Below are 922,746 nucleotides of genomic sequence, written 5' to 3'. Positions count from 1 at the left end.
CCTAGTAAATGCGGGCTTTGCATGGTCTGTAAAAGTATTTGGTCCTTACTGGCAAATGCTTCTTCTTCTGACTTTTCTTATTGGTCTTGGCTTAGCTGCAGGGCGAACAGGCAAGGTTATCCTAGGCGGCATCGCTAAACCGGAAATGGATGGTTTCCGTTGGATGGCTATCATCTTCTGTACGCTACTTGCAGGCGGTGGTGTATTTTGGGCCGCAGCAGAGCCTATCGCTCACTACGTTAGCCCACCACCATTGTATGGCGCGCAAGAAAATGCGCAGCAAGGCGCGGTGAATGCTTTATCGCAATCATTCATGCACTGGGGTTTCCTAGCATGGGCTATTGTGGGTAGCTTAACGTCTATAGTAGTTATGCACCTTCACTACGACAAAGGCTTACCGCTTAAACCTCGTATTCTGCTTTACCCTGTATTAGGAGAGCGTGCTCTGAAAGGCCACACCGGTGCACTGATTGATGCATGTTGTATTGTCGCAGTAGCGGCGGGCACCATTGGTCCTATCGGTTTCCTAGGCTTGCAAGTGAGTTATGCACTGAACACGCTGTTTGATATTCCAGATGGCTTCACAACGCAGTTGATCATCATCCTGTTCGCTATCGTTCTATACACATTATCGGCATTAAGTGGTCTTAACCGCGGAATGCAAATGCTAAGCCGTTACAACGTAATTTTGGCAATGGCATTGATGGTCTACATCCTGATCTTCGGCCCAACAAACTTCATCTTCAATGGCTACATCCAAGGTGTAGGCAGCATGATTGATAACTTCATCCCAATGGCAACATACCGTGGTGACGAAGGTTGGTTGAGCTGGTGGACAGTGTTCTTCTGGGGTTGGTTCTTAGGTTACGGCCCAATGATGGCTATCTTCATCGCTCGTATTTCACGCGGTCGTAGTATTCGCCAATTGGTATCAACGATTAGCCTTATCGCACCGTTTGTAACTTGTTTCTGGTTCACAATTGTTGGCGGCTCTGGCCTTGCGTTTGAGATTGCAGATCCGGGCAGCGTAAGTAAGGCGTTCGAAGGCTTTAACTTACCAGGTGCGCTACTGGCGGTAACTCAGCAGCTACCAATGCCAATGCTTATCTCAATTCTGTTCTTGATCTTAACCACGATCTTCATCGTAACGACTGGTGACTCAATGACTTACACCATCAGTGTGGTGATCAGTGGTGAGACAGAACCGAATGCAATTATTCGTACCTTTTGGGGGGTGATGATGGGGGTAACAGCGTTAATTCTGATTTCCCTAGGAGCCGGCGGTATTTCAGCGCTGCAATCGTTCATTGTTATCACCGCGGTACCGGTGTCCTTAATCTTGCTGCCATCACTTTGGAATGCGCCTCAAATCGCAATCAAGATGGCAAAAGAGCAGGGACTCTAAAGATAAAGCTCTGTAAGAAAGAGCTCTGTAAAACAAGAAACTGATTAAATAAGAACAAATCAGCCTTTGAAAGAAGGCTGATGCAAGATTCCGAAAGGAACAGAAAAACCGTACTGGTGAAGATACACCGGGCGGCACGTATTTAGGTCAATCGATCTAGTCAGGACAAATAATAAGGGGTGAGTTCGCTTGCCTCAAAAAACGTGAAAGCTAACCAACATACTGTCGCAACAATGCTTCAAATGACGGCAACGATCGGTTCTGAATGGCTAGCAAAACCCTTATAACTACAAAGGTGGTGAGCAAAATGGATGCACATCGTTCTACCTACACTGAATCAGCACTACGTGACGCAACGGTCGTCATGGCACCGGAAAGGCTAGGTGCAATGCACCAAACACGCATCAGCTTCGTAAGAACTCTGATTCGTAAAATGGCACAACAGCAATGGAAAGTGACTAAGCATGAGTGGCAACTAGACACTCAAGGTTTTGGTCATGTTATCTATAAGCTAGAGACGCCAAATCATGTTTATCATTTGGTTGTCTTCTGCGATGAGATTGCAGACGACGAACGAAATGACCGTGTAATTGCTGAAAAGTGGGACGTAACGTTTGCTCTTGTTCTTGGTGATGTTGATGTCACCCTACTTGAGAGACTTCGTGCGAATGTACCGCTACAAGAAGCAGGCCGTAACCCTAACAATGTGCTTGTTTTAGCGCGTGCAAACAAAAGTGTACGTGTGTTTGAACATATCGTTAGTCACTTGGCTAAAGGTGTTCAACCAACACCAAAAGAGCTGGCTGAAGTGGGTTACATCCTGCGAACGACAGCGGTATACGGCAATGGAAAATTTGGAATTGCTGACTTTAAAGTCTTAGAGAAAAATGAAGATTTTAATCAGTCGTTTAGTGCGCAAATGTGTGCGGTTTATATGCTGCGTGAGTTCAGCCTAGATTGGGTTCATTACCTAGCGGAGCAACAAGGCGGAGAACAGGCGATTACCTTGCACAGAGGTTTACAACGCTACCTAGGTGTGGGTAATGCTACTGGTTTAGGCATGGCGCCATATTTGATTAACCACCCAAGTATTGTCGATCAATGGATGACTACTCGTGAACATGCATTAGCTGACGTGTTAGCTAGTCACACGGATACCGCATTGATTGAACCGTTGCGCGTTTTAATGAACAAAGCCGTTTGCCATCTAGAGCAAGTGGTCACCATTAATGAAACCCAGCAAGAGTTAAACAAAGCGGCGGTTGATGACCTTAAAAAGGCTGAGCAATCGCTTGAAGCGTCTGTCAGCCAATGTGATACGTGGGCGCAGTTAGTTGAACAATCTAAGCACATGAGTATGGAAGCCCAAGAAATCCTTATCTCATGCTTGATGGAATTGTACCCAGAATTAGTGGACGCCTATCAAGAGCATATGAATTGCAGCGAAACACTGTCGCTTCCTAGTGGCAAAAAGATTCAAGACCTTCTTGTTGTATTAGAAGAAAAGTACCGTTGGGCGATCACGACTGATTTTACCAAAGCACAGAACAACTACTGGTTTTGGTATCGCTCTCAAGACAAAGAAGAGCCAAGGCTTGGAGTGCGAGGTGAGGAGCTAGGTGAAGAGCGTGAACTGCCGTTGGATATAGGTCGTCAAGCTTACCGTTTGTACCATGCTTTATTGCAGTTTGCGCCAGAGCTTTCATTAGCTGAGTTCCTTGTTAAGCAACCTCAGCACCGTGCGATAGCTCGTCGTGTATGGACGCTAGGCAACAAGGCGATGGGCGACATTCAAATGAATGTGCTGCATCAAGATTCGCCACCAATGCATTTACTGCGTTGCAAGCTTGCGATGTTTGGCGCGACTAAGTTTGATCCTCGCTCAGACCGTTGGGTACGAGTGACGTTTTTCCAAGGTGCACCACTGCTTGATGAAATTCATCAGGACGAATGGGTGTTCCCAGTCTTACCAAGTGAAGCGGAGCTTGCTGACTCTCAAAAATCTACTACACACATCAACGCTCAACATGGAGGTAAATCGTTATGATCGTTTCTCACAATGAACTGGTAGCGGCCGTCAATAAAGCCTTTCTGGGTATGCGTCGTACATGTGGTGAAGCCGATGTGATAGCGAACATGGTGGCAGATTTACAAATGGTCGGTTTGGATGGTGTTCGTCATTTTAACAATGCGAGCAACTTCATTGGGCTAGAAGACGATTGCCCAGTGGACATTCAAGTGCTTAGTGATAACACGGTTGAAGTTGATCTGCACAAGGCAAGTTTGGCGTGCCACCTTCCAGTGGTGATGGATTACGCGATTGAAAAAATGGTCGGCAAGAAGACGTTGAAAATTGAGCTCAACAACTGTCATAACCGCTGGCTAGCGTATAGCGAGCTTGTGAAACTGGCCGCGAAAGGCATCGCGTGTACTGCACGTTGGGACAACGGATCCAACCCTAAGAGCACTTTGTATGTGCTCAACCGTGGTTGCGTTGCACCAGAACTGTTTTTATCAGATTTGCCTCTGGCATCGGACGATCATATCCACAATATGACCATCGAGCTTTCCGTCCAGGATTTCGATATCGAACGTTTGTCAGATGGCTACCAAACACACATTGAATCGGAAGCGCTTTTTAAAACTCAAGAGAAGGCGTGGAATGAAGGCATTGAAGTTGACGATGGAGAGTGGGGCGCGTTGAAAGAAACGGCGACGGCTATCCTTGTTGAAAACAGCCAACGTTCAATTCAAGGTGCAGGTGAACTAGAAGCTTCTTAGCTATAAGTTATAGAAACTAAGCCTATAAAGCCTGAGCTTATTGAACTTAAAAGCATCATCTACAACAGATAAAACCAAAGAGCTTAACGTATCCTCACCTCGTTAAGCTCTTTTTATTTGTGCCGCATTTTTATTCTTCCTCTCAATAGATCAAACCTTAAACTCTCTGTTTTGACACAAGTTGTTACGCGTTGAAGGTAAATTAAGCGATTAGATGAAGCACCTTCACATTCATGTTAAACAAACGGTTTCTTTTACAAGCCACTATGCGTATCTTGCTAACTAAAGGTGCCGATGGGCGCCGTTTTTATTCGTACCGATGACTTTAGAATCAGATAAAAAGGAATGAAGCGTGCAAGCTAACTTTATTGATGGAACCACCCTGTATCGTCAGCACTCTTTTGAGTTGCCACTCGATTACCAAGCAAAAGATGGACAACAGATCCAAGTCTTCGCACGCGAGCTGGTTGATCTCGCTAAAGATGCGCAAGAGCTGCCGTGGTTGATCTACTTTCAAGGCGGCCCGGGTTTTCCTTCTCCACGTGTTAGCGGCCAATCAGGTTGGCTAAAGCGTGCATTGCAAAACTACCGTGTTCTGCTTCTTGATCAACGTGGTACAGGCAACAGTACGGTGATCAGTCATGAAACCTTGGCGCATTTGTCACCAGAACAACAAGTTCAGTACTTAACGCATTTCAGAGCGGACAACATCGTTCGTGACGCTGAAGCGATTCGTGAGCAGTTTGGTATTAAGCAATGGTCGACGATTGGTCAAAGCTTTGGTGGCTTCTGCACTCTGAGCTATTTGTCACTGTTCCCACAGAGCTTACAACGTTGTTACGTGACGGGCGGTATTCCTTCTATTGAGCGTGACGCTGACGATGTTTATCGTGCGACTTACAAGCGTGTAGAAGATAAAAACAAGGCCTTCTTTGCTCAGTTCCCACAAGCGCAAGCGATGTGCCGAGAGATCTCTGATTACCTGCTCAACAACGACGTTAGACTGCCAAACGGTCAGGTGTTCACGGTTGAGCAATTCCAACTTATTGGCATTAACCTTGGTGGCGGTGAAGCGAACTTGCCGATGTATTTCACACTGGAAAGTGCATTTGTTGAAGTGAACGGTAACAGACAGCTGAGCTATAGCTTCCTAAATCAAATGCAGCAAGAGCAGGGTTACTTAACTAACCCAATTTACGCAATTCTGCATGAATCGATTTACTGCCAAGGTACAGCGTCTAACTGGTCTGCACATCGAGTTCGTCAGCAGTACCCACACTTCAACTACCAATCGGGTCGTGAGTTCTGGTTTACCGGAGAAATGGTCTACCCATGGATGTTCGACCAACTAGAAACGTTGAAGCCACTGCGTGAAGCAGCCAATCTATTAGCTGAGAAATCGGATTGGGGTACTTTGTACAACGCGGAGCAGCTGAGCAAGAATACGGTTCCTATGGCGTGTGCAGTTTACGCAGATGACATGTACGTAGAACTGGATTACAGCCGCGAAACACTGACTAATATTCCAAACTCGAAAGCGTGGATTACCAACGAGTATGAGCACAATGGTTTGAGAGTGGATGGTGAACGAATCGTCGATAAGTTAATGACGATGGTTGATGCATTAGAAAACTTGCCAAAATAATTAATTTTTCCCTGCCAGAAACAAGAAAACGCTGCATCCGTGCAGCGTTTTTTTTATGTCATCGAACTATTCGATTTAAGGAACTAGGAGGGGTAGCCCTTGAAGCCATTAAGGTTGGATGACGATATCTTGATTTTCAGTGGTCGATAAGCTGGCGCGGTTCTGTTCGATAAGCTGAGCCGCATAAGAGGGAGTCACAGCTTGAATTTCGCCTTTTGAACGAATCGTTAATGCTTCCCACGCATGGTCACGATATTTGCCTGTTTGTGTATATTCAATTAGTACTCTCATGATTCTTCCATCCGATGTGTGGTTAACGTGCTACTAACATTAGCGCCATTATTGAGGTTGCACACCTGTTAAAAATGGAACATAAGATTAACCAAATGAGAATGCGAGTAACTTGAAAAAAAGGCCCTATTGCACTTATCTTACTTAACCGTACTTATCGTAACCAAGCGTACCTATTGTAAATAGCTCTCATAAAAAACGCTGCACAATGGCAGCGTTAAAGTAGAGATAGGTTGAAGATTGATTAGCTGTTTTCTAGGCCAACAATCTTTCGTGCAGACATCACTGCACTATCTAAATCGGTCAATCTACCAGCACTGGCTGGACCAAGAACTGATGAATACAAAGCCAACTGCTTCTCAAATGATAAATCTAATTGGTTATATAGATTTTGGCGGATTTGAGCGTGTTGCTGTGGCTGTGCGCTCGACAGGCCTTCCAACGTATCGTAGATGAGTGTAGTTGTATCCATAACTGTCCTTAGTACATCTTTAGAAAATTTTGCGTATTATGCACTTGGTGTCATCTTTGTTCTGCGAGATTGATCGCATTATGTGCAGCTCTTCTTAATTGTGTAATCAGTTAGTTACAATTGTGTTGTTTGGCAAAGCGTCGAAAGGGTGCGTTTAGACAAAAGAAAAGGAGACACAGTAGTCTCCCTTTGGTTTATTGCAACTCACTTTCTAAGCCATTTGTCTGTTACCGGATATTGATGGTGTTGTCTCTGCGGTCATACATGTCTGGAGTGGTATGTAAGCCACCTGCGTAACCTGCCGCTTCAAGTGTTTCTCTTACCTCACGAACATGCTCTGCGGTTACTGGTTCTTGCCTGTCTCCAAGGTACAATCGGACGAAGGTGATCAACTCAGCCAGTCTCTGATCCGATAGGACATCTTCAAAGCTTGCCATTGGCATGAAGTTTCTATCCTTGTCAAGGTAGGTCGGTTGTAAACCGCGAACAGTTACCGCAATGGTGTTGAATGGGTCGCTGTGCATGATGATACCGTTGTTCAACAGAGTAGGGGCGATAGGGTCGCGACCTTTACCATCGTCACCATGACACGCCCCACAGGTTTGACGATATGTGGCGTAGATTTCTCTGTTATACGCGGCCTCATCAAACCCTTTAGGTTGTAACGGTACTGCGTCACTAGCGATGGTGTTGTTGACGTCTCCGCTGAGAAGGTAATAAGACATCGATTCAACGTCTTCACGCGTCATCAAACTCAGACTGTTCTTTACTACGTCAGCCATACCCGCAAAAGCAGTTCCTTTGTCTGAATGACCTGTGTGTAAGAAGTCTGTGAGTATTGCTTCATCCCAACCATCGATATAGAGCTCATTGGCTGTGATATCAGGCGCATTCCAACCATCAATTAAGTTACCTTGGAAAATACGTTCTGGTATTAGAGCTTGGGCAATATTTCGTGGGGTATGGCACTCAGAACAGTGACCAAGACCTGCGACCCAATATTTGCCTTGTTGCCATTTATCGACATCATCAATTTCTCCCTTAAGTTCCTCTGGTACTTCGTAATCAATAGGGTCTGTATCCATAAAGACGATGTTCCAGCCAAGCAAACCTAGGCGAATATTGGATGGAAACATCATGCTGTTGTCATCATTGCGTCGCGGCACGGCGGTGATTGACTGCATGTATTCCCATAAATCAACCATGTCTTGGTCGGTGAGGTATTGATAAGAGGTGTAAGGCATTGCAGGGTACAGGTAACCATTCTTACCTTTACCTGCAACTAACGCGGCTCGGAAATCATCGAAGTCATAAGTCCCAATACCTTCGGTGGTGTGTGGCGTTATGTTGGTTGAATACACGGTGCCGAAAGGGGTAACAAAGGGCAGGCCGCCAGCAAAGGGTTCTCCACCTTCTGCACTATGACAAGCCACACAGTCACCGGCATAAGCGAGATATTCTCCGCGCTCAACAGATGATGCTTTCAAACTCGCGAGCCTTTGTTGCTCTACTTCACCAGCGTGTCGTATATAAGCCCCAAGCGCGAGTATTTCGTTCTCGGTGAGCTGCTTATCAAACGCAGGCATTAGGTTGTTCAAACCGTAATTGATGGTGTGCTGAATCTCTTCAATACTTCCGCCGTGAAGCCAGATATCATCGGAAAGATCAGGTACGCCAATCGCTGGATTAGCGACAGCACCATCGGCATGACAAGACGAACAGTATTTGACGAACAAGGTTTTACCGAGCTCGACTTTAATCTCCGGCACATCGGTATGACGTTGGTTGAGAGAGGCTAGATAGTAGGAGACTTTTGCCACCTCATCTGGGCGCATGATTTCACTCCAACCCGGCATAGCACCGTTCCGACCTTTAGCTATCGAATGAATCACAGCTTCATCACTGCCACCATAAAGCCATTCTTGGTCTATCAGATTGGGAAAGTGCTTTTGTCCCTGAGCATTATCTCGGTGACAAGCGGCGCAGTGAGTTTGGAACAGAATCCTACCGCTGTTCACAATCTCTGGGATCGCAGCTAATCCTTCTAACGTGGTGTCACTGGTTTGTGAAAATTGTTCGTTAAGGCTGGTGGTCGGCGAACTGAGTTTGTCGTCGCTTTGTTTCCAATCGACTAATCCTTCCCATTCGCCAAGCCCGGGGTAGAGCACTAAATAACCCGCAGACAAAAGAAATGCCACTGCATAACTGACAAATAAAAGTTTAGGTGGAGGCGCATCTTTCTCTTCAATACCATCAAAGGTGCCAATGGTGTGGTCGTGATCGGCCTTGTGATTGCTACGCCAGTATTTAACGACAACAGACACCATCAGAACAAAGAATATTAAGGTTAAGAGTACCGCCCATAGATTCCAGAATGTGCTCATTGTGATACCTCCTGTGACGTATCTTTACCCAGGCTTTGTAAATAGCGAATCAGCGCTTCACCTTTGGTTTTGCCTCTTACTTGCAAACGGGCTTCACCAATTTCTTGATCGGTATAAGGCACTCCTAAGGTACGTAACACTTCCATTTTGGCGCTGATATCATCGCCAGTCAGAGTCTGCTCAAACAGCCACGGGTAAGAGGGCATGATCGATGTCGGTACGACTTTTCGAGGATCAATTAAGTGAATAACATGCCATTGGTCAGAATACTTTCTACCTAAGTTAGTGAGGTCTGGGCCAGTACGTTTAGAGCCCCACAAGTTAGGAAACTCATAGATATCGTCTGCTTCTTGGTTCGGGCGACCATTTCGTTTCACTTCTGGCTCAAGAGGGCGAACCATTTGTGTGTGACAAACATGGCAGCCTTCACTGATGTAGATGTCTCGGCCTGCTAACTCAATAGGTGTGAGCGGCATCGCTAAACTGCCTTTGGCAATATCGTCTCCACGGACGATGCTCGGCACTACCCAAACCAATAAAGAGAAGGAGGCGACAACAACGGTAGTCAAAATCAAAATGACGATTGAATGTGTAAAGTCTTTACTCATCATTTAAGCCCCCTCATTAACGGTGTGTTTAGCGTTATGTACGGCGGGCATACGAACCGTTTTGTACAAGTTGAATGCCATTAAGAACAATCCAAGGACGAACAGCGCGCCACCAAAGAATCGTAAGAACAACCAAGGTGCTTTGAAGTCCATTGCCTCTACAAAACTGTAAATCAGTTCGCCATTTTCATTTTGAGCGAGCCACATATAACCTTCACCGATGCCTGCTACCCAAAGTGCTATCGCATAAAGAGCGACGCCTGCATGAGCGAGCCAGAAGTGCCACTTAATCAGTCGTGGCGACCAAAGATCGGTTTGGCCCCATAAGCGCGGAATGAAGTAGTAAAAGACCGCTATCCCTGACATCCCAACCCAGCCTAGTGCTGCTGAATGTACGTGACCGATAATCCATTCGGTGTTATGTGCCACCATGTTGAACCAGCGAATGGCAAGCAATGGGCCTTCAAATGTCGCCAAGCAGTAGTAAAGAATTGCTGAGAAAAAGAATAAAAGAATGTAATCGGACTTCAGCTTTTCTTTGTTTTGTAGAAGGGTCATTGCGCTATTGAACGCACCAGCCCACGAAGGGAGCCATAGGATCAACGACATCACGATTCCGATGTTCTGAATCCAGATGGGAACGGAAGAGTAAACGAGATGGTGTGTCCCGGCCCATGTGTAGAAACCGACCAAGCCCCAGAAGTGGATCACTGACAATCGGTACGAATAGATAGGTCTATCTGCCGCTTTGGGTATGAAATAGTAATTCATACCAATGATACCCGCAGTCAGTAGGAAGCCGACGGCATTATGTCCCCACCACCACTGCACTATCGCATCTTGAGCTCCTGCAAATACAGAGTAAGACTTCATCGCTAACACTGGTATCGCGAGGTTGTTGACGATGAAAATCATGGCAACGACGATGATGAAAGCAGCAAAGAACCAGTTTGCCACGAAGATATGGCTGACCTTCCGCTTTGCAAGCGTGCCAAAGAACAACACCGCATAAAGCACCCAAACCAGCACAATCATTAAGTCGATTGGCCATTCAAGCTCTGCATACTCTTTTGAGGTGGTGTGGCCTGCGGGGAGGGAAATGACCGCTAGTAAAAGAATGAATTGCCATCCCCAAAATACCATCCATGAAAGACTTTTGTTAAACAGGTCACAATGGCCCGTTCGTTGGGCAATGTACAAAGAGGTCCCCATCAAAATATTCACGACGAAGCCGTATATCACACCAGAGGTATGTAGCGGGCGCAGTCGACCAAATTGGAAATATTGGGAATCGAAGTTTAAGACTGGCCAATATAATTGCGCGGCGAGAATCACGCCGATGATCATACCTACGATCGCCCACACTAAGGATGCGACGATGAAGTACTTCACGACCTTAATGCTGTATTGCGTTGTCACTTGTTCCATAACAAGGCTCCTTGCCTAGAGGTTTTGAACCGCTGACTTAATTTTATTCGTTGACTTCATTTGAATCGCCGAGCGAGCTTGAATCATTACCCAGCATTGAATAGAAATAGGAAATATCACGGATATCTTGGTCTGAAAGCGTGTCGGCTTGTTGCTGCATGAGAATCGCTAAGCCACTGGTTCTTTCGCGTGTCTGATAATCTTTCAGTGAAGAGATCAGATATCCCACTTTTTGACCGCGTAGGTTCGGGTAGGGATCTTGTGTTGAAATGCCATCAACGCCATGACAGGTCATACACACTTTGGCTTTTTGTTTACCTAATTCGAATTGCTCTTTGTTAACTTCAGCAGAAACAGGAAACATGACCAACGTCATTACTAGGGTAGAAAGTGTCGCCATGGGGTTAAATTTTTTTATATTCAAACTCATTCTCGATTCCCTTGGTTATGAAATGAGTAAGCTTTTTAAGATCAACGCACGAGATCAACTGGTGAAGTAGAAACGACTGGAACCCGTTATTAAGTCTCTTAAAGCTGCTTACGTTCGATTAAAGGTTATGCAGCAACCAGCATTCTCGCTACTCGCAGACTCATTTTTATTGTCAACTTTATTGGCCATTACGTATTCAGTGGCTGGATTGGATTACTCAAGGTGTTTAAAAAGCAGAGATTTCTACTAGATAAACGTGAGCGAATGATTATCTGGGAAGGAGCAAAGGTTGTGTTCGCGCTGGATTATAAGGTGAAATGTTATTTAGTCAGGGTTGAGTTGTACGAATCAAAAATAAGGCAATGTCTAAGCAAGTCAAATGGCCAATATGGACTAAACTCAGGTTAGTGACTTTTTTAAAACGGAGTTTAAAATGAGAACTGCACTGTTGTTTGTACTTTCATTGTGTTCATTTTCTATTTTCGCTGCATCGCAACTCACTGTATTTGACCATCTAGGTCAAAAGCACCAGTTAAGCCGAGAACAACTGTTACAACTTCCCCAACAAGAGATTGTTACATCATTACCTTGGGTTGATGGAGAGTTGGTTTATAGCGGTGTAACTCTGCAAACAGTGCTTGAAACAATGGATTTACCTATTACATCTCAGGTAACTTTCGTGGCGTTAAACGACTATAAAATCGCGGTGCCTAAAGAAGATTTTTATGATTATCAGCCAATCATTGCGATAAAACAAAATGGAAAATTCATGTCGGTTAGAGACAAAGGACCTTATTGGTTGATATATCCTCTTTCTTCGACGCCTGATATTGATAACACAGACTTCCATGCCAAGATGATCTGGCAGATACGCGATATTCACTTATAAGGGCTTAGTATGAAAAAGCTGTTGTCATTGACTGCCATTAAAGTCGTCGTGTTATCTTTGGCTGCGGTGGTACTCACCGTTAATATTTACAGTGTCACTCGCATTAACGACATCAACAAAAGCTTTTCGACTCGACAAAATGAAGCCACCTGGTTTGTTTTCCAGTTAGTAAAGGAATATGCCAACTTTTTGATGGTGAGCCGTTCTGAAAACATTGATTATGAAGAGTTATGGCTAGCATACGATATTACGTGGAGCCGTTTTGATATATTAATTAACAGTGCCGAGTCTTCTAATTTTATTAAGTCAGCAAACTTTAAGCCTTATTTTACTGCGGAGTTTGAGAAATTTAAGAGTTTGGAAGCTTCAATTAAATTGGTTGAACGAGGAGTGCTACCGAAGGGTTCTTTACAGAAAAAGGTCGATATTTGTTACCACACACTCGTTGGTTTTATTAACGACAAGTTTCGCTTACAAAGCCCTGTGATTGAAGAAAATACTTCAATGGTTGATAAATTAGTTATCGTCCATCTAATCAGTAGCGTGTTTCTAGTTGCCATCTTGTTGATTACAGGAATTATTTTCTATGTGGATTTCTCTATTAAAAGAAAACTCTATTCTACGGATTTTATTACAGGGTTTCGTAATCGAATCTCATTGATGAAATTTGTGAAGAATAGCTACTCAAAGGATAACAACTTTGATCTCTATTTTGTCCGAATCAGAAATCTTAGCGAAATCAATCAAAAATATGGACTTGAATATGGCGACCTTGTCGTGAGTTCGGCAGCTAAGTCTTTGACCGCTAAGATACCGGAAAGCACTATTTCATTTCGCAGTAGCGGAAGCCAATTCTTATTTTTTATTCCTGACCATTTGTATGCGAGTGATGAAATTCAGGAAAGGTTCAATGATGTGCTTAGTGATTACATATCAGCGGGAAATTTAGAGTTGATGATTGACGCTGTAGTAAGGCATAAGAAAAACATAAGCTCTAAAGACATGATGGAGTTATTGACTACCATCAAGGGATAAGATTGTTTAAAAGCTTAGTTCTAATTTCTTACTCCTCATTAATATCGATGTCTCTACCTTTGACTAGGTGTACAGCCTTACATAACAATCCTTATCTGAACGTATTTTATTCGCTTCGGATGAAACTTATGTCTGTTTAATAAACGTTAATCCCAATACACCTAATGTTTATTACTGCGCTTGATTTCTGGTGGTAGCTCAGGTTAAAAATAGATTAACAATTATTTTTGGTTCAGCGCTATGATCCTTTTGTTAGGGACCGATTTTAAAATATCTTGCTGATCTAGAATTGTTTGTGGATTATGGTCACGAACAAATTCGATAAACTCAATGTAAGTTAATGGTTGGCTGAAATAATAACCCTGTATTAGATCGCAGTTGGCTTTTCGAAGGTGATGATATTGCTCGATAGATTCGACTCCTTCCCCAACAACTAAGGTGTCACAAGAGTGGCCCAAGTTAACCATGGATTCGACCATCTTACGGTCAGCTTTGTCGGTGGCGATATTGTCGATAAAGCTCTTGTCAATTTTAAGCTCATCGACAGGATAATGAAGAAGTTGGTTAAATGCTGTGTAACCCGTACCGAAGTCGTCGAGGGAAACTTTTAAACCCAAGCTTCTAATGCTCTCGATTGTCTGTACGGTCAATTTGGTGCTTTTTACATAGCTGGTTTCAGTAATTTCAATGATGATGTTGCCAGGCGGAACTTTATAACGCTCGAGTACCTTACGAATGTTGCCGGCAAAGTTGCGATTATAGAGCTCCATCGCTGATATGTTTATGGATAATGTACCTTTGTAGTTGTGAATCTCTGAGAGCTCTTTATAGCTCTTGATTGCGGTGCTGATGACCCACATGTCGAGTTTGGAGATTAAATTGCTCTTCTCCGCGACTGGAATGAACTCATCTGGCCCTGCTTTGATATCAAAAAGAGCAGGGCAACGAATCAGACATTCCGCGCCGTCGATATGCAGTGTTTGAGCATTGAAGATAGGCATAAAACGAAGTTCAAAGTTGTCACTCTCACAGCACTCCAATAGCCTTTTCTCGATAACATCATGCCTTTCAAGTGAGTGAAGCAACTCTTCGCCATAAACAATTCGGCTCTCGCCGTCACTATGATCCTTAGCATTAATCAACATCTCATCGATACATCGGTGCCATATCTCTTCAAATTTCGGGGTATCTACGGGGAGAACACCCGTTGCAATCGAGAGCCTGAAACCATAGTAATCGAGGAAAGCCGTACCCGTGAGGGTGTTGTTAATGTTCTCAATCTCTTCATTTATTGATTGATGCCCGCCTATTTCTAAGATGGCGATGAACTGGTTTCCTCCCAGCCTTGCTAAAGAATAGTCACTGCAACTAAAGCCGAAAGAGGATTGTTGGTTTTGCAACGTTTCTCTTAGTGTTTTGGCTAGACTAACGAGTACATTGTCGCCCACCTTTGCACCGTATAAATCATTGATTTTACGGAAGTCGATAATGTCCCAACATACTAGGTAACAGTGTGGGCTCATAGAGCTTTTTAAACGAACATCAAGATGTCGAATGAACGAGCGCCTATTGGCTAACTTGGTTAATTGATCAAATTCGGCTTCGAATTTCAATTCCGTCAATGAATCAATATAGGCGTTCTTGAGTCCGTCAATTTCACTTTGTCCGGATGAGCGTTTAAAGTATCTAAGTTTGAGTCCACCAATGGAGATTTCGTGTAACAAGTCTTTGAGTGGACGGACTAATTGGTAGCGTACGACCATGTGTACGATGAGCATAATAATGAATAATATCGTTAAGCCACCAAGTAAGGTCTCCTGAGCGATGAGGGATTTTTCTGGATTGAATTTCTTTTCACGAATATTAATTTGAGCGAGAAAATGTCGACTATTCATCTCAACGTTGATGCTGTCTTTAGTTTGTTTAAAGGATTTAATAACGAATTGCGTGTTGTCAATATGCTCGGTATTTGATGATGGTTCAATTAGAAGTTGCGTATTGTCATCATCGTTATATTTGGTGAGTAAATTAGAGAGTTGTTTTAATGGGCCATCTGCAATCAATATATATCGATTCAAACTCATTTTTGCGCGTTTGTCCTGGGGGAGTAAATAAGGGTCTATTGCAGCAACATAAGCGTATCTGAGTTCACCACTCACAGAGATATAAGAAAAGCCTTCGTGGGAGAGTTCATTCTTATTGATCAAAGATGTATAGATATCGAAAACTTTCTCGTAGATATTATCGGGGATTTTTAGGCCTTCAAAAGGGTCAACTCGTAAAGTAGATAGCGTTAATTGGAATTTAGGATCAACAATATAGATATTACGTTGACCAAATTGATTTACGTGACTTTGGTTTAAGACTCGAAGTACTCTTTTTTCCAATAGGGATAAGGTGGTGTAGTCTCCGGGGTTTTGAATATATCGTAAGAACTGTAAGGATGAACCAATATCTTTTACTAGTAAAGACAAGCCGAGTTGTTCGTACTCAGCCGCAACTAGGGCGGTATTTACATCGGATTGTACTTCGTCTAAATACAGGTGTTTAGTGTGGTTAGAGGCTAAGTTATAGGTAACCACTCCGCCTATTGCAAATACGAACAATAACGTAGGAATGAGTACAAAATAGAGCTTCTTCAATAATGGCATTGATTATCTCAAACTGTCGACAATACGGTTACGGATTTGAATACTATTGGGCTCGAGTTGCTCATATAGATAGCTGCGTTCTAATACCTCTTTGCTAGGGAATAGCTCCGGATCGTTTTGATACTCTTGAGTGGTCAGTACTTTTGCTTTCGAGCTTGGAGTTGCAAACCAGGAGTCCATCGCGTTTTGAGCGGCGATCTCGGGTTGAGATAAGAATAATAGAATCGTGGTCGCTTGTGGAGATAGCTCACCGTTGTTAATTGCAGCAATACATTCCAACCATAACGTAGTACCTTCGTTAGGGACAATATAAGCCCAAGAAGCATTAGGTTCCGCATCGTTCAGTACATAGCTATCGCCTGAGTAGCCGTAGGCGAGGTTGATCTCAGCGAGACGTTCAGGTTGGTGGATATAGTCAATGACGTACTCACTGCTTTCAATATGAGGCTTTTGAGCTTGCAGGGTTTTGTAAGCTACGCGAAGTTCTTGCTCGTTATTAGTGAATGGCTCAAATTCATTTGCTAACAATGCGGTACTCACCAAATCGGTTGGTTCGTAATACATACTTATGCGACCACGGCTGTTCGCGTCTGGTTCGAGAATAGCTTTCCAAGAGGTGGGAGTGCTTACTTTGTCACTTCGATATAAGATTCCCGCTGTCCCCCAAGCATAGGGGATACCATGCTCTCCACATCCTTCAACCCACCTTGAATCGATGTTGCCAGCAATGGATTGTTGTAGTTCATGAAGGTTATGAAATAGATTCTGTTGGGCTAGTGCCTTGAGCTTTACGCTTTCTATAATCACCAGCTCAAATGCGCCCCGACGTTCGCTTAATAGCACTTCATCTCTGATCGATTCGTCAGAAAAAAACTGTTGTTTCAAAGAAATGCCGTATGTGTCACTTAATTGGGTCACGACGCTGTCAGAGAGAAATTCGTCCCAATTGTAGAGATATATGTCATTCTGTTGGCCAAATGCCGTGCCAGTCAAAATGGATGATGACACAAGAACTGAAGCATAAAGTGATTTCACTGGCGGATTCCTTTCCTACTTTACCTAACTCAATCGTAGACCAAAATTTGCGACATGGTTCAAATTTATCTCTCTAATTTCACTTCAACTTTATGCATTGCATGCAGATACCCAATTCTTGCGATCCAGTTAGAACGATAAACTAGCTTTGGTTACAAGATAATTAAGTTAAATCATGGTGATATTACGCTTTAGTGAACGAAAAGCTGAAAAAGCGCTTACATGAGGCCATAGACTTCTGATTTGGATTGATGAAAACGCGTAGTCTGTCTAATTATTTGAAAATGGGCAAATAAATATGCAATTGACCGCGTGCTTTTTCGTTAATTATGCAATAGTAAAGCATTAATTGAGCTACAAGGAAGTTAGTTTATGGATGCAGGTTTAGTTGGTGTATTTGTTACCGTGGCGATTGCCCACTTTTTGGCGTTGTTAAGTCCCGGGCCAGATTTTGTGATTGTGGTGAAGAGTGCTGTTCGAAATAAGGGAAGAAAGGCGTTAGGTGTTGCATGCGGTATTGCCAGTGCAAATGCTGTTTATATTGCTTTATGCCTAGTTGGTGTCGGCTCGATTTTGGCGGCATCCGTTTCTGTTATGATTGCATTGAAGATTATTGGTGGAGTATTTCTCGTTTATCTTGCTGTTCAAGCGTTAAGAGCCAAAAAATGTAATTACAGCAATATTGATGTTGCTGAAGAAAGTACCTCCAATCAAACGACTTTTCTTAAAGAATTCGTCACGGGTTTTCTATCTGGAATTCTTAATCCTAAAAATCTTTTGTTCTACTTGAGCTTATTCACGGTTGTACTGAATAATGAGGTGGGTTTCATGTTCAAATTGGGGTTAGGTATTTGGATGACAGTGGTTGTGTTTGTGTGGGATGCCGCGATTATATTCCTTTTATCTGCACCTAAAGTCCGCCGAGAATTTACGCGTGTCGCTTACTACATTGATAAAGTGACTGGTGTCATGCTAGGCCTACTTGGCTTGACTATTGTGAAATCTGCTCTAGTACGCCATTAGATTTAATTGAATCGTAATTACTCCATAAGCTTACGTTCGTAGCTCAATATGATGTCGGTGTGCCGCGAACGTGCGCTTATTTGTTCCCTAATTAGGGAACAAATAAGCCTTATCTTTGGTTTAAGCCATATACTCAACGTTCTGTTGAACTCGTAAACTCTTTTGATAACGCCCAGTTTATCAATCCATACTTATTGAATAAGCAATAGTAAAGTTGCTGTTAAACACTTGTAGCACAGAGTGTTTGTGCTTATTGTAGTCAGCAATATTTAATCAATACCAGAGCTAGGCAGTATTGTGAGTTTAGAGATATATCAAGTAGATTCGTTTACAACTCAAGCGTTTAAAGGGAACCCTGCTGGGGTCTGCATCTCCAAAGAGCCATTGGATGAGTCGCTAATGTTTTCAATCGCTGAAGAGATGGCGGTATCCGAAACGGCTTTTCTTTCGCTTAGCACCATGACTCTTAAATGGTTCACTCCCGAAGTAGAAGTGAAGTTATGTGGGCATGGTACACTGGCAACTGTTCATGTAATGAAAGAACAAGGGCTGATCAATCCAGGTGATAGAGTTGTGTTCAACACATTATCAGGGGAGTTATCAGCCGCAGTTTGTGAATCGTCTATTGAGCTTGATTTCCCAAGTACTCAGTTATCATTGTGTTCCGAACCCAACCTCACGTTACTTGAATATCTTGGCTTAGAGCCGCATCAAGTCGTTTCATTCAGAGAGTTTGAGTCTAAGCAGTTAATTGAAGTTTCCAACGAACAAGTGCTATTGGAGCTTTCACCGAACTTTGATGCTTTAAAAGGCATTCAAGGACGAGGTGTTGTGGTGACAGCGCTATCATCAAATGCGGAGCTTGATTTTGTTTCTCGCTACTTTGCACCCTGGGTTGGGGTTAATGAAGATCCTGTGACTGGCTCGGCACATTGTGCATTGACGCAGCACTGGGCTGAAAAGCTAAACAAAAGCTGCTTCAGTGCTTATCAGGCGTCTCGTCGTGGTGGTTATATGTCGACAGAGTTATTAGCTAACGGGCGAATCAAGCTGATTGGTTCGGCTATTACTGTGATTAGTGGTGTGTTGAAGCTTTAGAGCTTTGTTGAATCTTTAGAGCTCAGTTGAATCTATAAAGCATTGTTGCCGTATTTTTTTGACTAACCAAGTGAGTTTTCTTAGGCCATTTATGGTTGAGCAAAACGGCTAGGGTGTAATGTTATTATTGAAGGAATCACAATGTCAGCCTTTTATCTTTCTCAAATACTCGTCGCGATTGCTATCTGTTTCGATCTTCTGTCTTTTCAGTTTAAAGAAAGGAAGAAAATTGTAACCTGTCTATTCTTTGCTGGCGTGCTTATCTCTAGTCATTTTATTTTGCTCGAGCAATGGACAGCGGCGAGTTTAATGATCATTGCAACAATCCGTTATTTAACGAGTGTATTTTCTACATCGTCTAAGTTTAAATATTTGTTCTGTTCCATGTCGGTGATCGCAACGGTTGTGACTTACTCAGGGCTGACCAGCATATTGAGCTGCTTTGCTTCCGTGTTTCAAACCTTTGCTGCCTTTAACAAAGATGACCGCAGATTAAGAGAATTGATGATCATCGGAACCAGTTTTTGGTTGGTTCACAATTACTTAGTTGGCTCGCCAACAGCGGTTCTTATGGAGGCGCTGTTTATCTGCAGTAACTTGGTGGGCTATTACCGTTTTTATTTCAGAAAGAGTGCTGCTGCTTAGGTTTTACAGTGCAGTTCAAGTCCAGGTTGTTAATCAATTCAATGCTAGCTAGGAGAGCTTGATGCCAAACATTTACAATGATGTTCCTTCGTCAATGCCCAATGAAATATTCAATGACCTGATTGCCAACGACAGTGTTCGAATCGAAAGAATACTGTCGCATGGGCACAGTTCTCCAGATAAAGGTTGGTATGACCAAGAAGAGAATGAATGGGTAATGGTGCTTGAAGGTCAAGGTGTCATCGAGTTTGAAGATGGACGCGTTGTTACTTTATCAAAAGGGGATTACATCAACATCGCTGCACGAGAAAAGCACAAGGTCATTGGTACGGATAAAGACATGGTGACGATCTGGTTGGCTGTGTTTTATCGTTGATCTCTTGATCGAAAGCTGAGGTTGTTGAGTTTGGATTATAGAGCCTGTTGATTCAGCTGTTTATTTGCCCCTTTGAAAGGGCTTAGGACAAAAAGGAGTATGTCGTGGTTAGAATTCGAAATTATCAAACGAGTGATGACAAAGCACTGTGGGAGATCTTCTTTCATACTGTACGTAATGTGAATGTTCGAGATTATTCTCAACAGCAAGTCGAAGCTTGGGCACCTAGTAGCTTTGACTTTGCGTTATGGCAAAAGCGTATGAATGGGTTACAACCCTTTGTGGCTGAGCTAGATGGTTGCGTTGTTGGCTATACTGACCTGCAACCCAATGGCCTGATTGACCACTTTTTCTGTCATCATGAATATCAAGGCAAAGGCGTCGCTAGAGCTTTAATGGAGCATGTATTTGAGGTTGGTCGGGCTCGTGGTCTCTCTCGATACTTTTCAGAGGTGAGTATTACCGCTAGGCCTTTCTATGAGCACCTTGGTTTTGCAGTCGTTAATGAGCAGCAAGTCGAAATGCGTGGCGTAAAACTCACCAATTACGTGATGGAGAAGGTAGTGCCTTCAGAGGAACGGTAATCTCATTTTTGTTACAGTTTTTGCCTGCTTTTTTGTTCTCCTCTTCGAGAAAAATCATCACTTTAGAGATAATATTCACTTCAACTAATATCAGTGAAGGAAGAAAAGTGGGTATTGAAGCTTTAGCGTTTGTGATGGACGCATTAATCACCGCATGTTGTATGTATATCGCCTCTAAAATGTCATTCGTGGTCGCAGATTTTAAATCCCTTCTTACTATTGCTGTAATCGTTGCTTTGGTGTCATTGATTCCGACAGTGGGCTGGGTGTTAGGGTTGATTCTATTTGTGTTCCTACTGGGGAAAGCGACGCACTCTAGTATTGGTGATTGCATATGGGTGGTGGTTTTCACAAAGGTGGTATCGATGGCGGCCTTTCTGATATTCGGGCGCTTGTTTATGTAATCCGGGTTCTTACTTATATAAAGGCAGGCTCGGCTAATTTGATACCGATCTTAACTTGGTATTTAAACATGAAAAGGGTGTGAACCTGTCACACCTCTAAGAACCTTTGATTTGTGTTCGTCTGTGTTATTTAGGCAGTAATACAGCGTCAATAACATGAATAACACCATTGCTCGCTTCAACATCTGCCATCACGACCTGCGCTTTGTTGATCATCACATTGCCGTGATCAATTCCTACCATTACCGTTTCACCTTGCACTGTTACGGCACTATCAAGTTTCATCACTTCAGACGCCATTATTTTTCCTGGCACCACATGATAGGTCAGTACTGCGATTAGCTTGTCTTTGTTTTCTGGCTTCAACAGCATATCAACCGTTCCTTCAGGTAGTGCAGCGAACGCTTCATCCGTTGGCGCAAACACAGTGAACGGGCCATCACCTTTCAATGTTTCAACTAAGCCTGCCGCCTTTGCTGCAGCTACCAAGGTATTGAAAGAGCCATTTTCAGCCGCCACGTCAACGATATCTTTCTTCATTCCGTGGTGATCAGCGTGAGCAAAAGCTGCAAAAAGAAGCGTCGCAACTAGCACTGACATGGTTTTGATTAGTTTATTAAACATATTGTCTTCCTTTGAGTTGTGTCCGTTATTTTCGAGAGGTATTACGAGAGCTCAATCGTGATAGATCAATTTGTTGTGTCTTTGATTGAATGGTTAGCGATATCGACTGCGCCAAGCGAATAAATTTACATTGTTAAATGCTTGTTATAATTTTATTTTGATGCTTATAGTTACTTGATGATTATTCAAGTAATGGATGTGAATATGAGGTTTGTTTTACCAGTTGTCTTTTCTGCATTGGCTTCAATGCCTGCATACAGTGGTCTCGCTCCAAGTGAAGGTTTCAGCGGTAACTTCAGTGTATTGGCCGGTTTCTACTCTGACAGTAGTAATTTGAGTACTGAACAAGATTCGAATCAAGCAACTAACACCCAGGAAGGGGAGAGTGAAAACCAAGGGTTACTCGGCTTTTTGGGTACTGTTCAATATACTTTTGGCGAATCGCTGACTCACCAAGTGTATGCGGGTACGACGCGAGAGGATATTGCAACAGGTACCATTGCGTTTGAGATCGGTTATAGATACCAACTTTCTGGAGGCACCATATTAGACTTTTCTGTTCTTCCTACCCTTATCTCAGGTAAGGCTTGGTCTGACCCATATGCGGTTGGCGTCAATCGAAACGAAACCGATGTAAAAGGTAATGTTGGGCGATTGCAAATGACTAATATAGGCGGTACTGGCTTTCGAACGGATTTCGCGATTGGTGAATCTGACGTTGATGATGAGTTATCGGGCACCCAAGGCTTATCTCCGGAAGAAGCTGTGCTGCTTGATAGAGAAAGAACCTATTTATACGCCAAAGCAGGGTACCGCTTTATCTTGCCAAACCAAGCAGGTCTATTTGTTCCTTCAATGGTGTATTTCCACTCAGACGCAGAAGGGGGAGCACTCAGCTTCGATAGCTATGGCATAGAATTAAACTACGCTAAGCGAATCGGCCGTCATGGTTTCGTTGTTACGCTCGATGCAAGTGATCGTCAGTACGATGAAGCCAACCCTATTTATGGTAAAGCGCGCGAAGATAATGAATATGGTGCCTTTTTAGCGTACGAGTTTAGTGGCTTGATGGGCTATAAAGATTGGTCGTTTGTCACGTTACTTGGCTTAAGATCTATTGATTCAAATATCGATTTTTATAATTCAGAACAAGTATTCACAAGCGTTGGTGTGGACTATAAATTCTGACATTCACACTACGTATAAAATTAATCAAACAGGCTCTTAGGCTCAGGTTTTCTATTTTTTTAAATATTTCAGTAGCTTACATGTATTAAGGGTTGTAGGTGTTCGTTGCTATCCGTAATATAAAAAATTAGATGATGGATAGAAATAATATATAAGGAAGCGCTTTGGAAATACAAATAAGACATCTTGAAACGACAGATAGCCAAGATATGTTTGATATCTATCGACACCCATCAGTATCAGAAAATACTTCACAAAAGCCTTTCCTTAGCTCTGATCAGGTAGAGCGGTTGTTTGGTCATTCAGACCATTTCACTTTAGTTGCTGAAGTGTCTGGCAAAGCAGTAGGCCATATTACTTTATTTATGACCACCAAGGTGAGAGACAAACATTGTGCTGGCCTTGCGATAGCGATTAACCCGGATATGCACGGCAAAGGGGTTGGTCAAGCGTTAATGCAAGAAGCTATTAATCAATCCGATAATTGGCTTAACCTCGTTCGACTTGAGTTAGAGGTTCATGCAGATAACCACGCCGCTATTGCTCTGTACGAACGCGCAGGCTTTCAGTTAGAAGGCACCAAAAGGCTGAGTACATTCAAAGCGGGTAAGTACATCGATATGTTACTTATGTCTAGAATTAGGCCTGATTATCAATATTAGTGAGCAGAATCTGTTTCATTCGACATTAGTCAACAAGATAGCTATTACTCAAAGCCCGTATGCATAAGGGCTTTGTATCCAATTAAAGCTAGAAGCACCTAAAGGATCAACAAGTGTAGGTCATTTTTATTGGTTTTTAAGCTAGATAAATGAATTAAGATACTAAGAACTATGATTTTCTTTAGAGGGAAATACAGTGTTGTATTGGTAATGAGCTATATTTAAGTAACGCGGAGAAATACCGTGTCAATGCTGTATGAAGACTATCGGAGGAGGAACTAGTTATTGTTAGAACCAACAATCAGTGAACAAATACAATGGCCGTGTGATTTACCACAAGACTTTATAGACAGCCTACTCGAAATCGCTGTTTTAAAGACGGGCATACATAGCCTAGAAATTACGAAAAAATTTCAAAACCTACCGGGCGTTTTCTATATTCTTAAGGGCTCAGCAGGTATCTGCTTTTCAACTGAAAACATGAAAAGCTTATCTGGTGGTGTTATTGGAAGGGGAGATTGGATGGGTGCTTTGTCTATACATGCTGACTACAACCTCTTTGCAGTGGCAGAAGAAGTCGAGCCTATCACTATGGTACTTTTTCCTGAAAGTAAGGTATTAGAGCTCGCAGAACGGAAGTGCATGGTTTACAAATGGCTACTTCACTGTGGAACCAAAGCGCAATCTATTTGGATGCAGGCTTACTTATCCTCGATTCATGAAAAAGAGCAGAAAACCATTTACGTCTTGTTGGAACTTGCGGCACGCCAGACCAATATCGCGGGGGCAACCGTCAGCATTAATATTTCACAAATTCAACTGAGTTCGATAACAGGCATATCAAGACCTAGGCTAAACGAAGTTCTTAAAGGGATAGAGCAACAGGGCTTAGTGAAGATCCAAAGAGGGAAGGTGTTTATAACCGATGTTGAGGGGTTGTATGAGCATATTTCACCGATGAATTTGATGATACGAAATCCTGTCACTGAGATTAAGTCCTAACATGTGTATAACAAGAGCGAACTGAGTCGAACTTTTCTCTCATTATTGTTAAATTTACCAACACTTAATGGGTATTTCACAACAAAATTAGCTTCTGTGTTCTTTTGGGAACATACATTGTTTTTCCATATCTATAACTTCCTCGCTAGATTTATAAATTGAAATAAAGCGGAATAGAATTGTTATGAAAATGGCTGTATTGGAATATAAAGTATTGGGGCTTGGTGATTGGATTAAAACAAGAGTTTCTAGCCGCTGTGCGCACTTACTGGCAGCAGAATACAAAGCGCTAGGATGGCCAACAAAAGTAGATGGAAAAGTGTTATCGACTGAGTCGGCTTAATCAATATAAGCCTAAATCATCTAGATGAAGACAAAAAAGAAGCTGGCAGTGTGCCAGCTTCTTTCATTTTTAAATTCAGACCATTGAGCTACTTGTTCACGTAATCTTTGAATTTCTGCTTGGTTTCAGCATCGGCTTTTTCGTACCAGAAATACAGCATTTCTTCAGCAGTATTCGCCGCATTCGCATCAATCTTTGCTGGTAGAGTGACTGGTTGTACTACAGTCGCAGCTGTGCCTGTACTAGCTCCTAGTGTTAGTGCAGCGACACCACCTTTCTGGTTGTATTCCTTTGCTTCTTGAGGAAATTTACGACCAATCTGCATACCATCTTTCAATAGCTTGTCTTGCTTAACACTGATTGTATTTTGGTTCTCATCAACTAATTTCCAATCTAGGTTCTCAAAGCCTTTATTCGCTTCAGCGGTATTACGGTATTTAGGCATATCAAACGTTAATACGGCGTTTGTGGTGCTAAAGGTTGCAATAATAGCATCGCTATCAACAAACTCGCGGTCGTTACCTTTATCAAAAGCAAGTTGATATTGGAATACGATTTGGTTTTGGCCGTCTGGAACGGTGAGGGTTTTATGAGATGAAAATAAGCTGCCATCTAGGTCAGGCTTGGCTTCATTTACTGCCAGAATATCAACACTTGATGGAACTTTGATTTCAACGTCAGCTAATACTGCTGGTGCAGCAACGATAGTTGAAAGTAGGGCAATGCTTTGGATTGTCTTCATAATCATACAGTTGTTATGGTTAGTTAAATTACAATCGCACGGTAAGAACTCCAATTCAAGTCGTGTCATAAGGATTTGAAAAAATTTGCGAAATCTTAACGCAACAGTCATATATCAAGGTTCATATTGACTAGTGTGAGTTCATATTTTTGAAAAATGAGCGGATAGCTTTGGGATGAATTGTATTAGTTGACGGTTAGCGCCTATATGTTCTTTGTATTGGATACTAAAAAGCCGAGATAACGTTTGAGCTATCACGGCTTTGTTTGGCTTTACTTGGAGGGGGAGCGTTAGCTAGTTATTACTTAGCTTGTGCTGCTGCCGCTTCTAGTTGCTTAAGTTTACCTTGAAGCATGTAAGCATTCTGGTTGAAGTTACCAGGGTTCAACACTTGGCTTTGCTGCATAGGGTAGTCAGGTAGCGTGTTCATGAACTCTTGCACTTTGCCGCCTACAGGTACGAATAGCCACATGTTGTCTGCCATCCAACGTAGGTACATGCCAGATTCGTGTGGTGCTTTTTCGAATGGGTCAGCACGTAGGTGAACTACTTGAGGCCAGTTTGGTTGGAAACGCACAGCATCAACGATGTTACCATCCATAACAGCGAATGAAATCTTGAAGTCGTTCCAACGTACAGCATTTAGTTCAGCGTTAGCAGAGAAGTAAAGCATGCTGTCACGAGGGCCTTTCTCTTCTTTACCTTGGAAGTAAGGTAGGAAGTTGTAACCATCTAGGTGTACACGCCAGTTTTTACCGTTGTAAGTTGCACCTTTGTCAGACGCTAGCTTCTCAACCACTTTATCATCACCAGCAGCTGCTAGTAGCGTTGGAATCCAGTCTTGGTGACCCATGATGTCGTTGATCTTAGTTCCCGGTTTGATAGTGCCAGGCCAGCGAACTAGCTGAGGAACACGCATACCACCTTCGTAAGTTGTACCTTTCTCACCGTGGAAGTAAGTAGCACCACCATCAGGCCAAGATACTGTCTCTGCACCGTTATCGGTAGAGTAGATTACGATTGTGTTGTCTGCGATTTTAAGCTCATCAAGCTTGTCTAGAAGGATACCTACTTGGTCATCGTGCTCTAACATGCCGTCAGCGTAAATGCTGATACCTGATGCGCCTTGGTATTTTTCTTGTAGACGAGTCCACACGTGCATACGTGTTGTGTTGTGCCAGATGAAGAATGGTTTGTCAGCTTTCACTGCTTTTTCCATAAAGGCTAGAGATTCTTCTAGGAACTCTTCATCCGCGTGCTCCATACGCTTACGCGTCATAGGACCTGTATCTTCAATCTTACCGTCAGCAGTAGACTTGATTACACCACGAGGTCCGAAGTTCTTACGGAACTCAGGGTCTTTAGGGTAGTAGTATGTCTCTGGCTCTTCTTCTGCATTCAGGTGGTATAGGTTACCGAAGAACTGGTCAAAACCGTGGTTCGTTGGAAGGTGTTTATCTTGGTCACCCATGTGGTTCTTACCGAACTGAGCAGTCATGTAGCCTTGTTCTTTAAGAAGGTCAGCGATAGTTGGAGCCCAATCTGGGATACCGTGATCAGAGCCTGGCATACCGATAGTTAGTAGACCTGTACGGAAAGGTTCTTGACCCGTTAGGAATGCAGCACGACCAGCAGTACACGATTGCTGACCGTAGTGGTCAGTAAATAGTGCGCCTTCGTTAGCAATACGGTCGATGTTAGGTGTTTCATAACCCATCATACCGTTGTTGTATGCACTGATGTTGAATACACCAATGTCATCACCCCAGATAGCAAGAATGTTTGGTTTTTCTGCTGCTGTTGCCGCTGAAGAAGCTGCTAATAAGCCAACACCTAATGCTAGTTTATTAATTTTAGTACCCATAAGGACTCCGATTCACTTTAAAGATTAATGCGTTAGAGCAACACATCGTTGGGCAAACATTAATCTCTAAAATCGGTCGTGTCTTTTTATAGTGGTTATAACTAATTGTTATGGGGTTATTGTAACCTTTTGATTTTTAGGGTTTTGGTGCTGTTTACTCATTTTGCCCTCTAACGTCATGTGTGATCCTTATCATGTTTATATACGTAAGTTCCATCGTCTAGTTGTCCGCGTCGCTGTGAAGAAAAATGACAAATAGATTAATAGTTTAGTGAATCTCGCGATCGTTCAAAAAATGGACTATACGTTGTAGGGCAGGATGCAAATAACTAACGAAGAGGTTTCTATGACAGCGAAATATGGCGTCAAACGTCGATTAGCGATTTTGGGTACTGCGATGATGGCGGCTTCCACCACCACATTCGCGGCAGAAAAACCGAATATTCTCGTCATTTGGGGTGACGACATTGGTCAATCTAATGTCAGTGCGTACACCTTTGGCTTAATGGGGTATCAAACTCCGAACATTGATAGCATCGCCAAAGAAGGCATGATGTTTACCGATTACTACGCAGAGCAATCTTGTACCGCAGGTCGCTCTACGTTCATTACAGGTCAAAGTGTACTGAGAACAGGCTTAAGTAAAGTAGGCTTGCCAGGTGCAGATATTGGTCTTCAAGCAGAAGATGCAACCATTGCTGAACTGCTTAAACCTATGGGTTACATGACTGGTCAATTTGGTAAAAACCACCTTGGCGATAAAGATGAATTTCTTCCAACAGCACACGGGTTTGACGAATTTTTTGGCAACCTTTATCACCTAAATGCTGAAGAAGAGCCTGAAAATGAAGATTACCCAACCGACCCAGAGTTTCGTAAGAAATTCGGCCCACGTGGTGTTATCAAATCATTTGCTGACGGCAAGATTGAAGATACGGGCCCATTAACACGTAAGCGTATGGAAACCGTTGATGAAGAAACACTCGATGCCGCACTCGATTTCATGGATCGCGCTGTGAAAGCTGATAAGCCATTCTTCGTTTGGTGGAACGCAACACGTATGCACTTCAGAACGCACGTGAAAGCGGACAGTAAAGGTGTGACTGGTGTCGGTAACTACGCTGATGGTATGGTTGAGCACGATCGACACGTTGGGCAACTATTGAAGCAAGTGGATGAGTTGGGAATCAAAGACAACACGATTGTTTTTTACTCAACGGATAATGGCCCACACATGAACTCTTGGCCTGATGCGGGGACAACCCCGTTCCGTGGTGAGAAAAACACTAACTGGGAAGGCGCATACCGTGTACCAGCAATGGTCCGTTGGCCTGGTAAGATTGAACCAGGAACAGTATCCAATGAAATCATGCACCACATGGACTGGATGCCAACCTTCGTTGCCGCTGCTGGTGATGACCAAATCAAAGAGAAACTACTTAAAGGTCATACTGCTGGTGATAAAACGTTTAAGGTTCACTTAGATGGTTATAACTTCCTTCCTTACCTAACGGGTGAAGAAGAAAAAGGCCGTCGTTCAGAGATATTTTACTTTACCGATGATGGCGATTTAGCGGCGCTTCGTTACAACCAATGGAAAGCGGTGTTCATGGAGCAACGTGCAACGGGTACCATGCAGATTTGGTCAGAACCGTTCGTGACGTTACGTCTTCCTAAGCTGTTTAACCTGCGTATGGACCCATACGAAAACGCAGATATTACTTCGAATACCTATTATGACTGGTTGTTAGACCATGCTTATATGTTTGTCCCTGCGCAAGCGTATGTGGGCAAATTCTTAGAAACATTTGCTGAATACCCACCACGTCAAAAAGCAGCAAGCTTTAGCTTGGATCAGGTTATGGAAAAACTCCAAGAGAACCATAACAAGTAAGCTTTGGTTTATTGAAACTGACAGCTTGATGAAACTGAAAACACGAAAGAGCTCTTAGGAGCTCTTTTTTTATGCGCATATCGATGAGTAAATACCAGTCGTGAATATGAGTCACAACAATCAAGCTCACTGCCACTAAATAATTGTAAATTCATTGTTTTTACGTCTACCTTATTAAGCATAAGGATGTATAAAAACAAGGAATGTTATGTCTGCATGGTTGTGCTCGCTAGTGAACGGATTGAAACACCAGCGAGTTGCAGTATTATCCGCAATGTTGTCTTTACCTATGTTATCGATGCTGAGTGTCAATGTGTATGCAAATGAACAAGCTCCGACGACGACTGAAGCTTCGCTTAGTGGTTCAGAAATTTCAGATGCTGACTCTTCCAAGGCTACGTATGTCGGTTCTGAAGCATGTGTTGACTGTCACAGCGAAGAAGTGGAAGCGTGGCAAGGCTCTCATCATGATATGGCGATGAAACACGCTACCGATGAGTCCATTTTGGGTGATTTCAACGATCAAACTGTGACTCATAAAGGAAAGCCCAACCGTTTTTTTCGCAAGGGTAATGAGTTTTGGGTCAACATCGAAGGGCCGGACGGTCAATTCAAAGATTACAAAATCAGCTATACCTTTGCCTTTGAGCCTCTACAACAGTACATGGTTGAGTTTGAAGACGGCCGTGTACAGTTGATTCCTTTCGCTTGGGATTCTCGCACCGAGGGAGAAGGCGGCCAACGCTGGTTTCACCTTTACCCTGATACCACCAACACCGATGAGTTTTACTGGACCAACAGTGGCCAGAACTGGAACTTCATGTGTGCAGACTGCCATTCAACAAACCTAAAAAAGAATTACGACAGCGCAAGTAATACTTACAACACCACTTGGTCCGAGATTAATGTCGGTTGTGAAGCCTGTCATGGGCCTGCAAGCGAGCACGTTGAGCAGGCCCAGTTAGCTAAAGATCAGTTAACACAAAACAAGTCAGCCAAAGCCAATGGTGTAAAGGATGTTCAAGTCTCGGCGCATTATGGCTTCGATCGCGACTTGTCGAAGTCGGTGAAAGAATGGGTCTACCAAGAGGGCAACTCAACCCTGCAACCAAAAGACATCGTCCATACCAATCAAGTTCAAACCTGTGCTCAATGCCACAGCCGACGTACTCAGTTGAATGAAACAGGCGACCACGTGAATGGGTCATTCTTTGATAAGTATCGCCTGAGCTTGATTACCCCTGAGCTTTACCATAACGATGGTCAAATCTACGATGAAGATTACGTTTACGGATCTTTCTTACAATCAGTGATGGCTGAAAAAGGGGTCACATGTACTAACTGTCACGATCCACATACTGCAGAACTGAAAATTGCCGAAGAAGCGGTGTGTAGCCAATGTCACATTGCATCAGAGTACACGCCTGAAAAGCACACCTTCCACGAGTCGAATACCGAAGCTTCACAATGTACGACTTGTCACATGCCTGAGACGACTTACATGGAGGTCGACCCAAGACGCGACCACAGTTGGCACATCCCACGTCCTGATATTAGCCAACACATTAAAACACCAAACGTGTGTACCAGCTGTCACGAAGATCAAACTGATCAATGGGCAGATAAGCAAATCGGTGAGTGGTTCCCAGATTCTAAGTATCGTAATCAGCAGCATTTTGCCGTTGCCTTTTATGCTGACTCAATAGGGCACAGAGGTGCAGAGGATGCGTTGGCATACTCGGCTCAGGACGCCAGCTTAAGCAATATCATTCGCGCTTCGAGCTTAGAACGTTTGGGGGGTAATACGGGCAAGAACACGCTGATCTCATTGGCGAGAGCGGTGAAACACGATGATGAAATGATCCGCTTGGGCGTGGTGCAAGGCTCGTCTGGCTTCCCATTCACTGATCGCTGGCAGATCCTAGAGCCACTATTGAAGGACCCTGTATTGTCGATTCGTTCAGAAACCGCAGGCGCGCTAGTACGTTACTGGGGAGAAATGAATCCGCTGCAGAAAGACCAAATCAAGCCTGCATTGGAAGAGTACATTGAGATACAACAATTTAATGCAGACAGAGGGTTTGGCCGCACCAACTTAGGTAACGTTTACCGAGACTTAGGCCAGTACCAAAAAGCGATTGAGTTTTATCAAGGTGCTATCGAGATTGAGCCCTACTTTGAAAACAGCTACGCCAACTTGGCTGATTTATATCGTGCACTTGGTGACGAGCCAAAAGCATTAGCGACACTGAAAAAAGGTATTCAAGCGCAACCAAAATCGAGTGTGTTGCCATACAGCGCAGGGTTATCAATGCTGCGAGTGAAAGATTACAAACAGGCAACCAACTATCTAAAACAAGCGGCAGAAACCGCACAAACCGACCCGCAATATTGGTATGTGTACGGTTTGGCTTTAGAGAAGTCGGATGTACTTGCGGCAAGTAAGTCATTGCACAAGGCGTACCAATTCAGCCGAAATCCACAACACCTGTATGCACAGTGTGAAATCTTAGCGCGTAATTACCAACAACCCGGTGTACCGAAAGCGTTCGAACAATGTATTTCATCATTGAGCAAAGTGGCGCCACCGGAGGCGATTAACCAATTGAAAGCGATTAGCAAGTAGAAAGCTGGGCTGAAATAAAGCACCAGAATTGACGTGGCTATGCGCTTATAATTTATGGTGCTTATAACTAATAGTTATAGGGCTTGTGAGTAGGATGTACGCAGCCAGATTGAATTAAGGGAAGACCTATGAACCATGCGCAACAAGCAATAAACCAACTGATTGAACAGACAGAGAAAAGTGTTATCGGTCAGAGCCACGTCGTTCGGGCTCTGGTGATAGGGTTATTGACTAATGGGCATGTGCTTTTAGAGGGACTTCCCGGTACAGCGAAAACTCGTTCAGTGAAATCGCTGGCGAACCTACTGAACACCAGTTTTGGTCGAATTCAGTTTACGCCTGACCTGCTGCCATCAGATGTAACCGGTACAGAAGTGTATCAAGAGCTTGATGGAAAGCCTCAGTTGCACTTTCAACCGGGTCCTATTTTCAACAGTATTGTTTTAGCCGATGAAGTGAACCGTGCTCCTGCAAAGGTACAAGCGGCTCTGCTTGAAGCTATGGCGGAAGGGACGATTACGGTGGGTGGTCAAACTCATATTCTGCCAGATCTATTCATGGTGCTCGCTACGCAAAACCCAGTAGAGCAAGAAGGTACGTATCCACTGCCTGAAGCACAAATGGACCGTTTTATTATGAAAGTCACGGTCGACTATCCAGAAGATGAAGCTGAACGCGATATCATTCGACTTGTGCGCAGTGAGGAACTCGGTAGCGAGACGAGTTCGGAATTAGTCACTCCACAGCATATTGAACCTGAATTGGTACTTGAAGCGCGCCGCCAACTTCCAGACATTGCCGTTTCCGATTTAGTTGAGAACTACATCGTGGCTTTGGTAATGGCTACACGAAAACCTGAGCGTTATCCAGAATCAGACTTATCGAAATGGATTGAAATTGGTTCAAGTCCTCGTGCTTCTATTTCATTGGATAAATGTGCTCGCGCTTATGCGTGGCTGCAAGGGCGTGACCACGTCACGTTAGACGATGTGCGTGCCATGTTGCCAACCGTATTAGGCCACCGATTCTCGTTGTCTTACGATGCATTGGCCGATGGTGTTGACCATCAAAGAGTGGTTGAAGAACTGCTTGATAATGTTGAGATCGGATAACTAGGGGGCGTCATGGCGAAGCCAACACAAGCTCCTAAACCGCAAGGCCTTGATCCTCGACTTTACTGTGACTATTCAAGGTTAGTGCGAATTCAGGCTCAAGCTGAGTCATTTTCACTGTTACCTCATTTAAAAGCGGGCAGCGTACTTTCGGGTAGACATAACTCTTTGTTCCGTGGTCGTGGTTTGAATTTTGAGGAGTTACGACACTACCAACTTGGTGATGATATTCGTAACCTTGATTGGAAAGTCACCATGCGAACGGGGAAGCCGCATGTTCGCAGTTACACCGAAGAAAAAGACCGTAATGTGATGATCTGTGTCGATCAGCGCAGCTCAATGTTCTTTGCCTCTCAAGACACCATGAAGTCAGTCGTCGCAGCCGAAGTTGCGGCATTGTGTGGTTGGCGTGTGCTCAAAGATGGCGACCGAGTAGGCTTCGTTTTAGCCTCACACCAAAAACTCTTTCATACCAAAGCGCAGCGTTCTCAATCTGATTTATTGGCTCAGCTAAAACATCTTACTAAAGCCAATCAAAGCTTAGGCGTCAAGGTAAGCGATGGAGATAATGTTGGTTTTAGCCAGTGGATTGAACTGATTAAGCGAATGAGGCTCAAGCAATCAACCTTGATATTTATTAGTGACTGGCGAGACTGCCAAGAACAACATCTCGATCGACTAAAGCAGTTACAGCAACACAATGACATCTTGGCCATTATGGTCACCGATCCATTAGAACAGTCATTACCTCAAGATCTTGCAAGCGCAAACTGGGTGGTGGGTGATGGTCGCTTTCAACTTAATCTGGATAGCCAATCTAAGGTAAACCTCGCAAGTGAAAGTCTTGCTCAGAAAGCGGCACTTCAGAAACAGTCCCTTGCTAAATTGATGGCGATGAAAAAACTCCCTTATATTGAATTAGACACGTCGGGCAATCACATATCACAGCTGCAGAAGCTAGTGGGAGGTCGCTAAATGGCTGTTGAACATACGCCCCCAAGTACTTATATCCTCCGCGAACTGCACGATGTAGCGATTCCTGACAGTGTGAGCTGGGCTCCTCAAACGATCGGCTGGAAGACCCTCGGCGTTATTCTGTTATTGGTCGCTATCTATCTGGCTTATCGTTTGGCGCAGAGATGGTGGAATAACCGTTATCGAAAAGAAGCTCTTCAAGAGCTTATGGTATTGGATGCACGAGACAAAAATTCAACCGAGCGAACTTTTAAAGTACTGAAAGTGGTACTTCGCTACCTAGACAGCAGTAATGCCAAGTTGTTTGGCCAAGCTTATGTGAACCGTCTGAACGCTTATCTGCCTGTTAGCGCTAACACCAGTGAAAACAGCAATGCGTTCTTTGCTGATGAAGTCTCGGAATTATGGATGCAGAGCCTAATTGACCCTAATGTGCGTTTGAGCTTTGAACAGCGTTTAGAGGTGATTCAAACCGCGATGATGTGGTTAAAACTTCACAAGTCGAATGTACAAGTTACGGTAGAGGGGCAAGATAATGTTTGATGTTTTATCTGCCAGCTTTGAATTTGCGCATCCGCTGTGGTTTATCGCGTTGCCTTTGCCGTTATTGGTCTATTTTGCCGTGCCAGCTTATCGGACTAAGCAAATGGCGATTAAAGTGCCATTTTTTCGAGAATTGGTTGAAGCAATTGGGGAAGCACCGTCAGAAGGTGCAAGCCAGTTAACACCAAGCTGGTGGCAACGAACCACGCTCATTATTACTTGGATATTGGTCGTGTGCGCGTTAGCGAAACCAACCATTCTTGGTGAGCCACAGGTTCGCGAACAATTAGGTCGGGATGTGATGGTGGTGGTCGATTTGTCGGGCTCGATGGCAGAGCAAGACTTTACCTCTAAGCAAGGCGATAAAATTTCTCGCTTAGATGCGACCAAAGAAGTGTTAGCTGACTTTGCAAAAACCAGAAAAGGTGACCGACTCGGTTTGATCTTGTTTGGTGATGCTGCGTTTGTGCAGACGCCATTTACTGCAGACCAAGATGTATGGCTTGAACTACTTAATCAAACTGATGTTGCGATGGCAGGCCAAAGTACCCACTTAGGTGATGCAATTGGCTTGGCGATTAAGGTGTTTGAACAAAGCGAAAAGCAAAGTGCTGCCGTTCAAGATTCGAGTGTTGATGCCAACGAAAAAGAGAAGGTCGTGATCGTACTAACCGACGGTAATGATACTGGAAGCTTTGTTGAACCGATTGATGCAGCCAAAGTTGCGAAGGCGAAAGGCGTTCGTATTCACGTGATCGCCATGGGTGACCCACAAACCGTTGGTGAAGTGGCTTTGGATATGGAAACCATCAAACGAGTGGCTCAAGAGTCTGGTGGCGAAGCCTTTGAGGCGCTTAACCGCGACGAACTGACCAAAGCCTACGCTCAGATTGGTGAGCTAGAACCACAATTATATGAAAGTACCACTTATCGTCCTAAACAGGGGCTGCACCATTACTTAATGGCGATTGTTGTTGTGATGTATCTGACTGCCTTTAGTCTGGCGACTTTACGTAGAAGGTCGCTTTTGGCTTCTAAAACTAAAAAATTGAAAGGAGAGGATGATGCCTGATTCTCTCACTCTACAACAGTTCTTTACCCAGTTTCATTTTATCCGACCTTTGTGGTTGTTGGCCTTTATTCCGATGTTCTTCCTGTTATGGGTTCGTTGGAGAGAAGAGACCAAACCAACGTGGAAAGACATTCTACCTGCACATTTACGCGATGCATTGACCATTGGCGAAACAGGGTGGCGTAAGCAATTACCGTTGAAGCTATTGGTGGTGATTGTGACTGTCGCGATCATTATCTGTTCTGGCCCAACATGGCAGCATGAGGCTTCGCCTTTTGGTGAAGACAAAGCGTCGATGTTGGTTGTGCTCGATAATAGTGAATCCATGCTCGCTAAAGATTTACCTCCGAGTCGTTTGGAGCGATCTAAGCAGAAAATTAGAGACTTACTAGCAGCTCGCAAAGGCGGCACTACGGGCTTAGTGGTTTACGCAGGGAGCGCACACGTGGCAATGCCCGTTACGCAAGACAGCAAAGTATTCGAACCGTTTCTAGCGGCTATCACACCCGACATTATGCCAGTATCAGGTAAGTCAGCAGAAGCAGCGTTGCCACTAATTAATCAGCAATTGTCTGGTGAGTTAGGCTCTTCTGTACTGTTGGTATCAGATGGTGTAAACCCAAGCACCATTAGGGCGTATGAGAGTTTCTTTAACGACAATCCGTATCAGTTGCTCATTCTGGCCGCAGGAAACAGCAATGTGGTGAGCGATAATCCAGTCGACCTCGATTCATTGCGTAATTTGGCGAATAAGACAGGTGGTCGAGTGATTGAGGTGACCGTTGACGATTCGGATATTCAACAGTTGAATCAAGCTGTTGAAAGAAACATGCAACTTAACGGTGAATCTTCTATGCCATGGAAAGACATGGGCTATGGCCTGCTTATTCCAATGGCGATCATTATGTTGTTGTGGTTCAGAAAAGGGTGGTTGGTGCAGTGGTGTGTCGTTGGCATGATGATTTCAGGCAGCATCTATTCACCAAATACTTTTGCGAAAACAGTCAACTTAACGGCTGAGAAACCAATCGTGGTGGAGTCGCTTACAGCTTGGGATAAAACAGCTCAATGGTGGTGGGACTTATGGCTAACGCCCGACCAACAAGGTCAACGTTTGTTGAATCAAAAGGAGTACCTTCAAGCTGCCAAACATTTTACTGACCCAATGCGAAAGGGCGCGGCTTACTACTATGCTCGTGATTTTAAGCTAGCTCACAGTGCATTTTTGCAAACCAAAACTGACCTTGGTTTGTACAATGCAGCGAGCGCGTTAGCCAGGCAGCGTGAATATCTTGCTGCTAGAGACCTTTTGAAGTCATTAAGTGAAAAAGGGGACTTGTCTCCAGAACTGAGAACGGATGTGGAAAATAACCTCGCAGTGCTTAGCGGGATTGTCGAAGAGGTAAACCGAACCAGCGAAAGCCAATCTGGAACCACAGATGGTCCTGAAGAATCTTTAGAACTCGAAGATGATCAGCCGCGAACGGGTGATGGCGCTGAAGAAGAAACGGTAGCCGAATTGATGCTCAAGGAAACGCTTAACGCCAATGAAATATTGGGCAGCCAAGAGCTTGCCGACAAGTGGTTAAAACGCGTTGAAGCGGATCCTAAGTTCTTCTTAAAGTCGAAATTTCAAATTCAGTTAAGAGATCCTGCACCGTCTATCGAACAGACGCAAAAACAGGAGCAAGCACAATGAGTCGATATGATTTAACTCTTGAATTGGTTCAAGTAAAGGTAGGGTGGGCAAAGTCGTTGAACTTAACCAAGACCTTGCTTGTGTCGATGGTTTTGCTGTTTAGCACTGCTTTTTCTGCATTTGCTTCTGCTACTGACATCTTCGATCTACAAAAAAGTGGTGACGTTGAGCTTATCGCTTGGGTAGGTGAGAAACCCAAGTCAGGCGACAAGATAACGCCGACCAAAGTCAGCGTAAATGAGCAGGTCATTCTGAACATTGAGGTGGCGACACCGCGCTGGTTAACTGGCGGCACTCGAATTGGCAGTATCGAAATCCCTAACGTGATCGCTAAGCAGCGTAACCAACTCGCGACGAACTATACAGAAAGAGTCGGCGGTACTACATGGTCACGTCAACGATGGGAAGTGACGCTCTATCCGATGACTTCTGGCGAGTTTGTCATTCCAACCGTGCCGGTTCGCGTCCAAGTTTCTGCACCTGATGGTTCTAACGTTGGCGGCACGCTTTACACGCAGCCGATTAAGTTTGAAACCTCACTACCTTCAGGTTTATTAAGTGATGAATCGCCTTGGTTTTCTGCAACAGAAGTAGATACAGAGCAACAATGGCAACGCTCGAGTGAAAACTTAAAAGTAGGCGATGCCATTACTCGAACGGTAACCATCAAGGCCAAAGACAGCTTGTCTGTGTTACTGCCAGATGTGTTAAACAATGAATCGACTCAGCAATATCAAGCTTACCCACAGCCAAATCGTTTAGACGATACACAAGAACGTGGAGATTATCGTTCTAGCCGAGTTGAAGAAACGGTTTATGTGATTCAACAAGGTGGCGAATTTACCTTGCCAGACTTCTCATTCCAGTGGTGGAACAGCAAGAATCAGCGCCTTGAAACCGTGGTGATAAAAGGGAATGTGTTTGAAGCCAAGCACACGCTCCAATCCTTCATCAAGGCTTATATGTCAGTCTTTATCAGTGTGGGTTTGGCATTGGTGTTGTGTGTTGCGTTGTTTGTGTCTTTGAAGCGTTATTACAAGAACCGACCAACACCGAGTTGGTTGGTATTCCGTCGTTTGCTTAAGCAAGGTAATTGGTCTGCATTGAGAACCTTTATCTATCGTCAATTACGAAACGAAACCTCTCAACTAGAACTGGATAAAGTGCAACTTGGTAAATTGAATGGACAAAAGCGTTGGCTAGAGGATAGCGAAGCCCTTCAACAAGGGCGCGAAGACAAAAACGTATTTACTCGTTTATGGAAAGGCTTAGGTCACTTACCCGATGATAAATCAAAACCGAGCAATTCTCGCTCAATTGTCGACCGATTGAAAATCCCTAAAGCTTTGCCAGACTTAAAAGATAGAACTAAGTAGCAAACTTTAGTCATTCGCATCGAACATAATCGGCAGGTTCTCTACTATAGGGAACCTGCCTCTTTAATATGGAACTGTATGAAAAGTACCGAGCTAAATCTAATTCCTATATTTGTCGCTATTTATGAAGAGCAGAACTTATCAAGAGCTGCTAATCGCATGGATATAAGCCAACCAGCTGTGAGTAAAGCGCTTGCAAGGTTGAGAGATATCTATGATGAGCCACTGTTTCACCGAACCACTTCTGGCGTAGAGCCGACCACATTTGCTATTGATATCTATCCTGCAATGGCCGCTGCGCTAAAAAACTTTACTTCTACCTTATCCGCATCAAGAGACTTCGACCCTAAAACTTCAGGCCGAGTGTTTTCAATTGCCTGCGTCTCGGCGGCTAGCTACGAAATGGTACCAAGAGTCATGCAGTTGATCAGTCAAGTTGCACCAGGTATTGCCTTGGAAGTCCATCCCTTGTTTACAGAGGACTACGAGTCAGACCTTAGGCTTCAAAGACATGATGTGATCATCGATATGACCCCAAGGGGTCGAACTATGCTCAAGCATGAAGTGATTGCTAGCGAAGAGTTAGTCGTGGTGTGTCGCTCAGATCACCCGACGATAGGTGATACCATCGATATGGAGCAGTTTCTAGCCTTAGAGCATGTCGTTGTTTCGCGATGGCACGCTCGAAGGAGTCTACTAAGTTCAGAACATTTTAGTGACCTTGAGAAACGCAAAGTAATCTATCGAGCTGCGGGTGTCGTAGAGATGCTTCCTGTTATAGAGGGCTCAAATTCCATCGGTATGCTCCCAATGTCATCTGTACGCTGTTTTTCTGGAAAATATGATGTTAGAACGCTGCCTTTACCTTTTGAACTCGACGATCTCGATATGTGCATGATTTGGCACCCAAGCCGTACCAATGAGCCAAGCCACAAATGGTTGCGCGCTAAGATCAAGGCGGCAGCAAAAGACATATCAAGTTAGGCTCTAACGGGGGTGTAATGGAAAATATTTGTACGAATAGCAGTTATCCCAAGCACTAACATACGTTAATCGGCTAAGGCTTAAATACAGGCAATCAAAAAGAGCCGCTTATCTGTTTCGACTGAATCAGTCTGAATATGATAAACGACTCTTTTAATGAGTGGGTGCTGGATTCGAAATCTAGCTCACGAAACCTTAGAGGTATACTCTACTCAGTGACCTCTTGTAACACCTCTCCAATTGATCCACTTGGTTGGGTTATCCCCAGTTTGTTCGAAAGTGTTGGCGCAATGTCGTATGGCGTGATTGCCCGCGAGATCTTCTGAGCTTCAACGTCGTAGCCTGCGAAGATTACAGGCACATGCGTATCGTACTTCCATGGCGAGCCATGTGTAGAGGCTATTTGAAGGCCTTCCATGTCGTTAATGTAACTACGCGGTGCAAATACCACATACACGTCACCAGAACGAGCAGGGTGGTAGTTGTTTTTGATTAGCTGCATCACATGAGTATCAGGCACTCGGTTCGCTGCAATATCGCTGCTTGATACTGCAAACGCCACACCCTTCACTTTTGCTATTTCATCGGCGATCGCTTCCTGCACTTTAGCTAGGTCAAGTTTCTTCTCTGCGATTAAATCGTGATTCAGATAGATATAAGGCTGTGCATACAAGCGAATGGCGTCTTTGGATAAACCAAATTGATCCTTCAATCTTTTTTCTACGCCACTCGAGAGCAATGTGTCTTTATTGAAGTATTGAGCTTGATTAAAGCCAAGCGCATTTGCCGCAGGTGAAGATTCAGGTACTCCATGATCGGCAGACAACACAATTAATGTATTTTCTAGACCGACTTGGTTATCAACGGTTTTAAGAAGCTTGGCGATCGTCTTATCAAGTCGAATTAGGTTGTCTTCTGTTTCTAGGCTTTCCGGGCCGTATAAGTGCACCACGTAGTCGTTTGATGAGAAACTCACAGACAGATAATCAGTCACTTCACCTTGGCCTAGCTTCTCTTGCATCAACAGTGTGCTTGCAAAGTTTTCTGTGATCTCGTCACCGGCCGGGCTAACGGTTAGCGTTGTGCTGTAGTACTTGTAACTTGCAGGGCCATAAGGGTGAGGGAAGGTGCGTTGGAAATCACCGAGTTTCACTTTGTGTTCGGTATCGTGCTCTTGCAGCGTGTACTTCTCTCGTGGTAACGAGAGCTCCCACTTCTGTTTCGAGTACTGAGCAGCAATTGCTTTCTCGTTCCAACGTGATACCCAATCTGGATACTCGTCGTAGTAATAGTTGCTGGTGACAAACTCAGATTGCGCTTTGGAGAACCAGAAGGCTTTACCACTGTGTCCCGCCAATGAGATTGCGCCGCGGTCTTTCACTGATACACCGAACACTTTTGATTTTCCACTATTGGAAATCGTCAACTCGTCACCAAACGTGGTGGAAAGTATTGGCTCAGGAGAACGTCCATCGCCCTGTGCTGTCTTCTGCGTTGGGTCGATCTCTGTTGCTTTGTCGACACCCGCGCCAGAGGTCAACATTTTGTAGTTGCCGTCTTCTACGTTATACACCAAACGCTCTTCGCTACGGTCATACCAAACGTTACCTACCATGCCGTGTACGCTCGGTGGCGCACCTGTTGCAAGCGACACATGGCCCACGATCGTTTCCGTGTTGCCATGTTGGTAATTCGCATTGGTGTAGTAAGTACCATCATCCATTAAGTACCGGAAACCGCCTTCACCGAAGTTGTGCTTATATCGCTCGATAAGATCTGCTCGTAGGCCATCTACCGTGATTTGTAGGACTAGATTTGGCTTTTCTGTTGCTGAGGCAGGGAAGGCACAGAGTAACGCAAGTGTAAGCCCTGAAAGCTTGGTGTATTGCATAGAGTATCCTTATTCAATGTAATTTCGTTATTCAAAATGTCATGGGTTAACCACTGAACAGAGGTTGTCTGTTGTTCAGCTACCATGGGGTATTTTGTTAGTCTGCATCTTTAACTAGGCGCAGACCCATGTCTGACATAGTGATCGATTGGCTTGCGAAATCACGACGGTAACTTTCAGATTCATCTTCGTCATAAGCAAAGCTGCCACCGCGCACTGATTTGTGTGATAAACCAACGTCACTGTGTTTAGCATTGTTTGGGTTGTCTGTTGGACCGAATCTGTAGAAGGTGTCATCGAAAGCATCAATGACAAACTCACCAACGTTTCCTGTCATGTCATATAAGCCTAGTTCATTTGGCTTCTTTAGCCCGACAGGATGCGCGCTATTTTTTGAATTTGCTGAGTACCACGCAACATCATCTAAGTTGTTGGAACCACTGTAAGTATAGCCTTTGCTTTTGTTGCCACCCTTCGCTGCAAATTCCCATTCAGCTTCAGTCGGCAAGCGGTATTCTTCACCCGTTAATTCATTCAACTGTTCAACGAAATAGTTCGCTTGTTGCCAGCTTAGGTTATTGACCGGAACTTGCGGGTTTTGGAAATAACTGAGAGATGAACCCATCACCGATTCGAACAATTCTTGAGTCACCTCAAACTTCGCAATGTAGAAACTATCTACAGTTACATCACGGGCTGGTCGTTCTGCTTTGGTCGCTTCTGGGCTGTTGGAACCCATGGTGAATGTTCCGCCTTCAACCAACACCATCTCTTGATCAATTTTTTGAGCGATAGGGTGTGTAGGCACGCTTGCACAGCCGCTTAGGAAAATAGTCATGGTGACGCCGCTAACCGCTGCTAAATGTTTGTAATTGATAAATTTCATCACGTGCCTCAAATGTTCGAAATAAGGCGTAATTCTAACGTTTTTGGTCATTCCTATTGGTTATAAAGGGTATAACATGCCACTGACTTAATTCGGAATTATGATGGGAACAAGACACTAAGATAGGTAGGTAAATCATGCACATTACTCAAGGTCCACAATATAACGGTAAAGCGTCTAAGCGCCTGCATGTTATGGCTAAGCCGATTGGCGCAGCATGCAACATTGACTGTAAATATTGTTATTACCTAAGTAAGCAAGATTTATTGGAGTACAAGAAAGGCAGTTCTCCAAGAATGGATGATGAGACGCTAGAGACTTACATCCGACAATACATCGAAGGTCAAAACACGCCAGAAATCATCTTCTCATGGCAGGGCGGTGAACCGACTATGCTAGGTTTGGCGTATTTTGAACGCGTGGTTGAGCTACAGAAAAAGTACCAACCTGAAGGTGTATTGATTTCAAACGACCTGCAAACCAATGGCACTTTGCTGAATGATGATTGGGCTGAGTTTCTTGCGAAGAACAACTTCTTGATCGGTTTGAGTATTGATGGTCCTGAAATGCTGCACAACGCGTATCGTGTCAACAGGGCAGGTCGTGGCACATTCAAACAAGTGATGGCTGCTGTCGAGTTGCTGCACAAGCACCAAGTCAAATTCGCCACGCTTACCTGTGTGAACAACCTGACCAGTCAAAATGCACTCGAAGTGTATCGTTTCCTACGTGACGTGGTGAAGTCTCCACAAATGCAGTTTATTCCTATCGTAGAACAGAAAACCTTTAGAACCGTTGCACCGCAAACGTCTCAAGTGAGTGAGCAACTCAAGCAAGGTGACAAGCGTCTTATCCCGGGCCACAAAGATTCGATCATGGAATCATGGTGTGTTTCGGACTTAGCGTGGGGCAACTTCCTAATTACTGTGTTTGATGAGTGGGCGAAGCACGATATCGGTAACGTGTTTGTTCAGTATTTTGAAGCGAGCTTAGAAACGTGGATTGGTCGCCCAAACCCGCTTTGCACCCTGAATGAGATCTGCGGTAAAGGTTTAGCGATGGAACCAAACGGCGATGTGTTCTCTTGTGACCACTACGTTTACCCTGAATATAAAATTGGCAACATCCATCACGAAAAGCTTGATGACCTAGCATACAGTGCACCACAACAGAAATTTGGTTTCGCTAAATCACGTACGCTGACGAGCCAATGTCAGCAATGTGACTACAAGTTTGCTTGTCATGGCGAGTGTCCGAAAAATCGCTTTATTAAAACTCGTGCGGGTGAGCCGGGCTTGAACTATTTATGCGCAGGCTGGCACAAGTTCTTTTCTCATGTCGATAAATCGATGGCGTATATCGCGCGTGCGATGAGGCACCCTGTTGCTCACGGCAAGTACAGTGATTCTGTGATGATGGCGCGTCGAGCAGAACTGGCAAAACAAACAACATTTGAGACTAAGTTTTAAGTCAAGTTCTAGGTTTAGAGTTATCGATCCTAACGAAATTTAATCAGATATGAGTCTAGGGACAGGCTAAGTTCTCCAGCTTAAGGTAATACTATGATCAAGAAGAGTTTAGCGACAGCGGTTGCTTTATTTATCTCAACGTCCGCATTGCTATCAACGTCAGCGATGGCAGCTAATAGCGTTCAACAAACCGTTGATGCACCAGCACAAAATATCAATCAAGTGCTTGAAATGACGGACACTCAAACCCGCATTCAACAGTTGTCTTACATGGCGCAAGATCAGAATCAGTCTATTGAAAACCGTACTGGTGCGCTGCAAGAATTGGCAGCTTACCCAAGCCAAAATGCGTTGGTGGCTGTTGCTAGAGGCTTGAAAGATAAAGACCCTGAAGTTCGCGAAGCGTCTGTGATTGGCTCTGAACCTTATCAACTCGAACATCGCTGGGCATTGGTATCTCCGTTGCTTAAAGACAGCGATACCATGGTTCGCCACACGGCAACATCAAATCTAATTCGTGACTTTAATGCCTTAGATGAACAACAAAAAGCACAAATCGAACCACCAGTAAAAGAGCTGATCAGTTTTCTAGAAACGCAAGAATCTGAAAAATACCAACTGCTGTTTGCTGATGTACTTCGCTGGCACAACGAGTGGGATAAGGCGGAAACGGTTTATCTAGAATTGATCAATACGCATCCAAAAGAAGCGCAAGTTTGGTTAAGCTACGCTGATAATTTCCGAGCGCAGAAAAAAGACCAACAAGCGGTTGAAGTATTAGATCGCGGTTTAGCGAACGTGCCGGACAATGCGGCTCTGCATTATTCTAAGTCGTTGACTCTGGTTCGCCTGGAAGACAAAGGTGCTGCTGCAAAAGAGATTGAAGTTGCAGCTGAATTAGCGAAAGACAACAGCTATTACTGGTACCTAAATGGGGTATTACAAGAAGAGCTAGATATCGACAAATCGACGAAATCGTTTGAGAAAGCGTATTTGATCTCTGGTTCTCCAGAGCAACTTTACGCTGTATGTGATATTTATGTCCGTTACGGCAATGAAAAAACGGATGAATGTTTGATTGAGCTAAGTAAAGTCGCGCCTGACTATGTGATTGAACAGCTGAAAGAGAAACGAGTAGCGCCAAGTTCGTAGTATTTGTGTTAATCGGTAAACTAAAAGTGAGTTATTGAAAAGCCAGTCGAAACGTTCGACTGGTTTTTTGCATTTGGAACTGGGTTCGGAATGTGTGGCTAGAATAAGACACCAATCAGAGCCGTTATAATGGGTGAGTTAAGCTACTCACCCGTTAAACAACTATTCACCCATTGAACTGGATGCGCGACGCCTGTCTGTTGCGCCATAAAGTTTTCCATCTTTGACTTCAATGGCATTCAAGCCACTGACGACGGGAATGACATGCACCTGATAACCGAGCTGCATGAACTCTGGTACTAGAATTTCAGCGTAGGTTTTCTTCTCGACCAACAAACCTGTTGGATCATAAGGTTTGGTTCGATCAATCTTAGTGCCATACTGAATATTCGGCAGGTCAATCGCTTCCTGCGCAGACAGATCCCAATCGAGAATGCCCACTACAGTTTTCAACACGTAACCCGGAATTTGTGAGCTACCAGGAGAACCTACCACTAAACGCAGGTCGTCTTTTTTATCCATAACCATTAGCGGGGTGATCGCTGAGCGAGGTCGCTTACCTGCTTCAATAGAGTTTTGAGTCGGTTTACCGTTTATTGTGGGTTTGGTGGAGAAATTTGCCATTTGGGCATTAAGAATCACGCCATCGACCATTAGCCCAGACCCCATGCCTGTGCCGACGGTGCTGGTCATTGCAATGGCATTCCCGTCTTTGTCGATGATGGAGATGTGCCCGGTATCTTGGCTCTCAAAACCTTGATACTGAGCGTAATCAGTATCGGTTAGCTTGCCTGCTTTTGGTTTTGTTTTCGCAATGCCAGTCTCTGGAATGAGCTTACGTCGCCCATCGATGTAGGCTTTGTCGAGTAGGGCTGCAACTGGCACTTCGATGTAATCTGGGTCACCGGCATAAGCGATGCGATCGGCTTTGGCTATTCTCATGGCTTCGGTCATCAAGCGCCACGGTTCAACATCGGTTTTAGACATGTCGGCTAAGTTATAGGCTTCTAACATTTCAAGGCTTTGAGCAACCATCACGCCACCAGAGGCAGGGTAACCAAAGGATACGATCTTGTTACCACGATAGTCGCTCTCAATGACGTCACGCTTTTTGATTTGGTACTGTTCAAAGTCTTCAATGGATAATTTTGCGTGGTCTGAATCGATGCGACTGTTGACCGTTTCGACAATGTTCTTACCAAACTCTCCACCATAAAGATATTTGTCACCTTGTTGCGCAATATTGGTCAACGTATTGGCAAGCTTTGGATTGGTCATCAAGGTGCCCGTCGGTTTGATTTCGTCGTTATCCCAATAGAGCGCTTTGATTTCTGGATCTTCAATTAAACGGTTTTGCTCACGAACCACAATGTCATAGGTGTAACTGTTCATTGCATAACCTTTACTGGCAAGCTCAATCGCAGGCTGCACCAACTCAGACCAAGGTAGCTTTCCGTATTCTTGATGAGAGCTATAGAGCAAACGAAGCGTACCCGGTACCGCGACAGATCTTGGCCCTAAAATCTCATTTCGACTGAGTGCCTTACCATCTTCCATAAACATATCTGGAGTCGCACTTGAGGGCGCTTCGTCACGCCCATCGATTGCGAGGAATTGGTCTTTGTCATGTTGATAAAACAAAGCAAACGTCCCGCCACCAATCCCCGTCATATCGGGCTCGACGACTGACATGGTCATTTGCATCGCCACCATGGCGTCGATGGCATTACCGCCTTGTTTCAGTATCGAATAGCCAGTGCTGCTGACATAGGGGTTTGTCGCACTAACCATGAATTTGTCACCTTCAGTATTCGGCATGATTGGGAAAGGGCTGGGCTCAGCAGCAAAACCCACCGCTGAAACCAAGCTTAAAGATAAAGTTGCTATACGCATGCGTTCTCCGTTTAAGGTATCTGTTTATTCACTCTAAGATTGACCGAGTGAGGGCGGTGAGGTTCGTGAGTTTGCAGCCTTTTTACACAATGCTGACCGCTCTGACATTGGAATAAAACCATCTCAATATTCACCATTGAAACGATAGTTATGGTTTATGTTTCGACAGGTTGGAATGAAGAATGACTGCGATAAAAAAGCCCAAGGTAGAGTGATTAGCTTGGGCTTTTTTACGGTGATTGTTTAATTCTAGGTTAGAACACGAAACTCAGCATAATGGTATAGAGCACGGCATCTTTATCATCAAAGCCTGTCAGTGGATTGAAGTCCTCGATAAAGGCTCCATTTGACTTACGAGCTTCAAAGTATTGTACTTCACCATTGATAGAAACGTTCGGCAATACGTCGTAATCGATACCAATCAAATAGCTGTTGCCTGTAAGGTGTTCGTTTGAGTCAAATTCTGCACCGTAAACGACATAAGGCGTAAACGAATTCAATCTGTAGCCCAAACTTGCATACATTGATGAAGAGAAGTCACTGATTTGTCCTTCACTTGATAGTACCGCTTGACTAAATTCATACTCAGCACCCAAAGACCAAAGCTGGATGTGTTGGTTGTCTGCAGTAGGCAGCGCACCAACGTTTTTAATCTTTACAGTCTGATCAAAGTTGGAATCGAGGAATGACAAATTCCAACGATAGTTCTCTCCACTTAACTGAAGGTTGGCACCAAACATGCGGTTGGTTTCAAACTCCAGTTCTGTACTCGAATTAAAATCGACTTCGTTTTTGTCTTTTACGCCGAAGAAAGGGGAGAGTAACAGCGTTGCCTCATCACTCACATCGTGAGTCCAGCTGACTTTAATCCCGTTAAATGCGGTGATACCCAATACGGCGTTATATACTTCTGTCGGTGGCCTCGCTGTCATGTAGGCTTGGCCGACATAATAGTACTCAGAGGTAAGAAACAGTGGCAGTCTCAATCGACCGATGCTGACATCAAAGTCATTGAATTCATAGCCAAGGTAAGCCCACTCAAGCTGAGGGTCACTCCAATCGTATTGGGGGGCTTTCACCACTTGAACAGAGGCTTTGAATGAGTTGTAAAAGTAGTCTAATTGAACGCCAAATGTGGTATCACAGTCGTAGCAGCTCTCATCAGTAAAGCCTCGGTTAATGATGAGTGGATTATCATTGTCTGATTTCGCCCAAGATGTTGACCCAAAGCCACTTAATGACAAATTATCGGTAAGTTCAATAATCGCAAAAGCCGGAGAGGAAATCGAAGCACATAGCACTGACGTAATTATCTTTTTCATATTATTTCTCCGAATTTATAATGTAGAGAACGTTGGCATTTTGAGGAACCGAAGAGAGTGGGGAGTAACCAATACGGTTTGGTTTGTCATCCAGCCAGTCCACTAAGCTATCGGTTGATGCCGTTTTGATTTCTCTTGGGTAACGCGCTTTTCCAGAAAAAGATAAGCCAGCCCAGTGAGCGTTCATTTGAGCTGCATTTTTCCCAAGCAAAAGCTGATAAAACTCTCCTCTTTCGGTGCTGTTCTCAGGCCAATCAGACAGTTCAACACGCTTGCCATTGAGGCGTTTAGTTTTACCTCTATATAGCTTTCTCGCTTTGTTTATCGATATCTCTTCAAACCCTGTGTCTAAAGTAAATATTGCGTAATCTTCAGTGGCATGAGCAGGGTTGAAAATAAGTAAACTTCCGAATAACCCTAGAACTGCTCGTAGCAGAACTCTGCACTGGAGTGATTTCACTGTTTTGATCCAATCCATTAGTTTCTCCTAACAAGTCGCACTTTCTATTTGGTGGAATAGCTTTTCTTTTCTTACGGGTTTCGCGACGTACCCATCCATTCCGGAATCAAAGCACTTTTGAATATCATCATCAATTACACTAGCGGTTAACGCGATGATAGGAGTCTTTGTTAAGCCAAAGTTTTTCTCGTGTTCTCTAATCTCCCTGGTTGCGGTGAAACCATCCATCACAGGCATCATGCAGTCCATTAAAATAATGTCGAAGCTACTGTCGTTCTGATACATATCAACGGCGATCTGTCCGTTGTCCGCAATTTCAAAGGTATATCCTGCTTTCTTAAGCATGACTGACGCCACTTTTTGGTTTACACGATTGTCTTCTACCAACAGAATCTTTTCAGACTTGCTTGGTACTGGCTCTTCTTGATGCTCCTCCGGCAGCGTAGTTTTAGCCGCTTGAATTGTAGGGGCAGCATTATGAATAGGGGTAACGATTGAGTTTGTCGCTGGCGCTGTATTGTGTGTTGCCGGCAGTGGCATTGCTTCTACAGCTGCGAGCACTTTCTCTTTCAACATCTCGAATTTGAATGGTTTTGGCACGTAGTCGTCCATACCCACATCGAAACACTTTTGAATATCGTCATCAATCACACTGGCAGTAAGAGCGATGATAGGGATGCGTCGCGTAGCATTGGTCTCTTTTTCAACTCGGCGAATGTTGCCTGTTGCTTCAAAGCCGTCCATAACGGGCATCATACAATCCATAAGAATGGCGGCGTAATGTGGGTTTGCGGTAAACATGTCCACAGCTTCTTGGCCGTTATTCGCAAACTCAAATTCAAATCCACTTTTTCCAACATGAAGCCCAGCAATCTTCTGGTTGATCTTGTTGTCTTCAACGATGAGGATTTTGTGTTGAATCTCTACTGGTGGCCGGCTTGCCTCTGATAGTTCCGCCAAACCTCGCGTATCACAAAGCTCAATAGCTTTAATTAAACGCAAGCCGAGTAGGGGCTGTGCGACTTGTGCTGTAACGCTGTTACCAAGATCCGCTGGCTCACTTAAGAAGGAACGTATCAAACAGATAGTGATGCCGCTTTGGTACAGCTTAGCTAAGTTATCGGCGTGGGAGTTAGCTAGGAATGCGTCATCTTCAGCGAAAACGACAGTGATAGGTTTAGTGTGTTTTTGAGTGGCGAGTTGTGATGTAATTACAGCAGTGTCGTTCGTTCGCTGAGTCACTTTTAAGCCATAAAGGTTAAGATCCCATTCTATTCGTTTAGTCAGTATGTTTTCGTTACCCAGCACATAAATATCAGACGTTGCTGTACTTGGTTTCGGTAGCATAATATCGACGGGTAATTCTAAGTCGAAGTAGAAACAGCTGCCTTCGCCCTTGACGGAGTCGAGCTGAATCTGGCCACCCATAAGTTCAACCAACTGTGTGCTGATGGCTAGGCCAAGACCAGTACCTCCGAATTGGCGTGTGGTTGAATCATCTTCTTGAGCAAAGGGTTCGAATATTTGTTTCTGTTGTTGTTTGTCGATCCCAATACCGGTGTCTCGTACACCAAATCTAAGGGTGACACTGTTTTCTGACTTGTTGAACGTTTGGATTGATAGGGTGACGCCGCCTTCTGCAGTAAACTTCACTGCATTCGACATAAAGTTCATCAAGATCTGTCTTAAACGGTGATCGTCTATCATCACGCGTGCCGGTGTGTCTGGGCTGATATCAACATTAATTTCTATTTTTTGTTCTTTCGCTTTTGGCGCCACAATCGAGGCTATGTCGTATATCGATTCTCTGACGGATGCGGAATGCGGGCTGATTAATAGCATGCCAGATTCAATCTTAGAGAAGTCTAAAATGTCGTTGATAAGGCTTAGAAGCAGTTGAGATGAGGTCTCAATGGTATCGACGTAATCTCGTTGGGTTGGTGTGAGCGGTGTATCTGACAGGATTTCTGAGATGCCGATAACCCCATTCAATGGGGTACGAATTTCGTGTGACATGTTAGCCAAGAAGCTACTTTTGGCCTTACTGGCTTGTATCGCGTGGTCCTTCGCTTCTTCCGCGTCTTCTTTGGCGCGCTCTGCGTCTTCTTTAGCAAGCGTTAACCTTTCCTTAGCGTGTTCTCTTTCAATGGTTAGCCGTTCAACTTGTTGAGCAAATAGGCTGAGTTCGTCTTTACCCTGAATGAGCTTGTCTAAAGAAGGGCGTGTTTCATCGTTTTCACTCTTCAAGAACTTAAGTATCAAGCCTAGGTTGTTGGTTACTTGTCTCGCTAAGCTTAGGGTTAACCCCATGACAATGGTAGCGAGTAGGGCAACGATGGAGATAAACAGTGTTCGTTGTACTTGCGCGTCTGAGATCGCTTGCTCAACTTCTTGTTGGAACTCTTGCTTGATAACAGTGCCGAGGCTTTGTAATAAGCTGAGTCGAGCACTCATCGCTTCTAACCCAATAGAAACCTCTTGAGGTGTCAGTTGGTTGATGGCGTTTAGGTCGAGTAATGCGTTTCTGATCTCTTGGCTTTGAGCAAACACATCGTTTCTGAAGACTTCAACCATCAGCGACACTTGATGTTCGTTGGCATTCAATGAAACAAAACGTTCTAGAAACAATTGCTGTCTTTCGCTCAAGGTTTTGATTTGTTCAGCAAGTTCGGGGTCGTACTCTTGGCTAGTTTGGAATATTTCAATCAGAGAAGTACCCAGCTTGAATTCCTCGTTTGACCAAAACATCAACCATTCAAGTTGTTGTAGTGCGGTGAGGTGTTGCTGAATTTCACGTTTGGTGTTTTCAAATGGGACTTTTTCTATTTCAAGGAGCAGCTGTTTGTATAAATCGCTCTGCCACTCAAGGGCATCTAATTTGTCGTAACTGTCAGTGGCTTCCATTGTCGATAGAGTAGCTTCGCTGAAGTCGGCAACAAGCTGGTCCATCTCACTTGAAGTACGCAAGAAAATAGTGGGAGATAGGTTTTTTAGTTCTGCTTTAACTTGGCTACTTTGCCTTGCGAACTCTTCTGGACTAGAGGCCAAAGTGCTCCGATAGAGAACGGAAATATCTTGAAGATAAACAGATAACTGATTTGTTCGTTCGAAATCGGTTAACTGAGTCGTCAAGATATATGCTTGTCTGCCAGCAAGGAAAAGCAGTAGTGAAATGGGAAGTAGAACTAAGCCAAAGAGTTTATGTTTGACTGAAAGGTTATTCCAGACCGTAATCGCCATATAAAGGATCCATCCAACTGTTTTATATAAAAACAGTAGAATAAAAAAAGCGATATTGAAACTTTGGAACGGTAAATTTAATGGAAGTGTGGGAGGGGTATAACTTCTTGTGATTCTGTAGCTTACCTATAAAAGGAATCCATTTCTAACAATGTATAGTGATTATCAGTAGGTTTACTTTTTATGCTTATTGATGAATAGCTTAAAAAGCTGAGTTAATGAGGATGATCTTTATCTTGTTTTGCTTCTAATAGAAGTTGCTTCAGTGCGTTTTTTACGGAGGGCTCTAATGTCCAAACGCTGAGCATTCTATTTAACGCAGCGCGATAAACTCGATTTTTTAATAGAAAGGCGAGAGTGCTCGCATCATTGTTCAAAACGTGTGTTTGTATGATTGTAAGCTCTGGTTTATTAGCGATTTCAATTTTCTGCAGGTTGAAAGCGGGCAGGAATGAAAATTCGTACCAAATTTCAATGATCTCTCGGAGCTCGATTTCTTCTTCAGGCACGTCACAGTCCTGAAGCATATGATTTTCAGGAATTGCGGATAAGTAAACTACATCAAGCTTGTCTGCAACGAATGTGTACATTTTCTTCCTTGTTCGTGGTGGTATTAGAGCGAATCATCTCTCTTGGTTATGATTTTGTCAATTGCATCAATTTCCTGAAGTGGATAATTGTGAGTAGGCATTCTTGTTCTAACTCAAACTGTTTAAGTATTTGTCTGTTAAGCCAAAATATTTAAGATTCCCGTCAGGCTCTAGAACCAGACTCATGTTGGAAGTGGCGATCAAGCCAGGATCATTGGTTGAAAAAATGACTGTTTTGCTCAACAACTTATCGCTGAACAAACGGTTAAAATACTGCGCGTTTTCATTTTCAGCCCCATTAAAGGGTTCATCAATGATGATCAGAGATTGCTCACAGTTGCCTAAACCAAGCGCCAAACGCAGCTTTTGCTGAATACCATTGGGAAGGCCTTTGCATTTATCGACACTCAATTGAGTTGCCAAGCCTTCCGGCAGCCATTCGTCTAATTCGAAGAAGCTCACCATCTCCTGCATTTTCTCTGTGGGAATCAATCCATTGTGCAAAATGAAGTTGGTTTCCAAAGAACCTTCGAAAATGTGCAAATTGAAAGGGATGTAATTGATTGATGTGCGATAGCGATAGCTATTGAACTGTTTAATGTTGTAACCATCGACAGACACTGCGCCTTGATAGCGGTCTTCTAACCCTGCAATGATTGAAATTAGTGTGGTTTTTCCGCAACCCGTAGGGCCACAAACGACCACTTTGGCACTGGCAGGGACTTTGAAACCAAGATTGGTTAAGCCGGTCGCCGCTCCCGCATATCGGTGGCTGACGCCGCTGCCCACAATGTTGCCTTGGAACAAGCGAATAGGCGGGCTTTTCTCCAAGGTTAATTTGTCATCATTCATCGACATCAAGTTGTTGATCTGTGCTGATGAAGCCTTGATCGACTGGAACTTAGAAATTGAGTTATAGATGCCCATGATTGGGCCTAACGCTTTCCAAACCAGAATAACGGTCGCGAGCATAGCACCAGCATCGGAAGTGCCTTCCATTACGCCAATGACGGCTGTCACAATACTTGCCGTACCAATCACTTGAATTAAACTGCCGCCAGCAGCCTGAATCTTACTGTTAGTTACGGCAACGTTCTCCGCATCACTGGTGCTTTGCATATGGGAGGCACTAAAACGAGATTGAACCACGCGCAACAAAGGCAAACCTTGAATAGTCTTAATACCGCGAAGGATTTCATTCCATTGGTAAGAGACCATGGCGTTAGCGCGAGAGCTTTTAGATGTGGCTTGTGAGTAGATATAACGAGAGTAAATACAGAACACTAACATCAAGATTAAGCCGCCTATCACCACAAGTGCAGCGGTGCCAGACATCAGAGCAATCGCAATGATGAATACAATCACAAACGGCATATCAAAGTAACTAAGGGTCGATTCTGCGGTCACTAAGCGGCGGAAGGTATCGATATCTTTCAAACGAGCCAACTGAGACGAAACCCCTGCGGTTGAAGTCATTGCGTAGGGTAGCCAAAGCAGTTTCGATATTACGGCTTGAGATATGTGCACCGCGAGATCTTTACCGGAGGTGGCAATGATGTTGACTCGCATCTTTTTGAAGAAGTATTCCGAGAAGCCAACGATCACGGCAAATAGGGTCAACCAATAGAGTGTGGCTTGAGAGCTCGAAGTGAGCGCGAAGTTATACACACTCATAATGAAGAACGGTTGTAACGCTCCCAAGATACTGATCACAAAGCTGAGGATGATCAGGCTTTTGAGTTCATTGTTGTAACGATAGAAAGCGTACTTTATCCAATTGCTTCTGTCTTGAGATTCCGGTGGTGGTTCACGGAACAAACGAGAGTATTCACTAATAGAAATAAGCAAACAGGGCTTTTTACACATTGGATATTCAATGGTGTTGTTATTCGTGTAATCAAACAGGATCAACTTTCCATCTTTGGTGCCTAAGAAGATCGCACTAAGGTTCTCTATCTCAATAAAGCATGGGTGAGGGTATTTATCGATATTCTCGAGTGTCTTTAGCTTGGTTATATCACAGCGATATCCAAGACGCTCTATAGTTGCAGTAAAACTGTCGCTGTCTTTTGGCTGAGGAATAAAAGCGTCACTGAGTATAGAAGGCGTACCCTCCCATTCCAGCGCTATCAAGGTGTAGGCTAAGCCGCGAATCAGCGGCGACTGACCGTAGCGTTCATCATAAGCACTTGATTCAAAGTCCAACACACGCTGCGGAACATTGTTGAAGTCAACTAGGATACTCATTGGTCACCTCCGGTAAGTTTTACGCGTTTGAGGCGGTGGTTAAGTTTATCCATTTTATTACTGGCGATGATTAGGATTTTGTCATTGGCACGATAAGCTGTACTGGTGAGTACCATTCGCGCAAATTCTTCATCAAAGACACAATCGATGTCATCAAATATCAACACGCGTTTACTGGCGAGTAGAGCACGAACCAATAATAAGGCATATCCAACCTGGCGAGAGAATGGATTACGCATATGCCCTTTGAGTTCCGTATAAAAACCAGCAGGAAGTCCGTCAATTTGCGCTTTGATATTCATGGTTTCACACAGTGTAAACGCCGTATTATTCAAACTTGGTCGGAAGCAAGTTAGGTTATCAATAATAGTTCCTTCAACAAACGAGCTTGTTTTGTCGACCATCAACACGCTGTTACGCCAAACGTTGTAGTTCACGTCATCGAGAGGGGTATCGTTAATCATGATGTCGAGTTTGTTATCGCTGTTCTGGCGCGTAATACAGTTAGCGAGGTGGGTCTTACCTGAACCACTTTTTCCTGTCAGCAAATAGGCTTGGCCGAGTTCGAACTCGATACGTTGTTTTTCAGAATACTTAACCGAAATACGTTCAACTTCCGTTGTCTCATGTTGATGATCAACAGAAGCCGCAAGCTCAAGCAGTTCGGCGATACGTTGTATGTGGAGTTTGTTTAACTCCCAGCGACTCGCGGTGCGCATCACTTGTTGGTAAGGCGCAAAATAACGGTTGGTCAGCATGATAATGGCGGCCATGATGCCTTGACTCGATTCCATGTTGATAACGGCTGTTGCCAATACCACAACAACACAAGCAATGGAGAGCTGTTGGATCAGCGCCAATATTAGGCTGAAGTTCGATTCAATCTGCTCATATTTAATGTTCTCAACTTCGCGCTCTTCGACCATTTGTGTCATCAGACTTTCAACTCGGTACTCCATGTTTCGAGCTTTGATATCAAGTGGACTAGAGATTATCTCAATGATTTTGGAGGTGGTTAACCCTTCGATGTCTGACTTATTCTGCAAGCTACCAATCTTTTGTTTGGAAAGGCTCCACGCAAAAATAGCCAAGATGACAGAGGCAATCAGAAGGGTAATGCCAGCCCATATGTTGATGAGTCCTATGATGAGGATAGTGATCACGCTGACGGCAAGGTTGATAAGCGCTCGAACCGACTCTCCACCAAAGAAAGTCTTAAGTTCAGGAATGGTTGAGATTCGTTCTAGGTATTCGCCCGGTTCTAAACTGCGGAATTTAGAGATGTCAGCCAAACAGATGGATTGAAATACCTTGTTGGTTAAGTTGGTCTCAAACTGCCTCATGATGACAGAGGAAATCTTCTCTTCCTGATTTTTCAGATGATAGTCGAGGAAGATGGAAATCAAGATAATTGCGAACAATAAGAAAAGAGTATCTTGTGTTTGGTTGGGTAACACTCGGTCAAAAATGATCAGAATAGAGAAGGGCAGCACCAAGCCAAACAGGGTGGAAATTATCGTAGAGAAAGTCAGATAACACTTATCAGCCATATTGATCTTTTGCGAAAACTGCTCAGTTTGCATTGCGACCTCCTTTTCTCAATGACTCCGTTGAGAGAAGGTGTTTCGGCACCAAGTCTTGATTGTCTCGTCCCTCAATATCGCTCATCAATTGCATGATGCTCTCTATCGATTGAATTGAGAGTATCCCTTTAATTTGCTCAAGCTTGATGGTCTCGATGATGTAGTCGTATCGTGCGCTTTCATAGTCTCTCAAAGCGCTGAACAGTTTACTTTCCGCTGCCAGCAAGTCGGTGATGGTACGCGTGCCTAATTGGTAGGCTCTTTGGATCCCTTTATAAGAGGCGTAGTTGGCGCGAATGATATTTTCGTAACTGCTTATAGACTGCGAGAAATCGTTAATGTTGAGCACTGAGGTATTCACGCTGTTACGTGTGGTATAAAGCGAATCTTGGTAAAGCAGCTCAGTACGTTCGATGGCCGTCGATGATTTTTGATAGCCATAGTAATCAGAACCACCCGACAAGAGTGGCACGGCGAGGTTTAAGCCAACACTGGTTGAGTTACTTTCACCTGTCGCTGTAATGTCGGTTTTATCGTAGTTATTGGCGTCATCGTGTCGATAGCTGGCTGAAAGCGACACGGTCGGTAAGAAATTCGATCCGCTCTCCTTTAAGCTTCTGCGGCTTCTTTCGACGTTTTTCTTCGCTACCAACAAATCGTTGTTGAGCTTCAACGCTTGATCCATGATTGAGCGTTGCTCGGTTTTGTTGATCTCTTTTAAAGGCACGCTTTCGTATATGTCTTGCGACGGAGTGATAGGGTATTGAATTTGAATAGAGAGTCCGTTGAGAATGACACGTCGGTCTTTCTGTAAGGTTCTTAGTCGGTTCGAAACGCCTTCTTTCTGAGCAATCACTTCATACAGCTCACTGGCTGCGGTGTTACCTAGCTCTACATTGCGTCGCATTTGATGTTCACGCGTTTCAGACGATTTAAGCTCTACCTTGGTCGCTTTAATTTGGGCGTTGTTTTTTAAATACTCAAAGTATTGAGAGCCGATTTCTGAGATGGTGCTTTGGATTTTGTTCTCGTGTTTAATCTCTTCAATATTGAAGTCGAGCTTAGCTGTTCCATATTTGAAAATATCGCCCAGATTGAAGATCGACTGGGAAAGAGAAAGGCTGTAGCTGTTTGAGTTATAGCTAGAAGTCTCATCAGGCACACTCGATAGCAAAGTTTCATTTTCATTCCATGTGGTATCGGCAGCACCATTTAAAGAAGGAAGAAACTTAGAGCGACTGATACCAATGTTGTATTCGTTCTCTTCCACGCCCTTATCACTGGCGCGAAGAGACAGGCTGTTTTGCAGGCCGAGCTCTACCGCCTCCAGCAGGGTAGTCGCCGATGCTGAAGGTGTCGTGCTTAATGTAAGCGCAGCTATGATGCTGCTAGTTAAGTTTCTGTACTGCAACATACTTGTTGATCACCTTGATGATTTGGTCGCTTTTATAAGGTTTGCTGATCACGTAATCCATTCCCGCTTCAATACAAGCCTGATGTTCGTTACTGCTGGTCAATGCGGTTGCACCTATGATGGTGCAAGGGTTTTTCTCGTTTTCTTGTTCGAACTGGCGAATGCGTTTTGTTGCTTCGATGCCCCCCATCCCTGGCATGATGCAATCCATGAAGATGATGTCAGAACGTTTATTCATGAAGTGTTTCACTGCGTCAGCGCCATCGCCAACCATGTCTGGTTCATATTCTTGTTTGGTAAGAATCCGTTTAAGTAAAATCTGCTGAACTCGGTCATCCTCTACGATAAGGAAAGAGCTGTTCTCCATTTGCTCTTCCGAAGCTTCTGCTTCCATAATGGTGAGTAAGTTAGGAATAAACTCATAGGGGATAGCAGGTGAGTTGATGATCTTGTCGACGAAGCTATGGCACTCTTGTGCTTGTTGAGTGTTAGTCACTGACAGTAATAGCTTGGTGTTTGGGTAGTTCTTAAGCTGAGATTTGACCGTTTTGCTCAACGACGGCAGCTTGTTAGGTTCAAAGGTATCGGTCAGCATAATCGCATCATAATCACCGAACGTTTTCGCCGCTGAGAAAAGCTCATTTGCAGTACGAATCTCGGTGATGTCTAGTCCTAAGTTACTGAGCATTTTCTTCATCACATCAATACGGATTTGAGTATTGGCACACAGCAGTAAACGCTTGCCATCGAAGCGAGTCTTCTCTGTGTGAAAGTTCTTAGCCTTAAGATCGAGTTCAATCTGAAAACGTTCCTGAGCCCCGGATTGGAACCAGTGACTCTCATAATATCCGTAATCCTTCAGAACACTTTTCGCCAAGTCATCGGTGTTCGCAGTATGGTCTTTGTGATCGCTCCAATGGAGTTTATTGAGCTTGGCAACAGAGACATCCAGCGTTGATAAGAAGTTGAGGTTGATGGTGACACGGGTGTTTTCCATATCAGAAGCAGCGCCAGATTCAATCGTCACAAATAGTTTCTTATTTGATTTGAGTTGAATGGCATTGGAAAGCTGCAGGAACAATATCCAGAACAAGCTGGTGGATTGACCTTCTACACGATTGGGTAAGTTGTCAGAGATAAAGCAGTCAAGTTCACCTTCATTTCGTTGAATTTTGGCGCTGATATGAATCATCAATTCCGACAATACGTTGAGTAGTGAAAATTCTTTCGATTTACTTTCCGTACCCTGTGAAATCAAACGGTTATAGTTTTCTGCTAACTCAGATAAGGTACTACACGCTGAGGTAATATCCTTCGCCATCAATACGCCGTTTTCATCGGTTTCTTGAACCAGATATTGGACACCGCCGTTGATGGTATTGGTGATACCGCGTATCTCGTAGCCAATCAGTGCGTATAGTTGTTTGTAGAGGTCGTTATTGCGCTTTTGGTCTTCCAATTTACTGAAGATCAACTTGAGGTGAGAGTAGATTTGGCGTTGTTTGGGGTTGATGCTCACTTCATTAAGAAGCTCTTCGAGTCTTTGTAAATCGAGTTCCTTTAGCTCTTGATACAGGACATCAAACTCATAGTCGATTTCTCGCTCGTTAGAGCTGGATTTCTTCAGTTTCAACATGGCAACTGAGTTAGAAAAAACGGCAATCACGGCCAATATCACGACCACCATAAACAACCAGACAAAGAACTCATTTTTCTCTGACATTAAGTCGCTCGCATGGTTGTTGAACATGGTGCGATAGTTGTCATCCATCTGTAGGTACTTGTTCGTCAGCGATAGGTATAAGTCGAGTATGTCATTGCGTGTTTTAGCGCTGTCGGAAAAGCGATTGATAGCTAATTCAAGTTGGGTGTATTCGGTCGCACCAACCAAACTGAATTCGGTTTTGTTCAAAGAGGCTAAAGAGCGGAATTCATCAATCTCACCCTTCAAAGTAGACAGGTTAAAGTCACTGGTACTGCAATTGTTGGCTTTTAAGCAGTGCTGCAAGGTTTGAATGTCAAATTCTATGGTCTGATTGAGCTTTTGGGCTTGTATCAGAAGTGGGGCGCTTTGCACTTGCGCAACCGAGTCGACTTTTGACCAAGAAAAGTATAAATAGAAAGCGAGAGCTGCCAGTACGACACTAAACAAAATGCTGAGTCGCAAGGCGGGTACGGAAATGTTGTAAGAAGGTTTTCCGCTCATTGATTACCTCTCATCGAATGCATCTTCGATGGCAGACATCACAGGTTTCGCTGCGTATTCGATCACGCGACGCGAGCCTGTTTTTACATCTGCGGTAAATTCCATATAAGGCGATAACTTGTATTGAGTGCCTCCTCGTTCAAGAAAGTTTCGATCAATCTCAATCTCTGCCAAATAGAATTCAGCATCTTCTTCTTCATAGGATGAACGGCTGATTGAGGCGATGGTTCCCTCAACAAATCCATATTTTGCGAAGTTATAGGTATCCATTTTTACTTTTACCGCTTGGCCAATTTCAACAAACCCCATGTCTTTACGCGGGATTTTCGCTTCACCGTGTAGGGAGTTATTGATTGGTGCAATATCAGCGATACTCTCGCCGGGTGGTATTACCGCAGAGCGGAAGTTGAAGTGTAACTTGTCGACCACACCATCGACTGGCGAGTAGACGATTAAGCGATCAACCTTGTCGGAATGTTGTGGTTGAAGGATCCGTTTCAGTTTGAGATCTTTATTGGCTTGAATGATTTGTGCTTGGTACTCGGAGTTACGGTTCTCAACCAAATCTCGATGTTGTTTCTCGAGCTTGTCGAGTTGGAAACGTTCGTTCATGACCGACTCATCAAGGTTTTCAATCTCACGAACCATATTGGATTCTTGTACTTTCATATTTAGAACGTCGACATATGACGCCATCTCTTCTTTATAAAGCGTATTTTTGATGTCGAGTTGTTTGCGAATTAGCGATAGTTGGTTATCTGAGCTTTTACGACGCTTTAGCATTGATCCAATCAAAGAGTTTTTGTGTTTAATATCGTGAGTGATCAGCTCTTCGTTGGAGCGGTTCTTCGAGAACTCTTGCTGCCACGTATTCATGTTGACTTGAACTTGTTCTGGGTAATTTTCGATGTAAGAAGCAAAGTTTGGTTCGACCATGTCACGCAAGCTTTCATAACGGATTTTATCGAGTTCCAGCTGAATGATCTCGGTATTCACTGTATCGAGTTGGGTGTTACGGTCGAGTGAACGGATTCGAGCAATAGGCTGGCCTTCATACACAACTTCTCCTTTTCTCACTAACAGCTCTTCTAATATGCCGCCTTCTAGGTGTTGAACCTTCTCTACGTCAGATTCCAGTAGCAGCTCTCCACGCACAGAAACGACAATGTCGATACGCGCCTGTGACGCCACGGCGATAGCGACCAAAGCGAGTAGGAATATGATGAGCAAGGTTTTATGAACGCTGGTCATGGCACTCGCAAGTACGATGGTGTCATCTGCTGTCACCTTAGACGCTTCGTTATTAGAAACGAGTGCTTTTCTGAGGTGGTGCTCTATTTGGTTATTACTCATGACCTACCTCGATGACTTGTCATCGACCACTTCCTTAATATCCAGCAAGTGATTGATTTGTCGATTGACGTTTTGTAGTTCAGTTTTTACATCCTCTAAAAGCGCTTCCGGCGCAGGGAATTCGTGTTTACTCAAATGTTCTAACTTGGCCATTTTGGGCGGCAGGTCTTGGTCGCATAACAAAGTTAAGATGGTTTTCAATTTTTTAGAGTAGTTGTTGAGTTCATCAAAACGATTACCTTTATGAAGCTCTTCTATATTTAGGGCTGCATCAGAAAAGTCATTGTAAAAGTCGCCTAATAGCAATTGCAGCCCTTTGTGGTTGTCGTCGACTGAGCGCAACAAATTCGTCATGTCTATCATTGCTCCACTGCCTTAATTGCTTTAATCACAATAACTAAGGATGTTTAAAGGCAGTTTTCAAATTTTTTTGATTCTTTCTCTTTAAAAAGAAAATATGAAAAATGTTGTATAAAAATTTGGTTTTTCAAAATGGTGTCCTTTAATGCTTCTAAATACGATCAGTTAGCTAGTAGCAACGGAGGCTGTAATGGCAGGCGAAAATAACCAAAACAACCAAAACGAAGATCTAAATGACGCGGTAGAACAAACGGACACGAACGACGCGGGTACACCCTCCCAACAGCAGAATCAACAAAATCAACAAAATACGATTGCGTCGACAATAGCGACGGGTGCTGAAAACACGGATGCGGCCGACGAGGTTAATCAGGCTTTAGAAGACAATCCGAGTGGCGCAGGTAATGCTGAAGATGCGTCGGCTTCTGGTGCGGCTGTTCAAGATGAGACGCCAGAAAGCGATGGAAATTCAGACGCAGCTCAATCCAATGTAGTCGGTGGTGCGGCTTCGGAAGCTGGTTCGGATAATGCTGCTGGTAGTGGTGGCGCAGCTGGAGCGGGCGCACAAGCTGTAGGTGGTGATAACGCAGAGTCTGCGACAGGTGGATCAGACGCTGAAGGTAATGAAGAACAAGGTCAAGCTGCACGAACCTCTGCAGCGCCGAGTTCTACATCTTCTGAATCGGGTGAGCAACAAGTCGGTGACGACCTCGATTCACAGACAGTCGAAGAGACATTTGCCGTTGATGTTCAAGCTTCAGATGAAGAGACAATCAGTGAAGTAGAAGATGACTTTGATTCCGAAACAGTAAGCGAAACGTTCAAAATCCAAGTAGAAAGTGAAAATGATGCGCCAGAAGCAGAACAAGATCTGGCTTACATCATGGATGAAGACGGTTCCATAACATTCACTCAAGAACAATTACTCGAATACGCAAGTGATGTAGATGGGGACGAGCTTGTTGCTTCGAACGTTCAAGTTGGTGCTGATGCAACAGTTCAAGACAATGGTGATGGTACTTTCACCGTTGTTCCTTCAGCTGACTTTAATGGTGAACTTGACCTTACTTTTGACATCAGTGACGGCCAAGAAACGATTAGCAGCGCAATTGATTTAACGGTACGTCCGATTAATGACGCGCCGGTTCCTGAAGATAAAACGTTTGAAATCGAGGAAGACGGAACGCTTGTCTTTACCGACGCTGACCTGTTAACAGGCGCTACAGACATTGAAGGTGACAACCTAACGGTTGAAGGTGTGACCTACGATGGTGGCGACGGTATTCTTACCGACAACGGTAATGGTACGTACACTTTCGCTCCAAACGAGAACTTCAATGGCGATGTAAACTTCGGCTTCAACGTGTCAGACGGCACCGACACGGTGTCTGCAAACATTGATGTTAGCGTGACTCCAGAGAACGATCCGCCAGTTGCTGGCTCTACGTCTTACACTGTTAATGAAGACAATTCGATTACCATTTCTGATGCACAACTATTGGCAACATCTTCAGATATTGAAGGTGATGTATCGATAGACAGCGTAACTTACTCTGGTAGTGACGGTGTCCTGGAAATCAATGGTAACGGCACTTACACCTTCTCGCCAAACGAGAACTTCAGCGGTGAAATTGCACTGGATGTGGTTGTTGCTGATGAAGATGGTGCGACTGACGCGACGACCGCGGGTATCAATGTTCTTGAAGTGAACGATCCGCCGGTTGCAGGCCCAACGTCTTACACCATTGATGAAGACTCTGTACTTACATTCAGTGAGTCACAAGTACTGCTTAATGCTTCTGATGTCGAAGGAGATGTTGAGCTTGTCGGCATTAGCTATGACGGCCCCGATGGCATCTTCTCAGTAAATGGTGATGGCACTTGCAGCTTCGCTCCGAATGAGAACTTTAATGGCCAAGTTCAGCTTGATGTAACTATTCGTGATGAAGACGGTGCAGAAATTGAAACCGTCATCAATGTTGACGTATTGCCAATCAACGATGTACCAGTATCGGGTGATTTGGCATACAACGTAAACGAAGATGGTTCAATTACATTGAGCCAAGATCAGTTGTTGTCTCAAGCATCGGATGTGGAAGGAGATGACCTAACCGCGAGTGACTTAACTGTCGATGGTAACGCAACGGTAACGGCCAATGATGATGGCAGCTTCACTATTGTTCCTGAGGCGAATTTTAACGGTGATATTGATATTCAATTTAATATCACTGATGGCACAGATACCGTTCAAGCCACAGCGGATCTGACTGTTAATCCAGTTAACGATCTACCGGTTCCTCAAGATCAACAATTTAGTATTGAAGAAGACGGTACCCTGCAATTCACAGATGCAGACTTACTGTCAGGCGCAACTGATGTAGATGGTGATGACCTTACGGTTGAGGGAATTAGTTACACTGGTGGTGATGGTGTTCTAACTGACCACGGTGATGGTACTTATACCTTTGCGCCAAATGACAACTTCAATGGCGATGTGAACTTCAGTTTCGATGTGTCTGATGGCACCGAAACCGTTAGCGCAAATATCGATGTCAGTGTCACTCCTGAAAATGATCCGCCTGTCGCTGGTTCAACCTCGTACATGGTTAATGAAGACAATGCGATCACTATTTCTGATGAGCAATTGTTAGCAAACTCTTTGGATGTGGAAGGTGCCGTGTCGGTTGATACTGTCACTTACAGTGGCACAGATGGTGTGTTCCAAGATAACGGCGATGGCAGCTATACCTTCCTTCCTAACGAAAACTTCAGTGGCGATATAAGTCTTGATGTCATCGTTGCAGACGAAGAAGGCGCTATTGATGAGACGACAGCAGGCATTACCGTACTTGAAGTGAACGATCCACCTGTTGCTGGGCCTACGTCATACACCATCGATGAAGATTCTGTTCTAACGTTCAGTGAATCTCAGATTCTTGTGAATGCTTCAGATGTCGAAGGTGACGTGGAACTTGTTGGCATCAATTACGACGGGTCGGACGGTATCTTCACCGTGAATGGTGATGGCACCTGTAGCTTCGCACCAAACGAAAACTTCAATGGTCAGGTTCAACTGGGTGTGACCATTCAAGATGAAGATGGCGCAACAGTTGAAACACAGATTAACGTTGATGTATTGCCAATTAATGATGCACCAGTATCGGGCGATTTGGCTTACACGATTAACGAAGATAGCTCAATTACGTTGACACAAGATCAATTGTTAGCACGAGCGGGAGACATCGATAGCGATAATCTAGAAGCGATCAATCTATCGACTGATGAAAACGCGACCATCCAACAAAACGAGGATGGTAGCTACACCATTACACCAGACGCTGATTACAACGGCGACCTCGACCTGAGTTTCGATATCATCGACAACGATGGTGGTGAGGTTCAAGTTGGTCTCGATATCACAGTTAATCCACTTAATGACTTGCCACAAGCGCAAGATCAACAGTTCACCATTGAAGAAGATGGCACATTACTGTTTACGGACGAAGACCTACTTGCTGGCGCATCGGATATTGATGGTGATGAGCTGTCGATTGAAAATGTCCTTTACACAGGTGCAGATGGTATTCTGAGTGACAATGGTGACGGTACTTATAGCTTTGCACCAAACGAGAACTTCAATGGTGATGTTCAATTCTCATTCGATGTTTCTGATGGCACCGGCTCGACGACTGCTGTTATTGATGTAAGTGTAACGCCGGAGAACGATCCTCCTGTAGCGGGCTCGACGGCTTACACCGTTCAAGAAGATGGTCAAATCACTATCAGTGCTGAACAGCTACTGGCGAATTCTTCCGATGTTGAAGGCGATGTTTCACTATCAAGTGTGAGTTATGACGGTGATGATGGCTCATTCGTTGATAACGGTAATGGCACATTTACCTTTACGCCAAACGAAAACTTCGACGGTGATATCTCACTTGATGTTGTTGTCGTTGACGAAGATGGCGCTACTGCTACTACGACAGCAGGCATTGATGTTATCGCTGTGAATGACGGCCCTGAAACGTCCGGTATTGAAGCTGAAGTCGACGAAGATAATTCAATCACTATTACTCAAGAGCAGCTGCTTGCGAATGCTACTGACGTTGAGGGTGATGAGTTAACGGCGTCTAACCTGCAAACCAATGATCCTGATGCGACTATCGTTGCAAATGACGATGGTTCTTTCACTATTACGCACACCGAGAACTTCAATGGCGAGTTAGATTTCACATACAGCATCAGCGATGGTGAAAATGAAGTTCTGACCACACTGGATTTAACCGTTAATCCTGTCAATGACGTGCCAGAAGCGGGTGAAGAGATCTTCATCCAAGCACAAGAAGACCAAACAGTTGGTGTAACGCTTCGTGAAGAGCCTGCATTACGTCTAGATCAAGCACCGGAAAACGGCATCATCGAAGCTAATCTTGATAATGAGTGGGTAGTACTGGAAGTTGGTCAAGAAGTACCGGCTGACACGGAAGTACGTTTCGTGCCAAGTGAAGATGCTCTAGCAAACGGTACTCATACAACACAAATTGGTACCTTCGATGATAATGCGAGCGTGGATGACTGGGGAACGGAAGTTGACCCATATACTCGTGAGTTCTCGGATGGTGACTTAACGGTTACGGTTCAAAGTAACGATGATCCGCTGGGTGCATGGAATGGTAATACTCATATTGGTCATGGTATCGGTGACACCGACCGCCAAGGTCTGAGTGGTGATGAGAAACTGACTATTTCTGTTGAAGGCCAAGACATCAACGAAATCAGCTTCCACCTAGATGGTTTGGGTGGCTGGTTCATGGAAGAGTCTCGTCACTTTACAGAAGTAGAAATCAAAGCGTTCAATGAGGATGGCGACCTAATTGACTCGATGACTTACCACAAAGAAGACCGTGGTACTTTCGAGACCGACTATACGCTTACGGTAAATGAGCCGGTGTCTTACTTTGAACTTGGTACCGTGCAAGGTAATGGTACTTACGTCGTTCAAAACATGACAGTGTCACAAACTTTTCATGATGAAGCCGTGTTTACATCGATTGGTGTAGACGGTTCAGAAATCACTGAAACGGTTGAGTTGAACATCCATGCGGGTGACAACGAAATCGAGCTAACGGCTGATCTTCCTAATATCACTATCGATACGGAAGGTTCTGCTCAGTTTGCTTCTGTTGTAATAACTGAAGAACAGTTACTCGCTCAAGCATCAGATATCGATGGTGATGACCTTGATATTCAGAACTTAGAGCTGGTGGGTGAAAACTCAGAGCATGCAACGCTAACTGATAATGGCGATGGTACTTGGACCGTAACACCGGATGAAAACTTCTATGGTGAAATTGAGCTGGGTTATCAAGTCAGTGATGGTGAGCTGACAGACAGCAACATCATGAACATCAACTTCGAATCAGTAAATGATGCGCCAATCGTTTCTGGCCCAATTGTTTTATCGACAGACGAAGATCAAGGTATCACGTTCAGCGCTGATGACTTGTTGGCGAACACCACGGATGTAGAAGGCGATGCGTTGTCGATTTCTGACATCACTTACGGTGGTGATGACGGTGAGCTAGTTGATAACGGCGATGGTACGTTTACCTTCATGCCGAATGAGAACTTCAACGGTGAAATCGACATCGACTACAAGGTGTTCGATGGTACCGATGAAGTGGCAACGCATCTAGACCTAACGGTTGTGCCTGTTAACGATGTTCCAGTTCCAGGTGAGCCGCTACACACCCAAATGCTAGAAAATGGCTCTATTGTCATTGAAGCGAAAGACCTTCTATCTGGCGCTACGGATGTTGATGGTGACATTCTCCATGTCGAAAACCTGCTACTTGCAGACCAAACGCAAGGTACGCTAACAGACAATGGCGACAATACCTTTACCTTTGAACCTGCTGAGAACTTCTATGGTGAAGTGAACTTGACCTTCGATATCAGTGATGGTCAAGCAAGCGCACCAAGCACTGCAAGAGTTGACGTTGAGATTGTCAACGAAGGCCCTGAAGTGAGCGGTCTAATTGAAGCGGCGGTTGATGAAGATGGCTCAATCACTATTACTCAAGAGGACTTGTTAGCGAACGCAACGGATGTCGATAGCGACAACCTTGAAGCGGTTAACTTAGCTACTAACGATCCAAATGCGGTTATCGTAGAAAACTCAGACGGTAGTTTCACTATCACACCAAGTGCAGACTTCTTTGGTGAGATTGAGTTTACTTACGATGTAACAGATGCGATTGAGACAGTCGCCGCTGACCTTAACCTAACCGTAAATCCAATCAACGATGCGCCAGATGTGCCGGACATGTCTTTCACTACGGAAGACGGTCAAGCCATTACCATTACCGAAGCTGAACTATTAGCACAAGCGACAGACGTTGAAGGTGATGAACTGTCAGTTGTGAATGTGACGAGCGCGAGCGACACGGTAGAAGTCACGGACAACGGTGATGGCACATACACACTAACGCCAGAACAGGGCTTCTTCGGGAATGTTGATTTGGCATTTGATGTCAGCGACGGCACCGATGTCGTGGCTGCAAACATCGACCTAAAAGTTGAGTTCGTTAATGATGCTCCAGAAGCAACGCCAATGGTTGCGGATGTCGACGAAGATGGTTCAATTCTCGTTACACAAGCGATGTTGCTGGAGAACGCGAGTGATCAAGATGGTGATGAGCTGTTTGCGAGCGCGCTAGAAACCAACGATCCGAATGCAAGTATCGTAGACAATGGCGATGGTACTTACACAGTGACACCTTCGGAAAACTTCAATGGTGATATCGCATTCACCTATGAAGTGAGTGATGGTGAGCTAAGTACCGCCAATGACATGACATTGACCGTTAATCCGGTGAATGATATTCCAATTGTTGCCCCAGGCATGTACCACATCGAAGAGGATGGCAGCATCCTGTTCACTCAAGAAGATCTATTGAGCGGTGCGATTGATATTGATGGCGATGACCTTAGCGTTACCAGCATCAATTACTCTGGTGATGAAGGTACAGTCACCGACAATGGTAACGGCACGTTTAGCTTCTGTTCCTGAAGAACACTTTAGTGGTGACCTGCAGTTCAGCTTTACGGTTACCGACGGCACTGATGAGGTAGAACAAGACCTTAGCGTTCATATTGAAGCGGTCGCGGATGCACCGGATCTTGTGATAACCGATGGCGACGGTGTTAACGTTGATGATGAAGCCATTTTGGTTGAGCCAGGCGGCATTGTTGAGCTTAATATTGCGGCCGCGTTAGTAGACCAAGATCTATCAGAAACACTGACGGTAACTGTGGATGGTGTTCCTGAAGGTTCGGTTATTCAATACGATAACGAAGGCGTTCTGAATGACCAAGAGAACGGTATCACCAGTTATAACGACACTGAAATTACAGTAACGTTTGAAGGTGAAACGGCAGGTTACCAAAACGCAGCGGGTTACTACAAAGTTGACGAAGACGGTAATATCACGGGTGTTGAAGTTGTCTATGAAAATGCATCACAAGTTGGTGGCGGTGGTGACCTTGTTCCAGGACAAGACCAGTTCAGCTTCCAAGTTGAAGAAGGTGAAAGTTTCAACCTGTTCTTGATTCCAAACGGACATCAGCACAACGACTTTAATGCGATGCAAGACGGTCAGTACGAGTTCCGTGCAGCGGATGGTTCGCCTGCAAACATGGATACGGTTGATCCTCAACTTGTGTTTGTTGCTGCCGATGGAACTGAAACTGTAGTTCAAGGCCAGAATGGTGACGCGATCTTCCATGGTGGTTCAAGCTCTCAGCTAAACCAAGATGGTATAGAACATACACGCACGACGGTTAATGAAGACGGCGAGCTGGTTTACGGATTTGAAGATTTGTATGGTGGCGGAGATGCTGACTATACCGACTTCAACTTCACGATTGATGTGGGGGAAGTGAATAGCCAAATCTACAGCGGTGAAATTACGGTAGGCCCAGATGGCGCGATAAACCTTCCAATAACAGCGATCGACAACGAATTACAACTCCAGTTACCAGAAGATTTTAATCAACATCTTGAAGTTCATGTAACCGCTACCGCGACAGAATTATCAAATGATGACTCTGAGGTGGTCTCTCAAACTATCTACATTAATGCGACGGGAGTGACAGTTGATCATGCTCCTGAAGCTCTACCTGTCGCTGCTACCGTTCAAGAAGATGGCTCCATTGTGGTCTCGCAAGAAGATCTGCTGGCCAATGCTAGTGATCTAGATGGTGACCAACTAACAGCGCTGAACTTAGCGACTGATGACGACAGCGTAACTATCACAGATAACGGTGATGGTACTTACACATTAACGCCAGATGCTGACTTCAATGGCGATGTTAGCTTTACGTTTGATGTGTCTGATGGTGATGATGTTATCTCTACCAATCTAGAACTAACAGTTTCACCTGTGAACGATGGTCCAGAAGCACAAGATCAAGCATTTACAGTCAATGAAGATGGTGTATTAACCTTCACAGACCAAGACCTATTAACAGGTGCGACGGACATTGAAGGGGACGACCTAAGCGTTGAAGGTGTGACTTACACTGGCGCAGATGGTGTTCTAACCGATAATGGCGATGGCACATACAGCTTCGCGCCAAACGAAAACTTCAATGGCGATGTGAACTTCTCGTTCAATGTATCAGATGGTACCGATACGGTAACTGCTAACATTGATGTCAGCGTGACGCCAGAGAATGATCCACCTGTCGCGGGTAGCACGTCTTACACGGTTCATGAAGACAACTCCATCACGATCAGTAACGAACAATTGTTAGCGAACTCTTCAGATATTGAAGGGGAAGTGGCGATTGATAGTGTTACCTATAGTGGCAGTGACGGTGTTCTAGAAATCAACGGTAACGGCACATACACCTTCTCTCCAAACGAAAACTTTAATGGCGAAGTTAGCCTAGACGTGGTTGTTGTGGATGAAGACGATGCAGCCGTATCTACGACTGCGGGCATTACGGTTCTAGAAGTGAACGATCCGCCAGTTGCTGGCCCAACGTCTTACACTATCGATGAAGACTCGGTACTGACCTTTAATGAGTCTCAAGTTCTGCTGAACGCCTCTGATATTGAAGGTGACGTACAACTTGTTGAGATCAACTACGACGGCCCAGACGGAATCTTCTCAATCAATGGTGACGGCACATGTAGCTTTGCACCGAATGAAAACTTCAACGGCCAAGTGCAGTTGGATGTGACCATTCAAGATGAAGACGGCGCTCAAGTTGATACTCATATTACGGTTGATGTCCTACCAATCAATGATGTTCCAGTATCAGGAGACTTGGCATACAGCGTAGAGGAAGACGGTTCAATTACCTTGAGCCAAGAGCAACTTCTTTCTCAAGCTAGCGATGTAGACGGAGACGACCTGACTGCTTCTAACTTAATTGTTGATGGAGACGCGACAGTTGTTGCTAACGATGATGGTAGCTTTACCATTACGCCAGATGCGAACTTCAATGGCGACATTGACCTAACGTTCGACATTAGCGACGGTACAGACACGCTGGTTGCGACGGCTGACCTCACCGTTAATCCAGTTAATGACCTTCCACAACCACAAGATCAAACGTTCAGCATTGGCGAAGACGGCATCTTGAACTTCACAGATGAAGACTTGCTGACGGGTGCTACCGATATCGATGGGGATAACCTATCGGTTGAAGGTGTGACTTACACTGGTGCCGACGGTGTTCTTACTGACAATGGCGACGGAAGCTACAGCTTTGCGCCAAACGAGAACTTCAATGGTGATGTGAACTTCAGCTTTGATGTGTCAGATGGCACGGATACCGTTCAGGCCAACATTGATGTCAGCGTGACACCAGAGAACGATCCGCCTGTTGCGGGTAGCACGTCTTACACAGTTCATGAAGACAACTCAATTACCATTAGTGATGAGCAGCTTCTAGCTAACTCTTCGGATATTGAGGGTGACGTTGCCGTTGATAGCGTGACTTATTCTGGCACAGACGGTGTCTTTGAAGACAATGGCGATGGTACTTACACCTTCTTACCAAACGAAAACTTCAACGGCGAAGTGAGCCTAGATGTTGTTGTAGCGGATGAAGATGGCGCGACTGAAGCGACAACTGCAGGTATTACAGTACTTGAGGTGAACGATTCGCCAATCGCAGGTGTAACAAGTTACTCCGTGAACGAAGATGAAGTGATTACCATCAGTTCTGAGCAACTGTTGGCGAATGCTTCAGATATCGAAGGTGAAGTGGCGATTGATAGCGTTAACTACACCGGCTCAGACGGTATCTTTACCGACAATGGTGATGGTACGTTCAGCTTCGCACCGAACGCAAACTTCGATGGCGATGTAAGCCTTGATGTTGTCGTTACTGATGAAGATGGCGCAACCGTAGCAACTAACGCAAGCATTGATGTTATGCCTGTTAATGATGCTCCAGTATCGGGTGACTTGGCGTACAGCATTGATGAAGATGGTTCGATTAACCTAAGCCAAGAGCAATTACTTGCCCAAGCGAGTGATGTTGATGGCGATGACCTAACGGCAAGCAACCTAAGTGCGGGGGATAATGCGACCGTAGTTGATAATGGCGATGGTACCTTCACGGTAACACCGGATGCTGACTTCAATGGCGATATCGACCTAAGCTTTGATATTTCGGACGGTACTGAGACGATTTTGGCGAACGCCGATCTGACGGTAAACCCGGCCAATGACTTGCCAACGACATCTGATGTTTACGCGAACGTTGATGAAGACAACGTCATCACTATCACACAGGAGCAGTTACTAGCGAATGCCGCTGATATTGAAGGTGATGACCTTGTCGCTTCCGACTTAACCTTGGTCGGTGACGATGCAACGATTGTCGATAATGGTGATGGTACGTTCTCAATCACTCCAAGCGAAAACTTCAATGGCTACATCGATGTTGCCTACAGCATCAGCGATGGCGACACACCAATTGCCGCTAACTTGGGCTTGACCGTTGATCCAGTTAACGACGCGCCAATTGTTTCTGCTGATGTGGCGATAACCATTGAAGAGGATGGTTCGTACACCATTACTCAAGAAGAACTCTTACAATTCGCGACTGACATCGAAGACGATGACATGACCGCAATTATCGGAGAGCAGGGCGATGAAACGACCGTAACCGGTACTGTGCTGGATGCTGAAACGGGTAGCCCAGTCGTTGGTGCAGATGTCACAATGACCGATAACGCAGGTCACTCGTACACCACTGTGACAGACCAATCTGGTAACTACTCTGTGAGCGGTCCAGTTGTTGACCAAGGTACCGTAACTATTGAACAAGAAGGCTCTATTACCAGCAGCTTCCTGGTCCCAGCAGGTGAAGATACTAATGGTGGCGTGACCGCAATATCTGAAGTGCTTGAAGAAACTGATATGCGTATCGTGGTCACATGGGGTGAAAGCCCACGTGATATGGACAACCACCTATGGCTCTACGATACAGAGAATGGCAATGAACTAGACCATATCTACTACCGCGATATGAGCCACGACCTCGGTGAAGGCAATGTTGTTCAACAAGATGTTGATGACACGAATGGCGGTGGTCCTGAAACCATCACTATTCCAAATTATCAAGATGCTGACATGCACTATTCAGTACACAACTACACCAGTAGAAGTTGGGATGTAGATGGTGTTGAAGATGTACAGGTTCAGGTGTTTGTAGGCGATACATTGGTTGAAACCTTCAGCCCAGACTTATCAGATAACCCATCAGGTGATCATTGGCATGTATTCGATATCGTGAACGGCGTTATTGTTCCAAGCCAAGATGTAGGCACTCAAAATGCATTCGACTTGCCAACCGCAGAAGAAGCGCTCGCGAATGAAAACGGCATTGATATCTCTGAATTGCTAACCGGCGATGAAGGTGATGATTCTGGTGATACCGATGGTAACGAACCAAGTGTTGGTGACATTTCCATCGACAACGCGCTAATCACTGATAACGGTGATGGTACCTACACCATCACCCCAGAAGAAAACTTCAATGGTGAATTCTCCATTAGCTACAACGTAGATGATGGTAATGGTGGAGTGACTCCTGCTGAGCTTGATGTCACAGTCACGGCAGTAAACGACCTATCTGTGATTTACGACCATGACTACACCATTAATGAAGATGGTTCGTTAACCTTCACTGATGAGCAATTACTCGCTGTTGCAACGGATATCGATGGTGACGACCTTTCTGTTGAATCTGTTAACTACGAAGGCACCGACGGTGTGTTTACGGATAACGGCGATGGCACTTACACCTTTGCTCCAAATGAGAACTTCAACGGTAACGTCGACCTAACTTACGATGTCAGCGATGGCACCGATGTGGTCTCGGCGAACATTGATGTTCAAGTTGTACCAATCAATGATGTACCAGTTGCTGGCACAACCTCTTACAGCGTTGAAGAAGATGGCAGCATTACCCTGAGCGATGCACAACTACTGGCGAATAGTTCAGATGTTGAAGGGGAAGTGTTTGTTAGCGATGTAAGCTACAGCGGCACGGATGGTGTATTCACTGATAATGGTGATGGTACTTACACCTTTGCTCCAAACGAAAACTTTAACGGTGATATCAGCCTTGATGTATCTGTTATGGATGAAGATGGCGCAACGGCTGAAACAACGGCAGGCATCGACGTTATTGCCGTCAACGACCTACCAGTTGCAGGTTCAACGACCTACAGCGTCGATGAAGATAATGTGATTATTATCTCTGATGCTCAGCTTCTTGCGAACAGCTCAGATATTGAAGGTGATGTATCCATTAGTGACGTTTCTTACACGGGTGCAGACGGTATCTTTACTGATAACGGTGACGGTACTTACAGCTTCGCACCAAATGAAAACTTCAACGGTAGTGTCAGCCTAGATGTGACTGTTGCCGATGAAGACGGTGCCACCGCGCAAATTACCGCGGGTATTGACGTTATCGCAGTCAACGACGCTCCAGTCTCTGGCGACTTGGCTTACTCAGTGGATGAAGATGGTTCAATCACCCTAAGCCAAGAGCAATTGCTGGCTCACGCTTCTGATGTGGATGGCGATGACCTTACCGCTGCAAACCTAACGGCAGGTGACAACGCAACAGTAACGGCAAATGATGATGGTTCATTTACTATCACGCCGGATGCGAACTTCAATGGTGACATCGACCTAAGCTTCGATGTGTCAGATGGCCTTGAAACCGTTCAAGCAGGCGTCGACCTAACGGTTAACCCTGTTAATGACTTACCAACAGCCGCTGACCAAAGCTTCACTGTTGAGGAAGATGGAACGCTAATCTTCACGGATGCAGATCTACTAGCAGGCGCTGCAGACATTGACGGCGATGACTTGTCTATCACGGATGTGTCTTACACGGGCGCAGAAGGTGTGTTCACGGATAATGGTGATGGCACTTACAGCTTTGCTCCGAACGAGAACTTCAATGGTGACGTAAGTCTGGACTTCTCAGTATCTGACGGTACAGAGACGGTTGATGCTAACATCGACGTAACGGTAACAGACGTTAACGATGCACCAGTAGCGGGCGCAACGTCTTACCAAATGAACGAAGATGGCACCATCACATTGAGCCCTGAGCAGTTAATTGCGAATAGCTCTGACGTTGATGGTGAAGTGTCGCTTGAAAGCGTTACTTACACAGGCTCTGATGGCGCATTGGTTCAAAACGATGATGGTTCTGTGACCTTCACGCCGAGTGAGAACTTTAATGGTGATATCAGCCTAGATGTGGTCGTGACGGACGATGACGGTGCGACTGCAACAACAACGGCGGGTATTGAAGTTCTGGCTGTGAACGATGGACCTGAATCAGAGGGTGTGAACCTAACCACAGCCGAAGACAGCACTATCCTTATCACACAAGACATGTTGTTAGCTCAAGCGACGGATATCGATAACACCGCAGACGAGCTGTCAGCTTCGGGTCTAGAAATCGACCCTAGCTTGGGTGAGTTGCTAGACAACGAAGATGGTACTTGGTCATTTACGCCAAACGAAAATTTCAATGGCGATGTGCCAATGACGTTTAACGTTAGCGATGGACAAGAGACAATTTCAGTAGACGGTAACATCGACGTTACGCCAGTGAACGATGCACCTGAAGCACCTACGATTGAGATGCAAGGCGAGGAAGATGTGGTCATGGTGATTGACCCAGCTTACATTGCGGATCAAGTGACGGATCTAGATGGTGACGAGATCAGCATCGAAAGCATTTCAGTTCGAGCTCCAGCCAATGCGACCTTAACTCAGCAGCCTGACGGTATGTATCACTTAGTGACTACTCAAGACTTTAATGGCTTGGTAGAGCTGGGTTATCAGGCAACCGATGGTGAAGAAGTGGTTGATGGTTCACTGAATGTGGATGTGATTCCAGTTAATGACGCTCCATTCAATGTCGGCAACGCAATGATGACCACAAACGAAGATGGCGCGTTCACCTTCGATGCTGGCGACTTGATGAACTTGTTCGGTGACATTGATACCGCTGACCTTGTTGTTTCTCGCATTATCACCGCAGACGGTGAAGATGGTGGTGAAGTAACGGACAACGGTGATGGAACTTGGACATTCACACCAACAGGCGACTTCGCAGGCGTTTCTGACCTACAAGTTGTCGTGAGTGACGGTGAGTTTGAAACGATTCTCGATGTTCCAGTGTTCGTACGTCCTGTCGCAGATGGCGCGGTTATTTCAACAGACCATGATGGTCCATTAGTGTTCGGCGAAGATGAAACGGGTCACTTGGGACTGAACGTTGGCCTAGTCGATGATTCCGAAACACTAAGTAACTTGGTGATGACAGGTTTCCCTGTTGGATTCGAGGTAACCGATGGTGTGAATACCGTGATGATCACTGAGCCGGGTCAGTACATCGACCTGTTCGACTGGGATATATCAAACATTCAAATGACGCCTCCTGAAGACTTCCATGGTGAGTTCTTCGTAACCGTAAGTGCAACAACAGTTGATTACGGAGATGAGCCAGAAGCGTTTGAAGATGGCATCGATTCTGGTGATTTCGAGACCGTAGCGGGTGATTCCATCATCCTAACCGCTGATGACCTAATCGGTTTAGCTGAGAATGTGGATGCTGACAGCGACGATGAAGTGAAACTGGTTCATCTAGCAGACCGCAGCCAAGGTGAGATTATCGATAATGGCGATGGCACGTGGACGTTCACACCAGCACCAGGCTTCACGGGCGAAGCAGACATTGCGTACGTAGTTGATAAAGATGGCGTGCTTCATGATGAGCAAACTGGCGTAGTCGTGAAAGAAGGCGACTCGCAAGAGAATGCAGCACCAGAAATTAACAGCATCACAACCACTGAAATCGCAGCGGATGCAACCTTGTCGTTCACTGATGAAGACATGTTAGCGAACCTGAGCGATGCAGAAGGCGATAGCATGAGCATTGAGTCAGTCAGCTTGATGGAAGGTCAGGGAGTAATTGAGAGCGATAACCAAGGTAACTATCAATTCACTCCTGCTGAAGACTACACCGGCGATGTTCAAGTTGGGTTTATCGCTACCGATGGCGAAAATCGTATCGAAAGCTTCTTCAATGTGGATATCCAAGGTGGTGATGAAGCAGCCGAGAATGAAGGTTACGCCTTAGCGGATGACGGTTCATTACCTATCACAGAGTCTCAGCTGGTGGATGAGTTAGGCGTTAGCGATACAGCACAAGTTGTTGATGTTGCAGACGCGAATGATGCAGGCTTCTTTGCTGAATCTGGTGAAGGCGAGTGGACTTATTGGCCGAATGAGGACTTCGATGGCAATTTAGCGATGAATGTTGAAGTCAACGACGGCGGTGAAGTATCAAGCCACAGCGTAAGCATCCAAGTGGCCGATGAATCAGTGCAAAGTGATGAACTACAAGTTCAAGCTGCTCAAGCAACAGAAGAGCAACAAGTGGAAGTGGCTCAACAAGCTGAAGACCAAGCTCAAGATGCTGAAGCTGAAGACAACACAGCAGATGTAACCGCGGCACCTGGCGATACTATTTCTATCTCGATTCCAGATGAGGTGAGTGGTAACGAATCGGTCGATTATGCTGATATGTCTGGCTTACCTGAGGGCGCTACTGTGAGCAATGCACTGGATAACGGTGATGGTAGCTTCACAATCAGTGGCAACCTAGAGCAGCCTGTATCTGTCGAACTTCCAGAAGGTTATGAAGGTACTAGCGAGATCCAATTCCAAGGTTACGACGAATTGGGTAGCTCAATAGACGGTGCAAGCGGTTCTGTTGAAGTTGAGGTCGATGATCAATACACCATGCAAGGTTCTACGCAAGAGCAGCAACCGGACATGGCGGGTATGGAATCTGGTGGCAGCGACTGGACAAGTTCAGGTGGTCAAGATCAAGGTGTTGACTTCACGGACGACTCTGGAAGCTTCGATTCAGACTCTCAAACTGGAACCGATCAAGGCAACGACTTCGACCAAAGCTCGATTTAATCGAAAGGGCTTAGTTTTAGTCTGAACCGATATTTAGTTTAAACCAACAAGTAGATAGGGCAGCGTAAAGTTGCCCTGAGCAAAGCCATGTAGAGTGACCTTTGCATGGCTTTCTTATTTGTCGCTGAGATTCATTCTTTGGCTTCAAAAAACCTGAGAATCTACAAGAATGTTCTTAGTTACTATAGAGAGAGTTAAAAAGGAGTGAGGGCATGTATCGTTATGTCAGTTCACCGCAAGCGTCGAAGTACATAGTGCCACCACCTCAACATCGAGAGTTGTCGAGTGTGGATGTGCCTGAATCCGAATTAGAGATGCGAGAAATATTGAATAATTGGTTTGCTGATGGTTTAGCGCCCATTATCGAAAGTGAAGATGACTACATCTCTGCGAGCGATCAAGTTCGATTTGAAAAGCTTAGCCGCACCGTTGGGATGTTGTTGAGAAACAAAGATTATTATTTTGCCGCCAAACGGATTTTATCAGTGTGGGAACAAGATTCTCTTGAAACCACTTATATCAATTATCTCATTTTGCGCAGTGAGCGAGTCACTTATTAAGGTAAGTTAACACAGTGGCATTTGCCATTAATGACTTAGGATTCGCGAGCTTACGATCCTTTTATTTTTCTAGAGAATCAGGCAAACAAAAAGGGCAAGCTTTTAGGCTCACCCTTAAGGTTCTTTCTTTACTTAACGTTACTGTTTTTACTTACCGTTATTTTCACCTAATTCTATACAGGTTTGCGACTTACACCCAACCATCAAATTTGAGTCGTTTCTGAATTCTTTTGACTGCTTCTTTCTGCATTTGTCTAACGCGCTCATTAGAAACATTGACATCAAACATTTCGCCCACTTCAGCTAGCGTTTTCACGTTGTTATCAAACAAACCAAAACGATGGATGAGCACCTTTTGTAATTGTGGAGGAAGTGTATTGATGATTTGTTCTAGAGCTTGGGTAAAGGATTGATCTTCACAATCTTGTTGAGGGTCGAGGATGTATTCACATTCACATTGTTCTAGTGCCATCGGTGCATGACTCGTTCCAACAGTCGTCGTCACGTCAATAAATCCACTTAACGCCACCAGTTGATCGACGCGTTTGGTCTTAACACCAGAACTATCCGATAGTTCAGAAATAGAAATTTCTTTGCGCATTTTCTTACTAACATCGAGCCTCTTTGAGGCAAGGTTATTTATTTCTTTGCATACGTGCGATGGCAATCTGACGGTACGACCAGTGTTCATTAATGCGGCTTCAATGTTTTCGCGGATCCACCATACAGCATAGGTTGAAAAACGATAGCCTGGTTCTGGATCGTATTTGTCGATGGCCTTAATCAAGCCAATGTTGCCTTCCTCGATCAGGTCGAGCAGGGTGAAATTATTACCTTTACGTTTTAGGTAACTCTTTGCGATTTTAACAACAAGGCGTAGGTTTGATTCGATCATGACATCGCGCGCTTTTTTATCACCCGCGCGATTTAATTTTGCGTAATACACCTCATCTTCACGCGACAGTAGATCGATGCCTATAATATCCTTCAAATAATGAGCATAAGGGTCTGCACTGGTAGAAAATGATTCGGTAATGGGTGTTTCATCCGTAAGCCCCTGAGACGCAGCAAAACTATCGTTGTCCATTTCCTTGTCCTTATCTAGCCGACTGAACGTTTTATTGTATTATTATGCCACTAAGTGATTAACGCTTGGTTTCATTAGAGTGTAGATAGCAGTTTCTTATTTACCAATAAATAAAATGCAATTTCGCAAACTTATGTCACAAAGAAGTATACAAATATTTAACCATTTTCATCTTATCAAGTGTGTTGTTTTTCATTTAAAACATCAACATCGCTGGCTTACAAAGCATCTGTTATGTACTTCCTGCCCTAGATAACTGACATGAATTCATAGGTGTCGGTTGGCTATATAATCGAGAGGGGAAATGATAAGAAAAATGGCAAGAGTCGAGGTTCAATGTTTCGAAGTATCTCAACTCTTTTGCAGTTTCGGCTATTAAGCACCGCCAAGTAAGTCTTAATTCTATCGACTAATAAGTGCTAAGAACCTCATCGATTTGCTGATTAATGATCTTAATTTCGCTGTAGATAACGGAAAGATCATCATTTTGCGGCGCAAGCTTATTGAGTGTGTTTTGTTCTACTCTTTCTAATGCAACAGTGGCCGTTTCTTCCCCAAAGCTGGCTAAGATGCCTTTTAAGGTGTGTACAGTAAAATGAAGCTTGCCCCAATCTTGTTGCTGAACCAACTCTTCGATTTCTTGTAGCGAATTGCCATGATCTTCTTGATAGGTAGACAAAACGGCGTAAATGACTTCTCTGTCGTTGTCTAAATAGGCATTTAAAGCATCAAAGTCTAGCATGTGGACTCCTGTCGGCTGCATGTTGAGAATGGGCTAGGCGGCTTAGTGGAAAAACCATACCGTGATGAATCACTAATCCATTGATTCCATTTTGGAGGAAGTTCTAATTGTAAGATCTCTTCTAAATAGTCGTCGCTAAGTTTCTCATCTATATGAGCTCTATGGACTGCATATATATAGTCAAGTTTGGCGGCAACTGAATATGGGTAACTGTCAATGTAGTCCTTTAATTCCTGGATCGACCCAAAGTTTTCAATGTTTATACACGTTGAAGGGTCGACATTTTTGGACTCAAGTTTGTGACTTACTGTTTCTCCACGAGATTTTAGACATTCTACCGCTAAGTGATAAAGAGAGTACTCACCAAAATGGACGAGCAGTGGTAATAGTTGGGTAAGCAAGTAAGTTGGTTGGCTGTGGAAATTATTCGCTAACAGTGTCGAGGCTCTAATCACTTTTTTATGGGCAACGTGAGGACTATTTTCTACGAGCAAGATGTTGCTTTGAAAGAGGGCTAGACTAGCCAAAACTTGATGCTGTTGTTTTACAGGAAGCTTTAGGTTCACTAACTCTGTGAATTGGTTGGCATGTTCAAGCAAAATACGTTTGTACTTTAGTTTCGTCTCTCTCTGGTAGGTCGCTTTTAACGAATTAAAGTGCGAGCCAATAGAGTGAATGACATCCATGTCGGCAGGTGAAATGTGGGTTGCGTACATTTCCCCAAGCTTAATCAACATGTGCGTGTTGTCCACGTTCTCGGCCAAGTCGATCGCTCGAATTGCGCGATGGCTTATGCTCGGTGTCATTTCAAATGCTCGTATCGCCAGCTTAAGCGCTGGCAGTAACATCTTATGTTTTTCATAGATGCAGCTTAAGCAATCAATCACGTTTAATGACAGTGGCTGAACAATCAAGTAATTGTGCAGTTTCTCTATCGCTAGGTTCGGTTTACCTAAGCTGTCTAAAATCAATGCCTCTGCAACCAACTTGGTCGGGTGCATTTTTGTTTTGGAAGTCGTGAGGACATTTGAAAGCAAGTCCCACTTTTTACCCGCGATTAAGTGCTCGATCAGTGTCGCTTCGAATTGTACGTTCACTTGGTTATTAGGAATCGCTAGCGCCTGTTTAAGCACTTCAGGCGTGTTAATAGGATATAGGCTATTTAGTTGGTCAATTTGCTGCGATTCGGACACAGCACTTTGGATCTTTTTACCCAGCATCTGAGTATGAATCGGCTTAGAAATGAAATGGTGAGCTTCACCTGAAAGGGCGGTTAATACCGTCTCTTGACGCATATCCCCTGATAGAAGAATAGTGGCCACAGTATGATCGATGAGCCTGTTTCGATACAGGATCCCCAAAAGCTCAAACCCGGTGAAGGATTGCTCTAAGTGGTAATCGATGAGGAGTACATGAAAAGAGTGCGTTTCGACCGCTCTAATAGCTTGTCGATAGTCGGTCGCAATAAAGATGCAATCATGTGAAATGCCTAAGCTCGAGAGTTGCTGCTTTATAAGAATAGTTGCACTCTTAGAGTCGTCGACAATTAAAACTCGTAGGTCAGGTGGTAAGGTCAAATCCATTTTCCTCAATACCAAATGTTATTTTTAATTTAGGCGTCAAGTTGCACATTGTCAAGGTGCCAATATCACATACAAACACTCAATAAACTATTGGTAATTAAGGAGTATTCGATAACATTTATGAAAGACTTCAAACGCAGGTTACTTTTGCCTGGTTTTTGTAGGGTTATACGTGTTTTAGAAATAAAAAAGAGGCAAGTCGATAAGCTTACCTCTCAATTTAATTGTTCGAGTTTTTATTCGAAATATTGTTCTTTGCTTGAAGCTCTATTTAACGAAAATCTAGCGCTAATCACGCATATTAAGAATCAACACAGCGGCTAACGCCAAGAATGCCGTCATCATTAAGAATACATCGTTGTAAGCCATGATAGCGGCGTCACGTTGCATGGTGCCAAGTAGGCTTGCTTGCGCTTGTTGCATCGCAGTCGCGGCATCACTTCCTGATTGAATAAAGAATGCTTGCTGGTCTTTGAGGGTTTGCCAACCTAATTGACTCACAGAAGGTAGCGACTCTTTGATGTGTGCAAGATGCTCACGGGTTTTGTTATCCAGCAGCGTAGCGATAATCGCAATACTGAACGCGCCACCTAAGTTACGCATTACGTTAGTTAAGGTCGAAGCGTCAGGGGTGTCCATTTTGCTGATGTTCTTCATCGCAACCAAAGACAGCGGAACCATAATAAACGGGCTACCAATAGCACGTAGAACCATAGACAAAATCAGCTGTTGCCCGCCAAAATCAATTGTCATGTGTGTATTTACGTAACAACTGAAACCGAACATCGCGAAGCCAAAGGTAACCAAGTACTTAGGCTTAATGATCTGTGTTAGTTTGGGCACAATTGGGAATATCAGAAGTTGTGGGAAACCCATCCACATTAACACTTCACCAATTTCCATCGCGTTATATTGCTGAATTTGAGTGAGATACATCGGCAGAACATAGATAGAGCCAAGCAATGCCATCCCTAGAATCAAATAGGCGATACAGGACATCGCAAACTGCCCATCACGCAATAGCCGCAAGTTCACCAGTGGCTTTTTGTGTTGCAGTTCGTTTATTACGAAGTACACCAAGCTCACCGCAGAAATAATGCTAAGTGTAATGATAAAACTTGAGCTGAACCACTCTTCACGGTTACCTTCTTCTAGAACTACTTCTAGACAACCTAGTCCCAGCGCCATGGTCGCAATACCAAACCAATCGGCTTTTTTAAGCGTACCAAGGTCAAGCTTTTCATCTTCCAAGCCGTATCGAATCATGGTGATCACGAGTAGGGCGGGTGGAATATTGATGTAGAAAATATAGTGCCACGAGAAGTTCTCAGTCAGCCAGCCACCAAACGTAGGACCAATCGACGGAGCAAACGTTGCGGTGACACCAAACAGTGCCATACCCACAGCGCGCTTGTTGACAGGTAGTAACTGTATCACCAGAGAAAAGGCAAGTGGAATTAAAGCGCCACCACTAAAGCCTTGCATCGCACGGAACACGATCATCGAGGTCATATTCCATGAAAATGAACATAACAAAGATGAGAGGGTGAAGATGGCCGTCGTCCACGTGATATATCGACGTTTACCAAGTGCTTTTGAAAGCCAACCACTGAGTGGGATAGCGATCATCTCTGCGACTAGATAAGACGTAGATATCCACGAACTTTCATCTAAGGTGGCAGAAAGCGCACCTTGAATGTCTTTGAGAGACGAGTTGGTGATCTGAATATCCAAGATCGCCATAAACGCGCCAATTAAGCCGCCAAATAGGGCGATCCAATGGCGTCTTGAAACCTCTCCATCATCATTGGTTTGGGTGACAACATCAGCGTTACTCATGGTTTAGCCTCGTTTATCGATGGTCGCGACCACAGACAAACCAGGAAGTAGTCGACCTTTCAACTCTTGCTGATCAGGAATAGTAATTTTCACTGGTACACGTTGAACGATTTTAGTGAAGTTACCGGTCGCGTTTTCTGGTGGCAGTAGAGCAAACTTGGCGCCAGTTGCAGGGGAGAAGCTGTCGACCACGCCTTCAAGTGGTTGCCCCGGGAACGCATCCAGTTCTACTTCAACCGTCTGACCTTTGTGAATGCCACTTAGCTGTGTCTCTTTGAAGTTGGCTTCAATCCACACTTGGTTGTTTGGTACCAAACTCATAAGTGGTGCACCAGCTTGAATCAACAAGCCTTCACGTACACTGCGTTTACCAATGACGCCATCAGTAGGTGCGTAGACTTTGGTGTAGTCAAGGTTTAGCTGTGCTTGATCTTGCTGTGCCTGAGCTTCTGTTACTGAGGCTTTGGCTTGTTCAATTTCGCTAGCAATAACGAAGAGTTGGTCATTACTTGCGACAAGGTTGGCTTTCGCTTCTTCTAAGTCTGCAAGGGTCACTTTTTGTTGAGCGACCATGCTATCGACTTCATCTTGAGAAGCGTAATTGCGTTTTAACAAGCTGCGAGAGCGCTGCACCTGTTGGATAGCACGTTCATATTCTGCTTGTGCGGAATCGACGCCACTTTCTGCTTGGTTTATTTTGCTACGTTGTAACGTATGTTGGGCGATTAAGTTCTTTACGTCGGATTGTACGACGGATAAATGGGCATTAGCTTGAGCGAGGGCTGCTTGGTAATCACGGTCATCGATTTGAACTAATAAATCACCTTCTTTAACCGATTGGTTATCACTCACGTAAGACTTAACAATATAGCCTGATACTTTAGGGCTAATATTTGTGATGTCGCCTTGTAGATAAGCATTGTCGGTAGATTCAAAGTACTGACCATAGCCGTACCAGTATCCGGCGCCAGCTAAACCCAATGACAGCATGATCGCAGTAGCAATAAGCGGAGCTTTTTTACGTTTTTTTTGCTTACTGTTTGCGAAGCGTTGTTGTTCTCTGTCATTTTTTATTTCTCATTTTGTTTTTATTTAGATGTAACGAATTGTAAATGAATTCGATTGATTGATAAGATAGGAAAAAAGGAAAACACTGTTGCAAAAATCTAACTAATAGCACTTTGGGAGAAGTACGATGGACTTAAATGCTGTGACTGTTTTTACGCAAGTTGTTGATTGTGGTAGTTTCACGCACGCAGCTGAGGCATTGAACATGACCAAGTCGACCGTCAGCCGGAAGCTAGACGAGCTGGAACAGCACCTAGGTGTGAGGTTGATCACTCGCTCGACTCGAAGTTTAGTCTTAACGCCAGAGGGGGAGAGCTTTTATCAGTCGAGTGTCCAGATGCAAGAGATCATGAACCAAGCTGAGTTAGAGGTTTCAGCCAATCAGGATTTGGTCCGAGGGCAGTTGAATGTTGTGTTGCCCGTCGAGTTGGGGCATCAAGTATTAGCAAAGTACATCCACAGCTTCCTAAAAGAGCACCCAAACGTGACTTTGAACTTAGAATTGACGAATCGAGAAGTCGACATCATTGCGGAGGGGATCGATCTTTACGCGCAAATTGGTGAGCTAGTGGACTCGAGCTTGGTTTCTCGCTACCTCACAACATCAAAGCGTGTATTGGTAGCTAGCCCTGAGTATTTAGAACAGTTCGGTGAAATTTCTTCGCCCAATGACCTTAAACCGCCATTTAGAATGATTGAGGTGGTTAACAAGGCGGCGCGTCTACCCAAGTGGCATTTACAATTAGAAGGCGGAGAGTCAATTTTGATCGATCTGCCGTGTCAGTTGCGGGTGAATACCATAACGGCATGCTTAACGGCATGTTTGGATGGGCTCGGCTTAGCGGTGCTTCCTGAATTCATTTGTCGTGAGCACTTTAAAACAGGTAAGCTGATCCGTTTGTTACCTGAATATGAGATGCCGGAAGTTTCAGTAAGCCTAGTGTATGCAGACAGGAAGTTGATGCCGAAACGTAAGAAGGTCTTTATCGCTTATTTACTGACTGCCTTTCAAAATGGGGACCATAAGTAGGGTGCGACTATTAGTTAGGGGCGAGTCTTAGTTAGTGTTAATCCATAACGCTAGTCATCTTCGTTAACGGCTCTTTGGTAAGACTAAAGGTCTTGGAAATGACTTCTAACCTGCACGTCAATATGTACTCTTTTAATAGCAATTGTTGAATGTTTTTTCAAAAATGGTGAAAAATGCAGTAAGTATCATTATGAACGTGCTATTTGGCTAATTGTATACTTATTGTTATTCACTTGCGGGTTGCTCAGACTATACTGAGTTCATACCTAATCAGAGGAACACCATCATGAAAGCAATCACTAAATCAGTATTGGTAATTAGCATTTTATCTGTAGGCACTGCCCAGGCGTTTGAACTAACGAGTAATGACATTCAAGAAGGTCATCCAATGGCGAAGACCTTTGAATACTCAAGCTGGGGTTGTGATGGCGAAAACCTATCACCACAGTTGATGTGGAAAGATGCACCAGCAGGTACCAAAAGCTTTGCAATCACGGCTTATGACCCAGATGCACCGACTGAAAGTGGCTTCTGGCACTGGGTTGCGTTTGATATCCCTGCAACTGTGAACGAGTTACCTCGCGGTGTCGACATCTCTAAAGTCGGCGGCAAAGAAGGTCGTATTGATTACGGCACAGTTGGATACGGTGGCGTTTGTCCTCCGGAAAAAGATGGCATGCACCGCTACCAGTTCACGGTTTGGGCACTGCCAACGGACAAACTTAACCTAGACGAAAATACGCCGTCGGCAGTGGTTGGGTTCACGTTGAACAGTATGGCTTTAGACAAAGCGAAATTGACCGCAACTTATACACGTTAATAGCTTATACAAGTTGATAATAAGTAAACAAGGGGATGAGATGAATCATCAATATCAAGTCACGATCTTTCGTGCAGAGCAGTTACAAAAGCTGCGTAATGTGAGGATTCTATCCCCTAGTATCATTCAGATCATTACAGGCAGTAAGCGCCTGTTTTGGAAAGATTCGGCGGTAGAGCTCTCACATTCTGAGCTGCTGTTGTGTGAGGTATCAGCTTCACTAAGTTTTGAGAACATGCCCCACAAAGGGCGTTTCTTGTCGCGAGTATTCAGCTTTCAATTCCAACCTTCTCAGGCGATGCTTGATTTAAGTGAGGAACGTTCGAATGATCTGGGACTGCCTACAGTGAAAGCGGATCGAAACTTACAAGACTCACTCAACGCGCTGTTCTCGTTTGATACACAGAGCATGAGCAAAGAGACTCAACAGTTTTGGTTGCAGGGCTTGTACCAGCAATTAGCTGAAAAAGCGGTGCTGCATCGATTGTTTGCCAGTGCCAACGTTTCGTTTAGCCAAAAGCTCAGCCATTATCTTTCACTCTCACCAGATGAGAAGCATCCGCTAGAGTCAGTGGCGGAGCGTTTTGCAATGAGCCGAGCAACGCTGATTCGAAAGCTCAAATTGGAAGGTATGCAATATCGTGAGGTGTTGGCTGAAGTTCGGTTGAGTCATGCGCTTTATCTGATGCAAAACGGACAACAGAATGTAGCGATGTTGGCTCAGTCTTGCGGTTACCAATCGGAAGGGCGTTTTAGTCAGCGCTTTAAAGGGAAATTTGGTTTGTCGCCAAGTGAATACATCAAAACCGTCGTCAGCAATAGAGTCGCGACACCGTAACCCTTCTTGTTTGGCCCAAGCGCTAACGTTACTTGCCACGCTACGCCGCTTTTAATCATCTTCTTCATCGGCAGAGGTTTGTCTTGTTGCTTGTTGCTTGTTGCTTGTTATTGTTATTGTTGGCCGAAGATGAGCGTTTTCTTATTTTAGGCAACCAGATCATCAAAGCTAATATTGGAAATACCAAGTTCATTAACAGCGCTAATTGCCAACCTGTCAATAACCTGAGAAAGCACCGGAGCTAAGCTCGTAAAAGGCCCGCGAAGGTTAAGTGCCAAGAATTCCCATATTCCACGTACTCCGTATTACTCACACGATCCGAACATACACACCTACATTTGATCTCTTTGCTCTAAAGCCCACTCAATAAACATTTTAACTTTTGGTGATTGGTGTTCTGACGGCGTCGCAAAATAATACTGTTGTTTGCACGTAACTGGTGGTTCAGCAAACGGTGCGATGAGCGTATTGTCTTTAAGATATTTCGATACAACGCTATATCGCCCAATGGCAATACCTGCATTGTTTATAGCTGCCAGTATCGCGAGATCTGAACGGTCAAACTCGATGTTAGAGTTTGAATGCACAGTGCTGAGTTTGTTCGCTTGTGCCCACACTTCCCATTCATTGCGGTTCGAATCGTAGTTCCATGCTTGGTTGTCATGCAGTAACGTGGCTCTATTGAGGTTCTCTGGTTGTTGATTAAGCCCGTGTAACTCAGCGTATTGAATGCTACAAACCGGAGTCATGCTCTCGTGCATGAATGCTTGGCAGAAAAGTTTATCGGGAAAAAGATCATCGAAGTAGATGGCAATATCGATACCGTGTCCTTGAAAGCTGATATTTTCATTGCCCGTTAGCAGCTTTAATGTGATTGATGGGTAACGTTGTTTGAAGTCCGCTATCCGAGGTACTAGCCAACTCTGCGCAAATGTCGGCCGTGAATAGATCGTGAGTGTGCCCGATATTTCGTCGTTCTTAACATCTAAAATCTCTTGGTTTAGATCATTCAAGGTGCGGCTCAATGCGGCATAGATGCGTTTGCCTTCGCTTGTTAGAGCGATTTTTCGGTGCGCACGTTCAAACAGCTGTATATCCATTTCTCTTTCGAGCTTGTTGATACGATGAGAAACCGCACTTGGTGTCATCGATAATTCTTGGGCTGCAAGTGAAAAAGAACCATGTCGAGCCGCCACTTCAAACGTGTGCAGTTTTGACAGCTGGTGGCTGTTTAAGCGTTGATTTTTGGAGTACAGGTTGTCTTCGCTATACATGTCGTTAAGGGCACCTTGGTTCAAACAAGAGGAATTCGATACACATCGTGGATGTCATATCATAGCTCTATCTATGAGTTATAGTTAATCATAACTTGCTTTAGCTGAGTTAATTCTCGAACTATTAGGTCATAGATGAATTTAGTTCATGTAAGTGTGATTTTTCGTCGTTTGAACAAACACCAAAATCCCGTTTAAATAGTGTTACTAATGATTGAACCTGCGCAGTACGCGCTTTACCAGAGAAGGTCACCCATGACTGAATTGAATATCGATAAACTCATCTCAGACTTCCCATTACTTCAACAATTAATTGCATTGGAAGAAGTGGTTTGGTTTAACCCAAATGTGACGACTCTGGAGCGCGGTTTACCTTATGTGGGATTGGGCGAACAAGATATTCATGATGCGAGTTTGAGGTTACAAAGGTTTGCCCCTTATCTGGCGAAGGCATTTCCTGAAACTCATGTGACGAATGGCATCATCGAATCTGAGCTTATCGATATCCCTGCAATGAAGTTGGCATTAGAAGCTCATTATCAGCAGCCAATAAAAGGGCGCTTGATGATGAAGAAAGACAGCCACTTGCCGATTTCTGGTTCAATCAAAGCGCGTGGTGGTATTTATGAAGTACTAACGCATGCCGAAAAGCTTGCGATTGAAGCTGGATTACTGAGTGAGAGCGATGATTACAGCAAGCTGTTAGAGCCTGAATTTCGTGACTTCTTTAAACAATACAGTATTGCCGTAGGGTCAACAGGTAACCTTGGTATGTCTATCGGCATCATGAGTGCCAAGCTTGGTTTTACGGTATCGGTTCATATGTCTGCTGATGCAAGAGCGTGGAAGAAGAACAAACTGCGTGAGCACGGCGTTAATGTCGTTGAGTACGAACAAGACTACGGTGTTGCGGTAGAACAAGGTCGTAAAGAAGCAGAGCAAGACCCGCGATGTTTCTTCATTGATGATGAGAACTCTCAAACCTTGTTCCTTGGTTATTCTGTGGCGGGAGAGAGGCTCAAACAACAATTCGAACAACAACAGATTGTCGTCGATAAAGAGCACCCATTGTTCGTTTACTTGCCATGTGGTGTTGGTGGCGGCCCTGGTGGTGTGGCATTTGGTTTAAAGATGGCGTTTGGTGATGATGTTCACTGTATTTTTGCTGAGCCGACTCATTCGCCTTGCATGCTGCTCGGTGTTCACTCGGGTTTACATGATGAGATTGCGGTGCAAGATCTTGGTATCGATAACCTCACCGCCGCAGACGGTTTGGCGGTGGGTCGAGCATCTGGATTTGTCGGTCGCGCGATGGAGCGTTTGCTTGATGGTTACTACACATTAACTGATGAACGTATGTACCAATTGTTAGGCATATTGAACCAAGCCGAGGGCATTCAACTTGAGCCTTCAGCATTGGCTGGTATGCCGGGTGCTATTCATGTTGAACACAACAGTGAATATCTGAAGAGATTAGGCATAACTGAATCTACATTAGCGAACGCGACTCATCTTGTTTGGGCGACAGGCGGCGGTATGGTTCCAGAGCAAGAAATGGCAGCGTATTTAACGAAGTCTTCGTTATAAATTGAATAAAAAGCGGGTGCTCGTGGCTGTTTTATCCGCTTCAATGAAACAATAAGTTGCGCAGATCGTTACCTAAAACACAGATTTTATAAATTAGACTTCATCCTTGTTATCACTGTCAGTTAGGTTGAGTGGCACTCAATTTGATAGGGATAGAGCGATGCCAGTACAACAACCAAATACACCAGAAAAACTCCTACAACGTTTAGATGCGATTGGAGAATCTTTAAGAGCTTCTGGTAAGGCGCACGCCTTGTTAGGGCTAGGTTCTGTTGGCATTGAAACGGAGCGATTGGATCAATATTCAGACGTGGATTTCTTCGCGATAGTACAAACGGGGCATAAGCAGTATTTCTTAGACAGCTTGCATTGGTTATCTGACATTCTTCCAATCGACTATGCCGTAAGGAACACGGTCGATGGCTATAAAGTACTTTATGCCGATGGGATATTCTGTGAGTTTGCGGTATTCGAACCCCACGAGTTAGCGCATATTCCATTTGCTGAAGGGCGCATTGTTTGGCAGCAACCTGAATTTGATACGCAGTGTTGTGTTCCACCAGTAAAAGGGGAGGCACACGCTAACACCCAAGAGTGGCTCATTGGTGAGGCACTAACCAATCTTTATGTGGGTATGTCTCGCTATAATCGAGGTGAAAAGCTGTCGGGCAGTCGGTTCGTTCAATCTTACGCACTCGATCGCTTGATTGGTCTTGTGGAGCAAACGGAACAGTCTGAGCCTGAATTCGTTGATGAATTTATGTCGGATAGAAGGCTAGAAGTACGCTTTCCTAAGTTTGCTCAATTGCTACCAAGCTTTACACAAGGTTACGAGCGTACTGCTGAATCGGCTCTGGCACAGCTCGAGTTTTTGAATGCTCACTTTAACGTCAACCAAGCAATGCGTTCTAGAATTATTGATTTATGTAATTAATACATTTACTTACGATGTGCATATTCAATAGTTCCTGTTTTGAAACGCCTTGAAAACCGGTTTCGGTACGTTAGTTTTATTGTCTACCAATAAAAGGGTTGTCGCTAACTCTTATTATTGGTAGGTTTTAATCATGAAATTTAATTCCGCTTCAACTTCAATTTTCTTTTGGTGGTGCTCTATTTAGAGCAGCACGGAATACTCACATTCTTTAGCTGCTGGAAGGTAGTGAAGAATGTCACCAAGAATGTCGTCTCTTTTTATCTCCAGTAGCTTTTATTACTTGGAGATACCTTATGAAAACACCTCAAAACACGAACAAACCTGAAATTATTCTGACTGGCGACCGAGCGACAGGCCCTTTACATCTGGGTCACTATGTTGGCTCACTTCAGCAGCGCACTTCGTTGCAGCATATTCACGACCAAACGATATTGGTTGCCGACATGCAAGGGCTTACTGACAACGCTCATAATTCTGCCAAGGTATCGTCTAACATTCTCAATGTGGTGGCTGATTATCTAGCGGTAGGTATCGACCCAACAAAAACCACAATCTGCCTTCAATCGCAATTACCAGCACTGGCTGAACTTACCATGTTCTACAGCAACCTTGTGTCTATCGCTCGTTTGGAACGCAATCCAACCGTTAAAAGTGAGATTCAAAACAAGGAATTTGGTCGCTCAATTCCGGCTGGTTTTCTTACTTATCCGATTTCACAAGCGGCTGATATCACAGCCTTTAACGCGACTTTGATTCCTGTTGGTGACGACCAATTGCCGATGCTAGAGCAGACCAACGAGATCGTGAGAAAAGTTAACTCACTCGCGGGCAAGCCAATCTTAAATGAGTGTAAACCTCTGCTTAGCAACGCCTCTCGGCTTCCGAGTACGGACGGTAAGAGCAAGATGTCCAAATCAATGGGCAACGCTATCAACTTAGGTGCGACCGAGAAAGAGATTCGAGCAGCAGTGAAATCCATGTATACCGACCCAAATCATCTACGAATCGAAGATCCGGGCCAAGTAGAAGGGAACATCGTGTTTACCTATCTTGATGCTTTCCATACTGACGCTCACTACGTCAATGAACTAAAAGATCACTACCGCAGAGGCGGGTTAGGGGATGGCCAAACTAAAAAGGTATTGGAAGAGTGTCTACAAGAGATGATTCGCCCGATAAGAGCGCGCAGAGCCGAACTGTTGGATGACAAAGCGCAACTCATCGATATCTTACGCCAAGGTACACAAGTCTCGAGAGAAAGAACCGAAACCGTGTTGTTTGATGTTAAAGAACTATTTGGCCTGAACATCTTGTAAGTTTCATCATCGATTATTCTTCATCTATTCACATTTCATCCTTCACTTATTCATCAGACCACTGCCCGATAGCGATCTGATCTCGCTATCGGTTACCCGACCTGTGTGAAACTATCAAAGAGGTTATCGTTCACGTGACTTCTTTGGATTGGTTTTAATGCTTATTACTGTGCGATTTATCATTTCCTATTTATAGAAATAACACTTTAATATTTAACTAACTATAAGATTTTAAATAAATTTTTGCGGTATATCTCAATTCGAAAGACATCATTAATTATGTTTTGAATTAATCTCACATATGCAACTGAGTTTATTTCTTTATGTGCAATATCTATCGTTAAGATGCGACTTCATCTAGTTGGTGAATCAATAAAAACATAATTATAAAGGTGATGTATGCGTGGTGCACATTTACTAATGCTATTTCCGATAGCGTTTACTTCTCAAGCTGCCAATATTGTCGACTACTCGCAAGTCGATTTATCTACAGTACTCAATCAAACAACACAGGGTTTTCCCGCTGTAAGCCAACCACTTGCTTACCAAGACGCAAGTCGAGTGAACACTGGTACTACAACACTCCTACGTAAAACACAACTTCACTACGGGATTCCGGTTTACGGTCAATCGGTAGTGGTTGATCTTTCTCAGAAGGGCTTTGCGAAAGCGGTTGATGGCCAAGTATTAACGGGTATTGAGTCAGATATTGGCTCGACACTGCCAATGATTAGCGCAAAGCAAGCTGTCGATATTGCAAAGTCACAGCACAAAGGGGTTGCCGCGGCGACTATTCGTGACCCTAACACCGAGCTTCTTATTTGGCTTGATGAACAGCAACAAGCGCGCCTGATTTATAAGGTCGATTTCTTGCAGACTCTGGGCATGGCACCCTCAAGACCGATTACGCTTGTTGATGCTAAATCGGGTGAGTTACTGGATCGTTGGGAAGGTATTGCGTTCATTGAGGCAGAAGGACCGGGCGGAAACCAGAAAAGTGGCCGTTATTACTTTGGCTCGAACACACAGTTTGGCGGATTCCAAGTCAACTCGTATTGCCAGATGGACAGCCAAAACGTTGTGACTATGAACATGAACAACCAACAAGGCTCAGGGCAGATTCATCAATTTAGTTGTAACGGAAATTACGGTAAGAACGTCAATAATTACCGCGCTGTTAACGGTGCGTATGCGCCAATGAACGACGCACATTACTTTGGCCAACGTGTGTTCGACATGTACCAAGATTGGTTGAACACACGTCCTATTCAACAAAAGCTTACTATGCGTGTTCACTACGGTTCGAACTATGGGAACGCGTTTTGGGATGGCCGTCAAATGACGTTTGGCGATGGTAACCAATCCATGTATCCATTAGCGACGTGGGACGTGATTGCTCATGAGGTGAGCCACGGCTTTACTGAACAAAACTCAAACCTTGAGTATCGTGGTATGTCGGGCGGAATGAACGAATCTTTCTCTGATGTAGCTGCTGCGGCGCTTAGTGAATATGTACATGGCACTTTCAATTGGAAGATGGGCGAGCATGTAATGAAGCATAGTGATGCGATGCGTTACTTCATTAACCCAAGTCAAGATGGTATGTCTATCGGTCACATCAACCAGTATTACAATGGCATTGATGTTCACCATAGTTCAGGGATCTTTAATAAAGCGTTCTACCACTTAGCAACCAGTAACGGTTGGGACATTAAAAAAGCATTCATGGCTTACGCAACAGCTAACCAACTGTACTGGACGTCAAGATCTAACTTCCAAGCTGGAGCAGATGGTGTTTGTAAGGCTGCGCAAAAGCTAGGTTACGAAGCATCAGCGGTGCGTACAGCATTTAGCCAGGTTGGAATTAGTGTTCAAGATTGTGGCTCCGGTCAGCCGAACCCGAACCCTAATCCACCAACACCAACACCAACACCAACACCGGGTATCACGGCTCTAGAGTTTAATGTGCCTGCACCTGTGCTGAGCAGCGGTAACGACCAACAGCAATTTGTTCTAAAGAACAGCTCTCAAAGCGATGTTTGGCTCCAAACTTACAATGGTTACGGTAACGTTGATTTGTATGTTGCAATTGGTCGCCCTGCATCCTTGAATGATTACGATTGCTCGTCTACCAACTTGGATAACTACGAGTATTGTGGCTTTGGAGGTATACAAGGGGATGATATCTACGTAATGGTATCGGGTGCACAAGGGGCAACGGACGCTTATGTAGCGGTAAGCAGTGTATTGGAACTGCCTCAGCCTGAACCACAGCCAGAAGGTTCTTGTGTTGATGTTCCAGAGTGGAGCCCATACATTTTCTATCCTGCAGGCGCTACCGTTCAGTATTGGGGTACCCGTTTTACGGCCAACGTTGAAAACTGGGGATCCGATCCGTTCCAGAGTTATTGGCATTGGACATTTGACGGGATGTGTGACTAACTTAACCCGTTAATCCAATAGAAAAATCGAACAAAGGGAGTGCTTAAAAGTACTCCCTTTATTCGTTAATAATGAGATGTAACGACGCATAAGATGCTTGTGTTACTCTTCTAGGCGCTAGATTATGAGTGATAAACATTCAGGGCTTCTGTAGAGCGGTTAAACTAGGAAGTCCGTTATTCATGGAGAGCCATCATATATGGAAGTAAGTCATCTAGATCACCTTGTATTAACTGTTAAAAATATCGAGATAACAGTAGATTTCTATCAGCGCGTATTAGGTATGAAGCCCATCCAATTCGGGGAAGGACGCTTGGCGTTGTCGTTCGGCAATCAAAAGATAAATCTTCATCAATTAGGTAAGGAGTTCGAACCAAAGGCAAAACGCGTTCAAGCGGGCAGTGCAGACCTCTGCTTTGTTACCAATACACCAATTGTTGAGGTCGTAGAGCATATCCAAGCGCAAGGAGTCGTGATAGAAGAGGGACCAGTACCGCGAACAGGTGCAATGGGAAAAATTGTCTCTGTTTATATTCGAGATCCTGATGGCAATCTGATTGAGATTTCGAATTATTAGGCTCAAGCGCTAAACCCGTACGCTTTTGTTTACTCTTTCAAAACTCGACTTTTCACGTTTACTCCGCTTATTACTGGATGTCATCAGCCAAATAAAATACAATCGAACAATGTTTTATTAATTCGTGATTTATCATTATGATGAGAAACTTACTCACATTCATCGTTAGCCTGTTCTTCTTAACAGCTTGTTCTTCAACGAGTAATCATCAGCTAGACGACAAGACATTGAGCAACGAAGACGCTATGTCGAAAAGCGTAGAGAAAGAGGGCAATCTCGAGACTTCAATGGATACAAATGCTGAGACCAGCGGCGAATCTTCCCATGAACTAACCATTAGCGATGAATCTATAAATGGCCATGACGCAAACTCAAACCTTGATTCAAATAAAGGCACGAGAACTCACGCTAATGCAGATCCAGAATCAGCGAATCCCTCTCAAGTAGCAGCAACAGAAACAACTGAGAATGATGCTAAGAGTAGCGATGAAAAAGGTATCGGAAGCTATTTTATCCGTCATAACGAACCGACCAAGACGGTGATTAAATCATTAGAGGGCGTGACAGATGCATTGAACGTCATGACGTTTGGGATATTTGCCACGGGCCACGGTTGATCCGTTAACCAGAAAGCCAAACTAATAGATAGAATGAGACGTGAAGGCGAGCCAAATGGTTCGCCTTTTTTATATCAGAAACTCTACTATTAGCTCTGGTTGTAGCGTGTTGTCCGCTTGTTTATCGGCTTGAGTCAAGGGACAGTCAGCAAAGTAGGTATTTGTTTGTTCTGGAATGGACTCGCCGTATTTACCGTGTTTGACTTGTTATATGCATCAAGGGTTTTAATACTCTTCCCAAAGTAAGCTGTGAAATCTAATCTTACAAAGACAAGCACCATATTCACTTGCGAGCATAGTAATATGTTTGCTGTTAAGTTCATTTTAGGTTTAGTTATCAATATTCTAGGGAAGAGATATGAAGAATAAGAGTGTATTTTTAAGCGTCGCGATGGCTATGTTGGCGGCTCAAGCGAACGCATCTGACGCGAACCATGAGTCTGTAGCTGACAGTGTTATCGCTGAACAAAGAGCAAACCTATCTGAAAACACGCAAGGAAAAGGTTTTGGCCCACAAGCGCCTCGCGATTTAGGCTCAGCCGAAGGAACAAATGCCCGATTGTTTTCGGATGCGCCAGATTCAACAGCCATGAATCTATGTAATATCCACTTCCATAAAAACGCTGAGCACAAAGGTGGTGAGTTTACTCAATACGCTGGTAACGGTGATGGTAAAGGTTTCCAGAGTGGATTTAAATACACAGGTAAGTTGAGCGCGGCCGAGCTTAAACCATTCGAGCAGAAGGTTTGTCCTAGCGACCACGGTTCACTTAATTCTGGTGACACTATCGAGGTGCATTACGTGTACTCGACTGCACAAGTTGAACCAGGTGAAACATTGGGTGCTTGTTTTAACGACGCGATTACCAACCCGCAACTGCGTGTAGAAACCCAAGTTTACGTATTAGTGAATGACGACAAAGCACTCGATTTCGAAGCACTCGCTAAACATTCAAAAGTCAACGGATTACACCAAGCCCCAAACATTCCTCAAAATACGGGTTTAGCGATTCAATACGCAGGTTCTACAACGGGTCCTGGTTACAATGAGCAAGGTTCACCTTTCCAAGTAACATGGAGCGTTCGTCCACAAGTTGCGAAAGTAAACATCGCGACAGTGGGGAGTTGGTGTGAAGGCAATGACTTTAACGAAGACCACGCCCACGGTGTGAGAAACATAGTCGTAAACCCTGAGTTGTTGTCACCAATATCGAACTAATCTTGTTACGTTGATTCGTAGTCAATATTTTGCAAAGGCGGGCCACTAGGTTCGCCTTTTTTGTGTCTTAACGAAAAACATGTTGGGTTTAGCTTTGCGGTTATGCTTAGTGGGGAAGTTACGTATGACACTTATTCAAAACATGAGTCTTGTGAATCGTTCTTAGTTAAAAACGCTGTCAGTCAAACACGCTCTTAGACAAAAACGCTCTTTACCCGAATCGGGGCTCCATGATACGTTCGAAAATTATAATGTTGAATGATATTTGAGGGACGACAGATGTCACTAGAAGGCGCAGTTACATTCTTTATTGCCATGTTTATATTTGGTATTACTCCGGGGCCTGGCGTATTTGCCATTTTAGCTCGTGGCATGGTTAACGGTTGGCAAAAGTGCATCACTCTTTCGTTAGGGATGATATGCAGTGATCTTATCTATCTTGCGCTTGCCTGTTTTGGTCTAGTGACGATTGCTGAGAACTGGTCGTTTGCCTTTGAGGTGATTCGCTATGTTGGTGCCGCTTATTTGATTTACTTGGGCTACAAGATGTTTAAGAGCCTACCTGAAGTGCAAGGTTCAGCAGAACTTGCGGCCAAACAAAGTCAGAAATCGGAACTCGCCAGTTTCGTGCAAGGCTTTTTGATTTCAGCATCAAATCCGAAAGTGATTCTGTTCTATATTTCATTCTTGCCGACGTTTATTGATCTGACGGTTTTGCGTTCACAAGATATCGTCTTGGTTTCTGTTTTAGCGGCGGTTGCTCTGATGTCCGGTTTAATGCTAATTGCAATGGGTGCGGGTAGAATGGCTAGTTTACTTAAAACGCCACGTGCACATAAAAGACTTAATCAGAGTGCTGGTGGAATAATGATTGCTGCAGGATCATATTTGGCAATAAATCGATAAATACGATTATTTGAACAGAAAGGCGAACCGATTGGTTCGCCTTTTTCGATCCTGCATTCTGATTAAAGCAGATGTTTAATTGTTTGATTGGTTTCAAGCCAATCTAACTGTAATTAAGGAAAAGAAAGCTAAGTAACTAGATAAGATAAAGACTATAGGTAGGTAATTTTTTATCTGTCACTCCTTCTTTGATTTTAGCTCTAATTTACTGATATTTAGTAGGAAGGGCACAAATAAGAGATATCCATTTTTGCTGTTGGTGATGCCATATATGAATATCTCTAAACCATAGCTGATATGAGTAATTCTGGAATAAGGTGTGTAATAAATTAAACCTTAAAAAGGAATTAGCCATGCACTATTTGCAGCAACTTCTATCTACGTTCGTATCAATAAACTATTGCAGCGGAAGCAGTGATTACCTTGACGATCACTTATACCCTACTTATCTGCAACTCACAGAACAAGACCAGCCAACGCATATTGATACTGGTGATTCATCTAAAGAGTCTCTGTCTAGCCGCCAGTCTTATACACGTGCACCCACCAAACTATTGGACGCAGAAATGAATAACTCTTATTCATCGAGTTAAATTCAGTTCGCTATAAAATGAGCAGCATAAAGGAATGCAACTAGGGACGAACAGCGTGACAGTTACACACGCAAATAATCAACTTATCCATTTGGAGATAGCAGTGAACAAAACAAGCACATTAACAGCAAAGACATTCAAACCAACTGCGATAGCGGTAGCTATGTCGCTTTCTGTGTTATTGACGGGTTGTAAGCCTGCATCTGATGCGACAGTTGTTGACTCCGTAGTTCGTCCCGTATTTGTTGAAGCCGCTTCGGCAGTAAAAGTCGAAGACCTATCATTCAATGGCATTATCCGTTCTGCTAGCCGAGCAGACCTTTCATTCCGAGTGAGCGGACGTATCGTCAAGATGTTGGTCAAAGAAGGTGACGAAGTGCAGCAGGGGCAATTAATTGCAAAATTAGACTCTATTGATGCAAAAATTGCACTGACATCCGCTCAAAATGAACTTGCGAATGCTCGTGCTGAATATCAACGCGCGAAAACCTTGTTCGAAAGCCGTCAGTCAATTTCAAAAAGCCAGTTTGAAGAGCTAACACTTCGCTTCAAGCTTGCAGAAAACCATTATGAAGAAGCACAGATTCGCCTTGATGACACAAATCTTAGAGCGCCTTTTTCGGGTGTTATAAGCCGCACATTGGTTGATAACCATGTATTGGTACAAAGCAATGAAGTAATCGTTTCAATTCATGACCTTAATGACCTAGAAGCGAAAATTCAGGTTCCAGAAAGTGTGATGACTCGTAATAGTGATTCGACAGCAACCTTTGCTCGCTCTCCTGTTATTCCACACGAAAGCTTTGAATTAACGTTAAAAAAATACGAAACCGAACCAGACCCTGTGACGGGAACTTATGCCGTCACACTGTCTGTAAAAACCTCTGAAAACACGCGTTTATTGCCGGGTATGAACGTACACGTGTATTCAAACTCAGAGCCCACGAAGTCGAAACAGATTCAAATTCCTTTGGCTGCGGTTAACCCCGATAACACGGGGAACCAATATGTTTGGGTCGTAGACGAAAACAATACACTGCAAAAAAGAAATGTCGTGACCGGCAGCCTGAATGGTGAACGAGTTGCTATCGAAGCAAACCTAGCTCTAGGAGAGCAAGTCGTTGTTTCCGGGACACAAAAGTTACATGAGGGATTAGTAGTACAACCTAAGATTATCGAGGCTTATTAAGATGAATATCGCTCAACAAACTATAGCTAAGCGAACCAGTGTTTGGGTTATTGTCGCGCTCATGCTTATTGGTGGTTACATCAGTTACCTGAAACTGGGACGATTCGAAGACCCTGAATTCGTGATTCGCCAATCGGTTATCGTGACGCCATACCCTGGTGCGACTGCACAAGAGGTCGCAGACGAAGTCACCGATATCATTGAAGGCGCGGCGCAATCACTTCAGGAAGTAGACGAAATTACTTCCGTGTCTAAGCAAGGAATGTCTGAGGTAACGGTTGAAATCAAGCGTGAGTTCTCTGGCGATGAAGCTGAACTCCAACAAGTGTGGGATAAGCTGAGAAGAAAGGTCAATGATGCCCAGCGTTCAATGCCTCCTGGTGCTGTGTCTTCCATCGTTAATGATGACTTTGCTGATGTATATGCCCAGTTTTATGCCGTGACAGGCGAGGGCTTTTCGGACAAGCAGTTACAAGATTACGTCGATGAGTTGAGAAGGGAATTGGTACTCGTTCCTGGAGTATCGAAAACCGCGACTTATGCCGAAAAGCAAGAAACCATATTTGTTGAGATCTCAAACGATCGTCTAGCTCAATTTGGTGTGTCTGCGCAGCAAGTTTATGACGTGCTCGAAAAGCAAAACGTGGTCACCGTTGCTGGTGCAATGAATGCCGATGGCATGCGTGTTTCTGTTATTCCAAAAGCCAATATTAGCTCTTACGAACAGCTGAAAGGGTTACAAATCAGCTTAGGTGATAACAATACCGTTATGCGCTTGCAAGACATTGCGAACGTCACTCGTGGTTATGAAGAACCTGTTTCTCAGTTGATGCGTTTTAATGGTGTTCGAGCAGTAGGGCTTGGCATTTCAAACGTTGCGGGCGGTAACGTGGTTGAAATGGGTGATGCCGTTAAAGCTCGTATTGTAGAGTTAGAAGGTCAACGCCCTCACGGTATCGAACTGCATGAAATATCTATCCAGTCTGACTCTGTAAGAGACTCAGTTTCAGATTTCATTAATAACCTAATCGCGGCGGTCGTGATTGTATTTGTTGTACTTTTGCTCTTCATGGGCTTAAGAACCGGCATCGTTATTGGCTTTGTTTTAGTACTAACGGTAGCGGGAACTCTGGTTGTGATGTTGATTGATAACATTGCGATGCAACGAATCTCACTGGGAGCATTGATCATCGCGCTTGGTATGTTGGTTGATAACGCTATTGTGGTAACGGATGGTGTGTTAACTCGTCTACAAAAGAACCCAGAAGCTGACCGACAAACCGTGGTTAATGACATTGTAAACGAAACTAAGTGGCCTTTATTGGGAGGTACGGTTGTTGGTATCTGTGCTTTTAGTGCTATTGGTCTCTCACCGTCTAACATGGGTGAATACGCAGGGTCGTTATTCTGGGTAATCTTGTACTCGATGTTGTTAAGCTGGGTGCTCGCTATTACCGTAACACCATTGCTATGCCACGACTTTTTGAAAGTTGATAAAACAAAGGCAACTAAAGGCCCTGGCAAAGTTAGCCTTTGGTACAAAGGAACGTTGGAATGGGTTCTTAACAACCAAAAGAAAAGCTTAGGTGTAGTAGTTCTACTATTTATCCTAGGCGTGAAGATGTTTGGTCACGTTCCTCCAGGCTTTATGCCCGAGTCTCAAAGAGAGCAGTTTGTTATTGATGTATACCTACCACAAGGGACAGATATCCGCACCACTGAAAACGTGATGCTGGATATTGAAAGTGATGTACGAACCAATCAAGGTGTTACGAATACAACAAGCTTCATCGGTTCTGGTGGTTTACGTTTCATGCTGACTTACTCACCTGAAGCGCAAAACCCAAGCTACGCTCAAATGTTGGTTGATGTTGATAACTTCAATGTGATTGAACCTCTGATTGCAAAGTTGCAAGTTGAGTTAAACGAAAAGTACGACGAAGCATCGGTAAACGTTTGGAAGTTTGTACTTGGCCCTGGTGGCGGTAAGAAAATTGAAGCGGCTTTTAGCGGACCAGATAGCGCGGTACTAAGACAACTTGCAGAGCAAGCTAAGTTGTTGATGGCCCAGACTCCAGAGTTGATTGCGATTCAAGATAACTGGAGACAGCAAGTGCCTGTAGTGACACCGGTTTACTCTTCAGAGAAAGCGCAACAATTTGGTTTAACGACGCAAGAACTTAACCAAGCATTAGAGCAGTCATTAGTGGGGAAGAATGTTGGCGTATTCCGTAAAGGCAACGATTTGATTCCTATCGTTGTAAGGTCGCCAGAACATGAACGCACACACGACCGAACTATCGAGAATACTCAAGTGTTCAGCCCAACAGCAGGTCAGTATTTACAACTAGAGCAGTTTGTTGAACGTGTTGATTTAACTTGGCAAGACTCCATGCTTCGCCGTGTAGACCGTGTTCCAACGATAAAGGCTCAAGCTGATCCCCAAACAGGTGTGTTGACCGCAGAAGCTCTAGACGCAATAAAAACGAAAATAGAAGGTATGCCACTGCCTGTTGGTTACCAGATGGAATGGCATGGTGAATACAAAGACGCAAAAGAAGCAGACGCAGGCTTAATCGCATCGGCGCCTTATGGCTTAGCTGCGATGGTATTGGCTGTGGTATTCATGTTTAACGGTATTCGCCAAGCATTGGTTATTTGGTGCACGGTACCACTGGCTGTATTAGGCGTATCAGTAGGGTTGGTGATGTTTCAAACTCCGTTTGAGTTCATGGCAACTCTAGGATTTCTAAGCTTAGTCGGAATGATGGTTAAGAACGCGATTGTTCTTGTTGACCAAGCAGAAAACGAAATCAGACAAGGTAAAGAAGCTTATGATGCGATTATTGATGCTGCAATGAGCAGGGCTCGACCAGTAATACTGGGTGCAGCGACCACTATTCTTGGTGTGGCGCCACTTTTGGTAGACCCGTTCTTCAAGAGTATGGCGGTGACCATTATGTTCGGACTGTTATTTGCAACCGTGCTGACACTGGTCGTGATACCTTTAAACTATGCATTGTTTTTTAGAGTGAAGCCAAAAGCATAATATCAACGCAATTAAATGCCTAGAATAGCAGCAGATTAAAGCCCAACCTTGTTGGGCTTTTTTGCGTCTGTAGAAAACGAAGAAATGGCAGAAATGAATATCTGTAAAACGTACTTTTCCATAGCAGTAATTAATACAATTTTATTGAATGGAATCAGTATCTAAAACCTATTTTAGTTTGATGAATAACGACACATGGAGAGGTGCATAATATTAGGGTGTCACATGTTTGCACTCTATTTAAATTAATAAGAGTGGAAGATGAGATACAAATATATATTACCGATGATTAGTGCCCTTCCTATGGTTACAGCCAGCGAACTTTCCGCGTCTGGCATTGAGAAGAAAGAAAGCTGGGGCGTAGGTATTGGGATACGGAGCGCAACCATGCCTTTTAAAACCAGTGGGAACACGGTTAATGATGTGATCCCATTATTGTTCTATCAAGGAGAGAATTTTTATTTAGATGGCGCATCTGGTGGCTACAACTTCTATCAAAACGACGACTTTAGCCTTGGTTTCTCGGCAAGCTTGAGATTCTTTGATATCCCTCGTTATGCTCAAAATACCATTCAAGGTTCTCAGGTCGATTTCGGCGCAAAGGCGACTTGGCATCATTCACCATCCGTAGACTTAAGTATAGAGCTACTGAGTGACAACGGTGGAAGAACATACTCGAACTTAACTAGTGACTATATGTTTAAAGGACTGGGGTGGGAGGCAACATTCTATGCCACACTGAGAGCCAAATCCGCGCGTTTCAATGATGCCTATTACGGACTGCAGATGGAAGATATTGGGTGGGCAATTGACAGCAAAGCCGGTGTGAAAGGTCAAACGCAGATCTACCGAAACCTTTATGCTGTTGGGCATATTGGCGCGACCTTATTTGATGATGATACCTACTCGAGCCAAGCGATTGATTCACACACACAGTGGGAAGGGTATTTAGGCTTAGCGATGTTTGGAAGTTCAAGCCTGCGTACTCAACGTAAGTGGCCAGAAGGTGCTTATATCAGAGTAGCAGGTGGGCTTGCGACCGAATCTGGGCCGACCGAAATTTTCATGTTAAACAATGATACCGACCCAGACCGAAATAGTATGATCTCAATATTTTATGGTCATCCTTTATCGGGCAGTGTGTTTGGGCTACCTATCGATTTCTATTTAACTCCTGGCTATGTGTATCACCAAAATTCCGATACTCAAGATCCATTTGATGAGTATGTGCTCGCGATTAAGGGATATTACACGTTTGATTGGTCGGTAAGAACAAGGCTCGGTTTTGCTGAAGGTATCTCTTACAGCAACCAAATAAGTCATATCGAGCGCAAGAATTTAGAAGAGAAAGGTTATCAAGCAAGTAAGCTGATGAATTATTTAGATTTCAGTGTTGATACTAATATGGGCGATCTCTTCAATAACCCATCATTAACCAACTTGTGGTTAGGGTATAGCTTGCATCATCGTTCAGGGATTTTTACTACGACATCAGCATTTGGCCGAATAAAAGGGGGCAGTGATTACAACTCTCTTTACCTACAGTGGGACTTTTAATTCTAACGAGACTCTCTTTCAGTGACGCTTGCTACTTGATCCTAGAAGGCTGCCGGTTTGGCGGCCTTTTTGTGCTTAACTGTTTTCATGTCGACTCTTTTTGTACCAATATCATAGTCGTTTGTATGATGAGGAAAACCGATAAACCTCTGAGTGTTCGAATCTTTATGTTATGTTGTAAAACAGAACCGAGTAGACAAGGGAACGATGCTGACTATGGGAAACAATCTCGATAATCTCGACCTAAACTTGTTACGTTTGCTAAAAGTGGTCGTAGAGACTCGCAATACCTCTGTGACTGCGAAAAGGTTAGGAATATCTCAAACAAGTGTGAGCCGAGGATTGGCCAAGCTTAGAGAGACGTTTGGAGACCAGCTGTTTATTCGCAAAGCTCACGGTGTTGAGCCTTCTGAGCTTGCCGAGAAATTAGCAGAAGCAGCAGAGAATATGCTGACTCCATTCACTCAAGTGTTAGAAGCGTATCAAGACTTTGACGCTAAAGAGTATACTGGCGATATCGTAATTGCGTGCGATTTAACGCTATTGGATGTATTTGGCAAAGGGTTATATCAGTCAATAAATCAGGCGTTACCCAAAGCACGCTTAAAATTGGTTTACTGGCAACAACACTCACTGCAAAGCATGCTTGATCGCCAAGTAGACTATATGCTGCATTACACCATGTTGCCGCTACCACAGGATATCTACACACATCATCTTTCTGATATCGTAATCAACTTGGTTGCGAGAAAAGATCATCCTGTTCTTTCTAATTCATCTCACTGGGATGACATCAAAGACCTTCCGTTGGTTAAGTATGCTTCCGATTCTAACGGTGGAAAATATGACCCTTACGATGAGTTGTTTTTGGCCAAGGGCGTTAAGCCGAATATATGTTTAGTGAGTCATAGTGTTCCAATCATGGTCGATAAGCTTGTCAATTCGGATGCGTTTAGTTTCAATAGCAGCTACATCTTAATGCACGACGATCAATTGGCTTGTTATCCTCTCCCCGTAATTCCTGAGCACTTGAGAAGCATTAGCGTGTCGGGTGGCTATTTACAATCGAAGCGTGGTTATCCACTTAACCAGCTTTTACACCAAGCGGTACAGTCTTTTTTCAATTCTATCGTACAGCCAGGTAACAAAGCTTAGAGAAAACAAAAAAGCCTCTACGTACTTAACTATTGGGTTAGTACATTAGAGGCTTTTTAGTGTTTATATTTACACCTTACATGCGGTGTCTATCGTTATTTTTATCGTAGGGTTCAAGCAAATAATAAGTTTAGAACTTGTAACTCACACCAACTGACGCTAAGTATTCTTCACTTTTGTAGAAGTTAATATTTGAATCGTTGTAATTCACACCAGCAAAAGAGACTAAATCCCAGTTCTCTAATCCAGCGATATTCGCGTATTCGTAGGCAGCAAAAAACTTGTGTCGATTATCAGAGCGTGTTTTTCCATAAATTGAGTTTTGTCCGTCAAAATCGCGGTAAGCGTAACTGCTTGTTAAAGCCACTTTGTGAGCACCATGAGTTACAAAGTAAGTCATTTCTAATTGATATTGATCGAAGGTTTCAGCCTTGCCATCCGCATCGTTATGTAGGTAACCTAAGGTTGTGCTTAAGCCCATGTTTGGTGTGAAATATGCTAAATAACCACCTTTTACCGAGTACATGTCGCTGTCACGCGTGAGTTCAGAGGCTTGAACTTGCTCGTCGTCTACTTCAGTTGTCGCAAATGCCATGTCCATTGAGAAACCAGAGCCGATGATATTGTTTACCTGAAGTCGGTAAGCATGGCCATCAACGTCGGTTTTGCTGCGACGGCCTTCCAAGTAAGGGTCTTTCCATACCTCACCAGAAAGTACTGTCGGTAGGTAAGCAACGTCAACTTGAGTACCGTTTTGCATATTGTACTGATAGCCGATTTCAAAGGCTAAGTCGCCCACGGCTAAGTCATCACGAGATGTACCTAAATAGACTTTTTGATTACGACTTTCACCGAGTTCGTAAGCGATGTTTCCCAATGGCATAACAACCACATCGTTATTATGTGAGCCTTTGTTCGTTCTATTCTTTAATACTGCATCGCTTTCTGTGCTTAAGTTTGAGTTGGTTGAAGCGTAACCCGTTGCAAGGATGATTTCACCGCTAATACGTGAAGAATCAAATGCGAAAGCGCTCGTTGTTAATGAAGATAAGATGGCTACTGACAATATGCTTTTAGTGTTCATGGTTTATTTCTCTCAAGTGTTAGTTTTTCCTTTTTTTGTTCAACATCCGTTTACGAGATGGATATTAAATTAATGAGAAATAATTAATATGGATAACAGTTATGCATATTTGAAAGGCTTGATAGAAGAATATGAATATCTCTTATTCATATATTGAACATGAGATGGTGTTTAGAGTGGGTTTATGTTTTTAGTCTTGGAAAAGCAAATGCAGTTAATCACGGTGTCAAAACAGGAAAAATACCAATCTACAATATACTTAAACGATCACCCCTATGATGTACTTGATATAGGTGAAGGAAGATGTTCTATCATCATCGTTGAAGATATTGATGCCTATCTCGAAAATTTAAGCAATCCACTAATAAACAACAGGATCATTCTTGTTGATGTGTCGAAGATGCTTGTCAGGCAAACAAACGGTAGGGAGTCGATAGAGAGTCTGCTGGCAAAGGATCTTCACTTGTTGTTTGATGTGTTTTGGTTAGAAGAGGTCGATGTAAGAGCAGAAGTACCAAGTTTAAAAATGAGTGAAATATATAGCGTAGTAAGTATAAGGAACTACTCTTGCTCTCTGTTGAAACGAAACGCCCTCAGTGCCACTGCACGTTGAAAGTATTGATTGTAGAAACGATATAGAGTCTATAAAGATAATGTAAAGGCGGTCATAGGACCGCCTTTTTCACCATCGCGTCCAAACTTCAAAGGATCTATTGATGAATGGTTTGGTCAGTTTAGGTTAAAGCGCAATGTGGTGGTCTCCGCACCGTGTTTTTCCATTGTGCCCATGTATTTAAAACACCACAGATTCTATTGCGTTCTTGCCATCTAGAGCTATTGAAGGGTTCAACTTGGTGACGATCCCAATGGAGTATTCCCGAGAAAGCTTTGATATGCTGGCTGCTTGGCACCCTAGATATAACGAAGACCTATTACAAAAATGTGTGACATCATTGCTCAAGGTTGAGAAATAATCGATAAAAATAACAGGCTATATTGAGGTCTTTACTGCGACAGAAAACGGGTATTGAAAACGACAGTAAAGTAGGGCACGTCTACTGAATCGCTCGTATTATTAAACGAAACGTTTAGCCAGTTATCATCACGACTTGTTTGTTAGTCACAATAGTGTGATTATTTAACGAGTGATATTACTCGGATGCATGTCTTATGATGACTATCGAACAGCAGCTTTCTCGGCTGGATCTAAATTTATTGGTGTCGTTAAGTGTTTTAATCAAAGAGAGGAACGTAACGCGAGCTGCCAACACCTTGTACCTGTCTCAGCCTGCGATGAGTCGTACGTTAAGTCGCTTGCGAGAGTTGTTTGATGATCCATTGTTTTATCGAGAGTCTAATGGCTTAGTGCCCACGCAAAAAGCGCTGGAACTGCAAGCGCCTTTGGAAGAGTTACTATTGGCGATGCGAAGCCTAGTGACAAAATCAGCTTTTAATCCAGAAGAATGTGTTCAAACGTTTGTTGTCTCGATACCGCCATTGATGAGTAGGATGCTTTCCGTGCCGCTTGCTGAGCGATTTATGAAAGAAGCCCCTAACGCTAGTCTTATCGAATATCCGGTAGCGAAAACGCCAACCAGTCAGCTGCTATCCAGAGATGTGGATTTTACAATTCACATCGAAGCCCCGAGTAACCCAATAGAATTCCCATACGTTAGCCTTGGCAGAGTCTACCCAGTTTTTTATGTTGCGGCTAATCACCCTTTAGCGAAAGTTGAAAATGTAACGCTTGAGCAGTGTCTAGAGTCTCGCTTTGTTGATCTCACGCTCGATATCCGTTCGAACTACGGTCTGCAACACCCTGTGGATAGCTACCTAGCAAAGAATGGAGTGCAGAGAGATATTGCATTTAAAAGTGGACAGCTTCTTACGTTGGTGGAAGTGATGCAGAGTTCGAATACAATTCTGATTGCGACTCATAAGTTAACTGAACTAGAGGGGATAGGTGACAAGATAGCGCCTATTTTTTCTCTAGATAACGTGCCAGAGTTAATGTTCGAACTGTTTTTGATTGAGCATAAAAGAACCGTTACCAGCCCAGCACATCAATGGTTCAAAAACTTAGTAGTGTCCGTGATTGAAGACGTTGTTTGTGACAGTTGACCCCAACGTCTTTGCTCACACCGCAGCCTAAGTTAAGTTCACCGATTAGTTCAGATTCCAATTAAACTTAAATGGTGTGCTTCGGGTTTTGGGCGAATCATTGATAGCTTTTAACAGTGTTTTGGCTTCTACTAGAGAAATTGAGAGGGAAGCTGAAACTGAGCCTTCCGCATCTTTTGCGTAGCCAAGCTTCAATAGTTTCTTCCAAATGTCGTTTGATTCCGAATCTAGAGGCAGTTGAAGCGTGCCTTTCGAAAAGTTTTTTCGCCCCGTAATCTCATAGATAGTTTGCACTGCTTTGCTGTACTGCTTTTCTTCAACGTGTCGACAAAATTGAATACTCAATTTTTTGGTATTTAATTGCTGGCGTGCGACAAAATAACGCTTTAAATCAATGAAGTGTTTTCCGATCTGGCGAGCAATCGCAGCAAGGAATACTCCAGCGATGACCAAGTAATACCAATATTGACCCAACCAATTCGATAAGGTTTGAGCCCCATAGATAGAGCCTAAAGTGTTACTTAACGAGTCTAACAACTTTGCGTCACCGACTTGAAGCGTCTGCTGCTCTATAGTTAACGATTCCAGCTGATTGGTCTTTGTGTTCCACCATGTCATGGTCTGTTTTGGTAAGACAACTTTCCCTTGTTCTTGCAGGATTAACGTTACCTGTTGTTTGAGTGTCGCGGTATTGCTTTTATTCAGTCGATTAAACACGTTTTCTTTGACTGCTGGTTTGCGATACAACTCAACGCCGGAAATGTCTGGGATGTTGATCTCCGGCAGCAACATCATGTGCGAGTTTGCCACGCTCAACGTATACGTGGCAGTGATAGCGTGGCCAACTTCGAATTCGCCGGTTAACGGACGGTCGGTTGATATCGAAAGCTCAGCATTTGGGCTAACAATCAACGCGTCTGTATCAATGTTACTCACGGGCATTTTGGATGCAAAGTTAATGGGTTGCGAATGAATCACGCCCTCAATAACGTTTTTGTCAGTAAGCTCTACACTAATGGGAATGCTCAATTCAGGAACAGTAAACTCGCCAGCTTGCATTGGGTACAAGTAGTAGCGTGCTTTTTGTGTAAACCACTTAGTGCCTTCGATTGTGCGTGCTGAACGTGCGACTTTCTGCTCATCTTTCTTTACGACTGTGTAGGGTATATCTAAGTAAGGTAATGCCAACTCCTCTTTAAAGGGGCGGGTACTCAATACTTCAACGTCGAGTGCGACTTGTTGTTTCACAGCGACATTTTGAGCTTTTATCTCAACGTTCAGCTTCAATTCATCACCACTGACAAGTTGGTCTATGTCACTAGCACTTGCAGGCATTGAAATTAAAAGCATCATCGCTGATAAGACAGTAAACCAACACTTCAGAAGATCGAATGCTCGGACTGTCGATTTAGTTTTGTTCATTGCTGTATTCCTGCTGAAATTTTTGTCTTAGAAACTTAGATGGATTCTGTCTGACTTGTTTTAGCCAGACTTGGTCAGAGATCACTAGCTCCTTCTGACTCCCTTCTTTTGGTTCGTCGTCGACCAATTTCCTATCATCAATGACTTTTTCTGAATCTTGTTTTGTCGGTGGTGTGTTCTTGATTTTCTCTATCGCAGCTTCCACAACAGCGAGGTTGTTTGTCGCTTGCTCTTCATACGTTTCGTTGTTCAACAGTTCGTTGTAAAGCGCAGTGGCTTTATCAAATTGAGCCGTATGAGCATAGCTGTTCGCGACGATCAACTTAGCGAAATCAGCCAGCTCTTCCGGTTTACCACCTTGTTCACTTGCTTGTGGGCTCAATTGGTCAATTGCGCCAAGGAAATCACCTGACAGATAACGACTGTAGGCTTTCCAGTTTGGATCATCGAATAGGGCGGCACTTTGTGCGTAGTTGCCTTGCTTGAACTCGATATAAGCGTGTTGATCGTTGGATAGCCAAAAATCATAAAATGAGTGCTTATTGGCGATTCCCCAAATCAGATTTCCTGCAATAAGCATAAGCAACAGGTGCATTGGCTTAAGTTTGGATAACCAAGGTACACGATTGATTTGATGTGTAGTCGAAGAGGCTGATTTCGTCAGGTTGTATAACTTTTGATTTACTGCCTGTTTATTATTTACCACTGAAGCGTCCACCCTTTTCTAAACCACATTAATTGGATAGGCAGCAACAAAAACAGCAACCAATAGCCTGCATCTAACCAAGGTAGGGCGTTATCGCTGACCGCAAACAGGTTGTTCTGAATGCTCTGATAAACCGCTTCAACATCGCTAGCGTCGTGAGTGAATGAAACCATTTTACCATGACCTGCTTGCGCCAGTTGGGACAGTGAAGCGAGTTGAGTTTCGGTTAAACCTGCTGTGCCATTTCCGCCGCTCTGCGAGTTTTCACCCATAGCCCACACGATCACTTGGTGGTGCTGTTGTTCAAACGCTTTAGTGAATTTTTCTATCGCTTCGTCATTGGTCTTGTCTGTCAGTATCAATACTGTTGATGGCGTTTTTGCTTGTGAAATTAGCTCGAGCGTCGGCTTTAAGACCGAAGCCGGTTTGTTCTTGTTCTCTGGCAGCAAGCTTCCATCCAATACATCGAGGAAGTATCGCGTTAACTCTTTGTCTTTGGTGACAGGCATCGCGACATGAGCACTTCCGCCGTATATCACTAACCCGGTTTTTGAATCGCCGCGCAGTTCAACGAGCTGATTGATCTTGTGTTTAGCACGATCTAATCGTGACGGCTGAATGTCGGTTTTATTCATTGAATCAGACACATCCAAGGCAATCACTAGCTCGGAATTGTCTTCAAAAAATGGTGAAGGTTGTTGCTGCCACGTTGGACCCGCCATAATGAGCGTGGCTAGAACCGCAAACACCAGAAACAATCGATTAGGAGAAACTATACGAACTCTATTTTGGTTGAGAGACAGATGTTCAACCATGTTTTTAGACATGACGGGCTGCCACTGGGTGACTAAATCGTCTTGTTGAACGAGTGCACGATAAAACAACACGAACGGGACCAATGCTAACAACCACAGTGGACGCATGAAATGAAACTGGGTGATATCGCCACCAAACAATGTATTGAAATCAGTCATTGGTTAGCTCCTCTCTGCGGCGAATAACATGCTTTACTTCTTTTTGATGACGTCTTTGACGGCGTAGATTGGCACCAAACACGATTAAGGCCGCGAGTAGGTTGCTCACCAGACAAACGCCAAATACATAGTGGTGCAAGCTGTGTTTAGGACGGTGAGATAACAGTTCAAACTCTTGCTGTTCTAGTTCGTCTATCGTTGCGTAAGCTTGTTCGAGTTGTTTTCGGTCCATGGCATGAAACATCTGCCCGCCAGTTGCGGCTGATACCTTCTCTAAAGTGGGAAGATCCATCTTGTAGCGGCCTTTGGTGCTCGGGTCACCAATTGCAATGGTGTAAATCTTCACCCCATATTTGGCGGCGATTTCCGCAGCTTTGACAGGAGGCATTTTCGAACTTGTGTCATCACCATCGGTTAGCAGAATCATCACTCGTTGACGACTTTCTTCTTGTTCGAATACGGCAATTGATAAGCCAATCGCGTCGCCAAAAGCAGTTTGAAATCCGGCATAGCCAAGTTCAACGTCTTCGAGTAGCGATTGCCACACGTTAATATCTTCAGTAAATGGTGCCTGAACATAAGCAGAGTTTGCAAATAAGATTAACCCTAAGCGGTCATGCTCTCGCTGGGCTGCAAATTCACGCAATACCTGCTTTGCAATGGTTAGACGGTCGTGTTTATTGCCTTCTTTATCGGCAAAGTCCTCTTCTGACATTGAACCAGATAGATCCAGTGCGACCATAATTTCACGAGCGGATTTCTTTTGTTCGATTGGTTCGCCTATCCACATTGGTTTGGCAATCGCGACGACTAGAGCAAGATAGCTGATAATGACCAATAGCCATTGGACTTTACGACGGCTCATCTTGACCGCGGTTTCAGAGGGCTCTTGTGAAGACACTGCAATCAGGCGATCAAAAAAGGGCACTTGAATCGCGCTTTTTGACTCTTTGTAAACAGGCAATAACCAATACACGGCAAAGGGTAAGCAGAGCAGTGCAAACGCTATTGGGTATTCAAATTCGATCATGTGACACCTCGTGATGTTTTATCCAAAGTGCAACGTTCTCCATGATGGCGTTTCGTTGTTCTTCCGTTAATGTCGCTGCTGAAGAGTAGGCGAGTTGAGCAAGTACGCCTGAGAGTTCTGATGTAGAGAACTCGGATGAAAATTGACGCTTGGTGCAATGGTCATCTAACCATTTCTCCCAATCTGTGCCGGTTAAAGGGGCTACTTCTGTACGAGGGAAGGCATACAATGCGGTTCTTCGTAGCAGTTGTGGTAGCTTTTGAAATGATGAAATGTCACCGGATTGGGCCTTCAAAGAGAGTTGCTCTAACTCTACTAAGGCAGCGCGTCGGTATGTGTTTGCTAGGTACTTTTTAATAACTAAATAGACACGATATAAAGCAAAGCAAAACAGCAACAAGAGTAACCAGTACCAGCCAGGTGCATTCGGTAGCCATGAGATACTTTCTGGCAAAGAAGGCTCAGACAAAGAGGCCATTAATGGATTCACGTTTTCTGGCTGTAAAGGTTCAAGCCCAGTGTTAGTCGTCATAGTTTGCATTCTCAGTTATTTAAATCGCGCCGAGTGCTTTTCTAAGCTGAACATCGGTGGGGTCGACTGTGTTGAACGGCAATACAGGGATTCGATATTTCTTCGCCACCGCCGTGAAATTATCGATGGCTCGAACAACATCTTTGGCGAACGCATCGCGTAACTGTGCTTCTTGGCCTGATACGGATAACTGCAATTGTCCGTCGCTAAGTACCATCTTATTAAGCGTGGCTAAATCATGTTCCAGCGGGTCGGTGACATGGCACAACACCACATCGTTGTGTTGACACAAAGCCTTGATTTGCTCTTCGCTACGCTCGTTATAGCCGTAGCCATCGGTAATCAAGATCACTAGGCCATCATGCTTAACCAACCTTTGCGCCTGATGAAACAATTTTTCGAACGAATTGGATTGCGTGTCTTGAGCCTTTCCCGCTTTTAGCTGCTGATTCTTACTCGCAATTTCATTGAGTATTTTGAGTACGTGGTTTGCGCTGCGTTGTGGAGGAATTGGCAGTGCAGTGCTGTCGTTATAAACAATCGCACCAATACGATCGGTACTGTCTATGACTTTCCAAGCAATCAAAGCTGCGATTTCTGCAGCAACTACAGATTTCATTCGACCTGTACTGCCGAAGAACATGCTGGTGCGCTGATCGACCATGACATAAACGTTACGCTCGCGCTCTTCAGAGAATATTTTGACGTGTGGCTTGCCCGTTCTATTTGTCACTTTCCAATCCATGGTGCGAATATCATCGCCAATTTGGTAGTGACGCATCTCTTCAAAGTTCAATCCACGTCCACGTAGCTTAGATACATGACGACCCGTTAACGCGCTGTTGATTGGCTGAGCAGGTAAAAAGTCAAAGCCATGCGCCTTGTATTTCAACAATCGCAATGCCTTTAGATTCGTGTAGATATCAGGATCAAGTGTTGGTTTCGTCTCCATGGTGACCTCTCGCGTTACGCTACTGCAACCTGAGACAAAATCTCATCGATAACTCGGTCGGAACTGACGCCTTCAGCAAGTGCATCGTAAGACAGAATCAAGCGGTGACGCAGAACCCCATGAACCACTTTACGAACATCATCAGGGTCGACAAAGTCCTTACCGTTTAGCCATGCCATCGCTCGTGAACATTTGTCTAACGCAATGGTTGCACGTGGGCTTGAACCAACACCAATCCATTGTGAAAGGGGAGACTCTGGGTACAACTCTGGCTGTCTTGTTGCTACAACAATTGCGACAATGTATTTAAGAACCGCGTCGCTACAATGTATGTCTCGCAGTTGTTCTCGAGCATCAAAAATGCACTTAGGGTCAATGGGGGCAGGTTTCTCCGCACTAGGTTTTTCCTCACTGCGAACCATCTTAATGATCTGCTCTTCGGCATCCGCATCTGGATAGTCGAGATTTATTTTCATAATAAATCTGTCCATTTGCGCTTCGGGAAGAGGATAAGTACCTTCTTGTTCAACCGGATTTTGTGTCGCCAAAACCATGAATAGTTCAGGTAGTTTGTAAGTCTTGCCTGCAACCGTGATTTGTCGCTCTTCCATCGCTTCCAACAACGCAGCTTGCACCTTTGCTGGAGAACGGTTGATCTCATCGGCCAGTAATAGATTGTTGAAAACTGGGCCCGGTTGGAATGTAAGAGTCGGTTTGCCGTCGACGTCTTGATACACCTCTGTGCCTGTCACATCAGAAGGCAGTAGATCCGGAGTGAATTGAACACGACCAAGGTCAACTTGTAGAGCTGAAGCCAATGATTTGATAGAACGAGTCTTTGCTGTTCCGGGTAATCCTTCAAGCAGAACATTACCATTCGTAAGTAAAGCGACCAGTAATGTGTCGACCATATGTTGCTGGCCAATTACTGAAGATTCCATCTGATGCTTGAGTTGGTTTATTGAGTCTAGAGTTGGATTCATTTGCTTACCTATTGACTGACTAATCAAGTGAGAATTTGGTCACTCGACGGAGAAAAAGTGAATATTGTTAGTTAAAGCAATTATTTAAATCACCTTTGCTAAGGGTAGTCGAAAATAATATCGTCATACGCGACTGACATACCTTTGTTAACTACTCACCTTGGAAATGCTTAACCGCATGGTCTATAAATAGGCTACTGTATTGTTTGTATTTTAATCAAGAATAAAGGTTGGCATATAACATTACTTTGCTGCATATCTCTTATACGGCAGTGTCATTTGTGAATTTATGCTGCATTGATAACATTGTTCACAAGTTGAGCGGTTAACGAACTAATTGCTCCTACAGAAACAAATGGACTATGTTTGGTTTAGCGTTATCGATTTTATTAGAGGTCAACAATGAAAAAATTAGCATTAGTAGTTTTAGGTTTAAGCGCAGTTTCACTTTCTTCTTTCGCAGCTGAAGAAGTTTCAACTCTTACAGAGTTCTTCAACACCGATGGTGACGTAACAACCGTTGATAATTACGCTGTGCATGAAACTTCACGTCAATATTTGAAGAACCAAGAGATTGTTGGCGTCAATACATTCCGTCACAAACGCGAGCTAACGCCAACAGATGAACAGGATGTGGTTCGAATGAACCGAGACACCTACTACTCAATGGCAGTAATTAATGTATCAAAGGGGGCGACCGTTACGTTACCTGAGATTCCGGAAGGCAAGTACATGTCGATGGAAGTGATTACAGAAGATCACCGCATTCAGCCAATGCAATACGGTTCAGGTACGTTTGATCTTTCGACTCATATCGGCGATCACGTTTATGTCATCATTCGTACAGACGCTACATTCTCGAAAGATGAAGTTCATAAAATCCAAGATCAAATGAGTATTGATGCAAAAGCGAAAGGCGAGTTTACCGCTATGCAAGTGGATGAGAAATCTTTTGAAGAGGTAGAGACAAGCCTTAAGAAGGAAATGCCAACAATACTTAAGCGAGATGGTGCCCAAGCGACATTTGGTATGTTTACAAGCCCTGAAGATGCTTCAAAAGAGATGTTTACTAAAGAGAAATACGCAGTTGGTGCTGCTGTCGGTTGGGGAGGTGCACAGCTAGAAGATAACATCTATGAAATATCTGGAAACTTCCCAACAGATACTTGTCATCAGGTAACCTTTGAAGATCCTAAGAATCAAGCGTTTTGGTCAGTCACGGTCTACAACAAGCAAGGCTTCATGTTTGATGATGTAGCAAACGTAAGCTCGAACACGGCTGATAAAAATTCAGACGGCACTTACACACTAAGCTTTGGCTGTGGTGATGGCGCTGTAAATAATATCAAAACAGAAAATGACTCTGGCGCGTTTAACTTGGCTTTCCGTCATTACATCCCAAGCCAGAAAGTACGCGATGGGTTCCGAGTACTTCCTTCTGTGAAAGCGATTAATTAAAAATGATATAGCCAAATATCAATTCGAGAAGCGCGTTGTTGCCGAATGATAGTAACGTGCTTTTTCGCATTTATAGTCTTATAGACTATTTTGATTAGTGTTAGTAGGAGTTTTATATTCTGTTTCGATAATTATGTAAATACCCCCCCCAATAAATAAGCTATTACAATGAAATGCCAGATATTACGTAGAAATTAATATGGACACTCTTCGAGTGATAATTGTATTTTCTTTTTTAATATTAAATATATATGTTTGACGAGTTGTAATGCCTTGATGATATTTAAGTTGTATTGGTTTTTATATTTGTCCTAATTGTGATATCTCTTATATCAACACTTGATTGTGGTGAGTTTTAACGGGAGTTGATATTGCGGAGAGCTGTATGATAATTCGATTGATAAGATTGGAAATCTAGAAGTAGATATTGGTATTAACCATTAAAATTAAATTAGAAAGAAGGCAGTACATGAAAAAATTAGTGTTCTTAATTTCCTGTTTATTGAGCTTAAGCTTACAAGCTAAAGTCGATATGGCAGATCCCACCGCTGTCTACAGTAGTTTGGGGGCTGAAGTTAATACCGCAGGTGTAGACATGAGTGTGGGGCTTGCTTCTGGTCGACACTTGGCTTTATTGGAGTCAAAAGATGGCTTCGATAAACTAAAATTAACATATGCAAATATGAAAGATGGCCAAGGCTTCTACACTGAAGTAGGAGGGAATAGCGATGTTAGAAATGTGAGTGCTGGTTATATTATGACATTTAAGTTAGATGCCTTAGTGATATATCCAGTTGCAATGCTAGGGTATACAAATAATGAAGTGGTAGATGATTATGATATGACATCAACATTGGGTTGGTATACTCGTTATAAGTTTGCAGATAATTTCCACCTTGGTCTAGACCCTTTTTATTCCTCTCAATATGGTAATGAATATCAGGACAGTTTATCGACTGACTTGTTCGTCGGATATCAACATGGTCGCCATAGATTCAGACTTGGTGTTAATATGATCAGCAACGATGAAGAACAATACTTTTTAAACTATAAGGTTGCTTTTTAACTCAAGACCAAAAAAATACTTTAGAGAGAATGATTATAGCGACCTTGAATATAAAGTTAACGAACAAGCTTGGGTTTTACATTTTGACACCGGTGAACATTGATAACATTTCCTTCTAACACTTCATAACTTTAATTTCATTAGTAATTAGAACAATATCGATTCAATAAGCGCGTTTATTGGCAGTGGCAGTACGCTGTTTTTCATTTAGTACCTAGATATGTGCCTAGTTGTCTGCTGTGTTGAATTATCAGTGTGTGCGAAGACGTTTAAGAAATGGATGAGACTTAAACAGTTTCAATCTCAGCTTGCCTAACTTGCGTTACATCCAATAAATCGATTAAACATTATCTGTACCTTACTGGTATTTATGTCGTTGTATCGGATCTTCAATGATTGCTCGTACCTTATGCGACAAGGCTTCTGGTCAATTCGACAAAGTATTGAGCCAACAATCGACTTATGTTTGCTTTACCTGTTGCTCATTGAGGATGTTTCATGTGTTCTCTTTGCGATGTATAGTTATTGATAAGTCATTTACTTATCGAATGTTTAAGTTTCAAATTGATGTGGGTGTCATGAAGAAAAACGGATTTACTTTAATTGAACTGATCGTGGTGATTATCATACTCGGAGTATTAGCGGTAACTGCGGCTCCAAGATTCCTCGGTATCCAAGAGTCAGCAAGAGAAGCGGTACTTGAGGGCGTCGCAGGTGCGATGGAAGGGGTAATCACGCAGGTAACCTCTAAGGCTATTATTGTCGGATTAGACCCAGCTGCTAGCAACCCAAGTGACCAAAGTAACTATGTTATCGATTTTGGTATTGGTAGTGTGGAAGTCGATTGGGGAACGCTTTGCCCTGAAAGCCGAGGGGAATCAGGGGATAAATTGAACATGCTCGATTTCCTTACCTTGTCAGATGATGACAGCTTAACGTCTGACTTTGCTAATAGGTATACAGTGGTTGGTTATGAATACCCGTTTACTACATCAGAACTTGATGGCCCAATTATAAATGTTCTTCCATCTGGATGTTATGTTCTTTACGATTCTTTCGGTGGTCGAGTAAGTGGAAATTCGTGTCCTGATGGTGGTTGTGAATGTACCGTTGAAGTGGTGAACGACGAGTGTTAACCAGAGAAGCTAAACGACTCTATTTGGAATAAAGCTTATTCGAATTAGATAAAAAAGCGCGTTATTGCCGAGTAGCAATAACGCGCTTTTTTGTATTACCTTGTTGATTTGTCTTAGTTTGCCAATGGAGCACTTGCTGGTGGCAAGTCACGCTTCTTAATCACGTATCGTAAGCGAATTAACATCAGTGTCGCTGATACGCTCAAGCCCGTTAGGATACCAATCCAAAAGCCTTCTTCACCCATTGCAGGAACAATGTAGTCTGTTAAACCCAACACCATGCCCAGTGGTAGTGCTAAGCCCCAGTATGAAGCGATAGCTAAGATCATCGGGATCTTAGTGTCTTTATAGCCACGTAACGCGCCGTTGGCTGAGGTTTGCAATGCATCGCTGAATTGGTACATCGCCGTAAAGGTCAACAATACTGCTGCTGTCGCGCTAATTGCTGGGTCGGTGGTGTAAAGCCTAATGATCCATTCAGGGAACAGAAGGAACATCGCAACCGAAAGTAATGATATCAACGCGGCAACCAAAATGCCGACTTTGCTGCGTTCAATTGCGCCTAGTTCATCTTTTTCACCTAGCGCGTGTCCAACACGAATCGTGATGCCAAATGAGATACTCATCGGAATCACGTAAGTTAGGCTCGAGATGTTAAGTGCAATTTGTGCTGCTGCCACGTTCTCTGCACCAATACGGCCAATCATTAATGCGATTACCGCAAAGATGCTGCCACATACGGCGATGTTCATCCCGATAGGTAAACCTAATCTTAGAAGGTGAAGCATCTCTTTTGCTTTTGGCTTCGCGTCTGCAAAGCTGATGATGGTCTTGTAGTGGTGATGACCTTTAATGTAGGAATACAGCATCCCCGACATTAACCAATACACTAAGCTTGTCGCCCAGCCACAACCCACAGCACCCATTTCAGGGAAGCCGAATTTACCGTAGATAAGCACGTAGTTGACCGGAATATTCACCAACAGACCAACCACAGAAATGATCATCGGTACTTTGGTGTTGTTCATACCTTCACAGAAGCCATTCAAGGTGTAGAACAGGGCAATACCTGGCACACCAAAGGCTAGGGCAAAGGCATAATCACTGCCGATAGGGATGATCTCAGCGGCAACCCCAATCCATTCTAAGATCGGTTTCGCACTCACCAAGTAAGCGATAAGTAGCACACTCGCTATTAATGCCAGCCAAACCATCTGGAAGAATTCAACAGAGATACTTTGAAAGTCACGTGCGCCACGGTGGTAAGCGACAACAGGCGTTAACGCCATAATCACGCCACGCAGTAGCAGCAACACAGGAATCCAAAGGCTGGTACCAAGTGCAATAGCGGCAAGATCGGCAGGGCTTACTTGGCCAGCCATTGTCGTATCGACAAATCCCATCGCTTGGGTAGCTATTTGAGTCAAAATGATTGGAACCGAAAGATGCATAAGCGCACCCGATTCACGAGTAAAAGGACGAAGTTTCGTTAGCATGGAAGTTCACAACACCAATATAAATACACGAATGATGGCAGGATGGCCGGTGTGCATTTTAGGATGTGCCCCGTTGGGCGGGCGACAATATAAACACCTTACCGTATAGGGTCAAGCTTTGAACTGAACAAACTAAATAGCGAGTAATGTGGTGTTGTTTTTTGCATTTTAATCAAACACTTATAATTTTTCTGAATCTGACTTGTGGTGGTTCTATCTGAGGTTAAAACGGTACTAACTCTTGTTTAAATGGCATTTATATAATTAAAAGTATGCTTTTATATGTGTTAAGTCACATATTGATTTTAAAAATAATTAAACCATTGATAGTTGTTTGTTGTTGAGTACTATGTCGAACGTAAAGTGCGTGTTACAAAATATTAATAAAAACAAAAATAAAAGGTTAATAAATTGAAATCCAAAACTAAGTTGCTAGGAAGAATCGACTTTGAAAGTAATTCTTTAAGGAAAGACCTTGATATCATATCTAAGTTCCCTGTGTTTGAAGAAGAATACAACGAATTTAATAGTGGTACGTGGATAAACAATTCATTGTGGAATGATGACGGGGATTATCAAAATACCCAGTACAAAGATAATAAAAACAAAGCGAAGATGACCGAACTAGGTAAGCAAACGTTATATATCAATGAAATTATCAATAAGTACTTTGACGTAGAAAATCTTAAAATGGTTAGGACGCGTAACTTAATAAATGGTCAAGTTATACCGCACAAAGATTTTATTGAATTGGGTGATAATAAGGGAAAATATATACGTGTATTAATTCCTCTTGAAACTTCGTTAACTTCTTATCATAGTGATGAAGACTACGGGGTATTTAGAATGCTTAAGGGTGATATTTGGATGCTTGATGCAAGTGTAGTCCATGCAGCATACAATTTTGGTGATGGGAACCGAGTTATTCTTTGTTTAGATTTTCAATATGATGGTGTAGATAATGTAGAGCCCTCACTTATATTCAAAGACAAATCTATTCATGATGAAACCATAGAAGCTATGGTATTTAAAAGGGCACCCCTTCGAGAGCAAGATGTTTCAGATTTTATTTTTGATATCTCAAAGTCAATTTATAACCTTGAAGATCTTAAAAGTGCGATTTTGAAAGTATCTAGTGCTCATGTTCATCACGATATACCAATTAAAGAGACGTACGATATCCTTATTGAAGCTACGAAGTCTAAAGGTGGCGATATATATAATACTTGCCATGAAATGAAGGAATATTACACTGTTAATAGAAAGTTAGGCGAAAGATTCACTACAGTGTAGTTTTTATAGCTGGGAGGCTATCTGTGAAATATTTAGGATGGATTTTTGTTTTTCTGTGGGCTTCCGGCTATATCGCGTCTTCGATAGGATTGAGTTACACTAACCCACTTACTTTTATAACACTTAGAGTGATTGCTGCATTATTTGTTTTCGTAATTATTAATTTTTTAATATTAAGAAATAATAAAGTAGATAATAGGAGTATGGTACATGCCATGATTGTAGGAGTGTTTATACAATTTCTCTATCCGGTCTTTTTCTCTTATTCATTGGTGTCAGGAATCAGTCCTGCGATGTTGACGATAGTCTTAGGATTGCAGCCAGTTTTAACGTTAATAGTATCTAGAGATCTAAATTCGAAATTTCAAATTTATGGGGTCTTAGGTTGTGTACTCGGTACATTGATTTTTTCGGTGGAAAATTTCAGCTTGGGAACGACAAATTTTGAAAATCTTATACTTGCAATCTTGTCGTTATTAGGTGTTACATTTGGTTCTATACATCAAAAAAAATATTGTTCAAACATACCTATTGAAAAAAACATGTTGTTTCAATGTTTTTCAGCAACACTAATACTATTGCCTACAACCATTATTTTTAGTGAGTTTAAATTTGATGTAAACAATATTTCCATATCAGCATTACTTTGGCAGTCACTTTTAATTTCTGTGCTTTCATCTATGCTCCTTATAAAAGCCTTAAAATCGGGTACGGTGACTAATGTATCTACGTACTTTTCTTGTGTCCCAGCTGCCACTGCCGTAATGGCATACATATTTTTTGATTCTGTAATAACAGTAAATATGATGTTGGGTATGTTTTTGATATTTGGATGCACTTGGCTTATACAAAACCAAAATTGGATTGATGTTTTTTTTGAAAATAGAGCCAAGCAGAAAACGTAAGTATAGGTTTGCTATTTTTTTGCTTACTAAGTCTATTCTATAGTCGACAATAATATATTATAAAGACCACTTATAAACGTGGTCTTTTCCTATCGTAGGAAATATAATAATTTTATTAAAGAAGATGACGTTGCGGGCAGTGTTAATTATTGGTTTAGTCTTTGTCTGATTATTAATTATAGTCCTTCGCGAATGGTCTATATGGCCTTTTGGGCCTTTTGTGTTTATATGAAAACTGGCCAAGGTTAAGCTACATTAAAAATGTTTAATCCAAGTCATTTAAATAAAACTGAATCACCTTTCAATGTTTCGTTTCTCAACAAGTTTACCACATAATTTTAGTCCGCTTAACGTGGACATTATATGCCCAGGTTGGATATCTTATTGAGGGGATAATGAAAGATCCAGATAGCTAGTGTTCTAAGTGGAAACTCGAGAGAATAAAGGGGCGCCTGAATTTGTTATTCGTACTGCATTTTCTGCTATTTTTGGGGTGATGATCGGTCGAAGTATTGCCCCTTTGTCTATTTTTTAGAAACAGCTTGAAGTTGGACGAAAACTACTAATGTACTAATGAGTGGTGTTTGGGTATCTGTTGGCAGACTTCCTCTTAATTTCATAATTTGGTTGTGGCGTGAAAGAAAGGATAAACGTCATACCGCTAGGTTTAAACAACACATTGAACAAACTACTATGGCACCAACTATTTTTGTATACCATCACTTCTTAGCTTCAAATCTGGCAGCGTGTAAACTTCTTACTGCCACAAAGCCAACAGAAACACAAAAAGACCAATCCCAAGTGTGACTTTCAAAAATAAGCCAAGAGGGGCTCCACCTTTTGGCGCTTTGTTACAACATCCCATAATCGTTTCCTAGTCATATTGAACTCGTGAGTTAACCTTAAACCTTTCCCTTACGGTAAGGTCAATGAGTTTATAAAACTTCACCAAATTAACCTTTCTTATCGTGTTGGATTCGTTATGATAAATCCAAATTCTGCGATTAGAAGTGAGAGGGTAATGTGTTGATAGAAAGGTGGTTAGAGATTGATGGTGACCAGCTTTATTGCTTGTCGACTGACATCAAAGAGTCTCAGGAAACATTAGTGTTAATTCATGGGTTGGGTGAGTCACATTTATGTTTTGCCGACTCGTTAGATTGGCTCCCGAATTACAACTTAGTCATGTTCGACCTTTGTGGTTATGGCTATTCTCCTGCTTCAGACATAGCCCATTCAACAGAAACCCAAGCAAAGCGAATATTGAAAGCTCTCGACCTATTGAGCATCAATGATTGCTTTCTACTTGGGCACTCTTGGGGCGGCGATACATCGACGTTGGTTTGTGAATACGACACGAAAGGTATCGTGCGTGGTTTCATTAATGCTGAAGGCGGGTTGCACGAAGAAAGCATCATTCTATCCCAGATTATTGCAGACACATATTCTGAACTAAGTACTGATGAATTTACGAACTGGGTGAAAGGAGAAGGTTTATCAAAACGTTTTGCCATGGCTTGGGGACACGGAGCGGGTGTTAAGTATCTTTCGTCAGTTAGACGATGTGAGCCAGAGGTTCTTGGTCAAACCGCCAGTGAAATCTACGGGCAACATGCGACTCAAGATATCCGTGGCGTGGTTGGCTGGGGACAAATCTACGAAAACTTATCCATACCTAAAGTATATTTTTGGGGTACTGACAGCTTAAAGGGGTGTGAACGTGCGAAAGTGTTTATTAGTACGTTAGACAATGTTTCGTTTGAGGGCGCAAACCACTGGGTGCAAAACGATCCGGCTAAGTTCTATGCAGAAGTAGACAAATTTATTACTTGTGTTAAAAGCGCACCAAAGCTTAGGTAACCATTAGCCATACTCAAACCAATATGTGTATTGCGGACCAGATTGAAGGATCTTAGCCTATCAGCTTAAAATAATTGACTATCCAACAAAAAAAGCGAACCAAATGGTTCGCTTTTGTTTATCTAAAATCTGCAAAAATTAGTCTTCGTAGTTATCGATGCTTGGGCAAGAACAGATTAGGTTACGGTCGCCGTATACGTTGTCTACACGGTTAACAGTAGGCCAGTACTTCGAGTTCTTCGTTGCTTTCGATGGGAAGCAAGCCAGTTCGCGAGAGTAAGGGCGATCCCATTCTGCGCCTGAAAGGTCAACTTGTGTGTGCGGTGCGTTCACTAGAGGGTTGTTGTCTAGTGGCCATTCACCGGCTTTCACTGCTGCCATTTCGTGACGGATTGCGATCATCGCTTCACAGAAACGGTCTAGCTCTTCTAAATCTTCAGATTCAGTTGGCTCAACCATTAGTGTGCCAGCTACTGGGAAAGACATAGTCGGCGCGTGGAAACCGAAGTCCATTAGACGCTTAGCAATATCTTCTTCGCTGATGCCTGTGTCTTCTTTAAGTGGACGAATATCGATAATACATTCGTGTGCTACGCGGCCGTTAGTGCCACGGTAAAGAACAGGGTAGTGAGGACGTAGTTTTTCCATCACGTAGTTCGCGTTCAGAATCGCTACTTTCGTTGCGTCTGTTAGGCCAGGTTCGCCCATCATTGCGATGTAAGCCCAAGAGATAGGTAGGATTGAAGCACTACCTAGATCTGCAGCTGATACCGCGTAGTCTGAACCTTGTACACCGTTTTCGATGTGACCTGGTAGGAAAGGTGCTAGGTGCGATTTAACGCCGATAGGACCCATACCCGGACCGCCACCACCGTGTGGGATACAGAATGTTTTGTGTAGGTTCAAGTGAGATACGTCTGAACCGATGAAGCCAGGTGAAGTTAGACCTACTTGAGCGTTCATGTTCGCGCCGTCTAGGTAAACCTGACCGCCCGCTGCGTGTACTTGTTCACACACTTCTTTCACTTGCTCTTCGTATACGCCGTGCGTAGAAGGGTAAGTGATCATGATGCTTGATAGGTTTTCTTTGTGCTTCTCGATTTTCGCTGCTAGGTCTGTCATGTCGATGTTGCCATCTTCATCACACTTAACAACCACTACCTTCATTGAAACCATTGATGCTGTTGCAGGGTTAGTACCGTGCGCAGAGCTTGGAATCAGACAAACGTTACGGTGAGCTTCACCGCGGCTTGCGTGGTAGCGTTGAATCGCGATTAGACCCGCGTATTCACCAGATGCACCAGAGTTAGGCTGTAGTGAGAAATCGTCGTAACCAGTGATTTCACATAGCTTCTCTTTAAGATCTTTCGCTAGTGCTGTGTAACCAGCCGCTTGATCAAGAGGTGCGAATGGGTGAATTGAACCAAACTCAGGCCATGTTACTGGGATCATCTCAGCAGCAGCGTTCAGCTTCATCGTACAGCTGCCCAGTGGGATCATGCCGTGCGTTAGTGAGAAGTCTTTGTTCTCAAGCTGTTTTAGGTAACGCATCATTTGCGTTTCGCTATGGTGCGTGTTGAATACTGGGTGAGTTAGGAACTTTGATTCACGACGGCAGTTTTCTGGAATTGCCGCAAATTCGTTTGATGCAATGTCAGAAGATAGTGCTTGAACGTCTTCTTTCACGTCGAAGATAGCGAATAGGGCATTCACGTCGTCGATCGTTGTTGTTTCGTCTAAGCTGATACCGATCTTACCTTTAAGAAGGCGCAAGTTGATGTCTGCTGCTTGCGCTTTCGCGTACAGCGCATCTGTCTTCTCTTCAGAGTTGATCGTGATCGTATCGAAGAAGCTGTTGTTCGTTAGCTCGTAACCCGATTTAGTCAGGCCAGCCGCTAGAATAGCTGTCATGTGGTGTGTACGACGAGCAATAGTACGTAGGCCTTCTGCACCGTGGTAAACTGCGTAGAAAGACGCCATGTTTGCTAGAAGTGCTTGAGCTGTACAGATGTTCGATGTCGCTTTCTCGCGGCGGATATGTTGCTCACGAGTTTGCATTGCCATACGTAGTGCTTGGTTACCGTGAGTATCGATAGAAACACCGATGACACGACCTGGCATTGTACGCTTATGCTTTTCACGAGTACCCATGAATGCAGCGTGTGGACCGCCGTAACCCATAGGAACGCCGAAACGTTGCGCTGAACCGATTACTACGTCTGCGCCCATTTCGCCAGCAGGCTTAAGTAGAGCAGAAGCAAGTAGGTCAGTAGCAACCGTTACAAGAGTCTTATTTGCTTGAGCTTTCGCAATGATGTCCGTTAGGTCACGAACTTCGCCTGTTGTACCAGGGTATTGAACCAACGCACCAAATACGTCTTGCTCTGGAAGTGTTTCAAGAGCACCAACCATTACTTCAAAACCGATGTACTCAGCACGAGTTTTAACAACTTCTAGTGTTTGAGGATGAACATCGTCAGCAACGAAGAATACTTTGCTCTTGCTTTTACCAGCACGCTTACACAGTGTCATCGCTTCGCCAGCCGCTGTCGCTTCATCAAGAAGAGATGCGTTTGCGATTTCCATACCAGTAAGGTCCATTACCATTTGTTGGTAATTCAGTAGAGCTTCAAGACGACCTTGAGAAATCTCTGGTTGGTATGGTGTGTAAGCTGTGTACCAGCCTGGGTTCTCTAAAACGTTACGCAGAATAACGTTTGGAGTGAATGTGTTGTAGTAGCCTTGGCCAATGAAGGTACGTTTCACTTGGTTTAGGTTAGCGATCTCTTTAAGAGAGGTCAGCATGTCCATTTCGCTCAGTGGCGCAGCAAGTGTCATTGGTTTTTCAAGACGGATTTGTGCAGGAACCGTTTCGTCGATCAGTGCGTCTAAGCTAGTCGCGTTGATCGCTTCAAGCATTTTCTGCTGGTCTGCTTTATTAGGGCCGTTATGACGAGCAACAAACTCGTTTTGAGTACCCAGGTCTTTTAGTAATTGGCTTTGAAGTAATTCAGTCATGATATGTTCTACTTTCTCTTTGGAGCCGTGAGCTAGCCCCTAAAATTAAGCTGCTCAAAAGAGCAGCTTTATCGTAATGAGGTTACCTATTAGTCTTCTTCGATAGAGCTTAGGTATTCTTCCGCATCTTTAAGGTTGTCTAGTTCAGACGCATCAGACATCTTCACTTTAACAATCCAACCACCTTCATAAGATTCTTCGTTAATTAACTCTGGGCTATCTTCTAATTCTTCGTTGATTTCTACGATTTCGCCAGAGATTGGTGCGTAGATATCAGAAGCTGCTTTCACTGATTCAACGAGAGAGAAGCTTTCGCCAGCTTCTATTTCGTCTCCAGTGTCAGGCAGGTCAACAAACACAACGTCACCTAGCATCTCTTGAGCGTGCTCAGAAATACCGATAGTCACAGTACCGTCACCGTTGTCTTTTACCCACTCGTGGCTGTCTGCAAACTTTAGTGTATTGTCCATTGCTTATTCTCCAAAAATTTATGAGGTTTTAATTTAAATCTTAAAAACGGTTTAACGGTAAAGAGGGAAGCGTTTGCAAAGCTCTTTAACTTGCTTGCGAACACGTTGCTCAACTTCAGCGTTGCCTTCAGGGCTTTCAACTAAGCCGTCAAGAACATCGCCGATCCATTCACCGATAAGTTTGAATTCTTCAGTGCCAAAACCACGACTGGTTCCAGCTGGCGTACCCAAGCGGATACCAGAAGTAATCATAGGCTTCTCTGTATCGAATGGTATGCCATTTTTGTTACATGTGATCCCTGCACGCTCTAATGCTTCTTCAGTTACGTTACCTTTCAAGCCTTTAGGGCGAAGGTCAACCAGCATTAGGTGCGTGTCTGTTCCGCCAGTCACAATGTCACAACCGCGAGTTTGCAACACTTCAGCAAGAACTTTTGCGTTGTCGATCACTGAATCAATATAAGTATTAAATTCTGGGCCAAGTGCTTCGCCAAACGCCACTGCTTTAGCCGCGATAACGTGCATTAGTGGGCCGCCTTGTAGGCCAGGGAACACTGCAGAGTTGATCTTTTTGTTGATGTCTTCGTGGTTAGTCAGAATCATACCGCCGCGTGGGCCACGAAGTGTTTTGTGCGTTGTTGTTGTAACAACGTGTGCATGTGGTAGTGGGCTAGGGTGAGCACCTGTCGCGATAAGACCCGCGATGTGTGCCATATCAACCATTAGGATTGCGCCAACTTCGTCAGCGATTTCACGGAACTTAGCGAAATCAATAACGCGTGGGATAGCACTACCACCAGCAATAATCATTTTAGGTTGGCTTTCGATAGCTAAAGCGCGGACTGCTTCGTAATCGATTTCAAGAGTGTCGCGGTCTACGCCGTATTGAACCGCGTTGAACCATTTACCAGACATTGCAGGACGTGCACCGTGTGTAAGGTGACCACCAGCATCTAGGGACATACCAAGAATAGTGTCGCCAGGTTGAAGTAGGGCAAGTTTCACTGCGCCGTTGGCTTGAGCGCCAGAGTGTGGCTGTACGTTTACGTATTCGCATTTGAACAGCTGTTTAGCGCGTTCAATCGCGATAGCTTCTACTGTATCTACATGTTCACAACCACCGTAGTAACGGCGGCCTGGGTAGCCTTCAGCGTATTTGTTTGTTAGGCAAGTGCCTTGAGCTTGCATTACTGCTTTAGAAACGATGTTCTCAGAAGCAATAAGTTCGATTTGTTCATTTTGACGAGTATTCTCTGCTTGGATGCCAGCAAATACTGCATCGTCAGTACCAGATAGGTTCGTAGTGAAAAAACTGTCTAAGCTATGGTTTTGGTAAGCGTTCATTGTCGAGACCTTTCATTAAGCTAATGGTGATTGTTTTTATAGTCCATTAGGTCTTACGTTGATTTCTGCATCGGTATCGTTTGCGCCATATAGGTACAGACAAACGGTAATTGCGTTTTAAATGTACTCTTACAGCGTCTAAGCGATCGTTGTAGGGTCAATGCAGCACGAATTGGTTCCCAAAAGTTCGGGTAAAAAACAGCTCTCACAAATGTTAAAACTATCATTTGGTACAAGCTGAAGTAGCATCTCTTCATCTAACAAGTCGATAACATAGCTCCGATAAAATCAATTTTCAACAAAAATTTCCAATAGGAAACAACTTTTCTCGTTTTGCTACAGGGAGCACGCTTTATTTCTGTGTGTGCTCTTTAATCAACAAAGCGCTTCATGCAACAATGAAATGAATAGACAGGAAGTAAGAAAATAATGAGGGACCTATGTCAGAAGACATTTATGATGAGTACCCATCTTTAACGTTGGCGAAAGAAACGTTAGACCAGAATATAGAACCACTCAGGCTTGGGCAGCGTATTAAAGATATCCGTGGCAAGCTTGGGATCACGCTAGAAGAAGCAAGCCAAAGAACGGGCTTGGCGCGTTCTACGCTCAGCAAAATCGAGAATGAACAAATCTCGCCAACCTTTCAGGCTATGCAAAAATTAGCGATGGGTTTGCAAATTGATATGCCGCAACTCTTTGAGCCGCCAAGGAAAAAAGTTGCAACAGGACGTCGTGACTTAACTAAAGCAGGTCAGGGGAAACCTCACCCGACACCGACTTATGAGCATGAACTGCTTGCGACAGAGCTCTCTAACAAGAAGATGATGCCATTCAAAAGCCGCGTAAGAGCGCGTACTTTCGAAGAATATAATGATTGGGTTCGTCACGATGGTGAAGAGTTCTTAATGATTATCTCCGGTGATGTGATGTTCTACTCAGAATTCTACGAACCTGTGCCTATGAGCGAAGGCGACAGCATGTATTACGATGCCAATATGGGCCACATGCTGATTTCTACTAGTGCAGAAGATGCGCTGATTTTGTGGGTGACTGCAAAATAAGTTAACAAAGTTAGAATTTCTTATAGTGAATGCAAACGTTTGCCTTTGTTTCTAACGTTTGCCAAATGACGCGATATTGATGTGAAAATCATCAATGTCGCGTTTTTGTATGGATCGAATAATTGTTTTTAAATTGTTAAATGTCACATTTTGAGCTGTTTTAATCTTGTTAAGGGTGTAAAACTGACTCAGGCTTGTTTACTATAGTGAGCACGGTTTACTCATGTTGATTGAAGTTTACTGAAGTGAATTCTTAGAAAGTGAGTTGTAGAGCTTTTGTACAGCTATCTATTTTTATAACGCTAACTATATAAGCCTATATAAAAGACATCACTTTTTACTATCTACTGTTTCTAATGCTGAGACCTAGCGTTAGAAGCGACTCTAAATAGAGATATAAGCGGCAGATTCGATTTGGAAAGCCTGCAACGCTTCATGGAGAATAAAATGACTCAAGAACACGCTAATCAAGACCTATTAACAACACCACTGCACGCACTTCACGTTGAAGAAGGTGCAAAGATGGTTCCTTTCGCTGGCTACGACATGCCAGTTCAGTACCCACTAGGTGTAAAGAAAGAGCACTTACACACTCGTGATGCTGCCGGTCTTTTTGATGTTTCTCACATGGGGCAACTTCGTCTACATGGTGCAAATGCAGCTGCTGTCCTAGAATCTTTGGTTCCTGTAGATATTATCGACCTTCCTTCTGGTAAGCAGCGTTACGCGTTCTTTACTAATGAGCAGGGCGGCATCATGGATGACCTGATGGTTGCTAACCTTGGCGATCACCTGTTTGTTGTTGTGAACGCAGCTTGTAAGACACAAGATATCGATCACCTAACGGCACATCTTCCTGCAGATGTAGAAATGGAAGTGATTGATGACCGCGCTCTACTCGCACTTCAAGGGCCTAAAGCATCTGAAGTTCTAGCTCGTTTCCAACCAAGCGTTGCTGACATGCTGTTCATGGACGTCCAAAAAGTGGATATCGACGGCGTTGAATGCATCGTGAGCCGCAGTGGTTACACGGGTGAAGATGGCTACGAGATCTCAGTACCGAACGATCACGCTGAAGCACTAGCACGTAAACTAACTGCAGAAGCTGAAGTAGAGTGGATTGGTCTTGGTGCTCGTGATTCACTTCGTCTTGAGTGTGGTCTATGTCTATACGGTCACGACCTAGACACAACGACAACACCAGTAGAAGCTAGCCTTCTATGGGGCATTCAAAAAGTGCGTCGTACTGACGGTGAACGTGCAGGCGGTTTCCCTGGCGCTGATATCATCCTTGAGCAAATCGCAACGAAAGATGTTCAACGTAAACGTGTTGGTCTTGTTGGTCAAACTAAAGCACCAGTACGTGAAGGTGCTGAATTGTTCGATGCTGAAGACAACAAGATTGGTGTTGTAACGAGCGGTACTGCGGGTCCTAACGCCGGCAAGCCTGTTTCTATGGCGTACGTTCGTACAGACTTAGCAGCAATTGGCACTGAAGTCTTCGCTGACGTTCGTGGCAAGAAGCTACCAATGACGGTAGAAAAAATGCCATTCGTACCTCAACGTTACTACCGTGGCTAATCTCTTTTAAGATAAACCACTAAGCTAACTGAAAGCCTATCGTTCACTTCTCTGTATTGAGATGTCAAACGTTAGGCTTTTTTGTTGTTGGAATAGTATAACCTTCTGTATTACAACTCAGTTCGGTTACTCAAAATTAGTTTATAAAATGAGAGATGTGGCCATATCGTTACAAATACTTACTATACTGTTGGTTGTGACGTGTTATGGTGGCAATTCATCATTTCTGTAAATAAGTAGTAGGGGTTACAAGGAGTTATCTATGAATGTTAACCATAAATTGAGTCCGGTTCGTAAGGCCGTTGTTGGACTTTTAGCGCCATTGATTTACACATCAAGTGTTATGGCAACGGAAAACTCGGTCGAAAGTACTCCTGACGCGAGCGTAACACCTTATATCGTGAATGGTAGTGACGCTTCAGTGACTGAATTTCCTTCAATGGCGAGCTTGTTCATTGATCGTATTGATTACGATGGTGTTTACTCTACAGGCCCTTATTGTGGCGCGACAATTTTAAACCCGACTCATATTCTGACGGCAGCACACTGTATTTACGGCAATGAAGAAGGGCAGCTATTTACTACTGTGGTTCCACAGCTCGAAGATACGTCTCAATTTCCTAATGGTAATGTTCAAAAATCGCGTGTATCCGAAGTTTACTATCGCAGCGACTACTCAAATGCGTTGAGTGATCTACTACGTAACGATGTGGCTGTCCTAAAGCTTGAAAGTGCACTTAATATTGATTCAGTGAACGATGTTGTTAAGCGCCCAAGCTCCGACGGTTACCGTAGTTCTTTGGAGATGTTTACCGCTGTTGGTCATGGCGATACACGTTCAGGGTATGACGCTACTACCTTATTGCAAAAAGCATCTCTTAATTACGTAGACAACGCGACTTGTGCAAATGCCTTTATTGATGGTTCGGTATTAACGGATAATCAAATTTGTTTTAATGGTGACTACAGCGTATTTACTGGTCTTTATAATGGTACTTGTCAAGGTGACTCTGGTGGTCCAGTCTATTGGAAAGATGGTGCTGACTATCGACAGGTTGGTATCACGAGCTTTGGCCCGGACACATGTGGTGGTAATTCTGCGGTGACCTCTGTATTTACAGAAATCTATGATTATAGAGATTGGATCGATAGCGTTATTGCAGGGAATGAAACCGCTAAGTTTGTTTCTACTGATGCTAAGCGAACAGCTTATGTGAATGCACGTACATCATCTGGCTCTGGTAGCAGCGGGGGGAGTGTGTCGTTTGGCTTACTAGGCGCATTGATGTTACTAGGTGGGTTTAGAAGAGCTACCTCTCGTTAGATAGATTCCTCATGTTAGTTAAACAAACAGCCAGTCATTCAATAATGATTGGCTGTTTTGTTTTGGTCTGTTTGTTTAAGCCGTTGAGAGTTTTGCGCTACTCGTTGATACTAATTGATTAGACGCATAATTCAGTAGATGCTTTTCTACTGTATCTTTCGATAATCTCATCCATCTCTTTTATCGCATCATTGATGCTTTTGATACCACCTTGCGCGACACCTTTTTCGCTTGGGTTCAATGCAGAAAAAGCCCGTTTTAATTCCTTATCTTCCAACATGTTCCCGTGCAACAACACTTCTTTGTAGGTGAGTAGCCTATGCTGTACCGCGATAATTTGACTGCGGGTATTCTCTGATTCTAAAGCGTGCTTTATGCAAGGAAATGCCAATGTATAACGATTCGCAATTTCCAATTTGACGTCTTTGTTATTCGCAATTTGCAATTTTTATTATTTCCCAATACTTGAGTAATCAAGTTTGCTAGCCTGTACGTTCACGACCGCTCTAAGTGTCAAAGTTTATGAAACGTAACGTTTTTTAATGATCGAATAATATGCCTTTAATGGCGTATGTAAACCGTTGCGAGTCAATATGGTCTGCTTCTTGCTGAAATTAGGTCATAACTGTCTATTGAGGATAAGCTTATGTCACAAGAACCCATAATAATGGCGCTGATTGATCGCAGAAAGCAAGCCAATTTGTCGCAAGAAAAATTAGCCTCAAGTGCGGGAATGAGTTTAAAAACCTATCAAAGGATTGAACGTGGTGAAGCTGACATCAAAATGTCTCAGTATCGTTCTATCACCAGAACCTTAAAAGTGACGGATTTGGATGTCGTGCTTGATATTGTTGGCGCATCACAAGCTACAGCAGAAGATGTTGCAGCGGTCAGTCGTTTACTGACCAGCGAAGAGAGAATGTTGTTGATCAAACTGATTTTGTCGGTCAAAAAACAGCCGTAGCGATTTGGTCTAATAGGTATCGTTTTTGCTCAAGCAAATAGAGTTCGAACGGTTGTTTGGTAGGTGGTGTGTTCACTGATGACATGAAACTATTATTCTACTCTTCCGCGCAGTTGCTTGGTGGTACTTCTTTGCTTTTTACCTTCTAAACGTCTTTTCTGAGAGCCACGCGTCGGCTTAGTTGCTCGTCTTACTTTTTGAACCTTTGTCGCTTCCAGGATCAGTTCTTTCAAACGCACCAAAGCATCATCACGGTTTTGTTCTTGAGTTCTATACTGCTGCGCCTTAATGATAATCACACCATCTTTAGTAATGCGGCTATCTTTGTGTGCGAGGAGCTTTTCTTTATAGAAATCAGGTAGGGTGGAGTGCTTGATGTCAAAACGTAAATGTATCGCGCTCGATACTTTATTGACGTTTTGGCCGCCGGCTCCTTGTGCTCTGATCGCAGTTAGCTGAAGTTCCCAGTCTTGAATCGAAACAGAGTTAGATATTTGTAACATAAACATCCATTTTGAACGGTAATATGGGGTCATGATACTGAATATTGGTTATGGTATCAGTAATTTTCTTAAAGAGTGGTAGTAGTGATGAAAATAGATTTAACGGCGTATGAAGGATTAATCTTTGATATGGACGGTACGTTGATCGATACAATGCCAGCACATGTCAAAGCATGGCAGCAGACGGCAGAAGAGTTCGGCTTTCACTTCGAAGCATCTTGGCTGCACAGCTTAGGTGGAATGCCGAGTTATAAGATAGCCGATGAGGTGAACAGTAAATACGGCTTATCGCTCGATCCACAAGCTGTTTCAGCGTTTAAGATGGCATCATTTGCCGCTATTGAAGATAAAGGCGATATCATCCCGTGTACTCATTCTCTACTGTTAGAAAATCTAGGAAGTAAGAAGATAGCTGTCGGGACAGGCAGTCAGCGTATAAGTGCAGAACAGCTATTAGATAAAACGGATATCTTGAGCAAGCTGGATATCTTAGTGACAGCAACAGATGTGAAGAATCATAAGCCAAATCCAGATACCTTCTTGGACGCTTGTTTCGGTATGGGATTACAACCCAAGCAATGTGTTGTATTTGAAGATACCAATCTTGGTAAGCAAGCCGCTCATGCCGCGAACATGGATTGTGTTCTTATAGTTGAGGGGAACAAGTTAGAATTTTATCCAGCTCCAAGCTGATCGGTTGCCTAGCAAGGAGATGCCATTGTCTTTTGCTAGGCGATTTCGCTCATTTCTTTGTCTAGAAATAAACACACTTTGTTTCGACCTGCCGCTTTAGCTTCGTATAACGCTAAATCGGCGCACTTGTAATTAAGTGCTGGATCATTTGTTACGTTAGTAATCCCACCGCTCACGGTGACCACGTTGTCGAGTTCAAGGCTGACAGCGACTCTCAGCCTATTTAGAACGTATTCTGCTTCTTCAGTTGTTGTGTGAGGTAGAATTACGCCAAACTCTTCGCCACCAATGCGAGCGACGAAATCAGTTTCACGGCATTCACGTTGAAGTACTTGAGCAACTGTTTGAATGACTCGATCACCATAATCATGCCCAAACCTGTCGTTTATGCGTTTGAAGTAGTCAATATCCAAGATGGCTAAACAAGATTGTTCGCGAGTAGGGTAACGATTAACACGAGAACACTCATCTCGAAGTTCAAGGTCAAACTTTCGTCTGTTCCAACACCCAGCTAATGCATCTTTCTCACTTAGGTTTCTAAGTTTGTTTTCAAGTTCTTTGTGTTTACTGATGTCGACAAATGACGCGACATAAAACTGAATTACACCTTTAGAGTCTTTAATGGTTTGGATGCGCAGTATTTCAGTGATCAAAGACCCGTCTTTGCGGCGGTTGACCACTTCACCTTCCCAAACTCCGGTCTTAGTGATAATGCTCCACATTTTGATGTAGAAGTCTTGATTGTAGCGGCCGGAGGCAAACATAGATGGTTGTCGGCCTTTTACATCTTCTAACTCATACCCACTAACACGAGTGAACTCTTGGTTTACTTTGATGATTCGGTTGTTTCTGTCTGTAATGACTAAAGCAGACATACCATTCATGGCGGCCTTTGCGAGTTGGCTATCTATGCTGTTTTTTTTATGGTTTCTGTTCCACAGAACAAAGCCTGCGGAGATCATCGAAATGAGGAAAGATAAGGTGATGATCTGAACGAAAATCGCTTGTTTTTCTTGTCGGTATTGGCTGTTAAATTGCTGGTTTTCAATATGAAGAACCATGTAAATAGGGCCTTCAAACTGCTTTATCTTAGGGCTGATGTCGGAGTGAAAATACCAATTCTTACCATCAAAATAGCTCGATGATGAATTGCCTTGAATATCTTTCCACAGAGCAGGGTATAGCTTTGCGTATGTTTTGTCGGCGCGCGACTCAATCACATGGCCAAATGATTCAGTCGGATCTGGCCCCATAATGATATGGCCGGTTTTGTTGAGAATGACTGGGACGGCTGCTGATGTGCCAATCTGGTAATGTAATCGCTTATAAATCTCAAGCATGTTCAGGTTCGCAATGAAGTAACCAACAATACTGTCGCCTTCAGCTACGGGGGTCATAATTCGAAGTGCAGGAATCAAAGGGCGGGCAATTTTGCCGTTTTCGATTTCAAGATCAATACCTTTAGAGCTGACATCTCCAATCTTTAATTTTTTTAGTGCCTGATAATAATCACGCGAAGATTTATTTTGCAGTTCGTTATCCGGAACTACCGTGGCTTGGCCGTCTTTGTAGTTAACACGGTAGACTTCGTTACCATCTAGATCTAGGTAGCGTAGCTGAGAATAGTATTTTTGGCCACGCGCTAACATGACCCAAAGATCTTGTAGTGTTTCTTTGTGGATGAGTGACGGATTTTGAACTGCACGAAGTAACGTTTGAGAGTCTGCAATAGAAGGGACAGAGTTAGAAATTTGCTCCACGATAACGGCGAGTTCATGAAAGCTGTATTCAATCTGATTTTGGCTCGATTGCTTGATATTTAGCGTATGCTGAGCTTCAACTCTGTCAAATTCAGAATTGATATACAGGGCAGGGACTAATCCTAGAGCGAATATGGTGCATAGAAATTGGCTGACTAGTTTTTTTATACTCGTATTCATCACTGTCCTTAAAGAATCAGCGCAATACTATATATTTTATAGGGTTTTTAATGTGATCTTGCCCCAGAACTTAAGATAAGATGCGCATATAACTACGATTTTAGTGCAACTTTTTGCACTAAAGCTTGATTGTTGAGCAATCACTTCGTATTAAAATCATTGCTCAATTGATCGATACAGTCTGTAATCAGAGCCAGTTAATCGCGATTTTTCGCAGTTTATCTAGCTAAGGGCATCTAGCTCAGGCCGATAATATTTCCATTACTATCAATATCTAATGACATGAAAGCCGGTTTGTCGGGTAGGCCAGGCATGGTCATTACATTTCCGCACAGCGCGTAAATAAAGCCGGCCCCCGCACACAGTTTTAGCTCTCTAACGGGTACGTTAAACTGAGTTGGTGCACCTTTTATATGTGCTTCTGTAGAGATCGATAGAGGCGTTTTTGCCAAACAAACTGAGAGGTCGCTATAGCCGTGTTGATTAAACTCAGCCAGTTGTTTTTTCGCCAGTGGTGATAGCGAGATACTTGCTGCGCCATAACCGACTTCAGCGACAGCCATCAGTTTTTCTTCTATGCTTTGCTCCGAGTTGTATAAAGGCTTAAATTCACTCTCACTTTGGCATGCTTTTACCACGGCATGCGCCAACTGAGTCGCGCCTTCGCCGCCTTGACCAAATGCTTCACTCACTTCAACGCTAACGTTTGAATCAAAGTCAGTGATCATCTGTTTCAATGCTTCTAGTTCTTGAGCTGAATCTTGCGGGAATCGGTTAATCGCAATAACTGTCGGTACTCGGTATTGCTTTACGTTATTGATATGCCATTTCAGGTTCTCAAAACCCGCAATAAGCGCGTCTTGGTCATCACTAAAGATTGAATCTGGTAACGGAGTACCCGGTTTCAAATCGTATAAACCAGAATTGGCTTTTAATCCACGCAATGTTGCGACAACGACAGCACAATCAGGCTTCTTGTTGGATGCTTTTACTTTGATGTTGCACGCTTTCTCAAAACCCATGTCTGAGCCGAAACCACCTTCAGTTACAACAAAGTCACTCAGCTTTAATGCTATCTTGTCGGCAATAATGGAAGAATTACCGTGGGCGATGTTTGCGAAAGGCCCTGCATGTATGAGGGTCGGTACGCCTTCTAGGGTTTGCATCAATGTAGGCTCGATAGAGTCCTTCATTGTCACTGTCATTGCGCCCGCTACGTTGAAATCATCTGCGGTCAATGGCAAGCCTTGTTTATTGTAAGCAAGTACCACTCGTCCGATACGCTTTCTTAAATCTTGAAGATTATCAGCTAGAGCAAGAATAGCCATCAGCTCTGAAGCGGCTGAGATATCAAATCCATCTTCTCGCTCAAAGCCATTAATTGTTTTGTTTGCTTCGTTCTTGCCAACCGTGATCATGCGCAATGCGCGATCATTATGATCGAGCACACGCCGCCAAACGATTCTACTTGGGTCGATATCTAGTGCTTTTAAGCCCGAGCGCACTTCAAAGGCTTCTAACCCTTCACGCTGTTCATGATACAAACGCGCATCAATGGCGGCAGAAGCGAGGTTGTGAGCGGCCGTCACAGCATGAATGTCACCCGTCAGATGTAGATTTAATTGCTCCATAGGGGCGACTTGAGAGTAACCACCACCCGCAGCGCCACCTTTTACACCAAATACCGGGCCCATTGAAGGTTGGCGAATGCAGGCCATGGAAGATTGGTTAATCTTTGCGAGGCCTTGTGCTAATCCAATAGTGGTGACGGTTTTGCCTTCACCAAGAGGCGTTGGTGTGATAGCCGTTACCACGACCAATTTACCATCTTGTTGGTTGACGAGGCGTTCAAGTGATGTGAGAGACACTTTAGACTTGTATTGCCCTAATGGCTGATGTTCGTTGTGGTGCAGGCCTGCTTGCTTGGCAACCTCACTGATGTTTTTAAGGGGAGTAGAGCGACAAATATCAATATCAGACAGCATATTTGATCCTTATATCAGAACCGAAAGGTGGTACGTAAACGTTTGCGTGGCGATGGTACTGTATAAATTTGCCAAGTAAAGGCAAACCACACGAATTATGTGCTGGAAGATGACAGATCTCAAGAGTCATTGCGCGAGATCAAATCTTAAACGAGCAAAATATTCGAACAGATTACCCTCAGCTGCAGTTATATTAGTGTCGAATACAAAAAGGGCTGCATATGGCAGCCCTTTAGGAAAAGGTAATCTAGTTAGGCGCTAACCTCAATCAGTCAGCAATCCAATATGGTCGATTAACGATCCCAATATGTTTCTTCTAAGCTATCTTCGCGTTCAGGTAGTGCGCGAGAAAGGCGAGGAGAGTGCTGAGTCAATACTTCGTAGCTTACACGGTTTGCGTACTTACAAATTTGAGACAGTGAAGAGTAAGTTAGACAAGCGTGCTCGTGTTTCTCAGAGTTTGGTACATTCACGTGGTGGTAGCTGTTTGCTGCCATGTCGTGTAACAGTGCTGAAAGTGCACCATCACCAGCACCATTTGTGTTCTTAATTTCAAGTGGGCCACCAAGGTAAGGGCCAATATGAGAATACACTTTTACTGGGTCTTTGCAGTCTTGCTTACGCATAGCGCGGCTAAATTCGTATTTATTGAATTCAGGGATATTACCCGGTAACAATGGCAGTGTGGTTTCGCGTTTCGCTGGCTCGTCAGTGTAACCTGCCATGTATAGGCCAATAGGACCTGCAGTACATAGAACTAGGTCAACCCACTCAAGTGCTTTGTTAGCAGCTAGCAGAGGATCTTTTTCGCCTGTTAGCGCTTCACCTTCGTCTTCGTTCATCGCGACGATGGTTACGTTTTCTTTCAGGTATTCTTGCCACCATTCAGCGTTACCTTCGATCACATATTTAGTACCAAGCGTAAGTACAACAGGCACATTGTGTGCTTTCGCATATTCAATCGCTTTTTGTACCGCTTTTGGCATCGGATCTTCAGGTTTGCCACGCATTAAGTATGACGACACAACCAATGCAGAAGCTTTCTCGAACACTTTTTCAGGAATGCTTTCTGGAAGTAGTTGGTTCATGTGGCCTTCATTGATTGCAAACGTACGTTCGCCATCTTCAGAAATCAGCGTGTAGCAGCGACCAATTGGACCATCAACAGTTTGAAGGTGGTTTAGATTCATACGAGAAGAAGTGCGGCACAGATAACGGTAGCCGAATGAGCCAACTTCAATCTTCTTAGACATAACGCCAAGCAGTACAGATTTGCTGTCTGCAAGTACAGAATAGTTGTGCAGTGTGTTGCCGATAGTATCGCCAGGGTATTGATGCGTGATCAAACCGCGCGCAACTAACTCTTCATACAGCGCATCTGCTTTACTTTCTTCCAATACCAGTGAGTGACCTTTACTCAGCTCGTATTTTTCTAGGAACTCGTTGTCAACACGGGCCTCGATATCAACAATCGTTTGGCCAACACCGACAATCGTTGCGCGGTGAAGCTTAGGTGTTTGTTGAATTTGGTTGACCAACGGATCACGTGCGTGAGTTGGAAAGTAGTGCTTAGATTTACGCTGTCCAGGAAACTTCATATGAAAAATACAGTGAAAAAATTTTGCCGCATGATATCACATTTTGTTTCTGTTTCTTTCATTTTTATTACATTTTGAATCACCTGCACAATGAGTGTACAGGTGAATAGTCTTACTTTGGCTTGAGGCTATTCAGCGGGAACAAGCGTTGCTGGATCTACGTAAGCCTCTGTACCCCAAAGCGGAACAGTTGAAAGGCTATGTTTGAAACTGCCTTCCGTTTCTTTGGTGGTGTAAGACAAGTAAAGCAGTGACTGATTCTCTGCATCGTAGATACGACGGACCTTCATTGTTTTAAAGAAGATACTTTTTGACTGCTTGAATACCACTTCGCCTGATTTGCTCTTGTCTATTTGAGCTATCATTTCTGGTGTGATTTCACCTGTTTGGCGACAAGAGATAGAGCTATCGCTTGGATCAGAGAGACTTAGGTTTGCTTCGATTGATGCGATATGACAGGTAACACCTGCGATCTTATCGTCATCTAATGAAGACATCTTGATATCCTTCATGGTGAAGAAACCCAGTGAGACGTCGCCAACCTCATTGTCTGAACAGCCAGCTAACATTGTGATGATACCTGCTGCTATTAAGGCTTTTTTCATAAGAAGTCCTTTTTATTTATATAGTTCTGTTTACTATAAGGATATTGAAAGCTTGAGTACGAGTGTAGAGCTTTTCGTTAAGTTCTTAAAGGGTGTTGTTGGATGATGAAAAAGATGAGGCATTTAAAGTACTTGTTGGCCTTGGTCATGCTCTGTATGCTTTCTGCTTGTAGCTCGGCACCTCAGCCGACCCTATGTCTTCCAAATAGCTGCGATATTTGGGGATACTAACCGTAGGTACTAAAAGAATGAATAACGAAATACCTGAAATAGCACATAAGAAAAATCAATGGCTGTTTAGTCAGCTCGACATTGCTTACCCCGCAAAAGAAAGCCTCCTAGGCCGTGAACTTTATCAAAGCAAACTCCCATCCAAGTCATACCAACTCCTAGCTCAAGATCAAACGCCTTCCCAAATAGATGAACTGCATAAAGTCGATTTCCATAAACTGACCGTTCTGTTCTCGCTTAACCAAGCCAGTGTGTACCAAGATGAAGCCGAAAGGGCGCACATGCTTGAGTTCTTGAGCCAAATTATGCTGTCTGATGAGCATGTTTTATATATTGGTACTCAAAGTGGTGAAGTGGTGGCGAGTGCAATTGTCACAGCAGTGGAAGGTTCGCTGTTGATATCGGACGTGGTTGCTGGGAGTGGTCAAAGTATCAACGACTTTGCTAAGCAGTTACACGATTTTTGGGTACAAGATCATGCTTCTTGCGATAAAGTGTGGATCGAGAACTAAAGATTCTTTGAGAAAGCGTTAATCTAAGTACAATACCCCATCTTATTTAAAGGGTATTGTATGTACAAGCTATTGATATCAATCGCTGTATTGTGTATTAGCGCTTATTCTTCACTCAGTTTTGCTAACGACTGGGATATCAAACGCATCCTAGTTTTACACTCATACGAACCTTCTTACCAATGGACCGCTGATTTCCAAAAAGGGATAGACAGTGCGTTCAGCCAATCTCAAACCGAAGTTAAACTCTCGATCGAGTATTTGGATTCAAAGCGTATCCATAGCCCTGACTACTACGGCTCTCTCTCGAACTATTTGAAAGTCAAATATGCTGGTTACGAATTTGACGGTGTAATTGCTACTGACGATAACGCAGCCAATTTCCTTGAATCATTAAGCACTTTAATTGATCGTTCGACACCAGTGGTGGCCGTTGGGATTAATGACACCAGTACAGATATGTATGCAGTATCTGACAGAGCAACTGTGCTTTACGAGAACGATCAGATAGATGTAAATATCCAGCTGATTTCTAAACTAAGACCTAATCTAAAGAATCTCTATTTCATAAATGATTACAGTGTCACTTCTGAGCTGATCCGCAAAGAAATGAATATCAGGATGGCCAAATTCCCAAATATTAATTTGGTAGAAATACGCGATCTATCACTCGAGCATACAAGCCAATTTTTGAAAGGAATTTCTGCGGACGACGCAGTTTTACTTAGTCACTACAACACCGAGTTGAAACAAGGTATCTATCACACTTATCAAGAAATTGCGGACACTTTGTCTACGGCAAGTGCAGCTCCTGTGTTTGCTTTGTGGCAGTTCTACATTTCAGGTGATGTACTCGGTGGGTATGTTAACCATTCACAAAGTATGGGTGAAGAGGCTGTCGATGCACTCGATAAGTACCTTCCTCTTGGTTTTACGACACCGTTGACCCCCGGAGACAATAAACGTTTTGTATTTAATTACCTTGCAATGAAACGACACGGGATTAGCACAAACGCTTTGCCAGATGAGGCTGTATTTATTAACGAGCCTTCATCTTTCATTCGCAAAAATTTTCAGTTGTTATTGGGTTTATCGCTGGTGATTGCGGGTTTGAGCCTGATTATTTTGATGCAATTTGTCACCTTGCGCCAAAAGAAAGAACTCGCGAAAAAGAACAAACGAATTTTAAAACTTCAGAAACAAACGCTAAATATTCAGAAAGATATGATTCACGTTTTAGGGGAGGCGATTGAAACTCGCTCCGGTGAAACCGGTAATCACGTTAAGCGTGTTGCTAAACTATCGGCATTGCTTGCTAAGCAACGTGGCTTAAGCCATCGTGAGGTCGAAATGATTGAGATCATTAGCCCGATGCACGATGTGGGTAAGATTTCAGTCCCAGAATCAATTTTGGATAAACCAGGTAAGTTAACCGATCAAGAGTGGGAAGTAATGAAACTTCATACTACTGCAGGTTATAACTTATTAAAGAGCGGATCTGGCGATATTACTAATTTGGCTGCAATTATTGCTAACGAACACCATGAGCGCTGGGACGGTACTGGATATCCTAGTGGTAAGGTGGGGGAAGACATTCATTTGTTTGCTCGTATCACGGCAGTTGCGGATGTGTTTGATGCGCTACTTAGTACTCGTTGTTACAAAGAGCCGTGGCCATTAGAGATGGTTGTCGATTTGTTCGAGCGAGAAAGTGGCTATCAATTTGATCCTCAGCTTACTAAGCTTTTATTGAACCACTTACCAGAGTATGTTGCTATCCGTGATTCGTATCCAGACACAGGTAGTATTGAGCTGGTTCCTATGCCCGTGACCGAAACTAAAGTTTCGAAAGAGTCGACTATTATTTAACGGTCTTTTTCTCATTTATCTTCGTTCCATGCTTAGTCATCTTGATATAAATAGGTGATTGAGCGGGTTCTTATATCTCTAGTTCATCTGCCTGTTATCCTTCGTACCATTCTCTATCGTAAATTTATATTTTCAACTGCAGTTGGGCTAACTTTGTATACCTATCAAGGCTTGACTTTGTAGAAACCTTGTCAATTTGGTGAAAACTGTTGCTTATGCTGAGTCATAAAGTGATCAACTGCATATTTCGCGAAGTGAAATAAGCTTGTGTCGGTAAAGTGTTACCTTAATCATCTCGACATTTCACATAACCCTATAGGATAAGGCATTGAATTCAATGTGAGTGAGAGAGCTATGCGGTTAGAACAGACTAAATGTGTAATTTTCGATTGTGACGGGACACTCATCGATAGCGAAAAGCTATGTTGCCAAGCCTTGGTGAATGTATTCTCTGGCTTTGGGGCGAAGTTAAACGTTATTGATTGCTATGCCCACTTTCAAGGTGGAAAATTGGCTGACATCTTGATGGATACACAAGAACGTTTAGGGTTATCTATCTCGATTGATACACTTGAACCACTTTATCGCACTGAATTAGAAGCACTGTTCCAACGTCATTTAAAGCCGATGGATGGTGCTATTGAGCTTATTGAATTTCTAAAGAGACAAGACATTGAGTTTTGTATCGCTTCTAATGCACCGAAATCTCGAGTGGAATCTTCTTTAGCAATGACCGGAATGCTCGACGACTTTAAAGGCAAAGTGTTTTCTGCTTTCGATGCTAATAGTTGGAAACCAGAGCCTGATCTTATTATGTACACCGCAATGAATATGGGCTTTCTACCTAATGAGTGCATCTATGTAGATGATACTTTGAAAGGAATTGAGGCGGGTGTTCGTGCGGGTATTCAATCGTTTCGATTACGTCCAAGTATCGATGAAGCAGTCGTAGATCCCGAAGCCGGCTCAACAGAGCTAGCAGTTCAGGATATCTACAGTTTGGAAGAGATTTCGGTTTGGATTAATGGCAAGCACTGCTCAAGTGGTGGTATATCGAATTCTGCAGCTTTGGTGGGGTAGAGCCTAGTGAAAGGCTGATTACCTTACTAAATTGTTTTGTGTGGAAACCACAAGATGCGCAAGTGAACTTTTCTCCACTTTCTGAAAGCAGATATTCGTCGTGTTGGCATAAAGGGCATGTAATATCGTCGGTGTTTGGTGCTTCTGTTTTATTCATTATGTGTCACCTGCAGCAAGAGGGTAAGCGAAAAAGACCCGTTCAATTAGATTACCCCTAAGCTCGAATATTAGACAGTTCTGACACCTCATAATCTCCCCTTTGCGACAAACTTCATGGTAATGATAATAGAATAGTTAAATATTATACGGTTTGCTATACTGGTATGGAGTACCATAACTTTGGACCGTCCCGTGAAATCTATTTCTCTTTTATTTATTGTCTTTGCCCTAACGGGATGTAAGCAACAAACTGCTATATCGGATTTTGACGCAACTAACCCCATTCGTAGCGTCAAATACATAACCACTGTCTTTCAATCACATACGCAAACTCGTGAGCTTAGCGGCATAGTGCGCAGTGCACAAACGTCTCTTTTGAGCTTTCAAGTAGGGGGAACGGTCCGTGAGCTTACTGTTTCTAAGGGGCAACGTGTTGAAAAAGGGCAAGTGCTTGCTCGACTTGAAACAAAACTTGGTTATCATTGGTGAGACTTATGGGTGTCTTCTTGACTTGCGTGAATATCGTGCATATAAGCGCCGGGCTTTAACCGCTATAAAAAGCATTGGTTTTCTAAGCATTACTTGAAGTAGTAAGAGTGGGAGTTCACCCGTCGTTAGATGCTTTAAATTCTGTATCACTTTCGGCAAGGGCATTATACCGCTCTTTTATTGCCGCTCAGCCGTTATGTGTTGCATGAGCTTTTTCAGCCACCCGCGTAAGATTCTTATTTAGCCATTACATATTCGATTGTAATGGCTATTTGTTTACTACTGAACTTTGAAGTTCGATAGTTAGTCCTACCATTCAGACAAAGAAGCTTGAAAGACCATACACTCGTTAGCGAGCGAATCGGCATTGAAAGAGCATAATATCTCTTTGGTAGAAAATGGAATGTTGCAAGCGATATAGAGTAGTCCCGCGTACAATGTTGCTACCAGGCACATCGAAACAACGCCAAAAAACGTATCAGCAAGAGGATCTTTTTTAACTTCTTTACGGCCAATACCGAAAAATGCGACAAACATGAGTAGCAATAGCACCGCGCAAAATATGCCAAGAACAGTGAACGCTTGCTCATTCAAGCTCGTATAAATCATGTATGACCCGCCCCCAAAATATCCAAGTATCAAGCCGAAATATTGAATAGGTTTTCCACGATTGGGCGACTTTTCCATGCCAGTAGACACAAATATAAATTTGACAGCAAAAAGAGCCACGGCAATGTAATTTAGGGTCATCGACCACAATGCTAGCCAATTGGGTTTCACTGTTAGAAAATCAATCGAATGACCACTCATAATAACAATTGAAGCAAGGACAGCTGCAATGGCTGTTGCGAAAACAAGGTCATATAGCTTGATCGCTAGTGCAATGGTTGAATCCTTCATTGTGAACAGGACAAATAAGATCCCATACATAATGGCCCCAAATAAAAGAGGTGCGTCAACATGAAACATGGACTCCATGAGTGAGGACATCTTAATACTGCCAACTACTGAGTATTCTTTAGCAATGTTGAAGTACTTCAGTAGCCAGATAATGGCACCAATGGCGAGTCCGAAACTGATAAGGATGCCAGCGCCGAAAATGCCTTTTTTAAATCGAGATTTGATATCTTTCCAAAATGCCTTCATGTCAAAGGTTGAAACTTTAGCCGCCTTCTTTTGCTTTGCTTCTTTTTCTTTTTCTGCTCTTAGCGCAGGGTTGCCAGTGATGTTGTTTGTCATTCTCGTTTGTAGTGGTTGTCATCTGTAGAACGTATGTTACAGGATCACTTTGGTTTGCGCAGCATTTGCTTGTGGTATTTTATGAATGTCGCGTTAGTGTATTTACATTGTTCAAAGAAAAAGGACTCAATAGAGTCCTTTTTATGCTTACAACTTGATTCCGTTTTCGGCTGCTCGTTGTCTTTCGGGTAAATAAAACCAGCTGCAGCCTTCTTTTAACGAAGTTAAGTGCGGTATCGCGCCAACGTTTGAGACAGAGAAACCGATGCCTCTGTTAGCCTAGATACACCATTTGACGAGTTTTGAGCCACTTCTTTAATCACATCAGATTGACTGCGAATATCGTTAAGTTCTGCTGCAATGGTATTGGCTACGTTGCTTTGCTCGTCTGCCGAAGTTGCGATTTGAATACTCATATCCATCAGCGCTTGAGCTGAATCTGCAATAGAGTTTACATCGTGACCAATGTCTGAAATCAGCTGGCTACTGGTTTGCGCTTGATCAACCGTTTGTTCGGTGATCTTCGCGATATTTTGGCTCTCTTGTTGTAAGCGCTCAATCATCGCTTGGATCTCTACCGTTGCTGACTGAGTGCGACTTGCCAGTGTTCTTACTTCATCAGCAACGACAGCGAAACCACGTCCTTGTTCGCCTGCACTGAGCCGCTTCAATCGCGGCATTCAGAGCAAGTAAGTTAGTTTGCTCTGAAATAGCGTTGATCGTCGTGATGACTTCGTTAATTTGGCTTGTGTTTACATTCAAGCTCGTAACAGAAGAAGAGGTTTGCTCAATTAAAGCAGAAAGAGTCGTGATCTCTGAAATTGCTTGTTGAACCTTTGCGTGGCTATCGTTGATCTGCTGTGCGTCTTGTTCAGTTTGCTCTGTTGAGCGTGCAGAAATGTTAGATACTTCATTCGCTGAAGCCGTCATCTGATCCATTGCAGTAGCAACAGAATCTAAAGATGCGTTCTGGCTCATGATTTGAGTCTCACTGCGCTTCATCTCTGTTTCGAAAGAAGCTGACGTTTCACTTAGGGTTGCTGCACTGTGGTTTACGTTGTTGACTAACTCACTAAGGGTGTCCATTGAGCGGTCAAGAGCACAACCAATCGTTCCAAACTCGTCTCGGCCAGGGTGGAAGCCAAGGCGTGATGTTAAGTCACCATCACCAATCTTTTGTGTCGTTGAATAAAGAACCCAAAGTGCGCCGCCTAGGAAAGTCGCTACCCAGTAACAAAAAAGACCAAAAGGCACACACCATAAAAAACTGAGTAATAAAGAGTAAAGTGCTTGCTGCTTTTGATTCTGTATATCTTTAGTTGAAACGGTAAGTGAGTAGTAGTTACCATCCTGTGCAAGTGCTGTTGCAGTCACCGAACCATTGTTTGAAAGAGAGGTTTTTTGAGGGCTGCTTTGTTGACTAACAGAGCGAAGAGAACCGGGGGAGTCTGACGCTAATAAAATGCCTTGCAGTTGATGTTCAACCTGCTGTTTAGCACTAGTATCGATTTGTTTGATTGTGTTGACGTAGTTGAGGCCAGCAAGACTTGCCACTGCGGCGACAAAGATTAAGAAAATGACCCAAAACTTGTCGTTAATAGACATTTTAATAAACAGTTTGTCTATTGTTCGAAATTGTACTTCTTTCATAAAAACTCCACGGTAAATCCTTTACCGTGGACTCTAAATAACCGACCCTAATAAAAATGTGATATCAATCGACTAATTGTGAAAATTAATGATACCAACATATCGTTTATGAGATCTCAATCAAGTATTTTTGTGCGGTATGAATTTGTTAACCTAGAGAAGGCAATAGCCCTACTGAAATAAGGACTTGAACCGCAATGATAAACACGCCAACGCTACCTGCTAAAAACAGCGCTTTGCTTCCACCTAACACTTGGTACGTCGCTTCTGGAGCTTGAGGTTTAACTGAGAAGTCAGTGTAACGGACCTTGTATACCATGACTGTCGGCAAAAGAATCGCGAGTACTGAAAGTGCAATGGCTGCATAGCCTAATGCCATTATGAAACCTTGTGGGTAGAACAGGGCAAAACCTAATGGCGGTAAGAAAGTGATAGCGGCCGTTTTAACACGTTTAGCACTGCCTAGTTTCTTGCTTAACGAATCGCCCATGAATTCAAATAAGCCCAAGCTCACGCCAATAAAAGAAGTCAGCAGTGCAAGATCCGCGAATACACCGACGATGACGCTTAAGTTTGATTGATGAACGGTTTGCGATAGTGATACTAAAAGTGCCCCCAAGCTTGTATCGGACAACAATTGTTCTTGGCTAACCACACCCAAAGTAACACTCTGCCAGAAAACGTAGATAACTAATGGTAGGGCAGAGCCTGCAATCATAACCTTACGTAAAGAACGAACATCGCCGTCTAGGTATCGAACAATAGATGGGATACTGCCGTGGAAGCCAAAAGAAGTAAATACAACAGGAATCGCTGCAACAATCAAACCTTGCTGTAAAGGCATGCTTAATAGGTACTGAGATGTAATGTTTGGTGCTAGGAAGCTGAGTACTAGTACCATTGCAATGAGTTTGAGTCCGAATAAAACACGGTTAACTTTATCAACACTGTGAGTACCAATCGTAACAACGCCGGCAACTAATAGGGTAAATAGTAGTGTGGTGATTTGACCATTGAGTTCGATACCCGCGATATCCGAAATACGTTGGTTAAACTGCGCACCACCGCCCGCGATGTATGCAGCGCATAGCGCGTAAAATAGGAACATAACAGCGAAGCTCGCAATCCATTTACCTTTTGTTCCTAAAATGGTGTGAGCTAAAGTGTGTAGGGTTGCGTCAGATTCTGCAAATTGGTGAAGCTCTACCATTAATAGAGCCGTAAAGGCCATTAATGCCCATAAACCAAGCATCAAGAAAAGTGAGGTTGAAAAGCCAATACCTGCAGAAGCAAGTGGAAGGGCGAGCATGCCAGCACCGATGGTTGTGCCTGCAATGATCAAAGTACTACCAAAAACCTTTGATTTATTCATTGTATATAATTCTTTACGTTAGGGTGTGTTTTGATTGTAATTCTTCTAGCTTAAACGCATAAACCCAAAGAATATCTCGATTTTGAAGTATTCTGATTGAGTTTAATTCCAAATGCAATGCCTAATGTAATTAAAAATATCCACTGTAAATTTATTATTACACCGAGGGGTGTAACAGCATTGAACTGACCAAAGCAAACGTTTGACCATGATCGGCTTCAAAATTTGTAGAGTAATTTGTTGTACTTGGTGTAAGGTGGCAGTACATATGTCGTTCGCGTATACCCCTTTAGCGTAAAAAGCGCTAATGATCGCGAGTAGCTTCAAGCTATGAATATGGAATGGGTAGAGTAGAGTGCTTTCATCAAAGTGACATAATATAAGTCCAAGATGGTGCACTAGTTAATCGGACATCATGTCCACACTAAGGAATAGAGGGGGCACTATGAGTGACCAATCTTACAATGACGAAAGTCTTGAGTTGTTAGATGCTATGGAAATTGGCATCGATTTATCTGACTATGAACAGACGATTAAACAATTAGCAGAAGAACTTTTTAAGTCTTCAAACTAGGCGTTACCTGAACTAAAGGTTTCTGTAGTTCAACGTTCTCAAATTAAACAATTCTTAAACTGAGCAAATCTCATTCGCTCACACGTCATAACAAAACTATCCTCATTAAAGTTCGCGAAGATAAACGAGTACGTTTACCATGTTACTTAGTTCTCGATACTTTAATGAGGTTCAATGAACTTTCTCGCACACCTTCACATCGCCAAGCACTGTAACAGCAACTTAGCAGGTAACCTGTTGGGTGATTTTGTTAAAGGCGACCCCAATAAACAGTATTCGGATTCACTTTCTGACGGCATTAGGCTTCATCGATTTGTTGATAGCTATACTGATCGTCATGATGTATCTCGTTCTGCTAAATCGCTGTTCTCAGACCAAACACGACGCTTTGCGCCTATCGCACTCGATGTATTTTGGGATCACTGCTTAGCCAATCATTGGGCTCAGTTCTCGCAGCAGACATTAGAGCGTTTTTGTTTAGATAGCCATCAACAGATCTTTGAACATCAAGAGCTGCACTGGCCTGAGAATTTCATTACGATGCATCAAAAAATGGCAGAACAACGTTGGTTGGAAAGCTATCAAGACATGTCATCTATAGAGGTGGTATTGCAAAGAATGGCACTGAGAAGGCCTAAGCTCGGTATGCTCGAAGTATGTTACGATGACCTCGAGCGTCACTATGATACGTTGCAGTGTCACTTTGTTGAGCTTTATCCCAACGTTTTAGAAGAAGCAAAGCAGTTTAATGCGCTTCAAATGAAGAAAAATCAAAAGGAAAGGTAAACAGCGTAATGCAGGTTTGCTACAATCCGCGCCTATTTAATCTTTGAGCATCATACTATGTCTGAATCTACTAAATCTTTTAACCAACTAGGATTGTCTGAGCACCTTCTTGCTACGCTATCAGAGCTTAACTTTACGGCTCCAACCAGTGTTCAAGAACAAGCGATTCCATTGGTATTAGAAGGCAAAGACGTACTGGCTGGTGCTCAAACGGGTACGGGTAAAACGGCTGCGTTTGGTTTACCGATTATCCAAAGATTAATCGAAACAAAAGACAACGTTATTCCGAACTCTAAGCTCGTTCGCGCGCTTGTGTTAGTACCAACACGTGAACTCGCACAGCAGGTGTTTGACAACCTCACTAGCTACGCGAAGGGCACTGAAATTAAAGTGGTTGTAGCGTACGGCGGCGTTAGCATGAAGGTTCAAACGGATAACCTACGCGGGGGTGCAGATATTCTTGTTGCTACACCTGGTCGTCTTATCGATCACATGTTCACTAGGAACATCATGTTGAGCCATACGGAAGTACTGGTGCTAGACGAAGCAGACCGTATGTTGGATATGGGGTTCATGCCTGACATCAAACGTATCCTTTCTCGTATGAATGAAGTGCGTCAAACGCTGTTCTTCTCTGCAACGTTTGATAACAAAATCAAAGCGATTGCACATCGTATGATGCAGAAGCCAAGTGAAATTCAAGTTACGCCAAAAAACAGCACCGCTGAAACCGTAACACAGATGGTTTATCCGGTTGATAAATCGCGTAAGAGTGAACTTCTGGCTTACTTGATCGGTTCAAAGAACTGGCAACAAGTGCTGGTATTCACTAAAACTAAGCAGGGTACCGATGCGCTAGTAAAAGAGCTTAAACTAGACGGCATTAAAGCGGCATCAATCAATGGCGATAAGAGTCAAGGTGCGCGCCAAAAAGCATTGGATGATTTCAAATCGGGCAAAGTGCGAGCGTTGATTGCAACGGATGTAGCAGCGCGTGGTATCGATATTCAGCAACTAGAACAAGTTGTGAACTACGATATGCCATTTAAAGCAGAAGACTACGTTCACCGTATTGGTCGTACAGGTCGTGCCGGTAACAGCGGTTTGGCAATTTCATTGATGAGCCAAGACGAAGCCTACCTATTGGGTGACATTGAGCGACTACTGGATACACGCTTGCCTCAAGAGTGGTTAGATGGCTTTGAACCAAGCCTTGAAAAAGACCTTGCACCTGATCGCAGTGGCCGTAGCAAGAGTCGTTCATCGGAAAAACGTAAGATGAAAGCAAAGCTTAAGATTCATCAAAACCGTGGTAAAGCGAAAGCACGTCGCTAATTCTTTTGGTGGTTGATGCTTATCGCTTTATTGACGTGAAGGCATCAATCTAATCCGATATAAAAATGCCCCATTACTGTCATTCAGTAATGGGGCATTTTCGTATTAAGCATTGAATTTGAAGCAGCGTCTTTAGTGTTTACTTTGCTCGTGTTCGCATTTCCACACGCAAGGTACTTCATAAACTAGCTCTTCAATCGAACTTGGATTCAATACCCATTCATCACTGATATTGAACGTATTGATCATTTGCTTGTTGAACAGTTGCCAATGTTTTAACAACGCTTCCTCCGGTGTCGATTGCATGTCACCTTCATTCCATGTGCTTTCCATGAAAGGGGTTAGGCATACCGCTCCGTGTGCATACATAATCATTTGCCATTTAATTTCATAAATGTTGATCAAGTTATCTGGGTTCGCATCATTATATTCTTCTGCCAACATATTGATTTCTTTTTCGACATCACCAACATTGTCGATAAAGTAATCGACCAAGTTGTCTTTTTGGCGCACAGAGTCAGTGATAAGTTGCATTGGCTTACGTGAATGAATCATGTTGCTAAAGAGGCGCATGCTAAATAGATAAATAGTAATACTCGGCGCAACACCTTTTGGTAGCTCTTCCATAATTTTAGCAATGTAAGACTGAAAATATTCGTGTAAACAATCGCTTATGGAGTGCCAGATCTTTTCTTTGCTACCAAAGTGATGGCGAATAAGGCTATGCGAGACGCCGGCTTTTTCACTGATGTTTCGCAGTGAAACGCTATCATAACCATGCTCACAGAACATTTCCGCAGCAACACTCATGATCAAAAATCGAGTCTCTTCAGCGTCTTTTGCGCTTCTTCTACCTTGTTTCTTTTCTGTCATCTTCATTTCACACATTTACCTGATTACCACATTCTACACTGTTTTTACTGAAATAAAAAATACTGCACAGGTGGAAAGTAAAGCTTGAGAATTATTAAATATTAAATATACTGCCCATCTGTGTAATAAATCATAATAATTAGATGGAGAAGCATCATGCAATCCAAGTTGTCTATTCAAGCCAAGACGGGTAAGCAGATAGGACTGGCGTTTGCTGCACTATTACTCGCAGGCTCTTTGACCGGATGTAATAAGGTTCAGTCAGAAGAAACGGTTCAAGTTGTTAAGCCAGTCAAGCTGTTTGAGATCCCTCAGCAGACGGATATCGAGCTTGATAGCTTTATCGCAAAAGTGGATGCGACCGACCGTGCCGCACTTTCATTCCAAGTGGGTGGAGATATTGAAACGTTCTCTGTTCGTATGGGACAAGAGGTGAAGAAAGGCCAAGTACTCGCTGTGCTAGATGCAACGGACTATCGTATTGCGGTTGATGCAGCCCAAGCAAAATTTGATCTGGCGAACAGCCAATACAAGCAAGCGTCTGAGCTGTACTCGAAGAAGCTTGTAAGCACGGATTACTACGACCAAGCCGTAAACACCTTTACTGCCGCTGAAGTTGAGTTGGACCAAGCACAAACAAACCTTGGTTACACCACATTAGTTGCTCCATTCGATGGCGTGGTATCGATGGTGTTTGGTAAGCAATATCAGTTAATCGCTGAAAAACAGCCTGTACTTAATATTTTGAATCACAGCGAGATGGATGTGACTTTCTCTATCCCTGTATCAAAGCTTGAAGACCGTTCTATCCAAGACCTAACTAGCTCATACATGTGGGTTGTGATGGATAGCCACCGCGGCATTCGTATCCCAACGCGTTTTAAAGAGATCTCAACGCAACCAGACGAAGACACGAACAGCTACCAAGCGGTTGTGTCTATCGAGAAACCTGAAGGTATTAATCTGCTTTCTGGTATGACGGCACAAGTTGAAGTTCAGAAAAATAAGTTGGACTACGGTATTGGCATTGTTGATTCAGCTTGGCTAAGCAAAGAAGCAGATCACGGTGAACTGTGGCGCTACAACCCAGAGTCTCAATTGATTTCTAAAGTACAAGTCACCCTTGATGGTCAAGGCAAGGTTATTGAAGGCTTGTCTTCTGGCGACTTAATCGTAGAAGCGGGTGTCGATGTGTTATCTGATGGGCAACAAGTAAAAGCTTGGTTACGTGAGGGCGGTATTTAATGAACCTTTCCAAATTATCAGTTGTGGTTGTATCTGCGTTATTGCTTCAAGCCTGTAACAATGAAACCGACCACCGTGAGCAACCTTCACTTTTGGTTTCAACCTTTGAAGTGGGTGCGCCACTGACTGACCAATTCAGAAGCTTTAATGGACAGGTGATGCCTGCAGAACTCACACCATTGGCATTTAAGCTTGCTGGTGAGATTCAACAAGTATTGGTTGAAGCTGGTGACAACGTAGAAAAAGGCCAGCTACTGGCGACCTTAGACAACGCGACATACCTGCAAGATCTGACAGACGCTAAATCTCAATTCAAATTAGCGAGTAAGCAACTGGCGCGTGGTTCTGAGATGTTTGACAGCAAGATGTTGTCGCAATCGGAACACGATCAACTGACCGCTAACTATAAACTGGCATCGGCTAATTTGGCTGCGGCAAAGCGTAAGCTGAGTTACACAGAGCTTTTAGCACCATTTTCTGGCACGGTTTCAACCGTCGATAAGCAACGTTTCGAAAACACCATTCCGGGCGAAACGTTACTCAGTGTGTACCAGAACGACAAGGTGTATGTGCGAATTCAAGTATCAGATTCGATCTTAGCGTCTATCAGCCCAGACATGCGTTCGAACAGCTATCGACCTGACGCAACCTTTGGCGGCCACTCTGGAAAATACCCTCTGACGTATCTAGAGCACACCAGTGAACTGCACCCGCAATCTCGCACTTACGAGTTTTGGATGCAGATGCAACAACTTGAAAGTGAAATTTTACCGGGTACCAGCGTTACGGTAAATGTCGATATGGCGAAAGCGGGCCTGAGTGATGTTCAAGGTTACCAGTTGCCCATGACGACGCTACAAGCGGGCGCTGAAGCGAACCAGTTTTACGTGTGGAAAATGGAAGACGGCCAAGCTTTCAAAAGCGAAGTGGAAGTCGACAAGATCAGCGGCCAAGGTGCACTTATCGCGCATGGCGTTGAACAAGGTGAACTACTCGTAAACTCGAATCTAAGAAAACTCCGTGACGGAATCCAATTGTCAGGAAAAGCAGAATGAACATCGCAGAATATTCAATAAAAAACAAAGTAATCAGCTGGCTGTTTCTAGTCATTTTGGCCATTGGCGGTGTGACGTCTTTTGGTAATCTATCCCGTTTAGAAGACCCAGCTTTTACCATTAAAGATGCAATGATTATTTCAACTTACCCTGGCGCTACGTCAATGGAAGTTGAGGAGGAACTGACTTATCCCCTTGAGAAAGAAATAAGACAGCTTCCTTATATCGACAAGATCACTTCGACCTCGTCGAATGGCATGTCTCAAATTATGGTCAGCATGAAGATGGACTACGGTCCAGACGAGCTACCACAAATCTGGGATGAAATGCGCCGTAAGATCAACGATCTACAGCCAACACTACCAAGTGGTGTTAACTCCGTTCAGATCATTGATGATTTTGGTGACGTATTTGGTGTGATGATCATGCTGACTGGTGACGGCTACGATTATGTCGAGCTAAAACAGTACGCAGATTACCTAACACGTGAAATCGAATTGGTCGATGGTGTCGGCAAAGTAAGTATTGCGGGTGACCAACAAGAGCAATTGTTTGTTGAGATGTCGCTTGAGCGTTTAGCAGCGCTGAACTTAGATATGTCGATGGTAACGTCACTGTTAGCACAACAAAACAGTGTGGTATCGGCAGGTGAGGTAATGTTGAATGGCCAAAGCCTAACGATCAAACCTAACGGTACGCTGAGCACAGTTGAAGAGCTAGAAAACCTAATCATTCATGGCCGTGATACGGGCAACCTGATTCGTTTGAAAGATGTTGCTGAGGTCACTCGCGGTATTCAAGAAAAACCGGGTAATGTATTAACGTACAACGGTAAACCAGCAATCAACCTAGGTATTGCGTTCTCTTCAGGCGTAAACGTCGTCGAAATTGGTAACGCATTAGATGCCGAACTGGATCGTTTAGAAAGCATTAAGCCTGCCGGTGTAGAGCTGAACTACTTCTACAACCAAGCGCAAGAAGTAGACAAATCAGTGGCTGACTTCCTAATCAGCCTAGTAGAAGCCGTTGCTATTGTTATCATCGTACTGCTTTTTGCAATGGGCTTACGCAGTGGTTTGATTATTGGTTTAGTACTGCTACTGACCGTATTCGGTACGTTCATTCTTATGGACTACAACGATGTCGAACTGCACCGTATCTCACTGGGTGCTTTGATCATCGCGCTCGGCATGCTAGTGGACAACGCGATTGTTGTCGTTGAAGGTATTCTAGTTGGCTTGAAGAAAGGAAAGACTAAGCTTCAAGCAGCAAAAGACATCGTGACACAAACGCAATGGCCACTATTGGGTGCGACCATTATTGCTATTACCGCTTTTGCACCTATCGGCTTGTCGAAAGACGCAACGGGCGAGTTCATGGGCTCATTGTTCTGGGTACTGTGTTTCTCGTTATTCTTGAGTTGGGTTACGGCGCTAACGCTGACGCCATTCCTTGCTGAAATGCTGCTTAAAGAAGAAGATAAAGTCGATGAGAACGAAGATCCATACAAAGGTATTCTGTTCGTTGTATTCGGTGCGTCTCTGAAATTTGCATTGCGTTTTAGATGGCTAACTGTGGTTAGCATGATCGTATTGCTCGCCGTGTCTGTTGTTGGTTTTGGTAAGGTGAAGCAACAGTTCTTCCCGCCATCAAATACTCCGATGTTTTACGTAGACATGTGGATGCCAGAAGGTACGGATGTACGTGAAACGATCAAGCAGACTGAAAGGGTTGAGAGCTACATTCGTCAAGAAGACGACGTAGAGTTTGTAACCACAACGGTTGGGCAGGGCATGCAACGTTTCGCGCTGACATACCAACCAGAGAAAAGCTACGAAGCGTACAGCCAGTTACAAGTAAGAACCACTGACCGTGACACCATGTTTAAGGTTCTAGCTGAGTTGGATAAAGACTTAGCGAACGAATTTGAGCAACCAACGTTCCAGTTCAAACTGATTGAATTTGGACCGTCACCGGCTTCAAAGATTGAAGCGCGTATTATCGGTGCTGATCCTCAAGTATTGCGTAGCATTGCCGTTGAAGTCGAAGACGTATTACTTGCCGATCCAGGCTCACGAAATGTTCGTCACGACTGGCGTGAACGCACTAAAGAGTTAGTGCCGCTGTTTAACGAATCAAAGGCACGTCGCCTTGGCATATCAAAAACTGATTTGTCTGAGACGTTACAAATGGCGTTTGGCGGTTACAACATCGGCTTACTGCGTGATGGAACTCATATGTTACCTATCGTTGCGCGCTTGCCTGAAGAAGAGCGTTTTGACTTTGAATCACTAAACAATGTGAAAATTTGGAGCCCATCACTACAAACTTACATTCCGGTTGAGCAAGTGATTGATGGTGTCGAGCTTCAATGGTCTGAACCTCTGATTCAACGTCGTGATAGAAAGCGTACGTTAACCGTGCTGGCTGACCACGATGTATTGGGTGATGAAACGCCAGCGAGCTTGTTTGCTCGTGTTAAACCAAAGATAGAAGCATTGGATCTACCAGAAGGCTACAGCATCAGTTGGGGCGGCGAATACGAAAGCTCTAAAGATGCACAAGAGTCTCTATTTGGTTCACTGCCAATGGGTTACTTGTTGATGTTTATCATCACTATGCTTCTATTTAATTCGCTTCGTAAGCCACTTGTGATTTGGTTTACGGTACCACTTTCTATCATTGGTGTTTCGATTGGTCTGCTAGGGACTAATATGCCATTCAGCTTCACGGCATTCCTAGGTCTACTGAGCTTAAGCGGCATGATCTTGAAAAACGGTATCGTACTGCTTGACCAGATCAACACTGAACTCTCAACAGGTAAAGACCCATACTTAGCGGTTGTCGACAGTGCGATTAGTCGTGTACGACCGGTATCTATGGCAGCATTGACGACTATCTTGGGTATGATTCCCTTGGTATTCGATGCATTTTTCGGCTCGATGGCGATTACCATCATGGCAGGCTTAGGCTTTGCTACAGTACTAACGCTAATAGTAGTACCAGTGATGTTCGCTATTCTATATAGAATCAAACCGTCCACTGCGGGTTATTAGGGAATGATATAAAACAGATTCTTTTAAGCCAGCCCAGTCAATTTTGACTGGGCTTTTTTATGCGCGTGATTTTACGCAACATCGATTTAAGTAAACATCTGCATGCAGAGAAAACGATGTGAAAACCGCTACACGAACAAAGAACTTCGTTAATAAAGGAATGTGTTCAGTAACAGGTATTAAAAAGCCGCTAACCAGTGGCTAGCGGCTTTAAGAAGAGTAAGGGCGGTTTTAGATTGCTAAACGGATATCCAACTCAATCGGTTTAGGCATCGCTAGATGGTAGCCTTGGTACATGTCAAAGCCCAAGCTTTGCATTGCCGTGAGTTGATGCTCTGTTTCAATGCCTTCGATGACAGTCTTAGCGCCGATTTGCTTCGAGAGTTCTAGAACTAATTCCATTTCTCGTGTGTCACCTTGCTCAAAATCTAACATCACTGAGCGATCGATCTTAATGATATGAGGATTGATGTGGCGGACGCGTTGTTCTGTTGATGCTTGTGTTCCGAAATCGTCGACCGCGATTTGAAAACCATTCTCCGCAAGAGAGAGGGCTGCATCTTTCAAGCGCTCTTCACTTTCGGCATTCAGTTCGACCAATTCCATCACGATCTGCTCACATGAAAGGTTCAACTCATGAAGACGTTTTGCCAGAAGGCTGTCACTGACCTTTTCTGCAGCAAATAACTCACCAACGTTTGGAAGAACATTCAAAAACAAGTCTAAATGGCGGATATTCGATTGTGCGAAGTTACGGATATGGATAGCGCGACTCAGCCTTTCTACATTGATCTTGTCAGTGCATAAGGTATCGTCGGAATGGAAGAAGTGATCAGGACGAACAACATCCCCTTTGCTATTCGAAATACGCACCAAAGCTTCAACGCCTATCTGAGTCATTGAACTGTCAAATATAGGTTGATAGACACTTCTAAGTGTTAAGTCTTGATATTTCGCAATAAACTGCATATCGGCATCCACAGATATACAGCTAATAAATTCACTTCTGTCTGATAAAATCATAGTCGCTAATAAAGGTGTTTATTTAATGACGAAAATATACGTCATGGCTGTCACAATATTGACAGGTGTAAGTAAATTGTCAATTAATAAAAAATCATATGTAGGGTCAATAATTAAATAAAGATAATTAACGAAAAATCAGCATGATAAATGACATTAGTCATTAAATTTACTTATCATTCGCTGTGTTTGATAGTTGCTGTGAATTTAATGGCTAAGTAACGTCTCTCATATTAACCTCAGCCAATATAAGGCTATAACGCTGATACACCAGCGAAAAGTAGGGTTAAAGGCTTAGATTGTGGGGGAATGTCAAAGTTACAAAATGGAGGGACTAAGAGAGTTACACAGAAATGATATCTATCTCTCAAAATCGAGACGACGAGTACAACAACTATTAATAATTAAAACAGAAGGTTCGAATAATTAATGAACAGGGAATGAGTTTTCTTTTATAAAATATTGGGATGAAGGTCTAACAATTTACTTTAAATATTGAATGAAAAAGTTGACCCGTATTATCACTGCCATTGAAGTACCGCATAAAGTTGCAGGTATTTACGAACCAATTGTTGATTTACTGACCGTTTGAGTGGGTGGCCGAATTTAATAAAGCAAGGGCTGATTCTGAAATTGTTATTTAAATCGGAAGCGAATTGAGAATCACTCTCCCTTAGAGTGATGCCTTGCTGGCTGTATTCCGTTATCTCGTCTGGGAGTTCTCCCATCCACCAATGTAACAACTCACTACTGTTTTTACTTCGGCTTATCCAATGGTCGGAGACAATGATCAAAACGTCATTGGGCTGAATTGCGAATCCATACTCTTGCTGCCAGTTATGAATGTCTAACATCAACTTTTTACGACACGTTTTTCCCGCGCTCACCATATGATGGCTAATCATCCAAACGGTACCGATTTCAGAAGAGATTCGGAAGTGTCTAGGGTTTTCACCAGAAGAGAGCATTTCGAGTGGGCTGATGTTGCTTGCATGGTTAAAGTTAACAAAGGTGTGTTCCATTCGTCGGGCAAAGGCTTTACCGATGTGATGCTCACTGATCCCTTGGTTGTGCACCGTAGGATAATGACGCTCACAGAGTTTTAGACAATCGTCTTGAAACTGATTGACGCTTTTAATCACGAGATCTAATAACAATGAAGTCCCTTATACACAGTTACTATCTTATTGATGGGCAATAGTACGGTAATTAATGTGTCATTACCTATTGCCAAAGTGCGAGTTCTTGATCCCTCTATCAAAATTAGCGATTGCGGAGCGATTTTATGGATAGCACTGGCACTTCGCGGGTCTGTATTCTAAATTATGAGGAATTCTAATCAGTTAGAAAGACTATCTTTAGCTGCAAAGTTACAAGTGAGCTAGCTAGATTATAGTTTAGTCAGCTGTTCACGATGGATTTATTTACTCTTTACTTGGAAACATTCATGACAATTCAACTAGATTCGAAGCAAAAGTCTGAGCTCACCCATACTCTACAAAAATACCTGCAAGATGAACTCGATGTGGAGCTTGGCCAGTTCGACACAGAATTCTTGGTCGACTTCATAAGTAAAAAGTTTGGGGCGGTTTATTACAACAAAGGGATAGAAGACGCTCAAAAAGTGATGGAGCGTAAAATGTTAGATATCTCAGATGAGCTTTACGAGATCGAACAAATCGTTGAAATCTAACGCTTAGCCCAAACTTGTTCAAATAATTTGAATAACTCGTTTAATTTGAAATGATGTTACCAATGTAAAGCTTGGTAAATAATATGTTACACAAACTTGGTGTAGGGTACGCTTTTCAAAACTACACTACTCGTTAACATTCGGAAGAGATGCATGGACAACAACGTTAGAAATTACAACCCTTTAGCAAGAGCGATGCATTGGATCTCAGCACTCGCGATTTTTGGCTTATTTGGTGTAGGCCTGTGGATGGTTGATCTTTCATATTACAGCGAGTGGTATAAAACAGCACCAGATTATCACCGTTCGGTAGGCATTCTTTTGGCTGCCGTTACCGTTATTCGCTTGCTTTGGAAACTAGTTACCGCGTCACCTAAGGTGGAAGGGAAAAGCTATGAAGTTGCAGCAGCGAAGATCGCTCACGGCTTCATGTACATCAACTTAGCGGTTTTATTTATTTCAGGTTATTTGATTTCAACATCAGATGGCCGCGGGATCGAGGTATTCAATTGGTTCACTGTACCAAGTATGGGCGAACTGTTTGCAAACCAATCTGATCTCGCAGGTACGGTTCACTACTATGCTGCATGGGTACTGATCATTATGGCATCAGTGCACGCCTTAGCGGCGATAAAACACCACGTTATCGACAAAGACGATACGCTACGAAAAATGATAGGAGCTTCAAAATGAAAAAGTCAATTATCGCTACAGGATTAGCATTTGCTATGGCAATGCCTTTCGCTGCGAACGCCGCTGATTACGTGATTGATACAAAAGGTGCGCATGCTTCAGTTAACTTTAAAGTTAGCCACCTAGGTTACAGCTTTATCCAAGGTCGTTTTAACACATTCTCTGGTGATTTCTCGTATGACGCAAACAACGTTGAAGCATCAAAAGTAAACGTTGTTGTTGATACAACGAGTCTAGACTCTAACCATGCTGAGCGTGACAAGCACATCCGTAGCTCTGACTTCATTGATGCAGGTAAATTCTCAGACGCTACTTTTAACAGCACGAAAGTGGTTGATAAAGGCGATGGCAAACTTGAAGTAATGGGTGACCTTAAACTTCACGGCGTAACTAAGCCTATCGTTATCGAAGCTGAATTCATCGGCGCTGGTCAAGACCCATGGGGCGGTGAGCGTGCTGGTTTCGTTGGTACAACTCGTCTAGAACTTGCTGACTTCAACATTCCAGTAATGGGCGCTTCAAGCTACGTAGACATGGATCTACACGTTGAAGGTGTAAAGAAGTAATCTAGCTATTGATGATTGCTGCAGGTATCAATCTTTTATGTAGCACCAAAAGTTGAATCGATACCTAGAAAGCAACAGTTAGAAAAAGAGAAAGGCGCAAAGTATTCACTTTGCGCCTTTTTATTACGGTAAATGGTAACGCGTTTAGATCTGTTTTGTGTCAAACCTTTAGTTGCGCTTTAAGCCACCATTTACTTTTAGCCAGTCAACGTTGCCATGACTGATTTTCGAGGAGAACAACTAATCCCTAATTGTTCAACCTTGTTCTAGTTAGCTAACCACTTCCTAGTAAAACAGTCGTTAGCTACACGCTTCCTAGTTAAACCATTGCAAGTTAATCCACTGTAGATTAAACCACTGCAAGTTAACCCCTTGACCAGTTAAGCCGTTTCTAGTTCCGCTTTTGGTACTACGTTTAGGCGGTCACCGTAGATTGGGCGAAGTGCTTGCATCACCTCAGTACGAGTAAGAACACCCACCATCACACCGTTTTCCAATACTGGAAGCATATGTGGCTGGCTCACTTTCATCGCTTTTGCACGCTCTTCTAGAGAAAGAGAAGTCAAGCGAGTTGCGAAGCCCATGCTGGTAGTAGGGTACAGTTGCTCTTTGTCGATACATAGGAACTCAGCTACATCAACCAGCTTGTCGTTTGCATCGATTGCCACCACGTCACGGCTCATTAGGTCTACGACTTTCTGGCCTTTAGTTGGGATGTAGTCTTGGCACCAAAGGTCGACCATTACGTCGTGAACAGAGAAGATACCAACCAGACGACCTTCAACATCGCAAACAGGAGCGCTAACAAGTTGAGCGTCTAAAAGTGAATCAATTGCCACTGATGTAGGCATTTCTACGCTTAGTGTAATTGGTTGAGTGTTCATGATTTGCTTGATAGTCGTTGCTGTGTTCATAGTGATTTCCTTAACTGACGTAATTTCTGTTGTTTGTGTAATTGCAGTAATTTTTGCTGCTTTAAGTTGTGGGCGACGGTAGATACTCCAGTTGGCTAAGCCGACCAATACTGAACCACCTACGATGTTGCCGATTGTCACTGGTATTAAGTTTGCGGTGACAAATTGCATGATGTTTAGGTCTGCGTACTGCGCTGGTGTTGCGCCGATTTGCATCCAGAAGCTTTCCGGTGCGAATGCTTGAATTGTGATGCCTAGCGGAACCATGAACATATTCGCCACACAGTGTTCAAAGCCTGAGCTTACGAACATTGCAACGGGTAACACGGTCATCATTGCTTTGGTCATTGCGTTAGCGGAGCTGAACGTTAACCAAATGGCTAAACACACCAGCAAGTTACAAAGCACACCCAAAGCAAAAGCTTGAACAGGGCTGTGGTGTAGCTTGTGCTGTGCAATGTTAAGAGCGTTTAAGCCCCATTGGCCACCATCTAATTGATATAAGCCTGCTGCGCTTACCAAAGCCAAAAGGAACATGGCACCGATAAAGTTACCGACGTAAACCTTGCCCCAGATAGACAGCATCTTAGTGAAGGTTATTTGCTTGTTAGCCCATGAGATGCTTGATAACACTGAACTGGTAAACAGCTCGCCACCGCAAATTACAATCAGGATTAACCCCATGCTGAATGCAAGACCGCCGGCTAAACGACTCAATCCCCATCCAGCATCAGCGCTACCTGTGGTTACCGTGATGTAGAATAAAAAAGCAAGCCCGATGAATGCGCCAGCCATGATTGCCAAACTCAATGTCATGCTGCTGGTTTTATTTGCTTTGCTTAATGCAAACTTCTCGGCTTCCGCCATCATTTCTGTTGGTGAGAACAGTTGATGATTTTCAGAAGTGCTGGTTGCCATATCCCCCCTTGAACAATCCGTCATGTGTAATTCCTAGTGTTAATGACTTGGTTAATCCGTAATGAATAATCAATCGTGTTTTGCAGGGCTCGTTGTGTCCTGCCATTCCAGATTAGGGTGTTGAGGGGTAGAGGTAAAATTGATAATTTTTAGAAACCACATCAAATTTATTGATATAGATTTTGTTACGCGTAGAATGAAATTGATTGCTCATCGGCTTAATAATAAACGAGCATCAGGACACAAATAATTAAAAGCATTAAGGATGAATTTTGCGTTATTCATTAAAGCAACTCGCGGTATTTGATGCAGTAGCAGACTCCGGGAGTGTCAGTCAGGCAGCAGACAAATTGGCGTTGACTCAGTCGGCGACAAGTATGTCTCTTGCACAGTTGGAAAAAATGCTCGGCAGGCCTTTGTTTGAAAGGCAGGGCAAGCAAATGGCCCTAACTCATTGGGGCATGTGGTTAAGACCAAAAGCGAAGCGTTTACTGCAAGACGCACAGCAAATTGAGATGGGTTTCTATGAGCAGCATTTGTTGAGTGGTGAACTCAAATTAGGTGCTAGCCAAACGCCAGCGGAACACCTCGTTCCGGATCTCATCAGTATTATTGATAACGACTTTCCTGAGATGCGAATCTCGCTCGGTGTACAAAGTACCGATGCTGTCATTGATGGTGTATTAGATTATCAATATGATCTGGGTGTTATCGAAGGTCGTTGTGATGACAATCGAGTTCACCAAGAAGTGTGGTGTACTGACCATTTAACGGTGGTTGCTTCGGCTCATCACCCGTTTGCGAAGCGTGAACGAGTGAGTTTGGCACAGTTAGAGCAAGCGAAGTGGGTATTGCGCGAACACGGCTCGGGTACTCGCAAAGTTTTTGATAGCTCTATTCACCATTTAATTGGTGATCTCGATGTTTGGCGAGAGTATGAACACGTTCCTGTTTTAAGAAGTTTGGTAGCAAACGGCCCATATTTAACGTGTTTACCTTATCTCGATGTCGAGCAGTTTGTTGAATCAGGGCAGCTTGTGACTTTGAATGTTCCTGAGCTTGAAATGGAGCGTACGCTTTCATTCATTTGGCGTGCCGACATGGCAGAAAACCCACTTGCTGAATGTATTAAGCGAGAAGGTAAGCGAATGATGAAAGGCAAACGGTCGGTTCTGTAAGGTAGATTTGATAAAACACTAATAACTAAATATGTTGAATAAGCGTTTCCGGTCTCTATCTGGTGATAAATGCACATTCGCGTACATTATTAATGTGATCGTGATCGTCTAAATGAAGGCGTTCTTACCATAGTATGCTTACTTGATTTTAAGTGAGGCTAAATCCGGTTGCGTTCAATGACGTAATTAGGCTTTAGAAATAGTATGAGTACATTAGTCGCGATTTCATTAACAACAGGTATTTTGTCAGGTCTTTGGGGATGGATAGCTATCTCTTTCGGCTTATTGTCATGGGCAGGTTTCCTAGGCTGCACCAGCTACTTTGCTTCGCCAACAGGCGGCGTTAAAGGACTAGCAGGAAGCTTATTGACCAACATGACAGGCGTATTCTGGGCAATGGTGATTATCGAAAGCTCAACCTTCGCAGGGTTAGAGATTTTAGGCTACATGATTACTGCTATTGTGGCTTTCTTTATGTGTATTCAAGCGAAACAAGCGTGGCTAGGTTATATCCCAGGAACCTTCATTGGTTGCTGTGCGACGTTTGCTGCAGGTGGCGATTGGCAACTTGTAGTACCATCTTTACTGCTTGGTGGTGTGTTTGGATACTTGATGAAAGCAACAGGGCTATGGCTTCACGAGAAATCGACTCAATCTTCGGAAGTTGTTGAACAACACGCTAAACAGGCAAAGGCTTAATAAATACGTTAAGAAAGCTATGGTTTAGTCACTGTGAACTCTTGCAAGATAATCCCCAATTAATTTGTATATCGATTTATACAGGCACACCATTTGGTGTGCCTTTTTTTGTTGAGGTTTTGGTTAAGGCAATAAACTAAAGATTTCATCAGTAGAGCAACTGATAGCATCTATAAAACAAATTATGCTTAGGTATTCCCGTTCGCCATGGTGATCACGCGTTTTAACGTCCACCTCAATAATAACGGAATGCATTCTTGTCCTTGGTCCTCACAATGAGAAACGATAGCTAATGCAAGGTCGGGTTTCGCGTGTTTCTTTAATACCTTCGCGACCACTTTTTTGGGAGGGATAGGATGGTCATAAGGGATCTTAACCATATCCCGGAAAAAGTTTTCAAAACCATTCATGTACAAGTAATGCTCGATGTCTCTATCTGGTAGTTCAGTGAGGCGATGTCTTGCTTGGTCTTTTCCTAACTTAGATAATACTGTTGCGGCGTATTTCTTACCTGCCGCATCTCCGTCGGTAACCACGTGCCAATCAATCCCGAACTCTTGAGCTACTTTGATTAGAGCTTTAAGTCCCGATTGAGCGAACTCTATAATTTGCACACCTTCTGCTGCAAGGTTGTAACCACATTGGTTGGCGAGTTCATTGAATAACCAAACTTCGGTTTCACCTTCAACTAATAACCAACAGCGAGCAAACAGGGCACCGGAACGGTGGAAACGAATATGAAACCCAATTCGTCTAAGTTCATCTTTACTGAAGTGATTCATGTTGAGCTGATTGGCGATGGTTTTGTCAGATTGACGTACCAAGCGACGAATTGATTGGAATGGCACTGCTGCAAGTAAATCGCCGCTATTAGTTGTAAGGATTTTCTGCATGGGTAGCTTTTGCATCAAACTCCACGCCCTTGCTAAATGGGTTGGATGTAATCGACCTTCGGGATCTTCAAGGATCAGAAGAGGACGAGCACATCGTCGTAAGTCGTTTGGCCCTTTAGCTTGCAGGTAGGCGTTAAGTAACCCCATGAATAATAAGCGGGTTTGTTTATTTTTTGTCTCTTCAACAAGTTGATGAATGCTCTTGTCGTTCGCACCAGCTGAGTAGAGTAGGCCATCCCTTTGTTTTCTAGGATTACGACGAGAAGTACTTTTGAAAGAAAAGTAGTGCTCGATTAGGCTTTGCATCGACTCTAAGCTACTGCGCATTTCACCTTTATTGACATGGCCTGGTATCGCCATTAAGCGACGACAGGTATTGTCGATTCGTTTTTCTATTCTTGCTTGGCGCCCATTACCATTGGTACCATTTCCGTTCGCCCCATTACCATTGCTTGTATGATTACTGCCGTTTCCATTTCCATTCGTATTACTAGCCTGACTGTTAGTTGGGAGGTGAGCATTATGATTAAGAGACTTGCCGTTGAAAGGACGATCAAAGTGCCTCGCATCACGCAAACGGATGACGGGGTGTAAGGTCATTAATTCTTGAGCGAGCTTTTCCGAATGATGAAGCTTAAGCGGATTACCATCCAAACCTAAAAATGCATAGTGTGTGGTCGTTTCGTACTGCTCTAACGTCGCGCTTATTCGGTAATAGATGCGAAATGCGCCAAACTCATCTTGAACCCAGATAGGTTTGAGTTTGCGATAACGACCTGCGTTAAGTTCGCTCTTGTCGTTAGCTTTTAATGCGAGAACAATTTGAAGGTGTTGAGACTGTGGATGTGACACAGAGTAATCGACATGAAAATCGGTCATTTCAAAGTGATATGGTACACCGTCTGAAGGCAGTACGACGGAAAGGGCATCCAATAATGAAGACTTACCCCAAGTATTTTCACCAATAAGCGTGGTTAGCTCGTCAAACGCGAGTGACATGCGCTTGATACCTCGAAAGCCAGAAATCTCGATTCTTTCTAGTTGCATAGGCTTACTCCTAACGGAAGGCTCTGCTAATTGTTTGAAAGCTAACAGATATCTTTAATCATAATCGAAAAATACCAATCCGGTATGCTCACCTGTCACAAAACCCGTTGTTTATTAATACGGTGCAAAATGAGATTTTTGATCTATCTCGAGTATTTTTTTGCAGTGCAGTTTCATAAAATTCACGATTCTGTCATGATTCTCGACCTAGTATGAAGGGACAAAGAGAGAAGAAAATATGACTAAAAAGAATAAGCCGACAAAAATAGTGTTGGCACACATCAACGACACCCACTCATACTTTGAACCAACCTCGTTACAGCTATCACTTAAAATGAACAATCACATCATTGAACCTTATGTCAGTGCTGGTGGCTTTGCTCGAATTTCAACACGCTTTAAACAAATAGAACAAGATGCCCAGCGCCAGAAGGTTGGAACCTTGTTCCTACACGCTGGCGACTGCTTCCAAGGCACTTTGTACTTTTCTTTATTCAAGGGAAAAGCCAACGCCGATTTGTTGAACGCCCTTAATATAGATGCCATGACACTCGGCAATCACGAGTTAGACATGGGTAATGAACCCGTTGCGATTTTCGCGAAAAGAATCAAATTCCCACTGTTAGCTGGTAACTGGAATCTATCGAATGAGGATATCAATAAAACTCATACGTTAGCGGACAACGAAATTGTTAAGCCTTATCTGCCTGAAACACGAAGTGCTTCTTTTATAACGAAAGAGTTTGATGGCGAGAAGGTCGCAATATTCGGTTTAAGCATCGACAAGATGGCAGGCATCGCTAACCCAGATATCGATACACCGTTTGAAAATGCTTTGGAAACAGCAAAAGCGACCATTGAGCAAATCCATCAAGCAGGTATCAACAAGATTGTGTTACTTAGTCATCTTGGTTATGAAGCCGACTTAGAGCTAGCTGCGAATGTGAAAGGTATCGGTGTGATTGTTGGTGGCCACAGTCACCGTTTACAAGGTGATTTCTCGGATATCGGCTTAGTGAAAGACGATGACTACGGTGTAAAAATTGGTGACACCTATGTTGTGCAAGCGGGTTTCCACGCAATGAGTCTAGGCCACTGTGAAATTGAATTCGATGCTCAAGGCAAAGTGACGCACTTTAATGGTAAGAACGAACTGTTATTAGGTCGTCGACTCTTTATAGACGCGAAATTGAGTGAAGTAGGGCAAGACGACGCACATGATATGGCGTGTGAGTTTTTGAACAATCACCCCAATATTGCAGTGTGTAAAAAAGATCCTGAACTGCAGAGTATTCTTACGGATAAATACCAGCCGCGAGTTCGAAAGCTTCAGCAACAAATTATTGCTCATGCAGATACAAAACTTCGCCATGTACGTATCCCGGACGAGAAAGGCCCGAGCCAACTTGCGCCCTTGGTTGCTCAGTCATTCCATTACTTAATGAATAAGAAAGGCCATCAGGTAGACTTTGCGATCCATAACTCTGGCGGTGTAAGAAATTCACTGAATAGCGGCGATGTCTCTGTTGCCGATATTGCCGGAAAACTACTACCGTTTGCCGTACCCATTGGTGTGTATGAAGTAAAAGGTGAAACGATCGCTGGCATGCTTGAAGGTGCAATCAATAACGCGATTGATAATGGCGTCGTGGGGACGGGGTCTGGCAGTTTCCCTTATACGTACAATCTGAGGTTTTGTTACCACAAAGAAGCGCCTTTAGGGCACAGGATTCACCATCTAGAAATCCACTCTGATGAATCGGGTTGGCAGACTGTTTCTCGCAAGCGTATTTACCGTGGCGCGTCGTCTGCCTACACAATGAAAGGGAAAGAGGGCTATAACGCCGTGTTGGATATGATAGGCGATGGCACGGTAACCACTGACTCTATGGCAGACTGCTTCATTGAGTTTCTGCAAGACCACCCAGAGTCTCTTCAACACATTGAACCGTTGAATTGTATGGAATGTTTTAGATAAGCGAAGCTAATACTGATGTTAAATGCTATTAACTGGGGTTATTTATAAAATTGGCATTGTTTATGCTTCACCTCTGCAGGTCGCCTTCTTGTGGAGATATGCATGGATAAGAAAGATTGGTTAGATGCGGTAGCGGTTGTCGGTTGGGTATCAGTTTGGTCAGCGTTAGTGTATTTGGTGCCAACTACAGGTTTGTAATGGTCCTACGTGCTGGATAAGATCAGCTTTGAACAGTCGCAGTATTCCCATTATCAATAAACGCTATACCAAGCGTAAGTGGAAGAAATAAAAAAGGAGCAGGTTGCTCCTTTTTTGCTTTTTCTGTGCAAATTTATATAGACGAAACAGAATCAGAGGATTATTATCCACGCGTTTGGGGAGTAGTTAGCGCAAGTTTACATATCGTCATCTCGTTAGGCCAAGAGTCTATCCGGTATGTAAAGGTGAAATCCCATATTTCACTTCAACGAGACCAACGCAATCACAGTCAAGATCCGTAATGGAGCTTGATATGCTTTGTTTGCGGAAGGTCTTTGTACAGTTCTTCCGCCCGGAGGAATAATGAACTCAACTCAATCTCTATTATCTACAAATAGTGAATCCTTTTTTTCATCGCCAATCATGACGACTTATGCGGGCTTTTTCCTGCTGACCGTTATTCTCGTCTCTATTGATATCTATCAGACTCGTGGCGGCAACGTTACTATCAAAAAAGCGGCAATCTGGAGTGTTTTCTGGTTTGTACTTGCGTTTTTGTTTGCTGGCTCTATTTACCTATTTTGGGACATTTATGCGCCGAATAGTGATTACACAGCGCAAAAAGCAACCGTGTCATTCATTACAGGTTACTTGTTAGAAAAATCCCTTAGCGTAGACAACTTGTTTGTTTTTGCGATGATCTTTGCTCAATACCAAGTTCCTGAGCATCTGAGACCACGTGCGCTTCTTTGGGGTGTAATTGGTGCACTTGTGCTTCGTGCAATTATGATCGCATTAGGCGCACAGCTATTGGCGGAATACCACTGGGTACTTTACGTGTTCGCTGCGTTCTTGATTGGTACTGGTATTAAACTGGCATTAGACAAGGGCGAAGAGGAGAGTGTGAATACACTGCCTGAAAAGTTACTTCGTAAAGTGATGCCGGTAACAGAGGATTTCCATGGCCCTGCATTAATGGTTAAACAGGGTGCTAAATGGGCGTTCACTCCAATGATGTTGGTCATCGGTGCGATTGCAGTTATGGACGTGATGTTTGCATTGGACTCTATCCCTGCGATCTTTGCGGTAACACAAGAACCGTTCTTGGTATTAGCGGCAAATGTATTTGCGTTACTTGGCCTTCGTTCGTTGTATTTTGTACTACAAGGTATGATGGATAAGTTCATCTACTTGAAACCAGCACTGGCATTCATCATGGTGTTCATCGGTGTGAAAATGCTATTGGTTGACAGTGAGTGGGCTATCCCAACTTATTGGTCGCTCGCTGTACTGATCTCGACTATGACGATTGCGGTTATAGCGTCGGTTTATGCGAAGAAGCCAGGTATTGAACAAGTAAATTAAAAACAAATATAACTTATCGAAAAGTCGATAATGAATACGTGGCTGATGAAGTGAAAAATTTATTTATGTAAATTTTCTGTGACATTGGCCACTGTTGTTTGCGGGGTATTTGTACTAAATGCATGATTTAAACACCATATTGAATTTGTAGTCACTTGATATGCATATCTATTTCTTGGCATTGTTAATGGTTTGTTTTATTAGAAAAACTAATCCCAAAGTCTAATTTTAGTCATTTTTTAACCTACAAAAGATCACCTATTATTCTTGTCATCAGAACGAAACACATTAACAAATTTATAGAGAGGCAATCATGGCTCAAGCAGTACAAATGAATACTATCGCTGTTCCTAACTCTATGGATAAGAAGACCTACTCGGTTAACTTCAAAGGATTGATTGCACACATTTTCGATATTCTTTTCGTAGACAACTCTCCACGTAGTTACTACGCAAGCGACTTATCTGGTCACATGCAACGCGATATCGGCATTAACCGTTAATCTCAGCGTTAATATGTAAATATAGAATTTTAAGAAAACGCCAGCTTCCCAAGCTGGCGTTTTTGTATCTGAAATAAATTCTATCTCTTCGCAAATTAAGCACCTGAAAAAAAGCTTAGGCATAACGGTCTGTCACACGTCGAATGCGGCAATGATAAAGCTAAGAATGTATGCAGACGAGGTGGATACAGTGAGTAGTGACGCTCTAGCATCGATAACTTGGTTTCTGAAGGGTATTAATCGGAGAAATAGAAGCGAAAGGGCGATTTAGTTACGTAATACTGCTGAAATACGTTAATATAGCGCGCTATTATTTTAGCTTTGAGTTCCTGCAATTAATGACTAACACCACAACATCAACCAACTTCTCTGATCTTGGCTTAATCTCACCTTTGATGGCTCGTTTATCTGAGCTTGAATACCAACAGCCAACGCCTATCCAAGCGCAAGTTATTCCAAGTGTGTTAGCAGGACGCGATTTAATTGCAGGCGCAAATACCGGTTCAGGTAAAACCGCAGCATTTGCACTTCCACTGTTACAAAAGATTCATGAAGATGCACCTCTGGACCGTCGTTCAGGCAAAGGTAACTTTGTTTCTGGCCTTATCTTGGTTCCCACTCGTGAACTTGCTAAGCAAGTGGCTGACAGCGTTAAATCTTACGCTGTACATTTCAACGGCGCGATTAAAACGGTTTGTGTGTTTGGTGGTGTATCGGTAAACACTCAGATGCAGGCGCTACGTGGCGGCACTGATATTTTGGTAGCAACGCCAGGTCGTCTGCTTGATCTCATTTCAAGCAACGCAATCAAGCTAGACAAAGTAAAAACGTTAGTGCTTGATGAAGCTGACCGAATGCTAAGCCTAGGTTTTACCGAAGAACTTGATGCAATCTTGAAGCTATTGCCGAGCAAGAAACAAACATTATTGTTCTCTGCGACTTTCCCAGAGCAAGTTCAAACGCTTACTCACGAACTACTAAGCGATCCCATTGAAGTTCAACTTCAAAGTGCCAATGCGAGCACACTGGTTCAACGTGTATTTGAAGTAGAAAAAGGTCGCAAGACAGCGTTACTCGCACACCTAATTCAACAACACGAATGGCGCCAAGCTCTTATCTTCGTAAATGCTAAGAACAGCTGTGAGCACTTAGCAGACAAGCTTTACAAGCGCGGCATCATCGCTGAAGTATTCCACGGTGATAAAGGGCAAGGTTCACGTACTCGTATCCTTGAAGATTTCAAATCTGGCGAGATTGACGTTCTTATCGCGACAGACATTGCGGCACGTGGTCTGGATATTGAGAAGCTGCCAGTAGTAATCAACTTTGACTTACCGCGTAGCCCGTCAGACTACATGCACCGTATCGGCCGAAGTGGTCGTGCGGGCGAGGTTGGTCTTGCGCTATCTTTGATCGATCACGAAGATTACCACCACTTCAAAATCATCGAGAAGAAGAACAAGATTCGTCTTGAGCGTGAGCAAATTGAAGGCTTTGAAGTGGATGAAGAAGCGACGGCTGAACTTATCGCAGCACTAAAACCTGTTGCGCCACCGGCTGGCACAGGTAAAAAGAAGAAAAAGAAAAAAGCACAAACCAATCAAGATGTTTGGTTAAGAAATAACTAAATTGAAAACAGTTAGATAGTAGATACAAGAAAGGCGCTCAATTGAGCGCCTTTCTTAATTCAAACAGTAAAAAGAAATTACTTCTTACGGCAGAACTCAGCGATTACGTACATTGATTGACCACCGTTTGTTTTACCAGAAACAAGCTTAGGATCATCACCAACGCTGATACCACGGATAACAGTACCTTGCTTAATCACTTGGTTAGTACCTTTGATTGGCAGATCTTTAATTACTGTTACGTCGTCACCTTTCTTCAGTTCAACGCCGTTCACGTCAAGAGGCTTGTCATCAGCAGACATACCAATTTGTGCCCAAACTGACGTTTCTTCTTCAAGGTACATCATGTCTAGCGCGTCTTGAGCCCAGCTTTCTGTGTTCAGACGAGTTAGTTGACGCCATGCAGTTACTTGAACTGGCGCTTCCTGGCTCCACATGCTGTCAGTCAGACAACGCCAGTGGTTGATATCTTTAGGATCGTCAATCTCACCAAGACATTTGTCACATACCATGATGCCGTGATCCACTGTTACGTGGCTGTGTGGCGGCACTGCGTATGCAGTAAGAGAAGAATCAGAACCACATAGTTCACATTTAGATTGGCAGCGTTCTAGCATAGTAGCTTCAGAAGACATAATGGACTCACATTTATTAGGTATTAAATTTACGGGGCTATTATCCACTTTATTTGCAATAAAGAAAGAGGTCGTACGGTATTCTGTCTTGATTAATTTTAGCTGAGATCAACCATTTGTGTTTTAAAGGTTTATGCAAACGGTTAACTAGGGGACGTGTTCGAACGACAGATACAAAAATGCCAGCGATTAGGCTGGCATTTGATGAGGTTAAGTACTGACTACTGATTATTACTTACTCGCATCTAACAAGCTAGCGGTTACGCTTGCAATGCCAGTACCCTGCGATAACGTAAATTGTACAATTTGCGAGGTCATTTCTGCGTTAGCTGCTGCATCGCCAGCATTTTGCTGAGAAATTACCGTAGAGTGTTCAGACTCTGAAGCGGATTTGTCAAAGTACGAAGCCAGTCTGTTTCCAGAAGAGTTCAGTGCAGTGTTAACCAAGGATAACTTTTTAAATAGTGGTTCGGTTCCTGCTGTTGGGATCTCAGCAACAGCGTTTGGTATCGTTTCGTCACCATCAGCTTGAATACCCAGTACCGGTCCTGATGTTGTGGACGCAATATTGTAGGGATCGACATTATCCAGGACTGTCTGAGCAGCATAGGTGAACGAAGTCAGTGTTGAGTCAATCGTCGCTTTGACTACTTTGTCTGAGGCCGAAGCACTAGCACTACTCAAGGCAGTGTAGTATTCATTAAAGCAATCGCCACCTGGCTTACTTGCTGGCACACAGTTGCTTGTATAGTGGGCTTGATATTCAGTTACACTAGAAAGACTGACTGTATGCTTGATCTCAGGAGAGAACGAGCCTGAATTAAGCAAGAAAGGTGCAATGCCACCACCTGGATTAGCAAGTGTTGCACTTGTGTAGCTAAACAAAGAATCGATATTAGTATCTAATTGCGTGTTACCAATGGTGTAAGAGCTGATTCCTGTAATAGCCCCAATAGAATGCCCAAATAGAGATACATTGGTTTTATCTAGGTTACTAAATGCAGTATCTGTAGCTAAATTTAAAGCAAAGCGAACTCCAAGCCCATCAATTGCACTCTGACGTATGTTATCTCGCGCAACTGGTAAATACTCAAGATTCATATAAACGGTCGGTGTCGTTGGTGTCGTCACGACATCCGCACTTAGCGCTCGTTGACCATGAAGCGGTTGGTCAATGGCGATAATTGCGTATGGTTTGTATGGGGTAGATCCAGTGAGAGCGCCACCAATATGCTGCATAGCGAAGGCATAAGCACTCTCTTTGATGTTAGTGATGCCATGTTGGTACTGTAATATTGGCAAACTGCTGTCGATTGCCGCACCTTCAGGAACAAACATAATGAATGGCACTGACTTTACTGAGCGAATTTGCGGAACTGCGCTGTATTTAGTCATAACTCTAGAGTTATCCAATTGCTCTCCACTCGCAAGAGTTAACTTTTCTCCAATGAGTAATTGCTGGTACTCAGCTTGATATAGTTGAGTTGCAGGTTCAGTAATCCCTATACCTGCCAGCTGTGTAGCGATGGCTGTTTTGTCAGCATCACTTCCTGAGCTAAGTACATTTAGGATAGTTAACACACTAGGCATCGCACTGCGCCAAGGTGTTTTTTTCCACTCATCGTCTGTTAATGAATCAGACAAGAAGTATGGTAGCTCAACAGTTCCTCTATACACTTGGATAGATGCAGCTGCTGGTGTTGAAAAGTTATTGGTGTAACCCGTAGCTAATTGTGTAGCAGCACCTTCACCAAAAGCACCTTTAAATATGGCGTCACCTTGTACGGCTGTTGCAAAATCCTGTTTCGTTCCATCAACTGTGAATTTGTACAATGTATCGAGTTCAGCTGCTGGGATGCTATTTGGATTCGCAAGATTTTTCCATATATCAGACGGCGCAACACTCGGGTTCACGGTTTGTGCAATTGCAGCTTTAGCACCGTTCATAACGTTGCCCGCAGAAGCAGTCGTAAACCAAGATGAATAGATGATCTCGTCTGAATTTGACACTTCACCATAGCCAGCAAACAATGCTTCTACTTGATGGATAATTTTTTGTGGCAAATCGAGTGAACCTGCTTGATCAATATCTGTCGTTTTTAACGCGGCATAAGAACTAGAAGTACCAAGAGGCTCATCTGCGCTATCAACAATTGAGTCGGTTAATGCGTATATATAATCAGAGCTAGGATCTAACCCTTTAAGCGGCAAAATATTTATGGTTTTGAAGTCACTAGAGACCACTAAGTAGTCAACACCAGCCGTTAGTGCGGTAAAGTTAGACATGACACCTGTGCTGAGGTCCACATCTACCTTAGCTACTTTTACACCATCATTTAAGTGTGCGCTAAACGGTGTCGTTCCCATCATTACGACATCATTCTTCAACGTTCTATCACTTGGAAGGTTCACATTGATAGTGAATGGCATGATAGTACTCCAACCATCAGCTTCTCCCATTGCTACTTTTGGATCATTCAGTAGACCAGTAGAATTTGCATCTAGCGGAATATTCAATGTGTGATCATTGGTATCGAACAAAAAGAAAGAGGGAAGAGGTACGTCCGCTTCACTACCTAAAAGCGTAAACCTAATTTTAGAGCTTCTAGCCAGTGATTGATTGATTGCATCGGAATAAGGAGCAGCTGTTGAGTCACCAGAGCTTTCACTGTTGTCCCCGCAACCAGCAAGTAGTATTGCTGAGCATACGAGAGATAAAGAAAATTTGTTGTTCATATGTATAATCCCGTACCGTTAGTTGAAGGTGTAGTTAAGCTGAACTGCCGAAAGGTAAGCGACACCCTCGGCGTCAAAAGTTAGCTTTTGGCCTAAAGCATCAGTTTCTGTAAATGAACCACTTTCACTGTGTACAAGTGCAAATGCTGCATCCAAAGTCATATTTTCTGACACAGAATACGTTAGGCCAGCTGAGTACCACATACGGTCACTATCAGGGATACTTAGTGTGGCTTCACCAGCTTGTTCGTCATAAGCCAAACCTGCACGTAACGTCCAATTTGAGTTAACCATATAGGTTGCACCGACAGACCATCTCTGGTTGTCTTCGTAATGTTCCGTCTTTAAAAAACATTCATTGTTTTTACAATCAGGGCTCGTCGCTTTTAACTCCTCAAACTTACTCCACTTAGTTAACTGCCAACCATAGTGTATAGCCCAAGCATCATTTAGTTGGTGGAAAGCAGATAGTTCGAAAATATCAGGAAGTTCGATTTCTAAACGACCGGTTGTTTTTCCTGGTGCGCCATTCGCCATCTTCAAGCCCGTGTAATCTGTGAACTCACCGTCATCGAAATCTAGCTCTACAGATGACCGGTAACCAAAACCAAAACGGTTGTGCTGGTTCAGTTCATACAAGGCACCGACATTCCAGCCAAAAGCGAAAGTTTCTCCCGTCATAGAAATGAGTTTATCGCTAGGTGAACCACCGGCAGTAAGACTACCTTTATGCCTTGTAAGCTCAGCTTCTGCATAAACGAAGTTGACTCCTGCACCAACGCTAAAACTATCATTGATTCTGTAAGCAATATTGGGGTTTAAGTTAACTGACACTAGAGATGTATCACCAGCTAGATCACCGGCATAGATGTCATCTGGGTAATCTGTAGCAACGCCATAAGTCGTGAACATTCCAATACCCCAAGCCCAATTATCATTGATTGGGCTGATGTAATAAGCCGCTGGCACGACTTGAAGTGGAGCGACATCTGAAGACTTTTGATTGAAATCACTGTCATTAATTTTTGTTTGGGTAACGTTAACCTCGGGATCAACGATAGAAACCGCGCCTGAAAATTGGGCTGTATCAAATAGGGTCATTGCGGCGGGGTTTCTCGCTAGTACACTCGCGTTGTCAGCTACTGCACCTTCACCTGAGAACGAGCGACCAAGACCTGAGGCAGAATGCTCAGCAACTTGGAAACCAGCCGCAAGTGAATTGCATGCAAATAGCACAGAAAGAGAAACGAGAGAGCGTTGTATTGTTTTCATCCTTGACCCTCCTAGGGCATCGAATTTCATTATTATCGTTTGAAAACACACTGAGCATTGTTGGTGTTGAAGCTCTAATGTAAACAGCATGTTAAATTCATGTTTTATATAAAGTCAAAGAAATAGTTGTTATTTTGTGAGGTTATATTTTTAAGGGGCGGCACTTTAACACTAATAATATAACTACAATCAATGATTTATTTGTGGTTGGAGGTGTGACCAGAATGTTTATGTTAACTATTGGTACAAATAGTGTTCAATTGCTCGATATGTAACAACTTTGTTTATGTTTACCACCGATCGCTAAATCGGCATAATATCGACACTCGTTAGAAGTCATTAAATTGGAATTTAAGTTTGGAATTACTCGCGATAGAGTTTCTTGGTAAACCGCTTCGTTTAGAAGGTTCAATGGCAGGGTGGCAACAGTTGTATTGGGATAACACTCTGGTATCTCAATTAGATGCGACCACAGACCAAGAAGACGCACGAACACACGAATTTACACTACGTGCTGGCGAAGAAACGTTGCAGTGTCACGTTGAGTCAACCGTTCAGTGGCAACCGTTTGAGATGACGTATAAAACGTCGGTGAATGGCCAAACTGTTACCGAAGGCAATCGAAACACCAAAGATATCGAGCAACAAACCCCGGTTGTCGCACCAAAACCAGAGAAGCGTTTTAGCTTAATCGGGTTAGTTTCGCTGGGAATGAAAGCCCTTAAGAGTGCCAAGTTAATCAAGGTGGTACTTGCCTCCGCGAGTTTAGCGGCTTACTCATGGCTATTTTCAATTCAGTTCGCGCTTGCCTTGATCGCTTGTCTTATGTTCCATGAATACGGTCATATCAGAGCAATGAAATACTTCGGCATGAAGACCAAAGGCATTTATTTGATACCATTCCTTGGTGGTTTGGCGTTATCCGACGAAAAGATTAATACGCGCTGGCAAGATGTGGTTATCTCAATCATGGGGCCACTGTTTGGTTTGATATTGTCGTTGATATTTACTGTATTGTACTGGGTAACTGGTGAGATGTTCTTTGCTGGTCTAGCCGTGTTCAACGCTTTGTTAAACCTATTTAATTTGCTGCCGATTTTGCCTCTTGATGGTGGACATGTTCTTAAAAGTATCAGTTTTTCGATGAACAGTGTGCTTGGGATCGTACTCTGTGTCGCGGTTGCCGTTGCTGGCGTGGTATTGAGTTATCAATTGAATTTAACCCTGTTTGGTTTCTTATTGATCATGGGCAGTGTTGAAATACTATTCGAATGGAAAGGGCGTCATCACAGTCATTTGTTACCGTTAGACAAATACGGTCAAGTCGTGTCATTCGTTTGGTATGTGGGTTTAGTCAGTAGTTTGATCGGTGTTATCTGGTATTTTGCATCGACTGGTGATCAGCTATTAAGCCTACCATTACAAATTCTTGGTACTTAACCAATGAGTTTCTGTTGTTGGATTTATTTAGCAACATAGTTCACTTGAACTGATAGTTAGCAAGAAACTAAAAATGCCCTAACCAATATGGATAGGGCATTTTCGTATTTACACTAGCTAAGCGATTCTAACTTAGACTACGCTTTGCAATTTGGTCTTGGAGAGCCTGATTTAGGTAACGTTTTTATCGTCGCCTGCAGATCTTTGATACGCGTACTGTGGGAAGGGTGCGTAGACAGCAATTCTGGCGGTTGGTTACCACCTGATGCTTTCGCCATATTCTGCCACAAGTCGACACTGTGATTAGGATCGAACCCTGCTTGAGCCATATACTTTAGACCAACAACATCGGCTTCAGACTCTTGAGTTCGGCCATACGGTAGAATAACACCATATTGAACCCCTAAACCTAACGCCGCCATCGTCATACCTTGGTATTGTTTGTACTCTGATGCTCCCAAGGCAACACTGGTAATAGACAAACCAGTATTAGCGATTTGAGACTGAGATAAGCGTTCATTACTGTGGTCCGCTAAAACGTGTGCCACTTCGTGACCGATAACCGTCGCGAGTTGGTCTTGATTGACTGCGACCTTGAGTAACCCTGTGTACACACCGATTTTCCCGCCAGGTAGGGCGAATGCGTTCACTTGGTCACTATCAAACACAACAACTTCCCATTCACTAAAACCTTGTTTAGGAATATATTGAGTGATGCTGTTCGCTACGCACTGTACATAAGCGTTTGTTTTGGCATCTTTGCTGATGGGTTGTTCTTTTTTCATTTGTTCAAAAGACTGCGCTCCAAGCTGAGACATGTCTTTATCTGAAAAAAGCAGCAATTGGTTTCTGCCTGTCGGAGAAGCGCTACATGCAGTTAGGCCTGCAAGTGTGAGAAGCGAGGCAAACTTCATCCATGACGTCATACAATATCCTCTGTGTATTCGGTTTTTATGCATGTTAACATCAACTTGCGTAATAACTAAGGGCTGTAAGATAACTAACAACCAGTAATATAGAAAAAGCTATGTACGCGATAACAAGATCAATAATTAAGGAACCCACATGAGTATTTGGAAAAAGCCCGTTGACTTAGATACCTTCAACGCGACCTCAAAAAATACCTTAATTGAACACCTCAACATTGTTTATACCGAAGTAAATGACAATTCTTTGGTGGCAACCATGCCGGTTTGTCATTTTACGCACCAACCACTAGGTATGCTTCATGGCGGTGCGTCGGTTGTGCTAGCAGAAACGCTTGGCTCATTGGCTGCAAACTTCTGCGTACCAGAAGGCTATTATTGCGTTGGTCTCGATATCAATGCGAACCACGTAAGATCAATGCGCGAAGGCAACGTCATCGGTACTGCTGAACCTATTCACCTTGGTGTATCGACACAAGTATGGCAGATCAATATCACTGATGAACGTCAACGCTTAGTTTGTACCAGCCGCTTAACCATTGCTGTAAAGAAACACAAGCGATAATAGCCAGAGAGTCGTCAGTTGTTTTTGTCTTTAGAAGAAGCAATCAGTATTTAAAGAAGTAACCCGAGAAGCCCATGGTCATAACGTTTAAAAGTGGAAAAGTCATCGCAACCGCACATGAGCTGGTTGTTCGTTTAGATGGTGAGCATAGAGTCACGCTACAAGCTCAAGTTGATGCAATTCAACTTATCGGAAAAGGGGCAAATGTCATTTCAGCCAACGGATCAGAGTGTAAATGGTCGATAAAATTAGACGACGAACAACAGCTTCGTGATATTGCAAATGAAATTGGCTGCGATGTCATATAATCCTTTACTGCAAAAGAACTTAACCCTTCAGATTGAATAACATCTTAGGATGTCATACTCAATAATTCACAATAAAATCGTGTCAGTAATATTGATTTTACGCCATAAAATAGGGAAACTGAATTCAATATCCTTTGAATAAGTTTTCCTCTTTATGAGCAGCCCAAGACTTCGCGTTCAATTTGAAACCCTGTTTGAATACTTCGATGGTAAAGATTCTGATGTTCAGCTCGACGACATCACGGATGTGCTCTGTTGTACCCGTCGTAATGCCCGAATGGTACTCAACAAGCTTGAAGAAGAAGGGTGGGTAGAATGGTTACCTGCAGCTGGTAGAGGGAAGTTATCTCAACTCATCTTTAAGCAAAATCGCTGTGATGTCAGCGAGAACTTAGCAAGACGCTATTTACAAGAAGGCAAAATTGGACAGGCACTGTCAGTGCTTGATCACAATGCAGCCAAACTCACCCAAGTTATTCAAAACTACTTGGGCGTACAGTATCAAGAAGGCGAACAAGTTATTCGTTTGCCTTATTACCGATCGCTTTCAATGCTTAACCCTACCAAATCGATGCGACGCTCTGAACAACATATCGTTTGCCAGGTATTCAGTGGCTTAACGCGTTTGGATGAGAATGATCAGTTACAGCCCGACCTTGCTCATTCGTGGCAAAAAATCAGTGACTATCAATGGCGATTTTTCTTGAGACCGGGTGTTCGTTTCCATAACGGGGAGCCTTTGTTAACCAATCATGTTGTAGATACGCTTCTTGCGCTCGAACCTCTCAACATGTTTTCACATATTAAAGATGTCTCTTCACCTGCAAATTGTGTAGTTGATGTCTTTCTCACACGCCCAGACAAGTACTTTCCGCTCGCGCTAACGGAATCGGTCGCTAAAGTTACCTTACCAATGACTTTACGTGGTGAAGACTACGATATTCGACCGATTGGTACGGGACCTTACCGCATTGAAAAGAATGACGAAAAGCAACTCGTGTTGAACGCATTCAACGGTTATTTCGGTTTCAGGCCGTTGATTGATCGTGTAGAGGTATGGGTGGTCGATGAGGCTTATTCCTCAATGGTTTACCCAAGCTTGTCTAAACCAGTAATGGCAGACCGTAGTGAAAGTGACGAGGTAGAACTTGACCCTGGCTGTACGTATTTACTGTTGAATAGAAAGAAGGGCATCGCGCAAAACCCTGCATGGGCAGAATTTTTGTCTAACGCTTTGAATGCCGCAGATCTGTTTATGCATATTCCGAAAGAAACCTTGATCGATTTAGGCATGTTGCACGCATATGGAATAAAACCGGGTTGGTATGACATAAAGTTAAAGACACCAGTTTGTCCACCAGCAGATTCGAAGCCTACCATAAAATTGGCATACCAATGCCAGCACTCAATGTTCCCTATAATTGCCAAGGCCATTGTCACCATGTTGAAACAATACAATATCGACGTTGCTCTTTACGGTTACGAAACGGATCCTCCACATGCCGATGATGTTGATATTTGGATTAACCCAATGGGTATCGCTAATAACAGAGACGATGCACTGGCATGCTGGCTTATGGATTATAGTTTCCTCGATGAATCGAGCCCCGCAGACGATTTTGATCAATGGTGTCATATGATTGATCGTTGGCGCTCTGGTGAGTTTGAACAGTTCCCAGCAAGGCAACTCGGTAAGCAACTGGTACAAAGCAACCAATTGATTCCGATGTTCCATTGTTGGCTAGGCGTAAACAAAGACCAGTGTGGTACGTTGCAAAACGCAAAGTGTAATGCATTGGGGTGGTTCGACTTTAGCCAAGTTTGGGTTAAACCTGACGTTGACTGAAACCAGAGATAACTCGATAAGGATAACGTAATGCAAACCGTGATTATCACATTTATTACGCTGGTGGCATTTGCTGCCAATTCTGTATTGTGTCGTTGGGCATTGATGGATCAAACGATTGATCCTTTGAGTTTTTCGATCGTACGTATCTTGTCGGGAGCGCTCACCCTGTTGATTTTATTAAGTTTATCTTCAAACGCTAAACGCAAACAAGATAAAGCAATCAATGACACATCAATGTATACCAAGGTTCGCTCTCAGTTTGATTTAACCGCCATAGTAGCGTTACTCGTTTACATGTTCGGTTTCTCGTTTGCCTATTTAACGCTAGGGGCAGGGCTTGGTGCTTTGGTCCTGTTTGTCGCGGTTCAATTCACGATGATTGCCGCATACCTGCTAGCTGGTAACAGAATGTCATTGTTAGAGTGGTGTGGTTGTTTGTTGTCAGTTTCTGGGCTCATTTACTTACTCATGCCGACGGAATCGACAAGTTCGCCAGATATAACCTCCATCATATTGATGGCTCTGGCTGGAATTGGGTGGGGCATTTACACATTGGCGGGTAAGAAATCCACAAACGCGTTGCAATCTACGACTGCCAACTTTGGATTTAGCTCGTTAGCGCTCTTTGTGTTATTAAGCCTGTTAGCGGTGATTCCAAGCGTGGCATCGCAAATATCCATCACTGAGCAAGGTTTGATTTACGCAGTATTGTCGGGCTCAGTGGCTTCTGGTATTGGTTATAGCTTGTGGTATTACGTGGTGAAAAAGCTGAATACCGTCCTCGCATCGATTGCCCAGCTTTCTGTTCCAGTTATCGCGACACTTGGCGGCGTTTTGTTGCTATCCGAACCTGTCACCATGCAATTTGTTATCTCATCGACTGTCATTTTACTTGGGATAAGCTTGGTTCTTGTCGCTCCTAAACTTAAGAAATAATAAGTACAATCACTAACTGCTATGGCTAAACCTAACAAGAAACAACCGACCAAAACAGTTCAGATATTCTGCGCTAAATGTAAGACACAACTTTTCAAGTATCGAAAAGGTGGCAAAGGTGCGCTCGTAAAGTGCTTTAAGGAACGTATAGTTGAAGACTTCACGACAGAGCCATGCGTATGCCCTGAGTGTGGTATTGAGTTCGCGCGAGATACCTTGGTTCGAGGTACGCCAGCCTACAAATTTGTTGGTGGCAAGGTAACGATGAAATAACCCGTCACGATGAAACAAGCAGTCATATTAAAACGAGCAAGCAATGTTGAAACTAAAAATGCCACAGCACAGTTTGTGTGTGGCATTTCAACGTTGCTTTTGATACTCAGAATAAAGGATTGAGCTTAGTAAGCTCTGACACGACCTTGAAGGTTAAGAAGTAATAACGAGACAATTGCGCCCGTGGTGTCACACAGCATATCTTTCTGTGCATCCCAAATATCGCCTTGTGACCCTAGGAACGCGATACCTTCGTCACCACCGGCAATCTCTGCATACCACCACTCAATAATCTCGTAACCAGCTGCAACACTCATGATTGCAAACAGTGCGAAGAAACACGCAATCATGGGTTGAGCCAACTTCTTGCGAATTAAGTACTCAGCGAGTGGGTAAGCATAAAGGCCAATAGAGAAATGGGCGACACGGTCAAAGTTATTGCGTTCAGAACCTATCACGTTATTGAACCAATCAAATGGCACTTCGGCGAAGGTATACTTCGCTCCTATCGTGTGTAAAATCAGCCAGATAAACATCAAAACATAGGCTGTCTTAGTGAAGGTGAGCTTTGTTGATAACCACCAAATCCCCACCAATATCGCAAGCGCTGGGACAATTTCGGCAATCCATACCGCTCTTGAAGAGGGAGCAAACGCTGAAAATAGAAACACAATTAAATACAGCGTCGTCAATGACAGTAATGGTCGATTTTGAGCAAGTGGCGTGATTGTCATATCAAGATCTCTCGTCGAAGTTTTGAATAGTGTTACACAATAATGAACAGTGTTCAATTGGGCTTTAATCACCAGATTTGTTGAAAAGTAGCGTTATCGCCCAGTATCTAGACAAACGGTTGCTAGAGTTTCACAAAAGTTTGATTTACAACAAAGCGATCCTTAAAATCGCTTTATTACTACATAACAAGAAAGAAAGTCATGAAACTGGAAACTGTCGATTACCTTGCTGACGACGCAGCAGAACAATTTGTTCGCTCTCTACGTGAAACTGGTTTTGGTGTTCTTAAGAACCATCCAATCCCAAAAGAGCTTGTTGAGTCAATTTACGAAAATTGGTACCAATTCTTCATCTCTGAAGATAAAGAGAACTTCCACTTTAATGTTGAAACACAAGATGGATATTTTCCACCTTCAGTGTCTGAAGTTGCTAAGGGCCACACTGTAAAAGACATAAAAGAGTACTTTCACGTATACCCTTGGGGCCAAATCCCTGAGCAGCTGAAAGAACAGATTCTAGATTACTACCAACGTGCGAACGCTTTTGCTCAAGAGCTGTTAGGTTGGGTTGAAGCTCATGCTCCTAAAGAAGTACAAGAGAAATTCTCTATTGCGTTATCAGAAATGATCAACGGCAGTGAGCAGACTCTGCTTCGTGTTCTTCACTACCCACCAATGCAAGGTGATGAAGAGCCAGGTGCAATCCGCGCTGCGGCACACGAAGACATCAACTTACTGACTGTACTTCCTGCTGCAAACGAGCCGGGCCTTCAAGTTAAAGCTAAAAATGACGAGTGGTTAGATGTACCATGTGATTTCGGTAACATGATCATCAACATCGGTGACATGCTTCAAGAAGCATCAGGTGGTTATTTCCCATCGACAACTCACCGTGTAATTAACCCATCAGGTGAACGCCAAGAGAAATCTCGTATCTCTTTGCCTCTATTTCTTCATCCGAAACCAGAAGTAGTGCTATCTGAAAAGTACACAGCAAACGAATACCTAATGGAACGTCTAAGAGAGCTTGGCGTTATCTAATGAGTTAAATGCTTCGTCCCTAAAACTAGGATAGATGTGAAAGGTCAGCTAAATTGCTGACCTTTTTTGTATCCGCACCAAAGAAGAGCGGCTTTATTGCTAACGATTGTGTTCAACTAAATGGTACTCAGTTTTTGACGATGAAAGGTGTCTTTAAGCCAAACGTTAGAAAGTTGTTTGTCCTTAAGCTCGACAAACCGAAGAAAATCGCTTTCAATTAAAGGAGATACGTTACGGGTGTGAAATAGGTCACGTATAGTATCTACTAGTCGAACAATCCATTAATTCAGAAATGTTAACTGAGTCAACTATGTCGAATCATCAAGATGTGAGAGCAAACTTTCATTGCCATATGGAAAACCCGTTGCTTTGGCCGATAATGGAAGTGCTTAAGCAAAAGCCAAGCGGATGGAAAGTACATACATTGGCGGCTCATTTGAACGACCTTGGGTTTGTGCCAGTGTTAGACCCGATACCTGAGAAAGAGTTGTTTAAAAAGAACTTCCTCATCATGAATGCGCTATATCAGCTTCAAGAAACTTTACACCCTGATGGTTGGCTCCAAGTCCAAGCGATGGACATTGAATTGATGAACGGTCGTTATCACGGAAGCAGCCACAGCATAGATCATCAAGACCCACTTCGAGACTACTATATTAATTGGGTTAACTATGAAGCGGATGAGGGCGAAGTCAAAAGGCTGTTGAACGAGTTTTGGACTCGATACAGAAAGTTTGTTGGTGGTGATGAACTCGATATGGATCGAAGCCGAGCATTGAACCTGTTTGAATTACCGCTGGATGCGACCCACCACGAGATTAGAAAGCGTTGGCGACAACTGGCGTTGAAATGGCATCCAGACAGAGAGCAAGGTAACACCGCAAAATTTCAGACACTCTGTGAAGCATGGCATGTATTACGAAGCTCGTAATCGAACGTAGCTTTTAGCTGCTTAGTTGGTTGGACACCTAAAATAGAAAGCCCCACATTGTGAGTGATACAAGCGGGGCTTGCTAAGTGCTGTAATTACGTTAGGCGTTGTAACTATTTTATTTGTTGGTGCTACGAGTGATCTTTCTCTCACCACTTTTATGCTCAAATGCATAGTCGAGTACTTTACGAATATAAGGTGCGCCGACTTTTGAACCGCCGTTACCATGTTCAATAACCACAGTCGCGACATATTCTGGGTGTTCATAAGGTGCAAAAGCCGTGTAAAGGGCGTGGTCAAGTAAATGCCTAGCGAGTTTCTTCGAGTTGTAGACCTGGTCTTTGGCAAGATCAAACACTTGTGCCGTACCTGATTTCCCACCACTCGTGTAGTTGCTTCCCTTAAATGCACGTCTACCACTACCACGACTGCCATGGTTTACGAGTCGCATTGCGTTGAGTGGTACATCCCAAATTCTATCGGGTACTTCCGTAATCGAAGGCATCGACTCAGGTTCAACAAGTTGCTGTGTACTAAAATCTTCACCGTGTTCTAAGGTGGCTCTTAATATATGCGGTGGCATTACCTTTCCATGGTTAACCAGTACCGAGGTCGCTTTCGCAAGTTGCATTGGCGTGGATGTCCAATAACCTTGACCAATACCAATCGGAACAGTGTCGCCTTGATACCACGGGGTACGATAACGCATCATCTTCCACTCTCGAGTCGGCATGTTGGCGGTACTTTCTTCATAGATATCGATACCCGTAGGTTCACCAAAGCCAAAGCGATTCATCCAGCTTGAAATGCGGTCGATACCCAAATCAAACGCGGTTTGATAAAAGAATGAATCAACGGACTCTTCGATGGCTTGGGTGACATCGACAGGGCCATGACCCCAGCGCTTCCAATCTCGCCATGATTTAGAGTTTCGTTTTGACCCCGGAATTCTCCAAACCCCATGGTCATTACGAATGGTATCCTCAGAGATGACATGTTCTTGCAGTCCTGCCACTGCCATAAATGGTTTAATAGTTGATGCAGGAGGATAAACACCTAAGGTCGTGCGGTTTACCAACGGATGAGCAGGATCATTTAATAGACGTTGGTAGTTCTTACTCGAAATGCCATCCACAAATAGGTTCGGGTCATAACTTGGGCTTGATGCCATCGCCAACACACTATTGTCTTTAGGGTCGAGAATAACTGCGCTTCCAGTTCGGTGATTAAGTTGTTCAAAGACGTATTTTTGTAGCTCAAGGTCTATATTTAGCACGATATCTTTGCCAGCTACTGGCGGCACGTACTCAATAGTTCGGACAACTCGTCCACGACTATTTACTTCGACTTCTTGATAGCCTTTAGTCCCATGTAGAATATCTTCATAGTAACGTTCAACTCCAAGCTTCCCGATGATTGTTGTAGCTTGGTAATTTGCGTCTATACCTTGTTCTTCGAGCTTTCTGAGGTCGTTATCATTGATGTGTGCTACATAGCCTAATACATGAGTAAGGACTTCACCATTCGGATAAAAGCGCTTTAAGCTGGTATCAATAGATAGGCCGGGGAATTGGTATTGATGCACAGAGAACTTTGCAATCTCTTCTTCCGTTAGATTCTCTAATATCGTCACTGATTTGAAACGGCGAGTGTTGTGATAACGTTTTTTGAATCGAGCGATCTGCTCGGCATCACGCGGGACGTATTTGTCTAGCTTGGCGAGCATTGCATCGACATTGTCGGTTTGCTCTGGAATCATCGTCAGATCAAAGACAAGCTTGTTCTCCGCAAGCAAGACGCCGTTACGGTCGTAAATCAGCCCTCGAGTAGGGGCGATAGGGAGTACTTTGATTCTGTTGCCATCGGCACGAGTTTGATAACTTTTAAAGTTTTCGACTTGGAGTCGATACAGGTTACCAACTAAGACAAGAGTGAAGAGCAAGATCCCACAAAACGCGACGATTACACGATTTTTGAATAGGTTTACTTCTTTTTTATGGTCACGCATCTTAACGCGTTTATGATTCATTGAAGCCTCAAAGTTTTGTTACATTTGGTTACACCTGTCGAGTCGGGACTTTATCTGAATATCACTAGGGTTTTGTAAAAGCTGTGTCATGATTTAGGAGATCTAAGGCATTAGATGGCGGTAAGCAACGCCTTTAATTTTCTCATTAGAAAAGTTGATAAGTAATTGATGTAAAGATTGGTTTTGTGAATTTCTAGAATTGAAGAGTTTTGAGAGTACTAGAGGTTAGATAAATAGAGGTCAGATAAATTACGGCCCTCAGAATGAGGGCCGTAGACAGTTAATTTGCTTACTTAGTAGCTAGTGACTTAGAAGCTTTAGTAAATTAGAAACTTAGAACTTCAAAAGCCTAGAAGCGCAATAAATCTATTATTTAACGAAATCAGTTCGAAGGCTTGAACTGAGATTTACGCATTCGGTTCAGAGCGGCCATCACATCTAATGTTCTTGGTTTCGCTAGGTCACCGTAGTTAGGCATGTTAGCGTGCCATTCGTTTTCTAAAATAGCTTTGAACTCTTTCGCAGGGTTGTTTGACCAACCTGGAGTTTGTGCGAATTGGAACCAAGCCCAACCGATCGCGTTCACTTCAGACGGCGACTCTAATTGCTCAAGGGCAGAAAGGTCTGCAAACTCTTTACCAAAACGCAGTGACTCTTTGCCCTTCGCGTTAACACGGAACTTACCGTCAGTCAGAATGTTCATGAGTGAAGCACGGTTCAATGAACGCGGCACAAACGTTTCTAAAGCCGTCTCACACTCGTTAGTACGCTGAGTAGGGTGCTGAGCAATAATGTCTTTTGCTTTTTCAGTCACATCTACCGCTTGGTAGTCGTGCATTTGAATCACAGTGTTCGCTACATCTAGGTAATCACCAGAACCGCCCATTACAACAATGGTAGAGATATCCATCTCTTCACGTAACTGGCCAATACGGTCAACAAGTGGGGTAATTGGTTCGTCGCCTTTTGACACTAGCGCTTGCATACGTTCATCACGAATCATGAAGTTAGTCGCTGACGTATCTTCATCGATAAGTAGAGTTTGAACACCGGCTTCAATCGATTCTTGCAACCAAGCAGCTTGAGACGTAGAGCCAGACGCATCTTGTGTGCTGAAATTAGAGGTGTCTTTTTGCATTGGTAAATGATTGATATAGTTCGATAGATTCAAGTTGTGCACACATCGACCATCTTCAGCGCGGATCTTCATCGTATCAATCGCAGTCACGATGCCTTCACGACCGTCACCGGGAATATGGTTATAGATAGAACGTTCAACCGCGTTCAACAGCGTAGATTTACCATGGAAGCCACCACCAACAATCAGCGTGATACCTTTTGGAATTCCTAGGCCTGTCACATCACCTTGGTTTGGTGTGTTTAAAGTAACGCTCAATGATTCTGGAGCAACGAAAGGCACTGCATCTTTCATTGGTAGGTCACAGTTACCCGCGATACGTGGTAGCACGCTGCCGTTTGCAACAAATGCCGCTAGGTTGTTTTCATCTAGTTGAGCACGCAGCGCTTCTTGGTCTTCGATCGTTTCACAATGTTTAATCATTGCGTCGATGTTCAATTCACGCTCAAGCGTCGCGCGACGAATAAACTTCGGTAAGTAAAACGTAATAATGTTGTTCGCTTTCTTAGCAAGAATGCTTCGGCCATCGGCAGGTAGATTGATACGGAAACGGATTTCGATGCCGTGTTCTGTGAAAACAACGGCTGTGTTGTCTAATACCGTTTGACCTGTCAGTGCGATAGACACGGTCGATTCTTGTTTTGCGAACTCAGAGAAGCTACGCGCGATAAAATCACGTGCTGCTACTTGGTATTCGTAAGACTTTTCTTTCAGCCAATCTAACCCAGTTAACGACCACGCGCGCGTTGCACGAAAACGAGAAGCTGACGCATATGGGTCACCTTGGATGTGGTCGATGTGTAATTCAAAATCAGCAAAGTCGTATTGACCTTTAATTTGTTGATATGCACGGTAGTTTTGTTTTTCGAGCTTTTTAAGCTTTGCAGTCAACTGATCCATAACGAGGAATGCCTATATAAGGGGAAAGATAAAAACAGAAAGGCGGCGATTATAAAAATCACCACCTTTAGAGTAAAGAGAAAGTAGACCTAAATCCAAAACTAACTGCTCTTTTTCGCTTTAAGCGTAACGAGTAGTCCCCAAATAGTTTTGATTGATTAAGCTGTGTTCGAATTCTTGGCTCGGCATTGGCCTTCCGTAAAGGTAACCTTGGCCCACATCGCAGCCTTCATTGATAATAAATTGCTCCTGAACTTCCGATTCTATGCCTTCAATGGTTACTTTTAGGTCGAGCTTTTTGGCAATTTGGACAATAGAACGAACAATTTCCGAGTCTTCCTGAGAGTTAAGCATTTGATCAATGAAGCTCTTGTCAATTTTAATGGTATCGAACGGAAATTTCTTCAGGTAACTGAAAGAGGCGTAGCCTGTCCCAAAGTCATCAAGTGACAATGTAACTCCAATGTCGTGCAACGATTCCAAGGTGTTCTTAGCGACAACTTCATCTGCAATAAGGCCGCTTTCCGTGACCTCAAGCTCTAAGAAGCTAGACTCTAAGTGGTAGGTTTCGAGTAGGTGAACCACTTGTTCCGCAAAGTGTACGTTCTTGAGTTGAATTGCAGATACATTCACGGCCATTTTGAAATCGTCGACGTATTCGGACCACTCTTTGGCTTTTTCAATCGCATTACGTAGAACAAAGCTACCCACTTCGAAAATCAAACCGTTTTGCTCAGCCATATGTATCAGGGTTTCGTTAGAAATGTCACCCAAAACAGGATGTCGCCAACGAAGCAAAGCTTCTGCACCAACCCAGCGATGTGTTAACGGACAGACTTTGGGTTGAAAGTAGAGCATAAGGTCATCATTACGAACGGCTTGAAGCAAATAGCCTTCGATCTTATTAATGTGGGTTTGTTCTTCGGTATGAGATTGAGAGTAGTAAGCGAACTTTTGTCCTGAATCTTTACACGCTAACATCGCTTCAGAAGACTTTTGTAGAATGCTTTCCGCGTCATCTTCGCCGTTCGTAATTGCAATTCCTATAAAGGCATGCAGATGCACTTTGTCACTTTCGATATCGAATTCTGAATGCCCGACCTTAACTAGCGTTTGGCAGAGTTCTTCGAGGCGTTGGTGCAAATCTTTAACGCTAAACGCCAATACGAGGTCAACCGAAGTAGGGCGTGCAGTTAATACTTCAAAATCAGAAATACTGTCGATGCGTTTTCGGTATTCAACAAGCACTTGGTCTAACGCGTTATAGCCGTATCGAGCCTGTATGCGTCTGCCGTTGGTAAAACCAATATGAACGACGGCAAATGAGCAGTCTGTCAGTCTTTGTTGTGACGCTAGCTTATGGTTTAAGCGGGATTCAAATGCGTTTCGGTTCAAAAAACCCGTACCGAGGTCATGATTCTTTTGAAAATTGATCTTTTGTTCTGCCGCTCTTCGCTTATCAATCTCTTGATTTAATGAATAATTGAGGCTAGCGAGATCTTTAGTACGTGTATAAACACGATTTTTCAAGTCTCTATTCATTTGAGTGAGCTTAGCATGCTGAAACAGAGTTTTAAGCTGAGATTCTATCGAGGTACGAAAGCTTTCCAAAAGCTTAATATAGGTTGGTGTGTAGTGATTCTCTTTCGAATCCAAGATACAAATGGTACCGAACAATTCGCCGTTAGGCCAAAGTATTGGGATACCACAGTAAGAGACTAAGCCTAGTTTGATGTCAGGGTTGTCTTCCCAGTCAGGATCAGCGAGGGCATTGGGCACAACAAGTTGTTGTTGAGACTCCATCACCGTTTCACAATAAAGCCCATTGCCTAAGGTTTCAGAGTCGCCTTTGTTGTATGGGTTGTTTTTACTGCGACTGGTTGAGAACACTTCAATATAGTTGGCGTGAACACGCATGATGAGTGCAGCGGGCACTTGAGTGATTTGAGCTAAGAGGTCAACAATGTTCTGCCAACCGGACTCCATATCGTCTGGAATATCTAAGTCTAGCGTTTTTATTTTCTTCATATGACTCCGAGTCAATTATGCTAAATGCATCAACACATCCTGTGTTAATTATGATGAACCAAATAAACTATGAATCTTACGTTTAGTAAGTATAAGAAATGTTGCACGAAAAAACCTCCGCAATTTTGCAGAGGTTTTCAAATGTGAATCCGGATCTCAGTAATGAGATAAGTTTCGATTAAGGCTTTAACTTTATAAAATCTTCTGTATTAAGTTTCTGGCTGTAGTCTACCGATGGTTGAGCAAATCCATTTAATTGCAGAAATTCCTCTTTAAACCCTTGGTAATCGCCTAAAGTTTGGAAGTTATTTTCATCCATCTTTTCTATTAGCTCAGTTACGTGAGCTTGGGTTTCTGGGTCTAGTTCCCAATCATCCATACGAATCAATCGCTCGCCATCAAGTGGTACTTTTGATTGACCATAAAGTTTGCTGCTAAACAGACGCTGCATTTGCTGGATACAACCTTCGTGGGTCTCTTTCTCTTTCATCACTTTATACAAAGCAAGTAGGTACGGGCTGAGTCCTGGGATGAAAACGCTCGCTTTAGTGACTAGGGCTTTACAGACCGTAGCGTAAGCGTTGCCATCAAAGTTTGCTAACTCTAGGTTAAGTGCGTGGCTTGTTTGATGAAGGTCAATCTTAGCGCGTCCCAGCGTACCATCTAAGTAAATAGGGTGCGTGACTTCTGGACCAACATATGAAAATGCGATTGTCTTGCAACCTGGTGCAATAGATTCAGCGTTGATGAGCTCATCTATCCATTGTTCCCAATCTTCGCCGCCCATCACTTTGAGTGTGCTTTCGGCTTCTTCTTCGGTCGCGGCATCAAGAGTGTTGGTCACCCAGTTGTCATGTTCCAGCGAAATAGTTGCACCCGTTACGCTTTCCCCAATAGGCTTAATCGCAGAGCGCCAAAATTCCTCAGAGTCTGGTTTAGGACGAACGCCTGCAGCTAAGCTATAGATAATTAGATCCACTTCCCCTTCGAAGTAGGTTTCAATGGCTTCGACAACTTGTGAACGTGTTTCTTGCGAAAATGCGTCGCCAACGATGTTGATAGCAGTGCGTTGCTCTCGTTCGGCTTCTTTTTTGAAGTAGATGTTGTTGTACCAACCGGCACTACCTAGGGATTTTTCGTTTGGACCGCGCTCGAATGAGACGCCTATAGTGTCAGCTTTTGCGCCGCCAAAAGTAAGGGCAATACGAGCGGCAAGGCCAAAGCCCGAGGAAGCTCCGATAATCAGTACTCGTTTAGGGCCATCTTTGATTTGCGGCGCACTCTTAACAAACTTGATTTGTTGCTTTACGGCTTCTTGACAGCCAAGAGGGTGAGCGCTTTTGGCTACCACACCCTTGATAACAGGTTCGATCAGCATAAATAACCTTACAGTTAACGGTGATATGCACTCAGGCTAACGTAAAGCTGTGTAAAATTTATTGAGCTAGACCATTAAAACTTAAAGATGCTGATATAATTCTTCGGCGACGAATTCAGCAATCCAAGGTTGGGCTTCTGGTTTTGGATGCAGTCCATCGTTCATCATCCACTCAGGTTTAAGGATGATATGCTCTAGGAAAAACGGCAAAAGTGGCACGTTTTGTTGATCAGCAAGCGCTGCAAAAACGTATTCAAATTGCTGGTTGTAACGCTTTCCGTAATTCGGTGGGATTTTAATCTGCATCATTATAGGTTTCGCGCCCGCAGCTTTTATCTGCTCAATGATTTGATCAAGATTCGCAGACATCAGCTTAGGTGGGAATCCACGAAGCCCATCATTCGCACCAAGTTCAATAAGAACGGTGTCTGGAGCGTGTTCTTCAAGCAATTGTGGTAGGCGGGCTAAACCATTGCCAGTTGTGTCACCAGAAATACTTCCGTTAACTACGGTTACCGTTTTGTCATGCTTTGCTAACGCGTCTGGTAACAAGCTTGGCCAACTCTGTTTGATGTCCATGTTGTAACCAGCACTCAAGCTATCACCAAGGACCAGTAACTTAGAATCTAACTCGGTATCTTGAGCCAAAGAAGCGGTTGAAAATAAAATAAAGAATAAAAAGGAAATTAGTCTAGTCATGCATACATCCATCATTAAAGCCGAGTCCGTTTCGAAGACAGTGTCTACTAATCAAGAACATTTAACAATCCTAGAGCATGTTGATATTGACATTCGCGAAGGCGAAACTGTCGCGATTGTCGGCACGTCTGGTGCAGGTAAATCGACCCTAATGACGTTGCTTGCCGGGCTTGATGTACCAACGAATGGCGAAATCAGTTTACTAGGGCAGTCACTTGCACAGCTTGATGACGAAGCTAGGGCGAAAATCCGAAGTGAGTCGGTCGGGTTTGTATTTCAAAGCTTCTTATTAATTCCAAGCCTTTCTGCGCTACAAAATGTCACGCTGCCTTGTTTGTTGAAAGGAGAAGACGAAGATATCGAACGTGCGACTGCTCTGCTTGAATCAGTAGGCTTAAAAGACAGGCTTGAACACTTGCCGTCTCAGTTATCTGGTGGTGAGCAACAAAGGGTCGCTTTGGCGCGCGCATTTATGATCAAGCCAAAAATCCTTTTTGCTGACGAACCAACCGGTAACTTAGACCAACAAACCGCAGCAAAAATCGTTGAACTATTATTTGAGCTGAACTCTTCTCACGGCACCACATTAGTATTAGTGACACACGATCCTAAGCTTGCGCAACGTTGCCAAAGAACACTTAAGATGCATGTCGGTCAGATAGAGGAAGTCTAAATTGAATTCATCAAACGGACTGAACAAACGCCTGTTCTCATGGAGTGTCGAAGAGATTCGACACGGTCAGTTGTGGCCAGTTTCCATAGCACTAACACTGATCATTGCGTGTGTTTTTGCATTGTCGGCATTGGCCGAACGTATGGAGCAGGTGATTGTTAAACAAGGCAAAGATGCGCTTACTGCCGATAGTGTGTTTATCTCAGCAAACCCAATCCCGCAATCCTTATTAGACCTCACTAAAGTTGAGCAATTTGAAAGCTCTCAGTTGACTCGTTTTTCAACCATGGCATTCAGTGACAACTCGATGCAGTTAGTGACGGTGAAAGCGGTTGAAAGTAATTACCCTTTACGCGGTGAGATGATCTTAGAGGGTGCAGATAAAGCATCCAGTAACCATGTGAAGCCGGGTGAACTTTGGTTAGACGAGCGAATATTCGCACAGTTAGAGGTTGAGATTGGTGACGATGTCACTATTGGCGATGCCGATTTAACGATAACTGGGCGAATCAAACAAGAACCAGGTTTGAGCTTTAACCCATTCCAACAAATGCCTGCTGTGCTAATTCATACCAGCGATATCGAGGCCACTGGAGCGATTCAACCGGGCAGTCGTGTTAGTTTTAGGCTGTTTCTAAACGGTGATGATACAAAACTGAAAGCCGCGCAAGAGAGTATAGAATTAACACCAAGCGATCGCTGGCGTACTCAAGATTCAGCCAGTCGTACCAACGACATGTTCGAAAGCACAACTCAATATCTTTCGTTAACCGTTGCTATCGTTGTGATCATGGCTGCGACCACTTTGGTACTCACGTGCCAACATTATGTTGCGAGTCGTCGCAAAACCATCGCGATGCTTAAGAGTTTGGGAGCAAGCAAGCAGTGGATCGTTAAATGGTTGTCAGTACAGGTATCTCTGTTAGTGGTTATCGGTGCAGTACTGGGAATTACCATCGGTATCGGCTTAGAGTTTTTGCTTCGTATACCTCTGGGCGACTTATTACCAACGCCACTTCCTAGCTATGGTATTGAACCTGCTATCTTGGCTATTTTATCAAGCATCTTAATTGGTGTTCCTGCTCTGGGTATTCCGTTAATTGGCTTGGTCAACACTTCTGCAATCAGCGTTATTCAATCAAGTCATCAGTCCAATGAAAGCTACAAGAAATACTTGTTGTTACTGGTACCGATTATTCCAATGATGCTGATGTATGGCGACAATCTATTGGTATGGATAGTTCTAGCGGGTATCGCTTGCCTGTTCTTAGTGCTCGCGATTGTCAGTACGTTTGTTCTGCGTTTAGTTGGCAAGCTGCCGACAACGACATCTATGCGTTTGGCATTAAGCCGAATTAATCGCACACCATTAGCAACAGGGATTCAATTTGGTTCTTTAGCGCTATCTTTGATGCTGCTATCGATCATTTGGTTGGTGAGAAGCGATCTACTGTCAGATTGGCAACAAACCTTGCCCGAGAATGCGCCCAACGCGTTTGCACTTAACATTGCAAGCTATGAGAAAGACAGTTACCTTGCAACCATTGATGAAAATGAAGTCGAACGTACTCAAGCATTCCCAATCATTCGTGGACGATTGACGACTATCAATAGTGTCGAAGCATCTGAGTATAGCGACACATCAGAGCGGACTGATGCTCTAAGTCGCGAAATCAACTTCACATGGGGAGATAGCTTGCCCGAGTACAATGAAGTGCTTGAAGGCAAATGGACGCAGGAGCAGGGCGTATCTGTTGAATCTGACGTGGCTGAGCAGCTAGGTCTGAAAATTGGAGATGAACTTGCTTTTACCATCAACAGTCAAAATGTATCAGCCAAGGTTAACAGCATCCGTAAAGTAGAGTGGCGAGAAATGAAGCCGAACTTCTACTTCATATTTACGCCAGATGTTTTGAGCTTTATTCCTTCTACTTGGCTAGTGAGCTTTAGATTAGAAGAGCGACACAATCAAATGCTCAACGAACTCTCTCGAAATCACCCAACCGTGAGTTTGATGGATATTCGTAAGATGGGCAGCAAGATCCAAGAGTTGCTCAAACAGATTGTTTGGTCGATAACGGTACTTGCGGCGTTAGGTGTGGTTGCGGGGCTGTTGCTTATCTTTACTTTGTTGAGATTGAGCTTATCTCAAAGACAACAAGAAATACGTTTATACCGAACGTTAGGCGCAAGTAAGAAACGCATTCTCAATACCATTTGGTGTGAGTACGGTTTAATGGCATTAGTGGCAGGCTCAATTGCTGCGCTCGGTTCTGAGCTCAGTGTCGCAGGGGTAATGAACTTTGGCTTCGAACTAGAACCTTCACTCCACCCGATGCTTTGGGTGATGCTACCTGTGCTAACATTTATAACATTGGCCGCAGTGGTGAACAGCTTGATAAAACGTCTATTGGCACCAGTAAACAAGGATTTTGGTTAGTCGTTAGCGTGATCTAACCAAATGCTTAAAACGGTTTAAAAGTGAGATTATTTGTATTTAGTCATGCACTATTTATAAGGCGTCGCTTTAGACCGTTTTTTATTTGACCAATGCGTAGCACAACTAGCAAATATCTCACCTTTATTTTCCAACTTTTTAGTATTTTTTAAAACTAATTGCGCAATAATGCCGATTTAATGAACAGTGGTTAGTCCCTGTAAACAAAGGGTTTGCGCAACTTAGCAAGAACGTTATCAACAGTTATCCACAAAAACGGTGGATAACTTTAGGGATAAGTTAACCTCTATGTTTTAAGAGTACTTAGGCAGCCTTTATGTGGCGTCACTTAGGACAAATTTGACTGTTAGAATAACCTTCAAAACTCTATCTGGAGTTATTGAGTCAAGAGGTTATTTATGTTTTTTACATAGATATTAAATCCCGCCTATCTAAGACCTTGATAAAAATGTGTTTTAATTCATCTCAGAACAAAAGTAGAATAGCGGCAGTTAATCTTATTCTACAGAACACGATGAACCACAACAAAACGGATACAAATCAACCTTCTATTGCCATTGTTGGTGGTGGTATTGCCGGAACCACGAGCGCTATTCATTTTAGTGAGCTGGGTTTTAAGGTCATTATCTTGGAAAAAGGGCCAAGTTTGGTTAATGGGCCACCCATTTGCCACTTGCACGCTGGCGGCAATTTGTATCGAGATATTTCTGTAGAGCAGTGTCTTCAGTTACTCACGCAGTCAATTGATACCGTCCGCTTGTTCCCTCATACGATCAATATTCGTCCTACAATCATCGCGGTTCCGCACAGTGATGGTGGAGAACCGTTGGATCTACTTCCTCGCCTTAAGATAATCAAGAACGCTTATGCCGAGCTTGTTAAACAAGATAAAAGCAACCAAGTGCTTGGTGATCCGGAAGAGTATTACAAGCTGTACAGCAAACAAGATTTATTAGCGCTTTCTGCGAAAACACAGCCTCTGAAACCCACATCGCTTGATGATTGGTGTATTCCTTTTGCCAAACATACCGATTTAGAAACCCTTAAGTATCCTGTTGCTATGGTTCAAGAGTATGGTTGGAGCGTATTCCGCTTATCTGCAACCGCTCAACTCTCTTTGGGGCAACAAGCAAACTGTACTGTGTTAACCAACAGCCGATTACAATCTGTTGAGTCGACAGGCCAAGCTTGGACTTTGACTTATACAGACGCCGAAAACCAAAGTTGCCAACTAACGACCGATTACTTGATCAATGCGAGTGGATTTGAAACGGGTATCGTGGACGACTTTGTTGGCTCTAAGCAGCAAAGACTTGTTGAGTTTAAAGCTGCATACGTTACAGAGTGGCCATCTTCACAACAATGTAAGGAAGAGTGGCCAGAGGTTATCTTCCATGGTCCTAGAGGCACACCGCAAGGCATGGCCCAATTAACGCCGTATGCTGATGGTGTGTTCCAACTTCACGGTATGACAGAAGGGATTACTCTGTTTGAGGGTGGTCTTGTTTCTTCATCAACAGATTCGTCACAGCCACAGTTACCTTCGAAGCTTCTTAAGAAAATCGTATCGGGTTGGAGTGAAGAGCAGCTTGAATTAAGAACTCGTGCTGCAATAAAGCATATGTCTCAGTTCATTCCAAGTTTTCTCTCTGCACAGGTGGGCGGCAAGCCGTTGTTCGGTGCTCAACAGATTCCGGGAACCGATCCTAGCTTACGAGCTTCAGACGTTTCATTCTGTGGTGATCGCTATGCTCGACTTGAAGTAGTAAAAGCGTCTTCAACGTTAGAGGCGGCGCAAAAAGTTGCTGAGCAATGGTTTGATATTGCGGAGGCTGTTTCGATTGAAGAGACCCACCCAGTGACGCTGTCACTTAAGTTGGGTGATATTGAAAATAGAGCGATAGGTTTAACTCAAGAGCGCGGATACCCAAATGCTCTTGCTAAGGTATCAGGGCAAGAACACGGTTAAAATTACGCTAATTCGCCTAGCGCTTAAATCGCGATTGTCTTGCCAAAAGCACAGTCCAGCTTGCTGCCAACAGTAAGCTGGACTTTTAGTTTATACGTCTTGATCGAGTGGCATTTATCTAAAGGTGCGCATCAATAACCGAAAAATTGCGCCCACTGACACCATACATCTTGTAAGCCCAGCCTGTCGCCTTTACTAAACGATATTTCATGTCCAGGTTTGGCTTGTGCTAAGCGTGGTAAGTCGATTCTCGCGACGCAACCAATCTTCGGGTAACCACCAATGGTCTGCCTATCATTTAGCAACACGATAGGCTGCCCATCTTGGGGGATTTGAATAGAGCCCAAGGCGATACCTTCTGACAAAAGCGAAACCTCAGGCGAGGCGACTGGGTCGCCACTAAGTCGATAGCCCATCCGATTAGAGTTTTGATCAACGTGATACTGTGCGTTATACAAAGTCTCTTTTGCTGACTTCGAGAATAGCTCGCTTTGATAACCTTCAATAACTCGTAGGTTCACGGGTAGGTTGTAATTAGGTGTGTATCGGAAGGTGACACTCAGTGCTTTAAATGGGCGAGATAGTTGGTGTTGGGTAAAAGCTATTTGTTGCCCTTGCTGGCATGGCTCTCCATCTTGTGTTAATCCACCAATCTTTTCACGAGTCACTGTAGAACAGCTATGAAGAGTTAATGGAACATCGAAGCCACCCTTAACGGCTAAATACGCCCTTAGACCATTTTTAGGTAAACCAAATGAAAGAACTTGCCCTTCGAAAGCTTGAAAAGTACGCCAGTTAGACAGTGGTTTACCATCGAGCTTAGCTTGTAAATCGCCACCACATAATGCCATTTCGCAATCAAAATCGATTCGCAACGCACATTGCCCAAGCGTAATTTCCAATACCGCTCGGTTTACTGGGTTTCCCAATAAGTGATTGGCCCAGCTATAAGAGTAATCATCAACCGGACCTCCTTGTGTCAATCCAAGGTGAGCAACACCAAATCGCCCAAAGTCTTGAATTAGACTCAACGGTCCGGGCTTAATCACTGTCAGTGTTGGTTTAGCTATTGTTTTAACCATTAACGGCACCTCCACTAATCGCCATAAACCTAAGCTCAATAAATTCTTGTTTTGATATCGCGGTGAAACGAACGGTGTCACCGACATTAAGTAGTGATCGTGGCGTTTGCGTGTTACCAGCGTTCTTCAATTGGCTGTGCTCAAACAACGGCAGCGGGCAATTGCCAATAATATTCCAGCCACCCGGTGAATCCGAAGGGTACACAGCCGTTTTTGTATCCGCGATGGCGATACTGCCTTTCGGTACATTTAAGCGGGGTGTGGAATGACGGGGCAAAGCAAGCTCATTAACCACATCAGACATAAACGCAAAGCCAGGCGTAAACCCAATCGCACTGACGCTGTATGTCTGTGAGGTGTGGTATTGAATAATATCGTCCAGAGACAGGCCTTTGTCTTGATACCTGTCTAGATCGAGCGCCGTTTCGGGTGAATAATAGGCAGGAAGATCAATAGTATTACGAGTGTTACTCACATTAGAGAAAGACGATAGAGAGTGATTTAACAAATCATTGAGTTGTTGAATGAACTGATGTTCTGAAATTCGATAAGGCAAGTAGTCCACCAGAACGGTGTGGTAAGCCGGTGTCACATTCATCAACACTGATGCTAAGTTTTGGCGAATAGCATCGGAAAAGTGAGCCATGTACTGCGCATATTCAGCACTAGATTGTTTATTTGAAGGCGATAGCGTCAAGGTGACCAAGATACTACATTCTGCGACTGGCACTATATTGAATTCAATCTGATTCGTCGTCATTTCGTTTCCATACGTTTGTTTGCTTAGCTTTGGTTTGATTACTTGGCGTGTCTAACTTCCGTGTCCAGGAACTAGATTTTATGAGTTATTGGTTAGGCAAGCGATTAAGCCGTGCGCCCTACACATCACACGCGCTAGTTAAAAGCATTGAGGTCTTGTCTGATTTTTCTAATTAATGCGATGGATTGAGGGTTATCGCCATGGACACAGATGGTATCCGCTTCAATGGGTAGCCTTTCACCTTCAATGGTCGTGACAGAACCATAGTTAATGATTTGCATGACTTGGTTGTAGATGTCGTCTTGATTGACGTAAACCGAGCCTTTTTGAGTTCGCGGTGATAACTGTCCGTTATTTAAATAGGCACGATCGGCAAATGCTTCAAATAAGAGTGGCAAGTCGTGATCGTCAGCAATATCCAAGTATTGCTGATTGTCTGATGAAGAGAGAATCATCAAGGGGATATTAAACTCAGCGACCGCTTGGGCAACAGCGTTGAACACATCGATATTTGCCATCATATCGTTGTAAAGGGCACCATGAGGTTTCACGTAGCCGACAGAGGTATGGTGATAGCGGCAAAGCGCTTGTAGTGCACCGACTTGATAGCAAACCAGTTCACTGATTTCATCCATGGTATGGGGGATAGAGCGACGTCCAAAACCAACTAAATCTTGATAACCGGGGTGAGCACCAATTTGAGTATGATAGTGCTGAGCCAGTTTAATGGTCTTGGACATAACGTGCGGATCGGAAGCGTGAAAACCACAAGCAATGTTCGCCATATCAACCCATTCCATGACAGATTCATCATCGCCCATCTTCCAGTTACCGAAACTTTCTCCCATGTCGCAATTAAGCAGAATCTTCGTTGTCACGTGGTGTTAATCCTTTACGTTGTTGTATCTAAAGACGTTCGTATAAATGACAGAATTAAACAGTGACCTAACTCAAAGTTTTGCGGTTATGAATTTATTAGTACAGCATTTCATATATAGTCTATTATCAATAAAAACATTAATATTTGTCTGTATATTAGGTGAGCGTATGATTTCCCGACCAGTTTGCTTAGGATTAGCATTGACCACACCAGCTTGTGTAATGGCTCAGGAAAACTCTCTAGATCAACTCATGTCAATGAGCCTTGAAGAGCTATCTATGTTAGATGTTGAAATGGAAACAGCATCTAAGGTTACTCAAAAACTCACAGATATTCCCTCGTCTGTGTATGTACTTTCAAACGAGCGAATTCAGCGCAGCGGTGCAAAAAGTATCGCCGAAGTTTTAAAACTCGTACCGGGTTTAAAAGTTACTAAATTCAATGAAACATCTTGGTTTGTCTCTACAAGAGGATTTCATGACGGTCTCTATAACAAAATGTTGGTGATGATGGATGGGCGGAGCCTATTTAGCCCTGTCTATGGTGGAACTTATTGGTCCGACGTTGATTACGTACTCGCTGATATTGACCGAATCGAAGTACTAAAAGGGCCGGGTGGTACAATTTGGGGAGGCAATGCTGTCAACGGCGTCGTAAATATCATTACTAAGTCTGCTAATGATACACAGGGGACTTATCTCTCTGGTGTCGCTTCTAATACGGATAACTATGAGTTTAGCGTTCGTCAGGGCTTAAGCTTGAACGACAATGTGAACGCTCGTGCGTTTTATAAGTACCGAGAAGAACCAACGTATCGCACAAACGAATCTGAAAAATGGAAAGCGCAAACTGCTGGTATGGTGTTTCAACCGAGCAATACCAATGAAAGTTGGTCATTACGTATAGGCGGTGAAAAAAGCTTTTATGAGTCTGAGCTGTACACGTTCCAGTATGACAACTCAGGATCGTTTGTCGAATCAGAATCCAATGATTTCGATAACAAGAGTCAATCTTTTTACGTCCAATTTAACGACTCCCTTCATTTTGAAGAAAATTCGACACTCTCGTATTCGCTATGGGGAGAGTATAATGAGGACAATGCGCCAGACGCCCCGGGAAGCTATTCCACCATCGATTTTGACTCTACCTATATCAGCCAGTTATCGGTAAACCATCAAATGACACTCGGCGGTGGATTGCGATACATGTATCTCGACTTCTCTTCAAGCCAAGTTTCTGACGTCGATTGGTATAACCCAGATTACTACGGTCGAGCTTATAACATTAAATCAGCAAATGACTATATTGCGAATGCTTTTGTTCAATCTCAAATTCAATTGACCGAAGCACTATCTATTACGGTTGGCGCTAAGGTAGAACACTTTACACAGAGTGATTCGACGGAACTTTCACCTCAACTGCGCGGTTTATACAAGTTAAATCAACGTCACTCTGTCTGGGCGGGACTAAGTCGTGCGGTCGTTGCGCCTTCTTATATGGATTCAAACTCCACATACTACTTCAACAGTTACTATGCCGATTCAAATGACAGTTACCTCGATGTCTATAAATCGGACTCGAACCTAGAAACAGAGAGTGTCATTACAGCTGAGATGGGATATCGCTATTCTAACAATTCAAACTTCGAGCTCGATGCGACGATATATTTAAGTGAACATGACAACCTTCGCTTCCATAGTTATGACGCTAGCGATATCCCGGCAAATCATGTCTATGTCGGCGCGCTATCTGACGACTATAAAGCGAAAACTTATGGGCTAGAGTTGGGGGCGAGTTATCACCTAACTGAAGATCTAACCAGCTACCTAAGCTACGCTTACACAACGCTAGAAGGTGAAAATAAAGGTGATGACCCTAAATCTAGCCCTCAAACGAGTGTTTATTACGATATTGATAATGAACATTTAGCTACGGCACAGTTGATGTGGAATATCACCGATAGTTGGCAATTCGATGTGATAGGCCAGTACATTAATGTGAATTACCCAGACTATTGGGTAGCGGGTGATGGCACTCAATATGAATGGCAATCTTACCCGCATGAAATAACCTTTGATGCGCGTCTCGCATGGAAAAAATCGTCCGCAGCGCCTTTAATTGAAGTGGTTGTTGAAAACATAGGTAAGAGTGACGGCTATCAAGCTGAATTCACATCTCAGAAAAGCGTCAATCAAGAGTCGGTGTATGTGAGGGTCTCTCATGAATTCTAAATGGCTTAAGCACCGCATTAAGCTCTGCTTCACTAAATTAAGCCTTGCCGCTTTGACTATGCTTATTGTGCCTTGGAATACATCGGCGGCTAGCTTCAAACCGCATGAAGTTAAAGCGGTGTACCTGTTTAGAATTGCGAACTTTATTCGTTGGAATGACGAAAGCACAATGAATGTTGTTAACTTTTGCGTTATTGGCGATAAAAAAGTAAGCAAAGTACTAGCGTCAATTACAGAAGGGAAATCTATTCGTTCACTCGATATCCGAGTTCAACAATCGGTGGCGCCTAAGTGTGATATCACCTATCTATCTGATCTGGATAATAACGAATTTAGTAGCAATGCACACTCACCCCATACTGTCACGATCAGTGATATTCCTAACTTTACGGATATGGGAGGTATCATTGAGTTAACGCACATTGATAACAAGCTCAAACCTAAAATCAACTTAACAAACGCGAGACGTGGTGAATATATCATCGGTTCAAATTTGTTACGAATCGCTATAGTGGAGGGCCAGTAATGCTGTCTTTCATTAATAATATATCGATTAAAAACAAGCTGATCTTGCCGATTATTATCTTTATCGGGGTTACTTTCGTCACTATTCAATCAGTTAATTACACTGTCACTTTTGAACGAGAGAAAGAGAGCCTGATCCAGCGAGTTAAGGTATTGGCGCAAGGGGTAGCATATAACCTACAAGCAGCAATCTTATTTGAAGATAAGTCGTCTGCTCAGGAGATTTTATCAGCGTTCATTGCAGATAGAGATATTGTGAGGGTAAAGCTCTATGACACTAATGAGCAGTTATTTGCTAACTATCAAGTGAGCAATACCTTGATCCCAAGGCCGACTGCTGATGAATTAATTGATATCGCGGATCATCAATTTGCCATCTCTGAACATTTCATCTTTTTGCTTGTTCCGGTGACTCTGGATGATGCTGTTATCGCGAACTTGAGAGTGACGATATCAAAACAGACGTTTAATTCGATCTTAACGAATATTTTCAAGGTTGCAGCCGTCTACCTGTTGTTTCTGGTGATATTAGGGGGAATATTGGTCAAATTGGTTCAACGCTTGATTATCGAGCCGATGTTTGACCTCAATGAGGCGATGCAAGCCTTTGTTGAGCGCCGATCAGAACAACCAAAATTAGTCGTAACCAACCGTGATGAAATAGGGGATCTGGTTCGCGCATTCAATACCATGCTGGAAAGGCTTCAACATCGCGATAACCAAATCAATTTTACGCTAGATAAATTACAAGAAGAAAAATCATTCGCAAATGAAGTGGTTGAAACCGTTCAGCACTCGTTGTTAGTCGTGGACGACAAAGGGCTCATCGTTCATGCGAATGTCGCCACTCGTGATATTTTTAAGTGCTCAGAAGCGTTTCTTGACAACTTGTTGATCCAAGAGCTGATCACAACGAAGCAAAAAGGATTTTTACAAGACGTCATCGACGCCAATATTGAGCTCAATGACGAACTACTTGAAACCACAGATCTATTTCAATCAAAGCGCTGGCTTCGTGTGAGTAGTCGTTCGCTGTCAAAACAGGGCCGTATACTTTATGCAATACAAGATATAACTGAAATAGAGATAGCAATGAGCCGCCAACGTATTGCGGCAGGTGTTTTCGAGAACAGTAAAGACGGGCTTATAGTATTAAATTCGTGTAACGTAATTACTATGGTTAACCCAGCTGTGACTCAACTTCTCGGTTATCACGCCGATCTGCTGGTGGACAAAACACCATTTGAAGCATTTTCTTGGCAACAATTCTCTTCATTAATGCCGACTATTCGTAGCTCATTGGAAAATTATGGCCAGTGGCAAGGAGAAATCTGGGAGAAGAGTGCGTCTGGCACCTTGATTCCAATGTTTGTCAAAGTGAATAGAGTTTCATCAGACAATGAAAAAGATGAGTTTGATATGGTATTAACGCTGTCGGATTTATCTAACGTCAAAGAGATGGAGAGGCTCGAACACTTGGCTCATCACGACGCGTTAACAGGATTAGCCAATAGAGCTCAACTGTATAAGGTGATGGATGATGTCATAACCTCTAGTCATTATTCAAATCAGCTCTTTGCGGTGATCTATTTGGATCTTGATGGTTTTAAACACGTTAACGATAATTATGGACACGATGCGGGCGACGCAATTCTCAAACAAGTATCAAATAGGCTGTTATCTCAGGTACGGGCAGGTGATTTGGTTGCACGTTTGTCGGGAGATGAATTCGTTCTTATTATTAAACAGACAAACAAAGCCTTGTTGGTTAAGTTAGCTGAACGATTGTTAGAGCTTATTGGACAAGAAGTAAGTTATAAACAGAGCTCACTTCATGTTGGAGCAAGCTTGGGGATCCATTTAGTTGATGGCTCTGAGCGCGATATTGACGTGATTCTGAGAATTGCTGATGAGGCGATGTACCAAGCGAAACGCAAAGGAAAAGGGCAATTTGTGTTCTCTCATGATGGTTAATTGCCTCAGGCATTTGTGACCTCAACCTAAGTTGTTGTATCATAAGTGATAGGTTGAGTATTTTTAATTAAAAGGTCTGCTAAACATGAATGTTCTAGTTACAGGTGGCATGGGTTACATTGGTAGCCATACAAGTATCCAGATGATTAACGCAGGTATGACTCCTGTACTTTTTGATAGCTTGTACAACAGTAAACCAAGCGTTCTAGAGCGTATCGAAAAGGTATCTGGCGTTCGCCCTAGCTTCATTGAAGGCGACGTTCGTGATAAAGCGCTTTTAACTGAAACCATGAAGAAACATAACATCGAAGCGGTTATCCATTTTGCAGGCCTTAAAGCAGTCGGTGAGTCAGTGGCAAAGCCTCTTGAATACTACGACAATAACGTAAATGGCACGTTAGTTCTTGTTGATGCAATGCGTGACGCTGGTGTTAAAACTTTAGTATTCAGTTCTTCAGCAACGGTGTACGGCGATCCTGCGAGTGTGCCTATCACAGAAGATTTTCCAACTAGTGCGACGAACCCTTACGGTCGAAGTAAGCTAATGGTTGAAGAGTGTTTAACCGATTTCCAAAAAGCCAATCCAGATTGGAGTATTACACTGCTGCGTTACTTTAACCCTGTAGGTTCACATCCAAGTGGTGAGCTAGGTGAAGACCCGCAAGGTATCCCAAATAACTTAATGCCATTTGTCTCTCAAGTAGCAGTGGGCCGACGTGAATTCCTATCTGTCTTTGGTAGTGATTACCCAACAAAAGATGGGACCGGTGTTCGTGATTACATCCATGTAATGGATCTATCTGACGGCCACATTGCAGCGCTCGAGAAAGTAGGGCGTAAAGACGGTCTTCATATCTACAACCTTGGTACAGGTAACGGTTCAAGTGTATTAGATATGGTTAAAGCATTTGAAAAAGCGAGCGGCAAAGATATCCCTTACCAACTTGTTGATCGTCGTCCGGGTGACATTGCTGAATGTTGGGCAGACCCAGCCAAAGCTCAAAAAGAACTCGGTTGGAATGCGACACGCACACTGACTGAAATGACCGAGGATACATGGCGCTGGCAGTCAACCAACCCTGATGGTTTTCCTGGCTAACCGAGTTGTTTCATGAATGGTTAATGTACAAAAAGATGCTTTAGAGCATCTTTTTTGATCTAAATCGAATAAAAACTGAATTAGCGGTTAAAAAGTATCATTCTGTATCGGTTGTTGTTATCATGCTTGCGAATTATATGTTTAATGTTAATTTTCTTTGGAGTTAATCATGGAACTAGGCCTAATCATCACTTTTATCATTGCTGCTGCAGTAATGGTTAAGAAAGAAATGGCAGAGAAGTAATTTCACTTACCCCTTTTTGATACAATTTTTAGTGAAATAATAAAAGCCAGCATTTGAAGTGACCCCGTAAAGTTGGACATTTCTGTTAAGCGGCTTTCAAGGCCTGAGTTCGATATTCTATCGGAGTCAGGCCTTTTAGTTTCACTTTTATACGTTTGGTATTGTAGTACTCGATGTATTCTTTAATTTGCTCTATCAGAGCATCTGCATCTTCAAAGCTTTGGTTGTGATACATCTCTGTTTTGAGTAAAGCAAAAAAGTTTTCAGCAACCGCATTATCCAAGCAGTTACCTTTTCTCGACATGCTTTGTGTTAACCCACTCTCCGCTACCTTTTTTTGATACTGTCGATGGCGATATTGCCAACCTTGATCGCTATGTATAATTGGCTTTGAGTTGGGTTTAAGCTTTGATATGGCTTCCGTCAGCATATCCGTGACTAGCGGCAAGCAGGCACTTTTGGCCACTCTATAAGCAACCACTTCCTGAGTAAACAAGTCGACAACGGGAGACAAGTATACTTTCTGCTCTTTGACTTTGAACTCCGTGACATCAGTTACCCACTTTTCGTCGGGTTGAGTCGCACTAAAATCTCTTTCAAGCACGTTGGGAGCAGCTGTTCCAGACTCTCCTCGGTATGAACGATACTTTTTAATCCTGACCGTCGATTTAAGGTTGAGCTGAGCCATAAGCCTTTGAACCGTTTTGTGGTTAAGCACGAACCCCTGATTTTTTAATTCCAAGTGAATACGGCGGTAGCCGTATCGGCCCTTATGCTCATGATAAATTGACTTTATCAACCGCAGCTCACGTTCGTAGCTATTTGGGCGCTTGCTCGTTTGAGCCTGATAATAAAAGACACTTTTTGCCAGCTGTAGAGTGTGCAGTAAGTGCTTCAACGGGTACTTGCCTTTAAGAGTTAGAGCTATGACCGCTTTTTCTTTGTTCGACGGTTTTTTTCCTGCTCCAACTCTTCCAACTTTTTTAGAACGGCATTCTCGGTTCGTAAGTAAACCAACTCCTCTTTTAGCTCCTCAAGCGTCATTTCATTATCAGGCTTAGTGGTACGTTGAGGTTGCTGTTTCATTGAGGGTCTTCCTTTCTGGCGCATTTTGAGCCCTTTGATACCGAGCTCATTAAATCGTTTGAGCCAGACTGAGAGTATCCCAGGGGATGAGAGGTTTAATACTGCGCTAGTGTGCGTGAGAGACCATTCATTCGTCCACATTAAATTCAATGCTTTTCGTTTTGTCTGAGCAGTAGCCGCATGGTTAGTTGGTAAAAATGAATCAGTACCATGGATGGCAAAGACTTGAGCCCAATACCGTATCTGTCTTGAAGAAATTGAATATTGTTTTGCTAAGTAGAGAGATGACGTGCCATCTAAGTATTGCTTAGCAATGATACATTTTAGCTCTCGGCTATATTTGGACATAAAAAGACCCCCAATAATTGGTGTCCAACTATTGGGGGTCAGTTCAATTTAGCTGGCTTTTTAGTATCTGCAGTTCAGTTTTTTAACGAATTAGAATTCGTATTTAGCTGAAATACCATAGTTTCTTTCCGCTTGAGAGTTTTCTTTGTAAAGCTCATCATCTCCGCGAACATCATTCCAACGGTAGTATTCTTCGTTTGTTAGGTTGAACACACCACCACGAATCGTTAAGTCTTTGATAGGCTTGTAGTAAGCCGTTAAATCAACAACTGTTGCACTTGGAAGCTCTGCTTGACCAGCGTTACCGCCATTTTCATCATCAAAGTTGATGTCTGAACCAGATTTATCAGCCGTATAGTTTAATTTAAGGCTAGTACCCCAGTTTTGGTTTGGTGCATCATAGTTAAGACCTAATACAGCATTCCAAGGGTTAACACTATTCAGTGCATTACCGTTTCCGTCTTCACCTTCTGTATATGAAGCAACGAAGTGAGTTGAAATCCCCTTAGGTGCACCTACCAAAACATCCCATAGTAACGTGTTAGAGAATTCAACACCCTTAATTGTTGCCGAATCTAAGTTAACGTTAGAGTAGTGTGTAGTTCCGCCAACTTTTTTCGTTACCACTGTTTCGATGAAGTCATCGTAATCACTGTAGTAAGCCGCAATCTCAGACGATGAGGCCTGTGTATTATGACGGTAACCTAGCTCATAAGAGATACTGGTTTCTGACTTAAGATCCGGGTTTGGATCGTTTACGTAACCATGTCCTGGGTTGTCATACGTGTAGTACAGTTCATCGAAAGAAGGGGCTCTAAAGCCTTGGCTAATTTGGCCAAAAATGGTGCCTGTATCAGTAAGTTTGTATGTTGAGCCTAAGCGTCCAGTTACCGCAGAATCAGAGAAGTCCGTAAGTGACTCACCTGTATTTTTACCAGGGTCTGTAGAGAAGTGATCGAAACGAACACCTGGAGTAACAACAAGTTTGTCGTTCATAAGGCTAATTTCGTCTTGTACAAACAGACCAAACTTCTGCTCTTTAGCATCAGGAGTGTATACATAAAGCTGATCATCAGTAGCAGGATCAGAGTTGTACTCCATATTCGTGTTGCTTATATCGCTGTGTGTATATGTCGCACCATAAACTAGGTAATGGTTGTTAATCTCTTTATCTAACTGCGTTTCAATCTCAAGCTTATCTTCTGTGTACTCGTAATCTTTGGTTTGAAGATTGTCGTTGTTAGCAGGAACATAAGGGGGAAACCAGGACCTGCGGGTTTAAAGCGTTTCGTCACACCATTTTCTTCTTTGGAAATGTACGACACTTTACTGGTCACGGTATCGGCAATTGCGCCATCAGCGAACCAAATGTGTTTAATCGCAAATCGATTTTGCTCTGTATCATCTGCACCCGTGTAGCTATCGTAGCTTGAGTGATAAATGTCAGAGTCTGAAGTATCTTTGATTAGTTCAGCTAGAAACTCAATACGATGGCTTTCATTCAATTGATATTGCAATTTTACCAATAGGTTATCGGCTGATGTGTCTTGATCTTCTACTGCGTAATTCTCTAAGTTATTAGAGTCGCGGAAGTTTTGAAGCTCTTCACCGTCACGGCGAGTGTAGGCAACCAATGTTTCTAAGTCACCAAATCGATTAGCTAATGCAACGTGCTCACTGAAAGAGTTATCTTCTGAAGAGTAAGACAGTTTCGCTTGGCCACCGAAGTCTTCGCCATCTTTCAAGAAATCAGAAGGGTCTTTAGTTTCAAAGGCAACAACACCGCCAATAGCATCACTTCCGTGTAAACTTGAAGCAGCACCTTTGATAATTTCGACACTTTTAAGCATGTCGGGATCGATTGAAATACCGCTAGAATTGATAAATGCGTATGGACCACCATCAAATGAACCTGGCTGAGAAGAGCCATCGACTAAAATCTTAACGCGTTTACCTTCCATGCCACGAATGTTGATAGTCTGTGCGCCTTGGCGAGAGCTTGAATTCATCGTTACACCCGGAGTGTATTCGAAGATTTCATTCACATCTTTCGCCATGTTCTCTTCAATTTGCTTATCCGAGATGACAGTAACAGAAGCCGCAGTATTGATAAGTGTTTGATTCGTACGAGTTGCCGATACAACAACCTCGTCAAATAGGGCATAATCGTCAGCAAAGGCTGATGTTGATGAAAGCGCTAAAACGATTGAAGCAGAGAGTAGGGATTGCTTATACATCTGATAGTTACCTTAGTTCCATAGTATTATCTTGATTTGCGAAAGATAATATTGGATCTAAATGATAATTACTATTATTTGCATTTAAATAATTTTCAATCTTATCAACTAATTCATAATTAATACTCTTAAACACCTGTATTAAAAAGACTTTTACAGTTCCATTCACAGCCTGAATGCTTCTGTTTTTGTGATTCAAGTCTCATTTATAAAGTAGGAAAGCTATGCATAGTCCAATAACACTTGAAGCATTACACATATTAGATGCCATTGATCGTCGTGGGAGTTTCGCAGCTGCAGCGCATGAACTGGACCGAGCGCCTTCTTCATTGAGTTATCAAATCCAGAAGTTAGAGCAAGACTTAGATATCATGATTTTTGATCGCTCAGGCCACCGTGCAAATTTCACGGAAGCGGGGCAGTTAATCTTAGAGCAAGGTAGAATCATTCTTGGTGCCACAGAACAACTCGTTAACGATGCGAGTATTCTTGCTAATGGCTGGGAGCTAGATTTGACCATTGCCTTTGATGGCATCATTCCTATTGCCAATTTCTTCCCGTTGGTCGACGAACTCGGGAAAATCAGCAAAACACGTGTTCGCTTACAAGAAGAGATCTTAGCCGGATGTTGGGAATCCCTGACAGATGGCCGAGCCGATTTATTGGTATGTCCCAAGCTCGACACGATTCCAAACGATATGAAAAGTGACATCATTGGTAAGATGGAAATGGTATGGGTCGCTGCAACAAACCACTATGTTCATAAGCGCTCTGGCGAGTTCGATCAAAAAGCGAGGGAAAGTTACAGGGTTATTGCAATTGCGGATACTGCACGCGATCAACCAGCGTTAAGTCGCAACATTCTAGAGAAACAACCTCGTTTGACCGTAACAAGCTTCCCTGCAAAGGTAGAGGCTCTAACAACTGGATTAGGGATTGGCACCTTGCCGAGTAGTATTGCTAAGCCGCTGATTGAATCTGGCGTTCTACAGCAGATTTCGGGTACAGAACCACAGCCGATCGATATCGTCATGGCTTGGCGACGCAACAAAATGGGCGACGCCAAGTCTTGGTGTATCCAACATCTTAAAAAGACATGGGCGTTAAAGTAACGGTAACACCATATCTGCAGTACCATCTTCAAAACTGATATCTAGCTCGAAGCCGAGCTTTTGAGCTAGTGTCAGCATCCCTCTATTCGTTGGCATCGTCATGCCCGACATCTGTTTAGTCTGCTTCGCACGGCAGTAATCAATAACCTTAGTCATAAGAATACGACCTAAGCCGACACCTTTCAGATCGGAACGTATCAGAATCGCGAACTCGGCATCGGTGTTCTCTGGGTTAATTAGCGCTCTCGATACACCAATAATCGCAGGCACACCTTGTTCCTTACGTACCACCACAAACGCGATTTCTCTATCAAAATCAATCTGAGTAAAGTTCGCCAACGCCTCATGGTTGAATTCTCCAACATCACTAAAGAAACGCTTATACAGATCCTCTTTAGAGACGCGATTAATAAAATCGGCATGAAGCGGTTCATCTTCAGGAAGAATAGGGCGTAGCAACACTTCGGTGCCGTCCTTGAGTACTATATTCTCTTCAAGCTCGACCGGATAAGGGCGAATCGCAAGACGTTCTTGTGGATCGCCTTCGTACGCTTTCAAGATGATATCGGCATCTAATATCGTGAACTTGTCACCATTGGCCAGTACTGGGTGGATATCCAAATCATGTATTTCGGGGCAATCCACTACCATTTGCGATATACGAACCAGCAATTCAGAGAGGCCTTCAATGTCGATCGGGTTAGGCAGTTTTTGCAGGCGAATCTTGCCACTTTTTATCGCCCTAATGATCAAGTAACGCGCCAGTGTCATGTTAAGCGGTGGGAAAGCAGCAGCGGCATCAATTGATTCGTCCCACTCAGAGCCACCTTGGCCAAGTAAAATGATAGGGCCAAAGGTTTCATCCGTTGTGACCTTAACTCGCAGTTCTTGGCCGCCTGCAAGCTTGGCCATACCTTGAATCAACAAGCCATGGATATGAGCAGTAGGGAACGACAATTGAGATCGATCGAGAATTGCCTGAGCGGCATTCGCGACTTCACTACTGTTTCGTAAATTGAGCATCACACCTTGAACGTCCGACTTATGCGCAATGTCTGGCGAGCGAAGTTTTACGGCGACCGGGTAACCGATCGTTTCAGCAATGTGCACCGCTTCACTTGGGTCGGAAGCAATCCAAGTTGGCAACACATCAAGATTGAAGTGCTTGAAAAACTGACTGTTTTGATGGGTATCAAGACTAACTGTTTCTTTATCCAGTAGTTGACGTTCTATCCAATTTTTGGCATCTGCCAAGTCTTCAATGTGCACTTTTTCTGCCGTGGTCGGCGTTTCCATTAACTGACGTTGGTTGCGTCTGTACTCGACCAAGTGCATGAATGCGACCACTGAACTTTCAGGCGTTCGATAGGTTGGGAAACCCGCTTCCGTAAACAGCTTTCTCGCCGGCCTTGCGGTTAACTCCCCAGACCAATTCGTTAAGATATTAAAGCGCTTATGGCGAGGATGTTTTTTAATCGCTTCAATAATTCGCTCTGCTGTTCTGGCTGAATGTGCGACTGCAGAAGGGCTGTGCATGATAAGAATGGCATCCGCTTCGTCGCCATCGAGCAAGATGTTTATGGTGTCGATATAGCGTTGTTCGCCGGCATCGCCAACAATATCGATAGGGTTACTATGAGACCAACTCGATGGCAAAACCTTACTGAGTTTATCGAGCGTATCTTCAGAGAATTCTGCGAGCTTGCCGCCGCGGTCAAATAGGGTGTCCACGGCCATAATTGCAGGGCCGCCACCATTGGTAACAATAGCCAAGCGCTCGCCACGCAAGGGCACTGAATGAGTCAGTGTCTCTACCGCAGCAAACAGTTCATGTAAGTTCTTAACTCGCAACATACCGCTGCGTCGGATCGCAGAGTCATAGATAATGTCTAAGGTATCGGCACCACCAGTATGTGCCATGGCCGCTGCTCGGCCTTTCGCTGTTCGTCCGCCTTTGAGCACTAGAATTCGTCGGTTGCGTGACGCTGCACGCGCTGCAGAGATAAAGCGCCTCGCATCAGTAATGCTATCGACATAAAGCAATATCGCTTCGGTCTGAGAATCGGTACTCAGATAATCCAAGAGTTCCGAGAATTCAATGTCACTGCCATTGCCTATCGAGATAAACGCTGAGAAGCCAATCTCTTTGTCGTTCGCCCAATCGAGAATCGTGGTACACACTGCAGCCGACTGAGAAACAAAGGCGATTTTACCTGGCAGCGCAGTTACCGGAGAAAAAGAGGCATTCAAATTTAACCAAGGGACAATAATCCCCAAGCTATTGGAGCCAAGCACCCGAATGTTGTGTTTTTTAGCAATCGCTAGGCATCGTGCATCATACGTTTCGCCATTATCGCTTTGTTGCTGCATGTCGGAAGAAAGCACAATGACAGAGGCTATGCCTTTCTCGGCCAGCTCTTCAAAAATGGCCACATTACGGGTCGCATTGGTACAGAGAATCGCAAGGTCAGGCACGATAGGCAGTGACAAAATGTTCTTGTATGAGAGTACGCCTGCCACCGAGTCATATTTTGGCGTAACGGGCATCACCGCACCTTTAAAATCCCCGTGCAACAAATTGTTCATGACGATATATCCCGCGCGCGTTTCTCGTTGAGAAGCACCAACAACAGCGATTGAACGGGGTTTAAGGAGGGGATCAAGATGATTCATAGACATATCCTAGCAATGCACGTAAGTTCATCGTAACTTACTTTTCACTAACGGGTTGATGGCAAATTCACCGAATTAAGATGAATAAGCAGACACTGCATAAAGTTTGTGAAATAGGTCACCCACTAATGGTGTATAATCTCAAAGTTAACTTGATTCTAAACCGACGTATCGGCATGATTTATAGTAATTATTATTAAGGATATAGAGCTTTCCATGAAAAAATTTGCAATTGTGACTTTGCCACTGCTCTTGGCTGCATGTGTATCTGACGACTACGTTACCAATGTCACTTCAGATAGTTATCAAGAAGAGTACAAGACGGCCAAAGTTGAAGCTCCAGTTGTATCTCAATCTGAGCAAACAGGCGTTGTTGAAGAAAACGTTGTCAACGTGATCAGAACTGAACCTGTTGAACAGAAAGTCACTCAAACGACTAAAGCTAAGCCAGTTGCAGTAGTGACAGGACCAACGAAGAAACAACAAGACATGAACCAGCGTTTTGGTTACACAGTTCAAGTTGTTGCTGTTGGCAGCCAAAGTAAAGTCGATTCTTTCGTGAAAATGCTACCTACGACTTCTCAGCCAGTTTGGGAAAACTACAAAATGGTTAACGGCACTAAGTGGTTCACCGTACTTTATGGTGACTATGCAACGCGCTTAGAAGCTAAAAAGGCAATCTCAACGCTGCCGAGCACTTTCCAAAACTTGAAGCCGTTTGTTAAGAGCATTGATGACATCAAGAACTCTGAATACCCAACGCTTAACAAGTTGAACTAAGTTTTAATTCATAAAGAAGGGGCAAATGCTCCTTCTTTTGTTTTAAGACTCGCTGTTTTGTTTAATAGTTAATCGCTCGCTCTTTCGAACGCAATTTTAACAATCAAAACACTGTACCTATCTCGACTTTTGTTTATCATTGAAGTCAGTATTCCTAGTTTCAAGGACCGAATTTACCCATGAACACCACAAACATCCTTCTACTTTGCGGCGGTGGATCTTCAGAGCATGAAGTGTCTTTAGTTTCAGCTAATTACCTTTTTGAACAACTCAATAGCGTTGCAGATTTTAACGTTGTAAGAGTTGAAATTAAAAACGAGGGCTGGTGTCTTGATTCAGGTGAATTGGTTTATCTTGATATTAACGATCAAACCTTACGCGGTGACAATTTAGAATCTAAAGTCGATTTCATTGTGCCTTGTATTCACGGTTTCCCGGGGGAAACCGGTGACATTCAATCTCTGTTTGAAATGGCTAAAATTCCGTATCTAGGCTGTGGTTCAGAAGCAAGTAACAACAGCTTCAATAAAATCACTTCAAAGCTTTGGTACGACGCGCTTGGCATTCCAAACACGCCTTATCTATTCTTATCAGAAAACGATGAACAAGCTCACTCACAAGCGACTCAAGCCTTTGAAAATTGGGGTCAAGTGTTCGTGAAAGCTGCCCGTCAAGGCTCTTCCGTAGGTTGTTACCAAGTTAACCAAGTAGAAGATTTAAGCGAAGCGATCAACAAGGCGTTCACTTTTTCGGACCAAGTATTGGTTGAGAAATCAGTGGTGCCTAGAGAGCTAGAAGTTGCTGCTTATGAAATCGATGGCGAGCTACATATTAGCAAGCCGGGGGAAGTGATTGCACCTAATGGCGCATTTTACTCTTATGAAGAGAAGTACAGTGCAGACAGCCACTCCATTACCGAAGTTGAAGCAAGTAACTTAACAGATGAACAGCGTGAATTGATTGCAGACAGCGCACGCAAAGTCTTCACTCAGATGAAGCTTCGTCACTTGTCTCGTATTGATTTCTTCCTAACGCAAGACAACGAAATCTACCTGAACGAAGTAAATACGTTCCCAGGTATGACGCCAATCTCCATGTTCCCTAAAATGGTTGAGCATGCCGGTCACAAATTCAGCCAGTTCTTGGAGAACTGCGTGAGAACAAGTCTTTCTTAGGTCTTCTAACTCGTTTTCGTTCACTTAGAGCAAAACCCAACAAGTGCATTGAGCTTTCTGCCAAAGCACTTGTTGTTTTTAAAGCTGGCCGTTTTTAAAAATCGATCGTTTTAGCCACTACTTATATCCAAGTAACAATATCCAAATAATCTACGAACCGTTTATTGCCAAGGGGTTAGCGCCTTAAACTTCATCTTCTCACTTTCAGCAGTACCCGAAAAGCCAACATATTGGGCTGGCATTGCAGGGCTAAGCCAGCGGCCAAAGTCCTGAATCTCTCTAACCTTAAGACCTTGTTTCGACAACTCTTGTGCAGCACCAACACGAATCGAATTTCCAGAGAAATAGTGGTTTTCCGGCAATTGAAGTAAGTCGCTAGCTCGTCTCAATATCCGGTAAATAGACGAATCATCTAAAGGCTGCAAACCAATATTCTCATGCTTGTCTATCGCACGAAATACTGGCAACTCATCTTGTGTACCAGTAAACGAAAGCCAACGTTGAAGTGCAACACTGGCTATTTGTGACAACTGATAAGCCGAACCTTTGACCGTGACTTGGTAATGATCTTCAACGTACTCAACATCAGTCATTGATAACGCCTTAAGTTCTGAGCGTTTTAAAGCACACTCGAACATCACGTTATAAATAGCTATATCCCTGATCTCTTTCAAGTTTGCTTTGTCGTCGGAGAGTAACACATTTAAATCAGTGAGATGCTTAGATGTCATAGCATTGGTTTGCTTCGCGTCACCGGCCATTTGCGACTGTAAGTGGAGCAGGGTAAAGCGAACTTGCCTGTGCTTGATTGGATTAGCAAAGTTCAACACAGTATGAAGCATACTAAGCGTTGCGGTGTAACGTTTTAGAGATGCGTATTTTCTATCGTTAGACTCCGTCTCGAGAAAACGACGAACAGCGGTTATAGATGCGGGAAGTGTGTTAATACGATGTTTGGTACAGAACGCATGATAGCGATTCCAATCACTGTAGATACCTAACAGTGAATTACGAGAGTATTGAAATCCTGTCAACTCATCTATAATTTCAATTGTCGCGCACCTGTTCAATTTTTCAACAAATGAATTAATTCTCACAGAGTCGGTTAGAATAGGGACATTTTTTCTCAAATTACCGTACCTCGACAGGTGTTTTTACCATATTATGCTTGATATCATTATAAGTATACTTATGATTAATGTAGTGAAAACAAAAAGATGATTAATGGATATGGCTAATTCAATTTACCGAAGCGTCCATCTGCAATCGACGGATGCCACTAACACGGTTTGGCGTGCTAAGTTAAAGAACAATGTTATTCAGGGCAACCTAGCTGCCGTGAAAAAGAGTATTGATTGGTGGATTGACACCGCATCTATTATTGACCCGAAAGAGTTCACGACGTTAAATAAGTCGAGAGGAACTGGTGGCCAAACTGAAAACTTCAACGGCTATCAGATAAAGAATGACACAGGTGAGCCTAACGCGTGGTATTGCATGTTTAACGGACGTCTTATCAAAGGCGGCAAGGTTGCAATTCAGCGTCATATAGAAGCTTACTTACTCGCAAAACAAAAAGCAGAGCAACAAAAGAAATAAGTTATGAGTTTAGTATATTCAACAGAAACAGGTCGCATTAAGCCTGAAGAAGAGAAAGTCCAGCGTCCTAAAGGCGATGGTATCGTTCGAATTCAAAAAGAAACCAAAGGCCGTAAAGGCAAAGGCGTTTCTGTCGTAACTGGCTTAGACCTAGATGACGCACCATTAAAACTAATGGCAGCAGAACTTAAGAAAGTCTGTGGCTGTGGTGGATCCGTAAAAGATGGCAACATCGAGATTCAAGGTGACGCTCGTGACAAGATCAAAGCGCACCTTGAAAAGAAAGGCTACAAAGTTAAATTCTCTGGCGGTTAATCTCTAACTAATACCAGGGTTAAAATCGAAGATTATTATCACTGGATATTAGGTATTTTATGGTAAATAGCCAATATGGTTAAATACACAGTATAATTCAGAGAATATCGACACCAAATAAAGGCAGGGCATCACACAAAGAGTCCTGCCTTATAAACATCAAATCCAATTTAACATAATATACATAATGCGCAATGGGATTGTTAGAGCAATTTAGTAATGTCCGGTTTGAGCCATTTTAAAATGTCCTCCTAAGCTTACCTATATTGGTCTGCTTAGGAGTTATCCGGATGCTTATTACTATGAGTGAAAAAGATATTCATCGATTCAAGGTGCTTACTGACGTACGTGAAAAACGACTACGCCAAGTTGACGCTGCTATCATTTTGAATCTGTCTGCCCGTCATATCCGACGTTTGGTAAACAAACTTGTCTCTCTTGGCGCTCAAAGTCTTACACACGCAGCGCGTGGACGCCCAAGTAATCGACGCTACTCAGAACATTTCAGAATTGAAATACTGAAACTTATCCGTGAGCATTACTCTGACTTCTCACCAACGTTCGCTCTGGAAAAACTGACTGAACGACACAATCTATCCGTCTCTAAAGAAACTTTACGTCAATGGATGATCGCCGACGGACTGTGGCTTCCACATTCACAACGCAAACCTCGAGTCTATCAGCCTCGTTACCGTCGTGATTGCTTGGGTGAACTTATCCAAATTGACGGCTCCCATCATGACTGGTTTGAAGGCCGCAGCGACAAATGCTGCCTATTGGTGTTCATTGATGATGCGACTGGCCGTTTGATGAACCTAAGATTCAGTGAGACAGAATCCGCGTTTGACTACATGTTGGCGACGCGTGAATACCTCGACGCGCACGGTAAACCCATCGCATTTTACAGCGACAAACACTCCATATTTCGAGTGAATCAGGAGAAACACAAACAAGTTGGCCAAACTCAATACGGGCGCGTGTTGAAAGAGCTGGCGATAGAACTCATTTGTGCCAACAGCTCCCAAGCCAAAGGCCGCGTTGAGCGAGCCAATCTCACGTTGCAAGACCGGCTGGTTAAAGAGATGCGCTTACAAGGCATCAACACCATCGAGCAAGCCAACGCCTGGCTTCCCTACTTCATCGCCGATTTTAACCACCGCTTTGCTAAGCCCGCTCAATACCCGAAAAACATGCATCGTCCGGTTCGAGAGTCCAAGCAAGAACTCGACGATATTTTCAGTTGGCAAGAAACCCGCAAGCTCTCAAAGTCGCTGACATTTCAATACGATAAAGTGGTTTATCTCATTGAACCTACTGAAGAAAACAGCCGACTAGCGCACGAACATGTCAAGATACTCGACTACCCAAACGGTGAAATTGCCATCCAATACGGGCATCGAAAACTCGAATTCAAAACCTTCGACAAACTCGAGCACGTTCAACAAGCCCAAATCGTCGACAACAAACGCCTCGGCCAAGTTTTAAAATTTGCTCAGCAACAACAAGAAGAATTCGAACAACAACAGCAACGAACCCGCAGTAAGAAAGCCCCCAAGCGCCGTGCACAACAAAGAGCCCTTCAAACAGCACCTCGAGCCATCAACCCTGTCCTCACCGAACCATTCAAAGCTTCCAGTCGAAAGACCTAACAAGGGGACATTTCTATTTGGGACAAATGAGGACATTTTAAAATGGGATTGACAGAGAGTATTAATGTTTTAACATTTGGTAACCAATCGAAAAATTTTAGATCCATTAGATTTAAACTATTGATAAGCAATCCGAATTTATTAATAACGTTCTTTTAAAACTGATAACTATTCATTATCGTTTGGAATTGTTGTTTTCATGACACTCTCCAATTTCATGTTGGAAATGTGTCAACCATATTTAGGACGGTACAGTAAATACAAAAAAGCCCGCTTACTACGGGCTTCAAAGGTAACACTAAGAATTTGTCGATTCTTCGAGTACAGAGATTAAACGTTTAACTTTCGCAAATACCTCATCAAACGTTAGAATGTTAATATCTTTAAGGTTATTTCGATATAATTCAAACGCCTCTCGCTTTTTGTTATTGTCTAGCTCTGTGGAGTTACCAATAATCACGTAAAGTAACGGTTTGTGAATTTTAAACTGTTGTTCCTTACTCTTATCTTGGTCTTCAATTTGCAAGGCGTAGCTATTTTTCAATAACTGGTTTGAGTAGTTTAAGATTTGGCCAATAGAGCCAGAGACCTCATCAGACATACTAAACGTTTGTCTATAAGCTTTTCCGATAAGATTAGTTGCTGGTGTTTTTATTTCAATTAGTACAGGGTTTTCTGTCTGCTCTGACTTAAAAAGAAAATCACATAAGTTTCCGCCAACGTTATCAACAGATTTACCGCCAACATAAGCACTACCATTCAACATAAAAGCAGGTATGGACAATATATTACTTAAGATGAAAGGGTTGTCCTCAAAATACTTCTGCCATTGCCCTTCATCTTTAGACTTATCGTTTTTCTTCCAATAGTCCAAAGAAGCTTTTAACGTTGTAATACCAGTCATTGCGTTTAGTTTAGCAATATCATGCACTGGCAACTGTTTTAAGCTATTCAGAATGGCATCAGAATGGTTAGAATTGGTTAGAATGTTTGCAATTTTTTTTACAGTTTTAAACGCATCGCCATTACTAATACTTAGTATCTCATCTAAGTCTTCATCGCTAATACTTGTAATTTTACTGACAGCAGATGCTCGTCCTTCCTCTACTTTTACATATGTGCTTTTTCCACTTCTGAGGCCACTTTTCATATCACTTCTAATTATGGCACCTAAACTATTAAGCAATTCACCAACTTCATCTGTAGTCAAAACCAAGTGAACCCCTTCTCCTGCTTTTAATTTGCTTAGATTTACATTTTTTGAATCTTCCCACTCATCAGATTTTTTTCCTTTGATAAATGAACTCACCCTTAATCCAATTTTTCTTTTCCTGACCTCGAACTAAAGTTGGCTTAAATACCAACCTCACAGAATCCGTAGTTCTGAGGGCGATAGGGTCAGTGATTGCAGTGACGCTAGATGTGGTTTCAACATTTAATGTATTGTCGGTCATTTAATCTTTCCATTGTTACTAATACTCATCGTGCCCATATCATATATCGGCGTAAATATATAAAAATAGATGCAGTTAAACTAAATGATTAAATTCAAAAAAAAGGCGAACTCAATCAATGAGTTCGCCTTTTGGGTTCCAGTGCAGCAAGCAAAGGAGCACTGTTTCGTTAACAAGGGTACGAATAAACACAAGTAACGCTCTCATAAACAATAAAGTGTTTCGATAAAACCGAGCCCCAAAAAGTGACACTGCAACATAACTACCCTCCACTTTAATTGATGAACAGTAAACAGTGGCCTCGTGACTCGTATCACAGCAAGCCATAAAGCTCGCACACACCGCTCTGATTACACAAACCGAGCTACTTTAAATTTAACTGTATAAATACACAGTTAAATTATTGCCCCCGTAAAAACCGCACTTATTGAGCAAATAACATTCAGAATCAAGGGGCTGCGTTCAATTTTTGAACTTGAATTTGGTCTAATGGTTCGCTTTCCTGTATAACCGTCAATTCTGGATCAGTTCTGGGTATAGCAATTTTATCAATGCTAATACTCTAATCTCCGATTGCGCCAACTTTAAGGCATTGCGCATTAGGTTCGAATCACGTGTACGGGTTAGTATCATGAGCGACAAAGCATTCCGAAAACTCAACATATTCCTTTCGATTTTTTGCCTAGCAATCACGCTAGTGTCGTTGATCTCTTTTAATACGCTCATGAATAAGAGCCTCGTTATTACACCAGACAAATACCCTACACGCGTTAACACAGACAGAGACCACGATGGTGGCACCGTTGGCTTGTTAAAAAGGTCAGAAGATGGAATTGAGTTACAGTGTGACTTTGAACGAACCTATAGCTTGCCATTCTGTGAAATTGAGTTCGTTATATCGACACAAGGTAAAGGGCTCGATCTCTCTACGTTCGATTCGGTCACCATTAATATGGATTACCAAGGCCAAGAAGACCCAAGGTTTCGCTTCTACATTCGTAATTACGACAAGAATTACAGCGTGAAAGGCGATGCTATGTCGAACAAGTTCAATCGCTTAGACTTCTCATTACCAGATAAAAACCACATCGACTTAGACTACTTCAATGTTCCTTTCTGGTGGATTGATCATTATAACCGCCCTGTTTCTGATAGCGCTGTAGACATTACGAACGCGGTATCTGTTGAACTCGGGCTTGGTGCCAGCACGCTTGCTGGGCATCATTCACTTAACATCTCGAGTATTGTGTTCCACGGTAAAATCATCAGCAAGGCTTTGCTAGGTGAGCTATTGGTTGGACTATGGGTGGTATACGCGATCTACTATGTCGCTTGTGCTTTACATATTGCACAACGAAACAAAACGCGTTCAGCACAGCAACAACGCCATTTAACCCAAGAAATTGAAGAGCTAAAGGTAAAGGCCACAACCGATCCGTTGACCGGATGTAGAAACCGAACCGAAGCTTTAGATACCTTCTATGATTTCGAATGGTTGGCGCAACAAGGAAAAACGATTCACATCGCGTTGTTTGATTTAGACCATTTTAAGCAGATCAACGATCAACATGGCCACGAAGTGGGTGACAAAGTACTTATTCAGTTTGTCGCAACGGCGAACAAGAGCCTTGGTGAGCAGTACTTGCTTTATCGTTGGGGTGGTGAGGAGTTTCTGCTCGTTTGCCTGGAACAAACTGCGCTACAGTGTAACGAATCTATCGATAATTTTTACTTAGCAATGGAGCAAAGCCCTTGGCCTAAAGCGCTTAAAGTCACGGCTTCGACCGGAGTAACGCAGCTTAAGGAGCATGAATCTATACGTACTGCCATCAAACGTGCAGACAAAGCGCTCTACCAAGCTAAAGACAACGGACGAAACCAAGTCGCTACGTTTTATTAAGGCTCGCTAGACTGGACTGCAGCTACACATTCAACTCTCGGCACTACTCAATCAACACGCAGTTAATACCTTGTCGATATCGACTCTCCACTTAAGCACCCGTTAGATTTTTAACTGCTGACTGCTTTGTTGCCTCATCAGAATTCTAATCGATTCGACACGTCTAAGTACGCTCTTATCATCTGTGATAACACCATCTGTAATAACGTCATCAATGGCATTCTCCGGTTGATACCGCTTACAAACAGCTCTTCTTTACGCCTCTAAGCTTCTCCTAAGCACTTGTTCTTGCAGTCACGTATAGCGTGTAAAGCTTGCTCTAACCAGTGGTCAGTCACTCGCAGTATCGGTTTAGAACATTACCGTCGCTACTTATCTCGCACTGTTTTTAAATGAAATCCTCATTTGTCTGCTTGTGAACATTCATACACCCGCATCCGCTAAAAACAGAAGTCACAACGTCACCAGCCTTAAAAAACGCCATATATTGAACCAATTAGACATGGTGACACAAATACTGACACCTAAAATGGCAATTGGTTTACTTTCAGATCTTGCTGTAATTTAATTACAAATAAAAACCGAGAAAAGCTTATAAAGTGGATTGTTCCGCTGTAACCTATTGAATAAACTAGATTTGATGGTTTTGGTTAGGTCGGAATTTAGGGTAGCTAAAGAGTGGGTATGTACGAGATAATATACTAGAGGGTAATGTATTTAGTTATAGTGCATTAAGGTGTTAAAAAAGAAGGGCTGATGCCCTACTCTTCTTTATTACTCATTTCTTCACGAATTTGCTCAGCAACGATTTTGATAGCTTGTGCTGTGCTGATGCCCTGAGTCATCATTTCTTGAATTCGTTCAACAGCTTTCTGTTGTTCTTCGTGAGAAAGGGTTGGTAAGTCGTTTAGCATGCTCTGCTCCTTTATTTAGGAGCAGAACTATATAAGGACTGTTAGTAACTAGCAAGGAAATTGATTGAAGCACCCATTGCATTTTCGTTTGTGTAGTTCGCACTTAGATCTAACTGGAACAAGTTGAGTGGCGAGATACCAATACCGGCTGTGACTGTTCCTTCCGAATCAGAGTAAGCCAGGTTCTTGTAGTACCCTCCCCTTAACTTAAGCTGACGTAGAAGATCGACTTCGGTACCAATACGAATCATCTGCTCGTTATCATCGAATGAAGTAAACTTTTCAGCTTCATTCAAATCATAATCAACACTCAGTGTAAAATAATCTGAAACAATACCAGCGCCAACAGTGTAAACCGGACCAAGGTTATATGAGTGACTTGACGTAATTGTACGCGAAGCACCTGGATTGCTAGTGCTTGTAATTTGTTGGCTTATTGATTTAGTTTCAATTTCTCGATCGATAATATTCGTAGCAGAAAAGCCTACTCTAAATGGGCCGTAAAACCAAAGTGCACCAGCATCAATATTAAATGTAGTTTCAGCTGTGTCATTTTCTCGAACGTCACTTAAATCGTAGTTTTGTGCCGAAGCAATGTAATTGTACGTATAGATTCTTTGGAGTTTCGGAGATATACCAAAAGACAGGTGTTGTCCCATGAATGTTTGATATTTTGCTAACGAAATACCAGCTTCCATAATACCGATAGAAACGGCTTTAACAGCTGTTAACTCAGCATTAACTAAGTCACTGTTAGCCGCGTCGTTAGATGTGTCAGGAGTTACAAAAGATTCAGTGTATGCTTTTGCAAATACGTTTGCCGCAATATATTGATTTGGTAAAGCAAATGCTACTACACCACCTAAATCAACATTCAGACTATCACCATTAAGAGCATCTATGTCAGAACCAGTCACAGTGCCTGATTCAATACTGTCAACTAAGCTATCGATACCATCAACTAAGTTATTTGGGTCATTATAACTACCACCAAAACTTGGTGTGATCATGCCCATGTCATCGTTACGACGATAAATCGCAACCAATGCTGGATTATAGAATGGAGCGGTTAGGAAGTTTGCAGAAACAACACCAACACCACCCATCGCATCACCACGCGCTTCAATGGCGTAGTTTGCTGCTGAAAGAGGAAGACTGGCGAATGCAATTGACGCTGCGAGTAGTTTAGTAGTTTTTTTCATGCCGTTTATCTTTGTTAGATCCCTTACATAGTTAACGGCACAATTTTAAATTACTTTAACTCTTCTTCGCTAGAAATATCATAAGTTTTACTGATAGTTTGTGCTTGTTCTATCGCTATGTCGCCTTGCCAACGCGAATGCACCATTGAAACGGCAAGTACGTAGCGATCATTGGGTAGATCTTCACCCGTAAGATTCATCGGGTAATCAGATTCGTAGCTCTTTCCCCAGACCTCTTCATAGTGTTCGTCGACATAATCGTACAAACCAACTTCAAGTTTAGGAAGTGGACAATAAGGGTTAAGCAGTTCTTTCTTATCGATACGCCACGTGTCTTTAGATGCCCAGCGAACTTGCTGACGCATGGCAACTTCACCAAGAATAACCCAAGTGCTCCAAGAGTTACCGCCATCGCCTTTTACGTTTAAACGATACAGTCCAGAATCGAGCTGAGACGCTAAGTTATAGCGCTTCCGATACAAGTTAACTGAGGCGTTGTTGACGACTTCGTTCTCTTTGGTGAATTCACTATCAGACGAGACAACTTTATCGACCCATTTTTCGAAGGTGATATCTTGAATACTGTTATCAGATGCGACCTCAATCGCAACACGGAATGTATCTCGCCCCGGGCTTTGAATGACGTGTCTTTTCACGACTACCGAACTGACCCAATCCGGTAATGTCTTTTTGGTGAGGGTTTTTCCACAATCTTTATTCAACGCTTGGTCAAACAATTCATTGAGGTGATCTTCTCGAGACTGAGAAACATTGATCTGCCAAACTTCCACTAATGAATCAAACATCTGAGGCAAGTCATTATCTAATAGATGTTTATGTACTTGAGTCAGAGCATCACTGTTCTTAAACCAATCTGCAGCGTGCGCGGTATTGAACACGCCAGACAGCAATAATAGTGGAAGTAAGGCTTTTTTCATTACGCTTTCATCTTGTAGCCAACGCCACGTAGCGTTTCGATTTCTAGACCCGGCAATTTCTGTCTAAGTTGCAGAACATGAGTGTCTACTGTACGTGTTGTTGGGAAGTGGTTGTAACCCCATACGTGATCCAGTAGCTCGTCACGAGTGAAAACGCGGCCAAGGTTGCTTGCCAAGAACAATAGTAGGTCAAACTCAGTACGTGTTAGTGTTACTTCTTGTTCGTTGAAAAACACTTCACGAGTTGCTTTATCGATAACAAGGTTTTGAGCGATGACTTTTGATGCATCTTGTTCTTCAGCGTCTGGTAGGCGAAGTTGAGCACGAATGCGAGCAAACAGCTCTGCTTCTGCGAATGGCTTAGTTAGGTAGTCATTTGCACCTGAATCTAGGCCCGCTACTTTGTCTTTTACTGTAACTAATGCTGTTAGCAAAATTACAGGTATATCTTTCTTTTTCTTCCAACCAGGAAGTGAATCTACTGAGTCACCATCAGGAAGTTGACGGTCTAGGATAACCAGATCAGCTTGTTCCCAATAGCCTTCAACTTCAGAGATCAGCTCAGCATGCAAACATTCATATCCAGCTTGCTCAAGGCTAACTAATAAACCGTCAGCTAAATTTTTATCATCTTCAACGAGAAGCAATGTCTGTTTCACAAGGTATCTCCAAAATAAATGTTGTTGGGGGGCCGATAAGCGTCATGTGACCGCCCATTTTTCCGACCATAGATTCCACTATCGTCAGACCTAAACCGAGTCCACTCTTACTAACGAATGGCTTTCTTAGTTGCCCCCAATCTTTGCGGGACAAGTCTCCATTATCTATAACTTTGAATGTCAGCTTCTTGTCAGAAGTATTCAGTTCTAGTATCACTGGTGCGACACCGTATTTAACAGCGTTTCTGATCAGGTTATCTATACACGTTCCTAACCAATACACGTTTACTTTTGCAGCAATATCTTTGTTTACACGCAGTTCAATTCCCGGCGCGAAATCTTCTTCAACTTTGTACTGAAGCCACTCTTCAACACTCGGCACCCACTCTGTCGCGAGTGGTTGATTGTCTGACTGCAAATAGTCTTTACTTGCTTCTGCCAACTGCCTCAAACGGCGCGTATCTTCGCACAGCCGACGAAACTCATCATATACTGATTCAGGCAAGTGTTCGAACTCTCGTCTGAACCCTTCAACCGTCAATGACAAACTCGCAATTGGCGTTCTTAATTCGTGCGTTAGAATTTGAAGAACCAGCATACGGCTCTTCATCTCTTGTTTCTTACTGTTCCAACGGTAAATCGCCCAACCCAAAACAAGCATGATGTTGGCAATCACCAAGATAAACATGGCAACTTGCAGAAGCTCTGAATGATCTTCTATTTCCCAACACACATTGCCGCGTTGTACGAAGCAACTTTTACCTTCCGAAGACAAACTGAACGATAAACCAGAAAGTGTTGCGTTTTCATTCCAAACTGATTCTTTGTACAGGTAATATCTGTCGCCGCGCTTTACCCACATTTCGTCAAGCTCTACAAACATGCTCGCACCTGCTAATAGTGCTGTGATGGCCTCACTGTCCATGTTTTGTAGACGAGATAAAAGTTCATCATGCTCTGTGTTTGGGCGCTCTTGAATATGCATAAAACGTTTCAGAGAGTCGAACTTGTCTGGATATTTTTCTACATATCTCGCCGCATAAGAACCACCACCAGGGTGAATCAAACCACTACGGCTAAACCAGCGATCAGAAAGCTTGGTTCCTTTGCACATTGCACGAGTAAAAACCAAGGGTTCTGTAATCAAAGGGCTTAACGGTAGTTTTCCGCTACACGTTTTTGATAACTGATATAAACGCTGGATGTCTTTTAACGGATACTCTGCAGTTTGTGGCAACATAGAAGACGGCATGATCAAGCGTGTTGGATAATCAGCCTGCAGCACTCGAATATCATAAGATTCGATTGCGGTTTCATGATCAAAAAGTTTGGTGAAATTATCGATACGCTCAGGCAAAGAGTCAGCAAATGCGTTTGCTGACACAGATAACGTAGCGATAAGAAGAGTAAATGTTCTTTTGATGATCACAAACCAACGCAAATTCATATAGATCAAACAAATATATACCATTCGCTATCAAAGATAAATTTTTAACCGCATGAAAAACAATAGTAATGGCGAGTTATAACAATAAATACCATCATATTAGAATTGTGTTGCACAAGCGTACTCACAAGTTTAGTGGATGAATCCAACGATCATTCGAACACGTTTTGCGTCAGTTTCCACGTCCTACTTGTTATTAGTTTTGAGTAAAGCAACTTACTGAGAACAAAAAAAGGAGCTCAACGAGCTCCTTTTTAGTTATCACACAAAGTGCTTTCTATAGATGTTCTAGAATACCTAGACAGCTCTGTTTCGCATCACCAAACAGCATCTGCGTGTTCTCTTTGAAGAACAATGGGTTTTGTACACCTGCGTAACCCGTATTCATCGAACGTTTGAATACGATAACGTTCTGAGCATTCCAAACTTCAAGTACTGGCATTCCAGCAATTGGACTGTTTGGATCTTCAAGCGCAGCAGGGTTAACGGTGTCATTTGCACCAATAACCAATACAGTATCTGTCTCACTTAAGTCGTCGTTGATTTCGTCCATTTCAAGAACGATATCGTATGGCACTTTCGCTTCAGCAAGGAGTACGTTCATGTGACCCGGTAACCTACCCGCAACTGGGTGGATACCAAATCGAACATTGATGCCCTGCGCTCGTAGCTTCTCAGTGATTTCATGCACTGGGTATTGAGCTTGAGCTACAGCCATGCCGTATCCTGGGGTAATGATGACAGACTTTGAGTTTTTCAACATGTCAGCTACATCTTCAGCTGATGTTTCGCGGTGCTCACCCTGCTCTTCATCGCCATCAGACACCACCACTTCTTGGCCGAATCCACCAGCAATAACGCTAATAAACGAACGGTTCATCGCCTTACACATGATGTAAGACAGAATCGCACCTGACGAACCAACCAATGCACCTGTTACGATAAGCAGATCGTTTGCAAGCATGAAACCTGCCGCCGCCGCTGCCCAACCAGAGTAAGAGTTAAGCATAGAGACAACCACTGGCATATCTGCGCCGCCAATCGATGCCACTAGGTGGTAACCGAATGCGAATGCGATAAGTGTCATCACCATAAGCGCGAACATGCTGCCGTCCGCTTTAACGAACATAATCATTAGCAATGTAGAAGCAACGATAGCCGCTAGGTTCCACTTGTGCTTATGAGGGATGTTCAATGCAGACGAAGAGATAACGCCGCGAAGCTTACCAAACGCAACAATAGAACCTGTAAACGTCACCGCACCGATAAACACGCCAAGGAACACTTCCACTAGGTGGATAACGTGCTCTGCATGAATATCTGCAGGGTTGATAGAAACAGCAGCAGGTGGATCAATATAGCTGTTGTAACCCACAAGTACCGCCGCCATACCTACGAAGCTGTGCAGAATTGCCACCAGCTCAGGCATCTCAGTCATTTCTACTTTTCTTGCGTAGTGGATACCAATACCACCACCGATCACCATAGCAATGATGATCCATACAATACCTGCAGAATGAGGGCCAAAGATCGTTGCGATCAACGCGATTGCCATACCTGTGATACCGTAATAGTTACCTGCACGTGCAGATTCCTGTTTCGATAACCCAGCCAAGCTCATTATAAAGAATACAGCAGCAACAATATAAGCTGCTTGTACTAATCCTTCAGACATCTGTTACTCCTTAGTCTTTACGGAACATTTCAAGCATACGTTTGGTCACAGTAAAGCCACCAAAGATATTGATACTTGCAATTAATACGGCAATAAATGATAAGAACGTGACGACGCCACTTCCTTGTCCTATCTGTAACAGTGCACCGACTACAATGATGCCTGAAATCGCGTTAGTCACGGACATCAGAGGCGTATGCAGAGAATGGCTTACATTCCAAACTACGTAATAACCCACCACACAAGCGAGAACAAAAACGGTAAAGTGAGATAAGAACGCAGCAGGAGCAACCGACGCTACCCAAGCGAAAGCACCAACCGCAATTGCAATGCCGGCGACTTTCTTGACTGGAGACACAGGTTGTTGAACCTTCGGTGGAGCTTTAGCTTCTTCAGGTTTAACTTGTTGTGGTTGAGCTGACACTTGAATTGGTGGCGCAGGCCAAGTAACTTCGCCCTCTTTAACCACAGTTACGCCACGTAGCACGACATCTTCAAAGTCAATATTGATGTTGCCATCTTTCTCTTTACATAGCAGCTTCAGTAGGTTGACTAGGTTAGTGGCATATAGCTGAGATGACTGAGTCGGCAGTCGACCAACCATATCGGTGTAACCAACAACTTTTACGCCATTAGCGGTTGTGATCACTTGATCTGCAACCGTGTATTCACAGTTACCGCCATTCGCAGCTGCAAGGTCAACAATAACGCTACCTGCACTCATGCTGTCTACCATCTCTTTAGTAATCAGCTTAGGTGCCGGACGACCTGGAATCAGTGCCGTTGTAATGATGATGTCAACGTCTTTCGCTTGAGCCGCATAAAGCTCTTCCGCTTTCTTGTTGAATGCTTCAGACATCTCTTTTGCGTAGCCATCACCCGCGCTGGTATCTTCCTTGAAATCGACTTCCAAGAATTCAGCGCCCATAGACTCGACTTGTTCTTTAACTTCAGGACGAACGTCGAACGAACGAACGATCGCACCCAAACTACCCGCAGCGCCAATGGCCGCTAGACCAGCAACACCCGCACCAGCAACCAATACTTTCGCTGGTGGAACTTTACCTGCCGCCGTAATTTGACCCGTGAAGAATCGACCAAATTCATGCGCCGCTTCAACCACAGCACGATAACCCGCGATGTTAGCCATAGAACTCAATGCATCTAGCGCTTGAGCTCTTGAAATACGAGGTACAGAGTCCATCGCCATCACATTGATGTTACGGCTGGACAATTGTTCCATTAATTCTGGATTTTGAGCAGGCCAAATAAAGCTGACCAATGTTGCGCCATCTTTAAGTAGATCGATTTCATTTTTAGACTCGTCAACGATCGGAGCGTTAACTTTAAAGATAATATCGGATTTCCAAGCTTCATCTGCGGTAACAACTTTTGCTCCAGCTTGTTCATAAGCTGCATCTTCAAAACTTGCTAACGCACCTGCTTGTGATTCAACACAAACTTCAAATCCTAATTTTAGAAGCTGTTCTACCGATTTCGGCGAAGCAGCGACTCGCGTTTCACCTGCGAGTGTTTCTCTTGGTACACCAATTTGCATAGCTATTCCTTGACTATTGGCACAATGACTTATTCGTTTGTATCTAACGACAACTAATACTTCAAGCGTTTTGTTCAAAGAACAGGAAAAGTTATTACTTATAACGATTTGGATGGATTTTGAGCGCTTCATTTGAAGAAATGACGAGCCTCTCGAACAAAGAGGTCAAACCACTTGCAAATAATCCTTTAAATAACAACCTTCTAGCTGTTCTTTATCCCTAAAACTAAAAAGAGCTTTCAGCATATACACTGAAAGCTCTCTAAATTATGACCAACATCAATTCTAACCCTAATTGGTTAGCTAAATATATTGTCGCCCATTTGGTCGATGAACATCTGCGATTTTTTAAGCATCAATTCATCGGCATCTTGTTTGTTTGAAACAACATCTGAACGAATGAAACGGTGGGTTTTGATTTCACCATCGAATTCTTTCTCGATTCGCCCAGCAACACGGTATTGACCAGATTCTGCAATGGCATCTTGATAGATATTGAAGCCTTTATATTCGATTGGTTCAATCTCTACTTTTTGTTCGGTTTTTTCTTTGCCACCAAATAATCTAGAAAAAAATCCCACGTTTTATACTCCTTAAATGACCGTATTAACCCTAAACTATCATGAGTGTTTACGGTTCAACAATGGCTTTTCATACCATTGCAATTCTACATCTTCATCAAAATTGTGTTGACTAAATATAACGGGCACATTGTCGTCACGTTCGCGTCTTCTATCGTCAATAATCATGCTTTCCGCATTCTTGACTGCGATCTCACTATTTCGTTTATAGAGCACTAGTTTGTCTTCTGGTAATGCCGAAAGAAAATCGATATCGAAACGAATATAAATAGGTTTAAGCTGCCCTAAAGCCAAGCACGCAAGATCAGCCAGCTGTTCGTTGGTATAATTAGACACATATTCCTCGGTAGCCAAAACATGACCAACCAGAGTTTCCATATAGTTATGTACATCAACACTAATTTGCATACTACACCTCCATTTGTAGCTATCACGACAGATCGTGTTCTAGCCTGATTGGCAACGACCTACATATTGTTACCTTACTATACCCTACTCATTACTACAGATTTACTAACTACATGTTAACTAACTATAACGACTAATTTATTTCTCATATATACTATGTAGTTCGTTCTATGGTTAATAGCAACTCAAATACATATAAAAAGAGTTGCACCAATAGCGACCTATGACTATGTTTTTGCTCTGATTTAGGCAAAAAGCTTGGCAATCGCTTGTTTAACCGTATCCTACGTATAAAATTAAATTATAAGATCATCAGTATAGTTAGGCTCACCAAATAAATGGCATCTTCTTTTGTAACGTCGAGCATGTTTCGATTTTGCTTCCCCCTATTTTTATTGGCAATTATACTCGCTGGTATGAACAACGTCATTCTTGTGACGGGTTCAAACTTAGGGTTTGCTAGCAACCTTCCATATATCCTATTGAGCGTTGCCGTTTTACTATGCCATACATTCAGACAAGGGCGTATGGCCATGGTGTCATCAACCATGCTAGTAGCATACCTGATCATCCAAGTTCGCTTACAAACGCCTCTTAATACCGGAACGACTTTGTTAGAACTATCGCTTCTTGCGGCATTAGTTCCTGTAACCTGTTTATTGGTGTATGCATTTCCTGACAACGGCGTAAACTCAAAATCCATGCTCCTCTACGCAATCGTTCTGGTTCTTTTCATGGTTTGGGCACAATTGATCGTTTCTCACTTCCATGCTGGTGGGTTTGAATCATGGAGTGAAGGCCTTCTTTTTGTTGTCAGAGATTTCTCAAAACTGCCTTTGGTTCTAGTGTTATATAGCCTTTGCTTACTTGGCCTTACAGCCATTCTTGTGTTGGTGTATAACCGCTCTATTGATGTTGTCGTTTATAGCGCAATCTTGCTTTCTTCTTGTACGTTCATCTTCTTTGACGTGCAATATATCTCTAGCACAATGTTCTCGTTATCAGGCACTTTGATCATCGTTTATGTGATGTCTGCCAGCCACGATATGGCCTTTAATGACCAATTGACTAACATCCCTGGTCGACATGCCTTAGAAGTGGATATGAAGCATCTAGGACGTAAGTATTCAATGGCCATGGTCGATATCGATCATTTCAAAAAATTTAACGATACTTACGGCCATGACATTGGCGACGACGTATTGAAGCTAGTAGCACGTATATTGAGAGAGACCACGGGTGGAGCTAAAGCTTATCGCTATGGTGGTGAAGAGTTCACGATCATTTTTAAAGGCAAATACTCGGAACAAGTTAAAGAACACCTTCAAACTTTGATTTCTGAGATTCAGAACTACGACATGACGATTCGTAATAGCCACGAGCGTCCTGATGATCATGAAGTGGGTATGAAAAAGCGTGGTAAGAACGGCAAACCATCGGAAGTAGTAAATGTGACAGTAAGCATTGGATTGTCTGATAGCACGACTACCAAACACCCTGAAGAAGTATTAAAGCTTGCCGACAAAGCGCTTTACAAAGCGAAAGAAACTGGTCGAAACAAGCTATGTGTTGATAGCTAAACGTAAGTGTTGATAACTAGACTAAAGGGAGCTTAATCTTGGTTGAAGAAGATAACCAAGCTGCCACCTTTTAAGCTACTTCCGTAGTTAATCGTAAAACCTATTCCCACGTTATCGACCCATTCATTAAATAGATTTGGATTAAGCAACCAACCTACACTGCCCTCATAGTAAGAAGTGGTACCCATAGAAGCCACGGTGTCACCACCAATATCAATTCTTCTTATACTCGAGTACATCGATGTGATGTTCTTATCCCAACGTACGAGATCATAGAAGACCTTGGCTTCATTGGCGATATACCACCCTTCAGGATGACCGACATTGCCATTATTTGCCTCACCCCAGCCGACGCCATTAAAGTAATGCCAACTGGTACTCAATTTATACTTTCCCCAGTCATTCTTATCTTCGTACATCAGCTTTATTTTAGGTTCAATGATATATGCCCAAGCATCAGTATTAAGGTAAACACCATCCAGTTGATCTTGAATAGGCTTTAGTAGAGAAGCGCGATAATCATAGTCATTACGGTAATATGAGATGTGATTGCCAATACCGGAATGAAAGCTCCAATATTCATCTAACTGGGACACATTCGCGAATTCCACGTAACCAGACACTACCGACTCTTTTTGAAAATCTTTTTTATTTGCTGAAGCGTATTCAACATCGTTCTCGATTCGCAACGCAGACAAGCGCAACGTCACCTCTTGATGGTTGTCTTCAATATAACTTGGTAATTCAAATGTGTAAGGCAAGCTCAGGGAGGTGATGCTTTGTCTACGACTGACCGAATCATTCGAACCGATGTTTTCATTGTCCAAACTAAATACTTTATTGGGATCAAAATTATTGATACCAAAAGTGAAAACATCGGTGTCGTTGAGCAATACACTGGTGGCGAAGCTCTGTTCTAAATCCTTTCTGAAACGATCAGTTAGCCAGTTGGCATTAACGGTCGCCGAAAAAACGGTAAAAAATAGAGGAACCGCAAGTGTCCAAGATGTATTCGCCATAGAAAATGACTTCGAATGTGGCATTTCTCTTATCACTAAAGCACTTCGTAGCTCAAACGCTAATAGAAGTATAAACTGAAATATCTAAAAGAGCTCGCCAACTAACGAGCAAGCTCCAAAATGTTGCGTTGTACAAAGGTATTTCTACCACTTTGCTTCGCTTGATAAAGCGCTTGATCGACCTTTTCGTAAATAGAGGCAATAGATTCACCACCTTCTGGTACAAATGACAACACACCTTGTGACGCTGTCACTCTATCGGACACCGTTGAATAATCGTGGACGTAATTCATTTCATGTAACGCTTCTTTTATACGTATCGCCTGTTGCATAGCAGTATCACTATCCGTATCACTTAAAATAAGAACAAACTCTTCACCGCCATAGCGACCGACAAACTCTCCCGCTCGAACAAAAAGCAGCCTCAAGGTATTAGCAAGCTCTTGCAAGCACTTATCCCCTTGAATATGGCCGTAATTATCGTTGTAAGGCTTAAAGAAGTCTACATCTAGTAATATGACTGTCATTGATATATTACGTCTTCCATGCCACGCTATGCTCTCTTCAAGCTTAGTGTCCATATATCGACGGTTATACAATTTAGTCAGGCCATCTTCATTGGCTTGTTGCTGCAGGAGGATATTCAGCTCTTCGAGCTTGGCAGTACTCTGTTTTAACTCTCGCCTCATATGCGCGATACGCTGCATCGCGATCAACTTGGAATTCAAAACAACTTTGTTCACAGGCTTTATCAGGTAATCATCCCCACCTGCATCAATCGCTTTCGCAATCATTTCAGGTTCTTCATGACCACTCAAAAAGATGATAGGAACCCATTCTGGGAATTGCCTGCGAACCTCATTAGCAACCTCAAAACCATCCATGTCTGGCATGCTGATATCAAGCAACACAAGTTCAGGATCAAAATCAGAATAAACATTCAGGGCTTCTTTTCCGCTACCGACAGCTTCTACAATATGACCCAGCTGCTTGAGTCGAATAGCAAGTTGCATCCTGTCTAGTTGAACGTCATCAACCAGCAATATGCGCATCGAAGATCCCTTTTCTATCATCACATCACCTTTATCTAGTGTTGAATATTCAAAGTAGCTCAAATTTGAGCTTAAATCATGCCCTAATCTCTATATTATATTGACTTTTTTACAGATCTTTTTAGCATTGTTTCTTTTTAAAGAGAAATACTATGTCAGACGCTACAAACAACGAAGTACAAGAAATCGATTTAACCACTATCTCACCAGAGCTTCGCCAAGTTATCGAATTTGATGAAGTGCCTAAAGAGATGCACAACATGGTTACTTCTATTCATGAGGTGTCTGAAGAAGCAGTGCGTGAAACTTGGAGCAGCCTTCCAGCAAGCGCACAAAATGTTTTGGACAATTTTGAGCAGTTCCACGCTCTAATCTCTGTTAGCCAAGCTTTTGCTGGCGTAAACATGATGGAAGAGTTCCCTACTCTTAAACTTCCAGAAGGCATGTCTGATGAAGAAAAAGAAGAGTACCGAGCTCAACTGCTTGACCAAATTTTACATAACTGTGTAAAAGACATGGCTAAGCAAATCAAGAAAGCGCGTCGCGATGCTATCTTGAAGCGTGATTTCAAAGAAGTTTTCATCCGCTAAGCTATTCATCGCACCTAAATTTAGGTTGAATGTTTAACGAAAACTTAATGATTAAGCCGTATGTTATTTAAAACATGCGGCTTTTTTGTGCCTGCAGCTTTTTCTGTTCGTTGCTTGAGAGCTTCGCTCACAATATCTTTGTGTTTTTTGCCACTGAAACTCTTGTCAGTGTCGCTTTTGACATTCTACAAATAAGTAATATGCCTTAACACTCATACAGTGTGGCGCAAAACTGGCAGTGATACCGTATAAAAATGACGCATGTATCCATTCATGGAATCAAGATCGAGTTTTACAAACTATAGAATAAAAATAAGAACGAAAAACACCGCGTGAACTTAATACCTTGCCACGAGAATTTGATAACTTGCCGTATGGACTTAGTGTGTTACAGCGATATCTCTTTGAGCGACACTTACACCTTTTATTTGCACATAAACACGTTGTCCAATTTCTAGGTTCAACTCATCAAGCGCCCACAATGTAATGGTTGCCCATAGATAGCATCCAGGCTCCAATTCTAATTCTACAGCCACACTCTGCTTATTCGTGCCTTGTTGATGCGTCTCTACGCTTTTAATCGTAACTGGAAGGATATTACGTATCGAAGTCCCGGTTGGCTGTTCTAGCGTGATGGAGACGTCATTTGCCCTCACTTGCAACCTCACCGTAGCACCAAGCTTGCTTGATACTTTCTGAACCCAAAGTGACGTCGATTTACCTAGCGTTAAACGAGACAGCGCATAGTCATCATTGTGTTCTGCTAATGTTCCTTCAAACAGTGAGCTTTGCTCTGAGAAAGATTGCCAAGGTTGCATCGCTCTCGATGCCCATACCTCTTCCGTCACGCCCGATGAAATAACTTTACCTTGGTCAATAATCACAAGGTGATTTGCCAAGCGTAAAATTTCATTGAGGCTATGAGTCACATAGATGATCGGTATTTGCACGCTTTCGGATAAGTTTTCCAGAAACGGCATTACTTCGCGCTTACGGGGCAAGTCGAGAGATGCCAATGGCTCATCCATCAACAAAATACTTGGCTTTGATAACAAGGCACGGCCAATCGCCACTCGTTGCTTCTCACCGCCAGACAAACGTGCAGGGTAACGATCAAGCAATGAACCTAAAGACAATAGCGAGACAATTTGTTCAAAGTGCGCTTTATCAACACCTTTCATACCGTACTTAAGATTAGCCCCTACCTTCATGTGTGGGAACAAGCGTGACTCTTGAAATACATAGCCCACATTGCGTTTGTGAGTCGGCAGGTTAATGCCATTTTGACTATCAAACAGAGTGGTTCCAGATACGCTGATCAAACCTTTATCTGGCTGTTTAAGACCACTAATCGCATTGATAAGTGAGGTTTTACCTGCACCAGAACGGCCAAAAATTGCAGTAATGCCACTGCTAGGCAGTTCTAAATCGATATCAAAAAATGTTTCACCAAGCTGTTGCTGATACCGGAGGATCAAAGCACTCATGCATTACCTCCTAGTCGCTGTGCAGACTTTTTGTTAAGCCATTCAGATAGCATCAATGAACTAAGGGCAATCACAATAGAAATGATACACAAACGCGCTGCTTCCATTTCTGCACCAGGGGTTTCAATAAAGGTATACATGGCCAATGGAATGGTTTGAGTTTCGCCGGGAATATTTGAAACGAAGCTGATCGTCGCACCAAACTCACCTAGGCTTCTTGCGAATGAAAGCATGGTGCCGGTAATGATCCCAGGGATCATCAAGGGCAAAGTGATCGTAAAAAACACGCGAACAGGTGAAGCGCCCAATGTGGCAGCGGCCTCTTCAAGCTTACTGTCTACGGTTTCTAGGCTCAACCTGATAGAACGAACCATCAACGGCAACGCCACAACCACGCAAGCAAGTGCCGCGCCCTTCCAGCTAAAGCTGAATACAATACCAAACACGTCATTGAGCCACGAGCCAATAATGCCTTGCCTACCCATCATCACTAACAGTAAATAGCCGATGACCACTGGTGGCAATACCAAAGGTAAATGGACAATGCTCTCTACAATACTTTTGCCTACAAATTGCTTCTTAGCAAGCAGCCAGGCTAAGCCAATGCCGATAGGGATAAGCCATAAGATGGCAAACCCAGCAACTTTCAAGCTCAGCAATAAGGCTTGATATTCGTATTCCGATAAATACATCATTTAACGCACTTCAAATCCAAAACTGTTCAAGGTGTCCTTCGCTTTTTCGCTATTAAGGAAAGTATAGAACTCTTCTGCAACGACTGTATCGCTCAATCTCGCTACAGGGTAACGTATTGGCGTATGTAAATTTGATGGGAACGTCTTTACTAGGTTCACTTCTTTAGACAGCAGCGCATCTGTTTTGTAAACAATACCAAGCTTAGCCTCACTGCGCTCTACTAAAGCTAAGGCCATACGAACATTGTTACTTGGTGCTAATCTAGTCTTCACATCGTCCCATACACCTAACGTTTCTAACGCCTCTTTAGCGTAGATACCCGCAGGAACAGAAGTGGTATTGCCCACAGCAAGCCTTTCATTAGTAAGCAGTTTAGCCCATTGTTCACCTTTTGACAGGCTCAGTGATATCGACGTCTCTTTTGGGGCTATCAACACAAGTTCGTTTTCACATAGATTTGTGACATTGTCACTAGAAACCAATTTACTATCGACTAGGTACGTCATCCATTTCTCATTTGCCGAGATAAAGATGTCGGCTGGTGCTCCTCTTTCGATTTGTCGTACCAAAGAAGATGTGCTCGCATACACAGGAATCACATCGACAGAATGGTCTTTCTCAAACTCTTCAACCAACAAGTTGACTGCATTGGTCATTGAAGATGCAGCATAAACTCGTAGCTTTTCGGCAGCCAAAAGATGACTAGAACTCAATACCGAAGTTAAGGCCATGGTTAAAAGGAAGAGTCGCTTTTTCATTGTTATCACTTATCTATGTTCGTTTAGGTTCTTTAGCTAACTTCTAAATGGCGGCCAAAGCTGTTAATTCTGGCCAAAGCAGGTCAAGATTTAAGTACTCTTCGATGGCATCCGCGATTCGATTAATACCCAGCTCTTTAAGCTGTTCGTGGTCAATCGCTGTCACATCGTTGGCTCCTGCCCATTCGCAAATAAGCGACAACGCATCACTGTTGTCGAATACGCCATGCAGGTAAGTACCAAAAATCGAGTTGTCTTGATTTATAGCGCCGTCTAGGCTGCCAGATTCTAACTGAACCGGTAAGGCTGTTTCATTGACATCAGTCCTACCTACGTGAATTTCATAACCTTTTACTTGTGCTGATTTTCCATCCAGCGTCATGGTACCGCGCACGTTAGTTAAGGTTTTCTGTTGCGTTAAAGTCGTTTCAGTATCGAGATACCCTAACCCTTCACTGCTGCCGGGTTCACCCTCAACTCCATCCGGATCGTGGATGATCTTTCCTAGCATCTGGTAACCGCCACAAATACCCATCACCTTGCCGCCTAAACGTAGGTGGCGCTGAATATCTTTGTCCCAGCCTTGCTCTTTTAAGTAATCCAAATCGGCTCTTACTGATTTTGTACCCGGCAAGATAATCAAATCCGCGTTGTTTACACGCTCGCCTTTGCCTACGTAACGTAAATCAATGGAAGGATTGAGCCTCAGTGCATCAAAGTCTGTGTGATTGCTAATTCGGGTTAGCACAGGCACCACGACTTTAAGTCTAGCTTCTCCGTCAGACTCTTGGGCTGAAGTAATGGCATCTTCCGCTTCAAGGTTAAAACCATGCAGGTATGGCAGTACACCAATCACTGGCTTGCCGGTTTTCTCTTCTAGCCAATCAAGGCCAGATTGAAGCAGCGCGATATCGCCTCTAAAGCGATTAATCACAAAGCCTTTTACGCGAGCTTGTTCAGATTCAGATAATAACTCTAATGTGCCGTAGAGGTGCGCAAAAACGCCACCACGGTCAATGTCAGCAACAATGATCACCGGGATATCCGCCTTTTCAGCAAATCCCATGTTCGCAATATCATTTTCGCGGAGGTTAATTTCAGCTGGGCTACCCGCGCCTTCAATCATCACGCTTTCGTATTCTTCAGAAAGTCGGTCAAATGAGTCAATAACGGTATCCATCGCCACTTTCTTGTAATCATGATAGCCCGTTGCTTCCATATTACTGATCGCTCGGCCTTGCAGAATCACTTGTGCGCCAGTATCTGAATTGGGTTTTAGCAATACCGGATTCATGTGAACAGTGGGTTCAATGTTACAAGCTTGCGCCTGAACCGCTTGAGCGCGACCAATTTCGCCGCCATCTTTTGTCACCGCACTGTTTAACGCCATGTTTTGTGGCTTAAAAGGTGCCACTTTGATCCCTTTCCTTGCCAAAACACGGCATAAACCTGCCACCAAAACACTTTTCCCGGCATCTGACGTTGTCCCTTGAACCATAAGGGCGTTTAACGGTGATCGCATCTGTACTTAAATCCTTAATTTCTTAATGTTCAATTTATAGCTGTACGCAATATTTCTCTGCCTCCATCTTAACGTCATTGCCGAGTAGATGCTCAATAAAATGAATGGAAAATGAATGTGTTACTCACTCTGGATTCAACCCCAGTGTTGTTTAATAGCTCCATCGAAACGAAGCTTATGAACAATAAGCAGCGCATCAACAAATAAAACGTACTAACGGAAAGAAACGTTTCAAATTCAGAAAAACGTTTCTACTAAAAACAACATTAAGGGATTCACCATGAAAAAAACTGTATTAGCTATCGCATCTACTATTATCCTTGCTCCTACTTTCGCAATGGCTGGTGACCACAAAGATAACTCCAATCACGCCAACAACAGCAAGCACGAGAGCGCTATTGCTTACACTGGACCAATTGAAACCGTTTCTGTTGCAACACTACTTGCTGACACAAGCATGTTCGCAGAGCAAGAAGCGATTGTGGATGGCAAGATTGTTCGTCAACTAAAGAATGATACGTTTGTCTTCTCTGATGGACAGAGTGAAATTCAGATCGAACTGGATGATGATATCCGTCTTGCGCAACCCCTAACCGCAGATACAAAGGTTCGCATCTTTGGTGAATATGAAGGCGGAAAGACACCTGAAATCGAAGTAGATCATATCCAGGTTCTATAAGCGATTAATATAAAAATACTGACTTTAAATAATTGGCCTGCATATTGCAGGCTTTTTTGTATTATACTGCCGCAAAATACAATTTATATGGAGTCACCATGCTAGGTTGCACGAATAAGACTGTCCTTTTAGGACTCGCTGCACTGTGTTCATTCTCTGCGTCTGCAAACAACTTTAACTACAACACATTCGAGCTGCGAATGGGGACTAGCCCAAGTACTTTCGGTGGTGAAGTCACAACAATGTTCACTCAGAACTCTCACTTTGTTGCTCGTATCGATTCAGAATTTGAAAGTGATTGGGATGCCGCAGTAGGTATGGGATTCAACGGCCCAATCAGTCAATTTGCTGACGTTACTGGTCAAATGCTGTTACACAACATTGAACGTAATGATGACAACCACATTAAAACAGAAATCAATATTGGCTTAAGAGCTTGGTTAATGGCAAACGTTGAAGTTAACGCACGCCTTGGACAACTAATCGACAACGACGACACGCATTCAATTGTTGGTGTAGGTGCACGTTTCCACTCTACGGATCAACTTTCTGTTGGCCTTGATATGCGAAACAACGGCACTTACGGCCACCAAATCTTAATGTCGGCTCGATTCGGCTTCTAAGCCAGATTTCGTACCTAGGTTTTATTAATAAGCTAGGGTTTCGTCACTAAGTAATAAATAGCCAAACAAACAAAAAAGCCCCGAACATATTAATGTTTGGGGCTTTTTTTTGTTAGATTCGCTGGCAGTTAGTCGTTCAACACACTAACAACAACTTACTCTATAAGTTAACCATCAACATCTTTTTCTGATGATCAAGGTACTCTTCGTAAGTGCCTTGGAAGCTCACGAGCTGTTGGTCTTTCACATCGATGATGTGTGTTGCCAATGAAGAGACAAACTCACGGTCATGGCTCACGAAGATAAGCGTGCCAGTGTAAACCTTAAGTGCATCGTTTAGGGCTTGGATAGCTTCCATGTCCATGTGGTTGGTTGGTTCGTCCATCACAAGCACGTTGATGTCTTGCATCATTAGCTTGCCGAATAACAGACGGTTCTTCTCACCACCAGAACAGTTGCGAGCTTTCTTGTTCGCATCGTCAGCCGTAAACAGTAGACGACCAAGAATACCGCGCACCATTAGGTCATCGTGCTTCGCTGTACGCCATTGTGAGATCCAATCAAAGATGCTCAGGTCGTTATCAAAATCCTTAGTGCTGTCTTGTGGGCAGTAACCTACAGAAGCATTTTCAGACCATTTAACGATACCTTCGTTCTGCTCTAGCTCTTGAACTAGACAACGTAGCAGCGTGGTTTTACCTACACCGTTCTCACCGATAACCGCAAGGCGTGTACCCGCTTCAAGCAGTAAATTACCACCAGCAAACAGTGTTTCACCATCGAAGCCGTGACCAAGTTCTTGAAGTTCAAGAGCTTGACGGTGCAGTTTCTTACCTTCACCGAAATCGATTGATGGGCTCATACGGCTCGATGATTTCACTTCATCAAGTGTGATTTTATCCATTTTCTTAGCACGTGAACTTGCTTGCTTCGCTTTAGATGCGTTAGCACCAAAACGGTTTACGAAGTCTTGAAGCTCGCTGATTTCAGCCGCTTTCTTAGCATTGCTTGCTAGAAGCTGTTCGCGAATCAAGCCAGATGCTTCTAGGAAGTACTCGTAGTTACCTGGATAAATACGTAGCTCACCGTAATCGATGTCCGCCATGTGCGTACATACAGAGTTCAGGAAGTGTCTATCGTGCGAGATGATGATCATTGTACATTTACGTTGGTTTAGCTCTTCAGCCAGCCAGTTGATCGTATGAATGTCCAAGTTGTTGGTTGGTTCATCAAGTAGCAAGATATCTGGGTTTGCAAACAGTGCTTGTGCCAATAGCACACGCAGTTTCCAACCTGGAGCAACTTGCTGCATCAGACCGAAGTGGAACTCTTCCTCGATACCCGCTTGAATCAGGATGTCACCCGCGCGGCTTTCTGCTGTGTAGCCGTCCATTTCTGCGAATTCACTTTCAAGCTCAGCGACTTTCATACCATCGTCTTCACTCATTTCTGGCAAAGAGTAAATACGGTCACGCTCTTGTTTTACTTCCCAAAGCTTTCTGTCGCCCATGATTACAACGTCGATAACGCTGTACTGTTCGAATGCGAACTGATCTTGGCTCAAAACACCCAGTTTTTCTCCAGGAGTGATAGAAACGTTGCCCGAACTTGGCGTTAATGCGCCACTTAGGATTTTCATGAACGTTGATTTGCCGCAACCATTAGCGCCGATCAAACCATAGCGGTTGCCGTTACCAAATTTAGCAGAGATGTTTTCAAACAGTGGCTCTGCGCCAAATTGCATTGTGATGTTCGCGGTAGATATCAAAGAACTAATTCCTAAGCGTGTACTGACAGTTAATTATTAGGCAGAAAGATGTGCCTAAATAAGAAGTACGAAAGTATGGATTAAACATAAAACGAAGCGCGGATTATATAGAGATCAGGATCACATTGTCGAGGTTAAACAGTGAACGGATAGCGAACAATGGACAATTAAATGCATTTCGTCGGTTATTACGCCATAAATAGAAAAAATCCCCGCTAATTCCATTAGCAGGGATTCAATTTATCAAAACAGAAATGTCAGATTGAGTCAGAACTCATAGACTTAAATCTATTTAGTGATTTTCTTCTGAACGTATTTTTTGCTCACATCGACAACCGCAACATCTCTAAAGAAGCTTCTACCCAACAGAAGTGGGAAAGAAAGATGCGTTCGGTCGGCTAGAGTGAATTCAGTTTTGTCTTTTAGATCACCAATTTGAATTGAAGCCACAACCACAGCGCGTCGTTGTGTTCCTTCTGCGCTTGATTGCTTGATCTTCACCCAGCGTTCTACTGGTAAGCTGATTTCTTCCGTTGTGATACCGTCGTGTTCAATCTTGAACTTAACCCAGTCTTTTCCGTCACGTTCAAAATCAACAATATCAACCGCACTGATTGAAGATGTTGTTGCACCTGTATCTACACGTGCTTTAAACGCTTCTTTCAAACCAGGAACAAATACCCACTCTTCTTCACCAAGGATCAGTTTACCATCGCTTGTTTTAGTCGGCTTTGGAGCTGGCTTTTCTTCAGGCTTTGGCTTCGCTTCTGGTTCAGTTGGTTTTACTTCTTCAGCCTTCTCTGTGGGTTCCGTTACTTTCTGACCTTCAGTTGCATCAGTCTTTGAAGAATCATCCACAGCAGGTTGTTCTACTTGAGGCTTTTGTTCCGGCTCGGCAGGCACTTGAGTCGTCGTCGAACAAGCAAACAAGCCACCACTTAGCATTAAAACTACAATCGCTTTCCAGTTATACATTCAGTCACCTTCTATTTTGAAACGTTGGCTATCGCTTTAGCTACATAAGGAATATGAGATTCAGAAAGGCCTGCGATATTAATGCGTCCGTCACCAACACCATAGACTCCATATTCTTCACGTAATTGATTCATTTGAGTTTCTTTAAAGCCTAGTACACTAAACATGCCTTTATGGCTTTCAATGAAATCAAATTGTGACGTGTTATAAGTATTTCGCAATTCATCACATAAATTTTGGCGCAGATTTAACAAACGTTGCTGCATTTCATTCAATTCTTGCTTCCAAATCGATGTTAGCTCTTGATTCTGAAGAATTGTTTTAACCAAAGCTGCACCATGGTCTGGCGGCATTGTGTAAGTAGAACGAGCAAGGGTAAGAAGTTTACCTTTAGCATTGCCAACGTGTTCGCTGTTCTTGCCAATCACGATAGCGGCACCCGTTCTTTCGCGGTACAAACCGAAGTTCTTTGAGCAAGACGTTGTAATCAACATCTCTTCAACGTTATTTGCCATGTGTTGAAGACCTTTCGCGTCTTCTTCTAGGCCGTCACCAAAGCCTTGGTAAGCAATATCAACGAACGGTAAGAAACCATTCTTTTGCGATAACTTAGTGATTTCCTGCCACGCTTCAAAGTCGATGTCAGCACCCGTTGGGTTATGACAGCAACCGTGCAGTAGTACCACGTCTGATGGACCGGCTTTTGAAAGGTCGTCCAACATTTTTGCAGTATCAACTTGCTTCGTTTCAGGACTGAAGTAATTGTAGTAGCGAACTTTTAAGCCTGCCGCTTCCATTACCGGTTTGTGGTTAACGTAACTTGGGTTTGAAATCCAAACCGTCGTGTCTGGTTGAGAAACTTTCATTAAGTCACCCAACATACGAAGTGCACCACTTGCACCCGGTGTTTGAATCGCAGCCACGCGATCCATTGCAGAAGTCCCTTTAAGCAGCAGATCAACCATGCTCTGGTTAAACTCTTCACAGCCTGCTAGGCCAACGTAAGCTTTGGTTTTCTGAGTTTCAACAACGATATCTTGAGCCTTAGAAACGGCTTTCATGATCGGAGTTTCGCCTTGGTCGTTTTTGTAAACGCCAATGCCTAAATCGACTTTATCAGTACGAGTATCGCCGCGGTAAGCAACAGAAAGAGATAGAATTGGATCTAAAGTTGGTTTTGGTAGATGTGAAAACATGAAAGTCACAACCCTTTGAAATTCAAGTAATGAATTTCACGTTAACATTTTAGTACTAAAATCAGAAACATTTTTTAATAGAAGCGCTTAGTTAGAATAAGTAATCAGAGATTGGTCGTTTTACATCACTAAACAGCGCAAATTTCGAACAGCTACTGATAAGTTATGAAATTATGGTGACTGGTTTAGTCAGTTCCCTATTAAGTTTCCAACCGAGAACCATGTTTGAATTGCCTAGGTGTCATTCCTGACCACGCCTTAAACCGAGTGCTAAAGTTAGCGGCATTGGGATATCCAACTATCTCGCCAATGTGCTGAATCGACCAATCGCTCGACCTGAGCAATCGTGCAGCGTATTCCATTCTCATACGCATAATATGCGTCATCGGGCTATGAGAATAATAACGTTGGCACAAACGATGGAAATGCGGCTCTGAGCACGGGAATAGGTTTGCTAGCTCATGCACATTCCACTCTTTGTGAAGCTGCTTTTGCACGTTATCGAACACACGCCTCAAGCGAATCAAATTTCGAGATTGCTGCTGCGGGACTGGCGCATTAATCATGAACTCTATTTGCGCTACGCTGTGAATGGCAATCGCTCCACCTAAATCAATGGGCAAGGCAATACTTCTCAGCAAGGTATGAATACAAGACGAAACAACTTCTGCTGCTGGAGAGAGCGTATAACTCACCTCATCACTGACGACATTATCCCATTGCTTGTCAGGCGATAGAAAGATCCACGCGATCTGCCATGTTTCTTCCTCAATACCAAAACCGTTCTCAACGCCTGCAGGCACAGTAATACACGAACCTGGCTCGAGAATATATCGACACCCTTCACTTTCGAGCCACCCTTTGCCTCTTACGGTATACAGCAACATGTGTTTTTGTTGGTTTTTTCGATAGACAGAAAAGAAATCGCGGCACGATGCTGTCCCACATTGAACGATACCGAGCTCTTCGAATGCCAATACATGGCTTTGATCGACAAACTCTTGATGCGTCTTTTCAGAGATCTCGTACCGTTCTTGTTTATCACTCATTCCATTGCTAGCTCGTTCATGTTGCCAAACTACCAAAGTAGATAGTTTGACAAAAGTTTGTGATGAGTCTGAACAATACAGCTAAAACAAATGCCGATACACTTCTCGCATATTCAACAGAGGGGAAATGCGATGCTCTCGACATATCGTCATTTAGATAAAGAATTTTGGCAAAAGCTATTACACATCGGTTTACCTGTCTCACTGCAAACCATGTTGTTTTCATTGCTCGGTGTGGTCGATATTTTCATGGTCAATCAGCTTGGTGATGCGGCAACTGCAGCAGTTGGCGTTGGCAACCGTATATTCTTTTTTAACTTAATCATGGTTTCCGGAATTAGCGGAGCAGTCAGCGTGCTAGCTTCGCAATATTTTGGTGCAGGTGATTTTAACGGAATTAGACGCACACTAGCGCAATCATGGGCATTGTCGATCTTTGCCATCATCCCTTTTGTATTCATCTATACATTGGTTCCTGAATCAGTCGTGTCTGTGGTGGCCTCAGACCCTGATTACATCCGCTTGGCAACGGATTACCTTTGGATAACAGGAGCCAGCCTTATTGGTACCGCGATCGTCGTGCCGCTAGAAAGCGCATTGCGATCGGTCGGTGAAGCCAAATTGCCAACCAAGATCAGTATTTGGGCAATCATCGTTAATGCAATCCTCAATGCCCTGTTGATCTTTGGACTGTTTGGCTTTCCAGAACTCGGCGTGGTTGGCGCAGCGATTGGCACCACGGTTTCTCGATTCTTTCAGACGATTGCACTGCTTGTTATGGCGAGAAAACATTATGCACATCTATTCCCTACAATTGAGAGTTGGCGTGATGCAATCTTACCTAAGCACAGAAAGAAGTACTTTAATATTGCTATTCCTATGTTAGTTCACGATACGGCATGGGCTGGTGGAATACTGATTTACAACGTCATTGTTGGTCAGATTGGCGTTGGTGAACTGGCGATCATCTCACTGTTATCGCCAGTTGAAAGTATCTTAATTTCAGCCTTCTTAGGCTTTGCCGTTGCCGCTTCAATCATTCTAGGTAACGAGATCGGCGCGAAGAATTATCAACGTGTTGAAAATACCGCTTGGGGCTATGTACTTGTGAGTTGTGCGCTTGCGACACTATTGGCACTGCTATGCTTTATCGCCAAGCCAGCCATTGTTCAATTAATCGATTTGACGCACCTGGAACTCAAAGATACAGCGGTCAACGTCGCCTTGGTGATGGCGGCTGGGATGATATTGAGAGTATTCAATATGGTTGGGATCGGAGGTGTGTTAAAAAGTGGTGGCGACATCAACTACAGCATCTTCATCGACATATTCGGCCAGTGGGCAATCGGGATTCCCCTCGCCTATTTCACTGCGTTAGTACTAGGATGGTCTTTAGAATGGGTACTAATGATTGTATTACTGGAAGAACTAGCGAAAATCGCTTTAACTAGCCAGCGGATTCACTCTAAGAAATGGATCAACAACTTAATAGAAGAGCCAGAACAAATCGCTGTATAAATGCTAGTTTGAGTTAACAAACGAAAAGAACTCACACTCAAGGGCCAATTGGTTGCATTGCGCTAACCATGACGCCCTTTTTCGTTTTACGAGTATACGAAGTCACGACAACCGTTATATGTCAGTAAATCGATGAATGATTTGGTTTGAACTGCCACGCCAATCGAGCATTGGATCCGCTTTGTCTTGTTCAAAACGACCATCAATCAAGGTATCAACGTATTCCAATACTTGTTTCTGCTTTTCATCAAGCTCATCAAGTTCGTAACCTGTCCACATCCAGATGTCTTTGCCTTCGCACTCCGCTTTTACACGTTGCACAAGCTTAAGCACTTCAGACACGTTCGCAGGATGGAGCGGATCACCACCAGAAAGCGACAAACCACGACGTTTGATTCGCGGATCATTCAGATCAGCAATGATGTGGTCTTGAAGTTCTTGAGTAAACAAATGCCCTGAATCCAACCTTTGCGTCGATTGGTTATAACACCCACGGCACTGATGCACACAACCCGACACAAACAAAGTGCAGCGTGTTCCTGGGCCGTTTACAACGTCGATTGGGTGATATTGATGATAGTTCATAAGGCAGTATTGAAAACTCGTGATGGCTTAATGGTTTAATTCGAAAAGTAGCGAGAAGTGAAACAAATGAATTGGTATCGACATAGCGCCGATACCAATCTTATTCCTTGAGGCGTAGCTCTTCTATGTAAGCTAGCTAATGATCTTGGCAGTTACTAAAGATGCTTCACGCGACGTTTAACTTCTTCTTGCTTGCCGAAGTTAAATGGGCGTGCATCTGGGCTACCAAGGTAACCACAAACACGGCGCGTTACCGATACTTTGGTTGAGTCATGGTTGCCACACTTAGGACACGTAAAGCCCTTACTTGTACAGTCAAACTCACCGTTGTAACCACATTCGTAGCACTCATCAATTGGCGTGTTGGTTCCGTAGTATGGTACGCGTGTGTAGCTGTAGTCCCATACGTTTTCTAGCGCTTCGATGTTCTTCTGCATGTTCGGGAATTCGCCGTAACAGATGAAACCGCCGCTAGATATTTCAGGATAAGGCATCTCGAAATCGATCTTGTCGTATGGGTTCACTTTCTTCTGTACATCTAAGTGGAAGCTGTTGGTGTAGTAACCACGGTCTGTTACGCCATCAATCACACCAAACTCTTTGGTATCGATGCTGCAGAAGCGGCTACATAGATTTTCACTTGGTGTGCCGTACAGGCTGAACGCGTAACCTGTCTCTTTTGTCCAAGATTCCACTTCACGTTTCATGTACTCCACCAGCTCAAGCGCTTTAGCACGCATTTCGCCATCGTCGTACAAGTGAACGTCAGTACCGTAAAGTGCTGTCATCGCTTCGTGGATACCGATGTAACCAAGAGAAACAGAAGCACGGCCGTTTTTGAAGATATCGGCAATAGAGTCATCAGCTTTCAAACGAACGCCACATGCACCTTCCATGTATAGAATTGGCGCAACACGCGCTTTAACGTTTTCTAGACGAGAAATACGAGTTTCTAGCGCACGGCGAGCTAGCTTCAGTTTTTCATCAAGTAGTTCGTAGAACTTAGCCATATCTTGTTTTGCGTTAATCGCAATACGTGGCAAGTTCAAGCTAACAACACCTAGGTTGTTACGGCCTTCATGAATCAACTCACCATTTTCTTCGTAAGTATTCAAGAAGCTACGGCAACCCATAGGCGTTTTAAATGACCCTGTCACTTCTACTACTTTGTCGTAGTTAAGAATGTCTGGGTACATACGCTTAGACGCACACTCAAGCGCCAATTGCTTGATGTCGTAGTTTGGATCTTGCTTCTGGTGGTTCAAACCATCTTTGATTGCAAATACCAGTTTAGGGAATACCGCTGTTTTGCGGTTCTTACCCAAACCAGCAATACGGTTCTTCAAGATAGATTGCTGGATCAGTTTTGAACCCCAGCTTTCACCTAGACCAAAACCAAACGTCACGAATGGTGTTTGACCATTAGCGGTATGTAGCGTGTTTACTTCGTACTCTAGAGATTGGAATGCGTCGTAACACTCTTTCTCTGTACGAGAGATAGCAAAAGCTTCTGGGCTATGAATGTCCCACTCTTTCGCTAATGACAAATGCTTCTCGTAGCTCGCCATTACGTAAGGTTCAAGAACCTCATCGATACGGTTAATCGTTGTACCGCCGTAAATGTGGCTCGCCACTTGTGCGATGATCTGTGCTGTTACCGCTGTCGCCGTAGAAATAGACTTAGGCGTGTCGATTTCTGCGTTACCCATCTTGAAGCCATGCGTTAACATGCCTTTCAGATCGATAAGCATACAGTTAAACATTGGGAAGAACGGTGCGTAGTCTAGATCGTGGTAATGAATGTCACCACATTCGTGAGCTTGTACGATGTCACGTGGCAAAATGTGAGTTTTCGCATAGTGTTTAGCCACGATACCCGCCAGCAGGTCACGCTGAGTTGGGATAACTTTGCCGTCTTTGTTGGCATTCTCATTGATCAGATCAACATTGCTTTCTTCGATCAAACCTTCGATCTCGCGAGTTAAAGCGCTTTGCTTTTCACGCGCGATGTCGCGGTCATGACGATATTCAATGTAGGCACGAGCCAGAGACTTATACGGTCCCTGCATTAGCTCGTTCTCGACCATAGTTTGAATTTCAGAGATATGAACTTCATCGTAGTCTTCGAGCTTCAACTCAACTGCTAATGCCACATTCAGTGCATAAATAGCAATTTCCTTATCGGCTTTGTCTGATGCTGCTTCCACTGCAGCTTGGATGCGATCTCTACTGAATGGAGCTCTTGAGCCATCACGCTTGATTACGATTGATTTCACCACTTCTCCTTACTCTTGATGTATTCACAGACTTATCCACAAACACACTATATAGAGCGATTTATCGTTTAACTAACACTAGATATTGTGGCGTATTTAACGAGAACCACCAACTTTGAGTATTGATTTAGATCAATAAAACTCTCACGCTGACTAAGATCAATTCAATATTATTACGCTAGTTCTCAAGTCGAAAAGAAACAATGTAACAATAAAAAAACTGCTAAAAAGAGTTGAATTTTTGGTAAGTGTTGTAGGATAACGGCTCAACTATATTGGACGACAAAATTAGGGATATTTGGGATGAAACGACTTCAAAACTGGATAATGTTAGGCTGCTTACTCAGTAGCCAGACATTTGCTGAACCTTTGACCATATCCAGTTGGAATATCGAATGGTTATCAACCAACGAGGCTGTGAATAAGTTTTCTGCCCAACGTGATCAAACTGATTTCGACAAACTTGAAGAATACTTTCAATCCTTAGATGCGGATGTGGTCGCCTTTCAAGAAGTCGATGACGTAAATGCCATTCAGCGCGTGGCTGGCGATCAATACAAGATATTGATGTCTGACCGAGCATTACCAGAAAACAGTAACCATCAGTTCAAAGAAGTGAACCAATACACAGGCTTCGCAGTTCGTAAAGGAATCACACTCACCGATTACGCTGACTTTCCTCTGGAATCGAATACTAACAGCAAGCTTAGGTTTGCCAGTTACGTGGTCGTTGAAACAGGCTCGAAACCAATTCACATGTTGTCTGTACATTTAAAGGCAGGCTGCAGCGGCGCGTATAAGTCTAACCGCGATTGTTCACGCCTAAAAGACCAAGCTCAACAACTGAATAAGTGGATACAACAAAGAGAACGTAACGGTGAAGACTATGCGATCTTAGGCGACTTCAACCATAACCTATCCTACTCAAGAGATTGGATGTGGAAGGATTTAACTGAAAACACGGATGCTCGTTTGGCGACAAGAAAGACCCGTGCGGATTGTAAGGTTCGCTCAAATCGTAATAACCACCGCACACACCAATTCCGCTCTGTGATTGACCACATTGTCGTTAGCGATTCATTGAGTGCATCACCTGCAAAGCAGAAAGTATTTGAAACGCAAGATGTGTTGGACTACAAACTCAGTGACCATTGCCCAGTTTCAACGACTATTAAATAATAGATAGAAATGTACAAAGAGGCTGACTGGCTTTCTGATTAAAGAGCGTCAGCCTCTCAATACTCATATCAAGCCTATGCGGTCAGCGATAGGTTTAACGTTAACAAATTTTATTCGTTCGACCTGCCAACCACATTCCCGCCAGCATGCTTATCATAAACACCCACACAGTTGGGTTACCGCCACTAAGACTTGTAACTGCAGGCCCTGGACAAAAGCCTGCGAGCCCCCAACCGAGTCCAAACGCTGTTGAACCTAGAATCAGTTTTCTGTCGATTAGCGGGTTGTTACGGCTATCTAACGGCTCGCCATTGATTGCTTTAGCGCGCTTTTTAATGACTAGGTGATAAAACGGAGCGAACACCAGTAGCGCACCGCCCATGACGAATGCCAAGCTGATGTCCCAATCGCCAGTCACATCTAAAAAGCCAAGCACTTTGTTCGGGTCAACCATGCCTGAGATGATCATACCCATGCCAAACAAGATTCCAGCCAATAAACCGACAATGATAGTAAATGAAGAATTTTTCATTATGCCCCCAACCCTATCAGGTTTTTGATAAGCACGGTGGCTATTGCCACACCCATGAATACACACGTTGCGATAATCGAGCGTTTAGACAAACGCGCCATCCCTACAATGCCATGTCCGCTAGTACACCCATTCGCCGTTTTAGTGCCAAAGCCGACTAACAGACCAGCAATAACGACTACCAAGAGGTTCATCTCTTCCAATTGAGGGAGTTGGTAACCGGTAGGAATTAACAACCAACCACTTACGATCATTCCAACAACAAATGCGATACGCCAATGCTTGTCAGTTTTATCTGTATCCACGCCTTTGCTTTCTTTGTTGCTGGTTCCAACTGGTAATAAACGGCTGACAATGCCACTAATACCTGCAACTCGACCAATGCCCAACATTAAAACAATGGCCGACACGCCTAACAGCATGCCACCGAAAAAAGCATTCCAAGGAATCAAACTAAGCACAGACCTCTCCTATTCACAAACATCATAAACTCATAACAACCTTTAAATTAGAGTTTACTAATAAATATAAATTAGTCAATGCTAATGTAATGGCGTTATGTTTCGATTTGTAAGTTTGGAATTAACAAACGCCCAGCATGAAAAAGCCCTAGGCGTTAACCTAAGGGCTTAAGATTTATTCTGTCTTTTCCTAAAGAAGTTATTTGCTCTTGTTCTTCTCAGCTATCCACTGCGACATGTACTTAGTGCTCGCCATACTATGGTGCTTGAGCATTGAACCAAAGAAATTATCCAGTCGATGCGAATCAAGCTCAGAATCTAACGCAATCAGTCGCTCGATCAATTTTTCGCCCAGTTGATTCTGTTCATAGTGCGCTTCAAGAATTGAATGACATTGGCTTTGAGCTTTAAGCCATTTCTCTTCATCTTTATAAAGAGCGACTGCTTGTTCAACAAATTCGTCGATATCATCTGCAACCGCGCCCGGCCATTGCAACTCACCTTGTGGCAACATCCCTTCACGACCAATTTCGCTAGTCACGTTGGGAGTTTGCAACTTCATAGCATCAAGTAACTTACCTTTAATACCTGCACCAAAACGTAATGGCGCAACACAAACACGCGCCTGTTCCATTACTTCTTGAGCGTCTTTGGCCCAACCTTTAATATGGAAGCCGGTTTTAGGGTTGTGCAAAGCCGTTGCTTTCGGCGGCGGATAAGATCCGTAAATATGAAGTTCAGTATCAGGCAGCTGCTTACGAATCTTCGGCCAAATCTTCTGTAACTGAAGCACAGCATCCCAGTTAGGCGCATGTCTAAAATTACCTATCGTCATGAAATGCTTACGTTCTTCAAAGCTTTTCGTACTTTCAGGCAACGTGTTGAGATCAACCATGAACGGCAGATGATGTAACAGCTTTGGATCGATATTGAACTTAGATTGGAGCAGTTCCATCTCATGGCTTGAGATGATCAACGAAAGATCACAGCGTAGAATCGCGGCAATTTCACGTTTCGCCAAATCACTGTACAAGTGCTCTTTGGTCAGTTCTGTCTCTTTCTTAACAGCTTCATGTCGAGCATTGCGTAGGAACTGTAAATCTTCAGTATCCAACAGCTTAAAGGCATTCGGACATACCTTCTCAACGCGCCAACCGAACTGCTCTTCCATCATGAAACGGTCAAACATCACGACATCCGGCTGCAGCTCTTCGATGTACTGGTCAAAGCTATCGCAATTTAGCTGAATAGATTGGCTTGTGATGCCCTCTTCAGAGAGGTCGATCATATGCTCGGTTTCTTGAGCTGGCGTTGCAAACTCAACGGACCAACCTTGTCGCTTAAATAGACGTAAAAGTGACATCATATGGCTACCAGCCGCCGATGAATTCGGTTCTGGCCAAACGTAGCCAATTGCTAAAACTTTCTTCAAAACACTTCCTAAGAAATAACAAAAGGGACTGTAGAAGTCCCTAATTAAACGTAAATCAATTTAGATCGCTGATTATAATTGGTTCTAAGTACTCAGCGATCAGATTCGTTCACCCACATTGCGAGCTATCATAAGCACTTCATCCGCAGAGTACAGGTTTGAAATCGTGGTTTCGACTTCTGCACCCAACGTCGATTGATAAAGCTTTTGTGCAAAGTTGTCTGCTCTGGTGGTCACTAATACATGTTTTAGTGTCGAGCCTTGCTCTGCTAGCTTGTGCTTCACTTGGGGCAAGGAGTCTAGAATCAGCTTTTTGCCTAATCCTTGCCCCTGCGCGCTCGGTAACACAGCAAGTTGCTCTAGTTCCAAAACAGCTTCAGGTCTAAACCCACTCTTTTGCACCCAAATTATGTAGCCGACAATCTCACCTTCACTCTCTGCAACGAAGTTAAGAAAGCGTGGTGCAGCGCTTAAGTTACATTGTAACCAATCTTTTGAGTTTTGCTGTCGAACAAAAGTAGCTTGGTGAACTAAAGCCGCCCCATCAAGGTCGGCTTTTGTCATAAAACGAACTTGCGCGATGCTACTATTCATTCTCAGAATTAGGACGCGTTTTACAGTGTAAAATGGCTCTTTCTAAAAGCTCTAAAGCCGACTTATCTGCTTCTGGAAGCTTAGCGTCCGACTGACCTAACGGTTCAACACGGCTACCCCATTTAATATGACCAGCACCCCAAGTTAAACCGGCACCGAATGCCGCCACAAGGATGTTTGAGTTAGGTTTAACAAAGCCTTGCTCTAACGATTCACACAATGCAATTGGCACAGTCGCAGCCGACGTGTTGCCGTAGTTTTGAATGTTCACAAACGCTTTCTCACGTTCAATGCCCGCCATGTCGCACAGAGTTTGAATGATTCGGATGTTTGCTTGGTGTGGAATCACTACATCGATGTTGTCTGTTGAGATGCCAGTGCGGCTCAATACTGTGTGTGCTGCTGCACCCATGCCTTTAACCGCACGTTTGAAGATCTCTTTACCTACGAAATCAAAGTCCCAGTAACCGTTGTCAGCAGCGAAGCGATCCATAGAAGTACCGAACTTTGGTACTGCTAGAATATCACGGCCTTCGGCGTCACAACCGATCTGCGCTTCCTGTAGGCCAACTTGCTCTTCAGTACGCGATAGAACCACAGCGCCAGCACCATCACCAAATAGAACCGCAGTATCACGCTTGGTCCAGTCAATGAAGAATGAAAGACGTTCTGCGCCCACAACGATCGCATTGCGGTAGTTGCCGGCTTGAATTAATCGAGTCGCGGTTTCAACACCGTAAATGAAGCCAGTACATGCTGCATTAAGGTCAAAAGCCGCTGCGCTCTTGATACCTAGGTTCTGTTGAACCTTAGACGCAGTATTTGGAATAAGAGAATCAGGGCTGCACGTTGCGATGATCACGAGATCGATATCATCGGCAGTAAGGCCAGCACACGCCATTGCGTGTTGAGCAGCAACAGTCGCTAGCTCAGAGGTATTTACATGACTGATACGACGGTTTTCGATACCAGTTCGAGTACGAATCCACTCGTCAGACGTATCAATGAAAGTGCTTAAATCATCGTTGGACAGCACGGCTGGTGGCAGACACTTTCCCCAGCCAGTAATCTCGGCGTAAAATTTTGTCATCATTTACCTGTTTATTGTTTGTTTTTATTTAAGTATCGTATTCTTGTTTTAAACAGTATAAGCGTTCCGTGCGTGATTCGTAAATCGCGTTAGGCACGGAGTAGCAATAAAAAGAGAAAGTTATGTCTACATTCAACACACGTTGCCCTTCTTGTAATGGCGTAAACCGAGTTCCTTCAGAAAGAATTTCAGAAAGCCCAACCTGCGGTAAATGCAAAACAGCATTGCTCGATGGCGCTCCTATCGAGGGAACGTCACTTAATTTCCAATCTATCTTAAACAGTTCACAGCCTGTGGTTGTCGATTTCTGGGCGACATGGTGTAACCCATGTGTTGGCTTTGCGCCAGTGTTCAGTGACGTTGCTAAAGAGCGTTCGGGAGATGTTCGATTCGTTAAGATTGATACTGAAGCTCAGCAACAACTTGCCGCAATGTATCAAATCAGAAGTATTCCGACGGTAATGGTGTTTAAAGATGGCAAACGTGTCGATACGATTAACGGTGCGTTACCAAAAGGTCAATTTGATCAATGGCTTAATCAAGCTTTAACTAAGTAAGTTTGTTTCAATTCTTTGAGTAATCAACAAACAAAATAGGTTAAGGAATCTTAATAAATAAGGCTCCCTAACCTATTGTAAATCCGTCTGTTTTCTCTAATCTTGCCGGCTAACCAGTCATTTCATGCTCTGCGCTCTCATTCGCGCCTTGCTTATTTGTACTGCCTTTCTTATCCAAGCTATATTGCTCTTTAATCTGATCAGCGACTTTCTCAGCAATCATTATGGTTGGCGCATTAGTATTGGCCCCGACTAATGTCGGCATAACCGACGCATCAATGACTCTTAAGTTGTTCAACCCATAGACTTTAAGGTTTTTATCCACCACGGCTAATGAATCACTGCTATGTCCCATTTTACATGTTCCAACGGGGTGATATTGGGTATCAGCCCGGTTACGGATATCTTGCTCAATAGCCTTGTCATCATTGGCATCGACAGGATAAAAAGCATTGCCACGGATATCATCGAACGCTTCGCTTTCTAGCATTTGATACTGCTTCTTCCACCCTTTAATCATAATCTCCATGTCTTCTGGATGACTGAAAAATGCAGGATCGATCTTGGGAGGATCGTAGGGATCGGCGCTATTCAGTGTCACGGTGCCATGGCTTTTAGGTCTCAGCAAAGTGACGTGTGAGGTAAAGCCATGACTGGTATGAATTTTTCTCGCATGGTCATCGACTACTGCGACCACAAATACAAACTCTAAATCCGGCACAGCGATATGATCATCGGAACAAAGAAAACCGATTCCCTCTGCAAAGTTGCTGCTCATCTTGCCACGGCGTTCTTTATGCCATAGCGGTAAAGCTTTGGTCATTTCAGATGCCATTTGCAGCGAGATACCAAAAGTTTCGCGCTTTTCACTGCACTTGTATGAGTGAACTAAGTCGATATGATCTTGCAGGTTCTTACCCACTCCTGGCAGCTCATGAACTTGTTCAATGCCATTCACGGTTAATTCGTCTTTTGCGCCAACGCCCGATAGCAACAATAACTGAGGAGAGCCAAAAGCACCTGCAGACAAAATGACTTCCTTGTTGCATCGGATCTGATAACGTTTACCATTAGAACCGTATTCAACCCCGACCGCTTTCTTACCTTCAAACAAGACTTTATGAGTCGTTGCTTTAGTCACCACAGTAAGGTTGGGACGCGATAGATTTGGGGTTAGATAAGCCTTAGCCGCGCTGCATCGCTCACCATTCAGCTGAGTCACCTGAGTCGGCATTGCACCAAACTGAGCGGCACCGTTGATGTCTTCATTGCGAGGAACACCTATCAACTCACAGGCAGTTAAATAGCGTTCCAACATTGGGCTTGGTGACCTAAGGTTTGCCACATTTAAAGGACCACCTTGACCATGATACTCATCTTTGTGTACTTCGTTGTTTTCAGCTTTCTTAAAGTAAGGCAGGCATGACTCATAGCCCCATCCTGCATTACCTAAACTTTCCCAAGTGTCATAGTCATAGCGATGCCCACGCGCGTACATCATGGCGTTAATAGAACTCGACCCGCCTAGTGTCTTCCCTCTCGGCTGATAACCTTTACGACCATTTAAGCCCGGCTGTTCAACCGTCTCAAAAGCCCAGTTATTGAGCTTGGTTGGCATCATCGCCACAACGCCAACTGGAGTATGAATAAAGGGGCTTGTGTCTTTGCCACCAGCCTCGAGCAAACACACGGTAGTATTTGGTTCTTCTGACAATCGAGAAGCCATCACGCACCCAGCTGAGCCGCCGCCTACAATAATAAAGTCATAGTTATCCATTGATTGCCTCCGCAACTTCTAAAGGATGTAGCTCTCGCTTTAAGATTTTTCCTGTTGCCGTCATGGGTAGCGCGCTACGAATGAATACTTTACGAGGGTATTTGTAATCGGCCAGTTGTTCTCGGCACCATGCCATTAACGCTTTACTGTCACATTGTGTATGCTCGTGTAGTACCACATGGGCGTGAATCTCTTCACCCAACTGATCATGGTGCTCGCCCACCACCGCGACCATTTCCACATCAGGGTGACACATCAATACTTCTTCGATTTCTCGCGGATAAACGTTGTAACCGCCTCGGATGATCATGTCTTTAACACGATCAACAATGAACAAGTTTCCATGCTCATCAACACGTCCAATATCGCCCGTTAAAAACCAACCATCTCGAATCGCTTCTGCCGTTGCTTCCGATCGTTGATAGTAGCCTTTCATAACACTTGGGCTCTTAATGCAGACTTCGCCCAATTCTCCCATTGCTACCGAGTTGCCTTGTACATCGGTAACCTTGATAAGGTGACCACACAGCGGCTGACCAACACTGCCCGAGAGACGATCGCCATCAATGTGATTGAAAGTCGCGACTGGCGCCGTTTCAGATAAGCCGTATCCTTCCAATACCGGTAATTCAAAGCGCGATTCAAACTGACGAATCACCTCAAGTGGCATCGAAGCACCACCAGACACGCCAAGCCTTAGGCTATGTTTAACCTGTTCAGACCGTTTGCTTGTTTGTTCTGAACTATCAGAAGACTCTTCTCCCGCTTTCAGCAACGCGATATACATTGTAGGAACGCCAGCAAAGACACTCACTTTGTGGCTAATGATCTGATCGATCACCAGTGACGGCTCAAAGCGCAGAATTAAGACCATGGTTGACCCCGTCAACACGCTCGCGTTCATCATGACGGTTTGGCCAAAGCTGTGGAACAGAGGAAGCGTAGCCATGGTCGTGTCGCTGTATTCCAATCTCATTAAGTACTGTGACGACATCGCATTGGTTTGCATGTTGGTGTGAGAAAGCTCAGCGCCCTTTGGCTGACCCGTTGTTCCAGAGGTATAAAGGATCACAGCGGTATCATCACCATAGCAAGCGACAGATTCAAAAGGAGTCAAAGGTTGTGTTAGCCAGTCAGCGATTGATTCATGCTGCTCATTTGTTTCTGAAGTAGTGTTTGCGCTTGTCGGGATAGGCATCTCGACAAAGTGTTCACAGTGCTTTGCCTGCTCAAAACCTTGTAAACCATAGCGACCAATTGGAAGCTCTTCACTGCCCTCAAAGCATAAATAAGCTTTCGCATCAGAGTCATTGAGGTGATATGCGATCTCTCGAGCCTTAAACAACACGTTTAAAGGCACTACTACACAGCCTGCTTTTAGAATACCGTAATAAGCAATGGGAAAATAAGTGACATTGGGACACGACAGCGCGACCTTATCTCCCTTCTGCAACCCAAGTCTTTTCAAGTTAGCAGCCACGTTTCCAGAAAGTTGTTCTAACTGAGAAAAGCTGATTTCATCCGATCCCATACGCAGAGCAGCTTTAGTTGGAAAAAGCGAAGCACTACGTTCCAAATTAACAGCAAGATTGTGCATCCATGATCTCCTTATGCGGCTTAGACCTGTTAGTGGCGGTCACCGTAGACGTTCTAATCGTTGTAATAAGTATCTTTCTTGTAATCACGAGCCTGCACACTGGTGTGTCATGTAGGTAAGAGTATTTATTGAGCAAAATAGTAGTTATTGAGCAAAATGTCTGAGACGCTCCAATGTGCAACTCAAGAAATTACAACATTTTGGCAACATTTCGAACAGGTTTCAAAAAGACAAAAACCGGTGAAATTCGGACAAAGCCTGCGCAAGCCCAATAAAACCTTGCACACATAAACCAAAATTTGGAACAAGCTTGCGAAAGTGAGAACAAGCAACAGGCATAAATGTTAAAAGTTCGGTTAAAATATCGATATTCAACAAGAGGCAGCTTATGGAATACACCGCAGTTTACGAACCCGATATGCAAGCATTCGGCATTCTGGATCTTCAGTTGCTGCATCGTTACCTATCACCTGCTCTCTGTATCGAAGAGTTACTCGAAGGCAGTAACATCGATGCTCTCCAACTCAACACACCTGATACACACATCACTTTGGCGCAAAAGCTTGCTGTGTTCAGTAATGCGTTAGCGAACACAGATGAAGGTGGTTTAGGGTTAAGAGTCGGCCAACAAGCACGATTTAGTGACTTTGGTGTTTTGGGTTATGCGGTATTCAGTAGCGAAACGCTGTTGGATGCTTTACTGATTGGGTTCAAGTATCTGCAACTTGCTGGCCCAGTTCTTAGAAAGACCATGTCAGTAGAAGACAACGTTGGCTACTTTCGGGCAGAGCAACTGATCGAACTTGATTCTTTACTGCCTTTTTGTTGTGAATACTGGTTCGCGGCGATACACAGTTTGTGCGAAGAAGTCTTGCAACAACCCTTTCCTTCTCAAGTGATCCGATTCCCCTATCCAAAACCTGAATACGGGGATCTTTATACAGAAGTTTTTGGTTGCCCGGTTGAATTCAATAGTGACCGTCTTGAATGGGAGTTTGACGCAACCACCTTGTATTCGTCTCTTCCTACCGCCAATACCATCACTTTACAGATGTGCTTAAAGTCGTGTGATGACATGTTGGCAAAAGTCAGTGCACCCACCAGCCTCAAAGAGAAAGTCTCACAGATGCTGATTGAAAGGCCGGGATGTTACCCTTCGATAGAATCCATTTCTTCAGAACTCGGCATGTCTTCTCGAACACTGCGCCGTCATCTAAAGGCTGCTGATACAAGCTATCAGAAGATACTTGATCATGTTCGCTATCACCTTTCCCGGCACTACCTTTCTTCAACTCAAATGAGTATTGAAGAGATATCTGAACGAGTTGGCTTTTCTGATAGTGCTAACTTTCGACATGCCTTTCGTAAGTGGAGTGGTAACTCGCCACGCCAATACCGTAAAGAAGCGCTCTTATCGTAAACTGCACTTCAAATTTAATTTCAACGATACAAATAAATTTGTTTTGACCCTCTCAATTAAATAGCCAATGAACAAGGGTTTAACGGCTTTATAACCACATAAAATCTCGTCAAACCATCAAATATCGCAACCGTATTTTAGTTTAGTTGATCGATAAATTTCTTTTATCTTAACGACCATTTTTATTCGTTTTACCCAATTTAGTTTCTCCCCCATAGTCGCGGAAAATTCATCGTTTCTTTCACTATCGGAGGCTCCTGCATTGGACAACATCCAACCAACAACTCGCATAACCGTTCCAGTTATTGCACTGTCTTTCTACGCGATCGCTTCAGGCTACTTAATGAGCTCTTTGCCATTAATGCTGTCTGAATATGGCCTAGACAGTAATCTATCGAGTTGGTTGGCGAGTGCCTTTTATGCAGGCCTTTTAGCGGGTACGTTATTGATCGAGCGTGCGATTGCTCGTATTGGTCATAAAGACGCATTTGTAGTGGCACTGAGTGTATTCATCGCAACGATCCTTGTGTTGCCATTGATCCCACATCAAGCAGTATGGCTATTGGCTCGTTTTGTCGCTGGTGTTGCGGTAGCAGGCATCTTCGTAATTGTTGAATCATGGCTTATGAGCGGTGACGAATCACAACGTGCAAAACGCCTAGCGATTTACATGTGTTCTTTGTACGGCGGTTCTGCAGTTGGTCAGCTAGGCATTGGTTACCTAGGTATTACTGGCGGCGTACCTTTTATCGCGATGTTCACTCTACTATTTGGTGCGATCATTGTGCTGATGTACGGACAAGCGACACCACCACAGATTCATGATGCTCAATCTTTGTCTCTAAAACAGGTCAGCAAGTTAAGCCACAGCGCTTTAATTGGCTGCATCGTTTCAGGACTTACTCTGGGTGCAATTTACGGTTTGATGCCAGTAGAGCTTGCTCAACGTAACATTGCGCACGAAGACATTGGTGGTTTGATGGCTTTAGTGATCATGGGTGGCATGGCTGTACAGCCAATGGTGACTTGGTTGTCTCACCATGTAGGTCAAGTGTTGTTAATGGCTTTGTTCTGCCTACTCGGTGTTGCAAGCATTGGCGTACTAACGATCAATCATGACTTCTACGTACTAGGCATGAGCCTGTTCGTGCTAGGCATGGCGACATTTGCGCTTTACCCAATCGCGATCAACTTGGGCTGTCGTAACTTAGATCCAAGCTACTTGGTGTCAGTGACTCAAATCATGCTGCTTTGCTACAGCATCGGTTCAGTTGCGGGTCCAATCGTGGCAGACAGCTTCATGGATTCACAAGCAGGCTTATTCACTTACCTGTTTGCGTCTCTATTAGCGACAACGATCTACATGTTGATTGCTAGCCTAAAGCGCTCTCACCTACAGATTGCAGGCGAGTAAGCCTAAATAGACTGACACCAAATACGTGTCATTAGGGCTCCGAGTTAAGACTTGATGTCTAAGCGAAGGGCCCTTTTTGTTTTATGCCAACGGTAAGAAAGATCGACAACAAATAACAATAACGTCTATTATTTTAGAAAGTTAAGGTTGAAATACGTAACCTTCACCAGTGATGGTAATGATTAATCCATCTCCGAATAACGATCTTATTTCGGATATCGCAACAATCACAGATGAGTTGGTCACTTTCTCACTTTCCCAGCCAATCTTCTTTAATTGACTAACACTGAACAATTCACCCCTATGTCGATTCATAAATAGAATGATCTTTCGGTATGCCAAAGGCATAGTAGCCAGTACGTAGCCGTTCTCTACGTTGCGAACAAGTTTGGTGTTGAGTTCAACAATTTTACCGTTTAATTCAAGTACTACGTTGTTTTCAGAATGGTTCGTTTCTATTACAGGATAAGAGTCCATTTTTATATCATTCCCTTACTATATAGCCAGCGACAATGTCAGATTTGTTCGTATTTATATAACGTCGCTTATATGTGGACGTTTTAGATTTGACGATAATCAATGGAATTCGTACGGTAAAGAGATTAAATTTTTATTATTAAAATATTAATAGGATATCAATAGGAGATTATTTATTACTCCATGACATACCCTTCGTTGGAAATTGTTTGAATACAACGACAGTCAAGAATCCTTCTTATTTCGTAAATAGCGACCAAAACAGAAGCAGATGTCACAGCTTTACCAGCCCAGCCTACGCTCTTCAATATTTGCTTGCTAACTACTTGACCTCTGTTCAGGTAAAGATAGAAAAGCACTTTACGATGAGGCTCAGAAAGCGTTCCTATTATTGAACCACAGCCCTGTTTTCGAACAATTTTCGTGCATGATTGAAACTCTTTATTATTTAAAGTGAGCTTTGATGGAAGAGTAAAATCATTCACCTTACCGATAGCTTGTTGCATTTATTCCTCACATTGCATATGCATTGATGTTTTTTAGATATTTCCAATAGTACCGAATAGAGTAAAAATACTAAATTGATAGATAGCTCAATACCGTAATATTACTGCAAAGCTTGATCTTGCGTAATTGATCGAGGAAACAAGCAAAGCTAACCGGGCAGTCGATGACTCTTTCGATACTGACTGGGTGACAAGCCGAAATGCTTTTTGAAACGATGCGAAAAGTTATAAGGATCCTTGTAGCCCAAGCGATTAGCAATCATAGAAACAGACCAATCTTGATATTTCAGCAGACTGGTGGCTTTATCCATACGTAATTGAATCAATTTGCTGCGTGGTGACAGGTTAAATAGCGTCTTGGTGACTCGGTTGAGTTGCTCTTCACTAATGAACACTCTTTCGGCCATCCCTGCTACTGTCCATGGCTGGTGCAGACTGCTTTCAATCTCGTTATAAAGCGCTTGAACACGTGCAGTGGTGCTGGTCGACTTAGGCTCAAACCCCGTCAAGGTTCGAATAATTTCACTCAAGAGTAACTTACGGTAACTGGCTCTACCGCCTATCTCAAAGTAAACCAAGTTCATTAATGACCAGATCTGCTCACACTCTCCGAACGGCACAATCCCCTGACCTAAACTTGCGATGTGCTGCCACTGCTTAGTGTCAGGCGTCAACATCCACGCCATTTTCCAATAATTATATTGAGGATCGAGTTCAAAACGAAATGGGGTTTCAGCAGGAAGAACCACGAGTGTATAAGGCGTAATCGCTTGTACCGATGTTGCGGTTGTTAGAATACCACCACCTTCCATAGTGAAAATCAACGTATGAACATTAACGGATTCACGCTCAACCCAATAACCATCATATAGCTTCGCCATACCGCCCATATAAACACCAAAGCTTTTCATCTCTGGAATATCTTCAACGGTCAAAAAACGTTCTTTGCACTGTTCAGCGAGAAAAACATCATCATACCAAGTTGATTTTGGTCTCATTGAATCAATGACGGATTTGCACAGGTTTTGTTGTTTTTTAAACATGTTGTTACTTCACTCAAATCACTATAGTTCTGCCATAAATCGGAGAGCTTATGACAACTAACATCAACCCTAACTCATCTATGAATAACAAGCCAGAGAGCATCTTGCCTCGTATCGTTAAACTTGGCTTACCTGTCGCTTTGCAAAGTGCGCTGGTGGCTATTCTTGCCCTTGCTGACGTATTAATGGTCAGTGATTATGGTATGGAAGCAGCTGCAGCTGTGGGAATTGCGTCAAAATGGCACTTCGTTGCTATTATGATTATGGCAGGGTTGGCCTCAGCAAACGGTACATTAGTCGCTCAATACTGGGGGAAAAATGACCGAAAAAGCGCACGAACTGTATCATCGATTGCGATGATATTTGGCTTAAAAGTTCTGCTGCCTGTTACTGCAATCATCACTCTTGGTTCTCAGTTTTTAATGATGTTGCAAACCAGCGATCAAACCGTGATTGAACTTGGCGCAACTTACCTATGGTATGGCTTCCCTGTTCTACTTCTGACTCACATTGTTGTCGTGGTAGAAGCAAGTATGCGCTCATCAGGTGACACCGTAACTCCGCTGTTATTAGGTGGCGTTACCATCGCACTCAACATTGCGCTTAACTTCATTCTTATTAAAGGTGCTTTCGGCATTCCAGCAATGGGCGTCGCAGGTGCGGCATTGGCGACAACCTTAGCGCGATTGATTCAAGTGGGCTTGATGTATAGCTACATGCGTATGCGTAAACATTGGCTATTAACGACACCGAGCTCACCACATCGCCCGTCATTGTGGTTGTCTTACCGTCGCATTGCTTTGCCGTTGACGATGAATGCTGTGTTGTGGGCAATGGGTACCATGGCATATCAAATGATTTTCGGTCACATGGGCACGACTGAGCTTGCGGTGTTTTCGATGCTCGCACCATTTGAATCGCTGTGTTACTCGATCTTCTTTGGTATCTCAGTGGCGTGTTCTGTACTGCTTGGCCACTCACTCGGCCGTGATGAATTTGATGATGCTATGAGCATGGGTCTAACATTCATAAAGGCTGTGATTGGATTTGGCGCGGTTGTTGGCCTTCTTCTCTTCCTAGGCAAAGAGCACGTGTTGAGTTGGCTGAACTTAACAGACGAGAAACTGTATCCACTCGCCGCGCCAGCAATGATGATCATGTGCTTTGCTGTGGTGATCCGCATGCTGAACATGGTGATCATCAATGGCATTATTCGCGCTGGTGGCGATAATGCGTTCTGCCTGCGTATGGATTTCATCGCGATGTGGATGGTGGGCATTCCAGTATGTGTTTACGGCGCGTTTGTCGCTGGATGGGATTTCAAATACATCTATGGTTTGATGTTGGTAGAAGAAGTGGTGAAACTGGCAATTTGTTCTCATCGTTACCTAAGCCGACGCTGGATCAACAACCTGACGGTGACCTACGAACAACCTCAAGTAGCGTAATCTCTTACGTTCAAGGTTCTAGTTTTAGGTATCGAATATAAACACAAAAAGGTCTGAGAAATCAGACCTTTCTTGTTTCTGAACCGTTTTGTACGGCAAACAATACGTTACTTCTTGTTCATTCGGATATGGCGGTTCGACACATTCGGCAGCGGCTTCTCGGGCACTTTTCGTTTTTCATGTATCAAATGCCTGATCGCTAAAATCGGATGCTTGAGTAACATTCTTGGCCCGGCATAACGCATCACTAAACGCATCTGCTCTTTAGGGTCGGGCTTATAGCAATGAATCGGACACTTATTGCAGGTCGGTTTTGCTTCGCCATAAGGGCAGCGATCAAGTCGTGTTTCGGCATAGCGCAACAATTGCTCACACTCTTCACATAACGCGCCATTCGGACACACTGCACCGTGGTGATCTTTACAGTAGATGTGCACCATCGCAATAACGGTTTTGTACTCCGTCGCGAGTTCACCTTGTAGAATATTGTTATGTTGGAACATGATTAACTACCCAGAGAGAGACTGTACAGATTGAGATTAACGCTTTCACTTATCACGTCTTCAACCCGCTCGAACGCAAAACCCAGTTTAGTCAGTAGTGCGATGCTTCGAATGTTATCAGAGGTAGTGATGGCAACTAAATGATCGATGTCAGCATTCTGCTTAGCTTGTTCGATTATTGCTTTTGCCGCTTCATGAGCAAACCCTTGCCCATACACTTCAGGAACAAAGCCATAGCCAATATCATGCGAGTCTAAGCTATCTCTTTTAATTAATCCGCAAATACCAATTGGGGTTAAGGAATCCTTTATTTCGACCATCAATAGGCAAACACCCTTCTCTTCATGCATCTTAAGAATGTTGTTTTCGATGTACTCGACAGCCTTTTCAGTGTCGCTGATTTCCTTATCACCAATGTAACGCAGGAAATCTTCTGAGCTGTATAATCGTTGAATAAACGCCGCATCTTGAGGTGTGATCATTCTTAATCGTAAGCGTTCGGTCTCGACTGCATGCATAGTGATATTTTCCTTGCTGAATACCATGTAAATATTGAGTTCTAGAGCTAAAATGATTATCCTCCACCGCCTAAACTAAATACAAGGCTATGCAGCAATGAACCGTAAGAAAAAAATCAATCAAATTCTAAAAAAGAAGCAGAAACAGGCGAATTCTAAACTGCATAGTAGCAACAAGCCTCGCTACATTTCTAAAGCTGACCGTGCAAAAATGGAAGCTGAAGAACAGGCTAAAGCAGCTCAAGAGCAGGCTGAAGGCACAGTCGAAACAACTGTTGAAGCTGAAGAGACAAAAACTGCAGAGTAAGTTTATACTCGCAGCCCTTGTCTAGCTCAATACACAGAGCAGATGAACAAAAACAAAAAAAGCAGCCTCTATTTGGGCTGCTTTTTTGATCGAGCGGTTTATTAGCTCGCTTATTTTAGCCACCTAACCTTTGAAAGGTTGCACTTCCCAACGAGCAAACGGTGCTTTTGCGTTGATTCCTGCTCTACCCCAACGATCAACAGAATCCACAACCAAGATACGCTCATTCGGTACCAATGATTTAATCAAGTTGCTTGGCTTTTTCGCTGTAACTAACCATAGAGCATCGTCTTCTGAAAACATCGCTTTGAGTTTGGTTTTGTCTTGTTCTGTCCATTCAAGTTCAGCTTTGAACATACGTTCTTCAACAAACAGTTGAGTACCTGAAGCGAAATCTTCCAAGCTTTCTGAAAGCAACAATACAGAGTCTACGTCGTTATCCAGTAAGACTGCTTGTTGCTTGTTAATCAGTTCACGCACATCAAGCATTACACGCTGTAGGTTGCTATCAATGGTCTCAGCTTGCGCCGGCCACAATAACTTAAAGTCATCAGCAACAATCGCCGCCATACGAATCAAGTTGGTTGGGTTTAACCATGCGTATTTAGACACATCGCCATTTGATAACGTCAGCGCGGCAACACCTTGTGCTCGTGGTGTAATGGCTTGAGCGGCATCAACCTCAACCAAACGGATATTGCCTTGTCTTGCGTAAACAAATGTAGGATCAGCTTGCCAGATGGATGACAACGTGACTGCTACCGTCGCCTTTTCGCCGGATTGAAACACTTTACTTGCCCCCTTGGTACCAAACCAATTCGGCAGACGATCAATACCATAGCGCTTTGGTGGCAGGTACTCCGTCGTGATGTCAGTGCCTTTAGTTAGCTCTGTCGCTAGTGCATAGGTTACAGGTGTACTCGTTAGAATATCTTCCGCATTCACGTTCAGTGACATCACAGAGCCAGCCATTAACACACTACCAAGCACACCTACTTGAGCCGCTGTTTTTACTGAACTAGCGATACGTTTTACTGAGCTAGTGATACGATTCATTAAACAAGTCATGATTACGCCTTTCTTACAATTCGGTATAACGTTGCTGCTAGGAAAAACGTTGCAGAAACGATGATGATTGAAGCACCTGACGGTACTGGCAATTTAAGTTCCATTGGTAATACCGTACCAACCAAACAAGCAATGGTCGCAAGCAGAGCTGATAACAGCACAAAGCTACCCATGCGTTTAGTTAGTAGTCGAGCCGTCGCACCTGGAATCAATAACAAAGCGCCTACCAAAACTGCACCCACGATCTTCACGGCAGCAATCGTGACTAACGTAATCATCATGACAAACAGGTAGTCGTAGAAACTGGTGTTGTAACCGCGAACCTTCGCAATATCAGGACTGATGCAGGTAAGCAGGATACGGTTGAATGTCGGTATCAAAAGCAAAATGATGATCGCGCAACTGCCTGCGAGAATCGCTAAGTCTTGGTCCGTTACCGTAAGGATCGAACCAAACAGTACGTTCTCAAGCATGTGAATATTGATCTTACGAGCCACGTACATCAGTAACGCTGCACCCACTGCCAATGCCAGCGCAAGGAACACACCAACCAAGGTATCGTATGGAACGTTGGTTCTATTTCTTACAAAATGAAGAAGCAGAGCGAAGATCATACAGAAGCTAAACAGACCAATGATTGGGTTTTCTGGTGGCTCACCAAGCAAAACACCAATTGCAATACCAGTTAACGCGGCGTGACCAACGGCTTCTGAGAAGAAAGCCAGACGCTTGGCAATCACCAAAGTACCCAGACCACCTAATAGAGGACCAAGTAGTAACGCTGCAACCAAAGCGTTTACCATGAAGGCATACATGAAGCTTTCTGATAACAGACCCGCTTCAACACCACTAATGGCAAGTTGTCGTAACCAATCCATTACGCAACCTCCTTCGATTCAGAAATTGCAGCGCCACTGCTGTAATGCTGGAACAGACGCTCAATCTTAGTTGGATGCAGAACTTGCTCATGCGGGCCACTATCCACTAAGAATCGGTTAACGACATGTACGTTCGCTTCAAGTCGACGAACTGCCGTGACATCGTGGTGTACCGCAAGAATCGTACGACCTTCATTAACACATTCACGAATCAGCGATTCCAGATAACGCACGCCCTGTTCGTCCATACCGGTCGTAGGTTCATCCAACACCAATAGACTTGGGTTATCCAATAACGCTTGAGCAAACAACACGCGTTGCTGCTCACCACCCGATAACTGTCCCATGCGGCGGTCGCTGCGTGTCGCTATGCCAACGCGGTCTAACTGGGCAAGAGCAAGATCCAATTGCTTAGATTTACGGCGCCAAAACAATGGGATTCGCGTTTGATTAAGCAATACGAAGTCCATTACCGTCAAAGGTAAGCTCGATTCGAAAGTCGCTTTTTGGGGAACGTAACCAATACTGGGCTTTTCTGGCCAGTGGATATTGATTTGACCAGAGAAAGGCGTAAGTCCAAGTACAGATCGCAACAAAGAAGTTTTGCCGCCACCGTTTGGTCCCATAATCACATGACACTCACCCGCTTTAAGTTCTAGTGAGATATCATCAAGAATCTCGTTGTTATCGTATTGCAGGCCGAGTTTATTAATTGAGATTGATGGACCTAGCATTATGCGTTCCCGCTTTTAACTTGGTTCGCCGCCGCAAATTTCATTGCTTCGATTAACGTTTCTAGGTTTTTCTTCATCTCAACTTCCACTTTATCGTCTTCATATTCGCCGTGCGTCATGTGAGAAAAACGGTAAAGCTGAACGCCTGTTTCAGCTTCAATGGTGTCAACAAAACGGTTTGGCATATTTAGCTCGTAGAACAGAACATCAATACCCGATGCGCGGATCTTTTCGATCGTCTCTTGCAGTTGACTAGCACTTGGCTCAACACCGTGTGCAGGTTCAATCACCGCCGCCACATCCACACCAAACTCTTGGAGGATGTAGCCATACGCATTGTGTGTTGTCGCTACTTTCATGCCAGATGTGTCTAGCTCACCTAATGACAACATCGCATCACGCTTCATAAAACGAAATTGCTTGGCGTATTTGCGCGCGTTCTTGCGATAGAACGCAGCATTGTCTGGGTCGAGCTTAGAAACTTCACTTGCGATGGTGTAAACCTTTTGAATCGTGGTCGATAGGCCAACAAAAGTATGCGGGTTCACGGCACCTTGACCAACAGACTGGCCTAATGCGGGAAGTAGAGGCACTTCTTTGTTTGCTTCGATCACCACTAAATCATCACGTTGCGCGGCTGAAATCACTTTAAGCGCGAAGTCGTCGTGACCAATGCCGTTTACTACGATTGCGTCCATCTGGCTCAATCGTTTCAGGTCGTTCGGTTGTGGCAGGTAGTTATGTGGGTTGAAACCAGCGTCAACTAAAGGAAGAATGTTCACTTTGTCGCCTACTACGGCTTTCACATAGCTGTAGTAAGGTTGAAGCGTGATACCAATCGTCAGCTTGTCGCTGTCGACCTTGTATTCTTTTGCTAATGCATTAGGTGCCATGAACACCGCTAGTAACGACATGAACAGAGTCATAATTCGCATAGTAAATCTCTTATTATTTGTGAGCATTTTGTATTTCGAGAATCTCGAGTTAATGAGAAGAAGCATGATGCAGTTCAATTTCTGATTCATTCACAACCATTTTCCAGCCGGTAGACTCAAGCATTTGTTGGTCAAAAGTATCAGGCTGTTTCGCTACACCATCGAAGAAGATCCAGATTTCTGGAGAAACGCTGTTCGCGTTTAAAATAAAAGAATCTGCAAAACCATGATCAGTTGGTGTAGGTTGTCCACTTGGTGTCGCATATTCACTTGGAGTAGAGAAATAATAACCACGCTCGTCCAATAACCAAGTATGAGAACCTTTGCGCTTCCAGCTTTGGTCTTCTACAAATGGCGCAACCCATTCATCTTTAAGTGATCCGACACTCGGCCATTCGCCGTCTGAGTCAATACGCAGGTCACGAATCTCTTCATGAGCCAAACGCAGCTCTGATAACATCGCCAAGTTTTCTTGTTCAACATCAGTCACCAAAATTTGATGATCAAGCACTGCTTTAACGTGGGATTCTGCCTGATGAAATGGGATAGCGACCGTGGCAAAGCTCAGGATGAATACAATGCTCAGCCCTACCCATTTGCCTTCTCTGCCACCCGTGTCTGCACGTACACCTTCAATCATCATTTCTCACTGATCTCAACAACGTCCACTTCAACAGGAAACTCGTGGCCTGAATCAAACACAAGATAGAACTCAGTGTCTGGGTTTGGAAACTCAACGATAGAGCGCTTATCCGTCATCTCTTTCGCAATCAAGTTGTCTTCGTAGTCGTACATCTCAACCGCGTAATCAATCGCTTTACTACCGTCTGAATAACCCGCTTCACAGGCCACGGTTTTGCCTTCAAACCAGCAACTCATCAATGGAAAGTGTGCTTGTGCAGGTAATGCAGCGAAACCAAGTCCCAGTGCTAAGCAAGGAGTCATTAATGCGTTAAGTTTTGTTTTTATTGTCATGGTTCGTACCCTAGCCACAGTGCAAATTCTCAGTAATAAACTGAGCGATAAAGGGCTCAAATGAGCCCTTAAGTTTTTGGTTGCTTAATCAGGAACCTAGCCCCCGATAGCACAGATTATTGAAGCAGTGTTTCGAACGTTAGGTGAACGTTCGCGCTTGCTTTGTCTGCCAGTGGGTTGTCAATCAACTCACCTTTGTAGTTCGCTTTCATTACGTAACGACCCGCTACGTCTGGAGTAAAGGTGATCTCGCCGTTCTCATCGCTCACCACGTCAATCTGCTCTTGGTGGTTGCGGTAAAGCGTACCTTCACGAGTGATTTCCGCCTTCACGCCTTTCTGAACATCACCGTTGTAGAAGAACTGGAATGTCACTGGTTCGCCTTCAACGATGTCTGATGGGTGTGTCACAGGCTTCATTTCAAGAAGCTTGCCTTCAATTTTAAAGACTGAATCTGTTGGCTTACCTACCGTGATGTAGCTTTCTGCGCGGGTGAAGCTGATTTGTGTTACCACGTCACGTGATTTTTCAGGAAGCACAGAGCCACGCTCCGCTTTGTTTGCCTTCATCCATTTCACCGTGTCACGGCGGCCTGCTTTGTATTGTGTGTAGTAAGACGGTTCATTGTTGATCGCAACTTTGTGCGTACCTTCTTCTTCAAAATAGAAGTCGAAGATAGAGCGGCGCTTACCACGAATAACAAAGTTAGGACGCTCGCTGCGACCGTCTGGCATGATGACATGAGCATTTTCGCTACCAGCAGGCTTATCAAACACAAACGTACCGTGAGACGCAGTTACGTCGAACGTTAGCCAATCACCACCTTCTTTAGATACAGTGAAGTGAGATGGCAGGATCCAACGCGGGTGAGCTTGCGCTGTTGTCGTTGCTGCTAAGCCAAATGCCATAACACCCGCTAGTGCAAGTGCCTTAATTTTTATCTGTTTCATCATGTTCAATTCCATTATTTATAATTGTTAGCCGTGTCGCTCTATCTGAGCCTACGATGACGACTGTCTATTCTGTTCAGTTTGCTTTTGCGATTTCGCACTTACTATCTAGCGATATAGTTCAGAGTGATTTCACCCGTCTCTTCCGTTGCCTTTAGCTCATATGAAGCATTTGTATCCGTTAGTGATACTTTTTGACGAAGGTAATTACGGCCACCGTGTTCGCGAACAACTTCGATATGAACCGTGTACTCGCCTTGTTCTAGCGTTTCACCGCTGTCGCTCTTGCCATCCCAAACGAAACGGTACTGACCAGCAGGGCGTGTTGCAGACGTCACAGCGTCAACCAGTTCACGATCGTAACGGCCAACCTTTCTCCACCAGCTACGCAAATCCTTAAGCCATTCGTCTTTACCGACCCAAAGCTCGATGGTTTTCACTGACTTTCGTTCGCTGTTCTCTACCCACACCGCCACATAAGGACGCGCGTACATAGAGGTATCGATCTTTGGTAGCTTAAAGTTCACATCAAGTTTTGCCGTATCAGGGATCGCTTGTGCCATAACTAGGCTTGGCAAAAGAGATAAAGCAAGAAGTGCCTTACTCCAGTTCATTTTTTTCATGTTTAACAACCTTTTAAATCCGTTTAACCTTAAGTTCGTTCTTCAATCCGATTCATCAATCGAATCAAGTGTTAAGGCACGGCGACAAAATAGATAACAAGTGAGATTGCAGACCCAAACACCGTCCACTTGATGGAGGTATTGAGTGTCTTTTTCTTAGGTAGCAGTAAGCACACGCCAGTCAGCACAAAGAAGATCATCAGTAGCGCGGTGATATCGATAAACCATTTCCATACTTCTCCGCTGTTACGACCTTTGTGTAGATCGTTCAACAATGCGATAACGCCGTAATTAGTGGTTTCGACTTCTACAAATTCAGACGCAACGTCAACAAACACGGAAGCGTTGTAGCCTGGTCCTTTGAAGTCCATAGACACTTCACCGATGAGCAACTCACCGTCTTCAATCTCTGCGTAGATGTCCAAACCTGAAGGAACGCCGGAGAGGTTAGCTTCTTCAAACAGAAACGTTTCAAATGCTGTCTCGTCAGCTTTTAAACGGCCGTCTTGGATTGTAAATAAACTCGTAGGAAGCGTTAGCGTAGAGCGTTGAATATTGGGTTGGCTTGATTCAAATAACTCAGGTCGGTTCAGGGTGATACCTGTCACTGAGAAAAAAAGAACCACGAACAGAAGTGCCATAGAAATATAAACATGAAGTCGACGAGCCCATGACTGAACCGCCCTACTTTTTAACGACATACAAACCAATACCTATAAATTTTATGGCGACAATTTAGTTGATAATCATTCGTATTGGCATTCAATTTACATTGTTTACGTTTGCCGAGCGGCGTAAGGAAATTTACATAACATTACATCGGAAGTAATCGAACTGTATGCATATTCTTGCTAACGTGTACTAGAGGGACTTGATTCGTTCTATTAGAGGTAATCGATAACAGGGTCAAAGCTCAAAAAAACCTCAATCTCAACATCCTTGACTGAGATGGGTTTAAGGTAAAAGTTGTGGCTTTAAGGATAGAAAGTTGGGACTATTTGACCACTGGTTTGAGATAGCTAATTAAGCTTAAAAGGATTTGAAATGCGTATTATTGTTTTGGCTTTTGCTGCGCTAGCAACGGCGTGTACCAGTCAAGTAGCCAGCACGGAAGAACATATTCAACAATACATCGGTTCAGACATAACCGATGTACAAGAACGTTATCTCACCGAACGCTCACGCCCTATCAGTTTTTGGGCGTCTCGCAACTATGCTTGGATTGAGACGAAGAAGCCGTTAGACAATGGTTATACAGTACACGCATTCAAAAATCCTTATCGTGACTGCACCATTAATTGGGTCGCTGATACCAGTGGCGTAATTCAGAGTGCGACGTCCAGCGGCACGATGTGCGAGCCTTAATTGACGCACTGGAACGATAAAGATCAAACAGCTTTAATCGCCAAAAATTAAAAAGGGTGTCATTTGAACCATCAAATGACACCCTTTTCTCTTTGTTACTTTCTCTTGTCTTCTGTTGTGCTATTAGCAGTTAAACGTTGCCGTTATCACTCACTGTTCTTAGCTGAGTCAGATATTTAATCCAACCTTTTGCTTCAGAAGAAGGCTCAATGTTGTTCGCACGTTTCGCTTGAGCAAGAGCATTATCAAGATTCTTTAGCTTGTACCATGAACGTACTTTCGCTAAAGCAACATCAGCTTGCTTGTTCTTGTCTTTCACTTTATCCAAAACAACCAGAGCACGATCGTAGTAACCTTGCTGAACCAGTAATTGAGCCACGTTCCAATGATATTGCGTGTCTTTTTTAGACGCTAACGTCCACACTTCAATCGCATTGTCCCACTCTTTCGCTAACTGCCAGTAGGTTGCTTGCTCAGCCAGAAGTTGAACATCGCTGTTCGCATCGTCTAACTTACTAATTTCTTGCGCTGCGCGCTCTGGAATACCACGTTTAGCATAAAGCTGAGCCAGTAGTCGGCGGTCTGAGTTTTTCAGCTCAACACCTTGTAGATCCGCCAACGCTAACGTGTTCAATGCATCGCGGTTACGTTCTAGTCTTAACTGAATGCCCACAAGTTGACGCCACCAGTTGTCTTTTTCTGGCTGAAGTTCAATCAGGCTTTCCAGTGTTGGAATAGATTGCTTCCACTGCTTTAACTGTAGTTGCGCACCCAGTTTTAGAGACAGAGGCGACAGTTCTGATTTTGCATTGAACTTATCACGATTACCAATCGCTACTAGTACTTTTGACCAGTTTTCGATTTGGTATTCCGCTTGTGCAATTCGCATCCAAAGCACTTCTTTCTTTTCTGCCTCTGGTGCTGTTTTTACTAACTCGTAGTAATGTGGAAGCGCGTTTTTGAACTGCTGATCGTTTAATAACAGATCCGCAAGCATACGCTTCGTTATCCAAGCTTGTTCATCCACCAGCAAATTAGTGTCTACGGCATAAGTAAGCTGCTTAATTGCCTTATCCGTTTTGCCATCTTGCCAGTAAAACACACCCAGCATACGAGCTACGTACGCTTTGTCGTAGCCCTTAGAAAGCTCTAAACCTGCAAGTACGTCAATGGCCTGTTTAACCTGTTCATCTTGAGCAAGCTTATGCGCCTTTTGAACACGAATAGCAGTATATTGGGTTAGCTCTTGTGCCTGTGTTGTAAGGGGCATTAACAACAAGCCCACTAATATCCATATCTGTTTCATCATTTTGCCAACTTAAACTCTAGTTTCACGGTTTGACCAACCTGAGCTATCGCTTTTCCATCGACGACTTTCGGTTGATATTTCCATTTTTTAAGTGCTCTCATCGCTTCACGTTCAAACATACGACGTGGGTTTGCGTCAGTGACTTGAATATCAATTGGGCGCCCCGTTTCATCGATGGTAAAAGACATAATCACATGGCCTTCAGCTCCACGCTTAAGCGCTTTCGCTGGGTAACGAGGCTCCACTCGGTACAAAGGCATTGCTTGTTGGTTTGACCCAAAATCAGAGAATGTCGGTGCGTTAATCGCTAGGCCATCAATGGATGTATTCAAATCCAATGAAGGCAGAGAAGACATCGAATTCAGAGGCGTAACTTCAGCTTGTGACTGAGATGTTTGCGCTTCCGGTGGCGGCTCTGGCATTTCTGGTTTTTCAGGGACTGCACGTTGCTTTCTTTGGACTTCTTGTTCTTGTTCCACCATCACCATGTTGAAACTTAACGTCTCACTGTTGTCTGGTGAACGTTGGTGGCCATTATCGACCATCCAAGCCATAAAAGAAAACAGAGCTAAGCCCAATGCGCCCGCTAGCGGTAAAGCAAGAAATAGGCGAATCATTTATGAAGATCCTCCAAGATCATCGCTTTTCAGCAGCAAGCGCAATGTTTTTAACACCCGCACCTTTCGCGGCGTCCATCACTTTAACAACCGTACCGTTGTAAGCGTGCTCATCCGCTTGAATAACCAAAGAAGCATCAGGTTGTTCTAGCAACAAGTGTTCTAATGTTGCTTGGACACGTTCAACATCAACAACACGTTTATCGATGAAGATGTCATTCGCAGAAGTAATCGCAACAAAAATGCCCGCATCCTTTTGGCTTACTACGTTAGACGCTTGTGGGCGATTGACTTCAACCCCTGATTCACGAACAAATGAACTGGTCACAATAAAGAAAATAAGCATGATAAATACAATATCAAGCATCGAAGTAAGGTCTATTTGAGCCTCTTCGTTTTTTGAATGACGTCGACCGAGTCTCATCGTTGACTCCTTAAAGATTTTTCTAATTTCAATTCTAAGCGGTTACACACTTTCGCCAAACGAGCGTGAACAAACATGCCCGCTAATGCTGCAACCATACCCGCCATGGTTGGCAGTGTTGCCAACGAGATACCTGAAGCCATCAATTTAGGGTCACTGCTACCTTGTGTCGCCATGACATCAAAAACAGAGATCATACCGGTAACGGTACCTAGCAAACCCAACATCGGACAAATAGCGACTAACAGCTTAATAAAGTTCAAGTTTTGGTTAAGTAAGATACTCGCTTGCCCTAACCAACCTTCACGAATGGCCTTAGCATGCCAAGAAGAGTGATCTTCTCTTTCATGCCACTTAGTAATCCAAGCTTGGCGCTGCTTTGGAAAGTAGAACGCAAGATAAAGCATACGTTCTACTACAAGCACCCAGTAAACTAGGACAACAGCTGCTAGCCACCACAGGACGAAACCGCCCTGCTCCATAAAGCTTGATAAAGACAGCAGCCAGTCACTCGTTAACCAACTCGCTGGTAATAGAGAACCCGACAGAATATCCATTACGCAGCAGTCCCAACTGGTGAAACGACAACTTTTGATTCATCCGTCTTTTCTGCCTGCTCAGCAACGAGGCCAATACCTTGTTTCTCAAGAATATTGCGAATGTTTTCAGCCTGAGTGCTAAGAATGTTATGCGCTAATAGAAGGGGCATTGCAGCAACAAGACCAAGTACGGTTGTTACAAGTGCCATCGAAATACCACCCGCCATCACTTTAGGGTCGCCATTACCAAACTGTGTGATCACTTGGAATGTTTCGATCATACCCGTTACTGTACCTAGAAGGCCCAACATTGGTGCTAGTGCTGCCAATAGTTTAAGCATTGATAGGCCTTTCTCTAAATGAGTCTGCTCATCAACAATCGCTTCTAAAAGTCGCAACTCTAACGCTTCTACCGTTTGGTTTTGCTCTTTGTTGTAAACTGCAAGAACGCGACCAAGAGGGTTGTCGCCCGCTTGTTCAGGGTTCTTCAGTTGTGCGCGAATTTTCTGACGAGCGATAGCTAAAGAAATACCACGAACCAATGCGATGATTAAGCCAATTGCAAGCAAGCCAAGAATCACTTTACCAACAACACCACCCGCTTGAAGGCGATCTGTGAGGCTTGGTGTTAGCGCTAGTTGCTCTAGCATGAACCCACGAGAAGGATCGACAACCACGTTAGACACGTCGCCATTAGCTAATGTAGATAGCGATGCTAAAGTTGGACCATTCGATGGTTGTTTCAGATACGCAATCGCATCTTCACGCTGAGTGTTCCAGCTAACATAGCCTTGGTCTGTTACTAAGCCGATTGAACCTAAGCGATAAGCGTCGACAGTTTGTGTATTGCCTTCACCATTGATGAATGCAATTTGAGATTTGCTAAGCTCAGAGCTCGCTTGGATCTGTTCAACCATACTCATCCACAAACCGGTCAGCTGTGGCATTGAAGGCAGTGATTTAGCATCAATGATTTGATCAACAGTTGCAGTGTGTTCAGCGCGATCAACACTGTTCACGGTTGAGCTAAGTTCTGCGCCGAGTTCTTTTGCGTTTTGACGAACGACACCGAACAGCTCGCCTAAGCTACCGGTTTCTAAACGCAGCTTCTCTTCTAAGCGAGCAAGCTTGTTTTCGTTATCACTGAAGGTTTGAGTCAGAACATCTGTCGCACCTTGGATAGAGGTACGTTTCGCTTCAAGCTGCGCTTTGATCGCTTTCAGTTCTTGTTCTGTCTTTTTGAAATCAGCTTCACGCACCACGTTGTGAGAAGCTTGAGTTCGGCTTTCTGATTTTGCTTTATTAACAAGCTGAGCTGTCGTGTCTGATGCAGAGAAAGCAGAAAATGAAATGGACGTAATGCAAAGCAATGCTGCTAATGGTTTTAAGTTCATTACTTAACCTCCGCAACAGTTAAAGAAACAGGTAAAGTAATTAGGCTTGGTGCCGCTTGTTGGCTAGCAATATCGTACGCTTTATCTAGTTCAGACTTCATTGAAGAATCTAACTCTTGCCATTGACCTTTTGTTTGATCCCAAGACCAATATTGGCTGCCATTTAGGTTGCGAGCAACTAAAGAGATACGACCTAGGTGCAACACGTCAGCTTCAATCGTTCTGTCGCTGCTCAATACTACTCGACCTTGATAAGCACCTAGCTTGATGCCGTAGTCCATCTCAATTTGGTATGCCTCTAAAATACGGCGGTATTTCTCAGCATCACTCACATCAGCACGAGTCATCATTGCTTGCAGCTTTTCTACTCTTTCTAGACGCTGTTCTTTCTTGATTGGCACATCTTGCTCAACTAACTGTTGAAGGCCATCAATCATCTGGTACATCAAAGGCACAACACCTTGACGTGTGTATTTGATTTCGTCGATCTGCCCTTCAATGCTTTGAGCTTCTTGATTTTGGCTGTAAACCAAGGCGGCAAGGTGATCGTGATAGATTTCTAGGTTTTTGACTTCTTCTTGCAGGCGCTCAATCTCAGCTTGCAGCATTAAAGTTGCTTGTGAGCTTTTATCAATAACCTTTTGGCTCGAAGCCGACGCGTTATTGGTTTTATTTTGAATTGATTGAGCTTGTTCTAAGCTATTTGCCATAGAAGACGTTGCGGCCAAACTGATGGCAAGCGCTAGGCTAGTTTTTAAAAGATTCATAATTGTAGTCATTTACTATAAGAAGAAGGTCAAATGAGTTTTATTGATAAGCGGTCTCATTATCATTAAAAACCACTCACATAGCTAGGGATATTTTAAGAAATAGCAGAATCACGAAAGGGGAAAGTCGAAACCTTCCCCTCTATATTTAAGCTAACAATAGTACCCTACTAACAAATTAGTATTTTACCTGTAAAGTCGCCATGTAGTTGCGGCCTTCGCCGATTACTACGTCTTCTGCAAATTGGTGTTTTGAAGAAGTTGAACCACCACCCGCTAGGTATTCTTTGTCAAATACGTTCTCTACTGTTAGACGAGCAACGAAGTCTAGAGAGTCGTCGTACTTAAGAGTGTATGCTGCACCCATATCGACACGAGCATAGCCATCTTTCTTGAACGTGTTCGCACTATCACCGTAACGAGAACCCTCGTAGATAAGGCCTAGGTTAACATCAACTTCGTTTGTCGCTGCGTAAGTAGACCAAACGCTTGCTGCAAACTCAGGTACGTCAACTGGACGGTTACCTTCATACGTTTCATGGTTCGTGATTTCTGCATCTAAGTACATTGCTGAGCCAGACATAGAGAATTTTTCAGAGATAAAACCTTGCGCGGCTAACTCAGCACCACGGTGAACTTGTTCGCCACCTTGTGTCTTCGTCCAATCGCCTGATGAAGTGTCTTCTACATCCATTGAGATGTTTTCTTGGGTAATATCAAATACCGCACCAGAAACGAATAGACGTTCGTCCATCAGTTCCCACTTAGTACCGACTTCATAAGAAACACCCGTCGCGGCATCAAGAAGTTCACCATCGTTCGTGTAATTGCGGCTACCGCTAGAGACAACGCCTTGTGGTTCAAAGCTTTCAGAGTAAGAAGCGTAAATGCTACCGTTTGATGCTGGGTGGTAAATCACGCCAAGCTTAGGTGCTACGTTTTCTTCTGCAACGCCATCACTTACTTTACGGTCGAAACGAGCGCCCGCAAGAACTTGCCATTCGTCATTGATAGTAATCAGATCTTGAATGTAGAAACCCCAAGTATCGTAAGTGCTCATCTTACCTAGCGATGTTGGACCCACTGACGGTGCTGGTACCGTTGCATCTGGTGCGTATTCACCGCTGCTGAAGCGATCCATACCACGATAATAGCTGTAGCCTAACCAGTTAGCGCCGAATAATAGTTGGTGCTCTGTGCCAGCAAGATCAGCGGTTGTTGTTAGATCGACATAAGCTGTTCTGAAACGCCATTTGTCGTGACGGTAGTTGCCGCCTTGAGTCACGGTGCCTGTACCGTCAGGATTCATGTTTGAAAAGCTTGGGTAGCTTTCCATATCGATACGTTCGAAATCTTGGTAGTTGAAACCTGTTTTTAAAGACCATGTGTCAGTCAGGTTAGCAGCAATATCAAAGCCTACGTTCTCAACATCGTTTTCAATCTGTGACCACTGCGCATCCCAGATGTGCTTGTCGCTACCCACGCGGTTGCCATCTAGTGTGTATAGTGCACCAGAATCTACGCTACCTTCGTCATTGGTCTTGTCGTAGTGAACAGAAACCATTACGTCTTCAGTTACATCGTAATCAACGAATACACCGCCAACAAAACGCTCAGTCTGTGGTTCGGTACCGTCACCGTATGTTCTCCAAGATCCGTAGCTTTCTTTAGACACAATTGCGCGACCACGTAAAGTTTCCGCGTCGTTCAATGCGCCACTTACATCAACAGTCGTACGAGAGTGATCATTCGAGCCAATGTCTTGGCTTAAGCTTACTTGCGTGTCGTAAGTAGGTTTCTTACTGACCATGTTGATCAAACCACCAGGTGCAGAAATACCGTAAAGAAGACCAGAAGGTCCTTTAAGTACTTCAACACGTTCTAGAAGTTCGATTGGTTGACGGTAGTGTGACCAATGTTGCTGGCCATTTTTAAGGAAGCCCGAAGAGCTTTCTACCGAAAAACCACGTAATGAGAAACGCTCACGGTTACGGCTTGTACCACCCGCACTTACACTTGCGTCATTCTTAAGAACGTCACCTAACGTCGTTGCACGCTGTTCATCGATGATTTGCTCATCGATTACTGAAACTTGTCCCGGAGTCTCTAATTGAGTCGCCTCCATGCGCATTGCTGTTGTGTTCGTGTCGGCTTTGTAACCGTAGTCACGACCTTCAACAACCATATGCTCGTCTGTTTTTACTGTTTCTGCCAATACTGCTGGTGAAGCTAATACTGCACCGATCACTAAAGCCAATGGGCTCTTTGAAAACATGTCCTTTACTCCGCTTTTATTCTTTATCCGAACACCTTGTTATTTATTCGATGTGTTCGTTGAACCGTTTCCGGTACCACTGAATTATTTCGGGAGTGAATATAAGTGATAATTATTACCATTTGCATTAAATTTACATTCTTTGCATTCGTAAAGTTTTGTAAAGGCGTATTGATGACTTGTTTTTATGATATTAAGCAAAACCAATTCAATACAGATATTTAGAGAGCATTTACGCTAAAAAATGGTTGTCACTATCCAGTTTTTTTGAAACGGCGTTATTGGCCGGGTCAATTTAAGACGCGAAGATCAATAAGAAATTCATCTCTTCTTATTTACTACCTTTGAAATGACAACTTTATGTATAAAACCCTCGATAGATGTAAAATTATGGTGAATTATATTGTTCAATTTTGTTTAATTGACACAAATATCAGTGATTATGATCACATCTATAATTTCAAACTCATTTTTTGTTTTTCGATTTTAACAACCGACTGCTAATCTCCTGCTCACTTTGAAAAGGTATCAAAGTTATAAATAATAAGGAGTGTTCTAAATGAATACCAAGAAACCTATGTCTCTGACCGGTCGAGTAATCCTCGGTATGGTCGTAGGTATATTAACGGGATTTGCCATTCAATCCCTTTTTGCAGACAGCGGATTTGTTAATAACTACATCGTTAACGGATTCTTTGAAGTAGGCGGGCAAATCTTTGTCGCCAGTTTAAAAATGCTTGTTGTGCCACTAGTCTTCGTTTCACTGGTGTGCGGTACAAGTTCTCTTAAAGACTTATCAACTCTTGGCCGTATGGGTGGCAAAACGCTTGCACTTTATATCGGTACTACAGCCGTTGCTATCACTCTAGCACTCACTATCGGTAACCTGTTCCAACCTGGAGCTGGTGCGGATCTTACTGCTGCGAGCTCTTTCAAATCAGCAGATGCCCCTTCTTTGGGCCAAGTAATCATCGACATGTTCCCAACCAACCCTATTCAGGCGATGGCTGAGGGCAAAACGTTACAAGTTATCGTATTTGCAGTGTTGTTTGGTATCGCAATCAGTGCAGCGGGCAAACCCGGTGAACGTATCGCTGCAGTTTTCTCTGATCTTAACGAAGTGATCATGAAGCTAGTTGCGCTACTAATGAACCTTGCTCCTTACGGCGTATTCTTCTTAATGGCGAAACTGTTTTCTGGCCTTGGCTTGGGTGCGATTTGGAACCTAGCAGAATACTTCTTAGTACTTGCAGGTACCCTACTGTTACACGGTTTGGTTACTTACAGCGCAATGCTTAAAGGATTCACAGGTCTTAGTCCGATTACATTCCTACGTAAGATGGAAGATGCAATCATGTTTGCATTCTCAACAGCATCTTCAAACGCAACGATTCCAGTAACCATGGAAACGGCTAAGAACCGTATGGGCGTAGACAACAAAGTAGCGTCTTTCACAGTACCACTAGGTGCGACTGTGAACATGGATGGTACTGCTATCATGCAAGGTGTTGCGACTGCGTTTATCGCACAAGCTTACAACATCGACCTGACTATGGGCGATTACCTGATGGTTATCCTAACGGCGACACTGGCGTCTGTAGGTACCGCAGGTGTTCCTGGTGTTGGTCTTGTTATGCTAGCGATGGTATTGAACCAAGTTGGTTTACCGCTTGAAGGTATCGCTCTAATCATGGGTGTTGACCGCCTTCTTGATATGATTCGTACCGCTGTAAACATCACAGGTGATAGTGCCGTATCTATCATCGTGGCGAAGTCTGAAGGTGCTCTTGATGAGTCTCGCTTCAACGACCCAGCTGCTGGCGAGAAAGAAGAAGAAGTTAAGCTAGCACGCCAACAGGCATAATCTAGTTTCTCTGACGCTCTTGCCTTCGAGCTAAGGTGTAATTAATGGCTACACCTTAACTCACAAAAAGCGCATAAACAGAAACGCCACTGCAGATGCAGTGGCGTTTTTTATTGGGTATCGTTTTTTGAATTCGTATTCGGTATTAACTATCTCTAGAAAAAGTACTTAAATTAATCGTCGATTGGGAACATAAGATTGACCCTGAGTCCCCCACCTTCTCTATTCTCAGCAGTAACGTGCCCATTCATCACACCCATTGCTTCTTTAACAATCGCAAGCCCAAGACCATAACCACCAGACTGTTTATCACGGGCTGACTCAATTCGTGTAAAGGGATCGAAAATCCCTGCTATTTTGTTATCAGGAATACCATCTCCGTCATCTTCTACAGATATGACGCTGTAACGTTTGTCTATGACCTGTTCATATGTAGTGACGACAACATGCGCACTATCACCAGCGTATTTAATGGCGTTACCCACCAAATTGCCGATAACCCTTAGCAACAGTCGCTCATCAATATTTACCATTGAAGTCGGAGTATCTAAATCTCCGATTAAAGTTTGATTGGTTTTTAAATCACTTTGCATTTGGGCAATCAGCATCGAACAGTAGTGCTCAAGATGCATTAGCGTTAACTTAGAGTCGTAGCGAGACGTTTCTAGTCGGCTGAACTCAAGTATCTCACCCACCAGCTTATTCATCTCTTCTGTCTCATTTTCCATCCGTTCAAGCAATCCTAAGCTTTTCTCATCCACCTTATTGCGTAGTAAGTGTAATGCGAGGTTTTGCCTTGCTAATGGTGTTCTCAGCTCATGTGATACATCACGAATCAGTCGACGCTGCTTTTCTGCCAGAGACTTGATCTCAAATGTCATATGATCAAAATCATGCGCTAGTTCGTTGAACTCGCGCGTCGTGGAGTTTAACTCCGAAACCACACTGACAGTAAAGTCACCTTGAGCAAGTCTGCGGCTAGCCTCCCTCAATCTATCCAGCGGTTGTTGCAAGCTCTTCGCCATAATAATTGAGAACAGCGATAATACGACTAGAGCAATCAAAGCTTTGATCATATAGGAGTATGGAGCAAAGGATTTAGCCGGATGGAACTGGTGCGGTAGTTGAATTACGAGCGTGTTGCCATTATTCAGAGGTAGGCCGAATATAGGCTTACTAACACGATCACTCAGTTGATGATCTAAGCTGCGCAAGTACTTCAATTTGAATTCAAAATGCGGATGCATGTTACGGTGCGTGATCGGTCGATTATCTTCATCGATAACGAACAGATAATACTGTTGAGCATTACCCCAATCCGCGAGTTCATCCATGTCTCCATCTTCGATCAACACATTCGCTTGATAAGCAAGATCCAACATTTCAGCTTTAACGGACTCAGGGACTTTTAGCAGAGCTTTCATCAACGCTCTTTCAGCGACGCCTTGAAGGATCAAGATACTGACTAAGATAACCGTGAGATAGCTAAACAATTGGAAAGTGAGCCCGTCTTTACGTTTAGCAATGAACTCCGGACAGCGTACCAACTTAGCACTCATGCTCCGACAGACTCTAGGTAACTGTAGCCTTTACCACGCACGGTTTTTATATGCTGTTTCGACAAGCCAGCCTGAACCAATTTTCGGCGTATATTGCTAATATGCATATCTAAGTTACGGTCGAAAGGACATAACTCTTTCTTCAGGACATGTATCTGCAGATCAGACTTGGATACAACGATACCATCATTTTTGATCAGATAATCAAGTAGGTCCTTTTCAGTCCCCGTTAGAGGTAAACGGGAGAGTTGTTCACACAAGCCGTGATTAGATGAAGCAAAAGATTGCCTCTGACGCTCGAACCCAACTCGGCGCAAGATCACCTTAATTCGGGTTAAGAGTTCAGGAACATTAAAAGGTTTAGCGATGTACTGGTCGGCTCCAGCTTGATAGCCATCGAGCATTGAGGCATCGTCATTAAGAGCGGTTAGCATAAGAATGGGAGTAGCAAAACGCTGACAAATACGTCTTGCTACTTGAATACCGCTTAGATTTGGAAGCATTACATCGAGTAAAACCAAATCAACAGGGTGAGACTGAATAAACTCTAAAGCCGATTCACCACAATGAACGGTATCAACGTGATACCCCTCATTTTCCAATACTTCACCCAGTAACTCACACAACTGAATATCATCATCAACAACTAAAACGCGAGACATTGCACACACCGATAAATAAGAACTGTTTGCATTCTAATTATCGTTATTATTGATTTCAATTATAAAGTGACTGATTTCCTCTATAGAAGAAAATCTTTTTCGATCGGTACAAATTTTGACGCAGAATCGATAAGATTTTGAGCGGTTAACCCCGGGACACCATACACTTCAACAGGTTTACCAAAACGCTCTTTGATTCGCTCTACAAGAATTTCAAAATCACCATCTCCTGATACTAAAACAATCGTATCAACCGTCTCTGCAAGCTCTATCGCGTCTAACGCAATACCCACATCCCAGTCGCCTTTTGCACTACCATCTCGACGCTGAATAAACGGCTTTAACTTCACATTAAACCCCACACCACGAAGGATGTGATGAAATTGACGCTGCTTTGGGTCTTGGCTTGAGATTGCGTAAGCATTAGCTGCAACAACATTACGCCCTTCCGTGGCAACATACCAAAACTGGTTATAGTCAAAGTTAGAACGGTATTTATCCCGTGTTGTGTAGTAAACGTTCTGAACGTCGACCAAAATTGCTATGTTTTCCATAAATTCATACCTTTAGATTTTCCGTATACCCTATTCTATTCACTTCTAAAATGCGAGTCGCTTTAGACAATAAAAATGAACCTATCCGCTCTCTTTAACGTAAATCTGACTATGCTTATTGTATGCCGGTTGGCTTTACTCGTTGCTCAATAAGACTGAACTTCAGACGAGTCACATTCAAATAACGATAAGGCTTAAAGTTATTTAAGGGAGGCTGGTTATGCTACACCGACAAACACGCGAAATGTGCTTAAGCATCAAGTCAACCCAATCAGTGCTGCCTGTGGATCAACCATTCGGATCTGGCGTTGGTACTGGTTTGCTTAAACTAATTACTATCAGCATTATCTTAATCATGTGTATGGCGACTAACTCAGCCCTCGCCTACCCAGCGTACTCTCACTCCAAAGCACTCCCACACCGAAGCGTCATATATTTCGCGCCAACAGAAGACTCTGTAGTCAAAGAGTTTCTAAACGAAGTGTTGATCAACAACTGCCAATTGGACGAACGTGATGTGGTTATCATGGTGATTGCAGAGAGTGGTTACACCGTACCCACTTGGTTAGAAGAAGAGTTTAACTTGGAGGCAGTAACCAGCGTTTATGAGATCCCTAAAGGGTCACACACCGCGGTATTGATCGGTAAAGACGGAAAAGAGAAGCACAGATGGAATGGTAAGACAGATTGGAACCTAATCACCAACATAATTGACGAAATGCCCATGCGCCAGCAAGAAATGCAGCGACAAGGCAGCCGCTGCAGTATTTAATCTTCAGATTGAAGTAAGACACAGTTTGTTACGCTAAAGCTATTGGTTCTTACCAACACTGTTTGCTAAACTCACGCTATTTAATAAGGCAGCGTTACTTAATAAGAGAAAGCTACTTGTTAAACCAATCAAGTTTTTCATGAAGCTGAGCCACGCTGCCAACAACGATCAAAGCCGGGCTTTTCGCGACACTCGCAAGGTTAGCTAAGTCACTCAATCCACCTCGATACACCTTCTGTTCTTGGCGAGTACCGTTTTCGATAATCGCTACAGGCATGTCTGATCGCATACCATTATCAAGCAAGTTTTTCTGAATATTCGGGCTCTCTTTTAACCCCATGTAAAACACTATCGTGTGGTTGTGCTGCGCAAGAGAGCGCCAATCGATATCTTCGCCATCTTTCTTTAAGTGACCAGTAATGAACTGGACGCTTTGTGCGTGGTCACGGTGCGTTAGAGGGATACCGGCATAAGCAGTTGCCCCAGCTGCTGCAGTAATGCCTGGGATGACTTCAAATCTAACGTCATTCTCAGCCAGAGTTTCACACTCTTCACCACCGCGACCAAAGATAAACGAGTCACCACCTTTTAGGCGTACTACATGCTTATTCTCTTGCGCTTTGGTGACCAATAATTGGTTGATCTGATCTTGCGGTACGCAGTGATGATCAAGCTTTTTGCCTACATAAAGCATTTCCGCTTCAGGGTTAGCCATCGCCAAGATATCTTTTGATACCAAGCGGTCATAAACCAAAACGTCTGCTTGTTGAATCACTCGTGCCGCTTTTAACGTAAGTAAGTCTGGGTCGCCCGGACCTGCACCTACTAATGAAACAAATCCTGTGTTTCCTGTTTTAACATTCGATGGCGATACTTCTGACATGCTTTGCTCCGAAAGTTAGCTTGTTATATTTCAAGCTTAATTCTGTATGACGATTCATCATTGTATGAATCACCAATATCCCTACTTCTTAGACTATCAGTTGTTGCCATAAAACTTCACGATTAATTCTAATCAAGATAGAAGTTTATATAACAAAACAATCTATTACGCTGGAACACGCTGACTTTTGCACCATTAACAAGCTCACAATGCTCATTGATAGTGCGCCCTTGATCAAGTAGAGACTGTTGAGATCAAAAAAGCCCCAAACCAACTGCTTGGGGCTTATCATTTTTCATCATTTGCTCATTAATCTAGAGCAAAAGAATTACTTAGCGCCTAGAGAAGGAGCTGTTCTAGCGTGTGTTAGGAACAAAGGAACACATGTTAGGAACAAACCACCCACGATGTTACCTAGGATTGTTGGGATAAGGTTGAAGTTCAACCATGTCGCGATACCGAAATCAGCGCCAAGAATCATACCCAGTGGGAATAGGAACATGTTTACTACTGTGTGCTCAAATACTAGTGCGAAGAAGATGAAGATTGGGAACCACATCATCGCTACACGGCCAGCAACAGTACGTGCAGTCATGTTACCAATCACACCTAGACATACCATTAGGTTACAGAAGATACCGCGTACGAAACACGTAATCCATCCGTCCATACCCATGTTTTCAAAACCTAGGCTACGCCCTGTAGAAACTGCAATAAACTTTTGCGCAACAGCGTTTGGCTCTAGAGAAAAGTTACCTGTTAGTGAAACGGCAACTAGGAAAGCAACAATCAAAGAACCGATAAGGTTACCAAGACCAACAATACCCCAACAACGAAGGATACGGCCCCAAGTAATGCCTGGGCGGTTGTCAAATTTAGCTAAAGGCGCAAGACCAAATACACCCGTTACTAGGTCATAGCCCATTACACTTAGAATGACAAAACCAACCGGGAACACAAGAGCGCCAACAATACCGATACCTGTTTGCACGATAGTTGTGATAGCAACAACAACCGCAAGAGAAAGGATGATACCGGCCATAGTGCTTCGGATCAGAAGATCACGAGTACTCGTTTTAGTTTTAGCTTCACCTACATCGATCATAGTTTGAACGAATTCTGCCGGTTTAAAATCAGTAGACATAAGGTTGTCCTTAAAAGTTAAATTTAAAAGTTAAAATTGGATAGGAAAAGGCTCTAGTTGCCGAGTTAAGGCAATATCGAAAACTAGAACCCTTGAACTATCAAATCTTACTCATCCAAAGATTAAGCAGAGATTTCTACAGCACCTTTGGTAACACGAGCTTTGTACGCTTTCACGTTGAAGTTCTCGTCTTCCATGCACGCACCTGTTGTCAGGTTAAAGCGTTGCTTCTTAAGCGGGCTTGCCACCCAAAGCTCTTCTTTGTGCTCTACAATCAGACCACGTGATAACACGTTAGACTGGAAGTAAGGGTCGGTGTTGCTAATCGCGAATGCTTCTTCAGCCTTAGTTGGGCGGAAGACTGCTACTTGCTCACCACCAACCAATGCACAAACACCTGTACCTGGGATAATATCTTCGATCTTACAAACTTTGGTAAATGCCATGATGTCGTCTCCCAATTAAACCAGTTCAACGTGAAGGATATCGCCCTTCGCTTCAGGGTGTTTCTCTGTGAATGTCGCTGGACGATGTTGTTCACGGCCATCTTCAACAAACACAACGTTTTCATCACGGTCATCAGCATTGATGAAGTGTGCAAAGCGTTTAAGTTGAACTTCGTCGTTGATTGTATCTGTCCACTCACAAGCAAAGTTATCCACTAGGCCAGCAATGTCAGTTTCAAGTTGGTCATTGATGCCAAGCTTGTTGTCTACAATCACTTCACGTAGGTAATCAACACCACCTTCTAGGTTGTCCATCCATACCGAAGTACGTTGCAGTGGAGCAGCCGTGCGGATGTAGAACATCATGAAACGGTCGATGTATTTGATCAGCGTTTCTTGGTCTAAGTCGCTTGCAAGCAAGTCTGCGTGACGAGGTTTCATACCACCGTTACCACACACATACATGTTCCAGCCCGCGTCAGTCGCGATGATACCTAAATCTTTACCTTGAGCTTCAGCACACTCACGAGTACAACCAGACACACCAAACTTCATCTTATGAGGAGTACGGATGCCTTTGTAACGGTTCTCGATCATCACGCCTAGGCCAACTGAATCTTGAACGCCGTAACGACACCAAGTAGAACCAACACATGTCTTAGCCATACGAAGTGCTTTTGCGTAAGCTTGACCCGTTTCGTAACCCGCAGCGATTAACTTCTTCCAGATAGCTGGTAAGTCATCTTTCTGAGCACCGAACAGACCGATACGTTGTGCGCCCGTGATCTTGGTGTACAGGTTGTATTCTGCAGCAACATCAGCAAGAACGCTTAGTGCTTGAGGTGTTACTTCACCACCCGCCATACGAGGGATTACAGAGTAAGTACCGTCTTTTTGCATGTTACCTAGGAAGTTATCGTTGGTATCGTGCAGTTTCACTAGTTCAGGCTTAAGGATGTGTTCACCCCAGCAAGAAGCAAGGATAGAACCCGCTAGTGGCTTACATACTTCACAGCCGTAGCCTTTACCGTATTTCTCTAGTAACTCATCGAACGTTTTGATTTCTTCGATGCGAATCAGGTGGAAAAGCTCTTGGCGAGAGTAAGCAAAGTGTTCACACACGTCGTTCTTCACTTCAACACCAGCTTTAGCAAGTTCAGCGTTTAGTACTGAAGTCACTAGTGGAATACAACCACCACAACCAGTACCTGCGCCTGTTACCGCTTTGATATCACCAATGGTGTGATGACCTTCGGCAACCGCTTGAGCGATCTTGCCTTTCGTTACATCGAAACAAGAACAGATAACCGCAGATTCAGGAAGCGAGTCTGCGCCAAGTGTTGGCTTTTCAGCACCAGCGTGCGCAGGAAGAATCAGTGCATCTGGGTGTTCTGGTAGGTCGATTTCGTTCAGCATAAGCTGTAGAAGATCGCCGTAGTCAGATGTATCACCAACCATTACTGCACCAAGAAGCTTCTTGTTGTCTTCAGAAACGATGATACGCTTGTAAACTTCTTGCTCTTCGTTTTGGTAAACGTAGCTCTTACAGCCAGGAGTACGACCGTTCGCATCACCGATAGAGCCTACTTTCACGCCTAGAAGCTTAAGCTTCGCAGACATGTCAGCACCTTCAAATGTGCTTTCGTTACCAACAACGTGGTCAACAGCAACGGTCGCCATCTTATAACCAGGAGCAACAAGACCGTAAAACGTTTGGTTCCAAGACGCACACTCACCGATAGCGTAGATATCTTTATCAGTCGTTTGACAGTGGTCGTTAATCTCGATACCACCGCGAGGCGCAATACCTAGACCCATTTGACGAGCAAGTTTGTCTTGTGGGCGAATACCAGCAGAGAATACGATGAAATCAGTTTCTAGCTCTGTACCGTCTGCAAAACGCATTACGTTACGAGCTTCAGTGCCTTCAGGAGCAATCTCAAGCGTGTTCTTACTTGTATGTACGTTTACGCCCATACGTTCGATTTTTTGACGAAGTTGATTACCACCCGCCTGATCAAGCTGCTCAGCCATTAACTTAGGAGCAAACTCAACAACGTGAGTTGTCACGCCAAGTGCTTTTAGTGCGCCTGCCGCTTCAAGACCAAGTAAACCACCACCAACAACCACACCAGACTTAGAGTTTTTAGCCGTAGCTTCAATCGCTTTCAAATCTTCGATTGTGCGGTAAACGAAACAGTCTTTACCTTCGTGGCCTTTAATTGGCGGTACAAACGGGAAAGAACCGGTAGCAAGAACAAGTTTGTCGTATTGAATTTCGCGACCAGTGCTTGAGTAAACTGTTTTCTTTTCACGGTTAACGTTGATTGCACGTTCGCCGATCAGCATGTTGATGCCGTGTTTCTCGTAGAAGCCTTCTTTAACTAAAGAAAGTTCGTCTGCAGTGTGGTGTGAAAAGTAAGAAGAAAGGTGCACACGGTCATATGCTACTCGTGGTTCTTCACAGAACACGGTGATGTCCATGTTTGCAACATCTGTCTTCTCGACTAAATCTTCGATATAGCGATGGCCGACCATCCCGTTACCGATTACGACTAGCTTCATCTTGCTCATAAGAATTCCTGAAGGTTATATATTTCTTAACTGAGCGAATAATGAATTATGAAAGAAAATGAAAATATGATGTAAATCAATTACGAAAACAAACTACCCTAAAGGGGTAGAACAAAAGAGGTAGATCTGCTTAATTATCAGGCTAAGCAAACGAATAACCGTAGACTTAATGGGGTTTAGCGGGGTTTTATATACACCTTCTTGCACTAGAGAGGATGTTGTAAAGTTTCATAATAGATTAGCAACAACGTAAGTAAATGACAATCATTTTCATTTATAGTCATAAGAACTGTAATAACTCATGAAAGCATTACAGGTTCATGAGCAACTATGTATAAATATGAAGAACTTAATGACCCAAAGGACAGGCGCCCTTTTCCATTCCCTACTAATTCCACTTACAAACAGCGCAATTAGTTTAAATATGCTGGTGGTTGTTTAGTAAATGATAGATTTCCGCAAGGAAAAGACCGACAAAGAAAATCATCAGACAAGGTCTTGTTCCTAGAGGCACTAATGAACAGAGGTCAAACATCGGTATTTGGAAGTAATGCTAGGAAATGGAATTTCAGATAGCAAAAAGGCCAGCATTTCTGCTGGCCTTTCAACTTTAAGTGATGGAGGCGCCTCCCGGAGTCGAACCGAGGTCCACGGATTTGCAATCCGCTGCATAGCCACTCTGCCAAGGCGCCTTCAATAGTGTTTTAAGAGAACAACTCTTTTGACTAATACCAAGCGAGGTAACAATCAAATAGATGGTGCCCCGGGCCGGACTTGAACCGGCACAACGCGAACGTCGAGGGATTTTAAATCCCTTGTGTCTACCAATTCCACCACCAGGGCACGCAATTCTTTATTGCGATGCCGATTACTGAAAAGTAAAACACCATCTTAATGTCGAGATGAATCAACATTACAAAATTTGGAGCGATACATCGGGTTCGAACCGATGACCTCAACCTTGGCAAGGTTGCGCTCTACCAACTGAGCTAGTATCGCATTTTCATTCTTAGTATCTCTTAACTTATCAAACTAAGAGAGAGAATGGAGGCGCCTCCCGGAGTCGAACCGAGGTCCACGGATTTGCAATCCGCTGCATAGCCACTCTGCCAAGGCGCCTTTAATAGTGATTTAAGAGAACAACTCTTTGTTCATCACTCTACTCAAAAAGTAAAAGCTAGATAGATGGTGCCCCGGGCCGGACTTGAACCGGCACAGCGCGAACGCCGAGGGATTTTAAATCCCTTGTGTCTACCAATTCCACCACCAGGGCAACGCAATCTTGCGAGGCCGATTACTGAAAAGTAAAAACACCATCCCTCAGGACCTAAGCCGTGAGAACGAGGTGTACTTTAACGGAAGAAAAAAATTCGTCAACAATAAATTTTATCTTTTAATTCAAGTGATTAATTATCACTCTCCAAAGAATAAATTTAGTGCAGCTTGTACGGTTCTTATACGTTGCTCTCGAATATAACACAGCAATTTACTATCCAGGATTAACTTTAACGACAGCGGCCTATTTCGCTTTTTCTGCAACGAATCAAGTAAATGGTGTTTTCATGTGCTTTTCACATTCAACGACTAGAGTTTTAAGTAGCTCTTATTAAGAAGTAATCATGTGAAACCATTAAAACGATACCAATATGAACGCTATGCCGTTCTTTGTAACCTCGCCTACCCTAGAGTTTTTAAACAAACTCGTTATGGTTTCGATCCTAATGGGCAGCGCATCATAAAGAACCAGTTTGCTAAAACCATGATTCGAGTGTTATGGAGCAGCGACAAAGACGAAGTGGTTGTCGTTATTAAAGGGTCACACAGCGTGTCAGACTGGCTGCTTAACTTCGCCCTATGGACGAGAAGCTGCAAAAGGATTGGACTCAATTACCGAGTGCATGCTGGCTTCTATCATCTGATGTTTCAGGAAAGCCAACCAACTCGTAATGAAGATAAGCTTGGCTTAACGGTAATTGAACGATTGGAAGCGACGCTCATCCCTCTCTTAGAGCAAGGCAAAAGAATCTCCATTACTGGCCACTCTTCCGGTGGTGCTATTGGTTGTGTGTTTGCTGACTACTTTGAGCAAAAGTATCCAGGCTGCATTAAGCGAATCGTGACCTTTGGGCAACCTGCAATTGGTGATTGGAGTTTTCGAAAGCACTATCGCTTGAGTAAGAAGACTTACCGCATCTGTTGTGACATCGACATCGTGACCTTCATGCCACCCGTACCTTTACTGTACTGGCATGTAGGAAAGGTCCTTTGGCTCTACAACGGCAGAATCTATGAGAACACCCCAACGCTTATTCGCCTTGGACGATCTATTTTTAGCTGGTTGATACGACCTTTTTCGTATCACTTAATGAGCAAGTATATCCGTAACAAAGATTTCTTTGATAAACATTGAAATGGGTACGTAGGAAGCTTTTAGCGAGGCCAGAAACGAAAAAACCAGCCACGAGGACTGGTTTTTTCTGAATGATGGAGGCGCCTCCCGGAGTCGAACCGAGGTCCACGGATTTGCAATCCGCTGCATAGCCACTCTGCCAAGGCGCCTTCAATAGTGTTTTAAGAGAACAACTCTTTTGACTAATACCAAACGAGGTAACAATCAAATAGATGGTGCCCCGGGCCGGACTTGAACCGGCACAACGCGAACGTCGAGGGATTTTAAATCCCTTGTGTCTACCAATTCCACCACCAGGGCACGCAATTCTTTATTGCGATGCCGATTACTGAAAAGTAAAACACCATCTTAATGTCGAAATGAATCAACATTACAAAATTTGGAGCGATACATCGGGTTCGAACCGATGACCTCAACCTTGGCAAGGTTGCGCTCTACCAACTGAGCTAGTATCGCATTTTCATTCTTAGTGTCTCTTAACTTATCAAACTAAGAGAAAGAATGGAGGCGCCTCCCGGAGTCGAACCGAGGTCCACGGATTTGCAATCCGCTGCATAGCCACTCTGCCAAGGCGCCTTTTTAATTCAACACTTTAGGGGCTTAAGTAAGCCTCACCGCTGTGTTCGGGTGCCTACTTTACGGATTGGGGAGAGATAGTCAAACAAAAAAGTGAATTTAAATTCCGTTTGCTGACATTTAAATCAAATTGCTGCATGTTCGATCTCTTCAATCAAAAAACACACAGCAAAATCGATTTAAATAAGATGTTTTAGCGCTACCACTTCTTCATGAAACGACCGACAAGGCTCGGATGATACGCCCAGCAGTGGTCGAACATCGTCATAAGTTGAGGGTTACCATACTTAGAAAGACTAACCGCATGGAAACGGTTTTTGTGTTCTTTCAACTTTTCAACCTGAGCAATCATTTCGTCAGATTGTTTAGGTGCAATAAAGTCCGAAAGTACGATTAAATCGGCATTCTTGTATTTATCACCCGTCATCAAATCAATCGACTTCATAAGAACAGGTTCTAGATCCGTACCGCCGTGGAATGAGTAACTTAAGAAGTCGCTCGCTTCACGTAAGCCATCCTGCCTTGTTAACTCATAAGTAATCTGCTCAGAAGAGAACAGAATCACGTAACAGTCTCTCTCTTCCGCAAGAGCAATTTGCATTAAGGCATAAGCCATAGCTTTAGCAGACTGCTCAGGGAAACCACTCATAGAGCCCGAAGCGTCCACACAGACGATAAACGGGCCCTTTTCAATATCGATGTTCTTGCTATCTGGTTTTTGCGCCTTCACTTTACGTAACGTGCGTGATTTACCTTGCGAGCGATAGCTCAGTAAACGCTTGTCGGCCAAGTGCTTGTAAAAGATAACCTCAAGTTCAGGATAGGCTAGGAACATGGTTTCGTTTGGCAGCATTTTGTTCAGGTCATCACTTTCATGAATCCCAACAATATCATCGACGGCCTCATCGCTCTTCTCTTCAACCATCTGCAATTCTTCTACAGGGGCTTTGTGAAGCGAAGGATCATCTTCTTCACCAGCCATACGGCCCAGCTTTTCAGCGATCTCTTGCAAGCCCTTGTGCTTATTCAAGAACTCAGCATGACGCTTCATGATGGTAAGGTCTGTTTTGCTTAATTTGGCAGATGCCATATCCCACAAGCGCCCTACACTGCCTTCATCACCCGACTCCGTCACTTTGTCCATGTTTTTCATGGTTTCCATGCGCTGGTAAAGATCGGCTAAGACTTTTTCTTTGCTCGTTTCAAGTTCGGTTACTTGAGCTTGCTTGATCGCATCTGATAGTGATTGGTACCACTGGTCGCAAAAGTAGTGTGGAAACATCGCGTTATAAACGCCCTTATTGTTCTCCATAAGGCGTCTAGCTTGTAGATAAAACGCTGAGTGCCACTCAAGCTTTTTGATAACACTGTCTATCTCATCAAAGAACTGAGGTTCATCCCAGTAAATCACTTTTTGGTAAAGGGCGATCTCCTCTTGGAATCGATCAGTTTCACACACTTTAGTGACGCGTTTTTTTACTTTACCACGCCATTTCACTAAGTGGTTTTTCACTGATGTCTTCACACCTTTGTTCTCTGCAGCCATCATGACTTGAGAACGAGCGATGAGATCATTCATCGCTGTATCAATGATTCCTGAATCAGCAACCATCAAAGCGAGGTTTAAGCCGTCTGCTCCTAACATATGCTCTCCCCTTACTCGAAGTACTGGCTCATAAACTTAATACGCTGAGCAATCTTACTGCTCTTCACTTTGGTTGTTTCAAGATCTTGCGTTACCGCTTGCAAACTTGCTTCCATCGCTTTCGGTAAATCAGGGTCAATATAGTTATGAGGTAACGCATCATGGAATTCAGTGCGAACGCGTTTTAACTTGAATTCCGCTTCGGTTAACTGTTCTAGCGCTCTTTCAGCCCCACTTAACCACTTGTTATACAGTTCTTGATCCAAACCATCTGTGGTAACAACGCTCACCAAGACAGAGCGATTGGCAATGTCTTTAATCACTAATTGGTTCGAGGCATCTAAGTCGAGTTTTAAACGGCATAGGTTTTTATTTTCGTTTACGTAACCGTAAATATCGCCGTGACCTTCTTTAAGAACACGATCAAAATCGTCTTTGGCTACGTATACCCAACGGCTATCGCCTTTCTCTGATTCAGACACCGACATGTTGCTTTGTAGCATAACCAGTTTAACTAGATTGTATGCACTGCCCACGCTGTACATTTTCGCGTTCTTGATATCATTCTGGTAAACGTCTTTTCGTAACAAGCCGCTGGTTGATTCCATAGAAAGCGAAACAGATAGCGTCGATTCAACATCGTCTTGAATCTCTTCTAACTCTTCACGAGACATTTCGATTTGCGCTTTTGACTCTTGCTGATCGAACGCACGGTTCAATGCAAAGTCTTTAACCACGCTACGAACCACATCTCGTGATTCTGGGCTATGCCATAAACAATCTTGCAGAAGCATGATATCTAGCGGGTTCACGCTATCTCGCCCGCTAAAGAAGGCGCTCGCTTTCAATAGCTTAACGGCTTTCTTCCAACGTCTATCGGATACATACAAATCAGACTCTGATGCAGAACCTTGCTTCTTAACTGTTTCCTCAAGCATGGTTTTCAGTTCATACAGCTTGTTAAACGAGTTATCGGTCAGCTCTAACTTGTCGAGCTCTTTCTGCCATTGATGGTATTCAATGTCAGTGATCGCCAAGCCTTTTGGAATCACAGCTTCTTGAGATGTGCCAGTCGTCAGCATCGATTTAAAGTTTTGTTTGTTTTGAATACGGTTTACAAACACGCGAACCAACATACGGTCATAAAGCGCTTCCAGGCCGCTGTCTTCGTCTGGAAGTTCATTAGATGCAGATACCAACAAGCGCATCGGTACACGCTCAACGTCGCTGCCGTTTTTGAAGGTTTTTTCGTTCACTACAGTAAGCAGTGTGTTTAGGATTGCAGGGCCTGCTTTCCAGATCTCATCAAGGAACACAACTTGTGCTGTTGGTAGATACCCTTCAGTCAGTCTTACATAACGACCGTTGTCTTTTAATTCTTGGATGCTTAACGGGCCAAACACTTCCTCTGGCGTAGAGAAACGTGTCATCAGGTATTCGAAATAGCTGCTGTTGTCAAAAGCTTGGATTAGGCGCTTAGCGATAAGACTTTTTGCGATGCCCGGAGGGCCTAATAGGAATACACTTTCGCCGGCGAGAGCCGCCAGTAAACAGAGCTTAATCGTGTCTTCTCTTTCATAGACACCATCGGATAGAGCATGCGCTAATTTATTGATTCTTTCAGAGAGTAGCGCTTTGTCAGCATGTGAGGAAATAGAAGGGTTCATGCGTTACTCCGAAAATCTTTTAACTGTTGAGAGTGTAGATATGTTTTTATACATTTGTTAGCACTTTGTTACAAGTGTATTTTATTATTGAGTTGCATTTATATCAGATGGTTAGGGTCGTAATTTTCATGTAATCATAGATTCCAAATATGAGAGTAACATCACGAACGGCGTAAAACGAAATCTAAAACTAAACCCAATTTTTCTTTTATTTTCGGCACCATAGACGTTATGGTGGTGCACGTCTTCAGTTATCGACAAATTGGCAAGGAATGTGGCCAGACTGCATGAGTAAAGTTATCCATCAATGGAAAAGTATTTCTCTTATAGAAGAGAACGTGACGCTCCCTACGAACGTCGTGGTAAAACATACAACAATCAACCACCCTGGCGCGGCCGTTATTCTTCCTATCACTTCGTCTGGAAAGATTATCCTCATTAACCAATTTCGCCCTTCTCTCAAAAAGTGGCTTCTAGAGTTACCTGCAGGCACTATGGAAATTGATGAGACACCTCTTGAATGCGCGCAGCGCGAACTGGAAGAAGAAACAGGTTACAGTGCAACTTCTTTTCAAAGTTTAGGGCAAGTTACGCCTCTAGCTGGCTTCTGCGATGAGATACAGCATCTATTCGTCGCAAAAGACCTAAGCCTCACTACCCGCTTTGAATGTGATGAAGATGAAGTCATAGAAGTGATCGAGCTGAGCTTAGAAGAACTACACAACAAAATACGACACGATCAAATCACCGATACAAAAACTATCGCTTGTTTAAGTAAAGCCCAACTCTGCGGCTACCTATAATACTCTAGGAGAGAAACATGGACTTTCGTTCTGATACCGTAACTAAACCCTCACAAGCAATGCGCGATGTAATGGCAAACGCAGAAGTCGGCGATGATGTCTATGGTGACGACCCAACAGTAAACGAGCTTGAGCAGTGGGCAGCAGACGAAACAGGCTTTGAAGCCGCTATGTTCACGTCTTCTGGCACGCAAGCTAACCTACTTGGTTTAATGGCGCACTGTGAGCGTGGTGACGAATACCTTTGTGGCCAACAAGCGCACAACTACAAGTACGAAGCTGGCGGCGCTGCGGTACTTGGTTCTATTCAACCTCAGCCAATTGAAAACAACCCAAATGGCACGTTAGATTTTAAAAAACTTGCTGCTGCGATTAAGCCAGACGACAGCCACTTTGCACGTACTAAGCTGCTTAGTTTAGAAAATACGATTAATGGTAAAGTACTTCCAATGTCTTATTTAGCGGAAGCTCGTGAGTTCGTAAACCAACATGGCTTGCAAATGCACCTAGATGGAGCGCGCGTCTACAATGCGGCAGTCGCGTTAGATGTTCACATTAAAGAGATCGCACAACACTTCGATTCTATGACGATTTGCTTATCGAAAGGTTTAGGCGCTCCAATCGGTTCACTACTTCTTGGCAGCAAAGAGTACATCGCTAAAGCACGTCGACTACGTAAAATGGTCGGCGGTGGTATGCGCCAAGCAGGTATTCTTGCCGCAGCTGGTAAGATGGCTCTAACAGAGAACGTGACTCAGCTTAAAGCAGACCATGCGAACGCAAAAAAACTAGCGATTGGTTTAAGCAAGCTAGAAGGTTTTTCGGTTAACCCTGATTTCATTCAAACCAACATTGTATTTGCGAAGTTAGATGAGTCTGTTGATATCAACCGCATCGCACGAGAGCTAGGTAAACAAGGGATTACTATGTCTCCAGGCAACCCAGTGCGCTTTGTGACTCACCGTGACATTAGCGCAGAAGATATCTCTCGATTTTTAACTGAGTTAGATAAAGTGCTTTAAAGCTAAAAAACACCCGCTGATAGCAATTAATACTTGAGCTTCCCCTAAGGGGAAGCTTTATACTTTTGTTTTCACAGGAGTATATACGTGTACAACAAGTCCCTAGCTTTACTCATTGCTACTCTCTCTTTCACACTTCACGCAGAAGACTTTGGCGATCCAGAACTTGGTAAGCTGAAATCTCCAAGCTGTGTGTTTTGCCATAACCCCACCAGCCCATCAACTAATAGCACCTACCCAAACCTTTCAGGTCAAGATCCCCTCTATCTCTTTAATGCCATGAAAGCGTATCAAAACGGAGACAGACAAGGCGACTACGCAGATATGATGCGAGCACAACTGAGTAAGCTCAATGATCAAGATTTGAAAGACATAACCGCATTTTATTCATCTCAAGATAGTGAATAGCTGATGCGTTTAGCATTGCTTAAATGAAACACATCATATTACTTTGATGTGTTTTATTGATATTGTCGAGACAGGAATATCACAAGACTCAAGCTTTCCGACTTTAATATTGCTTCTTCTTTGAGGAAGCTCATAATAGTCAAAACAATAGTTATTAATGTTATTGACTTGATCTCCCAACGGTAGCAACTTATTTAATTTGGAAATATAACTAGGATGTAGCTTGTATAAATCACTAATGTTTTTTCTGTTAACCATCAACGTATTTCGATTTGTATTCGCGTAGCTTAATATTTTATTGCCTTTACGATTTAAATCAAAATCACAGTTACTACAATTCGAAATCTGTGTAAGTATAGTCTCACCACTGTTACTTAAAAACACTTTAACCTTTGTATGATTTGTACTTAACACGCTGTTATTATTACTATTAACCTTAGTATAATCAAAATAGCCAACGAACTCGAAACCTCTATCAATTTCAAATAATCGATGTTCACCATCTGTAGAGATAACGTGCTCATCAACGATAAATGAACCAGAACAACCCACTAATATTAATGAAAACAATAGGTAAACCGTAGCTTTAAATTTCATAATTAACTCCATAATTATTTTTCAAAACCCTATAAGTAGAGGATTCCATAACTCATGTATTAGATGAAAATTAATAAAAAGCCCCAATATTCAATTGGGACTTACTCTCTGAAGGATGAATTAAGATGCTGCATTATCCATCAATTCTTTCTCCGTCTGGTATGCTTCAATGATCTTTTCAGCAGAAAGGTCAATATCTTCCATCGAAGTATGGCAACTCAAAACCGAGAACAGCATCGTCTTTAAGCCTTTGTAGCCCGAAGTTGATGGATATAGCGTTCCTTCTTCCTGCAAACGGTGAACAACTCGATCCGTGAGTTCATTGCGGTAGATATCATCACCTTGACCAAATTGAGCTGAGAAACGATTGGATACAACATCGTTCAGAATCGTGATGCCTTCTACTGCAGAAAGTTTTTTCGCCATACGCTGTGCTAGTTCAGTACAACGATCAATGTGCTCAACAATCCCTTCTTTACCTAATGATTTAAACGCTGCATACACAGGAACGCCACGTGCTCTTCTTGATGCAGAAATACCAAAGTTAATTGCGTTTCGATCTGGTTTTTCCATTGCATCGTTAAGGTAATCACCCATATTACTTCCACCCATAGCCTTAGATAGCGCAGCGGCGTCTTTTACGATGATCATTCCACTGTCATACGGCATGTTGAACCATTTATGGCCATCCGTATCAATAGAATCTGCTCTCTCAATCCCTTTCAACAGGTATTTTTGTTTATCGCTAGCTGCTGCCCATAAACCAATTGCACCATCTACGTGTAGCCATGCATTACCATGCATTTCTACGGCATCAGCCAGTTCATTAAATGGGTCAAATGCACCTGAATCAATACAGCCAGCCTGTGCGCAAACGAGAGTTGGACCTTCTAGCGCAGAAATAGTCGCTTTGAGGTTGTCTGGAATTATGCGTAAGTTATCGTCTGTTGGCACTTTGACGATTGTTTCTAGACCGATACCAATCATTGACAGTGCGCGCTTTATCGTTGAGTGGATTTGGTCACTGACAACAACGTTAATACGAGGAGCTCCAAACAAGCCTTTGGTGACTACATCCCAACCAGCACGTTCAAGCAGTGTATTGCGGGCGGTTATCAAACCGGTGTATATAGCTTCTTGCGCACCAGAAGTGAAACCTACCGCCGTACCTTGATTTAAACCTAATAGCTCAACCATCCACTCTGCCGCTGTTTCTTCAACAACAGACATAGCAGGGCTAGAAACGTAATAAGGCACATTTTGGTCCCAAGCACTCACTAGCCAATCTGCTGCTAGTGAAGCAGGAAACGAACTGCCAATCGCGTACCCAAAAAAACGTGCACCACCCGATGCCATTAAACCAGCATCGACATTCTTTACCATTTCATCAATCACTTGTGATGGGTCTGTTGGTCGCAATGGTAAATCTCCGCCGATAGATTCACGTAAAGCTTGTGAGGTTGTACCTTTATCTACCGGTCTATCTGCTAAAGATTCTAGGTAAGAAACTGCATGTTTCAGAGAGCTTTCAAGTGGTAAGCGATATTCATTAAAACGGTGTGACATGATGATTCCTCTATTTGTTGTCTACCCAATAATGTTATTGGATCTGGGCTTTGAGGAATTGTCATATCACGCCACGCGAATACGATTTGCTAAAGTTCTTATGGCAAGAAAAAGAAAGCAAAGTGTCACTTCTAAAAACAAGATATCGAGTATTGAATCAAATATAACGCTTCCCCATAAACACCAACCTATAAGCACTGATGTCTACTGCGGAACTGTGAGGGAGTAAAACCGGTTTTGCGTTTAAAGAAACGAGTGAAGTTAGCAGACTCACCATAGCCGATATTGGTAGCTATTGACGTTATTGAGTCGTCCGAGTGCTTCAGTCGAACCTGAGCCTCATTTAAAATAAGATCATCTAACACTTCGCGATAAGTTAAACTTGCGCCGAGTAAGCGCCTCTGGATAGTCCTAGGACTCATTCCCAATATGTTCGCAGCCGTTGATATAGGTAACTTTCCCATCGACAAGTATGGTTGCATGGCATATTTGAATGAGCACAAGAAATCACTAGGGATACCTTCTCGATCTGTGAGTACTCTTCGTTCTGACTTTTTTAGTGAGTTAACTTTCTGATTCAAAAGTTCGTTATTTAGGCGAATACCTGTGACTGAACGGAGTGTGAAAAACTGAACATGTGCTAACTTTGAACATTCAAAAAAGCACTCCGTATGTGGGCTAACAATTGTCACATACTTTTCTTTGCTGTTTTGTTTTGTCAAAGCTGTTACCAACTCATCCAGAAAAATGATCGAGAATATCTCGGCGTACTTAAACCAGTCTTGTGTAGCGCCCTCTTTTTCACGAACTAACCAATAACAATCATTATGGAGCTTTAAAGATATTCTAACTCCGCTTGAGTAATATCGAATGATTTCACAGAATTCTTCTAGTGCTTCTTTTACAGTGCCCTCCCTTGCTTTAACCAAATGAGCAATCACGCCAGGTATATAGGTGTTCTTACACATTAACCAAACACGAGTCACAAATGTATCCAGCGAAACACTTTCACCAAACATTCTGATTATGTTGAGTAAAACAGTCTCAGGTATAAACGGGAATTCACATGTTTGTATGTCAACCGGTGCTTTTACGCCAGTAATCAAAGAATGGACGTTAATATCTTTTTCACTAAAGAGTTCAGCTAGATCATGAATACAATCTGTGCGAACAAGTGGTACTCCTCTATTCATATGCTTTCACCTTCCGACCTTGTTCACTTCACGTTGATATGTTGAAAATCCTGCCTAAGAATTAGAAAGCCCCTTATTAGTAAATTGAATAAGGGGCTAAATTCATACTATTTAGTTGTACTGAATATAAAGCATCTTTCTTAGGCTATTGCATCGATTCTTATCCAGAGGATCCCCTAAATACTCGCCTTCTTCTGCTGCCGTTTTCATTAATAACGCTCGTGCACGCTCATCACTAGGTAGATCTCGATATTTTTCATAGGTTTTCATTTTTAGAATTTTGTATTTAGAATTTTGGCTAAGGTCAGAAAAGTTATCGTAGCAGTAATTCATAGCACCTGAGTTTGCGCCAATCTTACTGGCATCTGTGATTGCATACGCGTTGGCAGTCAACACAATCATAGATAACGCGAGAGTCTTTATCAGTTTCATATCCAGTTCCATTTAACGTTAGTCTTATATAAATTGCAGTTATCGAGCTATTAAACTAACTGCAATTAATATTCAAAAAGTGATGTTAATCATTCATCTAACGCCATGCTTGCCATTTGGTGACACATCAAAAATAACTACTTTAATTGATGCCGATTGGACTCTTCCTGAGAATAGATTTCAATTTCATCACGTCAATAAAAATTTCAATGTCACGATATGGCCATTAAATCAAGATATTTGATCTTATGTTCATCTTAAAAACAGTTCACTCTCTCATTAATAACCTGATGGTTCATTGATGGGAGTAGAACACCTAAATCCCTACATATCAGAATCTTAAATTGAGAGCCTCGCATGTCAGAAATAAAACAAATCGACACCGGAACGCAAAAAAAGAAACCCATCAATAAAGTAAAAATAACAACAAACAGTTTATTGGCATTCACCATCCTTTCCATCGGCATCGCTGTAGTTTCAGACAGAATTATTCCAACTACCGACAACGTTAGGGTTGAAGGCAACGTCATTTCCTTAAAACCACAAGTATCAGGACAAATAGAGAGAATTAATATTACTGCAAACACTAAAGTTGAGAAAAATGACGTGTTACTCAAAATTGTCTCTACCGACTATGAGATAGCCGTTAAACAAGCAGAAGCAAAATTGAAGATAGCCGGGCAGCAAGTTGGGGCGCAAATGGCCAGTATTATTTCCGCTCAAGCACAACTCACAACATCGTTAGTTGCACAACAAAATGCTCGGCGTCAGGGTCAACGAGTATTGGCTATGGCAGACAAAGGGGTCGTATCAAAGTCTGATGCCGATACAACACGTGCCACGATTGATAAAGCTAATGCTGAAGTCATGAACGCTCGCGCTAATCTAGAAAAAGCCAAAGCTCAAGTGGGTCCTGAGGGAGAGGAAAATGCCCAAATACAATCAGCACTACTTGAATTACAAAAAGCCCAATTGGACTTATCGCGCACAACCCTATCTGCGCCTTCAGATGGTGCGGTAACCAACTTGAGCTTATCAGAAGGTTCTTACGCTTCTTCAGGCTCTCCATTGATCACCTTCGTCGAAAGCGACAATTTATGGCTTGAAGCTTATTTTAGAGAAAATAGTCTCGGTAACATAAAACCAGGCGATGACGTTGAAATTGCATTAGATCTTGCTCCAGGCACGACATTCAAAGGCACAGTATCTTCAATCGACTTGGGGGTCACATGGGGTAAAAACGAACAACTTGGTGACCTTGCGAATGTACAAAACCAAAATGGATGGTTAAGAGACACACAACGTATTCCAGTTACGATTAAAATAAACGAGCCATCAGCGATCCACTCAATGCGAATTGGAGGCCAAGCAGATGTCATCGTTTATACTGGCGAAAACACTCTATTTAACCTGCTTGGAAAAACCTGGATTAATGTAGTGAGCTTGTTCTCTTATGTTCGATAAAATAGAGCAAGCACAAGAGCGTAGGATTTTTCGCTACGTCACGGCAGTCGGCCTATCAACATTCCTTGCACTATGGTTTAACTGGCCATTAGCTTTTTGTACGCCACTTCTGACCGCAAAATTTATCGCTGATAAGCCTCAATTTCATATTCTCCATGTCAAACAGTTGGCCTACGCGCTTCTATCCACCGCTGCTATTGGATTCGCAGTATCAACAGGGCTACCTGAGTATAAAATTGCCTTTCTTTCTACACTCACACTCGGGATGCTTTGGGCATACTATTTGTTTACCGACCCTAAATGGGTCATGTTCGCAACATTCCTAATGATCGAACTGATATTACTTCCATCTATAACGATAATCGATCAAGCATCCGCGCTTAATGTAGGAATCGGTTTTGCGTTTTCAGGCACTTTGGCCGTCGCTTTGTACGCCCTTTCGCACCTTTATTTTCCAGAAGAAGAGAAGGCGGACTTTGAAGGGTTTCCCGCATCCCTACTGACCAAAGAAATGCGGTGGACAGCCGCTGTGCGCGCATGGGTGATTTCGTTTCCGCTCGTATGCTTTTACTTCTATTTTCAACTTTCTCAGATACTGCTTACCGTTGCATTTGTAATGTTATTATCGTTAATGGCAAGCAGTGAAACGTCCGGTAAGACCGCGTTATTTTTCACAGCAAGTAACATCCTCGCAGGTCTAATTACATTCGTCGCTTTTCTCATCATATCTTTAGCACCTAATATGTATGTATATATGATGGTTGTACTCAGTGTCATTACGCTTTTCGGAATAAAGATTTATACCGAACCACAAAAGGCGCCTATATATATTACGGCCTTTACCGGGTTCAATGTACTTATGGGAACATCAATAAGCAGCGGCGCATTGGATGACAAATTCTACGTTCGCATTTTCCAGCTATTTTTAGTCTTGCTATACATGGTATTTATGACCTATTTCTTAGAATCTCGATCTAGGAAATAATCCGTCAAACCAGAACTTTCAGTCGTTCCTACACTCTCATCCATTGTTACTAAGTGTTGTTAAATGGCAGGGAAACTCCTGCCATATCTAGTCAGGCGACATCCATAGCTCCTAGATAACACTGTAAAGACATGGCTTCAGGTACAACATAGCGCTTTACACGCCCTAGCGAACCCTTACAATGTGCAGCAAATATATTTATCAAGGTTTGTCTCTATGTCTATTCAATGGTTTCCGGGTCACATGCATAAAGCCCGCAAAGAAATCGAAGAAGTTATCCCACAAGTTGATGTGATCATCGAAGTATTGGACGCTCGTATCCCGTTCAGTAGCGAAAACCCAATGATCTCTTCACTGCGCGGCGATAAGCCTTGTGTAAAAGTGTTGAACAAGCGTGACCTTGCAGATCCTGAACTGACTCAACGTTGGATTGAGCACTTCGAGAAAGAGCAAGGCGTTAAAGCGATTGCGATTACTACTAGCGTAAAAGAAGAAGTTAACCACGTTATGGAGCTAGTACGTAAGCTGGCGCCACACCGTGAACAGATGGGCAAGAACATTCGCACAATGATCATGGGGATCCCGAACGTAGGCAAATCGACCATCATCAACTGCTTGGCTGGACGTACGATTGCGGTTACAGGTAACCAACCTGCGGTAACTCGTCGCCAACAACGTATCAATCTGCAAAATGGCGTGATCCTTTCAGACACTCCTGGAATCCTTTGGCCTAAAGTAGAAAACCCACACAGTGGCTTCCGCTTGGCTGCAACAGGTGCTGTAAAAGATACGGCAATGGAATACGATGAAGTGGCATTCTACACAGTAGAATACCTAGCAAAGCAGTACCCTAACCTTTTGCAAGAACGTTACCAAATTGAAGAGCTGCCAGAGTCTGACATCGAATTGATGGAAGCGATTGGTCGTAAGCGTGGCGCACTTCGTGCCGGTGGTCATATCGACATTCACAAATGTTCGGAAATCCTACTTCACGAATTGCGTAACGGCACTTTAGGTAAGGTAACGCTTGAGTTGCCAGAAATGATCACACAAGAGCTGATCGAAGTTGAAGAAGCGGCTGCTCTGAAAGCCGAACAACAGATTAAGAAGAAAGAGGAGCGTCGTAAGCGTTACTTGAAGAACAAACGTTAATCTCTCTTAATCATTTTTACATCAGCCTCTAAAGTATTCATGTTCTATTCCCCATAGAACATGAATATTGCCTGATACGGTTTGTTGATCTAGCTAACATACTGACAAATCTATAGAAATGGTCGTTTACAATCCCAAAGACTGTGACATACTACGCAAATTATTGTGTATCAATCTCGGCTAATTTCTCAATGCGCTCTTATTCTGGGTTCAAGAATCAAAGATTTAAAACCTATTTCGATAATGAAATTTATTTGCCGTACATAAATTTCATCTACATCCCGATCTCAATATTCTGTGCTTTCCTCGTTACCGACTACATACACTTTGGGAGTGAGTGTCTTACACCTATCATTTTCAGAGTCATACTTTTTCTATTGATGATGGCTGTCGCCAGATACTGCATTACAAGCAAACCCAACGTTTTGGAACTCGTAGAAAGTACTTTCCTTGTAATTAGCTCACTTTTCTTGGTCTATGTCGGTCGACTTGCTATTGAGCTGAACAACTTCGATTACCAAGGCGGTATCATTTTAGTGATGATCTACATTGGTACGTTTTCAAGGTTGTCAGCCAAGTACAGTATCTCTACCCTGTCGTTTATCTTTTTGGCTTATCTCATCGGCCTTGCGCCACTGCTTTATGAAGCTGAGCCAAAGCATGAGATCGACACAATTTCTGTTTATATTTCGGCTTACATCCTAATCTCAGCGGCCTGTATAAGACGTAATTTAGAAGTACACAAACGTTTCGCTCAATCCGAGCAACTGCGTAAACAAGCGATTCAGCTTCGCAAACAATCCAATATGTTTGAGGCGCTTTCTTATCAAGACGCGCTAACGGGCTGCTACAACCGCCTTTATCTTCATCAGGTGATAGAACCGAGCATAAACCGTCAGCTATCCATTACATCGATCATGATAGATATTGATCATTTCAAATTGATTAACGACACCTACGGCCACCAAATGGGCGATATGGTGATCAAAGAATTGGCCGATGAAATTCAAAAACGACTACCGACCAGCAGTAACTGCTTTCGATACGGTGGTGAAGAGTTTTTGGTGATGGTTCAAGGAGAAACCGAGGCTTCAATTGAATCGCTAGTTAATTCCCTTTTAGAATCCCCTTCTCGCCTTAGGTTAGAAGTAACGATTTCAATCGGTGTGAAACATGCACCGCAGGCCCTTGGTTCTGTAGAGCAACTTATCGACGACGCCGACCAAGCACTCTACATTTCGAAGAAAGGCGGTAGGAATAAGATCACATGGTGTGATTAATCGCCCAGTATTTCACGCGTCTTAGCTAATCATTAAAACGGCCACGAATCCAATCAAAAAAGCCCCGAACAATTTAATGCTCGGGGCTTTTGTCTTTGTTCTTCGGCTTTAAAGTAACTTCGGTCAGAAGTTGTTAATTAGCAAAAAAACCAGTATTAAACAAGAATCAACTAAGAATACACGACGCTTGCTGTTTTCTGTTCAAGTTCAACAGGAGAGTTCCAAGAAATCACTTTCTCGTTCACTTGACTACCGCATGGTGCGTTCCAAACTTGCTCAAGTTCTTCTTTGCCGCCAATCGCCTCATAAAAAGCTATCGCTTGGTGGTTCTCAGACATCACCTCTAGGTAAAGCCCTGAGTCCGAATAGTATTGCTGCAACCATTTCGATAATTCAGACAGTAGACGCTTACCAATACCTCTACCGCGATAATTATTGTCTACATGTAACGCATCAATGAACGTGCCACGCTCAAAGTTGTGATTACCAAACGCGCAGACGAAACCAACCAGTAAACCGCCTTCTTCAAGCAATAAAACATGTTGGTTGAAAGGAGGATTAATCAAACGAGTCTGCCAAATAACAGATCTGTCCTCCAAAACATCATTCTCTAAGTAATCATCAGCAAGAATGCCGCGGTAATATAGCTTCCAGCTATCCGCATGTAATTGGGCAATCCGCTCATAATCTTTATATTCAGCTACCTTAATTTCCATTTATTAGCCCTTAGTACTTCCATTTATGACTTGCTACTACATTTCACACTACCTTTATACAATATTTAAGTAAAACATACTAATACACGTTTACACTTTCAATCTTGACTTACACGTGTACGCTGATATTCTAGCGCACAGATGTAAGCTCAATGGAAATTTGCTAATGAATAGTGCCGATAACCCATCAACAAAAAAGCCGCCATTAATCTGGCTCAATATTTTTATATTCTCTTTTAGTATGCTGCTTGCTGTCGTTGCGGCCCCTGTTTATGGCTACTTTTTTGGCTATGGTATGGAGCACTGGATATGGCTAGCGATCTGTTTTACGTTCTGTAACCTTTCAATCACGACAGGTTATCACCGTTTATGGTCACACAAAGCTTTTGAAGCGCATTCAAGCCTAAGATTCTTATTTGCATTAGGTGGTGCATTTGCCCTGCAGAACAGCGCGCTACACTGGTCTTCTGATCACCGAGTACACCACAAGCATGTCGATAATAATGACAAAGACCCATACTCTGCAAAACGAGGGTTTTGGTACTCACACATAGGCTGGATGATTCGTAATTACAGTACCTCAATGTATGAAAACTATGAAAACTGTCGTGATCTTAAAAAAGACAAGATTGTTATGTGGCAGCACAAACACTATGTTCTGTTGGCATTGCTGATGAACTTCGGTGTTCCTATCGCTTTAGGTGTTATTTACGGTGACGTGCTTGGCATGTTGTTAATCGTAGGTGCGGTTCGTTTGGTACTTAACCACCACACAACATTCTTCATTAACTCTCTTGCTCACATCTGGGGGAGCCAACCTTTTACTGACAAAAACACAGCGCGTGATAACGGTGTGTTAGCAGTACTCACTTTCGGCGAAGGCTACCACAACTTCCACCACATCTTTGAGAACGACTACCGTAACGGAATCTACTGGTGGCAATACGATCCAACAAAGTGGTTGATCAAGAGTGCTTCGCTGATGGGACTGGCAAGTAAGCTAAAGAAAACCCCTCAAGCTCGTATCGAGAAAGCCGAAGCGTCTATGCTACTTAAACGCACGCAGCAAAAAATTATGCACCGTGCCGACAAGCAACAAATCGCAGACAAGCTTCAACAAGAGTTCGATGCTCTAGTATCAAACATGAACGAGTACTACGAAGTCAAAAAGCAGCTACTTGAAAGTAAACGTGAAGACGTTGTGAAGAAGTACGAACACTCAGTTCTTAAAGTTCGTTACCAGCAAATCAAAATGAATTTCGAACAACAGAAGAAAAATTGGGTGATGACAGTGGAACAATATGCTTAAGGCGGAGTAGTACGCTTAACACACCAATAACAACTCAGTTGGTTTCTTATTCAAAAGCCCTCATCTTTGAACTGACCCCCAATAGTTGGACACCAATTATTGGGGGTCTTTTTATGTCCAAATATAGCCGAGAGCTAAAATGTATCATTGCTAAGCAATACTTAGATGGCACGTCATCTCTCTACTTAGCAAAACAATATTCAATTTCTTCAAGACAGATACGGTATTGGGCTCAAGTCTTTGCCATCCATGGTACTGATTCATTTTTACCAACTAACCATGCGGCTACTGCTCAGACAAAACGAAAAGCATTGAATTTAATGTGGACGAATGAATGGTCTCTCACGCACACTAGCGCAGTATTAAACCTCTCATCCCCTGGGATACTCTCAGTCTGGCTCAAACGATTTAATGAGCTCGGTATCAAAGGGCTCAAAATGCGCCAGAAAGGAAGACCCTCAATGAAACAGCAACCTCAACGTACCACTAAGCCTGATAATGAAATGACGCTTGAGGAGCTAAAAGAGGAGTTGGTTTACTTACGAACCGAGAATGCCGTTCTAAAAAAGTTGGAAGAGTTGGAGCAGGAAAAAAACCGTCGAACAAAGAAAAAGCGGTCATAGCTCTAACTCTTAAAGGCAAGTACCCGTTGAAGCACTTACTGCACACTCTACAGCTGGCAAAAAGTGTCTTTTATTATCAGGCTCAAACGAGCAAGCGCCCAAATAGCTACGAACGTGAGCTGCGGTTGATAAAGTCAATTTATCATGAGCATAAGGGCCGATACGGCTACCGCCGTATTCACTTGGAATTAAAAAATCAGGGGTTCGTGCTTAACCACAAAACGGTTCAAAGGCTTATGGCTCAGCTCAACCTTAAATCGACGGTCAGGATTAAAAAGTATCGTTCATACCGAGGAGAGTCTGGAACAGCTGCTCCCAACGTGCTTGAAAGAGATTTTAGTGCGACTCAACCCGACGAAAAGTGGGTAACTGATGTCACGGAGTTCAAAGTCAAAGAGCAGAAAGTATACTTGTCTCCCGTTGTCGACTTGTTTACTCAGGAAGTGGTTGCTTATAGAGTGGCCAAAAGTGCCTGCTTGCCGCTAGTCACGGATATGCTGACGGAAGCCATATCAAAGCTTAAACCCAACTCAAAGCCAATTATACATAGCGATCAAGGTTGGCAATATCGCCATCGACAGTATCAAAAAAAGGTAGCGGAGAGTGGGTTAACACAAAGCATGTCGAGAAAAGGTAACTGCTTGGATAATGCGGTTGCTGAAAACTTTTTTGCTTTACTCAAAACAGAGATGTATCACAACCAAAGCTTTGAAGATGCAGATGCTCTGATAGAGCAAATTAAAGAATACATCGAGTACTACAATACCAAACGTATAAAAGTGAAACTAAAAGGCCTGACTCCGATAGAATATCGAACTCAGGCCTTGAAAGCCGCTTAACAGAAATGTCCAACTTTACGGGGTCACTTCACTTGCCATGAGGGCTTTTTTATTTCACAGATCTAATTAAATTCATGAAATTTAAGTATTTATTCTAATAACAGACACCAGTTCCAAATATCACATTTTCAATGCAACAAAATGTCATTCCAGAATCATACCTGTGACTAATGTCACTTACAGAATGACATCCATCTCATAACATGCGCGTCCCAAAATTCTTTCAGCAATCAGCGGACCCATTTTATGAAAATGTTAAAAACCTCTATCGCTTTCGCTATCTCTTCTGCGCTTTTAATTGGTTGCAGCAGCGACACTGATTACGTTCAACCTGAAGAAGTAAAGATCGCTACTTATAACTTGTCTTTTGATCGTGCGACATTCCAAGATCTCGTCACTGAAATGCAAATCGAACCTAGCGTTCAAGCGAGGTTGGTGTCCGATTATTTGGACAATACAATTCGCGCCGCTGACAAAGAAAAGGCAGCAAAAGTTATTCAGATCCGTAACGTCGCAGCTGTGATTCAAAAGAATCGTCCTGATGTGCTTATGATGGCTGAGTTTAACAATGACGGAACAGGTGCTGATAAATCAGCGCTTGAAGGTTTTCAAAAGAACTACCTTTCTGTTGCTCAAAGTATTGAAGGTGCAGGTGGCGACGCAAACTTAGAGCCAATCTCATACCCATACTTTGAAAGCTACTCAACTAATACAGGTTTACTAAACGAATTTGGTTTTGATTTAGACAATGATGGTAACGCTGGAACACTGCCAGGAGATGCGTGGGGCTTCGGTTTGTATCATGGGCAATACGCATTTGCTCTGATGTCAAAATATGAAATCGACACAGCCAACACGCGTACATTCCAAGAATTTAAATGGAAAGATCTCGAAGGTGCTACTATTCCAACAATCACTGTTTGCGACGATCCAAGTAAGTTCCCAACAGGTATGGTTTGCGGCGATGAGTGGTACACGAACGACGAATGGGCAGAAGTTCGCTTGTCTTCAAAGAACCACGTTGATGCGCCAATCCTCATCCCAACCAAAGATGGCACAGAAACTGTTCACTTACTGATGTCACACCCTACTCCGCCTGCTTTCGATGTAGGTAAGAACATTGAACAGAACGCAGCCGAAGTAGACTTCTGGCACCAATATATCCAGAACAAATCGTTCATCTATGACGACTCTGGAAAAACGGGTGGCCTTGAGCAAGGGCAACACTTTGTCATGATGGGCGATCAAAACCTAGACCCAGTAGATGGCGACGGTATTAGTTCTGTGATGCAAGACTTGCACAACGATGCATTAGTTAACCAAGATGTCACCAATGGCAGCTTGTATCCGACAAGTTACGGTGCTGCTGAGCATGCCGTCGATAAATCATCATCTCACCCACAGCCAAACCGTATCACTTCGACGTTTGGACTTGCTGTTGATTACGCGCTGCCTTCAGCAACACTTAACATCGTTGATTCTGGTGTTTATTGGGCGGCTTCTTATGAAGAAGGTCGTAAGCTATTTAACGACACTCGTATTGGCGACTATGGTAACGGCAAAGACGTATCATCTGATCACCGAATGATCTGGGTAAAGGCTGATTTCAGTCACTAACCCATTCAATTGAGACCTACGAAGCCCTCTTGTTTCTATGAGGGCTTTTTAATAAGCGTAACCGATTACCACTAGCTCTATGCTCTCGAGTTTGAATTGTGGATGCCAAGAACCATAGTTATTGGATCCCAGAACTCTTTTTTCTATCTGAATTTATACTTATATTACTTGCACTTATTGAGTGGAACTCCGAGGAATAAAGAATGAGCAAGCTAACGATTATTGCTACAATCGTCTCTAAAGAAGATAAGATTGAGTTAGTTAAATCAGAGATGATTAAATTGATCGATAAAACCCGTGTTGAAGATGGTTGTATAAATTACGATCTGCACCAAGATAACAGTAACCCTGCTCACTTCGTTTTTCATGAGAACTGGGAGTCTGAAGCTCATCTAGAGAAACACTTAGCGAGCCAACACATCGCCGAGTACATGGCTGCGACTGAAGATTGTATCGAAACCTTTGTGCTTAATAAAATGACGCACATTGCCTAACCAGTCACTCAGTACTGATTCAATAGAAAACCCTGCTCTGATCGCAGGGTTTTTCGTTTCTACAAGCTTATATCTGCTCATTCTAATAATGAAAAAACCCGCCAGAGTAGCGGGTATGGTCAATAATCATGACTGTCAAAGACAGATAGGTAACAACCATCAATCCAATATTGAGTACCACTTTACAGTGGCACTCTGACATTTCTTTTGCTGATCGCTAGCACGGGGGCACTAGTTAAAAGCACGAGCCAAAATGCCATTCCCTTGATATTGGTAAACACTTGAATTACTGCTTACAAAGACCGATTCTCCGGGCTTAAGAGAAACTGACCGTCCTTCTGAAGTGACGGTCGCCTCTCCTTCTACACAGAACAAGATCTCCGCGCTACGTAAATACTGTGACTTGCTCTCATCAGTCGCAGACAAGATATCAAAGCCAAAGTCATCCACTGGAATCGGATAGCTCATCTTGCCCTCTTTCAATACAGGCTTAAGACGAATATCTTCTGGCTTAATCGGCTCAAAGATCGTGTTGTCGATAAGCTCAGGAACGTCTATGTATTTAGGTGTGAGACCGGCACGCAGCACATTGTCAGAGTTTGCCATAATCTCTAAACCCGTACCTTGAACATAAGCATGTGGGGTTTCTGCGAACAGGAACATCGCTTCACCCGGCGCCAGTTCAACCGTGTTAAGCATCAATGGTGCAAACAAACCAATATCACCTGGATAATGCTGTTTGAACTCTTTGCTGTATTGCAGAGCTTCACGCCCCATAACCGTTTTAGCTGGTCGCGCATGCGCCGCATAAAGTTCATTAAGCGCAGACTCTTTACGGTCACTCTCAAGCGACATAATTGCACTAAAGAAAGACTTCAGAGAATCACTGTCGGCATTGGCTTTGAGCACATTAAGCTCAATCGCTAACGAAGGAATCTCCGCTTCTTCGAACAAGGCAATAATATCGTCGATTGGACGAAAGCCATTCATCGCTTTGTAGAACGTCAACGCATAAACAAGTTCAGGCTTATGGTTTGGATCTTTGTAATTACGATTAGACGCATTCAAAGGGATACCAAGTGCATTCTCTCGCTCAAAACCTAACTCAGATTTACGCTTATTTGGGTGAACCTGAATCGACAACGGTGTTTCTGCTGCCAACACCTTAAATAAGAAAGGTAGTTCACCGAAACGTGCCGCCGTGTACCCGCCTAAAACATCGGTTTTGTTTTCATCAATCATGTGGGAAAGCGGCTCACCTGTGTCGCCTACTTTTGAGCAACCATTAGGATGAGCACCCATCCAGATCTCAGCTTGCGGTTCTTGATTTGGGTTCACAATACCAAACAGTTGGTTGATGGAGTCTTTGCTTCCCCATGCGTAGTTTTGAATAACGTTGTCGAGTTTAAATAGAGACATAATTACTTCTCATTAAAAATCTGGCCGCCAAGCTTGAGCGTGGCAGCGATGTTACGGGCACTACGAGTCAGATTTTGGCTCGCTTCTGATAAAACTTGGTCTAAGGACTGAGGTGAACGCACGGTTCCAAACAGGCTAGACATTGAGCCGTAAAGCTTTTCAACGTCTGTACCCAAAGAACCAGCGATACCAATGGTCGGAATATTCAGTTTTTGAGCACGCTGAGCGATACCAAATGGAGTCTTACCTTGCAGGGTTTGGTTATCCATCTGCCCTTCACCCGTCACGACCAATGAAGCGCCTTCAAGTGCGTTATCCGCATCCAACGCATCCAGTACCATCTCGATACCCGCTTTAATTTGGATATTGAACGCTAGGCTTAGTCCTAACGGCGTGCCACCCGCAGCACCAAAGCCTGCGCTATCTCGATGATTAACACCTGTGTGAGCCTGAGCGATATCGGCAAAGTGCCCGATAGCAGCATCAAGTTGTTGAACTTGAGTTTGTGAAGCCCCTTTCTGAGGACCAAACACGGCACTTGCTCCGCTTTCGCCACATAATGGGTTATTCACATCACATGCGACAACGAACGTGACTTCTTTGCATCTCGGATGCAACCCATCAAGTTCGATGCTTTCTAGCTGACTTAATTCGGCGCCGCCACCAGATAACTCGTTGCCTTGCTTGTCTAATAACTTGCCTCCCAACGCTTGTAAAATGCCAGCACCTGCATCGTTGGTTGCGCTACCGCCCAAACCAATGATGATCTGTTCAACGCCTTGATCTAACGCATCTTTAATCAATAGCCCTGTGCCAAACGAAGATGCGGTTAAAGGTGATCTTTCTTCTACCGTTAATCGGTCTAAGCCAGACGCTTGAGCAAATTCTACCAAGGCAGTTTTTACCTTTTTGCCATCAACAGCCTGCTCTAACGATGCCCAGTAAGCTGTGCATTCACGTCCGATTGCGTCCATCGTTTGCAACCGTTGTTTCTTACCATTGAGCGCCTCTAGCAACACGTCTACCGTGCCTTCACCACCATCAGCGAGTGGCATTTTCACAAACTCTGCATGAGGGAAAACGTTAGCAAACCCACGCTCAATACAAGACGCAACTTGATTGGCATCGAGTGACTCTTTAAATGAATCGGGGGCAATTACAATTTTCATTGTCGTTCACCATTCCCGCCCACCAAGGTGAACGGGTGATTAAAATTAGAATTTGATTTGGAATGTTTTTGCTTGGCAAGATGCCAATTCACCAAAAGATAATTCGCCAAAGGTTTCTGTTGCTAGATCACCTTCGCGTACTCGCTCATCCATACTTGTTTCTTTCCAGCTTGAAACCGCTTGATTGAAGGAGATTGAATCTGACACAGAACCTGTTTCTGCCGGGTTGTAAACACGCATGATCAGTGCATCTTCATCTTCCGCTTTCTTCAGTACACTCAGCACAGCGCCTGATTGTTGCTTAGACAGAAGGCTAAAACTCATCGGTAGGTTCTGCTCGCCCACATTCAGCTTCATCGCGTTGTAAGGGATCTTGTTGTAGCATTCGATTTGAGTGACATTGTCACGTGATTGCGCCATGATGTTCGCATCAATGTGGTTACCAGAGAAGCCACACAGTGTGAATTCACACACTAACTTACCGCGTACTTGTGAATCCGGTGTCGGGATCTTGATGCCTGATGGACGGCCCGGACGAAGCAATAGCTCTTCTTTACCCAACACGCCGATACCACGGAACAATGTCAGTGCGAAGGTATCTCTGTTTTCGTCACCTTGAGATGCAATCACTTCAAATTCACGCAGACCATTCGACATAATAGCCATGCCCGCGTTACCGTTTTCTAACGCAGCGAAGTTCATCAGTTGGTAAACCGGAACCGGTGCTTCTTTCCACTTCTCTTCTTCCCAAACTGCCATTGCTGGGTCATTGGTTGGTCGAGTAATACAACCGAACTGGTTGTCTGCAACCACAGTTTCAGAAACGAATGGCGTTGGTACTAGCACACGTACACGGTGATCGTCGGCTTGGTTATCTAGCTCCATACGGACTTCAATGCGGCGAGAACCTTGCTTCAATACCACTTGGCATTCCGCTTCAACGAATCCATTTTGACCCGTGCGTTCTTCACGCTCTGTAAGGTTTGCAGGCACGCTCATGCGGAAAGCGATGTTCGCTACCGATTGGAAGCCTTGGTGATCAATCGATGTTTCGACTGGGAATTCATCTGAGTACAGTAACCACTCTTGACGAGATGGAGAGTAATCGTACTCATCGCCGTCATCAGAACCGTCTTCCAAACGAAGTACTTGGTCGAATACTTGCTCTGTCTCTTTATCGAAAATAGTCAGAGTACCGTTGTCGTTCACATTGATTCGGTAGTACTCGTTTTCTAATAGGTAGTCCTTTTGCTCGGCAACTTTTACAGCGCCCTTCTCGTTACCTTGGATGTGTAACGTGGTGAAGCCCATTGCTGGAACACTACGTTTGATTTGAATATCAAACTCCATAAACGGGTCGTAGTTACCGTAGTGAACGATTTGACGGTCTACTTTGCCTGGGTCAATTTGGCGCTTGTCTTGGATGAAGTACTCAACAGGGTTTTCGTTTTCATCAAAGATAGAGAACTCTTGTGCACGGATAGTGATAGTCGTGTTAACCACTTCTTCACGCTCGTATGGTGAAAGGTTGAACATTGCTAGTTTGTCGGAACCTTCGCGATCCGGCATATGGTCAACAATCTTACGCTTGTAGAAATGAATCAGGTTGGTCGCCATGTCGTCCGCAAGGATGTAGCGGTTTAGGATCTCAGCGTGAACCTTGTCTGAACAACAGCAGCCAATCGAGTCATGAGCGTGGTTCTTCATGCTCTCTTTCCACATTTTCTCGATCAAACCGTGGTGGTATTCAAAGCCTAATGTCCAAGCGATAGATGCTAGCGGTTCTAAGATATTTACAATCTTGTTTTCGATTTCTGCATGGATCAGTTTGATGTCCATACGCGTAGAAGAAATCGTACGGTGAACACGCATGTATTTTCCGTCGTTGAATTCGCCTTTGATTGTATCGAGTTGGTCGCGTGCCGCTTCTACTTTTTCGAACACTTCTTCAAAGCGACTCATTGAGAATTCGCGATCTGGGTAGATTTCGCGGAGCTTGTCCATTACTTCAAAGATATCTTTTTGAATCGGCATTTGATCGTGGCCGTTCGGTAGCAAGATATCTTTAGTTACCGATGGCTTTTCTAGCACTGGGAAGTACTTATCTAAACGAGCACGCAAGCCTTCTTCGTCTTGTGGAAGGTATTTACCAATCGCGTAACCTAGCGGAAGCACTTGTGCCGTAACTTCACTGCCGTCATTAGACTGCCATAAGAATTCTGTTTTGTTGGTGCCATGACGCTCTGAACAACCACGCCAGAACATTGCACGCGTGATGTCGAAGCCGTTGTAGATCATTGGCAGCTGTGAGCTCATGCTGAATGAATCTGGTAGGTAACCAATCTTCATTGCATCGCCAAACTTCACGCAGTCACGAATGCCATACATCATGTTACGTACAATTGACTCACCAGAAACTTGCATTGTGTCGGTTTGAGAATACCAAGGGCCAATAATTAACTTGCCCGCTTCAACCAATGCTCTTACGCGTTCTGTGTTCTCTGGTTTGATTGCGAAGTAATCTTCTAGAACGGCTGTTTGACCATCTAGAACGTAGTATTTGTATTCTGGATCACTCTCCAGACGGTTCATGATTTCTTCCATGTTGTTCACAAGAAGAATGCGAGACTCTTCTGTTGTGAAATACCATTCACGATCCCAGTGCATGTGTGGAGTAATATGTACGCGTGATGTAGTCATAATCATTTACCTAAATGTGTCGCTTCGAGTAAATCTAAAATTCGAACTCAAATACGACTAAATTAAAGTTTTTCAAGGGGTTAAAATTGGCTGCCACTAAATTTAGGGTGCAGAAAACCACGCCCAGAATCTGTGTGAATAAAACCGTTAGGAGCACAGGTATTTAGGACAGCCAAGTTGTTCGTTATTTTTTATATGGTGTTTTAATTGCGAGTTAGAAGTTAGCTCAAAATTTAGTTAGTTCTGTGTTGCAGTACTTGCTTCAAACTTACCCTTTTTTACAGCATGACCACGCCACATCAGAAGAGTAACAGTTGAAATCACTGTGCCGACAATCGCAGCACCGAACCAGATTGCAGCAGCAGAGAATGCGCCTAAACCTGAATCGTGTAACAAGAAGATAGAGAAAATACCTGCACCCGGAGTCGATAGACCAATACCTGCCGCGCCAACCATCGCACCTGTAACCACTGATCCTAGTAAGAATGAGCCGATTACACGGATTGGATCTTCAATCGCCATTGGGATTGCGCCTTCGGTAATACCCGCTAGGCCAAGTAGCCATGTAGATTTACCGGTTTCAATCTCAAAGTCTTTAAATAGGCGTGGAGCGATCATGGTTGAAGCCGTTACGGTGAACGCTGATACCATTTTTACTGAACCAAAGATTGCGTATGGGCCATAAACACCGTTCGCCATTGCACCTAAACAGAATGCGTAAGCGGCTTTGTTTACCGGACCACCTAAGTCGAATGATACAAACAGACCAAGAATCGCACCCAATAACAGCGCATTGGTGCCTGACATACCGTTCAACCAGTCCGTTAGACCTTGGTTTAGGAACGCTACAGGTTTACCTATAACAAATAGCATCAAGCTACCTGCCACCAAAGTACCGATCACCGGATAAAGGTAGAAAGTAAGGAAGCCGTTAAACGCAGGGCCTAAGCGAACATGCTCTTTTACCCAACGCATCACGTAACCAGCAATCAAACCACCAACAACACCGCCTAGGAAACCAGAGCCAATGATGTTTGCTGCAATACCTGCGGCAAAACCAGGACCAAGTGCTGGTTTATCTGCTAATGAGTAAGCTGTGTAAGCTGCCAGTACTGGCACCATCAATGTACCCAGTAGGCCGCCACCTAGTTTGCGATACATCCATAGCCAAGAATCTTTTGTTGCATAGAGCTCTTGCAGGTCAAAAATTTGCGCGATAAGAACAGCAACAGCAAGAACAGTACCACCAGCAACGATAAGAGGAACCGCGTAAGAAATACCAGAAAGCAGTGCTTGTTTGAGCTCAGTTTTCAGTGGCAGTTTCTTCGGTTTATCATCAGTAGCTACTTTACGCTCTGCACCGTTGCCTTTTTTCGACTCTTCGATCGCTTCGTTTAAAATGCGCTCACCGTGTTTAATCGGTTCTGCAACTGGGATTTCAACACGAGGAATGCCATTAAAGCGCTCAGATTCTTTAATCGCAACTTCAGCAGCAAACACACACGCTACAGCATTATTAAGTTGTTCCGCAGTTAAGCGATCTTCAATACCGTTTGCGCCCTGCTTTTCAACATGAATCTTGTAGCCAAGCTTTTTGCCGGCTTTTTCTAGGTATTCTGCCGCCATATAAGTATGAGCAATACCTGCTGGGCAAGCAGTAACGCATACAATTGTCGGTGCATTTGTATCTAAGTTGTCTTGTTTTTCTTCTTGTTGATTGTCGCCATCAAGAAGCGCAAAGATTTCTTCAGCCGTTGTCGCTTTTAATACCGCTTCGCGAACATCGTCGTCAACCAATGTAGTTGTCAATGCAGTGAGCAGATGCATGTGGGTAGAACCCGCTTCTGCATTTGGAATCGCAATTAGGAAGATAAGATTTACATCTTCGTCTTCATCCAAGCCTTTCCATTTCATGTCTTCTTTAAGCGTTGCTACAGCGAAGCCAGCTTCTTTAACCGCGTCAGTCTTGCCATGCGGTACTGCTAGGCCTTCGCCAAGCGCTGTCGGGCCTTGCTCTTCACGAGCAAATACTGCATCAAGATACTCTTGCTTGTTATGCAGTTTGCCTTGCTGATCCAGTTGGTCAGCAAGTGCGTAAATCGCTTCTTCTCGACTGCTAAACGTAGTTTGCAGATTTACGAGCGACTTATTCGTTAGAGTAGTAAGTTTCATAACCTTTGTCCCATAGTCACGGATTAGTACGACAGTCGTCCCTGCCGACGAGAAGAATAATACAACTTCAAGACATTTAATCCGTGATCACGATCTCACTAATACATATTTGTATTTAATTTGTATTCAAATCGTATTGGAAAATCCTTTAAGAAAGCTTGTTATGTATCGTTTAATTTGTATTATATGTACTACAAAACGCCGATACGACGCTCACACTAACCTTTAAAGCAAGGCTTATATAGAGCAAATTTACGTATTTAAGGTACAGGTTGTTAATCAAAGTCTAGTTGTTCTAGCGCACAAATGAGGCAAAAATGGCAAGACTCCCTATGTATCGCCAAATCGCAGATGCAATAAGAGAAAAGATCAGTTCTGGAGAATATAAAGTTGGAGAAGCACTCCCAACAGAAGCGCAATTGCGTGAAGTATTCTCGGTAAGCCGTGTGACGGTTAGGCAAGCGTTGAAACTACTGATCGAAAACGATGAGCTTGAAAGCGTTCAAGGCAGCGGCACTTACGTCAAAGAGAACAAGATCAATTACGACATCTACAAACAGTCGAGCTTTCAAGAAAAGTGGGCGCATTTGGATGTGGTTACACACAGTGACGTTCTGGCCTTTGAAATGAAGCCGTGTTCTTTGGCGATGTCTGAGCATTTAGATATCAAAGAAGGCGAATTGGTTTTCTACGTAAAGCGTGTTCGTTTCATAGACAACAATCCAATCACGGTTGAAGAAACTTGGTTACCTGTTGCCCTATTCCCAGATCTCACCTATCAAGTGATGCAGACATCAAAGTACGACTTTATTGAGAACACCAAAGGCATGGTGATTGATAGAAGTGAGCAAGAATTGGTGCCGATTCTTCCGCCTGAAGATGTTGCGAAACAGCTAGGTATTGACCCAGCTCAGCCTATCATTGAAAAACGTACTCGCGGTTACCTCGCCAATAACACGGTGTTTGAATACAGCCGTAACTACTTCACGTCTAACGATTACCGATTTACTTTGGTCGCAAGACGCCAAAGATAATACCCATCAGCGAGTTTTTATAATAGCAAATTGACCAGCACAGAGAGCGCCTTGTTCTCTGTGTTTCTGTGCTGTTATTTCAATCATAAACCTAGCTTTCTCCCCAAAATATTCCTAAACCAATATCAAGCAACCTCACGAAAGATCATTCACGTTCATTTAAATACTGTTCGCGCACTTTGAACATAAACTAAGCGCCAAATGACAAGAACAACAGTCGACAGGAATGTAAATGAATACCAAACAACTTGAGGACGCGGTAAGCGAAGTGAGCTTATTCAATCAGCACCTCCACTTAATCCAATCCGTGCATACCATTCCAACCCCAAAAATGAATTGGGAGTCGATTGCGATGGAACCTGCGCCGGCAATGCCAACGGTCCGATTCGATCATAAAGTCAAAGCCATGGAAGCGCTTGATGAGTACAAGCCTAACTGGCTAGATATGCTGTTGGGCAGCAAGTCGAAGTTGTACACCCTCACCAATAATATCGAGCGTGCCGCCGAACAAGACATCGAACAATACAAAACTGAGTTTGTAAGTTGGGTTCAACACTACAGCTACTGGGCCAAAGATAATCAGTTGTCGAAAGGCATTTTAAACAACGACAGTGGCGCCAAGCTTTCTGCCCTTTCAGAAGCGCAACAGAACCCTATAAACGCCGCTGTAGTCGACACCAAACTGATAAACCATAACTTTAATACCTATAAGAATGGGCACCTGTTAGAAATCAACATTCAGGTTAATAAGCACAACGTGATCCCAAAAGAAAAAAAGGTATTGTGCCAAGGTGAAGTGAAGCTTGAAACGGTGCCTCTTTCTGAAAGCAACACCTTATATCGTGAGTATGTGTGCAGCTGTATTCTTAAATGCGCGCAAGATGCTTTCAATGTGTTACCCGAGACGAGTGTTGTGATCAATGTTGAACAGATTTCAGCAGATCAATCGAGCGAGACCATAGTTTCATGCCATGTCGAACAAGGGTTACTCGAGTTCTTGTTAATCGAAGATGATAAACCCTCTGAGATACTTGAATTCTTTGTCCACATTGAAGATTTCAATCCTCATCGAGGTAACGGGTTCTCAGCGATCAAAACGATTTTTTCGCCTTTGCCTATGGCGTCATAACTCACTCGCATTTTCGATTCAATCATTGACGACTCTTCACGACTAGCCTTACGTTCGTCGTGTTAAATCACTTTATAAACCAAACCATTATGTCGACACACACTATCTCACAAACAACGCGCCCATTAACAAGCACAGTTTTATACACACGTTCCCTAGCAAAGCTACCTATAGTTCTAATCGCTATCTCTATGCCCGTATTTGCCGAAGAAGTTGATGAAATGGTACTCGAAGGCGACGTCGTATTAAGCGAAGGTTCTGAGTTAAAAGAAGAAGCTGAAGAATCCCCTTTTACGCCCCTGACTAAGCTCGGATTTATCTACTCACAAAACACAAGCTCATCTTTGTCGATCAACTCTGGAATCTCTGTTGGATACAAAAAAGAGAACTGGGGCCAACGAGTTCAATTTGATACCTACTATACCGATGCTGAAAACGATGAAGACGGCACCAATCGCTATACCACCAACTATGGCATTAGCTATGACCTGAACGAAGTCACCTATTTGGTCGCCACAACACGTTTTGAACACGACCACTTTGGTACTTATCGTAAGCAATTCATAACGGCTACAGGACTGGGTCGCCACTTTTATGATACTGAAAGAATCAAACTCCAAGTATCTGCCGGTCCGGGTTACCGAATCAGTAAGCGACAGTCTTCTGATGAAGAGTTTCCAAACAAAGAGAACTATGAACTGATCGTCAATGCCAATATTGATGGATCATTAACCCTAACAGAAACGTTTTCTATGGGGGCAACGGCTAACATGGCTTACGGTGAGGAAAACACTAACTACAACCTCAAAGGCTATCTAAAGAACATTCTCATGGGTAATTTGGCGCTAACCTTTGATACCGAATATATCTACAACACCACTGTTGCATCTGACCAAAGTAACGCCGAAGTCTACAGCTCAATGAATCTAAACTACGATTTCTAACCGCCCTCACTGCTTTCTACACTTAATCTAGTCCACAATAGCAAAAGGCCCTCACAATGAGGGCCTTGAAGTATCTAGCTTCTCGCTACACTGTTTTGGTTCTCAATCGAGTAAGTATGTCCATCTGTTTTAGATTCGCCATACCAACGTAAGCCACTGGCACTAAGAACAGTGAGAAGAAGGTTCCGGCTGTTAAACCTCCGACCAACACTAAACCAATATTGATTCGACCTAACGACCCCGGACCATCTGCTAATGCCAATGGCAATGAACCAAGGATCATCGTCAGTGAGGTCATTAAGATAGGACGCAGCCTTGAACGCGCGCTGCTGATCGCCGCTTCTTTTGCACTCACGCCAGATTTGCGTTTCTCGTTGGCAAACTCCACCAGCAAAATACCGTGTTTGGTCACTAGGCCAACCAATGTCAGCAGTCCGATCTTCGAATAAATATTGAGACTTTGACCAAATACCGACAGCGTCAAAATCGCACCCACGATACACAATGGCACCGTCAGCAAGATGATCATTGGGTCGACAAAGCTTTCAAACTGCGCGGCCAAGATCAGGAAAATAAAAATCAATGCTAATACGAACAGCACTTGTGCTCCTGCTGTTGAATCAACTAAGTCTTTAACAATTCCATTGAATTCGTAGCTCTGCGCCGGTTTCAATAAGCTTGGAACCGTATCATCAATGTAGGCTTTCACATCACTCGCCGTGTATCCGGGCATCAAATCTGCGGTAATTTCAGCGCTGTCTTTACCCATGAACGTCTTAAAGTTAGATTCCGATGTCACTTGTTTGATTGATACAAACTGAGACAAAGGAAGCCTTTGCCCCGACTGTGAATCCACATACAGCTTATCGAGAACCTTAAAGTCGCCGAGATCCTTTCGGTTAACTTGAACTTGAATGGGGTATGTATAACCGTCATCGGCTTGCAAATCTGCCGCCTTCACAGATCCAAGGAAGGTCGATAACGCGTTGGTTACGTTGCTGTAATCAACACCAGACAACACAATCGCATTTCGGTCAATCGACAAGTCATAACGTAATTGGTCGCGTAACATCGAATTTTTAATGTTGGTCACGCCCTCATAACTCTCAAGCGCGTCAACGACCTCACTTGCGGTTTCAGACAACACCGAGGTGTCGCGGTTAACCGTCGTCAGCTCAAGGATCATATTGGTCGCTATGCTTAAGTTATCTGCCGAGCGAACCTTGAAAGACATGCCATAAGCAGAGACCGAGCTTTGCGCTTTGGCGATAAACTCGTTAACCAGTTCATCAGCTGACTGGTCACGTTCGCCCCATGATTTCAATAAAACGTGATTAGTCGGAGTCCCTTCGATGTAAGACAAGTTTGCCTCTACCGAACGATCACCTTTGAACACACTGTTAAGTTGCTCGTTGTTGTCTAGGTGATACTGACGACCTACCCCTGTTGGTGGCGTTGAAGTCACCTCGACAAAACCAGTGTCTTCGGTTGGAAGTAGCACTTGAGGCATTTTCCAAACCGCCAAAACAGACAGAGCAATCAACACCAAAGCAATACTACTCATCAGTGTTTTACGCTCAAACCATTTGCCCAGTTCTTTGGTGTACAAGTCAGACAGAACATTCAGCTTCGCATCAACTTTTTTGTACCACCTTGCTGGCTTTGTAACTGGCTTCATTAAGTAAGCACACATCATGGGCGAGAGCGTTAAAGCAACAAACCCTGAGATGATCACTGCAGCAGCTAACGTGAAAGCAAATTGTCTAAATAGATCGGCGGTTAAGCCCGACATCAGGCCAATAGGTAGATATACGACCGCTAACGTGAGCGTCATCGCTATCACAGGAAAAACGATCTCTCGACACCCTTTGATTGCAGCATTAAAAGGGGTTTCGCCCTCTTCGATATGTCGGTAACAGTTTTCAGCCACAACAATGGCATCATCGACAACTAAACCAATTGCAAGAATGATGGCCAAGATAGTCAGCACGTTGATACTAAACCCAAGTAGATGCATGACTGCAAATACACCTATCACACACACTGGAATGGTAATGATCGGAATCGAAGCCACACGAACAGAACCAAGGAACAACACGACAACGGCTGAAACCAGAACAATCGCTTCAACTAAAGTCATGAAGCCTTCGTCAATTGCGGTTTTAATGAAATCAGCTTGGTTGTAGACCATCTTCATCTCAATGCCTTCAGGCAACTGAGGTTGAATCACGTCTATTTGCTTCTTAACCTTATTGGCAACCGTCACTGGGTTTTCACTTTTCAGTGGCAGTACCTGAATCGACATAGCTAAATTTTCATCTACACGAAGAATGCTCGGCGTAAGGCTCTCTTCCCCCATTTTGACTTCAGCGATATCACCAATGCGAATGATCTTGCCGTTATCGACACGAACCACCAAATCTCGCACATCATCAACACTGGTCACTTGATTGACTGGGTTAATGGAGAAATCTCGCACCTGACCTTTGATAGTACCCGCGGTAAACGTCGCGTTGTATGAGCTTAATGTACCGACCACGTCTGACGCACTCATGTTAAGCGCCATCATTCGATCAGGCTGTAACCACACACGAACCGCTTTTTCACTGCCACCATACGGCCCCCAAATCCCCCCACACCTTGTATGTGCTTAAACTGGGGCACGACTTGCTGGCTAATGTAGTCATACATGTCTTGCTTAGACATCTTGCCGGTATTCACAAACGTGATGATGTTACTCGGCATGCTGGTATCAGAAGAGTCATCCGTTACCGTTGGCTTATCCGTCATACTAGGAGGGAAATCACCAATCGCTTCAACACTGCTACGCAGATTGTTCATCAAGCTCGTGTATTCGACGTCATTAATGTCATCTTCAAACATGATTTTTAGATTACACGTTCCTTCCTGACAGTCGGTCGTCATGGTTTTCACGCTGTCTAAACCTGTTGCCGCCGTGATCAGTTTATCTGCCACATTGCGCGACATGAACTCAGCGCTCGCGCCATTGATCGCCGCGGTTACAGTCGCCGACGGTGTTTTATGTTCAGGAAAGTATTGGATTGAGAGCTTTTGAAACGACAAAAGCCCAAGCAAAACAATGGTAATACTCAGAACAGACGCAAACACAGGGTGCTTGATACAAATCTCAGGAAGCTTCATTCAGTTTCTCCTTTGTTACGGCTTCCTTGCTTTGGGTTTGCTTGCTTAAAGTTTCCTTGCTGTGAGTTTCCTTGTTTAGACTTTCGCTCGATGATTGCTCAGCAGCCGCATTAGTTTCCCCACCCTCGCTATTTTCGTTGACGGCTTCATCTACACCTTTTGTTGCTTCCGTCCAATCAACCGAAGGCTCAACCGGATGTGCTTCATCAATCTGTGTTTCGGTCTCTTCTACCTCGGGCTTAACGGTCTGCTTAGTGACCACTTTATCTACCGGCTCCGTAATTAACTCAACCGTTTTCTGCTCCGCATTAGGGTTCATTACCTTAACTAGAGACGCTCTCTTTAGGTTCTGTTGTCCCGTCACTACGACCTGATCACCCAGTTTCAATCCGCTTTCTACAACGACGTACCCATCGTTAGTGTTCACGCCCAATTCAACAATGTGTTGCTCGATTTTTTCGCCATTCACAATCCATACAAAACGTTGTGCATTTTTTGCTTGAACGGAATTTTGAGAAACCACCATTTGAGTCGTGTCTTCGCTCGTCATTTGGCTTACTTTGGCAAACATGCCCGGAACTAAGCGATGATCTGGATTAGTCACGTGCGCGTGTACTTCTACGCGACCTGAACTCTCATCAACCGCGGGGGCAATGTAATCCACAACACCAGAAAACGCTTCATCGACAAATGCATCAACTTGGATGGAAACATTCTGACCTAGTTTTGCGTTACCCAAGTCAGACTGTCCAATGGAATACTGAACTTCGACAGGATCGAGTTTAATCAAACTCACCAACGCGGTTGCGCCATCAATCTTACTGCCCACTGAGTGGGTGAAGTTGGTTAATTGCCCATCAAATGGCGCAACCAATAAATAATCATTCATTAGCGCTTCTTTCTGACGGAAATCAGCCGCAGCTAAATTCGCCTGCTCTCCCAGTTCTTCAACATCTTGTTGAGACATAGAGTCAGGCTGTTTCTTTAGTAATTCTTGTACTCGCTTTAATTTCGACTTTGCTAACGCTAGAGAGCTTCTTGCTTTGTCTAAATCGGCTTTCGCTTTGGTATTGTCCAGTTGAGCGATCAACTCGCCTTTTTTAACTGAATCTCCATCTTTGAAATGGATATTGAGAATTTTGTCGGAGGCACTGAATGTCAATGCAGCAGAATCCGTTGCCCTGATTTTGCCAACCTCGTTGATTGAAGATGTGAATGCTTGTTTGTGCGCTTTTTCGATAGTCACAGGAATCAAGTTTGAGTCTTGGGCAAACGATGGAGAGATATGTAAGGCAAACAGTGCCAAACAGATTGTTTTGCTAAGCTTTGTAAATTTCATTTTTAATAACCATAACCGTTGAATTCGCATGAATTAAAACGTTTTTCTAAGCAGCTATTTCTTACTTAATGAGCTTCCAGCTATCTAAATAATGCTAAAACAGCTAATAATGAGAAAAGGGCTCAACTCACTGTCGAGCCCAGCAATGTTTATATGATTCCTAAATTTTTACGTTTAGAACTCCAAAGTAAAAGTTAAAAACGATGCTGATATTGAACACCAAGCACGAGAGCATCGGCAGTCACATCAGCAGTCACATCAGCAGTTATATTGGAACTCGTTCCTGGAATCGTCGTCAGGTTTTCGTCAATATCTTGTGATTCTCCGATGATAAAGCCGACACCAATGTCCACAGAACTGGCAGCCGTGAAGTTATACGTCCCTCCGACTGTAAGCCAATGACGGTTAACATCAGGAATAGAGAGCGATGTGAGTTCATCAGTCGGGGAAATGTCGTACATGTAGCCCGCTCGTAGAACGATGTCTTTTGACATGGTGTATGTACCACCGACAGAAACATGTCCTGCATCTTTCCATTGATACTCTTTAATAGAGTCGTCATAAGAGTCAGATATTAGCGAGTCAAATTCAGACCAATTCACCCATTGCAGGCTGTAGTGAAAAGCCCACTGTTCGTTGAGCTGGTGCCAACCGGAAAACTCTAGAGTGTCTGGTAGAGGTACGTTCATCTTGTCGGCAGGGACACCGCCTTTGGTAATGTCACCTTCCACTTCGATATCTGGGCTGTAACGGTAACTAATACCGAACTTGTTATGTTCGTTGACTTGGTAAGTCGCACCAACATTAGCCCCCAAACCGAAACCATCTGCATCTACATTTAACAAGTTTTGACGGTATATCTCACCCTCACCGTAGATAACATCTATCCCGGCACCTAAGTTGATTTGTTCGGACAATTCATAAGCCACAGCGAAGCCAACATTGATACTGGAAAGCGCTGTTTTCCCTCCGAACTCATCCGCTTCGAACGACTCGTCAAACTCAACGTCAGTACCGAAATTGGAATGGACTGTTGCGCCCAAGGTAAATTGGGAATCTTGAATTGGATGCACGTAATGGATGTTTGGAACCAAAGTACCTGCGCTAAGATCTTGGTCACTCAGTGATGTGGTATCCCCTTTTAAAGGCGTATAACTGATATCCGATACATCAATACCACTATCGATATAGATAGCGCCGACAGAGAGTGTTGGTTGCTCGATGTAAGCCATCGCAGCACTGTTCTTAGCCACAATTGCCGCGCTATCGGCCATAACAGCATCACCCGCGAATGCACGACCTAAACCCGTTGCTGATTGTGCGTTAAGTTGGAATCCTGCGGCGTTTGTTAAACAAGGAATGAGAGCAGCTGCGGTGCCCAATATGAGTTTATTCTTCATCTTGAGGCACCTCAGTTTCGATATGATCTTCGTTGTTTATAACTACGACTGAGCCGTCACTCATTACCATTGAAGCAACAGCAACTTGCTGAGTGTCAACAGCTTCACGTACGTCAGACATATTTTCTCCCGGCATACCCGGCAATCCATTTTCATCAACAGGCCCTTCATAAGGAAACAAATACGTACCGTGTCCACCTGTTGTCGTTCTTATGACTCCACCGAGTTCGATCTGATCACGCTTTGTACCCGTTATTGGGTCTAAGCCAAGAGCAGTAATTAGTGGCTCAGTACCTGTACGAATGTTGTTTGGATCGCTGTTTGGAATAACGCTATCGGGAACGTAATCTACACCTACATCGCAGGTTTCTCCGCAGTCTCCGACGGCAGCTAACAAAAGAGTCGGTTGCTCAGCCTTAACTTGACGAGAGATGAAGCTGGCAGGGTCGGCACTATCAATTGTTGCTTGAACCCCTTGTTTAAGGTCTGTAACAACTAAATCGAAGATGTCATTCTCTAACTGACTAACAAGTTGTGCGTTATCAGACGAAAGAGCTACGAACTCTCTAAGTGCTTCAATACATTGTTGATTCGTCGCTTCTGCTGTACAGATATCTGGTATGACAGTTTCAGCAATGCCTCTCTGAACGTCTGGAGACTTCTTAACGCCTTCAGACATTTCAGGGCCTAAGGTTTGAGAAGACAAAACCAAGTTGGTTAACCCCTGTCCCGGAACAACAAAGTTCACTGTATTGAATTCAAATTCATTGTTAACTGGGAAACCATCTTTAACTTGGCTAAATTCACTCACCATTACCGACATGATTCCACCCAACGATTGTCCGATTAAGTGAACGTCATCTTTTTTCACCCAATCTTCTTGGCTTAGTGCATAGCGAAGGCCTAAAAAGTCAGATACGGATTGCTGAAGGTTAGAACGCAGTGCCAATGGCGAATCGATATTGATGAAAAACGCTTTGTTTGCTCGAGCACTGATTTCTATTGGATTTTCTGGGTCGCTAATGTCATACCGCATTCGCTCACCATGATATGGCATGTCGATCGCAACGACGGCGTAACCTTTTTTTGTATATTCCGCAGCCATCAAAGAAGCGGTACCGCGTTCAGCCGTAACACCATGAATAAATATTGCTGTAGGTAACTGACTACTTTTGTCCCATCCATTAGGAACATAAATATCTGCAGTTATATCTAACTCTTCGGTTATCTTCGGAGTTGGGACTCTTTCCGTAGGGAAACCACCATCGATGTTTGTAATCCATTCGTAAAGTGGAGGACAGTTATCCTTCGGTTCAAACTCATCAATGATACATTCTGATTCTCTTGCTTTAGTAAAAGGTAAATAGGAAGGAATCTTAAGCTGTTTGGTATAGAGATCGTAATCTTTCTTCCGTTCTGTAATCGGATTTAACTGACTAGTAAAAGAACTTCCAAATACCTCATGGTTATATTTGATCGCATCCAAGGGAGCATAAGAACTCTGAGTTTTAAACTGTGCGGCATATACAGGAATTCCTTTACCCGGATATATCTCTTCATATGAGCTTGTAGCGCTGATAACTTGAGTGTGGAGATCTTGTTCTTTGTCGTTATTAAATTGTGCCTCGGAGTATATTAATTGCTCAAAGCTAGCGTCTGCTTTTAAAGGTTCGTCAAATTCAGTTTTAACTCCATCAGTCACAACGATCGAATAAGTCGTCCCTTCTTTTAATCCTGATTCGCACTGAATAATAATATTGGAACCATCAGCGGATATTTGAGTAGCAACTTCCGAACCCGATGACTCATCAATTAGCACTACGTTCCCTGCTAAGGTTTCATTATTCAGCGGATAACGCTTATCTGAATTAACACTCTGTAGCGGAATTAAAATAGGCTCTGCACAAAGTCCCCAGCCATCTAAAGCGGCGTATGAGTTGTTGTAGTCCTGATAATAGGCATCATTGGTCGATGACATTGCGGCAACGTGTTCACCGACTCCGGTAATGGTTCCGTCGTCGTCATACCCGTATCCATCGTTCGGTTTTGGTAATTCATTGATGTTGTAGGGAACCAATACCGAAACGGGGTCTTGTGTCGAGTCTTCAGACTGACAGCCGAGTAAGGCAAGCGTAATTAGTCCACATAGATATGGCTTATTGAATTCGTTCAAAACAGCTCCTTCGTAGTTTTCGCATTTAACTGGTGTGGTCGTGCGATTTATCGTTATTTGAGTTGCCGGTTGAGTCGGAGGTAAGTTCGACTGTTATTCGCAGAGAGCAAGGCAACACAAGTTGGAATGACACGTTGATAAAACTACGTAAGAAATTTGAGCAGTTAACCCACACCCACTAAATCAGCGTCACCCGTTAATGATCTAATAGCTACTAACGGCAAGCACCTGAAACCGCATTAAACAACCTCAAAAAGGTATATAAGGAAATCTAATTCGGCTAATAATTAACTTAAATTCAGACACTTAAATATCAAAGACGATGAAATCAGTAAGTTTATGTTTGTTGTAATATTTGTTATGTTTAGGTTAGAACGCTTATAACAATGAGAACCCAGATGTCTGCTGAATTTATTATCAATGATGATATACAGGTCAATTTAGAAGAGAGTGAAATCCATCACTTTAAAACGGGCCGTACCTACCCAATAGGTTCTAATGAATCAGAGCTGCTTAAGTTTTTTATCTCGAGACCTAATGAGGTGATCACTCGCCAAGTTCTTATTGAACAAGTGTGGGTGTCTAAAGGTATATACGTTGAAGATGGCAGCCTAATGCAGACCATCTCTATTTGCCGAAAAGCGTTAGAAGATAAAAGCGGGATGATTATCGTCACTGAGCGCGGCAAAGGGTACCGATTTGCAGGGCAAGTGACACAAGACAAAGAACGCGCACTGCGTAAAATTCAATCTCAACCAAAACAAGAAACGAAACAACCTGAAGACAATACAGCGCCTGAAAGCTCAACAACCGAGACAACTGCCGCACCAAAAAAAACAAACAGTGTGTTAGCACTGATTGCATTATTTGTCGTGACTGCGGGGTTATCCCACTATTTGTTTTCTTATTTAGATAGAAATAGCCTAGGCGAAGATCTCGTGGGTCAGCATTTTATCTCATGTAAAATCGAATCCGATGAATTCACATTTAATGAGTTATTCAACGTAACGCTATATGAATATAAGGGACGAAAAATCATCATCGATAATTCAGGAAAATCTCTGAGCTTCCCTGCCGGATTTAAAGGAGTGACTTGTGAGTAATAAAACGAATACAGCAATTTTTGTGGTACTGCTTGGCGTATTAGTCGGCTGGGTTTCTACCTTTATTCCCAAGTCACCTCTTGAAGGGCATTATTTAGCAAATACAGCATCAATTATTAACCCGTCCAATAATATGATTCATAACCAGTCTGCTATTAACATCGAGTTTAAGAAGAATGACAGTTATGACCTATTGTACGTATCGACTAAGCAAGTCGGCTTTACGTCATCGGGATCTTACTCTGTCACTCAACACGACATCTCACTGGATGAGAACCAACACCAGCAAATCATCCCCAATCGCGAGTTGTCGTTTTACGAAAAGGTGATGATTAGTGAAGGGGCTACATTATCGTCTGACGCCATGCCTTACATTCCATTAAATATAGAAGAGTTCTTGTTGGTGACGCGCTATGGGATGATTCACTTTTGTAAGAAGGTCGTCTGTTCTGAACTGCCAACGTATTCAAATGACACTCCTGACGTTGATATGAACTAAACTCGCTCGGCTATTTTAAGCTTAATTATAGCTTGTGTTTTAGCGCTTACTTCTGGGAAGTAAGTAGGCGTTAAACATAAGTAATCTTTAAACATAAGTAGGCTTCAAAGCTAAGATTTTCACCTCTTTACTCCGATAAATACCCACTTCGTTACACGTTTCCTTCCAAAGTACAAAAAACACTCACGATTTATAAAACGAAACCTCCATATGCAACTAGAACAACCAAAGGTGATCCAAGTTATATTCTAACGAGCCGCAAAATTTGTTTATTAACATCTAAACAACAGTAGTGAATCACGATTTACAACCACAATTAACATCGAAAAAAATGTTTGTCTTAGATCATATCAACCTCAACTATGCCTCGTGCCACAGTGCAGTTTTCTGTACATTCATTGTCATATTCTGAAACACTTTCTTATATTTTTTAAACTTTGTGGAGATTTCTATGTTAGAGCTCTTGATCGGATTAGTGATTACTATTGCTGTTGGTTACTTTATTGTAAAAGGCTATAAAGCGGCGGGTGTATTACTAACTGCTGGCCTTGCCCTACTTCTTATCACCGGCCTTATTGGTCACACAGTCTTACCAGCTAAAGTCGCTTCAACAGGTAACATGGTTACCGACTCACTAGAATTTGTTAAATACATGCTTCAGTACCGCGGGGGCGGCCTAGGCATGCAAATCATGCTTCTTTGTGGTTTTGCTTCTTACATGACGCACATTGGTGCTAACAATGTGGTAGTGAAACAGTTCTCTAAACCACTTGCTGCGATCAAATCTCCCTACGTACTTCTTGTTGCGGCTTACATCGTAGCGTGTCTAATGTCTCTAGCAGTAAGTTCTGCAACGGGTCTCGGTGTACTATTGATGGCAACCCTATTCCCAATGATGACGGCAATGGGTATTTCTCGCCCAGCGGCAGTTGCGGTTTGTGCATCACCTGCAGCCATCATTCTTTCACCAACCTCTGGTGATGTGGTAATCGCGGCAGAAAAGTCAGGCATGTCTCTTGATGTGTTTGCTGTTCAAACGGTACTGCCTGTTTCTATCTGTGCGATCATCGTGATGGCGGGTGCGGCTTTCTTCTGGAACAAATACCTAGATAAGAAAGAAAACACACCAATGGAAAAAGTTGACGTTTCTGAAATCGAAACAACGGCACCAGCTTTCTACGCTGCACTTCCATTTCTACCTATCATCGGCGTTTTCCTATTCAACGGTCGTACGATTCCAGGGCTTTCACTTGATATCTACACCATTGTGGTAGGTTCTATCTTCGTGGGCGCGGTCATCGATTACGTTGTTAAGAAGTTTGACGGCGAGAAAACATTAGAAGATTTAGACTCTTGCTACCAAGGTATGGCTGACGCGTTCAAAGGCGTGGTAATGCTGTTGGTTGCGGCAGGCGTATTTGCTCAAGGTCTAATGTCTATTGGTGCGATTGATAACCTAATCGGTCTTGCTGAATCTGCAGGCGCAGGCGGTATCGCATTGATGCTTATCCTGACGGGTCTAACGGTGGCTGCAGCTATCGCGACAGGTTCTGGTAACGCGCCATTCTATGCATTCGTAGAACTGGCTCCATCACTGGCTGCGAAAATGGGCTTGAACCCAGCGTTCCTAATCATCCCAATGCTTCAAGCATCGAACCTAGGCCGTACCATTTCGCCAGTATCTGGTGTAATTGTAGCGACATCTGGTATGGGTAAAATCAGCCCATTTGAAGTAGTAAAACGTACGTCTGTACCTGTAATCTGTGGTCTTATTACGGTTATCTTCGGTACGCTTGTATTGGTTCCTATGGCAGCGTAAGCCAACGTTAGTAAGCACAGCTACTTAGTAACACCAATATCGATATAAAATGCTTAAACAAAAGGCGCTGAACTTAATAAGTTCAGCGCCTTTTTAATATCACTGTCTCAACATCGTTAAGACTATCGAGACACGTATAAGCAGTCAGGCTTGAAATAGTTTTATTTCAAAGGAACAAGCCCTACTTCATTTCACCATAGCGTTCTAGATACAGAACCGTGGCAGCAGTACGTGAAGGCACTTGCAGCTTTTTCAGCAAGCTTTTCATATGTACCTTAACTGTCGATTCAGAAATAAACAGGTGATCAGCGATCTGTTTGTTGCGGTAACCTTTCGCAACTTCTTGAAGGATTTGCATTTCGCGTTCAGTCAGTTGGTCGAAGATATCATTACGGCTACCTGCGTCATTTAAGTAACGAGCAACCACACTGCTGTATGCCTTGTCACCACTGTGTGCTTGCTTAAGCAGTTCGATTAACTCATCGGGTTCTGTGTCTTTCAACAAGTAACCATCAGCACCCGCTTTTACAATCGCTTCAATGTCTGCAGGGCTATCAGAGACAGTCAGGATTACAATGTTTGCGCTTGAGCCGTCAGTACGAAGTGCTTTCAGCGTATCAAGTCCAGACATACCTTTCATATTAAGATCCAATAAGATCAAATCAGGTTCTTCTTCATGGGCAAGAGCGACTGCTTCAGTACCGTTACTTGCTTCTGCAATCACTTCGAATTCATCTTCAAAGCTCAGTAATTGACTTATACCTCTACGCATCAATGGATGATCATCAACCAGCATTACTTTACAAATCGTCAACTTTAACTTCCTTCAAACTTTTATATTTCAATATGACTGTACAGCCTTCACCTTGAGCTGCTTCAATCGTTAAGTCGCCATTCAGTCTTGCCGCACGCTCCTGCATAATGCTCATCCCGTAGTGGTTCGTCTTAGAACTACTTGAGTCAAAGCCATCTCCATTATCTTTAATCACGACTAATACTTCACCGTCCTCATCGATACAGCATACATCTATCAAGTCGGCATTGGCGTGTTTTATTGCATTTATTGTTGCCTCACGAATCAACTGAAGCAAGTGAACCTGACTGTGTGCATCAAGCTCTATGGATGAAAGATTATTGGTTAGGTTAATCTTTGCATCTGTTCTTTCGCTGAGCTCTTCAAGCATGGTGCTCAAAGCATCTCCGAAGTTGCCCTCTTTTATGGTCAACCTGAATGTGGTGAGTAGCTCTCTTAACTGAGTATAGGCGTCTGCTAAACCGTTACCGATTTCCGACGCTATTTGTTCTGACTGCTCTCTGTGTTGCTGCTCTGGTAACTTACCAATCACACGCTTTAATAATGTAACTTGGATTTTCAAGTAGGATAGTGATTGAGCCAGTGAATCGTGCAACTCACGTGCGATCGTCGCTCGTTCTTCCATAATAATAAGCTGTTCGGCTTTCTTTTGGGCACGATTATAATAAATAGCTCGAGATAACAGTTGAATAAAGCTCTCGATCAACGCCTTGGTAGAATGCCCATGGTGATACGAACAGTACAAGTAACCGAGAATGAGTTCGTTATCATCTAGCTTCATCTCGAACTTTTCGTAATCTAAATTCGAATCGTAGCCTTCATCCATAATCAATGAACGACCCGAGTTATCAGCTATCTCAAGCCTTAACGACTCTATTCCTTCTAGACTGACTAGGTGCTGCAGAATAGCTCGGAAGTTTTCTGGGGCGATACGTGTAACCGTAAGTTCTTGTGACGAGTGATAAAGTGCCTGCAGTGACTGGTTAGCATTTTGTAGTTCTACCGTCTTAGCATCTACTACATCTTCAAGATTGCGATAAAGCACGCCGAGATCTTTCGCCATCGAGTTAAAGGTTTTAGTCAAAATGCCCAATTCGTTGCTACTGGTCACTTTGAGTTCTACTTCAAAATCACTGTTCTTAATTCGCTGGCTGGCTCCAACTAAGGCATGTAGCGGTTTAACAACTTGTTTACGTACAAAGTGAACAACAAAAAGAGATATGACGAGAATTCCGCCTAAACCAATACCACCAGCCCACGCCAGTTTTATCAGCTTATCTTCAGAGAACTCTTGCAGCTTAAAAACGAAGCCATCGATTTCAGTCACGAAGTTTTCAACTAACACGAGATAGTGTTTGCGATCTTCACTGTTCAATACACGTTTCAGCTCATGCCAACGGCCAATGATTAGATAGTAGTCTTCTGTGATGTCTGTCGGAACTTCCCAACTTACCAAATTGGTCATCGACGGTGAGTAAAGAGAGCTTTCGAATTCACGGATATGAGAATCATAATCAACTGATTCTATTTGAATATCATGGGCTAGACGGTAACTCTGCATTCGCATCGAACCTGCGACATTCACCGCTTCTGCATCATTCAGACTTGAAGCCAATGTAAAGATAGCAAAGCCAGTCGTAGTAACCGACAACAGCAGTATAGATAGCAGTGACTTAGCTATCGTACTCGTTACAGATGAAACCGGTTTTATAAGCAAAAGAGCCTTCCTATTGATAAATGACTTGCCAGCAAGATCGTATTGTCACACATCAAAAATCATAGCTCCATTCAATATGTGATCACTCGCTTCGTAATTTATTGATCTGAGACAATATATGCCCCCAATTAGCCCTAAGGGGGTATTTATACAATTGTTTCTAAAACTACACTACTTGTGAGGACAAATTACAAGATATTAATGGAATAATGACCTACAATTACAACATCTTAGCAACATCTATGGGTATCTAGTGGTAGATCTATCAAAACGCCGTCTATTTTCTAGACGAAAAGTTGATTCAAGCCAGATTCGTTTGCCTTGGATTAAAAACCTAGAAAGCTTTGCAGATGACTGCACTCGTTGCGGTAAATGCATCGAGAGTTGTGAGACTGAGATAATCATTGTAGGCGATGGTGGGTTTCCTACTGTCGATTTCTCAATTGACGAATGTACGTTCTGCTATCAATGCGCAGACGTTTGTCCTGAACCCATTTTTACGCCAAAGCAAGGAGAGCCTTGGCAAGCAAAAGCAAGTATCTCTGATAAGTGTTTAGCGCAACAAAATGTTGAATGCCGAAGCTGTGGTGACATGTGTGAACCTATGGCCATTCAATTTCAACTTAGAGCAGGCAGTGTTGCTCTACCAAAAATCGAGTTAAATGAGTGTAACGGTTGTGGAGCCTGCGTAGCAGTTTGCCCTACTTCAGCTATTCTTGTGAGTAATGCATAAATAAAAATAACGAGAGCAATTTATGGCACTAAATGAAGTGCATATATCAAGTTTAGTCGTGCATGTGAGCCCAGAGCATCTCAATGACATCAAAGCAGAGATCGAGCAATTCGATAACGCTGAGATCTACGGAGATAGCCCTGAAGGCAAAATCATCGTGGTCCTAGAAACCGAAAACCAAGGTTTTGTAACGGACACCATCGAAGCAATAAACAACATTAAGAACGTTTTAGGGACAGCTTTGGTTTATCACCAAATCGAAACTGGACTAGAAGAAACGGATTTAGAAACTGGAAGCAACAATTCTCAACTTGAGGGTGAAGTATGAAAATGACAAGACGTGCGTTTGTGAAAGCAAACGCAGCTGCATCAGCGGCAGCCGTTGCAGGTGTGACACTACCGGCAACAGCAACCAATCTGATTGCTAGCTCTGATCAAACAAAAATCACGTGGGATAAAGCGCCTTGTCGTTTTTGTGGTACGGGCTGTTCGGTACTAGTAGGTACTCAAAACGGCAAAGTGGTTGCGACTCAAGGCGACCCAGAAGCACCGGTAAACAAAGGCCTTAACTGTATCAAAGGCTACTTCCTTTCAAAAATCATGTACGGCAAAGACCGTCTAGAACAGCCTCTTCTTCGTATGAAAGATGGCGAGTTCCATAAAGATGGTGATTTCGCACCAGTATCTTGGGACAAAGCGTTCGACGTGATGGCTGAGAAATGGAAAGCATCTCTTAAGAAGAACGGCCCAACAGGTGTTGGTATGTTCGGTTCTGGTCAGTGGACAGTAATGGAAGGCTACGCAGCCGTTAAGATGATGAAAGCGGGTTTCCGTTCAAACAACATCGATCCAAACGCTCGTCACTGTATGGCTTCTGCGGTAGGTGCATTCATGCGTACCTTCGGTATCGATGAGCCAATGGGTTGTTACGATGACTTTGAACACGCAGACGCATTTGTACTGTGGGGTTCAAACATGGCAGAAATGCACCCAGTACTATGGACTCGTATTACAGACCGTCGCCTAAGCCACCCACACGTTCAAGTAAACGTACTGTCTACTTACTACCACCGTTCTTTTGAGCTTGCAGACACTGGTTACATCTTCAACCCTCAGTCTGACCTTGCGATTGCAAACTTCATCGCAAACTACATCATCCAAAACGATGCAGTTAACTGGGACTTCGTGAACAAACACACGAACTTCAAGCAAGCAACAACAGACATCGGTTACGGACTTCGTGATGATGATCCTCTACAGAAAGCAGCAGCAAACCCTAACTCAGGCGCAATGACTGCAATCTCTTTCGAAGATTACAAAGCATCGGTTGCTGAGTACACAGTAGAAAAAGCATCTGAAATGTCAGGCGTATCTGAAGAGAACCTGATCAAGCTTGCTAAGCAATACGCGGATCCAAACATCAAAGTGATGTCTCTATGGACAATGGGTATGAACCAACATACTCGTGGTGTATGGATGAACAGCCTTGTGTACAACATCCACCTTCTAACAGGTAAGATTTCTACTCCAGGTAACAGCCCATTCTCACTAACTGGCCAGCCATCTGCGTGTGGTACAGCTCGTGAAGTAGGTACGTTCTCTCACCGTCTACCTGCAGATATGGTGGTTGCTAACCCTAAACACCGTAAGATTGCAGAAGACATCTGGAAACTTCCAGAAGGCACTATCCCAGCAAAACCTGGTAAACACGCTGTTGCTCAAGACCGAGCATTGAAAGACGGTACGATCAACGCTTACTGGGTAATGTGTAACAACAACATGCAAGCTGGTCCAAACATCAACACTGAGCGTCTACCTGGTTACCGTAACCCAGACAACTTCATTGTTTGTTCAGACCCGTACCCAACAGCAACAGCTCAAGCTGCTGACCTTATCCTTCCTACCGCAATGTGGATTGAGAAAGAAGGTGCTTACGGTAACGCTGAGCGTCGTACACAAGCTTGGTACCAACAAGTGAAAACGGTAGGTGAAGCTAAGTCTGACCTATGGCAAATCATGGAGTTCTCTAAGCGCTTCACTATTGAAGAAGTTTGGGGGGAAGAACTGGTTGCGAAAATGCCTGAGTACCGTGGCAAAACCATGTACGACGTGCTTTACAAAAACGGCAATGTTGATGCGTTCCCTCTGTCTGAAGCTCAAGAGCTTAACGACGATGCACAAGCACAAGGTTTCTACGTTCAAAAAGGTCTATTCGAAGAGTACGCTGCATTTGGTCGCGACCACGGTCACGATTTAGCACCATACGATACTTATCACAAAGTACGCGGCCTACGTTGGCCAGTTGTTGACGGTAAAGAAACACTATGGCGCTTTAAAGAAGGTTCAGATCCATACGCTAAGAAAGGCTCTGGCTGGGACTTCTACGGAAAACCAGATGGTAAAGCGCTGATCATCAATGCTCCATATGAAGCTCCACCAGAAGTACCAAACGAAGAATACGATATGTGGCTATGTACAGGCCGTGTTCTTGAGCACTGGCATACAGGTACTATGACTCGTCGTGTACCAGAGCTTTACAAAGCAGTACCGGATGCACTTTGTTACATCCACCCTGCTGACGCTAAAGCTCGTGGTCTTCGCCGTGGTGATGAAGTTCTTATCGAAAACAAACGTGGTGAAGTTCGTGTGCGTGTTGAAACTCGCGGCCGTAACCGTCCACCACAAGGCTTGGTATTCGTACCATTCTTTGATGCAAGAATTCTGATCAACAAGTTGATCTTGGATGCAACGGATCCTCTGTCTAAACAGACGGACTACAAGAAGTGTCCAGTTAAGATCACTAAAGTCGCTTAAGCCCTAGGCTTAGAGAGACGATCTTAAGTATCTAATATTGCGGCTACTTTTTTCACGCTTTTGAAAAAAGTAGTCCTCTCAAAGAATTAGCCTTTAGGCGGAGAAATTAACCATGAAAAAACTGATTACTGCTCTACTATCAGCTGGTCTTTTGCTAGCTGGTGCAGCTCAAGCTGAACTGGATAACCCAGGCGGCATTGGTGGCGTAGAATCTCTACGTGGTGCAAGTGAACTTGAAGCAACTCGCGCAGCAGATGACTTCAAAAAGTTCCCTCGTGACCAAGTACTTGAGAGTGACTACGTATACCAACCACCTCTAGTGCCTCATACTATTCGTAGCTATGAAGTTTCTCTTAACGCTAACAAGTGTCTTTCTTGCCACAGCTGGAAAAACGCAAAAGAAATGGGTGCTACTAAAGTGAGTGTAACTCACTACATGAACCGTGAAGATGCGGTACTTGCAGACGTATCACCTCGTCGTTACTTCTGTCTACAGTGTCACGTACCTCAAGCTAATGCTAAGCCGCTAGTTGAGAACGAGTTCAAACCTGTAGATTCACTGCGTTAATCGTAGCCGGACTGTAAGAGAGGCTATATATGATAAAATTACTTAAAGCGTTTTGGAAAAGACTCGCGACACCAAGTAAAGCAGCTGTAGGCGTTGTTTTGTTCTTGGGTTTCTCGGGTGGTCTTTTGTTCTGGGGTGCATTCAACACGGGTATGGAGGCAACTAACACGGAAGAGTTCTGTTCTGGCTGTCACGCACCTATCGTTGCTGAAATCCAAGAGACAATTCACTACTCTAACCGTTCTGGTGTTCGTGCTATCTGTTCAGACTGTCACGTACCTCATGAATGGACAGATAAAATTGTTCGTAAGGTTCAAGCATCTAAAGAGCTATACGCACACTTTATTGCGAAAACCATCAATACTGAAGAAAAGTTCAAAGCACGTCGTGCTCACCTAGCGGAACGCGAATGGGCTCGATTGAAAAAGAACGATTCACTTGAGTGTCGTAACTGTCACCAGTTCGATTACATGGACTTCTCAGAGCAGAGCCCTCGTAGCGCGAAACAACACTCGACTGCGCTAGCTTCTGGTGAAAAAACTTGTGTAGACTGTCACAAAGGTATTGCACACAAACTACCAGACATGCACGGCGTTGAAGGCTGGCAATAAGGAGCGATTGAATGAGTACTTTAGAAAGCGTAATTTGGCACATCCTAGGTTACAGCGCTATGCCAGTTATCATTCTTGGCGGCTTCGCAGGTGTTGCAGCCGTATCTCTTTGGATTTTATCTATGGGTAAAGACAAAGAAATCGATTAACAATCGAGATTACATCAACTTCTGCCAGATAATTCTGATATGAGTTGATACGAAAAAGCCACTGATTTCAGTGGCTTTTTTATTATCTGACGCTCTGTACTTTTACTTTCAAATACGTATACGTACTCTAAGCTTCACTTTCCGGTACGTCTTTCTTAGCAACTTCTGTATCAACGTTTTCTTTATCGACGATAGGAAGTACCTGTTTTACATAGTTACCTGGAGCCTTGCCAATCACAGGATTAAGCTCTGAGCCTTGATTGAAAGGTTCGATTTTTTCTTCAGTTTCAAAACCTTGGAGCCACTGATTCCAGTGTGTCCACCATGAACCTTCATTGTGAGTCGCATTCGATAACCACTCGTCTGCAGAATCATCTAAGTTATCGTTAAGCCAGAATCCATACTTCTTCTTGTCTGGGTGATTAACAATACCCGCAATATGACCAGACTCGCCCAGCACGAACGTCTTGTTGCCACCGGTATTCAAGGCACCACGGTAAGTCCCCTGCCAAAGAGCGATATGATCTTCTTTGGCTGAAATGAAGTAGCTTGGTATTTTTATCTTATTGAGATCAATCCAAACACCGCCAACTTTCACGCCTTTGTCTTGAACCAGCTTGTTTTCTAGATAAAGCTCTCGCAACAAGAAGTTATGACACTTAGCCGCCACGTTTGTGCTGTCACTGTTCCAGTACAGAAGATCAAACTCCATCGGGCTGCTGCCTTTGAGGTAGTTATCAATGTAGTAGTTCCAGTACAGACTGTTTTCACGAAGCAAACTGAACGTCACACTCAACGAACGACCATCCATATAGCCCTTGCCATCGTTCTGCTTCTCAATCGCGTTGATGATTGTCTCATTGATATACGCGCCCACCTCACCCGGCTGCGAGAAATCCAACAAGGTGGTAAAGAACGTCGCGGTTTTAATACGTTTCTTCATGCGTTTTGCAGCGTAGTAAGCCACCGTTGAAGCGAGCACAGTGCCACCAATGCAGTAACCTGCTGCATTAATCTGCTCTTTACCGGTAATGTCTTCAATCGCAGCAACGGCTTTAACCACGCCTTCCGTAACATAATCACCAAACTCAGTGTCTTTCTGCGCTTCACCAGGGTTGCGCCAAGACATCATGAATACGCTATGTCCTTGCTCAAGTAACCAGCGAACCATCGAGTTCTTCTCACGAAGGTCAAGAATGTAGTACTTATTGATGAACGGCGGAACGATCAACAAAGGCGTCGCGTTAACCTGCGGTGTCTTTGGGTGGTACTGAATCAGCTCAAACAGCTCGTTTTGAAAGACAACATCACCTTCGGTGTTCGCAACATCCACACCCAATCGGAAAGCGTTGTTGTTGGTCATGCGGATCTTGAGTATATCGGCGCTTGCTTCAACGTCTGCTTGTAACTGCTCTAATCCATCGAGGAGGTTTTCACCATTTCGCTCAAGCGTCAGTTTCATCAGCTCTGGGTTAGTCGCAATGAAGTTGCTTGGCGACAGTGCATTAATAGCCTGACGTGAAAAGAACGCCACTCGCTCTTTGGTTTTTTCGTCAATACCTTCGATCGAGTTGATGGTGTCGATATAGCTTTTACTGAATAACAAATAGGATTGTTTTATAAAGCTGTAGAACGGGTCGTTTTTCCACGCTTCATCAATAAAGCGCTTGTCGCTGCGGTCTTCTGAGATAACACTCTCGGTGTTGCCCATCAGCGCGGCATTCTGCCAGATCTTAAGTTGCTGTTCCCACCATTGAGATTGTAACTGAAGTAGAACGGCGGGTTGGTTAGCGGCTTGCTCGAAGATTTTTGATGCATCATCAAAGTTCAATTCTTGCATCGCTTGGTTTAGGGGAGATTGCGCGGCTTCCTTGTTTTGTTCAAAGCTTTCCCACCATTGCTGGTTCGTTTGTTGAAGTTTAACAAGGTAGTCCGAAAAGAAGTGTTGAAACATAACATGACTCCAATAATCGGAAAATCGCCACCGAGCCTCACAGTAAACACTGCGCTAACTCGACGGCGATTAAATTTATGCAGGTGTAACTGTTTTCAAGTTTTCAGTTGTTAGTGTTTCAACATCTTCTTTGAACTCTTTTGCAGCAGCTTGCATTTTTGAGCTATCACTCATCATCTGTTGAGACAGTTGAGTTAGCGCTGCTAGTTGCTGGCTGTTGAACGCCGTTAGGCTAGCCACGTCTTTGATTTCAGTCACTGCTTTCATTTGCGCAAGACCCATGTCCGTGTAAGTCTGCATTGCATTCATTTGCAGTTCAGTCATCGTTTGGACGTTCTTTGCAACCAACTTGTTGAACTTTAAGTACGGTTCAAATTGCTTTTCAGTTTGGTCAGTAATTGTTTTGAAAATATCCGTGTACATAAGTAACTCCTGATGAATACATAGTTTAATAAATTTGTGTCACTATCGTTTCAGCCAACGCTCATCGATTAACTCACGATGCTTTGAAAAGCTGATCCGATATTTAAGATTGCTACCGATATATCAGGCTCTAACCTTCAATACCTTTTAGCAAAACAGCGGTTCCCATTCCTCCACCCACACAGAGTGAAGCAACGCCATAAGTCGTTTTCTGTTCAAGCATTTCATGGATGAGTGAAACAATAATTCGATTGCCTGAAGCACCTAAAGGATGGCCAAGCGCGATTGCACCACCATTCACATTGACCTTTGGCTTGAACTCATCAAGCGGTAAGTCATGCTGCTCTGACAATTGGTACATTACGCCAAGAGCTTGTGCTGCAAACGCTTCATTCAATTCAAACAAATCTACTTCTTCTAGAGTTAGATTCGCCTTATCAAGCGTTTTAGAAACGGCTTCTACTGGGCCTAACCCCATAATCTTTGGGTCCAGACCTGACTGTGCGTAACTGGTCAGTTCCACTAAAGGTGTTAGACCATGTTTCACTACCGCCGATTCAGACGCTAAGATGATTGCACTCGCGCCATCATTGATGCCCGAAGCGTTACCCGCAGTCACAGACCCTTCACGGTCAAATGCTGGGCGAAGCTTTTGTAGACCTTCGAAGGTTGCGTCTGACTTCGGGTACTCATCGGTATCAAAAGTGACAGTTTGTCGACGCTGCTTAACTTCTACAGGCACAATTTGATCGTTAAACTTACCCGCTTCAATCGCCGCAACTGCTTTCTGTTGGCTTTCTAGGGCATAGTTATCTTGAGCAAGGCGAGAAATATTCAACGTATTCGCGATATTTTCAGCGGTCATGCCCATGTGGTAGTGATTAAACGCATCGGTTAAGCCATCACCAACCAGTAAGTCTTTCATTGAGATGTCACCCATTTTGTGACCGTTACGAACGCTCGCTGGTACCACAAAAGGAATTTGAGACATGACTTCAACGCCAGCAGCAATAACGACTTCAGCATCTTGTGCTTTGATGTGCGCCGCTGCATCCATCACTGATTTCATGCCGCTGCCGCAAATCATGTTCACGCCGTATGCAGGTGTTTCCTCAGGTAACCCTGCATAGATGGAAGCCTGACGAGCAACCCCCATGCCTTGACCTGCCGAAATCACGTTGCCGACAATCACTTCATCAATCGCATCCAACGCAAGATCGACAGACTCAAGTGCGCCTTTGATAGCAACGCCAGCCAAATCACCCGCAGATACGTTTTTTAGTGACCCGGTGAATGCACCAATAGGAGTGCGCTTAGCTGCAACAATAAATACTTTTTCCATCATTCCATTCCCTTCAGTTTCGCCAATTAGTGCATGTACAAGCCGCCATTCACAGACAATGTTTCGCCTGTAATGTACGCGCCAGATTCACTCGCTAAAAAGCCCACTGCGTCCGCAATTTCAACAGGTGTTGCTAAGCGTTTCATCGGGATTTGGTTCTTGATTGAATCCAGTACTTCAGGCTTCATTTGCTCAACCATAGGAGTTGCTGTGTAGCCAGGGGCAATTACGTTCACTGTTACGCCACTACGAGCGCCTTCCGCAGCCAAAGCTTTAGAGAAACCAATCATTCCAGCTTTCGCTGCCGAGTAGTTAGTTTGTCCGAATTGACCTTTAAGACCATTGACGGAAGAGATATTGATGACTCGACAATTACCCTTTTCGCACATAGGAGCGAACAAAGGTTGAGTCACGTTGAACAAACTGTTTAAGTTCGTTTCGATAACCTCTTTCCATGCTTCAGCATCCATCTTTTTAAATACGCTATCACGAGTAATACCTGCGTTGTTGACCAGTACATCCACAGTGCCTTCTTCTTCTAACAACTTGCTTAAGCTCAGCGCACATTCCGCAGTATTGGTAACATCTAATTCAAACAATCTCACTTGATCTTCGGTGAATTTTTTTCGTTAAACCAATCCAATGCACATTGGTAGTTTCCTGTAAAATAAGTCGCGATGACACGATAACCGTCTGCAACTAATTTAGAGGAAATTGCTGAGCCGATACCGCCTTTTGACCCTGTAATTAAAGCAAGCTTTTTCATTAATGGTTCCATCCCTTACAAGCAATTAAATAACAATGATGTTAATAAGATAATGTCTTAGTTGATAATTAAACTTTACGTTTTGCTTTAATTAAACCCTACAACTCAAAATCAAAAAATATTATTACAAATGGAAAATATTTATATCTTATGATTAAAAACTTGACTTCCCTCTCAAAACCAATGAAATGTTGCGAACATGTAAATTAATGCAAGATACTGATATCAAAAAGATTTATTTACTTTTAACTTTATCACCAAGTAGATAAGTCATTGTTAACAAGAGATAAACCCATATTTCTTAGCTTGTTTCAAGAAGAATGCAAAGTGAGATTTTGAAACGATTGATCATGGTAATAATAATAAAACTCTTATTAGCCATTAATAAATGGTTCCTTATCATTCCATATAAAACTCAATATAATTAACGTTCTGGATTGGAAAACTGAACATTATGAATAGGCAAAAAAAGCCCACTCAATCTATGAGTGGGCTTAAGTAAACATTATTAATAAATAGAGCGTGGGGTTCTACCTCATAAATATTTCATTTGTATTTACATCAAGATAAATTTTATTTTCAAGGGACAACCCACCACAATAAATAAAATAAACATCTCGATTGCTGTACTTAACCGATTTCACCCACCCGCCGAGTTCTTCAAAATCACTTGGGACACACTCCCCTTCAGAGATCAGTTTAGCCACCGAATTACGGAATTTCTCTTGATGAATCTTGAGGTCATCAGACTTAACCAAATAGGAATCTAATATCTCTTTGCTTTCTTTTTCTGAGATAATCACTTCATCATTAGATAGACCTGACATAGACACCCATTCAGCTGTCTGCGGGCCACCTTCTTTGAGAACAATATAATCAGAGATACGAGCCCATTCGCCTTGTTTCTCTAACACTTCGATCTTTTCACCTTTGTAGAGATAATCTGTTATCAACCCATCAATTTCAGGCTGTTCTACCACTTCAAGCTTTCTATCCAAAACGTAAAATTCCGTCTGTTCTGGTTCAGGCTGAAGATCCATTATGGGTGCAAGGTCAGATTCTGACTGCTGAGTAACTTCTACAGCTGGCTCTTCTATTTTCTCTGGTGGAATTGGGGCTTTATTCATGATCAAGAAGTAATACGCAGCTCCTCCTCCCAATATTAACAACACAAGTAAAGCGATCAGCGCTTTTTTCATCAAATCCACCAGCTCTTCCGTTTTAGGTATGGTTCAAGTGTACACCAACTCATGCTGCTGCTCATCTATACTCTATATAGAGAACGCGGTAAGTAGAGGAAAGTCATGAGTTTTTGGGTGAAGGTTATCATTGTGTGTGTACCTTTGAGTACTAATGTCGTGCTAGCAAACCAATGTAGCAGTGAAAACTGGCAAATACTGTTGGATCGCCAGCTCTCATTTGAAGGACGTTACAACCAATACACCAAAGAATTCAACCAAGTTCTCTCAACCTACAAGTCACAAACGCTGTTATCCAAACATTTCACCAAAAAGCAGATCATTAAGCTTTGGGCAAAGTACGAACAAAGGTTTAATGTACAGCTCAATAGTCATATGAATACCGCTTACAATGTCTCTGAGGTTCTATTAAAACAGGCATACGTTGTGTCTACCGAGTTAGATGGGGCTGAGTCTCTCACACATTCTTGGCAAGCCGTCGCTAAACATTGTGCTAGAGCAAAACTACCGAGACAAACAGAAAGTGCGCAGGTGCACGTACAAAGCTCACAATCACTCTCTCGAGATCTCTATACACTCAGTGAAAAATTTCGGCAGCTGTCTACAATATACCGTAGAGAAGCTACGATGCTTGATGAAGCACGCCACACAAACCAACCGGTAAGCGATGTATCAAACTGAAGAAACCATTAGATCACCTCACTATTCGACTGGACTTTTCCGATAAATATGTTCTACCCAGTTCATAATATTCTAAGAGCTCGCTAATCAAAGCTTTATCAATAAGTTGTAAAACTAATGTGCTAACTATCAACAATCAAGTTCAATTTCCGACCAATGCAAGCGAGTATGTGAGATATTCATCACAAAATAGATTTACAAACGCCAGAAAATTGTTATCATGAATCTTCATATAACTTAATAACAAGAAACATTTTGGCTAGGTAATATGCAAAAGACTATGGCTTTCAACTGCTTGAGTAACACGGAATGGACTGCAGAGATAAGAGGTAAACTTTTATCTGTAGCTAAACACATGGAAGAGTTCGGTTCAGTAAGTGAGCTAGAGCTATGTAAGATATTTGGAGAAACAATTTGGAATGATGGTGTGGATTACCATTCACATGCTTTTTCATTCAGAATTAATGCACAAACTGGGGATTGTTCAATCTCTCACTTTAAGTATCACTAAGTTTTGCACCTATCATATACGGAGTACCTTTCACGAGGTGCTCCGTTTTTTATTGCCGTGATTTTGTCATTTTGTGGAAGATCTTTTGTCACCTTCGCATTGTTATCCAAAGATCAAACCATTTCGTTTTCAGCTCACTATACTCGATAACACTCACCCTTTCCCTCTGCTTAGTCGGTGTAAACAGGAAGCGGCGCATTGCCTTTCACTTGTCTTATCGCGAGATGAGTATGGATGTCTTTAACGTTAGAGAGACGCTGAAGCTTTCTGGTAAACGCTTCATAGGCCATCAGGTTCGGGCTAACGACTTCTAACAGATAATCATAAGCGCCAGAAACGACATGGCAGCTGATCACCTCCTCCATCTCGACAATGGCACCTTCGAACTTATCGATCGACACTTCTTGGTGGTTGTTTAGGCTCACTTCGACAAACACACTCATCGCCACACCCACCTTCTCTCGAGATAAGCTCACGCGGTAACCGTCGATAATGCCTTTTTCTTCAAGCCTTTTGATACGTCTAGCACAAGGTGACGGGGATAAGCCGACTTCATCAGCTAACTCTGCTGTGGTCAATCTACCGTCCTTTTGCAGCAACTCGAGAAGATGTCTATCAATTCTGTCCATAGTGAAAGCCATTCATTAGTTCAATTCGTTAACAATTGAAAGAATGTTAGCAGAAATCCTCAATGATAGGTCAAGTTAGAACGAAACTTGCCAACTTGAGGCACGAGCTCTCCTCCATAATTAGTCATCATTCACTTTCATTGTTTATTATGAACCTTGGCTATCTATCAATTACCGTCACTCTGCTGATCTGGGCGAGCTTTTTCCTTTCTCTTAAAGGCGGCGCGAATTCAGATTTAACACCTGCAGATATCGCTCTCACAAGATTTCTCATACCGGCTTTGGTGCTATTACCTTTGATGTGGAAAGCACGCTGCGCCATTGTAGTCGTCCCTAACCGTTACTTAGCAGGTATGTTTGTCGGTAGTGGTCTGCCTTATCTGCTGGTTGCAGGTACAGCCATGCAGTTTGTACCTGTTTCTCACGGCAGTGCTTTAGTGCCCGGAACACTACCTCTGTTTGTTACTGGAATTGCGGTGTTTTTTTTCAAGCAACCACTTAGCCGCCACCGAATCCTTGGCCTAGCTTTGGTGCTACTTGGTATTGTGATGTTCTTGGGGAGCAGTTTGACTAGCTTCAATTTTGAATACACCAAAGGTCACTTACTGTTCCTGTGCGGGAGCTTGATGTGGGCAACCTTCACTATCTCTGCCCGTGTCGCCAACCTAGATGCTTTGGTCAGTGCAGGGTTTATTTCTCTCTGCTCTACTTTGTTGTTAGTGCTGCTTATCCTCACCGGAAAGCTCCCTAGCCATTTAATGGATACCCCTTTCGCTCAATGGCCTTTCGCAGAGCTAGCCATTCATTCAATGGTACAAGGTGTTGGAGCGGGTTTGATTGCCGCATTCACTTACCTATATGCGGTTAATACCTTAGGGGCAGAGCGTTCTGCTGCGTTTGGAAGCGCGACACCTGCCGTGGCGACACTATTGGCAATTCCATTGTTTAACGAAGTTCCAGATACGATGACTTGGCTTGCCCTTGGTTCTATTTGCATTGGTAGCTTGGTCGCGAGCAATATCTTTATGAGAAACGACCAATCCATGCAATATCAGCCGCCAAGCCATAGTAAAGCGTAATGCTGTTGATGTTCACCATTTCCACTAGTTTTCAAATACGTGGCACCCAGATAAGCCTACAAAGATAGGCTTATCTAAAATCTGCTTTTTCTAAGCTCGCTTCTCCATTAAACTGTCCGACCTTTTTGCAGATTCAAGAGAACACCATGCAACGCGACTATACCTTAAATTGTTTAATCACCATGCCTCGCCATGAACTAGAAGAATTTAGTTTAAGAATGATCCATCGCCTTGTTCCTGAAGACGCAATGACAGAATTGTTCACGTTCGAACAAGAAGAAGTAACCAGCGAAGAGCGCATGCAGTCGGCAAAATTCGATGCGATGCTGCGAATGACGGCTATTGCGCTTGGCGAAGTAAACCTAGCGTTTTCTGAGTCGGATAACTCACAACAAAACATCGAGCGCATGACTCGCCTACTGCTTTGGCACTTCTATTCGATATCTTTCAACCTTGAAGAAGCAATCGCAATCGAAGTGCACTGCGAAAAAGTAGAGAAGCTCTTAAAGAACGCACCTAAAGATGCATTCGGTTGGGTTAAAGAGTTAACTGAGTTGCTTCACTTCTACGCAAAAATAAATGAAGGCAACGAAGAGAAGAAAGACGCATAACCTCGCTTAATCTTTAGCAGGCTGCAATTCAAAAACAGCCCAGCAAATTCCAAAGGCAGAAAGAGCTATATCGAAGGCAAATAAAAACTTTGCTGGAATGAGTTCTCTGCCTTTGTTGTTTCTAGCACACTGTGATGCAACATCAGTATCGACTGAGCGATCTTGGTTCCTATGCCCAATGAACCATTCGGTGCTTCCTGCTCCACCTCATTGTGAATCACGACTCTCACTCGCTTCGAGTCCGGTTCTAAATCCACACTCAGTGAAACTGCTGTGCCACTTGGGCTATGCCTCAACGCATTGTCTAACAAGTTCAAAATCAACCTTTCAAGCAAGTCACTGTCACCAGCCGCTTTTACTCCATCAGGCATATCCACCTTAAGTTCGACATCTTTATGACGGTACTGACTTTGAATCGTTTCTAAGCACTCACTCAGTAACCCATTCAAATCTATCGACACGTATTGATAGGTAGGAACAGAATTGTCATGTTTGGCACTGTCGAGCAGTGAATGGAGCTGTTCAGACAACTTATTGCCATTGCGGTAAGCAACGTCAATTAATGGGTCTGATTGCGGGTTTTGAATCTTCCACGTTTCTAGATAACCCAACACGCTCGACAATGGCGTTTTCAAATCATGACTGAGCTGCAATAAGCTTTGTCTGCGATGTGATGACTGATATTCAAGCTGTAAGAATTGCTGTTGAATGTGTTTCGCCATCAACTGATAAGAGCGTGCAATCGGCACCAACTCCGGTACTTGATGAATGAAGTTGGGGTCAAGACGGAAATCTTGTTCTGCTTGCTGCTGCAGTTTGTTTGTAACTTCTTCGATAGGGTTTAAGAGGCTGCGCTTCACGAGCAGGTAAGCCCCAATCGCAAAACCTAAGATAGAGATCAGCATAAGTCCTGCTAGCGCCATATAAGGTGTGTCGACTTGCGAATTAGCAATCACGGTATGGCGATTACTGCCAATCAACACATACAGATACCCAACTGTTGAACCCAACTCTTCAATCGCAGCAACGGAAAATACCTTACGAGAATCAGGATTGATCGGGTCTTCGCCAAGAATCGGATAAGGCTCGTCATTTAAAAATTGTCTAATGGGTGCTAAGTCTATCTGGCTTGCCAACACAGTGCCTTCTGGCGCAGCGTGCGTCGTGATATTTCCTTGGCTGTCGAGAAAATAAATGTCGAAATCGGGACCAATCAACATCAAGGTATGAAATATGGATTTAAGGGCTTTGGGGTTGTAGTCAGTCCCAATCATCAGAGGGTTATCATCGCGCATGTGAACCGCGAGCTCTTTGTGTAAGCTTTGTTTAGTTCTTTGTTCTATGGTCTCTTTTTGCCAATGATAGGTATAGGCAATCACTACACTCACGAGCAGAAACCACAAACTGGTAAACAACACTAAACGCGATTTGAAACTCATGTTCTCTCCTCGATGGCTCTTAAGCTTAGGACGCTACACATAGGTCTAAACTTTCGACTCGAACTTATAACCAACACCCCAAACGGTTTTAATGAAATCATCGTCGCTATTCGGCATGGCCAACTTAGTTCTCAAGCGGTTAACCGTGCTACACACCGTGTGGTGATATCCAGAATGATCTGTATTCCAAACGTGATTGAGCAGTTCGTCTTTGCTATAGACACGTCCCGGTCGGGTGGCTAAAAAGTGCAGTAACGTAAACTCGGTTGCTGTCAGTGGGACATCTTGATTATTCAAAGAAACCTGATGACGCTCAGGTTGGATGGTAAGCCCACCAAAGTTCATTACGGATTCGGGTGATTGCGGATCTTTCACTGTTGCTTCAGAGTGACTTAAGCGACGCAGTACGCTCCTTACTCGAGCTTGAAACTCGAGCACACTGAAAGGCTTGGTTATGTAGTCATCAACCCCAGCTTCTAAACCCGACACCTTATCTAGCTCAGTATCTCTTGCTGTAAGCATTAGAACAGGCCTCCAGTCTTCTTGCTGACGTAACAATCGACAGAAATCGAGACCATCGCCATCAGGTAAGCCTCGATCAAGCACGATCAAATCAAACTGGCTTCCCTGATATAGCGCTTGAGCCTTTTCAATTGAGTTGGTTCTTACAACATCATGCCCTTGGAACTTGAGGTGCATCTGCACTAGCTCGGCCAAGTCGTCATCATCTTCAACCAACAATATGTTTGCCATCAAATTTACCGCAGCACTGTTCATTATCCCTGCTCTATTCGGAGTCTGCCCACCTTTCAATTGACCGGAACAGAGCAGGAATTCTTTCATCGTGTGTTCAACCAGTTACTCAGTGCGAGTAATGGTGATTCGCGCACCGGGGTTAAGGAAGCGATGATTGCCACTTAATGCAGAGGTAGCTAGACCATCATCTTGGCTGATGACACCAGAGTGGAAGCTGACGACATCGGTGTCGTTTCTATCACTGTTAAAACCTTCCCCACCACCAGCAGGCCCAGGAATGGTTTCTGCAAGCTCGTCGTTGAGCTCCGTTCCTGAATCCCACACATTCATATTCATCGTGAACGTGTCACCCACCGCTAACGATTTCAGCGATAAACCAGATTCACCAACAAACGCATCATTAGTGTTGACTAGCATTGAAGCAACAGAGATATACCCTTCTTGGTTTGGGTCGACACGAATAGAAACCGTATCTTGTTCTCCGGAAAGAATCAGCCCATTGCCTGAGATGCCTTGATAAACATTAGCGTCGCTGTCGCTGAGCGCGATGAGTTCAGCATTACTACCGCCTTCAGCTAAATATTCAAGGTCAACAGAAGCACTTTGGCCGATCTCAAACAGTTCAAAACTGGTGTTGTGCGTCAGTACCGCAAGTGGCGACATAGGTTGATTGGGCGTGAGGTTGGTAACGCTCACATCGTAGCGGTAGTAATCATCGTCATCATCAGGACAACCGGCTAACACGGCGACAGAAGCAGCGATAAATAAAATTCTAGCTTTCATACATCCCCCTTACTTCACAACGATCGTGATGGTTGCCACAGGGTTTAACCAGCGATGGCTACTGCTGTCAAGGTCACTAATACCGCCTGCAGCATTACTATCACCAATGTTGCCCGGATGAATATGAACCTTAGCGTTAGACACGGCAGTCTCTACACCTGTACCACCAGCGCCAAACGTAATGAAAGGCGGATTTGGCATGCTACCAGCCAACTCATCATTGGCTTCAGTACCTGCATCGTAGCCATTCAGTGTGGCTTTATAGGTACCTGCTTGAGTTGGGATCTTCCAGCTGTCTAATCCAACAAAGCCATCGTTGGTCGGCAACAACATCGCGCCGAGTGACAAGTAAGCCAGATCGCCAGTATCAATATCGAATGTGGTCGCGACACCTGGGTCAAGAATGCCGCTAGCTGGGTTCTCAACGACGACACCACCCGCATTGGCGATGACACCAGATAACCCCGAGATGTCTCCGCCTTCCGCCATGGATTCCAACTCAGCAGAAGCGGCCTCCCCCGTTCTAAACATGAACAAGCTTGAATCATGAGCCGCTGCCAAGATTGGCGTAAAGTAGATCCCTTTCGTCGCATTAGTCACTGTCACCTCAAGCTGGGCTGCCTGAGCTTGAACAGCTCCAAAAGCGAACATCGCTGAGCCAATCACTAAGCTGATTTGAGTACGTTTATTCATTTTGATTCCATCCTTTATTGAGTCCTTTCGAGACCGACGAATGGATAACTTTTAATTACGTGTTATCTAGTCAGCCACGAACTGTGGTGTTGTTGACTCTAAGAATGGCGATCAAATCTATCAGTAACTTCATTGAATTCTCATAAAAGTCTCACAAGTTTATCCAAACTTATTACAGCCCAGATAAGTAGCCATAGAGCGCTGATATTTAAGTGAAATTAGTCGCATCACACAGCAAAAGGGAAACGTTAAAAATAGAATAACAAAGGAATAAAACGCAAAAAGGCCGAATCGACATACCGATTCGGCCTCTGTTTTTGTGTATTGTTGCTCGTTCGAAAAGCCATATAGGCCTCTAAGAAAAGCTAACAGTACAACATCAATTTAGAACGCGTAGTTTGCGTCAATAAGTTCGCTTACTTCAACTTTCGTTACTTCAGCACGCGCTTCAAGCCACTGTGCAACTTGCAGTTGTTCTGCTTCAGTTACTGAGCGGTAACGCTCGATAGAACATAAGAAACCTTCAAACAGCTCTAGGCCACCGCCACCAAAGCATAGACCGATGCTGTCGATGAAATCGATGAACTCGTCAATGAACACATCGTATTGGTCAAAATCAGCAATCGAAGTCTTGCAGCTTACTTCAAAACCCAGAATCGCGAATTCACCTAGGTATAGCTTTTTGCGTAGGCGACGATTTTTGTTTTCGATTTTATCTAATTTCATAACTGTCTCTCTTTTCATTTGATTAAGCATTTATACACAGTTCCAACCCAATCCCCAAGTGTTTTGTCTTGCATAAGAAGTGTTATGGCAAAAATCGTGCTACAGAAACAAAAGCTTAATAAAAACTATAAAAACCTGTCACTTAACTGCTTCACGATTGGTCACACATTTACCCAACTTATTAACCAATTAGTTAGTAGATGGGTAAGTCATAAATAACGAATAATAAAGTCAGCCAATAGGAAGCAGTCGCGATGAGCAAGGAAACATTTGATAGCACTCGTTTTAATAAGAGTAAAAACAAACCCTTCGAAGAAGTTCTAGATGCAAACCTTTCAAGAAGAAACGTATTAAAAGGCGGATTAGGCATTAGTGCTATGACAGCGTTCGGCGCGTTTGGTTTAGCGGGTCACAGCACAGCTAACGCCGCAACGATGCAAGCAACGGGCGCGCAGAAAAGCACCGCAACGCTAGCATTTGAATCGGTTAAAGGCTCATTGACTGACAGTGTTGTCGTACCGAAAGGCTACACAGCACAAGTGCTCGTTCCTTGGGGCACGCCACTTAACAAACAAGGTAATGCTTGGTTAAAAGACGGTACAAACAACGCACAAGACCAAGCTAATGCACTGGGAATGCACCACGATGGCATGCACTTCTTCCCGCTTGATGGCAACAGCAATGATGGTTTGTTGGTGATCAACCACGAATACATTGACCAAAAAGCCCTGCACGCTAATGGTCCTACATACAATGAAGGCGCTCGTCCTAACATTGATGAAGTACGCAAAGAGATCAATGCACACGGCGTGAGTGTTGTTCGCGTTAAGCTTGAAGACAACCAATGGGTAATGGTCGATAACGATCCGCTTAACCGCCGCTACACAGGCGCGACCGTAATGGATCTATCTGGCCCTGTCGCTCACAGTGAGTTTACCAAAACCAGATTCTCACAAGACGGCAGCCAAGCTCGCGGCACATTAAATAACTGTGGCAACGGCTACACACCTTGGGGCACTTACCTAACTTGCGAAGAGAACTGGCCAGGTTACTTCGTCAATAAAGGGACAACGACACCAGCTCAAGAACGTATCGGCATCGCTACTGACAAAACTCGCTACGGTTGGGACACGCTTTCTGGTGACAAACAAGAACGCTTGGATGAGTTTGCACGTTTTGACGTGACACCAACCGCTGATTCTCCAATGGACGATTACCGTAACGAAGCACACGGTCACGGCTACATTGTTGAGATCGACCCATACACAGCAAACTCACGTGCTAAGAAGCGATCTGCTCTGGGTTGTTTCCGTCATGAAGGTTGTACGTTTGGTAAGCTAACCGAAAGCGAGCCGATCGTATTCTACTCTGGCCACGATTCTCGTTTCGAATACCTATACAAATTTGTTTCTGAAGCGAAATGGGACCCGCGTGACGCTGAGCCAAGCAACCGACTAAGTGCGGGCGACAAATACATGGACAAAGGCACGCTTTACGTAGCTAAGTTCAACGATGATGGTTCGGGCACATGGTTACCGCTAACACTAAACAGCAAAACCACCAACGGTGGCAAGCTAGGTGATACGTTTGACTCTCAAGCAGCACTTATCGTTAATACCGCAGGTGCAGCCGACCTTGTAGGCGCAACGCCAATGGATCGCCCTGAATGGTGCTCTGTAGACCCAATGACAGGTACCGCTTACCTAACGCTAACTAATAACAACAAGCGTAAAGAAGCCAATTCAGCGAACCCTCGCGTAAACAATAAGTTTGGTCATGTTATCCGTTGGGACGAAGGCAAAATGGCAGGCGAATTTGATTGGGATATCTTTGTATTCGGTTCACCTGCAGTAGAAGACAAGTCTATCAACCGCTCTGGTCTAACAGACATGAACCAATTCGCGAGCCCTGATGGCTTAGCGTTTGATGCTCGTGGCATCCTGTGGATTCAAACTGATAACGGCGCAGACGAAGTAACGGGCTACACCAACGACCAAATGCTGGCTGTGGTTCCGTCTCAGTTAACGGATGATAAAGGCAACAGCGCGGTGATCGATGCTAACAACCAAGCACAACTTAAGCGCTTCTTTGTTGGTCCAAACGGTTGTGAAGTGACTGGCTTTACTATCAGCCCAGACTTCAAATCACTGTTCGTGAACATTCAACACCCAGCAAACTGGCCATCGTCTGAAGATGCAACGGCTCAAACTCAAGGCAATGTTCGCCCGAGAGCATCGACAGTTGTCATTCGCCGTGAAGACAGTGGTGAAATCGCGGTTTAATAAGCAAATCTAGCTAAGGTCAGCAATCTTACTGCTATCTAGTTTCTGTTCGCTAGCTAAGTAAAATCAAAAAGAGCGATAAGGCTAATTGCCCTATCGCTCTTTTTATATTCTATTCATTCTTTGGTTTAAGTAAGAATCCGAATTTTCAAAACTCACCGTAATCCTAAGTACTCATCATCCCAAGCACGCGTCATCCTCGAGAAGGAGGAACGACTGAGTCGGGGATCTCTCTACCCGTTGTCGTTAAAGCAGAATTAACTCACGAACAACCATACCCCCACGCCCATCATTAGCGTGCCGGCGATACGGTTCATCAACTTCACATTGTCAGCCTTGCCGAGCATGTGTTTAAGGCTCTTACCGCCTGTCGCGTACAGAGTCATACAAACAAATTCAGAAGCCAAGATAATAGACACCAAAATCATCAGTTGAGGCGCTAAATCTTTACTGCTGTTAATGAAAGGAGGAAGCAGAGAGATCATAAATGCCCACCCCTTCGGGTTCGCAATCGCAGTAACAAAACCTTGAACTACCAAGTCCCAATCATTGTTCACTTGAGCTTCTTGATTATCTGTACTGATCGCCAGTTTACCTCTTGAACGCCACATTTGAACGCCTAAATAGAACAAGTACCCTGCGCCCACAAACTTGAAGCCTGTAAATAGCCATGGGTAATTCAGCATAATTGAAGCGATACCTAATACAGCGGCGACCGAAACCACAGCAACTCCGGCCAGTTCACCGATCATCATCCATAATGTACGCTTGTAACCGATGCTCATGCCCAACGTTAACGCCAAGGTCATACACATGCCAGGTGTGATTGACACAAAGAAAAACGTGGGAATAAAAGCCCAAAGTAGCGCGCTATCCATATTATTACCTTATCGACTTATTTTTATTTGAGTGTTTTAGCTTGTTGAACTGTCTTTGTAAGGAGCGACCTTGTATTTAGCGACACAACGAAAAAGAGCCACAATACAGTGGCTCTTTTTCATTACCAACCGTAATTTTACTTACGACGGTTTTTAATTCGCTTCATCATAGTCAAACGACGTTCTGCACTCGCTTGATCTTGAGGCTCTTCGTTCGCGTTGTTCTTACGACCTTGGCGGTTTTTGTAAGCCGACTTGGTGTTCAGCTTTTCAATGTAAGCGTCGCGCTTCTTCGGTTCGTAACCTGGTTGTTCGACACGACGAATACGTTGTTGAATCAATTTCTCAACCTGAACCACGGTTAACTCTTCTTCGCGGTTAACGAAAGAGACAGCATGACCTTGCTTACCTGCACGACCTGTACGGCCAATACGGTGAACATAGTCTTCTGCTAGGAAAGGCATGTCGTAGTTGATTACGTGTGGTAAGTCTTCGATATCAAGACCACGAGCCGCAACGTCTGTTGCTACCATTACACGCGCTTTACCTTCTTTAAAATCGTCTAGAGCACGACGACGAGCACTTTGCGCCTTATCACCATGGCACAGTACTGCTTTAATGCCGTCTAGCTTAAGCTCTTTAACCACGTCATTCGCTGTTTCTTTGTAGTTCACAAAAACAAGCACTTGGCGCCAGTTTTTACGACCAATCAGTTCAGAAAGCAGTTCTGTTTTACGTTCTTGATCCACTGGGTAAACCACGTGGCCGACAGTAGCAGCCGTTGAGTTTTCACGCTCAACACTAATACGTTTTGGTTTACGTAAAATATCTACTGACAGTTGATTCAACTGAGTCGATGTTGTCGCCGAGAACATCATGATTTGTGGCGATGTTTCTACATCCAGCATGATTTTACGAACAGCATTGATGAAACCCATATCTAGGATACGGTCAGCTTCATCAAACACTAGGAACTCTAGGTTAGCAATAGACACGTTACCCGCTTCTAAGTGCTCTTCTAAACGGCCCGGAGTCGCAACCAGAATATCCACACCCAGCTCTAATTGACGAACCTGTGAAGACATCTTGTTACCACCGTAAACCGCTGAAACGCTTAGTTCAGTGTATTTAACGTAGTCTTTGATGTTTTGAGCGATCTGCGCAGCAAGCTCACGAGTTGGAGCAAGAATAAGGCCGCGAGCCGTTCCTCGAGATGCTTTTTTACCGCTGTTCAGTAGGTGCTGAATAACAGGCAATGAGAATGCCGCTGTTTTACCCGTACCGGTTTGAGCAGTAGCAAAAATATCATGGCCTTTACGAGCCATTGGAATCGCTTTTTGTTGAATTGGAGTGAGTTTTTCATAACCACACTCAGTCAACGCTTTGACTAATTCAGGAGCAAAACCTTGAGAGGAAAATGACATTGTTACGGGTTCCTTAAGCAGACAGCCTACATTCTTATTTCAGCCGAGCACTATAAAGTAATTAGAGTGATTTATCTCACATTTATCGTGATATGACGCAAACTTTCTCATTTAATCTGGTGTTTGCACCGCTTAAAACGAAGTAAACACCAAGATCCTTAGTTAAAACAGAAAAAATAGCGCTATTTGATGCCACACAGCTTGAGCAGAATCTGTTCGAGATCGCCCCATGGCATTAGCTGTGAGTCGATCACTTCCAGTCGAGATTCAAAGCCATCGAGTGTGATTTCATTGACTGACACGACTTGATTCGCCACGTTAAACGCGTAGCAACCTTGGTCTGTATTCACCACGGCTTTTACACGTTCAGCCGTCAAATCAGACAACATTGAGAATAGTGGATCAAAGTCGAACTTATACTCTGCACCAAACAACCATCCACAACTAAAATAACCCTGTCCTTTATTCTCTTTACGGATGAAAGCTTCACCGGGAGGAAGTTGGAATTGAGGTTCTTGTTCAGCGTGATCGTGATGGTGCGCTTCAATATGAGATGAAGCACTGCCATACACTCTTTCAATGTCCAACACTTCCAGTGGCACTTCGCCGTCATGGATTAGCTTATGGAAGACTTTTGCTGGCGTTTGATCAGTCACCCAATCATTAAACACATCGATATCTTCAGAATGCACAAGGTCGACCTTGGTGCCTAGAATCACATCTGCACTATCTAATTGATCATTAAAGTTCTGATTAGACGTGTATTTCTCATTAGATAGATTGCGTGGGTCTACCAAACCAAGCGTCGCTTTTAAATCAACATAAGGTGTGTATTGTTCTGAAGTTAACGTTGCAATCACTTGTTTAGGGTGACCAAGCCCTGTTGGCTCAATCAATAAACGATCTGGCTTTTGGCGAAGTAAGGCATTAATGCCCACCGACATAGGAACGCCTGCTGTACAACACATGCAGCCACCCGGTACTTCTTTAATCAAAGCGCCTTGATCTGTCATCAATGCACCATCAATACCAATTTCCCCAAACTCATTAACCAGAACAGCCCAGTTTTCATTTTCAGGTTTATTTTTTAACAGGTTCAAAATGGCTGTCGTTTTACCAACACCCAAGAAACCCGTAATAATATTTGTAGGAACTTTTTTAGTCATATCAGTTCTCCTTTTTAAGGGAGTATATACTCAATCACTAAAAAGTTGACCCCAATCGATTGTTTATACCAATCACAGTAAGTAAGTGTTCAGAAATAGCGCAGGAAAAAGGCTTGAGAACAAGGCGTGATTTTTTGATAAGTAGTTATTCTACAATAAAAAATTATAACCCAGTTATCGAGCATTTTAACCAGCTAGGGTGACCAATTATTTACTACGATTGGTATTACACTGAGATTAGTTAATAAAGGTTAGCGCGAAAATAATCTGAAGAGATAGGCAGTAGAGGCAGAATGCGGAAATGGGATGCTCCAGACAGACTAAAGGCGTACTTATCAGTACGCCTCACCCTCGTTACTCAATCGTGAGTTCGCGAATCAGGAAGCCTTAAATATCGACCTGAACATTTAACGAGGAACTAAAACTTTGTTTCTGAATCCATCCAAATTGTGTGTAAAACCTCACTTCTCCTTGCGGTTCGTTATGTTGCTTTACGATTTAACTATGGTTCATTTTTGGGGATATTCAAGCCGCCACCAGAGAAACGATCAAAATTGTGACGGCGATTCCACAATTGCCCATAGATTCCATTTATGTAACACGCACATTCCATAAATGAAATTCAACTTTCCATCTTTGTTACTATAGGATATGCAGAGGAAGCGTATAATTTACGGCAAGCCCGCCTCAACCTATTCAGGAGCCTTATCTCAATGACCAGAAGAGAGAAAATTAAGCAGTCCCTACTAGCCAAAATGCCAAGGGATGCTATGAATCAATTTCTCTCAAGGGATAAGACCCCAGCTTCCGTTCTCTTTCTTTCTTGTATTGTAGGTGTACTTGCTGGCGTGGTGGGTACCTATTTCGAAGTCGCGGTTCATTTCATCACAGAAACTCGTACCGATTGGCTTAAAGATGAAATCGGCAGCTATTTACCCCTTTGGCTCGCCGCTTTCCTTATTAGTGCTGCATTTGCCTTTATTGGTTACTTCCTCGTTCATCGCTTTGCTCCAGAGGCTGCAGGCTCAGGCATCCCTGAAATTGAAGGGGCGATGGACGGTATGCGCCCTGTTCGATGGTGGAGAGTATTGCCAGTAAAATTCTTTGGCGGTATGGGCGCATTAGGTTCTGGGATGGTTTTAGGTCGAGAAGGACCAACCGTTCAAATGGGCGGCAGTATTGGTCGCATGGTCACCGATATCTTTCGAGTCAAAGATGACGACACTCGCCACTCACTATTAGCTTCCGGTGCCGCAGGTGGTTTAGCCGCCGCATTCAATGCACCACTGGCTGGCATCATGTTTGTAGTCGAGGAGATGAGACCACAGTTTCGCTACTCACTCATATCGATCAAAGCCGTCATCATCTCAGCGATTTCAGCCAACATTGTGTTTCGTTCTATCAATGGCCAATCTGCCGTTATCACAATGCCTCAATACCAACCGCCTGAACTGGATGCTCTGTGGTTATTCTTGTTGTTAGGCGTATTGTTCGGCCTGTTTGGTGTGATTTTCAATAAACTGATTACACTTTCGCAAGACCTGTTTGTGGCAATACACAAGAATGACCGTAAACGCTACTTAATGACAGGTTCCCTGCTGGGCGGTTGCTTTGGCTTATTGCTGCTCTATATACCGGAGTTGACTGGGGGTGGTATTGGTATCATCCCGAACATCACTAATGGCAACTACAGCGCAAACGTGCTGCTGTTAATCTTCTTAGGGCGCGTGCTCACCACGCTACTTTGTTTCGGCTCTGGTGCACCGGGTGGTATCTTTGCACCAATGCTTGCTCTAGGAACACTCTTTGGTTATGCGTTCGGGCTTATCGCTGCGGCATTCTTCCCTGAACTGAATATTGAGCCGGGCATGTTTGCGATTGCTGGTATGGGCGCGTTATTTGCCGCCACCGTGCGAGCACCTATCACTGGTATTCTATTGGTTATTGAAATGACCAATAACTACTACCTAATACTGCCGTTGATCATCACCTGCTTAGGTGCGGTAATCATTGCTCAAATGTTTGGTGGGCAGCCAATTTACAGCCAATTACTCAACCGTACGCTGAAAAATGAGAAGCTAAGACAACAAGACCTCCCTCAACAAGAGGAAGTGCGTTAATTACAAATGACTCATGAAACAAAAGCACACATTCAACGTGCTTAATCTCCCGATTCTGTATCAAAATCAAAAAAGCAAACGTTAAACTTGATATCATCCACTCAAAATTAGTTGAGTTCCCTCAAAATCTATTGATGGGTGACCTACACACTCTAACTAAAGCAAAAAATGCAATATTCTGTAATTAACTAAGTCGGAGTAAGTCGTTGAACTGGAGAAGATTGACCCAAGTAAAAAATGTGCCGCCATCTCAGGCGTCTTTAGCACTTGGCGTTATTGGGTTAGGACAAGCTTGGGCATTATATATCCCGGGCATTGGTGAGATCATTCGCCCCTACCTCGCTTCATTCGGCGCGCTATTATTGCTGCCTGTTTTACTCCGTTATCTAACGAGCTTTAATACCTTCCTTAATGACATACGCCACCCACTAGTGGGTAGCTTAATGGCACCAATGAGTATGGCACTTCTGATTCTGTGCGACTATTTAGCCGAGATATCGCCAGTCATCGCCTACCCAGTTTGGTTCTGTGCGCTATTGCTGCACTTTACCATGATGGTATTGTTCTTTAGCTTTCAGATCATCAACTTCAAAATGTCGAACATTGTACCGAGTTGGTTTCTATATCCGGTGGGTTTGATCAGTAGTTCTTTAGCAGGTACACAGTTCGGGCACACCGTCTTTTCAGAAACACTTGCGGCCACTTGTATTGGTATCTATTTCCTTATGCTGCCAGTAGTGTTGTACCGCTTGGTGTTCGAAGGTAATCTTCCTCGCAGAGCAAGACCAACACTCGCTATCATGGCGGCTCCGGTTAACTTATCTTTAGCCGCTTACTTGGTTAACTTCGACAACCCAGACCCGATTCTGACAGGCGCATTGGCTGGCATTGCTATCACCATGACACTGCTGATCTACTTGTGTTATATCCGCCTAATGCGTCTGAAGTTCCAACCTTCAATTGCTGCCGTCACCTTCCCATCCGTGATCAGCGCTATTGCCATGCATCGATTAACCACGTTTTTCGGCGAGGAATACCCACAATGGTATTGGCTGCACAAGTTCGGATTCTTTGAGCTAACTATCGCAACCATCCTAGTGATTTGGGTTGCAGGCGGTTACGTGAAAATGTACTGGCCTGAGTTTTTTGATACTCACTATATGTCGAAAAAGACGAAGCGCTCTTAATCAAGAGCGCCCTCTTTGCTAGAGACATATCTATTCAGCGCTACACCAAACAAAAAAAGGCCTCACACTGTGAGGCCTTTTGAATAGGCAAGGTTTTTAATAGTTCAGGCGAGTGTTAATAGAACTGACGATTCCTATTAGAAGTTAGCGTGAGGGCCAAATACTTCGTAGTGTACGCGTGAACGATCAACTTTAAGTGCGTCTAGTTGCTCCACGATGTTTTTCATGAAGCCAACAGGGCCACAGATGTAGAAGTCGCTCTCTTCAAAACCTTTAGTATCAGAGATAGACGCTAGATCCATTTGACCTTGATGCGTATTTTCACATGCAGACTCATCTTTGTTCATGTACCACGTTTTCGCTTCCCAACCTTTGTCGGTAACAATGTCTTTAACACGGGTTGTGAACGAGTGTTGACCTACGTTTTCACAAGCGTGAAGGTAAAGTACTGGTTCGTTTTTATCTTCCGTGTTTAGGAACTCAAGCATAGACTGCATTGGTGTAACTCCCACACCTGCAGAGATAAGCGTTACCGGCTTGCTGCGTTCTTGATACATGAAGTCACCCGCTGGTGCGTACAGACTAACCTCATCACCAACAGCAACCGTATCGTGTAGGTGGTTAGATACAACTCCTTGTGTCTCTTGACCTTGTCCTTCACGTTTAACAGAGATGCGGTATTGCTTGCCGTTTGGCTTATCAGACAGTGAGTATTGACGAATCTCGCTGTATTGAGAGCCTTCCGGTTTCACTTCGATACCGATGTATTGACCTGGTGTGTAATCCAGAACGTCACCGCCATCTTTTGGCTGAAGAATAAAGCTAGTTACTAGAGCTGATTCTTCAATCTTATCTGCAATCACGAACGTACGTGCTGCTTCCCAGCCACCTACCGCTTGCTTACGCTGTAGGTAAAGCTCTGCTTCACGGTCGATGAATACTTGAGCTAAGAAAAGGTAAGCCGCTGTCCACGCCTCTTCCACTTCTGGAGTGAACGCTTCTGTTGCCAATTCACGCAGTGTTTCAATCAGGTGCAAACCAACAATTTGGTAGTGCTCTGGTTGAATGTTAAAGCTTGTGTGTTTCTGAGCAATACGTTCAACGGCTGTTGTTAACGCTGCTAGGTTTTCAATGTTCTTTGCATAAGCCGCGATAGCTTCAAACAGTGCAACGCCTTGGCGACCTGTTCTTTGGTGAGTCATATTGAAGATATCTTTCAACTCAGGGTTATGCGTGAACATACGTTGATAAAAGTGCTGAGTTAAAGCCGGGCCTGCGCTCTCAAGTAGCGGGATAGTAGATTTGATGATTTCGATATGTGCGTTGTTAAGCATGAATTTACTCCGAACACTGAGTCTTATGACCTATATGTCATTTTGACTACTTGAAAAATTAAGAATGACTTATCGATTTTCTGAAGCCTTAGTTATTTTTAGAAACTGAGTTATTTTGACTCGTTTTCGTTTCAAAAAATCGTAAAACCTGATTAATGCCACCTGATTGATTGAGATCAAGAATACTCTTTTTAATCAGAGTTATAATCGGGCTTCGATGACTCTTTTGCACAATCGATGCCAAGTTTATCAATCCCCGTCATTACTGGTTTTAATCTCAAAGCCCATCTTATAAAAATGTCAAAAAGACCTTTTTTTAGGTCAATAAGACTCTATTATGTATATAAACACACAGAGTTAGAGTTTTTTATGCAAGATATCTCCGCATCTACCCTCATGGAAATGACCATTGGCCTTGCAAGTGGTGTGAACGATCAAGATCGTTTTAATCGCCTTATCGATGCCATCCGTAAAACCATTACGTGTGATTGTGTCGCGCTTTTAAGCCTTCAAGGTGACACACTAGTACCTATCGCAATGCAAGGGCTCAGTCGAGACACGTTCGGTCGTCGTTTCATCATTTCAGAGCACCCACGTTTTGCGGAGATATGTGCATCTCGCTCTCCTGTTCGTTTCGATTCTGATAGTTCACTCCCTGATCCTTTTGATGGTCTGCTGATCGATCATGATGGCGATCTGCCAATGCACGCCTGCATGGGTTTACCTCTGCTGTTTGGTGACAAATTATTAGGAGTGCTAACCCTAGACAGCCTAAAACCTGATGTCTTCGCTAATATTCCAGCACGTAACCTTGAAGTACTAGCAGCGATTGCGGCTTCAAGCATGCAGATGGCATTGACCTTTTCTCAGCTTGAACATCAAGCCAAACAGTCTAAGCAGCTATTAGAAGAGTTAAACGTTGAAGCGTGGGAGCGTGACGGCGGCGAGTTGATTGGTAACAGTGATACCATGGTCGCGCTCAAGAACGACATCGCGGTTGTCGCACCGTCTGAATTTAATATCTTGATTCATGGGGATACTGGTGTTGGTAAAGAGCTCGTTGCTCGTACCCTGCACCACCAATCGCAGCGTAAACGTAACCCACTCGTCTACGTAAACTGTGCTGCAATTCCTGAAAACTTAGTAGAAAGTGAATTGTTTGGTCACGTTCGTGGTGCGTTTACTGGCGCAGACAAAAACCGCTTAGGTAAGTTTGCTCTAGCCGATGGTGGCACACTGTTCTTAGATGAAATTGGTGAATTACCCTTAGCTGCGCAAAGTAAGTTACTGCGTGCGCTGCAAAACAACGAAATCCAACCTGTTGGCCAAGACAATATTCAAACCATTGATGTTCGTGTTCTGGCTGCAACCAACCGAGACTTAAAGCAAGAAGTTGAAGACGGTCGATTCAGAGCCGATTTATACCATCGACTGAGTGTGTACCCTATCGCGGTGCCTGCACTGAAAGATCGTGGTGACGACATCAGCCTATTAGCTGGTTTCTTCTTAGAACAAGCGCGTCGTAAGCTTGGTATCAACCAAGTTAAGTTCCGCTCTGACGTTCTTTCTTTCCTAAACCGTTATGGTTGGCCAGGTAACGTTCGTGAACTTGAGCACGTGATCAGTCGTTCAGCATTGAAAGCATTGGCGCGTAGCACCAATAAAAACCTCGTGACAATCACTAAAGAAGATTGTGGTCCACTCGACCAAGATCAGCCGATTGCGACTACACAGGTGAAGAACACGCCATTATCAACACCAACGATCGACCTCTCTGCAGGGTTACGTGGTGCAACGGATGATTTTCAACGCAGTATCATTACTGAGGTATTGGAAGATGCCAATTTTAACTGGGCACAAGCAGGCCGTGTTCTGAAAACAGACCGAGCAAACCTGACTCGACTGTCTAAGCGTTTAGGGCTAAATGTGGCTAAGTCTCACACGATCGAACGGACAAAATAGATATTAGCGGTTTGTTGCGAGCATCTGACAAAACTTGTGTATATAATGCTGCAAATTGTAACGCTAATTTTAAATATGTAGAGAGAGTTATGAAGTTTATCCGTTGGTTCTTAGGTCGTGTCATCTTGTTATTGAACTTTGTTTTCAGCCCACGTGGTGTGAAGCGTTCTCAAGAAGAGCAAAACAAAGTGAATGAGCAAGCAAAAACGCACACGTTATACCAATTCGAAGCGTGCCCATTTTGTGTGAAAGTGCGCCGCGCGATGAAACGTCAATCGGTTCAATTTGAACTTCGTGATGCAAAAAACAACGAGCAACACCGTGCAGAACTTGAAGCTGGCGGCGGTCGTGTGAAAGTGCCTTGTCTACGTATCGAAAAAGACGGCAAAACTGAGTGGATGTACGAATCTTCAGATATCGTGACTTACTTAGAAAAGCAGTTTGCATAAGCAATAAAACTACAAAAGCCAGATACAAAAAATCCCTCGAATGTGAGGGATTTTTTATGTCTGTTATTTAGCGCTAGTCGTTTTCAAATTAGGAGTGAAAGCTCAAATGACTACTTCGCGACAATCAGCATCAATTCCACACGGCGGTTACACGCCTTGCCTTGCGCAGAGGCGTTCGTACAAGCTGGTACATACTCGCCAAAGCCTCGTGTATAAATGGAGCGGCTTGACACGTAGTTACTCTCTAATCGAGCCTTCACTTCTTTTGCACGCTGCTCTGATAGCGGATCGTTGATTCGATCTGTGCCCGTATTATCGGTGTGACCTTCAATCACCACATCAATATCTTGGCGCTGAGCAAGGTAGCTACCCAACGTATCTAGCCATTGGTTATAAGCTGGTTCAGGGAAAGCAGAACCTGTTTTAAAGTTCACGTGCTGCTCAAGCTTTACCATCACATGGTTACCCGGCAATACTTCAAAATCGATGCGGTTTTGTCTTAGAAAGACTTCCAGTGGATCGTTAGTCGATACGCCACGTCCGTAGTTGGTAGTGATGGTGCTTTGTTGATGGGTGCTGCTCTGAATCGAGTATCCACGATTGCTTGCTACATGAGTCGTTTGAACCACACCCCATTCAGGATGCATCAAGTCGTAATCGGTTTGCGGTGCAGTTTCTAGCATATCATCGCCCAACATGCCCGTTGGTAATGTCGTTTCACACCCTACCAAAGCTATGCTTAACATTATCGCTAAATATCTCATTACTTCACCAACCACTCATGCATATAAACCATTCACTAATGTCTATATCGGCACCGAGGGAAAAACTTTAGACGAAAACTTTATACCAAAAGAAACCAGACAAAAAAAGTGCTGTTGATCACAGTTAACCGTCAACTAGCCTTCCTTCACCCGCTAGTTCCAACTGTTTGCATTTATTTACCTTATAATTGTTTTCCAATTCGTACTAAATAGTTAGAATCTCACGACTTCTCAACGCTAGAGCAAACATTATGTTTAAACCATTTACTAAATTCATCACAGCACTCGCTGCCGTACTTATTATCGCGGGTTGTAGTGAAACAGACGAGCCACAAAAAGGCGTTCAATACGAAGCGCTTCCAACTGCTCTAACAGAATTTAACTTGTCTCCGATCACTGAAATCTTCTCTCTTAACTGTGGTCACTGCCGTCAAATGGAAAGTGCTATTCCAGAGATTGAATCTCTAACAGACCAAACTATTGGCAAGATGCACGTGACGTTCAACGAAAGCGCTCAAATCAGCGCAATGATCTACTACACAGCAGTGATGCAGCTTGATGCGACGCCTGACCACGCGTTTATGGACGACCTATTTGGTGCCGTTCAAATGGGTGCAGATGCAACACCAGAGCAGCGTCAACAAGCACTAGAGACAGCGTTTACTTCTCGTGGTTTGATTAGCCCATACCAGCTGAACAAAGAACAACAAGTCGCTCTTTTCGACTACGTTAAAAAAGCAGAAGAGATCTCAGTAAAAGGTCAGATCAACTCAGTACCAACCTTTATCATCAACGGTAAATACCAAGTACTAACAGCAGGTCACCAAGACGTTGCTGGTATCGCAAAAACGATCAACTACCTTTTGACTCAACCATAATCGCTGCTTTGCCAGCGGATTAACACATTCTGCATTAACTACGAAATTCAGCACTCAATATAAATAGGTTTTACTATGTCTAAATTTGTCATCCCGATCATTGTCTTTCTTTTGGCGGGTTTCATGATTTACCGTACTTGGACGAATCATAAGTCTGGCGGAGAAAACTTCGAACAAGGCCAGCAATTTCTAATTGAAAACGGCACTAAAGAAGGCGTGATTACGACTGAAAGCGGTCTTCAATACCTTGTTCTTGAAGAAGGTACAGGCACAGAACACCCAACTAAGAACAGCAAAGTAACGGTTCACTACCATGGTACGCTGATCGATGGCACTGTTTTCGACAGCTCTGTTGAGCGTGGCGAGCCAATCTCATTTGCCCTTAAGCAAGTAATCAAAGGCTGGCAAGAAGGTTTGACTTACATGGTTGAAGGCCAAAAAGTTCGTCTATTCATTCCAAGCACTCTAGCTTACGGTAAAGGCGGTTCAGGCCCTATCCCACCATCATCGACTCTGATTTTTGATGTAGAACTCATCTCTATCAAATAATCGAAGTGACTGATTAAGCCCCAACATACGCGCTATGTTGGGGCTTTTTTATATCTGAACATTTAAAAGCACTTTGACCACTTTCGCAAAGACCGCATATAACTTAGAAAACCGCCAACTAGACGACTGGTCTAATTTAACTTATAGTACCGCCCATGAACGAAAAAACGAATGACACACGCCTACATGTTTTAGATGTTGGCTATCAACTAATAGTAAACAACGGCTTTAACGGCGTTGGCCTATCGCAATTGCTTAAAGAAGCGGACGTGCCGAAAGGATCGTTTTACCACTACTTTAAATCTAAAGAGCAATTTGGTGAGGCATTGATTCAGCACTATTTTGAAAACTACATCACTAAGATTGAAGCTATTTTAGTACACGGTGAAGGTAATCATTATCAGCGAATCTTGAGCTATTTCTCGCTATGGGCGAAGACCGAAAACGGTACCTGTAATGCTCATAAATGCTTAGTCGTTAAACTCAGCGCGGAAGTTTCTGATCTCTCTGATCCTATGCGCCAAGCGCTGTTAAAAGGTGCTGAGAAAGTGACGAATACCATCGAACAGTGCATTGTCGGCGGTATTGCAGATGGCTCTATAAAGGTTGAAGACAGCCAAGAAGCAGCTCAGAACCTATACTCTATGTGGTTAGGTGCAAGCTTATTAAGCAAACTGAGCCAGAGCTCCCATAGCTTACAGACGGCTTTAAGCCTTACTGAACGAATTTTAAAAGGTGAAAGCCAATAACGCGCAGCGCGTTTGATTGGCTTTAACTTAAAACAAATCACCCGCCCTCTTATCAATTTGATGACGGCGGGATTTTTAGACAACAAGACTAGACGACTGGTCTAATTCTAAATATATAAAACATAAATTAAGGATATCCAATGACTCAACAAGACAATCGCCGCATCGTATTGGCTTCTCGCCCAGTTGGCGCACCGACTCAAGACAACTTCCGTTTAGAGACAGTAGCTGCGCCAAGTATCAAAGACGGCGAGATGTTACTTCGCTCAGTTTACCTTTCTCTAGACCCATACATGCGTGGTCGTATGAGCGATGCTAAATCCTACGCAGATCCCGTTGCGGTTGATGAAGTAATGGTTGGCGCAACCGTATGTCAGGTTGAAGAATCAAACCACGCTGATTACGAAATTGGCGAATGGGTTCTGGCTTACACAGGTTGGCAAGATCTTGGTGTGTCTAACGGTGAAGGCCTAATCAAACTAGGCAAAGAACCAACGCACCCTTCTTACGCGCTTGGCATCATGGGTATGCCTGGTTTTACTGCTTACATGGGCTTGCTTGATATCGGCCAACCTAAAGAAGGCGACACGCTAGTCGTTGCGGCAGCAACAGGTGCTGTAGGCGCAACCGTTGGACAAATCGGCAAACTAAAAGGCTGTCGTGTTATCGGCGTTGCAGGCGGTCAAGAGAAGTGTCTGTACGCGAAAGATGTACTTGGCTTTGATGAATGTATCGACCACAAAGCTGACGACTTCGCGGAGCAATTGGCTAAAGCGTGTGACAACGGCATCGACGTTTACTTTGAAAACGTTGGTGGCAAGGTATTCGATGCAGTAATGCCTCTGCTTAACACAGGTGCTCGTATTCCTGTGTGTGGTCTTATCTCTCAATACAATGCGACTTCACTGCCTGAAGGCCCAGATCGTATGTCTAGCCTGATGGGCATGCTGCTGGTTAAACGAATTAAGATGCAAGGCTTCATCATCTTTGATGACTACGCACACCGTTACAACGAGTTTGCTGTTCAAATGACAGAATGGCTATCTCAAGGCAAGATGCACTATCGTGAGCACCTGGTTGAAGGTCTAGAGAATGCGCCACAAGCATTCATGGGCCTATTGGAAGGTCAGAACTTCGGTAAGCTTGTTATCAAAACAAACGAAGCTAAATAAATTCAATAAACTGAACCCGTTAACTAGGTAGAATCATGATTACTTTACATCACCTGAATAAGTCACGCTCAAAGCGTATCATCTGGCTATTGGAAGAGCTTGGGGTGGATTACCAAATCAAACCATACCAACGAGACAGTGTCACTTTTCTTGCGCCACCAGAACTTAAATCCATTCACCCATTGGGTAAATCTCCTGTCATTGAAGACGATAGCGTCGTGATCACTGAATCTGGTGCGATCACGGAGTACCTAATCGACAAATACGGTCAGGGTAAGTTCGCACCTATACGCGGCACCGCAGACTACGTGGAATATTCGCAGTGGCTTCACTTCGCTGAGAGTTCAGGTATTTTGCCAATGTTGCTTAAGATCTTTGTGATGAAAGACGGCTGTGAAACTAACTTCCTAGGCGGTTATGCAGACGATGAAAACCAAAAGATCTTAACTTACGTGAATAATGCACTTGAAGGTAAAACCTACTTGGTTGCAGACACACTAACGGGTGCAGATTTTATGATGTCGTTCATCGTAGAGATCGTTGGTAACTTTGGTGCAACTGCGCTTTACCCTAACATTGCTAAATACGGTGAGCTTTTAACGAGCCACCCTGCTTACCAAAAAGCCGAGCAAGTAGAGCTAGTGAACTCTAACTAATCAAGATTTGTTCCATTCAATGCTTCCATAGCATGAACATAACAATCTAAATGAAGCCAAAGCCGATTTATCTTCTGCTTTGGCTTCTCATTTGTCTTCATTTCGACAACAATACCGAACTCTAACTGAACAGCCATAGAGTTTGATCTTAATGCCAGCAAACCTCGCTCAATACACACCTCTGCACCTAGCAAACACGAATGTAGATTTAGCGCTACCGACTCGCTTTACGTTTCCGTATTACTATACCCCGCACCCTACGTGTGAATTAGCTATGCTGCAGCTTCAGCAATCACTTATCGACTGTGGTGTGAATGAAAACTCGCTAGGTAATCTCTACGCTGTGCTTCTTGTTCAGAATCCAACCACACAAGAGTTAGGTTACCTTTCTGCGTTTTCAGGCTTGCTGTTAGATCCGGCTTTGGTCTCTCAGTTAAACAACATTCACTTTGTTCCACCAGCCTTCGATTCAAAACAGTTTCAATCTCAAAACAGTGCCAACCTCGCTCGCCAGTTACAACTCGCGGACGACATTAAGAAGCTACAACAATCGCACAACCTAGACGCATTATTGGCTGAACTTGAAGGGTTAAAAATCGAATCAGCACAATCTATCAAAGCCTTTCAGTTAGCAATGACCGCGAACAAAGCCCAACGTAACGAACTCAGAGAACAAGCCAATCAAGAAAAAGCATTAGGGAATCTAGAGTCAGCGGCGAATTTGCTCAAACAACTGGGCAATCAAAGTAGCCAAGAGAAACGTGACCTAAAAGCGCTTCGTATTGAATGGAAACAGAAGATCGCAGAACGTCAATCACACGTTGATTTGATTGAAAACGAACTGAAAAACCGTAAGCAAGATCACCAGGCAGTTTCAGAACAGTTGGAAACTCAACGTCTCTCTCACTATCGCTTTATCAATCAAGCCAAGCAACCTAAGAATTTACTCGAGTTACTCGATGGCAAAGATGCGCTTGAAGGCTCTGGTGACTGCTGCCTACCTAAGTTGCTTAACTTCGCCTTTGAGCATGGGCTTAAGCCGTTAGCATTGTCTGAATTTTGGTGGGGATTACCAACTACAGATATCATTCGACAACACGCAAACCTCTACCCTGTTTGCCAGAGTAAAAGCTTTGAGATCCTCGAACACCAGCTAAGTGGCATAGAGCTAGAAGATAACCCGCTTATCGTGAACCCTGCTGTAGGTAAGTCTTTTGATATTGTTTATGAAGACGACGAGATCGTAGTAGTAAATAAGCCTGAGGAGTTTCTCTCAGTTCCCGGCAAGTTTATCGAAGATTCTGTTTATACTCGCATAAAAGCGCGTTACCCGGATGCGACTGGCCCTTTGATTATCCATAGATTGGACATGTCGACGTCAGGCTTATTGATCTTGGCGCTGACGGCGGAGTCAAACAAGCACATTCAGAAGCAATTCATTGATAGAACCGTCGAGAAACGATACACAGCTTTGTTAGACGGTAAAATAACGGGTGAATCTGGCGATATCAGCCTGCCTTTGCGTGGCGACATCACCGACAGACCAAGACAGCTCGTTTGTCATGAACATGGGCGCAACGCAGAAACGCACTGGCAAGCAGTCAGCACCAATAACGGAAAAACCAAGGTGCACTTGTATCCAAAAACAGGCCGTACCCACCAGCTACGCATACACTGCGCTCACCCACAAGGACTTGGCGTACCAATTCGTGGTGACGACTTATACGGATACAAACGCGAGCGCTTACACCTGCACGCTGGCTACCTAAAGTTGATTCACCCGACAACAGGTGAATGGATGGAGTTCGAAGTGCCTTCTGAGTTTTAAGCTGTTCTTATCGTGCTAAAACTATTACAGCGATGAAACTATTACCGCGCTAAAATTTTTGTTCCATTAAAACTTTTTCTCGCTAAAGCTCTCACTTCGCTTAAGTTCTTGTTTCGTTAGATTTTTTATCTCATTAAACGCGTCAGGGTTCTAAATCTGCTTGAGATATAGAACCCTGAAGTTTAATTTTTTTATGTGCTTATCACAGGCCGGTAGCGTACTTTCGTTACTAACTTCAATGTTGCAGAGGCCTAACCCATAACATCAGTGCGTTGTTCCACACACTCGTAAGAGCCCATTTCGAACTCACGGCAGATCCAAGGTCGGTTTTCGTAAATAGTACACATCAGTGTTTCTCTATCTACCGCAGAACACCAACCGTCGTCTAATCTCAACATGGTTTCGCCACCCCACTCGTCATACGCAATATGCTCTTCAGGAACGCCGGTATCTGTGATGATCATAACCTCTAAACGACAACAGCATGCCTGACAATTGGCACATGTTACTTCGGGCTCGGTTACGTTCTTTATCTCTATCGTCATAAGTGACTACACTGCTAAATTTTGCGTATAGTAATCGAAACCGCCCGCTACGGCTAATAAAGATGGTACGAAGCGGTGTTTTCATTGATGTAAAAATAACAATGGGCGCTGTGATTCACTCACAACGCCCATATATTTCTACTTTTCATTGCGACTTATCGCCACAAGCTCTATTTAGAATAGGCTCGCGAAGAACAACTTAACATAGTCCATTAAACGTTTGAACAAACCGCCCTGTTCAACCGCTTCCAGCGCAATTAACGGCTGGGTTTGCACATCTTCACCATCAACGGTGTAATGAACCACCCCTAACGTTTGACCTTCTGCAATTGGGGCTTTCAGTTCAGAGTTAAGCTCGATAGATGCAGTCAGCTTTTTACTGTCTGACTTAGGCAGCGTAATAAACGTGTCTTCTGCAACACCTAACTTCAATGTGTCTTGATCACCAAACCACACCTTCTCTTCAGCCACTTGATCGCCGCCTTGGTGCGGGTTTAATGTATCGAAGAAACGGAAACCATAGCTCAACAACTGCTTGCTGTCTGACTCACGGCTCTTAACACTTGATGCGCCCATCACAACCGCGATAAGTCTCATCTCACCTTGTGTCGCTGAACTCGCTAAACTGTAGCCTGCGCCAGATGTGTAGCCCGTTTTCATACCATCAACCGTTAAGCTTCTATCACGCAACAAGCCATTACGGTTGTGTTGTGTAATGCCGTTATAACTGAAAGAACGCTCGCTGTATAAACCATACACATCCGGTAAATCACGAATAATGGCACGACCGAGTAGCGCAATATCATAAGGAGTCGAATAGAGATCATCAGCGTCTAAACCATGTGCATTGGCAAAATGGGTATTTTCTAGCTTCAGAGATGTAGCCCAAGAGTTCATAAGATCGACGAATGCATCTTGTGAACCTGCAACGTGTTCTGCAATCGCAACGCTTGCATCGTTACCTGATTGAATAATCAAACCTCGATAAAGGTCCATCATGGCTACATCAGTGTTTACTTCGATAAACATTTTTGAAGAGTCAGGGAAGTTCTTCGCCCACGCATTTTCGCTGATTCGTACTTGATCGTCAGCAGAGATGTTGCCTCGCTTCATCTCTTGTCCAGCCACATAGCTGGTCATCAACTTGGTCAGACTCGCTGGGTTTAACTTAGTGTGTGCGTTTTTTTCTACCAGCACATCACCAGAATTAAAATCAATTAACACATAACCTTTTGCGCCTAGGCTAGGCGGGCTTGGTACAATAGAAGGTGCTGCGATAGCTGCATTACTGACCATCGCTGCGTTACTTACAATGAATATACTTAATAGAGGGAGAGAGTATTTGGAGAACAGTTTCATTGAATCAAACCTAAGTTAACGTTTTGTGCAGTATAGACAAATGCTAGCAAAAGAAGCGCGAACTTTACGTTGCTTTACGTATTTGTACCGTTCGTTACAAATAAAAAAGCAGAATCTGCGATCTGACCATTTTTTCAACAGGAAATATTGATTCAATGAATGTGTACATCGCTTAATTCTAGCGTTCGGGCATACGTCTAAATAGCATATCTATAAAGCCAGTAATGCGCTGTTTGCTTTCGCTTGGCTCTAAGTCAGGCTGGATACCAGACTGAGCTAGAGCTTGCCACAATACGACTTCAGATTCAGGAACGAAAAAGGCAATGTACAAAGACCCTTTCTCCGCTACTTTACCTTCACCATCGTAAAATGGCACACCAGTAGATAGCTTAATCGCATCGAAGATAGACTCATCGTTCAGTTCCGATTCTTCCGCTAATCCAAAGCCTACAACAACATCGCCGACACCATCCTGTTTTAACTGATAACCCTTACTAGAGAGCTGTTCTTGAATCGCGTCACGCACCAGATCAGTAACCACGGTTTCATCGTATTTTTGAGAAAGGTAAACCTGTTCTGACTCAGGATGCCATGAATACGTCAGCACGCCGTGTTTCATGAAATCAAAATCACCGCTAGTGACCACACCATAATTATGCGTGGGTGGTATTTCTTGCGTAGTACATGCGGTCAGCCCAATAGCCATCAAAGCCAACAGTGCTACTTTTTTTATGCTTTTTGTTGCACAAATGGATCGTTTTATCATTCGTGACTCCCTTACCCATATAAGAATAACTATCAATTCAACCTCCAACATAAATAGTAATTATGTTAATAGAAAGGTCATTAAACGTTTGCGTAATCGCTAACCTTCACTTCTGTCCATTTTGGGGGTTTTATCACAAAAACAGAGTTGGTATAGTTTACCCCGTTAAACAAAACCAGACCATTCGAGGCACGGAGCTTCCTCAATCATCTCATGAAGAGAAGAATTGGTACCGACAAAGTATCGGCAAATTTAAGAGGGTCAAACAATGGAATTCAATATGGTTGAAATTTTAGGTTACGCTGCGTCTATTATGGTCGCAATTTCATTAACAATGAAAGATATCGTTCGTCTGCGTGTCCTTAACTTTATTGGCTGTACACTCTTTACAGCATACGGCGTTATGATTGACGCATGGCCAGTTGTCGCGACCAACGGTTTCATCGCTTGTGTAAACATCTACTTTCTTGCAAAAATGCAAAAGGAAAAAAACGGAAGCGATGAAAGCAGCGAAAGCTTAAATTAGCGATTAGCATTTCAAATAATTCTGAAAAAGCCCAAATAAAGTGATCTATTTGGGCTTTTTTCTATCTGTTATTCCTCTACACGCTCACTACCTTCTACTTTTTCACCGTTCGGACATAGCGGGCGTAAAACATAGTAAGACCATGAATAAAAAACGCCGAACAGGATTGAGTTCGGCGTTTGACTCTACGTTAAGTGGTTTGTTTAAGGAGGTGGGGATAGAAAGCTCTCACCTCTATCAACAAATCAATACTATGAACACAATTTGGTCCAGCTACCGTCACTGCCCGGCTCAGAACTTGTCCACCAGTTAGCTTGGTAAATACTACCGTTGTGAACGACTTGGTCACCCGTGTTTGCATGGCTTGGATTACCTGCCCAATCTTTCTGAGGTAGATCTGGGTAAACAGTTAAACCTGCAGTATCACACGTACCAGGGTTTGTACCACCATCGCCAGGGTTACCACCACCAGAACTGATATCACCTAGTGGTAGATCCGGTTGCTCAAAGCTAAAGGCATAGTCGACGCCATTCACACTCACCGCATAGTTTGCAGGGCCTGAAATTGGTAAGTAATACACCATATCTAGCTCATACACACCACCAGCAGGAAGATCTTCCCATGCAGGTAACGTGAACGCTACGCGGTGCATAGTACCGTCTAATCCGCCGATGTTATCCGCACGAGTATGACCCGAAGCAATCACAGACAAACCGCCGCCCGATTGATCTTTCGCGTTATCAGGTGCTGATACTGGGATATCGAATTGGAACTCAGTTCCCCCCGGAAGTGCTTGACCAGTGTTGTTTGTGAACGTGATCTTAGGATTGATTGGGTAGTTTTGGTCGCCGACTTTGAAGCCACCAACCGATACCGCGATATCTAATGCTTCTGTTGGAGTAGCACCCGTCGCTACTTTGTTTCCGTATGGCGTCGCAGACTTAAACTTATCGTAGATAGCTTTAGTCATGGTGTTACCCATATGGAACTCACCGTTACCACTATTACACGCTTGTTCAGTCGTATCGATAGACGTTCGGTTGCCATTCGCATCGAGTACATAACAGTTGTAATCCCCTGCAAGTTCCCAGAACATGATGCCGCCGATCTCTTTGTCGATAACGTAGTCAGCTTTCACGTCGATAGACTGTTTATCTTCCGTTGAAAGGAATACGCCCTTCTCTGCATTCCACAGCCAAGGGGCAACTGCCACACTGTCGTAGTTACGCGTGTAAGTTCCCGTTAGAACATCTGAAGGATCATTCATAGGATCAAGCTTGTAAGCTTCTGCATATGAGCCCCAAATTCCTTTTTCTAGGTTCTTCGCGTGCCACATTGGGTTTGAACCCGCACCCATCTCGTTGCCTTTCGGATCGGTATCGTGCCACATGTTGTCGATACCAATAGCGCCATGACCACAGTTGTTCTTCTCGCCTTCGCCTGTACCCGCCGCACATTCAGATTGATTTGGTAGCGCAGCTCGCCCCCAAAGACCATTTTCGCCACCAGTTACACCTTGCCAACCACGCGTGTAGTAAGGCACACCGATGTTAATACGACCTGCTGGCATTGAACCACGGAAGTAATGGTAAGCCCAATCCGTGTTCAAATAACCGATACCGCCGTAAGCCGCAGTGCCGTAAACATTCCACTGTGCTAACTCAGAATCTTTACCTGTATCAAACAAGGCAGCGTTATGACCAACGTGATCGTTCCACGCACCGTGAAGATCGTAAGACATGATGTTCACGTAATCGAGATACTTGGTTACATCAAATGTTTCCATACCGCGCAATAGGTAGCCAGAAGAAGGCGCTGCGATCGTTAACATGTAGTGATTGCCATCTTGCGCAGACGCAGCATCGAGCTTCTCACGTAGCACTTTCATCAACACTTGGTACGAAGCCCATAGGTACTGACGACGTGGTTCCATGAAATCTTTGTCGTATGGGTTACCAGCGCCTGCCATTGAGGTTGGGTATTCGTAATCGATATCTAGACCATCGAACTGGTATTTACGAAGCATTTCAACCGCTGAAGTCGCGAAGGTTTCGATACCTTGATGGTTGATAGAACCATCAGCATTTGTCGTCATGGTGTAGAAACCACCGTCAGCAACTCGGCTGCCATCGGTCGCGAAGTGACCACCGGTTTCCGCCCAACCACCGATTGAGATTAGCGTTTTCACTCCATGTTTTTTCTTCGCTGTCGCTAATGCACCGAAATGACCTTTGAAGCCTAATGCAGGGTCAACTTCCACGCCCGGCCACTCTTTACCAACCGCTGCGTTGTTCGGATCGTTCACATCACCAACGTTTACTTTACCGTCTGAACCGATGCTCACGAACGCGTAGTTAATATGTGTCAGTTGTTCCCAAGGAATATCATTGACTAAGTAAGCAGCTTGTGGGTCATCCCCAGCACGCCAACTTGTGAAGTAACCAATGACACGACGTGGATGATCCGCGCCCATTTTCTCACGACCTTCATCATCGTAAATCGTACAGTAAGGAACATCGACACCTTGAGTTTGGTATAAGCCATCAGGGCGACATGTGTTCACTGTTGGAGCGCCATTCACAGCCAAAGAAGCCAATGCTGAATCTGCCGTCGCACCTTGGTCGTCTGTTGCTCTCGCGTAAACCGCTAAAGAACCTGCTTGAGTTGTTGTGTAATCTAACGTGTACGGGCTAGTTGCAGCTGTGCCAACAAGAGCACCAGCCACGTAGAAATCAACCTTATCAACTGTGCCATCACTGTCTGCTGCTGTTGCGGTAAAGGTGACTACACCACCAACATCTACAGACGTCGCTGAAAGGGCTACCGAAACTGTCGGTGCTTCATTACCTGGTTGTGCTGAGTCAACAGAAACAGAAACCGCACTTGTAACACTTGCTGCGCCTTCATTGTCCGTTGCAACAACTGAAATCTGATGGTTACCAGACGTTGCAGACCAAGTCGCTTCGAAAGGTGCCGCTGTGACTACCGCAACAGATACGCCATCAACAAAGAACTCAACCGAAGCCACACTGCCATCAGCGTCTAGTGCTGTTGCACTCAATACAATATTGTCGCCTTCAGTAATCACGTCAGAAGCAGAGGGTGCCGTTAATGAAGCTGTTGGTACTTCATTTGGCGTACCACCACCTCCGTCGCCGCTACACACATCGACTTTCTTCCATTGTGCGTAGTCGCCTTCAAATTGGCTTGGGTTGTTATTTTGATTCCAGTAATTTGCCGTATAAGCACTGCCGTCATGTGAAACCTGATCACCTCCTGTGTATACAGTGGCAGAATCCCACGTTTCTAACGTTGAGCAATCCACAGCCGCATAGCTGTTGAACGCCATTAAGCATGATGCGGTGAGCGTACTGAGTGTAAAAACCTTCTTAGCCACTCTTCCTTGATTTAGGTGCATGTTAGCTATCCCTTAAGTTGTTGTTTCAAGATGTTTAATTTAAATGGGATTTTCCTCGCCACTTAAATCTCTTCGCAAAACAACTGTAGGTAACAGCGCTAATTTAACACCTAAAATATTCAGTATTTATAAAATGACTCGCATTAATTTGTTTATAGCATGCAATGAGTCGACACTTATTTTGCACCAACAACTAATATTAATTTATTTCGGAAAGCTAAAAAATAACGTCTCAAAAATCAGAAATGTGATTTGGATTCGAGAAAAAAATTCGTATCAAAACTAGCCAAAAAGTAGTGATTTAAAGGCGATTTGGGATTCATTTGGGAATTCGCCCACTTTTTGATAACAAATGTGTTAGTATCGGCGGCTTTTTTGACGAACCTCACATTTCTATGCAAGTGTGGGAGAAATACATAGGCTTGAAAGAGCCAAATATAGCGAAGAAATAATGTCCAACTTGACGCAAGTCGCCAACGAAAACATCAACGCAGAATCTACTTCTATCGATTTCAATAAAGCTCAATCTTTGGGTGAAAAACTGGAACTCGGAAACCCAGTCTTTTGGCTTAGTGGCAGTTTTTTAACCCTCTTTGTCATCCTCGCTTTCACCAACACCTCCGTGTTGTCCGAACTTGTTAACATCGGCTTTAGTTATTCAACTAAGTGGTTCGGTGCTTTCTGGCAAGTCCTACTACTTCTCAACTTCATTATCGGTTTAGTGCTTGCACTAGGTCGTACAGGCCATGTTCGCTTAGGAACACTTGCCCTACCAGAAATGACCACCTTTAAATGGATGTCTATCGTCCTATGTACGCTGCTAGCGGGTGGCGGTGTATTCTGGGCAGCTGCAGAGCCTATTGCTCACTTCGTTTCAGCTCCGCCACTGTATGGCAACGCAGATCCTCAAGCGATGGCATTCAACGCCCTGTCACAATCTTTCATGCACTGGGGTTTCCTTGCATGGGCAATCTTAGGTGGTTTATCTTCCATCGTGTTAATGCACCTGCATTACGACAAAGGCCTTCCTCTTAAGCCCCGTACTCTGCTTTACCCAGTACTTGGCGACAAAGCGATTAGCAGCTGGGTTGGCAATGTAGTCGATGCATGTAGTATTGTGGCAGTTGCTGCAGGTACTATCGGCCCGATTGGTTTCCTTGGCCTACAAATCAGCTACGCGCTGAGCGAACTGTTTGGCATTTCAGATACATTCGCAACGCAAAGTGTTGTTATTATCTTTGCTATCGCTATGTACACGCTTTCTGCTTTGAGCGGCGTGAACAAAGGTATCCAACTGGTAAGCCGTTACAACATCATCTTGTCTGTGTGTCTAATCGGCTACATCCTTCTTGTTGGCCCAACGAGCTTCATTGTTGATGGCTACCTGCAAGGTATGGGTGAAATGGTTGATAACTTCATCCCAATGGCACTATACCGCCAAGATACAGCGTGGCTAGGTGGCTGGACTGTGTTCTTCTGGGGTTGGTTCTTAGGTTATGGTCCAATGATGGCTATCTTCATTGCTCGCATCTCACGCGGCCGTACTATTCGCCAAATGATCGTTTCTATCAGCATCGTTGCACCGCTTGTAACGTGTTTCTGGTTCAGCATCGTTGGTGGCAGTGGTTTAGCGTTTGAACTAGAGAACCCAGGTGTCATTTCTAACGCGTTCGAAGGCTTTAACCTTCCAGCGGTGCTACTGGCCATTACCGCTCAACTGCCGTTCCCGACTTTGATTGCGATTCTGTTCCTGATCCTAACGACCACGTTCATCGTGACAACAGGTGACTCGATGACTTACACCATCAGTGTAGTAATGACAGGCACGACAGAGCCGAACGCAGCGGTACGTACTTTCTGGGGTATCATTATGGGTGCGGTAGCTATTGCACTTATCTCGATGGGCTCAGGCGGCATCTCCGCTCTACAGTCGTTCATTGTGATCACAGCCGTTCCGGTTTCGTTCATCTTGCTGCCGTGTCTATGGCACGCACCGAAGATCGCGAAGCAAATGGCAAGAGACCAAGGTCTCGTTTAATACCTAGTCCGATTTAGTGTCGGGTAGCGTGTAAACTAAAGCCACTCAAGTGATTCACCTGAGTGGCTTTGTTTTATCTGGTCGTTAAATGTATCGACGAAGCTTATTTCTACCGATAGTTCGGTTTATTGAAACTGTTCACCCGCAGCAACCATGAATGACATTTCAACCAATAGCTCAGGATTAGCAAGTTCTGCTTTCACGCATGCTCGGCTTGGCGCGCAGCCTTCAGGGAACCACGCTTCCCAAACTTCATTTAGTGCATCAAAGTTAGCGAAATCCGTTAGGTAAATCGTTACGGACAACACGCGAGATTTGTCACTGCCTACTAAGCTCATCATTTCTTCAGCTTGACCAAAAATTTGCTGAACCTGACTTTTGATACCTGCCGTTGTATCCGCTTCAGCAACTTCCACAAAACTTGCGATACCGTTGAAAACAGTCACATCTGACCAACGCTTGGTCGGGTTAATTCTATGAATTTTCACTGGTTATACTCTTCTTATAATTAGGGGGAACATCAGCGTAATTTAATCCAAATCGCAAATATTGAAAACAAAAATTGGAAAACTCGTAGCTCCTTTTGAACAGCACGCTCGCCTACCTATTACTTCAGTTCTCAACACCACTAGTCTTTCGGTTCATATCGAGACAATTAGTCGCCACCTGTTAAATCTCTAGATAAATATATTAATTATTATTCTCAACGCGAAATTTAATCTGAACTCTTGCGGTCATATTCAGGGATTTTATTAAATGGAGTACTTTTATGCATGTTCAAACCTATGATTTAAAGCAAAGCAACATTGGATACAACCTAGGCGTGATTGGCGTAACATTAGTGTTAGCTTGGATTGGAATTTACAAGTTTACGCCTACTGAAGCGATGCTTATAGAACCGCTAATCGCAAATCATCCTGCAATGAACTGGCTTTACAGTCTGTTCTCGGTACAAGCTGTGTCTAACATGGTGGGTGGCGCGGAGATCATTGTAGCGATTGGACTGATCGTTGGATTTAAGAAACCGACAGTTGCCTTCTACTCAGGCATTGCAGCAGCGGCTATCTTTGTTGTGACACTCAGCTTCCTGATTACAACGCCAAATGCTTGGAAAGTATCGGATGGCATCTTAGTCACTAACTTCTTCCTAGTGAAAGATATTCTATTTTTGGCGATCGCTATTAGCGTAATCGAACGTAACAAACCTCAGAAGTAACCGTAAATCTATAAGTGGCCGAAACTAGAGGTAACCTTAAACCTGAAAATAAAAAGGCTCGAAGCTGGCTAGAAGGACGCTGCCAGCTTCTAATGTATAAGGCACTGATACTCACCTAGTCAGCTAACACCTTACGGTAATAATTAGCATCTTGATCCTTCCCTTTGAATACGGTGTAACTTTCAACGCGCTCAACTAAATCAAAGCCTGTATTGGATAAGATTTTGTTTGAACCGACATTACCCACTAGCGCATAGGCATCAACATATTTAAGGGAAGAGTGCTCAGCCAAGTAGATAAGTAACTTCTTCACCGCATTAGACGCAATACCCTTAGAGCCAAAGGAGTGACCAACTCGATAGCCTAACTCTCCACTTCCAGCGATCTGGTCGATATCGCGAACGTTGATTCGCCCAAAAATATTGCCATTAGCGTCTTTTATCAACATAGGAATCATCTCGCCATTGTCATACTCTGCGAGGAAGCTCGTGACTTGCTCGGTAACACCCGCATTAGAATAGAAACTGTCCTCCCGAGCTGGGACAAATTGCTCAAACCACTCTCTATTTTCGACTTCAAACTCCAATAATGCACTGACATCGCCTAAGTGAAGTAAGTGTAAAAATACATCCATAATCAATACTCTGTCGCTTATCTAAAAAGCCGCACCTGATGATTCATACAACACGGTTTTTTCTGAATTTAAGGTAAATCCCTTAACTTCTTAGCTGGGTTGCCTGCATAGATACCTTTCTCTGTAATGTCTTTCGTCACTACACTTCCCGCGCCAATCACCGCCCCTTCACAAATGCTGATAGACAACACTGTCGCATTGGAACCAATAGTAACGTTATTGGCGATAACAGTACGTCCCCAATTGTCTGGGTTTGGATCTGGTTTGCCCTCTTTGAACAAGTCATTCGCAAACATCACGCCGTGGCCAACAAAGCAGTCACTACCAATAGTCACATACTCGCAAATAAAAGTGTGAGATTGAATCTTAGTTCTTGCACCTATCACGGAGTTCTTTTGAATCTCAACAAAAGGGCCAACGAACACATCATCTTCAAGCTCACAGCCATAAACGTTGCTTGGCTCGATGATAGTGACATTCTCGCCACAGGTAATATCAGTAATCTGTGCCTTTAACACTCTTGGACTTGCCATATTTCCTCTCAACATTAGCGTCACAACTCAACCTAAGTGATTGTGTCGTAAGTGTTTAAGTACAAGCAAGTCGGAATAGAAAGAGTCAGCTGTGGATCAAAGATTCTGCATATATTAAAACAGGCCAGCTAACACGACTGACATCAGTACCCCACCTATAAAGCTAGGCGCATGAAATGGGCGAGCTTTAGATTTTACGTACTCTATCTGAAGCTCTTCTTGATAAGTTTTAACGGCAAGTTCTTTTACGTAGTTATTTTGCATAATAAGCTCCTTTTCTATGATTAAGAGAAGCTTAGGACTTGAAGCTAGGTTGAGGTAAAGCAAAAATTCAAATTAATTGAACACTTTGGTTTTGTTACTCGAGGATTACCCTGAACACATCGTTATTCACACCACCCACATCCACTAATTCTCCAGTTTCCATATGAAGTGAAGTGTTTAATTGTCGAGTTGAGCGTGGCTCTTTCGTTTCTCGAATCACGAGCAGATCGACCAAGTAGCCAGAGCATTGCTTTCGTATTAAGCCTGAAAAAGTAACACTTTCAACCCTATCCGCGAGTACAGAATTAAATGTTTTATCTTCTAAAACACCCGCGGAGATGGATGTATCACCATAAAATAGCGTGATGGTTGTTGGGTCGGGAGTTAACTTTTGATTGGATGAACACCCCATCATAGCTAAGCACAACATTAAAATAACTCGAAATTGCATAAACTGGTTTTCTTACGTTAAGCGTCTGTTTTTCATATTAAAACACTTCACATCAATAAACACCATATGTCGGGCAGAAGCTTGTTTAGAGTAAGTTATGTAGTTAGGCTTAACGAAGGAGTTACGTCTTGAGATGGGTTCGTTAATCAGAGAATCGGCTCTAGCTCCTTATTCAGAAGCTAAAGCCGACATTAGATCGAGATTATCGAATTGGGTTCAGTGAATTAAGCAACAACGTCTTGTGGAGGTGTGCCTTCGCAGTTAGAAACGACAGCATCAATTTGAATCAGTGCATTCATAGGAATCTCTGAAATCCCCACCACCGTTCTTGCCGGTAAGTCAGCATTAAAGAACGTAGTGTAGACCTCGTTCACCGCATCAATATCTGAAATATCTTTAAGTTGAATATTAATTTTCACCGTATCGTCCATGCTATGGTCAACACTTTCAATGATCGCCTTAATATTCTTAAGACACTGTTCAGTTTGCTCTTTTATACCACCAGCAATCACTGCATTGGTTTTCGGATCTACAGGTAGTTGACCTGAAATATGGTTATAGTGAGAGAAAGCAACGGTGTGCGAGCAAGGCATGAATGGTGCAGCAACCGTATTATTAGCTTCAATAACCAGTAAGCGAGTATCTTCTGGTAATTGCGGCGGTGTACCGTCGCCATGTGAAATTGACGTATCGATTTGCACTAAAGCATCCATTGGTAATTCAGTTGCGTTAACAACTGTACGAGCAGGAACATAGCTTGGGAAGAATTTAGCACATACTTCATTTACCGCTTCCGCATCTGCGATATTTTTTAGGTAGATAGTCGTTTTAACCACATCATTCATTACATGACCAATGCTTTCTAGAATAGCTTTAATGTTTGATAGACATTGTGCTGTTTGCGCCTCGATACCACCATCAACCAACTCACCTGTGGTTACATCTATCGGTAACTGAGCTGAAAGATTGTTGTAGTGAGAGAAAGCCGCTGTTTGCATCGATACAGTACTTTGAGGCGCATTATCCGTATTTCTTGATACCTTAACTAGCGCGCAAGGTGCTTGTGGTTTAGTGCCTTCACCGTTTGAAATAAGAGCATCCATTTGAACTAAAGCGTCACTATGCGGTAGCGCAGTTACGCCCACGACTGTACGCGTAGGAAGAGTGTTGTGGAAGAAGCTTTTGTAGACTTCATCAATAGCATCGATATCAGAAATATTCTTAACGAAAACATTAATCTTCACGACATCATCCATAACATGGTCGATGCTTTCAACAATGGCTTTAATATTATTTAAGCATTGTGCTGCTTGGTCTTTAATATCGCCAATCACGACTTCACCTGTTTTAGGTTCAATAGGTAATTGAGCTGAAAAATTATTATAATGAGAAAAAGCGACCGTTTGTGTAGATACAGAGTTTATTGGTGCATTTTCAGTATTTCTTGAAATTTTAATGATATCGCTACTCATCGGAATTATCCTTTTAATAATAAAGATATACGTATTTATATTTAACAATCGTATTGGAAGAATGATTAAAGTAGCGCCATGTTAAGTGAATTGTTTTAGGGTAAACGTGATATCCATCAGACTATTACCTGACTATAAACCAGTGATTTATAGAATAATTAGTCATCAAACGCCTAATTATCCGCAAATAAGATGGCGAACCGAGTAATAAGTCCCCTTTATCTTTTGATATATTCAACAATCATGAATACCCACTCAGATAAAGATATAGATAACTTTTAAAATTTAGAAAACATTTGATAGGTTGTTCACATTAAAGCCCTGAAAAAATCACTTACTAGATGAATTGTGAAGAACACACTCTTAGATTTGTGCATAAACTATTAGCCCAGATAAGTAATTATTTTAGAGCCATTTAATTATATAAATACGTTAATAATATATTCTACAATCGAATACCAGAACACTAATATTGCCCACCATTAGATACATTTACTCATCTTACTTAACAAGGAGGTTGTGATCGTTCAAACTCTCTCTTTTTAAATTCAACCTCTCTCATAACCACTCAAAACGGCCAATCCATAAATGAACCATGATATGCGTAAGACAAATAACTCTTATGTTTCAAGGTCATTATCCAACATGTGCCTGCCAAGATAGTATGCCCCCAACATGAAGACCACCTATAGCTTCATTAAGTCTAAATCTATTTGTCGACCTAGAAGAAAGTTCAATATCAATGATTAAACTAATTAGTTTAATCAACTTGAGGATTAGAAAGTGAACAAAAGAACGAAACTGTTAGGCCTGAGCTTAGCTATAACCTCCCTCTCAGCCCTTGCTGGTGGTGGCTACATTACAGACCCAACAACTCACATTTCATTCAATTACGACAACGTGACCCTTGAGGTTGCTCAGAAAGAGCTCGCAACGTGTCAAGGTGTTGCTGAATCAACACTGACAGCCCCCACTGAAACCAAGAAAGGAAGCGGCGTAAAAGGCGCAGCTAAAGGGGCGGCCGCTGGCGCTGCTGTTGGCGCTATCTCTGGTGGCTCAGGCTCTGACGCTGCCAAGACTGGCGCGGCGATTGGTGTAGTCTCCGGTAGAGTTAGCGGCCGACGAGCAGGGGCTCAGGCTGAAGAAGATAACAAAGCGATGTATGCGACAGTGTTGAGAAACTGCATGATTGATAAGAAATACAACGCCCTGAACTAAGGAGATTCGGCAATGACAAAGTTCATTAAAAAAAGAATGTTAGCTGCTCTATTAGCAGGATTTTCTGCTCCCTCTATGGCTGATATTGCGTTCGGCTTGGGGTATCAGGAGGGAGATAAACTCTCATCTCAATACATCGACCTGATGTTTCGTGGTGACATATTGGAGATTGGCGGTGAATACCAGCACAGAAAGCGTGATGATAAGCTAGAAGACTACGACCAAGACGCGATCAGTGACGGCATGGCATTTTTAAAGGTAGGCGCTGGTTATAGCTTCCCGCTTAAACGTATCACAGTTCGCCCTTATTATAATTTCGGCATCGGTGGCGCTCAGGTCAGCGACGAGGTTGATGACGCGGCCAACCCTGACGCAACCTATTTCAACGCCCTCGGTGTATCTACTAAATGGAAATTTGCAGAGCTAAAAATGGAGTGGAGAAACTACCAAGTGGACAGCGGTGAGTCAGAGGGTGAGGAGCTACCTTATGACATTGATGAGGACACGTTTAACGTATCTATTGGTGTGGCTTTCTAGAGATTGATTCTTATGGGGCTAAACTAAACAAACTCTTTGTAGCGGTGAGGTCTTTGGCTTCAATGTTTACTATCAGGAAATGATATTAACTCGTATCGAAGTGCAGTGAAGCCTTCTACTTCCTCTCGTCAGCCTACAATATAAAGAACTAAACCGCTCTTGGGGTTGTGTTGAAATGACGCTTAAATTCGCGACTGAATTGGGATGGACTAGAATAGCCAACTCGGCGTGCGGCATCACTAATACGCAGGCCTTCTAACTGGATCAGCTCCTTGGCTTTGTTGAGCCTTACCTTCTTCAAATATTGAAGTGGTGACTCAAACGTCACGTTGCGGAAAGCATTATGAAAAGCAGACACACTCATGTTTGCTTCGTCAGCAAGCGATTGAACAGTAATGGTTTGGTCGTACTCTTCATGCACTTTAGATAGTGCTTTCGCGACACGTGCGTAATGGCCATCATGATGCGCCAAATCAAACAGCACTCGCCCTTCTGAACCGGTTAAGGCGCGGTAGACAATTTCGCTGACCATGGCATCACCCAATATGTTGGCTTCGATGTCGCAATGCAGTATTTTCACCAATCGAGTAAAACTTTCTAGCATTTGCTCTTCCATCGGTGTCGATTCTAAGCCGCTAGAATTCTGTTTGTGCTTATTGCAATAGCTCTCAAGAAAACCTTGGTCTTCTAACTTTTTTACCAAGCTGTGCAAACGTTGAGAGTCAATGTTGATAGATAAACCAAGTAATGGTTCGCCATTAACAGGCAAGGCTTCACACTCCAATGGCATTGGCACGCCTACCACAAGATAATCACCTGCAGCGTAAGTAACGGGTCTGTCGCCAATGTAGATGTTCTTTTTGCCCTGCCCGAGCATGATAATACCCGACTGGTAAGTGAATGGCTGACGCTGATTTCCGCCGCTGCTTCTATACAACCACACGCCATCAATTTCTGTTTCTCTGATCCCTTCAAGATCATCCCAACCTTTGTGTTCAACGTAAGACTGTAATAACTGCGCGAGTTCTTTCATAAGTGGCGACTTTCCATTCCAAGTGCTAAGAGTATGTAAGCTAAAGCAGAGAAAGAATATCAACTTTGTAGAAATAGGCAATTAATTTGGAGGAACTGGCCTTCACCACCCTAGATTCCTGTACTAATATGCAAATATAGAAATTAAGCAACACATCAGAATAAAAAATCTAGTTTTACACAAGGAACCTACAATGCAATTTACTTATGTTAACCCTACTGTAATCCACTTCGGCCAAGGCCAAATCAATGCTATCAGCCAAGCAGTTGATACTTCTAAGAAAGTGCTAGTCATCTACGGTGGCGGTTCAATCAAAAGCAACGGTGTTTACGACCAAGTTGTCGAATCTCTTAAAGATCACGCTTGGATTGAGTTTTCTGGTGTTGAAGCTAACCCAACGAAAGAGACGCTAGATAAAGCAGTCGCTCTTGTTAAAGAAGAAGACGTAGAATTCATTATCGCTGTTGGTGGTGGTTCGGTAATCGACGGTTCTAAATACGTTGCTGCAGCGGCTAAATACGACGGCGACGGTTGGGATATCCTAGCGGGCAAACACCAAGTAACTGAAGCTACTCCTATTGGTGCAGTACTGACACTTCCTGCAACAGGTTCTGAATCTAACATGGGTGCTGTAATCACTCGTAAAGAGACTCAAGAGAAACTGGCGTTCATGAACCCTGCTGTACAACCTAAGTTCGCGGTTATGGATCCAGACGTAATGAAGTCTCTTCCAGAGCGTCAATTGATCAACGGTCTAGTTGATGCATGGGTTCACGTGTGTGAGCAATACATCACAATGCCAACAGACGCGATGGTTCAAGACGGTTACGCAGAAACACTACTTAAAAACCTACTTGTACTGGGTAAGCAATACGACGAGCGTGACAACGACGCATGGCGTGCAAACCTAATGTGGACAGCAAACCAAGCGCTTAACGGCCTGATTGGTACTGGCGTTCCTCAAGATTGGGCAACACATATGATTGGCCACGAGTTCACAGCACTATGGCACGTAGACCACGCACGTTCTCTTGCGATTGTTCAACCTTCGCTACTTCGTAATCAAATCGAAGCGAAGCGTGGCAAGCTAGAGCAAATGGGTCGTAACGTATTTGACCTAGAAGCGGGTGCTGACTTGGCAGAGCGCACTATTGCTGCAATCGAAGCTTTCTATCACAGCTTAGACGTTCCAACGATGTTCGACGGTTACGAAACAAACAAAGCAACTGCGATCGACAATGTTGTCGCTCAACTTGAATCACATGGCTACCTGCAACTAGGCGAAAACCAAGCAATCACACCTGAGAAAACACGCGAGATTCTAGAGTCTGCGATTCAATAGCGATCAAAATTAGAGCAAGGAAAACAGGGGTCTAAAGAAAATCACCATAATCTAAAAATTTATTCCGTGAAACTGAACCAAATTCTTTTCCCTTGCGTATATCCTCAAGCAGCGTCCAAATCAGGCGCTGCTTTTTAATTTGCCCTACAAGATGCCATTAAATTCTCATAAGTCCTTAATTTTATGTGCATTCAGATTTCTATATTGGTAAGGTAAACCTGTCTCTTTACTAGGTATGAACAACGATTTGAACAATCTCAAGGAAATGGTTAAGTTTAAGTCACTTAACAAGTGGTATGGTGCTTTTCATGCCCTAAAGGATATCGATTTAAATATTGAACAGGGAGAGATAGTGGTGATTTGCGGGCCATCAGGTTCGGGGAAATCAACCTTGATCCGTTGTATCAATCAGCTAGAACCTTTCGAGAGTGGCGAGCTTTCTGTGCTAGAGCAAGTACTTCCGAGCAAGTTCAACACCCCAGGCCAAGTTGGGATGGTGTTTCAGCACTTTCATTTATTCCCCCATCTTACGGTGCTTGAGAACTTAACTCTGTCCCCGATTCGTACGCTTAAAAAAAGTAAACAAGAAGCCGAGAAGCTTGCAATGCACTATCTCGAGCGCGTGCACATCGCAGAACAAGCCAACAAATACCCAGTGCAACTCTCTGGCGGTCAGCAACAACGCGTGGCTATCGCCCGCTCTCTGTGTATGAAACCCGAGTTACTCTTGTTCGACGAACCAACTTCAGCGCTTGATCCGGAGATGATCAACGAAGTGCTCGATGTGATGGTTGAACTGGCGAGCGAAGGCATCACCATGGTGTGTGTGACCCATGAAATGGGCTTTGCGAAACAAGTGGCCGACCGCGTTATCTTCATGGATGAAGGACAAGTTGTGGAATCCAATACGCCTCAAGCGCTTTTTGAAAACCCGCAACATGAACGTACTCAAGCGTTCCTAAATCAGATCCTAACTTATTGATGTTGATTCGAATTATTAAACCCGCCCTATCCGCTTTGGTACAAATTATTGTGCTCGTGGCTGCGGTTGTCTGGATCCTCGATTCTGGCGCACAAACCATGGGATACAGCTGGCAATGGGAGCGCGTGCCAGACTATATTGCTTTCTATGAAGATGGTGAATGGTGGCCTGCAGAATTAGTTGAAGGGCTACTGGTTACCATCAATATTTCTCTGATTTCTTTGGTCGCGACGCTGATCATTGGTTTAACCACAGCGCTATTGAGAAACTCCAACTCAGTGGTTGGACGCACCCTAGCCACCAGCTATGTTGAGTTGATTCGTAATACGCCGTTATTGGTCCAAATTTATTTGCTCTATTTTGTATTTGGTCCCGTATTAGGGCTGGATCGTTTTAGCACTGCCGTTTTAGCCTTAGCACTTTTCCAAGGTGCTTACACTGCCGAGATATTTCGTGCTGGTTTAAACGGTATTGCGAGAGGACAATTTGAAGCGGCACAATCTTTGGGCTTATCAAAAACCTATACTTACTGGGATGTGATTCTTCCTCAGGTGGTACAACGTACCTTGCCGCCTTTAACTAATGAAGTGATCTCTCTTATCAAAAACTCTTCGATTGTGAGTGTCATGGCTATCTTTGACCTAACAACCGAAGCCAGAAACATCGTTTCTGAAACCGCGATGCCATTCGAGATTTGGTTCTCTGTGGCGATCATTTATCTTGCTCTTACACTTTCACTTTCTGCCGTTGCTGCTTGGCTTGAGCATAAGCTCGGAGCTAACTGGCGAACACAATAAGGATTTATCAGCATGAAGCTATTTAAAACCGCAATTACAGCCCTACTTGCGCTTGCCGTGAGTTTGCCTGCACTTGCTTCTGAAACGCCTAACCTAGACAAGATTAACGAGCGTGGCTCACTGCGCGTTGGTATGTCGACATTTGTTCCTTGGGCGATGCGTAACAAACAAGGCGATCTTGTCGGCTTTGAAATCGATGTGGCGAAACGTCTTGCTGAGGATTCAGGCTGGAAAGTCGAATTCGTACCGACGGCATGGGATGGCATTATTCCTTCTCTATTATCGAAGAAGTTTGATGTGATCATCGGCGGTATGTCTATCACTGAAGCTCGTGCTAAAAGCGTATTGTTCACTGAACCTTACTCGCACTCTGGTGTTCAACTGGCTGCTAATAAAGAACTAGCGGCAGGTTTTACTCAGATCTCTGATTTTGATTCTCGTCGCGTGAAAATTGCTGCTCGTCGTGGTGCGTTCACAGTTCAAGTGGCTCGTGAAACCTTCCCTAAAGCGAAAGTTCTACAGTTCGATGACGATGCTCAAGCATTCCAAGAAGTGTTAAACGGCAACGCGCACGCAGTTATCGCGTCTAGCCCGAAACCAGAACACGAAGCGATTAAAAACGCAGACACGCTATTTATTCCATTTGAAGAGCGTCTATCCAAAGGTAACGAAGCATTTGCAGTTCGCCTAGGTGAAACTGACAAGGCAGAATTTTTCAACGAATGGATCAAAGCACGTACTGAAGACGGTTGGTTGAAAGAGCGTTACGAGTACTGGTTCTCTACTTTAGATTGGCAAGACCAGATTGCTCAAGGTCAGTAATCTGAAGTTGAGCTCACTTTTTAATATGAGCTAATCTGTCGAATCTAAATCAAGGCAGTGCACTGTTTGCACTGCCTTCTCATCGACAACTTAAATCGCTTTAGATCCATGTAACACCCCAATAATAATTAATGTTTAAACAGGAATGACGTGAGTAGTACTAGCGCATTGACAACACCTAAGCCCAACGTTCATATGAAGCCTTGGTATCAACGCCTCAACCTTTTGGATGGCGTGTTACTCGCTGTTATTTGTGTGTTTGCAGGTTGGCTCTATTATCGTTCTTCTGTCGGTATTAACTATCAGTGGCGCTGGGAAGACGCGTTCACGTTAATCTTTATTCCACCTTCTCAAGGCAGTATTCCTTATTTCTTTCAAGGTTTGGTTGCAACATTGCGTTTGAGCTTATGGAGCATGGTATTAGTGCTCTCTTTCGGCACACTGTTAGGGGTAGCAAGACACTCTAAGATCACTTTCTTCAAAACACCGGCACTGATTTTCATCCAATTGGTTCGAAACATTCCTCCACTGGTGTTCGTGTTTATCTTTTATTTCTTTGTTTCTAACCAGCTGATCCCTCTGCTTGGCTTGGAAAGTCTTTTACGTGAACATAATGGTGAGATTAATCAACTTCAAGCCTTTTTATTTGGCCCTGCTAACCTTTGGGAAAACTTAGCGTCTGGTGTTATTTGTATTGGTTTGCTCTCTTCGGCTTATATTGCGGAAGTGATTCGAGCGGGTTTAGAAGGTATTCCTAAAGGCCAATGGGAAGCGGCCGATTCGCTTGGCTTATCTGCATTGTCTAAGTACCGATTTGTGGTTGGCCCACAGGTATTAACAGCAATTACGCCACCTTTGGCTGGTCAGGCAATTTCGCTAGTCAAAGACACCTCGATTGTGTCGCTGATTTCGATTCAAGAAATGACGTTTGTTGGTACTGAAATGGCGAACTCTTCCGGTTTGATCTTCGAGATCTGGTTGATTGTAGGCTTCGTATATTTTGCTTTGTGCTTTGCACTTTCGCGTCTGTTCAAAGTGATTGAACAACGTTCTAGTGCCTACCTTAATCATCAATAATAGAACGAGTAACACCACTAACTGAATACATTGATTCACCAGACTATTCATCACCCTTATCAATTCCACCTGATTGGTTTAAGCCATTGACCAATCAGGATTAATCCCCTCCAATTTCTTCTTCGAAACACAGCAAAATACTTATCCAATCGCTATACTTAAAGTATCGAACTACGTTGATTCATCTCAAGGACATCGCTCAACATGGACAATCATAAAGAAAGAGCTTTTTACGCCGTCGTTGGCGCATTGATTGGAGACGCCGCTTCCATGGGGCTGCACTGGTTGTATGACCAAGAGAGGATCTTACACGTGGCTGGTTTTGAACCAGAATTTCGTTCACCAAACCAGTTCGATTATCAAGACAAAGGCTACTTTGCCCACCAAGGAAAAACCGCTGGCGACCAATCGCAATACGGTGCTCAGTTATTGGCGATGGTCGATAGCCTAGTCGACAATCAACACTACGATGAAGCGAGTTACATCAAACACTTCCGCTTCTGGTTTGATTTTGGTGGCAGTTGGCGAGGCTACATTGATAAAGCAACGCGTATGAGCTTGTTGAACATCCATCAATTAGAACTAGAGAACGCCTCGATTACTGCGTGTGGCGCAGATGATACACAACTTCCCGCAGTCTCAAAGATCATTCCATTAGTGGCATGTACTTATACCTCTCACACCTTACCCGCGATGGTAGAGAGTGCGGTGCGAGTCACCAACAACAACGACAAAGCCGTGGAATGGGCACAAGCCATCACCTTATTGGTTCAAGCGGCAATTCAAGGCAACTCGCCACTGCAGTCGGTAGAAATGGTGCGACAAACTTGTAGCAAATTTATACACGATCAAATCGACGAAGCACTGGCTGAGCCGGAGCTTTCGATTACAGATGCCGCGAAGAAGTTCGGATTACATTGTGAATTGAGTGCTGCGTTCCCACTACTGATTCGCATCATCGCGGGTGCTCAGAGTTATAAACAAGGCATTCGCGACAATATCTTATGTGGCGGTGATAGCTGCGGTCGTGCGATTGTGATTGGAGCTGTATTGGCGGCCTGTTTCTATGAAGAAGAGGGGGCAATTCCGACAGAATGGCTAAACCAAGTCGATCTCAATGGTGGCGTGCTGTCTTTGCCTATTGAGTGATTCCGACAATAATGAACTAGAGTCTGACATAAGACAAGCAAACCTCTAGGTCGGATGTCGTTCCTATAAAGTTGGAACACACTGCGATAACTCATTCTTCAGCCAAACAACAAACGGGCTTTCTGGCTCATCATGGTTGCTATCTTGTGTGAGCAGTATGTACTGATGACCTGAAGGCACAAAGCCAAACGGCGCGATCAAGTTACCTCTTTCAATATCGTCGGCTACAAGTGGATAAGACCCTAGAGCGGCTCCTAGCCCATCGACGGCCGCTTGAAAGCAAAAATAGAAGTGTGCAAAGGTCTGGTTTGAACGAGCTTGCGACACCATTCGGCTATCAAATTCACTACCTTTGGTGATGGATACCCAATGGTTCCAAGCGTTTGGCCGTGTGCTGCTGTGCAGTAATTTCACATCGGCTAACTTGTCTTTAACTTGTTGCCAATAGCCAGGCGAGAATACAGGGCCAACCCATTCTTCGACTAACGGAATCTGTTTGTAGTACTCGCTTACGTTAAAGTCGTCTCGGCGAATTGCCATATCTAATCCAGTTTCACCTAACGTCACAGGCCCACCCGCCGTAGACAAACGAACATCAATTCCGAATTCGTTATAGAAATCACCGAGTCGAGGCATTAACCAACGCATGGTCAATGTGGGTTCACATGAAACTCCCAACGCTTGATGATTCAGCTGATTAAGTTTATGGACTCCTGTCTCCAAGGCTTGGAACGCTTGCAATGTGTAACCTTTGAGTAATTCCCCTTCTTTGGTGAGACACACATTCCTGCCCTGTTTGTAGAACAAAACTTGGGATAAGTGATTTTCCAATACCTTGATCTGCTTACTCACCGCACCATGGGTAATATTGAGTTTATCCGCCGCTTCACTGTAACTGCTCGAATGCGCTGCTACATGGAAAATATGAAATGCTTTCAAATGTCTCATGTGTGATTTTTTCTCACAGATAGGTAGAATTCATTTCGATTATAGGCAGCAATAAAAAACCATACAATGCTAGCTCATCAAATATAAAGAGTTGGAGTCATTATGGAGTGGTTAAGCCTAGCAGTATTGGGACTATTAATTGTTATAAGCCCAGGCGCGGATTTTGTTTTAGTTTTGAAAAACAGTATCAATCAAGGACGACAAGCAGGAATTTGGACTGCAATAGGTGTGAGTTTAGCGATTTGTGTTCACATCAGTTATTCAATGCTTGGGATCAGTTACTTAATCTCACAGAATGAGCAGCTGTTTGACATGATCAGATACGCAGGTGCAGCCTACCTTATTTATCTAGGACTAAAAGGTATCTTGAGTGCGGACAACAAGCTTGCACCTTTGGAAGGAACAAGGAAAAGCACCAGTGTTTGGCGCCATTTAGCACAAGGCTTTTTGTGTAACGTGCTGAATCCAAAAACCATGTTGTTCTTCTTAAGCATTTTCAGCCAAGTCATCTCACCCGATGCTGAGAACCAGCATGTCGCTCTCGGTTATGGGTTGTACATGATAGTTCTTCATGGATTGTGGTTTGGAATTGTCGCAATGTTGTTTACTTCGGATACGTTGCAAAAACACTTGTTGAAAGCCAAGAAAAGGCTCAATCAAGCGTGTGGAGTTGGATTGGTATCTTTTGGCTTAGCGCTAGCATTAAAATAACCCGATGAGTCAAACTATGGCAGCAATAAAAGCTGCCATAGTGATGAACTTAATTAGCCTTCAAAGCCACCCACTTCCCATTTATTACTCACTTCGTTCGTTAGTAGATTCTGGAAATGCACAACATCTTGCGATTGCCAAATACCAACGTTTAATGCAAAAGACCGATCTTCATCTTGAGTCGCGTGAATAAAATTTGAAGACATCGTTATTGTGTTCGCCTTGATGGTATGTTCAGTTTCTAGGTCAAGACTGAGATACGACCTACCATCGTTAGCAACAAGGCCACGACGCATATTGCATCGAAACTGAGTTAATACATAGTTGCCCGGTTTGATACCATCAAACAGTGCGTACTTCGTGTCTTCATACACAAATACACGTAAGGTTTGTGGTTCAGAATCAACTAATTTACCATCGACTTTTTCTTGTATATCAAACGAAAACGTTACGCATGGGTAAGTTGAATCGTACTTAGAGATGTTGGTCGCGATAGCTAATGCGCCGTTACCTTTTGGTTCTGACAAGGTGTCGGTAGCCGAAGTAGGAATACTTTTGCAGCCCGAAATACTTACAGCTGCAGCGAATGCAACAATCAGAAACTTATTCATATAAAGCCTTTATTCTTATCAATATAATTATCCGGCGACCCTATCATTAAAAAATCAAACCGAAAACGCGAATTCATAAAATATTGATATGGTTGGCATTATTTTATAGGAATACTAACAATTATCTTATTTAACGTTCCCTCCAAGCAAGCTCTCCCTAATCGCGTTTAACTATCGTGGTTGATAGAAACCAACTTATTCAAGTTTCACGATTTTTTCACTAACACCTACTTATCATTTTATGGAGCATCGTTTTTTATTTTCAACGATGCTTTTTTGTTTTCTAAGTTGAGGTAAACGTGCAAAATTTTCGTCAAATCGTTGAGCTTTCCAATGCTGTACACCCAAACACCAAAGGTTTAACCCGAATCAAGAAAAATCTGCGCTTTACACTATGGGGCGTTATGAACCCTAAGGTCATTCGCAAAGTGCATCAGCTTAAAGAGAAAAGCAATCTCTCAAACCTTCTTGAGCAGAATCCTAAAATCTTTGAAAAGCCACTCAAACCATTCATCTGTATTGGCATCAAACCTAAAACACGAGCTTCGTTACTGCATTCTCACTTCGAACTCTTAGAACGAACATTTGGTCCAAATACAGTGCATCTGCACCTTTCTAACTTTGAGCTTTTGACCTTTGCTGACCGAAATGGAGATGAGTTCAGGATTGAGACTTTCTCGGGGGAATCTCGTGAAGGTTCCTTGGGGATCCGACTCGTCGAGGCCAATACCGGGCTTACTATTTACTCGGTCACCTTCAATATATCTGATAATAATGGGCGTCGCACCATGCACATCGGCTGCCTACAGGGTACAAACAAGCGAATCACCAGCAGCCAAGACAAAATCAAAGAACTGACGCGTTCGTTACACGGGCTAAGACCAAAGTCACTTATGGTTGAACTCGCAACTATGTTTGCTAATTACATGAAAGTTAATGAGATTTTAACCGTTTCGAATAAAGGTCATATCTATCAAGCGATGCGCTATATCGGTTCTAAACGTAGTGCTATAACATTTGATTACGACACGTTGTGGACTGAAAATGGCGCCTCTTTGGTCGATAAACATTGGTTTTCCTTGCCCATTAAGCCTCTTCGTAAAGACACTGACACATTGAAAAAGACCAAGCGTCGCTTGTACACAAAACGCTATGATTGGCTCAAGCAAACTGAAGAACAGCTCATTTCACGGTTAAACGACATTAAATCTGCTCCCAAGTTACATTAATTGTTGATAGAAGCGCCCTACTAGATGAGATCCAGTGGCTTTATCATTTCACTATCAGGGAAGATGGTGTCTAGCTGCTTCGTTTTTATAGATAGGTGTTGACCAAGTACACCTTTAATTACACCTCGCATATCAGTCGTTGGTTTGAGATCTCGCCCTTGATACAGATCCTTTGGGCTTAATCCTGCATCCAGAGTTTTAAGTTGGTTGCTCAACCTTCCATTTACACCACCCTGATTGGCGTGAGTGACCCACCTAGTTCCATAGGGAGCTTTACAAGGTTTTACGTTAGATGGGTGTCAGGTGCCTATCAAGTTACGGAGATGGTGTGATCTTTTTGGGGGAATGTCTATTTGCGCCACATATAAACAAACTGTTCGTTCTGCGAGGTAATTTCAAAGCCAAATCTCAAGTACAACTCCCCAACTCGATTACCTTGTAGGTAACAAAGTTCGACGGGTTTATCGAGGCTGTCAGCCTTAGTTAAACAATCTTTCAATACTTGGCTACCAATGCCCTTGCCATGATACTCAGGCAGTAAGAAGAAGCGGCAAAAATAGAAGTGTCCGCCTTTGTCTTGCAACAACACACTACCAATCGCTTTACCTTGATATTCGATGATTTCAGGCCGTTCTTCTGCCCACTCTTCGGCGTGTATATCTCGTTGAGTTTGCTCATCCCAGCCAAATACGGCCTTGATTGGTTCAAACTCAGCGGCCTTCTTAAGCTCAAACAGAAATTCATAATCTGATAACTGAGCAGGTCTTGTTGAATACTTCAAAATACCTCCAACAATAATTGGTTATGGCTTCATTTTCGTTTAAACCGGGACATAGTAACCCCGATAAAACCCAAAAATGCCACGCTTAAATGTTCATTTTCGTTCTAGTTGGTAACGTAAGACTTCGTGTTTATCTTGCTCCGAGTAAAAGGTATTCAGGAAGTGTCCACCGCACTTCTCAATCACCTTTTGCGAAGCTATATTGCCCCTCTCACACGTAATAATAGCGCTTTCGGACAATACGTGCCGTTGAACCCAAGACAACATATGACTTGCGATGCCCCGCCCTCTCGCTTGTGGCAAAGTCTCGTAGCCGATATGTCCTATGACATCGTGAATGTACGGACTGGTGCCATGACGAACTCTTATCACTCCAAGAATACGTCCAGACTCGAAACAAAAATAAGTAGAAGCAGGCGTCCACCCTCCTGGCAATCCCTCACCTTTTGAATAAGCAATTCGTCTTTCCAAATAGGCATCACTGCCATCAGAAATACCCGTGTAAATATCTAACCCATCTTCAGTACAGGCATTCACATAGTGATGAAAGGCAGTTGAATGTGAAAGAGCAGCTTTAACCATGTCCATATAATGTTGATTCCTAGTTACTTTTCTTCCGGGGTTAGCTATCAAGCTTAAGCTAAGTGCATGGTGTATTCTTGGTGTCCAGTATGCTCATCAGATTGTTCGCTCACAATAGAAAAACCTTGGGACAAATAGAACTGAATCGTCGTTTGGTTTTCTTTATATACATTTAAAGACAAGTTCGGACATTCAAGCTTTGCGTGTTGGATTAGTTGCTTACCAATACCACTGCCTTGATGTTCTGTACTGACAAAGATCGCCGCTAGTATCTCTTCGTAAAGTGAATAGAAGCCACGAACCTCACCATTGACTTGGTACACATAGGTTTGTGATGCAGGAATATATAGGTCGCGCATATTACCAACCTGGGACTCCCAGAACTCAGGAGCCACAAAATCATGCGCCTTGATCGAGGCGGTTAACCAAATGTCTAAAACGGATTCAATATCGGCTGGGCGGTATTCTCTGATCATTTTAATTCTCTGAAATTATTGCGGTTTAATATGCTAATCAGTATGGCCGAGAAGCCACTTAAACTTATTGAAGGTTTACGACAATTATTTGAAATAATGGTTATTGCTTCTTAACGTACTTCGCCGTAACGAGCATTTCACCACCACCATCAAGCTTGCAATCTAACTGGTGGTCCTTACCTTCATTGATGCGACGAATCACTGCTTTAGTACCGATTTTCAATACGCTAGAACTGCCTTTCACTTTTAGATCTTTAATGAAAGTAACTTTATCGCCGGTATCTAACACTGCACCGTTAACGTCCTTAACGCGCGCGGCTTCTCTTTCTAGACGCTCTTCTTCTGGGTTCCATTCGTAGGCACACTCAGGGCAGATTAAGTGATTTTGGTCTTGATAGACATATTCAGATTGGCATTGCGGGCAAGGAGGTAAAGACATACGTTAATACTTCATTTAAATAGAATTTGTTCCATTTTAATGACTCTTGTTAGGCTTAGCGAGCATAAATCTAACAAGTTTCCTTGAGAGTTCATTATCTTAAGCACCCAAAACGAACAAACACAGCCGCTAAGCTGTGTTTGTTTAAAGGTTTGAGAAGCAGAACAGCTTAGCGTTCAACTTTTGGTGAGTAAATGGAGTAAGCGGTGATTTGCCCTGCCACGATTGCCGAGAACATGAATAACGCAGACAAACCAATACTTGGAATAGGCAAAATCGATTGTTCAAATACTGACTGGCTAGCACTCACTAATACTCGGCTACCCGGAACCAAGATGATGATCCCTTGCACGATATAAATAGAGCCCGTGAGCTCCATCTTCTTGGCAATCCAAGTACCGTATAAAGTGATAAGAACTGTGGTTACCCAAGTGCCTACAACCCAACCACTATCAAAACCTAGATAGAACGGTCCCCACATACCGAGAACCGCAACTGGTAAGCCAAGCAAGATGTCTTTAGGGCGTGCGTTGAACATCACACCGATAGATACAGAGATCAGCACCAAGCCAGATATATGCATCCACATCGGTACCGCATTGGTATAGTCGATGGAGACCGCTTGTCCCCATATTGCTTCACCAATATTGAGCCCCATGATTATCCCAACAAACAGCTTAATCAGGGTTAAGGCGCTCTGCCCTAGCAAGCTGGTACCAGAGACGAGATCATTAAACGCCAAACATTCTAGTGCGTTGGCTATGGATAATCCGGGGACGAACAAGACTATCGAGGCGATACACAATGCCCACACCGGAATCGGCAACCCTGTGCTTGCCAAAAATGCCACAAAGATACCCGTTAGCAGTGCCGAAATGAATTCAACCGCGATAGCGCGACGTGAATGAAGAACTTGCTGACATACCCAAACCATCAAACCCAATAACGCAGAAAAGCCAACCGCTTCCAACGTACTGCCCACCAGCATTAAATACGCAGGCGGTATACCCATATTAGCAAGAGCAGTCACAAATTTAGAATAACCGACAGGCTCAGGGACAGGTTCACTGCTTGGCTGATTAATACGAATGATCGTATTGGCCAACAAACTCAGGTTAATTGACGCAGGCTTTAGACGCTTAAGAATAACGGCGTTGTTATCGTCTGGAAATTGATAGTTAATCGCCGTTGGCGTTGCTTGGATCATCACGTCCACACCATGCTTTTTCGCATAGAATTGGGTGTATTTCTCTAGCTTGTAAGGAGCACAGCCACTGCGGTGAAGAGTGTCACCAATTTCAACAATTTTGTTAATTCGGAACTGAGAAGGCATGGGTATTTTAGGGGAGACAAAATGTGCGGCAAATGTACCAAACGATAGACGGAATGACGAGACTTTTGCGTGAATTATCAACTAAACTCGTTACTTTTTTCTGCAAAGGCTTAGAAGTGCCTATAACTCTACTCATTTGGGATTAGTTTACTGAATGTTTTGACCGGCTGATAAGTTAAATTTATGCATTCAGATTGTTATTAGTGAACGCCAAAACACGAATAAAAAGCAGTTTATGTTAACACTTCAAATTCCTTAATTTGCACGGATTTTATTACAGGCTAGTGACGCCAATCAGGTTTATAAATCAACCCAAATTTGTCTCAAAAATAGCGGAGCATGTTCTGCTATTTCTCGCCCTCTGTTTAACGAGAGTTTAGTCACACTTTATTCACTCTGAAAATGCCGAACATGATGGAAAAACTAGCGGAGTGGTGGTTATGCGAGCACTTAGAATAAAAATGAAAGAAAAAGGTTTCGTTTTCAGTTAGATGTGGCATTATCAAACTCGTTAAGACGATGTGCGTGCATCGTATAATGGCTATTACCTCAGCCTTCCAAGCTGATGATGCGGGTTCGATTCCCGCTGCACGCTCCAGTCTCTTAATGCCTCAGTCTTACTCATAAGACAGTGTGCGTGCATCGTATAATGGCTATTACCTCAGCCTTCCAAGCTGATGATGCGGGTTCGATTCCCGCTGCACGCTCCAATTCTATTTAAGCTTTATACAGCCAAAGCTCTATCTACCCCTCTTCAAAATTATCTATTGCCCTAAAATTAAGCCCGTTAACTTCCTATATCGCTCCACATTTGACCCCTGCTGTCAGTCATCTTTACACTACTAATGCTTATATTAGATTTCAAAATTGTTCTAATTTAATAACCTTGGTCAATATCCGAAAAAATAGTTATGTTAATGTGCGCCAATTATAAACAACCAAAAAACAATAAAAATGTTTAAAAGCAATCAGTTGATCATAAACATCGAAGCAATTAACACTGCTCTAGCAAAAGTTGAGAATGCCAATAAAATTCAGCTAGATACATTGAAAGGTTATGTGAACAGCGAACCTGAACAGGCTGTACTGGCTTTTCGATCGCTAAATGAAGCTGAATCAATCGACGACAAACTGAAAAAGATCATGTCAGAGTTACCGCACCTGAGCGGCGAAGCACACCACCTGCTTGAAACTTCTATCTTGCTACAGTGATTCTAGCTATAGATAAGCCTCAGCCGATACAAGTTAGTTCATGTATTCCTGGACAGGTTGAGACTTATCTTTAACTGAACATAGCATTTAATCAATGACTTAGCGGTCACACAAAGCTGTACTGATTGGTTGAAATGAATAGGTGATGTAAGGCCCTCGGATTACTCCCAAAAGTTCCACCACTTTTTGCTGTTTTCTTCACGCTGCTGTTGGCCTTTTTCTGACCCTTTTCCTTCTTCTTTACGCTCTTGTTCCGCTTTCTTGTCTTTCTGCTTTTCTAATCCCGACTTTTCTTCGTCGTTATCCATATCATCTTCAAGCTTTTCTTTCTTATCTTTGAGCTTCTCTTTACTCTCTTCGAGAGCTTCTTTCTCGTCTTCCAAATCGTCGAGTTCTTTATCTAGTTTCTGCTTATCTTTTTTGTTCTTACTTTTTTTCGCTTTCTTCTTTTTCTCTTCGATCATTGAATCAAGCTGCTTCTCACGATCATCAATTTCGCCTTCAACTTTTTTAGCCTCAGCGAGCGTTTTTACTTCTTCTAAATCGGGCTTACCTTTACCAGCCCACTCAGGTTTAGCAGCAATGCTGTAATTAGACCAAGCTAATAAAGCACTTGATACAGCAACGACTAGTACTGTTTTGTTCATCCTTAAACTCCTACTTACTTGTTCTAACTAAAATTTTTCTATTTACTTATTAAACTTAATCGTCTAATACGAGAAAAACAAGAAAACGCACCAAACTAATCAATATAAGTCTGGTGCGCTTTATTAATCGATACTACAGCTCAATTTTTTTCAGCATTCCCGCTTCAGCGTGACCAGGAATATTACACGCGAACTCTACGTTATTATCACCATGGAAATGCCACAGCAATTGCTTCGCTTTACCCGGCTTAACTGTAACTGTACTGCCCGAGTCATGAGCGTGATTACCCATGTTTTTCATCATTTCACGGTGCTCTAACTGCTCTGAAGCAGAACCAATCGAGAATTCATGATCAATCTTGCCCGTGTTCATCACAACGAACTGCACCACGTCGTTCGGCTCAATATCAACCTTGTTCTTAAATGTGATTTTCATATCGTCACTTAGCAGAACATGAACCACTTTATCCGGCTTTGCGCCTGTCGCAGGCATACCGACTTCAGACATGCCTTCCATATTCATCATTGAATGGTCCATCTTTCCATCCTTCATCATGCTGTGATCCATTTTTGAATGATCCATCTCTCCACTCTTCATCATCGAGTGATCCATATTTGAGTGGTCCATTTCAGCAAAAGCCGTTGCAGTAGTTAACGTCAGTGCAATCGCAATAAGTGTCTTTTTCATGATCGTTCCTTAGATTAATTCAGTTATTTATTTGTTAATTTCACATGTTCATATGGTGCGCCCTTACCCACTCTGTTTTGGTCAGTAAGGGTTAATAATCAATACGTTATTTGTTTGTCTCATTTTGGCTATGCGTAATCTCACGCTGTTTCCAGAGCTTAAAGATTGCAGGCAACACCAGTAGGGTAAGCAATAGTGCAGACGCCATTCCGCCTATCATCGGCGCTGCAATTCGCTGCATCACTTCAGAGCCCGTTCCCTCGCCATACATAATTGGAATGAGGCCAATGATCACCGTAAGTACTGTCATCATTACTGGGCGAACACGCAGTCCTGCGCCCTCACGAATCGCATCCGTTAAGTCTTCACCCTGAAGTGCTTGTTGGTTCTGCTCCGCATCCATTTTTTTGTAGTGCCATGCTTGGTTTAGGTAGACCAACATGATCACACCTATCTCAACAGCAACCCCGGCAAGGGCGATAAAGCCCACACCCACCGCAATGGAGAAGTTGTAATTGAGGATATGCATCAGCCATAGGCCACCAACCATCGCAAGTGGCAATGTCAGCATGATCATCATCACCTCACCGACGCGGCGGAAACTGAGGTAGAGCAACAACATGATGATGGCGATGGTGATTGGCACTACGACACTCAAACGCTCCTTCGCACGTTCCATGTATTCGTATTGACCAGACCATGCCAATGAATATCCAGCAGGCAAGACGATTTGATCTGTAACGACTTTTTGCGCCTCTGCCACGTAAGAGCCAAGATCGCGACCTTCGATATCAACGAACACCCAACCATTGGGACGAGCGTTCTCCGTCTTAATCATTGGGGGCCCATCTTCATAACGAATATCCGCGACATCAGACAAAGCAATTCGCGCTCCATTTGGTGTCACTAACGGCAGGTTCTGCAACTTAACGACAGAATCACGATAGCTTTGTGGGTAACGGACATTGATTGGATAACGCTCTAGCCCCTCAACGGTTTCACCCACATTCATGCCACCAACCGCAGTCGAGATAACCTGTTGCACTTCTTTAATGCTCAAGCCATATCGCGCAGCCGAGCGACGTTTAATGTCTATCGTCACGTAACGACCGCCCGCAACACGCTCTGCGTAGACAGAAGCCGTTCCACTCACGCTATTGAGGATGGGTTCAAGTTGCGAACCAATATCTTCAATCACGCTAAGCTCTGGGCCAGCGATTTTGATACCGATTGGGGTTTTGATACCGGTCGCTAACATATCGATACGGGTTTTGATTGGCATAACCCACGCATTGGTTAAACCTGGGAACTGAATCAGATCATCAAACTCTTTACGCAGAGACTCTGTAGTGACACCGTCACGCCACTCATCTCGCGGTTTAAGCTGAATCACGGTTTCAATCATGGTTAACGGTGCAGGATCGGTTGCTGTCTCTGCTCGACCAATTTTGCCCCATGTAGTTTCGACTTCTGGAATGGTTTTAATTAGCTTGTTGGTCTGTTGCAACAACTCACGCGCTTTACCAATTGAGATGCCCGGATACGTGGTTGGCATGTACATCAAATCCCCTTCGTCCAAAGGAGGGATGAATTCGCTACCAAGCTTACTGGTTGGGTAATAAGCAGACGCCATTAAGCCAAGTGCGATAACAATCATCACCTTTGGATACTTTAGGCTGAGGTTCAAAAGCGGCTTGTACATCGCCACTAGGCTTCGGTTTACTGGGTTTTTGTGTTCAGGTAGCACGTTGCCGCGAATGAAGTAACCCATTAACACAGGAACAAGCGTGATAGCCAAACCCGCCGCTGCCGCCATCGCATACGTCTTGGTAAACGCAAGTGGCGAGAACATCTTGCCCTCTTGCCCTTCTAGCGCGAATACAGGTACAAAGCTCAAGGTAATGATAATCAGAGAGAAGAACAGCGGTGCGCCAACTTCTTCTGCTGCTTTGCCAATCACTTGCCACCGGTTTTTGTCAGTGAGCGGAGTCCGTTCAATGTGTTTATGAACGTTCTCTATCATCACTATGGCACCATCTACCATGGCGCCAATCGCAATCGCTATTCCGCCAAGAGACATGATGTTGGCGTTAATACCCTGCCAATGCATCACAATGAATGCGCCTAAGATACCAACAGGCAGACTTAGTGCGATAACCAACGACGAGCGGATATGGAACAAGAACAGCGCACACACGATCGCAACCACGATGAACTCTTCAGCCAGCTTCTTCCATAGGTTTTCAACGGCTGAATCAATCAAAGTCGAACGGTCATAAGTCGCGACAATCTCGACACCATCAGGTAAGCCCACTTGCAGTTCAGCGAGTTTGGATTTCACCGAGTCGATCACTTCACTGGCATTTTCACCAAAGCGCATCACGATAACGCCGCCAACCGCTTCACCTTCACCATTCAGCTCAGAGATACCACGGCGCATTTGCGGGCCAAGATTAATGTCAGCAATATCACCCAATAACAGCGGGGTTCCCTTATCGGTCACTTTTAGCGGCAGAGATTGAATGTCTTCGATGCTTGTGAGGTAACCCGTAGTCCGAACCATATGTTCGGCTTCCGCAATCTCAACAACAGACGCACCTGTTTCTTGATTACCATCTTGGATTGCCTTGTTGACTTGCTGAAGCGTTAGGTCGTAAGCACGTAACTTGGCAGGATCAATCTGTACTTGGTACTGCTTCACCATGCCGCCAACGGTCGCCACTTCAGACACGCCTTCTACGGTTTGCAATTCATACTTTAAGAACCAATCTTGCAAACTACGAAGTTCGGCCAAGTCATGCTGACCAGTTTTGTCTTGCAACACGTAGCTGTAAACCCAGCCCACACCGGTTGCATCCGGCCCTAGTGTTGGCTTGGCACTCGATGGCAAGTTAGGTGCAACTTGGCTTAAGTACTCCAACACTCGTGAACGCGCCCAGTACATATCGGTATCGTCATTGAAGATGATATATACATAGGAATCACCAAAGAACGAGTAGCCACGAACCGTTTCAGCTCCTGGCACAGCTAACATGGCGGTGGTCAATGGGTAAGTCACCTGATCCTCGACCACTTGTGGCGCTTGGCCTGGATAACTGGTTTTGATAATCACCTGAACATCTGACAAATCAGGAATAGCATCGACCGGTGTGTTTTTAACGCTGTATAAGCCCCCAAATACGATGGCTACAGTGGCAACCAGCACCAAAAAGCGGTTACTGATGGACCAACGAATAATTGCATTGATCATAATGTGCCCTCACCCTGGCTATTCGTTGGTTCTAGAGATTTGAGCGTGTAGTCAGAACCCTGCTTCGCAACTAGAAACCGAATGGTTTGACCCTCGGCAAACTCCGATAAATCAAGGTCATCACTGGCTTGGAAATTCATTTCACCCGCTTTCCAATTCCACTCAGGGACTGGCTGATGTTTTACAGTGATCATACCAAAATCTGCCATCAACATGGTGATGTCACCCGTTACCCAAACTTCGCCGGCGATCTTGTGTTTGTTGACCTTGTAATCAATAACCTCGTACTGCCCTGACTCTGTCTTTCTCATCTCAAAATCAATCGCCTTACCACGTTGCACGTCACTCATGTCTAAGCCTTCCGCAAAGGTGAAGTTCATCACCATGCCCGGCCAATCCCATTCAGGAACAGGCTGATGGTTAATCGTCACCATGCGACTACCTTGCATAACTTCAGAAATTTCACCGTTTGCCCACACAGTTTCAGCCTCATCCTCAACACCATTGATGCGTGACAGATCAGCAGATTGGCTCGATTCAGAATCCAACATGAAGTGCGCAGAAGTGACAATGTTTTCGCCTTGCTCTAGCCCTTGAAGCACCTCTATTTTTTCGCCAGCTTCACGACCAACTTCAATACGAGCAGAGCGATATTTGCCGGAACCTTCTGACATCACCACTCGAGTCATACCACCGGAGTGAATCACCGAAGATCTTGGAATAGTAAGAACAGATTCATCACTGATGGGTTTCAGTGCAATATTGGCGAACATGTTTGGCTTAAGCTCGCCATTGGGGTTGGAGAACTTTAAACGAACACGCAAGGTCCGAGTTTTTGGGTCAAGGATTGGGTAAACGTAATCAACATTACCCACCCACTCTTTGCCGGGAATGGCATCTAGCGTCATCACCGCATTGCTGCCTGATGAGATCCAGTGTGCTTGACGCTCAAAGACTTCAGCATCAACCCACACTTCATTTAGAGGTCCAGCACTGATTACCGCTTGAGCAGGCGAAAGGTAACCACCCTCTCGAATATTCAAACTGGCTATAACACCATCGGCTGGCGCTTTAATTTCAATGGTTTGCGTGGCTTTACCTTGTCGCGTAATAGCGCGGATTTGCTTCTTATCAACACCCAAGGTAATTAAGCGTTCAGTCGAGCCCTTGATCAAACCTTTACGACCCGTTTTATAAGCACTGATCAACTCTTCTTGTGCTTTAACAAGCTCTGGAGAATAGAGTGTGAAGAGTACGTCGCCTTTATTTACCTTCTCGCCCACTGCGTTGATGTAGAGTTTTTCCACCCAACCAGAAACACGCACGTTGGTTTGCCATAGTGCACTTTCATCGAATGCCACGTAGCCAACAGTTTCAATGCGCGGTGATAGCGCTTCTCTTGTTACTTGTGCGGTTTTCACGCCAAGGTTATTTTCTACCGACGGATCGATAAATACGGTTCCTGCCTTGTCTGCTCCCGCACTTGAGTCATCTGCATACACAGGGATAAGATCCATCCCCATTGGCGATTGACCTGGCTTATCACGCTGATAATTTGGGTCCATCGGAGCTACCCAGTACAGAGGCTCATCCTTGGCCTGTTTACTTACATCTGCGTCTGTACTCGTTGCCATTGCTGACATGTTATGTGCTGACCCAACGACAAAGTGATTCACACTAAAACCTAATGCTCCACCGACCAATAAAGCGATAGTCGCTACTTTTACTGTATTCATTGTCTATTCCCTTATTGATTGGCTGTATGTTTAGTTGCGCTTGAGTTGAGTTGTGGTTGGTTTACTTGGTATTCAAAACCACTGACTAACGCAGCTAACTTGCTGTTAACGATGTTGAGGTCGGTGATCAAACGTTGTTGCTCTAACTTAAGTGCCAGCTCATCGGTCGTTGCTAAAATGACATCGTTAAACTGAGCGGTATTGTTTTGATAGCCCCTCTCAACCGCGCTGATTCGTGCTGCGGTTTGAGGAAGCAAGGACGTTTGATAGCGATCTAACCGCTGGATCAGGTTTGATCTGTCCACCAGCAATGCGTTCACTTGCGCATTCATTTGGGAGAGTAAAGTGTCTTTTTGAGACTTAGCCGCACCAACTTGATACTGAGCAGCCGATAAGTTTTTATCTTGTCGATTCCCCGTAAACAACGGGATGTCGACAGTCAGATAGGCACTCACCAGATCAGAAGCAGGTTCACCCGCCATGTTATTGGCTTGACGGTGTGCATACATCACTTCCACCCCAAACTGCGGGGTATAAGCTTGTTCGGCTAACTCAACCTGAGTTTGATTAGAGGAAATACTGACATCGGAGATCTTAACCAAAGGATGGTCAGTCAATAGCTGGTAGTGCTTGGTCGAATCGATATTGGTCGCTAGTTTACTTTCCAACAACGACCAATCGATTTGGTTAGTTGCATTCAGTACGCCCTGAGAATCCAGAACCTGAGAGCCTAGCCAATCAGAACCCAACCATTCAGAAAGCTGAGAGATTAAGCGACGCTGAACCTGCTGGTTTGCCTGAAGTTTCTCATCAAGCTTGCTCACTTGAAGCTGAGCATTAAGCAGATCTTGCGCTTCACTTTTACCAATTGAGTAATTGGTTTGTACATAGTTTTCAAGCTCAACCAACAAACGACGATTTTGACGAATCACCGACTCAGCCTTTTGCTGATAACCTAACTCAAGCCAAAGCTGCGTCATGCTATTCGCAACCGTCAATTCTCTTGCTTGTACCTGCAAAGCTAGAGCATCTGCCTGTTGGCCTGCCTTTTTCTGTTGAAGGTTAAGCGTATCGCCACGCTCAAACTGCTGCATCAACCCTACCGATATATTAGTCATCGGGTCTTCGTCGAATTGAAAGCTATCGACAGGCAAACCGCCAAATCCAACTTTTAATTTCGGGTCCATTAAGGTCGAGCTGGCAATGCCAGTTTCTCGCATCGCTTGAGACTGAGCAAAGTACTGTTTGCGATTTCCATCTTCGCTTAAAGCAATCTCAATCAGTGTATTGAGTTGCTGCGTCGAGCTTGCTTGGTCATGTGCTGAAATGTGTTGAGCATTTGAAGCTGACGCCGTGGTAGCCGCGAGCGTATCACTTGAAAACAAGGCCATAGGCAAGGCAGCAGCAACCACTAAGCTCGTGTTCATGACAAACACAGAGGTTGTTGGTTTCATATTCACAATGAATGTCCATATCTAGCGCTAATTAGCGCATAAAAAAGAATGACTTATCAGATTTATCTAACTGATAGAGCTGTATTTTTAGATATAGATTTATGCGGAAGGTGGGCGTAGCAAAGACTGTGCACGAGTCACTTTTTGACCGATAGTCACAGAGTGATGAGGTGCGAATGAGGAGGAAATTTGGTAGTTGGCTTGGAGCGCCTGAATTGTATGTGATGCTGTAGAACAAACAGAATAGCAACAGATATGAGCAGAATCCGAACCACCACAACAATTGTTGCCCATCACATGTTCACCGTGAGCATCCATTGACTCTTGATGCGAGGCCATCTTTTCATGAGCAGACAGCTCAACATAAATGGTGTGTTCATCATGAACAGGCTGGTCGCCATTCGGCGTGCTTGCATGAACATGATCGTTCATGTCTGAATCGCTAACGGTCACATGGCAACCAGCAGCAAATTGATAGACGGCATCAAGATCGCTCGGCGAATCGCTGTGCTGGCAGATAGATTTATTCGACATCATCTGCGTTGCCATGATATTTGCCATCATGGCCGATGAGCTTGAGGCATAGCTAGACATCAACATCGCAATGATGCTGAAAACAGTAATCCAAGTTGTTCGGAGTGTGTTTATCATAGCTAACCTTTAAATTTATAAGGCAAGTATAAAGGTTCCCCTTAGGGTAAGGTCAATGCCATTGTGATTGAAATTTGCCTAACCATTGAAAAAGCATTCATCCTTTTTTTCATCAAAATGAGATAATTCTTCGACTTTATAATTTTTCCTTTAAAAATTATCTAATTAGCTAGCGAAACCTCTATCTGTGTATTTTACTTAAAATAGTGCAACCAAGATTCACGGATGAGAAAAATGGCTAACAAAAAAAACGTCGAAACGAAGAAAAAAATACCGAACTTAAAGATAAGAATAGTCATGAGCTAAAGCAAAAGAAACCAACACAAAAAAAGAAACTCAGACTGCATTCACATCTAAAAGTGAATATCCCACTTTTTCAGTCACTCATGATGATTTTGCCATCATTGGCTAAACACGCTGCTGCCGAAAGTATAGACAATTCCAGCGACTCTGCAGATCAAGTAACCGTAAATAACGTGAGCGAAAAAGATGTCACAGATGACCATAGCAAGGCGGGCTCATCAGCGGTTGTTCATCAAGAAGCTCAGACGAGTGACAGCGACGTAAACTCAACCTTAAGTGCAAGTCACGCCTCCCATGGTTCGAGCGCTCACTTGGTTCCTTCTCATCATTTATCGACGCTTTCTCACCCACAAGTCCATTACATTCCTTCGGTATCGATGCCAACTATCTCCTCAGGAAGTAACAGTCAGCCGACTCATTCGAATGCGCCTACGACGCCCGCTTTACCCGTCACCTTCATGCCAGAAGTCATAAAAGGTACGTACGGAGAGCTTCATGTTGATGTAAATGGTCAATACACATTCGTATTGAATCCAAATTCTCCTCAATACATCCTGTTAAATCAGCACCAACCAGGTACTGACCATTTTGCGTTACACCTATCTAATGGCTCGAGCATCATTGTCCAGATACCGGTAACAGGTAAGCAAGACACGCCAAGTATTTCTGGAGACTTAACAGGTGTCGTAACAGAAGATCACAATATTGATTCACAAGGCTTGTTACATGCGAACGGTAAAATTGATGTCATAGACCCTGACCAAAATGAAAGTTCGGTTACGCCAGAAGTTATCTCAGGTAAATATGGTTCATTAACCATCGACGCAGATGGGCATTGGCAGTATCAAGTTGATAACTCTCTTTCGAATGTTCAAGCGTTAACCGCAGCCACTTCATTGCACGAAAGCTTCACTATTCACACCAAAGATGGTACGCCTCAAACCATCGATATGACAATTGGTGGCAACAATGACAATGCGGTTATTACTGGGGTAGACGCGGGCTCGGTCATAGAAGATCTAACGACACAAGTTCAAGGCCAACTTTCGGTAACAGACCCAGACCTTGGAGAAGACCATTTTCAAGCCTCACAAGTTGCTGGCAATTTCGGTACATTAATTATCACGAAAGATGGAGCGTGGACCTACGATCTAGACAACTATAGCCCCTACGTGCAAAGGCTTGCCCAAGGCTCGACTGCAACAGACATTATCACGGTTCATTCCGCCGACGGAACCGCACATCAAGTCACTATTACTATTAATGGTACCAATGATTCAGCTGTGATCACTAATAGCACAGGAGGTTCACCAAATTCATTTTTCGTTGTTGGAAAAAGTCCCCACTTAGATCAAGTTATTGAAGATCATAAGCTCACGGTTTCAGGGAAATTAAGCATAAGTGACATCGACGCAAAAGAAGCACATTTCTCCAATACCGATGTTACAGGTACTTTAGGCACGCTCCACCTTAAAGACAATGGGGCATGGGCTTACGATCTGGATAACACGAATCCAGCCGTGCAAGCCTTGGGCAAAGGCGCTACTACCACCGATACGATTACCGTTCATTCGGCTGATGGTACACCCCATCAAGTGACGATCATAGTAAACGGCACCAACGACAAAGCCGTGATTGGTGGTACCAACTCCGGTGTAGTAACGGAAGAATCTCAACTGCAAACATCCGGCACATTGACGATTAGTGACGTTGATACTGGTGAAGCGCACTTCTCCAATACCGATGCTGTAGGTGCTTTAGGTACGCTCCACCTCAAAGGCAATGGAGCTTGGACTTACGACCTCGATAACACCAATCCAAAAGTGCAAGCCTTGGGCAAAGGCGCTACTACCACCGATACGATTACCATTCATTCGGCTGACGGCACGCCACATCAAGTTACCGTCACGGTTAACGGTACCAATGACCGCCCTACTATCTCAGGAACCTCTAGTGGCGCGGTCATCGAACAGGGCTTAAACACTGCTGGAACGCCAGATGCGACAGGCTCTCTAACAGCAACCGATTTAGATAAATCTGACACCATTACGTGGGCAATCAATCAACCTCAAGGCCAATGGGGAACGCTATCGATTGACCAGAATGGCCATTGGCACTATCAGCTAGACAATTCAACCAGCGGTGCCGCGGATAAGCTCGCGGCCGGTGAACATCAATCGGAATCATTCTGGATCACCGCTACCGATTCAGCTGGAGCGACAGTCCCTCATAAAATTGTTATCGATGTACAAGGTAGCAACGACAAACCAATTGTCAGTGCATGGACTCAGCTTCCTGCGGGAAAAGAAGATCAACCCGTAACCATCAAGGCTTCTGACTTACTAACGCATGCAAGCGATGTTGATAGTAGCGATGTATTGCACGTGACGAATCTGCAAGCCACACACGGTAGCTTGACTGATAACAAAGATGGCACTTATACCTTCACGCCAGACAAAGATTTTAACGGTGAGATTCGACTCACCTATGATGTGGTTGACGGCCATGGTGGTAGCGTAAGCACTCAAGCTAAGTTTGATCTTACCGCAACTCCAGATAACGCGATTATTACCGACGCACAAACCAATGCAGACTTACGGGGAGTGACTGAAGATCGCGGTTATATAGATACTCAATACCAATTACATTACGACGGCAGATTAAACATCCAAGACCCTGATGCGGGAGAGGCTCAATTTGATCCAAATATTGGTCCGCAAACCTATCAAGGTATTGGCTACGACACCAAACTGGGTGGGCACATACTGCTCATGCGCGACGGTCACTATACCTATACGCTCGACAACCGCAATATACAGAACTTAGCACAAGGTGAAGTTAAACACGATTCAGTCGTTATACGCTCGGCAGATGGTACAACGCATACGATAGAGCTAACGGTTCATGGTACCAACGATGTTCCTAACATCAATGCACAGTCAAACTCAGTGACTGAAGGTGGAAGCGTTCTAAATGGACAAATGGTTGGCCAAGATATAGATACAGGTGCGACCTTGACTTACAGCGCACCGCAGATTGATGGTTTGGTGGTTAATCCGGACGGCAGTTATAGCTTCAACCCTGTTCACTCTAGCTACCAATCGTTAGCATCAGGTATCACGAAGACGTTGACTGTCCCCGTAACAGTCACAGACGAACATAATGCGAGCAGCACTCAAAACCTCTCGATTACGATTACAGGAGTTAATAACTCTGCCGTTATTAGCGGTGTCGACACGGGTGATGTTCACGAAGGACATACCTATACCGCGCCAGACGGTACAATGTCTGGCGGTTACGTCGATGATCGTTCGCCAGATCATATGCATGGAAGCATCGGTAAAATATGGAACGATGAAATACACACTGATGGTCACCTGAACATTATTGATCCAGACTCCGGTGAAAGCCACGCTCAAACAGGCACCTACCAAGGTACACACGGACATGTGATACTTCAGAGTAACGGAGATTGGAGCTACTACGCCTCCATCGGCCAAGACGCAACAGGTAGAAAAATTGATCACCTCGGTCAAGGTGAATCAATAACGGATACTGTTACCGTCAAATCGGCTGATGGCACCACTCACGATATTCATATCACCATTCATGGCGACAATGACCGCCCTTACTGCTCTTCAGAGGTTCAGCTCAACAGCGGAAAAGAGGACCTCGCACAAACCATCACGACAACCGAGTTGCTAGCAAATACTGTTGATGTGGATACTAATGACATAGGCAAACTGACGATTGCGAACCTTCATGCCGATCATGGTTCTATTCAAGATAACACAGACGGTACCTACACCTTCACGCCAACTAAAGACTATAACGGCCCAGTTCATTTCACTTACGACGTGAAAGACGCGCATGGAGGTACCACCCACACTGGCGCAAATACCACTCTCGTAGCGACCCCAGACAAAGCCATTATCTCTGAAGTGACTACTGGAAGGGTTATTGAGGATGGGCCACATGCAACGCATAGCAACGGCACCACGACTGAATTAGCTAACGGCCAACTTCAAGTCATCGACCCAGACAGCGGGGAAGATAAGTTCCAATACAGCCAATTTGGTGAATCAGCAGTTCACGATCCATTTGGTGGCATGCTTCGGATTGATAGTGCGGGTAATTGGGGATATAGCGTCGACAACGCGGCTCTTCAACACCTAGCGCAAGGGCAAGTTGAAACGGTTACCTATCGAGTACACAGCTTCGATGGTACTGCCTACGACTTAAATATTGATATCGTCGGAACCAACGACGCACCGACAGTTACCAAGGTAGTTCTAAGCAACGGCACGGAAGATATAAACTATCAAATGCAGGCGAGTCAGTTCGGATTCACCGATGTCGATACAGGCGATACGCTTCACTCTATAGCGATCACTGATCTACCACCAGCGGCTCAAGGTAAGTTTGTGCTCGATGGGCACGATGTTACAACGGGAAAACAGATCCCTGCAGCTAACATCAGTAGACTTCAGTTCGTTCCTTCGCAAGATTTTAATGGCGATGTTCAGTTTAAATATACTGTTAATGATGGGCATACCGACTCTGCAGAGGCTACCAACACACTTCATATTGATGCGGTTGGAGATAAAGCCGTTATAGCAGGTGTTGATACTGGCGATGTTTATGAAAACAGAAACCCTGATATGTCACCAGACTTTGCCCAGCCAGGTATGGCGCATTTAACTAATAGTATGATTCATGTTGAGGGACAACTAACAATCATCGATCCAGATACCGGCGAGAATAGTTTTGATTCTAAAGGTGTTGGTTATACCTATCATGGAAAATATGGCCATTTGATTCTTAATACAGATGGTAAATGGTTTTATGGTGTTGCGACCGGCACTGCTGATGTAAATGGTGGATTAACAAAAAAAGTAGGATCGACGATTGATCAACTTGGTGCAAATGAGACTCTCACTGATACAATAACGATACAAAGTAAAGACGGTACTACTCATGATATTGTTATCACCATTCATGGCGACAACGACCGTCCATACTGCTCTTCAGAAGTGCAGCTCAACAGCGGTAAAGAAGACCTCGCGCAAACCATCACGGCCACCGAACTCTTAGCAAACACTATAGACGTGGATAGCAACGACCTAGGCAAACTCACCGTTGCGAATCTGTTAGTCGATCACGGCTCTGTAGTCGATAACAAAGACGGCACCTACACTTTTACTCCAACCAAAGACTATAACGGCCAAGTTCATTTTAGCTATGACGTCACAGATGCGCATGGTGGTGTTACGCATACCGGAGCGAGTACGACACTTGCGGCAGTCGATGACAAAACCATCATTTCTGGTGTTGATCATGGTGTTGCAACTGAAGATATCGCCACTCATACGTCTACGAATGCCAATATTATGGATGCTGTAGATTGGCAAGCGCTACAAGTTACTGATGTAGACAGCCCTAATACTCAAGTCACTGTCGAATTTGCAGGCAAACAATACACATGGAATATAGGCAGTAACCTAGATGTAACGACTCCTTATGGCAAATTCCAGTTCCACACTATCGCAAGTGGATCTCACAAAGGTGAGCATTCTTGGAGTTATATTGGCGACAATAATAATGTTCACGTTCAAGAATTAAAGCATGGTGAATCATTAACCGAATCTATAAAGCTAATAGCAACCGACGGTACTGAATTTCCTATTACGGTTAAGGTTAACGGCACAGAGGATGGGGTCGTAATCGATTCTAAGTCAGAACTTGGCCATGTCGTAGAAAATGCCCAAACAGGTGCTTCAGTTTCCGGCAGCGTAATAGCTCACGATGTTGACCTTCACGATACGGTGAGTTGGACACAAACACCAACAACAGGCATTAGTGGACAATATGGCACGTTCCATCTAAGTACAGATGGACAATGGCATTACGACGTTGACCAGAACAAAGCGAAAAAACTAGGAGACGGTGACGAGTATTGGGAACACTTTACGGTTGAGGCTGTGTCTACTGATGGTAGCCATGTTTCGAAAAGTGTATCCGTTGTTGTGCATGGCAATAATGATGCACCAACAGTCAGTGGAGAAGTCATTTTACCTTCAGGCAAGGAAGATACTTCAATACATATTACGCAAGCTGAATTAATCGCCAATGCTACCAATATTGATACTAACGATAGAGGTTGGTTACACGTTCAAAACTTAACTGCAGACCACGGTAGCTTAGTATCAAATTCAGATGGTAGTTTTACCTTTAACCCCGACCCTAATTACAACGGAACAGTCCACTTTACTTACGATGTTGCCGATAGACACGGTGGCATAGCTCATACAGGAGCAAACACGTCTCTTGCAGCTGTTAATGATGTCGCAACATTTACTGGTGACTCAGGCAGCGTAGATGAAGACACAAGCCTTCACCACAACCTACATATTGCTGGTGCCACAACTATTCAAGACGCTCTTACTTGCAACGGGCATCTGATTGTTTCTGACGCAGATGGCCAAGGTGAAGCCGCATTGGATTTGAATGGTCAACATCACTTAACCCAAAGTGGCACCTATGGCCAGTTTGTGATCAACAGCAGTGGCACATGGCTCTATGCCGCAGATAATAACAATGTTGCTATTCAAGACTTAGATAATGGGCAAACACTGACTGACCATATTGAAGTGACCTCAAAAGATGGAACCAAACATTCAATAACAGTAACCATAAATGGCACGACCGACGACCCTGTCCTTCACAGCCTCAGTGATTCTGGTGTTCAACATAGTGGTCCAATCGAAGGGAATCTACTTACTGGCTCTGGGACGGATCAAGGGTTGAGTGGTGCAGCAACAGACACCGATTCCAACGCGCATTTAGTATTGCAAGATATTCAAATAAAAGACCCCGTGTCAGGTTATGTCGCGGTAAGGCCGGGGCAACCACATACTATGACCGGGATCGGTACACTCGCGATCGAAGCAAATGGTCATTATACCTTCACACCGGAAGCCGGTTTTACAGGTAAAGTGCCAAGTATGATTTATCGTGTCGGCGATGATGGTGGTAACCCAATAGGAGATTCTTCTCAAAATTCTTTCTCTATTGAAGTCACCCCTCCTCTACAACATGCGCCAACGGTCACAGGACAAACCGTTTCTACAAATGAAGACATCACCAGAACCATTACGACCAGTGAATTTGGTTACAGTGATCAGGATGGCGACGTATTGCAGTTCGTGACCATTACTAGCATACCGAGTCATGGATTATTACTTCTAAACGGTAACGCCGTAACCACCAACCAGCAAATCAACAAGGCTGACTTAGACGCTGGCCATTTAACCTTCACGCCGATCAATAATGAAAACGGCGCCAACTATGCGCAATTTAGCTTCACTGCGAATGATGGCCATCAAAATTCGGCAAGTGCAACGATGATAGTGGACGTCAATGCAGTGAATGACGCACCTATCGTTGGATCGAGTTTCATTAGTTCACTAGAAGACAAACCGCATGCGTTCACTACCGCCGACTTTAAATATTCAGATATTGATGGGGATGCTTTAAACCATATCACGATTACCAATGTCGCCCATGGTGTGTTAACGCTGAATGGCACCACGGTGAATGTTGGCGATGACGTCAGTGCATCCGACGTTTCATCACTCATCTTCACCCCAACTCACAACTACTTTAGTTCTGGTGTCAGCGGGTTGGGTGCGGTGCAATTTACCGCAAACGATGGTCATGTTGATTCAAAAGAAGGGGCAATACTCATTAATATAGCGAGTGTCGCTGACCCTGCAACATTCAGTGGAGACTCCACAGGAGTGGCCAAAGAAGACATAACACTTCAAGCGTCAGGTACGTTGACGGCGAGTGATCCTGATGGAACAGCAGGGTTTACCGCGGTACAGGGTGGAGCTGGAATAGCCGGAAGTAAAGGCTATGGGCACGCTCATATCGATGTAAATGGTCACTGGACTTACGACCTTGACAACAACCATCCTATAGTTCAACAGCTTGGCGAAGGTCAGACAGACACTGAAACCATCACGGTTCAATCTGCAGATGGTACACACCATGATATCGTGGTTACCATTACCGGCACCAACGACGCACCGATTCTCGGTGTTAACCAAACATCATCAACGACTGGCACATTGACAGAGGCAGATGTTGACGTTAAAGATACTCATACATTCTCTGTTGTTGGCCCAACGGGTCAATTCGGTTCATTGTCGGTCGACCCAAATACTGGTGACTACGTCTACACACCCAATACGTCTATCACAGGAATGAGTTATAACTCTGCCACCAACACCTATCATGGTGTCGATGTATTCGAAGTAAAAGTCAGTGACGGCCATACTGAGGATTCGAAATTCATCACCTTTGATGCCTCGGGACATGTCACCATGTCACCAACGGGTGGCCTAGTCATATCAACCACAGTGCCTCAACCACCTACGGTTACAACGACACTACCAACCTTGCTAATGGTCACCAACGTAGCGTCAACGAACTCGGTGACATTGGATTTAGCATCGACGAGTGACTCGGGGTCATCAAACACCGACAACCTGACCAATGACACTACCCCAACGATTACTGGGCACACTGATATCCCATTCTCGAAAGTCACGATTTACGATGGTTCAACACCCGTTGGACACACGGTATCTGATGCCTCTGGCCAATATAGTGTTGCGATAAGCAGCTTATCGGACGGCGATCATAATCTATCCGCCAAATCCCTGGCTCCTTCATCAATGCTACCAGCTACGTCTTCGCTTCTTTCTGTCCATATAGACACACAAGTGCACATCGGTATTCAGACAGACTCGATTACCGCCGACAATGTGATTAATGCTCAAGAATCCAACAGCTCCATTGACATCACCGGATCCGTTTCTGGAGATTATAATGCAGGCGACATTGTGACTTTAGATGTAAATGGGACACAGCATACTGGCGTGGTCGATGCAAAAGGACACTATTCAATTGCCGTACCTGGCAGTGAACTCATTGCCGATGCTGACCAAAAAATAGAGGCATCAATAGCGGTAACAGATACCGCAGGTAATAGCGCTCATGCCACTGCAGATGTTACTTACCAAGTCGATACACAGGTTAGCGTGCCTACGATTACTTTTGAAAACGCAGGGGCAGACAACTTATACAGCAAAGCTGAAATTGCCCGAGGCCATGCAAATACGATCACAGCAACCGTTACGCCTCCCGGTGATGCCAAAATCGGTGAGCATCTTGTCGTCAACGGGCAAGACCATGTATTAGATGCTCACAGTCTTCAACATGGAATACAAATTGAAGTTCATCCGGGTTCTAATATACAAGCAACAATGACTGACGAACACGGTAACACCGCAGGTAGCCAAGGTTTTGCTGCAAGCGCTATACCTGAACCTATCATTGTCAGACCACCATCGGGAAGCCACCAAGTATCTGGCACGCTTGGGGTTCCACCACTATTACCATCGTTAACTCCGGTACCAACAGCACAAAGCGGTTGGCGAATCCATTTACCTAACGGACAGTACGTCACTAGTCATCATGGCCAATACGGGACATTAACTATTGACCCTCAGACTGGTCATTTACATTATCAAGAGCAAGCCCAAGTTCACACGGGCCCTCATGGCAGCGCTTCGGGAGTCGGCCAGCATGAAGATAAATTTGAAGTAGCATTGCAAGGGACAAATCAAGATGAAGTTGTCGCCCATGTGAATATCCAGATACTCAGTCATGGGCCAGGACATAGTGGAAAGCTGACAGTTGGAACTGAAGTGGTTGATATGACAATAACCCCTATCGCCCATTCCTCCCACCCAGCTCCACCGCCACCTCCTCCGGTGTTACATGACAAGCCTGACATGGCTTCGCAAGCAGACTTTACCGTTACGCAAAGCGATGACAGTTATCTAGATTTTACCCAGCACGCTCACCAAGAGCCAGACCAGAAAACTGACCACCATGGTGCAGCAGCTTATCTGGATGCATTGGGCATTAAACCCGATGCGACATCAACAACGGTTCACGACCAACCTGCGGACATGGATATCGTCCTTGCACAAGTCGACCAGCAAGACACTCTTGATCATGACCAAGCGCATTTGGATATGTCAGACGCGCTTGAACACCATGATGCGAACGTCAACCACCACCAAGATGATGAGCATCACCATCACAACGACGTAGACGGGCTACCGGACATAGACCCTAATCCATAACATCAATATCAAGTAAGTAAGATGGGGAGTGTTGTCTGCTCCCGTAATCTCTTCTAAAGAACATACAGAACAAAGAAAATGAAAACCAAAAGGGAGCACATGATGTGCTCCCTTTTTATTATTTGCTGTTGTTATTCGTTTGCTCTCAACGACTCTATATAACGATTACCTTTCACCAAATGCGACACTGACATTGGTGTAGATCGGTTTCCATAAATACTGGAATACTGATTTCTCACCTGTTGTAATGTCTACCTCTCCCGTCATACCTGGCAAGATAGAAAAGCTCTCCGGATTATCACGGAAATAAGGAACATCCACCGATACGACGACTTCATAATAGATTTCACCGCGTTCACTTTGACTTGTAGTTGGAGAGATACTCTCAACCACACCTTTCAATGCGCCAAAGCGGCTGTAATCAAACGCATCAATCTTAATACGAGTCGGCTGCCCTACACTCACAAAACCAATATCTCTTGGCGATAAACGTGCTTTAAAGTCGGCTTTCCCACCAACAGGAACGATTTCAACCACAGTGCCACCTGGCTGAATAACACCACCGTTTTGCGTGCTTGGCAGGCTTTGCACCAAGCCTTGTAGCGGTGACACCAACATGGTGTTCGTCAATTTAGCTTGGCTTGAACGAACTCTGGCATTCAGTGCTGATAAGTCAGATACGGCTTTAGAGCGATCGTCGCTGACCTTCGCCTTCGCCTCTGCTAAAAGCTGTTCAATTTTTTGCTCTGTGCTGTCTGCTTGCTTGATTAACACAGCTTTCTTACCACGAGCTTCTTCGATTTTCTGTTCGATACTCGCCAGTTTTTGTCGCATTTCAAGCACACGTAAACGTGAAATATTGCCCGCTTTATAGCCCTTTTCTAGTATGTTCAACTCTTGCTTAGTCGCATTTAACTCTTTCTCATAACTCGGCAAGGCCTTTTCTACGCTACGAAGCTGCTCTGCAATTTGCTCGCTCTCTTTCTCAAGCACCACACGCTTTTGGAAGTAGAGGGCTTTTTGCGCGTTCAGCTGCGCTTTTTGTTGGCTGACGATCTCTGGGTAATCGACCTCAAACTCAGCAAGGTTAGGCTCACGTTGCTCAAGCAGCGCATTCATACGTTCCACACTGGCTAGAAGCGTCACTTGTTGGGACTTTAGCTCTTCAAGGGCGGTACGCTGGAAAGTGGCATCAAACTCAACAAGCGGCTGGCCTTTCTCTACCAACTGGCCTTCTTTAACAAGAATTTGCTTTAACTTCCCGCCAATCGCGCTTTGTAATACTTGCTTCTCGCCTTCTGGAATCACAGCACCTTTGGCTTTGGCGATTTCATCAACTTGAGTGACTACAGACCAAGTGGCAAAAGCAATAACACATAAGGCAACCGACCATGTGGCCAGTGCCAATGTACGAGCCGTATTTTGTGATTCAACAAGTTCACCGTAGCGCTTGCCCTTCTCGATAGATTGTTTAGTCATTAGCGACTCCTTGCTTAGACTTTGATTGTTCTTGTTGGGCTGCATTTTGTTGAGCAGACGCCTCTTGAGTTGACGGCTGTAGCACTTGAGATAACGGTTGCTCAGATAACTGTGGTTCTTGAGAAACTTGAGGCTCTGAAGGCTGTTCCTGCTTCGAAGACTGCTCCGGCTCTAATGGGCCTGCATAAACTACAGCTCCTTCATTTAACACCACCACTTTATCGGCAAGCTTGATTAAATCCGGATCGTGGGAGGTGTAGATCACCGTTGCTTTTCCTTTTTTCGACTGCACAAACTCACCAAATATACGTTTAGCATTTGGGTGAGCATCAGGCACAGGATTATCCATTAAGAACATTGGGTAGTCATAAACCAGCGCTTTTGCATCAATGAGGATCTGCGCGACGCTGCCAGACAACATGTCAAAAAGGCTGTCCGGTTGAATACTACTGATGGAGGTGTCTAGCCCACCTGACAATGTCTCGAACCAACGCTTTCCGCCGACCATTTCAATTGCAGAGATCATTTTCTGATCTTCGACTTTGTGACCGTCGTTTAGCCACTCTCGAATACTCAGCGTAAGCAAATCAGGATATGCGGCTCGAATGAAACACCAGTGGCGATAAAGCTGCGGATCGTATTGAACGAGGTTAACGCCTTCAAGCTCAACCATGCCGTTTTGGATAGGCTGCAAGCCAGACAGCACTTCAATTAATGTTGATTTACCGCTCCCAGAAGGGCCGGTAATCGCGACAATTTCACCCGCTTCAATATCAAAACTCACACCATTCAAGGCCGGGCGACTTTGTTTGGGATAGCGCAGTGTCACTTGGTCTAATTTCAAATTAGGCGCTACCACAGGTAACGGGTGATGCTGGTAACTGAATTCACGTTCAGATGGCTGAGACAAAATACGATTCACCTGCAACCTGGATTGATTAAAGCTATTAAAACGCATCGCGCTGTTTGCCAACACCTGAGCAGGCCCCGTCACTTTGGAAATCAACATCATTGATGCAATCAAACCACCGGGCGTCATCACTTGTTCGAAAATAAGTCCAATACCTAAGCCCATGACAGCCAGTGTTGAACCTACTCCGATAAAGTAATAAATCGAGGTGTATCGACTTTGCAGAACCGATTGATTAAACGTCACCGTAGAGGCAAGCAGATTGGCCTTTTGGAAACGTTGAATCCAGTGCTCTGAAAACCCAGCACTACGAATAAAAGCAAGCTTGGACGACAACTCATTAGTCATATTTTGACGATTAGTGCCTGCTACCGTCGATTGCATTGAGCGCTTACTACTCGAACGTATCGAACGCTTAGCTAATAGGTAATACAGAACCAAAGAGACGATGGGAACCAGTACTAACCAACCGCCTAAAACTCCTATCGCTAGTACAAAAATTAGAATGAATGGTAGATCAAATAGCGCATTTCCTAATGGCCCCGATAACACACCTGAAATACGCTCCGACAACATCACTTGGTTTTGTTGACTAGAAGAGGCTGTTTGCTGATTTTGAGCATAGCTATTTCGAAGCAGACGCTGCACGAGGGATTGAGATATCTCACGACTTACCCGGTTTGAAACTGAAGCAAACACTCGGCTACGCAATGTTCTTAACCAACCCATCATCACAAACAACAACGCCGCGCCAATGGCGATACCTTGCAGCTCATGCCCTGCATCACCGCCAATCACATGGTCATAAATCGACATAGTGATGAAAGGAACGGCAAGCGCAAATAAGTTAGTGATAAAACTGACTAGCAGCAATTTAGGAATAATGGGGCGAAACGCATGTAACCGTTCGCCAACCCAATCAGGAGAAGCCTTCTCTAGTGGTGGACCTTCGATAACAATGCAAAACTGTGGTATCTCGGCAATGTCTTCATTGGCACCAAAAGCGATAAACTGTTTCGATTCTATATGACCAGAGACCAGCTCATGTTCACCAAGTACCAGTAAAACCAATTTATGCTCGCCAACTTCATCTAGGTTGGCAACCAAGCGATAGGGCAATGCAAGCCTGTCGAACAGGGCAAACATATCGTCTATTGATTCAATCCCATTCTCATCGACCCATTGACGTGCGAACAACTGGATATTCGCATTCACTTCCAACTGCTTAAGGACAGAAAGGCTTTCATTTTCTAAATGATTCATCACCTCTTGTCGACCATTCGGATCTGCACGGTTGCTCGCATCTAAACGATTCATACGATAGCCTCCTGGTTGTTCTCACTGTCGACCGCAATAGCTCGACTTTCCACTGTAATGATTCGATTAGCTAATTCGCGAAGTTTAGAATGGTAGCTCACAATCAGTATCGTCCGTCCTGCCGCCACTTCTTCTTCCAGAACCTTAGCAAGGTTTCCAAGGGCATCTAAATCAAGCGAGGAATCTGGCCTTTCTAACATGATAATGGGCTTATCACTTGCCAGTTGAGTCGCGATATTGAGCATTTTCACGTTGCCCATACTCAGCAGAGACGCACTCGTATGACCAATTTGTGTCTCTAGTCCATCGGGTAATCGAGTGATTTCCTTGGTTAAACCCAAACGCTTAGCATAGTCACTGGCGCTATGTGTTCTCTCAGGATCAAACCCGCACAAGTTGTCGAGAATAGTACCTGACACTAACTGCCCTTTAACGCCACAGTAGGCGGCAGTATTGGTTACGGATGCGATTGAAACGGCAGCTCCGTTAATGAAACACTCACCCGCGGCCAAATCATCAATCCCTGCTATCGAAGACAGTAAGTGACTATTGGTATGGCGATCTTCACTTTCTAACAACACCAGTTCGCCTTTATTTAACGTCACATCCGCACTAGCGAGTTCACCATATCTTTCGACGGTGGCTTGCTTGATTTCTAAAGTTTCAAAGTCAGATAACGGGATCTCAGGTTGCTCAGAATCTGAAGATTCCGATAGTGACAAGTCACTCAATTTTTCTATTGCCTGATTGGCACTGTGTATTGAATTAAGTTTGATTCGAATCCCAACCATAGCGCTCAAAGGCGCAACCGCTCTACCCGATAAGATAGAGCATGCTGCTAATCCACCAGTGGTTAACTGACCATCTAACACCCACAAGCTACCCGTAATCACGAGTAACACTGACGTCGCTAATGCGGCAAGCTGAATACATTCTTGGGCGAAGGCATTCTGTTCCTCTTCTCTCGCTTTAGACTGAGAACGAACGTTATTGAGGGATTTAAATTGATTGAAGATTCGAGACTCAACGGCCTGACGTTTGATTCCCTGAATGGTTTGGCTCAGCAAAATCAAGAACGCTTTTCGCTCCTGCTCATCTTGAGAAGCTTCCTCACTTAGACTTTTAACGCGAATAGAAGATAACCAAACGATTCCGAGAGTAATCAGCCAAACTGCCAAAGGTATTGCCACCAGCTCACCACCGATGTAAGCCACCAAGCCCAAGAAGATCAATGCAAAAGGCAAATCAATAAAGCCTGCAATCACACCGCCGGAATACCAATCTTTAACTTTGGATACTGAGCCGAGCCCTTCTTCTACACCGCCAACACCTAAATGACGAAGATGACCTGATGAAGCGTTAGTCACCCTTTCAACCAAGGTTTGATAAGTCGCTTTCTCGGTATTACTGGCCGCGGCAGACAAAAGCCAAGTGCGCACAAAACGTATGAGTGCTTCCATGGCTACAGCTAGAGTCGCCCCCGCTAGAAGCAGTGTGGCTGTACCATAGCTTTGGTTGGGGAGAATACGATCGTAGATCTGGAGAACCGTTAATGGAACGGCCAATGACAAGAGGTTAATAAGTAAAGAAGGCAGTAAGACTTTCCTTACTACCCCTTTATTTTTTACTGACGTTACAGGCATACACAATCCTTATCCATGCTTATGAAATAAGATTGGTACACCATATTGGGTATTGCAAGGTAACGACCTGATTTAACGTGTTTTTCAATATAAATATGACACAAGTCTTTCTACACAAATCCGTGACTATACCTGTACCTTAGAAACGCCCCTTACAAACCATTGTCGTAATCCGTTATCGCCTGCTTTAACTTTGAAAAGTTTGAGTTACATAAATACGGTTTCAGTGCTTCAAACTTCTCTTCTGGCCACTCGTATATCTTCATTGAAATCAGCTCATCAATAACGGACTCATCAAAGCGGTATTTGACGACTTTAGCTGGGGAACCACCGACAATGCTGTAGGGCGCGACATCTTTTGTCACAACACTATTCGCAGCAACCACAGCGCCTTCGCCAATCGTAACGCCGGGCATCACCATCGCTCGCATGCCTAACCACACCCCATCTTCAATGTGAGTATCACCTTTGCCGATGTAGGCGTCTTCGATCACATCCATAAATGGATACAAAGAGAACCAATCAACTCGGTGGGTGTGATTGCCACCCATAAGGATCACAACCTCGGCTCCTATGCAGACGTAATCCCCGATGTAGAGCTCATCGATTTCCCAACGCGGCTCCCACTGGCGGCTAACCTCGTCACCGTGCAGATAACGGACAACTGAACGCTCAAACCCGTTATCCCAACAATCGCTGTAATAGCTGTGTTGCCCCTTGATGTGAATATTAAGGTTGGTGACGACCTCATGCAACAATTCGAATTTAGACCAATGCTTATTTTGCATTTCTACCTCTGATTAACTTGCTAGTTTTATTCGTTTAAATATCAAAATGTTCGACGATGCAAATCCAAGGTGCATAAACTAACGCCCCATAAACACAGAGTTCACTGGGATGAATAGAGAGTATCACGCTTAAATCATAGCAATGCCGCTAAAACGAAAAAGGCGTCAGTGGATTCGAGGTTGCTTTAAGAGAGGAAGTAATTTCAAAGTTTGCTCAGTTTGTTATCGATAACTTGGTTAGATAATTTACAGGTATATTGTATCCGTTAATGCACACTCATTTGACAGAAGAATGTGATTAATAAGGTTACAAATATCGTTTCGTAGAATACGGAATGAACAAGAGCCTGCGCGATTACACAGGCTCAAACTTAGACTCGCTTATAAATTTAGGCTTACGCTTGGGTCTAGGATCAGCGGTTACATGCGAGCAAGTTGTACTTTTCTGTCTTTGTTCACGACACAGAAGTTACCGCGCTTGGTACGACACTTAGAGCATCGTTCGCATTCAACAGGGCTTCTATCCCCTTCTTTCCAACGCTTAACTAGATGCGGTTCCGACAACAAAGGGCGTGAAAGTGCGAAGTACTCTATGCCCGTGTTGTTTGCGATAGCTTCAATGGCATCAAAATCCGTTAAGCCGCCTACCGTGATAACTGGGATATCGACGGCTTGGCTAATTGCGTGGCCGTATTCATGGAAGTAGCCTTCAGCTTGAATGGTAAAGCCATCGTGAGACTCGCCAATCATGGTGTCGGCTTTACCGTGAATATTGCCAGAAACCACGATGCCATCAACGCCTACTTCTTCTAGCTTTTTACAAACCAAACGCGTTTCATCGAAGGTTACACCACCCTCGAAAAACTCAGAAGCAGTCAACTTAACCAAGATAGGAAAGCCATCACCGACCAACTTGCGTGTTGCCGTGTAGATCTCAAGCAAGAATCTCATGCGATTTTCTAAGCTACCGCCGTATTCATCTTCACGTTGGTTGTAATAAGGGCTTAAGAACTGGTTAATCAGATAGGTATGAGCAGCATGAATTTCGACGCCATCAAAACCTGACTTCTGTGCTCTCAATGACGCTTGAGCAAAGGCATCAACAATGTAGTCGATTTCATCTTTGGTCATTGCTTTACCCTGTGTTTGAGTCCCTTTTTCTGGAACTTCACTTGGTGCGTAGATCACTCGTTCGCCAAGGTCATGCGTGGTTTTGGTGCCACCATAAGCCAATTGCATCACGATTTTAGAGTCGTTATCGTGCACCAGTTGAGTCAGCTTCTGATACTCTGCAATGAATGAGTCATTATACATCCCCATCATGCCCGCATTCGGCTTTTCTTCTTCAACGATGTTCGCGTAACCCGTCACGATCAAGCCAACCTCACCTAGAGCCAACTCTTCATAGATAGCGTAAAGTTTATCTGTCATATGGCCATCTTCAGTTGCCATATTTTCCCACGTCGCACTTCTCATAAAGCGGTTTTTCAGTGTCATGGTGCCAATGCGGGTTTCTGTAAACAAAATACTCAAATCTATTCCTCATTCAATCGTGCTACGCAATTACCCCATCTAGCGTGAGGCTGATTGCGCGGATACTACAGAGAATATGGCAGGTAAAACTTAATCTAGATTAAGAGAGTGGCACTCTCATATAAGAAACAGGCAACTATTGCCAACAAAAAAGGATTAGAATAGATTCTAAGAGTAGGCTCACCCAATCGGTAAGCCTACACTCAGTTCTAGTTATTTAAGACAATGGTCAGAAAAGCTATTTAAATTCATAGGTGTAAGAAGCACCGACACTGTTATTTTCACCAAAGTCATCCTCGGCAAAAATAGTGAAGAAATTGAACGACTGAGCGTCACTCAATTTGTAGCTAGCGCCGACTCCCATCCAATAGCCTGAATAATCATCAGAGCCCATGGAACCGCCACCGAAGCCCATGATAGACCATTCATCGGTTATCGTTTTTAGGCCAAACGCCCCAATGTAGCCACCGTGTGTTGAACTCGGCATCAATACATAGTCAGAACCAACGTTATCATCATCGAACACGGCCACTTCGCCATCATTATAACTGTAACCAGCCATAGGGAAGATTTGCCAACCGAAAGGCTCAATATCAAAATAACTCAGTGGTATAAATGTACCAATACTGTAGTTGTTCTTGTAAGCATCGTTATCATACTCAGAGCGGCTAAAGTTGAAGTTCACGATACCCATCGGCAACAACCATGAACCACCTACTCGCCACTCTTCACCGTCTGCATTGACACGAGCATTGATCATTCGCGCTTCATCAAGCCCAATAGACCCAGAGAACTGCAAATCTTCGTTATAAGCAACGCCGGCTTTGGTCACGATTTTAGTCGGATCATCAGGGTGCTTCTCTTCAGCAAAAGCCCCCATAGACCCGAACGTTACAGCAGCAACAAGTAATAGAGTACGTAATGTCATTAGAAGGTCGCACTAACACCAATAAAGTGGATACGACCATCGAAAGAACCGTTAACCAATGTAACCGGTGTATCGGCTAGATTACGATTCATGTCAACTGAACCTAAATCTGCGTATTCGTAGAACACGTCGATCAAGATGTCATCCCAATAAGTTGAAGCACCTACCGAGTAGCGGTACTGTTCACCTACAGGAAGGTCAACCCACTGCATTGAAGGATCATCTTGTGGCGAGGTTTCGTAAGAGAAGCCGGCTTTTAAACGCCAATCTGAATTCAATTGATAGTCAGCACCCACCGCAAACTTCCAAACGTCATCCCAGTCACGCTTGATTGGAATTCCGCCTAAATCAGTTGCTCCGAAATCTAATACTGTCTCATCCCACGCACTCCAGCGATGGAACTGAATACTCGCCAATAGGTCAAGTTGTTTGTTCAATGCGTAGCTAGCGCTGACGTCGATGATTTCAGGTAAAGCAATATCTGTCGATAACGAATTCAAAACGTTAGCACCTAGCTTACCGTTTACATCATTGTTGAATTCATGCTCAAGTTTAGAACGGTAGCTAGCACCTAACTTGAGTTTATCTGTAGGTGTGTACATTACGCCAAGGTTATAACCGTATGCCCAGTCAGTATCTTGCTTAGCAGTAAGCATTGACGTTGTTTGTTGAAACGCAGCCCAACTGAATTGAACACCTGCACCTACAGACCATTGATCGTTCAATTTGTAGCTTAGTGATGGGTTCACTTGCATAGCGGTTAGGGTGATATCTTCTAAAAGTGCAGCTCCCGCCCATTCACTGCCGTAATCAAGGCTAGAACCACCTACTGCACCTAACGCAATACCAAGGTGTAATTTGTCTGTGACTTGATGAGCATGGAACGCACCAAATGAAGGCAGGATTGAATGAGCTTTACCATCTGGGTTACCATCGTTGTCTTGGTATTTCATCTCAAGATCAAACGCCATTGTATTGATAGTCGTTTTGCTTTCACCCATGTGAGACATAGTGGCAGGGTTAGTCCACATCGCCGCCGCAGAGCGTGTGTAAACACCGTCACCAGCACCAGTAGTACCAGCGTTGGCAACGACAGCTTCTTGCAAAAACAGGCCACTTGAGAATGCATTTAAGCTAGTAAAGATTGCAGTGGCAGCTAGAGAGTAAGTAAAAGTTTTGTTCATCAGGATGCTCATTTAGCCTTAGACATTAAATTGTTCTAAGGTTATCGCAAAGCCCTATAAAAAAAGGGAATATTCATTATTCCTGTACAAAAGCTATTTAAACTTCCTGGCAACGTATGGGCGTGGTTTGTCTCGATGAATTTCACGCTGAGCAGCAATTGCCCTGTTCTTACCTAACCCTACCTTTATTTGATACCAAGTTTCGTAAAACACAGCCATGCCAGGGCTTGACCACCAAGTTTTGTTATAGAGTTTTTTATTAGCAGCGACAACATCTGGCGACCGATTCGCACACTCAAGAGCCAAAGCATAGGCTTCAGCGTAAGGGTCTTCGGCAATCTTGGTTACCAATCCATAGTCTTTCGCGGTTACGCAGTCGATCACTTTAGCGGTCATCGCCATTTCTAAGGTGTGATCTTTGCGCATCAGTTCGCGAAATGCTATCGCACCTCCCATATCAGGAATCAGGCCCCACTTAGCCTCTAGTATTGAGAAGTTGGCGTCCGGACTAGCGATCCTAAAATCACCACCACTGACCAGTTGCAGGCCCCCTCCCCAACAACGCCCGTGAATCGCAAAAATGACAGGACATGGGATCTCTCGCCAACCAAGCGAAAAGCGCTGCGCAGCATTGGGTAATGTCGGTAACCATTTGAACAAGAGCTTCATCGCCCCTACTTTACTGTTCAATAACGATTTAACATCTAAACCAGAACAAAAATCTGAACCACTGCCTTTAACAATAACAGCTCGAATATCTCTGTTCTTCTTGAGCTCGCTTATCATGTCATTAACGGCTTCAAACATCGCCATATCAATAGCATTGAGCTTATCGGGTCGATTCAACACAACCGTCGCAATTTGGTTTTCATCGATAGAACAAGTAATACGATCGAGGTTTGGCATGGTGGCTACCTTATAAGTGGTCAGACCTTTAGATTATACATTTTATTAACATATGCCAAACTTGCACATTAAGAAGCGAGACCTGTGTTGCTTAACACCGCCCCCTTACACAAACGACATCAATAAAAAAGCAGTGATGGATCGCTCCATTCACTGCTTTTCATTCGTAGCTTTGATTGCCAGTAGTTTTGAATACCAATAGCTTTGATAATCAAGGACTCTCAATTTTGGTAGAACCTATGTTCTTCAAGATTTCAATAACAAGAAGATGAAGTAGCTACCACCAATAATGGAAACTAACGTCCCTGCCGCAAGCTGCGCCGGAAACACCACCACTTGCCCTAACCAGTCTGCAAATAGCATGAGTGCAGCACCAATTAAAAACGACAAGATGATCTGCTCTCGAACCAAACGAGCCCCCACCATTGCAGCGATATGCGGAGCTAACAAGCCGACAAACGCGACAGGCCCCATGGTTGTTGTCACGACCGAGCATAAGATCGCAACAATACACAACAGTGCCACATATGCGATATTGATATTCAACCCTCTGGCACTCGCGAACTGTCGTCCAGTCGCAATTAAGGTCACCCAACGACTCAGCAGCAGAGCCACACCAATACAAGCCGTTATCACAATGGTCATAATTACTGCCGACTCAGGTTCAACACGATAGGTAGACCCTGCTAACCAAGCCAATAAAGTGTATTTCCCCTCACCGACTCGCGTTAGAGAGAATTGCACCAAAGCTTCCAATACCGCGGTCAGCGAGATACCTGTCAGAATTAGAATAGACGGAGCGAACTGATGCTTCTTGCCAAGGAACAATAACAAACCGAGTGCAATCGCACTGCCCAGAAACGCAACCCACGGGCTTAGCGAGTGAATCGAATAGCCCATGAATAAGCTACTGAAAATCAACGCCAGAACCGCACCCGCCGACACACCAAGAATATCTGGGCTTGCGAGCGGGTTGTAGACCAATCTTTGTAAAATCACACCCGCCACCGCTAAGCCACCACCAGCGAATATCGCGGTTAACATTCTCGGCCAACGAATAGACCATTCAAATGCGTCTGGGATAACAAAGTAGCCCATATCAGAAGAAGGCTGTGACAATGCACTCAACGCCAACAACCCGAAGATCATCGAGCCCAACAAGAAGTAAGCCAAAGATGAAATAGACTTCGGACCTTTAGGCATTGAGAAAAACAACTGATCTTGAGCAGACATTTGCTTTCTCGCAATAATGATCAACGCAGGAGCACCAATCACTGCGGTTGCCGTCCCTGTTGGAATCATGTCCAAAGACCACTGCGCCAAGAAGATCGCCAAACTGTCAGTGACACAAAGTAATAGCGCACCTAATACACAACTCGCGATGAGTTCAGATTTAGCCTTTAGAAAACCTAGATGCCTAGCGATGTTCGGAGCAATCAAGCCGATAAAGCTGATTACGCCCACCGAGGTAATAGACACTGAAACTAACCACACACCCACCGCCATCAATACAAAAAATGTTGCGCCAATATTGAGCCCGCGCGCCGCAGCCCCTTCAGTCCCGATCGAGAGCAAAGTCAGGACTCTTGGCGCCAACAAGAATATGGCAAAAATCGGCAGTAACTTAGGCATCAACCACAGCACTTGTTCCCAGCCATTTTGCCCTAGGTCGCCCGCTCCCCATACAAACAGATTCTGTGCGTACTGGTCGTTGAGTAGAATAATCGCCGTTGCAAATGCCCCTAGCAATAAGTTGACCGCCATACCCGCCAATACAATTGGCAAGCCGCTCATATTTTTGATGCCAACAATGGAAACGATAAGCCCCATCGCAAGCAGCGCACCAATTAGAGCAAACCAAACTGAATACTGAGCGACCAACATCGGCGCAACCACATTCAGAATAACCAGACCAAGCCAAGCGCCTGATGATGTGCCTAAAGTTAACGGAGACATCATGCGATTCTGTGTCAGTTGTTGAAACAAGCTGCCGATGGTGCCAAGTGTTCCGCCAACCAAGATTGCCATCACCAAGCGAGGTAAATTGACATAGGCTAACGTCATCAGCTCGAATGAATCATCAACCATTCGATTGAATGTCGCGATATCACCAATCTGGGATACTTGCTGGAACAACTCACTAATAGGGCCAAATTCCGACTGCCCTAACCATAAATGAACAAGGGCAGCGCAAAACAGCGCAGCCCCCATCATAAAACCACTGGATTTCATTACTGCTCCGCTAGCGTCAACAACGAGTGCGCCATGGCTTCTGCGTTATACAAAATCGACATTGCACCGCCGTAACTCCAACTTGCCGCGACTGGGCTAAATTGACCATTGCGAACGAAAGGCATGCTCTTCCAAACCGGAGAGCGGTCTAGCTTGTCTTGATATGGGAAAGGTTCAAAATAAAGCGCAATCCCCTTATTCACGTTCTTAAGCTCGGTCATGCGTTTTTGACTGATGCCCCACTGACTTGCAGGAAGATCCATAGCATTCTCAAAGCCTAGCTGTTCAAGTGCGTACTGTGGAATAGAGTTATCGCCGTAAATGAACACCGATGTGGTGCTCGCAAAACGGAAAGAGGTAACTTTCGGTTTGTCGCCCGGATACGCTTTATCTAACTCAGCTTTTAGAACAGCGATACGCTCACCCATTGCGGCCAGCTTTTGGTTCGCTTGTTCTTCTTTACCAAGCAACTGACCTATCTTCTTGAAGTTCTCAATAGCAGCCGCTGCATTGCTGTGCTGGTCACTGTACGTTTGGTAGTAAAGTACTGGCGCGATTTCAGAAAGTCGTTCCTGAAGATCTTTCTGAGGAGAAGCGATAAGAATCACATCAGGGTTTAGCTTCTTCAAAGCAGAGAAATTAGGCTCAGTTCGAGTGCCAATGTCCGCCACGCCTTCTGGAATCGCAGGTTGAACAACCCAATCGGTATAGCCAGCGATATCAGGCACTGCCACTGGTGTTACACCGAGTTCAATCACTTGTTCAGCAATGTCCCAGTTCAGCGCAGCCACTCTAACAGGCTGAGCTTCAAGGGTTTTAACACCCTCACTGTCTTCAACTTGAAAATTAGCCATCGCTTGAGCTGATAACAACAAGCTCAATGAGACAATGAACGAACTCACTTTAGGAAAACGAGAAGTAAAATAGTTGGCTTTCATATAATCACTGTCACTTTTTAAGTGTTTATTTAACGACAAAAGCAGCCTACACAGGCTGCTTAGATTTATGTATTCAAATGAATTAGAACTCGTAGTTCACGCTGAGCTCTACAGACTGCTCAGCACCGAACCAACAGTTCGATTGGTCGTAGCAGGTGTAGTACTCTTCATTAAACAGGTTATTAACGAGCAAGTTAGCCGTTGCACCTGACAGAGTTTCACTTGCTTCCCCTAGGTCATAACCCACAGAGATATCAACGACAGTGTAAGACGGCACTTTCCCTTGAGTATTGGTTGCATCCATCTCCATGTCACCCATGTAACGAGCGCCAGCACTCCAACGCGTTCCTGCTAAAGCACCACCGTACACATAGTAGTTACTCCACAAATTCGCAGCGTGTGTCGGTACGTAAATTGGTGTCGTTCCTTCTAGATCCGGGTTTGCATCTTCCGTTACTTCCATATCGACGTATGTATAGCTCGCGTTCACATCCCAATCTTCCGTTACAAACCATCGGCCTTCAACTTCCATACCTTGAGAGCGCACTTCACCTAACTGAATCTTAGAGCGATACGTTGGATCCGATGGATCGGCAGCAATTGAATCTTTCTTAGTAATGTAAAAGTATGATGCTGTAAGTTGCTGTGCCATATCAGCAGACAGGTATTTCACACCGAATTCGACTTGCTCACCCAGCTGAGGTTTCAACGAGTTACCGTTAATATCGGTACCAGCAGCTGGTTCAAAACTCGTCGCGTAACTTACAAATGGAGAGATGCCATTATCTAACTCATACAAAGCACCTACGCGGTAAGAGAACTGATTGTGATCCGCTTTTTCTGTGCCATCGCTTGTTGGATAAATGCTCGTTTTTTCGTCACTCGCTTTGAACATGTCGTAACGTCCACCAGCAAGTAAAACCAGCGCGTCGTAGCGAACTTGATCTTGGAAATATAATCCTAACTGCTCGGTAGTAATGTCGTGGGATTCACGGTAATTCTCTTGAAGCTGACTTTTATCCAAAAGGTCGTTATTTGGATTGTATGCGTTGAAATCACCGAAACTACTGTTTGCATCAAACTCTTTGTACAAAGAGTCACCTGTTAGCTTTAGGTAGTCGACACCGAATAGTAAATTGTGCTCTAAGCCACTAATTTCGACGCGGCCTGAAACTTGGTTATCGATAACAAAGCTTTGAGAGTCTTCATCCGTGCTATACACATTTCGAATTAAGCTACCAGTTGCGGCGTTAAAATTCGTACCACGATGGTAGGTGTTTTCTTGATATAGCGACGCATCGGAATAACGAGCGTTCTGAAGGAAAGTCCAGTTGTCATTGATTTGGTGGTTAATTTTGTAACCTAACATCAAGACTTCACGTTCAAAGGTACTCCAGTTCTTGTCGCCCATGGACACAGATGGATCACTTGCCTTCAGCACTTCAAGCGGCATTGCAGAATTAGTACCCATTGACGGGTCATTCTGATAGTAAAGATTGAAGTTAATAAGTGTTCTATCAGATACCTGCCAATCTAGCGATGGAGCAATCACATAACGCTCTTCTTCAGCGTTATCAACTTGGCTGTCTTGTTTACGAGCGAGTGCAACTAAACGATATGAAAAGTCACTGCCACCTAACTGACCTGAAGTATCAATTAACGCTTCCATCAAGTTTCTTGAGCCTGTAGATACACCCACTTTTGTCGACCCGTCTTCTTGCGGTGCCTTCGCGATCATGTTGACCATACCACCCGGCGGCATCGATCCATATAACACAGACGTAGGGCCTTTAAACACTTCAACTTGCTGAATCGCAATAGGGTCGATCTGAGGTTGCAGGTTCCATCCAGTCAGGAACGGCAGAATCAAGCCATCGTAGTAACTCTGATTGTTACTAAACCCACGAATCGAGAACGTATCGTACATGGTTACTGATGCGCCCTTTTGCTCAGTCACAACACCCGGCGCGTATCTAAGCGCTTGGTTAAGAGACTTTACACCTCGTTGATCTAACTGTTCTTCATCAATGACTGTAATACCTTGAGGTGTTTCTTCTGGCTCAAGTGCCGATTTAGTTGCTGTATTACGATACGCTTTACCCATAACAGTAATAGTTTCTACATTCGAATCTGCCGCAGTAACGGTTTCTTCCGCCAATGCTTGCGCTGAAAACGCAGTCAGTAACGCTACTGCCAATGATGAATACTTAAAACGAGTGTGAGTGGTCATAATTCCCTCGGTACCAATGCTTAATATAAATAATAATAAATCTCATTTGCATTGTATGTATCTAGATGTGGGATAATTAACAATTTGGTGCAAATTCAAAAAGAACTTGACCTATTTCTAATGTAAATCGGTCAATTGCTGATTAAAAACACAATTGACCTCATTTGGGAGAGGTTTACAGGAAGAGATTTTGTGAGGATATGATTACGATTTAATAATAGGAACCCAGTACTCCATTTCAGCATCTGACGCGTGGGCTTGATAGCCAAATGGGTACACTTCGAGCTCATAACCATCGACACCACGATAACCAGAACTCGGCAGCCAGTTAAGTACAAACCAGCTAAGAGTGTGTCGTAGATTCTCAATAGGACCACAATGCTTAACCACAGCGTAGGTTTGCTTAGGGATGGTCAGCACCTTCAATTTATCGGATATGATGCTTGGTAATTGCGGGATGGAAATTCCGTCGTGAAGCTCAACACCAGCCCAATAGTGGATGTTGGTGCCATCGAAACAAGACTGAGTAAGGTCAACGACACCAATAAACTGAAGCACATTATCATTTGGAATGGTCACTTCCTGTTCCAAACGAGACCAAAGCTGAGGGACTTTCTCTGCAAAATCTTGTGTTAGTGAAAACAAACCACTGATTTCTGATGTCATGCCTTTAACAAGGAAAGACTCTCTTTCGTCAATTCGTACTTCCACAAAGCTGAGTACTCCTTTTTTAGCAGCGCTCGCCATATCAGACACCTGTATTGGTTTTCTCAGCCCTACCCTTTTGCCCGCTTTTCGATATTGGCTTGGGCTCGCCCCAAACATCTGCTTGAACGAACGGCTAAAGCTTATTTCTGAATTGAACCCGAGCCCAAGAGCAATATCTATCACGCGCTCTTTTCCATCAAGCAGGTGTTCTGCAGCTTGGCTTAATTTTAGCTCTCTCACATAATTCGCCACAGTAAGCCCTGTTTCGGCTTGAAACACTCTCTGAAGCTGCCAACGAGACCAACAGCTTTGTGTCGCAATATCTTCTAACGATAGCGAGGAGCTAAGGTTCGAATGGATATAGGTCAAAACGCGACTGATACGACAAAATGCAGGTGTGTTCATATTTAAGCTTTCATATTCTCTATAGTTGGCAGCGACATATTCGATTCACCAATACTTTTATCATTTAAAACGGCTTTTATCACTCAAAAAAAGAAGCGCTCATGTGTGTTCTATAAAATGACCAAAAGACAGAGGCACCGAGTAGATGCTCCATTTTGTATGGTTATCCTCGATTATGTCCGTTATGATAACGCTACTGATTCTCATTTAATGGTTTATGATGCTTTCCCAGCTGCACAATATTATCACTCGTCGGAGAGCCCCGTCTCTACATCAGAAAATCTTCGCTCACTCAAAACAAGTGACACCTTATTTAAGTGGAAGCTTTGGTGTTCTGCATAGCAAGAGCATTGCAATAACGAATGATGATAGCCATAAAGAAATCAAACACGTTTACGATGGCCTTGCGCAGAGCCACCCTGAAGCAGGCAAAGCCTATTGGTTAACCCGAACGTGGGATCTGGTTTGCTGGCAACCAATCTACGTGACCTTTATATCTATCTACGGCCTTCACTCACTGCCTGATATCAAGAATATCGGTCAGTTTAGATACAAAGAGTTCATTACTGGCTATCGCTTCTTCAATGGTGATCATCAGCATGGTTCACCTGAAGAGCTTATCCCACAGGCTGGTGAAGCCATTCTTACATTGACTGAATTTTATCGCAGCCAAATAAGTGAATGGACACGCATTCGCCCAGGGTTTACCAACCACTTACTGGCCGATCTACTGTTAAGTAGTTTGATCAAGCTGCAACAGCACGAGCCAAGCCTGACCAATGATTATATCACTGGGCAAGCTAAGCTTTGGTTAGAAGCATGCCAATTACCTGAAAGTCATTTAGACAGCCTTAAGGTCGATGCTCATTCAGGAATGCTAAAGCTGATCAGAATCAGTTGCTGCCTTGTTTATAAGTGTGATTCAGGAAAGTATTGCGACGATTGTCCTAGACACCCTGACAACAAGAAAACAGCTAAATAACACCCACTATTTTAAAGACCAGAGCGACAAATTTTCTTTCATTAAGCATCGCTATTGGTCTCGATACAGGACTGACATGTTCCAGCTTTCAAACATCAACATCGTTCGAGACAACCGAGCCATCCTCTCAATCGACGATCTTACTATTCCGACCGATGAGCTGACAGTAGTTCTTGGTCACAATGGTTCAGGAAAATCCACACTAGTAAACTTGCTGTCAGGACAAATGTCTCCAGATCACGGCACCGTCGAGTTCGAAGGCACTTCCCTTTCTTCATTCAAAAGCAAAGAGTTAGCAAAGAAGATTGCTTATTTACCGCAAAAGCTTCCTGCTTCTGCAGGCTTAACCGTAGAAGAGCTGGTTCGTTTAGGGCGTTTCCCATGGAGAGGCGCATTAGGCCGTTGGAATTCTGAAGATAAATCGATCATCCAACAAGCAATGGAGAGAACTGGCGTCTCGGAGTTTTCACAGGCATTAGCGGATGATTTGTCTGGTGGTGAACGTCAACGGGCGTGGGTCTCTATGTTGTTGGCTCAACAGTCACCTGTATTGATCCTCGATGAACCGACATCGGCATTGGATGTTCATCACCAATTTCAACTGATGGGTTTACTGTCTGAACTCAACAAAAAAGAAGATGTTGGGGTGATCGTTATTCTGCACGACTTGAACCTTGCACTGCGCTACGCGACATACATCGTCGCACTAAAGAAAGGTCAGATTGCATTTGAAGGCAGCGCCGATAAGTTACTCGATGAAGAAGCTTTGTCAGCACTATATGAGTCCCCTATCCGACTGATCGATCATCCAGTTCCAGCCAATACTGCAGCAAGTGAGAAGGTTGCAGTCGTCTGTGAATAGTTCGGGCATTTCAATTTAAATCTAAGTTCTAAGTTCTAAGTTCTAAGTTCTAAGTTCTAAGTTCTAAGTTCTAAGTTCTAAGTTCTAAGTTCTAAGTTCTAAGCATAATAAAGGCCATCGAAATCATAAACTTCAATGGCCTTTTCGTTTTTCACTCGCTAGCTAGCTAGCTAGCTAAATAATTAAATAACCAAATAACCAAATAACCAAATAACTAGCTAAGCTGAGACTCTCTCGCTTCTTGGCTACTGAAACCACGCAAAATGTTAAACAGGGTAATCAATGTGAACAGCATGATGACGAGCGATAAATGCCACGCTTCCCCTAACCCTAACTGAACCAGCCCCATACTCACCATTGAAGACACCACCATCTGCCCGCCACCAGACATCGCAGCCGCCGCGCCAGCGTTCTTCTTATAAGGCAACATCACTAACGCCTGAGCACAAGGTAACGCAATACCATTACCAAGAATCATCAAGAACTGGCCAAGCATGAGATACAAAGGTTCAAGTGGACAGAAGAACAGCCACAAGGCCGCTGCAACGTGTAATACAGGTGTGCATAACAGAGTTTTCTTGTTACCCAGCATAGGGCGAATACGGTTACATAAGCTTGTTCCGCCAAGCATGCCTAATGCTGGAATCACCGCCCACATCGCGTATTCATCTGACGTCATACCAATCTGGTTCTGCATGATAAATGGCATCACTGATACGGTGGTGATCATCAAGCTAAAGTTAAGCCAACCAATACTCGCAAAGCTCATAAAATAACGAGAAGTAAGTAACTCTTTATATTGAGAAATCATTTTCTTCGGTGAAGGGATAGCTGAAATCTGAGTGACGGTTTCCTTAAACTTGAACGCCAATACCACCCAAGCCAATGAGACATAGCCAAGTAGTGAGATAAACACCATACTCCAGCCAAAGTGGAAGTTAATAAAGCCGCCGATTACTGGCGCAATCAAAGGTGTAATCGACGCGACCATCGCGATGTAGGACATCGCCAAAGGCAAATCGGCCCCGCTGAATCGATCTCGTGTTGAAGCGCGAGCAAGTACAGCGCAACAGCCAGTCCCTAAGCCTTGAAGAAAACGTCCCATCACCATGCTAGTAAATGAATGGCTAAAGAAGATGATCATTAACAAGCCCAGCATGGCAATCAACAAACCGGTTAACAGTACCTTTTTACGCCCTAGCGCATCTGAAACGGGACCATAAATAAACTGAGAAGGACCAAAGCCTAGCAAATAGACACTCACCAAGAGCTGAGCTTGCTCTAAAGAGACATCGAAATCTTTCGCGATCCAAGGTAAAGAAGGAAACACCAAACCCATACTGAGTTGACCAATACTGATGACCAATACTGATGACCAAACACGCAAGTAGGATCGATTTAAAGTCAAATCGGCGGCTCATGATGTAAAGTATCCAATAGAACAGCGGTTTTGAGATCGAGTGGTTTGAGAATAGATCGCTTGAATATCTACCTGACAACGTAAAGACAGAGAAAATAACGAAAAGGTTGTAAGGTTAGTATTCATTGTGCTCCGAAAAAATCGAATAAAGGATGGCAGGGTAAACATACGTGAGCTTGTATAATCATACAATACTCGCTCAACTAAATATGTGAATAGTGACTTTTCACTGCCCCTAATTATCTACTTGCCTTAACTATTTATTTGCCCTAATTATTAGTTAGCTACTTACCGACCGCAAGCTAAACTAATACAACGTCATGACAATCAAGGGACTTCAATGAACACTCATCATCGTATTCTTTCCTGTGCTTTGGCACTCATCGTATCAGGTCCAATTGCTTCAACCCTAGTTTTTGCATGGCAGGCAGAAAAAATCACAGACGGCCTCGAGATTCCATGGGGTCTCGCTTATGTCGATGACGGTTCTATGCTTCTCACAGAAAAAGCAGGCGTTATCAAACACATTGATTTAAAAACTGGTGAACAAAGCACACTGTTCAGGCTTCCCAATGTTTGGGCGAAAGGCCAAGGTGGTTTGTTGGATATCGCGCTCTCCCCTTTTGAAGAAGATAAGTTCTATGTTACCTACAGCAAAGATGTTGATGGCGAGGGCGTAACCACACTCGCTTCTGCTACGTACAAAGGCGATGAGGTGTCTGACTGGCAAGATGTGTTTGTGTCTAAATCGAGAACAGATACAGGTCGTCACTTTGGGAGCCGCATTACCTTTGACGATAGCCATCTGTATTTTTCAATCGGCGATCGTGGTGACAGAGACAACGGCCAAGATACACTGACTCACGCAGGTTCGATATTGAGATTGAATGCCGATGGAAGCCCACCTAGCGACAACCCATTCACAGATAACGACCAGATTCTCAATGAGATTTGGAGCTTTGGTCATCGCAATCCACAAGGGTTGTTCTATGATGCCCCGACTCAAAAGCTTTGGTCGATTGAACACGGCCCGCGCGGTGGTGATGAAATCAACCTAATAAAAGCAGGCGCCAACTATGGATGGCCAGTCACATCGCACGGAAAAGAGTATTGGGGCCCAATTAGCGTTGGCGAGTCTAAAACCAAAGATGGTATTGAAGCGCCTAGAAAGGTCTACATTCCCTCAATCGCACCCGGCAACTTAGTGGTTTATCAAGGAGATAAATTTCCTGAACTCAAAGGGAAACTATTAGCGGGTGCACTCAAGCTTACCCATATCAATGTGGTGACGGTCAATACACAAGGTGAGGCAATAGAAGAAGAGCGCCTACTTGAAGACTTAGGTGAACGAATCAGAGACATTGAAACCTCACCAGACGGCGACATCTTCTTTAGTACTGATAATGGCAACCTTTATCGCTTGAAAAAGTAGTCGATAAAATGTTCAAGTAAAGACATTTTCCTTACAACGAAATCTATAGATACAAGCCGTAAAAAGTGGGCTCAAGACCCAATTAGCGGCTTTTAATTTGCAAAAATGAAGGCGCTAAAACAGTGCAATTACTCCAAATTTGTCATCAATATCGACCACCTTTTTCACAAAAACGACAACAAATCACCATACAACTGTAACTCCATGATATTTAAGGAATGCAAAGTTTGACTGCCCCCAAGTTTCTGCAACCTTTCACTATGGATTCGATTGACTATCCCCTGATTTAATTTAGACTTCATCTCGGCTAGAAAGAAAGTTCTTTGTATATAAACATTTCGTTGGATTACTAGTAACCCCGTTGTGTTGTACGCAATAGCAATAAACTTTTCCACGCTATCAGTGCCACAATTGGCTCAAAATAAAAATTTAATTTTAGGATATCATCATGTCTAACACAGTTACTGGTACAGTAAAATGGTTCAACGAAACTAAAGGCTTTGGCTTCATTCAACAAGAAAACGGTCCAGACGTATTCGCACACTTCTCAGCTATCACTGGCGAAGGTTTCAAGACTCTTGCTGAAGGCCAAAAAGTTGAGTTCGTAGTATCTCAAGGTCAAAAAGGCCCACAAGCTGACAGCATCAAAGTACTTTAATTTAGTATTTTAAAGCTTTCTAAAAAATAGCCAGCCTCTGCTGGCTATTTTTTTACCCGCTATTCAGAGATTTAAGGTAATATTCCCCTTCACTATTTCTACCTAAGACACCCTCTCAATGGCTCTTAAACCGACAATCTACAAGTTTCGTATCTCTTTAACTGATATGAATCGCGACTATTACGACTCTTTTAATCTAACGGTTGCACAACACCCTTCTGAAACAGAACAGCGAATGATGGCTCGAATCATGGCTTTCTGTATCAATGCCTCTCCTGAACTTGAGTTCACTAAAGGGTTGTCTAGCATTGAAGAGCCCGATTTATGGCAGAAATCGTTAGATGATCAAATCCTAGAATGGGTTGATGTCGGCGAACCCGATCCAGAGCGTGTTAAGAAGGCAACTCGCCTATCTAAATCAGTGCGTGTATTCAGCTTCAACACTAAATCAAACGTGTGGTGGGAGCAGAACAAAGGTAAATTCGGTTACCTGAAAGCTCAGATCGTTCGTTTAGACAATGATGGTATTGAGCAGCTTGCAGCGATGACACAACGCACGATGGATCTTTCAGTGATGCTGACTGGCAACTCTGCTTTCGTTAACAGCGATACTCAATCGGCTGAAGTAACGTGGGAAGAGCTACAGAGTAATGACTGAGCTTCCAACTAGTGAACAGCAGAAACTTGAAGCAAATCAGCAAGTCAAAACCAAGCTGCACTCTTGTTTGAAAGAGTCTGGTTTAGACTCAGTAGCCGCGATTGCGACAGGTTTCGAGAAAGAGCTAACGTCTTTTATCGACGAAAACCACGCTCTGTTTAAACACGCTTGTGAGAATAAGCCGGACAACTCTGCACGTCAGACGTTGCTTGGTCTGTTAACCAAGGTACATATCGATGCAAGCTATCGCTTTGAAAGCAATAAAGAAGCGAATGAGGCGATGCAAAATGTATTCGATAACACAGTAGGCACAGAGCACAGCGACAAGTTTCAAAACTTTAACGCTCAACAGTTAAAATTAGTGACTCATTTGTGGTTGTTCATTCAAGGACGACTAGGAATGGATTACAGCCTAGCCAATGATCATGCTGCTGTAGCCGCTACACTGCTGTCTCGCTTATCGAGAAGCACTGACGATGAGATTCGCGTAGAGTTCATGGCGAGCTTTTATGATGGCTTGAACATCTACCAAGCAGAGAACAAACCGTCAGGTATTGTTCACCACTTAAAGCGTTTGTTTAACCTTTCTTAAGCATTCCACCAGCTGAAACCAAATTTGCGCTTTACACCGTGTAGAGCGCATCTATTTCCAACCACCGCTTGCACTATCACCTCTGAGCATAAAAGCAGATTCCCTACTCGCTCATTCTTGACTCTAGGGAATGACGACATTCTCAGTCATTGCAATTAACTTTACTACAAGTACAAAAAAGCCCCGCGAGTGCGAGGCTTAAAATCTTGGTTGTCGATTTTCTGAGGCTAAATCGAGCTTATCAAATAACGAAACGTATTAACGCAGGCCGTGCAAGAATTCGTGGCGCGTTGCTGGGTTTGATCTAAAAATACCGCCCAGTGCTGTTGTTGTCGTTTCGCTGGTTGCGTCCATTACACCACGTGATTTCACGCAGTAGTGAACCGCATCCATGGTTACAGCAACGTCATCGGTTTCTAATAGCGTTTGCAATGCAACAAGGATCTGCTGTGTCATACGCTCTTGAACTTGCGGGCGCTGAGCAAAGAATCGAACAATACGGTTAATCTTTGAAAGGCCGATGATTTTCCCACGAGGGATATAGGCTACCGCTGTCTTACCATCAATCGTCACTAAGTGGTGTTCACAAGTACTGGTCACGGTAATGTCTTTTACACGTACCATCTCACGAACACCCATCTTATTTTCGATTACGGTAATTTTAGGGAAATTGGCGTAATCCAAACCAGAGAAAATTTCATCCACGTACATTTTAGCAATACGTTGCGGTGTTTCTTCCAAACTATCGTCCGTAAGATCAAGTTCAAGGAGAGTTAGAATCTCACGCATATGGTGTTCGATTCGTTCCTTTTTCTCTTCTCGGCTAACCTGGTTAGGACTCATTGGTGTCTCTAATCCGCGGCTTGCTAGCGCATCTTTAACCAACTTCGCTGATTCGCTAAGACCTGACATTGAACTTCCTCTTTTATTACCCCTTTTGGATGGCAGACAAGGATACTCGGAATTTTGAATAATTACACCCATATTTTAAGGGAGGTCATTATTTACGGACCTTAAACTATGCTAAAGTGACTGCAATTTCGTTGGCGAACTTTTTAGTCTCAAAACCGATTCTGATGCCAACCATCAAATAAAATAATAACGATCAAAGGAATTCAATTATGGGCTGTTGCGACGCTCCGGGCTTGATGCCAATTGAAGAAGCACTAGATAAGCTACTATCACCAATTAAACCTATTCAAACGACCTTATCGCTGCCATTGGCAGATGCATTAGGTTACGTACTTGCTGAAGATATCCTCTCCCCTATTTTCGTACCTCCTTTTGATAACTCAGCAATGGACGGTTACGCGCTACGTTTAGCGGACCTAGAAAACGGTAAAGTACTGCCCTTAGCAGGCAAATCTTTTGCAGGTCAGCCATTTGAAGGCGAATGGCCAAGCAACACCTGTATTCGCATTATGACAGGAGCTAAAATCCCAGAAGGGTGCGATGCAGTCATCATGCAAGAAAATACTCGCGAAACCGATGCGGGCATCGAAATTCAGCAAGACGACATCAGACTGAACAACAATATTCGCCCTACCGGTGATGACATCAAACAAGGTGACATCGTTCTTAGCCGCGGTGAACGTTTAACGCCTCGCGACATTCCAATGATCGCTTCACTTGGTGTGAGCCATGTGACTGTTGCACACAAACCTAAAGTCGCTTTCTTCTCTACTGGCGATGAGCTAAAACCGCTAGGTCAGCCTCTTGAAGATGGTCAGATCTACGACAGCAACCGCTACGGTATCAAACCACTGATTGAAGCGTTTGGTTGCGAAGCGATTGACCTAGGCATCATCCCTGATTGCCCTACGACGCTTAAAGAAACCTTCGAGAAAGCTCAAGAATTGGCAGACGTTGTCGTGACTTCCGGTGGCGTAAGTGTTGGCGAAGCCGATTACACCAAAGACATCCTTGAAGAACTTGGTCAAATCGGCTTTTGGAAACTAGCTATCAAACCGGGTAAGCCGTTCGCATTTGGTGAACTAGACAACGCTTGGTTCTGTGGCCTACCGGGTAACCCAGTATCAGCGATGATGACGATGTATGTTTTGGTTCAGCCTATGCTTGCTAAACTTGCAGGTCACACTGCATGGACAGCGCCAGAATCGATCCCTGCTATTACTAAATCTGCATTTAAAAAAGGCCCAGGCCGTACTGACTATCAACGTGGTATCTACTCGATTGAAAACGGTCAATTTGTAGTAGAAACAACAGGTAACCAAAGCTCTGGCGCTTTCCGTTCAATGAGCCTAGCAAACTGCTTTGTGGTACTTGAGCGTGAGCGTGGCCGTGTTGAAGTGGGCGAAACAGTTCAGATTCAATTGTTTAACTCGACGCTTTACTAACAAGGCTTACTGATGGAAATACTGTCTGACGCAGAGATGCTTCGTTACAATCGCCAGATCATTCTTAAGCAGTTTGATTTTGAAGGCCAAGAAGCGCTGAAACAGAGCTCAATCTTAGTGTTGGGTGCAGGAGGCCTTGGTTGTGCCTCTGCTCAATACCTCGCGACTGCGGGCATTGGTAAGCTGACACTGATCGACGACGATATTGTCGAGCTTTCAAACCTGCAGCGACAAGTGCTTCACACCGATGCTGATATTGGTAAAAAGAAAGTCGTTTCAGCCGCCGAATCATTACAGGTGTTAAACCCACACCTAAAAGTTGAGACTGTCGATCACAGGCTCGATGACGAAACGCTTGCGAACCTAATCGAAGCGCATTCGTTAGTGCTTGATGCCAGCGACAATGTTGAAACACGTAATCAACTTAACCGCTTATGCTACGCATCTAAAACGCCACTCGTATCAGGTGCAGCGATTCGTATGGAAGGTCAGATTAGCGTATTCACTTATCAAGATGAAAATGCACCGTGTTACCAATGCTTAAGCGCTCTGTTCGGCAATGCGGCACTAAGTTGTGTCGAAGCCGGTGTGATGGCGCCAGTAGTTGGTATGGTGGGCGCGGCTCAGGCTTTGGAAGCGATTAAAGTTATTGCTAAGTTTGGACAACCAAAGCAAGGCAAACTTTTGATTCTCGATGCCATGTCTCACAGTTGGCGTGAGATGAATTTAATGAAGATGCCGAATTGTTCGGTGTGTGGTTAAGCTAATCACGAGTAAGATAGCTACTTTATAACTCCTCAAGCCCTGACCAATGTCGGGGCTTTTTATATTTGAACTTGAATCCAAACATTCCTGATTTCAAATTGAAACATTTCATGAGGAATCAGTTTCATTTGAATTCTCATTTTGAGAAAACAGATTTTCGCTGAAGAGTTAAGAATAAAAACCATCTAAAATCAATAACTTAAAATTGGCACGTAACTTGTAAAAGTATCTATACCTTCCATGACAAGGATGTAGATATGAGAATCACAACGTTAAGTTTGCTATTAAGTGCGCCATTGGTCGCCAACGCAGCGCCATTCGATACCTGCCCTAGTAAGGCATACCTATTTCAGTCGAAACCCGTTGAGGTTTGGGGCGTTAACCTAGTTACCGGCTCAACCACCCTGTTAGAAGACGATACAGGCATGAATGCCAACATCAATGGTGTCGGTTTTGACTTTCAAGACAGATATATTTATGGCTATGACACCACCAACAAACGCTTAGTGCGTCTTGGCCAAGACTTCCAAGCAGAGGTCATCAACACCAGCGGCTTACCAACCGATCACACCTTTTATGTAGGCGATGTCTACGACCATGTTTACTACCTATACCGCACAGGTAAGGGGCTGTTCACCGTTGACCTTTCGCCTTTAGATGCCGATCCAAATGCGACTGTTACCGTTAACAAAATTGTAGGCAGCCCAGCAACCGTAAAATTGACTGATTTCGCCTTTCACCCAAGCGATGGCTCTCTATATGGTATTGATAATAACTCGGGCGGCCTGTACCAATTCAACCCAACCACAGGAGCCGAAACCTACATCGGCGATACCGGTGAGTTAGGTACGTTCGGTGCTGGCTATTTTGATGTCAATGGCTACTACTACGTATCTCGAAACCAAGACGGTAAGATCTACCGAATCAACCTATCTCCCGACAACGCTGCCAATATCGCAGCAGGTATTGTTCCAGCCGATGAATTTGTACCGAATGGCCCAATTTCTGGTCAAAATGATGGTGCTCGTTGTGCTAATGCACCTGTTGTGGATGAAGACTCAAACATCGACTTCGGTGATGCTCCAGACAGCTACCTAACGTTACTGGCGAGTAATGGTCCTCGACATGAGCTTGATGGCATCACTTGGTTGGGTACAACACCACCAGATGCAGACTTGGATGGTTATGTCACTCCACAATCAGATGAAACTATTGGAGTGGACGATGAGTGGGCTAACGGTGGTATCGGTTTTGTTACTGCGCTTGAAGCCGGGCTTGATTCAAAAGTGGTAATTGAAGCTTCAACAACCGGTTACCTTTCGGCTTGGATCGACTGGAACCAAGACGGTAGCTTCGATGGTGCCAACGAACAAGTATTTACAGATTACCTGTTAGATGCTGGTGAAAATGAGTTATTCCTAAATGTCGATATCAACGCACTGACTGGTACCACATGGGCTCGATTCAGATTCAGTCAACAAACCAACTTAAGCTACTTCGGCGGTTCAACCTCCGGTGAGGTAGTGGATATTCAAGTTGACGTATTGAATGATGGTGCGACAGCTCGCTACTTCCCTAGTGCTTCTGGCTACGCAACACTCGCCTACGAGGATAACTGGCCGTACAAAGCCGATTACGATATGAATGACGCAGTCCTATTCTACCGCATTACGGAAATCCTTAAAGATGGCAAAGTAGTTAAATCAACCATTGATGGACGCCTTGCTGCTGTAGGTGCTTCATACAGAAACGGTTTCGCAGTTCGACTTCCAAACCTAGATCCAAGTTTAGTGAGTAGTGGTAACTCTTACATGAAACACAACGGGGTATTCACAGACCTAGATCTTGAATCAGGACGTAGCGAAGCAATATTTGTCATTGCAAACGACTTAACTGAGAAAATCACTACCGCTTGTAACTTCTACCGTACCAGCAATGGATGTAAAGAAGACGAACAGTTCTCCTTCCAAGTTGGTATTACCTTAGCAGGGGATGGTGTGAGCACTGCAAGTTGGACTGATATGCCTTACGACCCGTTCATCTTCGCGACGCCAGGATACTATCACGGTGAAAACCTTCCTGCGCATCCGGGACGTAGCTGGGAGGTACATCTACCAGACCAAGCACCAACCGAGGCCTTCGATACAGTGAACCTATTTGACTCTGGGATCGGTGTTGACGATAGCGACCCAGCAACGGGGAAATATTTCAAGACAGCAGAAAACCACCCTTGGGCTCTCATTATTACATCAACAGAAGAGTGGGAATGGCCGCAAGAATACGTGGATATCGTAACTGCTTACCCAGAGTTTAAGCAGTGGGCAGAGTCAAGCGGTGAAAATAACCAGACTTGGTACGTATCACCAGCAGACAACCAATGTTACGAGCCATAAGGAGAGACGTCATGAGTATCAAAGATAAACATAATCGCGAACATCATAACGTTGAGTTGAGAAGCAACCTCTCTAAGGAAAATAATATGTCTGCACAAAGCTCTTGGAACATGAAGAAAACAATGACCGTAGTTTTAGCTACAGCCCCACTCCTACTAGCAGGTTGTGGTGGGGGCGGAGGTGGCGGGGGCGGCAGCACGGCTTCTCCTTCACCGTCTTCACCGGCGACGCCAGCAACACCAGCAACGCCATCACCGTCTCCAGTAGCCAGTGCAGCAGCGGTACCCACTTACACTATGAGTGATTTAGTTGTACCCGACGGTTTTGATTACAGCTCTATAGAGCAGTTTGATATCGACATCGACATCAGTAGTATTTCAATAGACCGTTCATTTGTTACCGTGTATAGCCGTTTTAGTGCTCGTGACGACTCGACATTGAAACCAGACTACTCAAGCAAAGTGATTGCAGGATCATTAAACAATGGTGTGTTTGCCTCTAATTTCACGAGCCCAGTCAGCCACGATTCACTTCTCGTAGAGATTTGGTTTTACGATGGTCAGCCACCTCTACAAAAAGTAGTATCGAGCAGCAATTCTCAGATTGTGTGGTAATGAAAGTTTAGATTCGAATATCTACAGACAAAAGTGAGCAGCAATGCTCACTTTTTTGATCGCTCCAAACCAATAAAAGTGAAAATTATCTAATTAGAGTTCATTCACTTTACTTCGAATCTAACTTATATTTTCAAGATAACCTTCAAAGACTTACTCTCATGAAACAGTTAAAAATAGGTCTATTTATCTTAATGTGCGGTGTCGGCGTATTAGTTGCCCTTACCCATTTTCCGCTGACGTCACAGACGGGGCAACGTATTGAAGCCAAAGTGATTTCGAATACACTCACTCAGTCATTAGATGGACACAGGCGTTATCTTACTGTTCAAACTCAAGACAACAGTGTATTCCGCGTATCTATTGCACCGACCACGGACTGCCCTATTGATTCTGTAGTCTCGCTTGATACATTAAGTAACCAAATCACCGGACAAAGCAGCTATCAGTTCATCCACTGTAGAGCTGCACCTTAGCCGCCGATATAACAACAGCTATAACTACAACAAGAATGGATACAATAAGAATGAATCAGCCACTCATTTCTCCAGAACAACTTCAACAACGTTTGTTAGAGCAAGACAACATCATCATCTTAGACGCCAGTATCGAATTTCAAATTCCAAGTGAGTCTGAAAAGATCAAAGGACAAATGATTCCTGGAGCAATTCGTTTCGACTACGACAAAGACTTCAGCAACAAACATACCCTACTTCCTCACATGTTCCCTTCCGAAAAACACTTCAACACTCGTGCACGTGAAATTGGTATCAACCAAGACAGCACGATTGTGGTGTACGATAACTCCGGAACCTTCGCTTCGCCCCGTGCATGGTGGATGTTTATGGCAATGGGACACAACAACGTACACATTTTAGACGGTGGCTTGCCAGCATGGATTGAAGCGGGTTACGCGACGGACACATCGTACAGAGCTGAAGTAACACCAGGCAATTTCGAAGGCAACATTCAAGAAAACTACTTTGTGGATGCAAAGCAAGTCCTAAGCTATTCAGAAAACAAGAGTGCCAATATTCTAGATGCTCGATCTCAAGCTCGTTTTGATTCAGAAGTGCCTGAACCAAGAGCTGGATTACGCAGCGGGCATATTCCAAACTCAGTTTGTCTACCATTCGCACAAGTGCTGAACAACGGTAAGTTGAAACCACAGAGCGAGCTTACAGAAATCTTTTCTACGTTAGACTTAACGCCAACTCAACCGATGTTCTTTAGCTGTGGTTCAGGTGTGACTGCCTGCATCATTTTGTTGGCTGCTAAATTGGCGGGATACTCGGGTGAAATGGGAGTTTACGATGGCTCATGGACAGAATGGGGCGCTAACGAAAGCCTGCCTATCGCCGTAACAAACCAGTAATTCAACTTCGCTTACTGCCACTGTTAGAATATACTGCGCATGCATAAAGAGCTTGCTGATAATGATGACCTCACATCTCATGAAGTAAGCCTTTGTGCCGCAGTTAACACTATGTTCGCTCGAGGCTAAGACTCGATTAACACTGTTTGATTGGTAATCCACATCAACTTGCTAACCATAAATTGTGATTAATCATAAACTAATCGTTATCAAAATTATGAATACTAATATTTCACTCAAGAATCTCTGCTCATAGTCGTTACACTATTTAATCATTAATACTTTCATTGTGGATATTTGTATCCTTCGTTGCATGAATCACGCTGACGACCCAATAGTTTGTCACTTGCTCTCTGTTAATAGTAGTAACCAACAAAAGGCATCTCATGGCTCTATTTAAGAAAAATATCTGGTCGCTGTACGCTATGATCGTGCTGCTTACCGTGATACTTTTCTCCGTGTTGGGAGTAACAAACTGGAAAGCAAACAGAGACGACTTCATAGAGCAGCAACACATTCAAGTTGAGCTTTTTTCTAGCTCAGTCAACTCACTGCTGACCAGTCAAGAAGCCTTGTTAGAAGTGGTCGGCCATCAACTGGCTCAACAGTCTGATTTCACACGTACTGCGTCTATCCAAATTAGGCCCATTTTAGACAAACTACTTGAAACCCACCCTGCGATAGCAGCGTTTGGCTTGTTGAACACCGACGGTGACTACCTCTCGATCAGCTCAAATCTCCAACTTGCGAATCAAAGGAATTTGCTGCAATACGCACCAACGAGAGACTCCTTTTTAGACGCCCTATCTAGCAGTAGCATGGTGCTTGGCCGTACCTATTTTCAAGAATCGCTGAATAGCTTGGTTATCCCACTGAGAAAATCCATTTCAATCGATGGCAAGAAAGCCGATGCAGTAATGACCGCCGGGCTACGATTAGACGCCACGATCGTATTTGAAAATAATGCTCACGCCGGAAGTTTCAATACACTAAGCCTGCTCAGGACAGACAGCTATCGCCAATTTTATTCGAGTGATATCGAATCTGAGAGTGCGTATTCCTCTCCAGTAGGCAAAGATGTCATACAGCGTATTACACGCACCTTTACCGACCACTTTGGAATTAGCGTGCAAGAAGCGATGAATGGGCAAGAAACCTACTCTTTTGTCGTAGACGATGAACAATACCACTCTTTAATAAGCGCGAAATACATCCCAAACTACAAATTATGGGTGGTAGGGCGTACGGACCTAACTCACGTCGATAGCATATTCATACAAGAGTTCAGCATTCTGTTCGTTGCCTTTATTTTTCTTCAGTTCGGTTTCTACTTTTTGGTTAAGTCGATTGCCAAGAATGAACAACGCACTCGTAGCCAACTCATTTATCAGGCGAACCATGACCCATTAACCTCTCTACCAAACCGTTTGTACATGCGTAAAAATATTGGCAAATGGATTGACGATGACTCAGAGCCATTTTCGCTATTATTTATCGATATCGATAACTTTAAGTGTGTTAATGATACTCACGGGCACGACTTCGGGGACAAGGTACTCAGACAGATTGCGTTACGTTTGATGAGATTCCGTTCTCGACTCAGTTTGTTGGTGCGTGAATCCAGCGACGAGTTTCTATTCTTAACACCGTTAACGAACGAATCTGAGATTAAACGACTCGCCGAGCGGATTATTGAAGTACTTTCTCAACCTTATGAAGTAGAACACTCCCAGTTCTTGCTCGGCTGCAGTATTGGTATTGCTCGCTTCCCCGAACACGGAAAAGATTTGGATAGCTTGCTCCGTTCTGCCGATATTTCAATGTACAAAGCGAAGCAACAACAGAACTCATACAGTATTTTTACCACTGGCGCTGCAAGACGCTCACCTCTACAGAATGAAAGTAGAACAAAGGCTACGCATCGCTATCGAGAAACAAACACTGTTCATGGTTTTCCAACCACTGGTTCGTGCAAATGAGAGTATTCACGGTGTAGAAGCACTCGTTCGCTGGATTGATGACGAATTGGGTTTTGTTCCGCCGGATGTCTTTATACCGATAGCAGAGAACACAGGCTTAATGCAAAAACTGGGTACTTTTATTATTGAGTCCAGCATTATGCAGATCACCCACTTGCACCGAACAACCGAACAAAAGATCGGGCTGTCGATCAATATATCGGTTCGTCAGTTTTCCCATAAGTCGTTCTCTGACCACTTATTCGCTACGCTTGAAAAGTATCAGTTATCTCCAAGCTATTTAACGCTAGAGATAACGGAGAGTTTGTTCATTGAAGATGTAGCTATAGTGAAACCACTGTTTGAAGCACTCAAAGAAAACGATATTAAGATCTCTCTGGATGACTTCGGTACCGGCTATTCATCGTTGAGCATGTTGAAAGCACTCCCTATCGACGAACTTAAGATTGATAAGAGTTTCATTGAGAACATAACTATAGACCAGCAGTCACTGACTATGGTGCAAAACATTATCGCAATCGGTAAAAACTTCGGCATGGTGGTATTGGCAGAAGGCGTAGAATCAAACGAACACTTCTCGATTCTAAAGGCCTGTGGATGTGATTTGATGCAAGGCTACTACTTCTCTCGCCCTATTCCTTATGATGAGCTGTGTGAGTATCTAGCACCAACTCAGGTTGAGACAATAGAGCTACCAGAATCAACGGCATAACTGTCAGTTGATCTCACCAAGCTCACGAATAACACGATGAATCAAAAAGGGAGCCCAAACGGGCTCCCTTTCGCTTATCAATAACACTTGTACCTTAACGATTTTCGTCTAACTCAGCGTGCTTCATCTGCTCATCTAAGTTTAAAACCGTCAAAGCATTGCTCACACTGGTTGCTATAACATCAACCACGCCCGTTCTTAGCGCACCTAATAAAGCTAATGGTTTACTGTTCTCGGCAGCTATCGCAATCACCTCTGCGATTGGGCGAAACTCTTCTAACCCCAAACCGATCACTCGATCACTCATAACGGTGTTTGCCGCTTTGCCGTGTACGTCAAAAAAGTCATAGCCAGCAAAGTCACCAACAACGCCCTGTAATAAACGAGATTGAACCACTTCGCCTGCGGTAAACCAACCTAGGTCAACCATGTAACTGTTTTCGCTCATGTCACCGATACCGACTAATGCAACGTCGGCCTTTCGGGCTAGATCGAGTGTTTGCTTAACGGTGCTGTTTTCCATGAATGCCGTTTTTTGTGCTTTGTTTTCTGCATAAGCGGGCGCGTATAAGGTTTCAGAAGACCCACCGTACTTTTTGGCTAGCTGTCGACAGATGTGGTCGGCATTAAACATACCGCCTCTTGGGTGAATACCGCCGATGCCACACACGAACTTACAATCACGAGGGGTAATTACACCAGTATGGTGAGCAACAGACGATACGTTTCGGCCTTGGCCTACTGTCACCACCATGCCATTTTTCAAGGTACTGGTTAAATAGTTAGACACTAAGCCTGCAACTTGGAGTCGCTGCTTCTCTTCATTCGGTTGATCTAGTGCCACAAGTGCGCGTTTCACACCAAAGCGCTCAATTAAGCGTTGTTCTATCTTGGCACTGAATACTGGGTGGTATTTCACGGTGATCTCAACAATGCCCTCATCTCGGGCTTGCTTGAGCATTCGACCAACCTTTGCACGAGAGATAGAGTACTTTTTAGAGATCTCTTCTTGTGTCGCGCCATCCTGATAATAAGCAACCGCCACTTCAGTGAGGAGATCAGTGTTTTCTTCGGAAACATCTTGGATATTCTTACTCATATACCACGCAACCTATATTTAACAATTATTTTACCTGCTTTGAGAACAAATGTTCGATGCATCAGCAAGTGATACACAAGTTTACACTGCGAACATATGTAACGACAAGGAACATTTGTTCACGGTGATAGCCTTGGTTTTATTGTTGATTAATTCACCTTCCCATGCCCGTTAAACGTTTGCCTGCATACCCCATGATTACTAGAGCGAAATATATTTGACTGAAGTCACCATACAGGACTATTTACCGTTGACTTTGGTGCTAGATCGGATAAATATGGCTACATCATTTACTCATCGAGCGATCAAATGTTCTGTGCAAATGTTCGTTCGGAGAAAAATTTAAATTAATGTAAGTTTGGCTCACTGGTACAACCATTGAGAACTTCATTAGTTAGCTTGCAAATGCCCGCACCTCTCCCATTAAAGGGGTGTTATGCGATACATAGGATGATCAAAATGAGCAATAAATTAGAGCAACTTCGTAAACTAACAACTGTTGTAGCTGACACTGGCGATATTGAAGCTATCAGCAAGTACACTCCTGAAGATGCAACAACTAACCCATCTCTAATTCTTAAAGCCGCTCAAATTGCTGAGTACGCTCCTCTAATCGATGCTTCTATCGAATACGCTAAAGCGCAAAGCGATGACAAAGCACAGCAAGTTCAAGACACTTGTGACATGCTTAACGTAAACATCGGTAAAGAAATCCTTAAAGTAGTTCCAGGCCGTATCTCGACTGAAGTTGATGCTCGTCTTTCTTACGACATGGAAGGCAGCGTTGCTAAAGCTCGTCAGCTTATCAAAATGTACAACGACGCTGGCATCACGAACGACCGCATCCTTATCAAACTGGCTTCAACTTGGGAAGGTATCCGCGCTGCTGAAATCCTAGAGAAAGAAGGCATCAACTGTAACCTAACGCTTCTATTCTCTTTCGCTCAAGCTCGTGCTTGTGCTGAAGCTGGAGTATTCCTAATCTCTCCTTTCGTAGGTCGCATCATGGACTGGTACAAGGCGAAAGAAGGTCGTGATTTCGAAGCTTCAGAAGATCCAGGTGTAATCTCTGTTTCAGATATCTACAACTACTACAAAGACCACGGTTACAAAACTGTTGTTATGGGCGCAAGCTTCCGTAACATCGGCGAGATCCTTGAACTTGCTGGTTGTGACCGTCTAACTATCGCACCTCAACTTCTAGCAGACCTAGAAGCAGCAGAAGGTGAAGTAGTAGAGAAGCTAATCGACTCTAACGGTACTAAAGAGCGTCCAGCAGCGATGACTCACGCTGAGTTCCTATGGGATCACAACCAAGACGCAATGGCTGTTGAGAAACTAGCTGAAGGCATCCGCAACTTCGCAGTTGACCAAGGCAAACTAGAAGAAATGATTGCAGCTAAGCTGTAATCACTCTTACCAAATTCAAATAGGGGAACGTTCAGTTCCCCTACTTTTATCAATTTGTTTATCTTAATTTTTATTCGGAAGTTTCTATGAACCGCAAACATCTAGCTAACGCTATTCGTGCTCTAAGCATGGACGGCGTACAACAAGCAAACTCTGGTCACCCTGGCGCACCTATGGGTATGGCTGACATCGCTGAAGTACTTTGGCGCTCTCACCTAAACCACAACCCAGCAAACCCAGAGTGGGCTGACCGCGACCGTTTTATCCTGTCTAACGGCCACGGCTCTATGCTGATTTACTCTCTGCTTCACCTAGCAGGTTACGAGCTTTCAATTGAAGATCTTAAGAACTTCCGTCAACTTCACTCTAAGACTCCGGGTCACCCAGAGTACGGTTATGCACCAGGCATCGAGACGACTACTGGTCCTCTAGGTCAAGGCATCACTAACGCTGTTGGTATGGCAATGGCTGAGAAAGCGCTTGCGGCACAATTCAACAAAGAAGGCCACGACATCGTAGACCACTACACTTATGCATTCATGGGTGACGGCTGTCTGATGGAAGGTATCTCTCACGAAGCATGCTCTCTAGCGGGTACGCTAGGTCTTGGTAAGCTGGTTGCTTTCTGGGATGACAACGGTATCTCCATCGATGGTGAAGTTGAAGGTTGGTTCTCTGACGATACACCTAAGCGTTTCGAAGCTTACGGCTGGCACGTAATCCCAGCAGTAGATGGTCACGACTCTGACGCTATCAACGCAGCAATTGAAGCGGCTAAAGCAGATCCTCGCCCTACTCTAATCTGTACTAAAACAGTAATTGGCTTTGGTTCTCCAAACAAAGCAGGTACGCACGACTGTCACGGTGCACCACTAGGCGCTGAAGAAATTGCAGCAACACGTAAAGAATTAGGTTGGGAGCACGGTCCTTTTGAAATTCCGTCGGAAGTTTACTCAGAGTGGGATGCGAAAGAAGCAGGCGCAGCTAAGGAAGCAGCGTGGAACGAGAAACTTGCAGCTTATGAAGCAGCATACCCTGAGCTGGCAGCTGAATTCAAACGCCGCGTAAACGGTGATCTTCCTGCAAAATGGGAAGAGAAAGCATCGGCAATCATCGCTGATCTTCAAGCTAACCCAGCAAACATCGCATCACGTAAAGCATCTCAAAATGCACTAGAAGCGTTCGGTGCTATGCTACCTGAATTCATGGGCGGCTCTGCTGACCTTGCGCCTTCTAACCTAACCATGTGGTCTGGTTCTAAGTCTCTTGAAGCAAACGACTTCTCAGGTAACTACATCCACTACGGTGTACGTGAATTCGGTATGACAGCTATCATGAACGGTATCGCCCTGCACGGTGGTTTCGTACCATACGGCGCAACGTTCCTAATGTTCATGGAATACGCTCGTAACGCTATGCGTATGGCAGCTCTGATGAAAACTCAGAACATCCAAGTTTACACGCATGACTCTATCGGTCTTGGCGAAGATGGTCCTACTCACCAACCGGTTGAGCAGATCGCTTCTCTACGTCTAACTCCAAACATGAGCACATGGCGCCCATGTGACCAAGTTGAATCTGCAGTGGCTTGGAAACTGGCAATCGAGCGTAAAGATGGTCCTTCTGCACTTATCTTCTCTCGTCAAAACCTTGCACAACAAGATCGTGACGCTGAGCAAGTTGCTAACATCGCTAAGGGTGGTTACATCCTGAAAGATTGTGAAGGCAAGCCAGAGCTTATCCTTATCGCAACAGGTTCTGAAGTTGAACTAGCGGTTAACGCTGCTGCTGAATTAACAGCTGAAGGTAAGAAAGTACGCGTAGTTTCTATGCCTGCAACCGACGCGTTTGATAAGCAAGACGCGCAGTACCGTGAGTCTGTACTTCCATCTGACGTTACTGCTCGTATCGCAGTAGAAGCTGGCATCGCTGACTTCTGGTACAAGTACGTTGGTTTCGGTGGCAAGATCATCGGTATGACAACGTTCGGCGAATCTGCACCAGCAGGTGAGCTATTCAAGATGTTTGGTTTCACTACTGAAAACGTAGTAAACACAGCGAAAGAGCTTCTAGCTTAATCTTGAATACACTGTCTCGCCTTTAAATGGGTTGAAGCATACTGAAAGCCCCGCATGAAAATGCGGGGCTTTTTTGTATCTTTGCGCTTTAGCCGTTAAAACGTAAACCGCGCACCCACTCGAATCGTATTCTGCTTTAGGTTTTTGCTATAAGTATGGTCATATCCAGCGTCGACAGCGAGCCAAGAAAGAATATCAACCGAACTCACAATCCCGAAGTTATTTAAACCATGTTGATGGGTATCTGAATAGCGATAAAAAGGTTGCAGTGACCAACGATCATTGAGTGATACGACCGCCCCCGCCTCACCAATAAAACCCTCATCGTAATTTTTAATGGTCTCTCGATCACACGGATCCCAAATGGTGTCATTACGGCACGAAGAGCGTCTTTCCGGTCTTACCCAATTCACACCACCAGAGGCATACAATTCAACTTGTTGGCTGACAGAATGGTACAGACCCAAGTGAATAGATAGGTCAGACAATGTCGTTGAAGAGCGTGTCGTCGCGGACGAATCAAAACCTAAGAAGAAAGCATCGTTTAATGCATAGTTTCCACCGAAATAGCCACCATAAAGTTGCTTACTTCCTGAGTTATTGTAGGCACCATCAAAGTAATCTTGAAAGCCATCGTCACTCACCCTCGTATTCTGATACCCCGTATAAAGGTAATTCGATCCTTTTGAGGCTATACAAGGAGCACTAATAAAACTTAAGCAAATGGTGGTGACAATAAGGGGGCGCATGCTGATGCTCTGTCTTTTAATTGGAATATGGGAAGTGTAACTTAATCACAATTGAACGATGTTTTATTTTTGTTTCAAAGCTTTTCTAACCGCCACTTTTCACCTATGAAAAAGCCCTGCATATTATACAAGGCTTTCTGTTAAGTCTGATTCAGATTATCTGTGGCAACGATTCTATTTTTCTTCGAAGCGCTTCGCCAGTTGGTAGAACTCATTCACTTGCTCTTTTAGCTCTGTTGAATGATCTTTAACAGAATGTGTGGCAACCAAGTTTTGTTCTGCGGTCGATGCGATAGATTGCATGTGAAGGTTAACTTCACTCGAAAGAGTACGTTGCTTGTGAGCTGAGTTTTCAACAGACTGCATCAATTCGTTCATGGATTGCATTAGGTTTTCGACTTCAGACAAGCGCTCTGCACTCACCTTCGCAACATCACCACATGCGTCCGTTTGCTCACGGTTCGCCAGAATATCTTTTTGCCAGCCTTCAATTGTTGCCAGCATGGTATCAATACTCTCTTTGATCTGAACCGTAGCCTTTGAGGTTCGACCCGACAACGCGCGCACTTCGTCTGCAACGACAGCAAAGCCTCGTCCTTGCTCGCCCGCTCTAGCCGCTTCAATCGCAGCGTTCAGTGCCAACAAGTTGGTTTGCTCGGCGATTCCACCAATCTCTTCCATTATCTTACTCACGCTCTGTGCTTGGTCGCTCAGTTGGTAAGTCGTTTGAGTCGCCTTTTCAGCCTGAGAAGCTAGGCTCTCTAAGTTTTGATGAGTTTGATTAATGCTTTCTTTAGCGCCAGCGCAGGTTCGCAAAGTCACATCAACAATCTGGTGTGCTTCTTCTGTGCGAGAAGAGACCTCATTGGCGGTTACTTCGACCTCTTCAGTCGCCTCTCGTACTTGAAGAATGTCTTTTGTTTGCTGATCTAAGGCTTCTGATACTTCATATGACGTGGCATTTAAATTATCTGCCAAATCTTGTAATGGCTTAGCTGAATCTGTCATACGACCCAGTACAGTACGAATACGTGCAGACAACAGTTTTAAGTGAAAATCGGCAACAGAGAACTGACTATTACCTGAATAGACAAGGCGACTAACACTATCGAATTTCGATTGCAGCTTTTTTAACTGCAGTGGAGTATCAATGAGCTCTTGTCGGAAAAGCAGTGCTAATGCTGAAACTGGAAGCAAGCTCAGAAGCCATTGCGACACTTGCCCTACTTCGACTAGGTTTGAAACCAGAGGTGCGGCCAAAGAGCCTAACAAAACTGCGTAACGAACACTGTCACTGATCTGTAATGACCATTGGCGGCCAGATTTCTCAGCTTTCAATAAGCCTTGGTAGGCCTTATCTGCGATCTGCACCCACTCATTCTTCGGTTTAACACGAACAGACTGATAACCACTCACCTTGCCGCCCTCGTAGATTGGGGTAACGTAAGCATCGACCCAATAAAACCCACCGGATTTGGTTTTGTTTTTTACGATGCCACGCCACGCTTTACCTTGTTTTAGGTTGACCCACATATCTGCAAAAGCGGCTTTCGGCATATCGTTATGTCTTACGATATTGTGGTGTTGCCCTAGCAATTCTTGTTGGCTGTATTCCGCTATGCGACAAAAAGCATCATTACTGTACGTAATCACGCCTTTTAAGTCAGTGGTAGAGACAAGTTGTTCGTTTTCGCTTAGAAGCGTTTCACGAGATTGAGAAGATGAGCTGACAGTCATTATATTAACTTAGGTTAATTATTATTTTAGGCGAGGAATATATACAATTATTAAAGTTATGACAAAATGTGAACGTCACATTTTGTGTAAATGCCTGCTATTTATACAAACAATAGCTAAGTACCTCACAAAGCTAATAACTTCACATATCTTCTCAAGCTAACAGTCACGACTCATCTAAGTTTACTGCAGTGGTAAACTTCACGGTTCTCATTGAGACAGATGTATGGAATTTACGAATATTCAGATCTTTGCGCAGTACTCGCTCCACAAAGTCTTCGTAGGCTTGAATGTCTCTGACCGTCACAATCAACATGAAGTCAAAGCTGCCTGATATCTGATAGCACTGCGTGACCTCTTCTGCCTTTGAAATAGAATGGCGAAAGATTTGGTAAATATCCCCTCGGTCACGCTCCATTTCCACGGATACAACCAAAGTCATCTTACTGCCAGTCAGTTCTGGGTTGATGATAGATACATCACCAACTATCACGCCCTCTTCTCTCAGCCGTTTCACTCGCTTTAAGCAAGCAGGCGGTGATAAGCCAACAATCTCAGCCAGCGCTTGATTAGGAATTCGATTATTCTTTTGAAGCTCTACCAGTATGCTTCGATCTATACGGTCTATTTCCATAATTTCTTAGAACCACTCTTTTGTGACTTATAATTTCCAATACTACGATAATTAAAAAATCTAACGCAACTTTACAAAGTAATTTCAAAATTACGATCACACCAATCGCGATAAGATCTTCTCATACAACACAATCGAATAATGGTCGTAACAATGAAATTCACTTATCAATTTTTTAAAGAACTCCTTAAAGAGATTTTCGATGTCACCTCTACGCTTTTTCGAATCATGATTCCAATCATCATCGTGATAAAAGTCATCGAAGAGCTCGGCGGTATCGTGATTCTTAGCGAATGGTTAAGCCCTATAATGGAAAGCGTTGGCTTACCAAAAGAGATGGGCTTGGTATGGGCAACCACCATACTCACTAACATCTATGCTGGGTTAATCATTCTCATCAGTTCCGATGTTCCCCTTACTGTCGCTCAAGCTTCAGTGTTAGGCAGCATGATGCTTCTCGCCCATTCACTGCCAATTGAAGGTGCGATAGCCAAAAAAGCAGGCGTAAGTTGGTTGGCGACGTTATCAGTCAGAGTCGGCGGCAGCTTGGTATTAGCATGGCTGCTGAACCTCAGTTATCAATATGGCGACTTACTCAACTACCCCGCGACTGTGCTTTGGCAACCGGAAGTATCAACGGATAGCAGTTACCTCACCTGGGCCTTGGATCAGCTTAAGAGTTTTGCGGTTATCTTCATGGTGATCTCAGCGTTATTACTGCTACTCAAGATCTTAAAGCTTGTCGGAATTGAAAAACTGATGGCAGTCATGTTGAGACCATTCTTGAGGTTGTTGGGAATCAGCAAAGACGCGACCAACCTAACCATCATAGGTATCACTCTTGGTCTTTCGTTTGGGGGCGGACTATTAATCAATGAAGCGAAAAAGGGACACATCTCCGCAAGAGACGTATTCACAGCGATCATGTTGCTCAACTTACTCCACAGTTTGATAGAGGATACTTTGTTGATCCTACTGATAGGAGCCGATTTCTACACCATATTCTGGGGAAGGCTCGTATTCTCAGTACTCGTTATCGCTTTAATATCTAACGTCATCAAGCACATCAACCCAAGAGTTTGTGAGCGTTACTTTTATCGCGATGTATCCCAATCTTAGAAGCACTTAACACTCGCTTACCTGTTACGAAAGAGCCTAAACTTGGGCTCTTTTTGATCTTCCATCACCCCGTATCGCTGTTCCAACGTCAAATACCCCTCCGTGAAGCACTTTAAAACATGCTTGAACAACTAATTGATAATATTTCTCGTGAAAATAATTTGAGAGTGATTATTTACTAAATACTCAATTATTACGTGAATTTATTAAACATAAAATATAGAACATCGCATTAGTTAATTAATACCCGACACCTTATATAAAGCACCCTCCAGCATGGTAACCATAATCCTAACATTGTTATTAACTGTTAATACTATCAATTATTAATGCATCAAAATTCATTAAATAGCTGACAATAAAATGAATAGCCGATCTTATTTGATATTAACTCTTAATGTTGAAACCGGAACGGATAATGATTTGTGATAATTATCAGTTTGATTGGTTAATTTTATAAATATATTTTGTTACATAATCAAAACTGATGGCTTGATATAAAAATGTCACACAAAACAATGGCTTTAATGGTTCTACTTTTCTCCTCACTGTCACAGGCTTCCACCATTGAGAATGATGAACTGTTGCTCAAGTCATTGATTGAACGAGGCGTTATTTGTCCCGGCTTAACCTACGAGGACAACCACGAAGCTTTGCGTATCTATCTCAACGCAAAGCAAGTGAAAGGCAGCCAGTTTGATTTAAATAATAAGCGAGAAATAGAAAGTACCAATGAGTCTGGTAATAAAAACGAGATAGAAAGCAAAAACGAGTTAACTAATAAACGTCAGATACCTAAAACACCAAAAGAGTGTATTAAGCCAAGCTCAGACAACCGTTTTGAATAAGGCTAGTTGATTCTGATATCGACATGGAAATACAAAAGGGAAATGTAATGAAGATAATGAGAAAAACATTGCTAGCTTCAGCAATGCTTACTCTATTTAGCGTCAGTAGTTATGCTAAAACACCGATTGATTTAGGTGTTATTAATGAAGACAAACTGATTGAAATGCTAGTAAGACAAGGCTTAGTCGACCAAGACGCAAGCGATGTTGCAAAACACGATGCTCTTGACCGTTACTTGAAAAATAAGATCAATTCCGGTTTTAAAGGCGATGCTCAATTCGGTAAAAAAGCGCTAGAACAACGAGCGAAAATACTCAAAGCCATCGAAAAAGGGTCTGGCGTTAAAAAAGCGAGTGTCTTCGCTTTGGAAGTCGGCACCAAGCGTACAGATAAAGTACTCGCTCTATTGGTCGATTTCCCTGATTTAAACTGGGATGACAACAAGCTGACCGAAGAGCACACCCAAATGCTCTACGAGAGCTACAACCCAGAACATTATCAAGAGTTGCTGTTTTCAAACTCTGGCTACACAGGGCCAAACGGCGAAAACCTAATCTCGATGCGTCAGTATTACCAAAGCGAATCGGGTGACAGTTACAGCGTTGCAGGTCAAGCGGCTGGTTGGTATCGCGCCTCTAAGCCTGCGTCATTCTATGGTGGTAATTCCCCGACGACCGACAACGATCTCAACGCACAAGAACTGGTTCGCGAAGCGCTGAATCAATTGGCTCAAGATCCTAGTATCAACCTAGCCGATTACGATATCGAAGATCGTTACGATTACGACGGTGACGGAAACTTCCGTGAACCCGATGGTGTGATTGATCACCTAATGGTGTTCCACGCATCTGTTGGCGAAGAAGCCGGTGGTGGCATATTAGGCCCAGATGCTATCTGGTCTCACCGATTCAATCTTGGTCGCACACATGTACTTGAAGGCACCTCTAGCTCTCTTCCTGACCGCTTTGGTGGCCAATACGCAGCATTTGATTACACCATTCAACCGATTGACGCGGCAGCGGGTGTCTGTGCTCACGAGTATGGCCATGATTTAGGTCTGCCAGACGAATACGACACACAATACACAGGCAAGGGTGAACCAGTATCTTACTGGTCAATCATGTCCTCAGGCAGCTGGGCTGGTCAAATCGGTGGCACACAACCAACAGCATTCAGCTCTTGGGCAAAACACTTCTTACAAAAATCGATTGGCGGTCGTTGGATTAACGATGATCAAATCTCGATTGATGACCTAGAAGACAACCCACAGGTTTATACGCTGTTCCAAACCACGGATAACAGCCGTCCGAACATGATTAAAGTGGATCTTCCAGAAAAACAGATCGAAGGTTTAAAACCGTTTGCTGGTGAGTATTCGTTCCACTCTCAAAAAGGCGATGACCTGAAAAACAGCATGACACGTAAGTTGGTGATTCCAGCCGGTGATTCTGCACTGCTTTCGTTCAAAACTTGGTATGAGATTGAGAAAGATTACGACTTTGCGCGCGTGCTCGTGAATGGACAAGCCATCGCAGGCAACATCACCTCAATGGATGATCCATACAATACGGGCCTAGTCCCTGCGATTGGTGGTGAGTCTGGCGGTTGGATTGATGCTGAGTTTGACGTTTCACAATGGACAGGCCAAGAAGTAGAGCTTTCATTTGAGTACATCACAGATGGTGGCTTGGCGATGGAAGGTTTCTATCTGGATAACCTTACTTTGGTTGTCGATGGTGAAGTGACTGAGATAGACGATGGTGAAAACAACTCCACCTTCGCCCTTAATGGCTACAAACTGAGTAATGGATTCCATCAAGCTCAGCACTACTACCTACTGCAATGGCGCAGCCACATGGACGTTGATGAAGGCCTAGCTAACATCAAACGCATGGGTCAATTGATGTCATTCGACCCGGGTCTGATCATTTGGTATGTAGACGAATCTCTTACCGATAACTGGGTTGGCAAGCACCCAGGTGAAGGTTGGTTAGGTGTTGTAGACGCAGACCAAAACGCCATGGTATGGGAAAACTCAGGCGAAATTGCTCAAACACGCTACCAAGTTCGAGATGCTGCGTTCTCACTCAAAGATCATACCCCAATGCGTCTTGTGAACAGCGACAATGATGTACTTAAAGATACCAGTTTGCTTGGTAACGCTAGCTTCTCTGACGACCAAGACTACACGTCTCCTCAAGCGCCTGATTCAGGACGTATCCTGACGCAGTTTGGCTTAGCCGTTGATATTTTGAATCAGAGTAACGACAACGAATACGGTGTGGTGCGCTTATCTAAAGTAAGCCAACATAACGTCGCCCCTACTGCGAACTTCGAGCTCAATGTTACTGGCCTGAACGTTTCTTCACGTAACTTCAGTTCTGATCAAGATGGTGAGATCATCAGTTATCTATGGGACTTTGGTAACGGTACAACAAGCAACGAAGTGGCACCTACTTGGTCTTACGAGCAAGCCGGTGAATACACGGTTAGCTTGACCGTTGTTGACGACAAAGGTGCCACTGGTTCATTCAGTTCTGTAGTGAGTGTTGCATCTCCAAACGCCCTACCGGAAGCAAGCGCTAAGTACATCCACTTGGGACGCTGGGTAACCATGTGGTCAACAAGTTCAGACAGTGATGGTCGTATTGTTGATACCGAGTGGACGCTTCCAAATGGAAAAGTAAAACGAGGTCGCACATTCACTTCTATCTTTCCTTCATACGGAAAGCACGAAGTGACATTGAAGATAATCGATGACCAAGGCGGGATTACGACGAAGACCATTATGGTCGACCTGTAAGTTGCTCCAACCTCAAGTCATTGAAACAAGTACGTCGCCAATAACGTACGTACTGATAAAGCAAGCTTAAGTACTGTTGTCATAGGATATAAGCCAAGACAGCAGTTTTAAGAAAACGTTATTATTTAAGCCGTAAGCAAAAGCCCTACCGACATGGTAGGGCTTTTTATTTGTCTGTATTCCAAGGAATCGTAATTTGCTCGCAGCAATAGATTTACTGATTCACACTCGATACTCGTTATACAGGCTGCTTTTGAATACGTGATTTACGTGCGCTGAACGCGAACAGTAAGATAACCGCTAACACGAATGGTAATACGTAGATATTTAGGTTCTGCCACCCTGCGGTCGATTCTAGCCAACCAGAAAGCAATGCCGTAACGGTGACACAACCAAACACAACGAATTCATTAAATGCTTGCGCCTTAGCTTTATTTTGAGGCTGGTAAGACTGGCTAAACAACCCTGTTGCAGCGATGAACATAAAGTTCCAACCTACTCCAAGTACCACCAACGCCGCCCTAAAGTGCCAAATTGATACGCCATGGATATTGATGGCAATGCTCACCACAAATAACACACCACCCGCAAGGATCATCATTCTTGAGCCGAACTTCTCGATGAGGGAACCCGTAAAGAAAGCAGGTACAAACATACCCAACACGTGCCACTCAATGACACCAGCAGCCTTAGTAAAATCGAATCCGCAACCAATCATCGCCAATGGCGTTGCAGTCATCAAAATGTTCATTACGGCGTAAGCAACCATGGCCGCAAACACAGCACCAATAAAGTTCGGCGCTTTAACGATCACACTTAAAGGATCGGCTTTGGGAGCCTGACGATTAAAAGAGACCTTAGGAAACTGAATTGTTTGTAACAAGGCTAAAGCTAAGATGTTCAAGCCGATCAGCGAAGCAAAAGCACCGATGTACAAGCCATCTTCTGACCATTGTTGAGACATGATCGCTAAGTTAGGCCCGAGTACCGCCGCCAATACTCCACCAGCCATTGATATTGAAATCGCACGGTGTCGCGCGTTTTCGTCGCACACTTCAATTGCAGCGAAGCGATAAAGCGTACCAAAACCTATACCTATCCCGAGCAAAAATGTGGCGAAGCAAAACAGATAGAAATGTTGCTGAGATAACGCGTAAGTAGCAAGGCTTGCTCCGGTAATACCCACAACATTACCGATACTAAATCCTCGCTTTCTCCCTAACTTGCCTGAAATTAAAGATGCAGGAATGGTGGCTGCCATTAAGCCCAAAAACTGTAAGGCAACAGGCAGAGTAATCATGCTGACACTGGGTGCAATCTGCTTGCCTATCAAGCCAATCACCGAGATCAGTAATATATTCCCTGTCATCAATAAGGCCTGACACAGTGACAGTAGCCAAACATTTCTATTCATCTTCGTTCCTAAATATGAGCACAGTGGGTCACTAGACCAAAAATCCAACAGAGTCGCAACACTTTGTTACGTGTGATGAATTCAAGTAAATGGCCATTCTCTTGATAACTCGAACAATATTCCACCAAAGATACCGTGTTCTTCTCGGCTTGACGTTCTGAACGTTGAAATTATCATGACTTAAGATAATAATAATTTTTTGTTATTCATAAGCTTTGTTGTTCATGAGCTTTGCTACTTAGAAGCTCTTTGATTTATGAGCTACGGAATTTAAAGGTGAGTATGATTAATCCACTTTGGCTCAATACATTTAAGACTCTGGTTGAAGTTGGACATTTCACCCAAACCGCAGAAAAGTTGTACATGACACAACCAGGAGTGAGCCAGCACATCAAGAAGCTTGAACAAGCTTGCAATTGTGACCTGCTATCTCGGGAAAATAAAAGCTTCGAGCTGACCGAACAGGGTCGGATTATGTATCGCTATGCGCTCAAGCTAGAAAAAGACCAAGAAGATTTATTCGAATCTCTGAGTTTTGATAATCCTTATGCTGGACAATGTCACCTGTCTTGCTCTGGTTCACTCTCTTTACGTCTGTACCCCAAGCTTCTTGAACTTCAGCAGCAACACCAAGATCTGAGCATTAACTTAGAAGCGGCTCCAAACAAAAAGATATTGAATGACCTGATCCAAGGCACCACCGATATCGGCATTGTTAGGCACTCCCCAAACGACAGTTACTATCAGAGCCAAGTCATTGGTAAAGAAGCACTCTGCCTCATCGTTCACAGCAGTCTGGCTCACTTAGAGATAACACCACAAGTACTGCACGACATTGGCCTTATTGCGCATCCAGATTCTGCTCACTACCTGTCTTTGTATTTCGATTTGTGTGGAGACAAGGATCTCGCGAACATCAACGTTAATGAAATACCAAGATCTGGCTACATCAATCAGCTTCACCAGATCTTGCTGCCAGTATCGAAAGGGCTTGGGTTTACGGTTTTACCTGCGGGCGCTGTAGAGCATTTTCCAGAACGCGATAAGTTGTATGTTGTCCCGCCAAAAGTGGAAGTTGAAGAAACACTGTATTTGGTTCAGAAGCGGAACCGAAAACTACCACACAGATACAACACAGTGATCAAGCTAATCAAACAAAACGTCAGTAATTAGTTCGGTACAAATAGACTTAAAGCCTTTAGCTAGTCGGTTATTTCGCTGTAAGAGCTAAAGGCTTTAATGTTGAAGTGATATTTATAAAAGACCGCTACTCAGAAGCGCCAAGCCCCTCTTTAGCTCCTTCAAAGTCGTAGTTATCTAACGCACTTCGAACATCTTTAAGAACAACAGAATGCGGATACTGTGCCTGTAACTCAGTCACATATTGAGTTGCATCGTTATCATAAGCCTCGAGCAGTGATAACAATTTAGTGCGCTGCTCTTGCGTGATAAGAGGTGAATCCAATGCTTCATCACTACTTAGCTCGGTTTCCTGAGTACATGCCGCATCAGCGTCTTCAGCGCAAGGCATATCAAAGCTGCTCCCGAGCTCTTTAATCAGCTCAACTAGCTCAAGTTCACCTTGTTTAAGATCCTGCTCATTACACGCCTTATTATGAGCCTTGTGTGCTAAATCACTGAGTCGTTCAGCTAATCGTAATCCACCAATCGAAGCAGCCATACTTTTTAAAGTATGAAGATTACGCTCTAACGTTTCCCAATCGCCTTGTACTAAGTTATCAGAAGCTTCCGACATCGTATCTGGCGCGCCTTGGCAGAACCTATTAAGCATCTTGGCTTGCAGTCTCACATCATGATAAGTCAGTTGCTCAAATCTCGACTGAGAGAAAATAGGTGGCTCAATTGAGGCATCAGAGCTTAATACCGCACTCTCATTAGAATCAACAGTCTGTTTCGTATGTGAAGACGAGTCAGATGGCGCTCGACCTCCTACTAGCACCTCAGGAACAATGTACCTCGTAATCAAAGACATCGCTTTATCAATAACAATTGGCTTATCCAAGAAGTCGGTTACACCCGCTTTCCTCGCTCGTTGTTTCGCATCGGCAAACACATTGGCCGACATTGCAACAATCGGTACATCTGTATCAAACTCGCGAATCAAACGGGTTGCTTCAAAGCCATCCATAATCGGCATTTGAAGATCCATAAAGATTATCTCGTAGTCGTTATTTTGAGCTAATTCCAGCGCTTCCTTTCCGTTTTCAGCAAGATCCGCATTCAATTTAGAACGACTGAAAAATGCTAAGGCTAGATCTTGGTTCAGCTCATTGTCTTCAACCAATAGTACTCTTTGCCCTTTGAACTCAACCTGATAATCCAACTGCAGCTCTTGGGCTTTAAAGTCGGCTAACTCATCCGCGCTTACTCGTGGCAATGTCAGCACAAATGAGAACTCACTGCCCTGCCCGTAAACACTCTCCACAGTAATTTGACTGCCCATCGCGTGCACTAATTTCTGGCTAATGTTAAGCCCAAGCCCCGTACCACCAAACCGACGGGTCGTTGTGCTATCCGCTTGGCTAAAGGCTTCAAACAGCTTATGCAGATTCTCATCCGAGATGCCTATCCCGGTATCCATCACACTCACCTTCATGGTTAGGCTGTTATCGTTAGACTCGACAAGGTCCACAGTTAACGCTACGTTGCCTTTTTCCGTAAACTTAATCGCGTTGCCCACAAGGTTGAGTATGACTTGAAACAACCTTAATGGATCGCCTTGTAATGGCGTGTCTAACTCTGGGTCTATGACCATCGACAAATTGAGTTGCTTCTCAGCCGCTTTCGACTCCATCAACTCAATCACATCTTTAAAGGTCGTCACGGGATCAAACGGGATGTTATCAATAACAAGTTGCCCTGCTTCTATCTTTGAAAAATCAAGGATGTCATTGATGATGCTGAGTAAAGAATGACCTGAACGATGCACTTTTTCGATATAATTTCGAGCGACAGGATTAGATATTTCGCCAATCGCCAGAGAAGACAAACCAATAATGGCGTTCATTGGGGTTCTTATCTCATGACTCATATTGGCTAGGAACTCAGATTTAGCTTGGCTAGCCAAGTCGGCTCTCTCTTTTTCTTCTTCCAGTTGTTCATTTAGACGCTTCATCTCAGAGATATCAAAAGCCCAGAACAGTGTTGCTAATTCACCATCTAACTCAAACAAATAGTAACTGACTAACGCAACAAAGCGGGTTCCATCAGACTTCCTAAGTACCAACTCTCTATTTTCAACCTTGCCATTGAGGCTAAGCTCATTATGTATTGCGTCACGGACATCTAAAGAGTCGTGAATAGAGGCCACATCGATAGAGGACAGTTCTCGATCTTCAACCCCAAATAAGCGCTTCGCAGTGTCGTTTGCATAACGAGCCTTCTCCTCAAGTACAACAGCAGCGGCAATTGGAGAGCTGTTCAACATATTGTAAAGTTGCTCCTGAGCTTTCTTAAGCGCCTCTGTTGCATCATTGGCGATGCTGATCTGCTTAGCGAGCTTTCGATTCCAAAAAACAATAAGTAACACAATGATCAAAGAAAAAGCCGAGATGGTGTAAACCAACTCGTAATCAACTCTTTCTATTGCCTTTGGTGCCGCCCACTTTGCTGAGATTTTCTGATGGTCTTCAGCAGAAATACCCTCAATCGCTTTATTTACAATAGTAAAAAGCAAAGGTTGAGACTTGGTGACATGTAAAGTTGGTGAGAGGAAAAAATCGAGTCGACCGATAATTCCAATCTCTCGGTGACCAAATGAGTCAATGAGATAGTTGAGGACATCGACCGTATCGATCATGCCATCTAAGGTTTTATTATCTAATCTGTTGAGCCCGTCTTCCGTAGAATCTACCTTTACCCATTCAACGTTCGGGTACTTATCTAAAATCGCGTTAGTATTTGCCGCATTCTTCAAGATGCCGATTTTCCAACCATCAGCTTCTTCAAGTACCAAGCTACTAACGTCTCTTCTCGATGCAATGGCCAAACGACTTGAAAACAAGCTTTTAGCTGCTTTGACGTTATCCCCTAACGAGCGATTTTCTTGAGCAGCAGAGACCAGTTCTACCTCATGATGATCAACCAAGCTTCGAGTCTCAGACCAACTTTCAACGTTTACATGGTTAATACTTAACCCTGTTTTTTGCTCAATAAGCGTTAAATAATCGTCAATCATCCCGATATACTCTCCGGTATTTGATACCGCCTCATAAGGGAGAGAGTTTGGATCGATACCTATCCTCACATCTGGGTTATCTTTGATCCATTGTCTTTCTTTTGGGCTTAAATTTAAAATCTCGCCAATTAAATTGTTTGCTTGATACACATCTGCGATATAGCGTTTGGCCGATTCACCAAACGAATCAAACTGCTCGACCGCAGGAAAATAAACGTGGTTTCGTTCTAGTGATTTAGTATCAAAATAGAAAGTCATCGAACCAGAGTTGGTACTCCCTCCCTTGGTTCTATAATTCGCCACCTTGGTGACTGATGAAAAGTGAGAGGTATTTTTCTTCTCTCCATATTCATCAACTAGGTTGCCTATGTACCAAGATTTGATCGGGCGACTATTGTTATCCGCTTGTGCGGTGATCACCTGAAAAGAACTGTCCGTGTCGAAAATTTCAAACACTTCCATCAACTCTTCAAAGCGGTCATTGACGATAAAATACGCAGATATTTGCGCGATAATATTCGCTTTTTTAAGGACTTGGCTTAAGTCACTCTGCACCTGCATCTCGATAATTTGGTTTAAGCCGTCATCCGCCTGCTTAAGCCTTTTAATCGCGGCATTGAAACTATCTCTGATTTCTTCACTCTTAAAGTCAACATAGATCGGATACTCAATCTTATAATCGTCATGTAACGTTAGCTCTGCCATTTCGATAAAACGAGTATTGGTGATAAACCATTCCAGTACTCTGCGTTCAACCATTAACAGGTCAACATTTTGAGCCCTAAGCTGTGAGAATGCCGATTCAAGATCTTCGTAGTCTTCGACACGATCAATGTCTAACTTGCCCTTCAATACTTCAACAGAGTTTTTAATTGGGGAGGTCTCGTCAAACAGTAGCGCCCCCAATGACAACTCTTTTGGGATTGGAGGTTAAGTTTGCGTCGAGCGAGTGAAACAGGAACAAACTCAACATTAAGAACGTTATCACTTAAAAAGTGCACATTAGGATCATCAAACTGAACACCAGAAACAAAGGCTATAGAATTATTGTTATCGATGGCCTTTCTAGCGGCGCTAGGAGGGAGAGTGACAACGTCACCTAACTTATATCCCATATCATTAAGTGCACGCTGAAGAATGTCGTGTTCTAGTCCGACTGCGGTGCTGTCTGGGTACATATACGGAGGGTTACCAAAGCCGAATACGCCCTTTAATGGCACTCGATAAGGAGAACTGTCTAACCACTTTGATAGAATCTGGTTCTTATTGTCCACATCGAAGGTTTCAATCTGCTTGTTTATTAGCGTCAGCAGCTCTGTTTCATCGGTTCGGACCACCATTGATGCTTCTAACCTTTTCCAGTGCTCCAGAACATAATTGACCGCTAAATCATGAACACCAATTTTTTTTGCCAGATCCATGGTGGTGATTGGCTCACCTACAATGCCTTCAACATCGCCTTCCCCTAAAGCTCGTACCGCATCAATAACATTTTCAAAGTCGACTCTCTCAACAGAGCTCAACCTCACTCCTGCGCGCTCCAAATCAATGTTTTCATTAACCATGGCAATACGACGCTTATGATTTTGATCTAAGTTGGTATCAATCTTATTGTCAATAGGAACAATCACAGCAACCTGATAAGGAATATACGGTTCACTCGCAAGAAACCGTCCACCTTCACTAGGGTCAAATTGCTGAAATGGGAAGATATCTCCTCGTCCATCTAACAAGGCTTCTTTCGCCTCAACACGAGATCCCACGCTGATAAATCGAGCATGAACACCAAATCTATTCTCAAGGTCTAATGCCCAATCTTTTATGATCCCAGACACTTGTCCGTCATCATCAATAAAGGAATATGGGTAATGGTCGGTAAGGGTAATAAAAGTTACGGTTGGCTTATCTGCTAACCACTGGTTTAGTTGGGCGTCCGTCGCTTCATCAGCATGAGCACTACGAATAAGCAGTGGCCACGCCAATAGCACAAGCACAAGAGAAACAACAAAACGATATAGCGACGACATTAAGCGCTCACTCATCTTTAAACTTCTCTTTGATACTTAATATTTGAGGTAGGTTTTCAAACAGTAAATCGACAATTCGAGGGTCAAAGTGTTTGCCTTTTTGCTCTTCAAACAAAGCGAGCGCTTCATCGACACTCCACGCTTTTTTATAAGGACGCTCTGCCGTCAGTGCATCAAATACATCAGCGACCGCAGCAATTCTTCCTACTAAAGGAATTTCTTCACCCGCGATCTGGTTTGGATAACCACTGCCATCCCATTTTTCATGATGATATTGTGCTACCTGAATCGCCATGCGCATCAGCTTGGAGTCACTCTGTCTTCCAAGGATCTCAACACCATACTCGACATGCTTCTGCATGATGGTCCATTCGTCGACGTCCAATTTACCAGGCTTGAGTAACACACTATCTGGAATACCAATCTTGCCAATATCGTGCATTGGAGCCGCGTCACGCAGGGTTTCAGCGTCTTCGTCTGTCATGCCTAACGCCTTGGCTAATATTTCGCAATAATGGCTCATACGCATTACATGCATGCCGGTTTCATTATCTTTAAATTCAGCCGCCCTACCCAATATGTTAAGGGTCTCTAGCTTACCCAGATTGATCTCTTGAGTTTTCTCTTTCACCTGACTAAACAACGCACGTTGCTGGTCATAAAGAGCAATATGGGTTTTTACACGTTGTAGTGCAATTTCAGGTGTAATTGGCTTCGTTAAATAATCAATTGCACCTAAGGACAAGCCTTTCACTTCAGCTTCAGGGCCAATCTTCGCGGTAACGAATATAATGGGGATATGCGCAGTATTTGGCTGAGCTTTTAATTGACGGCACACTTCGTAGCCATCGATGTCAGGCATAATGATATCAAGGAGAATAAGATCAGGCTGAGGTACCATCTTGGCAATCTTAATACCGATGGTACCGTTAATCGCAACCTTTACTTGATAAGTATCTTTGAGTATTGCAGTTAACACGTCCAAGTTGCTCGGGGTGTCATCCACGACTAACACTATAGGCTTACGACTCATTGATACCTCATATAAAAATCAAACAGTTATAATCATAGTGTAGATGGCTTTTCGTACCTCTCAACATGAAAAAGACAAATGTTTGTTAAAAATGAAGGATAGATCTTCGAGTGACATCAAACTAACGGTGAGTTGATATGCATGTCAGAAACTCGTCGTACAAACTTTATACAATTCATCGAGTAACTCACCTTAGTGTTCATTTTGGTCGCTAGATGGATGTCCATATCGGCATTCGAAACTAGAACAATCTATCGACTCAGGAACCTAACGACCTGAGTAGTACATACAGATTCGAACGCCATCGAACTCGCGAATCTCAAATGGGATCTCGTAGATAGACTCCATCACGGACTTTTCAACCACTTCCGAAACCTTACCTGACTTAACCACTTGGCCTTTTTTCATCGCGACAATGTTATCTGAATAGCAAGAAGCAAAGTTGATGTCGTGAATCACAATAACCACCGCTTTATTAAACTCATGCGCTAAACGACGCAGCGTCTGCATGATTTCAACCGAGTGTTTGATATCTAGGTTATTCAGTGGTTCATCTAAGAACACATAGTCAGTATCCTGCGCTACAACCATTGCTATGAATGCCATTTGACGCTGACCGCCACTGAGCTCATCAAGGTATTTATTTTGAATATCAGTAATACCTAAATGCTCTAGAGCTGTATCAACAATCTTGTTGTCCTCGTCCTTCAAGCGGCCTTGAGAATGTGGGAAACGACCAAAACAGACCAACTCACGAATCGTAAATCGCATATTGATGTTGTTTGACTGTCTTAAGACGGCAAGGTGTTTCGCCAACTCTTTGGTATCCCATTCAGCCAGTAATTTATCGCCAATAACGACCTCGCCCGCATCACTTTCGGTTAAGCGACTCGCCATAGAAAGCAGCGTACTTTTACCCGCACCATTTGGGCCAATGATAGAAGTCACTTCTCCTTTCGGGAACATAGTACTGGCATCATCAACCACGAGTGACTTGCCATACTTCTTAGTTAAACCTGTTAATTTAATCACTACTTACTACCTTTACTGAATTCTGGTGCGTAACAACAAGAACATAAAATACAAACCACCGACCAAGTTAATGATCACACTCACTGTGGTTTCAAACGCCATTACTTTTTCGATAAACCATTGGCCTGAAACCAATAGCACTACCGCTAACAAACTGCTTGCGATGATAAGCACACGATGTTGATAAGATTTGAATATCTGACGAGCTAAGCTCACGGTGATCAAACCAAAGAACAGCACAGGACCAACCAAAGCAGTCGATACCGCGACCATCACTGACACAATCACCAAAGTAATCTGAGTCAGTCGCTTGGTGTTCACACCCAAGCTTGTTGCGTTATCAACACCAAGCCAAAGTACATCAAGCTTAGGCGCTAACAGCCACAGGCCAAGTAGGCTCAAACCCAATGGAATAAGGCTGAGATAAACCAGTTCTCCTTTCACATTATTGAAGCTTGCAAACATCACATTCTGCAGCACTGCAAATTCATTCGGATCAATCAACATCGCTAGGAAGTTTGAAAGGCTAGAGAATACGCTGCCACACACAATACCAATCAGCAGCAGTGTAAATACGTTGTTTCGCTTGCTCTTAAAGTAAAAATGGAACAGAGCAAATGAAAACAAGATCATTACAGAGACAGACAATGAGAAGTTCGCGATTGAATCAATAACCCAAAAGCTGGTACCACCCAAGACAAACAAAAGTGACGTTTGAACCAACATGTACAAACTGTCAAAGCCCAGGATTGAAGGCGTTAAAATTCGATTATTAGTTATAGTTTGAAACACCAATGACGATGCTGAAATAGCCACCGCAGCCAACACGATCGACAGCAGTTTGGGTAGTCGTAGAGACAAGAAGAACTCATAGTTATCCCACGTAAGTCCCTGGCCCACAAATACTGCCGCCATACACAAAGACGCGATGGCCAGAATCGCAATTTTTACTGAATCACGCATTCGACTTGTCTCTCATGATTAGGTAGATAAAAATCAAGCCACCGAAGATGCTGATTACCATCGAGATTGGAATCTCATAAGGGAAGATGACGATTCGAACTAACAGGTCACAAGCCAACACCAAGATAACGCCCCAATAGGCTGTCCAAGGTAGGATCTTCTTCATATTGTCGCCCATCATCAGGGATACAATGTTTGGCACGATAAGGCCAAGGAAAGGGATGACACCAACAATCATCACTACAGAAGAAGCACAGATAGCCACCAACGCAACACCAATGAAAACGATCTTCTGGTAATTCAGGCCGATGTTTTTTGCAAAGCTCTCGCCAATGCTCGCCGCACTGAACTGACTCGCGAAGTAGTAAGCCAATATACAAGCAGGCACTGCGAGGTAAAGAATTTCATAGCTGCCTTGCAACACACTCGCAAAGTTCGCCATTGTCCATGCCGACATGGTTTGTACTAAGTCGTACTTATAAGCAATAAAGGTTGTTAGAGACGAAACAACGTTGCCATACATGATGCCAATCAAAGGCACCAACACCGCATTCTTGAACTTCAGGTGTTGTAGAAAACGGACCAATAGCATGGTTCCGAAAACCGCAAACGCGAAAATGAAACCTAAGTAGCTCCATTGCGCTGCATTGCCTAGCACTAGAATACCGACTATGTACCCAAGCATGGCGCAGTCAATGGTGCCCATAGTCGAAGGCGCGGCAAACTTATTTTGCACGATCTGTTGCATGATCAAGCCAGCGACACTCAAGCCCGCACCGGCAAGCACAATCGCGAACAATCGAGGGATTCGACTAACAACATAAATAGAGTTGGCGTGTTGGTTGCCATTGAAGAAGTCGCTAAAACTGATCTCAGCGACTCCAATCATCAATGACATAACGCATAACACAACAAGAAATACAGCAGCGGCAATGGGTTTCAACATAGAAATAATACTAAAGGTAGGGCTCTTTGAGTCCGTATGAAAAGTGAAAAAGGGCTTATAAGAACGCTCTTATAAGCCCGAAAATCTGATGATTAGTAACTATTGAATCGTACGCTCAATATCACCTAACATTCGGTGAATCGCTGTCACGCCACCACCAGCCAAATACCAAGCACTTGAATCAAGGTAAACGATGTTGCCTTGCTGCGCCGCAGGTGTCGCCGCAACTAATGGGTTATCAAACAGCTGTTGTGCGCGACCTTCTGATTTGCCAATCGCTTTTTCGCGGTCAAGAACGTAAAGCACTTCAGGTTTTGCGTCAGCAATGTATTCGAACGAGATTAGGTTGCCGTGAGTCCCTTTAATTGGAGCCACTGTTGCACTCTTTGATTCCACGAAACCAAAGTCATCAAAGATGATTGAGAAACGGCTGCCTTTGTTAAACATCGCGATGTTGTTACCGTTGTTCATTAGCATCATTGCTGAAGTTTCGTCAGACGCTACTTTGTCATTTACAGCAGTGATTGAACCTTGAGTCTCTTTAATGATCGCTTCTACTTCAGCTTGCTTACCAAAGATGTCACCTAGCGCGCGCCAGTTTTGCTGAGCATCAGCCCAGTATTTATCACCTTCAATAGAGAACATGACCGTTGGAGCGATTTGTGCCAGCTTGTCGTAAACCTTAAGCATGCGGTTTTCCGCGATAATGATGTCAGGCTTCAACATGTAGATAGCTTCAAAATCAGGTTCACTCAATGATCCTGTATTTGCTGTCGTTTCTTTGTACGAAGCTAGGTAATCAGGCAGCAAGCTATGAGGCGCACCAACTGGCTGTACACCAATTTGATCAAGCACATCCAAGCTACCAAAGCCAAGTACTACAACGCGCTGTGGTACTTCAGTAAACTGCGCCGTGCCCTTTACGTGTTCAATGGTCACGGTTTTCGCTTGAGCGGTCATCAGGAATGATGATGCAAGAACGATGGCAAGCCCGCTTAACAACTGGCGAACTGAATTGATTGTTTTCTTCATGTTTCTTCCTTTGCCATTGATACTAACCACCACTCATGACAATGAAAGTCACATTACTCATAGGTGAGCATGAGGCGTACACAACGGCTAAATAACGATAATTTAAAGTCTGTCATTACTTTGATAACAAACCAGTAACGCAAGTGAGAACTATTATCAATTATATTTGCGTTAAACTGGAGACACAACAACTTTATTATTCAGAAATGTAAAAGTGAGTATTCATATTATGCGTAGGAGAGATATTAGGAATCAGAAATAGCAAAAGGACGTGCAGAGGAAAATGATCATCAATCTGAAGAATAAACTGATGGGGAAAAGTGCCCGCCCCCCTGTAATTACAAAGCTAAATCACAGAATTACGACGTTCAATCTCCTAATCACAACGCTAAACCTCAGAGTTACGAATTGCAATTTACAATGTAAAAATTATATATAACAGAGACTTAACAACCACTAAATTAGCTGAGTAAATAAAACCACTAATGACAAAGAACACGAAGCGGTGCAAAGCCAAACATCGGTCAGGTATCATGGTGAATTACCTGTCCTTCGCTCATTTAACTCTCAACAAGCGACGGAAAATCATTCAAAAATATTTTTAAATTAAATTAAAAATAGGGTTGCAATTCAAAAAACTAGGCGTATAGTGCCTCACTTGGCTCTAATCTATAGAGCTGTTAATGCTAAAGTAAGTCCAAGTTCCTCAAAGACAGTTCTCGATTTCCTCGTTACACCATCTCTGCGTCAGCTTTCACCTAGATAGTCATTCAATAGCTTTTAAATTCGATCCTCACTACCGATCTATCGTCATTCGCTCTTTTGTTAGCGAAGTCAAAATAGATCGATCACTTAAAATATAAATGTAATAAACACAAGGCACAGTTATGTCACGCAGAACAACACGACAAACCCATTGGTACCAACTATCACGCGACAAATCAGTCAATAAACTAAAAGGTAATAAATGCTCAAGATTAAAATAGACTTACACAAAGAAGAAATTTCATGGGTCACAGAGATTCGACAGCTCAATAGCGATATACTCCACCGCCACATATTGCCCAAGCTACAACATCACAGTTATCTCATCGACTTTGAATTTAATGAACGAGAAAGCATCGGAACTATTGTTTCAGGCAACGGAAACACCCTAGGACATTTCACACTCCTATAGCATTTCCCATAGGCTACAAAAAGAAACACCGTTTAGTCCCAAAGATGTAAAAGATGTCACCCTCAATTCGCTCTAGCAGAACAAAATAGAGTAGAAGTAAAACAGAACAGAAACCTAGCCCTTTTTGCATTTCACACGCGGCTAACGCTAGCTAGGTTATCGTACTTCTATTGAAACCAACTTATATCAAACTCTGAATCACCAATGAGTCATTATCAGTGCACTCATGGACTAATAAGTTAACGGCATCGACCTTAACTTCTGATCAAGAGTATATAAGTGTTCTGCAGCTTGCATGTGTTGAGGGTAATCACTGAATTTCTCACGATTCTCCTCATTCATCTTACATGTCTCATCCACCAGCATTAATTTCCAATACAGCTTTGTTGTATGCAGCATCGCCAGTAAAGGTTTGAATACCTCTTTTTCATAAGCTTGAATCAATTCTTCAATCAACTCATCACGTTCGTCTTCACTTGCGATTGAACCATTGGTTGCCGACAACACTTTTTGATACTTCAGATTTTGTTGCAGCTTATCCATGACCGTTTGGTTTTCTTCCGCTAACTCAACAAGCTTCGACTTAATAATGTTCACCCAATTCTCTTGGCTAAGAACCCCATCATCGATACTCGCAAAATCTTCGCGTATTTGACGTTCGACGTCTTTTTGAGCTTTCTTCAAAACCGCACGCACCTTTTGGAAAGGCAGCTGATATTCCTTACTTAGCTCGATAATCAGTTTATGAAAACCACCATTTGGAAGGTGTAAGTTTTCCTTAAACGTCGCCATTGCAGCTTCTTGCTGATCGGTAAGGTGAGTCATTCTGTTTCCTATTCTTTTATCACTTATGGTGCTGAACCCACGATCATACCATTATTAGTCACAGTTTTTAGGTAACTTGATGAGTTACACCTAGGTACGTACTTAATTTCTCTCTACCCTTTATCTTTTGGCTGGTTTTCACACTATTTGGCACTAAATGGTAAGTTTCTATCGATGAATATTCGTACATTAGTTGCACAGGGTACATCGCCAGACAGGAGTTATTACTTACATATGAAAGACAACCGCGAGAAATGAGAAAACACATGACCTATTCAGAATATAAAGAATCCGATTTGCATAAGTGCGTGACCATTGGTGCAGAAGCAATGCTCTCAATTACCAAATTTGCCTTTAAAGCCACTACCCTTTTATTTCGATTTTTCCGCTGGCTTATCGTATCGGCTTATACCTATGTGATGAAGTGATCCTTTATTGGAGTCGTTGTTTTCATTACAACTTATCTAAACACCAAAAAGCGCACCCTATTAGGGTGCGCTTTTTTTATGTCTATTTCTTTACCTAAAATTTGAGACCAACTTTCTATCATCAGTGGCGTTAAATGGTAAAACTCATAATCGAATAAAAACCATACTACACCTGTTCCAACGAAACAGACTTCTAACTTATACAGGTACTAAAATGAAAAAGATTGCACTTAAAATTGTAGGACTAACGGTTTTGGCTTCTGCGCTAACTGGTTGTATCGGCAGTAACGCCGTAACAGGGAAAGTAATGAAATTTAACGTTGAAGTTGTCGATAACCGCTATGCTCGTGCAGGTGTAAACTTCTTATTAGCACCTGTATACGGTATTACAACTGCAGCAGATTACGTAGTATTCAACTCCCTCGAATTCTGGACAGGTAAAAACCCAATCAGCGGTGCACCACACGTATTCGATACGAAAACTGACACTCACTTCAAAGTGAACGATGACCTTGATCCGAGCCTTAAAGAAGCGCCTGTAGGGCCAATTTCAAACAATCGTACAATTGAAACAGGTGAGATGATTAAGATCGACGAGAACACAGTTCAAATGGACATCGTATATACCTCTGGTGAAACGGCAACTCTGACTGGCATCAAAGATGGTCAAAACGTTAGCTATTACATGGATGGTCAGCTTGTATCGCAAACGACTATCGCTGAATTAGAAAAGATTCAAGGTTCTGAAGCTTAAGATTCGTAGCCCATATAGATTTTTAAGATCGTAAAAATATAACAAGCCCGGCAATTGCCGGGCTTGTTTGTATGTGACCTATTGGGATTGAGACTGTGTAAGTCGAACACTCACCAAACTCGCCACCATGATAGCCAAGTAAAAGCTGCCGATAATGGATTCCATAAACACAAAGAACTGAGCAATAGGCAAAGCCGGTGAAATATCTCCATAGCCAACGGTGGTCAGAGTGATAAAACTAAAGTACATCGCATTGAACAAATTCGTTAACCAGACTTGCTCTTCCAAACCGTAAAATGCACTAGGAAAGATTTCCAAAATCAACAAATAGATAATCGACCAAGCAAACCCCAACAATAAGTAAATACAGATCGATCCGATAATGTGATTGGGGGTTACCGTTTTTGCTTTCATCACCTGTTTTAACGCCGAGTAAATGTGTGAGAACAAGAACACAGCCAACGCCAATAACGTCACTATCGACAGGTTATAACCTTCCAAAAACGAAAATACACCTGATACGGACGCTGTTATCAACAACAGACCATACCAAGATCGATACAAGGCTCGTTCTCTATGGATACCAGCAATTGAGCACGCTAAAGTAATGATAATGAGAAATAGTATTGTTTTCTGACCTTGTGGGTAAAATTGCTGCATCACCGCACAACCAAAAAACAGCACTAACAATGCATAAAACAAGAAGTAGAAGTTGTCGTCTTTCGAGACTGGCTTCATCTATTTTTCCTCTGTCTCTTCTTGGTCTTTTTCAGTTTCTGCTTGGTTTTTATCTTCAAGTCCTAGCCACGCCATCATCAACTCATAGGTCAAACTCAATATCACAGCACCCACGAACAAACCGACGATTCCTGACATCGCCATTCCGCCCAACGCACCTAATAAGATAACCAACATTGGAATGTGAGAGCCACGGCTCAACAGTACTGGCTTCAAGATAGCATCACTACCACTGACTAAAATACACCACACTAAGAACAAGCTCGCCGCCAACGTCGATTCAACGCTGAACATGTAGATAATCGCAGGTAATAGAGCAAGAATCGGTGGAAGTTGGATAATTGCAACTAGCAGCACAGCTAGCGCCCATATGGCAGCGGCAGGCACGCCTGCAATCACCAAACCGATTGCCGACATAATTGATTGAATCACAGCCACACCAATCACACCTTGCACAACACTGCGCACCGTCGATTTAGAGAGCTGCACCAATTCTTCACCTTTACCACCCGTTAAACGCGCCACTAAATGAGTCACACCTGTTTGGCATTTATCAGCATTACTCATGAATGCACCGGCAATGATGGTCGAGATGATAAATTGAATGAAACCACCTCCCAATGAGCCCAGAACCGACGCTGCTTTGGTCGCGAATATTTTCAGCTCTTCCGCATACTTGATGAACACGCTTTCTATGTTGGATGAAGCGTGAACTAAAACCGCATAAACTTTTTCACCAATCAACGGAATCTCTTGCAAAGACTCTTTCGGTTTAGGCAAGGACAATGTGCCATCTTGAAGCCCCGTCATCAGGTCAGAAGCACTGGTATATATACCGGAAGAAAGCGCGGCCAAAGGAATAAACAGAAGAATAACACCAATAAAACTCAGCAATGCACTGGCTTTACCTTTCGATATCCCCGTTTTATTTGAAATCGCCACAGCAACAGGGTACAGCGCAGTCGCAATGATCGCCCCCCACACCACCAAAAGAATGAATGGGCGCAAAATCGAAAAACACCAATACACGAGCATGGCAATCGCTGCAATTTTTATGGCAGCGTCTATCGCCTGTTTTGAAAAATCATCGGTTAACTTCATGAGACGTCCTTGTTAGACAGAATTAAGGCTGATTTTGTAGGAACTTCCAATTCCGAGTTTCTAGGAATAGAGAAGCTAAAATCATATATATGCCAATTAATACTAATTGGAATATGCGTATAAGAGTGTTGCTATCGATGTCGCCTGAGCTCATCAATGTGCTACCAACCAGTACGAGCAACGTACTAAATGCAGTGGCGAAAATCGGCGCTTTTTCGGGAACCGTGTAGATCTTTTTGGCAATCACAATAGCAACCAAGCCTATGAATAAAGAGTAGAAGATAATATTGGGAACAATCGAAAGGATTGAAAAAGCCGCTATCGCGAGTAAACCCCCAATACCATTACTGATCACCAGAAATGCACTCAACTTGACCGACTTTTCCGAAGTAATCATTAGTGACAATAATGCAATAAACATCATGGTTAGCAATGCTTCAGATATCTGAAATATAAAGAAAAAACACACAACAGGATAAGAGATAATCATGGCGCGGAAAGCTGCATACCAACGCTCTCTTCTGTTGAATGGCGCCGACGCAAAGCCGGAGAATTCAGTTTTCGGTTCAGGGAAAAAGATATGAACCAGCGCAAAAATAGTCACCGAAACCACACCAGAGGTGGCCAAGCCAGATGCTAATAATACCGAGACTCCAGGGTTATCAATCGCCATAAATGGCAACATCAGTACAGCAATTAATAATATGGTTGCGAACAGATTCCACTTAGGGTCAACAAATAAGTAGTAACCCCAAAGCATCACTAGCCCCACCAAAATCAATAATGGAACTGGATAATGGGTAATTCCTCGCGACAACAATAACCCTAACCCCATGGTCACTACTACCGCCAAAAGCAGTTCATAGACCGTCTCCTTATGAAGGCTTGGTTTATCAATTAGAAACTTAGCGGTGAACACTGGCGCTACAAATGCGAGCGGCCAGTTAATCCACGCAGCCAAAAACACAGCTAACGTAACCCCAACGGTATACCGCAGGATCCGTTGTTGTGTTTGTTGGTCAGGGATCGATTTATCGGACATAAGACAACACGCTAATCAAACGAATCCACACTTTGCCTATTGCGTTGAATACAAAGTTATCACCACTATAAACAATCACATCCGCCTGCCCACCAACTCGGAGCATACCTTGCATCTCATCTCGTTCAAACTCTATGGTGATAGGAAGCATCTGTGTTTGACGTAACCACCCCGTTTGTTGGCTAGCTTGAGCAAGTTTACCTGCTTGATCATTTTGCCCCCAATCAACCCCCCAATCGATGCTGCTCACTCGACCTTTCACAATTTGTCCTGGAGCAAAATCCAATGCCACTTCAACTTCATCACCGACCGTTACGTTGCCAAGGCTATTTTCACGATAATAAGCTTCAATCCAAATATCTTCCGTTGAGACAAAAGTCATGATCGGTTGACCTGCTGAAGCGTAAAAACCTTCAGATAAGCTAAAGTTAGAAACTCCACCTTGTGTCGGTGCGGTAATTACGGTGCGCTCTAAGTTCAATTGAGCTTGTTCAAGAGCCAGCAACGCCGCTTTCACTTGGCTATTTTCTTCACCTTCTTTACCCATTTGTTTCTTTGCACGATCAAGGTCAGCTTCCGCATTCACAACTGCTGCTCGAGACGTCGCTAATGCTGCTCGCGCTTTATCTGCGTCTGATTTAGAAACGACACCTTTGTCGGCCATCTCTAAAACACGCTTTGCTTGTAGTTTAGTATTTTGTCTTTCAACGATCGCTGAAGTAAGTTTCGCTTGAGCTGAAGCAATGCTAGCGGTTTGAGCTCCCACATTTTGGCCTGCAATCTCTAGATTTTGCTCTGCTTGTTGTACGGCAATTCGGTAATCAGACTCATCCAAAATGGCTAACTTATCGCCTTGATTAACCAATTGGTTCGGCTGAACTAAGATATCTAGCACTTTACCCGACACCTCAGGCTTTATAGGAACGATATAGCCCTTTACACGAGCATTGTCAGTAATAGGGATGATGCGATCTGAGATAACACTGAAGATCAACATAAACGCCACAAATAACAGCAGGTAATTTGTTATCTTTCTTACTTTGTCTTTTCCATTTGTTTGTTCGACAACTTCTTCATTGGCTTCTTGCTTGTTCCCTTCAACTTCTGACATGGGACTCCCTTCTAGATAACTAACATCAATAAAATTAATACTTTAAAAATAAACCTAGCAATGGAAAACTCAAGTAAATAAGGTTAGATTTAGTAAATAAAACGTTGCAAATGATATGCTCGTCTAATAATGCGACAATATATACAGGATTGTATTCTCATGACCTCTAGTCACTACCAAGTACCGGTAATACAAACAAGTTATGCTAAGATCTTAGTCCAAATCTTCACTGACTATGGATTAGACCTACACAAGCTACTTGAAGACTCGGGCTTACCACCCGATCTGATTGAATCAGAAAGTAACTTTGTACCCTCAGAATCAATCAAGCGACTGATTTATTTGACCTCATCACAACTAGGCGTATCTCGATTTACGGACATACTTGGCCTTGCCTTTAGGCGAAGAATCATCCCATACGTCTTGCATCAATTTACCGAATTTGAAACCATTGGAGATTCGCTAAAGCATATCAGCACGATTTTCTCTTATGATTCTCCCGGCAGTAGAGTCGACTTCATTCAAGAACACGGACAGAGTTGGTTTTGTCGAACTGCCCCCGCAGATAATTCACCCATGTCCCAATGGGGAGAGGTATTTGCTATCACTTACATTATTGAACTAATAACGATTCTCTCTCAGTCACCTTGGCAGCCAAGCAAAGTACGTTTACAAGGACATGACACTGATATCGTCAAAACACTGCTTCCAAGTCACTGTCAGCTTTTTGTTGACCATAATTCAACCGCTGTGATGATCCCTGATGAGATCCTACAACTACCCATTCGCCTTACTGCCAAAGACTTAAGCAATAAGCCCGCGATCATTGAGTGGCACACCAGCTTTACCGACAGCGTTTACGAATTACTCAAGCCCTATATTAAAGAGCAGGACCTCTCGCTTGAAGAAGCTGCAGAGCTTCTTAATTTTTCCGTGAGAACGTTTCAACGAAAACTCAAAAATGAAAACACCACCTATCGAAAAATCAAAGAGAACCTGATGTTTTCCGTTGCGTGTGAATTGATGGAAGAAGGTCATACTCTGACTTATATTTCGAGCCAATTGGGTTACACCAATATCTCTCACTTTTCTAGAGCATTTAAGCGAGTTTCCGGCCTTACGCCTAAGATTTATCAACGCTCAATTTCCGCGTAAAACAGTTCTAACCGATTAACCAAGTGCAATTGGCTTCAGATAATCCTAACTGGAACTACACACTCTATTTCGGCCGTTACCTTTTGCACGGTAAAGCGCCCTATCCGCGCTGCGATACGTCGCTTCGGCATACGCTTGTATTTCAGACACACCACTACTTACCGTTAGGTTTAGTGTTGTATCTTTAGCAATCACTTCTTTTAACCGATACATAGCTTCAATCGCTTCTGACAGGTTGGTTTCTGGCATCAAAATAGCAAATTCTTCCCCCCAACTCGTGCCACGATATCGGTATCTCTGATGTTCTTCTTCAACAGTTCGGCCACCTCTTTAAGAGCTGCATCACCTTGATCATGACCATGGTTATCATTAATTGCTTTAAAGTGATCCAAATCGATCAGTGCTAAACAGGAGTGTGTATGACCGTAGCGATCAGCTAGGTTTGAGTAGTGACTTAACTCTTTATCAAAGCGGCGGCGATTCCAGCAACCTGTGAGTGAGTCCGTTTCAACCAGTATTCTTAATTGGCGTTCGAGCACCTTACGTCGACTAATATCGGTAAAAGTTACAACGTATTTTTCGTTGTTCGGCAATATTTCGGTTAGCTTTTCGACAACTGCATTGACCGTAAAGTGCTCACCAAGTCTGCTAACTCCACTAAGCTCACCTTTCCATCTGTGATTTTGCTTAAGCGAGGTCGCAATGGTCGATATCAAACCACTGTTGTTCATAAAACAGAGGTCAGAAATCGGGCGAGATTCCACTTGGTTAAAGGCATAGCCTGAAACCCTAGAGAACTGCTGATTGACCTGAATGACCCTCAGTTGGCTATCAAGAATAATAAAGCCGGCAACACCATCAATAATCGCCTCAGACAAGCTATTCTTGCTTTGAGTCATTTCATATCGATAAAGACGCGCAGTAATGAAAGTACTGAGCAAAAAGAGCATACATACCGAAAAAGACATGGCTGTGGTAGAAGCGATACTCAGCAACCACAAACTAAATACCATGTTTAGGACAAGTGCCGATACCACGTATAACGGTATTTTTCGGTCAAAGCTTAACTTGTTCATAGAGTACTCGTGCTATGGGTGAGCGACTATGATGACCAAGTTTACAAGCGAATATTTACCATTTTACGACACATACAAATTCAAATTAGATGAGTACTTTGAAGATCAACAACTTATGCTAATTATTGAGTAAGAAGAGTAAACTGCCACCACTGAGCGAACTGCCGTAGTTGAAGTTAATCCCAACACCAAAGTTATCAAAGAAGTAAGAATCGTAAGGGACATCGAACACTAAGCCTGCACCAAACTCATAATAATAGTGGGTATCGAGTGGGTCAGTGAGATCCCCTGCTACGTCGATTCTTCGCAGGTTATAGTGAATCTGAGGGTTCTTTAACGACCAAGCATCCAGTGCCACATTTTGTCTGAATTCAATCTCGTTAATAAACCGCAAACCTTCAGGGTTACCGATATCACCATCATTGGCTTCGCCCCAGCCTGTGCCATAGAAATAACGTGCTCTTGATGAGATATTCCAACTTCCCCACTCTTGTTTCTGTAGGTATTGGAGTTTCACCGACGGCTCACCAATCAATGCCCACGCCGAAGTGTTCAACGCGTATCCATCGAGCTGAGATTGAAAGGCTTGAGAGTAGCTGTTTTTATATTCGTATTTATTGCGGTAGTAGAGCAAGTGAGTGCCTAAACCATAAACGATAGACCAATGTTGGTTTAAATGGCTTTGAGCGCCAAAAAAGCCATACAGGCCTAATACTGAGTCTTTATTGGGGTTAACTCGGCGGTCTGATGTGACATCGGATGAAATCTCAATATCTTGCTCAGAAAGCGCATAAGACCCGCGCACCGACCAAATCAAATCTAGGTCAGGATCATCGGTTTTAATTACAGAAGAATAAGGAATAGAGCCGACACTGACTTGGCTTCGAGTGTCGATGGTTTTATCGGAGCCAAAACCACTGTCGTTTAAATTGATGAACGAGTTCGGATCGAAGTCCACAAAACCAATAGAGACGGCATCGCTGTCTGTAAGCGCAATAGAAACGGCGAATATCTTTTCCAAGCGATGTTGAATCGCCTCATTGGACGCATAGGCCGAGGATGAAAAAAAACCAGTTAAGATCAGAGCAATGGAAAAGGAATACGGCGATTGGGGTGAAAGCATTAAGTTGACTCCATTCAAACTTATGCTTCAAGTGTAATTGGTAACTTAACTATTTCAATCAGAGAGTTAACGGTGTGGTTGATACCCCTCTCAGTTACAATTGTAAGAGCGTCGCCAAATCTATTGAGCCCCATAGCTCTTCTACGTCTTGGATTCTAAAGTGAATAATCATATCTACCTCTGTTTAAATCATAGGCTCATGCCGAGAACTCGTCCGAGAACTCATTCGAGAACTCATATTGAATCAATCTTAATTGGGATACTTACCATAATGCGCCACGCGCACTTTAAGAGCTGTTTCGCATCCTGAGCAATAAGCGTTTGAATATCCTATATTTATCTCCTAAGTTTTTTATAACCCTTTACTCAGGAAGAAGTAGATGAGCAATATTGAAAAAGTATATGGATTTAATACGCCCCAACGACTCTTTGTCGGCTACACACTCGCAGTTCTCGTTGATTTAACCGTTCTCAATTTTTTTGATGAATACTGGGACTTCGTTAATATCGAGTCATTCACCATCTCATTTGCTGCCGCGATTTTGCTGCAGCTGTTGCTCAAACTCTCTATCGGCTTAGAACATAAGCTCGCCGATTACTTTAAGTCGAAACCGGGTACTGCACCTAAGATATACAGAGGCTTGTCTAGCTACGTAATTCTGGTCGGTTCAAAGTTCGTGATGCTAGAAGCGATCAACATCCTATTTGGCGACAAAGTCGATTTCACTGGCCCTTGGAACGGTGTGGTCGCCTTCTTTGCCGTAGTGTTTACGATTCTGGTTGCCGAAGTGATTGTTTCTAAGATCTACTTTGCACTGGATGACACGCAAAAAGCCGAAAAAGCCTAAATGTTCGATTAGAAAAGATTTAATCGAACGAACCAGAAACAAAAAAGTGAGCCACATGGGCTCACTTTTTACATTTAACTTTTAAGTCTAAACAAGATTATGTTTAGCGAAATTAGATAAACACTCTCGCTCTAATACCGAATACCCAAGCGCTGCTTTCACTAGAAAACGCAGGATCTTTGATGTACTGGATATCGGGTGTCACTTGAATGAAATCATTAAGCTGCATGTTGTAATAAAGCTCTGCAGTAAATTGTTCGCCATCGTTCCCATACACACCCGTCGAGATTCCTTTTAAAGCGTACTCATTAATTTCTGACCAGTTAACCGCAAAACCAAGGTTGTTCTTTTCGCTTCCTAGGCCAAAATAGCCAACACCGACACTCAATGAGCGTTCATACAAAGCAACATCGCCATCAGAAAAACCACCTCTCACAAACGGCATTACTTGAGGTGTGACAAATTGACTCCACGAGAAGTTAATACCTTTACCAGATTCACCTCCGCCTGTCGCATCCGACAAGCTATGACGAGTACCACCATCAAAGTGCCACGCTGTAATGTGGAAATTATCAGTGAATATTTGGTCTTGCGATGCTGTCCAACCGAGCTCTAGCGTGGTGAAAAAATCACTCTCATCAAATAATGTATTGAAGCCATCAAAGATATCGTCTGATTTTCCGTTGGCGTCGGCGATACCCGCAATCACATAGTAATTGTCAGTCAGCATATGCCCAGCAGAAAGTGCCAATACACCATCATCAGGTAACCCCATCGCTCCAGCACCCGTTGAAAATGCAAGGTTGCTAAAGCCAGACCATGGGCTCGCGAGTGCGTATGTGTCCACATAGTCAGTAACATCCTGCCATCCAGCGATAACTGAGGTTTTGCCTCCATTGAACTTTTGTTTCCAATGCAAATTGGTGACGCGGAAGCCTTGGTCGCTAAAGGCAGAACCAATCATACCAACATAACCTAACCCTTCTTTAGTACCGCTATTAAACAATCGGTCGGTATCATCAATGAAGGCTAAATTTTTGGGTGCTGAATCAGAATAGGCATGGCGATGTTCGACTTTCCATACTATTCCGCCTGTATTACCCGTCTCTTTGCCTACCAAATTCCACGAGCCATAAAATCTCGCAACACCTGAAGAGGCATCAACATCGTTCCCCATAGACCCATTGCTAGAGGCTAAACCCAAAGCGTTATAATCTGCTCCAAATGTAATGCCATCATCGGCCAACGACTCCCTCCAAGATTTCTTTTGTGCTTTCTGTTCTGCAATTGTATTTTCAACAGAGTCTGGACCTTCGAAATTTGCGCTATAGACCGCAGTGCTCATTGAGGTTGCTAGCACCATCACCGCCATACTTACTTTAGATAATCTTGAATTCATCTTGTCACCAATGCTTTTTGAGTGAGTTCTATTTTATTCATTGCTCACATTGAAAATTGTCATTTGATGACAACCATTAATTTTCTTTCTCGTAATAGTCTTCAATCATCGAAGCTTTCATTTCATAACCCATGGTGAGGTTACTTTTGCCATCGACTAGAAAGACTTCTTCAGTCACTTTGTTCGAGCTAAAGTCACCCTCTACCCATACTGGATACTGAACATTCTGTACCTGAAAGCCTTCAGGGAAAGACACACGCACAATCTGGTTTGCTGGCGGAGGTGGCATGTGAATACACGCGCCCGCTACTGGCACTAAAAGAAACTCGATTGCGGTCATGCCTTCTGAGAACTCTAAAGGCACAATAAAACCAGGAACTCGGACTTTCTTGCCGTCAAATTCTGTCGTGATAGCTTCAGCGTTCGCCTTCATGGTTTTCATGTATTCGTCACGCAGCGCGATCATTTCGTCTGCATCAACGCCCTGCTCTTTTAGCGTTTTTTTGAGTAATAAAGCCTGTTGTTGAGCTTGCTCTTCCTCTGATGCACTCATTGCTATCACACCTTGTAATAGACGCATTTGCTGATCGGTGAGATCCGGCATTTCTAACTTCATTTCGTGAGAGCCTGAATTCAGATCTTGCCACTCAAGATTCATCGCTGTTTCAGCAAAGGTAGGTAAAGCGACGATAGTCAGTGACATCATCGATAGGATAAGAGAAAGCGTTTTTTGCATAAGGACACCTTGAAGAGAGGTGACCTACCGAAGTAGGCCGCCTATTAAAGCATAGTTTTTAACTGAATAGTCGCGCTGTGTTAAAGCGTGTTTTTGTAGACTTTGCCATCTTTCATGATGACTTTGATGGTATCGATTTCAGGGCTACGCGGCTCTGCGTCAAACCATTTTTCGTTTGCACCAATCACTGATAAGTCTTCAAGTGGGTTGCCTTCTACAATGATGATATCGGCGTATGCACCCGCTTCAATCACGCCCAACTTACCCTCTGGATATGGGTCCATCACACCGGACAACTTAACGATTTCACCGTTTACTGATGTCATGCCTTTCAGAGTGAAGAAGTTACCTAATTCCTTGCCCGCTAGGAAGATCGTATGGTCGGTTTGTTTGATACAAGAAACCACGTCACCGACACAGTCTGTGTGGAAACCCCATTTCGGTTGGTACTTGTTGACGTTCGAGATGTAGTCTTTGAATGCTTTAGTTGCCGACTCCGCTTTACGCTTAGAGGCAGGGTTCGAGTTGATCGCTTCAATCTGCGTCAGGTAAGGTGAAAACGCGGTCATGTTAGTTGTGATGTAAGCGTCTTTATCTTCCATCTTGTCAGCGATATCGCCATCGAACATGAAACCGTGTTCGATTGTTTTAACACCCGCATCCAAATTACGCATGATCGCTTTTTTACTGTAAGCGTGAGACATCACGTAAGAGCCATACGCATCAGCAATTTCAACGGCAGCTTCAATTTCTTCCGCAGACATCGCATTCAGCTGCCAAGGGTCAAATGATGATGCAACACCACCTGATGACATGATCTTAATTTGCGTATTGCCTTGCTTGAAGTTTTGGCGAGCAGCCGCTTTAATTTCGGTAATACCGTCGGCATTAAAGCTGACGCTATTTCGCGCCATACTGGTCGATGATCCAAAGAAGTGTTGGTTAGCCGTGGTTAGGTTACTGAAATCGGCGTGTGAACCAGTCGGGCCTATAAACGCGCCAGATGTGTAAAGTCGTGGCCCCGGCAACATGCCAGAATCGATCGTTTTACGTAAGCCCGTGTTCAAGCCACCAGCATCACGCCACGTGGTGAAGCCCGATTGAAACGCGGCGTTCGCGTTCACTGTCGCTCGCGCGGCTAACTCTTCGATCGTTCGGTTGTTTTCGTGGTCACTTAGGTTACCGCCGTTCAGCAATAAGTGTCCGTGGCCTTCGATTAAACCTGGCATTAACGTTTTGCCTTCACCGTCGATCACTACAGCATCACCAGCCTCTATCGGGCTCGCAGAGATTTGTTTGATAAGATTGTCTTCGACTAATACATGATGGTCTTCGTACAATTTGTTTTCAGTACCATTGAACACATCGACGTTAGTAAATAGCGTTGATGCTGCATTTGCAGAAAGAGCAAATGAACACGAGAGAGCAACAACAGAGAGTTTTAAACCTGCATTTTTCATTTATACACCTTGATTCCGTTTATGAGTGGAGTCCACTTCCCATAACGATTCCGTAACTACTAATGAGTGTTATGAGGTTTCAAAGGTGCTTTTATTGACCACGAAAATCGCAAAATCTAAGCAAAAATCGAGGAAAAAACAACTCATCAACATTCAATAACTTAGTAGACATACTGCCAGTATTCAAGGTTGATAAATTGCCATTTGGTGACAATAAATAAAGATGTATCTGGGCTCCGGTTTCTACATAAGGAATTTAACAGTGCTCCTTTCTGTACTGTCTTGGCGTCATGTTCATCTGCCTCTTAAAAGCTCGAGTGAAGTGAGATGAATCGGAATATCCCATCTTCGCGCCTACTTGAGTGATCGATAGATCGGGCTGCTTGAGCAATTCTAAAACCTGATCTAGAACCATCTCTTCAATCAAGGTTTTGTAGACCACTCCTTCACTTTCCAGCCGACGCTGGATCGTTCTGACATGAATATTTAGAATCTCAGAAGCCAAGCTAATCGGGAGCTTTCCCATGGTGAGATAAGGCTTTATCACCAACTTGAAGGCATTGAGAAATGTACTAGGTAAAGGGGCTGTTGGCTCAAGTGCCTCGGCAACCTTTGGCAAGACAATTGGCTCAAGCATGATATTTTCTGGAATTTCGAAAGCCGTAACAGGCCTGTGCGTGTAAAACTGAGCATTCCCCATTTGTGGCAAAGATTGAAAGCAATCAAGGTCATCGCTCTGAATACCCACTTCAGAAGGCTTCCAGCGCCCTTGTGTTAATACTGAAAGTAACTCGTTGATAAAAATCACAGAGAACAGCTCTGCAAATTTAAACCAAGGTACATTAGTAAACGGCTTCTCGCGTACAAACCACCACTTGCCACCAGAATGCTTGGTATAGACAATCGCACCATTGGAAATGAGCTTTAACTGCTCGCCAAACTGGTCTAGCGCACTTTTTAACGAATCTTGCTGACTTAATTTAGCCACAAACCTGGGCACATAGGTTTGCTTGCAAAAGCTCCACATAAACAGCGCAAACTCTTCTCGTGACGCCGACTCCCCCATAATCTTGACCACATTTTTAATGGTAGTCTCAGGGAGGTATTCGTAATGGTCGCTACTGGTGAGAATATCATTGGGGATTTTGGCATTGCGTAGCAAGGTATAGATCTCACCGTCGATATGTTTGAACAGTTCCGCAAACAGCTCGACTTCTTTCTTATCTACAACCGTCATTTGAAGGGTATTGGACATCCTTTCCTCTTAATCTGTTCTTTCACGAACTCAAATTATCACCTTATTTAAGATAGCAGAATAAATGACGAGTGACCTAGGCTTACTAACCGAATACCTCCGCTAAAATAACGAATAAACAATCGGTTAGTAGCCAAACTAGCGTTTACTGACTTGGCAGATTACTGAACTGCTAGATCCGAACTGCGTACCCAGAATGCACGCACATGATCGTAAATCAAATTAAACACAAACGCGTAAATGGTAATAAAAATGGTCACGCCGATGTCCATTAAAAATGCCTGCCAAATCCCCACATCAAGTAAGTAAGCCATGACAGGAATTGTTGCTATGAGCAAACCGGCTTCAAATAACACAACGTGAAACACTCGTAATTTCAATGAACGCTCTGATTTCTCACCGGTGAAGTAGCGATCAAAAATGCGATTAAAGCAGTAGTTCCAAACCATCGCGATGGTAGCAACAACTATCATGGTTCCTGATAAGGCACTCACATCGTGATCGGTAAATATCGCTAAGCCGATTATTGAAAGCGTTACGGCCAAAACTTCGAATAACACTGAGTGAAACACTCTTTCTAAGGTACTCATACATTCCTCTAAATAATCTAGTATGTGTTGGATTAGGTAGGATTATGTCATCCGAAATAATAAGAGAAAGTTAACAGCCATCACGAATAGTGATAGCTTAAACGTTATCACCCTTATTTGATATTGAGCGAGAGATAGCATGTACAGTTTTGAGCAACTAAAAGTCTTCGTCACTGTGTGTGAAAGTGGTTCTTTTTCGGCGGCCGCACGCAAGCTAAAACGCGCTCAATCCGGGGTCAGTCAGTCGATCGCCAACCTAGAAATTGCCATCGACCAAGAGTTGTTCAACAGAGAGAAGAACATCCCCGTTTTAACCTCCACAGGTAAAGCGTTATTGCCTGTCGCCAAGTCGATTCTCGACCAGCAAAAGTACTTCGACCAAAAAGTAGAATCGCTGACCCAAGAAGATGAACACGAACTGATCATTGCGGTTGATGAAAGCATCATAGACAAGAGTTTCATTAAGATAATCAGTTCCCTAGCCGATCAATTCCCAATCACACACTTCGATATTATTACCACCTCAACCTTTGATGTTGAGGACCTAGTGAGACGTGGTAAAGCTCAGATTGGTATCATCTACGCGGACGGAGAACTTAAGGTAGACATGGATTTCTTCTTGCTGGGTCAAGCTCGCTTCCTAACGGTCTGTTCAGCCACTCACGAACTCAGCCAAATGTCCGTAGTACAAGACTCAGACCTCAAGCGTTATCGCCAATGTGTGCATCGCAGTTCAAAACAACGCGAACTGTGGTTTACCTACGGTATTAGCTCGATGCTTTGGTATGCGAATAATCACAAGACCATTATTGATCTCGTTGAACAGAACGTAGGTTGGGCGAACGTGCCAGAAATGATGGTGATGGAAGGTATTCAAAAAGGTGACTTGGTAGCTCTGCCCGTGGCGCACGAGCATGGTGGTTGGATTACCCCTGTGGGTTGCTTGGTATCACGAAGCCACATTAATGGCCCAGTTCTCACCAGTTTAATTGAGAAACTCGAAGGGTATTCACTGCAATACAATCAATGGCAGGCAAACTAGCTTAACTCCACATTGCAATTCAATATCGGTAGTGCGTTTCGCCGTACTACCGCATTTCGATGCGTTTCACCGATAAATATCTTTGTCGTCTGGACAAAACACCCTAGTTGATGTCGCAAAGTGACATAACTAATATGCGATCCCAAAGGGTTTGTCTCTCAAGCAAATATGGACAGACTCAAATCGCTCTTTAACACCACTAACCTAACTTCAAACCCCCACATAAGTGCTCTTGCCCTGCAGCCACTTATGACAGCTTCAAATAGATCACTTTTGAATATTAATTCGCCCCAGTTTATGAGTGCTCTTTGAGTGCTTTTTTATATCTAAATGAACCTTTTGGAAAATTTGTCGTGAACGTTTTAAGAAATATTTGCCCTGAGAAAATGGGTAAAGAGCGTAACAAACGAGAGTATGATTTACGCGTACTTAATTGTGTCAGTGAAAGCGAATATGAATCGCGTATGGCGGTTTGGAATAGCCTAGCTTTGGCAGCTACTCCGCCTGTTTCGGAAACAAAAGGCTTCATCGATGAGGCTTTCAACAAACTTCAGCAAGACCTAAAAGAAGCCAGCCGTGAGTTGTCGATTAACTACACTGATTTTATTGCAACGGCTCATGAGGAGCTCAACTACATTAAGGTGTTTGTTGCTGATAAAACCGCACAATACGGTTGGTACGCTGCTATTGTTCTTATGATCATCGGCACCGTTGCTCTATGTATTCAGTAAGATAGACAACATATTTAGCTGACTACTAAATTGAACGCTTTGATGCTCTCTAACTAGAAAACAAATGATTCGTTTCATTTGTTTTCTAACCTCTACAAGCTCATTCTCCCATCAAAGACAATAAAACCTGCGTCGCTTCTCTAGGATCTTCAGCGTGACATATTGCTGAGACTAGCGCTAAGCCGTGAATCCCCGTCTGAACCAGCTTCGGAATGTTAGATTCGTTAATGCCACCAATACCGACGATCGGTAAATCCGTTGTTTCCAAAGCCAATTCTATCCCTTCGTAGCCCCAATGTTTCTTTAGGTTTGTCTTGGTCGGTGTGGCAAACAGCGCACTGAGGCCAATGTAATCAAGCGGCAAACTATCGACTTCTTGAAGCTGCTGTTCAGTCTCAATCGATAAGCCAAGAATCTTATCAGGGCCAATAAGCTTGCGTGCTAACACTGCTGGCATATCCGATTGCCCTAAATGCAAACCATCAGCGTCGACAGCCAATGCAACGTCCACTCGGTCATTAATGATCAGCGGTACACCCGAACCAGCCAAAATCAACTTTACGGCTTGTGCTCGTTCAATGAAAGATCGCACATCCCCATGCTTTTCTCTTACTTGAACCATAGTGACGCCACCAGCGACCGCTTGTTCAACCACGAACTTAAGCGTTTCTATATCTTGTTGGTCATCCGTTACTAAGTAGAGCTTATAAGGGTTCATTTCGTACCTTTGGAGTCGATGTCTAAAATTGACGTTGTACTATTTTACCGACAAATCGCACCATGTGCATGGAAGTTAGTACCTAATTACCCAAGTTAGACGTGTAAATTCAAATACGCAACTCGTTGAAAGCATGTCGAAAAACCTAAATTTTTTAACCAAAGCGTTACTTAATACACAAACTGTTCACTTAAGCATGCCCAGAATGCTGTTTTATGAAATACTTCGCTATGAAGGAATCAGGTAAATATAGGGATAGTTATGCGCCACCTTTCTATAGCGCTCAAGATCAAGCTGGGTTATGCCATCTGCTTGCTCTTTTTCGTCATTTCAGGCTTTGTGAGTTACAAAGGTATTCAAACCTTGTCGAACGGCTTTAGCCAATACAGTGAACTCAGCCACAAAGCGACATTGTCAGGCAACATCCAAGTGCACTTTCTTCAGATGCGTCTAGCCTCTGAACGCTACTTAGAGTCATTGGATGAGCAATACGAAGCGAATTATCAATCAAGCAAGCTAGCGATTGATGAGTTACTGAACAACCTAATCCAAACCACGACTAAAACCGATAGCTTATCGAGCCTGCAACTCGTGCAAGACAGCGTTGCGGCATTCGATGTGGCTTATGGCTCAATGAAACAGAGCCAACTGCTCATTGACCAATTGGTGAATGTTGAGATGGTCAAACGAGAAACTAATGCATTAAAAGCCGCTCAGAGCTTATTGTATGAGTCTTACAACAACAACGATCCAAACGCGAGTCTGTATGCGGGTATGTTGATGGAGAACTTTCTCGCAGCCAAAATCACCGTTCTAAGTTACTCAAACAACAACGACCTCAAAACCTATGAAGCGGGTAAAGACATCTTTGAATACGCGCTACCAGGCATCGAGGGCGATATTGAATCTCTTAAATCATCGCCTTACCAAAGTGAGCTGATTGAAGACTTCTCGAACCAACGCGAAGCTTACGCAAAAGGCTTTGAGCAAGTTCATCAACAGATGATTGAGAACACTCAAAGAACCGCTACCCTCGCCTCTATTGGCGACAGCTTAGCTATCGCAGTGGCCGATGCTCAAAGTATTCTAGAGCAACAGAAACAAGCATTAACACCAGAGCTGCAAGCCAGTGAAAAACGCTCGATTCAAATCATCTTCTTGCTAACGGGCGTGGCTCTGGTTATTGGCATGACGAGCGCCGTGTTGGTGACTCGCTCTATCACCAAAGGTATCGCACAGGTTAAACAGATCACCAATGAGCTTTCTCAGGGCAACCTGAATGTTGAAGTGAACATCGAGAGCAAAAACGAGATTGGCGAACTGCTGACTAATATGGAGATCACGATTGAATCTCTGCGCGATATCGTTGGCCAAGTGAACCGCTCTAGTGTGCGTATTGGTGAGATGTCTGAATCACTTAATCAGGTGACAAACAACAGCTCGACCAACGCAACACAATTGAACAGCGAGATGATCAATATCTCTTCTGCCGTTGATCAACTGGCTTCAAGCACATCAGAAATTGCTTCAAGTGCTAACCACGCCTCTCAAGTTGCGAACCAAGCAACCGAGAATGTGGCAATGGGACTCAAAGAAGTAGACAAAACACTGCACGAAATTGGCAGCGCCGATGAAAGCATGCAGATAAGTAGCCAGAAAGTGACTGACCTACACAAGGAGTCGATGAACATTGGTGCCATTCTTGAAGTAATTAAAGGCGTTTCTGAGCAAACCAACCTGTTAGCATTGAATGCGGCTATTGAAGCTGCGCGCGCAGGTGAACAAGGTCGCGGATTTGCAGTAGTTGCGGATGAAGTAAGAACCTTAGCCAAGCGCACTCAAGATTCTGCAAGCCAAATTGATGAACTCATCACCTCGTTACAGCGTGGTGCTAAAGATGCCTTAGAATCTATTAAGGTCAGCCACAGCACGGTTTCCGATGCTTCAACTCAGGCACAACAAGCTTCTCAGAACTTGCATGTGATAAACCAACACATTCAAGATTTAAATCAAGCCAACAGTCAAATTGCAGTCTCTGTCGATGAGCAAGATTGCCTAACCAAATCTCTAGGAGAAAACGCGCAAGGTGCTAATACCATAGCGCAAAGTAACCAAGAGTCTGTCAGCAGTATTTCTGGTGCAGCGAGCGACTTAACCGAAGTTGCTCACCATTTAGAAAGCCAAGTGAATCGTTTTAGAACCTAACGAAGCCAGCCTTTAACACAGCTGACACGGTTCCGAACCAATAATAAAAGCCCCCAACACATAAGTGTCGGGGGCTTTTCTTTAAGTTAAGCTCTTGGAGCTAGATTGAGCTTACTGAATCTTCAAACGTTGAATCAGAGTTTCTTCATCTAATTGATACAACTCATCGAGCAAGTTCATCTGCAAGCTACCCGGGCCGCGTGAGTTTTCTGCCGCGATTTCACCAACCACGCCTAATACCGCCGCTGCAGCCAAACCACTTTTATCACCAACGGCAGCAAATGCGCCCGTCAATGCGGTTAAAGTACAACCCATGCCTGTCACATACGGCATCATCTGGTGTCCATTATTTAAGGTCACCACGCTGTCTTTGGTGACAACGTAATCTGTCTCACCAGAAATCACCACATTTGCACCGTATTCAGCCACTAAACACTGTGCAGCGCCTAATGCTGCATCACTGCTATCTAGCGCATCAACGCCTTTGCTCTGCGCCTGCTCACCCGCTAGTGCAATAATCTCAGATGCGTTACCACGAATGATCAACTTATCCGCTAAACGTGCGATTTCACGAGAAGTCTCAGTACGCAGCTTACTTGCGCCACAACCCACAGGGTCAAGAACCACAACCTTATTGTTCGCATTCGCTTGTTCAACAGCAAAGTACATTCTTGGCGTCCAAACGCTGTCGAGCGTGCCGATGTTGATCACCAAGGCGCCAGAGAAAGACATCATATCTGCAAGCTCTTGTTGTGAGTGCGCCATAATAGGCGAAGCGCCAATCGCCAATAACGCATTGGCCGTGTTGTTCATCACTACATAGTTGGTGATGTTCACAACCAACGGTTTTTGCTCTCGTACTGCGCGCAGCGATTGGATGATTTGTTCAGTTAGCATGGATTAATCCTTATTCGTTAGAAGTCGCTTTTAAGCCGCTGGTAAATCATTAAGAGCGTTCAACCCTTGTTGCCAGAAAGCCACTTCCATACGTGTTGCCGTTTTAAAGATATGAACGATGTTCTGACCACGCTCGCTGTTAATATCAATTTCAGAAAGCAGCTGATTGAAATATTCCGCGCCCGTTGCCACGCCAGACTGGAACTCTTCACCGCCGTACAGTTGCAGCCAGCTCGCGTATGGGTTGTCTTCTAACACGGTATCGCTACTTTCAAGAAGCGCTTTACCAATCACGGCATAACCAATTGAACACGGAGCCAGTGCCGCATAGAGATCGACAAGATCACCCGTCATTCCTGCATCCAGAACATAGCGTGTGTAAGCGACTGTACCGAAATCTTCCGGTTCGTTTTCTAAATCAGATTCCGTTAAACCCCATTGACCACAGTAAGTCACGTGGTGTGAGATTTCAGAATCTAGCAGCGCATGAACACTTGGCAGTGCACGGCGCATATCAGCCAACGTTTTAGCCTTGTAAATCGCTAACGCGTATGCACGGGCATACTGTTTTAAGAACAGAAAATCTTGCTTCAGGTAATGCAAAAAACACGGTTGAGCGAGAGTGCCGTTTGCCAACGTTTTAACAAAATCATGCTCGGTGTAGTCTTGCCAATCTTGCTGACAGGCTTGGATTAAGTCTTGGTATTTCATGAGATTCCTTAGCGGTAACCCAACTCGGTTACAGCTGTCATTTTGTTGAAAACGAATTAGTTAAATACAGGTACGTAGTTTTCTGCTTTCGGTAGCGTTTTGATAATGCCTTTATCGAACATGAACTGCGCATAGTCATCGTAACGTTTTAGATCAACCGCTGAAGGGCGAAGTGCAAAACGAGTCAGTGTGTCGTTCCATGCGCGTTGGTTAAGCTCGTTATTCAGCGTATCAGGTGAATACGCAACAAACTCGCTCCATGACTCTTGTGGGTGATTCACAATGTAAGTGGTTGCTTGTTCCAATGCTTTGTTGAACGCTTTGATTGCTTCGTCGTCGTGCTGCTTTGCGTTCGCAACAAAGATAAGCTCATCGTAAGCGGGCACACCGTGCTCTTCAGGGAAGAATGCTTTGGCTTTAAAGCCTTCAAGGGCTAGCTGGTTAGTTTCGAAGTTACGTAAGCCACCCCAAATTGCATCTACCTTGCCCGATGCCAATGAAGACGAAAGTGCCCAACCGACATTGATGGTTTGCACGTCTGTAAACGCAACGTTCTCTTGAGCTAACATAGTGCCGATGGTCGCTTCTTCGTTTCCTGCGATCGCAATACCGATCTTCTTACCTTTCAGATCCGCTAGCGAATCGTTCTTGCCATTATCCAATACCATTAGTGTATTAAGTGGCGTCGCGATAAGGGTTGATGCACGAACTAAAGGAAGGCCAGCTGCCACATCCATGGTTAAACTTGGTTGGTAAGTTACCGCTAAATCGACCTTACCTGCCGCGACCAATTTTGCTGGTGTGCTTGGGTCTGCTGGCTCTTGAATTTCAACATCTAGACCTTGGTCAGCAAAGTAGCCACGCTCTTGAGCGATCACAATCGGGCCGTGGTTCGGGTTCACAAACCAATCCAACATCAATGTCAGTTTCTTTTGTTCAGAGTCCGCTAGAGCATGACCTGAAACCAATGAAGCAAGCAGTGCCACTGCACCTATCAATTTTGTATTTTTCACAGTTAACCTTTCCTTTTGAATATTATTATTGTGTTTGTCGATCTAATTTTTAACGAGGTTTGTTTAGATAAATAGCCTTGAGCGAAGCTTTATTAAACAAAGAGTTATTGAGCTAACCATCACTGGTTCTCCCAAGGGATAGCTTTTTTAAGTAATTTGTCTGTGATGAAATAGAGCGAAATAGATAGCACCGCCAAGATGAATAAGGCAGCAAACATCTCATCAATGATCATGCGTGCGTTGGCTTGCAGCATTAGGTAACCCAGCCCTTCACTCGAACCCACCCACTCGCCGACAACCGCACCAATTGGGGCAATAACCACAGCCACACGAATGCCAGACGCCAAAGTTGGCAGCGCAGCAGGCAGTTGGATATAACGCAACAATTGCCATTTCGATGCACCCATGGTCTTGGCAAGATCAAGATAGCCCGTCGGTGTATTTCGCAGGCCGTCGTAACAACAAGTGGTCACGGGGAAGAAGATAATGATCGCCGCCATCACCACTTTTGACGCGATGCCATAGCCTAGCCACAACATCAATACTGGCGCGATCGCAAACACAGGGATAGCTTGGCTAGCAATTAAGATAGGCAACAACCAGCGTTTCAACGGTTCGAACATCAACATCTGTAGGGCGAAAAACAGCCCCATGGATAAACCGAGCAATAGACCAAGTAAGATCTCCTGCGCAGTCACCCAAGTGTGTTTGAGTAGCACATCGTAACGTTCAATTAGCTTGATGAAGACTTCTGCGGGAGCTGGCAGAATGAAGCTTGGCATCTCGAAGATAACCACCACCAGTTGCCATAAACCGAGAATCACGGCGCTGCTGATAAGCAAACGCATAACGGGATTCATCTGACGAGGACGTTCAGTGCTAGCCTGTATGTCGGTTGAACGAGCCCCAACTTCGCTTCGCGTTAAATCATTCATAATCACGTTCCAACTGAGCTAAGATCGCTTGTTGCAACTCAGCACATTCACCATCTAACACTCGAGGTGTTGACGTGAGAGGCACAGATAAAGACTGAGCACTCGCAGGTGTGCCTTGCAACACATACAAATTGTCCGCCAAACGCACCGCTTCTTGTGGATCATGGGTGATCAACACAACGGTTTTACCTTTTAGCAGTTCACACGCTAAACTTTGCAGCTTGTGTCTTGTTACCGCATCCAGCGCAGAGAACGGCTCATCCATCAGCACCACTGGCTTGTCTTGCATTAAGGTGCGAGCCAAAGCAACACGCTGGCGCATGCCACCAGACAACTGATCCGGCATCGCATTCGCACAATCAGCCAAACCAACCGCAGCTAATAACTCGAGTGCTTGATTGATTTGCAGTGCTTTATCAGAAGCTGGATTTTGAAAACGATGACTCAGGCAAACATTGTCGATGACCGATAGCCATGGCAGCAACAGATCTTGCTGCGCCATGTAAGCAATGCGATCCGTTAAAGGCAATTCATCAGACGTTGCCAATGTGCCCTGCCACTCCACCTTGTCTTCCAGCAAACCTGCAAAATAACGCAATACCGTGGTTTTCCCGCAGCCACTTCGACCCAACAATACCGTCCACTTACCTGCGTTTAAGCTAAGCGACAACCCAGACAAGGTCGCGTGCTCACTGTCGTTATAACGTAAGGAGGCATTGCTGAGTTGAACACCAACCGTATTAACGGACATTACCGTGCCCAACGAAGAAGTGATTTACCGGGCCGTGACCTTGACCGACTTGCAACTCATCAGCATGAGCAATAGCACGTGAAATGTATTGTTTACCTAAGTCGACAGCTTCTGGAAGCGTATTGCCTTGAGCCAAGAAAGAAGCGATAGCAGAAGAGAGCGTACAACCCGTGCCGTGGGTATTTTTAGTAGGAAAGCGCTTCGCGCTAATCAGAGCAGATGTGGTTGGCAGAATCAGTAAGTCGTTACTGTTTTCATCCTTCTCTAAGTGACCGCCTTTCAAGAGAACGGCTTTAGCACCTAGTGCGCGTAAGTCTTCAATCATGCCCTGCATTTCTGCTTCGCTTTCAGGGACAGCTTTGCCTGTAAGTGCAGCGCCTTCTGGCAAGTTAGGAGTAATGATGTCTGCCAGCGGAATCAGCTCTTGTTTCAGCGTGGTGATAGCCGAGTTTTCTAACAGCAGATCACCACTTGTCGCGACCATCACAGGGTCAATCACTAAGTGCTTAGGTTGATACTGCTTAATTTTGTCTGCAACGACTTTGATGATTTGCGCATCGGCCAACATGCCGACTTTTACTGCCACGATATTGAGATCAGTAAAAACCGCATCTAACTGACTAGCGACATGGTCGAGTGGAATAGGAAAAATGGCGGAAACGCCTTGAGTGTTCTGGGAAGTGATAGCGGTAATCACAGAACAAGCAAAACTACCGGTAGCAGACATGGCTTTAATATCAGCTTGGATCCCTGCACCGCCGCCGCTGTCTGAGCCAGCGATGGTTAAAACAATCGGAGTATTCGTGCGAATCGTGTCTTCAGCAGAGTGCTGCTGTGTTGAGGATTTTGGCGTTAAATCTTTTGAAATAGAACTGTGTGTCATTGTCGCTCCTACTATCTTACAAGACGTAGGAGAACGAACACTGATCGAAGGAGAAGTCGCATTAGGCTCATGAAAGTTTTCATGGGTGCAGACGTAGATCGAGTGCTTATAGTTCCCTACGCCAGTGTTAACTGAATCAGGTTCAACGGGTCTCGATTAACGATCTCAGCAAACACCAAATAAGGTATATGCCCCCCGACTATTGATAGCGATAGTAACAGCACTCTCACAACTGAGATACTGATTTTATTCAATTATAAGAATTACGCATGAATAAATTTCAATTAGGCTCAACAAAACAAATACTTATAACGTGCCTTTAGATGGCTTCGACTGTATCAACAAGCACAGCACAATCAGAAACATACCTAGCCAACCTATAAAAGGAATCAGCTCACCGACAACGCAGACGGCAAGCACCGCTGCGACTACTGGTTCAAACAGAGTCAGCAGATTGGCGCTACTCGCGGTCACGTGGCGTAAACCAAAACTGAACGCGATATAGCCCAAGCATTGTGGGATTAACGTCAGATAACTGATGACTAATACGTTAATCTGCGAGGAAAACAGGTTCTCACCAGTAAACCAGAGCGTTGGCAGCAACAGCATCGCACCAAGGCCAAAAATACTGCCCATTGCCGCTTGTGACTTAATCCCTTTGTCGATCAGTGCTTTGGTCGCCCAAGAATAAATGGCATAACACAACCCAGCGAGCAACCCCAAAGCAATACCTAACAGCTTTAGATCATCACCGGATTCATTCGTCGATGAAGATTCTGAAAACACCAACAACCCAATACCCACGACACCAATCGCAAAGCTAGTGAGCCAACGTTTGTTGATGTTGTTATTTTTGCTAATCAGACACTCTAACAGTGCTGAAAAGAAAGGTGCGGTTGCAATCGAAACCACGGTACCAATCGCCACGCCTGATAATTTCATTGAAGAATAGAAAGTTAAAGGATAGACCGCCAAAGCCAAAGCGCTCACTGCCAACAGCTTCTTATTCTGCAAAAGTTGATCAAGGACTAATAGGATTTTTCGATACGCTAAGCCCGCTTGCATTAGGCCGCCGACACCCATAGAGAAAGCACCAATCGCTAATGGGCTTAGATCAGGCGCAAAACTTGCGGCGGTGCCTGTCGTGCCCCATAAAATGGAAGCAAACAAGATGGCTAAAGTGCCCGTTTGGAATTCGTTAACGCGATTGATGGCAAGATTCATTTCTATTACCCAATTTTCAGTTCTGAAATAGATAATAATGAAGATTGATAAAAGTTAGTTTGCCGAAAGGACGCTATTGTTGTTTCTAAAGACTGTCTTTCATTGAGCCTAGAAACGCCCTTGGAGACATTCCAAAGTGCTGAGAGAAGCGGCGACTGAAAGCAGAAACATCACTATATCCCACATTTTCAGCGATCAATTGAACAGGTAAATCTGTGTGGGTTAACAAGGCTTGAGCTTTCTCCATACGATATCGAGTGATGTATTTAAGGGCACTGATACCCAGGCATTCTTTGAAGCGTTTTTTGAATTGAGTAGGACTCAAACAGGCCGTTTCTGCAAGTTGTGAAATGGATAACGGCTGCGTGTAATTATCCGCTATCAGCCTTTGTACGGCGCGGATTCTTGGGTCGATGCTCTTGCTCACTTGTTGTTGCTCTAACAGCAGTGAAAACACATCCAAAATTGATGACTCAATACCGCTATCGACCTGATATTCCAACTGCTTCTCTACAAACAACAAGAAGCTCATCAAAGGTGGCGTTATCGTGAAAACCGAAAGCTCATGCTCTAACAAATGCTGCGGCAACTCCGCCATATCCGCGACAATAAACCGCGCTGCTTCATCCGCCTTAAACGCATGCGCGGTGGTTACTGGAATCACCACGCATTCGCCCACCGCCACTTTGCCGGCATACCCCACCATTTCGATATTAATACTGCCTTGGATCGGCAATACCAATTGATGATGGTCATCATGGGCATGGGTATTAAATTGCTTGGTATAAGATCGAATGCTTAAGCTAGATTTCATAATCAACGCCGGAGTACATTTCGCTAGGTTAGAGTAAGAGATACAACGTTACATTATCACTTCCCTAGAGTCACACTCAATGCGCATCAAATTCATGCTTGCTAGGTGACATGATCAAAAACGGCCTCCAAATAAGAGGCCGTATTTATTCGAATGCTTAATCACGTCAAAGATTTAAAACGATACTTGGTTATCCTGACCAACCACTACCTGAACACTATTTTGAACATCATAGATTTCAAAACCATCAGCAACCGGATCAGCATTGTCTTCATCACTGTCGTACTGCGCAGTACAGGTATAACCCAATGAGTAAGTACCTGGATCAATGAAGCCCAGAGAGAACTCATAGTTAGTCTGTGCTTCATTCATTGCCACTGACGCTGAAGTGATCGGTTTCACTTCATCACTGCCGCCAATCGGAGCCATGTTAGCTTTAGCGATGTCACCTTCATACAAATAAACCGATTGGACGAAGGTATTGTCATTTGTAGGGTTACAAGCTCCAAAAGTTGTTGTCGCTACAGTACCTTCAATGTTTCCTGTCTCAGCCGTATTAATAAGGCTTACAGACGTTCTTTGAATGGTGTAATCAGGGAATGTCGAACTGTTCTTTAGGCCACGTCGAAGATCGAACTCGACAACAAAATCGTTACTTTGTTGATTCACATTAAATGAGTTATTAAAGTAAAGTACGCCAGCATTATCTTCTTTACCCACGCCTTGCGGGCACGCGCCTTCACCTTTAACCGTTAACTCACGATTCGTATCATCATTTTCTACCACGTAAGATGGATCTGTTGGGTGATCGCCATCATTCGCAAACACACACAACTTATAGCTGCCTACCGGAATGACCTCATTTTCAATCAAAGGGAGCGCATCGCTGCCTTGGTAATCCAATAAATTCACACTTAATGGAATAGGGTCCTCACCATCTGGCAATGGATCGCCATTTTCATCAACGTAGTCGCCGTTTTCGTCCGTTTTATACACATCATATATCAGTGGCGAACCTCCCCCTTGAGGAAGTAAAGCGACCTTGCTGAATGTCACGGTGACGTCTTTAACATCATCAATGGGCGCATCACTCACGCTCAAAGTAATGGGTGTCGTACTGCTTGATGATCCTGAGTCTCCGCCACAACCAACAAGCCCTGCCAACACAAGGCTCGCTAAAGCCGTTTCCTTTAAATATTTCATAACTCATTTCCTATAAAATCACTGCTCAATAAAGGGCTTATTTGAGTGCCCTCTTATTCTTTTTCTTGTTGTGACCCATAAATAAACAGCGCTATTGTTTGATATTGATATCCCTACTATTCAGGGCATTCCTCATCCCAAAAAAACTGTTCATCAAGGTGCACATACCAAGTCGCACATAGGTTAATTAAGTCTAGTAAGTAAATTGTCAGTAGCAATACATATTTGGCAAAGGTGCTGTCAATTGTTTTGAAATAGTCGTTAAGTAGAAAATGGGAGGCAGGGATTGAAAGCAACTTGATCAAAGTGAATAATCGCCACCAAGATCAAAAAAGGCCGTTAAGACAGCCTGTTGCTGAACTTAAACGACCTTTTCATTGAATTTTGATTAAGCTAAGACGATATCAGCTCATTCAAACTCACTTATTTTTGAAGTTGCTCTTTAGCGGCTTCAACCTTAGAAAAATCTAGGCCAAGCTCTTCAACTGCTTCTTTGATTAGCGCAGGGTTTTGCATTACCTGACCCATCAGCATTTGAAGCTTATCTTGTGGTAAACCAAGTTGGCTGATTGTCGCCATTGCTGCAAGAGGGTTCTCTGTCAACGTTTTGAATAGCTCGCTGATCTGCTCGTCGCTAATATTGTTCTCTTTCAACATTGCTAAAATCGGGTTCATTTTTTTGCCTTTGAAACACTAAATTAAGTAGGAACACAGCATACCATCTAGCCGTGCTCGATTGTACTAGCAACTTATACTTTGCCTACGGTGAAGTAACCCCAAGCCTAGCGAGACTCTAATGGGTAAGAGCGGTAGCTCCACATCCCATATGTTCTAAGAGCATCACGGTAGATACCTAATAACTCACCATCACTCGTCTTCTTAAGATCTGCGAGTGGCTTGTCTGGGTAAGAAACCGTATCGAAAGTAATGCCCTGAGGACCAGTTTGCCAGCTAGCAATTTCAAACAAAGTTTGACCACGTCGAACATGGCTTGCCGAGCTGATAATGGTCGCGTGTTTAATATCATGACGAGCAAGTGCATAGCTACTGAACAAGGCATTTCCTACCGTGCTGGTCGCGTAGTTCTCTTCAATGATGCGATCTTTACTTACCCCTTTCTCGATAAGCCAATCTGCCATTAACTTACCTTCAGTCTTATGGTTCTTCGGCACGCCACCCGTTAACACGATCACCGCACCTGGATTCGCTTTAGCCATCGCCAATGTTGTCTCAAGACGTTCAATCAAGATCTGATGCATTGACCCGTCTGGATTAAGCGCGTAACCCAAAGTGACGATCGCGCCATGATCATCGAGCAGACCTTTGTCCGCAGACTCTTTCAACGGAGTTTCTAACACGCGGTCGACCGTTGCAAAAATACGTTTGATGTCTTCTGCTTTGCCTTTGTTCAGGCTTTCCAGTTTCTCCATATGCTTATTGGATTCACTTTCATTGCCTTCAAATCGCTGCCAAACCGCAAGGTAAGCGTGAAGGTCAACATCGTCTGGTGCAACCGTCAGCGCTTGCTCAAACAGCTCAATAGCTCGCTCTGCATTCTTGTTGTATATCTGAGCGTTCGCTGCCGAGATCAACAAGTCAGTACGGTATGGTTCTAGCTGGTACGCTTCTAACAATCGGTTAGTCACAATTTCCATGTTGCTTGGCATTTTAGCCGTGAAGCCCGCGTGAGATATTCTTGCCGGAGACTTAAACGCCTGCAACGCATCAAGAAGTAGTTGGTCGACAACTTGTCGCTTAGTCACCAACTGCGCGTAATCCGCAGAAGCTTGTACTGCGCCATCGTTAGCAGCAAAAGAATAAGGTGTTGCGCCAAAAGCCAGCATGCCACCAAGAGCGAGGGCGATAATGTTCTTTTTCATGGAAAGATCCTGTGTCGTTAAGTGTTCACATCAGATTTGCTCACCAATGTAAGTCCCTAAGATTAAAAAACCGTGAAGCACACCTGAATCTCCAACGTTTATATTCATTTGTTGCATAAGGTGTGGCAACAGATCACGATTTTGAACTTACCAGTAAGCCTGTATATCCAGATAATTCTGGTTTGAAGCTGTACTCAACAGTTATGTTGGAATATCTAACTGCGGATTCCATACGCCCTATTTCACCGAAAACCACCAACCACAAATCCAAACTCCGCATCAAAACAAACCAAAGCAGCCGATTTAAGAACAATTTTTCAACGACTTAAAATTCAACACACTGAATCGCGCGATGTTAACCGTCGCTCAAATAACGAAGGTTTTAAACACATAGACTTGGAGTGCGAATCAACAGATTTTCAAATAATTTAAAATCAATTATTGAACGACCGTTCAAGTGATGCTTTAATGAATTACCAATACAAGGAGTTACCCCATGCTTAAGTTCTATTTTCACCAAACACCAAACCCAATGAAGATCGCTCTGTTTCTCGAAGAGACAGGCCTAGATTTTGAACTCGTTCCTGTCGATACCTTAAAAGGTGAACAACACACGCCGGAATATCGCTTAATCAACCCGAACGGTAAAACACCTGCGATTGAAGACGATGGGCAACGTGTGTTCGATTCGAACGCCATCCTTCTATACCTATCAGAGAAGACGGGCAAGCTAGGTGGGCAACCTGAAGACAGAGCTGAACTGTTATCTTGGATGATGTTTATTGCGAGTGGTCTTGGTCCTTATTCTGGTCAATCGGTACACTTCCGCCATGCTGCGCCAGCAGGCCTAGACTACGCTGTGAACCGTTACCTACGTGAAGCACAACGTCACTACGAAGTGTTAGAAAAGCATATGGAAGATCGTGAATTTATCGTCGGAAATGAGTACACCATTGTTGATGTGGCTGCATGGGGTTGGATTGATAAAGCGCCAGTCGTACTTGGTGAAGAAGGCCTAGAGCCTTACCCGAATTTAAAGCGTTGGTTTAATACAATCAACACTCGCCCTGCCGCACTGCGCGCCCGCGAAACCGGCAAAGATGTTGAATTTAAAACTGAACGTGATGAAGAAGCGAAACGTGCGCTGTTCCCGTCTAACTTTCCAATCAACGAATAATTCAGCATAACGACGGCAATATTATCGGCTTCTACATATTTATCTCTAAGATAAAACGTGCCTTGTTGGTTACTTTGTTCGTCACAAAGCAGATAAAGTTTACGATGTAGGCGAAGTCATTAAACGATCCTCATAGTAACAACACTCAAACAGCAGACCTAATGCCTGCTGTTTTTTTGCGAGTGTTCTTATTGCTAATAATCACTCCTCACCTATAGATATATCTATATCGCTCCTTTATGACACCCTGCACCCTATAAGCTATACCCCGCGCAAAGACCAAATCACCACAATCACCACAATCACCACAATCACCACAATCACCACAATCACCACAATCACCACAATCACCACAATCAAATCTAGTCATATATCTTCATGTCATCAAATGGCAATTATCGAACCTTGATTACTGGCAACATTACTCCTAAGTTTATGAATGTTAGTCATTTTAAACGGATATTTTCTGAATAACTAACTTCGTAACACTAGTTTAGTAAGGATTGTTACGCGATGCGGATACCCCGCCACGCACGGAAATTATAGGTACCATAATGAAACATAAGAGTCTTAAACTGTCAGTTGTCGCAATATCATGCTCACTCGCCTTTTCAGCGAATGCCGCGTCTACCCTTTTTACCAATGTTGACATCTTTAATGGAACTGAAAACAAGCTCTATGAAGACCACAATGTACTCGTGGTTGATAACAAAATAGAGAAGATATCTAAATCTGCGATTGACGCAGCTGATGCAACTGTCGTGGATGGACAAGGTAAAACGATGATTCCTGGGCTTATCGACATGCACTCGCACTTGTGTATCCAAGAAGGCATGTTAGTAGGTAAGCAGGGATATGACCAAATGGCAATGGGTGCCAGAACCTACGTATCAATGAATCAATATCTAGAGCAAGGCTTTACGACGGCTCGTGATGCTGGCTGTAACATCTTAGGCGTAGCAAAAGCGGTTAATAATGGATTGATTGATGGACCTAGAATCTACCCATCAGGTGGCTTCCTAAGCCAAACAGGTGGCCATGCAGACACGGGGAACTTTAATGACCAGCCTGGAGCAGTTGATGATCTAGAACGCCATGGTTTTGGTTATATCGTTGATGGTAAAACGGAAGTCCGTCGCGCGGCACGCCAGAACCTAAGAGCAGGTGCAACCCAAATTAAAGTCATGGCAGGTGGCGGTGTTGCTAGTGAATTTGACCCTATCCACATGACCCAAATGTCAGTAGAAGAGCTAGAGACAGCAGTAGAAGTTGCTAAAGATTATGGCACTTATGTAACCGTACACGCGTATCACGATCGCTCTGTTAACCGTGCTATCGATGCAGGTGTTCGTACTATCGAGCATAACTTCTTGGTATCGGAAGATACAATCAAACGTATGAAAAAAGAAGGCGTTGCACTATCAGCACAAGCGGTAATGTCACTCAAAGCTTTTGCTGAACCAGAATCAATCACTTTCTTTAGTCCAGATCAGAAAGCAAAAGCTTCTAAAGTTTACGAAGGTGCATTACAGATGTTCAAGTGGGCTAAGAAGCACGACATTCTTGTAGTAACCGGTGGTGATATGTTTGGGCCTGCCTATAACATGGCACAGGCTGAGAACATGACCTACATGCAAAAAGCAGGATTCACGCCATTTGATATAATGAAAATGGGAACCTCTAATGCGGCTGAAGTATTAAGCTGGAGTGGCGGTATGAACCCTTATAAATATGGCTCATTAGGTAAGATTGAAGCAGGAGCTTATGCCGACTTGATTCTTGTTGATGGTAATCCACTTGATGACATTGAAATTCTGAATCAATACGAAGAGAAATTCCAATACATCATGAAAGACGGGAAAGTTTACAAAGACACCCTATAACAAAACGAGGGCAAGTTGAACGACTTGCCTTCACTCCCTCAAACATTATCTCTTATTTTCTATGGTTGCTCAGGATATGATTTCTATGTGTCGCAAACTTTTCTTAACCGTCGTTTTATCTGTCTTTTCTCTTTCAGCTTTTTCTAGCGAAGTGTCGTATACCTATTGGGAAGAACTTCGCCCGAATATAGAAACGATCGAAGATCCTTTTGCGCACCTTAATGTAAATCAATTAGACGATTTAGCCTACGTGGCTAAATACCTTCAAGTTAGCAATACACCAGAACAGTCTCCTTCAGCAGAGCTAAAAAAAGAGTATGCAGTATCTAAGGCTCGACTAGAACAAGCAGGTATTGATATCCATAAATTGCTCGATCTGCGTGAGCAAATCACTGATCAACGAAAAATTATGGCAACGCAAGCAAACCCAAGCATCCTTAACGCAACTCATCGAGTTCCAGGCTACATTACGCCGATCGATTTCGATGGTTTAAAGGTCACTAAGTTTTTGTTTGTCCCAACAGCAGGGGCATGTATCCATACCCCTCCACCACCAGCGAATCAAATGATTTTGGTTGACTACCCACAAGGAATTGAAGTTGACTCTCTATCAACTCCGATGTGGATTGAAGGAAAGATCACAACCAAAAATTCCACTTTAGATATTAGCTATGTCGATGGTGAGTCCGAAGTCTCCACAATCTATTCTATGGACGCAAGTAAAGTCGATTTCTACTAAGCAGGTACCCGTGTAACACGCTTCTTGTATCAAAGAGCTGCTAAAAAGCGGTTTTTTTATATTAATTTTCAAACGACTCCACTAAACCTAGAGAACAACAAGAAAAATATATTACTAGGGAAATCAATAACCTACCAACGAAAAGATTCAGATATTAGCGCATATTAGTTCTTGCAAAAATAATTCTATGACTACTTGCCTTAATCGCATTTGGGAACAAGCGTCCAAGCTTGCTCTGCAAAACCAGTCCATTAAAAATCCAATACAATCAATAATTAAGAACAATTTAAGGTTGTATTACCCAATATAATGCTCAGCTATCATTGATACCCAATCTATCTTTGTCTACAAATAAATAAAAACCCCTTTGTAATCAAAATGTTAAAATGCCCACACTGTATTTATTAGCACATCGAAAATAATATTAAGTTGAAATGCTAATTCAAATGACTAGTCGCTCTGATATTTTAAATCTTTATCAATGGGAACTAGGATTTAAAATGAACTCAGGCTGTCTAAGCGCCTTAATTGCAATGATATCGGGGCTTTTCTACACAGGCATGGGGTTTTCAGGATTAGAGAATCAATTCGGTATATTATGGGCTGGAGCTGCATTGACTATCTTAATCGTATTTAACTTTACGCTACCACTTTCTATCGGTGCTTATTTTTACACGACAAATGTCTTAGGTTGGCACTGGTTTAGCGCATCATTATTTATGATAATACTAATCACCATCATAGTTCCTACGCTCATTAAATCTGTTAATAGCATTTTAAATCCAACTTCTTTCGAAAAATAAAAACATACTATCACTGACACTCTATCGCTATTTACCAAGTTTAAGATCAAAAAAGAGCCGCTAAAAAGCGGCTCTTGATTTTTTAACTATTGTTGAAGCAACCATAAAGTGATATTTAAAATTAAATTAAAATCAACACCTTACATAAAAACAATCATAAGATGATTTTGTTTAAAACAACCATAAAATGATATTTGTAAAAATTGATGGAATTGGTATAGGGTTCTTGGTAAGAAAGTTACTTACACAACCCATGGTCAGTGGATCCTTCAGTAGGCATGCAAATGTTAAACAACTAGTAGACTCGATAAGCTTGTTAATAAGAGCCTAGCCGACCCACTAAATCCTTTCATAAACTTAAATTTCCGACAACTTTCCACTAGGTATTTTCATTTAAAGTATACTAGGAGTACACATAAGATACATTGATACTTCAATGCTGGTTATTCTATTTTAGGATTATGGAAACTGCATCCAAGAAAACTAAAAGAGACCCGCCCTAGTCAACTTCAATTGATAGCGTAGACTTAGGAATGCATCCTCTCCCATAAATAATTAATCAATGCTAACAAACAAAGATTGAAATATGTTTTATTACGATGTCTATATTTTTCAAACTAGATACTAAAGTATTTTTATGCCGTTACCTAGAGGTACTAACAAAACGTTTATTCGCAAAGCCATCAAGCAATGGGGTGACCGATATGATTACTCTTTAGTTCAGTATGTAAACAGCCGGTCTTCAATTATTATAATTTGTAAAAAGCACAAGAAAAAATTTGAACAAACTCCTAAAGCCCATTTTTCTGCAAAACGCCATTGCTGTCCTTTGTGTTATCAAGAAGTGGCAGGAAGCTACCAGAATAAATGGCGAGCACATTATAAACCAGATTCAAATCAAGCCAATTTAAATTGGAATTTACCCATAATCAAAAGCGTTTTTCGTGATTTTTAATCATTTTAGTGATAAGCCTTCGTTTACTGCCACCATACTAATTGCTACTAATATATAATTAACGTGCTTCTTCTAAACCTATCCATGCTTGTGGCGGATACTAAGTTTTACTTTCAATCAATAGAGAGAAACCTGTACGACGCTACTAAGCCTCCAATAAGAGTTAAACCACCTTCCTACCAAAATATATAATTATGAATACCTCCCAAATTAGTGGTAAGTTTGATGGAATCTACTCATGTCATGTGTCATTTTTGACTTCACAAAAAATAAAAATAGCTGCGATAGAGGCTTAAATAAATTAATGTCGAATCCCCTCTAAAAATAAATAACTTATCATGTTAATTATTTCATTCCTGTTTATGATTTCACCTCGTTAAATTTAACTAGGGAAATATTGTGAAAAAAGAACATTTAGCTATAGCGATCTTGCTATCTTTTAGTACTGGAGCCTTTGCGAGCAGTAATACATCATATTATGATCGAGTAGATGTAGGCAGTGGAATAGATTATATTGAAAACGAAAATGGTAAGTATGCTGAATCCTTTAATAAGGCAGATCAAAGCTATAAATATACTCCAAGATTATCAAAAGGTTGGATATTAGGGCCTACGGTATCAGATGCTAATAACCAAAACATCCTATCAAATGCTAAATACTGCGAGAGTCTGCCTGGGAATTATCACCCACCAACGCCTGACGAAGTAGAGAACCTTATGTTCTTCTTAAATAAAAATGATGAAGGTGCAGTAAACGTAATTAATAGTCTTGGATTCCATAGTTTTGGAATGAACATGGCATTAACTCAAAAATTATTGTTTAGTAATGATCCTAGCAAAAGCTGGTTTATCTATTGGTATTATGATCTTAATAACCAAACTTCGGATGACGCCAAATATGGTGTACTAACTGAAGACTCTTCTGAAAGTACTCATTATTCATGCGCTCCTGATCTTTAAAAAAAAACCGCCTTCTTATAGAAGGCGGCTTTACTTCAAGACTAAGTAGAACTTCAGCTTTTAAAACAAGCTATTTTCGCGTTTCGCGGAGCGCGATTAGAGCTCATAAGTTAAACCTACATAAAGTTTATAATCGTCTTTCTCAGGTAAAACATTGTCTGCGTTCACTTTGGGTTTAGATACATGTTCCCATATTGCATCCAAACTCAACTCAAAATCTCCCAGCAGGTCAATATCAAAACCAAATTCATTAGTCTGGCGAGTACCACCCGCTTTTTCACTCGCCCAATTAAGTTTATAGAGATGAACAAAATCGATATCTCTTGTTACTTCATGCTTCAGGTTTGACTCAAGGTTAAAGGTGCTACTGCTAGCGCTTAGAGACTCACCTGCCTCTACCGTGGAATATCGGCTATACTGATAACCAGGGCCAAGCGACATATCCCATTCCATTTCCGAATTGGCGACGAAGAAGTAACCAAGCTGTATCGCAGCATTAACCTGATAATCCAAATTTTGAAATTCATCACTCTGTACAAACAAATCTAGCGGTCTAAGAAACATTCTATTATTAATATATAGATCATAGGAGCCACCAACTTTTGTATTATTTGATGTTTTTTCATCATTATATTCGGAAGATATATGACTAGCATTAAGCTTGATTCGCGAATCAACTGTATTTCGTTCTGATTTAACATCTCCCCGAAAAGAATACTCATCACTATTACCACTATTAATGTCTAATCCAAACGTCACTTTAGCATCCCAATGTTCAGAGTCTTTCTCAGTACCGAGATAGATAGACACAACCTCTGTAACCGGGAATAACTTTTCATTAGAACCATTCCGTAAGTATAATTTATTGTCACGAATGGATAAATAGCCGACATAAGTCTTTCCATTAAGTGTTCTAATCGTAAATAGTCTAGCTGTTTCAAGAACTAAAATATCTTTAAGTTCAATGTCCAAGTCACCTAAGTCATCACTATCAAAAACTATCTCTTGACTATAAGAATTTGAATCTTTTTTAATAGTACCATCTAACTCACCTTTTATGACTTCCCCTGATTTCAGTTTTAACCAATCATCGCTTTTATCTATATAGACTACCTGGCTCTTGAGAATATTTGTATTAATTTCAGCGGCCATGGCATTACAATGAATCATAATTAACGCAATACAAAAAGTAGATATTTTAATTTTCATTTTTATATTCAATGAGGATGTTGACATTAACAATCATAATATATCTAAAATAAAGAATCATGTTAGGCATAAAACAAATTAATGTCATAATTTCATCATTGTATCATTGTATCATTGTATCATTGTATCATTGTATCATTGTATCATTGTATCATTGTATCAGTTACCAAAGTAACGAATATCCTAAGCTTTACCTCACCCTTAATTCGATAATTAACTGCTGATATAATAAAGAGTTAACCCTATAAACCCAACAGTTAATTATAATCACTCTAATTGATAATAAAGGCAGATTTAAATCAAGGTAACCTATCAATGAAACCACCCTTTGGGTTATAGGATATTTTGTAGATACGATCAGTGTATTAACGAGTAGTCCAATATTGATACGATTTTAAAGGAAACCTCAAAATGAGAGGGTAGCCATCGGGGACTGTATACGTTGCTCTCTTACTCTTATACATAGATAAACGTAGCGCAATTAGTTACCTCTTGAAGATTTTCTACGGCTACATATGTGCGCATTGAACTTATATCGCTATCATTCCATTAAAAATCTTGTGCAACCCTCTCAATAGTAGATTTAGAGATTGTCCAATGTAACTGAACACTCACCATTGGTCACTTAACTTTTTGCAGTAAGTTTACCTACAACGCTTGGATCAGCTAACGTTGTAATATCACCCAAATTGCTAGTATCTCCCGTCGCGATCTCTCGTAAAATTCGACGCATGATCTTTCCAGACCGCGTTTTTGGTAGAGAATCAGTCCAGTGAACCACTTCGGGTGTTGCGATAGGACCAATCTCTTTACGCACCCAGTTTTTTAATTCTTTCTTCAGTTCTGTTGAGGAAGCCTCATTATCATTTAGTATTACGTAAGCGTAAACGGCCTGACCTTTGAGAGAATGAGGAATCCCCACGACTGCAGCCTCTGCAACCTTATGATGTGCAACCAGAGCCGACTCAATCTCAGCCGTCCCCATACGGTGGCCCGATACGTTCAATACATCATCAACACGACCTGTTATCCAGTAATAACCGTCTTTGTCACGACGAGCGCCATCACCAGTAAAATACATACCTTGAAATGCCGAGAAGTACGTTTGTTCAAAACGCTTATGGTCTCCATAAACCGTGCGGATCTGACCAGGCCAAGAATCTAAAATAACGAGCTTACCTTCCGCTGGACTCCCTTGTATGAGGTTACCTTCGCTATCAACAAGTGCTGGTCGCACACCAAAAAATGGTCGGGTTGCTGAACCAGGCTTTAGATCAGTTGCGCCGGGTAACGGTGCGATTAAAATACCACCTGTTTCAGTTTGCCACCAAGTATCAACGATAGGAGATTTTTCGTTGCCAATAACCTTATAATACCACCTCCACGCTTCTGGGTTGATTGGCTCACCGACAGAACCCATGATCCGGAGGCTTGAGCGAGAAGTACCAGCAACGGCTTCATATCCTTTTGCCATCAGTGCTCGAATCGCTGTTGGTGCGGTATAAAGAATATTGACTTGATGCTTATCGACGATTTCGCTCATACGAGTTGTCGTTGGATAATTGGGAACACCTTCAAACAAAAGTGTTTTTGCACCATTGGAAAGTGGTCCGTAAATTAAGTAAGAGTGACCCGTAATCCAACCTATATCCGCAGTACACCAAAAAGTCTCACCTTTCTGGTAATCGAATACGTATTTAAAGGTCATAGTTACATAAACTAAGTAACCACCGGTAGTGTGTAATACACCTTTGGGTTTACCTGTTGATCCTGATGTATAGAGAATAAATAATGGATCTTCGGCTTTCATCTCCTCTGGTGGACAAACGTCTGAAACAACCGCCATCGCTTCGTGCCACCAAACATCACGAGACTCGCTCCAATGGATATTACTGCCGATACGTTTTACTACTATCACTTTCTCAATGTTTGTCACTTCCAAATTAGTGAGTGCTTCATCCACATTCTTCTTCAATGGTACTACACGGCCCCCACGCAAACCTTCGTCTGCAGTAATGACCATTTTCGCATCTGAATCGATAATACGACCTGCTAATGCGTCTGGTGAGAACCCTGCAAATACGACAGTATGAATAGCCCCTACTCGTGTACAGGCAAGCATCGCGATAGCAGCTTCAAGCACCATCGGCATGTAAACACACACCACATCACCTTTTCGTATACCTTGGTCTTTTAAAACGTTAGAGAACTGACACACTTCTTTGTGTAGTTCGTTAAAAGTAAGGGCTTTATTATCTGCCGGATCATCTCCTTCCCAAACAATGGCTACTTCATCTCCTCGCTCTGCTAGGTGGCGATCAATACAGTTAGCCGAGACATTAAGCGTGCCGTCCTCAAACCAACGAATATCTATTTGTTCAGCTTCAAATGAAGTATTTTGAACCTGAGTGAATGGTTTGATCCAGTCCACTATTTTGCCATGCTCCCCCCAGAATTTCGTTGGCGTTGCCACTGATTGTTGGTACATGGCTAGATAACTGTCATTGTCTGCATGACTATTGAGTTTAATATGCTCTTTTACTGGGTAAACGTATTCTGAATTCATAGGTACTCCTCACACTTTTGTATGACCGAATATAATTTTTGATACATGATAGACTGGGCAGTTCTATTACTTAGAGTAAACCGATACTTGCATTTCGCTCCCCTTGAGCGGAACTCGACCGCTGACTTAAAGACTAAAAATCAAATGCCTCAATACTAGGGGATACTATGATTTCAACTTACAAAACTGCATTTTCGAGGTAATCAATGACAACTTCGCCATAGGGTAGTGTCAAATCGGCGACAAAGTGGCTGGCAGAAATAACACGCTTTACAGGTAGAGCGTTAACGGGTGCCATTGCGTGGGCATGAAGCTCAAGTGCTCCCGGCCCCATATATGCCCATTTAACGTTGATATCCGTCATGTAATAACGAACAAGTTGACAAATGGCGGGACTTCCATTGACGTCAGGGATAGATTTCACAAGAAAATTGGGCCCTCCAAGCTCTTCCTGCACCCGTGCTTTATCAAGCTCTTGGTATTTGAAACCCATAGTTCCCATAGCGATACGAATTTTCCCATAATCTAAAGTTCCTAATAGCGTGTCTCCGTCCACCTCTAAATTTGGAGAACCCAACTTTTTAGGAAATCCCCAAATTTCACGCCCTGCAGCAATCGGAGGGTGACAATCAAGAAACATAGAATGAACATATGACCCGGGCTTCCCTTCAAATGTTATTGGAATCACTTGGCCAGACTCTTGAAAGCAGCCAAAACCTGACGAGTCAGGCATACGCATAAACTCATACTTTACTATTGCATGAGGGGCTTCAAGTCCGGGTGGCAAAACACGCTCTAATGCTTCAGGTTCCGTTTCGTAAGTGATGATAAAATACTCACGATTAACAAAACGATTAGGCGCTACTGTATAGGCAGGATTACCTTGTTGGACCGGCATTCCAAAGGGAAATGAAGTGTTGTGTGTCATGACTACCTCCAATGACAAAAAGCACTGCACGACTAAGTACAGCGCTTAAATTAAAGTGTTAATTAATAATCCAAAATTTCTCGTACGCCAAGCAGAGCATCTTTAACACCCTGAGATAACGCTTGCATTTCATCTTCTCCTGGATACACAATCAAATGAGCGTCAATAAAATGTGTTCGCTCACCAATCCAGTCAATCAAAGGCCCACAATACGCTAAGCTACCTGTTAAGATAATCGCATCGACGTCACCCGACAGGACAGCCGCACAAGCACCAATTTCTTTTGCGATTTGATACGCCATAGCCTTGAGTATTTGAGTCGCGTTGATATCTCCCCCTCTATGACGGTGCTCGACTTCAAGCATATCTTTACTTTCAAGATAGCTGTAAACCCCTCCCTCACCGATAAGCTTTTTATAAACCTCTTGATAGGTATAGTCGCCGGAGAAACACATATCTATAAGGGCAAGAGGAGGGATCCCACCACTGCGCTCAGGGCTCATAGGACCGTCCCCTCCTAGTGCAGAATTCACATCGACAATTCGACCCGATTTATGGGCGCCAACACTGATCCCGCTCCCTAAATGAGCAACGATAAGATTAAGCTTGTCATAAGCCGTATTATGTTGTTTAGCATAACGGCGTGCTACTGCCTTATGATTCAACGCGTGAAAGCTGCGTACACGTGAAATATCAGACATCCCTGATATGCGAGCGATATCGTCATACTCATCGACCATTACCGGATCAACCGTATACGCGTCCTTGTTGATATCGACTTGTTTTGCTAGTTCATAGGCCAAAATACCGCCTAGATTAGATGCGTGCTGGCCGTTCAAGCCAATCATTGCGTCTTGTAAATACCGGTCATTAATGCGATAAACACCACTTTGAAGATTTCGTACCATTCCTCCTCGACCAACAAACTGATCAATTTGATCTAAAGCAATGCCATTATCTTTGAGTGCTTGGAGAATAAAACCCTTACGATACTCTTTCTGGTCTATTATCGTCTGAAATGCCCCCATATCAGCTACTGAATGATCAATAGATTTGCTAAAGAGAAGAGACTCATCATCGTAAACAGCGATTTTAGTCGACATACCACCAGGGTTGATTGCGAGTATTTTCATTTGACTGCTCTCTCTGCACATTGCGCGATTGCACAGGCCATAGCGTAATATTTGGTTTCAACAGAATCAGAACGAGACGGGAAATCTACAGGAGCAACGGTGCCGATAATAAAGCTAGCAGCTTTGGCTCCACCTAAGAAAGTGCTGGTTTTATAGAAAGTGTTGGCAGCATTGATATCAGGAAGTAAGATCAAATCAACATCGCCCCCAACGTCAGTATCCAAGCCCTTATGCACGACAGACTCTTTGCTGAACGCTAAATCGATAGATAAGGGTCCATCGACCGTACAGCCTTTAATAGCTCCACGACGATTCATTTGAGTCAGGATTGCAGCATCGATCGTTGAAGGCATCGCTGTTTTTACACCTTCAGTAGCAGAAATAATTGCAACTTTTGGTTTGTCGACACCAACAGAATGAAACACGTCGACGCATTGCTGAATCATCTGTGCTTTTTCATTTACATCTGGAGCTATGTTTATGCCAGAGTCGGTGAAAGCAAAAACCTTGTGATAAGTAGGGATATGAACAAAGCCAGCTTGAGAAACCAATTTAGCTTTCTTAAGCCCTGTTTCGCGATGCAATATAGGTCTTAGGTATTCTGGAGTACCCAGTGCACCACGAGTTAAAACATCTGCTTTGCCTTCTTTTACCAAAGCAACAGCTATTTGACATGCTTTGCTTTTATTCCTTTCATCGATAACTTCAAATCCGCAAACATCAAAATCAACTTCTTCAGAAATTTTCAAAATCTGTTCTCTGTCACCAACTAGAATTGGCTCCGCGATTTTTTGTTCAGTAATAAGCTTCAGTGCTTTTAGAGTTGTACGATCTTCAGCGGCCGCCACTGCAATTTTTTTTACTGGTTTGCCTTTAGCTATTTCGACGAACGTTTCAAGTGATTTCAACATAATATTTACCTTAAGTGAGATTTTTCATCTCGTTTAATGAATTTTTAAGCGCTACTAAAGCATCTCAACGGTCGCAGCAATCCCCATACCACCACCAATACACAGTGTCGCTAGCCCCTTTTTAAGTTGTTGGCGTTTTAGCTCATTCACTAAAGTGACAAAAATGCGAGCACCGGACGCTCCAATCGGATGTCCAAATGCAATCGATCCACCATTAACGTTGACTTTACAAGGGTCCCATTGCATTTCTTTATTGACGGCAATAGCCTGAGCAGCAAATGCTTCATTAGACTCAATGAGATCGAGTTCATCAATATGCCAGTCGGAACTATCTAAAACTCTACGTGATGCTTCGATCGGTCCAGTCCCCATAAGTGCAGGTTCAACGCCGGCGGTCGAAAAGTTCACCAGACGCGCCATTGCCGATAAACCTAACTGTTTTACTTTCTGTTCGGAAGCGAGAATAACCATCGCTGCGCCATCGTTAATACCGGAAGCATTGCCGGCCGTGACCGTCCCTTCTTTATCAAAGGCAGGCGTAAGCTTGAACAAAGCTTCTAAGGTGGTTTCTGGACGAGGATACTCATCGTGCCTAAAAATTAACGGGTCTTGGCGTTTACGAGAGACTGCTATTGGGACAATTTCATCTTCTAAACGGTTCGCTTCTAAAGCTTTCGCCGCTTTCATTTGAGATTGATAAGCAAATTTATCTTGCTCTTCGCGTGAAATATTGTATTTTTTAGCGATGTTCTCAGCAGTTATACCCATGTGGTAATTGTTGAATGCGTCCCATAACCCATCTTTAATCATGGTGTCTTCTGCGAGCCAATTACCCATCTTTACCCCATTTCGTGAGTTAGCAAGAATATGCGGTGCCTGACTCATATTTTCTTGACCACCTGCAACCACTAACTCCGCATCTCCACATTTAATAGCCTGAAAAGCCAACTGCAAAGCTTTAAGTCCAGAGCCGCAAACTTTATTGATCGTAAACGCGGATACAACATCAGGAATACCTGCCGCCATTGCCGTTTGACGAGCTGGGTTTTGACCGCAACCAGCTGCGAGCGCCTGACCTATAATAACTTCATCAATCTCACAAGGAGCGATTCCCTGCTTAACAAGCATCGCCTCAATCACTCTAGCGCCCAAAACCATAGCGGGAAGCTTTGAAAGACTACCCCCAAACGAACCTATTGCGGTTCTCGATGCAGCGACAACATAAACATCATTACTTACTACCATGTAACACCTATCAATATTTATAATAAAAAGACAATCTAACAGCCACCTTACGAATTAAAGCTTGACTGTTTCACTCTTGGTTGGGCATTAGTTAATGTTGAACATGCTTTTCCGAGATCTTTCGACTTGTCTGGGTCGCTAATACCTAACGCTAAACAGGCTTGTTCCCTGGTCATATTCAAATGAAACATGTATATCTGTATTGCCATTTCCCAATTTGATGATCGTAATTTAACCATTGATACCTCCAATCTAAATAAAATTACAAGACTTTATAACAACAGATTGATATGCATGTAGTTTAATTCTATTGGTTACTTTTTAAAGGTCATAAATACCAAACCTCCATAGCCCCACTAAAATTAATTAACAAAAACACAAAAATGACATTTTAATGACAACCTTTAATACCAACACCGACTTGATAGATAATTAATATTTATAGAAAATTACGGGAACTATCACTTGAGATAGAGCTTATTCCTCCAAATACTTCCGGGAAGTCCAACCCCATTTGGATATATTTTCGATTAATACCAACTGCCATATAGATTACAAAACAAATTAACCAAACTCGGGGCCCGGATATTGCCAGAACTGTCTTAAAAATAAAGCAAATTAAATTTAGAGACATACCAAGCATCTCGAAATTAGGGATATTCATATGGTTTTAAACTGAGGAATCAAAAAAATTGAAGGTAAAAAATGGTAATAGGGTATAAACCGAACACCTACTAATAAGTAACCACTTAATAAGACTCGAAGATATACCCTATCTATTATCACTGTACTGTCCTAAATATGGTTGACACATTCTCTAACATGAAATTGGAGAGTGTCATGAAAACAACAAGTAAACGAACTCAACGAGATTATTCTCTTGCCTTTAAATTGGCGTTCGTAGGCCAGGTTGAAAAAGGCGAAATGACTTATAAGCAAGTTCAAGAACGTTATGGGATCCAAGGTCGCTCTACCGTTTTAGTTTAGCTTCGCAAACATGGTCAACTAGATTGGTCTAAAGGAACAGAACAATCGAGAGCGTTAGGAGCGACTATGTCAAACTCTTCCTCAACTCAAACCCAGAGCAACGAATCAAAGAACTCGAGCAGCAATTAGAAGAAACTCAGCTCAAAGCTGAGTTCTTTGAAGCGGTTGTAAAAGTCATGGATCGAGATTTCGGAGTCCGAATCTCAAAGAAGCGCAAGGCCGAGTTATTAAGGAAAAAACGGTCAGAAAGTTGACCGTCACCAAAGCTTGTCACTTCATAGGAGTTACACGACAAGCTTTCTACAAGCGCTGTGTTGCAGAAATTCATCAGACAAAGAAAGATGAATCCGTACTCGGTTTTGTGAAGGAGCAAAGGATGATGCACCCTCGTATAGGGACTCGTAAGATCAAGTATTTACTTGCTCAAAACGATATTGAAATCGGGCGAGACCGCTTATTCTCTTTGCTGAGAATGAATCGATTATTAGTACAGAATCGAAGGGCTTACCATCGAACCACAAACAGTAATCATCGCTTTTACTGCCATCCAAATCGAATCAAAGAAGGCTTAATACCGGAAGGACCAAAGCAATTATGGGTTGCCGATATTACTTATCTAGCAACGCGGCGTGGTAGTACTTATCTCAGTTTAGTGACGGACGCTTACTCAAGAAAAATCGTGGGCTATCACATAGGTGATGATATGAAAGCTCGCACGGTCAAGCAGGCCTTTTTAAACGCGTTGAAAGGGCGGAAGAATACAGGTGAGCTTGTCCATCACTCAGACCGAGGTGTTCAGTACTGCTCTGTTGAATACCAAGAGTTGCATCGACAGTATGGTGTATCTTGCTCAATGACTGATGGCTATGACTGTTATCAGAATGCGTTGGCAGAGAGGATCAACGGAATACTGAAGATGGAGTATCTGTTGAATAAGCCTAATGATTTAGATGAAGCAAAGAAAATGGTCGCCGAATCAGTAAAATCTATAATGAATATAGGCCTCACACAGCTCTAAAATACAAAATGCCCGATGAAGTACATCGAGCGTTTTAGTCGTTCAAGTGTCAACCCATATCAGGACGGGTCACACATAGAATCTAACTCTAATCTCCAACTGTTGCATAATGGATTATATTCCATTCAAGCTTCGCTGAGACTGAATTACTTAAGTTTTGTACCACAACCCTTTGGTGGTAAAAAGATTGACCATTATAATGAAAAACCCCGTCTTCGCCAGGGAGAAACGTTTGATCCTTCACTTCTTTCCAGTGACTGCCCAAAGGCGGCTTCCACTGATAAATCGCCTTAATTGATGTATCGCCGACATTATTAATATGAGTGTTATACCCCACTTCTGGAATTATTGGCGTATCCTTGTGCCAAAGTTCGATAGTTTCTCCTGGCTTAATAGTGCTTGTTTGGGTTTTATTATTTTTTATTTCATTCATAGTATTACTCCGATTATTTACAATAGCCCATATAGGGAAAGGTTTGGAACCCAATAATATAAAACATATCATATAGTTCCAAAATTTAAATTAGCCAATTGAATAAACGCCTCGAAATAAAACTCCATTTCTAAAGGCGTACAATTAATTGCACGCCAAATCTGACTCTAAATCATTTCTACTTGTCTAATTACACCATCCTTGTTTATGTCTAATTTTTCGAAGTATTCACGCGCCATATCAATCAACTCTATTTCAGAAAAATAAAGACTGAGTTGTTCATCATTAACATAAAACTGTTCCAATTCTACCAATGTCACAACACCATCTCCATTTCTATCACGAATTGATAGGCGAGCATTGGCAAGTTCCAAACATTTAATTGCTTCAGAATTCTCAGACATTTCAGACATTTTGATATAACCATCTCCATTTCTGTCTAATTCAGTAAAATATTCGCCTGCCATTTCATTCAACTCTTTTTTTGAAAAATAGCAATTTAATTGCTCGTCATTAACATAGAATTCTTTCAACTCTTCCAGATTTACTTTACCATCGCCGTTAGCGTCGCGAATAGAAAGTCGTTTGTTTGCCAATTGGATTGCTTTATAAGTATTGTCAGTAGATGTCATTTGCTTACCTTACTTTATTATTTATTGACTTTATTATTTGTTGAATGGGCTCCAACAAAAAGAACACTACCAAATTAACTCAGTGGTACACAGAAGTATTTCATATAATGACTATGTTTTGTGAAAGGACGCCTCATTTCACAATTACACCTCATTTCCAAAAATGAAAAATGTGAACCCCCTCTCAACATTTATATCAAAAACAAAAATCAATACCATTATTTAACCAATATGATACATTCTCTGCACATCGTAAAAAGTGTGTGATGTGTTTTGTTATTTAGTGTTCGTCAAGAGCATTTTGTAGCCCAGTATCTTTTGAACTGGGCTTTTTTTTAAAAATGTACCAATAGACCTATCAACCATTAACAACTACATATTTAAAGTAATATCGAGGCTTTAACGACACAATAATACGACTGTACTTAATACACCTACCCAGACTGAAAGATATCCTACCTTGTTAATGAACCCTTATAAATAATATCTTCCAATACGTACAAAATAAACTGATAACAGCCCTTACCAATTAGCATAATGGATATGCAACAAGATAACCCCTGCTAACAAAACCAACGATAGAAGTGTAATAATTTTATCGAAGTAATTTGTTGTAGTAGGAGTTAACATGGACAAATTGAAACTTATAGACCCCGATAGAAAACGACGTAAAGCTTTATCTAAGGCAGACAGATTGGAAGACTTAATTCTCTATTCTTTCAGTAGTAACCACTCAAATGGTTTTTTAAAAAGAAAACAAACACGAAAAGTATGTGATGGCTGTTTAGCGGAACAGACATATAATAAGTTAGATAATAAACAAGAATAAACCAATAAGATATTGCTATTTTATTTAGCGATATCTTAGATTCCAATTCGTCACATAAATGTATAAGCCATGCTCTCGAAATATAGAGAAAAAATCCATTATTTCCTTTACCAATCACTCCTGTATCGAAAAACTGTAACGTCTAGCACAAATTTCCCTATATACTACTCCCCAAAACACCGTGCTCTTCGCTCATTTTTACGACTGTATACATTAATTCATCGATAATTCAAAAACCTAAGTAGTTATCATCTATTACGACTTTATTCTCTAGGGTTTGTCCTCGCCCAACCACGTAGATCAACAATTGATTAACAAATTCCAATAAATTTCCCTTAGACCTAATACCCATTTATCTTTATATAATAAAGCCCGCATGGGGCCTCCCGCTGCGCTAGCTGTAAATCATTAGTTTATTAGGTAGGTTATTGCTGTTTTGGGGCTACCTAAATTTAGAGCGAGACCCTTGCGTTTTAGATCAATTCACAATTAAAATCTAATCAGGATAGAAGCCTCTGTAATATTTCGCTGGTAAATTGGTTGTAAAACAAATGTGACTTAATGCATCTGAAATTAGATATTTTCATTTGCTCCTCCAACCCCAAACTATCGTACCCTATAATTAAGGTTCTGAATTCGATCGATTAACCAAATTTGTTCATACTCCTAGTATTCCATACATAAAAAGGCAAGAAAGTAAGCTACTCTCTTGCCTTTTAGGTTTACCACAACTATTGAATAGAAACTGCTCGAAAGTAGCTAATCTGACGTCATTACATTTAGAGTTTTAGTATATCTCCTGGATAAATAAGATCGGGGGTCTCAATCACTGTTTCATTTAAGTGTATTAACCTATTCAAGGCTATGCCTTTACGTAGCGAGATACCCCAAAGCGTGTCTCCTTTAATAACTCTATAGTACTTTGGAGGACGCTTAGCGTGCTCATTCTCTTCTCTAACTTGATCTAACTCTTTTACTATTACTTTTTCTTCTGGTTCTTGGGTGTAAATATCTGGCATACCCTCATCTGCTGGGGTTTCAATTACGTTATCTGTTGGGAAACTGAACTTTGCCCCAATAATAAATTGATAGTCAGCAAAGCGATCAGTATCTCTTGCTATTGTTTCCATAGTTAACCCGAGTGTATTACTGATACGTTTCTCAATACCTAGGCCGGCCTTGGGAATCGTTTCCCCATTAACAAAATCCACCCCAAGACGTCCATACAACTCAAAATCATCACTCATCTGAGCTGTATAATCTACGGTCGTACCGACGTAAGCGCTACTTGCAATATTTTCAAAGAAGAAGCCGTCTAAACTAACACTCCAAAAATCATTTATTGGTAATTGTGTACCAACTACAAAATTGCTAGACAAATTTTCGGAAACCGAACTAGAATTATCAATTTCGTTGTAAAGCCCTACTCCCGCACGAATGGCGATATCATTCGACTGTGCGAAAGAAGAGAAAGAAAGCAGCACTAAAGAAAAAGTTAAAGACGACGTGCTAGATATCGATCTCAAAAATGACGGTAACTGCATCAGAATAATCTCCTTCATCGACGTCTCCGTAGTGTAAATTATTAAAACTGAAATCTAAATCGAAGCCCAAGTTTTGCCCTTCAAAACCAATTTTCGCGAAATCTTTGTCCATCACTCCATCTTTGATAACCTGCTTGTCCACACAAGCTTCACAAACCAAATCGTAAGGGATCTTCGAGTTAGATTTCTGGTCAACAAGAGAAAAATCGTCTTCTAGTCCAGATGATTTAAACGACATCTTGATGCCTGGAGTAATATACCCGTTAACGTGAACTCGGTAACGTGCCTTTCCTTCAGCGGTGTGATTATCAGTGTCATAGCTAACATCAAACTTCCCATCCCCTAACAATTGAACTGACTCCAAAAAAGATGGCTGATAATCAATGACTATTTGTACTTGATCTTGGTAGATTTGATAAGACTCAATCTGGTTTTCCTCATATATAAGGTAATAAGCTACAGGTTCATTGAACGTCGCAATATATTTACCTGCAGGTAGCTTTGACTGCATAAAATCGGATAATAGCGACGGTAACTTGAAGCTCGGTCGGTAAAAGTCGAACGGCCTGAACTTCCCTCCTTGATCAAGAATAAAGTCAGCCCCACATGACGAATTTGATCGTAACCGGATATCACCACCGGCTATCGATTGCTCCTGACACCGTTGTGCGTTACCAATCACCTCGGATGTTTGAACAAACTTATTAGAGGTTCTAAAATCGATACCAGTATGCTTAAACGAAGTGCTCAACTTAGCGCCAGTCATCGAAGTGAACGTAAGTTCCTTCTGGCTATTCTGATAAAACCCTGGGCTCCAACGTGCTATTGGAAGCATGTTGAATTTTTCACTGGGCTGCCATTGTAAAGGCTGAATTTCCCCACTATTCAAGGTTGCGCCACTCCATTCAACCACGTCACCGGTGATCTTTGCGTAAATCGTTGATGCTTGAACGAAAGAAGATGTTAGGAGAAAACATGCGACTGTTAAATTATAAAATAACCTGTTCATTTATTTCCTCATTCGCATTTATAACCGAAAAAGTTTGCTTACTTCCGTCGTCACTGCCTTTAGGGAAAGTAAATTCTCGAGTAGAATTAGGTAGCAGTCGGTGCTCAAATATACAATCGGACGAATATTCTCTTGTACACGTATTAAGAACTGCATTTAACATTGTGTTACTACGGTTTGTGAACACGAATGTATCTTTGTCGATTCTCTTTAAATCGTAATCGAGTTCAACATTATCGGTGTTAACCGGATCTAAGAAGTAGGTACGGTAACCAAAAGCAACTGCAACAGCTGACTTTTTTCCTTCGTAATAAGGCACAGGAGTGATATCAACCGCATAAACCTGATCTTCCTTAAAATCGCAAGCGTCTTCGCAATGATTCATCATCCTAATCGTCTTTCTTTCACCTGGCTCAAGAATCACTTGAGACGGAGATACGCTAAACGTCCAGTCATCAAAGTTTTTTCGATCTAATTTTTCGATTACTTTTTTTCCATCAACATAGCGCACCTTAAGCATCTCCATATTGATAAACATATCTTGTTTATCATTATTCTCGACTTTAATATCAGCGATGTGTGTGTCTTTATCTGCGATTTCAAATAAACTACTCACCGCGACTGCCATGCTCTGACAACTGAAAAGTACAGTAAAAAGAAAAAATATATATTTGTACATAGTCTTACCTATTTTTAGCAAAAAAATCACTGTTACCAGGAGTTCTAACATAGTTCTGTATGTCATCAAAAACTTGCTTACTTACGATGTCGAATGATTCATTCTCGTTTAAATCGACATCGCTCTTAGCAAACAAATGAATATTATTAGCGAAATTATATTGAATATACTCAATTTTTTCTTTTTGGGATTCTTCTAGAATGCTATTTGGTATTTCACCGTCTAAAACTCCCAAATAATAGATACTATCTTTTTTGTCCCCTAAACCTGAAGACACAAGTTGCATGCCATTATCAAGTGTTTCAATCTTAGGAAAACACTTTGTCATAACGCCACTATTATCTATAGCTTCAGGGTCAACAAAGCAGAACTCTCCACTCGAAGCCACTTTAAAAGGCTTGTCTTTCACTAATGAAATTGAGTAAATACCATCACCCACACGACCGACAGAAACACAACCGTCACCAATGCACTTAACATCATTTAACGGGTTATTGTTAAAGTCTTCAAAGTAACTAAGGAAAGTGACAATTGGTTCCACTTTATTAGAAACTTTATGAACGGTCCCAGGGTAAGTGAACATTTTACTTCGGGTATCATGATTATTTTTACTACTCTTATAACCGCTTATTTCACTATCAACCTGAAAATTATAAGTAGAAAAGTCATTTAACCCTACAATTCTCGTTTTAGAGTCAATTGGAATACTGGTATGGTATCCGGAGTTTATTTGGGTATCAAGAACGCCAAAATCTTCTTCGTCCTTATTAGTATTTCCACCTCTAGCTTCACTTTCGACAATTATGTAAGACTTACTATTTTCTTTTGTTTGATAGATTCCGTCTTTCGTAATCACCGATGTAGAGTCAGCGTTAATCGATAAATTTGTGTTAGAATTATTCGAGATATTCGCGTAAGCGCTCGAATTAAATGTATTGTTTGACATATTGATTCGGCCATTCAACGAAACTTCCGATTGCGCCCCGTCGATATAGTTATTAATCGCTGCATTACCACTTGTATCAACACCGTCTAGTAGAGCTATGTCTTCCTTATCATATGCCAAACTATTAACTAACCTTTGTCCAGTGCGACTTGATGAGTCGATACCAGAAGAATATGTCGTATGGTTATCGCCAAGAGGAATAGTCATACTTATGGAATAAATATCATCAATATCAACAGCTTGATTAAAATTGTCATTTAGCGAACGGCTAAAACCTAAATTTAATTGTAAGTTTCTAAAAATCATAGTGTTATAGCTTATAGCTAAGTTCTGACTTTCAAACCCACTATTGGCACCCAAACTGTCATAGCGAGCTCGGCTACCGTAAAAACTGAGACTTGAAGACAAGATCGGCAGAGAATAAGAAATTGTCGTTTGGTCAAAAGACTGCGCCCCGTAAATCGCCTTTAGTAATGGGGAAATATCAGAGACTCGATTTTTCTTACTTCCGTTGTAGTTTTGGTAATCAAAGCTAAGACCAACAACACTAAGAGAACCGTTATAAAAATGGCCGTCATCTATCTCATTATAATAGGCACTTGCATCCAACCAATCACTCGCATAATTAGCAAGAGCACCAAAACCAAAGTCCTCACCATCTGATTGAGTACTAACACCAAGCATCAAAGAATCATGAAGTAACGACTGGGTAAAAGACGCATCACCATACACGAGACTCTCTTCTGAACTCTGATCACCATGCTCTCCAGTATCGTATGTCGACTCTCTTGCCGTGACATTGTAGTCGTAACCATTATGAGATGTTTGTGAGATATTATTATTGATTCTACGAACAATCCTTTCCTCCGAGTAACCGTCAGCGCGAATCACCAACTCTACATTGTAATTTCCTCGGGGTAAGTGTTTATAACTGATACTGTGTTGCCCTTTTAAAAAAGACTGTGTGTAAATAGTACGCCCGTCACGTAACACATCAACTGTACCAGAGCCTTTGATATCGAAATAAACTTTCTTTGATTGTTCGTCATCAGAAATAAATAGATTATCACTTGAAGAAACGCTTATGTAATAGTTATCTTTTGTATTGGAGTAATCTAAGTTAGATGTCGAGTTGTTCTTGTCAACGCCATAAGCATCATATCCAATTCGAAACGCAATGGAGTTAATGTTATGCTCATAAAATATAGCGTTACTATCTAGCGATGCTTCTTGGTTGCTCGCACCTGAAAGTGTAAAATCACTAGAAACATACCCATTCCCGAGACCCATCGTAAGATCTGAGTTGAGCGTGGCGCTACTATCTTGTCCATAATAACTTGCAAACAAATGATTTCCGAAAATTAAAGCTTGAGTATCAGGCTCAAGGCTTGTGTAACGTAATTCTCTTCGGCCTTCGTCTAGATATTCTGCCGGGACTTTAACATTCATTGTCTTTTTTTCAAAAGAGAAATCAGTTCTTACACCACCATCATTTTCTATGTTTTTACCAGCTGTTATAGCACTAATAACTTCATCAACAAATTTTTCTTTTATTCCAGAATTAAGAATTGCCACACGTAAGCTTTGTTCATCCTCTATATTATTTACACCGTAATAATTAGAATACCCTAGTGATTCAAAGTTCGAATCATTAGGTAAAAATAACATTATTTTATTTTCTTCAAAGTCATAAAAGTGTTTAAACTCCTTGGGTATAAATTGAGCGTGTACACTTTGAGATACTGCTAGACTTAAAAGAATACAGTGATAGAGGTTTTTTCTTAAAATTACCATAGCTACTTCTTAAATCTTTAAAAATCCAACGAGACAAGCAATGTTGCCGCACCTTTACAATATGCCTTACTAACATCGAAATTTGGTAAAGCTTCAAAGTTCACAGTAAACTCTCGATTATCGTTAAGATAAAGTCGGCTAGCGTTGTTAAAACTATCGAAGTGAAGAGGAGCATCCTGAAATAGCTCCTCCCCATCAATCCAATAGCTTGCAAAGTCTTTCTGAACAATCTCTCCAGCAGCGTTTTCGCAAACACTCGAAAGATTTTTTGCAACTAACTCAAAACCCGCTGAAAAGCCTACCGGAATATCCGTTTCCAAGATAAGGTCGGTTGATTCCGAATAAAAGCTCTCTGTAAAACGATTGTAATTAACGAGAAGCTGAGATTCATCAAACCCAAACTTTGTAACCTGATATGAAAAGAAATCTTCATTATCGATGTGTGCATTTAGCTGAAGAACTTTAGTTTGAGAGGTTTCTGCCATCGTAGTGGAACAGAAAAACATCAACAATAGATAAATATTTAACTTTAAGGGTGGTGTCATTTATACTTTCCAAAAAATTAAGGGCTGGTTTCCCAGCCCTGTACATATATCTAAGGTTAACCTTCTAGCGGGCCACTAGAGGCAAATGCAACATCAGCTCGAACAACCGTTGTTGCTGTAATGGTGTCACCACCGACCATTGCCGCTATATCGGAACCCGCTACTGTCCAAGATGTCTCAGAGCTAGTCGATGGGATTTTTGCATCAACAGCAACTAGCTTCTCATCCATGCTAACTTTTGCAACTACGTTTGAAACATCTGTACCCTTTAGGCTAGAAAATGTAGGCGCGGTTACCGAGTAATTAATACTGTCAACACTCATTCCATTAAATTGGTCTTGACCAACTTGAACAAGTTCTCCTGGAGTGTTTGTTGGTTCATCATAAGTATGAAGCTCTAGCTTGATTGGTGATGCAGCGAATGAACCATCTGCTTCTACATTCAGATCACCAGAGGTCAACGTCATCGAACCGCCTTCACCTGTAAAAGTAACCCATGCGCCTGGGATAATTACAGGCACATCTGCTTCCCAAGTTAGTGTCGCACTTGTTGTATCAACGCTACCTTCGTCTGGTGCTGGGCCTTTACTTGCACCTGGGGCTGCAAAAGCAGCAGCTGAAACAAATGATGAGATAAGACTAACTAAAATTAACTTTTTCATTATTAAACTCTTGTATTAAATATAAAAATTAAACGCTTCAACAGACTGCTGAAGACGGAACGAACTATACATGTTGATAAAATAGATAATTAACACCAACCCAACAAATAACAACAAAGCATGCTAATTCAAATTTTCACCAAGAAATAACAACTCCTTGTCGTCATACAACTGCCCTATATAGCTTTTCTTATATGAGCATTTTAGATTAAGTTCAGTTAACGTTTTCTTAATCGTTTTATCAGCTCTTCTCAATGCACCTTTAGAGTTTGTTACCACCAGAATATCGTCCATATATCGAATGTAACGCTGTGTTGTCCAGCGTTGAGAAAAAATCATATCCAACTCATGTAAATAGAAATTACCTAATACGTGTGACATGGCAGATCCCCGAGGTAAACCTTTTTCAATCGATATTAAATGCATATTCAGACATTTTAATGCTCTGTATATTAGGCGTAGCAAATCCAGAGTTGTATAAGCAGAGAGTTTTTCTAATAAAAGAAAATGATCTATCGAGGCGTAATAGTCTTGTACATCTGTCTTTAATAGGTATGTGCCCTCACATACCTGTGCTCTCGCTAGGGCCTGCTTTACACCGCCATGCCCTTTGTATGAATGACATAAAGGAGATCTCGGCAATACTTCAATTAACGTTAACGCGATGGCTTTGATCACCAAAGCGTCTACGGTTCTAAACGTATAAAGATACTTGTTGTCTTTGTACTCATAACTACGAACGGGGCTAAAGTGATATGACTCCCGTCGCAACATATCACTTATTTCCGCCCTTTGATTGCCCCAATCATGAGCAAGATGCCACAAATCATTACTTTCATTTGTTTTGCATTTACTTTGATAAATTTTACGGTAGGCCACATCTAAATTATTAATCACTTGTTCGATCATTGTTCTTTCACCATTTAACAACATCAGGAGTTCTACGTTCCTCGGGTGCTAAATAAGACTCAACAAAAAAGGGCACCATATTGGTGCCCTATGCTTTATGAGCTACAGTTTTGGGACCACACATATCAGGTTGTTCCTTTCCGATGCGAATGCATCGCCTTGGTAGAAACTGCTGTCCACTACCCATTCTGCCCATTCGTCGTGTTCGCCCGGAACTTTTTTATGCGCTTGGGACCAGAGGCTCGTAAAGTAATTCGTGCACCCTGATTTACAGCGTCCGTTCACACCGAACGTCAGATTTGAAGTGCTTGAACCTGGTTGGCGTTGGGTGAACTGCCATCCCATGTCTAGGAGACTCTGCGCAGCTTCCGGTGTATCGTAGATGCTATCAGCATAATATGTGAACCCCAGATCTGCGGCCCAGTTAAAACCTTCTATTTCGTTTACCGGTGTGTACAAACCGCGGGCCTGGCATTCCGTCTTTCGTTCTTCTTCCGTGTAGGGTTCCCCATCCTCTTTTCGAGGTAACTGGACGTAGACTGTACCCGACTTCCCTACTGCTTGCGGAATCCTTGTAAAGTATTGTGGTGTGGTTATCGTGTCGCCGTACGCTGTAACTACGACTTCGTAGTTTATGTTGTCTAGTGAGTTCTTCTCTTTGTCGTTTTCGTTGTCGTATTTAATAGTCTGGGTTAGAAAGTGCAGTGAACCTATAGCCTGGGTGTAGGCATCTGTACTTAGTTCTTTACCTCCGTTTGATGTAAAGACTGCCGGTCCCTTAATTCTTAGCGTTACCTCGTTCGGGGTGTCTCTCTCATCACTCACTACAACGGTTACAGAGTTTGGGTGTTGAAGATCGAATGCGTTATTCCCTGATTTGCTTGAAACAGATTCTAATCGACCATTCGAGAAGGTCATATTCAGTGATTGGGTGTCTTGGGACTCATCGGGGCGAATATATGTTGCATCCACTACGTATGGGTATTCATCCTCTCCTTGTACGTCAGTCGACACCGATACGGTTTGCTTTCCATCATTATTCGTTAATTCACTCGATAATGTGAAAGTCAAGTGATCTAAATTTTTGTAATCAATCTTTTGTCCAGCCACTGGAGCCCCGGTGGCGTCTTTCAAAGATGACTCAAAAACGTTCACTCCACTCATTGGTTGGTTATCCGTTACCGCGGTAAGTTGCAAGTCCGCCGTGTTAGGGTTACCAGTAAACTGTAGCTGCACAGATGGTGTGAAAGTGCTGTTTTCTAAGTTGGTTGTAAAGGTGACCTGCTCAGATATCGCATCCACCACGTTAAAGCTTGCGTATCCGTTTGCGTCGGTTTTAAGGGAAGTACTTACCAGATTTGCGCTCCCAGTCACAGCGCCCTCCACCGTCATACCTTCTAGAGGTTCACCATTGAAAGTAGCCTGAACTGCGACACTTGCTTGATCTTCTCCATCACCAATCGCTACCAATTTGGACTTGGCACTGTCTATACGGTAGCCACCTTCACCTACACATGTGACATATTGCCCCCCTGCATTTGGGGTTTCGCTTGTTTGGCCGGACTTCAAGCTAACAATGGACGCCGAACCACTGTCAAGCGCCCAATAGTCAATCTCGACTGGCCACCCGTCGTACGCGGCAGGCCCAACACCTCCAATATTGGCTAATGCCGCTAGCTCTTCGGCGGTTGGAAGCCTTCCACTTGCTTTACACAAGTCTTTTGCTTGTTGGAAGTTAAATGTCGCTACATTTGCATTGTTAGCACCTACGTCAAGGTGAGTACTGGTGTAAGTCACGCCTTGGGCGTCCGCTTCAGATTTAACCAGCGGTGCGAAGTAATATTTCATATCTAAGGGAAGATTTCCCCAATTCGGGGCGGCTTCTGAGTCATATACTTCTATCCGCAACATGCCTGTGGCATAACCACCGTAATGGTCAGAAACTACATATGATACAAAGTGTTCACCTACTTTTGTTGTTTCAAACCTTAGCTTGAGGTTATTCATATCTTCAGTATCTAAAGGTGAAACCGCAGCGTTCCAAGAATCAACATAAATTAATTGAAGTGAGTCACCGTCTTCGTCAGAAACATAAGTCGATAAATCGATAATCACCTCTTCGTTGGCATTGACTCTTGATCCATTTGGATCATTTGAATAATCGATGCGCGGCGCGATAGGCGCGGCGTTCGCAGACGTTGATACAGAAATCGCAATATTTCCTAATTTGACCTCACTGCCATTACTGTAAGAGTAAATAATTTTTGCAAAGCCAGAGTCTTCTGTGGGTGTGTAGGTAATAGTTTGATTAGTATCATCTGCCGTTGCCTCACCTTCACCAACGAGCGTGACGTCTTGATCCATCGTGTAACCTTCAGGTACTTGCGTTACAAAGTTAGGATCGTTTTTCAGATCAATAACCAGAGTTTCACCCACAAGTGTCGTTTCTGAAATAGACGTAAAGAGCGCTACTTCATTATCAACACTTTTCTGCGCGACCGAAATGGCATACGCAGACGCTCTCTGGTCAGGAACGGCTGAGTTTGTTGCATCGTATTTATATACGCAAACACCGACAAAATCATCGAAGTTCACCGAATAACCTGTAGAATCGACTGAGATATCTTGACATGACTCGAGATCGGTTAATGGGCTAACAGAGCTGACAATGTTATTCCCTTTCTGAGAGGACGAGTGTATTTTCCCCTCAAGTAACACATGAGAAGAGGACATATTTCGTGATAAATTGACCGTATTTTCAGCACTTAAAGTCGACGTCCCCTCACTTGGGGGAGGAAGCTGCCCACTATTTCCAGGAGACGTGCTACCGTCATCAGATGTTCCATTACAACCGGTTACTAGCGCAATCATAAGTGCCACTATCGATTTTCTAGCTTTGTATCTTGAATTAATGAACATTAGCAATTCACTCTCATTAATTTTTGCATAATAATTATCCTTGTATTTTTATATATCAATTATGATGTTGTCATAAAAGACTAGTCGACTAGACTAGTAATAAATTTTACAAACGTATTGTTAACTATCTAAAATGTACTAATTTATATCTTTATAAGTTTCATATAATTCCTTCAGCAAAGAAAACACGAATGGATTCGTTATTGTTCTCATAAAATCCATCTTGAGTAAATAAACATTGCCAATAGCATTATCTTCTTTATTAGCTGATAATAGCTCCCCCCAAAGCTCTCAATTAATTTTAGAAAACCCATGCCTCTTGCAATTACATAAAAATCTTCAATTTTCTCATGATGATAACAAATATGGTTTAGAAGCAGCCCTACTAATATTTTGTAATGTTCTCTATTAGAGTAATATCCAACATTAAAAACGACTGATTCCTTATCGAAGTCAATATTTACGTTATGGCCAAACATCGCTTTCAAATAATTAATATCATGACTAATCGATAGATGTGATATGACTTTGTCTCTACTACGCAATGAACAGAAAGTCACATTATTTTCATCTAGTCGATTTAAAACGGGAAGGGCGCGGTTATAAGACAAAGTAGATTCATAAAACCCTGGTAATAAACACTGCAGCTTAGACCAGTTAACTTTCTCGATAGAGGGTTTCAATCTCGAGTCGGATGCTTCTTTATAAGTCAGTATGCTGTGATACGATGACTCAACATTATTGAAAAGCGATTCGTAAACTGTGAACTGTGAACGGGGAACAGCAGGTGCAATAATGTGTTGTAGATTAGGGTAAAAGTTGAAGTCGAAACAACGTACTACTAACAGTTGCTTTTCTAGAGCGGGAATTGTTCGTCCATTTACCCAACGACTGAGCGTAACTGGATCCAACTTGTCGAACGATGAACTAAACAATTGCAACTTAGCAATGATGGATTTAGAACTAAACTCGTTATCGTTTAGCTTGGTTTTCAGATATGATGAAAATGGCATAGGTCAAAGTCACGAGGTCAAATAATTCCCCACATTCTTTGACTTAACGCATGGAAGTTACAGTGAATCTCTGTGAATCACACAAATGCCATCCTAAATCACACGCAAACTTAAGTATAAAAAAATATAAATTTAGGTTTTATGGTAGATGAAAACCTAACTTAGACTGATGTAGGGAAAAGAGTCAACATAGGTCCCCCCGCATGAGAAGAAATCAGAACAAGTCTTCCCTTGTAATAGTTAACAATGTAGCTCTGATCCAATGCGATTCTTGCGTAATAATCAATTCTATCGACAAGCGTTTGGTCGTCTGGATAGCCCATTATAGAATGAGAGTCATCTATCCTCATATCAATGTATTCCCCTTGCCTCACCCAACTTCCCATAAACTCCTGTGTAACCGACTCTTTCAATCCATTCTTGTAATCGGTCTCTGCAGTAATAGATGCCGTAAACTTTCCATCGGAGAAATACAATAGTGTAAACTTAGCTTTAACCAAGTGGAATTTGGCGTTTTCTTTGGTCCCTATGTCTACATTTTGACTCAGTATCACCTCATCAATTTCCCATAAAGGCCCCGTAATATCATATTTAGAGTAATATACTATAAAACTTAACATTGCTGCGATTATATCTAGAGTTAGAATTATAATTATAATAAACCGCATTTATAATGTTCCTTATTAAAAACCTTGGATAGAATTAACCTAAACGTTATCTGCCTTTTATTAGGCTCTTCATAGAATGCAGTCAAAGATAAAAAGTCTTCCGTTGTTGAGTAAATAGCAACAGTATCAGCATCAAAGAGGTTCAATTCTGATATGCACTTGCTAAATATCGGCAGTAGTTTTTTATCAACAGGGTGGTGTTTTGATTGAACTACGTTCAAACTGGAGTCAACTAAATCAATACCAACAACTTTAGAAAAAGGTGAGTCTTCAGGGCTTTTAATATAATATGAAAAAAATTAATTAAAAACACGAGCATAACAATACTTAGCAAAACTAAAACAACTACTGGTGCTCGTTCTTTTCTATTACCACCTTTACTGATGAGCTCGACGTTAGCGTCGAATAAATAACCCTTTTTGGGAATCGTCTTTATCACATCAACTTGAGGTGCCACTATCTTAAGACTTCTTCTCAATTTAGACACAGCCTGCCTAACACTTGTGACATCAACCTCTACCTGCCTTTGTTTTCTCCAAACTTCTTCAAGAAGCTGCTCTACTGACAGATACGTTCCACTGACGATCAATTCCATAAGAATGTCACTAGAGTTATCTCCAATATCATATTTGATAGTTTGTTTTCTATTGAAGCTATCATACCTATATATACACTTACCATGGGGATCAAAAGCAATACAATCCGCTATTAAATAAATCAAACTCACTCCATTAAACTCCAACTGATAATTGAACGCAAAAAACGAAAGAAGAACGCAAAAAATCTCCTTTTGAACTCATTCTGCGAACGAGTCATTATACAAAAAATGCAACAAAGATGTTTAATATGCCAGAGAGAGTTACCATCTCACTAAAATCTTGGGGTTATGAGCGTATCTCGAAACGAGATCTAGAGTGTTGAAAGAAATGAGCCCACAATGAATTCGTATCAAACGCTCACAAACTGTCTGGCCTTCCGAAATAGAACCCTTGGCAAAGTTGGATTCCTTCACCCACGACAAAATCGAGATCTTTCGCGTGTTCAACCCCTTCAGCAACAACACTCAAATTGAACCTTTTCCTGATTGACTCTATTAACAACCAAACATCTCTGTTGTTGTTCGGTTCCTGCACAATTTTCTTATCGATCTTCAGAATATCGGGCATAAAACGAGAGACAACTGCTTCGTCTACGTGAAACCCTTGACCAAAATCATCGATAGCGATAAGAACACCATGCCATTGAAGGCTCTTAATATTATAGGCTAACATTCTTCCGGATCTGCTTTTTGGTTTTGGGGATGGTTCACCTTCAGGTAATTCAACAACTAACTTAATCTTGCGTTCAGATAACCTAGTTATTAGTTCTTCCAAATCATCACAAATTCGATAGTTGCACATATGAACCATAGTGACGTTTACCGACAGATAACGGACACTTTCAGGCAGCAGACTACATACGCTCACTATTTCTTTGAATAGAGCTAACGTAAATTCACGTGAATTTCCATTTAATGATATTTGTTTTAAAGCGGCCTCTATATTGCTTCCTGACTGTACTCTAGACAATACTTCCATAGCAATAACTGTATTTATTTCGAGATCGAAAATAGGCTGGAAGACTACAGTAAACAGCATCTCTCTCTGATTAACTTGCATAGAAAATGGCATTGGATATCTTAACTGTTTTGAATACCGACAATATAACTATTGATAAAATCATAATCATTAGCATTAATACCACTAAATACCCACGACAATGCTAACAACCAATTCACTTTCCACACAAATATTTTCACCCCCTCAGAATTAGCACGATAGTAAATATTTAGCACCATGCGCGCCAACAAAAATGACATAAACATCAATAGTATCAACTTTACGACTACGACTATATTGATATTAATGAACACTTCAACCAAACGATTAAATATCGTAATAGTAGAAATACGAACGATGAACAAAACTCAACACATCAGATGCGTCGACTCCCAAATTCGGCATTTGTTTACACAATTCAAACAGCAATCTGGCTTCAAACAAATGAGGGTCCATACATTACATTGAAGTAAAGTACATGATTTACCCTCACACAAATGGTATTACTGCCTAGAGGGGCTAAATTCACAAATAACCCACCCGAATATCAATGAGGTTGTGACATCGGCTAATCTCCTAGACAACCTCACTGTGGTAAAACTCGACTGGTTTACGAATGTCTTCGCTGTATATAATCTCAATGTCTCAATTTACAATTCCATTGCCTACATATAGCACCTTACACACACGCCTCTAATTGATAAATAAGCCTACTCCAACCCGCCTTTAGATTGCAATCAATCATACCAAGATGATTAGACACTCGTTCCTGCTATCCCACAACACATTGATAAAAATAATTCAAAGTGTAAGCGTTTTACATTAAGATTCTTCAGAGAGCTCTATACAAACATGAATACAAAACCGTATGAAAACCGCAAGCGCTGCTGATTACAAACTTACTTTAAGCAACCAACCATCCGGTATTTTTGAATTCAAAAGTACCTAATTCAATAATCAGTGTTTGACTTTAATTAGGCAGCGAAAGTTAAGGGTAGGTAAACCAACAGGATACAGATATAGCGAAGTGATAATTAAAACAGGTGGAACGTAATCAAAAATGTCTAATATAGCCCCACCAATTTTTGTCAGTAGAGCTTACTTACAACTGGGAAAGTTTTATAAGCCTTATATTATTAAGTTTAGTGGTGTTAGGTTAAACATCAGTAAAACTCACCTAAGTATGTCAAGCAACCAATAACTTACAGGATCCGCTGGGCATTCAAATGGCCCACATTCAATGAAGGTTGAAATAGCGTTAAGAAAGACGGCATAGATGGCCAAGATACACACAGCTCTTCCAAATTTACCAATGTAGTAGGTTTCCAAACTCAATTCTTTATTCCAAATAATTAGCAATATTGAAACACCAAAAATAGTCATACTAAATATTATGAATGCCCACGTATAGTAATGCATACCAAACACAGGACTCCCAAAACCAAGAGTACCAGGAATTACGTGTAGTGAAACTTGTCGAAGTGCTGACACGGCTCCAAACAATGCACCCACAAGTGTAATTCCGTAGTGACTTGGCGCTGTACCGTAAACAACATTCAGCATAAACCCGAACATTACCATGACAAACCCCAAACGTTGAAGCAAACACAGTGGACACGGCAATTCATTCAAACTAATTTGTAAAATCGATCCCATCAATAAAACAATTGTGATTCCTAACAGACCAAATGTGTTGAGTGTAATAATATGTTGTTGACTCACAGAATGTTTTCTCCGTTATAACAAAATTGGCAATGTGTCGGTTGCATGATGGTTAAACCAATACAAACCAAGAAAAACAGACATAGTGAAGAATGCATAACTTACTTTTTTCACCAATAAACGCGCTGGTCATTGCGCTAAAAAGTAATATAAATATAAAACTCATCATAAAACTAACTTTCCTTATACTATTTACTTTACTCGGTTTAACCGGTTTCATAACAACAATCTAAATAATATCGATAAAAATAAATTTGTTAACTTTCCCGTTAGTTGAACGATAATGAAAATGAAATGTTTCATTTAATTTTTTACGGAACGTAAGATAGTGCCATTTCTTGTATGTTTCTTGCTCGTTAATGCATTAATCTTCAACTATTAACATAAGGTAGTAAAATAGAACTTGATGCCATAATATTTTTTTGCGACAGCCCTCGACACTTTTCATTCGCCCCTTAATTGAATTGACAATGCTCGAACAAACGAACCGTTTCTGATTTCATAATTGTTTTGGATTTACAAGTAGAACTATATACCCAATAGAAGAGTAATTTATGAAATTGAAAATGTTAACCCTTGCAATGATATTTACAACTGGATTTGCAAACGCGGCAACTTCTGTTCAAGACCAAGAAATTGACAAATCAGGCATTTGGCTTGGTGCCGCTATGGGAATGGGGATGACCGATGGTTCAGATATTACCGCTGGTGAAAGCGAAGTATTGAGCCCTAAATTGGAAATAGGTTACGACTTTGGTAAACATTTTGGCTTATATGGTAGTTACGACTACATGCATAACCTTGATGATGCCGATTTACACCTTGGTACGTTAGGGATGAAAGGTAATTTATACTTTACTGACAACCTATCAATGTACGGTAAGTTAGGCGCAACTTACATCTTTGCTGATGGTGATGAGCTCAAAACAGACAGCTTCAGTGGTACAGCAGGCTTCGGTCTTGAATATCAATTGACACATGCAGTCACAACTAAGATTGGTTACGATTACTACAATAATCTAGAAGCCAAAAATGGCAAAGATCTAGACCTTAGCCAAGTTTACTGGGGTATGACTTACAAATTCGGTCAACCAGAAACTCCTCTTATTGTTGAGAAAAAAGTTGAAGTTCCTATCGAAGTGGTAAAAGAAGTTAACACAACTCAAGTATCACGCTCTACCTATACTCTACCGTACGAAACAGGTCAGGTGGGTGTGAATGAATATGGCCAATACAATCTTGATGAAATCGTAACGACAATGCTTGATACCCCACAATTGAAGGCTAATATTGTAGGTCGTACTGATTCAACGGGTTCACAGAAAACTAACTTAAGAGTATCAGATGAACGCGCGCAAAATGTGATGCAATACCTTATCAACCAAGGTATTGATGCTGAGCGTATCCACACCTTAGGTGTTGCTAACCAACAGCCTCTCAGCGATAGTAGTAATGCACGCTTAGAACGCTCAGTGCAAGTTACACTAAACTAATTTAGCAACAACTATCAAATAAAATCAGCGAGGGGGGGAATAAAGTTAATATTCCTCCCTCTATCTTTCATTAGTTATAAAAATACACATTACTTCGGATGGCCACCATTATTTATAACGGTGGTCATTACGGATACCAACCCTAGAGATATTACTGTCTTTGGTAAGATTTGGAATAATTCTTACAACTGTATATTGATATCAGTAAGAGCAAAAAAATAATTTTGTTTAAAATAAAGCGAAACCAGAGCAGAATGCACAAATATTACCAGTAACGCCGAGTATCATAGCTACTTTATTTTGATTACCCTTCCCTTTAGATGTTGTCTATTTGTAACACGCTTAAAATGACAGTGTCATAATCTTTATCTAACCGTAGGTTTTTATGCGCTTTTTACTCATTTACTCATTGTTGTTCATAGGACTTCAAGGCTGCGCATCCGCTTCTGATTCCACTGTTGTGCATAGACTTGCAGAAAATAGAGCGGATTTACTGTCTCACGTTGAGGTCTCTCAGAAAGAGGTAAAAATAGTCTCAGCAAAAGTTCAAGACAATTTAATCCAATTGACCTTGCAAATGGCGCCTTTAACCCACGAGCAAATAAAAAACTATCCAGCACTTATCAAACAAAGTTACTGTGAAAGCAGTGATACTCGAAAGCTTATGGAAATTGGGGTTCGCTATAATTTACAAGTATTAGATGTGAATTCAACCCCGGTTATGTCATTTGATGTAGATCGTGAACAATGTCCTTAATATTTAGGGTTAGCTATCAGACATTGGGCTTACTGTTCGTTCTCCCTGTTTTGTCATATTATTTTAGATTAGAAGTTCGAGTGTATCTTTGAGCTTTTCTTGCGTTATCAGTATGTCATATGGGGATAAGATACTTGAAAATGCGCTGCTATCTATACCTCCAAGCCCTTCATAGTAATGTACCAATGAGGCCTGAAATATAATCGGCAGACCTATTTTAGTGAATACTCAACTAAATATCGTTCACGAGAAGCGCCATGTTGGTTGTTGGTCTCAGATCTACAAAATGGCGCTGTCTTTTCGACAACTTCGGCTCTAATAAAACCTTAAGATATTACAGTTTCGTTGAATTTTGGCATTTGGCATTTGGCATAAAACGTTAAACTCAGCATGCTAATTTTGACAACAACCCCATACCATAGAGCAAAGCTTTAATGGTCTATAAAATACACTATCAGTGTGTACAGAAAATACCAGTGCATTAGGGCAACGTCGTTAGCATTTGATCTATATATACCACAGTATTACCAACATTCAATTTTATCCAAATAACAGCCCACTCCTGCGTATGACTGAGTTAATTGGTAACTATTACATCAACTTTACATTCACTGGATTCCAGCCTAAAATATCACCGTCAAAACCAAGAGTGAAGCTAGAAGTCGTTCCATACACATCAATCAATCTTATCTCGCGTTCGTAAACTGACTCTACGTTTGCAATATCCGAATGAGCACTCGTGTAATGAGTCCCATCAGGTCTATAGCAGTCAGCCTCAGACAAATCAGTCATACATGTGTCAGCCCCATGCTGCACCACGTAGCTATCTCCCCCATTATAATCCGCATCTTGACCTCTATACTCCAATGTAAAAAATGTTCCAATATACTTATAGCCATTCACTGGTTTGACTGATAGCTCATATTGACGGCGTATACTCGGTTCTGAAGGCATAAAAAGGCTTATAGCTGACAATTTTTTTGTAGTATTGACATCAATAAATACGGTTGTCAGCCAATTTAACATTGTTGGGCTTTTGGGGGCGGGGTTAGCTATTAATGCTGCTGAGTCTGTTGTTGTATAATTAATCCCTTGTTCCACATGTAGATTGCTGTAATTCGCCTCACTTATCAAAGGTGTTGAGTTTGTTTTCAAGTAAAGCTGAGCAGAAAAAGCTCTGTCTATACATGTAGGTTCATTAACACAACCTTTCTCCCATTCCTCGTGAATTTCATCTTCGGGAATTGATTGCCCAAAAGAAAAATTTTCCTCTTTACTAGTCAATAAAAGTTCTTCTGTCGATAGGTAAATAGGCAAATTGGATTTCAACATTATACTGTTATTATTAATCCCTTCTTCACAGGAATCTTTCGTATACTCAACGCCAGTAAGGGAGTTAACTACCGTGATTTCTGCACATACACGAATTATATCAGACGGTATCAATGTCGAAAGATAGAGTCTTTTTTTAGTCGTTGCCTTATTCATAGTGCTAGCGTATCGGCTTGTTCTTGAAGAGATATCATGTAGATAAGTATTTTCCTCATCTGTATAGAACCACCCAGAGTTTTCAACATCACCTAAAGTATCGTAGTCTTTTAATTTAAATGACTTTACTTCATAACTTTCATCTAACACATAATTAATGTCGGCTATAGCCTGCATTTTTCCGTTACCGTATATATTCCCAGAACCTGGTGTTGTAACGTATAAATCCAACACACCGCTCCCCGGAGGCCCAATTTTCGAGAGTAAAAAAGCATGACTACAATCCGCCATCGCGCCGCTTGACGTTAATAATGTGATAACAGCGATGTATAATCTTAAATTCATATATGAATCCTATTTTCATTTAGAGACAGAAAGACTCCAGTGGGAAATGTTGACGTATGAAACCCAATCCATTTGTTATATTCTTTGCCACCCCCTCCCATTGCAACCTCAATGTCATTGGGAAGAACTGTTCCCTCAATCAAGACTTCGCCATCAATTATTGTGCCTTCAGAGATATGTTGATCAAGATTTTCTAGTATATAGTTCCGGTCAAACACATGTTGGTCGGTAACATTTAGCCTATAACAATAAACCAACTCTCCCATTAGAAGTTTGGGTCCATCAAAAAGTGATGGCTCATAAAGTTGACCATAGACAGAGCCCCCCTCTATTGCACTAAAGGCCCTACCTTGAAGGGAGCTCACCGGGACTTGATTGACGGGAGCTGCATACATACCACCATGAATACGGATGGTCCCCGGACTTCGTGTGTCAACTCTCTTATAGTATGTCCCGCTAGAAGGAGTAGTAGACTTAATAGCTCGTCTTGATCTTCTTTGGCTAGAACCAAGACTGCTTTTGGTAGGACCCAATGGGTAACCAAAAGCGCCATTCCGACCTCTAACCATTCGGCTTGATATCGAGTCAAGACTACGGAACAGTCGCCCTATGCCTTTACCAACACCAAAGGTAGCCAAACCGACTACAGAACCGATACCGGCATTGATACCTGCCTGCTTGACCGGAGTCCCTACTGCGACATTTAGCCCAAAATCAACCCCACCAGAAACCACTGTATCTGCCACAGCCAAACCGATCTGAACACCAGTCTTAGTACCGACTGCTGCAGCCCCGAAACCACCGCTAATCAAGCCTAATGCAGCGCCAATGCCGACTTGTTTTGCATCAAATTTCGTTCCTGTAACTGCCGCTCGAATACCTTCAGCGGCCGCTGAAATACCTGCGCCAACAATTGCACCGACGATTGCACCGATAACCAAGCTTAGAAAGGCAAAATGGCCACTGGGGTCTGACCGATTTACTGGGTCTCCCAAAGCATAGGCATAGTTGTTGATACCGCCTTTACCAAAAGGGCTCATACTATCAGCGGAATTAAAACGCATAATTCTAGGATTATACATGCGGTACCCATTACCCAAATGGTATCCACCTGTCACTGGATCTTTACGTTGACCATTAAACCCAAGTGGGTTTAAAGCAATAGGGCTGTTAGCTAAAGAAGATGATGAACGTAGAAGCGATGAGCGAGCTATGGTTGGAGCCATACCAACAAAGGCTGTTCCTGCTGTAACCATAGAGGACTGTTTAATGAAACGACGCCGGTCCTGACTGAACATTGTAGAAGATAACGGCATGTTACTAGTGCTTTGCTTCATCGACTCATCCCTCTCCATATGGTGTATAGCGCCGAGTTTCTCTTTCCTCTTTACTATCAGAATCCGACAGAGTTTTGACGATACTCCCTTGAGTGTTCCCAAAAAGAAATTCATGTTTTTGTTCACTCTCAGTAGAGACAACTCTCCCTGTTAACCTAGACGATCCCCTATGGTAACGAGAATAGGTCTCCCCTGACAATTCGTTGGATAATTGCCCATTGCTATAAAATAAATACAACAGATCCTCTCCAACAGTCTGAGAAACCATTCGCCCACTGGCATCATACCTATAGCGAGACAGCTCTCTCCCATCACGATCATCGGCTGACTCTAACTGATTGAGCGCGTTGTAATGATAACTTCGCCCTTGGTCATCGTTGACTAGATTGCCTAAATCATCATATTCGAATAAAACTTCTTTAGGATAGCTAGGGTGGGTATTTTTGACTGTTAAAAGTCTTACCGGGTTTAGAGGGTCATAAAAGAAAATTCCAGTATTACTGGTTTTATCAAAGAAGGAACTAACAGCCTGAGTGATATTGCTGTAAATATCATGAGTAAACCTCTGCTGCGTGACGATATTACCATAATCGTCTTGAGGGCAATTCGAGCCCTCGCACTTGTAACTCACTAGGCGATTCAACTCGTCATAATCAAACTTTTCTGTAGAAGCCCCACTTGTGTCAGTACAAATACGCGTATCAAGAAGCAGACTGATATTATAAGTCTGCTTTATCGAGAAGACTTCAACACCATTGAACCTAGCTACTCTTGAGGTTTCCAACCCGGTTGCATTATAGTCAAGCTCTATTACCGCTTTATCGCTACTTTGCTGAGTCGTATACCTCCAAGGTCGACTGTATTTATCATAATCAATAATTGTTTCAATTTTGCAACTCGAGTCAACGTCAGTCATCGACACCAAACGTCCCAGCTTATCGTATTCGTATCGTGTTTTATTACCGAAAAAATCCGTACGTTCAAGCAGTTTTCCAAGTAGGGAATACCTATAAACCGATTGACGAGCATCACCATTATTTAGTTCGACCTTTTCGATTAATACACGGCCATAACTATCTCTGGTCAAAGTTGTTTTACTCCCCTGATTAAGATTACCAACAAGCTGCGCATTTTGCTTATCGTACTTGTATAAGCTGTTTAAAGTGGGTCGACCACGTAAAGTAATAGACTCTGATACATGAAGGTAAACATTGTTTCTAACATCCACGAGTTCACCATTAGGCATCGTTATGCTATCTGGCCGAACCCCTACCCCAGCATAAGAATATGATCTAGCCACGTCTGCCGACTTCTCAGTGGTGACTCGAAATAGACCGTCAAAGTCTCGCAGCCCTAACTCGACACCATTGATGCAGACTTGGCTTACTTCAGCCCTATCGGTGAATTCTGGGTATGAAAACGATTCAACCACTCGCTCATTATCAATATTCCTTTCCGTCGTAACCACTCTATCAAAGCTGTCATACCTAACCTCAGTAATGCGACCAGCAGTATCCTCAGTTGTCCGAAGGTTCCCATAGCCATCATAGGTATAACGTGTTCTGGCAAGAAGGTTTCCCGTTGCATCTCTTGATTCTTTCTCAACTTTCTGTCCTGACAGATTGTAAGTAGTAATTTCAGACAGGAGCCCCGTCAAATTATAGGTAGTTCTAAGTAATACTGGGTTCTGTTCAATAACCTCTTGTCTTCCATCCGAATGGGTCACCGAACATACATTTCCATTCACATCATAGGTGAATTGTGTCTCAAGAGTGATAGAAGTAGAACCTAGCCAATCTGTGTCAATCTTTCTGCATACAAGACCATACTCATCATACTTAAATTGATGAACTGTCTTTGGCAAAGAACCACTTGGTGAATTTTTAACACTCACCACATTCCCTACATTATTCATCTTGGTACTGGTGGCATTTCCTTTTGCGTCCATTTCGGTTGTCACATTGTTGCCACCACCTACGCAATACACAATATTCTTACTGGTTTCAAACTCAGTATCAGGGGCAAACAGTGCTTGTGTCATGCGTCCCAGTTGATCATACGTAAATCGACTAACCACTCCCTGACTGTCAATGCGTTCTATAGAAAGGTAAAAAAAGTACTCTACGGTTTCACTTTCTGTAACCTCAATACCGTCATGAGTTAGAAGAGTCGCCGAAGTCTTTAGTCCGTTAGAAGCGAAGTGATAATCATAGTGCACAGTTTCAGCATATGATCCGACTGTTGATTTCTCAGATAGAACGCGACCATGCACTAGTGGTCGATTAATATCATCATAGTAACCCCACTCTTTTGAATAATTATCGCCTCTCAAAGAGGATAGAACGATGAAATAGTTACCATCCTGACTCGCCAGAGATTGGTAGGTCATCACTTCCTTTCGAGCTGCTTCATTGTGGTTAGATTTAACGGGAACAAAGCATTCCTCTTTAACTAAATAAACCATGTCATGGGGCGAAGCTGGACAGGCGCCTGATTCTCCTGAAGCCGAGTAAAAAGTTCGGGTTGTCTGAGAGCCATCCACCTCCCGTTCAAGAGTCAAATTGCCATAATCATCGTAATCATATGCCTTAGTAAAGGTTCTAGAAACTCCGAGATAATGATATGTCGTCGTTTCTTTCTTGAGCAGACTGTAAATTGCCGGTTGATTCTCTATATCAGCATCAAGATTAGCAAAGTGTTCATAGGATTCTTCTTTGTAAAGATCCCCATTATCATAGTATCTCGCCTTTTCTATTAGGTGATATTTGTTGTACTCACGTTCAACAACCTTGTTGCTGTTATGCGTTTCTATCGTAGTGTACCGATAATCACTTCTCGCTTTAAACAGCGTATCTTCACCTGGCATCCAAGCTCTATCGCTGCCAAAACCTAAGTAATTTTTATCCGAGTAGTCATATACAACGAATTGTAATGGCTGCGCTTCTCCTGGGTACATCGTATATTTTTGGATAAAAGGAATACTAACCAAAGGCGCATCTTCAGGTAGAGAGTGACCATGATCTAGGTATTCCATTTGCTCTACTAAACCTGTTGCGTGAACGGATTTTTCGATCACATCATAACCAGACTCATCTACATATCTATACTGAAAATACATCGGAGTACTCAGTCCAGGAAACGAAATATTGGACAAGCGCTTAAAACCACCTCCACCTGTTTTCTCGATAATTATTGTCTGACCAACATCACCGCCTAGACGATGCTCAATGATTGTTTCCCACTCATTAGTCCACCAATCAATGATAAGCTCTCTACCGGTCTTATCATACATTCGCCATAACACTGGCTGAAAATGAAAGTTACCGTACTCGTAGTAAGTTTCTAACCCTGAAGGGGACACAGTTCTTTTATGTATCCCCTCCTCCCAATCTAAATACTCAGCTCTACCATCTTTATGAATAACCTTAAGTTCTTTAGAGTCATCAATATATAACACTCTTATATCTTTTAGTTTTCTATATGGCATTTCATATTCTTTTATCTCGTCATTCCATACCAACTTAAATGACTGTCCAGTAGAAAGTACCAATACATCATTATCCTTGCTAAATTGACTTATAGGTATACTCCACCCTCTACCAAAGCCTGTATCAAGCCCGTTAGAAGCGTCATATGTCAGTTGAACGGAGATTGTAGAGCCACTGCTTTTGTAAGAAAAAAGCGTCCAACATTAATACTAACCGAATACATGCCAGTGCGTGGATCAACCCCAGAGTCAATATTTGAAGAGAAGTTGTCTGCGTTACTAATGACACTAGAGTCACTCATAAGGCTAAGTCTCCCTTTATTAAAGGTTTTATACAGAGTGAATAAATTACGTGTTAACTGTTGCAAAGGAATATGAAGATACACAATAAGATGCATATCAACAATCAAGACAATACGTTCCTTGAATATTTCTTAACTAAATGAGACTTCCCTATGCATAGTGTCGCTCTAATCTGTCTGTTTTAGTTTCGATCTCATACTGAATTTTTATGGGTGTAAACGGGCTAAATTCGAATGAAACGACATATCATTCCAGCATTTTTGACAACGACGTACGTTTTTTACCGAATTCAAAATAGATGCCGCAAGTTTGGTTCTTGACCAAAGTTACTCCATACCTGAAACCAACTCAAAATTGAGCGAGGTGGTAAGCCGTTGTTTTGCTAGTCCGTCGATTTATTTAAGGTAGTAGTTGAAGACATAAAAATCACCTACACCAATGCATGGTTCAATTAAAATTCAGGTCAACAATCCACCTAGAAATAAAAAATTAGACACCAAAAAATTACATTAACATATTAAAATTTACTATCGAACTTTACTCTAGGTGTAAAAACATCATACCAATAATATGGGACGTCCCTTCCCAAAGTCGAACAAAAACAGATTGTTATTATTTTAAATAGCCGAACTTTTGTTATATTAAAGCTTACTCGAAAAGGAACTTAATCATATAACCCTCGTGGGGGTTATATTTAGCATGTAGAACTTATTAAAAATAACATAGGGGAGGATTAGCCTTCAAACTTAGACATCGTGGAATACTTTTATATTATTTCCTGTAAAGAAAATACGTCAACCGTATATGGCATTCCGACGCCCTGTTATCAACAACTTAATCAAGGATAGTTTATGAAAATACCATCTATTTTATTTACTCTTTTATTCAGCGTATTTAGCTCTGTTAGTCATGCGAAATATGAAGGGATTTTTAGTACGAAAGTTTGTAATGGATACCCAGTAATAACCGGAACAGTTAATCGAATGAATTCCACCACCGCTTACAATGGATATGAAGATACTTGGGTTGAAATTTTAGATACTCGTAATAACACTCATGGAGGCAAAATTTTTTATAGAGAGCCTGAAGCGAGTGGATATACTCCCATAATTAACAACGCCCGACTTGCCCTAATTACAGGTGCGCAAGTGAAAGCTTGCATCAACGGGAGTGATATATATGCCATCGAAGTATACAAACTATAAGACTCTAGGCTCTTATGTGCTATTTTTTGTGGTTATCACAATAAGTAGCCATTGCCTTGCTAGCCCTACATTTAATTTAAAAAAAGAATTGATCGAAACTGTTTTTTTTCCAGGTTTTAAAGAAAGAAATCCTATGATAAATCAGTTTCAAGCTCGAGTAGTGTATGGTAATCAAGTCAATTATTTTATAGACGAAAGTTCCGGAAACATTCGTATAGAACACAACGGTCAATCATATCAATTTCAAACAACGCAAATATTAGAACAAACATTTTCCAATTGGAGCCAACTAGGTATTAGGTACAACCGAGTTTATTCTCGTTCTGATGCTGATTTTATATTTGAGAGAAGTGTACATGATAGGCTAGCAAATGCTATTGCTTTTCCACCAGGCTATTACTTTCAAAATAGTTTTTCAGAACAAGGACTGTTGCAAGTTCACCCTAATCAAATAGCTAATACGCTCAATAACTTAAATGGGGTTGATCGTAGCCATATTTTTCATAGAGACGATCACGAGCTAATTGAATCCATATTAACCTATATCACGACACACGAACTAGGACATATCTTAGGCTTTGCACATCCGGGGCGATATCTGTCAGGTTGTGAAGAAGTACTTACAAATCAAGCTCCTATTATGTCAAATTTACAAGATTACTTCAGGATACAATATCATTTAAATGGTGATATTCCAGTACATCAACAACAGATAGGACCGTCTGAAAGAGAGGTAAGAGACTTTAACAAGTTGAATGCAAATATTGCAAGTCAAAAAAAGCGAGACGTAAGCTCTACTAAACTTTCGTGTAATGCTACTAAAGTTATTTTCATTTCAAAAATACTAGCAGTTTTTAGTTAAATTTTAACCAAAATTCCTTTTATATAACTATTCAAAATTATCAAGAGAGAAGAATGAAGCAATATATCTTGTTAACCATAGCTGTATTGAGTTGTTCCAGTGCAGAAGCTACTCAAGAGTCAATATCTAAACATGATCAGTATTTACCTGTATGTGGTGAATCAGGCAATGAACCCGAGTCGGGAATTAATGACGAAGATTTGAGTAATGCTGTTGGAGTTTGTTTAAAAATTAGAGAAATCGTAGATCCAACTGATGGCTCATTAAAGAGGTTTACCTCAACACCTTCTAAAGCGACCGTTGATGCTTTGGGTTATACCATTTCAGATACACCCTATAATGAAGGTAATACTTATGCTGGCATTAGCCCTTGGGAACCATTTGCCTTATTTCGCCAAGATGGTGGGAAAACTATGGTTACTAATGGTACAGAAGGGCAACTTGCTCGTTGGTGCCAAAATTTGAACCATAGAGCATTTGGCGAACGCTCAAATTGGCGTCGCGCTACTTTAGATGAACTTAAGGCCTTATACCAGTTCGACAACCCATATAACGAGGATATGGCTGATACTTTTGGGTGGCCAACATACATTGCTTATTTTTCACGAACAAATGTCAATTCAAATTTCTTTAGTGTTGACTTGTTTATAGGGGAAGTACTTTCATTTTCAGATTATTATAGCCTATACGCTTCTTGTGTATCTGCTCAAGAATTAGCTTATGCGTCCAACCGTTGATGGATACTTCTTATGTCGTATATATAGCAAGTTTTAAACCTAATTTTTGGAGTCCCTTATGTCACTTTTGCAAACAATGCCACGATATTCTCAACATTTCGATCTAGAGCCGACAGTTGGAAAAGATAATATGTATTATATATTCGCTATTATAGTGCATGGAGTCCAGATGAAGGCAGTAGAGAGCCTGTTGAAATTTCAAGTATCTACTGGCCTGAAGTGACAGTAATAAATAATGATGGTAGTCGTAATTCTCAGAGCGCCTCTTTCTCAAATAACTCGAGAATATTCTCTGGGTATGCCACTGTTATGAGCTATGCTTTTGGCGCTGGGAATCATATTGAGATGCCTCAAACCCTAACTGTCGAGGGTTTCTTTGAACAGGCTGGATATATTTCATTATCTTTACGAAAATACATTAATAATACTACTTTCTTAACTCTAGAAGAGGCTCATTTCAGAGGTGATGAGCTGCTTGTTTTAGATGGTGGTTTAAATCCATTTGTAAAAGGCAACCCAAGTGTTTTTTCATATGAAAGGCCAAATCCGAATAGATTGAACTCTTCTGATATTAGCTTATCGAATTTAGATCGTATATTAAAAAAACTCCCATCTAAATTGGTTAATATAGATACCCAAATTAGCAGCTCAAAATCAGAAACGAATAACGTTGAACTTATTGACTTTTACAGGCCGTCTACAGAGTCTTTTTATAATGGTGAATGGGGCGATCAAGAAACTATAGCCCTAGATGGCTGCTCTGCTGATTATCTTGTTTCTTATGATATAAATAATTCAGAGAAACCGTATTTTGTTTTAAAAATGAAAATGCCAACGACATTCATTTCGAGTGACTCACCAGATCGCATATATGAAGGTTATCAAGTACAAGAGCTAGTTATTGATACTTATCAAAACCTTTCAACCGAAGAAACAAGATATGCAGTGAATAGTCGTCAACTAAATGATTATATAGATGCCGAAGGATATGCTTATATTTTCTTAGCTCCAAAAGATATTGTTACTCAACTTTCTGAACAGCAAGGACTATACTACCCTACAACTAAAATTCCTCCAATATATACTTGGAATGGAAAGACTGGTTATGTATTGGATAGAGGAATTGTTAATATTAGACATAGGGGGAGTGATCCATCTTGGGAAGGTAGCTTGACCAATACAACTTGTTATCTTACCGATGTAGCTATTGAACCGATTAATCCATCTGATTTAGGAGAATATTATCCAGAATTAACTGGATTGGATGATATGAGGTTGTTGGATAATTGATAAATAAGCCTTAGAATGAGCTTTGTTTGGTTCTGTCTCAAAGTTTTTCCCCTCCGCCAGATAAAACGCAATACTTCCCCTTATGCAGCATTCAGGTGCTGCATAAATATATCGTAAGGTTAATAAAAATCTGAACACTCACTACCGCGAGTATTCAAGATATGGTCTATTATTGATAGCTCATGGTCACTGACGTTGTTGGAGTCTATCGCCGTATAAGACCATTGGTGCGCTCATCCAGACCACGCCCCCATGAACAATACAGCTTGCCAAAGTAAAAACCTGTCTTTGTTATCGCCGCTACATCTTGATGACCAGCGAACTCAGTTCCATTATCTGCAGTGATGGTCTTAAGCTCATAGAAAGTAGATGGATGTACGTCTTGAAACCCTTTGATAAGCGCCTCAGAAGACTTACTTTTGATTCTTCTTATTGTCACTACTTTAAAGGCCTTATCAACGATGGTGAGTAATTGAGATTTATGATTTTTACCGTATACGCCCCATGCCCCACGGGGCGACATTACTGGTGTTTGAAGTTCCAAAGTGGGAGTCCATCGATATCTGGGGTAGCTTTCGCTAACTCTTTCATGCACTTGACCATGTAGTCATATAGGACCAGGCGGTTTAATTGCGCGTTCAGTACGGTTATTGTCTATCGATAAGTGACCATCATCGAGGTAGCGAATACGTTTCGGCCATTGCCCAAGCGTATATTTAATCGCTTTACCTAATGGGCTTGAGGTTATCACTTGCCGAATCGTCATCCATTCGTACAACTCATCCAGTATTGGCTTGGCGTGTATCTGGCGTTCTGCTTTTCGTTTTCGGCAAATACTCCTTTCAAGCGTGGTTCTATTCCAAAGAGCTTCTAGATTTTAGCCAGTGCTTTACCTACTTTGCCCTACTTGCTTTTTCCTTGAGCTTCTTAGCATCCACGAATTTACGCTAAGCATCCGACATTGATCACTCGCTGAAGACCATCAAAGCGGTGCAAACTTCTCACTGACTTGGATAATCCACCTTGGCCATGGCGGACGTGACAGTTCGGTAACCGATTGGGTAAACAACGACTCTTGTCGATACTGTGGCATCGCGCATTGATATTTGCCAAGGATGATATTGGCAAACAAGCTTTCTGTCGCGAAGCTCTTAGGGATAATGCTTTGCGGGGCTGGCTTTTGAACGACGCTGTTGTTGTCTTCTGTTCGTTCGCATTGGCGGCAAGCATACTTAGGGCGAACATATTCCAGCACTTTGAACACGGCTGGTGAAAAGTCAAATTTCTCACTGCGGTCTTCACCGATTTTATGCAGACTATGATTACAGCAAACACACTGTTTTTCATGGTCGTCTAAATCGAGACCTTACCTCGCGAGGTAAGGTCTTTGAGAGTGGCTTGCGTTTACCGCGCTTTTTCGTGTCGTGGTAGTCGTTACGACCTCAACCTCTTTAGCGGCTTCACGATCGCTTGTCGCTCGGCAACACCTTAACTTTTGGGGTTGATATTTGGTGTCTTTTTCATGGCACAATTATACTGAAATAATGCCATGAACGCTTGGTATATACGACTTTATTATCGTTTAAGTTATTGTAAAATCGTTTATTCGAACGGATTTATTGCCAATAATGTGACGCCAGAAAGTAACCTATCAAACTCGAATTGAGTCAAGGTAAAGACTTCATTTTTCTCCTTTGAAAGCCACTTGTACTTGGCTTTTCGAGCCGTTTATACCAGAGAGCAAATCACACAGGAATGTGTAATATTTTTCTTCCACTTAGGTCAAGGTGGTGCCCTAAACTCTTTGCTGTTTGGGTACCATTCAGTTTTAAAGTAGTGAGGAGAGTTTGATGGAAGTCGTTCAAGTGATCTCTTGAGGCATATTTATGCAAAAGCTTAAGGTTGCTAAATATGACCTCTTCCAGTATTTCTTCCTCTGTAACCAGTTCTAGATCTAACTCTATGTCAAACACACCTCGAACTTTTGCTTCCCATTCACAATGAAACTCCTCTTTTGAGCTTTCCATATCGGACTTTACCTCTTACAACTTATATTCACCGGTATCAAATTGAACTAGAAAGTCTGGAACGTAAGTATGGGTTTTACCGTTTAGGCAATATGAAAATCTTATCGGCTGAGAACAAAAGCGAACGATACTAGGTTCGAAATCAAAATGATAACAAGCGGCACATTCTAAAAAAGATTCTACCGTGACTCTTTTCCCATCTTAGCACTGACGTAACGGTGTATGTTTTTCCACTTGATTTAGTTAAGTTTCGAGCAGGAGTGTTAAATGCAGTTTCAAGTTCAAGCAGGATGGCAGCAGAAGGGGAAGGTAGAGCAGACATAATATTGCCTCTTCACGATTTTGTCGTAAACTTACGTAAGTTTAGCCCATGAAGAGGCAATATCAATTTATGGTTGTTTCAACACTATTCGAATCAGTTCAGATTACTCTTTACCGAATACGTTGTTCTCTTGCTCTTGTACACGGATGAAAGTCGTACGCTTAGTTAGCTCTTTAAGCTTTGCTGCGCCTACGTATGTACAAGTTGAACGTACACCACCAAGGATGTCAGAAATTGTGTTGTGAACTGAACCACGGTATGGAAGTAAAACAGTTTTACCTTCCGCAGCACGATACTTAGCAACACCACCTGAGTGCTTGTCCATAGCCGACTGAGATGACATGCCGTAGAACTTCATGTATTGCTTACCGTCTTGCTCTACAACTTCACCGCCTGACTCAGAGTGACCAGCTAGCATGCCGCCTAGCATTACGAAGTCAGCACCGCCGCCGAATGCTTTAGATACGTCACCCGCACATGAACAACCACCGTCACCGATGATCATGCCGCCAAGGCCGTGTGCCGCGTCGCCACACTCGATGATTGCAGAAAGTTGAGGGTAACCTACGCCTGTTTTAACACGTGTAGTACAAACCGAACCAGGGCCGATACCAACCTTAACGATGTCTGCACCCGCTAGGATTAGCTCTTCAACCATGTCACCTGTTACAACGTTACCCGCAGAGATAACTTTAGTTGGGAATTCAGCACGTACTTTTTGTACGAACTCAACAAGGTGCTCTGAGTAGCCGTTAGCGATATCGATACAGATGAACACAAACTCTTCGCTAAGCGCCATGATCTTCTTAACTTTCTCGAACTCAGCTTCAGAAGTACCAGTTGATACAAAAACGTTGTTCAGCGTTTTCTTGTCTGCTGTTTTAGCAAACTCAGCCCACTGCTCTACTGTGTAGTGCTTGTGTACTGCAGTCATAACACCGTGCTCTGCTAGAGCGGCTGCCATTTCAAAGCTTGCTACCGAATCCATGTTCGCTGCAATTACTGGAGTACCAGACCATTGACGACCGCTATGCTTGAATGTAAAATCGCGGGTTAATTCAACTTGAGAACGGCTTTTAAGGGTAGAACGCTTCGGACGGAAGAGTACATCTTTGAAACCTAACTTAAGTTCTTGTTCGATACGCATGGTGTTTTCCTTGATTCATAAAATTATGTGTCTCTCGCGAAATGCGTAGTAAAACCGTTGGCAGACGAGTTTACTTTTCTTCGGACACAAAAAAACCGGAGCGTTGGCAGACGCTCCGGTTTTCAGCATTATAGGTTGTGATTTACTAACAGCAAGTCTGATATTTCACTTTTTTTATGCTATCCTCTCAAAGATTCCATATCTGCTACAAACCGCTCAGCTTTACTTTCCCACTAAATTCTTACTAATTAATAACTTAGTGAACTATTCACGCAAACGCTGTCGGTTTATTGCGCAATCGTTTTCCTCCCTATTTCACTCAATATCACCCTCATTAAGCAAATATGTGAAGAAAGTGCCTCTAAATCACATAAAGATCACTCTTTTCTCCAACAAAAAAATGTCTTTTTTCTTAAATAAATTCGATTTTTTCCCAAATTTTCTTTGTTTTCGACCAAATCCGGCAATCTCACCACCTTGTCAGTTCGCCTCAATTTGAAAAAGCACTGTGTAATGGGGGCGATTTAGAGGTCGAGATTCACTTAGTTTCGATAATCCAAAGTGCGCGCTCCATCAAATCCTCCACTCAAGATTCGACTTTATAAACTAACTGCATTCAAAAACACGCTGCTTTATGGCCGTGTTGTTCAATCAATCGGGGTTATTCAGTAAAGAGGCTCGAACAAAGTGGGTTGGCTGACGAGAAAAACGGCGCAAATATGAGATGTAAAAAGTGAGTAGACTAAAAAACCTAAAGACTAGAAAACAAAAAAGATAGAAAACAAAAAAGATAGAAAACAAAAAAATGGCTAAGGTGATTCACCTTAGCCATTTTTATTTGATGTTTGGATTGTTGTTTCTAAGCTAGTGCTATTGCTATGGAGTCATAGAACTAGACAGGTTCTAGCCCTTATTCGACATTAACGCCTCTGCGGTCGCATCTTGAATAGACAAGAACAACGAAGTCACTTGGCCTGTTGGCGAACGCATCGGATTCAGTGTCACGTTCTGGTACATGAAATCAGCTTGTTGAGTTACAGGGCGAACATTGCGGCACTTAAACAGATAAGGCCTTTGTTGCCATGTAATAAAGCTGCGACAGCCTAGATCGTAGACTGGCTTGGTTTTGAGCCTAAACCACTCTTCAGGGATTTCAGGGAATAGTTCAAAGATAGACTTACCGATAGCATCATGCGATTGCTTACCGCTATGGTGTGTCATAAAGCCATTCCAAACTTGCACCTGAAAGTCACGGTTAATGACCACCAGCCCCATATCGACGTTTTGAACCATATCCACCATCCAGTGGAACTGTTCAAATTCAGCAGGAAGATTCAGCATATTAAAACTCCTCCATTAGGTAGGCCAATTTGTTGTCTAGAAGAGGAAGAGATTCGTCAACGAACATAAACAGAAGGTCACAACGGATTGAAGTGCCATCAATGTTATAGCTGACTTCAAAGGTCATGGTCTTCTTAAACGAGCCACTGGTATTCTCAATCACGGAATCAATCGAGATGTGTTGCCCGAGCAAAACCGGAGAACTCTGGAAGAAACGAACCTCAGATTGCTCCCCTAGCCCGTTAAGGAAAGAACCAACTAGGATATTCGATACATCCATCAGCAGTTCTAGTTCTTCAAGCTGTTCGCTTTCGGTTGGCACCTTCATGAGCTTCTTAAGGTCGCTCACGCTGGAGTCACTCAGTAAGACTAATGCTTCGCCTGCAATGCCTTCTCCGCTGAAGCCTTGGCAAACACCCGACACTTGGTCGTTGTCTGCTAGGTCACGAAGCGCCATGTGCAATTCGCTCACTTCGAAGATGTTGACGTTCGGCAGTGGCAAGTGGACAAATACATTAAAGTGACGAGCCAGTGCATCAGCAGCACGGCCTATCGCTACGTTCGCCACTTCCATATAGATATCGCGTCGGCGCAATATTGGAAGTTCGAGAGCAGTAGGTGTATACAGTTGAGGTTGTTTTGGTGGCTCGACGTGCTCACGTAAAATCGCTTTTAACGCTTCTTTATCGATCGGCTTTTGCAAAAACGCTTTAGCGCCGAGATCCATCACCTTCTGTTGTGCTTTTGGCTGGATATCACCAGAAACGACAACCACAGGCGTTGGGTCGCCCAGTCGCTTCATCTCTTCCAAAGTGCCATAACCATCTAACTCAGGCATGGTGAGGTCGAGGAACATCAATTGGAATTTCTGTTGTGCTAGCTTTTCAAGCGCATCTAGCCCATGGACAGCAAAAGTTATATCCGCGTTAAGAGAAGCAGGCAGTGAGCGCGCCATCTGCTTCCTTGCTAACGCAGAATCATCACATATAAGAACTGGGAACGACATAAATGCACCACCGACAAATTAAAGCTAATTCGGACGAGTGTAACAGAACATTATGGTATCAGGTACGGGGTGAATGGATTTATATGTAGATTATTAGTAAGAATGATGAAACAAGCAGGTAAGCTATTATCTCGCATTATTCTTTATGAAAAACAATATGCTACAAAGATAATAACAACTCGATATTGTGGAGTATTAACACTATTTTATTAAATCAAAGCCCTAATAAGTCGGTTTATTAAGGCTTGATTTACTCATGCATTTATCGCTTCTATATATCCAATACAAGAGAGCGAATACAAGATGTCTTATACATCAGAGCAAATACAAACAGGCTAGAACTGGTACGACGGCCATAGGATCAGTAATGCGAAACGTATCACCACGGCAAAAACCAATAAAGCGATGCCTAAACGGTACCATTTGTATTCCGCAATATTCATTGGGATACGCTTGTAAAACATAGTAATCACGCCCTTCCAATCACTACTGCGTCTTCCGTACTGCATCATGCTCGTCAAAACAAACAGTGCGCCAAGCACTAGCATTCCTTTTTCAGCCCAGAACAATCCAACTTCCATTTGTGTATTCCTTGATAAAACGGTGAGCAACTCAAATCATTCTAGTCACCTTTGCGCTCGGTTTCTGTAAGACCAAGGTCTAACTCGTCCTGTGCCCACGAGAACGTAACTTTCTGAACATAGCTTTCTGAACGTAATCAGTTGGACGCACTTAACTGAACAGCGTGTTCATATCGAGTTCAGCTCCGCCGTCTATACTCATGTTTCCACTAACAGGAGAAACTCAATGAAATCACTGAAAAAGTCGCTTTGTGTATTAACTGCTTCAGCTTTACTCGTTACCGCTCCGTTTGTGAGTGCTTCAACACCACAACAACCGCCGCAACCAGCGCTTAGCCCACTGCAAATGGTTATTGCTTCTTTGAATCTAACTGAAGAGCAACAAGCGGAAGTGTTCTCTCTTGTTGAAGATTATCAATCCGATAGAACAGAAATTGATATGGAGAGCGCGATAGAACTGAAGAAGAAACAGGTCAGCCTGGTGACTCAACCTGATTTTGATGAAGCCGAGATGGAAAAAGTCATCGACACAGTTCAAGCCACTGAGAAGTCAATGGTGATGCAAGAAATGCGTCTTAAGAACAACATCTATAACGTGTTAACTGAAGCGCAAAAAGAGCAATTCAAAACCATGATGAAATCAGCACTGACGGGTGGAAAGCCGCCTGTTGGAAAACAATAGACAGCTCTGCCCTGATATAGATTCCCTTTCCCCACGAATAAAAGGGATCGAAACAGACAACAAAAAGCCGCAGTCACCTTAATGACTGCGGCTTTTTATCGAAGGTTCTTCATCGACAGCAGAGAAGTTTTGTCAATTGACCTATATGCCAGATCAATACGCGTACTTAAAAATAAATCTGCCTCTCAACTTATTTACGTGTAAGCATGATTAGACAGCTCTGGAGACTTGCTGTTCTTTTGAATAACACGCATCAATTGGATAAGCAGCAGAATACCTGTGACACCTAAACCAACACCGATCCCGCCCCAGATCCCTGCTAATTCGAATTTTGGCATCAGATACCAAGCGGCAGGTAGGCCAAACGCCCAGTAGCCAATGGCTGTCATCACGGTTGGCATTGAGACAATTTTCATCCCTCTTAGCAAGTTAATCGCCAATAGTTGCCAAGCATCAACAATAAAGCACAGAGCAACGACCCAAATAACAGAAGCCAACAGCGAAGTCATCGCGCCAGTGCCATCGTCTAACTTGAAGATAGAAGCGATCATTTCAGGCCATATGATGAACACGGCTGACAGCGCTACGCTCAATACCGACACCAAAATAAAGCTTAGAATCGAGGTTCTTTTGATTCCTTCGTAGTTACCCGCGCCAAAATCGCGACCAACCAAAATCGCGGCAGCTTGTGAGAAACCAAAGTTGAAGTTCCAAGTAAAGCTTAAACATTGAAGCAGAATTTGGTGCAGCGCTAACGAAGCGATACTGATCGTACCCGCCATTAATGTACCGCCGTATATCAAGCCATGCTCAAGTAAAGCCGCTAGCCCAATAGGTAAACCCATCATTAATAAAGGGCTCATCAGCTTAATAGAGTACTCTTCGGTATTTAACCAAGGGGCGAATTGCTTGAACTCGTCACGCTTGAACACCCAAACCGTGTATCCAACCATCACGATAAATGCCGCGATAGCCGTACCTAAACCCAAGCCTGTTAAGCCCATATCAAGTTGGAACGTGAGGAAGTAGCTCACAGGCACGTTTAGAATTACGGTGATCACAGACATCACGAGAATTGAGCGCACATTGCCAAACGCACTGGTTAAGCCACGCAGCACCAACAAGATAAGCGAAGGCAACATCACCCATTTCAAGGCGTGCACATATTCCATAGCTAAGGTGATCACTTCTGGCGGCTGTTTTGCTGCTTCTAATACCAACGGAGCAAACCAGAAGCTGGCCATTAAAATCACGCTGAGCACGAATGCCAACATGGTTGCGCCTTTCACCGCCAATCTGATTTGTGTATTACCAAACTCTGGGCGAGCGACGCGCTGACCATAAGCGATCGCGATCAGGTTGGCGACACAGCCTACCGTGCTGCTCGCAATAATAAAGATGAAAAAGTAGATAGAGGCACCTAAGCCACCAGCCGCTAGGGCTGACACGCTGATTCGCGACATCATCCAAACATCAGTAAGGACTAAAGCCATGGATATCAGCTGTGAAATGATCAAAGGGAATGCAAGAGTGAGTATTTTTTTCATGAGCGCCTCAGTTAATTTCGCCCAAAATACGATCGATGGGGCTGGCGTTCAATTGATAAATTTGCGACTCTAACATTCCATAAACTTATGCGAACGAATTATGACACCATATCCTAGCTTGCCATCCTCACATAATGGCTTAAAAGCCTTCGAGGCGGCTGCAAGACTGATGAGCTTTACGTTGGCTGCCGATGAGCTCAACGTGACACAGAGTGCAATCAGTCGTCAGATCAAACAGCTTGAAGATGATCTAAACGCATCGCTGATCATTCGTAAGCATCGAGCCATCGAATTAACGGTACAAGGTCATGATTTGTATGTGGCTTTGCGTGAAAGCTACGGCAATATCGAATCGGTGATCGCCTCTTGGAGTGAACCAAAACAGAAGCGTATTGTGATTAAAGCAACCCTGAGTTTTGCCACACGAGTGCTGATCTCCAAGGTTCGCGAATTAAACGAGCGTTACTCTGATTACGAGATCGTTATCGTTCCTGTGATTGAAGAGGATGAAGCAATCAACAGCAGCGAATACGATTTGTTGATCTTCCATACTCGATTCAAAAAACGATACGACAACACACCTGATATCGCCTTCCTGCGTGAAGAGTTTATGGCTCCGGTCTGTTCTAAGAGCTTAACCACCAAAGACACCGACCTCGATTCGATCTTAACCATGCCACGGTTGCACCCGACCTTAGATCATCATGACTGGAAAGTATGGTTGGCCGATGTTGAGTTCCCACCGAAAAAACCCGTCAGAAATACCAGTTTCTTGTCTTTGGATATGGCGCTCAGTGCTTGTTTGTCCGGTGAAGGTGTCACGGTGACGGATTTGCTGTTGGTTTTACAGGATCTACAACGTGGCTTCTTGTATTGCCCTAAAAACGCAAAGATCCAGAACAGTGCGTGGACTTATTTCATCCACCAGCGCACTCACTCGCCTGTGATTAATGATCTCATTGATTGGCTTAAAGGAGAGACTGCAAAAGAGATCGAATTGCTGAAAGCCCTATCCCATCAAAATCATTGGTCTGGTGTCATCCAAGATCATTAAGGGATCTGTGCCTAAGATTTCAAAATCGCATTAACCTTATAATCCATAACGTTTATTTATTGATTCGAATGACCTATCTTACGCCCTATGAACCAGTACACAGATATTGGCATCTTATTCTTAGGAGAAAGTCATGGAACAACAACGTCTAAAAGTTGCGATTATAGGCGCGGGACTTAATGGTTTAGCACTCGCGTTATCACTGCGTAAATTTGGTATTAAAGCTCGAATATACGAGAAAGCCGAACAACCGCGCGCTGACGGCACTGGCATCATCATGTGGCCAGAGGGCATGCAAGTACTTGCGGCATTGGTGGGTGTCGATAAAGTAAAAGCCGCGTGTAACCAAGTCGATACCATCTCGACATTAACGGCGACAGGGTTTCCCATCAACACGCTCAATATGAGTGACTCTCCAAGCAAAGCTAACGCGCCTATTGGTTTATTTCATCGCAGCCGCTTATACCAACTGTTATTAAATGAATTGGGCGAGGACTGCATTGCAACGAACCAACACTGCACAGTAAACCAAGACAGTAAGCAACCGCAGATACTCATCAATGGCGAACCTCTTGATGCAGACATCATTGTCGGTGCCGACGGTGTGTTCTCTCAAGTAAGAAAGTTTGTCGCGCCGGATGTGACTCTAAGACAACCGAACGTCTACTGCTGCCGCGGCGAGATTGACTTCAAAGCACCAGAGATCAGCGATGATGAATGTTATGTATTCGCAGGCGATAAGTCTCGTATCGTCACTTACACTTATGACCGAGAAACCCAAGGTAAATATTGGTTTGCTGCGTGTGCCGTTAAAGAAGGTGAAACGCTGTCTAAACAAACCGTGTTAGAGCAGTTCGCTCACTATCCGAGTTATTTACTGGATATGATTCGAGATACGCCTGAATCAAAGATCTTACCTTCTCCCCTTACCGACGTTGCCCCATTCGATACTTGGTATCGTGGTAATGCGGTTTTACTCGGAGATTCATGTTGCGCTGTATTGCCAACCATGGGTATCGGTTTTAGCTTAGGTATTGAGAACGCTTATGTGCTAGCACAAAGTATTGCCTCTAACTTTGAAGGCACAGAGCAAGCTTTCAAACGTTACCAACAGCGTGCTCAACAACGATCTCACGAGCTGCAAAACATTACACACCGCCTCAGTGAACTGACTTACAAAGATGAGTTCAACCCAGTTGAAGTGGCAGAGCTTTACCAACAGTTCGCCATCGCGAATAGCCGCTCGCCTTTTTAACGGCTTAATGCGCTAGCAATGTATTCTCTACTAGAAAAGCCGCAGTATTAGCTGCGGCTTTTTAGGTTGTTGGCTTTGCTCACAGTTACCTAATGACTGCTAGTAGCTATGAGTGCTAAACACTACAACTTAAACATACGCGCACTGCGTGGTGGTAAGTTGAAGGTGTGATAACGAGAAGTCACAGTTTCTGTCGCGCTGCTTAATACGTCTTTGTATTGAACATTCCAGTTAAATTCATGCTGGTAAGTATCAACCGTCACCCCACGAGTTTCGCCACACTTATTAATACCAACCACACCTTCTTTGCCTCGCTTGAACAGCAAAGTACATTGGTCGCTCGCGATCATCGTCATTGTTTTACCTTGCATCGCATTGTGGAAGCTCAACATGTTTTTCATTGTCGAACTGTTCCAAACATTGCCCCAACGACCGTTATCCTTATCTTCAGAATCAGGAAGATCATCGCTGTAGATCAACGGTGTGCCACCATCTTTACCAAGGATATAAGCGTAAGCGAGCTGCTCATCTTGTGGATCCATGATCTGATAACGGAAGCCGTCATTGGTTGGAATATCATGTGTGATCGCAAAAGTAATTGAGCGGTTATCATCCAAAGCTTGTCCGTAGGCTTGTGGATCATACAGCTGGTTCATACCGCCGCTCATTGAGAACGCTGATCGAATCGATGCAAACAACGGGAAATCGTACGCAGAGTGATTGGTGTTGTTTAAGTATGGCGCTAAGAATGACTCATAGCCGCTGTTCCCTGCTCCACCACTGGTAATCACCTCACCAAACACGTGCATGTTCGCTGTAATCTCAGACGTAAACACTTGGTCGATTTGGTACTGGCTCATGTGTTTCACCGCATCAATTCGGAAACCTTTGATGCCCATGTCCTTTAACGCTTTCAGATATAAACGCTGTTGTGAAACCACCCAGTTATTTGGATCTAGATCCGGAAGACCCACATCACCATCGGCGCCACATAAACGCCAGTATTGAACATGGCCAGGGTCGTTCCAATCCGAAATACAGCCTGCGGCATGGAAGTCATTAGCCGAGACAAAGCCTTGTGCTAGGTTGCCAAACAGAGTCTGGTTGGCATAGTAGCTTGAACGGCTATCATAGTCGTTTAGCACTTCAGTGCCAGGGTAATCCAAGTCACTTCGCTTCCAACTTTCATTCGCCATATGGTTCAGCACTACATCAGCGTAAACATCAACGCCCACAGCTTTGAGTGCGGCGATCATTGCGGCCAAATCTTGTTTATTGCCCAAAGGAGAGTCGATGGTACGCAAATCTTGAGGTTGGTAACGCGCCCACCATTGGCTGCCACTGGATTTCATTGCCGGAGCAACCAGTACTTTCTTATAACCGGCTTGAGCAATTTTATTGGCGTTGGTTGTGACATCTGAATACTTCCAGTTGAAAGCATGCAGAATAGTGTCAGCATAAGTCGCTGAACTAAAAGAGCAAAGCGCGAGCGTGGATATGAGTAGGGTATTTATTGGTTTCATAGAACATATCTCTCATTATAAATTCATAAGAATGATATGAGTGATTAAGACAATTAAAACGACGGATAAATCAGAGTTGAATTAGCGTCACCTTCTGTTGATATTGATTTTATAAATTTGAGCTGTAGACGATCTTATGTGAGGAAAATAGGATGCTCGTTTAAGGGTATTTGCAACGAATGAAATGCTCAAACAAGATGCCATGTACTCACAACAGAGTGCTAAATTAAGCTTTAATCTATTGTGCGCCAAAAGAGAAAAGAGAAATGAGAAATGAGAATTAATTGAATCAAGTTGACGAGAACAGGACAAAGACTTTGGTCGCCTCTCCTAAACTAAGCTATCATTCCTGCTCCCTCAACCGATTGATATTTTTATGCCTTCTTTCTCTTTTTCAATGATCCCTGTTGGGGTTCGATTCATGATCCTCTCCGCTTTTGGATTCGCACTGATGTCAGCTTGTGTGAAATACATAAGCAATTACGGCATACCTGTATTTGAAATCGTTGCAGCGAGGGCATTGGTGTCTTTGATCATCAGTTACATCGACGTAAAACGAAAAGGCATTTCTATCTGGGGTAACAACAAACCTCTGTTGTTCGTTCGAGGCGCAGTCGGCACCGCAGCGCTAATGTGTGTTTACTACGCTGTGACCACGCTACCGTTAGCCGAAGCGACCATTCTACAATACGTGCATCCTGTCTTTACCGCATTACTCGGTGTGTTGTTCCTAAAAGAACGCGTCCAAAAATCGACTATGATCTGCATTGCATTCTGCCTAGCGGGATTACTGGTAATGGTACAACCAAGCATGAACAGTGGCGCGAGCAGCGAATTACCACTATTCAGTATTATGGTGGCGTTATGTGGCGCGTTTGGTAGCTCAATCGCTTATGTAATCGTGAGAAAGCTGAGCCAAACGGAAGACAGCTCTGTCATCATCTTCTACTTCCCACTGGTTGCCCTACCGATCTCCACTGCCCTTATCTGGAAGGACTTTGTGTGGCCGAGCCTATTCCTAACCGTGATGCTGGTACTCGTCGGGATCTTCACTCAAATCGGCCAATACGGTTTGACCAAAGCGATGCAGACCCAAGCGGCGGGTAAAGCTTCGGCGTACTCATACGTTCAGATTGTCTTTTCAGCGCTGTTAGGCGTGTGGATCTTTAATGAAATTCCATCGGTTTGGACTTATCTAGGTGGTGGCCTGATTGTCACTGGCGCACTCATTAACGTGTTTGGTAAACAACTGTTAGTGCCGTTCAAGGCTAAATAAGTAAACCACTCAATATCAGCTAATAAATAGAACCTAAAAAGGGCATTGCGGAATATTCCACAATGCCCTTTTTTATAATTACTCTAGCCTATTTTCGCCTAGCTAACTCATGGTATTACATAGCTATCTAGTCCTATACAACTAGCTTGTCGCATTGCGCTGTTTGGGATCATCGCTCTGGTATTCAACGAACTCGATTTCAAAGCCTGCTGGATCTACAAAGTAGACATTTTTTCGATAAGGTTCTTCAGCGCCGGGTTTAGCAATCGGGAAGCCCGCATCAATAAGACGTTGAGTGACGCTTTCGATATTATTGGTCACATAAGCGAAGTGCGCGAGGCCGACAGAGTGCCCAGCCAAATCTCTATTTTCACCCTCACCGTGATCGCTCAGTGCGATGTATTGGTATTCGTCACCAAAATGCAGCCAATTACGTGGCTTGCCTGACCATTCGCCTTTTCCTTCATCACGGACATACCAATGAGGGAACGCCGCTTTGTAGAAAGTCAGCATTTCAGGGATGTCTTTAACGACTAAATTCACATGTTCAAGTTGGATCATTCTTCTCTCCTTAAAGTATTCTCGTAAGCAACGTTACACATACTAATAGCTCAAGTTAAGTTGAGGTAAAGCATTAATTTGCATTTATTTCGAGAACGTTTTTAGAGCCTAATTTGTTCTACTTTGACTACATACAAACTTTAAGTTTAGACGACCTCTTCAACTGTAACTTCTATTTGAACCAACTACAATCCGTATTTAATAGCTGTTTTACCAATCGACGCGCTGCTTTCAATACGTTGGTGCGCATCTTTCAGTGTCTCAACACTAAAGCCATTCAATGTGGTGGTAAGTGTCGACTTAATACGGCCAGCATCAATCAGGTTCGCTGCTTGGAACAGGATATCTTGTTGTTTCTGAATATCGTCTGTGTTGAACAGTGAACGTGTGAACATCAGCTCCCACACAAAACCTGCAGACTTGCCTTGCAGTGCAGAAAGATCTATTCCGCCATCGAACTCAACAATAGAGCTGATCATGCCTTGAGGTGCAATAAGCTCGACCATCGATTCCCAGTGCCCTTTGGTATCAGCGACATTGAAGATGTAATCGACATGCTGGATGCCTTGCTCTCGCACAGACTCAACCAAGTTACGGTGATTCACCACATGGTCTGCCCCCATATCCCTTACCCACTGTTCAGTTTCAGGTCTTGAAGCCGTCGCAATAACCGTCAGGTTCGTCAGTTGGCTCGCCAATTGAATGGTGATTGAACCAACGCCACCAGCACCACCAATGATCAGAATAGATTTTTTCTCTTCTGGACGAACACGCAGACGATCAAACAAGGCTTCCCACGCGGTAAGTGTTGCTAGCGGCATAACAGCAGCCGCTTCATCAGAAAGGCTCTTTGGTGCTTTAGCCGTAATACGATAATCGACGGCTTGGTATTCTGCATTAGCGCCCATGCGAGTTACGTCACCTGCATAGTAAACACGGTCGCCTAGTTCAAAGCCTTCAACGTCTGTACCTTTACCAACAACTTCACCAACCGCGTCATAACCAAGTACTTTTGGTTGCTCAAGTGTTTTGTCTTGAGCACTGCGAATTCTAATCTTTGCGTCTGCTGGATTGATAGACGTCGCGCTCACTTTCACAAGCAGATCATGTTCTTTTAGTTCTGGAAGGTTTGTTTCAAACTCAACTAGACTGTCTTGCTCTGCAATCGCAAGTGACTGAGTAAATCCGATAGCTTTCATTTTTGATGGTAGTGACATGGTGCTTTCTCCTTAAATTAGATGAGTTAATCTTAGAGAATTACCACTCTAGATAAACCGCCTAATGTTTGAATCATATTCAAATATTATTTGATAATCGTGTGACCACTGATTGGGTAACACGAACATGTAACACTGTTAGCCGCTGCATGGAGGCATAACGGTTAGATAAGGCCTTGCTCAATCAACCAGTCACGCGTGACTTCATCTTGCGGCTTACCTTCACGGCAAACTTTATAATCTAACTCTGCGATAATATCGTTCGAGAATCGCAGTGAATCTAGCTTCTGAATCTGTTGTTCGCTGAACAGGTGCTTCCTGTCATCTCTTAAAAGAAGTACCGCTCTATCTACAATGCCTAGCAAACCTTTTGGTTCTTTAAGCTCTCGAATATCGTAGCGATAATGCAAAAATTGAGGCTTCCAAAGCGGTACAACAGCCCACTCTTTGTTCGCTACGGCGCTTTCAAAGGCATCAAAACAATCGTCTTCGCTACGCGGGAAAAACTCATAACCCGCATCGCTCAAACCATACTCTTTCATCATCTGTATAGAGAAACGTGTGATGCCAGCACCGGGGTTAATACCCTGAATTGTAGAGATCATTTTCTCGACAACTTTTTGCTTTACTAGATCAGCGACCTCAGAAACGGCCTCTTCGGGGACATAATCAGGCACGCCCCACAACGCGTAAGGTTCATAATGAAGGCCAAGTTCGATAAGCGGCTCAACTTCCTCAACGCCCGCTTTGTAGATACCGTGGCTTGATGGCAACCATGCCGAAGAGAGCATGTCTACTTCACCATTTTTCAGTTTTTCAAAGTTTTCTTGATGAGGTGAGAAGATACGCTCTACCTCGAAGCCCATTGCTTTTAATACATTAGCAACCAGTGAGGCGGTGGTTCGGTGAAACGACAAATCTGTTACGCCAATTGTGATTTTCTTCGTCATGTTGTTTTCCCCTTTTGTTCAGCTTGATAGAGATAGTACATGGCCAAAAACTAGCGAAAAACAGCCTAACATTTGAATAATTATCAAATATATTTTGGTAATTGAGCGTATGAGATTAGCTTAGAAGGAGCAAAGTTGGATTAACCCGCTTTGTGATTAGAAAAGATTTCAATACAATGTTTAGAACATTATCAAACACAGGTAGATAATATGCTTCTTGAAGACTTGCAGGTCATTTTAAAGGTAGCGGAGTTTCGCAGCATCACCGCTGCAGCTACCAACCTAGATATGCGCACAGCCACCGCAAGTGCAGCCGTCAAACGTGTTGAAGCCGCACTGGGTGCTGAACTGTTTGTAAGAACAACACGCCATTTACGGCTCTCTTCAGCAGGCGAACGTTATTTACCTGAGTGCGAACAAGCCTTAACAATATTGGAGCAAGCCAAGCTCAACATGCGCGAAGAGCTTGGTATTCTTGATGGTGAAATCCGCATTGCGCTTTCTTCGGATCTAGGAAGAAACCTCATTACACCTTGGCTTGATGAGTTTCTGCTTGAATATCCCAAGGCGACACTTCGCACTAGCATTAGCGACAGCAATATTGATTTTTATCGTGATTCTGTTGATATGGCGCTGCGTTACGGCTCTCCGACTGACGCCAACATGTATGGCTTCAAGATCTGCGATGTGCCGAGAATATTGTGCGCTGCCCCTGAATATTTAGCCGAGATGGGAACACCAAACCAGCCGAACGACTTAGCTGAACACAATGGATTGCTTTATCAACTGCATGATATGTTGCAAGACGAGTGGGTGTTTAACAATGGCAAGCAGGATCATAAAGTGAAGCTGAAAGGGAATCGTGCATCGAACGATGCTGACCTTGTTAGACGTTGGTGTGTCGCAGGGAAAGGCGTGGCGATAAAGTCTTGTTTAGATATGTCGAGTCATTTGCTTTCTGGCGAAGTGGTTAAAGTTATGCCCGAGTTCAAGCCAACATCAACCGAGCTGTGGTTAGTGTGTCCAAGTCGTCAATCCATCACGCCAACTGTTCGCTTGCTAAGAGATTTATTCCGAGAGAAAACCGCAGAGATCCTCTCTCAATTGAGCGAGCAAGGGATTATAGAAACTCAAAAGTCTTAACGACCTAGATATAAAAAAGGCGTTAGCGAACTTCAATTCGCTAACACCTTTCATCATCTGAAACATCACACTGTATTAATGGATATATCTACATCAATACGAGCACTCGAATACAAATGCTTAGTTTGACTCTTCTTCAACATCACAGTCAGCACAGCACTGAAGCGCAATTTCATGTTCGAAGGTGATTGTGTCTTTACCTTCTTCCAGTAGCTCTGCGATTTCATCCGCGACTTCTTTTTCGTCATCCGCTTCGATGTCGCTTGCTAGCTCTTCTTCTGAATAGCCGAAGAAGTTCAGCAATAAGTACTCACGAGCTTCGTCTTTAGTACAAACCACGTTTGCAGAAAGGTCTGGCGTAACCTCACGTTGTGCAAGAGTTGCTGTCAACTGAGCGATAGCATCCTCTTTCATCGCAGGCGTTAACCAACCAAGATCAGTACTTACCGTCGTTTTTTTACAGTCGAAGCAAGGCAGTTGGTGAAAGTAGTATTGAAAGCTAGTCATAGGTAATTTCTTCTTTAAATGTGGTATAGCGAGATTATGCGCGTTTTGTATCAAAATACTATCTCAATCACAACCTGAGACTGATTCGTGAGGGTTATTTTTACGAACACAAAACCAGATAATACCTAATGCACAGAAAAATACCGAAATACCAATTGCCGACTTACAACTCCCAATGGTTTGATAACCTCCTAAATCGCTACACACATTGGCGTATTTGAAATAGGGTCACGAAACACGCTCGCTTTAAGATCAAAGACGTTACTGAGCATCGTTTCGGTCATCACCTCATCAGGCGAGCCTTCTGCTATTACGCATCCCTTATCCAAAACCACTAAATGGTCGCAGTAACGACTGGCTTGGTTCAGGTCATGCAACACAACAACCACCGTTTTTCCTTTGGCATTCATCTGTTGCATCAGGTTCATTAATTCCACCTGATGAGACATGTCAAGATATGTGGTCGGTTCATCCAACATCACTACATCTGTGTCTTGCGCTATCACCATCGCAATCCATGCTCTTTGACGCTGGCCACCAGACAAAGACTCAACCGGCTTATCAGCAAACTCAAGTACACCTGTGTCACGCATAGCTTGTTCGACAACCTTTTGATCGTCCTGTCCTAGCCTTCCCCAATGAGAGACATAAGGCGAGCGGCCATATTCGACCAATTTTCTTACCGTGATACCCTCAGGACTGACCAAGATTTGCGGAAGAAGTGACAACGAACGAGCGAGCGCTTTATCGCCATAACTCGACAGTGGTTTGTCTTCAAACAACACCTCTCCTGTCGCTGGTTTGTTGATTCTCACTAACGTCTTTAACAAGGTGGATTTACCACACCCGTTGGGTCCAATTAGGGCGGTAATTTTACCCTTAGGGATCGAAACCGAAAGGTTCGGTATGATCGTTTGTTTGCCGTACGCGACGGAAAGATTCTGCGTTTTAAGCATGGTTACCAACCTCGATAACGATAGAGAAGAAAGATGAAATAAGGCGCGCCAATCACAGACGTGAGAACGCCTGCTGGCAATTCAATGGGTGGTTGTAGACCTCTGGCTAACCCATCAGCGCTGGTAACCAGAATCGCCCCCACCAGTGCAGAGGCTGGGATTAACAACTTATGATTATGCCCAAACAACAAACGTGCTAAATGAGGTGCCAATAAACCCACAAAACTGATCGTTCCAGCAACAGAAACACTAACACTGGCAAGCAAAACAGCAGCCAACAGTGCGAGAGCCTGAATCTGTTTCGGTTTAGTACCCAATGTAGTGGCACTTTCCTCGCCAAGTCCCATCACATCTAATCGCCAAGCGAGCCATAATGCCATTGGCAATAACAAGAGTAACGCACTCCAAATAAACGGAACTTGTTGCCAATTTCTGCCCCAGAGACTGCCTGTTAGCCATACCATGGCCGTATTGATCTCGATAGGATTGGTCACAAGTAGGAAATCTATACAACTGGCAAGGAATGCGCTCACCGCAATACCAATCAACGCCAATTTGGCGGGTGTTGGTCTTGACCACCATGCCAACAGTGCAATCAATCCAGCAGCGAAAATTCCACCGAACATCGCCACCAGCGGAAGCACACTGACTGGCGCATTAGGGAACCAAACTAAACTCGCTGTCGCAGCAAGGCCTGCCCCAGCGCTAATACCCATAAGATCAGGCGATGCTAACGGATTACGTATCACGCCTTGTACTAATACGCCCGAAAGCCCTAATCCAGCTCCCACACTTATCGCGAGTAACATGCGTGGTAGCCGATATTGATGGATAACAAAATCGTCACTGGAAAACGCGACCAAATGTTCGATCACTTGAGAAACAGAAAGCGAAGCTGCGCCGACAAACAAACCTGCGGATGCGACAATAACAAGCAGCCCAAATAACAGAAAAACCTTCGTGTGGTGGTGCATTAAGATCTCCTCGTCGCAATCAAGATAAAACAAGGCGTCCCGACCAAAGCCGTAATAACACCGACGGGCGTTTCAGTCGGAAAAGCAATCGATCGTGATAATGCATCTGACCAAGAGACTAATGCTGCGCCAGCCAATGCGGAAATAGGAATGAGTAGATGGTAATTGTGCCCTATCATAGGCCTAACCAAATGAGGCACTAACAAACCAACAAAGCCAATTGGCCCTGCGATAGCGACACTTGATCCGGCAAGCAACACAATCGTCAGCCCACTAATCAGACGAGTAAGCCTGATGTTACTGCCCAACCCCACGGCAACTTCTTCGCCAAGTGCCAGTAAATTGAGGTTGCGAGCGAGGCTCATTGCCAACACTAAACCTATCACAACAGGCGGCCAAAGTTGTTGCCATTGCCCGTCATCCACACTAGACAAGGAGCCAGTAAGCCAATGCAATACGCTATAAGCCATATCGTCAGCGAGGATCAGCGCCGCGCGGGTCAATCCAATCAACAACGCAGTAATGGCAATACCCGCCAAAACCAAACGCAATGGATGAGATCGAGCAGAAAAAAAGCCACCAAGAAGCATTACGGCACCGCCGCTTAGCAACGCGCCAAGAACCGCATTAAGGATTGGGTTTAAATCACTAACCACAGGTATGCCTATTGCAGCTAACGCCATAAAACAGGCTGCGCCTGCGTTAATACCAAGAATCGACGGAGACGCGAGTGGATTACGCGTCAAACCTTGCATCAATAACCCAGCGACAGACAAACTCGCACCAATAAACAACCCTGCGTAGGCTCTTGGTGCTCTTAGCGTCGCCAATATTTGATGAGTCATGTTGCTTTCATCAAACGCAAACCAGTAATGAATTAAGTCACTCAATGTTAGAGAGAAATTAGACCACCCGGTCATAGAGGCCGCGTAACCAGAGAGTGCCAAACACGACACTAATGCTGTAAATAACGTGACTCTCCACGACAGTATTGGCCAAGATCGCTTACTTTTAGAGAACAACATCGTACTCATGATGGATCCAATATCTGCTCAAGATTTTTCGCCATTTGTTCTGCCGCTAACATGCCTCGATTCAGTGACCAAAGTGCTGGTGACACTTCTACAACTTGCTGACTTTTTGCAGAGGTTAGTACATTGAATAACGGATTTTTCTGCCAATCATCAACAATATTAGGATGAGAATAAGCGCCAAGGAGCAACCAATCCGGATTGGTTTTCAACAACAACTCAAAGCTGGTTGGTAAATATGCCTTCTCTGTTGGTTTCACAATAGGGCTCGCAATGCCTAATGTGGTCAGCACGCCCCCTGCGTAAGATGCAGGGCTATGTAACCACATACCTTTATCCGACACGACAGCGAATTGGACAGTTTGTTTGAGCGAGAAATGACTTTTAAATTCAGCCATGGCGTGTTGATGTTGTTGAATTCGTTGTTCCATTGACGATTGCTTGTCGAGAGCGATGCCAATCTTGAGCGCAGACTCCAAATTTTCTTGATAAGTCTCACCACGGCTTTTGAGGAGCAGAGTTGGCGCGATGCGTTGTAGATCTTGGTAGACCGTATGATGACGCTCTGCATCTGCAATGATCAGGTCAGGCTTTAATACCGCAATGGCTTCTAGGCTTGGCTGAGAACGCATGCCAACCGATTCCCATGGTTGAACCAATTCTCGTACCGCCGGAATCACTCGCGAAGCATCATTGTCATCCGCAACACCAACAGGAGAAACACCCACCGTAGCGAGTGCATCTACAAATGAAAACTCCAACACCACAATACGTTGCGGGGTAGTCGCTATCTCAAACTGACCCTGCTCGTCTTGTATGACCCTTGTTTGTGCTGAACTGGAGAATGAGAACAAGCTTAAAATCAGCAAAGCTAAGGTTATCGCTATCCTGCTGAATAAGAAAGGCCGATTGAATGACAGCAGTCCATTCGACAGCAGCAGTGGATTTGAAAACAAGAGTCGGGAGCTGTTTTCCATATTTATTTTCCTTAAACGCTAGAACCGTGAAAGCCGCCAAGAGTATTGGCGACTTTTATTCGTTATTACTTTCAATAAATTACGTATTAGAACTGATAATTCAGATCCAAAGTGTAAGAACGTCCCGGTGCTGGATAACGACCAACCGGGCTGGTATCAATACCGCGGAAGTAATAGTCCTCATCAAACAGGTTATTGACCGCAAAGTTCATGCGCAGCTTACTGCTTTCATCTTTGTACAAATCCGAACCTAGGTTGAAGTTCCATACCATGTAGGCCGGTACTTTACCTGTCGCACCCGTTGCATCCTCAGCACTGGTGTTGGCATTGTCAGAATATGATTCACTGAAGTAGTAACCAGACAAGGTGGTATCTAGCTTGTTAAACGCGTAAGTCGCATCCCAGCTAAATTGATGCTTAGACGTGTATGGAAGTTGGTTACCTTTATTTGCGCCCTCTTCCTCTAAAGTTGCATCTAAGTAGTTATAGCCAGCGCCCAAACTCAGAGCTTGCATCGCTTGAGGAATATAACGACCAGAGAGTTCAACACCTTGATGAAGGGTTTTACCAATGTTGTCGAAAGTTTGAGTAGCACTTTGCCATTGCAGCTGATCTTCAAAATCAATGCGGTAGAATGCGACGTTAAAGCTAGTTGAATCTTGGTTGTAGCGAGCGCCCAACTCGTAGTTCCATGCGAGCTCACTGCCCTCTTCACCCTTGCCTCGAATGTAAGCAATTTGTGGTGCACGCAAAGATTTCTGCGCATTGGTGTAACCAACCCATTGCTCCGTAAGATGGTATGCCACAGTTAAGCCCGGCAACCACTCAGTCACTTTGTTGTCGGTATTCTCCGCTTTGCCCAAATCATTAAATGCCATGTCTATTGATTCGTAACGAATACCAGGAGTCACCTTTAATACATCATTAAACAAGCCAATTTCATTGCTGATATAGCCTGCGAAAGCGTCGGTATCCAAATGCCAATCGCGCGGCGTTGTTGTTACTCCACTAGAAATTGATGTTTGAGTGAGCTTGTAATCGATATCTTCATTGACGTAGCGCGCACCCACAATGACATTTTGTGTCACGGTATTACCGTCAAAATACATCGCGATTTTAGGCTCAACGCCATAAACAGAAAACTCACGTGGAGAAGTGCGAATATCGGTTGATGGTAATGCCGGATCGGCCCAGTGACCGCCAGCGCTGTTAAAGCCCCATTGGAAGAAGCGCTCAGAACGGTGACCAAATGTCAGTATCTCTAGCTCTGCACTATCGGCAATGTTCAAATCATGTAAATACTTTAGGCTCCAACGCGTCGATTTACCTTGGTATTCATCATATGGTCGCTTCGATTGGGTACGATCATTCTTGTAATCTTCTGGCGATAAAGCACCTGGCATTTGCGTATCTGCATCATAACGCTGCACGAAAGCTTGTAACTCTTGAGTATCACTCAGTAACCACTGCAACTTCGCTTGGAAGTTTTTGACATCGGTGTCTGAATGTTCACGGAAACTTTCACCTTTTAGGAAATTACCTTCGACTTGAAGCGCAAGCGTGTCGGTTAACCAGCCACCCGTGCGCAGGTAAAAATCATTCAGTGGCGTATCGCCATCCTCGAAGACAGTAAAACGATTACTGATTTCCGTTTGCCACTCGTGTGGAATAGGCTTAGTCACCAAGTTGATTACACCACCCACGTTGTTTGGCCCGTATTGCACAGCAGCGCCGCCACGTACGATATCAATGCGGTCAAGCATCGACAGAGTCGCAGGGAAAATAGATTGTCCGGTATGACCATAAGGCGCAAGAGTCAGTGGCACACCGTCCATTAGAAATTGAGCATGACCACTGCGACTCGCTTTCAAGCCACGCACCGAGATGTTAGGCAATACACCCGTACCCGTTTCGTCTTGAACCTTAATGCCCGGTACACTTTGGAAGGCCGAATCAATCGAAAGTGCGCCAGTCTTTTTAATTTGTTCGTTAGTTAGGACGGTACGCGCTCCCGGATACTCTTTCACATCCTCTAGCTCTGAGTTACCGATCAAGCTACCTGTCACGACAACCGTTTCCATGGTCGTCGTTTGTGGATCTGACGCGGCAAATGCGCCCATGGAAGTCACTGAAGCGATGGCCATTGCAAGGGCACTTAGACGCAACTTTTGATGTGATTGAGTACAGGGTTTACCATCCAAATTCTGGTAAGGCATGAAAATCTCCTAAATAGGCAAGTTAGGATCAAAGGCCGTGTTTACGAATCGGCGCTTTGATCCTATGGGCTAAACGGCCTCAAAATGAGGCCAACTGTTCACTCATTCGTAGCGAACAAATCAATCGTTTTTAGAGTTAAAATAGCTCTTAGAAATGAGCTAACTCCTAGAACTGAACTAGCTCTCAGAACATACTTAGCTTTTAAAACTGATAGCCGTAGCTGAGCATGAATTCAGCAGGGGCACCGTAACCAATCTGGTTTGTACCAGACGTGCCGTTGGTTGCGCCCAGAATGTATTCCTCGTTCAACACGTTGTAAGCGTTCGCTTGGACTTTGTGACGACCCGTGGTGTACGCTGCCATCAGATCAACTGTGGTGTAATCGCCTAGTGCAACGGCTTCGTCATTACCCGCATAACGGTCGCCAACATATTTCACACCACCACCTAAACGCCAGTTGTCGTCTAGCTGGTAAGTACTCCAAAGTGAGAACAGGTGGTCAGACACATCATTTGGCTTTTTGCCTGTCTCTTTGTCTTCCGCATCGAGATAGCTATACCCAACCGAAATGTCCCATTGCTCTGTTATCTGACCGCGAGCTTCCAATTCAATACCTTGGTGACGCGCTTCAATCTTGTTGACCACGTCTCCGTCTGTATTGGTTTCTGGTTGCTCTTGATCGATTTGGAAGATCGCTGCATTCAGCATCAAAGCGTTATCTAATAGGTAAGCTTTTGCGCCAATTTCTTTTAGATCGGTGTGGAAGAATTCAGCTAATTTAGGGTTGATGTAGATACCTGAGTAAGGCAGTTGCCATGAACGAGCTAAGCTTGCGTACACGGACATATCGTTGTTGATTCGGTAGACCAAACCACCGCGGTAGCTCACTTTGTTATCGTCGAGGTTCTCTTTTGCTGAGCCCGCTTTTTGCTGCTCAAGCTCCATCGAGTCGTAACGCACATTACCGATCACTGAAAGATCACCAAAGGTGTAAACGTCTTGAATGTAGACGCCAGTGGTCGTTGTCGTGTTATCACGGAAAGGTTTGAAACCCGGATCAGGTGTTGGACCTGCAACAGGATTATAGATATCTTTCGAAGGTAAGGTTTTGTCGCTTGCGAGAGTGAGATCGATATTAATCTGGTTGTAATCGGCACCAATCATCATTTGGTTAGAGTCCGTTTCCCAAACCAACTCAGACTGTAGTGTTGTCGTGGTACGAGGATCATAACCGAAGTTGTTCACGGTTTGAGATACTTGATCCCCTGTTACCGTGCCTTGACGCGTGCCTTTTTGTTCAAGCTCGATATGGTTATACGCTGCGCGGTTTGTCCATGCCCATTCGCTGTTCAAACGCCACTCATAGTCAACGCCCACACGAATACTGTCTGACTCTTGATAATCGTTGGTGCCACCGTAGAAAGTACTCTCTGAGACATCAACAGGTTTGCCATTTTTAGATGGAACACCACGATATGGCACCAGTTCTTGGTGAGAATATTCAACATCGAGATCGATAATGTGTCCATCAGAAGGCATCACTCGAATGGTTGGGGCAATAAAGAAATCATTGGAATCGACATGATCGACGTAAGAGTCCGCTTGTCGATGTTCCACGTTGATACGGCCATTAACCTTATCTGAAAACGCCATAGAGCTGTCAACTTGACCCACAAACTGACTGTTGCTGCCTACACTGCCATTTACGTTGGTGAAATTGTCACCGTTAGCGCGTTTCGTTACCAAGTTGATGATACCGCCCGCAGAACCTCGGCCATAAAGTGCACCGGCTGGGCCTTTTACCACTTCAACACGCTCAATATTGGCTAGACTGCGATACGACTGCAACGTTCCATCATCACGCATACCATCACGATACATGTCATTTAACGAATCAAAACCACGAATCACGAATTGGTCTCGGCTACCTTCACCGAGAGTATTGTTCACCCCTGCGACACCATCAAGTGCATCCACTAAACGCACCGCACCACGGTCTTCCATTTCTGTCTTTGTAACCACAGATACCGCTTGCGGTACATCTAACCACTCGACATCCGTTTTGGTTCCTGACTGAGGCATGTGCTCTGCATAACCTTCGTATTGATGGCCAATAATTTGCACTGTTTCATCTACAGTGACTTGTTCTTCCGCCACTGCAGTTGACACACCAGCCACCGCCGTTAAGGCTCCGCCAATTGCCAAAGCAAGAGGAGACAAGTTCAATCTCATGTTCATTTTCTAATTCCGTTTTAGTTTATAAAATTACATTATTGCGAATAAGAACAAATATCATTTATATTTGCAATATATATTTTTTGATCTATATTTGCCTAGCAATATGCAACACCACTAATGACATAAGAATCAATAAAAACAATAAGATAGAAAAATTCTCTTTCTTTTAACCCCGAAAGAGAGCACTTGAAAGCGAGTTGTGAGCAGGCGACAACAACGTTTTAAAATTAGGAAAGCCCCATGAAATCTACGATTATTATCGTAAGTCACGTCGTGAATGATGCAGTCACTCACGGCTTCGTACCTACCGCAAAGGCGATGGGTCTTCACGTCGTTTTGATCACAGATCACAAGCTCAACCACCTGAAATTGAGCAATGATGATGAGCGCTTTAATCCCGATGAAATTTTAGAATGCGATGTCTTCAACCCTCTTGAACTCATCGAAATCATCACCGAGAAAAATCTAGCGCCTAATGCTGTTTTCAGTAATAGCGACCACCTACAAACTTCCACTGCAATCTGTGCACAGTTCTTTGGTTTACCCGCTAAAGATTGGAACGTGACGATTAAGGCGAAAAACAAATACTTAACTCGTCAGGTTCTCAACGAAAAATCGTTACCTAATACTCGAAGTGTTTTGTTAAGTCGAGAGAGCGCTCCTATATTCGATTTTGATTTTCCTGTCGTTGCGAAGCCCAAGGAAGGCGTGGCTAGTTTAGACGTGCAGCGCTGCGATTCTGCGGCTGAGCTGGATAACTATTGCGATGCGTTTTGGCAAAAGTACCCTACTACTCCCATTTTAGTTGAGGCGTTTTTACAAGGTCCGCTTATCACTGTCGAAACCATCGGCGACGGGGAAAATTTGATCGCACTTGGTGGGTTCGATGTAGAACTCTCTGCGCCACCTTACTTCATCGAAACAGCGGCGAGTTGGAATGGTATTAACAGCGTGCACTACCGTGATGAATGTATACGTCAGCTTCAAGAGTTCGGGGTGGGGTTTGGTGTCTGTCATAGCGAGTTCATCATCACAGATTCGGGGCCGGTACTGGTCGAGATCAACTATCGAAGTATTGGTGATGGCCGGGAATTTTTGCTTGATAACCTCAGTGGCGGGAATTGGTTCAATACCATCTTAAATCTTCACTTGGGTCACAAGCTTGACCCTACATTTCGTATTGATGGCAGTGCCCATGTGCACTATGTAGTGGCCAAACAAAGCGGTTTAATTGAAGGCTCATCAGCCTCTTTCATTCACCAAGAGGGCGATATTGTCATTCAGCAGCAAGTGCTTAAAAAGGTTGGTGAGACGTTCCAACAAAGTTATTCCAACAAGGATTACTTAGCGAGAATTTCGGTCGTTTCCCCTTCTGGTCAAACTCTAGAACCCGCACTACAACAGACAATCTCTCGCTTCAATCTAACATCAAAAAACGAGGTAACAGCATGAATGAAAACGCGTTATACCTCACTCAACGCTTAGTCGATACTTGCTTACGTGAAGATTTGTTCGGATTAGTTTCTCAAAGCCAATTTAAATCTCAGCTCCCGAGTTCACTCAAGTTATCTTCTTATCCTCGTAATCAAATTTGGGCTATTTTTGCGGGTTCAGACTTTACACTCTACTTGCCCGTTACTCCGAGCTATTACATGCAGCGTTGGGTATACGGCCAAACAGATGGTTCGAAAGGTGATGGTTGGCTCATCGAGAGAAATGGTGTCGTTGAAGCACAGCTGCACTATCAAGATTGGATCGAATTATTGAAAGCAGGTGCTCACGAAAGCTCGCATTCGTTATTAGATGGTTATTTACAAGAACTCGAATGCGCAGAAAAACACAAGGAATTGTGTGATAGCGCCTTCAGTCAGCAATCCGAATCACTCATGCTGCCGATTTCTCAACTAGAGCGTTGGGAGCAAAAGCTATTGCGTGCCGATCAAATCGCATCCTATCTTGACCACCCTTACTACCCGACAGCACGTGCTAAGTTCGGTTTAAGCGATCACGATCTAGAACAATTTGCGCCAGAATTTGCACAAAGCTTTGAACTTCGTTGGCTCGCAATCGAAAAGTCACTGGTTACATTGACCAGTCCACCACCTGAATGTTGGCCAACGATGGAGCAAGTGGGTCTGCCCGCCGACTTTGCTCTTAGCCATGAGTTATTCCCCGCACATCCATTGACACTAAGGAGTCTTGATGGACTTCCTGACGGTGTTATCAAAGCTCCGGTTGCATATCTAGAGGTGACTCCAACTTTATCAGTACGTACTGTGGTCGTGAATCAAGCACCACAGATCCACATCAAGGTGCCGCTGATCATGCGGTCTTTAGGTACTAAAAACATTCGCCTAATTAAACCATCCACACTTTATGATGGGCATTGGTTTGAACGTTTATTGACGCACTTAGAACAAACAGATCAAGACTTACACGGCTCGCTTTTCCATTGTAATGAGAAACATGGCGGCCATGTTGGAGACGATAAGACCTTTGCTTATATTGTGCGTGAATACCCGCGGAGCTACTTCCAAGACAAAGCACTGGTGCCTGTGGCTGCCCTTGCTAGTCCAATGCCTGATGGACGTTTGTTCTTGGAACATCTCGCCGAGCAGTATTATCAGCAAGATACGCTGACTTGGTTTAAAGATTACGTTGATCTGCTATGCAAAGTGCACCTTACATTGTGGATTCGTTACGGTATCGCTTTGGAGTCTAACCAACAGAACGCCATCATCGCATTCGATGAGCAAGGTAAGATGACCTTAGCCATGAAAGACAACGATGCAGCGCGTATTTGGCCAGAGCGTTTCCAAACGTTTGAGCAACAATCGCCCGTAAAATGCGATCATCTTTTAGATCAACGCATCACAGTAGACAGCGAGCTTGCTCTTGGTCAGATGTTTACCACCATTACTTTGCAGTTAGACATTGCCGCGATTGTGGAAGCAATGGCGACGAAAGGAATCGCCACGTCAGCTTATCTGTATGAGATGGTCGCCAATAGCCTCTCACAACAGCTTAGCCAGTTGGACAAACAAGGACACAACACCAAGCTCGCAAACGAGATGTTGTTTGAATCACCCAACCTATACGCTAAATATCTATTGAGCTCGGGGAGCTTGTTGTCTAAAGAGGCATCTGGCGCAAGCGATATCAATAAATTTTATGGCTTGTCAGCACCGAACTTTTTATGGCTAACCAGCGAAGAAGCACAACACGCTTACCTTGAAAACATCAAGCAGAGCGTGAGTTAACCCATCATGACCAAACTCATCTATTGCGTGCTTTTAAGCCACTTTATCGCCGCGTTTGCAGCCTTAGGAATGCCGCTGTTTTTGCCGATGGTATTGCCAACACTGGATGCAAACATTACTTCGGATTGGGCGGGGGTACTGTTTATTTTGCCGACCTTTTGCACTGCCGTTGCGGCGCGCTTTTGGGGTCAGTTTGCTGATAAATATGGCAGACGTCGATCTCTATTGCGTGCTCAACTCGGGCTTGCAGCAGGCTTCGCGCTGTGTGGCTTAGCCGATAACCTCGCAATGTTTGTGTTTGGTCTTATCGTTCAAGGAACCTTTGGTGGCACCATGGCCGCCTCAAACAGCTACTTATCCAGTCAAATCAACGATGCGAAAGCACTCGGTAAGTCACTCAATAAAACTCAGCTTTCTGCCCGTCTGGCGCTAATTATTGCTCCGATTGGGCTTGGCTGGAGTTTATCGGAAACAAACCCGCTGAACGCGTATCTGTGGCTGTCCGCTTTGCCGCTATTCGCGCTAGTGATCACCTTAACATTACCCATTGATGACTTAGCGAAATCTAAGGGGATTGTAAAAGATCAGGCATCGGATAAAGCTCAATGCAGCCAAGTCAATTCGTTAAATACGCTTTATTGGGTGTTTGGCGCGCAGTTCAGTTTTGCTTTCGCCATGGTCGTCACGTTCCCCTATTTCTCGCCTTATGTGCAGCAATATGGCGTGACAAGCCAAGCGTGGATTGGATTTTTGTATGCCCTCCCACATGGTGTTTATCTCCTCTTTGCAGGGAAAGTTCATCTGTTCTCAGAACGGATTGATCGCCACCAGCTTGAACGCAATCAAGCGCAGCGTACTTTATGGCTGGGCTTTAGTTTGCTTTCACTCAGTGCCGCAATGCATCTCACTCCTTATCAAGAAGTGTTGATTATTGCTCGTATTGTTTTCGGACTTGGCATGGTTTGCTGTTATCACGGCTTGCATCAAGCGTTAGCAAACCAAATTGATCGACGACAAAGCGGCAGAGTATTTTCGCGCTTTGACGCTATGTCTAAATGGGGTGGCGTTGCGGCTGGGTTGAGCGCGTCTTTCATATCAAGCCAGGGCTGGCTTGAGGTTCCTTTCATACTTTCTATGTTGGTCAGTGGCATTACAGCTATCGCGCTGATCATCCATTCAAAATTTGGACATCAACATGTTACAGACTCAATTATCTCCAAGTGAATATTCCGCTGAAGACCAAGTTCTTCAAAATCGTAAAAAAGTACTGCTAAACCAAGAAAAAGCCCAACTCAATACCATCATGGGTGTAGTGAACTGTTACTTACGTGAATACGCAATACCCAATGAACAGGTTGATTGGTGCTACAGTTCTGCCTCTCTGCCTCAAACTTTGAAAAGAAACTACAACGCTCACCAACGCGTGGCCATTCACCTACCTCACCAAGATCAACCTCAGAAAAATGGTCTGATGGTTTTACCCGTTGAGTACACCAGTAAACTGGGGAAAGTGAAGCTCAGTGATACACCTTGGGCTAAAATGCCCGGTGCAGCTTGGTGCAAAGTGGACTCAACTCAAACCCTGACGCTTCTACTCAGTTACCTAAAAGAAATGCTGACGATTCCATTCAATCACGAGTTGGTCGAGCAAATGGAAAACAGCTTGTTGATTACCGAGCAGTTCCTAAACTCAGACAGCTCACCTCAGCATCACAATGCGTTTATCGCATCAGAGCAATCGTTACTTTGGGGACATACTTTTCATCCAACGCCAAAGAGTCGTTCAGGTGTCAGTATCGATGATCTGCTAGCGTGTTCCCCTGAGGTTGGCGCTAAGGTTCCCCTGTATTGGTTTAAAGTCAACACCGCGTTGCTCGACGTCTTGAGTTCAGATAACCGAACCTCACCAACGACCATGCTTGAACAACTTGCACTTGATGAAAACAATTCAGCAGGTACTATTCTTTACCCTTGCCACCCTTGGGAAAGTTACACACTTTTGCAAAACCCAGTGGTCAAAACGGCCATTGAACAAGGCAAAATCATCCCGCTTGGATTAGGTGGTCAGAAACTCTTACCCACCTCATCCGTGCGCACTCTGTATCACCCAGACATGGATTGGTTTGCTAAGTTCTCTATCAATGTACGTTTAACCAACTGTGTACGTAAGAACGCATGGTATGAGCTCGATAGTGCCGTTCAATTAACCTCGATTCTGCACCCAATCAAAGAGGATGAGCAGTTACGTAACCCTGTCTTCAAGGTAATGACAGAGCCTTACGCAACCACATTGAATCTAGAATCTGTGGCTGAACAAGAACATGCTGATGTTATTAAGGCTCGAGAGTCATTTGGTATTTTATATAGAGAGAATTTCACTTTAAGCGAAACCGATATTTTGCAGCCAACGTTAGCGGGTGCGCTCTTTGCTTACGACACAGACGGGAACAGTTGCATCGCCACTCAACTCAAACACAAAGCGCAAACAACACAAAGCCAATATGAAAATGTCGCCACACTGTGGTTTGAGCGCTATCTGCATTGTTTGATTCCAGGCGTTTTTAACTACTACTTCAAGCATGGAGTTGCATTTGAACCTCATTTACAAAATACGTTGATTGGATTTGAAAAAGACATGCCATGCTGTGTATGGATTCGAGACTTAGAAGGTACAAAGTTACTGCCTGAATTTTGGTCTCCAGACACGTTACATCAATTATCAGAACGAGCTCGTCAATCGGTTTACTACAGTCGTGAACAAGGTTGGAATCGTATCGGCTACTGTACCTTCATTAACAACATCAGCGAGGCTGTGTTCTTCATCGCTGAAGGGAACTCAGTACTTGAAGAGGCATTGTGGGCCGTATTACAAGATGCTATCTCTCGCTGGCAGTCAATCAATGGCAAACAGCCTGAGTTGGTTAATCTGCTCAATGGCGGACATTTCCCGAGCAAAAACAATTTCACAACTCGTTTAATGCAGAGTGCCGATAAGGAATCAAGCTACACCCAAGTTGCAACGCCTTGGGCAAACCAAATCAAAGGAGCTACTCATGCTTAATTCATCTCAGCTTCCTTTGCATATAGAGCAAGAAGTAAAACACCTCGCCCAACAACAAGATCAACCATTGTGTGCTTATCTTTATGATCTTAAGGCTCTGGAGCAGCACATAAAGCAGATGCGTCATGTATTGCCTAACAACGTTGAACTGTTTTATGCCGCAAAAGCGAATCCTTCATCACCTATACTGCGTACTTTAGCGCCTTATATTGATGGTTTTGAAGCGGCTTCGGGTGGAGAACTTAATCACCTTCACCAGCAACAACTTAACAAACCATTGATCTTTGGTGGCCCCGGTAAAATGCCGAGTGAGTTAGAGCAAGCCGTTCAACTCGATGTTAATGCGATTCATGTTGAAAGCATCACTGAGTTACAGCGCATTGGGGCATTAACGAAAGAATTGAATAAGCCTGCTTCGATCTTCTTGCGCATGAACATCGACATTGGAGACATCACACTTAGTAAATTGGCTATGGGCGGAAAGCCTACCCCATTTGGTTTAGATGAAAGTGAATTAAACAACGCACTGATGTATTTGCGTGATTTCCCATTAATTAAACTGAAAGGCTTTCACTTCCATTTGATGTCACACCAACTTGAAGTCGGTCGACACTTAGCTTTGATGGAGCGTTATTTCCAAGTAGTGAAGGAGTGGAAAGAGAAATACTCACTTGAAGATCTTACGATCAACTTAGGTGGAGGTATGGGAATAAATTACCAAAATCAGGAACAACATTTTCCATGGGTAGAGTTTTGTGACAAGTTAGAATTCTTGATCGCCAAAGAACAACTACAAGATTGGACACTGCGTTTTGAATGCGGGCGCTACATCTCAGCACCTTGCGGCTACTACGTGATGGAAGTGTTGGACATTAAACAAAACCTCGGTGAAAACTTTGTGATTGCTCGCGGAGGTACGCATCACTTCAGGACACCTGCAGCACAGGGACATGACCATCCTTTCGCAATCATGAAAAATAAGCAGTCCCCTACTATTTCAAACCCGATAGACCAGACTAAAGCCACGCTGGTTGGGCAGTTATGCACACCAAAAGATGTCCTTGCACGGAATCAAAATATCGATCACATCGACATCGGCGATTATGTAGTGTTCACCTTAGCAGGCGCTTATGCTTGGAACATTTCGCATCAAAACTTCTTAATGCATGAACCTCCGGTGTTTCATTATTTCTAAGCACTCCGCCGTGCTCTATGGTTTCTAACTGACGGGTTGAGTTGAAATTCCATGGGGCTAGCTAAAAACACAAAATAGAAAAGGCACTAAATAAAAAGACACCAAATTAAAAAGGCATTAGTAAACTCAGGTCTACTAACGCCTTTCTTATGTTTATCGTAGCCCTTTTACCAAACAACTACAGACTCAAACATCAAAGACTAGTATTTGATGGCTGTTTTACCAATCGAGGCACTGCTTTCAATACGTTGGTGTGCATCTTTAATTGTATCCACACTAAAGCCATCTAGGGTCGTGGTTAGCATCGATTTAATTCGACCAGCATCAATCAGATTCGCAGCTTGGAATAAGATGTCTTGCTGCTTCTGGATATCGTCGGTGTTAAACAGTGAACGCGTGAACATCAGCTCCCAAATAAAGCCCGCTGATTTGCCTTGCAGCGCTGATAAGTCAATGCCACCGTCAAATTCAACAATCGAACTAATCATGCCTTGTGGTGCGATCAACTCAACCATCGCATCCCAGTGCCCTTTTGTATCAGCAACATTGAAGATGTAGTCGACATCTTCAATGCCCTGCTCTCGCACTGACTCGACAAGGTTACGGTGGTTCACCGCATAATCCGCTCCCATATCCCTTACCCACTGTTCCGTTTCAGGTCTTGAAGCTGTTGCGATAACTTTTAGGTTGGTCAGCTGCTTAGCCAGTTGAATAGTGATCGAACCTACACCGCCCGCTCCACCAATGATCAGAATAGACTTTTTATCTTCTGGACGAACACGTAGGCGGTCAAACAATGCTTCCCATGCAGTCAGTGTTGCTAGTGGCATCACTGCTGCAGCTTCATCTGAAAGGCTCTTAGGCGCTTTAGCGGCAATACGGTAGTCCACAGCTTGGTATTCTGCGTTAGCACCCATACGTGTTACGTCACCCGCATAGTACACACGGTCACCGACTTCGAAGCCTTCAACGTCAGCACCTTTACCAACAACTTCGCCGACTGCGTCATAGCCCAGCACTTTTGGTTGTTCGAGTGTTTTGCCTTTGGCATTACGAATACGAATTTTTGCGTCAGCAGGGTTGATAGAAGTCGCACTCACTTTTACCAACAAGTCATTCTCTTTTATTTCCGGTAGGCTCGTTTCAAATTCAAATAGGCTTTCTTGTTCTGTAATCGCTAGTGACTGAGTAAATCCGATTGCTTTCATTGTTAATGGTAATGACATGATACTTCTCCTTAAATTCGATAATTGAAGCTTAGAGACTTTTCTCTTTAGATAAACAGCCTAATATTTGAATTATTATCAAATAACTTTTGATAATAAGATGTATATGCGCAGGCAAAATACTAAGATTAGTAATTAGAAAATGCCTAATTTATCGGTAACAAAACAACCGATTCAAGGTTCAGAACAGGGAAACGAAATGCTTCTTGAAGACCTACAAGTGATTTTAAAGGTAGCGGAGTTTCGCAGTATCACCGCTGCAGCCACCAACCTTGATATGCGTACTGCCACCGCGAGCGCTGCCGTCAAACGTGTTGAAGCCGCACTGGGCGCTGAGCTGTTTGTAAGAACCACTCGCCATTTAAGGCTCTCTTCAGCAGGTGAGCGTTATTTGCCTGAATGCGAACAAGCCTTGAAATTGTTAGAGCAAGCGAAGCTCAACATGCGCGAGGAACTCGGTATTGTTGACGGTGAAATTCGTATAGCGCTTTCATCGGATCTAGGGCGCAACCTAGTTACACCTTGGCTTGATGAGTTCTTACTTGAATATCCAAAGGCGACGCTTCGTACTAGCATCAGCGATAGCAATATCGATTTCTACCGAGATTCCGTCGATATGGCGCTGCGCTACGGATCCCCGACCGATGCCAACATGTATGGTTTTAAGATATGCGACGTGCCGAGGGTATTGTGTGCGGCTCCTGAATACTTGGCTGAAATGGGAACACCAAAACACCCGAGAGACTTAGCTCAGTACAATGGTTTGCTTTACCAACTCCATGACATGTTGCAAGACGAGTGGGTGTTTAACGATGGTACCCAAGATCATAAAGTGAAACTAAAAGGAAATCGCGCTTCGAACGACGCAGACCTTGTAAGACGTTGGTGTATCGCAGGAAAAGGAGTGGCAATAAAATCTTGTCTAGACATGTCACCTCATCTGCTTTCAGGTGAAGTTATTAAAATTATGCCTGAATTTAAGCCGACACCTACCGAGTTGTGGTTAGTGTGTCCAAGTCGCCAATCCATTACCCCGACGGTGCGTCTATTAAGAGATTTATTCAGAGAGAAAACCTCAGAGGTCCTTTCACAACTCAATGAGCAAGGCATTATAGAAAACAAAGCATCATAAAGCCTAATGCAGCTTAGAGATAAGAAATAGAGATACAAAAAAGGCGCTAGTGAACTTTTAAGCCACTAACGCCTTTAATCATTTGAACATCACACCATATTGATGGGTATATCGTCTAATACGAGTGCTTAGTTTGACTCGTCTTCAACATCGCAGTCAGCATAGCACTGAAGCGCAATTTCATGTTCGAAGGTGATTGTGTCTTTACCTTCTTCTAGTAGTTCTGCGATTTCATCAGCGACTTCTTTTTCATCATCCGCTTCGATGCCGCTTGCTAACTCTTCTTCTGAATAACCAAAAAAGTTAAGCAGTAAGTACTCGCGAGCTTCATCTTTAGTACAAACCACGTTTGCTGAAAGATCTGGAGTAACCTCACCTTGTGCGAGTGTCGCCGTCACTTGTGCGATTGCATCATCTTTCATCGCAGGCGTTAACCAACCAAGATCTGTACTTACCGTCGTTTTTTTACAATCGAAGCAAGGCAGTTGGTGAAAGTAGTATTGAAAGGCAGTCATAGGTAATTTCTTCTTTAAGTGTTGTATAGCGAGATTATGCGCGTTTTGTAGCAAATTACTATCTCAATCACAACCTAAGGTTGGTTCGATCTGAATATTTGTACCAAGTACAGAACACCATGATGACGACTGATAAATTTAAGGCTTCGCTCATTTGAGGGATCATCTCATTACGGCGAAGTTTGCGAAGCCTCGCTTGCTCCACACGACTTAGCTTTGTAATTGTGTAACCAGCAACAAAACAACCCGATGCACAGCCCCCAAAATGCACTGCCGATTCCCAGTAAATTGGTACCAGAAGCAGTGAATAAGAAAGTAAGCAGTGCGGGTTCTCGGTAGTGACTGTCTGCCATTGATACCGCAAGACAATTCATCAAGGTGGGCATCACCGCTAAGCCAGCAACCGCAATGACAATCTCGGAAGGCACTGCGCTAAACAGCGATACAAATGACATCCCCATCACTCCAGCTAACAGATAAAATACGCCCATCGAGATCCCCGCCATATAACGTGTATTTGGATTACTATCCGCATTCGGGCCCATGCAAATAGCTCCCGTAATCGCTGCAAGGTTATACGCAAAGCCACCAAATGGTGCAAAAATCAAACCTGTCACCCCGGTGGTGGTAATGATCTTCGATGAATCAACTTGGTATCCGTTCGCTTTTAGAACCGCAAATCCCGGTAAGTTCTGTGAAGCCATCGTCACTATAAATAATGGAATTCCCACGCTGAACAACGAAAAGAACTCAAAATCGGGCGTGATGAACACTGGGGTCGTTAATCCCATAGTCACCTGACTAACATCGAGTTTGCCAAACCCCACACACATGACCAGTGCTATGATGAAAATGCTTGGGATTAGTAAATTTCCTAACCGCGCTTTCGCCAAAATAAATACGGCGAGCATGACTGCTACGACTTGTGCCTCTTCCATTAACGACGTAAATAAACCCAAGCCGAATTGTAATAGAATCCCCGCGAGCATCGCAGAGGCAATCGATGTAGGGATCTGTTTTAGGACTTTCTCAAATATTCCCGCCAAACCAACTAACGTAATCAACATCGAACTGAACAAAAACACGGCCACTGCCTGATTCATTGTTAGCCCTTCAAGAGACGTGATTAACAACGCTGCTCCAGGCGTCGACCACGCTGTAACCACCGGCTTCTTGTAGTGAAACGAGAGCAGTATCGTGGTTACGCCCATGCCAATTCCCAACGCCCAAAACCATGACGCCACTTGTTCTTCGGTTGCTCCAGCACTCGTTGCCGCTTGGAAAATGATCGCCGCAGCGCTCGCATAACCAATGAAAACAGCGATAAAGCCGGTACTGACGTGAGAAAATTTTAGCTTAGTCATGTTAATTTATTCCTTCGTGCGTTATAACGTCCATAGACTGAACTTAGCACTCGTGCGCTATAACGCACAACTAATTTTTGAAAAACTTGTAGAGAAAATATGCAAACAGAAATTAAAGTCGGCGTTAACTTGAAACGCCTTCGCCAAGAAAAAGGCTGGAGCTTAGACAAAACAGCGAAAGCAACAGGCGTGAGTAAAGCAATGTTAGGACAAATTGAACGTGGAGAATCAAGCCCAACAATCGCTAAGCTCTGGCAGATAGCTTCTGGGTTCGAGGTGTCACTTTCGAGCTTTATAGCGGCTAGCCCAAACAGTGAACTGACGAGTTTATTCAGAGATGCAAACGAACTAAGGCATGAGGAATACAACATTGGTTTTTTCGTCAGTTTGTTGTTTCCTTTTGAGGAAGCACTAGGGTTTGAAATATTCGAACTCACCCTAGCACCCGATTACCACCATAAATCCGCCCCACATAACGCAGGCGTCACTGAGCACATCTTATGTATTTCAGGAGAGATGGCCGTGCTTTTTGATGGTGAATGGCATAAGTTACGAGCAGGGCAAGCAGTTCGCTTTAATGCTAACCAGAACCATGGCTACAAAAATATCGGTGAAGGAAATGCCGTATTTCATAATGTGATTCACTACCCTAATAACAAGCAATAGTGCCGGATTTGGTGATAACGGCTATAACCGGATGTTTAGCGCTAACGGATGTCCATCGCTAACGAAAGAGCAGGCATCCCACTGGCTAGTATTCACTGAGAACGACTATACGTTGACGACCATGCTGCCATCTTCTGCTTGGTAACGTGCCCATAGTTGAGAAAGGTTTTCTTTATTAAGCTGTATATCTTTTTCTTTCAGAAACGCTTCGTTGTGCAGCTTCGAATACGAGCGCTCAGCAAGGTCACAGCTAAATGTAACGATGGTTTTCCCTTTCCCCATTCTAGCCGCAGCGTATAGCGCACCTGCTACGTTCAACGACGAACTGCTTCCTAGAAGAATACCGTCATGCTCCGCAACAAGGCGAGATATTGTAACTAAATCCTGATCGGGCAGCGTGATTGCACGATTGATTTTTGCCTGCCTGAAGTTTTCAACCGTTCGCATGATCCCTATGCCTTCCGTGAACGAGCTTCCCGTTGATTGATAGTGTCCATCGCGTAGAAATGAATAAATGCCGGACCCATTTGGGTCAACTAACCAAGTTTCGAGATTGGGTTGCTGCTCAGATAAGTAGTGTGAGTTTCCGGCAATGGTTCCACCAGTCCCAACCACTGAAACTAGAGCATCAATATTACCTTGTGTTTGCTGCCAGATCTCCGGTCCAGTATTTATATAGTGCGCTCGATAATTACTAAGATTTTCGAACTGATCTGCCCACCAATAATTTTCATTTTCGACACCGATCCGCTTGGCTGTGTGGTAAAAGTGTTCAGGATTTGCAAAAGGACAAGGGTCGACCAATAACAGTTCAGCGTTATAAAGCGAGATCATACGCTCTTTCTCTTGTGCCTGCCCTTTTGGCATCACCACCAACATTTTGTAACCGAGGGATTTAGCTACTAGAGCAAGGCCGATCCCCGTATTTCCTGCGGTACCTTCAACGATTGTCATCCCTGGCTTAAGCTTGCCAGCTTCGACTGCATCCATAACAAGCTGAAGTGCCGCTCTATCTTTAATCGAACCACCTGGGTTCTGATGTTCGCACTTAAGAAAGATCTCACAACCTGAGATCTCTGAAAGACTGTTGATTCTAACAAGATCAGTATCACCAATCAGTTCACTGAGATTGTTTGCAACGCGGGCAGATGACATCGGGACTCCATTTATTTATTGAGCATGAATTTGTTCATCGATTGATTTGTCGATGATCATAAGCGTAGCTCTGAGACCGGCTTAGTCAAGGAGTGCCGAAATCGAAAAGACTCTCATTTTCAAAATAACAATTATAATAAGGGGTGACCGATTAGATTGAGGGTAAATAAGATGTTTCTAAAAGAGAAAAAAAGCGGTGACCTCGTAGATGTTACTGAAATGACCAAATTAACCAACTTATTTCAAGACAGTATCGAAGGTCGGTTTCAAGCTGGTGAAGAACAGCAAGACCCCGAGATGTTTAAAAAGTCCGAACTGATGTTTATGTCAGGTGAAGAGTTACCTCGATGCTGGACAGATCCAAACTACCGCTCAGAGACTAAATAACCTTAGTTCTTCCAGAGCAGCCGATGGGTCGTAATTGAAACTCTGTTCTAAAACTGTTTGACGATAGCCTTGTAGGCTATCCCCCCTGTTAAGACGTCCAGACGCATCTTTATTGAACAAAAAAGCGAGCCACTTGGGCTCGCTTTTCGTTATCTGGTTTTCTTAGAATCTATTACAGATAGTTCTACCAACTGTTGAGCGATCACGAGTTCTTCGTTGGTTGGCAAGCTATTAGCACCGCACCTACTAACACGGGTTTGGACAATTTCGTGTTATATGAAATGCTAAATTAGCATTTATCGGATAACTTGAGGTATAGCAAAGCCTCTAATGTAGTGGCCCAATTCACTTGGCCACTACAAAAATGCTTCAAGGCAATACAAACCACTCGTAAAGTGGTTTGTATAATTGTAACAACTTAGTCATCTAGTCCTATAATTGTGCTCATTGCGTGATAAACAGTTTTCACACCATCAGTAATGGACAGCGCGTTCAAATCATCAATGAAGAAACGGCTGGTCATTGTATGCTTACCGCCATTGATAAAGATTTCGATCACCGACTTATCGACATAAACCTCAATGGTTTGCTTAGTGCTCAACCTCGGCGCTTTTCTCACACAGCCAAACTCTTCCGCATAAAGTTGAGACATCTTACTGCGATCAAGCATGAACTCCGTTTCTGTAGCACTGAACACGATATTCTCGCCCGCGGCGTTGGCAAGCGTAACCTCAAACTCGTCCGCACCTGTTTCGAGCTCAATCATGAAGCTGGTTGTATTCAGTTCAAGAGTGTTCTCAACCACCACGGCCTCACCCTGCAGCGCTTTCAATTCAGGTAAAACAGATTGAACAAGATAACCATCTTGGATTTTCAACTCACGAGGTAATGACAGCATACCCGCCCATTGGTGCACTACAGATGGAGCGTCGATATCAGGAAGGCCTACCCAAGCAATCAAGATCCGGCGACCTGAATCGTCTAAGTAAGTCTGAGGAGCGTAAAAATCAAATCCGTAATCAGGTTGCGCGATATCTTTATGGTTTTCAAATTCCATCGAATCTAAATTCAAACAATCGCCAACAATGTAAGCCACTGAGTAAATGTTTTTAAAATCGTACGGATTATCGCTAGAGACACCTTGTGGAGAAAACAACATCACTGACTGGGTATCTATCTCGAAAAAGTCAGGGCATTCCCACATATAGCCAAGATTGTTGTAACGAGTTTGAATAGAACCTTTATGCTGCCAGTTCATGAGATCACGACTTCTGTACAGCGCCATTGAACCACGTTTTTTTTGGGTCTGAGCCCCAACAACCATCAAGTAATCATCACCGTCCTTCCACACTTTTGGGTCACGGAAATGTTCTGTGTAGTGTTCATTTTCGATAACCACACCATGCTTTTCTATTTGCCCTTTGACAGACATCTTGGCAAAACACTGAGTTGAGGACCTTTCCCAGTTTTCATCACGATGATTTCCCGTGAAGAATAAAATAGCTTCGTCATTTTCTACGAGAGCTCCACCAGAATAAACCCCATGAGAATCGTAGTCTTGGTCTGGATGCAGTCCAATGCCATGGTCTACGAAGTGAACAAAATCTTTTGTCGACAAGTGATACCAATACTTCATGCCATGAACAGGGCCGACCGGCGTCCATTGGTAAAAAATATGATGCTCGCCGTTGAAAAAACACAAACCATTCGGGTCATTCAGCAAGCCAAATTTGGGAGCAATATGGTAACTAGGGTATCCAGAATCTTGCTTACGCTGTTTTACCATCGCATCCATACTGTCTTGAGAAATCTGCTCTACGCGACAGTACCTTTGCTCTACTGTCCAGTTCGAATTCAAACTCATACATTCTCCTCAGTGTTTGTCGCACTTGAGATGCCTTGTTTATTAGACTGAGCCGAGATGACAATTTGATCAGGAGTAATAAACTGAGCAAGAGCGTTTTGCGTTGGAAGTGCCGTCATCGCACCTTTTTGCGTGATTGCCAGTGCACCGCAACCATTCGCCCACAGGATTGCAGAATCAACGACTTGTTGATTATTCCACTCTTCATGTTGAGAAAGCTTTGCAAGTAAACCGCCAACAAAAGCATCGCCAGCGCCTGTAGTATCCACTGGCGTCACTGAGCGACCTGAAATCAATACACCTTGGTTTTCAAATACTCGCCAAACGCCTTTCGCGCCCTGTGTAACCAGAACAAGCGTGTTGTTAAGATCTGCAATGTTAGCCAAACCTTGTTCCATCGACGTTGAATCGGTTAAGAAATCCAGTTCTTCTTCTGAGAATTTAACCACATCAGCCAGCTCGACCGCCTTCATGACCACAGACTTAATTTCAGATGGGTTTTGCCACACTTCATCACGAAGGTTTGGATCGAAGCTGATGTAACCGCCCGCGGCTTTCATGCGTCGGATCGCTTCAAAGGTGCTGCTTCGGCTTGGTTCATTAGCCAAAGAGATTGAGCAGACGTGTAGCCACTCGTTTTGCTTAAATTCGGGAATGTCTTCAACAGACATAAACTGGTCGGCACTTGGCTTAACCATAAACGTAAAACTGCGCTCGCCTTGGTCATCAAGATCAACCACCACGGTTGATGTGCGTTGTTCAGGGTCCTTCACCAAACGCTCGGTATTCACACCTTCCTTTTGCAGAGTCACTTCCATAAAAGTGCCAAATGGATCGTTACCCACTCGGCCAAAAAATGCGCTTTTGCCTAACAGGCGAGAAATCGCTACCGCGACATTGGCAGGCGCACCGCCCGGACATTTCAATAATGTCGCGTCAGTCTCCGGAATGAGGTCGACGACGGCGTCTCCAGTTACCCAAACTTGATTCATCTTTCTTACCTTAAAACTGAAAATCATGACAACCGAAAGCGATGGCAATCGAAAGCAGTAGCAACCAAAAGCAAAGTGACACTTCACGCTGTCATGTAAAAATATAAAAAGGCTAGCTAAGCCAAATCACCTAGCTAGCACCCCAAAGCTTAGGAAATGAAGTGAAAAGGGGGCTTCACTTCTAGGGAGAAACGTTAAGCTGTTGCTTTAATGTTTTGCTTGCTGCGTTCACGCAAACCTAAAACAACAGTCAGTGCAAAGGCAGTTACGAACGCGATGATCATCCCCACCACGTAATAACCAATTTTTTCCGGAGATATTGAAATAACACCTGGAATACCCGCCGCACCAAGCGCTTGTGCTTTCACATTAAACATAGTGATAAACGCACTTGAAACCGCTGCGCCACAAACCGCAGCAATAAATGGGTAACGAAGCTTCAAGTTCACACCGAACATTGCAGGTTCAGTAATACCAAGCAGACCTGTTACACCAGAAGGAATCGCAATACTCTTCATTTTTTTATCACGAGTCATGAAACCAACCGCCAGTGCCGCCGCACCTTGTGACACGTTAGACATCGCCGCGATAGGGAAGATGAACGTACCGCCAGTCGTTGCGATATCTGCAAGCAACTGAGTTTCGATAGCGATAAAGCTATGGTGCATACCTGTGATAACAAAAGGTGCATAAATCAAACCAAGCGCCGCACCACCGACAAAGCCAGCACTGTTGTACAACCAGTTAAGGCCGTCACCTAGTAGGAAGCCGATATCACGTGTAAATGGACCCACAACCGTGAATGTCAGTAAGCCAGTCACGAAAATAGCCAGTAACGGTGTTAGCAAGTTATCCAGAACCGAAGGAATAACTTTACGTAGGCCAAGCTCAACTTTCGCTAGAATAAACGCAGAAACAAGAACGGGCAGTACTGAACCTTGATAGCCCACTTTCTCGATTTCGAAGCCTAGAATATTCCAGACCGGAATATTGCCTGCCACCGATGCGCCACCGAAGCCCCAACCGTTAAGTAGGTCTGGGTGAACCATCAACATACCTAAAGCTGCGCCAAGGTATGGGTTACCACCAAACTTCTTACTCGCTGAAAATGCTAATAAAATAGGTAAGTACACAAAAGGAGCATTAGCAAATGTATTGATCATGCTTGCTAAGTCGGTCAAACCCGGATTAGCGTCGATTAAAGATTTGCCATCAATGAACAAACCTTGAGCCGTCAATAGGTTGTAGATCCCCATTAACAGACCACCAGCAACGATTGCCGGAATGATTGGTACAAAAATATCAGACAGACCTTTCACCGCGCGTTGCAGGATATTTTGGTTGTCAGCACCTGCAGACGCCACATCGTTAGTCGACATTTCCGTCATTTCAGTCAACTTGGCCAACTCAGCATAAACTTGGTTTACTATGCCAGAGCCAAAGATGATCTGATATTGACCTGCTACTTTAAACTGGCCCTTAACCCCTTCAAGGTTATCAATCGTCTGTTCATCAATTTTGTCTTGGTCTGCAACCGCAAGACGCAGACGAGTCGCACAGTGTGCAAGTGCGGTGATATTACTTTTACCACCTAATAGAGAAAGCAGCTCTTTTGCTATTTTTGGATAATTCATTACATACCCCATTGGATTATCATTTGAGCCTTTGAATTTTCGGGAACGTTTGCAAAACAAATTTTTGCCTAGAAATAACAAATGTTCAAAGATAACTGCTCAATACTGTGAGAATGATCTTCAAATTATCTCCCTAGGATAAGAAGACAGGGTTAAAATCTCCTAATAACAGGTAAATTCGATGCTCTGTTTGCAAACAATCCCAAAACTAAAAATACAAATGGATAATGAATAATGGCTAGTCTTCATGATGTCGCTCGTCTCGCTGGAGTTTCCAAGTCGACGGTTTCTAGAGTAATCAACGATGAATATGGTGTAAAAGACGCGACCAAAGTGAAGGTGCGGAAAGCAGTCGAAGAGTGTGGCTATCTCCCAAACCAAGTCGCTAAAGACTTAAAGTCTCAGACAACCAACCTCGTTGGGGTGATTGTTCCTAGGGTTTCTTCCCACGCCACCTCTCAAGGTGTCGACGGTTTAACCGCAGTATTAGAACAAGCGGGGAAACATGTTCTTTTGGCAAGCACACACCAAAAACACCATAAAGAACTTGAATATATTCAGATATTTAACCAAAAACGCGTTGAAGGTATCATCCTGTACGCGACCCACCTCGACAACAAATTAGTCAAAGCGATTCAAAGCTCTGCTGTGCCGGTAGTATTGGTTGGTCAAGACGGAGCAATGTTTAACATCCCAAGCATTGTGCACGATGATGCACGTGTAGGGTTTGAAGCGGGTAATCGCCTCATAGCGAAAGGTTGTAAGCATATGGGATTCATCGGTGTGCAAGGTGATGATATTGCGGTTGATAAAATGAGATCGGAAGGCTTCGCTCAATCGCTTCAATTTAACGACCTCACACTGCAATTTCACGCCCGTGGCGACTTCACCATAGAGTCAGGTTACCAACTGGCTAAACAGTCTCTAAAAGAGCACACCAAGCTCGATGGCCTGTTCTGCGCAACTGACCGTATCGCAATCGGTGCGATCAGAGCAATTCAGGAAGCTGGACTCATTCCAGGAAAGGATGTCTTGGTACTCGGCGTGGGTGACGATGAACTTGCTTCAGTATGCACACCAACGCTGTCTACGTTTAACTATGCGTTTGATAAAGCGGGAGAAAATGGAGCTAAGCTGCTGCTCGACCGTATTGAGAAAAAAGGCTTGGAAATGAGTAAGATGGTGTTGACCTTCACCACTATTGACCGAGAGTCTTGCTAGCAATTTATTTCAGAGATCAGGTTATCCCAAGATAAAAAAATGCCAACCTTCGAGTTGAAACGATAAGGTTGGCATTTGATGATGCGACTATCACATCATGATTAACACTCTCTATCTAAACGATATATCAGGTAATTAGAACCAAGTTTCCATCTGCAGTGCAAACAGAACCTCGCCGCCCTCTCCCATCGTTGCAGCATCTGCCTCAGTGCTGATCGAGTAACCATTCAGATCTTCACTCCAATCCACATAGCTCACAGCGAAACGCAGTTCTGGTCGGTCAAAGAAACCAGTGCTGGTTGAAAGCTTCAGTGTTGGTGCCACTGTCGCTTTGTAGAAACCGCCGCTCGCTTGCTCTGTCGAGTTGTCTAAATCCATGTATTGCAATGAACCTTCGTAAACCATCTCAAAGTTCTCTGTGAACTCTTGAGCTAATCGAACGTTTAAAGAAGCCCATGTGAACTCGTCATTCTTCTTCAAACGGTCTTGGCTATGCTCTGCCATTAATGCAGGCGCTAAGCGCCAGTTGTCGCCAATGCGAGTGACACCGTAGCTAAACAGGCGAACGGCTTTTGCGTCATCCAGTAGATCACCATTTGAACCGATGCCTTTTAGCTCTGCACCTAGGCCGCTACCCACTAACATACCCGTTTTAGAGAAACCTTCACTCAGGCCAAAGAAGTTGTCTCCATGGTACGCAAACATTGCGTGTACACCGCTTTCAGCTGCACCATTTAAGCGGCTATCGTTGTCTGCTGAGGTCATGCCACTCAACATCACTTGCCATTGGCCAATACGGTTATTCATGGTTGCAATGTAGTTTTCAATATCCGTCGATGGGCTATCGATCTCGCCAAAGTCTCGACCATAAATCGAAAAATTAGCTTTCCAACTATCGCTCATCTGGACATCGTATACACCCGCACCTGTACCACCTAAGAAAACGATGTCTGAGTCGAAAAAGTGAATATCAAAGTTGTCGCGATCGAATCGTTTACCCGCCCAGAACGCGGCTTGAGAAAACGTTTCTGACTCAGCGAACATAGTTAACCCACTTAATTCCGAATAGATTTGTCGCACATTTAGTTGGCTTTCACTCGCTGTCCAGTCGTTATTTGTTTCAGTGCCATCTGACATCATGAGGCTAAATAATGCGCGAGAACCGTCATCATTGAAGCGCTTATACGTAAAATTAGCATCAACGTAATTATCATCTTCAACCCCTAAACGCCCAACTGGCGCACCAATCGCACCCGCCGCTGTCATGTAAGGGCCAGTACCTGTCGCGCCGTTTAGGTCATCGTTGATCAATAACCCAGAGCGTGCATAGCCGTGAAACTCAAACGAAGAAGCCTTTTCATTGGCTTCGGTAGAAACCTGCTCCGTTTGTGCAACTCTTTGTTCTAATTCATTAATACGTTGCTCTAATGCTGCAACGTCTTCACTTGCTAATACCGATGTAGTCATTAGCCCCATTGTTACAGCAACCGCTAAAGTGTGTAGTTTCATTCTTATGTTCTCACGTTAATTGTTTTGGATTGTTTGCAAACGTTCCCAAAATAATTCGTAAGCGCATTTCGGCTTATACTTTTGATGTACAAGCTCTATATCGAAGAAGAAATAGAAATCAGTCGTGTTGATTACTTCACTTTTGTATCTGGGTGGATGATAGATCGATAATTTAGGGAACGTTACCGAAAATGCAAAATTCTGATAACTTTGTCACAAGTGAAATTGATTAATGTGCGAAAAATAGTGTATCGCGCACATTGAAAGCTTTTCGAAGGTTTGAGGAGGGAGGTGCGCTCGGACAAAATAAAAAACTTCTGACACATACTTTTCAGTATCAAAGACCGGTGCACTGTGACCAACACCTTGTTCAACAAAAAGTTGATTTTCTACACCGTACTTGTCTAATAATTGTTTGAGTAACTCGCTTTGCTCTAGTGATACTGGTTTATCTAAATCGCCATGAAGCATGGTAAACGGTAGCGAATTTTTGGTGATGTAATATAGGCTTCAAGTTCGCGAACAGACTAACCTCTTAAGTTACATTTGCTTACTGCATTTGTATATCACTAATTAGACGCCCAACAGTCGGTTTTACCCTAGCATGACTCTGCCTCTATAAGTGCGTTATTCAAGGGGGAATTCGGATAACTTTTAGTCGGGTAAGTTCATATTAACAAGGTATAAATGAGGATTTACTCTGAAGGACTTTGGGGCATTTTCGAGGTAGAAAATGCCACGTATTAGAATTCAGATTGTGACGTTTTGGGACAATTCTGAGTTACGAACCATCAGACACGCTGAACTTTCACATAACTTCTAGTATCGTAACTCTACGGGCAGCAATTATGCAGAAGTCCAAAAAGTGTCGAGGTAGTTTGGGGCGATATTGCCTTGAGGGGTACAGAGCCCATATGCCAATTGTTTGATTTTAAAGTCTTCCAATAAGACAGTCAAAGTCCCAGTTTGTATTTCGTTGACAATAAAGGGCAATGTTAAACATGATATACTTTTGCCATTAATCACGGCATTGAGAAGTATGGAATTATCATTTACAGAGTAGTTACTTGTGACCGTCACACATTAACGGGCTGAGCGTATTTAGAGCCGACCTTAGGAACAAACAGCCAATCATTGCCTATTCGTTTGTGGATTAAGCAATTGTGATCGAGTAAGTCTTCGGGGACAAAGGAGCGACATGTTCTGCTAGATATTGAGGGGAGGCACAAACCACCTATAGGCTATTGTAAGTTTCGAATGCGGACAGAAATCTCTTGTTCCACCACTCTCTAACCCCCAAGTTCTACCAAGGATTGTCTTTGAAATACTCATGCAAATAATCAATTAATGCTCTTACGGTTGGAGATTGATGTTTTCTTGAAGAATAGAGCGCATATATTGTCAGATCGGCGGGTTTCCACTCTGATAGGACTGGCTGTAATGTGCCGCTCTCGATGTATTGATTAGCTAAGTAGGTTGGTTGAATGGCGACACCTCCACCAATAAGTGCTGCATGGAGTAATGTCGTAGCCTCGTTAGCGGTTAGTTTACATTCAACATCTATTGATTTTTGTTGAGTACCATTCGTGAGGTGCCATACGTGTCGCTGAAAGTTTTTATACCCCAGACAGTTATGCATACTCAGTTGCTCTGGCTCCGAGAGGTCTTTCCTACTTGCTAAATATGCAGGTGAAGCAACTAGTACCGATTCGCAAATGGCTATCGGTTTACCAATCAAAGATGGTTCCGGATTAGAAGCAATTCTAAGCGCAAGATCAATTTGCTTTTCTGTTAGGTCAGCGACTGAATCCTGTAGGTCGATATCGACATGGACTTTGGGATGCATAGCCATGAAATTCAAAAGCGCAGGGACAAGCTGCGAAAACCCGAATGACATACTTGTCGCAACTCGTACTATCCCAGTTAGCTCTTCACTATTATCACTTAAAGCGACTAACCCGTTTGCTTGCTCAAGCCAAACCTCAACTTCCTTTAAACACCGCTCTCCGGTCGTTGTGAGCGTTACCTTTCGGGTTGTTCGGTGTAGTAAACGGGCGTTTAACCACTTCTCCATAGCTTCAACATAACGTGTCACCATAGGGCGAGACATCTCAAGTCTGTCAGCCGTAGCGGTAAAACTGCCTGATTGAGCAATATCAACAAATACTTTTGCAGCGGTTAATTTATCCATTTATTTGCTCGAATTAAGAAATAATGATGTTTGATTTTGTATGTTTTTCAGATCATGTCAATCATTTATGATTTATCACATCAAAACAAGCCATATAATTTACGGAGCAAGTCATGAAAAGAATCAGCCTATTAGCCGCATCCATCTTAGTCGCAGGTAGCGCCTTTGCCACAGAGCAAACGACACTGACTTTTGATGTTTATAACGCAGACGAAAACAGCTTCCACGCCAACTCAACATTGATTGTTGGAGAGAGTGAAGTAATGCTGATAGATACTGGCTTTACTAAAGCAGATGCTCTGCGAATTGCAGCCAAAATACAGGATACGGGCAAAGAATTAAAAACTATTTTCATTAGTCAGGCCGACCCTGACTTCTATTTTGGCGCTGAAGTATTACACACCTTGTTTCCCGATGCAGATATTGTGACAACGCCTGCGGTAAAGGAAGTCATAGAAAAGAAACTGCCTTCCAAACTCAAGGTGTGGAGTCCTAGAATGGGCAGCAATGCACCTGTTACGCCTTATATTCCTAAAGCAATAGAGGCGACAAGTCTTATTTTGGAAGGACACAAGATTGAGATAAAAGGTACGGATGGCATTTTACCGCACCGCCCATACTTATGGATTCCTTCAAGTAAAACAATATTAGGTAACATAGCAATATTTGGAAATTTGCATCTTTGGACTGCAGATACGCAAACCGAGCAGAGTCAAAATGCATGGAGTGAGCAACTTAAGGAGATGCAAGCTTTACAACCGGAAACGGTTATTCCGGGACATATGAAATCGGGAACTGCGTTAAACGTTGAATCCATTAACTACTCTTTGCAGTATCTTGAAGATTTCAGTGAGTCAAAAAAGAACAGTAAAAATAGCGAACAACTCATTGAAAAAATGTCTGAGAAATACAAAGGCTCGAAGTTACCTATTGCTTTAAGCATTGGTGCGAAAGTTCATATGGGAGAGATGACATGGTAACTATTCACTACTTCTATGATCCTATGTGTGGGTGGTGCTATGGCTCGACTCCATTGGTAGAATTAATTGCAAGCAGCAGTAAGTATCAGTTAGTAATGCACTCCGGAGGGATGCTTCCAGCAAAATTGATAGCACCATCGTTTCGTCAGCATATTTTAAATAGTGACCTACGAATTAGTGAACAGACCAATGCTCAGTTCGGACAGGATTATATCGAACGTGTAGCAGATAATGAGCAACTTGTTCTGGACTCTTATCTTCCTACTCGGGCAATTCTTGTTGGAGAATCTTTAGGGCTTGATCCATTTGACATGTTAAAAGCAATACAAAAAGCACATTACATTGAAGGGAAAGCTGTCAATACTCTTAGCAGTTTGGAAGAGTTGGCTGTTCAATTAGGGCTCGACCAACAGTTATGGCGAGAGAAAATGCAAACAGGGGAACCCTTAGAAGACGCCGAAATCGATATTAGCCATCAAATGATGACCCGATTGGGCGTTCAGGGTTACCCAACACTTATGATTGAAGACAATGGGGAATTTAAGAGGTTGCCTCATACCGAGTTTTATGGCCGAACAGAGCAATGGAAGACATTATTAGAAATTTAACTAAACGCGACCTTGCGTTAACAGATAGTGTATAAAGCCCCACTCATAATGTTCGTGACGCAAATGAAATTGCGGCGCGAACTTCTTTCAACCAGATGATTATGCATCTTAAGTATTTTTTGCAAATGCCACATATGATAGCTTCTGGGAGTTTCCGTTCACCACCAGGGTAGCCTGAAATAATAAACTTGAAACAAAACTAGTGATGAAGTCTATCGGTGGTGTATTGCTCAAACACTTAAATGGACAATTGTGAGTTACGAACGAGCGGACAAGCTGAACTTTCACATAACTTCTAGTATCGCAATTATGCAGCAGTCTAAATTAACTCATTCATTACATGTTGATATTACGAAACCTTTAAAAGTATAGAAGTAACTAACCGATTAGGTAGGGCAACATTGTTGCTTAGCTTCATTACCCACATAGCTTCATGGATCAATATTACGCATTTGATCATGCTTAATCGATAAATCTTCTTGCAAAAAATCCAACAAGTATCGATGTAACTTAGGCTGATATTGTCTTGAGGGATACAGCGCCCATATGCCAACAGAGTTCACATGATAGTCTGTTAGCAGAATAGTGAGAGCTCCAGCTTGTGCTTCATTGTCAATAAAAGGCAGAGGTAAACACGCTATACCTTTGCCATTAATCGCTGCATTAAGAAGTATGGAACTATCATTTACAGAGTAGTTACTTGTGACCGTCACATTAATAGGCTGAGCAGATTTAGAACCGGCTTTAGGAACAAACAGCCAATCATGGCCTATTCGTTTGTGGATCAAGCAATTGTGATCGAGTAAATCTTCGGGAGATAAAGGAGCGCCATGTTCTGCTAGATATTGAGGAGAAGCGCAAACCACCGATGGGCAATCAGCCAATTTCTTTCCAATTAAAGATTCGGGTAGGTCGTTACTTAATTCAATTGCCATATCAATTCCATGTTTAATCAAATCCAGTGAATGATTCGACAACGTGAGATCGACTACAATTTCTGGGTACTTAAGCATGAATCTCTCAATAGCTTGAGCAAGATAAAGCTGACCAAATGAAATGCTCGTTACCAGGGATATTCGACCTTTGGGCTGAGATTGTTGCTCTTGAGCAAGGCTATATAACCGGTCATTTTGCTTCAAAATATTTTGGCAAAAAGGTAATAACTCTCGACCTACATTTGTAATTCCTAGGCTTCTTGTTGAACGATATAATAAACGGACACCTAGCGATTTTTCTAACGCAGCGATGTGGCGAGTCGCCATGGAGCGTGATATTCCTAGCTCTTCAGAGGCCGCAGTTAGGCTACCTAATTCCACAATAGAAACAAATACTTCCATCGATATGATTCTATCCATACACCCTCAATAGTTCGATTTATGCAACAATCTATTGACGTATAGCATATATATCAACTTCAAACTAGGATTTATACTGACCTTATATTCCAATACCGAGCCGAATAAAATGAAAAAAACAATGATGCTAGTCGCATGCCTTAGTACAGGTTTAATTCAAAGTAATACACTATTTGCCCAGATTCAAAATCCTGAAAGCTCAACTTTGGTAATCATTGAGTCAGGTAAACTTATGGGAAGCAACCATGATGGCGTGGCCACATTTTATGACGTCCCATATGCGCAAAACCCTTTTACGGCAGATCGCCGATTTCAAGCACCGCAAGCATACGAAACTTGGAACGGATTATTAGATGCAACAAAAGCAGGTCAACCTGTCCCACAGCCTAGCCGAGATAAAAACACCACCTTGGTGGGGGCTCCCGATGATCTAACTCTGAACATATGGACACCTATGAGTGCCGTTGCTACCAACAACAAGGCATCAAATAAAAAACTGCCAGTCATTGTATGGATCCCTGGAGGCGCATTCATCCGAGAAGATGCAGCAGAGTTAGCCTACGACGGAACAAGCTTTGCTCAGAATGACGTGATTGTTGTAACGATCAATTATCGTGTAGGCGTTGATGGTTTTATGCACCTAGAGGGCGCACCTGATAATCGCGGCATTCTTGATCAGATCATGGCTCTTGAGTGGGTACAAAAGAACATCGAAGATTTTGGTGGAGACCCTAGCCAAGTTACTGTTGCAGGTCAGTCTGCTGGGGCAGAAAGTGTTGCCATTTTATTGGGTACCGAAAAAGCAGAAGGCCTATTCCAGAAAGCCATTATGCAAAGTCCTCCAATGGCATTTTTAACTCAGAAAGAAGCTCAGAAAATCACACAAAGCTATACCAAAAAACTGAATATTCCAGCCACCGTTGAAGGCTTATCGACGGTTCCATTTCCTGAATTAGTTAAGAACGTTATTGATATGGGTTATACCATACAAGATCGTGGTAAATGGGGAATGCTATCGTGGGGAGGCACCGCATTTTTGCCCGTTGTTGATGGGGATATCATTATCGAGTCTCCAATGAAAGATCTCACCAAAGCTTCACCTTCTATTCCAGTCATCGTTGGTAGTACAGATCAAGAGTCACGACTGTACATGGTGCCAAGTGGTGCCGTTAACAATACGACCGAAAAAACGAAGTCACTATTATTATCTGACTTGTCATTGGAAGGTTGGCCTGCGGATGTGTATTCAACAGAAGACAATGGAAAATCCATTGGAGACACTTTTGCCGATATCAAATCTGATTTTACCTTTAGAATGCCAGCACTGCACATTGCTCAACAGTTAACTAAAAACGACAACAATGTTTGGCATTATAATTTTTCTTGGATGTCACCTGCGTTTGATGATCAATTAGGAGCCGCACACTTTGTTGACGTGCCGTTTGTGTTTAATACCACTGACAATGAACAAGCAAAAAGACTTGTCGGCTCACAACCTCCAGTTGAACTTATTAATACCATGCACAAGCAATGGCTAAGATTCATCAAGACAAGCAAAGCTGATTGGTCTCCATACAACTTATCGGAACGACCAACAATGCAATTTGATGTTAAATCGAAACAGATCAATGACCCTAATAGCTCGGTTCGAAAATTGTGGGAAGATTTTGAATTCTAAGTGAAACGATTCAAATATTGGATGATGGTTGTTGACATAATTCAGATTAGAAAAACTAGGTCATCACGTGGCTTGGTTTTTCTGTTGATAGATTTAACTAAAAGATAACGGGGCATAAATGAGTTAACTCTAGCCTCGTTGACTCGAAGATCTACTAGACGAAGAAAGTATCGTTCGAGATGATTTAACCAACATATAAAACAAAAAAGCGAGCCACTTGGGCTCGCTTTTCATCATCTGATTTTCTTAGACTCTATTACAGAAGTTCTACTGACTGCTGCGCGATAACGAATTCTTCATTGGTTGGGATAACCATTGCTACTGCGTCTAACATTTCAGACTTACCGATGATGCCTTCTGCACCAAAGCGAGCCGATTCGTTACCCGCTACATCTTCAACGAAACCAAGAATCTTAAGGTTGCTTAGGATCTCACGACGAATTGGTAGAGAGTTCTCACCGATACCACCAGTGAAGATGATGCCGTCTAAAGAATCTAACGTTGCAAGGTAAGAAGCAATGTACTTTGATACGCGGTAAGTAAACACCTCAAATGCAAGCTTAGCGCCTTCATGGCCCTCTTCCATTGCCTCTAAAATGCCACGAGCATCGCTCGTAAGGCCAGACACGCCAAGGAAACCAGACTCCTTGTTTAGAGAGTTGAAGACTTGCTCTTGTGACCAACCTTTCTTAAGTAGATACTCGATGATGCCTGGATCCAAGTCACCACAACGTGTGCCCATCATAAGGCCAGAAAGTGGAGTGAAACCCATAGAAGTATCAACACTGTTACCGTCTTTGATTGCACATACAGACGCGCCGTTACCTAGGTGAACAGAGATGAAGCTCGCCTCTTCGACTGGCTTGTTTACCATCTTCGCAGCTTCACGGCTAACGAAGTAGTGGCTCGTACCGTGGAAACCGTAGCGACGTACGCCGAAGTCTGTATATAGCTCTTTTGCGATTGCACCAGTGAATGCACGTTGTGGCATCGTTTGGTGGAAAGCCGTATCAAATACAGCAAATTGAGGTAGAGAAGGGAAAGCTTCAATCGCAGCACGGATGCCAATAGCACCGGCAGGGTTATGAAGTGGAGCTAGGTCAGATAGGCTTTCAATTTCGTTCGTTACTTCTTCAGTAATACGAACGGTTTGAGTGAACTTCTCACCGCCGTGAACGATACGGTGACCGATAGCAACGATATCAGCAGTGAAGCCTAGATCTTCCATCAGACCAACTAGTTTGCCAATGGCAATTTTGTGGTGGTTATCCTCACCTTGAATGGCAATTTCAGTTTTCTCGCCTTGATATTTCCAGCTCATGCGAGCATCTTCAAGACCAAAACACTCCCCTAGGCCACTCAATACTGCTTCACCAGAAACAGAATCAATGACAGCAAATTTTAGGATGAACTACCCGAGTTAATAACCAGAACAAACGAATTAGACATTGGATATGGATCCTGTTTCAGTACGAATTGGATGAAGTATTTACTTCAATTTTAGTTAAGTCCATTATTCAATAATTTTTGAATCTTTCAACTTTTGTTTTGGAAAAATCACTAAATGAACACAATTAAGTTGATCTTAGTCATCAAACCATTTATTTCGAGAGCGAAATTAAAAAATAGTTGAATAAGAAAGTTAGCGAACAAGTAACGCAAACGAGTGCTCACGTTATTTTTAACTTGATTGAGTTAATTAGAGCGACTCGAATAAATGTAGGTAATACGCCTAGAAAACAACCACCCCTTCCCTTTCGCCTTCTTAGCATTACCGACAACTTCTTACTCGAAATCTCAATTTCTCAGTGTTTACATCAAAAAGATCACAGGTGTGTTGAGAATAATGAACGACAGAGCCGATCTTCTTTTGATTGCCTTCGAGCACAACGGTTCGAATATGCGCATGTAACGTCGCTTAGATAGCCTTCACTCTTTGTTTCGGCATCTTGTAGCACATTCTTTTGGTAAAGGCTTAGAACGCGATACAGCTAATTTATTGGCACTCAGATAAGTTATAGGCGTAAAGCTTAGTTGAAGTAAGCTGACTACGTATATCGAGCCAACAAAGGCTTAAGTTCAAATAGCAGGCACAAAAAAGCCGAGCATTACGCTCGGCTTTGAAATTCAGTGTCTAGACTAAAGAGTCTAAGCGACAGGTTGATTAACCTTCGTTGCGCTCTGGACGACGACCACGGTTACCACCGCCATTGCCGTTACCATGACCACGTTCGCCACGGAAGTTACCACGGTGATCGCCACCACGGTTACGGTCGAAACGACGTTCGCCATCACGTCCGCCAGCAGAGTTACCATCGCGAGCACCATCACGGTTGCCACGGTATCCACCACGACCGCCTTCACGGTTACCACCTTCGCGGTTACCATCACGGTTACCACGGTAGCCGCCACCATCACGACCGCCACGACCGCCGCCACGGTTACCATCACGACCGCCGCCACCACGACGAGGCTCACGGAAGTCGTTGAAATCAACAACTACAGCGCCAGCTTCTTTTTGACGAATGCGAAGTTTGCTTAGCTTACCAGCAGTTTCAGAGTTCATTGCTTTTGGCAGTTGAACGTAAGTAGAACCTTGGTCTAGCTTGATAGCACCGATAGAACCTTTAGTTAGGCCAAGTTCGTTTGCTAGTGCGCCAACGATGTCTTTAACCTGAACGCCTTGCTCACGGCCAACTTGTAGTTGGTAAGTATCCCAATCTTGAGTATTGAAGTTGCGACCACCACCGTCACGGCCGTTATCACGATCTTCACGACGCTCTTTACGACGGTTTTTATCACGCTCAATAGCAGCGATCATTGGGTCTTCGCCAACGTAGAATAGTGGGCTCTTACCTTGCTGACGCTTAAGAAGCATTGCAGCTAGAGTAGCAGCATCAACGTCTAGAGACTCTTGAAGCGTAGAGATAAGACCTGCAAAGTTTTCTAGAGCTTTGCTTTCTTTCTCTGTTTCAAGTTCAGCGCCAAGCTTAGCAACACGTGCAGCAGCAACTTGGTCACGTAGAGGAAGTTGGATTTCTTCCATAGATGACTTAGTTACGCGCTCGATTGTACGAAGCATACGAATTTGGTTAGTGCGAACTAGTAGGATCGCTTTACCTTTACGTCCAGCACGACCAGTACGGCCAATACGGTGGATGTAAGATTCAACATCGAATGGGATGTCGTAGTTGAATACGTGAGTGATACGTGGAACATCAAGACCACGAGCTACAACGTCAGTTGCAACTAGGATGTCGATAACACCTTGTTTGATGTGATCAACAGTGCGCTCACGTAGAGACTGAGGAATATCACCGTGCAGTGCAGCAGCTTTGAAGCCACGTGCAGATAGCCAATCAGCTAGACGCTCAGTGTCTTGACGAGTACGTACGAATACGATTGACGCGTCAGTTTCTTCAGTTTCTAGAAGACGAGACATTGCTTCGTCTTTTTCTACGCCTTTAACAACCCAGAAATTCTGCGCTACTTTATCAACTGTGTGATTAGTACCAGCAACGTCAACTCTAGCCGGGTTACGTAGGTAACGGTCAACAATAGTCTTAACCATTGGAGGCATAGTTGCAGAGAAAAGTACACGTTGTGCAGATTCTGGAGCTTGCTCTAGGATCCAAGTAACGTCATCTACGAAGCCCATTTTTAGCATTTCATCTGCTTCATCAAGAACAAATGTGTGTGCTTCATCTAGGTGTAGACGGTCACGAGTTAGTAAGTCTTTAACACGACCTGGAGTACCAACAACAATGTGAGCACCACGGCTTAGAGCACGCATTTGGTCAACAATTGAAGCACCACCGTAGATTTCAATAACTTTAAGACCTTTGATGTCACGGCCAAGGTTTTTGATTTCCGCAGCAACTTGAATCGCTAGCTCACGAGTAGGAGCCATGATGATTGCTTGTGGTTTGTGTTGGTTTAGGTTGATTTTGTTAAGTAAAGGCAGAGAGAATGCTGCTGTTTTACCAGTACCAGTCTGTGCTTTACCTAGTGCGTCACGGCCTTCAAGAAGAAGAGGAATAGCTGCTGCTTGGATTGGAGTTGGAGAAACGAAACCCATGCTATCAAGAGCTGAAAGAATGTTATCGTTTAGGGCTAATTCATTAAATTGAATTACAGATTCGGACATTGGGATCCCACTATATATAAGTAAACAAAAGGTCCCGGGAGCTCTATCAATTCCAATACTGATCCAATCAGATACTGATTCCATTCAGAGTTACGAAGCAGTAATAAAACACTTCAAGCCATTAGGGACGTCTAAGGGAGGCGGATTATTCCCTAAATGCATAAAAAAAGCCAGAAAAAATTGAAATACATCACATATTTTTCGGTTTTCCATCAATACTGGCTATCATATCGTCAAAACTTGATGAATATCTCGTCAGGGCGATAGAGTTCGACCAAATTGATAGAGTTAAATAAGAGGGTAATTAATTTACGCTCACTTCGGCTTTAAGTAGTAATCGTGCCTCGCAATGATTATAGTGTGCTCAATTGTTCTCGTTAGATAAAAGTCAAATGTTTCAAGATAATCCTCTACTCGCTCAACTCAAGCAGCAAATCCAAGAAACCCTCCCTAAAAAGGAAGGCACTATCAAAGCCACTGAAAAAGGTTTTGGTTTTCTCGAAGTTGATAGCAAAACAAGCTTCTTTATCCCGCCTCCGTACATGAAGAAATGTGTGCACGGTGACAAGGTGATTGCCATCATTCGCACAGAGAAAGAGCGCGAAGTAGCAGAACCTGAGGAATTGATTGAACAAGGCCTTACTCGCTTTATTGCGCGAGTTAAGCTTTTCAAAGGCCGCTTGAACGTTGTTCCTGATCACCCGCAGCTAAAAAAACTGCAACTTAAAGCGAAAGCAAAGAAGGGTCTAAACCCTGAAACGCTTAAAGAAGGTGATTGGGTTGTTGCTCATATCGTTCAACACCCATTAAAAGGTGACAATGGCTTCTTGGCTCAGATCTCTGAGAAAATCACAGACGCTGACGACAAGATTGCACCTTGGTGGGTAACGCTGGCACAAAACGACCTACCAAACAGCGAACCTGAAGGCATCGACAACTGGCTAATCAACGACGACGCCGATCTTGAACGTGTAGACATGACACACATCCCGTTTGTGACTATCGATGGCGAAAGCACAAAAGATATGGATGATGCGCTTTACGCGAAGAAGAAAGAGAACGGTGATTTTGAACTGACAATCGCAATTGCTGATCCAACAGCTTACATCTCTCCAGATGACGCGATGGATAAAGTGGCTCGTGAGCGCGGTTTCACAATCTACCTTCCTGGCCGTAACATCCCAATGTTACCTCGTGATCTTGCTGACAACCTATGTTCACTGATCGAAAATGAAGTTCGCCCTGCTCTTTGCTGCACAGTAACGGTATCTAAAGATGGCGTTATCGGCGACGACATCAACTTCTTCGCTGCAAACATCAAATCTCATGCTCGTCTTGCTTACGACAACGTATCAGACTGGTTAGAAACTGGTGCATCAGAGAAGTGGCAACCATCTGAAGAGATTGCTGCAATTGTTTCTGATCTTCACCAATTCGCTCAAGCACGTTCAGCATGGCGCTCAGCAAACGCTGTTGTGTTCCCAGATCGCCCTGACTACCGCTTTGAACTTAGCGAAGATAACGATGTTGTTGCTATTCACGCAGATATGCGTCGTAGCGCAAACAAGCTAGTAGAAGAGTCTATGATCAGCGCGAACATCTGTGCGGGCCGAGTACTAAAAGAAAACTTCAACCAAGGTGTGTTTAACTGCCACTCTGGTTTCAAGGCTGAGAAAGTCTCTGACGTTCTTGAACTGGTAAACCCGCAAGCAGAAACACCGTTCACTGAAGAGCAGATCGTTTCTCTAGAAGGTTTTGCTACTCTACGTCGTTGGTTAGGTTCTTTAGACAACAGCTACTACGACAACCGTATTCGTAAGTTCCAAGCGTACAGCGAAATCAGCAATGAGCCTGCGCCACACTACGCGATGGGTTTAGATATTTACGCAACGTGGACTTCTCCAATTCGTAAATACGGCGACATGATTAACCACCGTATGCTGAAAGCGCATATCTTAGGTAAAGCACCAATTCAAACACCAGATGAAACCATTGGTGATGAACTTGCCCTTCACCGTCGCCACCACGGCATGGCTGAGCGTAATGTTGGCGATTGGTTGTATGCTCGCACTCTAGCAAATGCTCCAGCAGAAGAAACTCGCTTCCAAGCAGAAATTTTCGATATTAACCGTGCAGGTATGCGTGTGCGTCTACTTGAAAATGGAGCTGCTGCATTTATCCCTGGATCTCTCATTCTTGATAATAAAGAAAGAATAGAGTGCAACGGTGATATGGGTACTGTATCTATCGATAAAGAAATGGTATACAAACTAGGAGACGTTTTAGAAGTAGTTCTCTCCGAAGTTAATCAGGAAAACCGTAACTTAGTAGCTAAACCTACTCAAGTATTTGCGGACTTGCCTAGCGAGCCTGAAACAACAAACGAAACCGAAGCTTAGACCTTACAAGGCTAAAAGCTTCAAAGGTTCACTTCTAAAGGCGCTATTAATTAGCGCCTTTTTTGTAAATGTCTCATGCTTAAACAATACTTAAAAAAATAAGCAATCAATTTACAACGTCAAAGAAGCGAACTATGTCATCAATCACTGTTACCCAATTTAGAAACTTCATACCTAGGAAGCGAGAACGTTACCCCGCCTCTAAAAACGGTATTTTCATAGTATCAAAGGGCAGCATTTCTTTCGTGTTACCCAATGGCACTGAAGCCTCGTTACAAGCGGGGGATTTTACGCTCTACAATTCAGGACAGATTAAAGACATCACGGTTAACACCGAAAATGGTGAATTTAGCGCAACCTGTGTAGATTTCGATCTGACCATCTTCCAGAAATTCATCAATAATTTCAGCGATTTAGAATCCACTCGAATCCCAGACAAGTACATTAAGTTCAATCAAACTGACACCAAAATCTGTCAACTAAAAGGACTCATCATATCGCTTGCAAATTCATCAACTAAGAATGACTACGCACTCACTCAATTAGGCTTAGGCTTGCTTTCTCTGATGGTGGAACAGCACCCTGCTCTATTGGTTATCATTGCCCGAGCTTCAAGGTTGACCGTGACACAAAAAGTTATCCATTACATTGAACAGAACATAGAAAATAATATCTCACTCGATACTCTAGCCAGCTATATGGGGATGTCACCCGCCACACTTAAACGCCGTTTATCGGCCGAAGATCTTTCCTTTTCAAATCTATTAAAGATCAAGCGAATCGCCCACGCGGCCACTCAGCTCAGAACATCGAATAAATCTATCACTCAAATTGCTTATGAATCTGGCTTTAAAAGCGCGGCTCACTTCAGCACTGCTTTTAAGACGTATCACGGCAAGGCACCCAAAGACTTCCGTTCGTTAGTCGCACAAGCTCAAACACAAGGCTTAAAGACTCAAATTTAAACATATTGAAGAAAGTATTGAGTGGAAGGTGGTGTAAACAAGTTAACTCTGGGGTTACGCCACCCGCAATTGTCGGAACCCATTGGTTATGACCAGAAGTATGATTTAGGATCTTTTTCTATCTCAGCCAGAATTGCATCAAGATCCTTCGATTTAGGAAGGTAGGGATAAGGTCCCCAATTCACGGAATCAGTTTCAGCATCGCCTTCAAGCGGCACCATCACCAACCAACAAGATAACGATTCATCAAAGGTAACGCAGGCAATCTCGTTTGTATAATCACTGTGAGATGAGTCGAGTAGATAATGCGCCTGAGAAAACAGCACTCCCCCTCACACTCTTCATATAGGGATTTGCCTAACTCGACAGGTAAACTGCTATTCCGAGATGTACAGAGCCTCTCAGCCCCAATTAAAAGACGATTCAGTTCGATATGAATGACGGACATAACACCCCTTGTAACTTCATAGAAACTTCTAAGTAGTGAATTCCTCTACTTAGCTTAGGACTCAACCAATATTTTAGCGAACAAGCGTAAACAAAATACCCGCATTGCTCCCAGAAACGAATCTTGCTTTCGTAAACCCCACTAGCTTTCACCCATCAAGCTAACAACGACATATCGAGCATATAGAATTTCACAAAAATGTCATATAACCGACCTATCATAGCCGGCAAATGTTATTAACTAGGAGTTGTTTATGTTACGAGTCGCGCTTGCCTCTCTTTTATCCTTAGCCCTGTCTTCTCACACTGCTTTTGCACAAGAAACCAATATTTCGGGCTCCACTTCTGTATCACGTGTGATGGATGTATTAGCTGAGGAGTACAACAAGACTCACCCTGATAACTATATTGCGGTTCAAGGCATTGGTTCTACAGCGGGTATTACCATGGTTAATAAAGGTGTGGCTGACATCGGTATGAGCTCGCGTTATTTAACCGACCGCGAGCAGGATGAGAAATTGAAGGTATTCCCAATTGCCTTTGACGGCCTAGCAGTCGTAACCAATCGTTCAAACAGTGTAAGCAACGTTACACGTGAACAGTTGTTCGATATCTACAAAGGCAAAATCACAAACTGGAAAGCAGTAGGCGGTGCGGATCAACCTATTGCAGTGGTGACTCGTGAAGCTTCTTCTGGTTCACGTTACAGCTTTGAGAGCTTGCTTGGTTTAACCCAAATCATTAACGACCGTCTAGTGTCGGACATCAACCCAAATAACTTGGTTGTAAACAGCAACAGCATGGTAAAGACGATTGTTAACCATAACCCGCATGCTATTGGTTTTATCTCGGTTGGTTCTATCGATCGTTCGATCAAGGCAATCACATTTGAAGGCGTAGAGCCGACATCTAAGAACATTGCAAACCACAGCTATGAACTGGCTCGCCCATTCTTGTTGCTGCATAAGACAGACTCTGTTTCTGACGAGAGCAAAGACTTCATCAAGTTCGTGAAGTCGAAGCAAGGACAAGATCTTATCGAAGAGTACGGTTACACTCGCATTAAATAAGTGAGATAGTTTTATCTTATGAAAACAAAAAGAGAGAGCATTAAGCTCTCTCTTTTTTGGAATCTATATGGTTCGTTTAAAAGTGAAGTTGAATCACCGAAACGATCACAGCGCCAGGACGACGAATACCTTCGATTTCTACGCGAATTTCGCGTTCAATCTCTAGCCCTTTCTTAATTGGCGTTACTTTTGTTAGCGTGCTTTTAGCTCGAACATTACTGCCCGATTTAACAGGATATGGGAAACGCACTTGGTTAAGGCCAATGTTTACGACCATCTTCGCCGTTGGGAATTGAGACTTGTCAGGGTCGACACTGTCAGTCAATCTAGGAAGCAGAGATAAAGTTAAAAAACCATGTGCGATGGTTGTTTTGAACGGAGAGTCTGTTTCTGCTTTTTCAGGCTCGGTGTGAATCCACTGCATATCTTCAGTAACAAGACCAAACTGGTTGATACGGTCTTGGCTGACATTGATCCAGTCACCAGTATGGATAATTTCACCGATCTGCTGATTAAGCTCATCAAACACAAGCTGTGCTTCTGGCTTTAACACGATAGGTTGTTCTACTGGCATTTCTGGTGCATCTTCATTTACAGCAGGTTTGTGATGATCACGAACCCACGCAAAGAAATGGCTATTTTGCGTGCGATTTAGAAAGTCACCCCAGTAATCTCTAAGAGCTGGAGACATCCATTGCATAAACTCTGAGTGTTGCGAAGACATGCTATCGCCTCGGTGTTTAAATAAATCAATGACTTTCATAAGAACCTCAATGCACAAAAAATTTCAATATAACTAGGTAATTTTGAAACACTTCACACTATTGTGCAAATGTTTTCGAGCATACACTCGTTAGCTGAACCTTGTTAATTCCATATTAAACAAAGACTTAATAATAAAACATCATTTTATTACAAAACCAAAATTAGAGTGTTAACTCTATCGCATAATAAACATTTGATTATATAAATAGCGATTTTATTCATTAGTGGAATAAAGAAAGGCTTAGCGCAACGCTAAGCCTCAGTTTTTATAAGGAATTAATTTTCCAAGGGTTACTCTTGTAAGGGACTAATCATGCAAGACATTCAGTTCCCTATTCGTCATCCAGTGGAATCAACTTGGTATTGCCACCGTGTGCCTTCTCACGCTTACGCTGTACGAATGCATAGAAGCCAGGGATTAGGAACGTACCCGCTAACAACACACATAGCAGACCACCAATCAGAGAAATACCCAGAGAGTTCTGGCTCACGTGACCTGCGCCCGCAGCGAAGATAAGTGGGAAGATACCCAATATGAATGACCAAGACGTCATGTTCACAGCACGGAAACGCAGCGTACCGCCCTTCACTGCTGCATCTTCGATTGGTGCGTCTTTCTCTTCACGTTCCACCTTAGCAAATTCCACAATCAAGATTGCATTCTTCGCGGCCAAGGCTATCAAGAGGACCAAACCAATTTGCGCATAGAGATTCAGTGGTGTGCCTGTCAGGTTCAACGCCAAGAAGGAGCCTAATGTTGCGACAGGTACCACTAGGATAATCGCAATCGGTATAGTCCAACTCTCGTATTGAGCCACCATGAACAAGTAGATGAAGATCAGCGCTAATGCGAACGCAAAGATCGCTTGGTTGCCTGCGAGTACTTCTTGGTAAGCCATACCTGTCCATTCGTACTGGTAACCTTGTGGCAGAACTTCTGCAGCTACACGTTCCATCGCCGCAATCGCATCACCACTTGAGTAACCCGGCGCTGGTTGGCCTTGGATCACTGCACTGCGGTACATGTTGTAACGCCATGCTACATCAGGTTCGAAGATCTGGTCGTAAGTCACCAATGTGCTTAACGGGATCATCTCGCCATTAGACGAACGCACGTGGAATCGTTGTAGGTCATCCATGCTGCTACGGTGTTCACTGTCAGCTTGCATGGTGACACGGAAGTTCTTACCAAACATGGTGAAATCATTCACATACAGAGAACCTAGGTTACCTTGTAATGTTTGGAAGATTTCCGACAACGGAATACCAAGTTGCTGCGCTTTCTCACGGTCAATGTCGACATAGTAGTGAGGTACATTGGCACGGAAGGTACTGAAGGTATGTGATATCTCAGGCTGTTTAGTGGCCTCAGCAATCACGTCATTCATAACCATCGCTAGATCAGTACGGCTACGACCTAATGTATCTTCTAGAACAAACTCAAATCCAGACGCTGCACCCATACCTGGTACTGCTGGAGGTCCCATTGCAAACACGATAGCTTGAGGTAGCTCAGTGGCTGCTCGGCCATTAATACGTTGCGAAATTGCTTGCGCAGAATGTTGACCATCCAGTGCGTTACGCATCTCCCAATCGTGGAGCTTGATGAACATCGACGCACCATTCGAAGCAGAAGCGCCCGTCATGAATGCATAGCCGTTAACCAGTGTTACACCGTCAACGCCAGGCTCTTGTTCAACCATCTCTAGCAACTGCTTCGTCACATCCTCGGTACGAGACAGTGAAGCCGCATCCGGAAGTTGAACGTTAACCAGTAAAATACCCTTATCTTCTTGAGGTACGAACGCCGTAGACGTGGTTTTCGCGAAGTAAGTTACCGCTGCTAGCGCCACAACGAAGAAGGTAAACAGCAGAACACCCTTTTTCACAAGGAAGCCTGCAATTTGACCGTATTTGTTGGTTACTGATTCAAGACCACGGTTAAACGCTTGGTACCAACGAGCCGTATTACCACCGCCCTGCTTAAGAACTAATGAACACAATGCAGGTGACAGTGTTAGAGCATTAATAGAAGAGATAACAACAGCGATACAGATAGTTAGAGCAAACTGACGATACATGATACCGGTAATACCTGGCAGCATAGCTACTGGAATGAATACCGCTAACAGTACCAACGTCGAAGTAACAATCGGACCCGTTACTTCCTTCATTGCGATAAGCGTTGCTTTACGCGGTGAGATCGTTGGGTCTTTGGCCATCGTGGTATCAACGTTTTCAATAACCAAGATCGCATCATCTACTACGATACCAATCGCCAATATCAAACCAAATAGAGTCACCGTGTTGATGGTAAAGCCTGTCATCTGCATGACCGCAAAAGTACCAATCAAAGATACAGGAATCGCAACCACCGGAATCAAAGTCGCACGCGCACTACCTAAGAACAGATACGTTACCGCGATAACCAGTAAGATCGCTTCAATTAGCGTTTTTACTACGCCTTTGATCGACTCTGCAACGAAGAGTGTCGTGTCATAACTCGCCTCATAAGCAACGCCTTCAGGGAAATTTTTGCCTAAATTATCCAGCATCGCCATCACCGCTTTACCACTTTCCAGCGCGTTAGCGTCTGATTGAAGTGACAACGTTACGATTGAAGCGTCTTGACCACGGTATTTACCATTGCCATCGTAGAACTTTTTACCAAGCTCAACGCGTGAAACGTCTTTTAAATAAACCGTTGAACCATCTTGGTTTGCACGAAGTACAACATTTTCAAACTCATCAGCCGTTTCTAGTCGGCCTTTGGTTACCAAGTTGAACTGCACTTCTTGTGCGTTGTTGTAAGGTGCAGCACCAATACGACCAGCCGCTACCTGAACGTTCTGTTCAGCCAAGGCGCGATTCACATCAGAGGTGGTTATATTGAGGTTAGCCATTTTCTCAGGGTCTAACCAAACACGCATCGCGTATTCGCCACCACCCAATACGTTAACTTCACTGATACCCTTTACACGGGCCAATTGGTCTTTAATGTTCAAGTTCACGTAGTTGATCAAGAATTGATCGTCATACTCTCCGTTCGGCGAGTAGAAGTTCAATACCATCAGCAAGTCAGGAGAACGCTTCTTGACCGTTACACCCACCATTCTTACTTCTTGTGGAAGTTTCGATTCGATCTGAGCAACACGGTTCTGCACGTTGACCTGAGCCATATCAGCATCAGTACCGACATCAAAGGTCACGTTAAGGTTGTATGAACCATCGTTAGCACTTTTAGAGGACATGTAGATCATATCTTCTACGCCGTTAACCGACGTTTCTATGGGGTCGGCTATCGCCTGCTCCACCACTTCAGCACTTGCGCCGGTATAGAATGCAGACACACTGACCGACGGTGGGCTAATTTTTGGATATTCAGCCACCGGCAAGATAGCGAGAGAAATCGCACCCGCCAGCGTTAATATGATGGATATAACAAGGGCAAACTTAGGCCTTTGAATAAAGAAACGACTCAACATAAATAGCCCCCTTACTCAGCTTGTTCAGCAGAAGGTTGAATGCGAACGGACATACCATTACGGACACGCTGTAAGCCTTGAGTGATGACTGAGTCGTTCTTCTCTAATCCAGAATGAACAATTACACCACCTTCAACCTGACGACCCATCTCGATGTTTCTGCGCTCAGCAACTGGTGCCGCTTCACCTTCAACCAGTACCATCACAAAGTCGCCTTCTAGGTCGGTTTGTACTGCTCGGCGTGGGATAGTCACAACATCAATAGATTGCTTTTCACGTAGATCCACACGAACGTGTTGACCAGGAAGTAATCGTTGATTCGGATTATCAGCGATTGCGCGCATCGCGATCGTACCGGTATTGAGATTGATACGGTTACCCAAAAAATCGAGCTGACCTAGGTGTTCAAACGCTTCACCATTCTCAAGCATAATCTGAACTTCAACACCTGCAGAGTCGCTGCTGCCGTCACCTTCAATACGGTCCATACCCAGCTCAATACGCTCACGCTCACTAATGCTGAACGATGCATGAATTGGATCTAGGCTAACCAAAGTCGTCAATACACCTGAAGACGGTGAAACCAGATCACCTTTACTTACTTTAGTGTCACTGATTCTTCCAGAGAAAGGCGCGATAATTTTGGTATGAGAAAGTTGGACATTCGCGGCGTTTAACTGAGCTTGGCTGGCTTCAAGCTGTGCTTGAGAGCCTAATAAGTTTGCCGTTAATGCATCGAATTCTGATTGAGAAATACTGCCTTTCGGAAGTAGGTTTTTACCACGGTTAAAATCAAGCTCGGCTTTCTTAAGGTTCGCGTTTGCTTGAGCAACAGACGCTTTTGCGCTTGCAACTTCAGCTTCAAACGAAGATGGCTCAATGGAATATAGCAGCTGGCCCTTTTCGACCATTTGACCTTCATTGAAATGACGGCTTTGTAGATAGCCCGAAACTTGCGCTGTGATAGCCGTGTCTTCAACGGCTTCAATACGACCGATGTACGACTTACTTTGCTGGTGAGAAACAACGCTAACATCCTGTACAGCTACGAGAGGTAAAGGCGCTTGCTTAGCATTTTGAGCATCTTGCCCACATCCAGCAAGAATAAGAGAGCTTGCAAGAGCCGTAAGGATCAACTTTTTACGCATGGTTATACCGTCACTTATTAGTATTTGAACAGCATAAAATTTACGTAACACACTCGTTACCATTGTCCGAGGAATATCAATTATAACTAGTCAAAGTGTATCAATATGTTAATTGAAACCAAGTGCTTATAAAGTGATTACAAACACGCTACAATTCCTAAGTAAATCAACCTCTCAGCTTTTGTTCTCTATGGATATTGTCTAACATAATGTATTGTCAGACAGATAAGCATTCACATTTAATTGTTAAGGAATTCTCATGATTTCAAAATGGGCTAAACGTTTCTATCAAATGGCGGAATTGGTCGGTTCTTGGAGTAAAGATCCTTCAACTCAAGTCGGCGCCGTAATCACTAAGCACAACCGTATTGTTTCCGTTGGCTTTAATGGCTACCCACATGGCGTGTCTGATAGTGCGGATACTGATGACAGAGAGATGAAGTACCTAAAGACACTTCACGCTGAAGAAAATGCGATTCTATTCGCTAAGCGTGATTTGGACAGTTGTGAAATATGGGTAACCCACTTCCCTTGTCCGAACTGTGCAGCAAAAATCATTCAAACAGGAATTTCAGCAGTACATTGCCCAGAGCAAAGTGAAGATTTCCTTTCTCGCTGGGGTGATAAAATCAAAGTTAGCCAAGATATGTTTGAGCAAGCTGGCGTGCAAGTCGATTGGCTGCCACTCGCTGACCTAGATTAAGCTATTAGATAGCAAGAACAAAAAAGCCGAGAGTCGATATTATCGCTCTCGGCTTTCTTTTTTGGACTTATAGTTTGGACGCTGTAGCTTAGTCGCAATAGACCGATGAGCAAATTAAGAGCTCGTTGGAAACTCCTCCGCGTACGCTTCCATAAAGTCCTTGCGAATGTCTTGCTCTAAATGAATCGCTTTTTCGGTCGGGCAGAAGATCATAAAATGTACTTCTTGCTCACCCGTCGAACTGCTCGTGATATGGATGTGAGGCTCAGAACCAGGAAGGTCAACACCAGCGTGCTTTTCGATCACTCCGTTATAACGGCGGGCAACATCGATAAACTCTTCGCAATGCTCTTCAATTTTCACAATAAGACCCGGCACCATAGGGTATAGGTTTACAAAGTCTTTCACCGTCACAACAAAGTTATGGTAAACATAGCGCTTCATGAAGTTGAGGTTCTTTACCGGATAAGTGAAGAACATGCTATTGGGTAGCGTGGCAGTCTTGCCAGTGAAGTGATATTGCCCATGATACAAATCTATTTCTTGAATCACAGTCGCCATCAAATTGTGCTCAATCACCTCACCGCTGATTTTACCCACCTCAATCCAATCACCAATTCTAAATGAACGAGAACTCGCACGCTGAATAGAACCTGTGAAGCACAATATGATCTCTTTAGATGCGACGACTATAGCAACCGCTATGGCCGTAACTGACAGTGCAAACTCACTGATTTCGGATTTCCACAACACAAATAACGTCACAACAATAATCGCGAATGTGCCGTTTTTGGTTCGTGACATCCAGTTACGTTGGTCTTCGCTAAGGAAAGCAACATCACCTCTTATTTGAGACAAGGTGATTCGGCGAATGATCAAAATAATAGTGATAATCAACGCACTAAAAATAAACTTATGAGCGAGTAGGAAATCTATTACTTGCCACACTTTTTCCATTACTTAATCCTTAGCATTACAACAGTTAGCTTTACAACGATTAGCTTTACAAGAAAGCCGCTAATATCAGAGCTATGAAAAAGCGCTCAACTCCGGAGCGCTCGTGTTCATTCTGGTACTAGCCTAGCTAAGGCTATCATTTTATCTGGGCAGAAGTAATAAATTGGCCAAAAGTTTCACACCAAATCACAACGGTATTAAATCGATTAAGATCAATACCTTCAGGAAGCTCAACCATAAAACGGTCGAATGTTTTCACATCTCCAACTCTGAGTAACTCGTTCTTACTGTCATTAAAAGCTTGTTCGGTTTCAATAAACTTAGGCGAGAGGTAGACCTTGTAGTCTGGTCCCGGCGCCAGTTCGCCCTCAAAAGCAATCGCACTTTCAGATACAGAGACGATGCCTTCTCCCCAATGCAAGAAATCACTGTCTTCTCGGTCTTTGGTAAACTCACCTGTGTAGATAGCCTGCTGACTGATCGCTTCGACAGAACTTGAGGAAGGAGAATCAGGCTCAATCAAAATAGGTAGCGCATAAACACCAAGCCCAAAACCAACAGCACCCACGGCTAAGTGGGTGCAAAGTAAAACTAACTTTTTCATCGCGTACTCCCTTATACTTAAAGAGAGTATTATTGAATACTCTCAAAAATACAAAGAGATATAACGCTCTAATGTTCTATTTTTGGTAATGAGTTGCCGTACGTTGAGACAATTCGACAATTACTTTTACCGCTTGCTCCATGCCTTGAATGGTGATGAACTCATGAATACCGTGGAAGTTGTAGCCACCAGTAAAGATATTCGGACACGGTAGTCCCATGAAAGATAAGCGAGCGCCGTCAGTACCACCGCGGATAGGTTTGATCATAGGCTCAACGTCGCACTCAATCATCGCTTGCTTAGCCAACTCAATAATATGCTGATGAGGTTCAACCATCTCTTTCATATTGAAGTAGCTATCGGTAAGCATCAACTCAACATGGCCTTTCTCAAGGCGCTCATTCAGTTCATCCACTTTCTGTTGCATGAATGCCTTACGCGCTTCTACACCCTCACGTTCAAAATCACGAATGATGTAACCTAACTCAGATCGAGCCACGCCCATTTCAGCCGACTTCAGGTGGTAGAAACCTTCATAACCTTCTGTGCACTCTGGTGTTTCTTGCGCAGGCATCATCAGTTGGAATTGCGCCGCAATGTTCATCGAGTTCACCATTTTACCTTTTGCGGTACCTGGGTGAACGTTTACGCCGTGGCAGATAACATCAGCACTTGTGGCATTAAAGTTCTCAAACTCCAACTCACCGACTGGGCCGCCATCAATGGTATACGCCCATTCAGCACCAAACTTCTCAACATCAAACAGGTTCGCACCACGCCCAATCTCTTCATCTGGCGTAAAACCAATACAAATATCGCCGTGTTTGATGTCAGGATTCGCTTTCAGGTAAGCAATCGCGCTGATGATTTCAGCGATGCCCGCTTTGTTGTCGGCACCAAGCAGAGTCGTGCCATCAGTAGTGATAAGATCATGACCATGCAAACTATCCAGGTCTGGGTATTGGCTTGGGTTCAAACTCTCGCCACTTTCACCTAATTCAATCGTTCCACCTCGGTAATCTTTAATCACTTGTGGTTTCACGTTGGCACCTGATGCATCAGGAGCGGTATCCATGTGCGCCACAAAACCAATAGCCGGCACAGGATAATCGACGTTCGACGGAAGTTTTGCCATCAAATATCCATTTTCATCTAGAGACACATCCACTAACTCTAATGCGATCAATTCTGACTTTAAGGCTTCAGCAAAGGTAATTTGACCCGGTGAACTTGGGCACTGCTGATTAGAAGGATTGGATTTGGTATCAAAAGTAACGTAATTCAGAAAACGTTCTACTAGCTTTTCCATAATTCATCTCACCATGGATTAAGTAATTGATTTACTGACCTAATTATTATGTAGATAGACGATGTATTGTTAAATAAATACGTACGCAGAGTCAGTAGCGAGGTTTTTCATCTTACGCCCCTGACCATCTATGTAATTGCTCTAAATCATTATTGTGCGAAATTAGAGTAGCTTCCTATACTTAAAAACAGAGGGTTTCGTCAGTTCCAATATTGCATACGGATGATAAGTGATCGCTTTGTACGCATTCTACGCCCTTCGCTCTCAGCCCAAAAAAAGTACAAAGTGGATGATGATCACAGTTTATCTTTGATGCAAAATCTGTCATACGTTACACGGAGACACTGTTATGACGATTAATAAATATTTCATTTTCTCTCCTCAAGCCTCTGAGGAAACACTTCAACCAGTATTAACTGAGAAAGAAGTTCAAAGGCAGGAAGCTCTAAGACAGGCGCAGACCCAGGGTGGGTTCGATACCAACGCGACCTCGTAACTCAATGAATACCTAGCACTATTAAGACCCCTATAAAAAAGCTCTACGCTCTATCCTGTAGAGCTTTTTTATTCTTGATATATTTTCATCCCCCAGCCCCAAAAAAGTTGACGATTAATCCTTCGCTCATTGCTTCTTGTTCTTCACTTCTCGCTCACCGTTCGGCTCATAATTTCTCCCGAATGTATTTTCACACATTGGACACGTTAGCTTACGACGCCGAGAAACGACTCACTAAACTCCCCGATGCCATACCTTGTCGTGTCATTTTGTGCTAATAATTCATATTCGTTTTCATTCCTCACTCGCCCTCTTTTCAAAACTATAATGCGAGTACCAGAGAACCTAACCACAGGAATCCCGAATTCAATGGAATATTCAAAACTAGGAAGTAGTCAAATTCCCGTTTCCCGTATCTGTCTTGGTAGCATGACTTGGGGGCTGCAAAATACGCAACAGCAAGCCGACCAACAGATCGAATACGCATTAAGCCAAGGTATTAACTTTATCGATACAGCAGAAATGTACGCGGTTCCACCTTCTCCAGATACCTACGGCAAAACAGAAGCGATCATTGGTAACTGGTTATCACGTAATCCACAGCGTCGCCAAGAGTTGCTCATTGCGAGCAAAATTGCGGGACCAGGGCTACCTTGGGTTCGAGATGGAGGCCCTATAACTGGTGAAGCGGTGATCGCAGCAGTTGATGCATCATTAAAACGCCTACAAACAGACTATATCGACCTTTACCAACTTCACTGGCCAAATCGCACAACGCCACACTTTGGTAAACATTTCCCAAATCACATTCGATTCAGTGATATTGACCGAAAACAGCATGAAGCTGAGATGTTGGAAATTCTACAAGCACTGGCAAGCTGCATTAAGGCGGGTAAAATCCGCCATGTTGGGCTTTCAGATGATTCCACTTGGGGCATTAACACTTACCTCAAGCTGAGCGAAAAACACGATTTGCCACGTATGGTTTCGATTCAGAATGAATTTAGCTTGCTGCACGCAAAAGACTGGCCATATCTGATTGAAAATTGTGTGCATGAAGATGTCGCTTACCTACCATGGTCGCCTTTGGCTGCAGGCATGTTGAGTGGAAAGTACATCGATGGCGCAAGACCGGAAGGCAGCCGTTGGACTTACATGCAACGTAAAGGCATTTTCCGCGACACCGAGTCTGCCAATGAAGCGGTGAAAGGCTATGTTGAAGTGGCGAATGCTCATGGATTTACTCCGAGCCAACTGGCATTGGCTTGGTGTAATCAAGTTGATGGGGTGACGTCCACCATCATTGGTGCAACCACTATGGAGCAGCTAAAAGAGAACGTTGCCGCTTTCAGTAAACCGTTATCAAAAGAGATCCTTACCGATATCAATACCATCTTTAAGCGCTATCCTGCTCCGTATTAAGCTGTCAGTTCAGCGAGACTTAGGTAAGTAAATCCCCATAAGAGCGCGCTATTTAGTGCGTTTTTCTTTTTTAAGTGAGTTGCTTTTGCTTTTTATGTGGATCGCATTGAGTCATCACGCTTTTGGTTACCCAACCTTTGCTCTATAATGCGCGAGCTTATATCTAGGATAAAAACATGATTTCAAAAAACCAATTAAAACTCCTTCGTGCTTTGGGCCAAAAGAAACAACGTAAAGCCCACGGCCTATTTCTAGTTCAAGGTGAAAAGAACGTTCTTGAGCTGTTCAATAGTGACTTAGTCGTGAAGAACGTCTTTGCTACCGCTGATTTCTTATCTGAAAATCACGCATCACTGATTGAGTTTGATTGTGTTGAAGCCTCACTGGATGACCTAACCAAGGCGAGCACTTTGGTAAGTAACAATGCAGCGATTGCGGTTGTTGAGATCCCAACGTTTGAACTACCAGAAGCGACAGGACTGATGATTGCACTTGATGGCGTTTCAGACCCTGGCAACCTAGGTACGATTATTCGCGTAGCAGACTGGTATGGCATCAAGCATATCGTTGCGAGCAGTGATTGCGCAGACCCATACAACCCTAAAACTATCAGCGCGACTATGGGCAGCTTTGGCCGAGTACACGTAAGTCAAACTGACTTACCAGCTTACTTAGAGCAAGCGAATCTACCGGTTTACGGTGCATTTTTGGAAGGCGAAAGTGTTCATAAGACTGACTTCACTGCAAATGGCATTTTGCTGATGGGCAGCGAGTCTCACGGTATTCGTGAACACGCCGCTAAATACGTGACAGATAAGATTACGATTCCAGCATTCGGTGGCGCAGAGTCTTTGAACGTTGCAATGGCGACTGGCATCATTCTCGACAACATGCGTCGTCAGCACAGCTAGGTCTCATAAGCTAACGATCCAGTCGACAATGTTCAAATATTAAAAAAGGCGTATTGATTAAATCAGTACGCCTTTTTATTTAAGTTCTTTTCAACAATTACTTTTCTAGCATTGCCAACTTATCAGCGACACCATTCCACTTCTCAGCGTCATCCATTGGTGCTTTTACTTCCGTTTGTACCGGCCAGATTTCGGCAAGCTCTGCGTTCACTTCGATAAAGATTTTTTGATCTTCTGGTAGCTCATCTTCTTGGAAGATAGCTTGAGCATCACATTCAGGTACACATAAACCACAATCAATACATTCGATTGGGTTGATTACCATGAAATTTGGGCCTTCATGGAACGCATCTGCGGGGCACACTGCCACACAGTCTGTGTATTTACATTGAATACAATTATCGCCTACGACAAATGCCATGATGCTCTGCTCTATAAGTTAGTCAAAATTGAAGAATGGGGATAATACTCATCCCAAAGCAAAATTCAACATCATACGGCTCTAATATCGTGTCTATTTGCTCCATGTTTCCAAATTAGTATGACAGATAAATCAATTTCTCGTAAAATGCGCGCCATTGTGAGCTTATCGCTTCTTTCAACATCAGCGTTTTCATCAAACTCTGTATAAAGAAACGAACTAGCTAAGACACCTATAAAAACGAGACATCGAAATGATACGTTTAACCGAAATTAAACTCCCACTAGACCATGAAGAGTCTGCTATTCAAGACGCTATTGAAGCGAAACTTGGTATTAACTCTGATCAGGTACTCTCTTTTAATATCTTTAAACGTGGCTACGATGCTCGTAAGAAATCAAAGATCTTACTTATCTACACGCTTGACGTTCTCGTTGAAAACGAAGTTGAGTTGTTGGAACAATTCATCAGCGACCCGCACGTAAAAGTAACTCCTGATATGGAGTACAAGTTTGTTGCTAAAGCCGTTGAAAACCAAACTGAACGCCCTGTGGTTATCGGCTTTGGCCCTTGTGGTTTGTTCGCTGGCCTAGTGCTTGCTCAAATGGGCTTCAACCCAATCATCGTTGAGCGTGGTAAAGAAGTTCGTGAACGTACTAAAGATACCTTTGGTTTCTGGCGTAAGCGCACACTGAACACAGAATCAAACGTTCAGTTTGGTGAAGGCGGCGCAGGTACCTTCTCTGACGGTAAGCTTTACAGCCAAGTGAAAGATCCAAAACACTACGGCCGTAAAGTAATCGAAGAGTTCGTTGCAGCTGGTGCACCAGAAGAGATCCTATACGTAAGTAAGCCGCACATCGGCACCTTCAAACTGGTTACCATGATCGAGAAAATGCGTGCATCTATTATCGAGTTAGGTGGCGAAATTCGCTTCAGCACTCGCGTAGATGACCTTCATATGGAAGATGGGCAAATCACTGGCTTAACGCTTTCTAACGGTGAAGAGATCAAATCTCGCCACGTTGTACTGGCTGTTGGTCACAGTGCCCGAGATACGTTTGAAATGCTGTACGATCGTGGCGTTTACATGGAAGCGAAGCCTTTCTCTGTTGGTTTCCGCATCGAACACAAGCAATCGATGATCGATGAAGCTCGTTTCGGTAAGAACGCAGGCAACCCAATTCTAGGTGCCGCAGACTACAAACTGGTTCACCACTGTAAGAATGGCCGCACTGTATACAGCTTCTGTATGTGCCCAGGTGGTACTGTAGTAGCTGCAACGTCTGAAGAAGGCCGCGTAGTAACTAACGGCATGAGCCAATACTCTCGTGCAGAACGTAACGCAAACAGCGCAATCGTTGTTGGTATCGACCCAGAACGCGATTACCCAGGTGATGCTTTGGCTGGTATCCGTTTACAACGTGAACTAGAAAGCGGAGCTTACGTTCTTGGTGGCGAAAACTACGATGCCCCTGCTCAGAAAATCGGTGACTTCTTGAAAGGTCGCGATCCAAGTGCAATCGGTGAAGTACAACCGTCGTTCACACCGGGTATCCACCTGACTGATATTTCAAAAGCGCTGCCTGATTTTGCTATCGAAGCGATTCGTGAAGCAATCCCTGCGTTCGAGAAGAAGATCAAAGGTTTCTCTACGCCAGACGGCCTACTAACCGGTGTTGAAACTCGCACGTCTTCTCCTGTATGTATCAAACGTGGCAAAGACTTCCAAAGCATCAACCTTAAGGGCTTCTTCCCTGCAGGTGAAGGTGCAGGCTACGCAGGCGGTATCCTGTCTGCTGGTATCGATGGTATTAAGGCTGCAGAAGCGCTAGCGCTATCAATGGTAGAGCAGAACCAAGCTGAGAAAATAGAGATAGCTTAAGCGCTTTCAATAAAACGAAGCCATATAACGGTCAGCAAAACTAAAAATCCAGTGTCTTGTAGACACTGGATTTTTTATTGCATTAAGGTATCTAGAGTTATTAAGTAACGATTTCGTCAGCGTTACTTACAAGTCTCTTTTGACCAATTCACACCATCATCTGAACACTCAAATCGACTTGTCCCATTCTGGTAGTAATAACCTTTAGTCCAGTTACCTTGAGAATATCTAGACGTTATCGTTTGAGTATAATCAAACGGCGTATTTTCAATGTACGCATACTTATGTCTGTTCCAGCTGTCAGAACCATAGGAACTGTTGTCATTAAAATCTACCGATAGGTAGTTGAGCGTATCAAAGTCGCTGCGCGACACACTATCCAATGAATCGCCTAGATTAACCCACTCTGGATGTGGTGCGTTATTCTCAAAATTAAATTTCGCTTGTACTTGGGTAAACTGATCTTTGTAGTCACCGACAAGATCTGCCGACAAGGTTTGCATGAATCCAGCACCGACATTTTGACGTGAACAACTGTCCCAATCAGGTTGTTTAGACCAACCACGGTTCAACACACCAAAGGTCGCGAGTGAGTTAGGCAAAACCTGTTGCTTGATCGTCTCTTGCACCGAACATGAATATTCCGTTCCATCACTATCCAATGAGAACCAAGCTTCTTTGTCATATTCCAAACCATTTTTCTTTTGGCTATTACGCTCAATATGCTTATTTAACGCCAGTTCGGTCTGCAAATCAGCGGACACTTCATGTTCAATAACAATCAGCTTGTCAGCAGTCATCACTGTTTTAACTTTATACCACTTATTAATTTCGTTCTTCTTAGTGTAATCCCAATGCTCCCAGTAATAATCAACATAAGCTTGCTGAGCTTTTGGGTTCTCTTTTTGAATATCTTTCGTCTCTTGATACGACTTTTTAATAGCTGGCATCATTTTCTGCGCTAACTCATAGAGCTCGGTATTTTGATTCTTAACGAAATCACCATACAAATCTTCCACTGCGATGTTGTATCGGTTCGCAATTCGGAAGTCATGCTCTTTCACATTTTGGATAACGCTATTTTGGGTGTTCACGGCTTGCTTTAAGGCAGAGCAACTGTTTAAGCCACCTTTATACAAGTCGGCTTGAATTTCATTCCATAGAACGGTTGTCAGTGGTGTTGTAGACTTAATTTCTTGATCGGAACTTACCGTCATGACAGGCGGAAATACTAGCTGATAAGGTTCAGTAATCGGCGTGTTGGGGTTATCCGCATCAATGGCGCCGACAGGCACATTTACTACGATTGGGGCATAATCCATACAGTCTGAATTAGAGCCCGTTAAAGATAGTTCATAGCTCCCTTCATCGTCCGTGATACTACTAGGCTCACCTTCATCTAACACACCGTTATAGTTGATGTCTAAAAACGCAGTCGCCCCTGAGATATAACCATCGATAGCCACACCTTGTAAGGTTTTCGTTTGAGGTGCTGGCGTATTGTTACTGCTGCTACCACCGCCACCTCCGCCACAAGCCGTGAGGCCACCAGCGATAAGTGCGATAGAAATAAGCTTAAGTTTCATTCGATTAGATCCTAATGAAATAGATTTATGAGTAGGGGTGTCATTGGGGGATGACCGAGAATGACTTTGATAGTCATGCTGAGTCATAGTAACGATTGGTGTTCAAAAGAAACATGAAAGGGTGATAGGCAATTCATGCATGTTTTCATTATGAGCGAGAAATTAGGGGGGAAAGACATAAACTCAAAGGTGGATTAATTACCCCTCGCTTGAAGATATCCAAAGCTTATAAAAATCACTATAGCCAGTTTGATTTATCTCTACACCATGAACTTCAACACTGTTAGATACCTTCTCTTTACCGTGAAATAACGGGCAAAGTAACTTCTGTTGATAGAGCGACTGTTCAATTTGTCTCAACTCGTCAATTGGACTATCACTACTTACAGCAGAGCGAACTCTCTCACAATGCGCCTTCATCTGAGCACTGTTAAAAATAAATCTGAGTCCAGACGAGGCAAGCAACCAATCATAAAGACCGTACTCTTTTGGCTGTTCAATAATCTCTTCGATAAACAACAAGTCTGCCGGCTCACTCATTAAGCTAGGATCACTAATATTATTAAGTTCAATGACTTCAATAGTCACGCCTGTCTTCGCGATAGTTTGCTCAAGCCAGTCTGCCATATCTTGAAGCAAAGGAATCGTCATTTTAGGTCGAGTTAAAACAACCCTCCCCATCAAAACAGGAATGGGATTACTGCAGGTTAGTTCACTAAGCGAGAAAGATAAGTCATCCGTCACCATATCGGCATCAAACTCCTTACTACTGGATTTGATAAATGATACCAAGCTGTCTAAGTCTTCGGGGGTAATGCCTGAGTTTTCTCTACGATTAACTGCAAGATACGAAAGTGCATTAATCATAGTTTCTTCCGCAATGTCCGGTTTATTGAAACTCAGGGTATGATCATTTAAGCCTTCGATGTCGGTGAGCGTTATCTGTTCTAACAAGGCATTTTGAGCAAAGTAACCTCGGTGACGTTTAAGAACCAAGCGCTCTTCGCTCCAATCATCTAATGAGAAAGGGCCGGTTCCGATATAGGCACTGCGTCCACTAGCAAAATAGCTACGCTTGCGACGGTAAATAGACGCGTGTGCACTACACAGCGCATAGATAAACATCGGGTTTGCGTGTGTCAGCTCAATAATCAGTTGTTTATCACCCACAACTTGAACATCACTGACCTGATCAAATAAAGACTGTACTGGCCCTTCGATATTTTTTAGCTGCAACAAACATTGAGCAACATCTTTGGCCGTTAAATTTTCACCGTCATGGAATAACACATTCGGTCTCAACCAAAAATGCAGAAAGCGCCCTTCCATCTCCCAATGGTGCGCGAGGCTCGCTTGGGGATTTCCTTCATGATCTTGGACGAGTAACGTATTGTAGAGACTCCTTAAGATGTGATGTTCGGCAGTTCGGTATGTTTTTGCTGGCTCAAGGTTATCGACCCACGGATATTGAGTGATCAGCAAATGATCATGTTGTTGATTGAACAGACTATGTTTTTCAGTCGCTAGCGTCAGTGCCTTTATTGCCGCATCACCATAGCTTTCTAGAAGACGGGGAATAACGTTAAAGCACCCCTGTTCTAACTGAAGCGCTAACACTTGTTCTAACGCTTCGGGGAAGCTGACCAAAATTCTAAATTGGCTAAGTTTCCCTCTTCCTTTAGAAGGAATCCAACAAATCCAGCGATATTTCGATAAGCATTTAAGAATGATCGAAGTGTTTCTACGAGAAGTCGATAGCGAGTGTTCTAGAGCATCGATCGTTAGGTGATACTCTTCACCTAATTCATACTTTGCAATAAGCTGCTGAAGTCTACGTAAGTTAGCGTCGTTCAATGGATATCCGAATTAAGCGTCTAGAGGAACGAAAATAGCTGTAACCCAAATGGGAGGTCTATTTACTCGTTCAAGTTGAAATATGCTTTATGAAACTGTTGATATAAATAATATCAAGATCCAACTTAATTTATAAACACCTCTTTTAGCAAACAAAATAATCAATGATGGTTCATATTCAGTGATAAAAATAAATGGGAGATTAATCCTCCACTGAATTCGTTATTTGCTCTGCATTCCACTTGCCTTCATGAATCGCTGAGTTGACGTCTCTTCTTGGTAGCCACCCCATGGTTTCAAGTTCTGGTTTATCTTTGAAATGATCAACGTAGCCAATACACAGGTAGGCCACAATATCGATGTTTTCCGGGATATCGAGTGCGTCTCGCAGTACTGAATCGTGGAGAATACTCACCCAGCCTAACCCTAGATTTTCTGCCCTTGCCGCCAGCCACAAGTTTTGAACCGCACAGACTGTGCTGTATAAGTCCATCTCTTGTTTGATGGTTCTACCTAGCACAACCTTTCCGGTTCGATTACGGTCGCAAGTTACACAGATACCGATAGGTGATTCAACGATACCTTCCAACTTTAAGCGTTTATACATCGCCTGTTTTTCATCGGTAAACATTTCTGCCGATTCAGCATGCGCTTGATTGAAGCCCGCTTTAATTTGTTGCTTAGTTTCGATATCACGAACAATGACAAAGTCCCAAGGCTGCATAAAACCGACACTAGGCGCATGGTGCGCGGCGGTTAACACACGCATCAGAACGTCTTCTGGGATCTCATCAGGGAGAAACTGTCCACGAACATCTCGGCGAGAAAAAATCGTTTTATATACTGCTTCGCGTTCATTCGGCGTAATTTCCATACTTCCCTGTCTTATCGTCGTCTTATTGAGTCAGTATTATCCAACTAAAGTGTCTATGTTTCTAGGGCGTGTTGACCTTTCGTGGTTAAATTTTGTTCGAGATAAAAGCGTTTTAATCGCGGCGAGGGGGAAGTAGCCTAGTCATTCTAAGCAAATCTCCCCCAACAAAGAGTAAAACGCTTTTAGCCGAACCCTTCGGGCAGCGTTTACTGGTCATTTCTACTGCGTTATCGGCTTCTCATGTAGGCTAGCTACACATCAAAGCCTCTGCCTTGTATAAATACCCAGCAACTCGCTGCAAAAATCAGCTCGAAAGATCAACATGCCCTAGTAGTACACAAGCAACATGGTAGAATGCCGCCATTAATCTTATCCTTGTATAAGATTGTTGAACCTTTCCATCGCTATTTAGCCAAATCATACCGAGAAACTTATGCCATTTTCCAAGCTTGGATTAAGCTCACCTATTGTTAAAGCCGTTGCAAAACAAGGCTATGAAAAGCCAACCTCTATTCAAGAAAAAGCAATTCCGATTGTGCTTTCTGGTAAGAACCTTATTGCTGCTGCACAAACAGGTACAGGTAAAACTGCGAGCTTTGTTCTCCCTACCTTAGAAATGCTAAGTAAAGGTGAAACACAACGTAAAAAACGTATTCGTGCTGTTATTCTGACACCAACTCGTGAACTTGCGATTCAGGTTGAGCAGAACATTACTAAGTACGCGAAGTTCCTAAACCTAACATCATTAGCGATGTACGGTGGCGTCTCTTACCAACACCAGAAAGATCGTCTTATTGAAGGCGTCGATATTCTTGTGGCAACACCAGGTCGTTTGATCGATATGTACGGACAACGTGCCGTTCACTTTGATGAAGTCGAAGTACTGGTTCTTGATGAAGCTGACCGCATGCTAGACATGGGTTTCATCGAAGACATCAACAAGATCATCGCACGTTTGCCACAAAACATTCAAAACCTGTTGTTCTCAGCAACGCTATCAACGCCAGTTCGTGCGCTAGCGAAAAGCGCAATCAGTGAAGCGGAAGAGATTTCAATTGCCAAAACTGACGCTTCTAAAGCAAACATCGAACAATGGCTTGTTACTGTAGATAAAGACCGTAAGTCTGCGCTATTAAGCCACATGATCACTGACGGTGAGTGGGACCAAGCGCTTATCTTTATCGAGACTAAGCACGGCGCGGCTAAGTTGGTTGCTCAACTTGAAAAGCGTGGTATCGAAGCGGAAGCTTTCCACAGTGGACGTAGCCAAGCGATTCGTGAAAAGATTCTGGCTGATTTCAAAAAAGGTCGTCTAAAATATCTAGTTGCAACAGGGGTTGCTGCTCGTGGTATCGATATCGATAACCTAAGCCGCGTAGTTAACTACGACATCCCATTCCCTGCGGACGACTATGTTCACCGTATTGGTCGTACAGGCCGTGCGGACGCGTCTGGTGAAGCGATCTCTTTCCTATCGAAAGACAACTTCAAGAACCTATGTATTATTGAAAAACGTCTTGGTCACTTGATTGAACGACGTGTAGTTGAAGGTTTCGAACCACGTAAAGAAGTGCCAATCTCTGTATTGAACTTCGTGCCTAAAAAGAAAAGAGACCTGCAGCAACCTGAGTAATTTCAAATTTAGACAATGCGAGAGTCGCGTTAACCAAAATACAAATGAAACGAAGCCCCATGTGGCTTCGTTTTGTTCTTTGATACACAGATAAAGATAAAACAGAGGTATTGAGATGATTACTCCTATCGCAACGAGATTAACCCGAGGACAAGATCTAAAGCTTGAGATCCAGAGGCTAGTGACAGCGCACAATATCTCTGCAGGCTCTATCGCATCTTGTGTCGGGTGTGTTTCTCAACTCAATATTCGCTTAGCTAATGCCAACAACACCAAGCTAGTTCAAGCTCCGTTCGAAATCGTATCTGTAATGGCAACGCTAACGCCTAACCACCAGCACGTTCATATATCCGTTGCTGATGAGAATGGTGATGTGATTGGCGGGCATTTGCTGGAGGGAACGATCATCGCAACCACAGCTGAATTGATTGTTCACCACTACGATACTTTGACCTTCAGCAGAGAGCATGATGATACGACGGGTTACACTGAGCTCACTATCAGCAGTAACACACAATAGCTTCACTGATAGCAGAACCAAACGCCTCATATAAAGCGATATAACCAATAGTAATTAGGAAACACGATGGCTACACACTCCGCAGACTCCGTTATCGTTCTCGATTTCGAAACCACAGGCTTATCACCAAATATGGGTGACCGAGCGATTGAAATCGGTGCGGTGAAACTCGTTAACGGCGAAGTCGTCGACACCTTCCAACAACTCATGAACCCAGGGTTTCGTGTTAGTGGATTCATTGAAGGTTATACCGGAATCAGTAACCGTATGTTAAGTACAGCGGCCAGTTGCAGTGAAGTGATGGATGAGTTTGCAGACTTCATTCAAGACAGCCAACTTGTCGCTCACAATGCCTCATTTGATAAGCGCTTTCTTGATGCAGAGTTAGATAATATTGGTCGCGATTACAATGGACAGTTTGCATGCTCAATGCTGATTGCTCGTCGTCTAATTCAAGACGCACCGACTCATAAGTTAGGCGACCTTGTGCGTTTCAAGAATATCGACAACGACGGTACTTTCCACAGAGCGTTAGCCGATTCAGAAATGACAGCTAGACTGTGGTTATTGATGATTGATGAACTACAAAGCGACCACGGTATTCAACAACCGAGCTTTCAACTGATGCAGAAAATATCTAAGACCGCTAAAGGCTCTATTGCAAAGCTGTTGATGAGTAATCGAGGTTAAAACCCTTACCATACGATAATGTTTGAAAGGCTGATTAGTTTAACGCGATCAGCCTTTTTAGTTATTAACGAAACTTACTTGTCCCCTACTCCTGCAGTGTCACCAGTGTAGATTTGAGACTCTCTAATTCATTCATGAAATAAGACCATTGCTTATCACTACTGATTGCGGCGATATCCACCAAGAATTTGGCTGATGTCTGCATATTTTTATTAAGCTTAGATTCCAATTCATCTGGATAATAAGCTTCATTATTCAGAAGCAAGTTCATAATAATTGGCTGAGCGATATGTAGATCACTCTTCTTTCCCATCAGTGTTGTGAGATCTTGGTAGGTATTATTTTGATATTGACGCCAGCTATCGTTGGTATTTCCCCATTCTTGAGACCAAGTGAAAATAATCTGTTTTTGTTCTTTCGATACCGATCCTAGCCATCGTTCTAGCCTCTCTTCTATTCGATTTCGATATCGATCTCTGGAATCTTCGTCATTCAACGACAACCTTTCTTCGTAATAGTCTTGCTGCTTTTCTCTAAAGTTTTGTAAGAACTCACTATCTTGCTTAGGGCTCAGTTGCATACTTAACGCGTAAACATCGGGGGCAAACTTATTAACGATAGCGCGAATATGATTTTTAATTTGTTCGCTCTGGTCAACGATAAAGGCAGAATTCATATCGGCACGAGCAATACTTTGAATCACTTCTAATTGCGAAATATATAGAGGAAGTTGAGTTTCTTTATGCCAGACTTGCAATGAGTCTAGACGTGCTTCTAGCTCGGACTCTTGACTATTAGATAACGAAACAAAGTCTTCGATATAACTCACCGCAAACCAACTGATATTGTTATAGGCGAATTTTGTCCCACACCCAGCAAATAGAAAGCACACCAATATCACTAACCAACGGCATTTTCTCATTACACCCTCTCACAACCCTTTACTGATCAGCGAACCTGTAAACAGCCTTATCAGATTCACTCTTGATCTTATAACATTAGCTATAAAAGCAGCTGATCGTAAAAACTTTAAGATAAATTGAGACTTCACCTTGCTAAACCGTCTATTTAGGCAAATGATTAAACTAAAAATAATTAACGGCAGTGATATAACTTGATTTTTATTACTCATTTGACGTAGTGCGGACCCTATAAAAGAATCGGGTCAGCGTATTTTCAAATGATTGATTATTTGGGAGGCAAGCTATGGCCGCTATTCCTGAGCACCCAAGCGATTTAGAATATGAGCTTTGTTATTTTGACGATGGTTCAATAACCACAATCACGATATTCGTTCACAATCGACAGGAAGCGATGAATTGGTATGTTAGCGAAGGAAAACATATCAACGATCTTTATTCGATAAGACCCGATGAATAATGCTTTAGTATAGAGGACTAGGTCAATAAACCTAAGAGAAGAAGCTTGAGTGACATTTTGTTGAACACCCTTTACTGCAATGCCATTAATTAGACATATCGCAGCAAAGGGGTTCAGTCTCGAATTACTTCAGGATTCGGGCGCGGAATTGACGACCCTTCATTTTACCTGATTCGATCTTGTTCAGTGCTTTCTTAGCAACAGAGCGTTCTACAGCAACATAGGCGCGCATTGCGAACAAGTTGATCTTACCTACTGATTTACCATCAATACCACCTTGACCAGTCAATGCACCAAGAATATCACCAGCTCGAAGCTTAGCTTTCTTACCGCCATCAATCTGAATGGTTACCATGTTTGAATAGTACGGCTTAGCAATAGGTTTTGCTGGAAGCTCAGATGGCTCAATCGGCATATCCATGTACTCATCAATTTGAGCAACACGGTACATCTCTTTCTCGCTAAAGAAGCTGATAGCGACGCCTTTGCTTCCTGCACGGCCAGTACGACCAATGCGGTGTACGTGAACTTCAGGGTCGCGAGACAATTCAAAGTTGAATACTGCGTCTAGGTTATCAACATCAAGACCACGAGCCGCAACGTCTGTCGCTACTAGAATCGAGATGGTTTTGTTTGAGAACTGAACCAAAGCTTGGTCACGTTCACGCTGTTCCATGTCGCCATGAAGCTCAATTACACTGAAACCGCGGTGACTTAGCTCATCGTTTACGTTTTGCACTTCTTTCTTAGTGTTACAGAACACAACCGCAGATTCCGGTTGGTGATGAAGTAACAACAACTCTAGAGCGTCATCACGAGCTTCAGAGCCTTCTAACTTGTAGAAGTGTTGTTGGATGCTTGAGTGATCGTGTGTTGATTCAACCTTCACCATTTCTGGGTTACGCATGATGCGGTCTGCAACAGACTTGATTTGTTTAGGGAAAGTAGCACTGAATAGCAGAGTTTGGCGTTCTTTTGGAGCTGCTTCAATCACTGCATCCAAAGCGTCTTGGAAGCCCATTTCTAGCATGCGGTCAGCTTCATCTAACACAAGTGTGTTCAGCTCAGACAGATCAATACGACCTTTCTCTAGGTGATCAAGAATACGACCAGGTGTGCCCACAAGAATGTGTGCGCCATGCTCTAGTGAACCAATCTGTGGGCCCATTGGCATACCGCCACAAAGTGTCAGCACTTTAATATTGTGAATACCGCGAGCAAGAGTACGAATCTCTTTTGCTACTTGGTCTGCAAGCTCACGAGTCGGACATAACACTAAAGACTGAACACGGAAACGCTTAACGCGTAGGTTCTGCAGCACGCCTAAACCGAAAGCAGCTGTTTTACCTGAACCCGTTTTACCCTGACCAATAACGTCCTTGCCATTTAGGATAGTAGGAAGACTTAACGCTTGGATCGGCGTCATTTCAGTATAACCAAGAGAATCCAACGTATTTAGAAGCTCTGGCTTAAGGGCGATTGAAGAGAATTTTGAAGTGCTCAATGGAAATATCCAACTGGTGAAAAACAGAGTGCATTATGAGTGTTTTTGAAAATTATTCCACCTTAATCACAGTTTTGAAGAAACATGTTAGGCGAGCACAAAAAAGCCAGCTTTCTTAGCTGGCTTTTGCTTCTATACGAATTGCTTTCTAAGGCACACCGTGGCCTTTGGATGCAACCCATACGCGATACCATTGCTCGCGAGTCAGTTCGATTTTCAGCGCATCAACAGCCGTCTTCACACGTTCAATCTTACCTGAGCCAATAATGGCAATTGGGTTAGATGGTAAACGGCGTACCCATGCGTAGATCACTTGATCAATGCTGTCTGCACTCACTTCTTGGCGAATTGCTTCTAGCTCATCACGAACACGAATCGCTTGTGCTGAGTCACCACTGAAGATACTACCACCACCAAGACAAGACCACGCCATCGGGCGAATGCGGTTCATCTGCAGTTGATCTAGTGTGCCATCATGAGCCACTTCGAAGTTCAATGGGTTGATTTCAACTTGGTTAGTTACTAATGGCTTACCAAGGCGAGATTGAAGCAGTTCGAACTGACGCGGTGAAAAGTTAGAAACACCAAAGTGCTTAACTTTACCGACCTTATGCAGCTCTGCGAACGCTTCTGCTACTTCATCTGCATCCATCAATACGTCTGGGCGGTGAATCAACAATACGTCGATATCGTTAACACCTAAGCGCTCTAGTGAGTTATTTACTGATTGGTAAATATGCTGCGCACTGGTGTCATAGTGATTGATCTTACGATCAGGAGTGTGGTCACCACATAGATTAATATCGCACTTGGTGACGATTTGAATATCATCACGAAGGCTTGGTTCAAGCGCCAATGCCTCACCGAATAACTTTTCACATTGGTAGTTACCGTAAATATCCGCGTGATCAACCGTTGTGATACCAAGATCAATGTGTTGCTTCAGGAAAGTCAGGCGTTGTTGCGGGGTCATACCCCATTCTGCTATACGCCAGTATCCTTGCACCAACTCAGAAAGTTCTGGGCCTTGTGGCGCTATCGTTACTTTTGCAACCATGGGTTGTCTCCTTTATCAATACTGAACGTATCCTAAGCTCGTTTTACCGAAGGCTCAACGTATAACAAATGGCAAAGGCAAACGCTTACTAAAAATGTGAGAGCCCCAGAAAAACGAACACTTAAATGAATTATAACTTGCCGTCTGCCCGCGAGCCGTTCTCCTGAAAGGCTTGTTTAGCCTAATAAATAACGAAACTATCTATAAATTTGAGCAATTAAAAGCGATTAAGTTCAACCGTTAAGTTGTCACCATCACTATGTAACTGAATCCAAGGAGAGGAAGATCCAGGAGAAGATAAGTTAGGAACATTCCATACACTCATTTGCTCTGATGAACCGTGTGGCGCGTTGATAAATTCGACCAGCTGTTTATCCACCTTATCGAAACCAACACCTTCATTTCGAGCTCGTTCGAGTTGAGCAGTAACATCGAATTCATCTTCGCCAATACGAATTGAACTGAGAGCAAAGCCATCTTGGCGAAGGTACGCCTGAAGCTTTGTGTAACTTAGGTTCGAATATGGCAGGTTTAAGTGCACTGTTTCAACGCTTGAGTCCCCCAACTCCAGTTCAACATAAACGTCCAGATCGTAATATTGGGTTAAGTCACTACACAACAAAGTGCCTTCGGTCTCACCACAATCCATCAAGTCGATATCGTTAATATAGTTTTGAGAATTCGGCAGGCTTGGGCTGCTGTTAAATACTGTTCTTAGCCACCAGCTTTCGGTTGCTTGTGCGGAAAATGCAAAAGCATTAAGGGACAGCATTAAAGGCAAGATTAGAACTTGAAAGATTTTCATCGACTGGGCTTATTTAGCGCTATATGAAGTATCCATTATACGTGACCAATCGACAAACAACTGCTCGAGTCGCAAACTTTAGGCGAAAAAAAACGGGCATACATGCCCGCAGATAAATTCATCACCGAATAACGTAATCCGTCACGTTGAGAACCATTACGAAAGTAAGGATATCACTCCGCCAGCAAGATTACAACACGTCGTACCCATTACTTATATCCACCTTCAATTGCAGGTTCTTCAAGCGACAATCTCACTTTGTTACGTTGAATCGCTTCTGGTGGTAAGCTGATGAAACCGTACTGATTTAGTACCTCTTGATGGTCTTCAGAAAGCGTTAGACCAATAAAGAACTTCTCTTGCTCAGTAAACCCTTTACGGTGTGCAGGGATGTTCAAGTACATGTAGTACACAGTCGCTAATGGGTAACGCCCAGAGAGGATTGTCTCTTTGTTAAGGTCGTAATTAACCCCTAAGTTATCGACAACACTCAACCATTTCACATCAGAAATTTTATCAGAGTATACGGTGTAACCAATAGCAGCTTCTTCATCTTCAATCTTATTTATAAGATGCGGTAAATCCGCTAAAAATTGAGTATGAGCGTATTCCCCGTCCGTTTCACACTCAACCCAACTTGAGAAGGTGGTGTGCCCCTTCAGGTTATGATCAATGGCGAAAGGCAACATGTGAGTATCTAGGCTTTCACCATTACGAGCATCACTACTAGCCAACCATTTCGGGTGTTTAGGATCGTTAGAACACCCAAACACATCGATGAGTTCAGCAACAGTGATCGATGTAGCAGGGTTTTCCTCATTGGCCAGAATCGCAATCACATCAGCGGTAAACATCAGCTCTGTAGGTCTATAACCGTAGCGCATGTCAAACCTAGCCATCTCTTTGTCAGTCCATTTTTTGGAAGTGATACCAACACGCGAGCGCTGCATGATCATCTGTTCTGGGACGCTGTCACTCAACAAGATTTCTAAGTCGATCTCTTGGCTCTCAAGCAGGTCTTCAAAAAGTCCCTGCATATTAGGCTCAATCGCGACCAAACCAATGTCACTGACATCATTAGCTAATGTCGATGCAGATAGCAACGCAGGTACAGCAGCAAGCAGCAAGCCCGATTTATTAGATAGACGTTTCATTACTGGCCTCCTACTGGATCAATCGACGTTTTAGACTCAACATCGCTATTACTATCGAGCTGCATTTCTGAAGTGAAGATGTTCCAAGATGGATTCACTTCCATGCTTTCTGTTTTAATCACCGCAATCGTTCTACGCTTACGTTTGTGAAGATGCTGAGTTAGGCTAGTGATCTGAGTAAACTCTTGTTCGAAAATACGCTCACCATCAACGCCTCTGTCAATCAATGCGTCTCGAATCACGCCAGTTCTTTTCTTGGCCAGTGCTTTGTTATAAACGTTTGTACCTTCAGAACTGGTATCACCTACCAAGGTAATTGAGGCGTCAGGTTGCTCTCCTAGTAAACGCACCAACTCATTTAATACAGCCGTATGATCAGGTTTAAGGTCATACTTATCAAAATCAAATGCCACGCTTAATACTTCAACGTCTTCGACAATTTTCCAATTGGCACACCCTTTAATGTCTACCGCTACACCTTCTGGCGTATCGGCACAAAGATCTCGCTGATTAATCACACCATCGCGGTCATTATCCGCTAAGTCATCAATTTGATGGCGTGTCATGGTCGTATCAGGCGTTTCTGCACATCCCATCAGCAAGATAGAGCTAAGTAGCGCTAGTTTAAAATGTCTCATTACTTGTTCTCCCCTTGCCACTCTTCTGGATGTTCAATCCTTAACGCATACGTCAACATGCCCATCGCATTCAATACTCGATAAGCCGCTAACGTTTGATCATATTCAGTGCTAATGAAGTTTCTTCGAGCCAAGAACACCTCGACCTTCGCATCAAGTACATCGAGTAGGCTTCGTCTACCAACATTAAATTGTTGGATATAGCCGAGCTCTGCAATTTTCGCTGCATCAACGTTCTGTTGAAGTAGGGATTTTTGCTGTTCTAGCATTTTGTATGCGTTCCAAGCCAGTTGTGTACCTTCTCTAACCTCACGCTCCGTTCGTAGTCGTATCGCTCTTGCTTCTTCAACTCGCCAAGCCGATGATTCAACTCTGGAATCGGTAGAGAAGCCATTAAACAGGTCATAATCCATCGTCAACATCAGTCGAGCATCTTCATCGACACCACCTGGAGGGTTAGATACGTTGTCATTCTTGTTAGCATGAAGCTCAAGTTTAAGCTCTGGGTAGTAATCTCCCTTCTCACGGCGCATCTCTTTACGAGCCGCGTCGATATCAAGCAAAGATGCCTTGATTTCTGGGTGATTCTCGACAGCCTGTTCAAGTGCGACTTGTGCTGAGCTTGGCAATAAAGCGTAATCAAAACGAGGATAAACCAAGTTCACCGCAGGTTTACCAACCAAGCGTAGGTACTGTGTTTGCAAATCAAAAAGGTTGTTCTGAGCGGCAATAAGTGAGGACTGTGCTGTGGCAACACGGGCGGAGATCTGAGCCAAATCCGAGTTACTACTCAAGCCTTTGCTCTTTTTATCTTGGATATCTTGATAGATTTCTTGGTGCTCTTTTACGTTGCGCTTAGACAACTCAAGCAGCGTCTCTGCTTTAAGGATATCAAGATAATTTCTCACTACATCTAACGATACGTTTTCAGCGCGAGAAATCAGGGTCAATCGTTCAGCTTCAGCTTCGAACGTCAGTCGATCGACATTCGACGTCGTTTTAAAACCATCGAATAGTAACTGAGAAACTTTAACGCCAATTTCCGTTCGCGTTAGGCCTCGATCATCAGTGTCGAGTTTGCTACCACTGTTGTAGCGCGTCTCTTCATAACCTGCTGCTGCGTACAAATTAACTTGCGGCATATACAAACCACTCGCCGCGTCACCGTCTCTTATCACCGATTGATATCGGGAGTATTGCGCCAATATCTCAGGACTATAGTCGATGGCAAAGGCCACGGACTCTTCTAATGAAGCTGCTTGAGACAGCCCACTCATTAGTAAGCAAGAAGAGAGTAAGAATTTTGAATGCATTACACTTCCTTTTATATTTATGCTTAACGCACTTCATCGTTCGCGAAGTGAGTTTTCCTTAGCTCGTAAAATAGGTTTTAACCAATAACTCAATACTGTTTTCTCTCCGGTCAATATATCAACCGCGACTTGCATCCCTGGGATAATGCTAAAGGCAGAGTTTTGTTGCTGGTCTTCGTTTAACTGAATATGGGCGCGATAATAGGCGTTGCCGTCTTCCGTTTGTAAGGCGTCGGCACTCACGTAAATCACCTCGCCTTTAAGTCCGCCATAAATGACGAAATCATAGGCCGTAAATTTCACTGTCGCGCCCAGCCCCTTATGAACAAACGCGATATCTTGTGGAGAGATTCTCGCTTCAACAATCAGGTCACTGTTTGACGGGATAATCTCAATGATCGGCTCGCCGGGACGAACAACACCACCAATGGTACGCACAAAGATCTCTTTGACTGTGCCATCAACAGGCGCAACAATTTCGGTACGCTTGAGTTGGTCGGCAATTGCCTGCTGGCTTTCGTTCAGCTGTGCTATCTTGCTCGCCACTTCATTCAACTGACCTTGTACTTTGGTACGAAAATCTAAGGCAATGCTTCGACGATCCGCTATCGACTCTGAGTAGGCGGCTATCTGCTTCTGCGCTGCTACTTTTGAGCTAGCAATATCACCTTTGAGTTTGACCACATCACGGTTCAGTTTTAATAACTCAACTTCTGCAACCGCACCGCTGGCCACCACATCTTTTAGCATGTTGCGCTCTCGAATCACGATATCTAAGCTGCTCTCAAGAGTCTGAATATTATTCAGGGTATCAACACGAGCCTGAGCTTGTTGCTCGATACGTAGTGCCGCCTCTTCCAGTTCCGACTTTAATTGCCCCAAACGCTCAAGATAGTTCGCTTTGGCGTTCATTAATGCAGGGTGGCTTGATACATCGACAACAATGTCTTGTGGCACCAATACCACTCGCTCATACCACTCTTTAGCATCGTTGTTTAACACCACGGTCGAGAGTTCGGCTCTTAGCCTTAATTGTTGAGCCAGCAAAGTATCCGCTTGTTGAGCCGACTCTAAAAATGCCGCCTTAAAACGCGTGTCTTCTAACTTAGCGAGAGGTTGCCCTTTCACAACAGATTGGCCTTGTCGCACTATAATCTCTTGAACCAAGCCCCCTTCTAAGCTCTGAATCGTCTGTACTGAAAGGCTAGGCACCACCTTGCCCTCACCAATCACCACTTCTTCGAGAGTTGCCCACGTCGCCCAGCCAATGATCGACACAATCAACAGTGCACTTAGCCAAATCAGCTTGCGAGAACGAAATGCCAAGTGGTTGTTGGTCCATTGAATATCATTACTCATGACGACCTCCCTTCACCACTGAAACCGTCTTAAAGCGGCTTGCTCCTTTGGGTACACTTTTCTTCTGTAGAGAGAGAATATCTTTAGGCGCACCTTCCGCCACGATTTGACCTTTATCTAAAACGATCACGCGGTCACACATCATTAAGAATGAAGATTTGTGCGAACTGATCAGCATAGAAGTTTCTCTCGGCATACTTTGCAGTGCATTGAAGAACTGTATCTCAGCTTGGTTATCTAACGCGCTGGTTGGTTCATCCATGATCAATAACTTTGGACAACGGTATAGTGCTCTTGCAATGGCGACAGCTTGGAGTTGGCCTCCTGAAAGTAATCGGCCACCTTCGCCAACTGGTGTCTCAAGACCATTGCTCAAACGCCCCATATAGCCGTTCAAACCCGACTGTTGAAGCGCTTGTCTTAGTTTTACTTCATCAACATTGGTCGCACCAAGCGTAACGTTGTCGTAAACACTGCCAAAAATAAGATTGGTGGTTTGCCCCACCCAGCCCATGCCACTACGCAGAACACTGGTTGGCCATAATTGCCCATCAATCTCTTGATAGAAAGCTTGTCCTGTTGTTGGCATATACTGGCGAGCAACAATCGATAGTAGGGTTGTTTTGCCCGCGCCTGCTGCACCAACAAGGCCAACTCGTTCACCCGGCTTTATCTCCAGTGAGATATCCTTCAATGCAGGGCTTTGAGTTTCTGGGTAAGTGAACGTCACTTCATCAAGCCTTACCCCACCGTCAAAATCCCCCTTGTCTATCACCTGATGTTTCGACTCTTCCTGAGGCAGTTCCATTATCTGGTTCAAGCCTTCGACTGCCGAACGGGTTTGTTGAAACCTCAGTAATAGAAGAGAAAGCTGATTCACTGAACTCGCTGCTCGCCCACTCAGCATCACCACTGCAATTAACCCCCCCATGCTGAGTAGGCCTTCAGAGATCTGATACACACCGAAGATAATCAAAGTGATGGTGACGATCTGTTGACTCGACTGAATAGAGTGCGTCACGATATTGGAGTAGTGTCGAGATTGAGTCTGCCATTGAGAGAGCGATGAAATAGTCTGTTCCCAACGCTTCTGGGTAAGACCCTCAGCATTGTTTTGCTTGATATCCGGAAGGGTTGTTAAGCAATCAAACAGCTGTGCTTGTCTTTGTGTCGACAAACGTGCGGTTTCATCGAATGTTTTCTCGACTTTACCTTTCATCGCAATGCTCAGGACAATCAATACCAACATGATTGCGACTGGGATGAACATCATCGCGCCACCGAGCCAACCGATAAGAAACAGGAACAACAAGGTGAACGGTAAGTCGACTAACGTGACCAAAGATATGGAAGTGAAGAAATCTTTTACGCTATCGAAGTCTTGAAGCTGCCTTGCGAATGCACCCACCGATTGTGGTCGGTTTTCGAGTTTCATTCCGAGAACTTTTGAGAACAACTGAGAAGACAGCTTGTTGTCTATATAGCGCCCCGCCATATCAGTCACAGAGCTTCGTGAGCTTCTCAATACCCAATCAAAAACAACGACAATACCAACGCCTGCCGCCAGAACCCAAAGCGTGTTAAACGCTTGGTTTGGTACCACACGGTCGTATACGTTCATGGTAAAGAGCGGAACGACTAGCGCCAATACGTTGATCAAGAACGAAGCGATAAACAGGTCTCGATACCAAGGTTTCACTTCTTTGACGACACGCCATAACCAGCGCGTGTTGGATTTACTGTCACTGCGTTCGTGCGATTGAACACGAGCATCATCGAGAGCTTGAGCGCCAACTTGCCAAACATAAGGTTCGACTTGTGCGACCAACTCTTTTAGCGAGATAGTCTGACTAGAATCACTTTCACAATCTAAAACATCAAAGTCACCACCCGAGCCTTGGGTAACGACTACAGGAAAACCTGTCGCCGATTTCACAGCAACAACCGGAAACTGACATTGAGTCAGTAATTCTTTTTTAACGTGGCTAAGTGTTAACCCCGATTTCTCAATCGCTCTTGGGAAAAGGGACTCATTGAGCCTTCCTTCGACTAAAGGTAGGCCAGACACTATTTTGGAAGGATGGCTGCGAACATTAAAATGCTCACACAACCACTCAACACAACCTAGCCAGCTGTCTTTTTGTTCTACCAATCTAAAACTTCCTTTTATAGACTGTACATCTAACTTACAGCGTTAAATTATTGTCTTCTATCATTTTTTGTAAAATTTGTGCTTCTAATGCACTGCTACTATCACCCTGATACAAATCATCATACGTCACCTCGGCGAGCAAGATATTTTGTTGGACGTCATCGTCTCCATTGGCCTTAATCGAAATCGTTACGCCTTCCGCTGATTCTTCTAGATCGAGGTACTGTGTCGCACCAATGCCCGTCGCGATACCTAAGCCACCCAGGATACCTGACAAATCAATCGCATCCGTGTCTGGTGAGGCATCAAAATCTTGAACCACATCGAAGCTCGGCGCATCTGCACTGCCTAAACCTGTAGATTCAAATACAAAGCTATCCGAGCCTGTACCACCAATTAGCAAATCATTGTCATCTGTTGCGGTAATCGTAGAGTCACCTTCAGCCACAAACTCAACCGATACGGTTTGTGGGAGCCCTACCGCTTGGTTATTACCGATTTCTGCTGATGGCTCAATCGTTAGATCAAATTGATCACCACTGTTGTAGCCCCCGGTAATCGCTACATTAGGCACATCCGCCAAGTTCACCACGTATTGTCCGCCGACCATCGAACCATGTGAGAAAGTCAAACCGGCAGGTATGTCATAGATGGTAATAAAACCCTCCTCAGAATCGGCAGGGTTAACGAGAGAAATATCTAGACCAAGAGGAATCGTGCCGCTTGCTTCAGAGACAATTGATGGGTATTCGAGGCTTAACAACGGAGCATCGGGCTCTGGTGTAATCACCAAAGTCATATCTTGTGAACTTGGTTCGCCAGTATCTGTTACCAAATTACCAAGCACCGTATTTTGGTCAACCGTTTGACCAGTGATCGTAATATCGAGGTTGCCCCAAGCGTCTCCAGCAAAGAACTCAAGCTCATCAACGGAGCTCGCAGTCACCAGAATAGTAGCGTGAACACCACCAACCCCATTAGAGATAAACTGCGCGGTTTCAGAGCCAATGCGAATTCTATCAAGCCCAATTAAACCTGAAGGATCCGAAGTCCCATTTACCGTGAGTGTAATTAATAAAAACTCGTCACTGTTGGTTTCAAAACTATTCGCATCAAGTGGAATAACAATACCTTCATCTTCACTACCAATCAGCTGTTCAGGTAGGTCGAAAAACTCAACTTTATCACCGATAGGATTCACACCGACGGTAAACTCAGATTCTGTATAACGAATATCTGTTGTACCAATTTCTTGAGTGATTGCCTCAAGAGCAAGATCCATATCCCCACTGAAATCCCTTGGCGGCAAAATAACTAGGTTCGCAAGCTGACTTGGATCCAACTGCCATTCGTAGGTAGGGTTTCCATCGAAGGTACCGCCATCAGCGCCATTGTTTGGAACCAATTCATAGGTATCTCCTACTTTAATTGCGACAACTGCGCCTTCAGGAACTCCCTTTAATGAAAGCGACATATTTTCAGAGCCATCTTGGTCAATCAGCTCTGCGCTAAGTGATGACAATGAAATATAGTTGTCTTCGTCACCTACTATATTCTCCGTCACCAGGTTCGCCGCATCAGCGACAGGCTCAACAGTAATAGTCACCACCGTCGTTTTATCTTGCGTATCCGTTTCAGTCACGCAATCCGCTTCATCGGTAATATTTGCTTTCACAGTGAGGGTAATTTCACCACTGTAATGTTCAGGTGGAGTTACCAACACGTCACTCAATCGGCTAGGGTCTGTGACCGTCCAAGTGCCATCGCCATTGTCAACTAACAGCCCGGTGTCTGTTGGAGTTTCAGACAAGGTTGCTCCATTCGAAATGCTCACCGTTAGAGAGTTAACGGTTTCTTTACCAGTAGCGCTGTTACCTTCACCTGTTATTAACTGCCCTGTTTCAACGCTGTCACCAAGGACTAGCTCAAGATTAAGGTCTGTCGCGGTGTCTTCTTGAATGATTGTAGCGTCAGTCACGACCGTAATGTCGTCCACAACGGGTAGAACTTGAATACTGATGGTTTGGTCTGTTGTAACGGTATCTCCGTTACAAGGAGAGGTCTCAATGGTTTCAATCGTAAAGTTGATACAGCCAGCAAAGTCTTCATCTAAGCCCGTTAACGTTAGTTTCGAGAGTCCATCTGCAGTAATTGAATAACCGACGATCTCACCAGAAGCATCGTATTCAGCAATCACACCATCACCGGAGATCTCAACGCCTTCAGGAAGTGAATCGGCAGGAATATAGAAAGAGATTTCATTGCCTGGATCACTGCCAACATCGGTGTTTAACAAACCAGTAAGATCAATATCTTCCCCTTCAGGTGTTTTAATTTCGCCATCGGGTTGAATCGGGCTTGGTGGACCAACAGGATCACAACTGCCGCCACCGCCATCATGACCAGTAATTTGCAGCGGGAAAGTCGCATCAATATATCTCGCATCTTCGCCATCAATCACACGAGCACGAACCACAATATCCAGTACCGGAGTATCACTTGGACTGGAAATCGTCGCATTATCTAAAATGTACGCTGCAAGCTCTTGGAAAGAGTCACTCGTTAGCCCATCCGCCGATATAATCCAATTCCCCGAGCTATCTTGCGCGGCACCATTAGGGTGCTCAACAATCAACGAATAGCCGTCGGGAATTTCGATCAAAATATAATCGAGGTACTCTGACCCATCGATATCCGCGTCGACGAATGTCACGGCGTTAGATATATCAACAGGCGAGCCATCTGTACTCTGTAAAAGCTCTGTAGAGCCTTCTAATCGAGTATCTAACTCGACACGAGCATCGACAGTCACGCTAATAGAACCAGTAATATCTTTAATATCCGTGGCACCAGTTGGAGAGGTATCCGTGACTTCATAGGTGATAGGAATCGAGAATGTTCCGCTTAAATCTTCTGTCGCTGTAACAGAAAGCCTACCGCTGCTTAGAAGATCCGAAAGCGTTGGAGTTGTTGAGTCCAGTAGAGTATCCAAATCTAAGCCTGAGGCTGGAATCTGAATAGCACTCCCATCAAAATAAAGAGTGAGATCTGCAGGTAGGCTATCAATGACATATCCCGTCAAGGATTCGCTGCCATCAATATCCTGATTCACTGAAGGCTCGAGGTTAAGGCCTATTTGACTATCTTCGATCCCTTGAGTACTCACCACTTGACCGTCTTTTTGGTCAACAATAGGGGCTAACTCTACTTTAAGTGTCATCAGAAATTCACCCGAATCACCATCGGGCTCAGTTGAGATAGCAATAACGGTGAGTTCTAATTCACCACTAAAGTCAGGAACCGGCTTGAGGTACAGGTCATTCAGTTGAGCGTTAGATACTTGGAATACAGGTCCTGTAACACCATCAACATACGCAATCGTCAGTGACACTGGTTCACCCAACGCATCCACCAGAAAAGTGCCTTCAGGGATGTTGGTCAGGAGTATGTTGATCTCTTCTGATACATCGTCGTCCGAAGTTTGGACAACAAAGTCGAGGCGAATCAAACCATCTTCATTGAGAACAGATTGATTACTGATGACTTTAGTGTCGCTATCATATTCCCAGTGTGCATTACCTCCGTCCACGACAACAGGCTCATCCACTACACCTTTGAGGAAAATATTAATGGTTTTAGTGTCGCTAAGCGCGGTCACATTAACAGGGTCTAACGAGTCAATGGTCGATTCATAAGAAACGGCAGTCACGTTAATGAATAGGTCTTCCGTAAAGGAGCTGATGTCTTCTTTTGGTATTAAATAAGCGGTGCCGTTCTCTATCGCTTCAGCAGAAACGAGATAAGTATTAGGACCAATCAAGACGAATAATCCACCTTGAATTGCCCAGCCGTCTTGTACTTCAATTTGGTAATTAAACGTTTCAGAGCCGTCAGTATCCGTCAACGCTCCATTAATAACGTCCTTTAGGAAGATGTTTTCATCTTCCTGACCTTTGTAATCTTTAACAGATAAAATTGGAGTATCCGCATCCGGTGAGATCTCAACGACTACTGCATTGACGATATCGACAGTTCTATCATTTGGGTCAGCAAAGGTATTTCCTGCTTCTGTCGCAATCGCAGTGATATCAAATTCAAATCGACCCGCGAGGTTCTCATCGGCTCTGATTTCCATGCTATCAATTTCGCTCTGAGTATACTCTTTCCCCTCTTCAACCATCTTTCCGTTCAAGGTGATGTTTAGCCCTTCAGGGATGCCACTTATGGTGTAAGACAATTCTTCAGATGTATCTTGGTCAACCAATTGAGCGGTGATATCTAGTTTAATGGGGTTAGCATCGTCTTCTACGGATTGGTAGGTGAACACTGAATCAGACCACTCCGGAGCATCAGCCACGGGTAATACGGAAACGGCAACATCAGCGGTCAATTCTTTTGGTACCGTATCGGTACTAATGATCGCGTTGATCGCCAAAATAACCGTCGACGTGGTATTGGATTCATGCAGAGCTGGACGATAGGTCAACTGTCCATTTGGGCCAGTAAACTGACTATCAATCGCTGCTAGCTGACTTCCAGACAAGGTGACTTTGCCGTCTACAACTTGAAGCAATACACCATCAAGGTACAAGCTACCACCGTTTAACGATGCTTCTGAGAACTCAATAGCCGTAACGGTTTCACTTTGGTCGATATCTCCGATTGAGACACTGACGACAATAATCGCTTCGTTATCTTCTGTGGTTTCTGAGTCTTCATAACGAATAAAGCCTTCGTTATCGTCTAATACAAGCTCAGCGTTACTAATGACTTCATCGCCATCCGCATCTCGCACCAAATAGTCAATGTCATCGACGATCTTGGGATTGGTAGGGGCAGTCGTTACATTCGGGTTCGTCGTTAGCTGGTAGCTACCATCTGATGAGAGAGTAAACTGGCCGTATACGCTACCACTGTCAAAATCGTTGATTAGATCAATGGTTATTGGGGTATCAGCATCTACAAAGGTGTAGGTAGTACCGCGATAATCGAAACTAATAATAGTTGCGCCATCAGCACCAGCAAACTCTTCCGTTAAAAACTGTCCGCTAAGATTGTCGCCTTCCACCAACTCAATAGAGCCACTTCGCCCAGTTGGAACTGCGTCAGTTACGTTTACAGAATAGATAGCAGGGTCTGAACTGTCTCCATCCGCATCGTTAACCACCAATTCGAAATTAAGAGCTAAGTTGTTCTCGCCATTATCGCCATATGCGTGATCAAGTGGCGCATAGAGATCAAACTCAGTTGTCCCGTCAGTATTAAAACGGATCCTAAACACGTTGTTTCCATCAGAGTCTTGCCCGTAATACCAACCATCGGAGTCAACAGCCTGCAAGGAGATCGCTTTTCCGGCACTGGTGTAACTAAGTGCATCAAAAGCAGTGGTGTTTACCGTGACAGAAACAACATCATCAGAGCCCTCAATAATACCTAAAGAAGGACTGCTATCCTCTGATCCAACTTGCTGGCCGTCTCCTAACAACCCATCCTCATCAACGGAGATACTTCCAATTACCGATATTTGAGGATCTTTACCGTCATAGATTTTGATGTCAGACTCTTGCGTGTCTCTCGAACCATCGGAATCAATGGTGACGATAGAAGCTGGAATCGTCAGCTCGGTGTCTTTAGAACCTGAGCCATGATCAATGGACTGATACAGTTCAATAACGACATCAACGTTTGTTGAGCCATTGGCTTCAAGGCTGAAGCTGTCTGGTAATTTGATTCTGAAAACAGCATCGCCATTACCAAGAACCGCATCAAAGTTACCATTACCATTATCACGCCAAGTCAGCGCTTCACCATTGCTGGTTACCGCTACACCATCGCTATCTAGAACAGCTTGGCCCGTGGTCACATCCAAACCTAAGAAAACCAGAGGGTCATTGCCCGCGGTAACAGCTAAGCTCACGTTTGCTGTTGAACCAACTCCCGATGGAGTGTTATCAGCAACGGGAATTTCACTCAATTCCACCATTCCAGAGCCAATCGTTGGCTCACCACCATCAGTCACTGATACATTCAGGGTTAATTTGGTTTCATCGTTATCATCATCTCTAGCGGTAACAACAAATGGAATTTGGTCCGTAGCAGAGCTTTGATCCAAGCCTTTGTTTAGAACAAATGTGTAAGTTACATTCGAGTCAACCTGGCTGTCGGTTTGAGGGAAACTAAGCGTAAAAGCAACGTTCTCCGCACTGACAGAACCAACGTAACCGGTGAGCAAGTTTCCGTTAGGGGAGACAGTGTAGACAATCTGTTCGCCTCCGCTAAATAACAAGGGTTGATCAGCTAAGTTGAAAAAAAGTGCCCCCTCATAGTCACTACCTAAATTGAGGCTGAAAACACCGGTGCTTGATGCAGTGCCACTTGAGAGATCAGATTCATCAATGACCGCATTGCTCACACTATCTAGGCTAGGATTCGCCCCATCTTTGACTACCCACTTAAAATTGCCGTCAGTTAATGCGGTGCCATCCAAATCAGTCCCTTTAACGTTCAATGATAATGTGAGTGAATCTCGGACAAAGTCGTGGTTAAGCGGTTTATTCAACACTAAAGTAACGTCCGCCAAAACATCATCACCACTCGCGCTTGCTGCTAGCGTCAGTGTAAAAATAGTTTCGCCGCCAACTTGTGCTGTAATCACTTTACCGTTAGCTGACAAGGTGTAAGAGAGCGGTATCAGAATATCACTCGTAGTTATATTCAGTGCATCGAGTTGATTCAAAGTGCTAATATCAAAAACTAGTGAGTCTGGATCAGGGTTATCAGAACCTCCCAAAACGGAGAACTGACCCACTACCGTTTGGATACCATCTGCAACATCTGTTTCTATTGTTGTCGTACTACCATCTACAATGTGACCACCTGCACCATCAATAATATCGATAATAGCAGTACCACTACCAAAGTCGTTGCTGATATCCCCAGCGACGTAATTAAATGTAATATTTTGGCTGACCGTATGATCAAGGTTTCTATCAGCAACAAAATTCCAATGACCATTCGCAAATACAGTCAAGGTGCCTTCGCTAGTAGTAAATGAAACTGGAGAACCACCGACAATCGTCTTGGTCGTGCCATCAACTTCAACACTTTTTATCGTAAGTTGAGTATCTAGGTCTATATCGTTATTAAGGACGTTGCCAGATGCAACTTCCCCCTCAACCATTTGATAAGATTCATCAAAAATAAGTGGTTCAGAATCTTTAATGATAATAGGTAAATGGCCGATGACCAGCTCCGTAGTGCCATCAGCGTCCGTTTGCAAACCTTCAATAACCAAAGACGTTTGAATAGAATTTAAACCTGTCTCTTGGTCAATCGCCTTATAGAAGTTGATGTTTACGTTACTGCCAGAAATAGCAGCATCGAATACAATTTCGCCATCGCTTCTTGTTCCGGTTAGGCTTTGTTTGTCACCTGATACGGTAATCGTTATCGACAAGCCTTGAGAAGTTAGCGACTCAGCTATAGTTTGATCTTCGCTAAACGAGAAATCTGCAAAATCGATCCGAATATCAGAAGTTTGTGTTTCGTCTCCAAAAATACCGATGATGTTTTCCGAAAACACAACAGATTCAGGAAGAATAATCGTTGGCATATCATCGATGGCTTCGTTGCCGACTGTATTGAAAACTTTTGCGTCGATCGTCCATTCTGCCGACGAATCCAATGCAGAGATGTCAATGTTCTCCACCTGCCAATTACCCGCGGAATCAACTACGCCCTCAAAGACTAGTGTCTGAGTTCCGTCGCTTACTTCAATGTAAACCGGTAAACCTTCTGCAACATTGGTTGTACCCTGCATGGTGGTAAGTTGGCCACTACGAAATGCCAAAATACTAAAACCATCTAACGTATCAATATCAATAACAGGCGAAACGGTATCAATAACAATGACCCCGGCACTATTTACTGCATTCGCTGGGTTACCAGCGATATCAATAGTGTCAGCCTCAATGGTAATACTGCCATCAGCAAAACTCGTTAAATCGACGCCTTCGACAGACCAAGCACCGTTCACAACCGTCGCCGTCAGCGCGATAACGTTGGTGGTGCTGTCTGAAATACGGATATTGACCGTTTGACCATCCTCAACATTTTGGACGGTACCGAAGAACTTGGCAGACTGAACTTCGAAACTGTTGAGAACACCATCGCCGCCATCATCAACACTTGCGGTGATGCTCGCTAACGTATCTTTGATTATGGTGTCTGTCGCTGTGGTTGGGTTTCCGGCAATATCGATGGTGTTAGCAATCACCGTCAACTCCCCTTCCGCAAAACTTGAGTAGTCTTGTAGAGTGAGAGTCCATGTACCACCCGATACGGTCGTTGTGTATTCTTGGGTGAGTCCTTGGCTATCGGTAATGGAAATGCTTATCGTCTGACCATCTTCAACATTGGCTACGGTGCCGACTAGCGCTCCGTTGGCAATTTCGAATTGGTTGTAAAACTCATCACCAAAACCATCAAAATCAACATCGATTGTAGCTAGGGTGTCTTTGATTGTAGAGTCGTTGGCCGCAATGCTGTTACCAAACTCATCAGCAATGACCGCATCGACCTTAAGATCCCCCTCAGCCAATGAAGAGAGATCAACACCGTTCACAACATAGGTTTCATCGCTTGTGATTGCTGTTGTGGTCACCGTATTACCATTAATGTCAGTGATCGTTAGCAGAACGGTACGCCCGTCTCGAACATCAACAGCGGTACCCGTTATCGTGACTGAAGGCACTTCGAACTGGTTTTCGTAACCGTCACCACCATCTAAAATATCTACGGTTAACGCAGCACTCGGTAAAAGTATGTCGAGGTTGCCTTCATTCGATGTTGCGTCGTCTTCAAAGTATTCTGTTGGTCGAGTATCAAAACCGGCTTCTGCCAGGGTTTCGTTTAGTGTAGATCGGACATAGGCAATAAAAGAGGCACTAGCGCTAGGTTGGTCGTTTGAAGCACTCGGCTGTTCTGGCGAGCTTTCAATGTTGTTTACAAGCTGTGTCACAACCTTTTCCAACTGTTGTTCTACAGCTTCTATTTGTGGTTCTGTCAGAGGTTGAGTCTGGTCCAAGTTTTGAGGTTCAATACTCACCACTTGCACGCCCTCGACCTTCGCTTGCGCAGCGGGTAATGGCTGCCAAGTACCGTCAGGAAACACCTGCCAAATTACCCCGCCAACTTCGATATATAAAATAGGATCCATCCTAAACCTCTTCCTTACAAAAACGCTGACCTTGAGAACATCAATTTACTCAATAAAAGGCTGGAGAAATCAGCGAACTCTCTCTCATAAATACTAGCAAACAACAAATCATTAACAGTTAATTAATTACCATTGATACGCTGTAAAGTAAACCGATATGCTGTGACTTGCATTCAGTTATATCTATCGTCACAAAATACATTCAATGAATGTGTCATAATGTTGAAATTACTGGTTAATTTTCAAGGAATGTCATGACTGCAACGAACTATCTCAACCAATTGAATCAAAAGTATCTTGCGACTCATAAAGCGAAAGAGGACTTCTTTTGGGATACCTATATGGGAATCAGTGACGACCATGATGGTTCGACACTCGCGCAGACTCAGTGGACCGAGTTTCTAAGCTCTGCCGAACAGATTACCGCTATTGAAATGCAACTTGCTGCTATCGATGAAATTCAAGCCCCCCAAGAAAAAGAAAGTACGTTTACAGGCTTAAATGGCTGGTTGGCGACCTTTAGAGCTCACGCTATTGAGTCTGAGCAGTCACAGAAGCTTAAAACAGACCTCATAAAATTTGAGGCTGAACTGTTTGAGAAAAAACAAAATCACGTAATGACTTACGTCAATGAAACGGGTGAAGAAACAGAGGGCTCCTTGCCAGTTCTAGGCTCAGCAGTTAGAAGTAATAGTAATGAACAAGTAAGGTTTTCTGCACACCAAACACTATTAAATTTAGAGCAATGGCTGCTGGTTAACGGATTTATTGAGCTGATCAAAAAGCGTAATAAGTTTGCCCGATCTCTAGGGTTCAAAACATTTTTTGATTACTCAGTCGTTAAAACTGAACAGATGACCACTGAGCAACTGTTCTCGATTCTGGATGACTTTGAAACACGTACCCGTGATAGTCACCAACAAAGCTTGAAGAACCTAGCAGAGCAAAAAGGTCAGAGCGCCCTCGAAGGCCATAACTTCACCTACTCTTTTGCTGGTGACGTGATGAATGACCTCGACCCTTATGTCCCTTTCTCAAAGTCATTAAGACGCTGGATTGAATCTTTTGGTCGCCTGAATATCGAATATTCACAAGCCACACTGAAGTTGGACTTGCTTGATCGCAAAGGTAAATACCCAAACGGCTTCTGTCACGGGCCTATTCCTTCGTTCTATGACCAAGACACCTGGGTACCTGCTCAAGTCAACTTCACTAGTAATGCTAAGCCCGATCAAGTAGGCAGCGGCTATGATGGGATCAACACACTGTTTCACGAAGGTGGGCACGCTGCGCACTTTGCTAACGTGAAAATGAACGCGCCGTGTTTCTCTCAAGAGTTTGCACCTACCTCGATGGCTTATGCGGAAACCCAGTCTATGTTCTGCGATAGCCTATTGAATGATGCCGATTGGTTAAAACAGTACGCACTTAATGCAGAAGGACAACCGGTGCCTAATGAGCTCATCAAAGCAATCATCGATAACAAACAACCCTTCAGAGCTTATCAAGAACGCAGCATTTTAGTGGTTCCCTATTTCGAGCGAGCACTTTACGAATTGGCAGATGAAGATCTGACGCCTGAAAAGATCACCGCTCTCGCTCGTAATAGTGAGAAAACGATTCTTGGATTGGCTTGTAGCCCTCGCCCATTAATGGCGATCCCGCATCTATTGTCGGATGAAGCGTCTTGCGCGTATCAAGGTTACCTACTGGCTCATATGGCGGTGTATCAAACTCGTGCATATTTCACCGATAAGTTTGGCTACTTAACGGATAACCCAGAGATCGGCCCTTTGTTAGCTAAGCACTATTGGTACCAAGGAAATAGCGTGAATCATAATGGGACAATCGAAAGCCTAACTGGGGAAGGTTTTAATGCCAAATACCTCGCTGACGAGTGCAACTTATCGCCAGAGGAAGCATGGGCTATTGAAGAGCAAAAAATCAAACAGCTATCGACAAGAGAGCGTGCACCAGTTGCTGATTTGAATGCGAAGATATCGATCGTTGATGGGTCAACCGAGTTGGCGAATAATGATAAATCAAACCATCAGATGTGTGATGAGTTTGAGCACTTTATCGTTGGGCAATACGGTCGATAGATTGTGTTTAAGCCTCTGTAACAAAAATTGAGTTCAAAACTAAAATGAAAAAAGGACGATAAGTTATCGTCCTTTTTAGATTCAGCTTGGGATCTATATCGTGAAACATGCTGAGCGAATTTTGCTATTAAACTCAACATCAACAGAATCAACACTTCTTAGTGATTTTCGATGAATGCCGAATACCTGCCCCGTCAAAACAATATAAAACTTTTCTGTTTTGAGTAAATTCCAAGCTTCATCAAGAGATTCAGCATAAACCTTGTTCTTGAGATCTTGTGGGCGAGTACCTGCGACTCTTCCATGTTTACGTGCCAATTCAAATAGTCCGTTTCGATTCGGTTTACATGTAAACAGGGTATCATTTCCGTAAATAACACCCTTGGCAGTAATGCTTTCAACCATTACATTTCTCCAAATAATAATTCCACTCGTAACACTTGAGTGGCATACCACATGTCGATTTGTGGATGCTTAAACTGCGAAAAGAAGAGAACATGGTGTAACGACCGGGCAAGCTATTACACCATTACCATCAAATTTCTTAGAAGCTCTAAGAATTCAAGTTCTTAGAAGTAGTAGTAAGCTGCTGCGAATACGTGAGTTTCTTCATCGTATTGCGCACTAGTTTTGCCTACACGGTAACCATCCAGGTCTTGCTTGATATCAATGCCCATGTCAGCGTTGTCAGCAATACGGTACATTGCCGCGATGTTGATGTAAGAAGCATCGACATCGGCTTGGCCATCAAGTTCATTGCTGCTAGATGCGTAACCCGCTGCGATTGTTAGGTCTTCAGAAAGTGTGTAGCCACCCGAAACGTAGTAACCCGTATTCTTAACAGAGTCACTCTCTTCAATCCAAGAGTTCACGCCTAGTTTAAGAGCACCAACTTTAACGTTACCTGTCACTGTGTAAACTTCGTAATCAGCATCGTCATCACGAGCTTCATAACCAGCGTATAGGTTGAATACTTCTTGCTCTAAACCGATGTAACCATTAATGCCTTTATCCGCATCATTATGATCGTCACCTGTTTCAAAGTAAGAAATACCGTAAGCGATACCATTGGTTGCACCCTGGAACTTAACCACGTTGAAGCCGTCTGAAGCATCGCCAGCAGAAGCACCAAACTCATAGGTGTTGTCGCCAGCGCCATCGACTTTGTCTAGTGCTGTATCATTTTCCCAACCGAATGAAGCGATACCAAAGCCAGTGTCGAAACCAATCCATGCTTTGTCTACGTCGGTTGCCGGGCCAGTATCAATACCGTTTGTCCAACCAGCAGTTGCTGCATTCGCTGAAACGTTGTTATCAGTGGTGTAGTTGACCATCATGTCAGTTTCAAAGTAACCAACAATACGGTTGTTACGGTAGTTTACCGCAAGAGTAAGACCGGTTGCCCAGTCATCGTAGAATGCTTTAGAACCCGTATCGTAGTAACCACCAACACCGAAAGAGCCTGATACTGAGAATTGATCTTTGTGCATTGAGTCAAATGCAAACATGTCTTCATTTTGGCTATTTTGGCTGCTTGTGTTTACAGCAAAAGCTGAAGTCGAGATGCTTGCAATCGCAAGTGCTACTAATGTCTTTTTCATGATAACCACTACCTATATATTGATTCGGCCTTGTTAGTCCGGCCTTTTGGAGTGGCGCTATTGTTCAAAAAAATACGTTATTGATATACCGTAAATTTACTGAAATTTTATAGCTTTGGTGAATTAAATTACATAATGATATGTTGATATGGCTTTTATATTGAGAATCGCAAGCCGAGCGTAAAACCGATATCGGTACTGTTATCCATATTACGGATGTTCTCAATCATCACGGGGTTTGTTAGGCAGAATTAAAAGCCTGAGCCTATAAAAAACATCGTTCAATTAATGCAGTAAATATACTGCTTATCACTCTGTAATATAGAACCAAGAGTTATAAAAAAACGGAGACTAGAACCTCTGATATATATCAGAATCTTATCTTGCACTGAGCTAGTTGAACGAATATCTTCTGTGCATTGACCCAATGAATGTATCGAGTAAGGAAAAACGTGTCTGCTTTAAACCTAAGTTTTGAACAACTATTAATGAAACAATCGACCTCACTTATTAATAGCGATCCTAAAAACTTTCAAACAACTTGGTCAGAAGCAAGTTTTGACGTACTCGATTGGTTTGGGATCGATCGTTTAACGCTATACCCTAATTCAATGGTTTTACTTGAAGATGGGAAAACGTGCTCGGTTTCCAAAGCAAACATACCTCCTGTCGATAAGAAAAGTTTGGTTGGCGGTAACTATCTTGATTACCTAAAGCTCTTGAAAACCAATGAAACTTATCTCACTTTTACCAGTGACGAGCTCGTTTCAACCAAAAACTATGTGTTAAAGAAGATCTACAAAGAAGGAGGAAGGTGGCATTGCATCATTCCTTTACAGCTGTTTAACCAACGCTGGGGAGCATTGTCTTTCACTAACTTTCACGACAACGATACCACCTTCGATCTCGAAGATATCCAGCGCTTAAAGTTAATCTGCGAACTTTGGCTCTGTTATTGGCAACATTCAACGTTAGCCAGAACGCTAAAACAAAATGAGAACTTGTTAGAAGATGACAGTGAGAAGCTATTGTTACTCACAAAAAAACAAACCAAGGTTCTGGCTCTGATTGCTCAAGGGTTTAGTGCAAAAGAGTGTGCCGATAAACTTCACTTAAGCTCGAGAACCATTGAGTCACACAAGTACCGCATGCTAGGTATGTTGAATCTAAACAGCCATAATGACCTTATTCAGTTCGCCTTGCGCAATGGTTTAGGTATTGCAGAGAACCTGCATACAACACGTTAAAACAAGGTATTCGATGCCCTTCTGCTCTTTATATATTAACGTTCGATGTTTCTTGAGATCAATAATACCAGTTACTCGTTACCTTCACTCAGAGCAAATTTGATCTCGTCTGAAGAGAACCCCTTTCGACTGAGCATTGCGTAAGCCTTGGATCGTTCTTTATGATCATTTAGATCGTAAGATTTCTTCTGTAACTGTTCTAAACACGAAGAATAGAAGTCTAGTTGCTCTTCGTTAATCAATCGTTCGATTAGCGATGACAGTTCACTTGTGTCGATTTGTCGCTGCCTAAGCTCTTGCTGAATGGCAGTCAGGCCCTTGCCTTTACGAGCATACTTCAACACCTCTTTTTCCAAATCGGCTTTCTCGGCCTTAATTTGAATGTTACTTTTCAGTTGATGCGCTTGTGGGTGCTGGTCAATCGCTACCTTAACTTGTTGATAGCTAAAGCCACGCTTTTGCAGGGTCGCGACTAGCTTTTCACGGCTCATAGTAAAGCTTGAGTAATAGTGGTTGATTCGTTCTATCAAGATGGTTTGTTCATCAATAGACTTTTCGAAGGACACCTTATGAATCGCATCAGAAATCACAGAGTCCGTCAGACCCTTCTTCTTCAGTTTTTCGACAATATATCGAGAACCAAATTCACCAGAAAAAGCTTGTTCCACGAATTGTTCTGCAAACACTTGGTCAGACTTGAGATACCCAAAGCCTTTCAGAGTCCCTAAAGTTTCATCGATCCATTCTTGATTGTCGGTTTTTACTTTGAGCTTCGCAACCAACTCACTTTCCGTCATATCCCTCTGAGTTAAATGCCACATCGCAGAGTTCATAACACTTTCAATTCGCGTCGCTTTTCTTACCGTTGTATTTCTACTATTCGTTTTTTGCTGTGAATCATCCATTCGCTTTCAACTGTCCAGATTGAGCCTACCCCATCATAACTTAATTCTAAGATGGGTGGAGTGACATAAAGAATGAGGCTCAATATAAACGACAGCCAAAAAAATGGACGCTTATTCAGCGTCCATTTGATATCACATTAAGAATGATGGCTCGAAGCCACACTTAGCTTTTACGTAATCGCTCTTTTCGAAATTGCTTCTCGTACTAGCTCTTTCGCTTAGTTCTCTTCGTGATTGTAAATATGTACATCTCGTTGAGGGAATGGAATCGTGATGCCTTCTTCATCGAAGCGTTTCTTCACGGTTTCCGTCACATCCCAATACACATCCCAGTAGTCATCAGTCTTAACCCAAGGCCTTACGACAAAATCTACAGAAGACGTATTCAAGGTATGAAGCTTGATCATATGCTCTGGTTTTTTCAACACTAGAGGGTGCGCAACAATGATGTCGTTCAATACCGCTTTCGCTTTATCGATATCATCTGAGTAACCAATACCGAAAACCATATCAACACGTCGCACACGCTCTGCCGTGATGTTGTTGATCACGTCACCCCAGATTTTGTTGTTTGGGATCACCAAGCGTTGGTTATCGATAGTTTGAACGGTCGTCGACACTAAGCTCATATCTTTTACCGTGCCTTGCACGCCCGCCACTTTAACCATGTCGCCCACATCATAAGGACGGTAGATCAAGATCATCAAGCCAGAAGCAAAATTAGATAGCGTATCTTGCAATGCGAAACCAATGATCACACCGGCAACACCGAAACCTGTTAGTAGTGGTGCTAGCTCTATCCCGATTTGCGACAGCGCGATAAGCAAACCAATAAACACGACCGCTTTAGATGCGATTGATACAAAGAAGTCCTGCATCAATACACTAAAGTCCATTTTCGAATGCGAAACGCTCTTACGAACGGTTTTGCGTGCGACGTTTGACAGCAAACGAGTCACATACAAAATACCCAAGAACAGAGCCAGTTTGACAATGAATGAAGGGGTATTTTCAAAAGCCCATGAACTGAACGAACGAAGCCAACCATCCAACAACTCAAGTGCAACATCAACATCCAATACATCGGCGTTAATGTCTCCCGTCGTTGCCAGCAACACTCGCTTGTAAGAAGTCACGTCGACGCCAAACGGTTCCATTAGTGTGATGGTTTCTTCTAAGCTCGCCACCATTACACTAGTACGCTCGCTGAAACGCTCAAGCTCCTTTTTAATGGTCGCTTTCTCTTCTTCATTCACGAAAGACAAACGCGCTTCTAGATCTTGTCGCTGTGTGTCTGTGTAAAGAATGGCATTAGTCAGGTATTTAGAGCGAGACACCAAGTCAACTTTTAGAGCTTTTTCCGGTACAGCTACATCAACACCACGCTCTTTTGACCACGCTAATGTTTTAGCGAGCTGTTGGTAATAGGTGTCCATCATTCCGATTCGTTTCTGAATGCGTAATTCAAGACGTTTCTTAACATCACCTTCAGCTGAACGATTTTCTTTGCTCAATGTAACGATTTTAACTTCATTCAATGCCAACAGTTTTTCTAAGAGTTCAACCTGCTGAGAAAGAATGACATCAAGTCCATCTTTTTTGTCAGATGATAATTGAGAGAATATCTCTTCACGTAAGGCTTGATTCTTACGCCTTAATATATCCTCAAGAAAGGGCTTCTCTGCATCATGCGCCGTTTCTAATGTTGCCAGATCGAGCATTAATTGATCTTGTACTTCTGCTATTTTATCGACACTTTGTGCAAAACTTCCAAATGCAACAAACGCCAACATTAACAATAGACAACGCCAAACCTTCATCATATTAATTCCTATTACTGTCTAAATTGACCCTATAAATAGTAGTAAAAAGAAGATGGATAACAAGCATTTAAACGTATGTTATGTTAAAACTTCGCAAATTATCAGACAGCTTCTAATATTTGAGAGTTCCAATCCCCACTTATGACCTGTAGAGTACGCATCCAACAAAGAACAATGGCCAATATCTTCACTCGGGCACATGCACTAAAGCGCCTTAAATACGATGTTGGCTCACAGCAAGAGAGCATAAAAATGAACAACGAACTTGATATTATTGAGTCTCTAGAAGAACTAGAGCAATTCCTAATTTCAGTGGAAGCTGGCGGTTTAGGCCTTGAAGGCGTTGAAGGTGTAGGCATGGCAACCAATAATTCTGATGGCCGTCACTTCGTTGCTGTATTCAACAGCAGCCATAAAGTTCTACTTGCTCGTTGGATCACCAAAGAAGTCTTTGATAACGGTAAAGACTTGGTACGTAACGGCCCTCGCCGCACTCACTAAGTTTTTCCAATAGTCCTAATGATTAAAGCCCAACACGTTCATCTACGGCCTGTTGGGCTTTTTTGTATCGCCTCTTGGAAAATAAACCACTCGATACACAATAAATTCGCGATAACTGCCGATTGTTGTGAACTTTAACTAGAGCTCAATGTCGTATTCGCGTGAGTTGGTGATTATACGGCGTTTATCCTATATCTGCTGTTTCCCGCACTAATACATAGTTTCACTTTAACAATTTTATGACTTGTGGCGCGAAGAGAACTTATCTAAGCTAGCCACAATCCAACGAGCTCGCTTTAGCTACTAACTGATTCGATTACTGACTGATTTGCTAAATACACCATTACTTTTCTTATCTACACAGAATCGCCGACAAAAGCATTCGCTTTGGGCGCTCTTTCTTACCGGACTGGTTATCGTAACCTGTCTGGCAAGTACGCTATCTGTAAAGAAAGTATCGATTTCAACTTCTCTCATTGGTCAATCTATCCTAGTTGATGCACAAACTCACACGGAAGCCAGTAACCCTCAAACCGACATCGCTTCTTCAGAAAAAATGACCGCTCTATACGCCAGTGTTTTCGGTTTAGAAGCTTCTAAAATGTTAACTTCACCCAATTCAAGTTCATGCAGCCTAAGTTCAAAAATGCTGACCTTTGCCGCCCCAAAAACCGGCTGGCTGATCCCACTCGTACTTATTATTGCTGTTGCATTTAATTTACCGCCTCACATCTCAAGGTTATCTAGAGATAATCATCGCTCTACTCGACCTACAAAACACCGATTGCATCTAAAGCACTGTATATTTAGAGAGTAAATAACCGGGCTACTACACCCTTTTATTTATTTTTTGGAGATACATTTGTGTACAACACACTACTAACTAAGTTTGTCGATTCATTGGCATTCTCTATGCGTACATGCGCGAAAACCTTAGTCACTGCCCTTTTGGTTATGACGTCATTTACCGCCTTGGCACAGACAACGGGCTGGCTTAGTGTGCCTGAGCATCCGCCTGTTAAGATGCGAATGATGTCGACAGGTGAACAGTCGGATGACGGCTCTAAGATCCAAACCGTGCTCGATGTCGTGCTCGACGGCGACTGGAAAACCTATTGGCGTAGCCCAGGCGAAGGTGGCATTCCGCCAAGCTGGGACTGGTCTGGTTCAACAAACATTGAGTCAGTAGATTGGCATTGGCCGATACCTAAGTATTACGAGCAGCTTGACGTCATGACGTTAGGTTACAAAAAGCACGTCAGCTTTCCTGTCACGTTAACCCTGAAAGACAACACAAAGCCTGCAATATTCAGGGCGTCGTTTACCTTTCCGTCGTGTACCAATATCTGTGTGTTAACCGATTACGATATCGAACTGCCGATTGACCCACAAACTTTAGCGCTCGATGAAGAAGCGATGTTTGTGTTCAACCAAGGCATGAGCCAGTCGCCACGAGAAGCTAACCGCACTGCGGTGAACGGTCTATTTTGGGATAAGAGCAAGCAACAATTAGTTACTCAGCTAACAAGTAAAGATGGCTGGGATAAGCCTATGGTGTTGATTGACGGGCAAGAAGTGATTGATGACTTCTTCTCTCAACCAAGCGTCCACATCACAGACAATACAATGACAGCCGTATTTGATGTGAGCAACTGGATCGGTGAAGTCGACTTAACGGACCGTACAGTGAGTGTCACTGTTTCAGACAGTAATTTTGCCGAAGAGATGACGGCTCAAGTTGGGTCACAACCGATCACTTATCAAACAAGCAACAACGGTTTTCTGGCAATGATTGGCTTTGCTTTAATTGGTGGTTTGATCCTCAACATCATGCCATGTGTGTTGCCAGTATTAGGAATGAAGTTAAACAGCATCATTCAAAACCAAGGTGCATCTAATCGTCATATTCGACTGTCATTCCTAGCTTCTGCTTCAGGTGTCATTACATCATTTGCGCTGTTAGCCCTAGGTATGACAGCTCTAAAAATGGGTGGTAATGCGATTGGTTGGGGAATCCAATTCCAAAATGTTTGGTTCATCGGGTTCATGCTGTTCATCACTTTGCTGTTCTCGATTAACCTGCTTGGGTTATTCGAATTCAGACTACCATCAGGCTTAAACACTTGGATGGCAACCAAAGGCGATGACTCACATTCAGGCCACTTTGTTCAAGGCATGTTTGCGACGCTGTTAGCAACGCCGTGTAGCGCGCCATTCCTAGGAACCGCAGTCGCGTATGCACTCGGAGCAAGCTACCAAGAGTTATGGGCTATCTTTATCGCGCTCGGTATTGGTATGAGTGCGCCTTGGTTGATCTTTGCGCTATTCCCAAGCCTAACCAAGTTGCTTCCAAAACCTGGGGCGTGGATGTTCAAAGTTAAGCTGGTATTTGGCTTAATGATGTTCATTACCAGCCTTTGGCTAACAAGCCTTCTGAATCCATTCATTGGTAAATTCCCGACTATCCTGCTGTCGCTATTTATCGTGATTTCAGTGCTAGTTTGGATTGGCATGAAACTGGGTCGCAAGGTACTGATTCCTATCATGGCAACCACAACTTTGGTGTTTGGTGCTGCATTGATCGTCGGTAGTGTCACCGCTGATAACTGGGCGACACCCATTGTTGACGATCTCGCTTGGCAAAAGCTGAATGCGAAGCAAATCCCTCAGCTCGTTGATGAAGGCAAAACGGTCTTTGTCGATGTGACTGCGGAATGGTGTATCACCTGTAAAGCCAACAAGATCGGTGTCATCCTTCAAGATCCTGTCTACAGCCACCTACAACAAGAAGACATAGTTTTGATGAAAGGCGATTGGACGACACCAAGTGAAAGTGTCACCCAATACTTACAAAGTAATGGGCGATTTGGTGTGCCATTTAATATCGTCTACGGTCCAAGCTATAAAAGCGGTATGCCACTTCCTGTCATTCTCAACAGTGACACTGTCGTGCAAGCCATCGATGCTGCGAGATAACTGATGAAGACTCCCAACAATGAAGAGAGATCTAACACGGCTGAAGACAGCACTATAAAGAGTGAGGCCAAAAAGCCAAGTCGTCTTAAGAAGTGGGGAAAGGAACTGGTTTCAATGATACTTATCGTTGGCGTGGTTTCATTTGCCATGGACTTTTATCACAGCAGAAGTATGCCTCAGGGCGATGCGATTCCAATTGTGGGTCAATCGCTCCAAGGCGAAGATATTGATGTTATCGAGCTAAGCAAAAATGGTAAGCCAGTCATTGTCTATTTTTGGGCGACTTGGTGTGGTGCCTGCAAATTTGTGAGCCCAACCGTCAATAGCTTCAACGACTCCCATCAGGTGGTTTCGGTCGCTCTATCGTCTGGTCCAGACGAGCGTGTCCAGCGCTACTTGGATGCAAAAGAGTATGACTTCCCTGTTATCAATGATCTTTCTGGATCAATCAGCAGAAGTTGGGGCGTTAATGTCACTCCAAGCATCGTCATCATCAAAGACGGAAAGATCAGCAGTATCGCAACAGGCGTTACTTCTCCTATAGGGCTGTGGTTAAGAACCTACTTTGCCTAACTCGCTCACAAAGAAAAAACAGAGCAAAGCTAAGTGAATAAAGCGATTCAGCCCGTTTAACAAACAACATTAATGTGAGCGCAACCCAATAAGCGCTCACGATTATTACGAATTTGAGAAAAGACAATATGAAAAAGCATCTGATAAGCGCACTGATTTTAGGCTCACTATTGAGTACTAATGCCTTCGCAGAATTAAACAAAGAGCAAACTCAACAACTTGAAGAAATTAATCAATTCCTGAAAGATAACCCTTCAACAATCTCTGGGTTGCATACCAGTTTAGAGCAGTACGTAGCAGGTCAAGAGCAAGCGAAGAAAGCCCAAGCGGAAAGCCATGATTGGTTATACAACAATGACGCTCACCCAATCACGGGCAATCCGGATGGCAAATCGGTCATTATTAATTTTACAGACTATAACTGTCCTTACTGTAAGCGCTTGGAAAAAGGCTTGGTTCAATTAGCCTCTGAAAACAGCGATATTAAAGTGATCAACGTGTACTTATCGTTTAAGCAGCAACAGGTTTCGGGTCTAAACACCAACGCAGCGCTATACGCGATGAAAGTATGGAAAGATAACCCAGAAGCATTCCCTGAAGTTGATAGATTGCTGATGGCGAAAAGCGGCATTCACTCGAAAAGCTCACTAGAAGCAGTCGCCAAGAAGACGGGAACAGAGGCGGAGCTAAAAACAACTCAAGAACAAAACCAGGTTCTAACCACTAACCATCAAACGTTCAGTGCTCTGGGCTTAACGGGCACTCCAACCATGATGATGAACGGAAATGTTTTACCAGGATATGTGCCTTATGACCGACTTAAAGATATCGTGGACGACGCTTTTTAATCGAGTTTAGATAGAGATAAAAATTCGAAAGAGAAGTGAATAAAAAGCCGACTCGTAGTCGGCTTTTTGATGAGCTTAAAATAATGTTTTCAATATTATTTTTGAAACAGAAAAGCAGTCGAAGTGTCACTATCTTGCAATGGATTCTTAATCTACACTCGCTACTCTAAAAGCTGTTCTGTCGATGAGTCCAAGACGTGCTTACTCTAGACAACTGTCTTTTGACCGAGCCCCTTGCTCGGTCTTTTTTTTGCGTGTTTTAGATGGCGACACAGCGCATTAACACGGAAACGTCCAATCAACTGAACCCTAACTCAGCAAGCGACAAACAAGTGCACCCGGTTCCCTTAACGCATCCACGTTATAGCTAAGGACACATCCAGCAGATGGCGCGTGATAGCGGCGACACTCATTACCAAAAGCGTCATATTGAATTGCTAACAAATCATCTTGCTCCACGCTTTGTAAAAGCTCGATCTGAGGCAGAACAAAACCACCAATATCAGCACGAATAGACACCACATTGTTACCTTCAATCCAATCCATACTCGGCAACTGGCTTGTCCCCAACGGATCTTTTCCCTCAACTTCAAGCATCTCGTAATAGGAGAGCATATTCAAAACGCCGCCTACTGCTCTTTGAATCATTTCAGGCTGAGTAAACTTACCCATGCCTACTTCCACCGTGATACTTGGTATTCCACTTCGATTCCAAACCGTTTCAAGAATACCCGGGTCGCCAGGATCATTAAGCACACAATCAGGTTGCATCAACCTTGCCATCTCCAAACATTGTTCAATTCGGTAATCAGCAAACACATAAAGTGGGTAGACCGCGCCACGAGTTTGAGTATGGAGATCAACAGCGAATGTCGCATTGAGCTTAAGTAAGCGATCCCACAGAGACGCAACAAAGCGCTCCGCAGCTAAACCATGTGCATCACCCGGAAAGAGTCGATTAAGATTCGCAGGACATGAGCCAGGATCTGAAGAGACGAAGTCACGACTATGGTTCAACAAACCTGACAAGTTCACCGTAGGCACAATCGTTACCGAGCCTTTTAGGGTTTTACCCACTAAGTCACGGATAATTTGCTGAGCAGCCAACACACCGTTTAGCTCATCACCGTGAATGCCGGCAGTGATCATCAATTTAGGGCCATCTTGGCTGCCTTTGAAAACAGAAACCGGCATATTCTTAGGCTGCCCTAGTCCATCACTGGTTACTTGAAACCAAAACTGATGCTCTCCAACGGGTAAGTCTTCAACATTCAAAGAGCCAATAACCTGTCTGCCTTGTAAAACATCGCCTAAGTACTCTGTTTTCATCCAACGTCTCCATCTTGTTGAGCAAAATCTATTCTCTTCTAAGTTTTTGCATCATAGAGGATATCTTAACCAGTACAAGCAGTTAATCAGATTAACAAGCTCTAAAGCGCTCCCAAAATTCACCAGCATCGACATACATGATTCCAAGGTAAAACTTGTCAATGTGACCTTTGAAATACACGCAACTTGTATAACTATTCACAGAACACTCAGTCTCATGAAATAAAAGTGCAATAAAATCAACACTTAAAAAAGTTCCCCATTCACGAAAATGTAATTTTATAGAAATGAAAGCTTAATTTAGCTGTTCTAAATTAGCTTCATATCGAAACGGAGAGCACATTGCTCACGGATTTTAAAATACAAGGTAAGTGATTATGAAAAAGGCAGTTCTAGCTTCTGCAGTGGTAGCGGCACTAGTTTCAGGTTCATCTCTAGCAGCAACAGTTTACAGCTCGGATGGTACGGAACTTAAAATTGGCGGTCGTGCGGAAGCTCGCTTCAACGTCTCTGATAACAACGAAAGTGCGTCTGACAGCTCTTTTAAAGACAAGTCACGTGCCCGCGTAAATATCTCAGGAAAAACTCAAGTTTCTGATGAACTATACGGCTTTGGTAAATATGAAGCTGAGTTTACAGGAGACACAGCTGTTGGTGTTAACGGAGAAAAAACTGACTCACTTACTAACCGTTACTTCTTTGCTGGTCTTGGTACCAACTTCGGAGAATTTTCTTACGGTAAGCAAGACTCAGCTCAAGTAATGTTGACAGATATTACAGATACGATGGCTACATTTGGTGCTGATGCCGCTGATGCTGTCGCTGGTAACAAAGACAAACGCGAAAACAACTTCCTTTACTCTGGCGAATTTGACGCGTTGACAGTTCAAGCAAACTACATCGCAGCCGATGAAAAAGATGCGGACAGCTTTGGTCTTGCTGCTATGTACAACCTAGGCGCTTTTGACCTTGGTGCTGGTTACGTTTCCCAAAAGAATGGTAACTTCGATGATGACCAGATTAACCTTGTAGCTCAATTCTCGATGGATGCGTTTACTGTTGGTGGCTTATACACAATGGCTTCAGTTGCAGATGAAGATTACACTGGCTACGAGCTTTCAGCTATCTTCAAAGCAACTAAGCAGTTATCACTAATTGGTGTATACAACTACGGTGAGTTCGATAAAGCGGCTGACGAAGAAGCAAATAACTTTGCTATTGAAGCAGTATATAAGTTTAACGGCCACATCCGTACCTATGCTGGTTACAAGTTTGAACAGCTAGACAATAAAGATGACCAGCTACAAGCGGGCATCCGTTACGACTTCTAATCTAAATCGACTTTAGATAGAGACTAAAAAGGTTGGGCAATGGCTCAACCTTTTTCTTGTTCAAATATTCTGACTAACTTCATCGATGCTTTTTCTGGTTAAGTCTTGCTAAATCCGTATCATAGGTGGACCATATCAAATAATTAGAAGCATCATGTCACAACACCATCCGATCCAAGGCGCTAGCTGGATGCTAACCGCAGGCCTAGCCTTTGCCATTATTAATAGCCTAACCCAAATAGCTAGCATTCACTTCGGACTGACTTCTACTACCGTTGCCGTCATTCAATACGCTATCGCGTTGTTCGCGATTCTTCCTTATCTGAAAACGCTGGGGATTCGCCGCGCACTAAAAACCGACAACCTCAAATTGCACGTATTTCGTGTCTTCTTGTCTGTTATTGGTATTCAACTTTGGATATGGGCACTGGCTTACCCAGTACCTATTTGGCAAGGCATTGCCCTTCTCATGACATCGCCACTATTCGCTACCATAGGTTCAGGGCTTTTTCTCAAAGAGAAAGTTGGGGCTGCTCGTTGGGGAGCGACCTTAGCAGGCTTCGCTGGTGCGATGGTTATTCTCGAACCATGGGCTGAAGACTTTAACTGGGCAACACTGTTACCAGTTGGTGCCGCTTTCTTTTGGGCATGCTACTCACTGATGGTTAAAAAGCTCTCTTCACAAGACAGCCCTTCAACCATGGTGGTCTACCTTTTACTATTGATCACGCCATTTAATATCCTACTTGCCGCGCCTGATTGGCAGACTCCAAGCGGCGGTACTATTTGGGGAATATTAGTTGTTATTGGTGTAATGACAGCACTCGCTCAGTGGGCAATTGTAAAAGCTTATTCCGTCGCTGATGCTTCATTTGTTCAACCGTTTGACCATGCGAAATTGCCGCTAAATGTTCTAGCTGGTTGGGTTGTATTTAGCTGGGTTCCACCAGGTCGCTTATGGTTAGGGGCTGCTATTATTATTGCGTCAGTTGCGTTTATTACCCACTGGGAAACTAAAAAGCCTTCGAAACTGAAGAAAGTTTAGGGGTGGTGAAATAAATAGTTCGACTGTCCGTTCTATATGGATAATAGAATTCAAACGAGGCCGTAACCATGAAGAAACCAGTCAAGATTACACTATACCGTTGGGCAGGCAGCTGGGGTCCATTTACAGTGAACATCCCATGTGGAGAATGTACTTTGACCAAAGATATTCTTAAAGATACTTTTGAGAATGAGTTGGCCGATGTCGATGTCGAATTGGAAGTGAAAGATTGGTTATCTCACTGGTGGGAACCTTTAAAGCTGGGCTCTTGGCATGCTCCGATCCTTGTTGTTGAAGGTAAGGTAGTGAGCCAAGGCGAAGCACTAAATCGCGGTGTTCTGATTCAATCGGTCATTAAAGAGTGGACCAAAAGAGATACCCTAAAAGGCAATATTGTTTATGGCAAAGCAACCTGCCCATTCTGCGTTAAGGCGAAGAAAATGCTTGATGAAGCGGGTGTTGAATACCAATACCATGATGTCGTAAAAGACAGCGCAGCTTTGTATCGTATGATTCCAGAGGTAAAAGCGCACATTGGTGAGAAAACACCAGTAACTGTCCCTCAGATCTGGCTCGATGGTAAATACATCGGTGGAGCAGACAACTTAGATGCATGGATGAAAGAGAATGGCTTAGATAGCATCCCAAATAATGTTGTCGATCTGTCCAACCAATCAGCAGGCTAAACTCACACAGAGCTATAAATCCAATCGTGAATTAATCAGTGTTTTTTGTGTCCATCCACAACAAAACAGGGCGATGAACTTCATCAATCGCTAAAACGACAAAGGCCTTAAACATCATAGATGTTTAAGGCCTTTTAAAATTCCGTTTTTTAAAATGCTTATTTAGCCATTTTCTTCATCATTCGCTTAAGGAATGATGTTTTTTTTGGCTTTGGCTTGCCATACAATGCTTCGTGCATCATGTTTTTTGCTGCCATTTGACCAAGGTATGCATGGCCTAGTTCGTAATTCATGCTTATCTCCGCACATAATCAACTTTCCTTAGCGCGGATTTTACACTTAAAACGCCCAAAAACAAGATTCACATCACACTTTAATGCAATAAAATCCATTGATTTGCAATAAACCTAATTTTGTCTCTGTGCTAATCAGCACTGTCTATGTATATCAATGAGTTAACCTGAATTCTGGTTTGAGCTTAATGCTCCATTCCTAATAACAGTCCAACACATTGATTTAGACGCTTATAAAAAAAGCAGCTCAGAGAGCTGCTTTCTAAAATACTTTACTAAGAACCCTAGCTGCGCTTTGGCTGTCTGTAAGTTTTACCAGCAATTTGGTATGTGTCTTTTTGCTTCAATTCAAACATTGTTTCAAAGAACCAAGCTGCAAATTTGATTAAGTCATCGCCTTCATTCATGACATGTTCGATGTACTCTTGCTCTTCGCCTTGTTCATTTTCTTGAAGCGTCACGTGGTAAATACGCTTTTCGCCTTCCACTTCAGCTAGTGCAAATTGACCAGTCAGTGATGCAGCAGCCTCAGCGACTTCTGTATCCTCATTGGATTTCAATAGCTCAAGCGCTTGAGGCAGGCCATCTAGTGCGCAGATAGCTTTTACCAGTACTTCAAATTCATTTTGCTGCATTTTGTTTTTACCTATTCAATGGACCGAAGCATTGTAGAAAACCATCAGCACAAATACAACGTATTAACGATGGTGCATTGGACGATAGTGGACTAGGCATTTAGCTATATTCCACTTCAACAGTATCATCTTTCTTGTTCATTTTGGTTGAAGACCAAAGCACGCCCCCCATAGCTCCTCCTATAATCAAGTAGAACACACCTAACTGTAGGTAAGTCGTCACCCAACTCTCGACGAGATACCCACCAAGTAAACCCGCCAAACACATCTGAATTGAACCCGACAATGCAGAGACCGCACCAGCTTGTTTCTTATGTGGTTCCAACAACATACTAATAGAGAGAGGAAAAGAGATACCCTGCGCAATAGTCAGCCAAGTAAACGCCCAAACTAAGTTAAAGATGGATAACTCATGAGTCAAAAGCCAAGTTCCCGACGCCAAGATAATCAAGATAGCTAGGCTCATCAGTTGAGGCGTACTAAACCTACGATTGAGCAAGTTTAAAGCGACGCTACCTACCAGCAAGCCTGCCGAAGGGACAATCATCAATGTGCCGTATTCTGCGGCAGTCAGCCCTAACTGCTCTTGCATTAAGAATGGAAACAGCGATAAAGATACCAAACTTGCCATGTAGCTCATCCAGTTATAACTGGCACTGGTCAACACTTGGCGGTTAGTCAACAAGCGTCCGTAGTTCTTCACCACTTGGCAGGCATCAAAGCGACTCTTTCCATATGGCAAAGTCTCAGGCAACACAAAGTAACCCAGAGTGAATATTGCCAGTAGATACAGTAGAACAAACAGGAACACCGCTTGCCACCCGAGGTGAAATGAAATCCAACCACCAAATACAGGCGCAATGATAGGCATGATCGAAGCGGTGATCGAGATATAAGACAACGCTTTGGTCAGTTGAGGGCCATCATAACTGTCGCGGAGCACACTTCGTCCGAGAACCGAAGCACTACCCGCTCCTAAACCTTGCAACAAACGGCCAACCTCTAGCGCCAGCATGTTGTCAGAAAACACGACACAAACGATAGTACCAATCAAATAAACGCCCTGGCCTAACAAGAAGATAGGCCGTCTTCCCACCGCATCAGACATAGGTCCATAAAATAGCTGAGACAGGCCAAAACCCACAAGGAACAGCGTGACGAGCAGCTGTACATCTACCTGAGTCACACTTAAGTCAGAAGCAATTAACGGCAAAGATGGCAAATAGATACTCACACCTACCTGCCCCGTAGCAATAATCATCATTGCTAAGAGTAACGGCGTTTTTTTAAAGGTCGATTGGCTCAAAAAATTCCCTATTCGTTTGATATTTGTTCATGATATAAGTTTATATTCAAAACCAGTAATTGATAATTAACCAAATTGGAATTTAATTAAGTCCTAATAGGAAACAATATGGATTGGATTCTCAACGTAAAGAGCTACGTTAGAGTGGTGGAAGAAGGCAGTTTCAATGGTGCTGCGCGTAAACTCAATACCACCAGCTCAGCGATAAGCAAAAGGGTAAACTGGCTCGAAGAACGCATCGGGACTCAGCTACTGAAGCGCACAACCCGCTCGATTAGCCAAACCGAAGCGGGCGCGCTGTTTTACCAACGAGCCAAAGATCAGCTCGATAACTGGCAGTCAATCATTGATGAAACTCGCTCAGTTAACCAAACTCCCGCAGGCTTACTGAAGATAGGTGCGACCATCGCGGTCGGCTCTAAGTTTCTGGTTCAGCACATGGACGACTTCCTTGAAAAGTATCCGGATATTAAGGTACAGCTCATCACCACCACTTCAGGACAATTACCTGAACTTGGATTGGATCTGGTGATCAGTCGAGAATTGGAACAGCTCAACTCTTTAAGCTTCAAGAAAACGCCCTTGTTTGAGCACAAAGCGGGGTTCTATGCCGCACCGAGTTACCTCGCCAAACACGGTTACCCCACCTGCGAACAAGATTTAGAGCAGCATAATTCTTTAATCTGGGGAGAGCGTCCAACCCGTGAAGTCACGCTAACCAAAGGGCAACGCATCACTTTAAACGGCAACTTTGCTACCACGAATCCAGAAGCTTTGTTTCATGCTGCGAAGCGAGGAATGGGAGTGTTGTTAACCATCAAAGCGATGATCAAAGAAGATCTTAAACAAGGGACGTTAGTTCCAGTATTACCAAATATAACCGCCGACGAAGTGATGGTTTACGCGTATTACCCTAAGCTTGATTACTCACATACGCGAACCAAGTTATTTCTGGATCATTTAAAAGAGAGGCTAGACAAAGAGCGCAGCACTCAGGCTCTGTGAAATAAGTCACATTTTAATTTGAAAAGTTATACAACACGAACAATAATAAACTAGACGCATATAGGTACTAAAACTTAAGACTGCGTAGTGCCAAAATCGTATAGACAAGATCATACACATACAGCTTACACAGTGAATCTGGTTAACTAAGGATGGTGACTATGACTCAACATACGCATAACAGCATGATAGACACAGAGCGCATTGGTCGTTTACTGAAATTGGAAGGTATCGACCTTTTAGAGTCAGCCGTACTTACTTTACATCAAACCTTTGGTACTCAGTACACCAGCATCATTGAGAAGAAGCACTTCCCAGATCAAATCGTTCCTTTGGTGATCGCCCACTCTGACCATGTACTGCATGATAAAATCAACGCACGTCATGGGCAGATCTACCAACAAGCAGTCAATCAAAGGCACCCGGATTGCTCGTTTGCTCAGCATGTCGTCCAGTCATTGCCAACATCGGCATTTAGGCAGGAAATCACCTCACAAAACTCCATCGCGATCCCTACTCGTACTCAAAGTGGTGAAGTGATGGGGGTGTTGTTCTCAACGTTTACCTCGCCTCTAAGTCCAGTTCAACAACAAGACGTGATAAAACACCACCAATTGTTCGCTGACATCATCATCCATACCTTGCGTGAAATGTGGTTCAACGACCGTTCTGAACAACTGGTTAATCAACTCAGTTACGAAGTATCACACGACAGCTTAACGGGGGTACTAAACCGAAGCTGCTTGTCTGATACCTTGGAATCGATCACTCAACAGAGCGTCACTCCATTCTCGCTCGCCCTGCTCGACATCAATAGCTTCAAAGCCATCAATGACATGTACGGCAATTATATTGGCGATAAGGTACTTCAATTTGTCGCAGAAACATTGCGTAGAACCTTACCCGAAAGCAATCTGACTTTCCGGACTGCTGGCAATGAGTTTGCTTTCATTACCTATAATTCGGACCCAATAGCAGTTTGCGAGCAAATCCTAGCCAAGATAAAACAAGGTTACAGTAATGTTGATATTAAAATCGATTTCGACGTTAGTATCGGCATTGCTCGTTCAGATGGGGGTGACAAGGACGTAGAACAGATCATCTTCAACACTAGCTTGGCACTTAAAGAGTGTAAACACAGCCAAGATACACACATTCAATGTTACGACACTCACTTGAGGGTCCGTTATCAAAGGAAAACCGAGTTAATCACCGCCTTACGAAGTGAACTTGAGAGTCCTATTTCAGGCAGTTATGTACCCAATGGTAATGGCATGTACGTAGTTGTGCAGCCGATCGTAGGTCAAGCTGATACTCAATGGGAATATTTCGAAGTACTTACTCGCTGGAAAACGAACAAACATGGTGATATATCGCCTGTGGAGTTCATTCAAGTGGCAGAAGAATCAGGGCTGATTGTAGAACTGGGAGAACGCATCATCGAGTTGGTGTGCCGTGCAAAAACCACACTAGAGCAAGGCTTGGGCTACAAGGTTAAGCTTGGAATTAACTGCTCCGCGCACGAGCTCACCGATTCGAAACGTTATATCTCATACCTGACTCGAACTATTGAACAGCACCATTTTAAGGCGAATGAGTTTGTTATCGAGTTAACCGAAACAGTACTACTCTCTCCGACGCAAGAGACTAAATCCGCTCTTAACTTTCTGAGAGGACAAGGCTTCACGATTGCACTCGACGACTTCGGTACCGGCTACTCCAGTTTGAACTACATCCACAGCTACCCTATCGATTGCATTAAAATTGATGCAACCTTTATTCGTAACTTACTAACAAGCTCTACATCCGAGAGCGTTGTCTGGTTGATTGTTCAACTAGCCCATAGGCTCGATGTATCTTTGGTTGCGGAAGGTGTTGAGAAGCGTGAGCAATTAGAAAAACTGCACGCAATGGGGTGTGACAAAATCCAAGGTTACCTCTACTCGCCCCCGATGCGACCTGAAGCTATCGTTAGCTATGTCGCGCACTCAGAGCCTTTAGTTTAAACCCTTACCGAACCTTCTATTGAGAACTAAAAAGCCGCAAGAGCATCACTTAACACTGACTGTGCTTTGTGATGCTCTTGCGGCTTTAAAACAGTTTAATGGCTAGCTACTTACTAGCATTATTAACCATTGCTAGATTGCGAGTTTCTAACGCTGCCTTCAATAGCTTATCAGCTTCATCTCTTGCAGCTACAAACGTCGCTTTTTCCTTTTTAGGCACAGAATCTGCCATAGGGATATTCGCTGTCATTGCATTCACAGGACGACCGCGCTCAATTAGCTCGTAGTGCAAGTGTGCGCCGGTCACTCGGCCAGTTTTACCTGATAAGCCAATGCGCTGACCACGAGACACCGTTTGTCCTTTACGCACGAGGATCTTGCTCAAATGTAGGTAGCGTGTTTTATAAGTACTACCGTGCTGAATAACCACGTAATTACCAGCGTATGGGTGCTTACGAGTCATAATCACTTTGCCATCACCCGTCGCTTGAACTGGGGTGCCAATCGGCGTCGCGAAATCTGTACCATTGTGCGGTGAGACTCGCCCAGTCACGGGGTGTAAGCGCTTAGGATTAAATTGAGAACTTTGACGCCAACCACTGCTCACCGGGTAACGTTGGAAAGCACGCTGCAAGCTATCGCCATTGGCATCGTAATATTGCCCATCAGTATGTAAATACGCTGACACAACACGATTACGATTCATGATCTTAATTGCTTCAATTTCACGTTTTCCGGTTGCAACACCATCAACAAATTGCGCTTTCTGAAGCACTTCAAACTGATCACCAACACGCAAATCACGGCTAAAATTAAGCTTATCTTTCAACAGAGTAACAATATGATCAATCTCAAGACTATTCAGGCCAACCTTGTTAGCCGACATCGAGAAACTGCCTTGAATATCACCCACTAAAGGCTTTTGCTTCCATTCACCCGGAATAGAAATATCTTCGAATTCGTAGCTACCGTCATCAAGCAGTCGATAAACCACTTTATCTGCGACGCTAAATTGAAGCTCCATTTTGGAAAGTTCACCCGTCGCTTCATCACGCCAGAAACGTAAGGTATTGCCCGGACGAAGCGTATCTAACGCAAGAAAGTTTAAATCGGTTTCCATCACGCTCATCATCGATTTATAAGAAAATCCAAGTTGAGTGAAAATGCTACTCAAGTTATCGCCCGTTTGAATTTGATACTCAAATGTCGGTGGCTCAATAACGGTAACAGAAGAAGGTGACAGAATGGACTCAATAACGGTTGAGTCTGGTAAATCAAGATCGATCGTTTTCGTCAGATCCGATTGTGAAGATTGCAAAGCAACACCAATCGCTGCAATAAGTGGCAGCCCTAAAATAGCTACTTTTTTTACAGGTGAAAGCTCAGCAAACGGAGAGGGAAATATTTTTGAATACACGGTAAACAGGTCTTTCTACGATATAAAGACATAGGATATGCTTTTCAAACGCATAAATCATCAATGCATTGTCATAATATGATATGAATCTGCTCAATTTAGGCTAAGTCATTGAGTTGCCATAGATGAAGAAGCAATTAAACGAGAAATAAAATTAACCGCTACATTTGAAAATAAAAAAGCAGAAACGGCTAGTATCTGCTTTTGATTGATTTACGTTATTCCGTTTCGATTAATTAATAGACGAAGCGAATTAGTTGATAATTTAGGCCAAAGTTAAGCGTTAACCGTCGATACCAAGCAGTTGTCTTCACCAAACTCGTTAGGGATGTAACGATCAGCATTCGCATCGTTAACCCATTGTTGGTCATCAACTAGGTAGCGAAATTGAAACTCGCCATCTTTAGGTAAGCGAGTTTTAAACTTGTAAACCTTCCCTTTCGCCAGTTTTTTCATTGGCGTGGCTTTCCAATCAAGAAAGTCAGCAACGATGGATACCGAGTTCGCTTCTTGAGCTTCTAGCTCGAAGGTCACTTCAACTTCATCTTTCGTTTTAAAAAAACGTTTATTAATCATTCGCAAGCTCCATTTGTAAAAGTAAGCAGACACAAAGCAAAGTGTGTCTAAATTTCATTCATCTACCTAAGATAATATGTAATTTGGCTCACATAAACAACAGATCCTTACACTAACGAAAACGTTATTGCTTACCAATTGATTGCGTATCAAAAGAAAAGCTCATTAACACCTTTTCAGAAGGGGATTCTGCAAATGATTGTTCCGAAGAATGCTGAGTAAAGCCGATAAAACCTTCCCCAGTGAGTTTATTCTGTGATCGCGAATCTGGCTGCTTAGCGACCTCCAATGTCTGAATCTGTATACGATCACCCAGTAAAAGTTGGTCGACTAACACCACACGGCTTCGTTGCTGGTCATGTTTAAACAGGCCAAGATAATAAAACACACCGCTGCCTTGGTTAGATATCCACATCGGCGCGACAAAGAAACTCGCCTTACCCAGCGTGACAGCTGAAAGGTTATTGGTATCTACCGTTACCACACCGCGCTCAACACCTGAGTCATAGCGTCCAAACGCGATCGCTCTAGGTTCATCTACTTCATTGATAAAAGCGTACGCGTTGGTCTCAGGTACTTTAATTGTCCATGGGTTGGTTGTCTTCAAATCAAAAACGGTTTCTACGACTGGGTCATAACTCAATTGAGAAGAAGGGAACTTCGCCAAGATCTCTTCGTCACTTAAGCTAAAGCGATAAATCCCCGCCAGTATGACTACAACTAACATGATAATAGGAATCAGTAAAATCAGAGGAATAGGTAAGATTTTCTTTTTCATGAGCAATTATATTCTTTTGTTTTCATCCAGTTGTGCAGACCATAAAGGGCTTTAGTATAATTATCAATACAGGGTTAACCAGAAGTGGAGCATGGATGGATATCAATCATATTAAAGATAGAAATATCAGAAGTTGCGAATGCCGCTGTGGATCAGTCAACCTAGTATGCAGAGGTGAACCTCAACGAACCTCTGTATGCCATTGCTATGAGTGTCAGAAACGCACCGGAAGTGTATTCGGTGTTCAGGCTAGATTCCCAATAGAGCAAGTCACCCTAAGCGGAGAAGTGACCTCTTTCTCACGCATCAGCGATACGGGTAATGAAGTCACCTATCAGTTTTGCCCTAAATGTGGCACCACTATGCTCTTACAATCTGTTGCTGCTGCCGATTTTTATATTGTCCCGCTCGGATTATTTAAAGAGCAAGACTTTCCGCTACCAAGCTTTTCAGTCTACGAAGAACGGAAACATGGTTGGGTCAAATTCGACCATCAAATGAGTCACTATAACTAGCTTGTTACTGACCTTTATCTTTATAAAGCAACAGCATTAAAACAAACTGCAATACTGTTGCCTAAGATCAAATATCAATGCTCCACAACGCTAGCGTATCTTTTCGCTAGCGTTATAATCTGCTCCTCTTTTTAACCCAGGGTGAACAACATGATTTCTAAGCTACCTCGCTGGGTTGAATACGGCGCCTTACTGTTAGCAGGCCTTGCTGGCAGCGTTAATGCAATCGGCTTACTCGGTTTCCAACACCAAGCAATCTCCCACATATCGGGCACCATGTCTTTACTAGGCAGTAGTCTGCTCACACCAACTTCGGCTTCTGTCCATCTCCTGTTGGTGATCATGAGCTTTATGTTCGGTGCAGCGTTCAGCGGGTTCTTTATTGAAAATCAAGCACTGAAGCTAGGCCGCCGTTATGGTGTTGCTTTATGTATAGAAGGTGGATTACTGTTCTTGGCACTATGGGCACTGTTGCAAGGCTACACTTCAGGCCAGTATTTCGCTTCAGCCGCGTGTGGTTTGCAGAATGCGATGATCACCACTTACAGCGGTGCAATCATTCGAACAACACACATGAGCGGGATCATTACCGATCTTGGGATAATGATTGGCGCACGCTTAAAGGGGATGCCCTTTGACCGCCGAAAAGCCAAGTTGCTGATGTTCATTGTGGTTGGCTTTCTGTTTGGTGGTTTAAGCGGCGCATGCCTGTTTCAGCGCTTTGAAATTTTAGCGTTGGCTTTCCCTGCCTCTTTCGCCTTCATTATCGCATTTAGCTACTGGGTCTACCTGACCTATCGAACTGAATCCTCAATCAATTTATAAATACCTGGCAATATATCCTCAAACTACGTAACATCCGCAACACTTTATTCTAAACTCTTAATGAGTTGCAGAACAACTGGTGTGAATAGTTAGCGATATTTGATGAATAGTATTGCATGCACTATCAATACTGGGTAATCTTGCAGCCAGTGAGAAAATACGGATATTTAGAGAATAAAGACGCCAAGGATGTGGCTTTTTTACATGTAGAAATACGAGAACAATTAACATGTCTAACAACACGAATACTGCTCAACCAGAGAAATCTAAAGGCAGTTTCTGGGTTTTCTTAATCCCATCTCTGATTGGTTTGTTCCTTTTCATGGCTCCAATCAGCTACCAAGGTGATCTAACGATCCCTGTTGCTATTCTAGCCAAATCAATTCAAGCGGTTTTCGGTGAGTCTCTAGTTGCTATTATCACGGCAATCGTTGCCTTCATGTCTGTAGCTTCCATTTTAAGTACCATTTTCAAGCCTGCATTCATTACATCGAATTCATTTCTAAACGGCCTTTTCAACCCATCTCCATTATGGCTGCTGGTTCGTATGATTGGTGGTGCTGCAGCATTCATGGCTTTCTTCCAAGTCGGCCCTGAGTTTATCTGGGAAGAAAACACCGGTGGTTTAGTTCTAGAAGGTCTGCTTCCGACACTGTTCTCAGTATTTATTTTTGCTGGCTTACTACTGCCACTGCTGCTTAACTTCGGTTTGTTAGAACTGTTCGGTACCTTGCTAAGCAAAGTAATGCGTCCAATATTCAATCTACCTGGTCGTAGTGCTATCGACTGTATGGCTTCTTGGTTGGGTGACGGCAGTGTCGGTATCCTGCTGACAAGCAAACAGTACGAGAAGAAATTCTACACTCAACGTGAGGCTGCGGTTGTTGGTACGACTTTCTCTGCAGTATCTATCACGTTCAGTCTTGTGGTTATTGCTCAAGTAGAACTAGAGCACCTATTCCTACCTTTCTACGCAGCAATCTGTCTGGCGGGTATTGTGGCTGCGGTAATCATCCCTCGCCTTCCGCCACTAAGCATGAAGAAAGACACCTTCATTGATGGCAGCAAGCCTCACAAAGACGCTGACGCAATCCCTGCGGGTCACTCAACCTTCTCTTGGGGTCTTGAGCTAGCGGTAAATAAAGCATCTCAAGTGAAGTCGGCTAAGTCTGTATTTGGCGAAGGCGTTCGTAACGCAGTTGATATGGTATTTGGTGTTCTGCCTGTGGTTATGGGGTTGGGTACAATGGCGCTAGTTATTGCGGAATACACATCTGTGTTCTCAATCCTAGGTCAGCCTTTCATCCCATTCCTAGAGCTACTTGGTGTACCTGAAGCCGTTGCTGCATCTGAAACCATCGTTGTTGGTTTTGCGGATATGTTCATTCCTGCGATTCTTGCCGCTTCTATCGACAACGAGATGACTCGCTTTGTTATTGCAGCAATGTCAGTAACTCAGCTGATTTACATGTCTGAAGTAGGCGCTCTGCTTCTAGGCAGTAAGATCCCAGTGAACATCTTGGAACTGTTTATTATCTTTATTCTGCGTACTCTAATTACGCTTCCAGTTATCGCTGGTGTAGCTCACCTAATATTCTAAATTAGATGCTACTTATATAAGTAAGCAGAGATAATTATAAGCCTCACTTTTGTGGGGCTTTTTATTTGCACGAAATATATACACATTGTTATTTAAAGTGTAATCGACACATTAGTTCTGCATATCATTTAATTTCATATCTTTTATTCACCCTTCCTCTTTTTAATAGAAAACTTAGCGCATAAGCACTCAATTAATACATTCTTAATTCCCCCTTAAACTCCGTCTAGGCTCATTCCCCAACTCATTGAACAAAAAAACAAAAGTAGCAAATATGTAATTAATTGAATTTTGCATTGTGTGGGTTGTTGTATTTTTGTAGTCTATTTTGTGAATTTACATTCAAGTAATTTTCAATCTAGTCGATATATATAATTACAAAAACACGATTAACTTTAGTCTTCGCAAAGCCTGTGAGAAGGGGAAAACTCAATGAAATTTAGCCATAAGGTGGTTGCTGCATCATCAGCCTTGCTGCTAGTGACAGTATCATTGCTTTCAATACAACAACTTTACACCGTAAGAAGTGCTGTAGAAAACCACGTCAATGCGAGCCTGAAAGAAATGGTCTCTGGCGTTAAAAATACCGTCGAATCAGAGATGAACGCCAAGAAGGCGCTGGCTCAATCGACGACTGAAGTCATCGAGATCAACCCTGAAGATCGCGCTTACGTAAAAGAAATATTAGAAAAACCAAAGCTTAAAAACAGCTTCCTAGCGGTTGGTTTTGGTTATGAAGCCAACGGTTTCGTTATTGAAAATGATGACGGTTGGGATGCAGGGCCAGATTACGACCCACGAATCCGTCCTTGGTACATTGATGCTAAATCCAAAAACAGTTTAGTTGTGACCGCTCCTTATGTGGATGCATCAAGCAAAAAAGTCATCATCTCAGTGGGTACACCCGTTAAAGACAACGGTCGTTTCACTGCGGGTATGTTCTATGACCTAGAATTGACGAACCTCGCTACCTTGGTAAACCAAGTGAACTTGTTTGATGCGGGTTACCTATTCCTAGTAACAGCCGACGGCACCACGATTGCTCACCCAAATGCTAAGAACAACGGTGAAACGCTTTCAAGCTACATGCCTCAAGCGACTATTCGTGAAGGCTCTCAAGAAATTGAAGTCGACGGCAAAATGTTCTTAGTTAACTTCACCCACATCCCAAGTGAAGATTGGTACATTGGTGCCATCCTTGATGAAGAGATCGCTTTTCAAACCGTTGAAGAATTGAAGAACAGCTCGATGATCTATTCATTGATTGCGGTGATTCTTAGCATCATCGCACTGACTGTTCTGATTCGTGTATTAATGCGTCCACTGGATGCGCTTAACCAAGCAATTCAAGACGTAGCAAGCGGACAAGGTGACTTAACTAAGCGTCTAGATACCAATACCGACCAAGAGTTTTCTGACCTAGCGAAAGGCTTCAACACCTTTACCGAAAACCTGCAAAATCAGATCATTCAATCGAAAGCGATTGGTGTTGAGATTAAACGTGGCACTGAAATCACAGTGAAAGGTGCGGGCGAATCAGCGAACGCAATGAATACCCAGTTGCAAGAGCTTGAACAGTTAGCAACAGCAATGAACGAGATGGCGGTTACCGCAACAGAAGTCGCAAACAACGCTCAAGGTGCGGCAGCTGCTGCTCGTGAAGCAGACGAAGCAACACTAGACGGCACTTCTGTAGTTAGTGATACTACTCAAGCGATTGATAACCTATCTGAGCGCATCGACCAAGCCGTTGCTGAAGTACAAGTACTTGAATCAGCAACCGCAAACATCGAAACGATTCTTAAAGTAATCAACGATATTGCAGACCAGACTAACCTACTCGCATTGAACGCAGCGATTGAAGCGGCGCGTGCTGGTGAATCTGGTCGTGGTTTCGCAGTCGTTGCCGACGAAGTTCGAACTCTGGCGCAACGTACTCAAGAGTCAACCACTGAAATCCGCAACATGATTGAGCAGCTCCAAGCGGGGGCAAGCTCAGTATCGAACGCGATGAACCAAAGTAAAGACACTGCTACTGACGCTGTTGAACGTGCTCAGCAAGCAAACTCTTCACTTGACCGTATCCGTGACGCGATTCAGCGCATCTCTGATATGAACATTCAGATCGCTTCTGCAGCAGAAGAGCAGAGCTTGGTAGCGGAAGAGATCAATAACAACACTGTTAAGATCAAAGACCTTTCAACACAAGTATCAAACGCGGCTCAAGAAGCGAACACAGCAATGCAGGTACAAACGGACAATGTTCGCCAACAAGACGAGCTACTGAACAAGTTTACGGTTTAACCGCCTTACCGTTTAACTAACACTCTGTTTAGTAAAGAATAAACGGCTTCATATTAAAAGCCCCGCTTACTGATTGTCAGTAACGGGGCTTTCTTTTCAATCTTTTCTTTTTAACCGATTAGACGTAACTCGTGGTCGTCAGCATCATGCACTGGTTAGGCTCAACCTTAATGGTTAAGTCCTTACCAACACAGTCGAACACTTCTCCAGACAATAAATCGGTCACTGCGCCAGTCCAATTTAGTGAGGCTGTTTTGCTTCGTTTCGACTTGTTGATCATCACAATGCCTTTATCACCACGAACAAACACCAACAAATCATCATTCGCTTCAACCACACGCATCGCTTCGCCATGAACATGGTTATGGAATTGAATCATGTTTTTCATGTAAGGCGCTTGCCAGTCGTTGAGCCAACGAGGCTGGCCGCTCTTGTCCAGAATACCACTGGTGCTCAGCTCACTGTAAACAAGCGGTACGCCGCCATCTCGACCAAGAATGAAAGCGTGCGCCAATCGCTCATCGACTTCATCCATCACATGCTCCAAAAACACCTCGTTGTTTGGAATATCATGAGTTACTGCAAACGTGATAGCTCGCATGTTCGACAGAGCTTGACCAAAACAGTAAGGGTTAATCAAAGACTTAAAACTGCCCTGCTCTGCAAAGGCTTTAAAAATAGTATTGAACAGCGGAAAATCATAAGCGCCTAAGCGAGTGTGTTTAAGGTATGGTTCAAGGAACAACTCATACTCTTCTTCCGTCGCACCGCCATCAGTAATGATCTCGCCAAAGATGTGCATTTCTTCGCAGATATCGTCAGTCCACACCTTACGCAAGTGTGACAGTGTCATGTGTTTCGCTGCATCGATACGGAAACCTTTCACACCAATCGCTTTTAGAGCTTTTAGGTACGCTCGCTGCTGTGCAACCACATTATCGTTGTCTAACAGTGTTGGTAAGCCCGGATCACTAGCTCCACCAGTAATACGCCCGTTCTGAACTTCCCATGTGTCTTTCCAGTTCTTGATACCAAACGCTTCCACGAAGTCGTTTTCATCAAATAATGGTTTAGAAAGATCACCAAACAAGCGGATGGATTCGTAATAGTCAGCATCTTTTTGATAAGACGCCATGTCTTGCTGATTGGGATACGTTAAATCGCTGCGGATACCTGATTCGTTGGCCATGTGATTAAACACTACGTCTACATAGGTACGAAGCCCGTGTTGCTTTAACGTGTTCACCATCGCAGTGAAGTCTTGCGTGTCACCCAACTGATTATCAATCACACGATAGTCTTGTGGTTGATAGCGTTGCCACCATTGAGTACCAGAATCTCGGTCGCAGCCTTTAGGGCCGCGCAGCGATTTCATCGCCGGTGATACTAAAACAGATTTATAACCCAACTCTTGGATAAGAGGGGCGTTCTTCATTACGTCAGCGTAGCACCAGTCAAAGGCATGCAATATGACATCCGTCGCTGGGTTGCTTAACATAGCTGAACTCTCCATGTTGTTCTCCTACCAAACTCGTTTACAGCTTTCTAGATAAATACAAAGGCTAAAAGGCAAAGCTGCATAAATTTCCTCAAGAATGGCATTTATTATATGAGTTACTCATTAAAAACCCTCCTCCTCCTACCAATTACTCACGGTGGATAGTTGAGGGCGTAGCACCAATTATCGCATAACGTCTGGGATGAACACTCAGCCATTGTGCTTTTAAATGCGCAAAAAAGTCACAAAAAAGGAGCGTATATACGCTCCTTTTATTCAATCTATCACATATTTATTGCTAAGTTCTGTAAAGAACTTTAACCACATGCCAACCAAATTTTGTTTTTACAAGATGTGGTACAAGCGTCTCGCCAGAGAAACACACCTTATCAAACTGAGGCACCATTTGACCTTTTTTGAACTCGCCTAGGTCGCCGCCCTTTTTACCAGATGGACAGGTTGAATGTTTCTTTGCTAGCGTTTGAAATTTAGCGCCCTTTTTAAGCTGCGTCATGATGTCTTCTGCTAGTTCTTTATGCTTCACCAAAATATGAAGCGCTGCTGCTGTTCTTGCCATGATAATTCTCAGTTTGTTGCTGCCAGTTTACTTACGACGGTTGCTTAGAACATCGCTAATGAACTGACTGTTGTAAATCTGTTTGCCGCTAGCGACTTATCGAAATAAATTCATCGACAGCCAGCGTTTAGCGTGATTTTAACCCAAGAACAGCTATTCTTCACTCTATAACCGAAAACAACTGCCTTAAAGGCCATTAAAAACCGCATCGCGACTTGCTGCGGCTTCCATTTCCCTTTAAATTAATCCTTATAAATTAAGCGCGTATTAAGTAGGAGCCACTTATGGCCAAACCGATCAGTAAAGCGAGTCAGTCACAGGGAATGTTGATGTTCAAGTTATCCCTTACTCAAAGTTTTGCGATTGGCACACTTAAGGTCAGAGAAATCGTCCCTTTTCAACCGATGACTCAGATCCCCTACTCCCATCATCACGTGATTGGTACGGTGACTATCCGCGACCTTACGGTTCCAGTCATTGATATGTCCGCTGCGATTGGCTTCCGCCCGATAACACCCGCTGAATACCAAGATTGTGTACTTATCGTCACCGACTGTTTAAGAACAGTTGTGGCGTTCTTGGTTCGTTCGATTGATAAAATTATTGAATGTGACTGGAAGAGTATTGAATCTCCACCCACCAGTGTGGGTCGCAATGTCTTTGTAACGGGAATTACACGCTTTGAAGACCGTATTGTACAAATGCTCGACGTGGAACTGCTGCTTTCTAAGATCTACCCAGATTATGAGAATGCGCATATCCCGATGCTGACCGATGTAGAGAGAGAGCGCCTCAAAGCGTTGAACATCTTACTGGTGGATGACTCTTTGATTGCGCGTAAACAGTTATCTGATGCCTTAGACAGCATCAACATCCCTTACAGCATTTGTAACAACGGCTTAGATGCCATTGACCTAATGCGACGCCAAGCCAGTGCTGGCAATGCCATTGATCTCCTCGTGAGTGATATCGAGATGCCGGGATTAGATGGTTATGAGCTTGCATTTGAAGTGCAGAACGACAGTGCTCTAAGTCACGCTTACTGTATTTTGCACACATCACTATCCAGTGAGATCTGTGTTGACCGTGCCAATCAGGTGGGGGCACATGAAGCGCTTGAGAAGTTCAATGCGGGTGAGTTAATCGAAGCCATGCTACGCGGCGCAAAAGTCTTAAACGACGCCTCCACGGCTGCTTAAACCCTGTCTTAAAAGCTAAACCACCTTTCACTTTGGTTTAGCTTCCTACATGCCAAATCATCTAACGCTCGGTTAAGACTTTTTCGGCATTGGGCTCTTTGGCATGGAATAGCTCTTACTCACGAACTCCACTTCCTCAACCTTTTTGACGTGATTGGTATAAGACGCCAAGGCATAGAGTGTATTCGCAACTAAGTTAGCGTATTTAAAAAGAATCGGATCCGGGGACTTGTTACTTTCATGGTGCTCAATGCTCACCAAAGCTCGCACCACTTTCTTAGCCTGACAACGACACAAGTGAAGTTCGCTCGACACTCGGTTCCCACCAGGTAATACGAACCCTTTGAAGCCACCTTCTAGGTGCTCGCGAATGTGATGATAATCTTGCTTAAGCTCGACCAGTTCGGATTCAGTGATCGCTAATTTCCCACGTACTGAACCATTTAAATGATAGATGTTCGGTTGTAGGCGTTGCAGGATCTCACGAACTTGTGGTTCCAATTCCAATGAAAGAACCAATCCAACTCGGCAGCAAAGCTCGTCCGACAGAATCTCAAAATCACAGACAGGACTGTCTTCATAAATAAACGGGTAGCAGAACTCGTCCCAATCTCGACTTACTGGTTTCACGTATCAATCCTTACACATAAATATTAATCAGACGCCAATATACCAAACTCTTTGATTGAGTCTGAGTTTATTAGCTCAAAGACCCGCAGTTTCCCTGCTTGATAATGAGATAGCAAAAAGCCCTCACATTGGAGGGCTCCTAAAGAAATCGATTAAACGAAATTATTCGTTAGACACTTTTTTGTGGCCTTCTTGTAGGTGAACGAAATCCACCAAATCGTCGCCTGACACTTGATATGCTTGACCAAAACCTTTCACGAACAGTCCGTTCTCTGCTTTAAGGTTGAATAGTGAGAAATCTTGAAGCTGGCTCAAACCATCGATGATCTCGCCAAAACGCTCTTGCATCTGGCCAATCACTTGAGTCCAAAGTTCTGTTTCACGCGCTACAACACTTGCTTGAGCATCAAACGTTAAACGCTTACGTGCGTAAAGCTGCTTCGAACTCTCTTCATCTTCAATCATCATCAAAGAGACTTGAGGGTTCGCTTTCAAGTTACGGGCATGACGAGCAATATCAGAAATTAGAACAAAGTAACCTTCTTGGTTCTGAACGAAAGGTGCGTAACTTACGTTCGGGCGACCTTCTTCGTCAACCGTTGCAAGTTGAAGGGTACGGCGCTCTTGGCGAAACTCTTTAATTTCTGGACCTAGGCGACCTTGTAGACGTTCTTGTTTTACTTGCTGTTCCATGGGTAATTCCTTTCTTCACTTTCTCTGATTTATTATTTTTGCCCGAGGTTGAACGATCATTAGCGAACTAAACGATCCTCGAGCATTGATGTCTTGCTTAAGCTAGTTGGCAACCCTATGTAAGATTGCTGCTGATTATTTGCTATTGACTGTACTTAAGCTTGTTCTTTTAGCGCTTTGAAGCGTTCTACTTGGTCGGCAATAAGCTCACGCTTTTCGTTGCGGCCTAGGTAAATCTTAAAAATGTTCTCGCCCGTTTCACTGAAAAAGCCGAAGTAATGACTTTCACGACCCATGAACGCTTTGCTCACCAAACCGATATGTTTAACGTTATCAAGTTTTAGGTGGCCATGAAGCTCGCCCTCTTTGCCCATCAGGTTGTAGTAACCACGCGCTACTTTACCTTTCGGGAATGGTGCTTTTACTTCAAAGATAGAACCAAATGAATGCACGATAGTGGTCACAGGGCCCCAACCAACTAAACCTTCTAGAATTTCTTGAGCACGGCTGCCATCTAGCATTACCGTCATGTCGTTTGGAAAAGCAGCAACCACTTCAACCTCTGAAACACCTAGCTTCTCAGCAATTGCTGTCGGCAGTAGTTTTGGCTCTTCTTCTAGAATGCGAGCTACGCGTTGTTCTAGAGTTTCTGTCATTTCTAATGTTGTATCTGTCATTGAATATGTTTCCGTATAAACTAAAAATTCGATATTAAGCGTGCTTCAAACTTGCATGCAGGTGTACGCCCGAACCTGACGCTTTAGGTGCAGGGTGCATAGCTTGGTATTCAGCGTTAAGCACTTGAATTACACTCTGTGCTAGGCTTACCGCCCAAAAGCTGCCAGCAATAGTCAGGCTCAGATAATCTTCCGAAAGCTCAACTAAACCGTTCTTTTCCCAATGCGCGAACAAAGGCTTTAGGTAGTCGAACGTGTCATGTCCCATAAAGCTCGCTAACGTACTTCTTCTAACAACACCAGAATCAAAGCCTGCCTTTAATGTCGAGAAGATTGGCTCTAATGAGCTTTGCTTCGTCATCATGGCAATCGGCAACTGACCTTGTTTTATAGACTCCATGTAGCTGTCTAAAGTTCGATGTTGCATCACACCGTGGCCGCCAATGTTGCCACCAGCACCACAACCAATTGGAAGCACCTCGGCATAAGTTTTCGCTAAGCTGTTGTAAATGCTGCGTTCGCGGTTATCGCGAGTCCAGTGATTCACGCTCAGCTGTTTAACCTTGTGCTTAGCCATGAATTCAACACCCGCCAGGTACATGCTCGCCTTATCTGGCGTATTGGCCGGTGGTGGGATTTTTCCTTTCTCAACGAGATTAAGCATAGGTGCATTGCCCGCAACAATCAGTTGGTAGAGGTCGATACCGTGTGCACCAGTAGACATGTAGTCTTCTAAATCTTGTTGGAACACTTCCATAGATTGGTGTGGTAATCCGTATAACAGATCAAGAACGATTGGCGCTTGCTCTGTACGGCTTAGTGAACTGATACGTTCTAGCACAACCTCTCGGTCATCTAGGCGCTTAGCACTACGTCGAACTTGAGTGTTGAAACTTTGAATACCGAATGAGAAACGATTGAAGCCACCTTCAAGCGCACGATCAAACATCTCGTCGCCAAATCGATTGATGCGCCCTTCCAATGTCATCTCAACATCGTTCGCTAGTGGGAAATATTGGCGAATAGCCTTACCTAATTGCTCTACTTGTTGAGACGATAGGTCGGTAGGTGTTCCGCCACCAATGTAGACAGCGTGAAATAATCCAGACTGAGCCCAAGGCGTTTTGGCTTTTTGCTTCAACTCAACCATCAGAGCCTCGAAGTACTCATCGACTAATTTGCGGCTTGCGGCATTTTGGAAGAAGTTACAGAACGTACAACGCACACGGCAGAAAGGAATGTGAATATACAGGCAACGCTTATCCTGTTTCTTCCCTTCGCTTAGCATCAATTCATCAAAGTGTTCTAACTTCTTACTGGGGTCGACCGGAATTGAACTTCCTCCGGCGTGGGCAGAATGCTTTTTCGCAAACGCAAAACGAAGCGGATCAGGGCTAGAAACACCCAAGATTGATTCGTCAAATTTATAAATATCAAGACTCATATAATCTCTCTAAACACTTACATAGCAAAGCCTGGAAGACTATTCGCTAAAAACTGAGAGAATCATAAATACACGCAAATGATAATGCAATTGATAATTGATCTTATTTAGATTCTAAGCAATAATCCGATACAGAATTTTGATTTGGTAAAGGATTGATTGTGAACGTTCCTAGATATGTTATTGCAGGCGGTGCATCGTTAGTGATTCATGCAGCGTTATTGTTTGTCGCTCAAGAATCCAAAGTATTTGCGATGCCTGCAGGTAGCCAATCGAACACGGTATCGATCAACTTCAGTCCTAAGAGCGTTCCCTCACAAGCTCAGCAAAAAACAACCACAGAGCCAGTTGAACCAGAGCCAATAAGAGAAAAGGTCTCACAAGCCGAACCTAAACCTGTCGAACCAAAAACGGTTGAGCCAAAGCAAGCTAAGCCAACCCCAAAGAAAAAAGCGATCACCAATAAGCCTCAGCCAAAGAAAGTTGAGAAGAAGGTTGTTGAGAAAAAGCCCGTTCCAAAGAAACCGGTGACTGAGAAAAAGGTGGTTAAGAAAGAGCGTCCAGACCTAAAACCAGAACCAAAGTCCAAACCAGCCACTCAACCAGAGAAACTGGCCAACAAGAAAATCGATAAGAATATGGACGAGTCAGCCAACCGGCCTCAGGAAGTAAACCAAGGCGTGTCAAACCAAGAACCGGTGCTAGTAACTAAGCCTTCTTTCTCTGCACGCCCTACACCGCCGAATTATCCTCGCCAAGCTAGACGTCGGGGCGTTGAAGGTGTCGCAACTTATGAGGTCTGGTTAGACGCGGAAGGCAAACAAATCAAACAAGCATTAGTAAATTCATCAGGCGCACTAATGCTCGATAACGCCGCTTTAGATGCCATTAAACAATGGAAATTCTCACCTCACACTGTCAATGGTCGAGCAATTGCTCACCGTGTACAAATACCTGTTCGTTTTAGGTTGGATTAATCATGCAACAAATCAGTTACTTACAAGATCAACTTGGCTTAATGACTTGGCCTCTTCTTATCTGTTCAGCATTAACCGCAATGATCATCGCTGAACGTATCTTCCAAGTGATGTTAAGCATTGGTGTTGGCAAACGCGCCATTCGTCGTGAACTCAATCAGATCTCACCAACCAACAGCAAAGAGATTGAAGCGCTTGCTCAGTCTATTTCAGGGAAAAGACCGCTGCTGTACAAGGGCGTCTCGATGTTGCTTGCTCACCACTCTTTTTCGAAAGGACTACGTGAAGATGCAGCAGGCATCTGGCTACAAGAAAAACGCCACCAGCTGCACGCAGGTTTAAGGCTGCTTGGTTTAATCGGCGTGATCAGTCCATTAATTGGCTTGCTTGGTACGGTGCTTGGTCTTATTGAGATGTTCAAAGGTGTAGCTGCTACCACCGGAAGTATTACACCAAATGATCTAGCTGACGGCCTTGGCTTAGCAATGAGAACCACAGCTGCAGGTTTGATGATTGCACTGCCTGCAATATCAGGATCTCAACTGCTTGGGCTTTGGGCCGATCGGGTTTTGGCGCAGCTAGAACATACTTTGAATTATGTGAATGTGTGGTTAGAAGGCATGTCGATTCAAACTAATCAGTCTGACGAAACGAAAGGTTCATCATTAAACAAAGTCGCTGTCGGTGATGTGAGACAAGCATGATCAAAACGCCCCACTCATCTCAAACACAAAGTTTAGCTCCGGACTTAACACCGCTGCTCGACATCATTTTTATCGTGATGGTTTTCCTGCTGCTGACAGCATCGGTGAAGTTGGAGTCATTAGAAGTCGAACTACCAAGCTCTGATATTAAGAACGTTTCTGAAGTTCATAAAGATTCGATTAGCGTCAATATCTTAGACCACGAACCCTACTGGGCGATTAACGGCCAAGAGTACATCGACTGGGAAAACTTCAAGATTGCATTGCTAGAAGAAACAGGCACATCAGACAAGAAGCCGATCATCATTGGTGCAGATAAAGCCGCCAACGTTGAGAACCTAGTGAAATTGCTGTCTTTCCTTCAAGAGAACGGAATACCAGCGACTCAATTGCTCACTGAAGATGGCTAGAACAACTCTCTATTTTCATGAAGTTTGGCTCTTGATTACTAACACCAAAGAAGCAGAGCTAAACCTCTCTATCGATTCGAACTCAATATGCGAACGAACTGCTCACTGAGTATCTTCGCGATTACTCTCCATCAGAAGAAAGTATAAAGAAATTATTATGAAAGACTTAAAAATACTCAACAAATTAAATAATAACAAACACTTACTCGCAATCGCCACCATGAGTTTGGTACTAACTGCACCTATCGCCAATGCTAACGATGCAGAACAACCTCGAATCATAAGTGCAGGCAGTGCTGTGACTGAATTGGTTTTAGCTCTAGGTGCTGAAGAGCAGTTAGTGGCGATTGATGTGACCAGCCATTTCCCTCAAGCAGAGAACCTGCCGAAGATTGGTTACCACCGAAACCTTTCAGCAGAAGGCTTGATTGCTTTAGAGCCAACGACACTAATTGGCTCAGATGAAATGGGACCTGACAACGCGATTTCTCAATTGAAATCTGCCGGTGTCGATGTCGAGATCGTCAATACCGAAGCAAACGTTGAGGGGTTATTAAAGCGTATCGACCAAATCGCAAAAATTACCCACACCGAAGCTCACTCACAGCAAGTCAAAGCTGAAGTAAATAAGAAGATTGCAGCACTAAAAGCAAACCAAGTACCCAACAACGAAGCGAAGAAAGTTCTGTTCTTATTATTACATGAAGGTCGCCCGGCGAACGTTGCTGGCGGTGAAACGTCACCAAACGCGATCATTGAATTGGCTGGCGGTGTAAACCCTGCGGCTAAAAGCCTGACGTCTTACAAACCACTATCGATGGAATCACTCGTTGAAATGCAGCCTGATGTCATTTTGGTGAGTGGCCGCAGCTACCAAAAAATGGGCGGCGCTGACGCCATTCTTAAATCGCTGCCTATGTTAGCAGCGACTCCTGCTGGCATGAACAAACAAATCATTACCGTAAAAGGCAGTGCATTAGTCGGCGGACTTGGCCTCGAAAGCCTTTCAGAAGCCAAGCGATTAAACGCTCTTATCTATCCGTTATAACTCGACCACCCTATTCTTACTGTTGCTAGCTCAGTTTCCATTACCTACCCGCTTTTCCGCAATGTTGGTGATGGATATTGAAGCTAGCGATGGACATTGAGGCCCTTTATGTTGCTACGATCCGTCCCACTGAAAACATCGATGTTAGGCCTAGGGGCTACCCTAGTCTTCGTCGCACTGTACTCGATCACTGTTGGACCAATGAACATTAGCTTAGCCGACAGCGCTACGAGCTTAATTCAACCAAACAATGACTTAGCACCTCACATCAACTTGGTGATTCAAGAAATTCGCTTACCTAGAACGATATTGTGCATACTAATCGGCGCAATTCTCGCTTTGTGTGGCGCGGTCATGCAGGGCTTGTTTCGAAATCCACTTGCCGAGCCAGGAATCATCGGCGTTTCTGCCGGAGCCTCATTAGGTGCAGCATTAGCCATCGTGCTTTTCTCTGAGCTTTCACTGCAATACCCCGCTTTCATGAACTTTGCAGCAGTGCCTATATTTGCCTTTTTAGGTGGAGCCTTAACCACGCTGCTGGTTTATAAGCTAGGTACGGGAAAATTCGGTACTTCAGTCACCATCATGTTGTTAGCAGGTGTAGCGATCAGCGCACTGTCAGGCGCAGGTATTGGCTTCTTGAACTTCATTGCTGATGATCAAATGCTGCGTGATCTTTCATTATGGTCAATGGGTTCATTAGCGGGCGCGAAGTGGTCAGGTATTTTGCTTGCGGCTGTCACTCTGGGCGTACTATTTATTGTCTTCTACCGTCAAGCAATGTCACTGAATGCCCTGTTACTTGGCGAATCAGAAGCACAGCATCTTGGTATCCCAGTACAGAAGCTAAAGCGAAGGTTGATTCTACTGACTGCTGCAGGCGTTGGTGTCACGGTTAGCCTATCTGGCATGATTGGCTTCATCGGTCTTGTTATCCCCCATTTGGGCCGCATGTTGGCTGGCCCGGATCACCGTATTCTCTTGCCCCTATCAGCGGCACTAGGCGCATTACTACTAACAGCTGCAGACATGTTCTCACGCGTGGTACTTGCACCAGCAGAACTGCCTGTAGGCATTGTCACTGCAATCATCGGTGCTCCATTCTTCTTGTACCTTCTATTTCAACAGAAAGGGAGAATCCTTTAATGTTTCCTTCAGCATTAAAAGCGACCGACATCGAAGTGAAGTTCGGTAATAAAGTGATATTAGATGGTGTTTCTATTGAGATTGAAGCAGGAAAGGTAACCACACTGCTTGGGCCAAATGGCGCAGGGAAAAGCACTCTGCTTAAAGCGTTATGCCAAGAGATTTCGAGCAAGGGTGATATCCAATATTTTGGACACACCAAAGATAAGTGGCCTTCGCATAAGTTGGCAAAACATTTGGCTATGCTTCCTCAGCACAGTACCTTGACCTTCCCATTTTTGGCACACGAAGTTGTTGAGCTTGGTGGGATCCCCTTACAAGAGTCCAACAAGAAGCTCACCAACATAGCTGGCCAAAAAATGGATGTTGCTGATGTAACACACCTAAGTGAAAGGCTCTACCCCTCGCTATCTGGCGGTGAAAAACAGCGAGTTCACTTGGCTCGAGTGCTAACTCAGCTTCATTATTCTGGCGATCAATGTATCTTGATGCTTGATGAACCAACATCTGCACTGGATCTTGCCCACCAGCACAACACCTTAAAGATCGCGAGAGATTTAGCCGACAACCAAAATGCGGCCGTAATCGTAGTGCTACATGACTTAAACCTGGCCGCTCAGTACTCCGACCGACTCGTAGTACTAAAAGATGGTCACTTAGTTTGCGATGGCAGCCCTTGGGAGGCACTTCAACCTTCTATGATTGAGGATGTATACGGCTACAAAAGTATCGTCGAAAAACATCCAACCATGAGCTTCCCTCAGGTTCACCCCGCACAATAGACTCGATTTAGAACCCACTCATTTTGAGTATTCGTTCCTAATAACAGTTAAGTCACTCCAAGCCTCGATTTTCTCGAGGCTTTTTATTGGCTCATAGCCTCTCTCCCGTCTTAAACTCCATTTTATTAGCAACCATAGCAATGAACTCCAAAACGTCCCACTCCGAGCGTTTGAGGCTCTAGAAATCAACAATATCAGTTAGTGTTGCTTAGTTTTTAGCAACTAAGGTTGAATATAAGAGGCAAACGTAAGCATTTAAAAAGAAAAGAAATAACTTCATTTGGCACAAAGCAAGATAGCAGAAGCGATATGAGTTCGAGAGAGAAAGAGAAAGAGAAAGAGAAATTGCAGACACAAAAAAAGCCCCCTCAGGAGCTTCTTTCATTGTGTATTGATTATTGGCTCATTCGAATCAATGATTTACCAATCAACCACTCTAGTTCTTTACCGCTTGTATCGCCAAACTGAGTTTCAGTCAGCTTGTATAGACGATCAATACCGTTTGCAGCGAACTCATGAGCACTCTCAGCAGTAACGATATGATGGAAAAGTAAACGTAAGATTGCTAGGAACTCAGCGTCTTCAAGTGCTGCAACCCAGCTAGCTGAAAATGCGTCAAGGCCATTTTCGAAGTCAATGTGTTCCATGAACATCTTGAAAATACGACCGTCTAAAGCAGCAGTAAAATCCGTTTTCTTTGGAAAGTGATGACTAATACCTGTACGAGAAACGCCTGTTTGTTGACTCAACGTCGTGTATGACATCTTGTCGTAACCTAATCTCAATAGCTGGTCTACAACGGCATCCATGATCTTCTGGATCGTGATTTCTGTATCTTCTTTACTACGCTTTGGCATATTCAGGCTCTTCTCTTTGTAAATCCATCTAACTCAATCAAATGAAGTCAGAATGAAAATCGTTATCAGCATTATGTGAGCAAGGTATTTTTTCGCAAGTATTTATAACTAAATTCACACAAATACTATGTACGAACAATTTTACAGTGATGTCTCTTTGGACTCTTTGTCTAATTATTCTTCGAAAATCACCTTACAATCCTAAGTTGATAAGTTTAAATAACTACTTAGAATATGAAATACCCAACGAAAAATTCATTGTATAAATACCTATCAAGCGATAGATAGTCTTATAAAATCATTCCTGGCGCAACTAAGTGAATGATATTCTGACAAATTAATAACATTCCTTTTCAACAAAACGTGAGGTAAATCACATACATATTTATCGGCGCGAATGTAGATATTCATTAAGCACCTTAACAAACAACATAGCATACCAGTACAAATTAGTTCAAAGGTTTTAATTTTTGTAGATACAGTTCAAATTGCTCGTTAGAATAACCTCAGACTTTGTAAGAGGATTATTTATGAGCCAAGATATTGGTAACAATGATGTATGTGAGGCTTGCGGTTGCGCAGGCGAAATTGGCTTCATCATCAAAGAAGGCGACGATGTTGCTGAAGTAACGGTTTACGGTAACTCTAAAACCCTTATTGAAGCTGAATTCGCTAAGTATGTTGAGTTAGCAAAGCAAGTGTCTAGCAATGTTGAATTTGAAGCATCAGAGATGACAGAAGAAAGCACAGAATTGCACGCACGCTTTAAATTTGAAGTCAGCGCCGAGAAGATTATATTCGAACTTAAGACTCGCTCTCTAGCACGTTAATATAAGCACCTGTACACATACAATTAAAAGACGAGTTTACTGCTCGTCTTTTTTTATTATTTCAACCCAACCTAGAGCACCATTAGTCTCAAAGTCATTTTCAGCCGCACATTTAATTACAACACCTGATACCTCAACGACAGCACCAACACTATATGCCTTATCATTGTAATAACAAACTCGTTGCTGTGAACCACTCTGAGTGACGACGACTGCCGCCTTGGCTGGCGTTGATATTATTTTATTAGCACTTGCTGATGTTGAACACAGCACCGCGGATAAAATCACAAAAATTTTCAAAATTTTACGCTTTATTCGAATCAAAGATCTACCTTTCATTGTCTCTTAATCCTTTTTACCTACCAACAAATGAGTAAAACACTATGCGAGGGTAATTTTTTCATTATAGTGTTAACGTCTATCGTAATAAGAAGCCCATTATGCTCCGAATAATTGCACTTATTATTGGTTCTTTAACCATAACAAATGTGACTGCAGAACCACTCGATCAGTATCAAATATTGAACCATCTGGATAATTACGGAAACTTATATCTACGAAATAAGCCTTACACCTCACTACCCACAGGGTTAATCGTTGATGGCAATCTAAATATAGAGAACACCGCGATCACTCGCCTGCCTAAAGGCTTAGAAGTTAACGGTAGCCTCAAAGCGTCTAACAGCCAGCTCTCTCGAGTTGCGACTGGAGTTAAGATAAAAGGCTACGCCGACTTAATTGGCAGTCAGATTACCAGTTGGCCACGAGGAGTAAGAGTGGGCGGATTTATTAACCTCACAGACACTCCACTTCAGAGGCTACCCAATGGCTTTAGAGTGAAAGGAGATCTGAGCGTGATTCGTACGCCTTTGACAGAGCTACCAAACGGGATAGTCATCGATGGCGACTTATATATAGGTGGTTCTGGGGTCACAACGTTTCCCGAGACCATGACAGTAAAAGGCAATATATACCTAGGTGGCAACAACGTTACGACTTGGCCAACAAACCTAGAACTCGGTGGCGCCGTCGCTCGATAGTTCAACCTAAACTTTAGGTCTTAAAAGCAGATGACCAGCAACAAAAAAGGAGCCTAAGGCTCCTTTTTCAGTTCCATCAATGAACTTGTTTGCTAACACTCATTAGCCGATATTCTTCACTGGGTTCGCATAGCTATCGATCAAGTATTGACGAGCGCCTTGTGGCAAAGTCGATAACTTCTCTTCAAACTCTTGCTTAACCGCAGCTGTAATCGACTCGTCTTCTCTTTCCGCTGCTAGCAAGTTAACTGGGAACAGCTTGTAGTTATCGTGGATCTGACGATCAATCTCTTCTGCAAGCGCTTCTGGCGTATCAAAATCTTGGTCGATAACCTGACCGAAACCGACATGAACACGACCTTTATTACCGATGATACCTTGAATGATACTTTCGATATCTTCAAATTCACCCTTTTCGTAACTGCCGTTTACGTCTTTTTCAAAAAGCTCTATCGCTTTAGCCATATCACATGGGTCGTTCTCGTAAGAAATAGCCACAGGAACGATCTTCAATGACTTCACGTATTCAGGGAAAGCAATTTTTTGTTTACGTCCTTCAACGTGAAACATTTTCAAGATTGCTGGCTCGGTAAAATCGTTACCGTCTTTAGCGCGACCTTCCTTTTGAGCGATCCAGATTGAGTTACCCGTTTCTAGAGAATGCTTAATATAAGAAGACAGCTGCCCTAGTGCTTTCATCATCTCACGCGGTCCTTTCAAAGAACGCTTTACGATGAAGCTCTTGTTTAAACGCATCAATTCCGTCGCACATGGCTTCTTCAGCAGGTTATCACCAATAGCGATACGACAAGTCTGATGATTATTTTGATGCAGAGCGTAGTTTACCAACGCAGGATCCATAGCAATGTCACGATGGTTTGATACAAATAGATAAGCTTGATTCGCATCCAGTGACTCGACACCAGTGTACGTTACACCTTTAGTGGTTTTCGCTAGCGTGTCACGTAAGTACTTTTTCACTTCAATCTGAATGGATTCAACGCTGGTCAGCTTGCTCCATTTCATTTTTAAGTACACGCGCAAAATCGGACTCATTAATGCTTTGAACCAAGACGCATGGTTTGAAAAACGGTAGTGCAAGATTGCACTGATAAATTCTTCATCATTAATAAGACGGTTTAGTGCCGCTGGAATTTCATCATCGCCGTAAGGACGAATATCAACATATGGATCGGTTGGAGAGGTCATTTTTTCATTCATATAATAAAAAGCTGGCTCATTCTACGCGTTGTTTTGACTTCTCGCAGCTACAGAGCCCATACTTTTGACAAGGTCAGACCAGAAACATCGAAAATCCCCTGTTATTGTTGGCATTCTTTAAGATTAACGGTAATCTTGACGCCCCAAAATTAAGGTACTATCTATGAACTTCGCTATTGAATATACATCGGCTTACTTTTTACACTTGGTGATCACACCACGCAAGAAAGTACTTAAGCATAGCCTTGTATCGGTTCAAAGTGGCTTGGTTTTGATAAAGCTAGGTAAACAAGAGTATGCCGTTGAACCAGGACAAAGCGTCTGGATTCCATATGACTGCCTAACATCATTGACCTACTTTCCAAACACTCAGGTTAACCGCGTCGACTTTTCTGTGCGTTTGACGGATTCATTCCCTAGACAAGCGGGCTACATCACGCAAACAAACCTCTCTTCTGCGTTACTGGAAAAATTAGAGCTAACCAAAGCTCGTACTTCAAATGCCAACAATACCGAGCAAGCATTTAAAGATATGCTTTCTGTATTGAAGCAAGAAGTATTAGCGTTTAAACCACTGCTTTGTGAAAGTGCTTTGTCTCAGCGATTCAATCAATGGAACATTGATGACTCAAACCTACCGCAAGAACACACCTTAGTGATGGTAATGCGCGAGGCGAAGAAGCGCATGCAATCTGGTCAGAAACGCGCACTTGTGATTGATGATTTGTTCTCAGGTAAAGAAGAAGAGTTCGAACAGCTGTGCATGCTAGTGTTCGGTGAAGACCTCTAGGCAAGGAGAGCCAGCACCCGTTCTTCACTCACTAGACTAGTGATGCCGAACTTCAAGTCACTCTATCACCCAAGTTTTTGAACCAAGCTAAAAACACCAGTTGCTAAAAAGCCGCAAAACTCAGTTTTGCGGCTTTTTTAATTCTTAAAATTTTAACGTAGATTAACTATCTAACAGTCTAGAAAGGCAATTCAACCTGCATCATTAAGTCAGCGTCTCGCGAGTCATGCCAACGATAATCAAAGCGCATGCGCGGTTGCCCTTCCACTTTCTCACCAAAACCGATGCTGAGTTGAAGACCATGATTCATCAACCACTCTTCGGTCGACATATCATACTGTTCATCTTCAAGATCTTCTGGAAACCACATACCCAAACCAACATAGTTTGATTCAATGCTTTGTGTCAGCAATGGCGTGTCTTTACTTTGAAGAACCCAGTCAGACCAATAGTCCGGTGTGCTTTCTGGTTCATCATCACTCAGCCCACTGATTTCCATCATGCGCTGACCGAAAGATTCAAGGCTTGTAGAGAAATCTAGACAGCTATTTTCATCATCAGAGGTCAGCATGATCGAATCTAAACTAAAAAAGTCACACTCAGCATGAGCAGGTAAACTGCATGCTGCAATGATCATCGTCGCTGGTATCGCGCGCTTTAGCATAGTCCTCTGACCTCTTGATTAGTGAACTTACATTATCTGATACAGCCCACTATCTTGCAACATCTTTGTAACTGACTTTGTACTCAGTTTTGCCACATCGCTTCCACTTATCAACGCATTACGTATGTCTGTGCTACGAATTTTGACTTTTTCAGGGCAAGCCATTACAGACCACTGCTCGGTAATCTCATCTGATTTATAGAAAGATGAGAACTTAAAGAAGTTATCTGGGCCAATAACAAACGTCAGTTCAGCGTCACGATGTAACTTTTGAAGCTCACTGAGCACTGCATAAGTCGTTACGCTTTCACCTGGAGTAAATAGGCTCTTTTCGATCAAAGAAAGCTCCACTTGATCCAGTGAAAGATCGCTAATAAATGCGTTAACTAACTGACATCTCGTATCAAAGTCTAGCATCTCTTTTCCCCAAGCATGGGCAATACTTGGAACCAGTAGAATTTTGTCAAAGTGAGCCAACGAATCAATCACACTTTTGTGCCCTAAGCTCGGTGGATTAAACGCACTACCGAAAATGGCTATTTTTTCCATTATAAATTACTGCCTTCTCTTTCTAAGCTTGTGCAAAGAGGTTTTTAAATCAGATGATTTAGGTATGATAACACTAGATTTTTAATTTGCTTGCAGGAAAGGAATACGAATGGAACAGTTAATTCGTGACGAAATGCGCGTACTACCTTCAATTGACCCTCACTTCGAAGTGACTCGTCGTGTGGACTTTATCAAAACGAAACTTCAGCAGTCAGGCTGCAAGTCTCTGATCCTTGGTATCAGTGGCGGTGTGGATTCGACAACCTGTGGTCGTTTAGCGCAAATGGCAATCGACGGCCTAAACGAAAGCACTGGCAGCAACGACTACCAATTTATCGCCGTTCGCCTACCTTACGGCGAACAAAAAGATGAAGACGAAGCGCAGCTTGCTCTGTCTTTTATTCAGCCTTCTCAATCTGTTTCCGTAAACATTAAAGCAGGCGTTGATGGGCTGCACGCAGCATCTCACGTTGCGCTTGAAAATACAGGCTTGCTACCAACAGATTCAGCAAAAATCGACTTTGTGAAAGGCAATGTGAAAGCTCGCGCTCGCATGATCGCACAATACGAAATTGCGGGTTACGTTGGCGGCCTTGTAATCGGCACCGACCACTCAGCGGAAAACATCACAGGCTTCTACACTAAACACGGTGATGGCGCATGTGATTTAGCACCTTTGTTCGGCCTGAACAAACGTCAAGTTCGTGAACTTGCTGCAACTCTGGGTGCTCCGGAGCAACTTGTTAAGAAAGTACCGACCGCGGATCTCGAAGAGCTTGACCCTCAGAAAGCGGATGAAGCTGCACTGAACCTTTCTTATGACCAAATCGATGATTTCCTTGAAGGTAAAGAAGTACCTCAAGACGTATCCGATCGCTTAGTGAGCATCTACAAAGCAACGCAGCACAAGCGTCAACCAATCCCGACGATCTACGATTAATTTTTTGAATTAGTCTCAGAATTAAAAAGGCCGGAAGTTCATTTCAATGAGCTTCCGGCCTTTTCTATTTAATGCATTTTTCTTTATGATCTAGCGAGCTATTAATCCACAACTTCGATATCAGTTTGCGGAACACTGCAACACGCCAGTATCTGCCCCATGTTACGCTCATGATCTTGCAACGCAGGTACATCTGGTTGGTGAACTTGCCCTGACTCAAGGGTCACTTTACAAGCGCCACAGAAACCCGCACGACAACTTGAAGCAATAGACACACCCGCCGACTCAGCTTGCTCTAGCAGGGTTGACTGATTATTACCTTCGAACAAGTAGCCATTCACACTCAACTGAAGTTGCTTCACAGCTTCCTCGGTCGATTGAGCCACACCAAACGCTTCTTGATGGTAATGCTGAGGGTTGAGCCCCATTTGAATCAGCAGTTTCTTTGCATTGTCCATAAAGCCGTCAGGGCCACACACGAAAGCTTGGCGTTTGTGTAACTCTTCAATTTTAGCGACATGAGATACGCTCAAACGGCCAGATAGACCATCCCACTCTTTGGTTGGTTGGCTTAGCGAATAAATCACACGTAGGCCGGCATGCTCACTGGCGATCTTATCAATCTCAGCTTGATAAGGGATGTCTTCTTCGCTGCTGCATTGATGATAGAAAACCACGTCATCAATTTGACCATGGTCGGCTAGGTAACGCAGCATCGACAACATTGGCGTAATACCGCTTCCTGCAGACAAAAGCAGTAACGGGTGTTTTGGGTTTGCTTCTAAGTAGAATGCACCATCTGGGTTTTGAGCAACTAGAGTGTCGCCCACTTGGAAATGATCATTGAGCCAGTTTGAGATTTGGCCATCGTCCACTCGCTTCACTGAAATCGCCAAACGACCTGCGCGTGTTGGGCTCGAAGATAACGTGTAACGACGAGACACTTTTTCACCATTAATCACCATCTCAATCGGTAGATGTTGCCCTGGCTGATAGCTTGGTAATGCGTGGTTCTCTTTCGCTGGCTCTAGCCAGAACGTCGTAAAGTCACGAGCGATCTCTTCTCGCTCAACACACGTTAAATGTAACGACTCAACCCAAGTGTCTTCATAGTGCTCTTTCTCTTTGGTTTCGAGTACTTCAACGACATCACCGGCTTTGACTAAACCTTCATTTTTGGCCACAAGATTCTGACCAAAGAAAACACCACCGCGCTCATTGGCTCGGAATGTAGAGAAGGTATTAAGCGGCTCTTTTGTTGCTCTAAATTCGCCACGCTCAACATCAACCGTAGTTAGGATACAACGCTCACAAGGCTTCACCGATTCGAACTCAACCTCGCCGATACGGATACGCTTCCAGCCATCTTCGGCAAAGGCTTCTGTATTTGAAACAACAAAGTTGGTGCGGAACTGATCCATTGAATGTGTTTCTGGGCTGCGGCGATTAAGTTCATCAAGAGAGGCTTGGCTGATCACTAACATTGGGTAACCGTCGGCAAAGCTTACATTATGACCAAGCTTTTCTCGAACACGATTCGATTGCTCGCCAGAAAACAGTAGCTCAACGCGCACGCCCAACACATCACTGAACCAATCATCGGCTTCATCACATGTCGTGTATGCCGTGAAGCTGTCTTTCCAAACCGTTGCTGGCGCTTCTTGCATCTTGAAGCTCGCATACTTTAAGCGCAGCGGTTCTTTAGCTTCATAAGTGAAGATCAAACCATCGGGTTGCAAGCTAGAAGATACCTTGACCATTTTAGGGTACTTACGCGCCGTGATCATCGAACCGTCAGCCAGTGCCAACATAAAACGTCTGTCGAAAGTAAGACCTTGTTTTTCGACCCAAGCAGAAGAGAGCGCAATCCCGCCCACTGACTTAACCGGAAATACATTGATTTGAGATAGAGAAGGCACTTGCTGTGAAGCCTTTTGATCTGACGGTAGCTGCGACATAACGATTCCAATGTTTGTTGTTTGTCCCAATGCTAACAAATGGTTATAAATAGATAAACTGGCAGGCATTAAACACTTGATACTAAGCTATTATCTTGAGATGTTTAGCTTTCTGTGTTGATACATTAAGGCAGCAATGCCGTAACACTCTCCATACGTTCTATACTTTGAACACGATTAATGCATTGAACCTTCATTGAATAAAAAGGATTTATCATGAACAAACTCGTCATTATCATTTTATGTGTACTGCTTCCGCCTGTTGGCGTATTTTTCGCGCGTGGCGCAGGTAAAGATTTGCTGATCAACATTGTCCTTACCTTCTTCTTCTGGGTGCCAGGAATGATCCACGGGCTCTGGGTAGCCACCCGCTAACCCGTCTTCAAAAATAAATACCGAATAAAATACCTAGAAAAACAAGCTCCTAACCCTGAAGAGTTAAAAATAGGATGAAATGAAAGTGCTTTTCCACTATCATCCTGTCGCCTAAACGTAAGCGATTGCTTTCACAGATTTCGCCGAGTTTAGGCTCCAACTACATAACACTTCAAATGGTGGGAGCCTTCAATGACACAACTTACGATTACTCGTCCTGACGACTGGCACGTTCATCTACGCGATAGCGACGTATTAAAAGATACAGTGCGCGATATCAGCCGCTACAATGGTCGAGCGTTAATCATGCCAAACACCATCCCACCGGTAACCGATACCGAAATGGCTCTTGCTTACCGTGAACGCATCATGGCAGAGCAACCAAGTGAACAGTTCCAGCCTCTAATGGCACTTTACCTAACAGACAACACAACACCTGATGAAATTCGCAAAGCGAAAGAGTCTGGCGCAGTAGTTGCAGCTAAGCTTTACCCAGCTGGCGCAACAACAAACTCTGATTCAGGCGTAACTTCTGCTAAGAACATCTACCACGTACTAGAAGCAATGCAGGAAGTTGGCATGCTACTTTTGGTACACGGTGAAGTAACGACTCACGATGTTGATATATTTGACCGTGAGAAGCAGTTCCTAGACACAGTACTTGCACCGATTGTGAACGACTTCCCTAACCTGAAGATTGTTCTAGAGCACATCACAACTGCAGATGCTGCGACTTTCGTGAAGAACGCAAATGACAACGTTGCTGCAACCATCACAGCTCACCACTTGCTTTACAACCGTAACCACATGTTGGTTGGCGGCATTAAGCCACACTTCTACTGCCTACCGATTCTTAAGCGTAACACTCACCAATTAGCACTGATTGAAGCGGCAACAAGCGGCAGCAAGAAGTTCTTCTTGGGTACAGACTCTGCACCACACGCGAAAGGCGCTAAAGAGTCAGCATGTGGTTGTGCGGGTTCTTACACTGCGCACGCAGCAGTAGAGCTTTACACAGAAGTGTTCGAGCTAGAAGGTAAGCTTGAGAACCTAGAAGGTTTCGCGAGCCACAACGGTCCTGACTTCTACGGTATCCCACGTAACACAGACACCATCACTCTAGTTAAAGAAGAATGGAACGTTGCTGAAACCATGCCTTTCGGTTCAGACATCGTTGTGCCAATCCGTGGCGGCGAGACTATTGCTTGGTCTGTAAAATAAACGCTCGGAAGGCAAAGTAAATACGTTGTAGATACGTCGTAAATACTTCACCTCAACTAAAAAGGGTCACCCGATTATGGATGACCCTTTTTGTTTAGTATTTAACAAACTCATTGCCGAAGACGTTGTTTAAGTCCTACTTGCCGCGAACCTTCTCTATTACACTCCAAATCGCGACAACAAGTAACCCTGCCACTACACCAACCACGCCATTCAACAGAGTTGGAACAACCGCTGTCGCTATCGTATGTCCACGAAAATCCATAATAATCGGTTCAATTAAATGATGAATCGCAGGAACGTTGTGTACCACAATACCGCCGCCAACCAAGAACATCGCAGCCGTTCCAACCACCGCAAGCATCTTCATTAGCTTTGGTGCAAAGGCGACTAACCCATTACCCAATCTGGTTTTAATGGTACTCCCATTCGATGTTCGTTGGAGGTAGAAACCTAAATCATCCAACTTAACGATACCCGCGACTAAGCCATAAACACCAATCGTCATAACAACCGCAATCAAACTCACGACAATAATCTGAGTAAGGATACTTGTCCCCGTCACGGTACCCAGTGCTATCACGATGATTTCCGCAGACAATATGAAATCGGTACGAATCGCGCCTGCTACCTTTCTCTTCTCATATTCCTCGATGGATTCTCCAGTACTGGTATCCTCCCCCTTTTCGTCATGTTGATGGGCATGCGGGAAGAGCTTCTCTAAAATCTTCTCCGCGCCTTCAAAACAAAGAAACAGACCACCAATCAAAAGCAAAGGCATGATCAACCAAGGAATAAAGGCACTGATCAATAATGCTGCTGGCACTAAAATCAGCTTGTTCTTAAATGAGCCTTTTGCAACCGCCCACACCACTGGGATTTCTCTTTCAGCAGAAACACCTGATACTTGCTGAGCGTTCAGGGCTAAATCGTCACCCAATACGCCTGCGGTTTTTTTAGCTGCCACCTTAGACATCAGTGCGACATCATCCAACACAGTTGCAATGTCATCTAGCAGTGTTAGTAAACTTGCTCCAGCCATTTTGTTGTCTCTTTATAAAGAATTAAACCATCAATAAAATGTAACACCATCAATTCACTCATCAAAGTTATGAGTCTGTAAAAAATAAAGTCACAAGTTGTGTTTTCTATTGCTGTCTCTGTTAGACAGGAATAATCTGTCTTAATCTTTCACGAACATAAAAGAAAAAGTATAGATGAAAAGTGAATCTACCTACCCGATTGGTAAGCCAGGACAAAAGTGGCAACAAGCAGAACGTGAAGCATGGTTAGCTCAAAGAACGGTTAAGCGTGAATACCAACAAGAAGTTGTACCAAAGATTAAAGCACTAGCAGATCGTTTTGACATCGAGCAATACGGCGCGCTGAGCTACGATGAAGCTCGTTTCCCTCTTTTTGCAATCAAGAGCAAAAACTGGGATGCATCAAAACCAACCGTTCTGGTAACAGGCGGTGTTCACGGTTATGAGACAAGTGGTGTACACGGTGCGATCAAATTCGCAGAGACTCAAGCAGAGAAATACGCAGCACATTTCAACATAGTAGTAGCACCTTGTGTAAGCCCTTGGGGTTACGAAGTGATCAACCGCTGGAATCCAAATGCTGTTGATCCAAACCGCTCTTTCTATGACGGTACGCCAGCAGAAGAATCAGAAAACCTACGTGCTTTAGTTGCGTCTCTACCAGAAGTACTGGTTCACGTTGACCTGCACGAGACGACGGATTCTGATGAAACAGAATTCCGACCAGCACTCGCAGCGCGTGATGGTATTGAGTACATCGAAGGTATGATCCCAGACGGTTTCTACACAGTTGGTGATACTGAAAATCCACAACCAGAATTCCAAGCAGCGGTTATTGCTTCGGTCGAAAAAGTGACCCACATTGCACCAGCAGATGCAGACGGCAAGATCATTGGTTCTGAAGTTACCCAACATGGCGTGATCAACTACCCTATGAAGAAGCTAGGCTTGTGTGGTGGTGTGACTGATTGTAAGTACGGCACAACCACTGAGGTTTACCCAGACAGCGACAAAGTGACAGACGAAGAGTGTAATGACGCTCAAGTTGCTGCGGTAGTCGGTGCTTTGGATTACGTAATTCAGCACGAATTAAACGCTTAAGCTAGTACCTAGTTCCCTAGAACTAATCCCTAAAACTAAAAAAGAGCCACAAGTGACGATTCACTTATGGCTTTTTTTTGTCTTTTCTGCTTATCTCTAATTTCTTCTTGGGCATAAAAAAAGCTCCCTTGCACGCGGTGCAAGGGAGCTTTGAATCCGATGACTAGAGTAAGTCCCTATCTAGAAACTTACTTAGTTCGCGATTTACTTAGTTGCTGGAGTAACCGTTTCTTGCCCTTTACCGACTTCTGTCAGTAGGCCTTTCAACAAACTCACACAGCCAATCAGAAGAATGATCGTAAATGGCAATGCAGCAATGATCGTGATCGATTGCAGAGCTTGGATAGATTGAGTACCACCAATCCACAACATCACCATTGCGATAACACCTGAGATAACCGCCCAAACCACTTTCTGTTTCACTGGAACTTCAAGCTTACCACCTGCTGTCATACCATCAATAACGATAGAACCCGAGTCTAGTGTAGTAACGAAGAACACAATGATCAGTGCTACAGCGATAACAGAAAGAATGCTACCAAACGAGTACGCATCTAGCATGTGGAACAAGCTTAGAGAGACATCAGTGATGCCTTGGTCGAGGCCAAGTTGCCCTACATGATTAATCACTTGCTCAATAGCCACGCCACCGAAAATAGACATCCAAGCTGAAGTAACCAATGTTGGGATAATCAGTACGCAAAGCAGGAATTCACGAACCGTACGGCCTTTAGAAATACGCGCTACAAACATACCGAAGAATGGTGCATACGCAACCCACCATGCCCAGTAGAACACAGTCCAACCATGCAGCCATGTTGTGTCTTCACGGCCTGAGCTTTGGCTCAACGCTACAATGTTTTTCACATAGCCAGTCGCAGCCGTCGCCACAGAATCAAGCACTGTTGTGAAGTTAAGAACAGCAATTAAACCAAGGAATACAAACGCAATCACCATGTTCAGGTTACTTAGGAACTTAACGCCACCGTCCATACCACGAAGAACAGAGATGATCGCTAAACCCATAATCAGAACAATAATAGATTGCTGAAGGAAGATGTTGTTTTCCCAGCCGAACACGTGGCTGATACCACTTGCTGCTTGTGTGCCACCTAAACCCAATGAAGTCGCTAGGCCAAACAGAGTAACCAGTACCGTAAGTACATCAATTACATCACCGGTCTTGCCCCATACTCGCTCACCCAAAATTGGGTAGAACACAGAACGCATTGATAATGGTAAGCCTTTGTTGTAAACAAAGTACGCCAAGCAAAGTGCCGTCATGCCATAGATAGCCCATGCATGAAAACCCCAGTGGAATACGGTCGCACCCAGTGCCAGTTCACGGCCTGCTTCTGTAAAAGGTTCAGCATTCAAAGGCGTGCCAAACCAGTTAGTGAAGAACGCGGTCGGCTCTGCAACACCCCAGAAGATAAGCCCAATACCCATACCTGCTGCGAATAACATCGCAATCCAAGATGCCATTGAATAGTCCGCTGTCGCGTCTTCACCACCTAAGCGAACTTTGCCTAGAGGTGAGAATGCAAGAACAACGGCAAAAACTAACATGATGTTAGCTCCCCACATAAACAGGAAGTCAAACTTTGAAAGAACAGCACCCTTAATAGAATCAATTGCAGCTTTAGCATCTGCAGGCGGAAGAGCAAGAAGAGTGATGATAAAAAGAAGAGATAAGCCAACTGAGGCTACGAAGACGGTGTTATGGACATCCATGCCCCATTTACTGACGTTGTCTTGACCAACTTGATAGTCAGTAGAATCGATACTGTATTTTTTTGATTTAAAACTCATAAATTATGATGTTCGCATATCCGAATCAACGAATATAAGGACGCTCTCCATATCCAACTACTACTTGATTGGCTCGCCATACCACCGAAATAAACGTGATAAAAACCACCTCGAGTGGTGATAAATGGACTTACTAGCTCAATCCCAGGCCGCGGATTATAGCACAGCACGAAGCATTTTGACTGAGTTTTAGCTCAATAGTCACCCAAACCAAGGTTAATAGTGATAGTTAAGCTAATAAAAACAGAATTAAACAAACAAATAAAAATGTTTAAATACAGCACTTTAAATAAAAATAACGCACTGTAAAATCTCATTCAAACTTTCTAAAGATAAAATCAACAATAGCCTAATTTATTTATAGCTCTAATAAAAAAGCCCCGCTATAGGGGCGGGGAAATTACCAAAGGTAAAAGAGAAATCAGTATTCAAATGTCAGTGCTACGTCTAGCAGAGCAGCACTTCACATTTCAAAGACAGCACATTAGATCGCGAAGCAAAAACCTAGGTTATAGTCTTCGCCATTTTTTGCCGTGAACTCTTTATCTTCACTTGAAGCGTTCGGTCGACCGCTTTCATCGCCTTTCACTAAACTCACCCAGTGACGAATACCAGAAGAGCGGCTAGCCTCAGTTTGACCAAACGTAGTGCATGTCTCTAATTGGATATCTTGAATATCAACCAACTCCAGACGGCCTGTGCCTTTACGAGCACCGATTGTCACTTCAACGTGTGTACCGCTTTCATCACGGAATAGGATTGCTGAAGGCTTAGATTTATCACCAGTGTAAGCCACAAAGTGTTTAGCGCGTTTCAGACCTGTATGTTCACCATTTTTGAAGTAAACCTGAACGTGTCGGTAGTCAATCTCGTAGCTTACAACATCTTCGTGAGATCCCGACTCAAGAGGAAATAGAGTATCTAGCAACTGTTTCGCCATCTTCTGCTTTTCGAGTTGCTTGTCTGCTTTCACCATTTCGACGGCAAAGACAGCTTCAGCAATAAAAGTTGAATGGTTTCTGTGAAGTTCTGTTTTGTCTAGTGTCAGCATATTCATAATCTATCCCTCGTACGGCTCTGAATTTCAGGTAGGTCAAAAATCCTAATTGACCTTGTTCAAATTTGTTCTTTACTGTGTGTCTTCCATGTTTTTCATACTACTTGTATTTTTTAAACAATTTCACAACAAAAATTTCACAGTGTGAATTTTACTAAATTGCTTTTTTACACAAACAGGCAATTTTAGCCCCCAGCCCTTTATCTAACTGGGTTGAGAGCTCCGAAGAAACACTTTTACGTCTTGTTTGAATTTGTGTAATAACCAACCCCAACCAACTTATTGTCGATAACACGATAGTAAGTGTGCTTGGTTTCGACTTTACTCGACAGCGGATTCAACCATCGATAGGTGTAAACACCTCGGCCGTTTTCCTTCGCGAGATTCAACATCTCAGTAAGAATCGGTTTATCGTCTGGACTTAGGATCTCGCTGTGTGATCGACCGATAAGTTCAGGAGAAACACCGTGTGCAAGCAGCTTTCCAGAGTTCATATCCATCACAAACACATATAAATCCCCTTCCACAAAGCTGCCTTCAGCGTCATTAAACTCGGCAAGGCTTTGTTGCTCCGACTCTACAATTGCAGTCATCGCTCTCGCCAGTAGGTTCTTAGCCTCGGCCGCACTGGAACGCTCTGGGTAATAACCGACAGCGACAATTACATCGCCCACACGCTCAAAGAAAGTCGTTTTCGGCTCACCCATGCGATCGGTCGGGTTCGTCCAGTGATACTTCACTTCACCAAAACCGTTGTGTACCGCTTTGGTGATCATTTCACGGAAAAAAGGATTACCGTAAACATCTTGCGTATCTAAAACACTGTCACCAACCAACACCATAGACGACCCGCCACTGGCAAGGAATTGACCATCAATGCCCAAAGCAAACACATATAGCTCCCCATCGATATATTCAGAGTCACTCATGAAATCTTTAACGCTATCATCCCCCTCTTTTTGAACGTGGACTACTGCCTTCGCCAGCAAAGTTTTAGCTCTTCTTTCAGCCTTACTGACAACATGTGGTTCAGAAATATCGAGCACGTTTACAGGCTTGGCTTCTTTCTCTGTTTCAGAATGTTCGGCACGTAAACTAATGCCACTCACTACAGCAAACACGGCACACCCAATGAGGATTATTCTGGATAAATTCATGGTTATCTCTCCTAATAGCCGACTAAAGACGGTAGCCAAAGCGTGATTTGTGGGAAGAAAGCGATAACGAAAACACCCACAACAGAAGCAAGAACAAAGGGATGGATCTTCGCGGTGATCTGCTCAACCGTGGAGCCCCCTATCCCCGAGGCGACAAAGATATTTTCGCCGAGCGGCGGCGTTGCAAAGCCTATCGATAGGGTACACACCACCACGATGCCCACGTGAGTAGGATCAGCACCCAGCATGTACATAATTGGTAGCAGCACTGGCACAATGATCATGATTGCCGCTAAAGTTTCCATAAACATGCCGATGAACAGCAGCAAGGTAATCGTCAGAGCCCACACCATGTACATGTTGTCGGTGAAACTGAGTAGTGATTCCGCCACAACAACTGGGATTTTTTGCTCAATCAACAAGCGTCCAAACACGGTGGCAGCAAAGAGGATTAACAATACGCGTCCGGTGATCCACGTCGTGGTTGATAGAGATTTCATCACGCTTTTGAACGATAACTCTCGGTGGATAAACACACCCACAAACAGCGAATAGAAAATCGCCACAACCGCTGATTCTGTTGGTGTGAACATGCCGCTGTAGATACCGCCAAGAATCAAGAACGGCGCCAATATCGACCATAACCCGCGACGTAAGTAATGCCTTACATCGCCAAATGACCACGTTTCGGTCAGCCCTTTATAGCCTTCGCGCTTAGCAATGAAGTAGTTGGTCACCACCAGTGTAGACGCCATGATAAAGCCCGGTACAACACCAGCAACAAACAGCTTTGGAATCGATAAAGAAGCAAACTGGCCGTGTTGAGCGATGGCTTCCGGTGGCGCCATTAAGCCCATTGCAGAGATACCAAAGATAACCAAAGGAATGGATGGCGGGATGATAATTCCCAAGCCACCGGATGCAGCCGTAACAGCCGATGCGTAGCTCTTATCATAGTCACGCTTCACCATCGCGGGCACCATTAGCATGCCTACCGCGGCGGTAGTTGCTGGGCCTGAACCCGAGATAGCACCAAAGAAAAGACACGCCATTACCGTTGCCGCGCCAAGCCCGCCAGTTACGGGCCCAGCTAGGCTTTCGGCGATATCGACCAGACGTTTGGAGATACCCGCTGCCTCCATCAATGCGCCCGCAAGAACAAAGGCTGGCAGCGCCATTAATGGGAAGTTACCCACCGAGGTAAACGCGATTTGTACTAAAGCGATGGGATTTTTATCGAGCAACATATAGGCCGCCATCGAAGCGCCGGCCAGTGATACTGTGATTGGTGCGCCTAGGATTAACAGCGTTAAAAAGCCACCAAATAAAATTAGAGTTAAATAGGATTCCATTATTACATCTCTCTATTACGACTATTCTCTGTGATGACTATTGCGCAGACTTTTGTGCCGTCATTTTGCGCAGCTCTTTGACTTCTGGATCTTCGTTGGTTGCGCCTTTGAATAAACGCTCATAGTTGTTCCAGATAATTCGAATCATCATCAGTGAAAACGCGATAGGTAAAATCATGTAGAAGTACTTCATTGGGATACCTGTGGTTTGAGACTTCCAAAACAGATTCATTTTGTTGAACACGAAGTCGTAGCTGAGGTAAACGAAGTAGCCGTTGAAACAGAGCCATAAGAAGTCAGCGATGGTTTCACTCACGGTCTGCACGATTGGCGGAAAGAATTTGAAGTGGAAGCTCACTCGGTTATGCGCCGACATCTTGGCAGCCACAACAGCCCCTAGATAAGCAAACCAAACGAACATGTAAGTAGCGACCTCATCCCCCCAAGGGATAGAGTAATCAAAGAACTGACGAGTAAGGATTTGTGTGAACAGCAATAGGACAAAGCTTGCGAGCAGCAGACAACATATATATTCCTCAATGTTGTTTAAATGCTTTTTTATTGTTTTAGCGACTGACATATAACCTCCAATGTTGATTTCCACATGACAACCAGTCGCTCACGGTCCTAAAAAGATCAGGTACAGAACAGATCAACGAGTACAGCCATGTAAATGCCCTATCTCACTGTTCTATCGCTAGGTGATTAAGTAGCGCAGAACAGCAGATAGGGCGAATCTAATCGTTACTTTCTACCAAGTAATTCAAGAACGTCGTCTAGCTTATCTTTGCCTCCAATGCTTGAGTAGAACTTAGGCCAAACTGACTTAGTCACCTTGCTTATCCACTCTTGCTCGTTGTCTGCTGGGTCTGTGAATACCATGCCTTTCGCTTGTAGCTCTTCGCGAATCTTGTTTTCTGTGTTTTCTAGATAAGCAAAGCTGTGCTCTGTCGCTTCCTGACCTGCTTCAAGGATGATCTTTTGCATTTCAGGTGTCTGTTGTTGGAAGACCGTTTCACTCACGATTAGAGGTTCTAGAGAGAAAATGTAGCGAATGTTGGTCACGTACTTTTGTACTTCGTTGAACTTCATCGCGTGCACTGTGATGTAAGGGTTATCTTGTCCATCTACCACGCCTTGCTGCAGGCCAGTGAAAGTCTCAGACCACGCCATTGGTGTTGGGTTTACACCCCATGCTTGGTAAGAAGCAATCATGATTTCGTTACGAGGAACACGAATCACGAGCCCTTTTAGATCCTCTGGTGAAGCGACGGGCTTTTTCGAGTTAGTCAAAACCCTAAAACCAGAATAAGCCCAACCGACAATACGAACACCAGCATCACGAATCGTGTTATCGACTAAGTCTTGGCCTACTTGGCCTTGAGTCAGTAGCACTGCTTCTTCTGCGCTTTGAATCACGTAAGGCATGGTCAATAGACCGACGGTTGGGGAGAAAGGCGTCACGTTGTTGATCGCCAGTACAGAGAAGTCTAGAAGACCGATTGCCGCATCGTTTACGGTGTCTTGCTCGTTGCCTAATTGGCCGTTCGGGAACAGATCGATTTTCACTTTACCGTCTGTTTTTTGCTCCATCAGTTCAGAGAATGAGGTCGCTAGTTCCCACTGCGTACCACCAGCAGCATCGCCGATAGCCATTTTAAAATTCGCTGCTGCCGCGGTATGAGATAACACCGCTGTTGCTACAATAGTGACACCAGCAATAATTTTATTTTTAATCAATTTCATAGTCTTAACCTTTCCTATCATACAGACTTCCTGCCTGTACTTTGCTCACAAGGTGACCTGGTACAACTTTCCTGGTCGTAGTTCTATTTCCCTATTTTGGAAACAATGTTCGGGTAGTTACAGCCTTTCATCCTTTAACGAATACCACTGATAAAGGAACCGTTGCCCCATTCTTCGAAACGGTGCAAACATCTCTGATTCCACCACTTCCCTCACGTTGGGGAACGGAAGTTTTGATTCAAATATTGGTAGGTCGAGCTTGTGACCTTCACCTGCGATCCACTGAGCAAGGCGTTTACCTGCTTGAGCGGAATACATCACACCATTACCGCCATATCCCAGTGCGTAGAAGATGGATTGTTTTGGATTCGGCTGATAAATTCTCGGCATCATGTCGTGGCTGACATCCACCCAGCCCCACCATGAATAGTCGATTTTGATCTGATCGAGAGACGGGAACTTTCGAGTAAGATCGGCTCTCAACATGTCTTCATATTTCTTTTCGGGGGCGTTCTTGCCACTGATGGCACTGCGTGTACCAATTTGTACTCGGTTATCCGGTAACAAACGGTAGTAGTGGCGCAGAATTCGAGTATCAGTAATCACTTGATTGGTTTTGAAGTTACACTCGGCGATTTCGTCTTGAGTTAACGGACGTGTCACCATCGAGTTAGAAAGCACTGGTAACAAGCGGTTCTTAAGCTCGGAATGCAAACCTTGGCTGGTATACCCACCAGTACAAACACCAACAGAACGCGCCTTCACAACACCACCTGGCGTTTTCAGGTAATGCACACCGCCACGAGTTTCCCAACCCATAACTGGGCTAGATGGGTGAACTTTAACGCCGAGTGCTCGCGCCTTTCTTAGGTAACCAAACGCCAGTTTCCCTGCATGAATACCAATCCCTTCTGGTTCATGCATCGCGCCTGCCGCTTCTTGGTCACCAACGTAATCACGCTTTACAGTTTCCGCATCTAAGATCTGCGCATCGTAATCGAACGTGTCACGCAGCAACTTGGCTTCTTTCTCAAGCGTTGCCATCACTTTTGGACGGTGAGCCACATATAGGTGACCACCCGGTTGTGGGTCACAATCGATGTCTTTGATTAGTGACTTGAACGTTTCCATGCCATCCACACACTCGCGGTGCATTTTTAGCGCCGTTTCTAGGCCCCAGCGTTCAACCCACTGGGAACGCTTTAAACGCCCAGAAGCACACTGTGCCTGACCACCATTTCGGGTACTGCAGCCCCAACTCATACGGTTAGCTTCAATCACAGTCGCTTTAATGCCGTACATTTCAGCAAGGTGTATCGCGGTACTTAGGCCTGTGTAGCCTGAACCGATTATTGCCACATCGACATCCATGTCTGACGTGATTGGGCCATCATCTTCAGGTGGTGCGCCTGCGGTATCTACCCAATAAGTCGGGGCATATTCCTTACCGTGACCTGGGCTCTTGTCTTTAAGTGGATCGTATTTTGGATCGTATTTATCTTTTGCTTGGGTGCTTTTCACCTTTGGCGGCACATCGGCTGCCGGTTGTTCCATTACTAAACTCATAATTCGACTCTCCTAGTCATAACACGTGAACGGGTTGTGGTTTCGTGTCTAGCTCTTGGGAGTGTTGTTAGGAGTTAAAAGAGGTCTTGTTTTACGGAAGGCATTTTTTACGCTGATTTTTCCATCTTTCAGGGTAAACACGTCGACCATGCGAGCTTCAATGACGCTGCCATCTGGGTTCGTCGCAGAAAACGTCGATTCACTCACAGCGCGGTCACCGCACACAAAGTGGACAGGATCGCTCCAAGCCGCATCTGGAAAGTTCTGCCAAACCAATTCAAAGCTATTTCGAACCGCTTCGTACCCTTCGATAGTGTTTCCAAGCAAGCCTTCGCCTGCCACCGTGTGGAATACACAGTCTTCTGTCATGAAAGACATCAGCGCTTCAATATCATGGTTATTCCACGCATCACTAAAAGACTGTAAAAAGGCGGTGTCGACTTGGTTTTCCAGCACGAATGTCGCTGCATTGGTTTGCATATTCATATTCCAGAATCCTTTATGTTTTCGTTATTGGTTTAAATTTCAGTAGCTTTGCGCCACTTTTTTATTAGAGTGTTTAAACTAGATCTGTGAAGATTTAACAACTTGATAACAAGGTTCATCACTCTAACTTCGAGTTAGGTTATAAACAATCTCTAAGCTCACAGATTTCATCTTTTTATAAATTAATTAGTGTTCTAATTTTATTTACTCAAATTTTCACTCACGATATAAGAGGTATAATTAAATTAAAACGTATAAGCCTTTAGTCGAAATCAAAGTCTTGATGATACTTTCGGCCATACTGTTCAAGTTGACGATCATGAGTATTAACTTGCAATTCGATATTGCCGTCACCTTTATTTATGATTTGGTTGTTATCTGCATGTGCTTCGTTTTTTAAATCCGTCAGTTTCTCTTCGACATACTCTGTCGGTTCATTTAAAACATTCATGGATATTAACTCCTTTATCAGTTTTACTTTCACTGATGGAAGAATATGAACGGACACTAGACCGTTTGAATACTCTTTCTCATCGTACAAAGGCTGAATGGCATCATTGCCACCTTCCTTAAATGGGTGAATGGAATACCACTTGTCCTTGCGTGGCTCTTGCTGATCGCAATCCGCCACATTAAATATCTGAGTTTTGTTGATGTTACACGGCGAGCTAAAAACACTAACCCGCTGATAATCAATAGCTTTAATTATATTTATGCAGTCTTTACTTTGGCTATGACACACCGACCAAAGCGCATTTAACAGGTTATCGGTCCATTCCAGCAAACGGGTGGGAAAACCCTGCTTCTTGGCTAAACACATCAATAACCAGTCATTTATGTCGTGTGAGCTCAGCGAGTGACCACCGTAAACTCTCACAGTTGAAAGCAACTCTTGTTCGACACGACGTATGTTCTTACGATTGGAACGACCTAAACTTGGCATTAGGTTATTATTTTCATAATCACACACGTTATACATCAAACCACGTTGGTCACTGCATTCAGTCATTAATGAATCGATTATTTTATACAGTTCTTCGAGCGTGCTGATATAACGTTTATTGTTCATATTTGGTTCCAACCACTCGACAATATAAATAACTAAATTAAAATTTATTCGTTAAAAACTGAAATGTAATAAAATACACAGACTAAAGTCTAATAACTCTATCTACTTATCGGTAATTACTATTTAAAAGCAACTCATAATAATTATTGATAAGTCTCTATTAATGAAACCGAGCACCTATTCACCTTGGTTATTTCATTAGAGCTCTAATATTTAGAGCGAAATAATAGAAATATATGACCCAATACTTAGATAACAGCACTATTAAGAATCTTTAAAAACAACTCACTCGTTGAGCCATTCTGTTTGATCATCCAATTTAAAATTAATGGCTAGTGTTAGAGCTTAATTTGTTTGCCCAACCACATTCTCGATAACTCTTTATCTAGCATTCACGAGACGGTTTTGGTCGGGCAAACTTCCTATGACTTATACGTAGTCTTTGTACTTATCTAGGAAACGAACCGGCGTTGATAGTGCATCTCGGCGGAACGGGTCGCCCAATTCCTGAGTACACATGATTTCAATGATGGTTGTTTTGCCTTCGTTCATTTGCATGTCGATGGCTTTTTGCAGAGTTGGACCTACATCTTCTAGCTTATCGACCGTGATACCTTCAGCGCCCATTGCTCGTGCGATTTCCGCGAAGCTTTGGTTATCCAGTTCACCAGCAACAAAGCGTCGGTTGTAGAAGTCGACTTGGTTCTTCTTCTCGGCACCCCATTGACGGTTGTGGAACACCACGGCTGTCACTGGAATGTTATGACGAACACATGTCATGGTCTCCATCAAACTCATGCCCCACGCACCGTCACCTGCATAAGAGATAGCAGGGCGATGAGGTGCTGCTGCTTTCGCACCAATGATGGTCGGGAATGCGTAACCACAGTTACCGAAACTCATTGCAGCAAAGAAGCTGCGTGGTTTTTCAAAGCGTAAGTAGCTGTTCGCCACTGAGTTGATGTTACCGATATCCGTTGAAACCATTACGTCTTCTGGCATCGCTTTTTCTAGCTCACGCAGTACTTGGCGAGGATGAAGATATTCACCACCAGAGAACGGAGTCTCGTGTGAGTTTTCTTCAATCATATCCAAGCTGAACGAATCACGTTCGTGCGTCCACTCATCAAGCTCTTTTTCCCACAACGCTTTTTCTGTTGCCACTGTGTCTTGGCGAGCGCCTTTGTTGTCATCACACAATAGTGCACGACCTTCTAGTCTTTCAGCTAATGCTACAGCCGCTGCTTTTGCGTCGCCACAAATACCCACAGAAATCTTCTTAACAAGGCCAAGCATCTTGTTGTCTGCATCGATCTGAATGATTTTCGCGTCTTTCGGCCAGTAATCCATGCCATGTTGAGGCAAGGTACCAAATGGACCAAGACGTGTACCCAACGCGATAACCACATCCGCTTGAGCCATTAACTTCATTGCTGCTTTCGAACCTTGGTAGCCTAAAGGACCACACCATAATGGGTGACTAGCAGGGAAAGAGTCATTGTGCAGGTAGCTGTTCACTACAGGTGCACCTAGTCTTTCTGCTAATGCTGCACACTCTTGAACTGCATCTGCCATTACCACACCGCCACCAGAAATGATGACTGGGAATTTCGCTTCAGCAATCAGGTCTGCCGCTTCATTCAGAGACTTCTCACCACCTGGACCACGGTCTAAACGCGCTGGTTTAGGGATCTCGGTTTGAGTTTCACCGTAGAAATAGTCACGTGGGATATTCAGTTGAGTCGGACCCATTTCGCTCATTGCGCGGTCAAAGCATCGACCCGTGTATTCCGCCATACGGTCTGGGTGCGTTACGTGTCCTTGATACTTAGTAAACTCTTGGAACATTGGAAGTTGGTTACACTCTTGGAAACCACCTAAGCCCATTGTTTTAGTGCCAGTCTCTGGCGTCACAATCACGACTGGGCTGTGTGCCCAGAATGCCGCTGCAATCGCAGTTACACAGTTACTGATACCCGGGCCATTCTGCCCGATAACCACGCCATGGCGACCAGATACACGAGAATAACCATCTGCCATGTGAGCAGCACCTTGCTCGTGTACCACTGGGACCAATCGAATGCCAGCAGGAGCAAAGATATCCATTGCGTCCATAAATGCTGACCCCATGATGCCGAACATGTCGGTAACATCATTAGCAACCATAGTTTCAACGAACGCTTCTGATGGTGTCATTGTTACTGTGCCGGAAACAACCGTACGTTTTTCTTGCTCACTCATTCTTCCATTCTCCTTGAGTTAACCAAAATTTCATTTTTCGGAATGAATTGTCTCTTTTTCGAATTCATTTTCACCTTAGTAGTAGATTTTTTGCGCGTCAACTTTTTATACTAAATTGGAACAATTCATTCTAATTAATAAAACTGGATCACATTATTGATAGTTTTTCGTACAAAAAGTGCCGTTAACTTAGAGTGAGCTGTTAATAATCGATGACATATCGCCCATCGCGGCAGTCAATGGAAGCTATTGAGAGGGAAGAAAAATGAATGACGCGGAATTGATACCAACGCAACCAGTAAGTGTGAGAGAGTGTTTTGGCATCGACAGCAACCTAACCGTACTGGCGTTTGAACATGCGGGAGAGTATGTACCCAAGGTCGATCCTAACTACTGTTTTGATCCTGAAGTAACACTAGCGATATTGGCGGGTTTCACCTCTAATCGCCGCACCTTGATACAAGGTACACACGGAACGGGTAAGTCTTCTCACATTGAACAAATTGCCGCGAGGTTGAACTGGCCGTGTTTGAGGATCAACCTAGACGGGCACTTAAGCCGATTAGATTTCATAGGAAAGGACAGCATCGTCATTAAAGATGGAATGCAGGTGACAGAGTTTAAAGAAGGCATTCTTCCGCAAAGTATCCAGCAACCCATCGCTCTGGTATTAGACGAATACGATGCAGGACGACCAGATGTGATGTTTGTGATTCAACAACTCTTAGAGCAAGACGGAAAATACACCTCTTTAGAGCAAAACCGAGTGATCACGCCTCACCCTTCTTTCCGCCTATTTGCTACCTGTAACACACTTGGTTTAGGTAATTTCTCGGGGTTGTATTCCGGTACTCAAGTGCTTAACCATAGCCAGCTTGACCGATGGAACATCATCGCCACGCTTAACTATTTAGATCCACAACATGAAACTAAGATCGTGTTATCCAAGCGCCCAGAGATGAACAGTGAAATCGGTCAGCAGTTAGTTGAGAAAATGATCGCAACTGCTGGGTTAACACGAAATGGTTTTAGAGCAGGCGATCTGTCGACGGTAATGTCTCCGAGAACCGTGATCACATGGGCCGAAAATATCCGAATATTCGATAACGTAGCCACGGCATTTAGGCTTTCATTCCTAAACCGTTGTGAAGATGAAGAGAAAGAGTTGGTAAGCGAATATTACTTCCGCTGCTTTGGTGAGGCCCTAGAAACGCCTACTCAGAGTTATGCGCAGTCGGAGTCGTAAACCATGGCCAATGTTTCTTCTCAGCAGAAAAAGATCCTCGACCTTGGTGTGTCTGTCGCTAGAGCGATCAGTGGTGAATTGAACCTGAATTATCGGGGAGAGCGTCTCTATAACGGTAATAGCCCCTGCTATTATCAGTCTGCACACACCAACGATCTCACCTTTGTTTCTCGCCATGATTTAACAAACAGCAAGCTCTCAATGCAAGGCAAGATCGATTCATCGGCACTGAGACTATTGTTGTCAGATACTGATCTTCACTATTCATTACGACCAAAAAACGAAGTCGAACGTCTGTTATATGATTTCTGCGAACAAGTACGAATCGAATCACAAGTCCCGTCCTACCTAAAAGGTGTGACTAAGAGCATTCAGTTCAACTTTGCGTATTGGAGCGACCAATATCATCAAAATGGCTTTACTGAATCTCGAATTGGAATGTTACTGTTCACGCTGATACAAGTCATCCACACCCGTTTAACCAATGTCCCAGTTTCGGAACCGATTGCCGAAACCATTGAATCAACTCGTGCGGGCATCGTGCCTATTTTCGGAAGCAGCTTGAAGCGCTTGAAGGAACATCGAGGAGACCAACAACAGTTTGCTCACTGCGCCAATGAACTGGCCTCTTTAGCGCAAGAACTCATCAACCAAGAACAAGAGAGTAATAACTCGCCAACCCCTACGGTTGAAGAAGACATCAAGATCCTCGCGCAGCTGGCTCTTATAGTTGATGGCGACATTCAAGATGAAGACGTCGATACCGACATAACAGGCAGCAGCAAGGTGTTCGAGCTGTCGGGCGCCAATTATCAGATTTATAACTCAGAGTTTGATCAAGTGGTCGCTGCAGATAAGACCGTCAGGCTCGCCCTGTTACTCGAACTGAGGCAAAAGCTCACCGATGACATTATGGCGAGACAAGTGAACACCCGCCGTTTAGCCGCTATGCTCACCAGCTTTGTTGCGACGCCCCAAAGGAATCGACGTCAGGATCATTTGGAAGAAGGCATCGTCAACGCCACCACTATCACCAAACTCATCACATCACCGTTGGATCGTGCTGTCTTTTATCAACCTGACATTGGCGCATCTCATCAATGTGCCATCACATTTCTAATGGACTGCTCAGGCTCAATGCAAAAACACAGTCACAAACTGAGTCTACTAATGGATACGATTCTCAAATCCGTCGGGCTAGCCAACATCCCTTTCGAGATTATCGGCTTCACCACCAACAACTGGAATGGTGGCAAGGTTTATCGGCAGTGGCTAAAGCAAGGCCAACCGAAATACCCAGGCCGATTAAACGAAGTTCGACACATTGTGTTTAAGGATTTTGATACCCATTGGAGACGCTCTCGCCTTGGCATTGCTAGCCTTCGAAAAGCAGATATCTTTAAAGAAGGGATTGATGGCGAAGCGGTTCAGTTCGCTAGCCAGCGCTTGCAGCAACATAGCGCACAGCGAAAGGTGTTGATTGTATTCTCAGACGGCTGCCCGATGGATACCGCCACCAGCACAGCCAATGATCAGTTCTATTTGGATAACCATCTCAAACAAGTGATTGAGCGCGAGTCGACCAAAAACGGTATCGAAATTCATGGCGTGGGAATGGGCGTCGATTTAAGCCCGTACTATCGCAGTAACATCACTTTAGATGTGCAAGAGAGCTGCTTGTATGGGGTATCTAAAAGTATCTTTGAGATACTAAAGCGTGTTTAAACAGAAAGGCTTAGGCTAGCAAACCGCTAGCCTCCTTTGTCGAGAATGGTTAGGAAGAGCCAAGCAACGACCATGCAGAGACAGCCATCAAATACCCACCAATCAACATCAACACCATAAATACTAACTTTCTGAGTTGGTCATTCGACAACGGCGGCGGGAAGCGCCGAGCAAACATAGTCACAAGCGCCACCAAGGGAACAGCAATAGCAGACAACCACAGTATGCTCGCTTCCATGTCACCTGCCGCGTAGACATTGACGGTACGAGACATCGACGTACAAGCGAACACCATCAACAGTGTGCTCCGTACCAGATCGAGCGTAAAAGGCTGCCGATAGAGATGATAAACAATCGGTGGACCCGCCATCCCAAACAGCCCTCCCGCTAGGCCAGAACTAAAACCAGACACCAAGAAGGATACGGTTGCCGAACGATCTTTTCTGGTTTTAGGTTTGAACATAAAGCTCAGACCTGCGAATAACACCATTGCCCCCAATAACCCTCTCAGGATATGCGTTGCCGACTCACTCAACTCGTCCAGCAAGAACACCCCCAACGACACACCGGGGATAATACCGATCACCAACACAACCAGTATCTTGAGTTCCCCAAGCAGTGGCTTACCCATCAACGCAACCAAGCAATTAAACAAGGTCACGATACTGACCACGGCAGCAATCACGGGCAACGAGACCAGATTAAGGCTGACCGTAAGACCAATCACGATAATGCCGAGCCCAAACCCCGTGACGGTTTGGAAATAGGTACCTACCGCAATGGTGGCAAGAATGGCGAGTAAAACAGGTAACTCCATTGGCAATCCTAATTAGGTGTTTTTACTTAGTATGAGTGCGAGCTTTAAGTGTGAGCCTCAGTACCTAAACTCAAATTCTGAATCTTCTCTTTCTTTAGCTTCTTGAGCTTCAGCGTCAACATCTATTGTTGAATTTGCCGTTTTACTTTGTTGTGCTTGCACGGCAGTCACAGCGATTACATTGAAGATATCTTCGGCGCTGCATCCTCTGGATAAATCATTGGCAGGTTGATTCAACCCTTGCAACAACGGACCAATCGCGACTGCACCACCTAGCCTTTCAGCAAGTTTGTAACCGATGTTGCCAGCTTCTAAGTTGGGAAATATCAACACGTTGGATTCACCCTTTACCTCGGAATCGGGCAACTTTTTCGCCGCAATTTCAGTGACAATCGCCGCGTCGAGTTGAACATCCTGATCAACCGCAATTCCCGGGCAACGCTGCTTCACTAGCTGGGCTGCATTACGCACCTTATCGACTGATTCGTGTTTGGCACTTCCATTGGTCGAAAACGACAACATCGCCACTTTAGGTTCTTCCATCAATAGCGTTTGAGCACTGTTTGATGCCGCCACTGCAATTGATGCAAGTTCAGTTTCATTGGGGTTAATCACCAAACCACAATCACTGAAAATCATGCCGCCTTTAAGATTATGGAAAGGCTCGCACAACATCATTAAAAAGAAACTCGAGACCAATTCACTGTCTGGTGCTGGGCCGATAATCTGCAGCGCAGCTCGCACCACATCTGACGTGGTATAAACCGCGCCATTGACCGTGCCGTCTACTAACCCTTCTCTCATCATCAAGTTGGCAAAAATCAGTGGGTCTTTAACCTTCTCCAATGCATCTTCATAAGTCATGCCTTTGGCTTTTCTTAACTCATACAGACGTTCAGCTAACACAGCTTTAAGTGCTGATGTTTGTGGTGAAACAATATGAATGCCCGCGAGGTTAATATGATGTAACTGAGCGGCTTCGATAATCGCCTTTTCATCACCTACTAGCGTGATATAAGCAAGCTGTTTATCTATCGCTAATCGTGCCGCTTTCAGCACACGAGGGTCTTCCGCCTCGCTCAAAACCACACGCTTACGATCTAAGTGCGCCTTATCAATAATCCGTTCAATTGCTTTCATTTTAAAAATTCCATTTATTGAGATTAATTGTTCCATAATTTACATTTATATTATTGAAATAATAAAAAAGGTCAAATTTTATTCAGATAATTGAAGAATATTGATTTGGTATGTACACTCTTACACATAGACATATCGCAAGGATGAATCACTGTATGCAAACAGAAACACCACAAGTTCAAGGAGATACGCCCACTCTCCGACTTTTTGCACTATTAGAGGTGATAGCGCAAAAAGACGAGTTTATTTCCCTTCAAGGGCTCGTCGAAGAAACAGGACTACCGAAGCCCACTCTGCACCGTATGCTGCAACAATTAGAATCCGCAGGCATCATTCAAAGAGACGGTGATGAAAAGCATTACAGCTCTGGTATTCGACTCAGAAAACTTGCAGAAAACCTACTGTTCAACAGCACCATGCACAGTGCACGACGCACGATTCTTGAAAACCTTCGAGCAGAAGTCGGCGAAAGCTGCAACCTAACCGCACTATCGAGCGGTGAGATCATCTACCTTGACCGTGCAGAGACCGAAGCACCACTTCGCTTCCACCTACAACCCGGCTCTCGCGTTCCTGTTCACTGCTCTGCGACAGGCAAACTGTTTTTGGCTCACATGTCGAAATCACAACGCAGAAGACTGATCGAAAATGTGCCGCTGACTCAGTACACAGTGAAAACCATCACCGACTACTCAGTGTTAGAGCAAGATATCGAAGAAGCGAAGATCCAAGGCTTTGCGATTGATGACGAAGAGTTTCTGCCGGGTTTGGTGTGTATTGCGGTACTCATTCCATCGCCTACGGGCCAATCTAATCTCGGCTTAGCAATCCAAGCACCTGTGATTCGAGTAAAGCCAGATGAAGCGATTAAGTTCCTACCTGCTCTACAAAAAGCCGCGAAAGCACTGGCGAAGATAGAAGCAGACAACTGGGCGCAAGAATAACCTTGGCAAGCTAATGTGAATCATCAGCTCTGCCATAGACATCAACTCAATAACAGCACCAACACGTGTTAAGTAATCATCAAGAAGGAATCACATGCTAGAAATTAATAACCAGCGCTTACTCTCTTTTATGGTGACAGAAGCGAATAACGCGGTTGCCGTGACCAATCCAGCAACAGGTGAGCTTATTGGGCATGCGCCTATCTCATCTGAGGCGGAATTGGACAGTGCTATCGAGCGAGCTCATATTGCGCAGAAAGAGTGGGCGAAAATTCCGGCTAAATCTCGCGCTGCAATACTAAAAGCTTGGCATCAACTGATCCTCGAAAACAAGGATGACCTTGCTCATTTAATGACGATAGAACAAGGCAAGCCATTGGCAGAAGCCGCGGGCGAAGTGGTTTATGGCGCAAGCTTTATTGAATGGTTCGCCGAAGAAGCTAAGCGCACTTATGGTGACTCGATTCCAAGCACCGCCGGGGATAAGCGTTTGGTGACGATCAAGCAGCCGATTGGCGTCGCATGTGCCATCACACCGTGGAACTTCCCGATTGCGATGATCACTCGTAAAGCTGCGCCTGCATTGGCGGCTGGGTGTAGTTTTATTGTGAAGCCTTCTGACGAAACGCCACTTTCTGCGTTTGCTGTTGTTGAGCTGGCTTACCAAGCGGGTATCCCTAAAGATCTGCTTCAAGTGGTATTGGGTGACAGCCCAGAACAGATTGGTGAGCTATTCACATCACATCCATTGATCAAGAAGATCTCTTTTACTGGTTCTACTCGCGTCGGCAGTATCTTGATGGCTCAAGCGGCAAAAGGCATCAAACGCACCTCGATGGAACTTGGCGGTAATGCTCCGTTTGTTGTGTTTGACGATGCGGACATCGATGCTGCGGTTCAAGGCGCAATGGCTTCGAAATTCCGTAATGCAGGCCAAACCTGTGTTTGTGCTAACCGATTCTATGTTCATAGCAAAGTGCACGATGAGTTTGTGGCTAAATTCGACCAAGCAGTGCAGCAGCTCAAAATTGGCAACGGCTTAGACGCGGGCGTCAACATTGGCCCAGTGATTAGTGAAAGAGCAAAACAGAACATCCAAGGTTTGATTGACCGCGCCATTGAACAAGGTGCCCAGCCTGTCACCCCAGCTCAAGAGCTTGCGGGATTGTTCATTCAGCCTGTCATTCTTAAAGACGTGAAGCACGATATGGACATCGTTCAACAAGAGATCTTTGGCCCTGTCGCTCCTGTTATGAAGTTCGACAGCGATGAAGAGCTGATCGAAATGGCAAACGACACCATTTATGGTTTAGCGTCTTACTTCTACAGCCAGAATATCCACCGAGTATGGAAGGTAGCAGAAGCGCTTGAGTACGGTATGGTTGGCATTAACGACGGCATGATCTCAACTGAGGTTGCACCTTTCGGTGGGGTTAAGCAATCAGGTATTGGCCGTGAAGGTGCTAAAGAAGGCATCGATGAGTACATGGATATAAAGTATTTATGTTTTGGTAGCAACTAAGCTTCGTTGGGAACTAAGGTTTTGGCGAAAATTAGGTTTGGTGGGAGATAAGATAACTGTTTTTCATTTCTAATCTCTGATCCCGAATCCAATCTCAGATCCCGTACCTAACTAAAAGCTAAAAAAAAAGCCGCGCTATAAAGCGCGGCACCTTGGGCTCGGTTAAAGGGGGTTTCTTTTTTTAGTATTTTTTCTTTCTCTGTTTTTATTATTAGATCACCTTGCTATTTCAGTGATTTAGGCTTTTTTGTGCTTTCGCTTATCTGCGACTCAGCACTTTCCGACTCAAGCACTCTGCGCTTTCAGCTTTAGGCGCATCGCGTGTAACACTGGCTCGGTATAACCACTCGGCTGAGCACAGCCTTCAAATACCAACTGACACGCTGCTGAAAACGCAATGCTGTTTTCGAAATCAGGTGCCATGTTTTGGTAGCTTGGATCCCCAACATTTTGCTCATCAACCACAGCTGCCATGCGCTTCATGGTTTTCATTACTTGGGCTTCCTCGCAAATACCGTGACGTAGCCAGTTAGCGATGTGTTGGCTTGAAATACGCAGCGTCGCACGGTCTTCCATTAGTCCTACATCGTTGATATCAGGCACTTTCGAACAACCTACGCCTTGGTCAATCCAACGAACTACGTAACCAAGAATGCCTTGCGTATTGTTGTCCAGTTCATTTTGGATATCTTGAGCAGTCAGCTTTTGATTGCCTAGCAGCGGGATAGTAAGAATATCGTCAACATTTGCTCTCACACGCTCACGAAGCTCTTTCTGACGGCTAGGAACACTCACCTTGTGATAGTGCAAGGCATGCAGAGTAGCCGCAGTTGGAGAAGGAACCCAAGCGGTATTGGCACCAGCTTGTGGGTGTCCAATTTTCGCGTCCATCATCTTGGCCATGTTATCTGGCTCTGGCCACATACCTTTACCAATCTGGGCTTTACCTTGCAGGCCACAAGCTAAGCCAAGATCAACGTTTTGATCTTCGTATGCGCCAATCCATGTCATGGTTTTAAGCTGTGTTTTAGGAGCAAAAGGACCCGCCTCCATACTGGTATGGATCTCATCACCCGTGCGGTCTAGGAAACCTGTGTTGATAAATACGACACGGTCTTTGGCTGCGCGAATACACTCTTTCAAGTTCACAGAGGTACGACGCTCTTCGTCCATGATACCGACTTTAATCGTGAAGCGATCTAAACCTAATGCATCTTCAATGCGACCAAACAGTTCATTGGTGAAAGCCACTTCTTCAGGGCCATGCATCTTAGGTTTTACTATATTGATGCTGTTCGCGGTCGAGTTTTGGTAAGGGCTATTACCCTTTAAATCGTGCATTGCGATGAGCGATGTCACCATGCCATCCATGATACCTTCAGGCACTTCATTACCATCGGCATCAATAATCGCAGGGTTTGTCATTAAGTGGCCCACATTGCGTATGAACAACATGCTGCGACCTTTAAGCGAGATTTCACCACCCGTCACACTGGTGTATTGACGATCGGGGTTTAGGTTACGAACGATGGTTTTACCGTTTTTCTCTAGCGACTCTTGCAGGTCGCCCTTCATTAAGCCTAACCAGTTGCGATAAGCCAATGCTTTATCTTCACCGTCAACCGCAGCGACAGAATCTTCGCAATCCATAATCGTGGTCAGTGCCGATTCCACCAGCACATCTTTAATGCCCGCCACATCAACGCTACCAATTGGCGCGCTCGGATCGATTTGAATTTCGATATGGAGATTGTTGTGTTTAAGCAGGATGCAAGAAGGCGCGCTTGCGTCTCCTTGATAACCAATAAATTGGTTGCGATCAATGAGAGTGACTTCTTCGCCATTATCTAACGTCGCTGTCAGCGTGTTGCCAATGCTCACATTGCTGATGCTGTATTTGGTCACGTCTTTATGAGAAACACCATTCAGCGGTGCGGCGTCATCAAGGAACCCGCGAGCATAGCTCACTACTTTAGCGCCACGAACAGGGTTAAAGCTTCCACCTTTCTCTGCGCCGTCGCTTTCGCTGATCACATCAGTGCCGTAGAGCGCATCGTATAAACTGCCCCAGCGCGCGTTTGCTGCGTTAAGTGCAAATCGCGCGTTCATGATAGGCACCACAAGCTGCGGCCCAGCTTGTGTTGCGATTTCAGGCTCTACGCTTGCGGTGGTCACTTGGAAGTCTTCGCCCTCTGGTACAAGGTAGCCAATCTGCTGTAAGAACTGTTTATACTCTGCTGCATCCAGTGTTTGACCAGCACGCTCTTGGTGCCAAACATCAATCTGATGTTGAAGATCTTCACGCTTGATAAGCAAAGCACGGTTCTTTGGTGCCAGGTCTTTAAGGATGGCTGCGAAAGATTGCCAAAAGTCCTCTGCGACAATGCCTGTTCCAGGAATGACCTGCTCATTAATTAATTGGTAGAGGGTGCTATCAATGCTCAAGCTTCCCTGTTGAATACGACTGCTCATAAAATCTCTCTCAAATTAACCGCTGACTACTAAATAAATTTACGTAACTGACGAAAATTTAGCTAATTTATGCCGTTTATATTGGATATTCACAAAAGAAATACCACAAAAACTGTGTTATCCCGTCACACCACTTTCGATTTCATTGGCGACACTTTTGATTAAGCGACGCATCCACTGGTGGTCTGGATTGGTTTGTAACAATGGGCTCCACGCCATCTTCACCTCAAAGGGTTCAATCGCAAATGGAGCTGGTTTGATTAACAAATTAGGGTTGTTGCGCTGCAATTGCGCGGCTTTGGTTGGAATAGTAAGGATAAGGTTTTTCTGCTGAGCGAAGAGAATCGCAGATAGGTAATGTCGGGTAAATACCGTGATATTTCGGGTTTTACCAATGCGCATTAATGCTTCGTCAATCCAACCGAGCTTTTGCGCTTCACTTGGGTTGATTCCCACTCCGGTTCCCATACCTGTCTTACTTACCCAGATATGTTGCGCCTTTAAATAAGACAAAATATCAAAGTTATCGGCTATTGGATTATCACAGCTAAATAGGCAAGAGAACCCGTCGTGCCAAAGGCTCATCTGGTGAAAGGACTGTGGAATGTCATCAAAACGGTTGATGATAATATCCACTGTGCCTTGCTCAACATCCTGATAGCTCACATCACTTGGCGTCATTATATCCAGTCGTATTTTCGGCGCTATCTCGCTCAGTTTTTTCAATAGCGGTTGAATAATGGTCGACTCAGCATAGTCACTCGCCATGATACGAAACACGCGTTCACTGTCTTCTGCATTAAACTCTGTGGTCGGCTGGAGTGTCTTTTCTACATTCGCCAAGATGTTGCGAATCAGTGGTTGCAACTTTTGCGCGCGCTCGGTCGGCACCATCCCTTCACTGGTTCTCACCAATAGTGGGTCTTCAAACAGATCACGCAGTCGGCGCAGTCCATTACTCATGGCTGGTTGAGTTATTCCTAATTGATTTGCCGCTCGTGTAACGTTTCTTTCACGCAGCAACATGTCTAAATACACAAGCAAATTAAGGTCTATACGAGCAATATTCATAAGAAAAATACCGAATATAATAACTATAAATTAACAAAATTATCACATGCGTGGTTATTCTTTGTCCATAGCAAAGTTTTAATCCAAGCCAATTTGGCAACCATACCCCACGTGAAACTAAGGAATAGTTATGTCGCAAATTACACAAGATATCGAAATGATAGAAGTTGCAAAAAGCGCTGCAGGTGCTCCATGGGATGCAATCAATGCTGAATCTGCTGCTCGTATGCGAGCTCAAAACAAATTCAAAACAGGTCTAGATATCGCGCAATACACGGCAGATATCATGCGTGCGGATATGGAGGCTTACGATAAAGACAGCTCTCAATACACTCAGTCTTTAGGTTGCTGGCATGGTTTTATCGGTCAACAAAAGCTGATTTCTATTAAGAAGCACTTTGATGGTAAAACAGACCGACGCTACCTATACCTTTCAGGTTGGATGGTTGCTGCACTTCGCTCAGACTTTGGTCCACTTCCAGACCAATCAATGCATGAGAAAACATCGGTTGCAGGCCTAGTAGAAGAACTATATACATTCCTGCGCCAAGCTGATGCACGTGAACTGGGTGGTTTATTCCGTGAGCTAGACGCTGCACGTGAAGCGGGCGACGTTAACCTACAAGATCGTATTCAAGACAAAATCGACAATCACGTAACACACGTGGTGCCAATCATCGCGGATATCGATGCAGGTTTCGGTAACGCAGAAGCGACTTACCTAATGGCTAAGCAGATGATTGAAGCGGGCGCATGTTGTCTACAAATTGAAAACCAAGTTGCCGATGAGAAGCAATGTGGTCACCAAGACGGCAAAGTAACGGTTCCACACGCTGACTTCCACGCAAAACTTCGCGCACTTCGTTACGCTTTCCTTGAACTAGGCATCGACAACGGCGTTATTGTTGCTCGTACCGATTCTCAAGGTGCAGGTCTAACAAAAGAAATCGCAGTAGTGAAAGAGCCGGGCGACCAAGGTGATATCTACAACTCATACCTAGATGTTGAAGAGATCGATGTTGCAGATATGGCAGAAGGCGATGTTTGCTTTAACCGTGACGGCAAACTAGTTCGACCTAAGCGTCTACCTTCAGGCTTATACCAATTCCGCCAAGGTACTGGTGAAGACCGTTGTGTATTCGACTGTATTGAAGCAATCAACGCAGGTGCTGACCTACTTTGGATTGAGACTGAGAAGCCACATATCGGTCAAATCAAAGAGATGATGGACGGCGTTCGTGAAGTTCACCCTAACGCGAAACTGGTTTACAACAACTCTCCATCATTCAACTGGACGCTAAACTTCCGTCAGCAAGCATATGATGCATTGGTTGCTGAAGGTAAGGATGTATCAGCTTACGACCGTGCAAACCTAATGAGCGCGGAATACGACGAAACTGAACTGTCTGCAAGTGCTGACGAGAAGATTCGTACATTCCAAGCGGACGCATCTCGTGAAGCGGGTATCTTCCACCACTTGATTACGCTACCGACTTACCACACTGCAGCGCTGTCTACCGACAACCTTGCGAAAGAGTACTTCGGCGACCAAGGCATGTTAGGTTACGTTGCAAATGTTCAACGTAAAGAGATCCGCCAAGGTATCGCATGTGTTAAACACCAAAACATGTCTGGTTCAGACATCGGTGATGACCACAAAGAGTACTTTGCTGGTGAGAATGCACTGAAAGCAGCGGGCGAAGCGAATACGTCTAACCAATTTGATTAATCGCTAAAACTAAAGCCTCCCCCGCCCTTCTCTCTTACTTCGGTAAGATCCGGGGAAGGCTTTGAGATAAAGCTTGTACTGCCGGCTTTATCTCAAAGTCTAAGAATTGTGTTCTACACTACGGTCAGCTAAGCAACATCTGTTTAAGCTAACTGTATTCATGTTGTTGAGATTCCTGTTTGTTGATATTTCTTTTGATCGAGAGTGCCTATGACTTCAATACCTAAACACCTACAAGATGCAAAAACGCTGCTATCGGAAACTGGTTTCGCAACGGGTGATACTTGGTATCACGGCACGTCTTCAGCCTTGCTTGCTTCAATTAAAGGCCAAGGACTGAAACGTTCTGGAGACAAAGCACTCAATGAAGCCGCTTCAAAAACCATGGCAACGATTGGCAATAACTACACCGAGTCGGTTGAACCAGTGTTCCTGACTCAGAGTAAAGAACTGGCGTATTACTGGGCGCAACAAACCGTTCGTGAGCGCAGTGTTCGCTTCGAAGGTGAAGAACAGCCTATCGTGTTAGCGGTAAACCTGTCTGAAAAGCAACGTGCCAAAGTAAGACCGGACGTGGGTGCGATGAGCCTGTTAATGATGAGTGTGGGCGAGCAATTCATGGCTCACATGGCTAAGGTTTATCAAGAGAACAACATCGCAGGCCCTGATATTGAACTTCGCACTGCTGATCGTATGGATTACTTGAACAAGCTGGGTATGGCTTACATTGATGAAGACATCAGCCGAGCTTGTATTCAAGAGTTAGCTGTCCCCGAGCTGGCCAACTAAAAACGTTCAATAATCAGTCTTCTTAAAAACAAAAATGGCTCCCAATAAGGAGCTATTTTTATTTGCAGTCTATCTAACAAAGTACAGACGCATCTAGACTATGAACACAAACGACCTTTCTGTGCCGGTTGCGTCATTTCGATGTCACCCTGTAGAGATCGATATACGATGGTATTCCACACTTCACCATTATCCATTTCAAATTCGATAGCATAGTTCAAACCCGCGACGACCTGAGTTCTAACACTCAAGATCTGCTTGAGCTCAGCTGAAGTATTCATTTGGCCAAGAACCGCGTCTAGAGCTTGCTTAGCTTCTGGTGTGATATCGCTTTGCGACCAACCACCAGTTAGGTTTTGAGTGCTACAGATAGGGTTCGCATTTTCTTGTGATTGAGCTAAAACCTCAGCCTTCTGGCTGCATCCTGCTAACGCAGCAACACTAAACAAGGTTGCCAATAGTACTTTCTTCATAAACCCTCACTAAATAAATCATTAACGAGTGACCACTCGCAACGATATTTCATATGCAGACAAGCTTAAACTTCTAATGTCATCACTTCATCAGAGATTATGGTATAACTACTCTATAAACACAGAAGATTGTCAGAAAAACAAAGCCGGGCACTGATGCCCGGATTTTATCCGTCTACTTTATTAATATTTAAACATTTAGTTTAGTGACGTTCTCGTTAATACAGCTTGAGGGATACCCCTTTTTTAATGCCAATTACCTAATGCCTGTTCTGTTAGTGAAAATACACCAACATCACGACATCATCCCCTTGCTGCTCTGCACTCAATAAGAAGTGTATATAGCCTTCTTCTGTTACAGGTATTTGCAGGTACTCATTGCTTCCACGGTAATCAGACGCATAGTCATGTTGCCCTGCCGTTGGCCAGTATGAGTGGCTAGCGAACAGATCAACGTTACCCGCATTCGACTGTTCGTTTTCCGCTTTGTCGCTCTTATCGTTGAGCCACACTCGCACCTCTTGTACACCTTCTGGTACATAGACAGCGGCATAACGTCGTTGGTGCACGGTAAGCACTTGAGCCTGACCGGCCTCCAATACCACAGGCGTTAAATCATCTTGCTGTTGAGTTGGAGGCGTTGGCGTTTCTGTGGCTACCGATGCGGTTAGCGACACCTCATTAAATTTGGTACGACCCGTAACACTCATGTAGTAGCGACCCGACTTAATGTAGCCCGAAGGTTCTTGTTCAAACGTCACCACTTCATTGCTGCCATTGCCGTATTCGCTGAATTCAAAGTCGTAGTAATGCGCTGGTTTGTTGTAGCTCATGTAGAGGTCAGCATCACCTTGAGTTTGCCCCTCAATAGACACTTCAAAATGCGTAGTGTTCTCTGGAATATCAACATAGAACAACTGCTCGCTATACGCCTCGCCACTCAACAACACACTTTGGTTTGCTGTAAGTACTATGGCTTGATCTGTTGGTTGCGTTGGATCTGTCGGCTCAGTGGGATCAGTTGGTTCTGTAGGTTCTGTAGGTTCTGTGGGATCACTTGAAACCGAGTCTAACCAGCGCTCAAACTCGCCATTGTATTGCTGCCCTAGCACTTTTATTTGTTGTGCCCATTCGGAGAATTGACCAGTACGAGACAATGCCAATAAACCTTGCACCTCTTGAGGATGCTCTTCCAGCATGAAGCGTACCGCCAAGTATCCCCAACGATATATACGATTGGAGTCATGGGAGTAAGTAGTCGCAAGCACATCCGACAGACTCATCTTCCCGCTGCTGATCAAACTAATCGCTGCATCATAGCGTTGCTTGTAATGCATAAATTCGGCAAAGCCCTCTAACCACCACACTACATAGCCATGTGCTAGGTTGTCGTTGAATGAGCCATATTGGTTAAAGCGAGCATCGAGATAGTGAGTGTATTCATGCTCTAAATTGAGAATAGAAAGGTCATCACCATTGGCATAGCGATAAGCCACAAAGCGAGCGACGTTACCGACTTCTGCAGGATTACCCTCTAAATACTGACCGCCATTGTCTGTGGTATTGCCAAACAAGAACGATGAATAATCAATGTAACTGCCTTTGCTGCCAAACACTGCGACTTCAACTCGCTCGTTGTTATCATCAGCGACAGGTTGCTGACCCGTATTCGCAACTTGGTGGAAGTCGGCCTCTTTAGCAGCCAACACATCACACGCCTCTATCGCTTGTGACTCCGTTAGATCTTGAGAGCGAATAATCGCAGGTCCTTGGCACTCATAACGATGAGGAAGTACACGCGTTGCCAAGTCGCGTTTCGCTTGCTCTAGATCTAACCCATTCAAGCCTTCTGGTGCGAAGTAACTCATCATTTCGACGGCCGCTAGCCATAGCTTATCGTGCTCGCTGCCCAGTGGGTTTTGCGCCACCACTTGCTGCATAACCCGCATCGCTTTGACTTTGGTTGCTTTATCCGGACTGGCTAACAAGCGGCCTGTTTCACGTACGGCGTTATAAACCAGAAAGCTCGCATCAATATCCAACGCCCACCTGTTATCACGAGCAAAAGTCGCCAGCGTATCGATATGTTGGGTGTGGTTTGCCATGTAATCGTAGAAGTCATCTCGAGCGGCATGCCCTGCCATTGCTCGAAAGAGATTGTTGAGACCATCGACCCATTGTGAATCCTGCGCTGTTTCATGGTTAAAGTGATTCAATGCCGCAAGTTGCGCATCCATGGTCAGTGGAAGTTGCTTAACATTATCGACCATCAGCGTCAGACTTTTCATCGCCCCAACTTGCTCACGGCCTTGATCGAGAGCATTAGGGTTCGCCAGAAAAGCATTAACAGATAGAGCGAAGCGCTGGCTTAACGCCTCGGAGAAATCCTGCGCTCGCGCGTTATAGCGAACGTAATAAGCGGCGCGAACAAATTCGCCAAGGTTTTCAAGTTTACGAGCCTGTTCAGCATCACCTCGGTAACGGGTAATTTCTAAATTCAGAGCTACTTGAACACGGCTTAGGCTCGCTTCGCTATAGATATTGTTTAACGAACTCTCTTGAGCAGAGAACCAAGCGCCATAGCAACTGTTGTCTGCTGCTGAGACAGCGAAAGCAAGGTCAGACGCCTGCTGAAGATCAAGCACCTCACACTGACTTTGAGCAAAGGAGAAACTGGAAACACTGGCCAGCATGCAAGCGAGAGCCAAACGGTGACGTGGAAATAAACGGTTATGAGACATACAACACTCATTAGTTAAATATATATTTTGGCTCGCCGTTATATTCCTTACGATTAACAAGGTGAATTCAGTTGCGTATGATTTATGAGCTTGGTTCAAAAAATAGATATTTTACGTTAATTTATAAATTCAAAGGATTATGCTCAATTGATACAGGTCAGAATCGGAGCAAGGTTAAGCTCTAAGTGATTGAGAATATTCTAATTTAGCAACTTATAAACTAGTAAATGTTCTGTTGTTAAGGGGTAGCGCAAGTAGTAAACTTAAGCTCGATTATGCAACTTGTTTTTAAAAACTATAGACACAATTAGAGTTACTCAATCTCAACAAAGTAACTTTATATCAAATAACTTAATAACAATTCGTGTCTGGTTAACGAGTGCAAATCAAATAAAAATAATTATATAAACCTAGGCTAGGTTAACACCATGGAATTAACGTCGTCTTTAGTCTCACTGTTGGCTAGCAGTCTGGCTATCGAAAAGAAACAACACGCGCTGATCGAGCTCGTGATCAACACTTATCAGCCACAAGATCGCACTGCACTTTTCCAAACCGTCACAGACTACCGTAGACGACTATTGGAATCGTTCTTCCCAGAACATCAACACAAAAGCCTCTCCGTTTTATTTGAATTGATGGACTATCGCGATCTCATTCAACGCTATCCAAGCAGTTTATCGACCGAGATGGCATTGTTAGAGGAAGCGGCAGGTCAGTGTTACATGCATTGGTTAGACTTTTGGTGCGAATGCGAAATTGCTGCCATTAAGGCAAAGTCGCCGCTCGATAGTCGTTCACCATCTGGTATCGATCTTCCCATTAAAGACAGCGCTTATTACAGTGCGATCATCGATCAGATAGAAGATGATCAACTTGTGGTACAAACACCCAGTCACCCACAAGGAATGCCTATCAGTGATGCCATCGCTTTAAGCAACCTTGAGGTTTTCATCAAGGGTGAAAAATGGTTTGAGATGCTGCCTTTATTACACCTGTCACAAACGGGTAAGCACTTTATCCTGCTCAAACACCCAGACGATGAAGCCTTCCCAACATTAGTTTCTTCCGCCTTGATTCAAGATTGGTCAAAAAATGAAACCTGGCTAAGCTATGCGCCGCCATTCAGCAATGATCACTGGCAATACTGCTTACCAAATCATGGTTACGATTCACTTTCAGGGTTACAGCTATTCACGCCACCGATATTGTCAAAATGTGACTCTCTGCCAAAACTCGATAATCAGTTTCAGTTACAACTATCCGAAACTCGAGCCATATGTGAAGTTCTGCGCTTAACCGTCAGTGGAAATACCCAACAAAAACTCTACTTCCTCTATCTCGCTCAAAAAGAGCTGATGAGCGTCTTACATCAAGTTGGCTACAAAATTGGCTTCACCATCATTGAACAACCTTTCATGCTTCAGTTTTATCAAGCTATTGACCCAAAAGCGTATTTCCATTCGGGATATTGCGAATTGAACGATGACGGCACCACCATTTACCGTGGCTTTTGGAATTTCGAATTGATGGTCAACGTATTTAATGACACCGACTTTAAAGGCTACAAACGCGCCGTGCGTAACAGCAGAAAGTTTGGCTCAGCAGAAAAATTAAGCTCTGTTCAACAACCAGATTCTCTGCAACAGCCAAGCTCGGTAAATAAGGACGAACATGTTTGATTTCGGCTTAGAAGCCATCATCCACGCCAAAGCGATAACGCTTCTTGCGACGGTTGTTGTAGTCGTGATGTGGTTACTCTACTATTGCTACCGTCTGAAACTAAAGAGCGAAGCGATCGCAGGTACACACCACGTTGCCTACATCGCCTATTCGGTCTGTATTGTGGCGTGGATCAGCAGTAATGCGTATTTCCATACCGACTTATTATCAGAGCTTGGGCCGTCAGCAGCTGTGTTTGCAGCCAAATTTGCCAACCTCGCCTCCTTCTTTGCGTTTGCCTTCGCGTATTACTTCTCGTGTCAGCTTGCCGCCGAGCAACGCAACGGTAAGGTGCACCTATGGCAACAAGCGATTTTCGTCACTCTAACCGTCTACTCCTTGTTTATTAATTTAAGTCCGGGCTTAACCGTTGAAGACGTTATCATTGTTGGTCCAAGTCAGTTCGTGATTGAATTTGGCCCGCACACTTCGTACTTCTTCATCGGCATGATCAGCTTTGTGGTACTGACACTGGGTAACCTAGTGGCAATGCGCGCCAACAGCAGCAAGCTCACGCTGACCAAAACCAGCTATATGATTGCAGGTATCTTAGTGTTCATGTTGTCCACAGCAACGATCCACCTAGGTATGACTTACTTCTTGCGTGATTTCTCACTGACTTGGCTACCACCAGCCTTGTCTATTAGTGAGATGTTGTTCGTTGGGTATGCCCTGCTGACATCTCGTTTCTACAGCGTGAAATACCTTGCGTACATGAGCCTGAACGCCCTGTTAGTGTGTGCTATTTTAGTGATACCGTTTGGTGCGATATTCATCCCGCTGACCGAAGATAATCAATGGCTAATCGCCATTCCAATCTGCGCGCTAATAGGCATTACTTGGCATGTACTTTATAAACGTGTGAGCCGTTATGCCTCCTTCTTTGTCTACGGGAACAAGAAAACACCAGTACAGCAAATCCTTGCTTTAGAAGAAGATTTCAAGCTGTCAATTGATGATGCGATGCGTCGTTTGAGTAGCCTACTTCAAATCCCAGAAGACAAACTGCGCCTTGTTAACAGCAACTACAACGAGACTTTCTACGAAGACTACCTGTCGACCAACAAGTCTGTTTTAGTGTTCGACGAACTGTCTGAAGAGCTCGATTACACTGCGCCAGCAAAACGTTCTATCAAGGCGCTCTATGAAAAGATGAGTTCTAACAACACGGCCTTGGTAATGCCTCTGTTTGGTCAGGGAAAGTCGGTCACGCACTTGTTGGTGTCATCGCACAAGAGCAACGATCAGATGTTCTCTAACGAAGAGATTTCTGCACTGCAAAGCTTGTTAACTCGTGTGCAAAGTACCATCGAAGCGGATAGACGCATTCGCCAAAGTCGTGCTCTGGCTAACTCCATTGCCCATGAGATGCGTAACCCGCTTGCTCAAGTGCAACTGCACTTCGAAGTACTAAAGCAGCACATCGACAACCAAGCGCCAGCAAAACAGATCCTACTTGATATCGAAAACGGCCAAGCTGCAACTCAACGCGGCCGACAGCTGATTGATATCATCTTGCGTGAGGTCAGTGATAGTTCACCTGAGCATGGTCCGGTGACAATGACCTCTATCCACAAAGTTGTCGATCAAGCAGTAAGCCACTATGGCTTTGAAAACGAGAAGATAATCGAACGTATTCGCTTACCACAACATGCTGATTTTGTTGTAAAGCTAAATGAAACCCTATTCAACTTCGTTATTTTCAACCTAATACGCAATGCGATTTATTACTTTGATTCGTATCCAGATAGCCAGATCGAAATCAGCACCAAAATAGACTCTTACGAGAACGTTTTAATATTCCGAGATACCGGCCCCGGCATAGATGAAGCGATTGCTCACAAGATCTTTGATGACTTCTTCTCTTACCAAAAAAGTGGTGGTAGCGGCTTAGGGCTAGGCTATTGCCAACGTGTAATGCGTTCATTTGGTGGCAGAGTTGAGTGCCATTCTAAACTTGGTGAGTTTACTGAGTTCCACCTGTACTTCCCTGTGGTACCGAATGCTCCCAAAGCAGATGCGCTTCGTACACCTTATTTCAATGATTGGAAACACAACCAAACGACTACTCAAGATAAAACCTGCGCTGATACCCAACCAACAAGTTCGCGAGAATCTGAGAGCCATTTAGCACCTACCGTGCTCATCGTTGATGACAAAGAGGTGCAACGCACACTTGTTCAGATGTATTTGAGCCGACTTGGCGTTAACAGTTTACAAGCCAAAAATGGCGAAAATGCTGTTGAGTTGTTCAGAACACACAAAGTTGATTTGATCTTAATGGACGTGCAAATGCCGATAATGAATGGTTTTGACGCAAGCCAAATCATCAAGGCACGCTCTCCTCAAACGCCAATCATTGCTTTGTCCGGCGAATCAGGACAACGTGAATTAGACATGATCAATCAGTTAATGGATGGTCGACTTGAAAAGCCAACGTCTTTGAATGCATTGCAGCACGTACTCGATAACTGGCTTGAGAAAGACTGGGCGTCAAATGCTTCCAAAGAAGCCGAAGGTGAAGAGTAGATGGCTAACAAGTAAATTAACGACTGAATAAAAACCCCCTCAAGAAAGGTTCTTGAGGGGGTTTTTATTTTGGGATATTTCAGCTATTCGAAGAGATACTAAAGCTCTTTAATCTCAATTTGACGCAACGTTTCCATATACTCTAAAGTTTCATCCACATCGACTGGCTCGTACAAACGTAATACGCCAGCCCAACCTTCAGACACTTCAAAATCATAAGCTGCACCGGTACCACAGTTGAATGTGACAGACACTGTGCCATCACCGTTATCACGCATGGATTCGCCAGAAGCATAGAAGTGCTCAGAGTCGATCCAACCATCCGCTCCATAAGTGGTTAGAGAGTAGTAACCACCGCGCCCCTCAAAGTCCAGATTTGGCGTTGGAATCGTCCACTCTTGGCAGGTCGTCTTACCTTGACCTGGCACGCGCTCTAGGTATTGCGCTGTATCGGCTGGTAGCCCTGCGTAACCAAATGCCGTCACGTATTTGAAGTGGTGGTCTTCTACGTCATCCAAAGTCGCACCAAATCCCTTTAACCCTTCAATAGGCGCGCCGTGTTTCATTACATTGTTGATCAGTTTTAAACGGTAATTTTCAACATCACTAGGGTTATAGCCTTTACCTTGATAAGGCTTATCTGAATTCGCTTTGATAGAAAGCAGACTTTGGCGACGTTTGGTATCTTCGATAGAATCTGCGATACGTGTTCTGGCTAGTACATGAACATGTGTACCTGTCGTCAAGTCACTAGCTGTTAGGTTAAGTGTTTCACCACGACGAACCACCTTATGCACCAGATGATTTTCGTCCATGATATGGATGATTTGGAAATAGTCGTTGTCTTCTGCGGGCACATGGAACGTTGCACCTTCTGATACATCAACAACCATCGTCGAGTAAACAACATCACGATTTGAACGAATCACAGTTTGTGTATCTTTTGAGACTGGTTCGGCGTGCAACCAATGGTTTACACCGACCTTATTTTGGAGACCAAGAAAGTTCCAATCTGACTCCGCTTCTGGGTAGTTATCCCAATTAACACCACCAACAGCAGTATGATCATAAACAGATGAACTGTTGTTATCCGCAGCTGTTGCGCCAAATGCAGTTAATGCTAATAGCGTCACTAACGTCGTTTTCTTCATAATGATTACTCATGTCTGTTTCGATGAGCTCAGTATGTAGACACTTCATGATATACTCCAATCGATTATATGAAATCAAGATATACAGTTTGGGTATATCTAAACGGCTTCTCAATTCTGGAGTGCAGTAATCATGATGAGTAACCGCTTTAAACGATTAGACCTTAATTTACTTAAGGTATTGAAAGTATTAATTGAGGTAAAAAATACTCGAAAGGCTTCAGAGCTTCTGTTTACAAGCCAACCCTCTATCAGTCGGTCACTACAAAAGCTACGTGAGTACTTTGACGATGAGTTGTTTATTCGCTCCCAACACGGCTTAGAACCCACTTCTAAATTGCTTGAAATTAAGCAGACCTTGTTACCGGTGTTGTTGCAGTTAGAACAAGTACTTGAACCAAAGTCTGAGTTTGATGTTGCTCAGTTTGATGGCACTGTGAACATCGCCATTAATGGCTTTATTGCTAACAGCATCTCGGCAAAGCTAACTCAGATATTGTTAGCGCAAGCTCCTAAGGTCAAAGTGAATATTGTGGATTGGGGCGCGAATACTCTGGATTTACTCACCTCTGGTGAGGTTGATTTAGGTGTCAATTATTACCCATTAGAATTATCCAAACAGGTATACCAGAAACGTATCGCAAGCGATGATTTTGTCTTGGTATGCCGCACTGGGCATCCACTTGCCAACACGCTTTTGCAAAGTGACCAGCAAGAAACCTTGCAATTAGCGAGCTTGGTGGTCAGTGATTGGAACGACAATATTGCGTTAGCACCGAACGTGTTAGCCGATGTTGGCATCAATACTGAGGTAAAAATACGTTCGACTTACTTACACAGCTTATTATCTATAGTGAAGCAGAGCGACGTATTATTCCCATGCTCAAAGCTACTGGCCAATTCGCTTTCAAATGAATTTTCTTTTGTGCAGTTTCCTCACATGCCCAACATGCCAAATGGCGATATTGGCATGACTATCGGGCGTAAACATCGCAATCAACCGAAGATGCGCTGGTTGGAATCGTGTATCGAAGAGGTGTTCAAAGAGTAGTTATATGTAGTTCTGAAAAGTAGAAACAAACAAGCATGACCCTTACTGGTGATTGGCCTCTGTCATCGCCGTTTCAATCAAATCCAGCAACCATTTATATTTAGCTGAGTGCTGGTTTTTCTTATGAAAATAAGCGAACACCTCCATCTCCTCGGTTCCCTCTTCCAATCCCTCAATTGCGATTGAGCGCAAGACACCTTTATGTTGTTCAATCACCGGAGGCATGCAAGGTGCGATAATGTTGGAGTACTTGATCGTTTCAATTAACCCAACGATGGAAGTCGTTCGCAGTGCCATGTTAATCGATTTACCTTGGCTTAAGACTTCCTCTTCCAATCGAGAATGTTTGTTTTGGTCGAAATAAGCAAGGTCAACATGAGCAAATGGGAACGACAACAAATCATCAATCGTCGCGATGGATTCCTCGAAAGGATGATCTTCTCTTACTGCCAATACAAACTTTAAGGTCACCAGAGGTACGGCAATGATCTCAGCAGGCAAATTCTTAGCTTCGAAGTGAATGACAAAATCAATCTCGTCACTCTTAAGTCTTTCTAATGAATTTTGGGAACTCGTGTGACTGATCAGTCTTGAAAGTGGACTTTCTACTGATAGCTGATGAAACAGAGCGGGAGTCAACCAAGGCAAGACATGAGGATTCGCCTCTATCTTAAAATCTTCACTGAGGTCCGCGGGAATAAACTGTTTTCCTTCTTCTATCGCCGTAACCAATCCATCTAATAGCGGGAAAACGCGTCGATACAGGTCGTCTGAATAAGGTGTTGGCAAAAACTGCTGATGAGACAGGACAAACAATTCTTCACCTAAGGATTCCTTAAGCTTCTTGATGCTTTGGCTAACCGCTGGTGTCGAGACAAACAACTTCTCAAGCTCTTCTCCTGATACACCACCACAAACACTTTCAATAAGTTCAGATCGACATTGTTAAGTTTCATGAGACACCATAAAGCATTGCTTAACGAATGGTTAAGTTTATATGAATTAACTTAACAAAGTCCACTTTGTATAGTTATCCCACCTTCACGAAGTACACGGATGTAGTGAGATAACTCTATGAGGCAGCTATGTTATTACAACGTTCGATCCTTTCTCTAACCCCTCTTTTGTTAGCTAGCGGTGCTATCGCTGAAGAAACAGAAGTTCAAGATATGTCCGACCCATTAGCGGTCTACACACAAGCAGGCTTCGGCTACACCGACAAGGGCTTAAACCTAAAAGTTGGGCAAACCTACGACACGGGCAGTGATACCACCATGGGCATGAATGTGCTCGAAATCAAAGGTATCGCTGGTGAGACGATTGGTTGGAGCGGTCGAGGTGCAGACGACAGTATTGATTCCTTCCGCTTTAGAAACTTCGGTGTAGATCTAACTAATGGCCGAGGATCGCAAGTTGATATGTCTTGGGATTTCGATAACAACCAAGGCAGCGCGTCTTACAGCTTTATTCAAGCTTTACCGCAAATGGGCATGTTTAACTTCTACCCGCTCGCGGGTGTCGGTATCGCTGCAGGTGAAGAGTTGGTTGAAGGCACTGGTGGCGCTCTCGATGCCGATCAACTTCGCGACCGCTACAACATGCACGGTACTTTCTACGTCGCAGGTATGTACGCCAAGATGCAACTTACCGATAAGGTTTGGTTGAACTACAACCCTATGTATTTAGGCACAATGTCAGGGTCATCAACGTTCAAAGATTTTGGCTTTGAGGGCAATGATTCTGTACTCGCACATGAATTTGCAGCGAGCTATCAAATCAATCCAAGAGCCAACGTTCGTTATTTCGCAAACTGGACAGAAAACACAAGTATCGAAGACGGCGATCACCGTATCGAATTTAACTACCAATTTTAAGTAGTGATTTCGGCTTTAACGAGCTGGTTTCGCTTGAACGAATAAGTTTAAGTTTTGAGGACACATTATGAACATGATATCTAAAGCCCTTGCCAGTACTTTCACACATCCACTGCGATCAACAGCGATGCTCGTTTCTATAACAGCCTTGTTTTCAGCAACGGCGATTGCTGGAAACGATAACCCAACAGAAACCCTTCAAACACGTGCGGGAGACTTCACCTTCGAAACCGACTTTCTTCATGGTATTCCAACACAAGAAAGCTCAGCAAAACTGTTCGAACTAATGGACTATCAACGCGCGTCACAAGCTTACATTTGGTCAGTGCCTTTGGTGTCAAACTACGCATGGAAACAAGCCTATGCAGACATGGGGGCAGAAGATGGTCAAATTACTTATGTTGAGTCTCATGAATCTAAGCTAGGCGGCTTAACTTACAACACCTCTACGCCTTACGCGATTACTTGGTTTAACGTAGAAAAAGAGCCCGTTGTTATAGAAATCCCCACAGATGAACTGCGCGGCGCAGTACACACCATGTGGCAGATCGGAATTTCTCAGATGACCGAGCCGGGCGTCTACGTGGTAAAAGCCAAAGGGTCTGAGACACCGAGTAATCTGCCAAAAGGCGCTCAGGTTTTTGAGTCAGACACCAACTATGTTTTCTTCGGCGTTCGCTTAATGGCAGAGTCAGACCAGCAACGTATGAAAGACTTAGAGGCCCTGAAAATTACCAACCTCAACGGAAAGCCACTGAGTGATAACGGCGTAAACTTCCCTGAGCGTGGTGAAGATGCCAAACACCCAAGAGGCATGGCATTTTGGAATACGTTGAATGAAGCCATTCAAGCTGAGCCAGTAGCAGAGCGTGATCGCATGATGCACGACATGCTACGTCCCTTGGGTATTGAGAAAGGTAAGACGTTTGAACCATCAGGTCAGCAGCGTGAGATTTTAGAACAAGCTGTAGTGATGGGGGAAGCTATGGTTAAGAATATCGACTTCAACAAAACAGAACGCTTGCCACACGCAGCTTACGGTAAGGAAGGCAACTTTTGGGAAGTAGCGACGGCTTCAACACCAAACCAAGATCGTTACTACGGTATGGATCTCGATGGACGCGCAGCATGGTTCTACGAAGCTGTAACTAACGACGTAGCAATGCACGGTTTTGAGAATGGCGGTTGGGGCCAGATCTATCTAGACAACTACCGCGATGACAGTGGTAAGGGGCTTAATGGCAGCAACCACTACACTCTGACTCTGGATGGTGATGTAAACTTCGCGGATCTGTTCTGGACAATCACTATTTATAACGTTGAGAACCGCGCCATTATCGACAACGACATTGAGCGTGCAGATGTAGGTTCAAACATCGAGGGAACGGTCAAAGACGCACAAGGCAATTACACCTTCCACTTCTCGCCAACTAAGCCAGCAGGTCTGAATGAAGCTAACTGGGTGCAAACACGAGAAGACGAAAACTGGTTTGTTTACTTCCGTGCATACTCACCAAGTAAAGCATTTGTAGCGCAGCAGCCAGAAACCTTATTGCCTAACTTCAAGCGTGTGGATTAATCGCCTATAAGAAAATTTCATCAGGAACAATTATCAAGTTAGATGAAGTAATAAAAACAAGAAGAGGAGCCTAGTTGCTCCTCCTCTTGTTAGCTCCTTTATATTTTTAGCCTTTACATGTACAGAGAGACAAGCTCATCAAAAGTTTTCCGATTCTTACAACAATCCCATGATTTAAATAGAGAAAAGAGGTATACATAATGATGTATTATCTAAATTACTGAAATTATCATGACGCTCAAAGAGATCCTTAAAATTCCCAATGTCCGCTACTTCTTGATGTTTAGAAGCAGCTACTTTGCGCGTTTTTATTACCCAGTATTCACTCTACTCTACTTAGATTACGGGCTAACCCTTTCTCAATTCGCGATGCTCAATGTAGTTTGGGCGGCCACCATTGTGCTTGCTGAAGTACCGTCGGGTGCATTCGCTGATACCTTAGGCCGCAAGAAACTAGTGGTGCTGTCTTCGATCGTGATGTTTGTTGAGATCGCGATGATCGCGCTAGTGCCAACCGGAAACCCTGACTTGGTGTTCATAGTCTTTCTGATTAACCGGATTCTCAGTGGCTTAGCGATGGCACTGGCCAGCGGCGCCGACGAGGCATTGGCTTACGACACCTTAAAAGAGCAAGGCAATGAAGAGTTATGGCCTCGAGTGCTGCAAATCCAGCTTCGTGTCGCCTCAACAATCGGGATCTTTGTCACGCTGATTGGTGCGGCGATGTACGATGTGAACTTTATGACGAACATCTTTCATTTCCTTGGACTAGCCGAGCCAGAAAGCACTAAAGACCTGATGCGTATTCCCGTATTTGCCACCCTATTTGTTGCGATGCTCGCTATCTATGCAGCGATTAATATGCGCGAAGAGAAAAAGGTGATGCCAAGCGACCAAACTAAATTAGCAACCACCATCACAAGTCTTAAATTAACGATCGATGCGGGTAAATGGGTATTTGCTACGCCTTACGTGCTGTTCATCTTGCTCTACTACAGCCTATTCGAACACACCTCACGCATGTTCCTCACCATGAACAGCCAATACTATCTGGCCATTGATATTCCTATTATCTACTTCGGTTTTATTGGCACGGGTATAAGCTTACTTAAGATCATCTTAGCTGGGCAAAGCCGAAGATTAGCAGAGAGCATTGAGCCTAAAACCTTCATCGTGGTTATGGGATTGGCGAGCACGGCGACTTATTACTGGATCAGTTTAGGTTGGTCGATCTACGGAGTCATTCCGGCATTGGTGTTAATCTTTATCATCATGACGATGAATATTTTCATCAGCTACCACCTGAATAAAAAGACCGAATCGCACAACAGAGCCACGGTCCTCAGCTTTAAAGGGCTGATGTTTAACCTCGGATACGGCCTGATCGGTATCTTGTACGCTTACTACTATAAGTTGGTGTCTCAGGGCTACACCGAACAAGAAATAGAACAAAACCTTGCCTTCTTGGCCTCACTATCTTCGTTTTTCTATTACTTCACCTTACTGTTCGTTTCGATCAGCGCGCTGTTCTACTTCAAGAACAAGAAACAGCCGATCTTCTGAAGAGCGATCTAATACTGAATTGAGAATAAAGGCGAGCCTCTGGCTATAATCAGACCATGTCGCTTCTTATCATGTGATTTTTTGTTAGTATCATCATCAAATTACATCACACATGGAAGCGTCATGTCTTTTAGTTGGATCGCCTTTACTCTTCTCGCAGCCTTTAGCCAATCTTGGCGCAATGCCTTTCAAAGCAAACTCAGTGGCACCATGAGCGTGGCTGGCGTGACGTTGGCGCGTTTTATTTGGGCTGGCCCAATAGCCCTTATTTACCTCTACACCCTCTATCAATGGCAGCCTGTAGCTATCCCCGACTTTTCGGGTGAATTTGTTTTCTATATTGTTGCTGCCGCCATTATGCAGATCCTCGCGACCGGCTTAATGGTGATGCTGTTCAAGCTAGAAAACTATGCGATAGGCGCTGGGTTAGCCAAGTGTGAAGCTCCTGTTTCTGCGGTGCTCTCCGTGTTGTTTTTTGGCACCGCATTAACAGTGACAGGTTGGGTCGGCGTACTTATTGGTACTTTAGGCGTGCTAATCATGAGTAGCGCTTCTGGCTGGCGAAGCTTGTCCCCGAAAGTGTTCTTGTTAGGTATGGCGTGTAGCACCGCCTTTGCTTTAACGTCTCTTTGGGTACGTGAAGCTAGCTTGAGCATTGGCTTACCCTTCCCTCACAGCGCAGCGTGGGTGCTGTTCCTAGTTATTTCCCTTCAAACAGTGATTATCTGTACGTACCTCTTTTTCAGAGAACGCGACACGTTACACCAGATATTCAAGAAGTCGAGATTGGTGGTGATGACAAGCTTAGCCAGTGTGATTGGTTCTCTTGGCTGGTTTAGTGCGATGTCACTTCAAGCCGTGCCTTATGTGAAAACGTTGGGACAAGTTGAGGTGGTCTTTATGGTGTTGATATCTTACTTCTGGTTGGGGCAAAGCATCGCGCGCAAAGACATTGTTGCGCTCATCTTACTCTCGATCGCAGCAGTATTAGTGATGTGGCAATGAGTAAGTTTCTCAATGCTTGGGCGTTGGCAAATACTACCCGAACAGAACATTCATCCACAGTATAAATCTTACCGTGGCATAAAATGATAAGAACGACCGCCACATAATTTTTATAGTGCTCGTATCAGCTATTAATCATAACCCAATAGGATACAGCCCAATGAAAACGCTCGCTCAAATCGCACTAGCAACGATCTTTTTTACAACCTCAATGATGGTATTCGCTGAACCCGCGACGATAAACCAATCCCAATCAAAAACGGCAACCACAACTGTGAAACATGAAGCAATGACTGTAACGTTAACTGATAAACATTTTACGTCTGCAGAAGAAACTGAAGCCACTGCCTCACAGACTTTAACGCAAAGCCAAAAAACAGACTCAGCGCCACAGCCAACAATATAATGGCTGTATCAAAATAGTGGCGGGGCAAACTAACGTATAAAGACCTGTCATCATCAGGCAGTGACGAGCTCGTTAATATGGCTAGGACAAATTGAAGTCATATTGCGACCGTTTGTTTTCGCTTGATACAACGCTTTGTCGGCTCGACTAATAAACCCATCCCAATTCTCATGTGGGTGAAGCTGAGCGACACCGAAACTCGACGTCAGAAACATCTCTTTTCCTTGCACGGCTGAGATCTCTGAAATAGACAATCGCAACTTACAAGCAATAGCCTGTGCTTGTAGGAAATTGACATTGGGTAATAAAATCATTATCTCGTCTCCGCCAAAACGGAACGCGCTGGCTGTTGGCGATGTTTTTATCGCACTTTGAACCATTTCAGCAAAAGACTTGATCACGAGATCACCCACAATGTGTCCGTGTTGATCATTGATCGACTTAAAATTATCAATATCCATCATAATGGCACTGACAGGCGCAGTACCCGCCTGCTTCATGATGACTGGAACCATTTCATCTAATGCTCTGCGGTTTCCAAGTGCCGTTAAAGGATCACTGTAAGACAGGTCATGAATAGACCTAAGTAACCTTGCATTAATCAACCAGAGCATCGTGAAGCTCATCGATACGATAAGAACAATACTGACTAAAAAGGCAAGTTGATGAATAAGTGCGGCCGCCATGAAATCCTCCAGCTCAGCTGAAAATAACGTCACCGTTACTCGGAAAACCATAAACCCGCCATATATCAAAAATGACAAGGCCATCATCCGAGTTGCTAAGGTTAAGTCATCGCGTTGACCCTTCAATACCGCAAAGGCAGTACAAACAGTCACAAAGGCCAAATAGAAACTAATGAGGATGATTCGAGCCTTGATGGAAGGTTCGTAGTACGTAAAATAAATAAAACATGGCAAAAGAGCCAACATCATCAGACTACTTAGGTAGGTGCATTTTAGGGAATATTCTCGAAACAGGCATAAGCTATACAAAGCGAGATGAAAGCCAAGCGCAATGACCATGTTGGCGCCAATAACAGTGATCCAATCAGGGAGTTCCCCTCTTAGGCTCAACATCAACGGCCCACTTCCGATAACAAATATTGAAATGGAAAAAATTGAAAGCCCTTTAATGGACTGTTGGGTAAATTGGAACAGCAACAAGCCAATGCAGTAAATGAAAGAGAACAAAATAATAATAAAATTAAGTGTTCTCATATCCAGCGAAAAACCATCCATGATTTACTCTCTTCCCTAAGCCAATTAAATTATAACATGGTCAATAGTTATCGAAATCATAAATTTATTCACTATATGAATCATTGCACTTTGTAAAATAGGGGATGTGTCACATATGGGGAGATCGGTATCGCATGAGTCCATGATATGGATAGGTATGTAAAACTCGCCCCATATGGCTTTATAACATCACTGAATCTACACGCTTCTTCACTCGTTACTTGGTTGAATGACGACTGTCTGGCATTATGCGCTCAAGAAATCTGTAGTTATTACGCGGTACAGAATGAATGAAGGTAGTCAGTGGTAGAAAACAGCCAACAATTAAGTAGCCAATACGACGAACATGGTTACTTTGTTATCAGAAATTATTTCAATGAAGCTCAAATTGCATCGCTAAGAAAAGTCGTGCTGAAATTCCATGAATCATGGAAAGCAGACAACGAAGAATTCTATCAAGAAGAAGCATTTAACTCGTCTTTGATTACGGGAAGTGAGTATTTGCCAACCGAAGATAGACGCGTACTTTTCAACTTCATCAGCTCAAAAAAAGTCATGGAAGTGGTCGATGCGGTGATTCCGAACAAACCGGCATTCATGAATACACAGCTGTTCTTCAACCCAGTAAACCCGCAGCAAAAAGACTTCTGGCATCGTGACTGTCAATACGACTACGACATTGATGACCAGATGAAAGTCATCATGGAAACCCAGGTATTGCATCTGCGAGTGCCCCTTTTTGATGAGCCAGGTATGGAGCTTATCCCCGGAACACATAAGCGCTGGGACAACGAAGAAGAGTACAATGTTCGCCAAGAAGAAAACGGCAAAGTGAGCAGCGATGACATATCTGGCGGTAAGCAAATACCATTAGCAGCCGGGGACTTATTGGTGTTTTCAGCGGATATGATCCACCGAGGCCGTTATGGCTTGGATCGTTTAGCTTTGGATATTTTGATCTTCGATTCGGCGGCAGACTATGTCGACTACGTTGATGACGACTGTTTACCAACACCAGCTATGTTGAGCAATATTAGCGACCCAAGATTGTTTATGAACACGCTACACTTAAAATCAATGCAGTACTCATAATCCATAAAGGTACCCGAACTATGACTGACACTAAGCAAAATACCCGAATTAGCCAGTTCCGTTTCGGTCAGCCAAAAGAATCTCTCAAGTTAGAACATGTCGCTTTAGGGGCACTAGACAAAGATAAAGTTCGAGTACAAATTGAAGCCACTAACATTAATCCTAGTGATCTGTTGTCGATTTATGGTGTGGGCCAATACAAACATAGCCACCAGCCGCCGAGAGTACCGGGATTTGAAGCGGTAGGAAGGGTTGTAGAGTCCTGCAATGCTGAGTTTGCAATGGATCAGCGAGTGCTTGTGGCAACCAGTGGAACATGGCAGAACTACGTCGATGTATCACCAGATGACCTGTTCCAAATTCCTCAGCATCTAGATAATGGCTACGCCTGTCAGTTGTACATTAATGCGCTAACCGCATGGGTATTGACGACAGAAGTAGCGAAGCTAACCCAAGAAGATGTGTTGATCATCAACGCAGGCAGCTCTGCCATCGGTAAGATCTTTTCCCAGTTATCAGCATCACTCGGCTTCAAAATCATTGTCGTTACATCACAGCCGACACAATACCCAACCACTTCCAGTTGGGTGTTAGATGCGAACGCTGATCTAGTTTCTCAAATCAAGGAGTTAGGCTTGCCTATGCCAACCGTTGCCTTTGATGCGATTGGCGGTTCACCCGGAACCGATCTTATTCACACCCTTGGCAACAATGGGCGCTTTATCAACTATGGGACGCTGTCGCTGGATTTTTACGAACCACGCTTCTTTGAATACGCGAAAAGCCAACACATCGATTTCAGCACCTTCTTCTTACGTTATTGGGAAGAAGCGGAAGGTAAAGATGTTCGCCGTGAAAAGTTCACGACCATGCTAGATCACTTCATCACAAACGACATTCAGCTCGACGTCGACCGCTATCTGCCATTCGATGAAGTGCAAACCGCGATTGATCTCATTGAATCGAAAACCACACGCTTGAACGGCAAGATCATATTACAGCCACAGTAAGTGAAAGTTGGACGATATACCTTTTTTACCTCAACAGGCAAGACGTTCAACAGCTTACAAACGTGCTTATTAATACACCAACGCATAGAAAATTTGATCAAAGAATTCGGAGTATTAAAAGATAGCGAAGAGTTGTAGTGAGTTTCATCGTAACTTAAGTGGTTACGAGATGGTCATGAATCACATTTATTTGAAACATCAGTAAGTTACATCACTATAAATATGACACTGATCACCCATAAGGTAATCTCGATTCTATATGGTAGCGTCATACTTAAAACCACGATGTGAACATACTTATGAAAAGACACATACTATCAAGCGCCATCCTACTCTCTCTAGCCTTTCCCACCTTTGCAGCTGATGGCGACATACACGATGTCACGATACTGGGTACTTCAGATATCCACGGTCATTTTATGGCGTGGGATTACGCGGCAGATAAACTCAACACTCGTGGTAGCTTGAGCCAAATCGCGACCAAGGTTGGTGAGATCCGCAAAGAGCAATCTAACATTATCCTTGTCGACGCTGGCGACACCATCCAAGGCAACTTCGTAGAAACCTTCAAAGACGAGCCCGTTGATCCAATGATGCTTGGCTTTAATCACATGAAATACGATGTATGGGTTTTAGGTAACCACGAATTCGACTTTGGCCTTAAAACGCTCAACAGAGCCGTTACCCAATTTAAAGGGCAGTCTCTCGGCGGCAACATCAAGAACAAAAACGGAAATCCATTCTTACCGGGTTACACCATTCTAGAACGCGGTGGCATTAAGATCGGCGTGATCGGAATGGATACCCCAATGACGGAGGTCTTTGCGCAAGGTACAAACCGTTTAGAAGGCGTCACTTTCACTAATCCAACCTTGGAAGTGAAGAAAATCGTCAAAGAGATTGATGATAAAGTGGATGCTATCGTATTGGTTGCCCATATGGGGATTGAGAACGAGAATGACATTGCCGACACCGGTGTCACCGACATTGCCAATGCAAACCCAGAGCTTGATGCCATCGTCGCTGGTCACATGCACACTCGCATCGATAAGGCCGTTGTGAATGGCGTTATCATTACTGAGCCCGACAAATATGGCCGAGCCCTATCTCGTATCGATCTTCAATTTGAAGAGCGCGATGGCACATTCACTCTCGTCAACAAAGACAGCTTCACTTATAAAATCAAAGGTATCGATTCTGATGAGAATATGGACGAGCTATACCAGCCTTATCATAAACAACTCCGAGAAATGGCGAATCGACCTGTCGCTCAGCTTACCGGCGTTGATTTAGTCCCTGAAAACGAAATCCGCGGTATCCCTCAAGTCCATGTTCAAGACACAGGCATCAGTGCGCTATACCAAGAAGCGAGCTTCTTCTATGCACCTAAAGCCAATGTCATCGCACTTCAAATAGACAATGACAATGCAGAGCTCGATGTTGGCCCAATCAAAGCCAAAGACATCGCGTACAACTACCAATATGCTGGTGGCGAAATCACTGTCTACCAGATGACAGGCAAAGAGTTAAGAACCTACATGGAATGGTCTGCGGGCTACTTCAACTCAGTACAACCCGGCGATGTGACCTACAGCTTTAACCCTGAACGTAGAGCTTCAAAATATTCGACCAATGACTTCTTCGCGGGCGTAACTTATACCATCGACCTCACTCAGCCTGCAGGTACACGCATCACCAACCTCGCGTTTGCTGATGGCACACCGGTAAAAGATGAAACAGAAATCCGCATTGGTATGAATAGCTATCGAATGGGTCATCTAACCAAGCAAGGCGGCGTGCTAGAGGGTGAATCGTTCCCTGTACTCTTTGATACTGAAGCCGAGTATGGAGAAGAAGCAGGCACAATCCGTAATATGACCATCAAGTATCTTAAAGAAGAAAAGAACGGTCAGTATGAAGGAAAGCCTCAGCAGCGTTGGGCACTTTCTGGTTTAGAGAGCCGTTACAATGAACAGCGTGAAATCGTAAAATCATTGATTAATGATGAAACCATATCAATCCCAACCAGTGACGATGGCCGCTACACAAACATCGCTTCTATTAACGTGAAAGAACTGATGTTCACATCTGACGAAGCCAAACAAGCAGCCATAACCACACGCGAAAAGAAACTGGCGCAAGCAACTGAGCAAGAGAGTAAGCAGATCAAACGCGAAATCACTCTGATCAAAGCGCTCAATTAAGCTCTGACCTCAAACCAATAACGACTTAACGACGCTTAGAGCGTGGTTAAGTCGTTGTCGTTTCCATCTTCCAACATTACATCTGTACTGAGTAAAGCGGTTGATATTGGATGAATGAGCTGCAAAGGCTAACTCGTAGTTGGACAGAACCAAGTTTGAAATTGCACTCCCCCCAGTAGAATCAGATTAGGTAAAGTATGAAAGTTTAATTCTACAGGTACATGAACAATCAGATACTGTTGATAATTGATATGGCTTAAGGTGTTATTGATGAAAGTGTAAATATCACTGAGTGTGTTTTAACCGATGTGATAATTTCATATAATGGAGAATTGTTTAAGGTGATTATAGAGATTATTTGCTAGTGAAACTTTCCAACATATCAATCAAAACAGCTTCGTTAATGATAGCCATTGTTTTAATATTGGCGTTGTTACCATACTCATACAAGTTTATCAAATTTGGACTGTCTGGCGATACTCAAGATTGGGCCAACTTTGGTACTTATTTAGGTGGGGTTGTCGGGCCGTTTCTTGCATTTTTCACTATCATATTAATAATCCAGCAGATAAATATCTCTCGGGAATCAACAAATGAGCAAATTAGATTTTTGCAACAAACTAGAGATATTGATAATACAACTCAATCACTAAATCATATGTCTGATCTTGCATTTGAAATAATGACAGACATTAAGCCTGTTCCAGATGTTAATGTAGGATTTCGCCTGAATGACGACATACAATCTTGGGTTCATGATTTTGACAATAAAATAATCAAACTTAAACACCGAAATAATGTAGAACGGTTGTTCCTTGGTCTAATCGAATGATTTACCTAAAAGAAATGCTAAATGAAGAAAGTGAGAGTGATTTGATAATCACTCTTAGAGAGCATCCTTATAATAGTGATTACAAGACATTGTCATCAATAATTGAACATATGGTTCTACATTGCTATAAATTGATTGAACATGATGTTTCACTATCTATGACAGTCAGGACAAAGCTATCCTTGTTCTTGGAAATAGTAAAACTGTTACACAAATCAAAATATATAAACGATGACACCATTACTGATTTCTATGTTCTTCAATCAATATTTAAGCCATTTTCACGGACTGATGCTGTAGAGCTTGATGATAATTTCTCCCAAGAAATAAATGCTACTCAATTATTTGAAAGAGAAATATGCAAATCAAAAATTGAATGTATTTATATGATTATGGAAGAGAGGGAGATGAGTTATTTAGTTAAATGTAATGGAATAATAGTTATTAGAGAGTCTGGAGTTTGGAGAAAGCTTGTTGATGGGGAAGAATTCAAAAAAAGTAGCCTTATACGATGGTCTGGAAGTAGAGGCAGTAGTATCTATAAATCACAATAGTCAAAGTTATTCATAGAAACTAGTTAATATTATAAGCTAATTTACATTAATATAGTTACAGCCATATCATTAGCCAACGTATCACGAGTTGACATTAACAGCTTGTAAATGAGTAATAACGTTAACTAGCTTTGGGACAAAACAAGCTAGGAAACAGCACCAACCCACTCCGCTTTCATAAATAAAACGTTTAATAAGTTGAGCTACGATTTATTGCACTTAAACGAGATCACGAACCATCTAACGATAAATCCAAAAGCCTCCATAGTGACTCTAAGCTCCCACCACCAACTGTATTCTCCCTCTCACTGATCTATTTCCCTCTTTTTGAAGTACAAGTTATTAATAATTCGATATAAATCGCTCTATTGTTTGAAATTGTTGTCTACAGTTTTATAGAGCTTGCCGTTTTGGTAATTGCCACAAGTAACGACACCTTTTGATGGTAATTTTTGGTTATAAGGAAAGGAAATGGAAAGCCCAATTGTCACACTCACACATGCCAGCAAAAGCTTTGTTGATGGTAAAGATATCCATCACGTGTTGGACAATGTCGACTTCGCTTTGGCGACAAGGGCAAGCGTGGCTTTAACAGGGGCGAGTGGCAGTGGGAAGAGTACTCTGCTGAACATCATTGCGGGCTTTGAACCTCTATCTGGTGGCGAGTTGTGGCTCGATGGCGAAAATACATTAAATTGGAAAGATCCACAGTGGAGCCGATTCCGCCATCAAAAATTAGGCGTTATCTTTCAACAGTTCAACTTGTTAACCCCACTCAACGTAAAACAAAACATCGCCTTCCCTCTTCATTTAAATCAACAGAAATGGAGCGACTGGTGCGACTATTTAGTTGATGCATTGGGTATCAGCGAGCTACTCGAAAGACATGTATCCGCACTCTCTGGCGGTCAGCAACAACGAGTCGCAATAGCGCGTGCACTAGCACACAAACCCAAACTACTGCTTGCCGACGAACCCACAGGCAACCTCGACCACAAAGCAGGTATTGAGGTAATGAAGCTGCTCAGTGAAATTACCACGCAAGGCAACACTGCCGTGCTTTTGGTTACGCACAGCCCAGAATGCGCCAGCTTTATGCAGACAAAATTGGTGTTAGATGATGGTTGTTTAAAGAACGCGGATCTAACCCTAAGAGCAGCAGCGTTGTGAGTAATCCAATGAAGCAAACTGGCTTCGTTCAGAACCAGCTCACCCATACCAAACTGACTCTGAATCTATTCGCAGCGCACTATCGTCAATCACCACTACAAGCCGCAGCGATTCTGATCGGCATTGTGTTAGCGGTCACCTTGTTTGTCGCAGTGCAAGCCATCAACCTCAATGCCAAGCGCAGTTATGCAGAATCGACCGAGCAACTTAGCGCTCAAGCGCACAACCTTATCATTCCACCAGCAGGGCAAAACTATTTGCCGGAATCGCTCTACTTCAACTTAAGACAAAGTGGATTAAGCGCAGCGCTACCCGTTATAGAAGGGCGAGTAAGAGACGAACAAGGTCGACGTTGGTCAGTTCAAGGCAGTGAGTTGATCGCCGCCCTCACTTCAAGAACTCGTCACTCTCGCGTCGACGATAAAAGCAATACTCAAACCAAAGAGCCAAACATTTCCCTGTTCGACAATGCCTTACCTTTGCCGCAACTCTTAGCGGGTGAGCCCATTGTGATGATGAGTCAATCTCAGCACCAGAGTTTGGACGAAGTGGACACGCTCACTTTGGATGAAGTACTCACCAAGGTTGTGGTACTGCCAGATGAATGGCAACTGGGTAGCCGAATGTTGATGGACATTGGATTCGCTCAGCAATTGCTTAACAAGCAAGGGCAACTGAGCTATATCGCTATTTTTGACACTAAGAGCGACACTAATAGTAATACTCAGGATAAATGGCAGAGCCTCATAGGTGAGCAAGGGCAATGGATTTCCAACAACCAAAGCACGGATCTCGGTTCAATTACCGATAGCTTTCACCTTAACCTCACCGCCATGAGTTTGTTGGCGTTTTTGGTTGGCCTATTCATCGCTTACAACGCTGTGAAGTACAGTTTGCTGAAACGTAATCGGCTGTTGGTGCAAATTCAACAAGCCGGCATTGCGCCAAGCATCGTGTTTTCAGCTCTGTTAGTCGAGCTGACTGTTTTAGTCACACTGGGCGCGTCGCTTGGTTTCATTCTCGGCATTCAACTCAGCCATTGGCTACATCCCACCGTCGCGATAACGCTTGAGCAACTTTATGGTGCAACACTGCTTCCCGGTACATGGCAGTGGCAATGGTTAGTGCAGGCACTGCTACTCACGCTGGCCGCAACGCTTGTCGCGTGTTGGCAACACTTTAAACAGCGGGTGCGACAACCCCTCTCTTCCCATGGCGGTTTCTATCAAGCGCCAGAAGCGTCTAACGAAAATCAGCTGTTTGTTATCGGGTCAGTATTAACCATTGTCGCGTTAGCAGGGTTATGGCTGAGCGAACACCACAGCTTCACCATGGCATGGCTCGGTGTGTTAGTGGTGTCGATTCCCTTGTATCTCCCCAAAACGCTCAGCGTGCTAGCGAATTGGAGCGAAAAACGCACCCAATCGGGCTTAATACAATATCTGTTTGCTGAACTGCGTGAGCTGATCTCCCCTCTTTCCCTTGCCATGATGGCGCTGCTTCTTGCTGTTACCGCCAATATGGGAATGAATACCTTAGTTGGCAGTTTTGAGTCCACTCTAAAGCAATGGCTTGAACAGCGATTGCATGCCGACATTTACGTTAGCCCGGCCCAAGGTGAAATTGCCAATGTTGAACGTGCCTTAGCCCAGTTTGATAACGTTGAAACCGTCTATAAGCAATACTACGTCGATGATAACTTACAGGGCTTACCGATTTTGCTCGGCACCAAAGACAAAGACACACTTGAGCAAACCATGGTGTTCCAATCCCACGTTGATGATTTCTGGACGCGCTTTTACCAAGGTGAATTCGTGGCGATCAGCGAACCTACAGCGGTGAAGCTCGGCTTGTCCCTTGGAAGCCAACTAAAGCTCGACGCGATCCAAGACAAAACACTCATCGTCGGGGCGATTTTCCACGATTACGGCTCACCGAATGGCGAAGTGTTGCTTGCACCTGATTTATGGCTTGAAAGCGGCTTTACTGACCTACCCACCAGCTTGGGAATCAAAGTCTCTGGCGACCCACAAGTGATGCACGAACAACTACGCCAACAACTCAATTTGCACCCTAGCCAGCTTTACGATCAAGCGCAGATCAAATCGATCGCTTTAGATATATTCTCACAAACCTTTGCCATCACTCGGGCGCTTAATGGCGTCACCTTAATGGTGGCGGTGATTGGGTTGTTCTGCGCCTGTTTCATGTTGCTCGATGCGCGCAAAGCCTCTATTGCAAGGTTGTATGCGCTCGGTGTTAGTCAGAGAAAATTGATGGTGATGGTAGTCACGCAAATCGTTGTTCTGGTCACCTTCACTCTGGTTATCGCCTTACCACTCGGCGCTATGGTCGGTTATGTGTTAACGGACATCGTTACCCTGCGCGCCTTTGGTTGGAGTTTAAATTATGTATGGAATTGGAGTGACGCAGCCAGCATCGCAACCATCACCATTTTAGTGGCTGTGATTGCGACCTTGATTCCACTGTGGCGTTTGGTCAGTAAACCCGTGGTATCCAGTTTGCAGAGTGAGGTGTTGTGATGAATCGATCAATGAGAGTTTTCGTTCTCACACTTGGCATCTTGCTCCTTTTAGGGTGTGAGGAGTCCACTCAACCATCAGCTCAAAATATGGGTTCGATACTTGGCGCAGAAACACAAACCGACGATAAAACACAAAAAGAGGCTGAGCAATTCACGCCGGTAGTAAAAGGTATCGACATCACCTTCCCTGCCGACCATCAAGCACACCCAGATTTTCGTCATGAATGGTGGTATTTAACCGCAAACTTAATTGATGAAGACGGCAATGCGTTAGGCCTGCAGTGGACACAGTTCCGCTTCGCGGCTGCACCACAGGAAAGTGGCAATGGCACTAAGGAAACTACGTGGCAAAGTCAGCAAATCTACATGGCACACAGCGCCGTCACCACAAAAGACAAACACTACGCCGATGAGAAGTGGTCACGCGACCAAGCTGAACTCGCAGGTGTAAGCGCTTCACCATTTCGGGTCTATCTCGATGACTGGCAATGGACATCGTCAAGCGATGATCTGTTCCCCGCAACCTTGAACGCTAATTCCGGTCAGTTTGGCTACTCGCTTAAGTTAACCAACAACGCCCCTTATCAAAAGCAAGGCGAACAAGGCTACAGCACCAAAAGTAGCGATGGCAAAGTAGCTTCCTATTACTACAGCCAACCATTCATTAATGTATCGGGCGAGGTAATCATCGATGGAGTCACGCATCAAGTTTCTGGCAAAGGTTGGATAGACAGAGAATGGAGCTCGCAGTTTTTACTCGACTCGCAACAAGGCTGGGATTGGTTTGCGCTAAGGCTAGGTGATGAAACCAGTTTGGTGGTATTTCAACTTCGAAACTCAACAACAGGCGAAGCCAGTTATGCTCACGCAAGATTGATGCAGCAAGATGGTTCTGGCATCGCGATTTCACAGCAAGACATCACCCTAATCGCCACCAAACAGACTGAAATCGATGGGCGTGACTACCCAACAGAGTGGCAAATTTCGATTCCAACTCAACAAATCGAACTGACCGTCTCAGCACTCAATCCAAATGCCAAAATGCCACTGTCAGTTCCCTATTGGGAAGGGCCTATCTCAATTGAAGGAACACACTCCGGTTCTGGTTATATGGAGCTTACGGGGTATTAATTGAAAAATACTACCTAACACATATTGAGTCATTAAGAGAGCGAGGGCTGAATTGAACTACCACCACTGAAGACTTAAATAGATTCTAGTAAAACCATTGGCACAATAAACTGTCCCAACACGTTCAGAGCTAATCATTTGGGCTCATTAACAATAAGATTAAATGCAGGAACAGCAATATACGGACTTTGTAAATGGCTGGGTGACTCTCCAATATCACCTATAGCAACCTAGATACTATCAATTACACAATATCAAGGTCGTTCCGATAATCCTATTAGGGTGCAAATATGTTCCAAACCTCAAGTAACGGTGACATATGCAACTTTCTGTAAACCATACTTATATTTATGTTTAAGTCGGTTTGACACAGACTGACACACCTGCGGGAAAAATGAGTTTGCGTCATCCGCGTTCAACACTACAATGGAAGACTCTCAATAGTTAAGGGCTAACGATGAAAGAACTTCGCGATTTAGATTTAAACCTACTGAAACTATTGCAAGCGGTTGTAGAAACACGAAACACACATCAGGCCGCAGACAAATTGGGGATATCACAAACTAGCGTCAGTCGTGGTCTAGCTAAGCTGAGAGAAACGTTTGGTGATCAACTGTTTATTCGTAAAGCTCATGGTGTCGAGCCTTCTGAGCTAGCTGAAAAACTTGCAGAAGCCGCCGATGAAATGTTCACACCTCTACTAAAAGTCGTCGAGTCTTATCAAAATTTCGACCCTCTGCAATTTAAAGGTGAAGTGTCGATCGCAATGAACATCTTCATGCTTGAGCAATGGGGAGATGGTATTTTTAGTGCTCTAAGAGAAGCACTACCTGCTGCCAGTTTTAAATTAGTTTATTGGCAAGAACAAAGCTTAAATGAAATGCTTAATGGCCAAATAGATTACTTGCTCCTTTTTTCTCAGTTCCAATTGCCACAAGAGATTTATCAGCACCGTTTAAAAGAAATAAAACTCAGCCTCATTGCTCGTAAAGATCACCCAGTACTTAGTAAGAGTACCGCCCTAGAAGACATCCATCACCTTCCTATCACTCGGATACTCGCTGACGGGATTAACTCAAAACGCGCCCCGGTTGAAGACTTTTATTTAGCAAGAGGGTATAAAGCAAATATCGTTTTAACGACTCACAGTATTCGAGTTTTACTCAATAAATTAAAACATTCTGACGCCTTGTCTTTTGGTAGTACGTTAGTGACTGAGAATGAGCCCGAACTAAGTTGCTACCCTCTTCCGTCTATTCCAAAAGAGATGAGATCGATTCAAATTAACGGTGGATACCTGCAATCTAAACGTGGTTTTCCACTAAACCAACTGCTGCACCAAACAATACAAAATTTCTTCGATAAGGTGATTCAGCCTGAGAAGTAACTCTTTAACATCAAGTTACTTCATATTGGTCACTTATTTTGGAGCCTCTGGCAAACTAAAACTAATTGATATGCTTACTGAAGAATAAACCAATCTCTTTAAGCGCATCTTCCGATTCAGGCATGTCCGCAACAAGTCCATTCATATAGTCACCATGAGACTGACCATCATAAACATGAAGCTCAGTCTCAACATCAGCGCTGCGCAGTAATCGGTGCATTCGAACCGTGTCACTCAGTAATAAATCACGAGTTCCTGAAATAAAAACAGTGGGTGGAAAAGAATCTATATTTGCGTAAATAGGTGAAATTAGCGGGTTATCCAACGCCTCACCATCAGCATATAAATCAAATGTCGCTTGAATTAATCCTTCACGCTGACCTAATGAATCAAGTCCCTTTAATGTATGCCAAGTATCTGATGTTTCATTAAGATCAACCGCGGGTGTACCAACAAAAAGAGCTCCCGGAGCAGGCAAATTCATCTCTTGTATTTTCAGTGTCGTTGCTAACGTTAAATTACCGCCCGCAGATGTGCCAAAAATTGCACTCGACTCTGCTGTTTGGGTTTTCATTAACTCTTTCCAAACGGCAACGGCATCATCAATTGCAGCTGGAAATGGGTGTAATGGCGGTTGACGATAATCAACTGAAATCACTTTTGCACCAAGACCGTCAGCGACCCAGATAGCTTCTCGTAACGCAGATTCGCCACCACCAAATACAAATGCACCACCATGAATGTGTACTAACCACTTGTCTTTATATTCAGATGAGATCACTTTTGGTGTCACAAAAAAAGTGTCTACTCCTGCAAATTGTTTTGCTTCATACGTTACTTCAAAACGTTCCGCTACCGATTTAGCGAGTTCAACTCCGTGCGCATCAAACATGGACTGAAATTCAAGCCACGCCTCTGTACTTTCAGGGACAGGAATCTCTGGAATGCTGCCTCTACCTTCGATCATTTCAGCAAGCGTTGTCGATATCCCCACAGGCGTTGGAATTGTGCGCTCAGCCAAGTTGATATCAGCGATTGCCGTAGTACTTGAAAGACTAAGTACAAGCGCAGAGACAAGAGTAGTAGGCATTAAATTAGTCGGTATAAATTTGTGTAATGTTCTCATTGTGACTCCAAAGGCGACTTATGAACTGTGGTTTGCAGTTTATTTACGCCATTATTGAATTCAATGAACTTAAAATCGACGAATTAGAGAAATTCAGAATTGGGGCAACAATTGAAGCATTTATGAATTTCTCTAATTCATATTCAACCTCTCCCCACAACCATAGACTATGAGCAAATCACTACCTTATGGAGGATGTAGTGAACATTCGCGAATCAACAACGTTACTAGGACCTTACGATGTTGATATCAACGAGAAGCTCAAATGTATAAGATTTTAAAACAAGAGAAAACGCTGCTCCTCGGTATTTTGACTGTTATATTTTTCAAGACTTTAGGCGAAAACATACTGACCTCAAGTCTCTCAACCCTCTCTTATGTCATCACTACCTCTGTACTCTTTTATGTCGCCATGACCGCCATTTTCGCGGTGGTTCGCCACTCAGATTCCTTAGCAATCAAGTTGGGAGACCCGTTTGGCACACTCATTCTTACACTGTCAGTCATCTCATTAGAAGTGATCATGATCTCCTCTGTCATGTTGACCGGAGATCCGAACCCCGTTCTTGCCCGAGATACGATGTTCGCAGTGGTCATGGCGGTATTGAATGGTTTTGTCGGTATTACTTTATTAGTCGGTGGGATGAAGTATCACACTCAGTCGTATAATTTGGATGGTATTAAGGCGTATTTGGTTGCCATTATCCCTCTCGCAATGCTTTGTCTGATCTTGCCAAATTTTACCAGCAGCAGTGATAACGGAAACATGTCATTCAGCTTGATGGGCACACTGGTTCTCGCATCCATTGCGTTATATGGCGTATTCCTGTTCGTACAAACACGTAGCCATACTCACTTCTTCATTGATGCCGACAATAAAAGTGAACACGACCACCACGGTCCTGTAAGCAGCAATCTATTTCACACTGTCATGCTCATTAGCTACTTGCTCATCGTGATACTTCTAGCAAAAGGGCTAGCTATTCCAATTAACGACAGCATTAGCGTTATGGGCGCTCCAGCAGCCCTTGGTGGCCTTATCGTTGCCCTTATTATTCTTGCTCCAGAAGCCGTTGGTGCCGTGAAAGCCGCTCTCACAAACCAACTGCAGCGTGCTATCAACCTATTTTTTGGTTCGGTATTAGCAACGATTGCACTGACCGTACCGGCCGTTTTACTCATCTCTGGCGTAATGGACCAGCCCTTGAAGTTAGGCCTAGAACCCGCAGAAATGGTGTTGCTGGCCGCGACGCTTCTCATGACCAGCGTTAGCTTTAGCAGCGGTAGAACCAACTCGCTGAATGGTGCGACCCACCTTATTCTCTTCTTCGCTTATTTGATTTTGATGTTCGACTAACACCACGCACAACAGCCAGATCATTCGATCTGGTTGTCACGTCGTTTTATACCATTAAGGAAAAAGTATGAATGAGATATTAGCCGCCATTTGGGTGCAAGATTTTGACACGCTACTTGAGATCAACTCACTCCATATCTTGCTGCTACTGCTCGCTGTTGTGTTATTTCTAGAGTCGAGTTTTGTGTTTTTGCCTCTCCCCGGAGACGGACTGGTATTGTTTGTAGGAGGACTGGTGGGATTAGGTGCTTTGGACTTTTATATCGCCCTGACTGCTCTCAGCGTATCGGCTTGTTTAGGCACGATTGTCGGTTATCTGCAAGGACGCTGGTTAGAAGGTTCACGCTTAATGAACAAAATTGAAGTCGTGCTGCCTGACGATTCATTACCTAGAGCAAGGCGCCTTCTCAATAAATTCGGGTTCCTATCGTTGTTCATATCTCGCTTTATCCCATTCGTTCGTGTTTTAACCCCAATGCTTATGGGTATTGCACGTCTCAGCTTTATCCGCACAGTCATGATCAGCATGACCAGCTCTATCGTGTGGGTGTTAACGCTGCTTTATGCTGGAAAATACATTATGCGTCACCCATTTTTAGCCCAACACCAAGAGCTCATCACCAAATGGTTTCTCTTCACTAGCTTAACGCTGATGGCCATTGCTTTTATCACGCTGTTTGTCCGAATTATCCGCAAACGTAATCACATTGCAGTGTAGCCCATTATATGACCTTAATAACCGTTCCATTACCTAACACTGACGCCGAGCTGCTGTACTCCGAGTTAATTTCAGCAATGCAGTCCGGGACTAGTGATAGCATTATCAAACATATAGAAAGTGCTAACCTAACCGATTTTCCATTCGTGATTAGAAAATTCACCAACGCACAGTGTGAACAGTTTTGGGTGTTGCTTTGTAATCAGCAGCCTAATCTGGCTGCTGACTTTCTGGATTACCTAACAGAGCCAGAGCGTGCACTCTTATTTTCAAACCTTCCTATCGACAGTGCGAAAGACATTCTTTTACATATGCGTTCAGACGTTCGCCGCTCTCTATTACGTAGCTTACCTAAACCACTTCACAAAGCCCTTGAATCCTCACTACCCGAAACTTGGGAAAACGAAGAAAAATCCGCGATGTCTTTTCCTAATGGTTCCGTGGGGCGAATTTGCAAGAATGAGATAATCAAACTAGAAAGCTGGGCAACCATTTCAGACTTAGAGAACGTCTTACGTGAAGGCGAGCAAAGCTCTGAACGAATTGAGTGGCGCTACATTTATTTACACGACAAACACGGTAACTACTTAGGTACGGTCAAAACTAGAGAACTGTTTCTCGCTCAATCTTGGGATAGATTGCTCGATCATATTGATACAAGTGTCCCCACCGTACCTGCAGATTTTGATCTCCAATCATTAAAAAGTGTGCTCGACTCTACCTCACACTCTACCGTTCCTGTCATCGATGAACACGGCTTTCAAATTGGCATTGTTGGTCACACCCAATTAAACCAGGCGTTATATGAAAAATCCGAACAACAACAACGTGAGAGCAGCGGTATATTTGGCGGCGACGAGTTTCGTACCATGCCACTACTCAAGCGTAATATCCGACGCCTCACATTTTTGCTGCCATCGGTCATCTTGAGCTATGCCGCGGTATCGATCATCGCTTCCTTTGAACATATTATCGGACAAGTTGCCTTATTAGCCGCAATTTTACCTTTAGTGGCTAACTTATCCGGTGCCGCGGGTAACCAATCTGTTGCCGTTTCTATTCGAGAATTATCAACAAAGCATATTTCCGCTAGAGACTGGTTATTTGTTGTCGCCAAAGAGTTCCCGATTGGTGCTATCAATGGTCTTGCTATTGGTCTGGTTATTGCTCTACTCATGTTGATTACCCATGGTCAGCAAAGTCATTTATTACCAGTACTTGTTGCTTCGGCCTACACGATATCGTCCACTTTCGCAGTCATGATCGGTGGCGCGTTACCTCTGCTTCTCAAACGCGTAAACCTCGACCCGGCCATGTTATCTAGCCCACTGCTCACCACATTAACCGATGCGATTTCATTCTTTAGTGTTCTGTACCTTGCTCAGTTAATGCTTCTTTAATTTAGTTAGCTAGTCAATCATTTAGTTAGTCAGCCATTTAGTCATTAATTTGATTCGAGATTAAACCGACACCTAATAATTTAACCATCACCCAATGACACAAAAAACCACCCATATTTAAAGGAAACCGTATGCACCTAGAAACGTTATTCACTTATTTAACTCTCACCGTTCTCGGCTTGTTGCCAATGATGAACCCACCAGCCGCTGCAACCGTTCTTCTTGGTTTAAGTAAGGGCCGAGACAAGAGTTATATCGTTTCACAAGCGAAAACCGTTGGGCTTTACCTATTCATCGCCATGTGCATTACTTTTTTCATTGGTGCTTCTGTTTTAGAGTTGTTTAGTATTTCAATTCCGAGCTTACGCTTGGGTGGCGGAATTATCATTTGTGCGATTGGTTTCAACATGCTGTTTCCAAAACCAGAAAGTATGGATGGCAGTGTCGGACAAGATTCTATTGCTTTAGTGCCCCTTACGATTCCATCACTGTGCGGTCCCGGAACAATGGCACTGATCATTAGCCTTGCCGCTGAAATTGCTTCTAGTGAAGAAGAGTTAGAAAAAATAAGTATTTATACAGGAGTGATTGGTGGTTTTGGTGTCGTGAGCTTAGTCGCCGCTTTTATTCTGAGCATGGCTTACCCATTACTTAAAGCTTTGGGCCAAAATGGTATTAACGCGTTTACCCGAATAATGGGTTTTCTGCTTATCTGTATGGGTGTGCAGTTCTTTACTATCGGTATTACAGAAATCGTACAAGACATCAGCGCATTGCTGTAATTTTTCGTATCAAAACCCGCACTGTAGATTGCTTATTGTGTGGGTTTTTCTGTTTAAATGTAGGCACCCAGTTTCCACTCCAACAGCCCACAATACTATCCCCCTCAAAATACCCACTCTAACTCTAATCGCTCGACTTGTTCTTCGTTCTTCGTTCTTCGTTCTTCGTTCTTCGTTCTTCTATGTAAGTGTTCCACTGATCCAGTAAACATTGAACCAGTATATATTGACGGACCAGTAAACATTGGCACCTTTAACGAACATCTTCCCGAGTTTTCATCACAGAGATTCGATAGCAATGTATGAACGTTTTAAGGCGGTCACACTGGTGGTTTTCTAGCTAAATAGTACTGTTTATACATTGATAACAGCACGTATCTTTCATCAAACTTGAGTACTAAATCGTTCACTTCCTCCAGGCTAATACGAATAAAAAAGCTGATACCAACATTATTGGTATCAGCTTAATCCTACACACTCCGGGACGTTCTTTCTTATCCTAATAAAAGGTATTGAACATGTAGATGTTAACGATAGCTTATTCGGTACAACAAGGCATAAATCACAGGCAATACCACTAAAGTTAGTAGTGTAGCAAACCCAAGTCCGAATATGATGGTCACCGCCATCGACTGGAAGAAGGCATCAAACACCAGCGGGATCATACCCAACATGGTAGTAATTGCCGCCATGCACACAGGTCGAACACGACTCACACTCGCATCCACAATTGCACGGTTAAGATTTGAACCTTGGTCGGTTTCGATATTGATTTGCTCCACCAGCACAATACCATTCTTCACAATCATGCCTGATAAGCTCAATAGCCCTAGCAGTGCCGTGAACGAGAACGGAATATTCATTAATAGTAAGCCCGCAGTCACACCAATTAATGCTAATGGTACGGTTAACCAAATCGCCAAAGGCTGACGAATGGTGTTAAACAACAAGACCGTAATCAAGAACATGATCAGATAGCCCATTGGCAATGAACCCATTAGGTTGTTGGTCGCCTTTTGCTGACTTTCATATTCACCGCCCCACTCAAAATGATAGCCCTGAGGGAGTTCAATCGCTTCGATTTTAGGAGCAACCAAACGGCGCAAAGATTCAGCCGTATCATCACCAAATGGCGTCACATCGGCCATAACGGAAATCACGCGTTTAAAGTTACGACGAACAATTAGAGAGTCTTCCGTCGTCAAATTAAAGTCGGAAACAACCTGTGTTATTGGGATATAACGGCTTTGGTCTTGGCTCCACACTTGTAACTCAGGTAATCTATCGATATCAAAACGTTCTTCATCTGGCGCGCGCATCACAATCGGCATGATATGACTACCATCTCTGAACAAGCCAATCTGCTCACCATTTAAATTGCGTAACAAGGTTCTATCAAGATCACTTTTGGTTATCCCAACTCGCCTTGCTGCTGCACCATCGAGTTGCGGTTCAAGCACTTGAGTTTTCTCTCGCCATGAGTGACGAACTGCAGTTGCTTTTGGCTCATTACGCATGATCTCATTCGCTTGAGCAGCAAGTTGTCTCAACACCTGTGGGTCCGCACCATAAAAGCGCGCTTCGACTTTAGCGGCGGGGGCTGGACCTAAGTCCATTAACTTAAACTTGAAATCAATATCTGGATGTAAACTTTCAAGCCTTGCTTTCATCTGGGGTAACATCGTTTCGATCGCGGCTAAGTCTTTCGCTTCAACAATCAATTGCCCGTAACTGCTATATGATTTTTCAGGTGCATAAGTCAGAATAAATCGCTGAGCACCCGCACCTACGACGGTTGTAACATTATGAACATCATTAAAGCCGCTCACGGTACGTTCAATTTGCTTTAAGCGTCGTTCTGTTTCACGAACGTCTGTGCCTTGTTGCAGCCATACATCCACATAAAAAATTGGCGTATTCGATGGCGGGAAAAAAGCTTGTTTTACAGAGCCAAACCCGATCACAGCAGAAATAAGTAAGACCAGAGTGATGACCATAGTCGCGACACGGTTTTTTAGTGCGGTATTAAGAACCGTGCGATACAGGGTAAATATCAACCCTCGATAAGGATCGATATGCTCTGACTCACCTTTGGCTATTTCTTCTTTAAACATCAGTTCGCAGAAGAACGGCGTTAACGTGATAGCAAGCACCCAACTTAGTAATAAAGAAATCGCTAATACTTGGAATAAAGACCCTAAGAAATCCCCCGTTGCATCGGCAGACAAGCCAATCGGGGCAAATGCAATAATACCAATCAGTGTTGCACCAAGCAGCGGCCACTGGGTCTGTTTAACAACGGATTCAATGGCTTTACGTTTGGTCAATCCACGTTTCAGGCCGATTAAGACACCTTCAGTTATCACTATCGCATTATCAACCAGCATCCCGAGTGCAATGATCAACGCACCAAGTGAAATAATTTGAATCTCAACGCCTAGAAGACTCATTCCAATGAAGGTACCGAGGATAGTCAGTAATAAAATAGCCCCCATTAAAATGCCAGAACGCAAGCCCATCGTAAATAACAGCACGACAATAACAATCAATACCGCTTCGACTAGGCTCATCACAAAGTCAGATACCGATTTATCAACCGCATCGCCTTGGTCGTACACCTTGTTTAATTCAATCCCGATTGGGCGAGCAAAATCGAGTTCAGACAATTTATTACTGACACGTTCACTCACATCAACCACATTGACGCTGTTCGCAAACGAGATCCCAAGAGAAATGGCTTGTTCACCATTGCTACGATACAAGGTATAAGCTTTATCCTGAAACTGGCGGCTTACCTCTGCGATATCACCTAATTGGATCAGGTCATTGCTTCCCGGCGGGCTAAATTTAAATGACTTTAACGCTTCAATTTCATTAAACTCACCAGAAGAATGGATTCGGATCGATTGTCCATCAAGTAGCAAATCACCACCGTTAGACACCATATTCTGATTTTGAATCAAACGAGAAAGCCAAGCAGGATCAAGATTCAACGTATTAAGATCTTGCTGAGCAATTTCAATCACAATGTGTTCAGAGACTAGCCCGGCCAAGTTAACTTTCTTTACCCCTTTAATGGCAAGAAGCTCACGCTGAAGGTATTCACCGTAATTTTGTAGTTCGCGATAAGTGTATTCATTACTCGTAATGTTGTAGAGAATGCCATACACATCGCTAAAATCATCAATGACTTGCGATGGATTCACTCCCGGTGGCATTCTCGGCTGAATATCATTCACCTTACGACGTAATTCATCCCATACCTGAGGTTGTTGTTCTGCTTGTATGGTCTCTTTTAATATCACCGCAATCTGAGACAGCCCAGCACTGGTAAAAGATTCGACATCTTTGACATCTTCGAGCTGAGAAATCGCACGCTCAAGCGGTAAGGTGACCTCCTCCTCAACTTGCATTGCAGAAGCACCAGGATACGTGGTGTTAACCATGGCTTGTGGAATAGGGAATGCTGGAAATTCCAATTGCCCTAAACCACGAAAAGAAAGCACACCGCCCACCAATAAAATGGCAACGACGAGCCAGCTTATGACTTTGTTTTTAATTGCGTAATTAGTTAGGTTCATTATAAACCTCGCTCACGAACGATGGGTGTAACTCTCATCCCCTCTGACAATTGACTGACACCAGCACTCACCACATAGCTATTCTGAGAGAGATCTCCAGAAACAATCGCACCACGCGCCGACACTCCTTGAATGGTGATATCTAACGAAGAAACTAGCCCGTTTTGAAATACCCAGACTTGAGGTTGACCAATCAGATCATTGTCTAAAATGGCGCTAGCAGGAACGACAAAACGTTGAGCACTTTGCTTATCGGCAATGATTTTATCGATATCAAGGTGTAGCGTTGCTCCCATACCTGGATACACCGTATGGTTATCTTTTGGCGCGACCAGAGTAAAGGTCACTTCATAGCTTTGTGTTCCTGCTGTTGCTTGCGTTTTATGCTGTTTATAAGTCACAGGGTAGGAAACCGACGACCCATTAAAGGTCGCTAAGGGCTGATAAGATGGGTCAATTCTCTTAGCATCCATCTGGCTAAGTACGCTCTCAGGTAACTGGATCGTGACATCTATCATTTCATGATCTTGTAAAAGGACGATACCTTGGTGAGCTTGCACTTGTTGATGGTTTTCAATGTGAGTTGTTGCAATTCGACCACTGTAAGGCGCAGTAATGACGGTATCTTTCAACCTGTCTTGTGCAAGCTGTAAAGCTCCCTGTGCAACTTGAAGACGAGCTTGAATGCCATCAAACTCCGCTTGAGCCAATAGGTTCTTTTTCATCATTTGGGTCGCTCGATCTAATTCCCTTTTGACTAAATCAAACTCCGATTTTTTCAATGCGACTTCAGTTTTAAAATCTCGCTGATCAAGCCGAGCAATGACTTCGCCTTTTGTCACTCTTTGCGATGGCTTTAAGTTAAATTCCACCACTTCACCACCCACCCTGAAGGCAAGTTCAACTTCCTTAGACGCAGAAACTTGGGCAGGGAAACGGCGTATATCTTGATGACCCACGGTTTGAACTTCAGTCAAACGAACAGGGCGAGGAGTGTCACCTATCAGTGGTGAGTCTTCGGTCGAACACCCCGTCGACATAAGTAAAACAGAAAAAGAAAGAAGTATGCGTGAAGGACGAATACGAGGCATGGATATCTCCAAAGTAGCTTAAATATTTGACGCTACTTTGGAGTAAACTGAAGGCAAACACGATGAATTAGAGAAATTCAAATTAGCGGAAATCACCTTAAGGTAAAACTTTTAATTTTAACCATTTCCATTTGCGCGAACCGCTGAACTTTTGGCTGGGTACATAATGCTGTCTTTGATTCCATCTTTAAATTCATAGCTAAAGTCTGGGAATGGGTAGTTATTATTATCTAGCCACTGATTTACCGTTTCGGTCGCTTTCTCTTTGAGTTCATCATCAATAGGGTTAAGTGCCTGCGTCAGTTGGTATTGATTAGAGAATGCCAACTGGGCACCTACCGCTTCAACTTGCTGCATCACCGAAAACATCACATCTTCTTGCACAGCAAGAAACTCTTCATGATCTTTGCATATAATATAAGCGAGTATATCGATGTGTATCGCAAACTCACCAACACCCACAAACCTTGCTCTAACTGGCTCTTCATCGAGTCTAGGATGTTGTAATAACAGCCGCCTAATACCAACAACCAGAAGTTTGAGTTGGTCTTGAGTTAGCTCTGACCGCAACCTCAAGCGGTGGCTCATTCTACGCTTATCACGACGCTCTAGATTATCAATTTCCATGTTGGCAAACTCGGAATTAGGAATAGTAATTAATGAACGTTCTAGCGTTCTAATTCTCGTAGACCGTAACCCTATGCTCTCAATCGTCCCTAGATTGTCGCCATAACGACAAAGCTCGCCAATTTTAATTCCACCATCAGCATACAAAGTCAGTCCATTAATCACGTTTTCCAGTACAGGACGAATGGCGAGTGCTACCGCCAAACCACCAACCCCTAAACCCGTCACGATCGGGGAGATAGAGAAGCCCATAAAATCGACCACATAAATGCCCAAGATGGCAATCGTGAGGCCACCAAAAATACGCGCGAGTACCGTAATTAAAGAGGAGTCAACATACTTACCTTCGTGTTTATTAAATACATACAGCTCAGCAAAGTAATTGAAGATGGTCATGATCAACCACGCAACGAAGAAAAACTGGCCAATCAAAAAAGAGGTAGACAAAAACTGGTAGATACCTCCAGTGATCCATATTCCGTCATCAATCACTTTTCGGGTAATAAACAGGATAAAGACGACCCCAACCAAAGATAACTGGCGGCCAACTTGCCATTTCAGTCCATTTCGATACCAATGTAAGTTCCAACGTTCGCCAAGCGAGAAGCTTAACTTAATCATAAATCGACATAACAAAAAGACGCCCACTAAAGCGAACCACTGCCAAAGAGGAATCGATGCGTATAAGGTATTAAAGCTTTCTGGTAAAGATTTGATCAATGATATTGAAAATAGCGGGCCTGGGAGAATTAAAAACTCATGGTACAAATCAACGTCATGTTCACTTTTCTTCGTAGACGCTGAGATCAGGCGATACCATTTCGATAAGCTATTAATGGAAGTGGTCGTAAATAGATATTGGCCAACCTTCTCACCATTCGTCTGCCTAGCAATCAAAATGTCTGTATTAGCGAGACGCCATTGGTGACCAGTGTCACCCGCTAGTGATGCCATTTCTGAAGGATGTAATTGAACGTCTTGGCCTAACCTATTTAGAATTTCGTGCAGCAAAATGATTCTTTCCATCACAACCACGGTTCGACTGCGATTGGGAAGGTTTGACAGATCCATGGTACGCGTTACTTGGGCATAAGCATGTTGGGCTTCAGGTAAATCGAGCTGCTCAAGCTGCCAATAATGGATCACGTGCTCAGAATACTTAATAAAACCAGACAGAGTGCTATTGGGCGTTGAGGTATCCACAAAACCGGGCTTGTCTTGCCCGTGAGCGAATGAACTAAACCAAACAATTTGGATTGAAAAGAAAAGTGTTAAAAGTCGAGCGACCATAATTGACCTTTGATTTAGTAGAGATACCCTCTCAGAGAGCATACGATTCTTACCATCAATATGATTAGTAAGAATAAAAAGTGGAATAACTCAAGAATGGTTCACTATCAGTTCGAGCAATAATGAATTTCTCTAATTCATGGGATTTGTGAAGTAGTTATGCGATAAATAATCATCAATAATCGATGGAGATAAACCATGAAATACTTCCCACTTATTACCGTTATTCTTGGTTACTTAATTTTCATGTCATTTCTAACGTTACGAATATCATCATAAATATATTTTATCTTTAGCTATCGCATAGCAAATTACATCACTATGCGATTACACTTCCCTTTGCGATTAATTTTCTCTATAAAGATCATTTCCTTTAACCCATCCCTCCTATCAAAGACAAAAAACCACACATAACAATTACATAAGAAGAAAAACCAAAATAGATGTATTTAAAGGGAACTTTCCCATAAAGAATTAATGGTTGAGCAGTTATATTTTCCATATATGGTCATACCTATTATTTAACATTTTAATTAAACGTTACGCTTAGCTAGTAATCAATTGAACTATCATTTTTTAGTTACTGGTTATTAGCTATAACATATTATTCATTAAGTAACTGTACACTTCAAATTTAAGGTAAATACAGTCACTTAACAAAGGGTAATATTGTGGATTAAAAGCTCATGTTGTAACTGATACCAGTATGGTGATCATTGTTTTCATCGTAACGATATGTCGCTTCAACAAACTGATTTGGCGCTAATTTGAAACCTAAATTGGTTTCAATAGATAAATCACGGTAACTCTCTTTACCGCCGACTTTCTGTTTTTGATCATTAAAGCTATAAGTGTATTCTGGTGTGACATCAAGCCAAACGACACTAGTGAATGCGTAGGTCATGGTCAGTGCTGCATTAGCTAAATAACTTGTGTTTGTCGACAAATCATTGGTATTAAAGCCTAGCCCCATTGATGGAGAAAGGCTGAAGTTAGAGTCAATAGAGGTTGTTTTTATGGCATTAAAAAACACCGTATGTGAGTTTTTGCTTGTATCCTTGTAATCGGTATCCCATAGGTAATCCAACTGAAGAGCGGCATCGCTATCACTATTCGCTAATGTCGCAATAAAATTATGTTGGTAGAAATCATTAGAACCAATGTATTCAAACATGGTTGAACCATTGTTTAGATCCTGGCTTGCAGCAATGCCCGCTGTAAAACCATCACTATCATAACCTAGGTTCGCATAAGAGTAAGTCGACACTGGGTTTGAAAAGTCGATATTCTGGTTTGCATTCGCAACAGCTGAAAAAGTTAAAGGTAAAATAGCAGAGATAGTTAATACAATTTTTTTCATAATTTGTTCCTTAATATTTAATGTCGAGTAAATTGTACCTAACCAGCTATTGTTTACGACGAATTACAGAAATTCAAAATAGAGCTCACTGTAAATTATTAATAAACATACATTCGATAAAATGAGCACACTACTATTTTAAATTTTCAATAACATCCCAAATGGTCACCAATAGAAAATCTAAGATCTAAGATCTAAGATCTAAGATCATATTTGGTACATTAGACGAACGATGATGAATAATTCCTTTGGCACAAAAAAGGCTCCAATATAGGAGCCATAAGTTTTCAATTAGCTATTAGCTATTAGCTATTAGCTATAAACGATGAGATATTAACTATGAATAGGATTACCGCCTTCATCTAACAAAGGAGCTTTGGGCTTATAATGCTCAGAAGACAAACCGATCCTTTCCGGTATTGCTGTACCGATCACTAATGAAGACCAAGTGCCCACAATAATCCCAGCGAACAATGCAAACGCAAACCCACTTAATGTACCGCCTGCGATAAGGCCAATACTGCTTACCGTCAATAACGTGGTTCCAGACGTTACTAGAGTCCTAAACAATGACGATCGTATCGCTTGATCCGTAGATTCACTGGTACTCTGATTCGGTCTACGGGTCAGGTACTCACGAATTCGGTCTCCGATAACAATAGAGTCATTGAGCGAGTAACCCACAACAGCAAGCAATGCAGCAAGAGCGGTGAGATTAAATTCAATCGAAAACACCACAAACAATGCTAAAACCACCAGCACATCATGCAGTAGAGCAACAATCGCGCCCAGAGCTAATCGCCATTCAAAACGCACAGTTAAGTAAAACATAATGGCGATAGACGCAACAATCAGGGCTAAACCACCTTGCTCAAATAATTGCTCACCCACCTGCGCGCCAACAACTGAGCTCGACACTAGATTAAGCGGATGGCCTAGCTCCAACTCTACAGCTCTTAACCACTGCAACAACTCCAATTCACCCGTTCCGCCAATAGGAAACTGTAACTGCCAAGTTTGGTAGGTAACATCGGGCACTAGATTGGGTAATTCATCAAATACCGTATTCAAAGCTGATTGCATCGCTTCCAAGCTCACCGGGACATCAGCATTGACGACATGAGAGATACCACCGGTAAACTCAAGCCCAAGTGTAAACCCTTTGGTCGATATCAGGACAATTGATATAAACATCAACCCAAGTGAAACCAATAAACCGTTCCACCTTACTTTTGACCACTGGATATCAGCGACTCGTTGGTTAAGCTTTGTCATTGTCATGCCCCCAAAGTTTTGTCATCCACATTTGGCTATAGAGTAATCCCGTAAACATACTGGTTAAAAGTCCAATCCCTAGCGTTATTGCAAAGCCCTTCACGGCACCATAACCAATCGCAAACAGAATAATCGCAGTGATCAACGACGTAAGGTTTGCGTCAATAATCGTACTTCTGGCCTCTTTATAACCTCTCGGTATCGCACTCGCTAGCGATCTTCCTGAACGCATTTCTTCTTTGATTCGTTCAAACACTAGAACGTTAGTATCAACCGCCATGCCCATGGTGAGTACAAGGCCCGCAATACCCGGCAAAGTAAGCGTTGCTCCCGGTATCAATGATAAGAAACCCACAATCATGACAATGTTGGTGATAAGCGCGGCACAAGCTATAACACCGAACTTTCGGTACAAAACCAGCATCGACACAAATGTCAGAGCTAAACCTACCATCACCGCGAGCAAACCCTTTTGGATATTTTCTTCACCTAGGCTTGGACCAATCACTTGCTCATCAATAATGGTCACAGGTACGGTCAATGACCCAGAGCGTAGAATTAGCGCAAGGTCTTGTGCATCGGAAATTTGCCCGATACCCGTTATTCTAAAACGACTTCCTAATTGGCTTTGGATCGTAGCAATGTTGATCACTTCATGGCGTTGAACAAGTTGGTTGTTATGATCTTGATGATATTCGCTGTATAAGGTCGCCATAGGCTTACCGATGTTACTACGTGAGAAGTCAGACATTTTGCTGCCTCCCGCACTGCTCAACACTAGGTTCACTTCAGGTTGTCCAAACTCACCAACCGATGCGGATGCACCAATAATGTACTCTCCCGTTAACACCGGTTGCCTAGACAAGCGTACAGATTCCCCATCACGCGTAGTATGAGTCTGTGCAGCTTGGCTTGAATCAACAACCGTATGAAAAGAGATCGTCGCCGTCGCACCAATAACACGCTTCGCAACTTGAGGATCTTGAACGCCCGGAAGCTCTATCAATATACGGTCAGCCCCCTGACGCTGGGTGACGGCCTCAGTGATACCTAAACTTTCAATACGCTGGCGCATAATATTTAGGGTTTGCTGCATAGCGAGGCTTGCCTGCTCTTCTTTAATGCTTTCATCAAGCGTAAAACGTAATACGTTGCCGTTTACACTGATTTTCCATTCAGAAAACTGTGAACGCATGTGGTCGGTTACGCTTTGAATACTGTTTGAATCACGACTACTTAAATTAGTAATAATGATCGAGAATCCATTGTTATCTATGTCAGCAATTCGACTGCGAACCCCTTCTGCATGAGCCACGTGGCGAGCATTAGTCGATGTCGCTTCTACCAAACTTCTCACGCTATCATCTATTTCAACTTGCAGCATGAACTGCACGCCACCACGAAGATCTAATCCAAGGTTAATGGGTGTTAGCCCTACTTGGCTAAATAGCTGAGGTGCTGCACTGACGAATGAAAAATGAGAATGAGCTAACGGAAACGCCAATGACAATACCTGTTGTGCTTCTCGCTGTTCTTTTTTACTTTCAAAGATTAATGTAGTTTCGTCTTGTTGGTTCTCAACACCTAACGGAGTTATCTGATTTTTAACTAATGTGCTTAGCAAAGGCTCAATGGGTAATGAGCTATCAGCGTGATTAAGAACCAATGCAGGCTTTTCGCCAAAAAAGCTCGGTATGGCGCTAATCAATAAGAGAATTAGCAGGAAATAGGCAAATATTTTTTTCATGTTATCTACCCTATAAATACACATACTTCACGAGATAAAAGCTACCTTCTGGGGCTTGTAACCAGTTAGTAGCGTTCACATCACCAGGTCGGTACTTCGATATTTTGATCAGTAAGCTGCCATCGAGTTCTCGATGAAAATTCATGTTGTCGATATTGGTAATCAATTGCTGACCACCATCTGCTACCTCGTCACTTTGCCCATCCATGATAACAATCGACCACAAATCGCTTTCGGCTTCTTCCTTTGTAATTCGATACGTCAGAGATTGGTTATTACTGATTTGTTTGACATCACTCGTCGCTTCAATTTGAGGTTCACTGTCATAAATGAGCTTGGCGATTGCAGACACGTCCTCCAACATTGAGCTCGAAGACCATGCAAAACTTGAGAAAAAGCCGCTTACAAGAAGAGAGAATAACAAAAGATATTTATTGATATTTTTCATTGGGTTGACAACTGTTGATTGATGCTACTTAGATTCTTTTTTGAACCTATCTCCTTTGCTGCATTAGGTTTCCTTTCCTAGAAAACCATGAATGCAGTGATCATAAATAACCAACAGTGTCCTGAATATGGTTTACAGAAATTCAAATATGACTTGAGAGATTCACATTTGAATTTCTCTAATTCTTTGAGTCTTTAAGTGAAGTTAAGCAAACTCAATTCAAACGACATTGAGTTAAAAATTAACGTCTAATGCCAACTCAACATTTTCATTTTGGCTGATTATTTAAATCCCGAGGAATCGATAGCATGAAATTCAATATTATTTATCTCAATGATCGACGCTATAAGATCTACGATATCGGAGAGGGCCAAAGTGTGATGTTTATTTTCCACAGAGAGAAAAGCATGGCCGATTTAGAAGATATTGTAAGATTGAAGCTAAAAAAGCATCAACGAGTGATCATTGTCGATCTCAGTGATGATTTCCCTAGTGATATTTCAAAAGTGACTGAGGCAAATTGCCAAGCATTGATTGAAGATCTTCACCTACTTGCAGATATTTACTGGCTTGACGACGTAGCAGTAGAAAGCGATTACATTAACAAACCAATGATCGCAACGTTGTCGACCCTGTTAGGTAACAGGTGCGTTGCTTTGACTACGTTATAATTGTGTCAAGGGGGAGGCTTGTCATGTTAGCCACGCGAGAGCAGCACGGGTTACAACAAACGGTTCTTATACTGTTCTGGCGTTTGGTTCGCGTAACGTTTGAACATGGTGATAAAAGGGCTTGCTTGGTTGTAACCCAATGTGAGAGCGACTTCCTTGACCGATTGCCCGTTTCTTAACAAATCCATTGAGTATAGGTAGCGCACTCGCAGTCGCCACTCGGTAAAGCTCATTCCAAGCTCCGTCTGGCAGTGGCGAGAAAGAGTTCTTTCCGTGGTGTGGACACGTTCAGCCCAGTCTTTCAGTGTCACTTCATCGGTTGGGTTTTCTTCAACAGAAGCCAATATTGGTGCTAGGTACTTATTGTCTGTTGAAGGCAAGAAGTGGTGTTCAACCTCACGCTGCGCAAGTTGGTCAAGCAGTACCTGAACGAGCCTTTGATCTTGCTCTGTTTCCGCAACATTTATTCCACGCTCGCGAAAGTCCTCGATGATCGAAGACACAATGGGCGTGATCTTTATAAGACTGGTTTTTTCTGGCAGGTGTTGCGTGAGTTCTGGCGCGATATTTAGCGAGCAGTAGTCCAGAGGCTTACGGTTATAACTGCAATGCATCACCCCGGCTGGTACCCAAATCGCCAAATGCGGTGGTGCTAGAAATCGGGTGCTTTCCGCTTCCATCTCTAATATACCACCACTGATCAATTGAACCTGTCCCCATGAGTGGCTATGAACTCGGGTTTCAGTGTTCGAAAGAAACGCTTCAAAATTCATAAATACGTTGGATGGTGCCTTATCAATTGATAAGGATGGGTGAAGGTTTCTGGAGTGTTTTTTCAAACTTGTCTTCCTATCGCGCCTGATGTCTTTCTAAAGATACTTGTAAGTATAACGACCTGTCAAACTAGCCGCATCAACTCATTTGCGACGGAATTCACATGCATTATCTCTTACCATTTTTTACAGTCTGTATCTGGGGCGCCAATGCAATCGTCAACAAGCTTGCTGCAAGCACCATAGAGCCTAGCGCGATGAGTTTTTACCGCTGGTTTTTTGCGATGTTAATTCTCACGCCTTTCTGTATTCGCCCGGTGATGAAGCAGTGGGCTGTCATTAAGCCAAACCTATCGAAATTAGCGTTCCTCGGCTTTTTGGGCATGGTGTTGAACCAATCTCTAGGTTACTACGCAGGCTTAACCACAACCGCTTCCAACATGGCATTGATCACGTCTTTAGTCCCGTTGATCAGTGTGTTTCTAAGCGTTCCTTTGTTGCATAAGTCCATTTCTAGTTTGAGTATCGTGGGTGGTGTGTTGTCACTGTCAGGCTTAGCTCTGATGTTAGGTAAAGGCGATCCTTTGTTCTTCATCCATCAAGAATTGACTCAAGGCGATGGCTATATGCTGATTGCGGCCTTTGTTTATGCTTCTTACTGTGTGCTCTTGAAACGCTGGAAAATGCCAATCAGTAGCTGGGTGGTGATTTACATCCAGGGTCTGTTTGCTGTCGCGATGCTTACGCCACTTTGGCTTACCAGCGAACAACTTTTACCACCGCAACAAGCGATCCCATTGATTGCTTACGCCGCGGTTGCCGCTTCGATTTTAGCACCTTGGATGTGGGTGAAGGCGATTGACACCATTGGTGCTGACTCAAGCGCGATGTTCATGAACTTACTTCCGGTTGTTGCGATCGTATTAGCCGCTACATGGCTTGGTGAAGAGATTAACCAGTTCCACATCATTGGTGGTGTGATGGTGATTTCAGGCGTCATCCTTGCTCAAATCAAAAGGAAGCCAAGGCTTGAGGCACCTCTCCCTCAGCAAAACTAAACGCATGGGACAACGCTCATATTAGGGCAAATACTCAAACTCACTATTTTCACAGTGCCTACTCCTAAAGTAGGCACTGTTGTTTTATTTACAAGTCTTTAAAATGCTTTTAATAAGCGTTCATTGTGGTTGCAACATGTTAGCGAGTCAGGTTTAATGCATTGAGTACCGTTTAAGTTGTAAAAGGAATTACAATGACTCAACCAACGATCCCTGTGATCATCTCGTCCCTGCTTGCTTTGTCATCTGCTTCAAGCTTTGCTGCCACTGTTCCTGCTGATACACCGTTAGCTGAGGAACAACATTTTGTACGTGGCAACGGTGCAGAGCCCAATACACTGGATCCTAGCTTCGTAAATTCAGGCATGCCCGGTGACATTATCGTCAATGATATGTTTGAAGGCTTTGTGATTGAGAACAGTGACGGGCAGATCATCCCAGGGCAAGCCAAAGAATGGTCTATCAGCAAAGACGGTAAAACCGTGACGTTTGTGTTGAAAGAGAGCCTCAAGTGGTCGAATGGCGAGCCAGTCACAGCATCCGATTTTGTCTTTGGTTGGCAGCGAGCTGTGTCTCCTAAAACAGGTAACAACACGGGTTTTGTTTTTTCAACGGCTAACATCGTGAACGCTAGCGAGATTCTATCAGGAGACAAAGATCCCTCTGAGCTTGGCATCAAAGCATTAGATCAGCGCACGGTTGAAATTTCACTTTCAAAACCTACGCCCTACTTTATGAGTTTAATGAGCATCAAGACCTTCTTCCCTTTGCCTGCTAAGTTGGTTCAAGAGAAAGGTGACCAATGGACTCGCGCAGAAAATATCGCAACCAACGGTGCTTACACTTTGAGTAAATGGGTACCCAACGAATACGTTGAGGTCGAGAGGAACCCAAATTATTGGGATGACACATCGACAGTCATTAACAAGGTGACCTATTTAGGCTTATCATCTCAAAATGCCGAGCTTATCCGCTACCAAGCTGGTGAGATCGATATGACCAATCGCGTTCAGCTTGAGTACTACCAGAAATTAATCCAAGAAAGTCCTGAGCAAATCAAAGCGCAAGCTCTATTGGGCTCATATGTTTATTCATTCAATACGCGCCAAGCGCCCTTTGATGACGTCAGAGTTCGTCAAGCACTGAGCATGGCCGTCAATCGTGAGATTCTGGTCGAGAAAGTTACAGGTCAAGGTGAGCCTGAAGCCTACAGCGTGACGCCGAATAATATTCCTGATTACATAGCGCCTTTATCCGAATTCAACTCTTTAGACAGCGCTCAGCGTTTAACAAAAGCCAAAATGCTACTGGAAGCAGCTGGATATAACGAGAACAACCCACTTAAATTCACACTGACATACAACACCAGTGAGAACCACAAGAAAATAGCTATTGCGATTGCATCAATGTGGAAACCACTTGGCGTAAAAGTTGAGTTAGAGAACATGGAATGGAAAGCGTATGTTGCAGCGAAAGGGGCTGGTGATTATCAGATTGCGCGCTCATGGGCGTTTGGTGACTACCCAGAACCTTCTGCATTGCTAGAAGCCTTCACTTGTGACCACACTGCAAATGAGAGTGGTTACTGTAACACCGATTATGATGAGCTCTTACAGCAAGCAAGTAAAACGGAAGAACAATCTAAACGCTTCGCTCTATACCAGCACGCAGAGTCGATACTTAACGAATCAGCAGCAGTTATGCCTTTATATCATTACAATCACACTCGATTAGTGCGAAATACACTAAAAGGTTTCCCCAATAATAATCCGAAAGGAAATATCTACGCGAAGGATCTATACTTTATCCAAGAGTAAAAATGAGCTGAATAACAAATATTTTTAACTACCACTTTAGTGGTAAAGAGGCTAGAATCATTTAACTAAACCAGATAAACAGCGGTTAGTTGGCTAAAACAAAATAAGGTACCGTAATGAGTACCACACGGCTTAGAAACACCTAGCATTACGCTAGGTGTTTTTTTTGCAATCAACCTTTCGAGCAACTTACTCGATAAAGTACACCTCTGTTGATGCATCACCTTTAACGCCTTTAAACGCCAATATTCACCAACTTATCACCTGTTCGAAAAAATAGTCTTAATCGTGAGATTATCCGCTTTAATTTATGTCATCTTAAGTATATTGTTATTAGCAAGTAACAAGCATGTTATGCAGTGCGATAATAATGAAGGAAAATAAATGAGCAGTAGCAATAGCCGACAAGATGGTAAACGAGACGTTACTCTGCGTTTTTTAGCTGAACCCGGGGATGTGAACTTTGGTGGTAAAGTTCATGGTGGTGCAGCAATGAAGTGGATCGATTTAGCAGCCTACGCTTGTTCCGCAGGTTGGAGCGGTAAATACTGTATAACAGCCTATGCAGGCGGAATTAGATTCGTTGCCCCAATTCACGTAGGCAACCTTGTGGAGGTAAGTGCAAAGGTCATATACACAGGTTCATCTTCAATGCATATCGCTATCGACGTTCAAGCCAGCGACCCTAAAGAGCTCAATAACCGCCTAACAACTCACTGTATCGTTATTATGGTCGCTGTCGATGAGAATGGTAATCCGACTAAAGTTCCAGAGTGGATCCCAGAGACGCCAGAAGACATCGAATTACGAGATTCGGCTATTCGTCTAATGAACATGCGAAAACAGATTGGTGAAGAGATGGAAGCGCACGTGAAGTACCTTAAGTAAAGCCCACCAACCGCTCTACCTTACAAAACCTTATTACTATGCCAAGTACCTGCTTGGCATTTGCTTATCTAACCCCTTAGCTCTATGTATCTATACAAGGCACGCCTATGAAAGCGTGATAGCCAGCCAAAGGTTGAAATGAATCGAAGCTGTCTCTCGGATTTATTTTAACTGTAATAAAGTCGTCATTTTGCTCTGTTTAAATACCGCCAATCATAATGGATGTATTTGAATTTCCCGGAGCCACTCTTGAGCGTCACACGCCCCACTCTTAGCGAATCTACACTGAACAATTTAAAGGCTGTTGAGTACCAATGGGTTAGAACTTTGTACGTCGAAGGCTACGACAGCAATGAAATCAACCACTACATCCAAACTTGTTTTGGCGGTGACCAGACGTTTGCGGATCTATTTCGCCGTGTGGCACTCGATCAAGAAAGCATCTATGTGCTGTTGCAGCATCTTGGTTGTGCTCCTTCTAGTAGAGAATTCTAATCCCAACATCTGATTCCCTCTTAGCTTTAAATCGAAACATGCTTCCAAGCAAATCAATAACCGGCAGTGATGATTACTCGCGATACATCAACAGTCGCCTGCCGTTATAGACATTTCCTGTGTAATCTGGCTAATCGTTGCATACAAATCATTGAAGTATCACGCATTGGATTATTAGCAATATATCAATAGATCGACAGCCCCTTATACTGAGTGTCTGATTTGTGAGACTCGTTCATGCCTTCAAGTAAGAGGAATGAGTCAAGAAAAGCGTAGAAGAGAAGTGACTCGAAGCTTTTAATACTAAAGCGCTTATCAGCACAATAACGGTGATGAATACAAGAGTTGACGAGTAACGCTGACACAAAAAACAAAAAGTAGTAGGCATAAAAAAACCCAAGTAAATACCTGGGTTAGAGTTACAAAAACCACTAATCATTAATAGCGTAAGGAACCTGATTAGTAGCCAGCTATGCGTAACCTGAGGGTTATTTTTATTACTGATCGGCGGCCAAACCAAATGATGTAATAAAAATGCCAATATAGAGCGACCTAACGGTCGCTCTTTTTCTTTCTTATAGGGTATAGCTTATCCTTTTACACCACCTGCCGTCAAACCGCCAACTAACCAACGTTGAGCAAGTAAGAACACGATAGTAATCGGAAGTGCTGATAGTACAGCCGCTGCCGCAAAGTCACCCCATAGGTAGTTCTGAGGGTATAGGTATTGCTGCATACCTACTGCTAGTGTGTAAGAGTTCACATCTGTAAGTAGGATAGACGCTACTGGCACTTCACCAACTGTCGCGATGAAAGAGAGGATAAACACAACCGCTAGGATTGGCACAGACAATGGCAGTAGAACCAGTCTGAATGCTTGCCAAGGCGTTGCACCATCCAGTGCTGCCGCCTCTTCCAAAGAGTTATCAATCGTCTCAAAGTAGCCTTTAATAGTCCAAACGTGCAGTGCAATACCACCCAGGTAAGAGAAGATCAGACCGCCATGCGTGTTCAAGCCTAAGAACGGGATGTATTGACCAAGTTTATCGAACAGCGCGTAGATAGCCACTAGAGCAAGTACCGCTGGAAACATTTGGAAAATCATCATCGCTTTCAAGATAGTTTCTTTACCTTTGAAGCGCATACGAGCAAATGCGTAAGCCGATGTTGTAGACAACGCCACAATCAAAATAGACGTAACACCCGCTACTTTAACCGAGTTCCATAACCAAGTTAGAACAGGGAATGGAGGTGGCGTTACCGAGCCATCTGCGTTCGTTACTGAAATTCCCAATGCTAGCTTCCAGTGCTCCAGTGATGGATTGTCTGGAATCAAGCTACCGGTTGCGAAGTTACCTTCACGGAATGAGATCGCGATAATCATCAGTAGTGGGAAGATAATCATTGCCAAAAAGCACCACAACACTGCATGCGTTGCCCACACTCGGTATTTAAGGCCTTTACCTTGTACCATAGCCATTGTCGTGCTCCTTAATCTTGAGACAGTTTAGTGAAACGAAGGTTTAGTAACGCTAGTGCACCAACCAATAGGAAGATAAGCGTTGCGATAGCACTTGCTAGACCGAAGTCTTGACCGCCGCCGCCTTCGAATGCAATTCGGTACGTGTAGCTTACAAGCAAGTCTGTGTAACCCGCTGGTTCAGAAGTACCAATCATGTTCGGGCCACCGTTCGTCAATAGTTGAATCATTACGAAGTTGTTGAAGTTAAAGGCAAACGCTGCAATCAATAGCGGTGTAAGCGGTTTAATCATCAATGGGAACGTAATGCGCTTAAAGTTATCAAGGAAGTTCGCACCATCGATTGCTGACGCTTCGTATAAATCATCAGGAATCGCTTTAAGCAGGCCCATACACAGAATCATCATGTAAGGGAAACCTAGCCATGTGTTAACCATCAACACCATGGTTTTCGCAAGAATCGGGTCTGAGAACCAGTTTGGGCTTAAGCCGAAGATATTCTCGAGCACCATGTTGATCTCACCAAAGCTTTGGTTGAATAGACCCTTAAAGATAAGAATCGAGATGAATGCTGGTACGGCGTAAGGCAGAATCAGTAGAACACGATAGATAGAACGACCTTTCAGCTCTTCCCACTGTACGATGTTTGCAAGCACAAGGCCGATAACCAGTGTGAACGCGACAGTACATACCGAGAAGATAACCGTCCAAATAAAGATGCTGATAAACGGTTCTTTAATGCCGTCATCTTTCCATACACGCTCAAAGTTATTCGTACCAATACTAACCACGAAACCTGGAGAGATGGTATTACCCGTAAACTCACCGTTTGCATCAACAGGCTGGTAGAAACCCACATCCATGTTTGGCTTGAGAACTTCACCCGTTTCATTGTTGATTAACGTTTCTTCATCGTCTTGTAGCGTGTAAAGCGGAGCAACAGAAGCAAACTTACGTAAGCCACTCATGCGGATGTCACCACCGTCCGGTAGATTGAAATCAACACCACTGATCGCTGCTCGGTTTTGGATGATCGCTTTGATCTTCTCTTTTTCACCTTGCGCAGACTCGATGACAGATAGGTCCATCTCTGTTGCTGTCATATTGTCTAGAGAAAATACGTCAGTTGCTAACAGTTGGTCGCCATCTTTTACTACGATCTGGTGACCGTCATCTGTCTTGTACAAAGTAAATGGGTAGCTCTCACCGCTTTGGAAAGAACGGTCTAAAAGAACGGTTTGAGTACGCTCTAGAGAAAGCTGGTTTTTCGCGCTGTAGTTAGTAAACGCAAGCCCTACGGTGTATGCCAATGGGAAAAGAATGAACAAGATCATTCCGGCAATACCTGGGTAAATATAACGGTGGGCGTAAGTTTTTTTACTACCAAAAATGTAAAGTGCCAAAGCCGTTAAGATCACTGTAAGCAGCGCAAAAGCGAGCTCACCGCGAGAATACATTAGAATTGTAGCGTAGCCGTTTATTAAGCCAACGCTACCAAGCAACCCCCATTTGATGAAGACGCTTTTACTGCCTGGAAGGCTTGATGGTGCTGGGATAGCATCTGTACCTTGAACTGACTGCATAGAGGAACCTGCTAGCGATATAGATAAAAAATAGAAAAGTAAGGAGAGGTTACCCCCTCCTTAAAAGGTAGTGCCTGGGTGTTACTTAACCATACGACCTTCAGCAGCTTTTAGTGCTTGGTCTACTGATTGACGGCCGTCAACTACGTTGCCGATCGCTTCTTCCATGCTGTACCAGAATGTTGTGAACTGAGGGATGTTAGGCATGATTTCACCGTTCATCGCGTTGTCCATTGTTGCTGCAATACGAGTATCGCTGTCTAGTTGACGTTGGAAAGAGTTAAGAGCAACAGCGCCTAGTGGCTTGTCGTCGTTCAGGCTCTTCATACCTTCATCTGTTAGTAAGTAGTTTTCCATGAACTCAACAGCTAGGTCGCGGTTTGGAGACGCAGTGCTGATACCACCCGCCCATACACCAACGAAAGGTTTAGACGCTTTGCCGTTGAACTTAGGTAAAGTTGTTACACCGTAATCTACGCCGGCTTTCTTGATGTTTTCCCAACCCCAAGGACCATTAATTGTCATTGCAACGTTACCCGCAACAAATTCAGACTCAGCAACTGAGTAATCCATGTCTGCAGAGATAACTTTGTCTTGTACCATCTTCTCGATGAAACCTAGAGACTTCTGAACACCGTCAGTCGCTACGCCCGCATCTTTAATGTCGTAACCTTCTGCAGTTTGTTTGAATGCGTAACCGCCGTCAGCTGCAAGTAGAGGCCATGTGAAGTAAGCGCCGCCACGTAGAGGCCACATGATCGCTTTTTTGCCATCTTTTTTAAGTTCAGCATCAAGTGCTGGGATTTCTTCCCAAGACTTAGGCGGGTTAGGAACAAGCGCTTTGTTATAAATTAGAGAAACTGACTCAACCGCTACAGGGTATGCGATTGTTTTACCTTCGTATGAAACAGCGTCCCATGCGAAGTCTACGATACCTTCTTTAGTTTCTTTAGAAGGTTTGATATCAACAAGAAGTCCCGCTTCTGCATAGCCGCCAAAACGGTCATGTGCGTAGAAGATCATATCTGGGCCATCGCCAGCTGCTGCTACTTGAGGGAATTTCTCTTCTAGCTTGTCAGGGAAAGCGACGGTTACTTTAACACCAGTATCTTCTTCGAAGCGTTTACCTACTTCAGCCATGCCTTCATAAGCTTTGTCACCACCTACCCAGATTGTTAGTTGTCCTTCTTCGATAGCAGCATTTGCACCAAAAGAACCCAGAGCAACTATTGTACCTAGAGCTACAGCGCTTAGAGCGTTTTTCATGTGAATATCCTTTTTATATTTATACGTAGGGCACATCTACCAAGACGAGCCAGTTTTCGGAGGTTATGATCTGAGAAAACAGACCCTAGCTCATCATCCTAGCCACTACGCCCTAGCTATTATGGCTTAAATTCGTGATCGCCATCCGGTCAGATTAGAGACTGCAATCACAAAACGCATAGTCATCGTGATCAACATCACCGTTATGTGGTGGATTTATTTGAACTGGATCGCCAATTATTAATAACCCTGTATATCTACTCCTCCCCTCCTACTCCCCCTAGTTAATTTTCCATTAGGAGGATGTACCCTTACGCCATTTCACCGAAACTGCATTCATCCAAGAGTGGATAGTAAGAACCCTTTACCGGCAAGTGTTATGCGTTGACGCATTATTCATTTAGTTGGCTTCACTGCCCGCTGGTGTCTTATTATTAGCATCGAGCTAAATCTGTGATTGAATCACGGGGGAGGTTTAGCTGGATGTGGGGGAAATGGGCATCAGTTTGGCTATGACGGGTGGGCTTGGTTAAAGAAGCCAAGTCTCACCCACTTTTTTCTTACTCACTCAATACTTACCAATTCCTACAGTTACTGCTGACCCAAAAATTTCTTATAATGATAAGCAGTAAAACTTAAAATTTGATCGATCGAGGACAAGCTAGATGGCGAGTGTCACGTTAAAAAACGTTTATAAATCATATGGTGATGTACAGATTTCTAAGGACGTAACCTTAGACATCAACGAAGGTGAATTCGTAGTATTCGTAGGACCATCAGGTTGTGGTAAATCGACGCTATTACGTTGTATCGCAGGTCTAGAAGACATTACGTCTGGTGATTTGTACATTGGCGACCAGCGCATGAATGACGTTGAACCGTCAAAGCGTGGTGTGGGTATGGTATTCCAATCATACGCGCTTTACCCTCACCTTAACCTATACGACAACATGTCTTTCGGTCTGAAGCTAGCAAACGCAAATAAAGCTGAGATCGACAAACGCGTTGAACATGCTGCAGAAATCCTTCAGCTTGGTCACCTTCTTGAGCGCCAACCTAAAGCGCTTTCTGGTGGTCAGCGTCAACGTGTTGCGATTGGTCGTACTCTGGTTTCTCAACCAAACGTATTCCTACTTGATGAGCCTCTATCAAACCTAGATGCTGCACTACGTGTTCAAATGCGTTCGCAAATCACCAAGCTACAGCGTCAACTGGGTTGTACCATGATCTACGTTACCCACGACCAAGTGGAAGCGATGACAATGGCGGATAAGATCGTTGTTCTTGATGGTGGTTATGTATCTCAAGTCGGTAAGCCGCTTGACCTTTACCACTACCCTCAAAACCGTTTCGTTGCTGGCTTTATTGGTTCACCGAAGATGAACTTCATGTCGGTACACATTGAGCAAGCTGAAGCAGAGCGCGTATTGGTACAGCTTTCTAACGGTATGACTTTCTGGATTCCTGTTGACGGGACGACGGTTAATGCTGGCGATCGTATGTCGCTGGGTATTCGCCCTGAACACTTGATGTCTGCTGAAGCAGGTGACGCGACAATTGAAGCTGAAGTGATGATGGTTGAGAAGCTAGGTAACGAAACTCAGGTTTACCTAAACCTTGAAAGTGCCGATGCTGACGTTATCTATCGCCAGCCAGACACGTTAACAATCGAATCTGGTGACAAGTTGGCGATTGGTATTCCAGCGCACCGTTGTCACCTATTCCACAGCGATGGCCGCGCATGTCGTCGTTTGTACAAAGAGTATGGCACAGACTAATCGCTTAGCCTTTTAGGATATAACTTGCCCATATCGAATCCCTCTTACTCAGTAAGGGGGATTTTTTATGTGTTGGAGACAATTTTACTTACATTGAATCGTTCGTGAATCAACCATTTTTCTTGAGCTAGCTGCAATAAAAAAGGCCTAGCAACTGCTAGACCTTTATCTGTTAGTCAGGCAATAAACCCAACCGCTAATATCACTTCTTTCAGACAAAAGACCTGCCTAAATCAACTTAATGGATTGGCGTATCACTTGTTTTGTTGAACTGGCCAAAATGCTTTTCTAACACTTCTGGTGTTAGTTTGCCTTCCGCTTCTAGTCGCTTGAACTCAGCAACAATTGCTTTTTGCTCTTCAAGTGATGGCAGTTTCACCTCAGGCTCATCGCCCATCTCTTGAGTCATCTGCTCTAGTTCTTTTTCAAAATCGCTCATGATACTTACCTAAATATTAAACCTAACCAGATTTTACTCATTTACGCTCTGTGATGCTAGAGCGATTAAGTGCAAAGCCCGAAACCAGATCAAGCTAAGGCCAGTTAGAAGAAAACAAGCCCCTAAATAAAAAGAGCTGGATTCACGATTAAATGAATCCAGCTCTTCGTCTGTGTCCCTTTCTAAGCCATGCTACAGCTTAAATGAACCAACCATCTTATCTAGGCGAGAAGAAAGGTCTCGAAGCTCTTGGCTCGCCTCTGCAAGTTGCTCAGCCGTGCCCGTTGTCACTTCATTAATCGCGTTGATCTCTTCAATGTTCTGGTTGATGGTGTGAACAACGGTTGATTGCTCTTCCGTTGCCGTTGCCACTTGTGTGTTACGGTCAGTGATATCAACGATACGATCTGAAATACCCCCCAGCACGTCTACCGCTTCATCCGATGCTGATACACCTTCAAGAGTAATCACTTTACCTGCACTCATTGCCGTTACCGCATCTTTCGCATCGCTTTGTAGTTGGTTGATCATCTTCTGAATTTCTTCCGTTGAATCTGCAGTACGGCTTGCTAAGTTACGTACTTCATCAGCTACAACCGCAAAACCACGACCTTGCTCACCGGCTCGGGCTGCTTCAATCGCTGCGTTCAATGCGAGTAAGTTAGTTTGCTCTGAAATATCACGAATAACACCCAGAATAGAACCGATGTCTTGAGTTGTAGAAGCCAGTTGCTCTACTACCTGACCCGTGCTTTCAATATCTTGCGCCAAACGACTGATCGCGTCTTTTGCTTTGTTCACCACAGAACGGCCTACTTCCGTATTACCTGAAGCTTGAGTTGCCGTTTCTGCTGCGGTTGCCGCGTTCGATGCAATCTCGCTGATTGTCATACCCATTTGGTTGATTGCAGCAACTACTTGAAGCGTTTGGTCACGCTGTTCTTGGCTGTTGTCGTGAGTAATATGCGCTTTATTAGAAACACTCTCTGCTGCCACTTGAAGCGCCTGGCTTGTCGAACACACCTCTTTCATCGACTCGTGAATCTTTTCAATGAATCCGTTGAAGCCCTTTGAAAGCTGTGCAATTTCATCGTTGCCTTTCACTTCGATACGCTGTGCTAGATCGCCATCACCTTCGCCAAGGTCACCGAAACGCTTAGCCAACAGCTTAATCGGCTGGGTGATGCTATTTGCTAGCACTACGCCCATTAGGATAAAGACTAACGCCACAACCGCAGTCATGATCAGCATCTTTTGCGCTGTCTCATCTAGCTCTGCAAATACTTCATTAGTTGGAACAACACCAATAACAAACCAGTCCATTGAGGACACATACAAGCTCGCTACAAACAGCTCTTGGCCTTGGCTTTCAGTAGTAATTAGGTTAAAGCCTGACTTGTTCAGTAACTGGCTTGCTTGAGGGCCGTAAAGTTGTTGAAGTGAAGAATCGCTGCGTGAGCGTTCACGGTGAATTTGAACATCACCTTGGCTATCGGTTAAGAATACGAAGCCTGTATTTTCAATCTTAAAACCATTGAGTAGGTTAACCATGTCATCCATCGACTTTGATAGACCTGACATCGCCAAACCAGAAGGCTGTTGGTAGTTAGCAAACATCTTCACTTCGCCATTAGCTTCTTGGAACATGCTCACCATGGTTGGCTGACCAGATTGAGTAAAGCCAAAGAACCAACCATCTTGTTGTTGGTTTAGCTGACGCAAGAATCCGTTTTGGTTCCAGTAATATGCAGTTTGACGGTTCGCCACTGAGGCATCATTCAACTGATATTGGTTGCGAACATTGTTCAGCTGTTTAACCAGTTTATTTTCTAGTGCCGGATCGCGATCCGTCGATTGGATAGCATCAGAAATAAATTCATTTGAAGCAATTTGCTCCGCCGCTAGTAATAGCTGAGAGACTTCTCGGTCAATTTCACCATTGATTCGCTCCAGCATTCCTGGAAGTTCAATATCGATCAATCGATGACTTAGTACATCTCTTGCTTGCTGTTGCGCCATCGCGCCGACAATAACTGTTGATGCAAGAACCGCGAAGGTAATTCCAAGTACAACTTTTTGCTTGATACTCAGAGAGTTAGTTTTAAACATATTGGGACCTTTAAAAAGAATAGCTCGTTATCGGTATACCCTGAACAGGACTTTTTAGTGCACGCCAACAGCAATGCACAATCTGAGTGATGTATCGGCCACAACCAATAAAACTAGAGACTTTTCTCTCAAAAAATTGCAAATATGATGTAACAACTAAATTATTTAACCTTGGAGTATCATCCATCAGGAAATATGATTATTTAGCTTTATTCAAATTCATTATGCGTGACGCCATATTTACCTAGCTAACCCTTCCAGAATGAATGTATTTAGCTTGTCTTGATTGATGATATCAATACGGCGATAACCTATTTCAATCATGCCTTCCTTCGCTAGCAACTGGAGCGAACGGCTCAGTGTCTGACGGGTACATCGAGATAGATGGGCAAGTTTGTCTTGGGTATACAAGATTGGATTTAACTCATTAGGAGCCCCATTCAAACGGCTTACCAATAGAAGTAATTTAGCTACGCGATAGTCATTTTTGAGAAGCACAGATTCTGTCGTCCACTCCATCAAGAGCCGGAATCGAAAACTGATTTCTCGAATCGCAATCTTATAAAGTTGAGGGTAACGGTCAGCGATAGCTCTCATTTTTTTGACCGGAATGGCGACGACAATCGCATCAGATGAAGAGTAAAAATTGAGATTCGTCGGTTGGTCTTCAAAACACCCTATCCATGTCAGCCAACTGCTCGAACCTAGCATGGCAATGCACGCCTCATCGCCACTTTCACTGTAACTCATCAGTTCAATGTGTCCCTTAACGACAAGTCGCATGGTATCGACAGCGGTATAGGCGGAATTGAGCAATGTTGGAACCTTATAGGTTTCTATTTTTGCGGCTCCAACTATTTCCTCAATAGCCTTCGGGTCTAACTGATTTAGCGTGGGATCATTTCTTAACACCGTCTCCAGCATCGAATGTTGTTCTTCACTACTCATCGTAGGCACGAAACTAGAATGTAAGATTTTACACATTGTTCTCAACTCGCTCCTGATAGCTTGTTAATTAATTGTTACAGATAAATTAACAATTAATCAAATATAAGTATTAGGAAACACCACAAGGTCGTGAAAAGAGGATTAAAAAATGCAAATGCCATGCGTAAATACATTGAGTCGTTGGCTCTTTAAAGGCTCTGTAGCAACAGTTTTAATTACCTGCGCTAGCTGGAGTTCTGTCTCAGCAGCCAATGATAAATTTGAAGGGATCCCAGGAGAAAGAACGTGTTTCTTCCGTTATGGTCCCGTCTCTGCTGACCCGTATATCAACGTTGCCTACCCCGATGCAGCAGTTAAGTATTGGGGATCAGCTTTTACTGTACCTGATGGTGCCAAGCTCAGGTTAGAAGGGCAATTCCCACATTCTCGCTACATGTCGTTCATTAGCTATGATGACCGTGGAAGACCGGTGCAATCTTTACCCGACTATATGATAAAACCCAGCCAAAGCAGCGTGAACCCTTTCAGAGAAGGCAGCCAGCGCGACAGCGTTCTTAGAAGCTATCAAGTCAATATTCTCGACTCTCAACCAAAAACTGATTACACCGCAGGCCAAATACGTGACGGTGCTGAAATGGATGAACTGCACACGCCGAAATCTTCAGCTAATCAGCAAGTGATCATTTACCGTATCTACGCAAAAGACGAAAACAGTGATGGCACAGGGAATACAGCATTACCTCAGCCAATCGTCACTCTAGCTTCAGGAAAGGAACTTCGCGGGCAAGAAGCGTGTGATTCTCTGCAAAGTACACAACCGTTAAAAGCTCAATTGAATGCTTTGGGGATCCCTGTAGAGAAATATCGAGAACTGGTGTCACAACCCAACAAGCCAGCAGGCTTCCCCGCGACCAACCCATCGACTTGGCACATTCAACTCGACCGAGAAAGCTTGTTAGGTATCTACACTGGGAAAGTCAATCCTGAAGCTCGCCGTAGCACGGGTGGCTTCTACCCCAATCTTGATAACAATTACATTAGAACCGTCGTCAATCGCAAACATGGCCCTGTATTTGTCCTCAGAGCGAAAGCACCTGTGACGCCAAAAACTTTCCATGGCGTTAAAAAGATGACCAAAGGTGACCTTCGTTATTGGTCGGTCTGCTCGAATAAAGGCTTCGCTGTAACCAAAGTCAACGACTGCCTTTACGATGAAGCTATTCCGGTGGACAAAGACGGGTATTACACTGTCGCCGTGAGTCGCGCCGCCGACAGGCCACGTAACGCTTTTGCCCAATGTGGTGTAGGTTGGTTACCAATGGCAGACGATGGTGATGGCATTATTGATGAAGATGCATCGATTGTTCAAATCCGTCACATGCTCGCAGCGCCGGAGTTTAGCCACGCCATCCAAAACATCCAGCAAGACAAAGATATCGCCCCGGTGATGGGGGAATACTACCCAAGAACTTTCTACACGACGACCAACAACTTCGAGCTGATGATCCCTTGCTCGGGATAGTCCTTTCCAGCTGAATAACCAATTAATAAAACTATGAAATGGCAGGTTCCCCGCCTGCCATCTATGACCGAATACCATCCATTTTCTGAGGTTGCCATGCTACTTAAACTACTATCATTGTTGTCGCTCATGTCTTTTCTTATACTGGCACAAGCAGCGCAAACAGAAGAACTCAAACCAGAACTAAAACCAGAGCAAGAACAAGAACAAATAGAAGACCTAGACGATCCTACCACGCTGAGCTCGTTTCTGGGAATACGAACAGGGACCAACGGATATGGTGCCATCGCGCAATTTGGATTCAACAGCCCCGACAGTGTATTGGGTCACAACAGCTTCATTCAATTTAAAGACGATTTTGAAACCGTACATCTACGCCATTTTTCTATCTATAAACAAAGTGGAACAGGGTTGTTTGTCGATATGCAGCGCAACAACGCCAATGCGATTCCCGTTAACCGAGCTTCTGTTGGCGCCATCCAGATAATCCCTATCTCAGATAACCTTAGGATCAACCCAGCCCTTTTATACGGCGAAACCTGGACAGACGATAAGAAAGCTCAAAAAACACTATTTCCAGATACGTCGATCGTGACCTTGTATACCTTTATTCGCTGGCAAGTCGCCGACGACTGGTTCGTCAATTTGGTACCTCAATATACCTACAGCGTAAATGGACGAAAGATTCGCTTGTTTGAACTCGTCACCCAAGTTGGCCACAACATTACTAAGGAAACGAGCATGGCGATAAATACCGATGAAGACGACAACTTTTGGTTAACACTAAAGCACGCCTTTTAAGTCTGACTATGGTAAACCGTTGGGCTTAACTGTACTTTGGCTAAACACTTGTAAATCATTCCATTTTTGGAAAAATAAATTACGTAGATGTACTGGAACTTTTTCCTATTAATAAGTGACCAATACTCAAAATAAGAATCAAATGGCCCCCAGAGAGTCCAAAAATGCATAAAAATAACTTCGAAATCCTTCAAAACTACCTAGAGTCTCAAATCATTGGTCAGCAAGAGCTCGTAAAACAATTGATGATCGCCTTACTGGCAGATGGTCATATCCTTGTTGAAGGGCCTCCGGGGTTGGCAAAAACCCGCGCAGTAAAGTCGCTGGCTGACTGTGTCGAGGGAGATTTTCACCGTATTCAATTTACCCCTGACCTATTGCCTGCCGACCTAACTGGTACCGATATTTTCCGTCCAGAAACCGGAGAGTTCACTTTCCAATCGGGCCCGATTTTTAACTCGCTTATTCTAGCGGATGAGATCAACCGTGCTCCGGCGAAAGTGCAAGCCGCAATGCTAGAAGCTATGGCTGAGAAGCAGGTGACCGCTGGTCGAAAAACCTATGCTCTGCCTGATCTTTTTTGGTGATGGCAACGCAAAACCCGATTGAGCAAGAAGGCACTTACCCGCTGCCGGAAGCTCAATTAGACCGTTTCTTGCTGCATTTAGAAGTGGCTTATCCAGACATGGAAAGTGAGCTGGAGATCTTGCGCCTAAACAGAGGCGAAGCGCAAGGCAATCAACCTGTTCAACCAGAGCCTATTTCTCAACAAACTATCTTCGAAGCTCGCCAAGAAGTGCTCAGCATTCACATGGCAGACACCATTGAGCAGTACATAATCAGACTAGTAATGGCGACTCGCCAACCTAAACAATACAGCGACCAACTTGATCAATGGTTAGACATGGGTGTTAGCCCGCGTGCAACCATCGCGTTAGACCGTTGTGCCCGCGCTCACGCTTGGCTTGCTGGCCGCGACTATGTTACTCCACAAGATGTTCAAGCGATGGCATTCCCTGTATTGCGCCACCGCCTGCTTCGTAGCTACCACGCACAAGCTGAAGGGGTCACTGCAAACCAAGTGATCGCACACCTTATATCACTGGTTGGTAGCGCATAGGGATAAGCGCATGAATAATCAATTACCCAACCATAGTGACGGTGTCACGTTAAATCTAGACGAACTGCTGCAATACAAAGCGCAGTCTGTTCGCTGGTTGCCTCCAGCCAAGAGCCTGTGGTCGCAACTAAACGGTCAACACGAGAGCAATCGTAAAGGTCGCGGAATGAATTTCTCTGAGGTTCGTCAATATCAGGCGGGCGACGACATCCGCAGCATTGATTGGCGCGTCACGGCGAGAACAGGCAAGGCGCATACCAAACTGTTTTCTGAAGAAAGAGAACAGCCTGTGATTTTGTTCTTAGATCTGTCGAGCAGTATGATTTTCGGCTCAACCTTGTTACTTAAATCGGTTCAACTCGCGCACTTTGCCAGCCAACTTTGCTGGTTAACCGTCGCTCAAAAAGACCGTATTGGCGCAGTGATAGATACTGGCCAAGAGATCATTGAGATTAAACCCAGTGCTAGCAACCATGCTCCGCTACGTATTTTACAAAAAGTCATAGAAATCAATAACGCAGCGCTGACCAACCCAGGCAATAACAGCGACACAACCTTAGAGCATGGGCTGAAATCTCTTCACCAGCTTTGCCCGAAAGGAAGCGATATCATTATGCTCAGTGATTTCGTCCGTTATAACGAAAGTAATTACTCACTTATCAATCAAATACGTCGACATAATCGAGTTCGCTTGGTTCATTTTTACGATCCATTAGAACAAGGTGTTACTGCATTCAAAGGTTCAAAACAGATCACCGATGGCAATAAAACCCAATGGTTTAATTTCTCCTCCAATAAAGAGAAGCAAAAACTCAACCACGCTTTTTCACTAAAGAAGCAGCAGCTACAACAGTTGGGCTTATCTCTCGCGATACCCTATAGCTCGCTGTCGAGTGCACAACCATTGATGAGTCAGATATCAGGATCTCAGTCATGAAGCAGCCCTTAGATTTAAGCCCGGCTATTGCGCCAGACGCACCGACATGGTGGCCTCTAGCATGGGGTTGGTGGGCTGTGATTGTCATAGCCATTACCCTGATTGCCTTGGTGTTCTTTATTGTAAAGCGCAGAAAAAACAACCAACTACCGAAGCAAGAAGCGCTGTCTTATTTCAGCAATCGTCAGTCTTCAAATCGCTTGTCTCCGAGCGAAGCACAACGCATCCTTCGTCAAGCAGCGCTGAGTTATTTCCCACGCGAAAAAGTGGCAGGCTTGTCTGGTGATAATTGGTTGGCGTTCTTGGATGCACAATTAGCGAAGCCGTTATTTTCCGTAAAGCAATCACAATGGCAACAAGCGCTATACCAAGATGCATCCTTGATGACCGACGAACAGAAAAAGGCTCAACAGCAATTGGTTAATGACTGCGAAACTTGGCTTCGTAAAGCCCTTCCTCCAAAGCGAGGTAATAATGACTAATCTTCTAAGCACTAACTTGCTAAACATTGAATTCGTTTGGTGGTGGATGCTTTTCCTCGTGCCACTGCCGTTTGTCATTTACTTATTGTCACCAAAGGCGAAATCAAACAGCGCCCTTAAGCTTCCATTTCTGCCAGAGGACAGTAACACCAAAACTCCGAGCACTCGCATACCAAAGGCGTTGTCAGTCATTATTTGGCTTCTGCTAGTAACGGCGAGCGCGCGTCCAGTCTGGTATGGCGAACCGGTGGAGTTTCAGCCGAAGCACCGTGATTTGATGTTGGTAGTCGACCTCTCCTACTCGATGAGCCAAGAGGACATGCAGTTCAATGGTGAATACATCGACCGATTATCGGCGGTCAAACATGTGTTGAGTGACTTTATTGAACGCCGCAAAGGCGACCGAGTTGGGTTGGTGCTCTTTGCCGATCATGCGTATTTGCAAACTCCCCTGACGTTAGACAGAGACACGCTATCACAACAACTCAATCAAGCGGTGTTAAAGCTTATCGGTACTCAAACTGCGATCGGTGATGGTATTGGCCTTGCCACCAAAACCTTCGTCGACAGCGATGCCCCTCAGCGTGTGATGATTCTACTCAGTGACGGCAGCAATACCGCGGGCGTATTAGATCCACTAGAAGCCACAGATATTGCTAAGAAGTACAACGCGACGATTTACACCGTGGGTGTCGGTGCGGGCGAAATGATGGTCAAAGAGTTCTTCATGACTCGTAAGGTCAATACTGCTCAAGACTTGGATGAGCGTACTCTAATGGAAATCGCCAAACGCACTGGTGGTCAGTACTTCCGAGCGCGTGACAGCAAAGAGCTGGCAACGATTTACGACACCATCAACCAATTAGAACCCGTGACGAACGCCACTAAGATCTGGCGACCACAACAAGAGTGGTTTGTCTGGCCACTGTCGGCGGCAATGTTCTTCGCATTTATGCTGTTAGCCATTAGGAGAAACAATGTCTAACTTTACTTTTATCTACCCATATTGGTTCTTAGCGCTTGCCGTGCTGCCCGCAATTTGGTGGCTCAGCAAGAGACAATCGAAACAAGGGTTACTGGCCTCTCATATCGCTCGCTACTTGGCACCAGAATCAAGCAAGCCATCAAAAAACCGCAGCACTTACTTTGGTATCTGGTGGTTAGTTGGTGTTATTGCACTAGCCGGTCCCAGCTTTGAAAACAATGAACAGCCAAGCTTTGAAAAAACACAGGCGCGAGTTGTGATCATGGATATGTCGATGTCTATGTATGCCACTGACATTAAACCAAACCGCTTAACACAGGCGCGATACAAGGCTCTGGATCTGCTTTCTTTATGGAAAGAAGGCCTAACTGGAATGGTGGCATACGCCGGAGATGCTTACACCATTAGTCCGCTAACGTCTGACATCAACACCATCAAGAACCTCGTACCCAACCTATCACCAGATATCATGCCCTTCCAAGGCGGCAATGCAGCATCGGCAGTTAAGCTTGCGATTGAGATGATGACTCGCGCTCATATCTACCAAGGCGATCTGGTACTGATTGCTGATGATATTGATGGTCAAGAGAAGAAAGATATCGACTCGCTACTCTCTGGTAGTAATTGGACGTTGTCAGTCTTGGCTGTAGGTACGGAAAGCGGCGCGCCGATCTCGTTACCTACAGGTTCGATGTTACAAACCGACGCAGGACAAACCGTGGTTGCGAAAACCAACGTAGACAATATGCGCGACCTGACTCGTCGCTCTGGAGGCACATTCACTGAGGTACAATTTGATAACTCAGACGTTGAACACATCGCAAGTTATCTCGACCGAATTGCTACAACATCAGAAGTGACTAAAACCGATAACTCGCTCAATACCAGAGTGAACAATGGTTTCTGGTTATTGCCATTTTTGTTACTTCCTGTCCTTGGGCTATTTCGAAAAGGGGTTATTTGGTGTGGCCTAGCTGTGCTTGTATCGTTCAGCCAGCCGAATACTGCGTTTGCGAATCCTTGGAAAACCGATGATCAGGTGGGTTATCAATTATATCAAGATGAGAACTTCCAGCAGGCAGCTGAACAATTCAAACAACAAGAGTGGAAAGGCATCTCACAATACAAAGCGGGTGACTTCGAAGCTGCGGAACAAACACTACAAGGTTTGACTGACGAAAATGCTCGCTACAACCTCGCCAATGCACAAGCAAAGCAAGGCAAGTACGACCAAGCAATTGAAGAGTATCAACGTATTCTCGAAAGCAACCCTGAACATACTTATGCTAAGAAGAACTTAGAGGTCGTCGAACAAGCCCAGAAGCAACAGCAACAGCAACAGCAACAGCAACAGCAAGGCGATTCTGAATCCAAAGACCAGAAAGACCAAAACCAGCAAGGTCAGCAAGGTCAGCAAGGTCAGCAAGGTCAGCAAGGTCAGCAAGGTCAGCAAAATGATTCTTCGCAAAGCTCGCAGGATCAACAACAAAGCTCTGCTGACAATGGCAAGTCGCAAAGTCAAAGCGGCAGCCAAGATCAAAGTGAAAACCAAGATCAGAATACTGACCAAAGCCAAGCTGATAACCGCTCTGATTCCAAGATGGATGAAGAAAACGACAAGCAAGCTGTGCAACAAAACAAAGCGGATCAAGCAGGTAGGCCGTCACAGGACAAAGATGACTCTGCATCTCAGACTGCTCAAGAGGCTGCTAAGGAAGACAGTGATAACAACACTCAACAAGCTGCAGCACAAGTATCAGGTCAACCTATGTCGAGCGATCCTGATATGCGAAAGCTTGAGCAAGTCGAGAGTGCACGAGACCCAAGCCAGCTGCTTAAAGCGCAAATGATTTTACAAGCACGACAAAAAAGTGCTCCTAACAACCAGAACAAAAAGTGGTAACCATGCGATTTCTTAACAAGCCATTTTTATCCATACTCCTAACGCTGGCGTTAGGAGCTTTCTCGTCCTTTTCTGCATTGGCGGCTACTGCCGTAGCGAGCGTTTCACAAAACAGTGTCACCAAAGACCAAGTATTTCTACTTAGAGTCGCGACTGATGAAAAGGTCTCTTCTGATGCTTTAGATCTAAAGGCGCTCCAACAGGACTTCTATGTCGGCACACCAAGTTTTGGGTCGTCGATGCGAATCGTCAATGGCAGCCGTTCGGTGTCAAGTGAATGGAACGTCAGCCTTGCGCCACTGCGTTTGGGGAAGGTTCAGATTCCTAGCTTCGATATTGAAGGGGCAAAAACCAAGCCAATCACCATCAATGTTGCCGTTAATAAAGCTGCACCTACTCAACATGATATGGCTGAGTTCCAGCTTAATCTGAGTAAAGACTCGCTGTACCCACAAGAAGTCGCTGAGCTGGATGTAAAACTGATAATTAAAGCTGACCCAAGAAGACTGCAAGATCCTAAAATAGCGCCACCGAGCTCGCAGGGCTTAGATGTGGAACCTATTGGTGAATCGAAGCAATTTCAAGATGTCCTCAATGGACAAGAAGTCACAGTTGTTCAGCAATCTTTCCATATATCGTCACAGCAAGCAGGACAATTTCAGCTTCAAGGGCCAAAGTTAACCGGTGCTGTTGTTTACTCAACCAACAACTCCAGTACAACGCGTCTGTTCCAACTGAACACGCCTGTTGAAACCTTAGATGTCACAGTGAATCCGGTACCAAAAGGCTACCAAGGTGAGTGGTTACCAACATCAAACTTTAAGCTGATACAACAATGGTCAGACAGCCAAGGTAATGAACTGACGGATGGCAATGCTTTAGGTGGCGACAAGCAGAAGATTGAAATGGAAGCGGGTGATTCTCTAACTCGAACCATTACTATGACAGCCAGTAACTTGACCCAACATCAGTTACCAAAACTGAACATCACCTACCCTAAAACGGTGCGTGTTTATGAAGAAAAACCGCAATTTGGCACCACCCAATCCGGTGATGCTGTCGTTGTCTATAAGCAGGTACTAATCCCTAAGGAATCAGGAAGCATCTCTCTTCCTGATGTTTCTCAAGCTTGGTTTAACACAGACTCACAATCACAAGAAACCAGTAAAGCGCTTGGGCTAGAGTTAGCGGTAAAAGCAAGTGACCGTGCGACGTCTAGCACACCACCGGTTACAGCACCACAAGCCCAACAAGTAAGCCCAACGGTTGTGACTGTTGATAGTCCGGGGTTCTGGCCTTATCTCGCCGCGCTATTCGCAGCCTTGTGGTTGATTAGCTCAGTGATGGCTTTCTACTTCTGGTCACGCCGCGATGTAACGACAAAACCAACACACACTGTTGAACGTCAATCAGATACAGCAGAAGCGCTTATTGAAGCTCTAAAAACGAAAGATGGTGTGATGACAAGAACCTTGTTTGAACAGTGGAAAGCTGAAAACCCAGATTTGAGCGATGAGACGTTAGACGTCGTTGAAGCCGAGCTAAGTAAGCTAAACCAGAGTCTTTATGGTGAAGCTAGCTCGACAAAACCATCATGGGCTCCTTCTAAAGTAATCAAAGCGGTTAAGAAGCCAAAGCGAGTTTCTAGCAAAACGCGTAAAAGCTCACTAGAAACGCTTTAATTAACTAGCAAAACTCTAAAATAACAAAGCCGTGACGACCACCTTGTGAGCATCACGGCTTCATTCGTTCTAAGATAGGAAGAAAAAGTACTGTGCTAAGAAATTGAAACCGAGACCTTTTTTCGCTTCAATGCTGAGACGATTCTATTTCGCCCTGAGTCTTTGGCTTGATACAAGGCTTTGTCTGCCTTGCCATACAGCAGATCAAAATCGAACTGGTGCTGATCAGAGGTTATCGACGCATAACCGACAGACGCGGTTAAATATGGGCTAGTGCTACTTTCACAATGGAGGATCTTCGCCTCTTCAATACATTTCCTGATCGACTCTGCTCGCAGCTTAGTCTCAGAGTGATTGGTGCCGATCATCAACAACATAAACTCTTCTCCGCCTATACGGCAGAACGTTTCCTTATCGCTATGAACATGAGCATTAAGTATCTTACCTATGGTCCGCAGTGCCGCGTCCCCTTCAGTATGACCATAGACGCTGTTGTACAAACCGAAGTGATCAAGGTCGACAAGAATCAGTCCAAACGTGACTTCATCCTCTGTGGCAAATGCCCCTTGATCATCACAATTGAGATCATCTAAAACCTGAGACAACATACGACGGTTTCCAAGACGCGTCAGCGGGTCTAGTTTAGAAATGATATCCAATTGCTCATTAGCCAACTCTAGCTCTTGAGTGCGTTTGCTGACCTCTTGTTCAAGCGTTTCATTGAGCTTTTTGAGCTCCTCTTGAGCCATGGTTCTTTGCAATACCTCAGCAAGGCTAGAGGCAAATATACGAATCACTTCGCGCAATTGAGAAGTTAAAGGGCTGCGTGTTAGCAAGTTATCAGCGGCAATAAACGCAATCGGCTCACCCGTATTAGTGGTGAGCATCGTCATTGCGGTCCAACCGACTCCGACAATATTGAAATCGTGATAAATAGGGACCGACTCTTCAAATGCAACTTGGTTAGGACAAGCACGAGCCGCGGCGACAATGTCACGTTCCACTAGCTCAGAGCGATAATAGGATTCATCAACAATGTCACCTTTAATATCTGTACCCCATGTACCTTGCATGTAGCTACAGTTCTTATCGGTAAGAAAAACCGCCAATCGGTCGATACCTAAGTGCTGAATAGCAAAACTTACTGCAGACTTACACACCTCACTGACACTATCGCAGCGAGACAACTCAACCATGCTCGAGTGCAGCATACGTATGTTCTGTTCTTGGCGTTTACGAATGTAGATTTGAGAAAGCAGAGAGCCGAACGATTCAAGCATCTGCTTTTGGTAATTGGTAATTGACGAACGGTGAATGTAGTTGTCCATGGCGATCCAACCGACAGGTTTATCCCCTTCTCGTAAGATCAACATACCATTCCAACCCTGTCCAACCACTTTGCCTTCAGTGTATAGAGGCGCTTGTTCAATAATAACCAAGTTGGTGTGGTTGTCAGACAGAGCCTCTATATATTCCGCTTCAAGCTGATGTAAGTCGTATTGAGTATGATGCTCGCTATTAGTTTTTCCCAGTTCATCAGTGCCGTAAGTTCCACTAAAACACCGCTTTTTCATATCAAGCAACATAAAGATCGCACGATCAAAGCCTAAGCGGTCACGTACAGCTTCTACTGACGCTTTATAGAGTGCGTCTAAAGATTCTGGATTCGATAGCTCTAACGCTACCTGATGTACTAACTTCATGTTCTCGACAAACAATTCGCGAAGCTTAATTTCATCCAGGTACTGCGCCTCTCGGGTATCCCGATGCTTAATCTCGATAGCAGCGTTCTTTTCTGCACGAACGCATTGCCAGCGGGCTGCGGCGAGTTGGAGAACATCAAGATCTTGATCGAAAGTTTGGTTTATCTGTTCAGCACTGCAATTTTGAACAATTAAATAAGTTCTGCAGGCAGGCGCGTTGTCGAGCATCATGATGAATGACTCTCCACCGAGCACCTTCATATGCTCCCACTTACAAGTATTGATAGCCATAGGCAACACCCCGTCCGCGGTATCGAACTGGGCAACCCAAGGCCAAAATGTGGAAGGATAACTCGATAACGAGGTTAATTCGCCGTAAGAGAACAGCGCTAACGAATCGCTCTCCGGCGTCGGCTCCGCAAATATTCCAATCCCTTGAGGAGCGAGTACCTTAACCAGATAGTCAAAAAGAGATTCAGCCAATAAACGATGGTCGCGCGCAGCAGATATTTGTTTTGCAAAGGCTTTAACAGGCACAGCTTCCGTCCATTGGCTATTGAGAATGAAGCAAAAATACCGAAGCATTGATATGCAATCAATGTAACTAAAAATGAGATGTTAAGCGGGTCGCAATTTCACTTTTAACATTATCACAAGCATGAGAAGAACGACAAAAATGGGATTTTCTGCCCAAAATTTCATCGACATTGTGACTTTTTTAAGAACATAAAAAAGCCCCACATTAGAGTGGGGCAAAACTTCCATCGCTTATAGTTATAGTGATAATTCTGTAAGTAAAATCGATTATCTAACCTGCGTTTCAGTGAGCGCGCTGGTTTGCTAAAAGGACAAAAACAGCACTTAAATAATCAATTAACCAAAGTCACCATTTACGTAACCTTTAGTGCGATCATCTTTTGGCTCGCTGAAGATAACACTCGTTTCGTTGTGCTCTACAAGCTCTCCCATTAGGAAGAAAGCAGTACGGTCTGAAATACGACGCGCTTGCTGCATTGAGTGCGTTACGATAACGATAGTGAAGTCTTTCTTCAGGTCTTCCATCAACTCTTCAATCTTGTGTGTCGCGATTGGGTCTAGAGCCGATGTAGGTTCATCCATCAGGATTACATCCGGTTCCATTGCAATTGTACGAGCGATACATAGACGCTGTTGCTGACCACCAGATAAGCCAAATGCGTGTGCTTTAAGACGATCTTTTACTTCATCCCAAAGTGCTGCACTGCGCAGTGAGCTTTCTACTACTTCATCAATGTGCTTCTTGTCTTTGATGCCTTGAGCACGTAAGCCATAAGCTACGTTCTCGTAGATGCTCATTGGGAATGGGTTTGGCTTTTGGAATACCATGCCTACACGAATACGTAGGTCAGCCACATCAATATTGCCGTAGATGTTTGTGCCATCCATATCCAGCTTACCTTTAATAGTAACGCCTTCAATTAGGTCATTCATACGGTTCAAGCAACGTAGTAGCGTTGACTTACCACAACCTGATGGGCCAATCAGTGCCGTAACCTGACGAGTTGGAATTGGCAGATTGATAGATTTAAGCGCTTGATTGTCGCCGTAAAACAGATCTAGGTTCTCAATATCAAATTTGTTCATGTTCGTAATCTCTAAATTCTTAAATTCGTGTCTAACTTGACGCTTTCTTTATCACGGGGGCTCTCTTTATTATTGAGCCGGCTAATGAGCTTAGTAAGTTGCCGTGTTGAAGCGTCTCGCAATCAGTTTTGTAACCATGTTGATCAAGAGAACCAATACGATTAGGACTGTCGCCGTGCCGTAGGCTTGGTTCCACTCATCGATAGTAAATAGCTCTGTTGTCAGCTTATATAGGTGAACCGTTAGTGTACGGCCAGAATCGAATACCGACTCAGGAACACGTGCCACCATACCTGCTGTTAAAAATACAGGTGCTGATTCGCCAATTACACGACCAATACTCAGAATGACCGAAGTTAAGATACCTGGCATTGCGCTTGGTAAGATCAAGCGCCAGATAGTGTAGATTTTTGAAGCGCCAAGGCCGTATGAGCCTTCACGATAAGTTTGTGGTACTGCCATCAATGCTTCTTCTGTAGTACGAATAATTACAGGAAGAATCAGGATACTTAGCGTTAATGCACCCGACAAAATCGAGAAGCCGAGACCCAGAATCGAAACAAAGAAGGTCATACCGAACAGACCAAAGATAATCGATGGGATACCCGCTAGCGACTCAGTACAGAATCGAATCACTTTCACCAATCGACTACCTACTTTCGCATATTCAGTTAGGTATATCGCCGTCATGATGCCTAGTGGTGCGGCTACCGCAATCGATGCAATTACCATGTAGATCGTGGCGATGATCATTGGGAAAATACCACGCTCTTCACCAGTACGAGTGTAATCGTCAGTGATGAAGTTCCAATCTACGTATTGCAGACCGTTCGATAAGATGTACCAAATAATCCAGAATAAGAAACCAACGGTTACAGCCGCAGCTGCCCAGATAAAACCTTTTAGGATGTTATCTTTGGTTTGACGTGCTTGTTTTAGTTTTACGCGATCCATATTACTTATCCTCGCCTACTTCGCTTTTTCACGGTTAAGATAAAGTAGAGCACCATTTAACATCATGATGAACACTAGAAGTACAACGCCTGTTGCGTACAGCGCGTTAGCGTGAACGCCACTTGCGTAAGACATTTCAATTGCAATGTTTGCTGTTAGCGTACGAGCAGAATCCAAAATACCTTCTGGCATTGCTGGCGCATTACCCATAACCATGATGATTGCCATCGTTTCGCCAAGTGCGCGACCGATACCCAAAATCACACCAGTCATAATGCCTGAACGTGCAGCAGGAACGAGTAGCTTAAAAATCGTGTAGATTTTCGAAGCACCCAGTGCAAGTGAACCTTCTTTGTATGTACGAGGTACAGCACGAATCGAAGTTTCAGAAACCGTGATAACGGTAGGAAGAATCATGATCCCCAGAACAATGATACCCGCCAGGATAGTATTACCGGCTGGTACTTGGAAAATGTTCTGAATCATTGGAACGATAATTACTAGACCGAAGAAGCCGTAAACTACCGACGGGATACCCGCTAGAAGCTCAACTGCTGGTCGAATAATATCTGCAAGACGCTTGGGAGCAATCTCAGCAATAAAAATAGCGGTTAATACACCTACCGGTACACCAACAACTACAGCGCCAAGTGTCGAAACAATCGATGCAACAATCATGGTTGCAACACCGAATAGAGCTGGAGGTAACCAATCAACACCCAGAACGATGCCAGAAACACCGGCCTCTTGGAATGCAGGAATACTCTCTGCAACGATAAAGTAAGCGATAACGGCTAGCGATACGATGCCGATCACAGCACTCGATAAGAACAAGCCGTGGAAGATTCTTTCTCTCCAGTCGATGCGCTTCTTAGCACGCAGACTTGGCTTATTGATTTGAGTCGCTTCAGTATTCATAAGCTTTTCACTATTTGCGATGGTCATATATAAAATCTCAAACTTTGTGGCTCAAAAAGAGCTCGAAATAAACAAAGTTGAAAGAAAAGGCTCAGCCTAAAGCAGGCTGAGCAATAATTAAGATTGAGTCAGTTAAGATTAGTTAACTGTGATGTAGCCTTTCTTACCAGCGATAGCTTGAGCTTCGTCTGCAACCATCCAGTCTAGGAATTGTTGAGTTTCAGCTGTTGGAGCGCCTGCTTTGTAAAGAACTAGGAAAGGACGAGCAACTTTGTAAGAGCCGTTCTTAACGTTATCAACTGATGCTTCTGCGCCGTCGATAGTTAGAGCTTGAACTGTGTTGTCTACAGTACCAAGAGAGATAAAGCCGATAGCGTATGGGTTGCTTGCTACAGAAACTTTAAGTGCGCCGTTACCGTTTGCAACTTGTGCACGCTGAGAGATAGCCGATACTTTCTTATCGCCGATCTTCTTCTTAAGCTTCATGATGTCTTCGAATGCACCACGTGTACCAGATGCAGTATCACGAGTAATTGCTACGATTGGCTTGTCTGCACCACCAACATCTTTCCAGTTAGTGATGTCGCCTTTGTAGATTGAAGTGATTTGCTCAGCTGTAAGAGCAGATACTTCGTTATTTGGGTTAACAACAACTGCGATACCGTCACGAGCGATAACGAGCTCTTTCAGGTCAGCTGTTTTCTCTTCTTCTTTAAGGTCACGAGAAGAGATACCAAGGTCAGCACTTCCATTTTTTGCTGCTTTGATGCCTGCAGAAGAGCCTGGAGCTTGAATTTCGATGAACACTGGTTCGCCTTTATTCATGTAGGTTTCTGCAAAAACTTCAACCAGTGGAGAAGCACTGTTAGAGCCAACTACAGAGATAGTTTCTTTAGCTGAAGCTGTATTCACTGTTAGAGCGCCTAGTAGTGCGATTGCACCGATAACTGTCTTTTTCATCACAAATTTCCTTTAGTGGCGTTATTGCCGTAATGTTGTTTTGCTTGAACGGTGCCCACTTTAGAATCTGAATGTGACAGTTGTGTTTCACTTAATTGAAGCCTATATGACAACTACAATTTATTTTCTTATTCCCCCCTACCAAATAGCCTTGAAGTAATCAATTGGCCTCACTCATAGGCACCGAATATTCATTCCAACCTATTTAAGCCAAACCACTCAATATCTCGCCATCCCTTTTATTACCTAATACCACACAAGGTTCTGTGTCAAATAACCCTACCTTAAAAATGGCTAAAGCCTTGTTTGTGCAATAAATATTCAAAATTTATCAAATATCTATCTCATATATCAAAATCGAATCTATTACTGATTGAATTGTCATTCTCAGAAGTTAGAATCACCTGCTAATTACAATAATAACAATTGCTTCTGCTCATTTATTTATTTATTTATTTATTCAAAGAGGGACATTACATGCGCCAACTTCTCAGTGGCTTATCAATCAAAATACAAATTCTCATTCCAGTACTCTTTTCTGTCGTATTACTTTTGACGGGTGTCATTATCGGTGGTGACAAACTGGAAAATGCTTTTAAAGATGTATCAACAGCAACAGACCAATTAATCTTACATAAAGAAGAACTCAGCGAAATCGTCGACAACAGCTACGGCATGCGTATCAAAGCGATCTACAGCTTGTTTAATCCTGACGACGTTAAAACACTGGTCGAAACGCTAAATCAAAAACGCGACCAAAATACTCGCCTACTGAATTCGCTTGATACCGTACCAGGCATGCAAGATGAAGTAGCCGCAATGCGCAAAGCGATGAATCACTACGTCGACTTTTCTCGCACCACTATGCTTCCTCTATTAAGAGCTAAACACGGCAACACAGTTCTCCCTTCTGACTTTGACAACCGCTACCAGATCGCAATCGACCAATACCGTCACGCGGGTAATGAAATGGTGCAAGCGATCAACATTCTGTCTAAGAAGCTGAACCTACTTGCGACTCAAGAAGTCGACATCAATGGAGAGCAACACACCAGCACACTGGATACGGCGACCATTGCCCTGCTAGCGATTCTTTCTATCGCATTAGTCATCAGTTGGACGCTTGCTGGCATCATTGTTAAGCCAATCAGCAATATTCAAGCAACCATGCGCGAAGTAGCAAAAGGTAACCTGCTGGTTAAAGCCGAAGAGTATGGCGACAACGAAATCTCGCGCCTTGCGCAAGATGTAAACAAATCCGTTGACCAATTGCGCGACACGGTAAGTTCGCTGTCTCGAATAAGTATCGAAGTGGCTTCTGCGTCGACAGAGTTAGCGGCTGTAATGACACAATCAAGCGTTAACTCAGATCAAGAGAAGCAAGAAGTGGAGCAAGTTGCTTCCGCCGTGAACCAACTTGAGAGTACAGCAGCACACGTCAACGAGAACGCAGTACAAGCCGATTCAGCGTCTAAGCAAGCTGACGAGATGGCGACACACAGCATGAGCTTGTTTAATGAGAGCAACCAAGCAAACGAGCAAATGGCGATTCAGCTGAGTGAAGCAGCAAACGTTGTAGGCACGCTAAAAGAGCACTCAGAGCAGATTGGTAAGGTGATTGAAGTAATTCAAAGCATCTCTGAACAAACGAACCTTCTTGCGCTTAATGCAGCAATTGAAGCGGCTCGTGCTGGTGAAAGTGGCCGTGGTTTCGCAGTTGTAGCCGATGAAGTTCGAATGCTGGCGGCACGAACCCAAGATTCAACCAAAGAGATCCAAGCGATCATCGAAGGCTTGCAGGTTCAATCAGGCAACGCTAATGATAGCATGAGCAGTTCACTGTCGATGTTAGAGCACAACCAAACGCTCTCGGGCGAGGTAAGTGCAGCCCTTTCAGGTATTGCTAACTCAGTAACCGACATGACTGAAATCAACACCCAGGTTGCCTCTGCTGCAGAAGAGCAAAGCCAAGTCACTGCAGACATTAACCGTAATATCTCAAACATCTACAGCCTAGTAAGCCAAAACGTAACCGGCATTACCCAAGCCGCAGCAGCAAGCCACGAGCTATCTAACCTAGCTGAACAACAGAAGCAGCAGTTGGATTACTTTAAGGTGTAGGGTTTAATGTACGAAGTTCAAGGCAACAGATTCAAGCTGTATGCTCTTTAGAACTTGCCTATAAACAAAAATAACCAGCCATGATGGCTGGTTTTTCGCTTTTAGACACTACTGATCAAATTCAGCCGCTTTGATCCTTTCAATCGCTTCTACCCTTCTCAGCTGTTCTGGTAGGAAGTGTTCAGTCCGAAGTTGCGCAATCGTCTCTTGTTGCTCGGTTTCTGAGAGGGCTGAGTCGTTCAAAACATCATTTCGTTCTGCGAAGTAGACCTCTAAGGAGCCTTCAAAGGCCGCTCTTTTTTTATCAAGAGCTTCAAGTCTTTGGGTTGCTTCTTCACCAACAAGTTCGCTTCTCTTTAAGTATTTACCCTGTTCATCGAGACCTTCTGAACTGGATAGCTGTGGGAGTAATACCTGATTTTGATGACTGACTTGAACGTAATCTGGCTGCCCAGATAGATAAGACTCAAGCCTTTGTTGATATTCCGACTCGTCTAGCCCTTCTTGCTTCAGAAGTAACTTTTCTAAAGCGATTTCCCTCATTCTGTTGTCATAGGTAAATAGAATACTTACCTCGCTCTCACTGAAGAATTGAGATTGAAGATCGAGCAACGCTTGATTCAGTGCGCGTAAGTCCTCAGCGGATATTGATGTGGTGTCGAATTGCACGTCCAACGACGTTAGTGCCGACTTATACTCAAGATATTTGGCAAACAGTGCTTCATCAACCAAGGCAGTTGATGATTGCTCGTAGTGCTGTGCCACATTGTCGCGAATATCTTCAAGTGTTAGTTCGGTATTACCGGACACGAAATATTCCATCATGTCTTTTGCTGATGCGTTATCGATGTCGGTGTCTTGTTGAGAGGCAACCTTAAATGAGGAGACGCGTTGTTCGTTGTCATTATGTGTATTGGGTTCTTCCTTTTTTAGATATAAAAAGACCGCCGCTGTGCTCATCAGGGCTATCGTGGTTATCGACAAAATGGCGGTCTTTTTCATTATACTTTCCTTGTTTTCTTATTAAACGGTGTCCAGCCTACAAACCAGCCAACTTCAATCGATTGGCATGCTGGCGATATAACGTCACAGGATCGGTCTCAAACAAGTGGTGAATACCCAATAAACCGTTAATCTCGTCTAGGTGGTTCATTTTGTAATCATCACCAATCACTTTGCCCAAATGCGCGCTGCATGCTCCCACTAACCCATCATTAGGTTCGTTAAAGGCTAAACCAAGGATTGTCATCGCTCCGTCGGTAGGATCAAGAAGGTTGGTAAAAGTGGAAGATCCTGTCCATGAATAGTAATAAACACCGTTGTTTGCTTGCCATTCACCATCACCACACGCAGACGTCGGAACGCCTTCAGGGTAAAACTGATTGAATGCAAGCGAACCTTCAGTGGTCAACGCTTCAAGGGAAGCAAGGCCATCTTGATCAAGATCCGTTCCGCCAGATAATAGGTTGATAAGCGTAGTCAATCCGCCAGCCAACTTAACCGCAATACCTTCCGCGGTTGAACCTTCTGATACGGTTCCACGCACGAGGTCAGCGACTTTAGATCCTTTATGAACACCGCCAATACTTGTCACCGAAGCAACCAGATCAGGACGAACCGATGCGACATAACGCGCCGTAGGCCCGCCATGGCTGTGACCGACCAGATTCACTTTACTTGCCCCTGTTGCGGCTAACAGTGTTTCAACTTGGGCTAGCAATTGCTCGCCACGCACTTCAGAGCTGTTGGTCGCTGATACTTGCGCTACATAGACGCTGGCACCATCTTTGGTTAGGGATTCAGGTACGCCATAGAAATAGTCGACACCCGCTAATGTATCGAAACCAAACAAACCATGTACCAACATAATGGGGTATTTCGTTTCCGTGTATCCACTGACTTCTAATGCCGATGCGCTCGTTCCGGCATAGACACCAAAACTGGATAGACAGGCTATCGTCCAAATTAATATCTTTTTCAATGCTCTTTCCTTAAACAGATTAGACCTCTGATGAGTAAAGAGAACCGTAGTTGATGATTTTATAAAACTAAAAAGAGTGACTCGATATTTGTGATATTGAGCTTGAATTAAACAGTTGTGATGAACATTACTCAACCAAAGTCACAATAAACGAAAAAACAAGTAAGCAATTGATTAATAATAATTAAGTGAGATAACTATTAACAGTAAATGTTAATAAAGTAGGTATGGACTCTCGTCCAGAGAAAAATTAAAGAACGCAAAACCGTTGAAAGTTGGATCTATGTAACACTTATTATACGTGCTTCATATGAGTTATTGACGCAACAATGAGTAATATTCAATACATTATCTAAATGATATTTATTCTTATTATTAATAATAAAGTAATTAACCTTACTTACTTTGCTAAATGAGTACTCTAAAATGAAGAAAATGATCTTGGTATTTACGTTGACAATGCCTCTAATTGCATCAGCTATCGCAGATACATCAATGCCTCTAGATGCAACAATTCCTGACGAAGTAGCACAAGGGCAGATGCTTGATACACGATCATATATCAGATGCTGGTACCGAACCGACATATCGAATGACTCAGTTGCAACTGATTGGAAATGGGCAAGAAACGAAGATGGCAATTACTACACTATCGATGGATATTGGTGGTCGCCCTCATCGTATAAAAACATGTTCTTTAGTGGAACACCACAATCAGAAATAGAACAACGTTGCGAAGAGACACTAGACATCCAGCATGATGCCGCCGACATCACTTATTTTGCAGCAGACAGTCGGTTCTCCTACAACCACTCGATATGGACTAATGACGAAGAACTCCAAGATAATAAAATTAATCGAATCATCACATTTGGGGATAGCCTTTCTGATACTGGAAACTTATTCAACGGTTCGCAATGGGTTCTTCCCAATGCTAACTCATGGTTCTTAGGTCACTTCTCAAATGGCTTAGTCTGGACTGAGTACCTGGCTAGAGAAAAAAACATACCTCTGTATAACTGGGCAGTTGGTGGGGCTGCTGGCACAAATCAGTATGGAGTCCTCAAAGGTGTTTATGACCAAGTCACGTCGTACCTGAAATACATGGAAGCCGCAAAGAATTACCGTCCAGAAAACTCATTATTTACTTTAGAGTTCGGCCTTAACGACTTTATGAATTACGAACGGTCGGTAGCTGATGTAAAAGCTGATTTCAGCAGCGCTCTAATTCGTTTAATAGGAAGTGGGGCTCAAAACATTTTGCTCTTCACCCTCCCTGACGCCACAAAAGCTCCACAATTTAAATACTCAACAGAAGACGAGATTTCTATTGTTCATAGCAAAATAATTGAGTTTAACCTCTTCATCAAAGAGCAAGCTGAGTATTACCAAACTAGGGGGGTCAATGTCGTACTTTTCAATGCTCATGATCTGTTTAACCACATTACTGAAAACCCGCAGCAGCATGGATTTCAGAACGCTACGGATGCATGTTTAGATATTCAACGCCATTCAGCTTCCGATTACTTATATCGCCACAATTTGACTAATGATTGCGCGACCTATGGCTCAGACCGCTATGTGTTTTGGGGGGTGACGCACCCAACTACCGCAATCCATAAATATCTAGCGGATAATATTCTCATGTCTTCATTTTCGACCTTCGACTTTGAATAGATGCAAAGATAAGAGTCCTTTCAAGCTTTTCAGAAGTTAAAAGAGCATAGGGCAAGATAAAGAGAGACGAGAAATAGACAAAGTACAGATACAAAAAAACCGCCATCATCGGCGGTTTTTAGTTGCATCAACCTTTCAAAGCCAAGCTTTTAGGTCACGCGAGTTGATTACTCGTCGTCCACTTTTGGTGCGACTTTCTTCTTAGGGATAAACACGGTATCACCCACGGCCACATTCTGGTGGAAGCTCTTATCACGCTTGACTGGTTTCTTCGGCGTTTTCTTCGCTTGAGTGTGAGCCTTCTTCTTCGCAGGGCCGCCTTTAGCAAACGTAGGTTTACGAGGCTTAATGCCTTTGAACTTACCTTTAAGGCCTTCAAGAACAGAGAAAGTAAGATCTTGTTGAAGGTAAAGCTCAACACGCTTGAAGCTATCCCAATCTTTTGGACCAACTAAAGAAATAGCATCGCCTTTGTTACCTGCACGGCCAGTACGACCAACACGGTGAACGTACTCTTCGGTGTGCTTCGGCATATCAAAGTTGATTACGTGGCTTACGTTTGGAATATCGATACCACGTGAAGCAACATCTGTTGTTACTAGAATCTTGTAAACCGCACGCTCAAACTGACTCATGATCGCATTACGCTGCGTTTGGTTTAAGTTACCGCTCAGTGCAACTGCTTTAAGCTTCTTCTCGTTAAGCTTGTCGGTTAGACGATCAGTATCAGCACGAGTTGCTGTGAAGATCATTACCTGACGGTATTCAGCTTCTTCCAGAACGCGGTCTAAAATCGCTTCTTTGTGATCTAAGTGATCACAAAGGTAGAATTTCTGTGTGATATCAAGGTGCTGCTCGTTAGAAACACCCACCGAAATGCGCTTAGGTGCGTCTAGCATTTCATTTGCAATACCATTCACTTCGGCGTGATCCAGGGTTGCAGAAAACATTAGAGTCTGACGACGACGGTGCTTAGCCGCGTTTGCAATACGACGCAGTTCTGGAGCAAAGCCAAGATCAAGCATGCGGTCCGCTTCATCAAGGATCAGCGTTTCAACACCATCTAAGAACAAAGAGCGGTGCTCTAGGTGATCAGCAAGACGGCCTGGAGTCGCTACGATAAAACGAGGGTACTTACGCAGTGCTTTAACTTGGTCGTTAAAGTTTTCACCACCCAAGATAAGCGCCGCTTCGTAAGACAGGCCACCAAGCATACTACGTAGTTCACCGTAAACTTGCTTTGCTAGCTCACGAGTAGGAGCCAAAATTACACCACGAGGATCTTTAGCAGAAAACGCTTTTGTTTTTAATGCTTTATGTATCATCGGCAACACAAACGCCAATGTTTTTCCTGATCCCGTTTTTGATGAAGCCAATAGATCCTTACCAGCAATAGCAACAGGGATCGCTTTTGATTGGATCTCTGTCGCCTTCTTGAAGTCGTAATGTTTTAAGTTCTTCAGTAAGCGGTTATCTAAGCCTAAATCTTTAAAGTGCAAAGGACTCTCCAGTCATGATGGTATTGAATAAAATTAATTTAACGTGACATGATACCGCGAAAGTACTTTATAAGGATAGAGATCACAGTAAATTTATCCCTTAATCTATCTTCAGCTAGAATATTGTATGCATTGCGAGTAAAGGAGCATCTACCTAAAACCACATCAAAGCCGCATCCAAATTTCACATCTCATAAATGAGACAGAACGTGATGCTCAGCTAATTACCTCAAAAATTTAGCAATTTCTTTGGTTATTGTTTTTGCGCTTAAAAAATTAGTCGCTACAATCATTAATGAAGCGACTATATGATAAAGAATGTATAGCGCATCTTTTGATGATAAATAAGCAAGGAGTTCTTATGAATAAGACGTTAATCGCAGCTGCGGCCTCAGTTTTCATTTTAGCCGGTTGTTCTTCAGAGCCAGAAGAAGCTGCAGTGTCAGAAATGGATCAACTAACTAACCAAGTTGCTCAACTTACAAGCGAAGTTGAAGCGCTTAAGAGTGACAAAGCAGCAGCAGAAATGAAGGCTCAAGAAGCATCTGAAGCCGCTATGGCAGCAAAAGAAGAAGCAGATCGTGCTAACGACCGCATCGACAATATTGCAGAGTCTTACACTAAGTAATTTAACTATAAGCGCAATTAAGCTGTAGATTTCAAAAGACGTATATACATTGCAGTAAATTGATAACACCACCTCTTCACAGAGGTGGTGTTTTGTTTTCAAGGTCAATAAACCAAAGTTCAACAGATGAATGGGAAGAACAACCCTGGGTGCTCACACTATTCTAAATTTATAAATAGCTTATTTAGTTAGAAATCATTGGCGGAGCAATTTCAACTGGCACGCCATTTTGAGCAAAGATAACCGCTTTGGCTTTTGAGTTAGGCAAGTCAGCATCTTCAAGCCACCATTCTAACTCGACAGGTATTTGTAAGGATTTCTTAGAGCCATCGCTTCGCGTCAATGGTTCATGCGCTTCAACAAACACGCTTCTATCTGGCTCTAATGACACCTTGATCGGCTCATTAATAATAGTGACCTGCTCGCCACGGCTCACTTGCTCAAAAAGCCACTCAATATCTTTAGGCTCCATGCGAATACACCCAGAGCTTACGCGTAAGCCTATTCCAAAATCTTTATTGGTACCGTGTATCAAATAGTCGCCTGCGCCATAAGCAAGCCTTAGAGCATACTCACCAAGTGGATTTTCAGGCCCTGCAGGAACGACCTTAGGCAACTCAATTCCCTTCTCTAAATACTCTTTGCGGATCGACTTCGGGGGCGTCCAAGTCGGATTTGGTCTTTTTTGGCTTATCTTGGTGATCATTTCCGGCGTATCACGTCCGACTCGTCCGATACCGACAGGGAACACATGCACCTGATTTTTCTCGGGATCAAAGTAATACAACCTTAACTCCGCAAGATTAATAACAATACCTTTTCGTGGGGTATCTGGCAGGATCAAACGGCTAGGAATACTTAGTATATATCCTTCCGGAGGTAGAAAAGGGTCTACCCCTTTGTTTGCCGCCATTAAAGAGAGAAAGCCAATATCGTATTGTTTAGCAATAATAGCTAACGTTTCACCTGATGCTACTTCATGCTGCTGTATTCTACCCACAATGCGGCTTTCTGCAGGAGGGAGCTCAAAAGTTGCCGCAGAGACCCACGACGACACCATCCCACCGGCAATCAAAGTTACTTTCGCTGCAAGCAACGCTACTTTACGTAATTGTGTTTTCATCGAGTGCAAAGGCGTCGAGTTAGCGCAATACGACATACAAATCCTTGGTTTGTCTTTTTATCAAAGTTTAGATTATCGCTGTTCAAACGTCTCTACAACGGTTAGTTGTAGCTAAACTCACGTTGGTTTACACAATTAAAAGTACCTTTTAGTACTGTTGCATATCTATATGGACACGCAAAATCGATTGCCTTTACGCTTTCAACATATTTGGTTATCAATATTAATAAAACTATAATGGCAAACCTATTTTGTGACTAAAGTCTCATGGAGCCTCGTTTTAACTCGCTAATATTGCCTCAACAAAACGAATTCAATTCAACAGAATCGGTAATTGATTAAATCCTGTTCCTATAATTACCGTTTAAACTTTGGAGAACGACCATGGCTACACCTCATATTAACGCTCAAGCTGGTGATTTCGCAGAAACAGTACTAATGCCGGGCGACCCGCTTCGCGCAAAATACATTGCAGAAACATTCCTTGATGACGTGAAGCAAGTTTGTGACGTTCGCAACATGTTTGGCTACACAGGCACTTACAAAGGTAAGAAAGTTTCTGTAATGGGCCACGGTATGGGTATCCCATCATGCTGCATCTACGTACACGAGCTAATCGCTGAGTACGGTGTAAAGAACGTTATTCGTGTAGGTAGCTGTGGCGCAGTACGTGACGACGTTAAACTAATGGACGTTGTTATCGGTATGGGTGCATCTACTGACTCAAAAGTAAACCGCATTCGTTTCAACAACCACGACTTCGCGGCTATCGCTGATTTCGGTCTTCTAGAAGAAGCGGTAAACCAAGCACGTGCACAAGAAGTTCCAGTTAAAGTTGGTAACGTATTCTCTGCAGACCTTTTCTACACTCCAGAAGCTGACCTTTTCGAAAAAATGGAAAAGCTAGGCATCCTTGGTGTTGATATGGAAGCTGCAGGTATCTACGGTGTTGCTGCGGACCTTGGTGCTAAAGCACTGACTATCCTAACAGTATCTGACCACATCATCCGTGGTGAGAAACTGAGCTCAGAAGAGCGTCAAAAATCTTTCAACGACATGATGAAAGTTGCTCTAGAGACTGCAATCAACATCTAACGATTTGATAAAAGATACATTGAAAAGCGTTACCCCGCAGCCAAGCTCACTTGGCTGCTCAAATAATCCCGAGGGGGAGATCGTGTCTAACGATAAGCTGCCAAAAGATGCGGATGGTTTGCAACTCAACTTTTGTAAAACATTGGCGTGTGACAACTTTGGCTTGAGCGATGCAAAACGGTATGTTTTGCAACACGCTAACCCTAAGCGTCCAGCGATGGTTTGTCGTGAATGTGGAGCTTTCCCCCTTACTTAACAACCGTGAAGTGTTAAGCGAACTTCATCGCCTAAGACAACTTCACAGCGATGGGCTCCCAGCTTGTCGTAATGATGATTGCGATAACTTCGGCTTATCGGTTCATACACACAAACATCTTTATCATGCCTTCGGCTACAGTGGCGACAGGCAGCGCTACAGATGCAAAGATTGCCAATCAACCTTCGTTGATAAATGGTCTGGATCCAATAAAAAACTTCAGTTTCAAGAGAACCTCATGGGTCTATTGTTCATGGGTTATTCCGTGCGTGAAATCTGTAGAAAATTAGAGATCAACCCAAAGACTTTCTATGATCATGTTGACCATATCGCCAGCCGTTGCCGTCGTAAATTAGCGATGATCGATGCTCGATGGGTTAACCATGCGAAAGATTACGAATTCGCTTCTCACTACCAACGTCTACAACCACAAAGCAACAACGGTGTGGTTTGGATAGCGACGGGTGAGGCGCATTCTGGTTATATCCTTTGCCAACACGTTAACTACTCTCAAAATGAAGAACCGTCAGGAAATGTGGACCATAATCCTTATGATGATGTTGCGCGCTTTGTATCCAAAGAACACTCTTCAGAAGCTAATCTCGAACTACCTCAGCCCTCTGACAAGCTAAAAGAACGCATTGAACAGCAATACCAAGTAATTCTAGCAAGAGGTAATGTTGAGGACCCTATGGGCAACCTCACTACATTTAGCTACCCTTCGAAAGGCGCACTAATTCGGCCGCCTTATACCTCATATGCTCACTTCCTACATGTGCTTGATATGTGTAATGAAGACAAACATGTCGCCATCTATATGCCACAAGATCCATTACTAAGATCTGCCGCTTTAAGCGTATGTTTGCCGCGCATCCAGAGTCAAAACATTGACCTTATGTACGTAGAGGAAGATTCAGGCTGGCAAGACGATCAAAGTTTCGAAAAGATCGACATCGTTCACATGAGTTGGTGGCGCGATCGTTGGGCTATCGCGAATCAAGGTGATAATCAAAAAGGTATTTGCTACCTAACAGGTAACAATCCAGAACCAAAACAGTGGTTTAACACGGCTTCTATTCAGCAAACTAAGTTCTATCAACAACGCTTTCAGCTGCTATTTGATAGCTTCATTAATGAACCTAGACGTAAGCTTCGTCCTGGGGGCATTCTTCCATTACTCGACATATTTAGAGCTTGGCACAATCTGTGCTACCAAGATAAGCAAGGGCTCACAGCAGCGCAGCGCTTAGGTGTAGCAGAGCAGCCATTGACCCTAAAGCAACTACTTTCATAAAAACGGACATCTAGATAATTATTCGGGAACTCGTTGATTTTAAAGCGACAACATGAGGTAACACCCATAATTGGAAAAGATCGATGTTCCTTTGACGCTCTGGGAAAGATAATTGGTGCTTATCTCAAATCACACTCTTATAATGATTGTGTTATCAATATGTTCGATAATTATGGATCTAAGTCTTGGACAAAAATCAGTACCTTCTTGAAACAGAACTAGAACAACTCAAAACTCGTGCCGACTCTGAGCCCTCAGTGATCCTAGAGGTTGCTCAACAGTGCCTAGTCAGATCAGAGCAAGTTCTGTTTGAAGAGGGGGCTATCCAGTCATTGATGTTAATGGCAAGGTGCTGTTGGAACCTGATGGATTACCAAAAAGGTTTGAAATACATCAAAGAAGCCTACAAGCGTCAAAGCCGACTAGATACCGACCTTTTTCTTCCCGAAATTCTCCACTTACACGCGCTCCAGTTCTGGGGGCAAGCCAAGTATTACTCCGCTCAACAGTTCTGGATCAATGCCTTAGAACAATCTGCACTGGTTGATGAAGTCGAGATTCAAATTGAATGTCTCATTGGTCTGGGTAACATTTGGCGAATGACTCACGAATATAAGCTTGCACGTTCTACCCACCAGCTTGCCGTTAAAGTGGCTAACAACAGCCGCATTGGTTGGTTAGAAGGCAAGGCAAGAATACTGCTCGCCTGGGATTACTACCTGCTCAACAACTATGTTGAAATGCTGTCGGTACTCGACGGCGCAGAAGAAGCATTAAAAGAACATAAAGATAATACCTGGCACGCAGAAGTCTGGGATTTCAGAGGCTTAGCCCTACTTGGCCTTGAGCGTTTAGATGATGCAGAGCGTGCCACAGCCAAGGCACATAAGTTAGCTGTCGAGCACAACCTTATATGGATGAAAGCCCACTCTTACATCAGCCGAGCTCGTCTAGAACTGCTAAGAAAAAGGCCAGAACAAGCAGCCGAACTGCTTAGGCTCGCGGAAGAGTCAGCAAACGAATTCGACAATGGTGAACTGCTCAGTCAGATCTGTTATCAACAATCTTTAGTCGCAGAAGAAAACCAAGATTTCAAAGCCGCTTTAATCGCCTTCAAAAAGTACCGTCAATATTCCATCGGTATGCTTAAAGAGCAAACTAATCGTGTCGGTTTAGACAAAGCGCGCAGTTCAAAACGCCAGCTTGAACAGAGAGCACGAAAGCTGATTAATCGTATTCGTGGCCAGCATGAGTACGATCCTGAAAAGCACCTCTCTTATGTCGTATCTGAAACCTTTTGGTGGGAGAAGCTGGTCCTATTTAAAACAGAACTTAAGCGTTCGAACCACAGCATCATTATGTTCCATCATGTCGATACCGATTACTTAGATGTCTGTACCGAGATTGCTCATACCTTGTGTAATCAAAACGACTTCATCGCTAGGCTGAGTTCAGAACGTGTTGCTATGATGCTTTCAGAGAAAGGCGAAGCCGCAGAACAAACCTTCCAAACTCTCAGCACCATGCTAGAAATATATCCATGGCATAGAAAAGGATTAAAAGGTTCGAGACCTACCGTCAGCCTCAATGATATTTTGACGTTCCCGTTCACTCTTGAACAATTAGAAGAAGACGATGCTGAGGTAATAGAATAATGGAAACCCTATTACGCAAAATCACAGATGCTGGTTTAGACCCTTCATCGGTATCGGGCGAAGAAGCGATCATATTCTGGAACCACATTCGCCAGCACGTTTCGACCACGCAAACTGAGCAAGCGCACTGCTATATCATCAGCTCTGAGTACCGTGCCGAGTTACAACAAAATCAAACCAGTATCGAAGAACTCAGGCTGGCACTCGACCTACTCCACCTTCCTGTAGATATCGAAGACATTCTCACAGTAAAGACCAGCCTAAGCGACCGCTTAGTTGAAATTGGTGATTACACATCGGCACTGAATGAATTCGTCAGCTCATCGACAATTGCGGTTGAACACGGTCATATCGATGAATATGTATTGGCTATCTTAGGTATGGGGAACCTGTGTGATGCCTATGGTGATCACAACAGAGCTCTTCGCTATTACCAAAAAATCAGCAGCATAGACCACGCGATTAGCAGTCGCTCACTTCGCCTCAAATTCAAGCTACATATGGTAGCAAGCCTACTTCTGCTCAACCGCATTACCGCGGCCAGCGATTTACTGAATGAGTGCGAAGAATTAAGTATTCTAGTGAGTGACAAGTTGCTCACAGCTCAAATATTGCTCTACCAAGCGAAAGTGCTTCGTGCTAAGAAAAAATACCATGAAGCCTTACGTTGCCTATCAAAAGTTCAATACCCAGCCAACAGCACTCAAGCAAGCTGGCTCGCAACCATGACCCGTCTCGAGTTAGCACATTGCCTAAGTGCAACCGGAAAGCAAGACTATGCGAGCATGATTTTGTCGAGCACGGACAAACGTGTAAAAGCCTACTCATCGCCAGTGCTTGCGAAGCGTTTCTATGACTCTTTGAGTGACGTATGTATGAATCAAGGACGTTTTCAAGAAGCCCTGCGCTATGAGAAAAAAGGTTACCGAATTGAAACCGATCTGATGAAGAAGATCCCGATCAGTGAGCTGGGGGCGAGTCAATTACGCCGCCTGTCACGTTTTGAGTTACAGCTTAAACTCATCCTTTCTGAACAAGAAAACAGAGAACTGAAAGAGACGACTGAACAACACAAGAATGCAGTTGCTCAGCTACAGCAAGATGTTTTCACCGACCCACTGACAGGGTTACACAACCGTCGCTGGTTAGATGTGAAATTAAAGGATATGTTGCTGCATGAAACCTCTTTCGCACTGATGGTTATTGATATCGACCACTTTAAATCTATCAACGATGAACTGAGTCACTTAGTGGGTGATAAAGCGATTGTCAGCGTCTCTCAAGAACTTAGAGCGTACTTTAAGTTCAGAGGAGCTTCATGTGTCAGGTTTGGTGGAGAAGAGTTCTTGGTCATCCTAGAGAACAGCGATCTCGCTAAGGCAGAAATGCACTCTGAAAATTATCGAGAGCGCATCTTCCAATTTGGTTGGCATGAGATATTAGGAGAGCGTGGTCTGACCGTGAGTATTGGTATCACTCTGCACCGCGAGGGAGAGAATACTCAGCGTACTTTCTACCGAGCAGATAAAGCACTATATCGAGCCAAAGCCAACGGCCGTAACCAGGTGTGCACTGAGTAGATAAATAAGATTAGAGTAAGTGCAGAGCATGCTCTTTACTTACTCAACATTAAAAGTCGCAGATCCAATCTAAGCTATCGATAACAGGCTGTACTATTGATAGAAAAACAGAGATATTCCACCTAACGCAGCAAGCGTCCCGATGACACTTTGCTTTAACACCTTCTCCCCTTTCAGCGCATAAATTACCAAAATAAAGACCGGGCTGGTCGCTATCAACGTTTGCGCAATCGCAGGGTTAGCATTTTTCAACGCTACTTGTTGAAGCCATAGAGCGAGAAACGTCCCGACAAAGATTGCCCCTAATAACCACAGTTTATCGAGCTTGGTCATTTCCCATAAATCTCTTTTTATCGATGAATACGACTTCTTTTCAACGAAAGGGATAATCAGCATCACGGCAAACACGCCAATCGTCAGGCGAATCAGTGCACCTAACAATGGTGGAATGTCACCCGCCACTAACGCGTAGTGAGAAATAACCACACCAGATGCCTGACAGACACTCGCCACGAGCCCATAACCAATACCACCCCACTGCGCTTTGTCATTCGATTCACCGCTCGCCGATTTTGATGGCTGGAAGACAACGAAGGTCACCGCCAGTGTTGTAATCACGACGCCGAGCCAGCTTTGCACTGTCAATACAGCGCCAAGGAACATTAATGCCAACACACCAGAAAGAGGCGGGGCTAAAGACTCAAGTAACAACGTCTTATTGGCACCGATTCTTTTCAACGCCGCAAAATAGGCGCTATCTCCAATCGCAATGCCAATCACACCTGAAATTGCCAATATCAGAAAATGGTTAGTACTCAGTTCAAACTCCGGCATTGGGATAAAAGGCATGACCAGCAACATCATCCCTGACGCCACTACACCCTTAATAATGTTCAATTGCATCGCAGAGAAGCGATGTCCAAATTGCCCATAGATCCATGTCGCACACGCCCACACAATTGCAGCGCCAATGGCCGCCAATTCACCTATATACATCCGTATTTGTCCCTAGTGGTTATGCCCGTCATTTAGAATCGTAACTGTCATCATTTCAGCTGAAATACCAACCAGAAAGCCGAAATAGCCTCTTCAAACGCGATCGGATTTTATAAGATTCATCAATGCTTTTATTCGCATTAGAAGCGACAACACATTATTTTCAACTCGGTAAATCATTTTTATAACAATTACTTGGATGATAGCGTAGTATATTTATAACTAATATCTAACATTACAAGGATCTGTTATGTTTTTAGACTACTTTGCGCTCGGTCTACTTATTTTCGTAGCATTAGTCATCTTTTACGGCATCATCGTTATTCACGATATTCCCTATGAAATTGCGAAAGAACGCAATCACCCTCATCAAGATGCTATTCATGTCTCAGGCTGGGTTAGCCTATTCACCTTACACACTATCTGGCCATTCCTTTGGATTTGGGCGACGCTATGGCGCAAAGATCGTGGTTGGGGCTTCGCTAAATTAGAAGAAGAGCAACACGATATTCATCATCGCGTCGATATTCTCATCGATCAAGTGAGTACCCTTCAGGAAGAAATCGCACAGCTCAAGCAAGCCGGTACTGAGCAAAGCAGTCCAGAGAAAGAAACAAACAACCCTCAAGATCAGGAGGTTAAGTAATGGATTTACTGCTGATAATGACCTATGCGGCACTTTGTATCACCATCTTCAAGGTGTTCAATATCCCGCTTAATAAATGGACGGTTCCAACTGCAGTACTTGGCGGCGTCATCATCATAGGTACATTGATCCTTTTGATGAACTATAACCACCCTTTCACACAGATCGGTAACCAAGTTTACTCAACAACGCCTGTTGTTTCCGGTGTTCGAGGCAAAGTAATTGAAGTGCCTGTGGAAGCGAATAAACCTCTAAAAAAAGGCGATATTCTTTTCAAAATCGATCCTATTCCGTTCGAGGCTGAGGTCGCAAGATTAGAGGCGAAAGTAAAAGAAGCAAGCCAGGGTGCGCTAGGAATGGAATCTGATGTCGCTGAAGCAGAAGCAGCGAGAATCAAAGCGATTGCTGAGAGGGATAAAGCCCAACGTGAATTCTCTCGTTACAAACGCGGCTACGACAGTGGCGCCTTTACTGAGCAACAATTGGATACTCGCAGACAAGCTTATAAAGCATCAGAAGCTGCCGTTAAAGTGGCAGATGCGACCTTAGAAAGAACAAAAATTGCTTTGGATTCTGAGATAGGTGGTGAGAACACTGCGGTGTTAAGCCTATTAGCGGAATTGCGTAAAGCTCAGTTTGACTTAGAACAGACTGTGGTTCGCGCGCCAACAGATGGTTACGTGACGCAACTGGCCCTTCGCCCAGGTGTCATGGCCGTGCCACTTCCACTGGCGCCAGTAATGACGTTTGTTCACACCGAAGCTCAGTTCTACACCGCAGCCTTTAGACAGAACTCATTGCAGCGTCTACAACCAGGATTCGAAGCTGAGTTTTTATTCAGAGCTCTGCCTGGCAAAGTATTTAAAGGCCGTATTGATGAGGTATTGCCAGCGATTGGTGAGAGCCAATTCCAAGCTCGAGGTGCTTTACTAGGTACGGATGCTCTGCGTACCAGTGGTCGCGTGTTTGTTAAGTTAACCATCACTGATGACCTATCTGAATACCATCTACCTATGGGTACTGCGGTTGAAGTTTCCGTTTATTCAGACAGCTTCACCCACGTATCTATCATGCGTAAGGTGCTTATTCGCATGAAGAGTTGGCAAAACTATCTATACCTAGACCACTAAACAGTCGTAGATATGTGACGAACCTGCTTAACACATTGTTAAGACGAATGAAAAAGCCAGACCCGCTCTGGCTTTTTTGTTGCTTGATTAACCGTAAAATTGCGCTTTTTACACGATATTTAGGTGTTCAGATGGAATTTTAGACATCTAGACACTTACCTTCCCTTATGGAAGGGTTCTACTGTATAATGCGCGCCTTATTTTTTATATTTGCCCAAAAAACGTTCTCATTGAGACGCATATTAATAATGGCGAATATTCGTTCTTTATTAAGCTTTATCTTTCAGTATTCGAGGTTATCTATGAACTTTTCAGCTAAAACAGTGGTCGTTATTGCCATTGGCGCGGCACTGTACGGCATTGGTGGTTTACCTATGTTTGGTGTCCCAGTGTTTGCGAACACGACATTGAAACCAGCGATGGCAGTCCTAGCACTGTTTTCTGTTTTGTTCGGCCCAATTGTTGGCTTCTTAGTTGGCTTTATCGGTCACTGGGTAACGGATCTGTTCGCAGGCTGGGGCGTATGGTTAACCTGGGTACTAGGCTCAGGTATCGTAGGTATGATTATCGGCTTATTCCCTATGATGACTAAGAACCGTCTTCAACAAGGCGAGTTGCCAATGAAAGATTTTGTCTTGTTCGTGATACTGGCCCTTGCAGGTAACGTTGTAGGCTATGGCTGCTCTGCGTTCCTAGACACCATCCTATACGCAGAACCGTTTACTAAAGTCTTCACTCAACTGTCTATCATCGCAGCGGGTAACACCGTTCTGATCGCTGTTGTGGGCTTCCTGATCCTAAAATCAGTCGCTAAACGCAACAAACAAAGCCGCAACCTGACTGAGGCATAAGCGATAATGACTATAGCATTTTCGAACTTCTCTTTTAGATATGAGTCGCTGGATAAACCGACGCTAAAAAATATCAATCTAAGGATAGAGAAAGGAGAGAAAATCGTCATTATTGGACCAAGTGGTAGTGGTAAATCTACCCTAGGTCAGTGTCTCAATGGTTTGATACCTCATGCAATCAAAGGTGAGGTAACTGGCTCTTTAGAGATAAACGGCAAGAATATCTCTGAGTTTTCGATGCACGATTATACCGAGCAAGTCGGCACAGTATTGCAAGATACTGACAGCCAATTTGTCGGGTTGAGTATCGGTGAAGATATTGCTTTCGCATTGGAAAACCAGTTGATGTCGAACATTGACATGTACCCGTTAGTTAAGTCGACGGCAAAAATGGTCGACCTAGCAGACATGCTTGAGCGTTCACCTCATGACCTTTCTGGTGGCCAAAAACAACGAGTATCGTTAGCGGGCATCTTAGTTGATGACGTTGATATCTTGCTGTTTGATGAGCCTCTAGCAAGCCTTGACCCGAAAACGGGTAAGGCAACGATTGAGATCATTGATCAGCTACATAAAGAAACCAACAAGACTATCGTGATTATCGAGCACCGCCTCGAGGATGTCCTACATCGCGATATCGACCGCGTGATCTTAATGGAACGCGGCGAAATCGTTGCTGACACGACACCCGATGAAATCTTGGCTTCTGAATTACTTGATACACACGGTATTCGTGAACCGCTTTATCTATCAGCCCTTAAAGCAGCCAAAGCACCTTTAACAAGCGAAGACAAGCTGTCCAACCTCAAAGCTTTAGATTACAAAAGGTTCCGTCCTGCGGTTCAAGCTTGGTTTGCTGAACGCCCTACTCCCGTTGCTGAAAAGCAGTATCAACCTTTGCTCGAAGTGCATGGCCTGACTTACTCTTACGACGGTGAAAAAAACGCACTCGAAGATGTCAGCTTTAAGATTGGCAAGGGTGAGTTTGTTTCAATATTGGGTAAGAACGGTTCAGGTAAATCGACCATCACCAAGATTATCATGGGTGTGATTGACGCGGATTCAGGCTCTTCGTACCTGAACGGCGAAGACTTATCTGAGCTTTCTATCTTCGAAAGAAGTCAGAAAGTCGGTGTGGTAATGCAGAACCCAAACCATATGATCTCGCATCATATGATTTTCGATGAGGTTGCATTTGGCCTTCGTAATCGTGGCGTTACAGAAGACGAAATCAAAGACAAAGTAGAAAACGTTCTTGAGCTTTGTGGCTTGAGCAAGTTTCGCCATTGGCCAATCGAAGCACTGAGCTACGGTCAGAAAAAGCGCGTAACAATAGCGTCTATCTTGGTTTTAGAGCCAGAACTTCTGATCTTAGATGAGCCAACGGCGGGTCAAGATTACCGTAACTACACATCCATGCTGGCGTTCATTCAAAAACTCAACCGCGACCTAGGCATCACCGTTGTGATTATCTCACACGACATGCACCTCGTTCTCGAGTACACCACACGTTCAATCGTGATTGCAGACAGTAAGCTGATTGCCAATGCCGCGATGACGGAAGTATTCAGTCAGCCTTCGCTGTTAGAACGCGCAAATCTTTGTACCACCAGCATTTATGAACTCGCGACCATGATGAAAATCGACGACACCAATGCATTTATGCAGTACTTCATCGACTACGAGAGAAGCGCTCAATGAATGCATCAAAAGTAAAATTCGGCATCAATTACATCGATACCAAATCGCCGCTTCATGCACTTAACGGCATCACCAAGTTTGCACTCTTCTTAGCTTGGGTAACAGTGGTATTGACTACGTTCGACCTAAGATTGATTACGCTGCTTATTGTGACTGGTTTATACCTGCTAAAGCTTACCAATGTGCCTGTACGCGTATATAAGCCCTTGTTATTAGGAACGGCGAGTGTATTAAGTCTAAATGCTCTGTTCATGTATCTACTGGCTCCACAGCAAGGTACTGAGCTCATCGGCAGCGAAACCTTATTGCTGACATTGCCGGGTAACTACTCGTTGAGCCAAGAGACACTGTTTTACTTGGTTACTGTGACGCTCAAATACATGAGCATGTTCCCGATAGCGTTGATTTTTGTCTTCACAACGCATCCGACTGAGTTTGCAGCGAGCCTCAACCGTATCGGTGTTCCTTACAAAATAGCTTATGCGGTGAGTCTAACCCTGCGTTACTTGCCTGAGGTTAAGAAGGACTTCATCAATATCATGCACGCTCAACAGGCTCGTGGTGTAGAACTATCAAAGAAAGCACCACTTATCACTCGCATCAAAAATGTTGCTAAAGTGTTAGGGCCATTGATTTTTTCAAGCTTAGATAGAGCAGACGAGATCTCTAACGCAATGACATTACGAGGTTTTGCTCGACACAAAGCACGCACTTGGTATAGCTATGCACCTTTGAAACGTATCGATTTTGTTTGTTTAAGTGTCATCGCTTTTATCGTGGTGTTAGCCATTGCGAAACGTATTCTAGAGCCGCAGTTATTTTGGTATCCGTTCTAGTCATCTGAATTAGCAAAGATAAACAAAGACTTTAAATAACACACCGCTCAATAGGGCGGTGTTTTTGTTTATGCCAAAATCTGATTGATAATTGAACCAATGACACAATACTGACTATATTTAACGATAAATTGACCAGTTATTTACCCTTGGAGTTTGAGATTTAATTCAGAAACTCTTAATATACTGTATTTACAGAATGTTACACTCAATAGAGATTTGTAATGGCTCGAATAACTCAAGTACAGAAACTAGAAAACCAAAAACACTACGATGAAATCGTACTAAACCTTTTTCTGGCTGAAGGACATGAAGCACTAACTTATGCAAGGATTGCTCAAGAAATTGGCATTAGTTTAACGACGCTTCAGGGTTACTACCCATCGACCCGTGCTATCCGCTCCGTGTTACATCAACACATGCTATCGATCGTAATCGAGAGCCTAAGCTTCTCGTCAGAAGCAGCGTTTGTTCAATCTTGGCAAGATGCACTAGATGATGAACAGTTCCGTTACGTTATTAAACTCATGTTTTTCCACGCATCTCAGGTTAAGAGCCCTGAAGAATTCAATATCAGCTCAGATGGTGCTTTTCGAAATAAGATGCTTGAGAGCTTTGGTGCCGACTCGGTTCGTATTCTTGAAACTGTCGTCGGACGCTCAATGTTCCATCTTACGAACTTCAAGCAGCATTAAGCTAAACGAACATTTATATTCAATACAAAAAGGGAGCCAGAAGGCTCCCTTTTTTATACTTTCTACTGCGCGAATTATGTTACGAATTCAGCTTATAGAAGACAGTCGATAGCGGCGGTAGACGCAACTCAATTGATGTATCCAGACCTTCGCTTTCTACTGATTCGATCTCCGCAGTCTGCTTCACTTCAAAACCACTACCGGCGTAGTCACTCGAGTCTGTATTCAACAATAGTGAGTACTCACCTTGTACTGGCACACCTAAACGGAAGTGCTCGTGAGGAACTGGCGTAAAGTTAGATACTACCAATACACGCTCACCAGATTCACTGATACGTTCGTGCGCTAGGATACTCGCTTCTGCTGAATCTTGAAGACGCCATTCAAAGCCTTTCGGGTCAAAATCAAGATCGTGCATTGCTGCTTCTGAACGGTAAAGATTATTCAGATCTTTTGTTAAGCGCTGAACACCTTGATGACGCTCATAATCCAACAAGAACCATTGCAGTTGGTCGTCATGGTTCCATTCAGCCGTTTGACCAAATTCAGCCCCCATGAAGTTCAACTTCTTGCCTGGCTGTGCATACATGTAACCCATATAAGCGCGTAGGTTCGCTGTTTGCTGCCACTCATCACCCGGCATCTTGTTATGGATAGAACCTTTACCGTAAACCACCTCATCGTGAGACAGAGACAATACGTAGTTCTCACTGTGTGCATAAACCAGCGGGAAGGTAATCGTATCGTGGTGATATTTACGGTTGATTGGGTCTTCTTGAATGTAAGACAAGCTATCGTGCATCCAACCCATGTTCCACTTAAAGCCGAAGCCTAAGCCGCCCATAAAAGTTGGTGCTGAAACACCAGGGAAAGCCGTCGATTCTTCCGCAATGGTCATCGCATTCGGGAAGTGCTTGTACACTTCTTCGTTCATCCACTTAAGGGTAGCGATAGCATCGTAGTTTTCGTTGCCACCATCCACGTTCGGAATCCACTGATCATGGCTACGTGAATAATCGAGGTAGAGCATCGAAGCTACCGCATCAACACGGATACCATCAATATGGAATTGCTCAAACCAGTACAACGCATTTGCCACCAAGAAACGACGCACATGTTCACGACCTAAATCATAAATATACGAGTTCCAGTCTTGATGCCAACCACGACGTGGGTCTGGATCGTGGAACAACGGCGTACCATCAAAATTAGCTAAACCGTGATCGTCACTTGGGAAGTGAGCTGGAACCCAGTCAAGCACAACGCCAAGGCCCGCTTGGTGACATTGATCGACGAAGTATTTGAAATCATCTGGAGAACCAAAACGGCTAGTCGGTGCAAATAGACCAACAGGCTGATAGCCCCAAGAACCGTAGAATGGGTGCTCTGAAACTGGCATTAGCTCAACGTGCGTGTAGCCAAGGTCTGTTAAGTATGGGATCAGCTCTGCCGCAAGCTCGCGATAATTTAAGAACTCACCTTCAGCGTTACGCTTCCAAGAACCCGCGTGCAGTTCATAGAACGAAAGCGCTTCTTTACGCTTTTGCGTTACAGGGCGATTCTGCCATTGAGTATCTTGCCACTCGTAACGAGCGTGATCGTAAGTCACAGATGAGAACGAAGGGTATTGCTCAGAGTAGAAACCCCATGGGTCAGCTTTGTGCGGTAAGCCTTCGCCATTTGGTCCTTTTAATTCAAACTTGTATTGAGCGCCCTCTTCCAGTTCAGGAATGAATAGGCCCCACATACCGTAATCTAGACGTTGCATTGGGTGGCGGCGACCATCCCAAGCGTTGAAGTTACCTACCAAGCTTGCCGCAGTTGCGTGCGGTGCATACACCAAGAAACGAGTACCTGAAATCGTCTGTCCATCACGCTCTAGCGTAATAAACTGAGCCCCCATGTGATGGTACATATCTTTCGGTGTGTGAAGATCTTCATAACTCGCGTACAAATCATGGTACTGATATGGATCATCAATGATCTGCTCTACTCCAGCCCAATCAACCGCAAGCTTATAGTGAGTAAAACGTAAGTCTCTCTCTTGCTTAAGAATGAAACCACTTTCACCCTCTCGCGCTAACTCAATACGAGGTTCCTTTCCAACAATCAACTCGACTTTATCTGCTCCAGGAATCCATACACGTAATGCACCTTGATCAGAAGGTAGGTATGGACCTAAAAACGCAAATGGGTCTGTGAAGCAAGCCTGTGATAGTTGGGTATATATTTGTTTTTGCTTTGAAATCGAACTTAGTTCCAAAACGTTTCTCCCTAACCAAACATCCAAAAAACATAATACAAAAATGCCCGCTATTAGTGCGGGCAATATAACGACGGTTTATTCTACCAGATGAGCATTCATTATTGAGTGACCGAGGTTGTAGTTTCGTACGGCGTAAGCAAAAAACCACCTAATTTCAAGTCACTCAACGTCATTACTTACCTGCTTTTTCTCGAACGTCAGTCAGCTTAGAAGCGATACGATTAACGCCTTCGTGAGCAAAGATTTCGTCCAAGTTCATTGATAGTTTACGACGCCAGTTAGGGTACTCATCGACCGTGCCAGGAATGTTTACCGGCTTATCCATCTCTAACCAATCTTCCAGCTGAACACTCAGTAGTGTTGAACCACCAGCTGCTACGTGCAGTTGAAGAGCTTCAGCAAGGTAAGAATCCATCGGCACTTGGCTCGCATCGCGACCAACACCTTCAGGTAGGAAACCATGCCATGCCACTGAGTCTAAGATACCTTGTTTGCACTCAAGACGGTCATCGAACAGAGTTTCTAGCTGTGCTGCGTCTGGGTATAAACCAATCTCTTGACCCATCTTCAAGTCATCACAGTGCCAGAAGCCACGCAATGTGGGCATATCGTGTGTACACAGTGCCGCCATTGATTGTGATGCATAGTGTTTCGGTGAGATGAAACCACCGTCTTCTTCTGATGTTTCAAAGAAGAACACTTTGTAAGAGTGCACGCCAGCATCTGCTAGGATGTCTACGATCTCATCCGGCACCGTACCTAAATCTTCACCGATAACGCTACATTGGTAACGGTGAGATTCGAGCGCAAGAATCGACAGCATATCTTGCACTGGGTAGTAGATGTAAGCGCCTTTGGTTGCGTTTTCACCCTTTGGAATCCACCACAAACGCAGTAGACCTAAAACGTGGTCAATACGCAGTGCACCACAGTGCTTCATGTTCGCACGAAGTAGCTTGATATAAGCGTCGTAGCTTGTTTCTTGAAGCACTTCTGGATTTAGAGGAGGTAGACCCCAGTTCTGACCCAAAGGACCAAGAATATCAGGTGGAGCACCAATGCTCGCATCCATCACTAAGTTGCCTTCGTCAGCCCAAGTTTCGCTGCCTGAATCTGCAACACCTACCGCTAAGTCACGGTACAGACCAACTGCCATGCCCTTCTCTTCTGCAAGAGACTGTGCATCGTTGATCTGGCAATCTGCTAGCCATTGCAGGTACATGTACAGATGAACGCTTTCTAGGTTCTCTTTGATGTACTTCTGTGTCGCTGGGCTGTCGAATGTACGGTACTTCTCAGGGAATACCGGCCATCCCCACATGCCAGAATCTTCAGCGTGTAGTTCACCATGTAGAGCATCAAACGCGGCTTGATGCATCAGGCTGTCGCCACCCTCTTCTACGAAGGCTAAGAACGCTTGTGCACGGTCGCTGTTCTTGTCTAGATGACGAGTCTTAAATTCTGCGAATAACAGAGGCAAGATGCTCATCTTAAGTTCAGACACTTCGGTGTAGTTTACCCAGTGTGCTTCACGCGCTTTTTGTAGACGTTGTTGGAACTCTGCGCTGCCTACCGTTTGTTGTGCTTCTGCACTTAGTGCGAATTCAGGTACTGAACTCACATCAATGTATAGGATGTTCAACCAGCGACGAGAAGACGGGCTGTATGGGCTCGCGCCTTCAGGGTTCGCAGGAAACAATGAGTGGATTGGGTTTAGACCAACGAAATCCCCACCGCGAGAAGCGATATCAGCAACAAGCTGTTTTAGGTCACCGAAATCACCAATACCCCAGTTGTGCTGAGTTCTTAGTGTGTAAAGTTGAACACTTGGTCCCCACAGCTTTTTGCCTTGCTCGATTGGTGACTGCTTGAAACACGCTTTTGGCGTAATAATCAGTGTCATCTCGTAAGGCTTCTTACGGCGCTTACGGCTCACAATTAGCTTGTGATAACCCCATGCCAAATCACTTGGCAATGCAAACACTAAAGGGCCACCCTCGGCACGCTCGTCACGAACGACTTGAGATTGAAGATAGCCTTCAAGTACCTCTCCTTGCTCGGTTTCTAAGCGCCAGCTGAACTCACTTTCACGAGCACTCACACCTAGATTAAGCGCCACTTCTACTGGCTCACCGTCACGCAAGACAAGAACTGGGTCTAGTACATCTTTTTTGTGTTTTCTTTCTGCTGACTTAAGCAGTGCATCATCGCTGCTTGTATCGTAGCCCAACGAAGCCAATAGAGACGTAATCGTCTCGTCTGATACTTGTGCTTCATCGCCCCACGCACTAACGTAACTGTCGGCAATGTTTGCCATTTCTGCGACTTGTTTTAATACGGTCTGTTCTTTCATCGCTCTCTCCGAAAACGTTCTGACGCTTTCTATTTTGTAGGGTTGTTATCTAATTTGTTACTAATCAATTAGCTTGTGACAATCAGTTTGTAAGCATTGCTACCGGATAAGCCATCTGTTTGCTCACAAGCTAATTGAGCCAAGGCAGAAACTGCCTTGGCTACTTTTGGAACTATTAACGGTTAACCGCTTCAAGTTTCCAGATGTTGTTCACGTAGTCGCGGATAGAGCGGTCTGATGTGAACTTACCAACCAATGCTGTGTTAAGAATCGCTTTCTTAGCCCAACCTGCTTGGTCTTTGTATTGCGTGCCCATGTCTTCGTGCGCTTTCACGTAAGATGCGAAGTCAGCAAGACATAGGTATGGGTCACCACCGTCTAGCAGGCTATCAAACGTTGCACGTAGAAGACCTGGTTGACCTGGAGTGAACTCATCGCCAGTCAATAGATCTAGAGATGCTTTCAGTAGTGGATCTGCATTGTAGTAGTCGTATGGGTTGTAGCCCTGAGCTTTCAGTGCTTGAACGCCATCAACGTCTAGGCCGAAGATGTAGATGTTCTCATCGCCAACTTCTTCACGAATCTCAACGTTCGCGCCATCCATCGTACCGATAGTTAGAGCGCCGTTTAGAGCCATCTTCATGTTGCCCGTACCTGATGCTTCTTTACCAGCCAGTGAGATTTGCTGAGAAACGTCTGCTGCAGGGATGATGATTTCAGCCATGCTTACACGGTAGTCAGGGATGAATACCACTTTAAGCTTGTTGCCGATGCGAGGATCGTTGTTGATCTTCTCTGCAATCTTGTTAACTGCGAAGATGATCTCTTTCGCTAGGTGGTAACCCGGTGCTGCTTTCGCTGCGAAGAAACATACGCGAGGCTCACACTCGAAACCAGGTTCGTTAAGAATACGGTGGTACAGAGATAGAATGTGTAGCAAATCTAGGTGCTGACGCTTGTATTCGTGAAGACGCTTGATTTGAACGTCGAAAATAGCGTTAGTATCTAGCTCGATACCCATGTTCTCTTGAACCCAATCAGCAAGACGCTGTTTGTTTTCTTTCTTAACAGCCATGAATTCTTTTTGGAATTTCGCGTCTGTTGCAAACTTAGCGATGCCTTCTAGCTGCTCAAGTTTTGCAGGCCACTCAGTACCGATCTTGCCAGTAATTAGTGTAGATAGACCTGGGTTACAGAACTTCAACCAACGACGTGGCGTGATGCCGTTTGTTACGTTAGTCAGTTTACCTGGGAAGATTTCGTTGAACTCTGGGAACAAGTCTTTCTTAACCAGTTGAGAGTGAAGTGCAGCTACGCCGTTTACTTTGTAAGAACCAATCACACATAGGTTTGCCATGCGAACCATGCGGTGGAAACCCTCTTGGATGATAGAAAGCTTCGCTTGCTTCTCACCGTCACCAGGCCACATCTTGCGAACTTCTTGCATGAAGCGGTGGTTGATTTCAAAGATGATTTCCATGTGACGTGGAAGAAGACGATTGATCAAAGATTCAGACCAAGTTTCTAGCGCTTCTGGAAGTAATGTGTGGTTCGTGTAAGCGAACGTGTGAGCACTGATTTCCCATGCTTGATCCCAAGATAGACCTTTCTCGTCAATCAGGATGCGCATTAGCTCAGGAATCGCAATCGTTGGGTGCGTATCGTTAAGCTGAATCGTTTCTTGCTTAGGCAGATCTTCTAGAGCAAAACCTGCTGCTTCGTGGCGACGTAGAATATCGCGAACCGATGCTGCTGAGTGGAAGTACTGCTGCATTAGACGCAGTGTTTTACCTTTCTCGTGGTTGTCATTCGGGTAAAGAACCTTAGTAATGTTACCTGCATCGATTAGCGAGTGTTGCGCTTCGAAGTAATCACCGTTATTGAAGCTTGCTAGTGAGAATGGTGCGATTGCCTGACATTCCCAAAGACGCAGCGGGTAAACCGTGCTTGACTCGTAACCTACGATTGGTAGATCCCAAGGCATTGCTTTTACTTCCATACCTGGAACCCAAGTACGTACTTCTTTACCGTCGATGAATTCAACTTCTACATGACCGTAAAAACCAATGTGTTGTGCTAGTTCTGGACGAGCTACTTCCCATGGGTAACCTTCAACACCACGCCATGCGTCAGGTGCTTCTTGCTGGCGACCGTCTTGGAAAGACTGTTTGAATAGACCGTATTCGTAGTGAAGACCGTAGCCTACTGTTGGGTATTCTTGAGCGGCACAAGAATCCATGAAACAAGCAGCAAGACGACCAAGACCACCATTACCTAGTGATGGGTCGCGTTCTTCTTCTAGAAGGTCAGTTAGGTTTTGACCTAGCTCTTCCATTGCATGCGTGATCTGTTCGTATAGACCCATGCTGATCAGGTTGTTACCTGTTAGACGGCCAATCAAAAACTCTAATGAAAGGTAGTTAACGCTTTTCGCGTTCTTAATTTTTTCATCGTTTTCAGTTTCTAGCAGGTCGAATGTTGTGAGTTCTGCTAATGCGCGACCCATTGCTAGGTACCATGCGCGGCTATCCGCGTTTTCAATCGTTGTTGCGTAGGTTGCAGATAAATGCTTCTTAACGCTTTCTTGGAACGACACTTTATCGAAAGTTTTTTGCTGAGTTGGTTTCATTTCAGAAATCTCGCTTTAATAGTTCTAATTCATCTGTGACATATCGTGCATGGTCACCATAAACTAAACATCCTCCCGCTAACGCGACTAACTAGGAGTAGATGGGAGGGCGTAGGGGGCGTACCGACTTAGGGTTAGTGATCTGACTCTCATGTTCTGACTTCGAACAAAAACTTGAAGTGACTAAGATCACAAGCTCCCGTTCGATAACTTAACTTCAATTAATGTGACTTTTATTTAACCAGATTAAAGTCATTGTCAAATCTGAGTTTCAGATCACGAAAATAATTTCCAGCTCTCATCTTTTGCATAGATCCCCGTGTAGGGAGGAACGAAGTCACATTCACAAACCAACCCACAACGTGAGCAAAGTCTCAAATAAAGGGCGTAGACACCCAAAAACATGCAGGAGCGCAAGGTTTCTGAGGAGGATCATAGTCGGTAACGTTTTGCTTCACGTAATATGAGTAAAGACTTAAGTAATTAGGCTAATGTCATTGGAATGCACTCAACAATAGATTGGGATATTCCAGAACATAGCCACGGAATAGGTGTAAAACTTCGATATGTGGATCCCTTCGAAACTGACTCGTCCCGGCCGCTTACATAATGCAATCCTACGACCTAGGGTTCTCGATCTGCTTCACAATGCAGATTGCTATAAGCTTGTGTTGTTCCGCTCTCCAGCGGGCTACGGTAAAACCACCATGGCTGCACAATGGCTGGTAGATAAACCCAATGTGGGTTGGTACAGCATTGATGATAGTGACAACGATGCCTTCCGCTTTATCAACTACCTACTTCAATCACTTAATAAAGCGACTCAAAATGCCTGTCCGAATGCCCAAAAACTGGCAGAAAAACGACAGTTTTCATCGCTGCATTCTTTATTGAGTGAAGTGTTCGCCGAGATGTCGGAATTCCATCACGAATGTTTTCTGGTGTTGGATGACTATCACTTGGTCAACAATGACGACATCCACGAAGCCATGCGCTTCTTCCTCAAACACATGCCCGACAACCTAACGTTGGTTGCTACCAGTCGAGGTACCCCACCACTTGGTACAGCAAACCTGCGCGTTCGTGACTTAATGATCGAATTAGGTAATGACTCGTTGGCGTTTGATACCGAAGAAACCACACGCTTTTTCAACCAACGCGTAGCTGACGGCATTGATGACACCACTGCAGACAGTATTTGTAGTTATGTAGAGGGTTGGCCTTCTGCACTGCAACTTATCGCGCTACAGGCACAACACCAAAAACGCACCCTGGCACAGTCCGCAGAGTCTTTCTCTCACTTTAACCACGCCCATCTTTGGGACTATTTGGTTGAAGAAGTATTCGACCTGCTAGACAAAGAAACCCGACAGTTCTTGATGCAATGTTCTGTGCTTGATCACTTCAACGATGAGCTTGTGTGTGCACTTACACAGCGTGAAGATGCGTTAGGTATGATCGAGTCACTCAACCGTTTTGGTTTGTTCATCTACCCGCTTGAAGGTGAAAAGAACTGGTATCGCTTCCATAACTTGTTTGGTGAATTCCTCGCACATGAGCGTCAAGCTCGAATTCCTCAACAGGAAGCTGAACTGCATCGAAGTGCTGCAAAAGCGTGGATCAAGCAAAACACTCCACACCAAGCTCTGCGTCACGCACAGCGCGCTGAAGATCCAGAACTGATCATTCAAATCCTGACTGAGCACGGTTGGCCGATGTTCAACCAAGGTGAGCTTTCATCTTTAGAGATGGCGATCAAGCAACTGACTACTGATCAACTCTACAGCGAGCCAAAGCTTTCAATGCTGCGCGCATGGTTGGCACAAAGTCAGCACCGCTATGACCAAGTGGGTACTTTGTTGGAAGAGGCTGAGACTCAATATCAAGCTCGAAACATTGAACTCGATACTCAACAGCAAGGCCAATACAACGCCTTACGTGCACAAGTTGCCATTAACAGCAATGAGCCTGAAAAAGCATTGGAATTGGCTGAGCTTTCGTTGAGCCAACTGAACACCACCGTTTATCGTAGCCGCATTGTCGCAACCTCAGTTGTGGGCGAAGTGAATCACGTAATGGGTAACCTAAGCCGTGCGCTACCGATGATGCAACAAACCGAAAAACTGGCACGTCAGTATCAGGTTTACCATCAGGCTCTATGGGCGATTCTGCAACAAAGCGAAATCTTGATTGCTCAAGGTTATGTTCAAGCGGCATTTGAACTGCAAGACAGTGCATTCAAATTGATTGAAGAACATCAGCTTCAATACGTACCTCTGCACGAATTCTTATTGCGTGTCCGCGCTCAGATCTTCTGGTGTTGGAACCGATTGGATGAAGCGGAAGAGTGCTGCTACAAAGGCTTAGATATCCTTGGCCACCACTCTCCGAGTAAACATCTGCACAGCTATTCTATGCTGGCTCGTATTTCACTAAGTCGCGGCGAGATTGATAAAGCGTCGAAATTTATTGACCAAATCCAACACCTTCTGCGTCAATCGACTTACCACGTAGATTGGACAGCGAATGCGTCACTTTCTCTGATCTTATTCTGGCAAGTGAAAGGCGATAAAGACGCAATCCGCGACTGGTTGAGCGTTGCTGTTCGACCTGAATCGGCAAGCAACCACTTCTGCCAGCTTCAATGGAGAAACATCGTTCGTGCTCACATCATCCTTGAGCAATACGAAGAGGCCGAAGAAGCGCTGACTTTCCTTAAGAGTGAAGCCCAGCGTTCGCACCTGATTACAGACACCAACCGCAACTTGATCGTTGAAGCCGTGTTACGTACACAAATTAACGATGAAGACAGCGCACGTGTACTGCTTGAAGAAGCGCTTCATATGACTAACCAAACCGGTATGGTCGGTAACTTCTTAGTAGACGGTGGGACTATCGGGCATATCTTGGATAAGTTGAGCAACAAGCCTGGCTTAGGTGACTTAGAACGTCACCGCGCACAACAAATCATGAAGGATATCTCCACCACCCAGCGCAGTCGCTCGGTTCACTTCGATGAAGACTTTGTTGAGAACTTGGTTAATCACCCGAATATTCCTGAGCTTGTGCGCACTAGCCCACTCACCCAGCGTGAATGGCAAGTACTTGGTCTGATCTATTCAGGGTTCAGTAATGAGCAGATCGCTCAAGAACTCGATGTAGCAGGTACCACGATCAAGACTCACATCCGTAACCTTTACCAAAAGCTCAACATTGCTAACCGTAAAGAAGCGATCAGCACAGCGGAGAACTTGCTGCAGTTGATGGGGTACTAAAACAGGTTCACGATTCGAGATTGATTCGAGATTGATTCGAGATTGATTCGAGATTGATTCGAGATTGATTCGAGATTGATTCGAGATTGATTCGAGAAAGCATAAGCTAGTCACCGATGGTGGCTGGCTTTTTTTTCGCTTGGAAAATGAGGGATAACCGATAAAAACTAGAGATAACCAAACGACAGGCAAAAAAATAGCCAACCGCAATAATCGCGATTGGCTCTATATATTTGTGAACAATCATAAGTTCACTAACAACGTCAGTTGGCTAGGTGACCCTCGGCTTAAGAAGGGTCAATGTACATAATGCAGTTAGCGTGCCAACTTTTATTCGACGTTTTATAAGCCCTGCATCGCATAAAAACCATGAATTTGTCATGCGAATTGCAAAGTGCATTTGCATAATGCAACCAAGATGCAATATCGATAAGAGATCAGTTTCATCTCTACTGTTAATGACAAATTACTAAGTGGTTGTATTTTAAATGTTAGGCAAATGTTCACTTCAACTTATTGCCTTACAGTTAAGAGAGTAATAAAAGCCCTTCCCCAATGGCATATTCATACTTTTTTTACACTAAAGTTTGTATACTGCACAAAATCACCCTCAACTCTATGAAGCAATGAACTACTTAAGTACTTTTTTCAAAGGCATGGCGATGGGCGCAGCAGACGTTGTTCCTGGCGTGTCGGGCGGAACCATCGCATTCATCACTGGTATCTACGATACGCTGCTAGAAAGCATTCGAAGAATTAACCCTAGCGTACTTGGCTTATGGAAACGTGAAGGCTTCAAAGCCGCGTTTAATCACATCAATGGTTTCTTCCTAATTTCACTGTTCGCAGGCGTATTCACGAGCATTGCGACATTTGCAAAACTGATTTCTTGGTTGTTGGTCACCCACCCCGTTCCACTGTGGTCTTTCTTCTTTGGCCTGATATTGGTGTCGGTTTTCCATATTCTTAAGCAAGTAGAAAAGCGCGATATGATTCGATTCGTGTTTTTACTGCTTGGCGTTGCTTTCGCTTACAGCATTACCGTGCTTAAGCCGCTGCAAATGGAACCAACCAGCATCAATGTTCTGATTGCAGGTGCGATTGCGATCTGCGCGATGATTTTACCGGGTATTTCAGGCAGCTTTATCCTGCTTCTAATTGGCATGTATGGCCCAGTACTTGGCGCCGTTAAATCGTTTCAAATCGATGTGCTTGCCCTATTCCTTGGCGGCTGTGTGATTGGTCTACTGACTTTCTCACATGTACTGTCTTGGCTATTGCGTTCATTCCGCGACTTCACGCTTGTGTTCTTAACCGGTTTGATGATCGGTACGCTACCTAAGATTTGGCCGTGGAAAGAGACCATCAGCTGGCGCACAAACTCAAAAGGTGAACAAGTTCCTCTGATTCAAGAAAACCTATCACCGTTTGATTTTGAAGCCGTAACCTCTCAGCCTTCTCAGCTGGTCATGGCGATTGTGATGATGTTTGTTGCGATTGCCTTGGTTCTAGGACTAGAGAAATTTGCAGAGCGCAACGCTGACTAATCATTCAGCCAACTTCTGGAAAGCGTTTAAAACAGATAATGCTTAAAAATACTAAGCTCACCTCTCGATTAAACAAACAAAAGCGAAGCCAATAGCTTCGCTTTTTTAGTTCTACCATACGCACAAAATTGCTTTTTGATACAAGCACGTATTGAGGGGTATGATAACATCGCCGCTCTTATAAAATTAGATGAGAACACGACATGCACTCTGCATTAAAGGTTGCTGCTGTTGGGATCGCTCTCGTGGCAGGCTTTTATGGGCCGCAAGCAATTCAGCAATTTAAATCAGCGATGGAGCAAGCCTCTGCTGACGTTAACTTAGATGATTACTGCATGCTTTCAACCACATCGTGTGAGCAAAATGCGGTTGCGATGACACTCGATAGTGAAACGGCTCAGCCACTCGTTCCAAGCAAAATCAAAGTCGTTTGGGAAGGCGCAGCTTCTGACACATTAATGCTGTCGCTTATTGGCTTAGAAATGGAAATGGGATCTGCTCGTTTTCAATTAAAGAGCATTGGCAATAATACCTATGAAGGTGATGTGATTTTACCTGTATGCACCATGGATAAAATGACTTGGCTTGGCGAACTCACTGATGGTGTCGATACTGTAAACCCTGCAATAAGGATGGCAAGATGAGTAGAAATTGGTCGTTAGCATTGGTTGTTGCTTTTGTACTTGGCTTTGGTATCAAAAGTTATCTTGATGGGCAAAACGAAACTCAAGAAAAACACGCTGCAAAACAAGAGTTCTCCGCAACGACTCTTTTCGGTAAAGATAACCAGCCAACGGAAATCTTTGACCAAACCGATGACAGAATCCGTATCGTTTACTTCGGTTTCACACGCTGCCCAGATGTCTGCCCTACCTCACTAGCAATGTTAGCTGGCGCACTTAACCAAGTCTCTGACGAAGCAAAAGCCAAGATTCGCCCGATGTTTGTCTCGCTTGACCCTGAGCGTGACGCCGCAGAAGCTTCTTACGAATACGCACAATACTTCCACCCAATGATGGAAGGGTTAAGTGGCCCGTTAGATGTGACAACAACGCTTGCACATAACTACGGTGTTATTTTCAGAAAGACCAAGCTTGAAGGTTCAGAGTTGGAATATACCCTTGACCACAGCTCATATTTTTATTTTTTAAAGCCCGACGGTACCTTGATTACTAAAGTACCGCACACGTTAACACCAGCACCAATTGTTGACGCTATCAACAAGCTGACGCAGTAAAACGTAACAACAAAGAACTTAACGAATAAAGTTCAAACCTAAAGTCAGGTCCCAGACCAAAACATAAAAATAAGGACAACAACATGAAGTTAAAAGCACTTGCTCTAGCAGGCTTATTGCTCACTCCCTTTGCTCACGCGAATAGCGACATTATGGTTCACGACGCGTACGCACGTGCAACACCGCCTTCAGCAGTGAACAGCGCGGTATTCACGACTCTGATGAACCACAGTGACAAAGATCGCGCTATTGTTTCTGCGACTACACCCGCAGCAGGCAAAGTAGAGCTTCATGATGTTATCGTTGATGGCGACGTAATGAAGATGCGCCAAGTTCATGAGATCACAATTCCTGCGAATGGTGAAGCGGTACTTAAACCTGGCAGCCTGCACATTATGTTGTTCGACCTAAAAGATGGTCTAAAAGAAGGTGAGCAGATCGAGATGACTCTGACTTTCGCTAACGGTGAAACGCAAACCTTTGAAGCGCCAGTTAAGAAAGTAATGAGCGGCATGAAAAAGATGAATCACGATCATCACTAATCGGATTCACAATCAATGAAATAAATTAAGCCACGATGACTTCTCGCCATCGTGGCTTTTTGCTAAACTGAGCGCGCTTTTTATTCAAAGCCTGACCACATTAATAACCAAGGAGAATAGAAGATGATTGTAATGAACACACTAAAACTGGCAGTAAAAGTAACGCGTTAATTTGTTTGGTTAATCAAACTTAAACACCGAGCTACCAACTTATCGTCATCCATTGACGACCGCACACTTTTACCCGGTTTACACTTGCTCGCACATGATCAAGGCATGCACATGACGCATGAATCAATCCGGGGTCCTATCTATTTGAATTCGACCCAAACTCTAAAGCATTTTTGACGTTTCGACGCTTTTAAATTCATACCATCAAAGCTCGCACGTCTGGGTAAATAGACATGAATTCACAAAACGCATTTTCTCATCCAATGTCACTTCAACAACTTGGATGGCAACCTGTATTCCAACAACAACTGACACTCGAAGACTATGACCATTCCGCCATTGCTCGTATCGTCGCACATCACCGTAGTGGCTATACATTAGCATCAGAGCAAGGTGAAATTGTTCTACCCATCCACCAAAACCAACCGGCAATGACCGTTGGCGACTGGGTGATTTTGAACTCTGATCTGCAATTCGACCGCTTACTAGACCGTCAATCGCTCTTCCGCCGTAAAGCTGCTGGCAGTCGCGTAGCTGAACAATATATTTCAGCCAATATCGACACCGTTTTTATCGTGGTTTCGTTAAATAACGACTTTAATCTAAGCCGTATCGAACGCTACCTAGCGCTCGCCAATGAAGCACAGGTTGAAGCGGTTATCGTACTCACCAAGAAAGACTTATGTGACGACTACCAAGACAAAGTACAACAAGTGCAAAGCTTAGATTCTATACTGATGATCGAAGCGGTAAACAGCCTAGACCAAGAATCAACTCAAGTATTGTCACCTTGGTGTAAAACGGGCAAAACTGTTGCTTTGATGGGTTCGTCTGGCGTCGGAAAATCTACGCTCGTCAATTCATTGCTCGGTGAAACTCAGCAAGCGACCGGTGGTATTCGTGAAGACGACAGTAAAGGCCGTCATACAACTACATCACGCTCGCTCCACTTGCTAACATCAGGTGGTTTACTGCTCGATACTCCAGGAATGCGAGAGCTACAACTTGCAGACTGCGCTGAAGGCGTGAGTGAAACCTTTTCTGATGTCGAAGAGTTAGCCATGCATTGCCGATTCTCTGATTGTCATCATGAATCAGAGCCAGGGTGCAAAATACGCAAAGCTATTGAGAGTGGTGAGTTGTCTGAACGACGATTTAATAACTATCAAAAGCTATTGCGAGAGCAAGCCAGAAATGGTGCCTCATTGGCAGAGCAACGTGCTAACAGTAAGCAGCTTTCGAAGATGTACAAAACCGTTCAATCAGAAAGTCGAAATCTTAAAAAAGCTTCTGACTAAACCTTTAAGTTAACGACTATAAGCTGTATTTGAGACAAGCTTAGCCCCATAGTGTTAAACACGTGGGGCTTTTTGTTTCAATTTGGTCTTAGTGTGACTATTTATGCACACAATGTTCTTACCAATATCCGTTTACATTTCCAAATTTACAGCATATTGAGTCTATCAAATGTCATCCTGCAGATTTATAGCTCAATCAAAATACATTTATTTAACATTTAGCTCTAAAAACACCACGTAGCGCAAACAATCACCCTAAAAGTAAACTATTCCTAGACACCCTCTTAGATCCCGCTAATATGACCGCCCATTCCACTAGTGTATAGTCGGATTTGGTACAACTTTATAAAAAGATACATCACTATAATAAATTAACAATTGCAGGTATTTTATGCAAAATCACAACATGCTCGCCCGCATCGCTCGTGGAAATCTCGTTCTACAGATCCTTGCTGGTATTGTTTTCGGTGTCGTTCTCGCCATGGTTTCTCCTTCAGCAGCTCAAGATGCAGGCCTACTAGGTAGTCTGTTTGTTGGTGCTCTGAAAGCTGTTGCCCCAATTTTAGTATTCATTCTTGTTGCAGCTTCTATCGCAAACCAAAAGAAAGGTCAGCATACCCACATGCGTCCAATCATTGTGCTTTACCTGATTGGTACGTTCTCAGCTGCACTGACTGCTGTAGTACTGAGCTTCATGTTCCCGACCACTTTGACACTGGTTGCTGGCGCTGAAGGTGCTAACCCACCTCAAGGTATTGCGGAAGTTCTTCATGCCCTATTATTCAAACTTGTAGATAATCCAGTTAGCGCGCTAATGAACGCGAACTACATCGGTATTCTTGCTTGGGCAATCGGCCTTGGTCTTGCACTGCACCACGCATCTGCAACAACCAAAGCAGTTTTCGAAGACCTTAGCCACAGTGTTTCACACATTGTTCGCTTCATTATTCGTCTTGCGCCATTCGGTATCTTCGGTCTTGTTTCGACAACATTCGCAACAACGGGCTTCGATGCACTTGCAAGCTACGGTCAACTTCTAGCGGTTCTACTAAGCTCAATGCTGATTATTGCTCTTGTGGTTAACCCACTGCTTGTCTTTGTAAAGACAAAACAGAATCCATACCCACTTGTACTGCAATGTATTCGTGAATCTGGTGTAACGGCATTCTTCACTCGTTCAAGTGCTGCAAACATCCCAGTGAACATGAACCTTTGTAAGAAACTAAACCTCGACGAAGATACTTACTCTGTATCTATCCCACTAGGTGCAACGATCAACATGGCGGGTGCTGCAATCACCATCACTGTGTTGACACTTGCAGCTGTACACACAATGGGTATTGAGATTGATATCTTCACGGCGATTCTACTAAGCCTTGTTGCTGCAGTATCGGCATGTGGCGCATCGGGTGTTGCTGGCGGTTCACTACTGCTTATCCCACTAGCATGTGGCCTATTCGGTATTTCTAACGATGTAGCGATGCAGGTTGTAGCGGTTGGTTTCATTATCGGTGTGATTCAAGATTCAGCTGAAACAGCACTTAACAGCTCAACTGACGTCGTGTTCACTGCGGCTGTATGTAAAGCTGAACAAAACAAAGCTAAATAAGCTCTTAGGTATTAGCTCTAAGCTCTAAGCTCTAAGCTCTAAGCTCTAAAAGCAAATAGCACATAAATAAAAAGGGAAGCATCAGCTTCCCTTTTTGTTGTCTTGAGTTTCTCGATTAGAGCTAAAACTATATGTCGACTAATCGCAAGTTGCTCCATAGATAATCGTACACAGCTAATGAGCACAACTTACTGGTTTCTGTTCCAGCTAGAGTCAACCGCAGACTGACTAAAGTCTAGAGAACCACTATTCTGACTAGCTTGTTTATCTGTTGGTACCTGCTCGGTATTCACCTGTTGGCTATAATCAACGTTAGTCTCTTGCTCACTAGGCGCTTGAGTCTCTATGCGGCTCGTATCTACATTCAACTCGTTACCTTCTTCATCGAGCACTTCTTTCACTTTCTTAGGAACAGGTACATTGCGTTTGTAGAGCTTATTGAGCGCTTTAATGATTGAGTGCTTAGTAATTGCTTCTTGTGTCAGCTTAGTCATTATCGGCTTAGTCAGAGCCTGCAAGCCCACGACGGCATCCACACCAAGCTCCCCGCCGACCTTATCCCTTAAATGCTTTGCTTCTGAGTAACCAAAATGAGCTGAGAGGAATAACCAGATATAAGCGATGGCATTACCGTGTTCGCCATGGTCGATCCATGCTTCGCCCGCTCTAAACATCGCTTCTGCACTGTTCTTTTCTGCAGCCGTCTCAAACCAGTAAACAGCCTCGCCATGGTTAGGCTCAACACCCACACCGTTCAAATAGCTCATACCCAGTTTGATCTTGCCGTCTAGGTTATTTTTTTCGGCGGCTTTTTGGTACCACTCAACAGAGCTCTCAGCAGAATAATCTGGATTTTCTTTATCTAGACACCAGTCACCGATAAACAACATCGCTTCGGTATTACCACCAGCCGCAGACTCTTCGATGAAGGTATAACCTTTGGGAATGTTTTTATCAGTTCCTCGGCCGAAAACGAGCGCTTTACCCATCTCGAATTTCGCCGATACATCATTGTCTAAAGCAGAGATTGCTAGCTGCCAAAAGTTGGCTTTCTCTCTTAAAATCAGGTCTTCTTTGCGCTTCATGCTTAGGCGTACAATGCCGTACATGCCATTGATATTATCGAGTTGCGCCGCTTTGTCGTACCAATACAGAGCTTCCTTAATATTGTTACGTTCAGCTTCTTTCGCCAAATACAGAATCGACGGTACATGCCCAGTTTCGGCTTTAAAGTGACGCTCTTTTTGCTCTTGTATGCGCGCTTTTTCAATCGCTTTTCGGTAAGCGACAGCACGAGCCTTACGTTCTTGTTCCAAGCGCTGCTTTCTTAGCGATAAAGAGATCAGCCACACCGCGACAAGTATTAACGAAAGAGCCGTCGCACCAATTGCGATTCCCATTGTACTCATAAAATATTTTAACCTAACTCGGCTGATATCAGCCTCGGTATCGAGGAGTTATCAACCTATAGTGAATGTTTCGAATTACAGGGAAACGCGCCGTTATTAAAACGTTCCGCCCTAAAATGAACTTAGTTCAGTATCTCAGGAATACATAGCGATAAAAAGCCTCCTAAGACCCATCCTTATGCACTCCATAAATGGTGTGATCTTGCTTCAATATCGATTACTGATGAAGACCACCTGTCATCAGAGAATCAGTGGTAAAAGTAATGATTCTCCATCCCTAATACCTTACATCTATGCTTAGGTAAGCTGCCCATAAATGTATGCTAGCTCAGCAACTGTTTTCGCAGAAAACTTCTTCATCAAACTCGCTCGGTGTACTTCCACAGTTCTCATGGCGATGCACAATTCATCAGCAATTTTCTGGTTACGCTTGCCGTCGATAATTTGTTTGAGGATGTCTATCTCACGCTCGGTTAACGATGCGTACGCTTGGCGATACACATTCATTTGTAAGTGCTTTTCAGAAGCGTCCAAACCTTGTTTGATTGCCTCGGCTAACTCATTACCTTTGACAGGCTTTTGAAAGAAGTTAACCGCGCCAGCTTGTAGGGCTTCAACCGCCATTGGCACATCACCATGGCCCGTCAGGTAAATCACCGACAGTGGGCTCTGCGCTTTCACCATAAACTCATGAACTTGCTGCCCTCTCATCTCTGGCATTCGGCTGTCTAATACCACACACCCCGGTGCACTCAAATCTACTGAGTCCAAAAAACTCGGGCCATCTTCAAAAGCTGACACGGTGAAATCATGCTCTTCTAATAGGAACACCAACGAGTCGCGCATCGACTCATCGTCATCAACCACATAAACAGGAAGCCTTTGATGAAGTTCAGACATAACAAGATTCCTTATGAATCACGTGAAAGAGAGAAAGGCAGTGTCACCGCAACATGACATCCATGTGGGGTAAGTGACGTGATCGTCATTTGCCCACTGTGATCTTCAATGACATCTTGGCAAATCGCGAGCCCTAACCCCAAGCCATTTTCTTTGCTGCTCACAAAAGCTTGAGTCACTTCTTGTTCAGTGAAATCTAAGCCCGTGCCGTTGTCGATAATCGACAACATCATTTTATCCGGTTGATACTCGGTAATCACTTTAATTGTCGATAGTTCGTTATTTTTGTTGCCAATATCAGACGTAGCGCTTTGTTCGCGATGCATCTGAGCATTACACGCATCAGTCGCATTGTTGATCAGGTTTACAACTACCTGTTGCAAGCCCACTGGGTCAACATTTAGCTTGATAGGTTTGCCCACCGCATAACGTTCAATGCTGATCTTGTGCTTCTGTAATCGGAATTGCAGTAACTCAATGGTGTCTGTTAGTAACTGCTCAATATCTGTCTGAGACTTCTCTGATGAACGTTTCTTTATCATGTTTCTTAAGCGCTGGATGATCGCATCAGCACGGTCCACTTGAGACTGGATCTTCTCAAATACAGGCTCTATGTCAGTCAGCGGTTTGTTCTTCGAAATCCGCAGTAAACCGCCTTCGCTATAATTCCGAATTGCTGCCAGAGGCTGATTGATCTCGTGTGCCAAGCTACTACCTAGTTCACCAACTACCGCGATACGTTGTGAGTGCTCTAGCTGTTCACTCTTACTCTTTAGCTTGTACAACGTCGCTTCTAGTTGTTTTTTGCTGCGACTGAATTTGTATTCCAACCAGAAGTGGTAAGCATTCAGCGATACGACAAGAATAAAGAACGCCCATGCCCACTGTTGATTGTACTTGAGCCAGATTAACGCTTCTTTCCACCAAGGTTGTTGCAGTGGATGCATGTCGAGTTGTTGGTATAGCTTATCGATCGACAGCAGGCTTGTCGGTGAAGTCCAACCCGATGCATTCGCTGCAATGGCTGGCGCACTGCTTTTTGGCACCGCAAATAACACCTGACTCATTTGTTTCGCCAGTGCCGAAGACGCTCGCTCTGTTTTGGCAAACGACCAGTTAGGGTACAACGGCGTAGACACCTGACATCGGAACCCTTCTGGTGCTTGATTGTCGATAACACGATATTGACTAGCCACCAGCAAACCTTCGCTGATCATGCTCTCGACCAAACACGCAGGCACCACCGCAGCTTCAATGTGCCCTTCACGCAGTTGATACAAGCTGGCATCAATAGGGAAACCTAAGAACTGAGTATTAGAGAAAAAGTGATTGGGGTTGAGCCCTTGTTGCATCACTTGGTAACGCATAGTGAGGTAACCACCAAAAGCATTTTCAGATACTGCCGCAATCGGCTTACCGCTCAATTGTTCTAGAGAGATATAAGGTGACATTCTTCTGACCACTAATGCAGACCCGATACTACGCGTGCTGCTCACACCTTGATCGTTGTAGTTGTGGCTAGTCATAGTCGCCATCCAAGAGAGGTCATACTGACGTCCTAAACGAACCGCCTGACCTGGATTAGTGATTACAAAATCGACCTCGACCTTCTTTACCGCTTCGGCCATCTCTTCCAAGTTAAAGGGCTTGAGAACAAAGTGTTTTCCCGGGATACGCTCAGACAACCAGTCCATCGTTGGTTGCCAGCGTTGTTGCGCTGCAAGTTTGCCCCTGATAGCTAAAACACCCACTTCAATCGTCTGTTCTGATTCAATCGTATTTATCGCTACCGAAACGGGCTCCGTTTGAGCAGCAACACAAATACCTGCACTCAAGCTCAGCCAGCACGTACTGATGAATGTGATGAGGTTGCGAGCGGTCATGGACATCTCTTTATTCAATCGGGTTACCTATTCAATGATTTCTCAACGCGTTGAAGCACTTTTAAATAAAGCATAACAGCTAGATAGCGAAAACCACATTTGTTCTAGATCAACTTTGATCTGGGAATGTGGAAATCCACAATACCCCGTGTAGGGTCAAAATCTGACAATGAGCTCAACAGAACCAATACCCATTTATAGGTACCAATATGGACTCATTGAAAAGACGGTTTCTCAGCCAGTTCGGCAAAGTTTCCGCGGGTGCTGCACTCATTCCCATTACCGGAATCAATACCGCAGTCGCAAGCACAGCCATTCGCAATAACAACCAACCTGACCGCAAAGGCGAAATAGGTAAACGCTACGCCATGGCGGTTGATTTACGTAAATGTGTGGGCTGTCAGGCATGTACAGTGGGTTGTAGCGTTGAAAACCAAGCACCAATCGGCCAGTTCAGAACCACCGTAAAACAGTATGAAGTCTCCCTTGATGATGGTTCGACTGCTCAACAAGACGTGAAATCTTTCATGTTGCCTCGCCTCTGTAATCACTGTGACAACGCTCCCTGCATCAAGGTTTGTCCAGTTCAAGCGACCTTCCAACGCGAAGATGGCATCGTGATGGTCGACAATGAACGCTGCGTAGCCTGTGCTTACTGCGTTCAAGCCTGCCCTTACGACGCTCGATTCATCAATAACGACACCCTTACCGCAGACAAATGCACCTTCTGCGCACACCGCCTTGAAGATGGCTTGCTGCCCGCCTGTGTAGAAACCTGTGTTGGTGGTGCGCGTGTCATTGGTGACCTCAAAGACCCAAACAGCGAAATTAACCGCCTGCTCAATGAAAACCAAGACGACATCAAGGTGCTTAAACCAGAGCAGAATACCAACCCACATGTTTTCTATATCGGCATGAACGAGCGATTCGTTAGCCACATTGAAGGGCAACCTGCGATTTATGATCCAGCCGCCATCGATAACTCATCCTCTAGCGAACAAGAATTGGCAATCGCGACACAAAGCAAACAAGGAGAGACAGCATGAATATCACTGAGGTGTTAGTTCCCGCTCAAGAGATCGCTTGGCTACCGTGGGCGGTTCAGTATTTCTTCTACATAGGTTCGGCTTACGCGGCTGCGATTCTGTTTTTGATTGCCCTGATATTTAAAAATTCAACCAGTCATCAATTTCGTGCAGCCCTTGTGCTTGTGATGGCCATCGGCGCAATTGTTGGGCCACTAGCACTAACTGGTGACTTACATCAACCAGGACGTGCTTGGCACTTCTACGCCCACATCACGCCTTGGTCGTGGATGTCTCTAGGTTCTCTGTTTCTACCTTTGTTCTCTGGTCTGGCTGTCGCAACGGCTTGGGTTTACCTGCGTGACGACATCGCACAACTTAAAGAGAGTGAAAACCCGCTTCTAAAACGTTTGTCTTGGCTAACGCTAGGGCAATGGCAGGTTTCAACAAAACTAATGATTGCACTCGCTGCAGTGACGGCAGTTTCGGGCTTAAGCATCGCGCTTTACACAGGCGCAGAGATTGCGATTTTGGCGAGCCGCTCGCTTTGGCATCAACCGGCTTCACCGCTACTTTGGTTCACGACCGCATTCTTTGCTGCAACGGGTTTAACGCTGTTGATTTGGGCTCTGCTGCCTTTAAGCAAACCAAGCTTGAAACCAACAGACCTCGCTCTGGTACAAAGAACCATTACGTTAACGGGCGGTCTTGCCATCATTCTTACGTCGATTTGGGCATCTAACCATGGTCATTTCAATCTTTATGAGAACGACGCTTGGGGCATCAATTTAGGCATCATCACCACCAGCATTTTGTTATGCATGATCTTAGTTCTACCTCTGCAACGTCTATCGCAAAGCAAGCTTGGAGTTATTGCTGTTGCGCTTGCAACCATCGTTTCAGCCTGGGCGGTACGTTGGGTCACCATGATGGAAGTTCAAACCATTCCACGTTTTGATGTGGGTGCATTCCCTTATGAATTGCCAATGGGTAGCGCAGGTTTACTCGGCATTGTCGGTATGTGTGGTCTTTGGTTAGCACTTGCGTTGTTCGCCTCTGAAATCGTGTCTGTTGGATCTACAAGAACAACTGGCTCTGCACCAAAGACAACATCGAAGCCAAACCAAAATACATCGTCACCACTTAACCATTCACATAGCTTGTAGTCTGAGGAATCATCATGGATAACAAACGTCGTCAATTTTTGAAAACAGGCCTTGCTGCCGGTGGTGTTGGAGCTTTTGCTGCAGGTTATGCGACAACCACAAAACACATGGTTCACGGTGCTATCGATGGCACAGCAGGCAAGAAAACCAACCACATCCACCACGGTAATTCGTTAGAGACGGAGTACAGTGTCGATGAGCAAGGTAAGATCTCGCCAAATCCAAACCAACGCGTGGCACCATCAATGTGTTTCGGTTGCTGGACACTGTGTGGCTTGCGTGTACGTATCGATAATCGCAATGACGAGATCTTACGTATCTCAGGTAACCCGTACCACCCGCTATCAAGTGATCAGCAGATCCCGTTCAAAACGCCGGTAAAAGACGCCTACATTGGCTTGTCTGGTGAATCAGGTATCAATAACCGCTCGACAGCCTGCGCCCGTGGTAATGGCATGTTAGAGATTCAAAACAGCCCATACCGAATTACTCAACCGCTTAAACGTGTCGGTAAGCGCGGTGAGGGAAAATGGGAACCCATCAGCTACGAACAGCTTATCTCTGAGATCACCGAAGGTGGTGACTTGTTCGGTGAGGGGGAAGTGGAAGGCTTACGTTCGATTCGCGATATCAAAATACCACTTGATCCGAACAACCCTGAATACGGACCAAAAGCCAACCAACTGCTTGTGACCAATGCGGGTAATGAAGGCCGTGATGACATCTTGAAGCGCTTTGCGTTTAACAGCTACGGCACTCGCAACTTTGGCCACCACGGCTCTTACTGTGGCTACGCGTTCCGCGCAGGTTCAGGCGCGATCATGAATGATTTAGATAAGTTCTCGCACTTAAAACCCGACTTTAATAACGCTGAGTTCATTCTTTTCATCGGTATGTCTCCGGCTCAAGCAGGTAACCCGTTTAAGCGTCAAGCACGACAACTTGCAGAGGCGCGTACTAACGGAAAACTGAGCTACACCATAGTGACGCCAAGCCTTCCTGCAGGATCATCAAGCCTTGCGGCGGGCGATCGCAACAACTGGCTTCCGATCAAACCGGGCACCGATTCAGCATTAGTATTGGGCATGATCCAATGGATCATCGAGAACCAACGTTACAACCATGATTTCTTGTCTCGCCCAAGTGCGCAAGCGATGCAGAAAGCCGGCACCACCCATTGGTGTAATGCATCTCACCTCGTGATCAGCGACGAAGCACACCCACAAAACGGGCGCATGCTTCGTGCATCGGATATTGGTTTGCTAGAAACAGGTGAGCCGATGTCTGACGATGATGGATTCATCGCACTAGATGTGACAACGTCACTATTATCATCGCATATTCAGGTGAATGAAGCGGCTCTGTTCGTCGATCAAGACGTAGAAATTGATGGTCAAACCGTCCGTGTTAAGTCTTCTCTACAACGATTGAAAGAAGAAGCCTTCAAATACGACCTTGCTTACTACAGTGAGCAATGTGAAATCCCACAAGATCAGATTATTACGCTAGCGAAACGTTTCACCAGCTATGGTACAAAAGCAGTGGTGGATACTCACGGTGGCAACATGCACACCAATGGTTTCTACAACTCGTTCTCTATTCTGATGCTGAACGCGCTGATAGGTAACATCAACGCCAAAGGTGGTGCGATGGCAAAAGCGGGCGGCTACCCGACTTCTGTTGCTGGTCCACGTTACGACTTTACCAAGTTCAAAGGTAAAACTAAGCCTCAAGGCGTGTTCTTGTCTCGCAGCAAATTCCCGTATCACAAGACCAACGAATACAAACGCCGTGTTGCAGCTGGTGAATCACCCTACCCAACACGTGCGCCGTGGTACCCAATCTCAGCACCGCTTTTAACCGAGCACTTATCAGCTGCGATTGATGGTTACCCTTACCGCGCAAAAGCGTGGATCAACCACATGGCTAATCCACTTTATGGCGTGCCAGGGTTAGATAACCTGTTGGGTGTAAAGCTTAAAGATCCAAAACAGCTTGGCTTGATCGTCTCTATCGATGCCTTCATCAATGAAACAACAGCATTATCAGATTACCTTGTGCCGGACACGGTTACCTACGAAAGCTGGGGCATGGCAACACCTTGGCATGGCGTTGCGACCAAAGCGATCACCGCTCGTTGGCCGATAGTTGAGCCTAAAACCTCACGCACTCAAGATGGGCGCGCGATCAACCTAGAGAACTTCTTTATTGATGTCGCGAAAACACTTGGCTTAGGTGGCTTTGGCGATAACGTCATTAAAGACAGCCAAGGTAACTGGCACGGCATCCATAGTGCGGAAGATTTCTACCTACGCTCTGCGGCTAATCTAGCGTTCGTTAAAGGCGGAGTGCCGAATGTAGATGCCGAAGATATCGTTTGGTCTGGTCTAGAACGCCTTGTACCTGTGATGAACAAAACGCTCAAGCCAGAAGAGATGCTCAAAGTGGCGTATATCTTCGCACGTGGCGGTCGTTTTGAAGACGCAACCAATGCCTACACCAATGAAACCATGAAGTACAAATGGACCAAACCATTGGCAATCTGGAATGAAAAGCTAGGTACTTCTCGCAACACCATCAGTGGTGAACAGTACATGGGTTGCCCGACATGGTATCCACAGAAACTGGCAGACGGCACACCTTTAGCAGAGCAATTCCCGACCAAAGAGTGGCCATTTACTCTAACCAACTTTAAATCCAACATTCACAGTGCAGTATCTAACTTGTCACCACGTTTGGAGTCGATCAAAGGCGTGAACCCAGTTTACATTCACCCGCAAGACGCCTCTTCTGCTGGTATCAAAACAGGCGACGTATTTGCTATTGAAACACCGAGTTCAACCACACACGCGTTGGCGATGGTGATTGATGGCATCAAACAAGGCACATTAGGCTTTGAACACGGCTTTGGACACAAAGAGCTCGGCGAACGTGCGCACTGGATTGGGGACATGCAGCAACCGGTAAAAATGAAGTCAAACGATGGCGTTAACATCAATGATATTGGTTTAATTGACCCGACGAGAGAAGGCCAAGGCGTCATGCTGGATTGGGTGGTGGGCGCAGCAGCAAGACAAGCGCTTCCCGCTAAGATCTACAAAGTTTAATTTAAACTCCGTAAGATCTCACTTAAGCACTTATCCAACCATGTCCCTACTCATTCGTAACTAGGAACACAACAGAGCAACTTCGTCCTTCGAGGTTGCTCTGTTTTTCGAACGGCAGCCCTACCCCAAGCAATCAGTCAGTCTTCACTACGCCACAATTTTTAGCCAGTCTCCATAAAGTCACTATGCTTATACAATCGGTGCCATAAAAGAGCCTTAACAAGCAGTTACACCGAGGCGAACATGGCAGCTCCCTTGCATTTCGTTAACGGCGATTTGAATCAGCTTTTTGGGACTCACTAAATACCATCATGACGATTAAGGTTATTAATGTGAGATTTACCTCAAGTTCCAAGCGAATTAATGTGGAAATCCACAATAGCGTAAGTGCTCAATTATGCCGAAAATGCGTGCATTACAACCAATAGCGACGCCTCATGATTAAGCTGAATATAAAAACTCAAACTCTCACGCTTTGCATCGCTGCTTTAGGAAGCCTTTCTTTATCCGGTTTTACACAAGCAGCACCTAACCCTATGCCCGAAGCCGCAGAAACCTGTAGCGGGTGCCATCAAGCTGACGGGAAAGGAATGCCTAACATCGCCCCTATGCTTGCTGGGCTGAATGCTGACTACCTAGAACATCAATTGATTCTATTCTCTAGTGGGGAGCGTCAAAGCGCGATTATGAAAGGCATGGCCGATGGCTTGTCTGATCCTGCTATTCGTCGTGAAGTTGCCGAATACTTTGCCTCTCTCCCTTCATACGAATTCACGGACTTAGAACAGCGTGGCTCGCAAGCGGATATCGAGAACCCGTATCGCAAGCTTGTATTTCAAGGCGATTGGGACCGAAACATTCCAGCATGTGCTACCTGCCACGGACCAAGCGGAATGGGCGTAGACAAGTTTCCACGCCTTGCGAGCCAGCATGCCGACTACATTCAATCTCAGCTTAACGCATGGAAAAACGGCACTCGCAAGGGTGATGACTTGAACATGATGGGCAACATCGCAGGCAAATTGACCGACGATGAGATCAAAAACCTGTCTTACTACTTCGCATCTTTTCGATACTAAAGGGCTAGCATGAAAACACTACTTTTAATCACCGCAACCCTTGCCTCTGGACTCGCTTATGCCGATGGTGAATTACCTGATCGTCAAACCGAACTGCCAGCCGTCGAAAAAGTGAAAGACAACAAGTACCTAGTGCCACGCGACTTAGTGGATATCCCAGCAGGAGAATTTGGCGACAAAGTAAAATTAGGTTACTCACTGTTTGTTGACTCGCAACAGATGCGCGGCGAATACGTCGGCAACGAACAAAACTGTGTTAACTGCCACATGCAAGCAGGTATGAAGCCCAATGCAGCGCCACTTTGGGGGGCGTACATGGCCTACCCCGCTTACCGTAAGAAAAACGACAAGGTCAATAACTACGCTGAGCGTATTCAAGGCTGTTTCACCTATTCAATGAACGGAATCGCACCAGCCTTAGACTCAAAAGAACTGGTCGCACTCAGCGCTTACTCCTACTGGTTGGCGATGGGTGGCATCTTAGATAAGAACGGTATGCAAGACACACCCGTCCCTGAGATCAGCGATGCAGAGTTACAAGTCGGTGGTAAAGCAGAAAGCTTCCCTCTTCCTCAAGAGCTGTTAATCAAATACCCAATCGATGACAGAAGCAAATTGGCAGGCCGTGGCTACCCTAGGATCGCCACCCCAGAACAAGAACCTTCTATTGCACGTGGCGAGAAGGTTTACCAAACCAGCTGTCAAACGTGTCATGGTCAAAATGGCGAAGGCATTAAAGGAGCTGATGGTCGCTCTTACTTCCCACCATTATGGGGTGAGAACGCGTTTAACTGGGGCGCAGGAATGCACCGTATAAACACAGCGGCTTATTTCATTTACGAAAACATGCCGCTTGGTAAGAGTCAGCAACTTTCAATTCAAGATGCATGGGATGTGGCAGCTTTTGTGAACAGCCATGAACGCCCACAAGACCCACGATACAAGGGTGATGTTGCCGGCAATGCTAAGCGTTACCACAACCACCAAGGTTACTATGGTAAAGAAGTCGACGGTCATGTACTGGGTTCAAAAGCGTACCCAAGTGGCAAGGAAGCGATTCACAACCACTAGCTTCAATCAAAGGGCACTCTTTGTGGGAAAAGAGACGCTCACGCCAGCTATAGCTGAACTTTACATTGTAAATTAGTGAGCGTTAGAAAAGTAAAAAGAAGCCAGTTCGTGTGACGTTCTGGCTTCTTTTTTGATTTGATATGGCAGAGAACTCGTTAATCTTGCTGCATCTTCTCCCAAATCGTTGGTGACCCAATATAATCTTGCACTGAGGTGATGAACTCTTTTACTAGCTTGGTCTGCTTACGGTGTGGGTAGACGGCGTATATAGCAGTATCCGCTGTTGAGATAGCGTAATCAGGAAGCAGTGTCACTAAGCCCAACTCTTTCATCGATGCGTACAGGTTTGATTGATCAAGAAAGCCATAACCTAAGCCATCTCTCACACAAGACACCATAGTACGAACATCACTCACCTTATAGTTGCCACGAATCGTCAGGTTCTGGAAAGTGTTGCCATGCGGCTCTTCACTGATTCGCAGATGATCCACCGTCATATCACCATTGGTATAAATCACCGCAGGCAGAGACAACAGATCTTGTGGCGTTTTCGGCTTACCATGCTGCTCAACAAAGTCATTCGAGGCGACCAGCATGAAGTTACTATCGGCAATCTTCTTGGCAATTAGATTTGATTCCACCAACTTGCTGAAGCGAAATGCGATATCAAACTGCCCTGCGATAATGTTGGCGATCTTGTCGTCTAATGACAGCACAATCTGAACATCTGGGTACTTTCTCATGAACTGAGTGATGATAGGTTGCAAGTATTGCTGACCAAAATAAATCGGCGACGTAATTCGTAGCACACCTTTAGGTTCAGACTGGTACGAATCAGCAATGCCTTGGATCTGATTGATGGTGTCTTTCAGCACATAGGTTTGCGCGAGAATGTCTTCTCCTGCTGACGTCAAAGAAAACGAACGAGTAGAACGGTTGAGCAGCTGAACACCCAAGTCTTGCTCAAGCTTTTTGATTTGTTTAGAGAGTGAAGAATTGTCCATGTCGTGCAAGGTTGCCGCTTTGGTAAACGACCCTTGTTGAACCACATCTAAGAACAATAACAACTGATTCGTATTAGGCACTATTCCGCTCCTGATATTAAGCTCGATTAACGCTCATCTTTAGGGGTGTCCATCACCACCATGGTTGTGATGGATTGAACCTGAGCGCACTCCCCCAGCACATCGGCATGAAACTTCTTATAGCTCGGCAAGTCTTTAGTCTCGACTCGCAACAAGTACTCATTGGCTCCGGTGATGTTGTGGCACTCGACGACCTCTTTCTCCATAGCAACGTGCTCTTCAAACTCCAATTGAGCAGATTTTTTGTGGCTTGATAAACCGATCGAAACGTAGGCGATAAAACCCACGCCCATTAAGCCGTTATCTAGAACCGCACGATAACCTTGAATGATGCCTTTGCGCTCAAGATCTTGTACACGCCTTAACGTCGCTGAAGCCGACAAACCAATCCGCTCTGAGAGCTCAATGTTGGAGATTCTGCCGTCCAACTTAAGCTCTTGCAATATCCTTTCGTCAAATCTATCCATAAGTACTTATTATTGTGCATTTAGTGATAATAGAGGAAATAAAAGCACATAATTGCCTCACTTTCCACCTACTATGTTTCTCAACACGTGAAAGTCATGACCGGTCAGTCACTTCGTTCATTTTATTGCTGGAGAACCATTATGCCTTTAGAACAACTTAGCGCACTTGCCTTGTTTGCGTTTGTCTCGACCTTCACGCCGGGTCCAAATAACATCATGCTCATGACATCAGGTGCCAATGTTGGCTTTGCCCGCACCATTCCGCACATGCTTGGCATTGCTCTAGGATTTGCAGCTATGTTGCTATTGGTTGGCTTTGGGTTAATGGGGGTTTTCAACGCCTATCCGGTGACTCACCAAGTATTGAAATACCTGAGCCTTGCTTACTTGGTGTACCTCGCAATTAAAATAGCCAAGAGTGGAAAAGCGAAAAGCACTGAAGCTTATAAACCGATGACCTTCATTGGCGCGGCAAGTTTTCAATGGGTTAACCCAAAAGGTTGGTCAATGGCACTGACAGCCATTTCTGTTTATAGCAGTGGCAGTTCATGGTGGGAGCTTGCGATCATCGCGGCGATATTCACGCTAGCCAACTTACCATCAGTGACATTCTGGACGGCAGCAGGCAAACAGCTACAACACTGGCTAACAACGCCAGTACGCATCAAAAGCTTTAACTACGGTATGGCGGGCTTGCTGTTAGCGTCGACCATTCCGATGCTTTAATCGAATAACTTCTATGTTTTAACGGTTAGTACTCCGGTGCTAACCGTTATTCTCGTTAAAAGTAACCCACCAGATCACTAAGCCAACGACCAAATATCACCTGCCCGCTCGGGGTTAGCGTCCACACAAACACCGCAACATTCATTGCCACTGTCAGCCAATAGATAGATCTGAACGGCTGCTTTTGCGTTTTATGGCGTAGCTTATCTTGAGCAATCAAAGCCCCTAACCAGCCACCAGCAACAGACAAAATGTGCAGGGTTTTCTCAGGCACACGCCAATTGCCATTAATCGCGGCTTGCTTGTCCTTTGCGTACACAAAAAACGTCACGACACCGATAACGAAATACCACACCAACAGCGCTTTAGAACTTCCCGCAAACAACACAGACACCGCCACCAGAACCAGATAAGTGGTAGCGATTTGAATAGATGAAGACAACATCAGCTCCTTTGGGCAACAGCTCACATACTGTAGCTTACGCCCTGTAGATTTTGATAAAAATGGATAACTGGTGGTTTCGCTCACAAGAAACCTACCTTCTCCTTAAATGCACTGTGGAATTTATAGGAATTGCAAATATCTGCAAATGAAACTGACGTAATCTACCTACTTTTTTGCTTCTCCTTGAGTGCAGCTATCGTCCCTAATACATAAAAATTACTAATATTGATATTAAGAACAAATAGAACATGAAAACTTTATTACTCTTGAAAAATAAGAACATTACAAAGTGATATTAATCTCACATTAATAAGGATGAGCTCTCATCCTTATTAACTACGCCTAGCTTCTACGCCCTATATTATTGATATTAAACAAATGAGTGATTGATCCAATTAATTTAACCACAACCAGATACAAAGCGTGATACTGACACTAGGTTTCCTATATTTACTAATTAAAAATAACTTTATACATTGCCATCACAAATAGTTGACCTTAGTTAAAGCTAGGATATTCATCTTCATAAAAAGTGAAATATGGATATCAAACGTGAACAACATAAATATTAATAAGAACATCACTCTACAACGCACCTTCAACATTACAAAAAAGAGAAGCTTCAAACGCTCAACACTAGCCAAAGCGATATTGCCTCTCTTCACTGCCACCCTTATCGCAGGCTGTGGCAGCGATAACGACAGCGACACGGATGCTGGCAACAGTGGCTTATACAAAGCTGGCGAAAACGAAGTCGTTGTTTACTACAAACGTGATGTCGCGGCTGCGAGCACGTCTAGCTCGACCTATGATGGCTGGGGGTTGCACCTTTGGAATGGCGAAGGCTGCACCAGCACTGACTTAATCGCAATGGGTCTTAGTGAAAGCGGTACCAACTGGGACGCACCATATGAATTTGACGGCATCAGCGATACCTACGGTGCCTACTATGTGTTAAAAGTCGATCCTGATGCTTCTGACCCGCATAAATGCATGAACTTCATCTTACACAATGGCGACGAAAAAGCGTTTGGTAGTGCCAATTCGAAAATCGAGTTAACCAAGCTTGGTGATTCGCAAGGTGTATTCGGATTCCATGGCAGCAGCGAATTGTACTACGACCCAATCTCAGAAAGACCAGTCAATATTGATGGCCAAAAAGCACATTGGTTAGACGCGACCACCATTGCTTGGGAAGCCGCTAGCAATGCCGATTCTGTCAAACTCTTCTATGCATTAGATAACAGCATCACGATGAACGACGACAAAGAAATTGTCGGCGGAACTGCAATTGAACTAAGCAAAGACGGGGAGCTATCTTCTGAATTGAAAGAGCGTTTCCGCCACCTTGAAAGCTTACCGGCCCTTGCTATCGACGTTGACGACAACACGTTACGCACCATCTTAAAATCTCAGATAATTTTTGTTGCCTACAATGCTAATGGCGATGTTATCTCTTCAACTGAGGTTCAAAAACCAGGTGTACTTGATGCGGTATTTGCTAGTGAAGATACTGGTAATGCGATGGGTGAAGAACTAGGTGCTATTGTTGAAGGCAGTGCGGCTACCTTCAAGCTTTGGGCACCAACAGCGCAAAATGTAGAACTCGTCCTATACAGCGAAGATCTACAAAGTTCCCAAGTGATCCCAATGACGGAAAGCACTGAGACGGGCATTTGGGCGACTGATGCTGTGTCTAATGCAGTCAACAGTTACTATCGTTACCAAGTGAAGGTTTACCATCCAACCACAGGTAACATTGAAACTCGCCTAGTAACCGACCCTTACTCACTCAGTTTGTCGAAGAACTCTGCATACTCTCAAGTCATCGACCTTAATGATTCAACCTTGAAACCAGCGAACTGGGACGACTACGAACGACCAACCGTAGAGAAAGACGAAGACCACGTACTTTACGAGTCTCACCTTCGTGATTTTAGTTTTAGCGATAAGCTAGGTACAGCGAACCTAAATGGAAAATACCTCGCTCTCACAGAAGCAGATCGTGAGTCGGTCAAACACCTAAAAGAATTGAAAGATGCGGGCTTGACGACGCTACATATCTTACCGGCATTTGATATCGCTACCGTTGATGAAGATGCCGCGAGCCGTGTCGATATTACGGATACGGTCGGTAAACTGTGTGATTTAAAACCTGCTGCCGCTTTGTGTGGTAACGAAGATGAAAACAAAACCATTGAAGATGTACTCGATGGCTATGACCCTTCAACGGGTGACGCCCAAGCATTAATGAATGACCTTCGTATGCTTGATAGCTTCAACTGGGGCTACGACCCATTCCATTACACGGTTCCAGAGGGGAGTTACGCGACAGATCCTAATGGTTCGAAGCGCATTCTAGAATTCCGTCAAATGGTGAAAGCCACGCACGACATGGATCTCAAGCTGATCATGGACGTGGTATACAACCACACCAATGCGTCTGGTGTGAACGATAAGTCGGTACTGGATAAGATTGTCCCTGGGTACTACCACCGTCTTAACGTCAACACTGGCGGCGTAGAAAACTCGACTTGTTGTGACAACACTGCGACCGAAAACCTGATGATGGGTAAATTGATGGTCGACTCTCTTAAGGTGTGGGCTGACGACTATAAAGTGGATGGTTTCCGTTTCGACTTAATGGGCCACCAACCAAAAGACGTGATGGTCGAAGCGCTAGAAGAAGTACGTAAAATTGACCCGAATACTCTGTTCTACGGGGAAGGCTGGGACTTTGGTGAAGTCGCCAACAACGCCCGCTTCGATCAAGCGAACCAAGTAAACATGGCAGGTACAGAGATCGGCACATTCTCAGACCGTTTGCGTGATGCAGTTCGTGGCGGTAGCCCATTTGATGGTGGCGTCGATTCAGAAGGCAACCACCCACTTCGCTTTAACCAAGGCTTTGGTAATGCAGCGATTGCCAACGAAGAAACCAAAGTTGATCAAGATTCGATCAATGGTCGTTTACATAACCAAGACCTTGTTCGTTTGGGTATGGCAGGTAACCTCGCAGAATACGTACTGATTGATTACAAAGGCGATACAAAACTGGGTAAAAACGTTGATTACAACGGTGCTCCAGCTGGTTACACCAAGATGCCTTCAGAGAACATCTCTTACGTTTCAAAACACGATAACCAAACGCTTTGGGATAACAACGCATACAAAATCGCCAATGGTACTAGCTCTGCAGAGCGTGCTCGCATGCAGTCTGTATCGCTCTCTACAGTGATGTTAGGCCAAGGCATACCATTCATCCATATGGGTTCTGAACTGCTACGTTCAAAGTCTATGCAGCGTGATTCTTACGATTCAGGTGACTGGTACAACCGCGTAATGTTTGATGGTACTGATAACAACTGGAACGTTGGATTACCACGTGAAGATAAAGATGGTGCGAACTGGGATCTGATCAAGACTATCATTGCTGACCCAACGGCTAAACCAGACGAAGACGACATTGAACTGACTAAACAGCAATTCCTAGAGCTATTAAAAATCCGTAGCTCAAGTGAACTGTTCCGCTTAGACACTGCAGACGAAGTCATGAAGCGAGTCGACTTCCGTAACGTTGGCGAAGATCAAGTCGAAGGCTTGATTGTCATGTCTATCGATGATGGTGTGTCTGCGGGCGAAGACCTTGACCCTGCAAATGATGCGATTGTCGCGGTTGTAAACTCAACCAATAAATCTCAATCGTTCAAAATCACAGGAGCGACAGGCTTTACACTTCATGACGTTCAACAAAACTCGGCTGATGACACAGTGAAAGGTGCAAGTTTCGCCGCTGAAACCTTCACGGTCCCTGCACTAACAACAGCTGTATTTGTACAAGCTCAAGGCGATGCACAAGGTGTCGGTCTGCCGGTTGATAACTCTGATAAAGATGTGTCTAGCATCCCACCATACGGCCAAACACCGGTTTACGTTCGTGGTGAAATGAATGGCTGGACACCTGTTGATGATTGGGCGATGAGCTTTATTGGCAACGGTGTTTACTCTGTAACAAAGACTTTGGAAGTAAAAGAGTATGGCTTTAAGTTTAGCGGTGCTACTTGGGAGCAACTTGACCTAGGTTGTAATTCAGTTGAACTTGCGAGCGGTTCAATTGACCTTGGTAGCGAAGGAGATTGTAAGTTAAACGTAGCAGAAGCAGGCAGCTACACATTCACTCTAAATGCGATTCATGAATTAGATGACAATGTAGAAAAAGCGGTCGTTTCAGTAACCAAGAATTAAGCCTTAAAGCTTATGATTCTAATAAACAGATAATAAAACCAGCGCAAGCTAGCCTTTTGGGAGACGTCAGTCTCCCTTTTTTGTCCTCAATAAACTCCAATCCAAATGAATCACATCATTCCCTTACCTTCATTAACCAAACCATCAATATTAAGAGGTAACGAACCTCCTGAATTCTTAGCTCTTAGTAGAAAGCATAACAACTCCGCGTGAGCGTCTAATTTAATTGTATGTAAAATTTAGGAAGCGAGCTTAGGTTGGTAAATGAAATGGCGATTCGTCAATAGAGTTCGTATTCAATTGTCTGAGAAGAGTAAATAGGCGAGAATGTTTTAATTAGCAGTTAGTCAATCAACACCACAAATATCCAGAACATCCATTTATTTTAGCCCTTGATTATTGCGTGTAAGTCAGTGGTTATTTAAAACCCAGTGTTCACAGAATATAAATATTACTTTCTTCACTTATTTCAGTGTCTCGTCCTAAAATACGTTGACAGTATTTCTACTAAGCCAACAGCGTCAGCTGTTGGCTTTTTTCATGCACCTCATTTGGAGTTTTCATCCTGAGACTAAGGTGCGGTCTCATGTTGTTATAGGTACTTATAGACTCTTTTACTAGTTGTTTGAGCTCTCTGAGGTTTTTACATTTATCAAGCAAGAACTCTTGTTTCAGTATACCATTTACTCTCTCTGCTAATGCATTTTGGTAGCAATCATAACCGTCTGTCATCGAGGGGATTATGCCGCTACTTTTCAACTTATCTTGATAAACACCTGAGCAATACTGGAGACCACGATCAGAGTGATGGATACACGAACGATGATATTGACGTCCTTTGATAGCCATATCTAGCGCTTTCACAACATCCGTCGACTTCATCTCGTTGCTCAGCTCGTAGCCCATAATTTTCCGACTAAACGCATCCGTTACCAATGAGAGATAGTGAACCCCTTCATCTGAATGGATATAGGTAATGTCACTGACTAACACGCCTTCTGGATTGCATGGTTTGTAGTTCTTTAATAAGTTTGGATGTTTTTTCATCCAATGCTTACTATTTGTCGTCTTTGTAAAGCTACGTTTAGATCTTACCAATAATTGTTCATCACGTAAGTAGTTGAAAAGAGCATCTCGACCTAGCTTGATACCTTGTGCTTGCAACTTTGGTTTAAGCAAAAAGTAGAGTTTTCTAGTACCAACCCGAGGCATATAGCGTCTAATATCCAACACCATTTGTTTGATAGGTTTAAGTTCCAACTGGCGGTGAACAGCTCGTTTTTCTCGTTGATAAACGCTTTGTCTCGTTATCCCGCATAACTTACATACTCGAACTAAACTTATACCTTCCTGTTTTTGAAGGCTTCTTGCTCCTTGGCGAGATACTTTTTTCTGAGGCTAGTTCCGTGTTCAGCATCAAGAATATCAACCACTCTATTTAAAAAGAGGTTCTTTATCTTTTCGTCTTCTAACTCTTTTTCAAGGCGTTTTATTTTTTGTGCTGGTGACTCTTTAGGATTAGTTGATTGGTGCATGGTGTTCATCCTTGGAGTTTGCGCCCAATTCATCTTACCGTGCTTTCGAAGCCAAGTTAAAACAGTTGAGCGGCCTTGGATACCATAAATGGTTTGGGCTTGTTTATATGTCATATCGCCTCTTTCTACAGCGGCGACGACCTGTAATTTAAAGCCTAGTGTGTAATCACGCTGAGTGCGCTTAACGTAGATATTATTTGAAGTAGTCATAATTCGTCCTCAATGTGTAAACACATTTCAGGACGGGACACAGGTAATAAAAAAGGCCCCTAACCTAGGAGCCCTTCTTTTCATGTCATTCAGTATTTACAAACTGTTTGATTACTTTTTATTGACAGCTTTTACAAATACTTCTTGTGCGCCTTCAATACCTAGGGCTTTTGCTTCATCTAATAAGCTAAGAGCTTTAGGAATATTGTCTTCAGTTACAGCCGTTTGAATCGCATTGTGATAGTAGGTTTGCGTTTCAGGTTGAATGGTATCAAGCTTAGCTGCCGCCGCTGGTTTAGCGTTAGAATCACTGCTAGAACCAAACGAGAAGAAACTTACTCTATCAAGAGTCACTTCAATCTTACCTACGTTTGCGTTCGGAACTGGGATATCTTCCATTTCTGGCAAGTAGTTACCGCGGCCTTCAGCATCTAAACGAGCAGGATGAATCACATCAGTAAAACCATCCAGATCTTGCTGCTCAGTATAGATAACTAAATAAACCGATTCAGACGTCGTCGGTGGGTAAAAATCGTTGTCAGCAACTAAGCGATTCCCCAAGTGCAATCTTGGTTTCGCGTATTCGAAACTCTCTTTACCATAACGCTCTAGCTCACGACCATTTTTATCGTAAATGACGGCATTTGGTACAAATGCTGTATCGCCGATCATGCTCGTGATCTTAATAGAATACTCACCACGGTCTGCAGGGAGCTCAATCGCGACCACAGGGTTGTTGATGCCTTGGTAATTTAACACTTGACTATCTGGTGTTACATCGAAAATTGCCGAGCTTGGAAGCTTCATAGGGGCAAATTGAAGACCAGCAATAGAGTTAACTTGTTCAGCCTGTGCCACTTGCACTTGCTCAACTACTTGTGCAGATTGACAACCGGCCAACGCAACACAGCCACTCAACATTAGAGCTTTAAAATACATAACCCTTCCTTCTTGTTATTTTTTTAAGAAATTTACTAACTTTAATTACCACAAAGAGAACTATTCACCTAGGGAACGATCAACTTAATCGTACATTCCTTAAAAAAATAGCCGACACGAGCCGGCTATGAATTAGGACAGTTTAGGATTTGTTACGCTAGGTGTTTACCACCAAGCTTCAGCTTGGATACCGAATACGTATTCTGTATCGTCGCCATTGAATGCTTCTTTGTTTTCAGTATCTAGGATGTAAGAACCGTAAACACGGATTTCAGGACGAGCCCAGAAGCTGTCACCCATAGCCCAAGCTTGAGCTACTGTGAATTTAGCGTTACCGAAATCTTCAGTCGCTAGACCACCTTCAGCAATTCGCTCACCAGCGTTGTAGCCAGCTTCAAATACTGTACGCATAGTGTCGTTCCACTTGTACATTGGACGAACTACAGCAGAGTATTGGTCGATATCGAAAGTCTTGTTTGTGTAGTTACCATCTTTGTCTGCACCACCAATATCGCTACCCGCTAGGTAAGCTAGTTGGTGACCCATTTCCCAAGATTCGCCAAGGTTCATTACACCCCAGTTAATTAGACGGAAACCAGATGCTTCGTTGAATGCTTCAGTACCACGTGCGTAGTAAGAACCAGAACCCCAGAAGTTTGCAGCTTGTACGCCGTAACCGTTAGTACCGTACTGAAGTACTGTTTGGTGGAAACCGTTGCTAGTTCCTTGATGTAAAATTGCAGAAGCTAGTAGGCCGTCGTCAGCAGACTCGCTTGCGTCATCTGAATCAGTTGCGAAGTTGTACGCTAGAGCAAACTCTAGAGAAGCATCTTGCCAAAGACCGATGTTCGCTAGACGAGCATCAAAGATGTAACCAGTTGAATCATCAGTGTCGCCATCTTGAATCAATGCAACAGATAGTTTTTGGTCGCCAATAGAAATGTTTTCAACACCGCCACCAGTACCAGATGTATTTAGGTAGTAGAAGTCAGTGATGTGGATGTCTTTACGTTGGTAGTATGTTTTACCAGCCCAAAGAGTCGCTTCTTGGTCAAAAGATAGAACACCTTTCGCTTTAACTGCGAACTGAGCAACGTTAAAATCAGAATCTTCCCAACCATTTGCGCCAGGAGCACCAGAAGCAATCATTGACTCAACGCGCCACGTTTGCTCACCAGTTTTCAGCTCTTCAGCTAAACCAAACTCAGAATAGTTATCATTTTCGTTACCTAGACGACCAATACCGTTTTTATTTACTGATACATCACCGTTACCGTTACCGCTAATACCAGTACCAGCACGCATGTAACCATTAAAATCTACAGCGAACGCAGAGCCAGCAGCTAATGTAGTTGCCACTGCAGCAGCAATCAAACTTACTTTTTTCATTCTTAACTCCATTAAGGACGATTTATTTTAGGTTTTTATATTTTTGCTCTCTTGCGACAACCAAAGGCAGTAATGGCGGACGTAAGATAGAGAGGTTTAGGGTTGCCCCTGATTCGTTTCAACGGAGTCAATATTAAGAGGGGATGACAAGTTTGACTTCCTCCACCCCTAAGTTAATTAAGGGGGACTAGAGGGGAGTAGAAAATATACAGAACGGTGTTTTAAAGAGGTAGATCACTTAATCTAGGAGGAGTAGACAGCACACAGATCTAATTATTCGATATAAGTGCGATCTACTTCAAATATATAATTTGAACCTAATCGGTAAATTATTTTTTTAACAATAATTATTCTGTGAAGTTGCTTGACCTTACTGTGACAAAGCTTTTTACTTATAGTTCACTGATGTCGATAAACGAACAAGAAATCAAGCAATGACTAGAACGCTCGCTCGCCCTTATCCACTAGGCGCAACGCTAGGAAACACTGGCTGTAACTTCTCAATTTATTCTCCTGACTGTAAATCCCTCTCTCTTGCTCTTTTTGACGAGAACGATGAATTCACCACTTATAAGTTGGAAAATGAATACGCTGATATCAGATATGTTTTTATTGATGGTATAAAAGCGGGGCAAAAATACGGCTTCATTGCTGACACTGACAATGGGCCAATCCTACTTTCAGACCCGTATGCCAAAGCAATCAGCGAACCGCTCGATTACGTCACGCCGTATACCAATGAGAAGAGCTTTGCTATGGCGAAATGTGTTGTTATTGATGACACTTTCGATTGGCAAGGCGTAGAAAAACCACGAATTAGCCGCGAAGAGACCGTTCTTTTTGAAACCCATGTAAAAGGCCTATCTCAACTTCATCCTGAAGTAGCGACCAATACTAAAGGCCGTTACTTAGGGTTAGTTAGCCCTGAAATGCTTGCGTTCTATAAACAGCAAAATATCAATTCTCTACAACTTTTACCTATTGCCGCGTGCATGCATGAACCCCACCTATTGGATATGGGGAAAGTAAACTATTGGGGTTACAACCCATACCTGTTCATGGTGCCAGACCCTCGCTATGCAGAAAAAGACGCTGTTACTGAGCTCAAAACCGCGATTCGTGAGCTGCACCGCAATGGTATCGAGGTCATCCTTGACGTCGTATACAACCACACAGCTGAAGGTGGTGAAGGTGGTACAACGTTCAATCTAAAAGCGCTGGATAGCAACTCCTACATCAAACATGGCTGTCATTATGCGAACTTCACAGGCTGCGGTAATACGGTCGATCTAACCCATCAACCTGCACTCAACTTAGTAATGGATACGCTTCGTTACTGGGTAAGTGAATTCCAAGTCGATGGCTTCCGTTTTGATTTAGCAGCTACGCTGGGGCGAGAAGGCGATAACTACAATCCAGAGGCCGCTTTTTTCAAAGCCGTTGCTCAAGATCCTGTACTTAAAGAAACTAAGCTCATCGCTGAACCTTGGGACATCGGCCCGAATGGCTACCAAGTTGGTAATTTCCCGTTAGGTTGGAATGAGTGTAACGACAAGCTCAGAGACATCACTCGTAGCTTCTGGCGCGGTGACCAAGGATACCTTAAAGAGTTTGCGACTCGTTTAATGGGCTCTCGCGATATCTACAGTGCGGCGCACTGGCCTTACAAACTCACCGTAAACTACATCACTTACCATGATGGTTTCACTATGCAAGACCTTGTTTCTTACAAGCACAAACACAACGAAGAGAATGGTGAAAACAACCGCGATGGACACGGTGACAACCGCTCTGAGAACTATGGTGTTGAAGGCGAAACCGAAAACCTGCTAGTTATCGCCACGCGTGAGAAGCAGAAACGTAACTTCATGGCGAGCTTGCTGTTTGCTTTTGGTATTCCACATATTCTGACGGCAGATGTGTTATCTCATACTCAAAAAGGTAACAACAACGCTTACTGCCAAGATGGCGTAACCAGCTGGCTTAACTGGGAAGATTCAGAGCGTAAGAGTTACTTCAAGACTTGGCTGTCTGAGATGATCTCCGCACGTCAGCAATACATGGTGCCATTTATTAAGGCATTCAGTGGCGAAAAGCGTAACTCTAACCGCATCTTCTGGAGCCGTGTCGATGGCACACTCATGGAGCATGATGACTGGAATCGTTTAAGCTCAGTTGCGCTGCATTTAGGCATTGGTAAAAATGGTGACGAGTTGATTTATCTGATCAACCAAACCAACGCACCAGCACGTTTTTCTTTACCTAGTGATCGTGATCAAAACTGGGTGAAGATCTGCGATACTAACCTACGAAATGTAAAACCAGGTCATGCTGAAGGTGAAATGTTATTGTCGCCAACTTCGATGGCGATTTTGCACTATTCACCAGGCAAGACTGAGTTAAGTTAAAAGTTAAGCCAACGTAATAAAACACCGAAAACCATAGAAGCCAGTTATATTTATGACTGGCTTTTTTGTTAGCCTAATATCACAAAACTCATTCATTTATATGGAATCATTTGCATTGATGTGATTACGAAAACTGTTTAGTATGGCCGTACTATAAAAATGAATCTATAACGTCTTTGCATATCATGGCTTTACCTAAAACATTAATTCGGCTTTTTAAACCATACATTATTTTATTAACTGGAGGGATGCTCTATCTAGCTGTAGCTCAGCTTGAAAAAGTAGAAACAGCAGCAACTGAACAATCATCGTCAAACATTCGTATCGCAAGCTCCACTATTCGTTCCAACATCGAAGCGACATTCGGCAAGCTCTATTTTTTAGAAACCAGTCTAGGCCTACCTAAAACGGCTCCAATCGGTGATAAAAAATTCAGAGAATTGAGCGATAATATTCTAAAAAGAACGCCAAACTTCTCCGATATCGTTCGATACCAACCACAATCCCAACAATATATATCAAGTCGTGGATTACCTCTTTCCCATGAACAAATCGATTCCATAAAATGGAACTCAATAGACAGTGTGGTTGAGGATTTCTACATCTCTTCGATTTACCAAAAAGCAGATGGTCGTTGGGTGTTCGCAGTTAAACATACAGCGGAAAGATTGAATGAAGAAATATGGATTGAGTTTGACCTTTTACACACCACACAAGGATTAAGAGACTTAAAAACGCTTAATCACGGCTATGTGTTTGTAGTTGATCGAGCAACAGAACGACTGGTCTTCCACCCAGACCCAAAGCGTATCGGATCTAAATCAGTCAGCTATCACGCAGGTATCAGCCATCAACTCTCACAAGGTGAAACCGTTGGTAAGCACGAATATTACTATCAAGATAACTTCAAAATATCGGTATTTGACGCTGACAACAGCTTGAACTGGGTATTCATCGCAGGCACCGATCGCCATGATATCTTAACCAGCTCACACCAATTTACGTTAACTGGCTTGGTACTTGGTTCACTGCTTCTATTGTGGATTGGCGCAAACTATCTGGCTTATCGTTTGAATGTGTCCTTGTCACAACTGAATAAAGTCGATGACCTTGTAAGCTTTAAGCGAGAGTTAAAATCCATACTGGACAGCTTCACCTACCAAAAAGGCATTCAATTCTGTCTCTATCAGCCTGAGAACCACGCATTCAGTACCATCGACTATTACGGAAACAAGTCAACGGTACATTGTAACAAAGCCCTCGCAGAGCAATTTACACCGGACACCATGGCTTACAGAAGCGGAAAATACGCCGACCCATTAGCGTGTAAACTCAAAATACACCAACGTCATTACTGTATTCCTTTGCACTCTCGTAAGCAGTTGATCGCAGTATTGTACGTAAACGCAAACTTACCGATCAGCCAGAGTATTCTGCGAATGATCCGGGATTACACTGAGGTCTCTTTGTCTAACTTACTGCTTCAACATCAATTGAGTAGCAAAGATCTGATGACGCAGTTAGACAATAAGAGCAGTTTCAGTATCGCCATCGAAAACTACGCGAGCGAGCCCGATACCTATGTTGCTCTGCTTGATATCGATAACTTCGACCACGTAAACCGTGCCTACGGTGAAGCAGTCGGTGACAAGATGATCAAGCTGACTGCAGAATCGATACGTTATTACTTCCCGAAACCGAAAGGACTTTGCTTGGCGCGTGTTGGAGGAAAGGAGTTCGCGGTATTGTTCAAAGCCAATGATGTGAAAGATGCCAAATTCCAGCTAGACCAGTGCCGAGTCGGAATCGCGGAGAAAACCATCGTCACTCCAGATATCACCTTATCGCTAGGGGTTAGCGTGGGGTACTCACAAATAGAAGGCGAAACAGACTCAGCTTTAGCGCTAGCGGAACAGGCAAAGCTTATCGCGCAACAGCTTGGTAAGAACCGAGTGGAAAGCCACATCAGAGCCGTTGCCAAAGCATCTTAAACGCATTCCAACAAGCCTGTAGATTATCACACACGACAAAGCACCTAGGGTTCCAAATTCAAGGTGCTTTTGTTTTTCTAGAAAGTCATTACAATGCGCCTTCGATAAGACAATATCCCCTTTTCTAACGACACGAATCTTATGAAGCTAAGTAACCGACTGCAAACTCTCCACTCCCTTGTCAGCAATGACTACCAGCATATTTGGGACTGTTGCTGTGATCATGGCTTTTTGGGTGTTCAACTGTTGTCGGATAATAAAGCACCTCAGATTCACTTTGTCGATATTGTCCCGTCTCTAATGAGTGAACTTGAAGACAAGCTAGCGCACTACTTTCCACAAGATAATAAAGCTGAACAAACGGTTACCAGTCAATGGCAAGTCTACTGCATGGATGTCGCCGCTATTCCGCTTGAGAAACATACTGGCAAACACCTAGTTATTATTGCAGGCGTCGGTGGCGATCTCACTCAGAAACTCGTCGATGACATTCATCGTCAACACCCAAACAAAGCGATCGATTTCTTGCTTTGTCCGGTGCATCAGCAATTCGAGTTGAGAAGCCATTTAAAGGCGCTCAATTTTGGTCTTATTGATGAAATGTTGCTCGAAGAGAACCGTCGTTACTACGAGGTGTTATTGGTGAGTAATAACCAAGGTGATTCAGAAAATAGCCAAAACATTAGCGAGATATCAAACGTAGGTGACAAGATCTGGACACCAAGTTGTGATGAACAAATGAAGGTATCACAGCAATACAAAGCCAAAACATTGCAGCATTATCTTCGCATTCATCAAGGCCAAGAGCAGCAAGGTAAACCCAGCGAAGTGAAGCACATCATTGATGCATACCAAGCGATTTAGTCCTCACCTGTTCTGCATATAGCATTGATTTTACTACCACTAGATTATAGTAAGTACTAACTTTATCGCTTACCGTTAGTAAAGCCGATTAAATAAAAAAGCCGACAGTTCAATGAACTATCGGCTTTTTTAATGCTATCAATTTGGTTTAAGCTTACTGCTCTTATTTCTTATGAACCGCATCAGGCTCACCAGTCGTTTCAACCTCAGAGGGCGTATCAACACCATAAACTGTATCAAGATAGTCGTCTTTCTCTTTCCACGTATTGTTCAACCAACTGTGGAAGCGACGTTTAAATGCCTTATCTTCAAAGTAGTTACCATTCACGTTCTCATCCATTGCATGCAGTTTAATACGCACAACTACCTTGGTCATTTTGCCTTTCAGCATATCTTCAAATGGAGAAGTCTGGTTTTCCGGATAAGCCAAAGTAACATCGACGATACCATCTAAGATTGGACCCATTGCCGATAGAGCAAACGCCACACCGCCGGTTTTAGGCTTGAGTAAGTGACGATAAGGTGTTTTGACTGTCGCTAGTTTCTCATGATTGGCACGAGTCCCTTCAACAAAGTTCACCAAGGTTGTCGGTGCAAGTTTGAACTTAGTACACGCTTTGTTGATTGCATCGAAGTCATCATTACGACGCTCTGGGTTACGCAGCAAAAACTCACGAGAATGGCGTCTCATAAAGGGCATATCTAGCCCCCAACATGCCAACCCAACAAATGGGACGTACAGCAGTTCATGCTTAAGGAAGAACTTAGTCATCGGCATTTTGTCTTTCAAGATAGAAGACAAGATCACGATATCCGCCCAACTCAGATGATTCGACATCATCAAATACCACTGTTTGGTCGAGATATCCTCCCCGCCTTCCACTTGCCACTCGATGTCGTTGTTCACGTTCAACATCCAGAGGTTAAGCGAAGCCCAACACCAGAATGTGAAGTTAGCTAAACGAGTACACGACTTTTGCACAACAGAGATTGGCAGGATCAGTTTGATGAGGCCAAAGAAGCTCACGGTAAACGCAGTCATTGCGGTATTGATGGTCACGAACAGTACGTTCAAGGCCATACGAAGATTATCAAGCATAAAACACGGCTATATTGAGATCGAAAGCCGCCATTATACTCATCTACAAAATATTCTCTTTAGTAATTGGTTGAATATCCGAGGGGTCAAACCACTGTACTGATTTAGCCTATGTCCAAAGACCAGCTCATTGTTCTGAATCAACAAAGTCAGCATCAAAAAACACCAGCAGTGTCATTTAGACTTAAGGTGAATCATGTCCATTTGACACAATTAAGGTTTGTTTTTACTACAAACTAAGTATTGATAAGCATTCTCATTATTGGCATGGTACATGCAACTCCAAAATGTAAATAGTTGAGTATCCTTAATGAGATAACTTCTCTACGTAAAGGTGATGATATGACAGATATTCCTCATGGTTTGGTAGCCGGAAAAGTCTTACATAAAACACAATGGACAGCCCAGCTGTTCTCACTTCAAGTCAGTGCTCCTGTCTCTCCTTATCAGGCAGGTCAGTTCACGAAACTGGGCTTGCTAAATAGTGAGGGTGAGTTCGTAAGACGCGCCTATTCCATGGTAAACGCGCCAGATCACGAACAAGGACATCAACATCTGGAGTTTTTGATTATTAAAGATCAGAACGGTCAGCTTTCACCTCAACTTCATGAGTTGAAGGTAGGCGATGACATCTTTGTCGGTAAAGACCCAAGCGGTTTTATGACCTTAGATGAGATCCCAGAGATCGCCGATGATCTATGGATGCTTTCGACCGGAACCGCGGTTGGGCCTTTTATCTCAATGCTCGAAAGCATGCAGATACAGCAGCAAAACGGCTCTGAATCTGAAAAAGTCACCTCATTCAAAAACCTTGTACTGGTTCATGCCGTAAGAACAAAGCAAGACCTGACTTATCGAGACCGTATCACTCAACTCATCGATCACTTTCAAGGGAAACTCAAGTATGTGCCAATTATTTCTAGAGAATCAGTCACCGGAACTTTGCGCGGACGAATCCCAAGCTTGTTACTTGGAGGCGACCTTGAGCAAGCCGCGTCTGTCGCTTTCAATCAAACCCGCAGTTTCTTCTACCTTTGCGGCAATCCGCAAATGGTTCGCGACACAAGTGAAGCACTAACCAGCTTAGGTTTTGAGAAGCACTTACGCCGAAAGCCTGGCCAATTCAGCAGTGAAAACTACTGGTAATCACAGTCACCAACTCCATCAAAGCTAAAGCTTGTATTTAAAATACAGACAGATAAGAGGTTTTATATGAGTCATTTCCGTATTCCGTCACACTGGAAAATTCAACGTTCAACGCCATTTTTCACCAAAGACAACATACCGGCTGCATTGCTTAATCACCATAACACCGCAGAAGGCGTATTCGGCCAGATCTGCGTAATGGAAGGCACCGTCACCTTCTATGGTTTTGCTGATGCCGACGCGACAGAACCAGAAAGTGTTATCACGATCCAAGCAGGGCAATTTGCCACAAGTCCACCTCAATATTGGCATCGAGTAGAGCTGAGCGACGACGCGCAATTCAACATTAACTTCTGGTCAGAAAAGGAAACTAAGAAGACGCTCAACACTCGTAAAAGCAGATAGAGAGGTCAATCGGCTAACCTTATGCTGAAATTAGTAATTGTAACTAAACAGAAAAATAACCTTAATAATAACAATGACTAATGATGATAGACAAGATTATAAAACTCTAGCACACTGCACAAAGTTATTTGTTTTACTCCCGTTTCAGATAATGAATATGTGGGGTTCTTTATATTTTAGGTAAGAGAGGAAGCCATGCTCAACATTGCTTTTTTTAGCTCAAAATCATACGACGAAAAGTCATTTAACCTTGCAAAAGGTGAACTCAACGCTGAGTTTCATTTTCATGATTTTCGCCTCACCACCACAACCGCAAAAATGGCGCACGACAACGAAGTCGTTTGTGCATTTGTAAACGATGACCTATCTGGAGACGTACTAGAGATTCTTGCACAAGGCGGCACAAAGCTGATTGCAATGCGCTGTGCAGGCTTTGATAAAGTCGACCTAGACGCAGCCAAAGAGCTTGGTTTACAAGTGGTGCGCGTTCCTGCTTATTCACCAGAGTCAGTAGCAGAACATACGGTCGGCATGATGATGTGTTTGAACCGCAAACTACACAAGGCATACCAACGTACTCGTGATGCAAACTTCTCCCTTGAAGGCTTAGTAGGCTTTAACTTCCACGGTAAAACCGTTGGTGTGATTGGTTCAGGTAAGATTGGGCTAGCAACGATGCGAATCCTGAAAGGCTTGGGCATGAACATCCTATGTTACGACCCATACCCAAATCCTTTGGCAAAAGAACTTGGTGCTAAATACGTGGAACTGGATGAGCTTTACCAAGAATCTGACGTGATTTCCTTGCATTGCCCAATGAGTAAAGAGAACTACCACCTATTGGATGCAACGGCATTTGGCAAAATGAAAGATGGCGTGATGATCGTCAATACCAGCCGTGGTGAACTACTGGATTCAACCGCAGCGATCGAAGCGCTGAAACAGAGTAAGATTGGCGCGCTTGGTCTTGATGTGTATGACAACGAGAAAGAGCTGTTCTTCCAAGACAAATCGAATGACGTGATTGTCGATGACGTATTCCGTCGCCTATCTGCTTGTCACAACGTCTTGTTTACAGGTCACCAAGCTTTCTTGACCAAAGATGCTCTGTTCAACATCGCCAATACAACCCTAACCAGTGTTGATGCCTTTTTCACAGGCAACACCAGCGGCAACGAACTGGTTTAACAACAACTTGAGTTAATAGCAGACTGAGTTAAAAACAAACTAGCTCTACAAATACAAAGCCACGCTATTCCTAAGTGAACAGCGTGGCTTTTTCGTTTATGCCAATATCGAAAGCAGAGTTAGATGCAGAAGTGGCAATCCTCGATATCTAACCCATAGGTCCCTTTACGAATAGCCAGATGCTCTTCTCCTGCCTTCACACCCATCTGATAACCCGCATCCAAGATGCTTTGATCCATAGTCAGTCGCTTAACCGCAAACGTTTCCGGTGGCGCAATCACCTTGATGGTCGCATCTTTTGGAGGGTTACGAATAAACTCCAAAGACTGGTTGTAGTTTTCAGCACGTACCGCCATCGACTCCGCAATGTTTGGGAATTTCTTTAACAGTTTTTTCAGCATCCACTGATACTTCTGCGGCTTCATTCGGTAGCTAAGTGGGTGAGATAGAATCACTGTAATATTACGCGCACCACGGCGATAAGCTTCACGAACTGGAATTGAATCCGCGACACCACCATCGGTATAACAGCCACCAGAGAAACACGGAGTTTCACGGTAAGCGATAGGCAAAGCCGTTGTTGCTTCAACCACGTTAGATAAGTTTTCCGGCTTAATATGATAATAGTCAGCACTGCCAGTATCCACATTAGTCACCGCGGCAAGCAGTGGAATACTTGAGAACAGCTCAACGCAATCAAGCGGATAACGTTGATTGGATTCGTTCCATAACCACTTCACGTCCACTAAGTTACCACCTTTGGCAAAGCGTGCTGGATTGAAGAAGGTTTTATCCGTCGCCATCGTAGTAATCACGTTATAGCTGCGTTTTGGCGCTTGAGATAAGTAACCAACCAGATTCGACACACCAGCAGACACACCAATGGCGAAATCATAGGGACGGAAATCGTCTTCCATAAAGGCGTCTAACACTCCGGCAGCGAAGATGCCTCTCATTGCCCCACCTTCAACGATTAATGCGCTTTTACTCATCTCAAACTCTACTACTTTATAAACTGATAGCCGTAGGATAATCCCGTCCATCCTATAAAGATAATGGGATAGATTTATCATTCTGATAGGTAAAGACTATCAAGAGAATTCGGCTATAAAAAAGGCCGCTGAGTGATTAACTCAGCGGCCTTGTTACTATTTAAACGAGTTTATTGATTACGACTTAAATTCGCTCACATCGATTTCAAGCAGTTTACCAATGCCTTCGCCATATGCTGGGTCGGCTTTGTAACAGTGTCTTAGGTGACGCAGTTGAATCTCTTTAGGCACACCACCTAGGTTACGTGCTGTGTTATCGAACAGGATTGCTTGTTGTTCTGGTGTCATTAGACGGAACAAGTCACCTGGTTGTGAGAAGTAGTCTTCATCTTCGCGATGATCCCAGTGCGCTGCCGCACCATCCAAGTTCAATGCTGGTTCTGCAAAGTCTGGTTGCTCTGCCCATTGGCCTTCATTGTTTGGCTCATAGCCTAGTGTGCTACCGAAGTTACCATCAACACGCATTGCACCATCACGGTGGTAGCTATGTACTGGGCAACGAGGTGCGTTCACTGGAATATGCTGATGGTTAACACCCAAACGGTAGCGCTGCGCATCACCGTAAGCAAACAAACGGCCTTGAAGCATTTTGTCTGGTGAGAAACTGATACCCGGAACCACGTTCGCCGGGTTGAATGCCGACTGCTCTACTTCTGCGAAGAAGTTTTGTGGGTTACGGTTTAGCTCAAATTCACCCACTTCAATCAATGGGTAGTCCGCATGTGGCCAGATCTTAGTAAGATCGAATGGGTTGTATGGTACTTTCGCCGCGTCCGCTTCCGGCATCACTTGTACTTTCAGTGTCCATTTAGGGAAGTCTTGATTGTCGATGCTGTCTAGCAAGTCACGTTGGTGACTTTCACGATCATCGCCGATCAGCTTCGCTGCTTCTGCATCAGATAGGTTTTTAATACCTTGCTGAGATTTGAAGTGGAATTTAACCCAGAAACGTTCATTATCGGCGTTGATGAAGCTAAACGTGTGACTGCCAAAACCGTGCATATGGCGGTAAGTTGCAGGAATACCGCGGTCACTCATCACGATGGTAATTTGGTGCAGAGCTTCCGGTAAAGAGGTCCAGAAATCCCAATTGTTCTTCGCACTACGCATGTTAGTGCGCGGGTCACGTTTCACCGCATGGTTTAGGTCTGGAAACTTCAGAGGATCACGAAGGAAAAATACTGGGGTGTTGTTACCCACCATATCCCAGTTGCCTTCTTCAGTATAAAACTTCAATGCAAAGCCTCGGATATCACGCTCTGCATCAGCCGCGCCACGTTCGCCCGCTACTGTCGTAAAACGTGCAAACAAGTCGGTTTTTTTACCCACTTCAGAGAACAGTTTTGCCTTGGTGTATTTGGTGATGTCATGCGTAACTGTAAATGTGCCGTAAGCACCAGAGCCTTTCGCGTGCATACGGCGCTCCGGAATCACTTCACGATCAAAGTGTGCCAATTTTTCTAAAAACCAAACATCTTGAAGCAGTTGAGGGCCACGTTTGCCCGCCGTTTGAACATTCTGGTTATGAGCGACAGGACAACCCGCAGCTGTGGTCAGTTTTTTACTCATGGTCTATTCCTTAAGGTTAAAGATATCGCATCTTTGCCACATCTTAGATTTAAGTGGATTCAATACTTTAAAAACCACTGAAATAATATGGATAAAGAATAGACCTGAGTTGGCAGAAAATATAATCGTTTATATTTATCGTTGCTATCTATAAAACCTATCAAACTGCATCATTAAGTAAGCGTCTGTTTGATATTGGTTTATTGTAAAATAGAAGCCCCTAATTTAAGCGTCGCAGCAATGTTTCTCGCCGTTCTTGTTAGGTTCACTTCTGCTTCTTTTAACACCTGATTGAGAGGCTGAGGAGAACGTACTGTTCCAAACAAACTACTCATTTCACCATACAAAGCCTCTACTTCAGTACCCAGTGATCCGGCAATACCTATGGTCGGAATGCCTTGTAAACTTGCACGCTTGGCGATGCCATAAGGTGTTTTTCCTTGTAGGGTTTGGTTGTCCATCTGTCCTTCGCCCGTAATCACAAGGTCTGCGCCCTTCAACACTTCATCGGCTTGCAACACATCAAGCACCATCTCGATGCCGGGTTTAATTTGCATATCGAATAGCAAACCAAGCCCCATCGGCGAGCCACCAGCTGCGCCATAACCCGTGCGGCTGTGAACGGGTTCATCGCCACTAACACAACCCTGTATCTCAGCAACTTGAGCAAAATTCGCAAGAGCCTTATCAAGCATCAAGACTTGTTCAGGGGTCGCCCCTTTTTGCGGGCCGAATATATGGCTGGCACCCTTTTTACCACACAATGGATTATCAACATCACACGCGACGATAAGCTTTATGTCAGCACAGCGAGAATCTAACCCTGTAAGATCAATAGATGCTAACTCCGCTAGCACAGCACCACCTCGGCTAAGATCTTGCCCATTATCATCTTGCCCTTTACTATCTAACAAGCGACCACCTAGAGCTTGAACAATACCCGCGCCACCGTCATTAGTCGCACTGCCACCCAATCCAAGAATGATCGTTTGAGCACCCTGTTCTATCGCTTCCAAAATCAATTGCCCTGTGCCGAATGAAGAAGCAAGCAATGGATTACGCAGCTCCGGCGAAATCAAGTCCAAACCAGATGCCGCTGCAATTTCAATCAATGCCGTCTTTTTCGGGTTGCTATCTGACGGTTCAAGCATCGCCCATTCAGCATTAATCAATTCCCCTAAAGGGCCTTCCACTTGATGTATCCGCTTCTGCCCCGTTAAGCCTTGCAGTAAAACATCGACCGTACCCTCGCCGCCATCGGCCAAGGGCAGCGTTACGTACTCAGCGTCAGGGAAGATTTCACGAAAGCCCTTTTCAATGCACGCCGCCACCGATACAGCCGATAAAGATTCTTTAAACGAGTCTGGTGCTATAACAATTTTCATACTGAGAGATCCAAAAGATGAGTAATTTTGATGAGTGCCCGATCCAAAAATGCCCCTATTGAAGATCAGCAAGCTAATCACTTAATAAGGGCAGTATATAAAGGTAAGCAGTATTAGTTAGTAACGGCTGTCTTTACTTGTGATTTCTCTTTGCTTTTTAGCCACACAAATACAGCACCTAGAACCGCAATTGGAATCAGTGGGTCGATCAACGTGCCGCCTTTACCAAACACTAGGTTAAGAATCATGATGATGCTTGCACCAATCGCCCATGCGATAGTTGAAGACACAGACCAGATCTTAATTTGATCAGCCAGTTCAGTAATGCCTAACGTACGGTTGATGATGTGGAAGTATGAATCGTTCAAGTGAGAGAAGCCAACTGGACCTACCGCACAAGCAAGCGCTACGAATACAGGGTCTAAGCCAAGTGTCTCAACCAACGGTAGCGTCATTGTCGCTGCAACCATCATAGAAGCTGTTGCTGAACCTTGGATTAAACGAAGCATTGAAGCAATTGCTAATGGTACAAGTAGAGGTGGGATACCGCTGCTCGCGATAGCTTCGGCTACTTGAGGACCAGCACCTGATGCTTTAAGTACGGCACCCATTGCGCCACCACAGCCAGTTACCACAAGAATTAGACCAGTAGTAGACAGAGCATCATCCATAGAGCTAACCATGTCTTTACGCTCAATGTGGCGAGTAAGACCGTATAGCGCCATAAGAACACCGATACCAACCGCAACCACAGGGTTACCAATTAATGAGATCACAGTGTGCATTACGCTGTCACCCTGACCAACAAGCGTGTTGATTAGGATAAATGCGATTGGCAGTAGAATTGGACCGAATGATAAAAAGTTACTTGGTAGCTCTTTGTCATCTGTTTCTTTTACTTTCTCTAGGTTCGCCCAGTCAGCTTGGTTTGTGATCCAGTTTTCACCATTTGGTACGCGGTAGTACTCATTGCCCACGCGGCGGATGTAAATCATAGAAAGCAACATCATAGGGATAGATACCATCAAGCCCCACAGCATGTATTCACCTAGATCGACACCTAGAATACCTGCAACCGCAACCGGACCCGGTGTTGGTGGCACAAGTGCATGAGTGATCAGTAGGCCAAGCGCCAGAGTCACACCTAAACCAACCGCTGATTTACCTGTGTCACGTGAAATTGCGCGAACAAGAGAGTGTAAAATAATGTACGCAGAGTCACAGAAAACTGGGATAGCGACAAGTACACCTGTAAAACCTAGTGCTAAGTCTTCACGACCTTTACCACACAGCTTTACAAACGTTTTTGCCATTCTAACAGCCGCACCAGAACGCTCGAAACACGCGCCCATGATAACGCCGAACGCGATAATCAAACCAATACCACCAAGCACGCCACCAAAGCCGGCTTTAATTGCGTTGATCAGCTCTGTTGGTGCCATACCAGCGAATAGCCCCATGATGATACTTGCAATAATCATCGCAAGCGCCACTGGGATTCTTGTTTTAATGATCATGCCCATCATGGCTAAAATGCCAATTACGATGCCTATCAGTGCTCCATCCATTTTTATATTCCTTTTGTCTCTTTCTTCATTTTTAGAAAATTTGTAGGGTGGTGCATATGGGTGATACCGGGTCACCCATTGCACTTTATCGTTATGTGTTGGCTTACCTGTAAGCCGTGTTATCTAAATCAGTTTTTACTTTTATGATTCGTTACATATAAACGCCATTCACACCGCGCTATAAATAACTTTTTACCCAGCTAAGCCCCTCTTCTGTCGTGCTTCTTGGGTTATATTCACAGCCAATCCAACCTTGGTAACCTGAATCATCCAAAACACTAAATAAATGTGGGTAGTTCAGTTCGCCTTCCGATGGTTCATGCCTCTCTGGTACAGAAGCAATTTGGATATGACCGGTATAAGCAGCAACTTCACGAATCAAAGTACTTAAATCACCATCCATGATTTGCGCGTGATAAAGGTCGAGTTGAAGTTTCACATTTGGTCTATCGACCAACTTAATCAGTTCGACAGCTTCACGTTGATGCGCCACAAAATAGTTCGGAACATCACGGCTATTAAGAGGTTCAATCATCAATTCGATGCCTTGCTCAGCAAACTTATCAGCCGCAAAACGAATGTTTGAGATGAAGGTTTCAACGTGTTGTTGCTTAGTAAAGTTCTCATTCAATATGCCTGACATTGCATGAACTTTTTTACAGCCCAGAGCTGTCGCGTACATAAGCGCCGTATCAACACTAGCTTTAAATTCCTCTTCACGATCTGGAATAGCGGCAAAACCACGCTCACCCGCATCCCAATTACCTGGAGGCGTGTTAAAAAGCGCCTGCTCAAAACCGTATCTGTCCATTTTCTCTGCTAGTTCTTCTGCTTCAAACGCATAAGGGAATAGATATTCCACCGCTTTGAAGCCCGCTTGGTGCGCTTTTTCAAAACGCTCTAGAAACGGCACTTCAGTGAATAACATGGTTAGATTTGCTGCGAACTTAGCCATTATTTACCTCTCCCTTTTAGGTCCATGACTTCTTCGTCTGTCAGGTAACGGATATCTTTATCTTTCAGCAGGAATGCCAATTTAGCGGTCTCTTCTAATTCTTCAGCATTATCCACGGCATCAACAAAATCAGTGCCAGTGACAACAGGTCCGTGGTTTGCCAATAAAAAGGCTCGATAGTCGCCAGCTCGTTTTGCCAACTCTTCTGCGATTTGTGGATCCCCCGGACGTAAGTAAGGAATCACAGGTAATTCACCAATTCGCATCACAAAGTACGGCGTAAACGCCTTAATCGCGTTGTTGCGATCAAGCCCTTCAAGGCATGACAGCGCCGTAAGGTACGTAGAATGCAAGTGAACAATGGCATTGCATACAGGATTATTACGGTAAATCGCTAGGTGGAACGCCGCTTCTTTTGAAGGTTTCTTACCTGAAATGTGGTTGCCGTCGATATCAACAACAGACAATTCCTCAGCGACAAGGCGGCCAAATGAAGAGCCTGTTGGTGTTGCCAAGAAGTGTCCATTTGGCAATTTAATCGACAAATTGCCCGCCCCACCTGTCGCATAGCCTCGTTCGAACATTGAACGAGCGAGCGTCACCATTTGCTCTCTTAACTGTTGCTCGTTCATCAAAATTTCACTCATCTGAACCTCGCTTATGAAAAGAATGATTGCGCTTTAGCGAAGAAGTTTTCATCTCCGAAATTGCCCGATTTAAGCGCCAGTGAAAGCTCACCTTCAACCGATTTCACCCAAGGCACACCCGGTGCAATTTGAGGACCGATATGAAAACCTTTCACCGCTAAGCTCTGTGTCACTACGCCTGATGTTTCACCACCAGCAACGATGAAGTTTTTCACTCCATGCTGTTGTAGTTTGATCGCCAGTTGGCTAAAGAACTGTTCAACGGCGTGGCTTGAAGCTTGCGCGCCATACTCTTCTTGAATAGCTTTAAGCACGACAGCATCTGCGGTTGCGTAAACTAAAGGTGCAAACTCGCCTTGGTTATTGGTCATCACCCAATCGAAGACTTCATCGGCGTATTGGTCATTGGTTAAGCAAGCTTTCACATCGATAGCAAAGTGAGGAGCAAGTTGCTTGTATACCGCAACTTGTTGGTTAGTCATCACTGAACAAGAGCCTGAGAACACAACCGTTGCCGCTTTTACTGGGGTACCGGCGTGTTTTGCATCGCTTTGGTCAGCAAGATGTTCTGTCCAATTTTTAGCGATACCAGCGGCTAAGCCTGAGCCACCTGTGATTAGCTTCAGAGGTTTCACGGCTTGACCTAGCGTCACCAAGTGCTCTGCATTGAATGCATCAACTACCGCGTAGCGATTGCCTTGAGCTTTTAATTCGTCAAAACGGGTAGTGATAGCATCAGAACCTTGTTCAATAGTCTGGAAGTTAACTAAGCCAGAAACGCCTTCTGATTGTGCATCCATCATTCGAACCACACTTGAATCTGTCATTGGTGTAACAGGGTGATTACGCATACCGGAATCACTTAATAACTCACCAAAAACAAACAAGTGTCCGTTGTAAACCGTGCGACCATTTACTGGTAATGCAGGGCAAACGATAGTGAAAGATTCTCCAAGCTCAGCCAAAAGCGCATCTGTCACGGGACCGATGTTGCCCTCAGCAGTACTGTCGAACGTTGAGCAATATTTAAAATAAAACTGTTGGCAACCTTGAGATTGAAGCCATTTAAGCGCAGCAACAGAATCCGTTACCGCTTCGTCAACTGGGCAAGAGCGAGATTTAAGGCTGATCACCACAGCATCTGCTGATGCGTCAAACTCTCCCGTTGGAATCCCATTCAATTGGATAGTGCGCATACCGTTTTCAACCAAGAAACCAGCAATGTCTGTTGCACCTGTAAAATCGTCTGCAATAACACCTAATAACATGATTATTTCTCTCCTTTTGACGAGTCAACGCCCGGAAGATCAATGCCCTGGAACACTTTAATCACAGCACTATCATCTTCTTGGCCAAAGCCTGCATTACTCGCACTAACGAACATGTTCAATGCTGCACTTGATAATGGAAGTGGGAATTTTAGGTCTTGAGCGGTATCCGATACCAAGTTCAAATCTTTTACGAAGATATCGACCATAGATTTTGGAGAGTAATCACCATCAACAACGTGCTTCATACGATTCTCGAACATCCAAGAGTTACCCGCTGCGTTAGTCACTACGTCATACATCAGGTCTAGAGGGATATTCGCGCGAGCAGCTAGTGCCATTGCTTCTGCACCCGCCGCAATATGAACACCTGCAAGTAATTGGTGAATGATTTTCACTGTCGCACCAAGGCCAATCGCTTCACCGATGTTGTAAACTTTTGCCGCTGTCGCATTGAGTACAGGAGCTAATGCCTCGAATGTGGTAATCGCGCCTGAAGCCATGATGGTCATTTCACCGGCTTCTGCTTTTACTGCGCCACCGGAAACGGGCGCATCAAGCATCACAAGATCATGTTCAGCTAGCTGAGTTTCGATTTGTTTAGCGTCTTCTGCTGAGATCGTTGCCGAGACCATAACTGGTGTGTTCGGTCTAAGTGCTGCCGCAAGGCCAGTCTTAAACAGTACCGTGTTAACTTGAGCGGCATTCACAACCAATACCAAAACAGAATCCAGTTTGTCTGCAAACTCAACGGCATTCGTCGATACCGCTTTAGCACCATATTCACCCAGAGTTTCAAGCGCTTGCGGATTCAAATCGAAACCATACACATCAAGCCCTGCACGCACGCATGACTTAGCTGCGCCCATACCCATAGAACCTAAACCGATAACACCAACAGATTGAACTTCATTCATAGCAAGATGCCTTTCACGTAATTATTGAATTCTAGATTTGTTAATTCTTGTTTATGTTTGTGATTATATGTGAAGCAACCGAGTGCGACTTAGTGATAAGTCACACTTTTAACAAAAGTTAACATTCGCGGGTGATTTACCCCTTTCGAGGCATTAGATAATGGTAATTCCCGCAACAATCACAGTTCTTATTGCTGTATCACAACAGATATTCACAGATATTCACAAAACAACGAAAGGTTGATAGGATGATGAAAAATAAGAACATAGAAGAAGAATCATGATTCCAGCAGAACGTCAGAGAACCATTTTGTCACTATTATCACACCAAGAAGTGATCAGTATTTCTGAGCTTGTTGATCACCTAGAGGTGTCTCATATGACTATTCGTCGAGATATCGTAAAGCTAGAGACATCAGGAAAAGTGATTTCAGTTTCGGGTGGTGTTCAGCTGACCAAAGCACTTCACAGCGAGTTGTCACACGACATAAAGGTAGAGCAACAAGCAAGTGAAAAGGCTCAGATAGGTCAACTAGCTGCTCAGTTGGTTCCTGAGTATTCAACTATCTACTTAGATGCTGGAACAACCTCTTTGGAGATCGCCCACCAACTTGCAGGGCGAGATGATCTGCTTATCATCACCAATGACTTTGCAATTGCCGCGTACCTAATGAACAACACACAATCTGAGATTTACCATACTGGGGGCAAGATTGACCGTGAAAATCAATCGAGTATTGGGGGCAAAGTGGCTGAGTTCTTGGCAGGGATGAATATTGATATTGCGTTTATCTCTTCTTCATCTTGGAATCTAAAAGGGCTCTCAACACCTTGTGAAAATAAGGTATTAGTCAAACAAGCCATTGTTCAAGCAGCCCATACTAACTATCTGATTTCAGACTCAACCAAATATGGGCGCATCGCTACCTTCCACGCCTTAGATTTAGGTGTGCTTGATGGCGTGATCACCGACATTGATCTTTCTGGTAGTGTGATTGATGAGCTTCAAGATAAAGGCATTAAGGTCATTAATTCGTAACTGCTCACCCCATCAAGCTTCAGGCTCACCAACCAAACATTCAGAGCCTGAATACTCCCAATCAAAAACATCTATTTATCCACTCGATAAAAATAATTCTTACAATTAAGTGTTTATATCCATTAATAATATTGTCACCAGGCGGCATAATAGTCACAAACCCCTTCAACGAGTCTGGTTATGTTCTACAAACACCTTTTGGTATTGGCTTTACCACTTACTTTTGTGCTTCCTGCACAGGCCGAAACATTTGATGAGCGAATGGAACGTATCGGACAAGAAAATGCGCTAGCGAAAACCATGACTGACACGCAGGTTAAGTTGATACAAAAAGTAGTGCAAACCAACCACTGCGCTAAGGTGGCATTAACTCATCACCAACGCATTTTGGGTCAATACCAAGTTGAGACATCCTCTTCCGAGTTGTTCGTCAAATGGCGTCAACTCGGTAAGCAGTTAGACGCTCAATACGAAACGGATTACCCCGGATACCCTAAGCACGCTTTTCAAGAATACCCAGCAGCTTCAAGCAAAGTCGATGGTTACCTTTTTGCTTTAATCGACAATGGTTTAAACGAGCAATCGTGGATCGCCAAAGAGTTCAAGCAGTGTAAAAAGAATAAGCTAATTTCCCAAACCTAAGCTTTAGTTTGCCCTGATTCGAGACTGCTCATTCACATTAGCACTAATAAAGTAAGAACAGCCCTTCATAACCACCTATTTCTATTTGAGTGACATACTCTCCGATGTTGCCGTTTTCATCGACAGGCTTCATCGGCACGTCTAATACAATTGCGAGCTTCTCTGTCTCATAAAAGCTCGCATTCTTACCGTGGAAATCCGTACGGTACAACACTCGCCCTTTATCGAACTCTCTCGCCAACACCATGTCCTCAGGACCACCAGCAACCACCTGATTTTCAGATTGATACATAAAGTACGTGAACGTCGGTAGAACGTGAGTCATGCCATTGGGCAGGTCAGCATGCACCATTTCGTTCATCGAGGAATCGCCAACGATGGTGTAGTCCGCGGGTTGAGGTGTCGTTGTTGATAGCATCAAAGGAATCGGTTCAAAGCCTTGTGGGATTTGATGACTCGGCTCTCCCAAATCAACGGCCAATAACGAACTTGGTTGGTAGGCGATGTTTTTAGGGACACCACTTTGCCAGAAAGTGTCAGCAGTCGTATTGCCACTTCCATAGACGTAACCATTGTTCCACTGATTAAAGTAGCTATGTTGAGCGTGTCGATTGAGGTGATAGATCGCTAGGGTCGAGTATTGGTCTTGCTTCCAATTCTCTTCACTATTTCCAAGATACTGAACTCGCCCATAACGCGTTGTCGCCTGAAAAATAACACTTTGCCCATTGTAGGCGAGCGCAGAATTATCCCAGAATTTAGAGCTCCCCGAGTAACCACTAAACCCAGTAGACGGAAAAATGTAGTGCTCGCGTAAATACAGAGATCCCGCCTCGCTAAGATGAGACAGTCCATTTCGACCCAGTAAGTTCGCGGTTCCGATATTCAACCCAATCGACGCATCACTTTCTAAAGCAGATAGGTTTTTGAGAAACACTGAAAATTGTTGTTTATAGAGTTCATCCGCTTGATTCGAACCCGCAACAGCTCCTAACTCTTGAACATGCCCGCCAGAATGAACATAGAACTGGTTCGAACCAATGAGTTTATTTGTGTCGTCGTTGTACGCACCATTCAAACCTTGGCTTGCCCAGCTTTGCTTGTAGTAGCGATGAATAGCAGATAGATAATCCGCGTTTGCGACGTTCGTTAGCGACCAAGATGAGTTAGCGCTCCACATTCGACCAAATGGCACCACTCTTGATTCCCAACGAAAACGCGCTGTTGCGTTCTTATTGGTTCGATTTCGATACTCGCTTGGCGACAAGTAGTTATCGCCATCTAGGTCTGCAGACACATCAAAACCGCGGATTTTTCGCCATTGGCTGATAGCATTGCCGTCCGGGGTTGAAGTCGGAGCATCGGTTAATTTGACGGTTGGAAAACTGTTCTTGAGTTTCACTTCTTTTAAACGCGGCCTGTCGTCGGCGTTCTCACTGTGCCAACGAACTCTTACAACGTATAAGCGCCCACCATCTCTCAAAAAGGTGGAGCCAAAATACTGGCCGCCACTATAGCTCGCACCACTGCCATCATGAGTTGTGGCTCTTACCCAGTTATCCGGAAGGTTCCAAATCACCGATTGGTTTTTGGTCATATTGAGCGTTTTGTCTTTCTTTACATCGAGCCTCTCCCACTGTGAAACCCTTCCGTGAGAATCAATAGCTGTTGGGTATTCAATCCAAAATTCGCCGCTGCCAGCAAACTGTGAGAACTTAAAGGTCAGCCGTTCGAACTGCTCAGCATGATAGACATACAAAGCCCCACCCTGTTCGAAATTCTCAAACACATCGGCATCCCACGGAGGCTCTTGATACAGCCAAAAACCAGCATGGTCTTCACTGGCTGTATAGCCCAAGATCATAGGTTTTCGGTTTAAAAGAGTCTTTTCGCCGTGAGTTTTATCAACTTCGGCAATGACAGTATCTTCAGAAAAGTGCAGGAAATAGTCTTCGAAGTTGAGGCCTTCAAACTCAACTTGGTTACGGAGATCGTTCTCCAACCAACCCGAGTTCATCGCCATGACTTGGTTGTACATATAACCAATTGTCGTGGCCCGCTCATTGTCGGCTTTGTCGGCATAAGCTCCGAAGACAATGTCACTGTTGGTAATTTCCCAATCAATGACAGCATTCGCAGATAGTGGCGAGTCCGATAGATCAACACCCGCTTCATGTTGCCCTGGCAGCACGACCGCAGTACCAACAGCAAAAGCGTAGCCAGCGATTAAACATGACGGTATCAGTGAGAGCAGCCCAGAAATGTAGGTTTTCATGATTCAAATTTCCTAATCGATACTGTCATGCCTTAAATCACAAGACGAAAAGTCAGCCAACTTACGTGTCAATTTAGGAATCAAAATACGAAAAAAGTATCGACTACATGGCTCTATTGTTCAAGTGCTCATCTGTATTGTTTCATCCATGACAAGGAAGACGAGCAAATGCCGATTCAAAATCAATGCATTAAGAAAAAGATAAATTTTTGTGATTTTAATTTTATTTGGAAACTAAGTATCTCCGGCTAACGAGAAATCAGCTCAGATTTTCTCAAAATGAGAATAACGCAGTTTGGAAGACGGAAGGTTATCAGAGCCTAGAACTCAGAATAGGACTTGGATTTACTGTATCGAATCTCAGTTTGAGCGCCACACTGTTGAAACTCAATTTGGATAGGCTGTCTAAACAAGAACGATGACAACGCTCCTTAAAGCCTCTTGTTCCATTTCCCTTGATGGTCACGGTCGCAATTTTCTTGTGTATCGTAGCTGATGTGCTTGTCAGTATTCTTCAGTTGAATCCCAACTTGATTGAACGCTTTTTGGATAACCCCAGAGACATCCTGCTGACCGTCACTATTCAAAAAATTCGTTCTATCCTGATTGGTATCGAATACGCAGACAATTTTTAAACTTTGTGGGAATGAAGAGAAGTTGACCGAGTGAGTCACCCACAGAAAACCATCGAAGCCTTTTAACGTGTCTTCACAAATGTCAGTCAAAACGTCTCTGATTTGATTTTCGATCTTCTTATCTGATTTACGCATGCGGCAAAGGTCCTATTTAACACCTTAAAAAATAAGGTTTTTCGGTCAATATTGTCTGAACGACATTGGACACTGTGACTGTTTCAAATGCAAAGTATTTATACTCCCATTGATAAATTCCACAATGTGGGACTCTTGTTTCACAAAGTGGAATGTTGATAGTTATCACATTATCAATAGCAAACTACCGCTATATTTCTCTCATACAACGAGAGGCGGTTTTATGAGCAAGTTACAAGGTAATCAAGCATTGGTAAAAGCAATCGCGGTCATCGACTCGATCGCTGAAGGTAATCGACAACTCAAAGATGTGTGTGAACATTTACAGCTGCCGAAATCTACGGTGCACAGAATTATCCAAGGCCTTATTGAAGCTCGCTATATCCGAGAAGTGAAAGGGATTGGTCTAGTGTTAGGTACTAAAATGATTCAACTTGGTATCCGCGCCCAACAAGACATGCCTCTCAAAGAAATTGCGAAACCCTTTATTCGCGAACTTGCTGCTCAAACTAAAGATACCGTCCATCTAGGCATCAAAGATGAGGATCAAATCTTCTACCTAGATAAAATCCCGGGAGAGCGTGCAATTCAACTGCGATCTCAAGTGGGAGACCGACTGCCAATGTCTGCAACAGGGATTGGAAAAGCGTTAATGATTGATATGCCAAAGATGGAATGGATTAGACTTATTTCATCGCAAACTAATCATGACGTCGAGTCGATGCTAAAAAGAATGAATGAATATTCTAAGCATGACTATAGCTATGACTTAGAAGATAACGAAGACCTTGTACGTTGCGTTGCTGTACCAATAAGAAATAAATATAACAATATTATTGCGGCTATATCAGTAACCAGCATTAAAGAATACATGTCTGACGAAAGAATGACGGAGTTAATTCCTGTTATTACTGAATATTGTCAGAAAATATCCAAGCAACTTAATTAACCCTACAGGTGTATGTAACGTACACTTTATATAAATAATAAATTAATCAGGTACGACTATGTCTAGAACCGGAAAAATTCTAGCCATTGGTGGGGTGTTTGTCGCCTCAATCATTGGTACAGCTATTGCTACAAATTCTCAAGGAAATAACCAATCGAGTATTGCAGCAGGTGAATCTCAAGTTCAAACATTACGTTTCAGCATGAGCTCTAATAACAAACACCCTATCTATGATGGTGCTGCTAAGTTTAAAGAAATTGTTGAGAAATTTACTGAATTGAAGGTGGATATATACCCTTCAGCGCAATTAGGTGATGACCGTGCGGCGATTGAAATGCTGCAATTAGGAACACTTGACGTATCTATTCCATCGACGGGCCCACTGGCTAACTTCTACCCAGAATACAATGTATTCGATCTTCCATTTATGATCACCAGTGAGGCAGTTGCAGACAAAGTACTTCGCAGTGAATTCGGTGACGATATGCTGAAAAGACTAGAGTCAAAAGGCTTAGTCGGACTCGATTTTTGGGAAAACGGTTTTCGCCATCTAACCAACTCTCAACAAGCAGTTAGAACGATTGAAGATGTTGAAGGCTTGAAGATACGAACAATGGAGAGTCCACTTCACTTGGACGCATGGAAAGCAATGGGCGCAACCCCAACGCCAATGGCTTTCAATGAACTGTTCACAGCGCTACAGCAAGGCACGGTTGACGGACAAGAGAACCCATATCCGAATATCGCATTAAACAACTTGTTCGAAGTACAAGAAACCTTATCAAACACAGGGCACGTATACACACCATTGGCTTTAATTGTTAGTCAAGCGACATGGAATAAATTAAGCCGTCACGATCAAAGAGTTCTGCGCCAAGCCGCTATTGATGCCGGCGACTATGAGCGTCAAGTTAACCGTCGAGTCAATCTTGAAAGTTTGGATGTTATTAAACAAAACATGGAAGTCGTAACGCTGACACCTGAAGCACTGGTTGGCTTCCAAGAAGCGACTAAGTCCGTTATTGAGAAATACACACCAATCATTGGCAAAGATGTTGTATCCGCTTTCCAAGAGCAGATTAAAAAAGCTGAAAACGAATTAGTCGCTAAGTAAATCAAGCCATCACTTAACGTTTAAAACCTTACTTTTATGAATACTGACTATTTTTATAATTAATTTTTTTAATAAATAGCAAATAAGTAATGGAAATAAATAATAAGTGAACAAGGAATCTTATTATGTTGAATTGGTTAGATAAGTATTTTGAAAATACGATAGCCGTAATACTGCTCGTTGTTATGACGGCGGCAATATTCTTACAAGTAGTATCCAGAACATTCGATTATTCAATTGCTTGGACTGAAGAGTTAGCTCGCTATTGTTTCATTTGGTTAGTTTATATCGGTATCAGCTTTGCTGTCGCGAAAAAGAGCCACATAAAAATAGAAGCCATAGCAATGTTAATTGATGAGAAGGAAAAAAAGTACCTAAGCCTATTTTCGGACTTCGTCTTCTTAGCATTCTCTGTTGTTATTTTATTTAAATCAACGCAAATGGTGGCGAACCTATATTACCTAGGTCAAACATCACCAGCACTTGGGTTGCCAATGTGGATCGTTTATCTAGCAGGCCCAGTAGGCTTTGCACTTACATCAATCAGGTTGATTCAACAGATGGTATCCACCACTGATGACATCAAAACAGCGAAATAGGAGGTAATCATGTCAGTATTTATTTTGTTTGCGACTTTCGCACTACTCGTTATTGCCTCTGTGCCCATTGCTATCTCATTGGGTATGGCAACGCTACTCACCATTATTTCAACCGGCACCTTAAGCGTTGATTTTCTTGTGAGTACCTTAATCACCTCTGTCGATTCTTTCCCAATTATGGCAGTACCATTTTTCATCCTAGCGGGTGACATCATGGGCAGCGGCGGTATCTCGCAACGTTTGGTGAACTTTGCTAACTCATTAGTGAAAAACATCACGGGTGGCTTCGCGATTGCTTCAATCATTACATGTATGTTCTTCGCCGCTATCTCGGGCTCTGGCCCAGCTACGGTAGCAGCGGTTGGCGGCATCATGATTCCAGCGATGATCAAGTACGGCTACGACAAGGGCTTTGCAACCGCGGTTGTCACAGCAGCAGGTGCGATTGGTGTCATGATTCCACCAAGCATCCCAATGGTGATGTACGGCGTATCTGCAGGCGTATCAATTGGCGACTTATTCATTGCAGGCATCATCCCGGGCATCTTGGTATCACTTTGTTTGATGGCTTGGGCATACATCTACTCTAAGAAGAAAGGTTACAAAGGATCAGACGAACCGTTTAGCTGGAAAGAGGTGTGGGCTCAATTTAAACACGCTCAACTCGCACTGCTTATCCCAGTAATCATTCTTGGTGGTATCTACGGCGGTATTTTCACCCCAACAGAAGCAAGTGTAGTAGCGGTGGTTTATGGCCTTATTGTGAGCCTATTCGCCTACAAAGAAATTACCTTTAAAGACTTACCAAAAATCTTCACTAAATCGGTGATTACTTCCGTGATTGTGTTGTTGATTGTGGGTACCGCTACTGCCTT

At 43.7% G+C, this 922,746-nt stretch carries 732 protein-coding genes, 11 tRNA genes, 26 pseudogenes and 1 riboswitch (2 of these 770 only partly in view); of the genes and pseudogenes, 349 read left to right on the top strand and 420 right to left on the bottom strand.

Annotation, left to right across the window (positions count from 1 at the left end; all coding sequences use genetic code 11):
• The 4 genes and pseudogenes from AB8613_RS23280 to AB8613_RS23265 all read left to right on the top strand — a co-directional run.
• Positions 1 to 1,405 carry the 3' portion of a BCCT family transporter gene (locus AB8613_RS23280; protein ID WP_372385144.1) on the top strand. It extends 203 nt beyond the left edge of the window, so the window shows 1,405 of its 1,608 coding nt (coding positions 204-1,608); the start codon falls outside the window, past its left edge; its stop codon occupies positions 1,403 to 1,405.
• A gap of 242 nt (positions 1,406 to 1,647) precedes the next feature.
• Positions 1,648 to 3,452: pseudogene (locus AB8613_RS23275) on the top strand (hypothetical protein).
• The gene (locus tag AB8613_RS23270) at positions 3,449 to 4,186 is read left to right on the top strand and encodes a DUF3726 domain-containing protein (protein ID WP_048660319.1); all 738 of its coding nucleotides are present in this window, start codon (positions 3,449 to 3,451) and stop codon (positions 4,184 to 4,186) included. The pseudogene AB8613_RS23275 and the gene AB8613_RS23270 overlap by 4 nt, the downstream one beginning before the upstream one ends.
• Positions 4,187 to 4,538: 352 nt before the next feature.
• Positions 4,539 to 5,831 (top strand): alpha/beta fold hydrolase, encoded by a 1,293-nt coding sequence (locus AB8613_RS23265; RefSeq protein WP_372385143.1) that lies wholly within the window; start codon positions 4,539 to 4,541, stop codon positions 5,829 to 5,831.
• A gap of 108 nt (positions 5,832 to 5,939) precedes the next feature.
• On the opposite strand, the gene AB8613_RS23260 is transcribed toward AB8613_RS23265, so the two are convergent.
• From AB8613_RS23260 to AB8613_RS23235, 6 genes are all read right to left on the bottom strand, one after another.
• On the bottom strand, positions 5,940 to 6,122 hold the full coding sequence (locus AB8613_RS23260) for a hypothetical protein (RefSeq protein WP_004730424.1): 183 nt from the start codon (positions 6,120 to 6,122) through the stop codon (positions 5,940 to 5,942).
• 244 nt (positions 6,123 to 6,366) lie between these two features.
• Positions 6,367 to 6,594 (bottom strand): PAS factor family protein, encoded by a 228-nt coding sequence (locus AB8613_RS23255; RefSeq protein WP_285954594.1) that lies wholly within the window; start codon positions 6,592 to 6,594, stop codon positions 6,367 to 6,369.
• 227 nt (positions 6,595 to 6,821) lie between these two features.
• Positions 6,822 to 8,978 carry a c-type cytochrome gene (locus tag AB8613_RS23250; protein WP_372385142.1) on the bottom strand — a complete coding sequence of 719 codons (2,157 nt, stop codon included), beginning with the start codon at positions 8,976 to 8,978 and terminating at the stop codon, positions 6,822 to 6,824.
• Complete coding sequence (locus AB8613_RS23245; RefSeq protein WP_146490171.1) at positions 8,975 to 9,589, bottom strand: cbb3-type cytochrome c oxidase subunit II; 615 nt, start codon at positions 9,587 to 9,589, stop codon at positions 8,975 to 8,977. Before AB8613_RS23245 ends, AB8613_RS23250 begins: the two co-directional genes overlap by 4 nt.
• A complete protein-coding gene (gene ccoN / locus AB8613_RS23240) occupies positions 9,590 to 11,014 on the bottom strand; it encodes a cytochrome-c oxidase, cbb3-type subunit I (RefSeq protein WP_239718953.1) in 1,425 nt (474 codons plus the stop codon).
• Between the two features lie 43 nt (positions 11,015 to 11,057).
• The gene (locus AB8613_RS23235) at positions 11,058 to 11,444 is read right to left on the bottom strand and encodes a cytochrome c (RefSeq protein ID WP_146490173.1); all 387 of its coding nucleotides are present in this window, start codon (positions 11,442 to 11,444) and stop codon (positions 11,058 to 11,060) included.
• Positions 11,445 to 11,877: 433 nt separating this feature from the next.
• On the opposite strand from AB8613_RS23235, the gene AB8613_RS23230 reads away from it, so the two are divergent.
• Together AB8613_RS23230 and AB8613_RS23225 are read left to right on the top strand one after the other, a co-directional pair.
• A complete protein-coding gene (locus AB8613_RS23230) occupies positions 11,878 to 12,333 on the top strand; it encodes a hypothetical protein (protein ID WP_239718955.1) in 456 nt (151 codons plus the stop codon).
• A 9-nt stretch (positions 12,334 to 12,342) separates the two neighbouring features.
• Positions 12,343 to 13,368 carry a diguanylate cyclase domain-containing protein gene (locus AB8613_RS23225; RefSeq protein WP_239718956.1) on the top strand — a complete coding sequence of 342 codons (1,026 nt, stop codon included), beginning with the start codon at positions 12,343 to 12,345 and terminating at the stop codon, positions 13,366 to 13,368.
• Positions 13,369 to 13,589: 221 nt separating this feature from the next.
• Here the strand turns inward: AB8613_RS23225 and AB8613_RS23220 are convergent, their stop codons facing one another.
• A complete protein-coding gene (locus AB8613_RS23220) occupies positions 13,590 to 16,019 on the bottom strand; it encodes a bifunctional diguanylate cyclase/phosphodiesterase (RefSeq protein ID WP_285954590.1) in 2,430 nt (809 codons plus the stop codon).
• 3 nt (positions 16,020 to 16,022) lie between these two features.
• Entirely contained in the window at positions 16,023 to 17,054 is a 1,032-nt protein-coding gene (locus AB8613_RS23215) for a PotD/PotF family extracellular solute-binding protein (protein ID WP_239718958.1), read from the bottom strand.
• 372 nt (positions 17,055 to 17,426) lie between these two features.
• Here AB8613_RS23215 and AB8613_RS23210 point away from each other — a divergent pair, with 372 nt between their 5' ends.
• The 6 genes from AB8613_RS23210 to AB8613_RS23185 all read left to right on the top strand — a co-directional run bounded on the left by AB8613_RS23210 (position 17,427) and on the right by AB8613_RS23185 (position 21,184).
• Positions 17,427 to 18,077 (top strand): LysE family transporter, encoded by a 651-nt coding sequence (locus AB8613_RS23210; protein WP_372385141.1) that lies wholly within the window; start codon positions 17,427 to 17,429, stop codon positions 18,075 to 18,077.
• Between the two features lie 297 nt (positions 18,078 to 18,374).
• Positions 18,375 to 19,175, top strand: coding sequence for a PhzF family phenazine biosynthesis protein (locus tag AB8613_RS23205; protein ID WP_146490178.1), 801 nt, complete (start codon positions 18,375 to 18,377; stop codon positions 19,173 to 19,175).
• 141 nt (positions 19,176 to 19,316) lie between these two features.
• Entirely contained in the window at positions 19,317 to 19,820 is a 504-nt protein-coding gene (locus AB8613_RS23200) for a YgjV family protein (RefSeq protein WP_285954589.1), read from the top strand.
• 61 nt (positions 19,821 to 19,881) lie between these two features.
• Entirely contained in the window at positions 19,882 to 20,196 is a 315-nt protein-coding gene (locus AB8613_RS23195) for a cupin domain-containing protein (RefSeq protein ID WP_372385140.1), read from the top strand.
• Between the two features lie 104 nt (positions 20,197 to 20,300).
• A complete protein-coding gene (locus AB8613_RS23190) occupies positions 20,301 to 20,780 on the top strand; it encodes a GNAT family N-acetyltransferase (protein WP_285954587.1) in 480 nt (159 codons plus the stop codon).
• A 107-nt stretch (positions 20,781 to 20,887) separates the two neighbouring features.
• Entirely contained in the window at positions 20,888 to 21,184 is a 297-nt protein-coding gene (locus AB8613_RS23185; RefSeq protein WP_017064710.1) for a hypothetical protein, read from the top strand.
• A 126-nt stretch (positions 21,185 to 21,310) separates the two neighbouring features.
• Here the strand turns inward: AB8613_RS23185 and AB8613_RS23180 are convergent, their stop codons facing one another.
• Positions 21,311 to 21,808, bottom strand: coding sequence for a fasciclin domain-containing protein (locus AB8613_RS23180; RefSeq protein ID WP_146490182.1), 498 nt, complete (start codon positions 21,806 to 21,808; stop codon positions 21,311 to 21,313).
• 204 nt (positions 21,809 to 22,012) lie between these two features.
• On the opposite strand from AB8613_RS23180, the gene AB8613_RS23175 reads away from it, so the two are divergent.
• The 4 genes from AB8613_RS23175 to AB8613_RS23160 all read left to right on the top strand — a co-directional run bounded on the left by AB8613_RS23175 (position 22,013) and on the right by AB8613_RS23160 (position 25,003).
• Entirely contained in the window at positions 22,013 to 22,996 is a 984-nt protein-coding gene (locus AB8613_RS23175; RefSeq protein ID WP_372385139.1) for a DUF2860 family protein, read from the top strand.
• A gap of 164 nt (positions 22,997 to 23,160) precedes the next feature.
• Positions 23,161 to 23,658 carry a GNAT family N-acetyltransferase gene (locus AB8613_RS23170; RefSeq protein WP_372385138.1) on the top strand — a complete coding sequence of 166 codons (498 nt, stop codon included), beginning with the start codon at positions 23,161 to 23,163 and terminating at the stop codon, positions 23,656 to 23,658.
• Positions 23,659 to 23,943: 285 nt separating this feature from the next.
• Positions 23,944 to 24,660, top strand: a complete 717-nt coding sequence (locus AB8613_RS23165) for a Crp/Fnr family transcriptional regulator (RefSeq protein WP_372385137.1) — start codon at positions 23,944 to 23,946, stop codon at positions 24,658 to 24,660.
• 184 nt (positions 24,661 to 24,844) lie between these two features.
• Positions 24,845 to 25,003 carry a hypothetical protein gene (locus AB8613_RS23160; protein WP_017070406.1) on the top strand — a complete coding sequence of 53 codons (159 nt, stop codon included), beginning with the start codon at positions 24,845 to 24,847 and terminating at the stop codon, positions 25,001 to 25,003.
• 88 nt (positions 25,004 to 25,091) lie between these two features.
• Here the strand turns inward: AB8613_RS23160 and AB8613_RS23155 are convergent, their stop codons facing one another.
• The gene (locus AB8613_RS23155) at positions 25,092 to 25,745 is read right to left on the bottom strand and encodes a DUF2057 family protein (protein ID WP_372385136.1); all 654 of its coding nucleotides are present in this window, start codon (positions 25,743 to 25,745) and stop codon (positions 25,092 to 25,094) included.
• A gap of 301 nt (positions 25,746 to 26,046) precedes the next feature.
• Positions 26,047 to 27,609: an arylsulfatase gene (locus AB8613_RS23150; protein WP_146490187.1), complete on the bottom strand. Its 1,563-nt coding sequence runs from the start codon at positions 27,607 to 27,609 to the stop codon at positions 26,047 to 26,049.
• A gap of 346 nt (positions 27,610 to 27,955) precedes the next feature.
• On the opposite strand from AB8613_RS23150, the gene AB8613_RS23145 reads away from it, so the two are divergent.
• From AB8613_RS23145 to AB8613_RS23105, 9 genes are all read left to right on the top strand, one after another.
• Complete coding sequence (locus AB8613_RS23145) at positions 27,956 to 29,503, top strand: arylsulfatase (protein WP_372385135.1); 1,548 nt, start codon at positions 27,956 to 27,958, stop codon at positions 29,501 to 29,503.
• Between the two features lie 208 nt (positions 29,504 to 29,711).
• The gene (locus AB8613_RS23140; protein WP_372385134.1) at positions 29,712 to 32,129 is read left to right on the top strand and encodes a tetratricopeptide repeat protein; all 2,418 of its coding nucleotides are present in this window, start codon (positions 29,712 to 29,714) and stop codon (positions 32,127 to 32,129) included.
• Between the two features lie 128 nt (positions 32,130 to 32,257).
• Positions 32,258 to 33,241, top strand: coding sequence for a MoxR family ATPase (locus AB8613_RS23135; protein WP_004730485.1), 984 nt, complete (start codon positions 32,258 to 32,260; stop codon positions 33,239 to 33,241).
• A gap of 12 nt (positions 33,242 to 33,253) precedes the next feature.
• Positions 33,254 to 34,216 carry a DUF58 domain-containing protein gene (locus tag AB8613_RS23130; RefSeq protein WP_285954582.1) on the top strand — a complete coding sequence of 321 codons (963 nt, stop codon included), beginning with the start codon at positions 33,254 to 33,256 and terminating at the stop codon, positions 34,214 to 34,216.
• Positions 34,217 to 34,759, top strand: coding sequence for a DUF4381 domain-containing protein (locus AB8613_RS23125; RefSeq protein WP_372385133.1), 543 nt, complete (start codon positions 34,217 to 34,219; stop codon positions 34,757 to 34,759). It abuts the gene before it with no gap.
• On the top strand, positions 34,752 to 35,831 hold the full coding sequence (locus AB8613_RS23120; protein WP_285954580.1) for a VWA domain-containing protein: 1,080 nt from the start codon (positions 34,752 to 34,754) through the stop codon (positions 35,829 to 35,831). The genes AB8613_RS23125 and AB8613_RS23120 overlap by 8 nt, the downstream gene beginning before the upstream one ends.
• Complete coding sequence (locus AB8613_RS23115; RefSeq protein ID WP_285954579.1) at positions 35,824 to 37,530, top strand: VWA domain-containing protein; 1,707 nt, start codon at positions 35,824 to 35,826, stop codon at positions 37,528 to 37,530. The genes AB8613_RS23120 and AB8613_RS23115 overlap by 8 nt, the downstream gene beginning before the upstream one ends.
• Complete coding sequence (locus tag AB8613_RS23110; RefSeq protein WP_285954578.1) at positions 37,527 to 38,906, top strand: BatD family protein; 1,380 nt, start codon at positions 37,527 to 37,529, stop codon at positions 38,904 to 38,906. Before AB8613_RS23115 ends, AB8613_RS23110 begins: the two co-directional genes overlap by 4 nt.
• A 78-nt stretch (positions 38,907 to 38,984) precedes the next feature.
• On the top strand, positions 38,985 to 39,890 hold the full coding sequence (locus AB8613_RS23105; RefSeq protein ID WP_372385132.1) for a LysR family transcriptional regulator: 906 nt from the start codon (positions 38,985 to 38,987) through the stop codon (positions 39,888 to 39,890).
• 208 nt (positions 39,891 to 40,098) lie between these two features.
• Here AB8613_RS23105 and AB8613_RS23100 read toward each other — a convergent pair whose 3' ends face one another.
• Both AB8613_RS23100 and AB8613_RS23095 read right to left on the bottom strand, forming a co-directional pair.
• On the bottom strand, positions 40,099 to 41,781 hold the full coding sequence (locus AB8613_RS23100; protein WP_372385131.1) for an alkaline phosphatase family protein: 1,683 nt from the start codon (positions 41,779 to 41,781) through the stop codon (positions 40,099 to 40,101).
• A 97-nt stretch (positions 41,782 to 41,878) separates the two neighbouring features.
• A complete protein-coding gene (locus AB8613_RS23095) occupies positions 41,879 to 42,667 on the bottom strand; it encodes an SUMF1/EgtB/PvdO family nonheme iron enzyme (RefSeq protein WP_123283918.1) in 789 nt (262 codons plus the stop codon).
• Between the two features lie 137 nt (positions 42,668 to 42,804).
• Between AB8613_RS23095 and AB8613_RS23090 the strand changes: the two genes are divergently transcribed.
• Together AB8613_RS23090 and AB8613_RS23085 are read left to right on the top strand one after the other, a co-directional pair.
• Positions 42,805 to 44,136 (top strand): anaerobic sulfatase maturase, encoded by a 1,332-nt coding sequence (locus AB8613_RS23090; RefSeq protein ID WP_372385130.1) that lies wholly within the window; start codon positions 42,805 to 42,807, stop codon positions 44,134 to 44,136.
• Positions 44,137 to 44,229: 93 nt separating this feature from the next.
• A complete protein-coding gene (locus AB8613_RS23085; RefSeq protein WP_372385129.1) occupies positions 44,230 to 45,288 on the top strand; it encodes a hypothetical protein in 1,059 nt (352 codons plus the stop codon).
• A 162-nt stretch (positions 45,289 to 45,450) separates the two neighbouring features.
• Here AB8613_RS23085 and ggt read toward each other — a convergent pair whose 3' ends face one another.
• The 11 genes from ggt to AB8613_RS23030 all read right to left on the bottom strand — a co-directional run bounded on the left by ggt (position 45,451) and on the right by AB8613_RS23030 (position 61,959).
• Positions 45,451 to 47,181, bottom strand: coding sequence for a gamma-glutamyltransferase (gene ggt / locus AB8613_RS23080; RefSeq protein WP_372385128.1), 1,731 nt, complete (start codon positions 47,179 to 47,181; stop codon positions 45,451 to 45,453).
• A gap of 254 nt (positions 47,182 to 47,435) precedes the next feature.
• Complete coding sequence (locus tag AB8613_RS23075; protein ID WP_285954569.1) at positions 47,436 to 48,503, bottom strand: sulfate ABC transporter permease; 1,068 nt, start codon at positions 48,501 to 48,503, stop codon at positions 47,436 to 47,438.
• A gap of 1 nt (position 48,504) precedes the next feature.
• The gene (locus AB8613_RS23070; protein ID WP_372385127.1) at positions 48,505 to 48,981 is read right to left on the bottom strand and encodes a hypothetical protein; all 477 of its coding nucleotides are present in this window, start codon (positions 48,979 to 48,981) and stop codon (positions 48,505 to 48,507) included.
• A 9-nt stretch (positions 48,982 to 48,990) separates the two neighbouring features.
• Positions 48,991 to 52,203 (bottom strand): response regulator, encoded by a 3,213-nt coding sequence (locus AB8613_RS23065; protein ID WP_372385126.1) that lies wholly within the window; start codon positions 52,201 to 52,203, stop codon positions 48,991 to 48,993.
• Positions 52,204 to 52,418: 215 nt separating this feature from the next.
• Positions 52,419 to 52,793, bottom strand: coding sequence for a hypothetical protein (locus AB8613_RS23060; RefSeq protein WP_372385125.1), 375 nt, complete (start codon positions 52,791 to 52,793; stop codon positions 52,419 to 52,421).
• Between the two features lie 108 nt (positions 52,794 to 52,901).
• Entirely contained in the window at positions 52,902 to 55,040 is a 2,139-nt protein-coding gene (locus AB8613_RS23055; protein ID WP_372385124.1) for an ATP-binding cassette domain-containing protein, read from the bottom strand.
• On the bottom strand, positions 55,037 to 56,623 hold the full coding sequence (locus AB8613_RS23050; protein ID WP_372385123.1) for an ABC transporter transmembrane domain-containing protein: 1,587 nt from the start codon (positions 56,621 to 56,623) through the stop codon (positions 55,037 to 55,039). The genes AB8613_RS23055 and AB8613_RS23050 overlap by 4 nt, the downstream gene beginning before the upstream one ends.
• Positions 56,613 to 58,037, bottom strand: coding sequence for a TolC family protein (locus tag AB8613_RS23045; protein WP_372385122.1), 1,425 nt, complete (start codon positions 58,035 to 58,037; stop codon positions 56,613 to 56,615). Before AB8613_RS23045 ends, AB8613_RS23050 begins: the two co-directional genes overlap by 11 nt.
• Positions 58,012 to 60,243 carry a response regulator gene (locus AB8613_RS23040; protein ID WP_372385121.1) on the bottom strand — a complete coding sequence of 744 codons (2,232 nt, stop codon included), beginning with the start codon at positions 60,241 to 60,243 and terminating at the stop codon, positions 58,012 to 58,014. The genes AB8613_RS23045 and AB8613_RS23040 overlap by 26 nt, the downstream gene beginning before the upstream one ends.
• A gap of 3 nt (positions 60,244 to 60,246) precedes the next feature.
• Positions 60,247 to 61,596 (bottom strand): HlyD family type I secretion periplasmic adaptor subunit, encoded by a 1,350-nt coding sequence (locus AB8613_RS23035; RefSeq protein WP_372385120.1) that lies wholly within the window; start codon positions 61,594 to 61,596, stop codon positions 60,247 to 60,249.
• A 3-nt stretch (positions 61,597 to 61,599) separates the two neighbouring features.
• On the bottom strand, positions 61,600 to 61,959 hold the full coding sequence (locus AB8613_RS23030) for a hypothetical protein (protein ID WP_372385119.1): 360 nt from the start codon (positions 61,957 to 61,959) through the stop codon (positions 61,600 to 61,602).
• 187 nt (positions 61,960 to 62,146) lie between these two features.
• Between AB8613_RS23030 and AB8613_RS23025 the strand changes: the two are divergent.
• Together AB8613_RS23025 and AB8613_RS23020 are read left to right on the top strand one after the other, a co-directional pair.
• Positions 62,147 to 78,506, top strand: a pseudogene (locus AB8613_RS23025) (tandem-95 repeat protein).
• Between the two features lie 212 nt (positions 78,507 to 78,718).
• Complete coding sequence (locus tag AB8613_RS23020) at positions 78,719 to 79,066, top strand: hypothetical protein (RefSeq protein ID WP_285954560.1); 348 nt, start codon at positions 78,719 to 78,721, stop codon at positions 79,064 to 79,066.
• 190 nt (positions 79,067 to 79,256) lie between these two features.
• Here AB8613_RS23020 and AB8613_RS23015 read toward each other — a convergent pair whose 3' ends face one another.
• The 5 genes and pseudogenes from AB8613_RS23015 to AB8613_RS22995 all read right to left on the bottom strand — a co-directional run bounded on the left by AB8613_RS23015 (position 79,257) and on the right by AB8613_RS22995 (position 85,384).
• Positions 79,257 to 80,153: an RNA polymerase sigma factor RpoD/SigA gene (locus AB8613_RS23015; protein WP_372385118.1), complete on the bottom strand. Its 897-nt coding sequence runs from the start codon at positions 80,151 to 80,153 to the stop codon at positions 79,257 to 79,259.
• Positions 80,154 to 80,562: 409 nt separating this feature from the next.
• Positions 80,563 to 80,895: an Hpt domain-containing protein gene (locus tag AB8613_RS23010; RefSeq protein ID WP_285954558.1), complete on the bottom strand. Its 333-nt coding sequence runs from the start codon at positions 80,893 to 80,895 to the stop codon at positions 80,563 to 80,565.
• Entirely contained in the window at positions 80,889 to 82,478 is a 1,590-nt protein-coding gene (locus AB8613_RS23005; RefSeq protein WP_372385117.1) for a response regulator, read from the bottom strand. The genes AB8613_RS23010 and AB8613_RS23005 overlap by 7 nt, the downstream gene beginning before the upstream one ends.
• Before the next feature lie 288 nt (positions 82,479 to 82,766).
• Positions 82,767 to 84,317, bottom strand: a complete 1,551-nt coding sequence (locus AB8613_RS23000) for a DHA2 family efflux MFS transporter permease subunit (RefSeq protein WP_146491662.1) — start codon at positions 84,315 to 84,317, stop codon at positions 82,767 to 82,769.
• Between the two features lie 3 nt (positions 84,318 to 84,320).
• Positions 84,321 to 85,384 (bottom strand): annotated as a pseudogene (locus tag AB8613_RS22995) (HlyD family secretion protein).
• Between the two features lie 128 nt (positions 85,385 to 85,512).
• Between AB8613_RS22995 and AB8613_RS22990 the strand changes: the two are divergent.
• From AB8613_RS22990 to AB8613_RS22980, 3 genes are all read left to right on the top strand, one after another.
• Positions 85,513 to 86,415, top strand: coding sequence for a LysR family transcriptional regulator (locus AB8613_RS22990; RefSeq protein ID WP_146491660.1), 903 nt, complete (start codon positions 85,513 to 85,515; stop codon positions 86,413 to 86,415).
• A 286-nt stretch (positions 86,416 to 86,701) separates the two neighbouring features.
• Positions 86,702 to 87,235: a YbhB/YbcL family Raf kinase inhibitor-like protein gene (locus AB8613_RS22985; protein ID WP_285954553.1), complete on the top strand. Its 534-nt coding sequence runs from the start codon at positions 86,702 to 86,704 to the stop codon at positions 87,233 to 87,235.
• A gap of 40 nt (positions 87,236 to 87,275) precedes the next feature.
• The gene (locus AB8613_RS22980) at positions 87,276 to 88,073 is read left to right on the top strand and encodes a helix-turn-helix transcriptional regulator (RefSeq protein WP_371713439.1); all 798 of its coding nucleotides are present in this window, start codon (positions 87,276 to 87,278) and stop codon (positions 88,071 to 88,073) included.
• An 8-nt stretch (positions 88,074 to 88,081) separates the two neighbouring features.
• Here AB8613_RS22980 and AB8613_RS22975 read toward each other — a convergent pair.
• Together AB8613_RS22975 and dsdC are read right to left on the bottom strand one after the other, a co-directional pair.
• Positions 88,082 to 88,293 (bottom strand): annotated as a pseudogene (locus tag AB8613_RS22975) (MFS transporter); the annotation flags it as partial.
• A 112-nt stretch (positions 88,294 to 88,405) separates the two neighbouring features.
• Positions 88,406 to 89,347 carry a DNA-binding transcriptional regulator DsdC gene (dsdC, locus tag AB8613_RS22970; RefSeq protein WP_146491657.1) on the bottom strand — a complete coding sequence of 314 codons (942 nt, stop codon included), beginning with the start codon at positions 89,345 to 89,347 and terminating at the stop codon, positions 88,406 to 88,408.
• Between the two features lie 255 nt (positions 89,348 to 89,602).
• Here dsdC and AB8613_RS22965 point away from each other — a divergent pair, with 255 nt between their 5' ends.
• From AB8613_RS22965 to AB8613_RS22905, 13 genes are all read left to right on the top strand, one after another.
• The gene (locus AB8613_RS22965; protein ID WP_372385116.1) at positions 89,603 to 90,934 is read left to right on the top strand and encodes a D-serine ammonia-lyase; all 1,332 of its coding nucleotides are present in this window, start codon (positions 89,603 to 89,605) and stop codon (positions 90,932 to 90,934) included.
• 160 nt (positions 90,935 to 91,094) lie between these two features.
• Positions 91,095 to 91,868 (top strand): hypothetical protein, encoded by a 774-nt coding sequence (locus AB8613_RS22960; protein WP_285954550.1) that lies wholly within the window; start codon positions 91,095 to 91,097, stop codon positions 91,866 to 91,868.
• Between the two features lie 296 nt (positions 91,869 to 92,164).
• Entirely contained in the window at positions 92,165 to 93,187 is a 1,023-nt protein-coding gene (gene trpS / locus AB8613_RS22955) for a tryptophan--tRNA ligase (protein ID WP_102267544.1), read from the top strand.
• A gap of 399 nt (positions 93,188 to 93,586) precedes the next feature.
• Positions 93,587 to 95,629, top strand: a complete 2,043-nt coding sequence (locus AB8613_RS22950; protein WP_372385115.1) for a M4 family metallopeptidase — start codon at positions 93,587 to 93,589, stop codon at positions 95,627 to 95,629.
• A gap of 199 nt (positions 95,630 to 95,828) precedes the next feature.
• Entirely contained in the window at positions 95,829 to 96,206 is a 378-nt protein-coding gene (locus tag AB8613_RS22945; RefSeq protein ID WP_371713442.1) for a VOC family protein, read from the top strand.
• A gap of 137 nt (positions 96,207 to 96,343) precedes the next feature.
• On the top strand, positions 96,344 to 96,823 hold the full coding sequence (locus tag AB8613_RS22940) for a hypothetical protein (RefSeq protein WP_372385114.1): 480 nt from the start codon (positions 96,344 to 96,346) through the stop codon (positions 96,821 to 96,823).
• A gap of 358 nt (positions 96,824 to 97,181) precedes the next feature.
• Complete coding sequence (locus AB8613_RS22935; protein ID WP_372385113.1) at positions 97,182 to 98,042, top strand: delta-class carbonic anhydrase; 861 nt, start codon at positions 97,182 to 97,184, stop codon at positions 98,040 to 98,042.
• Between the two features lie 279 nt (positions 98,043 to 98,321).
• Positions 98,322 to 98,948: a LysE family translocator gene (locus AB8613_RS22930; RefSeq protein WP_372385112.1), complete on the top strand. Its 627-nt coding sequence runs from the start codon at positions 98,322 to 98,324 to the stop codon at positions 98,946 to 98,948.
• A gap of 353 nt (positions 98,949 to 99,301) precedes the next feature.
• The gene (locus tag AB8613_RS22925; protein ID WP_285954546.1) at positions 99,302 to 99,541 is read left to right on the top strand and encodes a hypothetical protein; all 240 of its coding nucleotides are present in this window, start codon (positions 99,302 to 99,304) and stop codon (positions 99,539 to 99,541) included.
• A gap of 103 nt (positions 99,542 to 99,644) precedes the next feature.
• Positions 99,645 to 100,730 (top strand): efflux RND transporter periplasmic adaptor subunit, encoded by a 1,086-nt coding sequence (locus AB8613_RS22920; RefSeq protein ID WP_372385111.1) that lies wholly within the window; start codon positions 99,645 to 99,647, stop codon positions 100,728 to 100,730.
• 1 nt (position 100,731) lies between these two features.
• Positions 100,732 to 103,779 (top strand): efflux RND transporter permease subunit, encoded by a 3,048-nt coding sequence (locus tag AB8613_RS22915; RefSeq protein WP_372385110.1) that lies wholly within the window; start codon positions 100,732 to 100,734, stop codon positions 103,777 to 103,779.
• Between the two features lie 261 nt (positions 103,780 to 104,040).
• Positions 104,041 to 105,336 carry a MipA/OmpV family protein gene (locus tag AB8613_RS22910; RefSeq protein ID WP_285954543.1) on the top strand — a complete coding sequence of 432 codons (1,296 nt, stop codon included), beginning with the start codon at positions 104,041 to 104,043 and terminating at the stop codon, positions 105,334 to 105,336.
• A gap of 216 nt (positions 105,337 to 105,552) precedes the next feature.
• Entirely contained in the window at positions 105,553 to 106,491 is a 939-nt protein-coding gene (locus AB8613_RS22905; protein ID WP_285954542.1) for a LysR family transcriptional regulator, read from the top strand.
• A gap of 130 nt (positions 106,492 to 106,621) precedes the next feature.
• Here AB8613_RS22905 and AB8613_RS22900 read toward each other — a convergent pair whose 3' ends face one another.
• Entirely contained in the window at positions 106,622 to 107,575 is a 954-nt protein-coding gene (locus AB8613_RS22900) for a DUF2860 family protein (RefSeq protein ID WP_372385109.1), read from the bottom strand.
• A gap of 208 nt (positions 107,576 to 107,783) precedes the next feature.
• Here AB8613_RS22900 and AB8613_RS22895 point away from each other — a divergent pair, with 208 nt between their 5' ends.
• The 3 genes and pseudogenes from AB8613_RS22895 (at position 107,784) to AB8613_RS22885 (ending at position 109,696) form a co-directional block, all read left to right on the top strand.
• Positions 107,784 to 108,188 carry a hypothetical protein gene (locus AB8613_RS22895; protein WP_285954540.1) on the top strand — a complete coding sequence of 135 codons (405 nt, stop codon included), beginning with the start codon at positions 107,784 to 107,786 and terminating at the stop codon, positions 108,186 to 108,188.
• A 69-nt stretch (positions 108,189 to 108,257) separates the two neighbouring features.
• Positions 108,258 to 108,549, top strand: a pseudogene (locus tag AB8613_RS22890) (LysR family transcriptional regulator); the annotation flags it as partial.
• Positions 108,550 to 108,745: 196 nt separating this feature from the next.
• The gene (locus tag AB8613_RS22885; protein WP_285954539.1) at positions 108,746 to 109,696 is read left to right on the top strand and encodes a LysR family transcriptional regulator; all 951 of its coding nucleotides are present in this window, start codon (positions 108,746 to 108,748) and stop codon (positions 109,694 to 109,696) included.
• Positions 109,697 to 109,741: 45 nt separating this feature from the next.
• Here the strand turns inward: AB8613_RS22885 and AB8613_RS22880 are convergent, their stop codons facing one another.
• From AB8613_RS22880 to AB8613_RS22850, 7 genes are read right to left on the bottom strand one after another with little or no spacing between them, the layout of a single operon-like run.
• Complete coding sequence (locus tag AB8613_RS22880) at positions 109,742 to 111,118, bottom strand: BatD family protein (RefSeq protein ID WP_372385108.1); 1,377 nt, start codon at positions 111,116 to 111,118, stop codon at positions 109,742 to 109,744.
• The gene (locus tag AB8613_RS22875; RefSeq protein ID WP_285954537.1) at positions 111,105 to 111,824 is read right to left on the bottom strand and encodes a hypothetical protein; all 720 of its coding nucleotides are present in this window, start codon (positions 111,822 to 111,824) and stop codon (positions 111,105 to 111,107) included. Before AB8613_RS22875 ends, AB8613_RS22880 begins: the two co-directional genes overlap by 14 nt.
• Positions 111,818 to 112,798: a VWA domain-containing protein gene (locus tag AB8613_RS22870; RefSeq protein ID WP_372385107.1), complete on the bottom strand. Its 981-nt coding sequence runs from the start codon at positions 112,796 to 112,798 to the stop codon at positions 111,818 to 111,820. Before AB8613_RS22870 ends, AB8613_RS22875 begins: the two co-directional genes overlap by 7 nt.
• A complete protein-coding gene (locus AB8613_RS22865; protein WP_372385106.1) occupies positions 112,791 to 113,828 on the bottom strand; it encodes a VWA domain-containing protein in 1,038 nt (345 codons plus the stop codon). Before AB8613_RS22865 ends, AB8613_RS22870 begins: the two co-directional genes overlap by 8 nt.
• Positions 113,815 to 114,360, bottom strand: coding sequence for a DUF4381 domain-containing protein (locus AB8613_RS22860; protein ID WP_372385105.1), 546 nt, complete (start codon positions 114,358 to 114,360; stop codon positions 113,815 to 113,817). The genes AB8613_RS22865 and AB8613_RS22860 overlap by 14 nt, the downstream gene beginning before the upstream one ends.
• A 19-nt stretch (positions 114,361 to 114,379) precedes the next feature.
• Positions 114,380 to 115,312 (bottom strand): DUF58 domain-containing protein, encoded by a 933-nt coding sequence (locus AB8613_RS22855; RefSeq protein ID WP_327784332.1) that lies wholly within the window; start codon positions 115,310 to 115,312, stop codon positions 114,380 to 114,382.
• A gap of 14 nt (positions 115,313 to 115,326) precedes the next feature.
• A complete protein-coding gene (locus tag AB8613_RS22850) occupies positions 115,327 to 116,307 on the bottom strand; it encodes an AAA family ATPase (protein ID WP_372385821.1) in 981 nt (326 codons plus the stop codon).
• A 390-nt stretch (positions 116,308 to 116,697) separates the two neighbouring features.
• Between AB8613_RS22850 and AB8613_RS22845 the strand changes: the two genes are divergently transcribed.
• The 3 genes from AB8613_RS22845 (at position 116,698) to AB8613_RS22835 (ending at position 119,955) form a co-directional block, all read left to right on the top strand.
• Positions 116,698 to 117,753 carry a DUF1254 domain-containing protein gene (locus AB8613_RS22845; protein ID WP_372385104.1) on the top strand — a complete coding sequence of 352 codons (1,056 nt, stop codon included), beginning with the start codon at positions 116,698 to 116,700 and terminating at the stop codon, positions 117,751 to 117,753.
• Between the two features lie 469 nt (positions 117,754 to 118,222).
• On the top strand, positions 118,223 to 118,819 hold the full coding sequence (locus tag AB8613_RS22840; protein ID WP_372385103.1) for a hypothetical protein: 597 nt from the start codon (positions 118,223 to 118,225) through the stop codon (positions 118,817 to 118,819).
• Positions 118,820 to 119,397: 578 nt separating this feature from the next.
• Complete coding sequence (locus AB8613_RS22835; protein WP_146491638.1) at positions 119,398 to 119,955, top strand: prepilin-type N-terminal cleavage/methylation domain-containing protein; 558 nt, start codon at positions 119,398 to 119,400, stop codon at positions 119,953 to 119,955.
• Between the two features lie 113 nt (positions 119,956 to 120,068).
• Here AB8613_RS22835 and AB8613_RS22830 read toward each other — a convergent pair whose 3' ends face one another.
• A complete protein-coding gene (locus AB8613_RS22830) occupies positions 120,069 to 121,451 on the bottom strand; it encodes an MATE family efflux transporter (protein ID WP_327784331.1) in 1,383 nt (460 codons plus the stop codon).
• Positions 121,452 to 121,862: 411 nt separating this feature from the next.
• Between AB8613_RS22830 and AB8613_RS22825 the strand changes: the two genes are divergently transcribed.
• From AB8613_RS22825 to AB8613_RS22815, 3 genes are all read left to right on the top strand, one after another.
• The gene (locus AB8613_RS22825) at positions 121,863 to 122,744 is read left to right on the top strand and encodes an aspartyl/asparaginyl beta-hydroxylase domain-containing protein (protein WP_146491636.1); all 882 of its coding nucleotides are present in this window, start codon (positions 121,863 to 121,865) and stop codon (positions 122,742 to 122,744) included.
• Positions 122,745 to 122,767: 23 nt separating this feature from the next.
• Positions 122,768 to 123,649: a DMT family transporter gene (locus AB8613_RS22820; RefSeq protein WP_372385102.1), complete on the top strand. Its 882-nt coding sequence runs from the start codon at positions 122,768 to 122,770 to the stop codon at positions 123,647 to 123,649.
• Between the two features lie 1,023 nt (positions 123,650 to 124,672).
• Positions 124,673 to 125,509, top strand: coding sequence for an alpha/beta hydrolase (locus tag AB8613_RS22815; RefSeq protein WP_372385101.1), 837 nt, complete (start codon positions 124,673 to 124,675; stop codon positions 125,507 to 125,509).
• A gap of 138 nt (positions 125,510 to 125,647) precedes the next feature.
• On the opposite strand, the gene gcvP is transcribed toward AB8613_RS22815, so the two are convergent.
• From gcvP to AB8613_RS22800, 3 genes are all read right to left on the bottom strand, one after another.
• Positions 125,648 to 128,527 carry an aminomethyl-transferring glycine dehydrogenase gene (gene gcvP, locus AB8613_RS22810; protein WP_372385100.1) on the bottom strand — a complete coding sequence of 960 codons (2,880 nt, stop codon included), beginning with the start codon at positions 128,525 to 128,527 and terminating at the stop codon, positions 125,648 to 125,650.
• A gap of 89 nt (positions 128,528 to 128,616) precedes the next feature.
• Positions 128,617 to 128,997 (bottom strand): glycine cleavage system protein GcvH, encoded by a 381-nt coding sequence (gcvH, locus tag AB8613_RS22805; RefSeq protein WP_017105929.1) that lies wholly within the window; start codon positions 128,995 to 128,997, stop codon positions 128,617 to 128,619.
• Between the two features lie 51 nt (positions 128,998 to 129,048).
• Positions 129,049 to 130,341: a serine hydroxymethyltransferase gene (locus AB8613_RS22800; RefSeq protein ID WP_054546921.1), complete on the bottom strand. Its 1,293-nt coding sequence runs from the start codon at positions 130,339 to 130,341 to the stop codon at positions 129,049 to 129,051.
• Between the two features lie 440 nt (positions 130,342 to 130,781).
• Between AB8613_RS22800 and AB8613_RS22795 the strand changes: the two genes are divergently transcribed.
• The 3 genes from AB8613_RS22795 to AB8613_RS22785 all read left to right on the top strand — a co-directional run bounded on the left by AB8613_RS22795 (position 130,782) and on the right by AB8613_RS22785 (position 134,310).
• Positions 130,782 to 131,405, top strand: coding sequence for a helix-turn-helix domain-containing protein (locus AB8613_RS22795; protein ID WP_017105927.1), 624 nt, complete (start codon positions 130,782 to 130,784; stop codon positions 131,403 to 131,405).
• Between the two features lie 447 nt (positions 131,406 to 131,852).
• Positions 131,853 to 132,986 carry a glycine cleavage system aminomethyltransferase GcvT gene (gene gcvT, locus AB8613_RS22790; protein WP_029225803.1) on the top strand — a complete coding sequence of 378 codons (1,134 nt, stop codon included), beginning with the start codon at positions 131,853 to 131,855 and terminating at the stop codon, positions 132,984 to 132,986.
• Between the two features lie 262 nt (positions 132,987 to 133,248).
• Positions 133,249 to 134,310, top strand: a complete 1,062-nt coding sequence (locus tag AB8613_RS22785; protein WP_372385099.1) for a trypsin-like serine protease — start codon at positions 133,249 to 133,251, stop codon at positions 134,308 to 134,310.
• Positions 134,311 to 134,428: 118 nt separating this feature from the next.
• Here AB8613_RS22785 and AB8613_RS22780 read toward each other — a convergent pair whose 3' ends face one another.
• Complete coding sequence (locus AB8613_RS22780; protein ID WP_146491629.1) at positions 134,429 to 134,755, bottom strand: hypothetical protein; 327 nt, start codon at positions 134,753 to 134,755, stop codon at positions 134,429 to 134,431.
• A 201-nt stretch (positions 134,756 to 134,956) separates the two neighbouring features.
• Between AB8613_RS22780 and AB8613_RS22775 the strand changes: the two genes are divergently transcribed.
• Positions 134,957 to 135,274: a helix-turn-helix transcriptional regulator gene (locus tag AB8613_RS22775; RefSeq protein WP_285954521.1), complete on the top strand. Its 318-nt coding sequence runs from the start codon at positions 134,957 to 134,959 to the stop codon at positions 135,272 to 135,274.
• 92 nt (positions 135,275 to 135,366) lie between these two features.
• On the opposite strand, the gene arfB is transcribed toward AB8613_RS22775, so the two are convergent.
• Positions 135,367 to 135,777 (bottom strand): alternative ribosome rescue aminoacyl-tRNA hydrolase ArfB, encoded by a 411-nt coding sequence (gene arfB, locus AB8613_RS22770; protein ID WP_004730912.1) that lies wholly within the window; start codon positions 135,775 to 135,777, stop codon positions 135,367 to 135,369.
• Between the two features lie 87 nt (positions 135,778 to 135,864).
• On the opposite strand from arfB, the gene AB8613_RS22765 reads away from it, so the two are divergent.
• Positions 135,865 to 136,470 carry a beta-phosphoglucomutase family hydrolase gene (locus AB8613_RS22765; protein WP_372385819.1) on the top strand — a complete coding sequence of 202 codons (606 nt, stop codon included), beginning with the start codon at positions 135,865 to 135,867 and terminating at the stop codon, positions 136,468 to 136,470.
• A gap of 35 nt (positions 136,471 to 136,505) precedes the next feature.
• Here the strand turns inward: AB8613_RS22765 and AB8613_RS22760 are convergent, their stop codons facing one another.
• The 4 genes from AB8613_RS22760 to AB8613_RS22745 all read right to left on the bottom strand — a co-directional run bounded on the left by AB8613_RS22760 (position 136,506) and on the right by AB8613_RS22745 (position 142,598).
• Positions 136,506 to 138,410 carry a diguanylate cyclase gene (locus AB8613_RS22760; RefSeq protein WP_372385098.1) on the bottom strand — a complete coding sequence of 635 codons (1,905 nt, stop codon included), beginning with the start codon at positions 138,408 to 138,410 and terminating at the stop codon, positions 136,506 to 136,508.
• A 236-nt stretch (positions 138,411 to 138,646) separates the two neighbouring features.
• Positions 138,647 to 140,395, bottom strand: coding sequence for a formate--tetrahydrofolate ligase (locus AB8613_RS22755; RefSeq protein WP_372385097.1), 1,749 nt, complete (start codon positions 140,393 to 140,395; stop codon positions 138,647 to 138,649).
• A 293-nt stretch (positions 140,396 to 140,688) separates the two neighbouring features.
• On the bottom strand, positions 140,689 to 141,993 hold the full coding sequence (locus AB8613_RS22750) for an inosine/guanosine kinase (protein WP_146491626.1): 1,305 nt from the start codon (positions 141,991 to 141,993) through the stop codon (positions 140,689 to 140,691).
• Between the two features lie 128 nt (positions 141,994 to 142,121).
• The gene (locus AB8613_RS22745; protein WP_146491625.1) at positions 142,122 to 142,598 is read right to left on the bottom strand and encodes a CreA family protein; all 477 of its coding nucleotides are present in this window, start codon (positions 142,596 to 142,598) and stop codon (positions 142,122 to 142,124) included.
• Between the two features lie 248 nt (positions 142,599 to 142,846).
• Here AB8613_RS22745 and AB8613_RS22740 point away from each other — a divergent pair, with 248 nt between their 5' ends.
• From AB8613_RS22740 to AB8613_RS22725, 4 genes are all read left to right on the top strand, one after another.
• Positions 142,847 to 143,341, top strand: a complete 495-nt coding sequence (locus tag AB8613_RS22740) for a hypothetical protein (protein ID WP_372385096.1) — start codon at positions 142,847 to 142,849, stop codon at positions 143,339 to 143,341.
• 60 nt (positions 143,342 to 143,401) lie between these two features.
• Complete coding sequence (locus AB8613_RS22735) at positions 143,402 to 145,210, top strand: HD domain-containing phosphohydrolase (protein WP_372385095.1); 1,809 nt, start codon at positions 143,402 to 143,404, stop codon at positions 145,208 to 145,210.
• Between the two features lie 354 nt (positions 145,211 to 145,564).
• On the top strand, positions 145,565 to 146,290 hold the full coding sequence (locus AB8613_RS22730) for an HAD-IA family hydrolase (protein WP_146491622.1): 726 nt from the start codon (positions 145,565 to 145,567) through the stop codon (positions 146,288 to 146,290).
• A gap of 351 nt (positions 146,291 to 146,641) precedes the next feature.
• Entirely contained in the window at positions 146,642 to 146,938 is a 297-nt protein-coding gene (locus AB8613_RS22725; protein WP_372385094.1) for a biotin/lipoyl-binding protein, read from the top strand.
• A gap of 309 nt (positions 146,939 to 147,247) precedes the next feature.
• On the opposite strand, the gene AB8613_RS22720 is transcribed toward AB8613_RS22725, so the two are convergent.
• The 3 genes and pseudogenes from AB8613_RS22720 to AB8613_RS22710 form a co-directional block, all read right to left on the bottom strand.
• The gene (locus AB8613_RS22720; RefSeq protein ID WP_372385093.1) at positions 147,248 to 148,177 is read right to left on the bottom strand and encodes a hypothetical protein; all 930 of its coding nucleotides are present in this window, start codon (positions 148,175 to 148,177) and stop codon (positions 147,248 to 147,250) included.
• 224 nt (positions 148,178 to 148,401) lie between these two features.
• A pseudogene (locus tag AB8613_RS22715) lies at positions 148,402 to 149,827 on the bottom strand (methyl-accepting chemotaxis protein).
• Positions 149,828 to 149,975: 148 nt separating this feature from the next.
• The gene (locus AB8613_RS22710; RefSeq protein WP_146491617.1) at positions 149,976 to 151,199 is read right to left on the bottom strand and encodes an aromatic amino acid transport family protein; all 1,224 of its coding nucleotides are present in this window, start codon (positions 151,197 to 151,199) and stop codon (positions 149,976 to 149,978) included.
• A 445-nt stretch (positions 151,200 to 151,644) separates the two neighbouring features.
• Between AB8613_RS22710 and AB8613_RS22705 the strand changes: the two genes are divergently transcribed.
• The 3 genes from AB8613_RS22705 (at position 151,645) to AB8613_RS22695 (ending at position 153,894) form a co-directional block, all read left to right on the top strand.
• The gene (locus tag AB8613_RS22705) at positions 151,645 to 151,773 is read left to right on the top strand and encodes a hypothetical protein (RefSeq protein WP_372385092.1); all 129 of its coding nucleotides are present in this window, start codon (positions 151,645 to 151,647) and stop codon (positions 151,771 to 151,773) included.
• A 174-nt stretch (positions 151,774 to 151,947) separates the two neighbouring features.
• Entirely contained in the window at positions 151,948 to 152,559 is a 612-nt protein-coding gene (locus AB8613_RS22700; protein ID WP_372385091.1) for an ACP phosphodiesterase, read from the top strand.
• Positions 152,560 to 152,616: 57 nt separating this feature from the next.
• Positions 152,617 to 153,894 (top strand): DEAD/DEAH box helicase, encoded by a 1,278-nt coding sequence (locus AB8613_RS22695; protein WP_372385090.1) that lies wholly within the window; start codon positions 152,617 to 152,619, stop codon positions 153,892 to 153,894.
• Between the two features lie 132 nt (positions 153,895 to 154,026).
• On the opposite strand, the gene AB8613_RS22690 is transcribed toward AB8613_RS22695, so the two are convergent.
• Positions 154,027 to 154,773, bottom strand: coding sequence for a TetR/AcrR family transcriptional regulator (locus AB8613_RS22690; RefSeq protein ID WP_146491614.1), 747 nt, complete (start codon positions 154,771 to 154,773; stop codon positions 154,027 to 154,029).
• A 150-nt stretch (positions 154,774 to 154,923) separates the two neighbouring features.
• On the opposite strand from AB8613_RS22690, the gene AB8613_RS22685 reads away from it, so the two are divergent.
• From AB8613_RS22685 to AB8613_RS22675, 3 genes are read left to right on the top strand one after another with little or no spacing between them, the layout of a single operon-like run.
• Entirely contained in the window at positions 154,924 to 156,012 is a 1,089-nt protein-coding gene (locus AB8613_RS22685; protein WP_372385089.1) for an efflux RND transporter periplasmic adaptor subunit, read from the top strand.
• The gene (locus AB8613_RS22680; protein ID WP_372385088.1) at positions 156,012 to 157,067 is read left to right on the top strand and encodes an efflux RND transporter periplasmic adaptor subunit; all 1,056 of its coding nucleotides are present in this window, start codon (positions 156,012 to 156,014) and stop codon (positions 157,065 to 157,067) included. Before AB8613_RS22685 ends, AB8613_RS22680 begins: the two co-directional genes overlap by 1 nt.
• Positions 157,064 to 160,123, top strand: coding sequence for an efflux RND transporter permease subunit (locus tag AB8613_RS22675; RefSeq protein ID WP_372385087.1), 3,060 nt, complete (start codon positions 157,064 to 157,066; stop codon positions 160,121 to 160,123). Before AB8613_RS22680 ends, AB8613_RS22675 begins: the two co-directional genes overlap by 4 nt.
• A 231-nt stretch (positions 160,124 to 160,354) precedes the next feature.
• Here AB8613_RS22675 and AB8613_RS22670 read toward each other — a convergent pair whose 3' ends face one another.
• Both AB8613_RS22670 and AB8613_RS22665 read right to left on the bottom strand, forming a co-directional pair.
• Positions 160,355 to 161,092, bottom strand: a complete 738-nt coding sequence (locus AB8613_RS22670) for an EAL domain-containing protein (RefSeq protein ID WP_146491610.1) — start codon at positions 161,090 to 161,092, stop codon at positions 160,355 to 160,357.
• A gap of 575 nt (positions 161,093 to 161,667) precedes the next feature.
• Entirely contained in the window at positions 161,668 to 162,303 is a 636-nt protein-coding gene (locus AB8613_RS22665) for a hypothetical protein (RefSeq protein WP_372385086.1), read from the bottom strand.
• Between the two features lie 290 nt (positions 162,304 to 162,593).
• Between AB8613_RS22665 and AB8613_RS22660 the strand changes: the two genes are divergently transcribed.
• From AB8613_RS22660 to AB8613_RS22650, 3 genes are all read left to right on the top strand, one after another.
• On the top strand, positions 162,594 to 162,839 hold the full coding sequence (locus AB8613_RS22660; RefSeq protein WP_017059821.1) for a DUF2164 domain-containing protein: 246 nt from the start codon (positions 162,594 to 162,596) through the stop codon (positions 162,837 to 162,839).
• A 153-nt stretch (positions 162,840 to 162,992) separates the two neighbouring features.
• On the top strand, positions 162,993 to 163,532 hold the full coding sequence (locus AB8613_RS22655) for a cytochrome b (protein WP_048660207.1): 540 nt from the start codon (positions 162,993 to 162,995) through the stop codon (positions 163,530 to 163,532).
• Positions 163,529 to 164,098, top strand: a complete 570-nt coding sequence (locus AB8613_RS22650) for a YceI family protein (protein WP_128164231.1) — start codon at positions 163,529 to 163,531, stop codon at positions 164,096 to 164,098. The genes AB8613_RS22655 and AB8613_RS22650 overlap by 4 nt, the downstream gene beginning before the upstream one ends.
• A gap of 380 nt (positions 164,099 to 164,478) precedes the next feature.
• Here AB8613_RS22650 and focA read toward each other — a convergent pair whose 3' ends face one another.
• A complete protein-coding gene (gene focA, locus AB8613_RS22645) occupies positions 164,479 to 165,930 on the bottom strand; it encodes a formate transporter FocA (protein ID WP_285954511.1) in 1,452 nt (483 codons plus the stop codon).
• Positions 165,931 to 166,202: 272 nt separating this feature from the next.
• Between focA and AB8613_RS22640 the strand changes: the two genes are divergently transcribed.
• Both AB8613_RS22640 and AB8613_RS22635 read left to right on the top strand, forming a co-directional pair.
• Positions 166,203 to 167,108, top strand: a complete 906-nt coding sequence (locus AB8613_RS22640) for a LysR substrate-binding domain-containing protein (protein ID WP_010429535.1) — start codon at positions 166,203 to 166,205, stop codon at positions 167,106 to 167,108.
• Positions 167,109 to 167,312: 204 nt separating this feature from the next.
• A complete protein-coding gene (locus tag AB8613_RS22635) occupies positions 167,313 to 167,807 on the top strand; it encodes a DUF1097 domain-containing protein (RefSeq protein ID WP_017059817.1) in 495 nt (164 codons plus the stop codon).
• Positions 167,808 to 167,995: 188 nt separating this feature from the next.
• Here AB8613_RS22635 and AB8613_RS22630 read toward each other — a convergent pair whose 3' ends face one another.
• On the bottom strand, positions 167,996 to 169,747 hold the full coding sequence (locus AB8613_RS22630; RefSeq protein WP_372385085.1) for an ATP-dependent endonuclease: 1,752 nt from the start codon (positions 169,745 to 169,747) through the stop codon (positions 167,996 to 167,998).
• 238 nt (positions 169,748 to 169,985) lie between these two features.
• Here AB8613_RS22630 and AB8613_RS22625 point away from each other — a divergent pair, with 238 nt between their 5' ends.
• The 4 genes from AB8613_RS22625 (at position 169,986) to AB8613_RS22610 (ending at position 175,418) form a co-directional block, all read left to right on the top strand.
• Positions 169,986 to 171,725 carry a bifunctional UDP-sugar hydrolase/5'-nucleotidase gene (locus AB8613_RS22625; RefSeq protein ID WP_372385084.1) on the top strand — a complete coding sequence of 580 codons (1,740 nt, stop codon included), beginning with the start codon at positions 169,986 to 169,988 and terminating at the stop codon, positions 171,723 to 171,725.
• A 561-nt stretch (positions 171,726 to 172,286) separates the two neighbouring features.
• Complete coding sequence (locus AB8613_RS22620; RefSeq protein ID WP_048612514.1) at positions 172,287 to 173,288, top strand: TerC/Alx family metal homeostasis membrane protein; 1,002 nt, start codon at positions 172,287 to 172,289, stop codon at positions 173,286 to 173,288.
• Between the two features lie 313 nt (positions 173,289 to 173,601).
• Positions 173,602 to 173,790 (top strand): hypothetical protein, encoded by a 189-nt coding sequence (locus AB8613_RS22615; RefSeq protein WP_017059812.1) that lies wholly within the window; start codon positions 173,602 to 173,604, stop codon positions 173,788 to 173,790.
• A gap of 338 nt (positions 173,791 to 174,128) precedes the next feature.
• Positions 174,129 to 175,418 (top strand): DEAD/DEAH box helicase, encoded by a 1,290-nt coding sequence (locus tag AB8613_RS22610; RefSeq protein ID WP_146491605.1) that lies wholly within the window; start codon positions 174,129 to 174,131, stop codon positions 175,416 to 175,418.
• Between the two features lie 77 nt (positions 175,419 to 175,495).
• Here the strand turns inward: AB8613_RS22610 and AB8613_RS22605 are convergent, their stop codons facing one another.
• From AB8613_RS22605 to AB8613_RS22595, 3 genes are all read right to left on the bottom strand, one after another.
• On the bottom strand, positions 175,496 to 176,053 hold the full coding sequence (locus tag AB8613_RS22605) for a PhnA domain-containing protein (RefSeq protein ID WP_017060062.1): 558 nt from the start codon (positions 176,051 to 176,053) through the stop codon (positions 175,496 to 175,498).
• Positions 176,054 to 176,284: 231 nt separating this feature from the next.
• Positions 176,285 to 178,789: a VolA/Pla-1 family phospholipase gene (locus AB8613_RS22600; RefSeq protein WP_372385083.1), complete on the bottom strand. Its 2,505-nt coding sequence runs from the start codon at positions 178,787 to 178,789 to the stop codon at positions 176,285 to 176,287.
• Positions 178,790 to 178,807: 18 nt separating this feature from the next.
• On the bottom strand, positions 178,808 to 180,061 hold the full coding sequence (locus AB8613_RS22595) for an outer membrane protein transport protein (protein ID WP_372385082.1): 1,254 nt from the start codon (positions 180,059 to 180,061) through the stop codon (positions 178,808 to 178,810).
• A 357-nt stretch (positions 180,062 to 180,418) separates the two neighbouring features.
• Between AB8613_RS22595 and AB8613_RS22590 the strand changes: the two genes are divergently transcribed.
• Entirely contained in the window at positions 180,419 to 181,501 is a 1,083-nt protein-coding gene (locus tag AB8613_RS22590; protein ID WP_372385081.1) for a site-2 protease family protein, read from the top strand.
• Between the two features lie 137 nt (positions 181,502 to 181,638).
• Here the strand turns inward: AB8613_RS22590 and AB8613_RS22585 are convergent, their stop codons facing one another.
• On the bottom strand, positions 181,639 to 182,427 hold the full coding sequence (locus tag AB8613_RS22585; protein WP_372385080.1) for a M48 family metallopeptidase: 789 nt from the start codon (positions 182,425 to 182,427) through the stop codon (positions 181,639 to 181,641).
• Positions 182,428 to 182,566: 139 nt separating this feature from the next.
• On the opposite strand from AB8613_RS22585, the gene AB8613_RS22580 reads away from it, so the two are divergent.
• From AB8613_RS22580 to AB8613_RS22560, 5 genes are all read left to right on the top strand, one after another.
• The gene (locus AB8613_RS22580) at positions 182,567 to 182,992 is read left to right on the top strand and encodes a hotdog fold thioesterase (RefSeq protein ID WP_048660192.1); all 426 of its coding nucleotides are present in this window, start codon (positions 182,567 to 182,569) and stop codon (positions 182,990 to 182,992) included.
• Positions 182,993 to 183,066: 74 nt separating this feature from the next.
• A complete protein-coding gene (locus tag AB8613_RS22575) occupies positions 183,067 to 183,300 on the top strand; it encodes a DUF3389 domain-containing protein (protein WP_146491602.1) in 234 nt (77 codons plus the stop codon).
• A 154-nt stretch (positions 183,301 to 183,454) separates the two neighbouring features.
• Positions 183,455 to 185,146: an SgrR family transcriptional regulator gene (locus AB8613_RS22570; RefSeq protein WP_372385079.1), complete on the top strand. Its 1,692-nt coding sequence runs from the start codon at positions 183,455 to 183,457 to the stop codon at positions 185,144 to 185,146.
• 30 nt (positions 185,147 to 185,176) lie between these two features.
• Complete coding sequence (locus AB8613_RS22565) at positions 185,177 to 186,085, top strand: DMT family transporter (RefSeq protein WP_372385078.1); 909 nt, start codon at positions 185,177 to 185,179, stop codon at positions 186,083 to 186,085.
• Positions 186,086 to 186,106: 21 nt separating this feature from the next.
• Positions 186,107 to 186,358 (top strand): hypothetical protein, encoded by a 252-nt coding sequence (locus AB8613_RS22560; RefSeq protein ID WP_017067298.1) that lies wholly within the window; start codon positions 186,107 to 186,109, stop codon positions 186,356 to 186,358.
• Between the two features lie 125 nt (positions 186,359 to 186,483).
• Here the strand turns inward: AB8613_RS22560 and AB8613_RS22555 are convergent, their stop codons facing one another.
• The gene (locus AB8613_RS22555; RefSeq protein ID WP_285954503.1) at positions 186,484 to 187,092 is read right to left on the bottom strand and encodes a DUF2238 domain-containing protein; all 609 of its coding nucleotides are present in this window, start codon (positions 187,090 to 187,092) and stop codon (positions 186,484 to 186,486) included.
• A gap of 201 nt (positions 187,093 to 187,293) precedes the next feature.
• On the opposite strand from AB8613_RS22555, the gene AB8613_RS22550 reads away from it, so the two are divergent.
• Positions 187,294 to 188,133: an isopenicillin N synthase family oxygenase gene (locus tag AB8613_RS22550; protein ID WP_146491598.1), complete on the top strand. Its 840-nt coding sequence runs from the start codon at positions 187,294 to 187,296 to the stop codon at positions 188,131 to 188,133.
• Positions 188,134 to 188,443: 310 nt separating this feature from the next.
• The gene (locus AB8613_RS22545) at positions 188,444 to 189,064 is read left to right on the top strand and encodes a DNA-J related domain-containing protein (protein ID WP_146491597.1); all 621 of its coding nucleotides are present in this window, start codon (positions 188,444 to 188,446) and stop codon (positions 189,062 to 189,064) included.
• 118 nt (positions 189,065 to 189,182) lie between these two features.
• Here AB8613_RS22545 and mrdA read toward each other — a convergent pair whose 3' ends face one another.
• The 5 genes from mrdA to AB8613_RS22520 form a co-directional block, all read right to left on the bottom strand.
• The gene (gene mrdA / locus AB8613_RS22540; protein ID WP_372385077.1) at positions 189,183 to 191,093 is read right to left on the bottom strand and encodes a penicillin-binding protein 2; all 1,911 of its coding nucleotides are present in this window, start codon (positions 191,091 to 191,093) and stop codon (positions 189,183 to 189,185) included.
• Between the two features lie 382 nt (positions 191,094 to 191,475).
• A complete protein-coding gene (locus AB8613_RS22535; RefSeq protein ID WP_372385076.1) occupies positions 191,476 to 193,131 on the bottom strand; it encodes a P-loop domain-containing protein in 1,656 nt (551 codons plus the stop codon).
• A 120-nt stretch (positions 193,132 to 193,251) separates the two neighbouring features.
• Positions 193,252 to 195,159 carry an EAL domain-containing protein gene (locus AB8613_RS22530; RefSeq protein ID WP_372385075.1) on the bottom strand — a complete coding sequence of 636 codons (1,908 nt, stop codon included), beginning with the start codon at positions 195,157 to 195,159 and terminating at the stop codon, positions 193,252 to 193,254.
• Positions 195,160 to 195,337: 178 nt separating this feature from the next.
• Positions 195,338 to 196,537 carry an enoyl-ACP reductase FabV gene (gene fabV / locus AB8613_RS22525; RefSeq protein WP_372385074.1) on the bottom strand — a complete coding sequence of 400 codons (1,200 nt, stop codon included), beginning with the start codon at positions 196,535 to 196,537 and terminating at the stop codon, positions 195,338 to 195,340.
• Between the two features lie 81 nt (positions 196,538 to 196,618).
• Positions 196,619 to 197,236: an arylesterase gene (locus AB8613_RS22520; protein WP_372385073.1), complete on the bottom strand. Its 618-nt coding sequence runs from the start codon at positions 197,234 to 197,236 to the stop codon at positions 196,619 to 196,621.
• Between AB8613_RS22520 and AB8613_RS22515 the strand changes: the two genes are divergently transcribed.
• The 3 genes from AB8613_RS22515 (at position 197,235) to AB8613_RS22505 (ending at position 202,336) form a co-directional block, all read left to right on the top strand.
• Positions 197,235 to 197,909, top strand: coding sequence for an ABC transporter ATP-binding protein (locus AB8613_RS22515; protein ID WP_372385072.1), 675 nt, complete (start codon positions 197,235 to 197,237; stop codon positions 197,907 to 197,909). The genes AB8613_RS22520 and AB8613_RS22515 overlap by 2 nt on opposite strands.
• Before the next feature lies 1 nt (position 197,910).
• Positions 197,911 to 200,349 (top strand): ABC transporter permease, encoded by a 2,439-nt coding sequence (locus tag AB8613_RS22510; protein ID WP_372385071.1) that lies wholly within the window; start codon positions 197,911 to 197,913, stop codon positions 200,347 to 200,349.
• Positions 200,350 to 200,881: 532 nt separating this feature from the next.
• A complete protein-coding gene (locus tag AB8613_RS22505) occupies positions 200,882 to 202,336 on the top strand; it encodes an FAD-dependent oxidoreductase (RefSeq protein ID WP_372385070.1) in 1,455 nt (484 codons plus the stop codon).
• 131 nt (positions 202,337 to 202,467) lie between these two features.
• Here the strand turns inward: AB8613_RS22505 and AB8613_RS22500 are convergent, their stop codons facing one another.
• From AB8613_RS22500 to AB8613_RS22490, 3 genes are all read right to left on the bottom strand, one after another.
• Complete coding sequence (locus tag AB8613_RS22500) at positions 202,468 to 203,418, bottom strand: biotin-dependent carboxyltransferase family protein (RefSeq protein WP_372385069.1); 951 nt, start codon at positions 203,416 to 203,418, stop codon at positions 202,468 to 202,470.
• Positions 203,411 to 204,178, bottom strand: a complete 768-nt coding sequence (locus AB8613_RS22495; RefSeq protein WP_372385068.1) for an allophanate hydrolase subunit 1 — start codon at positions 204,176 to 204,178, stop codon at positions 203,411 to 203,413. The genes AB8613_RS22500 and AB8613_RS22495 overlap by 8 nt, the downstream gene beginning before the upstream one ends.
• 134 nt (positions 204,179 to 204,312) lie before the next feature.
• Positions 204,313 to 205,056 carry a 5-oxoprolinase subunit PxpA gene (locus AB8613_RS22490; RefSeq protein WP_017095551.1) on the bottom strand — a complete coding sequence of 248 codons (744 nt, stop codon included), beginning with the start codon at positions 205,054 to 205,056 and terminating at the stop codon, positions 204,313 to 204,315.
• A 169-nt stretch (positions 205,057 to 205,225) separates the two neighbouring features.
• On the opposite strand from AB8613_RS22490, the gene AB8613_RS22485 reads away from it, so the two are divergent.
• From AB8613_RS22485 to galE, 4 genes are all read left to right on the top strand, one after another.
• A complete protein-coding gene (locus AB8613_RS22485; RefSeq protein WP_372385067.1) occupies positions 205,226 to 207,289 on the top strand; it encodes a TonB-dependent receptor plug domain-containing protein in 2,064 nt (687 codons plus the stop codon).
• Positions 207,279 to 207,815, top strand: coding sequence for a YfiR family protein (locus AB8613_RS22480; protein ID WP_146491586.1), 537 nt, complete (start codon positions 207,279 to 207,281; stop codon positions 207,813 to 207,815). Before AB8613_RS22485 ends, AB8613_RS22480 begins: the two co-directional genes overlap by 11 nt.
• Positions 207,815 to 209,788 (top strand): diguanylate cyclase, encoded by a 1,974-nt coding sequence (locus AB8613_RS22475; RefSeq protein WP_372385066.1) that lies wholly within the window; start codon positions 207,815 to 207,817, stop codon positions 209,786 to 209,788. The genes AB8613_RS22480 and AB8613_RS22475 overlap by 1 nt, the downstream gene beginning before the upstream one ends.
• Before the next feature lie 85 nt (positions 209,789 to 209,873).
• Positions 209,874 to 210,887 (top strand): UDP-glucose 4-epimerase GalE, encoded by a 1,014-nt coding sequence (galE, locus tag AB8613_RS22470; RefSeq protein ID WP_061016972.1) that lies wholly within the window; start codon positions 209,874 to 209,876, stop codon positions 210,885 to 210,887.
• Positions 210,888 to 211,216: 329 nt separating this feature from the next.
• Here the strand turns inward: galE and AB8613_RS22465 are convergent, their stop codons facing one another.
• The 3 genes and pseudogenes from AB8613_RS22465 to AB8613_RS22455 all read right to left on the bottom strand — a co-directional run bounded on the left by AB8613_RS22465 (position 211,217) and on the right by AB8613_RS22455 (position 214,802).
• Positions 211,217 to 212,059 carry an IS3 family transposase gene (locus tag AB8613_RS22465; protein ID WP_327784266.1) on the bottom strand — a complete coding sequence of 281 codons (843 nt, stop codon included), beginning with the start codon at positions 212,057 to 212,059 and terminating at the stop codon, positions 211,217 to 211,219.
• Positions 212,056 to 212,565 (bottom strand): helix-turn-helix domain-containing protein, encoded by a 510-nt coding sequence (locus tag AB8613_RS22460; RefSeq protein WP_146492455.1) that lies wholly within the window; start codon positions 212,563 to 212,565, stop codon positions 212,056 to 212,058. Before AB8613_RS22460 ends, AB8613_RS22465 begins: the two co-directional genes overlap by 4 nt.
• A 90-nt stretch (positions 212,566 to 212,655) precedes the next feature.
• Positions 212,656 to 214,802 (bottom strand): annotated as a pseudogene (locus AB8613_RS22455) (TonB-dependent hemoglobin/transferrin/lactoferrin family receptor).
• Between the two features lie 224 nt (positions 214,803 to 215,026).
• On the opposite strand from AB8613_RS22455, the gene AB8613_RS22450 reads away from it, so the two are divergent.
• Positions 215,027 to 215,914: a LysR family transcriptional regulator gene (locus AB8613_RS22450; RefSeq protein WP_372385065.1), complete on the top strand. Its 888-nt coding sequence runs from the start codon at positions 215,027 to 215,029 to the stop codon at positions 215,912 to 215,914.
• Here the strand turns inward: AB8613_RS22450 and AB8613_RS22445 are convergent.
• Positions 215,906 to 218,587, bottom strand: coding sequence for a GNAT family N-acetyltransferase (locus tag AB8613_RS22445; protein WP_372385064.1), 2,682 nt, complete (start codon positions 218,585 to 218,587; stop codon positions 215,906 to 215,908). The two genes, AB8613_RS22450 and AB8613_RS22445, sit on opposite strands and share 9 nt — an antisense overlap.
• A gap of 216 nt (positions 218,588 to 218,803) precedes the next feature.
• Here AB8613_RS22445 and AB8613_RS22440 point away from each other — a divergent pair, with 216 nt between their 5' ends.
• Both AB8613_RS22440 and AB8613_RS22435 read left to right on the top strand, forming a co-directional pair.
• Entirely contained in the window at positions 218,804 to 219,367 is a 564-nt protein-coding gene (locus tag AB8613_RS22440; protein ID WP_060981319.1) for an SPOR domain-containing protein, read from the top strand.
• A gap of 179 nt (positions 219,368 to 219,546) precedes the next feature.
• Positions 219,547 to 220,542 (top strand): D-alanine--D-alanine ligase, encoded by a 996-nt coding sequence (locus AB8613_RS22435; RefSeq protein ID WP_372385063.1) that lies wholly within the window; start codon positions 219,547 to 219,549, stop codon positions 220,540 to 220,542.
• A 161-nt stretch (positions 220,543 to 220,703) separates the two neighbouring features.
• On the opposite strand, the gene AB8613_RS22430 is transcribed toward AB8613_RS22435, so the two are convergent.
• Complete coding sequence (locus tag AB8613_RS22430) at positions 220,704 to 221,672, bottom strand: tyrosine-type recombinase/integrase (RefSeq protein ID WP_146491580.1); 969 nt, start codon at positions 221,670 to 221,672, stop codon at positions 220,704 to 220,706.
• 100 nt (positions 221,673 to 221,772) lie between these two features.
• Between AB8613_RS22430 and AB8613_RS22425 the strand changes: the two genes are divergently transcribed.
• The 3 genes from AB8613_RS22425 to AB8613_RS22415 all read left to right on the top strand — a co-directional run bounded on the left by AB8613_RS22425 (position 221,773) and on the right by AB8613_RS22415 (position 224,105).
• On the top strand, positions 221,773 to 222,141 hold the full coding sequence (locus AB8613_RS22425) for a DUF3319 domain-containing protein (RefSeq protein WP_060981728.1): 369 nt from the start codon (positions 221,773 to 221,775) through the stop codon (positions 222,139 to 222,141).
• 3 nt (positions 222,142 to 222,144) lie between these two features.
• Positions 222,145 to 222,456: a stress response translation initiation inhibitor YciH gene (gene yciH, locus AB8613_RS22420; protein WP_050649524.1), complete on the top strand. Its 312-nt coding sequence runs from the start codon at positions 222,145 to 222,147 to the stop codon at positions 222,454 to 222,456.
• Between the two features lie 302 nt (positions 222,457 to 222,758).
• Positions 222,759 to 224,105 carry an ISNCY family transposase gene (locus tag AB8613_RS22415; protein WP_372385817.1) on the top strand — a complete coding sequence of 449 codons (1,347 nt, stop codon included), beginning with the start codon at positions 222,759 to 222,761 and terminating at the stop codon, positions 224,103 to 224,105.
• Between the two features lie 298 nt (positions 224,106 to 224,403).
• Here AB8613_RS22415 and AB8613_RS22410 read toward each other — a convergent pair whose 3' ends face one another.
• The gene (locus AB8613_RS22410) at positions 224,404 to 225,009 is read right to left on the bottom strand and encodes a Shedu immune nuclease family protein (RefSeq protein ID WP_372385815.1); all 606 of its coding nucleotides are present in this window, start codon (positions 225,007 to 225,009) and stop codon (positions 224,404 to 224,406) included.
• A 282-nt stretch (positions 225,010 to 225,291) separates the two neighbouring features.
• Positions 225,292 to 225,559: pseudogene (locus AB8613_RS22405) on the bottom strand (hypothetical protein); the annotation flags it as partial.
• 592 nt (positions 225,560 to 226,151) lie between these two features.
• On the opposite strand from AB8613_RS22405, the gene AB8613_RS22400 reads away from it, so the two are divergent.
• Positions 226,152 to 227,459, top strand: a complete 1,308-nt coding sequence (locus AB8613_RS22400) for a GGDEF domain-containing protein (RefSeq protein WP_372385062.1) — start codon at positions 226,152 to 226,154, stop codon at positions 227,457 to 227,459.
• A gap of 761 nt (positions 227,460 to 228,220) precedes the next feature.
• Here the strand turns inward: AB8613_RS22400 and AB8613_RS22395 are convergent.
• The 9 genes from AB8613_RS22395 to AB8613_RS22355 form a co-directional block, all read right to left on the bottom strand.
• A complete protein-coding gene (locus AB8613_RS22395) occupies positions 228,221 to 228,373 on the bottom strand; it encodes a YoaH family protein (RefSeq protein WP_004731009.1) in 153 nt (50 codons plus the stop codon).
• A gap of 41 nt (positions 228,374 to 228,414) precedes the next feature.
• A complete protein-coding gene (locus AB8613_RS22390) occupies positions 228,415 to 229,575 on the bottom strand; it encodes a conjugal transfer protein TraF (protein ID WP_372385061.1) in 1,161 nt (386 codons plus the stop codon).
• 50 nt (positions 229,576 to 229,625) lie between these two features.
• The gene (locus AB8613_RS22385; protein WP_372385060.1) at positions 229,626 to 230,513 is read right to left on the bottom strand and encodes a DUF2861 family protein; all 888 of its coding nucleotides are present in this window, start codon (positions 230,511 to 230,513) and stop codon (positions 229,626 to 229,628) included.
• Positions 230,513 to 231,172: a response regulator transcription factor VxrB gene (gene vxrB, locus AB8613_RS22380; RefSeq protein WP_017632827.1), complete on the bottom strand. Its 660-nt coding sequence runs from the start codon at positions 231,170 to 231,172 to the stop codon at positions 230,513 to 230,515. Before vxrB ends, AB8613_RS22385 begins: the two co-directional genes overlap by 1 nt.
• Entirely contained in the window at positions 231,147 to 232,619 is a 1,473-nt protein-coding gene (gene vxrA, locus AB8613_RS22375) for a sensor histidine kinase VxrA (RefSeq protein WP_146490456.1), read from the bottom strand. Before vxrA ends, vxrB begins: the two co-directional genes overlap by 26 nt.
• A gap of 277 nt (positions 232,620 to 232,896) precedes the next feature.
• Complete coding sequence (pntB, locus tag AB8613_RS22370; RefSeq protein ID WP_060981310.1) at positions 232,897 to 234,294, bottom strand: Re/Si-specific NAD(P)(+) transhydrogenase subunit beta; 1,398 nt, start codon at positions 234,292 to 234,294, stop codon at positions 232,897 to 232,899.
• A gap of 10 nt (positions 234,295 to 234,304) precedes the next feature.
• Positions 234,305 to 235,852 (bottom strand): Re/Si-specific NAD(P)(+) transhydrogenase subunit alpha, encoded by a 1,548-nt coding sequence (gene pntA / locus AB8613_RS22365; RefSeq protein WP_372385059.1) that lies wholly within the window; start codon positions 235,850 to 235,852, stop codon positions 234,305 to 234,307.
• A 299-nt stretch (positions 235,853 to 236,151) separates the two neighbouring features.
• On the bottom strand, positions 236,152 to 236,433 hold the full coding sequence (locus AB8613_RS22360) for an HlyU family transcriptional regulator (protein ID WP_060981308.1): 282 nt from the start codon (positions 236,431 to 236,433) through the stop codon (positions 236,152 to 236,154).
• 39 nt (positions 236,434 to 236,472) lie between these two features.
• Positions 236,473 to 236,841: a late competence development ComFB family protein gene (locus tag AB8613_RS22355; RefSeq protein ID WP_060981307.1), complete on the bottom strand. Its 369-nt coding sequence runs from the start codon at positions 236,839 to 236,841 to the stop codon at positions 236,473 to 236,475.
• Between the two features lie 338 nt (positions 236,842 to 237,179).
• Here AB8613_RS22355 and AB8613_RS22350 point away from each other — a divergent pair, with 338 nt between their 5' ends.
• The gene (locus AB8613_RS22350) at positions 237,180 to 238,421 is read left to right on the top strand and encodes a GGDEF domain-containing protein (protein WP_372385058.1); all 1,242 of its coding nucleotides are present in this window, start codon (positions 237,180 to 237,182) and stop codon (positions 238,419 to 238,421) included.
• Between the two features lie 32 nt (positions 238,422 to 238,453).
• On the opposite strand, the gene AB8613_RS22345 is transcribed toward AB8613_RS22350, so the two are convergent.
• Both AB8613_RS22345 and AB8613_RS22340 read right to left on the bottom strand, forming a co-directional pair.
• Positions 238,454 to 239,464 (bottom strand): Solitary outer membrane autotransporter beta-barrel domain, encoded by a 1,011-nt coding sequence (locus AB8613_RS22345; protein WP_372385057.1) that lies wholly within the window; start codon positions 239,462 to 239,464, stop codon positions 238,454 to 238,456.
• Positions 239,465 to 239,541: 77 nt separating this feature from the next.
• On the bottom strand, positions 239,542 to 240,492 hold the full coding sequence (locus AB8613_RS22340) for a diguanylate cyclase (RefSeq protein WP_372385056.1): 951 nt from the start codon (positions 240,490 to 240,492) through the stop codon (positions 239,542 to 239,544).
• A 152-nt stretch (positions 240,493 to 240,644) separates the two neighbouring features.
• On the opposite strand from AB8613_RS22340, the gene AB8613_RS22335 reads away from it, so the two are divergent.
• On the top strand, positions 240,645 to 241,082 hold the full coding sequence (locus AB8613_RS22335; protein WP_004731036.1) for a DUF3069 domain-containing protein: 438 nt from the start codon (positions 240,645 to 240,647) through the stop codon (positions 241,080 to 241,082).
• A 380-nt stretch (positions 241,083 to 241,462) separates the two neighbouring features.
• Here the strand turns inward: AB8613_RS22335 and modC are convergent, their stop codons facing one another.
• The 4 genes from modC to AB8613_RS22315 are packed head-to-tail and all read right to left on the bottom strand — an operon-like array spanning position 241,463 to position 245,545.
• Positions 241,463 to 242,569, bottom strand: a complete 1,107-nt coding sequence (gene modC, locus AB8613_RS22330; protein ID WP_285954482.1) for a molybdenum ABC transporter ATP-binding protein ModC — start codon at positions 242,567 to 242,569, stop codon at positions 241,463 to 241,465.
• Positions 242,566 to 243,264 (bottom strand): molybdate ABC transporter permease subunit, encoded by a 699-nt coding sequence (gene modB, locus AB8613_RS22325; RefSeq protein WP_146490443.1) that lies wholly within the window; start codon positions 243,262 to 243,264, stop codon positions 242,566 to 242,568. Before modB ends, modC begins: the two co-directional genes overlap by 4 nt.
• Positions 243,265 to 244,023, bottom strand: coding sequence for a molybdate ABC transporter substrate-binding protein (gene modA / locus AB8613_RS22320; RefSeq protein ID WP_372385055.1), 759 nt, complete (start codon positions 244,021 to 244,023; stop codon positions 243,265 to 243,267).
• A gap of 43 nt (positions 244,024 to 244,066) precedes the next feature.
• On the bottom strand, positions 244,067 to 245,545 hold the full coding sequence (locus tag AB8613_RS22315; protein ID WP_372385054.1) for a cobyric acid synthase: 1,479 nt from the start codon (positions 245,543 to 245,545) through the stop codon (positions 244,067 to 244,069).
• 280 nt (positions 245,546 to 245,825) lie between these two features.
• On the opposite strand from AB8613_RS22315, the gene AB8613_RS22310 reads away from it, so the two are divergent.
• Both AB8613_RS22310 and AB8613_RS22305 read left to right on the top strand, forming a co-directional pair.
• Positions 245,826 to 246,224 (top strand): YgiW/YdeI family stress tolerance OB fold protein, encoded by a 399-nt coding sequence (locus AB8613_RS22310; protein WP_146490440.1) that lies wholly within the window; start codon positions 245,826 to 245,828, stop codon positions 246,222 to 246,224.
• 98 nt (positions 246,225 to 246,322) lie between these two features.
• The gene (locus AB8613_RS22305; RefSeq protein WP_372385053.1) at positions 246,323 to 246,847 is read left to right on the top strand and encodes a hypothetical protein; all 525 of its coding nucleotides are present in this window, start codon (positions 246,323 to 246,325) and stop codon (positions 246,845 to 246,847) included.
• A 160-nt stretch (positions 246,848 to 247,007) separates the two neighbouring features.
• Here the strand turns inward: AB8613_RS22305 and AB8613_RS22300 are convergent, their stop codons facing one another.
• From AB8613_RS22300 to AB8613_RS22285, 4 genes are all read right to left on the bottom strand, one after another.
• Entirely contained in the window at positions 247,008 to 248,615 is a 1,608-nt protein-coding gene (locus tag AB8613_RS22300) for an ABC-F family ATPase (protein WP_080967416.1), read from the bottom strand.
• Between the two features lie 288 nt (positions 248,616 to 248,903).
• Positions 248,904 to 249,590, bottom strand: a complete 687-nt coding sequence (locus AB8613_RS22295; protein ID WP_146490438.1) for a RimK/LysX family protein — start codon at positions 249,588 to 249,590, stop codon at positions 248,904 to 248,906.
• Between the two features lie 11 nt (positions 249,591 to 249,601).
• On the bottom strand, positions 249,602 to 250,786 hold the full coding sequence (locus AB8613_RS22290) for an amino acid aminotransferase (RefSeq protein ID WP_372385052.1): 1,185 nt from the start codon (positions 250,784 to 250,786) through the stop codon (positions 249,602 to 249,604).
• Between the two features lie 200 nt (positions 250,787 to 250,986).
• Positions 250,987 to 251,835, bottom strand: coding sequence for an AraC family transcriptional regulator (locus AB8613_RS22285; RefSeq protein ID WP_372385051.1), 849 nt, complete (start codon positions 251,833 to 251,835; stop codon positions 250,987 to 250,989).
• A 90-nt stretch (positions 251,836 to 251,925) separates the two neighbouring features.
• On the opposite strand from AB8613_RS22285, the gene AB8613_RS22280 reads away from it, so the two are divergent.
• Complete coding sequence (locus AB8613_RS22280) at positions 251,926 to 253,353, top strand: MATE family efflux transporter (RefSeq protein WP_372385050.1); 1,428 nt, start codon at positions 251,926 to 251,928, stop codon at positions 253,351 to 253,353.
• Positions 253,354 to 253,467: 114 nt separating this feature from the next.
• Here AB8613_RS22280 and nrdG read toward each other — a convergent pair whose 3' ends face one another.
• Both nrdG and nrdD read right to left on the bottom strand, forming a co-directional pair.
• Complete coding sequence (nrdG, locus tag AB8613_RS22275) at positions 253,468 to 253,938, bottom strand: anaerobic ribonucleoside-triphosphate reductase-activating protein (RefSeq protein WP_012600613.1); 471 nt, start codon at positions 253,936 to 253,938, stop codon at positions 253,468 to 253,470.
• 155 nt (positions 253,939 to 254,093) lie between these two features.
• A complete protein-coding gene (nrdD, locus tag AB8613_RS22270) occupies positions 254,094 to 256,214 on the bottom strand; it encodes an anaerobic ribonucleoside-triphosphate reductase (protein ID WP_017109601.1) in 2,121 nt (706 codons plus the stop codon).
• Between the two features lie 303 nt (positions 256,215 to 256,517).
• On the opposite strand from nrdD, the gene AB8613_RS22265 reads away from it, so the two are divergent.
• The gene (locus AB8613_RS22265) at positions 256,518 to 257,393 is read left to right on the top strand and encodes an endonuclease/exonuclease/phosphatase family protein (RefSeq protein WP_146490433.1); all 876 of its coding nucleotides are present in this window, start codon (positions 256,518 to 256,520) and stop codon (positions 257,391 to 257,393) included.
• Between the two features lie 100 nt (positions 257,394 to 257,493).
• On the opposite strand, the gene AB8613_RS22260 is transcribed toward AB8613_RS22265, so the two are convergent.
• From AB8613_RS22260 to AB8613_RS22240, 5 genes are all read right to left on the bottom strand, one after another.
• Entirely contained in the window at positions 257,494 to 257,925 is a 432-nt protein-coding gene (locus AB8613_RS22260) for a YeeE/YedE family protein (protein WP_285954476.1), read from the bottom strand.
• Positions 257,925 to 258,386, bottom strand: a complete 462-nt coding sequence (locus AB8613_RS22255) for a YeeE/YedE family protein (protein ID WP_146490431.1) — start codon at positions 258,384 to 258,386, stop codon at positions 257,925 to 257,927. Before AB8613_RS22255 ends, AB8613_RS22260 begins: the two co-directional genes overlap by 1 nt.
• Positions 258,387 to 258,585: 199 nt before the next feature.
• Entirely contained in the window at positions 258,586 to 259,818 is a 1,233-nt protein-coding gene (locus AB8613_RS22250) for a glycosyltransferase family 4 protein (protein ID WP_146490430.1), read from the bottom strand.
• A gap of 99 nt (positions 259,819 to 259,917) precedes the next feature.
• Positions 259,918 to 260,382: a GNAT family N-acetyltransferase gene (locus AB8613_RS22245; protein WP_146490454.1), complete on the bottom strand. Its 465-nt coding sequence runs from the start codon at positions 260,380 to 260,382 to the stop codon at positions 259,918 to 259,920.
• 22 nt (positions 260,383 to 260,404) lie between these two features.
• Positions 260,405 to 261,502, bottom strand: coding sequence for a ketoacyl-ACP synthase III (locus tag AB8613_RS22240; protein WP_146490453.1), 1,098 nt, complete (start codon positions 261,500 to 261,502; stop codon positions 260,405 to 260,407).
• A gap of 122 nt (positions 261,503 to 261,624) precedes the next feature.
• Here AB8613_RS22240 and trxC point away from each other — a divergent pair, with 122 nt between their 5' ends.
• Positions 261,625 to 262,059, top strand: coding sequence for a thioredoxin TrxC (gene trxC / locus AB8613_RS22235; RefSeq protein ID WP_004731082.1), 435 nt, complete (start codon positions 261,625 to 261,627; stop codon positions 262,057 to 262,059).
• A gap of 109 nt (positions 262,060 to 262,168) precedes the next feature.
• Here trxC and AB8613_RS22230 read toward each other — a convergent pair whose 3' ends face one another.
• Together AB8613_RS22230 and AB8613_RS22225 are read right to left on the bottom strand one after the other, a co-directional pair.
• Positions 262,169 to 263,836, bottom strand: a complete 1,668-nt coding sequence (locus AB8613_RS22230; RefSeq protein WP_372385049.1) for a GMC family oxidoreductase — start codon at positions 263,834 to 263,836, stop codon at positions 262,169 to 262,171.
• Positions 263,829 to 265,433: a long-chain fatty acid--CoA ligase gene (locus AB8613_RS22225; protein WP_372385048.1), complete on the bottom strand. Its 1,605-nt coding sequence runs from the start codon at positions 265,431 to 265,433 to the stop codon at positions 263,829 to 263,831. Before AB8613_RS22225 ends, AB8613_RS22230 begins: the two co-directional genes overlap by 8 nt.
• Positions 265,434 to 265,821: 388 nt before the next feature.
• Between AB8613_RS22225 and AB8613_RS22220 the strand changes: the two genes are divergently transcribed.
• Positions 265,822 to 266,853, top strand: coding sequence for an AraC family transcriptional regulator (locus AB8613_RS22220; protein WP_146490427.1), 1,032 nt, complete (start codon positions 265,822 to 265,824; stop codon positions 266,851 to 266,853).
• Between the two features lie 262 nt (positions 266,854 to 267,115).
• Complete coding sequence (locus AB8613_RS22215; RefSeq protein WP_137407413.1) at positions 267,116 to 268,267, top strand: MFS transporter; 1,152 nt, start codon at positions 267,116 to 267,118, stop codon at positions 268,265 to 268,267.
• Between the two features lie 141 nt (positions 268,268 to 268,408).
• Here AB8613_RS22215 and AB8613_RS22210 read toward each other — a convergent pair whose 3' ends face one another.
• The 3 genes and pseudogenes from AB8613_RS22210 to AB8613_RS22200 form a co-directional block, all read right to left on the bottom strand.
• Entirely contained in the window at positions 268,409 to 268,744 is a 336-nt protein-coding gene (locus AB8613_RS22210) for a helix-turn-helix domain-containing protein (RefSeq protein WP_048660133.1), read from the bottom strand.
• Between the two features lie 147 nt (positions 268,745 to 268,891).
• Positions 268,892 to 269,330: pseudogene (locus AB8613_RS22205) on the bottom strand (transcriptional regulator).
• A gap of 69 nt (positions 269,331 to 269,399) precedes the next feature.
• Positions 269,400 to 270,293, bottom strand: coding sequence for an AraC family transcriptional regulator (locus tag AB8613_RS22200; protein WP_146490426.1), 894 nt, complete (start codon positions 270,291 to 270,293; stop codon positions 269,400 to 269,402).
• Between the two features lie 50 nt (positions 270,294 to 270,343).
• Here AB8613_RS22200 and AB8613_RS22195 point away from each other — a divergent pair, with 50 nt between their 5' ends.
• Positions 270,344 to 271,741 carry an MATE family efflux transporter gene (locus tag AB8613_RS22195; RefSeq protein ID WP_146490425.1) on the top strand — a complete coding sequence of 466 codons (1,398 nt, stop codon included), beginning with the start codon at positions 270,344 to 270,346 and terminating at the stop codon, positions 271,739 to 271,741.
• Positions 271,742 to 271,848: 107 nt separating this feature from the next.
• Here the strand turns inward: AB8613_RS22195 and AB8613_RS22190 are convergent, their stop codons facing one another.
• On the bottom strand, positions 271,849 to 272,244 hold the full coding sequence (locus AB8613_RS22190) for a nitrous oxide-stimulated promoter family protein (RefSeq protein ID WP_146490424.1): 396 nt from the start codon (positions 272,242 to 272,244) through the stop codon (positions 271,849 to 271,851).
• Positions 272,245 to 272,246: 2 nt separating this feature from the next.
• Positions 272,247 to 272,762, bottom strand: coding sequence for a GNAT family N-acetyltransferase (locus tag AB8613_RS22185; RefSeq protein WP_372385047.1), 516 nt, complete (start codon positions 272,760 to 272,762; stop codon positions 272,247 to 272,249).
• A gap of 97 nt (positions 272,763 to 272,859) precedes the next feature.
• On the opposite strand from AB8613_RS22185, the gene AB8613_RS22180 reads away from it, so the two are divergent.
• Positions 272,860 to 273,069: a DUF2986 domain-containing protein gene (locus AB8613_RS22180; RefSeq protein WP_086714063.1), complete on the top strand. Its 210-nt coding sequence runs from the start codon at positions 272,860 to 272,862 to the stop codon at positions 273,067 to 273,069.
• A gap of 123 nt (positions 273,070 to 273,192) precedes the next feature.
• On the opposite strand, the gene AB8613_RS22175 is transcribed toward AB8613_RS22180, so the two are convergent.
• The 9 genes from AB8613_RS22175 to AB8613_RS22135 all read right to left on the bottom strand — a co-directional run bounded on the left by AB8613_RS22175 (position 273,193) and on the right by AB8613_RS22135 (position 279,933).
• The gene (locus tag AB8613_RS22175; RefSeq protein ID WP_372385046.1) at positions 273,193 to 274,137 is read right to left on the bottom strand and encodes an ABC transporter substrate-binding protein; all 945 of its coding nucleotides are present in this window, start codon (positions 274,135 to 274,137) and stop codon (positions 273,193 to 273,195) included.
• A gap of 2 nt (positions 274,138 to 274,139) precedes the next feature.
• Entirely contained in the window at positions 274,140 to 275,015 is an 876-nt protein-coding gene (locus tag AB8613_RS22170) for a metal ABC transporter permease (protein WP_004739197.1), read from the bottom strand.
• Positions 275,015 to 275,749 (bottom strand): metal ABC transporter ATP-binding protein, encoded by a 735-nt coding sequence (locus tag AB8613_RS22165; protein ID WP_372385045.1) that lies wholly within the window; start codon positions 275,747 to 275,749, stop codon positions 275,015 to 275,017. Before AB8613_RS22165 ends, AB8613_RS22170 begins: the two co-directional genes overlap by 1 nt.
• On the bottom strand, positions 275,749 to 276,684 hold the full coding sequence (locus AB8613_RS22160; protein WP_371714511.1) for a metal ABC transporter solute-binding protein, Zn/Mn family: 936 nt from the start codon (positions 276,682 to 276,684) through the stop codon (positions 275,749 to 275,751). The genes AB8613_RS22165 and AB8613_RS22160 overlap by 1 nt, the downstream gene beginning before the upstream one ends.
• Positions 276,685 to 276,733: 49 nt before the next feature.
• The gene (locus AB8613_RS22155) at positions 276,734 to 277,327 is read right to left on the bottom strand and encodes a DUF6162 family protein (protein ID WP_372385044.1); all 594 of its coding nucleotides are present in this window, start codon (positions 277,325 to 277,327) and stop codon (positions 276,734 to 276,736) included.
• A complete protein-coding gene (locus tag AB8613_RS22150; RefSeq protein WP_048608222.1) occupies positions 277,324 to 277,659 on the bottom strand; it encodes a hypothetical protein in 336 nt (111 codons plus the stop codon). Before AB8613_RS22150 ends, AB8613_RS22155 begins: the two co-directional genes overlap by 4 nt.
• A 116-nt stretch (positions 277,660 to 277,775) precedes the next feature.
• Positions 277,776 to 278,612: a DUF4198 domain-containing protein gene (locus AB8613_RS22145; protein ID WP_285954466.1), complete on the bottom strand. Its 837-nt coding sequence runs from the start codon at positions 278,610 to 278,612 to the stop codon at positions 277,776 to 277,778.
• Positions 278,613 to 278,713: 101 nt separating this feature from the next.
• Positions 278,714 to 279,232 carry a DUF2271 domain-containing protein gene (locus AB8613_RS22140; RefSeq protein ID WP_327784931.1) on the bottom strand — a complete coding sequence of 173 codons (519 nt, stop codon included), beginning with the start codon at positions 279,230 to 279,232 and terminating at the stop codon, positions 278,714 to 278,716.
• Between the two features lie 71 nt (positions 279,233 to 279,303).
• Positions 279,304 to 279,933, bottom strand: a complete 630-nt coding sequence (locus tag AB8613_RS22135) for a PepSY-associated TM helix domain-containing protein (RefSeq protein ID WP_285954464.1) — start codon at positions 279,931 to 279,933, stop codon at positions 279,304 to 279,306.
• A 343-nt stretch (positions 279,934 to 280,276) separates the two neighbouring features.
• Here AB8613_RS22135 and AB8613_RS22130 point away from each other — a divergent pair, with 343 nt between their 5' ends.
• Positions 280,277 to 280,597 (top strand): hypothetical protein, encoded by a 321-nt coding sequence (locus AB8613_RS22130; protein WP_285954463.1) that lies wholly within the window; start codon positions 280,277 to 280,279, stop codon positions 280,595 to 280,597.
• A gap of 130 nt (positions 280,598 to 280,727) precedes the next feature.
• Here AB8613_RS22130 and AB8613_RS22125 read toward each other — a convergent pair whose 3' ends face one another.
• The 7 genes from AB8613_RS22125 to AB8613_RS22095 form a co-directional block, all read right to left on the bottom strand.
• Positions 280,728 to 281,906, bottom strand: a complete 1,179-nt coding sequence (locus AB8613_RS22125; RefSeq protein ID WP_371714515.1) for a tetratricopeptide repeat protein — start codon at positions 281,904 to 281,906, stop codon at positions 280,728 to 280,730.
• The gene (locus AB8613_RS22120; protein WP_372385043.1) at positions 281,903 to 282,523 is read right to left on the bottom strand and encodes an energy transducer TonB; all 621 of its coding nucleotides are present in this window, start codon (positions 282,521 to 282,523) and stop codon (positions 281,903 to 281,905) included. Before AB8613_RS22120 ends, AB8613_RS22125 begins: the two co-directional genes overlap by 4 nt.
• Positions 282,524 to 282,542: 19 nt before the next feature.
• Complete coding sequence (locus tag AB8613_RS22115; RefSeq protein ID WP_004731145.1) at positions 282,543 to 282,947, bottom strand: biopolymer transporter ExbD; 405 nt, start codon at positions 282,945 to 282,947, stop codon at positions 282,543 to 282,545.
• Positions 282,944 to 283,504, bottom strand: coding sequence for a MotA/TolQ/ExbB proton channel family protein (locus tag AB8613_RS22110; protein ID WP_146490411.1), 561 nt, complete (start codon positions 283,502 to 283,504; stop codon positions 282,944 to 282,946). The genes AB8613_RS22115 and AB8613_RS22110 overlap by 4 nt, the downstream gene beginning before the upstream one ends.
• The gene (locus tag AB8613_RS22105; protein WP_372385042.1) at positions 283,504 to 284,880 is read right to left on the bottom strand and encodes a MotA/TolQ/ExbB proton channel family protein; all 1,377 of its coding nucleotides are present in this window, start codon (positions 284,878 to 284,880) and stop codon (positions 283,504 to 283,506) included. The genes AB8613_RS22110 and AB8613_RS22105 overlap by 1 nt, the downstream gene beginning before the upstream one ends.
• Positions 284,880 to 285,647, bottom strand: a complete 768-nt coding sequence (locus AB8613_RS22100; protein WP_146490409.1) for a DUF3450 domain-containing protein — start codon at positions 285,645 to 285,647, stop codon at positions 284,880 to 284,882. The genes AB8613_RS22105 and AB8613_RS22100 overlap by 1 nt, the downstream gene beginning before the upstream one ends.
• A 178-nt stretch (positions 285,648 to 285,825) precedes the next feature.
• Complete coding sequence (locus tag AB8613_RS22095) at positions 285,826 to 287,922, bottom strand: TonB-dependent siderophore receptor (RefSeq protein ID WP_146490408.1); 2,097 nt, start codon at positions 287,920 to 287,922, stop codon at positions 285,826 to 285,828.
• A gap of 559 nt (positions 287,923 to 288,481) precedes the next feature.
• Between AB8613_RS22095 and AB8613_RS22090 the strand changes: the two genes are divergently transcribed.
• Positions 288,482 to 289,786: a dicarboxylate/amino acid:cation symporter gene (locus AB8613_RS22090; RefSeq protein WP_146490407.1), complete on the top strand. Its 1,305-nt coding sequence runs from the start codon at positions 288,482 to 288,484 to the stop codon at positions 289,784 to 289,786.
• 173 nt (positions 289,787 to 289,959) lie between these two features.
• Here the strand turns inward: AB8613_RS22090 and AB8613_RS22085 are convergent, their stop codons facing one another.
• The 3 genes from AB8613_RS22085 to AB8613_RS22075 all read right to left on the bottom strand — a co-directional run bounded on the left by AB8613_RS22085 (position 289,960) and on the right by AB8613_RS22075 (position 292,561).
• On the bottom strand, positions 289,960 to 291,345 hold the full coding sequence (locus tag AB8613_RS22085) for a histidine kinase sensor domain-containing protein (RefSeq protein ID WP_372385041.1): 1,386 nt from the start codon (positions 291,343 to 291,345) through the stop codon (positions 289,960 to 289,962).
• Positions 291,342 to 292,007, bottom strand: coding sequence for a response regulator transcription factor (locus tag AB8613_RS22080; RefSeq protein ID WP_060981260.1), 666 nt, complete (start codon positions 292,005 to 292,007; stop codon positions 291,342 to 291,344). The genes AB8613_RS22085 and AB8613_RS22080 overlap by 4 nt, the downstream gene beginning before the upstream one ends.
• A gap of 80 nt (positions 292,008 to 292,087) precedes the next feature.
• Entirely contained in the window at positions 292,088 to 292,561 is a 474-nt protein-coding gene (locus AB8613_RS22075; protein WP_004731130.1) for an NYN domain-containing protein, read from the bottom strand.
• Positions 292,562 to 292,781: 220 nt separating this feature from the next.
• Between AB8613_RS22075 and AB8613_RS22070 the strand changes: the two genes are divergently transcribed.
• Positions 292,782 to 293,333, top strand: coding sequence for a DUF4174 domain-containing protein (locus AB8613_RS22070; RefSeq protein ID WP_372385040.1), 552 nt, complete (start codon positions 292,782 to 292,784; stop codon positions 293,331 to 293,333).
• 112 nt (positions 293,334 to 293,445) lie between these two features.
• Here the strand turns inward: AB8613_RS22070 and cobA are convergent, their stop codons facing one another.
• The 9 genes from cobA to AB8613_RS22025 all read right to left on the bottom strand — a co-directional run bounded on the left by cobA (position 293,446) and on the right by AB8613_RS22025 (position 299,653).
• On the bottom strand, positions 293,446 to 294,216 hold the full coding sequence (gene cobA / locus AB8613_RS22065; RefSeq protein ID WP_146490404.1) for a uroporphyrinogen-III C-methyltransferase: 771 nt from the start codon (positions 294,214 to 294,216) through the stop codon (positions 293,446 to 293,448).
• 328 nt (positions 294,217 to 294,544) lie between these two features.
• Complete coding sequence (locus AB8613_RS22060; protein WP_061016882.1) at positions 294,545 to 295,360, bottom strand: formate/nitrite transporter family protein; 816 nt, start codon at positions 295,358 to 295,360, stop codon at positions 294,545 to 294,547.
• Positions 295,361 to 295,482: 122 nt separating this feature from the next.
• Positions 295,483 to 295,806 carry a nitrite reductase small subunit NirD gene (gene nirD / locus AB8613_RS22055; RefSeq protein ID WP_372385039.1) on the bottom strand — a complete coding sequence of 108 codons (324 nt, stop codon included), beginning with the start codon at positions 295,804 to 295,806 and terminating at the stop codon, positions 295,483 to 295,485.
• Between the two features lie 15 nt (positions 295,807 to 295,821).
• Positions 295,822 to 298,380, bottom strand: a complete 2,559-nt coding sequence (gene nirB / locus AB8613_RS22050; RefSeq protein ID WP_372385038.1) for a nitrite reductase large subunit NirB — start codon at positions 298,378 to 298,380, stop codon at positions 295,822 to 295,824.
• A gap of 618 nt (positions 298,381 to 298,998) precedes the next feature.
• Positions 298,999 to 299,072 (bottom strand) — tRNA-Cys (locus tag AB8613_RS22045).
• Positions 299,073 to 299,136: 64 nt separating this feature from the next.
• Positions 299,137 to 299,223: transfer RNA gene (locus AB8613_RS22040), tRNA-Leu, on the bottom strand.
• 80 nt (positions 299,224 to 299,303) lie between these two features.
• A tRNA-Gly gene (locus AB8613_RS22035) sits at positions 299,304 to 299,379 on the bottom strand.
• Positions 299,380 to 299,425: 46 nt separating this feature from the next.
• Positions 299,426 to 299,499 (bottom strand) — tRNA-Cys (locus tag AB8613_RS22030).
• 67 nt (positions 299,500 to 299,566) lie between these two features.
• Positions 299,567 to 299,653, bottom strand: a tRNA-Leu gene (locus tag AB8613_RS22025).
• Between the two features lie 348 nt (positions 299,654 to 300,001).
• Between AB8613_RS22025 and AB8613_RS22020 the strand changes: the two genes are divergently transcribed.
• A complete protein-coding gene (locus AB8613_RS22020; RefSeq protein WP_146491411.1) occupies positions 300,002 to 300,790 on the top strand; it encodes a lipase in 789 nt (262 codons plus the stop codon).
• A gap of 75 nt (positions 300,791 to 300,865) precedes the next feature.
• On the opposite strand, the gene AB8613_RS22015 is transcribed toward AB8613_RS22020, so the two are convergent.
• The 6 genes from AB8613_RS22015 to AB8613_RS21990 all read right to left on the bottom strand — a co-directional run bounded on the left by AB8613_RS22015 (position 300,866) and on the right by AB8613_RS21990 (position 304,678).
• Positions 300,866 to 300,939, bottom strand: a tRNA-Cys gene (locus tag AB8613_RS22015).
• 64 nt (positions 300,940 to 301,003) lie between these two features.
• A tRNA-Leu gene (locus tag AB8613_RS22010) sits at positions 301,004 to 301,090 on the bottom strand.
• A gap of 80 nt (positions 301,091 to 301,170) precedes the next feature.
• Positions 301,171 to 301,246, bottom strand: a tRNA-Gly gene (locus AB8613_RS22005).
• Positions 301,247 to 301,292: 46 nt separating this feature from the next.
• Positions 301,293 to 301,366 (bottom strand) — tRNA-Cys (locus tag AB8613_RS22000).
• Positions 301,367 to 301,565: 199 nt separating this feature from the next.
• A complete protein-coding gene (viaA, locus tag AB8613_RS21995; protein ID WP_146492492.1) occupies positions 301,566 to 303,011 on the bottom strand; it encodes an ATPase RavA stimulator ViaA in 1,446 nt (481 codons plus the stop codon).
• Between the two features lie 11 nt (positions 303,012 to 303,022).
• The gene (locus AB8613_RS21990; protein ID WP_372385037.1) at positions 303,023 to 304,678 is read right to left on the bottom strand and encodes an ATPase RavA domain-containing protein; all 1,656 of its coding nucleotides are present in this window, start codon (positions 304,676 to 304,678) and stop codon (positions 303,023 to 303,025) included.
• 287 nt (positions 304,679 to 304,965) lie between these two features.
• On the opposite strand from AB8613_RS21990, the gene AB8613_RS21985 reads away from it, so the two are divergent.
• The 3 genes from AB8613_RS21985 to AB8613_RS21975 all read left to right on the top strand — a co-directional run bounded on the left by AB8613_RS21985 (position 304,966) and on the right by AB8613_RS21975 (position 306,911).
• A complete protein-coding gene (locus tag AB8613_RS21985) occupies positions 304,966 to 305,481 on the top strand; it encodes an NUDIX hydrolase (RefSeq protein ID WP_146492494.1) in 516 nt (171 codons plus the stop codon).
• A gap of 17 nt (positions 305,482 to 305,498) precedes the next feature.
• Positions 305,499 to 306,503: a low-specificity L-threonine aldolase gene (ltaE, locus tag AB8613_RS21980; protein ID WP_372385036.1), complete on the top strand. Its 1,005-nt coding sequence runs from the start codon at positions 305,499 to 305,501 to the stop codon at positions 306,501 to 306,503.
• A gap of 87 nt (positions 306,504 to 306,590) precedes the next feature.
• The gene (locus AB8613_RS21975; protein WP_372385035.1) at positions 306,591 to 306,911 is read left to right on the top strand and encodes a cytochrome c; all 321 of its coding nucleotides are present in this window, start codon (positions 306,591 to 306,593) and stop codon (positions 306,909 to 306,911) included.
• 33 nt (positions 306,912 to 306,944) lie between these two features.
• Here the strand turns inward: AB8613_RS21975 and AB8613_RS21970 are convergent, their stop codons facing one another.
• The 4 genes from AB8613_RS21970 to AB8613_RS21955 all read right to left on the bottom strand — a co-directional run bounded on the left by AB8613_RS21970 (position 306,945) and on the right by AB8613_RS21955 (position 310,699).
• Complete coding sequence (locus tag AB8613_RS21970; protein WP_146492503.1) at positions 306,945 to 307,508, bottom strand: hypothetical protein; 564 nt, start codon at positions 307,506 to 307,508, stop codon at positions 306,945 to 306,947.
• A 120-nt stretch (positions 307,509 to 307,628) separates the two neighbouring features.
• Positions 307,629 to 309,074, bottom strand: a complete 1,446-nt coding sequence (locus AB8613_RS21965; protein ID WP_372385034.1) for an aspartate aminotransferase family protein — start codon at positions 309,072 to 309,074, stop codon at positions 307,629 to 307,631.
• A gap of 188 nt (positions 309,075 to 309,262) precedes the next feature.
• Positions 309,263 to 310,267 (bottom strand): AraC family transcriptional regulator, encoded by a 1,005-nt coding sequence (locus tag AB8613_RS21960; protein ID WP_061016859.1) that lies wholly within the window; start codon positions 310,265 to 310,267, stop codon positions 309,263 to 309,265.
• A 111-nt stretch (positions 310,268 to 310,378) separates the two neighbouring features.
• Entirely contained in the window at positions 310,379 to 310,699 is a 321-nt protein-coding gene (locus tag AB8613_RS21955; protein ID WP_261383511.1) for a hypothetical protein, read from the bottom strand.
• A 357-nt stretch (positions 310,700 to 311,056) separates the two neighbouring features.
• Here AB8613_RS21955 and AB8613_RS21950 point away from each other — a divergent pair, with 357 nt between their 5' ends.
• The 4 genes from AB8613_RS21950 to AB8613_RS21935 all read left to right on the top strand — a co-directional run bounded on the left by AB8613_RS21950 (position 311,057) and on the right by AB8613_RS21935 (position 315,580).
• Complete coding sequence (locus AB8613_RS21950) at positions 311,057 to 312,163, top strand: HlyD family secretion protein (protein ID WP_285953570.1); 1,107 nt, start codon at positions 311,057 to 311,059, stop codon at positions 312,161 to 312,163.
• Positions 312,153 to 313,148 (top strand): DUF2955 domain-containing protein, encoded by a 996-nt coding sequence (locus AB8613_RS21945; RefSeq protein ID WP_372385033.1) that lies wholly within the window; start codon positions 312,153 to 312,155, stop codon positions 313,146 to 313,148. Before AB8613_RS21950 ends, AB8613_RS21945 begins: the two co-directional genes overlap by 11 nt.
• A gap of 216 nt (positions 313,149 to 313,364) precedes the next feature.
• Positions 313,365 to 314,300 (top strand): ribosome biogenesis GTPase YlqF, encoded by a 936-nt coding sequence (ylqF, locus tag AB8613_RS21940; RefSeq protein ID WP_029405588.1) that lies wholly within the window; start codon positions 313,365 to 313,367, stop codon positions 314,298 to 314,300.
• Between the two features lie 254 nt (positions 314,301 to 314,554).
• A complete protein-coding gene (locus AB8613_RS21935) occupies positions 314,555 to 315,580 on the top strand; it encodes a GGDEF domain-containing protein (RefSeq protein WP_285953572.1) in 1,026 nt (341 codons plus the stop codon).
• Positions 315,581 to 315,750: 170 nt separating this feature from the next.
• On the opposite strand, the gene AB8613_RS21930 is transcribed toward AB8613_RS21935, so the two are convergent.
• A complete protein-coding gene (locus AB8613_RS21930; RefSeq protein ID WP_060981238.1) occupies positions 315,751 to 316,296 on the bottom strand; it encodes a GNAT family N-acetyltransferase in 546 nt (181 codons plus the stop codon).
• Between the two features lie 166 nt (positions 316,297 to 316,462).
• Between AB8613_RS21930 and AB8613_RS21925 the strand changes: the two genes are divergently transcribed.
• The 5 genes from AB8613_RS21925 (at position 316,463) to AB8613_RS21905 (ending at position 321,178) form a co-directional block, all read left to right on the top strand.
• A complete protein-coding gene (locus AB8613_RS21925) occupies positions 316,463 to 317,605 on the top strand; it encodes a fatty acid desaturase (RefSeq protein ID WP_146490711.1) in 1,143 nt (380 codons plus the stop codon).
• A gap of 113 nt (positions 317,606 to 317,718) precedes the next feature.
• Positions 317,719 to 318,228 carry a helix-turn-helix domain-containing protein gene (locus tag AB8613_RS21920; RefSeq protein WP_146492455.1) on the top strand — a complete coding sequence of 170 codons (510 nt, stop codon included), beginning with the start codon at positions 317,719 to 317,721 and terminating at the stop codon, positions 318,226 to 318,228.
• Positions 318,225 to 319,067 carry an IS3 family transposase gene (locus AB8613_RS21915; RefSeq protein WP_327784266.1) on the top strand — a complete coding sequence of 281 codons (843 nt, stop codon included), beginning with the start codon at positions 318,225 to 318,227 and terminating at the stop codon, positions 319,065 to 319,067. The genes AB8613_RS21920 and AB8613_RS21915 overlap by 4 nt, the downstream gene beginning before the upstream one ends.
• Before the next feature lie 246 nt (positions 319,068 to 319,313).
• The gene (locus AB8613_RS21910; RefSeq protein WP_372385032.1) at positions 319,314 to 320,684 is read left to right on the top strand and encodes an endonuclease/exonuclease/phosphatase family protein; all 1,371 of its coding nucleotides are present in this window, start codon (positions 319,314 to 319,316) and stop codon (positions 320,682 to 320,684) included.
• Between the two features lie 203 nt (positions 320,685 to 320,887).
• Positions 320,888 to 321,178, top strand: coding sequence for a putative quinol monooxygenase (locus tag AB8613_RS21905; protein ID WP_017082114.1), 291 nt, complete (start codon positions 320,888 to 320,890; stop codon positions 321,176 to 321,178).
• A 231-nt stretch (positions 321,179 to 321,409) separates the two neighbouring features.
• Here AB8613_RS21905 and manA read toward each other — a convergent pair whose 3' ends face one another.
• From manA to mngA, 4 genes are all read right to left on the bottom strand, one after another.
• A complete protein-coding gene (gene manA, locus AB8613_RS21900) occupies positions 321,410 to 322,597 on the bottom strand; it encodes a mannose-6-phosphate isomerase, class I (protein ID WP_372385031.1) in 1,188 nt (395 codons plus the stop codon).
• 2 nt (positions 322,598 to 322,599) lie between these two features.
• Positions 322,600 to 323,766, bottom strand: coding sequence for a glycerate kinase (locus AB8613_RS21895; protein ID WP_372385030.1), 1,167 nt, complete (start codon positions 323,764 to 323,766; stop codon positions 322,600 to 322,602).
• 45 nt (positions 323,767 to 323,811) lie between these two features.
• Positions 323,812 to 326,466 carry a mannosylglycerate hydrolase gene (mngB, locus tag AB8613_RS21890; protein WP_372385029.1) on the bottom strand — a complete coding sequence of 885 codons (2,655 nt, stop codon included), beginning with the start codon at positions 326,464 to 326,466 and terminating at the stop codon, positions 323,812 to 323,814.
• Between the two features lie 237 nt (positions 326,467 to 326,703).
• Complete coding sequence (gene mngA, locus AB8613_RS21885) at positions 326,704 to 328,638, bottom strand: PTS 2-O-a-mannosyl-D-glycerate transporter subunit IIABC (protein WP_372385028.1); 1,935 nt, start codon at positions 328,636 to 328,638, stop codon at positions 326,704 to 326,706.
• A gap of 317 nt (positions 328,639 to 328,955) precedes the next feature.
• On the opposite strand from mngA, the gene AB8613_RS21880 reads away from it, so the two are divergent.
• From AB8613_RS21880 to AB8613_RS21870, 3 genes are all read left to right on the top strand, one after another.
• The gene (locus AB8613_RS21880) at positions 328,956 to 329,672 is read left to right on the top strand and encodes a GntR family transcriptional regulator (RefSeq protein WP_004731293.1); all 717 of its coding nucleotides are present in this window, start codon (positions 328,956 to 328,958) and stop codon (positions 329,670 to 329,672) included.
• Between the two features lie 232 nt (positions 329,673 to 329,904).
• Complete coding sequence (locus AB8613_RS21875; RefSeq protein ID WP_372385027.1) at positions 329,905 to 330,801, top strand: hypothetical protein; 897 nt, start codon at positions 329,905 to 329,907, stop codon at positions 330,799 to 330,801.
• Positions 330,802 to 330,992: 191 nt separating this feature from the next.
• Positions 330,993 to 331,745, top strand: a complete 753-nt coding sequence (locus AB8613_RS21870; RefSeq protein WP_372385812.1) for a YdiY family protein — start codon at positions 330,993 to 330,995, stop codon at positions 331,743 to 331,745.
• Positions 331,746 to 331,830: 85 nt separating this feature from the next.
• On the opposite strand, the pseudogene AB8613_RS21865 reads toward AB8613_RS21870, so the two are convergent.
• The 4 genes and pseudogenes from AB8613_RS21865 to AB8613_RS21850 all read right to left on the bottom strand — a co-directional run bounded on the left by AB8613_RS21865 (position 331,831) and on the right by AB8613_RS21850 (position 339,870).
• A pseudogene (locus tag AB8613_RS21865) lies at positions 331,831 to 334,907 on the bottom strand (efflux RND transporter permease subunit).
• Positions 334,894 to 336,246 carry an efflux RND transporter periplasmic adaptor subunit gene (locus AB8613_RS21860; protein ID WP_372385026.1) on the bottom strand — a complete coding sequence of 451 codons (1,353 nt, stop codon included), beginning with the start codon at positions 336,244 to 336,246 and terminating at the stop codon, positions 334,894 to 334,896. Before AB8613_RS21860 ends, AB8613_RS21865 begins: the two are co-directional and overlap by 14 nt.
• 194 nt (positions 336,247 to 336,440) lie before the next feature.
• The gene (locus AB8613_RS21855; RefSeq protein WP_372385025.1) at positions 336,441 to 337,646 is read right to left on the bottom strand and encodes an outer membrane protein transport protein; all 1,206 of its coding nucleotides are present in this window, start codon (positions 337,644 to 337,646) and stop codon (positions 336,441 to 336,443) included.
• Complete coding sequence (locus tag AB8613_RS21850) at positions 337,636 to 339,870, bottom strand: lipase (protein WP_372385810.1); 2,235 nt, start codon at positions 339,868 to 339,870, stop codon at positions 337,636 to 337,638. Before AB8613_RS21850 ends, AB8613_RS21855 begins: the two co-directional genes overlap by 11 nt.
• Before the next feature lie 347 nt (positions 339,871 to 340,217).
• Between AB8613_RS21850 and AB8613_RS21845 the strand changes: the two genes are divergently transcribed.
• From AB8613_RS21845 to dcuC, 3 genes are all read left to right on the top strand, one after another.
• Complete coding sequence (locus AB8613_RS21845; protein ID WP_372385024.1) at positions 340,218 to 340,922, top strand: transcriptional regulator; 705 nt, start codon at positions 340,218 to 340,220, stop codon at positions 340,920 to 340,922.
• Entirely contained in the window at positions 340,915 to 341,421 is a 507-nt protein-coding gene (locus AB8613_RS21840; protein WP_372385023.1) for a hypothetical protein, read from the top strand. Before AB8613_RS21845 ends, AB8613_RS21840 begins: the two co-directional genes overlap by 8 nt.
• Before the next feature lie 451 nt (positions 341,422 to 341,872).
• The gene (gene dcuC / locus AB8613_RS21835) at positions 341,873 to 343,240 is read left to right on the top strand and encodes an anaerobic C4-dicarboxylate transporter DcuC (RefSeq protein ID WP_009845449.1); all 1,368 of its coding nucleotides are present in this window, start codon (positions 341,873 to 341,875) and stop codon (positions 343,238 to 343,240) included.
• Between the two features lie 181 nt (positions 343,241 to 343,421).
• Here dcuC and AB8613_RS21830 read toward each other — a convergent pair whose 3' ends face one another.
• Positions 343,422 to 344,054, bottom strand: coding sequence for a response regulator (locus tag AB8613_RS21830; protein WP_008219279.1), 633 nt, complete (start codon positions 344,052 to 344,054; stop codon positions 343,422 to 343,424).
• Positions 344,041 to 345,771, bottom strand: coding sequence for a nitrate/nitrite two-component system sensor histidine kinase NarQ (narQ, locus tag AB8613_RS21825; protein ID WP_372385022.1), 1,731 nt, complete (start codon positions 345,769 to 345,771; stop codon positions 344,041 to 344,043). The genes AB8613_RS21830 and narQ overlap by 14 nt, the downstream gene beginning before the upstream one ends.
• Positions 345,772 to 346,024: 253 nt before the next feature.
• Between narQ and napF the strand changes: the two genes are divergently transcribed.
• The 6 genes from napF (at position 346,025) to AB8613_RS21795 (ending at position 350,646) form a co-directional block, all read left to right on the top strand.
• Complete coding sequence (gene napF / locus AB8613_RS21820) at positions 346,025 to 346,504, top strand: ferredoxin-type protein NapF (protein ID WP_371714944.1); 480 nt, start codon at positions 346,025 to 346,027, stop codon at positions 346,502 to 346,504.
• 22 nt (positions 346,505 to 346,526) lie between these two features.
• Positions 346,527 to 346,832: a chaperone NapD gene (locus AB8613_RS21815; RefSeq protein WP_371714945.1), complete on the top strand. Its 306-nt coding sequence runs from the start codon at positions 346,527 to 346,529 to the stop codon at positions 346,830 to 346,832.
• On the top strand, positions 346,829 to 349,318 hold the full coding sequence (gene napA / locus AB8613_RS21810; protein WP_048660077.1) for a periplasmic nitrate reductase subunit alpha: 2,490 nt from the start codon (positions 346,829 to 346,831) through the stop codon (positions 349,316 to 349,318). Before AB8613_RS21815 ends, napA begins: the two co-directional genes overlap by 4 nt.
• A 112-nt stretch (positions 349,319 to 349,430) precedes the next feature.
• Complete coding sequence (locus AB8613_RS21805; protein WP_010430099.1) at positions 349,431 to 349,886, top strand: nitrate reductase cytochrome c-type subunit; 456 nt, start codon at positions 349,431 to 349,433, stop codon at positions 349,884 to 349,886.
• A gap of 29 nt (positions 349,887 to 349,915) precedes the next feature.
• Positions 349,916 to 350,497: a NapC/NirT family cytochrome c gene (locus tag AB8613_RS21800; protein ID WP_009845456.1), complete on the top strand. Its 582-nt coding sequence runs from the start codon at positions 349,916 to 349,918 to the stop codon at positions 350,495 to 350,497.
• A gap of 11 nt (positions 350,498 to 350,508) precedes the next feature.
• Positions 350,509 to 350,646: a TIGR02808 family protein gene (locus AB8613_RS21795; RefSeq protein ID WP_010430103.1), complete on the top strand. Its 138-nt coding sequence runs from the start codon at positions 350,509 to 350,511 to the stop codon at positions 350,644 to 350,646.
• Between the two features lie 127 nt (positions 350,647 to 350,773).
• Here AB8613_RS21795 and phaC read toward each other — a convergent pair whose 3' ends face one another.
• The 5 genes and pseudogenes from phaC to AB8613_RS21770 all read right to left on the bottom strand — a co-directional run bounded on the left by phaC (position 350,774) and on the right by AB8613_RS21770 (position 356,339).
• A complete protein-coding gene (phaC, locus tag AB8613_RS21790) occupies positions 350,774 to 352,600 on the bottom strand; it encodes a class I poly(R)-hydroxyalkanoic acid synthase (protein ID WP_146490721.1) in 1,827 nt (608 codons plus the stop codon).
• 75 nt (positions 352,601 to 352,675) lie between these two features.
• The gene (locus tag AB8613_RS21785) at positions 352,676 to 353,023 is read right to left on the bottom strand and encodes a phasin family protein (RefSeq protein ID WP_055318901.1); all 348 of its coding nucleotides are present in this window, start codon (positions 353,021 to 353,023) and stop codon (positions 352,676 to 352,678) included.
• 130 nt (positions 353,024 to 353,153) lie between these two features.
• Positions 353,154 to 354,365: an acetyl-CoA C-acetyltransferase gene (locus tag AB8613_RS21780; RefSeq protein ID WP_146490722.1), complete on the bottom strand. Its 1,212-nt coding sequence runs from the start codon at positions 354,363 to 354,365 to the stop codon at positions 353,154 to 353,156.
• A gap of 26 nt (positions 354,366 to 354,391) precedes the next feature.
• Positions 354,392 to 355,131: pseudogene (locus AB8613_RS21775) on the bottom strand (SDR family oxidoreductase).
• 530 nt (positions 355,132 to 355,661) lie between these two features.
• Positions 355,662 to 356,339, bottom strand: a complete 678-nt coding sequence (locus tag AB8613_RS21770; protein ID WP_285953575.1) for an SH3 domain-containing protein — start codon at positions 356,337 to 356,339, stop codon at positions 355,662 to 355,664.
• A 96-nt stretch (positions 356,340 to 356,435) separates the two neighbouring features.
• On the opposite strand from AB8613_RS21770, the gene AB8613_RS21765 reads away from it, so the two are divergent.
• Positions 356,436 to 357,011 carry a hypothetical protein gene (locus AB8613_RS21765; RefSeq protein ID WP_372385021.1) on the top strand — a complete coding sequence of 192 codons (576 nt, stop codon included), beginning with the start codon at positions 356,436 to 356,438 and terminating at the stop codon, positions 357,009 to 357,011.
• Positions 357,012 to 357,279: 268 nt separating this feature from the next.
• Complete coding sequence (locus AB8613_RS21760) at positions 357,280 to 357,522, top strand: hypothetical protein (protein ID WP_146490726.1); 243 nt, start codon at positions 357,280 to 357,282, stop codon at positions 357,520 to 357,522.
• Positions 357,523 to 357,692: 170 nt separating this feature from the next.
• Here AB8613_RS21760 and AB8613_RS21755 read toward each other — a convergent pair whose 3' ends face one another.
• Positions 357,693 to 358,151, bottom strand: coding sequence for an Lrp/AsnC family transcriptional regulator (locus tag AB8613_RS21755; RefSeq protein ID WP_102423585.1), 459 nt, complete (start codon positions 358,149 to 358,151; stop codon positions 357,693 to 357,695).
• Between the two features lie 149 nt (positions 358,152 to 358,300).
• Here AB8613_RS21755 and AB8613_RS21750 point away from each other — a divergent pair, with 149 nt between their 5' ends.
• Both AB8613_RS21750 and AB8613_RS21745 read left to right on the top strand, forming a co-directional pair.
• Entirely contained in the window at positions 358,301 to 359,230 is a 930-nt protein-coding gene (locus tag AB8613_RS21750; RefSeq protein WP_372385020.1) for a DMT family transporter, read from the top strand.
• Positions 359,231 to 359,376: 146 nt separating this feature from the next.
• Positions 359,377 to 359,841, top strand: coding sequence for an exoribonuclease R (locus AB8613_RS21745; protein ID WP_327784896.1), 465 nt, complete (start codon positions 359,377 to 359,379; stop codon positions 359,839 to 359,841).
• A gap of 65 nt (positions 359,842 to 359,906) precedes the next feature.
• On the opposite strand, the gene AB8613_RS21740 is transcribed toward AB8613_RS21745, so the two are convergent.
• The 5 genes from AB8613_RS21740 to AB8613_RS21720 form a co-directional block, all read right to left on the bottom strand.
• A complete protein-coding gene (locus AB8613_RS21740) occupies positions 359,907 to 361,280 on the bottom strand; it encodes a HAMP domain-containing sensor histidine kinase (RefSeq protein WP_327784895.1) in 1,374 nt (457 codons plus the stop codon).
• 45 nt (positions 361,281 to 361,325) lie between these two features.
• Entirely contained in the window at positions 361,326 to 362,057 is a 732-nt protein-coding gene (locus AB8613_RS21735; RefSeq protein ID WP_327784972.1) for a response regulator transcription factor, read from the bottom strand.
• Positions 362,058 to 362,138: 81 nt separating this feature from the next.
• Positions 362,139 to 362,819, bottom strand: coding sequence for a spondin domain-containing protein (locus tag AB8613_RS21730; RefSeq protein WP_372385019.1), 681 nt, complete (start codon positions 362,817 to 362,819; stop codon positions 362,139 to 362,141).
• Positions 362,820 to 362,828: 9 nt separating this feature from the next.
• A complete protein-coding gene (locus AB8613_RS21725) occupies positions 362,829 to 363,512 on the bottom strand; it encodes a spondin domain-containing protein (protein ID WP_285953578.1) in 684 nt (227 codons plus the stop codon).
• Between the two features lie 384 nt (positions 363,513 to 363,896).
• On the bottom strand, positions 363,897 to 364,238 hold the full coding sequence (locus AB8613_RS21720; protein WP_008219317.1) for a YggL family protein: 342 nt from the start codon (positions 364,236 to 364,238) through the stop codon (positions 363,897 to 363,899).
• A gap of 254 nt (positions 364,239 to 364,492) precedes the next feature.
• Here AB8613_RS21720 and AB8613_RS21715 point away from each other — a divergent pair, with 254 nt between their 5' ends.
• Positions 364,493 to 366,520: a PhoX family phosphatase gene (locus AB8613_RS21715; protein WP_372385018.1), complete on the top strand. Its 2,028-nt coding sequence runs from the start codon at positions 364,493 to 364,495 to the stop codon at positions 366,518 to 366,520.
• A gap of 257 nt (positions 366,521 to 366,777) precedes the next feature.
• Here the strand turns inward: AB8613_RS21715 and AB8613_RS21710 are convergent, their stop codons facing one another.
• From AB8613_RS21710 to AB8613_RS21700, 3 genes are all read right to left on the bottom strand, one after another.
• Complete coding sequence (locus tag AB8613_RS21710) at positions 366,778 to 367,398, bottom strand: LysE family translocator (RefSeq protein ID WP_146490734.1); 621 nt, start codon at positions 367,396 to 367,398, stop codon at positions 366,778 to 366,780.
• Positions 367,399 to 367,535: 137 nt separating this feature from the next.
• Positions 367,536 to 368,822, bottom strand: a complete 1,287-nt coding sequence (locus tag AB8613_RS21705; protein ID WP_017631840.1) for a DEAD/DEAH box helicase — start codon at positions 368,820 to 368,822, stop codon at positions 367,536 to 367,538.
• A gap of 182 nt (positions 368,823 to 369,004) precedes the next feature.
• On the bottom strand, positions 369,005 to 369,988 hold the full coding sequence (locus AB8613_RS21700; RefSeq protein WP_372385017.1) for a GTP-binding protein: 984 nt from the start codon (positions 369,986 to 369,988) through the stop codon (positions 369,005 to 369,007).
• A gap of 713 nt (positions 369,989 to 370,701) precedes the next feature.
• Between AB8613_RS21700 and clcA the strand changes: the two genes are divergently transcribed.
• Together clcA and AB8613_RS21690 are read left to right on the top strand one after the other, a co-directional pair.
• Entirely contained in the window at positions 370,702 to 372,108 is a 1,407-nt protein-coding gene (gene clcA / locus AB8613_RS21695; protein WP_146490736.1) for a H(+)/Cl(-) exchange transporter ClcA, read from the top strand.
• A 239-nt stretch (positions 372,109 to 372,347) separates the two neighbouring features.
• Positions 372,348 to 373,295 (top strand): TDT family transporter, encoded by a 948-nt coding sequence (locus AB8613_RS21690; protein WP_146490878.1) that lies wholly within the window; start codon positions 372,348 to 372,350, stop codon positions 373,293 to 373,295.
• A 137-nt stretch (positions 373,296 to 373,432) separates the two neighbouring features.
• Here AB8613_RS21690 and hmpA read toward each other — a convergent pair whose 3' ends face one another.
• Positions 373,433 to 374,629, bottom strand: a complete 1,197-nt coding sequence (hmpA, locus tag AB8613_RS21685; protein WP_372385016.1) for an NO-inducible flavohemoprotein — start codon at positions 374,627 to 374,629, stop codon at positions 373,433 to 373,435.
• A 369-nt stretch (positions 374,630 to 374,998) separates the two neighbouring features.
• On the opposite strand from hmpA, the gene norR reads away from it, so the two are divergent.
• Positions 374,999 to 376,591 (top strand): nitric oxide reductase transcriptional regulator NorR, encoded by a 1,593-nt coding sequence (gene norR, locus AB8613_RS21680; RefSeq protein WP_146490738.1) that lies wholly within the window; start codon positions 374,999 to 375,001, stop codon positions 376,589 to 376,591.
• A gap of 89 nt (positions 376,592 to 376,680) precedes the next feature.
• Positions 376,681 to 377,040, top strand: coding sequence for a glutaredoxin family protein (locus AB8613_RS21675; RefSeq protein ID WP_372154459.1), 360 nt, complete (start codon positions 376,681 to 376,683; stop codon positions 377,038 to 377,040).
• A 110-nt stretch (positions 377,041 to 377,150) separates the two neighbouring features.
• Here AB8613_RS21675 and AB8613_RS21670 read toward each other — a convergent pair whose 3' ends face one another.
• On the bottom strand, positions 377,151 to 377,786 hold the full coding sequence (locus AB8613_RS21670) for an OmpA family protein (RefSeq protein WP_372385015.1): 636 nt from the start codon (positions 377,784 to 377,786) through the stop codon (positions 377,151 to 377,153).
• A gap of 269 nt (positions 377,787 to 378,055) precedes the next feature.
• Here AB8613_RS21670 and AB8613_RS21665 point away from each other — a divergent pair, with 269 nt between their 5' ends.
• From AB8613_RS21665 to AB8613_RS21640, 6 genes are all read left to right on the top strand, one after another.
• Positions 378,056 to 378,682 carry a thioredoxin domain-containing protein gene (locus tag AB8613_RS21665; RefSeq protein WP_372385014.1) on the top strand — a complete coding sequence of 209 codons (627 nt, stop codon included), beginning with the start codon at positions 378,056 to 378,058 and terminating at the stop codon, positions 378,680 to 378,682.
• Positions 378,683 to 378,757: 75 nt separating this feature from the next.
• The gene (locus tag AB8613_RS21660) at positions 378,758 to 379,231 is read left to right on the top strand and encodes an FKBP-type peptidyl-prolyl cis-trans isomerase (RefSeq protein ID WP_371714607.1); all 474 of its coding nucleotides are present in this window, start codon (positions 378,758 to 378,760) and stop codon (positions 379,229 to 379,231) included.
• A gap of 155 nt (positions 379,232 to 379,386) precedes the next feature.
• Complete coding sequence (locus tag AB8613_RS21655) at positions 379,387 to 379,980, top strand: TetR/AcrR family transcriptional regulator (protein ID WP_327784890.1); 594 nt, start codon at positions 379,387 to 379,389, stop codon at positions 379,978 to 379,980.
• Positions 379,981 to 380,120: 140 nt separating this feature from the next.
• Positions 380,121 to 381,152: an NADP-dependent oxidoreductase gene (locus AB8613_RS21650; RefSeq protein ID WP_372385013.1), complete on the top strand. Its 1,032-nt coding sequence runs from the start codon at positions 380,121 to 380,123 to the stop codon at positions 381,150 to 381,152.
• Positions 381,153 to 381,187: 35 nt separating this feature from the next.
• Positions 381,188 to 381,808, top strand: a complete 621-nt coding sequence (locus AB8613_RS21645) for a glutathione S-transferase family protein (protein WP_372385012.1) — start codon at positions 381,188 to 381,190, stop codon at positions 381,806 to 381,808.
• 151 nt (positions 381,809 to 381,959) lie between these two features.
• Positions 381,960 to 383,636, top strand: coding sequence for a pseudouridine synthase (locus tag AB8613_RS21640; protein ID WP_372385011.1), 1,677 nt, complete (start codon positions 381,960 to 381,962; stop codon positions 383,634 to 383,636).
• Between the two features lie 251 nt (positions 383,637 to 383,887).
• On the opposite strand, the gene AB8613_RS21635 is transcribed toward AB8613_RS21640, so the two are convergent.
• From AB8613_RS21635 to AB8613_RS21625, 3 genes are all read right to left on the bottom strand, one after another.
• Entirely contained in the window at positions 383,888 to 384,181 is a 294-nt protein-coding gene (locus AB8613_RS21635; RefSeq protein ID WP_017076090.1) for a YkgJ family cysteine cluster protein, read from the bottom strand.
• 174 nt (positions 384,182 to 384,355) lie between these two features.
• Positions 384,356 to 385,540, bottom strand: a complete 1,185-nt coding sequence (locus AB8613_RS21630) for a D-alanyl-D-alanine carboxypeptidase family protein (protein ID WP_060981202.1) — start codon at positions 385,538 to 385,540, stop codon at positions 384,356 to 384,358.
• Between the two features lie 178 nt (positions 385,541 to 385,718).
• Entirely contained in the window at positions 385,719 to 386,306 is a 588-nt protein-coding gene (locus AB8613_RS21625) for a DUF4136 domain-containing protein (protein ID WP_146490748.1), read from the bottom strand.
• Between the two features lie 268 nt (positions 386,307 to 386,574).
• Here AB8613_RS21625 and AB8613_RS21620 point away from each other — a divergent pair, with 268 nt between their 5' ends.
• A complete protein-coding gene (locus AB8613_RS21620; protein WP_372385010.1) occupies positions 386,575 to 386,832 on the top strand; it encodes a YgjV family protein in 258 nt (85 codons plus the stop codon).
• 251 nt (positions 386,833 to 387,083) lie between these two features.
• Here AB8613_RS21620 and AB8613_RS21615 read toward each other — a convergent pair whose 3' ends face one another.
• Complete coding sequence (locus AB8613_RS21615) at positions 387,084 to 390,251, bottom strand: chitinase C-terminal domain-containing protein (RefSeq protein ID WP_372385009.1); 3,168 nt, start codon at positions 390,249 to 390,251, stop codon at positions 387,084 to 387,086.
• A 451-nt stretch (positions 390,252 to 390,702) separates the two neighbouring features.
• Between AB8613_RS21615 and AB8613_RS21610 the strand changes: the two genes are divergently transcribed.
• Positions 390,703 to 392,289 carry a BCCT family transporter gene (locus AB8613_RS21610; RefSeq protein WP_372385008.1) on the top strand — a complete coding sequence of 529 codons (1,587 nt, stop codon included), beginning with the start codon at positions 390,703 to 390,705 and terminating at the stop codon, positions 392,287 to 392,289.
• Between the two features lie 125 nt (positions 392,290 to 392,414).
• On the opposite strand, the gene AB8613_RS21605 is transcribed toward AB8613_RS21610, so the two are convergent.
• On the bottom strand, positions 392,415 to 392,777 hold the full coding sequence (locus AB8613_RS21605) for a RidA family protein (protein WP_285953588.1): 363 nt from the start codon (positions 392,775 to 392,777) through the stop codon (positions 392,415 to 392,417).
• A 281-nt stretch (positions 392,778 to 393,058) separates the two neighbouring features.
• Between AB8613_RS21605 and AB8613_RS21600 the strand changes: the two genes are divergently transcribed.
• Positions 393,059 to 393,505, top strand: coding sequence for a DUF417 family protein (locus tag AB8613_RS21600; RefSeq protein WP_285953589.1), 447 nt, complete (start codon positions 393,059 to 393,061; stop codon positions 393,503 to 393,505).
• Between the two features lie 115 nt (positions 393,506 to 393,620).
• Here the strand turns inward: AB8613_RS21600 and AB8613_RS21595 are convergent, their stop codons facing one another.
• From AB8613_RS21595 to AB8613_RS21575, 5 genes are all read right to left on the bottom strand, one after another.
• The gene (locus tag AB8613_RS21595; RefSeq protein ID WP_372385007.1) at positions 393,621 to 394,139 is read right to left on the bottom strand and encodes a GNAT family N-acetyltransferase; all 519 of its coding nucleotides are present in this window, start codon (positions 394,137 to 394,139) and stop codon (positions 393,621 to 393,623) included.
• 68 nt (positions 394,140 to 394,207) lie between these two features.
• Positions 394,208 to 394,672 (bottom strand): acyltransferase, encoded by a 465-nt coding sequence (locus tag AB8613_RS21590; RefSeq protein ID WP_372385006.1) that lies wholly within the window; start codon positions 394,670 to 394,672, stop codon positions 394,208 to 394,210.
• 114 nt (positions 394,673 to 394,786) lie between these two features.
• Positions 394,787 to 394,936, bottom strand: coding sequence for a hypothetical protein (locus AB8613_RS21585; protein WP_372385005.1), 150 nt, complete (start codon positions 394,934 to 394,936; stop codon positions 394,787 to 394,789).
• 94 nt (positions 394,937 to 395,030) lie between these two features.
• Positions 395,031 to 395,387, bottom strand: coding sequence for a hypothetical protein (locus AB8613_RS21580; RefSeq protein ID WP_372385004.1), 357 nt, complete (start codon positions 395,385 to 395,387; stop codon positions 395,031 to 395,033).
• Positions 395,388 to 395,611: 224 nt separating this feature from the next.
• Positions 395,612 to 396,859, bottom strand: coding sequence for a RidA family protein (locus AB8613_RS21575; RefSeq protein WP_372385003.1), 1,248 nt, complete (start codon positions 396,857 to 396,859; stop codon positions 395,612 to 395,614).
• Between the two features lie 783 nt (positions 396,860 to 397,642).
• Between AB8613_RS21575 and AB8613_RS21570 the strand changes: the two genes are divergently transcribed.
• Both AB8613_RS21570 and AB8613_RS21565 read left to right on the top strand, forming a co-directional pair.
• Complete coding sequence (locus tag AB8613_RS21570) at positions 397,643 to 398,077, top strand: glycine zipper family protein (RefSeq protein WP_060981192.1); 435 nt, start codon at positions 397,643 to 397,645, stop codon at positions 398,075 to 398,077.
• Between the two features lie 12 nt (positions 398,078 to 398,089).
• Entirely contained in the window at positions 398,090 to 398,614 is a 525-nt protein-coding gene (locus AB8613_RS21565) for a hypothetical protein (RefSeq protein ID WP_371715040.1), read from the top strand.
• A gap of 148 nt (positions 398,615 to 398,762) precedes the next feature.
• Here the strand turns inward: AB8613_RS21565 and AB8613_RS21560 are convergent, their stop codons facing one another.
• Entirely contained in the window at positions 398,763 to 399,647 is an 885-nt protein-coding gene (locus AB8613_RS21560) for an AraC family transcriptional regulator N-terminal domain-containing protein (protein WP_372385002.1), read from the bottom strand.
• Between the two features lie 193 nt (positions 399,648 to 399,840).
• On the opposite strand from AB8613_RS21560, the gene AB8613_RS21555 reads away from it, so the two are divergent.
• The 6 genes from AB8613_RS21555 to AB8613_RS21530 all read left to right on the top strand — a co-directional run bounded on the left by AB8613_RS21555 (position 399,841) and on the right by AB8613_RS21530 (position 405,816).
• Positions 399,841 to 400,989, top strand: a complete 1,149-nt coding sequence (locus AB8613_RS21555; RefSeq protein WP_372385001.1) for an iron-containing alcohol dehydrogenase — start codon at positions 399,841 to 399,843, stop codon at positions 400,987 to 400,989.
• 235 nt (positions 400,990 to 401,224) lie between these two features.
• The gene (locus tag AB8613_RS21550) at positions 401,225 to 401,971 is read left to right on the top strand and encodes an amino acid ABC transporter ATP-binding protein (protein ID WP_372385000.1); all 747 of its coding nucleotides are present in this window, start codon (positions 401,225 to 401,227) and stop codon (positions 401,969 to 401,971) included.
• Complete coding sequence (locus AB8613_RS21545) at positions 401,971 to 402,768, top strand: amino acid ABC transporter permease (protein ID WP_029223351.1); 798 nt, start codon at positions 401,971 to 401,973, stop codon at positions 402,766 to 402,768. The genes AB8613_RS21550 and AB8613_RS21545 overlap by 1 nt, the downstream gene beginning before the upstream one ends.
• A gap of 12 nt (positions 402,769 to 402,780) precedes the next feature.
• Positions 402,781 to 403,590 carry a transporter substrate-binding domain-containing protein gene (locus tag AB8613_RS21540; protein ID WP_372384999.1) on the top strand — a complete coding sequence of 270 codons (810 nt, stop codon included), beginning with the start codon at positions 402,781 to 402,783 and terminating at the stop codon, positions 403,588 to 403,590.
• Between the two features lie 150 nt (positions 403,591 to 403,740).
• A complete protein-coding gene (locus tag AB8613_RS21535) occupies positions 403,741 to 404,667 on the top strand; it encodes an amino acid ABC transporter permease (RefSeq protein WP_372384998.1) in 927 nt (308 codons plus the stop codon).
• 204 nt (positions 404,668 to 404,871) lie between these two features.
• The gene (locus AB8613_RS21530) at positions 404,872 to 405,816 is read left to right on the top strand and encodes an ADP-ribosylglycohydrolase family protein (RefSeq protein ID WP_372384997.1); all 945 of its coding nucleotides are present in this window, start codon (positions 404,872 to 404,874) and stop codon (positions 405,814 to 405,816) included.
• Between the two features lie 63 nt (positions 405,817 to 405,879).
• On the opposite strand, the gene AB8613_RS21525 is transcribed toward AB8613_RS21530, so the two are convergent.
• Positions 405,880 to 406,764 (bottom strand): LysR family transcriptional regulator, encoded by an 885-nt coding sequence (locus tag AB8613_RS21525; protein ID WP_372384996.1) that lies wholly within the window; start codon positions 406,762 to 406,764, stop codon positions 405,880 to 405,882.
• Positions 406,765 to 406,866: 102 nt separating this feature from the next.
• Between AB8613_RS21525 and AB8613_RS21520 the strand changes: the two genes are divergently transcribed.
• Positions 406,867 to 407,475: a LysE family translocator gene (locus tag AB8613_RS21520; protein ID WP_372384995.1), complete on the top strand. Its 609-nt coding sequence runs from the start codon at positions 406,867 to 406,869 to the stop codon at positions 407,473 to 407,475.
• A 53-nt stretch (positions 407,476 to 407,528) separates the two neighbouring features.
• Here the strand turns inward: AB8613_RS21520 and AB8613_RS21515 are convergent, their stop codons facing one another.
• Entirely contained in the window at positions 407,529 to 408,086 is a 558-nt protein-coding gene (locus tag AB8613_RS21515; RefSeq protein WP_146490767.1) for a hypothetical protein, read from the bottom strand.
• A 299-nt stretch (positions 408,087 to 408,385) separates the two neighbouring features.
• On the opposite strand from AB8613_RS21515, the gene AB8613_RS21510 reads away from it, so the two are divergent.
• The gene (locus AB8613_RS21510) at positions 408,386 to 409,315 is read left to right on the top strand and encodes a VirK/YbjX family protein (RefSeq protein WP_371715035.1); all 930 of its coding nucleotides are present in this window, start codon (positions 408,386 to 408,388) and stop codon (positions 409,313 to 409,315) included.
• Between the two features lie 20 nt (positions 409,316 to 409,335).
• On the opposite strand, the pseudogene AB8613_RS21505 reads toward AB8613_RS21510, so the two are convergent.
• From AB8613_RS21505 to AB8613_RS21480, 6 genes and pseudogenes are all read right to left on the bottom strand, one after another.
• Positions 409,336 to 409,569, bottom strand: a pseudogene (locus AB8613_RS21505) (hypothetical protein); the annotation flags it as partial.
• A 95-nt stretch (positions 409,570 to 409,664) separates the two neighbouring features.
• Positions 409,665 to 410,096: a GNAT family N-acetyltransferase gene (locus AB8613_RS21500; protein ID WP_372384994.1), complete on the bottom strand. Its 432-nt coding sequence runs from the start codon at positions 410,094 to 410,096 to the stop codon at positions 409,665 to 409,667.
• Positions 410,097 to 410,189: 93 nt separating this feature from the next.
• Entirely contained in the window at positions 410,190 to 410,684 is a 495-nt protein-coding gene (locus AB8613_RS21495) for a GNAT family N-acetyltransferase (RefSeq protein WP_372384993.1), read from the bottom strand.
• Between the two features lie 47 nt (positions 410,685 to 410,731).
• Positions 410,732 to 411,154 carry an N-acetyltransferase gene (locus AB8613_RS21490; protein WP_372384992.1) on the bottom strand — a complete coding sequence of 141 codons (423 nt, stop codon included), beginning with the start codon at positions 411,152 to 411,154 and terminating at the stop codon, positions 410,732 to 410,734.
• A gap of 100 nt (positions 411,155 to 411,254) precedes the next feature.
• The gene (locus tag AB8613_RS21485) at positions 411,255 to 411,593 is read right to left on the bottom strand and encodes a zinc ribbon domain-containing protein YjdM (protein ID WP_146490772.1); all 339 of its coding nucleotides are present in this window, start codon (positions 411,591 to 411,593) and stop codon (positions 411,255 to 411,257) included.
• Between the two features lie 169 nt (positions 411,594 to 411,762).
• Positions 411,763 to 412,926: a threonine/serine exporter family protein gene (locus tag AB8613_RS21480; RefSeq protein WP_004731486.1), complete on the bottom strand. Its 1,164-nt coding sequence runs from the start codon at positions 412,924 to 412,926 to the stop codon at positions 411,763 to 411,765.
• A gap of 523 nt (positions 412,927 to 413,449) precedes the next feature.
• Between AB8613_RS21480 and AB8613_RS21475 the strand changes: the two genes are divergently transcribed.
• The 3 genes from AB8613_RS21475 (at position 413,450) to AB8613_RS21465 (ending at position 414,138) form a co-directional block, all read left to right on the top strand.
• Positions 413,450 to 413,524, top strand: a tRNA-Gly gene (locus tag AB8613_RS21475).
• Positions 413,525 to 413,561: 37 nt separating this feature from the next.
• A tRNA-Gly gene (locus tag AB8613_RS21470) sits at positions 413,562 to 413,636 on the top strand.
• Between the two features lie 244 nt (positions 413,637 to 413,880).
• Positions 413,881 to 414,138: a hypothetical protein gene (locus tag AB8613_RS21465; protein ID WP_372384991.1), complete on the top strand. Its 258-nt coding sequence runs from the start codon at positions 413,881 to 413,883 to the stop codon at positions 414,136 to 414,138.
• Between the two features lie 161 nt (positions 414,139 to 414,299).
• Here the strand turns inward: AB8613_RS21465 and AB8613_RS21460 are convergent, their stop codons facing one another.
• The 6 genes from AB8613_RS21460 to AB8613_RS21435 form a co-directional block, all read right to left on the bottom strand.
• Positions 414,300 to 414,785, bottom strand: a complete 486-nt coding sequence (locus AB8613_RS21460; protein WP_146490774.1) for a hypothetical protein — start codon at positions 414,783 to 414,785, stop codon at positions 414,300 to 414,302.
• Between the two features lie 133 nt (positions 414,786 to 414,918).
• Positions 414,919 to 415,473 carry a cupredoxin family protein gene (locus AB8613_RS21455; RefSeq protein WP_146490775.1) on the bottom strand — a complete coding sequence of 185 codons (555 nt, stop codon included), beginning with the start codon at positions 415,471 to 415,473 and terminating at the stop codon, positions 414,919 to 414,921.
• A gap of 106 nt (positions 415,474 to 415,579) precedes the next feature.
• Positions 415,580 to 418,723, bottom strand: a complete 3,144-nt coding sequence (locus AB8613_RS21450) for an efflux RND transporter permease subunit (protein ID WP_285953607.1) — start codon at positions 418,721 to 418,723, stop codon at positions 415,580 to 415,582.
• Complete coding sequence (locus AB8613_RS21445; protein ID WP_372384990.1) at positions 418,720 to 420,459, bottom strand: efflux RND transporter periplasmic adaptor subunit; 1,740 nt, start codon at positions 420,457 to 420,459, stop codon at positions 418,720 to 418,722. The genes AB8613_RS21450 and AB8613_RS21445 overlap by 4 nt, the downstream gene beginning before the upstream one ends.
• 11 nt (positions 420,460 to 420,470) lie before the next feature.
• Positions 420,471 to 421,913: a TolC family protein gene (locus AB8613_RS21440; RefSeq protein ID WP_372385808.1), complete on the bottom strand. Its 1,443-nt coding sequence runs from the start codon at positions 421,911 to 421,913 to the stop codon at positions 420,471 to 420,473.
• A 99-nt stretch (positions 421,914 to 422,012) separates the two neighbouring features.
• Entirely contained in the window at positions 422,013 to 422,564 is a 552-nt protein-coding gene (locus tag AB8613_RS21435) for a hypothetical protein (RefSeq protein WP_372384989.1), read from the bottom strand.
• A 386-nt stretch (positions 422,565 to 422,950) separates the two neighbouring features.
• On the opposite strand from AB8613_RS21435, the gene AB8613_RS21430 reads away from it, so the two are divergent.
• On the top strand, positions 422,951 to 433,087 hold the full coding sequence (locus tag AB8613_RS21430; protein WP_372384988.1) for a VCBS domain-containing protein: 10,137 nt from the start codon (positions 422,951 to 422,953) through the stop codon (positions 433,085 to 433,087).
• A gap of 165 nt (positions 433,088 to 433,252) precedes the next feature.
• Here AB8613_RS21430 and AB8613_RS21425 read toward each other — a convergent pair whose 3' ends face one another.
• The 12 genes from AB8613_RS21425 to AB8613_RS21370 all read right to left on the bottom strand — a co-directional run bounded on the left by AB8613_RS21425 (position 433,253) and on the right by AB8613_RS21370 (position 450,288).
• On the bottom strand, positions 433,253 to 434,566 hold the full coding sequence (locus tag AB8613_RS21425) for an HlyD family type I secretion periplasmic adaptor subunit (RefSeq protein WP_372384987.1): 1,314 nt from the start codon (positions 434,564 to 434,566) through the stop codon (positions 433,253 to 433,255).
• A complete protein-coding gene (locus AB8613_RS21420; protein ID WP_372384986.1) occupies positions 434,559 to 436,793 on the bottom strand; it encodes an ABC transporter transmembrane domain-containing protein in 2,235 nt (744 codons plus the stop codon). The genes AB8613_RS21425 and AB8613_RS21420 overlap by 8 nt, the downstream gene beginning before the upstream one ends.
• Positions 436,790 to 438,436, bottom strand: coding sequence for an ABC transporter transmembrane domain-containing protein (locus AB8613_RS21415; protein WP_372384985.1), 1,647 nt, complete (start codon positions 438,434 to 438,436; stop codon positions 436,790 to 436,792). The genes AB8613_RS21420 and AB8613_RS21415 overlap by 4 nt, the downstream gene beginning before the upstream one ends.
• Before the next feature lie 152 nt (positions 438,437 to 438,588).
• Positions 438,589 to 439,224, bottom strand: coding sequence for a CatB-related O-acetyltransferase (locus AB8613_RS21410; RefSeq protein WP_372384984.1), 636 nt, complete (start codon positions 439,222 to 439,224; stop codon positions 438,589 to 438,591).
• A gap of 420 nt (positions 439,225 to 439,644) precedes the next feature.
• A complete protein-coding gene (locus tag AB8613_RS21405; RefSeq protein WP_372384983.1) occupies positions 439,645 to 440,757 on the bottom strand; it encodes an NADH:flavin oxidoreductase in 1,113 nt (370 codons plus the stop codon).
• Positions 440,758 to 440,995: 238 nt separating this feature from the next.
• Entirely contained in the window at positions 440,996 to 441,685 is a 690-nt protein-coding gene (locus tag AB8613_RS21400) for a hypothetical protein (protein ID WP_372384982.1), read from the bottom strand.
• The gene (locus AB8613_RS21395) at positions 441,685 to 442,869 is read right to left on the bottom strand and encodes an OmpP1/FadL family transporter (RefSeq protein ID WP_372384981.1); all 1,185 of its coding nucleotides are present in this window, start codon (positions 442,867 to 442,869) and stop codon (positions 441,685 to 441,687) included. The genes AB8613_RS21400 and AB8613_RS21395 overlap by 1 nt, the downstream gene beginning before the upstream one ends.
• A 93-nt stretch (positions 442,870 to 442,962) precedes the next feature.
• Positions 442,963 to 443,775 (bottom strand): crotonase/enoyl-CoA hydratase family protein, encoded by an 813-nt coding sequence (locus tag AB8613_RS21390; protein WP_372384980.1) that lies wholly within the window; start codon positions 443,773 to 443,775, stop codon positions 442,963 to 442,965.
• A 246-nt stretch (positions 443,776 to 444,021) separates the two neighbouring features.
• Positions 444,022 to 446,007, bottom strand: a complete 1,986-nt coding sequence (fhuB, locus tag AB8613_RS21385; protein WP_372384979.1) for a Fe(3+)-hydroxamate ABC transporter permease FhuB — start codon at positions 446,005 to 446,007, stop codon at positions 444,022 to 444,024.
• The gene (locus tag AB8613_RS21380) at positions 446,007 to 446,945 is read right to left on the bottom strand and encodes an iron-siderophore ABC transporter substrate-binding protein (RefSeq protein ID WP_372384978.1); all 939 of its coding nucleotides are present in this window, start codon (positions 446,943 to 446,945) and stop codon (positions 446,007 to 446,009) included. Before AB8613_RS21380 ends, fhuB begins: the two co-directional genes overlap by 1 nt.
• Before the next feature lie 82 nt (positions 446,946 to 447,027).
• Entirely contained in the window at positions 447,028 to 449,175 is a 2,148-nt protein-coding gene (locus AB8613_RS21375) for a TonB-dependent siderophore receptor (RefSeq protein ID WP_372384977.1), read from the bottom strand.
• Between the two features lie 204 nt (positions 449,176 to 449,379).
• Positions 449,380 to 450,288 carry an AraC family transcriptional regulator gene (locus AB8613_RS21370; RefSeq protein ID WP_372384976.1) on the bottom strand — a complete coding sequence of 303 codons (909 nt, stop codon included), beginning with the start codon at positions 450,286 to 450,288 and terminating at the stop codon, positions 449,380 to 449,382.
• Positions 450,289 to 450,508: 220 nt separating this feature from the next.
• Here AB8613_RS21370 and AB8613_RS21365 point away from each other — a divergent pair, with 220 nt between their 5' ends.
• Positions 450,509 to 451,270: a siderophore ferric iron reductase gene (locus tag AB8613_RS21365; RefSeq protein WP_372385807.1), complete on the top strand. Its 762-nt coding sequence runs from the start codon at positions 450,509 to 450,511 to the stop codon at positions 451,268 to 451,270.
• A 76-nt stretch (positions 451,271 to 451,346) separates the two neighbouring features.
• Positions 451,347 to 452,132, top strand: coding sequence for an ABC transporter ATP-binding protein (locus tag AB8613_RS21360; protein ID WP_372384975.1), 786 nt, complete (start codon positions 451,347 to 451,349; stop codon positions 452,130 to 452,132).
• Positions 452,133 to 452,346: 214 nt separating this feature from the next.
• On the opposite strand, the pseudogene AB8613_RS21355 reads toward AB8613_RS21360, so the two are convergent.
• Positions 452,347 to 453,553 (bottom strand): annotated as a pseudogene (locus tag AB8613_RS21355) (multidrug effflux MFS transporter).
• A 339-nt stretch (positions 453,554 to 453,892) separates the two neighbouring features.
• Between AB8613_RS21355 and AB8613_RS21350 the strand changes: the two are divergent.
• The 4 genes from AB8613_RS21350 (at position 453,893) to AB8613_RS21335 (ending at position 456,892) form a co-directional block, all read left to right on the top strand.
• A complete protein-coding gene (locus tag AB8613_RS21350) occupies positions 453,893 to 454,984 on the top strand; it encodes a PQQ-dependent sugar dehydrogenase (RefSeq protein WP_372384974.1) in 1,092 nt (363 codons plus the stop codon).
• 448 nt (positions 454,985 to 455,432) lie between these two features.
• Positions 455,433 to 455,642 (top strand): cold-shock protein, encoded by a 210-nt coding sequence (locus AB8613_RS21345; RefSeq protein ID WP_004737278.1) that lies wholly within the window; start codon positions 455,433 to 455,435, stop codon positions 455,640 to 455,642.
• A 118-nt stretch (positions 455,643 to 455,760) separates the two neighbouring features.
• The gene (locus AB8613_RS21340) at positions 455,761 to 456,300 is read left to right on the top strand and encodes a YaeQ family protein (protein ID WP_017631131.1); all 540 of its coding nucleotides are present in this window, start codon (positions 455,761 to 455,763) and stop codon (positions 456,298 to 456,300) included.
• On the top strand, positions 456,293 to 456,892 hold the full coding sequence (locus AB8613_RS21335) for a hypothetical protein (protein WP_372384973.1): 600 nt from the start codon (positions 456,293 to 456,295) through the stop codon (positions 456,890 to 456,892). The genes AB8613_RS21340 and AB8613_RS21335 overlap by 8 nt, the downstream gene beginning before the upstream one ends.
• Positions 456,893 to 457,150: 258 nt before the next feature.
• Here AB8613_RS21335 and folE read toward each other — a convergent pair whose 3' ends face one another.
• A complete protein-coding gene (gene folE, locus AB8613_RS21330) occupies positions 457,151 to 457,804 on the bottom strand; it encodes a GTP cyclohydrolase I FolE (protein ID WP_017061725.1) in 654 nt (217 codons plus the stop codon).
• A 209-nt stretch (positions 457,805 to 458,013) separates the two neighbouring features.
• Here folE and moeA point away from each other — a divergent pair, with 209 nt between their 5' ends.
• From moeA to AB8613_RS21295, 7 genes and pseudogenes are all read left to right on the top strand, one after another.
• Positions 458,014 to 459,249, top strand: a complete 1,236-nt coding sequence (gene moeA, locus AB8613_RS21325) for a molybdopterin molybdotransferase MoeA (protein ID WP_285953664.1) — start codon at positions 458,014 to 458,016, stop codon at positions 459,247 to 459,249.
• Positions 459,250 to 459,261: 12 nt separating this feature from the next.
• Entirely contained in the window at positions 459,262 to 460,011 is a 750-nt protein-coding gene (moeB, locus tag AB8613_RS21320) for a molybdopterin-synthase adenylyltransferase MoeB (protein ID WP_285953665.1), read from the top strand.
• A 260-nt stretch (positions 460,012 to 460,271) separates the two neighbouring features.
• Positions 460,272 to 462,407: an LruC domain-containing protein gene (locus AB8613_RS21315; protein ID WP_372384972.1), complete on the top strand. Its 2,136-nt coding sequence runs from the start codon at positions 460,272 to 460,274 to the stop codon at positions 462,405 to 462,407.
• Between the two features lie 11 nt (positions 462,408 to 462,418).
• On the top strand, positions 462,419 to 463,021 hold the full coding sequence (locus AB8613_RS21310; RefSeq protein ID WP_372384971.1) for a hypothetical protein: 603 nt from the start codon (positions 462,419 to 462,421) through the stop codon (positions 463,019 to 463,021).
• Between the two features lie 161 nt (positions 463,022 to 463,182).
• The gene (locus AB8613_RS21305) at positions 463,183 to 463,497 is read left to right on the top strand and encodes a hypothetical protein (RefSeq protein WP_171369036.1); all 315 of its coding nucleotides are present in this window, start codon (positions 463,183 to 463,185) and stop codon (positions 463,495 to 463,497) included.
• A gap of 50 nt (positions 463,498 to 463,547) precedes the next feature.
• Positions 463,548 to 464,396, top strand: a complete 849-nt coding sequence (locus AB8613_RS21300) for a sulfurtransferase (RefSeq protein ID WP_372384970.1) — start codon at positions 463,548 to 463,550, stop codon at positions 464,394 to 464,396.
• Positions 464,397 to 464,782: 386 nt separating this feature from the next.
• Positions 464,783 to 467,087 (top strand): annotated as a pseudogene (locus tag AB8613_RS21295) (putative bifunctional diguanylate cyclase/phosphodiesterase).
• 94 nt (positions 467,088 to 467,181) lie between these two features.
• On the opposite strand, the gene AB8613_RS21290 reads toward AB8613_RS21295, so the two are convergent.
• Positions 467,182 to 468,186: a sugar-binding transcriptional regulator gene (locus AB8613_RS21290; protein WP_132969104.1), complete on the bottom strand. Its 1,005-nt coding sequence runs from the start codon at positions 468,184 to 468,186 to the stop codon at positions 467,182 to 467,184.
• Between the two features lie 459 nt (positions 468,187 to 468,645).
• On the opposite strand from AB8613_RS21290, the gene tal reads away from it, so the two are divergent.
• On the top strand, positions 468,646 to 469,596 hold the full coding sequence (gene tal / locus AB8613_RS21285) for a transaldolase (RefSeq protein WP_146490793.1): 951 nt from the start codon (positions 468,646 to 468,648) through the stop codon (positions 469,594 to 469,596).
• 86 nt (positions 469,597 to 469,682) lie between these two features.
• Positions 469,683 to 471,674, top strand: coding sequence for a transketolase (gene tkt, locus AB8613_RS21280; RefSeq protein ID WP_372384969.1), 1,992 nt, complete (start codon positions 469,683 to 469,685; stop codon positions 471,672 to 471,674).
• A 95-nt stretch (positions 471,675 to 471,769) separates the two neighbouring features.
• Here the strand turns inward: tkt and AB8613_RS21275 are convergent, their stop codons facing one another.
• The 3 genes from AB8613_RS21275 to AB8613_RS21265 all read right to left on the bottom strand — a co-directional run bounded on the left by AB8613_RS21275 (position 471,770) and on the right by AB8613_RS21265 (position 474,794).
• Positions 471,770 to 472,318 (bottom strand): hypothetical protein, encoded by a 549-nt coding sequence (locus AB8613_RS21275; protein ID WP_261383428.1) that lies wholly within the window; start codon positions 472,316 to 472,318, stop codon positions 471,770 to 471,772.
• A 279-nt stretch (positions 472,319 to 472,597) separates the two neighbouring features.
• Positions 472,598 to 474,160 carry a PAS domain-containing methyl-accepting chemotaxis protein gene (locus AB8613_RS21270; protein WP_146490795.1) on the bottom strand — a complete coding sequence of 521 codons (1,563 nt, stop codon included), beginning with the start codon at positions 474,158 to 474,160 and terminating at the stop codon, positions 472,598 to 472,600.
• A 166-nt stretch (positions 474,161 to 474,326) separates the two neighbouring features.
• Entirely contained in the window at positions 474,327 to 474,794 is a 468-nt protein-coding gene (locus AB8613_RS21265; protein ID WP_372384968.1) for an Lrp/AsnC family transcriptional regulator, read from the bottom strand.
• Positions 474,795 to 474,947: 153 nt separating this feature from the next.
• On the opposite strand from AB8613_RS21265, the gene AB8613_RS21260 reads away from it, so the two are divergent.
• From AB8613_RS21260 to AB8613_RS21250, 3 genes are all read left to right on the top strand, one after another.
• Positions 474,948 to 475,913 (top strand): hypothetical protein, encoded by a 966-nt coding sequence (locus AB8613_RS21260; protein ID WP_372384967.1) that lies wholly within the window; start codon positions 474,948 to 474,950, stop codon positions 475,911 to 475,913.
• A 503-nt stretch (positions 475,914 to 476,416) separates the two neighbouring features.
• Positions 476,417 to 476,761, top strand: coding sequence for a hypothetical protein (locus AB8613_RS21255; protein ID WP_372384966.1), 345 nt, complete (start codon positions 476,417 to 476,419; stop codon positions 476,759 to 476,761).
• A gap of 47 nt (positions 476,762 to 476,808) precedes the next feature.
• On the top strand, positions 476,809 to 479,565 hold the full coding sequence (locus AB8613_RS21250; RefSeq protein ID WP_372384965.1) for an immune inhibitor A domain-containing protein: 2,757 nt from the start codon (positions 476,809 to 476,811) through the stop codon (positions 479,563 to 479,565).
• 238 nt (positions 479,566 to 479,803) lie between these two features.
• Here the strand turns inward: AB8613_RS21250 and AB8613_RS21245 are convergent, their stop codons facing one another.
• Positions 479,804 to 480,979 carry an MFS transporter gene (locus tag AB8613_RS21245; RefSeq protein ID WP_146490798.1) on the bottom strand — a complete coding sequence of 392 codons (1,176 nt, stop codon included), beginning with the start codon at positions 480,977 to 480,979 and terminating at the stop codon, positions 479,804 to 479,806.
• Between the two features lie 282 nt (positions 480,980 to 481,261).
• On the opposite strand from AB8613_RS21245, the gene AB8613_RS21240 reads away from it, so the two are divergent.
• A complete protein-coding gene (locus tag AB8613_RS21240) occupies positions 481,262 to 482,152 on the top strand; it encodes a LysR family transcriptional regulator (protein ID WP_372384964.1) in 891 nt (296 codons plus the stop codon).
• Between the two features lie 94 nt (positions 482,153 to 482,246).
• Here AB8613_RS21240 and AB8613_RS21235 read toward each other — a convergent pair.
• The 6 genes and pseudogenes from AB8613_RS21235 to AB8613_RS21210 all read right to left on the bottom strand — a co-directional run bounded on the left by AB8613_RS21235 (position 482,247) and on the right by AB8613_RS21210 (position 492,210).
• Positions 482,247 to 487,219: pseudogene (locus AB8613_RS21235) on the bottom strand (ATP-binding protein).
• Positions 487,212 to 488,237 (bottom strand): HD-GYP domain-containing protein, encoded by a 1,026-nt coding sequence (locus AB8613_RS21230; RefSeq protein ID WP_372384963.1) that lies wholly within the window; start codon positions 488,235 to 488,237, stop codon positions 487,212 to 487,214. The pseudogene AB8613_RS21235 and the gene AB8613_RS21230 overlap by 8 nt, the downstream one beginning before the upstream one ends.
• Before the next feature lie 267 nt (positions 488,238 to 488,504).
• Positions 488,505 to 489,269, bottom strand: coding sequence for an ABC transporter ATP-binding protein (locus AB8613_RS21225; RefSeq protein ID WP_372384962.1), 765 nt, complete (start codon positions 489,267 to 489,269; stop codon positions 488,505 to 488,507).
• 12 nt (positions 489,270 to 489,281) lie between these two features.
• Positions 489,282 to 490,232, bottom strand: coding sequence for an iron chelate uptake ABC transporter family permease subunit (locus AB8613_RS21220; protein WP_372384961.1), 951 nt, complete (start codon positions 490,230 to 490,232; stop codon positions 489,282 to 489,284).
• Positions 490,225 to 491,178 (bottom strand): ABC transporter permease, encoded by a 954-nt coding sequence (locus tag AB8613_RS21215; RefSeq protein ID WP_372384960.1) that lies wholly within the window; start codon positions 491,176 to 491,178, stop codon positions 490,225 to 490,227. Before AB8613_RS21215 ends, AB8613_RS21220 begins: the two co-directional genes overlap by 8 nt.
• A 99-nt stretch (positions 491,179 to 491,277) precedes the next feature.
• Entirely contained in the window at positions 491,278 to 492,210 is a 933-nt protein-coding gene (locus AB8613_RS21210; RefSeq protein ID WP_146490803.1) for a siderophore ABC transporter substrate-binding protein, read from the bottom strand.
• A 967-nt stretch (positions 492,211 to 493,177) separates the two neighbouring features.
• On the opposite strand from AB8613_RS21210, the gene AB8613_RS21205 reads away from it, so the two are divergent.
• Positions 493,178 to 493,387: a hypothetical protein gene (locus AB8613_RS21205; protein WP_004731601.1), complete on the top strand. Its 210-nt coding sequence runs from the start codon at positions 493,178 to 493,180 to the stop codon at positions 493,385 to 493,387.
• Between the two features lie 231 nt (positions 493,388 to 493,618).
• On the opposite strand, the gene AB8613_RS21200 is transcribed toward AB8613_RS21205, so the two are convergent.
• Complete coding sequence (locus tag AB8613_RS21200; RefSeq protein ID WP_146490804.1) at positions 493,619 to 494,212, bottom strand: hypothetical protein; 594 nt, start codon at positions 494,210 to 494,212, stop codon at positions 493,619 to 493,621.
• 642 nt (positions 494,213 to 494,854) lie between these two features.
• Here AB8613_RS21200 and AB8613_RS21195 point away from each other — a divergent pair.
• Positions 494,855 to 495,394, top strand: coding sequence for a DUF3332 domain-containing protein (locus AB8613_RS21195; RefSeq protein ID WP_285953678.1), 540 nt, complete (start codon positions 494,855 to 494,857; stop codon positions 495,392 to 495,394).
• A 78-nt stretch (positions 495,395 to 495,472) separates the two neighbouring features.
• Here AB8613_RS21195 and AB8613_RS21190 read toward each other — a convergent pair whose 3' ends face one another.
• From AB8613_RS21190 to AB8613_RS21175, 4 genes are read right to left on the bottom strand one after another with little or no spacing between them, the layout of a single operon-like run.
• Positions 495,473 to 496,132 (bottom strand): ion channel, encoded by a 660-nt coding sequence (locus AB8613_RS21190; protein ID WP_285953679.1) that lies wholly within the window; start codon positions 496,130 to 496,132, stop codon positions 495,473 to 495,475.
• Positions 496,133 to 497,233 (bottom strand): AI-2E family transporter, encoded by a 1,101-nt coding sequence (locus tag AB8613_RS21185; RefSeq protein ID WP_285953680.1) that lies wholly within the window; start codon positions 497,231 to 497,233, stop codon positions 496,133 to 496,135.
• A gap of 22 nt (positions 497,234 to 497,255) precedes the next feature.
• Positions 497,256 to 498,275: a DUF2955 domain-containing protein gene (locus AB8613_RS21180; protein ID WP_285953681.1), complete on the bottom strand. Its 1,020-nt coding sequence runs from the start codon at positions 498,273 to 498,275 to the stop codon at positions 497,256 to 497,258.
• Positions 498,265 to 499,386 (bottom strand): HlyD family secretion protein, encoded by a 1,122-nt coding sequence (locus tag AB8613_RS21175; protein ID WP_061016658.1) that lies wholly within the window; start codon positions 499,384 to 499,386, stop codon positions 498,265 to 498,267. Before AB8613_RS21175 ends, AB8613_RS21180 begins: the two co-directional genes overlap by 11 nt.
• Positions 499,387 to 499,545: 159 nt before the next feature.
• Between AB8613_RS21175 and AB8613_RS21170 the strand changes: the two genes are divergently transcribed.
• Positions 499,546 to 500,541, top strand: coding sequence for a helix-turn-helix domain-containing protein (locus AB8613_RS21170; RefSeq protein WP_372384959.1), 996 nt, complete (start codon positions 499,546 to 499,548; stop codon positions 500,539 to 500,541).
• A gap of 45 nt (positions 500,542 to 500,586) precedes the next feature.
• On the opposite strand, the pseudogene AB8613_RS21165 reads toward AB8613_RS21170, so the two are convergent.
• Both AB8613_RS21165 and AB8613_RS21160 read right to left on the bottom strand, forming a co-directional pair.
• A pseudogene (locus tag AB8613_RS21165) lies at positions 500,587 to 501,617 on the bottom strand (GGDEF domain-containing protein).
• Between the two features lie 118 nt (positions 501,618 to 501,735).
• Positions 501,736 to 502,740 (bottom strand): Solitary outer membrane autotransporter beta-barrel domain, encoded by a 1,005-nt coding sequence (locus tag AB8613_RS21160; protein WP_372384958.1) that lies wholly within the window; start codon positions 502,738 to 502,740, stop codon positions 501,736 to 501,738.
• A gap of 380 nt (positions 502,741 to 503,120) precedes the next feature.
• Between AB8613_RS21160 and AB8613_RS21155 the strand changes: the two genes are divergently transcribed.
• Positions 503,121 to 503,588, top strand: a complete 468-nt coding sequence (locus AB8613_RS21155) for a hypothetical protein (protein ID WP_239718873.1) — start codon at positions 503,121 to 503,123, stop codon at positions 503,586 to 503,588.
• Between the two features lie 112 nt (positions 503,589 to 503,700).
• Here the strand turns inward: AB8613_RS21155 and AB8613_RS21150 are convergent, their stop codons facing one another.
• The 5 genes from AB8613_RS21150 to AB8613_RS21130 form a co-directional block, all read right to left on the bottom strand.
• Positions 503,701 to 504,987: a carbohydrate porin gene (locus tag AB8613_RS21150; RefSeq protein ID WP_372384957.1), complete on the bottom strand. Its 1,287-nt coding sequence runs from the start codon at positions 504,985 to 504,987 to the stop codon at positions 503,701 to 503,703.
• Positions 504,988 to 505,063: 76 nt separating this feature from the next.
• Positions 505,064 to 505,723, bottom strand: coding sequence for a DUF3299 domain-containing protein (locus AB8613_RS21145; RefSeq protein ID WP_372384956.1), 660 nt, complete (start codon positions 505,721 to 505,723; stop codon positions 505,064 to 505,066).
• An 80-nt stretch (positions 505,724 to 505,803) separates the two neighbouring features.
• A complete protein-coding gene (locus tag AB8613_RS21140) occupies positions 505,804 to 507,183 on the bottom strand; it encodes an amidohydrolase family protein (protein ID WP_050619673.1) in 1,380 nt (459 codons plus the stop codon).
• Positions 507,184 to 507,439: 256 nt separating this feature from the next.
• Positions 507,440 to 508,420, bottom strand: coding sequence for a helix-turn-helix domain-containing protein (locus AB8613_RS21135; protein WP_372385806.1), 981 nt, complete (start codon positions 508,418 to 508,420; stop codon positions 507,440 to 507,442).
• 179 nt (positions 508,421 to 508,599) lie between these two features.
• Positions 508,600 to 509,028 carry a PACE efflux transporter gene (locus AB8613_RS21130; RefSeq protein ID WP_372384955.1) on the bottom strand — a complete coding sequence of 143 codons (429 nt, stop codon included), beginning with the start codon at positions 509,026 to 509,028 and terminating at the stop codon, positions 508,600 to 508,602.
• Between the two features lie 139 nt (positions 509,029 to 509,167).
• Between AB8613_RS21130 and AB8613_RS21125 the strand changes: the two genes are divergently transcribed.
• Together AB8613_RS21125 and AB8613_RS21120 are read left to right on the top strand one after the other, a co-directional pair.
• Entirely contained in the window at positions 509,168 to 510,070 is a 903-nt protein-coding gene (locus AB8613_RS21125; RefSeq protein ID WP_372384954.1) for a LysR family transcriptional regulator, read from the top strand.
• 386 nt (positions 510,071 to 510,456) lie between these two features.
• Entirely contained in the window at positions 510,457 to 510,801 is a 345-nt protein-coding gene (locus tag AB8613_RS21120; protein WP_192892209.1) for a thiamine-phosphate diphosphorylase, read from the top strand.
• A gap of 100 nt (positions 510,802 to 510,901) precedes the next feature.
• Here the strand turns inward: AB8613_RS21120 and thiE are convergent, their stop codons facing one another.
• Complete coding sequence (gene thiE / locus AB8613_RS21115) at positions 510,902 to 511,519, bottom strand: thiamine phosphate synthase (protein ID WP_372384953.1); 618 nt, start codon at positions 511,517 to 511,519, stop codon at positions 510,902 to 510,904.
• A 261-nt stretch (positions 511,520 to 511,780) separates the two neighbouring features.
• On the opposite strand from thiE, the gene AB8613_RS21110 reads away from it, so the two are divergent.
• Entirely contained in the window at positions 511,781 to 513,724 is a 1,944-nt protein-coding gene (locus AB8613_RS21110) for a methyl-accepting chemotaxis protein (protein ID WP_192891155.1), read from the top strand.
• Positions 513,725 to 513,835: 111 nt separating this feature from the next.
• Here the strand turns inward: AB8613_RS21110 and thiM are convergent, their stop codons facing one another.
• The 11 genes from thiM to AB8613_RS21055 form a co-directional block, all read right to left on the bottom strand.
• Positions 513,836 to 514,621 carry a hydroxyethylthiazole kinase gene (gene thiM, locus AB8613_RS21105; protein WP_372384952.1) on the bottom strand — a complete coding sequence of 262 codons (786 nt, stop codon included), beginning with the start codon at positions 514,619 to 514,621 and terminating at the stop codon, positions 513,836 to 513,838.
• 30 nt (positions 514,622 to 514,651) lie between these two features.
• Positions 514,652 to 515,332 (bottom strand): thiaminase II, encoded by a 681-nt coding sequence (gene tenA, locus AB8613_RS21100; RefSeq protein ID WP_372384951.1) that lies wholly within the window; start codon positions 515,330 to 515,332, stop codon positions 514,652 to 514,654.
• Between the two features lie 56 nt (positions 515,333 to 515,388).
• Positions 515,389 to 516,345, bottom strand: a complete 957-nt coding sequence (locus AB8613_RS21095) for an ABC transporter substrate-binding protein (RefSeq protein ID WP_372384950.1) — start codon at positions 516,343 to 516,345, stop codon at positions 515,389 to 515,391.
• 119 nt (positions 516,346 to 516,464) lie between these two features.
• Positions 516,465 to 517,280 carry an ABC transporter permease gene (locus AB8613_RS21090; RefSeq protein WP_372384949.1) on the bottom strand — a complete coding sequence of 272 codons (816 nt, stop codon included), beginning with the start codon at positions 517,278 to 517,280 and terminating at the stop codon, positions 516,465 to 516,467.
• The gene (locus AB8613_RS21085; protein WP_372384948.1) at positions 517,273 to 518,031 is read right to left on the bottom strand and encodes an ABC transporter ATP-binding protein; all 759 of its coding nucleotides are present in this window, start codon (positions 518,029 to 518,031) and stop codon (positions 517,273 to 517,275) included. The genes AB8613_RS21090 and AB8613_RS21085 overlap by 8 nt, the downstream gene beginning before the upstream one ends.
• Entirely contained in the window at positions 518,021 to 518,914 is an 894-nt protein-coding gene (gene thiD, locus AB8613_RS21080; protein WP_372384947.1) for a bifunctional hydroxymethylpyrimidine kinase/phosphomethylpyrimidine kinase, read from the bottom strand. Before thiD ends, AB8613_RS21085 begins: the two co-directional genes overlap by 11 nt.
• A gap of 96 nt (positions 518,915 to 519,010) precedes the next feature.
• Positions 519,011 to 519,122: riboswitch (TPP riboswitch) on the bottom strand.
• A gap of 98 nt (positions 519,123 to 519,220) precedes the next feature.
• The gene (locus AB8613_RS21075; protein ID WP_372384946.1) at positions 519,221 to 520,138 is read right to left on the bottom strand and encodes a DMT family transporter; all 918 of its coding nucleotides are present in this window, start codon (positions 520,136 to 520,138) and stop codon (positions 519,221 to 519,223) included.
• 85 nt (positions 520,139 to 520,223) lie between these two features.
• Positions 520,224 to 520,952, bottom strand: a complete 729-nt coding sequence (locus tag AB8613_RS21070; RefSeq protein ID WP_054545681.1) for an AraC family transcriptional regulator — start codon at positions 520,950 to 520,952, stop codon at positions 520,224 to 520,226.
• 174 nt (positions 520,953 to 521,126) lie between these two features.
• The gene (locus tag AB8613_RS21065; protein ID WP_372384945.1) at positions 521,127 to 522,155 is read right to left on the bottom strand and encodes a DUF4382 domain-containing protein; all 1,029 of its coding nucleotides are present in this window, start codon (positions 522,153 to 522,155) and stop codon (positions 521,127 to 521,129) included.
• A 423-nt stretch (positions 522,156 to 522,578) separates the two neighbouring features.
• The gene (locus AB8613_RS21060; protein ID WP_004731647.1) at positions 522,579 to 522,830 is read right to left on the bottom strand and encodes a DUF2999 family protein; all 252 of its coding nucleotides are present in this window, start codon (positions 522,828 to 522,830) and stop codon (positions 522,579 to 522,581) included.
• 107 nt (positions 522,831 to 522,937) lie between these two features.
• A complete protein-coding gene (locus tag AB8613_RS21055) occupies positions 522,938 to 524,035 on the bottom strand; it encodes an ElyC/SanA/YdcF family protein (protein ID WP_372384944.1) in 1,098 nt (365 codons plus the stop codon).
• A gap of 496 nt (positions 524,036 to 524,531) precedes the next feature.
• On the opposite strand from AB8613_RS21055, the gene AB8613_RS21050 reads away from it, so the two are divergent.
• The 6 genes from AB8613_RS21050 to AB8613_RS21025 all read left to right on the top strand — a co-directional run bounded on the left by AB8613_RS21050 (position 524,532) and on the right by AB8613_RS21025 (position 530,552).
• A complete protein-coding gene (locus AB8613_RS21050) occupies positions 524,532 to 525,212 on the top strand; it encodes a glutathione S-transferase family protein (RefSeq protein WP_372384943.1) in 681 nt (226 codons plus the stop codon).
• Positions 525,213 to 525,766: 554 nt separating this feature from the next.
• Complete coding sequence (locus tag AB8613_RS21045) at positions 525,767 to 527,095, top strand: amidohydrolase family protein (RefSeq protein ID WP_192891168.1); 1,329 nt, start codon at positions 525,767 to 525,769, stop codon at positions 527,093 to 527,095.
• An 85-nt stretch (positions 527,096 to 527,180) separates the two neighbouring features.
• On the top strand, positions 527,181 to 527,834 hold the full coding sequence (locus AB8613_RS21040; protein ID WP_372384942.1) for a DUF3299 domain-containing protein: 654 nt from the start codon (positions 527,181 to 527,183) through the stop codon (positions 527,832 to 527,834).
• A 446-nt stretch (positions 527,835 to 528,280) separates the two neighbouring features.
• Positions 528,281 to 528,637: a hypothetical protein gene (locus AB8613_RS21035; RefSeq protein ID WP_372384941.1), complete on the top strand. Its 357-nt coding sequence runs from the start codon at positions 528,281 to 528,283 to the stop codon at positions 528,635 to 528,637.
• Between the two features lie 637 nt (positions 528,638 to 529,274).
• Positions 529,275 to 529,592, top strand: coding sequence for a hypothetical protein (locus tag AB8613_RS21030; RefSeq protein ID WP_372384940.1), 318 nt, complete (start codon positions 529,275 to 529,277; stop codon positions 529,590 to 529,592).
• Positions 529,593 to 529,991: 399 nt separating this feature from the next.
• Complete coding sequence (locus tag AB8613_RS21025) at positions 529,992 to 530,552, top strand: hypothetical protein (protein ID WP_372384939.1); 561 nt, start codon at positions 529,992 to 529,994, stop codon at positions 530,550 to 530,552.
• A gap of 96 nt (positions 530,553 to 530,648) precedes the next feature.
• On the opposite strand, the gene AB8613_RS21020 is transcribed toward AB8613_RS21025, so the two are convergent.
• The 6 genes from AB8613_RS21020 to AB8613_RS20995 all read right to left on the bottom strand — a co-directional run bounded on the left by AB8613_RS21020 (position 530,649) and on the right by AB8613_RS20995 (position 538,544).
• Positions 530,649 to 531,761 carry a YdiY family protein gene (locus AB8613_RS21020; RefSeq protein ID WP_372384938.1) on the bottom strand — a complete coding sequence of 371 codons (1,113 nt, stop codon included), beginning with the start codon at positions 531,759 to 531,761 and terminating at the stop codon, positions 530,649 to 530,651.
• Between the two features lie 625 nt (positions 531,762 to 532,386).
• Positions 532,387 to 534,327: an acetate--CoA ligase gene (gene acs, locus AB8613_RS21015; RefSeq protein WP_372384937.1), complete on the bottom strand. Its 1,941-nt coding sequence runs from the start codon at positions 534,325 to 534,327 to the stop codon at positions 532,387 to 532,389.
• 178 nt (positions 534,328 to 534,505) lie between these two features.
• Positions 534,506 to 535,255 (bottom strand): acetoacetate decarboxylase, encoded by a 750-nt coding sequence (locus AB8613_RS21010; protein ID WP_102479607.1) that lies wholly within the window; start codon positions 535,253 to 535,255, stop codon positions 534,506 to 534,508.
• Between the two features lie 62 nt (positions 535,256 to 535,317).
• Positions 535,318 to 536,388 carry a butyrate kinase gene (buk, locus tag AB8613_RS21005; protein ID WP_372384936.1) on the bottom strand — a complete coding sequence of 357 codons (1,071 nt, stop codon included), beginning with the start codon at positions 536,386 to 536,388 and terminating at the stop codon, positions 535,318 to 535,320.
• On the bottom strand, positions 536,385 to 537,299 hold the full coding sequence (locus tag AB8613_RS21000; RefSeq protein ID WP_372384935.1) for a phosphate acyltransferase: 915 nt from the start codon (positions 537,297 to 537,299) through the stop codon (positions 536,385 to 536,387). Before AB8613_RS21000 ends, buk begins: the two co-directional genes overlap by 4 nt.
• 54 nt (positions 537,300 to 537,353) lie before the next feature.
• Entirely contained in the window at positions 537,354 to 538,544 is a 1,191-nt protein-coding gene (locus AB8613_RS20995) for an acetyl-CoA C-acetyltransferase (protein WP_372384934.1), read from the bottom strand.
• Between the two features lie 840 nt (positions 538,545 to 539,384).
• Between AB8613_RS20995 and AB8613_RS20990 the strand changes: the two are divergent.
• A pseudogene (locus tag AB8613_RS20990) lies at positions 539,385 to 540,587 on the top strand (IS3 family transposase).
• A 50-nt stretch (positions 540,588 to 540,637) separates the two neighbouring features.
• Here AB8613_RS20990 and AB8613_RS20985 read toward each other — a convergent pair.
• Both AB8613_RS20985 and AB8613_RS20980 read right to left on the bottom strand, forming a co-directional pair.
• Complete coding sequence (locus tag AB8613_RS20985; protein ID WP_372384933.1) at positions 540,638 to 540,982, bottom strand: hypothetical protein; 345 nt, start codon at positions 540,980 to 540,982, stop codon at positions 540,638 to 540,640.
• A gap of 167 nt (positions 540,983 to 541,149) precedes the next feature.
• Complete coding sequence (locus AB8613_RS20980) at positions 541,150 to 541,614, bottom strand: EF-hand domain-containing protein (protein WP_372384932.1); 465 nt, start codon at positions 541,612 to 541,614, stop codon at positions 541,150 to 541,152.
• A gap of 628 nt (positions 541,615 to 542,242) precedes the next feature.
• Here AB8613_RS20980 and AB8613_RS20975 point away from each other — a divergent pair.
• Complete coding sequence (locus AB8613_RS20975) at positions 542,243 to 542,443, top strand: hypothetical protein (protein WP_372384931.1); 201 nt, start codon at positions 542,243 to 542,245, stop codon at positions 542,441 to 542,443.
• 779 nt (positions 542,444 to 543,222) lie between these two features.
• Here the strand turns inward: AB8613_RS20975 and AB8613_RS20970 are convergent.
• From AB8613_RS20970 to AB8613_RS20910, 13 genes and pseudogenes are all read right to left on the bottom strand, one after another.
• Entirely contained in the window at positions 543,223 to 544,005 is a 783-nt protein-coding gene (locus tag AB8613_RS20970) for a LysM peptidoglycan-binding domain-containing protein (protein WP_372384930.1), read from the bottom strand.
• Entirely contained in the window at positions 543,953 to 544,996 is a 1,044-nt protein-coding gene (locus AB8613_RS20965) for a hypothetical protein (protein ID WP_372384929.1), read from the bottom strand. Before AB8613_RS20965 ends, AB8613_RS20970 begins: the two co-directional genes overlap by 53 nt.
• Positions 544,977 to 545,675, bottom strand: coding sequence for a pilus assembly protein (locus tag AB8613_RS20960; protein WP_372384928.1), 699 nt, complete (start codon positions 545,673 to 545,675; stop codon positions 544,977 to 544,979). Before AB8613_RS20960 ends, AB8613_RS20965 begins: the two co-directional genes overlap by 20 nt.
• Positions 545,676 to 545,679: 4 nt before the next feature.
• Positions 545,680 to 548,415, bottom strand: coding sequence for a TcfC E-set like domain-containing protein (locus AB8613_RS20955; RefSeq protein ID WP_372384927.1), 2,736 nt, complete (start codon positions 548,413 to 548,415; stop codon positions 545,680 to 545,682).
• A gap of 17 nt (positions 548,416 to 548,432) precedes the next feature.
• The gene (locus AB8613_RS20950; RefSeq protein ID WP_372384926.1) at positions 548,433 to 548,960 is read right to left on the bottom strand and encodes a hypothetical protein; all 528 of its coding nucleotides are present in this window, start codon (positions 548,958 to 548,960) and stop codon (positions 548,433 to 548,435) included.
• 56 nt (positions 548,961 to 549,016) lie between these two features.
• Positions 549,017 to 549,622: a hypothetical protein gene (locus AB8613_RS20945; RefSeq protein WP_372384925.1), complete on the bottom strand. Its 606-nt coding sequence runs from the start codon at positions 549,620 to 549,622 to the stop codon at positions 549,017 to 549,019.
• A 123-nt stretch (positions 549,623 to 549,745) separates the two neighbouring features.
• Entirely contained in the window at positions 549,746 to 550,531 is a 786-nt protein-coding gene (locus tag AB8613_RS20940; RefSeq protein WP_372384924.1) for a reverse transcriptase domain-containing protein, read from the bottom strand.
• A 102-nt stretch (positions 550,532 to 550,633) separates the two neighbouring features.
• A complete protein-coding gene (locus tag AB8613_RS20935; protein WP_372384923.1) occupies positions 550,634 to 553,264 on the bottom strand; it encodes an adhesion domain-containing protein in 2,631 nt (876 codons plus the stop codon).
• Positions 553,265 to 554,624: 1,360 nt separating this feature from the next.
• Positions 554,625 to 555,131, bottom strand: coding sequence for a hypothetical protein (locus tag AB8613_RS20930; protein ID WP_372384922.1), 507 nt, complete (start codon positions 555,129 to 555,131; stop codon positions 554,625 to 554,627).
• Positions 555,132 to 555,363: 232 nt separating this feature from the next.
• Positions 555,364 to 555,858, bottom strand: a complete 495-nt coding sequence (locus tag AB8613_RS20925; protein ID WP_372384921.1) for a transcriptional regulator — start codon at positions 555,856 to 555,858, stop codon at positions 555,364 to 555,366.
• 229 nt (positions 555,859 to 556,087) lie between these two features.
• Entirely contained in the window at positions 556,088 to 556,801 is a 714-nt protein-coding gene (locus AB8613_RS20920; protein WP_372384920.1) for an EAL domain-containing protein, read from the bottom strand.
• Positions 556,802 to 557,902: 1,101 nt separating this feature from the next.
• Complete coding sequence (locus tag AB8613_RS20915; protein ID WP_372384919.1) at positions 557,903 to 558,451, bottom strand: disulfide bond formation protein B; 549 nt, start codon at positions 558,449 to 558,451, stop codon at positions 557,903 to 557,905.
• A gap of 15 nt (positions 558,452 to 558,466) precedes the next feature.
• Positions 558,467 to 558,620, bottom strand: a pseudogene (locus tag AB8613_RS20910) (DUF5993 family protein).
• A gap of 385 nt (positions 558,621 to 559,005) precedes the next feature.
• On the opposite strand from AB8613_RS20910, the gene AB8613_RS20905 reads away from it, so the two are divergent.
• Positions 559,006 to 559,944, top strand: a complete 939-nt coding sequence (locus AB8613_RS20905; protein WP_372384918.1) for an OmpA family protein — start codon at positions 559,006 to 559,008, stop codon at positions 559,942 to 559,944.
• A 385-nt stretch (positions 559,945 to 560,329) separates the two neighbouring features.
• Positions 560,330 to 560,701, top strand: a complete 372-nt coding sequence (gspS2, locus tag AB8613_RS20900) for a type II secretion system pilot lipoprotein GspS-beta (RefSeq protein WP_372384917.1) — start codon at positions 560,330 to 560,332, stop codon at positions 560,699 to 560,701.
• 591 nt (positions 560,702 to 561,292) lie between these two features.
• On the opposite strand, the gene AB8613_RS20895 is transcribed toward gspS2, so the two are convergent.
• The 3 genes from AB8613_RS20895 to AB8613_RS20885 are packed head-to-tail and all read right to left on the bottom strand — an operon-like array spanning position 561,293 to position 567,421.
• Positions 561,293 to 562,534: a hypothetical protein gene (locus tag AB8613_RS20895; RefSeq protein ID WP_372384916.1), complete on the bottom strand. Its 1,242-nt coding sequence runs from the start codon at positions 562,532 to 562,534 to the stop codon at positions 561,293 to 561,295.
• Positions 562,531 to 563,871, bottom strand: a complete 1,341-nt coding sequence (locus AB8613_RS20890; RefSeq protein ID WP_372384915.1) for an RHS repeat-associated core domain-containing protein — start codon at positions 563,869 to 563,871, stop codon at positions 562,531 to 562,533. The genes AB8613_RS20895 and AB8613_RS20890 overlap by 4 nt, the downstream gene beginning before the upstream one ends.
• A gap of 4 nt (positions 563,872 to 563,875) precedes the next feature.
• Positions 563,876 to 567,421: an RHS repeat domain-containing protein gene (locus AB8613_RS20885; RefSeq protein WP_372384914.1), complete on the bottom strand. Its 3,546-nt coding sequence runs from the start codon at positions 567,419 to 567,421 to the stop codon at positions 563,876 to 563,878.
• Between the two features lie 1,091 nt (positions 567,422 to 568,512).
• On the opposite strand from AB8613_RS20885, the gene AB8613_RS20880 reads away from it, so the two are divergent.
• The 4 genes from AB8613_RS20880 to AB8613_RS20865 all read left to right on the top strand — a co-directional run bounded on the left by AB8613_RS20880 (position 568,513) and on the right by AB8613_RS20865 (position 571,755).
• Entirely contained in the window at positions 568,513 to 568,866 is a 354-nt protein-coding gene (locus AB8613_RS20880) for a hypothetical protein (protein WP_372384913.1), read from the top strand.
• The gene (locus AB8613_RS20875; RefSeq protein ID WP_372384912.1) at positions 568,841 to 569,728 is read left to right on the top strand and encodes a hypothetical protein; all 888 of its coding nucleotides are present in this window, start codon (positions 568,841 to 568,843) and stop codon (positions 569,726 to 569,728) included. Before AB8613_RS20880 ends, AB8613_RS20875 begins: the two co-directional genes overlap by 26 nt.
• A gap of 53 nt (positions 569,729 to 569,781) precedes the next feature.
• Positions 569,782 to 570,465: a hypothetical protein gene (locus AB8613_RS20870; protein ID WP_372384911.1), complete on the top strand. Its 684-nt coding sequence runs from the start codon at positions 569,782 to 569,784 to the stop codon at positions 570,463 to 570,465.
• 309 nt (positions 570,466 to 570,774) lie between these two features.
• On the top strand, positions 570,775 to 571,755 hold the full coding sequence (locus tag AB8613_RS20865; RefSeq protein WP_372384910.1) for a hypothetical protein: 981 nt from the start codon (positions 570,775 to 570,777) through the stop codon (positions 571,753 to 571,755).
• Between the two features lie 205 nt (positions 571,756 to 571,960).
• Here the strand turns inward: AB8613_RS20865 and AB8613_RS20860 are convergent, their stop codons facing one another.
• The 8 genes and pseudogenes from AB8613_RS20860 to AB8613_RS20825 form a co-directional block, all read right to left on the bottom strand.
• The gene (locus AB8613_RS20860) at positions 571,961 to 572,299 is read right to left on the bottom strand and encodes an IS30 family transposase (RefSeq protein WP_372384909.1); all 339 of its coding nucleotides are present in this window, start codon (positions 572,297 to 572,299) and stop codon (positions 571,961 to 571,963) included.
• Positions 572,278 to 573,217, bottom strand: a pseudogene (locus AB8613_RS20855) (transposase); the annotation flags it as partial. The pseudogene AB8613_RS20855 and the gene AB8613_RS20860, both read right to left, overlap by 22 nt.
• Positions 573,218 to 573,500: 283 nt before the next feature.
• A complete protein-coding gene (locus tag AB8613_RS20850) occupies positions 573,501 to 573,782 on the bottom strand; it encodes a hypothetical protein (protein ID WP_372384908.1) in 282 nt (93 codons plus the stop codon).
• Positions 573,783 to 573,797: 15 nt separating this feature from the next.
• The gene (locus AB8613_RS20845) at positions 573,798 to 573,887 is read right to left on the bottom strand and encodes a hypothetical protein (protein ID WP_372385805.1); all 90 of its coding nucleotides are present in this window, start codon (positions 573,885 to 573,887) and stop codon (positions 573,798 to 573,800) included.
• Positions 573,888 to 574,207: 320 nt separating this feature from the next.
• Positions 574,208 to 575,251, bottom strand: a complete 1,044-nt coding sequence (locus tag AB8613_RS20840) for a GMP reductase (protein WP_009844818.1) — start codon at positions 575,249 to 575,251, stop codon at positions 574,208 to 574,210.
• A 903-nt stretch (positions 575,252 to 576,154) separates the two neighbouring features.
• Entirely contained in the window at positions 576,155 to 576,592 is a 438-nt protein-coding gene (locus AB8613_RS20835; protein ID WP_102433974.1) for a PAS domain-containing protein, read from the bottom strand.
• Position 576,593: 1 nt separating this feature from the next.
• On the bottom strand, positions 576,594 to 577,598 hold the full coding sequence (locus AB8613_RS20830; RefSeq protein ID WP_372384907.1) for a response regulator: 1,005 nt from the start codon (positions 577,596 to 577,598) through the stop codon (positions 576,594 to 576,596).
• A 335-nt stretch (positions 577,599 to 577,933) separates the two neighbouring features.
• Positions 577,934 to 578,179 (bottom strand): hypothetical protein, encoded by a 246-nt coding sequence (locus tag AB8613_RS20825; RefSeq protein WP_029223306.1) that lies wholly within the window; start codon positions 578,177 to 578,179, stop codon positions 577,934 to 577,936.
• Positions 578,180 to 578,405: 226 nt separating this feature from the next.
• On the opposite strand from AB8613_RS20825, the gene AB8613_RS20820 reads away from it, so the two are divergent.
• Positions 578,406 to 578,861 (top strand): Spy/CpxP family protein refolding chaperone, encoded by a 456-nt coding sequence (locus tag AB8613_RS20820; RefSeq protein ID WP_192891170.1) that lies wholly within the window; start codon positions 578,406 to 578,408, stop codon positions 578,859 to 578,861.
• A 194-nt stretch (positions 578,862 to 579,055) separates the two neighbouring features.
• On the opposite strand, the gene AB8613_RS20815 is transcribed toward AB8613_RS20820, so the two are convergent.
• Positions 579,056 to 580,408 (bottom strand): MATE family efflux transporter, encoded by a 1,353-nt coding sequence (locus AB8613_RS20815; protein WP_372384906.1) that lies wholly within the window; start codon positions 580,406 to 580,408, stop codon positions 579,056 to 579,058.
• 100 nt (positions 580,409 to 580,508) lie between these two features.
• On the opposite strand from AB8613_RS20815, the gene AB8613_RS20810 reads away from it, so the two are divergent.
• Together AB8613_RS20810 and AB8613_RS20805 are read left to right on the top strand one after the other, a co-directional pair.
• On the top strand, positions 580,509 to 581,462 hold the full coding sequence (locus AB8613_RS20810) for a LysR family transcriptional regulator (protein WP_372384905.1): 954 nt from the start codon (positions 580,509 to 580,511) through the stop codon (positions 581,460 to 581,462).
• A gap of 133 nt (positions 581,463 to 581,595) precedes the next feature.
• The gene (locus tag AB8613_RS20805) at positions 581,596 to 582,717 is read left to right on the top strand and encodes an FAD-dependent monooxygenase (RefSeq protein ID WP_372384904.1); all 1,122 of its coding nucleotides are present in this window, start codon (positions 581,596 to 581,598) and stop codon (positions 582,715 to 582,717) included.
• A 122-nt stretch (positions 582,718 to 582,839) separates the two neighbouring features.
• On the opposite strand, the gene AB8613_RS20800 is transcribed toward AB8613_RS20805, so the two are convergent.
• The gene (locus AB8613_RS20800) at positions 582,840 to 584,240 is read right to left on the bottom strand and encodes an alpha-amylase family protein (RefSeq protein WP_372384903.1); all 1,401 of its coding nucleotides are present in this window, start codon (positions 584,238 to 584,240) and stop codon (positions 582,840 to 582,842) included.
• 376 nt (positions 584,241 to 584,616) lie between these two features.
• Between AB8613_RS20800 and AB8613_RS20795 the strand changes: the two genes are divergently transcribed.
• Positions 584,617 to 585,516, top strand: coding sequence for a DMT family transporter (locus AB8613_RS20795; RefSeq protein ID WP_372384902.1), 900 nt, complete (start codon positions 584,617 to 584,619; stop codon positions 585,514 to 585,516).
• A 141-nt stretch (positions 585,517 to 585,657) separates the two neighbouring features.
• On the opposite strand, the gene AB8613_RS20790 is transcribed toward AB8613_RS20795, so the two are convergent.
• From AB8613_RS20790 to AB8613_RS20780, 3 genes are all read right to left on the bottom strand, one after another.
• Positions 585,658 to 586,077 (bottom strand): VOC family protein, encoded by a 420-nt coding sequence (locus AB8613_RS20790; RefSeq protein ID WP_102433981.1) that lies wholly within the window; start codon positions 586,075 to 586,077, stop codon positions 585,658 to 585,660.
• A gap of 185 nt (positions 586,078 to 586,262) precedes the next feature.
• Complete coding sequence (locus tag AB8613_RS20785; protein WP_372384901.1) at positions 586,263 to 587,294, bottom strand: zinc-binding alcohol dehydrogenase family protein; 1,032 nt, start codon at positions 587,292 to 587,294, stop codon at positions 586,263 to 586,265.
• A gap of 164 nt (positions 587,295 to 587,458) precedes the next feature.
• Positions 587,459 to 588,244 (bottom strand): glycine betaine ABC transporter substrate-binding protein, encoded by a 786-nt coding sequence (locus AB8613_RS20780; RefSeq protein WP_372384900.1) that lies wholly within the window; start codon positions 588,242 to 588,244, stop codon positions 587,459 to 587,461.
• Between the two features lie 210 nt (positions 588,245 to 588,454).
• On the opposite strand from AB8613_RS20780, the gene AB8613_RS20775 reads away from it, so the two are divergent.
• Positions 588,455 to 589,387 (top strand): LysR family transcriptional regulator, encoded by a 933-nt coding sequence (locus AB8613_RS20775; RefSeq protein WP_372384899.1) that lies wholly within the window; start codon positions 588,455 to 588,457, stop codon positions 589,385 to 589,387.
• A gap of 120 nt (positions 589,388 to 589,507) precedes the next feature.
• On the opposite strand, the gene AB8613_RS20770 is transcribed toward AB8613_RS20775, so the two are convergent.
• From AB8613_RS20770 to AB8613_RS20740, 7 genes are all read right to left on the bottom strand, one after another.
• Positions 589,508 to 589,894, bottom strand: a complete 387-nt coding sequence (locus AB8613_RS20770) for a hypothetical protein (RefSeq protein WP_372384898.1) — start codon at positions 589,892 to 589,894, stop codon at positions 589,508 to 589,510.
• Between the two features lie 191 nt (positions 589,895 to 590,085).
• A complete protein-coding gene (fecE, locus tag AB8613_RS20765) occupies positions 590,086 to 590,850 on the bottom strand; it encodes a Fe(3+) dicitrate ABC transporter ATP-binding protein FecE (RefSeq protein ID WP_372384897.1) in 765 nt (254 codons plus the stop codon).
• A 2-nt stretch (positions 590,851 to 590,852) separates the two neighbouring features.
• Positions 590,853 to 591,824: a FecCD family ABC transporter permease gene (locus tag AB8613_RS20760; RefSeq protein ID WP_372384896.1), complete on the bottom strand. Its 972-nt coding sequence runs from the start codon at positions 591,822 to 591,824 to the stop codon at positions 590,853 to 590,855.
• Positions 591,824 to 592,858, bottom strand: a complete 1,035-nt coding sequence (locus AB8613_RS20755; protein WP_372384895.1) for a FecCD family ABC transporter permease — start codon at positions 592,856 to 592,858, stop codon at positions 591,824 to 591,826. The genes AB8613_RS20760 and AB8613_RS20755 overlap by 1 nt, the downstream gene beginning before the upstream one ends.
• Positions 592,855 to 593,832: a Fe(3+) dicitrate ABC transporter substrate-binding protein gene (locus AB8613_RS20750; RefSeq protein WP_372384894.1), complete on the bottom strand. Its 978-nt coding sequence runs from the start codon at positions 593,830 to 593,832 to the stop codon at positions 592,855 to 592,857. Before AB8613_RS20750 ends, AB8613_RS20755 begins: the two co-directional genes overlap by 4 nt.
• An 86-nt stretch (positions 593,833 to 593,918) precedes the next feature.
• Positions 593,919 to 596,048, bottom strand: coding sequence for a TonB-dependent receptor family protein (locus AB8613_RS20745; RefSeq protein ID WP_372384893.1), 2,130 nt, complete (start codon positions 596,046 to 596,048; stop codon positions 593,919 to 593,921).
• Positions 596,049 to 596,250: 202 nt separating this feature from the next.
• Positions 596,251 to 598,287, bottom strand: a complete 2,037-nt coding sequence (locus AB8613_RS20740) for a TonB-dependent receptor (RefSeq protein WP_372384892.1) — start codon at positions 598,285 to 598,287, stop codon at positions 596,251 to 596,253.
• Positions 598,288 to 598,527: 240 nt separating this feature from the next.
• On the opposite strand from AB8613_RS20740, the gene AB8613_RS20735 reads away from it, so the two are divergent.
• Genes AB8613_RS20735 through AB8613_RS20715 form a run of 5 tightly spaced genes read left to right on the top strand, consistent with a single transcriptional unit; the run spans position 598,528 to position 605,803 of the window.
• Positions 598,528 to 599,739, top strand: coding sequence for an acetyl-CoA carboxylase biotin carboxylase subunit family protein (locus AB8613_RS20735; protein ID WP_239718844.1), 1,212 nt, complete (start codon positions 598,528 to 598,530; stop codon positions 599,737 to 599,739).
• Complete coding sequence (locus tag AB8613_RS20730; protein ID WP_285953717.1) at positions 599,736 to 601,547, top strand: IucA/IucC family protein; 1,812 nt, start codon at positions 599,736 to 599,738, stop codon at positions 601,545 to 601,547. The genes AB8613_RS20735 and AB8613_RS20730 overlap by 4 nt, the downstream gene beginning before the upstream one ends.
• Before the next feature lie 6 nt (positions 601,548 to 601,553).
• The gene (locus AB8613_RS20725) at positions 601,554 to 602,771 is read left to right on the top strand and encodes an MFS transporter (RefSeq protein WP_372384891.1); all 1,218 of its coding nucleotides are present in this window, start codon (positions 601,554 to 601,556) and stop codon (positions 602,769 to 602,771) included.
• Positions 602,743 to 604,608, top strand: a complete 1,866-nt coding sequence (locus AB8613_RS20720; protein WP_372384890.1) for an IucA/IucC family siderophore biosynthesis protein — start codon at positions 602,743 to 602,745, stop codon at positions 604,606 to 604,608. Before AB8613_RS20725 ends, AB8613_RS20720 begins: the two co-directional genes overlap by 29 nt.
• Entirely contained in the window at positions 604,601 to 605,803 is a 1,203-nt protein-coding gene (locus AB8613_RS20715; RefSeq protein ID WP_372384889.1) for a type III PLP-dependent enzyme, read from the top strand. Before AB8613_RS20720 ends, AB8613_RS20715 begins: the two co-directional genes overlap by 8 nt.
• Positions 605,804 to 606,003: 200 nt before the next feature.
• On the opposite strand, the gene AB8613_RS20710 is transcribed toward AB8613_RS20715, so the two are convergent.
• Positions 606,004 to 607,029, bottom strand: a complete 1,026-nt coding sequence (locus AB8613_RS20710; RefSeq protein ID WP_372384888.1) for a zinc-binding alcohol dehydrogenase family protein — start codon at positions 607,027 to 607,029, stop codon at positions 606,004 to 606,006.
• A gap of 199 nt (positions 607,030 to 607,228) precedes the next feature.
• Here AB8613_RS20710 and AB8613_RS20705 point away from each other — a divergent pair, with 199 nt between their 5' ends.
• The gene (locus AB8613_RS20705) at positions 607,229 to 608,161 is read left to right on the top strand and encodes a LysR family transcriptional regulator (RefSeq protein WP_372385803.1); all 933 of its coding nucleotides are present in this window, start codon (positions 607,229 to 607,231) and stop codon (positions 608,159 to 608,161) included.
• Between the two features lie 128 nt (positions 608,162 to 608,289).
• Here AB8613_RS20705 and AB8613_RS20700 read toward each other — a convergent pair whose 3' ends face one another.
• The gene (locus AB8613_RS20700) at positions 608,290 to 608,676 is read right to left on the bottom strand and encodes a hypothetical protein (protein ID WP_372384887.1); all 387 of its coding nucleotides are present in this window, start codon (positions 608,674 to 608,676) and stop codon (positions 608,290 to 608,292) included.
• Positions 608,677 to 608,846: 170 nt separating this feature from the next.
• Positions 608,847 to 610,040, bottom strand: coding sequence for a benzoate/H(+) symporter BenE family transporter (locus tag AB8613_RS20695; RefSeq protein ID WP_372384886.1), 1,194 nt, complete (start codon positions 610,038 to 610,040; stop codon positions 608,847 to 608,849).
• Between the two features lie 99 nt (positions 610,041 to 610,139).
• Here AB8613_RS20695 and AB8613_RS20690 point away from each other — a divergent pair, with 99 nt between their 5' ends.
• On the top strand, positions 610,140 to 610,706 hold the full coding sequence (locus AB8613_RS20690; protein WP_372384885.1) for a helix-turn-helix domain-containing protein: 567 nt from the start codon (positions 610,140 to 610,142) through the stop codon (positions 610,704 to 610,706).
• Between the two features lie 105 nt (positions 610,707 to 610,811).
• Here AB8613_RS20690 and AB8613_RS20685 read toward each other — a convergent pair whose 3' ends face one another.
• Entirely contained in the window at positions 610,812 to 611,861 is a 1,050-nt protein-coding gene (locus tag AB8613_RS20685) for a cysteine synthase A (protein ID WP_372384884.1), read from the bottom strand.
• A 171-nt stretch (positions 611,862 to 612,032) separates the two neighbouring features.
• Between AB8613_RS20685 and AB8613_RS20680 the strand changes: the two genes are divergently transcribed.
• Positions 612,033 to 612,248, top strand: a complete 216-nt coding sequence (locus AB8613_RS20680; RefSeq protein WP_285953725.1) for an acetyltransferase — start codon at positions 612,033 to 612,035, stop codon at positions 612,246 to 612,248.
• 418 nt (positions 612,249 to 612,666) lie between these two features.
• On the opposite strand, the gene AB8613_RS20675 is transcribed toward AB8613_RS20680, so the two are convergent.
• The 3 genes from AB8613_RS20675 to AB8613_RS20665 form a co-directional block, all read right to left on the bottom strand.
• Positions 612,667 to 614,112, bottom strand: coding sequence for a sucrose-6-phosphate hydrolase (locus AB8613_RS20675; protein WP_372384883.1), 1,446 nt, complete (start codon positions 614,110 to 614,112; stop codon positions 612,667 to 612,669).
• Complete coding sequence (locus AB8613_RS20670; protein WP_372384882.1) at positions 614,109 to 615,104, bottom strand: aminoimidazole riboside kinase; 996 nt, start codon at positions 615,102 to 615,104, stop codon at positions 614,109 to 614,111. Before AB8613_RS20670 ends, AB8613_RS20675 begins: the two co-directional genes overlap by 4 nt.
• Before the next feature lie 194 nt (positions 615,105 to 615,298).
• On the bottom strand, positions 615,299 to 616,738 hold the full coding sequence (locus AB8613_RS20665) for a sucrose-specific PTS transporter subunit IIBC (protein ID WP_372384881.1): 1,440 nt from the start codon (positions 616,736 to 616,738) through the stop codon (positions 615,299 to 615,301).
• Between the two features lie 234 nt (positions 616,739 to 616,972).
• Between AB8613_RS20665 and AB8613_RS20660 the strand changes: the two genes are divergently transcribed.
• Positions 616,973 to 617,959, top strand: a complete 987-nt coding sequence (locus AB8613_RS20660) for a LacI family DNA-binding transcriptional regulator (protein ID WP_372384880.1) — start codon at positions 616,973 to 616,975, stop codon at positions 617,957 to 617,959.
• A gap of 135 nt (positions 617,960 to 618,094) precedes the next feature.
• On the opposite strand, the gene AB8613_RS20655 is transcribed toward AB8613_RS20660, so the two are convergent.
• The 3 genes from AB8613_RS20655 to AB8613_RS20645 form a co-directional block, all read right to left on the bottom strand.
• Positions 618,095 to 619,468: a carbohydrate porin gene (locus tag AB8613_RS20655; protein WP_372384879.1), complete on the bottom strand. Its 1,374-nt coding sequence runs from the start codon at positions 619,466 to 619,468 to the stop codon at positions 618,095 to 618,097.
• An 846-nt stretch (positions 619,469 to 620,314) separates the two neighbouring features.
• A complete protein-coding gene (locus AB8613_RS20650) occupies positions 620,315 to 620,494 on the bottom strand; it encodes a hypothetical protein (RefSeq protein ID WP_372385802.1) in 180 nt (59 codons plus the stop codon).
• A gap of 277 nt (positions 620,495 to 620,771) precedes the next feature.
• Positions 620,772 to 621,659 (bottom strand): LysR family transcriptional regulator, encoded by an 888-nt coding sequence (locus AB8613_RS20645; RefSeq protein WP_016796941.1) that lies wholly within the window; start codon positions 621,657 to 621,659, stop codon positions 620,772 to 620,774.
• A gap of 113 nt (positions 621,660 to 621,772) precedes the next feature.
• Here AB8613_RS20645 and AB8613_RS20640 point away from each other — a divergent pair, with 113 nt between their 5' ends.
• A complete protein-coding gene (locus AB8613_RS20640; protein ID WP_102338690.1) occupies positions 621,773 to 622,639 on the top strand; it encodes an MBL fold metallo-hydrolase in 867 nt (288 codons plus the stop codon).
• Positions 622,633 to 623,247, top strand: a complete 615-nt coding sequence (locus AB8613_RS20635; protein ID WP_372384878.1) for a DsbA family protein — start codon at positions 622,633 to 622,635, stop codon at positions 623,245 to 623,247. The genes AB8613_RS20640 and AB8613_RS20635 overlap by 7 nt, the downstream gene beginning before the upstream one ends.
• A 431-nt stretch (positions 623,248 to 623,678) precedes the next feature.
• Here AB8613_RS20635 and AB8613_RS20630 read toward each other — a convergent pair whose 3' ends face one another.
• The gene (locus AB8613_RS20630; RefSeq protein WP_372384877.1) at positions 623,679 to 624,602 is read right to left on the bottom strand and encodes a LysR family transcriptional regulator; all 924 of its coding nucleotides are present in this window, start codon (positions 624,600 to 624,602) and stop codon (positions 623,679 to 623,681) included.
• A gap of 121 nt (positions 624,603 to 624,723) precedes the next feature.
• Here AB8613_RS20630 and AB8613_RS20625 point away from each other — a divergent pair, with 121 nt between their 5' ends.
• Positions 624,724 to 626,280: a carboxylesterase/lipase family protein gene (locus AB8613_RS20625; protein WP_372384876.1), complete on the top strand. Its 1,557-nt coding sequence runs from the start codon at positions 624,724 to 624,726 to the stop codon at positions 626,278 to 626,280.
• A 256-nt stretch (positions 626,281 to 626,536) separates the two neighbouring features.
• Here AB8613_RS20625 and AB8613_RS20620 read toward each other — a convergent pair.
• Together AB8613_RS20620 and AB8613_RS20615 are read right to left on the bottom strand one after the other, a co-directional pair.
• Positions 626,537 to 627,729: pseudogene (locus AB8613_RS20620) on the bottom strand (acetate/propionate family kinase).
• Positions 627,730 to 628,444: 715 nt separating this feature from the next.
• Entirely contained in the window at positions 628,445 to 630,511 is a 2,067-nt protein-coding gene (locus AB8613_RS20615; RefSeq protein ID WP_285953733.1) for a DEAD/DEAH box helicase, read from the bottom strand.
• A 308-nt stretch (positions 630,512 to 630,819) separates the two neighbouring features.
• Here AB8613_RS20615 and rnb point away from each other — a divergent pair, with 308 nt between their 5' ends.
• Together rnb and AB8613_RS20605 are read left to right on the top strand one after the other, a co-directional pair.
• On the top strand, positions 630,820 to 632,826 hold the full coding sequence (gene rnb / locus AB8613_RS20610) for an exoribonuclease II (protein ID WP_146490860.1): 2,007 nt from the start codon (positions 630,820 to 630,822) through the stop codon (positions 632,824 to 632,826).
• Between the two features lie 134 nt (positions 632,827 to 632,960).
• Entirely contained in the window at positions 632,961 to 633,791 is an 831-nt protein-coding gene (locus AB8613_RS20605; RefSeq protein ID WP_372384875.1) for a helix-turn-helix domain-containing protein, read from the top strand.
• Between the two features lie 86 nt (positions 633,792 to 633,877).
• On the opposite strand, the pseudogene AB8613_RS20600 reads toward AB8613_RS20605, so the two are convergent.
• A pseudogene (locus AB8613_RS20600) lies at positions 633,878 to 634,239 on the bottom strand (DUF3024 domain-containing protein).
• 253 nt (positions 634,240 to 634,492) lie between these two features.
• Here AB8613_RS20600 and AB8613_RS20595 point away from each other — a divergent pair.
• Positions 634,493 to 635,308, top strand: coding sequence for a phosphate ABC transporter substrate-binding protein (locus AB8613_RS20595; RefSeq protein WP_146490863.1), 816 nt, complete (start codon positions 634,493 to 634,495; stop codon positions 635,306 to 635,308).
• Positions 635,309 to 635,384: 76 nt separating this feature from the next.
• Here the strand turns inward: AB8613_RS20595 and AB8613_RS20590 are convergent, their stop codons facing one another.
• The 3 genes from AB8613_RS20590 to AB8613_RS20580 all read right to left on the bottom strand — a co-directional run bounded on the left by AB8613_RS20590 (position 635,385) and on the right by AB8613_RS20580 (position 640,706).
• Positions 635,385 to 636,071 carry a MaoC family dehydratase gene (locus AB8613_RS20590; RefSeq protein ID WP_285953738.1) on the bottom strand — a complete coding sequence of 229 codons (687 nt, stop codon included), beginning with the start codon at positions 636,069 to 636,071 and terminating at the stop codon, positions 635,385 to 635,387.
• A gap of 334 nt (positions 636,072 to 636,405) precedes the next feature.
• Positions 636,406 to 639,558: an efflux RND transporter permease subunit gene (locus AB8613_RS20585; protein ID WP_285953739.1), complete on the bottom strand. Its 3,153-nt coding sequence runs from the start codon at positions 639,556 to 639,558 to the stop codon at positions 636,406 to 636,408.
• An 11-nt stretch (positions 639,559 to 639,569) separates the two neighbouring features.
• Positions 639,570 to 640,706: an efflux RND transporter periplasmic adaptor subunit gene (locus tag AB8613_RS20580; protein ID WP_102393303.1), complete on the bottom strand. Its 1,137-nt coding sequence runs from the start codon at positions 640,704 to 640,706 to the stop codon at positions 639,570 to 639,572.
• Positions 640,707 to 640,965: 259 nt separating this feature from the next.
• Between AB8613_RS20580 and AB8613_RS20575 the strand changes: the two genes are divergently transcribed.
• Entirely contained in the window at positions 640,966 to 641,409 is a 444-nt protein-coding gene (locus tag AB8613_RS20575) for a dCMP deaminase family protein (protein ID WP_004737813.1), read from the top strand.
• 114 nt (positions 641,410 to 641,523) lie between these two features.
• Here the strand turns inward: AB8613_RS20575 and AB8613_RS20570 are convergent, their stop codons facing one another.
• From AB8613_RS20570 to pepT, 3 genes are all read right to left on the bottom strand, one after another.
• The gene (locus AB8613_RS20570) at positions 641,524 to 642,366 is read right to left on the bottom strand and encodes a mechanosensitive ion channel family protein (protein ID WP_372384874.1); all 843 of its coding nucleotides are present in this window, start codon (positions 642,364 to 642,366) and stop codon (positions 641,524 to 641,526) included.
• A 136-nt stretch (positions 642,367 to 642,502) separates the two neighbouring features.
• Positions 642,503 to 642,970 (bottom strand): DM13 domain-containing protein, encoded by a 468-nt coding sequence (locus tag AB8613_RS20565; RefSeq protein WP_146490867.1) that lies wholly within the window; start codon positions 642,968 to 642,970, stop codon positions 642,503 to 642,505.
• A 76-nt stretch (positions 642,971 to 643,046) separates the two neighbouring features.
• Positions 643,047 to 644,279, bottom strand: coding sequence for a peptidase T (gene pepT, locus AB8613_RS20560; RefSeq protein ID WP_372384873.1), 1,233 nt, complete (start codon positions 644,277 to 644,279; stop codon positions 643,047 to 643,049).
• Positions 644,280 to 644,628: 349 nt separating this feature from the next.
• Here pepT and AB8613_RS20555 point away from each other — a divergent pair, with 349 nt between their 5' ends.
• From AB8613_RS20555 to AB8613_RS20545, 3 genes are all read left to right on the top strand, one after another.
• Positions 644,629 to 644,775: a hypothetical protein gene (locus AB8613_RS20555; RefSeq protein WP_179946887.1), complete on the top strand. Its 147-nt coding sequence runs from the start codon at positions 644,629 to 644,631 to the stop codon at positions 644,773 to 644,775.
• A gap of 369 nt (positions 644,776 to 645,144) precedes the next feature.
• The gene (locus tag AB8613_RS20550) at positions 645,145 to 646,197 is read left to right on the top strand and encodes an aldo/keto reductase (RefSeq protein ID WP_371714155.1); all 1,053 of its coding nucleotides are present in this window, start codon (positions 645,145 to 645,147) and stop codon (positions 646,195 to 646,197) included.
• 176 nt (positions 646,198 to 646,373) lie between these two features.
• A complete protein-coding gene (locus AB8613_RS20545) occupies positions 646,374 to 647,108 on the top strand; it encodes an RNA methyltransferase (RefSeq protein ID WP_065584752.1) in 735 nt (244 codons plus the stop codon).
• 97 nt (positions 647,109 to 647,205) lie between these two features.
• Here AB8613_RS20545 and fdxA read toward each other — a convergent pair whose 3' ends face one another.
• Positions 647,206 to 647,529 (bottom strand): ferredoxin FdxA, encoded by a 324-nt coding sequence (fdxA, locus tag AB8613_RS20540; RefSeq protein WP_010431058.1) that lies wholly within the window; start codon positions 647,527 to 647,529, stop codon positions 647,206 to 647,208.
• A 253-nt stretch (positions 647,530 to 647,782) separates the two neighbouring features.
• On the opposite strand from fdxA, the gene AB8613_RS20535 reads away from it, so the two are divergent.
• Positions 647,783 to 649,414, top strand: coding sequence for an NAD(P)/FAD-dependent oxidoreductase (locus AB8613_RS20535; RefSeq protein ID WP_146490870.1), 1,632 nt, complete (start codon positions 647,783 to 647,785; stop codon positions 649,412 to 649,414).
• A gap of 122 nt (positions 649,415 to 649,536) precedes the next feature.
• Here the strand turns inward: AB8613_RS20535 and AB8613_RS20530 are convergent, their stop codons facing one another.
• The 3 genes from AB8613_RS20530 to bluB all read right to left on the bottom strand — a co-directional run bounded on the left by AB8613_RS20530 (position 649,537) and on the right by bluB (position 653,728).
• Positions 649,537 to 651,000, bottom strand: coding sequence for a hypothetical protein (locus AB8613_RS20530; protein ID WP_372384872.1), 1,464 nt, complete (start codon positions 650,998 to 651,000; stop codon positions 649,537 to 649,539).
• A gap of 198 nt (positions 651,001 to 651,198) precedes the next feature.
• Positions 651,199 to 652,854: an ABC transporter substrate-binding protein gene (locus tag AB8613_RS20525; RefSeq protein ID WP_372384871.1), complete on the bottom strand. Its 1,656-nt coding sequence runs from the start codon at positions 652,852 to 652,854 to the stop codon at positions 651,199 to 651,201.
• A 202-nt stretch (positions 652,855 to 653,056) separates the two neighbouring features.
• Complete coding sequence (gene bluB, locus AB8613_RS20520; RefSeq protein ID WP_372384870.1) at positions 653,057 to 653,728, bottom strand: 5,6-dimethylbenzimidazole synthase; 672 nt, start codon at positions 653,726 to 653,728, stop codon at positions 653,057 to 653,059.
• A 433-nt stretch (positions 653,729 to 654,161) separates the two neighbouring features.
• Here bluB and AB8613_RS20515 point away from each other — a divergent pair, with 433 nt between their 5' ends.
• From AB8613_RS20515 to AB8613_RS20505, 3 genes are all read left to right on the top strand, one after another.
• Entirely contained in the window at positions 654,162 to 655,361 is a 1,200-nt protein-coding gene (locus AB8613_RS20515; RefSeq protein WP_372384869.1) for a DEAD/DEAH box helicase, read from the top strand.
• Between the two features lie 115 nt (positions 655,362 to 655,476).
• Positions 655,477 to 655,881, top strand: coding sequence for a PPC domain-containing DNA-binding protein (locus AB8613_RS20510; protein WP_372384868.1), 405 nt, complete (start codon positions 655,477 to 655,479; stop codon positions 655,879 to 655,881).
• A 66-nt stretch (positions 655,882 to 655,947) separates the two neighbouring features.
• Positions 655,948 to 656,571: a PolC-type DNA polymerase III gene (locus AB8613_RS20505; RefSeq protein WP_285953746.1), complete on the top strand. Its 624-nt coding sequence runs from the start codon at positions 655,948 to 655,950 to the stop codon at positions 656,569 to 656,571.
• 85 nt (positions 656,572 to 656,656) lie between these two features.
• Here the strand turns inward: AB8613_RS20505 and AB8613_RS20500 are convergent, their stop codons facing one another.
• Positions 656,657 to 657,493 (bottom strand): DUF6279 family lipoprotein, encoded by an 837-nt coding sequence (locus AB8613_RS20500; protein WP_372384867.1) that lies wholly within the window; start codon positions 657,491 to 657,493, stop codon positions 656,657 to 656,659.
• 284 nt (positions 657,494 to 657,777) lie between these two features.
• Between AB8613_RS20500 and AB8613_RS20495 the strand changes: the two genes are divergently transcribed.
• Positions 657,778 to 657,951, top strand: a complete 174-nt coding sequence (locus AB8613_RS20495; RefSeq protein WP_017630126.1) for a hypothetical protein — start codon at positions 657,778 to 657,780, stop codon at positions 657,949 to 657,951.
• Between the two features lie 124 nt (positions 657,952 to 658,075).
• Here the strand turns inward: AB8613_RS20495 and dbpA are convergent, their stop codons facing one another.
• The 9 genes from dbpA to AB8613_RS20450 form a co-directional block, all read right to left on the bottom strand.
• Positions 658,076 to 659,455 carry an ATP-dependent RNA helicase DbpA gene (gene dbpA / locus AB8613_RS20490; RefSeq protein WP_017064348.1) on the bottom strand — a complete coding sequence of 460 codons (1,380 nt, stop codon included), beginning with the start codon at positions 659,453 to 659,455 and terminating at the stop codon, positions 658,076 to 658,078.
• A gap of 148 nt (positions 659,456 to 659,603) precedes the next feature.
• Positions 659,604 to 660,512 (bottom strand): aldo/keto reductase family oxidoreductase, encoded by a 909-nt coding sequence (locus AB8613_RS20485; RefSeq protein ID WP_372384866.1) that lies wholly within the window; start codon positions 660,510 to 660,512, stop codon positions 659,604 to 659,606.
• Positions 660,513 to 660,729: 217 nt separating this feature from the next.
• The gene (locus AB8613_RS20480; RefSeq protein WP_146490891.1) at positions 660,730 to 661,317 is read right to left on the bottom strand and encodes a hypothetical protein; all 588 of its coding nucleotides are present in this window, start codon (positions 661,315 to 661,317) and stop codon (positions 660,730 to 660,732) included.
• 209 nt (positions 661,318 to 661,526) lie between these two features.
• Positions 661,527 to 662,471, bottom strand: a complete 945-nt coding sequence (locus AB8613_RS20475) for a PstS family phosphate ABC transporter substrate-binding protein (protein WP_372384865.1) — start codon at positions 662,469 to 662,471, stop codon at positions 661,527 to 661,529.
• Complete coding sequence (locus AB8613_RS20470; RefSeq protein ID WP_146490893.1) at positions 662,471 to 663,109, bottom strand: OmpA family protein; 639 nt, start codon at positions 663,107 to 663,109, stop codon at positions 662,471 to 662,473. Before AB8613_RS20470 ends, AB8613_RS20475 begins: the two co-directional genes overlap by 1 nt.
• Complete coding sequence (locus AB8613_RS20465) at positions 663,109 to 664,422, bottom strand: TolC family outer membrane protein (protein ID WP_285953750.1); 1,314 nt, start codon at positions 664,420 to 664,422, stop codon at positions 663,109 to 663,111. Before AB8613_RS20465 ends, AB8613_RS20470 begins: the two co-directional genes overlap by 1 nt.
• Positions 664,423 to 664,455: 33 nt before the next feature.
• On the bottom strand, positions 664,456 to 665,781 hold the full coding sequence (locus AB8613_RS20460) for an HlyD family type I secretion periplasmic adaptor subunit (RefSeq protein WP_372384864.1): 1,326 nt from the start codon (positions 665,779 to 665,781) through the stop codon (positions 664,456 to 664,458).
• A complete protein-coding gene (locus tag AB8613_RS20455; protein ID WP_372384863.1) occupies positions 665,774 to 667,933 on the bottom strand; it encodes a type I secretion system permease/ATPase in 2,160 nt (719 codons plus the stop codon). Before AB8613_RS20455 ends, AB8613_RS20460 begins: the two co-directional genes overlap by 8 nt.
• A 34-nt stretch (positions 667,934 to 667,967) precedes the next feature.
• Positions 667,968 to 677,150, bottom strand: coding sequence for an RTX toxin (locus AB8613_RS20450; protein WP_372384862.1), 9,183 nt, complete (start codon positions 677,148 to 677,150; stop codon positions 667,968 to 667,970).
• Positions 677,151 to 677,404: 254 nt separating this feature from the next.
• Here AB8613_RS20450 and AB8613_RS20445 point away from each other — a divergent pair, with 254 nt between their 5' ends.
• The gene (locus AB8613_RS20445; protein WP_327784798.1) at positions 677,405 to 679,252 is read left to right on the top strand and encodes a M3 family metallopeptidase; all 1,848 of its coding nucleotides are present in this window, start codon (positions 677,405 to 677,407) and stop codon (positions 679,250 to 679,252) included.
• 93 nt (positions 679,253 to 679,345) lie between these two features.
• Here the strand turns inward: AB8613_RS20445 and AB8613_RS20440 are convergent, their stop codons facing one another.
• From AB8613_RS20440 to AB8613_RS20430, 3 genes and pseudogenes are all read right to left on the bottom strand, one after another.
• On the bottom strand, positions 679,346 to 679,657 hold the full coding sequence (locus tag AB8613_RS20440; RefSeq protein ID WP_146490899.1) for a hypothetical protein: 312 nt from the start codon (positions 679,655 to 679,657) through the stop codon (positions 679,346 to 679,348).
• Between the two features lie 164 nt (positions 679,658 to 679,821).
• Positions 679,822 to 680,853: a porin gene (locus tag AB8613_RS20435; protein WP_146490900.1), complete on the bottom strand. Its 1,032-nt coding sequence runs from the start codon at positions 680,851 to 680,853 to the stop codon at positions 679,822 to 679,824.
• Between the two features lie 155 nt (positions 680,854 to 681,008).
• Positions 681,009 to 681,086: pseudogene (locus AB8613_RS20430) on the bottom strand (DUF3187 family protein); the annotation flags it as partial.
• A 219-nt stretch (positions 681,087 to 681,305) separates the two neighbouring features.
• Here AB8613_RS20430 and AB8613_RS20425 point away from each other — a divergent pair.
• The gene (locus tag AB8613_RS20425; RefSeq protein ID WP_372384861.1) at positions 681,306 to 682,100 is read left to right on the top strand and encodes a response regulator transcription factor; all 795 of its coding nucleotides are present in this window, start codon (positions 681,306 to 681,308) and stop codon (positions 682,098 to 682,100) included.
• A gap of 71 nt (positions 682,101 to 682,171) precedes the next feature.
• Here the strand turns inward: AB8613_RS20425 and AB8613_RS20420 are convergent, their stop codons facing one another.
• Positions 682,172 to 683,005, bottom strand: coding sequence for a RecX family transcriptional regulator (locus tag AB8613_RS20420; protein ID WP_371714405.1), 834 nt, complete (start codon positions 683,003 to 683,005; stop codon positions 682,172 to 682,174).
• A 218-nt stretch (positions 683,006 to 683,223) separates the two neighbouring features.
• On the bottom strand, positions 683,224 to 684,828 hold the full coding sequence (locus tag AB8613_RS20415; protein WP_372384860.1) for a mechanosensitive ion channel domain-containing protein: 1,605 nt from the start codon (positions 684,826 to 684,828) through the stop codon (positions 683,224 to 683,226).
• A 252-nt stretch (positions 684,829 to 685,080) separates the two neighbouring features.
• Here AB8613_RS20415 and AB8613_RS20410 point away from each other — a divergent pair, with 252 nt between their 5' ends.
• The 4 genes from AB8613_RS20410 (at position 685,081) to AB8613_RS20395 (ending at position 689,726) form a co-directional block, all read left to right on the top strand.
• Complete coding sequence (locus tag AB8613_RS20410; protein ID WP_017062732.1) at positions 685,081 to 685,329, top strand: hypothetical protein; 249 nt, start codon at positions 685,081 to 685,083, stop codon at positions 685,327 to 685,329.
• Between the two features lie 912 nt (positions 685,330 to 686,241).
• Positions 686,242 to 688,305 carry a protein-disulfide reductase DsbD family protein gene (locus AB8613_RS20405; protein WP_372385801.1) on the top strand — a complete coding sequence of 688 codons (2,064 nt, stop codon included), beginning with the start codon at positions 686,242 to 686,244 and terminating at the stop codon, positions 688,303 to 688,305.
• A gap of 3 nt (positions 688,306 to 688,308) precedes the next feature.
• Positions 688,309 to 688,878: a protein disulfide oxidoreductase gene (locus AB8613_RS20400; protein ID WP_137002327.1), complete on the top strand. Its 570-nt coding sequence runs from the start codon at positions 688,309 to 688,311 to the stop codon at positions 688,876 to 688,878.
• 128 nt (positions 688,879 to 689,006) lie between these two features.
• Complete coding sequence (locus AB8613_RS20395; RefSeq protein WP_371714402.1) at positions 689,007 to 689,726, top strand: DsbA family protein; 720 nt, start codon at positions 689,007 to 689,009, stop codon at positions 689,724 to 689,726.
• A gap of 309 nt (positions 689,727 to 690,035) precedes the next feature.
• Here AB8613_RS20395 and AB8613_RS20390 read toward each other — a convergent pair whose 3' ends face one another.
• Positions 690,036 to 691,055 (bottom strand): succinylglutamate desuccinylase/aspartoacylase family protein, encoded by a 1,020-nt coding sequence (locus tag AB8613_RS20390; protein ID WP_371714401.1) that lies wholly within the window; start codon positions 691,053 to 691,055, stop codon positions 690,036 to 690,038.
• A 377-nt stretch (positions 691,056 to 691,432) separates the two neighbouring features.
• Here AB8613_RS20390 and AB8613_RS20385 point away from each other — a divergent pair, with 377 nt between their 5' ends.
• From AB8613_RS20385 to AB8613_RS20375, 3 genes are all read left to right on the top strand, one after another.
• A complete protein-coding gene (locus tag AB8613_RS20385) occupies positions 691,433 to 692,386 on the top strand; it encodes a porin (RefSeq protein WP_060980515.1) in 954 nt (317 codons plus the stop codon).
• A gap of 154 nt (positions 692,387 to 692,540) precedes the next feature.
• Positions 692,541 to 693,431: a DMT family transporter gene (locus tag AB8613_RS20380; protein WP_371714400.1), complete on the top strand. Its 891-nt coding sequence runs from the start codon at positions 692,541 to 692,543 to the stop codon at positions 693,429 to 693,431.
• A 68-nt stretch (positions 693,432 to 693,499) separates the two neighbouring features.
• Entirely contained in the window at positions 693,500 to 694,117 is a 618-nt protein-coding gene (locus AB8613_RS20375) for a glutaredoxin (protein ID WP_285953757.1), read from the top strand.
• A 158-nt stretch (positions 694,118 to 694,275) separates the two neighbouring features.
• On the opposite strand, the gene AB8613_RS20370 is transcribed toward AB8613_RS20375, so the two are convergent.
• The 3 genes from AB8613_RS20370 to AB8613_RS20360 form a co-directional block, all read right to left on the bottom strand.
• Positions 694,276 to 694,410 carry a hypothetical protein gene (locus tag AB8613_RS20370; RefSeq protein ID WP_279626256.1) on the bottom strand — a complete coding sequence of 45 codons (135 nt, stop codon included), beginning with the start codon at positions 694,408 to 694,410 and terminating at the stop codon, positions 694,276 to 694,278.
• Between the two features lie 284 nt (positions 694,411 to 694,694).
• The gene (locus AB8613_RS20365; RefSeq protein WP_017057980.1) at positions 694,695 to 695,045 is read right to left on the bottom strand and encodes a hypothetical protein; all 351 of its coding nucleotides are present in this window, start codon (positions 695,043 to 695,045) and stop codon (positions 694,695 to 694,697) included.
• 100 nt (positions 695,046 to 695,145) lie between these two features.
• On the bottom strand, positions 695,146 to 696,351 hold the full coding sequence (locus AB8613_RS20360) for a multidrug effflux MFS transporter (protein ID WP_285953758.1): 1,206 nt from the start codon (positions 696,349 to 696,351) through the stop codon (positions 695,146 to 695,148).
• A gap of 108 nt (positions 696,352 to 696,459) precedes the next feature.
• Here AB8613_RS20360 and AB8613_RS20355 point away from each other — a divergent pair, with 108 nt between their 5' ends.
• Together AB8613_RS20355 and AB8613_RS20350 are read left to right on the top strand one after the other, a co-directional pair.
• Positions 696,460 to 697,356 carry a LysR family transcriptional regulator gene (locus AB8613_RS20355; RefSeq protein WP_146490910.1) on the top strand — a complete coding sequence of 299 codons (897 nt, stop codon included), beginning with the start codon at positions 696,460 to 696,462 and terminating at the stop codon, positions 697,354 to 697,356.
• A gap of 161 nt (positions 697,357 to 697,517) precedes the next feature.
• Positions 697,518 to 699,362: a putative bifunctional diguanylate cyclase/phosphodiesterase gene (locus AB8613_RS20350; RefSeq protein WP_372384859.1), complete on the top strand. Its 1,845-nt coding sequence runs from the start codon at positions 697,518 to 697,520 to the stop codon at positions 699,360 to 699,362.
• Between the two features lie 106 nt (positions 699,363 to 699,468).
• Here AB8613_RS20350 and AB8613_RS20345 read toward each other — a convergent pair whose 3' ends face one another.
• The 3 genes from AB8613_RS20345 to AB8613_RS20335 form a co-directional block, all read right to left on the bottom strand.
• Positions 699,469 to 700,779, bottom strand: a complete 1,311-nt coding sequence (locus tag AB8613_RS20345; protein ID WP_372384858.1) for a peptidoglycan DD-metalloendopeptidase family protein — start codon at positions 700,777 to 700,779, stop codon at positions 699,469 to 699,471.
• A 276-nt stretch (positions 700,780 to 701,055) separates the two neighbouring features.
• The gene (locus AB8613_RS20340; RefSeq protein ID WP_009845720.1) at positions 701,056 to 701,355 is read right to left on the bottom strand and encodes an isoamylase early set domain-containing protein; all 300 of its coding nucleotides are present in this window, start codon (positions 701,353 to 701,355) and stop codon (positions 701,056 to 701,058) included.
• Between the two features lie 124 nt (positions 701,356 to 701,479).
• Positions 701,480 to 702,133, bottom strand: a complete 654-nt coding sequence (locus AB8613_RS20335; RefSeq protein ID WP_327784792.1) for a hypothetical protein — start codon at positions 702,131 to 702,133, stop codon at positions 701,480 to 701,482.
• A 32-nt stretch (positions 702,134 to 702,165) separates the two neighbouring features.
• Between AB8613_RS20335 and AB8613_RS20330 the strand changes: the two genes are divergently transcribed.
• The 4 genes from AB8613_RS20330 (at position 702,166) to AB8613_RS20315 (ending at position 707,377) form a co-directional block, all read left to right on the top strand.
• The gene (locus AB8613_RS20330) at positions 702,166 to 702,648 is read left to right on the top strand and encodes a GFA family protein (RefSeq protein WP_179947237.1); all 483 of its coding nucleotides are present in this window, start codon (positions 702,166 to 702,168) and stop codon (positions 702,646 to 702,648) included.
• A gap of 150 nt (positions 702,649 to 702,798) precedes the next feature.
• Positions 702,799 to 703,473 carry a YoaK family protein gene (locus AB8613_RS20325; RefSeq protein WP_146490914.1) on the top strand — a complete coding sequence of 225 codons (675 nt, stop codon included), beginning with the start codon at positions 702,799 to 702,801 and terminating at the stop codon, positions 703,471 to 703,473.
• Between the two features lie 229 nt (positions 703,474 to 703,702).
• On the top strand, positions 703,703 to 705,073 hold the full coding sequence (locus AB8613_RS20320) for a YjiH family protein (protein ID WP_146490915.1): 1,371 nt from the start codon (positions 703,703 to 703,705) through the stop codon (positions 705,071 to 705,073).
• A 432-nt stretch (positions 705,074 to 705,505) separates the two neighbouring features.
• Positions 705,506 to 707,377 carry a methyl-accepting chemotaxis protein gene (locus AB8613_RS20315; protein ID WP_061016474.1) on the top strand — a complete coding sequence of 624 codons (1,872 nt, stop codon included), beginning with the start codon at positions 705,506 to 705,508 and terminating at the stop codon, positions 707,375 to 707,377.
• 118 nt (positions 707,378 to 707,495) lie between these two features.
• On the opposite strand, the gene AB8613_RS20310 is transcribed toward AB8613_RS20315, so the two are convergent.
• Complete coding sequence (locus AB8613_RS20310) at positions 707,496 to 708,890, bottom strand: alpha-amylase family glycosyl hydrolase (protein WP_372384857.1); 1,395 nt, start codon at positions 708,888 to 708,890, stop codon at positions 707,496 to 707,498.
• A 283-nt stretch (positions 708,891 to 709,173) separates the two neighbouring features.
• Positions 709,174 to 709,455, bottom strand: a complete 282-nt coding sequence (gene ppiC, locus AB8613_RS20305; RefSeq protein WP_258185064.1) for a peptidylprolyl isomerase PpiC — start codon at positions 709,453 to 709,455, stop codon at positions 709,174 to 709,176.
• 281 nt (positions 709,456 to 709,736) lie between these two features.
• Here ppiC and AB8613_RS20300 point away from each other — a divergent pair, with 281 nt between their 5' ends.
• Entirely contained in the window at positions 709,737 to 710,651 is a 915-nt protein-coding gene (locus AB8613_RS20300) for a chemotaxis protein (RefSeq protein ID WP_048662365.1), read from the top strand.
• Positions 710,652 to 710,723: 72 nt separating this feature from the next.
• Here AB8613_RS20300 and AB8613_RS20295 read toward each other — a convergent pair whose 3' ends face one another.
• The 4 genes from AB8613_RS20295 to hutW form a co-directional block, all read right to left on the bottom strand.
• On the bottom strand, positions 710,724 to 711,281 hold the full coding sequence (locus tag AB8613_RS20295; RefSeq protein WP_372384856.1) for an ATP:cob(I)alamin adenosyltransferase: 558 nt from the start codon (positions 711,279 to 711,281) through the stop codon (positions 710,724 to 710,726).
• A 162-nt stretch (positions 711,282 to 711,443) separates the two neighbouring features.
• A complete protein-coding gene (gene hutZ / locus AB8613_RS20290) occupies positions 711,444 to 711,974 on the bottom strand; it encodes a heme utilization protein HutZ (RefSeq protein ID WP_060469343.1) in 531 nt (176 codons plus the stop codon).
• 155 nt (positions 711,975 to 712,129) lie between these two features.
• Entirely contained in the window at positions 712,130 to 712,651 is a 522-nt protein-coding gene (hutX, locus tag AB8613_RS20285) for a heme utilization cystosolic carrier protein HutX (protein ID WP_146490919.1), read from the bottom strand.
• A 34-nt stretch (positions 712,652 to 712,685) separates the two neighbouring features.
• Positions 712,686 to 714,095, bottom strand: coding sequence for a heme anaerobic degradation radical SAM methyltransferase ChuW/HutW (gene hutW, locus AB8613_RS20280; protein WP_372384855.1), 1,410 nt, complete (start codon positions 714,093 to 714,095; stop codon positions 712,686 to 712,688).
• Between the two features lie 161 nt (positions 714,096 to 714,256).
• On the opposite strand from hutW, the gene AB8613_RS20275 reads away from it, so the two are divergent.
• The 6 genes from AB8613_RS20275 to AB8613_RS20250 all read left to right on the top strand — a co-directional run bounded on the left by AB8613_RS20275 (position 714,257) and on the right by AB8613_RS20250 (position 719,162).
• Positions 714,257 to 715,072: a TonB family protein gene (locus AB8613_RS20275; RefSeq protein WP_372384854.1), complete on the top strand. Its 816-nt coding sequence runs from the start codon at positions 714,257 to 714,259 to the stop codon at positions 715,070 to 715,072.
• Positions 715,073 to 715,074: 2 nt separating this feature from the next.
• Positions 715,075 to 715,776 carry a MotA/TolQ/ExbB proton channel family protein gene (locus AB8613_RS20270; protein WP_372384853.1) on the top strand — a complete coding sequence of 234 codons (702 nt, stop codon included), beginning with the start codon at positions 715,075 to 715,077 and terminating at the stop codon, positions 715,774 to 715,776.
• Entirely contained in the window at positions 715,773 to 716,186 is a 414-nt protein-coding gene (locus AB8613_RS20265) for a biopolymer transporter ExbD (protein WP_017077389.1), read from the top strand. The genes AB8613_RS20270 and AB8613_RS20265 overlap by 4 nt, the downstream gene beginning before the upstream one ends.
• A gap of 157 nt (positions 716,187 to 716,343) precedes the next feature.
• Positions 716,344 to 717,234, top strand: a complete 891-nt coding sequence (locus tag AB8613_RS20260) for a hemin ABC transporter substrate-binding protein (protein ID WP_372253707.1) — start codon at positions 716,344 to 716,346, stop codon at positions 717,232 to 717,234.
• A gap of 108 nt (positions 717,235 to 717,342) precedes the next feature.
• Positions 717,343 to 718,380 (top strand): FecCD family ABC transporter permease, encoded by a 1,038-nt coding sequence (locus tag AB8613_RS20255; RefSeq protein ID WP_372384852.1) that lies wholly within the window; start codon positions 717,343 to 717,345, stop codon positions 718,378 to 718,380.
• Complete coding sequence (locus tag AB8613_RS20250) at positions 718,380 to 719,162, top strand: heme ABC transporter ATP-binding protein (protein WP_372384851.1); 783 nt, start codon at positions 718,380 to 718,382, stop codon at positions 719,160 to 719,162. The genes AB8613_RS20255 and AB8613_RS20250 overlap by 1 nt, the downstream gene beginning before the upstream one ends.
• Before the next feature lie 395 nt (positions 719,163 to 719,557).
• Here the strand turns inward: AB8613_RS20250 and AB8613_RS20245 are convergent, their stop codons facing one another.
• Positions 719,558 to 720,019: a TetR/AcrR family transcriptional regulator gene (locus AB8613_RS20245; RefSeq protein WP_004731875.1), complete on the bottom strand. Its 462-nt coding sequence runs from the start codon at positions 720,017 to 720,019 to the stop codon at positions 719,558 to 719,560.
• A 530-nt stretch (positions 720,020 to 720,549) separates the two neighbouring features.
• Between AB8613_RS20245 and AB8613_RS20240 the strand changes: the two genes are divergently transcribed.
• Positions 720,550 to 720,849, top strand: a complete 300-nt coding sequence (locus AB8613_RS20240) for a YfcZ/YiiS family protein (protein WP_146490926.1) — start codon at positions 720,550 to 720,552, stop codon at positions 720,847 to 720,849.
• A gap of 36 nt (positions 720,850 to 720,885) precedes the next feature.
• On the opposite strand, the gene AB8613_RS20235 is transcribed toward AB8613_RS20240, so the two are convergent.
• Positions 720,886 to 721,188 (bottom strand): YnjH family protein, encoded by a 303-nt coding sequence (locus AB8613_RS20235; RefSeq protein ID WP_327784785.1) that lies wholly within the window; start codon positions 721,186 to 721,188, stop codon positions 720,886 to 720,888.
• Between the two features lie 101 nt (positions 721,189 to 721,289).
• On the opposite strand from AB8613_RS20235, the gene AB8613_RS20230 reads away from it, so the two are divergent.
• Positions 721,290 to 721,889 (top strand): hypothetical protein, encoded by a 600-nt coding sequence (locus tag AB8613_RS20230; RefSeq protein ID WP_146490928.1) that lies wholly within the window; start codon positions 721,290 to 721,292, stop codon positions 721,887 to 721,889.
• A 102-nt stretch (positions 721,890 to 721,991) separates the two neighbouring features.
• Here AB8613_RS20230 and AB8613_RS20225 read toward each other — a convergent pair whose 3' ends face one another.
• Positions 721,992 to 723,098 carry a 1-acyl-sn-glycerol-3-phosphate acyltransferase gene (locus tag AB8613_RS20225; protein ID WP_146490929.1) on the bottom strand — a complete coding sequence of 369 codons (1,107 nt, stop codon included), beginning with the start codon at positions 723,096 to 723,098 and terminating at the stop codon, positions 721,992 to 721,994.
• Positions 723,099 to 723,273: 175 nt separating this feature from the next.
• Here AB8613_RS20225 and AB8613_RS20220 point away from each other — a divergent pair, with 175 nt between their 5' ends.
• Positions 723,274 to 723,900 (top strand): AraC family transcriptional regulator, encoded by a 627-nt coding sequence (locus AB8613_RS20220; protein ID WP_146490930.1) that lies wholly within the window; start codon positions 723,274 to 723,276, stop codon positions 723,898 to 723,900.
• Between the two features lie 178 nt (positions 723,901 to 724,078).
• On the opposite strand, the gene AB8613_RS20215 is transcribed toward AB8613_RS20220, so the two are convergent.
• Both AB8613_RS20215 and AB8613_RS20210 read right to left on the bottom strand, forming a co-directional pair.
• The gene (locus AB8613_RS20215; RefSeq protein ID WP_060980539.1) at positions 724,079 to 724,564 is read right to left on the bottom strand and encodes a hypothetical protein; all 486 of its coding nucleotides are present in this window, start codon (positions 724,562 to 724,564) and stop codon (positions 724,079 to 724,081) included.
• Between the two features lie 27 nt (positions 724,565 to 724,591).
• Positions 724,592 to 725,113, bottom strand: a complete 522-nt coding sequence (locus tag AB8613_RS20210; protein WP_017067428.1) for a nicotinate-nicotinamide nucleotide adenylyltransferase — start codon at positions 725,111 to 725,113, stop codon at positions 724,592 to 724,594.
• A 109-nt stretch (positions 725,114 to 725,222) separates the two neighbouring features.
• Between AB8613_RS20210 and nadE the strand changes: the two genes are divergently transcribed.
• The gene (gene nadE, locus AB8613_RS20205) at positions 725,223 to 726,053 is read left to right on the top strand and encodes an ammonia-dependent NAD(+) synthetase (protein ID WP_146490931.1); all 831 of its coding nucleotides are present in this window, start codon (positions 725,223 to 725,225) and stop codon (positions 726,051 to 726,053) included.
• Positions 726,054 to 726,154: 101 nt separating this feature from the next.
• Here the strand turns inward: nadE and AB8613_RS20200 are convergent, their stop codons facing one another.
• Positions 726,155 to 728,011: an MOSC N-terminal beta barrel domain-containing protein gene (locus tag AB8613_RS20200; RefSeq protein ID WP_372384850.1), complete on the bottom strand. Its 1,857-nt coding sequence runs from the start codon at positions 728,009 to 728,011 to the stop codon at positions 726,155 to 726,157.
• A 216-nt stretch (positions 728,012 to 728,227) separates the two neighbouring features.
• Between AB8613_RS20200 and AB8613_RS20195 the strand changes: the two genes are divergently transcribed.
• Both AB8613_RS20195 and pyrC read left to right on the top strand, forming a co-directional pair.
• Entirely contained in the window at positions 728,228 to 728,386 is a 159-nt protein-coding gene (locus tag AB8613_RS20195) for a YqaE/Pmp3 family membrane protein (RefSeq protein ID WP_008215717.1), read from the top strand.
• Between the two features lie 192 nt (positions 728,387 to 728,578).
• Entirely contained in the window at positions 728,579 to 729,607 is a 1,029-nt protein-coding gene (gene pyrC / locus AB8613_RS20190) for a dihydroorotase (RefSeq protein ID WP_372384849.1), read from the top strand.
• A gap of 136 nt (positions 729,608 to 729,743) precedes the next feature.
• Here the strand turns inward: pyrC and AB8613_RS20185 are convergent, their stop codons facing one another.
• The gene (locus AB8613_RS20185; RefSeq protein WP_372384848.1) at positions 729,744 to 730,649 is read right to left on the bottom strand and encodes a DUF808 domain-containing protein; all 906 of its coding nucleotides are present in this window, start codon (positions 730,647 to 730,649) and stop codon (positions 729,744 to 729,746) included.
• Between the two features lie 175 nt (positions 730,650 to 730,824).
• Here AB8613_RS20185 and AB8613_RS20180 point away from each other — a divergent pair, with 175 nt between their 5' ends.
• Positions 730,825 to 731,751, top strand: a complete 927-nt coding sequence (locus AB8613_RS20180; RefSeq protein ID WP_372384847.1) for a M14 family metallocarboxypeptidase — start codon at positions 730,825 to 730,827, stop codon at positions 731,749 to 731,751.
• 204 nt (positions 731,752 to 731,955) lie between these two features.
• Here AB8613_RS20180 and AB8613_RS20175 read toward each other — a convergent pair whose 3' ends face one another.
• From AB8613_RS20175 to xsc, 10 genes are all read right to left on the bottom strand, one after another.
• Positions 731,956 to 733,563, bottom strand: a complete 1,608-nt coding sequence (locus AB8613_RS20175) for a BCCT family transporter (RefSeq protein ID WP_146490944.1) — start codon at positions 733,561 to 733,563, stop codon at positions 731,956 to 731,958.
• Positions 733,564 to 734,047: 484 nt separating this feature from the next.
• Positions 734,048 to 734,620, bottom strand: coding sequence for a malate synthase (locus AB8613_RS20170; protein WP_017059967.1), 573 nt, complete (start codon positions 734,618 to 734,620; stop codon positions 734,048 to 734,050).
• A 236-nt stretch (positions 734,621 to 734,856) separates the two neighbouring features.
• Complete coding sequence (locus AB8613_RS20165) at positions 734,857 to 735,777, bottom strand: cache domain-containing protein (protein WP_327784780.1); 921 nt, start codon at positions 735,775 to 735,777, stop codon at positions 734,857 to 734,859.
• A gap of 11 nt (positions 735,778 to 735,788) precedes the next feature.
• Positions 735,789 to 737,129, bottom strand: coding sequence for a TRAP transporter large permease (locus AB8613_RS20160; RefSeq protein WP_017064290.1), 1,341 nt, complete (start codon positions 737,127 to 737,129; stop codon positions 735,789 to 735,791).
• Between the two features lie 37 nt (positions 737,130 to 737,166).
• Complete coding sequence (locus AB8613_RS20155; RefSeq protein WP_372384846.1) at positions 737,167 to 737,709, bottom strand: TRAP transporter small permease; 543 nt, start codon at positions 737,707 to 737,709, stop codon at positions 737,167 to 737,169.
• A gap of 164 nt (positions 737,710 to 737,873) precedes the next feature.
• The gene (locus AB8613_RS20150; protein ID WP_017059971.1) at positions 737,874 to 738,875 is read right to left on the bottom strand and encodes a TRAP transporter substrate-binding protein; all 1,002 of its coding nucleotides are present in this window, start codon (positions 738,873 to 738,875) and stop codon (positions 737,874 to 737,876) included.
• A 117-nt stretch (positions 738,876 to 738,992) separates the two neighbouring features.
• Positions 738,993 to 740,441: an FAD-binding oxidoreductase gene (locus tag AB8613_RS20145; protein WP_332408888.1), complete on the bottom strand. Its 1,449-nt coding sequence runs from the start codon at positions 740,439 to 740,441 to the stop codon at positions 738,993 to 738,995.
• 48 nt (positions 740,442 to 740,489) lie between these two features.
• Positions 740,490 to 740,927, bottom strand: coding sequence for a nuclear transport factor 2 family protein (locus AB8613_RS20140; RefSeq protein ID WP_017633372.1), 438 nt, complete (start codon positions 740,925 to 740,927; stop codon positions 740,490 to 740,492).
• 262 nt (positions 740,928 to 741,189) lie between these two features.
• On the bottom strand, positions 741,190 to 741,996 hold the full coding sequence (locus AB8613_RS20135; RefSeq protein ID WP_372385785.1) for an FRG domain-containing protein: 807 nt from the start codon (positions 741,994 to 741,996) through the stop codon (positions 741,190 to 741,192).
• Between the two features lie 429 nt (positions 741,997 to 742,425).
• Entirely contained in the window at positions 742,426 to 744,237 is a 1,812-nt protein-coding gene (gene xsc, locus AB8613_RS20130; protein WP_050643312.1) for a sulfoacetaldehyde acetyltransferase, read from the bottom strand.
• 265 nt (positions 744,238 to 744,502) lie between these two features.
• Between xsc and AB8613_RS20125 the strand changes: the two genes are divergently transcribed.
• Both AB8613_RS20125 and AB8613_RS20120 read left to right on the top strand, forming a co-directional pair.
• On the top strand, positions 744,503 to 745,483 hold the full coding sequence (locus tag AB8613_RS20125; protein ID WP_372385783.1) for an AAA family ATPase: 981 nt from the start codon (positions 744,503 to 744,505) through the stop codon (positions 745,481 to 745,483).
• Between the two features lie 3 nt (positions 745,484 to 745,486).
• Positions 745,487 to 747,208, top strand: a complete 1,722-nt coding sequence (locus tag AB8613_RS20120) for a cobalamin biosynthesis protein CobT (RefSeq protein WP_372385781.1) — start codon at positions 745,487 to 745,489, stop codon at positions 747,206 to 747,208.
• A gap of 49 nt (positions 747,209 to 747,257) precedes the next feature.
• Here AB8613_RS20120 and AB8613_RS20115 read toward each other — a convergent pair whose 3' ends face one another.
• Together AB8613_RS20115 and pta are read right to left on the bottom strand one after the other, a co-directional pair.
• The gene (locus AB8613_RS20115) at positions 747,258 to 748,025 is read right to left on the bottom strand and encodes a TSUP family transporter (RefSeq protein WP_372385779.1); all 768 of its coding nucleotides are present in this window, start codon (positions 748,023 to 748,025) and stop codon (positions 747,258 to 747,260) included.
• Between the two features lie 57 nt (positions 748,026 to 748,082).
• Positions 748,083 to 749,165, bottom strand: a complete 1,083-nt coding sequence (gene pta / locus AB8613_RS20110) for a phosphate acetyltransferase (protein WP_372385778.1) — start codon at positions 749,163 to 749,165, stop codon at positions 748,083 to 748,085.
• Between the two features lie 155 nt (positions 749,166 to 749,320).
• Between pta and AB8613_RS20105 the strand changes: the two genes are divergently transcribed.
• Both AB8613_RS20105 and AB8613_RS20100 read left to right on the top strand, forming a co-directional pair.
• Complete coding sequence (locus AB8613_RS20105; RefSeq protein ID WP_061038008.1) at positions 749,321 to 750,109, top strand: IclR family transcriptional regulator; 789 nt, start codon at positions 749,321 to 749,323, stop codon at positions 750,107 to 750,109.
• A 94-nt stretch (positions 750,110 to 750,203) separates the two neighbouring features.
• On the top strand, positions 750,204 to 751,631 hold the full coding sequence (locus AB8613_RS20100; protein WP_372385777.1) for an NAD-dependent succinate-semialdehyde dehydrogenase: 1,428 nt from the start codon (positions 750,204 to 750,206) through the stop codon (positions 751,629 to 751,631).
• Positions 751,632 to 751,916: 285 nt separating this feature from the next.
• Here AB8613_RS20100 and AB8613_RS20095 read toward each other — a convergent pair whose 3' ends face one another.
• Together AB8613_RS20095 and AB8613_RS20090 are read right to left on the bottom strand one after the other, a co-directional pair.
• Complete coding sequence (locus AB8613_RS20095) at positions 751,917 to 754,103, bottom strand: malate synthase G (RefSeq protein WP_372385776.1); 2,187 nt, start codon at positions 754,101 to 754,103, stop codon at positions 751,917 to 751,919.
• 117 nt (positions 754,104 to 754,220) lie between these two features.
• Positions 754,221 to 755,174, bottom strand: coding sequence for a LysR family transcriptional regulator (locus tag AB8613_RS20090; RefSeq protein WP_061038005.1), 954 nt, complete (start codon positions 755,172 to 755,174; stop codon positions 754,221 to 754,223).
• Positions 755,175 to 755,304: 130 nt separating this feature from the next.
• Between AB8613_RS20090 and AB8613_RS20085 the strand changes: the two genes are divergently transcribed.
• Both AB8613_RS20085 and AB8613_RS20080 read left to right on the top strand, forming a co-directional pair.
• Positions 755,305 to 756,903, top strand: a complete 1,599-nt coding sequence (locus AB8613_RS20085; RefSeq protein WP_146490956.1) for an isocitrate lyase — start codon at positions 755,305 to 755,307, stop codon at positions 756,901 to 756,903.
• Positions 756,904 to 757,113: 210 nt separating this feature from the next.
• Positions 757,114 to 757,692, top strand: coding sequence for a hypothetical protein (locus AB8613_RS20080; protein WP_372385774.1), 579 nt, complete (start codon positions 757,114 to 757,116; stop codon positions 757,690 to 757,692).
• A 98-nt stretch (positions 757,693 to 757,790) separates the two neighbouring features.
• Here AB8613_RS20080 and AB8613_RS20075 read toward each other — a convergent pair whose 3' ends face one another.
• Together AB8613_RS20075 and AB8613_RS20070 are read right to left on the bottom strand one after the other, a co-directional pair.
• The gene (locus AB8613_RS20075; RefSeq protein WP_371714827.1) at positions 757,791 to 758,165 is read right to left on the bottom strand and encodes a cystatin domain-containing protein; all 375 of its coding nucleotides are present in this window, start codon (positions 758,163 to 758,165) and stop codon (positions 757,791 to 757,793) included.
• A gap of 275 nt (positions 758,166 to 758,440) precedes the next feature.
• Positions 758,441 to 760,906, bottom strand: coding sequence for a M9 family metallopeptidase (locus AB8613_RS20070; RefSeq protein WP_372385772.1), 2,466 nt, complete (start codon positions 760,904 to 760,906; stop codon positions 758,441 to 758,443).
• Between the two features lie 428 nt (positions 760,907 to 761,334).
• Between AB8613_RS20070 and AB8613_RS20065 the strand changes: the two genes are divergently transcribed.
• Positions 761,335 to 762,588 carry an acyl-homoserine-lactone synthase gene (locus AB8613_RS20065; RefSeq protein WP_372385770.1) on the top strand — a complete coding sequence of 418 codons (1,254 nt, stop codon included), beginning with the start codon at positions 761,335 to 761,337 and terminating at the stop codon, positions 762,586 to 762,588.
• Positions 762,581 to 765,157 (top strand): response regulator, encoded by a 2,577-nt coding sequence (locus tag AB8613_RS20060; RefSeq protein ID WP_372385769.1) that lies wholly within the window; start codon positions 762,581 to 762,583, stop codon positions 765,155 to 765,157. The genes AB8613_RS20065 and AB8613_RS20060 overlap by 8 nt, the downstream gene beginning before the upstream one ends.
• Before the next feature lie 98 nt (positions 765,158 to 765,255).
• On the opposite strand, the gene AB8613_RS20055 is transcribed toward AB8613_RS20060, so the two are convergent.
• A complete protein-coding gene (locus AB8613_RS20055; protein WP_048661167.1) occupies positions 765,256 to 765,531 on the bottom strand; it encodes a hypothetical protein in 276 nt (91 codons plus the stop codon).
• Between the two features lie 441 nt (positions 765,532 to 765,972).
• Positions 765,973 to 766,308 (bottom strand): annotated as a pseudogene (locus AB8613_RS20050) (DUF1254 domain-containing protein); the annotation flags it as partial.
• A 133-nt stretch (positions 766,309 to 766,441) separates the two neighbouring features.
• Here AB8613_RS20050 and AB8613_RS20045 point away from each other — a divergent pair.
• Positions 766,442 to 767,359: a LysR family transcriptional regulator gene (locus tag AB8613_RS20045; RefSeq protein WP_048661065.1), complete on the top strand. Its 918-nt coding sequence runs from the start codon at positions 766,442 to 766,444 to the stop codon at positions 767,357 to 767,359.
• A 42-nt stretch (positions 767,360 to 767,401) separates the two neighbouring features.
• Here the strand turns inward: AB8613_RS20045 and AB8613_RS20040 are convergent.
• Positions 767,402 to 768,315, bottom strand: a pseudogene (locus AB8613_RS20040) (LysR family transcriptional regulator).
• Between the two features lie 129 nt (positions 768,316 to 768,444).
• On the opposite strand from AB8613_RS20040, the gene AB8613_RS20035 reads away from it, so the two are divergent.
• From AB8613_RS20035 to AB8613_RS20015, 5 genes are all read left to right on the top strand, one after another.
• A complete protein-coding gene (locus AB8613_RS20035; RefSeq protein ID WP_132786993.1) occupies positions 768,445 to 769,233 on the top strand; it encodes a hypothetical protein in 789 nt (262 codons plus the stop codon).
• A gap of 67 nt (positions 769,234 to 769,300) precedes the next feature.
• Positions 769,301 to 770,812, top strand: coding sequence for a DUF1214 domain-containing protein (locus AB8613_RS20030; protein WP_372385768.1), 1,512 nt, complete (start codon positions 769,301 to 769,303; stop codon positions 770,810 to 770,812).
• Between the two features lie 231 nt (positions 770,813 to 771,043).
• Positions 771,044 to 772,375, top strand: coding sequence for an MFS transporter (locus AB8613_RS20025; RefSeq protein WP_372385767.1), 1,332 nt, complete (start codon positions 771,044 to 771,046; stop codon positions 772,373 to 772,375).
• 123 nt (positions 772,376 to 772,498) lie between these two features.
• On the top strand, positions 772,499 to 773,380 hold the full coding sequence (locus AB8613_RS20020) for a DMT family transporter (RefSeq protein ID WP_048661060.1): 882 nt from the start codon (positions 772,499 to 772,501) through the stop codon (positions 773,378 to 773,380).
• Positions 773,381 to 773,540: 160 nt separating this feature from the next.
• Complete coding sequence (locus AB8613_RS20015) at positions 773,541 to 773,786, top strand: hypothetical protein (RefSeq protein WP_048661059.1); 246 nt, start codon at positions 773,541 to 773,543, stop codon at positions 773,784 to 773,786.
• Positions 773,787 to 773,839: 53 nt separating this feature from the next.
• Here AB8613_RS20015 and AB8613_RS20010 read toward each other — a convergent pair whose 3' ends face one another.
• Positions 773,840 to 775,027 carry a GGDEF domain-containing protein gene (locus AB8613_RS20010; protein ID WP_372385765.1) on the bottom strand — a complete coding sequence of 396 codons (1,188 nt, stop codon included), beginning with the start codon at positions 775,025 to 775,027 and terminating at the stop codon, positions 773,840 to 773,842.
• A 303-nt stretch (positions 775,028 to 775,330) separates the two neighbouring features.
• Between AB8613_RS20010 and AB8613_RS20005 the strand changes: the two genes are divergently transcribed.
• The 9 genes from AB8613_RS20005 to AB8613_RS19965 all read left to right on the top strand — a co-directional run bounded on the left by AB8613_RS20005 (position 775,331) and on the right by AB8613_RS19965 (position 786,952).
• Positions 775,331 to 776,119 carry a phytanoyl-CoA dioxygenase family protein gene (locus tag AB8613_RS20005; RefSeq protein WP_048661057.1) on the top strand — a complete coding sequence of 263 codons (789 nt, stop codon included), beginning with the start codon at positions 775,331 to 775,333 and terminating at the stop codon, positions 776,117 to 776,119.
• 20 nt (positions 776,120 to 776,139) lie between these two features.
• On the top strand, positions 776,140 to 777,129 hold the full coding sequence (locus tag AB8613_RS20000) for a zinc-dependent alcohol dehydrogenase family protein (protein ID WP_372385763.1): 990 nt from the start codon (positions 776,140 to 776,142) through the stop codon (positions 777,127 to 777,129).
• A gap of 299 nt (positions 777,130 to 777,428) precedes the next feature.
• Positions 777,429 to 779,333: a bifunctional UDP-sugar hydrolase/5'-nucleotidase gene (locus tag AB8613_RS19995; protein ID WP_048661055.1), complete on the top strand. Its 1,905-nt coding sequence runs from the start codon at positions 777,429 to 777,431 to the stop codon at positions 779,331 to 779,333.
• Positions 779,334 to 779,697: 364 nt separating this feature from the next.
• Complete coding sequence (locus AB8613_RS19990) at positions 779,698 to 780,165, top strand: hypothetical protein (RefSeq protein WP_372385762.1); 468 nt, start codon at positions 779,698 to 779,700, stop codon at positions 780,163 to 780,165.
• Entirely contained in the window at positions 780,162 to 780,719 is a 558-nt protein-coding gene (locus AB8613_RS19985; RefSeq protein WP_372385761.1) for a hypothetical protein, read from the top strand. Before AB8613_RS19990 ends, AB8613_RS19985 begins: the two co-directional genes overlap by 4 nt.
• Before the next feature lie 471 nt (positions 780,720 to 781,190).
• On the top strand, positions 781,191 to 781,889 hold the full coding sequence (locus AB8613_RS19980; protein WP_372385759.1) for an ABC transporter ATP-binding protein: 699 nt from the start codon (positions 781,191 to 781,193) through the stop codon (positions 781,887 to 781,889).
• Between the two features lie 8 nt (positions 781,890 to 781,897).
• Positions 781,898 to 784,432: an FtsX-like permease family protein gene (locus AB8613_RS19975; protein ID WP_372385800.1), complete on the top strand. Its 2,535-nt coding sequence runs from the start codon at positions 781,898 to 781,900 to the stop codon at positions 784,430 to 784,432.
• Positions 784,432 to 785,565 (top strand): lipocalin-like domain-containing protein, encoded by a 1,134-nt coding sequence (locus AB8613_RS19970; protein ID WP_285953803.1) that lies wholly within the window; start codon positions 784,432 to 784,434, stop codon positions 785,563 to 785,565. The genes AB8613_RS19975 and AB8613_RS19970 overlap by 1 nt, the downstream gene beginning before the upstream one ends.
• Positions 785,566 to 786,022: 457 nt before the next feature.
• On the top strand, positions 786,023 to 786,952 hold the full coding sequence (locus tag AB8613_RS19965) for a LysR family transcriptional regulator (protein ID WP_372385757.1): 930 nt from the start codon (positions 786,023 to 786,025) through the stop codon (positions 786,950 to 786,952).
• 61 nt (positions 786,953 to 787,013) lie between these two features.
• On the opposite strand, the gene AB8613_RS19960 is transcribed toward AB8613_RS19965, so the two are convergent.
• Positions 787,014 to 788,078 carry an alpha/beta hydrolase gene (locus tag AB8613_RS19960; protein ID WP_372385756.1) on the bottom strand — a complete coding sequence of 355 codons (1,065 nt, stop codon included), beginning with the start codon at positions 788,076 to 788,078 and terminating at the stop codon, positions 787,014 to 787,016.
• Positions 788,079 to 788,343: 265 nt separating this feature from the next.
• On the opposite strand from AB8613_RS19960, the gene AB8613_RS19955 reads away from it, so the two are divergent.
• The 4 genes from AB8613_RS19955 to AB8613_RS19940 all read left to right on the top strand — a co-directional run bounded on the left by AB8613_RS19955 (position 788,344) and on the right by AB8613_RS19940 (position 792,335).
• Complete coding sequence (locus AB8613_RS19955; RefSeq protein ID WP_372385754.1) at positions 788,344 to 789,435, top strand: calcium:proton antiporter; 1,092 nt, start codon at positions 788,344 to 788,346, stop codon at positions 789,433 to 789,435.
• A gap of 67 nt (positions 789,436 to 789,502) precedes the next feature.
• On the top strand, positions 789,503 to 790,153 hold the full coding sequence (locus AB8613_RS19950; RefSeq protein ID WP_372385752.1) for a DedA family protein: 651 nt from the start codon (positions 789,503 to 789,505) through the stop codon (positions 790,151 to 790,153).
• 8 nt (positions 790,154 to 790,161) lie between these two features.
• Positions 790,162 to 791,553: a magnesium transporter gene (locus AB8613_RS19945; protein ID WP_372385751.1), complete on the top strand. Its 1,392-nt coding sequence runs from the start codon at positions 790,162 to 790,164 to the stop codon at positions 791,551 to 791,553.
• Positions 791,554 to 791,684: 131 nt separating this feature from the next.
• On the top strand, positions 791,685 to 792,335 hold the full coding sequence (locus tag AB8613_RS19940; RefSeq protein WP_327784756.1) for a MarC family NAAT transporter: 651 nt from the start codon (positions 791,685 to 791,687) through the stop codon (positions 792,333 to 792,335).
• A gap of 527 nt (positions 792,336 to 792,862) precedes the next feature.
• Here AB8613_RS19940 and AB8613_RS19935 read toward each other — a convergent pair.
• The 7 genes from AB8613_RS19935 to AB8613_RS19905 all read right to left on the bottom strand — a co-directional run bounded on the left by AB8613_RS19935 (position 792,863) and on the right by AB8613_RS19905 (position 803,658).
• The gene (locus tag AB8613_RS19935; RefSeq protein ID WP_372385750.1) at positions 792,863 to 795,916 is read right to left on the bottom strand and encodes an efflux RND transporter permease subunit; all 3,054 of its coding nucleotides are present in this window, start codon (positions 795,914 to 795,916) and stop codon (positions 792,863 to 792,865) included.
• Positions 795,916 to 797,007, bottom strand: a complete 1,092-nt coding sequence (locus AB8613_RS19930) for an efflux RND transporter periplasmic adaptor subunit (protein ID WP_285953809.1) — start codon at positions 797,005 to 797,007, stop codon at positions 795,916 to 795,918. The genes AB8613_RS19935 and AB8613_RS19930 overlap by 1 nt, the downstream gene beginning before the upstream one ends.
• Before the next feature lie 117 nt (positions 797,008 to 797,124).
• Positions 797,125 to 798,924 carry a mechanosensitive ion channel family protein gene (locus AB8613_RS19925; protein ID WP_372385748.1) on the bottom strand — a complete coding sequence of 600 codons (1,800 nt, stop codon included), beginning with the start codon at positions 798,922 to 798,924 and terminating at the stop codon, positions 797,125 to 797,127.
• Between the two features lie 676 nt (positions 798,925 to 799,600).
• Positions 799,601 to 800,284, bottom strand: a complete 684-nt coding sequence (locus AB8613_RS19920; RefSeq protein ID WP_372385746.1) for a hypothetical protein — start codon at positions 800,282 to 800,284, stop codon at positions 799,601 to 799,603.
• A 333-nt stretch (positions 800,285 to 800,617) separates the two neighbouring features.
• Complete coding sequence (gene secF, locus AB8613_RS19915) at positions 800,618 to 801,559, bottom strand: protein translocase subunit SecF (RefSeq protein ID WP_285953812.1); 942 nt, start codon at positions 801,557 to 801,559, stop codon at positions 800,618 to 800,620.
• Positions 801,546 to 803,306, bottom strand: a complete 1,761-nt coding sequence (gene secD / locus AB8613_RS19910) for a protein translocase subunit SecD (RefSeq protein WP_285953813.1) — start codon at positions 803,304 to 803,306, stop codon at positions 801,546 to 801,548. The genes secF and secD overlap by 14 nt, the downstream gene beginning before the upstream one ends.
• Positions 803,307 to 803,316: 10 nt before the next feature.
• Positions 803,317 to 803,658: a DUF1214 domain-containing protein gene (locus AB8613_RS19905; RefSeq protein ID WP_186728050.1), complete on the bottom strand. Its 342-nt coding sequence runs from the start codon at positions 803,656 to 803,658 to the stop codon at positions 803,317 to 803,319.
• A gap of 404 nt (positions 803,659 to 804,062) precedes the next feature.
• Between AB8613_RS19905 and AB8613_RS19900 the strand changes: the two genes are divergently transcribed.
• Positions 804,063 to 804,425 (top strand): hypothetical protein, encoded by a 363-nt coding sequence (locus AB8613_RS19900; RefSeq protein ID WP_146490982.1) that lies wholly within the window; start codon positions 804,063 to 804,065, stop codon positions 804,423 to 804,425.
• Between the two features lie 50 nt (positions 804,426 to 804,475).
• Here the strand turns inward: AB8613_RS19900 and AB8613_RS19895 are convergent, their stop codons facing one another.
• Positions 804,476 to 805,264: a helix-turn-helix transcriptional regulator gene (locus AB8613_RS19895; protein ID WP_372385744.1), complete on the bottom strand. Its 789-nt coding sequence runs from the start codon at positions 805,262 to 805,264 to the stop codon at positions 804,476 to 804,478.
• Between the two features lie 98 nt (positions 805,265 to 805,362).
• Between AB8613_RS19895 and AB8613_RS19890 the strand changes: the two genes are divergently transcribed.
• The 4 genes from AB8613_RS19890 to AB8613_RS19875 all read left to right on the top strand — a co-directional run bounded on the left by AB8613_RS19890 (position 805,363) and on the right by AB8613_RS19875 (position 809,456).
• Positions 805,363 to 806,256, top strand: a complete 894-nt coding sequence (locus AB8613_RS19890; RefSeq protein ID WP_060980583.1) for a DMT family transporter — start codon at positions 805,363 to 805,365, stop codon at positions 806,254 to 806,256.
• A gap of 194 nt (positions 806,257 to 806,450) precedes the next feature.
• Positions 806,451 to 808,073 carry a peptide ABC transporter substrate-binding protein gene (locus AB8613_RS19885; RefSeq protein WP_372385742.1) on the top strand — a complete coding sequence of 541 codons (1,623 nt, stop codon included), beginning with the start codon at positions 806,451 to 806,453 and terminating at the stop codon, positions 808,071 to 808,073.
• A gap of 384 nt (positions 808,074 to 808,457) precedes the next feature.
• Complete coding sequence (locus tag AB8613_RS19880) at positions 808,458 to 808,961, top strand: acyl-CoA thioesterase (protein ID WP_019822926.1); 504 nt, start codon at positions 808,458 to 808,460, stop codon at positions 808,959 to 808,961.
• Positions 808,962 to 809,183: 222 nt separating this feature from the next.
• On the top strand, positions 809,184 to 809,456 hold the full coding sequence (locus AB8613_RS19875; RefSeq protein WP_060980586.1) for a hypothetical protein: 273 nt from the start codon (positions 809,184 to 809,186) through the stop codon (positions 809,454 to 809,456).
• Positions 809,457 to 810,045: 589 nt separating this feature from the next.
• On the opposite strand, the gene malG is transcribed toward AB8613_RS19875, so the two are convergent.
• From malG to malE, 3 genes are all read right to left on the bottom strand, one after another.
• On the bottom strand, positions 810,046 to 810,936 hold the full coding sequence (malG, locus tag AB8613_RS19870) for a maltose ABC transporter permease MalG (RefSeq protein ID WP_017633186.1): 891 nt from the start codon (positions 810,934 to 810,936) through the stop codon (positions 810,046 to 810,048).
• 11 nt (positions 810,937 to 810,947) lie between these two features.
• Positions 810,948 to 812,519 (bottom strand): maltose ABC transporter permease MalF, encoded by a 1,572-nt coding sequence (malF, locus tag AB8613_RS19865; RefSeq protein ID WP_372385740.1) that lies wholly within the window; start codon positions 812,517 to 812,519, stop codon positions 810,948 to 810,950.
• 81 nt (positions 812,520 to 812,600) lie between these two features.
• On the bottom strand, positions 812,601 to 813,785 hold the full coding sequence (malE, locus tag AB8613_RS19860; protein WP_017060048.1) for a maltose/maltodextrin ABC transporter substrate-binding protein MalE: 1,185 nt from the start codon (positions 813,783 to 813,785) through the stop codon (positions 812,601 to 812,603).
• Positions 813,786 to 814,450: 665 nt separating this feature from the next.
• Between malE and malK the strand changes: the two genes are divergently transcribed.
• A complete protein-coding gene (malK, locus tag AB8613_RS19855) occupies positions 814,451 to 815,563 on the top strand; it encodes a maltose/maltodextrin ABC transporter ATP-binding protein MalK (RefSeq protein WP_108082432.1) in 1,113 nt (370 codons plus the stop codon).
• 238 nt (positions 815,564 to 815,801) lie between these two features.
• Here malK and AB8613_RS19850 read toward each other — a convergent pair whose 3' ends face one another.
• From AB8613_RS19850 to AB8613_RS19840, 3 genes are all read right to left on the bottom strand, one after another.
• The gene (locus tag AB8613_RS19850) at positions 815,802 to 816,002 is read right to left on the bottom strand and encodes a hypothetical protein (protein WP_017065689.1); all 201 of its coding nucleotides are present in this window, start codon (positions 816,000 to 816,002) and stop codon (positions 815,802 to 815,804) included.
• Between the two features lie 192 nt (positions 816,003 to 816,194).
• A complete protein-coding gene (locus AB8613_RS19845) occupies positions 816,195 to 818,111 on the bottom strand; it encodes a methyl-accepting chemotaxis protein (RefSeq protein ID WP_146490986.1) in 1,917 nt (638 codons plus the stop codon).
• Between the two features lie 240 nt (positions 818,112 to 818,351).
• Positions 818,352 to 819,059: a Crp/Fnr family transcriptional regulator gene (locus AB8613_RS19840; RefSeq protein ID WP_372385738.1), complete on the bottom strand. Its 708-nt coding sequence runs from the start codon at positions 819,057 to 819,059 to the stop codon at positions 818,352 to 818,354.
• Between the two features lie 148 nt (positions 819,060 to 819,207).
• Between AB8613_RS19840 and AB8613_RS19835 the strand changes: the two genes are divergently transcribed.
• From AB8613_RS19835 to AB8613_RS19800, 8 genes and pseudogenes are all read left to right on the top strand, one after another.
• Positions 819,208 to 820,581 carry a hypothetical protein gene (locus AB8613_RS19835; RefSeq protein WP_372385736.1) on the top strand — a complete coding sequence of 458 codons (1,374 nt, stop codon included), beginning with the start codon at positions 819,208 to 819,210 and terminating at the stop codon, positions 820,579 to 820,581.
• A 129-nt stretch (positions 820,582 to 820,710) separates the two neighbouring features.
• On the top strand, positions 820,711 to 821,382 hold the full coding sequence (locus AB8613_RS19830; protein WP_372385735.1) for a hypothetical protein: 672 nt from the start codon (positions 820,711 to 820,713) through the stop codon (positions 821,380 to 821,382).
• Positions 821,383 to 821,546: 164 nt separating this feature from the next.
• Positions 821,547 to 822,502 (top strand): annotated as a pseudogene (locus AB8613_RS19825) (AAA family ATPase).
• Between the two features lie 10 nt (positions 822,503 to 822,512).
• On the top strand, positions 822,513 to 823,439 hold the full coding sequence (locus AB8613_RS19820; protein WP_372385734.1) for a DUF58 domain-containing protein: 927 nt from the start codon (positions 822,513 to 822,515) through the stop codon (positions 823,437 to 823,439).
• On the top strand, positions 823,436 to 823,921 hold the full coding sequence (locus tag AB8613_RS19815) for a DUF4381 domain-containing protein (RefSeq protein ID WP_372385732.1): 486 nt from the start codon (positions 823,436 to 823,438) through the stop codon (positions 823,919 to 823,921). The genes AB8613_RS19820 and AB8613_RS19815 overlap by 4 nt, the downstream gene beginning before the upstream one ends.
• Positions 823,914 to 824,906 carry a VWA domain-containing protein gene (locus tag AB8613_RS19810; protein ID WP_372385730.1) on the top strand — a complete coding sequence of 331 codons (993 nt, stop codon included), beginning with the start codon at positions 823,914 to 823,916 and terminating at the stop codon, positions 824,904 to 824,906. The genes AB8613_RS19815 and AB8613_RS19810 overlap by 8 nt, the downstream gene beginning before the upstream one ends.
• A complete protein-coding gene (locus AB8613_RS19805; RefSeq protein ID WP_372385728.1) occupies positions 824,899 to 826,809 on the top strand; it encodes a VWA domain-containing protein in 1,911 nt (636 codons plus the stop codon). The genes AB8613_RS19810 and AB8613_RS19805 overlap by 8 nt, the downstream gene beginning before the upstream one ends.
• 2 nt (positions 826,810 to 826,811) lie before the next feature.
• Entirely contained in the window at positions 826,812 to 828,491 is a 1,680-nt protein-coding gene (locus AB8613_RS19800) for a BatD family protein (RefSeq protein ID WP_372385727.1), read from the top strand.
• A 95-nt stretch (positions 828,492 to 828,586) separates the two neighbouring features.
• Here the strand turns inward: AB8613_RS19800 and AB8613_RS19795 are convergent, their stop codons facing one another.
• From AB8613_RS19795 to AB8613_RS19775, 5 genes are all read right to left on the bottom strand, one after another.
• A complete protein-coding gene (locus AB8613_RS19795) occupies positions 828,587 to 830,731 on the bottom strand; it encodes a GGDEF domain-containing protein (protein WP_372385725.1) in 2,145 nt (714 codons plus the stop codon).
• 336 nt (positions 830,732 to 831,067) lie between these two features.
• The gene (gene pstB / locus AB8613_RS19790; protein WP_004732036.1) at positions 831,068 to 831,817 is read right to left on the bottom strand and encodes a phosphate ABC transporter ATP-binding protein PstB; all 750 of its coding nucleotides are present in this window, start codon (positions 831,815 to 831,817) and stop codon (positions 831,068 to 831,070) included.
• A gap of 90 nt (positions 831,818 to 831,907) precedes the next feature.
• Positions 831,908 to 832,771, bottom strand: coding sequence for a phosphate ABC transporter permease PstA (gene pstA, locus AB8613_RS19785; protein WP_017064256.1), 864 nt, complete (start codon positions 832,769 to 832,771; stop codon positions 831,908 to 831,910).
• Between the two features lie 15 nt (positions 832,772 to 832,786).
• Positions 832,787 to 833,716, bottom strand: coding sequence for a phosphate ABC transporter permease subunit PstC (gene pstC, locus AB8613_RS19780; protein ID WP_019822958.1), 930 nt, complete (start codon positions 833,714 to 833,716; stop codon positions 832,787 to 832,789).
• A gap of 111 nt (positions 833,717 to 833,827) precedes the next feature.
• Positions 833,828 to 834,649: a phosphate ABC transporter substrate-binding protein gene (locus AB8613_RS19775; RefSeq protein ID WP_017108956.1), complete on the bottom strand. Its 822-nt coding sequence runs from the start codon at positions 834,647 to 834,649 to the stop codon at positions 833,828 to 833,830.
• A 477-nt stretch (positions 834,650 to 835,126) separates the two neighbouring features.
• Between AB8613_RS19775 and AB8613_RS19770 the strand changes: the two genes are divergently transcribed.
• Positions 835,127 to 836,770 carry a methyl-accepting chemotaxis protein gene (locus tag AB8613_RS19770; protein ID WP_372385722.1) on the top strand — a complete coding sequence of 548 codons (1,644 nt, stop codon included), beginning with the start codon at positions 835,127 to 835,129 and terminating at the stop codon, positions 836,768 to 836,770.
• A gap of 108 nt (positions 836,771 to 836,878) precedes the next feature.
• On the opposite strand, the gene AB8613_RS19765 is transcribed toward AB8613_RS19770, so the two are convergent.
• Positions 836,879 to 837,772 carry a lipase secretion chaperone gene (locus AB8613_RS19765; RefSeq protein WP_372385721.1) on the bottom strand — a complete coding sequence of 298 codons (894 nt, stop codon included), beginning with the start codon at positions 837,770 to 837,772 and terminating at the stop codon, positions 836,879 to 836,881.
• A 37-nt stretch (positions 837,773 to 837,809) separates the two neighbouring features.
• Entirely contained in the window at positions 837,810 to 838,751 is a 942-nt protein-coding gene (locus AB8613_RS19760; protein WP_226088547.1) for a triacylglycerol lipase, read from the bottom strand.
• 426 nt (positions 838,752 to 839,177) lie between these two features.
• Here AB8613_RS19760 and AB8613_RS19755 point away from each other — a divergent pair, with 426 nt between their 5' ends.
• Entirely contained in the window at positions 839,178 to 840,428 is a 1,251-nt protein-coding gene (locus AB8613_RS19755; protein WP_372385720.1) for an SGNH/GDSL hydrolase family protein, read from the top strand.
• Positions 840,429 to 840,595: 167 nt separating this feature from the next.
• On the opposite strand, the gene AB8613_RS19750 is transcribed toward AB8613_RS19755, so the two are convergent.
• Entirely contained in the window at positions 840,596 to 841,927 is a 1,332-nt protein-coding gene (locus tag AB8613_RS19750; RefSeq protein WP_372385718.1) for a DEAD/DEAH box helicase, read from the bottom strand.
• Between the two features lie 361 nt (positions 841,928 to 842,288).
• On the opposite strand from AB8613_RS19750, the gene AB8613_RS19745 reads away from it, so the two are divergent.
• On the top strand, positions 842,289 to 842,555 hold the full coding sequence (locus AB8613_RS19745) for an Lpp/OprI family alanine-zipper lipoprotein (RefSeq protein ID WP_004737730.1): 267 nt from the start codon (positions 842,289 to 842,291) through the stop codon (positions 842,553 to 842,555).
• 184 nt (positions 842,556 to 842,739) lie between these two features.
• On the opposite strand, the gene AB8613_RS19740 is transcribed toward AB8613_RS19745, so the two are convergent.
• On the bottom strand, positions 842,740 to 843,714 hold the full coding sequence (locus AB8613_RS19740; protein ID WP_146491001.1) for a L,D-transpeptidase family protein: 975 nt from the start codon (positions 843,712 to 843,714) through the stop codon (positions 842,740 to 842,742).
• Between the two features lie 348 nt (positions 843,715 to 844,062).
• On the opposite strand from AB8613_RS19740, the gene deoD reads away from it, so the two are divergent.
• The 4 genes and pseudogenes from deoD to AB8613_RS19720 all read left to right on the top strand — a co-directional run bounded on the left by deoD (position 844,063) and on the right by AB8613_RS19720 (position 849,558).
• A complete protein-coding gene (gene deoD / locus AB8613_RS19735; protein ID WP_048661021.1) occupies positions 844,063 to 844,773 on the top strand; it encodes a purine-nucleoside phosphorylase in 711 nt (236 codons plus the stop codon).
• Between the two features lie 19 nt (positions 844,774 to 844,792).
• Positions 844,793 to 846,323 (top strand): annotated as a pseudogene (locus AB8613_RS19730) (lactate dehydrogenase).
• A 185-nt stretch (positions 846,324 to 846,508) separates the two neighbouring features.
• A complete protein-coding gene (locus AB8613_RS19725; protein WP_372385717.1) occupies positions 846,509 to 847,978 on the top strand; it encodes a hypothetical protein in 1,470 nt (489 codons plus the stop codon).
• Positions 847,978 to 849,558, top strand: a complete 1,581-nt coding sequence (locus tag AB8613_RS19720; protein WP_372385716.1) for a diguanylate cyclase — start codon at positions 847,978 to 847,980, stop codon at positions 849,556 to 849,558. The genes AB8613_RS19725 and AB8613_RS19720 overlap by 1 nt, the downstream gene beginning before the upstream one ends.
• Positions 849,559 to 849,651: 93 nt before the next feature.
• On the opposite strand, the gene AB8613_RS19715 is transcribed toward AB8613_RS19720, so the two are convergent.
• Positions 849,652 to 850,554 (bottom strand): DMT family transporter, encoded by a 903-nt coding sequence (locus AB8613_RS19715; protein ID WP_372385715.1) that lies wholly within the window; start codon positions 850,552 to 850,554, stop codon positions 849,652 to 849,654.
• 250 nt (positions 850,555 to 850,804) lie between these two features.
• Between AB8613_RS19715 and AB8613_RS19710 the strand changes: the two genes are divergently transcribed.
• The 6 genes from AB8613_RS19710 (at position 850,805) to AB8613_RS19685 (ending at position 856,413) form a co-directional block, all read left to right on the top strand.
• The gene (locus AB8613_RS19710) at positions 850,805 to 851,200 is read left to right on the top strand and encodes a DUF3302 domain-containing protein (protein WP_372385714.1); all 396 of its coding nucleotides are present in this window, start codon (positions 850,805 to 850,807) and stop codon (positions 851,198 to 851,200) included.
• On the top strand, positions 851,200 to 852,330 hold the full coding sequence (locus AB8613_RS19705) for an HlyD family secretion protein (protein WP_146491006.1): 1,131 nt from the start codon (positions 851,200 to 851,202) through the stop codon (positions 852,328 to 852,330). The genes AB8613_RS19710 and AB8613_RS19705 overlap by 1 nt, the downstream gene beginning before the upstream one ends.
• Before the next feature lie 302 nt (positions 852,331 to 852,632).
• The gene (locus AB8613_RS19700; RefSeq protein ID WP_285953835.1) at positions 852,633 to 853,181 is read left to right on the top strand and encodes an ECF-type riboflavin transporter substrate-binding protein; all 549 of its coding nucleotides are present in this window, start codon (positions 852,633 to 852,635) and stop codon (positions 853,179 to 853,181) included.
• A 6-nt stretch (positions 853,182 to 853,187) separates the two neighbouring features.
• Complete coding sequence (locus tag AB8613_RS19695) at positions 853,188 to 854,882, top strand: ABC transporter ATP-binding protein (protein WP_285953836.1); 1,695 nt, start codon at positions 853,188 to 853,190, stop codon at positions 854,880 to 854,882.
• Positions 854,879 to 855,718 (top strand): energy-coupling factor transporter transmembrane protein EcfT, encoded by an 840-nt coding sequence (locus tag AB8613_RS19690; RefSeq protein ID WP_372385711.1) that lies wholly within the window; start codon positions 854,879 to 854,881, stop codon positions 855,716 to 855,718. Before AB8613_RS19695 ends, AB8613_RS19690 begins: the two co-directional genes overlap by 4 nt.
• Before the next feature lie 224 nt (positions 855,719 to 855,942).
• Positions 855,943 to 856,413, top strand: coding sequence for a TetR/AcrR family transcriptional regulator (locus tag AB8613_RS19685; RefSeq protein WP_372385710.1), 471 nt, complete (start codon positions 855,943 to 855,945; stop codon positions 856,411 to 856,413).
• Positions 856,414 to 856,492: 79 nt separating this feature from the next.
• Here AB8613_RS19685 and glgB read toward each other — a convergent pair whose 3' ends face one another.
• From glgB to AB8613_RS19670, 3 genes are all read right to left on the bottom strand, one after another.
• The gene (glgB, locus tag AB8613_RS19680) at positions 856,493 to 858,676 is read right to left on the bottom strand and encodes a 1,4-alpha-glucan branching protein GlgB (RefSeq protein ID WP_372385709.1); all 2,184 of its coding nucleotides are present in this window, start codon (positions 858,674 to 858,676) and stop codon (positions 856,493 to 856,495) included.
• Positions 858,677 to 858,851: 175 nt separating this feature from the next.
• A complete protein-coding gene (gene malQ, locus AB8613_RS19675) occupies positions 858,852 to 861,032 on the bottom strand; it encodes a 4-alpha-glucanotransferase (protein WP_372385708.1) in 2,181 nt (726 codons plus the stop codon).
• A 175-nt stretch (positions 861,033 to 861,207) separates the two neighbouring features.
• On the bottom strand, positions 861,208 to 863,661 hold the full coding sequence (locus AB8613_RS19670) for a glycogen/starch/alpha-glucan phosphorylase (RefSeq protein ID WP_371714277.1): 2,454 nt from the start codon (positions 863,659 to 863,661) through the stop codon (positions 861,208 to 861,210).
• Between the two features lie 566 nt (positions 863,662 to 864,227).
• On the opposite strand from AB8613_RS19670, the gene malT reads away from it, so the two are divergent.
• From malT to sstT, 7 genes are all read left to right on the top strand, one after another.
• Positions 864,228 to 866,936 carry an HTH-type transcriptional regulator MalT gene (gene malT / locus AB8613_RS19665; protein WP_285953840.1) on the top strand — a complete coding sequence of 903 codons (2,709 nt, stop codon included), beginning with the start codon at positions 864,228 to 864,230 and terminating at the stop codon, positions 866,934 to 866,936.
• Positions 866,937 to 867,562: 626 nt separating this feature from the next.
• A complete protein-coding gene (locus AB8613_RS19660; RefSeq protein WP_146491013.1) occupies positions 867,563 to 868,483 on the top strand; it encodes a DUF368 domain-containing protein in 921 nt (306 codons plus the stop codon).
• A 203-nt stretch (positions 868,484 to 868,686) separates the two neighbouring features.
• Positions 868,687 to 869,127 (top strand): hypothetical protein, encoded by a 441-nt coding sequence (locus tag AB8613_RS19655; RefSeq protein ID WP_372385706.1) that lies wholly within the window; start codon positions 868,687 to 868,689, stop codon positions 869,125 to 869,127.
• Entirely contained in the window at positions 869,124 to 869,720 is a 597-nt protein-coding gene (locus AB8613_RS19650; protein WP_285953843.1) for an SCO family protein, read from the top strand. Before AB8613_RS19655 ends, AB8613_RS19650 begins: the two co-directional genes overlap by 4 nt.
• 83 nt (positions 869,721 to 869,803) lie before the next feature.
• A complete protein-coding gene (locus AB8613_RS19645; protein WP_146491016.1) occupies positions 869,804 to 870,262 on the top strand; it encodes a copper chaperone PCu(A)C in 459 nt (152 codons plus the stop codon).
• 404 nt (positions 870,263 to 870,666) lie between these two features.
• On the top strand, positions 870,667 to 871,731 hold the full coding sequence (gene rsgA, locus AB8613_RS19640; protein ID WP_372385704.1) for a ribosome small subunit-dependent GTPase A: 1,065 nt from the start codon (positions 870,667 to 870,669) through the stop codon (positions 871,729 to 871,731).
• Between the two features lie 391 nt (positions 871,732 to 872,122).
• A complete protein-coding gene (gene sstT, locus AB8613_RS19635; protein ID WP_372385702.1) occupies positions 872,123 to 873,340 on the top strand; it encodes a serine/threonine transporter SstT in 1,218 nt (405 codons plus the stop codon).
• Between the two features lie 188 nt (positions 873,341 to 873,528).
• Here sstT and AB8613_RS19630 read toward each other — a convergent pair whose 3' ends face one another.
• From AB8613_RS19630 to AB8613_RS19620, 3 genes are all read right to left on the bottom strand, one after another.
• Positions 873,529 to 874,740: a tetratricopeptide repeat protein gene (locus AB8613_RS19630; protein ID WP_372385799.1), complete on the bottom strand. Its 1,212-nt coding sequence runs from the start codon at positions 874,738 to 874,740 to the stop codon at positions 873,529 to 873,531.
• Positions 874,741 to 875,046: 306 nt separating this feature from the next.
• A complete protein-coding gene (locus AB8613_RS19625) occupies positions 875,047 to 875,649 on the bottom strand; it encodes a response regulator transcription factor (RefSeq protein ID WP_146491018.1) in 603 nt (200 codons plus the stop codon).
• Positions 875,650 to 875,660: 11 nt separating this feature from the next.
• The gene (locus AB8613_RS19620) at positions 875,661 to 877,532 is read right to left on the bottom strand and encodes a PhnD/SsuA/transferrin family substrate-binding protein (protein WP_372385700.1); all 1,872 of its coding nucleotides are present in this window, start codon (positions 877,530 to 877,532) and stop codon (positions 875,661 to 875,663) included.
• Positions 877,533 to 877,741: 209 nt separating this feature from the next.
• On the opposite strand from AB8613_RS19620, the gene dsrO reads away from it, so the two are divergent.
• From dsrO to AB8613_RS19595, 5 genes are all read left to right on the top strand, one after another.
• Positions 877,742 to 878,578, top strand: a complete 837-nt coding sequence (dsrO, locus tag AB8613_RS19615) for a sulfate reduction electron transfer complex DsrMKJOP subunit DsrO (protein ID WP_146491020.1) — start codon at positions 877,742 to 877,744, stop codon at positions 878,576 to 878,578.
• Positions 878,575 to 879,723 carry an NrfD/PsrC family molybdoenzyme membrane anchor subunit gene (nrfD, locus tag AB8613_RS19610; protein ID WP_372385697.1) on the top strand — a complete coding sequence of 383 codons (1,149 nt, stop codon included), beginning with the start codon at positions 878,575 to 878,577 and terminating at the stop codon, positions 879,721 to 879,723. The genes dsrO and nrfD overlap by 4 nt, the downstream gene beginning before the upstream one ends.
• 14 nt (positions 879,724 to 879,737) lie before the next feature.
• Positions 879,738 to 882,830, top strand: coding sequence for a tetrathionate reductase subunit A (locus AB8613_RS19605; RefSeq protein ID WP_372385695.1), 3,093 nt, complete (start codon positions 879,738 to 879,740; stop codon positions 882,828 to 882,830).
• Positions 882,831 to 883,267: 437 nt separating this feature from the next.
• Complete coding sequence (locus AB8613_RS19600) at positions 883,268 to 883,909, top strand: cytochrome c (RefSeq protein ID WP_146491023.1); 642 nt, start codon at positions 883,268 to 883,270, stop codon at positions 883,907 to 883,909.
• 9 nt (positions 883,910 to 883,918) lie between these two features.
• Positions 883,919 to 884,980, top strand: coding sequence for a c-type cytochrome (locus tag AB8613_RS19595; protein ID WP_372385693.1), 1,062 nt, complete (start codon positions 883,919 to 883,921; stop codon positions 884,978 to 884,980).
• A gap of 155 nt (positions 884,981 to 885,135) precedes the next feature.
• On the opposite strand, the gene AB8613_RS19590 is transcribed toward AB8613_RS19595, so the two are convergent.
• The gene (locus tag AB8613_RS19590; protein ID WP_372385692.1) at positions 885,136 to 886,065 is read right to left on the bottom strand and encodes a LysR family transcriptional regulator; all 930 of its coding nucleotides are present in this window, start codon (positions 886,063 to 886,065) and stop codon (positions 885,136 to 885,138) included.
• 26 nt (positions 886,066 to 886,091) lie between these two features.
• Positions 886,092 to 886,532, bottom strand: a complete 441-nt coding sequence (locus AB8613_RS19585; protein ID WP_137406201.1) for an Lrp/AsnC family transcriptional regulator — start codon at positions 886,530 to 886,532, stop codon at positions 886,092 to 886,094.
• Positions 886,533 to 886,673: 141 nt separating this feature from the next.
• On the opposite strand from AB8613_RS19585, the gene AB8613_RS19580 reads away from it, so the two are divergent.
• Positions 886,674 to 887,258, top strand: a complete 585-nt coding sequence (locus AB8613_RS19580) for a LysE family translocator (protein WP_060980635.1) — start codon at positions 886,674 to 886,676, stop codon at positions 887,256 to 887,258.
• Positions 887,259 to 887,313: 55 nt separating this feature from the next.
• On the opposite strand, the gene AB8613_RS19575 is transcribed toward AB8613_RS19580, so the two are convergent.
• Entirely contained in the window at positions 887,314 to 887,703 is a 390-nt protein-coding gene (locus AB8613_RS19575) for a DUF1294 domain-containing protein (RefSeq protein WP_372385690.1), read from the bottom strand.
• Positions 887,704 to 888,306: 603 nt separating this feature from the next.
• Between AB8613_RS19575 and pulA the strand changes: the two genes are divergently transcribed.
• Entirely contained in the window at positions 888,307 to 891,948 is a 3,642-nt protein-coding gene (pulA, locus tag AB8613_RS19570) for a pullulanase-type alpha-1,6-glucosidase (RefSeq protein ID WP_372385798.1), read from the top strand.
• A gap of 507 nt (positions 891,949 to 892,455) precedes the next feature.
• On the opposite strand, the gene AB8613_RS19565 is transcribed toward pulA, so the two are convergent.
• The 3 genes from AB8613_RS19565 to lamB all read right to left on the bottom strand — a co-directional run bounded on the left by AB8613_RS19565 (position 892,456) and on the right by lamB (position 896,021).
• Positions 892,456 to 893,693, bottom strand: a protein-coding gene (locus AB8613_RS19565; RefSeq protein ID WP_372385689.1) for an IS3 family transposase whose coding sequence is annotated in 2 segments (ribosomal slippage) — positions 892,456 to 893,321 and positions 893,321 to 893,693 — 1,239 coding nt in all. Because the reading frame shifts where the segments join, the coding sequence is not laid out codon by codon here.
• A 111-nt stretch (positions 893,694 to 893,804) separates the two neighbouring features.
• Positions 893,805 to 894,632: a MalM family protein gene (locus AB8613_RS19560; RefSeq protein ID WP_372385687.1), complete on the bottom strand. Its 828-nt coding sequence runs from the start codon at positions 894,630 to 894,632 to the stop codon at positions 893,805 to 893,807.
• Between the two features lie 165 nt (positions 894,633 to 894,797).
• On the bottom strand, positions 894,798 to 896,021 hold the full coding sequence (lamB, locus tag AB8613_RS19555; RefSeq protein ID WP_176679227.1) for a maltoporin LamB: 1,224 nt from the start codon (positions 896,019 to 896,021) through the stop codon (positions 894,798 to 894,800).
• A gap of 434 nt (positions 896,022 to 896,455) precedes the next feature.
• Between lamB and glgX the strand changes: the two genes are divergently transcribed.
• The 3 genes from glgX (at position 896,456) to AB8613_RS19540 (ending at position 901,284) form a co-directional block, all read left to right on the top strand.
• Positions 896,456 to 898,429 (top strand): glycogen debranching protein GlgX, encoded by a 1,974-nt coding sequence (glgX, locus tag AB8613_RS19550; RefSeq protein WP_146491031.1) that lies wholly within the window; start codon positions 896,456 to 896,458, stop codon positions 898,427 to 898,429.
• Positions 898,430 to 898,677: 248 nt separating this feature from the next.
• Entirely contained in the window at positions 898,678 to 900,420 is a 1,743-nt protein-coding gene (locus AB8613_RS19545; RefSeq protein WP_372385684.1) for a diguanylate cyclase, read from the top strand.
• A gap of 141 nt (positions 900,421 to 900,561) precedes the next feature.
• Positions 900,562 to 901,284, top strand: coding sequence for a tRNA (adenine(22)-N(1))-methyltransferase TrmK (locus AB8613_RS19540; RefSeq protein ID WP_102478807.1), 723 nt, complete (start codon positions 900,562 to 900,564; stop codon positions 901,282 to 901,284).
• A gap of 163 nt (positions 901,285 to 901,447) precedes the next feature.
• Here the strand turns inward: AB8613_RS19540 and AB8613_RS19535 are convergent, their stop codons facing one another.
• A complete protein-coding gene (locus tag AB8613_RS19535; RefSeq protein ID WP_327784731.1) occupies positions 901,448 to 902,383 on the bottom strand; it encodes an acyltransferase in 936 nt (311 codons plus the stop codon).
• 342 nt (positions 902,384 to 902,725) lie between these two features.
• Between AB8613_RS19535 and AB8613_RS19530 the strand changes: the two genes are divergently transcribed.
• The 3 genes from AB8613_RS19530 to AB8613_RS19520 all read left to right on the top strand — a co-directional run bounded on the left by AB8613_RS19530 (position 902,726) and on the right by AB8613_RS19520 (position 905,122).
• A complete protein-coding gene (locus tag AB8613_RS19530) occupies positions 902,726 to 903,529 on the top strand; it encodes a ferredoxin--NADP reductase (RefSeq protein ID WP_372385682.1) in 804 nt (267 codons plus the stop codon).
• A gap of 66 nt (positions 903,530 to 903,595) precedes the next feature.
• Positions 903,596 to 903,934 carry a DUF1971 domain-containing protein gene (locus tag AB8613_RS19525; RefSeq protein ID WP_146491036.1) on the top strand — a complete coding sequence of 113 codons (339 nt, stop codon included), beginning with the start codon at positions 903,596 to 903,598 and terminating at the stop codon, positions 903,932 to 903,934.
• A gap of 195 nt (positions 903,935 to 904,129) precedes the next feature.
• Complete coding sequence (locus tag AB8613_RS19520; protein WP_327784729.1) at positions 904,130 to 905,122, top strand: 2-hydroxyacid dehydrogenase; 993 nt, start codon at positions 904,130 to 904,132, stop codon at positions 905,120 to 905,122.
• 119 nt (positions 905,123 to 905,241) lie between these two features.
• Here the strand turns inward: AB8613_RS19520 and AB8613_RS19515 are convergent, their stop codons facing one another.
• The 8 genes from AB8613_RS19515 to ltnD form a co-directional block, all read right to left on the bottom strand.
• Positions 905,242 to 906,114, bottom strand: a complete 873-nt coding sequence (locus AB8613_RS19515; protein ID WP_372385680.1) for a patatin family protein — start codon at positions 906,112 to 906,114, stop codon at positions 905,242 to 905,244.
• A gap of 177 nt (positions 906,115 to 906,291) precedes the next feature.
• Complete coding sequence (locus AB8613_RS19510) at positions 906,292 to 907,743, bottom strand: catalase (RefSeq protein WP_285953862.1); 1,452 nt, start codon at positions 907,741 to 907,743, stop codon at positions 906,292 to 906,294.
• Positions 907,744 to 907,943: 200 nt separating this feature from the next.
• Positions 907,944 to 909,128: a glycerate kinase gene (locus AB8613_RS19505; RefSeq protein ID WP_372385678.1), complete on the bottom strand. Its 1,185-nt coding sequence runs from the start codon at positions 909,126 to 909,128 to the stop codon at positions 907,944 to 907,946.
• Positions 909,129 to 909,241: 113 nt separating this feature from the next.
• The gene (locus AB8613_RS19500) at positions 909,242 to 910,696 is read right to left on the bottom strand and encodes a GntP family permease (RefSeq protein ID WP_372385677.1); all 1,455 of its coding nucleotides are present in this window, start codon (positions 910,694 to 910,696) and stop codon (positions 909,242 to 909,244) included.
• A 178-nt stretch (positions 910,697 to 910,874) separates the two neighbouring features.
• Positions 910,875 to 911,651: a 2-oxo-tetronate isomerase gene (otnI, locus tag AB8613_RS19495; protein WP_372385676.1), complete on the bottom strand. Its 777-nt coding sequence runs from the start codon at positions 911,649 to 911,651 to the stop codon at positions 910,875 to 910,877.
• The gene (locus AB8613_RS19490; RefSeq protein WP_179946885.1) at positions 911,651 to 912,298 is read right to left on the bottom strand and encodes an aldolase; all 648 of its coding nucleotides are present in this window, start codon (positions 912,296 to 912,298) and stop codon (positions 911,651 to 911,653) included. The genes otnI and AB8613_RS19490 overlap by 1 nt, the downstream gene beginning before the upstream one ends.
• A gap of 11 nt (positions 912,299 to 912,309) precedes the next feature.
• Positions 912,310 to 913,566: a 3-oxo-tetronate kinase gene (gene otnK / locus AB8613_RS19485; RefSeq protein WP_372385674.1), complete on the bottom strand. Its 1,257-nt coding sequence runs from the start codon at positions 913,564 to 913,566 to the stop codon at positions 912,310 to 912,312.
• A 2-nt stretch (positions 913,567 to 913,568) separates the two neighbouring features.
• Entirely contained in the window at positions 913,569 to 914,483 is a 915-nt protein-coding gene (gene ltnD / locus AB8613_RS19480) for an L-threonate dehydrogenase (protein WP_146491044.1), read from the bottom strand.
• Positions 914,484 to 914,763: 280 nt separating this feature from the next.
• On the opposite strand from ltnD, the gene AB8613_RS19475 reads away from it, so the two are divergent.
• Positions 914,764 to 915,522, top strand: coding sequence for a DeoR/GlpR family DNA-binding transcription regulator (locus AB8613_RS19475; RefSeq protein ID WP_285953867.1), 759 nt, complete (start codon positions 914,764 to 914,766; stop codon positions 915,520 to 915,522).
• A gap of 180 nt (positions 915,523 to 915,702) precedes the next feature.
• Positions 915,703 to 916,164 (top strand): hypothetical protein, encoded by a 462-nt coding sequence (locus tag AB8613_RS19470; RefSeq protein ID WP_372385672.1) that lies wholly within the window; start codon positions 915,703 to 915,705, stop codon positions 916,162 to 916,164.
• 43 nt (positions 916,165 to 916,207) lie between these two features.
• Here the strand turns inward: AB8613_RS19470 and AB8613_RS19465 are convergent, their stop codons facing one another.
• Both AB8613_RS19465 and AB8613_RS19460 read right to left on the bottom strand, forming a co-directional pair.
• A complete protein-coding gene (locus tag AB8613_RS19465) occupies positions 916,208 to 918,439 on the bottom strand; it encodes a hypothetical protein (RefSeq protein WP_372385670.1) in 2,232 nt (743 codons plus the stop codon).
• 431 nt (positions 918,440 to 918,870) lie between these two features.
• A complete protein-coding gene (locus tag AB8613_RS19460) occupies positions 918,871 to 919,209 on the bottom strand; it encodes a Fis family transcriptional regulator (RefSeq protein WP_146491048.1) in 339 nt (112 codons plus the stop codon).
• Positions 919,210 to 919,432: 223 nt separating this feature from the next.
• On the opposite strand from AB8613_RS19460, the gene AB8613_RS19455 reads away from it, so the two are divergent.
• The 4 genes from AB8613_RS19455 to AB8613_RS19440 form a co-directional block, all read left to right on the top strand.
• Positions 919,433 to 920,158 carry an IclR family transcriptional regulator gene (locus AB8613_RS19455; protein WP_017089484.1) on the top strand — a complete coding sequence of 242 codons (726 nt, stop codon included), beginning with the start codon at positions 919,433 to 919,435 and terminating at the stop codon, positions 920,156 to 920,158.
• A gap of 58 nt (positions 920,159 to 920,216) precedes the next feature.
• The gene (locus AB8613_RS19450; protein WP_372385669.1) at positions 920,217 to 921,272 is read left to right on the top strand and encodes a TRAP transporter substrate-binding protein; all 1,056 of its coding nucleotides are present in this window, start codon (positions 920,217 to 920,219) and stop codon (positions 921,270 to 921,272) included.
• Positions 921,273 to 921,397: 125 nt separating this feature from the next.
• Positions 921,398 to 921,871 carry a TRAP transporter small permease gene (locus AB8613_RS19445; RefSeq protein ID WP_102540160.1) on the top strand — a complete coding sequence of 158 codons (474 nt, stop codon included), beginning with the start codon at positions 921,398 to 921,400 and terminating at the stop codon, positions 921,869 to 921,871.
• Between the two features lie 9 nt (positions 921,872 to 921,880).
• A protein-coding gene (locus tag AB8613_RS19440; RefSeq protein ID WP_048614493.1) for a TRAP transporter large permease crosses the window boundary here: on the top strand, positions 921,881 to 922,746 show its 5' portion. It continues 403 nt past the right edge of the window; the window shows 866 of its 1,269 coding nt (coding positions 1-866); the start codon lies at positions 921,881 to 921,883; the stop codon falls past the right edge of the window.

It is taken from the genome of Vibrio sp. BS-M-Sm-2, from assembly GCF_041504345.1.
Lineage (GTDB): Bacteria > Pseudomonadota > Gammaproteobacteria > Enterobacterales > Vibrionaceae > Vibrio > Vibrio satsumensis.
The sequence above is the reverse complement of the archived record's forward strand: the minus strand, read 5'-3'. Positions and strand labels throughout refer to the sequence as shown.

What these genes read in the sequence shown, in the direction of transcription:
- AB8613_RS23270 (WP_048660319.1), top strand. Translation starts at nt 3,449, where the DNA reads ATGATCGTTTCTCACAATGAACTGGTAGCGGCCGTCAATAAAGCCTTT.
- AB8613_RS23260 (WP_004730424.1), bottom strand. Translation starts at nt 6,122, where the DNA reads ATGAGAGTACTAATTGAATATACACAAACAGGCAAATATCGTGACCAT.
- AB8613_RS23255 (WP_285954594.1), bottom strand. Translation starts at nt 6,594, where the DNA reads ATGGATACAACTACACTCATCTACGATACGTTGGAAGGCCTGTCGAGC.
- AB8613_RS23250 (WP_372385142.1), bottom strand. Translation starts at nt 8,978, where the DNA reads ATGAGCACATTCTGGAATCTATGGGCGGTACTCTTAACCTTAATATTC.
- AB8613_RS23245 (WP_146490171.1), bottom strand. Translation starts at nt 9,589, where the DNA reads ATGATGAGTAAAGACTTTACACATTCAATCGTCATTTTGATTTTGACT.
- ccoN (WP_239718953.1), bottom strand. Translation starts at nt 11,014, where the DNA reads ATGGAACAAGTGACAACGCAATACAGCATTAAGGTCGTGAAGTACTTC.
- AB8613_RS23235 (WP_146490173.1), bottom strand. Translation starts at nt 11,444, where the DNA reads ATGAGTTTGAATATAAAAAAATTTAACCCCATGGCGACACTTTCTACC.
- AB8613_RS23230 (WP_239718955.1), top strand. Translation starts at nt 11,878, where the DNA reads ATGAGAACTGCACTGTTGTTTGTACTTTCATTGTGTTCATTTTCTATT.
- AB8613_RS23225 (WP_239718956.1), top strand. Translation starts at nt 12,343, where the DNA reads ATGAAAAAGCTGTTGTCATTGACTGCCATTAAAGTCGTCGTGTTATCT.
- AB8613_RS23220 (WP_285954590.1), bottom strand. Translation starts at nt 16,019, where the DNA reads ATGCCATTATTGAAGAAGCTCTATTTTGTACTCATTCCTACGTTATTG.
- AB8613_RS23210 (WP_372385141.1), top strand. Translation starts at nt 17,427, where the DNA reads ATGGATGCAGGTTTAGTTGGTGTATTTGTTACCGTGGCGATTGCCCAC.
- AB8613_RS23200 (WP_285954589.1), top strand. Translation starts at nt 19,317, where the DNA reads ATGTCAGCCTTTTATCTTTCTCAAATACTCGTCGCGATTGCTATCTGT.
- AB8613_RS23195 (WP_372385140.1), top strand. Translation starts at nt 19,882, where the DNA reads ATGCCAAACATTTACAATGATGTTCCTTCGTCAATGCCCAATGAAATA.
- AB8613_RS23180 (WP_146490182.1), bottom strand. Translation starts at nt 21,808, where the DNA reads ATGTTTAATAAACTAATCAAAACCATGTCAGTGCTAGTTGCGACGCTT.
- AB8613_RS23175 (WP_372385139.1), top strand. Translation starts at nt 22,013, where the DNA reads ATGAGGTTTGTTTTACCAGTTGTCTTTTCTGCATTGGCTTCAATGCCT.
- AB8613_RS23160 (WP_017070406.1), top strand. Translation starts at nt 24,845, where the DNA reads ATGAAAATGGCTGTATTGGAATATAAAGTATTGGGGCTTGGTGATTGG.
- AB8613_RS23155 (WP_372385136.1), bottom strand. Translation starts at nt 25,745, where the DNA reads ATGAAGACAATCCAAAGCATTGCCCTACTTTCAACTATCGTTGCTGCA.
- AB8613_RS23150 (WP_146490187.1), bottom strand. Translation starts at nt 27,609, where the DNA reads ATGGGTACTAAAATTAATAAACTAGCATTAGGTGTTGGCTTATTAGCA.
- AB8613_RS23145 (WP_372385135.1), top strand. Translation starts at nt 27,956, where the DNA reads ATGACAGCGAAATATGGCGTCAAACGTCGATTAGCGATTTTGGGTACT.
- AB8613_RS23140 (WP_372385134.1), top strand. Translation starts at nt 29,712, where the DNA reads ATGTCTGCATGGTTGTGCTCGCTAGTGAACGGATTGAAACACCAGCGA.
- AB8613_RS23135 (WP_004730485.1), top strand. Translation starts at nt 32,258, where the DNA reads ATGAACCATGCGCAACAAGCAATAAACCAACTGATTGAACAGACAGAG.
- AB8613_RS23130 (WP_285954582.1), top strand. Translation starts at nt 33,254, where the DNA reads ATGGCGAAGCCAACACAAGCTCCTAAACCGCAAGGCCTTGATCCTCGA.
- AB8613_RS23125 (WP_372385133.1), top strand. Translation starts at nt 34,217, where the DNA reads ATGGCTGTTGAACATACGCCCCCAAGTACTTATATCCTCCGCGAACTG.
- AB8613_RS23120 (WP_285954580.1), top strand. Translation starts at nt 34,752, where the DNA reads ATGTTTGATGTTTTATCTGCCAGCTTTGAATTTGCGCATCCGCTGTGG.
- AB8613_RS23115 (WP_285954579.1), top strand. Translation starts at nt 35,824, where the DNA reads ATGCCTGATTCTCTCACTCTACAACAGTTCTTTACCCAGTTTCATTTT.
- AB8613_RS23110 (WP_285954578.1), top strand. Translation starts at nt 37,527, where the DNA reads ATGAGTCGATATGATTTAACTCTTGAATTGGTTCAAGTAAAGGTAGGG.
- AB8613_RS23105 (WP_372385132.1), top strand. Translation starts at nt 38,985, where the DNA reads ATGAAAAGTACCGAGCTAAATCTAATTCCTATATTTGTCGCTATTTAT.
- AB8613_RS23100 (WP_372385131.1), bottom strand. Translation starts at nt 41,781, where the DNA reads ATGCAATACACCAAGCTTTCAGGGCTTACACTTGCGTTACTCTGTGCC.
- AB8613_RS23095 (WP_123283918.1), bottom strand. Translation starts at nt 42,667, where the DNA reads ATGAAATTTATCAATTACAAACATTTAGCAGCGGTTAGCGGCGTCACC.
- AB8613_RS23090 (WP_372385130.1), top strand. Translation starts at nt 42,805, where the DNA reads ATGCACATTACTCAAGGTCCACAATATAACGGTAAAGCGTCTAAGCGC.
- AB8613_RS23085 (WP_372385129.1), top strand. Translation starts at nt 44,230, where the DNA reads ATGATCAAGAAGAGTTTAGCGACAGCGGTTGCTTTATTTATCTCAACG.
- ggt (WP_372385128.1), bottom strand. Translation starts at nt 47,181, where the DNA reads ATGCGTATAGCAACTTTATCTTTAAGCTTGGTTTCAGCGGTGGGTTTT.
- AB8613_RS23075 (WP_285954569.1), bottom strand. Translation starts at nt 48,503, where the DNA reads ATGAAAAAGATAATTACGTCAGTGCTATGTGCTTCGATTTCCTCTCCG.
- AB8613_RS23070 (WP_372385127.1), bottom strand. Translation starts at nt 48,981, where the DNA reads ATGGATTGGATCAAAACAGTGAAATCACTCCAGTGCAGAGTTCTGCTA.
- AB8613_RS23065 (WP_372385126.1), bottom strand. Translation starts at nt 52,203, where the DNA reads ATGGCGATTACGGTCTGGAATAACCTTTCAGTCAAACATAAACTCTTT.
- AB8613_RS23060 (WP_372385125.1), bottom strand. Translation starts at nt 52,793, where the DNA reads ATGTACACATTCGTTGCAGACAAGCTTGATGTAGTTTACTTATCCGCA.
- AB8613_RS23055 (WP_372385124.1), bottom strand. Translation starts at nt 55,040, where the DNA reads ATGAGTATCCTAGTTGACTTCAACAATGTTCCGCAGCGTGTGTTGGAC.
- AB8613_RS23050 (WP_372385123.1), bottom strand. Translation starts at nt 56,623, where the DNA reads ATGCAAACTGAGCAGTTTTCGCAAAAGATCAATATGGCTGATAAGTGT.
- AB8613_RS23045 (WP_372385122.1), bottom strand. Translation starts at nt 58,037, where the DNA reads ATGTTGCAGTACAGAAACTTAACTAGCAGCATCATAGCTGCGCTTACA.
- AB8613_RS23040 (WP_372385121.1), bottom strand. Translation starts at nt 60,243, where the DNA reads ATGAGCGGAAAACCTTCTTACAACATTTCCGTACCCGCCTTGCGACTC.
- AB8613_RS23035 (WP_372385120.1), bottom strand. Translation starts at nt 61,596, where the DNA reads ATGAGTAATAACCAAATAGAGCACCACCTCAGAAAAGCACTCGTTTCT.
- AB8613_RS23030 (WP_372385119.1), bottom strand. Translation starts at nt 61,959, where the DNA reads ATGATAGACATGACGAATTTGTTGCGCTCAGTCGACGACAACCACAAA.
- AB8613_RS23020 (WP_285954560.1), top strand. Translation starts at nt 78,719, where the DNA reads ATGTATCGTTATGTCAGTTCACCGCAAGCGTCGAAGTACATAGTGCCA.
- AB8613_RS23015 (WP_372385118.1), bottom strand. Translation starts at nt 80,153, where the DNA reads ATGGACAACGATAGTTTTGCTGCGTCTCAGGGGCTTACGGATGAAACA.
- AB8613_RS23010 (WP_285954558.1), bottom strand. Translation starts at nt 80,895, where the DNA reads ATGCTAGACTTTGATGCTTTAAATGCCTATTTAGACAACGACAGAGAA.
- AB8613_RS23005 (WP_372385117.1), bottom strand. Translation starts at nt 82,478, where the DNA reads ATGGATTTGACCTTACCACCTGACCTACGAGTTTTAATTGTCGACGAC.
- AB8613_RS23000 (WP_146491662.1), bottom strand. Translation starts at nt 84,317, where the DNA reads ATGAGTAACGCTGATGTTGTCACCCAAACCAATGATGATGGAGAGGTT.
- AB8613_RS22990 (WP_146491660.1), top strand. Translation starts at nt 85,513, where the DNA reads ATGGACTTAAATGCTGTGACTGTTTTTACGCAAGTTGTTGATTGTGGT.
- AB8613_RS22985 (WP_285954553.1), top strand. Translation starts at nt 86,702, where the DNA reads ATGAAAGCAATCACTAAATCAGTATTGGTAATTAGCATTTTATCTGTA.
- AB8613_RS22980 (WP_371713439.1), top strand. Translation starts at nt 87,276, where the DNA reads ATGAATCATCAATATCAAGTCACGATCTTTCGTGCAGAGCAGTTACAA.
- dsdC (WP_146491657.1), bottom strand. Translation starts at nt 89,347, where the DNA reads ATGTATAGCGAAGACAACCTGTACTCCAAAAATCAACGCTTAAACAGC.
- AB8613_RS22965 (WP_372385116.1), top strand. Translation starts at nt 89,603, where the DNA reads ATGACTGAATTGAATATCGATAAACTCATCTCAGACTTCCCATTACTT.
- AB8613_RS22960 (WP_285954550.1), top strand. Translation starts at nt 91,095, where the DNA reads ATGCCAGTACAACAACCAAATACACCAGAAAAACTCCTACAACGTTTA.
- trpS (WP_102267544.1), top strand. Translation starts at nt 92,165, where the DNA reads ATGAAAACACCTCAAAACACGAACAAACCTGAAATTATTCTGACTGGC.
- AB8613_RS22950 (WP_372385115.1), top strand. Translation starts at nt 93,587, where the DNA reads ATGCGTGGTGCACATTTACTAATGCTATTTCCGATAGCGTTTACTTCT.
- AB8613_RS22945 (WP_371713442.1), top strand. Translation starts at nt 95,829, where the DNA reads ATGGAAGTAAGTCATCTAGATCACCTTGTATTAACTGTTAAAAATATC.
- AB8613_RS22940 (WP_372385114.1), top strand. Translation starts at nt 96,344, where the DNA reads ATGATGAGAAACTTACTCACATTCATCGTTAGCCTGTTCTTCTTAACA.
- AB8613_RS22935 (WP_372385113.1), top strand. Translation starts at nt 97,182, where the DNA reads ATGAAGAATAAGAGTGTATTTTTAAGCGTCGCGATGGCTATGTTGGCG.
- AB8613_RS22930 (WP_372385112.1), top strand. Translation starts at nt 98,322, where the DNA reads ATGTCACTAGAAGGCGCAGTTACATTCTTTATTGCCATGTTTATATTT.
- AB8613_RS22925 (WP_285954546.1), top strand. Translation starts at nt 99,302, where the DNA reads ATGCACTATTTGCAGCAACTTCTATCTACGTTCGTATCAATAAACTAT.
- AB8613_RS22915 (WP_372385110.1), top strand. Translation starts at nt 100,732, where the DNA reads ATGAATATCGCTCAACAAACTATAGCTAAGCGAACCAGTGTTTGGGTT.
- AB8613_RS22910 (WP_285954543.1), top strand. Translation starts at nt 104,041, where the DNA reads ATGAGATACAAATATATATTACCGATGATTAGTGCCCTTCCTATGGTT.
- AB8613_RS22905 (WP_285954542.1), top strand. Translation starts at nt 105,553, where the DNA reads ATGGGAAACAATCTCGATAATCTCGACCTAAACTTGTTACGTTTGCTA.
- AB8613_RS22900 (WP_372385109.1), bottom strand. Translation starts at nt 107,575, where the DNA reads ATGAACACTAAAAGCATATTGTCAGTAGCCATCTTATCTTCATTAACA.
- AB8613_RS22895 (WP_285954540.1), top strand. Translation starts at nt 107,784, where the DNA reads ATGCAGTTAATCACGGTGTCAAAACAGGAAAAATACCAATCTACAATA.
- AB8613_RS22885 (WP_285954539.1), top strand. Translation starts at nt 108,746, where the DNA reads ATGATGACTATCGAACAGCAGCTTTCTCGGCTGGATCTAAATTTATTG.
- AB8613_RS22880 (WP_372385108.1), bottom strand. Translation starts at nt 111,118, where the DNA reads ATGAACAAAACTAAATCGACAGTCCGAGCATTCGATCTTCTGAAGTGT.
- AB8613_RS22870 (WP_372385107.1), bottom strand. Translation starts at nt 112,798, where the DNA reads ATGACTGATTTCAATACATTGTTTGGTGGCGATATCACCCAGTTTCAT.
- AB8613_RS22865 (WP_372385106.1), bottom strand. Translation starts at nt 113,828, where the DNA reads ATGATCGAATTTGAATACCCAATAGCGTTTGCACTGCTCTGCTTACCC.
- AB8613_RS22860 (WP_372385105.1), bottom strand. Translation starts at nt 114,360, where the DNA reads ATGACGACTAACACTGGGCTTGAACCTTTACAGCCAGAAAACGTGAAT.
- AB8613_RS22855 (WP_327784332.1), bottom strand. Translation starts at nt 115,312, where the DNA reads ATGGAGACGAAACCAACACTTGATCCTGATATCTACACGAATCTAAAG.
- AB8613_RS22845 (WP_372385104.1), top strand. Translation starts at nt 116,698, where the DNA reads ATGAAAAAATTAGCATTAGTAGTTTTAGGTTTAAGCGCAGTTTCACTT.
- AB8613_RS22840 (WP_372385103.1), top strand. Translation starts at nt 118,223, where the DNA reads ATGAAAAAATTAGTGTTCTTAATTTCCTGTTTATTGAGCTTAAGCTTA.
- AB8613_RS22835 (WP_146491638.1), top strand. Translation starts at nt 119,398, where the DNA reads ATGAAGAAAAACGGATTTACTTTAATTGAACTGATCGTGGTGATTATC.
- AB8613_RS22830 (WP_327784331.1), bottom strand. Translation starts at nt 121,451, where the DNA reads ATGCTAACGAAACTTCGTCCTTTTACTCGTGAATCGGGTGCGCTTATG.
- gcvP (WP_372385100.1), bottom strand. Translation starts at nt 128,527, where the DNA reads ATGACTGAATTACTTCAAAGCCAATTACTAAAAGACCTGGGTACTCAA.
- gcvH (WP_017105929.1), bottom strand. Translation starts at nt 128,997, where the DNA reads ATGGACAATACACTAAAGTTTGCAGACAGCCACGAGTGGGTAAAAGAC.
- AB8613_RS22800 (WP_054546921.1), bottom strand. Translation starts at nt 130,341, where the DNA reads ATGAACGCTTACCAAAACCATAGCTTAGACAGTTTTTTCACTACGAAC.
- AB8613_RS22795 (WP_017105927.1), top strand. Translation starts at nt 130,782, where the DNA reads ATGTCAGAAGACATTTATGATGAGTACCCATCTTTAACGTTGGCGAAA.
- gcvT (WP_029225803.1), top strand. Translation starts at nt 131,853, where the DNA reads ATGACTCAAGAACACGCTAATCAAGACCTATTAACAACACCACTGCAC.
- AB8613_RS22785 (WP_372385099.1), top strand. Translation starts at nt 133,249, where the DNA reads ATGAATGTTAACCATAAATTGAGTCCGGTTCGTAAGGCCGTTGTTGGA.
- AB8613_RS22775 (WP_285954521.1), top strand. Translation starts at nt 134,957, where the DNA reads ATGTCACAAGAACCCATAATAATGGCGCTGATTGATCGCAGAAAGCAA.
- arfB (WP_004730912.1), bottom strand. Translation starts at nt 135,777, where the DNA reads ATGTTACAAATATCTAACTCTGTTTCGATTCAAGACTGGGAACTTCAG.
- AB8613_RS22765 (WP_372385819.1), top strand. Translation starts at nt 135,865, where the DNA reads ATGAAAATAGATTTAACGGCGTATGAAGGATTAATCTTTGATATGGAC.
- AB8613_RS22760 (WP_372385098.1), bottom strand. Translation starts at nt 138,410, where the DNA reads ATGAATACGAGTATAAAAAAACTAGTCAGCCAATTTCTATGCACCATA.
- AB8613_RS22755 (WP_372385097.1), bottom strand. Translation starts at nt 140,395, where the DNA reads ATGCTGTCTGATATTGATATTTGTCGCTCTACTCCCCTTAAAAACATC.
- AB8613_RS22750 (WP_146491626.1), bottom strand. Translation starts at nt 141,993, where the DNA reads ATGAAGTTTCCTGGACAGCGTAAATCTAAGCACTACTTTCCAACTCAC.
- AB8613_RS22745 (WP_146491625.1), bottom strand. Translation starts at nt 142,598, where the DNA reads ATGAAAAAAGCCTTAATAGCAGCAGGTATCATCACAATGTTAGCTGGC.
- AB8613_RS22740 (WP_372385096.1), top strand. Translation starts at nt 142,847, where the DNA reads ATGAATAACGAAATACCTGAAATAGCACATAAGAAAAATCAATGGCTG.
- AB8613_RS22735 (WP_372385095.1), top strand. Translation starts at nt 143,402, where the DNA reads ATGTACAAGCTATTGATATCAATCGCTGTATTGTGTATTAGCGCTTAT.
- AB8613_RS22730 (WP_146491622.1), top strand. Translation starts at nt 145,565, where the DNA reads ATGCGGTTAGAACAGACTAAATGTGTAATTTTCGATTGTGACGGGACA.
- AB8613_RS22720 (WP_372385093.1), bottom strand. Translation starts at nt 148,177, where the DNA reads ATGACAAACAACATCACTGGCAACCCTGCGCTAAGAGCAGAAAAAGAA.
- AB8613_RS22710 (WP_146491617.1), bottom strand. Translation starts at nt 151,199, where the DNA reads ATGAATAAATCAAAGGTTTTTGGTAGTACTTTGATCATTGCAGGCACA.
- AB8613_RS22705 (WP_372385092.1), top strand. Translation starts at nt 151,645, where the DNA reads ATGAGTGACCAATCTTACAATGACGAAAGTCTTGAGTTGTTAGATGCT.
- AB8613_RS22700 (WP_372385091.1), top strand. Translation starts at nt 151,948, where the DNA reads ATGAACTTTCTCGCACACCTTCACATCGCCAAGCACTGTAACAGCAAC.
- AB8613_RS22695 (WP_372385090.1), top strand. Translation starts at nt 152,617, where the DNA reads ATGTCTGAATCTACTAAATCTTTTAACCAACTAGGATTGTCTGAGCAC.
- AB8613_RS22690 (WP_146491614.1), bottom strand. Translation starts at nt 154,773, where the DNA reads ATGAAGATGACAGAAAAGAAACAAGGTAGAAGAAGCGCAAAAGACGCT.
- AB8613_RS22685 (WP_372385089.1), top strand. Translation starts at nt 154,924, where the DNA reads ATGCAATCCAAGTTGTCTATTCAAGCCAAGACGGGTAAGCAGATAGGA.
- AB8613_RS22680 (WP_372385088.1), top strand. Translation starts at nt 156,012, where the DNA reads ATGAACCTTTCCAAATTATCAGTTGTGGTTGTATCTGCGTTATTGCTT.
- AB8613_RS22675 (WP_372385087.1), top strand. Translation starts at nt 157,064, where the DNA reads ATGAACATCGCAGAATATTCAATAAAAAACAAAGTAATCAGCTGGCTG.
- AB8613_RS22670 (WP_146491610.1), bottom strand. Translation starts at nt 161,092, where the DNA reads ATGCAGTTTATTGCGAAATATCAAGACTTAACACTTAGAAGTGTCTAT.
- AB8613_RS22660 (WP_017059821.1), top strand. Translation starts at nt 162,594, where the DNA reads ATGACAATTCAACTAGATTCGAAGCAAAAGTCTGAGCTCACCCATACT.
- AB8613_RS22655 (WP_048660207.1), top strand. Translation starts at nt 162,993, where the DNA reads ATGGACAACAACGTTAGAAATTACAACCCTTTAGCAAGAGCGATGCAT.
- AB8613_RS22650 (WP_128164231.1), top strand. Translation starts at nt 163,529, where the DNA reads ATGAAAAAGTCAATTATCGCTACAGGATTAGCATTTGCTATGGCAATG.
- focA (WP_285954511.1), bottom strand. Translation starts at nt 165,930, where the DNA reads ATGGCAACCAGCACTTCTGAAAATCATCAACTGTTCTCACCAACAGAA.
- AB8613_RS22635 (WP_017059817.1), top strand. Translation starts at nt 167,313, where the DNA reads ATGAGTACATTAGTCGCGATTTCATTAACAACAGGTATTTTGTCAGGT.
- AB8613_RS22630 (WP_372385085.1), bottom strand. Translation starts at nt 169,747, where the DNA reads ATGCAACTAGAAAGAATCGAGATTTCTGGCTTTCGAGGTATCAAGCGC.
- AB8613_RS22625 (WP_372385084.1), top strand. Translation starts at nt 169,986, where the DNA reads ATGACTAAAAAGAATAAGCCGACAAAAATAGTGTTGGCACACATCAAC.
- AB8613_RS22620 (WP_048612514.1), top strand. Translation starts at nt 172,287, where the DNA reads ATGAACTCAACTCAATCTCTATTATCTACAAATAGTGAATCCTTTTTT.
- AB8613_RS22615 (WP_017059812.1), top strand. Translation starts at nt 173,602, where the DNA reads ATGGCTCAAGCAGTACAAATGAATACTATCGCTGTTCCTAACTCTATG.
- AB8613_RS22610 (WP_146491605.1), top strand. Translation starts at nt 174,129, where the DNA reads ATGACTAACACCACAACATCAACCAACTTCTCTGATCTTGGCTTAATC.
- AB8613_RS22605 (WP_017060062.1), bottom strand. Translation starts at nt 176,053, where the DNA reads ATGTCTTCTGAAGCTACTATGCTAGAACGCTGCCAATCTAAATGTGAA.
- AB8613_RS22600 (WP_372385083.1), bottom strand. Translation starts at nt 178,789, where the DNA reads ATGAACAACAAATTTTCTTTATCTCTCGTATGCTCAGCAATACTACTT.
- AB8613_RS22595 (WP_372385082.1), bottom strand. Translation starts at nt 180,061, where the DNA reads ATGAAAACAATACAACGCTCTCTCGTTTCTCTTTCTGTGCTATTTGCA.
- AB8613_RS22585 (WP_372385080.1), bottom strand. Translation starts at nt 182,427, where the DNA reads ATGACGTCATGGATGAAGTTTGCCTCGCTTCTCACACTTGCAGGCCTA.
- AB8613_RS22580 (WP_048660192.1), top strand. Translation starts at nt 182,567, where the DNA reads ATGAGTATTTGGAAAAAGCCCGTTGACTTAGATACCTTCAACGCGACC.
- AB8613_RS22575 (WP_146491602.1), top strand. Translation starts at nt 183,067, where the DNA reads ATGGTCATAACGTTTAAAAGTGGAAAAGTCATCGCAACCGCACATGAG.
- AB8613_RS22570 (WP_372385079.1), top strand. Translation starts at nt 183,455, where the DNA reads ATGAGCAGCCCAAGACTTCGCGTTCAATTTGAAACCCTGTTTGAATAC.
- AB8613_RS22565 (WP_372385078.1), top strand. Translation starts at nt 185,177, where the DNA reads ATGCAAACCGTGATTATCACATTTATTACGCTGGTGGCATTTGCTGCC.
- AB8613_RS22560 (WP_017067298.1), top strand. Translation starts at nt 186,107, where the DNA reads ATGGCTAAACCTAACAAGAAACAACCGACCAAAACAGTTCAGATATTC.
- AB8613_RS22555 (WP_285954503.1), bottom strand. Translation starts at nt 187,092, where the DNA reads ATGACAATCACGCCACTTGCTCAAAATCGACCATTACTGTCATTGACG.
- AB8613_RS22550 (WP_146491598.1), top strand. Translation starts at nt 187,294, where the DNA reads ATGAAACTGGAAACTGTCGATTACCTTGCTGACGACGCAGCAGAACAA.
- AB8613_RS22545 (WP_146491597.1), top strand. Translation starts at nt 188,444, where the DNA reads ATGTCGAATCATCAAGATGTGAGAGCAAACTTTCATTGCCATATGGAA.
- mrdA (WP_372385077.1), bottom strand. Translation starts at nt 191,093, where the DNA reads ATGAATCATAAACGCGTTAAGATGCGTGACCATAAAAAAGAAGTAAAC.
- AB8613_RS22535 (WP_372385076.1), bottom strand. Translation starts at nt 193,131, where the DNA reads ATGGATCAGTTGACTGCAAAGCTTAAAAAGCTCGAAAAACAAAACTAC.
- AB8613_RS22530 (WP_372385075.1), bottom strand. Translation starts at nt 195,159, where the DNA reads ATGAAGAAAATAAAAACGCTAGACTTAGATATTCCAGACGATATGGAG.
- fabV (WP_372385074.1), bottom strand. Translation starts at nt 196,537, where the DNA reads ATGCTGATCGAACCTGTTATCAAGGGTGTGGTAGCCAAAAGCGCTCAC.
- AB8613_RS22515 (WP_372385072.1), top strand. Translation starts at nt 197,235, where the DNA reads ATGCATACATCCATCATTAAAGCCGAGTCCGTTTCGAAGACAGTGTCT.
- AB8613_RS22520 (WP_372385073.1), bottom strand. Translation starts at nt 197,236, where the DNA reads ATGACTAGACTAATTTCCTTTTTATTCTTTATTTTATTTTCAACCGCT.
- AB8613_RS22505 (WP_372385070.1), top strand. Translation starts at nt 200,882, where the DNA reads ATGAACCACAACAAAACGGATACAAATCAACCTTCTATTGCCATTGTT.
- AB8613_RS22500 (WP_372385069.1), bottom strand. Translation starts at nt 203,418, where the DNA reads ATGGTTAAAACAATAGCTAAACCAACACTGACAGTGATTAAGCCCGGA.
- AB8613_RS22495 (WP_372385068.1), bottom strand. Translation starts at nt 204,178, where the DNA reads ATGACGACGAATCAGATTGAATTCAATATAGTGCCAGTCGCAGAATGT.
- AB8613_RS22485 (WP_372385067.1), top strand. Translation starts at nt 205,226, where the DNA reads ATGATTTCCCGACCAGTTTGCTTAGGATTAGCATTGACCACACCAGCT.
- AB8613_RS22480 (WP_146491586.1), top strand. Translation starts at nt 207,279, where the DNA reads ATGAATTCTAAATGGCTTAAGCACCGCATTAAGCTCTGCTTCACTAAA.
- AB8613_RS22475 (WP_372385066.1), top strand. Translation starts at nt 207,815, where the DNA reads ATGCTGTCTTTCATTAATAATATATCGATTAAAAACAAGCTGATCTTG.
- galE (WP_061016972.1), top strand. Translation starts at nt 209,874, where the DNA reads ATGAATGTTCTAGTTACAGGTGGCATGGGTTACATTGGTAGCCATACA.
- AB8613_RS22460 (WP_146492455.1), bottom strand. Translation starts at nt 212,565, where the DNA reads ATGTCCAAATATAGCCGAGAGCTAAAATGTATCATTGCTAAGCAATAC.
- AB8613_RS22450 (WP_372385065.1), top strand. Translation starts at nt 215,027, where the DNA reads ATGCATAGTCCAATAACACTTGAAGCATTACACATATTAGATGCCATT.
- AB8613_RS22445 (WP_372385064.1), bottom strand. Translation starts at nt 218,587, where the DNA reads ATGAATCATCTTGATCCCCTCCTTAAACCCCGTTCAATCGCTGTTGTT.
- AB8613_RS22440 (WP_060981319.1), top strand. Translation starts at nt 218,804, where the DNA reads ATGAAAAAATTTGCAATTGTGACTTTGCCACTGCTCTTGGCTGCATGT.
- AB8613_RS22435 (WP_372385063.1), top strand. Translation starts at nt 219,547, where the DNA reads ATGAACACCACAAACATCCTTCTACTTTGCGGCGGTGGATCTTCAGAG.
- AB8613_RS22425 (WP_060981728.1), top strand. Translation starts at nt 221,773, where the DNA reads ATGGCTAATTCAATTTACCGAAGCGTCCATCTGCAATCGACGGATGCC.
- yciH (WP_050649524.1), top strand. Translation starts at nt 222,145, where the DNA reads ATGAGTTTAGTATATTCAACAGAAACAGGTCGCATTAAGCCTGAAGAA.
- AB8613_RS22415 (WP_372385817.1), top strand. Translation starts at nt 222,759, where the DNA reads ATGAGTGAAAAAGATATTCATCGATTCAAGGTGCTTACTGACGTACGT.
- AB8613_RS22410 (WP_372385815.1), bottom strand. Translation starts at nt 225,009, where the DNA reads ATGACTGGTATTACAACGTTAAAAGCTTCTTTGGACTATTGGAAGAAA.
- AB8613_RS22395 (WP_004731009.1), bottom strand. Translation starts at nt 228,373, where the DNA reads ATGCTAAACGACTTACCAACCCTTTCTCACGAAGAACAACAGAAAGCT.
- AB8613_RS22390 (WP_372385061.1), bottom strand. Translation starts at nt 229,575, where the DNA reads ATGAAAAAAACTACTAAACTACTCGCAGCGTCAATTGCATTCGCCAGT.
- AB8613_RS22385 (WP_372385060.1), bottom strand. Translation starts at nt 230,513, where the DNA reads ATGAAAAAAGCCTTACTTCCACTATTATTGCTGTCTGGCGTGTTCAAT.
- vxrA (WP_146490456.1), bottom strand. Translation starts at nt 232,619, where the DNA reads ATGAATTTGCGTTGGTTTGTGATCATCAAAAGAACATTTACTCTTCTT.
- pntB (WP_060981310.1), bottom strand. Translation starts at nt 234,294, where the DNA reads ATGTCTGAAGGATTAGTACAAGCAGCTTATATTGTTGCTGCTGTATTC.
- pntA (WP_372385059.1), bottom strand. Translation starts at nt 235,852, where the DNA reads ATGCAAATTGGTGTACCAAGAGAAACACTCGCAGGTGAAACGCGAGTC.
- AB8613_RS22355 (WP_060981307.1), bottom strand. Translation starts at nt 236,841, where the DNA reads ATGCAAATTAGTGTTGATGTACATAACTATATGGAAACTCTGGTTGGT.
- AB8613_RS22350 (WP_372385058.1), top strand. Translation starts at nt 237,180, where the DNA reads ATGGCATCTTCTTTTGTAACGTCGAGCATGTTTCGATTTTGCTTCCCC.
- AB8613_RS22345 (WP_372385057.1), bottom strand. Translation starts at nt 239,464, where the DNA reads ATGCCACATTCGAAGTCATTTTCTATGGCGAATACATCTTGGACACTT.
- AB8613_RS22340 (WP_372385056.1), bottom strand. Translation starts at nt 240,492, where the DNA reads ATGCGCATATTGCTGGTTGATGACGTTCAACTAGACAGGATGCAACTT.
- AB8613_RS22335 (WP_004731036.1), top strand. Translation starts at nt 240,645, where the DNA reads ATGTCAGACGCTACAAACAACGAAGTACAAGAAATCGATTTAACCACT.
- modC (WP_285954482.1), bottom strand. Translation starts at nt 242,569, where the DNA reads ATGAGTGCTTTGATCCTCCGGTATCAGCAACAGCTTGGTGAAACATTT.
- modB (WP_146490443.1), bottom strand. Translation starts at nt 243,264, where the DNA reads ATGATGTATTTATCGGAATACGAATATCAAGCCTTATTGCTGAGCTTG.
- modA (WP_372385055.1), bottom strand. Translation starts at nt 244,023, where the DNA reads ATGAAAAAGCGACTCTTCCTTTTAACCATGGCCTTAACTTCGGTATTG.
- AB8613_RS22315 (WP_372385054.1), bottom strand. Translation starts at nt 245,545, where the DNA reads ATGCGATCACCGTTAAACGCCCTTATGGTTCAAGGGACAACGTCAGAT.
- AB8613_RS22310 (WP_146490440.1), top strand. Translation starts at nt 245,826, where the DNA reads ATGAAAAAAACTGTATTAGCTATCGCATCTACTATTATCCTTGCTCCT.
- AB8613_RS22305 (WP_372385053.1), top strand. Translation starts at nt 246,323, where the DNA reads ATGCTAGGTTGCACGAATAAGACTGTCCTTTTAGGACTCGCTGCACTG.
- AB8613_RS22295 (WP_146490438.1), bottom strand. Translation starts at nt 249,590, where the DNA reads ATGTATAACTGGAAAGCGATTGTAGTTTTAATGCTAAGTGGTGGCTTG.
- AB8613_RS22290 (WP_372385052.1), bottom strand. Translation starts at nt 250,786, where the DNA reads ATGTTTTCACATCTACCAAAACCAACTTTAGATCCAATTCTATCTCTT.
- AB8613_RS22285 (WP_372385051.1), bottom strand. Translation starts at nt 251,835, where the DNA reads ATGAGTGATAAACAAGAACGGTACGAGATCTCTGAAAAGACGCATCAA.
- AB8613_RS22280 (WP_372385050.1), top strand. Translation starts at nt 251,926, where the DNA reads ATGCCGATACACTTCTCGCATATTCAACAGAGGGGAAATGCGATGCTC.
- nrdG (WP_012600613.1), bottom strand. Translation starts at nt 253,938, where the DNA reads ATGAACTATCATCAATATCACCCAATCGACGTTGTAAACGGCCCAGGA.
- AB8613_RS22265 (WP_146490433.1), top strand. Translation starts at nt 256,518, where the DNA reads ATGAAACGACTTCAAAACTGGATAATGTTAGGCTGCTTACTCAGTAGC.
- AB8613_RS22260 (WP_285954476.1), bottom strand. Translation starts at nt 257,925, where the DNA reads ATGAAAAATTCTTCATTTACTATCATTGTCGGTTTATTGGCTGGAATC.
- AB8613_RS22245 (WP_146490454.1), bottom strand. Translation starts at nt 260,382, where the DNA reads ATGACAAAAGCCGACCTTGATGGGGCGGCTTTAGTTCACCAAGCTACT.
- AB8613_RS22240 (WP_146490453.1), bottom strand. Translation starts at nt 261,502, where the DNA reads ATGACAAAATTTTACGCCGAGATTACTGGCTGGGGAAAGTGTCTGCCA.
- trxC (WP_004731082.1), top strand. Translation starts at nt 261,625, where the DNA reads ATGTCTACATTCAACACACGTTGCCCTTCTTGTAATGGCGTAAACCGA.
- AB8613_RS22230 (WP_372385049.1), bottom strand. Translation starts at nt 263,836, where the DNA reads ATGGATAACTATGACTTTATTATTGTAGGCGGCGGCTCAGCTGGGTGC.
- AB8613_RS22225 (WP_372385048.1), bottom strand. Translation starts at nt 265,433, where the DNA reads ATGCACAATCTTGCTGTTAATTTGGAACGTAGTGCTTCGCTTTTTCCA.
- AB8613_RS22220 (WP_146490427.1), top strand. Translation starts at nt 265,822, where the DNA reads ATGGAATACACCGCAGTTTACGAACCCGATATGCAAGCATTCGGCATT.
- AB8613_RS22210 (WP_048660133.1), bottom strand. Translation starts at nt 268,744, where the DNA reads ATGGACTCTTATCCTGTAATAGAAACGAACCATTCTGAAAACAACGTA.
- AB8613_RS22200 (WP_146490426.1), bottom strand. Translation starts at nt 270,293, where the DNA reads ATGTTTAAAAAACAACAAAACCTGTGCAAATCCGTCATTGATTCAATG.
- AB8613_RS22195 (WP_146490425.1), top strand. Translation starts at nt 270,344, where the DNA reads ATGACAACTAACATCAACCCTAACTCATCTATGAATAACAAGCCAGAG.
- AB8613_RS22190 (WP_146490424.1), bottom strand. Translation starts at nt 272,244, where the DNA reads ATGTTCCAACATAACAATATTCTACAAGGTGAACTCGCGACGGAGTAC.
- AB8613_RS22185 (WP_372385047.1), bottom strand. Translation starts at nt 272,762, where the DNA reads ATGCATGCAGTCGAGACCGAACGCTTACGATTAAGAATGATCACACCT.
- AB8613_RS22180 (WP_086714063.1), top strand. Translation starts at nt 272,860, where the DNA reads ATGAACCGTAAGAAAAAAATCAATCAAATTCTAAAAAAGAAGCAGAAA.
- AB8613_RS22175 (WP_372385046.1), bottom strand. Translation starts at nt 274,137, where the DNA reads ATGACTTGTTTAATGAATCGTATCACTAGCTCAGTAAAACGTATCGCT.
- AB8613_RS22170 (WP_004739197.1), bottom strand. Translation starts at nt 275,015, where the DNA reads ATGGATTGGTTACGACAACTTGCCATTAGTGGTGTTGAAGCGGGTCTG.
- AB8613_RS22165 (WP_372385045.1), bottom strand. Translation starts at nt 275,749, where the DNA reads ATGCTAGGTCCATCAATCTCAATTAATAAACTCGGCCTGCAATACGAT.
- AB8613_RS22160 (WP_371714511.1), bottom strand. Translation starts at nt 276,684, where the DNA reads ATGCGAATTATGACTCTGTTCATGTCGTTACTAGCGGTGTTCATGGCA.
- AB8613_RS22155 (WP_372385044.1), bottom strand. Translation starts at nt 277,327, where the DNA reads ATGATGATTGAAGGTGTACGTGCAGACACGGGTGGCAGAGAAGGCAAA.
- AB8613_RS22150 (WP_048608222.1), bottom strand. Translation starts at nt 277,659, where the DNA reads ATGACAATAAAAACAAAACTTAACGCATTAATGACTCCTTGCTTAGCA.
- AB8613_RS22145 (WP_285954466.1), bottom strand. Translation starts at nt 278,612, where the DNA reads ATGATGAAACAGATAAAAATTAAGGCACTTGCACTAGCGGGTGTTATG.
- AB8613_RS22140 (WP_327784931.1), bottom strand. Translation starts at nt 279,232, where the DNA reads ATGAAAAAAATGAACTGGAGTAAGGCACTTCTTGCTTTATCTCTTTTG.
- AB8613_RS22135 (WP_285954464.1), bottom strand. Translation starts at nt 279,933, where the DNA reads ATGTCGTTAAAAAGTAGGGCGGTTCAGTCATGGGCTCGTCGACTTCAT.
- AB8613_RS22130 (WP_285954463.1), top strand. Translation starts at nt 280,277, where the DNA reads ATGCGTATTATTGTTTTGGCTTTTGCTGCGCTAGCAACGGCGTGTACC.
- AB8613_RS22125 (WP_371714515.1), bottom strand. Translation starts at nt 281,906, where the DNA reads ATGATGAAACAGATATGGATATTAGTGGGCTTGTTGTTAATGCCCCTT.
- AB8613_RS22120 (WP_372385043.1), bottom strand. Translation starts at nt 282,523, where the DNA reads ATGATTCGCCTATTTCTTGCTTTACCGCTAGCGGGCGCATTGGGCTTA.
- AB8613_RS22115 (WP_004731145.1), bottom strand. Translation starts at nt 282,947, where the DNA reads ATGAGACTCGGTCGACGTCATTCAAAAAACGAAGAGGCTCAAATAGAC.
- AB8613_RS22110 (WP_146490411.1), bottom strand. Translation starts at nt 283,504, where the DNA reads ATGGATATTCTGTCGGGTTCTCTATTACCAGCGAGTTGGTTAACGAGT.
- AB8613_RS22105 (WP_372385042.1), bottom strand. Translation starts at nt 284,880, where the DNA reads ATGAACTTAAAACCATTAGCAGCATTGCTTTGCATTACGTCCATTTCA.
- AB8613_RS22100 (WP_146490409.1), bottom strand. Translation starts at nt 285,647, where the DNA reads ATGAATCTTTTAAAAACTAGCCTAGCGCTTGCCATCAGTTTGGCCGCA.
- AB8613_RS22095 (WP_146490408.1), bottom strand. Translation starts at nt 287,922, where the DNA reads ATGTTTTCAAAGAGCCCATTGGCTTTAGTGATCGGTGCAGTATTAGCT.
- AB8613_RS22090 (WP_146490407.1), top strand. Translation starts at nt 288,482, where the DNA reads ATGAATACCAAGAAACCTATGTCTCTGACCGGTCGAGTAATCCTCGGT.
- AB8613_RS22085 (WP_372385041.1), bottom strand. Translation starts at nt 291,345, where the DNA reads ATGAGTGCTAAGTTGGTACGCTGTCCGGAGTTCATTGCTAAACGTAAA.
- AB8613_RS22080 (WP_060981260.1), bottom strand. Translation starts at nt 292,007, where the DNA reads ATGTCTCGCGTTTTAGTTGTTGATGATGATATTCAGTTGTGTGAGTTA.
- AB8613_RS22075 (WP_004731130.1), bottom strand. Translation starts at nt 292,561, where the DNA reads ATGGAAAACATAGCAATTTTGGTCGACGTTCAGAACGTTTACTACACA.
- AB8613_RS22070 (WP_372385040.1), top strand. Translation starts at nt 292,782, where the DNA reads ATGCTACACCGACAAACACGCGAAATGTGCTTAAGCATCAAGTCAACC.
- cobA (WP_146490404.1), bottom strand. Translation starts at nt 294,216, where the DNA reads ATGTCAGAAGTATCGCCATCGAATGTTAAAACAGGAAACACAGGATTT.
- AB8613_RS22060 (WP_061016882.1), bottom strand. Translation starts at nt 295,360, where the DNA reads ATGTCTACTGATTTTAAACCGGCAGAATTCGTTCAAACTATGATCGAT.
- nirD (WP_372385039.1), bottom strand. Translation starts at nt 295,806, where the DNA reads ATGGCATTTACCAAAGTTTGTAAGATCGAAGATATTATCCCAGGTACA.
- nirB (WP_372385038.1), bottom strand. Translation starts at nt 298,380, where the DNA reads ATGAGCAAGATGAAGCTAGTCGTAATCGGTAACGGGATGGTCGGCCAT.
- viaA (WP_146492492.1), bottom strand. Translation starts at nt 303,011, where the DNA reads ATGTTAGGAGCAGACGGCTTAAACCTCGCTTTGATGGTTGCTGATTCA.
- AB8613_RS21990 (WP_372385037.1), bottom strand. Translation starts at nt 304,678, where the DNA reads ATGAACCCTTCTATTTCCTCACATGCTGACAAAGCGCTACTCTCTGAA.
- AB8613_RS21985 (WP_146492494.1), top strand. Translation starts at nt 304,966, where the DNA reads ATGAGTAAAGTTATCCATCAATGGAAAAGTATTTCTCTTATAGAAGAG.
- ltaE (WP_372385036.1), top strand. Translation starts at nt 305,499, where the DNA reads ATGGACTTTCGTTCTGATACCGTAACTAAACCCTCACAAGCAATGCGC.
- AB8613_RS21970 (WP_146492503.1), bottom strand. Translation starts at nt 307,508, where the DNA reads ATGAAATTTAAAGCTACGGTTTACCTATTGTTTTCATTAATATTAGTG.
- AB8613_RS21965 (WP_372385034.1), bottom strand. Translation starts at nt 309,074, where the DNA reads ATGTCACACCGTTTTAATGAATATCGCTTACCACTTGAAAGCTCTCTG.
- AB8613_RS21960 (WP_061016859.1), bottom strand. Translation starts at nt 310,267, where the DNA reads ATGAATAGAGGAGTACCACTTGTTCGCACAGATTGTATTCATGATCTA.
- AB8613_RS21955 (WP_261383511.1), bottom strand. Translation starts at nt 310,699, where the DNA reads ATGAAACTGATAAAGACTCTCGCGTTATCTATGATTGTGTTGACTGCC.
- AB8613_RS21950 (WP_285953570.1), top strand. Translation starts at nt 311,057, where the DNA reads ATGTCAGAAATAAAACAAATCGACACCGGAACGCAAAAAAAGAAACCC.
- AB8613_RS21945 (WP_372385033.1), top strand. Translation starts at nt 312,153, where the DNA reads ATGTTCGATAAAATAGAGCAAGCACAAGAGCGTAGGATTTTTCGCTAC.
- ylqF (WP_029405588.1), top strand. Translation starts at nt 313,365, where the DNA reads ATGTCTATTCAATGGTTTCCGGGTCACATGCATAAAGCCCGCAAAGAA.
- AB8613_RS21930 (WP_060981238.1), bottom strand. Translation starts at nt 316,296, where the DNA reads ATGGAAATTAAGGTAGCTGAATATAAAGATTATGAGCGGATTGCCCAA.
- AB8613_RS21925 (WP_146490711.1), top strand. Translation starts at nt 316,463, where the DNA reads ATGAATAGTGCCGATAACCCATCAACAAAAAAGCCGCCATTAATCTGG.
- AB8613_RS21920 (WP_146492455.1), top strand. Translation starts at nt 317,719, where the DNA reads ATGTCCAAATATAGCCGAGAGCTAAAATGTATCATTGCTAAGCAATAC.
- AB8613_RS21910 (WP_372385032.1), top strand. Translation starts at nt 319,314, where the DNA reads ATGAAAATGTTAAAAACCTCTATCGCTTTCGCTATCTCTTCTGCGCTT.
- AB8613_RS21905 (WP_017082114.1), top strand. Translation starts at nt 320,888, where the DNA reads ATGAGCAAGCTAACGATTATTGCTACAATCGTCTCTAAAGAAGATAAG.
- manA (WP_372385031.1), bottom strand. Translation starts at nt 322,597, where the DNA reads ATGTCTCTATTTAAACTCGACAACGTTATTCAAAACTACGCATGGGGA.
- AB8613_RS21895 (WP_372385030.1), bottom strand. Translation starts at nt 323,766, where the DNA reads ATGAAAATTGTAATTGCCCCCGATTCATTTAAAGAGTCACTCGATGCC.
- mngB (WP_372385029.1), bottom strand. Translation starts at nt 326,466, where the DNA reads ATGACTACATCACGCGTACATATTACTCCACACATGCACTGGGATCGT.
- mngA (WP_372385028.1), bottom strand. Translation starts at nt 328,638, where the DNA reads ATGAAACTTACTACTCTAACGAATAAGTCGCTCGTAAATCTGCAAACT.
- AB8613_RS21880 (WP_004731293.1), top strand. Translation starts at nt 328,956, where the DNA reads ATGGCAAGACTCCCTATGTATCGCCAAATCGCAGATGCAATAAGAGAA.
- AB8613_RS21875 (WP_372385027.1), top strand. Translation starts at nt 329,905, where the DNA reads ATGAATACCAAACAACTTGAGGACGCGGTAAGCGAAGTGAGCTTATTC.
- AB8613_RS21870 (WP_372385812.1), top strand. Translation starts at nt 330,993, where the DNA reads ATGCCCGTATTTGCCGAAGAAGTTGATGAAATGGTACTCGAAGGCGAC.
- AB8613_RS21860 (WP_372385026.1), bottom strand. Translation starts at nt 336,246, where the DNA reads ATGAAATTTACAAAGCTTAGCAAAACAATCTGTTTGGCACTGTTTGCC.
- AB8613_RS21855 (WP_372385025.1), bottom strand. Translation starts at nt 337,646, where the DNA reads ATGAAGAATAAACTCATATTGGGCACCGCAGCTGCTCTCATTCCTTGT.
- AB8613_RS21845 (WP_372385024.1), top strand. Translation starts at nt 340,218, where the DNA reads ATGTCTGCTGAATTTATTATCAATGATGATATACAGGTCAATTTAGAA.
- dcuC (WP_009845449.1), top strand. Translation starts at nt 341,873, where the DNA reads ATGTTAGAGCTCTTGATCGGATTAGTGATTACTATTGCTGTTGGTTAC.
- AB8613_RS21815 (WP_371714945.1), top strand. Translation starts at nt 346,527, where the DNA reads ATGGCACTAAATGAAGTGCATATATCAAGTTTAGTCGTGCATGTGAGC.
- napA (WP_048660077.1), top strand. Translation starts at nt 346,829, where the DNA reads ATGAAAATGACAAGACGTGCGTTTGTGAAAGCAAACGCAGCTGCATCA.
- AB8613_RS21805 (WP_010430099.1), top strand. Translation starts at nt 349,431, where the DNA reads ATGAAAAAACTGATTACTGCTCTACTATCAGCTGGTCTTTTGCTAGCT.
- AB8613_RS21800 (WP_009845456.1), top strand. Translation starts at nt 349,916, where the DNA reads ATGATAAAATTACTTAAAGCGTTTTGGAAAAGACTCGCGACACCAAGT.
- AB8613_RS21795 (WP_010430103.1), top strand. Translation starts at nt 350,509, where the DNA reads ATGAGTACTTTAGAAAGCGTAATTTGGCACATCCTAGGTTACAGCGCT.
- phaC (WP_146490721.1), bottom strand. Translation starts at nt 352,600, where the DNA reads ATGTTTCAACACTTCTTTTCGGACTACCTTGTTAAACTTCAACAAACG.
- AB8613_RS21785 (WP_055318901.1), bottom strand. Translation starts at nt 353,023, where the DNA reads ATGTACACGGATATTTTCAAAACAATTACTGACCAAACTGAAAAGCAA.
- AB8613_RS21780 (WP_146490722.1), bottom strand. Translation starts at nt 354,365, where the DNA reads ATGGAAAAAGTATTTATTGTTGCAGCTAAGCGCACTCCTATTGGTGCA.
- AB8613_RS21765 (WP_372385021.1), top strand. Translation starts at nt 356,436, where the DNA reads ATGAGTTTTTGGGTGAAGGTTATCATTGTGTGTGTACCTTTGAGTACT.
- AB8613_RS21760 (WP_146490726.1), top strand. Translation starts at nt 357,280, where the DNA reads ATGCAAAAGACTATGGCTTTCAACTGCTTGAGTAACACGGAATGGACT.
- AB8613_RS21755 (WP_102423585.1), bottom strand. Translation starts at nt 358,151, where the DNA reads ATGGACAGAATTGATAGACATCTTCTCGAGTTGCTGCAAAAGGACGGT.
- AB8613_RS21750 (WP_372385020.1), top strand. Translation starts at nt 358,301, where the DNA reads ATGAACCTTGGCTATCTATCAATTACCGTCACTCTGCTGATCTGGGCG.
- AB8613_RS21745 (WP_327784896.1), top strand. Translation starts at nt 359,377, where the DNA reads ATGCAACGCGACTATACCTTAAATTGTTTAATCACCATGCCTCGCCAT.
- AB8613_RS21740 (WP_327784895.1), bottom strand. Translation starts at nt 361,280, where the DNA reads ATGAGTTTCAAATCGCGTTTAGTGTTGTTTACCAGTTTGTGGTTTCTG.
- AB8613_RS21735 (WP_327784972.1), bottom strand. Translation starts at nt 362,057, where the DNA reads ATGAACAGTGCTGCGGTAAATTTGATGGCAAACATATTGTTGGTTGAA.
- AB8613_RS21730 (WP_372385019.1), bottom strand. Translation starts at nt 362,819, where the DNA reads ATGAAAGCTAGAATTTTATTTATCGCTGCTTCTGTCGCCGTGTTAGCC.
- AB8613_RS21725 (WP_285953578.1), bottom strand. Translation starts at nt 363,512, where the DNA reads ATGAATAAACGTACTCAAATCAGCTTAGTGATTGGCTCAGCGATGTTC.
- AB8613_RS21720 (WP_008219317.1), bottom strand. Translation starts at nt 364,238, where the DNA reads ATGAAATTAGATAAAATCGAAAACAAAAATCGTCGCCTACGCAAAAAG.
- AB8613_RS21715 (WP_372385018.1), top strand. Translation starts at nt 364,493, where the DNA reads ATGAGCAAGGAAACATTTGATAGCACTCGTTTTAATAAGAGTAAAAAC.
- AB8613_RS21710 (WP_146490734.1), bottom strand. Translation starts at nt 367,398, where the DNA reads ATGGATAGCGCGCTACTTTGGGCTTTTATTCCCACGTTTTTCTTTGTG.
- AB8613_RS21705 (WP_017631840.1), bottom strand. Translation starts at nt 368,822, where the DNA reads ATGTCATTTTCCTCTCAAGGTTTTGCTCCTGAATTAGTCAAAGCGTTG.
- AB8613_RS21700 (WP_372385017.1), bottom strand. Translation starts at nt 369,988, where the DNA reads ATGACTAAAAAAGTTCCTACAAATATTATTACGGGTTTCTTGGGTGTT.
- clcA (WP_146490736.1), top strand. Translation starts at nt 370,702, where the DNA reads ATGACCAGAAGAGAGAAAATTAAGCAGTCCCTACTAGCCAAAATGCCA.
- hmpA (WP_372385016.1), bottom strand. Translation starts at nt 374,629, where the DNA reads ATGCTTAACAACGCACATATCGAAATCATCAAATCTACTATCCCGCTA.
- norR (WP_146490738.1), top strand. Translation starts at nt 374,999, where the DNA reads ATGCAAGATATCTCCGCATCTACCCTCATGGAAATGACCATTGGCCTT.
- AB8613_RS21675 (WP_372154459.1), top strand. Translation starts at nt 376,681, where the DNA reads ATGAAGTTTATCCGTTGGTTCTTAGGTCGTGTCATCTTGTTATTGAAC.
- AB8613_RS21670 (WP_372385015.1), bottom strand. Translation starts at nt 377,786, where the DNA reads ATGTTAAGCATAGCTTTGGTAGGGTGTGAAACGACATTACCAACGGGC.
- AB8613_RS21665 (WP_372385014.1), top strand. Translation starts at nt 378,056, where the DNA reads ATGTTTAAACCATTTACTAAATTCATCACAGCACTCGCTGCCGTACTT.
- AB8613_RS21660 (WP_371714607.1), top strand. Translation starts at nt 378,758, where the DNA reads ATGTCTAAATTTGTCATCCCGATCATTGTCTTTCTTTTGGCGGGTTTC.
- AB8613_RS21655 (WP_327784890.1), top strand. Translation starts at nt 379,387, where the DNA reads ATGAACGAAAAAACGAATGACACACGCCTACATGTTTTAGATGTTGGC.
- AB8613_RS21650 (WP_372385013.1), top strand. Translation starts at nt 380,121, where the DNA reads ATGACTCAACAAGACAATCGCCGCATCGTATTGGCTTCTCGCCCAGTT.
- AB8613_RS21645 (WP_372385012.1), top strand. Translation starts at nt 381,188, where the DNA reads ATGATTACTTTACATCACCTGAATAAGTCACGCTCAAAGCGTATCATC.
- AB8613_RS21640 (WP_372385011.1), top strand. Translation starts at nt 381,960, where the DNA reads ATGCCAGCAAACCTCGCTCAATACACACCTCTGCACCTAGCAAACACG.
- AB8613_RS21635 (WP_017076090.1), bottom strand. Translation starts at nt 384,181, where the DNA reads ATGACGATAGAGATAAAGAACGTAACCGAGCCCGAAGTAACATGTGCC.
- AB8613_RS21630 (WP_060981202.1), bottom strand. Translation starts at nt 385,540, where the DNA reads ATGAAACTGTTCTCCAAATACTCTCTCCCTCTATTAAGTATATTCATT.
- AB8613_RS21625 (WP_146490748.1), bottom strand. Translation starts at nt 386,306, where the DNA reads ATGATAAAACGATCCATTTGTGCAACAAAAAGCATAAAAAAAGTAGCA.
- AB8613_RS21620 (WP_372385010.1), top strand. Translation starts at nt 386,575, where the DNA reads ATGGAATTCAATATGGTTGAAATTTTAGGTTACGCTGCGTCTATTATG.
- AB8613_RS21615 (WP_372385009.1), bottom strand. Translation starts at nt 390,251, where the DNA reads ATGCACCTAAATCAAGGAAGAGTGGCTAAGAAGGTTTTTACACTCAGT.
- AB8613_RS21610 (WP_372385008.1), top strand. Translation starts at nt 390,703, where the DNA reads ATGTCCAACTTGACGCAAGTCGCCAACGAAAACATCAACGCAGAATCT.
- AB8613_RS21600 (WP_285953589.1), top strand. Translation starts at nt 393,059, where the DNA reads ATGCATGTTCAAACCTATGATTTAAAGCAAAGCAACATTGGATACAAC.
- AB8613_RS21595 (WP_372385007.1), bottom strand. Translation starts at nt 394,139, where the DNA reads ATGGATGTATTTTTACACTTACTTCACTTAGGCGATGTCAGTGCATTA.
- AB8613_RS21590 (WP_372385006.1), bottom strand. Translation starts at nt 394,672, where the DNA reads ATGGCAAGTCCAAGAGTGTTAAAGGCACAGATTACTGATATTACCTGT.
- AB8613_RS21585 (WP_372385005.1), bottom strand. Translation starts at nt 394,936, where the DNA reads ATGCAAAATAACTACGTAAAAGAACTTGCCGTTAAAACTTATCAAGAA.
- AB8613_RS21580 (WP_372385004.1), bottom strand. Translation starts at nt 395,387, where the DNA reads ATGCAATTTCGAGTTATTTTAATGTTGTGCTTAGCTATGATGGGGTGT.
- AB8613_RS21575 (WP_372385003.1), bottom strand. Translation starts at nt 396,859, where the DNA reads ATGAGTAGCGATATCATTAAAATTTCAAGAAATACTGAAAATGCACCA.
- AB8613_RS21565 (WP_371715040.1), top strand. Translation starts at nt 398,090, where the DNA reads ATGACAAAGTTCATTAAAAAAAGAATGTTAGCTGCTCTATTAGCAGGA.
- AB8613_RS21560 (WP_372385002.1), bottom strand. Translation starts at nt 399,647, where the DNA reads ATGAAAGAACTCGCGCAGTTATTACAGTCTTACGTTGAACACAAAGGT.
- AB8613_RS21555 (WP_372385001.1), top strand. Translation starts at nt 399,841, where the DNA reads ATGCAATTTACTTATGTTAACCCTACTGTAATCCACTTCGGCCAAGGC.
- AB8613_RS21550 (WP_372385000.1), top strand. Translation starts at nt 401,225, where the DNA reads ATGAACAACGATTTGAACAATCTCAAGGAAATGGTTAAGTTTAAGTCA.
- AB8613_RS21545 (WP_029223351.1), top strand. Translation starts at nt 401,971, where the DNA reads ATGTTGATTCGAATTATTAAACCCGCCCTATCCGCTTTGGTACAAATT.
- AB8613_RS21540 (WP_372384999.1), top strand. Translation starts at nt 402,781, where the DNA reads ATGAAGCTATTTAAAACCGCAATTACAGCCCTACTTGCGCTTGCCGTG.
- AB8613_RS21530 (WP_372384997.1), top strand. Translation starts at nt 404,872, where the DNA reads ATGGACAATCATAAAGAAAGAGCTTTTTACGCCGTCGTTGGCGCATTG.
- AB8613_RS21525 (WP_372384996.1), bottom strand. Translation starts at nt 406,764, where the DNA reads ATGAGACATTTGAAAGCATTTCATATTTTCCATGTAGCAGCGCATTCG.
- AB8613_RS21520 (WP_372384995.1), top strand. Translation starts at nt 406,867, where the DNA reads ATGGAGTGGTTAAGCCTAGCAGTATTGGGACTATTAATTGTTATAAGC.
- AB8613_RS21515 (WP_146490767.1), bottom strand. Translation starts at nt 408,086, where the DNA reads ATGAATAAGTTTCTGATTGTTGCATTCGCTGCAGCTGTAAGTATTTCG.
- AB8613_RS21495 (WP_372384993.1), bottom strand. Translation starts at nt 410,684, where the DNA reads ATGGACATGGTTAAAGCTGCTCTTTCACATTCAACTGCCTTTCATCAC.
- AB8613_RS21490 (WP_372384992.1), bottom strand. Translation starts at nt 411,154, where the DNA reads ATGATCAGAGAATACCGCCCAGCCGATATTGAATCCGTTTTAGACATT.
- AB8613_RS21485 (WP_146490772.1), bottom strand. Translation starts at nt 411,593, where the DNA reads ATGTCTTTACCTCCTTGCCCGCAATGCCAATCTGAATATGTCTATCAA.
- AB8613_RS21480 (WP_004731486.1), bottom strand. Translation starts at nt 412,926, where the DNA reads ATGCCTTCTCAGTTCCGAATTAACAAAATTGTTGAAATTGGTGACACT.
- AB8613_RS21465 (WP_372384991.1), top strand. Translation starts at nt 413,881, where the DNA reads ATGTTTAAAAGCAATCAGTTGATCATAAACATCGAAGCAATTAACACT.
- AB8613_RS21460 (WP_146490774.1), bottom strand. Translation starts at nt 414,785, where the DNA reads ATGAACAAAACAGTACTAGTCGTTGCTGTATCAAGTGCTTTATTAGCT.
- AB8613_RS21455 (WP_146490775.1), bottom strand. Translation starts at nt 415,473, where the DNA reads ATGAAAAAGACACTTATTGCGATTGCACTGACGTTAACTACTGCAACG.
- AB8613_RS21450 (WP_285953607.1), bottom strand. Translation starts at nt 418,723, where the DNA reads ATGATCAATGCAATTATTCGTTGGTCCATCAGTAACCGCTTTTTGGTG.
- AB8613_RS21445 (WP_372384990.1), bottom strand. Translation starts at nt 420,459, where the DNA reads ATGAATACAGTAAAAGTAGCGACTATCGCTTTATTGGTCGGTGGAGCA.
- AB8613_RS21440 (WP_372385808.1), bottom strand. Translation starts at nt 421,913, where the DNA reads ATGAAACCAACAACCTCTGTGTTTGTCATGAACACGAGCTTAGTGGTT.
- AB8613_RS21435 (WP_372384989.1), bottom strand. Translation starts at nt 422,564, where the DNA reads ATGATAAACACACTCCGAACAACTTGGATTACTGTTTTCAGCATCATT.
- AB8613_RS21430 (WP_372384988.1), top strand. Translation starts at nt 422,951, where the DNA reads ATGATGATTTTGCCATCATTGGCTAAACACGCTGCTGCCGAAAGTATA.
- AB8613_RS21425 (WP_372384987.1), bottom strand. Translation starts at nt 434,566, where the DNA reads ATGACTAAACAATCTATCGAGAAGGGCAAGCGCTACGGTGAACTTGTT.
- AB8613_RS21420 (WP_372384986.1), bottom strand. Translation starts at nt 436,793, where the DNA reads ATGAATCGTTTAGATGCGAGCAACCGTGCAGATCCGAATGGTCGACAA.
- AB8613_RS21415 (WP_372384985.1), bottom strand. Translation starts at nt 438,436, where the DNA reads ATGCCTGTAACGTCAGTAAAAAATAAAGGGGTAGTAAGGAAAGTCTTA.
- AB8613_RS21410 (WP_372384984.1), bottom strand. Translation starts at nt 439,224, where the DNA reads ATGCAAAATAAGCATTGGTCTAAATTCGAATTGTTGCATGAGGTCGTC.
- AB8613_RS21400 (WP_372384982.1), bottom strand. Translation starts at nt 441,685, where the DNA reads ATGACATTACGTACTCTATTACTTGTTGCTGCTGTAACGTTCGGGTCT.
- AB8613_RS21395 (WP_372384981.1), bottom strand. Translation starts at nt 442,869, where the DNA reads ATGAACAAAACTTTTACTTACTCTCTAGCTGCCACTGCAATCTTTACT.
- AB8613_RS21390 (WP_372384980.1), bottom strand. Translation starts at nt 443,775, where the DNA reads ATGCCAAACCTCGATCGTATTACTTGTTCTATCGATGAAAACCAAATT.
- fhuB (WP_372384979.1), bottom strand. Translation starts at nt 446,007, where the DNA reads ATGAAATCCAGTGGTTTTATGATGGGGGCTGCGCTGTTTTGCGCTGCC.
- AB8613_RS21380 (WP_372384978.1), bottom strand. Translation starts at nt 446,945, where the DNA reads ATGAAAGCCAACTATTTTACTTCTCGTTTTCCTAAAGTGAGTTCGTTC.
- AB8613_RS21375 (WP_372384977.1), bottom strand. Translation starts at nt 449,175, where the DNA reads ATGACCACTCACACTCGTTTTAAGTATTCATCATTGGCAGTAGCGTTA.
- AB8613_RS21370 (WP_372384976.1), bottom strand. Translation starts at nt 450,288, where the DNA reads ATGAACACACCTGCATTTTGTCGTATCAGTCGCGTTTTGACCTATATC.
- AB8613_RS21365 (WP_372385807.1), top strand. Translation starts at nt 450,509, where the DNA reads ATGCTTTCCCAGCTGCACAATATTATCACTCGTCGGAGAGCCCCGTCT.
- AB8613_RS21360 (WP_372384975.1), top strand. Translation starts at nt 451,347, where the DNA reads ATGTTCCAGCTTTCAAACATCAACATCGTTCGAGACAACCGAGCCATC.
- AB8613_RS21350 (WP_372384974.1), top strand. Translation starts at nt 453,893, where the DNA reads ATGAACACTCATCATCGTATTCTTTCCTGTGCTTTGGCACTCATCGTA.
- AB8613_RS21345 (WP_004737278.1), top strand. Translation starts at nt 455,433, where the DNA reads ATGTCTAACACAGTTACTGGTACAGTAAAATGGTTCAACGAAACTAAA.
- AB8613_RS21340 (WP_017631131.1), top strand. Translation starts at nt 455,761, where the DNA reads ATGGCTCTTAAACCGACAATCTACAAGTTTCGTATCTCTTTAACTGAT.
- AB8613_RS21335 (WP_372384973.1), top strand. Translation starts at nt 456,293, where the DNA reads ATGACTGAGCTTCCAACTAGTGAACAGCAGAAACTTGAAGCAAATCAG.
- folE (WP_017061725.1), bottom strand. Translation starts at nt 457,804, where the DNA reads ATGTCAGGTCTTAGCGAATCAGCGAAGTTGGTTAAAGATGCGCTAGCA.
- moeA (WP_285953664.1), top strand. Translation starts at nt 458,014, where the DNA reads ATGGGCTGTTGCGACGCTCCGGGCTTGATGCCAATTGAAGAAGCACTA.
- moeB (WP_285953665.1), top strand. Translation starts at nt 459,262, where the DNA reads ATGGAAATACTGTCTGACGCAGAGATGCTTCGTTACAATCGCCAGATC.
- AB8613_RS21315 (WP_372384972.1), top strand. Translation starts at nt 460,272, where the DNA reads ATGAGAATCACAACGTTAAGTTTGCTATTAAGTGCGCCATTGGTCGCC.
- AB8613_RS21310 (WP_372384971.1), top strand. Translation starts at nt 462,419, where the DNA reads ATGAGTATCAAAGATAAACATAATCGCGAACATCATAACGTTGAGTTG.
- AB8613_RS21305 (WP_171369036.1), top strand. Translation starts at nt 463,183, where the DNA reads ATGAAACAGTTAAAAATAGGTCTATTTATCTTAATGTGCGGTGTCGGC.
- AB8613_RS21300 (WP_372384970.1), top strand. Translation starts at nt 463,548, where the DNA reads ATGAATCAGCCACTCATTTCTCCAGAACAACTTCAACAACGTTTGTTA.
- AB8613_RS21290 (WP_132969104.1), bottom strand. Translation starts at nt 468,186, where the DNA reads ATGAGTAAGAATATCCAAGATGTTTCCGAAGAAAACACTGATCTCCTC.
- tal (WP_146490793.1), top strand. Translation starts at nt 468,646, where the DNA reads ATGAGCAATAAATTAGAGCAACTTCGTAAACTAACAACTGTTGTAGCT.
- tkt (WP_372384969.1), top strand. Translation starts at nt 469,683, where the DNA reads ATGAACCGCAAACATCTAGCTAACGCTATTCGTGCTCTAAGCATGGAC.
- AB8613_RS21270 (WP_146490795.1), bottom strand. Translation starts at nt 474,160, where the DNA reads ATGACTGTCAGCTCATCTTCTCAATCTCGTGAAACGCTTCTAAGCGAA.
- AB8613_RS21265 (WP_372384968.1), bottom strand. Translation starts at nt 474,794, where the DNA reads ATGGAAATAGACCGTATAGATCGAAGCATACTGGTAGAGCTTCAAAAG.
- AB8613_RS21260 (WP_372384967.1), top strand. Translation starts at nt 474,948, where the DNA reads ATGAAATTCACTTATCAATTTTTTAAAGAACTCCTTAAAGAGATTTTC.
- AB8613_RS21255 (WP_372384966.1), top strand. Translation starts at nt 476,417, where the DNA reads ATGTCACACAAAACAATGGCTTTAATGGTTCTACTTTTCTCCTCACTG.
- AB8613_RS21250 (WP_372384965.1), top strand. Translation starts at nt 476,809, where the DNA reads ATGAAGATAATGAGAAAAACATTGCTAGCTTCAGCAATGCTTACTCTA.
- AB8613_RS21245 (WP_146490798.1), bottom strand. Translation starts at nt 480,979, where the DNA reads ATGAATAGAAATGTTTGGCTACTGTCACTGTGTCAGGCCTTATTGATG.
- AB8613_RS21240 (WP_372384964.1), top strand. Translation starts at nt 481,262, where the DNA reads ATGATTAATCCACTTTGGCTCAATACATTTAAGACTCTGGTTGAAGTT.
- AB8613_RS21230 (WP_372384963.1), bottom strand. Translation starts at nt 488,237, where the DNA reads ATGAGTCGTAAGCCTATAGTGTTAGTCGTGGATGACACCCCGAGCAAC.
- AB8613_RS21220 (WP_372384961.1), bottom strand. Translation starts at nt 490,232, where the DNA reads ATGCGTGATTCAGTAAAAATTGCGATTCTGGCCATCGCGTCTTTGTGT.
- AB8613_RS21215 (WP_372384960.1), bottom strand. Translation starts at nt 491,178, where the DNA reads ATGTTGAAACCCATTGCCGCTGCTGTATTTCTTGTTGTGTTATGCGTT.
- AB8613_RS21210 (WP_146490803.1), bottom strand. Translation starts at nt 492,210, where the DNA reads ATGAAGAAAACAATCAATTCAGTTCGCCAGTTGTTAAGCGGGCTTGCC.
- AB8613_RS21205 (WP_004731601.1), top strand. Translation starts at nt 493,178, where the DNA reads ATGCTCAAGATTAAAATAGACTTACACAAAGAAGAAATTTCATGGGTC.
- AB8613_RS21200 (WP_146490804.1), bottom strand. Translation starts at nt 494,212, where the DNA reads ATGACTCACCTTACCGATCAGCAAGAAGCTGCAATGGCGACGTTTAAG.
- AB8613_RS21195 (WP_285953678.1), top strand. Translation starts at nt 494,855, where the DNA reads ATGAAAAAGATTGCACTTAAAATTGTAGGACTAACGGTTTTGGCTTCT.
- AB8613_RS21190 (WP_285953679.1), bottom strand. Translation starts at nt 496,132, where the DNA reads ATGAAGCCAGTCTCGAAAGACGACAACTTCTACTTCTTGTTTTATGCA.
- AB8613_RS21185 (WP_285953680.1), bottom strand. Translation starts at nt 497,233, where the DNA reads ATGAAGTTAACCGATGATTTTTCAAAACAGGCGATAGACGCTGCCATA.
- AB8613_RS21180 (WP_285953681.1), bottom strand. Translation starts at nt 498,275, where the DNA reads ATGTCCGATAAATCGATCCCTGACCAACAAACACAACAACGGATCCTG.
- AB8613_RS21175 (WP_061016658.1), bottom strand. Translation starts at nt 499,386, where the DNA reads ATGTCAGAAGTTGAAGGGAACAAGCAAGAAGCCAATGAAGAAGTTGTC.
- AB8613_RS21170 (WP_372384959.1), top strand. Translation starts at nt 499,546, where the DNA reads ATGACCTCTAGTCACTACCAAGTACCGGTAATACAAACAAGTTATGCT.
- AB8613_RS21160 (WP_372384958.1), bottom strand. Translation starts at nt 502,740, where the DNA reads ATGCTTTCACCCCAATCGCCGTATTCCTTTTCCATTGCTCTGATCTTA.
- AB8613_RS21155 (WP_239718873.1), top strand. Translation starts at nt 503,121, where the DNA reads ATGAGCAATATTGAAAAAGTATATGGATTTAATACGCCCCAACGACTC.
- AB8613_RS21150 (WP_372384957.1), bottom strand. Translation starts at nt 504,987, where the DNA reads ATGAATTCAAGATTATCTAAAGTAAGTATGGCGGTGATGGTGCTAGCA.
- AB8613_RS21145 (WP_372384956.1), bottom strand. Translation starts at nt 505,723, where the DNA reads ATGCAAAAAACGCTTTCTCTTATCCTATCGATGATGTCACTGACTATC.
- AB8613_RS21140 (WP_050619673.1), bottom strand. Translation starts at nt 507,183, where the DNA reads ATGAAAAATGCAGGTTTAAAACTCTCTGTTGTTGCTCTCTCGTGTTCA.
- AB8613_RS21135 (WP_372385806.1), bottom strand. Translation starts at nt 508,420, where the DNA reads ATGACGGTTGTAGATAAGAAAGAAGTCGAGCTGTTTGCGGAACTGTTC.
- AB8613_RS21130 (WP_372384955.1), bottom strand. Translation starts at nt 509,028, where the DNA reads ATGAGTACCTTAGAAAGAGTGTTTCACTCAGTGTTATTCGAAGTTTTG.
- AB8613_RS21125 (WP_372384954.1), top strand. Translation starts at nt 509,168, where the DNA reads ATGTACAGTTTTGAGCAACTAAAAGTCTTCGTCACTGTGTGTGAAAGT.
- AB8613_RS21120 (WP_192892209.1), top strand. Translation starts at nt 510,457, where the DNA reads ATGGGTAAAGAGCGTAACAAACGAGAGTATGATTTACGCGTACTTAAT.
- thiE (WP_372384953.1), bottom strand. Translation starts at nt 511,519, where the DNA reads ATGAACCCTTATAAGCTCTACTTAGTAACGGATGACCAACAAGATATA.
- AB8613_RS21110 (WP_192891155.1), top strand. Translation starts at nt 511,781, where the DNA reads ATGCGCCACCTTTCTATAGCGCTCAAGATCAAGCTGGGTTATGCCATC.
- thiM (WP_372384952.1), bottom strand. Translation starts at nt 514,621, where the DNA reads ATGCTAACTGAACAAATCATCCAATCGCTGCGCGCAGTACGAGAGCAA.
- tenA (WP_372384951.1), bottom strand. Translation starts at nt 515,332, where the DNA reads ATGAAATACCAAGACTTAATCCAAGCCTGTCAGCAAGATTGGCAAGAC.
- AB8613_RS21090 (WP_372384949.1), bottom strand. Translation starts at nt 517,280, where the DNA reads ATGAATGATTTAACGCGAAGCGAAGTTGGGGCTCGTTCAACCGACATA.
- AB8613_RS21085 (WP_372384948.1), bottom strand. Translation starts at nt 518,031, where the DNA reads ATGTCCGTTAATACGGTTGGTGTTCAACTCAGCAATGCCTCCTTACGT.
- thiD (WP_372384947.1), bottom strand. Translation starts at nt 518,914, where the DNA reads ATGACACACAGTTCTATTTCAAAAGATTTAACGCCAAAATCCTCAACA.
- AB8613_RS21075 (WP_372384946.1), bottom strand. Translation starts at nt 520,138, where the DNA reads ATGAATCTTGCCATCAATCGCGTTAACGAATTCCAAACGGGCACTTTA.
- AB8613_RS21070 (WP_054545681.1), bottom strand. Translation starts at nt 520,952, where the DNA reads ATGAAATCTAGCTTAAGCATTCGATCTTATACCAAGCAATTTAATACC.
- AB8613_RS21065 (WP_372384945.1), bottom strand. Translation starts at nt 522,155, where the DNA reads ATGAAATATTTAAAGGAAACGGCTTTAGCGAGCCTTGTGTTGGCAGGG.
- AB8613_RS21060 (WP_004731647.1), bottom strand. Translation starts at nt 522,830, where the DNA reads ATGAACCCGATTTTAGCAATGTTGAAAGAGAACAATATTAGCGACGAG.
- AB8613_RS21055 (WP_372384944.1), bottom strand. Translation starts at nt 524,035, where the DNA reads ATGAAAAAGAACATTATCGCCCTCGCTCTTGGTGGCATGCTGGCTTTT.
- AB8613_RS21050 (WP_372384943.1), top strand. Translation starts at nt 524,532, where the DNA reads ATGCTTAAGTTCTATTTTCACCAAACACCAAACCCAATGAAGATCGCT.
- AB8613_RS21045 (WP_192891168.1), top strand. Translation starts at nt 525,767, where the DNA reads ATGAAACATAAGAGTCTTAAACTGTCAGTTGTCGCAATATCATGCTCA.
- AB8613_RS21040 (WP_372384942.1), top strand. Translation starts at nt 527,181, where the DNA reads ATGTGTCGCAAACTTTTCTTAACCGTCGTTTTATCTGTCTTTTCTCTT.
- AB8613_RS21035 (WP_372384941.1), top strand. Translation starts at nt 528,281, where the DNA reads ATGACTAGTCGCTCTGATATTTTAAATCTTTATCAATGGGAACTAGGA.
- AB8613_RS21030 (WP_372384940.1), top strand. Translation starts at nt 529,275, where the DNA reads ATGCCGTTACCTAGAGGTACTAACAAAACGTTTATTCGCAAAGCCATC.
- AB8613_RS21020 (WP_372384938.1), bottom strand. Translation starts at nt 531,761, where the DNA reads ATGAAAATTAAAATATCTACTTTTTGTATTGCGTTAATTATGATTCAT.
- acs (WP_372384937.1), bottom strand. Translation starts at nt 534,327, where the DNA reads ATGAATTCAGAATACGTTTACCCAGTAAAAGAGCATATTAAACTCAAT.
- AB8613_RS21010 (WP_102479607.1), bottom strand. Translation starts at nt 535,255, where the DNA reads ATGACACACAACACTTCATTTCCCTTTGGAATGCCGGTCCAACAAGGT.
- buk (WP_372384936.1), bottom strand. Translation starts at nt 536,388, where the DNA reads ATGAAAATACTCGCAATCAACCCTGGTGGTATGTCGACTAAAATCGCT.
- AB8613_RS21000 (WP_372384935.1), bottom strand. Translation starts at nt 537,299, where the DNA reads ATGTTGAAATCACTTGAAACGTTCGTCGAAATAGCTAAAGGCAAACCA.
- AB8613_RS20995 (WP_372384934.1), bottom strand. Translation starts at nt 538,544, where the DNA reads ATGGTAGTAAGTAATGATGTTTATGTTGTCGCTGCATCGAGAACCGCA.
- AB8613_RS20985 (WP_372384933.1), bottom strand. Translation starts at nt 540,982, where the DNA reads ATGAATGAAATAAAAAATAATAAAACCCAAACAAGCACTATTAAGCCA.
- AB8613_RS20980 (WP_372384932.1), bottom strand. Translation starts at nt 541,614, where the DNA reads ATGACATCTACTGACAATACTTATAAAGCAATCCAATTGGCAAACAAA.
- AB8613_RS20975 (WP_372384931.1), top strand. Translation starts at nt 542,243, where the DNA reads ATGGACAAATTGAAACTTATAGACCCCGATAGAAAACGACGTAAAGCT.
- AB8613_RS20970 (WP_372384930.1), bottom strand. Translation starts at nt 544,005, where the DNA reads ATGAAGGAGATTATTCTGATGCAGTTACCGTCATTTTTGAGATCGATA.
- AB8613_RS20965 (WP_372384929.1), bottom strand. Translation starts at nt 544,996, where the DNA reads ATGAACAGGTTATTTTATAATTTAACAGTCGCATGTTTTCTCCTAACA.
- AB8613_RS20960 (WP_372384928.1), bottom strand. Translation starts at nt 545,675, where the DNA reads ATGTACAAATATATATTTTTTCTTTTTACTGTACTTTTCAGTTGTCAG.
- AB8613_RS20955 (WP_372384927.1), bottom strand. Translation starts at nt 548,415, where the DNA reads ATGGTAATTTTAAGAAAAAACCTCTATCACTGTATTCTTTTAAGTCTA.
- AB8613_RS20950 (WP_372384926.1), bottom strand. Translation starts at nt 548,960, where the DNA reads ATGACACCACCCTTAAAGTTAAATATTTATCTATTGTTGATGTTTTTC.
- AB8613_RS20945 (WP_372384925.1), bottom strand. Translation starts at nt 549,622, where the DNA reads ATGAAAAAGTTAATTTTAGTTAGTCTTATCTCATCATTTGTTTCAGCT.
- AB8613_RS20940 (WP_372384924.1), bottom strand. Translation starts at nt 550,531, where the DNA reads ATGATCGAACAAGTGATTAATAATTTAGATGTGGCCTACCGTAAAATT.
- AB8613_RS20935 (WP_372384923.1), bottom strand. Translation starts at nt 553,264, where the DNA reads ATGTCCTCTTCTCATGTGTTACTTGAGGGGAAAATACACTCGTCCTCT.
- AB8613_RS20930 (WP_372384922.1), bottom strand. Translation starts at nt 555,131, where the DNA reads ATGCGGTTTATTATAATTATAATTCTAACTCTAGATATAATCGCAGCA.
- AB8613_RS20920 (WP_372384920.1), bottom strand. Translation starts at nt 556,801, where the DNA reads ATGCCATTTTCTATGCAAGTTAATCAGAGAGAGATGCTGTTTACTGTA.
- AB8613_RS20905 (WP_372384918.1), top strand. Translation starts at nt 559,006, where the DNA reads ATGAAATTGAAAATGTTAACCCTTGCAATGATATTTACAACTGGATTT.
- gspS2 (WP_372384917.1), top strand. Translation starts at nt 560,330, where the DNA reads ATGCGCTTTTTACTCATTTACTCATTGTTGTTCATAGGACTTCAAGGC.
- AB8613_RS20895 (WP_372384916.1), bottom strand. Translation starts at nt 562,534, where the DNA reads ATGAATTTAAGATTATACATCGCTGTTATCACATTATTAACGTCAAGC.
- AB8613_RS20890 (WP_372384915.1), bottom strand. Translation starts at nt 563,871, where the DNA reads ATGAAGCAAAGCACTAGTAACATGCCGTTATCTTCTACAATGTTCAGT.
- AB8613_RS20880 (WP_372384913.1), top strand. Translation starts at nt 568,513, where the DNA reads ATGAAAATACCATCTATTTTATTTACTCTTTTATTCAGCGTATTTAGC.
- AB8613_RS20875 (WP_372384912.1), top strand. Translation starts at nt 568,841, where the DNA reads ATGCCATCGAAGTATACAAACTATAAGACTCTAGGCTCTTATGTGCTA.
- AB8613_RS20870 (WP_372384911.1), top strand. Translation starts at nt 569,782, where the DNA reads ATGAAGCAATATATCTTGTTAACCATAGCTGTATTGAGTTGTTCCAGT.
- AB8613_RS20865 (WP_372384910.1), top strand. Translation starts at nt 570,775, where the DNA reads ATGAGCTATGCTTTTGGCGCTGGGAATCATATTGAGATGCCTCAAACC.
- AB8613_RS20850 (WP_372384908.1), bottom strand. Translation starts at nt 573,782, where the DNA reads ATGGAAAGCTCAAAAGAGGAGTTTCATTGTGAATGGGAAGCAAAAGTT.
- AB8613_RS20840 (WP_009844818.1), bottom strand. Translation starts at nt 575,251, where the DNA reads ATGCGTATCGAACAAGAACTTAAGTTAGGTTTCAAAGATGTACTCTTC.
- AB8613_RS20835 (WP_102433974.1), bottom strand. Translation starts at nt 576,592, where the DNA reads ATGCTGAATCTTCCTGCTGAATTTGAACAGTTCCACTGGATGGTGGAT.
- AB8613_RS20830 (WP_372384907.1), bottom strand. Translation starts at nt 577,598, where the DNA reads ATGTCGTTCCCAGTTCTTATATGTGATGATTCTGCGTTAGCAAGGAAG.
- AB8613_RS20825 (WP_029223306.1), bottom strand. Translation starts at nt 578,179, where the DNA reads ATGGAAGTTGGATTGTTCTGGGCTGAAAAAGGAATGCTAGTGCTTGGC.
- AB8613_RS20820 (WP_192891170.1), top strand. Translation starts at nt 578,406, where the DNA reads ATGAAATCACTGAAAAAGTCGCTTTGTGTATTAACTGCTTCAGCTTTA.
- AB8613_RS20815 (WP_372384906.1), bottom strand. Translation starts at nt 580,408, where the DNA reads ATGAAAAAAATACTCACTCTTGCATTCCCTTTGATCATTTCACAGCTG.
- AB8613_RS20810 (WP_372384905.1), top strand. Translation starts at nt 580,509, where the DNA reads ATGACACCATATCCTAGCTTGCCATCCTCACATAATGGCTTAAAAGCC.
- AB8613_RS20805 (WP_372384904.1), top strand. Translation starts at nt 581,596, where the DNA reads ATGGAACAACAACGTCTAAAAGTTGCGATTATAGGCGCGGGACTTAAT.
- AB8613_RS20800 (WP_372384903.1), bottom strand. Translation starts at nt 584,240, where the DNA reads ATGAAACCAATAAATACCCTACTCATATCCACGCTCGCGCTTTGCTCT.
- AB8613_RS20795 (WP_372384902.1), top strand. Translation starts at nt 584,617, where the DNA reads ATGCCTTCTTTCTCTTTTTCAATGATCCCTGTTGGGGTTCGATTCATG.
- AB8613_RS20790 (WP_102433981.1), bottom strand. Translation starts at nt 586,077, where the DNA reads ATGATCCAACTTGAACATGTGAATTTAGTCGTTAAAGACATCCCTGAA.
- AB8613_RS20785 (WP_372384901.1), bottom strand. Translation starts at nt 587,294, where the DNA reads ATGTCACTACCATCAAAAATGAAAGCTATCGGATTTACTCAGTCACTT.
- AB8613_RS20780 (WP_372384900.1), bottom strand. Translation starts at nt 588,244, where the DNA reads ATGACGAAGAAAATCACAATTGGCGTAACAGATTTGTCGTTTCACCGA.
- AB8613_RS20775 (WP_372384899.1), top strand. Translation starts at nt 588,455, where the DNA reads ATGCTTCTTGAAGACTTGCAGGTCATTTTAAAGGTAGCGGAGTTTCGC.
- AB8613_RS20770 (WP_372384898.1), bottom strand. Translation starts at nt 589,894, where the DNA reads ATGACTAGCTTTCAATACTACTTTCACCAACTGCCTTGCTTCGACTGT.
- fecE (WP_372384897.1), bottom strand. Translation starts at nt 590,850, where the DNA reads ATGCTTAAAACGCAGAATCTTTCCGTCGCGTACGGCAAACAAACGATC.
- AB8613_RS20760 (WP_372384896.1), bottom strand. Translation starts at nt 591,824, where the DNA reads ATGCACCACCACACGAAGGTTTTTCTGTTATTTGGGCTGCTTGTTATT.
- AB8613_RS20755 (WP_372384895.1), bottom strand. Translation starts at nt 592,858, where the DNA reads ATGAGTACGATGTTGTTCTCTAAAAGTAAGCGATCTTGGCCAATACTG.
- AB8613_RS20750 (WP_372384894.1), bottom strand. Translation starts at nt 593,832, where the DNA reads ATGGAAAACAGCTCCCGACTCTTGTTTTCAAATCCACTGCTGCTGTCG.
- AB8613_RS20745 (WP_372384893.1), bottom strand. Translation starts at nt 596,048, where the DNA reads ATGCCTTACCAGAATTTGGATGGTAAACCCTGTACTCAATCACATCAA.
- AB8613_RS20740 (WP_372384892.1), bottom strand. Translation starts at nt 598,287, where the DNA reads ATGAACATGAGATTGAACTTGTCTCCTCTTGCTTTGGCAATTGGCGGA.
- AB8613_RS20735 (WP_239718844.1), top strand. Translation starts at nt 598,528, where the DNA reads ATGAAATCTACGATTATTATCGTAAGTCACGTCGTGAATGATGCAGTC.
- AB8613_RS20730 (WP_285953717.1), top strand. Translation starts at nt 599,736, where the DNA reads ATGAATGAAAACGCGTTATACCTCACTCAACGCTTAGTCGATACTTGC.
- AB8613_RS20725 (WP_372384891.1), top strand. Translation starts at nt 601,554, where the DNA reads ATGACCAAACTCATCTATTGCGTGCTTTTAAGCCACTTTATCGCCGCG.
- AB8613_RS20720 (WP_372384890.1), top strand. Translation starts at nt 602,743, where the DNA reads ATGTTACAGACTCAATTATCTCCAAGTGAATATTCCGCTGAAGACCAA.
- AB8613_RS20715 (WP_372384889.1), top strand. Translation starts at nt 604,601, where the DNA reads ATGCTTAATTCATCTCAGCTTCCTTTGCATATAGAGCAAGAAGTAAAA.
- AB8613_RS20710 (WP_372384888.1), bottom strand. Translation starts at nt 607,029, where the DNA reads ATGTCATTACCATTAACAATGAAAGCAATCGGATTTACTCAGTCACTA.
- AB8613_RS20705 (WP_372385803.1), top strand. Translation starts at nt 607,229, where the DNA reads ATGCTTCTTGAAGACCTACAAGTGATTTTAAAGGTAGCGGAGTTTCGC.
- AB8613_RS20700 (WP_372384887.1), bottom strand. Translation starts at nt 608,676, where the DNA reads ATGACTGCCTTTCAATACTACTTTCACCAACTGCCTTGCTTCGATTGT.
- AB8613_RS20695 (WP_372384886.1), bottom strand. Translation starts at nt 610,040, where the DNA reads ATGACTAAGCTAAAATTTTCTCACGTCAGTACCGGCTTTATCGCTGTT.
- AB8613_RS20690 (WP_372384885.1), top strand. Translation starts at nt 610,140, where the DNA reads ATGCAAACAGAAATTAAAGTCGGCGTTAACTTGAAACGCCTTCGCCAA.
- AB8613_RS20685 (WP_372384884.1), bottom strand. Translation starts at nt 611,861, where the DNA reads ATGTCATCTGCCCGCGTTGCAAACAATCTCAGTGAACTGATTGGTGAT.
- AB8613_RS20680 (WP_285953725.1), top strand. Translation starts at nt 612,033, where the DNA reads ATGTTTCTAAAAGAGAAAAAAAGCGGTGACCTCGTAGATGTTACTGAA.
- AB8613_RS20675 (WP_372384883.1), bottom strand. Translation starts at nt 614,112, where the DNA reads ATGAGTTTGAATTCGAACTGGACAGTAGAGCAAAGGTACTGTCGCGTA.
- AB8613_RS20670 (WP_372384882.1), bottom strand. Translation starts at nt 615,104, where the DNA reads ATGAATCAAGTTTGGGTAACTGGAGACGCCGTCGTCGACCTCATTCCG.
- AB8613_RS20665 (WP_372384881.1), bottom strand. Translation starts at nt 616,738, where the DNA reads ATGAATTATCCAAAAATAGCAAAAGAGCTGCTTTCTCTATTAGGTGGT.
- AB8613_RS20660 (WP_372384880.1), top strand. Translation starts at nt 616,973, where the DNA reads ATGGCTAGTCTTCATGATGTCGCTCGTCTCGCTGGAGTTTCCAAGTCG.
- AB8613_RS20655 (WP_372384879.1), bottom strand. Translation starts at nt 619,468, where the DNA reads ATGAAACTACACACTTTAGCGGTTGCTGTAACAATGGGGCTAATGACT.
- AB8613_RS20645 (WP_016796941.1), bottom strand. Translation starts at nt 621,659, where the DNA reads ATGGATAAATTAACCGCTGCAAAAGTATTTGTTGATATTGCTCAATCA.
- AB8613_RS20640 (WP_102338690.1), top strand. Translation starts at nt 621,773, where the DNA reads ATGAAAAGAATCAGCCTATTAGCCGCATCCATCTTAGTCGCAGGTAGC.
- AB8613_RS20635 (WP_372384878.1), top strand. Translation starts at nt 622,633, where the DNA reads ATGGTAACTATTCACTACTTCTATGATCCTATGTGTGGGTGGTGCTAT.
- AB8613_RS20630 (WP_372384877.1), bottom strand. Translation starts at nt 624,602, where the DNA reads ATGGATAGAATCATATCGATGGAAGTATTTGTTTCTATTGTGGAATTA.
- AB8613_RS20625 (WP_372384876.1), top strand. Translation starts at nt 624,724, where the DNA reads ATGATGCTAGTCGCATGCCTTAGTACAGGTTTAATTCAAAGTAATACA.
- AB8613_RS20615 (WP_285953733.1), bottom strand. Translation starts at nt 630,511, where the DNA reads ATGGAATCAGTATCTGATTGGATCAGTATTGGAATTGATAGAGCTCCC.
- rnb (WP_146490860.1), top strand. Translation starts at nt 630,820, where the DNA reads ATGTTTCAAGATAATCCTCTACTCGCTCAACTCAAGCAGCAAATCCAA.
- AB8613_RS20605 (WP_372384875.1), top strand. Translation starts at nt 632,961, where the DNA reads ATGTCATCAATCACTGTTACCCAATTTAGAAACTTCATACCTAGGAAG.
- AB8613_RS20595 (WP_146490863.1), top strand. Translation starts at nt 634,493, where the DNA reads ATGTTACGAGTCGCGCTTGCCTCTCTTTTATCCTTAGCCCTGTCTTCT.
- AB8613_RS20590 (WP_285953738.1), bottom strand. Translation starts at nt 636,071, where the DNA reads ATGAAAGTCATTGATTTATTTAAACACCGAGGCGATAGCATGTCTTCG.
- AB8613_RS20585 (WP_285953739.1), bottom strand. Translation starts at nt 639,558, where the DNA reads ATGTTGAGTCGTTTCTTTATTCAAAGGCCTAAGTTTGCCCTTGTTATA.
- AB8613_RS20580 (WP_102393303.1), bottom strand. Translation starts at nt 640,706, where the DNA reads ATGCGTAAAAAGTTGATCCTTACGGCTCTTGCAAGCTCTCTTATTCTT.
- AB8613_RS20575 (WP_004737813.1), top strand. Translation starts at nt 640,966, where the DNA reads ATGATTTCAAAATGGGCTAAACGTTTCTATCAAATGGCGGAATTGGTC.
- AB8613_RS20570 (WP_372384874.1), bottom strand. Translation starts at nt 642,366, where the DNA reads ATGGAAAAAGTGTGGCAAGTAATAGATTTCCTACTCGCTCATAAGTTT.
- AB8613_RS20565 (WP_146490867.1), bottom strand. Translation starts at nt 642,970, where the DNA reads ATGAAAAAGTTAGTTTTACTTTGCACCCACTTAGCCGTGGGTGCTGTT.
- pepT (WP_372384873.1), bottom strand. Translation starts at nt 644,279, where the DNA reads ATGGAAAAGCTAGTAGAACGTTTTCTGAATTACGTTACTTTTGATACC.
- AB8613_RS20555 (WP_179946887.1), top strand. Translation starts at nt 644,629, where the DNA reads ATGACGATTAATAAATATTTCATTTTCTCTCCTCAAGCCTCTGAGGAA.
- AB8613_RS20550 (WP_371714155.1), top strand. Translation starts at nt 645,145, where the DNA reads ATGGAATATTCAAAACTAGGAAGTAGTCAAATTCCCGTTTCCCGTATC.
- AB8613_RS20545 (WP_065584752.1), top strand. Translation starts at nt 646,374, where the DNA reads ATGATTTCAAAAAACCAATTAAAACTCCTTCGTGCTTTGGGCCAAAAG.
- fdxA (WP_010431058.1), bottom strand. Translation starts at nt 647,529, where the DNA reads ATGGCATTTGTCGTAGGCGATAATTGTATTCAATGTAAATACACAGAC.
- AB8613_RS20535 (WP_146490870.1), top strand. Translation starts at nt 647,783, where the DNA reads ATGATACGTTTAACCGAAATTAAACTCCCACTAGACCATGAAGAGTCT.
- AB8613_RS20530 (WP_372384872.1), bottom strand. Translation starts at nt 651,000, where the DNA reads ATGAAACTTAAGCTTATTTCTATCGCACTTATCGCTGGTGGCCTCACG.
- bluB (WP_372384870.1), bottom strand. Translation starts at nt 653,728, where the DNA reads ATGGAAATTACGCCGAATGAACGCGAAGCAGTATATAAAACGATTTTT.
- AB8613_RS20515 (WP_372384869.1), top strand. Translation starts at nt 654,162, where the DNA reads ATGCCATTTTCCAAGCTTGGATTAAGCTCACCTATTGTTAAAGCCGTT.
- AB8613_RS20510 (WP_372384868.1), top strand. Translation starts at nt 655,477, where the DNA reads ATGATTACTCCTATCGCAACGAGATTAACCCGAGGACAAGATCTAAAG.
- AB8613_RS20505 (WP_285953746.1), top strand. Translation starts at nt 655,948, where the DNA reads ATGGCTACACACTCCGCAGACTCCGTTATCGTTCTCGATTTCGAAACC.
- AB8613_RS20500 (WP_372384867.1), bottom strand. Translation starts at nt 657,493, where the DNA reads ATGAGAAAATGCCGTTGGTTAGTGATATTGGTGTGCTTTCTATTTGCT.
- AB8613_RS20495 (WP_017630126.1), top strand. Translation starts at nt 657,778, where the DNA reads ATGGCCGCTATTCCTGAGCACCCAAGCGATTTAGAATATGAGCTTTGT.
- AB8613_RS20485 (WP_372384866.1), bottom strand. Translation starts at nt 660,512, where the DNA reads ATGGTTGCAAAAGTAACGATAGCGCCACAAGGCCCAGAACTTTCTGAG.
- AB8613_RS20480 (WP_146490891.1), bottom strand. Translation starts at nt 661,317, where the DNA reads ATGAAAATCTTTCAAGTTCTAATCTTGCCTTTAATGCTGTCCCTTAAT.
- AB8613_RS20475 (WP_372384865.1), bottom strand. Translation starts at nt 662,471, where the DNA reads ATGAAACGTCTATCTAATAAATCGGGCTTGCTGCTTGCTGCTGTACCT.
- AB8613_RS20470 (WP_146490893.1), bottom strand. Translation starts at nt 663,109, where the DNA reads ATGAGACATTTTAAACTAGCGCTACTTAGCTCTATCTTGCTGATGGGA.
- AB8613_RS20465 (WP_285953750.1), bottom strand. Translation starts at nt 664,422, where the DNA reads ATGCATTCAAAATTCTTACTCTCTTCTTGCTTACTAATGAGTGGGCTG.
- AB8613_RS20460 (WP_372384864.1), bottom strand. Translation starts at nt 665,781, where the DNA reads ATGAGTAATGATATTCAATGGACCAACAACCACTTGGCATTTCGTTCT.
- AB8613_RS20450 (WP_372384862.1), bottom strand. Translation starts at nt 677,150, where the DNA reads ATGGATCCTATTTTATATATCGAAGTTGGCGGGGTAATTTGGCAGGTG.
- AB8613_RS20445 (WP_327784798.1), top strand. Translation starts at nt 677,405, where the DNA reads ATGACTGCAACGAACTATCTCAACCAATTGAATCAAAAGTATCTTGCG.
- AB8613_RS20440 (WP_146490899.1), bottom strand. Translation starts at nt 679,657, where the DNA reads ATGGTTGAAAGCATTACTGCCAAGGGTGTTATTTACGGAAATGATACC.
- AB8613_RS20435 (WP_146490900.1), bottom strand. Translation starts at nt 680,853, where the DNA reads ATGAAAAAGACATTAGTAGCACTTGCGATTGCAAGCATCTCGACTTCA.
- AB8613_RS20420 (WP_371714405.1), bottom strand. Translation starts at nt 683,005, where the DNA reads ATGGATGATTCACAGCAAAAAACGAATAGTAGAAATACAACGGTAAGA.
- AB8613_RS20415 (WP_372384860.1), bottom strand. Translation starts at nt 684,828, where the DNA reads ATGATGAAGGTTTGGCGTTGTCTATTGTTAATGTTGGCGTTTGTTGCA.
- AB8613_RS20410 (WP_017062732.1), top strand. Translation starts at nt 685,081, where the DNA reads ATGAACAACGAACTTGATATTATTGAGTCTCTAGAAGAACTAGAGCAA.
- AB8613_RS20405 (WP_372385801.1), top strand. Translation starts at nt 686,242, where the DNA reads ATGCGTACATGCGCGAAAACCTTAGTCACTGCCCTTTTGGTTATGACG.
- AB8613_RS20400 (WP_137002327.1), top strand. Translation starts at nt 688,309, where the DNA reads ATGAAGACTCCCAACAATGAAGAGAGATCTAACACGGCTGAAGACAGC.
- AB8613_RS20395 (WP_371714402.1), top strand. Translation starts at nt 689,007, where the DNA reads ATGAAAAAGCATCTGATAAGCGCACTGATTTTAGGCTCACTATTGAGT.
- AB8613_RS20390 (WP_371714401.1), bottom strand. Translation starts at nt 691,055, where the DNA reads ATGAAAACAGAGTACTTAGGCGATGTTTTACAAGGCAGACAGGTTATT.
- AB8613_RS20385 (WP_060980515.1), top strand. Translation starts at nt 691,433, where the DNA reads ATGAAAAAGGCAGTTCTAGCTTCTGCAGTGGTAGCGGCACTAGTTTCA.
- AB8613_RS20380 (WP_371714400.1), top strand. Translation starts at nt 692,541, where the DNA reads ATGTCACAACACCATCCGATCCAAGGCGCTAGCTGGATGCTAACCGCA.
- AB8613_RS20375 (WP_285953757.1), top strand. Translation starts at nt 693,500, where the DNA reads ATGAAGAAACCAGTCAAGATTACACTATACCGTTGGGCAGGCAGCTGG.
- AB8613_RS20370 (WP_279626256.1), bottom strand. Translation starts at nt 694,410, where the DNA reads ATGAATTACGAACTAGGCCATGCATACCTTGGTCAAATGGCAGCAAAA.
- AB8613_RS20365 (WP_017057980.1), bottom strand. Translation starts at nt 695,045, where the DNA reads ATGCAGCAAAATGAATTTGAAGTACTGGTAAAAGCTATCTGCGCACTA.
- AB8613_RS20355 (WP_146490910.1), top strand. Translation starts at nt 696,460, where the DNA reads ATGGATTGGATTCTCAACGTAAAGAGCTACGTTAGAGTGGTGGAAGAA.
- AB8613_RS20350 (WP_372384859.1), top strand. Translation starts at nt 697,518, where the DNA reads ATGACTCAACATACGCATAACAGCATGATAGACACAGAGCGCATTGGT.
- AB8613_RS20340 (WP_009845720.1), bottom strand. Translation starts at nt 701,355, where the DNA reads ATGATTAATAAACGTTTTTTTAAAACGAAAGATGAAGTTGAAGTGACC.
- AB8613_RS20335 (WP_327784792.1), bottom strand. Translation starts at nt 702,133, where the DNA reads ATGAAAAAGAAAATCTTACCTATTCCTCTGATTTTACTGATTCCTATT.
- AB8613_RS20325 (WP_146490914.1), top strand. Translation starts at nt 702,799, where the DNA reads ATGATTTCTAAGCTACCTCGCTGGGTTGAATACGGCGCCTTACTGTTA.
- AB8613_RS20320 (WP_146490915.1), top strand. Translation starts at nt 703,703, where the DNA reads ATGTCTAACAACACGAATACTGCTCAACCAGAGAAATCTAAAGGCAGT.
- AB8613_RS20315 (WP_061016474.1), top strand. Translation starts at nt 705,506, where the DNA reads ATGAAATTTAGCCATAAGGTGGTTGCTGCATCATCAGCCTTGCTGCTA.
- AB8613_RS20310 (WP_372384857.1), bottom strand. Translation starts at nt 708,890, where the DNA reads ATGGAGAGTTCAGCTATGTTAAGCAACCCAGCGACGGATGTCATATTG.
- AB8613_RS20300 (WP_048662365.1), top strand. Translation starts at nt 709,737, where the DNA reads ATGGCCAAACCGATCAGTAAAGCGAGTCAGTCACAGGGAATGTTGATG.
- hutZ (WP_060469343.1), bottom strand. Translation starts at nt 711,974, where the DNA reads ATGGAACAGCAAGTAAAACAAGAACGTCTACAAGGTCGCCTAGGTCCA.
- hutX (WP_146490919.1), bottom strand. Translation starts at nt 712,651, where the DNA reads ATGACAGATACAACATTAGAAATGACAGAAACTCTAGAACAACGCGTA.
- hutW (WP_372384855.1), bottom strand. Translation starts at nt 714,095, where the DNA reads ATGAGTCTTGATATTTATAAATTTGACGAATCAATCTTGGGTGTTTCT.
- AB8613_RS20270 (WP_372384853.1), top strand. Translation starts at nt 715,075, where the DNA reads ATGCAACAAATCAGTTACTTACAAGATCAACTTGGCTTAATGACTTGG.
- AB8613_RS20265 (WP_017077389.1), top strand. Translation starts at nt 715,773, where the DNA reads ATGATCAAAACGCCCCACTCATCTCAAACACAAAGTTTAGCTCCGGAC.
- AB8613_RS20260 (WP_372253707.1), top strand. Translation starts at nt 716,344, where the DNA reads ATGAAAGACTTAAAAATACTCAACAAATTAAATAATAACAAACACTTA.
- AB8613_RS20255 (WP_372384852.1), top strand. Translation starts at nt 717,343, where the DNA reads ATGTTGCTACGATCCGTCCCACTGAAAACATCGATGTTAGGCCTAGGG.
- AB8613_RS20250 (WP_372384851.1), top strand. Translation starts at nt 718,380, where the DNA reads ATGTTTCCTTCAGCATTAAAAGCGACCGACATCGAAGTGAAGTTCGGT.
- AB8613_RS20245 (WP_004731875.1), bottom strand. Translation starts at nt 720,019, where the DNA reads ATGCCAAAGCGTAGTAAAGAAGATACAGAAATCACGATCCAGAAGATC.
- AB8613_RS20240 (WP_146490926.1), top strand. Translation starts at nt 720,550, where the DNA reads ATGAGCCAAGATATTGGTAACAATGATGTATGTGAGGCTTGCGGTTGC.
- AB8613_RS20235 (WP_327784785.1), bottom strand. Translation starts at nt 721,188, where the DNA reads ATGAAAGGTAGATCTTTGATTCGAATAAAGCGTAAAATTTTGAAAATT.
- AB8613_RS20230 (WP_146490928.1), top strand. Translation starts at nt 721,290, where the DNA reads ATGCTCCGAATAATTGCACTTATTATTGGTTCTTTAACCATAACAAAT.
- AB8613_RS20225 (WP_146490929.1), bottom strand. Translation starts at nt 723,098, where the DNA reads ATGACCTCTCCAACCGATCCATATGTTGATATTCGTCCTTACGGCGAT.
- AB8613_RS20220 (WP_146490930.1), top strand. Translation starts at nt 723,274, where the DNA reads ATGAACTTCGCTATTGAATATACATCGGCTTACTTTTTACACTTGGTG.
- AB8613_RS20215 (WP_060980539.1), bottom strand. Translation starts at nt 724,564, where the DNA reads ATGCTAAAGCGCGCGATACCAGCGACGATGATCATTGCAGCATGCAGT.
- AB8613_RS20210 (WP_017067428.1), bottom strand. Translation starts at nt 725,113, where the DNA reads ATGGAAAAAATAGCCATTTTCGGTAGTGCGTTTAATCCACCGAGCTTA.
- nadE (WP_146490931.1), top strand. Translation starts at nt 725,223, where the DNA reads ATGGAACAGTTAATTCGTGACGAAATGCGCGTACTACCTTCAATTGAC.
- AB8613_RS20200 (WP_372384850.1), bottom strand. Translation starts at nt 728,011, where the DNA reads ATGTCGCAGCTACCGTCAGATCAAAAGGCTTCACAGCAAGTGCCTTCT.
- AB8613_RS20195 (WP_008215717.1), top strand. Translation starts at nt 728,228, where the DNA reads ATGAACAAACTCGTCATTATCATTTTATGTGTACTGCTTCCGCCTGTT.
- pyrC (WP_372384849.1), top strand. Translation starts at nt 728,579, where the DNA reads ATGACACAACTTACGATTACTCGTCCTGACGACTGGCACGTTCATCTA.
- AB8613_RS20185 (WP_372384848.1), bottom strand. Translation starts at nt 730,649, where the DNA reads ATGGCTGGAGCAAGTTTACTAACACTGCTAGATGACATTGCAACTGTG.
- AB8613_RS20180 (WP_372384847.1), top strand. Translation starts at nt 730,825, where the DNA reads ATGAAAAGTGAATCTACCTACCCGATTGGTAAGCCAGGACAAAAGTGG.
- AB8613_RS20175 (WP_146490944.1), bottom strand. Translation starts at nt 733,563, where the DNA reads ATGAGTTTTAAATCAAAAAAATACAGTATCGATTCTACTGACTATCAA.
- AB8613_RS20170 (WP_017059967.1), bottom strand. Translation starts at nt 734,620, where the DNA reads ATGAATATGCTGACACTAGACAAAACAGAACTTCACAGAAACCATTCA.
- AB8613_RS20165 (WP_327784780.1), bottom strand. Translation starts at nt 735,777, where the DNA reads ATGAATTTATCCAGAATAATCCTCATTGGGTGTGCCGTGTTTGCTGTA.
- AB8613_RS20160 (WP_017064290.1), bottom strand. Translation starts at nt 737,129, where the DNA reads ATGGAATCCTATTTAACTCTAATTTTATTTGGTGGCTTTTTAACGCTG.
- AB8613_RS20155 (WP_372384846.1), bottom strand. Translation starts at nt 737,709, where the DNA reads ATGTCAGTCGCTAAAACAATAAAAAAGCATTTAAACAACATTGAGGAA.
- AB8613_RS20150 (WP_017059971.1), bottom strand. Translation starts at nt 738,875, where the DNA reads ATGAAATTGATTAAAAATAAAATTATTGCTGGTGTCACTATTGTAGCA.
- AB8613_RS20145 (WP_332408888.1), bottom strand. Translation starts at nt 740,441, where the DNA reads ATGAGTTTAGTAATGGAACAACCGGCAGCCGATGTGCCGCCAAAGGTG.
- AB8613_RS20140 (WP_017633372.1), bottom strand. Translation starts at nt 740,927, where the DNA reads ATGAATATGCAAACCAATGCAGCGACATTCGTGCTGGAAAACCAAGTC.
- AB8613_RS20135 (WP_372385785.1), bottom strand. Translation starts at nt 741,996, where the DNA reads ATGAACAATAAACGTTATATCAGCACGCTCGAAGAACTGTATAAAATA.
- xsc (WP_050643312.1), bottom strand. Translation starts at nt 744,237, where the DNA reads ATGAGTGAGCAAGAAAAACGTACGGTTGTTTCCGGCACAGTAACAATG.
- AB8613_RS20125 (WP_372385783.1), top strand. Translation starts at nt 744,503, where the DNA reads ATGAATGACGCGGAATTGATACCAACGCAACCAGTAAGTGTGAGAGAG.
- AB8613_RS20120 (WP_372385781.1), top strand. Translation starts at nt 745,487, where the DNA reads ATGGCCAATGTTTCTTCTCAGCAGAAAAAGATCCTCGACCTTGGTGTG.
- AB8613_RS20115 (WP_372385779.1), bottom strand. Translation starts at nt 748,025, where the DNA reads ATGGAGTTACCTGTTTTACTCGCCATTCTTGCCACCATTGCGGTAGGT.
- pta (WP_372385778.1), bottom strand. Translation starts at nt 749,165, where the DNA reads ATGAAAGCAATTGAACGGATTATTGATAAGGCGCACTTAGATCGTAAG.
- AB8613_RS20105 (WP_061038008.1), top strand. Translation starts at nt 749,321, where the DNA reads ATGCAAACAGAAACACCACAAGTTCAAGGAGATACGCCCACTCTCCGA.
- AB8613_RS20100 (WP_372385777.1), top strand. Translation starts at nt 750,204, where the DNA reads ATGCTAGAAATTAATAACCAGCGCTTACTCTCTTTTATGGTGACAGAA.
- AB8613_RS20095 (WP_372385776.1), bottom strand. Translation starts at nt 754,103, where the DNA reads ATGAGCAGTCGTATTCAACAGGGAAGCTTGAGCATTGATAGCACCCTC.
- AB8613_RS20090 (WP_061038005.1), bottom strand. Translation starts at nt 755,174, where the DNA reads ATGAATATTGCTCGTATAGACCTTAATTTGCTTGTGTATTTAGACATG.
- AB8613_RS20085 (WP_146490956.1), top strand. Translation starts at nt 755,305, where the DNA reads ATGTCGCAAATTACACAAGATATCGAAATGATAGAAGTTGCAAAAAGC.
- AB8613_RS20080 (WP_372385774.1), top strand. Translation starts at nt 757,114, where the DNA reads ATGACTTCAATACCTAAACACCTACAAGATGCAAAAACGCTGCTATCG.
- AB8613_RS20075 (WP_371714827.1), bottom strand. Translation starts at nt 758,165, where the DNA reads ATGAAGAAAGTACTATTGGCAACCTTGTTTAGTGTTGCTGCGTTAGCA.
- AB8613_RS20070 (WP_372385772.1), bottom strand. Translation starts at nt 760,906, where the DNA reads ATGTCTCATAACCGTTTATTTCCACGTCACCGTTTGGCTCTCGCTTGC.
- AB8613_RS20065 (WP_372385770.1), top strand. Translation starts at nt 761,335, where the DNA reads ATGGAATTAACGTCGTCTTTAGTCTCACTGTTGGCTAGCAGTCTGGCT.
- AB8613_RS20060 (WP_372385769.1), top strand. Translation starts at nt 762,581, where the DNA reads ATGTTTGATTTCGGCTTAGAAGCCATCATCCACGCCAAAGCGATAACG.
- AB8613_RS20045 (WP_048661065.1), top strand. Translation starts at nt 766,442, where the DNA reads ATGATGAGTAACCGCTTTAAACGATTAGACCTTAATTTACTTAAGGTA.
- AB8613_RS20035 (WP_132786993.1), top strand. Translation starts at nt 768,445, where the DNA reads ATGTTATTACAACGTTCGATCCTTTCTCTAACCCCTCTTTTGTTAGCT.
- AB8613_RS20030 (WP_372385768.1), top strand. Translation starts at nt 769,301, where the DNA reads ATGAACATGATATCTAAAGCCCTTGCCAGTACTTTCACACATCCACTG.
- AB8613_RS20025 (WP_372385767.1), top strand. Translation starts at nt 771,044, where the DNA reads ATGACGCTCAAAGAGATCCTTAAAATTCCCAATGTCCGCTACTTCTTG.
- AB8613_RS20020 (WP_048661060.1), top strand. Translation starts at nt 772,499, where the DNA reads ATGTCTTTTAGTTGGATCGCCTTTACTCTTCTCGCAGCCTTTAGCCAA.
- AB8613_RS20015 (WP_048661059.1), top strand. Translation starts at nt 773,541, where the DNA reads ATGAAAACGCTCGCTCAAATCGCACTAGCAACGATCTTTTTTACAACC.
- AB8613_RS20010 (WP_372385765.1), bottom strand. Translation starts at nt 775,027, where the DNA reads ATGGATGGTTTTTCGCTGGATATGAGAACACTTAATTTTATTATTATT.
- AB8613_RS20000 (WP_372385763.1), top strand. Translation starts at nt 776,140, where the DNA reads ATGACTGACACTAAGCAAAATACCCGAATTAGCCAGTTCCGTTTCGGT.
- AB8613_RS19995 (WP_048661055.1), top strand. Translation starts at nt 777,429, where the DNA reads ATGAAAAGACACATACTATCAAGCGCCATCCTACTCTCTCTAGCCTTT.
- AB8613_RS19985 (WP_372385761.1), top strand. Translation starts at nt 780,162, where the DNA reads ATGATTTACCTAAAAGAAATGCTAAATGAAGAAAGTGAGAGTGATTTG.
- AB8613_RS19980 (WP_372385759.1), top strand. Translation starts at nt 781,191, where the DNA reads ATGGAAAGCCCAATTGTCACACTCACACATGCCAGCAAAAGCTTTGTT.
- AB8613_RS19975 (WP_372385800.1), top strand. Translation starts at nt 781,898, where the DNA reads ATGAAGCAAACTGGCTTCGTTCAGAACCAGCTCACCCATACCAAACTG.
- AB8613_RS19970 (WP_285953803.1), top strand. Translation starts at nt 784,432, where the DNA reads ATGAATCGATCAATGAGAGTTTTCGTTCTCACACTTGGCATCTTGCTC.
- AB8613_RS19965 (WP_372385757.1), top strand. Translation starts at nt 786,023, where the DNA reads ATGAAAGAACTTCGCGATTTAGATTTAAACCTACTGAAACTATTGCAA.
- AB8613_RS19960 (WP_372385756.1), bottom strand. Translation starts at nt 788,078, where the DNA reads ATGAGAACATTACACAAATTTATACCGACTAATTTAATGCCTACTACT.
- AB8613_RS19955 (WP_372385754.1), top strand. Translation starts at nt 788,344, where the DNA reads ATGTATAAGATTTTAAAACAAGAGAAAACGCTGCTCCTCGGTATTTTG.
- AB8613_RS19950 (WP_372385752.1), top strand. Translation starts at nt 789,503, where the DNA reads ATGAATGAGATATTAGCCGCCATTTGGGTGCAAGATTTTGACACGCTA.
- AB8613_RS19945 (WP_372385751.1), top strand. Translation starts at nt 790,162, where the DNA reads ATGACCTTAATAACCGTTCCATTACCTAACACTGACGCCGAGCTGCTG.
- AB8613_RS19940 (WP_327784756.1), top strand. Translation starts at nt 791,685, where the DNA reads ATGCACCTAGAAACGTTATTCACTTATTTAACTCTCACCGTTCTCGGC.
- AB8613_RS19935 (WP_372385750.1), bottom strand. Translation starts at nt 795,916, where the DNA reads ATGAACCTAACTAATTACGCAATTAAAAACAAAGTCATAAGCTGGCTC.
- AB8613_RS19930 (WP_285953809.1), bottom strand. Translation starts at nt 797,007, where the DNA reads ATGCCTCGTATTCGTCCTTCACGCATACTTCTTTCTTTTTCTGTTTTA.
- AB8613_RS19925 (WP_372385748.1), bottom strand. Translation starts at nt 798,924, where the DNA reads ATGGTCGCTCGACTTTTAACACTTTTCTTTTCAATCCAAATTGTTTGG.
- AB8613_RS19920 (WP_372385746.1), bottom strand. Translation starts at nt 800,284, where the DNA reads ATGAAAAAAATTGTATTAACTATCTCTGCTATTTTACCTTTAACTTTT.
- secF (WP_285953812.1), bottom strand. Translation starts at nt 801,559, where the DNA reads ATGACAAAGCTTAACCAACGAGTCGCTGATATCCAGTGGTCAAAAGTA.
- secD (WP_285953813.1), bottom strand. Translation starts at nt 803,306, where the DNA reads ATGAAAAAAATATTTGCCTATTTCCTGCTAATTCTCTTATTGATTAGC.
- AB8613_RS19900 (WP_146490982.1), top strand. Translation starts at nt 804,063, where the DNA reads ATGAAATTCAATATTATTTATCTCAATGATCGACGCTATAAGATCTAC.
- AB8613_RS19890 (WP_060980583.1), top strand. Translation starts at nt 805,363, where the DNA reads ATGCATTATCTCTTACCATTTTTTACAGTCTGTATCTGGGGCGCCAAT.
- AB8613_RS19885 (WP_372385742.1), top strand. Translation starts at nt 806,451, where the DNA reads ATGACTCAACCAACGATCCCTGTGATCATCTCGTCCCTGCTTGCTTTG.
- AB8613_RS19880 (WP_019822926.1), top strand. Translation starts at nt 808,458, where the DNA reads ATGAGCAGTAGCAATAGCCGACAAGATGGTAAACGAGACGTTACTCTG.
- AB8613_RS19875 (WP_060980586.1), top strand. Translation starts at nt 809,184, where the DNA reads ATGTATTTGAATTTCCCGGAGCCACTCTTGAGCGTCACACGCCCCACT.
- malG (WP_017633186.1), bottom strand. Translation starts at nt 810,936, where the DNA reads ATGGCTATGGTACAAGGTAAAGGCCTTAAATACCGAGTGTGGGCAACG.
- malF (WP_372385740.1), bottom strand. Translation starts at nt 812,519, where the DNA reads ATGCAGTCAGTTCAAGGTACAGATGCTATCCCAGCACCATCAAGCCTT.
- malE (WP_017060048.1), bottom strand. Translation starts at nt 813,785, where the DNA reads ATGAAAAACGCTCTAAGCGCTGTAGCTCTAGGTACAATAGTTGCTCTG.
- malK (WP_108082432.1), top strand. Translation starts at nt 814,451, where the DNA reads ATGGCGAGTGTCACGTTAAAAAACGTTTATAAATCATATGGTGATGTA.
- AB8613_RS19850 (WP_017065689.1), bottom strand. Translation starts at nt 816,002, where the DNA reads ATGAGCGATTTTGAAAAAGAACTAGAGCAGATGACTCAAGAGATGGGC.
- AB8613_RS19845 (WP_146490986.1), bottom strand. Translation starts at nt 818,111, where the DNA reads ATGTTTAAAACTAACTCTCTGAGTATCAAGCAAAAAGTTGTACTTGGA.
- AB8613_RS19840 (WP_372385738.1), bottom strand. Translation starts at nt 819,059, where the DNA reads ATGAGTAGTGAAGAACAACATTCGATGCTGGAGACGGTGTTAAGAAAT.
- AB8613_RS19835 (WP_372385736.1), top strand. Translation starts at nt 819,208, where the DNA reads ATGCAAATGCCATGCGTAAATACATTGAGTCGTTGGCTCTTTAAAGGC.
- AB8613_RS19830 (WP_372385735.1), top strand. Translation starts at nt 820,711, where the DNA reads ATGTCTTTTCTTATACTGGCACAAGCAGCGCAAACAGAAGAACTCAAA.
- AB8613_RS19820 (WP_372385734.1), top strand. Translation starts at nt 822,513, where the DNA reads ATGAATAATCAATTACCCAACCATAGTGACGGTGTCACGTTAAATCTA.
- AB8613_RS19815 (WP_372385732.1), top strand. Translation starts at nt 823,436, where the DNA reads ATGAAGCAGCCCTTAGATTTAAGCCCGGCTATTGCGCCAGACGCACCG.
- AB8613_RS19810 (WP_372385730.1), top strand. Translation starts at nt 823,914, where the DNA reads ATGACTAATCTTCTAAGCACTAACTTGCTAAACATTGAATTCGTTTGG.
- AB8613_RS19805 (WP_372385728.1), top strand. Translation starts at nt 824,899, where the DNA reads ATGTCTAACTTTACTTTTATCTACCCATATTGGTTCTTAGCGCTTGCC.
- AB8613_RS19800 (WP_372385727.1), top strand. Translation starts at nt 826,812, where the DNA reads ATGCGATTTCTTAACAAGCCATTTTTATCCATACTCCTAACGCTGGCG.
- pstB (WP_004732036.1), bottom strand. Translation starts at nt 831,817, where the DNA reads ATGAACAAATTTGATATTGAGAACCTAGATCTGTTTTACGGCGACAAT.
- pstA (WP_017064256.1), bottom strand. Translation starts at nt 832,771, where the DNA reads ATGGATCGCGTAAAACTAAAACAAGCACGTCAAACCAAAGATAACATC.
- pstC (WP_019822958.1), bottom strand. Translation starts at nt 833,716, where the DNA reads ATGACCATCGCAAATAGTGAAAAGCTTATGAATACTGAAGCGACTCAA.
- AB8613_RS19775 (WP_017108956.1), bottom strand. Translation starts at nt 834,649, where the DNA reads ATGAAAAAGACAGTTATCGGTGCAATCGCACTACTAGGCGCTCTAACA.
- AB8613_RS19770 (WP_372385722.1), top strand. Translation starts at nt 835,127, where the DNA reads ATGCGCCAACTTCTCAGTGGCTTATCAATCAAAATACAAATTCTCATT.
- AB8613_RS19765 (WP_372385721.1), bottom strand. Translation starts at nt 837,772, where the DNA reads ATGAAAAAGACCGCCATTTTGTCGATAACCACGATAGCCCTGATGAGC.
- AB8613_RS19755 (WP_372385720.1), top strand. Translation starts at nt 839,178, where the DNA reads ATGAAGAAAATGATCTTGGTATTTACGTTGACAATGCCTCTAATTGCA.
- AB8613_RS19745 (WP_004737730.1), top strand. Translation starts at nt 842,289, where the DNA reads ATGAATAAGACGTTAATCGCAGCTGCGGCCTCAGTTTTCATTTTAGCC.
- AB8613_RS19740 (WP_146491001.1), bottom strand. Translation starts at nt 843,714, where the DNA reads ATGTCGTATTGCGCTAACTCGACGCCTTTGCACTCGATGAAAACACAA.
- deoD (WP_048661021.1), top strand. Translation starts at nt 844,063, where the DNA reads ATGGCTACACCTCATATTAACGCTCAAGCTGGTGATTTCGCAGAAACA.
- AB8613_RS19720 (WP_372385716.1), top strand. Translation starts at nt 847,978, where the DNA reads ATGGAAACCCTATTACGCAAAATCACAGATGCTGGTTTAGACCCTTCA.
- AB8613_RS19715 (WP_372385715.1), bottom strand. Translation starts at nt 850,554, where the DNA reads ATGTATATAGGTGAATTGGCGGCCATTGGCGCTGCAATTGTGTGGGCG.
- AB8613_RS19710 (WP_372385714.1), top strand. Translation starts at nt 850,805, where the DNA reads ATGTTTTTAGACTACTTTGCGCTCGGTCTACTTATTTTCGTAGCATTA.
- AB8613_RS19705 (WP_146491006.1), top strand. Translation starts at nt 851,200, where the DNA reads ATGGATTTACTGCTGATAATGACCTATGCGGCACTTTGTATCACCATC.
- AB8613_RS19700 (WP_285953835.1), top strand. Translation starts at nt 852,633, where the DNA reads ATGAACTTTTCAGCTAAAACAGTGGTCGTTATTGCCATTGGCGCGGCA.
- AB8613_RS19695 (WP_285953836.1), top strand. Translation starts at nt 853,188, where the DNA reads ATGACTATAGCATTTTCGAACTTCTCTTTTAGATATGAGTCGCTGGAT.
- AB8613_RS19690 (WP_372385711.1), top strand. Translation starts at nt 854,879, where the DNA reads ATGAATGCATCAAAAGTAAAATTCGGCATCAATTACATCGATACCAAA.
- AB8613_RS19685 (WP_372385710.1), top strand. Translation starts at nt 855,943, where the DNA reads ATGGCTCGAATAACTCAAGTACAGAAACTAGAAAACCAAAAACACTAC.
- malQ (WP_372385708.1), bottom strand. Translation starts at nt 861,032, where the DNA reads ATGAAAGAACAGACCGTATTAAAACAAGTCGCAGAAATGGCAAACATT.
- AB8613_RS19670 (WP_371714277.1), bottom strand. Translation starts at nt 863,661, where the DNA reads ATGAAACCAACTCAGCAAAAAACTTTCGATAAAGTGTCGTTCCAAGAA.
- malT (WP_285953840.1), top strand. Translation starts at nt 864,228, where the DNA reads ATGTGGATCCCTTCGAAACTGACTCGTCCCGGCCGCTTACATAATGCA.
- AB8613_RS19660 (WP_146491013.1), top strand. Translation starts at nt 867,563, where the DNA reads ATGAACTACTTAAGTACTTTTTTCAAAGGCATGGCGATGGGCGCAGCA.
- AB8613_RS19655 (WP_372385706.1), top strand. Translation starts at nt 868,687, where the DNA reads ATGCACTCTGCATTAAAGGTTGCTGCTGTTGGGATCGCTCTCGTGGCA.
- AB8613_RS19650 (WP_285953843.1), top strand. Translation starts at nt 869,124, where the DNA reads ATGAGTAGAAATTGGTCGTTAGCATTGGTTGTTGCTTTTGTACTTGGC.
- AB8613_RS19645 (WP_146491016.1), top strand. Translation starts at nt 869,804, where the DNA reads ATGAAGTTAAAAGCACTTGCTCTAGCAGGCTTATTGCTCACTCCCTTT.
- rsgA (WP_372385704.1), top strand. Translation starts at nt 870,667, where the DNA reads ATGAATTCACAAAACGCATTTTCTCATCCAATGTCACTTCAACAACTT.
- sstT (WP_372385702.1), top strand. Translation starts at nt 872,123, where the DNA reads ATGCAAAATCACAACATGCTCGCCCGCATCGCTCGTGGAAATCTCGTT.
- AB8613_RS19630 (WP_372385799.1), bottom strand. Translation starts at nt 874,740, where the DNA reads ATGGGAATCGCAATTGGTGCGACGGCTCTTTCGTTAATACTTGTCGCG.
- AB8613_RS19625 (WP_146491018.1), bottom strand. Translation starts at nt 875,649, where the DNA reads ATGTCTGAACTTCATCAAAGGCTTCCTGTTTATGTGGTTGATGACGAT.
- AB8613_RS19620 (WP_372385700.1), bottom strand. Translation starts at nt 877,532, where the DNA reads ATGACCGCTCGCAACCTCATCACATTCATCAGTACGTGCTGGCTGAGC.
- dsrO (WP_146491020.1), top strand. Translation starts at nt 877,742, where the DNA reads ATGGACTCATTGAAAAGACGGTTTCTCAGCCAGTTCGGCAAAGTTTCC.
- nrfD (WP_372385697.1), top strand. Translation starts at nt 878,575, where the DNA reads ATGAATATCACTGAGGTGTTAGTTCCCGCTCAAGAGATCGCTTGGCTA.
- AB8613_RS19605 (WP_372385695.1), top strand. Translation starts at nt 879,738, where the DNA reads ATGGATAACAAACGTCGTCAATTTTTGAAAACAGGCCTTGCTGCCGGT.
- AB8613_RS19600 (WP_146491023.1), top strand. Translation starts at nt 883,268, where the DNA reads ATGATTAAGCTGAATATAAAAACTCAAACTCTCACGCTTTGCATCGCT.
- AB8613_RS19595 (WP_372385693.1), top strand. Translation starts at nt 883,919, where the DNA reads ATGAAAACACTACTTTTAATCACCGCAACCCTTGCCTCTGGACTCGCT.
- AB8613_RS19585 (WP_137406201.1), bottom strand. Translation starts at nt 886,532, where the DNA reads ATGGATAGATTTGACGAAAGGATATTGCAAGAGCTTAAGTTGGACGGC.
- AB8613_RS19580 (WP_060980635.1), top strand. Translation starts at nt 886,674, where the DNA reads ATGCCTTTAGAACAACTTAGCGCACTTGCCTTGTTTGCGTTTGTCTCG.
- AB8613_RS19575 (WP_372385690.1), bottom strand. Translation starts at nt 887,703, where the DNA reads ATGTTGTCTTCATCTATTCAAATCGCTACCACTTATCTGGTTCTGGTG.
- AB8613_RS19560 (WP_372385687.1), bottom strand. Translation starts at nt 894,632, where the DNA reads ATGTATTTTAAAGCTCTAATGTTGAGTGGCTGTGTTGCGTTGGCCGGT.
- lamB (WP_176679227.1), bottom strand. Translation starts at nt 896,021, where the DNA reads ATGAAAAAAGTAAGTTTGATTGCTGCTGCAGTGGCAACTACATTAGCT.
- glgX (WP_146491031.1), top strand. Translation starts at nt 896,456, where the DNA reads ATGACTAGAACGCTCGCTCGCCCTTATCCACTAGGCGCAACGCTAGGA.
- AB8613_RS19545 (WP_372385684.1), top strand. Translation starts at nt 898,678, where the DNA reads ATGCTCTATCTAGCTGTAGCTCAGCTTGAAAAAGTAGAAACAGCAGCA.
- AB8613_RS19540 (WP_102478807.1), top strand. Translation starts at nt 900,562, where the DNA reads ATGAAGCTAAGTAACCGACTGCAAACTCTCCACTCCCTTGTCAGCAAT.
- AB8613_RS19535 (WP_327784731.1), bottom strand. Translation starts at nt 902,383, where the DNA reads ATGCTTGATAATCTTCGTATGGCCTTGAACGTACTGTTCGTGACCATC.
- AB8613_RS19530 (WP_372385682.1), top strand. Translation starts at nt 902,726, where the DNA reads ATGACAGATATTCCTCATGGTTTGGTAGCCGGAAAAGTCTTACATAAA.
- AB8613_RS19525 (WP_146491036.1), top strand. Translation starts at nt 903,596, where the DNA reads ATGAGTCATTTCCGTATTCCGTCACACTGGAAAATTCAACGTTCAACG.
- AB8613_RS19520 (WP_327784729.1), top strand. Translation starts at nt 904,130, where the DNA reads ATGCTCAACATTGCTTTTTTTAGCTCAAAATCATACGACGAAAAGTCA.
- AB8613_RS19515 (WP_372385680.1), bottom strand. Translation starts at nt 906,114, where the DNA reads ATGAGTAAAAGCGCATTAATCGTTGAAGGTGGGGCAATGAGAGGCATC.
- AB8613_RS19510 (WP_285953862.1), bottom strand. Translation starts at nt 907,743, where the DNA reads ATGAGTAAAAAACTGACCACAGCTGCGGGTTGTCCTGTCGCTCATAAC.
- AB8613_RS19505 (WP_372385678.1), bottom strand. Translation starts at nt 909,128, where the DNA reads ATGAAAATTGTTATAGCACCAGACTCGTTTAAAGAATCTTTATCGGCT.
- AB8613_RS19500 (WP_372385677.1), bottom strand. Translation starts at nt 910,696, where the DNA reads ATGGATGGAGCACTGATAGGCATCGTAATTGGCATTTTAGCCATGATG.
- otnI (WP_372385676.1), bottom strand. Translation starts at nt 911,651, where the DNA reads ATGGCTAAGTTCGCAGCAAATCTAACCATGTTATTCACTGAAGTGCCG.
- AB8613_RS19490 (WP_179946885.1), bottom strand. Translation starts at nt 912,298, where the DNA reads ATGAGTGAAATTTTGATGAACGAGCAACAGTTAAGAGAGCAAATGGTG.
- otnK (WP_372385674.1), bottom strand. Translation starts at nt 913,566, where the DNA reads ATGTTATTAGGTGTTATTGCAGACGATTTTACAGGTGCAACAGACATT.
- ltnD (WP_146491044.1), bottom strand. Translation starts at nt 914,483, where the DNA reads ATGAATGAAGTTCAATCTGTTGGTGTTATCGGTTTAGGTTCTATGGGT.
- AB8613_RS19475 (WP_285953867.1), top strand. Translation starts at nt 914,764, where the DNA reads ATGATTCCAGCAGAACGTCAGAGAACCATTTTGTCACTATTATCACAC.
- AB8613_RS19470 (WP_372385672.1), top strand. Translation starts at nt 915,703, where the DNA reads ATGTTCTACAAACACCTTTTGGTATTGGCTTTACCACTTACTTTTGTG.
- AB8613_RS19465 (WP_372385670.1), bottom strand. Translation starts at nt 918,439, where the DNA reads ATGAAAACCTACATTTCTGGGCTGCTCTCACTGATACCGTCATGTTTA.
- AB8613_RS19460 (WP_146491048.1), bottom strand. Translation starts at nt 919,209, where the DNA reads ATGCGTAAATCAGATAAGAAGATCGAAAATCAAATCAGAGACGTTTTG.
- AB8613_RS19455 (WP_017089484.1), top strand. Translation starts at nt 919,433, where the DNA reads ATGAGCAAGTTACAAGGTAATCAAGCATTGGTAAAAGCAATCGCGGTC.
- AB8613_RS19450 (WP_372385669.1), top strand. Translation starts at nt 920,217, where the DNA reads ATGTCTAGAACCGGAAAAATTCTAGCCATTGGTGGGGTGTTTGTCGCC.
- AB8613_RS19445 (WP_102540160.1), top strand. Translation starts at nt 921,398, where the DNA reads ATGTTGAATTGGTTAGATAAGTATTTTGAAAATACGATAGCCGTAATA.